This is a genomic window from Pseudomonas sp. JS3066 (assembly GCF_036328175.1).
Lineage (GTDB): Bacteria > Pseudomonadota > Gammaproteobacteria > Pseudomonadales > Pseudomonadaceae > Metapseudomonas.
The window spans coordinates 4,642,379-5,555,273 of the sequence record NZ_CP143312.1 but is presented as its reverse complement, the minus strand read 5'-3'; the positions used below and the strand labels follow the sequence as shown (position 1 = coordinate 5,555,273).

The 912,895-nt window shown below is 63.3% G+C and carries 808 protein-coding genes, 7 tRNA genes, 2 other RNA genes, 13 pseudogenes and 1 riboswitch (2 of these 831 cut by a window edge); of the genes and pseudogenes, 456 read left to right on the top strand and 374 right to left on the bottom strand.

All coding sequences use genetic code 11. The features are described from left to right. Together choX and SA496_RS26075 are read left to right on the top strand one after the other, a co-directional pair. Positions 1-319, top strand: the 3' end of a protein-coding gene (choX, locus tag SA496_RS26080; RefSeq protein WP_330114699.1) for a choline ABC transporter substrate-binding protein. Its footprint begins 608 nt before the window's first position; the window shows 319 of its 927 coding nt (coding positions 609-927); its start codon lies beyond the left edge, outside the window; the stop codon is at positions 317-319. Between the two features lie 141 nt (positions 320-460). Then, a complete protein-coding gene (locus SA496_RS26075) occupies positions 461-2,020 on the top strand; it encodes a SulP family inorganic anion transporter (protein WP_330114698.1) in 1,560 nt (519 codons plus the stop codon). 73 nt (positions 2,021-2,093) lie between these two features. Here SA496_RS26075 and aroE read toward each other — a convergent pair whose 3' ends face one another. Then, on the bottom strand, positions 2,094-2,921 hold the full coding sequence (aroE, locus tag SA496_RS26070) for a shikimate dehydrogenase (protein WP_330114697.1): 828 nt from the start codon (positions 2,919-2,921) through the stop codon (positions 2,094-2,096). Further along, positions 2,918-3,838, bottom strand: a complete 921-nt coding sequence (gene hemF / locus SA496_RS26065; RefSeq protein WP_120653810.1) for an oxygen-dependent coproporphyrinogen oxidase — start codon at positions 3,836-3,838, stop codon at positions 2,918-2,920. The genes aroE and hemF overlap by 4 nt, the downstream gene beginning before the upstream one ends. Before the next feature lie 135 nt (positions 3,839-3,973). On the opposite strand from hemF, the gene SA496_RS26060 reads away from it, so the two are divergent. Next, positions 3,974-4,951, top strand: a complete 978-nt coding sequence (locus tag SA496_RS26060) for an NADPH:quinone reductase (protein ID WP_153919326.1) — start codon at positions 3,974-3,976, stop codon at positions 4,949-4,951. Here the strand turns inward: SA496_RS26060 and SA496_RS26055 are convergent. From SA496_RS26055 to SA496_RS26045, 3 genes are all read right to left on the bottom strand, one after another. Then, positions 4,941-5,495, bottom strand: a complete 555-nt coding sequence (locus tag SA496_RS26055) for an L-threonylcarbamoyladenylate synthase (protein ID WP_120653812.1) — start codon at positions 5,493-5,495, stop codon at positions 4,941-4,943. The genes SA496_RS26060 and SA496_RS26055 overlap by 11 nt on opposite strands. A gap of 42 nt (positions 5,496-5,537) precedes the next feature. Beyond that, the gene (dprA, locus tag SA496_RS26050; protein WP_280359827.1) at positions 5,538-6,632 is read right to left on the bottom strand and encodes a DNA-processing protein DprA; all 1,095 of its coding nucleotides are present in this window, start codon (positions 6,630-6,632) and stop codon (positions 5,538-5,540) included. An 84-nt stretch (positions 6,633-6,716) separates the two neighbouring features. Beyond that, the gene (locus SA496_RS26045) at positions 6,717-7,742 is read right to left on the bottom strand and encodes a LysM peptidoglycan-binding domain-containing protein (RefSeq protein ID WP_330114696.1); all 1,026 of its coding nucleotides are present in this window, start codon (positions 7,740-7,742) and stop codon (positions 6,717-6,719) included. A gap of 141 nt (positions 7,743-7,883) precedes the next feature. Here SA496_RS26045 and def point away from each other — a divergent pair, with 141 nt between their 5' ends. From def to SA496_RS26015, 6 genes are all read left to right on the top strand, one after another. Further along, entirely contained in the window at positions 7,884-8,390 is a 507-nt protein-coding gene (gene def / locus SA496_RS26040; protein WP_120653814.1) for a peptide deformylase, read from the top strand. Positions 8,391-8,444: 54 nt separating this feature from the next. Further along, positions 8,445-9,392, top strand: coding sequence for a methionyl-tRNA formyltransferase (gene fmt / locus SA496_RS26035; protein WP_120653815.1), 948 nt, complete (start codon positions 8,445-8,447; stop codon positions 9,390-9,392). Beyond that, positions 9,389-10,699: a 16S rRNA (cytosine(967)-C(5))-methyltransferase RsmB gene (gene rsmB / locus SA496_RS26030; protein ID WP_120653816.1), complete on the top strand. Its 1,311-nt coding sequence runs from the start codon at positions 9,389-9,391 to the stop codon at positions 10,697-10,699. Before fmt ends, rsmB begins: the two co-directional genes overlap by 4 nt. Before the next feature lie 11 nt (positions 10,700-10,710). Beyond that, complete coding sequence (trkA, locus tag SA496_RS26025) at positions 10,711-12,084, top strand: Trk system potassium transporter TrkA (RefSeq protein WP_120653817.1); 1,374 nt, start codon at positions 10,711-10,713, stop codon at positions 12,082-12,084. Between the two features lie 155 nt (positions 12,085-12,239). Further along, positions 12,240-12,563, top strand: coding sequence for a tetratricopeptide repeat protein (locus SA496_RS26020; RefSeq protein WP_120653818.1), 324 nt, complete (start codon positions 12,240-12,242; stop codon positions 12,561-12,563). Between the two features lie 185 nt (positions 12,564-12,748). Further along, a complete protein-coding gene (locus tag SA496_RS26015; RefSeq protein WP_120653819.1) occupies positions 12,749-13,495 on the top strand; it encodes an SDR family NAD(P)-dependent oxidoreductase in 747 nt (248 codons plus the stop codon). 41 nt (positions 13,496-13,536) lie between these two features. Here SA496_RS26015 and SA496_RS26010 read toward each other — a convergent pair whose 3' ends face one another. Then, positions 13,537-14,256: a cysteine hydrolase gene (locus SA496_RS26010; protein WP_153919310.1), complete on the bottom strand. Its 720-nt coding sequence runs from the start codon at positions 14,254-14,256 to the stop codon at positions 13,537-13,539. Between the two features lie 149 nt (positions 14,257-14,405). Between SA496_RS26010 and SA496_RS26005 the strand changes: the two genes are divergently transcribed. Further along, positions 14,406-15,281, top strand: a complete 876-nt coding sequence (locus tag SA496_RS26005) for an AraC family transcriptional regulator (RefSeq protein ID WP_330114695.1) — start codon at positions 14,406-14,408, stop codon at positions 15,279-15,281. Here SA496_RS26005 and SA496_RS26000 read toward each other — a convergent pair whose 3' ends face one another. The 3 genes from SA496_RS26000 to SA496_RS25990 all read right to left on the bottom strand — a co-directional run bounded on the left by SA496_RS26000 (position 15,282) and on the right by SA496_RS25990 (position 17,156). Then, a complete protein-coding gene (locus SA496_RS26000) occupies positions 15,282-15,545 on the bottom strand; it encodes a PilZ domain-containing protein (RefSeq protein ID WP_120653822.1) in 264 nt (87 codons plus the stop codon). A 123-nt stretch (positions 15,546-15,668) separates the two neighbouring features. Then, positions 15,669-16,556 carry a lysophospholipid acyltransferase gene (locus tag SA496_RS25995; RefSeq protein WP_120653823.1) on the bottom strand — a complete coding sequence of 296 codons (888 nt, stop codon included), beginning with the start codon at positions 16,554-16,556 and terminating at the stop codon, positions 15,669-15,671. Between the two features lie 48 nt (positions 16,557-16,604). Continuing rightward, positions 16,605-17,156, bottom strand: a complete 552-nt coding sequence (locus SA496_RS25990; protein ID WP_330114694.1) for a DNA-3-methyladenine glycosylase I — start codon at positions 17,154-17,156, stop codon at positions 16,605-16,607. Positions 17,157-17,238: 82 nt separating this feature from the next. Between SA496_RS25990 and glyQ the strand changes: the two genes are divergently transcribed. The 4 genes from glyQ to SA496_RS25970 are packed head-to-tail and all read left to right on the top strand — an operon-like array spanning position 17,239 to position 21,595. Continuing rightward, on the top strand, positions 17,239-18,186 hold the full coding sequence (gene glyQ, locus SA496_RS25985) for a glycine--tRNA ligase subunit alpha (protein WP_120653825.1): 948 nt from the start codon (positions 17,239-17,241) through the stop codon (positions 18,184-18,186). Then, positions 18,183-20,228: a glycine--tRNA ligase subunit beta gene (glyS, locus tag SA496_RS25980; protein ID WP_120653826.1), complete on the top strand. Its 2,046-nt coding sequence runs from the start codon at positions 18,183-18,185 to the stop codon at positions 20,226-20,228. Before glyQ ends, glyS begins: the two co-directional genes overlap by 4 nt. 60 nt (positions 20,229-20,288) lie before the next feature. Next, positions 20,289-20,825, top strand: coding sequence for a D-glycero-beta-D-manno-heptose 1,7-bisphosphate 7-phosphatase (gmhB, locus tag SA496_RS25975; RefSeq protein ID WP_174235589.1), 537 nt, complete (start codon positions 20,289-20,291; stop codon positions 20,823-20,825). A 14-nt stretch (positions 20,826-20,839) separates the two neighbouring features. After that, the gene (locus SA496_RS25970; RefSeq protein ID WP_120653828.1) at positions 20,840-21,595 is read left to right on the top strand and encodes a lysophospholipid acyltransferase family protein; all 756 of its coding nucleotides are present in this window, start codon (positions 20,840-20,842) and stop codon (positions 21,593-21,595) included. A gap of 143 nt (positions 21,596-21,738) precedes the next feature. Here SA496_RS25970 and SA496_RS25965 read toward each other — a convergent pair whose 3' ends face one another. The 6 genes from SA496_RS25965 to dnaA form a co-directional block, all read right to left on the bottom strand. Next, positions 21,739-21,933, bottom strand: coding sequence for a hypothetical protein (locus tag SA496_RS25965; RefSeq protein ID WP_153919298.1), 195 nt, complete (start codon positions 21,931-21,933; stop codon positions 21,739-21,741). Between the two features lie 755 nt (positions 21,934-22,688). Then, the gene (locus SA496_RS25960; RefSeq protein ID WP_330114693.1) at positions 22,689-23,642 is read right to left on the bottom strand and encodes a hypothetical protein; all 954 of its coding nucleotides are present in this window, start codon (positions 23,640-23,642) and stop codon (positions 22,689-22,691) included. Between the two features lie 37 nt (positions 23,643-23,679). Next, positions 23,680-26,100, bottom strand: coding sequence for a DNA topoisomerase (ATP-hydrolyzing) subunit B (gene gyrB / locus SA496_RS25955; protein ID WP_120653830.1), 2,421 nt, complete (start codon positions 26,098-26,100; stop codon positions 23,680-23,682). Beyond that, complete coding sequence (gene recF / locus SA496_RS25950) at positions 26,097-27,203, bottom strand: DNA replication/repair protein RecF (protein WP_120653831.1); 1,107 nt, start codon at positions 27,201-27,203, stop codon at positions 26,097-26,099. The genes gyrB and recF overlap by 4 nt, the downstream gene beginning before the upstream one ends. Positions 27,204-27,210: 7 nt before the next feature. Beyond that, positions 27,211-28,314, bottom strand: coding sequence for a DNA polymerase III subunit beta (gene dnaN, locus SA496_RS25945; protein WP_330114692.1), 1,104 nt, complete (start codon positions 28,312-28,314; stop codon positions 27,211-27,213). 29 nt (positions 28,315-28,343) lie between these two features. Further along, the gene (gene dnaA / locus SA496_RS25940) at positions 28,344-29,807 is read right to left on the bottom strand and encodes a chromosomal replication initiator protein DnaA (RefSeq protein ID WP_330114691.1); all 1,464 of its coding nucleotides are present in this window, start codon (positions 29,805-29,807) and stop codon (positions 28,344-28,346) included. A 77-nt stretch (positions 29,808-29,884) separates the two neighbouring features. On the opposite strand from dnaA, the gene SA496_RS25935 reads away from it, so the two are divergent. From SA496_RS25935 to cfaB, 23 genes are all read left to right on the top strand, one after another. Further along, positions 29,885-30,196 (top strand): hypothetical protein, encoded by a 312-nt coding sequence (locus SA496_RS25935; RefSeq protein ID WP_330114690.1) that lies wholly within the window; start codon positions 29,885-29,887, stop codon positions 30,194-30,196. Between the two features lie 135 nt (positions 30,197-30,331). Continuing rightward, positions 30,332-30,466: a 50S ribosomal protein L34 gene (gene rpmH, locus SA496_RS25930; RefSeq protein ID WP_003290924.1), complete on the top strand. Its 135-nt coding sequence runs from the start codon at positions 30,332-30,334 to the stop codon at positions 30,464-30,466. Between the two features lie 13 nt (positions 30,467-30,479). Next, complete coding sequence (rnpA, locus tag SA496_RS25925; protein WP_120653834.1) at positions 30,480-30,884, top strand: ribonuclease P protein component; 405 nt, start codon at positions 30,480-30,482, stop codon at positions 30,882-30,884. After that, on the top strand, positions 30,877-31,122 hold the full coding sequence (yidD, locus tag SA496_RS25920) for a membrane protein insertion efficiency factor YidD (RefSeq protein WP_120653835.1): 246 nt from the start codon (positions 30,877-30,879) through the stop codon (positions 31,120-31,122). The genes rnpA and yidD overlap by 8 nt, the downstream gene beginning before the upstream one ends. Before the next feature lie 2 nt (positions 31,123-31,124). Continuing rightward, positions 31,125-32,804 (top strand): membrane protein insertase YidC, encoded by a 1,680-nt coding sequence (gene yidC / locus SA496_RS25915; protein ID WP_330114689.1) that lies wholly within the window; start codon positions 31,125-31,127, stop codon positions 32,802-32,804. Positions 32,805-32,888: 84 nt separating this feature from the next. Then, on the top strand, positions 32,889-34,256 hold the full coding sequence (mnmE, locus tag SA496_RS25910) for a tRNA uridine-5-carboxymethylaminomethyl(34) synthesis GTPase MnmE (protein WP_120653837.1): 1,368 nt from the start codon (positions 32,889-32,891) through the stop codon (positions 34,254-34,256). Positions 34,257-34,772: 516 nt separating this feature from the next. Next, entirely contained in the window at positions 34,773-36,665 is a 1,893-nt protein-coding gene (gene mnmG, locus SA496_RS25905; protein ID WP_280359830.1) for a tRNA uridine-5-carboxymethylaminomethyl(34) synthesis enzyme MnmG, read from the top strand. Beyond that, complete coding sequence (gene rsmG, locus SA496_RS25900; protein WP_120653839.1) at positions 36,665-37,312, top strand: 16S rRNA (guanine(527)-N(7))-methyltransferase RsmG; 648 nt, start codon at positions 36,665-36,667, stop codon at positions 37,310-37,312. The genes mnmG and rsmG overlap by 1 nt, the downstream gene beginning before the upstream one ends. A 14-nt stretch (positions 37,313-37,326) precedes the next feature. Continuing rightward, positions 37,327-38,115, top strand: a complete 789-nt coding sequence (locus SA496_RS25895) for a ParA family protein (protein WP_120653840.1) — start codon at positions 37,327-37,329, stop codon at positions 38,113-38,115. Positions 38,116-38,124: 9 nt separating this feature from the next. Then, positions 38,125-38,997, top strand: coding sequence for a ParB/RepB/Spo0J family partition protein (locus SA496_RS25890; RefSeq protein ID WP_120653841.1), 873 nt, complete (start codon positions 38,125-38,127; stop codon positions 38,995-38,997). Positions 38,998-39,144: 147 nt separating this feature from the next. Next, positions 39,145-39,552 carry a F0F1 ATP synthase subunit I gene (locus tag SA496_RS25885; protein ID WP_120653842.1) on the top strand — a complete coding sequence of 136 codons (408 nt, stop codon included), beginning with the start codon at positions 39,145-39,147 and terminating at the stop codon, positions 39,550-39,552. Between the two features lie 16 nt (positions 39,553-39,568). Further along, positions 39,569-40,438 carry a F0F1 ATP synthase subunit A gene (atpB, locus tag SA496_RS25880; RefSeq protein ID WP_120653843.1) on the top strand — a complete coding sequence of 290 codons (870 nt, stop codon included), beginning with the start codon at positions 39,569-39,571 and terminating at the stop codon, positions 40,436-40,438. Positions 40,439-40,629: 191 nt separating this feature from the next. Next, positions 40,630-40,887, top strand: coding sequence for a F0F1 ATP synthase subunit C (gene atpE, locus SA496_RS25875; RefSeq protein ID WP_003457994.1), 258 nt, complete (start codon positions 40,630-40,632; stop codon positions 40,885-40,887). A 49-nt stretch (positions 40,888-40,936) separates the two neighbouring features. Further along, positions 40,937-41,407: a F0F1 ATP synthase subunit B gene (locus tag SA496_RS25870; protein ID WP_077527493.1), complete on the top strand. Its 471-nt coding sequence runs from the start codon at positions 40,937-40,939 to the stop codon at positions 41,405-41,407. Between the two features lie 12 nt (positions 41,408-41,419). Beyond that, positions 41,420-41,956 carry a F0F1 ATP synthase subunit delta gene (locus SA496_RS25865; RefSeq protein WP_120653844.1) on the top strand — a complete coding sequence of 179 codons (537 nt, stop codon included), beginning with the start codon at positions 41,420-41,422 and terminating at the stop codon, positions 41,954-41,956. A 21-nt stretch (positions 41,957-41,977) separates the two neighbouring features. After that, a complete protein-coding gene (gene atpA, locus SA496_RS25860; protein ID WP_120653845.1) occupies positions 41,978-43,522 on the top strand; it encodes a F0F1 ATP synthase subunit alpha in 1,545 nt (514 codons plus the stop codon). Between the two features lie 52 nt (positions 43,523-43,574). Further along, positions 43,575-44,435, top strand: a complete 861-nt coding sequence (gene atpG / locus SA496_RS25855; RefSeq protein WP_120653846.1) for a F0F1 ATP synthase subunit gamma — start codon at positions 43,575-43,577, stop codon at positions 44,433-44,435. A 30-nt stretch (positions 44,436-44,465) separates the two neighbouring features. Then, positions 44,466-45,842, top strand: coding sequence for a F0F1 ATP synthase subunit beta (gene atpD, locus SA496_RS25850; RefSeq protein WP_028626997.1), 1,377 nt, complete (start codon positions 44,466-44,468; stop codon positions 45,840-45,842). Positions 45,843-45,885: 43 nt separating this feature from the next. Beyond that, positions 45,886-46,311, top strand: a complete 426-nt coding sequence (locus tag SA496_RS25845; protein WP_120653847.1) for a F0F1 ATP synthase subunit epsilon — start codon at positions 45,886-45,888, stop codon at positions 46,309-46,311. A gap of 105 nt (positions 46,312-46,416) precedes the next feature. After that, the gene (glmU, locus tag SA496_RS25840) at positions 46,417-47,781 is read left to right on the top strand and encodes a bifunctional UDP-N-acetylglucosamine diphosphorylase/glucosamine-1-phosphate N-acetyltransferase GlmU (protein ID WP_120653848.1); all 1,365 of its coding nucleotides are present in this window, start codon (positions 46,417-46,419) and stop codon (positions 47,779-47,781) included. 142 nt (positions 47,782-47,923) lie between these two features. Then, positions 47,924-48,691 (top strand): DeoR/GlpR family DNA-binding transcription regulator, encoded by a 768-nt coding sequence (locus SA496_RS25835; protein WP_330114688.1) that lies wholly within the window; start codon positions 47,924-47,926, stop codon positions 48,689-48,691. Between the two features lie 15 nt (positions 48,692-48,706). Beyond that, positions 48,707-50,542, top strand: a complete 1,836-nt coding sequence (gene glmS, locus SA496_RS25830; RefSeq protein ID WP_120653850.1) for a glutamine--fructose-6-phosphate transaminase (isomerizing) — start codon at positions 48,707-48,709, stop codon at positions 50,540-50,542. Between the two features lie 297 nt (positions 50,543-50,839). Continuing rightward, the gene (gene cfaB, locus SA496_RS25825) at positions 50,840-52,027 is read left to right on the top strand and encodes a C17 cyclopropane fatty acid synthase CfaB (protein WP_330114687.1); all 1,188 of its coding nucleotides are present in this window, start codon (positions 50,840-50,842) and stop codon (positions 52,025-52,027) included. Here the strand turns inward: cfaB and folE2 are convergent. After that, positions 52,015-52,905 carry a GTP cyclohydrolase FolE2 gene (gene folE2, locus SA496_RS25820; RefSeq protein WP_330114686.1) on the bottom strand — a complete coding sequence of 297 codons (891 nt, stop codon included), beginning with the start codon at positions 52,903-52,905 and terminating at the stop codon, positions 52,015-52,017. The two genes, cfaB and folE2, sit on opposite strands and share 13 nt — an antisense overlap. 123 nt (positions 52,906-53,028) lie before the next feature. Here folE2 and dksA point away from each other — a divergent pair, with 123 nt between their 5' ends. Genes dksA through SA496_RS25805 form a run of 3 tightly spaced genes read left to right on the top strand, consistent with a single transcriptional unit; the run spans position 53,029 to position 55,255 of the window. Continuing rightward, a complete protein-coding gene (dksA, locus tag SA496_RS25815) occupies positions 53,029-53,391 on the top strand; it encodes an RNA polymerase-binding protein DksA (protein WP_442965098.1) in 363 nt (120 codons plus the stop codon). 11 nt (positions 53,392-53,402) lie between these two features. Next, positions 53,403-54,611, top strand: a complete 1,209-nt coding sequence (zigA, locus tag SA496_RS25810; protein WP_330114685.1) for a zinc metallochaperone GTPase ZigA — start codon at positions 53,403-53,405, stop codon at positions 54,609-54,611. Beyond that, a complete protein-coding gene (locus SA496_RS25805) occupies positions 54,611-55,255 on the top strand; it encodes a DUF1826 domain-containing protein (RefSeq protein WP_330114684.1) in 645 nt (214 codons plus the stop codon). Before zigA ends, SA496_RS25805 begins: the two co-directional genes overlap by 1 nt. A gap of 10 nt (positions 55,256-55,265) precedes the next feature. On the opposite strand, the gene SA496_RS25800 is transcribed toward SA496_RS25805, so the two are convergent. Further along, positions 55,266-55,613, bottom strand: coding sequence for an NADH:ubiquinone oxidoreductase (locus SA496_RS25800; RefSeq protein WP_153919204.1), 348 nt, complete (start codon positions 55,611-55,613; stop codon positions 55,266-55,268). A gap of 79 nt (positions 55,614-55,692) precedes the next feature. Between SA496_RS25800 and SA496_RS25795 the strand changes: the two genes are divergently transcribed. Then, on the top strand, positions 55,693-56,658 hold the full coding sequence (locus SA496_RS25795) for a CobW family GTP-binding protein (protein ID WP_153919200.1): 966 nt from the start codon (positions 55,693-55,695) through the stop codon (positions 56,656-56,658). 277 nt (positions 56,659-56,935) lie between these two features. On the opposite strand, the gene SA496_RS25790 is transcribed toward SA496_RS25795, so the two are convergent. The 3 genes from SA496_RS25790 to SA496_RS25780 form a co-directional block, all read right to left on the bottom strand. Then, positions 56,936-58,237 carry an MFS transporter gene (locus tag SA496_RS25790; protein ID WP_120653857.1) on the bottom strand — a complete coding sequence of 434 codons (1,302 nt, stop codon included), beginning with the start codon at positions 58,235-58,237 and terminating at the stop codon, positions 56,936-56,938. Between the two features lie 310 nt (positions 58,238-58,547). After that, positions 58,548-59,888, bottom strand: coding sequence for a sigma-54-dependent transcriptional regulator (locus tag SA496_RS25785; RefSeq protein WP_330114683.1), 1,341 nt, complete (start codon positions 59,886-59,888; stop codon positions 58,548-58,550). Further along, positions 59,885-61,645 carry an ATP-binding protein gene (locus SA496_RS25780; RefSeq protein ID WP_330114682.1) on the bottom strand — a complete coding sequence of 587 codons (1,761 nt, stop codon included), beginning with the start codon at positions 61,643-61,645 and terminating at the stop codon, positions 59,885-59,887. The genes SA496_RS25785 and SA496_RS25780 overlap by 4 nt, the downstream gene beginning before the upstream one ends. 112 nt (positions 61,646-61,757) lie before the next feature. Between SA496_RS25780 and SA496_RS25775 the strand changes: the two genes are divergently transcribed. Next, positions 61,758-62,636: an alpha/beta fold hydrolase gene (locus SA496_RS25775; RefSeq protein WP_330114681.1), complete on the top strand. Its 879-nt coding sequence runs from the start codon at positions 61,758-61,760 to the stop codon at positions 62,634-62,636. Continuing rightward, positions 62,633-63,010 (top strand): DUF7079 family protein, encoded by a 378-nt coding sequence (locus SA496_RS25770; RefSeq protein ID WP_330114680.1) that lies wholly within the window; start codon positions 62,633-62,635, stop codon positions 63,008-63,010. Before SA496_RS25775 ends, SA496_RS25770 begins: the two co-directional genes overlap by 4 nt. 42 nt (positions 63,011-63,052) lie before the next feature. Here SA496_RS25770 and SA496_RS25765 read toward each other — a convergent pair whose 3' ends face one another. Then, entirely contained in the window at positions 63,053-63,463 is a 411-nt protein-coding gene (locus SA496_RS25765; protein WP_153919190.1) for a DUF3301 domain-containing protein, read from the bottom strand. Positions 63,464-63,720: 257 nt separating this feature from the next. Here SA496_RS25765 and SA496_RS25760 point away from each other — a divergent pair, with 257 nt between their 5' ends. The 4 genes from SA496_RS25760 to SA496_RS25745 all read left to right on the top strand — a co-directional run bounded on the left by SA496_RS25760 (position 63,721) and on the right by SA496_RS25745 (position 67,825). After that, positions 63,721-64,104 (top strand): DUF2946 domain-containing protein, encoded by a 384-nt coding sequence (locus SA496_RS25760; RefSeq protein ID WP_280359835.1) that lies wholly within the window; start codon positions 63,721-63,723, stop codon positions 64,102-64,104. A gap of 90 nt (positions 64,105-64,194) precedes the next feature. Continuing rightward, entirely contained in the window at positions 64,195-65,568 is a 1,374-nt protein-coding gene (locus tag SA496_RS25755; RefSeq protein WP_330114679.1) for a PepSY-associated TM helix domain-containing protein, read from the top strand. Between the two features lie 100 nt (positions 65,569-65,668). After that, positions 65,669-66,139: a copper chaperone PCu(A)C gene (locus SA496_RS25750; protein WP_120653863.1), complete on the top strand. Its 471-nt coding sequence runs from the start codon at positions 65,669-65,671 to the stop codon at positions 66,137-66,139. A gap of 285 nt (positions 66,140-66,424) precedes the next feature. Continuing rightward, positions 66,425-67,825 carry a mannan-binding lectin gene (locus SA496_RS25745; protein ID WP_218584164.1) on the top strand — a complete coding sequence of 467 codons (1,401 nt, stop codon included), beginning with the start codon at positions 66,425-66,427 and terminating at the stop codon, positions 67,823-67,825. 1,248 nt (positions 67,826-69,073) lie between these two features. Here SA496_RS25745 and SA496_RS25740 read toward each other — a convergent pair. From SA496_RS25740 to SA496_RS25725, 4 genes are all read right to left on the bottom strand, one after another. Next, positions 69,074-69,556: an acyl-CoA thioesterase gene (locus tag SA496_RS25740; protein ID WP_120653864.1), complete on the bottom strand. Its 483-nt coding sequence runs from the start codon at positions 69,554-69,556 to the stop codon at positions 69,074-69,076. 106 nt (positions 69,557-69,662) lie between these two features. Further along, complete coding sequence (locus SA496_RS25735; protein WP_120653865.1) at positions 69,663-70,457, bottom strand: substrate-binding periplasmic protein; 795 nt, start codon at positions 70,455-70,457, stop codon at positions 69,663-69,665. 104 nt (positions 70,458-70,561) lie between these two features. Then, positions 70,562-71,929 carry a glutamine synthetase family protein gene (locus SA496_RS25730; RefSeq protein ID WP_330114678.1) on the bottom strand — a complete coding sequence of 456 codons (1,368 nt, stop codon included), beginning with the start codon at positions 71,927-71,929 and terminating at the stop codon, positions 70,562-70,564. A gap of 75 nt (positions 71,930-72,004) precedes the next feature. Next, the gene (locus SA496_RS25725; protein ID WP_153919181.1) at positions 72,005-73,396 is read right to left on the bottom strand and encodes an aspartate aminotransferase family protein; all 1,392 of its coding nucleotides are present in this window, start codon (positions 73,394-73,396) and stop codon (positions 72,005-72,007) included. 273 nt (positions 73,397-73,669) lie between these two features. Here SA496_RS25725 and SA496_RS25720 point away from each other — a divergent pair, with 273 nt between their 5' ends. Both SA496_RS25720 and SA496_RS25715 read left to right on the top strand, forming a co-directional pair. Further along, positions 73,670-74,332, top strand: coding sequence for a GntR family transcriptional regulator (locus SA496_RS25720; RefSeq protein WP_120653868.1), 663 nt, complete (start codon positions 73,670-73,672; stop codon positions 74,330-74,332). A gap of 219 nt (positions 74,333-74,551) precedes the next feature. Next, positions 74,552-76,309 carry a cation:proton antiporter gene (locus SA496_RS25715; protein WP_153919179.1) on the top strand — a complete coding sequence of 586 codons (1,758 nt, stop codon included), beginning with the start codon at positions 74,552-74,554 and terminating at the stop codon, positions 76,307-76,309. 136 nt (positions 76,310-76,445) lie between these two features. Here SA496_RS25715 and SA496_RS25710 read toward each other — a convergent pair whose 3' ends face one another. Beyond that, a complete protein-coding gene (locus SA496_RS25710; protein ID WP_120653870.1) occupies positions 76,446-76,853 on the bottom strand; it encodes an SMI1/KNR4 family protein in 408 nt (135 codons plus the stop codon). A gap of 142 nt (positions 76,854-76,995) precedes the next feature. Between SA496_RS25710 and SA496_RS25705 the strand changes: the two genes are divergently transcribed. Both SA496_RS25705 and SA496_RS25700 read left to right on the top strand, forming a co-directional pair. Beyond that, positions 76,996-77,448 (top strand): GNAT family N-acetyltransferase, encoded by a 453-nt coding sequence (locus tag SA496_RS25705; RefSeq protein ID WP_120653871.1) that lies wholly within the window; start codon positions 76,996-76,998, stop codon positions 77,446-77,448. Positions 77,449-77,583: 135 nt separating this feature from the next. Then, on the top strand, positions 77,584-78,048 hold the full coding sequence (locus SA496_RS25700; RefSeq protein WP_120653872.1) for an aminoacyl-tRNA deacylase: 465 nt from the start codon (positions 77,584-77,586) through the stop codon (positions 78,046-78,048). Between the two features lie 175 nt (positions 78,049-78,223). Here SA496_RS25700 and SA496_RS25695 read toward each other — a convergent pair whose 3' ends face one another. The 3 genes from SA496_RS25695 to uvrD form a co-directional block, all read right to left on the bottom strand. Further along, entirely contained in the window at positions 78,224-79,084 is an 861-nt protein-coding gene (locus SA496_RS25695; RefSeq protein ID WP_120653873.1) for a Tim44 domain-containing protein, read from the bottom strand. 124 nt (positions 79,085-79,208) lie between these two features. Then, on the bottom strand, positions 79,209-79,784 hold the full coding sequence (locus SA496_RS25690; protein WP_120653874.1) for a TetR/AcrR family transcriptional regulator: 576 nt from the start codon (positions 79,782-79,784) through the stop codon (positions 79,209-79,211). A gap of 153 nt (positions 79,785-79,937) precedes the next feature. Next, the gene (gene uvrD / locus SA496_RS25685; protein ID WP_330114677.1) at positions 79,938-82,118 is read right to left on the bottom strand and encodes a DNA helicase II; all 2,181 of its coding nucleotides are present in this window, start codon (positions 82,116-82,118) and stop codon (positions 79,938-79,940) included. A 216-nt stretch (positions 82,119-82,334) separates the two neighbouring features. Here uvrD and SA496_RS25680 point away from each other — a divergent pair, with 216 nt between their 5' ends. After that, the gene (locus SA496_RS25680; RefSeq protein WP_120655321.1) at positions 82,335-85,205 is read left to right on the top strand and encodes a putative bifunctional diguanylate cyclase/phosphodiesterase; all 2,871 of its coding nucleotides are present in this window, start codon (positions 82,335-82,337) and stop codon (positions 85,203-85,205) included. Between the two features lie 40 nt (positions 85,206-85,245). Here SA496_RS25680 and trhP read toward each other — a convergent pair whose 3' ends face one another. Further along, positions 85,246-86,571, bottom strand: a complete 1,326-nt coding sequence (gene trhP, locus SA496_RS25675) for a prephenate-dependent tRNA uridine(34) hydroxylase TrhP (protein ID WP_153919172.1) — start codon at positions 86,569-86,571, stop codon at positions 85,246-85,248. Positions 86,572-86,774: 203 nt separating this feature from the next. Further along, positions 86,775-88,199 (bottom strand): glucose-6-phosphate dehydrogenase, encoded by a 1,425-nt coding sequence (gene zwf / locus SA496_RS25670; RefSeq protein WP_218569251.1) that lies wholly within the window; start codon positions 88,197-88,199, stop codon positions 86,775-86,777. Between the two features lie 196 nt (positions 88,200-88,395). Here zwf and hexR point away from each other — a divergent pair, with 196 nt between their 5' ends. Then, positions 88,396-89,262, top strand: coding sequence for a transcriptional regulator HexR (gene hexR / locus SA496_RS25665; RefSeq protein ID WP_120653878.1), 867 nt, complete (start codon positions 88,396-88,398; stop codon positions 89,260-89,262). A gap of 46 nt (positions 89,263-89,308) precedes the next feature. Here hexR and SA496_RS25660 read toward each other — a convergent pair whose 3' ends face one another. Next, positions 89,309-89,683 carry a thioredoxin family protein gene (locus SA496_RS25660; RefSeq protein WP_120653879.1) on the bottom strand — a complete coding sequence of 125 codons (375 nt, stop codon included), beginning with the start codon at positions 89,681-89,683 and terminating at the stop codon, positions 89,309-89,311. Between the two features lie 190 nt (positions 89,684-89,873). Here SA496_RS25660 and SA496_RS25655 point away from each other — a divergent pair, with 190 nt between their 5' ends. Continuing rightward, positions 89,874-90,095 carry a PA3496 family putative envelope integrity protein gene (locus SA496_RS25655; RefSeq protein WP_330114676.1) on the top strand — a complete coding sequence of 74 codons (222 nt, stop codon included), beginning with the start codon at positions 89,874-89,876 and terminating at the stop codon, positions 90,093-90,095. On the opposite strand, the gene SA496_RS25650 is transcribed toward SA496_RS25655, so the two are convergent. After that, positions 90,037-90,984, bottom strand: coding sequence for a LysR family transcriptional regulator (locus tag SA496_RS25650; protein ID WP_162945907.1), 948 nt, complete (start codon positions 90,982-90,984; stop codon positions 90,037-90,039). The genes SA496_RS25655 and SA496_RS25650 overlap by 59 nt on opposite strands. A gap of 201 nt (positions 90,985-91,185) precedes the next feature. On the opposite strand from SA496_RS25650, the gene SA496_RS25645 reads away from it, so the two are divergent. The 4 genes from SA496_RS25645 (at position 91,186) to SA496_RS25630 (ending at position 96,088) form a co-directional block, all read left to right on the top strand. Beyond that, entirely contained in the window at positions 91,186-92,601 is a 1,416-nt protein-coding gene (locus SA496_RS25645) for an acetyl-CoA carboxylase biotin carboxylase subunit (protein WP_120653882.1), read from the top strand. Positions 92,602-92,617: 16 nt separating this feature from the next. Then, on the top strand, positions 92,618-94,423 hold the full coding sequence (oadA, locus tag SA496_RS25640) for a sodium-extruding oxaloacetate decarboxylase subunit alpha (protein ID WP_120653883.1): 1,806 nt from the start codon (positions 92,618-92,620) through the stop codon (positions 94,421-94,423). Positions 94,424-94,708: 285 nt separating this feature from the next. Further along, the gene (locus tag SA496_RS25635; protein WP_120653884.1) at positions 94,709-95,149 is read left to right on the top strand and encodes a CBS domain-containing protein; all 441 of its coding nucleotides are present in this window, start codon (positions 94,709-94,711) and stop codon (positions 95,147-95,149) included. Between the two features lie 141 nt (positions 95,150-95,290). Beyond that, the gene (locus SA496_RS25630; RefSeq protein WP_120653885.1) at positions 95,291-96,088 is read left to right on the top strand and encodes an EAL domain-containing protein; all 798 of its coding nucleotides are present in this window, start codon (positions 95,291-95,293) and stop codon (positions 96,086-96,088) included. 217 nt (positions 96,089-96,305) lie between these two features. On the opposite strand, the gene SA496_RS25625 is transcribed toward SA496_RS25630, so the two are convergent. Together SA496_RS25625 and SA496_RS25620 are read right to left on the bottom strand one after the other, a co-directional pair. Next, positions 96,306-97,289: an asparaginase gene (locus SA496_RS25625; protein WP_330114675.1), complete on the bottom strand. Its 984-nt coding sequence runs from the start codon at positions 97,287-97,289 to the stop codon at positions 96,306-96,308. A gap of 96 nt (positions 97,290-97,385) precedes the next feature. Continuing rightward, positions 97,386-98,825, bottom strand: coding sequence for an alanine/glycine:cation symporter family protein (locus tag SA496_RS25620; RefSeq protein WP_120653887.1), 1,440 nt, complete (start codon positions 98,823-98,825; stop codon positions 97,386-97,388). Positions 98,826-99,010: 185 nt separating this feature from the next. Here SA496_RS25620 and SA496_RS25615 point away from each other — a divergent pair, with 185 nt between their 5' ends. Next, complete coding sequence (locus SA496_RS25615) at positions 99,011-99,829, top strand: helix-turn-helix domain-containing protein (protein WP_120653888.1); 819 nt, start codon at positions 99,011-99,013, stop codon at positions 99,827-99,829. Between the two features lie 130 nt (positions 99,830-99,959). On the opposite strand, the gene SA496_RS25610 is transcribed toward SA496_RS25615, so the two are convergent. From SA496_RS25610 to SA496_RS25600, 3 genes are read right to left on the bottom strand one after another with little or no spacing between them, the layout of a single operon-like run. Continuing rightward, a complete protein-coding gene (locus SA496_RS25610) occupies positions 99,960-100,634 on the bottom strand; it encodes a GNAT family N-acetyltransferase (protein ID WP_330114674.1) in 675 nt (224 codons plus the stop codon). 12 nt (positions 100,635-100,646) lie between these two features. Beyond that, positions 100,647-101,099 (bottom strand): GNAT family N-acetyltransferase, encoded by a 453-nt coding sequence (locus SA496_RS25605; RefSeq protein ID WP_330114673.1) that lies wholly within the window; start codon positions 101,097-101,099, stop codon positions 100,647-100,649. A gap of 19 nt (positions 101,100-101,118) precedes the next feature. Continuing rightward, positions 101,119-101,751, bottom strand: a complete 633-nt coding sequence (locus SA496_RS25600) for an FMN-binding negative transcriptional regulator (protein WP_120653891.1) — start codon at positions 101,749-101,751, stop codon at positions 101,119-101,121. 99 nt (positions 101,752-101,850) lie between these two features. Between SA496_RS25600 and pdxR the strand changes: the two genes are divergently transcribed. Beyond that, positions 101,851-103,317: a MocR-like pyridoxine biosynthesis transcription factor PdxR gene (gene pdxR / locus SA496_RS25595; protein ID WP_330114672.1), complete on the top strand. Its 1,467-nt coding sequence runs from the start codon at positions 101,851-101,853 to the stop codon at positions 103,315-103,317. 262 nt (positions 103,318-103,579) lie between these two features. Here pdxR and SA496_RS25590 read toward each other — a convergent pair whose 3' ends face one another. Next, the gene (locus SA496_RS25590; RefSeq protein ID WP_120653893.1) at positions 103,580-105,004 is read right to left on the bottom strand and encodes an aspartate ammonia-lyase; all 1,425 of its coding nucleotides are present in this window, start codon (positions 105,002-105,004) and stop codon (positions 103,580-103,582) included. Between the two features lie 179 nt (positions 105,005-105,183). Here SA496_RS25590 and SA496_RS25585 point away from each other — a divergent pair, with 179 nt between their 5' ends. After that, a complete protein-coding gene (locus tag SA496_RS25585; protein WP_120653894.1) occupies positions 105,184-106,092 on the top strand; it encodes a LysR substrate-binding domain-containing protein in 909 nt (302 codons plus the stop codon). A gap of 67 nt (positions 106,093-106,159) precedes the next feature. Here the strand turns inward: SA496_RS25585 and adhP are convergent, their stop codons facing one another. After that, positions 106,160-107,182, bottom strand: a complete 1,023-nt coding sequence (gene adhP, locus SA496_RS25580) for an alcohol dehydrogenase AdhP (protein ID WP_120653895.1) — start codon at positions 107,180-107,182, stop codon at positions 106,160-106,162. A 275-nt stretch (positions 107,183-107,457) separates the two neighbouring features. Here adhP and purE point away from each other — a divergent pair, with 275 nt between their 5' ends. From purE to SA496_RS25560, 4 genes are all read left to right on the top strand, one after another. Beyond that, on the top strand, positions 107,458-107,949 hold the full coding sequence (gene purE / locus SA496_RS25575) for a 5-(carboxyamino)imidazole ribonucleotide mutase (protein ID WP_077524410.1): 492 nt from the start codon (positions 107,458-107,460) through the stop codon (positions 107,947-107,949). Positions 107,950-107,952: 3 nt separating this feature from the next. Next, on the top strand, positions 107,953-109,038 hold the full coding sequence (locus SA496_RS25570) for a 5-(carboxyamino)imidazole ribonucleotide synthase (protein WP_120653896.1): 1,086 nt from the start codon (positions 107,953-107,955) through the stop codon (positions 109,036-109,038). A gap of 97 nt (positions 109,039-109,135) precedes the next feature. Next, on the top strand, positions 109,136-109,381 hold the full coding sequence (locus tag SA496_RS25565; protein ID WP_120653897.1) for a GlsB/YeaQ/YmgE family stress response membrane protein: 246 nt from the start codon (positions 109,136-109,138) through the stop codon (positions 109,379-109,381). A 90-nt stretch (positions 109,382-109,471) separates the two neighbouring features. After that, positions 109,472-110,008 (top strand): DUF3299 domain-containing protein, encoded by a 537-nt coding sequence (locus SA496_RS25560; RefSeq protein ID WP_120653898.1) that lies wholly within the window; start codon positions 109,472-109,474, stop codon positions 110,006-110,008. Positions 110,009-110,080: 72 nt separating this feature from the next. Here SA496_RS25560 and SA496_RS25555 read toward each other — a convergent pair whose 3' ends face one another. After that, positions 110,081-110,989: a D-hexose-6-phosphate mutarotase gene (locus tag SA496_RS25555; RefSeq protein WP_330114671.1), complete on the bottom strand. Its 909-nt coding sequence runs from the start codon at positions 110,987-110,989 to the stop codon at positions 110,081-110,083. Between the two features lie 361 nt (positions 110,990-111,350). On the opposite strand from SA496_RS25555, the gene SA496_RS25550 reads away from it, so the two are divergent. Genes SA496_RS25550 through SA496_RS25535 form a run of 4 tightly spaced genes read left to right on the top strand, consistent with a single transcriptional unit; the run spans position 111,351 to position 115,595 of the window. Further along, positions 111,351-112,505: an efflux RND transporter periplasmic adaptor subunit gene (locus tag SA496_RS25550; protein WP_153919137.1), complete on the top strand. Its 1,155-nt coding sequence runs from the start codon at positions 111,351-111,353 to the stop codon at positions 112,503-112,505. After that, positions 112,502-113,188: an ABC transporter ATP-binding protein gene (locus SA496_RS25545; protein ID WP_120653901.1), complete on the top strand. Its 687-nt coding sequence runs from the start codon at positions 112,502-112,504 to the stop codon at positions 113,186-113,188. Before SA496_RS25550 ends, SA496_RS25545 begins: the two co-directional genes overlap by 4 nt. Further along, positions 113,188-114,399 carry an ABC transporter permease gene (locus SA496_RS25540; RefSeq protein ID WP_120653902.1) on the top strand — a complete coding sequence of 404 codons (1,212 nt, stop codon included), beginning with the start codon at positions 113,188-113,190 and terminating at the stop codon, positions 114,397-114,399. The genes SA496_RS25545 and SA496_RS25540 overlap by 1 nt, the downstream gene beginning before the upstream one ends. Continuing rightward, positions 114,399-115,595, top strand: a complete 1,197-nt coding sequence (locus SA496_RS25535) for an ABC transporter permease (protein ID WP_120653903.1) — start codon at positions 114,399-114,401, stop codon at positions 115,593-115,595. The genes SA496_RS25540 and SA496_RS25535 overlap by 1 nt, the downstream gene beginning before the upstream one ends. A 182-nt stretch (positions 115,596-115,777) precedes the next feature. Here SA496_RS25535 and SA496_RS25530 read toward each other — a convergent pair whose 3' ends face one another. Beyond that, positions 115,778-116,185: an acyl-CoA thioesterase gene (locus SA496_RS25530; protein ID WP_120653904.1), complete on the bottom strand. Its 408-nt coding sequence runs from the start codon at positions 116,183-116,185 to the stop codon at positions 115,778-115,780. Positions 116,186-116,458: 273 nt separating this feature from the next. On the opposite strand from SA496_RS25530, the gene SA496_RS25525 reads away from it, so the two are divergent. Next, positions 116,459-117,748 carry an MFS transporter gene (locus SA496_RS25525; RefSeq protein ID WP_153919131.1) on the top strand — a complete coding sequence of 430 codons (1,290 nt, stop codon included), beginning with the start codon at positions 116,459-116,461 and terminating at the stop codon, positions 117,746-117,748. A gap of 210 nt (positions 117,749-117,958) precedes the next feature. Here SA496_RS25525 and SA496_RS25520 read toward each other — a convergent pair whose 3' ends face one another. Continuing rightward, on the bottom strand, positions 117,959-119,266 hold the full coding sequence (locus SA496_RS25520; protein ID WP_330114670.1) for a PQQ-dependent sugar dehydrogenase: 1,308 nt from the start codon (positions 119,264-119,266) through the stop codon (positions 117,959-117,961). A 158-nt stretch (positions 119,267-119,424) separates the two neighbouring features. On the opposite strand from SA496_RS25520, the gene SA496_RS25515 reads away from it, so the two are divergent. The 7 genes from SA496_RS25515 (at position 119,425) to SA496_RS25485 (ending at position 128,618) form a co-directional block, all read left to right on the top strand. Continuing rightward, positions 119,425-120,396 carry a phosphate ABC transporter substrate-binding protein PstS family protein gene (locus tag SA496_RS25515; RefSeq protein WP_120653907.1) on the top strand — a complete coding sequence of 324 codons (972 nt, stop codon included), beginning with the start codon at positions 119,425-119,427 and terminating at the stop codon, positions 120,394-120,396. Positions 120,397-120,913: 517 nt separating this feature from the next. Continuing rightward, positions 120,914-122,899, top strand: a complete 1,986-nt coding sequence (locus SA496_RS25510) for an ABC transporter permease subunit (protein ID WP_174235608.1) — start codon at positions 120,914-120,916, stop codon at positions 122,897-122,899. Positions 122,900-123,018: 119 nt separating this feature from the next. Then, the gene (pstA, locus tag SA496_RS25505; RefSeq protein ID WP_120653909.1) at positions 123,019-124,689 is read left to right on the top strand and encodes a phosphate ABC transporter permease PstA; all 1,671 of its coding nucleotides are present in this window, start codon (positions 123,019-123,021) and stop codon (positions 124,687-124,689) included. Between the two features lie 69 nt (positions 124,690-124,758). Beyond that, the gene (gene pstB, locus SA496_RS25500; protein ID WP_120653910.1) at positions 124,759-125,592 is read left to right on the top strand and encodes a phosphate ABC transporter ATP-binding protein PstB; all 834 of its coding nucleotides are present in this window, start codon (positions 124,759-124,761) and stop codon (positions 125,590-125,592) included. 131 nt (positions 125,593-125,723) lie between these two features. Continuing rightward, positions 125,724-126,476, top strand: coding sequence for a phosphate signaling complex protein PhoU (gene phoU / locus SA496_RS25495; RefSeq protein WP_120653911.1), 753 nt, complete (start codon positions 125,724-125,726; stop codon positions 126,474-126,476). 229 nt (positions 126,477-126,705) lie between these two features. Then, the gene (locus SA496_RS25490) at positions 126,706-127,617 is read left to right on the top strand and encodes a response regulator (RefSeq protein WP_120653912.1); all 912 of its coding nucleotides are present in this window, start codon (positions 126,706-126,708) and stop codon (positions 127,615-127,617) included. 104 nt (positions 127,618-127,721) lie between these two features. Next, positions 127,722-128,618: a peptidoglycan DD-metalloendopeptidase family protein gene (locus SA496_RS25485; RefSeq protein ID WP_330114669.1), complete on the top strand. Its 897-nt coding sequence runs from the start codon at positions 127,722-127,724 to the stop codon at positions 128,616-128,618. A gap of 125 nt (positions 128,619-128,743) precedes the next feature. On the opposite strand, the gene SA496_RS25480 is transcribed toward SA496_RS25485, so the two are convergent. The 3 genes from SA496_RS25480 to phoB all read right to left on the bottom strand — a co-directional run bounded on the left by SA496_RS25480 (position 128,744) and on the right by phoB (position 132,184). Further along, positions 128,744-130,084, bottom strand: a complete 1,341-nt coding sequence (locus tag SA496_RS25480; protein ID WP_153919127.1) for a hemolysin family protein — start codon at positions 130,082-130,084, stop codon at positions 128,744-128,746. Between the two features lie 77 nt (positions 130,085-130,161). After that, positions 130,162-131,466: a phosphate regulon sensor histidine kinase PhoR gene (gene phoR, locus SA496_RS25475; protein ID WP_120653915.1), complete on the bottom strand. Its 1,305-nt coding sequence runs from the start codon at positions 131,464-131,466 to the stop codon at positions 130,162-130,164. 28 nt (positions 131,467-131,494) lie between these two features. Continuing rightward, positions 131,495-132,184, bottom strand: coding sequence for a phosphate regulon transcriptional regulator PhoB (phoB, locus tag SA496_RS25470; RefSeq protein ID WP_120653916.1), 690 nt, complete (start codon positions 132,182-132,184; stop codon positions 131,495-131,497). Positions 132,185-132,511: 327 nt separating this feature from the next. Between phoB and SA496_RS25465 the strand changes: the two genes are divergently transcribed. After that, positions 132,512-132,898, top strand: coding sequence for a COG4315 family predicted lipoprotein (locus SA496_RS25465; protein ID WP_120653917.1), 387 nt, complete (start codon positions 132,512-132,514; stop codon positions 132,896-132,898). 122 nt (positions 132,899-133,020) lie between these two features. Here SA496_RS25465 and ubiA read toward each other — a convergent pair whose 3' ends face one another. Continuing rightward, the gene (gene ubiA, locus SA496_RS25460; RefSeq protein WP_330114668.1) at positions 133,021-133,911 is read right to left on the bottom strand and encodes a 4-hydroxybenzoate octaprenyltransferase; all 891 of its coding nucleotides are present in this window, start codon (positions 133,909-133,911) and stop codon (positions 133,021-133,023) included. A 26-nt stretch (positions 133,912-133,937) separates the two neighbouring features. Beyond that, a complete protein-coding gene (locus SA496_RS25455) occupies positions 133,938-134,492 on the bottom strand; it encodes a chorismate--pyruvate lyase family protein (protein WP_280359846.1) in 555 nt (184 codons plus the stop codon). Positions 134,493-134,658: 166 nt separating this feature from the next. Here SA496_RS25455 and SA496_RS25450 point away from each other — a divergent pair, with 166 nt between their 5' ends. From SA496_RS25450 to SA496_RS25430, 5 genes are all read left to right on the top strand, one after another. Beyond that, positions 134,659-134,826, top strand: a complete 168-nt coding sequence (locus SA496_RS25450; protein ID WP_077524852.1) for a rubredoxin — start codon at positions 134,659-134,661, stop codon at positions 134,824-134,826. A gap of 153 nt (positions 134,827-134,979) precedes the next feature. Further along, on the top strand, positions 134,980-135,147 hold the full coding sequence (locus SA496_RS25445) for a rubredoxin (RefSeq protein ID WP_077524853.1): 168 nt from the start codon (positions 134,980-134,982) through the stop codon (positions 135,145-135,147). Positions 135,148-135,221: 74 nt separating this feature from the next. After that, a complete protein-coding gene (locus SA496_RS25440) occupies positions 135,222-136,370 on the top strand; it encodes an NAD(P)/FAD-dependent oxidoreductase (protein WP_120653920.1) in 1,149 nt (382 codons plus the stop codon). A 188-nt stretch (positions 136,371-136,558) separates the two neighbouring features. Beyond that, positions 136,559-136,831, top strand: a complete 273-nt coding sequence (locus SA496_RS25435) for an HU family DNA-binding protein (protein ID WP_016495401.1) — start codon at positions 136,559-136,561, stop codon at positions 136,829-136,831. Positions 136,832-136,968: 137 nt separating this feature from the next. Beyond that, positions 136,969-137,361 (top strand): helicase, encoded by a 393-nt coding sequence (locus SA496_RS25430; RefSeq protein WP_120653921.1) that lies wholly within the window; start codon positions 136,969-136,971, stop codon positions 137,359-137,361. Between the two features lie 111 nt (positions 137,362-137,472). Here the strand turns inward: SA496_RS25430 and SA496_RS25425 are convergent, their stop codons facing one another. From SA496_RS25425 to exbB, 6 genes are all read right to left on the bottom strand, one after another. Beyond that, a complete protein-coding gene (locus SA496_RS25425; RefSeq protein ID WP_120653922.1) occupies positions 137,473-138,879 on the bottom strand; it encodes an HDOD domain-containing protein in 1,407 nt (468 codons plus the stop codon). 91 nt (positions 138,880-138,970) lie between these two features. Further along, the gene (gene recG / locus SA496_RS25420; RefSeq protein ID WP_153919119.1) at positions 138,971-141,046 is read right to left on the bottom strand and encodes an ATP-dependent DNA helicase RecG; all 2,076 of its coding nucleotides are present in this window, start codon (positions 141,044-141,046) and stop codon (positions 138,971-138,973) included. Further along, complete coding sequence (locus SA496_RS25415) at positions 141,043-141,981, bottom strand: hydrogen peroxide-inducible genes activator (protein ID WP_028626911.1); 939 nt, start codon at positions 141,979-141,981, stop codon at positions 141,043-141,045. Before SA496_RS25415 ends, recG begins: the two co-directional genes overlap by 4 nt. Before the next feature lie 86 nt (positions 141,982-142,067). Further along, positions 142,068-142,796 carry an energy transducer TonB gene (locus SA496_RS25410; RefSeq protein WP_153919113.1) on the bottom strand — a complete coding sequence of 243 codons (729 nt, stop codon included), beginning with the start codon at positions 142,794-142,796 and terminating at the stop codon, positions 142,068-142,070. Continuing rightward, positions 142,793-143,218 carry a TonB system transport protein ExbD gene (exbD, locus tag SA496_RS25405; RefSeq protein WP_330114667.1) on the bottom strand — a complete coding sequence of 142 codons (426 nt, stop codon included), beginning with the start codon at positions 143,216-143,218 and terminating at the stop codon, positions 142,793-142,795. Before exbD ends, SA496_RS25410 begins: the two co-directional genes overlap by 4 nt. A gap of 3 nt (positions 143,219-143,221) precedes the next feature. After that, positions 143,222-144,202: a tonB-system energizer ExbB gene (exbB, locus tag SA496_RS25400; RefSeq protein WP_153919110.1), complete on the bottom strand. Its 981-nt coding sequence runs from the start codon at positions 144,200-144,202 to the stop codon at positions 143,222-143,224. A gap of 213 nt (positions 144,203-144,415) precedes the next feature. Between exbB and SA496_RS25395 the strand changes: the two genes are divergently transcribed. The 3 genes from SA496_RS25395 (at position 144,416) to SA496_RS25385 (ending at position 146,925) form a co-directional block, all read left to right on the top strand. Then, on the top strand, positions 144,416-145,267 hold the full coding sequence (locus SA496_RS25395; protein ID WP_153919107.1) for an NAD-dependent epimerase/dehydratase family protein: 852 nt from the start codon (positions 144,416-144,418) through the stop codon (positions 145,265-145,267). A 2-nt stretch (positions 145,268-145,269) separates the two neighbouring features. After that, positions 145,270-146,070: a helix-turn-helix transcriptional regulator gene (locus tag SA496_RS25390; RefSeq protein WP_153919104.1), complete on the top strand. Its 801-nt coding sequence runs from the start codon at positions 145,270-145,272 to the stop codon at positions 146,068-146,070. A gap of 228 nt (positions 146,071-146,298) precedes the next feature. Then, positions 146,299-146,925 (top strand): LysE family translocator, encoded by a 627-nt coding sequence (locus tag SA496_RS25385; protein WP_330114666.1) that lies wholly within the window; start codon positions 146,299-146,301, stop codon positions 146,923-146,925. A 54-nt stretch (positions 146,926-146,979) separates the two neighbouring features. Here the strand turns inward: SA496_RS25385 and SA496_RS25380 are convergent, their stop codons facing one another. The 6 genes from SA496_RS25380 to SA496_RS25355 form a co-directional block, all read right to left on the bottom strand. Further along, positions 146,980-147,714 (bottom strand): hypothetical protein, encoded by a 735-nt coding sequence (locus SA496_RS25380; RefSeq protein WP_153919099.1) that lies wholly within the window; start codon positions 147,712-147,714, stop codon positions 146,980-146,982. Between the two features lie 55 nt (positions 147,715-147,769). Further along, positions 147,770-148,150: a RidA family protein gene (locus SA496_RS25375; RefSeq protein WP_077524919.1), complete on the bottom strand. Its 381-nt coding sequence runs from the start codon at positions 148,148-148,150 to the stop codon at positions 147,770-147,772. A 28-nt stretch (positions 148,151-148,178) separates the two neighbouring features. After that, positions 148,179-150,287, bottom strand: coding sequence for a bifunctional GTP diphosphokinase/guanosine-3',5'-bis pyrophosphate 3'-pyrophosphohydrolase (gene spoT / locus SA496_RS25370; RefSeq protein ID WP_120653930.1), 2,109 nt, complete (start codon positions 150,285-150,287; stop codon positions 148,179-148,181). A 60-nt stretch (positions 150,288-150,347) separates the two neighbouring features. Beyond that, positions 150,348-150,611 (bottom strand): DNA-directed RNA polymerase subunit omega, encoded by a 264-nt coding sequence (gene rpoZ / locus SA496_RS25365; RefSeq protein ID WP_120653931.1) that lies wholly within the window; start codon positions 150,609-150,611, stop codon positions 150,348-150,350. A 177-nt stretch (positions 150,612-150,788) separates the two neighbouring features. Beyond that, positions 150,789-151,409: a guanylate kinase gene (gene gmk / locus SA496_RS25360; RefSeq protein WP_120653932.1), complete on the bottom strand. Its 621-nt coding sequence runs from the start codon at positions 151,407-151,409 to the stop codon at positions 150,789-150,791. Positions 151,410-151,421: 12 nt separating this feature from the next. After that, positions 151,422-152,285 carry a YicC/YloC family endoribonuclease gene (locus SA496_RS25355; RefSeq protein WP_120653933.1) on the bottom strand — a complete coding sequence of 288 codons (864 nt, stop codon included), beginning with the start codon at positions 152,283-152,285 and terminating at the stop codon, positions 151,422-151,424. A gap of 137 nt (positions 152,286-152,422) precedes the next feature. Between SA496_RS25355 and rph the strand changes: the two genes are divergently transcribed. Beyond that, positions 152,423-153,142: a ribonuclease PH gene (gene rph / locus SA496_RS25350; RefSeq protein ID WP_120653934.1), complete on the top strand. Its 720-nt coding sequence runs from the start codon at positions 152,423-152,425 to the stop codon at positions 153,140-153,142. A 28-nt stretch (positions 153,143-153,170) separates the two neighbouring features. Next, a complete protein-coding gene (locus SA496_RS25345; RefSeq protein ID WP_028626898.1) occupies positions 153,171-153,536 on the top strand; it encodes a DUF4870 domain-containing protein in 366 nt (121 codons plus the stop codon). A gap of 55 nt (positions 153,537-153,591) precedes the next feature. Here SA496_RS25345 and SA496_RS25340 read toward each other — a convergent pair whose 3' ends face one another. Further along, positions 153,592-154,371 carry an exodeoxyribonuclease III gene (locus tag SA496_RS25340; protein ID WP_069086259.1) on the bottom strand — a complete coding sequence of 260 codons (780 nt, stop codon included), beginning with the start codon at positions 154,369-154,371 and terminating at the stop codon, positions 153,592-153,594. 80 nt (positions 154,372-154,451) lie between these two features. Here SA496_RS25340 and pyrE point away from each other — a divergent pair, with 80 nt between their 5' ends. Next, entirely contained in the window at positions 154,452-155,093 is a 642-nt protein-coding gene (gene pyrE / locus SA496_RS25335) for an orotate phosphoribosyltransferase (protein WP_120653935.1), read from the top strand. Between the two features lie 22 nt (positions 155,094-155,115). Beyond that, positions 155,116-155,709 carry a DUF4124 domain-containing protein gene (locus SA496_RS25330; RefSeq protein WP_120653936.1) on the top strand — a complete coding sequence of 198 codons (594 nt, stop codon included), beginning with the start codon at positions 155,116-155,118 and terminating at the stop codon, positions 155,707-155,709. 6 nt (positions 155,710-155,715) lie between these two features. On the opposite strand, the gene SA496_RS25325 is transcribed toward SA496_RS25330, so the two are convergent. The 5 genes from SA496_RS25325 to coaBC form a co-directional block, all read right to left on the bottom strand. Then, the gene (locus SA496_RS25325; RefSeq protein ID WP_120653937.1) at positions 155,716-156,159 is read right to left on the bottom strand and encodes an acyl-CoA thioesterase; all 444 of its coding nucleotides are present in this window, start codon (positions 156,157-156,159) and stop codon (positions 155,716-155,718) included. 59 nt (positions 156,160-156,218) lie between these two features. Next, complete coding sequence (gene argB, locus SA496_RS25320; protein WP_120653938.1) at positions 156,219-157,124, bottom strand: acetylglutamate kinase; 906 nt, start codon at positions 157,122-157,124, stop codon at positions 156,219-156,221. A 21-nt stretch (positions 157,125-157,145) separates the two neighbouring features. Then, positions 157,146-158,543, bottom strand: a complete 1,398-nt coding sequence (gene algC / locus SA496_RS25315) for a phosphomannomutase/phosphoglucomutase (protein ID WP_218569252.1) — start codon at positions 158,541-158,543, stop codon at positions 157,146-157,148. A gap of 1,235 nt (positions 158,544-159,778) precedes the next feature. Beyond that, positions 159,779-160,234, bottom strand: coding sequence for a dUTP diphosphatase (gene dut / locus SA496_RS25310; protein ID WP_120653940.1), 456 nt, complete (start codon positions 160,232-160,234; stop codon positions 159,779-159,781). Between the two features lie 6 nt (positions 160,235-160,240). After that, positions 160,241-161,449, bottom strand: coding sequence for a bifunctional phosphopantothenoylcysteine decarboxylase/phosphopantothenate--cysteine ligase CoaBC (gene coaBC / locus SA496_RS25305; protein ID WP_120653941.1), 1,209 nt, complete (start codon positions 161,447-161,449; stop codon positions 160,241-160,243). A 135-nt stretch (positions 161,450-161,584) separates the two neighbouring features. Here coaBC and radC point away from each other — a divergent pair, with 135 nt between their 5' ends. Next, complete coding sequence (radC, locus tag SA496_RS25300) at positions 161,585-162,259, top strand: RadC family protein (protein WP_330114665.1); 675 nt, start codon at positions 161,585-161,587, stop codon at positions 162,257-162,259. Here radC and SA496_RS25295 read toward each other — a convergent pair. Next, complete coding sequence (locus tag SA496_RS25295; protein WP_120653943.1) at positions 162,256-163,830, bottom strand: ABC transporter substrate-binding protein; 1,575 nt, start codon at positions 163,828-163,830, stop codon at positions 162,256-162,258. The two genes, radC and SA496_RS25295, sit on opposite strands and share 4 nt — an antisense overlap. 357 nt (positions 163,831-164,187) lie before the next feature. Here SA496_RS25295 and rpmB point away from each other — a divergent pair, with 357 nt between their 5' ends. Continuing rightward, positions 164,188-164,424 (top strand): 50S ribosomal protein L28, encoded by a 237-nt coding sequence (gene rpmB / locus SA496_RS25290; protein WP_077525540.1) that lies wholly within the window; start codon positions 164,188-164,190, stop codon positions 164,422-164,424. A 10-nt stretch (positions 164,425-164,434) separates the two neighbouring features. Continuing rightward, positions 164,435-164,590, top strand: a complete 156-nt coding sequence (rpmG, locus tag SA496_RS25285; protein WP_003464575.1) for a 50S ribosomal protein L33 — start codon at positions 164,435-164,437, stop codon at positions 164,588-164,590. A gap of 189 nt (positions 164,591-164,779) precedes the next feature. On the opposite strand, the gene SA496_RS25280 is transcribed toward rpmG, so the two are convergent. Continuing rightward, positions 164,780-165,145 (bottom strand): cupin domain-containing protein, encoded by a 366-nt coding sequence (locus SA496_RS25280; RefSeq protein ID WP_330114664.1) that lies wholly within the window; start codon positions 165,143-165,145, stop codon positions 164,780-164,782. Between the two features lie 14 nt (positions 165,146-165,159). Beyond that, positions 165,160-166,500: an aspartate aminotransferase family protein gene (locus SA496_RS25275; RefSeq protein WP_330114663.1), complete on the bottom strand. Its 1,341-nt coding sequence runs from the start codon at positions 166,498-166,500 to the stop codon at positions 165,160-165,162. 229 nt (positions 166,501-166,729) lie between these two features. Between SA496_RS25275 and SA496_RS25270 the strand changes: the two genes are divergently transcribed. Then, on the top strand, positions 166,730-168,223 hold the full coding sequence (locus SA496_RS25270) for an aldehyde dehydrogenase (RefSeq protein ID WP_120653946.1): 1,494 nt from the start codon (positions 166,730-166,732) through the stop codon (positions 168,221-168,223). 126 nt (positions 168,224-168,349) lie between these two features. Further along, the gene (locus SA496_RS25265; protein ID WP_120653947.1) at positions 168,350-169,501 is read left to right on the top strand and encodes an MFS transporter; all 1,152 of its coding nucleotides are present in this window, start codon (positions 168,350-168,352) and stop codon (positions 169,499-169,501) included. Between the two features lie 96 nt (positions 169,502-169,597). Here the strand turns inward: SA496_RS25265 and SA496_RS25260 are convergent, their stop codons facing one another. Together SA496_RS25260 and SA496_RS25255 are read right to left on the bottom strand one after the other, a co-directional pair. Next, a complete protein-coding gene (locus tag SA496_RS25260) occupies positions 169,598-170,920 on the bottom strand; it encodes an NAD(P)/FAD-dependent oxidoreductase (RefSeq protein WP_153919087.1) in 1,323 nt (440 codons plus the stop codon). Between the two features lie 99 nt (positions 170,921-171,019). Next, entirely contained in the window at positions 171,020-171,508 is a 489-nt protein-coding gene (locus SA496_RS25255) for an Lrp/AsnC ligand binding domain-containing protein (RefSeq protein WP_016495366.1), read from the bottom strand. A 158-nt stretch (positions 171,509-171,666) separates the two neighbouring features. On the opposite strand from SA496_RS25255, the gene dadA reads away from it, so the two are divergent. The 5 genes from dadA (at position 171,667) to SA496_RS25230 (ending at position 175,730) form a co-directional block, all read left to right on the top strand. Then, a complete protein-coding gene (gene dadA / locus SA496_RS25250; RefSeq protein ID WP_120653949.1) occupies positions 171,667-172,965 on the top strand; it encodes a D-amino acid dehydrogenase in 1,299 nt (432 codons plus the stop codon). After that, positions 172,940-173,293: a RidA family protein gene (locus SA496_RS25245; RefSeq protein ID WP_120653950.1), complete on the top strand. Its 354-nt coding sequence runs from the start codon at positions 172,940-172,942 to the stop codon at positions 173,291-173,293. Before dadA ends, SA496_RS25245 begins: the two co-directional genes overlap by 26 nt. Positions 173,294-173,360: 67 nt before the next feature. Beyond that, complete coding sequence (gene alr, locus SA496_RS25240) at positions 173,361-174,428, top strand: alanine racemase (protein WP_330114662.1); 1,068 nt, start codon at positions 173,361-173,363, stop codon at positions 174,426-174,428. A 198-nt stretch (positions 174,429-174,626) separates the two neighbouring features. Then, a complete protein-coding gene (locus tag SA496_RS25235) occupies positions 174,627-175,175 on the top strand; it encodes a cupin domain-containing protein (protein ID WP_120653952.1) in 549 nt (182 codons plus the stop codon). Positions 175,176-175,307: 132 nt separating this feature from the next. Next, positions 175,308-175,730, top strand: a complete 423-nt coding sequence (locus SA496_RS25230) for a c-type cytochrome (protein WP_069086241.1) — start codon at positions 175,308-175,310, stop codon at positions 175,728-175,730. Between the two features lie 232 nt (positions 175,731-175,962). Here the strand turns inward: SA496_RS25230 and SA496_RS25225 are convergent, their stop codons facing one another. Both SA496_RS25225 and rep read right to left on the bottom strand, forming a co-directional pair. Next, positions 175,963-176,535, bottom strand: a complete 573-nt coding sequence (locus SA496_RS25225) for a xanthine phosphoribosyltransferase (protein ID WP_120653953.1) — start codon at positions 176,533-176,535, stop codon at positions 175,963-175,965. Positions 176,536-176,578: 43 nt separating this feature from the next. Continuing rightward, positions 176,579-178,591, bottom strand: a complete 2,013-nt coding sequence (rep, locus tag SA496_RS25220; protein ID WP_330114661.1) for a DNA helicase Rep — start codon at positions 178,589-178,591, stop codon at positions 176,579-176,581. A gap of 256 nt (positions 178,592-178,847) precedes the next feature. Here rep and SA496_RS25215 point away from each other — a divergent pair, with 256 nt between their 5' ends. Further along, complete coding sequence (locus tag SA496_RS25215) at positions 178,848-180,521, top strand: putative bifunctional diguanylate cyclase/phosphodiesterase (protein ID WP_120653955.1); 1,674 nt, start codon at positions 178,848-178,850, stop codon at positions 180,519-180,521. A gap of 32 nt (positions 180,522-180,553) precedes the next feature. Here the strand turns inward: SA496_RS25215 and SA496_RS25210 are convergent, their stop codons facing one another. After that, positions 180,554-181,984, bottom strand: coding sequence for a NorM family multidrug efflux MATE transporter (locus SA496_RS25210; RefSeq protein ID WP_120653956.1), 1,431 nt, complete (start codon positions 181,982-181,984; stop codon positions 180,554-180,556). Between the two features lie 138 nt (positions 181,985-182,122). Here SA496_RS25210 and SA496_RS25205 point away from each other — a divergent pair, with 138 nt between their 5' ends. Continuing rightward, complete coding sequence (locus tag SA496_RS25205) at positions 182,123-183,040, top strand: LysR substrate-binding domain-containing protein (protein ID WP_120653957.1); 918 nt, start codon at positions 182,123-182,125, stop codon at positions 183,038-183,040. A 72-nt stretch (positions 183,041-183,112) separates the two neighbouring features. On the opposite strand, the gene SA496_RS25200 is transcribed toward SA496_RS25205, so the two are convergent. The 7 genes from SA496_RS25200 to SA496_RS25170 form a co-directional block, all read right to left on the bottom strand. After that, positions 183,113-184,096 carry a fimbrial protein gene (locus SA496_RS25200; RefSeq protein WP_162945860.1) on the bottom strand — a complete coding sequence of 328 codons (984 nt, stop codon included), beginning with the start codon at positions 184,094-184,096 and terminating at the stop codon, positions 183,113-183,115. Positions 184,097-184,151: 55 nt separating this feature from the next. Beyond that, positions 184,152-186,644, bottom strand: coding sequence for a fimbria/pilus outer membrane usher protein (locus SA496_RS25195; protein ID WP_330114660.1), 2,493 nt, complete (start codon positions 186,642-186,644; stop codon positions 184,152-184,154). Positions 186,645-186,738: 94 nt separating this feature from the next. Then, positions 186,739-187,449, bottom strand: coding sequence for a fimbrial biogenesis chaperone (locus tag SA496_RS25190; RefSeq protein ID WP_371924426.1), 711 nt, complete (start codon positions 187,447-187,449; stop codon positions 186,739-186,741). 67 nt (positions 187,450-187,516) lie between these two features. Further along, complete coding sequence (locus tag SA496_RS25185) at positions 187,517-188,113, bottom strand: fimbrial protein (RefSeq protein ID WP_120653961.1); 597 nt, start codon at positions 188,111-188,113, stop codon at positions 187,517-187,519. 519 nt (positions 188,114-188,632) lie between these two features. Further along, positions 188,633-190,609 carry a BCCT family transporter gene (locus SA496_RS25180; RefSeq protein ID WP_153919080.1) on the bottom strand — a complete coding sequence of 659 codons (1,977 nt, stop codon included), beginning with the start codon at positions 190,607-190,609 and terminating at the stop codon, positions 188,633-188,635. 112 nt (positions 190,610-190,721) lie between these two features. Then, entirely contained in the window at positions 190,722-192,218 is a 1,497-nt protein-coding gene (locus tag SA496_RS25175; protein WP_153919077.1) for a YifB family Mg chelatase-like AAA ATPase, read from the bottom strand. Between the two features lie 38 nt (positions 192,219-192,256). Continuing rightward, positions 192,257-192,520 carry an accessory factor UbiK family protein gene (locus tag SA496_RS25170; RefSeq protein WP_120653964.1) on the bottom strand — a complete coding sequence of 88 codons (264 nt, stop codon included), beginning with the start codon at positions 192,518-192,520 and terminating at the stop codon, positions 192,257-192,259. A gap of 414 nt (positions 192,521-192,934) precedes the next feature. Here SA496_RS25170 and glnK point away from each other — a divergent pair, with 414 nt between their 5' ends. From glnK to sutA, 4 genes are all read left to right on the top strand, one after another. After that, on the top strand, positions 192,935-193,273 hold the full coding sequence (gene glnK, locus SA496_RS25165; RefSeq protein WP_003457590.1) for a P-II family nitrogen regulator: 339 nt from the start codon (positions 192,935-192,937) through the stop codon (positions 193,271-193,273). Between the two features lie 34 nt (positions 193,274-193,307). Continuing rightward, the gene (locus SA496_RS25160) at positions 193,308-194,627 is read left to right on the top strand and encodes an ammonium transporter (protein ID WP_120653965.1); all 1,320 of its coding nucleotides are present in this window, start codon (positions 193,308-193,310) and stop codon (positions 194,625-194,627) included. A 138-nt stretch (positions 194,628-194,765) separates the two neighbouring features. Then, positions 194,766-195,191 carry a secondary thiamine-phosphate synthase enzyme YjbQ gene (locus tag SA496_RS25155; RefSeq protein ID WP_120653966.1) on the top strand — a complete coding sequence of 142 codons (426 nt, stop codon included), beginning with the start codon at positions 194,766-194,768 and terminating at the stop codon, positions 195,189-195,191. Positions 195,192-195,267: 76 nt separating this feature from the next. Beyond that, on the top strand, positions 195,268-195,582 hold the full coding sequence (gene sutA, locus SA496_RS25150) for a transcriptional regulator SutA (RefSeq protein ID WP_120653967.1): 315 nt from the start codon (positions 195,268-195,270) through the stop codon (positions 195,580-195,582). Positions 195,583-195,761: 179 nt separating this feature from the next. Here the strand turns inward: sutA and SA496_RS25145 are convergent, their stop codons facing one another. The 6 genes from SA496_RS25145 to lptM are packed head-to-tail and all read right to left on the bottom strand — an operon-like array spanning position 195,762 to position 200,330. Next, positions 195,762-196,466 carry an HAD family hydrolase gene (locus tag SA496_RS25145; protein WP_120653968.1) on the bottom strand — a complete coding sequence of 235 codons (705 nt, stop codon included), beginning with the start codon at positions 196,464-196,466 and terminating at the stop codon, positions 195,762-195,764. Further along, positions 196,463-197,359, bottom strand: a complete 897-nt coding sequence (gene xerC, locus SA496_RS25140; protein WP_330114659.1) for a tyrosine recombinase XerC — start codon at positions 197,357-197,359, stop codon at positions 196,463-196,465. Before xerC ends, SA496_RS25145 begins: the two co-directional genes overlap by 4 nt. A 29-nt stretch (positions 197,360-197,388) precedes the next feature. Further along, a complete protein-coding gene (locus tag SA496_RS25135) occupies positions 197,389-198,090 on the bottom strand; it encodes a DUF484 family protein (protein WP_120653970.1) in 702 nt (233 codons plus the stop codon). Beyond that, entirely contained in the window at positions 198,087-198,917 is an 831-nt protein-coding gene (gene dapF / locus SA496_RS25130) for a diaminopimelate epimerase (RefSeq protein ID WP_120655323.1), read from the bottom strand. The genes SA496_RS25135 and dapF overlap by 4 nt, the downstream gene beginning before the upstream one ends. Before the next feature lie 10 nt (positions 198,918-198,927). After that, on the bottom strand, positions 198,928-200,175 hold the full coding sequence (lysA, locus tag SA496_RS25125; RefSeq protein ID WP_330114658.1) for a diaminopimelate decarboxylase: 1,248 nt from the start codon (positions 200,173-200,175) through the stop codon (positions 198,928-198,930). A 14-nt stretch (positions 200,176-200,189) separates the two neighbouring features. Continuing rightward, positions 200,190-200,330 carry an LPS translocon maturation chaperone LptM gene (lptM, locus tag SA496_RS25120; protein WP_003457568.1) on the bottom strand — a complete coding sequence of 47 codons (141 nt, stop codon included), beginning with the start codon at positions 200,328-200,330 and terminating at the stop codon, positions 200,190-200,192. Between the two features lie 139 nt (positions 200,331-200,469). Here lptM and SA496_RS25115 point away from each other — a divergent pair, with 139 nt between their 5' ends. The 4 genes from SA496_RS25115 (at position 200,470) to rnk (ending at position 202,592) form a co-directional block, all read left to right on the top strand. Then, a complete protein-coding gene (locus SA496_RS25115) occupies positions 200,470-201,519 on the top strand; it encodes an AraC family transcriptional regulator (protein ID WP_330114657.1) in 1,050 nt (349 codons plus the stop codon). A gap of 6 nt (positions 201,520-201,525) precedes the next feature. Further along, positions 201,526-201,858, top strand: a complete 333-nt coding sequence (gene cyaY, locus SA496_RS25110; protein WP_077525568.1) for an iron donor protein CyaY — start codon at positions 201,526-201,528, stop codon at positions 201,856-201,858. Continuing rightward, a complete protein-coding gene (locus SA496_RS25105; protein ID WP_120653973.1) occupies positions 201,839-202,042 on the top strand; it encodes a DUF1289 domain-containing protein in 204 nt (67 codons plus the stop codon). Before cyaY ends, SA496_RS25105 begins: the two co-directional genes overlap by 20 nt. A gap of 142 nt (positions 202,043-202,184) precedes the next feature. Continuing rightward, positions 202,185-202,592 (top strand): nucleoside diphosphate kinase regulator, encoded by a 408-nt coding sequence (gene rnk / locus SA496_RS25100; RefSeq protein ID WP_120653974.1) that lies wholly within the window; start codon positions 202,185-202,187, stop codon positions 202,590-202,592. Positions 202,593-202,779: 187 nt separating this feature from the next. Here the strand turns inward: rnk and SA496_RS25095 are convergent, their stop codons facing one another. From SA496_RS25095 to argH, 4 genes are all read right to left on the bottom strand, one after another. Further along, positions 202,780-205,617 carry a class I adenylate cyclase gene (locus SA496_RS25095; RefSeq protein WP_330114656.1) on the bottom strand — a complete coding sequence of 946 codons (2,838 nt, stop codon included), beginning with the start codon at positions 205,615-205,617 and terminating at the stop codon, positions 202,780-202,782. A 105-nt stretch (positions 205,618-205,722) separates the two neighbouring features. Beyond that, complete coding sequence (locus tag SA496_RS25090; protein WP_120653976.1) at positions 205,723-205,965, bottom strand: TIGR02647 family protein; 243 nt, start codon at positions 205,963-205,965, stop codon at positions 205,723-205,725. A 79-nt stretch (positions 205,966-206,044) separates the two neighbouring features. Then, on the bottom strand, positions 206,045-206,323 hold the full coding sequence (locus tag SA496_RS25085) for a hypothetical protein (RefSeq protein ID WP_120653977.1): 279 nt from the start codon (positions 206,321-206,323) through the stop codon (positions 206,045-206,047). Positions 206,324-206,381: 58 nt separating this feature from the next. Further along, positions 206,382-207,776, bottom strand: a complete 1,395-nt coding sequence (argH, locus tag SA496_RS25080) for an argininosuccinate lyase (protein WP_120653978.1) — start codon at positions 207,774-207,776, stop codon at positions 206,382-206,384. 218 nt (positions 207,777-207,994) lie between these two features. On the opposite strand from argH, the gene SA496_RS25075 reads away from it, so the two are divergent. The 6 genes from SA496_RS25075 (at position 207,995) to SA496_RS25050 (ending at position 214,055) form a co-directional block, all read left to right on the top strand. Next, positions 207,995-209,077: a sensor histidine kinase gene (locus tag SA496_RS25075; protein ID WP_120653979.1), complete on the top strand. Its 1,083-nt coding sequence runs from the start codon at positions 207,995-207,997 to the stop codon at positions 209,075-209,077. Further along, positions 209,074-209,820, top strand: coding sequence for a LytR/AlgR family response regulator transcription factor (locus SA496_RS25070; protein ID WP_077525576.1), 747 nt, complete (start codon positions 209,074-209,076; stop codon positions 209,818-209,820). The genes SA496_RS25075 and SA496_RS25070 overlap by 4 nt, the downstream gene beginning before the upstream one ends. Positions 209,821-209,949: 129 nt before the next feature. Continuing rightward, a complete protein-coding gene (gene hemC, locus SA496_RS25065; protein ID WP_162945908.1) occupies positions 209,950-210,891 on the top strand; it encodes a hydroxymethylbilane synthase in 942 nt (313 codons plus the stop codon). Beyond that, complete coding sequence (locus SA496_RS25060; RefSeq protein WP_280359863.1) at positions 210,888-211,658, top strand: uroporphyrinogen-III synthase; 771 nt, start codon at positions 210,888-210,890, stop codon at positions 211,656-211,658. The genes hemC and SA496_RS25060 overlap by 4 nt, the downstream gene beginning before the upstream one ends. A gap of 16 nt (positions 211,659-211,674) precedes the next feature. Then, a complete protein-coding gene (locus SA496_RS25055) occupies positions 211,675-212,808 on the top strand; it encodes a uroporphyrinogen-III C-methyltransferase (RefSeq protein WP_256660895.1) in 1,134 nt (377 codons plus the stop codon). After that, entirely contained in the window at positions 212,805-214,055 is a 1,251-nt protein-coding gene (locus SA496_RS25050; RefSeq protein WP_330114655.1) for a heme biosynthesis HemY N-terminal domain-containing protein, read from the top strand. The genes SA496_RS25055 and SA496_RS25050 overlap by 4 nt, the downstream gene beginning before the upstream one ends. Positions 214,056-214,101: 46 nt before the next feature. Here SA496_RS25050 and SA496_RS25045 read toward each other — a convergent pair whose 3' ends face one another. Next, complete coding sequence (locus tag SA496_RS25045) at positions 214,102-215,181, bottom strand: PQQ-dependent sugar dehydrogenase (RefSeq protein WP_330114654.1); 1,080 nt, start codon at positions 215,179-215,181, stop codon at positions 214,102-214,104. A gap of 109 nt (positions 215,182-215,290) precedes the next feature. On the opposite strand from SA496_RS25045, the gene SA496_RS25040 reads away from it, so the two are divergent. The 3 genes from SA496_RS25040 (at position 215,291) to SA496_RS25030 (ending at position 217,985) form a co-directional block, all read left to right on the top strand. Then, the gene (locus SA496_RS25040) at positions 215,291-215,782 is read left to right on the top strand and encodes a disulfide bond formation protein B (RefSeq protein WP_120653985.1); all 492 of its coding nucleotides are present in this window, start codon (positions 215,291-215,293) and stop codon (positions 215,780-215,782) included. Between the two features lie 325 nt (positions 215,783-216,107). Continuing rightward, complete coding sequence (gene rsd / locus SA496_RS25035; RefSeq protein ID WP_120653986.1) at positions 216,108-216,578, top strand: sigma D regulator; 471 nt, start codon at positions 216,108-216,110, stop codon at positions 216,576-216,578. A gap of 255 nt (positions 216,579-216,833) precedes the next feature. Then, complete coding sequence (locus tag SA496_RS25030; protein ID WP_330114653.1) at positions 216,834-217,985, top strand: AlgP family protein; 1,152 nt, start codon at positions 216,834-216,836, stop codon at positions 217,983-217,985. On the opposite strand, the gene SA496_RS25025 is transcribed toward SA496_RS25030, so the two are convergent. Beyond that, positions 217,982-218,446, bottom strand: coding sequence for a TIGR02444 family protein (locus tag SA496_RS25025; RefSeq protein ID WP_330114652.1), 465 nt, complete (start codon positions 218,444-218,446; stop codon positions 217,982-217,984). The two genes, SA496_RS25030 and SA496_RS25025, sit on opposite strands and share 4 nt — an antisense overlap. Positions 218,447-218,496: 50 nt before the next feature. On the opposite strand from SA496_RS25025, the gene SA496_RS25020 reads away from it, so the two are divergent. From SA496_RS25020 to SA496_RS25000, 5 genes are all read left to right on the top strand, one after another. Continuing rightward, entirely contained in the window at positions 218,497-220,407 is a 1,911-nt protein-coding gene (locus SA496_RS25020) for an ATP-binding cassette domain-containing protein (protein WP_120653989.1), read from the top strand. Then, entirely contained in the window at positions 220,407-220,946 is a 540-nt protein-coding gene (locus tag SA496_RS25015) for a mechanosensitive ion channel family protein (protein WP_120653990.1), read from the top strand. The genes SA496_RS25020 and SA496_RS25015 overlap by 1 nt, the downstream gene beginning before the upstream one ends. Before the next feature lie 73 nt (positions 220,947-221,019). Further along, the gene (gene rhtB / locus SA496_RS25010; RefSeq protein ID WP_153919053.1) at positions 221,020-221,652 is read left to right on the top strand and encodes a homoserine/homoserine lactone efflux protein; all 633 of its coding nucleotides are present in this window, start codon (positions 221,020-221,022) and stop codon (positions 221,650-221,652) included. 226 nt (positions 221,653-221,878) lie between these two features. After that, positions 221,879-223,768 carry a cytochrome c/FTR1 family iron permease gene (locus SA496_RS25005; RefSeq protein WP_153919050.1) on the top strand — a complete coding sequence of 630 codons (1,890 nt, stop codon included), beginning with the start codon at positions 221,879-221,881 and terminating at the stop codon, positions 223,766-223,768. A gap of 56 nt (positions 223,769-223,824) precedes the next feature. Further along, the gene (locus SA496_RS25000; protein WP_153919047.1) at positions 223,825-224,277 is read left to right on the top strand and encodes a YaiI/YqxD family protein; all 453 of its coding nucleotides are present in this window, start codon (positions 223,825-223,827) and stop codon (positions 224,275-224,277) included. A 12-nt stretch (positions 224,278-224,289) separates the two neighbouring features. On the opposite strand, the gene SA496_RS24995 is transcribed toward SA496_RS25000, so the two are convergent. The 4 genes from SA496_RS24995 to SA496_RS24980 form a co-directional block, all read right to left on the bottom strand. After that, a complete protein-coding gene (locus SA496_RS24995; RefSeq protein ID WP_120653994.1) occupies positions 224,290-226,440 on the bottom strand; it encodes a putative bifunctional diguanylate cyclase/phosphodiesterase in 2,151 nt (716 codons plus the stop codon). 135 nt (positions 226,441-226,575) lie between these two features. Beyond that, on the bottom strand, positions 226,576-227,046 hold the full coding sequence (locus tag SA496_RS24990) for a thioesterase family protein (RefSeq protein WP_120653995.1): 471 nt from the start codon (positions 227,044-227,046) through the stop codon (positions 226,576-226,578). A gap of 134 nt (positions 227,047-227,180) precedes the next feature. Next, complete coding sequence (gene elbB, locus SA496_RS24985) at positions 227,181-227,837, bottom strand: isoprenoid biosynthesis glyoxalase ElbB (RefSeq protein ID WP_120653996.1); 657 nt, start codon at positions 227,835-227,837, stop codon at positions 227,181-227,183. Beyond that, complete coding sequence (locus SA496_RS24980; RefSeq protein WP_330114651.1) at positions 227,834-228,682, bottom strand: dienelactone hydrolase family protein; 849 nt, start codon at positions 228,680-228,682, stop codon at positions 227,834-227,836. Before SA496_RS24980 ends, elbB begins: the two co-directional genes overlap by 4 nt. A 223-nt stretch (positions 228,683-228,905) precedes the next feature. Between SA496_RS24980 and SA496_RS24975 the strand changes: the two genes are divergently transcribed. Beyond that, the gene (locus tag SA496_RS24975) at positions 228,906-230,141 is read left to right on the top strand and encodes a sterol desaturase family protein (RefSeq protein WP_330114650.1); all 1,236 of its coding nucleotides are present in this window, start codon (positions 228,906-228,908) and stop codon (positions 230,139-230,141) included. Here SA496_RS24975 and SA496_RS24970 read toward each other — a convergent pair whose 3' ends face one another. Then, positions 230,142-230,702 (bottom strand): DedA family protein, encoded by a 561-nt coding sequence (locus SA496_RS24970; protein ID WP_120653999.1) that lies wholly within the window; start codon positions 230,700-230,702, stop codon positions 230,142-230,144. A gap of 233 nt (positions 230,703-230,935) precedes the next feature. On the opposite strand from SA496_RS24970, the gene hemB reads away from it, so the two are divergent. Together hemB and ppk1 are read left to right on the top strand one after the other, a co-directional pair. After that, positions 230,936-231,949, top strand: a complete 1,014-nt coding sequence (gene hemB, locus SA496_RS24965) for a porphobilinogen synthase (protein ID WP_280359867.1) — start codon at positions 230,936-230,938, stop codon at positions 231,947-231,949. A gap of 20 nt (positions 231,950-231,969) precedes the next feature. Beyond that, positions 231,970-234,210, top strand: a complete 2,241-nt coding sequence (gene ppk1, locus SA496_RS24960; RefSeq protein WP_120654001.1) for a polyphosphate kinase 1 — start codon at positions 231,970-231,972, stop codon at positions 234,208-234,210. Between the two features lie 57 nt (positions 234,211-234,267). Here ppk1 and ppx read toward each other — a convergent pair whose 3' ends face one another. After that, a complete protein-coding gene (gene ppx, locus SA496_RS24955; protein ID WP_120654002.1) occupies positions 234,268-235,770 on the bottom strand; it encodes an exopolyphosphatase in 1,503 nt (500 codons plus the stop codon). 361 nt (positions 235,771-236,131) lie between these two features. Between ppx and trxA the strand changes: the two genes are divergently transcribed. The 4 genes from trxA (at position 236,132) to SA496_RS24935 (ending at position 240,545) form a co-directional block, all read left to right on the top strand. Next, positions 236,132-236,458, top strand: coding sequence for a thioredoxin TrxA (gene trxA, locus SA496_RS24950; RefSeq protein ID WP_003457525.1), 327 nt, complete (start codon positions 236,132-236,134; stop codon positions 236,456-236,458). 262 nt (positions 236,459-236,720) lie between these two features. Next, a complete protein-coding gene (gene rho / locus SA496_RS24945; protein ID WP_120654003.1) occupies positions 236,721-237,980 on the top strand; it encodes a transcription termination factor Rho in 1,260 nt (419 codons plus the stop codon). 130 nt (positions 237,981-238,110) lie between these two features. After that, a complete protein-coding gene (ubiD, locus tag SA496_RS24940; protein ID WP_153919034.1) occupies positions 238,111-239,577 on the top strand; it encodes a 4-hydroxy-3-polyprenylbenzoate decarboxylase in 1,467 nt (488 codons plus the stop codon). After that, complete coding sequence (locus SA496_RS24935) at positions 239,577-240,545, top strand: CDP-6-deoxy-delta-3,4-glucoseen reductase (RefSeq protein WP_120654005.1); 969 nt, start codon at positions 239,577-239,579, stop codon at positions 240,543-240,545. The genes ubiD and SA496_RS24935 overlap by 1 nt, the downstream gene beginning before the upstream one ends. A 61-nt stretch (positions 240,546-240,606) precedes the next feature. Here SA496_RS24935 and SA496_RS24930 read toward each other — a convergent pair whose 3' ends face one another. Further along, a complete protein-coding gene (locus tag SA496_RS24930) occupies positions 240,607-241,584 on the bottom strand; it encodes an NADPH:quinone oxidoreductase family protein (RefSeq protein WP_120654006.1) in 978 nt (325 codons plus the stop codon). Positions 241,585-241,759: 175 nt separating this feature from the next. Here SA496_RS24930 and SA496_RS24925 point away from each other — a divergent pair, with 175 nt between their 5' ends. Continuing rightward, complete coding sequence (locus tag SA496_RS24925) at positions 241,760-242,173, top strand: flagellar basal body-associated protein FliL (RefSeq protein WP_120655324.1); 414 nt, start codon at positions 241,760-241,762, stop codon at positions 242,171-242,173. Here the strand turns inward: SA496_RS24925 and SA496_RS24920 are convergent. Continuing rightward, entirely contained in the window at positions 242,164-244,008 is a 1,845-nt protein-coding gene (locus SA496_RS24920; protein WP_330114649.1) for a sensor domain-containing diguanylate cyclase, read from the bottom strand. The genes SA496_RS24925 and SA496_RS24920 overlap by 10 nt on opposite strands. 51 nt (positions 244,009-244,059) lie before the next feature. Continuing rightward, entirely contained in the window at positions 244,060-244,509 is a 450-nt protein-coding gene (locus SA496_RS24915) for an EVE domain-containing protein (RefSeq protein WP_120654008.1), read from the bottom strand. A gap of 204 nt (positions 244,510-244,713) precedes the next feature. Here SA496_RS24915 and SA496_RS24910 point away from each other — a divergent pair, with 204 nt between their 5' ends. Then, a complete protein-coding gene (locus tag SA496_RS24910) occupies positions 244,714-244,845 on the top strand; it encodes a hypothetical protein (protein ID WP_016495303.1) in 132 nt (43 codons plus the stop codon). 49 nt (positions 244,846-244,894) lie between these two features. Here the strand turns inward: SA496_RS24910 and SA496_RS24905 are convergent, their stop codons facing one another. From SA496_RS24905 to SA496_RS24890, 4 genes are all read right to left on the bottom strand, one after another. After that, positions 244,895-245,491, bottom strand: coding sequence for a 5-formyltetrahydrofolate cyclo-ligase (locus SA496_RS24905; RefSeq protein ID WP_120654009.1), 597 nt, complete (start codon positions 245,489-245,491; stop codon positions 244,895-244,897). 9 nt (positions 245,492-245,500) lie between these two features. Beyond that, a non-coding RNA gene (gene ssrS, locus SA496_RS24900) (6S RNA) lies at positions 245,501-245,680 on the bottom strand. Positions 245,681-245,783: 103 nt separating this feature from the next. Next, the gene (locus tag SA496_RS24895) at positions 245,784-246,098 is read right to left on the bottom strand and encodes a cell division protein ZapA (RefSeq protein ID WP_077525606.1); all 315 of its coding nucleotides are present in this window, start codon (positions 246,096-246,098) and stop codon (positions 245,784-245,786) included. Continuing rightward, the gene (locus SA496_RS24890) at positions 246,095-246,304 is read right to left on the bottom strand and encodes a TIGR02449 family protein (RefSeq protein WP_028626819.1); all 210 of its coding nucleotides are present in this window, start codon (positions 246,302-246,304) and stop codon (positions 246,095-246,097) included. The genes SA496_RS24895 and SA496_RS24890 overlap by 4 nt, the downstream gene beginning before the upstream one ends. Before the next feature lie 204 nt (positions 246,305-246,508). Between SA496_RS24890 and SA496_RS24885 the strand changes: the two genes are divergently transcribed. The 9 genes from SA496_RS24885 to gcvP all read left to right on the top strand — a co-directional run bounded on the left by SA496_RS24885 (position 246,509) and on the right by gcvP (position 258,426). After that, on the top strand, positions 246,509-247,063 hold the full coding sequence (locus SA496_RS24885) for a YecA/YgfB family protein (RefSeq protein ID WP_153919025.1): 555 nt from the start codon (positions 246,509-246,511) through the stop codon (positions 247,061-247,063). Positions 247,064-247,102: 39 nt separating this feature from the next. Beyond that, positions 247,103-248,437, top strand: coding sequence for a Xaa-Pro aminopeptidase (gene pepP, locus SA496_RS24880; RefSeq protein WP_330114648.1), 1,335 nt, complete (start codon positions 247,103-247,105; stop codon positions 248,435-248,437). Between the two features lies 1 nt (position 248,438). Further along, positions 248,439-249,623 carry a 2-octaprenyl-6-methoxyphenyl hydroxylase gene (gene ubiH / locus SA496_RS24875; RefSeq protein ID WP_330114647.1) on the top strand — a complete coding sequence of 395 codons (1,185 nt, stop codon included), beginning with the start codon at positions 248,439-248,441 and terminating at the stop codon, positions 249,621-249,623. 51 nt (positions 249,624-249,674) lie between these two features. Beyond that, complete coding sequence (locus SA496_RS24870; protein WP_162945909.1) at positions 249,675-250,889, top strand: 2-octaprenyl-3-methyl-6-methoxy-1,4-benzoquinol hydroxylase; 1,215 nt, start codon at positions 249,675-249,677, stop codon at positions 250,887-250,889. Between the two features lie 153 nt (positions 250,890-251,042). After that, positions 251,043-252,044, top strand: a complete 1,002-nt coding sequence (locus SA496_RS24865) for an extracellular solute-binding protein (protein ID WP_120654014.1) — start codon at positions 251,043-251,045, stop codon at positions 252,042-252,044. 73 nt (positions 252,045-252,117) lie between these two features. Further along, on the top strand, positions 252,118-253,737 hold the full coding sequence (locus tag SA496_RS24860) for an ABC transporter permease (protein WP_120654015.1): 1,620 nt from the start codon (positions 252,118-252,120) through the stop codon (positions 253,735-253,737). Positions 253,738-253,956: 219 nt separating this feature from the next. Continuing rightward, positions 253,957-255,039 (top strand): glycine cleavage system aminomethyltransferase GcvT, encoded by a 1,083-nt coding sequence (gene gcvT, locus SA496_RS24855; RefSeq protein WP_120654016.1) that lies wholly within the window; start codon positions 253,957-253,959, stop codon positions 255,037-255,039. Between the two features lie 43 nt (positions 255,040-255,082). Beyond that, entirely contained in the window at positions 255,083-255,472 is a 390-nt protein-coding gene (gene gcvH / locus SA496_RS24850; protein WP_120654017.1) for a glycine cleavage system protein GcvH, read from the top strand. A gap of 77 nt (positions 255,473-255,549) precedes the next feature. Continuing rightward, entirely contained in the window at positions 255,550-258,426 is a 2,877-nt protein-coding gene (gene gcvP, locus SA496_RS24845; protein WP_330114646.1) for an aminomethyl-transferring glycine dehydrogenase, read from the top strand. A 122-nt stretch (positions 258,427-258,548) separates the two neighbouring features. Here the strand turns inward: gcvP and SA496_RS24840 are convergent, their stop codons facing one another. The 7 genes from SA496_RS24840 to SA496_RS24810 all read right to left on the bottom strand — a co-directional run bounded on the left by SA496_RS24840 (position 258,549) and on the right by SA496_RS24810 (position 265,510). Then, positions 258,549-258,857: a DUF2388 domain-containing protein gene (locus tag SA496_RS24840; protein WP_120654019.1), complete on the bottom strand. Its 309-nt coding sequence runs from the start codon at positions 258,855-258,857 to the stop codon at positions 258,549-258,551. 103 nt (positions 258,858-258,960) lie between these two features. Then, entirely contained in the window at positions 258,961-261,270 is a 2,310-nt protein-coding gene (locus tag SA496_RS24835) for a tetratricopeptide repeat protein (protein WP_330114645.1), read from the bottom strand. Between the two features lie 94 nt (positions 261,271-261,364). Then, positions 261,365-261,766: a hypothetical protein gene (locus SA496_RS24830; protein WP_330114644.1), complete on the bottom strand. Its 402-nt coding sequence runs from the start codon at positions 261,764-261,766 to the stop codon at positions 261,365-261,367. A 77-nt stretch (positions 261,767-261,843) separates the two neighbouring features. Then, positions 261,844-262,290, bottom strand: a complete 447-nt coding sequence (locus tag SA496_RS24825; RefSeq protein WP_120654022.1) for an NfeD family protein — start codon at positions 262,288-262,290, stop codon at positions 261,844-261,846. Positions 262,291-262,294: 4 nt separating this feature from the next. Continuing rightward, on the bottom strand, positions 262,295-263,215 hold the full coding sequence (locus SA496_RS24820) for an SPFH domain-containing protein (protein WP_120654023.1): 921 nt from the start codon (positions 263,213-263,215) through the stop codon (positions 262,295-262,297). Between the two features lie 92 nt (positions 263,216-263,307). Beyond that, positions 263,308-265,092 (bottom strand): GspE/PulE family protein, encoded by a 1,785-nt coding sequence (locus SA496_RS24815; RefSeq protein ID WP_120654024.1) that lies wholly within the window; start codon positions 265,090-265,092, stop codon positions 263,308-263,310. Between the two features lie 103 nt (positions 265,093-265,195). Beyond that, entirely contained in the window at positions 265,196-265,510 is a 315-nt protein-coding gene (locus SA496_RS24810) for a hypothetical protein (protein ID WP_120654025.1), read from the bottom strand. Positions 265,511-265,636: 126 nt separating this feature from the next. On the opposite strand from SA496_RS24810, the gene SA496_RS24805 reads away from it, so the two are divergent. Further along, positions 265,637-266,110: an Lrp/AsnC family transcriptional regulator gene (locus tag SA496_RS24805; RefSeq protein ID WP_120654026.1), complete on the top strand. Its 474-nt coding sequence runs from the start codon at positions 265,637-265,639 to the stop codon at positions 266,108-266,110. 118 nt (positions 266,111-266,228) lie between these two features. Here the strand turns inward: SA496_RS24805 and SA496_RS24800 are convergent, their stop codons facing one another. Then, a complete protein-coding gene (locus tag SA496_RS24800) occupies positions 266,229-266,915 on the bottom strand; it encodes a DUF502 domain-containing protein (protein WP_120654027.1) in 687 nt (228 codons plus the stop codon). 20 nt (positions 266,916-266,935) lie between these two features. Further along, entirely contained in the window at positions 266,936-268,300 is a 1,365-nt protein-coding gene (locus tag SA496_RS24795) for a CYTH domain-containing protein (RefSeq protein ID WP_120654028.1), read from the bottom strand. Between the two features lie 137 nt (positions 268,301-268,437). On the opposite strand from SA496_RS24795, the gene argE reads away from it, so the two are divergent. Then, on the top strand, positions 268,438-269,595 hold the full coding sequence (argE, locus tag SA496_RS24790; RefSeq protein WP_330114643.1) for an acetylornithine deacetylase: 1,158 nt from the start codon (positions 268,438-268,440) through the stop codon (positions 269,593-269,595). A gap of 110 nt (positions 269,596-269,705) precedes the next feature. After that, positions 269,706-271,004, top strand: a complete 1,299-nt coding sequence (gene argA, locus SA496_RS24785; protein WP_330114642.1) for an amino-acid N-acetyltransferase — start codon at positions 269,706-269,708, stop codon at positions 271,002-271,004. A gap of 40 nt (positions 271,005-271,044) precedes the next feature. Here argA and SA496_RS24780 read toward each other — a convergent pair whose 3' ends face one another. Continuing rightward, positions 271,045-271,851 carry a cyclase family protein gene (locus SA496_RS24780; RefSeq protein WP_120654031.1) on the bottom strand — a complete coding sequence of 269 codons (807 nt, stop codon included), beginning with the start codon at positions 271,849-271,851 and terminating at the stop codon, positions 271,045-271,047. A gap of 82 nt (positions 271,852-271,933) precedes the next feature. Between SA496_RS24780 and SA496_RS24775 the strand changes: the two genes are divergently transcribed. After that, entirely contained in the window at positions 271,934-272,332 is a 399-nt protein-coding gene (locus SA496_RS24775) for a carboxymuconolactone decarboxylase family protein (RefSeq protein ID WP_280359868.1), read from the top strand. A 50-nt stretch (positions 272,333-272,382) separates the two neighbouring features. Here SA496_RS24775 and gshA read toward each other — a convergent pair whose 3' ends face one another. The 3 genes from gshA to SA496_RS24760 form a co-directional block, all read right to left on the bottom strand. Then, positions 272,383-273,969, bottom strand: coding sequence for a glutamate--cysteine ligase (gene gshA, locus SA496_RS24770; RefSeq protein ID WP_120654033.1), 1,587 nt, complete (start codon positions 273,967-273,969; stop codon positions 272,383-272,385). A 150-nt stretch (positions 273,970-274,119) separates the two neighbouring features. Further along, entirely contained in the window at positions 274,120-274,503 is a 384-nt protein-coding gene (locus tag SA496_RS24765; protein ID WP_120654034.1) for a PaaI family thioesterase, read from the bottom strand. Between the two features lie 2 nt (positions 274,504-274,505). After that, positions 274,506-276,821: a Tex family protein gene (locus SA496_RS24760; RefSeq protein WP_153919008.1), complete on the bottom strand. Its 2,316-nt coding sequence runs from the start codon at positions 276,819-276,821 to the stop codon at positions 274,506-274,508. A gap of 221 nt (positions 276,822-277,042) precedes the next feature. On the opposite strand from SA496_RS24760, the gene ompR reads away from it, so the two are divergent. From ompR to SA496_RS24745, 3 genes are all read left to right on the top strand, one after another. Further along, positions 277,043-277,774, top strand: coding sequence for an osmolarity response regulator transcription factor OmpR (gene ompR, locus SA496_RS24755; RefSeq protein WP_120654036.1), 732 nt, complete (start codon positions 277,043-277,045; stop codon positions 277,772-277,774). Between the two features lie 43 nt (positions 277,775-277,817). Next, a complete protein-coding gene (locus tag SA496_RS24750) occupies positions 277,818-279,131 on the top strand; it encodes an ATP-binding protein (protein ID WP_153919005.1) in 1,314 nt (437 codons plus the stop codon). Between the two features lie 294 nt (positions 279,132-279,425). Continuing rightward, positions 279,426-283,211, top strand: coding sequence for a bifunctional diguanylate cyclase/phosphodiesterase (locus SA496_RS24745; protein ID WP_120654038.1), 3,786 nt, complete (start codon positions 279,426-279,428; stop codon positions 283,209-283,211). 200 nt (positions 283,212-283,411) lie between these two features. Here SA496_RS24745 and rimK read toward each other — a convergent pair whose 3' ends face one another. Both rimK and rimB read right to left on the bottom strand, forming a co-directional pair. Continuing rightward, positions 283,412-284,317: a 30S ribosomal protein S6--L-glutamate ligase gene (gene rimK, locus SA496_RS24740; protein ID WP_120654039.1), complete on the bottom strand. Its 906-nt coding sequence runs from the start codon at positions 284,315-284,317 to the stop codon at positions 283,412-283,414. Further along, positions 284,314-284,778 (bottom strand): retropepsin-like aspartic endopeptidase RimB, encoded by a 465-nt coding sequence (rimB, locus tag SA496_RS24735; protein ID WP_028626791.1) that lies wholly within the window; start codon positions 284,776-284,778, stop codon positions 284,314-284,316. Before rimB ends, rimK begins: the two co-directional genes overlap by 4 nt. A gap of 120 nt (positions 284,779-284,898) precedes the next feature. Here rimB and SA496_RS24730 point away from each other — a divergent pair, with 120 nt between their 5' ends. The 5 genes from SA496_RS24730 (at position 284,899) to SA496_RS24710 (ending at position 290,905) form a co-directional block, all read left to right on the top strand. After that, complete coding sequence (locus SA496_RS24730; RefSeq protein WP_120654040.1) at positions 284,899-285,300, top strand: RNA-binding S4 domain-containing protein; 402 nt, start codon at positions 284,899-284,901, stop codon at positions 285,298-285,300. 164 nt (positions 285,301-285,464) lie between these two features. Continuing rightward, entirely contained in the window at positions 285,465-286,352 is an 888-nt protein-coding gene (hslO, locus tag SA496_RS24725) for an Hsp33 family molecular chaperone HslO (protein WP_120654041.1), read from the top strand. Positions 286,353-286,548: 196 nt separating this feature from the next. Further along, positions 286,549-288,093, top strand: coding sequence for a phosphoenolpyruvate carboxykinase (locus tag SA496_RS24720; protein WP_330114641.1), 1,545 nt, complete (start codon positions 286,549-286,551; stop codon positions 288,091-288,093). A 153-nt stretch (positions 288,094-288,246) separates the two neighbouring features. Next, a complete protein-coding gene (locus SA496_RS24715) occupies positions 288,247-290,184 on the top strand; it encodes a RecQ family ATP-dependent DNA helicase (RefSeq protein ID WP_330114640.1) in 1,938 nt (645 codons plus the stop codon). A gap of 118 nt (positions 290,185-290,302) precedes the next feature. Further along, positions 290,303-290,905: a nitroreductase family protein gene (locus tag SA496_RS24710; protein WP_120654044.1), complete on the top strand. Its 603-nt coding sequence runs from the start codon at positions 290,303-290,305 to the stop codon at positions 290,903-290,905. 174 nt (positions 290,906-291,079) lie between these two features. Here SA496_RS24710 and SA496_RS24705 read toward each other — a convergent pair whose 3' ends face one another. Then, the gene (locus SA496_RS24705) at positions 291,080-291,979 is read right to left on the bottom strand and encodes a LysR family transcriptional regulator (protein WP_120655325.1); all 900 of its coding nucleotides are present in this window, start codon (positions 291,977-291,979) and stop codon (positions 291,080-291,082) included. A 105-nt stretch (positions 291,980-292,084) separates the two neighbouring features. Here SA496_RS24705 and SA496_RS24700 point away from each other — a divergent pair, with 105 nt between their 5' ends. The 5 genes from SA496_RS24700 (at position 292,085) to sstT (ending at position 298,482) form a co-directional block, all read left to right on the top strand. Beyond that, positions 292,085-293,323 carry a 3-hydroxyacyl-CoA dehydrogenase gene (locus SA496_RS24700; protein ID WP_120654045.1) on the top strand — a complete coding sequence of 413 codons (1,239 nt, stop codon included), beginning with the start codon at positions 292,085-292,087 and terminating at the stop codon, positions 293,321-293,323. Positions 293,324-293,325: 2 nt separating this feature from the next. Then, entirely contained in the window at positions 293,326-295,116 is a 1,791-nt protein-coding gene (locus SA496_RS24695) for an acyl-CoA dehydrogenase C-terminal domain-containing protein (protein WP_120654046.1), read from the top strand. 51 nt (positions 295,117-295,167) lie between these two features. After that, positions 295,168-296,331 (top strand): iron-containing alcohol dehydrogenase, encoded by a 1,164-nt coding sequence (locus SA496_RS24690; protein WP_120654047.1) that lies wholly within the window; start codon positions 295,168-295,170, stop codon positions 296,329-296,331. 93 nt (positions 296,332-296,424) lie between these two features. Continuing rightward, positions 296,425-296,862: an acyl-CoA thioesterase gene (locus tag SA496_RS24685; RefSeq protein WP_153918990.1), complete on the top strand. Its 438-nt coding sequence runs from the start codon at positions 296,425-296,427 to the stop codon at positions 296,860-296,862. 375 nt (positions 296,863-297,237) lie between these two features. Then, complete coding sequence (sstT, locus tag SA496_RS24680) at positions 297,238-298,482, top strand: serine/threonine transporter SstT (protein ID WP_330114639.1); 1,245 nt, start codon at positions 297,238-297,240, stop codon at positions 298,480-298,482. Positions 298,483-298,539: 57 nt separating this feature from the next. Here sstT and SA496_RS24675 read toward each other — a convergent pair whose 3' ends face one another. From SA496_RS24675 to SA496_RS24655, 5 genes are all read right to left on the bottom strand, one after another. Continuing rightward, a complete protein-coding gene (locus SA496_RS24675) occupies positions 298,540-298,938 on the bottom strand; it encodes a glycine zipper domain-containing protein (protein ID WP_120654050.1) in 399 nt (132 codons plus the stop codon). 169 nt (positions 298,939-299,107) lie between these two features. Beyond that, entirely contained in the window at positions 299,108-299,599 is a 492-nt protein-coding gene (locus SA496_RS24670) for a hypothetical protein (protein ID WP_120654051.1), read from the bottom strand. A 403-nt stretch (positions 299,600-300,002) separates the two neighbouring features. After that, entirely contained in the window at positions 300,003-302,324 is a 2,322-nt protein-coding gene (locus tag SA496_RS24665; protein ID WP_330114638.1) for an FdhF/YdeP family oxidoreductase, read from the bottom strand. Beyond that, a complete protein-coding gene (fdhD, locus tag SA496_RS24660) occupies positions 302,321-303,166 on the bottom strand; it encodes a formate dehydrogenase accessory sulfurtransferase FdhD (RefSeq protein ID WP_120654053.1) in 846 nt (281 codons plus the stop codon). The genes SA496_RS24665 and fdhD overlap by 4 nt, the downstream gene beginning before the upstream one ends. Before the next feature lie 93 nt (positions 303,167-303,259). Beyond that, positions 303,260-304,159, bottom strand: coding sequence for a LysR family transcriptional regulator (locus tag SA496_RS24655; protein WP_330114637.1), 900 nt, complete (start codon positions 304,157-304,159; stop codon positions 303,260-303,262). Between the two features lie 127 nt (positions 304,160-304,286). On the opposite strand from SA496_RS24655, the gene lysM reads away from it, so the two are divergent. After that, the gene (gene lysM / locus SA496_RS24650; protein ID WP_120654055.1) at positions 304,287-304,727 is read left to right on the top strand and encodes a peptidoglycan-binding protein LysM; all 441 of its coding nucleotides are present in this window, start codon (positions 304,287-304,289) and stop codon (positions 304,725-304,727) included. A 132-nt stretch (positions 304,728-304,859) separates the two neighbouring features. Here the strand turns inward: lysM and yrfG are convergent, their stop codons facing one another. Next, the gene (yrfG, locus tag SA496_RS24645) at positions 304,860-305,522 is read right to left on the bottom strand and encodes a GMP/IMP nucleotidase (protein WP_120654056.1); all 663 of its coding nucleotides are present in this window, start codon (positions 305,520-305,522) and stop codon (positions 304,860-304,862) included. A gap of 127 nt (positions 305,523-305,649) precedes the next feature. Here yrfG and nudE point away from each other — a divergent pair, with 127 nt between their 5' ends. Together nudE and cysQ are read left to right on the top strand one after the other, a co-directional pair. Beyond that, positions 305,650-306,216, top strand: a complete 567-nt coding sequence (gene nudE / locus SA496_RS24640; protein ID WP_120654057.1) for an ADP compounds hydrolase NudE — start codon at positions 305,650-305,652, stop codon at positions 306,214-306,216. Then, entirely contained in the window at positions 306,213-307,034 is an 822-nt protein-coding gene (gene cysQ, locus SA496_RS24635) for a 3'(2'),5'-bisphosphate nucleotidase CysQ (protein WP_120654058.1), read from the top strand. Before nudE ends, cysQ begins: the two co-directional genes overlap by 4 nt. A gap of 259 nt (positions 307,035-307,293) precedes the next feature. Here cysQ and SA496_RS24630 read toward each other — a convergent pair whose 3' ends face one another. From SA496_RS24630 to arcD, 5 genes are all read right to left on the bottom strand, one after another. Continuing rightward, a complete protein-coding gene (locus SA496_RS24630; RefSeq protein WP_120654059.1) occupies positions 307,294-309,201 on the bottom strand; it encodes a beta-ketoacyl synthase in 1,908 nt (635 codons plus the stop codon). Positions 309,202-309,482: 281 nt separating this feature from the next. Beyond that, positions 309,483-310,415 (bottom strand): carbamate kinase, encoded by a 933-nt coding sequence (gene arcC / locus SA496_RS24625; protein ID WP_330114636.1) that lies wholly within the window; start codon positions 310,413-310,415, stop codon positions 309,483-309,485. A 71-nt stretch (positions 310,416-310,486) separates the two neighbouring features. Continuing rightward, on the bottom strand, positions 310,487-311,497 hold the full coding sequence (locus tag SA496_RS24620; protein WP_120654061.1) for an ornithine carbamoyltransferase: 1,011 nt from the start codon (positions 311,495-311,497) through the stop codon (positions 310,487-310,489). A 103-nt stretch (positions 311,498-311,600) separates the two neighbouring features. Continuing rightward, complete coding sequence (gene arcA, locus SA496_RS24615; RefSeq protein WP_120654062.1) at positions 311,601-312,851, bottom strand: arginine deiminase; 1,251 nt, start codon at positions 312,849-312,851, stop codon at positions 311,601-311,603. 18 nt (positions 312,852-312,869) lie between these two features. After that, the gene (gene arcD / locus SA496_RS24610; protein ID WP_120654063.1) at positions 312,870-314,297 is read right to left on the bottom strand and encodes an arginine-ornithine antiporter; all 1,428 of its coding nucleotides are present in this window, start codon (positions 314,295-314,297) and stop codon (positions 312,870-312,872) included. A gap of 341 nt (positions 314,298-314,638) precedes the next feature. Between arcD and SA496_RS24605 the strand changes: the two genes are divergently transcribed. Continuing rightward, positions 314,639-315,085, top strand: coding sequence for a DUF5064 family protein (locus SA496_RS24605; protein WP_120654064.1), 447 nt, complete (start codon positions 314,639-314,641; stop codon positions 315,083-315,085). Positions 315,086-315,312: 227 nt separating this feature from the next. Here SA496_RS24605 and SA496_RS24600 read toward each other — a convergent pair whose 3' ends face one another. The 39 genes and pseudogenes from SA496_RS24600 to SA496_RS24410 form a co-directional block, all read right to left on the bottom strand. Continuing rightward, on the bottom strand, positions 315,313-316,686 hold the full coding sequence (locus SA496_RS24600; protein ID WP_120654065.1) for a sigma-54-dependent transcriptional regulator: 1,374 nt from the start codon (positions 316,684-316,686) through the stop codon (positions 315,313-315,315). After that, positions 316,683-318,494 (bottom strand): sensor histidine kinase, encoded by a 1,812-nt coding sequence (locus tag SA496_RS24595; RefSeq protein WP_330114635.1) that lies wholly within the window; start codon positions 318,492-318,494, stop codon positions 316,683-316,685. The genes SA496_RS24600 and SA496_RS24595 overlap by 4 nt, the downstream gene beginning before the upstream one ends. A gap of 127 nt (positions 318,495-318,621) precedes the next feature. Beyond that, entirely contained in the window at positions 318,622-319,488 is an 867-nt protein-coding gene (gene rfbD, locus SA496_RS24590; RefSeq protein WP_330114634.1) for a dTDP-4-dehydrorhamnose reductase, read from the bottom strand. After that, positions 319,485-320,030, bottom strand: a complete 546-nt coding sequence (rfbC, locus tag SA496_RS24585) for a dTDP-4-dehydrorhamnose 3,5-epimerase (protein WP_330114633.1) — start codon at positions 320,028-320,030, stop codon at positions 319,485-319,487. The genes rfbD and rfbC overlap by 4 nt, the downstream gene beginning before the upstream one ends. Beyond that, positions 320,027-320,899, bottom strand: a complete 873-nt coding sequence (gene rfbA, locus SA496_RS24580; RefSeq protein ID WP_330114632.1) for a glucose-1-phosphate thymidylyltransferase RfbA — start codon at positions 320,897-320,899, stop codon at positions 320,027-320,029. Before rfbA ends, rfbC begins: the two co-directional genes overlap by 4 nt. Next, positions 320,896-321,960 carry a dTDP-glucose 4,6-dehydratase gene (rfbB, locus tag SA496_RS24575; protein ID WP_330114631.1) on the bottom strand — a complete coding sequence of 355 codons (1,065 nt, stop codon included), beginning with the start codon at positions 321,958-321,960 and terminating at the stop codon, positions 320,896-320,898. The genes rfbA and rfbB overlap by 4 nt, the downstream gene beginning before the upstream one ends. A 113-nt stretch (positions 321,961-322,073) precedes the next feature. Beyond that, a complete protein-coding gene (locus SA496_RS24570) occupies positions 322,074-323,189 on the bottom strand; it encodes a glycosyltransferase (RefSeq protein ID WP_330114630.1) in 1,116 nt (371 codons plus the stop codon). A gap of 104 nt (positions 323,190-323,293) precedes the next feature. Next, the gene (locus SA496_RS24565; protein WP_330114629.1) at positions 323,294-323,785 is read right to left on the bottom strand and encodes a hypothetical protein; all 492 of its coding nucleotides are present in this window, start codon (positions 323,783-323,785) and stop codon (positions 323,294-323,296) included. 25 nt (positions 323,786-323,810) lie between these two features. Then, entirely contained in the window at positions 323,811-324,974 is a 1,164-nt protein-coding gene (locus SA496_RS24560; RefSeq protein ID WP_330114628.1) for a glycosyltransferase family 4 protein, read from the bottom strand. Beyond that, entirely contained in the window at positions 324,971-325,927 is a 957-nt protein-coding gene (locus tag SA496_RS24555; RefSeq protein ID WP_330114627.1) for a GDP-mannose 4,6-dehydratase, read from the bottom strand. Before SA496_RS24555 ends, SA496_RS24560 begins: the two co-directional genes overlap by 4 nt. Before the next feature lie 122 nt (positions 325,928-326,049). Beyond that, positions 326,050-327,087 carry a GDP-mannose 4,6-dehydratase gene (gmd, locus tag SA496_RS24550; protein WP_330114626.1) on the bottom strand — a complete coding sequence of 346 codons (1,038 nt, stop codon included), beginning with the start codon at positions 327,085-327,087 and terminating at the stop codon, positions 326,050-326,052. A gap of 112 nt (positions 327,088-327,199) precedes the next feature. Continuing rightward, complete coding sequence (cysC, locus tag SA496_RS24545) at positions 327,200-327,799, bottom strand: adenylyl-sulfate kinase (RefSeq protein ID WP_330114625.1); 600 nt, start codon at positions 327,797-327,799, stop codon at positions 327,200-327,202. Between the two features lie 127 nt (positions 327,800-327,926). Continuing rightward, on the bottom strand, positions 327,927-329,063 hold the full coding sequence (gene rffA / locus SA496_RS24540) for a dTDP-4-amino-4,6-dideoxygalactose transaminase (protein ID WP_330115667.1): 1,137 nt from the start codon (positions 329,061-329,063) through the stop codon (positions 327,927-327,929). Then, complete coding sequence (locus SA496_RS24535; protein ID WP_330114624.1) at positions 329,050-329,598, bottom strand: acyltransferase; 549 nt, start codon at positions 329,596-329,598, stop codon at positions 329,050-329,052. Before SA496_RS24535 ends, rffA begins: the two co-directional genes overlap by 14 nt. Beyond that, complete coding sequence (locus SA496_RS24530) at positions 329,588-329,899, bottom strand: EamA family transporter (protein WP_330114623.1); 312 nt, start codon at positions 329,897-329,899, stop codon at positions 329,588-329,590. Before SA496_RS24530 ends, SA496_RS24535 begins: the two co-directional genes overlap by 11 nt. Then, positions 329,896-330,237, bottom strand: coding sequence for a hypothetical protein (locus tag SA496_RS24525; RefSeq protein WP_330114622.1), 342 nt, complete (start codon positions 330,235-330,237; stop codon positions 329,896-329,898). Before SA496_RS24525 ends, SA496_RS24530 begins: the two co-directional genes overlap by 4 nt. Then, on the bottom strand, positions 330,234-330,986 hold the full coding sequence (locus SA496_RS24520) for a sulfotransferase family protein (RefSeq protein ID WP_330114621.1): 753 nt from the start codon (positions 330,984-330,986) through the stop codon (positions 330,234-330,236). The genes SA496_RS24525 and SA496_RS24520 overlap by 4 nt, the downstream gene beginning before the upstream one ends. Further along, positions 330,970-331,899 (bottom strand): glycosyltransferase family 2 protein, encoded by a 930-nt coding sequence (locus SA496_RS24515; RefSeq protein ID WP_330114620.1) that lies wholly within the window; start codon positions 331,897-331,899, stop codon positions 330,970-330,972. Before SA496_RS24515 ends, SA496_RS24520 begins: the two co-directional genes overlap by 17 nt. A 37-nt stretch (positions 331,900-331,936) precedes the next feature. Beyond that, the gene (locus SA496_RS24510; RefSeq protein WP_330114619.1) at positions 331,937-334,111 is read right to left on the bottom strand and encodes a hypothetical protein; all 2,175 of its coding nucleotides are present in this window, start codon (positions 334,109-334,111) and stop codon (positions 331,937-331,939) included. Positions 334,112-334,175: 64 nt separating this feature from the next. Further along, a complete protein-coding gene (locus SA496_RS24505; RefSeq protein WP_330114618.1) occupies positions 334,176-337,271 on the bottom strand; it encodes a glycosyltransferase in 3,096 nt (1,031 codons plus the stop codon). Between the two features lie 1,388 nt (positions 337,272-338,659). Further along, positions 338,660-339,514: pseudogene (locus tag SA496_RS29385) on the bottom strand (class I SAM-dependent methyltransferase); the annotation flags it as partial. A gap of 16 nt (positions 339,515-339,530) precedes the next feature. Next, the gene (locus SA496_RS24495; protein WP_330114616.1) at positions 339,531-341,333 is read right to left on the bottom strand and encodes a methyltransferase domain-containing protein; all 1,803 of its coding nucleotides are present in this window, start codon (positions 341,331-341,333) and stop codon (positions 339,531-339,533) included. Beyond that, on the bottom strand, positions 341,330-342,565 hold the full coding sequence (locus SA496_RS24490) for an ABC transporter ATP-binding protein (RefSeq protein ID WP_330114615.1): 1,236 nt from the start codon (positions 342,563-342,565) through the stop codon (positions 341,330-341,332). The genes SA496_RS24495 and SA496_RS24490 overlap by 4 nt, the downstream gene beginning before the upstream one ends. After that, the gene (locus tag SA496_RS24485) at positions 342,562-343,359 is read right to left on the bottom strand and encodes an ABC transporter permease (protein ID WP_330114614.1); all 798 of its coding nucleotides are present in this window, start codon (positions 343,357-343,359) and stop codon (positions 342,562-342,564) included. The genes SA496_RS24490 and SA496_RS24485 overlap by 4 nt, the downstream gene beginning before the upstream one ends. A gap of 69 nt (positions 343,360-343,428) precedes the next feature. Continuing rightward, on the bottom strand, positions 343,429-344,871 hold the full coding sequence (locus tag SA496_RS24480) for a mannose-1-phosphate guanylyltransferase/mannose-6-phosphate isomerase (protein ID WP_330114613.1): 1,443 nt from the start codon (positions 344,869-344,871) through the stop codon (positions 343,429-343,431). Positions 344,872-345,496: 625 nt separating this feature from the next. After that, positions 345,497-346,710, bottom strand: a pseudogene (locus SA496_RS24475) (IS3 family transposase). A gap of 99 nt (positions 346,711-346,809) precedes the next feature. Further along, positions 346,810-346,885 (bottom strand) — tRNA-Thr (locus SA496_RS24470). A 295-nt stretch (positions 346,886-347,180) separates the two neighbouring features. Continuing rightward, positions 347,181-348,395 carry a methyltransferase gene (locus tag SA496_RS24465; protein WP_330115666.1) on the bottom strand — a complete coding sequence of 405 codons (1,215 nt, stop codon included), beginning with the start codon at positions 348,393-348,395 and terminating at the stop codon, positions 347,181-347,183. Between the two features lie 84 nt (positions 348,396-348,479). Further along, complete coding sequence (locus SA496_RS24460) at positions 348,480-349,169, bottom strand: ABC transporter permease (protein ID WP_120654081.1); 690 nt, start codon at positions 349,167-349,169, stop codon at positions 348,480-348,482. Then, entirely contained in the window at positions 349,166-349,861 is a 696-nt protein-coding gene (locus SA496_RS24455) for an ABC transporter permease (protein WP_120654082.1), read from the bottom strand. Before SA496_RS24455 ends, SA496_RS24460 begins: the two co-directional genes overlap by 4 nt. A 48-nt stretch (positions 349,862-349,909) precedes the next feature. Next, a complete protein-coding gene (locus SA496_RS24450; protein WP_120654083.1) occupies positions 349,910-350,662 on the bottom strand; it encodes an ABC transporter substrate-binding protein in 753 nt (250 codons plus the stop codon). 20 nt (positions 350,663-350,682) lie between these two features. Next, entirely contained in the window at positions 350,683-351,456 is a 774-nt protein-coding gene (locus SA496_RS24445) for an ABC transporter ATP-binding protein (RefSeq protein WP_120654084.1), read from the bottom strand. Between the two features lie 244 nt (positions 351,457-351,700). Further along, entirely contained in the window at positions 351,701-353,701 is a 2,001-nt protein-coding gene (locus tag SA496_RS24440) for a putative bifunctional diguanylate cyclase/phosphodiesterase (protein WP_330114612.1), read from the bottom strand. Positions 353,702-353,707: 6 nt separating this feature from the next. Continuing rightward, complete coding sequence (locus tag SA496_RS24435; RefSeq protein WP_120654086.1) at positions 353,708-354,259, bottom strand: heme NO-binding domain-containing protein; 552 nt, start codon at positions 354,257-354,259, stop codon at positions 353,708-353,710. A 161-nt stretch (positions 354,260-354,420) separates the two neighbouring features. After that, positions 354,421-354,496, bottom strand: a tRNA-Phe gene (locus tag SA496_RS24430). 76 nt (positions 354,497-354,572) lie between these two features. Continuing rightward, positions 354,573-354,845: an oxidative damage protection protein gene (locus SA496_RS24425; protein WP_077525683.1), complete on the bottom strand. Its 273-nt coding sequence runs from the start codon at positions 354,843-354,845 to the stop codon at positions 354,573-354,575. Beyond that, a complete protein-coding gene (gene mutY / locus SA496_RS24420) occupies positions 354,842-355,909 on the bottom strand; it encodes an A/G-specific adenine glycosylase (protein WP_330114611.1) in 1,068 nt (355 codons plus the stop codon). Before mutY ends, SA496_RS24425 begins: the two co-directional genes overlap by 4 nt. After that, on the bottom strand, positions 355,906-358,137 hold the full coding sequence (locus SA496_RS24415; RefSeq protein ID WP_330114610.1) for an AsmA family protein: 2,232 nt from the start codon (positions 358,135-358,137) through the stop codon (positions 355,906-355,908). Before SA496_RS24415 ends, mutY begins: the two co-directional genes overlap by 4 nt. 158 nt (positions 358,138-358,295) lie before the next feature. Then, complete coding sequence (locus tag SA496_RS24410; RefSeq protein ID WP_120654089.1) at positions 358,296-358,694, bottom strand: acetyl-CoA sensor PanZ family protein; 399 nt, start codon at positions 358,692-358,694, stop codon at positions 358,296-358,298. Positions 358,695-358,824: 130 nt separating this feature from the next. On the opposite strand from SA496_RS24410, the gene hisB reads away from it, so the two are divergent. The 7 genes from hisB to SA496_RS24375 all read left to right on the top strand — a co-directional run bounded on the left by hisB (position 358,825) and on the right by SA496_RS24375 (position 363,851). Next, positions 358,825-359,418 carry an imidazoleglycerol-phosphate dehydratase HisB gene (gene hisB, locus SA496_RS24405; protein ID WP_028629882.1) on the top strand — a complete coding sequence of 198 codons (594 nt, stop codon included), beginning with the start codon at positions 358,825-358,827 and terminating at the stop codon, positions 359,416-359,418. Continuing rightward, complete coding sequence (gene hisH / locus SA496_RS24400; protein WP_120654090.1) at positions 359,418-360,056, top strand: imidazole glycerol phosphate synthase subunit HisH; 639 nt, start codon at positions 359,418-359,420, stop codon at positions 360,054-360,056. Before hisB ends, hisH begins: the two co-directional genes overlap by 1 nt. Positions 360,057-360,058: 2 nt before the next feature. Then, entirely contained in the window at positions 360,059-360,316 is a 258-nt protein-coding gene (locus SA496_RS24395) for a DUF2164 domain-containing protein (RefSeq protein ID WP_120654091.1), read from the top strand. A gap of 40 nt (positions 360,317-360,356) precedes the next feature. Continuing rightward, the gene (hisA, locus tag SA496_RS24390; protein ID WP_016495212.1) at positions 360,357-361,094 is read left to right on the top strand and encodes a 1-(5-phosphoribosyl)-5-[(5-phosphoribosylamino)methylideneamino]imidazole-4-carboxamide isomerase; all 738 of its coding nucleotides are present in this window, start codon (positions 360,357-360,359) and stop codon (positions 361,092-361,094) included. A 180-nt stretch (positions 361,095-361,274) separates the two neighbouring features. Continuing rightward, positions 361,275-362,045, top strand: coding sequence for an imidazole glycerol phosphate synthase subunit HisF (gene hisF / locus SA496_RS24385; protein ID WP_077525689.1), 771 nt, complete (start codon positions 361,275-361,277; stop codon positions 362,043-362,045). Positions 362,046-362,179: 134 nt separating this feature from the next. Continuing rightward, positions 362,180-362,935 (top strand): substrate-binding periplasmic protein, encoded by a 756-nt coding sequence (locus SA496_RS24380; RefSeq protein ID WP_120654092.1) that lies wholly within the window; start codon positions 362,180-362,182, stop codon positions 362,933-362,935. A 160-nt stretch (positions 362,936-363,095) separates the two neighbouring features. Further along, the gene (locus SA496_RS24375; protein WP_120654093.1) at positions 363,096-363,851 is read left to right on the top strand and encodes a substrate-binding periplasmic protein; all 756 of its coding nucleotides are present in this window, start codon (positions 363,096-363,098) and stop codon (positions 363,849-363,851) included. A 139-nt stretch (positions 363,852-363,990) separates the two neighbouring features. On the opposite strand, the gene SA496_RS24370 is transcribed toward SA496_RS24375, so the two are convergent. The 4 genes from SA496_RS24370 to gpmI form a co-directional block, all read right to left on the bottom strand. Then, positions 363,991-364,755 (bottom strand): divergent polysaccharide deacetylase family protein, encoded by a 765-nt coding sequence (locus SA496_RS24370; RefSeq protein ID WP_330114609.1) that lies wholly within the window; start codon positions 364,753-364,755, stop codon positions 363,991-363,993. 1 nt (position 364,756) lies between these two features. Continuing rightward, the gene (locus tag SA496_RS24365; protein WP_330114608.1) at positions 364,757-366,070 is read right to left on the bottom strand and encodes a S41 family peptidase; all 1,314 of its coding nucleotides are present in this window, start codon (positions 366,068-366,070) and stop codon (positions 364,757-364,759) included. Between the two features lie 28 nt (positions 366,071-366,098). Continuing rightward, a complete protein-coding gene (locus SA496_RS24360) occupies positions 366,099-367,364 on the bottom strand; it encodes a murein hydrolase activator EnvC family protein (RefSeq protein ID WP_330114607.1) in 1,266 nt (421 codons plus the stop codon). Between the two features lie 150 nt (positions 367,365-367,514). Further along, positions 367,515-369,050 (bottom strand): 2,3-bisphosphoglycerate-independent phosphoglycerate mutase, encoded by a 1,536-nt coding sequence (gene gpmI, locus SA496_RS24355; protein WP_330114606.1) that lies wholly within the window; start codon positions 369,048-369,050, stop codon positions 367,515-367,517. A 167-nt stretch (positions 369,051-369,217) separates the two neighbouring features. Here gpmI and SA496_RS24350 point away from each other — a divergent pair, with 167 nt between their 5' ends. From SA496_RS24350 to secB, 3 genes are read left to right on the top strand one after another with little or no spacing between them, the layout of a single operon-like run. Next, positions 369,218-369,631 carry a rhodanese-like domain-containing protein gene (locus SA496_RS24350; RefSeq protein ID WP_120654098.1) on the top strand — a complete coding sequence of 138 codons (414 nt, stop codon included), beginning with the start codon at positions 369,218-369,220 and terminating at the stop codon, positions 369,629-369,631. Position 369,632: 1 nt separating this feature from the next. Continuing rightward, positions 369,633-369,908 (top strand): glutaredoxin 3, encoded by a 276-nt coding sequence (gene grxC / locus SA496_RS24345; RefSeq protein WP_120654099.1) that lies wholly within the window; start codon positions 369,633-369,635, stop codon positions 369,906-369,908. A 14-nt stretch (positions 369,909-369,922) separates the two neighbouring features. After that, positions 369,923-370,393 carry a protein-export chaperone SecB gene (gene secB / locus SA496_RS24340; RefSeq protein ID WP_120654100.1) on the top strand — a complete coding sequence of 157 codons (471 nt, stop codon included), beginning with the start codon at positions 369,923-369,925 and terminating at the stop codon, positions 370,391-370,393. Between the two features lie 96 nt (positions 370,394-370,489). Here secB and trmL read toward each other — a convergent pair whose 3' ends face one another. After that, on the bottom strand, positions 370,490-370,951 hold the full coding sequence (trmL, locus tag SA496_RS24335) for a tRNA (uridine(34)/cytosine(34)/5-carboxymethylaminomethyluridine(34)-2'-O)-methyltransferase TrmL (protein ID WP_120654101.1): 462 nt from the start codon (positions 370,949-370,951) through the stop codon (positions 370,490-370,492). A 76-nt stretch (positions 370,952-371,027) separates the two neighbouring features. On the opposite strand from trmL, the gene SA496_RS24330 reads away from it, so the two are divergent. Further along, the gene (locus tag SA496_RS24330; RefSeq protein WP_306109938.1) at positions 371,028-371,390 is read left to right on the top strand and encodes a hypothetical protein; all 363 of its coding nucleotides are present in this window, start codon (positions 371,028-371,030) and stop codon (positions 371,388-371,390) included. 701 nt (positions 371,391-372,091) lie between these two features. On the opposite strand, the gene SA496_RS24325 is transcribed toward SA496_RS24330, so the two are convergent. From SA496_RS24325 to SA496_RS24305, 5 genes are all read right to left on the bottom strand, one after another. After that, positions 372,092-372,343 carry a hypothetical protein gene (locus tag SA496_RS24325; protein WP_256660897.1) on the bottom strand — a complete coding sequence of 84 codons (252 nt, stop codon included), beginning with the start codon at positions 372,341-372,343 and terminating at the stop codon, positions 372,092-372,094. Between the two features lie 198 nt (positions 372,344-372,541). Then, the gene (gene ntrC / locus SA496_RS24320; protein WP_153918931.1) at positions 372,542-373,978 is read right to left on the bottom strand and encodes a nitrogen regulation protein NR(I); all 1,437 of its coding nucleotides are present in this window, start codon (positions 373,976-373,978) and stop codon (positions 372,542-372,544) included. Continuing rightward, on the bottom strand, positions 373,975-375,060 hold the full coding sequence (glnL, locus tag SA496_RS24315) for a nitrogen regulation protein NR(II) (RefSeq protein WP_120654105.1): 1,086 nt from the start codon (positions 375,058-375,060) through the stop codon (positions 373,975-373,977). Before glnL ends, ntrC begins: the two co-directional genes overlap by 4 nt. Before the next feature lie 234 nt (positions 375,061-375,294). Then, on the bottom strand, positions 375,295-375,921 hold the full coding sequence (locus tag SA496_RS24310; protein ID WP_120654106.1) for a DUF4124 domain-containing protein: 627 nt from the start codon (positions 375,919-375,921) through the stop codon (positions 375,295-375,297). Positions 375,922-375,924: 3 nt separating this feature from the next. Beyond that, positions 375,925-376,476 (bottom strand): DUF4124 domain-containing protein, encoded by a 552-nt coding sequence (locus SA496_RS24305; RefSeq protein WP_120654107.1) that lies wholly within the window; start codon positions 376,474-376,476, stop codon positions 375,925-375,927. Positions 376,477-376,754: 278 nt separating this feature from the next. Between SA496_RS24305 and SA496_RS24300 the strand changes: the two genes are divergently transcribed. Beyond that, positions 376,755-378,956, top strand: a complete 2,202-nt coding sequence (locus tag SA496_RS24300; RefSeq protein ID WP_442965067.1) for a mechanosensitive ion channel family protein — start codon at positions 376,755-376,757, stop codon at positions 378,954-378,956. Between the two features lie 251 nt (positions 378,957-379,207). Here SA496_RS24300 and glnA read toward each other — a convergent pair whose 3' ends face one another. Beyond that, positions 379,208-380,611: a glutamate--ammonia ligase gene (gene glnA / locus SA496_RS24295; RefSeq protein WP_120654108.1), complete on the bottom strand. Its 1,404-nt coding sequence runs from the start codon at positions 380,609-380,611 to the stop codon at positions 379,208-379,210. Positions 380,612-380,942: 331 nt separating this feature from the next. Between glnA and thiI the strand changes: the two genes are divergently transcribed. The 12 genes and pseudogenes from thiI (at position 380,943) to SA496_RS24240 (ending at position 404,495) form a co-directional block, all read left to right on the top strand. Beyond that, positions 380,943-382,397 carry a tRNA uracil 4-sulfurtransferase ThiI gene (thiI, locus tag SA496_RS24290; RefSeq protein WP_120654109.1) on the top strand — a complete coding sequence of 485 codons (1,455 nt, stop codon included), beginning with the start codon at positions 380,943-380,945 and terminating at the stop codon, positions 382,395-382,397. A gap of 126 nt (positions 382,398-382,523) precedes the next feature. Beyond that, a complete protein-coding gene (gene typA, locus SA496_RS24285) occupies positions 382,524-384,341 on the top strand; it encodes a translational GTPase TypA (RefSeq protein ID WP_120654110.1) in 1,818 nt (605 codons plus the stop codon). A 345-nt stretch (positions 384,342-384,686) separates the two neighbouring features. Beyond that, the gene (locus tag SA496_RS24280) at positions 384,687-386,342 is read left to right on the top strand and encodes a ShlB/FhaC/HecB family hemolysin secretion/activation protein (RefSeq protein ID WP_330115664.1); all 1,656 of its coding nucleotides are present in this window, start codon (positions 384,687-384,689) and stop codon (positions 386,340-386,342) included. Positions 386,343-386,457: 115 nt separating this feature from the next. Continuing rightward, complete coding sequence (locus tag SA496_RS24275) at positions 386,458-398,664, top strand: two-partner secretion domain-containing protein (protein ID WP_330114605.1); 12,207 nt, start codon at positions 386,458-386,460, stop codon at positions 398,662-398,664. A gap of 308 nt (positions 398,665-398,972) precedes the next feature. Continuing rightward, the gene (locus tag SA496_RS24270; protein ID WP_330114604.1) at positions 398,973-399,257 is read left to right on the top strand and encodes a hypothetical protein; all 285 of its coding nucleotides are present in this window, start codon (positions 398,973-398,975) and stop codon (positions 399,255-399,257) included. Next, complete coding sequence (locus tag SA496_RS24265; protein WP_330114603.1) at positions 399,254-399,544, top strand: hypothetical protein; 291 nt, start codon at positions 399,254-399,256, stop codon at positions 399,542-399,544. Before SA496_RS24270 ends, SA496_RS24265 begins: the two co-directional genes overlap by 4 nt. 305 nt (positions 399,545-399,849) lie before the next feature. Beyond that, positions 399,850-400,686: pseudogene (locus SA496_RS24260) on the top strand (hypothetical protein); the annotation flags it as partial. Positions 400,687-401,051: 365 nt separating this feature from the next. Beyond that, positions 401,052-401,288, top strand: a complete 237-nt coding sequence (locus SA496_RS24255; RefSeq protein WP_330114601.1) for a hypothetical protein — start codon at positions 401,052-401,054, stop codon at positions 401,286-401,288. Between the two features lie 221 nt (positions 401,289-401,509). Then, positions 401,510-402,214 (top strand): annotated as a pseudogene (locus SA496_RS24250) (hypothetical protein); the annotation flags it as partial. A 230-nt stretch (positions 402,215-402,444) separates the two neighbouring features. Then, positions 402,445-402,855 (top strand): annotated as a pseudogene (locus SA496_RS29380) (hypothetical protein); the annotation flags it as partial. Between the two features lie 366 nt (positions 402,856-403,221). Continuing rightward, positions 403,222-404,283 (top strand): hypothetical protein, encoded by a 1,062-nt coding sequence (locus SA496_RS24245; protein WP_330114599.1) that lies wholly within the window; start codon positions 403,222-403,224, stop codon positions 404,281-404,283. Beyond that, positions 404,280-404,495, top strand: a complete 216-nt coding sequence (locus tag SA496_RS24240) for a hypothetical protein (protein ID WP_330114598.1) — start codon at positions 404,280-404,282, stop codon at positions 404,493-404,495. The genes SA496_RS24245 and SA496_RS24240 overlap by 4 nt, the downstream gene beginning before the upstream one ends. A 25-nt stretch (positions 404,496-404,520) precedes the next feature. On the opposite strand, the gene SA496_RS29375 is transcribed toward SA496_RS24240, so the two are convergent. Next, complete coding sequence (locus SA496_RS29375) at positions 404,521-404,637, bottom strand: SymE family type I addiction module toxin (protein WP_442965097.1); 117 nt, start codon at positions 404,635-404,637, stop codon at positions 404,521-404,523. A gap of 105 nt (positions 404,638-404,742) precedes the next feature. On the opposite strand from SA496_RS29375, the gene SA496_RS29370 reads away from it, so the two are divergent. From SA496_RS29370 to SA496_RS24225, 5 genes are all read left to right on the top strand, one after another. Further along, on the top strand, positions 404,743-404,871 hold the full coding sequence (locus tag SA496_RS29370) for an Imm42 family immunity protein (RefSeq protein ID WP_442965066.1): 129 nt from the start codon (positions 404,743-404,745) through the stop codon (positions 404,869-404,871). Next, the gene (locus tag SA496_RS29365) at positions 404,817-405,206 is read left to right on the top strand and encodes an Imm42 family immunity protein (protein WP_442965065.1); all 390 of its coding nucleotides are present in this window, start codon (positions 404,817-404,819) and stop codon (positions 405,204-405,206) included. Before SA496_RS29370 ends, SA496_RS29365 begins: the two co-directional genes overlap by 55 nt. A 318-nt stretch (positions 405,207-405,524) precedes the next feature. Further along, positions 405,525-406,220 (top strand): CsgG/HfaB family protein, encoded by a 696-nt coding sequence (locus tag SA496_RS24235; RefSeq protein WP_330114597.1) that lies wholly within the window; start codon positions 405,525-405,527, stop codon positions 406,218-406,220. A 5-nt stretch (positions 406,221-406,225) separates the two neighbouring features. Further along, positions 406,226-406,585: a DUF4810 domain-containing protein gene (locus tag SA496_RS24230; RefSeq protein ID WP_330115663.1), complete on the top strand. Its 360-nt coding sequence runs from the start codon at positions 406,226-406,228 to the stop codon at positions 406,583-406,585. Beyond that, positions 406,582-407,241 (top strand): DUF799 domain-containing protein, encoded by a 660-nt coding sequence (locus SA496_RS24225; RefSeq protein WP_330114596.1) that lies wholly within the window; start codon positions 406,582-406,584, stop codon positions 407,239-407,241. The genes SA496_RS24230 and SA496_RS24225 overlap by 4 nt, the downstream gene beginning before the upstream one ends. Before the next feature lie 401 nt (positions 407,242-407,642). Here the strand turns inward: SA496_RS24225 and SA496_RS24220 are convergent, their stop codons facing one another. After that, entirely contained in the window at positions 407,643-409,400 is a 1,758-nt protein-coding gene (locus SA496_RS24220) for a carboxylesterase/lipase family protein (protein ID WP_330114595.1), read from the bottom strand. 327 nt (positions 409,401-409,727) lie between these two features. On the opposite strand from SA496_RS24220, the gene cptA reads away from it, so the two are divergent. From cptA to SA496_RS24205, 3 genes are all read left to right on the top strand, one after another. Continuing rightward, positions 409,728-411,500 (top strand): phosphoethanolamine transferase CptA, encoded by a 1,773-nt coding sequence (gene cptA / locus SA496_RS24215; RefSeq protein ID WP_372240433.1) that lies wholly within the window; start codon positions 409,728-409,730, stop codon positions 411,498-411,500. A 76-nt stretch (positions 411,501-411,576) separates the two neighbouring features. Beyond that, entirely contained in the window at positions 411,577-412,491 is a 915-nt protein-coding gene (locus SA496_RS24210) for a DUF808 domain-containing protein (RefSeq protein ID WP_120654114.1), read from the top strand. Between the two features lie 274 nt (positions 412,492-412,765). Next, entirely contained in the window at positions 412,766-413,695 is a 930-nt protein-coding gene (locus SA496_RS24205; protein ID WP_120654115.1) for a pentapeptide repeat-containing protein, read from the top strand. 42 nt (positions 413,696-413,737) lie between these two features. On the opposite strand, the gene SA496_RS24200 is transcribed toward SA496_RS24205, so the two are convergent. Beyond that, positions 413,738-414,133: a YkgJ family cysteine cluster protein gene (locus SA496_RS24200; RefSeq protein WP_077524693.1), complete on the bottom strand. Its 396-nt coding sequence runs from the start codon at positions 414,131-414,133 to the stop codon at positions 413,738-413,740. A 263-nt stretch (positions 414,134-414,396) separates the two neighbouring features. On the opposite strand from SA496_RS24200, the gene SA496_RS24195 reads away from it, so the two are divergent. The 7 genes from SA496_RS24195 to SA496_RS24165 all read left to right on the top strand — a co-directional run bounded on the left by SA496_RS24195 (position 414,397) and on the right by SA496_RS24165 (position 423,860). Further along, positions 414,397-417,999: a DUF2339 domain-containing protein gene (locus tag SA496_RS24195; RefSeq protein ID WP_330114594.1), complete on the top strand. Its 3,603-nt coding sequence runs from the start codon at positions 414,397-414,399 to the stop codon at positions 417,997-417,999. After that, complete coding sequence (locus SA496_RS24190; RefSeq protein WP_330114593.1) at positions 417,996-419,381, top strand: DUF3999 domain-containing protein; 1,386 nt, start codon at positions 417,996-417,998, stop codon at positions 419,379-419,381. The genes SA496_RS24195 and SA496_RS24190 overlap by 4 nt, the downstream gene beginning before the upstream one ends. A 172-nt stretch (positions 419,382-419,553) precedes the next feature. Next, positions 419,554-421,203 carry a histidine kinase N-terminal 7TM domain-containing diguanylate cyclase gene (locus SA496_RS24185; RefSeq protein ID WP_153918200.1) on the top strand — a complete coding sequence of 550 codons (1,650 nt, stop codon included), beginning with the start codon at positions 419,554-419,556 and terminating at the stop codon, positions 421,201-421,203. A gap of 154 nt (positions 421,204-421,357) precedes the next feature. Next, positions 421,358-422,368 carry a class 1 fructose-bisphosphatase gene (locus tag SA496_RS24180; protein ID WP_120654118.1) on the top strand — a complete coding sequence of 337 codons (1,011 nt, stop codon included), beginning with the start codon at positions 421,358-421,360 and terminating at the stop codon, positions 422,366-422,368. Positions 422,369-422,370: 2 nt separating this feature from the next. After that, a complete protein-coding gene (locus SA496_RS24175; RefSeq protein ID WP_330114592.1) occupies positions 422,371-422,970 on the top strand; it encodes a DUF924 family protein in 600 nt (199 codons plus the stop codon). A 69-nt stretch (positions 422,971-423,039) separates the two neighbouring features. Next, positions 423,040-423,294, top strand: coding sequence for an outer membrane protein assembly factor BamE domain-containing protein (bamE, locus tag SA496_RS24170; RefSeq protein WP_120654120.1), 255 nt, complete (start codon positions 423,040-423,042; stop codon positions 423,292-423,294). Continuing rightward, positions 423,291-423,860, top strand: coding sequence for a lipocalin family protein (locus tag SA496_RS24165; protein ID WP_330114591.1), 570 nt, complete (start codon positions 423,291-423,293; stop codon positions 423,858-423,860). Before bamE ends, SA496_RS24165 begins: the two co-directional genes overlap by 4 nt. 123 nt (positions 423,861-423,983) lie before the next feature. On the opposite strand, the gene SA496_RS24160 is transcribed toward SA496_RS24165, so the two are convergent. Further along, on the bottom strand, positions 423,984-425,348 hold the full coding sequence (locus SA496_RS24160; protein ID WP_120654122.1) for a formimidoylglutamate deiminase: 1,365 nt from the start codon (positions 425,346-425,348) through the stop codon (positions 423,984-423,986). A 179-nt stretch (positions 425,349-425,527) separates the two neighbouring features. On the opposite strand from SA496_RS24160, the gene hutC reads away from it, so the two are divergent. The 11 genes from hutC to hutG all read left to right on the top strand — a co-directional run bounded on the left by hutC (position 425,528) and on the right by hutG (position 437,929). Beyond that, positions 425,528-426,280 (top strand): histidine utilization repressor, encoded by a 753-nt coding sequence (gene hutC / locus SA496_RS24155; protein ID WP_120654123.1) that lies wholly within the window; start codon positions 425,528-425,530, stop codon positions 426,278-426,280. Continuing rightward, entirely contained in the window at positions 426,277-426,861 is a 585-nt protein-coding gene (locus SA496_RS24150; protein ID WP_120654124.1) for a HutD/Ves family protein, read from the top strand. The genes hutC and SA496_RS24150 overlap by 4 nt, the downstream gene beginning before the upstream one ends. 90 nt (positions 426,862-426,951) lie before the next feature. After that, entirely contained in the window at positions 426,952-427,959 is a 1,008-nt protein-coding gene (locus tag SA496_RS24145; RefSeq protein WP_153918196.1) for an ABC transporter substrate-binding protein, read from the top strand. 291 nt (positions 427,960-428,250) lie between these two features. Beyond that, positions 428,251-429,921: a urocanate hydratase gene (gene hutU / locus SA496_RS24140; RefSeq protein WP_120654126.1), complete on the top strand. Its 1,671-nt coding sequence runs from the start codon at positions 428,251-428,253 to the stop codon at positions 429,919-429,921. After that, positions 429,918-431,456 (top strand): histidine ammonia-lyase, encoded by a 1,539-nt coding sequence (gene hutH, locus SA496_RS24135; RefSeq protein WP_153918193.1) that lies wholly within the window; start codon positions 429,918-429,920, stop codon positions 431,454-431,456. The genes hutU and hutH overlap by 4 nt, the downstream gene beginning before the upstream one ends. 206 nt (positions 431,457-431,662) lie before the next feature. Beyond that, positions 431,663-432,631 carry an ABC transporter substrate-binding protein gene (locus SA496_RS24130; protein ID WP_120654128.1) on the top strand — a complete coding sequence of 323 codons (969 nt, stop codon included), beginning with the start codon at positions 431,663-431,665 and terminating at the stop codon, positions 432,629-432,631. 74 nt (positions 432,632-432,705) lie between these two features. Continuing rightward, positions 432,706-433,557, top strand: coding sequence for an ABC transporter permease (locus tag SA496_RS24125; RefSeq protein ID WP_028629837.1), 852 nt, complete (start codon positions 432,706-432,708; stop codon positions 433,555-433,557). Beyond that, entirely contained in the window at positions 433,554-434,384 is an 831-nt protein-coding gene (locus SA496_RS24120) for a quaternary amine ABC transporter ATP-binding protein (protein WP_153918190.1), read from the top strand. The genes SA496_RS24125 and SA496_RS24120 overlap by 4 nt, the downstream gene beginning before the upstream one ends. A gap of 11 nt (positions 434,385-434,395) precedes the next feature. Next, positions 434,396-435,928, top strand: coding sequence for an HAL/PAL/TAL family ammonia-lyase (locus SA496_RS24115; protein ID WP_120654130.1), 1,533 nt, complete (start codon positions 434,396-434,398; stop codon positions 435,926-435,928). Continuing rightward, positions 435,925-437,133: an imidazolonepropionase gene (hutI, locus tag SA496_RS24110; RefSeq protein WP_330114589.1), complete on the top strand. Its 1,209-nt coding sequence runs from the start codon at positions 435,925-435,927 to the stop codon at positions 437,131-437,133. Before SA496_RS24115 ends, hutI begins: the two co-directional genes overlap by 4 nt. Further along, on the top strand, positions 437,126-437,929 hold the full coding sequence (gene hutG, locus SA496_RS24105) for an N-formylglutamate deformylase (RefSeq protein WP_330114588.1): 804 nt from the start codon (positions 437,126-437,128) through the stop codon (positions 437,927-437,929). The genes hutI and hutG overlap by 8 nt, the downstream gene beginning before the upstream one ends. 30 nt (positions 437,930-437,959) lie before the next feature. Here the strand turns inward: hutG and SA496_RS24100 are convergent, their stop codons facing one another. From SA496_RS24100 to SA496_RS24085, 4 genes are all read right to left on the bottom strand, one after another. Then, positions 437,960-438,919 carry an alpha/beta fold hydrolase gene (locus SA496_RS24100; protein WP_153918188.1) on the bottom strand — a complete coding sequence of 320 codons (960 nt, stop codon included), beginning with the start codon at positions 438,917-438,919 and terminating at the stop codon, positions 437,960-437,962. Between the two features lie 15 nt (positions 438,920-438,934). Then, positions 438,935-440,347: an NAD(P)-binding protein gene (locus SA496_RS24095; protein ID WP_153918186.1), complete on the bottom strand. Its 1,413-nt coding sequence runs from the start codon at positions 440,345-440,347 to the stop codon at positions 438,935-438,937. Between the two features lie 147 nt (positions 440,348-440,494). Next, positions 440,495-440,968 carry an NUDIX domain-containing protein gene (locus SA496_RS24090; RefSeq protein ID WP_153918183.1) on the bottom strand — a complete coding sequence of 158 codons (474 nt, stop codon included), beginning with the start codon at positions 440,966-440,968 and terminating at the stop codon, positions 440,495-440,497. Next, on the bottom strand, positions 440,965-441,396 hold the full coding sequence (locus SA496_RS24085; RefSeq protein WP_120654136.1) for a hypothetical protein: 432 nt from the start codon (positions 441,394-441,396) through the stop codon (positions 440,965-440,967). The genes SA496_RS24090 and SA496_RS24085 overlap by 4 nt, the downstream gene beginning before the upstream one ends. Positions 441,397-441,489: 93 nt before the next feature. On the opposite strand from SA496_RS24085, the gene pip reads away from it, so the two are divergent. From pip to SA496_RS24060, 5 genes are all read left to right on the top strand, one after another. Next, positions 441,490-442,464, top strand: coding sequence for a prolyl aminopeptidase (gene pip, locus SA496_RS24080; RefSeq protein ID WP_120654137.1), 975 nt, complete (start codon positions 441,490-441,492; stop codon positions 442,462-442,464). Further along, complete coding sequence (gene dtd, locus SA496_RS24075; protein ID WP_120654138.1) at positions 442,464-442,901, top strand: D-aminoacyl-tRNA deacylase; 438 nt, start codon at positions 442,464-442,466, stop codon at positions 442,899-442,901. Before pip ends, dtd begins: the two co-directional genes overlap by 1 nt. A gap of 264 nt (positions 442,902-443,165) precedes the next feature. Then, a complete protein-coding gene (locus tag SA496_RS24070) occupies positions 443,166-443,957 on the top strand; it encodes a transporter substrate-binding domain-containing protein (protein WP_120654139.1) in 792 nt (263 codons plus the stop codon). Positions 443,958-444,049: 92 nt separating this feature from the next. Continuing rightward, complete coding sequence (locus SA496_RS24065) at positions 444,050-445,012, top strand: amino acid ABC transporter permease (protein ID WP_153918179.1); 963 nt, start codon at positions 444,050-444,052, stop codon at positions 445,010-445,012. After that, on the top strand, positions 445,005-445,739 hold the full coding sequence (locus tag SA496_RS24060) for an amino acid ABC transporter ATP-binding protein (protein ID WP_028629825.1): 735 nt from the start codon (positions 445,005-445,007) through the stop codon (positions 445,737-445,739). Before SA496_RS24065 ends, SA496_RS24060 begins: the two co-directional genes overlap by 8 nt. A 123-nt stretch (positions 445,740-445,862) precedes the next feature. Here SA496_RS24060 and SA496_RS24055 read toward each other — a convergent pair whose 3' ends face one another. The 10 genes from SA496_RS24055 to ubiE form a co-directional block, all read right to left on the bottom strand. Beyond that, entirely contained in the window at positions 445,863-446,285 is a 423-nt protein-coding gene (locus tag SA496_RS24055; protein WP_120654141.1) for a UPF0158 family protein, read from the bottom strand. A gap of 53 nt (positions 446,286-446,338) precedes the next feature. Then, the gene (locus SA496_RS24050) at positions 446,339-447,046 is read right to left on the bottom strand and encodes a 16S rRNA (uracil(1498)-N(3))-methyltransferase (protein WP_120654142.1); all 708 of its coding nucleotides are present in this window, start codon (positions 447,044-447,046) and stop codon (positions 446,339-446,341) included. Beyond that, complete coding sequence (gene tatC / locus SA496_RS24045; RefSeq protein WP_077524723.1) at positions 447,043-447,837, bottom strand: twin-arginine translocase subunit TatC; 795 nt, start codon at positions 447,835-447,837, stop codon at positions 447,043-447,045. Before tatC ends, SA496_RS24050 begins: the two co-directional genes overlap by 4 nt. Then, positions 447,834-448,337 (bottom strand): Sec-independent protein translocase protein TatB, encoded by a 504-nt coding sequence (tatB, locus tag SA496_RS24040; protein ID WP_120654143.1) that lies wholly within the window; start codon positions 448,335-448,337, stop codon positions 447,834-447,836. The genes tatC and tatB overlap by 4 nt, the downstream gene beginning before the upstream one ends. 6 nt (positions 448,338-448,343) lie before the next feature. After that, the gene (locus SA496_RS24035; RefSeq protein ID WP_120654144.1) at positions 448,344-448,604 is read right to left on the bottom strand and encodes a twin-arginine translocase TatA/TatE family subunit; all 261 of its coding nucleotides are present in this window, start codon (positions 448,602-448,604) and stop codon (positions 448,344-448,346) included. A 25-nt stretch (positions 448,605-448,629) separates the two neighbouring features. Then, positions 448,630-448,965: a phosphoribosyl-ATP diphosphatase gene (locus tag SA496_RS24030; RefSeq protein WP_120654145.1), complete on the bottom strand. Its 336-nt coding sequence runs from the start codon at positions 448,963-448,965 to the stop codon at positions 448,630-448,632. Next, complete coding sequence (gene hisI / locus SA496_RS24025; protein ID WP_120654146.1) at positions 448,958-449,359, bottom strand: phosphoribosyl-AMP cyclohydrolase; 402 nt, start codon at positions 449,357-449,359, stop codon at positions 448,958-448,960. Before hisI ends, SA496_RS24030 begins: the two co-directional genes overlap by 8 nt. 78 nt (positions 449,360-449,437) lie before the next feature. Continuing rightward, entirely contained in the window at positions 449,438-451,030 is a 1,593-nt protein-coding gene (gene ubiB, locus SA496_RS24020; protein WP_330114586.1) for a ubiquinone biosynthesis regulatory protein kinase UbiB, read from the bottom strand. Then, positions 451,027-451,644, bottom strand: coding sequence for a ubiquinone biosynthesis accessory factor UbiJ (locus SA496_RS24015; RefSeq protein ID WP_120654148.1), 618 nt, complete (start codon positions 451,642-451,644; stop codon positions 451,027-451,029). The genes ubiB and SA496_RS24015 overlap by 4 nt, the downstream gene beginning before the upstream one ends. Beyond that, positions 451,644-452,414, bottom strand: coding sequence for a bifunctional demethylmenaquinone methyltransferase/2-methoxy-6-polyprenyl-1,4-benzoquinol methylase UbiE (gene ubiE / locus SA496_RS24010; RefSeq protein WP_120654149.1), 771 nt, complete (start codon positions 452,412-452,414; stop codon positions 451,644-451,646). The genes SA496_RS24015 and ubiE overlap by 1 nt, the downstream gene beginning before the upstream one ends. 142 nt (positions 452,415-452,556) lie before the next feature. Here ubiE and SA496_RS24005 point away from each other — a divergent pair, with 142 nt between their 5' ends. The 3 genes from SA496_RS24005 (at position 452,557) to SA496_RS23995 (ending at position 454,379) form a co-directional block, all read left to right on the top strand. Then, the gene (locus SA496_RS24005; protein WP_120654150.1) at positions 452,557-452,832 is read left to right on the top strand and encodes a polyhydroxyalkanoic acid system family protein; all 276 of its coding nucleotides are present in this window, start codon (positions 452,557-452,559) and stop codon (positions 452,830-452,832) included. Between the two features lie 175 nt (positions 452,833-453,007). Next, complete coding sequence (locus SA496_RS24000; protein ID WP_120654151.1) at positions 453,008-453,439, top strand: phasin family protein; 432 nt, start codon at positions 453,008-453,010, stop codon at positions 453,437-453,439. A 10-nt stretch (positions 453,440-453,449) separates the two neighbouring features. Then, positions 453,450-454,379, top strand: coding sequence for a phasin family protein (locus tag SA496_RS23995; protein ID WP_330114585.1), 930 nt, complete (start codon positions 453,450-453,452; stop codon positions 454,377-454,379). A 48-nt stretch (positions 454,380-454,427) separates the two neighbouring features. Here the strand turns inward: SA496_RS23995 and SA496_RS23990 are convergent, their stop codons facing one another. The 10 genes from SA496_RS23990 to SA496_RS23945 all read right to left on the bottom strand — a co-directional run bounded on the left by SA496_RS23990 (position 454,428) and on the right by SA496_RS23945 (position 467,376). Then, positions 454,428-455,042, bottom strand: coding sequence for a TetR/AcrR family transcriptional regulator (locus tag SA496_RS23990; RefSeq protein ID WP_120654153.1), 615 nt, complete (start codon positions 455,040-455,042; stop codon positions 454,428-454,430). A gap of 75 nt (positions 455,043-455,117) precedes the next feature. Beyond that, on the bottom strand, positions 455,118-456,800 hold the full coding sequence (gene phaC / locus SA496_RS23985) for a class II poly(R)-hydroxyalkanoic acid synthase (RefSeq protein WP_120654154.1): 1,683 nt from the start codon (positions 456,798-456,800) through the stop codon (positions 455,118-455,120). Between the two features lie 171 nt (positions 456,801-456,971). Further along, complete coding sequence (gene phaZ, locus SA496_RS23980) at positions 456,972-457,829, bottom strand: poly(3-hydroxyalkanoate) depolymerase (protein ID WP_120654155.1); 858 nt, start codon at positions 457,827-457,829, stop codon at positions 456,972-456,974. 153 nt (positions 457,830-457,982) lie between these two features. Beyond that, entirely contained in the window at positions 457,983-459,662 is a 1,680-nt protein-coding gene (phaC, locus tag SA496_RS23975; protein WP_153918171.1) for a class II poly(R)-hydroxyalkanoic acid synthase, read from the bottom strand. Between the two features lie 276 nt (positions 459,663-459,938). Then, on the bottom strand, positions 459,939-460,313 hold the full coding sequence (locus SA496_RS23970; RefSeq protein WP_153918169.1) for a gamma-butyrobetaine hydroxylase-like domain-containing protein: 375 nt from the start codon (positions 460,311-460,313) through the stop codon (positions 459,939-459,941). Positions 460,314-460,371: 58 nt separating this feature from the next. Continuing rightward, entirely contained in the window at positions 460,372-461,709 is a 1,338-nt protein-coding gene (hslU, locus tag SA496_RS23965; RefSeq protein WP_153918167.1) for an HslU--HslV peptidase ATPase subunit, read from the bottom strand. Between the two features lie 29 nt (positions 461,710-461,738). Next, positions 461,739-462,269, bottom strand: coding sequence for an ATP-dependent protease subunit HslV (gene hslV, locus SA496_RS23960; RefSeq protein ID WP_069086003.1), 531 nt, complete (start codon positions 462,267-462,269; stop codon positions 461,739-461,741). 240 nt (positions 462,270-462,509) lie between these two features. After that, on the bottom strand, positions 462,510-463,235 hold the full coding sequence (locus SA496_RS23955; RefSeq protein WP_120654159.1) for an SPOR domain-containing protein: 726 nt from the start codon (positions 463,233-463,235) through the stop codon (positions 462,510-462,512). A 6-nt stretch (positions 463,236-463,241) separates the two neighbouring features. Beyond that, a complete protein-coding gene (gene argS, locus SA496_RS23950; protein WP_153918166.1) occupies positions 463,242-464,981 on the bottom strand; it encodes an arginine--tRNA ligase in 1,740 nt (579 codons plus the stop codon). Between the two features lie 136 nt (positions 464,982-465,117). Beyond that, positions 465,118-467,376, bottom strand: coding sequence for a primosomal protein N' (locus SA496_RS23945; RefSeq protein ID WP_330114583.1), 2,259 nt, complete (start codon positions 467,374-467,376; stop codon positions 465,118-465,120). Between the two features lie 130 nt (positions 467,377-467,506). On the opposite strand from SA496_RS23945, the gene rpmE reads away from it, so the two are divergent. From rpmE to SA496_RS23925, 4 genes are all read left to right on the top strand, one after another. After that, a complete protein-coding gene (gene rpmE / locus SA496_RS23940) occupies positions 467,507-467,719 on the top strand; it encodes a 50S ribosomal protein L31 (protein WP_028629801.1) in 213 nt (70 codons plus the stop codon). Positions 467,720-467,745: 26 nt separating this feature from the next. Next, positions 467,746-468,546 carry a thermonuclease family protein gene (locus tag SA496_RS23935; RefSeq protein WP_153918163.1) on the top strand — a complete coding sequence of 267 codons (801 nt, stop codon included), beginning with the start codon at positions 467,746-467,748 and terminating at the stop codon, positions 468,544-468,546. Continuing rightward, on the top strand, positions 468,543-469,997 hold the full coding sequence (locus SA496_RS23930; protein WP_330114582.1) for a M48 family metalloprotease: 1,455 nt from the start codon (positions 468,543-468,545) through the stop codon (positions 469,995-469,997). The genes SA496_RS23935 and SA496_RS23930 overlap by 4 nt, the downstream gene beginning before the upstream one ends. Positions 469,998-470,096: 99 nt before the next feature. Continuing rightward, entirely contained in the window at positions 470,097-471,365 is a 1,269-nt protein-coding gene (locus SA496_RS23925; protein WP_120654164.1) for a malic enzyme-like NAD(P)-binding protein, read from the top strand. A 56-nt stretch (positions 471,366-471,421) separates the two neighbouring features. On the opposite strand, the gene SA496_RS23920 is transcribed toward SA496_RS23925, so the two are convergent. Continuing rightward, on the bottom strand, positions 471,422-473,857 hold the full coding sequence (locus SA496_RS23920) for a penicillin-binding protein 1A (protein WP_162945865.1): 2,436 nt from the start codon (positions 473,855-473,857) through the stop codon (positions 471,422-471,424). A gap of 184 nt (positions 473,858-474,041) precedes the next feature. Here SA496_RS23920 and SA496_RS23915 point away from each other — a divergent pair, with 184 nt between their 5' ends. The 11 genes from SA496_RS23915 (at position 474,042) to hemE (ending at position 489,744) form a co-directional block, all read left to right on the top strand. Then, on the top strand, positions 474,042-475,106 hold the full coding sequence (locus SA496_RS23915) for a pilus assembly protein PilM (RefSeq protein WP_330114581.1): 1,065 nt from the start codon (positions 474,042-474,044) through the stop codon (positions 475,104-475,106). Next, the gene (gene pilN, locus SA496_RS23910) at positions 475,106-475,720 is read left to right on the top strand and encodes a type 4a pilus biogenesis protein PilN (protein ID WP_153918161.1); all 615 of its coding nucleotides are present in this window, start codon (positions 475,106-475,108) and stop codon (positions 475,718-475,720) included. Before SA496_RS23915 ends, pilN begins: the two co-directional genes overlap by 1 nt. Then, the gene (gene pilO / locus SA496_RS23905; protein ID WP_120654168.1) at positions 475,717-476,340 is read left to right on the top strand and encodes a type 4a pilus biogenesis protein PilO; all 624 of its coding nucleotides are present in this window, start codon (positions 475,717-475,719) and stop codon (positions 476,338-476,340) included. Before pilN ends, pilO begins: the two co-directional genes overlap by 4 nt. Continuing rightward, a complete protein-coding gene (gene pilP / locus SA496_RS23900) occupies positions 476,337-476,870 on the top strand; it encodes a type 4a pilus biogenesis lipoprotein PilP (RefSeq protein ID WP_120654169.1) in 534 nt (177 codons plus the stop codon). Before pilO ends, pilP begins: the two co-directional genes overlap by 4 nt. Before the next feature lie 57 nt (positions 476,871-476,927). After that, a complete protein-coding gene (pilQ, locus tag SA496_RS23895) occupies positions 476,928-479,030 on the top strand; it encodes a type IV pilus secretin PilQ (RefSeq protein ID WP_120654170.1) in 2,103 nt (700 codons plus the stop codon). Positions 479,031-479,035: 5 nt separating this feature from the next. Further along, positions 479,036-479,554, top strand: coding sequence for a shikimate kinase AroK (gene aroK, locus SA496_RS23890; protein ID WP_077524753.1), 519 nt, complete (start codon positions 479,036-479,038; stop codon positions 479,552-479,554). A gap of 51 nt (positions 479,555-479,605) precedes the next feature. Further along, positions 479,606-480,709, top strand: a complete 1,104-nt coding sequence (gene aroB, locus SA496_RS23885) for a 3-dehydroquinate synthase (protein ID WP_120654171.1) — start codon at positions 479,606-479,608, stop codon at positions 480,707-480,709. Positions 480,710-480,718: 9 nt separating this feature from the next. Further along, positions 480,719-482,389 (top strand): AAA family ATPase, encoded by a 1,671-nt coding sequence (locus tag SA496_RS23880; protein ID WP_330114578.1) that lies wholly within the window; start codon positions 480,719-480,721, stop codon positions 482,387-482,389. 253 nt (positions 482,390-482,642) lie between these two features. After that, a complete protein-coding gene (gene gltB / locus SA496_RS23875; RefSeq protein ID WP_120654173.1) occupies positions 482,643-487,088 on the top strand; it encodes a glutamate synthase large subunit in 4,446 nt (1,481 codons plus the stop codon). A 36-nt stretch (positions 487,089-487,124) separates the two neighbouring features. Further along, positions 487,125-488,543: an FAD-dependent oxidoreductase gene (locus tag SA496_RS23870; protein WP_120654174.1), complete on the top strand. Its 1,419-nt coding sequence runs from the start codon at positions 487,125-487,127 to the stop codon at positions 488,541-488,543. 133 nt (positions 488,544-488,676) lie between these two features. After that, positions 488,677-489,744 (top strand): uroporphyrinogen decarboxylase, encoded by a 1,068-nt coding sequence (hemE, locus tag SA496_RS23865; protein ID WP_330114575.1) that lies wholly within the window; start codon positions 488,677-488,679, stop codon positions 489,742-489,744. Here the strand turns inward: hemE and SA496_RS23860 are convergent. After that, on the bottom strand, positions 489,657-490,460 hold the full coding sequence (locus SA496_RS23860; protein ID WP_330114574.1) for a hypothetical protein: 804 nt from the start codon (positions 490,458-490,460) through the stop codon (positions 489,657-489,659). The two genes, hemE and SA496_RS23860, sit on opposite strands and share 88 nt — an antisense overlap. On the opposite strand from SA496_RS23860, the gene SA496_RS23855 reads away from it, so the two are divergent. Next, the gene (locus SA496_RS23855; RefSeq protein WP_120654175.1) at positions 490,441-491,205 is read left to right on the top strand and encodes a ParA family protein; all 765 of its coding nucleotides are present in this window, start codon (positions 490,441-490,443) and stop codon (positions 491,203-491,205) included. The two genes, SA496_RS23860 and SA496_RS23855, sit on opposite strands and share 20 nt — an antisense overlap. A 54-nt stretch (positions 491,206-491,259) precedes the next feature. On the opposite strand, the gene SA496_RS23850 is transcribed toward SA496_RS23855, so the two are convergent. From SA496_RS23850 to SA496_RS23830, 5 genes are all read right to left on the bottom strand, one after another. Beyond that, complete coding sequence (locus SA496_RS23850; protein WP_120654176.1) at positions 491,260-492,084, bottom strand: universal stress protein; 825 nt, start codon at positions 492,082-492,084, stop codon at positions 491,260-491,262. Between the two features lie 72 nt (positions 492,085-492,156). Beyond that, a complete protein-coding gene (locus SA496_RS23845) occupies positions 492,157-492,600 on the bottom strand; it encodes a PaaI family thioesterase (RefSeq protein ID WP_330114573.1) in 444 nt (147 codons plus the stop codon). 89 nt (positions 492,601-492,689) lie between these two features. Next, positions 492,690-493,124 (bottom strand): thioredoxin TrxC, encoded by a 435-nt coding sequence (gene trxC / locus SA496_RS23840; RefSeq protein ID WP_330114572.1) that lies wholly within the window; start codon positions 493,122-493,124, stop codon positions 492,690-492,692. Positions 493,125-493,191: 67 nt separating this feature from the next. Then, the gene (locus SA496_RS23835; RefSeq protein ID WP_120654179.1) at positions 493,192-494,469 is read right to left on the bottom strand and encodes a bifunctional O-acetylhomoserine aminocarboxypropyltransferase/cysteine synthase; all 1,278 of its coding nucleotides are present in this window, start codon (positions 494,467-494,469) and stop codon (positions 493,192-493,194) included. Between the two features lie 129 nt (positions 494,470-494,598). Beyond that, on the bottom strand, positions 494,599-495,573 hold the full coding sequence (locus SA496_RS23830; protein WP_120654180.1) for a sulfite exporter TauE/SafE family protein: 975 nt from the start codon (positions 495,571-495,573) through the stop codon (positions 494,599-494,601). A 250-nt stretch (positions 495,574-495,823) separates the two neighbouring features. On the opposite strand from SA496_RS23830, the gene SA496_RS23825 reads away from it, so the two are divergent. After that, entirely contained in the window at positions 495,824-496,525 is a 702-nt protein-coding gene (locus SA496_RS23825) for an aspartate/glutamate racemase family protein (RefSeq protein ID WP_162945866.1), read from the top strand. Between the two features lie 71 nt (positions 496,526-496,596). On the opposite strand, the gene selO is transcribed toward SA496_RS23825, so the two are convergent. The 4 genes from selO to SA496_RS23805 form a co-directional block, all read right to left on the bottom strand. After that, positions 496,597-498,057, bottom strand: a complete 1,461-nt coding sequence (gene selO, locus SA496_RS23820) for a protein adenylyltransferase SelO (protein ID WP_330114570.1) — start codon at positions 498,055-498,057, stop codon at positions 496,597-496,599. Positions 498,058-498,110: 53 nt separating this feature from the next. Next, positions 498,111-501,452: a mechanosensitive channel MscK gene (gene mscK / locus SA496_RS23815; RefSeq protein WP_120654182.1), complete on the bottom strand. Its 3,342-nt coding sequence runs from the start codon at positions 501,450-501,452 to the stop codon at positions 498,111-498,113. Positions 501,453-501,614: 162 nt separating this feature from the next. After that, complete coding sequence (locus tag SA496_RS23810; protein ID WP_218569227.1) at positions 501,615-503,357, bottom strand: potassium/proton antiporter; 1,743 nt, start codon at positions 503,355-503,357, stop codon at positions 501,615-501,617. A 308-nt stretch (positions 503,358-503,665) separates the two neighbouring features. Beyond that, positions 503,666-505,468 (bottom strand): acyl-CoA dehydrogenase, encoded by a 1,803-nt coding sequence (locus tag SA496_RS23805; RefSeq protein ID WP_120654184.1) that lies wholly within the window; start codon positions 505,466-505,468, stop codon positions 503,666-503,668. Between the two features lie 136 nt (positions 505,469-505,604). Here SA496_RS23805 and SA496_RS23800 point away from each other — a divergent pair, with 136 nt between their 5' ends. Next, positions 505,605-506,444, top strand: coding sequence for a 23S rRNA (adenine(2030)-N(6))-methyltransferase RlmJ (locus SA496_RS23800; RefSeq protein ID WP_120654185.1), 840 nt, complete (start codon positions 505,605-505,607; stop codon positions 506,442-506,444). A 20-nt stretch (positions 506,445-506,464) separates the two neighbouring features. Here SA496_RS23800 and SA496_RS23795 read toward each other — a convergent pair whose 3' ends face one another. The 5 genes from SA496_RS23795 to aceE all read right to left on the bottom strand — a co-directional run bounded on the left by SA496_RS23795 (position 506,465) and on the right by aceE (position 516,109). Continuing rightward, on the bottom strand, positions 506,465-507,745 hold the full coding sequence (locus SA496_RS23795) for an HD-GYP domain-containing protein (protein ID WP_256660899.1): 1,281 nt from the start codon (positions 507,743-507,745) through the stop codon (positions 506,465-506,467). A gap of 40 nt (positions 507,746-507,785) precedes the next feature. Then, positions 507,786-508,433, bottom strand: coding sequence for a peptide-methionine (S)-S-oxide reductase MsrA (gene msrA / locus SA496_RS23790; protein ID WP_120654186.1), 648 nt, complete (start codon positions 508,431-508,433; stop codon positions 507,786-507,788). 69 nt (positions 508,434-508,502) lie between these two features. Next, positions 508,503-511,199 (bottom strand): sensor domain-containing protein, encoded by a 2,697-nt coding sequence (locus SA496_RS23785; protein WP_330114568.1) that lies wholly within the window; start codon positions 511,197-511,199, stop codon positions 508,503-508,505. A 258-nt stretch (positions 511,200-511,457) separates the two neighbouring features. Further along, on the bottom strand, positions 511,458-513,452 hold the full coding sequence (gene aceF, locus SA496_RS23780) for a dihydrolipoyllysine-residue acetyltransferase (protein ID WP_330114567.1): 1,995 nt from the start codon (positions 513,450-513,452) through the stop codon (positions 511,458-511,460). Between the two features lie 11 nt (positions 513,453-513,463). Then, entirely contained in the window at positions 513,464-516,109 is a 2,646-nt protein-coding gene (aceE, locus tag SA496_RS23775) for a pyruvate dehydrogenase (acetyl-transferring), homodimeric type (RefSeq protein WP_120654189.1), read from the bottom strand. Positions 516,110-516,389: 280 nt separating this feature from the next. On the opposite strand from aceE, the gene glnE reads away from it, so the two are divergent. The 13 genes from glnE to SA496_RS23710 all read left to right on the top strand — a co-directional run bounded on the left by glnE (position 516,390) and on the right by SA496_RS23710 (position 532,031). After that, entirely contained in the window at positions 516,390-519,323 is a 2,934-nt protein-coding gene (gene glnE, locus SA496_RS23770) for a bifunctional [glutamate--ammonia ligase]-adenylyl-L-tyrosine phosphorylase/[glutamate--ammonia-ligase] adenylyltransferase (protein WP_120654190.1), read from the top strand. Positions 519,324-519,365: 42 nt separating this feature from the next. After that, the gene (locus tag SA496_RS23765) at positions 519,366-520,289 is read left to right on the top strand and encodes a branched-chain amino acid transaminase (protein ID WP_120654191.1); all 924 of its coding nucleotides are present in this window, start codon (positions 519,366-519,368) and stop codon (positions 520,287-520,289) included. Between the two features lie 93 nt (positions 520,290-520,382). After that, entirely contained in the window at positions 520,383-521,426 is a 1,044-nt protein-coding gene (waaF, locus tag SA496_RS23760; RefSeq protein ID WP_120654192.1) for a lipopolysaccharide heptosyltransferase II, read from the top strand. Next, positions 521,427-522,488, top strand: a complete 1,062-nt coding sequence (gene waaC, locus SA496_RS23755; protein WP_120654193.1) for a lipopolysaccharide heptosyltransferase I — start codon at positions 521,427-521,429, stop codon at positions 522,486-522,488. It abuts the gene before it with no gap. Continuing rightward, positions 522,488-523,609, top strand: coding sequence for a glycosyltransferase family 4 protein (locus SA496_RS23750; protein WP_153918140.1), 1,122 nt, complete (start codon positions 522,488-522,490; stop codon positions 523,607-523,609). The genes waaC and SA496_RS23750 overlap by 1 nt, the downstream gene beginning before the upstream one ends. After that, positions 523,606-524,421 carry a lipopolysaccharide core heptose(I) kinase RfaP gene (rfaP, locus tag SA496_RS23745; RefSeq protein ID WP_120654195.1) on the top strand — a complete coding sequence of 272 codons (816 nt, stop codon included), beginning with the start codon at positions 523,606-523,608 and terminating at the stop codon, positions 524,419-524,421. Before SA496_RS23750 ends, rfaP begins: the two co-directional genes overlap by 4 nt. Next, positions 524,418-525,155 carry a lipopolysaccharide kinase InaA family protein gene (locus tag SA496_RS23740; RefSeq protein WP_120654196.1) on the top strand — a complete coding sequence of 246 codons (738 nt, stop codon included), beginning with the start codon at positions 524,418-524,420 and terminating at the stop codon, positions 525,153-525,155. The genes rfaP and SA496_RS23740 overlap by 4 nt, the downstream gene beginning before the upstream one ends. Continuing rightward, positions 525,152-525,907 (top strand): lipopolysaccharide kinase InaA family protein, encoded by a 756-nt coding sequence (locus SA496_RS23735; protein WP_153918138.1) that lies wholly within the window; start codon positions 525,152-525,154, stop codon positions 525,905-525,907. The genes SA496_RS23740 and SA496_RS23735 overlap by 4 nt, the downstream gene beginning before the upstream one ends. After that, complete coding sequence (locus SA496_RS23730) at positions 525,904-527,361, top strand: lipopolysaccharide kinase InaA family protein (RefSeq protein WP_120654198.1); 1,458 nt, start codon at positions 525,904-525,906, stop codon at positions 527,359-527,361. Before SA496_RS23735 ends, SA496_RS23730 begins: the two co-directional genes overlap by 4 nt. Positions 527,362-527,365: 4 nt before the next feature. Further along, complete coding sequence (locus SA496_RS23725; RefSeq protein WP_120654199.1) at positions 527,366-529,123, top strand: carbamoyltransferase family protein; 1,758 nt, start codon at positions 527,366-527,368, stop codon at positions 529,121-529,123. After that, a complete protein-coding gene (locus tag SA496_RS23720; RefSeq protein WP_330114566.1) occupies positions 529,107-530,030 on the top strand; it encodes a glycosyltransferase family 2 protein in 924 nt (307 codons plus the stop codon). The genes SA496_RS23725 and SA496_RS23720 overlap by 17 nt, the downstream gene beginning before the upstream one ends. Further along, entirely contained in the window at positions 530,027-531,169 is a 1,143-nt protein-coding gene (locus SA496_RS23715; protein ID WP_120654201.1) for a glycosyltransferase, read from the top strand. Before SA496_RS23720 ends, SA496_RS23715 begins: the two co-directional genes overlap by 4 nt. Next, positions 531,162-532,031, top strand: a complete 870-nt coding sequence (locus SA496_RS23710; RefSeq protein ID WP_120654202.1) for a glycosyltransferase — start codon at positions 531,162-531,164, stop codon at positions 532,029-532,031. Before SA496_RS23715 ends, SA496_RS23710 begins: the two co-directional genes overlap by 8 nt. 7 nt (positions 532,032-532,038) lie before the next feature. Here the strand turns inward: SA496_RS23710 and SA496_RS23705 are convergent, their stop codons facing one another. Next, entirely contained in the window at positions 532,039-532,695 is a 657-nt protein-coding gene (locus tag SA496_RS23705) for a lipopolysaccharide kinase InaA family protein (protein ID WP_330114565.1), read from the bottom strand. Next, positions 532,692-533,993 carry an O-antigen ligase family protein gene (locus SA496_RS23700; RefSeq protein WP_330114564.1) on the bottom strand — a complete coding sequence of 434 codons (1,302 nt, stop codon included), beginning with the start codon at positions 533,991-533,993 and terminating at the stop codon, positions 532,692-532,694. Before SA496_RS23700 ends, SA496_RS23705 begins: the two co-directional genes overlap by 4 nt. Between SA496_RS23700 and msbA the strand changes: the two genes are divergently transcribed. The 4 genes from msbA to SA496_RS23680 all read left to right on the top strand — a co-directional run bounded on the left by msbA (position 533,992) and on the right by SA496_RS23680 (position 539,946). Further along, positions 533,992-535,800: a lipid A export permease/ATP-binding protein MsbA gene (gene msbA / locus SA496_RS23695; protein ID WP_330114563.1), complete on the top strand. Its 1,809-nt coding sequence runs from the start codon at positions 533,992-533,994 to the stop codon at positions 535,798-535,800. The two genes, SA496_RS23700 and msbA, sit on opposite strands and share 2 nt — an antisense overlap. Positions 535,801-535,922: 122 nt before the next feature. Beyond that, positions 535,923-537,344 (top strand): bifunctional D-glycero-beta-D-manno-heptose-7-phosphate kinase/D-glycero-beta-D-manno-heptose 1-phosphate adenylyltransferase HldE, encoded by a 1,422-nt coding sequence (hldE, locus tag SA496_RS23690; protein ID WP_153918132.1) that lies wholly within the window; start codon positions 535,923-535,925, stop codon positions 537,342-537,344. Positions 537,345-537,455: 111 nt separating this feature from the next. After that, a complete protein-coding gene (locus SA496_RS23685; RefSeq protein ID WP_153918130.1) occupies positions 537,456-538,730 on the top strand; it encodes an acyl-CoA dehydrogenase family protein in 1,275 nt (424 codons plus the stop codon). Between the two features lie 10 nt (positions 538,731-538,740). Continuing rightward, positions 538,741-539,946 carry an acyl-CoA dehydrogenase family protein gene (locus SA496_RS23680; protein WP_120654206.1) on the top strand — a complete coding sequence of 402 codons (1,206 nt, stop codon included), beginning with the start codon at positions 538,741-538,743 and terminating at the stop codon, positions 539,944-539,946. A 54-nt stretch (positions 539,947-540,000) separates the two neighbouring features. On the opposite strand, the gene SA496_RS23675 is transcribed toward SA496_RS23680, so the two are convergent. The 4 genes from SA496_RS23675 to SA496_RS23660 form a co-directional block, all read right to left on the bottom strand. Then, positions 540,001-540,906, bottom strand: coding sequence for a metal ABC transporter ATPase (locus SA496_RS23675; protein WP_120654207.1), 906 nt, complete (start codon positions 540,904-540,906; stop codon positions 540,001-540,003). 47 nt (positions 540,907-540,953) lie between these two features. Next, the gene (locus tag SA496_RS23670) at positions 540,954-541,766 is read right to left on the bottom strand and encodes an aldo/keto reductase (protein WP_330114562.1); all 813 of its coding nucleotides are present in this window, start codon (positions 541,764-541,766) and stop codon (positions 540,954-540,956) included. Continuing rightward, complete coding sequence (locus tag SA496_RS23665; protein WP_330114561.1) at positions 541,763-542,938, bottom strand: NAD(P)/FAD-dependent oxidoreductase; 1,176 nt, start codon at positions 542,936-542,938, stop codon at positions 541,763-541,765. The genes SA496_RS23670 and SA496_RS23665 overlap by 4 nt, the downstream gene beginning before the upstream one ends. A 74-nt stretch (positions 542,939-543,012) precedes the next feature. After that, complete coding sequence (locus SA496_RS23660) at positions 543,013-543,345, bottom strand: DMT family transporter (protein WP_120654210.1); 333 nt, start codon at positions 543,343-543,345, stop codon at positions 543,013-543,015. Between the two features lie 91 nt (positions 543,346-543,436). Between SA496_RS23660 and SA496_RS23655 the strand changes: the two genes are divergently transcribed. After that, positions 543,437-544,321 carry a LysR family transcriptional regulator gene (locus SA496_RS23655; RefSeq protein WP_120655334.1) on the top strand — a complete coding sequence of 295 codons (885 nt, stop codon included), beginning with the start codon at positions 543,437-543,439 and terminating at the stop codon, positions 544,319-544,321. A gap of 36 nt (positions 544,322-544,357) precedes the next feature. After that, entirely contained in the window at positions 544,358-545,623 is a 1,266-nt protein-coding gene (gene waaA, locus SA496_RS23650; protein WP_120654211.1) for a lipid IV(A) 3-deoxy-D-manno-octulosonic acid transferase, read from the top strand. Between the two features lie 86 nt (positions 545,624-545,709). Here waaA and SA496_RS23645 read toward each other — a convergent pair whose 3' ends face one another. Both SA496_RS23645 and SA496_RS23640 read right to left on the bottom strand, forming a co-directional pair. After that, positions 545,710-546,330, bottom strand: coding sequence for a cupin domain-containing protein (locus SA496_RS23645; protein WP_120655335.1), 621 nt, complete (start codon positions 546,328-546,330; stop codon positions 545,710-545,712). A 29-nt stretch (positions 546,331-546,359) separates the two neighbouring features. Next, complete coding sequence (locus tag SA496_RS23640; protein ID WP_330114560.1) at positions 546,360-548,315, bottom strand: oxidoreductase; 1,956 nt, start codon at positions 548,313-548,315, stop codon at positions 546,360-546,362. Positions 548,316-548,473: 158 nt separating this feature from the next. Here SA496_RS23640 and SA496_RS23635 point away from each other — a divergent pair, with 158 nt between their 5' ends. Beyond that, a complete protein-coding gene (locus SA496_RS23635) occupies positions 548,474-549,571 on the top strand; it encodes an ABC transporter substrate-binding protein (protein ID WP_330114559.1) in 1,098 nt (365 codons plus the stop codon). 138 nt (positions 549,572-549,709) lie between these two features. Here SA496_RS23635 and SA496_RS23630 read toward each other — a convergent pair whose 3' ends face one another. Beyond that, positions 549,710-551,149, bottom strand: coding sequence for a TolC family outer membrane protein (locus SA496_RS23630; RefSeq protein ID WP_120654213.1), 1,440 nt, complete (start codon positions 551,147-551,149; stop codon positions 549,710-549,712). A gap of 218 nt (positions 551,150-551,367) precedes the next feature. Then, positions 551,368-551,474: riboswitch (TPP riboswitch) on the top strand. Positions 551,475-551,561: 87 nt separating this feature from the next. Between SA496_RS23630 and thiC the strand changes: the two genes are divergently transcribed. Further along, a complete protein-coding gene (thiC, locus tag SA496_RS23625) occupies positions 551,562-553,445 on the top strand; it encodes a phosphomethylpyrimidine synthase ThiC (RefSeq protein ID WP_330114558.1) in 1,884 nt (627 codons plus the stop codon). Between the two features lie 124 nt (positions 553,446-553,569). After that, positions 553,570-554,871, top strand: a complete 1,302-nt coding sequence (gene cytX / locus SA496_RS23620) for a putative hydroxymethylpyrimidine transporter CytX (protein ID WP_330114557.1) — start codon at positions 553,570-553,572, stop codon at positions 554,869-554,871. Here cytX and SA496_RS23615 read toward each other — a convergent pair. Continuing rightward, on the bottom strand, positions 554,828-555,568 hold the full coding sequence (locus SA496_RS23615; protein WP_120655337.1) for a DUF3298 and DUF4163 domain-containing protein: 741 nt from the start codon (positions 555,566-555,568) through the stop codon (positions 554,828-554,830). The genes cytX and SA496_RS23615 overlap by 44 nt on opposite strands. A 195-nt stretch (positions 555,569-555,763) precedes the next feature. Here SA496_RS23615 and SA496_RS23610 point away from each other — a divergent pair, with 195 nt between their 5' ends. From SA496_RS23610 to SA496_RS23570, 9 genes are all read left to right on the top strand, one after another. After that, positions 555,764-556,381: an NUDIX domain-containing protein gene (locus tag SA496_RS23610; protein ID WP_120654216.1), complete on the top strand. Its 618-nt coding sequence runs from the start codon at positions 555,764-555,766 to the stop codon at positions 556,379-556,381. Then, positions 556,372-556,827 (top strand): DUF1249 domain-containing protein, encoded by a 456-nt coding sequence (locus SA496_RS23605; RefSeq protein WP_120654217.1) that lies wholly within the window; start codon positions 556,372-556,374, stop codon positions 556,825-556,827. The genes SA496_RS23610 and SA496_RS23605 overlap by 10 nt, the downstream gene beginning before the upstream one ends. Positions 556,828-557,012: 185 nt before the next feature. Further along, a complete protein-coding gene (gene cpdA / locus SA496_RS23600) occupies positions 557,013-557,828 on the top strand; it encodes a 3',5'-cyclic-AMP phosphodiesterase (RefSeq protein WP_153918124.1) in 816 nt (271 codons plus the stop codon). Positions 557,829-557,885: 57 nt separating this feature from the next. Then, entirely contained in the window at positions 557,886-558,503 is a 618-nt protein-coding gene (locus SA496_RS23595; RefSeq protein ID WP_120654219.1) for a YqiA/YcfP family alpha/beta fold hydrolase, read from the top strand. 14 nt (positions 558,504-558,517) lie between these two features. Continuing rightward, a complete protein-coding gene (gene parE / locus SA496_RS23590) occupies positions 558,518-560,407 on the top strand; it encodes a DNA topoisomerase IV subunit B (protein WP_120654220.1) in 1,890 nt (629 codons plus the stop codon). After that, entirely contained in the window at positions 560,404-561,387 is a 984-nt protein-coding gene (locus SA496_RS23585) for an esterase-like activity of phytase family protein (protein WP_280359652.1), read from the top strand. The genes parE and SA496_RS23585 overlap by 4 nt, the downstream gene beginning before the upstream one ends. Then, positions 561,384-561,908, top strand: a complete 525-nt coding sequence (locus tag SA496_RS23580; RefSeq protein ID WP_330114556.1) for a retropepsin-like aspartic protease family protein — start codon at positions 561,384-561,386, stop codon at positions 561,906-561,908. Before SA496_RS23585 ends, SA496_RS23580 begins: the two co-directional genes overlap by 4 nt. Before the next feature lie 7 nt (positions 561,909-561,915). Continuing rightward, positions 561,916-564,174: a DNA topoisomerase IV subunit A gene (gene parC / locus SA496_RS23575; protein ID WP_153918120.1), complete on the top strand. Its 2,259-nt coding sequence runs from the start codon at positions 561,916-561,918 to the stop codon at positions 564,172-564,174. 140 nt (positions 564,175-564,314) lie between these two features. Beyond that, positions 564,315-565,028 carry a PqiC family protein gene (locus SA496_RS23570; RefSeq protein WP_120655338.1) on the top strand — a complete coding sequence of 238 codons (714 nt, stop codon included), beginning with the start codon at positions 564,315-564,317 and terminating at the stop codon, positions 565,026-565,028. A 38-nt stretch (positions 565,029-565,066) separates the two neighbouring features. Here the strand turns inward: SA496_RS23570 and SA496_RS23565 are convergent, their stop codons facing one another. Together SA496_RS23565 and SA496_RS23560 are read right to left on the bottom strand one after the other, a co-directional pair. Next, on the bottom strand, positions 565,067-565,621 hold the full coding sequence (locus SA496_RS23565) for a metal-dependent hydrolase (protein ID WP_330114555.1): 555 nt from the start codon (positions 565,619-565,621) through the stop codon (positions 565,067-565,069). A 21-nt stretch (positions 565,622-565,642) separates the two neighbouring features. Beyond that, positions 565,643-567,163, bottom strand: a complete 1,521-nt coding sequence (locus SA496_RS23560; RefSeq protein ID WP_330114553.1) for an AhpA/YtjB family protein — start codon at positions 567,161-567,163, stop codon at positions 565,643-565,645. A 136-nt stretch (positions 567,164-567,299) separates the two neighbouring features. On the opposite strand from SA496_RS23560, the gene serB reads away from it, so the two are divergent. Then, on the top strand, positions 567,300-568,514 hold the full coding sequence (serB, locus tag SA496_RS23555) for a phosphoserine phosphatase SerB (protein ID WP_120654226.1): 1,215 nt from the start codon (positions 567,300-567,302) through the stop codon (positions 568,512-568,514). 55 nt (positions 568,515-568,569) lie between these two features. Here the strand turns inward: serB and SA496_RS23550 are convergent, their stop codons facing one another. The 5 genes from SA496_RS23550 to SA496_RS23530 form a co-directional block, all read right to left on the bottom strand. After that, positions 568,570-570,639 (bottom strand): EAL domain-containing response regulator, encoded by a 2,070-nt coding sequence (locus SA496_RS23550; protein WP_120654227.1) that lies wholly within the window; start codon positions 570,637-570,639, stop codon positions 568,570-568,572. Between the two features lie 59 nt (positions 570,640-570,698). Next, entirely contained in the window at positions 570,699-572,531 is a 1,833-nt protein-coding gene (locus SA496_RS23545) for a molecular chaperone (protein ID WP_330114552.1), read from the bottom strand. A gap of 189 nt (positions 572,532-572,720) precedes the next feature. Then, complete coding sequence (gene asd, locus SA496_RS23540; RefSeq protein WP_120654229.1) at positions 572,721-573,584, bottom strand: archaetidylserine decarboxylase; 864 nt, start codon at positions 573,582-573,584, stop codon at positions 572,721-572,723. A gap of 22 nt (positions 573,585-573,606) precedes the next feature. After that, positions 573,607-574,422 (bottom strand): thiosulfate sulfurtransferase, encoded by an 816-nt coding sequence (gene rhdA, locus SA496_RS23535; RefSeq protein ID WP_120654230.1) that lies wholly within the window; start codon positions 574,420-574,422, stop codon positions 573,607-573,609. 45 nt (positions 574,423-574,467) lie between these two features. Next, positions 574,468-575,991, bottom strand: a complete 1,524-nt coding sequence (locus tag SA496_RS23530; RefSeq protein WP_153918112.1) for an HDOD domain-containing protein — start codon at positions 575,989-575,991, stop codon at positions 574,468-574,470. A 117-nt stretch (positions 575,992-576,108) separates the two neighbouring features. Here SA496_RS23530 and motA point away from each other — a divergent pair, with 117 nt between their 5' ends. Together motA and motB are read left to right on the top strand one after the other, a co-directional pair. After that, complete coding sequence (motA, locus tag SA496_RS23525; protein ID WP_120654232.1) at positions 576,109-576,960, top strand: flagellar motor stator protein MotA; 852 nt, start codon at positions 576,109-576,111, stop codon at positions 576,958-576,960. Between the two features lie 10 nt (positions 576,961-576,970). Continuing rightward, on the top strand, positions 576,971-578,020 hold the full coding sequence (motB, locus tag SA496_RS23520) for a flagellar motor protein MotB (RefSeq protein ID WP_120654233.1): 1,050 nt from the start codon (positions 576,971-576,973) through the stop codon (positions 578,018-578,020). 64 nt (positions 578,021-578,084) lie between these two features. Here motB and rsgA read toward each other — a convergent pair whose 3' ends face one another. Beyond that, positions 578,085-579,116, bottom strand: coding sequence for a small ribosomal subunit biogenesis GTPase RsgA (gene rsgA, locus SA496_RS23515; protein ID WP_153918110.1), 1,032 nt, complete (start codon positions 579,114-579,116; stop codon positions 578,085-578,087). Between the two features lie 95 nt (positions 579,117-579,211). On the opposite strand from rsgA, the gene orn reads away from it, so the two are divergent. Further along, on the top strand, positions 579,212-579,754 hold the full coding sequence (gene orn, locus SA496_RS23510) for an oligoribonuclease (RefSeq protein WP_120654235.1): 543 nt from the start codon (positions 579,212-579,214) through the stop codon (positions 579,752-579,754). A gap of 1 nt (position 579,755) precedes the next feature. Here orn and queG read toward each other — a convergent pair whose 3' ends face one another. Further along, positions 579,756-580,826 carry a tRNA epoxyqueuosine(34) reductase QueG gene (gene queG / locus SA496_RS23505; RefSeq protein ID WP_330114551.1) on the bottom strand — a complete coding sequence of 357 codons (1,071 nt, stop codon included), beginning with the start codon at positions 580,824-580,826 and terminating at the stop codon, positions 579,756-579,758. 68 nt (positions 580,827-580,894) lie between these two features. On the opposite strand from queG, the gene SA496_RS23500 reads away from it, so the two are divergent. From SA496_RS23500 to SA496_RS23440, 13 genes are all read left to right on the top strand, one after another. Continuing rightward, a complete protein-coding gene (locus SA496_RS23500) occupies positions 580,895-582,394 on the top strand; it encodes an NAD(P)H-hydrate dehydratase (RefSeq protein WP_330114550.1) in 1,500 nt (499 codons plus the stop codon). After that, positions 582,382-582,849, top strand: coding sequence for a tRNA (adenosine(37)-N6)-threonylcarbamoyltransferase complex ATPase subunit type 1 TsaE (gene tsaE, locus SA496_RS23495; RefSeq protein ID WP_120654238.1), 468 nt, complete (start codon positions 582,382-582,384; stop codon positions 582,847-582,849). Before SA496_RS23500 ends, tsaE begins: the two co-directional genes overlap by 13 nt. 8 nt (positions 582,850-582,857) lie before the next feature. Next, a complete protein-coding gene (locus tag SA496_RS23490) occupies positions 582,858-584,294 on the top strand; it encodes an N-acetylmuramoyl-L-alanine amidase (RefSeq protein ID WP_153918230.1) in 1,437 nt (478 codons plus the stop codon). After that, positions 584,291-586,168: a DNA mismatch repair endonuclease MutL gene (gene mutL, locus SA496_RS23485; protein WP_330114549.1), complete on the top strand. Its 1,878-nt coding sequence runs from the start codon at positions 584,291-584,293 to the stop codon at positions 586,166-586,168. Before SA496_RS23490 ends, mutL begins: the two co-directional genes overlap by 4 nt. Before the next feature lie 2 nt (positions 586,169-586,170). Beyond that, on the top strand, positions 586,171-587,145 hold the full coding sequence (miaA, locus tag SA496_RS23480) for a tRNA (adenosine(37)-N6)-dimethylallyltransferase MiaA (RefSeq protein WP_120654241.1): 975 nt from the start codon (positions 586,171-586,173) through the stop codon (positions 587,143-587,145). A 99-nt stretch (positions 587,146-587,244) separates the two neighbouring features. Further along, a complete protein-coding gene (gene hfq, locus SA496_RS23475) occupies positions 587,245-587,499 on the top strand; it encodes an RNA chaperone Hfq (protein ID WP_003453015.1) in 255 nt (84 codons plus the stop codon). Positions 587,500-587,511: 12 nt separating this feature from the next. Beyond that, complete coding sequence (gene hflX, locus SA496_RS23470) at positions 587,512-588,813, top strand: ribosome rescue GTPase HflX (RefSeq protein ID WP_120654242.1); 1,302 nt, start codon at positions 587,512-587,514, stop codon at positions 588,811-588,813. 96 nt (positions 588,814-588,909) lie between these two features. After that, a complete protein-coding gene (gene hflK / locus SA496_RS23465; protein WP_120654243.1) occupies positions 588,910-590,079 on the top strand; it encodes an FtsH protease activity modulator HflK in 1,170 nt (389 codons plus the stop codon). Next, positions 590,079-590,948, top strand: coding sequence for a protease modulator HflC (gene hflC / locus SA496_RS23460; RefSeq protein WP_120654244.1), 870 nt, complete (start codon positions 590,079-590,081; stop codon positions 590,946-590,948). The genes hflK and hflC overlap by 1 nt, the downstream gene beginning before the upstream one ends. Before the next feature lie 107 nt (positions 590,949-591,055). Continuing rightward, positions 591,056-591,241, top strand: a complete 186-nt coding sequence (locus SA496_RS23455; RefSeq protein WP_077523748.1) for a DUF2065 domain-containing protein — start codon at positions 591,056-591,058, stop codon at positions 591,239-591,241. Between the two features lie 34 nt (positions 591,242-591,275). Next, positions 591,276-592,460 carry an ATP phosphoribosyltransferase regulatory subunit gene (locus tag SA496_RS23450; protein ID WP_120654245.1) on the top strand — a complete coding sequence of 395 codons (1,185 nt, stop codon included), beginning with the start codon at positions 591,276-591,278 and terminating at the stop codon, positions 592,458-592,460. A 103-nt stretch (positions 592,461-592,563) separates the two neighbouring features. Then, positions 592,564-593,859: an adenylosuccinate synthase gene (locus tag SA496_RS23445; RefSeq protein ID WP_120654246.1), complete on the top strand. Its 1,296-nt coding sequence runs from the start codon at positions 592,564-592,566 to the stop codon at positions 593,857-593,859. 155 nt (positions 593,860-594,014) lie between these two features. Beyond that, positions 594,015-595,949, top strand: a complete 1,935-nt coding sequence (locus SA496_RS23440; RefSeq protein ID WP_120654247.1) for a methyl-accepting chemotaxis protein — start codon at positions 594,015-594,017, stop codon at positions 595,947-595,949. 114 nt (positions 595,950-596,063) lie between these two features. Here SA496_RS23440 and SA496_RS23435 read toward each other — a convergent pair. Continuing rightward, a tRNA-Leu gene (locus SA496_RS23435) sits at positions 596,064-596,150 on the bottom strand. 108 nt (positions 596,151-596,258) lie between these two features. Continuing rightward, positions 596,259-596,345 (bottom strand) — tRNA-Leu (locus SA496_RS23430). A 208-nt stretch (positions 596,346-596,553) separates the two neighbouring features. Here SA496_RS23430 and rnr point away from each other — a divergent pair. The 8 genes from rnr to alr (SA496_RS23390) all read left to right on the top strand — a co-directional run bounded on the left by rnr (position 596,554) and on the right by alr (SA496_RS23390) (position 604,974). After that, positions 596,554-599,301, top strand: coding sequence for a ribonuclease R (rnr, locus tag SA496_RS23425; protein WP_330114548.1), 2,748 nt, complete (start codon positions 596,554-596,556; stop codon positions 599,299-599,301). Then, positions 599,298-600,044, top strand: coding sequence for a 23S rRNA (guanosine(2251)-2'-O)-methyltransferase RlmB (gene rlmB, locus SA496_RS23420; RefSeq protein WP_120654249.1), 747 nt, complete (start codon positions 599,298-599,300; stop codon positions 600,042-600,044). The genes rnr and rlmB overlap by 4 nt, the downstream gene beginning before the upstream one ends. A gap of 209 nt (positions 600,045-600,253) precedes the next feature. Further along, positions 600,254-600,661, top strand: a complete 408-nt coding sequence (rpsF, locus tag SA496_RS23415; protein ID WP_120654250.1) for a 30S ribosomal protein S6 — start codon at positions 600,254-600,256, stop codon at positions 600,659-600,661. A 28-nt stretch (positions 600,662-600,689) separates the two neighbouring features. After that, a complete protein-coding gene (gene rpsR, locus SA496_RS23410; RefSeq protein WP_016495030.1) occupies positions 600,690-600,920 on the top strand; it encodes a 30S ribosomal protein S18 in 231 nt (76 codons plus the stop codon). A 36-nt stretch (positions 600,921-600,956) separates the two neighbouring features. Beyond that, on the top strand, positions 600,957-601,850 hold the full coding sequence (locus SA496_RS23405) for a hypothetical protein (protein ID WP_120654251.1): 894 nt from the start codon (positions 600,957-600,959) through the stop codon (positions 601,848-601,850). A 21-nt stretch (positions 601,851-601,871) separates the two neighbouring features. Further along, on the top strand, positions 601,872-602,318 hold the full coding sequence (gene rplI / locus SA496_RS23400) for a 50S ribosomal protein L9 (protein ID WP_120654252.1): 447 nt from the start codon (positions 601,872-601,874) through the stop codon (positions 602,316-602,318). A 113-nt stretch (positions 602,319-602,431) separates the two neighbouring features. Further along, the gene (gene dnaB / locus SA496_RS23395; protein ID WP_120654253.1) at positions 602,432-603,826 is read left to right on the top strand and encodes a replicative DNA helicase; all 1,395 of its coding nucleotides are present in this window, start codon (positions 602,432-602,434) and stop codon (positions 603,824-603,826) included. 71 nt (positions 603,827-603,897) lie between these two features. After that, positions 603,898-604,974: an alanine racemase gene (alr, locus tag SA496_RS23390; RefSeq protein ID WP_330114547.1), complete on the top strand. Its 1,077-nt coding sequence runs from the start codon at positions 603,898-603,900 to the stop codon at positions 604,972-604,974. 93 nt (positions 604,975-605,067) lie between these two features. Here the strand turns inward: alr (SA496_RS23390) and SA496_RS23385 are convergent, their stop codons facing one another. Next, positions 605,068-606,975 (bottom strand): diguanylate cyclase domain-containing protein, encoded by a 1,908-nt coding sequence (locus tag SA496_RS23385; RefSeq protein ID WP_330114546.1) that lies wholly within the window; start codon positions 606,973-606,975, stop codon positions 605,068-605,070. Positions 606,976-607,186: 211 nt separating this feature from the next. Here SA496_RS23385 and SA496_RS23380 point away from each other — a divergent pair, with 211 nt between their 5' ends. From SA496_RS23380 to SA496_RS23350, 7 genes are all read left to right on the top strand, one after another. Then, a complete protein-coding gene (locus SA496_RS23380; protein ID WP_120654256.1) occupies positions 607,187-609,472 on the top strand; it encodes a YgiQ family radical SAM protein in 2,286 nt (761 codons plus the stop codon). A gap of 183 nt (positions 609,473-609,655) precedes the next feature. After that, positions 609,656-610,885 carry a parallel beta-helix domain-containing protein gene (locus SA496_RS23375; protein ID WP_330114545.1) on the top strand — a complete coding sequence of 410 codons (1,230 nt, stop codon included), beginning with the start codon at positions 609,656-609,658 and terminating at the stop codon, positions 610,883-610,885. Then, positions 610,882-611,991, top strand: a complete 1,110-nt coding sequence (locus SA496_RS23370) for an SO2930 family diheme c-type cytochrome (protein WP_120654258.1) — start codon at positions 610,882-610,884, stop codon at positions 611,989-611,991. The genes SA496_RS23375 and SA496_RS23370 overlap by 4 nt, the downstream gene beginning before the upstream one ends. 385 nt (positions 611,992-612,376) lie before the next feature. Beyond that, complete coding sequence (locus SA496_RS23365) at positions 612,377-615,664, top strand: transglutaminase family protein (protein WP_120654259.1); 3,288 nt, start codon at positions 612,377-612,379, stop codon at positions 615,662-615,664. A 98-nt stretch (positions 615,665-615,762) separates the two neighbouring features. Continuing rightward, positions 615,763-618,261 carry a circularly permuted type 2 ATP-grasp protein gene (locus SA496_RS23360; protein ID WP_120654260.1) on the top strand — a complete coding sequence of 833 codons (2,499 nt, stop codon included), beginning with the start codon at positions 615,763-615,765 and terminating at the stop codon, positions 618,259-618,261. Next, positions 618,261-619,196 (top strand): transglutaminase family protein, encoded by a 936-nt coding sequence (locus SA496_RS23355; protein WP_153918090.1) that lies wholly within the window; start codon positions 618,261-618,263, stop codon positions 619,194-619,196. The genes SA496_RS23360 and SA496_RS23355 overlap by 1 nt, the downstream gene beginning before the upstream one ends. Before the next feature lie 188 nt (positions 619,197-619,384). Then, positions 619,385-620,233: a mechanosensitive ion channel family protein gene (locus SA496_RS23350; RefSeq protein WP_120654262.1), complete on the top strand. Its 849-nt coding sequence runs from the start codon at positions 619,385-619,387 to the stop codon at positions 620,231-620,233. 65 nt (positions 620,234-620,298) lie between these two features. On the opposite strand, the gene SA496_RS23345 is transcribed toward SA496_RS23350, so the two are convergent. The 4 genes from SA496_RS23345 to SA496_RS23330 form a co-directional block, all read right to left on the bottom strand. Further along, the gene (locus SA496_RS23345) at positions 620,299-620,745 is read right to left on the bottom strand and encodes a GNAT family N-acetyltransferase (RefSeq protein ID WP_120654263.1); all 447 of its coding nucleotides are present in this window, start codon (positions 620,743-620,745) and stop codon (positions 620,299-620,301) included. Positions 620,746-620,750: 5 nt separating this feature from the next. Further along, the gene (locus tag SA496_RS23340; RefSeq protein WP_120654264.1) at positions 620,751-621,122 is read right to left on the bottom strand and encodes a thiol-disulfide oxidoreductase DCC family protein; all 372 of its coding nucleotides are present in this window, start codon (positions 621,120-621,122) and stop codon (positions 620,751-620,753) included. 58 nt (positions 621,123-621,180) lie between these two features. After that, positions 621,181-621,768: a TIGR00730 family Rossman fold protein gene (locus SA496_RS23335; RefSeq protein ID WP_120654265.1), complete on the bottom strand. Its 588-nt coding sequence runs from the start codon at positions 621,766-621,768 to the stop codon at positions 621,181-621,183. Between the two features lie 251 nt (positions 621,769-622,019). Beyond that, on the bottom strand, positions 622,020-622,643 hold the full coding sequence (locus SA496_RS23330; RefSeq protein WP_120654266.1) for a LysE family transporter: 624 nt from the start codon (positions 622,641-622,643) through the stop codon (positions 622,020-622,022). Between the two features lie 123 nt (positions 622,644-622,766). Here SA496_RS23330 and azu point away from each other — a divergent pair, with 123 nt between their 5' ends. Next, a complete protein-coding gene (gene azu, locus SA496_RS23325; RefSeq protein WP_330114544.1) occupies positions 622,767-623,216 on the top strand; it encodes an azurin in 450 nt (149 codons plus the stop codon). Positions 623,217-623,316: 100 nt separating this feature from the next. Here azu and SA496_RS23320 read toward each other — a convergent pair whose 3' ends face one another. Together SA496_RS23320 and SA496_RS23315 are read right to left on the bottom strand one after the other, a co-directional pair. Further along, the gene (locus tag SA496_RS23320; RefSeq protein ID WP_330114543.1) at positions 623,317-624,336 is read right to left on the bottom strand and encodes a DUF1338 domain-containing protein; all 1,020 of its coding nucleotides are present in this window, start codon (positions 624,334-624,336) and stop codon (positions 623,317-623,319) included. Positions 624,337-624,532: 196 nt separating this feature from the next. Then, a complete protein-coding gene (locus SA496_RS23315) occupies positions 624,533-625,426 on the bottom strand; it encodes a LysR family transcriptional regulator (RefSeq protein ID WP_120654269.1) in 894 nt (297 codons plus the stop codon). 207 nt (positions 625,427-625,633) lie between these two features. On the opposite strand from SA496_RS23315, the gene amaB reads away from it, so the two are divergent. The 8 genes from amaB (at position 625,634) to SA496_RS23275 (ending at position 635,111) form a co-directional block, all read left to right on the top strand. Beyond that, a complete protein-coding gene (gene amaB, locus SA496_RS23310) occupies positions 625,634-627,124 on the top strand; it encodes an L-piperidine-6-carboxylate dehydrogenase (RefSeq protein WP_330114542.1) in 1,491 nt (496 codons plus the stop codon). A 12-nt stretch (positions 627,125-627,136) separates the two neighbouring features. Further along, the gene (gene amaA / locus SA496_RS23305; RefSeq protein ID WP_120654271.1) at positions 627,137-628,420 is read left to right on the top strand and encodes an L-pipecolate oxidase; all 1,284 of its coding nucleotides are present in this window, start codon (positions 627,137-627,139) and stop codon (positions 628,418-628,420) included. A 518-nt stretch (positions 628,421-628,938) separates the two neighbouring features. Then, positions 628,939-630,060: a branched-chain amino acid ABC transporter substrate-binding protein gene (locus tag SA496_RS23300; RefSeq protein ID WP_120654272.1), complete on the top strand. Its 1,122-nt coding sequence runs from the start codon at positions 628,939-628,941 to the stop codon at positions 630,058-630,060. 226 nt (positions 630,061-630,286) lie between these two features. After that, positions 630,287-631,201: an ABC transporter permease subunit gene (locus tag SA496_RS23295; protein WP_120654273.1), complete on the top strand. Its 915-nt coding sequence runs from the start codon at positions 630,287-630,289 to the stop codon at positions 631,199-631,201. Positions 631,202-631,203: 2 nt separating this feature from the next. Then, positions 631,204-632,490 carry a high-affinity branched-chain amino acid ABC transporter permease LivM gene (gene livM, locus SA496_RS23290; RefSeq protein ID WP_120654274.1) on the top strand — a complete coding sequence of 429 codons (1,287 nt, stop codon included), beginning with the start codon at positions 631,204-631,206 and terminating at the stop codon, positions 632,488-632,490. Then, positions 632,487-633,362, top strand: coding sequence for an ABC transporter ATP-binding protein (locus tag SA496_RS23285; protein WP_120654275.1), 876 nt, complete (start codon positions 632,487-632,489; stop codon positions 633,360-633,362). Before livM ends, SA496_RS23285 begins: the two co-directional genes overlap by 4 nt. After that, positions 633,359-634,075, top strand: a complete 717-nt coding sequence (locus SA496_RS23280) for an ABC transporter ATP-binding protein (protein WP_120654276.1) — start codon at positions 633,359-633,361, stop codon at positions 634,073-634,075. Before SA496_RS23285 ends, SA496_RS23280 begins: the two co-directional genes overlap by 4 nt. 103 nt (positions 634,076-634,178) lie before the next feature. Further along, complete coding sequence (locus tag SA496_RS23275; RefSeq protein WP_330114540.1) at positions 634,179-635,111, top strand: ornithine cyclodeaminase family protein; 933 nt, start codon at positions 634,179-634,181, stop codon at positions 635,109-635,111. Between the two features lie 99 nt (positions 635,112-635,210). Here the strand turns inward: SA496_RS23275 and SA496_RS23270 are convergent, their stop codons facing one another. Then, positions 635,211-635,534, bottom strand: a complete 324-nt coding sequence (locus tag SA496_RS23270) for a putative quinol monooxygenase (protein ID WP_120654278.1) — start codon at positions 635,532-635,534, stop codon at positions 635,211-635,213. A 567-nt stretch (positions 635,535-636,101) separates the two neighbouring features. Between SA496_RS23270 and SA496_RS23265 the strand changes: the two genes are divergently transcribed. Then, positions 636,102-636,866: an SDR family oxidoreductase gene (locus SA496_RS23265; protein ID WP_120655339.1), complete on the top strand. Its 765-nt coding sequence runs from the start codon at positions 636,102-636,104 to the stop codon at positions 636,864-636,866. On the opposite strand, the gene SA496_RS23260 is transcribed toward SA496_RS23265, so the two are convergent. From SA496_RS23260 to SA496_RS23235, 6 genes are all read right to left on the bottom strand, one after another. Beyond that, positions 636,847-637,758, bottom strand: coding sequence for a glycerophosphodiester phosphodiesterase (locus SA496_RS23260; RefSeq protein WP_120654279.1), 912 nt, complete (start codon positions 637,756-637,758; stop codon positions 636,847-636,849). The two genes, SA496_RS23265 and SA496_RS23260, sit on opposite strands and share 20 nt — an antisense overlap. A gap of 216 nt (positions 637,759-637,974) precedes the next feature. Next, positions 637,975-638,547, bottom strand: a complete 573-nt coding sequence (locus SA496_RS23255; protein ID WP_120654280.1) for a HupE/UreJ family protein — start codon at positions 638,545-638,547, stop codon at positions 637,975-637,977. 27 nt (positions 638,548-638,574) lie between these two features. Then, complete coding sequence (gene ureG / locus SA496_RS23250; RefSeq protein ID WP_120654281.1) at positions 638,575-639,186, bottom strand: urease accessory protein UreG; 612 nt, start codon at positions 639,184-639,186, stop codon at positions 638,575-638,577. 14 nt (positions 639,187-639,200) lie between these two features. After that, positions 639,201-639,875, bottom strand: coding sequence for an urease accessory protein UreF (locus SA496_RS23245; RefSeq protein ID WP_120654282.1), 675 nt, complete (start codon positions 639,873-639,875; stop codon positions 639,201-639,203). Next, a complete protein-coding gene (ureE, locus tag SA496_RS23240) occupies positions 639,872-640,372 on the bottom strand; it encodes an urease accessory protein UreE (RefSeq protein WP_153918082.1) in 501 nt (166 codons plus the stop codon). Before ureE ends, SA496_RS23245 begins: the two co-directional genes overlap by 4 nt. 170 nt (positions 640,373-640,542) lie before the next feature. Beyond that, positions 640,543-641,178 (bottom strand): TetR family transcriptional regulator, encoded by a 636-nt coding sequence (locus tag SA496_RS23235; RefSeq protein WP_120654284.1) that lies wholly within the window; start codon positions 641,176-641,178, stop codon positions 640,543-640,545. A 140-nt stretch (positions 641,179-641,318) separates the two neighbouring features. On the opposite strand from SA496_RS23235, the gene SA496_RS23230 reads away from it, so the two are divergent. Both SA496_RS23230 and SA496_RS23225 read left to right on the top strand, forming a co-directional pair. Then, positions 641,319-642,422 (top strand): ferredoxin reductase, encoded by a 1,104-nt coding sequence (locus tag SA496_RS23230; protein WP_153918080.1) that lies wholly within the window; start codon positions 641,319-641,321, stop codon positions 642,420-642,422. Between the two features lie 8 nt (positions 642,423-642,430). Continuing rightward, positions 642,431-643,492 carry a fatty acid desaturase family protein gene (locus tag SA496_RS23225; RefSeq protein ID WP_153918078.1) on the top strand — a complete coding sequence of 354 codons (1,062 nt, stop codon included), beginning with the start codon at positions 642,431-642,433 and terminating at the stop codon, positions 643,490-643,492. 249 nt (positions 643,493-643,741) lie between these two features. Here SA496_RS23225 and SA496_RS23220 read toward each other — a convergent pair whose 3' ends face one another. Continuing rightward, positions 643,742-644,113 carry a phage infection protein gene (locus tag SA496_RS23220; protein ID WP_330114539.1) on the bottom strand — a complete coding sequence of 124 codons (372 nt, stop codon included), beginning with the start codon at positions 644,111-644,113 and terminating at the stop codon, positions 643,742-643,744. A gap of 284 nt (positions 644,114-644,397) precedes the next feature. On the opposite strand from SA496_RS23220, the gene SA496_RS23215 reads away from it, so the two are divergent. Then, positions 644,398-646,446 (top strand): AsmA family protein, encoded by a 2,049-nt coding sequence (locus SA496_RS23215; RefSeq protein WP_330114538.1) that lies wholly within the window; start codon positions 644,398-644,400, stop codon positions 646,444-646,446. Between the two features lie 46 nt (positions 646,447-646,492). Here SA496_RS23215 and osmE (SA496_RS23210) read toward each other — a convergent pair whose 3' ends face one another. From osmE (SA496_RS23210) to SA496_RS23200, 3 genes are all read right to left on the bottom strand, one after another. Continuing rightward, positions 646,493-646,831, bottom strand: a complete 339-nt coding sequence (gene osmE / locus SA496_RS23210) for an osmotically-inducible lipoprotein OsmE (protein ID WP_120654287.1) — start codon at positions 646,829-646,831, stop codon at positions 646,493-646,495. Between the two features lie 224 nt (positions 646,832-647,055). Then, complete coding sequence (gene osmE, locus SA496_RS23205) at positions 647,056-647,421, bottom strand: osmotically-inducible lipoprotein OsmE (RefSeq protein ID WP_120654288.1); 366 nt, start codon at positions 647,419-647,421, stop codon at positions 647,056-647,058. 112 nt (positions 647,422-647,533) lie between these two features. Continuing rightward, a complete protein-coding gene (locus SA496_RS23200) occupies positions 647,534-648,799 on the bottom strand; it encodes an Hsp70 family protein (RefSeq protein WP_120654289.1) in 1,266 nt (421 codons plus the stop codon). A gap of 118 nt (positions 648,800-648,917) precedes the next feature. Between SA496_RS23200 and SA496_RS23195 the strand changes: the two genes are divergently transcribed. Continuing rightward, positions 648,918-649,187, top strand: a complete 270-nt coding sequence (locus SA496_RS23195) for a PsiF family protein (RefSeq protein ID WP_120654290.1) — start codon at positions 648,918-648,920, stop codon at positions 649,185-649,187. Positions 649,188-649,224: 37 nt separating this feature from the next. Here the strand turns inward: SA496_RS23195 and SA496_RS23190 are convergent, their stop codons facing one another. From SA496_RS23190 to SA496_RS23180, 3 genes are all read right to left on the bottom strand, one after another. Then, entirely contained in the window at positions 649,225-649,707 is a 483-nt protein-coding gene (locus SA496_RS23190) for a hypothetical protein (protein ID WP_120654291.1), read from the bottom strand. Positions 649,708-649,714: 7 nt separating this feature from the next. After that, the gene (locus tag SA496_RS23185; RefSeq protein ID WP_120654292.1) at positions 649,715-650,068 is read right to left on the bottom strand and encodes a DUF6152 family protein; all 354 of its coding nucleotides are present in this window, start codon (positions 650,066-650,068) and stop codon (positions 649,715-649,717) included. A gap of 168 nt (positions 650,069-650,236) precedes the next feature. Next, positions 650,237-650,683 carry a YqaA family protein gene (locus SA496_RS23180; RefSeq protein WP_120654293.1) on the bottom strand — a complete coding sequence of 149 codons (447 nt, stop codon included), beginning with the start codon at positions 650,681-650,683 and terminating at the stop codon, positions 650,237-650,239. 192 nt (positions 650,684-650,875) lie between these two features. On the opposite strand from SA496_RS23180, the gene SA496_RS23175 reads away from it, so the two are divergent. Continuing rightward, positions 650,876-651,742, top strand: coding sequence for an isocitrate lyase/PEP mutase family protein (locus tag SA496_RS23175; protein ID WP_120654294.1), 867 nt, complete (start codon positions 650,876-650,878; stop codon positions 651,740-651,742). A gap of 97 nt (positions 651,743-651,839) precedes the next feature. Beyond that, on the top strand, positions 651,840-652,106 hold the full coding sequence (locus tag SA496_RS23170) for a DksA/TraR family C4-type zinc finger protein (RefSeq protein WP_120654295.1): 267 nt from the start codon (positions 651,840-651,842) through the stop codon (positions 652,104-652,106). Positions 652,107-652,114: 8 nt separating this feature from the next. Here SA496_RS23170 and SA496_RS23165 read toward each other — a convergent pair. The 15 genes and pseudogenes from SA496_RS23165 to SA496_RS23095 form a co-directional block, all read right to left on the bottom strand. Then, a pseudogene (locus SA496_RS23165) lies at positions 652,115-652,399 on the bottom strand (type II toxin-antitoxin system RelE family toxin). Next, positions 652,389-652,634 carry a type II toxin-antitoxin system Phd/YefM family antitoxin gene (locus SA496_RS23160; protein ID WP_120654296.1) on the bottom strand — a complete coding sequence of 82 codons (246 nt, stop codon included), beginning with the start codon at positions 652,632-652,634 and terminating at the stop codon, positions 652,389-652,391. The pseudogene SA496_RS23165 and the gene SA496_RS23160 overlap by 11 nt, the downstream one beginning before the upstream one ends. 94 nt (positions 652,635-652,728) lie before the next feature. Further along, positions 652,729-654,429: an urease subunit alpha gene (ureC, locus tag SA496_RS23155; protein WP_330114536.1), complete on the bottom strand. Its 1,701-nt coding sequence runs from the start codon at positions 654,427-654,429 to the stop codon at positions 652,729-652,731. A gap of 81 nt (positions 654,430-654,510) precedes the next feature. Further along, positions 654,511-654,816 carry an urease subunit beta gene (locus tag SA496_RS23150; RefSeq protein ID WP_021222397.1) on the bottom strand — a complete coding sequence of 102 codons (306 nt, stop codon included), beginning with the start codon at positions 654,814-654,816 and terminating at the stop codon, positions 654,511-654,513. Between the two features lie 4 nt (positions 654,817-654,820). Then, the gene (locus SA496_RS23145) at positions 654,821-655,321 is read right to left on the bottom strand and encodes a GNAT family N-acetyltransferase (protein WP_120655340.1); all 501 of its coding nucleotides are present in this window, start codon (positions 655,319-655,321) and stop codon (positions 654,821-654,823) included. Positions 655,322-655,329: 8 nt separating this feature from the next. Continuing rightward, complete coding sequence (ureA, locus tag SA496_RS23140) at positions 655,330-655,632, bottom strand: urease subunit gamma (RefSeq protein ID WP_120654298.1); 303 nt, start codon at positions 655,630-655,632, stop codon at positions 655,330-655,332. After that, positions 655,632-656,471, bottom strand: a complete 840-nt coding sequence (locus tag SA496_RS23135; protein ID WP_330114535.1) for an urease accessory protein UreD — start codon at positions 656,469-656,471, stop codon at positions 655,632-655,634. Before SA496_RS23135 ends, ureA begins: the two co-directional genes overlap by 1 nt. Positions 656,472-656,545: 74 nt before the next feature. After that, entirely contained in the window at positions 656,546-657,244 is a 699-nt protein-coding gene (urtE, locus tag SA496_RS23130) for an urea ABC transporter ATP-binding subunit UrtE (RefSeq protein ID WP_120654300.1), read from the bottom strand. Positions 657,245-657,346: 102 nt separating this feature from the next. Beyond that, positions 657,347-658,207, bottom strand: a complete 861-nt coding sequence (gene urtD / locus SA496_RS23125; RefSeq protein WP_153918068.1) for an urea ABC transporter ATP-binding protein UrtD — start codon at positions 658,205-658,207, stop codon at positions 657,347-657,349. After that, positions 658,208-659,296 (bottom strand): urea ABC transporter permease subunit UrtC, encoded by a 1,089-nt coding sequence (urtC, locus tag SA496_RS23120; protein ID WP_330114534.1) that lies wholly within the window; start codon positions 659,294-659,296, stop codon positions 658,208-658,210. Continuing rightward, positions 659,296-660,864, bottom strand: coding sequence for an urea ABC transporter permease subunit UrtB (gene urtB, locus SA496_RS23115; protein ID WP_120655341.1), 1,569 nt, complete (start codon positions 660,862-660,864; stop codon positions 659,296-659,298). Before urtB ends, urtC begins: the two co-directional genes overlap by 1 nt. Positions 660,865-661,072: 208 nt before the next feature. Continuing rightward, the gene (gene urtA, locus SA496_RS23110) at positions 661,073-662,338 is read right to left on the bottom strand and encodes an urea ABC transporter substrate-binding protein (RefSeq protein ID WP_120654303.1); all 1,266 of its coding nucleotides are present in this window, start codon (positions 662,336-662,338) and stop codon (positions 661,073-661,075) included. A gap of 86 nt (positions 662,339-662,424) precedes the next feature. Further along, positions 662,425-663,141, bottom strand: a complete 717-nt coding sequence (locus tag SA496_RS23105; protein WP_120654304.1) for a GntR family transcriptional regulator — start codon at positions 663,139-663,141, stop codon at positions 662,425-662,427. A gap of 2 nt (positions 663,142-663,143) precedes the next feature. Beyond that, on the bottom strand, positions 663,144-664,946 hold the full coding sequence (atzF, locus tag SA496_RS23100) for an allophanate hydrolase (RefSeq protein ID WP_330114533.1): 1,803 nt from the start codon (positions 664,944-664,946) through the stop codon (positions 663,144-663,146). Between the two features lie 216 nt (positions 664,947-665,162). Then, the gene (locus tag SA496_RS23095) at positions 665,163-665,759 is read right to left on the bottom strand and encodes a MarC family protein (RefSeq protein ID WP_120654306.1); all 597 of its coding nucleotides are present in this window, start codon (positions 665,757-665,759) and stop codon (positions 665,163-665,165) included. A gap of 139 nt (positions 665,760-665,898) precedes the next feature. On the opposite strand from SA496_RS23095, the gene SA496_RS23090 reads away from it, so the two are divergent. After that, complete coding sequence (locus tag SA496_RS23090) at positions 665,899-666,168, top strand: MoaD/ThiS family protein (protein ID WP_120654307.1); 270 nt, start codon at positions 665,899-665,901, stop codon at positions 666,166-666,168. 21 nt (positions 666,169-666,189) lie between these two features. After that, positions 666,190-667,269, top strand: a complete 1,080-nt coding sequence (locus SA496_RS23085) for a WD40/YVTN/BNR-like repeat-containing protein (RefSeq protein WP_120654308.1) — start codon at positions 666,190-666,192, stop codon at positions 667,267-667,269. Positions 667,270-667,393: 124 nt separating this feature from the next. Here the strand turns inward: SA496_RS23085 and SA496_RS23080 are convergent, their stop codons facing one another. The 13 genes from SA496_RS23080 to SA496_RS23020 form a co-directional block, all read right to left on the bottom strand. Next, positions 667,394-670,171, bottom strand: a complete 2,778-nt coding sequence (locus SA496_RS23080; RefSeq protein ID WP_120654309.1) for a hybrid sensor histidine kinase/response regulator — start codon at positions 670,169-670,171, stop codon at positions 667,394-667,396. A 111-nt stretch (positions 670,172-670,282) separates the two neighbouring features. Beyond that, positions 670,283-671,572: a phosphoribosylamine--glycine ligase gene (gene purD, locus SA496_RS23075; protein WP_120654310.1), complete on the bottom strand. Its 1,290-nt coding sequence runs from the start codon at positions 671,570-671,572 to the stop codon at positions 670,283-670,285. Between the two features lie 226 nt (positions 671,573-671,798). Further along, positions 671,799-673,406 (bottom strand): bifunctional phosphoribosylaminoimidazolecarboxamide formyltransferase/IMP cyclohydrolase, encoded by a 1,608-nt coding sequence (gene purH, locus SA496_RS23070; RefSeq protein WP_330114532.1) that lies wholly within the window; start codon positions 673,404-673,406, stop codon positions 671,799-671,801. A 115-nt stretch (positions 673,407-673,521) separates the two neighbouring features. Then, a complete protein-coding gene (gene fis, locus SA496_RS23065) occupies positions 673,522-673,842 on the bottom strand; it encodes a DNA-binding transcriptional regulator Fis (protein WP_120654312.1) in 321 nt (106 codons plus the stop codon). Next, positions 673,839-674,834 (bottom strand): tRNA dihydrouridine synthase DusB, encoded by a 996-nt coding sequence (gene dusB, locus SA496_RS23060; RefSeq protein WP_330114531.1) that lies wholly within the window; start codon positions 674,832-674,834, stop codon positions 673,839-673,841. Before dusB ends, fis begins: the two co-directional genes overlap by 4 nt. Before the next feature lie 178 nt (positions 674,835-675,012). After that, positions 675,013-676,380 carry a DUF3426 domain-containing protein gene (locus SA496_RS23055; protein WP_330114530.1) on the bottom strand — a complete coding sequence of 456 codons (1,368 nt, stop codon included), beginning with the start codon at positions 676,378-676,380 and terminating at the stop codon, positions 675,013-675,015. A gap of 49 nt (positions 676,381-676,429) precedes the next feature. Further along, complete coding sequence (prmA, locus tag SA496_RS23050) at positions 676,430-677,308, bottom strand: 50S ribosomal protein L11 methyltransferase (RefSeq protein ID WP_330114529.1); 879 nt, start codon at positions 677,306-677,308, stop codon at positions 676,430-676,432. A 125-nt stretch (positions 677,309-677,433) separates the two neighbouring features. Continuing rightward, positions 677,434-678,783 carry an acetyl-CoA carboxylase biotin carboxylase subunit gene (accC, locus tag SA496_RS23045; protein ID WP_120654316.1) on the bottom strand — a complete coding sequence of 450 codons (1,350 nt, stop codon included), beginning with the start codon at positions 678,781-678,783 and terminating at the stop codon, positions 677,434-677,436. Positions 678,784-678,800: 17 nt separating this feature from the next. Beyond that, positions 678,801-679,265 carry an acetyl-CoA carboxylase biotin carboxyl carrier protein gene (gene accB, locus SA496_RS23040; protein WP_120654317.1) on the bottom strand — a complete coding sequence of 155 codons (465 nt, stop codon included), beginning with the start codon at positions 679,263-679,265 and terminating at the stop codon, positions 678,801-678,803. Between the two features lie 26 nt (positions 679,266-679,291). Beyond that, positions 679,292-679,735 (bottom strand): type II 3-dehydroquinate dehydratase, encoded by a 444-nt coding sequence (gene aroQ / locus SA496_RS23035; protein ID WP_120654318.1) that lies wholly within the window; start codon positions 679,733-679,735, stop codon positions 679,292-679,294. 122 nt (positions 679,736-679,857) lie between these two features. After that, a complete protein-coding gene (locus SA496_RS23030) occupies positions 679,858-681,636 on the bottom strand; it encodes a protein-disulfide reductase DsbD (protein ID WP_120654319.1) in 1,779 nt (592 codons plus the stop codon). A 194-nt stretch (positions 681,637-681,830) separates the two neighbouring features. Continuing rightward, on the bottom strand, positions 681,831-682,874 hold the full coding sequence (locus SA496_RS29360; RefSeq protein ID WP_372240435.1) for a methyl-accepting chemotaxis protein: 1,044 nt from the start codon (positions 682,872-682,874) through the stop codon (positions 681,831-681,833). A gap of 995 nt (positions 682,875-683,869) precedes the next feature. Next, a complete protein-coding gene (locus tag SA496_RS23020; protein WP_120654321.1) occupies positions 683,870-685,486 on the bottom strand; it encodes a response regulator in 1,617 nt (538 codons plus the stop codon). Positions 685,487-685,768: 282 nt separating this feature from the next. Between SA496_RS23020 and SA496_RS23015 the strand changes: the two genes are divergently transcribed. The 5 genes from SA496_RS23015 to SA496_RS22995 all read left to right on the top strand — a co-directional run bounded on the left by SA496_RS23015 (position 685,769) and on the right by SA496_RS22995 (position 690,966). After that, complete coding sequence (locus tag SA496_RS23015; protein WP_120654322.1) at positions 685,769-686,839, top strand: DUF2333 family protein; 1,071 nt, start codon at positions 685,769-685,771, stop codon at positions 686,837-686,839. Further along, complete coding sequence (locus SA496_RS23010; RefSeq protein WP_120654323.1) at positions 686,839-687,366, top strand: NUDIX hydrolase; 528 nt, start codon at positions 686,839-686,841, stop codon at positions 687,364-687,366. The genes SA496_RS23015 and SA496_RS23010 overlap by 1 nt, the downstream gene beginning before the upstream one ends. A 340-nt stretch (positions 687,367-687,706) precedes the next feature. Beyond that, positions 687,707-688,078 carry a translation initiation factor Sui1 gene (locus SA496_RS23005; RefSeq protein ID WP_120654324.1) on the top strand — a complete coding sequence of 124 codons (372 nt, stop codon included), beginning with the start codon at positions 687,707-687,709 and terminating at the stop codon, positions 688,076-688,078. A 130-nt stretch (positions 688,079-688,208) separates the two neighbouring features. Continuing rightward, positions 688,209-690,122 carry an arginine decarboxylase gene (gene speA / locus SA496_RS23000; protein ID WP_120654325.1) on the top strand — a complete coding sequence of 638 codons (1,914 nt, stop codon included), beginning with the start codon at positions 688,209-688,211 and terminating at the stop codon, positions 690,120-690,122. Between the two features lie 220 nt (positions 690,123-690,342). Beyond that, positions 690,343-690,966, top strand: a complete 624-nt coding sequence (locus SA496_RS22995) for an FMN-dependent NADH-azoreductase (protein WP_153918062.1) — start codon at positions 690,343-690,345, stop codon at positions 690,964-690,966. 59 nt (positions 690,967-691,025) lie between these two features. Here SA496_RS22995 and SA496_RS22990 read toward each other — a convergent pair whose 3' ends face one another. The 3 genes from SA496_RS22990 to SA496_RS22980 are packed head-to-tail and all read right to left on the bottom strand — an operon-like array spanning position 691,026 to position 693,922. Continuing rightward, a complete protein-coding gene (locus SA496_RS22990; RefSeq protein WP_330114527.1) occupies positions 691,026-691,484 on the bottom strand; it encodes a DUF2214 family protein in 459 nt (152 codons plus the stop codon). 38 nt (positions 691,485-691,522) lie between these two features. Beyond that, positions 691,523-692,560, bottom strand: a complete 1,038-nt coding sequence (locus SA496_RS22985; RefSeq protein ID WP_120654328.1) for a GGDEF domain-containing protein — start codon at positions 692,558-692,560, stop codon at positions 691,523-691,525. 12 nt (positions 692,561-692,572) lie between these two features. Then, positions 692,573-693,922, bottom strand: a complete 1,350-nt coding sequence (locus SA496_RS22980; RefSeq protein ID WP_120654329.1) for an MATE family efflux transporter — start codon at positions 693,920-693,922, stop codon at positions 692,573-692,575. Between the two features lie 141 nt (positions 693,923-694,063). Between SA496_RS22980 and SA496_RS22975 the strand changes: the two genes are divergently transcribed. After that, entirely contained in the window at positions 694,064-698,968 is a 4,905-nt protein-coding gene (locus SA496_RS22975) for an alpha-2-macroglobulin family protein (protein ID WP_330114526.1), read from the top strand. A gap of 65 nt (positions 698,969-699,033) precedes the next feature. Here SA496_RS22975 and SA496_RS22970 read toward each other — a convergent pair whose 3' ends face one another. After that, positions 699,034-703,257, bottom strand: coding sequence for a cadherin-like domain-containing protein (locus tag SA496_RS22970; protein WP_330114525.1), 4,224 nt, complete (start codon positions 703,255-703,257; stop codon positions 699,034-699,036). 501 nt (positions 703,258-703,758) lie between these two features. Between SA496_RS22970 and pbpC the strand changes: the two genes are divergently transcribed. The 4 genes and pseudogenes from pbpC to SA496_RS22955 form a co-directional block, all read left to right on the top strand. After that, positions 703,759-706,101, top strand: a complete 2,343-nt coding sequence (pbpC, locus tag SA496_RS22965; protein ID WP_330114524.1) for a peptidoglycan glycosyltransferase PbpC — start codon at positions 703,759-703,761, stop codon at positions 706,099-706,101. A 130-nt stretch (positions 706,102-706,231) separates the two neighbouring features. Beyond that, a pseudogene (locus SA496_RS29355) lies at positions 706,232-707,299 on the top strand (HAMP domain-containing protein); the annotation flags it as partial. A 126-nt stretch (positions 707,300-707,425) separates the two neighbouring features. Further along, a complete protein-coding gene (locus tag SA496_RS29350; RefSeq protein ID WP_372240563.1) occupies positions 707,426-708,163 on the top strand; it encodes a methyl-accepting chemotaxis protein in 738 nt (245 codons plus the stop codon). Between the two features lie 241 nt (positions 708,164-708,404). Beyond that, positions 708,405-708,739 (top strand): annotated as a pseudogene (locus SA496_RS22955) (transposase); the annotation flags it as partial. Positions 708,740-709,156: 417 nt separating this feature from the next. Here SA496_RS22955 and grxC (SA496_RS22950) read toward each other — a convergent pair. Both grxC (SA496_RS22950) and SA496_RS22945 read right to left on the bottom strand, forming a co-directional pair. Further along, complete coding sequence (gene grxC / locus SA496_RS22950; RefSeq protein ID WP_330114523.1) at positions 709,157-709,411, bottom strand: glutaredoxin 3; 255 nt, start codon at positions 709,409-709,411, stop codon at positions 709,157-709,159. Between the two features lie 13 nt (positions 709,412-709,424). Continuing rightward, on the bottom strand, positions 709,425-709,943 hold the full coding sequence (locus SA496_RS22945; RefSeq protein WP_330114522.1) for a carboxymuconolactone decarboxylase family protein: 519 nt from the start codon (positions 709,941-709,943) through the stop codon (positions 709,425-709,427). Between the two features lie 128 nt (positions 709,944-710,071). Between SA496_RS22945 and SA496_RS22940 the strand changes: the two genes are divergently transcribed. Further along, positions 710,072-710,896, top strand: a complete 825-nt coding sequence (locus SA496_RS22940; protein ID WP_330114521.1) for an AraC family transcriptional regulator — start codon at positions 710,072-710,074, stop codon at positions 710,894-710,896. Positions 710,897-710,959: 63 nt separating this feature from the next. Here SA496_RS22940 and SA496_RS22935 read toward each other — a convergent pair whose 3' ends face one another. Beyond that, positions 710,960-711,838, bottom strand: a complete 879-nt coding sequence (locus SA496_RS22935) for a LysR family transcriptional regulator (protein WP_330115662.1) — start codon at positions 711,836-711,838, stop codon at positions 710,960-710,962. Between the two features lie 107 nt (positions 711,839-711,945). On the opposite strand from SA496_RS22935, the gene SA496_RS22930 reads away from it, so the two are divergent. Together SA496_RS22930 and SA496_RS22925 are read left to right on the top strand one after the other, a co-directional pair. After that, the gene (locus tag SA496_RS22930; RefSeq protein WP_330114520.1) at positions 711,946-712,947 is read left to right on the top strand and encodes a zinc-dependent alcohol dehydrogenase family protein; all 1,002 of its coding nucleotides are present in this window, start codon (positions 711,946-711,948) and stop codon (positions 712,945-712,947) included. A gap of 125 nt (positions 712,948-713,072) precedes the next feature. Further along, a pseudogene (locus SA496_RS22925) lies at positions 713,073-713,407 on the top strand (transposase); the annotation flags it as partial. A gap of 213 nt (positions 713,408-713,620) precedes the next feature. Here the strand turns inward: SA496_RS22925 and SA496_RS22920 are convergent. Beyond that, on the bottom strand, positions 713,621-714,751 hold the full coding sequence (locus SA496_RS22920) for a GGDEF domain-containing protein (RefSeq protein WP_120654334.1): 1,131 nt from the start codon (positions 714,749-714,751) through the stop codon (positions 713,621-713,623). A gap of 85 nt (positions 714,752-714,836) precedes the next feature. Beyond that, positions 714,837-715,283, bottom strand: a complete 447-nt coding sequence (locus SA496_RS22915) for a DMT family transporter (RefSeq protein WP_120654335.1) — start codon at positions 715,281-715,283, stop codon at positions 714,837-714,839. 247 nt (positions 715,284-715,530) lie between these two features. Here SA496_RS22915 and SA496_RS22910 point away from each other — a divergent pair, with 247 nt between their 5' ends. Together SA496_RS22910 and SA496_RS22905 are read left to right on the top strand one after the other, a co-directional pair. Continuing rightward, positions 715,531-717,567 (top strand): collagen-like triple helix repeat-containing protein, encoded by a 2,037-nt coding sequence (locus SA496_RS22910; protein WP_330114519.1) that lies wholly within the window; start codon positions 715,531-715,533, stop codon positions 717,565-717,567. Positions 717,568-717,642: 75 nt separating this feature from the next. Then, positions 717,643-719,313, top strand: a complete 1,671-nt coding sequence (locus SA496_RS22905; protein ID WP_120654337.1) for a ShlB/FhaC/HecB family hemolysin secretion/activation protein — start codon at positions 717,643-717,645, stop codon at positions 719,311-719,313. Between the two features lie 51 nt (positions 719,314-719,364). Here the strand turns inward: SA496_RS22905 and SA496_RS22900 are convergent, their stop codons facing one another. Continuing rightward, complete coding sequence (locus SA496_RS22900; RefSeq protein ID WP_120654338.1) at positions 719,365-719,778, bottom strand: response regulator; 414 nt, start codon at positions 719,776-719,778, stop codon at positions 719,365-719,367. A gap of 77 nt (positions 719,779-719,855) precedes the next feature. After that, on the bottom strand, positions 719,856-720,032 hold the full coding sequence (locus SA496_RS22895) for a Flp family type IVb pilin (RefSeq protein ID WP_120654339.1): 177 nt from the start codon (positions 720,030-720,032) through the stop codon (positions 719,856-719,858). Positions 720,033-720,424: 392 nt separating this feature from the next. Here SA496_RS22895 and cpaB point away from each other — a divergent pair, with 392 nt between their 5' ends. Genes cpaB through SA496_RS22850 form a run of 9 tightly spaced genes read left to right on the top strand, consistent with a single transcriptional unit; the run spans position 720,425 to position 729,557 of the window. Next, complete coding sequence (cpaB, locus tag SA496_RS22890) at positions 720,425-721,357, top strand: Flp pilus assembly protein CpaB (RefSeq protein WP_330114518.1); 933 nt, start codon at positions 720,425-720,427, stop codon at positions 721,355-721,357. After that, on the top strand, positions 721,354-722,601 hold the full coding sequence (locus SA496_RS22885) for a type II and III secretion system protein family protein (protein ID WP_442965096.1): 1,248 nt from the start codon (positions 721,354-721,356) through the stop codon (positions 722,599-722,601). Before cpaB ends, SA496_RS22885 begins: the two co-directional genes overlap by 4 nt. A 6-nt stretch (positions 722,602-722,607) precedes the next feature. Then, positions 722,608-723,777 carry a pilus assembly protein gene (locus SA496_RS22880; protein WP_330114516.1) on the top strand — a complete coding sequence of 390 codons (1,170 nt, stop codon included), beginning with the start codon at positions 722,608-722,610 and terminating at the stop codon, positions 723,775-723,777. Beyond that, a complete protein-coding gene (locus SA496_RS22875; RefSeq protein WP_330114515.1) occupies positions 723,774-725,045 on the top strand; it encodes a CpaF family protein in 1,272 nt (423 codons plus the stop codon). The genes SA496_RS22880 and SA496_RS22875 overlap by 4 nt, the downstream gene beginning before the upstream one ends. Beyond that, on the top strand, positions 725,042-725,926 hold the full coding sequence (locus SA496_RS22870) for a type II secretion system F family protein (RefSeq protein WP_330114514.1): 885 nt from the start codon (positions 725,042-725,044) through the stop codon (positions 725,924-725,926). The genes SA496_RS22875 and SA496_RS22870 overlap by 4 nt, the downstream gene beginning before the upstream one ends. 1 nt (position 725,927) lies before the next feature. Continuing rightward, positions 725,928-726,830 (top strand): type II secretion system F family protein, encoded by a 903-nt coding sequence (locus tag SA496_RS22865; protein ID WP_330114513.1) that lies wholly within the window; start codon positions 725,928-725,930, stop codon positions 726,828-726,830. Beyond that, a complete protein-coding gene (locus SA496_RS22860; RefSeq protein ID WP_256660909.1) occupies positions 726,827-727,576 on the top strand; it encodes a tetratricopeptide repeat protein in 750 nt (249 codons plus the stop codon). The genes SA496_RS22865 and SA496_RS22860 overlap by 4 nt, the downstream gene beginning before the upstream one ends. Further along, entirely contained in the window at positions 727,573-727,848 is a 276-nt protein-coding gene (locus tag SA496_RS22855) for a DUF3613 domain-containing protein (RefSeq protein ID WP_120654347.1), read from the top strand. Before SA496_RS22860 ends, SA496_RS22855 begins: the two co-directional genes overlap by 4 nt. An 8-nt stretch (positions 727,849-727,856) precedes the next feature. Further along, positions 727,857-729,557 (top strand): TadG family pilus assembly protein, encoded by a 1,701-nt coding sequence (locus SA496_RS22850; RefSeq protein ID WP_330114512.1) that lies wholly within the window; start codon positions 727,857-727,859, stop codon positions 729,555-729,557. A 213-nt stretch (positions 729,558-729,770) separates the two neighbouring features. Here the strand turns inward: SA496_RS22850 and SA496_RS22845 are convergent, their stop codons facing one another. Continuing rightward, entirely contained in the window at positions 729,771-730,523 is a 753-nt protein-coding gene (locus tag SA496_RS22845) for a response regulator transcription factor (protein ID WP_120654349.1), read from the bottom strand. A gap of 132 nt (positions 730,524-730,655) precedes the next feature. After that, positions 730,656-731,120, bottom strand: coding sequence for a prepilin peptidase (locus SA496_RS22840; protein ID WP_120654350.1), 465 nt, complete (start codon positions 731,118-731,120; stop codon positions 730,656-730,658). A gap of 113 nt (positions 731,121-731,233) precedes the next feature. Here SA496_RS22840 and SA496_RS22835 point away from each other — a divergent pair, with 113 nt between their 5' ends. The 11 genes from SA496_RS22835 to SA496_RS22785 all read left to right on the top strand — a co-directional run bounded on the left by SA496_RS22835 (position 731,234) and on the right by SA496_RS22785 (position 745,073). Beyond that, the gene (locus SA496_RS22835; RefSeq protein ID WP_120654351.1) at positions 731,234-731,689 is read left to right on the top strand and encodes a TadE/TadG family type IV pilus assembly protein; all 456 of its coding nucleotides are present in this window, start codon (positions 731,234-731,236) and stop codon (positions 731,687-731,689) included. An 8-nt stretch (positions 731,690-731,697) separates the two neighbouring features. After that, complete coding sequence (locus SA496_RS22830) at positions 731,698-734,469, top strand: ATP-binding protein (protein ID WP_330114511.1); 2,772 nt, start codon at positions 731,698-731,700, stop codon at positions 734,467-734,469. Positions 734,470-734,599: 130 nt separating this feature from the next. Then, the gene (gene fdnG / locus SA496_RS22825) at positions 734,600-737,674 is read left to right on the top strand and encodes a formate dehydrogenase-N subunit alpha (RefSeq protein WP_330114510.1); all 3,075 of its coding nucleotides are present in this window, start codon (positions 734,600-734,602) and stop codon (positions 737,672-737,674) included. Between the two features lie 11 nt (positions 737,675-737,685). Beyond that, positions 737,686-738,612, top strand: a complete 927-nt coding sequence (fdxH, locus tag SA496_RS22820) for a formate dehydrogenase subunit beta (protein WP_330114509.1) — start codon at positions 737,686-737,688, stop codon at positions 738,610-738,612. A gap of 85 nt (positions 738,613-738,697) precedes the next feature. Next, entirely contained in the window at positions 738,698-739,330 is a 633-nt protein-coding gene (locus SA496_RS22815) for a formate dehydrogenase subunit gamma (protein WP_120654355.1), read from the top strand. Between the two features lie 127 nt (positions 739,331-739,457). After that, positions 739,458-740,387, top strand: coding sequence for a formate dehydrogenase accessory protein FdhE (gene fdhE / locus SA496_RS22810; protein WP_330114508.1), 930 nt, complete (start codon positions 739,458-739,460; stop codon positions 740,385-740,387). A 48-nt stretch (positions 740,388-740,435) separates the two neighbouring features. Then, the gene (selA, locus tag SA496_RS22805) at positions 740,436-741,842 is read left to right on the top strand and encodes an L-seryl-tRNA(Sec) selenium transferase (RefSeq protein ID WP_330114507.1); all 1,407 of its coding nucleotides are present in this window, start codon (positions 740,436-740,438) and stop codon (positions 741,840-741,842) included. Next, positions 741,839-743,752, top strand: a complete 1,914-nt coding sequence (selB, locus tag SA496_RS22800) for a selenocysteine-specific translation elongation factor (RefSeq protein WP_330114506.1) — start codon at positions 741,839-741,841, stop codon at positions 743,750-743,752. Before selA ends, selB begins: the two co-directional genes overlap by 4 nt. Positions 743,753-743,763: 11 nt before the next feature. After that, positions 743,764-743,859: transfer RNA gene (locus SA496_RS22795), tRNA-Sec, on the top strand. A gap of 283 nt (positions 743,860-744,142) precedes the next feature. Beyond that, positions 744,143-744,424, top strand: a complete 282-nt coding sequence (locus SA496_RS22790) for a hypothetical protein (protein ID WP_120654374.1) — start codon at positions 744,143-744,145, stop codon at positions 744,422-744,424. Positions 744,425-744,620: 196 nt separating this feature from the next. Beyond that, positions 744,621-745,073, top strand: a complete 453-nt coding sequence (locus SA496_RS22785; protein ID WP_330114505.1) for a hypothetical protein — start codon at positions 744,621-744,623, stop codon at positions 745,071-745,073. A gap of 106 nt (positions 745,074-745,179) precedes the next feature. Here SA496_RS22785 and SA496_RS22780 read toward each other — a convergent pair whose 3' ends face one another. The 8 genes from SA496_RS22780 to SA496_RS22745 all read right to left on the bottom strand — a co-directional run bounded on the left by SA496_RS22780 (position 745,180) and on the right by SA496_RS22745 (position 750,283). After that, positions 745,180-745,647: an aminoacyl-tRNA deacylase gene (locus SA496_RS22780; RefSeq protein WP_120654376.1), complete on the bottom strand. Its 468-nt coding sequence runs from the start codon at positions 745,645-745,647 to the stop codon at positions 745,180-745,182. A gap of 163 nt (positions 745,648-745,810) precedes the next feature. Continuing rightward, positions 745,811-746,314: a GNAT family N-acetyltransferase gene (locus tag SA496_RS22775; RefSeq protein ID WP_120654377.1), complete on the bottom strand. Its 504-nt coding sequence runs from the start codon at positions 746,312-746,314 to the stop codon at positions 745,811-745,813. 5 nt (positions 746,315-746,319) lie between these two features. Continuing rightward, positions 746,320-746,817: a GNAT family N-acetyltransferase gene (locus SA496_RS22770; protein WP_330114504.1), complete on the bottom strand. Its 498-nt coding sequence runs from the start codon at positions 746,815-746,817 to the stop codon at positions 746,320-746,322. Between the two features lie 7 nt (positions 746,818-746,824). After that, entirely contained in the window at positions 746,825-747,385 is a 561-nt protein-coding gene (locus SA496_RS22765) for a DUF4136 domain-containing protein (RefSeq protein WP_120654379.1), read from the bottom strand. A 134-nt stretch (positions 747,386-747,519) separates the two neighbouring features. Continuing rightward, positions 747,520-748,119 (bottom strand): DUF4136 domain-containing protein, encoded by a 600-nt coding sequence (locus SA496_RS22760; protein ID WP_330114503.1) that lies wholly within the window; start codon positions 748,117-748,119, stop codon positions 747,520-747,522. A 207-nt stretch (positions 748,120-748,326) separates the two neighbouring features. Beyond that, entirely contained in the window at positions 748,327-749,076 is a 750-nt protein-coding gene (locus SA496_RS22755; protein WP_120654381.1) for a methyltransferase domain-containing protein, read from the bottom strand. Beyond that, positions 749,073-749,375 (bottom strand): MazG-like family protein, encoded by a 303-nt coding sequence (locus SA496_RS22750; protein ID WP_120654382.1) that lies wholly within the window; start codon positions 749,373-749,375, stop codon positions 749,073-749,075. The genes SA496_RS22755 and SA496_RS22750 overlap by 4 nt, the downstream gene beginning before the upstream one ends. A 53-nt stretch (positions 749,376-749,428) precedes the next feature. Continuing rightward, a complete protein-coding gene (locus SA496_RS22745) occupies positions 749,429-750,283 on the bottom strand; it encodes a MaoC family dehydratase (RefSeq protein WP_330114502.1) in 855 nt (284 codons plus the stop codon). Positions 750,284-750,452: 169 nt separating this feature from the next. Here SA496_RS22745 and SA496_RS22740 point away from each other — a divergent pair, with 169 nt between their 5' ends. Next, positions 750,453-751,451 (top strand): AraC family transcriptional regulator, encoded by a 999-nt coding sequence (locus tag SA496_RS22740; RefSeq protein ID WP_153920668.1) that lies wholly within the window; start codon positions 750,453-750,455, stop codon positions 751,449-751,451. Between the two features lie 247 nt (positions 751,452-751,698). Here the strand turns inward: SA496_RS22740 and SA496_RS22735 are convergent, their stop codons facing one another. Next, complete coding sequence (locus SA496_RS22735) at positions 751,699-753,054, bottom strand: 3-oxoacyl-ACP reductase (protein WP_330114501.1); 1,356 nt, start codon at positions 753,052-753,054, stop codon at positions 751,699-751,701. Between the two features lie 161 nt (positions 753,055-753,215). Between SA496_RS22735 and SA496_RS22730 the strand changes: the two genes are divergently transcribed. Beyond that, positions 753,216-754,493 (top strand): acetyl-CoA C-acetyltransferase, encoded by a 1,278-nt coding sequence (locus SA496_RS22730; protein ID WP_330114500.1) that lies wholly within the window; start codon positions 753,216-753,218, stop codon positions 754,491-754,493. Between the two features lie 115 nt (positions 754,494-754,608). On the opposite strand, the gene SA496_RS22725 is transcribed toward SA496_RS22730, so the two are convergent. From SA496_RS22725 to SA496_RS22715, 3 genes are all read right to left on the bottom strand, one after another. Further along, complete coding sequence (locus SA496_RS22725; protein ID WP_120654386.1) at positions 754,609-754,938, bottom strand: hypothetical protein; 330 nt, start codon at positions 754,936-754,938, stop codon at positions 754,609-754,611. Between the two features lie 294 nt (positions 754,939-755,232). Continuing rightward, on the bottom strand, positions 755,233-755,517 hold the full coding sequence (locus SA496_RS22720) for a DUF2218 domain-containing protein (RefSeq protein WP_120654387.1): 285 nt from the start codon (positions 755,515-755,517) through the stop codon (positions 755,233-755,235). Positions 755,518-755,528: 11 nt separating this feature from the next. Further along, entirely contained in the window at positions 755,529-756,170 is a 642-nt protein-coding gene (locus tag SA496_RS22715; RefSeq protein ID WP_120654388.1) for an NAD(P)-dependent oxidoreductase, read from the bottom strand. 101 nt (positions 756,171-756,271) lie between these two features. Between SA496_RS22715 and SA496_RS22710 the strand changes: the two genes are divergently transcribed. The 4 genes from SA496_RS22710 to SA496_RS22695 all read left to right on the top strand — a co-directional run bounded on the left by SA496_RS22710 (position 756,272) and on the right by SA496_RS22695 (position 760,022). Next, positions 756,272-757,165 (top strand): LysR family transcriptional regulator, encoded by an 894-nt coding sequence (locus tag SA496_RS22710; RefSeq protein WP_120654389.1) that lies wholly within the window; start codon positions 756,272-756,274, stop codon positions 757,163-757,165. Positions 757,166-757,237: 72 nt separating this feature from the next. Further along, positions 757,238-758,131 (top strand): PA4780 family RIO1-like protein kinase, encoded by an 894-nt coding sequence (locus tag SA496_RS22705; RefSeq protein WP_120654390.1) that lies wholly within the window; start codon positions 757,238-757,240, stop codon positions 758,129-758,131. 66 nt (positions 758,132-758,197) lie between these two features. After that, positions 758,198-758,662, top strand: coding sequence for a bacterioferritin (bfr, locus tag SA496_RS22700; RefSeq protein ID WP_120654391.1), 465 nt, complete (start codon positions 758,198-758,200; stop codon positions 758,660-758,662). A gap of 457 nt (positions 758,663-759,119) precedes the next feature. Beyond that, a complete protein-coding gene (locus tag SA496_RS22695) occupies positions 759,120-760,022 on the top strand; it encodes an EamA family transporter (protein ID WP_153920621.1) in 903 nt (300 codons plus the stop codon). Here the strand turns inward: SA496_RS22695 and cueR are convergent. From cueR to SA496_RS22680, 3 genes are all read right to left on the bottom strand, one after another. Further along, complete coding sequence (gene cueR, locus SA496_RS22690) at positions 759,988-760,389, bottom strand: Cu(I)-responsive transcriptional regulator (RefSeq protein ID WP_120654393.1); 402 nt, start codon at positions 760,387-760,389, stop codon at positions 759,988-759,990. The genes SA496_RS22695 and cueR overlap by 35 nt on opposite strands. Before the next feature lie 89 nt (positions 760,390-760,478). Further along, on the bottom strand, positions 760,479-762,863 hold the full coding sequence (locus tag SA496_RS22685) for a heavy metal translocating P-type ATPase (protein WP_153920619.1): 2,385 nt from the start codon (positions 762,861-762,863) through the stop codon (positions 760,479-760,481). Positions 762,864-762,924: 61 nt separating this feature from the next. Further along, positions 762,925-763,296 (bottom strand): hypothetical protein, encoded by a 372-nt coding sequence (locus SA496_RS22680; RefSeq protein ID WP_120654395.1) that lies wholly within the window; start codon positions 763,294-763,296, stop codon positions 762,925-762,927. A gap of 109 nt (positions 763,297-763,405) precedes the next feature. Here SA496_RS22680 and SA496_RS22675 point away from each other — a divergent pair, with 109 nt between their 5' ends. Beyond that, positions 763,406-763,603 (top strand): heavy-metal-associated domain-containing protein, encoded by a 198-nt coding sequence (locus SA496_RS22675; RefSeq protein WP_069085773.1) that lies wholly within the window; start codon positions 763,406-763,408, stop codon positions 763,601-763,603. Between the two features lie 64 nt (positions 763,604-763,667). On the opposite strand, the gene SA496_RS22670 is transcribed toward SA496_RS22675, so the two are convergent. Then, entirely contained in the window at positions 763,668-764,288 is a 621-nt protein-coding gene (locus SA496_RS22670; protein ID WP_120654396.1) for a TetR family transcriptional regulator, read from the bottom strand. 145 nt (positions 764,289-764,433) lie between these two features. On the opposite strand from SA496_RS22670, the gene SA496_RS22665 reads away from it, so the two are divergent. From SA496_RS22665 to SA496_RS22655, 3 genes are all read left to right on the top strand, one after another. After that, complete coding sequence (locus SA496_RS22665) at positions 764,434-765,609, top strand: efflux RND transporter periplasmic adaptor subunit (RefSeq protein ID WP_120654397.1); 1,176 nt, start codon at positions 764,434-764,436, stop codon at positions 765,607-765,609. Positions 765,610-765,622: 13 nt separating this feature from the next. Continuing rightward, a complete protein-coding gene (locus SA496_RS22660) occupies positions 765,623-768,763 on the top strand; it encodes an efflux RND transporter permease subunit (protein WP_120654398.1) in 3,141 nt (1,046 codons plus the stop codon). Positions 768,764-768,906: 143 nt separating this feature from the next. Further along, positions 768,907-770,097, top strand: a complete 1,191-nt coding sequence (locus SA496_RS22655; RefSeq protein ID WP_120654399.1) for a Bcr/CflA family multidrug efflux MFS transporter — start codon at positions 768,907-768,909, stop codon at positions 770,095-770,097. Here SA496_RS22655 and SA496_RS22650 read toward each other — a convergent pair. From SA496_RS22650 to SA496_RS22640, 3 genes are all read right to left on the bottom strand, one after another. Continuing rightward, positions 770,094-770,273, bottom strand: coding sequence for a hypothetical protein (locus SA496_RS22650; protein WP_120655344.1), 180 nt, complete (start codon positions 770,271-770,273; stop codon positions 770,094-770,096). The genes SA496_RS22655 and SA496_RS22650 overlap by 4 nt on opposite strands. Before the next feature lie 16 nt (positions 770,274-770,289). Beyond that, positions 770,290-770,688, bottom strand: a complete 399-nt coding sequence (locus SA496_RS22645) for a hypothetical protein (RefSeq protein WP_153920618.1) — start codon at positions 770,686-770,688, stop codon at positions 770,290-770,292. A 176-nt stretch (positions 770,689-770,864) separates the two neighbouring features. Next, positions 770,865-771,878 (bottom strand): zinc-binding alcohol dehydrogenase family protein, encoded by a 1,014-nt coding sequence (locus SA496_RS22640; RefSeq protein ID WP_153920616.1) that lies wholly within the window; start codon positions 771,876-771,878, stop codon positions 770,865-770,867. 100 nt (positions 771,879-771,978) lie between these two features. Between SA496_RS22640 and SA496_RS22635 the strand changes: the two genes are divergently transcribed. From SA496_RS22635 to SA496_RS22615, 5 genes are all read left to right on the top strand, one after another. Beyond that, complete coding sequence (locus SA496_RS22635; protein WP_330114499.1) at positions 771,979-772,893, top strand: LysR family transcriptional regulator; 915 nt, start codon at positions 771,979-771,981, stop codon at positions 772,891-772,893. 171 nt (positions 772,894-773,064) lie between these two features. Beyond that, the gene (locus tag SA496_RS22630; protein WP_153920612.1) at positions 773,065-775,605 is read left to right on the top strand and encodes a PAS domain S-box protein; all 2,541 of its coding nucleotides are present in this window, start codon (positions 773,065-773,067) and stop codon (positions 775,603-775,605) included. Between the two features lie 120 nt (positions 775,606-775,725). After that, the gene (locus SA496_RS22625; protein WP_153920610.1) at positions 775,726-775,992 is read left to right on the top strand and encodes a PepSY domain-containing protein; all 267 of its coding nucleotides are present in this window, start codon (positions 775,726-775,728) and stop codon (positions 775,990-775,992) included. 3 nt (positions 775,993-775,995) lie between these two features. After that, positions 775,996-776,529 (top strand): cytochrome b/b6 domain-containing protein, encoded by a 534-nt coding sequence (locus SA496_RS22620; protein ID WP_280358079.1) that lies wholly within the window; start codon positions 775,996-775,998, stop codon positions 776,527-776,529. A gap of 266 nt (positions 776,530-776,795) precedes the next feature. Then, positions 776,796-777,449 carry a 7-cyano-7-deazaguanine/7-aminomethyl-7-deazaguanine transporter gene (locus tag SA496_RS22615; RefSeq protein WP_153920608.1) on the top strand — a complete coding sequence of 218 codons (654 nt, stop codon included), beginning with the start codon at positions 776,796-776,798 and terminating at the stop codon, positions 777,447-777,449. Here the strand turns inward: SA496_RS22615 and SA496_RS22610 are convergent. The 5 genes and pseudogenes from SA496_RS22610 to SA496_RS22590 form a co-directional block, all read right to left on the bottom strand. After that, positions 777,386-777,784, bottom strand: a pseudogene (locus SA496_RS22610) (hypothetical protein); the annotation flags it as partial. The gene SA496_RS22615 and the pseudogene SA496_RS22610 overlap by 64 nt on opposite strands. Before the next feature lie 428 nt (positions 777,785-778,212). Next, positions 778,213-779,163, bottom strand: coding sequence for an adenosine deaminase (locus tag SA496_RS22605; RefSeq protein ID WP_120654408.1), 951 nt, complete (start codon positions 779,161-779,163; stop codon positions 778,213-778,215). Between the two features lie 543 nt (positions 779,164-779,706). Further along, on the bottom strand, positions 779,707-780,291 hold the full coding sequence (locus SA496_RS22600; protein WP_120654409.1) for an IMPACT family protein: 585 nt from the start codon (positions 780,289-780,291) through the stop codon (positions 779,707-779,709). Further along, positions 780,291-780,959 (bottom strand): TetR/AcrR family transcriptional regulator, encoded by a 669-nt coding sequence (locus tag SA496_RS22595; protein ID WP_120654410.1) that lies wholly within the window; start codon positions 780,957-780,959, stop codon positions 780,291-780,293. Before SA496_RS22595 ends, SA496_RS22600 begins: the two co-directional genes overlap by 1 nt. A 150-nt stretch (positions 780,960-781,109) precedes the next feature. Beyond that, positions 781,110-782,030 carry a LysR family transcriptional regulator gene (locus tag SA496_RS22590; protein ID WP_120654411.1) on the bottom strand — a complete coding sequence of 307 codons (921 nt, stop codon included), beginning with the start codon at positions 782,028-782,030 and terminating at the stop codon, positions 781,110-781,112. A gap of 120 nt (positions 782,031-782,150) precedes the next feature. Between SA496_RS22590 and SA496_RS22585 the strand changes: the two genes are divergently transcribed. From SA496_RS22585 to SA496_RS22575, 3 genes are all read left to right on the top strand, one after another. Beyond that, on the top strand, positions 782,151-783,497 hold the full coding sequence (locus SA496_RS22585) for an aspartate aminotransferase family protein (RefSeq protein ID WP_330114498.1): 1,347 nt from the start codon (positions 782,151-782,153) through the stop codon (positions 783,495-783,497). Further along, entirely contained in the window at positions 783,497-783,784 is a 288-nt protein-coding gene (locus SA496_RS22580) for a cupin domain-containing protein (RefSeq protein WP_120654413.1), read from the top strand. The genes SA496_RS22585 and SA496_RS22580 overlap by 1 nt, the downstream gene beginning before the upstream one ends. 101 nt (positions 783,785-783,885) lie before the next feature. Next, positions 783,886-785,382 (top strand): CoA-acylating methylmalonate-semialdehyde dehydrogenase, encoded by a 1,497-nt coding sequence (locus SA496_RS22575; RefSeq protein ID WP_280358076.1) that lies wholly within the window; start codon positions 783,886-783,888, stop codon positions 785,380-785,382. 72 nt (positions 785,383-785,454) lie between these two features. Here SA496_RS22575 and SA496_RS22570 read toward each other — a convergent pair whose 3' ends face one another. Further along, positions 785,455-786,267, bottom strand: coding sequence for an NYN domain-containing protein (locus SA496_RS22570; protein ID WP_153920604.1), 813 nt, complete (start codon positions 786,265-786,267; stop codon positions 785,455-785,457). Between the two features lie 299 nt (positions 786,268-786,566). Beyond that, positions 786,567-786,908, bottom strand: coding sequence for a zinc ribbon domain-containing protein YjdM (locus SA496_RS22565; protein WP_120654416.1), 342 nt, complete (start codon positions 786,906-786,908; stop codon positions 786,567-786,569). 198 nt (positions 786,909-787,106) lie between these two features. On the opposite strand from SA496_RS22565, the pseudogene SA496_RS22560 reads away from it, so the two are divergent. Beyond that, positions 787,107-787,552, top strand: a pseudogene (locus SA496_RS22560) (sulfotransferase family 2 domain-containing protein). Further along, positions 787,545-788,126, top strand: coding sequence for an adenylyl-sulfate kinase (cysC, locus tag SA496_RS22555; RefSeq protein ID WP_120654417.1), 582 nt, complete (start codon positions 787,545-787,547; stop codon positions 788,124-788,126). The pseudogene SA496_RS22560 and the gene cysC (SA496_RS22555) overlap by 8 nt, the downstream one beginning before the upstream one ends. A gap of 3 nt (positions 788,127-788,129) precedes the next feature. Here cysC (SA496_RS22555) and SA496_RS22550 read toward each other — a convergent pair whose 3' ends face one another. From SA496_RS22550 to SA496_RS22540, 3 genes are all read right to left on the bottom strand, one after another. Continuing rightward, the gene (locus SA496_RS22550; RefSeq protein WP_153920602.1) at positions 788,130-788,600 is read right to left on the bottom strand and encodes an LEA type 2 family protein; all 471 of its coding nucleotides are present in this window, start codon (positions 788,598-788,600) and stop codon (positions 788,130-788,132) included. A gap of 498 nt (positions 788,601-789,098) precedes the next feature. Then, the gene (locus SA496_RS22545; protein WP_153920600.1) at positions 789,099-789,848 is read right to left on the bottom strand and encodes a phytanoyl-CoA dioxygenase family protein; all 750 of its coding nucleotides are present in this window, start codon (positions 789,846-789,848) and stop codon (positions 789,099-789,101) included. A 77-nt stretch (positions 789,849-789,925) separates the two neighbouring features. Beyond that, positions 789,926-790,762, bottom strand: a complete 837-nt coding sequence (locus SA496_RS22540) for an arylamine N-acetyltransferase family protein (protein ID WP_153920598.1) — start codon at positions 790,760-790,762, stop codon at positions 789,926-789,928. A 385-nt stretch (positions 790,763-791,147) separates the two neighbouring features. On the opposite strand from SA496_RS22540, the gene SA496_RS22535 reads away from it, so the two are divergent. Next, complete coding sequence (locus SA496_RS22535; RefSeq protein WP_120654421.1) at positions 791,148-792,587, top strand: sodium:solute symporter family protein; 1,440 nt, start codon at positions 791,148-791,150, stop codon at positions 792,585-792,587. A 168-nt stretch (positions 792,588-792,755) separates the two neighbouring features. Here the strand turns inward: SA496_RS22535 and SA496_RS22530 are convergent, their stop codons facing one another. The 4 genes from SA496_RS22530 to SA496_RS22515 form a co-directional block, all read right to left on the bottom strand. Further along, positions 792,756-793,067 (bottom strand): hypothetical protein, encoded by a 312-nt coding sequence (locus tag SA496_RS22530; protein ID WP_120654422.1) that lies wholly within the window; start codon positions 793,065-793,067, stop codon positions 792,756-792,758. 108 nt (positions 793,068-793,175) lie between these two features. Beyond that, the gene (locus SA496_RS22525) at positions 793,176-793,994 is read right to left on the bottom strand and encodes an outer membrane protein OmpK (RefSeq protein ID WP_330114497.1); all 819 of its coding nucleotides are present in this window, start codon (positions 793,992-793,994) and stop codon (positions 793,176-793,178) included. A 459-nt stretch (positions 793,995-794,453) separates the two neighbouring features. Then, complete coding sequence (locus SA496_RS22520; protein WP_280358071.1) at positions 794,454-796,658, bottom strand: Ig-like domain-containing protein; 2,205 nt, start codon at positions 796,656-796,658, stop codon at positions 794,454-794,456. Positions 796,659-796,700: 42 nt separating this feature from the next. Then, on the bottom strand, positions 796,701-797,996 hold the full coding sequence (locus SA496_RS22515) for a hypothetical protein (protein WP_153920594.1): 1,296 nt from the start codon (positions 797,994-797,996) through the stop codon (positions 796,701-796,703). 387 nt (positions 797,997-798,383) lie between these two features. On the opposite strand from SA496_RS22515, the gene SA496_RS22510 reads away from it, so the two are divergent. The 3 genes from SA496_RS22510 (at position 798,384) to SA496_RS22500 (ending at position 801,952) form a co-directional block, all read left to right on the top strand. After that, positions 798,384-799,796 carry a sensor histidine kinase gene (locus SA496_RS22510; protein WP_120654426.1) on the top strand — a complete coding sequence of 471 codons (1,413 nt, stop codon included), beginning with the start codon at positions 798,384-798,386 and terminating at the stop codon, positions 799,794-799,796. Positions 799,797-799,801: 5 nt separating this feature from the next. Further along, a complete protein-coding gene (locus tag SA496_RS22505; RefSeq protein ID WP_120654427.1) occupies positions 799,802-801,232 on the top strand; it encodes a sigma-54-dependent transcriptional regulator in 1,431 nt (476 codons plus the stop codon). Positions 801,233-801,424: 192 nt separating this feature from the next. Beyond that, positions 801,425-801,952 (top strand): response regulator, encoded by a 528-nt coding sequence (locus SA496_RS22500; RefSeq protein WP_120654428.1) that lies wholly within the window; start codon positions 801,425-801,427, stop codon positions 801,950-801,952. Between the two features lie 240 nt (positions 801,953-802,192). Here the strand turns inward: SA496_RS22500 and SA496_RS22495 are convergent, their stop codons facing one another. Beyond that, positions 802,193-803,383 (bottom strand): type II secretion system F family protein, encoded by a 1,191-nt coding sequence (locus SA496_RS22495; RefSeq protein WP_120654429.1) that lies wholly within the window; start codon positions 803,381-803,383, stop codon positions 802,193-802,195. A 5-nt stretch (positions 803,384-803,388) separates the two neighbouring features. Continuing rightward, positions 803,389-803,811 (bottom strand): type II secretion system major pseudopilin GspG, encoded by a 423-nt coding sequence (gene gspG, locus SA496_RS22490; protein WP_120654430.1) that lies wholly within the window; start codon positions 803,809-803,811, stop codon positions 803,389-803,391. 162 nt (positions 803,812-803,973) lie between these two features. Here gspG and SA496_RS22485 point away from each other — a divergent pair, with 162 nt between their 5' ends. The 20 genes from SA496_RS22485 to SA496_RS22390 all read left to right on the top strand — a co-directional run bounded on the left by SA496_RS22485 (position 803,974) and on the right by SA496_RS22390 (position 826,555). Next, positions 803,974-804,597, top strand: a complete 624-nt coding sequence (locus SA496_RS22485) for a lytic transglycosylase domain-containing protein (protein ID WP_153920590.1) — start codon at positions 803,974-803,976, stop codon at positions 804,595-804,597. A 528-nt stretch (positions 804,598-805,125) separates the two neighbouring features. Beyond that, positions 805,126-810,933, top strand: a complete 5,808-nt coding sequence (mnxG, locus tag SA496_RS22480; protein ID WP_330114496.1) for a manganese-oxidizing multicopper oxidase MnxG — start codon at positions 805,126-805,128, stop codon at positions 810,931-810,933. 497 nt (positions 810,934-811,430) lie between these two features. Then, on the top strand, positions 811,431-813,341 hold the full coding sequence (locus tag SA496_RS22475) for a cytochrome D1 domain-containing protein (RefSeq protein ID WP_330114495.1): 1,911 nt from the start codon (positions 811,431-811,433) through the stop codon (positions 813,339-813,341). A gap of 10 nt (positions 813,342-813,351) precedes the next feature. Next, on the top strand, positions 813,352-814,044 hold the full coding sequence (locus tag SA496_RS22470; protein ID WP_330114494.1) for an SCO family protein: 693 nt from the start codon (positions 813,352-813,354) through the stop codon (positions 814,042-814,044). After that, a complete protein-coding gene (locus tag SA496_RS22465) occupies positions 814,041-814,673 on the top strand; it encodes an SCO family protein (protein ID WP_120654434.1) in 633 nt (210 codons plus the stop codon). The genes SA496_RS22470 and SA496_RS22465 overlap by 4 nt, the downstream gene beginning before the upstream one ends. 11 nt (positions 814,674-814,684) lie before the next feature. Continuing rightward, entirely contained in the window at positions 814,685-816,244 is a 1,560-nt protein-coding gene (locus SA496_RS22460; RefSeq protein ID WP_330114493.1) for a cytochrome c/ABC transporter substrate-binding protein, read from the top strand. Positions 816,245-816,268: 24 nt separating this feature from the next. Then, positions 816,269-816,904, top strand: a complete 636-nt coding sequence (locus SA496_RS22455) for a SurA N-terminal domain-containing protein (protein WP_330114492.1) — start codon at positions 816,269-816,271, stop codon at positions 816,902-816,904. Between the two features lie 416 nt (positions 816,905-817,320). Then, positions 817,321-819,009 (top strand): GspE/PulE family protein, encoded by a 1,689-nt coding sequence (locus SA496_RS22450; protein ID WP_330114491.1) that lies wholly within the window; start codon positions 817,321-817,323, stop codon positions 819,007-819,009. Next, positions 818,990-819,781, top strand: coding sequence for a hypothetical protein (locus tag SA496_RS22445; protein ID WP_330114490.1), 792 nt, complete (start codon positions 818,990-818,992; stop codon positions 819,779-819,781). The genes SA496_RS22450 and SA496_RS22445 overlap by 20 nt, the downstream gene beginning before the upstream one ends. A gap of 1 nt (position 819,782) precedes the next feature. Continuing rightward, a complete protein-coding gene (locus SA496_RS22440; RefSeq protein ID WP_120654439.1) occupies positions 819,783-820,328 on the top strand; it encodes a PilN domain-containing protein in 546 nt (181 codons plus the stop codon). Continuing rightward, positions 820,315-820,866, top strand: coding sequence for a GspMb/PilO family protein (locus SA496_RS22435; RefSeq protein WP_120654440.1), 552 nt, complete (start codon positions 820,315-820,317; stop codon positions 820,864-820,866). Before SA496_RS22440 ends, SA496_RS22435 begins: the two co-directional genes overlap by 14 nt. A gap of 2 nt (positions 820,867-820,868) precedes the next feature. Then, positions 820,869-821,366 (top strand): secretion system X translation initiation factor, encoded by a 498-nt coding sequence (locus SA496_RS22430; RefSeq protein ID WP_330114489.1) that lies wholly within the window; start codon positions 820,869-820,871, stop codon positions 821,364-821,366. Then, the gene (locus tag SA496_RS22425) at positions 821,363-823,183 is read left to right on the top strand and encodes a type II secretion system protein GspD (RefSeq protein ID WP_330114488.1); all 1,821 of its coding nucleotides are present in this window, start codon (positions 821,363-821,365) and stop codon (positions 823,181-823,183) included. The genes SA496_RS22430 and SA496_RS22425 overlap by 4 nt, the downstream gene beginning before the upstream one ends. A gap of 3 nt (positions 823,184-823,186) precedes the next feature. Then, a complete protein-coding gene (locus SA496_RS22420) occupies positions 823,187-823,657 on the top strand; it encodes a type II secretion system protein (RefSeq protein WP_330114487.1) in 471 nt (156 codons plus the stop codon). A gap of 2 nt (positions 823,658-823,659) precedes the next feature. Further along, a complete protein-coding gene (locus SA496_RS22415) occupies positions 823,660-824,034 on the top strand; it encodes a type II secretion system protein (protein WP_120654444.1) in 375 nt (124 codons plus the stop codon). Then, positions 824,021-824,509 carry a type II secretion system protein gene (locus SA496_RS22410; RefSeq protein WP_120654445.1) on the top strand — a complete coding sequence of 163 codons (489 nt, stop codon included), beginning with the start codon at positions 824,021-824,023 and terminating at the stop codon, positions 824,507-824,509. The genes SA496_RS22415 and SA496_RS22410 overlap by 14 nt, the downstream gene beginning before the upstream one ends. After that, positions 824,506-824,898 carry a curli production assembly/transport protein CsgE gene (gene csgE / locus SA496_RS22405; RefSeq protein ID WP_153920569.1) on the top strand — a complete coding sequence of 131 codons (393 nt, stop codon included), beginning with the start codon at positions 824,506-824,508 and terminating at the stop codon, positions 824,896-824,898. Before SA496_RS22410 ends, csgE begins: the two co-directional genes overlap by 4 nt. Continuing rightward, on the top strand, positions 824,895-825,296 hold the full coding sequence (locus SA496_RS22400) for a curli assembly protein CsgF (protein ID WP_120654447.1): 402 nt from the start codon (positions 824,895-824,897) through the stop codon (positions 825,294-825,296). The genes csgE and SA496_RS22400 overlap by 4 nt, the downstream gene beginning before the upstream one ends. A 27-nt stretch (positions 825,297-825,323) precedes the next feature. Then, positions 825,324-826,169 carry a CsgG/HfaB family protein gene (locus SA496_RS22395; RefSeq protein ID WP_120654448.1) on the top strand — a complete coding sequence of 282 codons (846 nt, stop codon included), beginning with the start codon at positions 825,324-825,326 and terminating at the stop codon, positions 826,167-826,169. A 77-nt stretch (positions 826,170-826,246) separates the two neighbouring features. Then, positions 826,247-826,555, top strand: coding sequence for a hypothetical protein (locus SA496_RS22390; RefSeq protein ID WP_120654449.1), 309 nt, complete (start codon positions 826,247-826,249; stop codon positions 826,553-826,555). 158 nt (positions 826,556-826,713) lie between these two features. Here the strand turns inward: SA496_RS22390 and SA496_RS22385 are convergent, their stop codons facing one another. The 5 genes from SA496_RS22385 to SA496_RS22365 are packed head-to-tail and all read right to left on the bottom strand — an operon-like array spanning position 826,714 to position 832,598. Next, the gene (locus SA496_RS22385) at positions 826,714-827,010 is read right to left on the bottom strand and encodes a hypothetical protein (RefSeq protein WP_153920568.1); all 297 of its coding nucleotides are present in this window, start codon (positions 827,008-827,010) and stop codon (positions 826,714-826,716) included. Positions 827,011-827,054: 44 nt separating this feature from the next. Next, complete coding sequence (locus SA496_RS22380; RefSeq protein ID WP_330114486.1) at positions 827,055-828,437, bottom strand: curlin; 1,383 nt, start codon at positions 828,435-828,437, stop codon at positions 827,055-827,057. A gap of 53 nt (positions 828,438-828,490) precedes the next feature. Continuing rightward, entirely contained in the window at positions 828,491-828,961 is a 471-nt protein-coding gene (locus SA496_RS22375) for a curlin (protein WP_120654452.1), read from the bottom strand. Positions 828,962-828,971: 10 nt separating this feature from the next. Beyond that, entirely contained in the window at positions 828,972-831,197 is a 2,226-nt protein-coding gene (locus tag SA496_RS22370; protein WP_330114485.1) for an Ig-like domain-containing protein, read from the bottom strand. 39 nt (positions 831,198-831,236) lie between these two features. Continuing rightward, positions 831,237-832,598, bottom strand: a complete 1,362-nt coding sequence (locus SA496_RS22365; protein WP_120654454.1) for a hypothetical protein — start codon at positions 832,596-832,598, stop codon at positions 831,237-831,239. Between the two features lie 385 nt (positions 832,599-832,983). On the opposite strand from SA496_RS22365, the gene SA496_RS22360 reads away from it, so the two are divergent. The 12 genes and pseudogenes from SA496_RS22360 (at position 832,984) to SA496_RS22310 (ending at position 844,952) form a co-directional block, all read left to right on the top strand. Next, positions 832,984-834,438, top strand: a complete 1,455-nt coding sequence (locus SA496_RS22360; RefSeq protein WP_153920560.1) for a sensor histidine kinase — start codon at positions 832,984-832,986, stop codon at positions 834,436-834,438. Further along, on the top strand, positions 834,438-835,835 hold the full coding sequence (locus SA496_RS22355; protein ID WP_330114484.1) for a sigma-54-dependent transcriptional regulator: 1,398 nt from the start codon (positions 834,438-834,440) through the stop codon (positions 835,833-835,835). The genes SA496_RS22360 and SA496_RS22355 overlap by 1 nt, the downstream gene beginning before the upstream one ends. Before the next feature lie 313 nt (positions 835,836-836,148). Next, positions 836,149-836,394: a DUF3203 family protein gene (locus SA496_RS22350; RefSeq protein ID WP_330114483.1), complete on the top strand. Its 246-nt coding sequence runs from the start codon at positions 836,149-836,151 to the stop codon at positions 836,392-836,394. Between the two features lie 81 nt (positions 836,395-836,475). Further along, positions 836,476-836,655, top strand: coding sequence for a hypothetical protein (locus tag SA496_RS22345; protein WP_120654458.1), 180 nt, complete (start codon positions 836,476-836,478; stop codon positions 836,653-836,655). 196 nt (positions 836,656-836,851) lie between these two features. Continuing rightward, positions 836,852-837,625, top strand: a pseudogene (locus SA496_RS29345) (PAS domain-containing protein); the annotation flags it as partial. 156 nt (positions 837,626-837,781) lie between these two features. Beyond that, positions 837,782-838,213 carry a methyl-accepting chemotaxis protein gene (locus tag SA496_RS29340; RefSeq protein ID WP_256673142.1) on the top strand — a complete coding sequence of 144 codons (432 nt, stop codon included), beginning with the start codon at positions 837,782-837,784 and terminating at the stop codon, positions 838,211-838,213. 575 nt (positions 838,214-838,788) lie between these two features. Next, complete coding sequence (locus tag SA496_RS22335; RefSeq protein WP_330114482.1) at positions 838,789-841,143, top strand: TonB-dependent receptor; 2,355 nt, start codon at positions 838,789-838,791, stop codon at positions 841,141-841,143. Between the two features lie 21 nt (positions 841,144-841,164). Further along, positions 841,165-842,049 carry a TauD/TfdA dioxygenase family protein gene (locus SA496_RS22330; RefSeq protein ID WP_120654461.1) on the top strand — a complete coding sequence of 295 codons (885 nt, stop codon included), beginning with the start codon at positions 841,165-841,167 and terminating at the stop codon, positions 842,047-842,049. Between the two features lie 13 nt (positions 842,050-842,062). Continuing rightward, positions 842,063-842,686, top strand: a complete 624-nt coding sequence (locus tag SA496_RS22325) for a glutathione S-transferase C-terminal domain-containing protein (RefSeq protein ID WP_330114481.1) — start codon at positions 842,063-842,065, stop codon at positions 842,684-842,686. Between the two features lie 150 nt (positions 842,687-842,836). Then, positions 842,837-843,547, top strand: coding sequence for a ferric reductase-like transmembrane domain-containing protein (locus tag SA496_RS22320; protein ID WP_330114480.1), 711 nt, complete (start codon positions 842,837-842,839; stop codon positions 843,545-843,547). Beyond that, positions 843,544-843,909, top strand: coding sequence for a cytochrome c3 family protein (locus SA496_RS22315; protein ID WP_120654464.1), 366 nt, complete (start codon positions 843,544-843,546; stop codon positions 843,907-843,909). The genes SA496_RS22320 and SA496_RS22315 overlap by 4 nt, the downstream gene beginning before the upstream one ends. A gap of 212 nt (positions 843,910-844,121) precedes the next feature. Beyond that, positions 844,122-844,952 carry an oxidoreductase gene (locus SA496_RS22310; protein ID WP_330114479.1) on the top strand — a complete coding sequence of 277 codons (831 nt, stop codon included), beginning with the start codon at positions 844,122-844,124 and terminating at the stop codon, positions 844,950-844,952. Positions 844,953-845,078: 126 nt separating this feature from the next. On the opposite strand, the gene SA496_RS22305 is transcribed toward SA496_RS22310, so the two are convergent. Beyond that, positions 845,079-845,552 (bottom strand): BRO-N domain-containing protein, encoded by a 474-nt coding sequence (locus SA496_RS22305; RefSeq protein ID WP_330114478.1) that lies wholly within the window; start codon positions 845,550-845,552, stop codon positions 845,079-845,081. A 479-nt stretch (positions 845,553-846,031) separates the two neighbouring features. On the opposite strand from SA496_RS22305, the gene SA496_RS22300 reads away from it, so the two are divergent. Then, positions 846,032-846,769, top strand: a complete 738-nt coding sequence (locus SA496_RS22300; protein WP_153920548.1) for a S1 family peptidase — start codon at positions 846,032-846,034, stop codon at positions 846,767-846,769. A 79-nt stretch (positions 846,770-846,848) separates the two neighbouring features. Here SA496_RS22300 and SA496_RS22295 read toward each other — a convergent pair whose 3' ends face one another. Next, entirely contained in the window at positions 846,849-847,058 is a 210-nt protein-coding gene (locus SA496_RS22295; RefSeq protein ID WP_153920546.1) for a hypothetical protein, read from the bottom strand. A 41-nt stretch (positions 847,059-847,099) separates the two neighbouring features. Beyond that, complete coding sequence (locus SA496_RS22290) at positions 847,100-847,342, bottom strand: hypothetical protein (RefSeq protein WP_153920545.1); 243 nt, start codon at positions 847,340-847,342, stop codon at positions 847,100-847,102. A 351-nt stretch (positions 847,343-847,693) separates the two neighbouring features. Here SA496_RS22290 and SA496_RS22285 point away from each other — a divergent pair, with 351 nt between their 5' ends. Further along, positions 847,694-848,299: a lecithin retinol acyltransferase family protein gene (locus tag SA496_RS22285; protein WP_330114477.1), complete on the top strand. Its 606-nt coding sequence runs from the start codon at positions 847,694-847,696 to the stop codon at positions 848,297-848,299. A gap of 109 nt (positions 848,300-848,408) precedes the next feature. On the opposite strand, the gene SA496_RS22280 is transcribed toward SA496_RS22285, so the two are convergent. Both SA496_RS22280 and SA496_RS22275 read right to left on the bottom strand, forming a co-directional pair. Beyond that, a complete protein-coding gene (locus SA496_RS22280; RefSeq protein ID WP_153920541.1) occupies positions 848,409-848,732 on the bottom strand; it encodes a DUF883 family protein in 324 nt (107 codons plus the stop codon). 125 nt (positions 848,733-848,857) lie between these two features. Beyond that, on the bottom strand, positions 848,858-849,541 hold the full coding sequence (locus SA496_RS22275) for a Crp/Fnr family transcriptional regulator (protein ID WP_280358051.1): 684 nt from the start codon (positions 849,539-849,541) through the stop codon (positions 848,858-848,860). A 289-nt stretch (positions 849,542-849,830) separates the two neighbouring features. Here SA496_RS22275 and SA496_RS22270 point away from each other — a divergent pair, with 289 nt between their 5' ends. Then, positions 849,831-849,977 carry a lmo0937 family membrane protein gene (locus SA496_RS22270; RefSeq protein WP_120655347.1) on the top strand — a complete coding sequence of 49 codons (147 nt, stop codon included), beginning with the start codon at positions 849,831-849,833 and terminating at the stop codon, positions 849,975-849,977. Between the two features lie 51 nt (positions 849,978-850,028). Here SA496_RS22270 and SA496_RS22265 read toward each other — a convergent pair whose 3' ends face one another. From SA496_RS22265 to SA496_RS22255, 3 genes are all read right to left on the bottom strand, one after another. Next, positions 850,029-850,442 carry a PRC-barrel domain-containing protein gene (locus SA496_RS22265; RefSeq protein WP_120654472.1) on the bottom strand — a complete coding sequence of 138 codons (414 nt, stop codon included), beginning with the start codon at positions 850,440-850,442 and terminating at the stop codon, positions 850,029-850,031. A 104-nt stretch (positions 850,443-850,546) separates the two neighbouring features. Further along, the gene (locus SA496_RS22260) at positions 850,547-850,720 is read right to left on the bottom strand and encodes a CsbD family protein (protein ID WP_120654473.1); all 174 of its coding nucleotides are present in this window, start codon (positions 850,718-850,720) and stop codon (positions 850,547-850,549) included. Between the two features lie 150 nt (positions 850,721-850,870). Beyond that, positions 850,871-851,080 (bottom strand): hypothetical protein, encoded by a 210-nt coding sequence (locus SA496_RS22255; RefSeq protein ID WP_120654474.1) that lies wholly within the window; start codon positions 851,078-851,080, stop codon positions 850,871-850,873. A gap of 186 nt (positions 851,081-851,266) precedes the next feature. Here SA496_RS22255 and SA496_RS22250 point away from each other — a divergent pair, with 186 nt between their 5' ends. The 7 genes from SA496_RS22250 to SA496_RS22220 all read left to right on the top strand — a co-directional run bounded on the left by SA496_RS22250 (position 851,267) and on the right by SA496_RS22220 (position 855,395). Then, positions 851,267-851,698, top strand: coding sequence for a hypothetical protein (locus SA496_RS22250; protein ID WP_330114476.1), 432 nt, complete (start codon positions 851,267-851,269; stop codon positions 851,696-851,698). A gap of 128 nt (positions 851,699-851,826) precedes the next feature. After that, entirely contained in the window at positions 851,827-851,985 is a 159-nt protein-coding gene (locus SA496_RS22245) for a DUF3309 family protein (protein ID WP_120654476.1), read from the top strand. A gap of 139 nt (positions 851,986-852,124) precedes the next feature. Further along, positions 852,125-852,460, top strand: coding sequence for a DUF3509 domain-containing protein (locus tag SA496_RS22240; RefSeq protein ID WP_120654477.1), 336 nt, complete (start codon positions 852,125-852,127; stop codon positions 852,458-852,460). Positions 852,461-852,707: 247 nt separating this feature from the next. Continuing rightward, on the top strand, positions 852,708-852,971 hold the full coding sequence (locus tag SA496_RS22235; protein ID WP_330114475.1) for a hypothetical protein: 264 nt from the start codon (positions 852,708-852,710) through the stop codon (positions 852,969-852,971). Between the two features lie 224 nt (positions 852,972-853,195). After that, the gene (locus SA496_RS22230; RefSeq protein WP_330114474.1) at positions 853,196-854,023 is read left to right on the top strand and encodes a BON domain-containing protein; all 828 of its coding nucleotides are present in this window, start codon (positions 853,196-853,198) and stop codon (positions 854,021-854,023) included. Between the two features lie 308 nt (positions 854,024-854,331). Further along, positions 854,332-855,069 carry a Crp/Fnr family transcriptional regulator gene (locus tag SA496_RS22225; protein ID WP_330115661.1) on the top strand — a complete coding sequence of 246 codons (738 nt, stop codon included), beginning with the start codon at positions 854,332-854,334 and terminating at the stop codon, positions 855,067-855,069. Positions 855,070-855,248: 179 nt separating this feature from the next. Then, complete coding sequence (locus SA496_RS22220) at positions 855,249-855,395, top strand: lmo0937 family membrane protein (RefSeq protein ID WP_120654479.1); 147 nt, start codon at positions 855,249-855,251, stop codon at positions 855,393-855,395. A gap of 156 nt (positions 855,396-855,551) precedes the next feature. Here the strand turns inward: SA496_RS22220 and SA496_RS22215 are convergent, their stop codons facing one another. The 5 genes from SA496_RS22215 to SA496_RS22195 form a co-directional block, all read right to left on the bottom strand. Beyond that, positions 855,552-864,263, bottom strand: coding sequence for a GH36-type glycosyl hydrolase domain-containing protein (locus SA496_RS22215; RefSeq protein ID WP_330114473.1), 8,712 nt, complete (start codon positions 864,261-864,263; stop codon positions 855,552-855,554). Positions 864,264-864,291: 28 nt separating this feature from the next. After that, on the bottom strand, positions 864,292-864,675 hold the full coding sequence (locus tag SA496_RS22210; RefSeq protein ID WP_330114472.1) for a hypothetical protein: 384 nt from the start codon (positions 864,673-864,675) through the stop codon (positions 864,292-864,294). A gap of 119 nt (positions 864,676-864,794) precedes the next feature. After that, positions 864,795-865,031 carry a hypothetical protein gene (locus SA496_RS22205; protein ID WP_330114471.1) on the bottom strand — a complete coding sequence of 79 codons (237 nt, stop codon included), beginning with the start codon at positions 865,029-865,031 and terminating at the stop codon, positions 864,795-864,797. Positions 865,032-865,073: 42 nt separating this feature from the next. Further along, positions 865,074-865,289: a CsbD family protein gene (locus tag SA496_RS22200; protein WP_120654483.1), complete on the bottom strand. Its 216-nt coding sequence runs from the start codon at positions 865,287-865,289 to the stop codon at positions 865,074-865,076. Between the two features lie 9 nt (positions 865,290-865,298). Further along, the gene (locus SA496_RS22195) at positions 865,299-865,610 is read right to left on the bottom strand and encodes a hypothetical protein (protein WP_153920533.1); all 312 of its coding nucleotides are present in this window, start codon (positions 865,608-865,610) and stop codon (positions 865,299-865,301) included. Between the two features lie 183 nt (positions 865,611-865,793). Between SA496_RS22195 and SA496_RS22190 the strand changes: the two genes are divergently transcribed. The 3 genes and pseudogenes from SA496_RS22190 (at position 865,794) to SA496_RS22180 (ending at position 867,026) form a co-directional block, all read left to right on the top strand. Then, positions 865,794-865,970 carry a hypothetical protein gene (locus SA496_RS22190; RefSeq protein ID WP_153920530.1) on the top strand — a complete coding sequence of 59 codons (177 nt, stop codon included), beginning with the start codon at positions 865,794-865,796 and terminating at the stop codon, positions 865,968-865,970. A 389-nt stretch (positions 865,971-866,359) separates the two neighbouring features. Beyond that, positions 866,360-866,598 (top strand): annotated as a pseudogene (locus tag SA496_RS22185) (tyrosine-type recombinase/integrase); the annotation flags it as partial. A gap of 56 nt (positions 866,599-866,654) precedes the next feature. After that, entirely contained in the window at positions 866,655-867,026 is a 372-nt protein-coding gene (locus SA496_RS22180) for a hypothetical protein (protein ID WP_120654485.1), read from the top strand. A 127-nt stretch (positions 867,027-867,153) separates the two neighbouring features. On the opposite strand, the gene ssrA is transcribed toward SA496_RS22180, so the two are convergent. Beyond that, positions 867,154-867,528, bottom strand: a transfer-messenger RNA (tmRNA) gene (ssrA, locus tag SA496_RS22175). Positions 867,529-867,669: 141 nt separating this feature from the next. On the opposite strand from ssrA, the gene SA496_RS22170 reads away from it, so the two are divergent. Continuing rightward, positions 867,670-870,588: a hybrid sensor histidine kinase/response regulator gene (locus tag SA496_RS22170; protein ID WP_120654486.1), complete on the top strand. Its 2,919-nt coding sequence runs from the start codon at positions 867,670-867,672 to the stop codon at positions 870,586-870,588. A gap of 39 nt (positions 870,589-870,627) precedes the next feature. Here SA496_RS22170 and SA496_RS22165 read toward each other — a convergent pair whose 3' ends face one another. The 5 genes from SA496_RS22165 to SA496_RS22145 form a co-directional block, all read right to left on the bottom strand. Continuing rightward, positions 870,628-870,873: a hypothetical protein gene (locus SA496_RS22165; RefSeq protein ID WP_120654487.1), complete on the bottom strand. Its 246-nt coding sequence runs from the start codon at positions 870,871-870,873 to the stop codon at positions 870,628-870,630. A 129-nt stretch (positions 870,874-871,002) separates the two neighbouring features. Next, entirely contained in the window at positions 871,003-871,281 is a 279-nt protein-coding gene (locus SA496_RS22160; protein WP_330114470.1) for a hypothetical protein, read from the bottom strand. Between the two features lie 211 nt (positions 871,282-871,492). Continuing rightward, positions 871,493-874,306 carry an FAD-binding and (Fe-S)-binding domain-containing protein gene (locus SA496_RS22155; RefSeq protein ID WP_330114469.1) on the bottom strand — a complete coding sequence of 938 codons (2,814 nt, stop codon included), beginning with the start codon at positions 874,304-874,306 and terminating at the stop codon, positions 871,493-871,495. A gap of 58 nt (positions 874,307-874,364) precedes the next feature. After that, on the bottom strand, positions 874,365-875,510 hold the full coding sequence (lldD, locus tag SA496_RS22150; protein WP_153920527.1) for an FMN-dependent L-lactate dehydrogenase LldD: 1,146 nt from the start codon (positions 875,508-875,510) through the stop codon (positions 874,365-874,367). 74 nt (positions 875,511-875,584) lie between these two features. Next, positions 875,585-877,270: a lactate permease LctP family transporter gene (locus SA496_RS22145; protein ID WP_120654491.1), complete on the bottom strand. Its 1,686-nt coding sequence runs from the start codon at positions 877,268-877,270 to the stop codon at positions 875,585-875,587. Positions 877,271-877,593: 323 nt separating this feature from the next. On the opposite strand from SA496_RS22145, the gene SA496_RS22140 reads away from it, so the two are divergent. Further along, positions 877,594-878,361, top strand: coding sequence for an FCD domain-containing protein (locus tag SA496_RS22140; RefSeq protein WP_120654492.1), 768 nt, complete (start codon positions 877,594-877,596; stop codon positions 878,359-878,361). 45 nt (positions 878,362-878,406) lie between these two features. Here the strand turns inward: SA496_RS22140 and smpB are convergent, their stop codons facing one another. Continuing rightward, positions 878,407-878,886 carry an SsrA-binding protein SmpB gene (gene smpB, locus SA496_RS22135; RefSeq protein ID WP_028629989.1) on the bottom strand — a complete coding sequence of 160 codons (480 nt, stop codon included), beginning with the start codon at positions 878,884-878,886 and terminating at the stop codon, positions 878,407-878,409. A gap of 153 nt (positions 878,887-879,039) precedes the next feature. On the opposite strand from smpB, the gene SA496_RS22130 reads away from it, so the two are divergent. Beyond that, complete coding sequence (locus tag SA496_RS22130) at positions 879,040-879,474, top strand: type II toxin-antitoxin system RatA family toxin (RefSeq protein ID WP_120654493.1); 435 nt, start codon at positions 879,040-879,042, stop codon at positions 879,472-879,474. Continuing rightward, positions 879,467-879,787, top strand: a complete 321-nt coding sequence (locus SA496_RS22125) for an RnfH family protein (RefSeq protein ID WP_153920525.1) — start codon at positions 879,467-879,469, stop codon at positions 879,785-879,787. Before SA496_RS22130 ends, SA496_RS22125 begins: the two co-directional genes overlap by 8 nt. Before the next feature lie 53 nt (positions 879,788-879,840). On the opposite strand, the gene SA496_RS22120 is transcribed toward SA496_RS22125, so the two are convergent. Then, a complete protein-coding gene (locus SA496_RS22120; protein ID WP_120654495.1) occupies positions 879,841-880,374 on the bottom strand; it encodes an outer membrane protein assembly factor BamE in 534 nt (177 codons plus the stop codon). A 99-nt stretch (positions 880,375-880,473) separates the two neighbouring features. On the opposite strand from SA496_RS22120, the gene fur reads away from it, so the two are divergent. After that, positions 880,474-880,878, top strand: a complete 405-nt coding sequence (gene fur, locus SA496_RS22115) for a ferric iron uptake transcriptional regulator (protein ID WP_120654496.1) — start codon at positions 880,474-880,476, stop codon at positions 880,876-880,878. 57 nt (positions 880,879-880,935) lie between these two features. Here fur and recN read toward each other — a convergent pair whose 3' ends face one another. Beyond that, the gene (gene recN, locus SA496_RS22110) at positions 880,936-882,609 is read right to left on the bottom strand and encodes a DNA repair protein RecN (RefSeq protein ID WP_120654497.1); all 1,674 of its coding nucleotides are present in this window, start codon (positions 882,607-882,609) and stop codon (positions 880,936-880,938) included. A 156-nt stretch (positions 882,610-882,765) separates the two neighbouring features. Here recN and grpE point away from each other — a divergent pair, with 156 nt between their 5' ends. The 9 genes from grpE (at position 882,766) to SA496_RS22065 (ending at position 893,614) form a co-directional block, all read left to right on the top strand. Continuing rightward, on the top strand, positions 882,766-883,335 hold the full coding sequence (gene grpE / locus SA496_RS22105) for a nucleotide exchange factor GrpE (protein WP_330114468.1): 570 nt from the start codon (positions 882,766-882,768) through the stop codon (positions 883,333-883,335). A 100-nt stretch (positions 883,336-883,435) separates the two neighbouring features. Further along, positions 883,436-885,349 carry a molecular chaperone DnaK gene (dnaK, locus tag SA496_RS22100; RefSeq protein ID WP_120654499.1) on the top strand — a complete coding sequence of 638 codons (1,914 nt, stop codon included), beginning with the start codon at positions 883,436-883,438 and terminating at the stop codon, positions 885,347-885,349. A 124-nt stretch (positions 885,350-885,473) separates the two neighbouring features. Continuing rightward, positions 885,474-886,601 (top strand): molecular chaperone DnaJ, encoded by a 1,128-nt coding sequence (gene dnaJ, locus SA496_RS22095; RefSeq protein ID WP_330114467.1) that lies wholly within the window; start codon positions 885,474-885,476, stop codon positions 886,599-886,601. An 81-nt stretch (positions 886,602-886,682) separates the two neighbouring features. Then, positions 886,683-887,486 carry a 4-hydroxy-tetrahydrodipicolinate reductase gene (dapB, locus tag SA496_RS22090; RefSeq protein ID WP_330114466.1) on the top strand — a complete coding sequence of 268 codons (804 nt, stop codon included), beginning with the start codon at positions 886,683-886,685 and terminating at the stop codon, positions 887,484-887,486. 183 nt (positions 887,487-887,669) lie between these two features. Continuing rightward, the gene (gene carA, locus SA496_RS22085) at positions 887,670-888,806 is read left to right on the top strand and encodes a glutamine-hydrolyzing carbamoyl-phosphate synthase small subunit (RefSeq protein ID WP_120654502.1); all 1,137 of its coding nucleotides are present in this window, start codon (positions 887,670-887,672) and stop codon (positions 888,804-888,806) included. Between the two features lie 25 nt (positions 888,807-888,831). After that, positions 888,832-889,482 (top strand): leucine efflux protein LeuE, encoded by a 651-nt coding sequence (gene leuE, locus SA496_RS22080; RefSeq protein ID WP_120655349.1) that lies wholly within the window; start codon positions 888,832-888,834, stop codon positions 889,480-889,482. A 19-nt stretch (positions 889,483-889,501) separates the two neighbouring features. Then, positions 889,502-892,723: a carbamoyl-phosphate synthase large subunit gene (gene carB, locus SA496_RS22075; RefSeq protein ID WP_330114465.1), complete on the top strand. Its 3,222-nt coding sequence runs from the start codon at positions 889,502-889,504 to the stop codon at positions 892,721-892,723. Further along, entirely contained in the window at positions 892,720-893,196 is a 477-nt protein-coding gene (greA, locus tag SA496_RS22070) for a transcription elongation factor GreA (RefSeq protein WP_016494781.1), read from the top strand. The genes carB and greA overlap by 4 nt, the downstream gene beginning before the upstream one ends. Next, positions 893,174-893,614, top strand: coding sequence for a DUF4149 domain-containing protein (locus tag SA496_RS22065; protein ID WP_120654504.1), 441 nt, complete (start codon positions 893,174-893,176; stop codon positions 893,612-893,614). The genes greA and SA496_RS22065 overlap by 23 nt, the downstream gene beginning before the upstream one ends. Before the next feature lie 22 nt (positions 893,615-893,636). Here SA496_RS22065 and SA496_RS22060 read toward each other — a convergent pair whose 3' ends face one another. After that, the gene (locus tag SA496_RS22060) at positions 893,637-893,951 is read right to left on the bottom strand and encodes a YhbY family RNA-binding protein (protein ID WP_120654505.1); all 315 of its coding nucleotides are present in this window, start codon (positions 893,949-893,951) and stop codon (positions 893,637-893,639) included. A 76-nt stretch (positions 893,952-894,027) separates the two neighbouring features. On the opposite strand from SA496_RS22060, the gene rlmE reads away from it, so the two are divergent. The 18 genes from rlmE to SA496_RS21970 all read left to right on the top strand — a co-directional run bounded on the left by rlmE (position 894,028) and on the right by SA496_RS21970 (position 911,530). After that, complete coding sequence (rlmE, locus tag SA496_RS22055; RefSeq protein WP_120654506.1) at positions 894,028-894,651, top strand: 23S rRNA (uridine(2552)-2'-O)-methyltransferase RlmE; 624 nt, start codon at positions 894,028-894,030, stop codon at positions 894,649-894,651. Between the two features lie 201 nt (positions 894,652-894,852). After that, complete coding sequence (ftsH, locus tag SA496_RS22050) at positions 894,853-896,766, top strand: ATP-dependent zinc metalloprotease FtsH (protein ID WP_120654507.1); 1,914 nt, start codon at positions 894,853-894,855, stop codon at positions 896,764-896,766. Between the two features lie 9 nt (positions 896,767-896,775). Further along, entirely contained in the window at positions 896,776-897,627 is an 852-nt protein-coding gene (gene folP / locus SA496_RS22045) for a dihydropteroate synthase (protein ID WP_120654508.1), read from the top strand. 18 nt (positions 897,628-897,645) lie between these two features. After that, complete coding sequence (glmM, locus tag SA496_RS22040) at positions 897,646-898,986, top strand: phosphoglucosamine mutase (RefSeq protein ID WP_120654509.1); 1,341 nt, start codon at positions 897,646-897,648, stop codon at positions 898,984-898,986. A 65-nt stretch (positions 898,987-899,051) separates the two neighbouring features. Continuing rightward, positions 899,052-899,807 (top strand): triose-phosphate isomerase, encoded by a 756-nt coding sequence (gene tpiA / locus SA496_RS22035; RefSeq protein ID WP_330114464.1) that lies wholly within the window; start codon positions 899,052-899,054, stop codon positions 899,805-899,807. Between the two features lie 4 nt (positions 899,808-899,811). Then, positions 899,812-900,195 carry a preprotein translocase subunit SecG gene (gene secG / locus SA496_RS22030; RefSeq protein WP_077522865.1) on the top strand — a complete coding sequence of 128 codons (384 nt, stop codon included), beginning with the start codon at positions 899,812-899,814 and terminating at the stop codon, positions 900,193-900,195. A gap of 10 nt (positions 900,196-900,205) precedes the next feature. Next, positions 900,206-900,291, top strand: a tRNA-Leu gene (locus SA496_RS22025). Positions 900,292-900,389: 98 nt separating this feature from the next. Then, positions 900,390-900,466, top strand: a tRNA-Met gene (locus SA496_RS22020). A gap of 130 nt (positions 900,467-900,596) precedes the next feature. Then, the gene (gene rimP, locus SA496_RS22015) at positions 900,597-901,055 is read left to right on the top strand and encodes a ribosome maturation factor RimP (RefSeq protein WP_120654511.1); all 459 of its coding nucleotides are present in this window, start codon (positions 900,597-900,599) and stop codon (positions 901,053-901,055) included. Positions 901,056-901,102: 47 nt separating this feature from the next. Next, positions 901,103-902,584: a transcription termination factor NusA gene (gene nusA, locus SA496_RS22010; protein ID WP_120654512.1), complete on the top strand. Its 1,482-nt coding sequence runs from the start codon at positions 901,103-901,105 to the stop codon at positions 902,582-902,584. A 26-nt stretch (positions 902,585-902,610) separates the two neighbouring features. Then, on the top strand, positions 902,611-905,172 hold the full coding sequence (infB, locus tag SA496_RS22005) for a translation initiation factor IF-2 (protein WP_120654513.1): 2,562 nt from the start codon (positions 902,611-902,613) through the stop codon (positions 905,170-905,172). A gap of 94 nt (positions 905,173-905,266) precedes the next feature. Then, positions 905,267-905,656, top strand: a complete 390-nt coding sequence (gene rbfA, locus SA496_RS22000; RefSeq protein WP_120654514.1) for a 30S ribosome-binding factor RbfA — start codon at positions 905,267-905,269, stop codon at positions 905,654-905,656. A 4-nt stretch (positions 905,657-905,660) separates the two neighbouring features. After that, the gene (truB, locus tag SA496_RS21995; RefSeq protein WP_120654515.1) at positions 905,661-906,578 is read left to right on the top strand and encodes a tRNA pseudouridine(55) synthase TruB; all 918 of its coding nucleotides are present in this window, start codon (positions 905,661-905,663) and stop codon (positions 906,576-906,578) included. A 94-nt stretch (positions 906,579-906,672) separates the two neighbouring features. After that, complete coding sequence (rpsO, locus tag SA496_RS21990) at positions 906,673-906,942, top strand: 30S ribosomal protein S15 (RefSeq protein WP_016494768.1); 270 nt, start codon at positions 906,673-906,675, stop codon at positions 906,940-906,942. Between the two features lie 152 nt (positions 906,943-907,094). Continuing rightward, positions 907,095-909,203, top strand: coding sequence for a polyribonucleotide nucleotidyltransferase (pnp, locus tag SA496_RS21985; RefSeq protein WP_120654516.1), 2,109 nt, complete (start codon positions 907,095-907,097; stop codon positions 909,201-909,203). Positions 909,204-909,292: 89 nt separating this feature from the next. After that, positions 909,293-910,711, top strand: coding sequence for a hypothetical protein (locus tag SA496_RS21980; protein WP_120654517.1), 1,419 nt, complete (start codon positions 909,293-909,295; stop codon positions 910,709-910,711). 206 nt (positions 910,712-910,917) lie between these two features. Then, entirely contained in the window at positions 910,918-911,277 is a 360-nt protein-coding gene (locus SA496_RS21975; protein ID WP_120654518.1) for a BON domain-containing protein, read from the top strand. Between the two features lie 55 nt (positions 911,278-911,332). Then, on the top strand, positions 911,333-911,530 hold the full coding sequence (locus SA496_RS21970; protein ID WP_120654519.1) for a CsbD family protein: 198 nt from the start codon (positions 911,333-911,335) through the stop codon (positions 911,528-911,530). Between the two features lie 45 nt (positions 911,531-911,575). Here SA496_RS21970 and SA496_RS21965 read toward each other — a convergent pair whose 3' ends face one another. Then, a protein-coding gene (locus SA496_RS21965) for a rhomboid family intramembrane serine protease (protein WP_120654520.1) crosses the window boundary here: on the bottom strand, positions 911,576-912,895 show its 3' portion. The gene runs 135 nt beyond the window's last position; 1,320 of the gene's 1,455 nt are visible here — the last part of the coding sequence; its start codon lies beyond the right edge, outside the window — the gene reads right to left on this strand; it ends in the stop codon at positions 911,576-911,578.

The following is a 912,895-nucleotide window of genomic DNA, read 5'->3' as shown; positions in this document are numbered from 1 at the left end:
CCCGATGAACGTGCAGTACGACATGGTCTATCTCAAGGGCGGCGAGAAGTACTTCGGCGAGAGTGGCAGCGTGAACACCCTGGCGCGCAAGGGCTACGCCGAGCAGTGCCCGAACGTGGGCAAGCTGCTGACCAACCTGCAGTTCACCCAGGAAATGGAGAACGCCATCATGGATCAGGTGCTCAACGGCAGCAGCAACAACGATGCGGCGATCAAGGCCTGGCTCAAGTCCAACCCGCAGGTGATCGATGGCTGGCTGCAGGGCGTGACCACCCGCGAAGGCGGCAATGGGCTGTCGGCGGTGAAGGCGAAGCTTTGACGGATCGCCCCACAGGGGCAACTGCCTCCCTGTAGGGGCGAATTCATTCGCCAAGGATCGCGAAGCGGTCCCTCGACATCCTCTGGCAGACCTCCGGTCTGCTTGGCGAATGAATTCGCCCCTACAAGAGCCTGGCCGGACGTGAAACTCACCCACCTCCTCCCCTTCCTCACCTGGCTGCCCGCAATCCGTCCACGCGGCCTGGGTCGCGATGCGCTGGTCGGCCTGACCGGCGCCATCCTCGCTCTGCCGCAGTCCATCGCCTACGCACTCATCGCCGGACTACCCGCGGAGTACGGACTTTATGCCGCGGTGGTCCCGGTAATCGTCGCCTGTCTCTGGGGTTCTTCCCGGCACCTGATCTGCGGACCGACGGCGGCGATCTCGGTGGTGCTCTTCGCCAGCGTCAGCCCGCTGGCCCTGCCGGGAAGCCAGCAATACATCAGCCTGGTCCTGCTGCTGACCTTTCTCGCCGGTGCGTTCCAGTGGCTGGTTGGGTTCCTGCGCTTCGGTTCCCTGGCCAACTTCGTCTCCCAGTCGGTGGTGCTCGGCTTCACCCTGGGCGCAGCTCTGGTGATCGCCCTTGGCCAGGTGCCCAACCTGCTCGGCCTGGCCAACCTGGAGGGGCGCGCCACCGCCTGGCAGAGCGCGCTGGACCTGGCCGGGCATGTACGCGAGGCGCACTGGCCATCGCTTTGGGTGGCCGTTTTTACCCTCGGGCTCTCGATCCTCGTGCGCAAGCTGTGGCCTCGCCTGCCGGCGCTGCTGATCGGCATCAGCGGCGGAAGTCTGCTGGTGCTGGCCATGCCGGTCACCTTCGCCAGCGTCGAGCTGGTGCATCCCTTCAGTGGCAGCCTGCCGCCGCTGGCCTCGATCCGCTTCGATGCCGAGGACGTGCTGCGCCTGCTGCCGTCTGCCGTGGCCTGCGGTCTGCTCGGCCTGGTCACCAGCCTGTCCATCTCCCGCGCACTGGCCAGCCAGTCGCGGCAAGTGCTGGATGCCAACCAGGAAACCCGCGGCCAAGGTCTGTCCAACCTGATCGGTGCCTGGTTTTCCGGCTATCTCTCGGCGGGCTCCTTCACACGCTCGGCGCTGAATCTCCAGGCCGGTGCACAGTCGCCGCTCGCCGGGGTGTTCTCCGCCCTCTGGGTGGCGCTGTTTGCATTGCTGGGTGCACGGCTGATCGCCCATATCCCGCTGCCCGCCATGGCGGCGAGCATCCTGCTGATCTGCTGGGGTCTGCTGGATGGGCGCGGTGTCCGCCAGCTGTGGCGCGTCAGCCGGGCGGAGTTCGCGGTGATGGCACTGACCTGCGCGGCCACGCTGCTGCTGGAACTGCAAACCGCCATCTACGCCGGTGTGCTGGCGTCACTCTTCTTCTACCTCAAGCGCACGTCGCAGCCACGGGTGCTGCAAGCGCAGGAGGGGGATGCTGAGATTTTGCGCATCGAGGGATCGATCTTCTTTGGCGCCTGCCCCTATCTGCAGAAGCTGATCCAGCGCAGCCGCGCCGGGCGTCTGGTGCTGGATGCGCACCATGTGAATTTCATCGACTTCGCCGGGGTGAGCATGCTTCACGACGAAGCACGGCGACTGGGCGGGGAAGGGCGAAGCCTGGTGTTGCGCCGTGCCCGGCCGCAAGTGGAACGGGAGCTACGCAAGCTGGAAGGCGAGGGCAGCGGCCTGCTGATCGAGGGGTAGCAGGGCCGCGGCTTTTACTGTGGGAGCGAATTCATTCGCGAAAAAATTCGCTCCCACAAAGGGAGGGAAAGGCTCAAGCCTGCGCCAGTTGGCGACGCAGTTCGGCGAGTACCGGAGTGCTGTCGGGCAGCACGCCACGCCACAGCAGGAAGGCTTCGGCAGCCTGTTCCACCAGCATGCCCAGGCCGTCGAGCGTACGCGCGGCGCCATGCTCGGCGGCCCAGCGGTTGAAGGCAGTCATTTCCTTCCCGTACATCATGTCGTAACAGACGGTGTGGCCAGGCTTGATCAGGCTCGGTGAAATTGGCGGCAGGTCGCCGGCGAGGCTGGCCGAGGTGCCGTTGATGATCAGGTCCACAGGCTCTTCCAGCCAGTCGAAGCCGCTGGCGGATACCGGCCCGAGCTCGGCGAACAGTTGAGCCAACGCCTCGGCCTTCTCCACGGTGCGGTTGGCAACTACCAAGGCAGCTGGTTTCTCGGCCAGCAACGGTTCGATCACGCCGCGCGCGGCGCCGCCAGCGCCAAGCAGGAGGATGCGCATACCGGCCAGATCGAGCCCGGCGTTGCGGGTGAGGTCGCGCACCAGGCCTGCGCCGTCGGTGTTGTCGCCGAGGAGGCTGCCGTCATCCAGCCGCTTCAGGGTGTTCACCGCGCCGGCGCGCTGGGCACGGGCGCTGAGGCTGCCGGCCAACTGGTAGGCCTGCTCCTTGAAGGGCACGGTGACGTTGCCGCCCTTGCCGGTTTCGAAGAACCGCCGTGCGCAACCGGTGAAGTCGTCCAGCGGCGCCAGCACGGCCTCGTAGGTGAGCGGCTGGCCGGTCTGCTCGGCGAACAGGCGGTGGATCAGCGGCGACTTGCTGTGGCCGATGGGGTTGCCAAAGACGCAGTAGCGATCAGTCACAGCCCTGCCTCCCCGAGCCAGTCGCGATCCTTGAGGAAATACTCGGTCAGGCGCGCTTCTTCAGTGCCCGGCTCCGGCTTCCAGTCGTAGCCCCAGCGCACATGCGGCGGCAGCGACATGAGGATGGACTCGGTACGACCGCCCGACTGCAGGCCAAACAGGGTGCCACGGTCGAACACCAGGTTGAACTCTACGTAGCGGCCACGACGGAAGGCCTGGAACTCACGCTGCTGTTCGGTGAAGGGGGTGTCCTTGCGCTTCTTCAGAATTGGCAGGTAGGCCTCCAGGTAGGCATCGCCGATGGCGCGCATGAAGGCGAAACTGGTATCGAAGTCCCACTGGTTCAGATCGTCGAAGAACAGACCACCGATACCGCGCGGCTCATTGCGATGCTTGAGGTGGAAGTAGCGATCGCACCATTCCTTGTAGCGCGGGTACACATCGGCACCGAAGGGCGCGCAGGCGTCGCGGGCAATCTGGTGCCAGAGCACGCAGTCTTCCTCGACGGCGTAGTAGGGGGTCAGGTCGAAGCCACCGCCAAACCACCATACCGGCTCTTCACCTTCCTTCTCGGCGCAGAAGAAGCGCACGTTGGCGTGGGAGGTGGGGATGTGGGGGTTTTCCGGGTGGATCACCAGGGACACGCCGAGGGCCTGGAAGCCACGGCCGGCCAGTTCCGGACGATGAGCACTGGCCGATGGCGGCAGGCTGGCTCCGAACACATGGGAGAAGTTCACACCGCCCTTTTCGATGAGTCCGCCGTTCTCGATTACCCGGGTACGGCCGCCGCCGCCAGCGGGACGGGTCCAGGCGTCCTCGATGAATTCAGCCTTGCCGTCCTCGGCCGCCAGCGCGGCGCAGATGCGGTCTTGCAAATCGAGCAGATAGGCCTTCACGGCCTCGATACGGTCAGTCACGTGGTCAACCCTGGCAGCGGTTAGGTGGCGGAAAAATGAGCAGGCAAGCATACCACCGCGCAAGGGCTGTCGTGGCTTGACGGGAATCAAGGCGAGGCGTTGGATGGGAGCTTTTCCGACCAGGAGGTTGCAAGCATGGCCAAACGCATCCAGTTCTCCGCCTACGGCGGCCCGGAGGTCCTCGAATACGCGGACTACCAGCCCGGGGAGCCGGGACCGCAAGAAGTGCGCGTGCGCAACCGCGCCATCGGTTTGAACTTTATCGACACCTACTATCGCAGCGGCCTCTACCCGGCGCCGAACTTTCCCACCAGCCTGGGCACCGAAGGCGCCGGCGAGGTAGACGCCGTGGGCAGTGCGGTCACCCAGTTCAAGGTGGGGGACCGGGTCGCCTACGCTACCGGCCCGCTGGGCGCCTACAGCGAGTTGCACGTACTGCCTGCAGACAAACTGGTACGCCTGCCCAATGGCATCAGCTTCGAGCAGGCGGCAGCGGTGATGCTCAAGGGGCTGACCGTGCAATACCTGCTGCGTCAGACCTACGAGCTGAAGGGTGGCGAGACTATCCTCTTCCACGCGGCAGCCGGCGGCGTCGGGCTGATCGCCTGCCAATGGGCCCGCGCTCTCGGCGTAAAGCTGATCGGCACGGTCAGTTCGGCCGAGAAAGCCGCACTGGCCAAGGCCAACGGAGCCTGGGCGACCATCGACTATAGCCACGAGAACGTGGTGCAAAAGGTGCTGGAACTCACGGACGGCGCCAAGTGCCCGGTGGTCTACGACTCGGTGGGCAAGGACACCTGGGAAATCTCGCTGGACTGCGTGGCACCGCGCGGCCTGATGGTGAGTTTCGGCAACGCCTCGGGACCGGTGACCGGGGTGAACCTGGGCATCCTGGCGCAGAAGGGGTCGCTCTACGTCACCCGGCCAACACTGTTCGGATACGCCAGCACACCTGAACGCCTGCAGGCCATGGCGGATGAGCTGTTCGCGCTGATCGCCGATGGCCGCATCAAGGTGGAGGTGAGCCAGCGTTTCGCCCTGGCTGACGCAGCCAAGGCGCACACCGCCCTGGCCAGCCGCCAGACTACCGGCTCGACCGTGCTTATCCCCTGAGCACGCGTCCGCTGGCCAGGTCGCGGATCACACTGGGGTTACGGCGTCCCCCGAGGGCGCCTCCCAGCACTGCGTCCAGGGTGTCGCCGAAGTACTGCTGGACCCGCAGACGCGAGTAGGCGGAAGGACGGCCGGTGGGATTGGCGGAAGTGGATACCAGCGGCCCGGTGAGGGCGCAAAGGTCACGCACCAGCGGATGGTCGCTGACACGCAGGGCTACGCTGTCGTGCTGCCCGGTGATCCACTCGGGGAGCAGGTTCTGGTGCGGCACCAGCCAGGTGTTAGGGCCTGGCCAGGTGCTGGCGAGCTTGTCGATCCAGGCGTCCGGCAGACCTTCGAGGAGGAAATCGAATTGGCGAATGTTGTCTGCCACCAGGATCAGCCCCTTTTCCACAGGACGTTCCTTGAGCGCCAGCAGGCGATAGACCGCATCCTCGTTCCAGGGATCGCAGCCCAGACCCCAGACCGCCTCGGTGGGATAGGCGATCACTCCACCTTCACGCACGACCCGCGCCACTTGCTGCACTCGCCAACTACTGACCATTCCCCGTACCCCACAAAACTGGATCGGCAAAGTGTACAGGGCTCAACCTTGGCGATGCACCCAGCAACCGGCCTCACGGGCTACGTGCCCCTGCAGCTCCAGGTCGGTGAGTTCGGCGAGCAGGCGAGGCAGCTCCCAGCCGCTGATCGCGGCAAGCCCTTCGCTGCTGTAAGGCGCTGCGCGCAGCAGGTCGAGCAATGGATGGGCCTCTGTCGCCAGGACTTCGGTCCCGGCAGCGGAAGCCACGGCCTGCCAGCCACGTAGCGCTTCGAGAATGTCTTCCACCTTCTCCACCAGTGCCGCGCCTTCGCGGATCAACTGGTGACAGCCGCGCGCGCCGGGGTGGTGGATGGAGCCGGGGATGGCGTAGACCTCGCGCCCCTGCTCGGCGGCCAGCCGCGCAGTGATCAGCGATCCACTGGAGGGGCTGGCTTCCACCACCAGGACACCAAGTGACAAGCCGCTGATGATGCGATTGCGCCGGGGAAAGTTGGATGGCTGGGGTGGGCAGTCCAGCGGCAGCTCGGATACCAGCGCGCCGCCTTCTTCGACGATGCGCGTTGCCAGGCCACGATGGCGATTGGGATAGATGCGCTCCAGCCCGGTGCCAAGCACCGCGACAGTCTTGCCGGCGACATCCAGCGCGCCCTGGTGGGCGGCGCCGTCGATGCCAAGGGCCAGCCCGCTGGTGATGACGAAGCCTCCTCCCGCCAGGCTGCGGGCGAATGCCCGGGCAGTATCCAGGCCCGCCGCAGAGGCACGACGACTGCCGACCATAGCCAGTTGCGGGCGCTCCAGAAGCGATGCGTCACCGGCGACATACAGCAGTGGTGGAGCGTTGCCGATTTCGGCGAGCAGAGCAGGGTAGCCAGGGTCGTCCCAACAAAGCAGTTGTCGGCCGGGGTGTTCCTGCCAGGCCAGGGCACGGGCCGCTGCATCACGGATTTCCGGACTGCGCCGACACTCCGCGCTAGCCTCCGGCAGGCGCAGGGATCGCCAGGCAGAGGCCGGGGCACTGAGTGCCGCCGAGGCGGAGCCGAAGGCTTCGAGCAGACGACGGAAACGGGAAGGGCCCAGTTCGGGAAGGTGGTGCAGGCGCAGGCGAGCTTCCAGCTCGGCGGGGGAGATTGATGACACGTCGATCGGTCCTTGATCGCGCCGCTGATGCGGCAGAACGGCCATCAATACAACAAGCCCCCGCAGGGCGGGGGCTTGGAGGTGTTACGGGTTGTGTACCTTGTCCAGCACCGCCAGCTGGCGGGTGGCGGCCAGTACCAGGCCGTAGCTGAGCTTGTCGTATGTGCGGAACACCATCAGCAGTCCTGCACGCTCGTCAGGGATCTTGATGAACTCGTCGGTGACGCGGTCGCGCACCGTCTCGCCGGTCTTGTAGACAGCCAGCACGTTGCCTTCCACCAGGCCGTCACGCTTGCCCTTGTTGATGGTCACCACATCGAACTGGCCGATCTGGGTCACGCCGCGCGGTACATCGAGGATCACGCCGCTGATGTCGCGCTCTGGTGCGCTGGGCATGAAAGTGGAGTTGATAGCGCGTTCCTCGGTGGGGAACAGACGATCGCCCAGACGGACTTCCTGGGTGGAGCGGGTCAGCTCCAGAGTGCCGATGTCGCCTTCGTCCGCCACCATCTCGCCGCCGCCGATGTCGTCGGCATTGATACCGAGGAACTCCTTGGTTTCCGGGTCCACATAGGTCTTGCCCTGGCGGAAGATGCCGTAGACCGGTTGCTCGTGGGAGAAGTTGCCACGGGCATAGACGCGGTCACCGGCGCCACTCACCACGCGCTCGGCATTGCCGGCGACGATGTAGGGTGCGGCCTGGAACTGCTCGGGATCGTCGACGATGCGGTTGGTCAGCAGGAAGGCGTTGATCGCTTCCAGCGGAATCGCCGGAATGGCTTCGGCCATCGGCGTGCTGCGCACCTGCGGCGACAGCTTGATGGTGCCGCGGGACGCGCCACGATTCAGCATGAGGCGCGGCTGACCATCGACGTAGACAAGGCTGAGCACGTCGCCGGGATAGATCAGGTGCGGATTCTCGATCTGCGGGTTGGCATGCCAGATCTCCGGCCACTTCCACGGCTGGCGCAGGAACTTGCCGGAGATATCCCAGAGCGTGTCGCCCTCGACGACGGTATAGCGCTCCGGATGCCCGTCCTTGAGTTCCACCGCAGCCTGGGTCAGGCCACTGGCGGCCAGGAGCAGCAGGGCGAGTAGTGATTTCCTCATGCGGTGAATCCCTTTATTATGTCCGTTCACATGAAACGCCCTGAGAGCCGCCCCAACCGGGCTCTTCAGCCGTTTTTCGATGCTGCTCACCATCTTAGCAGCGGATTTTCAACATATTCCACAAGTGCATCACAAACGCATATGGCGATTCTGAACATTCTCGAATTCCCCGATCCGCGGTTGCGCACCATCGCCAAACCGGTGGATGTGGTCGACGACTCCATCCGCCAGTTGATCGACAACATGTTCGAAACCATGTATGCCGCCCCCGGTATCGGCCTGGCCGCGACCCAGGTGAACGTCCACAAGCGCGTGGTGGTGATGGACCTGTCGGAAGACCAGTCCGAGCCTCGGGTCTTCATCAACCCCGAGTTCGAGTCCCTGACCGACCAGATGGACCAGTATCAGGAAGGCTGCCTCTCGGTGCCTGGCTTCTACGAGAACGTCGATCGCCCGCAGAAGGTCAAGATCAAGGCGCTGGACCGCGATGGCCAGCCTTATGAGCTGATCGCCGAAGGCCTGCTCGCCGTGTGCATCCAGCACGAATGCGACCACCTCAACGGCAAGCTCTTCGTCGACTATCTGTCGTCGCTCAAGCGTGATCGCATCAAGAAGAAGCTGGAAAAGCAACATCGCCAGCAGGCTTGATTCCCTCGATTCCAAAGGCTTGCTCCGGCAAGCCTTTTTCGTTAGCGAGTACCCATGACCGAGTCACTGCGCCTCGTCTTCGCCGGCACCCCCGAGTTCGCCGCCGAGCACCTCAAAGCCCTGCTGGGCTCCCGCCACCAGGTCATCGCCGTCTACACCCAACCGGACCGTCCGGCCGGACGCGGCCAGAAGCTGATGCCCAGTCCGGTCAAGCAACTGGCTGTCCAGCACGGCATCCCGGTGCTACAGCCGCCGACCCTGCGCGACCCCGCTGCCCAGGATGAACTCAAGGCCCTCGGCGCTGACCTGATGGTGGTGGTGGCCTACGGTCTGATCCTGCCGCAGGTGGTGCTCGATACGCCGCGACTGGGTTGTATCAATAGCCACGCCTCGCTGCTGCCGCGCTGGCGCGGCGCCGCGCCGATCCAGCGTGCGGTGCAGGCGGGTGACGCAGAAAGTGGCGTTACCGTGATGCAGATGGAAGCCGGCCTCGACACCGGCCCGATGCTGCTCAAGGTCACCACGCCGATCTCGGCCTCCGACACCGGCGGCAGCCTGCACGATCGCCTCGCTCAGCTCGGCCCGAACGCAGTCGTCGAAGCCATCGAAGGCCTGGCTGCCGGAACCCTGAAAGGTGAAGTCCAGGACGATGCGCTGGCCAATTACGCGCACAAACTGAACAAGGACGAGGCGCGCCTCGACTGGAGCCGCCCGGCTGTCGAACTGGAGCGTCTGGTGCGTGCCTTCAATCCCTGGCCCATCTGCCACACAACCCTCGATGGCGAACCGCTGAAGGTGCTGGCTGCCGAGCCGGGCGAAGGCAATAGCCAGCAGCCCGGGCAGATCCTCGCCGCCTCCAGGGACGGCCTCACCGTAGCCTGTGGCGACGGCGCCCTGCGCCTGACGCGTCTGCAACTACCTGGCGGCAAGCCGCTGAACTTCACCGACCTCTTCAATAGCCGCCGCGAGCAGTTCGCCGTGGGCAAGGTGCTCGGCGCATGAATCCGCGTCTCGCCGCCGCCCGCGCACTGGCCGCGGTACTTTCCGGCAAGGCTTCCCTGGGCGGCAGCCTGCCGCCGCAGCTGGACAAGGTCGACCCTCGCGATCGCGCCCTGGCCCAGGACCTGGCCTTCGGTGCTGCCCGCTGGCAACCGCGCCTCGCCGCCCTGGCCGAACGCCTGCTGCAGAAGCCTTTCAAGTCCGCCGACAAGGATGTGGAAGCCCTGCTTCTGGTCGGCCTCTACCAGCTCTTCTACACCCGCATCCCCGCCCATGCCGCCATCGGCGAAACCGTCGGCTGCTCGGACAAGCTGAAGAAGCCTTGGGCCAAGGGCCTGCTCAATGCCGTACTGCGTAACGCCCAACGCCAGGGCGAGACGATCCTCGCCGAACTGGAGCGCGACCCGGCGGCACGTACTGCCCACCCACGCTGGCTGCAGAAGGCGCTCAAGGCGGCTTGGCCGGAGCACTGGGAAGCCGTCTGCGCGGCGAACAATGCCCATCCGCCGTTGATCCTGCGGGTCAATCGCCGGCATGGCAGTCGCGACGACTATCTGACCGAGTTGCAGCAAGCCGGCATCGCCGCCGAGCCCTGCACCTTCAGCCGTGACGGCATCCGCCTTGTCGAAGCCTGCGACGTGAAGACCTTGCCGGGCTTCGTCGAAGGTCGCGTCAGCGTGCAGGACGAAGCCGCACAACTGGCCGCCGATCTGCTGGAACTGGCGCCCGGGCAGCGCGTGCTCGACGCCTGCTGCGCGCCCGGCGGCAAGACTTGCCACGTCCTCGAGGCCGAACCCGGCCTCTCCGAAGTGGTGGCAGTCGACCTGGAAGAGAGTCGCCTGGTGCGCGTGCGCGAGAACCTCGCACGACTCGGCCTGGCTGCCAGACTGATCGCCGCCGACGGCCGCAATACCGCCGACTGGTGGGACGGCAAGCCGTTCCAGCGCATCCTGCTGGATGCACCCTGCTCGGCTACCGGCGTGATCCGTCGTCACCCGGACATCAAGCTGACCCGCAAGGAAGAAGACATCGCGGCGCTGGCCCAGCTTCAAGGCGAGCTGCTGGACGCCCTCTGGCCGACCCTGGAAGTCGGCGGCGTGCTGCTGTATGCGACCTGCTCTACGCTCCCACGGGAAAACAGCGACAACATCGCCGCCTTCCTCGCCCGCACTCCTGGCGCCCGCGAGCTGGACATCCCCGGACCGTTCGGATTGAAACAACCCCATGGCCGCCAATTGCTGGCGCAGGAAGACGGCCACGACGGTTTCTACTATGCCAAGCTGATCAAAATCGCCGCTTCAGCGCGATAAGGGAACTAGCAGTGAAGATCATCATTCTCGGCGCGGGGCAGGTCGGTGGCACCTTGGCAGAACACTTGTCGGGCGAGGCCAATGACATCACGGTGGTGGACACCGACGGCGACCGCCTGCGCGACCTCGGCGACCGTCTCGACATCCGCACCGTCCAGGGCCGCGGCTCATTCCCAACCGTGCTCCGCCAGGCCGGCGCCGATGACGCCGACATGCTGGTAGCGGTGACCAACAGCGACGAAGTGAACATGGTCGCCTGCCAGGTCGCCTACACGCTGTTCCACACACCTACCAAGATCGCCCGGGTGCGCGAAGCGGCCTACCTCACTCGGGCTGGCCTGTTCGATAACGAAGCCATCCCGGTGGACGTTCTGATCAGCCCGGAACAGGTGGTGACCAACTACATCAAGCGACTGATCGAGTATCCCGGCGCGCTGCAGGTGATCGACTTCGCCGAGGGCAAGGCCCAGTTGGTAGGCGTCAAGGCCTACTACGGCGGCCCGCTGGTGGGCCAGGAGCTGCGCCAGATCCGCGAGCACATGCCCAACGTGGATACTCGCGTTGCCGCCATCTTCCGCCGCAACCGGCCGATCCTGCCCAAGGGCGATACCGTGATCGAGGCCGACGACGAAGTCTTCTTCATCGCCGCCAAGGCCCACATCCGCGCCGTGATGAGTGAGCTGCGCCGCCTTGAAGACAGCTACAAGCGCGTGGTCATCGCCGGCGGCGGCCACATCGGTGAACGCCTTGCCGAGGCCATCGAAAGCCGGTACCAGGTGAAAATCATCGAGATGAACCCGACGCGCTGCCGCCATCTGTCCGAGGTCCTCGACAGCACAATCGTGCTCCAGGGCAGTGCCTCCGACCGCGACCTGCTGGTAGAAGAAAACATCAACGACGCCGACATCTTCCTCGCCCTGACCAACGACGACGAGGCCAACATCATGTCCTCGCTGCTGGCCAAGCGCCTGGGTGCACGCAAGGTAATGACCATCATCAACAATCCGGCGTATGTGGACCTGGTGCAAGGCGGCGACATCGACATCGCCATCAGCCCGCAGCTGGCCACCATCGGTACGCTGCTGACCCACGTGCGCCGTGGCGACATCGTCAGCGTGCACTCCCTGCGCCGCGGCGCGGCGGAGGCCATCGAGGCCATCGCCCACGGCGACGCCAAGTCGAGCAAGGTGGTCGGCAAGATGATCGAGGACATCGCCCTGCCGCCCGGTACCACCATCGGCGCCATCATCCGTGACGAGGAAGTGCTGATCGCCCACGACGACACGATTATCGAGTCCGGCGACCATGTGATCCTGTTCCTCGTGGACAAGAAATACATCCGCGACGCCGAGCGTCTGTTCCAGGTGGGCCTGACCTTCTTCTAATAGCCCGTCTACGATCAGCTGCGCGTCGCGCCCTGCAGCATTGGAAGCAGGTTCGGATTGCTCAGTTACAGCCTCTAAACTCCGCGTCCTCGCCTGCTTCTGCCTTGCATGGCCCTAGCTCGCAGGATCGTAAACAGCCTCAAGGGGAACGCACCATGCTCGAAGGACTGGAAAAGATGCTGGCCAAGGGCGTGGACAACGCCCTGCTGCGCTTCGGCCTGGGCAAGGGTTACCTCGACCAGGGCGACGCGGCCAAGGCCGCCCTGCACCTGCGTCGGTGCGTGGAGCAGGACCCGAAGTACTCGGCTGCCTGGAAGCTGTTGGGCAAGGCGCTGGAGGCCCAGGGCGACTTCAGCGCCGCTCGCGAGGCCTGGACCCAGGGTCTTGAGGCCGCCAACGCCCATGGCGACAAACAGGCAGAGAAGGAAATGACCGTGTTCATCAAACGCCTGGACAAGCGCGGCGGCTCGCCAGCCTGATCGCTTGCACAGAGTCAAAATGACTCGAATGTATGTCAAAGTGACTCCAGCAGATGAAGTCATTATGACAACAAAACATCCTAAGCTATTGATTAATAAAGCCTGAATATCTGGCCCGCTTTTTGTTTTCCTGGCTTGCGTCGTGGCCCTGCCACGTCGACCTCTTACAGGAACAGGAACGAGCCATGTCACAACACGAATTCGAGAATCGCCTTGCCGTCGTCACCGGTGCCAGCTCCGGTATCGGCCTTGCCGTTGTAGAGCGCCTGCTGGAGCGAGACGCGCGGGTCCTGGCGATGAGCCGTCGGCCGGGTGAGCTCCAGGCGCTGCAAGCGCGCTTCGGCGAGCGGCTGTACTGGCAAGCCGGTGATGTTACCCAGGCCGGTGACCTGACCGCGCTGGCGCAGACGGCACGGGACCTGGGTCCCGTCCACTACCTGGTACCCAATGCCGGGATCGCCCGCCTCGCCGACGGCCTGGATGCCTCCGCATTCGACCAGCAATGGGCAATCAACGGCGCCGGCGCGATCGAAACTCTGGCAGCGCTGAACGATGAGTTAGCGACGCCTTCCTCGGTAGTATTCATCGGCACCTTTCTTTCGCGGGTGAGCTTTCCCGGCCTCGCTGCCTACATCGCCTCGAAAGCCGCACTGAAAGCACATGTGCGTACCCTTGCAGTGGAACTCGCACCCCGTGGCGTGCGCCTGAACATGGTTTCCCCCGGCCCGACCGCCACGCCCATCTGGTCCAGCCTGGGCCTGGGAAACGACGAGCTCGCGGCAGTGGCCGAAAGCGTCAGCCAACGCTTGCTCGGAGGTCGCTTCCTCGAACCGGGCACCGTGGCCGACACCATTCTCTTCCTCCTCTCGCAGGCCGCGCGCGGTCTTCATGGCCAGGACCTGGTAGTGGATAGCGGCTATACCTTGCGCTGAATGCAGATGGCCCCGTCCGCGGAGTCGACGGGGCCAACGATTCATTCCCCACGCAAGTAGTCCAGGGTCTGCTCGGTGCTCCACAGCGCATTGGCGATGTAGCGGTAATTGATCAGTGCGGCGAGGTAGCCATCGCCTTCCGGTGTCGTCGGGCCCGCGGTGGCATCTCGCACCACCGCCACCTCGAAGCCCAGCTCCAGCAACTCGCGCAAATGGGACTCAACACAGAGGTTGGCAGCCATGCCGGCGAGGATGATCTGCGACACGCCGTGCTTGCGCAGCTGCAAGGCCAGGTCATTGGTCTCCGGGCCGTAGACCTTGTGGGGCGAAGCAATGATGGTTTTGCCATCGAGGATGTAGGGCTTGTACTCGGGCAGGAAGTCCGCGCCCGAGTTCTCGAAGCCTTCCAGACTCAATGGCCCTTTGCGGTCGAACATGCCGATGCTGTGCATGACCTTCTCCAGCGGCCCACCGAAGTGCCAGTGGTGATCGCAGGGGTAGTAATAGTGCGGCGACACGGCAACGGTGATACCGGCCTCCTTGGCAGCGGCAAACAATTGACCGATATGCCTGACCGTATCGTGCTCGGTGATGCTCTTGCCGAATACGCTCCAGCTCACCCCCTCGGGGCTGAGGAAGTCGATCTGCGGGTCGATTACCACAAGCGCGGCGCGCGTCAGGTCCAGGCGCATACCGGGATCGGGCAGCGCCGGTTCAGCTGGATCGCGGTAGGTCGTGAGGCGGGATGGTTCATGGCTCATGTCGATGGACTCCTGCGAGACGGGATGAAATCACTGAATGCCGTGGCAGCCGCGCCCGGGGCTGTCTACCATCGGCGTGATTGCATCCTATGGCCGCGCCTTCCGCGGCTTTTGCCAGGCCGTACAGGATCTTTGCCAGGTTGTCCCCAATGGATGTCCTTTCAGAATTCTTCGAGCGCACCAGTCTCCAGGGGCGGCTGTTTTTCGCCGGTCGCGTGGACGGTGCGCTGGTCCTCGACAAGCCCCCGGGGATGGCATTCATCCACCTGGTGGAGCACGGCGGCATCGACATGGTTCAGCCGGGTCTGCCGAAGGTATCGATCCGCGAACCCAGCGTGCTGTTCTGTCCCAGCAGCTGCCGTTATCAGTTGCGCTCCAGCTCTATCGAGGGCGCAAAGCTGATCTGTGCATCCTTCCAGTTCAACCGTGGCCTGGCCCAGCCGTTTCCACTCGGATTGGACGAAACCCTGGTGTTTCCGCTGGATGCGCTCGGCCATGCATTGCCGGTGATCCACTCCCTGGTCGGCGAGTTTGAGGGCGAGGAACCCGGCAGGGCCAAGGCGCTCAACCTGCTGTTCGAGTACCTGTTCGTGCTGCTGGTACGTCGGGCGGTAGAGGACGGCCGGATTTCCGGTGGTCTGCTCTACGCACTGCAGGATGGTCGTCTTGGGACCGTACTCAGCCAGATCCACCGCGAACCGGAAACGGACTGGAGCGTGGAGCGCATGGCGAGCCTGGCGCTGATGTCCCGTTCGAAATTCTCCGCCTGCTTCAATCGGATCATGGGGACACCACCCATGGCCTATCTCACCGCCTGGCGCATGAAGACCGCACAGGACCTGCTTCGCGAAGGGGTTCAGATCAAGGTGGTGGCCGCCTCGGTGGGCTACAGCTCGCAGGCGTCGTTTTCGCGTACCTTTGCGAACCTGGTGGGCTGCCCTCCAGCGGAGTGGATCAGGAAGGCTGCGAGAGGCGAAGTGGAAGTGACCGCACTGGTCTGCCCTACCGCCCCGCCCGAATCCTGATCAAGACTCTACGAAACGCAGGCCGGCGCCTTCGGCGTCTATCCGCATCACTTCCATTTCCAGGATGGGCGCCTCGATCGGTAGATCCTGGACCTGGCCGCGGACGATGCTGCCGACCGGCAGGACTGCCAGATCGGGATGACGAACATAGACGCCGCCATCGGACAGGTCGCGGGTCTGGGCGATCAGGTCGCCGAAGCTGGGGTGACTGATCTTGATCCTGCACTTCATCGGAGTTCGGGGAAATTGCCGCTGGTTCGCCATGGGATCGCATCATCCTGAGCTATTTGCAGCGCTCGTTAATACGGCTTATCGCGACTCGATACAACCCTCTCGCCTCAGAGAAATACCTGCCCATGAAAAAGGCGCCTCTCGGCGCCTTTTTCGTCAGTACCACTTCTTCTCGCCCTCGGGGCGTTTCTTGAAGCGCTTCATGCTCCACATGTACTGGGTCGGGTAGGCCCGCACATACTTCTCGACCACCTGGCTCATGGCGGCAACGCCTTCTTCGACGTTCTCGCTGTACATGCCTTCGGGTGCGGCTTCGAGGATCACCTTGAAACCCGAACCATCCGGCAGGCGCAGGGCATGCAGGAACACGCCGCGTGCCTTGCCACCGGCCAGCATGCCGGGGACGAATTTGCTGGTCAGTGCCTGGGTGCCAAGGAAGGGCACGAAGACCCCGGCCGAGAGGCTCGGCTCCGGGTCGGCGGGAATGCCCACGGAGCCGCCCTTGCGCACCTCCTTGATGACGCTGAGGATGCCTTCCTTGGTGGAAGGCGCCACGCGGTTACCCAACTGCACACGCTGCTTCTGCAGCAGCTCGTCCACCGCTTTCAGCTTCGGCGGGCGGTAGAAGATGATCGGTTTGCACTGGGCGCAGTAGAAGTGGTTCAGCACTTCCCAATTGCCCAGGTGGCTGGTGATGCCTACCACGCCCTTGCCACTGGCCAGGGCCTCGTGCAGCACGTCCAGGCCTTCCACTTCGCGGATCAGTCCGATGGATTTCTCCGCCGGCCAGATCCAGGCGCAGGCGCTTTCGGTGAAAGTCCTGCCGATGTCCATCAGGCTCTGGCCAACGCGCTGATCCAGCTCCGTCGGCGACCACTCGGGGAAACACTTGGACAGGTTGATCCGCACCACGTCGCGGGAACGGTTCGGCAGCTTCCACATCAGCCAGCCAATGGTCGCGCCAACCGCTTGCACGGCGCGCCAGGGCAACATCGCAAAGAGGCGCAGGAAGCCGACAATCAGCGCACCTTTCAACTTATCCACAGGCAACTCCAGGACGTTCGAAAGCGCGCATTCTACCCTCGCACCGGATCACAGGGTCAGCTCGCGATAACGGTCGCAGTCGGTGGTGTGATCCATGACCATGCCGGCGGCCTGCATGAAGGCGTAGCAGATGGTCGGGCCAACGAAGGTGAAGCCGGCTTTCTTCAGTGCCTTGCTCATGGCCTCGGCCTCGGGGGTGACGGCTGGAACCTGGCCGCGTCCGCTGAAGTGGTTGACCTTCGGTTTGCCGGCGACGAACGACCAGAGCAGCTTCACCGGGTCTTCCTGGCGCAGCCAGGCCTGGGCGTTTTGCCGCGCGGCCTTGAGCTTTAGGAGGTTGCGGATGATGCCCGGGTCCTGCATCAGCTTCTCGATCTCCTCGTCACTCATCACCGCCAGGCGCTTGGGGTCGAAACCGAACAGGACCTCGCGATAGCGCTCGCGTTTCTTCAGCACGGTGATCCAGGACAGACCGGCCTGGAAGCCTTCCAGCAAGAGCAGTTCGAAGAGCGCCGCGGGGTCCTTGAGCGGAACGCCCCATTCGGTGTCGTGGTAGGCGATGTAGAGGGGGTCGTCATTGCACCAGAAGCAGCGTGGCATAAGGCTTTCCATGCGGTTGCGGCGGGGTCGGATCGGGTATACTCCGGCATTTTCCGTCGAAGACCCAGCACAGGTGAAATTCGTGAGCCAGACTACGCCCGCCGTGCGCACCTTCCAAGACCTGATCCTCGCCCTGCAGCAGTACTGGGCCGAGCAGGGCTGCGTGGTGCTCCAGCCCTACGACATGGAAGTGGGCGCCGGTACTTTCCACACCGCCACCTTCCTCCGCGCCATTGGTCCGGAGACCTGGAACGCCGCCTATGTGCAGCCGTCCCGCCGTCCGACCGACGGCCGCTACGGCGAGAACCCGAACCGCCTGCAGCACTACTACCAATTCCAGGTGGTCCTCAAGCCCAATCCTGAGAACTTCCAGGAGCTGTACCTCGGCTCGCTGAAGGCCATCGGCATCGACCCGCTCGTGCATGACATCCGCTTCGTCGAAGACAACTGGGAATCGCCGACGCTCGGCGCCTGGGGCCTGGGCTGGGAAATCTGGCTGAACGGCATGGAAGTCACCCAGTTCACTTACTTCCAGCAAGTCGGTGGCATCGAGTGCTACCCGGTCACCGGTGAGATCACCTACGGCCTGGAGCGCCTGGCGATGTACATCCAGGGCGTCGATTCGGTGTACGACCTGGTCTGGGCCGACGGCCCGTTCGGCAGGGTCACCTACGGCGATGTGTTCCACCAGAACGAGGTGGAGCAATCGACCTACAACTTCGAGCACGCCAACGTCGAGAAGCTGTTCGAACTCTTCGACTTCTATGAGAGCGAGGCCAACCGCCTGATCGAGCTGCAGCTGCCGCTGCCGACCTACGAGATGGTCCTCAAGGCTTCCCACACCTTCAACCTGCTGGACGCCCGCCGCGCCATCTCGGTGACCGAGCGCCAGCGCTACATTCTGCGCGTGCGCACCCTGGCCCGCGCCGTGGCGCAAAGCTACCTGCAAGCGCGCGCGCGTCTCGGCTTCCCCATGGCCACTCCCGAACTGCGTGACGAAGTACTGGCCAAGCTGGAGGCTCAAGAATGAGTGCACAAGATTTCCTGGTAGAACTGGGCACCGAAGAGCTGCCTCCCAAGGCCCTGAAATCCCTGGGTGACGCCTTCCTCGCCGGCATCGAGCAAGGCCTGAAGACCGCTGGCCTGGGCTATGCCAAGGCTCAGGTATTTGCAGCCCCGCGTCGCCTGGCCGTGCTGGTGGAACAACTGGCCACCCAGCAACCTGATCGCAGCGTCAATCTCGACGGCCCGCCGATCCAGGCTGCCTTCGACGCCGAAGGCAAACCGACCCAGGCCGCGCTGGGCTTTGCCCGCAAATGCGGTGTCGACCTGGAGCAGATCGACAAGAGCGGGCCGAAGCTGAAGTTCAGCCAATCCATTCCCGGTCAGCCTGCAGCGGGCTTGCTGCCCGGCATCGTCGAAACCTCCCTCGCCGCCCTGCCGATTCCGAAACGCATGCGCTGGGCCGCTCGCCGCGAAGAGTTCGTCCGCCCGACCCAGTGGCTGGTCATGCTGTTCGGCGAAGAAGTGGTGGACTGCGTGATCCTCACCCAGAAAGCCGGACGTGAGTCCCGCGGCCATCGTTTCCACAATCCGGACAACATCCGTATCAGCAAGCCTTCCACCTACCTGGAAGACCTGCGCAGTGCCCACGTGCTGGCCGACTTCGCCGAACGTCGTGAGATCATTGCCAGCCGCGTGGCCGAGCTGGCGGCCGAGCAGAAGGGCACTGCCGTGGTTCCCGCCGATCTGCTGGATGAAGTGACCGCGCTGGTCGAGTGGCCGGTGCCGCTGGTGTGTTCCTTCGAAGAACGCTTCCTCGCCGTGCCCCAAGAGGCCCTGATCTCCACCATGCAGGACAACCAGAAGTACTTCTGCCTGCTGGATTCCAACGGCAAGCTGCTGCCGCGCTTCATCACCGTGGCCAACGTAGTCAGCAAGGACCCGGCCCAGATCATCTCCGGTAACGAGAAGGTCGTTCGTCCGCGCCTCACCGACGCCGAGTTCTTCTTCAAGCAGGACAAGAAGCAGAAGCTGGAAGGCTTCAACGAGCGCCTGAAGAACGTGGTGTTCCAGGCCCAGCTCGGTACCGTATTCGAGAAGGCCGAGCGCGTATCCCGCCTGGCTGGTTTCGTGGCCGAGCAGATCGACGCCGATCCGATCCGCGCGGCGCGCGCCGGTATCCTCTCCAAGTGCGACCTTGCCACTGAAATGGTCGGTGAGTTCCCGGAAATGCAGGGTATCGCCGGCTACTACTACGCGATCAACGATGGTGAGCCGGAAGACGTTGCCCAGGCGCTGAACGAGCAGTACATGCCGCGTGGCGCTGGCGCCGAACTGCCGCAGACCCTCACCGGCGCGGCCGTGGCCGTGGCCGACAAGCTGGATACCCTTGTGGGCATCTTCGGCATCGGCATGCTCCCCACCGGCAGCAAGGATCCCTTCGCCCTGCGTCGTCAGGCCCTGGGGGTGCTGCGCATCCTGATCGAGAAGCAACTGAACCTCGATCTCGCTGCAGCCGTTGCCTTCGCCGTCGAGCTTTACGGCTCGAAGGTGAAGGCCGAAGGCCTTGCCGAGCAAGTGCTGGAGTTCATCTTCGACCGTCTGCGTGCCCGCTACGAGGACGAGGGTGTGGACGTCGCCGTCTACCTGTCGGTGCGCGCCCTGCAGCCGTCCTCGGCGCTGGACTTCGACCAGCGCGTGCAGGCCGTACAGGCCTTCCGCAAGCTGCCGGAAGCTGCTGCCCTTGCCGCTGCCAACAAACGCGTGTCCAACCTGCTGAGCAAGGCTGAAGGTAGCGTTCCGGGCAGCGTCGACAGCGCCCTGCTTCAGGAAGCTGCCGAGCAGGCCCTGGCCAAGGCCGTGGCCGACGCCGAACAGGCGCTGGCGAACGCCGGTAGCTATCGCGAGACCCTGGAGCGCCTGGCTAGCCTGCGCGAGCCGGTGGACAGCTTCTTCGAAGCGGTACTGGTCAACGCCGAAGACGCCGCCGTGCGCAGCAACCGCTACGCACTGCTGGCCAAGCTGCGCGGCCTGTTCCTGGGCGTGGCTGACATTTCGGTACTGGGCTAAGCGATAACGCGAGCCTGACCCGAAGCGGTGCGCTTCCCGTCAGGCTCAGCGTTTCAGGCGTTGTTCATGAAACTACTGATTCTCGACCGCGACGGAGTCATCAACCAAGACTCCGACGAGTACATCAAATCGCTCGAGGAATGGATCCCCATTCCAAGCGCGATAACCGCCATCGCTCGACTCAGCAAGGCCGGCTGGACGGTTGCCGTGGCCACCAACCAATCCGGCATCGCCCGGGGCTACTACGACCTCGCCACGCTGGACTCCATGCATGCCCGTCTGCGCGAGCTGGTAGCGGAGCAGGGCGGCGAGCTCGGTGTGATCCAGTATTGCCCGCACGGTCCTGACGAAGGCTGCAATTGCCGCAAACCGCAGCCCGGTATGCTCAAGCGCATCGCCGAGCACTATGGCGTGGACCTTGCTGGCACCTGGTTCGTCGGCGACAGCAGTGGTGACCTGGAAGCCGCGCTGGCCGTCGATTGTCAGCCCGTTCTGGTAAAGACCGGAAAAGGCGAACGGACCCTGGCCAAGCAACTGCCAGCGGGAACCCTGGTATTCGACGATCTGGCGGCAGTCGCCACACATCTACTTCAGTAAGGTCAACAGCTCCCATGACGACAGTGCAGGCCATCAGAACTTTCTTCTTCTACCTGCTGCTGTCGCTGAGCGCCTTCATCTGGGGCACGTTGAGCCTCTTTTTCGCGCCCTTCATGCCGTTTCGGGCACGCTACCGCTTCATTGTCTGGCGTTGGTGCCGATTCGCCGTCTGGCTGGCGAAGGTGATGGTAGGCATCCGCTATGAAGTGAAGGGCCAGGAAAACGTGCCGGCGCAGCCCTGCGTGATCCTCGCCAAGCACCAGAGCACCTGGGAGACCTTCTTCCTTTCTGGCGCTTTCGAGCCCCTCAGCCAGGTCGTCAAACGTGAGCTCCTGCGAGTGCCCTTCTTTGGCTGGGCCATGGCGCTGATGAAACCTATCGCCATCGACCGCAGCAACCCCAAGGCAGCGCTCAAGCAGCTCGCTGCGCAAGGCGACGAGCGTCTCAAGCAGGGTGCCTGGGTACTGATTTTCCCGGAGGGTACTCGCGTTCCGGTCGGGCAAATGGGCAAGTTTTCCCGAGGTGGTACGGCATTAGCGGTCAACGCCGGCCTGCCGGTTCTTCCTGTGGCGCACAACGCCGGGCACTACTGGCCTAAGGCAGGATGGGCCAAGCATCCGGGGACCATCCAGGTCGTCATGGGTCCGGTCATGTATGCAGAAGGTGAGGGACCCAGGGCCATCGCCGAACTGAACGAGCGAGCATTTGCCTGGGTGGAAGCTGCTCAGCGCGAGATCGAAGGTCCGCAGACTATAGCGACGGTCGAGTAATCGGCCTGATCTGTGGATAAGCTGTGAACAAAAATTTGGCGAATTCCCGATTTCATAGCGCAAGGCCCTGATTTACAAGGCCTTGCGTTTTACAATTAAGCTTAGCGAGAAAGTGCATAACGCTTTTTCGTTACTCTCCCACATCATCCCTTCAGGTACCGGGAATCCAGGGCATTGAAGCACTGGATGATCCGTTCGCGCGCAACACACGGGAAGTTCTTTTCGGTCAGGACCACCAGAACCCCTGGCTTCACCCTGCCTGAGCGCAGCTGTCGCATCATGTAGGCGCTGATCTCTTCATCGGTGATGCTCGGTGCTTCGCCTTTACCCTCATCCATCCTACCGCTCCTGTATGTGGCCTCCAGGGGCCTCTGCAAGCGCTTCCAGACTACGCCCTCCCTTCACATGTGCGAACACCTTCCTACAAGGGAGAACGAGCGAGAACGCTTGATACAGGCGGAGGACGAGCTACGGAGAGGAAGAGAAATTGCGGAAGCCGGAAAGCACTGAGGGGAGCCGAAGCTCCCCTCAAATGTTTATTTCATTATTGTTGTTGTTCTTATCAGATATTCGTTGTTGTTCTTCGCTCCTGGCTACTAACGCAGCCAGAAATGGCTGGTCCCAACATGGACCGAGGGCAAACGGATTTTTTTGGACGCTGATCATGTCATCGTCATTGCTGAACCAACCAGAGCGCCGCTACCTCAAGGTAGTTTTATTGTTCTTTTGCTCTAGTCACCGGGTATGGAACGACACACCCTGTCCAAAAAAATCGGTTTGCTTCTTCTCTGTGCTGTTGTTTTTGTTCTGTCAGAGTCGAAAACTTTCTTTTTGAAGCTTTTTATTGTTGTTGTCTCATATAGAAAGCATGCCTCGTGCCAACTTTTTAAAACACCATATAAATCAATGCTTTATAGAAAATAGTCATTGTTTATCAGCCATTCTTTGCGCAAAACTGTTCCCATACGACCCGTCCGGGTACTCGGTAGACGGGACATAGGTAACACTCCTGGCGCAAGTTCCAGCGCATAGTGTTACCCGCTGTTTCTGCACCGTAACCCATTGCTGGGAAAAGAAAAAAGCTCTGCGATGGTCAATGCGAAGCTGCCGCCAGCAAGGTACGGAGCCACTTCATCGGTGCCTCTTTATCCCTCACGTCGACTACAAATTCCTGGCCCCTGTACGCACTGCTTAGTCGGTAGATGTCGCCAGCACTTTCCCATCGATCCGGTCTCCGGTGATAACTGAGCCCAGGACTTTCCTCGCTCGGCGCGAAGAAAGCCGGCAGTTGCCATTGGGTCTGCATCCTCGAACCTGGAGCGGTCAGAACCAGGCGGTCATCCAGGACAGGAAATGTTCCTGCTCCCGAAACTGTCGCACCATCCAGACTAAGAAGATCGGCTGCCAGATAGAGCGTGTTTCCTGGGTCGCGCCCATAAGCAAAGTGCGGGTGATAACGTGCCCAGGGCAATGCTTCTCGCGGCAACTCATCGACCTTGAGGATCTCGCCGACCCGCAACCATCCCCAGATTATCTGGCGTGGTGTCTGACCAGGATCGAAGCGCCACACACCTTTCACCTTGTAGACGGCACGAAAGGAACCGAAGAAAAGGAAAAGGTCACCAGCTGCCACTCCTTCGTTTCGCAAATGCCCCTGTGCACTACCGCTTTGGCCCAGCATGGGCTTCCAGCCATCCACACGCGGCAAGGCGTCCAAGCGTAGGTCAGGATCGAGGTGGGCACCCTTGTGGTCCCAGGAATGCCCGACTCCCAGTTGGCCGATCAGGTCTCCGAGGTTGATACCTTCGTAAGCAATATCGCCATATCGAACAGGCGAAAGTTCATCCGGGATGGGAAGCGAACAGAGCCTCCCATCCGGCAGGATCGGGCTTGGAAAGCCGCCCGCGGAAGAGTCGAAGCCCTTTCGACTCAAGATGATGCGCATCGTCTCATTCCCCAAACGGGTGCCTGGAAGTATCGCGTGCAAATAGAGGATTTCAACGGCTGCGATGACCGGATCGAGGCTCCAAAACAAAAGCCCCGGCATCAGGCCGGGGCTTTTGAGGTGGGCTTCGTTCCGCTCGTCAGACGTCGAGGTTGGACACCGCCAGGGCGTTGCTCTCGATGAAGTCACGACGCGGTTCCACTGCATCGCCCATCAGGGTATTGAAGATCTGATCCGCGGCAATCGCGTCTTCGATGGTGACCTTGAGCATACGACGGACGTTCGGGTCCATAGTGGTTTCCCACAGTTGCTCCGGGTTCATCTCACCCAGTCCCTTATAGCGCTGGATGGTGTGACGCTTTGTGCTTTCGGTCATCAGCCAGGCAAGGGCGTCCTTGAAGGTAGAAACTGGTTTCTTGCGCTCGCCGCGCTGGACGAATGCACCTTCTTCCAGCAAGTTGTTGAGCTGGTTGCCCAGATCGGTCACCTGGCGATAGTCGTTGCTCGCAAAGAAATCACGGTTGAAGGTGATGTAGTGGGAGAGGCCATGGGCGGTCTGTTCCACTTCCGGCAGCCACAGATGACGTTCACGATCTTCGCGCAGGCTAGCGGTGTAGGTCAGACCGGACTTTTCAGCGACCTTCAGGCGCGCCTGGAATGCATCCAACCACGACTGCATCGCCGCTTGATCAGAGAGCTGCTCAACGCTGACGCGTGGCAGATAGATCATGTGCTCGGTCAGCTCCTGCGGGTACAGGCGCGACAGACGCTTCAGGGTGCGCATTATATTGCGGTACTCGTTCACCAGACGTTCGAGTGCTTCACCGGAAAGTCCCGGTGCATTCTCATTGACGTGCAGGCTGGCGTCTTCCAGGGCGGATTGGGTCATGTATTCGTCCATGGCCTCGTCGTCCTTGATGTACTGCTCCTGCTTGCCCTTCTTGACCTTGTAGAGCGGCGGCTGCGCAATGTAGATGTAGCCACGCTCGACCAGCTCCGGCATTTGCCGGAAGAAGAATGTCAGCAGCAGAGTACGGATGTGCGAACCGTCGACGTCGGCGTCGGTCATGATGATGATGTTGTGGTAGCGCAGCTTGTCGATGTTGTATTCCTCGCGGCCGATCCCGCACCCCAATGCGGTGATCAGGGTGCCGACTTCCTGCGAGGACAGCATCTTGTCGAAACGTGCCTTTTCCACGTTGAGGATCTTGCCCTTGAGCGGCAGGATCGCCTGGGTCTTGCGGTTACGGCCCTGCTTGGCCGAGCCACCCGCGGAGTCACCCTCCACGATGTAGAGTTCGGAAAGGGCAGGGTCCTTTTCCTGACAGTCGGCCAGTTTTCCTGGCAGACCCGCGATGTCCAGAGCACCTTTGCGGCGGGTCATCTCACGAGCCTTGCGTGCGGCTTCACGGGCACGCGCGGCGTCGATCATCTTTCCGACCACGGCCTTGGCTTCGTTCGGGTTCTCCAGCAGGAAGTCAGCAAAGTGCTTGCCCATTTCCTGTTCCACCGCAGTCTTCACCTCGGAGGAGACCAGTTTGTCCTTGGTCTGGGAGCTGAACTTGGGATCCGGCACTTTCACCGAGATGATGGCGGTCAGGCCCTCACGAGCGTCGTCGCCGGTGGTGGCGATCTTGAACTTCTTCGCCAGTCCTTCCTGCTCGATGTAGTTGTTCAGGTGACGGGTGAGGGCAGAGCGGAAGCCTGCCAGGTGAGTACCGCCGTCACGCTGGGGAATGTTGTTGGTGAAGCAGAGGATGTTCTCGTTGAAGCTGTCGTTCCACTGCAGGGCGACTTCGACGCCGACGCCGTCTTCCTCGCGCTGGATATTGAAGTGGAATACTTCATTGACAATGGTCTTGTTGGTGTTCAGGTACTCGACGAAGGCCTTCAGACCGCCTTCATATTTGAACATTTCTTCTTTGCCGCTGCGCTCGTCACGCAGCACGATGCCAACGCCGGAGTTCAGGAAGGACAGTTCGCGGATACGCTTGGCCAGGATGTCCCAGCTGAAGTGAATGTTGGTGAAAGTCTCGGCAGAGGCCTTGAAGTGCACCTCGGTACCCGTGCCCTCGGTTTCACCGACGGGGCGCAGCGGGAACTGCGGTACACCGTGATGGTAGATCTGTTCCCAAACCTGGCCAGCGCGGCGAATGGTCAAGCGCAGCTCTTCGGAGAGGGCGTTCACAACAGATACACCCACGCCGTGCAGACCGCCGGAAACCTTGTAGGTGTTGTCGTCGAACTTACCGCCGGCGTGCAGCACGGTCATGATGACCTCTGCAGCAGAAACCCCTTCTTCCTTATGGATATCCACAGGGATACCACGCCCGTTGTCGCGAACGGTAATGGACTCATCGGTGTGGATGGTAATGCTGATTTCCGAGCAGAAGCCGGCAAGGGCTTCATCGATCGAGTTGTCGACGACTTCGAACACCATGTGGTGCAGACCTGTCCCATCATCGGTGTCGCCGATGTACATACCGGGGCGTTTGCGTACGGCATCCAGCCCCTTCAGCACTTTGATGCTGGAAGAGTCGTACGTGTTGTTCTCGCTCATGCTTCACTCCCGATGATCGTAGGGCTGATACAGCCATGTTCCACGTGGAACATGGCGACCGGCGTATCCGTGCGCCAGCCGTCCCTCAGAAATTCATGGTCAACGCAGGTGATGAACACCTGGCAATCCAAATCTTCCAACAATCGGCAAAGTGATTGCCGATGCTGCTCGTCCAACTCTGACGGTAAGTCGTCAACTAGGTAGATGCACTGTCCGCGCTTTGCCTGATTGACCAGATGGCCCTGCGCTATTCGCAGTGCGCAAACAACCAGCTTCTGCTGACCGCGCGACAGAATGTCTGACGCGCTGTGTGCACCTGAACGCAATCGCAAGTCGGCGCGTTGCGGTCCTGCCTGGGTATGCCCCATCTGCTGATCGCGAAAGAGGGAAGTGCTCAGCACTTCGGACAGTTCCCGATCTTTGTCCCAGCCGCGGTAGTAACTGAGCGTCAGACTGTCGAGTTCCACAAGCTCAGCAAGAATCCGTTCAAAAACGGGCTTCAATGCCTGGATGTAGGCCCTTCGATACTGGTCGATTTCATCACTGGCCAGGCACAATTCACGGTCCCAAGCCGCTTGCGAAGCGGCGTCCAGTGTACCATGCCGGAGCCACGAGTTCCGCTGCCGCAGGGCCTTCTGAAGTCGTTGCCACGCAGACATGAATCGAGGTTCCACGTGGAACACTCCCCAGTCGAGGAACTGTCGACGGATCTTGGGAGCGCCCTCCAACAGCCGAAAACTATCTGGATTGATCAGCTGCAACGGTAGTGCTTCAGCAAGCTGGGCGGCGCTCCTGGCGTTCTGCCCATCGATACGAATCTGAAACTCACCCTGCCGATCACGCGAAATGCCAAGACTGGCCAGCCCACCCTCGCCAAGACTGACCTGACCGAACACGGTGCATGCTGGCTGCTCATACTGGATGACGGGCTGCAGCCGAGTACTACGAAACGAGCGCGCGAGCCCAAGGAGGTGGATGGCTTCCAGCAGACTGGTTTTTCCGCTGCCGTTGGCGCCGTAAAGAATATTGATGCGGGGGGAGGGGGAGAGGGTCACCGGGTGCAGATTACGCACACCGGTGACCGAGATACGGCTAAGGGACATTGAGTCGTTACAGACGCATCGGCATTACGACGTAGGAGGATTCATCGTTGTCGGCTTCCTGTACCAGGGCGCTACTATTGGCATCCGAGAGAATCAGGCGAACCTGCTCGGTAGACATGACACCCAGAACATCCAGGAGGTAACTGACGTTGAAACCAATTTCCAGATTGCTGCCGCCGTACTCCACGGCAACCTCTTCCTCGGCTTCTTCCTGCTCCGGGTTGTTGGCCTGAATCTTCAGCAGCCCAGCAGCCAGGGTCAGACGAATACCACGATACTTCTCGTTGGAAAGGATCGCAGTACGACTGAAGGCTTCGCGCAGCGCCTGGCGATCGCCAACGACCAGCTTGTCACCACCGCGCGGCAGTACGCGTTCGTAATCCGGGAACTTGCCGTCGACCAACTTGGAGGTGAAGGTGAACTCACCGGTAGTGGCGCGAATATGATGCTGACCAAGGACGATGCGAACCTCGCCATCCTGTTCGGTTAGCAGACGCGCCAGCTCCAGGATGCCCTTGCGCGGCACAATCACCTGATGGCGTTCGACACCCTCGATCCCCGCGTTCATCGCGCACATGGCCAGACGGTGACCGTCGGTAGCGACAGCACGCAGAACACCGGCATTCACTTCCAACAACATGCCGTTCAGGTAGTAGCGTACATCCTGCTGCGCCATGGCAAAGCTGGTGCGCTCGATCAGACGACGCAGCTTGCCCTGCACAAGGCTGAAGTTCAGCGAGCCAGGACCTTCTTCCACGGTAGGGAAATCGTTCGCCGGCAGTGTGGACAGCGTGAAGCGACTGCGACCCGCCTTGATCAACAGTTTCTGCTCATCGACGCGAATATCGATCAGCGCATCGCTCGGCAGGCTTTTGCAGATATCCATCAGCTTGCGTGCCGGTACGGTGATTTCACCTGGCTCAGCCGGTTCCTCCAGGGCAACGCGCCCAACCAGCTCGACCTCGAGGTCTGTGCCGGTCAACGACAGCTGCTGGCCTTCGACTACCAGCAGTACGTTGGAGAGGACCGGCAAGGTCTGGCGGCGCTCGACGACGCCGGCGACCAGTTGCAGGGGTTTCAACAGGGCTTCGCGTTGAATTGTGAAATGCATGGTCTAGTCCCTTGCCTCTTGGGCTGCGGTCAGGTGGTCAATGTACGCAGCAGATTCTTGTAATCCTCGCGGATATCCGCGTCGGATTCCCTTAATTGCGCAATCTTACGACAGGCATGAAGCACCGTGGTGTGGTCTCTTCCGCCGAATGCGTCGCCGATTTCCGGCAGGCTGTGATTAGTCAATTCCTTGGAGAGTGCCATGGCAACCTGACGCGGCCGAGCCACCGAGCGCGAACGGCGCTTGGAGAGCATGTCGGACATCTTGATCTTGTAGTACTCGACTACGGTGCGCTGGATGTTGTCGATGCTGACCAGCTTGTCCTGAAGGGCCAGCAGGTCCTTGAGCGACTCGCGGATCAGTTCGATGGTGATGTCACGTCCCATGAAGTGGGCATGCGCGATCACACGCTTCAACGCCCCCTCCAGCTCACGCACATTGGAACGGATGCGCTGCGCGATGAAGAATGCGGCGTCATGCGGCAGATCGACCTTGGCCTGCTCGGCCTTCTTCATCAGGATCGCCACCCGCGTTTCCAGCTCTGGCGGCTCGACGGCGACAGTCAATCCCCAACCAAAGCGCGACTTGAGACGCTCTTCCAGCCCCTCGATTTCCTTGGGATATCGATCGCTGGTGAGAATCACCTGTTGTCCGCCCTCCAGCAATGCGTTGAAGGTGTGGAAAAACTCCTCCTGCGAACGCTCTTTGCGGGCAAAGAACTGGATGTCGTCGATCAGTAGCGCGTCCACCGAACGGTAGAAGCGTTTGAATTCGTTGATCGCATTCAGCTGCAGCGCCTTCACCATATCCGCCACGAAGCGCTCGGAATGCAGGTAAACCACCTTGGCATTCGGATTCTTCTTCAGCAGGTGGTTACCCACAGCGTGCATCAAGTGCGTCTTACCGAGGCCGACACCGCCATAGAGGAACAGGGGGTTGTAGCCGTGCTTCGGGTTGTCCGCGACCTGCCAGGCAGCGGCACGAGCCAACTGGTTCGACTTACCCTCGACGAAGTTTTCGAAGGTGAAGGTACGGTTCAGGTAGCTGGTGTGCTTAAGCGCACCTTCAACCTGTACGGAACGTTCGGTGCGAATCGCTGGCGCGGGCACAACCGAAGCCAACGGATCGAAATTGTCGCGGGATTCTTCCACAGTCTCGATACGCATCTGCGGTGGCGCCACAGGAGCGGGGGGCGGCGGAGCCATGACCGGCGGCGGAGGCGGAGGGGCCTTCCGGGGAGCCGGGCTGCGTTTGCTGCCTATTAATAAGGAAAGGGCAGGCGCCAGACCGTTGCCTCGTTCGCCGAGCAACTCGAGAAGCCGGCCCATGTACTTTTCATTGACCCAATCGAGCACGAACCGGTTCGGCGCGTAGACGCGCAGTTCGTCTCCATCGGCTTCAACCTGTAACGGGCGGATCCAGGTGTTGAATTGCTGGGCAGGCAGCTCATCGCGCAGGAGTTCCACGCACTGCTGCCAAAGTTCCACTGACACGGATATCCCCCAAGTCGGAAAAGTGCCGGACGCAAAAAACAGCCGTCATTGTAGCGACCGCCCGAGGAGTTATCCACATGAAAGAGGGCGAATGGTTGAATAAAATCAAGATGTTATTCACCAGCCGAAATTGCCATCCGCTTGGCATGAATCTTGTGGATAACCATGGTTTAACCCGGCTTCTGAGTCTGGGGAAAACTCGTTGCACAACCACCCTGTGGGTAAAAGGTCATTCGATCCCCAGCTTCTACACGACAACCACACAGCCAGGACACGTCTTTTCGACAAGGTTGTTAGCCTGCTCATCAACAGGCAGAATGGGCCGTCCGCAAGGTTTTCCACAGGAAAGCCGCTCTACAGTTTCTAAAAACACAACCAAGCTTTCTTAATTCTTCCTTCCTTCTATATTCTTTTGCTCGACGGTACTGGTTGGAAATTGACCTGCACGCAGCGTTTCACTAGAATTGCCGGTCTCTTTAAACGGGGGCCACTTCCGGCCCGTAGTGACCACCAGGTAAAGCATCATGAAACGCACTTTCCAACCCAGCACCATCAAGCGCGCTCGCACCCACGGTTTCCGTGCCCGCATGGCCACCAAGAACGGCCGCCAAGTCCTGTCGCGTCGTCGCGCCAAGGGCCGCAAGCGCCTGACCGTCTGATTATCCGGAACGGGTGGTGAGTCAGGGCTTCGGTCGGGAAAAGCGTCTGCTGGTTCCCCGACAATTCAAGGCAGTCTTCGACTCACCCACCGGGAAGGTTCCCGGCAAGCACGTCCTGCTCCTCGCGCGTGATAACGGTCTTGATCATCCCCGTTTGGGTCTGGTGATCGGTAAGAAGAGCGTAAAGCTCTCCGTTGAGCGCAATCGCCTGAAACGCCAGATACGCGAATCCTTCCGTCACAACCTCGAGTTGTTGGTCGGCTGGGACATCGTGATCGTGGCGCGTAAAGGCATTGGCGAACTGGAGAATCCTGAGCTGAGACATCAGTTCGGCAAACTCTGGAAGCGCCTGGCGCGCAGCCGGACTCGCCCTGAACCATCGACCGGATCAGGGGTGTCCGACAGTCCCCATGCGTAAACTGGCCCTCGCTCCGATCCAGTTCTACCGCTACGCCATCAGCCCGCTGATGGCCAATCACTGTCGTTTCTATCCCAGTTGTTCCTGCTACGCGCAGGAGGCCATCGAACAGCATGGCGTCCTGCGTGGCGGCTGGCTGACCCTGCGTCGGCTGGGCCGCTGTCATCCGTGGAATCCGGGCGGCTATGACCCGGTGCCACCCGCCAACACATCCCAATCCTCTTCGATGGCCGAGTAATCATGGATATTCAACGCTCGATCCTGATCGTCGCCCTGGCAATCGTGTCCTACTTGATGGTTCTGCAGTGGAACCAGGACTACGGCCAAGCTGCCCTACCGACCACAGGCACCAGCGCGATCACCGCGCAAGCGACCCTCCCGGACGACACCGCAAGCGCCAAGACCAGCGACGATGTGCCGACCGCCACTACCGCGGAACGCAATGAGCCGGCAGTCGCCCAGGTTGCCCCCAGCAGCGACCTGATCCGCGTTGAAACCGATGTCCTCAACCTAGCCATCGATCCGAACGGCGGTGACATCGTCCAGCTGACCCTGCCTAAGTACCCACGCCGCCAGGATCGTCCGGACGTTCCCTTCCAGTTGTTCGACAACGGTGGCGAACGCCTGTACCAGGCACAGAGCGGCCTCGTCGGCGCCAACGGCCCGGACGCGCGTGCCAACGGTCGTCCGCTGTACAGCGCGACTCAACGCAGCTACACGCTGGCCGAAGGCCAGGAGCAACTGGTAGTCGACCTCACCTTCAGCGAAGCCGGCGTCAACTACACCAAGCGCTTCACCCTCACCCGCGGCAAGTACGAGCTACAGGTGTCGTACAAGATCGACAACCAGAGCGCCCAGCCCTGGACCGGCAGCATGTACGCCCAGCTGAAACGTGACGCCAGCGCTGATCCGTCGTCCACCACCGCAACCGGCGTGTCCACCTACCTGGGCGCCGCCGTCTGGACCCCGGACGAGCCGTACAAGAAGATCTCCATGAAGGACATGGACAAGCAGGCCTTCAAGGAAAGTGTCCAAGGTGGTTGGGTAGCCTGGCTGCAGCACTACTTCGTGACCGCCTGGGTCGCCGACAAGGACCAGAACAGCACCGTCCAGACCCGCAAGGATTCAAAGGGCAACTACATCGTTGGCTTCGTAGGCTCCGCGTTGAACGTGCCGGCCGGTGCTTCCGCCGAAACTTCCGCAACCCTGTACGCCGGTCCTAAGACCCAGAGCCACCTGAAACAACTTTCCCCGGGCCTGGAACTAACCGTCGACTACGGCTTCCTGTGGTTCATCGCCCAGCCGATCTTCTGGCTGCTGCAACATATCCACAGCCTGCTCGGCAACTGGGGCTGGTCGATCATCGTCCTGACCATCATGATCAAGGGCGCGTTCTTCCCGCTCTCGGCCGCGAGCTACAGATCCATGGCGCGTATGCGTGCTGTATCGCCGAAGCTGCAGGCACTGAAAGAGCAGCACGGTGACGATCGCCAGAAGATGTCCCAGGCGATGATGGAGCTGTACAAGAAGGAGAAGATCAACCCGCTGGGCGGCTGCCTGCCAATCCTGGTACAGATGCCGGTTTTCCTGGCCCTCTACTGGGTACTGCTGGAAAGCGTGGAAATGCGCCAAGCCCCGTGGATGTTCTGGATCACCGACCTGTCGATCAAGGACCCGTTCTTCATCCTGCCGATAATCATGGGCGCGACCATGTTCATCCAGCAGCAGCTGAACCCGACTCCGCCGGATCCCATGCAGGCCAAGGTACTGAAGCTGATGCCGATCATCTTCACCTTCTTCTTCCTGTGTTTCCCGGCAGGCCTGGTGGTTTACTGGGTGGTCAACAACATCCTGTCGATCGCACAGCAGTGGTACATTACCCGGCAGATCGAGGCGGCCAGCAAGAAGGCAGCAGCCTGACAGCGACGCCAGTCAGCTTGAACAAGACGCCCCCTCTGGGGGCGTCTTGCTATCCGCAATCCGCAGACCCTCGGGTATCCACAGATGAATCCTGTCCGTGACACCATTGCTGCCGTCGCAACCGCCCAGGGGCGGGGCGGCGTAGGTATCGTCCGCGTTTCCGGGCCACACGCCGCACGTATAGCCGAGGCTATCAGCGGCCGCGCACCCAAGCCCCGCTTCGCCCATTACGGCCCATTCCTCGACGCCTCTGGTCAAACACTCGACCAGGGAATTGCTCTCTACTTCCCGGGTCCCAACTCCTTTACCGGTGAAGACGTCTTCGAGCTGCAAGGCCACGGTGGTCCAGTTGTGATGGACCTGTTGCTGCGCCGCTGCATGGAGCTCGGTGCGCGTCAGGCTCGCCCTGGCGAGTTCAGCGAGCGCGCCTTCCTGAATGACAAGCTAGACCTGGCCCAGGCTGAAGCGATAGCTGATCTGATCGAAGCCAGTTCAGAACAAGCCGCGCGCAATGCGCTGCGCTCGCTGCAAGGCGAATTTTCCAGGCGCGTGCATACGCTCACCGAGAAACTGATCGAACTGCGTATCTACGTAGAGGCTGCGATCGACTTCCCCGAGGAAGAGATCGACTTCCTCGCCGATGGCCATGTGCTTGGGCTACTGGATGGCGTGCGGGATAACTTATCCACAGTCATTCGCGAAGCTGGACAGGGGGCGTTGCTGCGCGACGGCATGAACGTGGTGATCGCAGGGCGCCCCAACGCCGGAAAATCGAGCCTGCTGAATGCCCTCGCGGGACGTGAAGCGGCCATTGTCACTGACATCGCCGGTACTACTCGCGACGTGTTGCGCGAACATATCCACATCGATGGAATGCCGCTGCACGTGGTGGATACCGCCGGCCTGCGGGACACGGACGACCATGTGGAAAAGATCGGCGTAGAGCGCGCGCTCAAGGCCATTGGAGAAGCGGATCGCGTGCTATTGGTGGTCGACGCCACAGCCCCCGAGGCTGCTGATCCCTTTGCCCTGTGGCCTGAATTCCTGGATCAGAAGCCTGACCCGGCCAGGGTCACCTTGATTCGCAACAAGGCCGACATTAGCGGCGAATCCATCGGCCTGGAAATCAGCGAGGATCGTCATGTCACCATCAGCCTTTCCGCGCGATCCGGCGATGGCCTGGAACTACTGCGCGAACACCTGAAGGCCTGCATGGGTTATCAACAAACCGCAGAGAGCAGCTTCAGCGCGCGCCGTCGTCATCTGGAAGCCCTCCGCCTTGCAGGCTCCTTCCTAGAACACGGTCGCTCTCAGCTCACCCTGGCAGGCGCCGGGGAACTGCTGGCAGAAGACCTGCGCCAGGCTCAGCAAGCCCTGGGCGAAATCACTGGCGCCTTCAGCTCAGACGACCTCCTCGGCCGTATCTTCTCCAGCTTCTGCATCGGCAAGTAAGCCGAACACCTTCCTTTTTATCCACAGACGACGCGACTGCCCGCTTTTTGGGCGGTCCGTCGCTGCCTGTCTGCTGAAAAATAGCGGTCCTGAACCCTGTTGATAAGTTACCGATAACCCAGTCCATAACCCTGGTGAAAACCAGAGGGATAAATCCCCTGTGCATAACCATGCATTAGGTGCACAGCTTTCTGACGGCATACACAACGGCTACTGGCAGGAATGTAACAGGATTATCATTCCCTGGAATACCCGACCTTGATGGCCTAGAGATACTTATCCACAGAAATGTGCTTCCCTAAGGTATAAACATAAGAACAAGCTTTTTAAAAAATTCTCCTCTTTTGTTTTCTTTTACCCACAAGGACATTTCCACAGATGGATAACTTTCCTGAAAAAGCGTCACGAGGGCAGACTGGCTATTTTTTGGCCAGAAGGCTTCAAGCGAATGGGCAAATTCCCCTATACTGTGCGGCTTTCTCTATTTCCCAGCCTTGAACAGGCACGAGGTGCGCGGTGGATTTCCCTTCCCGTTTTGACGTGATCGTGATCGGTGGCGGCCATGCCGGCACTGAGGCCGCCCTGGCAGCCGCACGCATGGGCGTGAAGACCCTTCTGCTTACCCACAATGTCGAAACCCTCGGCCAGATGAGCTGCAACCCGGCCATCGGCGGTATCGGCAAGAGCCACCTGGTCAAGGAAATTGACGCCCTTGGCGGCGCCATGGCGACCGCCACCGATCTGGGCGGAATCCAGTTTCGAGTCCTGAACAGCCGCAAAGGGCCGGCCGTACGTGCTACCCGTGCCCAGGCAGACCGCGTGCTCTACAAGGCCGCCATTCGCGAGATACTCGAGAACCAGTCGAACCTGTGGATATTCCAGCAGGCTTGCGATGACCTGATCGTCGAGAACGACCAGGTGAAGGGCGTAGTGACGCAAATGGGGCTGCGCTTCCTGGCAGAGTCCGTCGTCCTGACCACCGGAACCTTCCTCGGCGGACTTATTCACATCGGCCTGCAAAACTATTCCGGTGGCCGTGCCGGCGATCCGCCGTCCATAGCGCTGGCGCAGCGCCTTCGTGAGCTGCCGCTGCGCGTCGGTCGTCTGAAGACCGGCACCCCGCCGCGGATCGACGGACGCTCTGTGGATTTCTCGGTAATGACCGAGCAGCCCGGCGATACGCCCATTCCTGTGATGTCTTTCGTTGGCTCGAAGGAACAGCATCCACGCCAGGTAAGTTGCTGGATCACCCACACCAACGCGCGTACCCACGAGATCATCGCCAACAACCTCGACCGCTCGCCGATGTACTCCGGCGTGATCGAAGGCATCGGTCCGCGCTACTGCCCGTCCATCGAAGACAAGATCCATCGCTTCGCCGACAAGGACAGCCACCAGGTATTCCTCGAGCCGGAAGGCCTGACGACCCATGAGCTGTATCCCAATGGCATATCCACTTCACTGCCGTTCGACGTGCAGCTGGAGATCGTGCGCTCCATCCGTGGCATGGAGAACGCCCACATCGTCCGTCCCGGCTATGCCATCGAGTACGACTACTTCGACCCGCGCGACCTGAAGTACAGCCTGGAAACCAAGGTCATCTCCGGCCTGTTCTTCGCGGGCCAGATCAACGGCACCACCGGCTACGAAGAAGCCGGCGCCCAGGGCTTGCTCGCTGGCGCCAACGCTGCCCTGCGCGCCCAGGGCAAAGAAGCCTGGTGCCCTCGTCGTGACGAGGCGTATATCGGCGTGCTTGTTGACGACCTGATTACCCTGGGCACCCAGGAGCCCTACCGCATGTTCACTTCGCGCGCCGAGTACCGGCTGATCCTGCGGGAAGACAACGCGGACCTGCGCCTGACTGAGAAAGGGCGGGAACTCGGATTGGTCGATGACAAGCGCTGGGCGGCCTTCGAAGCCAAGCGCGAGGGCATTGCCGTCGAGGAACAGCGCCTGAAGAGCACCTGGGTTCGCCCTGGAACGCCGGAAGGCGAAGCGATTTCCCAGCGCTTCGGCACGCCGCTGGCCCATGAGTACAACCTGCTCAACCTGCTGAGTCGCCCGGAAATCGATTACGCCGGCCTGGTGGAAGTCACAGGCGGTGGTGCCGAAGACCCGCAAGTCGCCGAGCAGGTCGAGATCAAGACCAAGTACGCCGGCTACATCGACCGCCAGCAGGATGAGATCGCCCGCTTGCGTGCAAGCGAAGACATTCGCCTGCCCGAGGACCTGGACTACGCGAGCATTTCTGGCCTGTCCAAGGAGATCCAGCACAAGCTTGGCAACTCCCGTCCGGAAACCCTGGGCCAGGCAGGCCGTATTCCCGGTGTCACCCCGGCGGCAATTTCCCTGTTGCTGATTCACTTGAAGAAACGCGGCGCTGGCCGTCAGCTGGAGCAGAGCGCCTGATGTCCCTGGTTACCCAACGCCATGCTGACGAGCTGTCCCATGGCGCAAAGCAGCTTGCTGTCGAGCTGTCCCCGGAGAAACAGAAAGGGCTCCTTGCCTATCTGGCCTTGCTGATCAAGTGGAACAAGGCCTACAACCTGACTGCCGTGCGTGATCCCGATGAAATGGTCTCGCGTCATCTGCTCGATAGCCTCAGCGTGGTGCCACATGTGGCAACGCTTGGGGATAACTGGCTGGATGTCGGTAGCGGCGGAGGCATGCCCGGCATCCCGCTGGCCATCCTGTTCCCTGAGCGGCAATTCACTCTGCTCGATTCCAACGGAAAGAAGACACGCTTCCTCACCCAGGTGAAGCTGGAGCTGAAACTCACCAATCTCGAAGTTGTCCACAGCCGGGTCGAGGCCTTCACACCGGAGCAGCCATTCGATGGGATCGTTTCGCGTGCATTCAGCTCGCTGGAGGATTTCAGCAACTGGACTCGGCATCTGGGCGACGGCGAAACACGCTGGCTGGCCATGAAGGGACTGCACCCGGATGACGAGCTCCAGGCACTGCCGTCCGACTTCCACGTCGAGACCGCGCATCAGCTGGACGTTCCCGGTTGCCAAGGTCAGCGCCATCTGCTGATACTGCGCCGCACGCTATGAGGGGGAAGGTGGCCATGGCCAAGGTATTCGCAATCGCCAATCAGAAAGGCGGGGTCGGCAAGACCACCACCTGTGTCAACCTCGCCGCCTCGCTGGTTGCCACGAAGCGGCGCGTGCTGCTGATCGACCTCGACCCCCAGGGTAATGCGACCATGGGCAGCGGCATCGACAAGCTCGCCCTGGAGCATTCCGTCTACGACGTGCTGACCGGGGAGTGCGACCTGGCTACCGCCATGCAGTACTCCGAGCACGGCGGCTATCAGCTGCTGCCGGCTAACCGCGACCTAACCGCGGCAGAAGTGGCCCTGCTGGACATGCCGAGCAAGGAGCATCGGCTGCGCGAAGCATTGGCTCCGATTCGCGAGAACTACGACTACATCCTCATCGACTGCCCGCCTTCGCTGTCGATGCTGACGATCAACGCTTTGGTTGCCTCCGACGGCGTGATCATTCCCATGCAGTGCGAGTACTACGCACTCGAAGGCTTGTCGGACCTGGTGAACAGCATCCAGCGCATCGCCCACTTGCTGAATCCGAATCTGAAGATCGAGGGTCTGTTGCGTACCATGTACGACCCGCGCATCAGCCTGACCAACGACGTATCGGCGCAACTCAAGGCGCATTTCGGCGACAAGCTCTACGATGCCGTCATCCCACGTAACGTCCGCCTGGCTGAGGCTCCCAGTTTCGGCATGCCGGCCTTGGTCTACGACAAGCAATCCCGTGGCGCCATCGCCTATCTCGCACTGGCTGGTGAACTGGTCCGCCGCCAGCGCGCCAATGCTAAAACCGCTACCGCATAAGGAATCCGCATGGCCGCGAAAAAACGAGGTCTGGGCCGTGGCTTGGACGCCCTGCTAGGCGGCAGTACCGTCACCAAACTCGAAGAAGAAGCTGTCCAGGTCGATACCCGCGAGCTGCAACACCTGCCTCTGGACCTGATCCAGCGCGGCAAGTACCAGCCCCGCCGCGACATGGACCCTACGGCCCTGGAAGAACTGGCCCAATCGATCAGGGCCCAGGGCGTCATGCAACCTATCGTGGTGCGCCCGATCGGTTCCGGTCGTTACGAGATCATCGCCGGCGAACGTCGCTGGCGCGCTAGCCAGCAGGCTGGTCTGGACAAGATTCCGGCCATGGTCCGCGAAGTTCCGGACGAAGCGGCCATCGCCATGGCACTGATCGAGAACATCCAGCGCGAGGACCTCAATCCCATCGAGGAAGCCATCGCCTTACAGCGCCTGCAGCAGGAGTTCCAGCTTACCCAGCAGCAGGTCGCTGAAGCCGTCGGCAAATCCCGCGTGACCATCACCAACCTGCTGCGCCTGATTGGCCTGCCGGAAGAGATCAAAACCCTGCTTTCCCATGGCGATCTGGAAATGGGGCATGCCCGTGCACTGCTCGGTCTTCCCCTGGAACGTCAGGTGGAAGGGGCGCGACATGTTGTCGCACGCGGGCTCACCGTGCGCCAAACCGAGGCACTGGTACGGCAGTGGATGAACAGCAAGGAAAAAGCTGTCGAAGTGGTCAAGGCCGACCCCGATATCAGCAGGCTCGAACAGCGCCTGGCTGAGCGGTTGGGCGCTCCGGTGCAGATCAAGCACGGTCAGAAAGGCAAAGGACAACTCGTCATTCGCTACAACTCCCTCGATGAACTACAGGGTGTTCTGGCCCACATCCGCTGAAACATTTGGCGCTGTAGCGGCGGTCGGATTTCACTACCCGCCAGTTGAACGGGGGGGGTTCCCCCCCTATACTCTGCGCGCAATTTTGTCGGCACAAAGTATGCCAAGTCGTTGATTCCAGCGGCCGACTCCAGAGGACCTGCTGCGATGGATATCCGCACGCCAAACCGCCTGCCTTTCCATCGTGTACCGGTCTTTCCGGTGCTGCTGGTGCAACTGGTCGTCCTGCTGCTCGCTGCTGTCGTTCTCTGGCAGTGGCGCGGCACGGTAGCTGGATACTCTGGCTTGTGCGGCGGCTTGGTCGCCTGGGTGCCGAACCTGTATTTCGCCCGCAAGGCGTTCCGTTACAGCGGAGCCCGTGCTGCCCAGGCGATAGTCCGCTCTTTCTATGCGGGCGAAATGGGCAAGCTGATTCTGACGGCAGTGCTGTTTGCACTGACGTTTGCAGGTGTGAAACCTCTGGATGCGCCGGCAGTTTTCGGCGTCTTCCTGCTGACCCAGTCGGTCAGCTGGTTCGCGCCCCTGCTGATGAGAACAAGACTTTCGAAACCTTAGGGCGTTTGAGGCAAACATGGCAGAGCAAACCGCTTCGGGCTATATCCAGCACCACCTGCAGAACCTGACCTTCGGTCGTCTGCCCAATGGCGATTGGGGCTTTGCCCACACCGCCGAGCAAGCCAAGGAAATGGGCTTCTGGGCTTTCCACGTGGACACCCTGGGCTGGTCCATCGGCCTCGGCCTGCTGTTCGTAATCCTCTTCCGCATGGCGGCTAAGAAAGCCACTTCCGGCATTCCCGGCGGCCTGCAGAACCTCGTCGAAGTGATGGTCGACTTCGTCGACACCAACGTCAAAGACACCTTCCACGGTCGCAACCCACTGATCGCCCCGCTGGCGCTGACCATCTTCGTCTGGATCTTCCTGATGAACGCCATCGACCTGATCCCGGTGGACTGGATCCCGATGCTGGCCGTACTCATCTCCGGTGATTCGCACATTCCGTTCCGTGCCGTTCCGACCACCGACCCGAATGCCACGCTGGGCATGGCCTTCTCGGTGTTCGGCTTGATCATCTTCTACAGCATCAAGGTTAAAGGCATCGGCGGCTTCCTCGGCGAACTGACCCTGCACCCCTTCAGCAGCAAGAACATCTTCGTTCAGATCCTGCTGATTCCGGTCAACTTCCTGCTCGAGTTCGTCACCCTGATCGCCAAGCCCATCTCTCTGGCTCTGCGTCTGTTCGGCAACATGTACGCCGGCGAGTTGGTGTTCATCCTTATTGCCGTGATGTTCGGCGCAGGCATCCTGCTGCTGAGCGGTCTGGGTGTCGCACTGCAGTGGGCGTGGGCTGTGTTCCACATCCTGATCATCACCCTGCAGGCCTTCATCTTCATGATGCTGACCATCGTCTATCTGTCGATGGCGCATGAGGACAACCATTAATAACGCGCAGCGCATCAACTGACCTTCTTCCGAAAAGGAAGAAGGTGCCCGAAAGGCGAGAGGATGCGCTGTTTGTTTGAGATGGTTCCGGCTTCGGGCCGGAAAGCCCGCAAGGGCAGTGGGAACAAAACGATTTCGCTTTACCGCTTCACTTAAACCTTAACCAACACGACATAAAGTCGGGAGGAAAAATGGAAACTGTAGTAGGTCTGACCGCGATCGCCGTAGCTCTGCTGATTGGTCTGGGTGCCCTGGGTACCGCCATTGGCTTCGGTCTGCTGGGTGGCAAGTTCCTGGAAGGCGCTGCTCGCCAGCCGGAAATGGTTCCGATGCTGCAAGTTAAGATGTTCATCGTGGCCGGTCTGCTCGACGCCGTAACCATGATCGGCGTTGGTATCGCCCTGTTCTTCACCTTCGCTAACCCGTTCATTGCTCAGGTAGCCCAGTAATCCTCGATTTTCGAGGATTCGACTGACAACGAACGAGCGAGGTGTTGGCGTGAACATTAATGCAACCCTGATCGGCCAGTCCGTTGCGTTCTTCATCTTCGTACTGTTCTGCATGAAGTTCGTGTGGCCCCCGGTCATCACTGCTCTGCGTGAACGTCAGAAGAAGATCGCTGATGGTCTGGACGCTGCCAACCGTGCGGCTCGTGACCTGGAGCTGGCCCATGAAAAAGTGGGTCAGCAACTGCGCGAAGCCAAGGCTCAGGCAGCTGAAATCATCGAGCAAGCCAAAAAGCGCGCTACCCAGATCGTCGACGAATCTCGCGATCAGGCACGTGCTGAAGGCGAGCGCCTGAAGGCGCAAGCTCAGGCTGAGATCGAACAGGAACTGAACAGCGTCAAAGACGCCCTGCGTGCCCAACTGGGCAGCCTGGCCGTCAATGGTGCCGAGAAGATCCTGGGTGCCACTATCGATCAAAACGCGCACGCGGAGCTGGTTAACAAACTAGCAGCCGAAATCTAAGCGAGGGCGATCATGGCAGAACTGACCACGCTGGCCCGACCTTACGCCAAGGCTGCTTTCGAGTACGCCCAGGCCCATCAGCAGCTGGCCGCCTGGTCGGCCATGCTAGGCCTGGCCGCTGCGGTGTCGCAGGACGACACCATGCAGCGCGTGCTCAAAGCCCCGCGTCTGACGAGCGCAGAGAAAGCCAATGCCTTCATTGAGGTAGTTGGCGACAAGTTCGATGCCCAGGCACAGAACTTCATCCATGTCGTTTCCGAGAATGGCCGCCTCGTGCTGCTGTCGGAAATCGCCGAACAGTTCGAGCTGTACAAGGCCGAGCAGGAAAAGTCGGTAGATGTGGAAGTAACCAGTGCCTTCGCATTGAGCGATGAACAGCAAGACAAACTCGCCAAGGTTCTCAGCGCACGGCTCAGCCGGGAAGTGCGTCTGCACGCCGTGGAAGACTCCAGCCTCATTGGTGGTGTAGTCATCCGCGCCGGCGACCTGGTTATCGATGGCTCGGTTCGCGGCAAAATCGCGAAACTGGCCGAAGCGTTGAAATCTTGAGTTTGAAGGGGCAGCAGAGCAATGCAGCAACTCAATCCTTCCGAAATTAGTGAAATCATCAAGGGACGTATCGAGAAACTCGACGTCTCTTCCCAAGCCCGCAACGAAGGCACCATCGTCTCCGTTTCCGACGGCATCGTGCGCATCTACGGCCTGGCCGATGTGATGTACGGTGAAATGATCGAGTTCCCGGGCGGCATCTACGGTATGGCGCTGAACCTGGAGCAAGACTCCGTTGGTGCCGTAATCCTGGGCAAATACCTCGGTCTGGCCGAAGGTATGAGCGCCAAGTGCACCGGCCGCATCCTGGAAGTCCCGGTTGGTCCGGAACTGCTGGGTCGCGTCGTTGACGCCCTGGGCAACCCGATCGACGGCAAAGGTCCGATCAACGCTGCTGCCACCGATGCGGTGGAAAAAGTAGCGCCGGGCGTGATCTGGCGTAAGTCGGTAGACCAGCCGGTACAGACCGGTTACAAGGCCGTTGACGCCATGATCCCGATCGGCCGTGGCCAGCGTGAGCTGATCATCGGTGACCGTCAGATTGGTAAGACTGCCCTGGCCGTCGACGCCATCATCAACCAGAAAGACAGCGGCATCCGCTGCGTCTACGTAGCTATCGGTCAGAAGCAATCGACCATCGCCAACGTAGTTCGCAAGCTGGAAGAAAACGGCGCCCTGGCCAACACCATCATCGTGGCCGCCAGTGCTTCCGAATCCCCTGCTCTGCAGTACATCGCTCCGTACTCCGGCTGCACCATGGGTGAGTACTTCCGCGACCGCGGCGAAGACGCACTGATCATCTATGATGACCTGTCCAAGCAAGCCGTAGCGTACCGCCAGATCTCCCTGCTGCTGCGCCGTCCGCCGGGCCGCGAAGCTTACCCGGGCGACGTGTTCTATCTCCACAGCCGTCTGCTGGAGCGTGCTTCCCGCGTTTCCGAAGAGTACGTCGAGAAGTTCACCAACGGCGCTGTGAAAGGCAAGACTGGTTCCCTGACCGCCCTGCCGATCATCGAAACCCAGGCTGGTGACGTTTCCGCGTTCGTTCCGACCAACGTGATCTCCATCACCGACGGTCAGATCTTCCTGGAATCCGCACTGTTCAACTCGGGTATCCGTCCGGCCGTCAACGCCGGTATCTCGGTATCCCGTGTTGGTGGCGCGGCCCAGACCAAGATCATCAAGAAGCTCTCCGGTGGTATCCGTACCGCCCTGGCCCAGTACCGTGAACTGGCTGCGTTCGCGCAGTTCGCTTCCGACCTGGACGAGGCTACCCGCAAGCAACTTGAGCACGGTCAGCGCGTTACCGAGCTGATGAAGCAGAAGCAGTACGCGCCCATGTCCATCGCCGACATGTCGCTGAGCCTGTACGCCGCCGAGCGTGGCTTCCTGCAGGACATCGAGCTCGCCAAGATCGGCGCCTTCGAACAAGCCTTGATCGCCTACTTCAACCGTGATCACGCCGCCCTGATGGCGAAGATCAACGAGAAGGGTGACTTCAACGACGAAATCGACGCCGGCATCAAGGCTGGTATCGAGAAGTTCAAGGCCACCCAAACCTGGTAAGCCGCAGCGGGGGGTCGAAAGGCCCCCCGCCTGCTAACCCGATAGGTGTTACATGGCAGGCGCAAAAGAGATTCGCAGCAAGATTGCGAGCATCAAAAGCACGCAGAAGATCACCAGCGCCATGGAAAAGGTGGCGGTCAGCAAGATGCGCAGGGCTCAACTGCGTATGGCTGCCAGCCGCCCCTACGCGGAGCGCATCCGCCAGGTGATCGGTCATTTGGCCAACGCGAACCCGGAATACCGTCATCCCTTCATGATCGAGCGTGAAGTCAAGCGCGTCGGTTATGTCGTGGTGAGCAGCGACCGTGGTCTGTGCGGCGGCTTGAACATCAACCTGTTCAAGACTCTGGTCAAAGACATGGCGGGTTACCGTCAGGACGGCGTGGAGATCGACCTCTGCGTGATTGGTGGCAAGGGTGCGGCCTTCTTCCGCAACTACGGCGGCAACGTCGTTGCAGCCATCAGCCACCTCGGCGAGGAACCCTCGATCAACGACCTGATCGGCAGCGTCAAGGTCATGCTCGATGCATACCTGGATGGCCGTATCGATCGCCTGTTCGTGGTCTCCAACAAGTTCGTCAACACCATGACGCAGAAGCCGACCGTGGACCAACTGGTTCCGCTGGTGGCCGACCCGGATCAAGAGTTGAAGCATCACTGGGACTACCTCTACGAACCCGATGCCAAGGAGATCCTCGAAGGTCTTCTGGTGCGCTACGTGGAATCCCAGGTGTATCAGGCCGTGGTAGAGAACAACGCCTGCGAGCAGGCGGCACGGATGATCGCGATGAAGAACGCCACCGACAACGCCGGTGACCTGATCAGCAACCTCCAGCTGATCTACAACAAGGCGCGTCAGGCAGCGATCACTCAAGAGATTTCGGAAATCGTCGGCGGCGCTGCCGCGGTTTAAGACCGGTTCATATATTTAGAGGAACCAGATATGAGTAGCGGACGTATCGTTCAAATCATCGGCGCCGTTATCGACGTGGAATTCCCGCGTGATCAGGTGCCGAACGTATACGACGCGCTGAAAGTCAGCGGCGTCGAAACCACCCTGGAAGTTCAGCAGCAGCTGGGCGACGGCGTGGTTCGTTCCATCGCAATGGGTTCGACCGAAGGCCTCAAGCGTGGCCTGGACGTTTCCAACACTGGCAAGGCCATCTCCGTCCCGGTTGGTAAAGCAACTCTGGGCCGCATCATGGACGTGCTGGGCAACCCCATCGACGAAGCCGGCCCCATCGGCGAAGAAGAGCGCTGGGTTATCCACCGCGACGCTCCGTCCTACGCTGAGCAGGCGGGTGGCAACGAGCTGCTGGAAACCGGCATCAAGGTAATCGACCTGGTCTGCCCCTTCGCCAAAGGCGGTAAGGTCGGCCTGTTCGGTGGCGCCGGTGTAGGCAAGACCGTAAACATGATGGAACTGATCCGTAACATCGCGATCGAGCACAGCGGTTATTCCGTGTTCGCTGGCGTGGGTGAGCGTACTCGTGAGGGTAACGACTTCTACCACGAGATGAAGGATTCCAACGTTCTGGACAAAGTGGCCCTGGTATACGGCCAGATGAACGAGCCGCCGGGCAACCGTCTGCGCGTTGCACTGACCGGTCTGACCATGGCCGAGAAGTTCCGTGACGAAGGTCGCGACGTTCTGCTGTTCGTCGACAACATCTACCGTTACACCCTGGCCGGTACCGAAGTATCCGCGCTGCTGGGTCGTATGCCGTCCGCTGTGGGTTACCAGCCGACCCTGGCCGAGGAAATGGGCGTTCTGCAAGAGCGCATCACCTCCACCAAGACCGGTTCGATCACCTCCATTCAGGCCGTATACGTTCCTGCGGACGACCTGACCGACCCGTCCCCGGCGACCACCTTCGCCCACCTGGACGCCACCGTCGTACTGTCCCGTGACATCGCCTCGCTGGGTATTTACCCGGCAGTTGATCCGCTGGACTCGACCTCCCGCCAGCTGGACCCGCTGGTGATCGGTCAGGACCACTACGAGACCGCTCGTGGCGTCCAGTACGTTCTGCAGCGTTACAAGGAACTGAAGGACATCATCGCGATCCTGGGTATGGACGAACTGTCCGAAGCGGACAAGCAGCTCGTTAACCGTGCTCGTAAGATCCAGCGCTTCCTGTCCCAGCCGTTCTTCGTTGCCGAAGTCTTCACCGGTTCCCCGGGTAAGTACGTGTCGCTGAAAGACACCATCGCTGGCTTCAAAGGCATCCTCAACGGTGACTACGACCACCTGCCCGAGCAGGCGTTCTACATGGTCGGCGGCATCGAAGAAGCCATCGAGAAAGCGAAGAAACTGTAACCCCCTGAGCGCCCGGCAACGGGCGCTTACGTGAGGCAAGCGTATGGCTATTACTGTCCATTGCGATATCGTCAGCGCCGAAGCGGAGATCTTCTCCGGTCTGGTGGAGATGGTGATTGCGCACGGCCACCTGGGCGATCTGGGTATCGCTCCGGGTCACGCCCCGCTGATCACCGACCTCAAGCCGGGTCCGATCCGCCTGGTCAAGCAGGGTGGTGAGGAGGAGGTGTACTACATCTCCGGTGGTTTCCTCGAGGTCCAGCCCAACATGGTGAAGGTCCTGGCCGACACCGTGCTACGCGCCGGCGACCTGGACGAAGCTGCTGCTCAGGAGTCCCTCAAGGCTGCTGAGAAGGCCCTCCACGAGAAGGGCGCGGAGTTCGATTACTCCGCCGCCTCCGCTCGTCTGGCCGAGGCCGCAGCGCAACTGCGTACCGTCCAGCAGATCCGCAAGAAGTTCGGCGGCTAAGGCCCAAGGCTTCATTGTGGATAAGTAAAAGGGTAGCCTTGGCTACCCTTTTTCTTTTCCGGTTTTCCGGTTTTCGCTTACCAGCCTGATTCGGTGATCCTCTCCATGTCCCTCGATATAGTCATCCTCGCCGCTGGCCAGGGCACGCGCATGCGTTCGACCCTGCCCAAGGTCCTGCATCCCGTGGCCGGCAAGGCCATGCTCGGTCACGTCATCGATACCGCGCGCGAGCTCGAGCCCAAGGGCGTCCATGTGGTGATTGGCCACGGTGCTGAAACGGTACGCGAGCGACTGGCCGCGGACGACCTGAATTTCGTCTTGCAGGCCGAACAACTGGGCACTGGCCATGCCGTCGCCCAGGCCCTGCCGGAGCTTTCTGCCGAGCGAGTGCTGATCCTTTACGGCGACGTACCGCTGATCGAGGTGGAGACGCTGCAGCGCCTGCTGGAGAAGGTGAAGGACGATCAGCTTGCCCTGCTCACAGTGGACCTGCTCGATCCCACCGGCTACGGCCGCATCGTCCGTGATGCTGCGGGCGTGGTGAAGGCCATCGTCGAGCACAAGGATGCAACCCCCGAGCAGCGCGCCATCTGCGAAGGCAACACAGGCATCCTCGCCGTGCCTGGCAAGCGCCTGGCCGATTGGCTTGGACGGCTCTCCAACAACAATGCCCAGGGCGAGTACTACCTCACTGACGTCATTGCAATGGCAGTGGCGGACGGCCTGGTAGTGGCCACGGAGCAGCCCCATGACGCAATGGAAGTGCAGGGCGCCAATGACCGCATCCAGCTGTCTGAACTCGAGCGCCATTTCCAGAAGCGCGCTGCCCGCCGCCTGATGGCGCAGGGCGTGACCCTACTGGACCCCGCCCGCTTCGACGTGCGTGGCGAAGTGAAAGTAGGCCGCGATGTGCTCATCGACGTGAACGTCATCCTCGAAGGCCGTGTGGTGATCGAAGACGGTGTGCAGATCGGCCCTAACTGCGTCATCAAGGACAGCACCCTGCGTCGTGGGGCAGTGGTCAAGGCCAACAGCCACCTGGAAGGCGCCGAACTGGGTGAGGGCGCCGATTGCGGTCCCTTCGCGCGTCTGCGTCCGGGGGCGGTGCTGGGCGCGAAGGCCCATGTGGGTAACTTCGTCGAGCTGAAAAACGCCGTGATGGGCGAGGGCGCCAAGGCCGGTCACCTGGCCTACCTGGGCGACGCCGAGATAGGCGCGCGCACCAACATCGGTGCCGGCACCATCACCTGTAACTACGACGGTGCCAACAAGTTCCGCACTGTCATGGGGGAGGATGTGTTCATCGGCTCCAACAGCTCGCTGGTTGCACCGGTCACTTTGGGCGATGGCGTCACCACCGGTGCAGGCTCTACCATCACTCAGGACGTACCGGCTAACACCCTGGCTGTAGGTCGCGCCAAACAGCGCAATATCGAAGGCTGGAAGCGTCCGGTGAAGATCAAGAAGTAGTCTGTGGAAAACCAGGGTTGTGGATAGCTCACGACCCGAACAAAAAGGCGGCCCAGGCCGCCTTTTGTCGTTTTCGGGGTTGACGCGAAAGCTTCGTTAGGTTCTGATTCGCGCCATTATCTTTCGAAACGAAACTTCTTAGATGACGAAACGCAACACGCCTCAGCGCCGCCACGCGATCCTTGCAATGCTCGACGAGCAGGGCGAGGTGAGTGTCGACGAGTTGGCCAAGGCTTTCGCCACTTCCGAAGTGACTATCCGCAAGGACCTCACCGCCCTCGAAAAGAACGGTTTGCTGCTGCGTCGCTATGGTGGTGCCGTGCCGATGCCGCAGGAACTGATCGGCGAAAACAACCAGCCGGTGTCGTCCTACAAGCTAGCCATCGCCCGAGCGGCCGTCGGCTGCATACGCGAGCACGCGCGCATCATCATCGACAGCGGCAGCACCACTGCCGCCATGATCCCGGAGCTTGGGCACAAGCCGGGTCTGGTCGTGATGACCAACTCGCTCAACGTCGCCAACGCCCTGCGCGAACTGGAGCATGAACCTGTGTTGCTGATGACGGGTGGCACGTGGGACCCGCATTCCGAATCGTTCCAGGGCCAGGTAGCCGAGCAGGTCTTGCGCTCCTACGATTTCGATCAGTTGTTCATTGGCGCCGACGGTATAGACCTGCAGCGCGGTACCTCCACCTTCAACGAACTGCTAGGCCTCTCGCGGGTCATGGCCGAGGTGGCGCGCGAGGTGATCGTCATGGCCGAGTCCGACAAGGTCGGCCGACGCATACCCAACCTGGAGCTGCCCTGGAGCAGCATTCATACCCTGATTACCGATGAGCGCCTTTCTACCGAAGCGCGCGAACAGATAGCCGCGCGTGGGGTCAAGCTGATCTGCGCGCGCTTAGATTGAGATAGGAGAACAGTCATGTGTGGCATCGTTGGCGCCATCGCCGAGCGTAATATCACCCCAATCCTGGTCGAGGGCCTGAAGCGCCTTGAGTACCGTGGCTATGACAGCGCCGGTGTCGCGGTCTACACCAACGACGGTGCGCTGGATCGCCGCCGCCGAGTAGGCAAGGTGTCTGAACTGGAGCAAGCCCTCGCTGAACAACCCCTGCTTGGCCGTCTGGGCATCGCCCACACCCGCTGGGCCACTCACGGTGCCCCCAGCGAGCGTAATGCTCACCCGCACTTCTCCGGCAACCAGCTGGCGGTTGTCCACAACGGCATCATCGAGAACTACGAAGCCTTGCGTGAGCAGCTCAAGGCGCTGGACTACGTGTTCACCTCGGATACCGACACCGAAGTCATCGTGCATCTGCTGAATCACAAGCTGAAAACCATCCCTGACCTCGCCGATGCGCTCAAGGCCGCCGTGCCGGAGCTGCATGGCGCCTATGGCCTGGCGGTTATCAGCGCCAGTCAGCCGGACCGCCTGCTCGCCGCCCGCAGCGGCAGCCCGTTGGTGATCGGCCTGGGTCTGGGCGAGAACTTTCTAGCTTCCGACCAATTGGCCCTGCGCCAGGTCACCGACCGTTTCATTTACCTGGAAGAGGGCGACATCGCCGAGATCCGCCGTGACAGCGTGCAGATCTGGGACGAGCAGGGTCGTGCCGTGCAGCGTGAGCAGGTGCAGTATCACGAAGGTGCCGAAGCTGCCGATAAGGGCGAGTACCGCCACTTCATGCTCAAGGAAATCCATGAGCAGCCCAAGGTCGTCCAGCGCACCATGGAAGGCCGTCTCGGCGCTGACCATGTGCTGGTGAACGCATTCGGGCCGCGTGCGGCTGAGCTCTTTGCCAAAGTGCGCAATGTGCAGATCGTCGCCTGCGGCACCAGCTACCACGCCGGCATGGTCGCGCGTTACTGGCTAGAAGACCTGGCCGGTATCCCCTGCCAGATCGAAGTGGCCAGCGAGTTCCGTTACCGCAAGGTAGTGGTCCAGCCGGACACCCTGTTCGTCACCATTTCCCAGTCCGGCGAAACCGCCGATACCTTGGCCGCCCTGCGCAATGCCAAGGAACTGGGTTACCTGACCAGCCTGGCCATCTGTAACGTTGGTACCAGTTCCCTGGTGCGCGAATCCGACCTGACCCTGCTGACCCAGGCAGGTCCGGAAATCGGTGTCGCTTCTACCAAGGCCTTCACTACCCAGCTGGTTGGCCTGTTGCTGCTGACGCTGTCGCTCGGCCAGGTGCGCGGTACCCTGGAAACTGGCGTCGAAGCCCATCTGGTGGACGAACTCCGTCGCCTGCCGACTCGCCTGGGCGAAGCCCTGGCAATGGACAAGACCATCGAGAAAGTGGCCGAACTGTTCGCCGAGAAGCACCACACGCTGTTCCTTGGCCGTGGCGCGCAGTATCCGGTGGCGATGGAGGGATCGCTGAAGCTCAAGGAAATCTCCTACATCCACGCTGAAGCCTATCCGGCCGGCGAGCTCAAGCATGGCCCGCTGGCGCTGGTGGACAGCGATATGCCGGTGGTCACCGTTGCCCCAAACAACGAGCTGGTGGAGAAACTCAAGTCCAACCTGCAGGAAGTTCGAGCCCGGGGCGGCCAGCTGATCGTCTTCGCCGACGGCGAAGCCGGCATCGACAATGGAGAGGGGACTCACGTGGTGGCCATGCCGCACATCGACGATGTACTGACGCCGATCCTCTATACCATCCCGCTGCAGCTGCTGTCCTACTATGTCGCCGTGCTCAAGGGCACCGACGTTGACCAGCCGCGCAACCTGGCGAAATCGGTAACCGTGGAGTAACGCGGTTTCTGGTTGAATGACGGCGCCCCTTGGGCGCCGTTTCTATTTTGGGCAATAGGTGAAGGATTCAGCCTCCCGCTTGGGGGTGGGAACATATGTCCAAGCGGTATCACGAATGCAATGCAAAGCCGCTTGAATCGTTGCCGTGTTCAGGAGGTCAAACCTGCTGAGCGGGCCGGAATGCCGGATTGAAGGTGCTTGCGGCCGGCGCTATCGAGAGAAACTATCAACTCGATAGCCTGACAACTTTATAGGTTGGTCTACCTTTCCAGTGTTCTTGGTGAAGGAGGAGTTCCTATGCTTGCGCAACTTCCGCCGGTCATCCGCGATCTGAAATTACCCCTGCGGGTGCTGCTCTGGGACGGCAAGGAGATCGAACTTGGCCCCAACCCCACCGTGACCATGAGGGTGAAGGATCCCAGCGTGGTCTCCTTGCTGGCGCGACCCAGCCTCGACACTCTGGGAGCCGCCTATGTGGAAGGACGTCTGGAGCTGGATGGGCCGATCCTGGAGGTGATTCGCGTCGGCGATGCACTGAGCGAGGCGATGATCGGCAAGGAGGATGAGTCGGTGCCGGCGCGCCAGTCCCACGACAAGGCCACCGATGCCGCTGCCATTTCCTACCACTACGACCTGTCCAACGATTTTTACGCTCTATGGCTCGATCGGGAGATGGTTTACTCCTGCGCCTATTTCCCCACCGGCACCGAGGACCTCGGGACTGCACAGCTGGCCAAGCTACACCACCTCTGCCGCAAGCTTCGCCTCAAGGCTGGCGAGTACCTGCTCGATGTCGGCTGTGGCTGGGGTGGGCTGGCGCGCTTCGCCGCACGCGAGTATGGCGTTCGTGTATTCGGCATCACGCTGAGCCGTGAACAGCTGGCCCTGGCGCGTGAGCGGGTGAAGGCCGAGGGGCTTGAGGGCCAGGTCGAGCTGGAACTGCTGGACTATCGCGACCTGCCGCAGGATGGCCGCTTCGACAAAGTGGTCAGCGTCGGTATGTTCGAGCACGTAGGTCATGCGAATCTGCCGGTGTACTGCCAGCGCCTGTTCGGCGCAGTACGCGACGGCGGGTTGGTGATGAACCATGGCATCACCGCCCGGCATCCCGACGGTCGCCCAGTCGGCCGCGGCGCCGGGGAATTCATCGACCGCTACGTATTCCCCCATGGTGAGCTGCCGCATCTGGCCACCATGGTGACCGAGCTGAGTCTGGCTGGAATGGAAGTGGTGGATGTGGAAAGCCTGCGGCTGCACTACGCGCGGACCCTCGAACTCTGGAGCGCCAATCTGGAAGCCAATCTTGCCAAGGCCTCCAGGCTGGTGCCCGAACAGGCGCTGCGTATCTGGCGGCTGTATCTGGCGGGTTGCTCCCATGCCTTCCAGAAAGGTTGGATCAATCTGCACCAGATCCTCGTGACCAAGCCCCATGCAAATGGCTCCCATGAGTTGCCCTGGAGCCGCGCCGACCTCTACCCCGGATAGCGCCAGGCATATTCGGCGACGGCGTCGTGCGCGTGGAGGCTCTCTGCGTGCACGACCCGTAGTCGGAACCCCTCCTGCCAATCCTGCTGTTGCAATGCGCTGCCCAGGCGCCTGGCGGCATCCTCGCAGAACATCAGATTTTGGCCGTTGGCCAGGGCGAAGGCCTGTTCGTCTGCGCGCCTGACTGCGGTCTGTACAGCTGTGCCGAGTGCGGCTTCCGCCAGGTCGGCCAGGCGCCGAAGCGGCATGGTTCCCTCAGCGCCCAGGCGCAGCCAGATCGTGGCATTGCTGCGCTGGCTATGGGGCGTTGCGACGATTCCTTCACTACTCCCCAGCCAGGCAAGAACCTGTTCCGGGTCCAGTTCGTGGCCGGAAAAATCTTCGGCGAAGCGCTGCTGGATCAATTGTCGGGCCAGGGCTGCTGAGCACGGGCAAGTGGAGGAATAGGCCAACTGCAATTGAAGTTCCACGTGAAACCCCCATGGATCCTGGCGTGCACAGACTTCGAAGGGATAGCTCTTCCAGCCAGCTAGTTGGCTCACCAGGGCCGGACGCTGCAACAGAACCTCCCCATGCAGCCGCAAGCTGGCACTGGAGGACAAGCCCCGGTGGCTGTCGAGGAAGCGATCCAGGACCCGGTGCAGCTGCTCAGCGGAGACCTCCTCCTGCTCCAGTTCCTCCAGTGCCAGATAGAGACGCGACATATGGATGCCACGGGCGCTGCCGTCATCCAGGCTGACCCCGGCATCGACGCGGGCGGTAATACGCTGCCCTTCCAGCAAAATTGGTTGGGCGATACCGCACATGCCGACCCAGTTCAGGGGGAGGGAGAGGGAGGCACTTTCGGAGGCTACATCCGGCAAGACGATGGCATTCATCGGGAGGCTCTTGAAAAGAATGAACAATGTTATGTTATAACAAATTAAGCATTGAAGATCGCCACCATGCCAGACATTTCCCTCAGCCGCGAAGAACTCCTGGCCCAGCCTGCCGAGGCCTATATGAACCGGGCACAGCGGACGTTCTTCCGCAACTTGCTGGAACGCCAGCGCGAAGAACTGCGTCAGCACATCGACAGTGAATTTGGCGCCCTGCGAGAAGTCGAGCCCGTCAGCGACGCCCTCGACCTCGCCAGCCGGGAGGAACAGCGCCTCTGGCAACTGCGGCTACTGGAGCGGGACAAGCGGCTGCTGGACAAGATCGACGACGCCCTGGAACGTCTGGCCAGGGGCGATTACGGCTGGTGCGAGGAGAGCGGCGAGCCCATCGGCTTGCGCCGGCTGCTGTTGAGGCCAACCGCAACCCTCTGCCTCGAAGCCAAACAACGCCAGGAACTCAAAGAACGCCACCAGCGCCCCGCCTGAAGGACACCACCATGGACACACGCCTCCCCGTCACCCTGCTTTCCGGCTTCCTCGGCGCCGGCAAGAGCACATTGCTCAACCACGTGCTGCGTAATCGAGAGCGATTGCGCGTGGCCGTGATCGTCAACGACATGAGCGAGATAAACATCGACGCCAGCGAGGTTCAGCGCGATGTCAGCCTGAACCGTGCGGAGGAGCGCCTGGTGGAGATGAGCAATGGCTGCATCTGCTGCACCCTGCGCGAAGACTTGCTGGAAGAAGTCAGCCGGCTGGCCCGCAAAGGTCGCTTCGATTACCTGCTGATCGAATCCACTGGCATCTCCGAACCGTTGCCCGTGGCTGAAACCTTCACCTTCCGCGACGAGCAGGGTCGCAGCCTCTCCGACCTGGCGCGCCTCGACACCTTGGTAACGGTCGTGGATGGGGTGAACTTCATGCGCGACTATCAGGCTGCTGAAGACATCGCCAGCCGTGGTGAATCTCTTGGGCCGGATGATGAACGAGCGATCAGCGACCTGCTGATCGAACAGGTGGAATTCGCTGACGTGCTGCTGATCAGCAAGGCCGACCTGATCTCCAGCGCCGAGCGTGACGAGCTGACCGCGATCCTGCGCCACCTCAACCCGGGTGCCGAAGTCTTGCCAATGGTGATGGGGCAGGTGGACCTCAGGCGCTTGATCGATACCGGCCGCTTCGACTTCGATCGCGCCGCCCAAGCGCCGGGCTGGCTGAAGGAGCTGCGAGGAGAGCACAAGCCTGAAACCGAGGAGTACGGCATCGCGTCCACGGCCTACCGCGCGCGACGCCCCTTCCATCCCCAGCGCTTCTTCCGCTTTCTCGACCGCCAGTGGAGCAATGGCCGTCTGCTGCGATCGAAGGGCTACTTCTGGCTGGCCAGCCGTTACCGCGAGGCGGGCAGCTGGTCCCAGGCAGGTGGATTGATGCGCTACGAGCTGGCGGGTTCCTGGTGGCGCTTCGTCCCCCGCGAACGCTGGCCCCAGGACCAGGAAGAACTGCACAGCGTCATGCAGCACTGGACTCCGGATGTGGGTGACTGTCGCCAGGAACTGGTATTCATCGGGCAGGGCATCGACTTCGAACGTATGCGCGCCGAGCTGGACGCCTGCTTGCTGGATGACGAGGAAATGGCGCAAGGACCGCAAGGCTGGTCGTTGTTGCCTGACCCTTTCGACCCCTGGCATGTCGGGGAGCTCGCCTGATGTTGGTGAACCTGTCGAGCTGCCCGCCCCGGCAGCTACAAGGCGACAGCCCGGATGTTCTGGCGGAGGTGCTGCGGGACGAGGTCAACCTCGCCATCTGGCAACGCCAGCTTCCACCGCATGTCCAGGGCTTCGCCAATAGCCTGCTGGGCTTGGGCGAACCGCTGGCCGAGTCCCTGTGCATTGAGCTGCAGGAGGGTTACGACAGCCCTGAACTCCCCACCCTGGCTGCCGGATTCGCCGATCTGGAGGGCTATCAGGGCTTCGTCGCCGACGTTGGCTGGCTGGTGCGGGCCTTCGCCTGCCTGGTGGACGCGCGACGCATTGGGCTGCGCCTGCGCCGCCTGGACAGGGCCATGTGCCCGCGCTTTCACGTCGATCATGTGCCGCTACGGTTGATTACCACCTACGTGGGGGCTGGTAGCCAATGGTTGCGGGACGGTGCAATGTCCCGTTCAGCTCTGAGCGATCCGTCCGCTGAACCGGCTGGGGATGTGGATAACCAGCAGTTGGCTGCGGGTCACGTGGCGCTGTTCAAGGGCGAGAAGTGGCTGGGCAATGAAGGCCGTGGAATTATCCACAGGTCGCCCCAGCTTACGCCCGGAGAAAGCCGCTTGCTGCTCACGCTGGATTGGCTGGGGTAGGTGCGAAGCCCTATTCCCACTTTCCCTGGCTCTGGGTTTCGCAGAAAGGCTTCAGGTAGCGCGCATCGCTGGCGACGCCGTAGTAGTGGATGTCCTGGCGGTACAGCTGGTTGCTGACCTTGGCATTGCGACAGACGCCAAAAGCGCCGCTGGGGCAGTTATCCACAAAGCTCACCTCCACTTTCTGCCCTTTCATTTCCGGCTTGCAGAAGCCGTCACGAAAGAGTTGCGGCGGGATGCTACGGTTCTCCTGACAGAGCTTCACGTCCAGTCCATCGCCCTGGCTGTGGACAACACAGGCTTCGGCATGGGCTTCGACTGAGAGCAACAGCAGCAAAGGCAGCAAACAGGCGCGCATCGGAGGTCTTCCAGAACATGAAGGCAGCGACTCTAGCACGGCGCTTTCTAAGCGGGTTGTGAGCAAGCACCATATCCCAATGCTTACTCACATCCCTACCCATCTCATCGCCGGGCCCTTGGGCGCCGGCAAGACCAGCCTGATCCGTCAGTTGCTGGCACAACGGCCTGTCCACGAACGCTGGGCGGTCTTGATCAACGAATTCGGCCAGATCGGCCTGGACGCGGCACTGCTGGCCAGCAGCGACGACGGCATCGCCATGGCCGAAGTAGCAGGCGGCTGTGTCTGCTGTGTCAACGGCGCGCCCTTCCAGGTTGGGCTGGGCCGGCTACTGCGCAAGGCGCGGCCGGACCGGCTGCTGATCGAACCCTCCGGACTCGGACACCCTGTCGAGCTACTGCGACAGCTACGCGAACCGCCGTGGGAGGGCGTTTTGGCGCTACAGCCGAGCGTCATGGTGCTGGACGCGGCGGCGCTGGCTACGGGCCAGCTACTGCCAGACAGCCAGCGGGAGGCGCTTCTGGATGCTGGCTTAGTGCTACTAAACAAGGCCGAAGACCTGGATTCGGCTATCTGTGAACAACTTGCCGCAACATTGCCAAGTGTTCCCCGGCTGTGGACGACGCACGGCATGCTAGATATCCAGAAGCTTCCAGGAATCCATGCACAATCTGGAAAAGCTGTTGGTATCAACGACTTACCAACAGGTGTGGATAAACAACCGATTCTGTGGAGAAATTCTGCCGAACCGGTCTGCCAGATACAGGCCGGTGATGACGGTTGGAGCATCGGTTGGCGTTGGCATCCGAGCCAGCGATTCGATCCGATCCGCCTGCAGACTTGGCTGGCCAGCCTGCCCTGGCGCCGCGCCAAGCTGGTGGTGCAGACCAGCGCTGGCTGGCTGTCCGGCAACGCCCTGGGAGGCGCACCGATCCATTGGCAGGCCAGCGAATGGCGCAAGGATTCGCGATTGGAACTGATATTCGCCGGTCCCCAGGACGAGGCGGCGTTGAAGGCTGGAATGGCGGCTTGCCGGTTGGGCTGAGAGATGGTCTGTGTATCGCCGGTGTCGATTCGCCTGCCCGGGCTCGCAGGATGAAACCGCTTGGGTAGGGTGCGCTGTGTGTTCAGCCGGGGGATATAGGTGACAGGTGCCGGTCCAGGCCAAACGAACTTAGCTGCCCCGTTCAAAGCAAAAGCGCGAACCTGCGGTTCCCTTGGCGATTGAAATCGCCCCTACAAGGAACGCACCCGGATGCATTCCCCCAGAAACGAAAACGGGCCCCGCAGGGCCCGTCTGATGCTGTCGATCCTTTCCGGGATCAGTCCATACGCGAGTGGGTGCGGGTGTCCTTCATGAAAACGTACACCAGCAGCGAGCAGGCGATGCAGGCGGTGACGTACCAGTAGAAGCCGCTCTCCATGCCGATGCTCTTGAACCACAGGGCGATGTACTCGGCGGTTCCGCCGAAGATGGACACGGTCAGCGCATACGGGAGTCCCACGCCCAAGGCGCGGATTTCGGTGGGGAAGAGCTCGGCCTTCACCACGGCGTTGATCGAGGTGTAGCCGCTTACGATGATCAGCGCCGCCATGATCAGGAAGAACGCGCCCCACCAGGTCTCGATGGTGTGCAGGGTGCTGAGGATCGGGTAGGTGAACAGGGTGCCCATCACGCCGAAGGCGATCAGGATCGGGCGACGGCCGATCTTGTCGGAAAGCCCGCCGACAATTGGCTGCAGCAGCATGAACAGGAACAGAGTGGCGGCCGAGATCATGGTCGAGTCGTCCTTGCTCATGCCCACGGTGTTCACCAGGTACTTCTGCATGTAGGTGGTGTAGGTGTAGAAGGCCAGGGTGCCGCCCATGGTCAGGCCCACCACGGTCAGCACTTCCTTCGGGTGGCGCAACAGGGTGCGCAGCAGGCTTTCCTTCGGCTTGTCCTTCTTCTTGGTGAAGGACTCGGTCTCTTCCATGCCGCGACGCAGGAACATGGCCACCACCGCGCACAGGGCGCCGATGAAGAAGGGTACGCGCCAGCCCCAGCTTTCCAGCTGTTCGGTGGTCAGGGTCTGCTGGAGGATGATCAGCACCGCCAGGGCGATGAGCTGGCCGGAAATCAGGGTCACGTACTGGAAGCTGGAGAAGAAGCCGCGTTGCTCCTTGGTTGCCATTTCCGACAGGTAGGTGGCCGAGGTGCCGTATTCACCGCCCACCGAGAGGCCCTGCAGCAGGCGCGCGACCACCAGCAGGATCGGGGCGGCGACGCCGATGGTTTCGTAGCTCGGGGTCAGGGCGATGATCAGCGAACCGAAACACATCAGCAGCACCGAAGCCAGCAGGGCAGCCTTGCGGCCCTTGCGGTCGGCGTAGATACCCATCAGCCAGCCCCCGATGGGGCGCATCAGGAAGCCCACGGCGAAGATCGCTGCGGTGTTGAGCAATTGGGCGGTCATGTCGCCCTGGGGGAAGAAGGCTTTGGCGAAGTACAGCGAGAACGCGGCGTACACGTACCAGTCGTACCACTCGACCAGGTTGCCGACCGAGCCACTGAAAATCGATTTGATGCGTTGCGATGTCGTGCGGGGTTCTGCAGAGGCAGCCAGGGTGCTGGAGTTATCCATCATCTTTCCTCGACGCGTAGTTGTTGTTGTGGAGGTGCTGCTCTGTGGCGGCGCGCTTGGGCACTGGGCACTTAGCAGGAGCTGTGCCAGGGGAGGAAATGCCCGGAATAGAGGGGTTTCAACGTGATACTGCGGCGCTCATGCGCGGAATCCTGCCGATGCCTGAATGGCGATGAGCAAGATTCCGCCTATCTCGAAGCTCAGGCAGGCCACTGTTTGTGGGGGCGATTTCAATCGCCAAGCGGGCCGCAGGTTCGCCCTTCGATCTGTCAGACGGCCGCGGTGCTGCCCTTGGCGAATGAGTGCGCCCCTACAGATCCTCACCGCGGAGGAATTCACTGCGCGCCAGGCCGTGGCGGGCCATCTTTTCGTTGAGGGTGCGGCGTGGCAGCTGCAGCAGGGTCATCACGGCCTTGATGTCACCCTGGCTACGCGCCAGGGCCTGGCGCAGGCATTGTGCTTCGTAGGCTTCCATCAGCTCGGCAAGGGAAGGCTCGCCGTCCTTGCGCTCAGCCTGCCCTGTGGATAACCCCAGGACATGGCGTTCGGCGGCGTTGGACAGCTCGCGTACGTTGCCCGGCCAGTCGTGGGCCAGCAGCTGCGCGAGCTCCGCCGGGGTCAGGATGGGTTGCGGCCGTCCCAGGCGCTCGCTGGCCTGACGGGCGAAATGTTCAAAGAGCAGGGGAATGTCCTCGCGCCGCTCGCGTAGGGCCGGCAGCTGCAACTCAGCCACGTTGAGGCGGTACAACAGGTCCTCGCGGAAACGCCCGGCGCGAACTTCATCGCGAAGGTCTGGCTTGGTGGCGGCAACCACGCGGATATCCACAGCGATGCTCTGGTTCGAACCCAGACGCTCCAGGCGTTGCTCCTGCAGCACCCGCAATAGTTTCACCTGCTGCGCCAGGGGCATGCTCTCGATCTCGTCGAGAAACAGGGTGCCGCCATGGGCGTGTTCGATCTTGCCGACGCGCTTGCCCTGGGCGCCGGTGAACGCGCCGCTCTCGTGGCCGAACAGCTCGCTCTCGAACAGGTTCTCCGGGATGGCAGCGCAGTTCAGCGCCACGAAAGGCTTCCCGGCGCGTGGGCCGAAGTCATGCAGGCAGCGTGCGACCATTTCCTTGCCGGCACCGGTATCGCCCCGCAGCAGGATATTCACCGGGGTTGAGGCCAGATCCAGCACCTGGCGGCGCAACTGCGCCATGGCGCGGGAGACGCCGAGCAGGCGCCCGTCGAGTTCGTCCTTGAGCTCCGCCTGGACCCGCAGGCGACGGTTCTCCTGCACCAGCCGGCGTTTTTCCAGGGCACGGCGCAGGCTGTCCAGCAGGCGCTCGGCGGTGAAGGGCTTCTCGATGAAGTCATAGGCACCCAGGCGCATTGCCTCCACGGCCTGCGGTACGTCGCCATGGCCGGTGACCATCAGGAAGGGCAACTCGCGGTCCAGCGCCTGCACGGCCTGGAGCAAGGCCATGCCATCCATGCCGGGCATGCGCAGGTCGCTGATGACCACGCCGGGGAAATCCCCGTCGAGGTGTTTGAGGCAGTCCTCGGCGCTGGACTCCACCTGCACTTCGAATCCGGAGAGCTCCAGCCACTCGCGCACGGCGTCACGGATGGCCGATTCGTCGTCGACGAAGATCACCTGGGCTGTCATGGCACTTCCTCTCTGGCTTTATCCACAGGCAGGCGCAGGCTGAATAGCGCGCCCTCGGCCTGGTTGGCGGCGGTCAGCGTGCCGCCCAGTTCGTGGACGATGGCGTAGGAAACCGCCAGTCCGATGCCCAATCCGGCACCGGCCGGCTTGGTGGTGAAGAAGGGGTCGAACACCCTTGGCAGGTCTTCCTCGCGAATACCTCCACCGTTGTCGGCCACTTCGAGCAGCCAGTGACCGTCGTCCCGCCGAAGGGTTATCCACAGTTTTGGCTCGGGCTTTCCGGCCACGGCGTCGAGGGCGTTGCGCAACAGGTTGACCAGCACCTGTTCGAGGCGGATGGCATCACCCGAAACCCAGGCCGGCACGTTCAGCTCCTGGCTGATCTGAACGCGGGCATCGCGCAGGTTGGGGGTCAGCAATTGCAGGGACTTATCCACAACGCTACCCAGCTCGAGGCATTCGCGCAGGCCTCCGGGCGTCTTGCGTGCATAGGTCTTGAGGTGCCCGGTCAGGGCGGCCATTCGCTGTAGCAGTTCGTCATGACGCCCCAAGGCCTTGCGCGCTTGCTCCAGTTGGCCGTTATCGAGCATGAGACGCAGGCTCGCCAGGTGCATTTGCAGGGCGGTGAGCGGCTGGTTGATCTCGTGGGCAAGGGCTGTGGACATCTGTCCCAGGGCGGCGAGCTTGGCCGCCTGGATCAGCCCGTCCTGGGCCGTGCGCAGGGCCGCGGTGCGTTGTTCCACCAACTGCTCCAGCTCCTCGCGGCTGCGCTGGCGGATACGAGCCAGGCGCCAGCGCTGGTGCAGGAACAGGGCCAGGAAGAATACCGCCAGCCAGGCTCCACCGGCAGCAAGGCTGGCGGCGCGCGCACTGCTGGCGGCTTCCTGCGGAATGCGCAGCAAATGCAGGGTCCAGCCTTCGCTGGCCAGCGGCAGGCTTTCCCAGAGGTAGTCAGCGGGGCCGTTAGGCCCCTCGACCCGGGCCAGCCGGCTACCTTCGCCGAAATCGACCCGAGTGTTGTGGATAAGTGGCGCAAGGGGCTGCTTGTCGTACTGGCGGGTGGCGGTCATTTCAGCGCGGCCCTCGGCGGAGATGGGCTGCAGCTCGCGGTAGCGCCATCCTGCCTGGTTGGCGATGAACACCACGCCACGGGCGTCGCTGACCAGGATGATGTCCGAGCGTTGGCCCCATTCCTGCTCCAGTTCGGGAAACTCCAGCTTCACCACGATGGCGCCGATGAAGGCCTCCTCGATACCGCGCACGGCGCTGGCCAGGAAGTAGCCGGGAATCCCGCTGGTCACCCCTACTGCGTAGAAGCGGCCGCTGCCAAGACGCCGGGCTTCGGCGAAGTAGGGGCGGAAGCCGTAGTTGTGGCCGACAAAGCTGGTGGGCAGACGCCAGTTGCTGGCGGCCACGGCCAGGCCGTTGCGATCCAGCAGTTCAAGGGTCGTGGAACCGGCGGCGCGGTTCATCTGTTCCAGCTTGAGGTTGAGGCTGTGCTGGGCATCTTTATCCACAGGTCCGGCCAGTGTCGCGCGTAGCTCCGGGTCCAGCGCCAGCACGGCAGGCAGGGCGCGGAAGCGGTCGATCAGCGTACGCAGGCTGCCGGCGTAGAGCGTCAACTGCTCGCGGGCCTGCTCGCCTTCATCGCGCAAGGCCTGGCGTTCGGCCTGGCGGCCGGCCAGATGCATCGCCAGGAACAGACCGGCGAGTAGCAGCAGGATCAGCAGGGCGATGCGCAGTTGGCGGGAGATCAAGGTGTGGTGTCCCCAGGGCAGAGGCGGCGACGATAGCACGGCAGGCCCTGACTACTGCTCCTGGCGGGAGTCTGCGGATACACTTCGCGCAGACAACTTCAAGGCACGTTCGATGCAATTGCTCCCCTGGTCCCACTCCACTTCCGCCGGATTCACCCTGCGCGGCTGGCACACTCCGGCTTCCGGCAAACCGCTCCTGCACTTCCTCCACGGCAACGGTTTCTGTGGCCGCACCTACACGCCCCTGCTGCAAGCGTTGGCGGAAGATTTCGACCTCTGGCTCTGTGATATCCAGGGTCACGGTGACAGCGACCATGGCGGCCGATTCGTGGGCTGGAACCGCAACGCCGAGCTGGCGGTGGAGGCTTTCGAGGCTGGACGCCGGGAGTACGGCGATGTGACGCGGGTGGCGGTCGGGCACAGCTTCGGCGGAGTGCTGAGCAGCCTGATCCTGGCTCGTCACCCGGAACTGTTCAGCCGCGCAGTCCTGCTCGATCCGGTGATCTTCACGCCGGCGATGATCGGGGTGATGGCGTTCTCCGAAGTGCTCGGCCTGCACCGCCGCACCACCATGGCCAGCCGTGCGCGGGCGCGGCGCAATCACTGGGCCGATCGCCAGGCCGCGTGGAACGGCCTGCATGGGCGGGGGATCTTCAAGGGCTGGACCGAAGAGGCACTGAACGGCTATGTGGATCACGCTATCAAGGTTGTGGATAACGGCGTCGAGTTGAAGTGCCGCCCGAGTCGCGAGGCGGAAATCTTCAGCTCCTTCCCCAAGCGCCTGTGGCCGTCGCTGGGACGTATCGTCACGCCGACCCTGATTCTCCACGGCCAGCACAGTTACCCCTTCGTGGCCAAGTCGGTGGCGCGCCTGACCGCCCTCAATGGCCACGTTAGTGCACAGGTGGTGGAGGGTGGCCACTGCTTCATGCAGGAATTTCCCCAGGCCAGCGCCGAGCGCACGGCCGAGTTTCTGTTTCGCATGTCATGAGTGACCCGCGCCGGGAAGCGGTGTGGCTGGCGCTCTCCGAGCTCTGGCGCGATATCGAACTGGACGCCGCCAGCCTCGAAAACCTGGCGCAGGTATTGCGCGGCAGCGGTTATCCACAGGACGAGCTGGAGGCCATCTACCGCCTGGAAGTGGCTCCTGTGGTCTGGCTGAATACCTGGACCACTGCGGGTGTCTGGGATGGCTTTGATCCCGCATGGCTGTTCGAAGGTTGTCGGCGCAACCAGAGATTGAGGACGTCGCGCCGACATCGGTGGCGCTGCCGCCTTCTGCGACGGCCCATGACGCACGCCTGCGAACACCACTGGCAGGAGCTTATCCACAGAATGCACCGTCTGATTTCGGGCCGCCCATGAAAAACGGGCCCGAGGGCCCGTTTTCAGATTAATCACTGGCGGTCAGTCCACCCGGCGTTTTTCATCCGGCTTGGGATGATTGCGTCGCCATTCGTTCATGTGGATAACCTTGTCGTCCCGCTCGATCTCGAGGTCTGAGCGGAAAGGATGGGCCTCGACATCGATACGGCCCAGGTGATTGCCGAACATCTGGATGCTGCCGGTCAGACGTTGTTCGCCGGTGACGGTGAATTCGAAGTCGTAGATGCGGGCCAGACGGCGGTTGCCCTTGCCATCGCGCACCATTGCCAGGCGGCGGAAGGCAACGTTGCCATCCAGCAGCTCCAGATCGAGGCGCGCGCAATGCTGCTTGGCGAGCGCCAGCGCACGTTCGCGCACACCATGACCGCGCCACAGCCAGGCCGCGCCGGCGGCGAACAACATCAGCAGGAATACGTCAGCCAGGCTCAGCATGTTGGCTCCAGAAACATAGACCCAAGCTTAAACCATCCTCGGTGGTTTCAGAGGGCCACCTCGATACGGATTCTTCCCTGTTGCTTGCCGCGGGAGAGCGTCGCATCGGTGCCGCCAGAGTCAGCTCTACTGCTGCCGAACGGTGTGAATTCCGGAACATCCGGCCTGCGGCCATCTGTCCCAGCGACTAGGCTTCATCCCGAGCAGGCGCTTGGCTAGCATATGCGCCCCCCGTTCGACCGGCATGGAACCTACCTGTGACCTACGGCAGAGCACGACATCGCGGCGCCTGGCTTGGCCTTCTGGCCATGCTGCTGGTGCTCGTCGGTCCGCTGGTGTCCCAGGCGCGGGACATGGGGCAGGGTGGGGTACCGGCGTGGATGGATGAGTTGGCTTGTGCCACCGACCACGGCGCTCCCGGTCATGAACCGTCCATGCCCAGCCACGAGATGTCCTGGGCCAAGTGCGGTTATTGCACCCTGCTGTTAAATTCTCCCGCCCTGACGCAGGCCGGCCTGCACGGCCTGGACCTTGCCGGGCTCGCCAACCCGCAGCCGGCGCTGGCCACCTTGAGCGGCCACGGCGGCAGGGCGATCTTCCCTGGCGCACTGACTCGCGCTCCCCCCGTCGCGCTTTCCTGACCCACGCAAACCTTACCTTCTGCAGTGCATGGCCCGGCCCATACCGGCACCTGTGCGCGCAGGCTACTGGTTCATCAGGGAAGCACGACAATGTCGAAAAACGCTGTCTCCTTTTACAACCTGGCGTGGCGCTGGCATTTCTATGCCGGGCTGTTCGTCATCCCCTTCATGATCATGCTGGCGGTCACCGGCAGCATCTACCTGTTCAAACCGCAGCTGGACAACCTGCTCTACAGCGACCTGATGCAGGTTCGTCCCGCCGGCCCGGCGTTGACCGCCGACCAGCAGCTGGACAAGGTGCGGCAGGCTTATCCACAAGCCGCCGTCAGCCAGTACCTGCCGCCGCTGGATGCCGAGCACAGTGCGCAGTTCGTGGTCAGCCTCGACGGGCGCAAGACCAACCTCTTCCTCGACCCCTACAGCGGCCAGGTGCTGGGCACCCAGGACGCGCAGAACAACCTCCAGGCCATTGCCCGCTCACTACACGGCACCCTGCTGGTCGGCACAGTCGGTGATCGGTTGATCGAGCTGGCCGCTGGATGGGCGATCGTACTGGTGGTTTCCGGCCTCTACCTCTGGTGGCCGCGAGGGCAAGGCATGCGCGGCGTGTTCTGGCCAAGGCTGGCCATTCGCGGGCGACTTTTCTGGCGTGACCTGCATGCGGTGACCGGTTTCTGGGGATCGCTGTTGCTGCTGTTCATGCTGCTCACCGGAATGACCTGGACGGGCTTCTGGGGTGAGAAGTTCGCCGACGTCTGGAACACCTTCCCGGCGGCCATGTGGAACGAGGTGCCCAAATCCGACCAGCAGGCTCGTAGCCTGAACACCGCCGAAGACCAGACCGTGGCCTGGGCGCTGGAGAACACGCCGCTGCCGGCCTCCGATCCGCACGCCGCGCACAAGGGGCATGACATGGCGGCGATGACCATTGGTGGCGGCCAGGTGAGCTTGCAGCAGGTGGTCGACACCGCTAGCGACCGTGGCGTGGTACCGGGCTACAGCATCACCCTGCCGGCTGACGCCACTGGCGTTTTCAGCATCGCCGTGTTCGCCGATGACCCGCGCAACGACGCCACCCTGCACCTGGATCAGTACAGCGGCAAGGTGCTCGCCGATATCCGCTGGCAGGACTACGGCGTTGTCGCCAAGAGTGTCGAGATGGGCGTGGTGCTGCATGAAGGCAAGTTCTTCGGTCTCGCCAACCAACTGCTGATGTTCGGCGTCTGCTTGTTGATCCTGCTGAGCGCCGTGAGTGGTCTGGTGATGTGGTGGAAGCGCCGCCCGCAAGGTTCGCTTGGCGTACCGCCGCTGCGCCATGACCTGCCATTGTGGAAAACCGCGGTGGTGATCATGATCGGCCTCGGCATCGCGTTCCCGCTTGTGGGCCTGTCCCTCCTGGCGATCTGGGGGCTGGACTGGCTGGTGCTGTCGCGCATCGGCGGCAGCAAGGTGGTGGCCGGTTAGTCCGGCCAGCAGGCGCGGTGTTGTTGCCGCGTCCGCAATGGAGAGCAATCGGCGCCCGCCGGAGGTGGGCGCCAGTCAATCGAATGAACGGAGTTTCAACATGCGCAAGACCTTGCTGGCCCTGGGGGCCCTGCTGAGTTTCTCTGGCTCCCTGGCCGCCCATGAGTACAACCTTGGCTCGCTGCATATCGAACATCCATGGGCTCTGGCCGTGCCCGCGGTATCACCCAATGGCGCCGCCTACCTGGTTATCCACAACAAGGGCTCGGAGGCCGACAAGCTGCTCGGCGCCGATACCGCCCGTGCCGGCAAGACAGAGATTCACGAGCACCTGCACAAGGACGGCCTGATGAAGATGCAGCAGGTGCCGGACGGTCTCGATATCCCTGGCGGTGGCGAAGCGCGTCTCGAACAGGGCGGCTACCACTTGATGATGTTTGGCCTGAAGCAACCGCTGAATGATGGCGACAAGTTCCCCATGACCCTGCACTTCCAGAAGGCGGGCGACCTGGAAGTGGAAATCCACGTACAGAAGGAAGCACCGGCCGGTAACGCCGAGCACCAGCACTGATGCCTGCCCGCGGGGCCGTTCGGCCCCGCAACCTTTCCTGCCGGGTTATCCACAGATGCCGTTCGGCACCGTGGTTTGCCGGGCTGCGGTCACTCTTCTAGCCTGATTCCATCGCAAGGAGCACCCGCCGGCAGGACGCCAGCCCCCGCGCAAAGCGCGGCCTCGCATCAATCATCTGCCCTCCGCTGTTTCTTGGCGATGCACTGCATCGGGCCTGAGGCGCCGCGCATTTCGCCGCGCCTGGCTGGCCCGTGCCCTGATGAGCTGAACAAAAGGAGATGGATGATGAACACAGCAAGGACATTCCGTGTTGCCTGGTTGCTTTCGCTGGCGTTGCTCTGCGCAGGCCCGTTGCTGGTCGCCGGTTCGGCGCAGGCGGCGAGTCCCGCCTGCAGCGCCAGCCAGGACTGGATCACCAACCCTGCCCCACCCAGCGAGATACCTGAAGGCAGCAACGCAGATTTCTGCGACTTCTATCAGTTCGCCTGGCAATGGTTCTTCCAACTGGTGAGCCCGTCACAGAGCGATCCGAGCCTGCGCAACTTCCAGATAAACGCCAATTACCCGATCCTCCAGGCGACCGGCACCAATTCCTGTGATCCGGCCAATCAGTCCGAAGTGATGTTCGTGCGCCGCGACAAGCCCATCGCTGCCGGCACACCCTTCCAGATTCCGGAGCGCACCGGCCAGGCGGGTGGCGGCGACACCATCTTCGACCAGAACGGCAATGTGGTCTTCTACGAGATCCGCTTCAGCCAGAGCCTCTGCAACGTGGCGCAGATTCAGAGCGCGCCGAACTACCCAGCCGGTACCACCGAGATGAAAAGTGCCTGGCGGATCATCACCGATGCCGACAAACCGAATTACTTCTGGATAGAGGCAAACGTGGATGGGGTGCCCGGCAACGAGTTGCTGGGGCTGGTGGGGTTCCACATGGCGATCGCCACCGCGCTGCACCCGGAATTCATCTGGGCCACTTTCGAGCACCGCAGCAACGTGCCCGAATGCAGCAATCCGGGGACCGCTCCAGCGGGAGGATGGTCTTTCACCAGCCCGACCTGCGCTGTGGATAACCCTCCGTCTACCTGCAACATGAACCTGGCCGCGCCCAGCACCAGCCTTACCGGGACGCCCTCGGAAATCTGCCGGGTCTACCATGACGGGACCAACACCGCCGACCATGAAGCAGACACCAACATCGCCGATATCGACAGCCTGAACACGCAGATCCAGGGCTTCCTCTCGGCATTGGGCAGCGACAATCCCATGAGCGTCTGGCAGAACTACATGAATGTTGGTGCCCTCTGGGAAAACGACGTTACCCAGCCATCCTCCACGTTCTCCAACCAGCGCGGGTCCATGCGCCTGGCCAATTCTGTGATGGAAACAACCTTCCAGAACGTCGACCCGACGCAGCCCTTCATTTCCAACTGCTTCGGTTGCCACAACTTCAATGGCAGCGGAAACAGCAACACCATTCCCTGGGCCAGCTTGAGCCACATTTTCGACGACGTGATGCAGGGCCAATGTGCCACCCCGCAGGACGTTCAAGCCGGGCCCATCTGGAACAACAGCCAGGCCGCACAGACTTGCCCCAAGGTGTGCAACAGCAAGGGTGGCTGGAACGGCAATTGGAAGACAACCGAACCCGGCAACATGTCGGTCTGCGGCTGCTGCGGGGGATAAGTCCGCACCGGGGCGCGTGATCATTTACTGATCAGTTTCGTGCGAACCGCGTCAATCGTGGGATACAGCGGTGCCCGCACAGCTTATCCACAGACGGCTGCACAGATATTGTGTGTAGTCGTCTGTGTAAGTTATTGAAATTGCGCGAAAAAAACTCAATCGACGGCAAGCCGCTCTGCGCCTGGGTTACGGCCATCCATGGACACCTTATGCACAGGACCATCCACGTGAATTGGGTACAAGCGTGGAAAACCTCTCACGGGGTTGTGGGTTACTTGGTGGCGCCATGGCGCTGTCCAGCATTGGCGCTGCCATGAAGGCACAGGTGGTCATGGAATGATCAGATGGCTGGAGCGCACACCACTACTGGCCTGCAGCGATGCCTGTACAGCTTATACACAGATGCCTGCACAGATATTGTGCGCAATGCCAAGCACAAGTAATTGAAATAGAACGAAAAATGTACAGAGATGGGAAAGCCGCGGTGCACCGGCTTCCTGGAAGTCGAACTACAGTTTATCCACAGATGAGTCCACGGGTTTTGGGTAAAAGCGCTGGCTCCCTGTGAACAGATCTCCGGCCCTCGCCACTTTCATGAAGGTTTGCCCGTCAGCCAAGGTCTCTTGGCGTGGTTTCGCGAATGAATTGGCTCCTGCAGGAGAGGTGATGCAATGCTTTATGCACAGAGGAGTCTTTCCGGCTGCAGGTTGAACATAAAGTGATCATGTTGATGGAGGCCGCGTTGGCCGTGCCCTGCAGCATTGTCCGCACAAGCTATCCACAGATGGTTACACAGATATTGTGCGCAATGGTCGAGTTATCCCTATGAATTTGCTCGAAAAATGCCCAGGAAGTGGGAAGCTGCGTCAGTCTTGGGCTTCGTGCATCCATTGACATCTTATCCACAGAAGCGTCCACCGGATTTGGGGGAAAAAGGCTCTGCAATGGGCATCTCCGCAAAAGGGAGAAGGCATACGCAGGGTGTTTTTCCGCGGGGCGCTGAACCTGGTCGGAAACTGATCAATCCCCGGAAGTGCCCGGTTGGCGTGGGGTAGCAAAGTGTCCGAACAGCTTATCCACAGTCTGTTGCACAGTATCTGTGTGCAATGCACAGAGCAAGCGATTGAAAATGCTCAGAAAATAGCCTGATCGCGGTGAGGCGCGCGTGGTGTGGGGCCTGGAGGTTGGTCTACACCTTATCCACAGGCCCTTCCACTGATTTTGGGGAACAGAAGGAAAGGCGCGGCTTCAGATGCCTTCGCGCATTTCCCGGTAGCGCGCTTCGAGTTCCTGGCGAATCTGGCGGCGCTGCCTGGCCTGGGCGAAGCGGCGCTTCTCATCGGTGGTTTCCGGTTGCAGGGGGGGTACCTGCGCGGGACGTCGTTCGTCGTCCAGGGCCACCATGGTGAAGAAGCAGCTGTTTGTGTGGCGTACCGAGCGCTCGCGGATGTTCTCGGTGACCACCTTGATGCCTACTTCCATCGAGGTGTTGCCGGTGAAGTTCACCGAGGCGAGGAACGTGACCAGTTCGCCCACGTGGATAGGTTCGCGGAAGATCACCTGGTCCACCGAGAGGGTCACCACGTAACGACCGGCATAACGGCTGGCGCAGGCGTAGGCGACTTCATCGAGGTACTTGAGCAGGGTGCCGCCGTGGACGTTACCGGAGAAGTTGGCCATATCCGGGGTCATGAGGACGGTCATCGACAGTTGTGCGGTTCCGGGTTCCATGCTGGCCTCGTCAGTTTGGGGGCTGTCAGGGATAGACGCGGGCTGGCGCCGGGGCGCCACAGTCGGCGTCACGCATTTCCATGGACGCTTGTGGATAACCCTCGACTCAGGGGGCTTCGCTCGTCTGATGGCAGGCTGGGCGTTCCTCCACCAGGTCGCTGGGGCCGCAGGCCAGGCCGTGCTGACGGCGTAGCTGCGCCAGTTCCTCGCTTTGCTCCATCAGGAACCGGTCGAAGGCTTCGAGGATCTCCGGGTGCTTCAGGCTGCTGGCGTGGAAGGCCGTCCGCTCCAGCGGCAACTGCGGGTCCAGCAGCAAACGGTCACTGCCAAGGTTGGTACTGGTTTCCAGGTAGTGGTGCAGCACTTCCGGATTGGCGTAGATGGCGTCGATGCGCAAGCGCAGCAGCATGCGCACAAGGCCGCCGATGTCGCCGGCCTCCACCAGTTGAACCTGACCATTGCCCAAGCGCTCCTGCCAGGCCTCTGGGGTAAAGCCGCGCACGGTGCCGAGACGGCGTACCGAATCGACGCCCCGCCCGAGGTGCTCGCGCAGCACCAGGGTGCCATCGATTATCCGAATCACCGGGCGGCTGTAGTGCAGGCGTGCATCGCCCTTGAGTTGGCGCGACCACTTGGGGTTGTCGGGGAACACCAGCATCAGCCGGTCTGTGGTCTGCAGGTTGCGGTGCAGGCGATTGATCGGCAGGGGTTCCAGTTCGAGGGCAAGGCCCTGGCTTATGGCGAAGCGTTGGAGAAGGGCGATGGCGTAGCCCTCGGCGGGCTGGCCTGGTATTGCACGGTAATAGGGAAGGTAGTCCTGGCTTTCCAGGCCGATGCGCAACGGCTCTGCCTGGCAGACGCCGATAGCCAGGAACAGCAGCGTGAGGATCGCAGCCTTCATCGAGCGGGCCAGAAAAGGTGGAGATGTTGTGAGCCTAGCAGCCGTACGGGGAGAACGTCAGCGCCCGGCGAGATTGCCGGGCGCTGCGCGCAGTCCGGTCACAATCAGGCGTGGGTCAGGTACCAGCGCCAGTCCTGTTCGCCGACTTCGCTGACGAACTGGCGGAACTCTTCCCACTTGATGGCGAGGAAGATCTTCAGGAAGTCCTCGCCCAGTGCGTCCTTGGCCCAGGCCGATTGTTCCAGGTTGCGCAGGGCGGTGAGCCAGTCCGTCGGCAGGGTTTCGCGTGCCTGCTCATAGCCGTTGCCAAGGATGGGCTCGCCCGGGTCGATCTGTTCGCGAATGCCCTTGTGGATGCCGGCGAGGATTGCCGCGGCCGCCAGGTACGGGTTGGAGTCGGCGCCACAGATGCGGTGCTCGACGTGACGGCTCTTGGCGGGGCCGCCAGGTACGCGGAAAGACACGGTACGGTTGTTCACGCCCCAGCTTTTCGCCAGAGGCGCGTAGCTGTTGGCCTGGAAGCGGCGGTACGAGTTGGCGTTGGGACAGAAGATCGCCAGCGCGTCGTTAAGCGTGGCCATCATCCCGCCGATGGCGTGGCGCAGCAGCGGCGTACCGTGCGGGTCCTCGCTGGCCATCAGGTTGTTGCCCTGCTCATCGGCGAGGCTCACGTGCATGTGCAGACCGCTACCGGCAAGGTCGCCGAACGGCTTGGCCATGAAGCAGGCGACCAGCCCGTGCTTGTTGGCCACGCCTTTTACCAGGCGCTTGTAGCGAACGCCTTCATCGACCGCGCGCAGGGCGTCGAAACGGTGCTCGAGGGTCAGCTCCAGTTGGCCAGGGGCGTACTCTGAGATGGCGGTGCGAACCGGCAGGCCCTGGGCCTCGCAGGCCGCGTAGAGGTCGTCGAGGAAAGGCTGCAGTTGTTCCAGCTCATAAACGCCGTAGACCTGCGGCGCCTGCGGGCGCACGCCGTTCCCCTGCAGGGCTGGCTGTGGACGACCGTTGGCATCGCGCTGCTTGTCCAGCAAGTAGAACTCCAGCTCGACTGCCATCACCGGGTGATAGCCGTCGGCCTTGAGGCGTTCGATGGTGCGTGCCAGCACATGGCGCGGGTCGCCGGGGCTGGCCGGCAGGCCCTGGGTCGGGTGCATGCTTACCTGCACCTGGGCAGTGGGTGTGGCGCGCCAGGGCTGCATTGCCAGCGAACCGGGTATCGGGTAGGTCCAGCAGTCGGCGTCGGCGACTTCCCAGACCAGGCCGCTGGCCTCGACATCCTCGCCCTGGATGGTCAGCGAGAGAATGGAGCTGGGCAACGGGCGGCCGTTCTCGAAGATCGCCAGCAGTTCTTCACGGTGCAGCAGCTTGCCGCGCGGGATGCCGTTGGCGTCGAACAGCATCAGTTCGATGCTGCGTACTTCCGGATGTTGTTCAAGGAAGTCGCGGGCTTCCTGGGGATCGGCGAATTTCATGATCGTTCTCTTGGGTAGGGTGCGCCGTGCGCACCTTTCATTCGGGTTATCGGTGCGCGGGGCGCACCCTGCGGATCATTCGCGGGCGCCGGGGATGGCCAGCAGTTCGCCTATGGCTTCGTCCAGGGTCGCGATGAGCTGGTCCACGTCGGCGGCGGTGGTGGACGGGCAGCACAGCGTCATGTTGTGGAAAGGCGTGATCAGGATGCCGCGGTTGATCAGGTAGAGGTGCAGCGCCATCTGCAGCTCATCGTGGAACGCGGCTTCGGCTTCGGCGCCGGTGCGCGGGGATACCGAGCAGAACTGGAACTCGCTGCGCGCGCCCAGCTCGGTCACCGACCACTTCAGCTCGTGCTTGGCGATCAGGCTGCGGAAGCCATCGGCCAGCCGCTTGGCCAGCGGCAACATGTGGTCATAGGCGGCCTGGGTCATTACCTGTTCGAGGTTGGCGCGCATGCAGTGCATGGCCAGGGCGTTGGCCGAGAGGGTAGTGCCCATGCCGCTATGGCCGTGGCCATGGCTGTCTTCCTGGGCTTTCTTGCGCGAGGCGAGCATCCGCTCTGCCATGTCCGCGCTGCAGCCGAAGATGCCGCAAGGCACACCGCCGGCGATCGGCTTGCCGACCACGAAGAAGTCCGGATCGAGGTTCCACAGCTGGGTGCAGCCGCCGATGTTGGTGGAGATGGTGTGGGTTTCGTCGATGATCAGCAGGCTGCCGTACTTGCGTGTCAGTTCCCGGCACTTCTGCATGAAGCCCGGGTCGGGCAGGACCATGCCGATGTTGGTCATGGCCGGCTCGCAGAGCAGGGCGCAAACGTCGCCCTTCGCCAGCGCGGCTTCCAGTGCCTCGACATCGTTGAAGGGAATGGAGCGGCTGTACTGGGTCAGGTCGTAGGCCTGGCCGACCAGGCCGGAGCGGGGCACGGTTTCGCCATCGCGGTAGCGCACCATCACATCATCCACGGTGCCGTGATAGCAGCCGTCGAACACCAGCAGGGTCTTGCGCTCGGTAATCGCCCGGGCCCAGCGCAGCACGTAGCGGTTGGAGTCGGTGGCGGTGGCGGTCACCTGCCAATAGGGCAGGCCAAAGCGCTGGGCCAGCAGTTCGCCGCAGACCACGGCGTCCTCGCCCGGCAGCATGGTGGTCAGTCCGTTGTTGGCCTGCTCGGCGATGGCCTTGGCGATCGGGTCCGGCGAGTGACCGAACATGGTGCCGGTGTCGCCCAGGCAGAAGTCGATGTATTCGTGGCCGTCGACGTCATAGAAGCGGGCGCCCTTCGCGCGTTCGACGAACAACGGGCAAGGCGTGGACCAGTCGGCCATCCAGTGCATCGGCACGCCGGCATACAGTGACTTGTGCGCGCGTTCGGCGAGGGCGACGGATTTCGGGTTGCGCTCGAGGAAACGGGCGCGCTCGCGGGCGGCGAAGGTTTCCACAGCGGCTTGGCTGATTCCACTAGCAGTCATGTTGAACACCTCGTTCGAATTTCTGCACATCGTGTTTTGTGATCACAATTCTGTCAAGACTTGCTATAAGAAGCCCTGAAATTTAACGTTCAACCATATTTGTGATCACAGGACCGAGCGAAAGACTAGATGGAAAGCGTCCACTGGTCTGGCGACGAACCTTGATCAGCCCCACCAATCCCTCCAAACAGAAGGCGACCAAAACGATGCGTAACTGCAGCCTGACCCTGAACCAACTGCCGGCGCCGCCGGCCATTGCGTGGTGACAAGCCCATGGCCGAGAACCTGCAGGAACTGCTTTACCAACGACTACGCGAGGGCCTGCTGGCAGGCCAGTTCAAACCCGGCGAGCGCCTGAAGATCCGCGATCTCGCCGCTGCCTGGGGCACCAGCCCGATGCCCGTACGCGCCGCCTTGCAGCGCCTGGTGGCTGAAGGCGCCCTCGAGGGCGAGCCACAGCGCTCGGTGCGCGTGCCGCCCATGACCCGGGAACGCTTCAAGCAGATCTTCCAGGTGCGTATGGCACTGGAAGGCATGGCCGTGGAAACGGCCGCCGCGCGATTGACCGCCGAGGAGCTGGAAATCCTGCGGGCCTGCATGGAGCGCATGGATATCGCCATCGAGCAGCGAGATGTGCAGGGCTACCTGACCGATAACAGCCAATTCCATCGGGTTCTTTACGGTGCCTGTGGCAATCCGGTCCTGCTACGTACCATCGAAACCCTCTGGCTGCAGGTCGGACCTTTCTTCAACCGACTGTTCACCGAGGCGGACCTGTCATTACGTCTGAACGACTTCCACGAGGACGCCTTCAAGGCGCTGCTGGAAGGCGACGGCAAGGCCGCGCGTTTTGCCATCGAGCAGGACCTTTCCTACTTCGGCCAATTCCTTCTTAACCTGCTGGAACTGGACTTCGCACAGGCCCGCAGCGGCTGATCCGGTGTTCTGCGGGAGCGGGTCAGCCCTGCTCCCGTAGGATGCTTCAGGCAAGTGTTACGGCATATTGCTCTGACCTGGCGAGACATGTCGCAGTGATAGTCTGCGTGCGTTCCTTGCATCAACTTCCCTAATTCCTACATGGCTCCGCTGGAGCCGAGCGAGTTGCCCGCGCGCGGGATCGCTGTGCCGCGCATTGCAGAAAAGGAGTCGGCCGCCATGCATGCCATTGCTTTCATCCAGGATCTTGCCGTGATCATGCTGGTCGCGGGCATGGTGACCATCCTTTTCCACCGCTTCAAACAGCCAGTGGTGCTGGGCTACATCGTCGCTGGCTTCATCATCGGGCCGCACACGCCGCCCTTCGAGCTGATCCATGACGAGGAAACCATCAAGACCCTCGCCGAGCTCGGGGTGATCTTCCTGATGTTCTGCCTGGGGCTCGAATTCAGCCTCGCCAAGTTGTTCAAGGTCGGTGCCACGGCCTTCATCGCCGCCTTCCTGGAAATCGTGCTGATGATCTGGATCGGCTACGAGATCGGCAGCTATTTCGGCTGGAGCACCATGGACTCGCTGTTCCTCGGCGCGATCCTGGCCATCTCGTCTACCACCATCATCGTCAAGGCGCTCAGCGACCTGAAGTTGAAGAACGAGCGCTTCGCCCAGCTCATCTTCGGGGTGCTGATCGTCGAAGACATCCTGGGTATCGGCATCATCGCGCTGCTTTCAGGTATCGCGGTGAGCGGCTCGGTGGAAACCGGCGACGTGTTCGCCACCGTCGGCAAGCTCAGCCTGTTCATGATCGTCGCGCTGGTCATCGGCATCCTGCTGGTGCCGCGTCTGCTCGCCTACGTGGCGAAGTTCGAGAGCAACGAGATGCTGCTGGTGACCGTGCTCGGCCTGTGCTTCGGCTTCTGCCTGCTGGTGGTGAAGCTCGAATACAGCATGGTGCTGGGCGCCTTCCTGATCGGCGCGATCATGGCCGAGTCGCGCCAGCTGGTGCAGATCGAGCGGCTGATCGAGCCGGTTCGCGACATGTTCAGCGCGATCTTCTTTGTCGCTATCGGCCTGCTGATCGATCCCAAGGTGCTGGTCGAGTACGCCTGGCCCATCGTCGTCATCACCCTGGCGGTGGTGCTGGGCAAGATGATCTCCTGCGGCCTCGGCGCTTTCATCGCCGGCAATGACGGCCGCACCTCGCTACGGGTCGGCATGGGCCTGTCGCAGATCGGTGAGTTCTCTTTCATCATCGCCGCGCTTGGCATCACCTTGCAGGTCACCAGCGACTTCCTCTATCCGGTAGCGGTGGCCGTGTCGGCCATCACCACCCTGCTGACGCCTTACCTCATCCGCGCCGCCGACCCGCTCTCGATCAAGCTGGCCAAGGTGATGCCGCAGCCCCTGGTGCGTGTCTTCGGCCTGTACGGCGAGTGGCTGCGCAGCATTCAGCCTCAAGGTCAGAGTGCGGTGCTGGCGGGGATGATCCGCAAGATCCTGCTGCAGGTAATGGTCAACCTGGCCCTGGTGGTGGCCATCTTCCTTGGCAGCGCCTACTTCGCCGGAGCGCTCGCCGAATACCTGAGCGACTGGGTGACCTCGCCCAATCAGCAGAAGGCGCTGATCTGGGGTGGCGCGCTGCTGCTCTCGCTGCCCTTCCTGATCGCCGCCTACCGCAAGCTCAAGGCGCTTTCCATGCTGCTGGCGGAAATGGGGGTGAGCCCGGACAAGGCCGGGCGCCACACCGAGCGGGTGCGCAAGGTTATCGCCGAAGTGATCCCGCTGCTCTCGCTGCTGGTCATCATGCTGCTGCTGATGGCGCTGTCGGCGAGCATTCTGCCGACGCTGGAGTTGCTGGTGCTTATCGGCCTGCTGGCGGCAGGTGTCAGCGCGCTGCTCTGGCGCTGGTTGATCCGTGTGCACTCACGGATGCAGATTGCCTTGATGGAGACGCTGGAACAGAACCAGAACCACCGCTGACGGGCGGCATCAGCCCGCGCATTCGACGCCGATCGTAGCGTGCGCTGCAGGCGCCGCGTGCGGAGTAGGTGGCTGGTGCGCATGGCGCACCCTACAGACTGAGCCCATCTTCAACGCCGCTGTTCCGACGCGGGAATCAGCTGGCCAGCCAGACGTCCCGTGCCCAGTGCCAGACGGAGTCCCAGCTCTCGTCGGTGAGTTCGCCCTCGTCGCCGTCCCACAGGACGACTTCGCCTTCGCCGTCGACCAGGTAGTAGTTGCGGCCATCCTGGCAGAGGGGCACCAGATCGCGCGGTACGCCCAGGTCCCAGGCGACGGCGGCGACTTCCGGCAGGTAGGTGTGGGATTGCGGGTCGGTGGCGGTCACCGGTTCCAGGCGGCCATAGACCACATCGCTGACCTTGAGCAGGAACTCGCGCAATTCGAAGGGCAGGTTGATCAGCAGCTGCTCCTCGATCTCCACCAGCAACTCCTCGTCAGGAAGCTCCAGGGGAACCGGCACCGGCTCGTTGAGTTCACGCAGCTGTTCGATGACTTCTTCCATGGCAAAAGGCCCTCATGCATTGGGATGCGCTTTATACAGTAGCCGGATGGACGGGAAAATCGCGGGTTCAATGGACGAAGGTTTTCACCAGACAGCACGGCCAGCCCACCTTATCCTCGAATTTTTTGCCAAGGAGCCTGTCATGGCGATCACCTGGACCTGCAAACATCACAGCGAGCTCGATTCCCACGAGGTCTACGCGTTCCTGGCGCTGCGCTGCCAGGTGTTCGTGGTGGAGCAGAAATGCCCCTACCTGGATGTCGATGGCCAGGACCTGGAAGCCGATACCTGCCATGTGATGGCCTGGGAAGACGACAAACTGCTGGCGTACCTGCGCCTGCTGGACCCATCGACCCAGGGCGGCGACGTGGTGATCGGACGCGTGGTGAGCGCCGCCGAAGCACGTGGTCGCGGCCTCGGGCACGGACTGATGGAGCGTGCCCTGATCGAGGCCGGCAAGCGCTGGCCGGGCATGCCGGTGTATCTCTCGGCCCAGGCGCACCTGCAGGGTTACTACGGCCGCTACGGTTTCTCTGCGGTGACCGAGGTTTACCTGGATGACGGCATTCCTCACGTTGGAATGCGCCGCGCATAGGCCCAACACTGCTTTGCAGGGCCGGGCTCAGCACCAACCGCTTTATCCCGGCCGGAATGTGCTGGCTAAACTTTGTGCACCATCCGGCTGCCCCGGGCAGCCGCCAACACCCTGGCTTTCCACAGGAGGTGCATCATGCGAATGGCCGCAACCCTGCAGCGCAGCCTGGAACGTACCCATACCCAGTTCGATCTGGTGCCGCACCCTCACTCGGCCACCAGCCTGGAGTCGGCGCGCGTCGCCAATATTCCCGCCGAGCGTCTGGCCAAGCCGGTGATCCTGGACGATCGCCAAGGCAATTTCCTCATGGCGGTCGTTCCCTCCAGCCGCCACCTGGACATGGGCAAGGTGCGCAAGGACTCGAGGATCTGGCAACTCACCCACGAAGCCGACCTGGCCCGCCTGTTCAAGGACTGCGAACTCGGTGCCGTGCCGGCACTCGGTGAACCCTATGGCATGAACATGCTGGTGGACCCGCAGTTGACGCGGCAGAAGGACATCTACCTGGAGGCCGGCGACCACGAAAACCTGGTGCATATGCGCATGGATGATTACCTGAAACTGGTGCCACATGCGGAAGTCTGCGAGCTCTGCCACTAGGGCCCGTGATTTGCTCGCGAAATCATGAAGAAGGTCCGGGGCGTCAGACCGCCCATTCCGCCGCCCTTCTGGTTCCGCCGCTCCCTCGCGCGGCGGCGTTGGCGCAGAGGTGGCGGTCGCCATCAGTGAAACGAAAAACCCGGGACAAGCCCGGGTTTTTTCATTGCAGAAGCAATCAGTTCTGACGGATGCCCGCCACCAACCAGGGCTGGTTTTCGCCATTTACGCGCTCCATGCGCCAGCTTTCGCTGAACACTTCGCCCTGGTCGAAACGCGAGGACTTGGAGACACCGTTGAAGGTCAGGGTGGCGACGGTCTTGTCGCTCAGCTCATCGATGCCGTCCAGTTGCACCTGGAGGTTGTCGATATAGGTGGACTGGTAGGCATCGCCCAGGCTGGCGCGCTCTTCCTTCAGGAAGCTCAGCATCTGCGGGGTGACGAACTCGGCGATCTTGTCCATCTCGGCCGCGTCCCAGTGCTGTTGCAGGGCCACGAAGTGCTCGCGGCCGGCTTCGATGAAGCGCTGCTCGTTGAACCAGCTCGGCGCGTTGAAGGCAGGCTGAGCCACCGGGGCGGAGCTGCCGAAGATCGACGGCTGCTGTTGCGGCATCTGCGGCATTTCACGCTGGAACGGCGCATGGCCGGCCATGGCGGGGCGGCCCTGCTGCTGGGCGCGCTTGCGGGCGGCCAGGAAGCGGAAGATCAGGAAGGCGATCAGGCCGATGATCAGGAAGTCGAAGATTTGCATGCCGTCGAAGCCGTCACCCATGAACATCGAGGCGAGCAGGCCACCGGCGGCGATGCCGGCCAGCGGGCCAAGCCAGCGGGATGCACCGCTCGCGGCTGCGGCGGGCTTGCCAGCTGCGGCAGGGGCGGTGGCGTTCGGGGCTTGCTGGGCGGGAGCCGCCTGGCGGGTCTGGTGGGTCGGCGCGGAGCCGAAGGACTTGCCGCCACCCATACGCTTGGCGGCGTTGACATCCAGGCTGAGCGTCAGGCCGACGCAAAGGGCCAGGGCAATACTGAGAAATCGGCGCATCAGAGGCTTCTCTTGGTTATGAATCTACGCGCGCCATGCTGCACAGTCAGTCGCGCGATAGCTAGGGGCAGAGTGTTTCGGGATTTTGTCGTACAGCTCTGTCGGCCTTTTCCGGGCATGCCGTTCATCTGCGCAGTAGGAACACCAGTGGGCCGCAGCGCAACTGACGGCGTAGCAGGGCGCGCAAATCTGCTTCGTCTTCCAGCGGATGGCGCAGCCAGTGGACGAAGGTGCGCAGGTAGGCTCCGGTGAGCAGGCTTTCCTCGGCGATGCGGCACAGGTGCAGGGTTTCCCGCTGCGCCGCCTCGCGCCACCACTGCACGGTACGGCTGACGCGTAACAGTCCCAGCACTTGCAGGTGGATATGCCCGGGCTCGAGCTTGTAGAGCAGCATCTGCGCGGTCACCGCGCGGTGCGGCGCCAGCGCGCCAAGCCAGGCCATCAGCAGTTCCTCCAGGCGCCTCTCCGCGCCCAGGGCCGCCAGGTCGCCGCCTTTGCTGCGCTCCAGCAGAGCCAGGTCGGCGCGGTCGAACCAGGCCTCTACCAGGTCATCCTTCTGTCGATAATGCTTGGCGATGGCGTCGAGGCTGACGCCGAGTTCATTGGCTACCTCGAACAGGTGCAACCGTTCCCAACCACTGGTATCGGCCAGGTTCAGGGCGCAATCGAGAATCTGCTGGGCGCTGGGTGAGCGGGGCATGGACGTTCCTCCGCCACTCAGTATGGCCAAGCGCGCGGCGGCGGCAGAGGCATCGGACGGGCGGAGAGTCCGTGGAGCTTCAAAACCGGTTGGAGCGAATTCATTCGCGAATGAATTCGCTCCAACAGAACAGGCGGCGGAAGAGCGTCCCGGTCAGAGCGGCTGCAGCTTGGCGTACGCCAGCATCAGCCACTTGCTGCCTTCGCTCTCGAACTTCACCTGCACCCGGGCCTGGGCGCCGGCGCCTTCGAAGTTGAGGATGGTGCCCTCGCCGAACAGCGCATGCTGCACTCGCTGGCCCAGGGAGAAGGGCGTTTCCGGCACGGCGGCACCGTCGAAGATGGAGCCGTGGCGGCTACCGCTCCCCATGGGACGGCTGATGCTGTTGTTCAGGCGCACTTCACGAATCAGCTGCGGCGGCACTTCGCGGACGAAGCGCGAGACCTTGTTGTAGGTCTCGCTGCCGTAGAGCCTGCGGGTTTCGGCGTAGGTCAGGACCAGGCGCTGCATGGCACGGGTGACGCCGACATAGGCCAGACGGCGCTCTTCTTCCAGGCGGGTCGGGTCTTCCATGCTCATCTTGTGCGGGAACAGGCCTTCTTCCATGCCCACCAGGAATACCAGGGGGAACTCCAGACCCTTGGCGCTGTGCAGGGTCATCAGCTGTACGCTGTCCTCGAAAGCGTCGGCCTGGGTTTCCCCGGCCTCCAGCGAGGCGTGGCTGAGGAAGGCCTGCAGCGGCGTGAGGTCGTCCTCGGGCTCTTCGTTCTCGAAGGCGCGGGCGGCGCTGACCAGCTCTTCCAGGTTTTCCACCCGGGCCTGGCCCTTCTCGCCCTTCTCGTCCTTGTGGTACGCCACCAGGCCACTCTGCTCGATGACCGTCTGGGTCATCAGGTGCAGGGGCATCTCCAGGCACTTCGCGGTCAGGTTCTCGATCAGCTCCATGAAGGCCGCCAGGGCGCTGGAGGCGCGACCGGCCAGGGCCTTGTTGGCGATCATCAGGCGCATCGCTTCCCACATCGAGACTTCGTTGACGCGGGAGAACTCGCGGATGCTCTCCACGGTTTTCTCACCGATACCGCGTGGCGGCACGTTGATTACCCGCTCCAGCGCCGCATCATTGCCACGACCGTCGAGCAGGCGCAGGTAAGCCATGGCGTTCTTGATCTCGGCGCGCTCGAAGAAGCGCTGGCCGCCATAGATGCGGTAGGGAATCTTCTCCCGCAGGAGGGCCTCTTCCAGCACCCGCGACTGGGCGTTGGAGCGATAGAGGATGGCGATTTCGCTGCGGGCCATGCCGTCTTTCAAGGCGCTCTCGATGCTCTCCACCACGTAGCGGGCTTCGTCGTGCTCGTTGAACGCGGCATACAGGCCAATGGGTTCGCCGTCTTCGCCCTCGGTCCAGAGCTCCTTGCCCAGGCGCCCTTGATTGTTGGCGATGAGGGCGTTGGCGGCCTTGAGGATGCCTGCGGTGGAGCGGTAATTCTGCTCCAGGCGAATCACCTCGGTATCCGGGAAGTCGCTGGAGAACTGCTGGATGTTCTCGATCCGCGCACCGCGCCAGCCATAGATCGACTGGTCGTCGTCGCCCACCACCATCAGGCTCTGGCCACCCTTGGCAAGCAGGCGAAGCCAGGCGTACTGCACGGCGTTGGTGTCCTGGAATTCGTCCACCAGCACATGGCGGAAGCGTCGCTGGTAGTGCTCCAGCAGGCTCGGACGGTCGCGCCAGAGGTCAAGGGCGCGCAGCAGTAGTTCGGAGAAGTCGATTACCCCGGTGCGCGCACAGGCGGCTTCGTAGGCTTCGTAGATCTTCAGCATGGTGCCGAGGAACAGGTCGCCGCCGGCCTGGATGTGCTGCGGACGGATGCCCTCGTCCTTCTGTCCGTTGATGAACCACTGTGCCTGACGTGCCGGCCAGCGCTGCTCGTCGAGGCCGAGGTCGCGAATCACCCGCTTGACCAACCGCTGCTGGTCGTCGCTATCGAGGATCTGGAAGTTCTCGGTCAGGCCCGCTTCCTGCCAGTGGGCGCGCAACAGGCGGTGCGCCAGACCGTGGAAGGTGCCGACCCACATGCCTGCCGGGTTGATCCCCAGCAGTTGCTCGATGCGCTGGCGCATTTCGGCCGCGGCCTTGTTGGTGAAGGTCACCGACAGGATCGAGTGCGGCGAGGCCTGCTCCACCTGGATCAGCCAGGCGATGCGGTGCACCAGCACGCGAGTCTTGCCGGAACCGGCGCCGGCAAGCACCAGTTGACGCCCCAGCGAGGCCGCTACGGCCTGGCGTTGAGCGTCGTTGAGGGAGTTCAGGAGGACGGAGAGATCATCATGCATCGCGGCATTCTATTGGCGCGGCTGGGGGAGGGCAAACCGATGACCGGATGGTCAGCCGGATGGTCGCCGATCCGTGCGGCCGAGACCCTCCGAAAGTTGGGGGACGCTCATCCGGAACCTCGCACATAAAGCTATTGCAGCGACTCACCGCTCGGGTAAGCTCCGGGCTCGCTTAGGCAGACCACTACAAAAAAAGCGCCTATGACCGCCAATTCAATGCCCGCCGACCAGGCGTCTTTCCTGGTCGACAGCCGTGAGATCCGCCAGCAGTTCGCGACCGACATTGCGGCCGAGCGAACGCGCCTCCTTTATCAGGGCTCACAGGTCCCGACCCTGTTCATGCTGCTCAACGGCCTCGCCTGCGCCTACCTGCTCTGGGGGACCGGCAACGGCCTGCTGCTTGGCGGCTGGCTGGTCTGGCTCGTCCTGCTGGCCGTCCTGCGCCTGACCCAGGTGGCCGCCTTCAACAAGACACTGCCGTCGAAACAGGCCTGCCCGCGCTGGCGCCACGCCTTTCTGCTGGGGGCCGGCGCTTCCGGGCTGACCCTGGCTTTCGCCGCCGTGGCGCTGGTGCCGCCGGATGCATTCCTGACCCAGGCGCTGGTCTACGGGCTGATCGCCGCCGCGATACTCTCCGCCAGCGTCGCCTATGCGGTGAGTCTCTCGGCTTTCCTTACCTTCGCCCTGCCTTGTCTGCTGCCTTCCATTGCCTGGCTGCTGCTGGGGGATACCCCCCTGCTGCGCGGCTGGGGCGTGCTGGGCGTGATACTTGCCGCGTCGCTCATGGTGGTGGCCTGGCAGATCAACCGGCTGGTGCAGCGCAGCCTCCTGCAGCGGTTCCAGAACCAGGCATTGATCTGCCATCTCGAAGAAGCCAAGGCCCGCGCCGAGGGCCTCAACGGCGAGTTGGCTCGTGAAGTGGAGCAGCGCCGCCGTGCCGAGCGCGAACTGCGCCGTGCCCACGGTGAGCTGGAGATGCGCGTGGCCCAGCGTACGCTGGAACTGGCCGATGCCAGCCATGCTCTGGTCAAGAGCGAGGCACGCCTGGCCCTGGCCCTGGAAGCCAGCGAACTCGGCCTGTGGGACTGGAACCTGGAGACCGACGAAGTTCATCACACGCAGCTAAAGGCCATCTTCGGCATCGACGCGGAGGACGTGACCCGCGTGCTGAGCGACCTGAAGCCGCGCCTGCACCCGGACGACCTGCCGCTGCTACGCCGGACCCTGGTGGAGCATATGAAGGGCCGAACGGATGGTTACGCCATCGACTACCGGGTGCGCCACAACGATGGCCACTGGGTCTGGGTGGAAGACCGCGGCCGCGTGGTGGAGCGCGATGGAACCGGCAAGGTGCTGCGCATGCTGGGCACCCGCCGCGACATCACCGCGCGCAAGCACCAGGACGAGGAACAGCGCCTGGCGGCCACGGTGTTCGAGGCTGCCAGCGAGGGCATCGTCATCCTTGATCCCGACTATCGGGTGATCCAGACCAATGAAGCTTTCAGCCAGGTCACCGGCTATCGCCAGGACGAAGTGATCGGGCGCAGCGTCGCAACCCTCATAGGCAACCGCGAAGCCCGCCGCCGCTACTACCTGATCCGCGAAGAGCTGGAGCAAAGCGGCAGCTGGCAGGGCGAGCTGATGGACACGCGCAAGAGCGGTGAACTCTATCCGCAATGGCTGCAGCTCAACGTGGTGCGCGACTCGCGGGGCAACGTCAGCCACATCGTCGGCTTCTTCGCCGATCTCACCTCCCGGCGGGAGGCCGAGGAGCGCCTGCGCTACCTGTCCAACTACGACGAACTCACCGGGTTGGCCAACCGCACCCTGTTCAAGGACCGCCTGCACGAGGCCAGCCAGCGCGCGCGGCAGAGTGGTCGCAGCCTGGCCTTGTTGCACATCGACCTGGATCGCTTCAAGGTGCTCAACGACAGCCTCGGCCATGAAGTGGCCGACCAGCTGCTGCGTCAGGTCAGCCGTCGGCTGACCCAGGCGGTGCCGGAAGCCGACACCATCGCGCGCCTGTCTGGTGACGAATTCGCGGTGATCCTCGACGCCTATGGCAGCCTTTCCAGCCTGGCGCGCCAGGCCAGTCGCCTACTCGGCAAGCTGCGCATGCCGATTACCGTGGGGGGCCACGAGCTGGTCATCAGCGGTTCGCTGGGCATCAGCCTGCTACCGGACAACGCCCGCGACATTTCCGCCCTGATCAGCCAGGCCAACATGGCCATGCAACATGCCAAACACCTGGGCGGCAACACCTTCCAGTTCTTCACCGACAACCTCCAGGCCTGCACCCTGGAGCGCCTGCAACTGGAGAACCAGCTGCGCAAGGCCATCGAGGAAGGCCAGCTGGAAGTCTTCTACCAGCCCAAGCTGGGCCTGGCCGACAACAGTCTGAATGCCGCCGAGGCGCTGGTGCGCTGGCGTCATCCGCAGCAGGGGCTGATCCCACCGGGGGACTTCATCGGCCTGGCCGAGGAGACCGGGCTGATCGCGCCCATCGGAGAGTTCGTATTGCGCCAGGCCTGCCAGCAGGCCCGTGAGTGGCAGCGACAGGGGCTGGCCGACATCCGCGTTTCGGTAAACCTGTCGATGCACCAGCTGCGCCAGGGCAACCTCGTCAGCCTGGTGCGCCAGGTGCTGGAGGAAACTGGCCTGCAGGCCCGCCTGCTGGAGTTGGAGCTGACCGAGAGCCACCTGCTGGAAAACGTCGAGAACGTCATCGCCACCTTCCACCAGCTACGGCAGCTCGGCGTAAAACTGGCCATCGACGATTTCGGCACCGGCTATTCATCCCTGAGTTATCTCAAGCGCTTCCCGGTGGACTACGTGAAGATCGACCAGACCTTCATTCGCGACCTCTCCGCCGGCAGCGAGGACGCGGCCATCACCCGCGCAATCATCGCCATGGCCCACAGCCTGGAGCTGAAGGTGGTGGCCGAGGGCGTGGAAACCCAGGAACAGCTGAACTTCCTGCGCAGCCAGCGTTGCGACGAGATCCAGGGCTACCTGATCAGCCCGCCGGTGGAAGTGCCTCAGTTCGTGCGGCTGCTCAGGGAGCAGGCAACGGCGCTCTGGCACTGACGCGGTCCGTAGCGGTGCGCGCGGCGTCCCCCATCCGGCCTCAGGCGCTTGCAGCGGTGCGGCTGTTGCCGGTGCTGAACCAGCGCATCAGCAGCGCATTTTCCAGTGGCAGGTCTTCCGGCAGCGGCAGGTAAAGGGTGTGGCCGTCGCCTGGGGCCACTGTCTTGCGCTCGCCGAAGCGGTTTTCCAGGGCTTCCAGCTTGAAATCCACATTGCCTCGCGGCGTCATGAGTTGCAGGCGGTCGCCTACTGCGAAATGGTTCTTCACGCGCACTTCCGCGAGCCCGTGACGCACCACCCCGGTCAGCTCCCCGACGAACTGCTGGCGCTCGGCAAGGGAGTAGCCGTGCTCATAGTTCTGGTACTCGTCATGCACGTGGCGGCGCAGGAAGCCTTCGGTGTAGCCGCGGTTGGCCAGTGATTCGAGGTCGTCCATCAGGGTGAGGTCGAAGGGGCGCCCGGCACAGGCGTCGTCGATGGCCTTGCGGTAGGCCTGGGCGGTGCGCGCCACATAGAAGTGCGATTTGGTGCGGCCCTCGATTTTCAGCGAATGCACGCCCAGCTGCAGCAACCGCTCCACGTGGTGCACGGCGCGCAGATCCTTGGAGTTCATGATGTAGGTGCCGTGCTCGTCTTCCCAGGCGGACATCAGCTCGCCTGGACGGTTGGCCTCTTCCAGCAGGACCAACTGCTCGCTCGGCGCGCCGCAACCAAGCGTTGGCACCAGTTGGCCCAGCTCATCCTCCTGCGCGGGCTTGGCGCCGTACTGCCATCGGCAGGCGTTAGTGCAGGTGCCCTGGTTGGGATCGCGGTGATTGAGGTAGCCCGACAGCAGGCAGCGGCCGGAATAAGCCATGCACAAGGCGCCGTGGACAAAGACTTCCAGCTCCATGCCTGGCACCTGCTGGCGGATTTCGCCGATTTCCTCCAGGGACAGCTCCCGCGACAGGATCACCCGGCTGAGCCCCTGCTGCTGCCAGAATTTCACACTGGCCCAGTTCACCGCGTTAGCCTGCACCGAGAGGTGGATGGGCATCTGCGGGAAGTGCTCGCGCACCAGCATGATCAGGCCGGGATCGGACATGATCAGCGCATCCGGCCCCATGGCGATGACCGGCTCCAGGTCCTTGAGGAAAGTGCGCAGCTTGGCGTTGTGCGGGGCGATGTTCACCACCACGTAGAAACGCTTGCCGGCGGCATGTGCTTCGGTGATGCCAAGAGCCAGGTTGGCGTGGTCGAACTCGTTGTTGCGTACCCGCAGGCTATAGCGCGGCTGGCCGGCGTAGACGGCGTCGGCGCCGTAGGCGAAGGCGAAGCGCATGGCCTTGAGGGTACCGGCGGGGGAAAGCAGTTCGGGACGGTGCATGGCGCGGCTCGCGGAGGAGGGCAAAAGACGCGCGATTCTAGGGATAGGGCGAGAGGGCTTTATTGCTCTGGAGCAATGGGTAACGCCAGGTGTCGCGCTTGCGAGGGCGGAGGTCGTTTTCGGTAGGGTGCGCTGTGCGCACCGGAGAGCTTGCACGGGAATCTCCGGTGCGCACAGCGCACGCACCTTATGGAAGGTCGCGTTCAGTCGTGCCAGGCGCGCTGGTGCAACTCCAGCAGGCTGTGGGCCTGTTCCGGTCCGGTGGAACCTGCAGGGTAGGGGCGCGGGCTCTGGTAGTACTCGTGCCAGCCTTCGAGGATCGGGTTGATCCAGCGCCAGGCGGCTTCGACTTCGTCGCGGCGCATGAACAGCGTCGAATCACCTTCGATCACGTCCAGCAGCAGGCGCTCGTAGGCGTCCCAGCGGCGCTGGTGGCTGAAGGCCTTGGCCAGGTTCAGGTCCAGCTCCACCGGTTCCAGGTTCATGCCTTTGCCCGGCGTCTTGGCCATCAGTTGCAGACTGATGCGTTCCTCCGGCTGCAGGCGGATCAGCAGGCGATTGGCCTCGCCATCGGCGAACAGGCGGTGAGGCACCGGCTTGAACTGGATGACGATTTCCGAGTATTTGCGCGCCAGGCGCTTGCCGGTGCGCAGGTAGAAGGGCACGCCGGCCCATCGCCAGTTGTCGATCTCCACCTGCACGGCGACGAAGGTCTCGGTGTCACTGTCGTTGTCGACGTTCTTCTCGAAGTAGTAGGCCGGCACTTCCTGGCCACCGATCTTCCCGGCGCTGTACTGGCCGCGCACGGTCTTGTCGCGTACGTCCTGCCCAGAGATGGGTTTCAGTGCTTCGAGGATTTTCACCTTCTCGTTGCGCACAGCCTCGGCGTCGAAGCGTACTGGAGCTTCCATGGCCACCAGGCAGAGCAGCTGCAGCAGGTGGTTCTGCACCATGTCGCGCATGGCCCCGGAGCGGTCGTAGTAGGCACCGCGGTTCTCCACGCCGAGCGTCTCGCAGACGCTGATCTGTACATGGTCGACGTGCCCGGCACGCCAGATCGGCTCGAACAGGCCGTTGGCGAAGCGCAGCGCCATGAGGTTCTGCACGGTTTCCTTGCCCAGGTAGTGGTCGATGCGGAACACCTGGGATTCATCGAACACCTTGCCGATGGCGGCATTGATCGCCTGGGCCGACTCCAGCGAATGGCCGATCGGCTTTTCCAGCACGATGCGTGACTTCGGGGTGGCCAGCCGGGCAATCGACAGGTGCGCGGCGATATCTTCGAACAGGTCGGGCGCGGTGGCCAGGTAGTAGACCCGCCCACAGCCGGGGTCGGGCCCGAGGTAGCGGGCCAGGCGACCGAAATCGGCGCTCTGGGAAACGTCCATGGCGAAGTAGTCCAAGCGCTCGGCAAAGCTGCTCCAGCCCTCGGCGGTAAAGTCCGCGCGAGCCACCTGGGCCCGGCAGCGGCGCTCGGCGAGGGCGCGGTAGCCGTCACGATCGAGGGTGTTGCGGGCCAGGGCGAGGATCCGCATCTGCGGATGCAGGCGCCCTTCGCGATGCAGGTGATAGAGGGCCGGAAGCAGCTTGTGTAGGGCGAGATCGCCGGTGCCGCCGAAGACGAGCATGTCGCAGGAGCTGGTCAAGGATGCGCTCTCCCTTCCTTGCACGCGGAGAAATAGTGGTTCAACTGGGCGGAAAAGCGGTTCATGTAGTATAACTACAAGGCCACTACAGCCTGATTCCGCCGATCATAACCGAGTCGCGCGTCGTTGCATGACTGAAGAAAGCGGCGAAACCCCCATTCCAGACAGAGCCTGCCCTGTGAACCTGCTGCAACATATCGCCCAGTCGCGTCATCTGCTACGCAAGTCGGAACTGAAAGTCGCCGACCACGTCCTGCTCGATCCCGCTGCGGTCATGCACAGCTCCATGGCCGACCTGGCCCAGGGCGTCGGGGTCAGTGAGCCAACCATCGTGCGCTTCTGCCGCGCCATCGGTTGCGGTGGCTTCCAGGACCTCAAGCTGAAACTGGCGCAGAGCCTGGCCGCCGGTGCCAGCTTCGGCCAGTTCGCGATCCACGAGGACGACTCGGTCGCGGACTTCAGCCTGAAGATCTTCGACACCACCCTGCACACCCTGATAGAAGTCCGTGAGAAGCTCGACCCGGAAGCGCTGCAGCGTGCCATTGGCGCCTGTGCCCAGGCCCAGCGCGTGGAGTTCTACGGTTTCGGCGCATCCGGCGCGGTGGCGGCCGACGCCCAACACAAGTTCTTCCGCCTGCTGCTGACCGCGGCGGCCTATTCCGACCCGCACATGCAGGCGATGTCGGCGGTCACCCTGAAGCCTTCGGATGTGGCCATCTGCATTTCCCAGTCGGGCCGTTCCAAGGACCTGCTGATCACCGCCAACCTGGTGCGTGAAGCCGGCGCCACCCTCATCACCCTGTGCCCGAGCCAGACCCCGCTGGCCGACCTGGCCACGGTAAACCTCGCCATCGACGTGCAGGAAGACACCGAGATCTACACCCCGCTGACCTCGCGCATCGCCCACCTGGTGGTGATCGACGTGTTGGCCATGGGCGTCGCCATGGCCCGTGGTCCGACCCTGGTCAACCACCTCAAGAGCGTGAAGCGCAGTCTGCGCAGCCTGCGCCTCTCACCCAAGTCGGTGAAGAGCGCCGAGGACTGAGTCGGCGCCTGATCGAGCGAGACGTCGGCTTCCGGCGCGCAGACGATCAGGCCAGCCCCTGCCTCACCAGCAACCGCTCTATCGCCTCGATGAATGGCCCACTGCCTGGCCAACTGGTAATCCGCCCCAACGGTCGACCGTGGTAGAGGGCTATGAACGTGGGCACCCCGTGCAACCCGAAGCGCAGTGCCAGCGCCGGGTCTTCGTCCACTTCGTCATGCAACCAGCGCACCTGGGGCCACTGGCAGCGCTCCTGGATGCGCAGCAAGTCGTGCTTGGCCACGTCGCAGAGAGGGCAGTCGTCCTGCCACAGGTAGAGCAGCACCAGTCGTTGGCGTTCGCTGGCCAGTACGTCATCGAGAATGCTGGCGCGCACCCGTTGGATCGGAAAGCGTTGGAAGAATTCGACGGCATTGCTCATGGCGTCCTCCAGCGGCGTCGCCCCGTAATTGCTGAGCAAAGTCGCGCGGTGACGGTCTGTCCAGCTATCGCGCCGATAGCCTGAAACCTTCGTTTCACCACAGATTCACCGAGCCTTCGTGAAAGCGTCACAGGCGCGGACGATCCTGCGCCTGTCAGCCTGCTTCCTAACCCACCCAGGGAGAGATGCCATGCAACGCTTTCACGATGATTCAGCCCATCTGGACAGCAAGACCCGGCGCAAACTGGAGGACCAGCGGCGTATGCAGTATCGCCGCGCGATTGAAGACCGCGCCGAACAGCGTCGCCTGCAGATGGAGTGTTCGGACTACCCCTACCCCGAACTGATCGCCGCTAATTACCTGTTGTCGTCAAAGGCAGTGCGCCGGAAAAGCGGTGCGAAAGTGCGCTGATCTGTGCGCGTTCTTCGCGGATAAAGGCCAGAAACGCCTGGGCGACCGGCGATAGCCGCTTGCCCTTGGCATGCACTGCGCACCAGCTGCGATACAGTGGCAGTTCCTCCACTGGCAGCTCCCGCAGCAACCCGGTCGCCAGCTCCAGGCTCACCGCATGGCGCGGGATCAGGGCGATGCCAAGATCGGCCACCACGCATTCCTTCTGCGCATCCAGCGAGGCCACTTCCATGGTCTGCGCGAAGTGCGCGCGCTTCTGCTGGAAGTACTCCTCGCAGGCCTTGCGGGTGCCCGAGCCGGCCTCGCGGACCAGCAGCGTGTAGGGCTCCAGGTCCTTCAGGGTCAGTTTCGCGACGTTGGACAGCGGGTGGCTGGGCGGCGCCACCGCGACTATCGGGTTGTTCAGGAAGGGGAGGAACTCCAGGGCCATGTCCTGGGGCACCAGGGACATGATCACCAGGTCGTCACGGTTGTCCGAGAGACGTTTGATCACCTGCGCGCGATTGGTCACCACCAGGTGCAGGCTGACGTCCGGATGCTGCTCGCGGAAGGCCGCGAACAGGTGCGGCGCGAAGTACTTGGCGCTCGATTCCACTGCCAGGTTGAGCTGGCCCTGCAGTGAGCCCTGCAGGTCCGACAGCTGCATGTCGAGACTGGCCAGGCGCTGGAAGATATCGCTGCTGGCGCGCATCAACGCCTCTGCAGCATCGGTCACGTAGAGCTTCTTGCCGACGTACTCGAACAGCGGCTGGCCCACCAACTCCTCGAGCTGGCGGATCTGCAGGCTGACGGCCGGCTGGGTCAGCGCCATCTCCTCGGCCGCCCGGCTGTAGGAGCGGCTTTCGAACACCGCACGGAATACCTGGAGCTGGCGCAGCGTCATACGCAGCAGGGTCTTGCGCATCGATTTTGGCCTCGAGGGGTGGGCAGGGTTGCTGACTATAAGCTCAACCTAATGGATACCCCAATAATTATTGATTGGGGTTATTCCCATCTGCGGCGTAGGGTAATGACGCGACCGCTACACGACCTGCGGTCATCCAACGACCGGCCCAGCCGTTCGCCTGTTCACTTGGTCGAGGGACAACTCGTGATCAAGAAAATCCTGATCGCCAACCGCGGTGAGATTGCCGTCCGCATCGTGCGCGCTTGCGCCGAGATGGGCATCCGCTCGGTGGCCATCTACTCTGATGCCGACCGGCACGCCCTGCACGTGAAGCGTGCCGACGAAGCCCACAGCATTGGTGACGACCCGCTGGCCGGGTACCTGAACCCGCGCAAACTGGTGAACCTGGCGGTCGAGACCGGCTGCGACGCCCTGCACCCGGGCTACGGTTTCCTCTCTGAAAACGCCGAGCTGGCGGACATCTGCGCCGAGCGCGGGATCAAGTTCATCGGCCCGAGCGCCGAAGTGATCCGTCGCATGGGTGACAAGACCGAAGCCCGCCGCAGCATGATCAAGGCTGGCGTGCCGGTCACCCCCGGCACCGAAGGCAACGTCGCCGACCTCGCCGAAGCGCTGCGTGAAGCCGAGCGCATTGGCTACCCGGTGATGCTGAAGGCCACCTCCGGTGGTGGCGGTCGCGGCATTCGTCGCTGCAACAGCCGCGAGGAACTGGAACAGGCCTACCCGCGGGTGATTTCCGAAGCCACCAAGGCCTTCGGTTCGGCGGAAGTCTTCCTCGAGAAGTGCATCGTCAATCCCAAGCACATCGAAGCGCAGATCCTCGCCGACTCCTTCGGCAACACCGTGCACCTGTTCGAGCGCGACTGCTCGATCCAGCGTCGCAACCAGAAGCTCATCGAAATCGCCCCGAGCCCGCAGCTCACTCCCGAGCAGCGTGCCTACATCGGCGACCTCGCAGTGCGTGCGGCCAAGGCCGTGGGCTACGAGAACGCCGGTACCGTGGAGTTCCTGCTCGCCGAGGGCGAGGTGTACTTCATGGAGATGAACACCCGCGTGCAGGTGGAACACACCATCACCGAGGAAATCACCGGTATCGACATCGTCCGCGAGCAGATCCGCGTCGCCTCCGGGCTGGAACTGTCGGTCAAGCAGGACGACATCATCCATCGTGGCTTCGCCCTGCAGTTCCGTATCAACGCCGAGGACCCGAAGAACAACTTCCTGCCGTCCTTCGGCAAGATCACCCGTTACTACGCTCCCGGCGGTCCCGGTGTGCGTACCGACACCGCGATCTACACCGGCTACACCATTCCGCCGTACTACGACTCCATGTGCCTGAAGCTGATCGTCTGGGCACTGACCTGGGAAGAAGCCCTGGACCGCGGCCTGCGCGCCCTCGATGACATGCGCGTGCAGGGTGTGCGGACCACCGCGCCGTACTACCAGGAAATCCTGCGCAATCCCGAGTTCCGCAGCGCCGAGTTCAACACCAGTTTCGTCGAGAGCCATCCGGAGCTGACCCAGTACTCGATCAAGCGCAACCCGTCGCACCTGGCCATCGCCATCGCCACCGCCATCGCCGCCCACGCCGGCCTGTAGGGGAAGGATTCAGAACATGAGCAAGAAGATTTCGATCACCGATACCATCCTGCGCGATGCGCACCAGTCCCTGCTGGCCACCCGCATGCGCACCGAAGACATGCTTCCGATCTGCGACAAGCTCGACAAGGTCGGCTACTGGTCGCTGGAAGTCTGGGGCGGCGCCACCTTCGACGCCTGCGTGCGCTTCCTCAAGGAAGACCCATGGGAGCGTCTGCGCAAGCTCAAGGCCGCCCTGCCCAACACCCGACTGCAAATGCTCCTGCGCGGCCAGAACCTGCTGGGCTACCGCCACTACAGCGACGACGTGGTACGCGCCTTCGTCGCCAAGGCCGCGGTCAATGGCATCGATGTGTTCCGCATCTTCGACGCGATGAACGATGTGCGTAACCTGCGCGTCTCCATCGAAGCCGTGAAGGCTGCCGGCAAGCACGCCCAGGGCACCATCGCCTACACCACCAGTCCGGTACACACCATCGACGCCTTCGTTGCCCAAGGCAAAGCCATGGCCGACATGGGCGTGGACTCCATCGCCATCAAGGACATGGCGGGCCTGCTGACCCCGTACGCCACCGGCGAGTTGGTGAAGGCGCTGAAAGAGGCGCTACCGCTGGATGTGGTCGTGCACTCCCACGACACCGCCGGCGTGGCCAGCATGTGCCAGCTCAAGGCCGTGGAAAACGGTGCTGACCGCATCGACACCGCGATCTCCAGCATGGCCTGGGGCACCAGCCACCCGGGTACCGAGTCGATGGTCGCCGCTCTGCGCGACACGCCTTTCGACACCGGCCTGGACCTGGAACTGATCCAGGAAATCGGCATGTACTTCCACGCCGTGCGCAAGAAGTACCACCAGTTCGAAAGCGAATTCACCGGCGTGGATACCCGCGTGCAGGTCAACCAGGTTCCGGGCGGCATGATCTCCAACCTGGCCAACCAGTTGAAGGAACAGGGCGCCCTGAACCGCATGCCGGAAGTGCTGGCGGAAATCCCGCGTGTTCGCGAAGACCTCGGCTTCCCGCCCCTGGTCACCCCGACCTCGCAGATCGTCGGTACCCAGGCGTTCTTCAACGTGCTGGCCGGTGAGCGCTACAAGACCATCACCAACGAGGTGAAGCTCTACCTGCAAGGCCGCTACGGCAAGGCGCCTGGCCAGATCAACGAGCAACTGCGTCGCCAGGCCATCGGCAACGAAGAAGTCATCGACGTGCGTCCGGCGGACCTGCTCAAGCCGGAGCTGAACAAGCTGCGCGAAGACATCGGCAGCCTCGCCAAGTGCGAAGAGGACGTGCTGACCTTCGCCATGTTCCCGGACATCGGCCGCAAGTTCCTCGAAGAGCGTGCCGCCGGCACCCTGAAGCCGGAAGAACTGCTGCCCATGCCCAACGGCAAGGGTGCGGCCCCGGTCGGCGGCGAAGGCACTCCGACCGAGTTCGTGGTGGACGTGCATGGCGAGAGCTACCGCATCGACATCACCGGTGTCGGCGTGAAGAGCGACGGCAAGCGCCACTTCTACCTGTCCATCGACGGCATGCCGGAAGAAGTGGTATTCGAGCCGCTCAACGAGTTCGTCGCAGGCTCCGGCAGCAAGCGCAAGAGCGCCAGCGCACCGGGCGATGTCAGCACCACCATGCCGGGCAACATCGTCGATGTGCTGGTGAAGGAAGGCGACCAGGTGAAAGCCGGTCAGGCCGTGCTGATCACCGAGGCCATGAAGATGGAAACCGAAGTCCAGTCGCCCATCGACGGTGCCGTCAAGGCAGTCCATGTGGCCAAGGGCGACCGCGTGAACCCGGGCGAAGTCCTGATCGAAATCGCCTGATTGCTCCGGCGATAGTCCCCGTAGGGAGCCGCAAGGCTCCCTTTTTTTGTGCCTGGGAAACGGGCAGACGATCGTTCCGTAGAGCGATTTCAATCTCCATGGCGCTCCGAGGGACTGCCTTGCTGAGCCTGCAGGGCGACTGAACTCGCTCCCATCGGCACCTGGCAACCCGCTTCTGCCCATCAATGAAATTTTCAATAGCTACCATGCAAATCTCTTCTTGGCGCCGCGGTCACGACCGCGCGCATTCTGGCCTTCCAGCCAACGCTACCGGAGGGAATACAGATGAAGACCGTCGCACAGATGCTCCGCGCCAAGCCGCGGCAGAACGTCCACACCATTGATGTCGCAGCGCCGATGCTCGAGGCGTTGCGAATGATGGCCGAACTGAACATCGGCGCTTTGCCGGTGACCGAGGGCGGACACCTGGTCGGTATCGTCAGCGAGCGCGACTACGCGCGCAAAGGCGTGCTGCAGGGGCGCTCGTCCGTGGCGACCGTGGTGCGTGAGTTCATGACCGAGCCGGTGCTGACGGTGACTTCGAAGCAGAGCATTCGTGAATGCATGTCGCTGATGACCGAGCAGCACATGCGCCACCTCCCGGTAGTGGAAGACGGTGAGTTGGTCGGCCTGCTGTCCATCGGCGACCTGGTGAAAGAAGCCATGGCCGAGCAGGACGACCTGATCCTGCATCTGGAGCAGTACATCCGCGGTGAAGTGGCCTGAGTCCGCAGGAAGCCCGGCCCCTCGGGGCCGGTAGCCCTTATCCGTCCAGGGCGCTGGCCCGAAATGAAGATTTCTGATTTCCATCAACGGGAACCGGGCGCCTAGCCTGCCGGCTCTTTTCGAGCTGCGGGTACCCGCCCCATGTCCCTTCCTTCCAATCGCCAGGGCGGCACCACGTTCCCCGCCCGACCCTTGACCGCAGCCCGCATGGGCGAAGTCAGGCTGCAACCGATCAAGGACCGACAAGACCGGGTCGTCGGTTTTGAAAGCCTCGCCCGTTTTGCCTTCGACTCCTTCATCAAAAGCACCGAAGATGCCATCGCCAGGCTGCCGCAGGACGACCTGCAGCGGCTCACGCGCGAGCTGCTCCAGGGGGTACGCATCCGCTGCATGCTCAATCGCAGCTATACCCGCTATCTGCACGACACCCAGGCCGGCAGCCTACCGGTTCGGCACTTCGTCAATGTCGAGAAGCGAAGTCTGGCGGAATCGGAACTGGTCGAAGATCTCATCGAAAGCGCTGCCGACTTGCGCTGCTCCGGTGCCCTGCTGGTGGTCGAAGTCACGGAGCGCCCAACGGTTTGCTTCGACAGCTTCAGGTCCTACATGAAGGGCCTGATGCGCCTGAAGGAGGAAGGCGTGCTGGTGGCGCTAGACGACTACGACCTCGGCCGCCCGGCCCACTGGGAACTCGACCTGGGCCTGTGCGATGTCGTGAAGCTCGACCTTGCGGAACTGGGTGTTCCGCAGCATGAGGATGGGGATTTTCTGTCCAGCCGCTACGCCGTGCTGGGCGAAAGGCTGTACGACTTCATTCATCGCTATCAGGTGGACCTGGTGGCGGAAAAGATCGAGACCGGCTGGCAGCACGAGGTCGCCAAGGGGCTCCCGTTCAAGCTGTTCCAGGGCTATCGCCTCGGCCATCCGGTGCGGATGTAAGCCGTCGCGGCAGCCCTCTCATGCATGCCCGATCCGGACCGGGTGGCCAGCGCGGTGCCGTTGCTTCGCTGCTGCTCGACATCGGCCTGATTGCGGCGCCACTGCGAGCGCCGGACAAGCGCCATCCACCCTTGTATCTCGACTGTCGTCCTGCCAAGGGGCGAATTCATTCGTCAAGGGCAGCTCCGCTGCCCCCAACGATGCTTATGGTGAGTGTTCAGTCCACCATTTCCCCACAGAGGTCCACCGCGAACCACTGCTCCACCTCGGCCTGGTGCAAGCCGGCACCGAGCAGGGCGAACAATTTGCCCAGGGCCGCCTCGCGGGTCATACCGCCTGCGGGTACCAGGCCGGTGGCCAGCAGTTGGCTGCCGGCAGCATATACACCCGCTTGCACGTGCCCAGCCGGGCACTGGCTGGAGGCGACGAGCACCACGCCGCGCTGGTGGGCGGCGTGCAACGTATCGAGCAGCGCCTTGTCGTCTGCCGGGCCGGTGCCACTGCCATAGCACTCCAGCACCAATCCCTGCACACCACTGGAAAGCAGCGCTTCCACGTGACTGGCCGCAAGACCGGGGAACAGCGGGAGTACCGCGAGGTTCACCGGCTGGCGCGAGACGCGGAAGTCGAGGCCGGCGGGAATGACGTCGGCACGTTCACCCATGCGGGTTCGCGGAAACACGGTGAACGCGTCGAAAGCTTCCGAGCGCAGCTTGCTGGCGCGGGCGCCATGCAGCAGCTCGCCATTGAAAAAGAGTTGCACACCAGGCGCGACTCCGGCCTGGAGTGCGTGGATGGCCCCCAGCAGGTTGGGCCAGGCATCGCTGCCCTCGCTGCCAGCCGGCAACATGGCGCCGGTCAGCACCACGGGGACGGGCAAGCCAAGAAGCAGGAAGCCGAGGGCCGCCGCGCTGTAGGCCAGGGTGTCGGTGCCGTGCAGAAGGAGCACGCCGTCGTGGCCGCGCTCCACCGCGTCGACGATGGCCTCACGCATGGCCAGCCAGTTGGCCTGGCGCATGTTGGCGCTGTCGATCAGCGGCAGCAGTTCCTGGAAGCTCCAGTCCAGTGCCAATCCCTGGCCGTCCAGCTGCTCGCGCATGCGTGCCTCGAATCCACTGGCCGGAGCGAGGCCTTCGGGAGTCTGCAGCATGCCGATGGTGCCGCCGGTGTAGAGCACGAAGAGGTTCTTCACAGCATTCATGGGTGTGGATAACTCGGAAAAGCAAAGGTGCAGATACGACAGTGCCGCTCCCCGCGTCAGCGGAGGAGCGGCACCAGGTCTTGCTGGTACAGCGAATCAGCGATGGCTCTGAGCCAGTTTGCCTGCCGCTTCGGCAATGGAGGTTTCCGCCTTTTTGTTCCAGGCGTCGTGGTCGATGTCCAGGTCGGTGAACTTGCTGGCGTCGAACACTGGCTCTTCCACGCCGGCCTTAATCTGGGCGTCGTAGTCGTGCATCAGGCGCATGCCGATCTTGAACAGAAGCGCGATGGCCACCAGGTTCACCAGGGCCAGCAGACCCATGGTCACGTCGGCGAAGCCGAACACGGTGGACAGGTCCTGCATGGAACCCCACAGCACCAGGGCCATAACCAGCACGCGGTAGGCCTGGAGCAGGATGCGCTTGGTGCTGAAGAAGCTCAGCGCGTTCTCACCCAGGTAGTAGTTGTACACCAGGGTGGTGAACACGAAGAGCAGCAGCGCCACGCTCACGAAGATGCGGCCCCATTCGCCGACTTCCGCCGCCAGGGCGGTCTGCGTCAGCACGACGCCAGCCATCTCGCTGCCCGGCTGGTACACGCCGGAGAGCAGGATGATCAGTGCGGTGCTGGTGCACACCAGCAGGGTGTCGATGAATACGCTGAGGGACTGCACGATGCCCTGGGCAGCCGGGTGTTTGACCTCGGCTACGGCGGCTACGTTGGGCGCGCTGCCCAGGCCCGCTTCGTTGGAGAACAGGCCGCGCTTCACACCCATCAGGATGGCTGCGCCCACGCCGCCGGCAAAGGCAGGCTCCAGGCCAAAGGCACTCTTGACGATCAGGGCCAGGGTCGCCGGCACTTCGGTGAAGTTCATGCCGATTACCACCAACGCCATCAGGATGTAGGTACCCGCCATGATCGGCACGAGGACGTCAGCCATCGCGGCGATGCGCTTGATGCCACCGAACACGATCAGGCCGATAACACCCACCAGGGCGACTCCGCTGATCCAGGTCGGCAGACCGAAGGTGTCATGCAGCGAGGTGGCCACGGTGAAGGATTGCACGGCGTTGAAACCGAAGCCGAAGGTCACCAGCAGCAGGATCGAGAAGATCACCGCCAGCCAGCGCTGGCCGAGGCCATGCAGGATGTAGAAGGCCGGGCCGCCACGGTAGGTGCCATCGGCTTCGCGACGCTTGTAGAGCTGGGCCAGGGAGCACTCGAAGTAGCTGGTCGCCATGCCGAGCAGCGCCACGACCCACATCCAGAACACCGCGCCTGGACCGCCGAGCATGATGGCGACCGCGACACCGGCGATGTTGCCTGCGCCCACGCGGCCTGCAACTGACAGCATCAGGGCCTGGAAGCCGCTCAGTTGGCCTTCCTTGCGCTGCAGCGCCTGGCCGAAGATGCGGAACATGTCGCTGAAGTAACGGAACTGGACAAAACGGGAGCTGATGGAGAAGAAAAGACCGAGTCCGACAAGGACTACGATCAGCAATTTGCTCCAGAGGAGGTCATTGAGGAAATCGAGCATGGCGATTCACCTGATCCAGTTGTTGTTGTTGGCAATCAGCGCAGCGGCCGGGACGGGAGAGCCGCTTTGCTGGGAGGGTTGCGCATGTTTGTGCAAGGAAAGGCACGGGGCAATTTCGCAGGTTGCACCTAATTGGCGCGAGTTGACGCTATAATCGCGCCACTCGCATCCACTCGGGCGGTAGCATGGCAGAGTATCTCGGCAACAATTTGAAACTTCTGTGCAGCCACTACCGCTCTATCGCGGAGGTTTGCCGCAAGCTGGGTATCAATCGCGCCCAGTTCAACAAGTACCTGAGTGGCCAGAGCCGGCCGACCGCCTACAACCTCAAGCGCATCTGCGATTTCTTCGGTGTCGAGGATTACGAACTAGGGCTGCCGCCGGAGCAGTTCTCCCGTTTGCTGGGTACTCGCCCGGTTGGCCAGGAGGGGGCAGGGCGCTCCGATCCGTTGATGGAACTGTTCGCCCCGTTACGCGAGCAGTCGGGCAACCTGTCGCGTTATTGCGGCTTCTACTTCGAGTACTCCAACTGCATGTCGGTGCCTGGCACTGTCCTGCTTTCTCTGGTGCGCCTGTGGGAAGACGACGGCAACTTCCTCTTCGAGCGCCAGGAACGCCAGGAGCGTTCCAGCAGCACCGAAGTCCAGGCGGAAGACTGGGTGCGATGCTGCTACCGGGGAGCGGCTTTCCAGTTGCAGGACCGGCTGTTCCTGATGGATTACGAGTCGCTCACCTTGAACGAGATGAGCCAGACCATCCTCATCCCCAGCTACAAGAGCCGAATCACTCGCCTCAACGGACTTAAAACCGGCGTCTCCAGCGGTGACCGGCGCAATCCCGCCTGCACCCGCGTGGTATGGGAATACCTGGGCCAGGAGATCAATCGCGTCGCCGCCTACCGCCAGGTGAAGCTCTACCGCCCCGACGACCCGCGCATCGACGACGACGTACGACAGCGCCTGGACGTGGCGCCGTTGAAGAACGGGTTATTCGAGATCGAGTGAGATAGAGGTAGGGTGCGCCCTGCACATTGGAGCCGCGTTTGTAGGGTGGACCCCGCTCCACCGGTCCACCAGCGGGGTTCGGCTGGACTGCGCGGGTAGATGGTAGAGCGCCATCCACCCTTGGAACGGTTCAACTCCTGAGCCCTTCCAGGGATTGGCGCTGCCGTCCCTCTCCGTCGAAGTTATCCACAGACAGCCAGCGCTCGAAGGCCTCGCGGCACGTCGGCCATTCGCCGTCGATGATGGAGAACCAGGCGGTGTCGCGGTTCTGGCCCTTGACGATCATGTGCTGACGGAACAGCCCTTCGTAGCTGAAGCCCAGGCGCTCTGCGGCACGCATGGAGCGGGCGTTGCTGGCGTTGCACTTCCATTCCAGGCGACGGTAGCCAAGGTCGTCGAAGGCATGCCGGGCCAGCAGCCAGACCGCTTCGGTGGAGCCCGGCGTGCGTTGCATGGCCTTGCCGAAGGCGATGTGGCCAATCTCGATGGCCCCGTCCTTCGGGGCGATGCGCAGGTAGCTGAAGATGCCGAGCGCGCGGCCGCTGGCGAGGTCTATCACCGTGTAGAAGAGCGGGTCGCGGCTCTCGGCATTGCCCGCCAGCCAGGCATCGAAGGGCTCGCGGCTGGCGAAGGGGCCGTAGGGCAGGTAATCCCAGAGCGCCGGATCGGGGCCTTGCAGGGCCTGCCAGAGATCATCGCCGTGGCGCGAGACGTCCAGCGCCTCCAGGCGGACGAAACGGCCGGGCAGCGGCGTTTGGGCGGGAACGGGACGGGGTTGCCAGTGGCTCAGGTCCTGGGTGCTCATGGTGCTCTCCGGTCAGAGGATCTTGCGGTACTGGACGAAGCCGGAACGGTCGGCGATGCGGTCGTAGAGCTGCATGGCGTCGGTGTTGGTCTCGTGGGTCAGCCAGTGCACTCGCGAAACGCCAGTGGTGCGTGCCTGTGCATAGACGTGTTCGATCAACTGGCGGCCGATGCCGCCGCCACGCAGGCCTTCGGCTACGTACAGGTCCTGCAGGTAGCAATAGTCACCGACGGTCCAGCAGCTGCGGTGGTAGATGAAATGCACCAGGCCCACGGCTTTGCCGTCCTGCCAGGCCAAGGCGGCGTGCATGGGTTCGGCCGGGTCGAGGAAGCGCTGCCAGGTGACGGCGGTGGTCTCGGCGGGGATTTCGGTCTTGTAGAAACGCTGGTAGCCCTGCCAGAGCGGCAGCCAGGCGGCATGGTCGGCGGCGCTGAGCGGACGGATATCAAGCGGTGCGGGGGACATTGGATTCCTTCCTGTGGGGTCAGTCGACAAGGGTCATGCGCGCTGCCAGTTCGTGGTCGCGCGGGTTGGACGAGACAGTCAGTCCCTCGCGAACACCGGCCTGGTCGGCGGTCGAGCGGTTCTGGCCGAGCTTCCATTTGCCTTCCAGGCGGCGGATTGGCAGAGCGAAGCCGACAATGGCGCGGAGCATGCTGTCGAGGTACTCGCGCGGTGCATCGTTCACCGCCCAGGGTTGCGGACGGCCGGATTCATGGCGGTCGCTGAGGCGGCTGACCAGTTGCAGCAGGCGCTCGGAGTCGTCGAAGACTTCCGCCTGGCCCCAGGCATGCACGGCGATGTAGTTCCAGGTGGGCACGACCTTGCCGTGCTCGGCCTTGGCCGGGTACCAGTTGGGGGTGACGTAGGCGTCCGGGCCGGAAAATACCACCAGTGTCTCGGCGCCTTCGGCGAGGTCGCGCCAGTGCGGGTTGGCGCGGGCGAAGTGGCCGTAGAGGGTGCCGAACTCGCCTTCATCCGGTTCCAATAGCAGCGGCAGGTGGCTGGCCATCAGGCCTTTGCTGCCCGAGCTGGTGAGCACGGCGAGGCCAGTGGCTTGCATCTGTGCGTGAAGCTGGGCGAGGTCATCCTGGCGAAAGGAAGAGGGGACGTACATGAAGGCTTCTCCTGGCGGAATGTCTTCATGCTAGGCAGGATATTGGTCTGTTGTAAGAGCCATTTACTGCCAGTTCGATAGAGCCAATCGAGGCCGGATATGCCTGCCACACCACCGTTGCCCGTCGACCTCTCCGGCATCCGCCTGGACCCGGCCCAGGGGTTGTCGCGCCAGCTCTACCAGGCCCTGCGCGAGCGGATTCTCGATGGCCGTCTGGGCAGCCGCACGCGTCTGCCGGCGACGCGCGATCTTGCCGCGCTGCTGGGCATTTCGCGTAACACCGTGACCCGTGCCTTCGACCAGCTCTACGCGGAGGGCTATGTGGAAGGGCGCGTGGGCGATGGAACCTACGTAGCGGACTTATCCACAGCGCGGCCGGAACTGCCGCCAGTTCCCAAGGGGCCGGCACCTGGTCCGGCTCTGGAGCTTCTGCACAACCACCATCTGCCGCCGCCGGTAACGGGTGCGCCCCGGGCCTTCCGCATCGGCGTGCCGGCCTTCGACCTGTTTCCCTTCGAGACCTGGGCGCGCTTGCAGGCGCGCTTCTGGCGCAAGCCTTCGCCGGCACGCCTGGGATACGGCGACCCGGCGGGAGACTGGAACCTGCGCGAGCTGATTGCCGCCTACCTGCGCAGCAGTCGCGGGCTGTCCTGCGACCCGGCGCAGGTGGTGATCACCTGTGGCGCCCAGCAGGCCATCAGCCTCTGCGCCCAGTTGCTGGTGCAGCCGGGTGATCGCGTGGCTATCGAGAACCCTGGCTATCGCGCCGCTGGCCATGCCTTCGCCGTGGCGGGCGCCGAGCTGTGCGGTGTGCCTGTGGATAAAGACGGTCTGGACAGTGCCGCACTGGCAGCGGTGGATAACTGCCGGCTGGTCTATGTCACGCCCTCGCACCAGTACCCCACGGGCGTGACGCTGTCGCTGGCGCGGCGCCTGGAACTGCTGGAATGGGCCGAACGCCGTGATGGCTGGATAGTCGAGGACGACTACGACGGCGAATACCGCTACAGCGGAACGCCACTGGCGCCCCTGGCAGCACTGGACCGGCAGGGGCGGGTGATCTACGTCGGTACCTTCTGCAAGATCACCTTCCCCGCGCTGCGCCTGGGATACCTGCTGTTACCGCCGGCCCTGGCCGAATCCTTCGCCCGGCGTCGCGCGCTGGACATGCGCCACTCGGAAATCGGCACCCAGGCGGTGATGGCGGAGTTCATCGCTGCGGGCCATTTCCAGCGCCATGTACGGCGCATGAGATTGGCCGCCCGTGCCCGTCGCGATGCCCTGTTGCGGGATTGGCCGGAAACCATTCCGGGGTGCTCGCCGATGCCGCCGGTGGATGCTGGCTTGCACCTGTGCGTGCGGGCGGACAGCCTGGCTCGGGAACGAGAGCTGGTGGACCGTGCCCGTGCCGCCGGTGTGGAGCTGAATGGGCTCAGCGAATACTGGCTGGAGAACAGTACCGAGCCTGTGGATAACCGCGCCGGGCTGGTGCTGGGCTTCGCCGCCGTGCCGGAGGCGCAGATCGCCGAAGCGATACGCATGCTGCGCAAGGCCTGGCGACTGTAGGAGCGAGCTTGCTCGCGAAGCGTTCCACCAGGCCCATTCGCGAGCAGAGCTCGCTCCTACGGTCTGTAGCCCGGATGCACGCCGGTTCACCATCGTGGCCCGACTCGACGCCGCTGGTGGACTTGAAAAGCGATATCCACCCTACAAGCTGGTTCGGGATAGGGGCGCGGCGGCACTTTTCCACAGGCAAAAAAAAGGATGGCTGGCGCCATCCTCGAAGGATGAAGGGGCAGGGCCCCTCCTGGTGAGTTCGTTTGCCTGATCAGGCCTTCAGCGGCACGAGGCGCGGGGCGATCATGTTTTCCGGGCGGAGGATGTCGGCCAGCATGGACTCGTCCAGCAGCTTCTCCTCACGCACCAGTTCCAGCACGCCGCGGCCACTTTCCAGGGCTTCCTTGGCGATGCGGGTGGCGTTCTCGTAACCGATGTACGGGTTCAGTGCGGTGATCAGGCCGATGGAGTTTTCCATCAGGCGGCGGCAGTGCTCGACGTTGGCGGTGATGCCGACGATGCAGTGCTCGCGCAGCATGTCCATGGCACGTTGCAGCAGGCGGATCGAGTCGAAGATCTTGTAGGCGATCAGCGGCTCCATGACGTTCAGCTGCAGCTGGCCGCCTTCGGCTGCCAGGGTCAGGGCCAGGTCGTTGCCGATGACTTCGAAGGCCACCTGGTTGACGGCTTCCGGGATAACCGGGTTGACCTTGCCCGGCATGATCGAGCTGCCCGGCTGGCGCGGCGGCAGGTTGATCTCGTTGATGCCGGTACGCGGGCCACTGGAGAGCAGGCGCAGGTCGTTGCAGATCTTCGACAGCTTGACCGCGGTGCGCTTGAGCATGCCGGAGAACAGCACGAAGGCGCCCATGTCGGAGGTCGCTTCGATCAGGTCGGCGGCCGGTTTCAGCGGCTGGCCGCTGATGGCGGCGAGGCGCTCAACGGCCAGGTGTTGGTAGCCGGGGTCAGCGTTGATGCCGGTGCCGATTGCAGTACCGCCCAGGTTCACTTCGGTCAGCAATTCCGGCGCCAGGCGGCGCAGGCGGTCGAGGTCTTCGCCCAGGGTGGTGGCGAAGGCCTTGAACTCTTGGCCGAGGGTCATGGGTACGGCGTCCTGCAGCTGGGTCCGGCCCATTTTCAGTACGTCGGCGAACTCCACGCCTTTGGCGGCGAATGCCTGGATCAGGCTGTCGAGGCTGGCCAGCAGGGCATCGTGGCCCAGCAGCAGGCCGAGACGGATGGCGGTCGGGTAGGCGTCGTTGGTCGACTGCGCCATGTTCACGTCGTTGTTCGGGTGCAGGTACTTGTACTCACCCTTCTGCTTGCCCATGGCCTCGAGGGCGATGTTGGCGATCACTTCGTTGGCGTTCATGTTGGTGGAGGTACCGGCGCCACCCTGGATCATGTCCACCACGAACTGGTCGTGGAAGTCACCGCGGATCAGGCGAGCGCAGGCTTCGCTGATCGCAGCGTGCTTGTCGGCGCTGAGGTGACCGAGCTGCTTGTTCGCATCGGCGGCGGCCTGCTTGACCATTGCCAGGGCTACGACCAGCTTCGGGTAGTGCGACAGCGGTACGCCGGACAGCCGGAAGTTGTGAACCGCGCGCAGGGTCTGGATGCCGTAATAGGCCTCGGAGGAAACTTCGAGGGTGCCGAGCAGGTCTTTTTCGATGCGGAAGGATGCAGCGGAGGACATGATGTCATTCATCTCTGGGGGAACACGGCTAGCGCCGCGATGCCCAATAATCTAGGCCTCTGGCCGTTTGTCGGCCAATGCTGTTATTCGCTGGGTCATGCACAATCGGCATAATGTACGAGTGACGCGGGTTCGGCCGCGAGCGTGTGCACCAAAATCGAGCATCTCGGAATCTGACGATGAACCTGGAAACCAAATGGCTGGAAGACTTCGTTGCCCTGGCCAACACCCGCAGCTTTTCCCAGGCCGCGGAGCGGCGTTTCGTCACCCAGCCGGCCTTCAGCCGACGCATCCGTAGCCTGGAGGCGGCGCTGGGGCTGACGCTGGTCAACCGCTCACGCACGCCCATCGAGCTGACCGAGTCGGGCCAGCTGTTCCTGGTCACCGCGCGCAGCATGGTGGAGCAGCTGGGTGACGTGGTCCGCCATCTGCACCACCTGGAAGGCCAGCAGGGCGAGGTGCTGCAGTTCGCCGCCGCGCACTCGCTGGCGCTGGGCTTCTTCCCGCAGTGGATCGCGCGGTTGCGGGCCGACGGACTGAACATCGCCAGCCGGCTGATCGCCACCAACGTCGGTGAAGCTGTGCATTCGCTGCGCGAGGGGGGCTGCGACTTGATCCTGGCTTTCTACGATCCGGATGCCGCCCTGCAGATGGACCCGGAAATCTTCCCGTCCATGAATCTGGGGCGTACCGAGATGCTCCCGGTGTGTGCGGCAGGGCCCGATGGCAAGCCGCTCTTCGAGCTGGACAGCGGCCAGAGTGTGCCGCTGCTGGCCTATAGCGCCGGCGCCTTCCTCGGACGCTCCGTGAACATTCTCCTGCGTCAACGCGCCTTGCGCGCGACCACGGTGTACGAAACGGCCATGGCCGACAGCTTGAAGAGCATGGCGCTACAGGGGTTGGGCGTGGCCTGGGTGCCTCGCTTCAGCGCCCAGGCCGAGCTGGCCCGTGGTGACCTGGTGATCTGTGGTGGCAGCCAGTGGCATGTGCCGCTGGAAATCCGCTTGTACCGCTGCGCCCTGGTGCGCAAGGCAGCGATCCGCTTGCTCTGGCGCAAGCTGGAAGGCGGCGTTGGGGGCGAGGGGTAGGAGCGAGCTTGCTCGCGAGCCCTGCCGGCGCATTCGCCAGCAAGCTGGCTCCTTCAGTCTCGATCGCCTAGACCTCGACGACGATCCGCCCTTCGATCTTGCCAGCGCGCATCTGCTCGAAGATGCCGTTGATGTTGTCCAGCTTGTCCTTGTGGATGGTGGCTTTGACCAGGCCTTCGCCAGCGAAGTCCAGGGCTTCCTGCAGGTCGGCGCGGGTGCCGACGATGGAGCCGGTGATGCTGATGGCCTTCAGCACTACATCGAAGATTGGAGTGGGGAAGTCACCCGGCGGCAGGCCCACCAGGGCCACGGTACCGTGGCGTCGCGCCATGCCGATGGCCTGGCCGAAGGCGCTATTGGAGACGGCGGTGACCAGAACGCCGTGGGCGCCACCAATATCCCGCTGGATCACCTCGGCAGGATTCTCGTCGCGTGCGTTGATGGTCAGGCTGGCGCCGAGCTTGCGCGCGAGTTCCAGCTTGGTGTCATCCACATCCACGGCGGCGACGTGCAGCCCCATGGCGCGGGCGTACTGCACGGCGACATGGCCAAGGCCGCCGATGCCGGAAATCGCTACCCACTGGCCGGGCCGCGCACCAGTCACCTTAAGCCCCTTGTAGACGGTGACGCCGGCGCAAAGAATCGGCGCTATCTCCGCGAATTCGACGTTTTTCGGCAGTATTCCGACGAAGTTTGGGTCAGCCAGCACATATTCGGCGTAGCCGCCATTTACCGAATAGCCGGTGTTCTGCTGGCTCTCGCAGAGGGTTTCCCAACCGGTCAGGCAGTGCTCGCAGCAGCCGCAGGCGGTATAGAGCCAGGGCACGCCAACGCGGTCACCTTCTTTGATGCGGGTGACTCCGGCCCCCACCGCCGCAACAAAACCGACGCCTTCGTGGCCAGGGATGAACGGCAGGCTGGGTTTCACGGGCCAGTCGCCCTCGGCGGCATGCAGGTCGGTGTGGCAGACGCCCGAGGCTTCGATCTTCACCAGAATCTGCCCGGGGCCGGGCAGGGGAACCTTTACTTGCTCGATCCGTAGCGGCTCGCCAAAGGCATGGACAACCGCAGCTTTCATGGTCTGGTTCATGGCATGCACCTCCTTGGAAAAGAGTTGCGATTCTGCGCCGCCATCTCTCGCGAGCATTGCGCTGGAGCAAGGTTTAGCTGCGCCCACGCCGCCTGGCGACGGCTCTGGACGAGCGGTAAGGGCAAGTGCACGCCAGGCGTGGCTTTGCGTTATACTGCGCGGCCTTCGGCCGGCAGCGCACCCCGCAGCACGGCCCACATTGCAGACAAGCCACGCCATTGCGTGGCTTGTTGTTTTTGGTCGCGCCAACCGGCGCACTTTGATGAGGCACGACGATGAGCGCACTGGTAGGCGTGATCATGGGCTCCAAGTCCGATTGGAGCACCCTCAGCCACACCACCGACATGCTGGAAAAGCTGGGCATTCCCTATGAGGTGAAGGTGGTGTCCGCCCACCGCACCCCGGACCTGCTGTTCCAGTACGCCGAGGAAGCCGAAGGCCGTGGCATCGAGGTGATCATCGCCGGTGCCGGCGGTGCTGCCCACCTGCCGGGCATGTGTGCCGCCAAGACCCACCTGCCGGTGCTGGGCGTACCGGTGCAGTCGTCCATGCTCTCGGGCGTCGATTCCCTGCTGTCCATCGTGCAGATGCCCGCCGGCATTCCGGTCGCCACCCTGGCCATCGGCAAGGCCGGTGCGATCAACGCGGCGCTGCTGGCAGCAAGCATCCTTGGCGGCAAGTATCCGAAGTACCACGTTGCGCTGAAGGACTTCCGCCGCGAGCAGACCGACATGGTCCTGGACAATCCAGACCCGCGCGAGGCCTGACCCATGAAGATCGGCGTAATCGGTGGCGGCCAGTTGGGTCGCATGATGGCCCTGGCGGGCACTCCGCTGGGCATGAACTTCGCCTTCCTCGACCCGGCCCCGGATGCCTGCGCCCAGGCGCTTGGCGAGCACATCCGCGCCGACTACGGCGACCAGGACCACCTGCGCCAACTGGCCGATGAAGTGGATCTGGTGACCTTCGAGTTCGAGAGCGTACCGGCCGAGACCGTGGCTTTCCTCTCGCAGTTCGTGCCGGTCTACCCAAGCGCGGATGCCCTGCGTATCGCCCGCGACCGCTGGTTCGAGAAGTCGATGTTCAAGGACCTCGGCATCCCCACCCCGGAATTCGCCGATATCCAGTCCCAGGCCGACCTCGACTCCGCAGCTGCCAGCATCGGCCTGCCGGCGGTGCTCAAGACCCGCACCCTGGGTTACGACGGCAAGGGCCAGAAGGTCCTGCGCAAGCCGGAAGACGTGGTTGGTGCGTTCGCTGAACTGGGTAGCGTGCCCTGCATCCTGGAAGGCTTCGTGCCCTTCACCGGCGAAGTGTCCCTGGTGGCAGTGCGTGCTCGCGATGGCGAAACCCGCTTCTACCCGCTGGTGCACAACACCCATGAGAACGGCATCCTGCGCCTCTCAATCGCCAGCACCGACCACCCGCTGCAAGCCCTGGCCGAGGATTATGTCGGCCGCGTGCTGACCAAGCTGGACTACGTCGGCGTGCTGGCCTTCGAGTTCTTCGAGGTGGATGGCGGCCTGAAGGCCAACGAGATCGCCCCGCGCGTTCACAACTCCGGCCACTGGACCATCGAAGGCGCCGAGTGCAGCCAGTTCGAGAACCACCTGCGTGCCGTCGCCGGCCTGCCGCTGGGTTCGACTGCCAAGCTGGGCGAGAGCGCAATGCTCAACTTCATCGGTGAAGTGCCGGCTGTGGATAAGGTGATTTCCATCGCTGACTGCCACCTGCACCACTACGGCAAGGCCTTCAAGGCTGGCCGCAAAGTGGGTCATGCCACCCTGCGCTGCGCTGATCGCGCCACGCTCGACCGCCAGATCGCGGCGGTCGAAGCGCTGATCGACCCGGCCTGATGCACCCACGGCCGCCCCGCAATGGGGCGGTCGATGGCGTGATAGCCGCCGCCCATCTAGGCTCAGGCATGCCTCAACTACCTTCGGAGGGCATGTTATGGGGATCATTGGCACCATCTTCATCGGGCTGATCGTTGGCCTGATCGCACGCTTCATCAAACCCGGCGACGACAGCATGGGCTGGATCATGACGATCCTGATCGGTGTTGGCGGTTCGCTGCTCGCCACCTATGGCGGTCAGGCCGCGGGCATTTACCAGGCCGGACAGGTCGCGGGCTTCATCGGCGCGGTGGTTGGCGCTGTGGTGCTGCTGGTGATCTATGGCCTGGTGCGAAAGAGCTAGTGCTGCATTCGGTGGGGCTGGGAACCGCCTTCCCGCGCAGTTAGTCTTAGCGCCTGATTGTTCCCGCCCCATGCGTTAAAGAGTCCTCTCATGCGCCGTCTTGCCTGCCTCCTGCTGCTGTTCTGCTGCACCTTTGCCCGTGCCGAGCTTCCCGAAACCGACTGGCTGGAACTGATGCCGCCGGAGGACCGCAAGGCACTGGAGGAAATGCCTGACATCAGCCACGACAGCCCCGAGGCCGATGGGACTTTTGGGCAGAGGGGCGGCCTCAAGCAGCAGGACAAGAACCTGCCAGCGGTGATGTATTCCGCCAAGACGGTTGCCGCGCTGAATGGCAAGACAATCCATATCGGCGGTTATCCGGTGCCCCTGGAAAGCGATGCCAAGGGCCGCAGCACCCTATTCTTCCTGGTGCCTTACCCCGGCGCCTGTATTCATGTCCCGCCGCCACCGCCGAACCAGATCGTGCTGGTGCGTTACCCCAAGGGCATCCAGCTGGACGACATCTACGCGCCCATCTGGGTCGACGGCACGTTGAAGGTCGAGAACGTCAGCAATGACCTGGCCGATGCCGCCTATGCCTTGGACGCCGGGCAGGTGCGATTGGTGGAAGAGGGGGACTTGTAGTTCGGCGAGGGTATGTTCGCAGGATGGGTTTCGCGGGCTCCACCCATCCTGCAAATTCGCCAAGGTGGCGGATCAGAGCGGCTTGCTGCTGACGTTGAGCACCATCTGGTGTGTTTCGCCGGGCCTGATGACCAGTAGATCATCCATCACCCGCGCGGTCTCGATGCAGAGCATTCCTTGCCAGGCGTCTTCGGCGAACTGCGACAGGCGCTTGGACTTGTCGATCCATGGGTTCCACACCACTGCCGAGGTGGAGCCTTCCACGTCGAGCTGGATACGACGATTCCAGGCACGGTCGATGATGCTCATGCTACTGGGCGTATCCAGGTAGATGCGGTCGGTTTCGCCGGAGAAGGCGATATTTCCCTGCTGCTTGCGGCGCTGCCATTCTTCCAGGGTCTCGATGTAGGGGCAGCGATCCAGGCCTTCCACTTGCACCTCGCGGATGTCGCTGACGGCAAAGTAGCTGTGCAGCGCCTGGCTGATGGCCAGTGGGGTGTCGCCGCTGTTACGGGTGGAGAGCGTCATCTGCAGGCCTTGGTCCAGCAGGATCGACAGCTTCAACTCGGCGGGGTGGGGCCAACTGGGCAGGGGTTCGCCAGCGGTATCCACGGTGAATTCCAGGCGCACTGCCGGGCCTTCGCTGTCGATGCCGAGCAACGTCCAGTCGCGCTCGCGCACCAGGCCGTGGGCCGGGCTGATGGGGCCACCCTCGTGCATGCGCTGGATGTCGGCCGGGTTGCGTCGCAGGTCGCCGAACCAGGGCCAGCACACCGGTACGCCGCCGCGCACCGCCTTGCCCTTCTGATAGCCCGCCTGGCCGCTCAGCCAGATCACCGGTTCCTCGCCATGTGGCTGGTAGCTGAGGATCTGTGCGCCTTGCTGGGTCATAAGCATTTCCGCGTGACGGGTATGTACTCGCCAGCAGACCAGTTCATCCACCTCCAGCTGTTCCACGGTGGGCAGGGTTTCGTCGTACATCGCAATCTCCACTTGCTGTGCTGTCGGGCCGCCGAGGCGCCATTTGCTATTTCCAATCAGCTTGGCAGAGGCGGCAAGGGCTTTCTCGGGATTCGACCAGAAGCAGCGCGTCCAGGTTGAGAATGACCTTATTTTGACGCGTTCTCATTCTCTATCTGCAAGTGTCTATCCATTTGTCGGCATTTTGACATTGATGGTCAGAGGCCCCGGACTGCAAGGGCTTGGGCATTCTGCTGCTAAGGCCTTCATTTATGAGCGGTCCTGTCCCCAGGGCCGGGGAATGTCGGCACGCTGGTGCTGAAAAGGGCTGTCGGCGGCGCACCTAGACTCTGCTTACCCGCTCGCAAGTGGAGCCGATACCATGCGCAAGCTACTGATAATTATTCCCATTTTTGCCTCTCTGGCGATGCTGCTGGGGTTTTGGGCGCGGCCCGAACCTGTGCCGGTGCAGCTGGTGGAGGTGGCCAAGGGAGACGTGGAAACCCTGGTGGCCAATACCCGGGCGGGGACAGTGAAGGCGTGTCGGCGTGCGCACCTGTCATTCAAGACCGGCGGCCAGGTCAGCGAATTGCTGATCCACGCCGGGCAACGTGTGCAGGCCGGCGATGTGCTGATGCGGCTGCGCCAGGATGACCTTTTGGCAAGGGTGGAAGAGGCCCGTGCGCGGCTCGATGCCCAGCGCAACCTGCGCGAGCAGAGCTGCCGACAGGCCAGCCAGGACCAGCGCGACCAGAACCGGCTCGAACGTCTGGCCGAGCGCAAGCTGGCCTCTGAAGACCTGCTGGACCAGAGCGTCACCCGCGCCCGGCTGTCCCAGCTCCTGTGCAGTGGTGGCGAGGCGAAAATCCGCGAAGCCGCCGCCAGCCTCGACCTGCAAATGGCGCAGCTCGACCAGGCCACCCTGCGCGCGCCCTTCTCCGGCATCGTGGCGGAGATCAACGGCGAACTGGGTGAGGTGGTGACGCCCTCGCCGCCGGGTATCCCGACACCGCCGGCGGTTGACCTGATAGATGACCAGTGCCTTTACGTCGAAGCGCCCATAGACGAAGTGGACGCAGCGCTGGTGCGCCCAGGCATGCCAGTGCGCATCACCCTCGATGCCTTCCGCGGGCAGAGCTTCGAAGGACGTGTGAGCCGAATCGCGCCCTTCGTTCGTGAGCTGGAAAAGCAGGCGCGAACGGTGGATGTGGAAGTCACATTCGAGCGAGTGCCGGCAGACCTGCTTCTGCTCAGCGGCTACAGCGCCGATGTGGAAATCCTCCTGGCACAGCGCGAGCAAACCCTGCGAGTGCCAACGGAAAGCCTGCTGGAGGGCGGCAAGGTGCTGCGTTACGACCCGAACAATGGGCACCTGCGCGAGCAGAAGGTGGAAATTGGCCTGGCCAACTGGCGCTGGAGCGAAGTGAAGGGCGGCCTGGCTCCGGGTGACCGCATCCTGCCCAGCCTGCAGCAGGAGGGTCTTGCCGACGGTAGCGTGGTCAGCCCAAGCGGCGAAGTCGGGGGGGCGGCGCGATGATCCTCATGCACCAGGTCAGTCGCTGCTTCCAGCTCGGCGAGCAGCGCGTACGCGGCCTTGATCAACTGAGCCTGGAAGTGGCCGACGGCGAGTACCTGGCGATCACCGGTGCCTCCGGCTCGGGCAAATCGACCCTGTTGAATATCCTCGGCTTGCTGGATGCCCCCGACAGCGGTGAGTTCTGGCTGGATGAAGAGGCCACCGCCTGCCTGCGTGAGGATCGCCGCGCGGCGTTGCGCAGCCGGCTGATTGGCTTCGTCTTCCAGTCTTTCCACCTCATCCCGCGCCTGACCGCGCTGGAGAACATCGAGTTGCCCATGCTGCTGGCCGGTATCGAGCCTTGCGAGCGTCGTCGCCGCAGCCTGCAATTGGCCGAGCGTCTGGGGCTCGCCGAACGCTTGCGCCATCATCCCGCCGAATTGTCCGGCGGCCAGCGCCAGCGGGTGGCCATCGCTCGCGCCATGGTGATGCGGCCGCGCCTGTTGTTGGCGGACGAACCCACCGGGAATCTCGACAGCCAATCCGGCGCCGAGGTGGTGGCCCTGCTTGAAGAGCTGAATGCCGACGGCCTGACGCTGATCCTGGTGACCCACGACGCGCAGCACGCTGCACGCGCCCATCGCCAGATCCAGATGCGTGACGGCTGCATCCTCAGTGACCGGCACCAGGGAGCGTTTGCCTGATGGAGCCGCTGGACGCCTGCCGATTCTGGCTGGGCGCCATGCGCGGGCACGGCTCGCGCAGTGTCATGTTGCTGCTGGCGATGGCCGTGGGCGTTTTCTTCGTGACCCTGCTGGGTGGGTTGGGGGAGGGCGCGCGGACCTACGTGCTGGGTGAATTCTCGCTGCTCGGGCGGGACATCCTCATCGTTCTTCCGGGGCGCAATGAAACCACGGGCGGCATGCCGCCCATCACCGGCATGGCACCTCGGCCGCTGACCCAGGCGGACGCGGTTTCCCTCCAGCGGCTTCCGTCGGTGCGCCAGGTGGCGCCGCTGCATGCCGGGCAAGTGGAAGTCAGCCGCGACAACCGCAATCGCGAGGCGCTCACCCTTGGAACTACCCGCGCATTCTTCGCCATTCGCCAATTGCGCCTTGCCCAGGGCGTGGCACTGCCGGACCTGGAGCCGGGGCAGGCTGATGAAGTCTGTGTGATTGGCAGTCGCCTGCGCACCGAGCTGTTCGGCACTGCCCCGGCACTGGGGCAGTGGCTGCGGGCGGGCGACCGGCGTTTCCGGGTGATCGGCGTGCTGGACGAGCGCGGCGAATCCCTTGGGATGGACTTTTCCGAAGCGCTGATCGTGCCTGTGACCAGCGCAGAGGCGCTGTTCGACCGTGAAGGGTTGTTCCGTGTCTTCGTCGAGGCTCGTGGCCCCAGCTACCTCGACAGCGCCAGGCGCCAGGTGCTGGCGACCCTGAAGGAACGTCACCAGGGTGAGGAAGACGTCACCCTGCTCAGCCAGGACTCCATGCTTGCCGCCTTCGATAGCATCCTCGGCGGCCTGACATTGGCGCTGGCCGGCATCGCCGCCATCAGCTTGCTCGTCGCCGGCATCCTGATCATGAACGTCACCTGGATCGCCGTCCTGCAACGAACCGCCGAGATTGGCCTGCTCAAGGCTGTGGGCGCCAGCTCCGATCAGGTGCGTCTGTTGTTCCTCGGCGAAGCTGCCCTGCTGGCGCTGCTGGGCGCCACGATGGGTCTGGCACTTGGCGAGCTATTGCTCTGGATCGGACGCCTGGCTAGTGGCTTGCCACTGTATGCGCCCTGGTGGGCGCGGCTGGGCGCGCCGTCGCTGGCGCTGGCGGCTGCCGTGCTGTTCGCCTGGCTGCCGGCCAGCCACGCCGCTGCGCAGGTGCCGGTGCAGGCCTTGCGCCCGCAAGGCAGCCACTGATGCGCTGGCGCGACAGCCTCGACCTGTGCAGCTCGTCCCTGTTCAGCCAACCGCTGCGCAGCCTGCTGACCCTGCTCGGCGTGGCCATCGGCATCGCCGCCGTGGCGCTGCTCACGGCCATGGGAGAGGGTTTGCGCAATCGCGTGCTGGACAGTTTCGCGCAGTTCGGCACGCGGGTTGTCACGGTCCGCCCCGGCACATTGCCCACTGGCGGTATCGGCGGGATTCTCGCCAGCGCCCGTCCCCTGACCATCGCCGATGCGGATGCCCTGGGACGGCTGCCCCATGCCGAAGCCGTGGTGCCGATCATCCAGGGTAACGGCGACATCCAGGCGGGCGGCCGGCAGCGACGTGTGGATATCCTCGGTACGGGTTCGCAGTTGGCGGACGCCTGGCGGGTACAGATGGCCGCAGGGAGTTTCCTGCCACCCTCGCGGGATGGCCGTACGCCGCCGTATCTCGTGCTGGGGGCGAAGTTGTCGACGGAGTTGTTCGGGAGCGCCAGCCCGGTGGGCCAGCGGGTGCGGGTGGGCGGTATGAGTTTCCGGGTCATCGGTGTCATGGCGAGCAAGGGCAACCTGCTGGGCTTCGATCTCGATGACATCGCCTACATCCCGGTGGACTGGGCGGAGTTCCTGTTCAATCGCGAGGGGCTGGTGAAGGTTCACGTGTTGTTCGAGGACAGCGCTCCCGCTGAAGCCTTTGCCGAGGATGTGCGCCGATTGCTGGTGGAGCGACACGGCCGCGAGGATTTCCGCATGACTTCACAGGGCGATCTGCTGGGTAGCCTGAATCGCATCCTCGCCACCCTGACCCTGGGCATCGCGGCCCTTGGCGGCGTATCCCTTCTGGTGGGTGCGGTGGGCATCCTCACCATCATGACCACCACGGTCGAGGAACGAACGGCTGAAATCGGCCTGCTGCGGGCCATTGGCGCGGCGCCGCGCCAGGTGCTGGCGCTGTTCCTCACCGAGGCGACGCTGCTTTCGCTGCTGGGTGGACTGTTGGGGCTGGTGATGGTCTTCCTGCTGGTGGGCATGCTGCACTGGACGGTGCCGGGTCTGCCGCTGAGTCTGGACCTGTCGCTGGTGCTGCTGGCGCTGTTGTTGTCGGCGCTCGTCGGCATTGGTGCTGGAATCGCGCCGGCCCGACGCGCGGCGCGGCTGCATCCGGTGGATGCCTTGCGGCTGGAATGAAGGCTGGTTTGCAGGGTGGGCCACGCATCATCGGTCCACCATTGGTGTCGGGTCGACTCCGCTGGCTTGCTTTGGGGGCGATTTCAATCGCGAATGAATTCGCTCCCACAGGGTCGTCATGAGCAAACCATGGGGCCGCCCATGAAAAAGGGCCGCTGTTGCGGCCCTTCCTGTGTTTGCAGTCAGCCCCGGCGCGGCGGGACTGGACGGGTGCGGCCGCTACCATCGATGGCGACGAAGACGAACACCGCTTCGGTGACCTTGCGCCATTCGCTGGAAAGCGGGTCGTCGCTCCAGACTTCCACCAGCATCTGGATCGAGCTGCGGCCGATCTCCAGCGTCTGGGTATAGAAGGAGAGCTGGGCGCCCACGGCTACCGGGACCAGGAAGGCCATGCGGTCGATGGCCACGGTGGCCACGCGGCCTGCGGCCACCTTGCTGGCCATGGCAGTACCCGCCAGGTCCATCTGGGAAACCAGCCAGCCGCCGTAGATGTCGCCGAAACCGTTGGTTTCACGCGGGAGCGCGGTGATCTGCAGGGCGAGGTCGCCTTGCGGGGTAAGGTTCTCTTCTTCTTCGATATCGATCATGCCGGAATAGCCTGTTTCGTGTGTGTGGCGCCAATGCCTGGAAGGGACGTTACCCCCTACCTTCCCTGTGCGCCGCCGACCCACTGCATGCCGACCTGCGCTGAACTGCGCGCAGTATATAGCCACGGAATGGCGCCAGACGACCGCTGTCGCGGGTTAGAGGCGGTTTTGTGGCTGAGACTGTGTACATTTGACGCTTTTTGATATGTTGCCAGGCGATTTTCCGCCCAAGTAGCGGAGAGCGCCCGCACCCCCAGACGAGAATTCCACCCCATGTCTTCCGTGCTTGCCCCCGAGGCGCCCGCCTCGCGCCCGCTGACCCGCAGCGATTACAAGACCCTGTCGCTCTCCGCCCTCGGCGGCGCCCTCGAGTTCTACGATTTCATCATTTTCGTGTTCTTCGCTGCGGTGGTGGGCAAGCTGTTCTTCCCCGCTGAAATGCCGGAATGGCTGCGCCAGATGCAGACTTTCGGCATTTTCGCCGCCGGCTACCTGGCGCGCCCACTGGGCGGCATCGTCATGGCGCACTTCGGCGACCTTCTGGGCCGCAAGCGCATGTTCACCCTGAGCATCTTCCTGATGGCGATCCCGACCCTGGTGATGGGTCTGTTGCCCACCTATGAGCAGATCGGCATCTGGGCGCCCCTGGCGCTGCTGCTGATGCGCGTGGTGCAGGGGGCGGCCATCGGTGGCGAGGTGCCGGGCGCCTGGGTGTTCGTCGCTGAGCACGTGCCCGTGCGCCATGTGGGTTACGCCTGCGGCACCCTGACTTCGGGCCTAACCGCTGGCATCCTGCTGGGTTCGCTGATGGCTACCCTGATCAACAGCATCTACACCCCGGCCGAGGTACTGGACTGGGCGTGGCGCCTGCCTTTCCTGGTGGGTGGGGTATTCGGCCTGTTCGCCATGTACCTGCGCCGCTGGCTGCATGAAACCCCGGTCTTCGCAGAGATGCAGCAACGCAAGGCGCTGGCGGCGGAAGTACCGCTGAAGACCGTGCTGCGCGAGCACCGTGGGGCCGTGGTGCTGTCCATGCTGCTGACCTGGGTGCTGTCCGCTGCCATCGTGGTCGTGATCCTGATGACTCCGACCCTGCTGCAGACCGTTTACGGCTTCGAGGCAGCCACTGCGTTGAAGGCCAACAGCCTGGCCATCGTGTTGCTGTCCATCGGCTGTGTGCTGTCGGGTGCGATCGCCGACCGCATCGGCGCCGGGCGTACTTTCCTGGTGGGTGGCCTGATGCTGGCCATCAGCTCCTGGACCTTCTACACCAGCCTCACGGCTCATCCGGACTGGCTGTTCCCGCTCTACGCCATTACCGGGCTGTTCGTAGGCACCATCGGCGTCGTGCCCTACGTAATGGTCAAGGCTTTCCCGGCGGTGGTGCGCTTCTCCGGGCTGTCGTTCTCCTACAACCTGGCCTACGCCATCTTTGGCGGCCTGACGCCCATGGTGGTGTCGCTGCTGCTGAAGTGGGACAAGCTCGGCCCGGCCTATTACGTGGGAGCCCTGTGTGGCGTGGCGATGCTGATCGGGGTGTTCCTGATCGCGAAGAAGCGCTGAGAGCCTGTTCACGATTAGCGGCGCGTCGGTCCTGTTGCGTTAAAAGCAGGCTCGGACTGCTCATTTACAGCTGTAAACTGCGCGTCCTTGACTGCTTTTGCCTTGCATGGCGCTAGCTCGCAAGCTCGTGAAAAGGCTCTGAGTGCCAGATCAGCTCCATGGAGTGGGTAGAGCCCGCGAACCCCATCGAAATACAATGCCGGGAGTGGCTCATTTCTTCTTCGTCGCACTCACCCGCCAGACCTTGTTGCCCACGTCGTCTGTCACCAGCAGGGCGCCCTTGCTGTCGAGCTTGACGTCCACCGGGCGACCCTGGGCATTGCCTTTGTCGTCGAGGAAGCCGGTCAGTACGTCCACTGGCAGGCCATTGGGCTTGCCACCCTTGAACGGCACGAAGATCACCTTGTAGCCACTGTGGGGCTTGCGGTTCCAGGAGCCGTGCTGGCCGACGAACAGGCCGTTCTGGAAGCCCGGCAGCTTGCTGCCCTTGGCGAAGGTGATGCCGAGTGAGGCGGTGTGCGGGCCCAGGGCGTAGTCGGGAACCAGGGCCTTGGCCACCAGATCCGGGCGTTGCGGCTGGATGCGCTCGTCCACATGCTGGCCATAGTAGCTGTAGGGCCAGCCGTAGAAGCCGCCGTCCTTGACCGAGGTGATGTAGTCCGGCACCAGGTCGCTGCCCAGCTCATCGCGCTCGTTCACGGCCGTCCACAACTTGCCGGTTTGTGGTTCCCAGGCCATGCCGTTGGGGTTGCGCAGGCCAGTGGCGAAGAGGCGTTTGTTGCCGCTGGCACGGTCCAGTTCCCAGATGGCGGCGCGGCCTTCTTCGGCCTCCATGCCGTTCTCGCCAACGTTGCTGTTGGAGCCCACCGTTATGTAGAGCTTGCGGCCGTCACGGCTGGCGATGACGTTCTTGGTCCAGTGGTGGTTCAGGCCGGCGGGAAGGTCAGTGACCTTGGTACCCGTCTCGCTGATCTCGGTGGCGCCCTTTTCATAGGGGAAGCGCATCAGGGAATCGGCGTTGGCGACATAGAGGTCCTTGCCCACCAGCACCATGCCGAAGGGCGAGTTGAGGCCGCTGAGGAAGGTGCTGCGCAGGTCGGCCACACCGTCGCCGTTGATGTCGCGCAGCAGGGATATGCGGTTGGCGCTGGGTACCTGGGAGCCCGCTTTCTTCATGAACCAGCTTGCTGCCCGGCTCTTGAGGCTTGGCGCCTTGTCCGTGCCGGGTGCCGCGCTCTCGGCCACCAGTACGTCACCATTGGGCAATACGTAGAGCCAGCGCGGATGCTGCAAGCCTTCAGCGAAGGCATTGACCTGGGTGCCCTTGGTGGCCACGGGCAGGGTCCCGGCGGGCCAGCCCACGGCGGTCGCAACATTGACGGTGGGGATGAACGTCCTGTTCGGCGCAGGCAGCTGCGGGTTGGGACCGGTGCCGTCCTCGACCGTCAATGCGGCCATTTCACTGCAGGCGGTGCAGAGGGCCAGAACGGCGATAGGCAGCAGGGGATGGGGCTTCATGTGGGGGTCTCCGGACGATTCACGGGGCGTGATTTTCCGTTGGACAGCGGATGGTGGCCTTTCATCCAATTGTCACAATCAATTCATAGAGTGGTCATACGGCCTCTCGATACTGGCCCCCGTTGCATTCACCCCCTCGTCCTGCTTAGGAGCAAGGCATGAAACTGAAGCGTTTGATGGCGGCCCTGACCTTCGTCGCCGCCGGCGTCGCTACCGCCAGCGCGGTCGCCGCTGTCGATCCGGCTATCCCGGCCTACCAGAAAACCACTGGTGTCTCCGGCAACCTCTCCAGCGTTGGTTCCGACACCCTGGCCAACCTGATGACCCTGTGGGCCGAGGCGTACAAGCGCGAGTACCCGAACGTGAACATCCAGATCCAGGCCGCCGGTTCCTCCACCGCGCCGCCGGCTCTGACCGAAGGCACCGCCAACCTGGGCCCGATGAGCCGCAAGATGAAAGACGTCGAGCTGCAGGCTTTCGAGCAGAAGTACGGCTACAAGCCGACGGCTGTTCCGGTTGCCGTCGACGCCCTGGCGATCTTCGTGCACAAGGACAACCCGATCAAAGGCCTGACCATGCAGCAGGTCGATGCGATCTTCTCCGCCAACCGCCTGTGCGGTGGCACCACCAACATCAAGACCTGGGGTGACCTGGGCGTGACCGGCGACCTGGCTTCCAAGCCGATCCAGCTGTTCGGCCGTAACTCGGTATCCGGCACCTACGGCTACTTCAAGGAAGAAGCCCTGTGCAAAGGCGACTTCAAACCGAACGTGAACGAACAACCGGGTTCCGCTTCGGTGGTTCAGTCCATCAGCCAATCCGTCAACGGCATCGGTTACTCGGGTATCGGCTACAAGACTTCCAGCGTGAAGACTGTTGCCCTGGCCAAGAAAGAAGGTGGCGAGTTCGTTGAAGACAACGAGCAGAACGCCCTGAACGGCAGCTACCCGCTGTCCCGCTTCCTGTACGTCTACGTGAACAAGGCGCCGAACAAGCCGCTGGCTCCGCTGGAAGCCGAGTTCGTGAAGATGGTTCTGTCCAAGCAAGGTCAGGAAGTCGTGGTCAAGGACGGTTACATCCCTGTCCCGGCCAAGGTTGCCGAGAAAGCACTGAAAGATCTGGGTCTGTAATCCAGACCGGATAAGGGAGCGGCCGCCTCATGCGTGCCGCTCCGCAAGGACGCAAGGGCGACGGGAGACCCCCGTCGCAGAAGCCCGCCCGAGGATTCCTCCGGGTGGGCTTCGCCACGTCAACTCGCTGTAATCTTTCTGTCACACGAAGCCCGTAGTCTGTGCCCCCATCGTAAAAGCCTGCGCGCGCTGACTGTGGCAAGAGCCCGAATCCATGACTGACCTGGCCAACTCCCTGAATACTCCGAAGAACCCGCCCGCCCGCATCGACTTCAATACGCCTGCGCTGGTGCGCAAGCGCAAGATGCGTGCGCTGAAGGATCGCCTGACCCACTGGTACGTGCTGGTCGGTGGCCTTGCCGTACTGGGCGCCATTACCCTGATCTTCTTCTACCTGGCCTATGTGGTGCTGCCGCTGTTCAAGGGCGCGGAACTGACCGCGCGCAAGGAACAGAGCCCCGCCTGGTTGCAGCAGGATGCTGGCAAGCCCCTGTTGCTGGCCCTGGAAGAGCAGAACATGGTCGGCATGCGCGTTGCCGACAAGGGCGAGGTGCAGTTCTTCTCGGTCAAGGACGGCAGCGCGCTCAAGCGCCAGCAATTGCCGCTGCCGACGGGAGCCAGCGTGGTATCCATCGGCCAGGACCAGCCCGGTAGCCCGCTGGTGGTGCTGGGCCTGTCCAACGGCCAGGCGCTGATCTTCAAGCACAGCTACAAGATCACCTACCCGGACAACCAGAAGACCATCGAGCCCCTTGTCAGCTTCCCCTACGGCGAAGCACCCATGGTGCTGGATGCCCAGGGCCGCGCGATCGAACACGTCGCCCTCAGCATCAATGACGAGACGCTGATCCTGGCCGGCTCCACCGGCAACCAGTTGCACGTGCAGCAGGTAGTCAGCGAAGAGAACATGCTGACCGGTGAGACCACCCAGGAGCAGAGCAGTGTCGAGCTGCCGCAGATGGTCGAACCGATCAAGGCGATCTACATCGATCCGCGCCACCAGTGGCTCTATGTGCTCAACGGGCGTGCCCAGGCCGACGTCTTCAGCCTGCGCGAGCATGCCCTGAACGGCCGCTACAAGCTGCTGGAAGACGGCGAGCGCGAGGTCACCGCCAGCAACATGCTGTTGGGCGGCATCTCTTTGATGGTGGGTGATTCCAAGGGCGGCATCGCCCAGTGGTTCATGGCCCGCGATCCGGACGGTTCCTCGCGCCTGAAGCACATCCGTGACTTCCAGCTGGGGACCAGCCCGGTGGTGCAGATCACCGCTGAAGAGCGCCGCAAGGGCTTCGTCGCGCTGGATGCCACCGGCCACCTCGGTGTGTTCCACAGCACCGCCCACCGCACCCTGCTGGTGGAACCGGTTGCCGATAGCACCGGCATGCTGGCCCTGTCGCCACGCGCCAACCGCATCGTGGTTGAAGAAGGTGGCAAGCTGCTGCCGTTCCGCCTCAGCAACCCGCACCCGGAAGTCTCCTGGAGCGCGCTGTGGGGCAAGGTCTGGTACGAGAGCTATGACGAGCCGAAGTACGTCTGGCAGTCGACCGCGGCCAACACCGATTTCGAACCCAAGCTGAGCCTCGCACCGCTGACCTGGGGCACCCTCAAGGCGGCCTTCTACGCCATGCTGCTGGCCGCTCCGCTGGCCATCGCCGCTGCGATCTACACCGCCTACTTCATGGCCCCGGCAATGCGCCGCAAGGTCAAGCCGGTGATCGAGCTGATGGAAGCGCTGCCCACCGTGATCCTGGGCTTCTTCGCCGGCCTGTTCCTGGCACCCTACGTGGAAGGCCACCTGCCCGGCATCTTCAGCCTGCTGCTGCTGACACCCTTTGGCATCCTGCTGGCCGGCTTCATCTGGAGCCGCCTGCCGGAGTCCATCCGCCTGCGAGTGCCGGACGGCTGGGAAGCGGCCATCCTGATCCCGGTGGTCGGCCTCACCGCCTGGTTTGCCCTGGGCATGAGCCCGCTGCTGGAAAACTGGTTCTTCGGTGGCGACATGCGCCTGTGGATCAGCAATGACCTGGGCATTACCTACGACCAGCGCAACGCCCTGATCGTCGGCCTGGCCATGGGCTTCGCGGTGATCCCGAACATCTTCTCCATCGCCGAAGACGCCGTGTTCAGCGTACCCAGGAGCCTGACCTACGGCTCCCTGGCCCTGGGCGCTACGCCGTGGCAGACCATGACCCGCGTTGTACTGCTGACCGCCAGCCCCGGCATCTTCTCCGCCCTGATGATCGGCCTCGGCCGCGCCGTGGGCGAGACCATGATCGTGCTGATGGCCACCGGTAATACCCCGGTAATGGAAGTGAACATCTTCGAAGGCATGCGCACCCTGGCCGCCAACGTGGCTGTGGAAATGCCGGAGTCGGAAGTGGGCGGCAGCCACTACCGGGTGCTGTTCCTCTCGGCGCTGGTGCTGCTGACGTTCACCTTCGTCATGAACACCCTGGCTGAGCTGATCCGCCAGCGACTGCGCAAGAAGTACGCGTCTCTTTAAAAGCGCGCCTCGTAGAGGCGCATCTGCTGACCCTCTCCCTTCAGGGAGAGGGGGTAAATGACACGAAGCCTCCGGCCCCTGGCGGGAGGAACTGAAAGACTCACGCGGTGGAGAAATCCGTGAAAAAGGTTTCCCTGAAAGACTGGTTCAAAAGTGGCGCACCGGGCGTCTGGATAAGTGGTGGCGCGGTTTCCATCGCGGTCATCATGACCATCGGCCTGCTTTCGGTGATCGCCGTGCGTGGCCTCGCCCACTTCTGGCCGGCCGATCTGGTGGAGGCGCAGTACTCCGTGCCCGGCCAGGCAGCCAAGCCGGTGATCGGCGAAGCGGTACAGATCGAGGAAGTATCCCGTGTGCGCCTGCAAGGCGCCGGCCTGCCCGTGCCGGAAACCGGCCCGGAGTTCATGACCCGCGAGCTGCTCAAGGTGGGCAACCGTGACGTCTATGGCAGCGACTTCACCTGGGTCGTAGGTGACTGGCTGCTGGACCAGAAGTATCCGGCCGAGCTGGTGGCGCTGGAGCGCCGCGAGTGGGGCAATTTCTACGGCCGCCTCGTATCGGTGAAGGAAAACGGCCAGGTAGTGGCCGAAGGCGAGGCCGCCATGGCCGAGCTGTTGAAGCGCCTGGAGCGCGTGAATGCCCTCTACGACAAGCTCTACCAGCTGGAGAAGAAGGACATCGGCGCCATCAACCATGGCCTGGAGCGCCTGCGCCTGCAGACCCGCAAGCTGGAACTGAATGACGCCCTGACCCCTGAGGCCCAGGCCGACATCGCCAGCGAGCGCGCCGAGCTGGAGACGCGTTACAAGGGCCTGGAAGAGCAGCTGATGGGCCTGCACCAGGAATTCAACCGCGACAGCGTCGTGGTCCGTGAGTCCGGCGGCCAGGAACAGGAAATCAGCCTCGGCAAGGTGGTTCACGCCTACCAGCCCAACGCCATGGGCGTGGGTGCCAAGCTCGGCTTCTACTTCGCCAAGCTGTGGGAATTCCTTGCCGACGACCCGCGTGAAGCCAACACCGAAGGCGGTATCTTCCCGGCCATCTTCGGCACCGTGATGATGACCCTGATCATGGCCGTGATCGTTACGCCCTTTGGTGTGATCGCCGCCATCTACCTGCGCGAGTACGCCAAGCAGGGCCCGCTGACCCGCGTGATCCGCATTGCGGTGAACAACCTGGCGGGCGTTCCGGCCATCGTCTACGGCGTGTTCGGCCTGGGCTTCTTCGTCTATGTGCTGGGTGGCTCCCTCGACCGCCTGTTCTTCCCTGAATCCGCTCCGGCGCCGACCTTCGGTACGCCGGGGCTGCTCTGGGCGTCCCTGACGCTGGCGATCCTTGCCGTGCCGGTGGTGATCGTCGCCACCGAAGAAGGCCTGGCGCGTATCCCGCGTGCCGTGCGTGAGGGGTCCCTGGCCCTTGGAGCGACCAAGGCCGAAACCCTGTGGAAGGTGGTCCTGCCCATGGCCAGCCCGGCCATGATGACCGGCCTGATCCTCGCCGTGGCCCGTGCCGCGGGTGAAGTGGCGCCGCTGATGCTGGTGGGCGTGGTGAAACTGGCGCCCAGCCTGCCGGTGGACGGTAACTACCCGTACCTGCACCTGGACCAGAAGATCATGCACCTGGGCTTCCACATCTATGACGTCGGCTTCCAGAGCCCGAACGTCGAGGCCGCGCGGCCGCTGGTGTATGCCACCGCGCTGCTGCTGGTGCTGGTGATCGCCCTGCTGAACTTCTCGGCCGTCGCCATCCGTAACCACCTGCGCGAGAAATACAAGGCGCTGGACAGCTGATCGTCCGCCGCGAACCGCATTGCCTGAGGCTTACAGCTTGTAGCTCGAAGCTACGAACGGAGTGAACACATGCAACACGAAACCCACAGCCACGGCGTCAACATTTCCGCCCTTGGCCGCGACAAGCAGAACCTGCGCCTGGACAAGGAAACCGTTGCCCTCGAAGTGCCCGGCCTCTCCCTGTTCTATGGCGAGAAGCAGGCGCTGCACGACGTCAGCATGAATATCCCGAAACAGCGCGTGACCGCCTTCATCGGACCAAGCGGCTGCGGCAAGTCGACCCTGCTGCGTTGCTTCAACCGCATGAACGACCTGGTGGATGGCTGCCGCGTCGAGGGTGAGATCCGTCTCGACGGCACCAACATCTACCGCAAGGGCGAGGATGTTGCCGAACTGCGCCGCCGCGTGGGCATGGTGTTCCAGAAGCCGAACCCCTTCCCCAAGAGCATCTACGAGAACGTGGTTTACGGCCTGCGCATCCAGGGCATCAACAAGAAGCGCGTGCTGGACGAAGCCGTGGAGTGGGCGCTGAAGGGCGCGGCCCTGTGGGACGAGGTGAAGGACCGCCTGCACGAATCCGCGCTCGGTCTGTCCGGTGGCCAGCAGCAGCGTCTGGTGATCGCCCGCACCATCGCCGTGGAGCCCGAGGTACTGTTGCTCGACGAACCCTGCTCGGCGCTGGACCCGATCTCCACCCTGAAGGTGGAAGAGCTGATCTACGAGCTCAAGAACAAGTACACCATTGTCATCGTGACCCACAACATGCAGCAGGCGGCGCGGGTTTCCGACTACACCGCGTTCATGTACATGGGCAAGCTGATCGAGTTCGGCGATACCGACACCCTGTTCACCAACCCGGACAAGAAGCAGACCGAAGACTACATCACCGGCCGTTACGGTTAACCCCGGATCGTCCCCTCTCCCGCTGGGAGAGGGTTAGGGTGAGGGCGGCCTCGAGCCATGTCGGACTTCCCTCACCCCCGGCCCCTCTCCCAGGGGAGAGGGGGGACAGACGCCTTCCCTAGGACATCAAAATGATCGACAAAGACAGCCTTACCCATCACATCTCCCAGCAGTTCAACGCCGAACTGGAGGAAGTGCGCAGCCACCTCCTGGCGATGGGCGGCCTGGTCGAGAAGCAAGTCAACGACGCGGTTACCGCACTGATCGACGCCGATTCCGGCCTTGCCCAGCAAGTCCGCGAGATCGATGACCAGATCAACCAGATGGAACGCAACATCGACGAAGAGTGCGTGCGCATCCTCGCCCGTCGCCAGCCGGCGGCCTCCGACCTGCGCCTGATCATCAGCATCTCCAAGTCGGTGATCGACCTCGAGCGTATCGGCGACGAAGCCTCGAAGATCGCCCGTCGCGCTATTCAGCTCTGTGAAGAAGGTGTGGCTCCGCGCGGTTACGTCGAGGTGCGCCACATCGGCGACCAGGTGCGCAAGATGGTCCAGGAAGCCCTGGACGCCTTTGCTCGCTTCGACGCCGACCTGGCCCTGTCGGTGGCCCAGTACGACAAGAACATCGACCGCGAATACAAGACCGCCCTGCGTGAGCTGGTCACCTACATGATGGAAGACCCGCGCGCCATCAGCCGCGTGCTCAACGTCATCTGGGTCCTGCGTTCCCTGGAGCGTATCGGCGACCACGCACGCAACATTTCCGAATTGGTGATCTACCTGGTGCGCGGCACCGACGTTCGTCACCTGGGCCTGGCGCGCATGGCCGAGGAAGTGAAGGGCAATGGCGCTGGTGTTGGCGAGGGTTCTCCCAAGAGCTGATCCTGCCGCCTGTACCAGGAACGCCCGGCTTCGTGCCGGGCGTTCTGCTTCTGGGGTGTAGGGTGCGCTGTGCGCACCAAAGTTTCCGCTGCGCATAGCGCACCCTACTCAGAGCCGCGGCCCGCCCGCACCAGGGTGGATGTGACCAGTTGGTCGTGCTGCAAAAACAGGCTTGGCAATTGGCTATCAGCCAAGGCTATTCTTAGCTCCGTTTTCCAAGGAGTAGTCGATGGGCAAGGTCAATGTGCTGGTGGTGGACGATGCTTCCTTTATTCGCGATCTGGTGAAGAAGGGACTGCGCGACAACTTTCCTGGCATCCAGATCGAGGAAGCGATCAATGGGCGCAAGGCCCAGCAGATGCTCGCCCGCACCACGATCGACCTGATCCTCTGCGACTGGGAAATGCCCGAGATGTCGGGCCTTGAGTTGCTTACCTGGTGCCGTGAGCAGGACCATATGAAGACCACGCCCTTCATCATGGTTACCAGCCGTGGCGACAAGGAAAACGTCATCCAGGCCATCCAGGCCGGCGTTACCGATTACATCGGCAAACCTTTCTCCAACGATCAGTTGGTCACCAAGGTGAAGAAGGCCCTGAGCCGCAGCGGCAAGCTCGAGGCGCTGATGTCCAGCGCGCCGGTCAAGCTGCCCAATGCAGGTGGATTCGCCAACGACTCCCTGGCCGCCCTCACCGGTGGCAAGGCCGAGGTGGTCCGCCCGGCTGCTGCGCCGACAGCGGCAGCACCCGTGGCCAAGCCTGCCGCACCGGCTCCATCGGCCAAGACCGCGGCCCAGGCGCCTGGCGGACGCGGACAGGCCCAGCTGCGCCTGCCAGGTGGCATGCAGGCATGTGTGATCAAGGCCTTGAGCCTGAAGGACGCGCAGCTCGTCGTTCGTGCCGGCGACCCGCTGCCGCAGGTGCTGGAGAGCGCTGTGCTCGACCTGGAGCAGGGTGAAGGTGGCGAAGTGGCGCGGCTCAACGGCTACCTGCATTCGGTCGCGGCGCTGGAACCCAAGCCCGACAGCGAATGGCTGCTGCTGACCTTCCGCTTCGTCGATCGTGATCCGCAGAAGCTCGATTACCTGTCCCGACTGATCGCTCGCGGCACTGCCCAGAAGCATTTCGTCCCCGGCGCCTGACCGTCCAGCCAACCCCGTCACAGCCCGACGGGCAACGTCTCGCCCGGCGAGATTCGCGCTGCTAGTCTTCGGCAACACGGAGCACAGAAGAACAACGGGCCGACATGCTGGGGCGATTCCTATCTCTAGTGCTGCTGCTTGGCGCGAGCCTGCCGGCGGCGGCAGTGACCATATACAAGTACACCGACGCCAACGGTGTGGTGACCTACACCGACAAGGCCGTGTCCGGTGCCCAGGTGTTCGTCTTCCGCGACCGCATGGTGGAGCGCCTGGACCTGTCGGTGAAGCTGGAAACCAAGAAGCACGACGCAGGCGAAACCCTGGTGCTGCGCAACGAGCTGTTCGCACCGGTGGAAGTGGAGCTGCGCATCGACCAGGCGCACAACGTCTCCGGTGCCCCGGACCAGCCGATCCGCTGGGTGCTGGCGCCGCGCAGCAGCATGCCCATGGCCACCCTGGCCCCGGCCGACCCGAGCCGGCCCATGCGCTACAAACCCAAGCTGCGCTACGCCATGGGCGACCCGCGCCTGCAGCCGGTGGTGTATCGCTATCCGCTGCCCTGGCAGGGCGGCCCCTTCCGCTTGACCCAAGGCGCCAACGGCCGCTACAGCCACTTCACGCCCAAGGGGCGCTATGCCCTGGATATCGCCATGCCCGAAGGCACGCCCATCGTCGCGGCGCGGCCGGGTGTGGTGGTAAAGATCGAGAACGACCAGAGCGGTCGGGGCAACAACCCGTCCGGCAACTTCGTGCGCATCCTGCATGACGACGGCACCATGGGCGTCTACCTGCACCTGATGCGTGGCTCGGTGCAGGTGCGCGAGGGCCAGCAGGTGTCCATCGGCGAGCGCATTGCCCGCTCCGGCAACACCGGCAACAGCACCGGTCCGCACCTGCACTTCGTCATCCAGCGCAACCTGGGCCTGGCGCTGGAATCCATTCCGTTCGATTTCGCCCAGCCGGTGGATACGCTGCCGAACTTCGCGGTGGGCGGGGAGTAGCGTCTTTACTCCCCTCTCCCTCCGGGAGAGGGTGTAGGAGCAAGCTTGCTCGCGAACAGCCCGGGCGGGATCTTTTCGCGAGCAAGCTCGCGCCTACCGCTCTGCCCAACCTACGCATGCGGTGCTCAGTCGAGCTTGAGCACCTTGGCGAGGACGATCTTCGGGCCCTTCATCTTCTTCACGATGATGCGCAGGCCGTCCGTTTCCAGCACTTCTTCCTCTTCCGGCACGCGGTTCAGGCTCTCGTAGATCAGGCCGGCCAGGGTGTCGGCTTCCACGTGGTCGAGGTCAATGCCGAGCAGTCGTTCCACCTTGAACAGCGGGGTGTCACCGCGCACCAGCAGCTTGCCCGGCTGGTAGGCCAGCACGCCGCGTTCGGTCTTGCGGTGTTCGTCCTGGATATCGCCCACCAGCACTTCCAGCACGTCTTCCATGGTCAGGAAGCCCACCACCTTGCCGTCGGCCTCCTCGACCAGGGCGAAGTGCGCACCGCCCTGGCGGAACTGTTCCAGCAGGCGCGACAGCGGCATGTGCTTGGTGACGCGCTCCAGCGGGTGGGTGAGTTCGGCGAGGTCGAAGCTTTCCGGCAGGCTGTCCAGCGCGGACAGCGCCAGCAGCAGGTCCTTGATGTGCAGGACGCCGACGAACTCGCCTTTCTGATCGTCGTGCACCGGATAGCGGCTGTACTTGTGGCGGCGGATCACGCTGAGAATGTCCGCCAGGGGAGCGTCGTGCTCCAGGAAAATCAGGTCTTCGCGGGAGTTCGCCCAATCCACCACTTCCAGTTCACCCAGCTCCACGGCTGATGCCAGCACGCGCATGTCCTGGTCGCTGGGGTCGCGGGCGCGACTGGAGTGAAGGATCAGTTTCAGTTCGTCGCGGCTGTAGTGGTGTTCGTGGTGCGGGCCGGGCTCGCCCTGGCCGGCGATGCGCAGGATGGCGTTGGCGCTGGCATTGAGCAGCCAGATGGCCGGGTACATCAGCCAGTAGAAGACGTACAGCGGAACGGCGGTCCACAGCGACAGCAGCTCCGGCTTGCGGATGGCCCAGGACTTGGGCGCGAGCTCGCCGACTACGATGTGCAGGTAGGAAATGATGAAGAAGGCGGTGAAGAAGGCGATGCCATGGATCAGTTTCGGCGAATCGATGCCGACGTACTCCAGCACCGGTTGCAGCAGGTGGGCGAAGGCCGGCTCACCGACCCAGCCAAGGCCCAGCGAGGCCAGGGTGATGCCCAGCTGGCAGGCCGACAGGTAGGCGTCCAACTGGTTGTGTACGGTGCGCAGGATGCGGCCACGCCAGCCGTGCTTGTCGGCGATGGCTTCGACGCGGGTGGAGCGCAGCTTGACCATGGCGAACTCGGCGGCAACGAAGAAGCCGTTGAGCAGCACGAGGAAGAGGGCGAAGAGAATCAGGCCGAAATCGGCGAAATAACTGAGAAAGCTGGTACTAGGGGAAGGGTCCATGGAGGGCTTTTGCTGACGAATGACCGGCTAAGGGTGAATGCTGGACCCCGAGTTTGCAAGTCGGGGAGCCGGGGCATTCAGTTCCGCCGGACCACCTGGGCGCTGGGGAAATGGCAGGTGAAGGTACTGCCGTGATTGAGTACCGAACTGATGTCGAGGCGACCACGATGGCGAATCAGCACGTGCTTGACGATGGCCAGCCCCAGGCCGGTGCCCCCGGTGCTGCTGTTGCGGCTGGAGTCGACGCGGTAGAAACGCTCGGTCAGGCGTGGCAGGTGCTTGGTTTCGATGCCGATGCCGCTGTCCTGCACGGAAAGGTGCGCACCGGATTCGTCGCCCCACCAGCGGACACGGATCTCGCCTTCGTCAGGTGTGTACTTCACCGCGTTGAACACCAGGTTGGAGAAGGCGCTGCGCAGTTCCGCCTCGCTGCCGCGGAGCTTGTAGTTGTGGTCGGCTTCCAGGCTGATGCGGTGGTGGCGGTTGCCGGACAGGGCGACGGCGTCGGCCTTGATCTGCAGCAGCATCAGGTCCACCGCCACCGGCTGGTTGTCCGATGGGTAGTCGGTGGCTTCCAGCTTGGCCAGCAGCAGCAGGTCGTTGAGCAGGTTCTGCATGCGTTGGCCCTGCTGGCTCATCTGCTGCAGCGCGCGGGTCCAGCGTGGATTCACGTCTTCGACGTTGTCCAGCAGGGTTTCCAGGTAGCCGGCGATCACCGTCAGCGGTGTGCGCAGCTCGTGGGAGACGTTGGCAACGAAGTCCTTGCGCATCTGTTCGAGCTGGTAGAGGCGGGTGACGTCGCGCACCAGCATCAGGTGCTCGCTGTTGCCGTACTTGGTGATGTGGAATTGCAGGCGCAGACGGTCGTTGACCGGCGAGGGCAGGTCCAGGGGTTCGTTGTACTTGCCCTGTTCGAAGTATTCCTTGAAGCGCGGGTGGCGGATCAGGTTGGTCGCCGGCTGGCCGCTGTCCTGGGGCGTCTTCAGGCCCAGCAGGGTCTCCGCGGCGCGGTTCCACCAGTCGAGGTTGCCATCGCTGTCGAGCATCACCACCGCGTCTTTCAGTGCGGCGGTGGACTCCTGCACGCGGTCGATCACCGCTTGCAGCCGACCCCGGACGCGCTGGTCGCGGCGCTGGAGGTGGTAGATGCTGTCGAACACCTCGCCCCAGAGACCGTAGCCGTCCGGCGGCGGCTCATCGGGCCGATGCTCCTTGAGCCACTTGTACAGGCGCAGGAGTTGCGCCAGGGTCCAGCCGAGGTAGGCGCCGAGGCCAACCACCAGTGCCCAGGCATAGTGGCCGGTGACCAGGCCCACCAGCAGGCAGGCACCGATCAGCAGGAGCAGGCGGCGGATGACTACGCCGCGCCAGTCTTGATTCACCTATCGCGTCCTTGTGGAGGGGGCGGGGTCAGCTTTTCGTGGAGAAACGATAGCCGGTGCCGCGAACGGTCTGAACCAGATTTTCGTATACCTCGCCGAGGGCCTTGCGCAGGCGCCGGATGTGCACGTCGACAGTGCGCTCCTCGACGTAGACGTTACCGCCCCATACCTGATCCAGCAGCTGGCCACGAGTGTAGGCGCGCTCCTGGTGGGTCATGAAGAACTGCAGCAGTCGGTATTCGGTGGGGCCCATCTCGGCAGGCTTGCCGTCGATGGTCACACGGTGGCTGATCGGGTCCAGCAGAAGGCCGCCGATGGCGATCGGTGCCTCGCTGTCGCTGGGGCCTGCGCGGCGCAGCACGGCCTTGAGGCGCGCCACCAGCTCACGCGGGGAGAAGGGCTTGGTGATGTAGTCGTCAGCGCCTACTTCCAGACCCTGGATCTTGTTGTCCTCTTCACCCTTGGCCGTGAGCATGATGATCGGGATGTCGCAGGTGAGGTCATCGCGCTTCAGGCGGCGGGCCAGCTCGATGCCGGAAGTGCCGGGAAGCATCCAGTCGAGGAGGATCAGATCGGGTTTGCGGTCGACGATGACGGCGTGCGCCTGCTGGGTGTTTTCGGCTTCCAGGCAGTCGTAGCCGGCCATCTCCAGGGCGACGGCGATCATCTCGCGGATCGGCGCTTCGTCGTCGACTATCAGGATGTTCTTGCCAACCATGTTCAAGCCTCAAGAAAGGTCGCGTGTTTGACTGATTGCGCCGCATTAGATAACGGAATTATTGCAGGGATGTGACACGTGAATGTTAGGTCCTTGAACGAGTGGCGCGAACCCGGCAGCTCCTCCATTTGACATGGAACTCGGCCGAACGGGCCTCGTCTATTCTCAATGAGGCCGCCGCGAACCTGGGGCGGCCTGGAGCCTGGCACAGGACCCCATCGCCCTGATGGGGGTTCGTGGCTCCTTCTGTCCTGTGCTGCTGTGACCTCAAGCCGTGATCCAGCTGCCGCCAGGCTGTCGCTGTTCATTCCGAGGAGAGGCTAGAAAATGAGAAGAATTTCCCCCCGATTCGTCCCGCTGTTTGCCGGCGTATTGCTGAGCTGGCCCTTGTTGGGCCTGGCGGCCGAGCCGGCGATGGAGAAGGACGGCATGCTGGTGGATGCCAAGGGTATGACGCTTTACACCTACGACAAGGACTCCGACGGCAAGTCCGCCTGCAACGGTCAATGCGCGCAGAACTGGCCGCCACTGATGGCCGATGCCAGCGCCAAGGCAGAGGGTGAGTGGAGCGTCGTCAAGCGCGACGATGGCTCCATGCAGTGGGCGTATGACGGAAAGCCGTTGTACACCTTCGTCATGGACAAGAAGGCCGGTGATGTCACAGGCGACGGCAAGATGGGGGTTTGGCACGTCGCCAAGCCCGAAGCCTACTAGCCGGCTGGAAAGCTACCTGCGCTGTCGATACTGCGTAGAAAAAGGCCGAGGATCGCGTCCTCGGCCTTTTTGTGTTTGGGCTGCCTCGCCCGCACTTGTCGTCTGGCTCGCGCGATGACGCCTCAGCGCAGCGCGTAGTCGGCGACGATGCCGGCAAAGATGGCCAGGCCTGCCCAGTGGTTGTGCAGGAAGGCCTTGAAGCAGGCCTGCGGGTCCTTGGTGCGGGTGCTGTAGAACTCCCAGGCGAAGCACGCGGCCGCAGCCGCCAGGCCCAGGTAGAAGCAAACCCCCAGCTCGAAGCGATTCCCCGCCAGCACCAGGCAGAACAACGCCAGGCCCTGCAGTGTGGCGATGATCAGGCGATCGGCGTCGCCGAAGAGGATCGCGGTGGATTTGACCCCGATTTTCAGGTCGTCCTCGCGGTCGGTCATCGCGTAGTAGGTGTCGTAGGCCACGGTCCACAGCAGGTTGGCGATGTACAGCAGCCAGGCCGCCGCCGGCAGCTCACCGGTTTCTGCCGTGAACGCCATGGGCATGCCCCAGGAGAAGGCCGCGCCCAGCACTACCTGCGGGTAGTAGGTGTAGCGCTTCATGAAGGGGTAGCAGGCGGCCAATGCAAGGCCGCCAAAGGACAGCCAGATGGTGGCGGCGTTGGTGAACAGCACCAGTACGAAGCTGATGGCCACCAGGATAAAGAAGAACACCAGCGCCTCGCGCGGGCTGACCCGGCCACTGGCCAGGGGGCGCGCCCGGGTGCGGGTGACGTGACCGTCGAAATTGCGGTCGGCGTAGTCGTTGATCACGCAGCCAGCGGCGCGCATCAGGTTCACGCCGAGGACGAAGATCAGCAGATTGGCCAGGCTGGGGCTGCCTTCACCTGCAATCCACAGGGCCCAGAGGGTGGGCCAGAGCAGCAGGTAAATGCCAATGGGCTTGTCCAGCCGGGTCAGCTGGATGAAATCTATGGCGCGCGGGTGCAGGCGGTTCAGCGATTGCAGCAGGGTCAGGTACATCAGCGCTCTCCCTTCGAAGCGCCGGATTATACGGCCTCGATGTCAGCCTGGCGCCACAGTGCGGGGAGGAAGATCTCCGCTACCAGTACCCCCAACTCACCCCGCGAGAAACACGAGCGACGGCCCCACAGGCGTTCGGCGCGCACGTCAGTCGGCAGCAGGGCGGCCGGATAGCGGGTGACTTCAATGGCGCCCCGGTCAAAGGCGCGGTCGCTGAACAACAGCTCGCCAAGGGAGCGGCTGCCGAGCTGGTGCAGATCCAGCCCGGAACCTTCCAGGGCGGCGCGGGCGGCGACGCTGCGGGCGAACACCCAGATCTCGCCGTGACCGCGCAGGTACACCTCGCGTACCCAGCCCTGGCTGCCGGCGGGAATTCCAAGGGCCGCGCACTCGTCGACCCGCAGGGTCTGCCAGCCTTCTTCCAGCGGTGTGACGCTGAAGGCGTTATCCGAAAGGACGGTCAGCCGCCGGGTCAGCGAGCCCTGGTCGAACAGCCAGTCACGGACGCCGGCTGCCGGAGCGGGATGGAGCTGGGTGGCGGTGAGCCAGCGAGGCGGATGGACGAGGGCTGCGTGGGGCACGGGCGGGGCTTGGGCGATGGAAGACGGCGCAGATTAGCACGGCCAGTGCCCGTCGGCTGCCTCTTGCCCGAGGGTGGGATAAACCAGTAAAAAGCGCCCCTGACGTGACCGGAAACGCCCGCCAGAGGCTACGGTTCGAGAACGCATGATTGTGGAGAGCAAAGTGATGAAGAAGTGGCAATGCGTGGTGTGTGGCCTGGTCTACGACGAGTCCCAGGGCTGGCCGGATGACGGCATCGCCGCTGGCACCCGTTGGGAAGATGTGCCGCAAGACTGGATCTGCCCCGATTGCGGCGTGGGCAAGCTGGATTTCGAGATGATCGAAATCAACTGATCCCGTTCCCGCCTCGACCAAGCCGGCCCATGCCGGCTTTTTCGTGTCCACAGGATCAGCCTATCCTCTGTCTGGACTGGTCCGGTGGCGCTTGGCGGTCGCCGGTCGATTGGAGTAGGTTCAGTAAGGCTTTCCGCGCCGGCGGAGGTGGTCATGCGCAAGTGGCAATGCGTTGTCTGCGGTTTCATTTACGACGAAGCCGAGGGGCTGCCCGAAGAAGGCATCGCACCCGGCACGCGCTGGGAAGATATTCCGCCGGACTGGGTCTGCCCCGATTGCGGCGTCGGCAAGATCGATTTCGAGATGATCGAAATCGCCTGATCCGTCCGCCATCCAACCCCCATTCAAGCGACGGCCCGTGGGCCGTCGTGTCGTTTCGCGAGCAGGAGTGAGCAATGAGTGCACCCGTGGTGATAGTCGGCACCGGCCTGGCCGGTTACAACCTGGCCAAGGAGTTTCGCAAGCTGGACAGCGAAACCCCGTTGCTCCTGATCAGCGCTGACGATGGCCGCTCCTATTCCAAGCCCATGCTTTCCACCGGCTTCGGCAAGAACAAGGATGCCGATGGCCTGGCCATGGCCGAGGCCGGCGCCATGGCTGAGCAGCTCAAGGCGGAAATTCGCACGCACACACGTATCACCGGAATCGACCCTGGTCACCAGCGCCTGTGGATAGGCGAGGAAGCGGTGCCCTATCGCGACCTCGTGCTCGCTTGGGGCGCGGACACTATCCGCGTGCCGGTGGAAGGCGATGCCCAGGATGCGATCTTCCCGATCAACGACCTGGAAGATTACGCGCGCTTCCGCACCGCTGCGGCTGGCAAGCGCCGGGTGCTGATCCTCGGTGCCGGCCTGATCGGTTGTGAGTTCGCCAACGATCTCAGCCTGGGTGGCCTGGAAGTCGCGCTGGTCGCGCCTTGTGAACAGGTGATGCCGGGCCTTCTGCATCCGGCCGCCGCGGCTGCGGTCCAGGCCGGGCTGGAAGGTCTCGGGGCGCGTTTCCACCTGGGCCCGGTGCTGGCTCGCCTGGACCGTGGCGAGAACGGCCTGGATGCCTTGCTCTCCGATGGCACCCGCATTGCCTGTGACCTGGTGGTATCTGCCGTAGGCTTGCGTCCGCGCACCGAGTTGGCCGCGGCAGCTGGTCTTGCGGTGAACCGCGGTGTCGCGGTTGATCGTCAGTTGCGTACGTCCCACGCGAATATCTACGCCTTGGGTGATTGCGCCGAAGTCGATGGCCTCAACCTGCTCTATGTGATGCCGCTGATGGCCTGTGCCCGTGCGCTGGCGCAGACCCTGGCGGGCAATGCCACCGCGGTTGCGTACGGCGCAATGCCGGTGACGGTGAAGACCCCGGTGTGCCCGCTGGTGGTGTCGCCGCCGCCCCGTGGCACGGATGGCAGCTGGACGGTCGAAGGCTCCGGGGCGGACATCAAGGCGCTTTGCCGTGATGCTGCTGGTAGCCTGCTCGGATATGCCCTCACGGGGGCTGCGGTGCAGGAGAAACTGGCCCTGAACCGGGAGCTGCCGCCGCTTCTGGCATAAATGTCAGCCCTTCTGTCGGATTAATCGTTCTGTTCTTTCGGAATTCCCGCGGAGGACACTGGCGGAGTGCCAATCGGCGTGCCATCCTCCCCGTGGTCTGCCGCAGCGCAGAGCCGTTGCGGCGCCTTGGGCGCTGTTCTGGACGAACAGCACGGACACAAAAACAACAAACCGTCAATGAGGCATCTATGCGTAAACCGGAACTCGCCGCCGCCATCGCCGAAAAGGCCGATCTCACCAAGGATCAGGCCAATCGCGTACTCAATGCGGTGCTCGAAGAAATCACCAACGCGCTGAACCGCAAGGACAGCGTAACGCTGGTGGGCTTCGGCACCTTCCTGCAACGTCATCGTGGTGCCCGCACCGGCAAGAACCCGCAGACGGGTCAGCCGGTCAAGATCAAGGCCAGCAATACTGTCGCCTTCAAACCGGGCAAATCGCTGAAAGAAGCGGTGAACTAAGCTTCTTCTGCCCGGAACCGGGGAGGTTCCGGGCAGTTCACTCAAGCCCCTCGCAATACCCTCCTTTGGCTGGCTGTAGTCCTGCCGGCAAACCGCTACAATGCGCCGCTTTCTCAATCCTTCGAGGCCGTGCGCGCATGAAATTCCGCTTTCTTCTCTGGATGCTGGGCCGTTTGATGGCCAAGGCCAGCCGTGATAACGCCGAGTTCCAGCAGCAGCTGGCGGGCAAGGACCTGGTGTTCCAACTGCATACTCTGGACGGCAAGATCGCCCGTCATTTCATCGTTCGCGAGCAGCGCGTAATCAGCAAGCGCGGCGTCGCCAGCGCACCCGCGTTCGCCATTGGCTTCAAGGACGGTGCCTACGGCTTTGCCACGATGAGTGCGAAGAACAAGCAGTTGGCTTTCATGCAGGGCATCCAGAACAAGGACATCCAGATCCAGGGCAATCCAGCATTGGTGATCTGGTTCCAGGGGTTGACCAAGCACCTGGTGCCGAAGAAGAAGGCCGTCGAGAAAAAAGCCGCCTGACATTGTTTTCCCTGTAGCGAATTCATTCGCGATTGAAATCACTCCCACAGCGTGCGGAAAGGACATGAAAAAAGGGGCGCCATTGGCGCCCCTTTTTTCATGTCCGCAGGATCAGTGCGGCGCGTTGAACTGGGAAGCCAGTTCGCGTAGAGCGGCTTCCGCCTGCAGCACCTTGTTGACTGCGTCATCCGCCTTCTCGCGGGTGATACCCAGCGCTTCGAACAGGTCGTTCGGGATCTCTACTTCCGGGCCGGAGCCGATGCCGCGGTTGCGCAGCAGGCTGACCGCCAGGCACACCAGGTTGGGGTAGGCGGCATTGTCGTTCTGATAGTCAGGGTCGTGCTGGAAGCGCAGGGCGGTGTAGAGCTCTTCCGGCATGTCCCAGAAACGCATCAGCCAGCTGCCGATCTGCTCGCGGGTGATACCCAGCAGGTGCTGCTCGATGTAGCTGTGGGAGAGGTGCGGGTTGACTTCAAGGTGACGGCAGATCAGCGAGAAGTGCGGCGGGAAGACGTGGGCCAGTACCAGGTAGCCGAAGTTGTGCAGCAGCCCGGCAAGGTAGGTCAGGCCGGTCTCGGGGCGCTGCGCGCGAGGCATGGCGCGGGTCAGGCCCTCGATCACCGCGGCGGTATAGATCGCCTGTTGCCAGTACGGGGTCGCGTGCTGCGGCTGGTCCTTGGGCAGGCTCAGGGACTTGCCGAGGGCGAGGCCGAGGGCCAGGTTGATCACCAGGTCGAAGCCCAGCACGCGCACGATGGCGTCTTCCACCGAGCGGATCTTGCCAGGGGCAGCGTAGTAGGGCGAGGCGGCCCAGCTCACCACCTGCGCGGCCAGGGCCGGGTCGGTTTCCACCACGCCGGTGATGTCTTCCACCGTGGCATTGGGATCGACTCGCAGCTTGATGATCTTCTGCGCGGATTCCGCCAGCGGCGGGATCTCGATGGTTTCTTCCAGGCGCTGCTGGATACGGCGTGCAGTGAAGGCCTGCACGGCCTGGGTGATCTCGGCGCGGTCGTCGGCCGGACGATCAAGGTTCGGGCGGATGCTCGCCAGGGGCTCGCCGAAGCGCGCGGCGCTGGCTTTGCTCAGCAGGCCACGATAGTCCTCGCTGGCCAGCTCAAGCAGTACCCCGGGCTGCCCGGATTCCACCAGCAGGCGCGGTTCCTGCAACAGGCGCTCGTCGTACAGGCAGGGCGAGCTGGTCAGTGGCGGCAGCCCGGGCAGTGCGCCCAACTGGTGCTTGCCGAGCATGCGCTCGAGGCGCTCGGGCTTGACTGCCACCAGCTTGCGGCCGGTGAGTTCGGCGAGACGATTGAGGTCGAGCAGCTGGCTGCGCGGGAACAGCACCAGGAGAGCGCCTACGGCGTCTTCCAGCAACACCGACTGGACCCGCTGCGCAGCGGGCAGACCCGGATGCTCCAGTCGAACCTGGAACGCAAGCCCGAGTTTCTCGAGCAGCTGCACTATCACTTCGGGCGGTTGTGGCGAGGAATCCGGGGCGAGGGCGACTTCAGTCATGGCAGCATCCAGCTTTGATTTTTCTGCCCCGGAGTATAACGAGCAGGTTAGAAGAGGTCGGGGCGAGGCGACGATTGAGCTGTGAACTGCATCACACTTGGCCGTACTGTTGGCCGTGACGCAACCAGCGCTCCAATAGTGGACTGACATGCTGAGGCCAATGGGCCAGCAGGGCCTGGGCCGCGTCGCGTACGGCGGGCAACAGATCGGCATCACGCATGAGGTCGGCCACCTTGAACTGCAGCAGGCCGGTCTGGCGGGTGCCGAGCATTTCGCCGGGGCCGCGCAACTCCAGGTCCTTCTCTGCAATGACGAAGCCGTCGCAGGTCTCACGCATGATCGCCAGGCGTTCACGGCCGAGCTGTGACAGTGGCGCGTGATAGAGCAGCACGCAGTGGCTGGCGGCACTGCCCCGACCAACGCGGCCGCGCAGCTGGTGCAATTGGGCAAGGCCAAGCCGCTCGGGGTTCTCGATGATCATCAGGCTGGCGTTGGGCACATCCACGCCCACCTCGATCACGGTGGTGGCCACCAGCAGTTGCAGGGCGCCGGCCTTGAATTCGGCCATCACCGCGGCCTTCTCAGCGGGCTTCATGCGTCCGTGGATCAGGCCTACGCGAAGTTCGCCAAGGGCCGAGGAAAGCTCTTCGAAAGTCGTCTCCGCTGCCTGGCAGGTCAGCTCTTCGGATTCTTCGATCAGGGTGCAGACCCAATAGGCCTGGCGCCCTTCGTGGCACGCCGCACGGACCCGCTCGATCACTTCGATACGGCGACTATCGGCCACCAGCACGGTGTTCACCGGGGTACGGCCGGGAGGCAGTTCGTCGAGGATGGAGGTGTCCAGGTCGGCGTAGGCGCTCATCGCCAGCGTTCGCGGGATCGGCGTGGCGGTCATGATCAGCTGGTGCGGGCAGAGGCGCCCGTCCACGCCTTTCTGGCGCAGGGCCAGGCGCTGCTGGACGCCGAAGCGGTGCTGCTCGTCGATGATCACCAGGGCCAGGCGCTTGAACTTCACCTCATCCTGGAACAGTGCGTGGGTGCCGACCACCATCGGTGTACCGCCAGCGATTTGCTCGAGCGCGGCGGCGCGGGCCTTGCCCTTGAGCTTGCCGGCCAGCCAGGCGACTTCGATGCCGAGCGGTTGCAGCCACTTGGTGAAGTTGACGTAGTGCTGTTCGGCGAGGATTTCCGTGGGCGCCATCAGTGCCACCTGATAGCCGGCCTCCAGGGCCTGCAATGCGGCCAGGGCGGCGACCACCGTCTTGCCGGCGCCGACGTCGCCCTGCACGAGGCGCAGCATGGGTTCTTGCTGGGCCAGGTCGTAGGCGATCTCGGCGCCAACGCGCTGCTGGGCGCCGGTGGGCTGGAAGCCGAGGTTGGAAAGGTATTGCGCGGGCAGTTTGCGCGCCGGCGGCAATGGCGGCGCGTGCTGGGCACGCAGGCTCTCGCGAAGGCGTTGCAGGGACAGCTGATGGGTCAGCAGTTCCTCGAAGGCCAGGCGTTGCTGCGCCCAGTGCTGGCCCTCGGCGAGTTCTTCCAGGTCGGCGTCCGGCGGCGGGCGGTGCAGGTAACGGATGGCCTCGTCCAGCGAGCCCAGGTGGTAATCGCGCGCCAGTTCCTTGGGCAGCCAGTCCGGCAGGCTGTGTGGGCCGAGGCGGGCCAGGGCGAGCTGGCTGAGGCTGCGCAGGCGCTGTTGGGTCAGGCCTTCGGTAGTCGGGTAGATCGGAGTCAGGGTCTGCTCCACCGGCGGCGCCTCGTCGCCGCTAAGGGCGCGGTACTCCGGGTGGTAGATCTCCAGTCCTGTGGCGCCGGGGCGGACTTCGCCATAGCAGCGCAACTGGGTGCCGCGCTTGAGACCTTCCTTCTGCGCCTGGCTGAAGTGGAAGAAGCGCAAGGAGAGGGTGCCGCTGCCATCTTGCAGGCGTACCAGCAGGCTGCGGCGGCGGCCCATGACGACGTCCGCACCGCCGACAATGCCTTCCACTACCGCATCCTGGCCCGGGCGCAGCTCGCCAATCGGGGTGATGCGGGTTCGGTCCTGGTAGCGGGTGGGCAGGTGGAAAAGGATGTCCTGCAGGTTTTCCAGGCCGACCTTGGCGAGTTTTTCCGCCAGGGCGGCACCTACGCCCTTGAGCGCGGTGACCGGGACTTGCGCCAGCTCGGTCATGCCGGCTGCGGTTCGCCCTGGGTTTTCGGGTGAGCCACGGAGCAAAGGCGGATCGAGTCCGCCAGCACTTCGATGGCGCGCGGGCGCGGGAAGCTGGCACGCCAGGCGATGGCCACCGTGCGGAAGGGCACGGGCGGTGTCAGCGGGCGGATCTCGATGACGCCGGGGGCATAGTGATGGCTGTCCACCGCCGAGAACGGCAGGATCGATACGCCGAGGCCGGAAGCAACCATGTGACGGATGGTCTCCAGGGAGCTGGATTCCACCGTGGTGTGCTTGGCGCTGTCTTCACCACCCTTGCGCAGGCTCGGGCAGGCTTCCAGCACCTGGTCGCGGAAGCAATGGCCTTCGCCCAGCAGCAACAGGCTCTTGTCGTTGAGCATCTCGCTGTCGATGGATTCGCGCTCGGTCCAGGGGTGCCCGAACGGCAGTAGCACGTAGAAGGGTTCATCGTAGAGCGGCTTGGTCAGCACATCGGCTTCGGCGAACGGCAGGGCGATGATGATCGCGTCGAGCTCACCAGTGCGCAGCTTGTCACGCAGGATGTGGGTGAAGTTCTCTTCGATGTACAGCGGCATCTGCGGGGCGACCCGGTGCAGCTGCGGAATCAGATGCGGAAAGAGGTAGGGGCCAACGGTGTAGATGGCGCCAACCTTGAGCGGCGCGGCGAGCTGGTTCTTGCCGGCCTGGGCCATCTCGCGGATGCCCTGCGCCTGCTCCAGCACCTTCTGTGCCTGGGTAACGATGCCCTCGCCGACCGGGGTCAGGCGCACTGCGCTCTTGCTGCGCTCGAAGATGAGCACGCCGAGCTCGTCCTCCAGTTTCTTCACCCCGACCGACAGGGTCGGCTGGCTCACATGGCAGCGCTCGGCGGCACGGCCGAAGTGCTGTTCCTGGGCGAGGGTGACGATGTAGCGCAGTTCGGTGAGGGTCATAGCATTTATCCATTGAGGTCCGGCAAGCATAGCGGCTGGAGTCAATGGAACCAAGCGCCTGCGCGAGGTGCGCAGGCGCTTGGGAGTCAGCGGCGGTCCAGCGAGTAGACGAAGGGCGCGACCACTTCGAGGGAGCCGTTGTTGAGCAGCTCCGGCGGGGGCGGGGGCAGCGGCTGGGCGCGACGGATCATCTCCAGGGTGGCACGGTCCAGCGAAGCGCTACCGGACTTGCCGACCAGGGTGTAGGAGGTCACTTTGCCTTCACTATCGACCACGAAGCGCAGGCGGTTGACCCCTTCGAAGCCGCGGCGGCGGGCATCGTCCGGGTAACGCTTATAGCGAGCCAGGTGCGCCAGCAGCTTGCTTTGCCAGGTCGGCTTGGCGTCCGAAGGTGCGCTGGAAGCGGCCTGCTGCTGTGCAGCGGGCTTGGTGTCGCTCGGGGTCGTGGTCGGCGCGGCGACGCTTTCCTTCACGCTCTCGGTTTCCTGCGGCTTCTCAGGCTTGGGCTCCGGCGGTTTCGGCCTCGGCGGCTTGGGCTTGGGTTTCGGCTTGGGCGCGATGGCGATCTTCGGCTTAGGCACTTCCACCAGTTTGGGCAGCGGTTCGGGTTCGGGCTCGACCTGGGGCGGTGGCGCCGGCAACGGAGCTGGAGCCGGCAGCGGCTCCAGCTCCACCATCATGGCCGCCGGCGGCAGCTCGATCGGCTCGGCGTGAGGGCGCCAGTAGAGCGCCCAGAGGCCGAGGCCGATGTGCAGGCCGAGCACGACGACCAGGCTGACGCCCCATTGCGACAGCTTGCGTTTGCCTTGGCTCATTTAGTCCCGACCGTCTCGAGTCCGACCAGGCCGATCTTCAGGTAGCCGGCGTTGCGCAGGGCATCCATGACTTCCATCAGGCGACCGTATTCGACGACCTTGTCGCCGCGCACGAAGATGGTCTTCTCCTTGTCAGCCTTGGTCAGCTTGTCCAGCACGCTGGCCAGTTGCTCTTCGGTGACCTGCTCGTTGTCCAGGTATAGGCTCTTGTCTTCCTTGATGCTGAGGTAGATCGGCTTGTCCGGCCTGGGCGCGGGCTTGGCGGTGGAGGCGGGCAGGTCGACCTTGATGTCGACCGTCGCCAGGGGGGCCGCCACCATGAAGATGATGAGCAGCACCAGCATTACGTCGATGAAGGGGGTGACGTTGATCTCGCGGGTTTCCTGGAGATCATCGCCCCCATCGTTCAGATGGATTCCCATGACTCAGCCTACTTTCACCATTTGCGGAGACTGGCCACGCTCGGCCGTGTGATGGTCGAGGTCGCGGCTGACCAGCAGCAGGACCTGGGCCGACGCGTCGGACACCTGCGCCTTGTAACCGGCGATGGAGCGAGCGAAGACGTTGTAGATGACTACCGCCGGGATCGCCGCGACGAGACCAAGGGCCGTGGCCAACAGCGCTTCGGCGATACCGGGGGCGACCACGGCGAGGTTGGTGGTCTGGGATTTGGCGATGCCGATGAAGCTGTTCATGATGCCCCAGACGGTGCCGAACAGGCCGACGAAGGGTGCGGTGGAGCCGATGGTAGCGAGCACGCCGGTACCCTGGCTCATCTGACGACCGCTGGCGGCGACCAGGCGCTCGAGGCGGAAGCTGACGCGTTCCTTGATGCCTTCTTTCTCGCGGGTGTTGCTGGAGAGCTTCACCTCTTCCTGGGCGTCCTGCACCAGCTGGTGGGAGATGCAGGTGCCGTTGCTGACCTTCTGTCCGGCTTCGTTCAGGGTGCGGGCGGATTTCAGGGTGCCCAGTTCACGGCGCAGGCGGCGCTTGGCGGCGAGCAGCTCGAAGCCCTTGGCGATCCACACGGTCCAGGTCAGGACGGAGGCCAGAGCCAGTCCAATCATCACGGCCTTCACCACGATATCGGCGTTCTGGTACATGCCCCAGGGGGACAGGTCGTGGGCTAGCGTCAGCTCGCCTTCCGCCCCGGCTGCCAGCGGGTCGGTCGGAATGGCGTTCGGGTCCAGGGCGGCAGCGTCGGCCTGCACTGCGGTGCCGCCGGCGGCCGGGGTGGCGGCGGTGTTGGTAGCATTGGCCTGGGCAGCGGCGGGCTGGCTCGCGGCGGCCGGCTCCTCGGCAAAGGAGGCGCTGGGTACCAGCATCATGCTGATCAGCAGGGCTGCCAGCAGGCGAGGTGGGCGGGAGGCAATGTTGGGCTGTACGTTGCGAGCGTTGGATTTCATGCTGGCCGGACCTGAAGGAAAGGAAGCGATTTCGTCCAACGGCATTGAGGTAGCAGCCTGGACCGAAGGGTTCGCATTATTGCAAGTAATTCTTGTTTGTAGAAGTGACTATTTATCGATCACATTGCCGTTTGGCGATTCGAAGGCGTGCCGTGAGTGATTGGCGATTGCCTGCCATGGCCCTATCCTGAGGACTTTTTCGGAGTTTTCCCGATGTCCGCTTCCCTCCTGATCGCCGGCTGCGGCGATATTGGCAGCCGCCTGGCTACCGAGATGTTGCAGGCCGGCTGGACTATCCATGGCCTTCGCCGCCAGGTTTCGGCGTTGCCAGCGGGTGTGTTGCCGGTAGCTGGCGACCTCGAGCGGGCCGACTGTCCGACGGGCTGGCCCCAGGGGACCCTGGACTATCTGGTCTACAGCGCGGCGGCCAACCAGCACGATGAGGCCGGCTACCGCTTGGCCTACGTCGAAGGCCTTCGCCACGTGCTCGCGTGGTTGGCTCAGCACGGCCAGGTGCCGCGGCGCGTTCTGTTTGTCTCCAGCAGCGGGGTTTATGGTCAGCGAGACGGCGAGTGGATCGACGAGACTTCCCCGGCCGAGGCCGAGGGTTATTCCGGCCAGGTCATGCTGGAGGCCGAGCGCCTCGTCCTGGGCAGCGGCATTCCCGCTACCTGTGTGCGCCTGACGGGTATCTACGGTCCTGGACGCGAGTGGCTGCTCAAGCAAGTGCGCATGGGCTATCGCGTGGTCAGCGAGCCGCCGCTCTATGCAAACCGTATCCACGCTGACGATTGCGCCGGCTTGCTGGCTCATCTGCTCAAGGCTGATGCCGACGGTGTGGCGCTGGACGATTTTTATATCGGTGTCGACGATACGCCGGCTCCGTTGCACGAGGTTGTGGGTTGGTTGCGCGAGCGGATGGGCGTGACGGAGTGGGCCGACGAGTCGACAGTACGCCGCTCCGGCAGCAAGCGCTGCAGCAACGCCCGCGCCCGAGCCCTGGGCTGGACGCCGCGTTACCCGAGCTACCGCGAAGGCTACGGGGCGATCCTCAGCGGAGCCTGAACATGGATGCCAACCGCATGCTGGCTCGCCCCTGGTTACCGGGGGTGGAGTTGTTTCATGCGGATTTCTCCGGGCAGCCCTTTGGCCGTCACAGCCACGACGCCTTCGCCATTGGCGCCATCCTGCATGGCGTAGGCGGCTATCAGTGCCGGGGTGAACGCCATGCGCTGCCGGCGGGCACTCTGTCGCTGATGAACCCCGAAGAGCCCCACACCGGGCATGCAGAATCCGAGCGGCTGATCTATCGCATGCTCTACGTCGAAGAGTCGCGCCTGCCGACCCTGCTCGGGCGCAAGCGCTTGCCCGATGGGTTTCGCGAGTTGAATCCGGCCGATGACGGGCAGGTGGCGGCCGGACTGGCGCGCTTGGCGGCGGAGTTCGAGCGTGGCGATGCGCTGGCGCTGGAGAGCGAATTGCTGGATGTGCTTGAACTGGTGTTCGTCCGCCACGGCGGCCTGCGTGCGGCGGCACCCGCATCCCGGGATGGCGGTGTGACGAATTTCCTGCGCGACTACCTGGAGGCTCACTACGCTGAGGCCGTGAGCCTCGAGCAACTGGCCGGGCTGGTGCAGCGACATCCGCGTCATCTGATCGACGCATTTCGTCGTGCCTACGGTGTACCGCCGCACACCTACCTGCTGCAACGCCGGGTGCGCGAGGCCAAGCGCCTGCTTTTGAGCAATCAGCCGCCACTGGAGGTGGCGCTGTCCCTGGGTTTTTACGATCAGGCCCACTTCTCCGGTACCTTCAAGCGCTTCACCGGCGTGACGCCGGGGCAGTTCCGCCGAGCCGCGCGTACCTGAGAGCCTGTTCACGATCTGCTGCGCGTCGACCATGCCGCGTTAAAAGCAGGCCCGGAGTGTTCATTTACAACTCGTAAACTAGCGTGCGAGCCCGGCCCGCTTCCTCGCCTGCTTTCGCCTTGCATGGCTCTAGCTCGCGAAACCGTGATCAGACTCTGAGTTTTCTCCAAGACCGCTTGAGCCACGGACTTCGACACTGTCCGCCGCACTTCACGGAGGCTCGAAGCCATGCTCGCGTTGTTCCTGCTGGTCGCCAGTACCCACTTCGCTGCACTGCTGTCGCCAGGGCCCGATTTCTTCCTGTTGCTGCGGGCCGGACTGGTCAATGGCCTGCGCCACGCGGATGGTGCTGCGGCGGGCATCGCGCTGGCCAATTTGCTGAGCATGCTGCTGGTCTTGCTGGCCCTCAGCCTGTTGCCCGCTTCGAACGGGACGTTCTGGCAGGTGCTGCAACTGGTTGGCGGTGGCTATTTCATCTGGATCGGCACCCAGGCGCTGCTGGCGACCCGTGAGCTGGAACTGCCGCAGGCCAAGGCGGGTGGGCATGGATCGTGGCTGCTCGGATTTTTCGAGGGGCTGCTGGCCAGCAGTCTCAATCCCAAGCTGCCGCTCTTCTATGCCGGACTGTTCGGTGTGCTGCGCAATGCGGCTATGCCCGGCTGGGGGCTGGTCATGAGCATGGGCTGGATGACAGTGGTGGTGCTGTTCTGGGATATGGCGCTGGTGCGATTGCTGGACCACCCGCGCTGGCGCAGTTGGCTGCAACTCCGGGTCCGGGCGCTGGATAGGTTTTGCGGCGCGTTGTTGCTGGCGCTGGGGGGATGGCTGGCGATCGGGGTGATGGGTGGCGTATAGGTTGGCGCTAAGTGGAGCGAAGCCCAATATGTGTTCGTTGGGCTTCGCTACGGTTCAGTCGCGCTCCAGCAGCCAGGCACGCTTGCCGGGGGCGTACTCTGGCATCTCGTCGATATGCGCACGGTTACGCGCTTCGAGGATTTCCAGCTCATCACCATCGTGGACGAAGATCCAGGCCGCACCCTGTTTGCCGTTCTGTAGCCAGATGCTGTCGTTCTCGCCGCTCATCGCGGCGCAGTCGCCAGCGAGGCAGAGGGCATAGCGATCAGCGCCCGGGAGGCCTTCCAGGCTGCCATCAGGATTGAACTTGACCAGGCCGCCCTGGCCTTGCCCTTCGACGATTTTCCAGGTTCCGCCGAGATAGGCGGAGTAGAGCGCGTGCTCGAATGCGCTGCCAAGCGGTGCCCCTTCGGCAGGATTCTGGTCCGGATGGACGAAGCGTTGTTCGGGGAGGTTATCGCTGGCTTTCTGCACCAGTTCCTTGCCGTCCACTTCAAGTTCTTCGTGGTAGTCGCCGTAGAAGTCCACTCGCCAGCCGTCATCTTCCTGGGCCGCGAGGCGCCCTTCACCCAGTTCGAAGCCATTGCTGTAGTGGGCCTCGCCGGATTTCTGGTCGATCTGCCACTCCAGGTTCGGGCCATAGGCGAGCAGGGACTCGCGTAACTTGCCCTCTTTGGCTGCGGCATTGATGGCCGCCTGGTTGATCCAGATGCCGCTCGGGTCTGATGACGTGCTGGAGCAGCCGCCAAGAATGGCCGCACAGAGCAGCAGGGGGAGGGTGTGACGCATGACGGATTCCTTCCGGAACGATGCCACGGACCGAGCGGCCCGTGGCAGAGGTAACTTATTCGAGGACCAGGATGGCGTCCATTTCCACCTGGGAGCCGCGCGGCAGCGCAGCTACGCCAATGGCGGCGCGAGCCGGGTAGGGCTGCTCGAAGTAACGACCCATGACTTCATTGACCTTGGCGAAGTGGGACAGGTCGGTCAGGAAGATGTTCAGTTTGACGATGTCCTTGAAGGAACCGCCCGCGGCTTCGGCCACGGCTTTCAGGTTCTCGAAGACCTGCACGGTCTGGGCTTCGAAGCCTTCGACCAGCTCCATGGTTTTCGGGTCCAGCGGGATCTGGCCGGACATGTAGACGGTGTTGCCGGCCTTGATGGCCTGAGAGTAAGTGCCGATGGCGGCAGGGGCCTTGTCGCTGCTGATGACGGTCTTGCTCATGAGAACTCCTTTGGGCTCTTGGGATCAGCTACGCCCGCACGCGGGTGATGCGGATCACCCCCTTGAGCGCGCGCAGCTTCTTGATCACTCGGGCCAGGTGCACGCGGTCGTGCACGCTGACCACCAGCTGGACCACGCTGATGCGGCCATCGCGCTCGTCCATGCTGATCTTCTCGATATTGCCGTCGGCGGCATTGACACTGCTGGCCAGCAGGGCGATCAGGCCGCGCTGGTGCTCCAGCTCGACGCGCAGCTCGACGTTGAATTCGCCGGCAACGTCCTTGGCCCACGACAGCTGGATGCATTTCTCCGGGTTGTGTCGGATTTCGCTGATGTTCTTGCAGTTCTCAAGGTGCACCACCATGCCCTTGCCGGCGGAAAGGTGGCCGACGATGGGGTCGCCCGGAATCGGCGTGCAGCACTTGGCATAGCTCAGCACCAGGCCCTCGGTGCCGCGGATTGCCAGCGGCCCCTCGGGGTTCGGCAGCTGTTCGCCGTCGCTGGCCAGCAGGCGGCGGGCGACTACGTAGGCCATGCGGTTGCCGAGGCCGACGTCTTCCAGCAGGTCTTCGATCACGTCCAGGCGGTACTCGCCGAGGACAGCCTGGACGCGTTCGGGGCTGATCTTGTCCAGATGGCTCTCGAAACCGGCCAGAGCCTTGTTCAACAGGCGTTCGCCGAGGCTGATGGATTCGGAGCGACGCTGCTGCTTGAGGGCGTGGCGGATGTGGGTGCGTGCCTTGCCGGTCACGACGAAGTTGAGCCAGGCCGGATTCGGTCGCGCGCCGGGCGCCGTGACGATTTCCACCGTCTCGCCGCTCTGCAGCGGCTCAGACAGCGGCGCCAGGCGGCGGTTGATGCGACAGGCGATGCAGGTGTTGCCGACGTCGGTATGCACCGCGTAGGCGAAGTCGACCGCGGTGGAGCCTTTCGGCAACTCCATGATGCGGCCCTTGGGCGTGAACACGTAGACCTCGTCGGGGAAGAGGTCGATCTTCACGCTCTCGATGAATTCGAGCGAGTTACCGGCGCGTTGCTGCAGTTCCAGGATGCCCTTGACCCACTGGCGTGCCCTGGCATGCGTGCCCTTGGGCTGGTCGTCCTCGGTGGACTTGTACAGCCAGTGGGCGGCGATGCCGTTGTTGGCCATCTCTTCCATTTCACGGGTGCGGATCTGGATTTCGATGGGCACGCCGTGCATGCCGAACAGGGTGGTATGCAGCGACTGGTAGCCGTTGGCCTTGGGAATCGCAATGTAGTCCTTGAAGCGCCCCGGCAGCGGCTTGTACAGGTTGTGCACGGCGCCGAGCACGCGATAGCAGGTGTCGACCTTGTCGACGATGATGCGGAAGGCGTAGACGTCCATGATCTCGTTGAACGCCCGGCGCTTGCCGCGCATCTTCTTGTAGATGCTGTAGAGATGTTTCTCGCGGCCGATGACCTCGCCTTCCATGCCTTCGCGGCGCAGGCAGTTGGTCAGCGACTCCTCGATCTTGTTGACGATTTCCTTGCGGTTGCCGCGGGCGCGCCGCACCGCCGCGCGAATGCGCTCCGAGCGCATCGGGTGCATGGCCTTGAAACCGAGGTCCTCGAACTCCACGCGCATGCTGTGCATACCCAGCCGGTTGGCGATGGGGGCGTAGATTTCCAGGGTTTCCTTGGCAATGCGCCGGCGCTTCTCGCCGGATAGCACTTCCAGCGTGCGCATGTTGTGCAGGCGGTCGGCCAGCTTGACCAGGATCACGCGGATATCGCGCGCCATGGCCATGGCCATCTTCTGGAAGTTTTCGGCCTGGGCTTCGGCCTTGGACTCGAAATTCATCTGGGTCAGCTTGCTGACCCCATCCACCAGCTCGGCGACGGTCTCGCCGAATTGCGCGCAAAGGGCTTCCTTGGCGATGCCGGTGTCCTCGATCACGTCATGCAGCATCGCGGCCATCAGGCTTTGATGATCCATGTGCATGTCGGCGAGGATGCTTGCTACGGCAAGCGGATGAGTGACGTAGGCTTCACCGCTGCGGCGGCGCTGGCCGTCGTGGGCTTGCTCTGCGTAAAAGTAGGCTCGGCGCACCAGGTTGACCTGGTCGGCGCCGAGATAGGTCGAAAGTCGATCGGCGAGGGCGTCTATGCTCGGCAAGATGTCTCTCCTTGCCGACCTTCATGACCCTGCGCCGTGCGACGTCGACCAGGCATGGATTCAGAGGGCCTCGTTGGCCTCGTCCTCGAATGCGGCGAACAGCGGCTCTTCTTCAACGATGTCTTCCTGGGCGACGACTTCATAGTCGACCAGGCCGGCAGCGATTTCGCGCAGGGCGACTACGGTCGGCTTGTCATTTTCCCAGGCTACCTTCGGCTCTTTGCCGCCGGTGGCCAGCTGACGGGAACGCTTGGTAGCGAGCATGACCAGCTCGAAGCGGTTGTCGACATTGTCCAGGCAATCTTCAACGGTAACGCGGGCCATGGTGTTCCTCGTAGCACGAAATGAATGGCTGATGCTGTGCCCAATTGGGCGAGCGGACTGAATAGTCTAAAAAATCGCCAGCAATTAGGGAAGCGCCGATTTTCGGCGCTTTGCGGGTGGAGTGTGGCTCAGGACCGACGCGGGGGCTAGCTATGAAAGCGATAGAGAGTCGTGCAGCTAGTCGAGCAGGCGGGCCAGCAGGGCGCCGTGGCGGACTTGTTGCGAGTCGTGGCGCAGCTGGTTCGCACGGAAGATGGCCTTGAGGTCTTCCAGGGCTATGGCGAAATCGTCGTTGATCACCAGGTAGTCGTACTCGACGTAGTGGCTCATCTCGCTGACGGCCTCGCGCATGCGGCGCTCGATGATCTCTTCGCTGTCCTGGCCGCGGTTGTCGAGGCGCTGGCGCAGGGCTTCCTGGCTTGGCGGCAGGATGAATATGGACTTGGCCAGGGGCATCAGGCGACGGACCTGCTGGGCGCCTTGCCAGTCGATCTCGAGAATCAGGTCATGGCCTTCGGCCAGGGTCTGCTGGACCCAGCGCTGGGAGGTACCGTAGAGATTGCCGAAGACTTCAGCGTGTTCCAGGAAGTCGCCGTGCTCGAGCATCTGCACGAACTCTTCGCGGCTCACGAAGTTGTAGTTGACGCTGTCCACCTCGCCCGGGCGCATGCCGCGGGTGGTGTGGGAAACCGAAACGCGGATATTGGGTTCGGCGTCGATCAACGCCTTGACCAGGCTGGTCTTGCCGGCGCCGGAGGGGGCGGAAACGATGTACAGGGTGCCGGGAGTGGCAGTCATGGGGGCGGTCTCTTACTCGATATTCTGGACTTGTTCGCGCATCTGCTCGATCAACACCTTGAGGTTGACCGCAGCCTGAGTACTGCGCGGGTCGAAGGCCTTGGAGCCCAGGGTATTGGCTTCACGGTTGAGTTCCTGCATCAGGAAGTCCAGGCGGCGGCCGGCGGCGCCGCCAGCCTTGAGCACGCGGCGGACTTCGCTGATGTGGGTGCCGAGGCGGTCCAGTTCTTCGGCGACGTCACTCTTCTGCGCCAGTAGGACCATCTCCTGCTCCAATCGTTGCGGATCGAGCTCTGCCTTCATTTCGGAGAAGCGATCGAGGATCTTCTGTCTCTGTGCTGCGAGCATCTGCGGGACCAGGGCGCGTAGGGCTGTGACGTCTTCCTGCATGGCATCCAGGCGGTCATTGAGCAGGCGAGCCAACTCGGCACCTTCGCGGGCACGGCCTTTCTTCAGCTCGTCGAGCGCCTGGGAGAAGGCTTCCATGGCGGCTGCATTGAGCGCCTGCGGGTCCTCAGCATCGGCCACCAGTACGCCCGGCCAGGCGAGGACTTCCAGGGGGTTGAGCGGTGCGGGTTGCTGGATCAGCGCGGCAACGCTTTCGGCGGCCTTGATCAGCTGGCCGGCGCGCTCGCGATCCACCTGCAGCGGCTTGCCAGTGCTTTCTTCTGCCAGGCGCAGAGTGCATTCAACCTTGCCGCGCGATAGGCCCTGGCGCAGGGCGTCGCGCACGGGGCCTTCGAGGTCACGGAAGGATTCCGGCAGACGCAGGTGGGGTTCGAGATAACGGTGGTTGACCGAGCGCAGTTCCCAGCTCAGGGTGCCGTGGGAGCCGGCCCGTTCAACGCGTGCGAAGGCGGTCATGCTGTGCACCATGGGGTTTCCTCTCGGTTTCGACGATCAAAGGAGGCGATTGTAGCCCAGGCGGCTTGCGCCTCCCAACGTGGCGATGTCCCCCATGCCCCGGGGCCTCTATAATGGCGGGCAGATTTCTCCCGAACAGGTAAGCCCGAATGAAACGTCCCAGTGGCCGCGCGGCCGAACAGCTGCGTCCGATCCGCATCACCCGCAACTACACCAAGCACGCCGAAGGCTCTGTACTGGTGGAGTTCGGGGATACCAAGGTGATCTGCACGGCCAGCGTCGAGTCCGGCGTGCCGCGCTTCCTCAAGGGGCAGGGTCAGGGCTGGCTGACTGCCGAATACGGCATGTTGCCGCGCGCCACTGGCGAGCGTAACCAGCGCGAGGCCAGTCGTGGCAAGCAGGGTGGCCGTACCCTGGAGATCCAACGGCTCATCGGCCGCTCGCTGCGCGCGGCGCTGGACATGACCAAGCTGGGCGAGAACACCATCTACCTGGATTGCGATGTGATTCAGGCCGACGGTGGCACCCGCACCGCTTCCATCACCGGTGCCATGGTGGCCCTGGTTGATGCGCTGAAGGTGCTGAAGAAGCGTGGCGCCCTGAAAGGCGAGCCGCTGAAGCAGATGGTTGCCGCCGTTTCCGTGGGCATCTACCAAGGTGAGCCGGTTCTGGACCTGGACTACCTGGAAGACGCAGCTGCCGAAACTGACCTGAACGTAGTCATGACCGATGCCGGTGGCTTCATCGAAGTCCAGGGCACCGCCGAAGGTGCGCCCTTCCAGCCGGAAGAGCTGACGGCCATGCTCGACCTGGCGCGCCAGGGTCTGAACGAGCTGTTCGAGCTGCAGCGCGCCGCGCTGGCCGACTGACGGCACATCCGCACGAGGAGACGTGGGAATGGACGAACCTACTCAATATCAGGAGCCGAACAGGGAAGTGCGGCAATGGGCGATGTTCTGCCATTTCTCCGCATTCCTCGGCCTGGTGTTTCCCTTTGGCAATCTGCTGGGGCCACTGATCGTCTGGCAGATCAAGAAGGACCTCGATCCCTTCGTCGACGCCCAGGGCAAGGAAGCGCTGAATTTCCAGATCACCGTGGCGCTGGCTGTCGTACTGTGTTTCCTGCTGATGCTGGTGGTGATCGGCTTCCCGCTGCTCGGGCTGGTGAGTATCGGTGCGCTGGTGCTCACGATCATCGCCGGGATCAAGGCCAACGAAGGTCAGGCATACCGCTACCCCTTCTGCTGGCGACTGGTGAAATAGGCCGAATTGCGGACAAGAAAAAGCCGGCTCGAAAGCCGGCTTTTTTCTGCCTGGATCACACGCTCAGCAACCAGTCGTAGTCGACAATCAGCGGCGCGTGCTGCGAGAAGCGCGGTTGGCGCGGCAGCTTGGCGCTGCGCACAAAGCGGCGCAGACCGGGGGTCAGCACCTGATAGTCGAATCGCCAGCCGAGGTTGAGCATCTCGGCCTGCTCGCTGTCCGGCCACCAACTGAACTGGTCACCTTCGCGGCTGACTTCGCGCAGGGCATCGACATAACCCATGTTGCCGAACACTTCGTCCATCCATGCGCGCTCAGGCGCAAGGAAGCCGGGAATCTGCTGGCAATCTCGCCAGTTCTTCACGTCCAGCTTCTGGTGGGCTACGTACAGCGAGCCGCAGTAGATGTACTCGCGGCGCTTGCGGCGCTGCTTGTTCAGGTAATGGGTGAGGTCGTCCATGAACTTGAACTTGTGGTTCAGGTTCTCGTCCCCGCCTTGCCCGGATGGCAGCAACAGGGTGGCGATGCTCACTTTGTCGAAATCAGCCTGCAGATAGCGTCCGTACCGATCGCAGGACTCGAAGCCGAGTCCCCAGATAACCGCCTTGGGTTGCAACCGCGAATAGAGCGCCACGCCACCTTGGGCAGGCACTTCGGCATCGCCGGCATAGAGGAAATAACCATCCAGTTGGAAGGCAGGGTCGTCCAGGTCGAAGGCGGAGGCACGTGTGTCTTGCAGGCAGATCACGTCGGCATTCTGAGCTTGCAGCCAGCTGAGGAGACCTCGCTCGGCTGCCGCTTGAATACCATTCACGTTCACACTGATGATCCGCATAAATGGCCCCCAAAAACACGTGCGTGTATGATACCCGAGCTCTTTCTTTTTAGCTAAATCCGTGCCGTCCGAGGCTTTTCATGCAGGCGTATCAGCGCGATTTCATTCGCTTTGCCATCGAGCGCGGAGTTCTGCGTTTCGGTGAGTTCACTCTCAAGTCTGGTCGTACCAGTCCCTACTTCTTCAATGCTGGTCTGTTCAACAGCGGCCTGGCCCTCGCCCAGCTCGGTCGATTCTATGCGGCTGCGGTGGTCGACAGCGGCATTCCTTTCGATGTGCTGTTCGGCCCGGCCTACAAGGGCATTCCGTTGGCAGCTGCCACTGCGGTGGCGCTGGCTGAACATCACCAGATCGACATCCCGTGGTGCTTCAATCGCAAGGAAGCCAAGGATCATGGCGAAGGCGGCAGCCTGGTCGGTGCACAGCTTGCCGGTCGCGTGCTGATCATCGATGACGTGATCACCGCCGGCACTGCGATCCGTGAAGTGATGCAGATCATCCAGGCCCAGGGCGCCCAGGCAGCCGGTGTGTTGATCGCATTGAATCGCCAGGAGCGCGGTCAGGGCGAACTCTCGGCTATACAGGAAGTAGAGCGCGACTTCGGCATGCCGGTTGTCAGCATCGTGTCCCTGGAGCAGGTACTGGAGTACCTGACTGGTGACGCGGAACTGAAGAAGCACCTGCCAGCCGTGGAAACCTATCGCGCCAACTTCGGAATCTGACCATTCGGGGCTGGGAGTCCTCATGCTGACGTCGCCTGCATTCCGCTACAGCGTGGTGCTGTTTCTGCTGCTGCCGGCTCTGGCCGGCGCGGCGGAGCTGTATCGCTATGTCGACGACAAGGGCGTGACCGTTCTTGATCGCCAGGGCGTACCACCGGAATACATCGGCAAGGGTTACGAGGTGCTCAACGAGCAGGGCAGGGTCATTCGCGTGATTCCGCCTGCGCCCAGCCGTGAGGAAATGCAGCGTCAGCTGGACGCCAAGGCCCGGGCCAGCTCCGATGCCCAGTTGCTGCGTCTGTATACCAGCGTTGAGGATGTTGACCGCGCTCTGGTTCGCAAGTTGGCTGAGCTGGACGGGCTGATCGGCGTCGCCCGAGGCAACCAGCAGTCGTTGCGCACCCAGCAGGCCAACCTTCAGAGCCAGGCGGCGGAAAGCGAGCGGGCTGGACGTGAAGTGCCGGCGCACCTCGTGGAGCAGATCAACAACCTGCGCGACCAGCAGAAAGGGCTAGACAAGGATATCGCTCGATACGAGAAAAGCCGCGAAGCCGCCAAGGCTGCTTTCGCAGCTGATCGTGCGCGCCTGGCCGAGCTACTCGGCGGAGTTCGCTGACCTGCCTCAATCGGTCGGTGCGATCCGCTCGAAACCCCGCACCCGTTCCCTCAGCCAGTCCGGCAGCCGCAGACTTCTGCGATTGTCGGCGTCGGCATGCACGTAGACCACCTCGCCCGAGGTGAGTTGATCGTTTCCACGCCAGATGCCCAGCTCGAAGGCCATGCTCGCGCCGCCCAGACGACTAACCCGCACACCGATATCCAGCAGGTCGTCGAAGCGCGCTGGCGCCAGGTACTCGAGCAATGTCTTCACTGCGAAGAAGTCGCCGCCGTCCTTCAGCAGGTCGGCTGGGTAGGCCACTTCCAAGCTTCGGAAATACTCGGTGATGGCGACATCGGCGTAGGTCAGGTAGTTGCCATTGAAGACGATGCCTTGCGGGTCGACTTCGGCCCAGCGCACGCGCAAGGCGTGGAAGTAGCTGAAGTCGTCGCGGGACAGTCTGGCCATTTCCGGCTCCTTGAATAAAACAGGCCGGATCACTCCGGCCTGCCTGGGTTTCGCTCCGCTCAGTGACGCTTGCGGTTGGTGATCAGGGTGCCGACGCCGCTGTCGGTGAAGATCTCCAGCAGCACCGCGTGGGGCACACGACCGTCGATGATGTGCGCGGCATTCACGCCGCCCTGCACCGCGTCCAGGGCGCAGCGGATCTTCGGCAGCATGCCGCCGTAGATGGTGCCATCGGCGATCAGGTCGTTGACCTGCTCGGTGGAAAGGCCAGTGAGCACCTGGCCCTGCTTGTCCATCAGGCCGGCGATGTTGGTCAGAAGCATCAGCTTCTCGGCCTTCAGCGCCTCGGCCACCTTGCCGGCTACCAGGTCGGCGTTGATGTTGTACGACTCGCCGTTGGCGCCGACACCGATCGGTGCGATCACCGGGATGAAGTCACCTTGTACCAGCATGTTCAGCAGGTCGGTATTGACGCTGGCAACCTCACCCACGTGGCCGATGTCGATGATCTCTGGCTGGGTCATCTCCGGGGTCTGGCGGGTGACGGTGAGCTTCTTCGCGCGGATCAGCTCGGCGTCCTTGCCGGTCAGGCCGATGGCACTGCCGCCGTGGCGGTTGATCAGGTTGACGATGTCCTTGTTCACCTGGCCGCCGAGAACCATCTCCACTACATCCATGGTCTGGGCGTCGGTCACGCGCATGCCGTCGACGAAGTGGCTTTCGATGGACAGGCGCTTGAGCAGGTCACCGATCTGCGGGCCACCGCCGTGCACTACCACGGGGTTGATGCCGACAGCCTTCATCAGCACCACGTCGCGGGCGAAGCTGGCCTTCAGCTCGTCGCTCTCCATGGCGTTGCCGCCGTACTTGACCACCAGGGTCTTGCCGACGAAGCGGCGGATATAAGGCAGCGCTTCGGACAGGACCTGGGCGACGTGGGAAGCAGCGTCAAGGCTGAGGGTCATGCTGGGCTCCAGTGAAACAGATCAGAACGGCAGGTTGAGTTCAGGGGCGATGAGGGTGAGCTGGCTGCGGAACACCTGCTTGATGCGTTCCAGCTCTTCCTCGGTGTCGGCCTCGAAGCGCAGCACCAGCACGGGAGTCGTGTTGGAGGCGCGGCACAGGCCCCAGCCCTTCGGATAATCGACACGCACGCCATCGAGGGTGGTGAGGTTGGCTTCGCCCCAATTGGCCTCGCGTTGCAGGCGCTCGATCAGGAGGAACTTGGTCTCATCGGTGACGGTGATGTTGATTTCCGGAGTGGAGACGTCTTTCGGGAAGGCCGAGAACACATGTTCCGCATCACGCTTGTCCTGACTGAGGATTTCCAGCAGACGGGCGGCGCTGTAGATGCCGTCGTCGAAGCCGTACCAGCGCTCCTTGAAGAAGATGTGGCCGCTCATTTCGCCGGCCAGCAGGGCGCCGGTTTCCTTCATCTTCTTCTTGATCAGCGAGTGGCCGGTTTTCCACATCACCGGACGGCCGCCATAACCGCTGATGAGAGAGGTCAGGCGGCGGGTGCACTTGACGTCGAAAATGATGTCGGCGCCCGGATTGCGCGATACCACGTCCTTGGCGAACAGCATCAGCAGGCGGTCCGGGTAGATGATGGTGCCTTCGTTTGTCACCACGCCAACGCGGTCGCCGTCGCCGTCGAAGGCCAGGCCCAGGTCGGCTTTCTCTTCCTTCACCTTGGCGATCAGGTCTTCCAGGTTCTCGGGCTTGCCCGGGTCCGGGTGGTGGTTCGGGAAGGTGCCGTCGACGTCGCAGAACAGCGGGATCACGGTGCAGCCCAGGGCCTCGATCAGTTGCGGGGCGATCACGCCGGCTACGCCGTTGCCGCAGTCGACGACGACGCGCATGGGCTTGGCCAGGGCGATGTCGTCACGGATTTCACGGAAGTAACGGTCCAGCACGTCGATCGCTTCAATGCTGCCGACGCCACTGGCCAGATCGTTGTTCTGGATGCGGGTATGCAGGGCGGTGATCTGCTCGTTGGCCAGGGTTTCGCCGGCCACCATGATCTTGAAGCCGTTGTAGTCCGGCGGGTTGTGGCTGCCGGTGAGCATCACGCCGGATTTGCCGGCCAGTACGTTGGCGGCATAGTAGAGCGCCGGAGTCGGCACCATGCCGACGTCGGTGACCTGGCAGCCGCAGTCCATCAGGCCCTGGATCAGCGCCTGGACCAGTTCGGGGCCGGACAGGCGACCGTCGCGGCCTACGGAAACGTTGGGTTCGCCACGGGCCAGGCTCTCGGACCCGATGGCGCGACCTACCCAGTAGGCGGTCTCTGTGGTGAGGGTGTCGCCGACCACGCCGCGGATGTCATAGGCGCGGAAAATGCTGGCGGGCAGAGGGGGAGCGATCTGTTCGATGCTGGTCATGGCGGGGGCTTGCTCCAATCCCAGGAGGTCCTGGTCTTCGTCGAGGATGTCGATATCGAGAATGTCGGTATCTTGGAAACGTGGGTCGGCCGATTCGGCCGGCCGGGCGGATGCCGTCGCAACGTGGTCGCCGGCGGGCGCCTGGACCAGGCCATTCTCCGGCGCCGGCTCGGGTTTGCGCCTGGGTTGGCGCGCGAGCGCCTGGGCCAGGCTGTCCAGCGCTGGCAGGCGCAGACTTAAGGGTTTGACGCTCTTGCCGTTCGAGAGTTCTTGCAGCAGCTGATTGAGCTGCTCGGCGTCGTCGCGCAGCTTGCGTTGCAGGGCGCCCTGGCTGAGCTTCAGTCCGAGGACTGCACCGCCGAGGGCGAGCAGGGCGGCCAGCGCCAGTAGCAAGGGAGAAAGGTTGGTCTGAGTCAGGGCCTGTCCAGGTGTGAAACTGAGCTTCCAGTTAGGGTTGCCGCTGTCCAGGGCGATGGGAGTGGCACCGTCGGCCTGGCCGCGCTGTGCGAGGACCTGGGCCGGAGCGTTGCTGAACTGCTGGATCAGTTGCAGCTGACCGATATCCGACGATATCGACGGCAGGCTGCGCAGCAGTCGGTCCAGGTCGAACACCAGCAGCAGTGTGCCCTGGGACACGCTCTGTTCATTCAGGCGCAGCGGTGCGGCGCTGTAGACGAGCCAGCGATCACCCACCTTGTAGGCTTCCGGGCTGGGTTGCTGGCCGCTTTCCAGGCGCCGCAGCATGTCGAGTGCGGCAAAGTTCATTGGCGCGGCACGTTGACTGTTCTGTTGGGCCTGCCCGGGCAGGTTGAGGTGGGCATCGATCACCCCGTCGCGATAACCCAGCCTGCGTTCGGCAGCGAGCCACTGTCCGGCGTCGCCACTGTTGAGGGCGTCGATCAGGCCGGGGTCTTGGGCGGCGGCATTAGTATCCGCCTGCAACTGGACGATCGCCTGGCGCAGGGTGGCTGCCTGGCTGCTGCCCCAGGCCTGGCCGAGCTGGTCGACTCGGCTCTGCTCGGCAGGACCGAGGACTCCGAGCCAGAGCAGGGCGCCAGCGGCGGCGACGCCTGTCAGTGCGGCGAGCGCGCCGGGGAGCAGGTTGCCAGAGCCTTTGCGGGGGTGCCTGGAGTCGGTCGGCCGGCTGGCCACTCCGTGAGTGGTGGCGTCCTTGCTACTGCGCTTGAAGAGTTTCACTGAACGTCTCCTGGGCGGTTCGTCCTGGTGTGGTTCTATCAGTGGCTGCCGGTGTGACCGAAGCCGCCGGCGCCACGTTCGCTTTCGTGGAACTCGTCGACAAGTTCGAAGTGCGCCTGGACCACGGGCACCAGTACCAGCTGGGCGATGCGTTCACCAATGGCGATGTGGAAGGCAGTCTGGCCGCGGTTCCAGCAGGACACCATCAGCTCGCCCTGGTAGTCGGAGTCGATCAGGCCTACCAGGTTCCCGAGGACCACGCCATGCTTGTGGCCAAGGCCGGAGCGCGGCAGGACCAGCGCGGCCAGGCCTGGGTCGGCGATGTGAATCGACAGGCCGGTGGGAATGAGGATTGTCTGGCCCGGCTCTAGGATCACTTCTTCCTTGAGCATGGCGCGCAGGTCGAGGCCGGCGGAGCCTGGGGTGGCATATTGCGGCAGCGGGAATTCGCTGCCGAGACGGGAATCGAGGATCTTGGCTTGCAGTGAGTGCATGGAGTCTCAGGCCTGGTTGAGGCGGTCGGCGATGAAGGCGATCAGCTGGCGGGCGATCTTGCCCTTGCTGGTCTGGGCGAAGCTGGATTGGGCCAGGTCGCGGTCGATGACCGTGATGGCGTTTTCCTCACTGTTGAAGCCAATGCTTGGGTTGGCCACGTCATTGGCGACGATCAGGTCGAGGTTCTTGTCCTTGAGTTTTCGCGAAGCGTACTCGAGCAGGTTCTCGGTCTCGGCGGCGAAGCCCACGCTGAATGGGCGGTCGGTGCGGCCGGCGAGCGTCGCGAGGATATCGGGGTTGCGCACCAGCTGCAGCAGCAGGCCTTCGCCACTGGTCGGGTCTTTTTTCATTTTGTGCTGTGCAACCACTTCCGGGCGGTAATCAGCCACGGCGGCGGCGGCGATCAGCAGGTCGCAGGGCATGGCCGCTTCGCAGGCAGCGAGCATGTCGCGGGCGCTGACGACGTCGATGCGGTTGACCCGGTCCGGCGTGGGCAGGTGCACCGGACCTGTGATCAGGGTCACCTTGGCGCCGGCTTCCACAGCGGCCTCGGCGAGGGCGAAGCCCATCTTGCCGGAGCTGTGGTTGGTGATATAGCGCACCGGGTCGATGTTCTCCTGGGTCGGACCGGCTGTAATCAGCACATGGCGCCCGGTAAGTGCCCGATGTTCGAAGCAATCGGCGGCGCGCTGGGCCAGTTCCTCGGCTTCGAGCATGCGGCCCAGGCCAATATCGCCACAGGCCTGGCTGCCGGCAGCAGGGCCGAACAGTCGTAGCCCGCGCTTGGCGAGGAGTTCCAGATTGGCTTGGGTGGCCGGGTCGCGCCACATGGCCTGGTTCATCGCGGGAGCCAGGGCAACGGGCGCATCGGTGGCGAGCACCAGGGTGGTCAACAGGTCGTCCGCGACACCCTGTGCCAGGCGTGCCATCAGATCGGCAGTGGCCGGTGCGATCAGCACCAGGTCGGCCCAGCGAGCGAGCTCGATGTGCCCCATGGCCGCTTCGGCAGCGGAGTCGAGCAGCTCGAGGTGGACGGGATGCCCGGAGAGGGCCTGGAGGGTCAGCGGGGTGATGAACTCGCGGCCGCCCTGGGTCATTACCACGCGGACCTCGGCGCCCTGGTCGCGCAGTCGGCGAACCAGTTCAGCGCTCTTGTAGGCGGCAATACCGCCGCCCACGCCCAGAAGGATGCGTTTCCGATAGAGCCGCTGCATAGGCCTGCCTTTATGAGGTTGAAGATGTGCAGCGGCGAAGGCGCCTCCCCAGGCCGATCGCCGCGCAAAAAAGGTGGGTTAAGATAGCACAGCGACCGCACTGGAACAGCGGCGCGGCTCAACCATGGAGGTGTCATGAGCATCCGCAATTGGCCCGCGGCGGAACGTCCGCGGGAGAAACTTCTTGAACTGGGCGCGGCGGCCCTGAGCGACGCCGAGCTCCTTGCCATTTTCCTGCGTACCGGGGTGGCTGGCCGCAGTGCCGTCGACCTGGCGCGCCATCTGTTGAACGACTTTGGCAGCCTGCGCGCGTTACTGGAGTCCGAGCTGCAGGAGTTCAGTCAGCACCTTGGTCTGGGGCCGGCCAAGTTCGCCCAGTTGCAGGCCGTCCTGGAAATGGCCCGCCGCCACTTGGCCGAGGGGCTGCGCCGCGACTCTGTATTGGAAAGTCCCCAGGCGGTGCGCGATTTCCTCAAGGCGCAGCTGCGCCATTCGCATCACGAGCAGTTCGCGTGCCTGTTCCTCGATGCCAGGCACCGGGTGCTGGCTTTCGAAGTGTTGTTCCACGGCACCATCGATGGCGCCAGTGTCTACCCCCGCCAGGTGGTCAAGCGGGCCCTGGCGCACAACGCGGCGGCCTTGATCCTCAGCCACAACCATCCTTCAGGTGTCGCCGAGCCCAGCGAAGCGGATCGTCAACTGACTCGGCGCCTCAAGGAAGCGCTGGCGCTGATCGATGTGCGAGTGCTCGACCACTTCATCGTTGGCGATGGCGAGCCACTGTCGATGGCGGAGTGGGGCTGGATCTAGTCCAGCTTCACCTTTGAGAAGTCCTGTCGGCCAAAGGGACTGACCTGATAGCCATCGACGTTTGCGCGGGTCAGGGCGAAGGCCGTGGGGTGGGCGAGGGGCAGCCAGAGTGCCTGCTCGCGGATGATCTGCTGTGCCTTTGTATAGAGGCTGGTGCGCTCAGTCAGGTCGGTATGGCTCTTGCCGTCGGCGATCAGCTTGTCGAGCTCGGCATTGCAGTAACGCGCGAAGTTGAGCCCGGATTGAACCGAGGCGCAGGAAAACTGTGGGGTGAGGAAATTGTCCGGGTCACCGTTGTCGCCAGCCCAGCCCATGAACAGCAGATCGTGTTCGCCCGCCTTGGCGCGGCGGATCAACTCGCCCCATTCGATCACGCGGATCTCGGCCTGAATGCCCACCTTGGCCAGGTCGGCCTGCAGGAGTTGGGCGCCCAGGCTGGGGTTTGGGTTGAGCAGGCTGCCGGAGGGACGGGTCCAGATGGTGGTCTTGAATCCATCCTTCAGACCCGCCTCGGCAAGCAGCGCCTTCGCTTTCTGCAGGTCGTTAGGGTAGGCCGGCAGGTCCTTGGCGTAGCTCCAGGTGTTCGGCGGGTACGGACCATCGGCTGCGGTGGCGCTGCCTTCGAATACGGCCTTGATATAGCTCGGCTTGTCGAAGGCGAGGTTGATCGCCTGGCGGACTTCGGCCTTGTCCAGCGGCGGATGCTGGCTGTTGATGCCGACGAAGGCGGTCATGAATGCGGGGGTCTGGATCACCTTGATGTTCTTGTCGCTGGCTGCTGAATTCACATCCAGGGGCTTGGGTGAAAGGGCGACCTGACATTCGCCGCGACGCAGCTTCTGCAGGCGTACGTTGGCGTCCGGGGTGATGGCGAAGACCAGTCCGTCGATACCCGGCTTGCCACCGAAGTAATCAGGGTTGGCTGCGTAGCGCACGGCGGCGTCCTTCTGGAACCGGCGGAAGACGAACGGGCCGGTGCCAATAGGTTGGGCGTTGAGCTTCTCGGGCGTCCCCGCGTTCATCAACTGGTCGGCATACTCGGCCGAATAGATGGAGGCGAAGCCCATGCTCAGGGTGGCCAGGAAGGTGGCGTCCGGCTTGTTGAGGGTGAATCGGACCTGCTGGTCGCCCAGCTTGTCGATGCTCTTGATCAGGCCAGGCAGCTGCATGGACTGGGCATGGGGGAAGCCGCTCTGGGCGACCTTGTGCCAGGGATTGCTCGGGTCGAGCATGCGCTGGAAGCTGAACACCACGTCATCGGCTGCCAGCGGGCGGCTCGGCTTGAAGTAGTCGGTCGAGTGGAAGGCCACGTTCCTGCGTAGCTGGAAGGTGTAAGTCAATCCGTCGGCGGAGACGTCCCAGCGTTCGGCCAGGCCTGGCACCAGCTTGCTGTCCTGCGCGTCGAACTCCACCAGGCGGTTCATCAGCACGTCGGCCGACGCGTTGGTGGTGGTCAGGGAGTTGTACTGCACCACGTCGAACCCCTCGGGACTGGCCTCGGTGCAGACGCTCAACGTGGCGGCCTGGGCGAACAGCGGGACGAAAAGCAGCGGGAGGGCGGCGAAACGCATGGCAAGCTCCTTTGCATGGGCGGGTGGGCCCGCGAAGGGCCAAAGGCCTTACCCTAGACCAAGCCAGGTCAGCTAACAATTGGTGGTGGCGACGAGCGGTCGCCTCGTCGGAGCCCCCTTGGTGCGGCGGCACGGGTATGATTGCGGCATTCCCGAGCCTGTGGGTAAATCGCTACGTCCCTTGCTGCACTAGGGTCTTTCTGATATAAAGCAGCGCTCTTTTCTGGGGGCCCGGTCTTTCGCAGTCAATATGCGGCCGGTAAGACCCCGACGAGACGGGCGTTCAAGCGCCCAAAATGTGAGAGTTCAAGCGGCCAACCCATGCCGGGTTGGGCATGTGGTTTAGAGGGCTGAGTCATGTCGAGAGTCTGTCAAGTAACCGGTAAGGGTCCGGCTACTGGGAACAACATTTCCCACGCAAACAACAAAACCCGTCGTCGTTTCCTGCCGAACCTGCAGCACCATCGCTTCTGGGTCGAGTCCGAGAAGCGCTTTGTACGTCTGCGCGTTTCCGCCAAGGGCATGCGTGTAATCGACAAGCGCGGCATCGACGTAGTTCTGTCTGAACTGCGCGCCCGCGGCGAAAAGGTTTAAGGAGCTAATCATGCGTGAACTGATCCGTTTGGTGTCCAGCGCCGGTACCGGCCACTTCTACACCACCGACAAGAACAAGCGCACTACTCCCGACAAGATCGAAATCAAGAAATTCGATCCGGTCGTGCGTAAGCATGTGATGTACAAGGAAGCCAAGATCAAGTAATTGATCCGGCCCTTGTCGAGAAAGCCCGCCTTGTGCGGGCTTTTTCATGCCCGGAATTTAGCTGCCAGGCAAGAACCACAGGACGGGCCCGGTGGCGCTCCACTCAAGCCGCCCAGCGGGGAGCTTCTACCGCGGCCATAAAAAAGCCCGCACTAGGCGGGCTGAAGGGTGACATCGGATAAGGCAGGTTTAGCGGGCGGCCTGCTCGAAGATCACGTAGACCTTGCGGCAGGGCTCAAGGACTTCCCAGGTACCGGAAAAGCCGGCCGGGATGACGAAGCGGTCGCCAGCCCGAACGGTCTTGGCGTTGCCGTCCGCATCGCGGATCACCGACACGCCCTGGAGAATCTCGCAGTATTCGTGCTCGCTGTAGCTCACCGTCCAGTGACCCGCGGCGCCTTCCCAGATCCCCACGTTGAACTGGCCGCATGGGCTGCCGTAGTGGTTGCGCACGCTCTGCTCCGGGTCTCCCTTGAGGATCTTCTCGGGGGCCGGGCGGTAATGCTCCGGTGCGGTGGTGGCCTGGGCGAAGTCGACAATCTGCTGGATGTTCATTTTGCGGTCCTTGTTCAGACGGCCTTGCGGATGGAGTCGGCGAGCTTGCCGACGAGAATGTCGATCTGTTCCTTCTCCACGATCAGCGGCGGCGACATGGCGATGGTGTCGCCAGTGACGCGCACCATCAGGTCATCGTGGAAGCACTGTTCGAATACCTGGAAGCCTCGCTTGCCGACGCCTTCGGCGCCTGGAGCGAGCTGTACGCTTCCGACCAGGCCGACGGCTCGGATGTCGATTACGTTTGGCAGGTCTCGCAGGCTGAGCAGTGCATCCTGCCAGTAGCCTTCCAGCGCGACAGCGCGCTCGAACAGGCCCTCGCCCTGGTAGATATCCAGGGTTGCCAGGGCGGCGGCGCAGGCCACCGGATGGCCGGAATAGGTATAGCCGTGGAAGAACTCGATGGCACTTTCCGGACCTTGCATGAAGGCTTGGTAAATAGTCTCGGCGACGAACACCGCGCCCATGGGAATGGCGCCATTGGTCAGGCCCTTGGCGCAGGTGATGATGTCCGGGGTAACGCCCCAGCGCTGGGCGGCGAAGGCTTGCCCGACACGACCGAAGCCTGTGATGACTTCGTCGAAGATCAGCAGGATGCCGTGCTTACGAGTGATCTCGCGCAGGCGTTGCAGGTAGCCCACCGGCGGCAGGATCACGCCGGCCGAACCGGACATGGGTTCGACGATCACCGCGGCGATGTTCTCGGCGCCATGCAGGGTCACCAGGCGCTCCAGTTCGTCGGCCTTCTCGATACCGAATTCCGGCAGGCCCCGGCTGAAGGCATTGCGCTGGATGTCCAGGGTGTGCGGCAGGTGATCGACGTTCGGCAGCAGGGCAGGGAAGGCCTTGCGGTTGTTGACCATGCCACCGACAGAAATGCCGCCGAATCCGACGCCGTGGTAGCCCAGCTCGCGGCCGATCAAGCGGGTGCGGGTACCCTGGCCGATGGCGCGCTGGTAGGCCAGGGCGATCTTCAGTGCGGTATCCGCCGACTCCGAGCCGGAGTTGGTGAAGAACACCTTGTTGAGACCTTTGGGGGCGATATCGGCCAGGCGTTCAGCCAGTTCGAAGGGCAGGGGGTGTCCCATCTGGAAAGTCGGTGCGAAATCCAGCTTGGCAATCTGTTTGCTCACCGCCTCGGTGATTTCGCGGCGTCCGTGGCCGGCGTTGCAACACCAGAGCCCGGCAGTACCGTCGAGGACCTGGCGGCCATTGGTGCTGGTGAAGTACATCCCTTCGGCGCTTTCCAGCAGGCGCGGCTTGGCCTTGAACTGACGGTTGGCGGTGAAGGGCATCCAGAAATCATCAAGACTGTTGGATATTCTGTCCGGTTGAGGCGCGTAGGCGTTTGTCATTGTGACCACCAGAGAAGGCAAGGTGTGGTGTTGTAGTGATTTTGCCGGAGTCTATGTTTAATATAACGAACATGACAAGGCTGTTTGGCCGGCAACTGTAAAATATATTGAAAAGGCTGGGCTCTCTGGTTTAGGGTTGCGAAGATGGCCAGATATAGGTCGGCCTTGCAGAATTTTTGACAGTGCATGCCTGAGCTGGCGGCACTCTTCTAATAAGAGGAAAGCTCCGATGACCACCCTGACCCGTGCAGACTGGGAACAACGCGCCAAGTCCGTGCAGATCGAGACCCGCGCCTTCATCCATGGCGAATACACCACCGCCGTTTCCGGCGAGACCTTCGATTGCATCAGCCCGGTCGATGGTCGTCTGTTGGGCAAAGTAGCCAGCTGTGATCTGGCTGATGCCGAGCTGGCCGTGAAAGATGCCCGCGCCGTGTTCGAGTCCGGTGTGTGGTCGCGTCTGGCGCCGGTCAAGCGCAAGGAAGTGATGATTCGCTTCGCCGACCTGATCGATGCCCACGCCGAAGAGCTGGCCCTGCTGGAAACCCTGGACATGGGTAAGCCGATCAGCGACTCCCTGAGCGTTGACGTCCCGTCCGCATCCCGCGCCATCCGCTGGAGCGGTGAGGCCATCGACAAGATCTACGACGAAGTCGCTGCCACCCCGCACAACGAGCTGGGTCTGGTAACCCGCGAGCCGGTGGGCGTGGTCGCTGCGATCGTGCCGTGGAACTTCCCCCTGCTGATGACCTGCTGGAAGCTCGGCCCGGCCCTGTCCACCGGCAACTCGCTGGTGCTCAAGCCGTCTGAAAAGTCGCCGTTGACCGCCATTCGCCTGGCCCAGCTGGCCATCGAGGCCGGTATCCCGGCTGGCGTGCTGAACGTGCTGCCGGGCTTCGGCCACACCGTGGGCAAGGCCTTGGCCCTGCACATGGATGTCGACACCCTGGTGTTCACTGGCTCCACCAAGATCGCCAAGCAACTGATGATCTACGCTGGCGAATCCAACATGAAACGCGTCTGGCTGGAAGCCGGCGGCAAGAGCCCGAACATCGTCTTCGCCGACGCCCCTGACCTGCAGGCCGCCGCCGAAGCCGCTGCCGGCGCCATCGCCTTTAACCAGGGCGAAGTCTGCACCGCGGGTTCGCGCCTGCTGGTAGAGCGCTCCATCAAGGACAAGTTCGTGCCGATGGTGGTCGAGGCGATCAAGGCCTGGAAGCCAGGCAACCCGCTGGACCCGGCGACCAACGTCGGCGCCCTGGTGGACACCACCCAGATGAACAACGTCTTGTCCTACATTCAGGCTGGCCATGATGACGGCGCCAAGCTGGTTGCTGGCGGCAAGCGTGTGCTGGAAGAAACCGGCGGCACCTACGTCGAGCCGACCATCTTCGACGGCGTGGACAACGCTATGCGCATCGCCAAGGAAGAAATCTTTGGCCCGGTGCTCTCGGTCATCGCCTTCGACAGCGAAGAAGAAGCGGTCGCCATCGCCAACGACACCATCTACGGCCTGGCCGCGGCGGTGTGGACCAACAACCTGTCCCGCGCCCACCTTGTCGGCAAGGCCCTGCGCGCCGGCAGCGTCTGGATCAACCAGTACGACGGCGGCGACATGACCGCGCCCTTCGGCGGCTTCAAGCAGTCCGGCAACGGTCGCGACAAGTCGCTACACGCCTTCGACAAGTACACCGAGCTGAAATCCACCTGGATCAAGCTCTAAGTTCCAACTGAGGTCCGCCCCCATCATTCGGGGGCCGGCTCTTCGAGCCACGCCTGCGGCCGGGTTTCCAGCGATGGAACCCGGCCGTTTTTGCTTTGCCCCACACGGAAAGGGAGGACATTGGCAATGCGTTGGGGAACCTATTTCGCCGTTTGCGGTGCGGTCATCAGCATCGGCCTCGCCTTGGGTGTGACCATGCCGCTTGTCTCTTTGCGGCTGGAGAGCTGGGGCTACGGCAGCTTTGCCATTGGTGTCATGGCGGCGACCCCGGCGGTAGGTGTTCTACTTGGAGCGGTGATCGCTGGACGCTTGGCCGCCCGCTTCGGCACTACGACCCTGATGCAGCTCTGCCTGCTGGTGGGCGCATTGTCCGTGGGCTTACTGGCGCTGGTTCAGGTTTATCCGGTCTGGCTGTTGCTACGGTTGTTGATCGGTGTTGCCCTGACCGTGGTGTTCATCCTCGGTGAAAGCTGGATCAACCAACTGGCAGTGGAAGAGTGGCGCGGCCGCCTGGTTGCCCTTTATGGCACCGGCTACGCCCTGAGCCAATTGTCTGGCCCGCTGCTGCTCACGGCACTCGGTACTGGCAATGACCTCGGCTTCTGGACCGGCACCGGTCTGCTGGTCGGTGGTTCCCTGCTGCTGCTCGGCCGTACTGGCGCGCCCAGTGTCGACGCCCATAGCGCTTCGGGGCGCGGTCTCTGGTCCTTCTGTGCACGCTTGCCGACCATCGCCTGGGCGGTCGTGCTGTTCGCCGCCTTCGAAGCGATGATGCTGACCTTGTTGCCGATCTATGGCCTGCGCCAGGGGTTCACCCAGGAAGTGGCCTTGTTGATGGCCAGTGTGGTGGTCGTGGGTGATGCCGCCCTGCAGCTCCCCATCGGCTGGCTGGCAGACCGCATGTCCCGCCTCAGTCTGTTTCGTGCCTGCGGCGTCACGCTGCTGGCGAGCAGCCTGGCCATTCCGATTCTGCTGCATACGCCGCTGATCTGGCCGATCTGGGTGCTGTTCGGGGCCAGCGCGGGTGGGCTCTTTACCCTGGCGCTGATCCTGATCGGCGAACGCTATCGGGATGACGAGCTGGTGCGAGCCAACGCCCATATCGCGCAGCTCTGGGGGATCGGCTGCCTGATCGGGCCACTGGTAACCGGTGCGGCAAGCCAGTGGATAAGTGGCCACGCACTGCCGCTGATGATGGCCTTGGGCGCAGCGGGTTTCGTCTGGTTGGCCTGGACCCGCGAATTGTTCGAGGACGGCGCCGAGGCTGTTCCCGACTGAAATCCGGATGAGGCAGAGCAAAGCGAAACCCATCGCGGCGGAACGGCCAATTGATGGGGTTCGCAGTTCGGGCCAAGCCTGATTGATGCAGTGGGATCAGGCGATCCCCACGGCTTCCTTCATCCGGTACCAGAGCATGCCGAGGGCCAGCAGCGGTGAACGCAGATGGCGACCACCCGGGAAAGTGATGTGCGGCACTCTGGAGAAGATGTCGAAACCGTTGCTCTGTTCGCCGCAGATGGCCTCTGCCAGCAACTGTCCGGCCAGGTGAGTGGCGTTCACGCCGTGACCGGAATAGGCCTGGGCGAAGTAGACATTGGGCTGGTCGGGCAGCTTGCCGATCTGCGGTAGACGGTTGGCGCCGATGCCGATCATGCCGCCCCAGTGGTAGTCGATACGCAGGTTCTCCAGTTGCGGGAATACCTTGAGCATCTTCGGTCGCATGTAAGCGGCGATGTCCGCCGGGTCGCGCCCCGAATAGTGGCAAGCACCGCCGAACAGCAGGCGGTTGTCAGCGGAAAGGCGGTAGTAATCCAGTGCCACGCGTTGGTCGCAGACCGCCATGTTCTGCGGCAACAGTTGATGGGCAAGATCGGCGGACAGCGGCTCGGTGGCGATCACGTAGCTGCCGGCGGGGAGCACCTTGCCACCGAGGGTGGAGTTGAGGTCATTCATGTACGCGTTGCAGCCCAGTACCAGGGTCTTGGCGCGGACGTGTCCCCGGGCGGTATGCACCTTCACCTCGGGGCCGTAGTCGATCCGGGTGACGGCGGAATGCTCAAACAGGCGCACGCCAAGGGAATGTGCGGCAGCGGCCTCGCCCAGGGCGAGGTTCAGCGGATGCAGGTGGCCGGAACCCATGTCGACAAGGCCGCCAACGTAGCGGTCCGAGCCGACCACGCTGCGCATCTCATGGGCTTGCAGCAGGCGCATTTCGTGGCGATAGCCGAGGCCTTTCAGCTCTTCCATGTCTTCGGCGAAACCCGCGAGGTCGCGTGGCTTGTTGGCCAGATCGCAGTAACCCCAGGTCAGGTCGCAATCGATGGAGAACTCCGCGACACGGCGGCGAACGATCTCCACCGCTTCCAGGCCCATCAGCTTGAGCGAACGCACGCCCTCGGCGCCGATCACCGACTCGAACTGCTCGACACCATGGCCAACGCCGCGGATCAATTGCCCGCCATTGCGTCCGCTGGCGCCCCAGCCGATCTGCCTGGCTTCCAGCAGCACCACGGAACGACCGCGCTTGGCCAGTTCGATCGCCGTGTTCAGCCCGGAGAAACCGCCACCGACAATGCACACATCGGCCACCTCCTCTCCCACCAGGGGCGGGTGCTCGATGCGCCGGTTGGCGGTCGCTGCGTAATAGGAAGGGGCGTGCTGTTCGGTGTGCACCGGGATGCGAACGCGGGCGTTCATGTGCGAAATCCTGATTTTATTGTTTGGAAAATTTGACGCCCGGGCAGGATAAGGCGAACCCCCGAGCTATGCCAAGGGGTTCGGAACGCTCGTAACAAATCAGTCGGGAATCGGCAGGTTCAGTGACTCTTTCACTTCTTCCATGACGATGTAGGACTTGGATTCGCGCACGTGGGGCAGTTTCAGCAGGATGTCTCCGAGCAGCTTGCGGTAGGAGGCCATCTCGTTGATCCGCGCTTTCACCAGATAGTCGAAGTCACCCGAGACCAGGTGGCATTCCAGCACATGGGGAAGCTTGAGGACGGCGCGGCGAAAGTCTTCGAAGGTGTCGCCGGACTTGTAGTCCAGGCTGATCTCGACGAATACCAACAGGCTTGCCTTGAGGTGCTGCGGGTTCAGGCGGGCGTTGTAGCCGAGGATGATGCCCTCGCGCTCCAGGCGGCGCACACGCTCGGTGCAGGGCGTAGTAGACAGCCCCACGCGCTCGCCCAGCTCGGTGAAGGAGATCCGGCCGTCTTCCTGCAGGATTCGTAAAATATTCCGGTCTATCTTGTCCAGTTCACGACGGGATTGGTGCTGGGTGCGCATGGTGGATGCCCCTCTGTTGAAGCGTATTCTGCCGAGAATTATCGCCAAATATCCCTATCTATATAGTGAATATCACTGGGTTTGTCTCCATATACTTCGCGCCAACGACGCTCAAAATAACAAACGCAGCGGAATCCCCGTTGCGAATGGAGACAGACATGCGAGTAATGGTCCTTGGCAGTGGCGTGATCGGTACGACAAGCGCCTATTACCTGGCCCAAGCAGGGTTCGAGGTGGTCGTGGTCGACCGCCAGAACGCCGTGGCCATGGAAACCAGCTTCGCCAACGCTGGCCAGGTTTCCCCCGGTTATGCATCGCCTTGGGCGGCGCCCGGCGTGCCGCTGAAGGCCGTCAAATGGATGCTGCAGCAGCACGCGCCGCTGGCCATCCGTACCACCAGCGACATCGATCAGTACCTGTGGATGACGCAGATGCTGCGCAACTGCACCGCCGCCCGCTATGCGGTGAACAAGGAGCGCATGGTGCGTCTGTCCGAGTACAGCCGCGATTGCCTCGACGAACTCCGCGCTGAAACCGGCATCAGCTATGAAGGCCGTGCGCTCGGTACCACCCAACTGTTCCGCACCCAGGCTCAGGTCGATGCTGCCGCCAAGGACATCGCCGTACTCGAAGCGTCCGGTGTGCCCTACGAACTGTTGGATCGTGATGCCATCGCCCGCGTCGAACCGGCCCTGGCCAACGTCAAGCACAAGCTGGCCGGCGCCCTGCGCCTGCCCAACGACCAGACCGGCGACTGCCAGATGTTCACCACCCGCCTCGCCGAGATGGCGGAGAAGCTGGGCGTGGAATTCCGCTTCGGTCAGAACATCGAGCGCCTGGACTTCGCTGGTGACCGCATCAACGGCGTGTGGATCGATGGCAAGCTGGAAACCGCAGACCGCTACGTGTTGGCGCTGGGCAGCTATACCCCGCAAATGCTCAAGCCGCTGGGCATCAAGGCGCCGGTCTATCCGCTCAAGGGGTATTCGCTGACCGTGCCGATCACCAATCCGGCCATGGCTCCGACCTCGACGATTCTCGACGAGACCTACAAGGTCGCCATCACTCGCTTCGACAACCGCATCCGCGTGGGCGGCATGGCCGAGATCACCGGCTTCAACCTGGACCTGAATCCGGCTCGCCGCGACACCCTGGAGATGATTACTGCCGACCTCTACCCGGAAGGCGGCGATCTGTCCCAGGCAGTTTTCTGGACCGGCCTGCGCCCGGCGACCCCGGACGGCACGCCGATCGTGGGTGCCACTCCGTTCCGCAACCTGTTCCTCAACACCGGGCACGGCACCCTGGGTTGGACCATGGCCTGCGGTTCCGGCCGCCTGCTGGCTGACCTGATGGCGCGCAAGCGTCCGGAGATCAGCGCAGAAGGCCTGGATATCTTCCGCTACGGCAATTCCAAAGAGACCCCGAGCAATGCCAATCCAGCGCCTGCGCACTGAAACCCGTTACAGCGAAATCGTCATCCACAACGGCACGGTCTACCTGGCTGGCCAATTGGATGAGAAGCACAGCGCGGGCGTCGGCCAGCAGACTCGCGAAACCCTGGCCGCGATCGACGCGATGCTGGACGAAGCCGGTACCGACAAGAGCCGCATCCTGTCGGTGACCATCTACCTGAGGGACATGGCGGCGGACTATGCCGCGATGAACGCGGTGTGGGATGCGTGGGTGCCTAAAGGCGCCGCTCCGGCCCGTGCCTGCGTCGAGGCGAAGATGTACTCGCCCGATGTACTGGTAGAAATGACAGTCGTCGCCGCTCTTCCTTAAGTTTCTTGCTCAGCCCGGCGTTCGCGCCGGGTTTTTTCCACCCGATCAAATAGAAGAAGCCCTCGCCATGCGTCCCGCCCGTGCCCTGATCGATCTTGAAGCCCTGCGTCATAACTACCGCCTGGCCCGCGAAGTCAGCGGCGCCAAGGCGCTCGCCGTGGTCAAGGCTGATGCTTATGGTCATGGCGCGGTGCGCTGCGCCCAGGCGCTGGAATCCGAGGCCAACGGTTTCGCGGTGGCCTGTATCGAGGAGGCGCTGCAACTGCGCGCGGCCGGCATCCGCAAGCCGATCCTGCTGCTGGAAGGTTTCTTCGAAGCTGATGAACTGGAGCTGATCCAGGAGCACGACTTCTGGACCGTGGTGCACTCCAGCTGGCAGTTGGAGGCGATCGAACGCACCAACCTGCACAAGTCGCTGACCGTTTGGCTCAAGCTGGATTCGGGCATGCACCGCGTTGGCCTGCACCCGGCCGAGTACCGTGATGCCTGGCAGCGCCTGCAGGCGAGTGGGAAGGTCGAGAAGATCGTATTGATGAGTCACTTCGCCCGCGCCGATGAACTGGATTGCACCAGCAGCGTTAAGCAGGTGGCCGTTTTCGAGCAGGCCCGCGCCGGGCTCGAGGCCGAAGTCAGCCTCCGAAACTCCCCGGCTGTGCTGGGCTGGCCGCAAGTCCCAAGTGATTGGGTGCGACCTGGGATCATGCTCTACGGTGCGACGCCCTTTGAGCAGCCCAATTCACTGGCGGAGCGCCTGAAGCCGGTGATGACCCTTGAGTCGAAGATCATCAGTGTGCGCGAGCTGCCTGCGGGCCAGCCGGTTGGCTACGGCGCCAAGTTCGTCACCGAGCGCCCGACTCGTGTCGGTGTGGTCGCTATGGGATACGCCGATGGCTATCCGCGCCATGCGCCCACCGGCACCCCGGTGAGCATCGATGGACGGCCGAGCCGTCTGATTGGCCGGGTCTCTATGGACATGCTCACGGTTGACCTCACCGATCTGCCCGATGCAGGCCTGGGCAGCCGCGTCGAACTCTGGGGCAATGAGGTTCTGGCCAGTGAAGTGGCCGCGCACGCCGGCACCATTCCCTACCAGATATTCTGCAACCTGCGCCGGGTGCCGCTCGTCTACAGCTGATTTCAATTTCACGGCGAACTGATCGGTATATTGATCATTTCGCCGACATTACCTGTTATTTTCCCGACGTTCTCCAGTGCTCACCTGGGGAGGGTAAAGTTCGTCCCGGATCAACAGCCGAAGTGTTGTAAATACTGAACGCTGTTGCCATGATACGGCGACCGTGACTACCCCTGATCCCCAAGGAGGATCCCGCCATTGGACGTCGGCGTTCGACTGCAAGCCATCCGTAAGCTGAAAGGCCTGTCCCAGCGTGAGCTCGCCAAGCGCGCGGGTGTCACCAACAGCACGATTTCCATGATCGAGAAGAACAGTGTCAGCCCTTCCATCAGTTCGCTGAAGAAGGTGCTGGGGGGTATTCCCATGTCGCTGGTGGAGTTCTTCTCCCTCGATCTTGAGCAGGAAAACCAGGTCCAGGTGGTTTATCGGGCATCCGAACTCACCGATATCTGCAGCGGTGCCATCACCATGAAGCTGGTGGGCAAGGCCCACCCAAGCCGCGCCCTGGCGTTCCTCGACGAGACCTATCCGCCAGGTTCCGACACGGGCGATGAGATGTACGCCCATGAAGGAGAAGAGGCCGGCATGCTCGTGGAAGGCCGCTTGGAACTGACCATCGGCAGTGAGGTGTACGTTCTCGAGCCTGGCGACAGCTATTACTTCGAAAGCAGCAAACCGCACCGCTTCCGCAACCCGTTCGATGCCCCGGCACGCCTGATCAGCGCGACCACCCCGGCGAACTTCTGAATTCGATTACCGCCACGCACATTTCCCTGCGACAAGTTGGGTTGTTTCAGCGCGGCGGACTAACCGTATATACTTCCGCCCGCTCGCGAAACCGTGGCCGCGGGCGATACTAGCCACGATGAGGGTGTAAGGGTGAACCTAATCAAGAAGATGCTGGCGGCCCATGCTGCCGTATTGGCCCTGTGGGCTGTTAGCGCCCAGGCCGCGACCGACGACGCCATTGCCGAGCGAATCAAGCCGGTAGGCGAGGTCTGCGTACAGGGTCAGGAATGCAAGGGCGTTGGCGCCGTAGCAGCCGCTGCTGGCGGCGGTGCGCGTACGCCGGACGACATCATTGCCAAGCACTGTGGCGCTTGCCACACCGCTGGCGTGCTAGGCGCACCGAAGATCGGTGATACCGCTGCCTGGAAAGAGCGTGCTGACCACCAGGGCGGTCTCGACGGCATCCTGGCCAAGGCCATCACCGGCATCAACAGCATGCCGCCGAAAGGCACCTGCGCTGACTGCACCGATGATGAGCTGAAAGGCGCCATCAAGAAGATGTCCGGCCTGTAACAGCGCCGACATCAATGAAAAAGCCGCCCAAGGGCGGCTTTTTCATGTCTGCTCGCTGCGACCTGTTGTCGCAGCTACTGGTCTTCCCGCTGTGGGTGGCGGATTCATTCCGCGGGGCCGGCCGAACTCAGTCCCGTCGGTTGGGTAGAGCAAGGCGGAACCCAGCCTTCGGCAGCACGTAGTCCTGCTTGGCGAATGAATTCGCCCCACAACATGGCGAGCCGATCGCGGGTCAGTCGAGGAAGGCGACCTGGCCGTCGGCAAGCGATGCGACGCGTGCGAGGGACTCGATCCGATAGCCTTCGCTTTCCAGCAGTGCGCGGCCTTCCTGGAAGGACTTCTCGATCACGATGCCGAGCCCGGCGACGTTGGCGCCGGCCTGCTGGATCAGGTCGATCAGAGCCTTGGCGGCGTGGCCGTTGGCGAGGAAGTCGTCGATCACCAGCACGTTGTCTGCGGAGGTCAGGTGCTTGGCCGAGATGGCGATGGTGCTCTCGGTCTGCTTGGTGAAAGAGAACACCTTGGAGATCAGCAGATCGTTCTTCAGGGTCAGCGACTGGAACTTGCGGGCAAAGATCACCGGCACGCCCAGTTCCAGGCCAGCCATCACCGCTGGCGCGATGCCGGAGGCCTCGATGGTGACGATCTTGGTGACGCCCTGGCCGCGGAACCGCTCGGCGAACTCATGGCCGACCTGCTGCATCAGGCGCGGATCAATCTGGTGGTTGAGGAAGGCGTCGACCTTCAGTACCTGGTCGGACAGGACAATGCCTTCTTCACGAATCTTCTGTTTCAGCGCTTCCACGCCAGTACCCTCATGTATGGCCCGGTCTGCGCCGGGATATTGATTACGACTTCTTCAGCATGGCACGGATGTCGGACAGGGCTGTGTTGCCGCGCGCGGCCTTCACCTCCACTGGTGCGTCGTCCATGCCTTCCCATTCCAGGTCTTCCTGGGGCAGTTCTTCCAGGAAGCGGCTGGGGGAGCAATCGATGATCTCGCCGTACTGCTTGCGCTTGGCGGCGAAGGTCATGGCCAGGTTCTGCCGCGCGCGGGTGATGCCCACGTAGGCCAGGCGGCGTTCTTCTTCGATGGTGTCCGCTTCGATGCTGGAGCGGTGGGGGAGGATGTCCTCTTCCACGCCCATGATGAAAACGTAGGGGAACTCCAGGCCCTTGGAGGCATGCAGGGTCATCATCTGCACACCGTCGGCACCTTCTTCTTCCTCCTGCTGACGCTCGAGCATGTCGCGCAGCACCAGTTTGGCGATGGCTTCCTCGATGGTCATGCCGCCTTCTTCATCGCGCTCCAGAGTGTTCTTCAGGGCATCGACGAGGAACCAGACGTTGCCCATGCGGAAGTCGGCGATCTTGTCGCTGGAGGCGTTCTGGCGGATCCAGTTTTCGTAGTCGATGTCCATCACCATGCTGCGCAAGGCGGCGATGGGATCGTTCTGCGCGCATTGCTGGCGCACGCCGTCGATGAAACGCTTGAAGCGCTGCAGGCGCTCGGTGAAGCGGCTGTCGAGGTGCTCGGACAGGCCCATCTCGTCGCACGCGGCGAACATCGACACGCCGCGCTCGGTGGCGTAGTTGCCGAGCTTCTCCAGGGTCGTGGAGCCAATTTCCCGGCGCGGTACGTTGATCACCCGGAGGAAGGCGTTGTCGTCGTCCGGGTTCACCAACAGGCGGAAGTAGGACATCAGATCCTTCACTTCCTGGCGACCGAAGAAGCTGGTGCCACCGGACAGCCGGTAGGGAATCTGGTGGTGCTGGAGCTTGAGCTCCATCAGCTTGGCCTGGTGGTTGCCCCGGTAGAGGATGGCGAACTCGCTGTAGGGCCGCTGGGTGCGCAGGTGCAGGGTGAGGATTTCCATGGCGATGCGCTCGGCCTCGGCATCCTCGTTGCGGCAGCGGATCACCCGGATCGGATCGCCCACGCCCATTTCGCTCCACAGCTGCTTCTCGAACACGTGGGGGTTGTTGGCGATGAGGATGTTCGCGCATTTGAGGATGCGGCTGGTGGAGCGATAGTTCTGCTCCAGCATCACCACCTTCAGCGACGGGAAGTCTTCCTTCAGCTGCATCAGGTTTTCCGGCCGCGCACCACGCCAGGCGTAGATCGACTGGTCATCGTCGCCGACCACGGTGAACTGGGCGCGATGCTGCACCAGCAGTTTCACCAGCAGGTACTGGCTGGCGTTGGTGTCCTGGTACTCGTCCACCAGCATGTAGCGCACACGGTTCTGCCACTTTTCCAGGATGTCGGGATTGTCCTGGAACAGCTTCACCGGCATCAGGATCAGGTCGTCGAAGTCCACCGCGTTGTACGCCTTGAGCGTGCGCTGGTAGTGCAGGTAGACGACGGCAGCGGTCTGCTCCTTCGGGTTGCGCGCCTTGGCCAGCGCCTCCTCCGGCAGGATCAGGTCGTTCTTCCAGTTGCCGATGTAGCCCTTGATCTCGTCGACGCCATCATCCCCGGCATATTCCTTCTGCATGATGTCAGTCAGCAGCGCCTTGATGTCCGACTCGTCGAAGATCGAGAACCCGGGCTTGAAGCCCAGGCGCGCGTGCTCCTTGCGGATGATGTTCAGGCCGAGGTTGTGGAAGGTGGAGACCGTCAGGCCCTTGCCTTCGCCGCCGCGCAGTAGTGTGCTGACGCGCTCTTTCATTTCGCGCGCCGCCTTGTTGGTGAAGGTCACCGCGACGATGTATTGCGCGCGGATTCCGCACTGCTGCACCAGGTAGGCGATCTTGCGGGTGATCACGCTGGTCTTGCCGGAGCCGGCGCCGGCGAGCACCAAAAGCGGACCACCGACGTAGTTCACGGCTTCCTGTTGCCGAGGGTTGAGTCGGGACATGCTGGGGCTGGATCAAGGCGAATGGCCGCGCATTCTATCAGGCCGGCCGGGTTGTACCGAAGTACCTCTGGGCAACTGTGATGCAACCTCGATTGCTGGTGAGTTGCCCTTGGAAATTTCCACGCAGCCAGTACGATGTTGCTGTCTTCATCGGCGAATTGGTGAAGTCCGCGCAGGGATGCGTGGTAAGAGCGACGCCGAAATGGCGCAGCCTGGCGCGAAAGCGCCGAAGAATCTGTGACCCCGGGGAGGTCATTTGTCCGCGCTCGTCGAGCCCCTGCGCATGCTCCTGCTGGCGGAATCGCCGGCCTGGGCTGAATTGCTTCGCGAACTCATGGCCGCGATGGGCAGCGCATCCTCCCTGATCACCGCCACCTCCTGGGACGTGGCAAGCAGCCTGGCCGACGAACTCGATTGCGCCCTGGTGCTCTGTACCCCGCGCCTGCTGCCTTCGGCCGGGCGCTGCTCACTGCCGATCATCCTGCTGCTGGAAGAAGAGCCCGCCGAAGCCCCCCAGGGAGTCAGCGACTGGCTGGTTCGCGAGCACCTGGGCCCAGACACGTTGCGCCGCACGCTGCGGCACATCCGTGAGCGGCGGAACCTGCAGCACGCCCTGGAACGTCTGGCCGAGCAGGACCCGCTCACCGGAATCGCCAACCGCCAGGGCTTCCAGACCCTACTGGCCGCGCGCCTGGTGGAATACGAAGGGCGTGGCCTGGCCCTCGGCCACCTGGACCTGGACAACTTCCGCCATGCCAACGACGCCCTCGGCTACCAGGCCGGTGATCGCCTGATCCTCCAGGTGGTGGCGCGGCTCAGGGCGCAATTGCGCGCCGGTGACCAGCTGGCGCGCCTGGGCAGTGACGAGTTCGGTCTGCTGCTGGATACCCGACGCGATCCAGCGCGTGCGGTGCGGGTCGCTGAACGTATCGCCGAGGCTCTGGCCGAGCCCTACCAAGTAGACGGCGAGAGCCTGCTGCTGGGCTGCAGCCTGGGGCTGGCCTACGCCAGTACCAGCGAGGGTGCCGATCCGTTGATGTGGCATGCCCACATCGCCATGCAACAGGCCAAGGCCAGCCAGGGTTGCACCTTCCATGTCTTCGATGAGCGCATCAATCGCAGTGCCCGCAGTCGCGCCGATCTGGAGAGCGAACTGCGCCGTGCGTTACGCCGGGACGAACTGGAACTGCACTACCAGCCGCGACTGTGCCTGGAGACCGGCAACATCCTTGGGCTGGAGGCTCTCGTGCGCTGGCGCCACAACGAGCGCGGCCTGCTTACGCCCAACGAATTCGTACCGTTGGCTGAGGAAAGTGGCCTGATCGTGCCATTGGGCTACTGGGTGATCTCCCGCGCCCTGCGCGACATGCAGTGGCTGCGGGGGCGAGGGCTGCCGCCGTTGCACATGGCGGTGAACCTGTCGTTCCGCCAGTTCCAGGACAGCCAATTGCTATCCACGCTAAGCCGGCTGATCCGCGAACGCGGGGTCGATGCGCGCTGGCTGGAGTTCGAACTGACCGAAACGGCGGTGATGCGCCGCAGCGAGCAGGTGCGTCAGACCATGGATGCATTGGGGCATCTGGGTGTGCGTTTCTCCCTCGACGACTTCGGTACCGGCTTCTCGTCCTTCGTTCACCTCAATAGCCTGCCCATTGCGCTGCTGAAGATCGACAAAAGCTTCGTTGGCGGCATGCATGACCGCCCCGAGAACCGCCAATTGGTGAAAGCCATGATCAACCTGGCGCAGAACCTCAAGTTGGAAGTGGTGGCCGAGGGTGTGGAAAACGCCGAGCAGCTATCGCTGTTGCGCCAGTTCGGCTGCAATCAGGTCCAGGGCTACTGGATCAGTCGACCACTGCCACTGGCCGAGCTGGCGCGATTCCTGGTGTTCGGCGCGCGCCAGGCGCTGATTGCCCGCCAGGAACCCTGAGCCAGCTGCGCGCCGACCTTGCAGGGGCGATATCAATCGCCAAGCGGGTCGCAGGTTTGCACGAGGGCAGCTTCGCCGCCCCTGGCGAATGAATTCGCCCCCACAGGCTCTGGCTGCAACAGCCGCGCAGTTTTCCATTCGAAACCCAGCGTCAGCCCCAGCGCTGCGCACGCCAGCCCCAGCGCGAGACCCCACCAGACTCCGGTCGCGCCCCAGCCCAGGGGGAAGGCCAGCAGCCAGGCTGTCGGAGCGCCCACCAGCCAGTAGCAGCCAAGGCCGACCAGGAAAGTGGTCTTGGCGTCCTTGAGGCCACGAATGGCGCCCATGGCGATGGTCTGGATGCCGTCGAACAGCTCGAACCAGGCCGCCACCGCCAGCAGGCTCACCGCCAGTTGCACGATGCCGTGGAACTCCGGGGCATGGCGGTCGAGGAACAGGCCCACTACCAGCTCCGGCGCGACCCAGAACAGCACCGCGAAGGCGAGCATGCAGCCGGCGCCGAAACCGATACCCAGGCGCCCGGCGCGGCGCGCTTCCTCAAGCCGACCAGCACCAAAATGCTGGCCGATGCGGAAGGTCACCGCGTAGGAAATCCCCACCGGAACCATGAAGGCCACGTACACCGACTGGATGGCGATTTGGTGCGCCGCCAACTGAGTGCTGCCCAGGGCGCCCATGCACAGGGCGGCGAAGGCGAACAGGCCGGACTCCACCGCATAGGTGCCGCCGATGGGCAGGCCCAGGCGCACCAGTTCGGCCAGCGCCTCGCGGGATGGCCGTTGCAGACCCTTGAGCAGCGGATAGGCCGAATAGGCCGGGTTGCGCACGATATGCCAGGCGAGCAACAACGCCATCGCATTCATCACCACGGCAGTCACCAGGCCAATGCCCGCGAGGCCCATTTGCGGCAGGCCGAACATACCGTGGATCAGCGCGTAGTTGAGGAGGAAGTTGGTCAGCGCCCCACCAATGCTGATGGCCATGACCGGTCCGGGTCGGCCGATGGCGCTGGTGAAACCGCGCAGGGCCATGAAGCCGAGATAGCCGGGCAGGGCGAAGACCAGCGTGGAAAGGAACTGCATGGCGCCTTCCACGCTTTCTGGCGCCTGGCCGAAGGCGAGCAGGATAGGCTTGAGATTCCACAGCAGCAGGCCCGCGCCCAGGGCCATGGCGAAGGCCAGCCAGAGGCCGCTCTGGGTCAAGCGGGTAGCGCCGACTTTGTCGTCGGCGCCGTGGCGGATGGCGACCAGATTACCCACGGCGGCAATCACGCCGACACAAAAAATCGACACGAAGGAGTAGCTGGCAGCACCCAGGCCACCACCGGCCAGGGCTTCGGGGCCGATCAGGCCCATCATCACGGTGTCGGTGAACACCATCACCACATGGGCCAGTTGGGCCGCGATCAGCGGTCCGGCCAGGCGCAGTATGGCGACCAGTTCATTGCGTATGCTCTGCGGCATGAGTAAGGCTCACTGTCTCGGAGGGCCGGCCAATTCCCTTGGCCAGCTTTGGATTCAGCAATTCTCCGAGCCTTGAACCTGCAGCACAAAAGGAAAAAAATGATGCCATCCATGACTTTGACTCATAGGTAAAGGCATATGTCGCGCCGCCTGCCCCCGCTCTACGCCCTGCGCGCCTTCGAGGCTGCCGCCCGTCACGCTTCCTTTACCCGCGCTGCCGAGGAGCTGGCCATCACCCAGAGCGCGGTCAGCCGGCACATCCGCACGCTGGAAGATCACTTCGCCTGCCGATTGTTCGAGCGCCAGGGGCGCAATCTGCAGCTCACCGAGCCGGCGCGCATGCTGCTGCCCGGCCTGCGGGATGGTTTCGATGCCCTGGAGCGCGCCTGCATCACGCTGCGGATCGACGACGCCACCCTGCGCCTGAAGGCGCCTTCGACGCTCACCATGCGCTGGTTGCTGTCGCGCATCAGCCGCTTCCGGCACCTCAATGACGACATCGAGGTGCAACTGACCAGTGCCTGGATGGATGTGGACAAGGTGGATTTTCAACATGAGCCGTTCGATTGCGCGGTGCTGCTCAGCGACGGTCACTTCAGCCAGGACTGGGAAGTGACCCTGCTCTTCAGCGAATGGCTGATACCAGTGTGCGAGCCATCGCTGGTCGCTGAACCCTGGGACCTGGCGCGGCTGAAAGGAACCGAACTACTGCACCCGACGCCGGACCGCCGCGACTGGCGTCGTTGGTTGCAGCGCATGGGGCTGGGGGAGGAGGTCTCCCTCAAGGGAGGGCAGGTGTTCGACACACTGGAGCTGGGCATCGTCGCCGCCGCGCGCGGCTATGGCGTATCCATCGGTGACCTGGTGATGGTGGCGGAAGACGTTGCCGGGGGGCGCATCGGCCTGCCCTGGCCCACGGCGGTGGCCAGTGGCGATAGCTACTACCTGGTCTGGCCCCGCGCCCGCAGCGGCCAGGACCGCCTGCGGCGCTTGCGTGATTTTCTGCAGGCGGAGGTGGCGGCTATGCAGCTTCCGAAGGTGGAGCTGCTGGGCTAGCTGGCTGTTGAAAAGCGACCTTTGTTGCCGAGGCCGAAACCAACTGCCGGGGGCGCGCCGACTTCATCAAGCTCACCGATAACTCAGGGTGAACGTCGCGTGGCCGTTGGCAAATCCCGGCACGATGGTGGGTTGCGTCTGGATGAAGCGTGCGGAGAGGGGAATGGTGAGTCTCTGATTGCCGATCCCCTGGCCATTGGGGACCGGCCACTGGTTCTCGTTGCCCGATTCGCTCGAGTCCGGGCCGTACCTGACCGGCTGGGTGCCGTTGAGCACTTGGATGGCGACGCCAGAAGCGGTGGAGCTGGGGGCAAGGCTCAACTGGTCCGTTCGATTGGCGGGGGCGGTCTGGTCGGTCATCGTCATGTACAGGTTGGTTGTCACGCCTTCCACACCACCGGAGCATTCCAGCGTGATGGCAAACGTTTTTTCGGGCGATGTTGAACCGACTCCTGTGAAGATTGAGGTGCTGACCTTCTCAAGTGGGACGTCGAGCGTCTTTTGCGTGGCGTTGCAGGTGGGTGTCGTGGGCTTGATTTCAAGGCTGTTGCCCGACCATGAGTAAATCACCTCGTCCTCATAATCAGTGAACCGACGGGCAAACTCCCCGGAGAGTTTTCCGCCACCGGTAATCGGGCCTGTTTTGACCAGTTCGAGTGTGATTGGATGAGGGTATACGCTCTCGCTCCAGATCTGTGATTTGCACTGCCCCGGCCAATAGCCGGTATAGCAAACAAATGGGGACTTCAAGCGGAAGCTGATACCTGGGATGCCGGAAGCGTAGAGCTGATGACCTGTCGATGGGGTCGTGCCCTCCATATAGATGCTAGTGATGGCGACAAAGCATTTTTGGGGCTCTACGCGTTGCGGAGAAACATCGCCGGTCCAGAAAGTAGTGTTGTTGGGGACGCTCGGGTCGACAGTGATTTCCGGCGGTCCTGCCATGTAGAACCTGTAGGGGCCATCGGGACATCTAGCTGCCATGGCCGTCGAGGGTAGGGTGCCCAGGGACAAGGCGATGCTGGCCCAGAACAGCGTGTCAGTACATCTACTCATCATTGACTCCGGATAGCTGAGTGGGGGCGCATATGGCGCTTGCCGTGCGGGGGGCTCAACGGCTCTGGCACAGCGTGGCGAAGCGTTCGTAGGTGAGTGCCTTGTTCACGGGGGGCAGATCGTAGTTGACCGAACAGCTATTGCCTTCCCAGCGCACGTCCAGCCGCCCCTTGTCCTGGCTGCCGAACACCAGCAGGCGCGAGCGGTGGTCGACGATGCCCAGACTCTTGCCTTCTTCGTCAAAAGCCTGGGCGCCGAAGGGCACCTTCTTGCCGGTGTCCAGGCTCAGCTCGAACTGCAGGCGGCGGCCGGTTACCGCGGCAAAGCGGCCTTTGACCACGGCGCCACGGGTGGGCACGACCCTCTGGGCGTTTTCGGTGATATCGGTGCTGGTATCCAGGGTGGTGGTGTCCAGGTTCAGCCAGTTGTAGCGGTAGGGTTGGACATAGGGCACCACGGCGTAGCCCCGGCTGTCGGTGCGGATGGCGCCATGGCTGTCGAGGCCGATGCCGCTGGTGTCTGGTACCTCCACCAGGGCGAAGGTTTCGCCTACCGACTGGCCGAAGGTGACGCCGCCGCTGTGCAGCACTACCGAGCCGCTTGCGCCCAGGTCCGTGTGCTTGCTGTCCCGCGTGAGGCTGTAGTTGGCGCTGAGCGAGGCCCTGGCCGTGTCCCAGCCCAGGCCGAAGCTGCCTGAACCTTTATTGTCCTTGCTGTAGCCGGCCTGGGCGGAATAGTTGACCGTGTTCTTGTCGTCCAGGAAGCCGGATACGCCGCTCTGCAGGCTGGAGTCGCCATGGCGCGAAGAGACGGCGTTGCTAGAGGCACGATGCGAGTTACCCTGGCCCAGGGGGAAGCTCACGGATGCGGTGAACTGGGTATCGGACTGCCCCATGGAGCCTGCCTCCTGGGTGCGCGAGACGGCCAGGCTGTAGCTGGCGGTGCGGACGCTGTCGCTGTAGCCGAGCTGCCAGCGGCGGGTATTGCCTTGGCGGTTCCAATAGTTGGTTTCGCCCGCGCTGACGAATAGCGAGCCGCGCGCCTGGAGCGACTGGTTGATGGTCAGGTCGAAGCGGCTCTTCTGCCGGCCGACGCGCTCGCCGCTGACGTAGTCCATGTCCTCCACGTGCTGGCTGAGGGTGCGGTAGCCATCGGTGGAGTAGCGGTAGCCGACCATGGTGAAGGTGGTGTCGGTGGCGCTGACTGTCTTCGAATAGAGGAAACGCGCGCTCTGACCCTGTTTTCGCCCGCCGCGCTGGGGTTTCGACTGGCTGTTGGTGACGTCGAATGACAGCCCGCCGTAGCCCGAGTTGATGCCTATGCCCAGGTTCACCGCGTTGTACTTCTGCGTCGCGAGCAGGCCGCCGTAACCGGTGAGGTTATCGGTGGCGCCATAGACCGCCGTGCCCTGGGTGAAGCTGGGTGAGGACTGCCCTTCGGTATGGTACTCACCCGCCGCCACGCTGTAGCGCAGGCTGCCCTTGCGGGTCATCACCGGCAGGTAGGAGTAGGACTGGCTATAGGTTCTTTCCCGCCCGTCGGCCTCGATGATCTTGATCTGGAGATCGCCGTTGGAGCCGTTGGGGTAGATGTCGGTGATCTCGAAGGCGCCCGGCGAAACGCTGGTGGAGTACACCACATAGCCGTTCTGGCTCACTTCGACCGTGGCATTGGTCTCGGCGATGCCATGCACCACCGGCGCGTAGCCGATCTCGTTGTCGGGCAGCATGCCGATGTCGGATTTGAGCTGGATGCCGCGCATGCGCACGCTGTCGAAGATGTCGCCATGGGTGTACAGCTCGCCGAGCGACAGGGTGCCTTTCAACTGGCGGATATCGCGTTCGAGGAAGTTGCGGTCGCTCCTGAGCTTGTTGCGCATGCCGGTGCCGCCGCGCAGGGACGCCTCGTTGCGCAAGCGCCAGCCGAGCAGGTTCAGACCGTTGCGCAGGCCGACGTAGCGGTAGTCGCTGGTCTGGCCCGGGTTGCTGTTGCGGCTGAAGTTGGCCTGGTAGTTGGTGAAGAGCGCGGTGATGCCGTCGTCCCAGAGGGACGGATCGACATAACCCCGCGAATGCCGCTGTACGTAGGCGTGCGGCATGCTAATCAGCAGGGCCAGTTCGTTGACCTCGAACTCCACCGATGCGCCCGGAACGAGCGCTGCGATATCCAGTGGCGTGCTGTCGTCTGTATCGGCCGGAATTAGGTTCTCCCGCATCAGCCGTGCCACGTCCACGCCCAACTCTTTGAGCAGGCCGGCCCGAATCACCGGGCGAACGTCGGCGTTCCCGGGGTTGGCGCTGAAGTTGATGCTCTGACGGCGGAATATCGACTGATTCAGGTAGACGTCGACGTCGTACGAGCCCGGGCGTACCGTGCTGCCCTGTTCGAAGTACTTGAGTTCGACAGGGGCGTCACGGCCCTGGAGAAAGTCGGGGTTGAATTCTACCGCCGGGGAAGTGCTGGGCAGCGCCAAGCTCAGGGCCATGAAACAGGGCGCCCCGGAATAAGGTGAAATCTTCAAGTTGGGCCTTTTCCGGGAAATGGACACGAGTTTGTTCCTCTGGATAACTTCCATGCGTCGACTGGAGATAAGCTTTCAGTGTTTTAGGCGAGGCTGATTGATCTCGATTCAGGGGGGGCGATCAATTGCTCATGGCGCTGGAGTATTTATCGAGGCCGCCGAAGTCGTTCACGATCTGGAATTCTATGTTCATGTCGTTGATTGAAGTGACTCCGGTCAATTCCTTGATATCGAACTGGCTACTCGATCTTGGTCTGACCATGTCCACTGATATGTCATAGGACTTGCTGCCGTTCTTTAACTTCGCATCAGCGAGGGATACATGGAATGCCGAGTTATTGATCACTTCCATCCTGGGTTTTCCGCCTTGCTGGATAAGGCGCCATTTCAGCTCCATAGGGGCATCCGCGGCGGCTCCCGGCAGGCCGGCCGGCCGGTAGAAAACCTTGATGCGCTGGCGCAGGGCAATTTGCAGGGTGTTGTCGTTCGCCGATTTCTGCGGGATTTCCTGGACGCTTAGTCGGAACACAGACTCTCGGTCCGTTGGCAGGCCCTGACCCTGGAAAAGGATGCGCAAGCTCTGTTGCCTGTTGGCACCCAGTCGGCTGAGGTTGGGTGTAATGGCGAACGGCAAGTCCTGGGAGTCATCGGGGCCTTCAATTTCCATCCAGGACTGGATCATGACGTCTTCCGGTGCCTGGTTTCTCACCAGTATCGAAGTCTCCTTTGCGGGCGCCTGCAGCACGACCCGGGTGCCGCTCAATGTGATGCCTGCGTTGGCCAGGCCGGAAGACAGCAACAGCAGGCCGGCCCAGAGGGTTCTGGAAGTCAGTCGTTTCACGTTGATCTCGCATCTGGAAGCGAGGGGTGTGGAAGCACCCCACCGCTTATGGCTGGACTTACTTGTAAGTCAGGGTGAACGGCAGGGTGCCGTTGGCGCTACCGGGTGTGGGTGCGGCGGCGCTGGATTTCACGTAGGCCGCGCGCATGGACAGTGAGGCTTTGTACTTGACCGGAGCGCTGCCGCTCGCGACCAGGGGGGCATCGATGGTGTCGTTGGCGGAAAGGTTCAGCAGTTTGCCGTCGTCGTTATAGAGACCGATGCCGACGCCAGTGGCGCTACCGGTGGTTTTCAGCAGGTTGAGATTCTTGGCGTCGATGCCAGAGCCGGATTTCGCGTCGAGACGCAGCATGACGGTGGTCAGGCCGCTGCCGGTGCTGCCGCAATCCAGCTCCAGGTTGATATCGGTACCGGCAGTGACGCCGCCGCCGGCACTGCCGCCCAGGGAATCGATAGGCACCTTGCCGAGGTCGACGTTGACGAGCTGGTTACCCTTGCCGCCACCGCCGACGCTGGTGCCGGGGCCGCCGGTGATAGCGCAGGAAGCGGAGGTGAGTTGGCCGGTGAAGTTGATGGTTCCGTCCGCAGCGACTGCGGAGTTGAGCAGGAGGCCGGTTACGGCCGTGGCAAGCATGCCTTTAATTGGAATAGACAAAATAGCGCTTCCTTAATTCTGGTTGAGGCGACTCGTGATCGTGCTCTTTAAGAGCCTCGCAAAGTTTAAGGAAGTAAAAAGATGCATCAATAAGCTCAATTCCGGCCGTCTTGGCGAATTGACCTTTTGTACTTGTAGGTTTTTTCTTGAAGGGGTCTCAGGGAGCTTGTGTATTGGTTGATTGCTATTGGTGTTCAGTGGAAGGGGTTAATTACTAATGCTTGTATGTGGATTCTGACAGTTTTTTCTGATTAATGTTAATAAGTGTTTCGGGTTGTTTGTTTCAATAGAGGTGGCCAGTCGCACAAGTGGTATTTCATCTGGACTTGGGAAGCCACGTCATTAGTCGGCCATCTCTAGTGCGGGCCACGCCGGTGAGAGCGAAGCCAAACCCAGATGCTTGGCCAGGCTGGCTCCCCGGCAGCCCTTCTCCTGATGGGAGAGGGGGCCAAGGTCCACCAACGGCGGGGCCCGCTTCCCCTCCCGCTGGCAGAGGAAGCGGCATGAGCCGAGCACCCCTCAGCGCACGACGTGCAGGAAGTGCAGGTGCTTCTCGTACTGGTCGAGCAAGTCGCCGATCACTTCCTCTCGGCTCCAGCCCATTACGTCGTAGTCCTGCCCGCCCTCACGCAGGTACACCTCGGCGCGGAAGTACTTGCGTGCGTCAGTGCCTTCGTCGTTGCCATCACGGCCCGCGAAGCGCGGTAGCGGCAGGGCGCGAGGGCGGACCTCGTAGCTGAAATCGACTTCGCTGCCGTGACCGACATTCAACTTGCAGCGCCCGTCATGACCGTTCTGTATGTCCACGTCGTAGCCCTGCTTGCGCAGCTCCTCGGACACATCCTGGCAGGCGGGTCGTACGACTTCCTCGATGAAGCGGGTGACATGGGTGCGGCGCGGGAACATCAGGATGTTGCGCAGGCGCCGTTGCCAGCCGCCTTGTTGGCGATGGGGTGGGCGCGAGAGGTTGAGGGCCTGGTAGCGAATGCCACGCTTGGTGGCATCCAGGCGCAGCGCCTTGAGCAGGCCCCAGGTCGCCGCCAGCAGCACCACGGCGAAGGGCAGGGCGCTGGCGATGGTCGCGGTCTGCAGGGCCTTCAGGCCATCGGCAACCAGCAATGCCATGGCCACGACACCCATCAGGATCGACCAGAACAGGCGCTGCCAGAGCGGCGTTACCTCCCGGCCGCCCGAAGCCAGCATGTCGACCACCAGGGCGCCAGAGTCGGCGGAGGTGACGAAGAACACCACCACCATCAACACCGCCACCACGGAGAGCAGGCTGGAGAACGGGAACTGCTGGAGGAAGGCGAAGAGCGCCAGCGAACTGTCCTGGGCCACGGTGTCCGCGAGGCTGCCAACACCCTCGTGCAGCACCATGTGGATTGCCGAGTCGCCGAACACGGTCATCCATAGCAGGGTGAAGCCGGCCGGCACGAACAATACGCCGCAGACGAACTGGCGGATGGTGCGCCCGCGGGAAATGCGGGCAATGAACAGGCCGACGAAGGGCGACCAGGACAGCCACCAGCCCCAGTAGAGCAGGGTCCAGCCGCCGATCCAGTCGCTGGATTCATAGGCGTAGAGATTGAAGGTCTTGCTGACGATCTCGGACAGGTAGCCGCCGGTGTTCTGGATGAACGTCTTGAACAGGAACACGGTGGGGCCCAGCAACAGCACCACGACCAGCAGGATGACCGCGAGTACCAGGTTGAGCTCGGAGAGGATCTTGATGCCTCTGTTCAGGCCGCTGGCCACTGACAGCGTCGCCAGGGCACAGGTGCCGGCGATCAGCCCCAACTGCACTGGCACGCTCACGGGCAGGCCGAACAGCTGGTTCAGGCCGCTGTTGATCTGCAGCACGCCATAGCCGAGCGACGTGGCCACGCCGAATACGGTGCCGATGATGGCGAAGATATCCACAGCGTGGCCGATAGGCCCGTAGATGCGCTCGCCAATCAGCGGGTAGAGCGCCGAGCGCAGCGTCAGGGGCAGGTCATGGCGGAAGCAGAAGAACGCCAGGATCAGCGCGACGATCGCGTAGATCGCCCAGGCATGCAGGCCCCAGTGGAAGAAGGTCAGCTTCATGGCCTCCCTGGCGGCGGCCACGGTGTTGGGGTCGCCTACCGGCGGGTTGGCGTAGTGCATCAGCGGTTCGGCGACGCCGAAGAACATCAGGCCGATGCCCATGCCGGCGGAGAACAGCATGGCGAACCAGGTGCCGTTGCGGTATTCGGGCTGGCTATGGTCGGGCCCGAGCTTGATGTCCCCCAAGCGGCTGACGGCCAGGAAGACGACGGTAATGAGGATCAGGGCGACCGTCAGGACATAGAACCAGCTGGCGTTGACGATGATCCAGTCCTGGATGTGGATGAACAGCGCTTGCGCCTGATCGCGGGCGAGGGTGCTGTATAGCACCAGGGCGATGATGAGGATGGCCGAACCGAAAAAGACCGGCGGATTGAGGGTGGATTGCGAAGACGAACGTGCCTCCATTGAGCTAGCTCTCCTTTTAATCGGATGGCCGCCAAGGGCGGAAGGCGCGCAATTCTAGCAATTTCGATAGAAAAAGTCTTTCGCTGGCTAAGTTGCAATAGTTTCTATTGCTTCATGTCATGGTTTCCGGGCGGTACTGCAGGGCTTCGCCGAGGTGATGGCGGGCTATGGTTTCGGCCTGCTCCAGATCGGCTAGGGTGCGAGCCACCTTGAGGATGCGATGGGCTGCACGCAGGGAGAGATTGAGGCGTTCGCAGGCTGCTTCCAGCCAGGCGCGGTCTTCGCTTTCCAGGGCGCAATGCTGGCGCAGGCCCTTGAGGTCGAGGAAGGCGTTGGCGCACCCCTGGCGTCGGAGTTGCACGCGGCGTGATTGCGCCACCGTCGCGGCAACTTCCGCGCTGCCGGGCCCCGTGCTTGTCGGTGGCTCCAGGGCGGTTGCTTCGCGGGCAACTGTCAGGTGCAGGTCGATCCGGTCAAGTAGCGGGCCGGACAACTTGGCGCGGTAGCGCTGGATCTGCTCCGGGGTACAGCGGCATCGCCCGGCCGGGTCGCCGAGATATCCACAGGGGCAGGGGTTCATTGCCGCGACCAGTTGGAAGCGCGCTGGAAAACGCAGCTTGTCATGGGCGCGGGCGATGACGATCTCACCGCTTTCCATGGGCTCTCGCAGGACCTCCAGCACCTTGCGCTCGAACTCCGGCAGTTCATCGAGGAACAGCACGCCCTGATGCGCCAGGGTGATTTCGCCCGGCTTCGGCCGACTACCACCACCTACCAGCGCGGCACCGGAGGCGCTGTGATGGGGCTGGCGGAAGGGGCGTTGCGGCCAGCTCGTCAGCGGTGCATGGCTGGCAACCGAGTGGATGGCCGCCACTTCCAGGGCCTCATGCTCTTCCAGCGGTGGCAGCAGACCAGGCAGGCGACTGGCCAGCAAGGTCTTGCCGGTGCCGGGCGGCCCGCAAAGCAACAGGTTGTGCGACCCAGCCGCAGCGACCAGGAGGGCGCGCTTTGCTGCGACCTGGCCCTGGACTTCGGCGAGGTCGGGGTAGGGCGGGCGCTCGTCCATCAGGCCCTGGGCCTGGTAGAAGGGCAGTGGGGTATGGCCGGCAAAGTGCGCGGTCAGCTCCAGCAAGTGCGAGGCGGCCAGCACCTTGAGACCGCCGGCCAGGCTGGCTTCTTCGGCATTATCCCGTGGCACCACCAGGGTCCGCCCGGCGGCGCGAGCGGCGAGCGCGGCGGGGAGTACACCCTGCACAGATCGCAGCGAGCCGGAAAGCGCCAGTTCACCCAGGCATTCCACCTCATCCAGGGCACCGGCCGGCAATTGGCCGCTGGCCGCGAGCACGCCAAGGGCAATGGCGAGGTCGAAGCGGCCGCCATCTTTCGGCAGATCTGCCGGAGCGAGGTTGAGGGTGATGCGTCGGGGAGGGAAATCGAACCCGCTGTTCTGGATCGCGCTGCGGACGCGGTCCTTGCTTTCCTTCACGGCGGTTTCCGGAAGGCCAACCAGGGCCAGGGACGGCAGGCCGTTGGCGAGGTGCGCTTCGACGGTCACGGCAGGGGCTTCGACGCCAACCTGCGCGCGACTGTGGACGATGGCCAGGGACATTGATCACTCCTTGATCGGTCCGCCGGGCCGGAGTGGGATCACTCCGCCGACGGCGGGTTCAGCTTGGCATCCAGTTCCGCGACCTTGGCTTCCAGGGCCTCCAGGCGCGCGCGGGTGCGGGCGAGTACCACCATCTGGCTGTCGAATTCGTCGCGGGTGACCAGGTCGAGTTTGCCGAAGGCGCTCTGGAGCAGGACCTTGAACTGGGCCTCGATTTCGGCACGGGGCAACGGGCTGTCGCTGCTGAACAGGCGCGAGGCAGTGGCGGCGAGGGTATCGAGCAGGGCTTTGGGCGGCAGCATGGCGGTATCCGTAAGTGAATGAGCGGGAGTCTATCACGGTGCTCTCTGGGGCCGTGCCGGCAGTGCCCGGTGCCCAATTATTGAGCAATGGGCTGGAGCGCTGCGCACTGCTTTGGTGCGATGCGCGCACGATCGGGCCTTCTGAAATGCGGCATCCGGCCAGTATCTGATTGAAAACAGGCACTTTGTCTGGAGCTGGCAAGAATTCTGCTTGGAGCTGAACGACGCATGCACCGATGCAGTTCCGGTGCACCGGGCGAGGCGGGGGAGTGTTTCGCCAGAAGCGGTTGGTTTGTGTCGGAGTGCCGAGCCAGGGCGGGCCGACGCGTTACAAAAGCCAGACACTGCGCTTAGACTTGAGCCGGGTTCGCGTTTTTCCTGGGGCAAGTCAACCAAAACACGGGAGAGAGTTTCATGAAGCTAGTCACCGCCATCATCAAGCCTTTCAAGCTCGACGACGTGCGTGAGTCGTTGTCCGAGATCGGCGTGCAGGGCATCACTGTCACCGAGGTCAAGGGCTTCGGGCGGCAAAAGGGCCACACCGAGCTTTATCGTGGCGCCGAGTACGTTGTCGATTTCCTGCCGAAGGTGAAGATCGATGTGGCCATCGCCGACGATCAGCTCGATCGTGTGATCGAGGCCATTACCAAGGCAGCCAACACCGGCAAGATCGGTGACGGCAAGATCTTCGTCGTCAATCTGGAACAGGCCATCCGTATCCGTACCGGCGAAACCGGCACAGACGCGATCTAAGCCGCCGAACCCCAACGCCCCAGGAGAAAACAACATGACTCTGCGTAAAGCCGCAGGGCTAGGAGCCCTTTTGTCCCTCGTTACCCCCGGCCTGGCCATGGCCGCCGACGAGGTCGTGCTGAACAGTGGTGACACGGCGTGGATGATCGTCGCAACTGCGCTGGTGCTTTTCATGACCATCCCCGGCCTGGCGCTGTTCTATGGCGGCATGGTTCGCTCCAAGAACGTTCTGTCGGTGATGATGCAGTGCTTCGCCATCACCGGCCTGATCAGCATCCTTTGGGTGGTCTACGGCTACAGCCTGGCCTTCGACACTACCGGCATGGAACAGGGGGTGATCAACTTCAACTCCTTCGTGGGCGGCCTGTCCAAGGCGTTCCTCAGCGGCCTGAACACCAGCAGCCTGGTGTACGCGATTCCTGAGAGCGTGTTCATCACCTTCCAGATGACCTTTGCCATCATCACCCCGGCCCTGATCGTGGGTGCCTTTGCCGAGCGCATGAAGTTCTCCGCCATGCTGATCTTCATGGCTGTCTGGTTCACCCTGGTCTATGCCCCGATCGCCCACATGGTGTGGAGCGGCAACGGCGGCCTGATGTGGGACTGGGGCGTGCTGGACTTCGCCGGTGGCACCGTGGTGCACATCAACGCCGGTGTCGCAGGTCTTGTAGCCTGCCTGGTACTGGGCAAGCGCAAAGGCTACCCGACTACTCCGATGGCTCCGCACAACCTGGGCTATACCCTGCTCGGCGCCGCCATGCTCTGGGTGGGCTGGTTCGGTTTCAACGCTGGTTCCGCGGTTGCGGCCAATGGCACGGCTGGCATGGCCATGCTGGTTACCCAGATCGCCACTGCCGCCGCCGCCCTGGGCTGGATGTTCGCCGAGTGGCTGACCCACGGTAAGCCGAGCGCACTGGGTATCGCTTCCGGTGTGGTCGCCGGTCTGGTTGCCATTACTCCGGCCGCTGGCACCGTCGGCCCAATGGGCGCCTTGATCATCGGTCTGGTTGCCGGCGTGGTCTGCTACTTCTGCGCTACCAGCCTGAAGCGCAAGCTGGGCTACGACGACTCCCTGGACGCTTTCGGTGTGCACGGCATCGGCGGTATCGTTGGCGCACTGCTGACTGGCGTGTTCGCGGCACCGGCCCTGGGTGGTTTCGGCACCGTGGAAAACATCGGCGCCCAGCTGCTCATCCAGTTCGAGGGTGTGGCCTTCACCGTCGTCTACACCGGTATCGTGACCTTCGTGATCCTGAAAGTGCTGGACGTGGTCATGGGCCTGCGTGTCAACGAAGAGGAAGAGACCGTCGGCCTCGACCTGGCTCAGCACAACGAGCGCGGCTACAACCTCTGATCCGATCGATTTCCCCGTTCGGCGGTTGCCGGCGGGGTCGTCGACAGGAAAGCCAAAAAGGGCGCCGCAAGGCGCCCTTTGTTTTTTTTTCGGCCGCGCTAGAATGCCCGCCGTACGAGCCGCAACAGGTATTTGCGCATGTGGCAGCAGACCCTGATCACCTTGCATCCGAGGCCGCGTGGTTTCCATCTGATTACCGAGGAAATCCTGGCGGCGTTGCCGGAACTGAGGCGCTACCGATTGGGTCTGTTGCACCTCTGGCTGCAACATACTTCGGCTTCCCTGACGGTGAACGAGAATGCCGACCCCGCGGTAAGGCGGGATTTCGAGCGATTCTTCAATCGCCTGGTGCCGCAGGGCGAAAGCGGCTATGAACATGACTATGAAGGGCCGGACGACTTGCCCGCGCATTTCAAGGGCAGTCTCCTCGGTTGTCAGCTGAGTTTGCCGGTCCGAGACGGGCAACTGGCGATGGGCACCTGGCAAGGTGTCTACCTGGGTGAGCACCGCGACCAGGGCGGCGTGCGCCGGGTGTTGGCGACCTTGCATGGCGAGGCGTCCTGAATTTTTTCCGGCAGCGTTAGAAAGCTGGCGCAGCTGGGCTATAACTAACCTGCTTTGGCAAGGCATGAGGTAGAACATGAGCGACGAAGAACTGGAACAAGACGAGCTGGAAGCGGCCGACGAGGACGACGGCGAAGAGCTGGCTGCAGCCGATGATGGTGAAAGCGACGACGATGGCGAGGCCCCTGCCCCCTCCGGGAAGAAGGCGAAGGCTGCGGTCGAAGTCGAAGAGTTGCCCAGCATCGAAGCCAAGCAGAAAGAGCGCGATGCCCTGGCCAGGGCTATGGAAGAATTCCTGGCCCGTGGTGGCAAGGTGCAGGAGGTCGAACCCAATGTGGTTGCCGACCCGCCGAAGAAGCCGGACAGCAAGTACGGCAGCCGCCCCATTTGAGGCTGGCACCCGTCGAAAGAGCCCGCTATTGGCGGGCTTTTTCATGGAGGCGGGAAAGTCTGTGCGAACTCAGGCTCTGCCCATCGTTCGGGGCTGCCGATGCCGTAGGTTGGTATAGAGCGGAGCGAAGCCCAACGATTCCGGGTCGGGCTGCGCGCATGGCGCACCCTATGAGTCGCTTAGTGCCACTTCGCCCAGCGCGCCAGCACGCCAGGCAATTCTCCCAGGCTGGAAATCTCGGCATCCGGCAGCCTTTCGCCCGTCCAGTCCTTGCCCTGCGGGTTGAACCAGATGGCACGCAGGCCGGCGCGGCGGGCGCCTTCGATATCGTCGGCCGGATGGTCGCCGATGTGCACGGCTTCCCCAGCGCTGACACCGCCGCGCTTGAGCGCTTCGAGGAAGGGCATCGGGTCGGGTTTGCCGATGCCCAGCTCTTCGGCGCAAAGGGCGAACTTGAAATAGTCGGCCAGACCCAGGCGGCGGACGTCGGCATTGCCGTTGGTGATGACGCCCAGGCTGTAGCGAATGGCCAGGCGTTCCAAGGTGGGCACGGTGTCCGGGAAGAAGGTGATGCGGTGACGGGCGTGGAGCATGGCCTGGAAAGCGCCTTCGGCCAGGTCGACGGCATCGTCGGCGGAATAACCGACACCTTCCAGTGCGCGGCGCAGGGTACGGCGGCGCAATTCGCTAAGGCGGTACTTCAGACTGGGCTCTGCGGCCAGGACCTCGCCACGAATGGCCCACAGGTGTTCTACCGGCAGGGTGCCCAGGGCCGGGGTGTGTTCCATCAACCAGTCGCGCATGGCGGTCTCGGCGCCCTCGATCACCGGGCGGTTATCCCAGAGGGTGTCGTCCAGGTCGAAGGTGATCAACTGGATACTCATTCGTCGGCTCCCCGTCGCTTCGCCCTCGGATGGGCCTGGTCGTAGACCGAGGCCAGGTGCTGGAAGTCCAGGTGGGTATAGATCTGGGTGGTGGAGATGTCGGCGTGGCCGAGCAACTCCTGTACTGCCCGCAAGTCTTGGGATGACTCCAGCATATGGCTGGCGAAGGAATGGCGCAGCATGTGCGGATGCAAATGCTGGCCCAGTTCACGAACCCCTGCCTGGCGCACCCTCAGCTGGATGGCGCGCGGTGTCAGGCGCCGCCCCTGTTGGCTGATGAACACTGCGCCGTCACCGGGATTGGCCGCAGCGCGCAGGGGTAGCCATTCCTCCAGCGCCTCTCGCGCCTTGCTACCCACGGGCAGTTCACGGGTCTTGTTGCCCTTGCCGCGTACCCGAACGAGGCCCGCAGAGAGATCGAGCCCTTCGAGGTCAAGGCCTACCAGTTCGGACAGGCGCAAGCCCGAGGAGTAGAAGAGCTCCAGCATGGCCTGGTCGCGGCGGGCGATGAAATCGTCTTCCGCGCCGCCGTCCAGCAGCTGCTGGGCACGGTCGGCGTCCAGTGCGCGGGGAAGACGACGAGCGCCCTTGGGCGCGGCGAGGCCGTTGGCCGGATCGTGACGGCAGCGGCCTTCGCGGATCAGGTACTGATAGAGGCCACGCACGGCCGAGAGCAGGCGCGCCAGGCTACGGCTGGACAGTCCATCCTGATGCAGTCGGGCGACGAAGCTGCGCAGGCTGCGGACATCCAGGTCATTCCAGTTGGCAATGCCGTACTTTTCGCAGAGCGCACGGACCTTGAGCAGGTCGCGGTGGTAGCCGTCCAGTGTGTGGGCCGACACCTGACGCTCGCTGCGCAGGTGGTTCAGGTAGGCGTCCAGGTCGGCATTCATGGGGCTTCCTTGGGATGCGCGGCGGTGGTCTATCTCACCGAGCGCAGGGGGGATGCGAAGCGCGGTAGTACCCGGGCCAGCACTTCGGCGACATAACCGAGAAACAGGGTGCCGAGGGAGCTCTTGTAGTGCTGCGGATCGGGACTGCCGATGGCAAGCACGCCGTGCAGGCCCTGGTGGGTCAGGCTGACCACGGCGGCGGAGCCCACCTGGTCACGTTCTTCGGTGCCGAACAGGAACTCCAGTTCATGGCTGCGCAGCACGCCGCAGATGGTCTTGCCGCCGGCCAGCAGGCCGCCGATGCTCTGGTGGGCTTCGGCAGTGGTGACACTGCGGCCCACCGGCAAGGTGATCTCGCTGAACAGGATGAGGCTGACGAAGGGCACCTGGAACTCGTGGCGCAAGCTGTCTTCCACAGCGCCGACCACTTCCTCGAGGCTGGAGGCGTCGAGCAGGTCGAGCACCAGTCGACGGGTCTTGTCGAACAGGCGGTCGTTCTCCCGGGCCACATCCATCAGCTGCGACAGGCGATGGCGCATCTCGATGTTGCGCTCACGCAGCAGTTTCACCTGGCGCTCCACCAGGGATACGGCGTCGCCTGGCTGGTGGGGGATGCGCATCTCGGGAATCAGTTCCTCGTGCTGGACGAAGAACTCCGGATGGAGGCGCAGGTAAGCTGCCACCGTTTCGGAATCGAGGTGCTGCGGCTGGTCCTGGTGCTGGTCGGTCATAGGCGAACCTGTCCTTCGAATACTCGGACGGCGGGTCCGGTCATCATAACGGGGTGCCCCGGACCGGCCCACTCGATCAAGAGCCTGCCCCCCGGCAATTCGAGTTGTACCGGGGAGTCCATCCAGCCCTGACGGATCGCGGCCACTGCGGCGGCGCAGGCGCCGGTGCCACAGGCCTGGGTTTCCCCGGCACCGCGCTCCCAGACGCGCAGCTTCGCCTGCTTGCGGTCGACGATCTGCAGGAAGCCTACATTCACCCGCTGCGGGAAGCGTGGATGGTGCTCCAGCTTCGGCCCGAGGCTGTGCACCGGGGCAGTGGCGACGTCGTCGACGCGCAGCACTGCATGGGGGTTGCCCATGGAGATGGCTGCCAGCTCGACGGTCTGGCCGTCCACGTCAACCGGGTAGGTCAGCGCTTCGCTATCGGCGACGAAAGGAATCTGCTGCGGGACCAGGCGCGGCGGCCCCATGTCCACGGTGACCTGGCCGTCTGGACGTACATCGAGCTCGATGATGCCGCCCTTGGTTTCCACGCGAATGCGCTTCTTGACTGTCAGGCGCTTGTCGATGACGAAGCGGGCAAAGCAGCGCGCACCGTTACCGCACTGTTCCACCTCCGATCCGTCGGAGTTGAAGATGCGGTAGCGGAAATCGACGTCCGGATTGGTCGGAGCCTCGACGATCAGCAGTTGGTCGAAACCGACTCCAGTGTTGCGGTCGCCCCACTGCTTGGCGTGCTTGGGCTGGATGTGGGCGTGCTGGCTGACCAGGTCGAGGACCATGAAGTCGTTGCCGAGGCCGTGCATCTTGGTGAAGCGCAATAACATGGATGCGCCCTCACTGCGGCAGCAGGCTTTCGCCGGCATAAAGGTCTTCAATAGTCTCGCGGCGACGCACCTCGAAGGCTTGCTCGCCATCCACCAACACCTCGGCGGCGCGGCCGCGGGTGTTGTAGTTGGAGCTCATCACGAAACCGTAGGCGCCAGCGGAGCGAATCGCCAGCAGGTCACCTTCGGCCAGCACCAGGCTGCGCTCGCGGGCGAGGAAATCGCCGGTTTCGCAGATCGGGCCGACCAGGTCGTATGTGCGCTCGGTACCGGCATGGGGTTGCACCGGCACCACATCCATCCAGGCCTCGTAGAGGGCCGGGCGGATCAGGTCGTTCATGGCCGCGTCGATCACCGCGAAATCCTTGTGTTCTGTGAGCTTGAGGTATTCCACCTGGGTCAGCAGCACGCCTGCATTGGCGACAATGGAGCGTCCGGGCTCGAACAGCAGCTCCAGGTTGCGCCCCTTGAGGCGCTGGCGCACGGCCTGAATGTATTCGCCGGGCAGCGGTGGCTGCTCATCGCGGTAGCGCACGCCGAGGCCGCCACCGAGGTCCAGGTGGCGAATGGCGATGCCGCGTTCGTTCAGACGGTCGATCAGGTCCAGGAGGCGGTCGAGGGCGTCGAGGAAGGGTTCCAGGCTGGTGAGCTGGGAACCGATATGGCAGTCGACGCCGATCACAGCGATGTTGGAGAGGCTGGCGGCCTGTACATAGACAGCCTCGGCTTCATCTATGGAGATGCCGAACTTGTTTTCCTTCAGGCCCGTGGCGATGTACGGGTGAGTACCCGCATCCACATCGGGATTGACCCGCAGCGATACCGGCGCCTTCATTTCCATGGCTGCGGCCACGTGCTGCAGGCGTTCCAGTTCGTTGCGCGATTCGACGTTGAAACAGTGCACGCCCACTTCCAGGGCGCGGCGCATGTCGTCGCGGCTCTTGCCGACGCCGGAAAAGACGATGCGCTCGGGAGCGCCGCCGGCAGCCAGCACGCGCTCCAGTTCACCGCTGGAAACGATGTCGAAGCCCGCGCCGAGACGCGCCAGCAGGTTCAGTACACCGAGATTGGAGTTGGCCTTGACCGCGTAGCAGACCATGCCGGACGAGCCGGACAGGGCGTCGGCATAAGCCTTGTAGCCGGCCTCGATCGCAGCGCGGGAATAGACATAGGTGGGCGTGCCGAAGCGAGCGGCGATATCGGACAGCGCTACGCCTTCCGCGAACAGCTCCCCGTCGCGGTACGTGAAAGCGTCCATGACAGCTCCCCCGATCAGCGGATGTACACGTCTTTCTGGTGTTCCTTCGCTGCTTTCTCGTCGTCAGGCATGTAAAGCGGGCCTTTCTGGCCACAGCCGGCCAGCAGACAGGCAACGGCGAGCAGGGCGACGAAGGGGGCGTGGAGTCGCTTCATGACGGAGTCCTTGCAGAAAACGTGAATTGTTCCGGAGTATACCGACCCCCCGCCGCCTTGCCTATTCGGTGAAATTCCCGTCTGGCGTGGCCTGCGGGCCTATGCGGCGTTAGCATTGGCGACTGAAAAAGGAGCTCTCATGGACAACGCCGCATCCCTGGCCGGCTCGGTCTCGGTCGCCTATCTGCAGGGACTGGTGGAGCGTATCGAACAGTTCGGCGTGACCCCTGCCGAGTTGCTTGGCCACGTCCAACTGACACCCGCGATACTTTCCCAGCGTGATCAGCGCATCGCGGCCAGCGCCTACCTGGAGTTGCTCGGGCATGCGGCGCGACTTTCCGGCGACCCGCACCTTGGCTTGCACCTGGGCGAGGCTGTTCGCCCTGGCCACTACGGCGTGCTCGGCTTTTTGCTGATGAGCTGCGCCACCCTGGCCGATGCCCTGCATCGCCAGGCGCGTTACGCCGCTCTGGTGGGCAACCTGGGCCGCGTCGAGCTGGCCGACGAGCCGCCTCGTGAGGGGCTGGAGCCCCTGGTGGCGCATAGCTGGGAGTCCATCCTGCCGCAGCAGCGCGCGCTGCTGGCTGAAGAAACCCTGTCCGGTTGGGTGACCTTCGGTCGCTGGATAACCGGACTGGACATTCCACCAACCGAGGTGCGCTTCCAGCACCCTGCGCCAGCGGAAACCACCGAGCACCAAAGGATCTTTCGCTGTCCGGTACTGTTCGGCCAGGCAGACAATGCCTTGATCTTCCCCAAGCGACTGTTGGCTACACCACTTGGCCAGGCCGATGCCGAGGTGCGCCGGCTGTTCGACGGTTACGCCGAACGCCTGCTGAATGAACTGCGCCAGGGCCACAGCGTTCTGGACCGGGCTCGTGAGCTGCTGGCCGCGCAGTTGTCTGCCGAAGGGCCGGACCTGGAGCGCCTGGCCGACGAGCTGGCATTGAGTCCCCGCACGCTGCAGCGCCGACTGCGTGAGGCCGGGTTATCCTTCAGTCAGTTGGTGGATGAGACACGCCAGCAACTGGTGCTGCACTACCTGCGTGATCCGACCCTGGAGCTGGCCGATATCGCCTTCCTGGTCGGCTTCAGTGAACCCGGCTCCCTCGGCCGCGCCTTCCGACGCTGGACCGGACAGAGCCTTGGCGAGTACCGTCGCCCCCCATCCCCCAATGCCCTGAGGTAAACCCTGATGAGTTTGAGCGAAGCCCGATTCCACGACCTGGTCGATGAAGCCCAGGAGCGCGTGGAAGACGTGTTCGATGACAGCGACCTGGACCTGGATCTGGAAAACAGCGCCGGTGTGCTCACCGTGCGTTTCGAGAATGGCAGCCAGGTGATCCTCAGCCGCCAGGAGCCGCTGCGTCAGCTCTGGGTGGCGGCGCGTTCGGGGGGCTTCCACTTCGACTATGACCAGGCCAGCGGACGCTGGATCTGCGATAGCAGCGACGAGCCGCTGGGCGAGCTGCTCAACCGTGTGACCCGCGAGCAGGCGGGCGAAGACCTTGAGTTCGACGAACTCTGACAGCGCGCCCCCGGCACGCTACCCGTCGCCCTGCATCCGGCATTGCTGCCTGGACGATGCTGACGTGTGCGTAGGCTGTGGCCGAACCCTGGCGGAAATCTGCGAGTGGGGCGCGGCGAATGATCAGCGCCGGCGCGAAATCTGCAGCGCCGCCCAGCAGCGAAAGCGGCCGCTGCCCGGGTGACCGGGTGGTCTTGCCAATCGCAGGTGCGCTGACGTACTGTCGGGCTTCGGGCAATTTTGTCCGGGAAGACAGAATCTGAAACCCCGCCTTCGGGCGGGGTTTCGCTTTTCTTGCACACTGAATAAGGAGTCGCGCGTTCGCCATGAACACCCACCCGCCCATCACCATTACCCGTCTCGACCTGCAACGCCTGGAGCGCCTGCTCGACAGCCTGGAGGAATTCGGCCCCGCCGCCGAGGCGCTGGAGAGCGAGCTGGCTCGCGCCCAGGTGGTTGGCCATGAGGAAGTTCCGCCGGGCGTCGTCACCATGAACTCACGCGTGCATTGCCGCGAAGAAAGCAGTGGCAAGGACTACCACCTGACCCTGGTTTACCCGGAAGACGCGGGTGGCGAAGGCAAGGTATCCATCCTCGCTCCGGTGGGCAGCGCGCTGCTCGGCCTGTCGGTTGGCCAACACATCGATTGGCCGGTGCCCGGCGGCAAGACCCTCAAGCTGACTCTGCTGGACGTCGAGTACCAGCCGGAAGCAGCGGGCGAATACGCTCGCTGATTCATTCTTCGCAGTCCTGTCGGATTGAGTAGCTGTAGGGGCGAATGAATTCGCCCCTACAAGACCAGTCTCCAGCTGGGTCTGCGCGTTGGGCTTCGTGGCCTCAGCCACAACCTACGGCAGGACTTCGTCCCGCATCGCGAAAGAACTCGCTTCTACAGGGCGATGGGCCGGCCGGCGTGCCGGCTCAACCGTCCCGCAGCGCCCGGTTCAGCCTTTCTTCCAGCTCCACCTTGTAACGCAGGTAGTGCACCGTTTGCGCCTGGCCCTTGCCGGGGATGCGCGACAGGTCAAGGTCGGTGATGTAACAGGGATAGCGCTCAGGCTCGCGGCGCTGGGCGAGGATGTGCCGGGCCACGGCTGCGAACAGGCCTGAGCCGTACTCCAGCTCGGAGAATTCGCGGTGGTTGCAATAGAGCGTCACGTGCACCAGGCCCTGCTCGGCCGGTTCAACGATCGCTTGCACGTCATAGAAGGGGTGGCTGACCGCGGCTGAAGGCGCGGCGCGGCGCTCCAGGTGCCGGCCCTGGCGCACCACTTCGTAATAGAATATTTCCGGCGCCAGTGTTGGCACCGGGCTATCCAGCGGCAGCAGGGCATTGCGCCGGTAGAGCAGCGATTGCAGGAAACGATGCAGCGGTGTCAGCAGGCTCTGCTCGTCGCGGAACGGCAGACGCTGACGCCAGAGCGCGTTGTGTTCATCCAGCAGGCTGATCTCGGCACTGTCGCCATCCTGGCGATAGAACACCTGAATGCAGTTCGGCCTGCCCAGGGGCAGGATGACGGCCAGGTCCTGTTCCTCCAGGGCATGGCGGTCGAGTTGTAGCGGGCTGTATTGCGGCAGGTCCCGGCCCAGGTGATCGATCAGGGCTGGCAGATCGGCCAGGCTGGCGTGGCTGACTTGTCCCGGCTCCAGTTGCAATACGTGGTAGCGCTGCTGAACCTGCAGCAGGAATCGGGGCACGCCGGCTGTTCCGAGCAGTTCCTGAGCGTCGTCGAACAGTTCCTGTACTCGTTGGCTGATGGCCTGGGCGCGATTGCGGCAGAAGCTGCGTACCTTCAGACCTGGGCGGGTTCCACTGGCCGGCAGGCTGTTGAGGAAATCGCGCAAACAGGCGAGCAGGGCGTCGGGGCCCTCGTAGCGGCTGACCAGCATCTCGTTCCAACTGTTCAGGGTCACTTGGTCGATGGTTACCACCAGGTTCTCGCGCACGCCTGAATAGCCCAGGGCGTCGGTGCGCTCGGTGGTCATGTGGAGGTTCTTCTGGCTGTGCTGTTTCAGCGGATCGAGCCCAACGTTCACCAGCAGCATCACCTCGGCGGGAACACCAGCGCGCAGCAATGCACTTTCGTCCACCTGTCCCTGAGGCTGGGGGAACGTCTGCTGCAAGCTGGTCAGCAGATTCGACAGTTCGTGCTCGGTCAGGTCGCTACTGCCCGGGTGCAGGGACAGGCGCGTGCCGGAGTCGATCACACCGTTACGATGGCACCAGGCAAGCAGGGGCATCAGCTCGCGGCTGCGTTTCAGTGGGGCAAAATCCTGCCACTCAAGGGCGTTCAGGCTGCCGGAGTAGAGCGCCCACTGGGTTTCACCCTCGGCTTCCGGGCTGGGCACCTGGACCAGGGTCAGGGTGTCTTCGGCGATGTCCGGGGCGATCCCAGGGTTGATGAATTCGATCTTGCCGGCCTTGCGCTCGAAGGCGGCATACAGACGCCGGCCGAGTACGCCCAGGTCGCGGCTGCTGAGGGTGCCGATGGCCTGTTCACTACGGGCGAACTGGGACAGGAAGCGGTAGCTGTAGGTCAGTTCGTTGACCAGTGCGCGGCGCTCGGCCAGCACCTGGCGGACCTTCCATTGGCTGCGGCTGTCCAGCATCGCCAATTGCCGATGCTGCCAGTGCCATTCGGCGGTCAGGCGTTCCAGCAGCATGCGTTGCCAGCTTTTGCTCCGGTTGCGTGGCGGCCGACTGAGCTTCTTGTTCACCTTCAGGTAGAGGCAGCGGCGAATCAGCTCCAGGCGTTCGGTTTCGTTGCGCCCACGCAGGTATTCCTCGAGCCGGCGATAAACCACCATGTAGGGGTCGAGTTCGTCCAGGTCCAGCCGGTTGGTATAGACCGCCTCCTTGAATCGCAGGGACAGGCAGGCCACCTGCGGATGTTCGCTGGCGTAGACCTCGGTGAGCAGCAGTTTGAGTACCGATTTGTAGGGTGATTCGATGCCCTTGAACAGTTGCCACATGCTGGCGCCGATGAATTCGCCCGGCGGGATGTGCGCCAGATGGCCGAGATCGAGTACTTCCTCTGCACGGATGAAGCGTTTGGACAGCAGGGTGCGGGTGTACTCGGCGTATCGCGCCTCCTCATAGACCGGTACCAGCCACCAGAGCGGGGTGCGCCCGGCGAGCCAGATGGCGGTACGGTAGAACTCGTCCAGCAGCAGGTAGTGCTGGGTGGTGCCACAGTCGTCGGAGGTCAACCGGGCTTCGCGATCGCCCTGGGTGAAGCGTGCCGGGTCGATCAGGAAGAAGTGCGCTTCGGCGCCCTGGCTGGCCGCCCACTCTTCCAGCGCGCTGCACTTGCGTTGCAGTTCCGCGATGGCGCCGGCGTCAAGCTCCGGTGTGTGGCAGACCCAGATGTCCATGTCGCTTTGCTCGGCCTGGGCGATGGTGCCCAGGCTGCCCATCAGGAACAGGCCGTGGATGGGCGTGGGTTGCGGCCCTCGGCGCGCCTTGTAGGCGAAGGAGCGCGTCAGCCGCTGGGCTTCGGCCAGCAGGTCGTCATCGGGCTCATAGGCGGCGACGCCCGCCGGTGCGGTGCCGGACACGTAGCCGGGGAGAAGCGGGTGGTTCACGTGGAACAGCAGCGGCAAGAGCTTCAAGACCAGCTGCTGGCGTGTGGACAACGCCTGCATGGCTCGAGCAAGGCGGCCGTCGTTGACCTTGAGGAAGCGGGCGCGCAGTTGCGCGAGGACCTTGCGGTCGATGCCGTCGTCGATGTCCGGGCGGATTTCCTGGGTACGCGTCATGCTCTGCTCATGTCCCGATGCTGGCGGCCTGGCCGGCAACCTTCGCTGCCGGCAGGCGTCCGCATTGTATCGCCCGCAATGTTGCCGACTTGAGCGGCAACGACGTCAGGCGTGCTGAGGCAGGAGAATGGTGCGCAGTGCCTGGACGTGTTCAGCGGCATCCAGGCCGAGGCTGGTCAGATAGCCGCCGTCGGGCTGGGTGATCAGGCCTTTCTCGTGAAGTCGCATGACTGCGGCCTGAGCTTTGGGGTTGGCGTTGTTGTGGACTTTCAGTCCTTCCTGGGTGTTGTCCAGGTTGAACAGGGCCAGCAGTTCGAATTCCGCGATGAGCTCGGGGGTGAAGACCATGGTCGCTCCTTGTTCTTGTTGTACCGCAAAGGCCGGCGATGTCCGGCCGGAATCTGGAGTCTGTGGAGTGTAGGTGAGGTCAGGCCTGATCTTCGGGCAGGTCTGGCAGTGCCCGCAAGGCCCTTTCGTACCAATCGGTGTCGAAAGGACGGTCGGCCGCGAGCATGGCGTCGATCTCGTAGGCCAGGACCAGGGCCATCAGCTGGAGGATTTCCTCGCGCTCGTAACCCACCAAGGTCAGCTTGTTGAGGGTGGCGCGGGCGGCGGGCGGTTCGCCGGCCTCGATCTGGTTCTCGATGGCCTGGATCAGGGTGGCCTCGGCGAAGGCCTCTTCACCGTCATCAATGTCGTCGGTCATGGCGATGTCCTGTCAGCGACAGCCGGGCGGAACGGGAAGTGCCGCCCGGCAGAGTGGGTCAGCGGCTGGCCAGCAGATCCTTGCCGCGCTGCACGGCGGCACGCACCTGGTTCGGCGCGGTGCCACCGATGTGGTCACGGGCGTTGACCGAGCCTTCCAGGGTCAGCACGGCGAAGACATCGTCGCCGATCTGGTCGCTGAACTTGCGCAGTTCGTCGAGGCTCATCTCGGCCAGGTCCTTGCCGCTGTCCACGCCGTACTTCACGGCGTGACCGACGATCTCGTGGCAGTCACGGAATGGCAGCCCCTTGCGTACCAGGTAGTCGGCGAGGTCGGTGGCGGTGGAGAAGCCGCGGCGGGCTGCTTCGCGCATGATCTCGCGCTTGGGCTTGATGGCCGGGACCATGTCGGCGAAGGCACGCAGGCTGTCGCGCAGGGTGTCGGCGGCGTCGAACAGCGGCTCCTTGTCTTCCTGGTTGTCCTTGTTGTAGGCCAGCGGTTGGCCTTTCATCAGGGTCAGCAGGCCGGTGAGGGCGCCGAACACTCGACCGGACTTGCCGCGTACAAGCTCGGGCACGTCGGGGTTCTTCTTTTGCGGCATGATCGAGGAGCCGGTGCAGAAGCGGTCGGGCAGGTCGATGAACTGGAACTGGGCGCTGGTCCAGAGCACCAGTTCTTCGGAAAAGCGCGACAGGTGCATCATCGCCAGGGAGGCCGCGGCGCAGAATTCGATGGCGAAGTCACGGTCGGACACGCCGTCCAGGGAGTTGCCGCCAACGGCATCGAAGCCGAGCAGCTGGCAGGTGATCTCGCGCTGGATCGGGTAGGTGGTGCCGGCCAGGGCGGCCGAGCCCAGCGGCATGCGGTTGACCCGCTTGCGGCAGTCCACCAGGCGCTCGTAGTCGCGGCTGAGCATTTCGAACCAGGCCAGCAGATGGTGGCCGAATGTCACGGGCTGGGCGGTTTGCAGGTGGGTGAAGCCGGGCATGATGGTGCCGGCTTCGGCTTCGGCCAGACCGAGCAGGCCCTGCTGCAGGCGGGTGACTTCGCCTAGGATGGTGTCGATCTCGTCGCGTAGCCACAGGCGGATGTCGGTGGCGACCTGGTCGTTGCGACTGCGGCCGGTGTGCAGTTTCTTGCCGGTGACACCGATGCGATCGGTCAGGCGCGCTTCGATGTTCATGTGCACGTCTTCCAGGTCCACGCGCCAGTCGAAACTGCCGGCTTCGATTTCGCCCTGGATCTGCTTCAGGCCGTCGATGATGGCATCGCGTTCCGCCTCGCTCAGCACGCCGACCTGTGCCAGCATCGTGGCATGGGCGATCGAGCCCATGATGTCGTGGCGATACAGGCGCTTGTCGAAGTCTACGGATGCGGTGAATCGGGCGACGAAGGCGTCTACGGGCTCGCTGAAGCGGCCACCCCAGGACTGGTTGGTCTTGTCGGTGCTCATGGGTTCACTCGGTGAGGAAGGTGAAAGAAAGCCGATGGGCCGGAAAATACCGTCGATAATAACAGTGTTGCCGGAAAAACCGGCGCGGCCTGTCCGGTCGGGGGCTGGGCAGTTTGCTGTGGTCTTCACGGACGTGCCGTGGGTTTGATGGTTCAGTACAGGCTTTTGCCCGGCGACTCAGCCCCGTCGCCTGCCGGGCTATTGGGGATATGTCCGGGATGCCGAAGCGCCTGAAAAAGAAAGCGCGTTCCAAAACTGCCAACGACGACTTTTTCCTGCCGGAGCTCTGCCTGCCCGAGGCTTTACTCGGCCTGGTGCTGCTGGCCGAACTGCTGGTGCTGGTGTTGGTGCTGGCCGAGCCCATGCTGCCCAGCTTCAACTGGGTGCGCCTCGCCCTGACGTCCCTCTTCGTGCAATGGATCGTCCTGCTTTCCGCGGCCCTGCTGTGTCAGTTGCGGCCTCTGCTCGCGCGTCTGCGGGCGGCGCTGGCCGGCGGCATATGCTGCGCCCTGGTGGTAGGGCTGACGCTCGCCGGGACGACGGTGGCTGACTACTTCGACCTCGGTGGGCCGCTGCCTCGCAGTGGTGAGGTCAATCTTTACCTGCGCCATGGGCTGATCAGCCTGATCATGTCGGCGCTGTTGCTGCGCTATTTCTACCTGCAGAGCCAGTGGCGCAAGCAGCAGCAGGCCGAGCTCAAGGCACGCATCGAGTCCCTGCAGGCACGCATCCGCCCGCACTTTCTGTTCAACAGCCTGAACAGCATCGCCAGCCTCGTGGTGATCGATCCGGACAAGGCCGAGCAGGCTGTGCTCGACCTTTCCGACTTGTTTCGTGCCAGCCTGGCCAAGCCTGGGACCCTGGTCGACTGGGGCGAGGAATTGGAGCTTGCGAAACGATATCTATCGATCGAGCAATATCGTCTCGGAGAACGACTACAGTTGGATTGGCAGGTGGATGAAGTACCGGACGATCTGCCCATCCCCCAGTTGACGCTGCAGCCTTTGCTGGAGAACGCCCTGATCCATGGCATCCAGCCGCGCATCGAAGGGGGAGTGGTACGAATCGAAGCGGATTATCGCGACGGCATGTTCCGCCTCTGCGTGAGCAACCCTTACGAAGAGGTACAGGGGCAGTCGCCATCACGTGGCACCCAGCAGGCTCTACGCAATATCGACGCGCGCCTGACGGCACTTTTCGGGCCGCGGGCAAGTCTCAGCGTGGAGCGCCGTGACGGCCGCCACTTCACCTGTCTACGCTATCCTTGTGCGAGACTCACGCAGGAAGCCCGTGCGATATGAATGTCCTGATCGTCGACGATGAACCCCTTGCCCGCGAGCGCCTCAGCCGCCTGGTAGGCGACCTCGAGGGATACCGTGTCCTAGAGCCTGCCGCCAGCAATGGCGAGGAGGCGCTCACGCTGATCGACAGCCTCAAGCCGGATGTCGTTCTGCTCGACATTCGCATGCCTGGCCTGGATGGGCTGCAAGTGGCCGCCAAGCTCTGCGAGCGCGAGGCGCCACCGGCGGTGATCTTCTGCACGGCCCACGACGAATTCGCCCTCGAGGCCTTCCAGGTCAGTGCCGTTGGCTACCTGGTCAAGCCCGTGCGCTCGGAGTCGCTGGCCGAGGCGCTGAAGAAGGCTGAACGGCCGAACCGTGTACAACTCGCTGCGCTGACCCGTCCTGCCGCGGTCAGCGGGAGCGGTCCCCGAAGTCACATCAGCGCGCGAACCAGGAAAGGAATCGAGCTGATCCCCCTGGACCAGGTGATCTTCTTCATCGCCGACCACAAGTACGTGACGCTGCGCCACGAGCACGGCGAAGTGCTGCTGGACGAGCCGTTGAAGGCACTGGAAGACGAGTTCGGTGATCGTTTCGTGCGTATCCACCGCAATGCCCTGGTGGCGCGCGAACGGATCGAGCGATTGCAACGCACGCCGCTGGGGCACTTCCAGCTCTACCTCAAAGGCATGAACGGGGAGGCCCTGACGGTCAGCCGTCGCCACGTCGCGGGCGTGCGCAAGCTGATGAACAATCTTTAACGGCCGGTCGTCCCGCGAGCGCTCGTTCGCTACGTTTGTTCGACAGTCCGTGTCGTTCCGCGACAACCGCCCGCGCCCTCGCCGCACGCGGGCCTGTTATGATTCCGGGCATTACCGTTTCCGGAAATGATCATGTCCCGCGAGATCCGTATTGCCACCCGCAAGAGTGCCCTGGCCCTGTGGCAGGCCGAGTTCGTCAAAGCCCGTCTCGAAGAGGCCCACCCTGGCCTCAAGGTCAGCCTGGTGCCGATGGTCAGCAAGGGTGACAAGCTGCTCGACGCACCATTGGCGAAGATCGGTGGCAAGGGCCTGTTCGTGAAGGAGCTGGAAACGGCCATGCTGGAGAACGAGGCCGACATCGCCGTGCACTCCATGAAGGACGTGCCGATGGACTTCCCAGAAGGCCTGGGCCTGTATTGCATCTGCGAGCGCGAGGACCCGCGCGATGCCTTCGTCTCCAATCGTTTCGACAGCCTCGATGCCTTGCCTGCCGGCAGCGTGGTCGGTACCTCCAGCCTGCGCCGCCAGGCCCAGCTGCTGGCACGGCGGCCGGACCTGAAGATCCAATTCCTGCGCGGCAACGTGAACACCCGCCTGGCCAAGCTCGATGCCGGCGAGTACGACGCCATCATCCTCGCGGCCGCCGGCCTGATCCGTCTTGGCTTCGAGGATCGCATCCGCTCTTCCATCAGCGTCGAAGACAGCTTGCCTGCCGGTGGCCAGGGCGCCGTGGGCATCGAATGTCGCACGGCCGACAGCGAAATCCACGCCTTGCTGGCTCCCCTGCACCATCAGGACACGGCGCTGCGCGTGACCGCTGAGCGCGCCCTGAACAAGCACCTGAACGGCGGTTGCCAGGTGCCCATTGCCTGTTATGCGGTGCTTGAAGGCGACCAGCTTTGGCTCCGCGGACTAGTCGGTCAGCCCGATGGCGGGCAACTGCTTCGTGCCGAAGGCCGCGCCGCGTTCGCCGATGCCGAAGCCCTGGGCGTCAAGGTCGCCGAGGAACTGCTGGAGCTGGGCGCCGGGGACATCCTCAAGGCTGTATACGGCGAGGCCGGCCACCCGTGAAGGGCTGGCGGTTGCTGCTGACGCGCCCCGTCGAGGAGTGCGAAGCACTGGCTGCGACCTTGGCCGAGCACCAGGTCTTCAGCAGCAGCTTGCCGCTGTTGGCCATTGAACCCCTTGAGGAATCGCCCGAGCAGCGTGGCCTCATCCTCGAGCTCGACCGTTATTGCGCCGTGGTGGTGGTCAGTAAACCTGCAGCCCGGCTTGGCCTCGATCTGATCGACCGTTACTGGCCGCACCTCCCCGCCGACCAGCATTGGTTCAGCGTGGGCGCGGCCACCGGTGCCTTGCTCGAAGACCGTGGCTTACCGGCGAGCTGGCCTGCGGTAGGTGACGACAGCGAGGCGCTGCTGGAACTGCCGCAACTGGTTGATGCTCTTTCAGTGCGCGATCCCAGGGTGCTGATCATGCGTGGGGAGGGTGGCCGAGAATTCCTGGCCGACCGCTTGCGCGGCCAAGGCGTCGCGGTCGACTATCTGGAACTCTATCGGCGCTGCCTGCCGGTCTATCCGGTGGGCACCCTGGCGCACCGCGTCGAGTCGGAACGCCTGAACGGCCTGGTGGTCAGCAGTGGTCAGGGGCTGGAAAACCTTCAGCACCTGGCTGGTGCCGCCTGGCCCGAACTGTCACGCCTTACCCTGTTCGTACCCAGCCCTCGAGTGGCCGGGCAGGCAGTCGAGGCGGGCGCGAAGAATGTTGTGGATTGCCGTGGTGCCAGTGCCGCGGCCTTGTTGGCGGCGCTCAGGCAGCATCCGGCGCCCGCCCACTGAAGCGAAGGATGGATACGTGAGCGAAGCAGAAGCCCCGAAACAAGAGCAGCACACTACAGCCGCCGACCCCGTCACTCCCGCCAGCGCCGCGCCTGCCTCTCGGGGCAATGGTCTGGCCCTGTTCGCCCTGTTGCTGGGCGCCGCCGGCATCGCCGTGGGCGCCTGGGGCCTCTGGCAGGTACGCGGCCTGGAAACCCGCGACCAGCAGCAACTCAGCATGGTCGAGGATGCACGTGGCCAGACCCGCGCCTTGGCCCAGCGCGATCAGCAACTGACCCAGCGCCTGGAAGAACTGCCTAGCGCCGCTGAACTTGACGAGCGCCGTCGTCTGCTGGTGGACCTGCAAGGTGACCAGCAGCAGCTACGCCAGCGCCTGGAAACAATCCTCGGCGCCAGCCGCAAGGACTGGCGCCTGGCCGAGGCCGAGCATCTGTTGCGCCTTGCCAGCCTGCGTCTCTCGGCATTGCAGGATATCCACAGCGCTACCGCACTGGTTCAGGCCGCCGACGACATTCTCCGTGAGCAGGACGATCCCGGCGCCTACGCCGCTCGCGAAGAGCTGGCGAAGAGCCTGGTCGCTCTGCGCAGCACCGAGCAGCCTGACCGCACCGGCCTGTTCCTGCAGCTGGGCGCCCTGCGTGAGCAGGCCGTCCAGCTCAACCCACTGGTGCCGGCCTTCGAAGACAAGGGCGGCGTACTCCTGGATATCGCCGCCGAAGGCGATGGTGGCAGCGCCTGGGCCGAGTGGCTGGAGAAACTCTCGCACTACTTCCGAATCCAGCTGGATGCGAGCCAGGACATCAAACCGTTGCTCGCCGGACAGAACCTGTCGCAGGTCCGTCTTGCCCTTTCGCTCGCCCTCGAGCAGGCGCAATGGGGCGCGCTGCATGGTCAGACTCAGGTCTACCAGCAGTCGCTGGGCCAGGCGCGTGAAGTGCTTCGCGGTCACTTCAATGAAGAGAACCCGGACAGCCGCGCCCTGCTGGCGCGCCTCGATGAACTCTCCGGCCAGCCGGTGGAAGTCAAGGCGCCTGATCTCGCCCCTGCGCTGGGCGCCCTTCAGGCCTACCTGCAACGCACTCCGGGCGCGGCCGCTGGCGAATCCGAGAAGCCGGCTGCTGCCGAACCGGCCAAGGAGGCCGGCCAATGAAGCGTCTGCTCAAGGTCCTGCTGATCCTCGCAGTGATCGGCGCGGCCGCCACCCTCATCGGCATGGCCGTGGCCCAACACAAGGGCTATGTGCTGGTGGCCTACAAGGGCTTCCGCTACGAGTCCACCCTCTGGGCCACCCTGGCGTTGCTGGCGGTGCTGTGGTTGTTGTTCGCCGGACTGCGCTACCTGCTGCGACTGGTGGTGATGTCCGGAGGTGTGGTCAATCCCTGGTCGCGGCGCAATGCCCGGCGCCGCGCGCGACTGGCGTCCGAACAAGGCCTGCTGGACCTTGCCGAAGGTCGTTGGGCGCGCGCGCTGCGCCATCTCAAGCGTGCCGCTGAAGGCGATCCGCAGCCGTTGATCTACTACTTGGGTGCCGCCCGCGCAGCACAGAAGATCGGCCAGACCGAGGAAGCCGAGAAACTGCTGGAGCGGGCCCTGGAGCGTCAGCCCCAGGCCGAGCTGGCAATTGCCCTTGCCCATGCCGAGCTGCAACTGGATCGTGGCGACTCCGCAGCGGCGCTGGAAACCCTGAAGGCCGTGCAAGAGCGCCATCCGCGCCATCACCAGGTATTGCGCCAGCTACTGCATCTGCACGAAGTGCGTGGGGACTGGGCCGCCCTGGTCGGCCTGCTGCCTACGCTGCGCAAAGAGAAGGCATTGCCGGAAAGCCAGCTGGCCGAGCTCGAATTGCGTGTGTGGAGCGCCCGCCTGCACCAGGCCGGAGAAGAGGGGCTGAACGAGGGCGAAACCGCTCTCCAACCGCTGACCCGAGCCTGGCAGCAGCTGTCCTCCGCCCAGCGCAACGAGCCACGTCTGGTACTGGCCTTTGCCGAACAGCTGCGCCGTCTGGGGGCCGAGGAAGAAGCCGAGGAAGCGGTGCGGGGCGCCATCAAGCGCGGCTACGACGACAACCTGGTGCGCCTCTATGGTCTGTTGCGCGGCAGTGATCCGGCCCGTCAGTTGCAGGCTGCCGAGGGTTGGCTGAAAGAGCATCCCAGTGACGGCACCTTGCTGCTCACCTTGGGGCGCCTGTCCCTGCGCAATCGTCTCTGGGGCAAGGCTCGGGAGTATTTCGAGAGCAGCCTGACCTTCCGCCGTGATCCCGAAACCTGTGCCGAGCTGGCTCGCCTGCTCGCCCAGTTGGGTGAAGTGGAGCGCAGCAACCAGCTGTTCCAGGAGGGTCTCGGCCTGCTCGATCAGCGTCTGCCGGCCTTGCCCTTGCCAACGGAAAGGATCGCCTGATAGCGAAAAGGCCCGGGACATCCCGGGCCTTTTTCACTGCGGCGCTTCATTGCCCAACGTATTCGATGCGATAGATGGCGCCCGCGTGATCGTCGCTTACCAGCAGGGCGCCATCCTGCGTTACCAGCACGTCTGCCGGCCTACCCCAGACATCACCATCCTCCAGCCAGCCATCGGCGAACACGCTTTGGCGCTTCAGACTGCCATCGGGGTGGAGTTCGACGCGTTTGATCCGATAGCCGATTTTTTCACTGCGGTTCCACGAACCGTGCTCGGCTATGAATAGGTTGTTGCGGTATTCCGCGGGGAATTGCTTGCCGGTGTAGAAACGCAGGCCAAGAGGCGCAACATGCGGCCCCAGCCTGGCGACAGGGGCGACGAATTCGCTGCAAGGGCGTTGGGAGAACTTCGGGTCAGTCACGTTGCCTGCGTGGCAATAAGGAAAACCGAAATGCTGGCCGGGTTTTTCCAGCCGATTCAGCTCGCAATCAGGCACGTCGTCGCCCATCAGGTCGCGACCGTTGTCGCTGAACCAGAGCTCGCCGGTCTGCGGATGCCAGTCGAAGCCCACCGTGTTGCGCACACCTTGCGCCACCAGTTCCATGTCGCTGCCATCGGCGTTCATGCGGTGAATGGCGGCATAGGTATCGGGGTCGTCATCGCACACGTTGCACGGTGCGCCCACCGGCACATACAACTTGCCGTCAGGGCCAAAGGCGATGAACTTCCAGCCGTGGTGGGTTTCCCGGGGCAGGTCCGAATTAACCACCTCGGCGTCGGGTGGCGAATCGAGGCGCGACTCTATGTCGCGCAGGCGCAGGATTCGGCTGACTGCCGAGACGTATAGGTCGCCTCCCTTGTAGGCCACCCCAACGGGTAGCTGTAGGCCGCTGGCGATGATGCGGACCTTTCCGCTGGCAGGTTCCAGTGCATAGACCTTCCCGGCCGCATTGCTACCGACGAACAGGGTGCCGCGCTCACCCCAGGTCATCTCCCGGGCGTTGGGCACCTGGTCGCTCACCAGCGTGATGCGAAAGCCCTCGGGCAGGCGAATGCGCTCCAGCGGCAGTGCGGCATTGGCGAACCCGGGCAACAGCAGCAGGAATGGCAGGAGCAGCCGACACATGGCGGTTTTCTCCGGATAGGCAACCTCATCCAGCCTAGTCGGTCGCCTTGAAAGGCCAAGGTGCTTTCCACTACCGTAACGCCCTTTCCGATAACCCAACGGAGCCGCCATGACCCTGGCAAGCCCGCGTTCGCTTTTCCTGCTCGCCTTCCTCGGTTGCGTCGCTGTAATGGGGGGAGCGCTATATCTTGAGCACGCCCTCGGCCTCGAACCATGCCCGCTGTGCATCGTCCAGCGTGTCTTCATCATCGCCTTCGGTATCGTCTGCCTGATTGCCGCGCTGCATGGCCCAGAGCGTACCGGGCGGCGTATCTACGCCGTGCTGGCTCTGCTGTTCTCGGCTGGTGGCGCGGCTTTCGCCGGTCGCCAGATCTGGTTGCAAAGCGTGCCTGCAGACCAACTGCCCGCATGCCTGCCGAGCTTCGACTACATGATGGAAGCCTGGCCGTTCCTGCAGATCATCAAGACCATGCTCCATGGTACGGCGGATTGTGCTGCGGTGACCTGGACCCTGTTCGGCATGAGCATTCCCGAATGGAGCCTGCTGGCCTTCGTCGGCTGCATCCTGTTCTCGCTTTACCAACTGCTGCGTCGCGCGTGATCGCTCTAGGCGCATGGCTTTGCCATGCGCCTTCCAGGCGTGCTTTTCCGTCCCTTTCCGCACTAATTCGCGCTGCGCCAATCCGCCGCGCCAGCCCCAGAGCTCCGGCCAGACAGGCCGCGGCCTGTCGATTAAACGCTCGTATGAATTTTTTCCCGCGCGCGCCTTGATGGCACTGCCCGGCGGGCATACTCTGGCCCGCACGCGCCGCCGGAATATTGCCGTTTTAGCGGCGTCTTCCCAGAATCTTGCACCGGTCGACAAAAAACCGTCTCGGAGCGGACGTATAACGGCATTACCGAATTAGGGAAGTGAGGTCGTCACCATGCTCGAAAGTTGCCAGAACGCTCAGGAACGTTGGGGTGGCGTGCACCAGCTGATCGACCGCTGGTTGCAGGAGCGCCATGAGCTAGTCCGTGTCTATAGCTCGCTGAGCGAAAAACCCCAGGCTCCCAGCGCCAATGCAGAAGCACTGCAAAGGTTTTGTGAGGTCCTGCTGGACTACGTGTCGGCAGGGCACTTCGAGGTCTACGAGCAATTGCTCAATGAGGCGAAAGCGTTTGGTGACCAACGCGGCCTCGACCTCGCCAAGCAAATCTATCCCCGTATCGAAGCCATCACCGAAGTTGCACTGGCCTTCAACGACCGCTGCGACAACGGTGACTGCCGTGACATCTGCCTGACTTCCGAACTGAAGAATCTCGGGCAACTGCTTCACGAACGCTTCGAGTTGGAAGACTGCCTGATCGAAGTGCTGCACAACGCCCATCAGGGTGAGGCCTCGCAACCGGCCTAATCGCTGTCCTGCCGGCACTGGAATCGGGGTGGCGGATTTTCGCTGAATGCCCCATTCCAGAGCCTTCCTGGCGTTGGTTAGCTGTTGCTGTTGGCAGGGGTCGCCGGCCTCGTGGTTCCAGGTCCGGACCGTACTTGCGAAACCCTGCACCGGCAATCCGTCGCAAGGCCCAGGCGGGCGATATGGCGCGGCCTCTGGCGACTCGCGAAACAGGCGACTAGTATGGGCCAAATAACGCCCGCCAGGAGGCATACCATGTCGGCCAAGAAGAAGCCTGTAAGCACCCCGCTGCACTTGCTGCACCAACTGTCCTTCAGTCTGCTCGAACACCTTGAGAAAGCCTGCGCCCAAGCTTCGGTCGATGCTGAGAAGCTCCTGACCAAATTGGAGAAACAACGCGGCAAGGCTCAAGAGAAACTGCACACCGCGCGCACCAAGCTGCAGGATGCTGCCAAAGCTGGCAAAGCCAAGGCTCAAGCCAAGGCCAAAGCCAATATCGGCGAACTCGAAGCTCTCCTGGACACGCTGAAGAATCGCCAGGCCGAAACCCGCACCTACATCGCCCAGCTCAAGCGTGACTCTCAGGAAAGCCTGAAGCTCGCGCAGGGCGTCGGCAAGGTCCGCGAGGCTGCAGGCAAGGCCTTGGCTACTCGCGAAGCCAAGCCCGCAGCTGTCAAGGCAGCAGCCAAGCCTGTCGCCAAACCGGCTGCCAAGCCCGCAGCAGCCAAGCCCGCCGCGAAGCCGGCCGCCAAGGCTGCCGCTGCTAAGCCCGCCGCCAAACCGGCTGCCAAGCCCGCAGCATCCAAGCCCGCCGCGAAGCCGGCCGCCAAGGTTGCCGCTGCTAAACCCGCTGCCAAACCGGCTGCCAAGTCCGCAGCAGCCAAGCCTGCCGCGAAGCCGGCCGCCAAGGTTGCCGCTGCTAAACCGGCTGCCAAGCCTGCTGCCAAACCGGCCGCGAAGCCGGCAGTGAAGGCCGCCGCTAAACCGGCAGCCAAGCCCGCAGCCAAGCCTGCAGCGAAAGCCGCCGCAGCCAAGCCCGCCGCCAAGCCGGTCGCTAAAGTCGCTGCTGCGAAACCTGCCGCCAAGCCGACTGCTAAACCCGCTGCCAAACCAGCTGCCAAGCCCGCTGCAGCCAAGTCCGCAGCGAAACCCGCCGCGACCGCTGCCAAGCCTGCTGCCGCTGCGAAGCCAGCTGCGAAACCCGCTGCCAAGCCTGCCGTGAAGAAAGTCGCTCCGGCCAAGCCAGCGGCAGCCAAGCCAGCTGCGAAACCCGCCGCTCCGGCCGCAGCCAAACCTGCAGCTGCTCCGGCCGCCCCGACCGCTCCGGCGGTGCCGGCCGCCGCGCCGGTTGCCAGCGTGGCGCCGACCAGCAGCAACGGCGCCGCTCCGACTTCGCCGTCGAACTAAAGCGCCAGGACCGCGACGCGCAGCTGTTCCAGTGCGTCGCGGTCCGCTCCCTTCCGCTTCGGGCAACAGCCCGAGAGCCAGTTTTCAATCTGTTCCATCTCCCCGGCTGCCCAACCAGCGGTGGCGCTTTCCAGGCGCGCCAGTAGCTCGCGTTCGGCTTCCAGTTCCAGCGACTTGATCTGCTCGCGCAACCCGGTCAGCGCCTGATCGTTCTGTGCCTGTGCACGCCAGTTCTGGCGTAGCGAACGCAGGGGCTTGATCACCTGTTCCTGCCAGGGATCGCAAACCTCGCACAGGGCATCCAGGCGAGTGGTGTCGAAGGTGGTACCGCGTTGTCCCAGCCAGCAGGCCGTGAGCAGCAGGCAGACATCCACACCGTCTTCCTGAAGACGCAAGCAGGCTTGCTCGACACCGGGTTCGGTGTAGAGGCGCAGGGCGAAAGTCCACAGGTCTGAACGCATAGAGCTCCTCGGGCGGCACGGCGGCGAAGCTGATAAACTCCGCCGCCATCATGATCCGACTGCAAAATCTCACTCTACAGCGTGGTCCTCAGCGCCTGCTAGAAGGCGCCGAACTGACCCTGCACGCCGGCCAGAAGGTCGGCCTCATCGGCGCCAACGGTGCCGGCAAATCCAGCTTGTTCGCCCTGCTGCGTGGCGAGCTGGGGCCGGATGCGGGCGATTGCCTGCTGCCCGCCGATTGGCGCATCGCCCATATGCGCCAGGAAGTGGACAACCTCGAGCGCCTGGCCGTGGACTACGTCCTCGATGGCGACCAGCACCTGCGCCGGGTTCAGCGTGAACTCGCGGCCGCTGAGGCTGGCCATGACGGCACCGCCATCGCTCGCCTGCACATCGAGCTGGACAGCGCCGATGGTTATACGGCCGACGCCCGAGCACGCAAGCTGCTGGCCGGACTCGGCTTCACCGCGGAGCAGATGGACCGTCGCGTCGGCGACTTTTCCGGCGGCTGGCGGATGCGCCTGAACCTCGCTCAGGCGCTAATGTGCCCCTCCGAATTGCTGCTGCTCGACGAACCCACCAACCACCTCGACCTCGATGCCATCCTCTGGCTCGAAGAGTGGCTCAAGGGCTATCCGGGCACGCTGCTGCTGATTTCCCACGACCGCGATTTCCTCGATGCGGTCGTGGACAACGTTGCGCACCTCGAGCAGCAAAAGCTGACCCTCTATCGTGGTGGTTACTCCGCCTTCGAGCGCACCCGTGCCGAGCGCCTGGCGCAGCAGCAGCAGGCGTACGAGAAGCAGCAGGCCCAGCGTGCGCACATGGAGAAGTACATCGCCCGCTTCAAGGCGCAGGCGACCAAGGCCCGCCAGGCCCAGAGCCGGATCAAGGCCCTGGAGCGCCTGGAGGAACTGGCGCCGGCCCACGTGGATTCGCCGTTCGACTTCAGCTTCCGCGAGGCTGACAAGATTTCCAGCCCGCTGCTGGACCTTTCCGAAGGTCGTCTCGGCTACGGCGAGAAGGCCGTACTGCAGCAGGTGAAGTTGCAGTTGGCACCGGGCGCACGAATCGGCTTGCTGGGCCCCAACGGCGCCGGCAAGTCGACCCTGATCAAGACTCTTTCCGGCGACATCGAGCCGCTTGGTGGCCGCCTCGCCCGGGGTGAAAACCTCGCGATTGGCTATTTCGCCCAGCATCAACTCGATGCACTCGACCCCAAGGCCAGTCCGCTCCTGCATCTGCAGCGCCTTGCCCCGAGCGAACGCGAGCAAACCCTGCGCGACTTCCTCGGTGGTTTCGACTTCCGTGGAGATCGTTGCGACGAGGCGGTGACCAACTTCTCCGGTGGCGAAAAGGCGCGCTTGGCTCTGGCGCTGATCGCTTGGCAGAAGCCCAACCTGTTGCTTCTGGACGAACCGACCAACCACCTCGACCTGGAAATGCGCCTGGCACTGACAATGGCCCTGCAGGATTTCGCTGGCGCCGTGCTGGTGGTGTCCCACGACCGTCACCTGCTCAAGAGCACCACCGACGAGTTTCTGCTGGTGGCTGATGGTCGTGTGCAGAGCTTCGATGGCGACCTCGACGACTACGCTCGTTGGCTGGTGGATTTCCGCGCGCGCCAGGCTCCCGCCACCAGCGCGCCGGTGAACCCGGACAAGACTGACAAGCGCGCCCAGCGCCAGGCCGCCGCCGCCTTGCGCCAGCAATTGGCTCCGCACAAGAAGGAAGCCGACAAGCTCGAGAAGGACCTGGGCAAGGTGCACGAGCAATTGGCCCGCGTCGAAGAGCGTCTTGGCGATTCCGCCCTCTACGAAGCGGCGCGAAAGGATGAACTACGCGACCTGCTGGCCGAGCAGGCGCGTCTGAAGGGCCGTGAGGCTGAACTTGAAGAGGCTTGGCTTCTGGCTCTGGAAACCCTGGAGGAGCTGCAGCGGCAACTGGAGGCAGCGGATTGATGGATGACCTGCAACTCCTGACGGCTTGGAGCGAGCCACTGATCCGCGCTGCTCAGGTATTGCTGATCGTACTGCTGGCCTGGCTGGTGCAACGCATCGTCACCCGCGGCATCACCCGTCTCGGACAACGTTATCCACAGCTACCTTCGGAGCTGATGCTGCCCCTGCGCGGGCTATTGCGCTGGATGATCCTCGGCAGCGCCTTCATGTTGGTGCTCGAGCGCTTCGGCGTCTCGGCCGAGGTGCTGTGGACTGCCCTGACCGGTTTTGCCGCTGTAGCTGCGGTCGCGTTCTTCGCGATCTGGAGCGTGCTCTCCAACATGTTCTGCGCGGTGTTGATCTTCTCCCTCGGGCCGTTCCGCATGGGCGACAAGGTCGAGGTGGTGGAAAGCGCGGACAAGCCCGGCGTGAAGGGTAGGGTGATCGCTATCAACCTCTTCTACACCACCCTCGAAGACCTCAGCGAAGAAAACCACGGCGCCCTGGTACAAGTGCCCAACAGCCTATTCTTCCAAAAGGCAGTACGCCGCTGGCGCTGACGGCACTGGGCAGCGGTGGGATGAAGGGGTAGGCTCTGCGGCCTGCCCCTTTTTCGTTTCCGAGGTATCTGCCATGGCGCTCCAGACCTGGCTCGCTTTCCTGGTTGCCTGCTGGGTGATCAGCCTCTCACCGGGTGCCGGTGCCATCGCTTCCATGTCCTCCGGGCTGCAATACGGTTTCCTCCGGGGCTACTGGAACGCGCTTGGCCTGCAGATCGGCCTGGCGCTGCAGATCGCCATCGTTGCTGCCGGCGTCGGCGCGATCCTTGCCACTTCCGCCTTGGCCTTCAGCCTGATCAAGTGGTTCGGTGTGGTTTACCTGGTCTATCTCGCGGTCAAGCAGTGGCGGGCCCTGCCCAGCGACATGTCCAACGATTCCGCGGAACGCCCCATCGGCCGTCCGCTCACCCTGGTGCTGCGTGGCTTCCTGGTGAACTTCAGCAATCCCAAGGCGATCGTCTTCATGCTCGCGGTATTGCCGCAGTTCATCGATCCGCATGCGCCGCTTGTGGAGCAGTACTTGGTGATGGGCGTGACCATGATCACCGTCGACCTGATCGTCATGGCCGGCTATACGGGGCTTGCCGCCCGCGTCCTCCGGCTGCTGCGCTCGCCGCGCCAGCAGCGCTTGATGAATCGCAGCTTCGCCGCCCTGTTCGTCGGCGCGGCAGCGTTGCTGGCGACCGTGCGCCGCGCGCCGGTCTGAAGGTTGCGAACTCCGGCGAGCGGGTGCTTGTCGGAATTCTTCCCGTCGGAATCCTTCCTTTCATCGAACTGCCCCGAGCAATTCCAATTGCATTGCAGGCCAGGAATGACGGGGCCTTCAGCAAATTTTCGCAATCTCTGAACGTGATCGGATGAGCGATTTGGGCTTGAGATCAATTGTTAGGAAGGTAACAATTCGTTTCCCCATTCTCATTTGAGATTGACTCATGTTCCCCATTCCGAGATTGCTCAGGTGGCTTCTCGTGCCGCTGATGGCACTCTGCAGTTTCAGCCTGATGGCCGACCAGGCCGACGGCGCCGCGCAGGCCTTGCACCTGCTCAGTTACATCGGGGCCGACTACCCCGCTACCGTAGTCGACGGCAAAGTCATCGACGCCGGCGAATACCGCGAACAGATTGAATTCCTCGGCGCACTGCAGGGCCTGATCGTTGCCCTGCCAGCCCGTGATGGCCAGAAGGAACTGGAGCAGGGCGTTGCCAATCTGTACCAGGCCGTACAGGACAGGCAGAGCGGTGCCGCGGTTGCCCGCCAGGCGCGCCAGTTGGCCACGCGGCTGGCGGCGACTTATGAGGTCAGCCAGGCCCCGCTCATCACACCTGACCCCGCCCGTGGTGCGCCGCTCTACGCGCAGCACTGCAGCGTCTGCCACGGCGATACCGGTGCCGGCGATGGCCCGGCCGGCATGGGCCTGGAGCCGCCGCCGGCCAACCTGCGCGATCAGGCGCGGATGGACCGGTTGAGTCTCTATGACCTCTTCAACACGCTCGGTCTGGGGGTTGAAGGTACCGACATGCCGGCTTTCGCTGACCAGCTGGACGACCGTCAGCGTTGGGATCTGGCGAGCTACATCGCCAGCTTCAGCGCCGACCCGTCGGTGAAGGGCGAGGCCATCTCCCTTGGCGAGCTGGCCGGCCGCACGCCGGAAGAAGTCGGCGCCAGTCAGGGTGCTGCCATCCAGGCGCTGTTCCGAGCCCAGCGCGCCCAGCCGCCGGTGCAACAGCGCGGGCCAAAGGAGCTGATCGGTCATACCCGTTCCACTCTGGAGCAGAGCCTCAAGGCTTACCGTGATGGTGATGCGGATCAGGCCTACGACCTCTCGGTAGCCGCCTACCTTGAAGGCTTCGAACTGGTGGAAAGCTCCCTCGACAACCTCGACACCGTTCAGCGCAAGACCACCGAACGCGCGCTGATGGCTTACCGCCAGGCGCTGCAGGACCGCCAGTCCATTGGGCAGGCCGCGCAACTGCTGGAAAAGGCCACGGCCGAACTGGACAAGTCCGCCGACCTCCTGGGCAGCGATGGCCTGAGCGGTTCGCTGAGTTTCATTTCCAGCTTGCTGATCCTGCTGCGCGAAGGCCTCGAGGCGATCCTGGTGCTGGCGGCGATCCTCGCGTTCCTGCGCAAGACCGACCAGGAGCATGCGATTCGCAGCGTTCATGTGGGCTGGGGCCTGGCCATCGTCGCCGGCTTCGCCACCTGGGCAGTAGCGGCTTTCCTGATCGATGTCGGCGGCGCCCAGCGCGAATTGATGGAAGGTTTCACGGCGCTGTTCGCCTGCGTGATGGTGCTCTGGCTCGGCGTGTGGATGCATGACCGCCGCCACGCCGCTGCGTGGCAGAGTTACATCAAGGAACACCTGTTGAGCAGCAGCGGCCGCTTCGGTTTTGCGACCCTGGCGTTCTTCTCGGTGTACCGCGAGCTGTTCGAAGTGATCCTCTTCTACGAAACCCTCTGGCTGCAGGCGGGACCTGCCGGCCATGGCATGGTCATCGCGGGTGCGGCGACTGCCCTGGTACTGCTGGTGGGTCTGGCCTGGGTCATCCTGCGCGGCTCGGCGAAGCTGCCGCTGGGGACCTTCTTCATGGCCAACGCCATCCTGCTCTGCGCCCTATCGGTGGTGTTCGCCGGTCATGGCGTGGCCGCCCTGCAGGAAGCCGGAGTCCTGGGTACGCGTCCGGTGCCCTTCTTCGAATTCGACTGGCTGGGCATTCATCCTGATGCCTACACGCTGTCGGCCCAAGGGCTGGCATTGCTGGCCATCGCGGCGCTTTACGGCCGCAGCTGGCTGCGCGAGCGCAGCGCGGCGCAGGCCTGACTGGAGGGCGGGGGGTGTAAACTTCTCGCCCTTTTCTTATCTGCGGAATTTTTCCCATGCGCGTCTGGATCGATGCCGATGCCTGCCCCAAGGCAGCCAAGGACCAGGTAATCAAGTTCGCCCTGAAGCGCAAGTTCGAGGTGGTGCTGGTGGCCGGGCAGAGCCAGGTGAAACCAGCCTTCGCCTGCGTGCGACTGGTGGTGGTCCCCAGCGGCCCGGATGCAGCTGACGACTACCTGGTTGACAACGCCTCCCCCGGTGAACTGGTGATCTGCAGCGACGTGCCACTGGCCGATCGCCTGGTGAAGAAGGGCGTTGCGGCGTTGGACCCGCGCGGTCGCGAGTTCGACGAACGCAACATGGGCGAGCGCCTCGCGGTGCGCAACCTGTTCACCGATCTGCGTGACCAGGGCCAGATGGGCGGGGGCCAGGCAGCCTACGGTGAGAAGGAGCGACAGGCCTTCGCCAATTCCCTGGACCGGCTGCTGACCCGCCTCAGCCGGGGCTGAAGCGAGTCGGACTCAATTCACTGCTTGAGGTTGGGTAGCCATCGCCAGGTTCCTGGGATTGGCCAGCCACAGCTTCAGGTTGTCCAGCGACAGCGGGCGGCTGAACAGGTAGCCCTGGATCAGGTCGCAATGGTTCTCGCGCAGAAAACCCAGTTGTTGGGCGGTTTCCACACCTTCGGCGACCACCTTGAGTTGCAGCTTGTGGGCCATGGCGATGATCGCGGCGGTGATCGCCATGTCGTTCTCCTCGGCGGGTATGTCGCGCACGAAGGCGCGATCCACCTTGAGGGTGTCCACCGGTAGGCGGCGCAAGTAGGCCAGCGATGAGTAACCGCTGCCGAAGTCATCGATGGAGATGCTCACGCCCAGCGCGCGAATGGCTTCCAGGATTTCTACCGCGGAGTTGAGATTGCCCATCAGCGCATTCTCCGTGACCTCAAGAGCCAGCGCTCGCGGGTTCAGCCCTGAGCGTTGCAGCTCGATGCCGAGCACCAGCGGCAGGTTGAGGTTGGTGAGGTTAAGCGCTGAGCAATTCACCGCAACGCGCAAGTCCCTATGCCCGGCGTCGTGCAATTCCTTGAGATCGCGGCAGGCGCGGCGGGTCACCCAGGTATCCAGTTCGGCGATGAAACCGTGCTGCTCGGCGATGGTTACGAAGCGCTCAGGGCTGATCATGCCGTGCAGCGGATGGCGCCAGCGCGCCACGGCTTCCAGGCTGACCACGCGGCTGGCATCGCAGGCGACGATGGGCTGGTAGTGAACCTCCAGGGCGTCCTCGTTGAGGGCACGGCGCAAGTCCTGCTCCAGGGTCAGGTTCTCGTGGGCACGCAGTTCGAGGTCAGCACTGAAGCGCTGCCAGCGATTGCGGCCATTCTCCTTGCAGTGACCCAGGGCGAGGCCGGCGTTGCGCAGCAGCTCTTCGTGGTTTTCACCGTCCTGTGGATACAGGCTGATACCCAGGCTGGCGGTAACGCGCAGCTGGCCGCTGGGCAGGCTGATGGGTGCACGTATATGGCCCAGCAGGCGGTCGGCCAGCTCACCTGCGCGAGCGCCATCCTGCAGGGGGCTGAGAATGCAGAACTCGTCGCCGGAGTAGCGTGCCAGCAGATCCTGGTCGTGCAAGGCCGTGCGCAGGCGTTGGGCGACCTGTTGCAGCACCTGGTCCCCGGCGCCGTGACCCAGGCTGTCATTGATACGCTTGAAACTATCCAGGCCAATGAACAGGACGGCGAGCGTGCCCTGGCCTGCGTGCTCCGCCAGCAAGCTGCTGGTCATCCGGGTGAAGGCGCGGCCGTTGAACAGGTTGGTTAGTGGGTCGTGGTGGGTGGCGGTATTGAGCTGATCGGCGGCCATGCGCAAACGGCGTCGTTGCTCCCGAAGGCGCTGCTCGGCCCAGACGGCGCCCAGGCCGGCGACTATCACCAGCAGCGCGATGACGCCAATGGCGATGCCGAGCAGGGTCTGGTTGGTATGGCCAGCGGAGTCCAGGGTCAGTTGGATATCGCGCGGGACTGTCAGGGTCAGCGCCGCCATGCCGGTGAAGTGCATGGAGACGATGGCGGCCCCCATCATCGCGCTCGCAGCCAGGCGCAGGCGCCCAAGGCCTTTGTCGTTTCGTTCGCGGAAGTAGAAGGCAAGCAGCAGAGCGGCCAGCGCCGCACCAATGGCTATGGCTAGCGACAGGGAGAAGAGCAACGGGTCGTAGTAGAGCGATGCCGCGGAGCGGATCGCCGCCATGCCGCTGTAGTGCATGGTGGCAATGCCGATGCCTGCTGTGATCGCTGCCAGCAGGTACTGCCAGGGTCTCAGGCGCTCGCGTCCGATCACTCGCATCACCACATAGGACACCGCGATTGCGATCAGCAGCGAAAGCAGCGTGACACCCGGCGCATAGGAGATGACGAGGGGCGCGCGGAAGGCAAGCATGGCAATGAAGTGCATCGACCATATGCCGCCGCCCAGGGAGAGGGCGCCCACCCAGCGCCAGAGCTCGCGTCCAAACAGGGCACTGCTGTGGCTGACTCGGCGCGCCATGGCCAGGGCGGTGAACGCGGCGGCGCAAGCCACCAGATAGGAGAGCAGTACCAGTGGTGTGGAGTGGCTGCAGTCCAGCAGGGCGATCTGGTCTTCAGGGATGGCGCGGGCGTGGGTCAGGAAGAGCATCGGCGGCGGGGTCCTTTGGGTGCGGACCCGCCATGGGGTGGCACACTGGCATTTTGCCCGCAGTCTAGGCAGTTCCGGCAGCCAAGGCCATGGGCGATGCAGCCGGCCGTCGGACCTGGAGCGATGGTCGAGGGCTCAGCCGCAGAGGTAGGTGCCAGTGCCAACCGCAACCAAAGTGCCGTCGTCGGCGTGCAGTTCCGAACGCACCACGGCAACCTTGTTTCCCGAGCGGAGTAGCACGGCGGTGGCGGTGAAGTGCTGGCCACGACCAGGTCGCAGGTAATCGATGCGCAGGTCGATGGTGCCGAGCTTGGATAGCCGCCCCATGCGCTCCGCTGTGGATAAGTGCTGGTGCCGTTCGAAGGCACCGATCAGCGCCATGGCTCCGCCGACTACATCGAGCAGGCTGGAAATCACTCCACCGTGCAGGATGCCGTGGACGAAATTGCCGATCAGCTCGTCCTTCATCGGAAGGTGCATCACCACCTTCTCGGTGCTCATCTCTCCTAGCTGAATGCCGAGCACGCGGTTGAATGGAATGCGTTCGAAGAAGCCGGCGACGGCTTGCTGGAGTTCGGGGGTGAGGATGAAATCGGTCTGGCTCATGACGCCTCCTGGGAACATCGATTGGCTCGACGCTGCCTCAGGAGTGGTCGGGGTGCCAAGGGGGGCGGCGGGAGTGGCAGGTGGATTGGCCGGATCGACACGGAGCGGGTAGCCGAAGCCACCCGCCCGAGGTATCAGTGGGCCAGTTCCAGTACGCGGTCCACCAGCTTGTAGATACCGCCGGCGGCTTCGCTGATGGATTGGGCGAGCATGTAGGCTGGGGTGGTCACCAGCTTGCGTTTCTGGTCTTCGACGATTTCACCAACCACGCATTCCACATGCTGCGCGCCCATCTCGGCCAGGGCTGCCGCGGTGCCAGCGTCATTGCCGATGGTGCAGCTCACGCCTTCGCCGTAGATCTTCGCCGCCAGGGCTGGGGCGATGCAGATCAGGCCAACTGGCTTGCCGGCTTCGGCGAAACCGCGGGCGGCGGCCAGTACGTCGGGCTGCACGGTGCAGTTGGCGCCGCTGATGGCGAAGTCGGAGAGGTTCTTCGCCGCGCCGAAGCCGCCGGGAATGATCAGGGCGTCGAAGTCGTCGGCTTTCAGTTCGCGCACGTCGCTGATCTCGCCGCGGGCGATACGCGCCGATTCCACCAGCACGTTACGGCTTTCCGGCATCTCTTCGCCGGTGGTGTGGTTGATCACGTGGTGCTGGGCGATGTTCGGCGCGAAGCACTGGACCTTGGCACCGCGCTGGTCCAGGCGCAGCAGGGTGATCACACTCTCGTGGATCTCCGCACCATCGTAAACGCCACAGCCGGACAGGATCACGGCAACTTTCTTGGTCATGGACATCTCCAGGTCATTGGGGGGGGTCCCAGGTTCTCGCGCAGGAACGCCAGTGCGCGTCGCTGGGCATCCTGGGCCAGGCCGGGTTGGTAGGTATTCAGGTCGCTGCGCTGATCGAATACATGGTCGGCGTTGTCGTACTGCACCAGTTCCAGGCGCTCGCCATCGAGGCTATCGAGGGCCGAAAGGCATTGCTGGTGGTCGGTGATGTGGTCCTTCGCGCCGAGGAACATCAGCACAGGGGCGCTATGTCCGAGACCGTCGCGCAGGTGGGCGGGGAATCCGCAGTAGGGGTAGTAGGCGATCACGCCGCGCACACCGGCCAGTGCACCTCTGCCGGTGGCGGGGAAACCGTGGCCGGCGCTGCCGTCGTAGGAGAGCGCATCGAGGATGGTCCAGCCTCCGTGTGAGTATCCGAGCAGGGCCAGCTTGCTGCTGTCGATCGCCGGGTTCTGCCGCGCCAACGCCAGCGCAGCGTAGACATCGACGGCGCGTTCGTTGCCCCACAGACGCTTGCCGTCGCAGACCGGGCGCCAGTCCTTGATGCCGCGGGCAGCATGGCTGTCGACGAACATCACGGCGTAGCCGGCGGGGAGCAGCCAGGCTTTCACGTTGCGCATGAACAGCGGGCTCTGGCCGCTGCAGCCGTGAAACACCATTACGGTGGGGAAAGGGCCGTTGCCTTGCGGAGTGAACAGGCTGAGGTGCGGTGCCAGGCGCTGTTCCGCCGCCGACAGGTCGGCGGTCTGCGGCAGCAGGGCATCACGATAGGGATAGAGTCCGAGCAGGGCGGCGCAGGCCAGGAGAAGCAGGGCGATCAGGGCGGGTTTCAGAAGTTTTCGCATGCTGTCGTCATATGCCGCTTGGGTTGGCACGCCATGCCGGGAAGCCGGACGGGCTGTGGGAGTAGCATCCCGGGTACTGGATGAATGTCGTCATTTCGTGGCGGCATTTCGTACAGGCCCTGACGAGCAATCCTAGCAGGCTGGGGAATCGGGCCGCGAGCGCCGCGCCGCCCGCTTCACCGTCTGTGGGTCACCGGACAAGAACTACGATAAGGGTTGTCCCATGAATTACGTGCTTTATGCCGTGCCTTTCTTCTTCCTGCTGATCGGCATCGAACTGATGGTCGACCGTTGGCGTGGGATGCGCACTTACCGTACCGCCGATGCCCTGAACAGCCTGAGCGCTGGCGTGCTGTCCACCACCAGCGGCCTGCTGACCAAGGTGGTGGGGCTGCTGACCTACACCTTCGCCTGGCAACACATGGCCCTGTTCGAGCTGTCGGCGTCGAGCCTCTGGGTGTGGCTGCTGGCCTTCGTTTTCTATGATTTCTGTTACTACTGGAACCACCGACTGGGCCATGAGCGCAACGTCCTCTGGGCCGCCCACTCGGTGCACCACCAGAGTGAGGAGTACAACCTCTCCACCGCCCTGCGGCAGACCAGCACGGGCTTTCTTTTCGGTTGGATTTTCTACCTGCCGATGGCCGCTGCCGGTGTACCTCCGCTGGTGTTCCTCAGCGTCGGTGCGCTGAACCTGCTCTACCAGTTCTGGGTGCACACCCGGCATGTGCCCAAGCTGGGCTGGTTCGAATGGTTCTTCATCACACCGTCCAACCATCGGGTCCACCACGCGCAGAACCCGGTGTACATGGATCGCAATTACGGCGGCGTGTTCATCCTCTGGGATCGCCTGTTCGGTACCTTCCAGGAAGAGCTGGAAGAGGAGCCGGTAATCTTCGGCGTGACCACGCCGCTGGCCAGCTGGAACCCGCTCTGGGCCAACCTGCAGTTCTATGTGCAGCTCTGGCGAGATGCCGCGCGTGCTGAGTCCCGGTGGGACAAGCTGCGTATCTGGTTCATGCGTACCGGCTGGCGCCCGGCGGATGTCGCCGCGCGTTATCCACAGGCCAAGCCGGACCTGTCGCTCTTCGTCAAATTCGAGGTGCCGCTGGGGCTGCCTCAGAAGTGGTACGCCGGCCTTCAGTTCGCACTCTACGTAGTGGCCGGGACCTGGCTGCTGGGGACCGGCAGCGAGGTTTCAGTGGCCGGGCTGCTGCTGGCCTGGGCCTGGATGGCCTTCGGTCTCTACGTCATCGGTAGCTGGCTGGAGAACCGCCCGTGGGCGCGTTGGCTGGAAGTGACGCGATTGGCAGTGAACTGGCCGGTGTTCTCGGCCTGTACGGTGCTGGGATTGCTGCCGATGGGAGCGGCGGGGTGGGGCCTGCTCGCGCTCTACAGCCTGGTCAGTCTGGCCGCGCTGTTCGGCCTGCAGCGCCGCGCGGCGGCACTGGCGGTCTGATCAGCTGTTCTTGCCGTTGTTACGCAGGCGACGCCTCAGCCAGAGGAGGCCGCCGATGGCCACCAGAGCGCCGAGTACCATCAGCTCGTAGCGCTTGAGGTTGCCGAGCATTCCTTCCAGCACGGCGCCGAAGTGGAACGCGGCGAATCCCAGGGCCAGGGCCCAGATCAAGGCGCCGATGCCGTTCAGGATCAGGTAACGCAGTGGCGGATAGCCGGACAGGCCGATGGCCACCGGCATCACGGTGCGCAACCCGTAGACGAAGCGGAAGCTCAGGACCCAGATATCCGGGTGACGGCGGATGTGCGCCAGAGCGCGGTCGCCCATGGCTTGCCAACGCGGCTTGCGGGCAAGGATCTGACGACCCTTGTGGCGGCCCAGGTAGTACCAGAGCTGGTCGCCGGCATAGCTGCCGAAGAACGCCGTGGCAACCACGGCGTTGATGTCCATGTAGCCCCGGAAGGCGAGGAAGCCGGCCAGGACCAGGATCGTCTCACCCTCGAAGAACGTGCCGAGGAAGAGGGCGAAATAACCGAAATCCTGGAGAAATTGTTGCAGCATGGTTGGGTTGCGCAGCGAAATGAACGCGCAGCCTAACCGGGATGACGCCCTGGGAAAAGCTCCGACCTCCGGTGAATGCCATCAGATTGACCACGGACAATCCCCGAATGCCGCCACAAGGCCCGTACGCCGGTCGACGTGACCACGGGTCACTGTGCCGCATTGTTACCATTCGGTCATAATCGGCCCTTATATTTGTCACACTGCGTCCGTTCCGGGCCCTGGAGTCTGCTGTGAGCTTTACCCCCGCCAACCGCCTGTTTCCCGCAACCCGCCTGCGCCGCAACCGTCGTGATGATTTTTCCCGCCGCCTGGTGCGCGAGAACGTCCTGACTATCGACGACCTGATCCTGCCGGTATTCGTGCTGGACGGTGAGAACCGCCGCGAAGCCGTGCCGTCGATGCCCGGCGTCGAGCGCCTGTCCATCGACCTGTTGCTCAAGGAAGCCGAGGCCTGGGTCGAGTTGGGGATTCCGGCGCTGGCGCTCTTCCCGGTGACTCCTCTGGAGAAGAAATCCCTCGATGGCGCCGAAGCGTGGAACCCGGGCGGCATTGCCCAGCGCGCCATCCGCGCCCTGCGTGACCGCTTCCCGGAATTGGGCGTGATCAGCGACGTCGCCCTGGACCCCTTCACCACCCACGGCCAGGACGGCATCCTCGACGAGAATGGCTATGTGCAGAACGACATCACTGTCGACGCACTGGTCAAGCAGGCGCTGTCCCACGCCGAGGCCGGCGCCCAGGTGGTGGCACCCTCGGACATGATGGATGGCCGTATCCAGGCAATTCGCGAAGCCCTGGAACTGGCTGATTTCCCCAACGTGCGCATCATGGCCTACTCGGCCAAGTACGCCAGCGCCTACTACGGTCCCTTCCGTGATGCGGTCGGCTCTGCAGCCAACCTTGGCAAGGGCAACAAGGCCAGCTACCAGATGGACCCGGCCAACACCGACGAGGCCCTGCATGAAGTGGCCGCGGACCTGGCCGAAGGCGCCGACATGGTGATGGTCAAGCCGGGCATGCCTTACCTCGACATCGTTCGTCGGGTGAAGGATGAATTCCGCGTGCCGACTTTTGTCTACCAGGTCAGCGGCGAGTACGCCATGCACATGGCAGCCATCCAGAACGGCTGGCTGAGCGAGGCGGTGATCCTCGAATCCCTGGTCGCCTTCAAACGCGCCGGCGCGGATGGCATCCTCACCTATTTCGCCGTACGCGCCGCAGAAATGCTCAAGACGGGAGCCTGATCTCCCCCCAGGAACTGCAGATGAACACCGAAGGACTCAACCCCAGCGCATTGCTCGAACCCCTGAAGGAAGCCACCGAAGTTCCGGTGGTCCCTCCGGCTCCCGAGGCCCCCGCCCCCGCCCCCGCGCCAGTCGCAGAAGCGGTGCCTGCCCCGGCCCCCGCGCCGGCGCCATTGGTGGTGCCGAGCCTGGATGACAGCAGCCTGTACATCCACCGTGAGCTGTCCCAGTTGCAGTTCAACATCCGCGTGCTGGAACAGGCGCTGGATGAGTCCTATCCGTTGCTCGAACGTCTGAAGTTCCTGCTGATTTTTTCCAGCAACCTCGATGAGTTCTTCGAGATTCGCGTCGCCGGCCTGAAGAAGCAGATCACCTTCGCCCGCGAGCAGGCTGGCGCCGACGGACTGCTGCCGCATCAGGCCATGGCGCGTATCAGCGAGCTGGTGCACGAACAGGTGACCCGCCAGTACAGCATCCTCAACGACATCTTGTTGCCGGAGCTGGCCAAGCACCAGGTCAACTTCATCCGTCGCCGTTACTGGACCGCCAAGTTGAAGGCCTGGGTGCGTCGCTACTTCCGTGACGAGATCGCGCCGATCATCACCCCCATCGGCCTGGACCCGACGCACCCCTTCCCGTTGCTGGTTAACAAGAGCCTGAACTTTATCGTCGAGCTGGAGGGGGTGGATGCCTTCGGCCGCGACTCAGGCCTGGCCATTATCCCTGCTCCGCGCTTGCTGCCGCGGGTCATCCGGGTGCCGGAAGACATCGGTGGGCCGGGGGACAACTTCGTATTCCTGTCTTCGATGATCCACGCCCATGCCGATGACCTTTTCCCCGGCATGAAGGTGAAAGGCTGCTACCAGTTCCGGCTGACCCGTAACGCCGACCTCTCGGTGGACACCGAGGACGTCGACGACCTGGCCCGCGCGCTGCGTGGCGAGCTCTTCTCGCGCCGCTACGGTGACGCGGTGCGCCTGGAAGTGGCGGACACCTGCCCGAAAAACCTCTCGGACTACCTGCTCAAGCAGTTCAACCTGGGCGAGAGCGAGCTGTACCAGGTCAATGGCCCGGTGAACCTGACCCGCCTGTTCAGCATCACCGGTCTGGAAAGCCACCCGGAGCTGCAGCACCCGACCTTCACGCCGGTCATCCCCAAGCTGCTGCAGAAGGCCGAGAACCTGTTCAGCGTGGTGGGTAAACAGGACATCCTGCTGTTGCACCCCTTCGAGTCCTTCACCCCGGTGGTGGACTTCCTGCGCCAGGCCGCCAAGGATCCCAACGTCCTGGCGATCAAGCAGACCCTGTACCGCGCCGGTGCCAACTCCGAGATCGTCGACTCCCTGGTGGAGGCGGCGCGCAACGGCAAGGAGGTCACTGTGGTGATCGAACTGCGGGCGCGTTTCGATGAGGAGTCCAACCTGCAACTGGCCAGCCGACTGCAGCAGGCCGGTGCCGTGGTGATCTACGGCGTGGTGGGTTTCAAGACTCACGCCAAGATGATGCTGATCCTGCGGCGCGAGAACGGCGAGCTGCGCCGCTACGCGCACCTAGGTACCGGTAACTACCACGCCGGCAACGCGCGCCTGTACACCGACTACAGCATGCTGACGGCCGATGACGCGCTCTGCGAGGACCTGCACAAGCTGTTCAACCAATTGATCGGCATGGGCAAGACGCTGCGCATGAAGAAGCTGCTGCACGCGCCCTTCACCTTGAAGAAGACCTTGCTCGACATGATCGCCCGCGAGGCGCTGCACGCCAGCGAGGGCAAGCCGGCGCACATCATGGTCAAGGTCAACGCGCTGACCGATCCCAAGGTCATTCGTGCGCTGTACAAGGCCAGCCAGAGCGGTGTGCGAATCGACCTCGTCGTTCGCGGCATGTGCTGCCTGCGCCCGGGAATCCCAGGTGTGTCGCACAACATCCAGGTTCGTTCGATCATCGGTCGCTTCCTTGAGCACAGCCGGATCTACTACTTCCTCAACGGTGGCGACGAGAAGATGTACCTCTCCAGCGCCGACTGGATGGAGCGCAACCTCGACATGCGCGTCGAGACCTGCTTCCCCGTGGAAGGCAAGAAGCTGCTCACCCGCGTGAAGAAAGAGCTCGAGGCCTACATCAGCGACAACACCCAGAGCTGGGTGCTGCAGCCGGATGGCCGCTACCTGCGCAACAGCCCGAGTGGCAACCAGAACTCGCGCAACGCCCAGGCCACCCTGCTGGACAAGCTGACCAACCCGCCAATCAGCGCACGCTGATCGCGCAAATGAAAACGGGGCCCGCGGGCCCCGTTCTCGTTTCTGCGATTCTCGGCTTCAGCTCACCTTGAGCACGAAGTCGATGCGTTTCAGCCACTCGGCTTCCTGCTCGAAGTCCGCCTGGGTCAATGGATTGGCCTCTAGCCAGTCCTTCGGGAACTGCACTTCGAAGTTGTTGCCGGAGGCCCGGAGCTGGACTCTGGGCATGGCCGAGGTGCCACGAATGTGGTGGAAGAGAATGGCAAAGCGCAGCAGCACGCAAAGGCGCAGCAGCTTCACACCTTCCTCGCCGAATTCGGCGAACCTGTCCTTCGGGATATTGCGGCGGTGGCCGCGCACCAGCAGGGCGAGCATCAACTGGTCCTGACGGGAAAAGCCGGGCAGGTCCGAGTGCTCGATCAGATAGGCGCCGTGCTTGTGGTACTGGTAGTGGGCGATGTCCATGCCTATTTCATGAACGCGCGCGCCCCACAGCAGCAAGTCACGATGCCAGTCATCGTCAAGGCCCCAGCTGTCGGCGACCTGCTCCAGGGATGCAAGGGCCTTGGCTTCGACCCGAGCGGCCTGCTCGAGGTCCACATGGCAGCGCTCCATCAGCGCGCTCAAGGTGCGCTCGCGCACGTCCTCGTGGTGGTGGCGGCCCAGCAGGTCGTAGAGCACGCCTTCGCGCAGTGCCCCTTCGGAGTGGTTCATGTGCTTGAGTTCGAGCGCCTCGAAGATGGCCTCGGTGATCGCCAGGCCGGCAGGGAAGATCGGTCTGCGGTCCGGCTTGATGCCGTCGATGTCGAGCTTCTCCACGTCGCCCAGCTTGAACAGCTTGCGCTTGAGCCAGGCCAACCCTTCCGGGTTGATCTCGCCATTACCGAGCCCAGCGGCCTGGATCGCCAGGCCTACTGCGCGGATGGTGCCGGAGGCGCCCACGGCTTCCTGCCAGCCGAGGCGGCGCAGACTGTACTCGATGCCCATCAACTCGAGGCGAGCGGCGGTGTAGGCCTGGGCATAGCGGGCCGGAGTGATCTTGCCGTCGCGGAAATAGCGCTGGGTGTAGCTCACGCAACCCATCTGAAGGCTTTCCCGCAGTTGCGATTCGAAGCGCTGGCCGATGATGAACTCGGTGCTGCCGCCGCCGATGTCAGCCACCAGTCGACGACCGGGGGTGTCCGGCAGGGTGTGGGAGACGCCCAGGTAGATGAGGCGCGCTTCCTCGCGGCCAGAGATGACTTCCACCGGGTGTCCGAGGACTTCTTCGGCGCGGCGGATGAACTCGGCACGGTTGTGCGCTTCGCGTAGGGCGTTGGTGCCGACGATGCGAACCGCGCCTTCCGGCAGCCCGGCGATCATCTGGGCGAAGCGGCGCAGGCAGTCGATGCCGCGCTGCATGGACTCTTCATTTAGGTTGCGGTCTTCGTCCAGGCCTGCCGCCAACTGCACCTTGTCGCCGAGCCGTTCCAGGATTCGGATCTCGCCATGGTCGACCTTCGCCACCACCATGTGGAAGCTGTTCGAGCCGAGGTCGATGGCGGCGATCAGGGACGGGATTTCGGCGGGCTTCTGCGGCATGGTTTCGGGTCTCGAGGCTGAACCGCGCAATCCTGCCACGGTTGTCCGGTCGCGCCAATGCGAATAGCGGTACGTTCGTGCCAGTATTACGCGGACCGCGAACAGTGGTTGGGATGCGGCTTTCTCTGGCGAATAGCTGGCTGTGCACACTATAGGTGGGATATGACAGTCGCGCGTCACCGCGGCCGACGGTCCGCCCGAGCGGCGCGTGGGTCGGATGCCGAATTGACGTTGGCGCCCCCATCCATCAGTTTTGCCCAGCATCGCCATAGCAAAGCTCAATCGCCCTTGGCTTTCGGTCCTGGGAAAGCCGGGATATGATGGCTCCACTTTTTTGCTTCCGAACCACGGAGATCATTCCATGAGCGAATTCATCACCAACGTCACCGATGCCAGCTTCGAGCAGGACGTGCTCAAAGCCGACGGCGCGGTGCTGGTCGACTACTGGGCCGAGTGGTGCGGTCCGTGCAAAATGATTGCTCCGGTCCTCGACGAAATCGCCAAGGACTACCAGGGCAAACTGAAAGTCTGCAAGCTGAACATCGACGAGAACCAGGACACTCCGCCGAAGTACGGCGTGCGTGGCATCCCGACCCTGATGCTGTTCAAGAACGGCAACGTCGAAGCGACCAAGGTTGGCGCCCTGTCCAAGTCCCAACTGGCTGCCTTCCTCGACGCCAACATCTGATGTTGCGCGGCCTTCAGCGCCGCCGGAACAGCTTCAGAAGCGTCCCGAAGAAGCCCCGCGAAATGCGGGGCTTTTTCATTGGAGTGCACTAGACTCCCCGTTGCGCCGGTGTTACATTCGGACCGCTGCTTTTTCTTGCAGCCCTCCACGCCGTCGCCGACGCACTCCTATTCGAATAAGCACAGCGATCCTGTCGCCTTCTCTGCGGCGCGGCCTAAAAAGCTCAAAGCTTTCCCTTCTCCATTCTATCTACGTCATTCCTATGAATCTGACCGAACTCAAGCAAAAGCCGATTGGCGAACTTCTGGAAATGTCCGACGCAATGGGCCTGGAGAACATGGCCCGTTCGCGCAAGCAGGACATCATCTTCGCCCTGCTGAAAAAGCACGCGAAGAGCGGCGAGGAGATCTCCGGTGATGGCGTGCTGGAGATTCTCCAGGACGGCTTCGGCTTCCTGCGCTCCGCCGACTCTTCCTACCTGGCCGGCCCTGACGATATCTACGTCTCGCCCAGCCAGATCCGTCGCTTCAACCTGCGCACGGGCGACACTATCGTCGGCAAGATTCGTCCGCCCAAGGAAGGCGAGCGTTACTTCGCGTTGCTCAAGGTCGACTCCATCAACTACGACCGCCCCGAGAACGCCAAGAACAAGATCCTGTTCGAGAACCTCACGCCCCTGTTCCCCAATGAGCGCCTGAAGATGGAGGCCGGCAACGGCTCCACCGAAGACCTCACCGGCCGTGTGATCGATCTCTGCGCACCGATCGGCAAGGGCCAGCGCGGCCTGATCGTGGCACCGCCGAAAGCGGGCAAGACGATCATGCTGCAGAACATCGCGGCCAACATCACCCGCAACAACCCCGAGTGCCACCTGATCGTCCTACTGATCGACGAGCGCCCGGAAGAAGTGACCGAGATGCAGCGCACCGTGCGCGGTGAAGTGGTCGCCTCCACCTTCGACGAGCCGCCGACCCGCCACGTGCAGGTTGCCGAGATGGTGATCGAGAAGGCCAAGCGCCTGGTCGAGCACAAGAAGGACGTGGTCATCCTGCTGGACTCCATTACCCGTCTGGCGCGTGCCTACAACACCGTGATCCCGAGCTCCGGCAAGGTGCTCACCGGTGGTGTCGACGCCCACGCCCTGGAGAAGCCCAAGCGCTTCTTCGGTGCCGCGCGCAACATCGAGGAAGGCGGCTCGCTGACCATCCTCGCCACCGCGCTGGTAGAAACCGGTTCGAAGATGGATGAAGTCATCTACGAAGAGTTCAAGGGCACCGGCAACATGGAACTGCCGCTGGACCGTCGCATTGCCGAGAAGCGCGTGTTCCCGGCCATCAACATCAACAAGTCCGGTACCCGCCGCGAAGAGCTGCTGACTGCCGAAGACGAGCTGCAGCGCATGTGGATCCTGCGCAAGCTGCTGCACCCGATGGATGAGATCGCCGCCATCGAGTTCCTGCTCGACAAGCTGAAAGACACCAAGACCAACGACGAATTCTTCCTCTCGATGAAGCGCAAGTAAGTCTTGGATGTGCCGCAAAAGCCGGGGAAACCCGGCTTTTGCATTTCTGCACTGGCCCTTTGTTCTTCTGAATAACCCAGTTCGGCGCTAAACTTTGCGCCCCGACCTGCACGCCCCAAGAGGCTCAAGCATGCAGTATCGCGATCTGCGCGACTTTATCAGCGGCCTGGAGCAGCGCGGCGAGCTCAAGCGCATCGCCACTCCAGTGTCACCGGTGCTGGAAATGACCGAAATCTGCGACCGCACCCTGCGCAAGCAGGGCCCGGCGCTGTTGTTCGAAAAGCCCACCGGCTTCGACATTCCGGTGCTCGGCAACCTCTTTGGCACTCCCGGCCGAGTGGCCTTGGGGATGGGCGCCGAGGACGTCGGCGAGCTGCGCGAGATCGGCAAGCTGCTGGCCTTCCTCAAGGAGCCCGAGCCGCCCAAGGGTCTCAAGGACGCCTGGTCCAAGCTGCCGATCTTCAAGAAGGTCATCGCCATGGCGCCCAAGGTGCTGAAGGATGGCCCATGCCAGGAAGTGGTGGAGGAGGGCGACGATGTCGACCTCACCAGGCTGCCGGTGCAAACCTGCTGGCCGGGCGACGTCGCCCCGCTGATTACCTGGGGCCTGACCGTCACCCGCGGCCCGAACAAGGAGCGCCAGAACCTCGGCATCTATCGCCAGCAGGTGATCGGCCGCAACAAGGTCATCATGCGCTGGCTAAGCCACCGCGGCGGCGCGCTGGATTATCGCGAGTGGTGCGCCAAACACCCTGGCCAGCCGTTCCCTGTCGCGGTAGCCCTCGGCGCGGATCCGGCGACCATCCTCGGCGCCGTGACGCCCGTGCCGGACTCCCTTTCCGAATATGCCTTCGCCGGCCTGCTGCGGGACAACCGTACCGAACTGGTGAAATGCCTTGGCAGTGACCTGCAGGTGCCGGCCAGCGCGGAGATTGTTCTTGAGGGGGTGATCCACCCTGGAGAGATGGCTGACGAAGGTCCCTATGGTGACCACACCGGCTACTACAACGAAGTGGATCGCTTCCCGGTGTTCACCGTGGAACGCATCACTCGCCGGCAGAAACCTATCTACCACAGCACCTACACCGGCCGGCCGCCGGATGAGCCGGCCATCCTCGGCGTGGCGCTGAACGAAGTCTTCGTGCCGATCCTGCAGAAGCAGTTCCCCGAGATCGTCGATTTCTACCTGCCGCCGGAAGGTTGCTCCTACCGCATGGCGGTGGTGACCATGAAGAAGCAGTATCCCGGCCACGCCAAGCGCGTAATGCTGGGTGTCTGGTCGTTCCTGCGACAGTTCATGTACACCAAGTTCGTCATAGTCACCGATGACGACGTCAATGCGCGGGACTGGAACGACGTGATCTGGGCCATCACCACGCGCATGGACCCCAAGCGCGACACGGTGATGATCGACAACACGCCGATCGACTACCTGGACTTCGCCTCGCCCATCTCAGGCCTCGGCTCGAAGATGGGCCTGGACGCCACTCACAAGTGGCCGGGCGAGACCAACCGCGAATGGGGTCGGGTAATCGTCCAGGACGAAGCGGTCAAGCGCCGCGTCGACGAGCTGTGGTCCTCTCTGGGAATCGACTGATGCGTGTCACTCTGCAACCCTCCGGCGCAATCATCCAGACGGCTCCCAGCGAGCGCATCCTGGATGCGGCGCGTCGGCTCGGCTACGAGTGCCCGCAAAGCTGCCGCAACGGGAACTGTCATGTTTGCGCGGCCCTGCTGGTGGAAGGACGAGTACTCCAGAACGGCGCAGAACTGACGCAGGGCGAGCTGTTCACCTGCCTGGCCGAGCCCCTTGAAGACTGCGTCCTGCACTGGGATGGTGTGCTGGCGCCGGGTGAATTACCGGTGCGAAGCCTGAGTTGCCAGCTCACCGAGTGTTCGTCCGTGGGGGGCGATGTCTGGCGTGTGCGCCTGCGTGCCCCGGCAGGCAAGCCGCCGCGCTATCACGCTGGCCAGTACCTGTTGATCGAACGGGACGACGGCGAGTCCTCAGCCTTTTCCATGGCTTCGGCGCCCAGCGCCGGGCGGGATATCGAACTGCACATTCTCGGTCGTGAGAACAGCGCCAAGGCGCTGCTCGCGCAACTGCAGCGCACTCGTATGGCCAAGGTCCGCATGCCCTTCGGCGATACCCACCTGGCGGAGTTGCCGGAAGGTCCGCTGGTGCTGATTGCCGCAGGCACGGGGATGGGGCAGATACACAGTCTGATCGAACACTGCCGGGCCACCGGTTTCAAGCACCCGGTGCACCTCTACTGGGGCGTGCGCCAGCCGGAGGACTTCTACGAGTTGGTCCATTGGAGCGACTGGCAGGGTCTGGAAAACTTGATCCTGCACAAGGTGGTCAGCGACCCCTGTGATTGGCAGGGACGTCGCGGTCTGCTGCACGAAGTCGTGTGCGAGGACTTCCCTGACCTCAAGCAACTGCACGTCTACGCGAGCGGTTCCCCAGCGATGGTCTACGCCACCTTGGACGCCCTGGTTGCCGCAGGGATGGATGCCCATCAGATGCGCGCGGACGTGTTCGCCTACGCCCCGCGTTCCTGATTCCCGGACATCAAAAAAGACCGCCCTCGGGCGGTCTTTTTCATTCTTGTAGGGTGAAGTGTCAGCGTACCTCGACCACCACCTTGCCCACTGCCTGGCGCGTGGCCAGGGCATTGATGGCGTCGCTAGCGCGCTCCAGCGGGAACGTCTGGGACACCAGCGGCTTGAGTTTGCCTTCGGCATACCAGGCGAACAACTGCTGGAAGTTGGCCAGGTTGTCCTGGGGCTGACGCTGGGCGAACGAGCCCCAGAACACGCCAACCACCGAGGCGCCCTTGAGCAGGGCCAGGTTCACTGGAAGCTCGGGGATGCGGCCGCTGGCAAAACCCACCACCAGCAGGCGACCGTTCCAGTTGATCGAGCGCACGGCAGCATCGAACAGGTCGCCGCCGACCGGATCGTAGATCACGTCGGCGCCCTGGCCGCCTGTCAGCTCCTTGACGCGATCCTTGAGACTTTCTTCGCTGTAGTTGATCAGCGCATCGGCCCCGGCGGCCTTGGCCACTGCCAGTTTTTCCGCACTGCTGGCCGCAGCGATCACTCGTGCTCCCATCGCCTTGCCGATCTCCACCGCCGCCAGGCCTACACCGCCGGAGGCACCCAGCACCAGCAGGGTCTCGCCGGGTTGCAGGTTAGCGCGCTGCTTGAGCGCGTGCATCGACGTGCCGTAGGTCATGCCAAAAGCCGCGGCGGAATTGAAGTCGATACCCTTCGGAATCGGCATTACGTTGTAGGACGGCACGGCCACTTGCTCGGCGAAGCTACCCCAGCCGGTCAGCGCCATCACGCGATCACCAGGCTTGAGGTGGCTGACCTTCTCACCCACCGCCGCGACCACGCCTGCCGCTTCACCACCCGGAGAGAACGGGAAGGGCGGCTTGAACTGGTACTTGCCTTCGATGATCAGCGTGTCGGGGAAGTTGACCGCCGCCGCATGGACGTCGATCAGGATCTCGTTCTTTTTGGGCTCGGGGCTGGCGACTTCCTCCAGCACCAGAGTATCGGCGGGACCGAAGGCTTTGCACAGGACGGCTTTCATCGCGGAGCTCCTTGGCTTGGGGCTCTGGCCCCGGGCATGTGGCCTTGCAGTGTAGGTTGGGGGGCAGGGCGGTCAATCAGCATGGCCGCGCCTGATAGGCCTGCATAAACGGAGGTCTTGGGGCTTGCCGCCGCTGTGGCTATGCTAGGCGGCATTCGTGCTGAGGATGACCCTGGTGAAAAGACTGACTGCATTGCTGCTGGCACTGACCCTTCCCCTGCTGGCAGTGGCCAATGAGAAAGAAGAGCCCAAGGAAGGTGAGGCACCCAAGGTCGCCTATATCGATCTGGTGCCTTCCCTGGTCGGCAACTATGGCCCCGGCCCTCGCCTGAAGTACTACAAGGCCGATGTTTCCCTGCGCGTCTCCGGCCCCGAGGCGCAGGACAAGGTGACTCGTCATGAGCCGCTGATCCGCAATCAGTTGGTGATGCTGTTCTCCCAGCAGACCGACGAGAGCCTGGCCTCCTCCGACTCGAAGGAAAAGCTTCGCCAGGAAGCCCTCAAGCAAGTGCAGCAGGTATTGCACAGCGAAGAAGGCGAGCCACTGGTGGACGACCTGCTGTTCAACAATCTGATCATTCAACCCTGACCTTTCTCCCACAGGCAGGTGCGATTGCGCCCTTCGTGCTTGGCCCGGTAGAGCGCGGCGTCGCTGCGTGATACCAGGCTGTCGGGCTGCTCTTCGCGGGCCGGGTCAGAGACGGCGATGCCGATGCTCAACGTCAGCAGCCCCTCGGGACTGCCGGGGTGCTCGATCTGCAGTTCCGCCACGTGCGCCATTACCCGTTCGGCAACATGTCGTGCGCCGTCTTCGGCGGTGTTGGCGAGGATGATGGCGAACTCCTCCCCGCCGTAACGGCAGGCCACGTCACCTTCACGTTGCAGGCTCTGCTGGAGCGCCTGGGCGACCTGGCGCAGCGCATCATCGCCCGCCTGGTGACCAAGTTGGTCGTTGAACGCCTTGAAGTGATCCACATCCAGCATCAGCAATGCCAGCGGCGCACCGAGGCGGCGCAGGCGGCGCCACTCACCGTTCAACTGTCGGTCGAAATAGCGCCGGTTGTATAGCCCGGTCAGGCCATCCAGCTGAGAAAGTCGCTGCAGGCGCGCCTCCAGTTCCAGTCGCTCGCGATTGTCGCGAGAGACGCCGATCAGGTAGTCGCGACCATTCTGACTCACCAGTTGCGCACTGATTTCCGCTGCCTGGAGGCTGTCATCGGCGCGGCGCATCTCGCGCTGGAAAATACCCGAGTTGCCATCCCGGCGAGCCTGGCGCACCAGCTCCAGCCAGGTGTGGAAGCCGGGCATGAGTTGCTCAGGATCTTCCTTGAGTAGCCGGCGAAAGGTTTCGGCGCTGTAGCCGAGGCTTGCGTAGGTGGCGGGGTTCATGTGCAGGATCTCGCGATTGGCGAGATCGAAGATGAACAGGCCGTCATGGCTGGAATCGGTCAGGTCGAGTACCAGTTGCAGGCGTTCGCGGCTGTCACGCAGATCCTGCTCGGCGTGTTCGCGCTGGCTGACTTCTTCGTTCAGGCGCCGATAGCCGATCTGTAGCGCGCTGGCGCGACGGGCATTCTCCAGCGCCAGGGCGAGGGCGGCGACCAGTAACAGGCTGGTGAGCAGGCCGGCGCCGAGGACGACTTGGGGCAGCGGCGAGCTGAGCTGTTCCACCAGTTTGGCGGTCGGGGAGAGCTGCAGGGCGAAGTTGCTGTTGTTGAGCAGGTGCAGCGGAACGCGCTGGCTGAGGCTGTTCAGGGTTTCCGGTCGCTGCTGGAGGTAGATGGCTTGACCGGACTCCAGCAACTGGACGCTGAAGTCGCGATTGTCGAGGCTGCCGAGCAGCGCATCCATCAGCGATTCGACGCGGAATACGCCCTGGAGGAAGCCATCGAAGGTGCGGCTGCCCTGCTCGTTGCTGATAAACAGCGGGGTGTAGAGGATGACGCCACGTCCGCCCTGAACCAGGGCAAAGCTGTTGGACATCTGCGGTTCACCGCTGGCCTTGGCCTGCATGGCGAGATTGAAGTTGGGATGAATGCGCGTCAGGCGGAAACCAATAGCCGCCTCGTTGCCTTTTTCCGGCATGACCCAGCGCATGCGTAGGTCTTCTCCCATCCACTGGATCGACTGGTAGCCAGGAAAGTGCTCCAGGGCAAAACGGACTTCCAACTCCCATTCGTCTCGCGGAAGCCGGCCCTGGTGGTTCCATAGGATGGCAATGCGCCGCAGACCCTCGACCTCGTCAATCAGGTTGTTTTCCAGTTCGGCGGCCAGGGCGCGCGCCTGATAACCGACGCGCTCACGAATGCGCTCCTGATGGGCATCTTCCAGCTGCTTCCAGAGCAGCAGGCTGGTACCGCACAGCGCCAGGAAGAGCAGGGCGAGTGTCGTTCGGACCAGCCAGGCGGGATGAGAATGCGGCATGGGGGTGCCCCAGTGGATTCCTCTCCGTCATAGCACAGGGCCATGCCCGACTCAACGAAGGGCGAGTACTCCAGCCCATTCTTCTTCTGTCACTGGCATCACCGACAGGCGACTGCCCTTCTGTACCAGGGCCATGCCGGACAGCACCGCCTGCTCGCGCAACAGGCCGAGGGGGATGACTCGAGTGAAGGCCTCGACGAACTCCACGTCCAGGGCGCTCCAAGGATTCTTCTCGGCGTTCGCTTTGGGGTCGTGGTAATGGCTTTGTGGGTCCAGGGCGGTGGGGTCCGGGTAGGTCTCCCCGGCGATTCGCGCGATGCCGGCGACGCCCGGTTCGGGGCAGCTGGAGTGATAGAAGAAGAACAGTTCGCCCGGACGCATCGCGCGCATGAAGTTGCGCGCCTGGTAGTTGCGCACGCCATCCCAGCGCGCCTTGCCCAGGCGCTGCAGGTCATGGATGGAAAGTTCGTCCGGTTCGGATTTCATCAGCCAGAAAGGCATGAACTTTGCTCCTGTACGTTCGTCCTTAATTGGGGCATCCAAGCTTGAAGACCGGCCGACGGCCGGTTGGCGTCATAAATTGCGTGTTCGCTCACGTTGCCGGAGAATGCCGCGCTTTAAGCTGCTGCTACCGTTCGGTCCAATCAAAACAACAACTCGCCATCGGTCATCGCGCGAAGTTTGCCTGCAAGGGGGAGGCAATCGATGAAACGCAAGCCAGACATCCTCTGGGTATTGGTCATTATTTTTGGTCTGGGTGTCGTTACCACTGGTTACACGCAAAGCCTGTGGGAACGTCAGAGCAACGCGCCCGTCAACCTGACCCAACAGCCCTGATTCTACTCGGCCGGCATCGCAAGGATCGCGATGCCGCTGCCAGTGCTCTTCAGTACCAGCCCTTGTCCGTTACGGTCGCCTGCAGGACGACGTCCCAGCTGGCGAGTTCCAGCCTGTCCACCTTCTGGCATTCGTGCGCCAGGCCCAGCAGGGTCGGTTTGCGCCATTGGTGACGGCGCGTCAGATAGGCCAGGCTACGGTCGTAGAAGCCGCCGCCCATCCCCAGGCGTCCACCTGATTCATCGAAGCCCACCAGCGGCATCAGGACCAGATCCAGTGCCCAGACCTTGCGCTGCTGCGCCGGATTGGCGCGAGGTTCGAGGATGCGGAAGCGGTTCTTCTTCAGGCGTTCCCCCGGCAGCAGACGCTGGAAAACCATTTTCTCCCTGGGCCAGGCATTGAGTACCGGCAGGTAGGCTTGCTTGCCCCGGCGCTGTACTTCGCGCAGTAGCGGACGCGGATCGATCTCGCCATTGGTTGGCAGATAGAGGGCAATGTGCCGGGCGCGCCGGAACAGGGGGGCCTGTGCGAGTTGTCGGTACAGGGCCTTGGCGGCGTGCTTCTGCTGGAGGGGGGTAAGTGCGCGGCGGGCCTGGCGGAGCAGGCGGCGCAAGCTCTGGCGGGAATGGGAACCGGCGCAGATCATGAAGAAAATAGACTCCCCGGTCGTGCCGCTGTCGGGTTAGCCCTTGAACCCGAAAGTTCAAGGTGGAGGCTGCAGGAGGCGTTAAGGCTTTCCGTCAGGCGGACATGCACACCGGCCTCAACTTGCAACCCCCGTGGTTGCATTTATCGGCTCAGGGACATCACCGACTGGCCAACACACCAGGGAGCTGGCGGCGAGTATACCCCAAGAACCGTTCAGGAAACTGCTATGCGTCGGTCCGACAGCGTCAAAAAACGCCAGAAAGCGTCAGTTTGTCGCGGCCGGACGATGCTCAGGCCTGCTGCGCGTCGGGGTCGGCGGCCAGGGCGTGGTCAACGCGCTCAAGCAGGTCGCGGACCCGCTCACGAGTGGACGTGGCCTCCTGGTCCAGACGCTGCTGCTTGTGCAGCAGATCATGGGTGATGTTCAGCGCGGCCATTACGGCGATGCGGTCGGCACCGATGACTTTCCCGCTTGAACGTATCTCGCGCATCTTGCCGTCGAGATAGCGGGCAGCGCTTTCAAGGTTGGCGCGCTCGTCCGCAGGGCAAGCGATGCAGTATTCCTTATCGAGGATTTGGACGGTGACGGTGTTGGACTGGGTCATGAATCCTGCTCCAGGGCTTTCAGGCGCGAAATCATCGCTTCGACCTTGAGCCGGGCCATTTCGTTCTTTTCGATCAGATGAGCGCGTTCTTCGCGCCAGGCCTTCTCGCTGGCAAGCAGGAGCCGGTTCTGGGCCTTGAGCTGCTCTACACGCTGGATCAGCAGTTCCAGCTTGGCTGTCAGTGCATGCAGTTCGGCGTCTTCCATGGGCGTCTACTTGGTGAGGAGTGACCGGGACTATATAGGACTGACACGGGAAAGGGTCAAACCCGCAGGCGACGGTGCAAATTGTCGCATGCCCGTAGATAGGGCCCGGTGGACGGGCGGCCAATGCTGCCTTCGCCGCGCCAGGCTGCTAGGATACGAGGCCGTCATTCTAGTGATTGCGCCCTCTGGCGCCTAGCCACCCTTATGTCCAGTTCGAATTCTCCCTACAACGCTTTCGCCGCGCTCCTCGCCTCCGCTGGCCAGCCGGTTTCCCCCGCCGAATTGCACGGCATGCTCTTGGGGCGCAGTTGCGCCGGTGCCGGTTTCGAGCCGGAACCCTGGCTGGAGGATGCCGCCGAATTACTCGGTAGCGCCCCACAGGATAATCTGCGCCAGGCCCTGATCGGCCTGCAGGAAATGGTCAAGAGCGAACTGACCGGCACGGAGATGGCCGTGGTCCTGCTGCTGCCCAGCGACGATGCGCCGCTGGCCGAGCGGGCCGCTGCCCTCGGCCAGTGGTGCCAGGGCTTCCTGGGTGGGTTCGGCCTCACCGCCCGTGAAGGCGCACTGTCCGGCGAGGCCGTCGAAGTGCTTCAGGACCTCGCCTCGATCGCTCAGGTGCAGAGCGCCCTGGAAGAATCCGACGACGGCGAAAGCGACTATATGGAGGTGATGGAGTACCTGCGCGTCGCGCCCCTGCTGCTCTTCGCCGAATGCGCCAGGCCCGCTGCGCCGGCTGCCAAACCCTCGTTGCATTGACCCGAGTGGCGGGCATTCGCCCGCCCTGAAGGAGCGCGCATGACCCGTATCCCCAAGGCCGAATACGCCCGCCGCCGCAAGGCGCTGATGGCGCAGATGGAAGCCAACAGCATCGCCATCCTGCCCGCCGCGCCCGTGCATATCCGCAACCGCGACGTCGAGCACGTCTATCGCCAGGACAGCGACTTCCAGTACCTCAGCGGTTTTCCCGAGCCGGAAGCGGTGCTGGTGTTGATCCCTGGTCGCGAGCACGGCGAGTACGTGCTGTTCTGCCGCGAGCGCGATCCGGAGCGTGAACTCTGGGACGGCCTGCGTGCCGGTCAGGACGGTGCCACCCGGGATTTCGGCGCCGACGACGCGTTCCCCATCGGCGACATCGACGACATCCTTCCCGGTCTGATTGAAGGGCGCAGTCGCGTCTACTACTCCATCGGCACCAACACCGAGTTCGACCAGCACCTGATGGAGTGGGTCAACACCATCCGCTCCAAGGCCCGTCAGGGCGCTCAGCCGCCGAAGGAATTCGTCGCGCTGGATCATCTGCTGCACGACATGCGCCTGTACAAGTCGGCCTCTGAAGTGAAGGTCATGCGCGAGGCCGCCGAGGTTTCCGCCCGCGCCCACGTGCGCGCCATGCAGGCCTCCCGCGCCGGCCTGTACGAATACCACCTGGAAGCCGAGCTGGAATATGAATTCCGCAGGGGCGGCGCGAAGATGCCGGCCTACGGCTCCATCGTCGCCGCCGGCAAGAACGCCTGCATCCTGCACTACCGGGAGAACGACGCCCTGCTGAAGGACGGCGACCTGGTGCTGATCGACGCCGCCTGCGAGCTCGATTGCTATGCCAGCGACATCACCCGCACCTTCCCCGTCAGTGGCCGCTTCAGCCCTGAGCAGAAGGCCATCTACGAGCTGGTGCTGAAATCCCAGGAAGCCGCCTTCCTCGAAATCGCCCCCGGCAAGCATTGGAACGAAGCCCATGAAGCCACCGTACAGGTCATAACCTCCGGTCTGGTGGAGCTGGGCCTGCTCAAGGGCGACGTCGACGAGCTCATCGCCTCCGAAGCCTACAAGGCCTTTTACATGCACCGTGCCGGTCACTGGCTGGGCATGGACGTGCACGACGTCGGCGAATACAAGGTCGGTGGTGAGTGGCGCGTGCTGGAGCCCGGCATGGCGATGACTGTCGAGCCCGGCATCTACATCGGCGCCGACAACCAGGACGTACCGAAGAAGTGGCGCGGCATCGGCGTGCGCATCGAGGACGACGTCGTGGTGACGAAGACCGGCTGCGAGATTCTCACCGGCGGCGTACCCAAGACCGTGGACGAAATCGAGGCGCTGATGGCCGCTGCACGCAGCCAGGCCGCCTGACATGCATCACTGCCAAGTTGCGATCATTGGCGGCGGCCTGGTCGGCGCGAGCCTCGCCCTGGCGCTGCAGGATGGTGCTCGGGCGCGGGGTTGGAAGATCCTCCTGATCGAACCCTTCGCCCCTGGCAACAGCTTCCAGCCCAGCTACGACGCCCGTTCCTCTGCGCTGTCCTTCGGCAGCCGGCAGATCTACGAGCGCCTCGGACTCTGGCAGGCCATTGCGCAGCGCGCCGAGCCCATCCTGCAGATCCACGTTTCCGATCGCGGACGTTTTGGTGCCGCGCGCCTGGCTGCCCTTGAAGAAGGCGTACCGGCCCTGGGTTACGTCGTGGAGAACGCTTGGCTGGGCCAATGCCTCTGGCAGGCGCTGGACGAGGATGTGGTGACCTGGCATTGCCCGGCTGAAGTGGCCGGCATGAAGGCGCTGGAAGGTGGATACCGCCTGACCCTGAATGACGAAACCCAGATCGATTGCGACCTCGCGGTACTGGCCGATGGCGGTCGCTCCGGGCTGCGTGAGCAACTGGGCATCGGCGTGCGTCGCACTCCCTATCGACAGACTGCTCTGATTGCCAACGTCAGCCCGCTGGAAGCCCATCGTGGCCAGGCGTTCGAGCGTTTCACCGACGAGGGCCCCATGGCCCTGCTGCCGCTACCGGAAAATCGCTGCGCGCTGATCTGGAGCCGCCCGGGCGATGACGCCGAGCGCCTCGCCAGGCTGGATGAGCGGCGCTTCCTCGACGAATTGCAGGACGCCTTCGGCTACCGCCTGGGGGCCTTCCAGCAAGTCGGCGCGCGTCACCTCTATCCGCTGGAACTGATCGAAGCCGAGGAGCAGGTGCGCTCCAGCCTGGTGGTGCTGGGCAACGCTGCCCACAGCCTCCACCCCATCGCCGGCCAGGGTTACAACTTGTCCCTGCGAGACGCCCAGGCATTGGCCGAGGCATTGCTGGCCAGCGGCAAGCCCCTTGGCGATCTGGTCACTCTGCAGAACTACCTGCAGCGCCAGCGCCTGGATCAGAACCTCACGGTGGGTTTCTCCGACCAGGTGACCCGTCTCTTCTCCAACGCCGAACCGCTGCTGACTGCCGGACGCAACCTGGGCCTGCTCGGCCTCGACCTGCTGCCGCCGGCCAAACGCTGGTTTGCCCGCCAGGCCATGGGCCTGGGCACTCGCCCGGACTGACCGGGTGTGCCTTACTCGGATACACAGGGAGCCTCAAGGCCTGATATGGAATTGCGCGCGGATCTGATCATCGTGGGTGCCGGCATGGTCGGCAGTGCCCTGGCCCTGGCGCTGAAGGACAGCGGCCTGGACATCCTGCTGATCGATGGCAGCCCACTCAGCGTCAAACCCTTCGACCCGGCTGCCGCCTTCGAACCGCGCGTCAGCGCCCTGTCCGCCGCCAGCCAGCGCATCCTCCTGCGCCTGGGTGCCTGGCCCGGCGTCCTCTCGCGGCGCAGCAGCCCCTATTCCGAGATGCATGTCTGGGATGGTTCCGGTACCGGGCAGGTCCACTTCTCCGCCTCTAGCGTGCATGCCGAGGTGCTGGGCCACATCGTCGAGAACCGTGTGATTCAGGACGCCCTGATGGAGCCCCTGCACGACAGTGGCATTGGCCTGATGCCCGGCGCGCGCCTGGAACGCCTGCGCCGTTCCGGCGACGACTGGTTGCTGACGCTGGTGGATGGCCGCGAACTGCGCACTCCTCTGGTGGTGGCTGCGGATGGTGCCAATTCCGCAGTGCGCCGTCTCGCTGGCTGCGCGACCCGTGAATGGGATTACCTGCACCATGCGATCGTCACCAGCGTGCGCTGCGCCGAACCGCACCAGCGCACTGCCTGGCAGCGATTCACCGACGACGGCCCGCTGGCCTTCCTTCCCCTCGAGCGTGACGGCGAGCACTGGTGCTCCATCGTCTGGTCGGCGACCCCGGCCGAGGCCGAGCGCTTGATGGCTCTGGACGAGGCCGGCTTCTGCAGTGAACTTGGCCGGGCATTCGAATGGCGTCTGGGCGAGGTACTGGGTGCCGATCCGCGTCTTTGCATCCCGCTGCGCCAGCGCCACGCCAAGCGCTATGTGGAGGAAGGTCTGGCCCTGATCGGCGACGCCGCTCACACCATCCACCCGCTGGCGGGGCAGGGGGTCAATCTCGGCTTCCTCGACGCGGCAGTGCTGGCCGAAGTCCTTCAGCATGCTGCCGGCCGGGGCGAGCGCCTGGCCGACGAGCGCGTGCTGGGTCGTTTCGAGCGTCGGCGCATGCCCCACAACCTGGCCATGATGGCGGCGATGGAGGGCTTCGAGCGCCTATTCCAGGCCGATCCGTTGCCCCTGCGCTGGTTACGCAACAGCGGCCTGAAATGGGTGGATGGCATGCCCGAGGCCAAGGCGCTCTTCGTACGTCAGGCCCTTGGCCTGTCCGGTGACCTGCCTGACCTGGCGCGCGCCTGAAACCTGTTCTTTTCCAGCTCGCAGAGTCGAGCAGGTTCTGGGGCTTCGTCTTTCGGAGCGCATGAATACATACGCCGACATATAAACCCTTAGAGTTCACAACTGAGGTTGACTATCATTCAGCCTTTGTCGTCATCACAAGAGGCTCCTGCAATGCGGGTAAGTAAGTCCCTTCTCGCGCTTCTCGCGCTGTTCGCCGCCGCTGCTTCGGCCCAGGCCGCCGATGAAGTGGTGGTCTATTCCTCGCGAATCGACGAGCTGATCAAGCCGGTGTTCGATGCCTACACCGCCAAGACCGGTGTGCAGATCAAGTTCATCACCGACAAGGAAGCTCCGCTGATGCAGCGGATCAAGGCCGAGGGTGACAACGGCGTAGCCGACCTGCTGCTCACCGTGGACGCCGGCAACCTCTGGCAGGCCGAGCAGATGGGCATCCTCCAGCCATTCACCTCGCCAACCATAGATGCCAACATTCCGCCCCAGTACCGATCCGGCAGCCATGCCTGGACCGGCCTGTCTCTGCGCGCGCGGACCATCGTCTACTCCACCGAGCGGGTGAAGCCGGAAGAACTATCCACCTACGAGGCGCTGGCCGACAAGAACTGGGAAGGCCGCCTCTGCCTGCGTACCGCGAAGAAGGTCTACAACCAGTCGCTGACCGCCACCCTGATCGAGACCCATGGCGCGGCCAAGACCGAGGAAATCCTCAAGGGTTGGGTGAACAACCTGGCCACCGACGTCTTCGCCGACGATAACGCCGTGATTCAGGCCGTGGATGCCGGCCAGTGCGACGTCGGCATCGTCAACACCTACTACTACGGCCGCCTGCACAAGGCCAACCCGGAACTGCGCGTGAAAATTTTCTGGCCGAACCAGGCTGACCGTGGCGTCCACGTCAACCTTTCCGGCGTCGGCGTGACCAGGCATGCGCCGCATCCGGAGGCCGCCAAGGCCCTGGTGGAATGGATGACCACCGATGAGGCACAAGCCTTGTTCGCCGGCATCAATCAGGAGTTCCCGGCCAATCCGAAGGTCAAACCGTCCGAGGAAGTCGCCGCCTGGGGCAGCTTCAAGGCTGACACCATCCCGGTGGAAGTCGCCGGCAAGCGGCAGGCCGAGGCCATCAAGATGATGGACCGGGTCGGCTGGAACTGATCCACCGCTCTACCGCTATACTCGACGCCCCGGCCCGCCCGGGGCGTCCTGTTTCGATCCCCGAGAGGTTTGCGTGGCCCATCCCGCCCAGCGTCGCTGGTATCCCATCAGCTTTGCCGTCGCCGTCCTGGTTCTATTGCCCCTGAGCGTCCTGCTGCTGTCCTGGGGAGAGGTGGATGGGGAAATCTGGTCCCACCTGTGGGAAACCCAGATGCCACGTCTGCTGGGTAATACCTTGGTGCTGGTCACCGGCGTGTCGGTGGGCGTGACCGTGATCGGCGTCAGCCTGGCCTGGCTCACCAGCCTTTGCGAATTCCCGGGCCGGCGCTGGCTGGACTGGGCGCTGATGCTGCCCTTCGCCGTTCCGGCCTACGTGCTGGCCTTCGTCTTTATCGGCCTGTTCGACTTCTCCGGCCCGGTACAGACCCTGCTCCGCGAGTGGTTCGGCACTGGCCTGCGGCTACCCCGGGTGCGCTCCACCGGCGGTGTGATCCTGGTACTGGTGCTGGTCTTCTATCCGTACGTCTACCTGCTGGCCCGCGCCGCTTTCCTGGCCCAGGGCAAGGGTTTGATGGAAGCCGCCCGGGTTCTCGGGCAATCACCCTGGCAGGCCTTCTGGCGCGTCGCACTGCCCATGGCGCGACCGGCCATCGGTGCCGGCCTGGCCCTTGCCATCATGGAGACCCTGGCGGACTTCGGCGCCGTGGCCGTCTTCAATTTCGATACTTTCACCACCGCTATCTACAAGACCTGGTACGGCTTCTTCAGCCTTTCCAGTGCCGCCCAGTTGGCCAGCCTGCTGCTACTCGGGGTCTGCCTGGTGCTCTACGGCGAGCGCCGTGCCCGTGGCGCCAGCCGCCCGGCCAGCGAGCGACCGCGAGGCAAGGCGCTGTATCACCTGCACGGGGTAAAGGCCCTGGCGGCGACCTTCTGGTGCTCGCTGGTGTTCGCCTGCGCCTTCGTCATTCCCATGCTGCAGCTCCTGGTGTGGTTCTGGCAGCGTGGCCGCTTCGATCTCGACGAGCGTTATGCCGGGCTGATCCTGCACACCCTCTATCTCGGTGGCATGGCGGCCTTGCTGACCGTGTGCGTGGCGCTGTTGCTGGCTTTTGCCCGACGCCTGGCCCCGACGCGTCCGGTGCGCGCCGCGGTGGGCCTGGCCAACCTCGGCTACGCGCTGCCGGGCTCGGTGCTGGCGGTGTCCATCATGCTGGCCTTCAGTTACCTCGACAGCCACCTGGTGATTCCCCTCTCCGGCTGGCTTGGCGGTGCCGGCAAGCCGTTGCTGATGGGCAGCCTCGGCGCCTTGTTGCTGGCCTACCTGGTGCGCTTCATGGCGGTGGCCTATGGACCGCTGGAAAACGGCCTGGCGCGCATCCGTCCGTCGCTTCCGGAAGCCTCGCGCAGCCTCGGCGTTGGCGGTCCGGCCCTGTTCTTCCGGGTCTATCTGCCGTTGTTACTGCCCGGCACCCTGAGCGCCGCACTGCTGGTGTTCGTCGACGTGCTCAAGGAAATGCCCGCTACCCTGCTGATGCGCCCCTTCGGCTGGGACACCCTGGCCGTGCGCATTTTCGAAATGACCAGCGAAGGCGAATGGTCCCGCGCCGCGCTGCCGGCCTTGACCCTGGTGCTGGTCGGCCTGATGCCGGTGATCGGCCTGATACGCCGTTCGGCACGACGCTTCGGCCACTGACGCCGGATTCGAAGGCGCGCCGAGGCCCGGGCGAGACAGCTCGCGATGCCAATTGGCCTGCTCGCGGGGCCGGTATCTGCTGACGGGCGGCTGGAGTGTCCACTGCCCCACCTTGCGGCTACAATGCGCGCCATTCGTTGCGGCCCACCCCCGCCGCGGCAGCGGATGAACCCGCTCCCAAGGCCGCCGCATCCTCGCCAAGCCCGGAAGGAGAAACCCATGGGACAGCGCACTCCATTGCACGACCAGCACGTCGCGCTGGGAGCCAAGATGGTCGATTTCGGTGGCTGGGACATGCCACTGCACTACGGCTCCCAGGTCGAGGAGCACCATCAGGTGCGCCGCGATTGCGGCGTATTCGACGTCTCCCACATGACGGTGGTGGATGTCGCCGGCAGCCAGTCCAAGGTCTGGCTCCAGTACCTGCTGGCCAACGATGTGGAGCGCCTGCAAGCCCACGGCAAGGCACTTTACAGCGCCATGCTCGACGAGCAGGGCGGGGTGATCGACGACCTGATCGTCTACGTAACCGACTTCGGCTACCGCCTGGTGGTCAATGCCGCTACCCGTGACAAGGACCTGGCCTGGATGCAGGCCCGCAGCCAGGGCTTCGACATCAACCTGACCGAGCGCGCCGACCTGGCCGTGCTCGCCATCCAGGGCCCCAGTGCTCGTGCCAAGGTGGCAGAGCTGCTGAGCACCGAACGCGCTGCGCTGATCCACGAACTCAAACCTTTCCAGGGCCTGCCCGATGGCGACTGGTTCATCGCCCGTACCGGTTACACCGGCGAAGACGGCCTGGAAATCCTCCTGCCCGCCGACCAGGCCGCTGGCTTCTTCAATGAACTGGTGGGTGCCGGCATCGCCCCCATTGGTCTCGGTGCCCGTGACACCCTGCGTTTGGAGGCTGGCATGAACCTTTATGGCCAGGACATGACCGAGGAGACCTCCCCGCTGGTTTCCAATATGGCCTGGACCATCGCCTGGGAACCCGAGTCCCGCAACTTCATCGGCCGTCAGGCCCTGGAGGCCGAACGCGCCGCCGGCGTGGCGAGCAAGCTGGTCGGACTGGTGCTGGAAGAGCGCGGCGTGCTGCGCGCCCATCAAGTGGTGCGTGTGGAAGGTGTCGGCGAGGGTGAAATCACCAGCGGCAGCTTCTCTCCGACCCTGAACAAGTCCATCGCCATGGCGCGCGTGCCGATGGCCACCGGCGACCGCGCCGAGGTGGAAATCCGCGGCAAGTGGTTCCCTGTTCGCGTCGTTCGACCGAACTTCGTGCGCAATGGCAAAGCCTTGATCTAAATTTTCAGGCGGGCCATCCGCCACAGACTCTGAGGAATTCGATATGAGCAACATCCCCGCTGAACTGCGTTACGCCCCCAGCCACGAGTGGGCCCGTCTGGAAGCCGATGGCACCGTTACCGTGGGCATCAGCGACCATGCCCAGGAAGCCCTGGGTGACGTGGTCTTCGTCGAACTGCCGGAAGTCGGCAAGACCCTGGCCGCTGGTCAGGAAGCGGGCGTGGTGGAGTCGGTGAAGGCCGCTTCCGATATCTACGCGCCGATCAGCGGCGAAGTGATCGCCGTGAACGAAGCCGTGAGCGACGCCCCCGAGAGCGTCAACAGCGATCCGTATGGTTCCTGGTTCTTCAAGCTCAAGCCCAACGACGCGGCCGATCTGGACAAGCTGCTCGACGCAGCCGCCTACAAGGCAGCTGCCGACGCCGATAGCTGATTCACCCGCTATCCTTCAAAAAGCCTCGCTAGTCGAGGCTTTTTGTTTTTTCGATGAGGCCAAACGAGGTTCTGCCCATGTCCCAGATGCCCTCGCTGTCGCAGCTCCAACAGCCCGATGCTTTTCTTCGCCGCCACCTGGGGCCGGACGATGCGGAGCAGCAGGCGATGCTGGAGGCCCTCGGCCTCACCAGCCGCGATGAGCTGATTGTGCAGACGGTGCCGCCGGCGATCCGCCTCAATCGGCCCCTGGAGCTGCCGCCGGCGCTGGACGAACAGCAGGCACTGGCCAGGTTGCGCGGCTATGCCGAGCAGAACCAGCTGTGGACCAACCTCATCGGCATGGGCTACTACGGCACTGTCACCCCCACGGTGATCCTGCGCAATGTGCTGGAAAGCCCCGGCTGGTACACGGCCTACACCCCTTATCAGCCGGAAATAGCCCAGGGCCGGCTGGAAGCGTTGCTGAACTTCCAGCAATTGACGATCGACCTCACCGGGCTCGATCTCGCCAGCGCTTCCCTGCTGGACGAGGCCACTGCCGCCGCCGAAGCCATGGCCCTGGCCAAGCGGGTGGCGAAGTCGAAGAGCAACCTGTTCTTCGTCGACGAAGACAGCCATCCGCAAACCATCTCCGTGGTGCAGACCCGCGCCGATGCCTTCGGCTTCGAGGTGGTGGTGGACCATGTGGATAACCTGGCTCGGCACCAGGTATTTGGCGCGCTGCTGCAATACCCGGACACCCATGGCGAAATCCGTGATCTGCGCCCGCTCATCGAGCACTTGCATGGCCAGCAGGCGCTGGCCTGCGTCGGTACCGACCTGCTCAGCCTGCTGCTGCTCACGCCACCCGGTGAACTGGGCGCCGACGTGGTGTTCGGTTCGGCCCAGCGTTTCGGCGTGCCCATGGGGTACGGCGGGCCGCATGCCGCGTTCTTCGCTACCCGCGACGACTTCAAGCGCGCTATGCCGGGCCGGATCATCGGCGTCTCCAAGGATGCGCGGGGCAACGTCGCCCTGCGCATGGCCCTGCAGACCCGCGAACAGCACATCCGCCGCGAGAAGGCCAATTCCAATATCTGCACGGCCCAGGTGCTGCTGGCCAACATCGCCAGCTGCTACGCCGTCTACCACGGTCCGGAAGGGCTGAAACGCATCGCCCAGCGTGTCCACCGGCTCACCGCGATCCTCGCCGAAGGCCTGGCGCGTCGGGGTATCAAACGTGACAACCAGTACTACTTCGACACCCTTACCCTGGATGTCGGCGGCAGCCAGACCGCCGTCATCGAATCCGCCAAGGCGGCGCGCATCAACCTGCGCATCCTCGGCCGCGGCAAGCTGGGGGTCAGCCTCGATGAAACCTGCACGGCGGAAACCGTGGAGCAGCTGTTCTGCATCTTCCTCGGGGCCGACCACGGCCTGTCCGTCGCCGAGCTGGACGAAGCTGTGCTGGTCCCTGGAATCCCGGCGGAGCTGTCCCGCAGCAGCGACTACCTCGCCCACCCGGTGTTCAACGCACATCACAGCGAAACCGAGATGCTGCGTTACCTGAAGCAGCTGGAGAACAAGGACCTGGCCCTGAACCAGGCGATGATCCCGCTGGGCTCCTGCACCATGAAGCTCAACGCCACCAGCGAGATGATCCCCATCACCTGGCCGGAATTCGCCAACCTGCACCCCTTCGCACCCCGCGAGCAGGCGCTTGGCTACAAGCTGATGATCGACGAGCTGGAGGCCTGGCTCTGCGCCATTACCGGTTTCGATGCCATCTGCATGCAGCCCAACTCGGGCGCCCAGGGCGAGTACGCCGGGCTGCTCGCGATTCGCCGTTACCACGAGAGCCGTGGCGAGGGGCATCGCAACATCTGCCTGATCCCGGCATCCGCCCACGGCACCAACCCCGCGTCGGCGCAGATGGCGAGCATGCGGGTGGTGATCGTCGAGTGCGATCCGGAGGGCAACGTCGATCTGGAAGACCTCAAGCGCAAAGCTGGCGAGGCTGGTGGTCAACTGTCCTGCCTGATGGCCACCTATCCCTCGACTCACGGTGTGTACGAGGAGGGCATTCGCGAGATCTGCGAGGTTATCCACAGCCACGGTGGTCAGGTCTACATGGACGGCGCCAACCTCAACGCCCAGGTCGGTCTGGCACGGCCGGCGGACATCGGTGCCGACGTGTCGCACATGAATCTGCACAAGACTTTCTGCATTCCCCACGGCGGCGGTGGACCGGGCATGGGGCCGATCGGCGTCCGCGCACACCTGGCGCCCTTCGTCGCCAACCACCCGGTGATCGAGCTGAAAGGACCGAATCCCGAGAATGGTGCGGTCAGCGCGGCGCCCTGGGGCAGCGCGAGCATCCTGCCGATCAGCTGGATGTACATCGCCATGATGGGCCCGGAGCTGGCCGATGCCACCGAAGTGGCCATTCTCAGTGCCAACTACCTGGCGCGCCAGCTCGGCGATGCCTATCCGGTGCTCTACAGCGGCCGAAATGGCCGGGTGGCCCACGAGTGCATTCTCGACCTGCGTCCGATCAAGGCGGAAACCGGCATCACCGAAGAAGACGTGGCCAAGCGCCTGATGGACTACGGCTTCCACGCACCGACCATGAGCTTCCCGGTGCCCGGCACCCTGATGGTTGAACCCACCGAGAGCGAGAACAAGCACGAACTGGATCGTTTCATCGAGGCGATGCTGAGCATTCGTGCCGAGATCGCCAAGGTGCAGGCGGGAGACTGGCCGGCCGAGGACAATCCGCTCAAGCGCGCGCCGCACACCCTCGCCGACGTGACTGGCCACTGGGAGCGGCCCTACAGCATCGAAGAGGCCGTCACGCCAACCGCTCACACGCGGGCCCACAAGTACTGGCCAACGGTGAACCGGGTGGACAACGTCTTTGGCGACCGCAATCTGTTCTGCGCTTGCGTGCCGGTCGGGGATTATCGGGAGTAGCGGGGAATCGAGTTTTTTAGGAGCGAGCTCTGCTCGCCAAAGGCTTGGTGCAAGCTTCAGATCGCGAATGAATTCGCTCCCACAGGACTGAACCTTGTGGGAGCGAATTCATTCGCGAAACATTACTCCTCGGTAGCGAGGATCGCGTTGGCCAGTTCGCTGTCGCTGGCCTTGATATCCGGGTGTTCGCTGCGGATGCGCTGCAGCGCAGCTTCAAGGTACGGGCCGCGGATTTCGCCGCCACTGGCGACGAAGCTGCTGGCATCGTCGCGTGCTGCGACTATCAGCTTGTCGTCCTTGAAGGTCAGGTAAGTGGAAGCGGTGGTAGCTCCGGACGAGATGACATCGCGCCAGAAGTCACCGTCGGCCATGGCCGAACCAACTGGTAGGGCGACCAGGGCGAAGGCGGCTGCATACAGACGAGTGCGCATGGCGTGTTACTCCGTTCTGGGGTGGACCTGAAGATTCAGATTCGGCCGTCCACCCCGGAGTTCAAACTGTTCGCCAGTCGGTCATGGCTCCTTGCTAGCCTCGTCACTCCCGCCGCAACGCGGGGTCGTCAGGGTTCTGCTGCTCCAGCTCCGCCAGCAACGCCTGGACCTTCTGGATTTGCCCGGCTTCGCGCCAGTAGTTGATCAGCGCCAGACGCGCTTCGCGGTTGGCCGGGTCGCGCTCCAGCAGTTCCTCCAGGCGATGACACGCCACTTCGAGCTGGCCGCTGTCGTGCAGTGCGACGGCGTACACGTAGTCGTACTGGCTGTTCTTCGGCTCCAGCCGGACCGCTTCGGCAAAGGCCTTCAGGGCCGCCTGAAGATCGCCCTTGCGCACCAGCATCAGGCCATTGGCATAGTGCAGCAGCGCCGACTCGGGGTGTTCCTTCAGGCCTTGTTCGAGCAGGGCGCGACCTTCCTCCCAGCGGAAATTGCCATCCAGCCACTGCACCAGGGCGACCAACGCCGGCAGGAAGCTCGGGTCGCGCTGCAGCGCGGTGCGCAGATGCGGCTCCACGGCGCCGGAGCGGCCATTGGCCTGGTACAGCATGGCCAGATTGAGATTCGCCTCGGCGCGTTCCTGCAGGCGCAGCTGCACGGCTTCGTACTCTTCAATGGCCTTGCTCCAGCTCGACTCGTAGTTGCCCAGCCCCGTGCTGTGCATGCCCAGCAGGGCGTAGGCGGCGGCGATGCGCACGGCGCGCACCGGGTCGCTCAGCAGCGGCGCCAGCACATTGCGGCGCTGCTCCGGCGGAACAAGGGCCGCCACGGCCTTGATTGCTGCCTCACGCACCTGCGGTGCGGGGTGGGTCAGGTCACGGGCTGCGGCCTTGAGGGCGCGCTCGCCGGGATAGGTGGGCAATTCGGCCAGCAGGGTGGCGCGGCGAATGGCCGGTAACCCCTGTGTTTCCAACTGCTGAAACAGCGCTCGCGAAGCCCCTGGCCTACCGTTGCGGATCAGCCACAGGCTCTCGTCGTAGCGCGGCGCGACGACCTTGCTCTCGCCATACCAGAGGCGGAACTGCTCGGCGACCTGGTCGCCCGGTTGCTCGCGGTGGCAGCCCAGGCAGGCATCCGTGGTGCCCAGGCGCAGGGCGCGGGCGGGGTTGGGCAGGGTGAAGCCGTGGTCATGACGATAGTCGTTGACCATGAAGAACTTGCCCGGCATGTGGCAATCCACGCACTGGGAGCCCGTCTGGCCGGGGTTGTGATGGTGGTGTTCGGGAGACTCGTAGTTCTTCGCCTTCAGGCCCTGGCCGTCGATGCCCTCGATGCCGGCCTTGCCGGAGGGGTTGTGGCACTGCAGGCAGACGCCATTGCCCGAGGCCTTGAGCGAGGTGCTGTGGGGGTTGTGGCAATTGCTGCAGCGCACACCCTTGGCGAACATCTTGCTCTGGGTGAAAGCACCGTACTCGAAAACCTCCTCCTTGATCTTGCCGTCGATCTCGTAGAGCTCGCGGGTCAGTGCGCTGGGCAGGTAGTCGTCCATCAGCCTGCGTTCGCTGTGGTAACCATCGTCCAGCGGCGCGCGGCGGGCATGGCAGCGGGCGCAGGTCTCCACTTCCCTGATCTTGTCGCTCGTGGCGAGGTCGTAGGCGAAGCCGGCATTGGCGGCACGGTTCTTCTTAGCGACCCACTCCATGTGCTTCGAAGCAGGGCCATGGCAGGCCTGGCAGCCCACTCCGAGGCTGTTCCAGTGGCTGGTGAAGCGATCCGCGGCGGGGTCGAATGCGCGCTTGAAACCGGTGGTGTGGCACTCCACGCACATGAAGTTGGCGTTCTGCTGGGGATTGCTCCAGTGCAGCGGGTCCTTGAAGTCCACGCCCTGGCCCGGGTAGAGGTGGAACCAGGCGCGTTTTTCCACATCCCAGGCCACGCCCAGGGCCTGGAGGCGGCCACCAGGAACCTCGATCAGGTACTGCTGTAGCGGCGCGACGCCGAAGGCATAGGCGACGCGGAAATCGGCTGGCTTGCCATCGGCTCCGGGAACGTTGATCCAGAAGCCGCCGTCCTTGCGGAAGAAGCGGGTGGTTTCCTTTTCGTCCTTGAAGCTGGCGTCGTTGAAATCGCCAAGCACGCTGCTGTCGGTGGCGGCCTGCATCGCCAGTTGGTGATGGCTGCCTTGCCAGTCTCTGGCCTGCTGGGTGTGGCAGCCGGCACACTGGCCCTCGTCCACCAGGCTGGCGGGCTGGGTGCTGGCTGTGGGAGGCGGTTTCATGCCCGGCAGCCCGCCAGCGCCGCCCGCGATGTACAGCCAGGCTCCCAGGCTGATCAATAGCAGCAGACCCGCCAGGACGGGATAGACAGGGCGCCGTACCGGTTTGGGCGGCGCCTTCTTTTGGTGCTTCGTCATGCAGACATCCGCTGTGCTGGCGAGCGTGTTTCACGGTGGCGTGCAGGTTCCGTGAATGTCCCGGAGCCCGTCAAGGCTACATGTCGTTCCCGGCTCAGCGATAGCGAATGACAATGCCCTTCAGCTTGCGACCCTGGATGGTCTCCACATCCCGCGCCCAGAGCGGTCCGCTGACATAGGCCGCCACCGGCTGGATGCGGTCATAGACCACCACCACGGCCTCGCCGCCTATCTCCGCGGCCTCTTCGCGTAGTTTCTGTTCGATCTCCGTGACCGGGGGCGGCGGCTCGGTGCTGGCGTCGACCACGACTTCGCCGAGGCGGTCATGGGGGCGGGCAGGTTCACGGCGCAGTACTTCCACACCGGCTGGGTCGGTAGGTGCGGCATGGGGCGTGCCGACGTATTCGGTGGTCTGCGCACCGATGTTGGCGCAGGCGGCAAGCAACAGCAGGAAGCCCGCGGCGAGCAGCGGGCGCAGGTGCTGGGTAGATGACATGATGGAACTTCCTTCGCGATCGCCAGGAAGCCTAGCTGGTGATAGGCGGCCTGCCCGCACTGGGCAGGCCGGGAGCATCAGACCGGCTCCACCTTCAGCAGCACGCCGTCCTGGCCGACGACGCGGACCTGGCTGCCGGCGGGCAGGTCGGGGCCGGACACCAGCCAGACGGAATCGCCGGCGCGAATCTTGCCGCGACCGCCGCTGATGGCTTCATGCAAGGCAAATTCGCGGCCCACGAACTCGTAGCCGCGACGGTTCAGACCTGGCTGGTCTGAGACCTTGGCGGCGCTGCGCTGACGACGCCACCAGAACACCGCAGTGAGGATGGAGAGGACGCCGAACAGCAGGAACTGGATGGCCCAGTGCAGTTCCGGGGCGATGAAGGTGATCACTCCGACGCAGGCTGCGGCCACGCCTATCCACAGCAAGTAGCCGCCGGCGCCGAAGACTTCGAGTATCAGCAGCAGGGTGCCGAGGGCCAGCCAGTCCCAGTAGGTCAGGTGCTGGAGGTAATTCCACATCGGTTCAGCCCTTCTTGCCGTCGAAGGTGGCGCGGACGATTTCGCCGATGCCGCCCACGGCGCCGATCACCTGGCTAGCTTCCAGGGGCATCAGTACCACCTTGCTGTTGTTGGCGCTGGCCAGTTTGCCCAGTGCCTCGACGTATTTCTGCGCGACGAAGTAGTTCACCGCCTGCACGTTGCCGTGGGCGATTGCGTCCGATACCACGCGGGTCGCCTCCGCTTCGGCCTGGGCGGCGCGCTCGCGCGCCTCGGCTTCAAGGAAGGCGGCCGTACGCTCACCTTCAGCCTTGAGGATCTGGGCTTGCTTCTCGCCCTCGGCCGTGAGGATTTCCGCCTGGCGCCGGCCTTCGGCTTCCAGCACCTGCGCGCGTTTCAGGCGCTCGGCCTTCATCTGGCTGGCCATGGCTTCCACCAGATCGGCCGGCGGGCTGATGTCCTTGATCTCGATACGGGTGACCTTGATGCCCCAGGGCGCCGTGGCCTCATCGACCGTGCGCAGCAGGCGCTCGTTGATCGCGTCACGCTGGCTGAGCATGGCGTCAAGTTCCATGGAACCGAGCACGGTGCGGATGTTGGTCATCACCAGGTTGCGTATGGCGTGTTCCAGGTCGTTGACCTCGTAGGCCGCCTGGGCGGTGTTGATCACCTGGAAGAAGCACACGGCGTCGATGGTGACGATGGCGTTGTCGGCGCTGATGGCTTCTTGTGGGGGAATGTCCAGCACGCTTTCCATGACGTTGATCTTGCGACCGATGCGGTCCATCACCGGCACGATGATGTTCAGGCCGGGTTTGAGCGTGTTGGTGTAGCGGCCGAAGCGCTCCACGGTCCACTCGAAGCCTTGTGGTACGACCTTGAAGCCCATGAACACGATTGCGATCGCAAGGGCAACGAAGAGGATGACGACACTGCCGATTTCCATGGGAATTGCTCCGTTTGCTGGCTATATGTCCTGGCGGCTGAGGCCCCGCTAGCGCGATTGCGCCGGAGGGATTTCAGCAGCCGGATAGCATTTCATTTCTGCTCGCTTTGTGGCGTGACCCGCAGCACTTCTTCGATGGTCGTCAGGCCCGAGGCGACTTTCTGCGCCCCGGACAGGCGCAGGCTGCGCATGCCTTCCTTGAAAGCGGCTCGACGTAGGGCGATCAAGTCGGTGTCGGCGGTGATCAACGGTTTGACCGCATCGGACAGCAGCATGATCTCGTAGACCCCGGCCCGACCGCGGTAGCCGGTGTCGCGGCATTCCAGGCAACCGACGGCACGGTGCGCTCCCGTGGGCAACGGCGCGCTCCAGGGTTTGGTCAGGCTGCTCCAGTCTTCTTCGCGAAGCTCCATCGGTGCCTTGCAGTGCGGACAGAGGGTCCGTACCAGACGTTGGGCCATGACCCCGAGCAGGGTGGCACGCAGCAGGTAGTAGGGCACGCCCAGTTCCAGCAGGCGGGTAATGGCGCTGGGGGCGTCGTTGGTGTGCAGGGTGGAGAGCACGAGGTGACCGGTCAATGCGGCCTGGATGGCCATTTCGGCGGTCTCCAGATCGCGGATCTCGCCGACCATGATGATGTCGGGGTCCTGCCGCATCAGCGCGCGCACGCCACTGGCGAAGGTCAGGTCGATGTTGTGCTGCACCTGCATCTGGTTGAAGGCGCCCTCGATCATCTCGATGGGGTCTTCGATGGTGCAGACGTTCACCTCGCTGGTGGCCAGCTGCTTGAGGGTGGTGTAGAGCGTGGTGGTCTTGCCCGAACCGGTGGGGCCGGTGACCAGGATGATGCCGTTGGGCTGGTTGGTCATGCTCTGCCAGCGGCGCAGGTCGTCCTGGGAGAAGCCGAGTTGGTCGAAGCTCTTCAGCAGCACCTCGGGGTCGAAGATCCGCATCACCATCTTCTCGCCGAAGGCCGTTGGCAGCGTGGAGAGGCGCAGCTCCACTTCGCCACCATCCGGGGTCTTGGTCTTGACCCTGCCGTCCTGGGGCTTGCGCTTTTCCGCCACGTTCATGCGTCCGAGGCTCTTGAGGCGGCTGACCACCGCCATGGTGACCTGGGGCGGGAACTGGTAGACGGTGTGCAGCACGCCGTCGATGCGGAAGCGCACACTGCCCTGTTCGCGTCGTGGCTCGATGTGGATATCGCTGGCGCGTTGCTGATAGGCGTACTGGAACAGCCAGTCGACGATGTTGACGATGTGTGCATCGTTGGCGTCCGGCTCCTGCTCGCTGGAGCCGAGCTTGAGCAACTGCTCGAAGTTGCCGACACCGCTGATCTTCTGGTCCAGCGCGCTGGCGCCGCTGACCGACTTGGCCAGGCGATAAAACTCCAGGGTGAACTTCTGGATGTCGATCGGGTTGGCCACGACCCGTTTGATCGGGCGCTTGAGCACGTGGGTCAGGTTGCTTTCCCAGCTCTGTACGAAGGGCTGGGCGCTGGCGATTGTCACCGCTTCGCTGTCGGCGGCCACGGCGAGAATCTTGTGGCGCTGGGCGAAGGCGTAGGACATCAACGGGGTGATGGCGGCGACATCGATCTTCAGCGGGTCGATACGCAGGTAGGGCTGGCCGGCATGCTCGGCCAGCCAGTGGCTGAGGGTTTCCAGGTCGAGTTTCTTGCCTGGGCGCTTGAGGTCATCCACCTGCTGGCTGGCCAGGAACTCCAGCGGATGCTGCTGGTTGTTCACCGCGCTTCGGCGAATGGCCAGGCAATGCTCTGCCTGGTCCTGGCTCAGGCGGCCCTGGGATACCAGTTCGCGCATCAGGTCGTTGAGATCCAGCCAACGGTCCTGGGCGGGTGAGGCAAAGGCGGACATGCAAGCTCCTCGGTCACGCTGCTCAGTCTGGAAGAGTAGTCAAACGCTCTTCACGCGGGACGGCAAGCATGCCCGAATTGCCATCATTCGGCTAAGAGCCGCATCAAGTAATGGCGAACGGTTCCAACTCCACCGAGAAGACACTGACCAGCGAGCGCATTTTCTGCGCGATGACCTCGGCCCGGTGCGGGGTCAGTCCGGGCTGGCGCAGCTGGACCAGCAGGTTATCGCCGAGTCGGTTGACCTCCAGCCAGTGCGGTACCAGTTGCAGCTGGGCGAAGAAGGCAAGCAGCCGGCCGAGGATGTCCGCTTCCGCCTCGGCGAGGATGGCGAATTGCATTTCGCGGGCCTGGAGCTGGGCGGTGTGCGGGTGCCAGTGGTCTTCACGGGCGACGGGGGCGGACTGGAGGCTGAGCATGCTGGATTCCTCGGTGGGGACGCCGATAGTTTTCCAGCCTGAAGTGGGTTTTTTCTGCCTGAATCGTGCGGGCGGGCGTCATCTTTGGATAAACTTTCCGGGTAATCAGTTTAATCTGGAAATTTTATGTCCATCACCCTGGATGCCTACGACAAACGCATTCTCGACCTGCTGCAGGAAGATGCGAGCCTGTCCACCGCGGAGATTGCCGAACGGGTTGGGCTGTCCCAATCACCTTGCTGGAGACGCATCCAGCGCCTGAAGGATGAAGGCGTGATTCGCCGCCAGGTCACCCTGCTGGATCGGCGCAAGATCGGTCTCAACGCGCAGATCTTCGCCCAGGTGAAACTCAACGCCCACGGTCGCTCCAACCTCACCGAGTTCGCCGAGGCCATGCGTCAGTTTCCCGAGGTGCTGGAATGCCATGTGCTGATGGGCGCAGTGGACTTCATGCTGCGCATCGTCACCCGCGACATCGAGGCCTACGAGCGCTTCTTCTTCGAGAAGCTATCGCTGGTGCCGGGAATACAGGAGGTGAACTCGATCGTCGCGTTGTCGGAGATCAAATCCACCACCAGCTTGCCGGTGGGGCAGGGGTAAGAAAGCCTGTGGGGGCGATTTCAATCGTCAGGGGCAGCGCAGTCGGCCTATCAGGCTCACGACAATTGGCAGACCTTCGGCCCGCTTGGCGAATGAATTCGCCCCTACAAGGGCATTTTCAGGAGGCCTTGTCGCCGTCCGTAGGCACCGCCTGCTCCTTCGCCAGCTTCCCGGCTTGGTGCGGTGGGGTGAGTCCCATGGACAGATAGATGCTGGTCAGGCCTTCCACGCCCATTTCCGCAGGGCGGAGCCATTCCACCGGGACGTAGATCAGCCCGCCACCCACGGGAATGGGCGCGGTCGGGACCAGAATGGCGCAGTAGGAACGGCCATCCAGTTCGAAGGTTTCCGGGTTGGGGCAAAGGGCCAGGACGGCCGCGCCTTCACCGCCGAAGATGCACCAGACCGGACTCATGGCGGCGATGTCGGCGTTCTTGCTGCGATCGAGCAGGCCGACGAAGCGGTCCGCCAGGCCGTACAGGCTTCCGATCAGCGGTGCGCGGCGCAGCGTCATGTCCAGCAGCCAGGCTAGCGGGCGGCGCAGGCCGAGCTGCACCGCCAGGCCCAGCGGATAGAGACTGCCCAGTAGCACCAGTGTGCCCACCAAGTACGCCAGCACCGGGTTGCTGGCGAACGGTTGGCCAAGGGCGCCGAGGAGCTGGCCGATCACAGTGGATGGCCCAACCAGTCGATTCAGCAGGCTGAACAGCCAGGCCAGCAACGCCAGGGTCAGCACCAGCGGCAACAGGGCCAGCAGGCCGGTGAGCCAGGTGGTGACCACGGAGCGGAAGCTTTGCTTGAGCATGGCGGGTTCCCGGGCTCGCCTTACCTGGTCAGCGCTTTCCAGCCGCGCAGGCTGATCAGTGTCTGTGCCTGCTCGCTACGGGCGGCCAATACCTCGCCGTCCAGGGGCAGGGCGGCCAGTTCGGCGAACTTGGACAGTTCACCGTAGGCGCGGTCGGCTTCCGGCACTTCCAACACCTGGCGTGCCAGGCGCAGCCAGACCAGCAGGCGCTCGATGCGCGGCAGCTGCTCGGACAGGTCCTCGGGCTGGCGCTTGTAACGCTCCAGCTTGAGGGCTTCGGCTTCTTCGGCGAGCAGGCGCGGCAGCCAGTTGCCCAGCGACGCCTTGCCCTGGCGGTTGCCGCGCTCGTTGCGCTCGACGGTCCAGGCGCGAGCCAGCAGCCAGCGCGATGCGTTGAGGGAGAACAGGCCCCAGCGGGTGCCGGCGAGTTCTTCGGCGAACTGCTGCGGCGCAGCGTGACGTACGGCTTCATCCAGCTCACCGGCCTGGACGCGCGGGCGCCAGTCCTTGAGCAGGGCGTCCAGGGCTTCGCGCAGGTCGTGGCTGCTGGCGCGTGGGGCGGCCTGGCCGAGGCTGCCGATCAGGGCGCGCAGGTCGACCAGTTGCTGCAACCAGTCCACCAGCAGCTTCCAGTGGCCATTGAAACGGTACTGCTCGGCCAGACGCTGGCTGCTACCCAGCAGGTGCCAGGCCAGCGCGGCAAAGGCGTCGTCCAGCGACAGTTCGGCGCTAAGTTCCGGAATCGGCAGGCTGAGGTGGTAGCTGTTGGCATCGTGCAGACGGTAGCCGCGCTCGGCCTTGCTGATATCGCAGGGCATCAGTGGCAGGTCGGCGGCCAGTTCGGCGGCCAGTTCCAGCAGCGCCTCGGGCTCGCCTTGGCGCAACTCCAGTTCCAGCTCGCAGATTTCTTCTTCCTGCTTGCCGGCGATGACCTTGCCCAGGTCCAGGGCAGCTTCGATCACCACCTTGGCCTTGCCGCGACCCCAGGCAATTTCGGCCCGGTCGCGATTGAAGTCGGTGGTGAAGATCGGCTTGAGCTGCTTTTTGTCCAGTTCGGCCAGGCTGGCGGGCCAGCACTCGTCGGTGAGTTTCTTCGGGTCCAGCTTGGCCTTGTCCAGGTACCAGTCCCACTCGTTGCGCTCGGACAGCCCGGCCACGCTCTGGCCGCGGGTCTTGAGGGTCTGGATGAACTGTTCGCCGTCACGGCGCAGGCGCAGGGCCACGCGGGCCTGGGCCAGGTCCCGTTCCGGGGTGTCGAAGTACTGGTTGAAAAGCTCGCGGCGTTCCCAGCCGGACTTGTTGCGCTTCTTCAGCAGCGGGTGGTCGCGCAGGGCTTCCAGGGTCTCGCGGCTGGCGCGAAGCTTGATTTCGGTCTCTTTGTTCATCGCCGGGGTCTTTCAGACGCAGCCAGGGGGTGGCTACCAAGGCGGTGAAGTTTACAGGACAGGTCAGCACCTTGCCGCAGCGGTTTCACCGCGCGCGGGCTGGGCCTATGATGATCCCTCGTCCGAGGAGGTCCCCGATGTCCGTTCCAGACCTGAAATCGCAGTTCGCTGCGCTGATCGCCACACCTTCGGTGAGCTGCACCCAGCCCAGTTGGGACCAGTCGAACCAGGCGGTGATCGACTTGCTTGCGAGCTGGCTCGGTGACCTTGGCTTCCGCTGCGAGATCCAGCAGGTGGCGCCGGGCAAGGCCAACTTGCTCGCGACCTACGGAACGGGTCCCGGCGGTCTGGTGCTGGCTGGCCATAGCGACACCGTGCCGTTCGATTCCGCCCTGTGGAAAACCGACCCGCTGAAGCTTAGTGAGGTCAACAATCGCTGGTACGGGCTGGGCAGCTGTGACATGAAGGGCTTCTTCCCCTTGGCCATCGAAGCCGTTCGTGGCCTGCTCGACCAGCACTTCCGCCAACCGCTGATCATCCTCGCGACCTGCGACGAGGAGAGCTCCATGGCCGGTGCCCGTGCGCTGGCGCAGGCCGGGCAACCGCTGGGCCGCGCGGCGGTGATCGGCGAGCCGACAGGCCTCAAGCCGATCCGCCTGCACAAGGGGGTAATGATGGAGCGCATCGATATCCTCGGGCAGAGTGGCCATTCCTCTGACCCCAGCCTCGGTCACAGCGCCCTGGAAGCCATGCATGCGGTGATGAGCGACCTGATCGAGCTGCGTGGCGAATGGCAGCAGGAGTTCCGCAATCCGCAATTCACCGTGCCCCAGCCGACCCTCAACCTCGGCTGCATCCATGGTGGCGACAACCCCAACCGCATCTGCGGCCAGTGCAGCCTGGAGTTCGACCTACGGCCGCTTCCGGGAATGAACCCGGAAACCCTGCGCGCGGTCATCCGCCAGCGCCTGCGCCCGGTGGCGGAGCATTACCAGGTGAAGATCGACTTCAAGCCGCTGTTCCCGGCGGTACCGCCGTTCGAACAGTCTCCGGAAAGTGATCTGGTGCGCCTGGCCGAACGTCTTACCGGCCATACGGCGCAAGCGGTGGCCTTCGGCACCGAAGCGCCGTATCTTCAGCAGCTCGGTTGCGAGACCCTGGTGCTCGGCCCTGGCGACATCGCCTGTGCCCACCAGCCGGACGAGCACCTCGAACTGTCACGGATCGAGCCTACCGTTGCGCTATTGCGCCAGCTCATCCAGCATTACTGCCTTCAATCCGCCACCACATCCTGACCGGGAGGGTTTCCGTTGATGCTCATGCGACGACGATAACGCGCCGACTCACTGCTCGCCGGCCGAGCACCGCCTTCGTCTATTCGCCACCTGTTCAGGCTCACGGAACCATGCCCGATTACGTCAACTGGCTGCGCCACGCTACTCCCTACATCAACGCCCACCGGGACTGCACCTTCGTGGTGATGCTGCCCGGCGAGGGTGTCGCCCACCCGAATTTCGGCAATATCGTCCATGACCTGGTGCTGCTGCACAGCATGGGCGTGCGTCTGGTGCTGGTACACGGTTCACGGCCGCAGATCGAAGCGCGCCTGGCCACTCGTGGCCTGACCCCGCACTTCCACCGCGACCTGCGGATTACGGACGGCCCGACGCTGGAGTGCGTAATCGACGCCGTGGGCCAGTTGCGCATCGCCATCGAGGCGCGCCTGTCCATGGATATTGCCGCCTCGCCCATGCAGGGCTCGCGGTTGCGGGTGAGCACCGGCAACTTCGTCACCGCGCGCCCCATCGGCGTCGTCGACGGCATCGACTATCACCACACCGGTGAAGTGCGCCGGATCGACCGCAAGGGCATCGGCCGCCTGCTGGACGAGCGCACGATCGTGCTGCTGTCGCCGCTTGGCTATTCGCCTACCGGGGAAATCTTCAATCTCGCCTGCGAGGACGTGGCCACCCGCGTGGCGATCGACCTGGGTGCGGACAAGCTGATCCTGTTCGGCGCCGAGCGCGGCCTGATCGACGAGTCCGGAAAGCTGGTGCGCGAATTGCGCCCGCAACAGGTACCGCCGCACCTGACCCGTCTGGGCAACAACTACCAGGCCGAGCTACTGGACGCCGCCGCCCAGGCCTGCCGTGCCGGGGTCAAGCGGAGCCACATGGTCAGCTATGCCGAGGACGGCTCGCTACTGACCGAGCTGTTCACCCGTGACGGCGGCGGCACCCTGGTGGACCAGGAGCAGTTCGAGTCCCTCCGTGAAGCCACCATCGACGATGTCGGCGGCCTGATCGACCTGATCACCCCGTTGGAGGATCAGGGCATCCTGGTGCGCCGTTCGCGCGAGGTGCTGGAGCGGGAGATCGAGCAGTTCACCATCGTCGAGCGCGATGGCCTGATCATCGCCTGCGCGGCGCTCTACCCCATCGCCGATTCCGATACCGGCGAGCTGGCTTGCCTGGCGGTGAATCCGGAGTACCGCCATGGCGGCCGTGGTGACGAGTTGTTGGAACGCATCGAGGAACGGGCTCGCGCCCTCGGCCTGAAGACCCTCTTCGTCCTCACCACACGCACCGCCCATTGGTTCCGCGAGCGTGGCTTCCAGCCCAGTGGCGTGGAACATCTGCCGGCGGCGCGTGCCTCGCTGTACAACTACCAGCGCAATTCCCAGATATTCGAGAAGACGCTCTGACCCGAGCCCCGGCGATTGTGCCGGGGCGCGGCAAGCCGACTCAGGGCAGGATGGCGAATACCCGTGCCGGGAATCCGCTGCCGCGGGCAATCTTAGGGAAGCTGACCACGACCAGGGCGCCTGCCTCAGGTACCTGGTCGAGGTTGGCCAGCAGCTCGATCTGGTAGTGATCCCTTCCTAGGATGTAGGACTCCAGTGAATAGTCGTCCTTGCTGGTCGCCAGGCCCGGATCGGTGTCGGTGGTTTCATGGCCGGACGCTGTGATCTTGCGGGTTTCGTACAGGTAGACCAGCGCCTCCTTGCTCCATCCCGGATAGTGGGCCACGCCTTGGGCATCGGCGTTCTGGATCTTCTCCTGGCTCGGCCAGCGCCTGGACCAGTCGGTGCGCATGGCCACGAACGATCCTTCCGGTACCGCGCCATGCCTGGCTTCCCAGTCCTTCACATCGGCCAGCGTGAGCACGTAGTCGGGATTCTTCGCCACCTTCTCGTGGACATCCAGAACGACCAGGGGCAGCAGTTGCTCTTTCACATCGATCTGGTCGACGCTGCGCAAGCCCTTGTGGAAATGCACCGGTGGGTCGACGTGGGTACCCCACTGGCCGACATGCGTGTAGAGGTCCACCTGGAAACCGTCCTTGTCGACCGTATAGAGCGTCTTGCGCTGGGCATTCTCGAAGCCCTTCCAATGCGGCACCTGCTCGTCGTAAGCGTGGGTCAGGTCGACCCAGGTCCTGGATTTGAGCGTGGCGTAGGTATCCCAGAGGCCCGGCTGTGCAGCCTGGGCAAGCAGCGGCAGCAACACTGGTAGGGCGAGGGCCAGGCGGCCCGGAAAGCGCTTCGACATTTGACCTTCTCCTTGGTGGCGGCGAGCCGGTATGGGTGGCTGCCTATACTGGTCTGGCCCATAACGTGAGGGGAGTCCAGCGGTGTCGTCCAAGCACTTGATCGAATATGAAAATGCCGGTCCGGAAGTCCGCGCCGTGTTCGAGGACATCATGGCCACCCGCAAGGTGGACCAGGTGAACAACTTCTGGAAGGCATTGGCGCGGCACCCGGAAACCCTGCGCCGCACCTGGGAGAGTCTGAAGGAGGTGATGGCACCCGACGGTGCCCTCGATCCCCTGACCAAGGAGCTGATCTATATCGCCGTGAGCGTGACCAACAATTGCGGCTACTGCATAGGCTCGCACACGGCAGCGGCGCGCAAGGCCGGGATGACAGAGGCGATGCTGGGCGAGCTGATGGCGGTAATCGGCATGGCCAATGAGACCAACCGGCTGGCAGTGGGCTACCGGGTGCCGCTGGACGCTGCGTTCGAGGAGTGAGGCGGAACGCTCCGGCATGGAACCGCGAAGGTCCATGCCGGAGACGCTGATCAGTTGCTGATCAAGCCCAGGATGCTCGCCTGGTAGGCGGCGACGAAGGTGTCGAAGTCCACTTCCGGTTCGGCTTCCAGGCGTGCCTGTTCATCCAGCGATTCACGGGCCAGGGCCTCGAATCGGGCCTGGTCCTCGGCGCTCAGAGGCTGGCTGCGGAAGTAGTCGGCGTGCTGGCGGCTATGACGCAGGGCGAACTGGCTGAAGCTTTCGCCGTTGCTGCGAAGTTCCGCCAGTACCCGGGCCGAAGGGGTGAGTTCGGGATCGGCGACCTTGGCGCGCTGGGTGGCCAGGGCTGTGGAGTGATCCTCGGTGTCCAGCGCGCGGTCCAACAGTTCAGCGGTATGAGCGATGCGGTCGAGCAGATCCCCGGCCCACTCCGTGAGACCGACGGCATGGCCGTGGCGTTGCAGCGTCAGACCCGGACGGCGCCCTTCCTTGACCACTCGCTGGAAGTTGTCGGTGGCGCTGCGGCATTCCTCTCCGGCCATCGGCGGGCTGTCCTGCAGGGCGCAGAACAGCAGGAAGGCGTCGAGGAAACGGGCTTCGGTGAGGTCGATGCCCAGCGGCAGGAACGGGTTGATGTCGAGGCAACGCACTTCCACGTATTGCACACCACGGGCCATCAGCGCCTGGATCGGGCGCTCGCCGGTGTAGGTGACGCGCTTGGGGCGGATCGACGAGTAGTACTCGTTCTCGATCTGGATCACGTTGGTATTCAGCTGTACCCATTCGCCATCCTGCTTGGTGCCGATTTCGGCATAGGGCGGGTAGGGCGTGGAGACTGCCTGGCGCAGGCTCGACAGGTAGCTGTCGAGGCTGTTGTAGCAAGGCGTGAGGCCGGCCTGGGCATTGTTCTGGTAGCCCAGGTCGCTCATACGCAGGCTGGTGGCGTACGGCAGGAAGAGCGTATCCGCGTCGAGGCTGTCGAGATCGTGCGGGCGGCCGCGCAGGAAGCTTTTGTCCAGGGCCGGCGCGGCGCCGAACAGATACATCAGCAGCCAGCTGTAGCGGCGGAAGTTTCGGATCATCGCGATGTAGCGCGCCGACTGGTAGTCGCGGTCGCTTTGCGGATCACCTTCGGCCTGCTTGAGCAGCGGCCAGAGCGCCTCGGGCAGTGAGTAGTTGTAGTGGATGCCGGCAATGCACTGCATCGTCTTGCCATAACGCACGGCCAGACCTTTGCGGTAGACGTACTTCAGGCGGCCGATGGGCGAGGTGCCGTAGCGGGCGATCGGAATATCTTCTTCCGACGGCAGCCGGCAAGGCATGGACGGGCTCCAGAGCAGTTCATCGCCGAGCTTGCCGGCGGTGAATCGATGGACCTTCTCCAGGTCAGCCAGGGTCTGCGCCGGATCGGCCTCGGCCGGAGTGATGAACTCCAGCAGGGATTCGGAATAGTCCGTGGTGATCTGCGCATGGGTCAGGGCCGAGCCCAGCGCGGGGGAGTGCGGCGTCAGCGCCAGTTGGCCATTGCCATCGACCCGCAGACACTCGCGCTCGATGCCATGCAGGCAGCGGGTGAGCAGGGGCAGGTTGGCGCGCTCGCCGAGCAAGGCCAGGCGGCGGGAAAGAAGATCGCTCAATTTGGAATCCTTCACGCGTCGGTCGCCCCAATATGGGGGTGGACCAAGCTGTCTACAAGAGTCGGACTTCGCCGCCGGCCGAAATACTTTTCCAGCCGGCGGATCGCGTTGTCGCTTCGTCCAGAATAGAGCTTTGCCACTGCCCCGCTGTTACAGCTGAGCGAAGGTGCCTTGTCCCTTGGCGACCAGCTTGTCGCCCTGCATCACATCGGCCTCCACCACCAGGGTGCGCTTGCCAGCGTGCAGTACCCGTGCCTTGCAAATCACCTCACCCTCCGCCACCGGGCGCAGGTAGTTGATCTTGCATTCGAGCGTGGCGCTGCGCCGGTCGAAGCCGTGGGTGCTGGTGCAGGCCAGCCCCATGGTGATGTCCAGCAGGGAGAAAATCGCCCCGCCGTGCATCACTTGCCCGCGATTTCGCAGGTGCTCGTCCATGGGCAGGCGCGCCTCGGCGACACCATCGCCGAGGCTCAGCGGCTCGATGCCCAGCAACTTGCTGTAGGCGCTGGTGGTTTGCTGGTCGGTGAAGTCCATCGTCACTTCTTCTTGATCTGCTTGGCGTTGGCGAACAGCGAGGCCATGGCGCCGCTAGCCGGCGGAGCGCTGTTACGCGGCGCGCTCTGCTGCTGGCGCGGCTGGCCGCCTTGGCGCCCGCCACCGCGCGGACCTTCGACTTTCTCGCCAGGGGTGTCGCCCATGCGCATGGACAGGCCCACGCGGTTACGCGGGATGTCCACTTCCATGACCTTCACACGGACGATGTCACCGGCCTTGACCACCTCGTACGGGTCTTTGACGAACTTCTCCGACAGGGCGGAAATGTGTACCAGGCCGTCCTGGTGGACACCGATGTCGACGAAGGCGCCGAAGTTGGTGACGTTGGTCACCACGCCCTCCAGCATCATGCCGGGCTTGAGGTCCTTGAGGCTTTCCACGCCTTCCTGGAACTCGGCGGTCTTGAACTCGGGACGCGGGTCGCGACCGGGCTTGTCCAGTTCCTTGATGATGTCGGTGACGGTGGGCAGGCCGAAGGTCTCGTCGGTGAACTTCGCCGGGTCCAGGCGCTTGAGGAAGCCGGAGTCGCCGAGCAGCGAGCGGATGTCACGGCCGGTGCCTTCCGCGATGCGTTGCACCAGCGGGTAGGTTTCCGGGTGCACGGCGGAAGCGTCCAGCGGGTTGTCGCCATTCATCACGCGGAGGAAGCCGGCGGCCTGCTCGAAGGTCTTCTCGCCAAGACGGCTGACCTTCTTCAGTTCGTCGCGGGTCTTGAACGCGCCGTTGGCGTCACGGTAGCTGACGATGTTCTGCGCCAGGGTGGCGTTGAGGCCGGAGATGCGCGCCAGCAGGGCAGCGGAGGCGGTATTCACATCCACGCCCACGGCGTTCACGCAGTCTTCCACCACGGCGTCCAGGCTGCGCGCCAGCTGCAGCTGGGACACGTCGTGCTGGTACTGGCCGACGCCGATGGATTTCGGGTCGATCTTCACCAGTTCGGCCAGCGGGTCCTGCAGGCGGCGGGCAATGGACACGGCGCCGCGCAGGGAGACGTCCAGGTCGGGGAATTCCTTCGCCGCCAGCTCGGACGCGGAGTACACCGAAGCACCGGCCTCGCTGACCATGATCTTGGTCATCTTCAGGGCCGGGTACTTCTTGATCAGCTCGATGGCCAGCTTGTCGGTTTCGCGGCTGGCGGTGCCGTTGCCGATGGCGATCAGGTCGACGCTGTGCTTGGCGCAGAGCTTGCCGAGGACGGCCAGGGTTTCGTCCCACTTGTTGTGCGGCACGTGCGGATAGACGGTGGCGGTATCCAGCAGTTTGCCGGTGGCGTCGACCACCGCCACTTTGCAACCGGTGCGCAGGCCCGGGTCGAGACCCAGGGTGGCGCGCGGGCCGGCCGGAGCGGCCAGCAGCAGGTCGTGCAGGTTGCGGGCGAAGACGTTGATGGCTTCGCTTTCGGCGGCTTCACGCAGCTCGCCCAGCAGGTCGGTTTCCAGGTGGGTGTAGAGCTTGACCTTCCAGGTCCAGCGCACCACTTCGGACAGCCATTTGTCAGCGGCGCGGCCCTGGTTGGCGATGCCGAAGCGCTCGCCGATCATCACCTCGCAAGGGTGCATGGTGCCGGGCAGTTCTTCGCCGACCTTCAGGGCGATGCTCAGCACTCCCTCGTTGCGGCCACGGAAGATCGCCAGGGCGCGGTGCGAGGGAACGCCCTTGAGGTTCTCGTCATGCTCGAAGTAGTCGCTGAACTTGGCGCCTTCCTGTTCCTTGCCGGCGACAAGGCGGGCGCTGAGGGTGGCGCCGTCCTTCAGGAAGCCGCGCAGGTTGGCCAGCAGCGTGGCGTCTTCGGCGAAGCGCTCCATGAGGATGTACTTGGCGCCCTCGAGCACGGCCTTGATATCGGCGAAGCCCTTCTCCGCGTCGATGAAGCGTTCGGCTTCGACTTCCGGGGCCAGGGTCGGGTCGTTGAACAGCGCATCGGCCAGATCGCCTAGGCCGGCTTCCAGGGCGATCTGGCCCTTGGTGCGGCGTTTCTGCTTATACGGAAGGTACAGGTCTTCCAGGCGGGTCTTGGTGTCTGCGAGCTTGATCTCGCGTTCCAGCTCGGGGGTCAGCTTGCCCTGTTCGGTGATGCTGGCGAGGATCGCGGTGCGGCGGTCTTCCATTTCGCGCAGGTAGCGCAGGCGTTCTTCCAGGTTACGCAACTGGGTGTCGTCGAGGCTGCCGGTGACTTCTTTCCGGTAACGAGCGATGAAAGGCACGGTCGAGCCTTCGTCCAGCAGTTCCACTGCGGCGGCGACCTGTTGCGGGCGCACGCCCAGTTCTTCGGCGATGCGGTTGTTGATGCTGTCCATTGAAAACACCTGCATGGGCGGCAGCCCGGGCCGGGCCACGGAGGCTGCCGCAGAATGACAGACCGGCGAACCAGGGGCTCGCCGGTGATGAAAGGCGCCGCATTATAAACACCGAGTTTCAAAGGGTAGGAAACCGTTCGGGGAAAAATCTGCTAACAATGGGCAAGCCGCCGCGAGCCGCTGGCAAGCGATAATGTGCGGCTTGCCGAACAGGAGAAAACATGAGCAGCAACCCGACCGCTGAAGGCGAAAAGATCCTTATTGTCGATGACGACGCCCGTCTGCGGCGCCTTCTCGAGCGTTTCCTCGACGAGCAGGGCTTTCGCGTGCGCGCCGTGGAGAACGTCGAGCAGATGGATCGCCTGCTGGCTCGCGAACTCTTCAATCTGGTGGTGCTCGACCTGATGCTGCCCGGCGAGGATGGCCTGTCGGCCTGCCGCCGGCTGCGCGCATCGAACAATCAGGTGCCGATCATCATGCTCACCGCCAAGGGCGACGAGACCAGCCGTATCCAGGGCCTGGAACTGGGCGCCGACGACTATCTGGCCAAGCCGTTCAACCCCCGCGAGTTGCTGGCGCGGATCAAGGCCGTGCTGCGTCGCCAGGCACCGCAGGTGCCGGGTGCCCCGGCCAGCGAGGACGAAAGCGTCAGCTTCGGCGAGTACGAGCTGTCCCTGGCTACCCGCGAGTTGAAGAAGGGCGACGACGTGCAGATGCTCACCACCGGTGAGTTCGCCGTACTCAAGGCGCTGGTCCAGCATGCCCGCGAGCCACTGACCCGCGACAAGCTGATGAATCTGGCCCGTGGTCGCGAGTGGGACGCCCTGGAGCGCTCCATCGACGTGCAGATTTCCCGCCTGCGCCGGCTGATCGAGCCAGACCCTTCCAAGCCGCGCTATATCCAGACCGTCTGGGGCGTCGGCTACGTGTTCGTGCCCGATGGCAACAAGTGAACGCGCGGCGGGGGTTCCCGCCGCCGGGCAACCCAGGGGGGTGATGCGCACCCCCTATTGGTTCCCGCAGAGCTTCTTCTCACGCACCCTCTGGCTGGTGCTCATCGTCGTCCTGTTCTCCAAGGCGCTGACCCTGGTTTACCTGATGATGAACGAGGACGTGCTGGTGGATCGTCAGTACAGCCACGGTGCGGCGCTGACCCTGCGCGCCTACTGGGCGGCGAGTGAAGAAGAGCGTCACGACCTGGCCAAGGCAGCTGGCCTCAAGCGGGTCACCCGCGACGCCGTGCCGGCCAGCGAGCAGCACTGGCCCTACAGCGAAATCTTCCAGCGCCAGATGCAGTCCGAGCTCGGTCCGGGTACCGAAGTGCGCCTGCGTGCGCAAAGCCCGCCAGCGCTCTGGGTCCACGCGCCGGAGCTGGGGCCGGACTGGGTGCGCATCCCGCTTTATCCACACCCCCTGCGTGGCCAGCGTATCTGGAGTGTGCTCGGCTGGTTCCTCGGCATCGGCCTGCTGTCCACCGCTGCCGCGTGGATTTTCGTGCGCCAGCTCAACGCGCCGCTAAAGCGCCTCGTCTTCGCCGCCCGCCAGGTTGGCCAGGGTCGCAGTGTGCGCCTGCCGGTAAGCGACACGCCGAGCGAAATGGCCGAGGTGTATCGCGCCTTCAACCAGATGGCTGAAGACGTCGAGCGCGGTGCCCGCGAGCGCGAGCTGATGCTCGCCGGCGTCTCCCACGACCTGCGCACGCCGCTCACGCGCCTGCGCCTGTCGCTGGAGCTGATGAGCAACGACTCCGAGCTGACCGACGACATGGTCCGCGACATCGAGGACATGGACGCCATCCTCGACCAGTTCCTCGCCTTTATCCGCGACGGCCGTGATGAGCGCGTGGAAGAGCTGGACCTTGGCGAGCTGGTGAGTGAGGTGGTGGCGCCCTACAACCAGCAGGAGGAGCAGGTACGCCTGTGCCTGGAACCACTGCCGCCGTTCCCGTTGCGGCGGGTTTCGATCAAGCGGCTGTTGGTGAATCTGATCGAGAATGCGCTGCGATACGGCGGTAACGGTGTCGAAGTTGCAGCTTTTGTGGCGGGTGACAATGCCGCGCCCTACGTCGTGCTGAGTGTGCTGGATCGCGGTCAGGGCATCGATCCCGCTGAGCTGCAGGACATCTTCAACCCCTTCATCCGGGGTGACCGAGCCCGTGGCGGCAAGGGCACCGGCCTGGGCCTGGCCATCGTCAAGCGCATCGCCGCGCAGCACGGCGGCAGCGTCGAACTGCGCAACCGCTCTGGTGGTGGCCTGGAAGCACGCGTCTGCCTGCCCCTGGGACTAATGCTCCCCCGCGACGCTGTCTAGGTTCTTACGAAAACGGCCTGCGCTTCGGTCATGCGTTGTCAGGAATCGATGAGAAATGCTCATTGGCAGGCACCAACTGCGCTTTCTCATCGATTCCTTCCTAGTCTGACCGTCGCTCGGCTCCTTTTCGTACGGAGCGACGTTCCGCTGCGTTCCGCGCCCACTATCTCGCTGAAATCCCTTCGGCCCCGGATTCCTGCCTGCCATCGGCGGTGATGCCACGCGGCCATGTTTTAGGCGTACGCTTGCCCGGCGCTGGGCTATCTTCAGCTTGCGCACCGACATGAGGTCAGTATGCAAGCTGCTCCGTTCCGACTTCCCCAATGGACCTGGTGGTTGCCGCTGCCGCTGCTGCATCTGGCTACCTGGGTGTCCCTGCTGACTCAAGCGTCCAGCGGTCTCGCCGTGTGGTATCTGCCCTTCGCGCTTGGCCTGGTGTTCTGCCTCTGGTGGGGCGCGCGGGTGCTGCCCGCCATTTACCTCAACGCACTGCTCAGCGTGCCGTTGTGGGACCTGAACTTCTACTGGGCACCGCTGTACGCCTTGCCGGAAACCCTCAGCGTGGCCGCCGGCTGGTGGGCGCTCAGGCGCTCGGGATGCCACGCGGACCTGCGCGACTTCCCTGAACTGCTGCGCTTCATGCTCTACGGCGTGCTCCTGCCGGTCAGCCTGCTGGTCTACGGCGAGCAACTGGCCCTGATACTGAGCGGCAACCTTGCCCGCGACAGCTGGGGCAACGCCACGCTGTTGGTCTGGCCTGGCGCCTGCCTGACGACCCTGGCCGTGAGCCTGCCGCTGCTGACTTACCTGACGCCGCTGTTCAGCCGCCGCGGCTGGGTGCCCGAGCCGGTGGAAGCACTGCCCGAAACCCTGCACCATCTGCCGCCATGGCCGCTGTTGTTGGCGTTGGCGTTGCTCATCCCGTGGCTGATTACGGTGGTGCCGCTGATCCTCACCTTGCCGCCCATCGGCATGATGATGCTCGGCCTGGCGCTGGTCTGGGGGTTTCCCGGTGCTCTCTGCGGAGCGGGACTCACCGCCCTGACTGTGCTTGCCCTGCCGGCGCTGCGGAAGCTGGATGGCGGGACAGGCCTGGCCGATCCGCAGTGGGGCGTCGAGCTGTACTTCAGCGTGCTGCTGCTGATGATGTCGGCACTGCTGGTGGGACGCAGCCTCAGCGACCTGCGCCTGGCCCTCGGCCGGCGCGATGCGATGCAGAAGGAGCTGGCCCTGACCAACCTGGCGCTTCAGGCCAGTCCCCTGGGAGTGACCATCGTCGACGCGCGCCAGCCTGACCAGCCGTTGATCTACTGCAACCCCGCCTTCGAACAGATGAGTGGCTATTCGCGGGAAGAGGCGCTGGGAAACCATTGGCGTTTCCTGCTCCACCATGACCGCAACCAGTCCGAGCTGCCACGTCTCCAGGACGCGCTGCAACGTGGCGAGCAGTGCCATCTGGTGCTGCGCAACTACCGCAAGGACGGCAGCCTGTTCTGGAACGAGATCACCGTCGCGCCCATGCGGGATGACCTGGGCATCAGTCATTTCGTCGCCCTGCAGCACGACGTCAGCAGTCGCGAGATGATTTCCGAAGAGCTCGATACCCGCCGCGACGAACTGCTGCGCCAGACCCACCTGCTGAACCAGACCGAAGCCATCGCCGACATCGGCAGCTGGGTGCTGGAAATCGCCACCCTGAAAATGGCGTGGAGCGAGGGCAGTTTCCGGATCTACGAACTGGACCCTGCTGCAGGCGCTCCCAGCCTCGGTCAGATGCTCAGCTTCTTCGACCCGGCCAGCCGGGCGCTGTTGGAAGACACCCTGGAACAGTGCCTGCGCAGTGCCGAACCCTTCGACGTCGAGTTGCGCATCCAGGGCGCCCGTGGCACACCGCGCTGGCTGCGGATCAAGGGACTGGCCGAACACGATGGCGACCAGGTGATCCGCATCTACGGAGCCATGCTCGACCTGACCACCCAGAAACGCTCGGAGCGCCTGCAACATGAGCGCGACAAGCACCTGCACCTGTTCTTCGAAGCGCCGCTGATCGGCATGGCACTGTGTACCCCGGACCAGCGCTGGGAAGAAGTCAACTACAAACTCTGCAGCATTCTCGGCCGCTCCCGTGAGCAATTGCGGGGTGTCGACTGGATGAGTATGACGGTGGCCGAGGATCGGGCCGCCGAAGAGGCACTGCTGGAAGACGTGCGCAAAGGTGAGCGCGACGGCTACGAGTTGGACAAGCGCTTCATGAGAGGCTCCGGCGGTACCGTGCACACGCGGGTCAATGTGCGTGGGGTGCGCGATCTCGACGGCCAGCTCTATGCCCTGCTGGCGCTGGTGGAAGACATCAGTGCCCGCCACGAGGCCGAGGCGCGCTACCGGACCTTGGTGGAACACGCGCCGGAAGCCATCCTGGTGTTCGATCCACAGCTGGGCATCGTTGAAGCCAACGAGAACGCAGCGCGCCTGTTCGGCCTGTCCCGCGAGCAGTTGAACGGCCAGATGCCCACCAGTTTCAGTCCGCAGTTGCAGGCCGATGGACGCTCGTCGCGGGAACTGGGCAATGCGTACACCCGTGCCGCGCTCAAGGGTGACACACCGACCTTTGACTGGCTGATGCGCGATGTGAACGGTCGCGTGCGTCCCTGCGAGGTCCGCCTGGTGCGTCTGCCCGGCGAAGGCCGGCCGCTGATTCGCCTGAGCATCACCGATATCTCCGAACGCCAGCGCTATCAACGCGAGATCGAGCGCCTGGCCTACAGCGACGAACTCACCGGTCTGCCCAACCGGCGGCTGCTGCTTGATCGCCTGCAGCACGCCATGGCCCGCGAGCAGCGCGAGGGCCGCTACGGCGCGCTGTTGTTCATCGACCTGGACCACTTCAAGACGGTCAACGACAGCCTCGGCCACCCCGTGGGCGACGCCCTGCTGAGGGAAGTCACTTCACGCCTTGCGGGTTGCCTGCGCAATGAAGACACCCTGGCGCGCCTAGGCGGTGACGAGTTCGTGGTGCTGCTGGAAGCCTTGGCCGACAGCCCGGAGCAGGCCGGCAAGCTGGCCGCCGAAGTGGGCGACAAGCTGCTGCAAAGCCTGCACGGCAGCTACATGATCGGTGAGCACGAACTGGTGGTCAGCGCCAGTATTGGTATCGCCCTGCACCCCTTCCTTGAACAGATCGCCGCAGACGTCCTCAAGCAGGCGGATACCGCCATGTACCGGGCCAAACAGTCCGGGCGCAACGCGCTGCACTTCTTCGCCCCCGAAATGCAGGCCGCCATCGACCAGCGCCTGCAACTGCAAAGCGAGCTGCGCCAGGCCATCGACCGGGGCCAGCTGAGCCTGGAGTTCCAGCCGCAACTGGCGCTCTCCGATGGCCGGGTGCTGGGCGCCGAAGCCTTGATGCGCTGGCACCATCCCACGCGTGGCGAGGTGCCACCGGCGCAGTTCATCCCGCTGGCGGAAGAGACCGGCCTGATCATCGAATTGTCGGACTGGATGCTCGAACGAGCCTGTTCATGCCTGGCCAACTGGCAGGCAGAGATGCCGTGGCTGGTGCTGGCCATCAACGTCAGTCCCCGCGAGTTGCGCAAACCGGGCTTCGTCGAGCGCATCAATAGCGCGCTCAAGCGCCATGGTGTGTCCGGCACTCGGCTGGAGCTGGAAATCACCGAAGGCAGCCTGCTGGAAGAAGTGGAGCAGTGCATTTCCGCCATGCAGGCACTCAAGGTCCTTGGCGTGCGCTTCGCCATCGACGATTTCGGTACGGGCTATTCATCCCTGGCCTACCTCAAGCGTCTGCCCCTCGACCGGCTGAAGATCGACCGCAGCTTTGTCGATGGACTGGCCAATGACGCGAGCGACCTGGCCCTGGTGGAAACCATCCTGGCCATTGGCCGCAACCTCGGGCTGGAATGCATCGCCGAAGGCATCGAAGGGGAAGAGCAGTTGTCCATGCTGCGCCAGCGTGGCTGCGAGCTCGGCCAGGGCTATCACTTCAGCCGGCCGCTGGACGAGGAAGGTTTCCGCAGCTGGATGCGTGATCGGGAAGGGCAACAGCTGATGGAAAGCAGCTTGTAAGGAGTCGCGGATTCTCTGTGGGGGCGATTTCAATCGCGAATGAATTCGCGCTCACCCTGACAGGACAGATACTCCGGCGTGGCAAGGTTCGATCTAGTAGCAGGCATCCCTGTCGCAACTCCGCTGCCCACGGTCAACCCCGGCCCGGCCATCCGTGGCCGGTCGTTCGCCGGGGCAACGCATGCGTTGCTTTATCCGGCTTACCCCTTGCCTTTTGTTCTCGTCGAGTTGGGGCAGGCGTTCTTCTCGAGGTACTGAATGATGATGCCGGCCACGTCCTGTTCGGTGGTGGTCTCGATTCCTTCCAGCCCGGGCGAGGAATTCACCTCCATCACCAGTGGTCCGTGATTGGAACGCAGGATATCCACCCCCGCCACCGATAGTCCCATGACCTTGGCGGCCCTGATCGCGGTCATGCGCTCTTCCGGGGTGATCTTGATCAGGCTGGCGCTGCCCCCGCGATGCAGGTTGGAGCGGAACTCGCCGGGTTTGGCCTGGCGCTTCATCGAAGCGATCACCTTGTCGCCCACCACGAAGCAGCGGATGTCTGCGCCACCGGCTTCGCGGATGTACTCCTGCACCATGATGTTCTGCTTCAGGCCCATGAACGCCTCGATCACCGATTCGGCGGCCTTCTCCGTTTCGCACAGGACGACGCCTATGCCCTGGGTGCCTTCCAGTACCTTGATCACCAGCGGAGCGCCGTTGACCATGCGGATCAGGTCGGGGATGTCGTCGGGGGAATGGGCAAAGCCGGTCACCGGCAAGCCGATACCCTTGCGTGACAGCAGTTGCAGCGAACGCAGCTTGTCCCGCGAGCGGGTAATGGCGACCGATTCATTGAGGGGGAATACCCCCATCATTTCGAACTGGCGCAATACGGCGCAGCCATAGAAGGTGACCGAGGCGCCGATACGCGGGATCACCGCGTCGAATCCTTCCAGCGGCTGGCCGCGATAGTGGATCTGCGGCTTGTGGCTGGCGATGTTCATATAGGCGCGCAGGGTGTCTATCACCACCATTTCATGGCCGCGCTGCTGGCCGGCCTCAACAAGGCGGCGAGTCGAATACAGGCGCGGATTGCGCGATAACACGGCGATTTTCATTGGGCACCCGGAAGGGAAAGAGTCGGTTTTTCCTGTACGTAGGTGAGCGCCGGATTGACCACCAATTGCGCCTGCACCAAGGCCTTGGAGCCCAGCAGTACGCGATAACGCATGGTCTTGCGGCAGGCCAGGGTGAACTCGATGGGCCAGACCCGGTCACCCAGGGCGAGCAGGGTGCGGATGACGTAGCGGGTCTGTGCCTGGCCGTTGGAGCTTTTTATGGTCTTTACCGTGACGACCTGCGCCTCGCAGCGGTGACGCCGTTGCACCAGGGTGCCGAGGTGCGCGGTGAACCTGACCCAGCGCTCGCCGCTCTTCTCGAAGGGGACGATGTCGCTGGCATGCAGCGTGGAGGTGCTGGCCCCGGTATCGATCTTCGCGCGAAGGCCAACCATGCCGAGTTCTGGCAGGGCGATCCATTCGCGGAGTCCGATTACGGAGAGATGGTCGAAAGTCTTCAATGCAGGCTTTCCGGTAAAGTTGGCGCATTCTAGTGGGCCGATGTGACAACTGCATCTGGCCCTGGCTGAGCTTAGACCGGACTGACGAATGGGTCAGCCCGGGCAGGATGGAATCGAGTCATGCGTGAAAAAGACGACAAAGACGACAAGGTGCGCCTCGACAAATGGCTCTGGGCCGCGCGTTTCTTCAAGACCCGCGCCCTGGCCAAGGAAGCTATCGAGGGTGGCAAGGTCCACCATCATGGCGATCGCTGCAAGCCGTCCAAGGAACCCCGCATCGGTGACGAATATGTGATCCGCGCCGGCTTCGATGAGCGCACAGTCGTTGTCCGCGCACTATCCGCGGTGCGTCGTGGCGCCCCAGAGGCCCAGGCCCTTTACGAGGAAACTGCCGAGAGCCTGGCCAAGCGGGAAGAGGCCGCCGCCATGCGCAAGGCGGGTGCCCTTGGCATCCAGACCGATGGCCGGCCGACCAAGAAACAGCGTAGGCAAATCCACTTCCTGCGTGGCGGCAGCGAATAGGGGCGGTGAAAATCGACCTGGCCGCCGGGCTCCCGAGCGGCCGCTGATCATCGATAGAAAACACCCGCGCGGGCGATAGACAACCGGCCCTTGGTCCGCCGACGGATTTGCGCATAAAATCGCCAGCCTTTCGGCCAAATTGGCCCAAATGCAGCGAGTCCGGCATGTCCGATTTCACCCAACGTTTTCTGTTCGACGACACCGATGTGCGCGGCGAACTGGTTTCCCTCGGCGAGAGCTACGCCCACGTCCTGGCCAAGCATCCCTACCCGGAGCCGGTTGCCCAACTGCTCGGTGAAATGCTCGCCGCCGCTTCCCTACTGGTCGGCACCCTCAAGTTCGATGGTCTGCTGGTGCTGCAGGCGCGTTCCTCCGGCGCGGTTCCGCTGCTGATGGTCGAATGCTCCAGCGACCGGGAAGTGCGTGGCATTGCCCGTTATCACGCCAGCCAGGTAAACCCGGCCGCCAGCCTGTCAGACCTGATGCCCGAAGGTTCGTTGACCCTGACCGTCGACCCGAAGCAGGGCCAGCGCTACCAGGGCATCGTCGCCCTCGAAGGCGCCAGCCTGGCCGAATGTCTTTCCAGCTATTTCGACAATTCGCAGCAGTTGCCTACCCGGTTCTGGCTCTACGCCGACGGCCGCAATGCCCGGGGCATGCTGCTCCAGGCTCTGCCGGCCGATCGCCTGAAGGATCCCGAGGCTCGTGAGGCCAACTGGCAGCACCTGACCACCCTGGCCGACACGCTGACCGCCGAGGAACTGCTCGGTCTGGACAACGAAACCGTGCTGCATCGGCTCTATCATGAAGAAGCGGTGCGCTTGTTCGATCCCCAGGCCATTCACTTCCGCTGCAGCTGTTCGCGCCAGCGTTCGGCCAATGCACTGGTGAGCCTGGGCAAGGACGACGCCGAAGCCCTGCTGCAGGAAAGCGGTGGCACCGTGGTGATCGACTGCCAGTTCTGCAATCAGCGCTACAGCTTCGACGCGGCGGATATCGCCCAGCTGTTTGCCGGTGGCGGCAGCGCCGCGCCGTCGGAAACGCGCCACTGAAAAGATGTAGCGTGCCCGCAAGGTCGCTGCGTGACCGGGGTGCGATTATCGGTCATGAATATGCCCGTCTGACAGGAGGTTTCTACCCAAAGCGGGCTTTTCTGGCATAATCGCGCGCACTTTTTTCGCTGTAGGGGGTCGCATTACCCACTACAAAACGTTTGGAGGACTCGGCTTTTCGCCGACGGGGAACCACATGACGCAAGCCAATAACGCCGTGTACACCGATATCAGCGCCGCGCAACTGGTCGAAGAGGCCATTCGCCGTGGTGAGGGTGAACTGGCCGCCAACGGTTCGTTGGTAGTGAAAACCGGTCACCGCACCGGTCGTTCTCCGGCAGATCGTTTCATCGTTCAAGAGCCGAGCACCGACGCCAAAATCGCCTGGGGCAACATTAACCGTCCCTTCCCGGCGGACAAATTCGATGCGCTGTGGAGCCGTGTTGAAGCTTATGTGACCGAAGGTGAGCGTTTCGTCTCCCACGTGCACGTCGGGGCCGATCCTGAGCACTACCTGGCCGTCAAGATGACCACCGAGACCGCCTGGCACAACCTGTTCGGCCGTTGCCTGTTCATCAACCCGGAACAGTACAACCCGCAGTCCCGCCAGGAGTGGCAGATCCTCAACGCGCCGAACTTCGTTTGCGAGCCTGAGCGTGATGGCACCAACTCCGATGGTTGCGTGATCCTCAACTTCGCCGCCAAGAAAGTGCTGATCGCCGGCATGCGCTACGCCGGTGAAATGAAGAAGGCCATGTTCTCCGTGCAGAACTTCCTGCTGCCGGAAAAAGACGTGCTGCCGATGCACTGCGCCGCCAACGTTGGCGAAGAAGGCGACACCACCCTGTTCTTCGGTCTGTCCGGCACCGGCAAGACCACCCTGTCCGCCGACGAAAGCCGTTACCTGATCGGTGACGACGAGCACGGTTGGGGCGTGGGCACTGTGTTCAACATCGAAGGCGGCTGCTACGCCAAGTGCATCGACCTTTCCGAGAAGAACGAGCCGGTAATCTGGAAAGCCATCCAGTTCGGTGCGGTGCTGGAAAACGTGGTTCTGAACCCGGAAACCCGCCTGCCCGACTACAGCGATGACAGCCTGACCCAGAACACCCGCGCAGCCTACCCGCTGCACCTGGTCGAGAAGCGCGTCGAGGCCAATCGTGCCGGCGAGCCGAACGCAGTGATCTTCCTGACCTGCGACCTGACCGGCGTGCTGCCGCCCGTTTCGATCCTGAACAACGAGCAGGCTGCCTACCACTTCCTGTCCGGCTACACCGCGCTGGTCGGTTCCACCGAAATGGGTTCCGGCGGTGGCATCAAGTCCACCTTCTCCACCTGCTTCGGCGCGCCTTTCTTCCCGCGTCCGGCTGGCGAGTACGCTGAGCTGCTGATCAAGCGCATCCAGGGCTTCGGCTCCAAGGTGTATCTGGTCAACACCGGCTGGACCGGTGGTGGCTACGGCGTTGGCAAGCGCTTCAACATCCCGACCACCCGTGGCGTGATCGCAGCCATCCAGAGCGGCGCTCTGATCGGTGCCGAGACCGAACACCTGGACACCATCAACCTGGACGTGCCGAAGGCCGTTCCGGGCGTCGAGACCAACCTGCTCAACCCGCGCAACACCTGGGCTGACAAGGCTGCCTATGACGAAGCTGCCAAGGCCCTGGCCAAGCAGTTCGTCGAGAACTTCAAGAAGTTCGACGTCTCCGACGCCATCAAGAACGCCGGCCCGCAGCTCTAAGCTGCACCGCGTCCTTGTCGAAGAAGCCGCCTCCGGGCGGCTTTTTCATTTGTGGCCTTGTGCCGCCCCGTAGGATGGGTTGAGCGGAACGCCGCCCGACCCAGCCTGCAAAGTCCCGGGGGCCACCAGGCTTCCACTTCAAGGAGTGATGCCATGCCCGCCGCGACCCTTGCCCGTGTCTTTGGCTACGATCATTTCCGCCCTGGCCAGGAATCCGCTATCTCTGCCGTGCTGGCGGGGCGATCGGCCGCTGCCATCTTCCCCACCGGTTCCGGCAAGTCGCTGTGCTACCAGTTGCCGGCGTTGCATCTACCGCACCTGACCCTTGTGGTATCGCCATTGCTGGCGCTGATGCAGGATCAACTGGCGTTCCTCGCCCGCCACGGTATCGCCGCTGCCAGCATCGACTCGGCACAGAGCCGTGAGGAGGCTGCCGAGGTCATGGCGCGGGCCCGTTCCGGTGAGCTGAAAATCCTGATGATTTCCGTGGAGCGACTGAAGAACGAGCGCTTCCGTGGCTTCATTCAGCAGGTACCGATTTCCCTGCTGGTGGTGGACGAGGCCCACTGCATTTCCGAGTGGGGCCACAACTTCCGCCCCGACTACCTCAAGCTGCCCGAGTACCAGCGCCAGTTCGGCATCCCCCAGGTGCTACTGCTCACCGCCACGGCGACGCCGACGGTGATCGCCGATATGCAGCGCAAGTTCGCCATCGCCGATGCCGATGTCATCACCACCGGCTTTTACCGCCCCAACCTGAACCTGCTGGTCGAGCCGGTGGCTCGCGAGCGCAAGCTGGAGCGGCTGGTGGAGTGGCTGGGAGAACGCATAGGGCAGGCGGCGATCGTCTACGTGACCTTGCAGAAGACCGCCGAAGAGGTCGCCGCGCGCCTGAGCGAACGTGACGTCGCCGCCAGCGCCTATCACGCGGGCATGCCCCATGAGGAGCGCGAGGCGCTGCAGCGCCGGTTCATGGCCGGGCAGGTCAATGTGATGGTGGCCACCATCGCGTTCGGCATGGGCATCGACAAGAGCGACATCCGCCAGGTGGTGCACTACGACCTGCCCAAGTCGGTGGAAAACTACAGCCAGGAGATTGGCCGCGCCGGGCGCGACGGCGAGCCATCGGACTGCCTGGTGTTGGCCAACCGCGACAGCCTCAACGTGCTGGAGAACTTCGTCTATGGCGACACGCCGGAGCTTTCCGGCATCCGCCAGGTACTGGCTGAGCTCAAGGCGGCTGGGCAGGGTGGCGATCGCTGGGAGCTGATGCTGGGTGCGCTCTCCGACCAGAGCAACATTCGCCAGTTGCCGCTCAAGACCTTGCTGGTGCAATTGGAGCTGCGCGGCATCATCGCGCCGCTCTACGCCTACTTCGCCGAGTACCGTTTCAAGCACCTTCTGGAACCCGAGGCCCTGCTGGCGCAATTCGAGGGCGAGCGCCGCCAGTTCGTCGACGCCTTGCTGCGCACCTCTACTCGCGCGCGTACCTGGTGCACCGTGGACTTCGATCGCCTCTACCGCGAACACAGTGCTGAACGGAGCCGCGTGGTGAAGGCCCTGGACTACTTCCAGGAGCGCGGCTGGATCGAGCTGGAAAGCAAGCAGATGACCGAGGTCTACGCACTGAGCACACCCGACTTCGAGCCTGAGGCGTTGGCCGTGGAGCTGCACGATTACTTCCACCAGCAGGAACGCAGCGAGATAACCCGCATCCAGTCGATGCTGGCGCTGTTCGCCAGCGAGACCTGCCTCAGTGCGCGGCTGGCCAACTATTTCGGTGACCATGACGTCCCGGAGCGCTGCGGCCACTGCTCGGTCTGCCAGGGACGCGTGGCATACCTCCCGGCACCGCCAGCACTGTCGCCACTGGCGGAGCGCAACTTCAGCGCCCTGTGTGGCGGCTTCATCCAGCGCTTCGAAGAGCTGAAGGGGGAGCGGCCGGGTGTCGAGTGCCTCACGCGCATGCTTTGTGGTATCACCGCGCCGCTATTCACCCGCCTCAAGGCTCGCAACCTGCCAGGCTTTGCCGCGTTGGAAGCCTACCCCTACGCCGAAGTGCGCGATTGGGTGGGCCGGCACGCGGGGTGAGATCTGGCAAGCATTCGGATTATTCGATCGATAGCTTCGTTAATCAGTGTTGGAAGCGGGTGAGGCGGCTGCTTAGGATAGCGCCACTTTCTAATCAGCCCACTCCCTGGAGTACACCATGCATATCGATGAGGCCATCCGCAGCCGCCGCGCCATCAAGGCCTACGACACAGACCACAGCATCAGCCGCGAAGACAAGGACGAGTTGCTGCAACTGGCCCTGCTCGCACCCACCGCCTTCAACCTGCAGCACGTGCGGCTGGTGGAAGTCAGTGACCCAGCCCTGCGCCAGCGCATTCGCGATGTGGCCTGGGATCAGTCCCAGGTCACCGAAGCCTCGATGCTGGTGATCGTCTGCGCCCGCCTCGATGCCTGGGAGAAGGACGCCGCCCGCGTCTGGGCAGAAGCGCCGCAGCCGGTGCAGGAGTTCATGGCCGGCGCCATCGACAACTACTACCGTGACAAGCCCCGGGTGCAACGCGATGAAGTGATGCGCAGCTGCGGCCTGGTTGCCCAGACCCTGATGCTCGCTGCCCGCGGCAAGGGCCTGGATACCTGCCCCATGGACGGCTTCGACTTCGACGCCGTGGCCGATCTGATTCGCCTGCCGGAGAACCATGCCATTGGCCTGATGGTCGCCGTCGGCAAGCAGGCGGTCGCCGCCAGGCCGCGCATCGGCAAACTGGCCTTCGACGAAGCGGTGATCCGCAACCAGTTCTGACTTGCTTTGGAGCGTTGGGCTTCGCTTCGCTCTGCACCAACCTACGAAACGCCGCCTCTGCCTTTGCAGTGGCGGCGTTTTCATTTCCTCGAGATCAATGCGTAGGGTGCGTTGTGCGCACTGCGGTTCCCGAGCCGGTCTTTCGGTGCGCGCAACGCACCCTGCTCAAGCCCCTCATATTCTGCCGATGCTCATCAAACGCTCGATCAGCCATTGCAGGGCCTCATCCTCCTCGCGCTGGGCCACGCTCAACAGGTCGAGGTGGAAAGGGCCAAGGGCGAAGGGCAGGGGATGTACCTGCAGCGGGAGCAGACTGGCGAAGTGCTGGGCCAAGCGCGCTGGCAACACTACGGTGAGATCGGTACTGGCGACGATATGCGCCGCCTGCAGGTAGTTGGGTGTCGTGTAGACGATGTCCCGTGCCAGCCCTTGCTCCCCCAGCCATTGATCGACCATGCCTTTGGTCTGGCCACCGTGTACCCAGAGGTGGCGTAGCCTGAGAAAGCCGGATAGGTCGGGCGCTTCCTGCATTTGCGGATGGTCGCGGCGGGCCACCAGACGCAGGGATTCGCTCATCCATCGGCGGCTGGCGAAACGCGAGGGAATGCTTTCGAAGCGGCCCAGTACCAGGTCCAGTTCGCCCTGGTCCAACGCGGCGGCGGGCAGGCTCGGCGAGAGATGGCGAATGGCGATCTTCACTCCCGGTGCTTCTTCCGCCAGTTGCTGCAGCAGGCGCGGCATGCAGATCAGCTCCACGTAGTCCGTCACTGCGATGGTGAAGCGCTGGCGGCTACGCGCCGGGTCGAAACCTTCGCCGATGACCAGGCTTTGTTCGATCTGCTTGAGCGCGGCACGAATCGGGGATTCCAGGGCCAATGCTCGTGGCGTCGGCTGCATCGCCCGGCCCACGCGCACGAGCAAAGGGTCGCCGAGCAGCTCGCGCAGCCGATTGAGCGCATTGCTCACCGCCGGCTGGCTGAGGGAGAGGCGTTCCGCTGCGCGCGAGACGTTGCGTTCGCGCAGCAGGGCGTCCAGTACCCGTAGTAGGTTGAGGTCGAAGTTCGAAATATTCACCAGGGAAATGCCATCTATCACAAGACTAAATTTCAAAAATAGTACCGTCTTCCTTAAGGTGATTGGCGAATTCGTCTCCCCATCAGAACAACAAGAGGGCCAGCGATGACCCAGAACGCATTCAACATCCAGCGGGCCGCCGTGATCGGTGCCGGCACCATGGGCCGAGGTATCGTCATGAGCCTGGCCAGCGCCGGCCTCGAAGTCCTGTGGCTGGACAACAATCCGCAGATGCTGGAGCAGGCTCTTGGCGTGGTGGCGGACACTTACGCCCACAACGTGCGCCAGGGCCGCATCAGTGAGGCCCAGGCCACCGAGCGCATTGCGCACATTCGGGCGGTGGGCAGCTATGACGATCTCGCCGAGGTCGATCTGGTGATCGAAGCGGTATATGAGAACCTCGAACTCAAGCAAACCATCTTCCGCGAGCTGGACGCCCGTCTGAAGCCGGCGGCGATCCTGGCCAGCAACACCTCGGCCCTGGATATCGATGCCATCGCCGCCGTTACCGGGCGCCCGGAGCAGGTCTTGGGTCTGCACTTCTTCAGCCCGGCGCACATCATGAAGTTGCTGGAAATCGTCCGTGGCGCCCGCACCGCGCCCGCTGTACTGGACGCTGCACTAGCGTTGGGCCAACGCATGGGTAAGGTCAGCGTGGTGGCAGGCAACTGCAAGGGCTTCATTGGTAACCGCATGCTCCATACCTATGTGCGCGAGGCGCGGATGATGCTGCTGGAAGGCGCCTATCCGCATCAGGTGGACAGTGCGCTACAGGGTTTCGGCTTCGCCATGGGACCGTTCCGCATGTACGACGTGGTGGGCATCGACCTGGAATGGCGCGCCCGCGAGTTGTCCGGAAAGGGTAATGACGACCCCGCGGTACAGGTGGATAACCGCCTCTGCGCGATGGGCCGTTTCGGCCAGAAGGCGCGCATGGGCTACTACCGCTACGCCGAAGGTAGCCGCCAGGCCGAACCCGACCCGGAAGTGGACGCACTGGTGCTGCAAGTATCCGAGCAGCTTGGCTTCGACCGTCGGGAGATCGGCCCCGAGGAAATCCTCGAGCGCAGCCTGCTGGCCCTGGTCAACGAAGGGGCGAAGATCCTCGAAGAAGGTATCGCTAACTCCAGCGCCGATATCGACACCGTTTATCTCAATGGCTACGGCTTCCCGGTGGACAAGGGCGGGCCAATGGCCTGGGCCGACAGCCAGGGCCTGCCGGCCATCCGCAAGCGCCTGCAGGCACTGGCCGAACGCTTTGGCCCCCATTGGCAGCCGACCACGCTGATCCGTCGCCTGGCCGCATCTGACCGTCACTTCGCCGACTACCAACAGGAGGCCTGACCATGGCTTACAAGGCACCCCTGCGCGACATGCGCTTTGTGCTCCACGAACTTTTCGACGTCGCCGGCCACTGCGAGCTGCTGGCCAACGGGTTGGACCGTGAACTGATCGACGGTGTACTGGAGGAAGGTGCGCGTTACGCGAGCGAAGTGGTTTCGCCACTGAACCGCAACAGCGACGAAGAAGGCGTGATCCTGGAACAGGGCGCGGTGACTACGCCCAAGGGCTTCCGCGAGGCCTATCGGCAGTACTGCGACAATGGCTGGGCCAGCATGACCGGTCCGCAGGAGTTCGGCGGCCAGGGTTTCCCGCAGATGGTCGCCTGCAGTTTCCACGAAATGCTGATGGGCGCCAGCCTGTCGTTCCGCGTGTACTCCGGACTCACCGAAGGTGCCGTGCTGGCGCTGTACAAGCACGGCAGCGACACGCTCAAGCAGGCTTACCTGGAAAAGCTGGTGAGCGGTCAATGGGCCGGCACCATGTGCCTCACCGAACCCCAGGCCGGCACCGATCTGGCTCTGCTGCGCACCCGCGCCGAGCCCCAGGCCGATGGCAGCTACAAGGTCAGTGGCAGCAAGATCTTCATCAGCGGTGGCGAGCAGGATCTCTCCGAGAACATCGTCCACCTGGTGCTGGCGCGCCTGCCGGATGCCCCGGTTGGAGTGAAGGGCATCAGCCTGCTGCTGGTTCCCAAGTTCATCGCCAATCCGGATGGTACGCCGGGGGCGAAGAATGCCCTGGGCTGCGGCGCCATCGAACACAAGATGGGCATCAAGGGCGCTGCCACCTGCGTCATGAACTTCGACGGCGCCACTGGCTGGCTGATCGGCGAAGCCAACCAGGGCCTGGCCTGCATGTTCACCATGATGAACGACGCGCGCTTTCAGGTCGGCCTGCAAGGGCTCGGCATCGGTGAGCAGGCCTTCCAGGGTGCCCTTGCCTATGCCCGCGAGCGGCTGCAGTCGCGCGCCTTGAGCGGGCCGGCGGCGCCGGACAAACCGGCGGACCCGATCATCCACCACCCCGATGTCCGGCGCATGCTGCTGACCCAGAAGACCCTGGTGGAAGGTAGTCGCATGCTGGCTGTCTACTGCGCTCGCCAGCTGGACCTGGAGCACGGCCACCCGGATGCCACCCAGCGCAAGGCCGCCGGTCGGCGTGCGGCGCTGCTGATTCCCATCGTCAAGGCCTTCTTCACCGACATGGGCCAGGAAGTGGCCAGCCTCGGGGTACAGGTCTACGGTGGCCACGGCTTCATCCGCGAGTGGGGCATGGAACAGCTGATGCGCGACAGCCGCATCACGCAACTTTACGAAGGCACCAACGGCATCCAGGCGCTCGACCTGATCCGTCGCAAGCTGATGGGTGATGGCGGGGCCGAGCTGGCCGCCTTGCAGGACGAAATCGCCGCGCTGGCCGATGCCCAGTTGCAGCGTGCCGAGTTGGCCGAACTGGCTGGCGCCGTGCTGGCGCGTCTGCAGGAGTGGCGCGGGCTGAGCGCGACCCTGCTGGATCGGGTGCGGGAGAACCCTGAAGAAATTGGAGCCGCCTCAGTGGACTTCCTGCAGTACTCGGCCTATGTGCTATTGGCGGGCTTCTGGTTGCAGGCCGCAGCGCGGGCCCAGGACATCCTGGATTCCGGCACGTCGGAGGCGGATTTCTACCAGGCCAAGTTGCACAGCGCGCGTTTCTATCTGCGTCGCGTGCTGCCGCGCGCCAGCAGTCATCGTGAAGCCCTGTTGGGCGGAGCAGACTGCCTGATGGCATTGCCCGAGGCTCATTTCGCGTTTTGACGGCGTTTACCGTCGCGGTACGCCTGGACAACAACAAGGGAGGACGCCCGGATGCAGCCCTTCAGCTTTGCCACCACCGCGCAGATTCTTTGCGAATCCGGCTCGGCCGCACGCCTGGCCGAACTCTGCCGCGAGCGCGGTGCCCAGCGCGTTGTGCTGGTGACCGATCCCGGCATCACCCGGCTCGGCCTGCTGGACGATATCCTCCTCGGATTCGCTCTCGAGGGCCTCAGCGTTGCGGTCTACGACCAGGTCCAGGCTGATCCGCCCGAGGCAGTGGTGCTGGAGGCCGTGGAACTGGCGAAGGTCCTTGGCGCCGAGCTGGTGGTGGGCTTTGGCGGTGGTAGCTCGATGGACGTGGCCAAGCTGGTGGCGTTGCTGGCCCACCCTGACTGCCGCCAGGACCTGGCGGACATCTATGGAGTGGGCAACGCGCGCGGTCGGCGCCTGCCGCTGCTGCAGGTACCAACTACCGCTGGCACCGGCTCCGAGGTGACGCCGATCGCCATCGTCACTACTGGCGAGACCACCAAGATGGGTGTTGTCTCACCGCTGCTGCTGCCGGACCTCGCGTTGCTGGATGCAGACCTGACCCTCGGCCTGCCGCCAGCGGTCACCGCGGCAACCGGGATCGACGCCATGGTTCACGCCATCGAGTCTTACACCAGCAAGCTGAAGAAGAACCCGCTGTCCGACCTGCTGGGCCGCGAAGCGTTACGCCTCCTGGCCGGCAACCTCGACGCGGTAGTCCAGGACGGCCGCAACCGCGAAGCACGGCAGGCCATGTTGCTGGGTGCGTGCCTCGCCGGCCAGGCATTCGCCAATGCGCCGGTGGCAGCTGTGCATGCACTGGCCTACCCGCTGGGTGGGCACTTCCATATTCCCCATGGTCTCTCCAACGCCCTGGTGCTGCCCCACGTGCTGAGTTTCAACGCCTCGGCAGCTGCCCCGCTCTACGCAGAGCTGGCGCCGCTGGTGCTTGGCAGCAATCTCAGGCCGGGCAGCGAGGCGCAGCTCACCGAGCAGTTGATCCGCGAACTCGCCGCCTTCAGTGAACGCAGCGGGTTGCCCACGCGCTTGCGTGATGCCGGAGTACCCGAGGCGATGCTGCCGCGCCTGGCGAGCGATGCCATGTTGCAACAACGGCTGTTGGTGAATAATCCGCGCGAGGTCAGCGAAGAGCAGGCCCTGGCTATCTACCAGTCGGCCTTCTGACCCTCCTGTAGGAGCCAGCTTGATGGCGAATGCAGCTGTTCGCGAGCAAGCTCGCTCCTGCATGAGTCGATCCAACCGAACCCAGGGAACCCCATGAGCCAACCCCAACACATGCGCGTTGACTACCGCCACTTCCAGCCCATCACCACGCGCTGGCATGACAACGATATCTACGGCCATGTGAACAACGTGGTCTATTACGGATTCTTCGACAGTGCCGTGAACACCTACCTGATCGAGCAAGGCGGGCTGGATATCCACGAAGGTAACGTGGTGGGTTTCGTGGTGAGCTCCTCCTGCGACTACTTCGCCTCCATCGCTTTCCCCGACCGCATCGAGGTCGGACTGCGGGTGGGCAAGCTGGGCAACAGCTCGGTGCAGTACGAGCTGGCGATCTTCAAGCAGGGCGAGATCGACGCCTGCGCGGCCGGACGTTTCGTCCATGTCTTTGTCGATCGTGAGAACAACCGGCCGGTGCCGATTCCCGAGACGCTGCGTGCAGCGTTGGCGGAGTTGGTGGTGGAGGGCTGACGCATTTCTTTCGTAGGGGCGAATTCATTCGCGAAGGGCAGCGTAGCTGTCCCCTTGATAGCGTCAGGGGCAGACCGGCGGTCTGCATGGCAAATGAATTCGCCCCTACAGACAACTTTCACCCAGTCGACCCGAAACGGCTGAAATAGCGACATCTGTCAGCCCGACCGTCCATCCGCTCTACCCATCGTTTGCGTGAATCCGCACAATGCGCGCCAAACCCGAATCGTCCTGACCGGCTGCGAGGTGAAACACCACGCGGCAGGGTTCTTTCTTTTCGCTTGATCTGCAGCATGGAGGGCGGGACGCGATCGGGGTCCAATCTCCATTCCGGGGCCGGCTCGTAGTGCGGCCCGATGTTCAGCGGTACCTGCCATGACTCATGCAAACGGCTCCATCCTGCAACGCTTGAAACGCACCAGCCTGGTGACTCGGATCATCGTCGGCCTGATCGCCGGCATCGCCCTCGCCCTGATCACTCCCCAGTACGCCAGCGCCGTCGGCCTGCTCGGCAACCTCTTCGTCATGGCGCTGAAGGCCGTGGCACCCGTGCTGGTGTTCGTCCTGGTGATCGCTGCCATCGCCAATCACAAGCCGGGCGAGCGTACGCATATCCGCCCGATTCTCGTGCTCTACCTGATCGGTACCTTCTCCGCCGCCGTGGTGGCGGTGATGGCTTCCAGTCTCTTTCCCTCGACCCTCACCCTGGCCACTGGCGCTGCCGACCTGGCGCCGCCCAGCAACATCTCCGAGGTGTTGCTGAGCCTGCTGGGCAGTGCCGTGGCCAACCCGGTGACTGCCCTGACGGAGGCCAACTTCATCGGCATCCTGGTCTGGGCCGTGGGCCTGGGTATTGCCATTCGCCAGGGCAGCGAAACCACCCGCAACGTGTTCAGTGACCTGTCCCATGGTGTGTCGCTGATCGTACGCGTGGTGATCAGCTTCGCCCCGCTGGGCATCTTCGGCCTGGTTGCCTCGACCCTCGCCGAGAACGGCATTGGCGTGCTGGCCGACTACGCCCACCTGCTGGCGGTGCTGCTGGGCTGCATGTTGTTCGTGGCCTTCGTCGTGAACCCGCTGATCGTATTCTCGAAGATTCGCCGCAACCCCTATCCGCTGGTGCTGACCTGCCTGCGTGAAAGCGGCATCACCGCGTTCTTCACCCGCAGTTCGGCAGCCAACATTCCGGTCAACCTGCAGCTGGCGGAGAAGCTTGGCCTGCATGAGGACACCTACTCGGTCTCCATTCCGCTGGGCGCCACCATCAACATGGCCGGCGCAGCCATCACCATCACCGTGCTGACCCTGGCGGCAGTGAAGACGCTGGGGATCGTCGTCGACATTCCCACCGCGATCCTGCTCAGCGTCGTAGCCTCGATCTGCGCCTGTGGCGCTTCCGGTGTGGCGGGGGGCTCGCTGCTGCTGATCCCGCTGGCCTGCAGCCTGTTTGGCATCCCCAGTGAAGTGGCGATGCAAGTCGTGGCCGTTGGCTTCATCATCGGCATCCTCCAGGATGCCGCCGAGACCGCGCTGAACTCCTCCACCGACGTGCTCTTCACCGCAGCTGCCTGCATGGCCAGCGGCGATGTGGACGAAGTGCGTGCCGAGCAGCTCGGCTGATTTCGGCCTGAAATGAAAAAGCCCGGCATAGGCCGGGCTTTTTCATGGGGGCAGCAATCAGTGGCGATGCTTGCGGTGCTTGTGATGGCCGTCGTGATCGTCCTTGGTCAGCTCGGTGGCGATTGCGCCGCCCGCTGCACCGCCCAGGCCTGCGCCGATGGCAGAACCGGTGGAGCCGCCCAGTGCGCGGCCGGCTACCGAGCCACCCGCAGCGCCCAGACCGCCGCCGATTGCGGCTTCGGTCTTCTTGCCGCTCCTGGCGGTCATTGCGCCACCCGCAGCGCCACCCAGACCGGCGCCGATGGCAGCGCCAGTGCTGCCGCCCACGGCATTGCCGACGACGTTACCCAGGACGCCGCCGAGGCCGCCACCGATGGCGTTGTTGGTGGTTTCGCCGGCCACGACGGCTTGGGTTGCCAGCAGGCTGAGGGCGAGGGCGGTTACTGCTTTACGCATGTTGCAGAGTCTCCATTTCAAAAAGAGGGTCCATGGCTCCGCGGGCCTGCCGCAGTGCCCATGACACAAGTCAGATTATGAATTCGGGAGGGGGGCGGCTGTCTCTCGACCAGGCCGCAGGTCTAGAAAAAGCCCGCTTCAAGCGGGCTTTTTCGGTTAGCGGGGTTGATCAATCATCCCAGTCGCCGTGGTGACGGTGCTTGTGCTTGCGATGACCCCAGGCGTGGCCTCTGCCAGGGTGATCGCGGTAGGCGCGACGATAGTGGCGATGGTCATCATCGTAGTCGTCATCGTCGTAGCGGTTCCGGTCACCGAACTCGTTGCCGAGGGCGCCGCCGGCGCCACCGCCGAGCGCTGCACCGATCAGGCCGCCAGTGGTGCCGCCCATTTGCCGGCCGACAACCTGACCACCCGCTGCGCCCAAGCCGCCGCCGATGGCAGCTTCGGTACGGTTACGTTTCGGGGCTGCTACTGCACCGCCCGCGGCACCACCTACGCCGGCGCCAATGGCTGCGCCAGTGCTGCCGCCAACAGCGTTGCCGACAACGGACCCCAGGACCCCGCCCAGCGCACCGCCAATACCGGCATCGGTATTACCGCCTGCGAAGACGCTGCCGCTGGCGAGGCCAAGAGACAGAAGAAGGATCGAGGTGTACTTCATGGTGAGGATCGCCTCAGTGGTTTTGGTGAGGCGATATTTACTGTGGGAAATTACTTACGCAAGTGCCAGACGACGAAAAGTATCAACTTTTCATATTTTTTTAATTGTCTGATTTTGCAGCAGAACTTTTTCTGATTCTGGCTGTCTGAGACCTATTCCCGCCCGCATTTTTCGCGTCTTTCAGGTCTTTTCAGATGCTGGCGAAGTGCCCATGAACTTAAAGTTCCGTCGAGCCTTTATATAGGCATTGATTCCGTATTTCAAATTGTTTCTTGAAAGTTAAGTTAGAGAAACAAACTTCCCCTACTTAAGTTTCAAATTGGTATTCGCCGCAGTCCGGCATTCGGACTGCGGCGAATTCGTATGCGCGCAGGGGCGCTATTCGGTAGGCGAAGCCGCATCCCTAGAGGATGCGGTTGTTGTCGCGGGAGGCTTCGAGGCGGATAGCCACGAACTTGGAGGTGGGGGTGTAGCTGCCGTCGCCGTAGCTTTCCAACGGTACCAGCGGGTTGGTTTCCGGGTAATAGGCGGCGGCCTGGCCGGCGGGAATGTCGAATGCCAGCAGGCTGAAACCGGAAACGCGACGTTCCACGCCGTCATCCCACAGCGTCACCATGTCGACTTTCTGGCCGGGCTCGAAGCCTAGGCGGCGGATGTCCGCCTCGTTGGCGAAGACCACCTCGCGCTGGCCGCGTACGCCGCGATAGCGGTCGTCCAGGCCGTAGATGGTGGTGTTGTACTGGTCGTGGGAGCGCAGGGTCTGGAGGATCAGATGCGGCGTCTCGCCCGTGCTGCGGACTTTCTCGTGGAGCAGGTCGGCCGGTAGTGGGTCCGACTTGAAGTTGGCGCGGCCGCTGGCAGTGCTCCACTGCCGGTCGTTTGCGGTATTGCCCAGGTAGAACCCGCCCGGGTGCTGCACGCGTTGGTTGAAGTCCTTGAAGCCGGGAATGGTATCGGCGATGAGATCACGTATGCGGTCGTAGTTGGCGAGCAGGGCGTCCCAGTCCACCGGATGGTTGCCCAGGGTGGCCTTGGCGATGCCGGCGATGATGGCCGGCTCCGATCGCATCTCGCGGGACGACGGCTCCAATTGGCCGTAGGACGCGTGAATCATGCTGAAGGAGTCTTCCACCGTCACGGCTTGCGGGCCTTCCAGTTGGCGGTCGATATCGGTACGGCCGAGGCAGGGCAGGATCAGTGCTTCCTGGCCGACGGTCAGGTGGCTGCGGTTGAGCTTGGTGCTGATCTGTACCGTCAGATCGCAGCGCTGCAAGGCGGCATGGGTGCGTTGGCTGTCCGGCGTGGCCTGGGCGAAGTTGCCGCCCAGGCCGATGAAGACCCTGGCGTCGCCATCGAGCATCGCGTTGATCGCTTCCACGGTGTTGTGGCCGCTCTCCCGAGGAACCTTAAAGCCGAAGCGCGTTTCCAGGGCATCGAGCAGCGCCACCGGTGGCCGATCATTGATGCCCATGGTGCGGTCGCCCTGCACGTTGCTGTGGCCACGAACCGGGCAAAGGCCGGCGCCGGGGCGGCCGACGTTGCCGCGCAATAGCTGCAGGTTGACGATTTCATGGATGGTCGGCACCGAATGGCGGTGCTGGGTGATGCCCATTGCCCAGCAGACAATCACGTTGCGGGCATTACGATAGATGCGCGCGGATATCTCGATTTCTTCCAGCGTCAGGCCCGATTGCGCCTCGATGTGCGCCCAGGGCGTGGCATCCACCTCGGCCAGGTAGGCGTCAACGCCGAGGGTGTGCTCCGCGATGAAGGCATGGTCGAACACCGGTGTCTCGCCCTTTGCCTGGGCTTCCCGTTCCCATTGCAGCAGGAACTTTGCGATGCCGCGAATGGCGGCCATGTCGCCGCCCAGCGCCGGGCGGAAGAATGCGGTGTTCAGCGGCCGGGACCCGTTACTGAGCATTTCCAGTGCATGTTGCGGATGCTGGAAGCGCTCAAGGCCGCGTTCCTTGAGCGGATTGAAGCAGACCACCTGGGCGCCCCTTTGCACGGCTTCGCGTAGCGGCTCGAGCATGCGCGGGTGATTGGTGCCGGGGTTCTGGCCGAACACGAAGATGGCGTCGGCGTGTTCGAAGTCGTGGAAGGTCACGCTGCCCTTGCCGACCCCGATGCTCTGGCTCAGCGCGACACCGCTGGCTTCGTGGCACATGTTCGAGCAATCGGGGAAGTTGTTGGTGCCGAAGGCGCGGACGAACAACTGATACAGGTAGGCCGCCTCGTTGCTGGCGCGGCCGGAGGTGTAGAACTCCGCCTGGTTGGGGCTTTCCAGGTTGCGCAGGTGGCGTGCCACCTGGGCGAAGGCGTGTTCCCAGCTGACCGGTACGTAGTGGTCGGTCTGCCTGTCGTAGCGCATGGGCTGGGTCAGGCGGCCCTGGTACTCGAGCCAGTAATCGCTCTGTTCGCGCAACTGGCTGACGCTATAGCGGGCGAAGAAGGCGGCATCGACCCGACGCTTGGTGGCTTCCCAGTTGACCGCCTTGGCGCCGTTCTCGCAGAACTTGATGCGGCCGTCTTCGGGGGAGTCTCCCCAGGCGCAGCCGGGACAATCGAAGCCGCCGTTCTGGTTGGTCTTGAGCAGTGCGCGAAGGTTCTTGAACGGCTGTTTGCTGTCCAGCCAGAAGCGAGTGACGCTTTTCAGCGCACCCCAGCCAGCCGCGGCGCCTTTGTAGGGTTTGTAGCGAGGTTGTACGGGTTGGAGGCTCATTCTTTCGGGGCTTTCGCGTCTGGCGCCGGGCTGTAGACCCGTGGTGCGCTGTGATGGGGCAGATGGATGAGGTTGAGGTGATGCCGACGTGCCCATTCCACTGTCAGGGTTGTGGGGGCGGAGAGGCTGACCAGCGTGGACAGGCCCGCGCGCACCGCCTTGTGGATAAGTTCCAGGCTGCAGCGGCTGGTGACCACGGCGAAACCGCTGCGAGGGTCGAGCCCCTGGCGCAACAGGGCGCCGATCAGTTTGTCGAGGGCGTTGTGGCGGCCAATGTCTTCGCGGCACAGGCGCAATTGGCCATCGGCATCGACGAATAGCGCAGCGTGCAGTGCACCACTGCGTCGGGCCAGTTCCTGGGCGTCGTTGATGCGTTGACGAAGGTCGACGAAGTGTTCCGCCGGCGGCAATGGGGCCGGCGTCAGGGAGCGGAGCTCCGGCAGAGCCTGTTCCAGCGCTTCCACACCACAGAGTCCGCAGCCGGTCGTGCCGGCCAGGTTGCGGCGCTGTTCCTTGAGCGACCAGAAGGCGCGATTGCCAATATCCACCTCGGCGTGCAAGGCAATGCCTTCGCCCTCGAGCTGGATGTCATAGATATCGTCGATTGACTGCACCACCGCGCTGCTCAGGCTGAAACCGGCGACGAAGTCTTCCAGGGCACTGGGGGAAACCATCATGACGGCATAGCTGATGCCGTTATACGAAATCGCCAGGGCGCACTCTTCGGCCAGGGCGGCATCTTCCACGCGCGCATCACCGTCCAGTTCGGCATATTGGTAGCCGGCTGGTTCGGGCGGGTTTTCCACAGCAGTGAGATGGCGCTTGGCGTCTGGGTCTGGCATGGAAATGCCCCCTGCGACGGATTGACTCAGCCATCCTAGGCCCGTCTGGCACGAGCGTCTAATCGCTATTCCCGATTCATTGATCGAGCGCGTCTATCGGCCGGTTGAATCCAGCGCCAATAGGGCCTTGGCTTCGGAGAAACAGGCGTCAGCCAGCGCCGAGCGCGGGGCGCCACGCCGCAGGATGAGGCCCAGCGACGCCAGGGTGCGGGCATCCTCAATGGGGGTCAGCGTCAGGTGCTCGGTGAAGTCGTCGAGGCCGCTATCGAGCGGCATGATCGCGCAGCACAGGCCGGCGCTGACGGCCTGTAGGAGCTGATGCACGGCGTCTGTTTCCAGTCTCGGCTGGGGCGACAGGCCTCGACTGCGGAAGCCATGGTCAATGGACTGGCGAAAGTGCATACCACCTGATAGCAATCCCAGTGGCAGGTCCACCAGGCTCTCCCAAGGCAGAGCCGGCGTGTCGAAGCTGAAGTGGCGACGGTCATGCAAAAGGCCCATGCGGGCCTGCGCAAGCTCCAGGCTTTCGAAGTGCTCGCGGTCCAGGCGGTCGAGGTAGGACAGACCGAGGTCCAGCTGGTTGCGCGCCAGGCCTTCGAGAATCTGCTCGGAGCTCATGGAGAACAGCTGGAAGCGCAGGCTCGGGTGCGGCACGGAGAAGGCTTCTACCAGACGCATGGGGTCGAAGCCGGCCAGCGGCACTACACCGAGACGCAAGGTGCCGACGAGCTGGCCGCGACAGGCCGCCGCTTCGGCGTAGAGACCGTCATGGGCCGCGAGCAGGGTGCGCGCCCAGGCCAGTACGCGCAGGCCCGCGTCGGTGAACCCTTCGAAGCGCTGGCCCCGGACCACCAGCTCCAGGCCGAGCTCTTCTTCCAGGCTGCGCAGGCGCATGGACAGCGTCGGCTGGGTGACATGGCAGCGCGCGGCGGCCTGGCCGAAGTGACGGGTTTCCTCCAGCGCGATGAGGAACTTCAGTTGCTTGATGTCCATGCCGGCTCCTTGGGGTGTCTGGCGATTCTAGCCTGTCGTCGCCGCACGGCGGTGTTGCTGGGACGGGCGTCTAGACTTCCACTTCCCAGGCGCCGGGCGCCTTCTTAGCGGAACGAGAGGATCTGTCATGGGCATCTTCGACTTTGTCAAAGAAGCGGGTGTGAAGCTGTGGGAAACCCTGGTGGGCCAGGAGGCCCAGGCTGCCGAGTCGCTGAAGGAGCATGTGGCCAAGGTGGGCTTGGGCAATCCCGCCATCGAGCTGACGGTAGAAGGTGACAAGGTCATTGCCCGTGGTGAAGTGGCGACCCAGGAAGAGAAGGAGAAAATCCTCCTGGCCCTGGGCAATGTCGAGGGCGTAGCCCAGGTCGAGGACCAGATCAGCGTCACTGCACCTCCTGTGGCACCGGCACGTTTCGTCACCGTGAAGAAGGGCGACACCCTCAGCGCCATTGCCAAGGCCGAGTACGGCAACGCCAATGCCTACGTGAAGATCTTCGAGGCTAACAAGCCGATGCTCTCGCACCCGGACAAAATCTATCCGGGGCAGGTGCTGCGCATTCCCGAATGACGATCTGCTGCGCGTCGGAATAACTGTGTTGAGAATGGCTTCGGGCTGCTCATTTACAACTTGTAGACTCCGCTCCCTCAGCCATTCCCGCCTTGTTCTTCGCTAGCTCACAAGAACTTGAATAGACGATGGTCAGAGACCTTCCACGAGTGTCCGATAGCTCTCCACCGCAGCGAATTCCTCGGTGTCTTTCGGACCCTTGCGACTGTCCGGAGCGCGCACTGCCAGCAGTTGGGCGATGCCGTACTGACGTGCGCTACGCAGGATCGGCAGGCTGTCGTCGATGAAAAGGCTGCGCGTTGCATCGAAGCCGAAGTCGTGCTGCAGGGCGTGCCAGAACTGCTGGTCTTCCTTGGGGTAGCCGTAATCATGGGAGCTGATCAGGCGATCGAACCAGGGCGCCAGCTCCACTCGCTCCAGCTTCAGCGACAGCGAATCGCGGTGGGCGTTGGTGATCAACGCTACGCGCTTGCCGGCGCGGCGCAGTGCGGCGAGGAAGAGGTCGGCGTCCGGGCGCAGGGCGATCAAGTGTGCGACTTCTCGTTTGAGGTCGCGGATCGACAGACGCAGCTCGCGACTCCAGAAGTCCGTGCAATACCAATTCAGCTGTCCGGCGTTGTCGCGGAACAGTGGCAGCAACTCGGCGTCGGCCAGCTCACGGCTGATGCCGTGGTGCTCGGCATAGCGCTGCGGCAGGTATTCCATCCAGAAGTGGTTGTCGAAGTGCAGGTCGAGCAGGGTGCCGTCCATGTCGAGCAGGACGGTGTCGATCGCATTCCAGGGCAATTGCGGCATGGGCGGTATCGGTCGTTGGATGTCTGTGGCCCGTGCATCACTGGCCGTCGCGGGCACGCAATCTCCGGCGGGGACAATCGGCAAAGGCGGAGTATGATAACCCGCCGGTCATGCCAAGGAGTCCGTTATGCGTCAGAAGCCCACGGTGCTCGCTCGCGAGATTGTCGCCAGCAGCCGCCTATTCCGTGTCGAGGAGCTGCAGTTGCGCTTCGCCAATGGCGTCGAGCGCACCTACGAACGCCTGGTGGGCAAGGGCTCCGGTTATGGCGCCGTGATGGTGGTGGCCATGGCTGATGCCGAGCACGTGCTGCTGGTGGAGGAATACTGCGCCGGCACCGACGACTATCAGTTGTCCCTGCCCAAAGGATTGATCGAACCGGGCGAGGAGGTACTCGCCGCGGCCAACCGTGAACTCAAGGAAGAAGCCGGGTTCGGCGCGCGCAAGCTGGAACACCTTACCGAGTTGTCCCTGTCACCCGGCTACATGAGCCAGAAGATCCAGGTAGTCCTGGCCCGCGACCTCTATGAGGAAAGCCTGCCCGGCGACGAGCCGGAACCGCTGCGGGTCGATCGCATCAGCCTGCGCGAGCTTTCCAGCCTCGCCCAGCACCAGCAATTCAGCGAGGGTCGCGCCCTGGCTGCGCTCTACCTGACCCGAGACATCCTGACCCAACGTGGGGAGTACCAACCTTGAGCCATCCTTTGCTTCCCGCCGTGATCGAACTGGTACGCCAGGCTGGCGACGCCATCCTGCCGTTCTGGCGCGGCGAACTGGCCGTTACCGAGAAGGACGACGCTTCTCCCGTTACCGCCGCCGATCTTGCCGCTCACAAAGTACTGGATGCCGGTCTCGCGGCACTGGATGCGAGTATTCCGGTGCTCTCGGAAGAGGCGGCGAACATCCCTCTGGCCGAGCGCGCCAGCTGGAAGCGCTGGTGGCTGGTGGACCCGCTGGATGGCACCAAGGAGTTCATCGCCGGCAGCGAAGAGTTCACCGTCAACGTGGCGCTGATTGAAGGCGGCCGGGTGGTATTCGGTGTGGTCGGCATGCCGGTCACCGGACGCTGCTATTACGGTGGTGCCGGCCTCGGTGCCTGGAGCCAGGATGAGGAGTTCGAAGCCGACGAAATCGCTGTACGCATCGCACCGGACGAAGCCTTCACTGTAGTCGCCAGCAAGCGTCATTCGAGCCCGGCGCAGGAGCGTCTGCTGGCTTGGCTGTGCGAGCGCTTCGGTGATTTGCAATTGGCCAGTATCGGCAGTTCGCTGAAGTTCTGCCTGCTGGCCGAAGGGTCGGCGGACTGCTATCCGCGTCTGGCGCCCACTTCCCAGTGGGACACTGCAGCCGCGCAGGGTGTGCTCGAAGGCGCGGGCGGTGAGGTGCTGGATCTCGCTGGCGAGCCTCTTACCTATGAGGCTCGCGAGGGTTTCCTCAATCCATCCTTCCTGGCGCTGCCGGTTGCCGCCGAATGGCGGGCGGAGCTGATTCAACTGGCGCGCGCGCTGGACTGAAAACGCCGAGAACGACAAAGGGCCCCGAGGGGCCCTTTTTCATGCTCGGCTTTTTTGGGGGGACCGCTGCGCGGTTATGTCTGCATGACGCGTTGCAAGCACCTGCATCGCCCGTAGGAGCTGGCTTGTCAGCGAATGGCCCCGTTTCGCTGGCAAGCCAGCTCCTACAAGGCTCTTGGCCCGATGGTCAATCTCTAGCAACAGCTAACGCAGACATAGCGAATGAACTCGCCAAGCAGGCCGGAGCCCTGCCTTTGGATCAGTCGAGCATATCGGCGAAGCGCTCGTCCTTCTTGTAGCGCAGGGCCTGGGCGAAGCCGGGCACCTGAATGCCTTCGGGGCTCAGTTCGATCTGCTGTTCGTCGATCAGGTCGTTGCCGAAGTTGTAGATGATGTCGAGCTCGCCCAGGCGTGCGCGGCGATCGTATTCCTCAGCGTTGGCGCGGGTCTGCTCGCGCTTGGCGCTGTAGGCGGAGAAGGCGGCTTCGCCGTGGCGCTTCTTCAGCATCTTCTCGGCCAGACGCGGCGAGATGATCACGCCGGTGGCGTTGTTGCCGCCAAAGCCCTTGGAGTTGATGAAGCAGACGTCCAGCTGGCGATCGCCCAGGACCCGATCGCGGGTCTCGATGGACAGGTGTTGGCGGTGCACGTCGTCGGCCACGCGGTCGATGGTCTTGATGCCCGGCAGGATGCCGTACTTGAAGGTGCCCAGGGCGGCGATCACCTGGTCGCCGCTGGCGGTGGCCAGGGAGTGACCGACGTAGGCCTTCACCGCGGCGACCGGCCATTGCTCGATGCCGAAGGCACCGGCGACGCGGTCCAGCAATTCAGACTCAGTCACGCGGTTGGCCGGGGTGCTGGAACCGTGGGCATGGACGAAGCTGCGCTCGCGCACGCCGTCCGGGCCGATCAGCTGGGTAGCGGCGGCAACGGCCTTGGCCAGGGTCAGGTAGTTGCCCGGGCCGGGGGCAGAAATGGATTTCTTGAAGCCATCGGCGTTGATGAACACATCGGTCACCGCGCCATGGATATCGGCACCCAGCTCCAGGGCCAATTCGTCGTCCATCAGCACCACGTACTGGCTGGATTCGGCCAGGGTGAAGCCGCAGTTCTCGCCGAACGGGCGGCTGGCACGGCGGAAATCCACGTCCTCGCGGCCGCCGACCTGGCGCAGGCCCTCTTCGGTCGCCAGGGCACCCATGGCGCCGTAGCCGTCGATGCATTCCTGGTTGATCGGGGCCTCGGCGTTGCCTACCAGCGCCACACGGGCACGACCGCTGGTGATGAGCTCGATGCCCTTCTGCAGGTTGTAGAGGAACGTGGCGCAGGCACCGGTGACGCTGCCGGTGGTGCCGACGCTGCCCAGTACATAGGCGTTGATGAAGTCGGCGGGCATGGTGTTCAGGCCCAGCGGCAGTTGCTTGGCACTGACGCGGCTGCCCTTGAGGCGAGACTGCATCAGGCCGCCGAAGCCGTTCTCGTCCAGCTGGCTCATGATGCTGCCGGAGAACACCGCGATTTCGTCGGGTTGCACGCGGTCGACGATGCTCTTCCACGGAAGGCCGATGGAGCGGATGGCATCGGTCGCGGCGACCACGGACATCTGCAGGCCGCGCGGATGGAAGCGGGAGTTGTACAGCTCACCTGGTTCGAAACCAGTGGGCAGTTGGCCAGCGGACTTCACCGGCAGCTCACGGTAGCTGTCCACCTTGAAGTCGCAGGTGCCCTGGAGGGTCACGCGGACTTCACCGCCATCCAGGGTTTCCACTTCCCAGTTGGCCGGCAACGGCTCGGGCAGCTGCTTGCGCGAGGTGATGAAGCTGATCGCCTGGCCATCGCAGGCCGACGCGGTGAGGTTCTTCTGCCAATGGGCGGCGTCCACGTCCAGATGCTGCTTGCCAATGCGGCGCACCAGGGTGGCATCGAGAATTTCGGCGGAGTAACGGCTCTCGATTTCGGCCAGGGTCAGGACCTTGCCGTCGGCATCGTGATACTGGCCATCGGTCACCGCTACCAGCTTCATCATCACGGCAAGGCCGGCCAGGGTTTCCTGGCGGGCCTTGGCCTCCAGGGTTTCGATCACGATGCGGCGGAAACCGTGGTGGAACGAGCTTCGCCCAGCTGCGTTGTAGCCGCCAAAACCCACAATCACTGGAAGTCGGGACATCTCTCGGAAACTCCTCAAAAAGACCATCTCATGCCGGCGGGCGGGCTTGGCCGCGGGGCGCCGCGCGTCGTGGCGGCAATTTGCGGGGTCAAGCGTCACGGGCCAGGTGGCATGAGCCAGGTGGCAGCTCGAATGAACGGGATGTCTACCTGACGCGGGGTGTGACTATCAAGTCACTCCTTTGGTCATTCGGCGGGAGATTCGGAGTGGCGGACGAAAGGGCGGAGATCGATTGCGGGAGCGAATTCATTCGCGAATGAATTCGCTCCCGCCCTTGCGGATCAGCGGTACTCGATGCCGGGCTTGCTGGTGCTGACACGGGTACCGGACTTGCCCTCGGTGATCGCGACAATGTTTTCCAGGGAGCCGATCACCGCGTCCTTGCCGGTGTTGCGGGCGAACTCCATGGCGGCCTGGACCTTCGGACCCATGGACCCGGCGGCGAAGCCGAGGCGTTCCAGTTCATCCGGGTGGGCCTGGGCGATGGCCTTCTGGGTGGGTTTGCCCCAGTCGATGTAGGCCGCGTCCACGTCCGTGGCGATGATCAGGACGTCGGCACTCAATTCCTGGGCCAGCAGTGCGGAGCAGAGGTCCTTGTCGATCACCGCCTCGACGCCGGAGAGCTTCTTGCCCGACTCGTCGTACATGGTCGGAATGCCGCCACCACCTGCGCAGATGACGATGGTGCCTTTCTCCAGCAGCCATTTGACCGGACGAATCTCGAAGATGCGCTTCGGACGCGGGCTGGCGACTACGCGGCGGAACTTGTCACCGTCGGGCGCGATGCTCCAGCCTTTCTCCTTGGCCAGGGCTTCCGCCTCTTCCTTGGAGTAGACCGGGCCGATCGGCTTGGTCGGGTTCTGGAAAGCCGGGTCTTTGGCGTCGACTTCGACCTGGGTGAGGATGGTGGCGAACGGCACTTCGAACGGCAGCAGGTTGCCCATTTCCTGTTCGATCATGTAGCCGATCATGCCCTCGGTCTCTGCGCCGAGAACATCCAGCGGGTAGGGCGCGACCTTGTCGTAAGAAGCGCCCTGCAGTGCCAGCAGGCCTACCTGCGGGCCGTTGCCGTGGGCGATCACCAGTTCATTGCCTGGCGCGACCTTGGCGATCTGCTCGGCGGCGATATTCACGTTGGCGCGCTGGTTGTCGGCAGTCATGGGCTCGCCACGACGCAGCAGGGCGTTACCGCCCAATGCGACGACGATACGCATATTGATTTCCTCCTGGGGATGGAATGCGTCCCGGACCGGCGAACGCGTCGCGGTCCGGGGCGTATCGGGACTTACATGTCGGCGAGGGTCGAAACGAGGATCGCCTTGATGGTGTGCATGCGGTTTTCCGCTTGCTCGAAGGCGATGTTGTACGGCGACTCGAAGACGTCTTCGGTGACTTCAATGCCGTTCTTCAGGTTCGGGTACTTCGCAGCGATTTCCTTGCCGACCTTGGTTTCGCTGTTGTGGAACGCCGGCAGACAGTGCATGAACTTCACGCGCGGATTACCGGCCGCTTTCATCATGTCCATGTTGACCTGGTAGGGCAGCAGTTCCTGGATGCGTTCACCCCAGGCTTCCACCGGCTCGCCCATGGAAACCCACACGTCGGTGTGGATGAAGTCCACGCCCTTGACCGCTGCTTTCGGGTCTTCGGTAATGGTGAGGCGGGCGCCGCTTTCTTCCGCGAATTTCTTGCAGGCGGCGACGTGCTCGTCGGTCGGCCACAGTTCCTTCGGCGCGGCGATGCGCACATCCATGCCGAGCTTGGCGCCGATCAGCAACAGGGAGTTGCCCATGTTGTTTCGGGCGTCGCCCAGGTAGGCGTAGCTGATTTCGTGCAGGGGCTTGTCGCTGTGCTCACGCATGGTCAGTACGTCGGCGAGCATCTGGGTCGGGTGGTATTCGTCCGTCAGGCCGTTGAACACCGGCACGCCGGCGTACTTGGCGAGTTCTTCGACGATTTCCTGCTTGAAGCCCCGGTACTCGATGGCGTCGTACATGCGGCCAAGCACGCGGGCGGTGTCCTTCATGCTTTCCTTGTGGCCGATCTGCGAGGAATTCGGGTCGATGTAGGTGACATTGGCACCCTGGTCATAGGCGGCAACTTCGAAGGCGCAACGGGTGCGGGTCGAGGTCTTCTCGAAGATCAGCGCGATGTTGTTGCCCTTGAGGTGCTGTTGCTCGGTACCGGTGTACTTGGCGCGTTTCAGGTCGCGGGACAGATCAAGCAGGTAACGCAGCTCGCGGGTGCTGTGGTGCATGAGGCTGAGCAGGTTACGGTTGTGCATGTTGAAAGCCATGATTCTTTCTCCTTGTGGGTAACTTGAAACCAGGCTCCGTCAGAACAGCTTTTGGCTGGCGGGGCGGGCGGCTCCGGATTGGGAGCCGCCGGGGGGCGGGAACTCAGTAGTCGATCGGGTCGCGCAGGATCGGGCAGGTCATGCAGTGGCCGCCGCCACGGCCACGGCCCAGTTCACTGGCACTGATGGTGACCACTTCGACACCGGCCTTGCGCAGCAGGGTGTTGGTGTAGGTGTTGCGGTCGTAGCCGACCACCACGCCGGGCTCCAGACAGACAACGTTGTTGCCGTCGTCCCACTGCTCGCGCTCGGCTTCGAAGGCGTCGCCGCCGGTTTGCACCACACGCAGTTTCTTCAGGTTGAGGGACTCGGCCACCACGGAGATGAAGTCTTTGTCTTCGCGTCGGATGTCGATGCCGTACGGACGGCTTTCATCCGGACGCAGGACGAAGGGCACGATTTCCTTGACCACTTCGGGGAAGACGGTGACCAGGTCGCGGTCGCAGAAGGTGAACACGGTGTCCAGGTGCATGGCGGCGCGGGATTTGGGCAGGCCGGCAACGACGACTTTCTGCGCCGCGCCCTTGCTGAACAGCGATTGGGCCAGTTGGCCGATGGCTTGGCGGGAAGTGCGCTCGCCCATGCCGATCAGTACAACGCCGTTACCGATGGGCATCACGTCACCGCCCTCGAGGGTGGACATCCCGTGGTCCTTGTCGGGGTCGCCGTACCAGACCTCGAACTCGGCCTCGGTGAAGGTCGGGTGGAACTTGTAGATGGCGGTGGTCAGCAGGGTTTCCTGGCGACGGGCCGGCCAGTACATCGGGTTGAGCGTCACACCGCCGTAGATCCAGCAGGTGGTGTCACGGGTGAACTGGGTGTTGGGTAGCGGTGGCAGGATGAAGCTCGAGTGGCCCAGGTAGTCGCGATACATCTTGATGGCGCTGACGCCTTCGCTTTCCGGCAGGTCAGAGCCGGCGACGCCGCCGATGAGGAATTCGGCGATCTTGCGCGGCTCCAGGCCTTCGATCCAGGAGCGCACTTCATTGACCAGGCCGACGCCGACCTGATCGTTGGTGAGCTTGCGATCGAGAATCCACTTCAGGGCTTCCTTGTTCTGCACGATGTCGGTGAGCAGGTTGTGCATTTCCAGTACATCGATGCCGCGCTCACGCATCTTGGTGACGAAGTCGAAGTGGTCGCGCTTGGCCTGGTTTACCCAGATCACGTCATCGAACAGCAGCTCGTCGCAGTTGTTGGGGGTCAGACGCATGTGCGCGAGCCCCGGCGAGCAGACCATTACCTTATGCAATTTGCCGGCTTCCGAATGAACGCCGAGTTTGACTTTGGACATGGCAGGTCTCCTTACGAGTTACAGGGTCAGGAAGCCGTCGTAGAGCCCGTAGGCCGCTACGAGCGCGCCGATTACCACGGCGGCGAAGATCAGCTTCTCGACATTGGTGAATACCGGTTGGCCAACTTCCCGTTTGGCCTTGGCAAAGAGGATCACGCCCGGTGCATAGAGCAGGGCGGAGAGCAGCAGGTACTTCACGCCACCGGCATACAGCAACCAGACGGCGTAGACCAGGGCGATGGCGCCGATGATCAGGTCCTTGCTCCGGTCCTTGGCATCCTGCTCGTAGGTTTCGCCGCGCAGGGGCAACAGCACCGCATAGGCAGCGGACCAGAGGTAGGGCACCAGGATCATGGAAGTCGCCAGGTAGATCAGCGACAGGTAGGTGCTGGCGCTGAACAGCGTGATGATCAGGAACAGCTGCACCATGGCGTTGGTCAGCCACAGCGCGTTGGCCGGCACCTGGTTGGCGTTCTCCTTGCGGATGAAGGCCGGCATGGTGTGGTCCTTGGCCGCGGCGAAAAGGATCTCGGCGCAGAGCAGCACCCAGGAAAGCAGGGCACCGACCAGGGAGATGACGAGGCCGACGCTGATCAGCACAGCGCCCCAGTGGCCGACCACGTGCTCGAGCACCGCCGCCATGGACGGGTTCTGTAGCTTGGCCAGTTCCGGCTGAGTCATGATGCCGAGCGACAGTACGTTCACCAGTACCAGGAGCAGCAGCACGATGATGAAGCCCAGCACGGTGGCCTTGCCCACGTCGCTGCGCTTCTCGGCGCGTGCGGAGAAAATGCTCGCGCCTTCAATGCCGATGAACACCCAGACGGTGACCAGCATCATGTTGCGAACCTGATTCATCACGCTGCCCAGCTCGATGTTCTTCGAGCCCCAGATGTCAGCGGTGAAAATGTCCAGCTTGAAGGCGAACAGGCAGATGAGGATGAACAGGAACAGCGGCACCACTTTGGCGACGGTAGTCACCATGTTGATGAAGGCTGCTTCCTTGATCCCGCGGAGTACCAGGAAGTGCACGGCCCAAAGGACGATGGAGGCACCGATGATGGCCGCGAGCGTGTTGCCTTCCCCGAAGATCGGGAAGAAGTAGCCCAGGGTGCTGAACAGCAGCACGAAGTAGCCGACGTTGCCCAGCCAGGCGCTGATCCAGTAACCCCAGGCCGAAGAAAAGCCCATGTAGTCGCCGAAGCCCGCCTTGGCGTAGGCATAAACCCCGCCGTCGAGGTTCGGCTTGCGATTGGCCAGGGTCTGGAAGACGAATGCCAGGGTGAGCATGCCCACCGCGGTGATGCCCCAGCCGATGAGAATGGCGCCGACGTCGGCACTGGCTGCCATGTTCTGCGGTAACGAGAAAATACCCCCGCCCACCATTGAACCGACAACCAGGGCCACTAAGGCACCTAGTTTAAGTTTGTCGGACGATTCTGACATTTTGCACCTCCATCCGGAGTAGGAACTGTGCCTATTGAGCGCGTGGTCTGTTGACTGCGTTCTGATCCAGATCAATAGCTAGCTAATGAGTCATGCGGACAATTTCCTTACTGTCGTAGATGGGAGGGAGGTACTGCGAATCGCTGCCCAGAAACGAGCAATCTAGAGGGTTTGGCATGCCATCCTGAGCGATGCCTAATACAAACTAGCCGGTTTTGCCGGGCCTTCAAGTTGCAACTTGCACGAAGTGGATTCCTACAGCTAACCACCATATTTCATGTAGGAAATTACATATTTGTGCATGGTTATTTCGCTATAAGGGGCGATTTTTTAATTAGGAAGTGGTTGAAATTTCGACAGGAGGGAGCACGTTCAAAGTAGGGCCTATTGCCATTAGGCAAGACTCTGTTGGACGAATCCCGGCCTATGAACTAGCGCTGGATTATCAACTCGAAAAACGTGAAAAAGGCCAGTTCGTGAGCTTCGAACTGCATGGGCAAATCGCCGGAAAGCCGGTGCGGGAGCACTTTTCCTTACACGGCGATGTCGCCTACAACTTTCTTCACAGTGCTGGACTGCGCCTGCGCAAATACGGCCTCCGGCCAGGGCTTGCCGCGATGCCCGAACTGCGTGCCGACTTCGAAAAGGCCTATGCCGACCTGCGCGAGCGGCTGGGCGTTGTGCCCGGCCAGTCGGTGGACCTGGAGCGCGTCATGCTCGAGCGCCCATGGGCACCCGGAAATGAAGAAGCCCGGCACATGGCCGGGCTTCGATCACCCTGCGGGTAGCTGGGTGGTGCCCTTGGGCTTGGCCCGTGGGCGTCGAGAGGAGAACCCCTTGGCTGGCTTGTGGCCGGCTTGGGGAGAGGCCAGACCCTGGCGGGCCCATCCTCCTGACCCTGCGCAACGCAGGGATTGCCATTCTTGCGGCAAGCCTTGTGCCACTGTGTGGCGGCCGCTCTATTCCGGGTTCCTTCGTGGCTAAGGCGAGCGATTTGTGAGCGGAATCTTGCCGATCAATCCTGCTCCTCTGCGGGATTCCCGCCACTGAAGCTGAGGCTGTGCTTGCGCAGTTTGTCCGAGAGCGTCTTGCGTGGCAGGCCGAGTGCTTCGGCCACGCTGCGCAGCGAGCCATGGGGGCGGGTCAGTTCCGCAGCGATCAAGGCGCGCTCGAAGGCCTCGACCTGTTCACTGAGGCCACCTTCCACTTTCGGCAGGTCGGCGGGCGTGTTGTCCAGATTCAGGTCCAGACCCAGTGCGAAGCGCTCCGCGGCGTTCTGCAGCTCACGCACGTTGCCCGGCCAGCCGTGGGTCAGCAGCAGGGCGCGCTGGCTGCTGTCGAGGCTGCGCTGGGCCATGCCGTGGCGGTTGCGGGCAGCGTCGGCGAAATGCTGGAACAGTGTCAGGGCGTCCTCACCGCGCTCGCGCAGGGGCGGAATACGCAAGCTGGCAACGTTGAGGCGGTAGTAGAGGTCTGCGCGGAAGCGACCCTGGTCGGCGGCGTGGCGCAGGTCTTCCTTGGTGGCAGCGATCACGCGGATATCCAGAGGGATCAACTGGTTGGCGCCAAGGCGCTCCACCACGCGCTCCTGCAGCAGGCGCAGAAGCTTGACCTGGACGTCCAGGCTCATGCTTTCGATCTCATCGAGGAACACCGTGCCGCCGTTGGCGAATTCGAACTTGCCGATGCGGCGCTTTTGCGCACCGGTGAATGCGCCTTGCTCGTGGCCGAACAGCTCGCTCTCCACCACCGATTCGGCCAAGGCTCCGGCATTGATGGCGACGAAGGGGCCGTCGCGGCGCGCCGACAAATCGTGCAGGGCACGCGCCACCACTTCCTTGCCGGCTCCGGTCTCACCCAGGATGAGCACGTCGGCATTGGTGGCGGCGAGGGCGCCGATCTGCTCGCGCAAACGCTGCATGGCGGGTGATTGCCCCACCAGTCGGCCGCTCAGTTGCTGGCGATCGGACAGGGCCATGCGCAGGCTGCGGTTTTCCAGCACCAGGCGGCGCAGGTCCAGGGCGCGGTGCACGCTGTCCAGCAACTGGTCGCTGGGGAAAGGCTTTTCCAGGAAGTCATAGGCACCTGCTCGCATGGCCTGGACGGCGAGCGGAACATCGCCATGGCCAGTGATCAGCAGTACCGGCAGGTCAGGATCTCGCTCACGCAGTTGCTTCAGCAGCTCGAGGCCGTCGATGCCGGGCATGCGGATATCGGTGACCACCACGCCCGGCCAATCCTTGTCGATCTTCTCTGCCACGCCCTGGGCGTCGCCGAGGGTTTGCACCTTGAGACCGGCCAGGTCGAGGGTCTGGCTGAGGGCCTGGCGCAGGTGCGGGTCGTCGTCGATCAGCAGCACCTGGGTTCGGGCATCAAGGGCGGTGGTCATGCAGAGAGGTCCTCAGGAGGCTGTGGGATGACGCCGGGGGCGGCGTTGCGCATGCGCAGTGTGAGCAGGGCGCCACCGTCCGGGTGGTTGGCGAACAGCAACTCGCCACCGAGGGCGCGCATCAGGCTATCGCAGATGGCCAGCCCCAGGCCAAGGCCCTGAGCGCTGGTCTTGGTGGTGAAGAAGGGCTCGCGGGCATGGCGCAGGGCCTCTTCGGAAAAGCCGGGGCCGTTGTCGCGCAGGTGCAGCTCCACGCCGTCGGCGGTGGTTTCGGCGCTCAGCCAGATGCGGCGAGGCTGGGGCTTTTCCTTGAGCGCATCGAGGGCATTGGCGAGCAAATTGCCGAGCACCTGGCGCAGACGGGTTTCACCGGCCTGGACCCACAGCGGTGCGTCTGGCAGATCGCGGATCAATTCCACATCCATGGCTCGGCGGCGCTGAGCGACTAGGGCCAGGGCATCGTCCAGGGCGGGCTGCAGAGCGACGCTTTCCGGGGCGTGGCGATCGCGGCGGGCGAAGGCGCGCAGGTGCGCGATAATCGAGGCCATGCGGCCGGTCAGCTCGCTGATCTGGCGCAGGTTGCCGCGAGCATCATCGATGCGTTGGTGGTCCAGTAGCACCCCAGCGTTGTCGGCGTAGCTACGGATCGCCGCCAGGGGCTGGTTCAGCTCGTGACTGATGCTCGCCGACATGGTGCCCAGGGCGGACAGCTTGCTCGCCTGCACCAGCTCGTCCTGGGCGCTGACCAGCTCCTGCTGGGCCTGCTCGCGCTCCAGTACCTCGTCCTTCAGGCGGCTGTTCAGCGCCTCGAGGTCCTGGGTGCGTTCCAGCACGCGCATTTCCAGCTCGCGGCGGGCACTGGCGTCGAGGGCTATTCGATCGAGGTAGTGGCGGCGGCGTTGCATCATCAGGCCGAGCAGCAGCAGCAGGGTCAGCAGGGAGGCGCCACCGATGGCGACCGTGGTGGTCACCTGGCGGTCGACGAGCTGGCGTGGGGCCAGGATGCTGGCGGTCAGCCCGGTTTCGCGGAGCTCGCGGCTCTGGGTGAGCCAGGCGTTGTCGTCCAGCTTCAGTGGTGGCGGCGCCTGGGTCGGGTAGGGCTGGTTGGCGACTATGGCTGCACGTTCGGCGTTATCCAGCGGGCGGGTGGCATGGAAGCGCCAGTCGCTGCGCGAGGAGATGATCACCACGCCGTTGGCATCAGTCACCATGAGCTGCTCCGGGGTCTTGCCCCAGAGGGTTTCGGCGTCGTCCAGATCCACCTTCACCACGAGAATGCCGATGATCCGCGAGCCATTGCGCACCGGGCTGGCGAAGAAGTAACCGCGCTTACGCGAGGTGGTACCGAGGCCGAAGAAGCGCCCCTGCTTGCCTGCGAGTGCTTCGCGGAAATAGGGGCGGAAGGTGAAGCTGCGGCCGACGAAACTGTCTGACTGATCCCAGTTTGAGGAGCTCAGTGTGAGGCCGGCGGGGCTCATCAGGTAGATCACATCGGCCCCTGTGTCCTTACGGACCTCCGCCAGCACTCGGTTGGCTTCGGCCTGCAGGGTTGCGCTGTCCGGAGCGGCCAGAAGGTCACGCAGCGGCGGCAGGTCGGCCAGGATGGGCGGCAGCACCTCGTATCGGTGCAGGGTGCCCAACAGGTTGGCGACGTACAAATCGAGGGTCTGGCGATTCTGCTCAGCCAGAGAATCACTGTAGTAGCGCTCGCTGAAATGCTGCAGCGGCCAGAACAGTGGCGTCAGCAGCAGCGCCAACAGCACCAGGCTGCGCCAGCGTGGGCGGTGGGGGATTGGGGTGGCAGTCATGCGGTCACTGTGCGCCGGTCGATGAGGCGCATTATGGCATCGACGCCCGGTGCCGGTGATGTGGCAGATACGAGAGGTGGTAAAGCGAGGGGAGGAGCGAACTCCAGGCTCAGTCCTCCCCAAGGAGTCAGCGTGGCTGGCGCAGGCACTCTGCCAAGGCAGTGCGCCAGTCCGGCAGGCTGACCTGCCAGTCCTGCGCCAGCTTGCGGCCGTCCAGACGCGAGTTCAGGGGGCGCTTGGCGGGCGTCGGGTACTCGCTGGAAGGAATGGGCACCAGGCGCGCGCAGGGTTTGCCGGCAGCTTTCAACTGGTCAGCAATCGCGCTGGCGAAGCCGAACCAGGATGTCTCGCCCTGATTGGTCAGGTGGTAGATGCCCCAATTGCGGTTGCCCGCCTGCCACTTGTCAATCAACTGGCTAGTGGCTTGCGCAATGCTGCCAGCCCAGGTCGGCGCCCCCACCTGATCATCCACGACTCGCAGCTCTTCGCGCTCCTGCAGCAGGCGCTGCATGGTGAGCAGGAAGTTGCGCCCATGCAGTGAATACACCCAGCTGGTACGGAGGATCAGGTATTGCCCGCCGACAGCCTGGATCGCCTGCTCGCCGGCCAGTTTGCTGTTGCCGTAAGCGCCCAGTGGATTGGTCGGATCCTCCTCGACGTACAGACCGCTCTTGTCACCGTCGTATACGTAGTCGGTGGAATAGTGAATCAGCGGAATGCCTAAAGCGGCTGCCTCTTCAGCAAGCACGCCGGGTGCCGTGGCGTTGATGGCAAAGGCCGCCTCCGAATCGTTCTCGGCCTGGTCGACCGCGGTATAGGCCGCAGCATTGATCAGCAGGTCGGGAGTCTGGGCACGCACGTGCTGGCGAATTCGTTCGGGATTGGCCAGGTCGAGCCGGTCACGCCCCAGGGAGACGATCTCTGCCTTGCCGGCAAGGGCGAGCTGTAATTCCCTTGCCACCTGACCACTATTGCCGGTTACAAGAATCTTCATTCGAACAGGTCCGCGTCCTTGAAGTTGACACCGGCCTTGTCCTTGGCGGACAGCTGCGGTGCTTCAGCAAGCGGCCAATCGATGGCGAGATCAGGATCGTCCCAGCGAATGCAGCGCTCATGCTCGGGGGCGTAGTAGTCGGTAGTCTTGTAGAGGAATTCGGCGTATTCGCTAAGGACCACGAAACCGTGGGCGAAGCCTTCCGGAACCCAGAGTTGGCGCTTGTTTTCGGCGGAAAGCATGATGCCGGCCCATTTGCCGAAGCTCGGTGAGCTGCGGCGCAGATCTACCACTACATCGAAGACTTCACCCTGGGTTACCCGCACCAGTTTTCCCTGGGGCTGTTGCAACTGATAATGGAGCCCGCGCAGGACACCGCGCTGGGAGCGCGAATGGTTGTCCTGCACGAAGTCGCGCTTGATCCCGCTCACGTCGGCAAAGGTGCGCGCGTTAAAGCTTTCATAGAAAAAACCGCGCTCGTCGCCGAAGACTTTGGGCTCCAGCATCAGAACGTCGGTCAGTTGAGTTTTCGCGACTTTCACTCATGCTCCCCGGCTAGTTTGTGTAAGTACTGACCATAGCCAGTCTTGCCGAATGCCTTGGCTTGCTCAAGAAGCTTGTCCTTGGTAATCCAGCCGTTCTGGAAGGCGATTTCCTCCAGGCAGGCTACTTTCAGGCCCTGGCGATGCTCGATGGTCTGAACATATTGCGACGCCTCGAGCAGGCTGTCGTGTGTACCAGTATCCAGCCAGGCGAATCCACGGCCGAAACGTTCAACGCGAAGATCTCCCCGCTGGAGATAGGCGTTGTTGATATCGGTGATCTCTAACTCGCCACGCGCGGAAGGCTTCACCGCTTTGGCTAGCCTGATCACGTCATTGTCGTAGAAGTAGAGGCCTGTGACCGCGTAGCTCGACTTAGGCTGCTTGGGCTTTTCTTCAATGGAAGTCGCCTTGCCCTCACCATCGAACTCAACGACACCGAAGCGCTCCGGATCCTTCACCCAGTAGCCAAATACAGTCGCGCCGCTCTGGTGGCTGGCGGCGCGCTTTAGCATGTCCCTGAAGTAGGTGCCGTGGAAGATGTTATCGCCAAGGATCAGGCATACGGAGTCGTTTCCTACAAAGTCCTCGCCAATTAGGAATGCCTGGGCGAGCCCGTCGGGCGAGGGTTGGATGGCGTAAGAGAAAGTTACCCCGAAGGCGCTGCCATCCCCCAGCAGATTGCGATACTGCGGAAGGTCCTGGGGGGTGGAGATCACCAGAATTTCGCGGATACCGGCAAGCATGAGGACCGAGATCGGGTAATAGATCATCGGCTTGTCGTAGATCGGCAGGAGCTGCTTGGACACACCCAGGGTAATAGGGTGCAGTCGAGTGCCGGAGCCGCCGGCGAGGATTATCCCTTTCATTCTGTTGCTCCCAGTCTTTCTCGTTGATAGCTGCCGTCTTGCACGCGACGGCACCACTCCAGGTTGTTCAGGTACCACTCCACGGTCTTGCGCAAGCCCGTCTCGAAGGTTTCCCGAGGCGTCCAGCCGAGCTCACGCTCGATCTTGCCGGCATCGATGGCATAACGCAGGTCGTGGCCTGGACGATCCTTGACGAAGGTGATCAGTTCGTCGAAGCGAGCGACCCCAGCCGGCTTTTGCGGTGCCAGCTCTTCCAGCAGGGCGCAGATAGAGCGGACCACATCGAGGTTCTTCTGCTCGTTGTGCCCACCGATGTTGTAGGTCTCGCCCACTTCGCCGCGAGTAACCACTTCGACCAGGGCGCGTGCATGGTCCTCGACGAACAGCCAGTCGCGGATCTGCTGACCATTGCCATAGACCGGCAGCGGCTTGCCTTCCAGCGCATTGAGGATCATCAGCGGAATCAGCTTCTCGGGGAAGTGATAGGGACCGTAGTTGTTCGAGCAGTTGGTCAGCAGCACCGGCAGGCCGTAGGTGCGTTGCCAGGCTCGCACCAGATGGTCCGATGCCGCCTTGCTGGCCGAATAGGGCGAGCTCGGCGCATAGGGCGTCGTTTCGGTAAAGAGGTCATCGACGCCATGCAGGTCGCCATACACCTCGTCGGTGGAAATGTGATGGAAGCGGAAAGCAGCCTTGCGCTCCGAATCCAGGCCAAGCCAATAGGCCCGGATACTTTCCAGCAGACTATAGGTGCCGACGATGTTGGTCTGGATGAATGCAGCCGGACCGTCGATGGATCGATCGACATGGGATTCGGCGGCCAAGTGCATCACCGCTTCAGGCTGAAAACGGGCCAATGCAGCGCTGACAGCCTGGCTGTCGGCAATGTCGGCCTGGACGAACTCGTAGCGAGGGCAATCCGAGACCGAAGCCAGCGACTCGAGGTTGCCGGCATAGGTCAGCTTGTCGAGGTTGAGCACCTCATGCTGGGTGTCGGTCAGCAAGTGGCGAATGAGAGCTGAGCCAATGAAACCGGCTCCGCCGGTGACCAGGATTCGCATCGTTTCTAAGTCCTGACAATAAATAGGTTAACCCGGGAAGTCTGGCGACGGAGTCTGCCGCGATCAAGCCCTAGTGCGGTCCCGGGATAAAAGGATTCTGCTTGGCGTCCCCGTCAGGACGTTTTGACTATCACGTCGGTGTAGAAACGTTTGTAAGCCTGCGCCATAAGGTCGCTGGTGAATACTGACTCAAACCGTGACCGGGCGGCGATTCCGAAGGCCTGGCACAGCGCGTCATCATCCCAGAGTGTGATTAGTGCTCCCTTCAGCGCATCCGGGTTGCCGGGCTGCACTACTAAACCAGTACTCCCAGACTTATTTACAAAACTGGTCCCAGTTCCGATTTCCGTGCAGATCATCGGTTTGCCCATCATGGCGGCTTCCAGAAGGCTGATACCGAAGGCCTCGGAGCGAAGATGCGACGGGAATACGACGGCGGTGGAGGCCTCGATGAGGTCGATCTTCTGCTGTTCGGCAACCGGACCGAGGAAATGAACGTTGTTCAATCCCCGACGGGCCGCATGCACTCTCAAGCTCTGCTCGATGGGGCCGGCACCCACGATCACCATTGGGATATCAGTACCGCGAAGGGCTTCGAGCAGGATGTGCAGGCCCTTGTAGTAGCGAAGCACGCCCACGAAGAGGAAGAAGCGAGGGCCGAAGCGGAGCTTTAGATTTGCTACCGCGACGGGATCAGGCTTGGGATACAGGCTCTCGTCGAGGCCGATCGGGATGGCGCAGGATTTCTTGGCGAAGCGCAATAGAGTCGGTGAGCTCTCCAGATAGTTGGGGCTCGTGGCGGCAATAGCGTCCACGCTACCAAGGAACGCATTCATCAGCGGTCTGTAGAACTGAAGAAGCACCTGCTGTCGAACGATGTCCGAGTGGTAGGTGACTACGCTGGGCTTTCCAGTCCTGGCCAGGAAGTGCACGACATCCATGAAAGGCCAAGGGAAATGGTAATGCACAATGTCGGCCTGCTTCGCCAGATGGGAAAAGGTCGAGATCGCTTTCAGGGAGAAACTTGTGGAGGCTAGATTGAAGTCTTCCTTTACCTGCACAAGTCGATAGCTACTGGTCTGCAGCTCCGCTATGGGATGCCTGGACAGCGAGAGGACGGTGTTCTCGCAGCCTTGCTTGGCAGTGCCGTGGCAAAGGTGGCGTATGAAGTTCTCCACTCCGCCGTGCTGGTCGGGAGCAAAGGTTTTGAAGAAGTGAAGTACTTTCAAGATAGGTCCCAATACTCCTGGAAGACCTGAACGTGCTGCGTAGAATGTCTCGCATGCAGTATGGGCCATGGCCGGACTCTAGACGTCCGGCCATGGCGAACAATTTACTCAACCTGAATATTCAGCTCCAGCGGCTTGACCTTCTTGCTTTCGAACCAGACAACACCTTCGTGGACGAGACTGACTTGCAAGATGTAGGAACCTGCTTCCTTCGGCGCTTGCGCAGTCAATTGCACTGCAACTTCTTCCCCCGGAGATACTGGTTTACCAAAGCGAGTACGAAGACCGTCGTTGACAAGCACTTTCTTGGATTTGGCATCCAGCCAGTGATAGGACAGGAAAACGGGTTTCGCTGCAGCAGAATCCCAAGGCGCCTGGCTGGTGTTCTTGAGGGAGACCGGGATCGTGAACTTGGAGTTTGCATCAATCTTCCAGGCCAGACTGTCCGCCTTGTACTCAGCCGCATAGATATCGGCTTGCTGAGAAGCTGCTGCGCCCGTCTGGGGGCTTTGGGGAGACGGCGAGGTAGAGCTATTGTCGCAGCCCGCAACGGCAGCCAGCAGTCCTATGGCCAGGGCCAGTTGTTTCTTGTCCATCAAAGACTCCATTGAATTATTGGAACTACGCAATCATTGCGTACGCGTTGAGAGTTTCCGTGGCGCAGCGTTCCCAAGAAAAGTTCCTGGCGTGCTCAAGACCACGGATTATCGTGTCTAGCCTCACACTTTCGTCTTCGAGCAAATGCTGCAATTGCCCTGCCAGGCCCTCTTTGTCTCCGGCGTCGAATAGCAGGCAGTTACCTGCCGAGAATTCGGCCATTGCGGTGGCGCGCGTGCAAACCACTGGAACCCCGCTTTTCATAGCCTCCAGTACCGGCAAGCCGAAGCCTTCATAGACCGAGGGATAAACAAAGGCAATAGCCCCTGCGTAGAGAAGCGGTAGATCTTTGGCAGGCACGTAGCGGAGATACTTGAGGTTTCCGGAGGTTTCCAGGCGCATTATGCGGTCAAGAATCTCCTGATTCTTCCAGCCCGGCGCTCCGGCTATCACCAGCGGGTAGCGTGAGCGCAACGACTGTGGCAATCGTTCCCAGGCGTCCAGCAACAATCCGATGCCCTTGCGAGGTTCCAGTGTCGCCACAAAGGCGACATATTGCCCATGACGCAGGCCGTGGCGCTCCAGCCAGGAGCCGGTTGCGTGCTCACTTCGAGGATGGAAGTCCTCGCTCGCACCGAGGTAGATCGCGCGGACGCGCTCCGGGGCAATGGGGAAGCCGGACAGCAATTCCTCGCGAACGACTTCGGAGTCGGTAATAACCAGATCCGCACGTTGCAATGTGCGAGGCAGCTCCCTCGACAACCACTCCACGCGTTCCCTGGGGTGGAACTCGGGATGCCGCAGGAATGAAAGATCGTGGATGGTCGCCACGGACGGGCCGGAATGCGGCTTCAGGATGAAGTTGGGCTCATGGTAAATGAAGTCCTTCCGCGTCTTGGCGCCCTTCCCGAACCTGGCGTTCACCAGTACCGAACGAGCCTTGTACGCAAGGGGGAGGCTGCGCAGGGTAGTGCGTATTCTGCTGGCAGCCTGTGGGGCGGCAGAACTTGGCGGTAGTTGCTCAAAGTCATGGAGCATTTCAGTGGCTTTGCGGAAAGCTCGGCCATCGAAGCAGTCGAATTTTTCGATCCGCTCCGAGCGATTGAATGCGCGGAGCAGGTTCAACGTGTAGTTGCCGATACCCGTCAGCGGAGGTTTCAGCGACTCGGCGTTGAGCAGGATGTTCATGCCTCGGCTGCGACCTGCTTGCGCCAGTAATTCAGCAGGTCTCCCAAGGTCTCGCTGATCGAGTGCGATGGCGTCCAGCCAGTGGTCGCGTGGAGCCGACCGATGCTGCCGACTGCGAACGGAATATCCGATGGGCGCAGGCGATCGGGATCCTGTTCGACGCTGATGATGGTCTGGCTCTGGGCCAGCAGTACATCGAGAATTTCCTGAATTTTTCGAGCTTGCCCGGACGCAATATTGAATAGTCGAGGATGATTCGTCCCAGGCTGGAGCTCCAGCAACCGCAGATAGGCGCTGCAAACGTCCCTAACGTCGAGGAAATCCCGGTAGGCCTCCAAATTACCTACTTGCAGTACCGGGGCCTGCTTGCCCAACTCAATCTGGGCGATCTGCCTGGCGAACGAAGCTGTGACGAAATCCGGCGATTGTCCCGGACCGATGTGGTTGAAGGGCCGCGCGATTACACCCCGGACGCCTTGGCGGAAATACTCGTTGAAGGCCGTTTCTGCTGCGACCTTGCTCGCCGCGTAGGGGTTCAGAGGGCTGCAGGGTGCACCTTCATCTAGAGGAGTGCCTGCCTTGAAGCTTTCGCCGTAGACCTCTGATGAGCTGGCGAAGAGGACGAAGGCTTCTGGGCAGTGCTGCTTGATCGCATCCAGAAGGTTCAGGCTACCCATGACATTGGTCTGCCAGGTCAGCAGTGGATCACGAAAACTAGTGGGGACATGGGAAACGGCCGCAAGGTGAACGACATGAGTCGGGCGGCTGATCTGCAGTGCATTAGCGATGGATTCAGGATCGCGCACGTCCAGGCGAACAGTCCTGTCGGTGGTTCCGGCGCCAACTGGCGCTGATGTGCATGCCGCAATCACCTCTTGGCCATCTGCTTCGAGCTGAGCCCGCAGCACCTTGCCCACGAACCCGTTTGCGCCGGTCAGTAGTATGCGTTTCATCTATCCCGTTCCTGAGGTGTTCCGCTGATTCGATAGTGTCCGGTCGGCGCGACCTCCCTCGAGCCCATGGAGGCTCGAGGGGCCAGGGGTATGGGTACCCCGGCACGACGGATCAGGTTCCCTTAGAAGGAGAATCCTTGCTCGTTACGGCGAAGGTCGGCTTCGACCATCATCCGACAGAGGTCTTCCAGGGAAGTTTTGGGTTCCCAGCCCAGTTCCGCTTTCGCCTTGGCCGGGTTGCCGATAAGCAGGTCGACTTCTGCCGGGCGGTAGAACTTCGGATTGACCGCAACGATCACCTTGCCAGTCGCAGTGTCGATGCCCTGTTCGGCTTCAGCTTCGCCGCGCCATTCCAGCTGGATGTCTGCGGCCTTGCAGGCCAAGGTGACGAAGTCGCGAACGGTTTCGGTACGGTTGGTCGCCAGAACATAGGTATCAGGCGTGTCGACCTGCAGCATGCGCCACATGCCTTCCACGTACTCTTTGGCGAAGCCCCAGTCACGCTTAGCATCCATGTTGCCAAGCTCCAGGGTGTCCAGCTTGCCAAGTCTGATCTTGGCAACGCTGTCGGTGATCTTGCGGGTAACGAACTCGCGACCACGCAGCGGCGATTCATGGTTGAACAGAATGCCACTGGTACCGAAGATCCCGTAGGACTCGCGGTAGTTGATGGTCATCCAGTGGGCATACAGCTTAGCCACGCCATAGGGACTACGCGGATAGAAAGGAGTGCTTTCGATTTGCGGAATGGCCTGGACTTTGCCAAACATTTCGGAGGTGGATGCCTGGTAGAAGCGGACCTTCGGATTGACGATACGAATGGCTTCCAGCAGGTTCACGGTACCCAGACCGGTGATTTCTGCGGTGGTGATGGGCTGCTCGAAAGAAACACCCACGAAGCTCTGCGCAGCGAGGTTGTAGACCTCGGTGGCTTCGGTCTGCTGCAGTAGGCGAATGCTGGCGGAAAGGTCGGTCAGGTCGTACTCGACCAGATGCAGGTTCGGGTGCTTGTCGATTCCGAGCTCTTCGATACGCCAGAAGTTGACCGAGCTGGTACGGCGGTAGGTGCCAAAGACGGTGTAACCCTTTTCAAGCAGCAGTTGCGCAAGGTAGGCGCCATCTTGACCGGTAATCCCTGTAATGATCGCTTTGTTAGACATGATTTGGGTGATCTCCTTTGTTCTTCCGGTCAGTTCCAACATGTCAAGCAAGCTGTGAGCATTGACCGAGTGGCTCATGAATAAGTGTTAGGGTTGGTCTTCTACTATTGGCTCATGGAAGAGTGAGTTGACGCTCTTCCAGGTATTTTATGATCAGGCCTATTGAGGTAGGAAGGTCATCCTTCAAGGTGTTTATCCTGATCTGCGGACTTACTGGTGGTTCGTAAGTGGAGTCGATGCCAGTGAAGTTCTTGATCAGGCCCGCTCGCGCCTTGCCATACAAACCTTTTGGGTCTCGGCGTTCGCACTCATCAAAGGGGGTGTCGATGAATACTTCGATAAAAGCATCTTCTCCAATGACAGATTTCGCCATTTCGCGATCACGCTGAAAGGGAGAGATAAATGCAGTGACCACTAATAGTCCTGCGTCGACGAAGAGGCGAGAAACTTCTGCGACCCGTCGTATATTTTCCTCACGAGCAGAGTCGTCGAAGCCTAGGTCTCGGCAAAGTCCCATTCTGACATTGTCGCCGTCGAGCAGGTAGGTGTGGTGACCCATTTCGACCAAGGCAGCCTCTAGGGCATTCGCGATGGTTGACTTTCCTGCTCCGCTATATCCGGTGAACCAGAGTACTGCGGGCTTCTGATTCTTTATCTTGGCACGAGACTTCGCAGTTACAGTTGTCTGGTTGAATACGAGATTCTCTGACATGCCTGGTGTCCCCTGGCAATAGTGTTACTTGTTCAGGTGGCTCTCTCATGGAATGAGGAGCTCCAGCGAGCTACGGCGGAGTCAAGCATTTTTGCTCAAGTGTTGCTGTTGTTTTTCGATAACCATTTCAGGTGTTTGCGTAGAAGTCTCTGACACTGGTTATTACTCGGCTGATATCATCATCGGTCATGTTGTAGTAGACCGGTAACCGCAAGAGCTTATCACTCTCGCGGGTCGTGAAGTTGTCTTCGCCATGGAATCTCGAGTGGAAAACTCCTGCTGTTGACGTGTGCAGCGGAATATAGTGGAACGGTGCGATGATCTCTCTGGATTTGAGGTGGTCGATAAGTGCTGTACGACACGCAAGATCGCGTGTCTTCAGGTAGAACATATGCGCATTGTGCTGGCAGCTTTCTGGAATACTGGGAAGCTTAAGCTCTCCGGTCTGTTGCAACTGGAGCAGGGCGTCCTGATAGCGGTGCCAAATATCCAGTCGGTTCTGGTTGATTTGTTCCACCTGTTCCAGTTGAGCTAGCAGGTAGGCCGCCTGGAGTTCGCAGGGCAGGTAGCTGCTGCCAATGTCAACCCAAGAGTACTTGTCCACCATGCCTCGGAAGAAAAGGCTGCGGTTGGTGCCTTTCTCACGAATGATCTCCGCGCGTTCCACGAAGCGCTCGTCGTTGATGATGAGCAGTCCACCTTCTCCACCACTGGTGTAATTCTTGGTTTCATGGAAGCTGAACGCGCCAATGTGACCGACGGTGCCCAGATGGCGCCCTTTGTATCGGCTCATCATGGCTTGCGCGGCATCTTCGACGACCACCAGACCGTGGCGATTCGCGATCTCCAGGATGGTGTCCATTTCGCAAGCGACACCAGCGTAGTGGACGGGAACGATCGCCTTGGTCTTTTCGGTGATAGCCGCTTCGATAAGCGTCTCGTCAATGTTCATCGTATCCGGCCGGATATCGACAAATACGATCTTCGCACCTCGCATGACGAAGGCATTCGCTGTGCTTACAAAGGTATAACTGGGCATTATCACTTCGTCGCCCGGCTGGATATCGATCAGGATCGCAGCCATCTCCAGCGCGTGAGTGCAGGAGGGAGTCAGCAGTGTCTTCTTGCACTCGAGTTGTTGCATGAACCAGTCATGGCAGCGCTTGGTGAATGTGTTGTCACCAGAGAGCTTTCCGCTTTTTATAGCTTCGGCGATGTACTCCATTTCGCGGCCGACGACCGGCGGCAAATTAAATCGAATCAGATTCATGCAGAACTCGCTCCTTAATATGCTTGGCGGGGGTTCCTGCAACTATGGTGTAAGCCGGAACGGATTTCGTTACTACGCTACCGGCGGCCACAACTACGCCGTCACCGATAGTGACCCCCTGCATTATTAGGCATTTGGCGCCGAGCCAGACGTTGTTGCCAATGGTAATACTCGCCCCATTATCAGGAAGGTCGATATAGGTATGGTCGTGACCTGCCCCGAGCATCGTCACTCCCGGCCCCATTCTCACATTGTTGCCAATGGAAATCGTCGCGGTCTTCTCGTGAAACGACGGATAGATGGCTACACCTCGACCAACGGTCACATCGCTGCCGATCGACACCTTACGCGGAAAGCGGATGTAGACGCCGTAATCGATCACGACGCGGCGACCTAGCTTCTTGAGCATCAATCTGAACAATGGCGTGCGCAGGAACGGCGGGAGCAAATCCGCCAGCTTGAATCCGAGGTTTGAGACATAGGAGTAGTTGAGGTAAAGAAACCTCATGAAATCCTTGCTAAAACGCATAGATAACGACTCCGGCGACGATAATAGCTATTGCAGCCCAGGTGCGGGTAGGAATGATCTCGCCGAGGAAAATGCGAGACAGTACGGCCACAGTCAAAATGGTGAGCGACGTCGAGACGTAGACGATATCGACGGAAATGTTCTTCAAGGCCAGGAAACTGAATACTGGGTTAATGAGGAAGAATCCCAGCGTCAAGGCCAGGTATGCCTGTCGTTTGTCGAGCGAGTACTTCTTGTAGAACACCTGGCCAAATGCGGTGGACATGATTGCCATGAAGAGGCATGCGCCGGACAGTATCATTCCGTGGCCCTCTTCGCGCGACCCAACAGCAGCACACCGAAGATTATCAATACGATGGCGAAGAGTTTCTGCATTTCGAGCTCCGCCTCGCCATTGAGCAAGGCCAGCAAGTAGATCGCGGGGAAGAAAACGGCGACGATCGGGTAGCTCTCGCTGATTTCGTAGCGGCGGTAGATCAACCCCCAGATGTAGAACTTGGAGAAGTTCACTGCGATAACGCACAACACCACCAGCGCGCTGGCCAGCCCGAGGCTTGCAGAGCTCTTTGCCCCGAGGTTGAGCAGGTAGGCGGAGAACAGCGTGCAGGCGACCGTCAGCGACACCAGGAAGTACTTCATTTCACCCACGCACTCAGATCGAGGCCCGTAAGCTCGGCCAGCTTCTCATTGTGGTCGCGGTAGTAGCCTGTCAGCTTCTCAATGACCTGCGCAGGCACCGGTGCAATCTTCTTGGAGTCGTTGACTACCTTCTGTCGGTTCTCCGGGCGGAAAGTGGTATCAATCCCAAGGAATCCGTACAGGCGGGTCAACTCTGCGTCATCGACGCGCAATTGTTCCAAGGTACAGATGAATATCTGATCGGCGGGGAAGCGATCCTGGTAAATGGTGACAAATCTGTGGTATTCGCCCCGGCCGAGGTAGTCGAAGGGGTTCACTGACAGCGTGCGCCCTTCTAGCGATGGTGCGGGAGCATCGTCGATGAACACTTCCTCCAGCGTGCGGGTTTCCAGGCCGTGGTTCAGGCTGAAGTAATAGTTCGAGATCGCTCGATGGACCGGGTCGCGGAGAATAAAAATGATCTTCGTGCCTGGCAGCGCGGCACGAATGCAATCTGCAGCTGCCGGAACCTCGTAGTAGCTGGTGCTCTTTTCCCCCAGGACATGCTGGCTTTCGTTTGCAGCGGAAAAGTAAGTTCCGAAGTAGCCGTCCAGATCAACCTCATTGACAGCCCGGTTCAGGAAGTACTTGGGTTCGGGGCGCACCGGCTGGGCCATGGCGATTTCCGGGTGCTGGGCCAGCAAGTTATAGAGATAGGTCGATCCACTGCGTTGCGCACCGACGACGATGAAGTTACTCACGCTTTTCATGGATTTCCTTGATGAAATAGCTCTGAGGAGTGGAAAGCTGGTCAAGGATCCTGGATAGGTACTCCCCAACCAACCCCAGCAGCGCAATGATAAATCCGCCCAGGAATGAAACCAGGACTACCAAGGTCGTCCACCCGGGGACCGAAACGCCCAGGAAAAGGCCGTGCGCCAGATAGAAGAGCCCTACTACGAAGCTGACCAGGGAAACGAACAGTCCTATGGTGCTGAGTAGGCGCAGCGGATAGGACGAGTAATTGATGAGCAGGCGGCTCATCAACGAGATGATTTTCTTCAGTGTGTAGTTCGACACCCCGTCCGCGCGCTCCTGGTGATCTACAAGCACGTTGGCCATGCGGGTTGAGTACATCAGCAACAGTCCCGGTACATAGGGGTAAGGTGTCTTGTGCGAGAGCACCCGCTCAATGAGGTCGCGCCGAATGATTCGGAAATTGGTCAGTACGATATCAGAGGGCTTGTTGAAGACTTTCTGATTGAGAAAACCGATGAGCTTGCTACCGAACCTTCTGAACAGCGAATGCTTCTTCTCGCGAAAGCGGCCGAACACCAGGTCGAAATCGCCACTGTTAGCCTTCTCGATCAAGTGACCGATTTCCATGGGCGGATTCTGCAGGTCGTCATCCAGCGTGATGACGTAATCCCCGGTGGAGTGCGCGAAACCGCAGAGCACGGCGTTGTGTTGCCCATAGTTCTTCACGAAATTGATGGACTTGATATTCCGGTTTTCGGCCGCGAGACGCTTGATGACCCCCCAGCTGTTGTCCGGACTGCCATCGTTCACAAGAATGATCTCAGCATCAATACGGAAGTGTGCGATTGCGCGCATTATTTCCGCCACGGTCTTCTCTACGAAACTCTCGCTTCTGTAGACGGGGACAACAATTGAGTACTTCACCTAAGCTCCTGTCTCGAGGCTTTTTTGGCGTTTTCCGTTAGTTTTCTTCGAAAAACTTGTTTTGTTTATCAATCAAATTCTCTGACGAGCCCTCTTCGGAAATCCTTAAGTCACGAATGCCGAAGGCTAGAAACCTCTTGTCGTCGACCCCAGGTTGCGTTGGTGGCTCATCGGTTTTGAAGTTTATTTCTATTTTTCCCTGCTCAGTCTCTATTTGTAGTTCTACTGTGGTTGGCGAGCCTGGTCGGATATTAAGTATTCGCTCTTGATTATCAAAAAGAATCGTGACGCTGCGGGGGGTTAAGGTGTTTAGCTTGAACTCAACTTTATACTTAGTTGGGCGCTTTTCTTCACCTTGGAAGGAGAGTCTTGAAGTGCCTTTTGACCATGCAAAGCTGCCAGGATTTCCTTCCCAATTGTAAAATCCAGTATCTAGAACTTCTTTGTATTGTTCAGGGTTGTTCGACACAGGCGATAGTTTATAAAAAATCTTGGTTCCATCGGGGCTTTCGATTGGGGGTTGGTTAAGTTGTGTCGATATTGCCGCCTGTAAGGAAATCGCTCGGTCTTCGTAGCCTCTTCTATCTATGTAGATTCCGCTGAATCCTGAGTTTTCTAAGGCGATCAGCAAGTTGCGGGCGGGAAGGCTGGAAACCCGCTTGTACCAAGCGTCGCCCTCGCGGCCCCGGACTGCCCCATATGACCAAGAAATACGTTCGCTGTGTAGGTAGCCCGTTAGGTGCATGTAGTCAGGCATGTTTACTACCGTTTGGCTTTCTGGGTAGTGCATGTATGGGAGTTGGAAGATTTGTGCGTTACTGTTTTTGTTGAGTGCTTTGGATATGGAGCTAAAAAAGATGACGTCCGAGTCAAATCGTGCCTTGTCGTCGGTGTTTGGTGTTAGTGCGTAGTGGGCGGGGATCTGGTCAAAAAGGCCAACAAACAGTATTGTGGCGGCAATGCAGTGCACTGCGTAACGATGTAGGTTGAAGTGTCTCGCAGCATGAGATAGGGCTATCGCAATTGCCATGAGGGATACTGTTGCTATGAAGATGCTGATTCGATTATAGCCGCGGAGCTGGGTTGAGAAGACGTACGCTAGAATTGAGCCGGCTCCTCCAATAGTGGCAAGTAGGATGCAAGTGATGTTGAGTACGGACAGTCTTTTGAGGTTTCCGGAGAAATCTTTTGAAGTTGCAAGTAGGAGGATAAGCAGTAAGAATCCTGCTGTTCCTACTATGCCAATCGACGCAGTGACTCCCTCGTTCGAAAGGGGGGAAGTACTGTCATAGCTATTTCTCAATTTCGATAGTGATTCGATTCTGTGGCCGGGTACAGGAAGGACCATTTCTGCAATTTTTAGTCCGTATATTTCAGATTCCTGTGGGGCCCTGTTGGCAACAACATTGTTCTGTCCGAAGTCGTGTTTGTATTTAATATACGGAACTAGTCCTACTGCGGTCGGAAGTATGGAGGCCAGAAGCAAGATGCTTCCTGAGATTATGTGGAATTTATTTTTTGAGTTCCACCAGGCCGATAGTGTTGCGGCAATAATCAGGGCTGCAATAAAGAATGAATAGTAGAAATTCCATGAAGAAAACACTAGGACAAAGAAAAGCATGAGCATGCTTTTTGAGCTTAAGTCCAAGGTAAGGGAATTGCCTCTTTTCTTTATAAATGGCGGTGCTTCATCCCAGATTCTTGTTATTATGTAGATTACTATTGGCAGGTAAAAGTATTGGATGTAGTTGGTATGGCTAATGCGTAAATAATGAAATGGTATGAAAGTGTAGAGGACTGAAATTGCCAGGCATACAGAAGGTATAACTCCTAGTTTTCTGAGCGCAAAACACATTCCGCATGCTGACAAAAAGAAAGAAATGGTGACATACAGGTTGAAGCCAAGAAAAATGTCGCCAGAGATGGTGGTAATTATTTTTTGAAGAAGAAGTTGTGCTGCGATTGGTTGCGGAAAGTCTCCACCATTGAAGCCAAAAGGTGCTCCAAGGTCCTTGGATACAGGGACGGAAAGAGCTGACCACTCACCCGTTAGGAGCATCTTGAACCTACGCAACATGTCCAGTGAGTCACCGTGATACTCAAACGGTGCCCCTAATAGGCTAGGCAGATTAAACTTGAAGAAGTACAGCAGTACTCCCAATACGGCAACATTAATGGCTGTATATAGGTAGGTGCTTTTTCTTCTGTTCATTTTTGCTCTTATCTGTTCTATCATTTGTAGGTAGGCTTTGGATTCAGTCCTTGGTTCATTAATTTCAATGGATGCTGAAATGCTCTGTAGAGTTTGTCCTGCTGGAAAGTAAGGAGCTTTTTATTTGCTCCGTGCTTTCCTTCCACGTCATCCACGGTATCTGATCGGAAGTCGGTTGCTTGTCGTTCTGATACAACTTCACCCACTCCTTGATCGGAGTCGCCAGGCTATCTGCAGTCGTGCCACTGAAATAGAACGCATGCTCTCCCGCCACTTCACGGAATACCGGTAGATCGCGCGCCAGGATCGGAAGCCTGTGCTGCGCCGCCTCGATCAGTGGAAGGCCGAACCCTTCGCCCAGGGACGGAGCCAGCAGGCAGGACGTGTTGGCGTAGACCTTCAGCAGGTACTCATCGCTGATCCCTTCCAGCCAGTGCAAGCGCTTGCCCAGTTCGGGGTGATTGCGGAAACGGGCTGCCAGGGCATCGACCATCCAACCTTCCTTGCCGACCACCACCAGATTGAAGTTGCAACCTTCGGACCAGAGCTTGTCGAAGGCGTCCAGCGCCTGGCTGTGGCCCTTGCGCGGCTCGACAGTTCCCACCATGAGGAAGCTAGGCGTGCTGGAGAGCCTTGCCAACAAATCGGTGGCGTTCTCGGGCATGCCGGTAGAGGGGGACGTGGTATCCAGGTCAGCCCCCAGGTGGAACCAGCGGATATCCAGTTCGGATGTGCGTTCGGGTACGTTCTCGGCCACCCACTCGGCAAGATCGTTCGCCACTGATTGGGAGATGCAGATGGCTGAATCGGCCTTGGCGACGACTTTCAGCCAGTCGGCATGCCCCTCCTTGAAGCCCGGCGGGTAGATGTTGTCGAACTGCACGGGAATCAGGTCGTAGACCACGAACGACACCTGCACCCCTCGATTCTGTAGGTCGCGATAGACACCCTCTCGATCCGCCTGGATCACGTATCCGCCGGCGAGATCGAGGCCAAGCAGGATATCGCCCGGCTGTGCTTCGATTCGATCACTGCCGATCCAGCCCCGCGCTGAGTTGAGCAACCCAAGCGTGTAGTCACGGGCATAACGGTAATGCCAGGCGCCGTGGTCCTCGCTCAGGTAAACCGGCTCGATGCGGAAACCCTCCGGCGGTGCCTCGATCAACGCCAGGGTCAGCGCGCGGACAACACGTTGGATGCCGGTCTTGAAATCGTCGCGGGCAACCACGGACACGTCGACGAAGAGGGTGTGGGAAGGGCGTCGGCGGGGGAAATCCAGCGCCAGAATCTGGCTGAGCTCCTTCAGTTGTTCTTCACTCGGGCTGGAGGGCAGCAGTCTGGCCAGTGAGGTCACCAGATTTCTGGGGCCGAAGGCGTTCTTTCGGTAGAACGCCTCGATGCTCTGCGCATATTCCTCGGCGCAATGATCAGGTGCGTGCTCGGTGTGGAGGAATTCCTGGGCGCGGCGGGCGAGTGCCTGGCGCTCTTTGGGCTTGGTTCGCAGGAACTCCAGTTCAGCCGTCAGTTCGGAGTCGAAGAATTCATCCGGGATCTTACGGACGACTTCGTTCGGAATGTCAGCCATGGAACCATTGGCGTTGATCACCGTGGCGATCGCATAGTTCATGCAGTCGAGAACCGCTGCGGATGTTTCTCCGCGCGAGAGGGTTCGCAACTGGACCGCAGCATCCGCGGCGGCCAGATAGAGGCGGTAGGTATGCGCGTCGGTCCAGCCGCTGATGCGGACCGTTCCGGACTTGCCGTGCTTGCGCACGCGTTCGGCCAGTTCGCGCGCATAGGGGGAGTCGTCCATGTCGCCGACGTACACCAGTTTGCAGCGTTTGTCGCCGCTGAGCACCGATGAAGCTTCCCAGGCATCGAGTAGCCTGTGGTTCTGCTTGGTCTTGCCGACAAAGCCGAAACTGCAAACGAGGAAATCGTCTTCTGAGATACCCAGCTCCTTGCGTGCCTGCTGGCGGTCGATTTGCTCGGCCGGGTGTCGCAGCAGCGGAATGACGCTCAGGCCGCTTTCCAGCCCATACCACTGCTTGGCGAGGCGTAGCGAGTTTTCCGAGTGAACGATGACGCCGAGTGCTTTCTGCAAGACGCTGAAGTTGCAGGGGTAGCGGAATACGACGGGCTCGTCGTGTTCGTGAGAGCGCTCCTGGACCGCTTTGTAGCCATGGGCCAGGTAGAGTTCGTTCCACAGCGAGTTCCTGACGAAACCATGCGCTTCCCGGTACCACTGCACGCCGCTGAGAAAGAAGTCGTGCAGAACCACGATGCCTGGGAAGCGCTCGAGCAGCTCGAACATCTTCACGTGCATCGGGTTGTTGCCGAAGTGATACAGAATCCTCTGGTACTGCTGTCCGGATCTTTCGAAGTCGGCCATCGACAGGACATGGCAATGCGCACGGATCCACTCATCCGCGATTTCAGCCTGGTCCACGACGACGTCTATGTCGTAGTAGCGAGCCAGGAACGGGATGAGTTCCGCGCTGTAGTCAGCGATCCCCGAGCGTTCAGGGGGCAGGGGGGAGACATAGGCCAGCCTCGGTTTGCGCGCGCTTAGAAGACTCAGGTCGGCGGGAGCCTGTGGTTGACTCCCCATGGCCGCGATCAGACGATCGAGTAGGTCCTGCATCGGCTCGAGGCGGACAAGGCGGTTTCCAGGCTTGGCGTCGTCCCGTGTGTGCCTCACCTTCCTGTCATCAGAAGCCAGGATCATGTCGAACTGCTCGGCGGCCTTGCCAGGCAACTGAGATTTGGCGCCTTGGGCAAGGATCAGTCCGAGTTTGAATGCCCTGGGGTTGTCCGCAAGCATGCCAAACGTTTTTACATCGATAGACAGGTCGCTCAGCAGCAGGAGGTCCGGCTGCAGATTGGTCAGGAACGCCTGATGGATGAGTTCGCTGAATGGCCCATTCGCAGCCTGGCTCCGTGGCGCGAACCAAACGCGGATGTCCTCCGGGCGCAGGTCATCTGCAAGGGAGCGCCTGATGGGAAGGATGCTTTCTTCGTACTGGCCGTTTAGGACAATCAGCAGCTCATGTGCACTGGCGCAAGCGTGACGCGCGAGTGATTTTACGAGGGTGAGCAGTTCGTTCTGGGCAGCCGGGAACTCGGCCTGGAGGCCTTGCAGGTCAATCACAATTCGCATTACAGGCTTCCTGGTCTTTGCTGCTCGATCGCGTTGTTGAGTTCATGGAAATAGCGCCGAGCCTCTGCGGAAAGGGCCGACAGGTCGGGGCCCCCTGGAGCTTCGCCTGACTGGTCGAGACCTCCCTGTTGCGGGGTAGAAAAACCTTCGTGGACGGTCAGGGTGGTATCCACCGGCGGGAAATCGCTTATCAGGTTGCGGCGCTTTGCGAAGAGGCGCAGATGCTGATGCAGTTTGGGGTGGCGTTGGATCATGCGTGCCAGGCGGGCTCGAAGGGTGGGACGGCCCAAGACCGTGCGCATTGCCATATGCAGGAGTGGACGCGCTATTGCCTTGACCAGCCTGATCGGAAGGCTGGCGATCCAACTGACCGTGCGAGAGAGCGCTCGCAGCGGCCAGGTTATGCGCCATGACGTACTGCTGAGCAGTGACTTGACCCGCTGCTCCTGCGCCACGGCCTGTTGCCACCAGTGATGGGCATTGCCCAGCGATTCGTTCAACTGGTGTTGGATGGTGTGCATCCGATCTTCCAGGCCTACCAGCGAGGCATGCAGGCTGTGCTTGTAGGCTTCGGTGCTGAGCAGGTCCGAGTGGATCTGGTGTTTATGGTCGTTTACTGCCGAGAGTTCGGCGGTCAGCTTGTTGAGCTGGAGGTTCAGCGCATTTAGTTGTGTCTCGAGGTGATCGACCTGTTCGCTGGCCCCTGCATACTCGCGCTTGGCCTCTTCGCACTCGCCTTCCAGCATTTCGGTGTGGCGCTTCAGCTCTCCGAGTTCCAGTTCGAGCAGCGTTTTCTGTTCGTCTGCTTGCACAAAGGCCTGTTCAAGCAACTGACGGGCATGCATGTCCTCGGCGGAAACCTGTTCTGCCAGATTCCGAGCCTGTACGCTCAACAACTCATAGTGGTACTCGAGTTGGCGGATCTGCTCTTTGCCACGAGCTGCTTCCGTGGCCGCCGCGTCACGCTCCTGGCGAAGGCTGTCCGCTTGACTGCGGATTGTTGCCAGCTCCTGCTGGGTATGTTCCAGAATGAGCTCAAGCTTCTGCTGGGACTTGAAGGCTGCCAGAAGCTCGGATGTGGCACTGTTCACTTGCTGCCGAAGCGACTCATTGATCGCTTCGGATGCAGCTTGCCGAGCCTCGGCCTGCGAGGCTCGGGACAGCCATTCACGCAAGGCGAGTTCTGCTTGCTGGCTCCGCGTCTCCGCCTGCTGATGGCGCAACCCAGCTTCCTGTAGCTGAAGGCGAAGCTGATCGACAACGGCTTCCAGTTGCACGGCTCGCAGCTCGAGGCTGGCCGCACCTGCCTGTGCTCGCGCCGCTAGTTCAGCGGCATGCTGGGCCTGGTTACGTACCAAGTCGATGCTTGCGTCGGAGTTCTGGGCTTTCTGTTCAAGCAGTTCTGCCCGACTCTGGAGCTGGTCCAGTTGGCCGCTGAGAGCCACTTCCTTTTGAGTGTTGCTGTCCACTTTCTCGGCAATTTCCCTGATGCTTGATTTCAGCCCGCTATCATAGCGCCATGCCAGCATATCCAGTGCCAGCCCGTACTCTTTGGTGAACATCTCATCGAACAGCGCCAGTTGTTCATTGTCCGCAGTCTTCTGGGCAATGATCGCGTAATCGGGGCTCGATCCGCCCAGCACGTGCATCAACTCCAGGTTGGTTTCAGTGGCCAGCTGCGGTGCTTCCTGGAGACGGAGGGTCTTGGTGCGCTGGAACCCCGAGTATTCCGCGAGGAAGTTGAGCGCCAGGTGCGGAATGGGTCGCTCATGGGTGGGGTCAAGGTAGAAGTTGTTGGTACCGACTACCAGGTTCTCCGGATTCGGGGTTTCCAGGATCAACAGACCGGCCGGTTTCAGTACACGGAGTGCCTGGGCCACCAACTGCTGAAGGCTGGAGAAGGGTATGTGTTCAGCGATGTGGAATCCTGAAACGACGGACAGACTTGCATCCGGCGTGCGCTCCAACACTGCGATAGCATCCGCCTGCTCGGCCGGAAGGTTCCGTACCTGGCAGGCTTCCAGCATTCCCTCGTCCAAGTCCACGCCATGGGGCTGGAAGCCCTCTTCCTGGAGCACTTCCAGCCATTCGCCACGGCCACAACCCAGGTCGAGGGCCTGGTTCTCAGAGTAGATTTGTTTCAAGGGCTCAAGAAAAGGCAGATAGACCTTTTGCCGTTCCTTGATCAGTTCCCGGGAGCCCCGCAGGCGCTCTTCAAATGCCCTATAGAATGTGGTTGGCAAGCCTCAGACTCCACAACTAGCTGTGAGTGGGGATGACATTAATTCGTTGCGACAGTCCCTCCCCGTCGCTCTCGTGCCAGCGCACCTGTTCCTGGACGGTAGTGATTTGCAACACGTACTTCCCCGGTGCCGATGGGGCCCTGACGCTGAGCTGATAGTTTCCGGAGGAGCCCGCATCCAGATGCTGATCGAGGGGGGTGCGCAAGCCCTCGAAATGCTCAACATTGCCAAGCTCGTCCAGCCAGTGATAGCTCAGATTCAGCGGGCAGGGAGGCAAGCTGGCGAGTCTGGCCCCTGTGTTGTTGGTGATCGTGACGTTGATGGAGAACAGTTGGCCTGAAGTGACCAGTGGTGGGGCGTCGGCTGCTTCAAGGGTGATATTGCGCGCGTCGGGTTCGGGGAGCGCCAGCATCCGGAAGGCATCCGCGACCGCTTCCTTGTCAATGGGTTGGTGTGACGCAATTGCAAAAATGCTGGATGCGGTACGCAGGTCGCGAATTCCGAATCGCCGTATGAGGCTCCCACCCATGGTGTGGTCGGTGAACCAGAGCAGTACGTGAGGAAAGTGCCTCTGGAGTTGCTCCTTAAGCACCCGCGGGTTCTGCTCGTTGATATGCATCAGCCGTTCATACCAGGTGCGGCGAGTGCGTGGCAGCCAGAAACCGGCCGCTATCGCATGTCGCTGCTGGCGTGGGTGCTCATACTGGTAGCACCAGAGGTTTGGCGCCGTATGGATGACCAACGCGCCGCGAGTCTGCTTCAGTTTTTGGCTGACAAGCCCATAAAGCTGATCGTTCTCCTCGGGGCTCAGGTGTTCGATGATGTCCGAGGCCACGGCAAGATCGTAGCTTTCAGCGTAGGCGGACTCGTTGAGCACACTGTCGCAGATGACTTCGACCCGGTTGGCGATACCCTCTTCGTCGGCAAGAGTACGCCGGGTCAGTTCGCAGGCATCTTTCGAGTAATCGATCGAGGTGACGGTCGCCCCCTTGAGTGCGAAGAGGCGAGTCAACTCGCCGCGGCCAGCGCCCAGGTCGACTACCGAGGTCGGATTGGTGACGGCGTAGGCGGCGTCCGCGACCGCCTGCAGGCGCGGGTCTACCTCGCGCCCCTGGCTGCGTTTCCACTCGCTGAAGCCACCGCAGTCGTTCAGGTAGTAGTCCTTGGTGTACGTGTCGGCCAGCGGTCCGCTACTCCCGCTATTCATGCGGGAGCCGATGCTGCTATCGAGACGGGTGCGAATCAGCATTTCCCCGGCATAGCCAGGGATCATGCACGCCGAGTGGATGGCGGCTTTGTTCAGCCAGATCCACTCGTTGACTGCAAGGAAATTGGAGCGGGTCCAGTGGTAACCGTCCACGAGAATAAAGCGGCTTTGCGGTAGTGCCAGATCCAGGTCATGGAAGGTGCCATCACCGTCCTGTTGCCCGTCGACATGGATCAGATCGTAGGTCTCGCCAGGAAGGCGCGTGAGCTTGGCGGTGTCTGTCTTGAGAACACTGAAGTCGAAGCCATCCTTGCGGATCGACTCCTGTGCCCAGTCCACGGCCCCCGGCTGGCCCCCAAAGTCCGCGCTATCGATGTCGATCCCCAGAAGGGCCGCCTTGGGGCTGGCGGCCAGGAAGGCGCGTGCCGAGTACCCGAACCGCACGCCGACTTCCAGGATGCGCCTGGGCTGTATGACCTTGGCGATCGACCACTTCATCCGGTAGTAGTCGACCCATTCGTCGAACAGATGAGCCAGTGGGTCGTTCGGGTTGGCATGCTCCCGGAAGTCGTAGCTACTGGAATTGAAGTTGTCGATAATCTCGTCGATCATGCCGGGTACTTCACTTCAGGTTGGATGTTGTACAGGCCGGCCCAGCCCGTATGTGCGCCCAGAGCCACCTCGAAGATGACGAAGGACTGGTCGAAGAAGATCGACTCCTGGAACGATCCTTTGTCGTACCCTCCCGCAGCCACGCCAATCATCAGTTCGTAAGTTCCTGGGGCCAGGTCGCACTTCATGTTGAAACTGGCGGTCACAGCGCCGCCGGCTTGCACCGGCTCGGACCTGTAGCCAAGGGTGTACGTGTTGGCTTCGTAGATCACGATGCCAAGCTTGTTCCGGATGCCGAAGCCAATGTGTGGGTCCGACTTTCCTTCGTTGAAATTGGCGCTGATATTCAGGGTCACGTCATCGCCACTGTGAATCGCGTTCTTGTCGCTGACAATGCTGACTTGCACAGGCCCAGCGGTACGGTTCGCGAGCACGAATTTGGTGTCACGCTCCTCGTGAAGGGCAGAGGCATGAGTGATTTGGCTTTCGTCCTTGTCACCGCATGTGCTCCAGACCTGGTCGGCTCGATAGAAATCCATGACGCTCGCGGCATCGCCTTCCATTACAAGATGGCCATTCTTGAGAAGAATCGCCTTCTGGCAGAACTGGCGCACGGTGTCCGGTGCGTGGGACACGAGAAGCAGGGAGGTGCCCTGCTCCTGGAAGCTGCGGATTCGCTCCATGCATTTGTGCTGGAAGTACGCGTCGCCGACCGAGAGGGCCTCGTCGACGATCAGCAGATCAGGCCGGAAAGCCGTGGCAACGGCGAAAGCCACTCTCATCTGCATGCCACTGGAGTAAGCTCGCACCGGCTCATCGAAGTACTCGCCGATCTCCGCAAATGCCTCTATGTCCGGCATCGCTCGTTCGATCTGTTCCGTCGGATACCCCATCAGGCCTGCTGCATGGAAGGCGTTCTGGCGGCCAGTCAGCTCCGGGTTGAAGCCCATTCCCAGCTCTAGAATCGCGGCGATCCTGCCATGCGCCTGGACTTGTCCTTCGGTGGCCTGCAGGGTTCCCGTAATCAGCTTGAGCAGAGTGCTCTTGCCTGCTCCGTTCTGCCCCACAATGCCAAGTGCCTCGCCCCGGCCAATGTCGAAACTGATGCCCTTCAGCGTCCAGTGCTCCGTCTTGGGGCGAATCGGAATACCAAGCCAGCGGGCTACTCGGTGCCACTCTGAGCCATACGAGCGATAGGCCTTGCCCAGGTTGCGAACGCTGAGCAGGCTCATAGATTGTCCACCATCTCGGGGCTGGCTCTGCGGAACACGATCAGGCTGAGCAGGAGCAGGCCGGCGGAGCTTGCCAGGATGATCGCCAGGTCATGAACGTTGGGCTGGCGGTCATAGACCAGCACATCGTGGTAGGCGGTAACGATGGTGAAGAGAGGATTGAGTGTCAGGCTGTCCTTGATCCAGTCCGGGACGATACTCATTGGGTAGACGATAGGAGTCAGCCAGAACAGGAGCTGAAGGGCGATTGGCACTACTTGGCCAACGTCACGGATGAATACATTCAGCACGCCAAGGAACAATCCTGCTCCTAGCGCGAACATCACCACCAGGCCAGTCAGTGGCAGCAGCCAGAGTGCGCTTTGACCGGGGAGCGGAGTGCCCAGCAGGAGGAATACGCCGAGGACCGCCAGCAGCAGGAGTGCATTGTTTATCAGGCTGGTTCCCACCACGATCGCGGGCAACGTGATGCGCGGGAACACCATCTTCTTCATGAGGTTGCCATTGTCGATGAACAGGCTCAGGCAGCGGCTGAGAATTTCATGGAAGAGATTCCAGGCCAAGAACCCAGCCATCAGGTAGATGGCGTATGCATAGGTGTGCTCGATGCCGGGCAGCTTGGCTGCCAGGACGTTTGACAGGATGAGCGCGTAGATCGCGACCTGGGTAAGCGGATGGATAATCATCCAGAGCCCGCCCGCCTTGCTGCGTGCAAAGCGGGTCATATACTCATTGCGAATGGACGACGCGACAAATCCCCGGTAACGCCAAAGGCTGGAAAGCAAGCCAAACATTCAGACTCCAGTATTTCCTGAGGGGTCAGGAAAGGCTCTTGGTTATGGCGGACGAGAAGGCTGGCCGGATTATTGTCCCGCTCGGCCGTAGATGTCCTGGAATCTGACAATGTCGTCTTCACCCAGGTAGTCGCCGCACTGGACTTCGATAATCACCAGATCAATGACGCCGGGATTCTCCAGGCGGTGCTTGTTACCTGCTGGAATGAACGTCGACTCGTTGTTGTTCAGCATCAATTCCTGGTCGCCGTTGATGACCTTGGCCATGCCTGTGACGATTACCCAGTGTTCGCTGCGGTGGTGGTGCATCTGTAGTGACAGGGATGCGCCAGGCTTGACCACGATGCGTTTGATCTTGAACCGATGCCCCTCTTCCAAAGTTGTATACGTGCCCCAGGGTCTGGAGACGGTGCGATGGGTCGCATGCGCATCGTGGTTCAGGCTCTTGAGTTGGCCAACGATATGTTTTACGTCCTGGGCATTGTCCTTGTGGGCAACAAGTAACGCGTCAGGGGTGTTGACGACGATCAGGTCTTCGACGCCGACTAGGGCAGTGAGGCGATCCTGGCTATGGATGAAGTTATTCTTCGAACCATGGTGAAGTACTTCGCCGTTGCAGCGGTTGCCGCTTTCATCCGCCTTGGTAAGTTCGCTGAATGCGTTCCAGGAACCGATGTCGCTCCAGCCGATGTCGCAGGGAACCGTGGCAACCTTGTTGGAGCGCTCCATCAACGCGTAGTCGATGGAGATATCGGGCACCAGATTGAATCGGTCTGGGTCGATATTGGTGCAGTGTTGGCCCTTCTCATCGGACATGACCTTGCCGGTCAGACTGGCCGATACGCTCTGCAGTACATCAGGAGCGTGCTGCTGCAACTCATCGAGCAAGGTGCCCAATCGGAAGCAGAACATGCCGGAGTTCCAGAGGTAATTGCCTGATTCCAGGTAATCCTGCGCGGTTGGAAGGTCGGGCTTCTCCACAAAACGGTTGACCTTGAACCCGGAGGCAAGCTTCGCAGACGGATCGAGTTCGATATAGCCGAATCCGGTTTCGGGATACTCCGGCTTGATGCCGAAGGTCACCAGCCAGCCGTGTGCGGCCAGTTTGACAGCGTTTGCCACGGCTGCCGCGAACTGTTCTTCCTGGCGGATGAGATGGTCCGCAGGCAGGACGAGAAGAATGGTATCGGGTTCTTCCCGGCTGGCCAGGTCGAGCGCTGCAGCGGCGATGGCGGCTGCCGTGTTGCGACCAAAAGGTTCCAGAACGAAATTGGAACGGCATTGCGGAAATCCGGCCTGCCGGTACTCGTCGTCGGTCTTGAAGAACAGCTCACGGTTGGTAACCGTCAGGATTTCGCCAACGCCCTCCAGCTTGGCGGCGCGCTGAAAAGTTTTCTGAATCAGATTCCCGCCCTCGGGCAAAGGCATGAAGGGCTTCGGATGGCAAGTGCGTGATATGGGCCACAGACGACTGCCTGCGCCGCCACAGATGATTACGGGAATGAGCTTCATGGGTAGTCCGTTACTAGCAGCGGTGAGACAAGGAGAGGCGTTGCTTTGCCGGCAGCATGAAGCATGCCGTTTCGACGAGATGGGGGGGGATTCTGGACAAGGCAACGATCTCCTGAGCTTGAGATTCTTAGAGTCATTGAAGACCTTGAGTTTCCGGTGCAGGGTCGCCCCGAGCCTCGAAGTGCTTTTCTGTGAGCAATGTCACGAAGCGTAGGATAGGGTAAGCGACCAATTGGTCACACACCACGCGTCGGTAAACGCGCCCCATAGTGGTGCTGTTGTGCGGCACGGTGCGTTTTTGATGGGAGCGCGCACTGTCTAGGCATTGCCAGAATGCCTCTAGCGTCGTTGATTGGACGTGCGCGATTCGTGCGGAGGTAAAGCAAGCTGTCACGGAGCATTCCTTTGCTACGTCGTTTCCTCTGAGGGCAAATGGTCGCGAGGTTGCGCCGTCTTTGAACAGGGAAAAGCCTGATCTAGAGCCTTCTCATGGATGTCTAATACCAACAGGGGGATGGATCTTACATACGATTGTGCAGGTTTATCCAGTGGAAACGCGAATTGGTCCGTTCTATCCTGTCCAGTCCTGAAATAGGTTTGCACCTCTCAGGGCAATTTCCTGACCTCAGAGCGCCCGATGCACCGCATCGGGCGTTTTGTATTGCAGCGCTTGCGGTTATAGATATCCGCCGCCTCACGCACCATCTGGCGCGCCTGCAGTAGGTTCTGCGGGCATTGGGTCAGCAGTTCGTTCTTCAGGATGCCGTTGACCCGCTCGGCCAGCGCGTTCTGGTAGCAGTCGTAGCCGTCGGTCATCGACCAGGTCACGCCGTACTGCGTATGCAGGCGCTGACAGTGTGCAAAGCAGTACTGGATGCCGCTATCCGAGTGATGGATCAGCGCATGGCGCATCCGGCGTTGCCTTAACGCCTGGCTGAAGGCCTGGGCGACCGACTTGGCCTGCAGTCCCTCATGGACGAGGTGGCCCACAATCTTGCGCGAATAGGCATCGCTAACCAGGCTCAGGTACAAGGGGCCGCTCTGGGCCGGCAGGTAGGTGATATCGGCGACCCACACTCGCTCTGGCGCGCTGGGCAGTACCTGCTGTGGACCGGGTTTGAGCAGAGGTTGGGGGGGGCGATAGAAACGGTGAAAGCTGTGGGTCGTCTTGTGATAAGCCCGCTTGGGCATGACCAGCAGGCGATGCTCGGCCAGGACCTGGAACAGGCGATCCCGCCCGACCCGCAACCCGGTCTCCGCCTGGTTCTGCAACAGGAAATGCAGCTTTCGCGCATCCAGGCGCGGCTGACGCATCCGCACCCGCCGCACGAACTGGGCTACCTGCCAATCCTGCTGGTTACGGCGATCCGCTGCCCGATTGCGCTGGTAGTACGCCTGACGACTCAGCCCCATGAACTGGCAAGCCCTGCTAACGCTCAGTCCTTGGACTTGCTTGTGCGTGAGGACTCGCCGGGACGCTTTTTTTACGATGGAGACGCCGTAGTCATTCTGCAGCACCTCCACCACGGCCTCAAAGAACTGCGCCTTCTGGTTGGTCAGTTCCAGTTGCTGCTCCAACTCCTTGATGCGCTGCTCGGGGGGCAGTGGAAGATCTGGCTCAGACACGGCGAGGCTCCTTGGCGTGCGAATGGATGCTCCTTGGCGCCAATCCTGCCGACCGTGTTTGCGTAACCACACCAACACCGTCGACCGTCCCTGGATGCCATAGCGGGCCTGAGCTTCCTGGTAACTTATTTCGCCTTTTTCGACTTGGTCGACCACCGCCAGTTTAAAAGCCAGCGTGTAATCACGTTGGCTACGTCGCACACCTTCCACCACGGGGCTCTCCTGAAAATAAGGGCAAAGGTGTAAACCTTATTCAGGACGGGACATGAGAACGAAAAAGGCCTCGCATCGCTGCGAGGCCTTTTTCGGAATTGGTGCCGGCACCAGGAATCGAACCCGGGACCTACTGATTACAAGTCAGTTGCTCTACCAGCTGAGCTATACCGGCCAGAAGGGGCCGCCATTATAGCGATTGGGCGGGGCGAGTAAACCTCTGCGAAGCAGGTTGGAGAGGTTTTGTGCATCAGCGGCGATCGGCTTATGCACAATGGTGATGCTTTTGGGTACGGTGGTTCTGGAAATTTGTGCGCTGTGTCTCGGAATTCGGCAGGTTGTTGTTTCTATTCGACTTTTGGTTTGCGATTAAAAAGTGATCAGTCCGCGTCGTTCGCGTAGACGGAGGCGTTTCGGCGGGTTGCCCAGATTTCATCAACAAAGTTATCCACAGGTTCTGTGGGTAAGGCTCAGCGTTCGGCCAGAATCAGGATGTTCCGTGGGGTGAGCTGAGTAGGGCAGAAGCTGCCGAGCCTCACCTGGTAGCCCTGCTCCTCGAGATACAAGGCTCGGTCCAGTAGCAGCCAGAGTTCCAGGGGCCGACGGAACAGGCTGCGGGGGAGTTCCAGGTTGCGCACCACGGCTAATCGTTGCCAGCCGGCGATTTCCAGTGCCTTCCAGTCGCATTCTGCTGGCTGAGGGAGTGCCTTTAGCTCGCAGAGGTCCACGCAGTACGCGGAGAATGGCTTGTCCAGCCAGTTGGTGGCGAGAGAGGGAACGGTTAGGTAGCTGTCTTCGCCAGTCAATTTCCGTTGCAGCAGGTCGAACGCCAGCCTTCGTGCCATGGAGTTGTCGCGCTGGCGGCGGTCGCGAGCGCCGGCGGTGACGGTTTCGCTCATCGGCAGGCGCAGGTCGGCTCGGCTGAGATGCAGTGTGGACGCCTTGGCTGCTGCGGAAAGCGGCTCATAGCTCGGCGTCCGGATGCGGTTGTAGCAGCAGGGGGCGACGGCCAGTTGGCGGCAACCGGCCTCGCTGGCCAGTTGCAGCAGGCGCACATGCAGATCGCCACAGGCGTGCAGCGCAACCGCGGTGTGCTCGGCCGCAACGTGGCGTATGGCGTTGTCGGCCAGGGCATCTTGCTCGCGGTGCTGGGCGGCGAGACCAAGACGCTGGCTGATTTGCTGGCCACCAGCTACCAGCCGCGGGTCGAGTTCGATGCAGGTCAGTGGTGTGCCGTCATGGGCCAGGCGCCGCCCCAGGTGCCCCTTGCCGGCGCACCAGTCCAGCCAATGCTCTGAGGACTGGCGAAAACCCAGTCGGCTGGCGAAGGCATTGATCTGCTGCCATTTGCGTCCGGGCACGTCCACCGTGAAGGCATTGGGTAGCGTTTCTGTCCATACCGCGGGCAGTTCGCCAATGCGGCAAAGTTCGGCGGAGCGAGCTGCAAGCTGTGGATAAGGGGCCGGCGCCTGCAATTCTTCAGGGCGATTGTGGATGGCGTCGGCATCGGCCAGGGAGCGTTCGCGGAGCCATTCGGCCAGCTCAGGATGCTCGCTCTCCCAAGGCAGCGTCAGTTCGGTGAAGGGGGCCGGTCGCCAGATCGACTGATGCGCGCAGAGGAATTCATCGAGGGCGGTGAAGCGTTCCCGCAGGTGCGGGCCTTGGAGGGGCGCGGGGCTGGTCATGCTGGCGAAGCGATTGGCGTCAGGGGCGGCGATTATAGCGCCGCCAAGGCCGCTCCTCATCCGGGGACGAGGAGCGGTCGAGGCTCAGCGGCCCTGGAGGGCATCCACCCGCAGTTTGTGCTCGAGCAGGCGGAAGGCCCGAACCAACACGTAGGCGATCAGCAGGTAGAAGAGGCCGGCGGCAAAGAATATCTCCACCGGCAGGTAGGTGCGGGCGATGATCGTCCGCGCCATGCCGGTGAGTTCCAGCAAGGTGACGGTACTGGCCAGGGCGCTGGCCTTGATCATCAGGATCACTTCGTTGCTGTAGGCGGGCAGGCCGATGCGCGCGGCGCGCGGCAGGATGATGTAGACCAGTGCCTGGAAGCGTGACATGCCGAGCGCCCGTGCTGCCTCGATCTCGCCTGGCGGAACGGCCTGGATGGCACCACGCAGGATTTCGGCGATGTAGGCCGCCGTGTGCATGGTCATGGTGATCACGGCGCACCAGAACGGGTCGCGCAGGTAGGGCCAGAGCGGGCCTTTGCGCACCGATTCAAACTGCGCCAGGCCGTAGTAGACCAGGAAGAGTTGCACCAGCAGCGGCGTGCCACGGAAGAAGAAAATGTAGCCGTAGGGCAGGGCGCGAACGTACCAGTGGCGCGATGCGCGGGCGATGCCCATTGGCAGCGCGAGGATCAGGCCGGCGACCACCGCAATGGTCACCAGCTCCAGGGTCAGGACTGCGCCTTGGGCCAGTTGCGGCAGGTATTTGAGGATGACTTCCCAGTTCATGCTGCGCTCCGCTTGAAGCCACGGCCTGCGCGCTTCTCAAGCCAATGCATGCCGATCATCGCAAGGATGGTCAGGCCCAGGTAGATGAAGGCGGCCACCATGTAGAAGGTGAACGGCTGCTTGCTGGCGGTCACGGCGATCTGCGAACGACGCATGATTTCCTCGAGGCCGATCACGGAGACCAGTGCGGTGTCTTTCATCAGGATCATGAACAGGTTGCCCAGACCCGGCAGAGCGATGCGCCACATCTGCGGCAGGATGACCCGCCAGAGGATGCGCGCCTTGGACAGTCCGAGGGCCATGCCGGCTTCTCTGTGTCCTTTCGGTATGGCCAGGATGGCGCCGCGGAAGACTTCGGTGGCGTAGGAGCCGAAGCACAGGCCCAGGGCAATGGTGCCGGCGGCGAAGGCGTTGAGTTCCAGTTCTGGAAGGCCCAGCCATTCGCCAAGGGTGCGCATCAGGTTGACCGTGCCGAAGTAGATCAGCAGCACCCAGAGCAGCTCGGGGACCCCGCGCACGATGGTGGAATAGGTGCCACCCAGCCACTGCAGTGGCTTGATGGAGGAAGTCCTGGCCAATGCACCGAGCAGGCCGAGCACCAGTCCCACCGCCAGCGCGGAAAGCGCCAACTTGATGGTCATGAGGGTGCCCGCGGCCAGGGCTGGGCCGAATCCGTAAAGGTCGAGGGTCATGAGAGCTCAAGCGCCGGTGCCGCGCGAGGGCGGCACCGGACGGGCAGGTCAGTAGATGCTGAAGGGGAAGTACTTGTCGTTGATCTTCTTGTAGGTGCCGTCGGCAACGATTTCCTTCAGCGCGGCGTTCAGCTTCTCGCGCAGCGGGTCACCCTTGCGCACGGCAATGGCGATCTTGTCGTTGTCGAATACCGGGTCGCCCTTGAACTCGAAGTCCTTGCCCGCGTCGCTCTTGAGCCATTCCCAGTTCACGAACTTGTCGGCCAACACGCCGTCGACGCGACCGGAGGACAGGTCGAGGTAGGCGTTTTCCTGGGTGTCGTACAGCTTGATGTCGACAACGTCCTTCATGTTGTCTTCCAGCCAGGTGCCGGCGATGGTCGCGCGCTGGGCGCCGATCACCTTGCCTTTCAGGCTTGCCTTGTCAGTCTTGAAGTCAGTGCCTTTCGGGGCAATGAACTGCAGCTTGTTGGTGTAATAGGGGTCGGTGAAGTCGACGGCCTGCTTGCGCTCTTCGGTGATGGACATGGAGGCGGCGAGGAAGTCGAATTTCTTGGCGTTCAGGGCGGGGATGATGCCGTCCCAGTCGGAGGTGACCACTTCGCACTCGGCCTTCATCTTGGCGCAGAGAGCCTGGGCGATCTCGACGTCGAAGCCGCCGGCCTGGCCGCTGGCATCGATCAGGTTGAAGGGAGGATAGGCGCCTTCGGTGCCGATCTTGAGCTTGTCGGCGGCGACGGCGCTGGTGCCGAAGGCGAGGGTAGCGGCCGCGGCCAGCAGAATCTTCTTGTAGTTCTTCATTACGCTCTTTGCTCCGTGTTTTAGCGATTGCTGGACATGAATTGTTTACAGCGCGCCGATTGCGGGTTGTCAAATACCTTCTCTGGCGGACCCTGCTCTTCTACCAGTCCCTGGTGAAGAAAAACCACTTCGCTGGAGACGTTCCGGGCGAAGTTCATTTCATGGGTGACCAGCAGCATGGTCCGGCCTTCCTCGGCCAGCGCGCGGATCACGTTAAGCACTTCTTGTACCATTTCCGGGTCCAGCGCCGAGGTGGGTTCATCGAACAGGATGACCTTCGGTTGCATGGCCAGGGTGCGGGCGATGGCCGCACGCTGCTGCTGGCCGCCGGAAAGCTGGGTCGGATAGACATGGCGCTTGTCGGCGATACCGACCTTGGCCAGCAGGGCTTCGGCGATTTCGGTGGCCTCGGCCTTGCTCTGGCCAAGCACGCGGCGTGGCGCTTCGATGATGTTGTCGAGCACCGTCATGTGCGGCCAGAGGTTGAAATTCTGGAAGACGAAGCCGATCTCGCTGCGCATGCGATTGATCTGCTTGTTGTCGGCGGCGACCAATTCGCCTGTGCGGCTCTGCTTGAGCTTGAGCTCTTCGCCAGCTACGAGGATCTGGCCCTGGTGAGGGTTTTCCAGGAGGTTGATGCAGCGCAGGAAGGTGGACTTGCCGGAGCCGGAGGAGCCGAGGATGGAGATCACATCACCGTCATTGGCGGTGAGGGATATGCCCTTGAGCACTTCGAGATCGCCGTAGCGTTTGTGCAGGTTGCGGATTTCAAGCGCTGGCGTGGCTTGGGCCATGGGGGGTCCTCTTGTTTTTCGTGGGCACTCTGGCGGTGGGGCGGCCTTCCTGGCGAGGGCAAGCTAGCATAGCGCTTTGCCACGCGAAAGCCGACGAAGGCCCCTTGGATGGCTCTATGGGCGTGTTTGTCGCATCGCTGCAGTTGCTTGTCGCGGTAGCAAAAAAGCCTCGGCTGCAGGCTGAAGTGCCCGGAAATTGCACCTTGGTGCAAGCTTTCTGCCTTTTTCCTTTTGGATCAATCAGTTATTGGATTGGCGTGACGAAAGCGCCGGGATCGGTCCCTGTTTGCCCAAGGGGCTGCGGTCTGTCCTGAAGCAGCGCGATGAGGGCGGGCTCGGGTAGGGGCTTGGCGAAGTAGTAGCCCTGGCCGAAATCACAGCCCAGGGATTTGAGAATCGTCAGGTGCCGTTGGGTCTCGACTCCTTCTGCAACGACTTCCAGTCCCAGGTTGCGGGCCAGGCTGAGGATGGTTTGCACGATTTGCAGGCCTTCCGGGCACTGGTCTAGCTGGATCATGAACGAGCGGTCGATCTTCAGGACGTCCAGCCGGAAGCGATGCAGGTAGCTCAGGGAGGAGTAGCCCGTGCCGAAGTCGTCGATGCTGATGCGTACGCCGAGGTCGTGTAGTTGCTGGAGCACGATGATGGTCCGCTCGGAGTCGGCCATGGATACGCTCTCGGTGATTTCCAAATGCACGCAATCTGGAAGGATGCCGGCTTCATTGATGATGGCGCGCACTTGCAGTACCAGGTCGTGTTGCGCGAACTGCCGGGCGGAGAGGTTGATGCTGACTGTCAGTGGCGGCTGAGTTGGCAGCTCGCGTTGCCAGCGAGCCACACTGCGGCAGGCTTCGCGCAGCACCCACAATCCGAGGGGCAGAATCAGTCCAGTATCTTCGGCAACCTGGATGAATTCGCCTGGGTAGACCAGGTCTCCTTCTGGAACCTGCCAGCGCACCAGTGCTTCGACACCGACCAGTTCCCCGCTGGCCAGGCAGACGATGGGCTGGTAATGGAGCACGAACTCGCCATTTTGCAGGGCGTTGCGCAGGCGTGTTTCCAGGGTCAGCCGGCCCACCGCCAGCTCGTGCAGGCTGTGGTCGAACATCTCGAAGCGGTGCTTGCCCAGCGTCTTGGCGCGATACATGGCGAGGTCCGCGTGGCGCAGGATTTCCTCGGCCGATTCGTAACCCAGGTCGCTTGGCGCGATACCGATGCTGGCGCTGATATAGAGCTGCTCGCCATTGATCAGGAAAGGTGGCTCCAGGGCGTCGAGAAGGCGCTCGGCGACTCGTACCGGGGCGTCGGGATTGCCGATGCAGTCCAGCAGGATGGTGAATTCATCGCCGCCCATGCGTGCCAGGGTGTCGGTCTGTCGCAGGCAGCCACCCAGGCGCGTGGCGACCTGGATGATCAACAAGTCGCCGGCGAGGTGTCCGAGGCTGTCGTTGACCAATTTGAAGCGGTCGAGGTCGATGAACAGGACGGCGAAGGCTGCTTCCCGGTGCCGGTTGCAGCGAGCTACCGCGCGGGATAGCCGATCAGAGAAGAGCGCGCGGTTGGGCAGGCCGGTCAGCGGATCATGGAAGGCGTCGACCAGTTGCTCTTCGGCGCGTTTGCGTTCGACCACTCGCCCCATCTGGACGCCGATCTGTGCCATCAGGTGCAGCAGCTTCTCATCGGGCTCCAGCACGCAGTTGGCGAAGAACTCCAGTACGCCGACGACCTCGCTGCCCGCCAACACAGGGAAGGCCGCCGCGGCCCGGAGGCCGGCTTGGCCCGCGGCATCCACGCGGCAAAATTCGGGGGTCTGACTGATATCGGCGATCCACGCCGGGGTGCCGCTGCAGAGCACGCGGCCAGGTAGGCCGAAGCCCGGAGGAAACTCCATGGTTTCGGTTACCTGGCGGAATTCGTGGAAGCGCTGCTCATCGGCGTAGTGCCAGATTGCAGCCGAGCGCAGCCGCGCTTCGCCTTCGACTTGGTCGGTCAGGTAGGCGTGGCCGATCTGCCAGCCGGTGTACTGGCAGACGCTGGCTACAGTGAAACTCAGTCCGTCGGCTACGGTCGCGGCACCGTTGGCGGCATCGGCGATGGATTCGAGCAATTGCAGCTGCAGTTGTTTTTCGTAGAGTTCGCGCAGGCCGTGCTCGGCTATCTGCTCCGCTTCCAGGCGCGCCTGGTGTTCGCGTTGCAGGCGCCGGCGAAGTTTGTCGGCTTCCGGATCGCGCGATGCACCGTCCATGCTCGATCAGCCCTGGCAATTGCCGTAGAAGGTGATTCGGCAGCGGCATTCATTGTCGCCGCGGTGCATGCAGGCAAGGTGGTCGATGCCCAGGGACTCTCCAAAATGCATCGCCGCACCCTCGATGAAGCCGTGGGCCAGAGCACATAGGCGGCGTGGCGAGCGGTAGGTCATCATCAGTGTGCCGTCGGGGTCGTCGCGGAACCCGAAAGTGGGAACGTCCGCGCCGGGATAGATCATGCGAACTTCGGGATGAATGATCTGATTGACGCTGAGGATGAAGGAGTGCGTCGAGTCGTGGGCATCGAAATAGGCCGGGTAGCGTTTGGCTAATAACGGCATGGCCTCGCGGCCGAACCAGCGCAGCACTTCGAAGGAGGGCATGTCGAGGGCCTCGGCGGCGGCGGCCACCAGGCGGTAGATGTGTTCGTCGGGGTAGCTGCCGAGGGCCGTGTATACACCGTCCAGGCCGCTGCCATCCAAAAGGGCGTCCCAGGCATCTTCGCCCTGGTGCCGGGTGACCACTTCTTCGAGCAGGTTGAAGACGATTCCCTTCATGCAGCCCCCCCAGGTGCCCTCGGGTCGAGTCCCGTTGGGGGCTGCTTCGAGGCGCTTCGCAGTGAGGTTAGCAGCGCCGTTCATATCGTGCCCGGCGGCTTTGAGGGGTGCTGAAAACAAAAAGCCCCAGCACATGGCCGGGGCTCTTTGGATGGTATTAGTGGTGCCCAGGGACGGAATCGAACCGCCGACACGGGGATTTTCAATCCCCTGCTCTACCAACTGAGCTACCTGGGCAACGGGGCGCTATTAAACGGATTTGCCGGCCCCTCGTCAACACCCTTTTGAAAATTTTTTTAGTTATTACGGGCGCTTACGCGCTTGGGGGGACGTAACCCTCTGCCTGGGCGTAGTCCTCGCCGGAAAGGAACTTGTCCATTTCAGCCTGTAGGAACTTGCGGTCCTCGGCGTTCATCATGTTCAGGCGGCGCTCGTTGATCAGCATGGTCTGGTGGGCCTGCCACTCATCCCAGGCCTTCTTCGAGACGTTGTTGAAGATGTCCTCGCCCTTGGCGCCCGGATACGGCGGACGCTCGAGGCCCGGCAGTTCCTCTTTGTATTTGCGGCACATGATGGTGCGGGTCATCGCGGTTCTCCTGCATTCAATACGTCGGCCGCGCGCTTGAGCAGCTTCTTCACCGGGGCTGCTAGCCCCAGGCGCGGCGGGGTGGCGAGGTTATACCAGAGCCAGTCGCCCTCGGCCACGGCGGGGGCGCTGCCTTCCACGGCCACCAGCCAGGGCTCGATGGCTAACTGGAAGTGACTGAACGTATGCGTCAGGCCGGGCAGTTCGCGGCGCTCGCCAAGGCGCAAGGCATGCTGGCTCGCCAGCGGGGCGAGCGCGTCGAGATCGTCCATTTCCGGCAGGCTCCAGAGCCCGCCCCAAAGTCCGCTCGATGGCCGGCGGTAAAGCAGGATGGAGCCATCTCGGCTGGCCAGCAGGGGCATCAGCGTGCGCTTCTGCGGCAGGGACTTGCGCGGCTTCGGGACGGGGTAGTGGGTCTCCCGGCCAAGCTGGTGCGCGCGGCAGTCTTTCTGTAGCGGGCACAGCAGGCAGCTGGGCTTGCTGCGGGTACAAAGGGTGGCGCCCAGGTCCATCATCGCCTGGGTGTAGTTGTTGACCCGCGCGTGAGGGGTGAAGCGCTCGGCTACTTCCCAGAGCTGCTTTGCCACTTTCGGCTCGCCCGGGTAACCGTCCTGCGCGACGTAGCGGGCCAGTACGCGCTTGACGTTGCCGTCGAGAATCGGTGCGCGCAATCCCATGGACAGGCTGGCGATGGCGCCGGCGGTGGAGCGGCCAATACCCGGCAGCTCCGCGAGTTGGTCTACATCGCGCGGGAATTCGCCGCCGTACTCGGCCACGACCTGCTTCGCGGTCTTCTGCAGGTTGCGGGCGCGAGTGTAGTAGCCAAGGCCGGTCCAGAGGTGCAGCACTTCGTCTTCCGGCGCTGCGGCCAGGTCCTGCACGCTGGGCAGGGCTTCCATGAACCGGTCGAAGTAACCCAGGACCGTGCTGACCTGGGTCTGCTGCAGCATGATTTCGGATACCCAGACGCGATAGGGAGTAATGCCCTGCTGCCAGGGCAGATCCTTGCGGCCGTGGCCGTCGTACCAGTCGAGTACGGCGCCGGAGAACTGCTCGGGGGTCATCGTTTGAACAGCCCCTTGAGCGCGTCCTTGAGTTCCGGGCTGACCTTGTCGCCGAGCTTTTCTTCGAGTTTTTCGTTGAGCTTGTCTCCGGCCAGCTTGGCGGCGACCTTGCCCATGCCGTCCTTGTCCAGACGACAGGCCTTGGCGCCCAGTTCCAGCGGGCCGCGGCAGCGCAGTGGCCACTCGATGCCGACATAGCGCTCGTTGACCTGGCAGGCCGGGTCCGGCATTGCGCTCTTGTCACCTTCGATGATCACGCCGACGCGGTAGTCCAGGCCAAGCACGCGCAGGTCCACGGCTCCGTCGCCCTTGACGCTCAGGCCGGGAATGCTGGCGAGCAGGTCGGGGTTGGTGGCTACGCCGTTGTTGAAGGCGAGGGAGCCCTTGAGTTCGCGGAAGGGGGTCTCGCTGCCACCGCGGGTTTCACTCAGGCTCTTGCGATTAAGGGTGGCGATGCCCTGGCAAAGCTGCTGTTCGAGGTTGGCGTCGAGCAATGCCCCGTCGTTCAAGGCAAAGCTGGCCGTGCCGTTAAGGCCATCGATCCACGCCTTCTGGCTATTGCCGCTGCTGGTGATGTTGGTGTTGAGGTCGAGCAGGCCGCGCACCGGGGGTTTCTGGTCCTGGGCCTGGAGGAGTTTCTCCACCGGCACGTTGTTGATGCGTTTCTGCGCCTTGAGCAGCGGCACGGCCGGACGCGCGTCGATCTGCGCGTTGGCCACGAAGCTGCCGCCGAACAGGCCACCGCGCAGGTCTTCCAGTGTCAGCAGGCCGCCTTTGCCGTTGGCCTTGAGGCTGACGTCATCCATGGGCAGCTTGTCGACGGTGAGCTGGCCGAAGTTAAGGGTGGCCTCAAGGTCGACCTTGCGCAGCTGATCCACAGGCAGTACCGGGTTTTCGCTCCAGGCAGCCTGGGTAGGCGCATTGGGCAGAGGCGTGTTGCCCTGGCTGGCTGCGGCCACGGCGGGCTTCACCTCGGCCTGGCGGGCGGTCTGGGCTTCCTGTTTGGCCTTGGACTTGGGCGGCAGGTAGCGATCGAGGTCCAGCTTGTCGCCCTTGAGCTGAATGCGTACGGCTTTCCTGGCGAAGTCAGCCACGGCCAGGCGGCCACTGAGGGTACTGTCGTCGAGCTTCAGGTTCAGGCCTTCAAGAGCGAGGCTGTTGGCGCTGCCGTTGAGCTTGGCGACCAGCTCGAGTTTCTGCAGGGTCGTGGCGTCGCTCATCGGCGGCAACTCCACGCCGATGCCGGTGAGGAATTCGCGCAGATTGAGTGGGGCGATGGACAGGCCGCCTTCCAGCCGCGCGTCCTTGTCCAGGTCATGCACTTTCAGTTCGCCGAGGGCGCGCAGCTGGTTGCCTGACAGCTTGAGTCCGTTCCACTCGGCGACGTTCGCTGCCAGGTCGGCCAGCAGTTGGCCCTGGGCATTGAAGGTAAGGGTCTTGCCCTTGAACGGTTCGCCCGAGGCTTCGCCGTTCAGCTTCAGGTCTTCCAGCTGGTAGCGCTTGAGTGCGCGTTCGAAGCGCAGGTTGGCAACGAGTTCGGTCTTGGCGCGCAGTACCGGTTGGTTGGTGCCAAAGAAGGCGCTGAGCTTGAGTGGAATACTGGCGCCTTCGCGGATGGCGCCTGTGGTCAGCTCGATGCCTTCAGCGCTGAATTGCTTGCCGCTCTTGGCATCGGTGTAGTCGATGCGGGCGTTGTGCACGGTGAGGCTGTCGATATCCAGTTTGATCGGGCGTGCGGGCTCTTCGTCACTGGGTGCCGGTTTGGTCTCTTCCGCAGGGGCGCTGGGCGTTGGGGTGCCTGTCTGGGCGGTTTCCGGCGCCTTGGCCGGGCGGCCGATATCTTCCCAATTACCGCGGCCTTTTTCGTCGCGCTGCAGGTCAAGGTTGAGACCTTCTACACGGATGTCGCTCATCTGCACTTCACGGCGCAGCAGTGGCAGTACGCGCACCGACAGGCCAATCATGTCGAGATTGGCGAAAGGTTTTTCCGGGGTGACGGCGCTGGCCAGGGTCGCCTGGTGCAGTTCGAGGCCAAGCCAGGGGAACAGGCTCCAGCCGATATCGCCGTTCAGGGTAAGTTCCAGGTTGGCCTTGTCCCGGGCCAGTTGCTGGATTTCATCCTTGTAGTCGTTCGGGTCGAACAGGTGGGTCAGGGCGAAGCCCAGGGCCACTATGATCAGCAACAGCCCGACGAAGATAAGGCCCAGAATTTTGCCGAAGGCTTTCATTGGCCAGTCCTTGTGGTGGATCGTGTGTGAATTGAAGGTGCCGAGTATAGCGCCGGGCCATTAGCGATGGCGCGTGGCGGCACGAGGCTCGGTACCCTGGTCAGGGACTTTGGATGGTGATTTTCGCCGTCGGTTCAGCGCAGCGGCCGGGCGTTGGCTTAGAGGCTTTCCAGCGGCAGGTGCAGATGCGCGGCCAGTGCCTGGCATTCCAGGTGGTCCAGTGGAGCGGCCAGGTGCAGAGATTTGCCTGATTCCCGTGCCAGGCGTACGGCTTCTTCCACAATTCGACGGCCGACGCCGCGATGGCGGGTTACTTTGCGCACGCACAGATGGGACAGTCGCCAATGAGTTTCGCCGCGCTCCAGAAGGGCTGCGCCCAGCAGGCGGTCGTTGAAACGCCCCGTAAAAAGCAGGCCATCGGCCTCGCCGCATGTCACCAGTTCCGCCGCGCTGGCGTAGGGCGCAAGCAACCAGTCAGGGGCGTCGGCGTAGATTTTCGCCAGGTCGCCACGGTCCTGTTCGGAGGGGCTGTTCGGGGTCTCGACGATCACGGGCATGGTGGCTCCTGGAGGGCATTGCGGGCGCGGCCCGGCAGTGTAAACGCCGCCGACCGTCGTCGGTAGCGGCGCCAATGGCCTGCGGCCTATAATGGCGCTCTTTTTCGTGAGCCTTTTTGTGGAGCTGGTGATGGCCGAACGCACGGCGTCCGTCGAACGCAATACCCTGGAAACCCAGATCAAGGTTTCGATCAACCTGGATGGCACCGGCAAGGCACGCTTCGATATCGGCGTACCTTTCCTCGAGCACATGCTCGACCAGATCGCCCGTCATGGCCTGATCGACCTGGATATCGAGTGCAAGGGCGATCTGCATATCGACGACCACCATACCGTGGAAGACGTCGGTATCACCCTTGGCCAGGCCTTCACCCAGGCGATCGGCGACAAGAAGGGCATCGTCCGCTATGGCCATTCCTATGTGCCCCTGGATGAAGCCCTGTCTCGCGTGGTCATCGACTTCTCCGGCCGTCCCGGCCTGCAGATGCACGTGCCCTTCACCCGTGCCGTGGTTGGTGGCTTCGACGTCGACCTGTTCCAGGAATTCTTCCAGGGCTTCGTCAACCACGCTCTGGTGAGCCTGCACATCGACAACCTGCGTGGCCATAACACCCACCACCAGATCGAGACCGTGTTCAAGGCATTCGGTCGTGCCCTGCGCATGGCCGTCGAGCGTGATCCGCGCATGGCTGGCCAGATGCCCTCCACCAAGGGCGTGCTCTGATGCAGACGGTTGCAGTCATCGACTACGGCATGGGCAACCTGCACTCGGTCGCAAAGGCTCTGGAACACGTCGGTGCAGGCCGCGTCCTGGTCAGCAGTGACGCCAACGTGATCCGCGAAGCCGACCGGGTGGTTTTCCCCGGTGTTGGCGCCATCCGCGATTGCATGGCCGAGATCCGTCGCCTGGGCTTCGACGAGCTGGTACGCGAAGTCAGCAAGGATCGCCCGTTCCTCGGCATCTGCGTCGGCATGCAGGCGCTGCTGGAGCGCAGCGAAGAGAACGACGGCGTCGATTGCATCGGCCTGTTCCCTGGCCAGGTACGCTTCTTCGGCAAGGGCCTGGTGGAAGATGGCGAGCACCTGAAGGTGCCGCACATGGGCTGGAACGAGGTGGAGCAGAGCGTCGCCCACCCGCTCTGGCACAACATTCCCGACCGCGCGCGTTTCTACTTCGTGCACAGTTATTACATCGAGGCGGGCAATCCCAAGCAGGTGGCCGGTCGCGGCCATTACGGCAAGGACTTCGCCGCGGCGCTGGCCGAGGGTTCGCGCTTCGCCGTGCAGTTCCACCCGGAAAAGAGCCACACCCACGGCCTGCAGTTGTTGCAGAACTTCGCCGCCTGGGACGGCCGCTGGTAAGCATGAGCCGCGCGAAGAAGGCCCCGGGCCTGCAACTCGACGCCGCCCAGACCGACACTGCGGTGCTGGCGATCAAGCGTTTCATGGCTGATCGCTTCGAGCTGGAGCTGGGGTCCTTCGAGGCTGAGGAAGTGCTCGACTTCTTCGCTCGGGAATTCGCGCCGCATTTCTACAACAAGGCGATCTTCGATGTGCAGGCGCACCTGAAAGACAGGTTCGAGAGCATCGAAAGCGACTTGTGGGCGCTCGAGAAAGACTGAGCGTCAAGCCGATACCACTGACTTCGAACAGGTTGAACCGATGCTGATTATCCCCGCTATCGATCTGAAGGACGGCGCCTGCGTGCGTTTGCGCCAGGGCCGCATGGAAGACTCCACCGTATTCTCCGACGACCCGGTGAGCATGGCTGCCAAATGGGTGGAAGGTGGCTGCCGTCGCCTGCACCTGGTGGACCTCAACGGTGCCTTCGAGGGCAAGCCGGTGAACGGTGAGGTGGTCACTGCAATCGCCAAGCGCTATCCGAACCTGCCGATCCAGATTGGCGGCGGTATCCGCTCCCTGGAAACCATCGAGCACTACGTCAAGGCCGGTGTCAGCTACGTGATCATCGGCACCAAGGCGGTGAAAGAGCCTGAGTTCGTCACCGAGGCCTGCAAGGCTTTCCCGGGCAAGGTCATCGTCGGCCTGGATGCCAAGGATGGATTCGTCGCCACTGACGGCTGGGCTGAAGTCAGCAGCGTGCAGGCCGTCGACCTGGCCAGGCGTTTCGAGGCTGATGGCGTCTCCGCCATCGTCTACACCGACATCGCCAAGGACGGGATGATGCAGGGGTGCAACGTCGAGGCTACTGCAGCCCTGGCCGCTGCCAGCCGCATCCCGGTGATCGCTTCCGGTGGTATCCACAACCTCGGTGACATCGAGAAGCTGCTCGCCGCCAAGGCCCCCGGCATCATCGGTGCCATTACCGGCCGCGCCATCTACGAAGGCACCCTGGACGTCGCCGAGGCCCAGGCCTTCTGCGACAGCTACAAGGGTTAATCGACGGCTAACGGTGCGCGCGGCGCACCCTGCGATAGCTGAAGCCCTCTCTGGCCGAGCGAGCCGCTCAGCCACCAGGCGCCTGGCGCGCAGCGACGAGACAGTACTTCAGGACGGCGAGGAGCGAGCACCACGCAACGACGTGGATGTGCGGCGCAGCCGGTAACAGAGGGTTTCAGTATGGCTTTGGCAAAACGCATCATCCCCTGCCTCGACGTGGACAACGGCCGCGTGGTCAAGGGCGTCAAGTTCGAGAACATCCGCGACGCCGGTGACCCGGTGGAAATCGCCCGCCGCTACGACGAGCAGGGCGCCGACGAGATCACCTTCCTCGACATCACTGCCAGCGTCGACGGTCGTGATACCACCCTGCACACCGTCGAACGCATGGCCAGCCAGGTGTTCATCCCGCTGACCGTTGGCGGTGGCGTGCGCACCGTGCAGGACATCCGCAATCTGCTCAATGCCGGCGCCGACAAGGTATCGATCAACACGGCCGCGGTCTTCACGCCCGAGTTCGTTGGCGAGGCCGCCGCGCGTTTCGGCTCGCAGTGCATCGTGGTCGCGATCGACGCCAAGAAGGTTTCCGCACCTGGGGAAACACCGCGCTGGGAAATTTTCACCCATGGCGGGCGCAAACCCACTGGCCTCGACGCCGTGGCCTGGGCGAAGAAGATGGAAGACCTGGGGGCCGGCGAGATTCTTCTCACCAGCATGGACCAGGACGGCGTGAAGAGCGGCTATGACCTTGGCGTGACCCGTGCCATCAGCGAAACCGTCGGGATTCCGGTGATCGCCTCCGGCGGCGTCGGCAATCTTGAGCACTTGGCGGCCGGTATTCTCGAAGGCAAGGCTGACGCCGTGTTGGCAGCCAGTATCTTCCACTTCGGTGAGTACACCGTGCCCGAGGCCAAGGCGTATCTCGCCAGCCGTGGAATCCTCGTGCGCTGAGCACGATTCTTGCCTAGCATTCGCCCAGGCTGTCTGCGTGACGGACTTCGCAGCCTGGGTTGCTGATGCCCGAGCCTTGCTCCCGCAAGGTTAAGCTCAGCGCATTTCCCATCTCTCCTGGAAGGTAGTCGCATATGTCGAAACGCCTGCTGCTGGCGCTGGCTGGCACCCTGATGGTGTTTGTCGGCGCCGCCCGCGCCGAAGTGGATGAGAACTACAGCGTCGTTCTCCTGACCGAAAACTTCCCGCCCTACAACATGTCGATCAACGGGAAGAACTTCGCCCAGGAAGACAACATCGACGGTATCGCCGTCGACATCGTGCGTGAGATGTTCAAGCGCGCCGGGGTCAAGTACAGCCTGACCCTGCGCTTCCCCTGGGATCGTATCTACAAGCTGGCGCTGGAGAAGCCGGACTACGGCGTCTTCGTGACTGCTCGACTGCCTGAGCGTGAGCAGTCCTTCAAGTGGGTCGGCCCGATCGGTCCGGATGACTGGATCATGCTGGCCCGTGCCGACAGCCAGATCGCACTCGGCAGCCTGGAAGATGCGCGCAAGTACAAGGTGGGTGCCTACAAGGGCGACGCTATCGCCGAATACCTGGGCCAGCAGAAGCTCGAGCCCATCACCGCCCTGCGCGACCAGGAAAACGCGAAGAAACTGGAGAAGGGGCAGATCGATCTCTGGGCAACCGGCGATCCGGCTGGCCGTTACCTGGCCAAGCAGGAAGGCGTGGGCGGCCTGAAGACCGTGCTGCGTTTCAACCAGGCCGAGCTGTTCCTGGCGCTGAACAAGGAGGTCCCCGACGAAGTGGTGAAGAAGCTGCAGGGCGCGCTGGACCAGATGCGCGCCGAAGGTTTCGTCGACGAGATTCTCAACAGCTACCTGTAACGGGTAGCGCTTCGAAAGTAGTTACAAGACCTCAGCGACCGGCCAAAAGCCGGTCGCTTGCCATGGAAGGCAGGACGGGTCGAGCCGTACGTCCGTGGGTGGGGAGCCCACGCAAGGAAGCCGCTTAGCCACAACCACAAATCAAGCGAGCGGTATGACAATGCAGAAGTTGATCCAACGTGCCCTGACCCTGGGCCTGATGTTCCTCGCCTTCACAGCGCGCGCCGAAGTGCCGGCGGATTACAAGGTGGTGTTGCTCACCGAGAACTTCCCGCCGTTCAACATGGCGGTGGATGACAAGAACTTTGCCCGTGACGACGGAATCGACGGTATCAGCACCGATATCGTGCGCGAGATGTTCAAGCGCGCCGGCATCAACTACAGCCTGACCCTGCGCTTCCCCTGGGACCGCCTCTATCGCCTGACCCTGGACAAGCCCAGCTACGGCCTGTTCTCCACCACCTTCACCCCTGAGCGCCAGCCACTGTTCAAGTGGGTCGGCCCCATTGCCAAGACCGAGTGGGTGCTGCTTGCCGCACCGGGCAACAACCTCAGCGTCAAGGACCTGAAAAGCGCCTCCCAGTATCGAATCGGCGCCTACAAGAACGATGCGGTCAGCCAGCACCTGGAGAGCCAGGGCATGGCACCGCAGAACGCCCTGCGCGACCAGGAAAACGTGAAGAAGCTGCTCAAGGGCCAGATCGACCTCTGGGCCACCACCGATCCGGTGGGCCGTTACCTGGCCAAGCAGGAAGGCGTCACCGGTCTGCAGACCGTGCTGCGCTTCAACAGCGCCGAGCTCTATCTGGCCTTCAACAAGGACACGCCGGACGAGGTCATCGAGCGCCTGCAGAAGGCTCTCGACCAGATGCGCAGCGACGGTTACGTCGACGAGATCACCCAGAACTATCTGTAATCGCCGGTTTATTCGCGATGCTTTTCTGTAGGGGCGATTTCAATCGCCAAGGGCGGCGAAGCCGCCCCGTGAGGGCTTGCAGGGCAGACCTGCGGCCTGCTTGGCGAATGAATTCGCCCCTACAAGGTGTCCCGACCGCCTACCGGTAAACCCCCGCCTTGCCATGGGCCGCCATGGCTCGATTGCCGCGCAGGGCGATCAGCATTTCCACATCGATCAGTTCGAAGCCCCTTTCCTTCAGGCGCGGCAACTCGCGCTCGAGCAGCTCCAGGGTCGCCGGATGCGGATGGCCGATCATCAGTGCCGAGCCTTGCTTTCGCGCGAGCTTGAGGGCGGCATCGAACTGCGCGGCTATGGCGGCCGGGCTCTGGTCGTCATCGAGGAAAATGTCCCGCGAGAGGCTGGGCAGCCCGACTTTCTGGGCTTCGGCGGCGGCCACCGTGGCGGCGCTGGTGCGGCTGTCGATGAAGAAGCGGTGCTCCTGCTGCAGGCGATGCATCAGCCAGGACATGGCTGGGCGCTGGGCGGTCATGCGGCTGCCCATGTGGTTGTTCAGGCCGCGTGCGTAAGGCACCTGGCGCAGTGCGGAGTCGAGGCGCTTCTCAAGCTCGGCTGTGGATAACTCAGGGCGCCAGGCGTAAGGACCGGTGGCCGGGTCCATGGGTAGGTGCAGCATCACGGTCTTGCCTGCTGCGTGAGCGGCCTCGGCCAGTTCGCGGGAGTGGCGGGCATCCGGCAGGATGGAAAGCGCCACCGGGCCGGGTAGGGCAAGGACGCGACGGTCTCGGACGGGGGTCTGGCCCAGGTCATCGATCACCAGGGCCAGCCGCGCGACAGGGGCGGCCCAGGCACCAGCTGCCGTCGCGCTCAACCACAGCGCCAGCAGCCAGATGCCCCATTTCATGTCAGTTCTTGCGAGTGACGTTCAGGCCTTTCAACAGGTTGAGGGCCTGACTGAGTTGGAAGTCGTCGTCCTGCGGGCGTGGTTCCGCGGATTTCTTGCTCGAACTCGGGCGGTCTGCGCCGCCATTGCCATTGCCGAGGTGGCCTGCGAGGTCGGCTTCCTTGAAGGTTTCGCCGTCCTGCTCGCGGGTTACCTTGGCACGTGCTACCTCGATATCCGGGACGATGCCCTGGGCCTGGATCGAGCGGCCGTTCGGGGTGTAGTAGAGCGCAGTGGTCAGCTTCAGGGCGCGGTCGTTGTTCAGCGGCAGAACGGTCTGCACCGAACCCTTGCCGAAACTGTCGGTGCCCATCAGAACACCACGCTTGTGGTCCTGCAGCGCGCCGGCAACGATCTCGGCTGCCGAGGCACTGCCGCCATTGATCAGCACCACCAGTGGTACGCCTTCACTGGCGTCGGCTGGGTCGGCGGAGAAGCGAAGCTCGGAGTTGGCGATGCGGCCCTTGGTGTAAACGATCAGACCCTTACGCAGGAAGTGGTCGGAGACTTCCACTGCTGACTGCAACACGCCGCCTGGGTTGTTGCGCAGGTCCAGGACCAGGCCGGAAAGCCGGCTGCCGTTGTCCTTGCGCAGCTTGGCCAGGGCCTTGCCGACTTCTTCGCCGGTGTTGACCTGGAACTGGGTGATGCGCAAGTAGCCATAGCCTTTCTCGAGCAGCTGGCTCTTCACGCTCTTGACCTTGATCGCGGCGCGCACAAGTTCAACGTCGAAGGGCTGCCCGCCATCGCGCACCAGGGTCAGGGTGATCTTGCTGCCGGCCTTGCCGCGCATCTTGTCGACCGCCTCCATCAGCGAGATGCCCTTGGTCGGCTGGCCGTCGATCTTCACGATCAGGTCGCCAGGCTGGATGCCGGCCTTGGATGCCGGCGTGTCATCGATGGGGGAAACCACCTTGACGAAGCCGTCCTCGGTGCCGACCTCGATGCCGAGGCCGCCGAATTCACCACTGGTGCTTTCCTGCAGCTCCTGGAAGTCTTCTGGCTCCAGGTAGGCGGAATGCGGGTCGAGGTTGCTGAGCATGCCCTTGATGGCGTTTTCCAGCAGGGTCTTGTCGTCAACTGGCTCGACGTATGCGGATTTGATGCGGTCCAGCACCTCGGCGAAGGTTCGCAGCTCGTCCAGTGGCAGCGGCGCCTTGCCGTTCACCGCGGTGGCAGGGAGGGTTGCCGGCTCCTCGGCGGCCAGCAGCTGCGGGGCGCCACCGAGCAGCGCCAGTGCCATGGCCAGGGAAGTGAGGCGGGACAAATGCGGCATGCGAAACTCCTGCTAGATGGGATGGCGCCTATCCTTGCGCGCGGCACCACTGTGCCGGGTCGGTGGGTCGGCCCTGCTGGCGAATGGCGAAGTACAGCGCGGGCGTGTCCTGCCCGCCGCTGTTGCCGACGGTGGCGATGGACTCGCCCGCCTTCACGATATCGCCGGCACTTTTCAATAGACGCTGATTGTGTCCGTAGAGACTCAGATAGCCATTGCCATGATCGAGAATGACCAGAAGCCCGGCGCCGCGCAACCAGTCAGCGAAAACCACGCGACCGCCGTGTACAGCGCGGACAGAACTGCCTTCGCTGGCGCCGATCAGCACGCCATCCCATTTTGCGCGGGAGTCGCCGCCACGGGCCGAGCCGAAACGCGCCACCAGTCGGCCATCCACCGGCCAGGGTAACTTGCCGCGCGCCTGGGCGAAGGGGCCACCGAAGTTGCCACCGGTGCTGGATACCATCGGTCCGCTAGTGGGCCTGGCTGGGCTGCCGGCTGGATGCTCGCGGAGCTGGCGCTGCTGTTCCGCGAGGGCACGCTTGCGGGCTTCCTCAGCCTCGCGGGCCTCACGCTCCTGGCGAGCCAGCGTCTCTTCGATGGTCTTGAGTACCTTGCCGAGCTGCTCCTGGTCCTGCTGGCGGGACTTGAGCTTCTTGTCGCGGTCGCTGACGTCCTGGTTGAGCTTGGCCAGGGCCTGCTGACGCTCCTTGCGCGCCGCCGCCAGTTGCTCGCGACGGCCATCGAGCGCTGCCTTCTGCTCGTTGAGCTGGTTCTGCTGGGCGGTAATTTCCTGCTCGACGTTGTTCAGCTGGCGAAGGGTTTCGTTGAATGCGGCCAACTGCTCCAGGCGCGCCTTGCTCAGGTAGTCGTAGTAAGTAAGGGTGCGGGCGAACTTCTCGGGGTGCTGCTGGTTGAGCAGCAGCTTGACATATTCCTGCTGGCCGCTCTGGTAGGCGGCGCGGGCCTGGATACCGATCAGGCGCTGTTGTTCAGCGCGCGCTTCCTGGAGTTTTTTTTTCTCCTCGCCCAGGCGCTGGACTTCGCCTTCGCTGTCCTTGAGCTCCTGCTGCAGGTCTTTGACCTGCTGCTCCAGGTTGCCCATTTCTGTTTCGGTCTTCTTCAGGTCGGCCTGGACGTCGGACTTTTCGTCCTGCAACTGCTTCAGCAGTTTCTTCAGTTCGGCGACATCCTTGCCGGCCTGGTCCAGCTGCTGCTGGGTTTCGGCGCGTTGGTCGGCCATGACCGGGGTGGTCAGGCTGGCGAAGATAACGAGGGCGAGGGCGCGAAGCATGGGGGGTGGGGTACCAGGGGGGAGGACCGGCCTAGTATGCCCGTGGCGCGGGGCAAAAAAAACGCCCGGAACCAGAGGTTCGGGGCGTTTCCTGACAAGGCGCGCAGATTTGCTGCGCCTGGGCCGCGCCGTGGCGTCGGCCCGGGTCGATCATTGCAGTTCGACGATGGTCTTGCCGGACATCTCGGCCGGTACCGGCAGGCCCATCAGGGTCAGCAGGGTCGGGGCCACGTCGGCCAGCACGCCGCCTTCGCGGATCTTCGCCGGGCGCTTGCCAACATAGATGAAGGGCACCGGCTCGCAGGTGTGCGCTGTATGGGCCTGACCGGTCATTTCGTCTTCCATCTGCTCGACGTTGCCGTGGTCGGCAGTGATCAGCGCTTCGCCGCCGACCTTGTCCAATGCTTCGACGATGCGGCCGACGCAGTTGTCCAGGCACTCCACGGCCTTGACCGCAGCTTCGAACACGCCGGTGTGGCCGACCATGTCGCCGTTGGCGTAGTTCACCACGATCACGTCGTAGCGCTGGTTCTCGATGGCATCGACGATCTTGTCGGTGACTTCGGGGGCGCTCATTTCCGGCTGCAGGTCATAGGTGGCGACCTTGGGCGACGGGATCAGAATGCGCTCTTCGCCTTCGAAAGGCTCTTCACGGCCACCGGAGAAGAAGAAGGTCACGTGAGCGTACTTCTCGGTCTCGGCGATGCGCAGCTGGGTCTTGCCGTTCTTCGCCAGGTATTCGCCCAGCACGTTTTCCAGGGATTCCGGCTTGAAGGCGCTGGGAGCGGGGATGCTCGCCGCGTACTGGGTCAGCATCACGTAGCCGGCCAGTTTTAGCTCGCGCTGGCGGGCGAACTCCTTGAAACCGGGCTCGACGAAGGCGCGGGACAGCTCACGGGCGCGATCGGCGCGGAAGTTCATGAAGATCACCGCGTCGCCATCTTCCACTTTCACCTGATCGCCAATGCGGGTGGCTTTCACGAACTCATCGCTCTCGCCGCGCTCATAGGCCGCGGCGAGGCCTTCAACCGCGCTGGCAGCGGTGAATTCGGCCTGGCCTTCGGTAATCAGGTTGTAGGCGGCTTCCACGCGGTCCCAGCGATTGTCGCGGTCCATGGCGAAGTAGCGGCCGATGAGGCTGGCGACGCGACCCTTGCCGAGGCGGGCGAAGGTTTCGTCCATCAGCTTGATGGAGGGCTCGGCGCTCTTGGGCGGCGTATCACGGCCGTCGAGGAAGGCGTGCAGGTAGATCTTCTCGGCGCCGCGTTGGGCAGCCAGTTCGGCCATGGCAACCAGGTGGTCCTGATGGCTGTGCACGCCGCCATCGGAAAGCAGGCCCATGAAATGCACGGCCCTGCCGGCAGTCACGGCCTTGTCCACTGCGGTGGTGATTTCCGCGTTGGTGAAGAAGTCACCGTCGCGGATCGACTTGGTCACGCGGGTGAAGTCCTGGTAAACCACGCGGCCTGCACCCAGGTTCATGTGGCCGACTTCGGAGTTGCCCATCTGTCCGTCAGGCAGGCCGACGTCCATGCCGCTACCTGAAATCAGGCCATGGGGCTGGGTGGCGCGCAGGCGATCGTAGACTGGGGTGCTGGCGGCGTAGATGGCGTTGTATTCGGGGCTGTCACTGTGACCGAAACCGTCCAGGATGATCAGGACCAGGGGTTTGGGCGTGGCTGTCATAGTGTCCGACTCGTCTGCGGCATTAGAAGGAAAGTTGCGGGCAAGGCCCCGGAAAAAGGACGCGGCATTCTACGTTCTGGTTCCATCGGCGTCACCGCCGGACGGGGTTTGGCCGACCTGTGGGGCTGTGTATACTGGCCGGCATTTTACCGTCCCGGAAGCCGACGATGCTCGCTAAGCTGATTGAATTTGCCACTAACCACTATGTACTGAGTGGATCGTTCGTGCTGCTGCTGGCCCTGCTGCTGGCCCACGAACTGCGCCGCAGTGGCCGCGCCATCTCCACCCGCGAGCTGACCTCGCTGGTCAACGGCGGTCAGGCCGTAGTGCTGGACGTGCGCGGCACCAAGGATTTCTCCGGCGGCCATATCGTCGACGCCCTGAACATCCCCTACGAAAAGCTCGCCAGCCGCCTCGCCGAACTGGAGAAGCACAAGGACAAGGCCATCATCGTGGTCGACTCCATGGGTCAGCACGCCGGCACTGTCTGCCGCGACCTGAAAAAGGCCGGCTTCAATGCCATCAAGCTGTCCGGCGGTATCGGCACCTGGCGTGGCGACAACCTGCCGCTGGTGAAGTGAGATGGCCGGGACAGTCATCTATTCGAGCGCCTGGTGCCCTTTCTGCATCCGTGCCAAGCAGCTGCTGGACAGCAAGGGCGTGCGCTATGAAGAGATCAGCGTCGACGGCAACCCCGCAATTCGTGCCGAGATGACCCGCAAGGCCGGGCGCACCTCGGTGCCGCAGATCTGGATCGGCCAGACCCACGTGGGCGGCTGTGACGATCTGTACGCCCTGGAACGTGCCGGCAAGCTCGACGCGTTGCTCCAGGCCAGCCCGCAAACGGAAACGCACTAGAACAAGGCAGAACCATGACCGAACAAGCAAGCAACGGCGCCAACCAGAACCCTCAGTTCTCCCTGCAGCGCATCTACGTGCGCGACCTGTCCTTCGAAGCGCCGAAGAGCCCGGAAATCTTCCGCCAGGAGTGGGCGCCGAACGTTGCCCTGGACCTGAACACCCGTCAGAAGCAACTGGACGGCGACTTCCACGAAGTCGTGCTGACCCTGTCCGTGACCGTGAAGAACGGCGAAGAAACCGCCTTTATCGCTGAAGTGCAGCAGGCCGGCATCTTCCTGATCAAGGGCCTGGATGCGGCTTCCATGAGCCACACCCTGGGTGCCTTCTGCCCGAACATCCTGTTCCCCTACGCCCGTGAAACCCTGGATAGCCTGGTTATCCGTGGCTCCTTCCCGGCGCTGATGCTCTCCCCGGTGAACTTCGACGCCCTGTACGCCCAGGAACTGGCGCGTCTGCAGGCTGCTGGCGAAGCCCAGGCCTGATTATCAGGCTCCATGAAAAAGCGCCCTTCGGGGCGCTTTTTCATTGGGGTGAGGAAACCTTGTAGAGAAAGTGCGTCCGGAAACGCTCTGCGCCATTCAATCCAGGCTGAAATCATGCTGCCGCCACGCCTCGTAAACCGCCACGGCAACGGTATTGGACAGGTTCAGGCTGCGGCAGTTGGGGCGCATCGGCAGGCGCAGGCGTTGTTCCGGGGGCAGGCTTTCACGGACTTCCTGGGGCAGGCCACGGCTTTCCGGACCGAAGAGGAAGGCGTCGCCCTTCTCGAAGGCCACTTCATGGAACAGTTTGGTGCCCTTGGTGGTGAAGGCGAATACCCGAGGTTGGCCCAGGGCCGCCAGGCAGCTTTCCAGGTCGCTGTAGCGCTTGAGCGTGGCGTACTCGTGGTAGTCCAGCCCGGCACGGCGCAGACGCTTGTCGTCCAACTCGAAACCGAGGGGTTCGATCAGGTGAAGGTGGCAGCCAGAATTGGCGCACAGCCTGATAATGTTGCCGGTGTTCGGCGGAATTTCCGGTTGAAACAGGATGACGTGAAACATGGGTAGCCCCGGGCCCGAAGACGGGCGGCATTCTACTCCCGATGATGATCCGCGACCGAGCCTATGGCCGCGCTTTTTGTTCTCCCTTGCCCTGCTGGGGCTGCTGGTTGGAATGATGCTCGGCCGCCTGACAGCGCCGGAGCCCGTGCACCTGGAGCGGATCGAAGTGCGCCAGGGTGGCCTGGCTCTCTGGTTCGACCACGAACCCGAAGTGCGCGTGGAAGCGTTGGAAGGCGCCTACGCACTGGTGCTGGGTGCGGATGGGCAGTCTGCCAAGGGCCAATTGACCCTGGGCGATGCGCCGGTGAGCTGGAAAGTGTTGCGCTCGACCCACGGGGTGATGGTGCGCTTCGTTGCGGCGCGGCCACTGCACGGTGAGTGGCGCGGTGCCGCGGAGAATGGACGCTGGCGGCTGGAGGTCAGCCTGCGCGCCGAATAAGAAAGGGGATTCCCCGGCCTGCCTGTACCAAGGCCCCCTGAAGGGTGGTCACCCGCCGTGACGAATGACGCGGTCCTGCATCGGGCCTTGGCGTGGCCCGAGGCGACTGGATTCCAGTGCGCCTGTGGATAAAAGAGGGGATTCCCCGGCCTGCCTGTACCAAGGCCCCCTGAAGGGTGGTCGCCCGCCATGGCGAGTGACGCGGTCCTGCATCGGGCCTTGGCGTGGCCCGAGGCGACTGGATTCCAGTGCGCCTGTGGATAAAAGAGGGGATCCCCGGCCTGCCTGTACCAAGGCCCCCTGAAACCTGGTCGCCCCAGGGCGACGCTGTCTTGCTTAGCCCCTTCTGGGGTCGTGGCGGCTAGAGGTCAGCCTGCCTGTCATAAGAGTGGGGATTCCCTGGCCTGCCTGAACCAGGGGCCCCAAAACCGCTGTTGCCTGGACTATTGCAGGGGGCGTGCCAGTTTTCCGGAGAGTCGTCCGATGAGCCTTATGATCCAGCGGTAAGCCGCGCCATTGCTGACGTTGACGGTGGTGTGCGGGCTTTTGGATAGGTGCTTTGGGGTGGGTTTCATACCAGCCGTGAAGCACTTTTTTGAGGCGGGAAGGTGAATCTGGCACCAGGGATGATCCTTTTTCCTGGTCCGAACCGGCTGGGAACGATTGAAAAGGACCCCGTCGAGGCGGGGCCCATTTCGGCATCAGTGCTTGGGGGAGGCGAGGTAGTCTTCGGTGGATTGGCACTTGCGCAGCCGCTCCACCTTCAACGAGAAACCCTTCGGCGCGCGAATGCCGATACGTGAACGGCCGCCTTCCATTGGGCCTACCACGATCTCGATGCCTGTCGTTCGAAGCATCTGCGCCAGTTCGGCGTCGCTACAGCCGTCCAGCGCCTTGAGTCTCAGAACGTCTCCTTCCTTTCGAATACCCATATGTAACTGCATGGTTTTCATCCTGTCTCTGGTTCAGGTCCGGGCAGCATCACGCCCTGATTCGCCGGGGTCCACGACCTCAGGGAAAACCAGATTTTTCATACGGGGGAGTTGGAGAAGGAGCGCAGCTGTGATGGCGCAGGTGGCCGGTGTGATAGGCGGAAAGTGCAGCGGATGTCGGAAGGGGAGTGACGGGGCGCATGGCCCCGCCAGGGCGGATCAGGCGTCGTCGCCGTCGTCGTCGTCGCCGCCGTCCACCTTCATGCCCAGTTCCTTGATCTTCCGCGTCAGGGTGTTGCGGCCCCAGCCCAGTAGTACGGCAGCGTCTCGGCGACGTCCTGCGGTGTGCTTGAGGGCGGTCTCGATCATGATTCGCTCGAAGGCCGGCACGGCGGAGTCGAGCAGGCTGGACTGGCCACGGGCCAGGGACTGATCGGCCCATTGGCGCAAGGCCTGCTCCCAGTTGGTCACCGGGGCGGCGTCCTGGGGCTGGGTGAGCAGTTCCGGAGGCAGGTCGTCGACGTGCACCTCTCGACCCGAAGCCATCACGGTGATCCAGCGGCAGGTGTTCTCCAACTGACGCACGTTACCCGGCCAGGGCAGGTGCTTGAGGTAGTCCTCGGTCTCGGCCTTCAGCAGCTTGGGCTCCACCGCCAGTTCCTGGGCGGCGCGGGCGAGGAAGTGCCGCGCCAGTGCCGGGATATCTTCGCGGCGGTCGGACAGGCGCGGAATATGAATGCGGATGACGTTGAGGCGATGGAACAGGTCTTCGCGGAACTTGCCGGCCTGCACCAGGTTTTCCAGGTTCTGGTGAGTGGCGGCGATGATACGCACATCCACTTTCACCGGGGTGTGGCCGCCGACCCGATAGAACTCGCCATCGGCCAGCACTCGCAGCAGGCGGGTCTGGGTATCCGCCGGCATGTCGCCTATCTCGTCGAGGAACAGCGTGCCGCCGTCGGCCTGCTCGAAGCGGCCGCGCCGCTGGTTGGCCGCGCCGGTGAAGGCGCCCTTTTCATGACCGAACAACTCGGACTCCATCAGATCCTTCGGGATTGCCGCCATGTTCAGGGCGATGAAGGGTGATGCGGCGCGCGGGCTATGGCGGTGCAGGGCGTGGGCCACCAATTCCTTGCCGGTACCGGATTCGCCGTTGATCAGTACGGTGATGTTGGAGTGGCTGAGACGGCCAATGGCGCGGAAGACCTCCTGCATGGCCGGGGCTTCGCCGATGATTTCCGGAGTGCGCGCCTGGCTTGCCGGTGCCTCCAGGCCTTGCTGCTCCTGGGCGTGCTGGAAGGCGCGCTTGACCAGGGACACCGCTTCGTCCACGTCGAATGGCTTGGGCAGGTACTCGAAGGCACCGCCCTGATAGGAGGCGACCGCGCTGTCCAGGTCGGAATGAGCGGTCATGATGATCACCGGCAGACGCGGATGCGCCTCGCGGATCTGGGCCAGCAGATCGAGGCCGCTGGCGCCGGGCATGCGGATGTCCGAGATGATCACGTCCGGCTGTTGCCTGGAGAGGCGTCCGAGCAGGCTGTCGGCACTCTCGAAACTCTGGGTGGTCATGCCTTCCTGCTGCAGGGCCTTCTCCAGGACCCAGCGGATGGAACGGTCGTCGTCGACGATCCAGACGGTTTCACTACGGCTCATGACGAGGAAGCTCCTTGTTCCAGCGGCAGGAAGATCGAGAAGACGGTATGGCCGGGATGGCTTTCACACTCGATCAGGCCCTGGTGCTGACTGATGATGTTCTGGGCGATGGCCAGGCCCAGCCCGGTACCGTCCGGACGACCGCTGACCATGGGATAGAAGATGGTTTCCTGGAGCTCGGCCGGGATGCCCGGGCCGTTGTCGATGATTTCCACCTTGGTTACCAGCCGATGGCGCGTATGGCCGATGGTGAACTGGCGCAGGGTGCGGGTGCGCAGGGTAATGCGGCCGAGGCGCAGATCGCTCTGGGCGGAGAGGGCCTGCATGGCGTTGCGCACGATATTGAGCACGGCCTGGATCATCTGCTCCTTGTCGATGAACACGTCAGGAATGCTCGGGTCGTAGTCGCGCACCAGATTGATGCCGCCCTGGCTTTCCGCTTCCACCAGGCTGAAGACCCGCTCCAGCACTTCGTGGACGTTGGTCATGGCCAGCGACGGCAGCTTGTTCGAACCGAGCATGCGGTCCACAAGGTTCCGCAGGCGATCGGCCTCTTCGATGATGACGTTGGTGTAGTCCTTCAAGTGCTCTTCCGGCAGTTCGCGGGAGAGCAGCTGCGCGGCACCACGGATACCGCCGAGGGGGTTCTTGATTTCGTGGGCGAGCCCGCGTACCAGCAGCTTGGTGGTTTCCTGTTTGGACAGCTGCGCCTCTTCCTTGGTTATCCGCAATAGGCGGTCACGCGGATGGACTTCCAACAGCAACAGGGTTTCGCCGCGATTGAGGATAGGCGTCACCGCATAGTCCACGGTCAGGGTCTGGCCCGAAAGCGAAGTCAGCATCGCCTCGCGCTTGGTGAAGGGGTGCGCCTGTTCAACCGCCTGGCGTAGCGAGGTGAGGGCTTCGGGAGATTCGGTGAAGAGTTCGCTGATGAACTGGCCATGGCTGCGCTGGCCGCTGACGGCCAGGAGCATTTCCGCCGCCGGGTTCATGTACTCAAGGCGCAGGTCGGCGTTGAGCAGGATCACCGCGGTGGTCAGGTTGTCGAGCAACAGTCGGTGCAGGGCGTCGTTGATGGTCATGGCTTCGGCGCTCGTGGCGATGACAGGAAAATGCAAGAAGCAAACCAAAGCCCTGAAAAGTCGCGTTGATACAGGATTTATGCCGGTGGCGGCCGCTTTTCAGAGCAGATCGTCCGGTTCGAGGTGAACCAAAATGGGGAGAGTATAGAAAGCGGTGCAGTGCGTTGCACCGCAATGGTGCGCATTGGTCGGGTGGGCCAGGGCGAACCTCAGCCCACCGCTGGGAGGGTGGGATCAGATGAACGGCAGGATGGCGATGTCGTCATCCTCTTCCTCGGGCTTGTCCTTGAGTGGGCATTCGGGGCGTACGCCGTAGTCGTCTTTCTCGCAGGGGCGGGCCAGACGCTTCTGCGATAGCGATATACGCACGATATGCACTGGCTGACCGGGGGTGCGCTCAACCATTCGGCCCTGAGCGTCGATGATCTCAACTGCCAGTTGATGGGTGCCGCGGTCCAGGTTCTTCAGCGGGAACACCGGGCTGCGGCCCGGTTCGCCCACAGGTTTGCCGTCCAGCAGCAGGCGATAGCTGTGATTGGCGCGCAGGCCGGGTTCGCTCACCGCACTGACGATCAGGTTGCCTTCGCCATCGCGAATAGTGGCGTCGGGCTCGGGTACCAGGATACGCAGGACCTGATAGCCCTGCTCGCGGGGAATGGGCTTGGGGTAGAGAGGCGGCGGCTGGATATCCCTGGGTGCGTTCATTTCGTTGGGAGCGGGGGCGATTTCCAGGCGCTTGGCGTTGCCCGGCTTGGGCTGGTCGGTGAAGACGCGGTTACCTTCATCGTCGATGTAGGTGTAGACCTCGGCCAGCGCGGGCTGGCCGAGGAGCAGCAGGGCGAGGAGCAGGAATCGGGTCATCAGTCAGTTACTGGGCCGTGGAGTGGGAGCTGGCGGCGGGCGCAGCGCTGGGCTGCTGGTGTTGACCCGCTGGACGGTGAAGGAGACGGGGGCGCTGCTCTGCACCACAGTGGTGCCGGAGAGAACATCCACCGCCACGCTGTGTTCGCCGCGGTCGACGTTCGTCAGTTGCAGGCGCGGCACGTTGGTTGGCGGCCCATAGGGCTCGCCGTCCAGGCGCAGGCGCAGGCTGTGGCCGGGTTGCAGGCGCGGTTCCAGGCGCACGCCGACGCTGAAGGTGCCGTTGTTGGCGCGTAGGGCCTCTTCATCCGGAATGTCGGTCAGTTCTAATACGCGGTAGGCCGCCTGCTGCTCCGCACTGGCGTCGTTGATCGGTTGGCTCGGCGGCTGGATCTGGACGGCGTTGGTTGGTGGCAGCTCTACCTTCTCGGTGGCGGTGCCATCCGGAGGCTGGTTGGTGAATACCGTGTTGCCGTTGGCGTCCGTGTACTTGTAGATCTGTGCGGCGGCTGGCAGCGCGACGGCAAGCAGCAGGCAACTGATGATGAGGCGCATGGTGGCGGTCTCCGGAAGGTCATGCCAAGCCTTGCACCCGGATGGCGGGCTGGCAAGTCGGGCATTGTGCGACAGCGTCGGGGCCGCCGGTGTGCGCTGTAACACGTTGGGACATTTCTGGAATTCCCGTGCTACTCCCGGCCCGAGCGAACTGTGGGCGACCGCCGCTGTCAGTCTTGCCTTCGTGGCCTGCTCCGCCGCCCGCTGCTTGCGGATGGTCCGGGAGCCGGCTTTTGTATGATGCGGATCGCTTTCATCGTTTGTTGGATGACTCTCTCGTGCCGATACCATCCTTTTTCGCCCCCCGTTTCCTGTATCCGTTGCTCCTCTGCCTGCTCGTCGGACTGCTCTGTCCGGCGCAGGGGCAGGCGGCGCTGCCCAATCCGCTGGCGGGGAGTACCTCGGGCGGCGAGCAGGTCAGCAATGCCCAGCTCGAACAGTCGCTCAACCAGGTGATCAAGACCCTGGAGAACGATCAGCAGCGCACCGACTTGCTGAAGAAACTGAAGCAATTGCGTGACGTTACCGGCAAGGAGAAGGAGAGCGAGAGCGGGGTGCTCGGCTTGATCGGCGATACTCTGGGCAGCCTGGAGAAGCAGTTCCAGGGCGACAACAGTCCGTTGGTGATCTGGAGTAACCAATTCCAACTGGCGCGCGCGGAGGTGGAGGAGCGCCTGCCCGGATGGCGCGACTGGCCGGGCATCGTGTTCAACTTCGCCGTGGTCATCCTGCTCTGGGCCTGCCTGGCCAGCGCCCTGCTCTGGCTGGGGCGGCGCATGCGCGAGCGTTTCGGACTGTCGGCTGAGCTGCCGCAGCATCCGAAGACTCGCGACCTCGTGCTGTTCGCACTGCGCAAGCTGGGCCCGTGGCTGATCGCCTTTTTCATAACCCTGTACCTGTCGTTCGTGTTGCCAAGTTCACTGAGCAAGATGCTGGCGATGCTGATGGCCTACGTGCTGGTTTGCGGCACCTTGTTCTCCGCGCTCTGCGTGATCTGCCTGTCACTGCTCAGCGGTCCGCACCGTATTCGGGCATTGGACATCCTGCGTCGCAAGGCTTTCCGACCGCTATGGTTGATTGGCAGCCTGGCCGCGCTCGGTGAGGCGGCCCATGACCCAAGGCTGATCGCCGGCCTTGGTGAGCACACGGCGATTTGTCTTAGCACCCTGGCCAACGCCACTGCCGCCGTGCTCACTGCGCTGTTCGTGCTGCGTTTCCGTCGTCCCATCGCCCACCTGATCCGCAATCAGCCGCTGGAGCGCCGCCTCAAGCGCCGGGGCCTGCACGAGCTGGTGGAACTGGTCGGTTCTCTGTGGTTCGTGCCGGTGCTGCTGCTGGTAGGGACCTCGCTGTTCGCCACTTTCGTGTCCGCGGCCGATAGCAGTGTCGCCTTGCGCCGCGCCCTGGTCTGCGCCGTGCTGGCAGTGGTGGCCATGACGGTGATCGGCTTGCTCAGTCGCCGCTCCGGTCGCAGTGGCGATGGGGGCCGGCGCAGTGCTCCTTACATCGAGCAATTGCAGAAGTTCGGTCTCACCCTGGTGCACCTATTCGTGGTGCTGGCCTTCATCGAGGTGGGGCTGAGGGTCTGGGGCATGTCGCTGATTCGCTACGCCGAAGGCGAGGGTTCGGAAATCAGCATGAAGATGGCCAGCTTCGGCACCACCTTGCTGGTGGCCTGGCTGATCTGGATCCTCACCGACACGGCCGTACAGCACAGCCTCGGCGTTGGTGGCCGGAGCCGGCCGAATACCCGCGCCCTGACCATGCTGCCGCTGATTCGCAATGTGCTGTTCGTTACTATCGCGATGATCGCCCTTATCGTTGCCCTGGCCAACATGGGCATGAATGTCACGCCGCTGCTGGCCGGCGCCGGCGTAATCGGCCTGGCGATCGGTTTTGGTGCGCAGTCTCTGGTGGCGGACCTGATCACCGGCCTGTTCATCATCATCGAGGACTCGTTGTCCATCGACGACTACGTCGACGTCGGCGGCCACCTTGGCACGGTGGAGGGGCTGACTATCCGCACCGTCCGTCTGCGCGACCTGGATGGTGTGGTGCACACCATCCCGTTCAGTGAGATCAAGAGCATCAAGAACTACTCTCGGCAGTTCGGCTACGCCATGTTCCGCTGGCCAGTGCCGTCGAGCATGCCGATCGACGATGCCGTTTCGCTGGTGCAGGAGGTGGCGAAAGAGCTACGCGGCGATCCGTCGGTCTACCGGAGCCTGTGGTCACCCCTGGAGTTGCAGGGCGTGGAAAGCTTCGACAATGGCCAGGCAATCCTGCGCTTCCGCTTCAAGACCGCTCCGATCAAGCAATGGGAAGTGCAGCGGGCGTTCAACCTGCGCCTGCGCAGGCGTCTCGACCAGAGTGGCCTGGAGTTGGCGATGCCGCGCCTGAACGTGCAGCTCAGCCGGATGCGCCAGCCAAGGGCTGAACCGTCGGAAGGGCAGGGCGTGCCGGCGGATGGCGGGATCTGAGGGGAGGGATCGGCTCCCACGGTACAGGGTGTCCGGGCAATAAAATGGCTTCCCGGACGTAGGTTGGGTAGAGGAGCGAAACCCAACAATAGGGGCATCCAGGCCCGGCGTATGTCGAACCGCACCGCTAATCGTTGGGTTTCGCTGGGCTCTACGCCAACCTACCTTGCGGTCACGCTCCGCGTTTCCTCAATAAAAAAGGCCTCCCGAGGGAGGCCTTAATGTTGACGCTATTTATAGGTATTCGTGGATCAGACGCTGTAGTACAGGTCGTATTCCAGCGGGTGCACGAAGGTGCGCACCTTGATTTCTTCTTCGCTCTTCAGCTCGATGTAGGCATCGATGAAGTCGTCGCTGAACACGCCGCCCTTGGTCAGGAACGCGCGGCCCTTGTCCAGCTCTTCCAGGGCTTCTTTCAGGCTGCCGCAAACCTGCGGGATTTCCTTGGCCTCTTCCGGCGGCAGGTCATACAGGTTCTTGTCAGCGGCATCGCCGGGGTGAATCTTGTTCTGGATACCGTCCAGACCGGCCATCAGCAGAGCTGCGAAGCACAGGTAGGGGTTGGCAGCCGGGTCCGGGAAGCGCGCTTCGATACGGCGGGCTTTCGGGCTGTTCACGTACGGGATACGGATCGAGGCGGAGCGGTTGCGGGCGGAGTAGGCCAGCATTACCGGGGCTTCGAAGCCCGGGACCAGACGCTTGTAGGAGTTGGTCGACGGGTTGGTGAAGCCGTTCAGGGCCTTGCCGTGCTTGATGATGCCGCCGATGAAGTACAGGGCGGTGTCGGACAGGCCGGCATAGCCTTCGCCAGCGAAGGTGTTCTTGCCATCTTTGGAGATGGACATGTGAACGTGCATGCCCGAACCGTTGTCGCCGTACAGCGGCTTCGGCATGAAGGTCACGGTCTTGCCGTAAGCGTCAGCCACGTTGTGCACGCAGTATTTCAGGGTCTGAACTTCGTCAGCCTTGGCAACCAGGGTGTTGAACTTCACGCCGATTTCGTTCTGGCCGGCAGTCGCCACTTCGTGGTGGTGAACTTCCACGACCAGGCCCATTTCTTCCAGTGCGTTGCACATGGCGGTGCGGATTTCGTGGTCGTGGTCGACCGGCGGTACCGGGAAGTAGCCGCCTTTGACGCCCGGACGGTGGCCTTTGTTGCCGCCTTCGATGTCAGCGTCGGTGTTCCAGGAAGCCTGCTCGGAGAAGATCTTGAACATGGAACCGGAAATGTCGGACTTGAACTTCACTTCGTCGAAGATGAAGAACTCCGGCTCCGGGCCTACGAATACGGTGTCACCGATGCCGGTGGTCTTGAGGAACTCCTCGGCGCGGCGGGCAATGGCGCGCGGGTCGCGATCGTAGCCTTGCATGGTGCTCGGCTCGATGATGTCGCAGACCAGGATCACGGTCGGCTCTTCGGTGAACGGGTCCAGAACGGCGGTGCTGTCGTCCGGGAGCAGGATCATGTCGGAGGCTTCGATGCCTTTCCAACCTTCGATGGAGGAGCCGTCGAACATCTTGCCGTGTTCGAAGAAATCGTCATCGGCGTCACGGGCCGGCATGGTCACGTGCTGCTGCTTGCCTTTGGTATCGGTGAAGCGCAGATCAATCCACTTCACGTCGTGTTCTTTAATCAGTTGAAGCGACTTCGACATGTTGTCCTCCAGGTGGTTGGGGGCAGGGACCTTGCCTCCCAAAAAATCGGGGTGAAGCCGGAGCGGGATAGTCCGCCAGGGCGACCTGCCTCACAAGGGAGCAAATTGCGTGCCAGTGCCCCGGAATGGGCAGATGGCCCTAAACTCGCGGCTGGCGGGGGCTTCGCTCCGTTTGTGCACAGTTTTGCGCACCGTTTTCGTGCCATGCGTGGTGCGCGTGATCCAATTTGGTGCAGAGAAAGCTTTGCTGAATGATTTTGGTCAAACCTTGAACAATTTCCGCTATAATCCGCGCCCCTCTTTTTCGGCCGCCGTCGCAAGCGCTGTTTTCATGAAACTCATCGTCAAAGTCTTCCCGGAAATCACCATCAAGAGCCGGCCGGTGCGCAAGCATTTCATCCGCCAGCTCTCGAAGAACATCCGCGCGGTCCTTAAAGACCTGGACCCGGAGCTTGAGGTGACCGGCGTTTGGGACAACCTTGAAGTGCAGACGCGGCAGACCGAGCCGAAGCTGCTGCGCGAGATGATCGAGCGGCTCACTTGCACCCCGGGCATCACGCACTTCCTGGAAGTGCACGAGTACCCGCTGGGCGACTTCGACGACGTACTGGAAAAGTGCAAGCTGCACTACGCCGACCAGATCCCCGGCAAGATTTTCGCCGTGCGCTGCAAGCGCGCCGGCAAGCACGAATTCACCTCCATGGAGCTGGAGCGCCATGTCGGCAGCCGCCTGCGCCAGGAGTGCAACGCAGCCGGCATCTCGCTGAAGAACCCGGAAGTGGAAGTGCGGATGGAAGTGCGCGACCAGCGCCTGTTCGTCATCCACCACCAGCACAACGGCATGGGCGGCTATCCGCTTGGTTCCCTGGAACAGACCCTCGTACTGATGTCCGGCGGCTTCGACTCCACCGTCGCCGCCTATCAGATGATGCGTCGCGGCCTGATGACCCACTTCTGCTTCTTCAATCTGGGCGGGCGTGCCCACGAACTGGGCGTGATGGAAGTGGCCCACTACCTGTGGGAGAAATTCGGCCGTTCCCAGCGCGTGCTATTCATCAGCGTGCCCTTCGAGGAAGTGGTCGGCGAAATCCTCAGCAAGGTCGACAACAGCCAGATGGGCGTGGTGCTCAAACGGATGATGCTGCGCGCCTCGACTCACATGGCGCGCAAGCTGACCCTGGATGCACTGGTGACCGGCGAAGCCATTTCCCAGGTATCCAGCCAGACCCTGCCCAACCTCTCGGTGATCGATTCGGCCACTGACATGCTGGTGCTGCGTCCGCTGATCGCCAGCCATAAGCAGGACATCATCGACACTGCCACTCGCATTGGCACTGCCGAGTTCGCCAAGCACATGCCCGAATACTGCGGCGTGATCTCGGTGAACCCGACCACCAAGGCCAAGCCCGGTCGCATCGAGCACGAGGAAGAACAGTTCGACATGGCCATCCTCGAGCGCGCCCTGGAGCGTGCTCGGCTGGTGCCCATCGATCGCGTGATCGATGAACTGGGCCAGGATGTAGCCGTGGAAGAAGTGTGCGAAGCCCTGCCGGGACAGATCGTCATCGACATCCGTCACCCCGATGCTCAGGAAGACGACCCTTTGGAGTTGCCTGGCATCGAAGTGCAGGCGCTGCCGTTCTATGCGGTCAACAACCGATTCAAGGAACTGGACGCCAATCGCCAGTACCTCCTGTATTGCGACAAGGGCGTAATGAGCCGCCTGCATGCTCACCACTTGCTCAGCGAGGGGCACGCCAATGTGCGCGTTTATCGCCCGGCCTAAGCAACCCGGGCTGTTCGGCGGCAGCATCCGCCACCGCCCTCCCGATTGCCGGCCCTGAGTCGCAGTTCATTCATCTGCGCCGCATAGACTTCGCGGCAAACCGAATCCTCTGATCGAGATACAAACGTGATCGAAAAACTCCGCAATATCGCCATCATCGCCCACGTCGACCATGGCAAGACCACCCTGGTGGACAAGCTCCTGAAGCTGTCCGGCACCCTCGACCGCAAAGAAGCGGAAAGCGAGCGCGTGATGGACTCCAACGACCAGGAAAAAGAGCGCGGCATCACCATCCTGGCGAAGAACACCGCCATCAAATGGAACGGCTACAACATCAACATCGTGGACACCCCCGGCCACGCCGACTTCGGCGGTGAGGTTGAGCGCGTGATGTCCATGGTGGACTCCGTACTGCTGGTGGTCGACGCCCAGGACGGCCCCATGCCGCAGACCCGCTTCGTGACCCAGAAGGCCTTCAAGGCCGGCCTGCGTCCGATCGTGGTGGTGAACAAGATCGACCGTCCGGGCGCGCGTCCTGACTGGGTCATCGACCAGATCTTCGACCTGTTCGACAACCTCGGCGCCACCGACGAGCAGCTGGACTTCCCGATCGTCTATGCCAGCGCCCTGAACGGCATCGCCGGTCTGGACCACGAGAAGATGGACGACAACATGGACGCCCTGTTCCAGGCCATCATCGACCACGTGCCGGTACCGGACGTAGACGTCGACGGTCCGTTCCAGATGCAGATTTCCCAGCTGGACTACAACAGCTTCCTCGGTGTGATCGGCATCGGCCGTATCGCCCGTGGCCGCGTCAAGGCCAACACCCAGGTCGTCGCCGTGAGCGACGACGGCACCAAGCGCAACGGCCGTATCCTGAAAATCATGGGCCACTCCGGCCTGCAGCGCGTGGAAGTGGCTGAAGCCGAAGCCGGCGACATCGTCTGCGTCAGCGGCATGGAAGAACTGTTCATCTCTGACACCCTGTGCGACCCGCAGAACGTCGAAGCGCGTCCGCCGCTGACCGTTGACCAGCCGACCGTGAGCATGACCTTCCAGGTCAACGACTCGCCGTTCGCCGGCAAGGAAGGCAAGTTCGTCACCAGCCGCAACATCAAGGACCGACTGGACAAGGAACTGCTGCACAACGTCGCCCTGCGCGTTGAAGCCGGCGAATCCGCCGAGAAGTTCAAAGTCTCCGGTCGTGGCGAGCTGCACCTCTCCGTACTGATCGAAACCATGCGCCGCGAAGGCTTCGAGATGGCCGTTGGCCGTCCGGAAGTGGTGATCATCGAGAAGGACGGCGAGAAGCAGGAGCCTTACGAGAACGTCACCATCGACATCGAAGAGCAGCACCAGGGCTCCGTGATGGAGCAGATGGGCCTGCGCAAGGGCGATCTCACCAACATGATCCCCGACGGCAAGGGCCGCGTTCGCCTGGAATACACCATCCCGGCGCGTGGCCTGATCGGCTTCCGTAACAACTTCCTGACCCTGACCTCGGGTACCGGCATCCTGACCTCGACCTTCAGCCACTACGGCCCGATCAAGGCTGGCGAAGTCAGCAACCGTCAGAACGGCGTACTGGTCTCCATGGCCACTGGCACCGCACTGACCTACTCGCTGGAAACCCTGCAGAGCCGCGGCAAGCTGTTCCTCGCCCCGGGCGACGAGATCTACGAAGGCCAGCTGTGCGGTATCAACAGCCGTGACAACGACCTGGTGATCAACCCCACCAAGGGCAAGAAGCTCGACAACATGCGCGCTTCCGGCAAGGACGAAGTCATCGCCCTGGTTCCGCCGATCAAGTTCACCCTGGAACAGGCGCTGGAATTCATCGCCGACGACGAGCTGGTGGAAGTGACTCCGAAGTCCATCCGCCTGCGCAAGAAAATGCTGAACGAGAACGACCGCAAGCGCTACGAGCGCACCAAGGTCTAACTCGACCCGCTGCTGAAATCGCCCCCGCCGGCCCTGCCTGCGGGGGCGTTTTCGTTTTGGGCAAGGTCGGCCCGGAAGGCTCAGCTTTCAGTCTTCGTGCGCTCGCTTCGTGCCGCAGCGCTCGTCGTGCGCACCTGTCAGGGGTGCTGGTGCGACATGCCGAGGCCCCGGGTCAGGGCTTCATACAATCAATCAGGAAATTTCCAGCCACCTAATCAGGGTTCGCCGGCATACCGCACCGGCTCAGTTGTTTTCAATGGCGCCCTTTTCCATTCCCGGTCCATTGCCAAGGAACTGCCCAGCGTGCGTCCCCTGAAATTGGGTGTCGTAGTACTCAACCTGTTCATGGTCGGCGCCCACGGTCTGGCCAGCGCCGATGTGTCACCCGGCGATCGCGACCTGATCCGCGACCGCCAGGAGCGCCTGCTGCAGGAGCAGCAGAAGCGGCTGGAAGAACTGCAACAGCTTCCAGGCAAAGGTGTGGAAGCCGCCGCGCCGGCTCCCGTCGAAGAGGGCCGCTGCTTCGAAATACGCCGCATCGACCTGAAAGGCGCTGAACGCCTCAACGCCGAGGATCGGCAGCAACTGCTGGAGCCCTACGCGGGCCGTTGCCTCGGCGCCGCGCAGCTCAATGAATTGCTGAAAGTCATCACTGACTACTACCTGGATCGCGGGTTCGTTACCTCCCGCGCCTACCTGCCGCAGCAGGATCTGTCCGATGGTCAGCTCGACGTCATCGTGGTGGAGGGCAAGCTGGAGGGACTTGATAGCTCCAGCATCGCCAGCGACCGCGAACTGGCCATGGCCTTCCCCGGCCAAAACGGCCAACTCCTCAACCTGCGCGAACTGGAGCAACTGGTGGATCAGTTGAACCGCCTGCCCTCACGTCCGGCGCAGCTGGAACTGCTGCCCGGCGAGCAGGTGGGCGGTAGCCGGGTAGCCCTCAAGGGTGAGCGCAGTAAGCCCTGGCGGGTCTCTGCCACTCGCAGTAATGACGGCGACCGCAGCACCGGCGAGCAACAGCTGGGTCTCGGTCTGGACTGGGATAGTCCGCTTGGCCTGGCTGACCAACTCAGCCTGCGTGCCAACAACGATGCCGTCACTGACCAATGGCGCCACTCTGATAACCAAAGCGTGTTCTACAGCCTGCCCTATGGTTGGTGGACCTTCAGTTACAGCTACAGCCAGAGGTACTACCGCACCCGTAGCGAAGGCACTGGCTTCGCCTTCACCCTGGACGGCGACAGCAAGACCTACCAATTGCGCGCCGAGCGCGTGCTGCACCGCGACGCGCAGAGCAAGACAGCTTTCAATTTCGGCCTCAGCCACGTGCGCACCCGCAACTACATCGACAACGCCCTGGTAGACGTGTCCAGCACCCGCCTCTCAGAGGGTCAGCTCGGCTTTAACCATGGCCGCCGCATCGGCAACGCCTTCGTCAACCTCGATGCGGGCTGGCAGCACGGCAACGGTAGCCTCGACGCCCAGGGCGATGGCAACCCGCATGGCAGCGAGCCAGTGGCCCGTTACAACAAGTACAGCCTCACCCTCAGCTACCTGCAGCCGTTCCAGCTGTGGGGCGAAAGCTTCAGCTTCGACAGCCTCGCCACCGGACAGCGGAGCGAGGACGTGCTGTTCAGTCCACAGCGCATCAGCTTGGGCGGCCTGAGCTCGGTGCGTGGCTTCAAGGACCAGACCTTGTCCGGCGACACCGGCGGCTACTGGCGTAACCAGCTGCGCTGGCGCCGGGCGATCACCTGGCCACCGCTGCAGCCCTTGTTTCAGGAATACGGTGCCGCACTGGCCTACGACCTCGGCGTGATCCATGGCGATTCGCACAACCCCAAGGCACGAGGTCGCATGAGCGGCAACGCCCTGGAGCTGAACCTGCGCGGGCAATACGTCGCCGCCTCCGTGACCTTGGCCCGCTCTCTGGAGCGGCCGGACACCACCGAGCGCCGCGAGCATCCGACGTACTTCCGGATCGATGCCTTCTTCTAGGGGCCTCGGCAACAGTCATCGAGCATCCGCGGCCTGGAGCCGTCAGGCCCTTGCGGATCACACCACCGAATCAGCGTTACGCGACCCGAGCAAGGCCGCCTAAAGAGGACACCACATGGACGTTCGCAGCCCCCTCAACCAATGCATCGCCCTGACCCTGGCCGGCATCCTCTTCCTCAACCCGATCGTCACCGTGGCGGCCGAATTGGCCATCGACCAGGCCGCCGGGGGCAATACCCAACTGGGCCAGGCCGGCAACGGTGTACCGGTGGTCAACATCGCCACACCAAACGGCAGTGGGCTGTCACACAACAAATTCAGCGAGTACAACGTCGGCCAGCAGGGCCTGATCCTCAACAACGCCACGAACAAGACCCAGTCCACCCAGCTGGGCGGGATCATCATCGGCAACCTCAACCTCAAGGGGCAGGCCGCCAGCACCATCCTCAACGAAGTCACCGGCGGCAATCGCAGTCACCTGGGCGGCTATACCGAAGTGGCGGGGCAATCGGCGCGGGTCATCGTCGCCAATCCGCACGGCGTCACCTGCAACGGCTGTGGCTTCATCAACACGCCACGCGCCACGCTGACCACCGGCAAGCCGATTCTGGAGGGCGGAAGACTGGATCGCTTCCAGGTGGATGGCGGCGATATCGCCATCGAGGGCGCGGGCCTCAATGCCGGCAACGTCGACCAGTTCGACCTGATCACCCGAAGCGCCAAGCTCAACGCCGAAATCCATGCACAGGGACTGAACATCGTCGCCGGGCGCAACGACGTGCAGGCCGACAGCCTCGCCGCCACTCCACGCGCGGGGAGCGACGCCGACAGGCCCCAGCTGGCCATCGACAGCTCTGCCTTGGGCGGCATGTACGCAGGCGCTATTCGTCTGGTCGGCACCGAGGCCGGCGTCGGCGTGAAGCTGGCCGGCAATATGGCTGCCAGCGGAGGCGACATCCAGATCGACGCCAACGGCAAGTTGAGCCTGGCGCAAACAGCGGCCGCCGGGGGCTTGCGGATCAATGCGCAAAGCGCCGAACTCACTGGCAAGACCTACGTCGGTGGCAGTGCCTCGCTCGCCACCCAGGGCGACCTCGATAACCGCCAGAGCCTCGCCGCTCGCGATGCCATCCGCCTCTCCAGCGGCGGCCGGTTGAACAACCTGGGGGTGATCGAGGCCGGGGTCAATCCGGACAATAGCCGCAACGCCAGCGGCGACCTCCAGGCTCAGGCGCGGGATGTGCGCAACAACGGCAGCCTGGTGGCCAGCCGCGCCCTTGAGGTCAACGCGAGCCAGGGCCTGGACAACCAGGGCGGCACCCTCAGCGCCCAGGGCAAGGCCAAGGTCGCCGCCACGCAACTCGACAACCGGTCTGGTCGGGTCTTGGCCAAGGGCGATCTGGCGCTCGATGCCGGTGAGCTGAACAACGCTCAGGCTGGTCTGGTGACCAGCGCCGGCACGTTGAACGCTACGCTCGGTCACCTGGATAACCGTGGTGGTGAAATGTCCAGCCAGTCCACGACAAGGCTACAGGCCGGCAGCGTAGATAACCGTGGCGGCAAAGTTACCGGCGAACAGCAACTGCAGTTGGACACCAGCGGCGCGCTGAACAACCAGGGTGGCACGCTCGGGGCCAGCAGCCAGTTGCAAGTAACGGTCGGGTCCCTCGACAACAGCCAGAAGGGCAAACTCAGCAGTCAGGGCAGCCTCGATGTGCAAGTGGCGGGCAAGCTGGACAACCAGCGCGGGGGCCATATCGGCGCCAACGGTTCCACCAACGTTCGGGCCGGCGCCCTGGACAACCGCGCCGGCCAACTTACCAGCGGCGCGACCCTCGACCTGCAAGCAGGGCTTGTGGATAACCGCGATGCCGGCCGTATCGCCAGCAATGGCACGCTGACTGCCAGCGTTACCGGACTGGACCAGCGCGATGGCGGCCAGCTGTACAGCAATACCGACCTCCGCCTTGACCTCAACGGCGGCCACCTGAACAACAGCGGCGGCCTGCTCAATGCGCCCGGCCAGTTGCTGCTGAAGAACCTCGGGGATGTCAGCAACCAGGGCGGTGAAATCTCCAGCCGTGAGGCCTTCACCCTGGCCGCTCGCAACCTCGACAACAGCAGCGGCAAGCTGCTCAGCGACCAGACACTGACCCTGCGCCTCGACCGGCTCCTTAACAACCTCAAGGGGCAGATTTCCGCAGCGTCCCTCGATGCCCACAGTGCCTCCCTGGATAACCACCAGGGGTTAATGAGCAGCACAGGTAGCCTGCTGCTCAAAGTCGACGGCCAGGCGAGCAACCGTGCCGGGGAAATCTCCAGCGGCCATCTCACCCGCCTCGAAGCGGGCAGCCTGGACAACCAGGATGGCGTGCTGCTGGGCGACAACGGCCTGGATGTTTCGCTCAAGGGTGCCTTGAACAACCAGGGCGGCACCTTGGGCTCCGGCAAGAACCTCAATCTGCAAGCCGCCAGCCTGAACAACCAGCGGGGCACGCTGGTCGCAGACGGTAGGCTGACCGCTGACATCCGCGGCCGGCTCGACAACCAGGACAAGGGCAGCCTGCTCGCCAAGGGCGGCATGGAGCTGAAGGCCAGTACGCTGGACAACCGGGGCGGCGAGGTCAGCAGCCAGGGCCGGTTCGCCCTCACCGGCAACCAGTTGGACAATCGCGGTGGCCTTCTCGCCGCAGGCGGCCCGCTGGTACTTGGTATCGACCAACTGGATAACCGCCAACAGGGCCAGATCACCAGCAAGAAGGGCCTGGACTACCAGGGCCAGCGGCTGGACAACCAGGGCGGCCGCATCACGGCGGTCGGTCCCCTATCGCTCAAGGCCGATGAGGTCCAGAACGCTCGAGGCCGCATCGCCAGTCAAGGCGATGTGAGTGCCACTCTGGGCATCCTTGCGCAGCAGGGCGGCGAGCTGGTTGCCCAAGGCAACCTCACCCTCGATGCCACCACTCTGGACAACCGCCAGGGCGGCCTGGTGGGCAGCACAAAAGCGCTGAAACTTGGCGTCGGGCATGTCGACAACCGCGGCGGTGAACTGTCCAGCCAGGCGCGCGTCAGCATCAAAGGCCAGCAACTGGACAACAGCGGCGGCAAGCTCCTGTCCGGCGGCAGCCTGGCGCTGGCCGTGGACCGGCTGATCAACCAGGCCAAGGGGCTGGTCTTTGGGCAGCAGGCGACCACCGTCAACGCCAACAGCCTGGACAACACCGGCGGCACTCTGGCCAGTGCCAAGGCTCTGGTCGTTGCGCTCACCCCCAAGGTGGGCGGGTTTGCGGGCGAACTGGTCAATCGCCAGGGCCTGATCAGCAGCGACGGCGTCCTGGAGCTCAGCGCCAGCCGCATCGACAACCAGGGCGGGGCCCTTTCCAGCGCCAGGGATTTCACCCTGACCAGCGGCGGCCAGCTCGATAACCAGGGCGGCTCCATCGTCAGCGATGGCGCGCTGAAACTGACCAGCGCCGGCCTGGACAATAGCCAGGCGGGAGCGCTCAGCGCCAAGGGCGACGTACGGATCGACACGGGGGGCCTGAACAACAGCCAGGACGGCAAGCTGACCGCCGCCGGCACCCTGAAACTGACCGCCGGCCAGGTGGATAACAGCGGCCAGGGCCGCATCGCCAGCGGCAAGACCCTGACCGCCCGGGTCACCGGGCTGGACCAGCACGATGGCGGCGAACTCTTCAGCAAGGCCGACCTCGACCTCGACCTGCAACAGGGTCTGCTGAACAACGACAACGGTGGTCTGATCAACAGCCCAGGCCAGCTCCTGCTGCGCAACCTGGAGCAGGTCAGCAACCGGGGCGGTGAAATTTCCAGTCAGCAGGGTTTTACCCTGGCGGCCCAACAACTCGACAGCAGCGGCGGCAAGCTGCTCAGCAATCAGGCGCTGGTGCTGCGCATCGGCCAGGCCCTGGACAATGCCAAGGGCGTCATCTCCGCGAAGGGGCTAGACGTTCGCGCAGCCAGCCTGGACAACACCGGGGGCCTGATCGACAGCCGCGACCCACTCAGACTGGTAGTGACCGGTCATTTCGCCAACCAGGGCGGCATCGTTTCGGCTAGCGACAAGCTCGACCTGGAGGTGGCCAGCCTGGACAACCGCGCCGGCGAGATCGCCAGCAAGGGCGACGTCGTCGCCAACATCGGCAGCCTCGACCAGCGTGGCGGCTTGCTGATCGCCCAGGGCGGCATGCGCCTCGAAGGCCAGCACCTCGACAACAGCGCCAATGGCCTGGTCAGCGCCGCCAAGGGACTGACCCTCGACATCGACGACATCGACAACCGCGCCGGCGAAATCTCCAGTCAGGAGACGGTCCAGATCAGCGGCCGGCAGCTCGACAATAGCGACGAAGGCCGCCTGTTGGCCGGCACTCGCCTGGGCCTTGCCGTCGATCGCGTTATCAACCGCAGCAAGGGGCTGATCTCCGGCAAGAGCGGCTTCGAACTCGACGGCCTGAGCCTGGACAACAGCGGCGGCCGCCTGATCAGCCTGCAAACCGTGGATATCGCGCTGCACGGCGTACTGAGCAATGGCCAGGGCCTGATCAGTAGCGAAGGTCGCCTCCAGCTCAGTGTTGGCAGTCTCGACAACAACGCTGGCAGCTTGTCCAGTGCAGGCGCCATGGCGATCACCAGCCGTGGCGCGCTGGGCAATGACAGCGGTCAACTGGTGACCGATGGCACCCTGATGCTGTCCAGCGCCAGCCTGAGCAACCGCCAGGGCGTGTTGTCCGCCAAGGGCCAGACTCAGCTCACCACTGGCGACCTCGATAACAGTCAGGGGCAACTGATCAGTGCCGACGCGCTGACCCTGACCAGCGGGGAGCTCATCAGCAACGGCGGTCGCATCGGCAGCGACAAGGCGCTCAGCGCCAGCGTCTCCCGCCTGGAGCAGCAGGGGGGCCAGCTCTTCAGCAATGCCAGCCTCAGCCTCGACCTCCAGGGTGGCGACCTCGACAACCGCCAGGGGCTGATCAACGCCCCCGGCCAGTTGCTGCTGAAGAACCTGGGCAATGTGAACAACCAGGCCGGCGAAGTCTCCAGCCAGCAGGCCTTCACCCTGGCCGCGCGCAGCCTGGGCAACAGCAGCGGCAAACTGCTCAGCGCCCAGGCCCTGACTCTGCGCATTGACCAGGTACTGGCCAACCTCAAGGGCCTGATCGCCGGTTCGCAACTCGACATTCGCGCCGCCAGCCTGAGCAACAGCGGCGGTACCCTGACCAGCCGTAGCGATACTCGGATCGACGCCAGCGGCACCCTCGTCAACGACGACAAGGGCCTGATCAATGCGACTCAGCAGCTCAGGCTGAATGCCGGCACCCTCGACAACCGTGGTGGATACTTGCTGGCCGGTAGCGCCCTCGACTTGCGCGCCCAAGGCCTCGACAACCGCAACGGCGGCCTGATCAACAGCCAGGGCGGGCTCGACCTACAGGCGGGCAGTCTGGATTCCAGCAGCGGTGGCGAAGTCTCCGCCGAGGGTGCGCTGAACCTCGTTATTGACCAGCTCATCCAGCGCCAGGGCCGGTTGATCGGCGCATCCGGACTCAGCCTAGACCTGAAGGGCGGTGACCTCGACAACCAGGGCGGCCTGATCCTCGCCCAAGGGCCGCTCAGCCTCTCGCGCCTGCGTGACCTGGCCAACCAGAATGGCGAGATCAGCAGCAGCCAGGGCTTTACGCTTGCCCTGCGCAATCTCGACAACCGCGGCGGCAAGCTGATCAGCAGCGGGCAGCTCGGTCTGGCTGGTGCGGCTCTGAACAACCAGGGTGGTTTGCTCTCTGGATGGCAGGGCCTCAGCGTCAGTGGCCAAAGCCTCGACAACCGCAACCTCGGCACCCTCTCCAGCCGCAGCGGCAATTTGACGGTCGACCTCAGTGGCGCCCTGCAGAACAGCGGCGAAGGCGCCCTGGCCAGCCAGGGCCGACTGAACGTCAAGGCGGCCAGCCTGGACAACAGCGGCAAAGGCATTCTCTCCAGCGGGGGCGACCAGCAACTGGACGTTGCCGCGAGTCTGAACAACAGCGCGGGCGGTCAGATCGACAGCGGCGCCAAGCTGACCCTGAAGGCCACCACACTCAACAACACCGCCGGCAGCCTCCAGGCGCAACAGGCGCTGGACCTGGGGGCAACCGACCTCGACAACAGCGGCGGCACACTGGTCGGCAATGGCGCTGTCACCCTGGACCTGCTCGGCACCCTCGGCAACGCCAACGGCCAGCTGGCCAGTGTGGGGCCGCTGCTGATGCAGCGCGCGACCCGGGTCGACAACCAGGGCGGCCAGATCGTCAGCCAGGGTGCGCTCTCCCTCAACAGCGGCGACCTGGACAACCGCAATCGCGGCACCCTTGCGGCCAATGGCGCCCTGCTGCTGCGCACGACCGGCGCAGTGCAGAACGACAATGACGGCCTCGTCTACAGCCGCGATGCTGGCGTGCATATTGAGTCCGCCAGCCTGGGTAACAGCCAGGGTGCCATCCAGGCCCAGGGCGACCTTGCCATCATCACCGGAGACTTCTCCAACCTGGGCGGGCAAGCCCTCAGCCAGACGGGCAACCTGGATATCGCCGCCGGCAACCTGGACAACCGGGACGGAACCCTGGCCAGTCTGCAAGGCTGGATCAAGGCCCGCCTCGGCGGCTGGCTGAACAACGGCAGCTACGGTGGCAAGGGCGGTACGGTCCAGGGCCAATCCCTGGACCTGGCGGCCAGCGCCGTGGTCAACCAGGGCGGGCATCTGTCGGCAGTGGCGGGCAATGCGCTGCTGGCCACCGCCAGCCTGGATAACAGCCAAGGCGGCCTCTATGCCAAGCAACTGCTCAAGGTCACCGGCAACAGTCTTATCAACGCCGGGCAGATCGCCGGCCAAAGCATCGATTTCAGCCTGGCCGGTGCCCTGAACAACCAGCAGGGCATCATCGAGAGTGACACCAGCCTGACCCTGGCTGCTGCGTCGCTGGACAACCACGGCGGGCAGCTGCGCGCCCTGGGCGCCAGCGGTCGCACCCAGCTGAACGTACAGGGTTCGCTGGATAACCGCAGCGGCATCCTGGAAGCCGCCAACACCGACTTCGGCCTGGCTGCGGGGAGCTTCCAGAATGCGGGTGGCAAGCTGCTCCACGTTGGCAGCGGCGCCTTCGACATCTCCCTGCCCAACGTGGTCAACGCCGGCGGCAGCATCGTCACGCAAGGCGGCCTGACCCTCAACGCCGACAGCTGGACCAACAGCACCACCATCCAGGCCGGGCGCCTGACGGTGAACGTCGGTCAGTTCCACCAGGACGCCAGCGGTCAATTGCTGGCTGGCAACGCCTTCACCGGCAGCGGCGACAACTGGACCAACGATGGCCTGATCGCCAGCGACGGCACGCTCAGCCTCAACCTCAGCGGCATCTACGGCGGCAGCGGGCGTGTGACCAGCGTGGGCGACCTCGACCTGAGCGCCACCCAACTGACCCTGCCCACGCCCGGTCGCATCACTGGCGGAGGCAACACCAGCATTGCCGTGGCCAGTCAGCTCGACAACAGCGGCGTCATCACCTCCGCCAGCGGGCTCACCGTCAGCGCAGGAGCACTGAACAACTACGGGACGCTGGGTAGCGCGCAGCAACTGCGCTTGGTAACGCCGAACCTGCTCAACCAGAACGGCCTGATCTTCAGTGGCGAGGACATGACGCTGCGGGTGGGCAAATTCACCAACCGCTACGCGGATGTGCACAGCCTCGGTGCGCTGGATTTCGCTGCCAACGATGCGGGCGGGTACAGCACCCTGCTGGAGAACATTTCCGCGACAATCGAGAGCGTCGGCGACATGAGTCTGGCAGCCGCCAGCATCATCAATCGCAAGGACTTCTTCTCTGTATCCGAGCGACTGGTTGCAGGCTCCATCACTTTCCACTGCTACAACTGCAAGGGGCGGCATTACGACCTCGATTACTTCGTCAACGAAGAAATCGAGCGGACCGTGACTGCCGACTCCGCAGCCTCGACCATTGCGGCAGGCAACAACCTCAACGTCTCTTCCAGCCGCTTCGACAACCAACACAGCCTGGTTTCGGCCGCCGGCAACATCACGATCAACACCGGGATTTTCAACAACGAAGGCGCCGCAACGGAGAGCATCGTCCGCTCCCGCACATTCCGTAAAACCGACGATACCGAGCCTTCATCGGTGTTCTACGCACTCATCAACGGGCAATTGGCGGAGTACAACCAGTACAACTCGAGGTACGTGCATCAATACACGAAGAAGATTGGAGGCCGGGATCCAGTCGAGATCATCCTCCGTAGCGATCAGCAGGTAACCAGTACTCCCAATCCGAACTTCAATCCGAGCTTCGAGCACGGCATACCGGATCGCTTTTACAGCTACATCCTGGCCAGTTCTTCCGAGACCACCATCAACAGCGGTGTTGCGGCGAACGCCATCGTCCAGGCCGGCGGCAACGTTTCCATCAATGCGTCCAGCAGCCTGGGTAATGGCGTCAGCCGTAGCAACGTCACCCATGCGGGCGGTAGCAACAAGGTCTCCGACACCTCGGTCGGGTCTGGCACGGGCAGCACAGTCGTTCAGATCAAGGCCCAGTTGCCACCGGATCTGGCCCAGCAGCAGGTCAACCCCCTGACCCTCCCTGGTTTCAGCATCCCCAGTGAACAGAATGGCCTTTTCCGCCTGAGCAGCACCGCCGCCAGTGATGCCGACGCGACCCAGGCCGACCAGGGGCCGCAGAGCTGGAACATGGCCGGTGGCAGCATCGGTCTCGCCCAGCGTGAACGCGACCTGACCGACACCCAGGCGCGCCAGGCCCAGATCGACGAGCGAGGACCGGTACGCATCGGTACCGGCCAGATGGAGTTGGGTAACCGCCCGCTCATCGACGGTGTCAACGTAGGAACTATTCGCGTGGAGACGGGGAGCGCGTCCACCGGTGTCGTAGTACCCGAGCGGACTGATGTGGCCGGCACTCCCTCCCAGGGTGGTGCCATCACCGGTGTGCCGGGCGGCACCAGCAATCCGCCCACCCAGACGGTGGATCGCGTCCAGGGGCTTCCTGCCTCCAGTGGTCAACCTAAACCTCATAAGTACCTGGTCGAAACCAACCCGGAGCTCACTAACCTCAAGCAATTCCTCAGCTCCGACTACCTGCTCGGCAACCTCGGCTACGACCCGGACCAGGCACAGAAACGCCTGGGCGATGGCCTCTACGAACAGCGCCTGGTGCGCGAGGCCATCGCCGCCCGCACCGGCCAGCGCTTCCTCGATGGACTCAGCAGCGACGAAGCGATGTTCCGCTACCTGATGGACAACGCCATTGCCAGCAAGCTGCAGCTCAACCTCAGCGTCGGCGTGGGCCTCTCCGCCGCCCAGGTGGCGGCCCTGACCCACGACATCGTCTGGCTCGAAGAACACGAGGTAAATGGCGAGAAGGTGCTGGTCCCTGTGCTCTACCTGGCCCAGGCCAACAACCGCCTCGCCCCGAACGGCGCGCTCATCCAGGGCAAGGACGTGGCGCTGATCTCCGGTGGTGAACTGAGCAACCAAGGCACCCTGCGGGCCAGCAACAACCTCAGCGCCTCCGCCGGCAACATCATCAACGGTGGCCTGATCGAAGCGGGAAACCGCCTCGACTTGCTGGCTACTGACAGCATCCGCAACGCCCAGGGCGGGATCATTGCCGGCCGCGATGTCAGTGCCATCGCCCTCACCGGAGACGTCGTCAATGAGCGTAGCCAGGGCTCCCTGCTGCATGTCGGGCCCAGTACGCGTCAAGACAGCGTCATGGACAACGCTGCCCGAATCGAGGCGGGCAACAATCTCAGCCTCTCGGCCGGACGCGACCTCGCCAACATTGGCAGCGTGCTGAGTGCCGGCGGTAATGCCAGCCTGAGTGCGGGGCGCGATCTGCTCATCGCCTCCGCCACCGAGGTGGATACCGCCGAAGGCCATGCCAAGAAGTCGCGCTGGACTGAAACCGACATCACCCAGCATCGCAGCGAGGTGCAGATTGGTGGCGACCTCAAGATCGAAGCCGGCCGCGATCTGGCGGTCATTGCCAGTCGTGTCGGCGTCGGTGGCGATGTCGACCTGGCCGCCGGGCGTGATCTCGATATCGCCTCAGCCGCTAACGAAAGCCACTACGAGTACCACTACAAGGAGGGTGGCAAGAAGCTCGATATCCAGAACGACCAGGTCCGCCAACAGGGCAGTGAAATCACCGCCGGTGGCGGCCTGAGCCTGGTCAGCGGCAACGACCTGAGCATTACCGCCAGCCGCGTAGAGGCAGGCGATGAAGCCTACCTCTACGCGGGCAACGACCTCAGCTTGCTGGCGGCCGAAGACAGCGACTACTCGCTGTACGACAAGAAGAAAAAGGGCAGCTTCGGCAGCAAGAAAACCCAGCTCGACGAAGTCACCGACGTACGTAACGCCGGCAGCGAAATCATCAGCAGCGGTGACCTCACCCTGGTCAGCGAAGGTGACCAGCGCTACCAGAAGGCCAAGCTGGAATCCGGCGCCGACCTCACCCTGGACAGCGGCGGCGCGATTGCCTTCGAAGCAGTGAAGGACCTGCACCAGGAAAGCCACGAGAAGAGCAAGAGCGACCTCGCCTGGACTTCCATGAAGGGCAAGGGCACCACCGACGAGACGGTGAGGCAGAGCGAACTCGTCGCCCAGGGCAACATCGCCATCAAAGCGGTGGATGGCCTGAATATCGACCTCAAGCACATCGACCGGCAGACCGTCAGCCAGACCATCGACGCCATGGTCGAAGCCGATCCGAACCTGGCCTGGATCAAGGAGCTGGAACAGCGCGGTGACGTCGACTGGCAGCGGGTTAAGGAAATCCACGACAGCTTCAAGTACAGCCATTCGGGATTGGGGGCGGGGGCGCAGTTGGCGATTGCGATTGCCATGGCGGCGACCGTGGGGCCGGCGGCTGGCGCGGCTATAGGGGGAGGCACGGGCAGTGCGATAGTCGGAGCGGTCGCGACCACGGCCGCGACCAAAGGCAGCGTCAGCGTCATCAACAATCAGGGCGATCTGGGCGCCGCGTTCAAGGACGCTACCTCCAAAGAGAGCCTGAAGGATTACGTCGTGGCCGGCGCCACGGCGGGGCTGACCTCAAGCCTCTTCGACAAGTTGTTCGGGACCCAGACCAACACCTTCACGGACAAGGTCAATAACGTCGATCTGGGGACGCTGGAAGGCGTCGGCAACTTCGCCGGCAACCAACTGGCCCAGAGCGGCACAGCGGCGGCGCTGAACAAGCTGATGGGGCGTGATGCTTCGTTCAGGGATGCCTTGCAGGGCGCGCTTTACAACACCCTGGCCGCAGCCGCCTTCAACGCCGTGGGCGACTTCACCGAAGACAAGTGGGTCGATGGTTCCCCGCAAAAGGTGGCTATCCACGCCATCGTCGGCGGCCTGCTCAGCGAAGCCACTGGGGGCGATTTCAAGACCGGCGCCATTGCAGCAGGTGCCAACGAAGCGTTGGTCGTGCAGCTCGATGCACTGGTGAAGGGTGATCCGAACCTGCTGACCATGTCCTCGCAACTGGTTGGCCTTGTCGCGGCAGCGGCGGTGGATGGGGACATCGAGAAGGGCGCGTGGGTCGCGCAGAACGCGACGCAGTACAACTACCTCGGTCACCAGGAACTCGATGACCTAGAGAAAGAAAGTCGCGAGTGCTCGGCGCGGGGCAACTGTGAGCTGGTGAAACAGAGGTTCCGCGAGCTTAGCGTTGCCAATGATGACGCGATGAGTTCCATGTGCAGCAGCAATCCGGCCCTCTGTACTCAGTACTACGGCGATTTGCTTCATGAACGGAACAGCTTGCAAGAGAGGCTGGCCGGGATGTACTTCGATGACAGCATCCCTTCGTTGTTCAAGGATGATCTGCACCGCTATCAAATGCAGAATTCCAGTGCGATCGGAGTCCTGACCCAAGCGGGTTCGCGGCTTGAGCTGGAAAGCAAGGGGGTTTCGCCCGAGAAGGCCGGTTGGGGAGCGGATCTCCTGGCGGCAATGGGTGGGTTTCTCGGAAACAAGGGAGGCGTTTCACGAACTCCAGTATTTACAACAAACAAAGAGGCGCGGGTTGCAGCTGAGGGTCTAGGGTTTAAAAGAGTGGCAGAGACAGTTCATGGCGGTCAGTTGGTTTACAAGAAGGGGAATTTATATATAACAAGGGACTTGGATGGACATAACGGCGGGGCATGGAAAATGGCTACTTCCATAAAGGATCTTTCGAGCAAGGGTACGCGTATGGGGACATATGATAAAAATCTTAATCGCATAGGTGACTAGATTGTGGATAAGTTATTGGAGAGTAATGGTTGGCGATCTGTCGGGAAGACAATCAGGCAGTTGATTGTTGAGTTGGAGACTTTTGATGATAAAGATCTCGTGGTGGAGATCTCAATCGATGGAGGGGAGAGTGGAAAGGCAATAAGTCTGGTGGGGAAAAAAGACGGAAAGTGCATGTTGATTCATGTTGAGTGAACTGCAAAAAGGAATTCCTATTTCTACACTGACGAGAGGCGAGTTAATTTCTGGTTTGCCTGCGGGTACCAAGATCACCCCTGAAAGCGTTGTCGATATTCGGAAGTTTCCAGATGGTACGAACCGTATGGCTTGAAACTGGCAGTGATGCTGCCGGGCTGCGGCATATCTACAAGCGACATGAAGTCAATTTCGTTAACAAAGGAATCTTGCGTGACGAGATTCCAATAGTTGTAATGAATGCTCTTGAGCATGGAAAAATTGTTGGAACCAATGATTCGACCAATGTTTATCGCATCACGCACAATGGCGTTGAGCAAAATATCGCAATTGGGGTTGGCTCGAACGGTTTTGTGGTTCGAGCGAATCCGGTCAGCTCTTGGAAACCATTGCCATGATTAAGTTTAGAATGGCGAGAGAATATTTGGCTGGACCGATATTCTGCCCGGAACCGGATTGCATGGGACCCATTGATGTTGACGACTTACCGCTTTCTCTAGAGTTAAAGGCCGAAATCACTACATGGGACAGTGATTATCAGGCGACGTTCAACAGCGACTATCCGCCTGATTCTGGGTTTGGTGCGCCTGAGATGGAGCTTCGACATATAGCTGAGGGGCAAAAATTGGCCAAAGAAATACAGAAAGAATTAGGGGCTGACTATGCAGTCGAGTACTACCCATAACAGGGGGAAAGGATTCTCAGATTTATTTTCCCTACTCTAATTTCTCCAGACTATCACTCCACGTCGGCTTCGGACGCTGGTTGCGGACATTTCCTCAGGCCCAATCATCCTAGCTCTTGCATACAGATAGTTCGGGGTTTGGCTTCATTCTGGGTTGCTTCCGTTCATTAACAAACCAATCGATTTGACCGTCAAAGGCGCCCAGGCTGGTGCGCCTTTGAGTCGCCGGGCGCGATATCAGAGCCATCGCCCTCACCCGCGACATCGTCAATGAGCTGGACGGCTTCACCGAAGACAAGTGGGTCGATGGCTCCCCGCAAAAGGTGGCTATCCACGCCATCGTCGGCGGCCTGCTCAGCGAAGCCACTGGAGGTGATTTCAAGACCGGCGCCATTGCAGCTGGTGCCAACGAAGCGTTGGTCGTGCAGCTCGATGCACTGGTGAAGGGTGATCCGAACCTGCTGACCATGTCCTCGCAACTGGTTGGCCTTGTCGCGGCATCGGCGGTGGATGGGGACATCGAGAAGGGCGCGTGGGTCGCGCAGAACGCTACGCAGTACAACTACCTCACCCATGCGCAGGAAGCTGAAAAAGACCGCGAGATGGAGGGCTGTAAGGAAGACAAACTCTGTCGAGTGGAGAAAGCAACTAAGTGGGCACTGATAGATGCTCAGCAAGACCTTGGCATCGTTGTTGGCGTTGGAGGTGGAATCGGGCTTTCGGCTGCAGAAACAGTCGAGGGTGTTCTCGAACTGGTGCAACATCTGCCGGAAACAGTCAAGGCGCTGAAACAGCTGGCAAGCTCGCCCGAATTCCGCCAGCAATTCACCGATAGCTACGTCAGCGATCTGGAGCAGAGAGCTGCAAGGCTGACCCAGGCCTACAACGATGCGGGGTGGCAGGGATCAGTCACCGCTGGCGTTGAAGGTGCGCGCTTCGCGGTTGAGCTGGTTGGCGTCTTGACCGCAGTTCGTGGCACTGCGCAAGTTGCGGCTAAGCTACCCGATGCTGCCAAGCAGGTTGTCAATGTCATTGCTGAAGCTCCCGCATCCGGAGGTTGGAAAGCACAGGTCGGAGCTGTTGGTGATCTGGGTAAGCTTGAGGTTCCGGGTGGTGCAAAGGCAACAAGCAAGGTAATTGCTCAGTATGGGCCTATGAATCAAGGTCCACTACCCAAGGGAATCGCAGACACATTCCGTAGTGGAACTTATCATGAGGTTGTAACGACGGAGCCAACTAAGCTCTACCGAGTAATTAGTGATAATGGTAATCCGACAGGAGGGTACTGGACACGAACTAAACCGGAAGGTCCAGTTCAGTCAATTATTGACAGTGCGCTTGATCAAAAATGGGGAAATACAGCGACTAAAATTGTTGAAATGCAAGTGCCTATTGGTTCGCGGTTATTTGAAGGAGTCGCTGCTCCTCAGCGTGGTTTGGTTGGTGGTGGTAACCAGATTTACTTTGATAAGACTCTTAATCCACTAAAGTCGGACTGGATAAGGTAATGAGTGATTGTTATTGGGAAGAAATTCATGAGTTTAATTCATTGAATGAGTATCGTCGTTTTGTTCAATGGATTGAGAGTCAAGTGGAGCAGGGTATTTCTGAGGAGGTTATTGAGCTGGGGAAGCACTCTGGCGAATGGGATGACCGTTGGTTTAAGTGCAAGCTTTCAGGTAAAGTTTGGAAGTTATCCTGTCCTGATCCTGGATATTTTTCGGGGTCTTGGTTACCTGTTTGAGTTGTAGGAGTTCAGACTTAATCTGACATCGAGGAAAAGGGGATAGATTTATTTTTCCTACTTTAATTTTTTGCAGACTAACACTCCACGTCGACTTCGGGCGCTGATTGCGGACATTTCTTCAGGCCCAACCATCCAGTCTCTTGCATACAGGTAGTTCGGGGTCTGGCTTCATGCTGGGCTGCTTCCGTTCATTAGGGATGGTCTGAAATAGCCTACCGGAAACAGTCAAGGCGCTGAAACAGCTGGCAAGCTCGCCCGAATTCCGCCAGCAATTCACCGATAGCTACTTCAGCGATCTGCAGCAGAGAGCTGCAAGGTTGACCCAGGCCTACAACGATGCGGGGTGGCAGGGATCAGTCACCGCTGGCGTTGAAGGTGCGCGCTTCGCGGTTGAGCTGGTTGGCGTCTTGACCGCAGTTCGTGGCACTGCGCAAGTTGCGGCTAAGCTACCCGATGCTGCCAAGCAGGTTGTCAATGCCATTGCTGAAGCTCCCGCATCCGGAGGTTGGAAAGCACAGGTCGGAGCTGTTGGTGATCTGGGTAAGCTTGAGGTTCCGGGTGTTCCAAAAGCAACAAGTGGCCCAGTAGAGCTTAAGTTCGACAAAACTACTCGCAGTTGGACAACTCCCGCAGGGCTTGATTACGGGCAGGGTTCTATTCACGGAAATCGAGTGAAGCACGTTTTGGATCACGCAGCGCCGAATCCAAACAAAACAACACACAGTGTGTTTAATGTGGATCGGAAAGAAGTTTTAGGTCTGATCGATCAGGCGTGGCTTAAGAAAGGGGGCTCGGTGTCTGGAGATCCAGGTGCTTATATTGTTCCAATGGGGCGTGCTATCGGAACAGCTGGTGAAACCAGCATAAAAATAATCCTTCGACCAGGCACGAATAAGATAATTACTGCCTACCCTGTCAAGTAGAGGTTTAAAATGCTTTGTCCAAGATGTGAGCAGGGTGATATTTGCAGGGCTCAGATCAAGTCAAGTGGAAAGCTTGTGTATGTCTGTCAAGAATGTGAGGCGACATGGTTCTCGGCTGAGGCCATTGGAGTTGATGCTTTTGTAGACTTTGGGTCTTACATGGAGGAACTTGGCCTCCCGCCATTGTGGAGCTCTTTAGTTTTGCTGCCTGATTAGTTGGTTCAAAAGGAACTGCGTCAGCAGGGAAAATAAAGATTGAGCCCGGTGCAATACCTGATTCAAACGAAATTCGTGCAGGGCAAGGATTATCCGGCCTCGGTTGCGACGTTACTCACCAGACCACAGCGTCAGCCAAAGGTGTTCAAGGGCAGCGCACTGCGGATTTACATGTTGATGGGCTTGGTTCTATTGATGTGTATATGCCGCAGGATCTTGATCCGACCAAGATTGTTCGAGCGATAGAGAAGAAGTCAAACCAGGCCGGTGGAGTTCTTGTGCAGGCGGATTTGCCAAGTACTGATATGTCTTCTATTGCCTCCCGTATTTGGGGGAAAAATAATGCACAGAGGATAAAGATTATCTTTTTCCAGAAGCCTGACGGATCATTGGTTAGATTTGATCGACCGGTTGGAGGAGGTTAGTTATGCCTAAGTACTCATGCGTCTGTGGCTACGTTATGAACCTCTCTCAAGGGTGGTCTGACTACGAGTTGACTCTTATTCCTGAGTCAACAATAGAGGCGCTGGGGGATAGTCTGGACAGTGAGGATAAGCTTTCTTCTGATCAGCTATATCAAGCTCTCGATGAAGAAGCTATTACAGTTTATAGGTGTCCAAAGTGTAGAAGGCTGCACTTGGAAGAGGGGCCGAATAAATTCACTACTTATGTGGTTGAATAAATTTACCAAGCGAAAAGCCTCAGCCAAAGGGAAAGGACGAGAAAAGGGGGTGGATTTATTTTCTCCACTCTAACTTCAGCTATCGCGGAGTCGAAACGTGTAGGGGGGTATGCCAACCTCCCGAATCATCAGTCTGCCAGATGATTCAAGGAAGGGTGATCCGAACCTGCTGACCATGTCCTCGCAACTCGTTGGCCTTGTCGCGGCAGCGGCGGTGGATGGGGACATCGAGAAGGGCGCATGGATCGCGCAGAACGCGACGCAGTACAACTACCTCACCCATGCGCAGGAAGCTGAAAAAGACCGCGAGATGGAGGGCTGTAAGGAAGACAAACTCTGTCGAGTGGAGAAAGCAACGAAGTGGGCACTAATAGATGCCCAGCAAGACCTTGGCATCGTTGTTGGCGTTGGAGGTGGAATCGGGCTTTCGGCTGCAGAAACAGTCGAGGGTGTTCTCGAGCTGGTGCAACATCTGCCGGAAACAGTCAAGGCGCTGAAACAGCTGGCAAGCTCGCCCGAATTCCGCCAGCAATTCACCGATAGCTACGTCAGCGATCTGGAGCAGAGAGCTGCAAGGCTGACCCAGGCCTACAACGATGCGGGGTGGCAGGGATCAGTCACCGCTGGCGTTGAAGGTGCGCGCTTCGCGGTTGAGCTGGTTGGCGTCTTGACCGCAGTTCGTGGCACTGCGCAAGTTGCGGCTAAGCTACCCGATGCTGCCAAGCAGGTTGTCAATGCCATTGCTGAAGCTCCCGCATCCGGAGGTTGGAAAGCACAGGTTGGAGCTGTTGGTGATCTGGGTAAGCTTGAGGTTCCGGGTGGTGCAAAAGGGGGAACACTACCTAAAAAGACTATCGAAGAATTCTCTAGTGCAGGGAAGGTTCTTGATTCTGCTGACAAGTCTGGACAGCTAACAGTCGCAGGTAGAGCACTTCAAAAGCATGGAGGTCGTGAGGGTAGTTCATTCCCTGGGGCTAAAGGAAAACCGTCGGACATAAATACTCAGGGTCAAAAAATAGTAGATGAAATATTGAATAATCCTGCTAAAACCGTAACTCATAAGGAAACAGGACGATTTGGAAAAGTTATAGATATAACTGCTCCGGATGGCAGAGGGCTTCGTTATGACTCAGCCGGGAAATTAATCGGTTTCTTGGAACCCCCAAAATGAAAAAGCTGTCGGCCGTAATATCTAGCCCGTTAGATCGAGAAAATATTGTTTTTGAAATATGGTTTGAAGCAAGGCAAGTTGCCGAAGTCTCTCATGAGCCCGGCTGCCCGATAGAAATAGAAATTTATCCAGCTCCAGAAGGTGAAGCCTGGAAATTTGATCTAGATGAATTTAAGGCTATTTTGGAAAAGGCAATTATTAATTTGAAGTAAATATACCCAAGCCGGGGATATTTTCTTACTCCGCCGTAATCACCAAACACCCCTTCATCACTCGAACTTTAACGTTCTCGTTCACCTCAAACCCTGCTTGCTGTAGCCACAGCCACAGCCACAGCATCCTGATCCAGGGCACGGGCCGGGAGGTGGATTGGAACGGGAGCACCGGAGACGTTAAAAATCCACTGACGAGTACTCAAGTGCCAAATGACGTTCAAAAACAGCTCGGGGTGAGGCTTAGATGATATACGGGAATCCATTCTATTTTGCTCTTCAGTTTGATGTTGTTGAGTCTTGGAATGCGCAAGGTAACGAGTGGGGAATGGTGTATTCGCAGTCTATGTTGACGGCGCCAGGATCTTTTCGTTAGTTGATTCTGTCGAGTTGCGCACAGCATTTGAATTCTTCAAGAAGATGCCAATTGACGGAGTAGGGTTCGGACGTTCTGATGTTGCCGCGATCAAAGTATTCGAGAATGCGTATAAGTATTTTGTGGGCGATGGTGAGGCGCTAATAGAGGGGGTTCTTAGTTTAACTTGTACGGCGATGGGTGACAGCGGTCTCAATGTCTACCTGATGAGGTCACCTTCTGGAGATCGCGTCATATGGTCCTTAGACTGCGGTGTGATGGTCTCGGAATGCGTACTGGATACAGGGGCTTTTTCCGGTGTTGTTGGTGATATTCCACTAATATTCATGGGGTAAGTTCACAAAAATAGGGGGTGGACTGGAAAAGGGGGAATATTAATTTTCCCTGCTCTAATTTTGGGGGGAGAGCAGGCTTTATTTATCCATTGATTTTTTGGTCTTGTCAGATTAATTCAAATGGCGCTTTAGTCCTACGCCGGTTTGGGACTTATCCTAGCGGACTTATAGGCATCAACATTGTTTCCCTCGTGCACAATTCGCCGACTTCCCTGGCTTGTCGAGTTATCTTCAGTATCTGCTCTGGATATTGAGGATATGTTGTCTTTTCAAGTTCATGGGGTCGGAAGGAAATACAAGAACGAGAGGATTGTGCGGATGCACACGAAAGTAGTGTCACTCATGGCCAGTTCGGCCGTTTTTTTCATCCTGGCGGGATGCGCCTCCGAAACGTCGAGATCACTGCCGATCAAGCAGGTCGAGAGTGCCACTCGGCCTTACTCCGGAGTGCGTACGCCTATTTCTGTAGGCAAGTTCGACAATCGTTCGAGCTATATGCGCGGGATATTCTCCGACGGTGTGGATCGCTTGGGCGGGCAGGCGAAGACCATCCTGATCACGCATCTGCAGCAATCCAGCCGATTCAATGTCCTGGACCGGGACAACCTCGCGGAAAGCCGGCTCGAAGCTTCGATCACGGGCGAGGCCCAGCGTTTGAAGGGCGCTCGTTTTGTGGCGACTGGCGATGTGACCGAGTTCGGCCGAAAGGAAGTCGGCGACCGCCAGCTGTTCGGCATTCTCGGGCGCGGCAAGTCCCAGGTGGCGTATGCCAAGGTCGACCTGAATATCGTCGATGTGTCCACGTCGGAAGTCGTCTATTCCACGCAGGGCGCCGGCGAGTACTCGTTGTCGAACCGCGAGATCATCGGGTTCGGCGGCACGGCCAGTTACGACTCCACCTTGAACGGGAAGGTGCTGGATCTGGCCATCCGCGAAGCCGTCGAGGCGTTGGCGAAGGCGTTGGACAGTGGCAGCTGGGCAACGGTGGCTCGCCAGACAGAGGAGCTCCTGTGATGCGTATGGAATCAAGGGCGGCGCTGTTTACGCTGCTGCTGGCGGTCTGTGCGGGCCTCGCCGGCTGCGCCGGACCGCAGCCGCTGTACCAGTGGGAGGGCTACCAGACCCAGGTTCGCGAGTACTTCAAGGGAGAGCCTCGGGAGGCCCAGGTCGAGGCGCTTGAGCAGGGGCTGCAGAAGATCAGGGCCAAGGGCGGCGCTGTGCCGCCGGGCTACCACGCCCAGTTGGGCTTGCTCTATAGCAGCATGGGTCGCGATGACCAGATGGTGCAGCAGTTCGAGACGGAAAAGGCGCTCTTCCCCGAGTCCACCGCCTATATGGACTTCCTGCTGGACAACGCCGGGCAAGGAGGCAAGCCATGACGTTCCGTCTACTGAAAGGCGTGGCCTGCGTGACCCTCGCCATGGTGTTCGCCGGCTGTGCCGAGGTCAGGACCATCGACTACTCGGCCTTCAAGGAAAGCCGGCCGCGCTCGGTGGTGGTATTGCCACCGCTGAACGAGTCGCCGGATGTACAGGCAACGTACGGGCTGCTTTCCCAGGTCACGGTGCCGCTGGCGGAGGCGGGCTACTACGTGCTACCGGTGACGCTGGTGGATGAGACCTTCCGGCAGAACGGCCTGACGACGCCTGGGGATATCCATCAGGTGGAGCCTGCGAAGCTGAGGGAAATATTCGGGGCGGACGCCGCCCTGTATCTCTCGGTCAAGGAGTACGGCACCAGTTACAAGCTGATCGCCAGCGAGACGGTGGTAACCGTCAGCGCCAAGTTGGTCGACACCAGGACCGGAGTCGCGCTCTGGACGGGCAGCGCACGGGCTTCCAGCGAAGAGAACAACCAGAACAGCGGTGGTCTGGTGGGCATGCTGGTGGCCGCTGCGGTCAAGCAGATCATCAACAGCGTCCAGGAGGATGCGGCATACCCGATCGCCGGCCTGGCGGCCGGGCGTTTGCTGCTTCCCCGGCAACCCGCTGGCATCCTGCATGGGCCTCGCTCACCCCACTACATGACCGACTAGGGCATCGTGGCTCTATGAAGCAAGCCCCCGCCGAATCACCTCGGCGGGGGCCTCTTTATGGGGGCAGTTCTTTAGTTCGCTGCATCCAGCAACCGCAGCACCGCCTTCTCCCCGCTGTCCAGCGCGCTTTCCACCAGCGCGGGTAGCTGCCGTCGTCGGACGGAAATGGGGACAGATTTATTCTCCCTACTCCAATTTGGGGGGAAGAGCAGGCTTTATCTATCCATGGAGAGAGAATCTAGTCCCCTCTCTCGCAGACACGAAACCCACCAACTCGTCCGTCAAACGTTGGGCTTCGCTGCGCTCTGCACCAACCTGAAAAGACCGGTACGCACAGGTGCTGTGTTCGTCCCCTTCCCGAACGCGCGACACTTTGACAAGCGCTGCGTGGTCAATTCCGGTCATTCGTAAGACACGTCTGCATCCTCCAACTGAACCTGCTGCCCCGCCATCACATCCAGCACCCTCTGCCGGTCATCGGTGCCGAGCTGGTTCAGTGCGTTGTTCACGTCCGATAGCCAGACGTCGTGTGAGCTGGTCTTCACCGTGTTATCCAGGATCAGGCGTTTCTGGAAGATCCAGAAGTTCGACCAGTCGTACCAGTCGGGCAGGGCATCGAAGGCCTTGTTGGGGTTGCCGGTGCGCATGAATTGGGACGTGTACTGGGTGAACTTGGCGGATAGCGCGGTGCGCTGGCCTTGGTTGGCGGTGGTGCTGATGAAGCGCAGCAGGTCCTGCTGCGGTGCCACGGGGAAGTTACCGAAGAGGAAGGGCAGGTCCATGCCGTGCACTGCGCCGAAGGCTTCCTGCCAGGGGGCTGGCGAGTCGTCCCAGTCGAAGTTGTAGCGGTAGATGCTGCCTTGCAGCAGGCGCAGGTAGCGGCAGATGTTGTCCACCGTCAGGTCCACGCCCAGGCTCAGGGCGCGGTGCACCGGGCGGTAGGTGGGGTAGAGCTCCGGTTTGACGATGTCGGTGATGGCGAGGCTGGCAGGGTTCTGGTTGTTGACCATGTCCCACATCTGCGCGTGGCTGGGTTTGTAGTAGCGGAGCAGTTCGCCGGCGAAGTAGGTGCCTTCGTCCTTGGTGGTGCCGAGGATCATCGGCACCTTGTGGTAGCCGCCGGCGATGAGGTCGACGTAGCCGGCCCAGGGAATCACGTGGCCGTCGGTGAAGTGGCCCATGACAACGGGCGTCGGCGTATGGCGCACGATGTCGGCCGCCGGCAGCCCCCTCAGGAAGCTGCGAACCCAGGTCGGGCCCTGGCTTGCGCGATAGGCCGCCGCCTGCAGCTTGTCGCTGGCATAGCCCTTCTCCACTAGCAGGCCGTCGATCATGTCGTTGGATTGCCGCTCGCCCAGGGCCTTGGGGTAGGCGTTGGGCAGGCCGGACATGCAGATCATTCGGTCCACCAGCGAATCGGCCAGGGGGGATTGCAACAGGCCCCAGGCATTGATGCAGCCGGCGGATTGCCCGGCGATGGTGACGCTGTTCGGATTGCCGCCGAACTGGGCGATGTTGTCGCGCACCCATTCCAGGCCCTTGATCAGGTCCAGGGTTACGTAGTTACCAGAGTCGTCTTTGGCGTTGCCTTCTTGCAGGGCGGAGTTGTACAGCCAGCCCAGGCTGCCGAGGCGGTAGTTCACCGTCACCACCACCGCGTTGGCGTTGCGGGCGAAGTTGGCGCCGTTGTAGAGCAGTTCCGAGCCAGCACCCTTGAGGTTCGAGCCGCCGTGTATCCAGAACAGCACGGGCAGGTTGCTTTCAGTGCTCTTTGGTCGCCAGACGTTGAGGTAGAGGCAATCTTCCGAGCCAATGGGTTGGCCGAAGGTGGTCGGGTTGGGTGCTCCAAAGAAGCTGCCCAGTTGCGAACAGATGTTGGCGAACTGGCTTGCAGGACGCACGCCGGTCCAGGTCGCGGGGTCGCGAGGCGCCTTCCAGCGCAGCTCCCCAACGGGCGGCGCCGCATAGGGAATGGCGCGCCAGGACTGGGTGTTGTTGGCATCAGTCACGCCCTGCACTTGAGCGCCGCCCAGGGAAGTGATCGAGCGTGTGAGGGACTGGTTGTCGGCGCCTTGACTCAGCTGGGAGAGGGCGGAAAGCACCAGTATCGAGCTGCCGAACAGGCAGCCACGGAAACGCAGCTTTGCAATCGAATTCATTGTTGTTATCTCGATTCGAGCCACTGGATTGGCGGAGCGCTGACTGTTCTAGCCCCGCCGTCGGGTCCATGTGAGTCCAACTGCGAATCCCGAATACGGATATGGCACTCGGGTGCCAGTACTAGTCAGGCTGTGCCCTTCGGTCAAACGCTGGAGCCCCCCGAACCGCTGACCGGTTGGTCACATGTCGTGTCGGAGGAATGAACCGAAGCTGGCGAATTTCTGACCAAAACCGCCGGCCTTTGACGAACTTTTCACACATTCACAGTCATATTCCCTGCTTTTCGATCAGATGGACTGGTCAAGGCTCGACTAGGGCGGATGTCTATGAAGTTCGATCTAAACAACACTGGCGAGCGTCGGTTCGACTGGGCCGGGCTCGGCTGGCTCTTTCTCTTCTTCTGGTATTTCTCGGGTGTCACGCAGCTCCTGATTCAGGTCACCGGTACCAGCGGCTTCACCGGCTTTCGCCAGGCGTTCCTGCTGAGCGGACTGTGGCTGATCCCGGTGCTGTTGTTCCCGGGGCGCACGCGGACCGTCGCGGCGGTCATCGGCGGGCTACTCTGGCTGGCCTCTCTGCCGGCCTTCGGTTACTTCCTGGTATACGGCCAGGAGTTCTCCCAGAGCGTCATCTTCATCATGTTCGAATCGAACGTGGCCGAAGGCTCGGAATACCTGGCCCAGTACTTCGCCTGGTGGATGGTGCCGGCGTTTCTTGGCTATGCACTGGGCGGTGTATTGCTGTGGACGCGGCTGCGTCCGGTCTATCTGCCACGAAACAAGGCGATGGTTGCGAGCCTGGCACTGCTGGCGGCGCTGGTGGGCTATCCGGCGGTCAAGCAGGGACTTGGCAACGATACCTTCGCGGCGGCGCGCGACAGTTTCGAGAAGCGCATGGAGCCGGCAGTGCCCTGGCAGTTGCTGGTCGGCTATCGCCAGTACCGCCAACAACTGGCGGACATGCATGACTTGCTGGAGAACAGCGCCAATATCGCTCCCCTGGCCAACCTGCAGGACGCCAATGCCGGGCTGCCGGCGACCCTGGTGCTGGTGATCGGCGAATCCACCAATCGTCAGCGGATGAGCCTCTATGGCTATCCGCGTGCGACCACGCCGAAGCTCGACCGCATCCGTGACCAGCTGGACGTCTTCGACAACGTCATCACACCGCGCCCCTACACCATCGAAGCCCTGCAGCAGGTTCTGACCTTCGCCGACGAGCGCAATCCAGACCTCTATCTGACCAAGCCTTCGCTGCTGAACATGATGAAGCAGGCCGGGTACAAGACCTACTGGATCACCAACCAGCAGACCCTGACCAAGCGCAACACCATGCTCACCACCTTCTCCAAGCAGGCGGACGAGCAGTTCTACCTGAACAACAACCGCAACCAGAACGCGCGCCAGTACGACGACGACGTGCTCCCGCCGTTCGAGAAGGTGCTGGCCGACCCTGCGCCGCGCAAATTCATCGTGGTGCACCTGCTGGGCACCCACATGAGCTACCAGTACCGCTATCCGCCGGAGTACGACCGCTTTACCGATCGCCAGGGCGTTCCGGACTCGGTCACCGACGATCAGCTGCCCACCTACAACAGTTACGACAATGCCGTGCTCTTCAACGACCACGTGGTTTCCAGCCTGATCGAGCGCTTCTCCGGCAGTAACTCCAACGGCTTCCTGCTCTACCTCTCCGACCACGGTGAGGCGGTGTTCGACCCTGAGCAGCCGGACGTCCTGGGGCGCAATGAGGCGGCGCCTACCGCGCCCATGTACACCATCCCCTTCATGCTTTGGCGCTCCCCGCAATGGCGAGCCGCCCATCCACGGGAGCTGTCCTCCAGCCTGCAGCGGCCCTACAGCAGCTCCAGCTTCATCCATACCTGGGCGGATCTGGCCGGTATCGGCTTCGATGACTTCGACCCCAGTCGCAGTGTGGTCAATGCCCGCTTCCAGCCGCGCCCGTTGCTGATCGGCGACCCCTATCAGCCGAAGACGCTGATCGACTTCAGCCTGATCAAGCCCAAAACCAAGGCGCCCGATATGGAAGTGGTCAGCGGGGAGCGTGAACCGACTGGCAGAAAGGCTCCGCCGGGTTGACCGCCGGGGCGTTTTTGTCTGTAGTTCGCCTTCGCCGGACTACGGCGCCCCGTCACTCCCTCTGCAAGGACATCCCATGGCCGGAGCCAGCCTGCTGACCCTGATCGACGACATCGCGACCCTGCTCGATGACGTCTCGGTAATGACCAAAGTCGCCGCGAAGAAAACCGCGGGTGTCCTGGGCGATGACCTGGCGCTGAACGCCCAGCAGGTCAGCGGCGTGCGGGCCGAGCGCGAGTTGCCGGTGGTCTGGGCGGTGGCCAAGGGTTCCCTGGTGAACAAGGCCATCCTGGTGCCCGCAGCCCTGCTGATCAGCGCCTTCATTCCCTGGGCGGTGATCCCGCTGTTGATGCTGGGCGGCGCTTTCCTCTGCTTCGAAGGCTTCGAGAAGCTGGCGCACAAGTGGCTGCACAGCGACGAGGAAGACGCGCAGCACCATGCGGAGCTGGCCGAGGCCGTGGCCAACCCGGAAGTGGATCTGGTGGCCATGGAGAAGGAAAAGATCAAGGGCGCCATCCGCACCGATTTCATCCTTTCCGCCGAAATCATTGTCATCACCCTGGGGACGGTGGCCGATGCCGCCTTCGGCAGGCAGGTGGCGGTTCTCGTGGGCATCGCGCTGATCATGACGGTGGGCGTGTATGGCCTGGTGGCCGGCATCGTCAAGCTGGATGACCTCGGTTTCTACCTGGTGCGCCAGGCCAGCTCGACGGCACAGGCCATCGGCCGCGCCATCCTTGCCGCCGCACCCTGGATGATGAAGGGGCTGTCGGTACTGGGAACCGCTGCAATGTTCCTTGTGGGGGGCAGCATCATCCTCCACGGCATCCCTGCGGCCCATCATCTGCTGGAGCCGGTGCTGGCCGCGGTTGGCGGCTTTGCCTGGCTGGTACAGATTCTGGTGGATGGCCTGGCAGGTATCGCTGCCGGTGCGCTGGTTCTGGCCGGGGTGAGCCTGGTGAAGAAGGTGCTGTCGGCCGTGAAGGGCTGAACTATTGGCTGTACGGGGGGCCAAGGGCAGATGCGCCGCCTTTGGCGATTGAATTGGCTCTGTCTGCGTTAGCTGTTGCGAGAAATTGACCATCGGGCCAAGAGCCTTGTAGGAGCTGGCTTGCCAGCGAAACGCGGCCATTCGCTGGCAAGCCAGCTCCTACGGGCAATGCAGACATAGCCATTGAAATCCCGCCACAGTGTTTCGACGCTGATGCGGCGCGATTCCTGGGGCTTTGGGCTAGGCTGAAAATCCGTACCCCGGGTTTGCCAACATGCTCGACATCCCACCTGAGGACGACTTCTGGCGGGATGCCAAACAGGACAAGTCGCAAGCGCCCGAACTCGGCTCGGCCTTGGAGGCGCGGGCCCGCAGCGGTATGCCGATGCGCGGTTTCTGCCTGAAGAAATGCCAGTTGGCGGGCCTCGATCTGGTGCACCGTGGCAGCCACACCGGGTACGACCTTTCCGGAAGCGATTTCTACCGCGCCAATTTGCGCGGTGCCCATCTGTTCGCCATAAACCTGCGCGGCGCCTCGCTGATGAAGGCCGATCTACGTGATGCCAACCTGCACTGCGCCGACCTGCGTGACGCCAATCTGCTCGGGGTGAAGCTCGACGGTGCCCGTCTGGATAACGTGGTCTGGGACGAGCGGGTGCTACAGGAACGCGAGGCCCGTGACGCCTGCAAGAACAGGCAGCCGGCGTTGATGCTGGACTTCCTGCAACAGGCCGAGGAGGTCTATCGCAACCTGCGCATTCATCTGGAGAAGGCCGGGTTGTTCGAGGAAGCGGGGCGCTTTTTCTATCGCGAAATGGTCATGCGCCGCCTGCAAATGCCGCGTTGGTCAGCCCAGCGGCTGTTTTCCTGGCTGGTGGACCTGTTCTGCGGCTACGGCGAGCAGCCCCTGCGCGTGGTGCTGTTTTCCCTGGGCTTCGTGCTGTTCTGCGCGCTGCTTTATTTCCTGACGGGGATTCACCACGGCGATGTGCGGCTGGCCTTTTCCCTGGAGCAGGACCTGTTGACCAACCTCGAGGAGCTGGGCGCCTGCATGTACTTCAGCGTGGTGACCTTCACCACGCTCGGCTACGGCGACATCGCGCCGCTTGGCTTGTCGCGACCGCTGGCTGCCTTCGAGGCCTTCGTCGGCAGCTTCACCATGGCGCTGTTCGTGGTGGTGTTCGTGAAGAAGATGACGCGCTGAGGCTTTGTCCGAAAGACGGCTTATTGCTGAAAAACCTGGAAATCAGTCCTTCGGCTTGAACGCGCAGTAGCCGGGGCGCGGGCCGATTCTCGGGTGGTTTCGGCAGGTATCCGGGCGCTTGTCGTACACGGTGCACAGGCGACTCTTGCGGTCGAGGAAGTAGCAATCGTTGTTGCCCATGCGGGTGAGCGTGAAAATGCCGGACTTCTGGTTGAAGCGCTCCACCACGCCGTCCTTCATCAGCCTTTTCGCGATGTTCTTCGGCGGTTCGCCACGCTCGAACTCGGCCACCAGTTCCAGGCGGATCAAGTCGTTCAGGCGCGCTTCGACCGGCATGGTGCAGCAGCTGGAAACGCATGCGTGGCACATGGTCTTTTCGTATTTGATCCAGGTGTCCGTCCGGTCGAGGTCGGCACCGACGATCATCATGGTCTTCATGGTCGGCGAGCAGGCTAGGTTAGAAGGGCGGGCATCATAGCGATGTCGGTGAAAAAGTGAACAGTTTCCCGTCGGGGAACGCGAAATTTCCCTTTGTCTCAGCGGATTTGTGTCTATACGACACCGGGTTGTAGGAATCTTCTGTGTCTGTGAGCCAGGACTCAGGCGTCTCTATTGGGACGATGCCGGTTTCCTGTAGCTTCCGGCCGTTCGTGGCTGCGATGGATGCGGCCCCAGTGCTCAATCATCCGGGTAATCGCTGCATGCAATGGATCTTCATGCTGGTTGGCCTGGCCTTCGGGGCCGGGATTGATGAAAGCGTCACCGGAGCCCTGCTCGGCGGCCTGATGGGGCTGGGGCTGGGGCAGGCTATCCGCCTCCAGTGGCTGACGCGGGAAAATGCCGAGCTGCGCAAGTCGCTCGCCAGTTTTGCCGCACGGTTCGACAAGGGCACCCAGGCCATCCATGAGCGCCTGCTCAAGGTGGAGCAGGGAAGGGCGCAGTCGGCCGAGACAGCACCGCCTCAGGCTGTCGAACCCGCCGTGCCGGTTGCCAAAGCCGCGCCCGAGACCGTGGTCGAAGACGATGCCGACCTCGTCTGGGAACTGCCGGCGGATGTGCTGGCCGAGCCTGCGGCTGCCGCATCGCCAGCGCCCACACCTGCACCAGCGGCTGCGGCGCCCGCTGACGCCTGGGGCCGGGAAGCCCGCCCCGCTGTTCCTCCCAAGGCGCCGCCGCGTCCGCCGAAACCCCGCGAACCTTCTCTGCTCGAACGGGGCTTCGCCGCTGCCCGTAACTGGCTGTTCGGCGGCAACACCGTGCTGCGCATCGGCGTCGTGCTGCTGTTCCTCGGCCTGGCCTTCCTGCTGCGCTACGCCACCGAAGGCATGGTGGTGCCCGTGGAGCTCCGCTACGCCGGCGTGGCCCTGGCCGCCATCGCGCTGCTAGGCCTTGGCTGGTGGCTGCGCAGACGCAATCCCAGTTATGGCTTGATGCTTCAGGGCGCCGGCATTGCCGTGCTCTACCTGACGGTGTTCGCTGCCATGCGCCTGCATCCGTTACTGGACCCGAAGATGGCCTTCGGGCTGCTGGTCGCGGTAACCCTGTTTTCCGCCATCCTCGCCGTGGCCCAGGACGCCCTGGGCCTGGCCGCTGCCGCCGCGCTTGGCGGATTCGCCGCGCCCATCCTCACCTCCAGTGGCAGTGGCAACCATGTGGCGCTGTTCAGCTATTTCGCGCTGCTCAACGCCGGCATCTTCGCCATTGCCTGGTTCAAGGCCTGGCGTCTGCTCAACCTGATCGGCTTCGTCGGCACCTTCGGTATTGGATTTGCCTGGGGCCTGCGTTCCTACCAGCCGGAGCTTTTCGCCAGCACCGAACCTTTCCTGGTGTTGTTCTTCCTGATGTATGTCGGCATCGGTCTGCTGTTCGCCCGGCGCAAGCTGGCAGAGGCGATGGACGCGCCGGCGGAGCGGGACGAGCTGTTGCGCTGGTCGGCGCGCCAGGGCGACACGGTGGACGGCACGGTGCTGTTCGGTCCGCCGATCATCGGCTTCGGCCTGCAGGTGGCACTGATCCGCCATATCGAGTTCGGCGCGGCCTTCAGCGCGCTGGCCCTGGGGCTGTTCTACATCGTTCTGGCACGGGTCCTGGCCGGCCGTACCGCCGGGCGCGCCTTGCTGCTGGTGGAAACCTGTCTGGCCCTCGGTGTGGTGTTCGGCAGCCTGGCCATCCCGCTGGGGCTGGATGCGCGCTGGACTTCCGCTGCCTGGGCGGTGGAAGGCGCTGGCATCTACTGGCTTGGTCTGCGCCAGGGTCGGCCGCTGGCGCGGGCCTTCGCGCTGTTGCTGCAGTTCGGCGCCGCGATTGCTTTCCTCGGCGGGCTGCGCACCGGCGCCTATACATTGCTCGACGGTTCGCCCCTGGGCGCCCTGATGCTGGGCGCGGCACTGCTGTTCGTGTTCTGGCAACTGCGCCAGGCGCCAGATGACGCTGCCACCGACCTGGAGCAACGCCTCTCGCCGGCTCTCGCTTGTGCCGGGCTGGCGTTCCTTTATCTGATGGCGCCGCTCGCCTTCGCGGCGGAAGGCACCGCCATTGCCTGGGCACTGGCCGGGCTGGCGACGCTTTTCGTCGGGTTGCGACTGAACTCGCGCACCTTCCTCTTCAGCGCGTTCGCCGTGCAGTTGCTCGGCGGCGCGATCTTCTTGCTCGACCTGGACGGCTCGGGCCTGGGCAGCGGCTCCATGCCGGGCTGGCGTGGGCTGATGGTGGCGTCGCTGATCGGTCTGGCGCTGATCGCCGGGATGATCCTGGCTGCTCGCCACCCGCTGGCACGCAGCGATGCGCGATTGTTGCGTGGTCTGTCGCTGGTGCTGCTGGCGGGGCTGGTTTTCGTCAACCTGGCGGTGCTCTTCGTGTTGCCTTGGCGCACCGCCGCTGGGGTCTGGGCCGGCAGCGGTCTGCTGATCCTCTGGCTCAGCTTGCATCTGCAACAGCGCGCCGGGTTCTGGTTCGGTCTGTTCCTGCAATTGTTGGCTGGCATGAGTTTCCTCGCGGTAAGTCCGCTTCTACTGGGCGAGCTGAGTAGCGAAGGCCTGCGACCGCTGGCCCACGCCGGTTTCTGGACGCCGACCGTGCTCGCTCTGGCAGCCTTCGTCGGTGCCTGGCGCTTACAGCGTGCCGCCCGTGCGGAAGCGGCATTGGGCGGGCTGAGCCTCGCACATCTGGCCCAATTGCTGCTGGCCTGGAGTGCCGGCTGGTGGGCGCTGGCCTGGCTGGCGGAGATCGCGCGCTTTGCCAAGCCTGAACTGCAAGTGCCCCTGGCCCTGTTGCTGGCGGCGGCCAGCGTCGCCTTCACCACCTGGCTCGCGGGGCGCGAGCAGTGGCGTGCACTGGCCTTGCTCTGCCTGGTGCTGGCGCCTGCCGGCGTTGTGGCGCTGGCGGTTGCCTGGGAGCCGCAGTATCACCCGGCAGCCAGCTTCGGCTGGGCCGGTTGGGGTGCCCTGTTCGTCGTGCACGTGCTGGCCCTGCGCAGGTTGGATGACATCTTGCCCGCGGGGGCACGTAGTGCCGCCCATGTGCTGGGCTGCTGGTTGCTGCTCAGCGTGCTGGCGCTGGAGTTGCGCTACCTGTTGATGCTGCTCTCCGAGCAATACAACGCCTGGCGCTGGCTGGGTTGGGCCCTGCTGCCGAGCGCCTGGCTGTTGCTTGTGGCTCTGCGTCCGCGCCTGCCTTGGCCGGTGGCGGCTTATCCGCGTGAATACCGTTTGTGGGCGTCGTTGCCGCTGGCGCTGCTGATGCTCGCCTGGTTCTGGATCGCCAACGCCTGGAGCGATGGAGCAGCCGAACCGCTGCCGTACCTGCCGCTGCTCAACCCGCTGGAGCTGGGCCTGCTGTTCGCGCTGCTGGGTATCTGCCTCTGGCTGCGTGACTGCCTGCCGCAGTTCGGTGTGCGCGCACTGCCGGCATGGCTGCCCCAGGGCGTGGCCGGTGTATCGCTGTTCGCCCTGGCGACCGCGGCGGTGTTCCGCTGCGCGCACCATTGGGGTGGCGTGCCCTATCAACTGGAAGCACAACTGGATTCCATGCTGGTGCAGGCTGGCCTGTCCATCGTCTGGACCAGCATCGCCCTGGGCCTGATGGTTGGCGGTCACCTGCGGGCGCGGCGCGAACTCTGGCTGGTGGGCGCGGCGTTGATCGCGTTGGTGGTGGCCAAGTTGTTCTTCGTCGAACTGGGCAATCGCGGTGGCCTGGAACGCATCGTGTCTTTCATTGGCGTCGGCGTCCTGCTGCTGGTCGTCGGCTACTTCGCGCCGCTGCCGCCAAAGCGCGCGGAATCTCAACAGGAACAGGTCAACGCATGATCGGATTGTCTTGTCTGCGCCGCCCCGGCCTGGCCTTGCTGGCCAGCCTGGGATTGCTCTGCCAGCCGCTGCTCGCCGCTGAACAGCCAGACGACTTCACTACGCGCGTCGAGCTGCGGCTGGACGGGCAGGGCCCCTGGTATCGCATGGACCTACCCATGGCCCTGCACTTCGCCGCGCAGCATGCCGACCTGCGCGACCTACGCGTGTTCAACGCCGAGGGCGAGTCCCTGGCCTATGCCCTGACTCGCAGCAGCGCAAGCGAACGCCGTGCCCGTCACGAACAGACCGTACGCTGGTTCCCCTTGCGTGGTCCGGCGGACGGGAGTGGTGCCTTGCCCAGCGTAAGGATCGAGCGCAGTACTACCGGAACGGTCGTGCAGGTGGTGCCGGAGAATCCCGTGGCCGAAGGTGAGCAATTGCGTGGCTGGTTGCTGGACGTCAGCGGTGTGGGAGCTCCGCTGGAGAAGCTCAGTCTGGAGTGGAACAGCGCAGCTGACGGCTTCCAGCACTTCAGCATCGAGGCCAGCGATGACCTGCAACATTGGGAGTCATGGGGTGATGGACAGGTGGCGCGCCTGTCGTTCGCCGATCAACGCATCGACCAGCGCGAAGTGGCCCTTCCCGGGCGTTCCGCGCGGTACCTCAGGCTTCTCTGGCAGAGCCCTCGGCACGCGGCGGAACTGACTGCGGTGAAGGTATCGAGCGCCAGCCGCGAAAGCCTGCCGGCGGCCATGGCCTGGTCCGCGCCGCTGGACCCGGTCAGCAGCAAGGCCGGCCAGTACATCTGGGACCTGCCGCTGGGGTTGCCCATCGAGCGCCTGCGCGTTGCCGTGGAGCGGCCCGGCAGCCTGCTGCCGGTGCAGGTGGAGGCTCGCCGCGATGGCGCTCCGCAATGGCAGCCGGTAATGTCCGGCCTGCTTTACCGGTTACCGCAGGACGGAAAGGAGGTCGCCCAGGAGGAGCTGGACCTGCCGGGATGGATGGCGATCAAGCAGCTGCGCCTGACGGTTGATCAGCGTGCCGGCGGCTTCGGCCAGCAGGTACCCCGTCTGGAAGTGGGCATGCATGCCACCCAGGTGGTATTCCTCGCTCGTGGCAATCCGCCGTTCACGCTCGCCCTGGGCAATCTTGAGGCCAGCCGCGCGGAACTGCCCCTGTCCACGCTGGTGCCGGGTTTCGACAGCGCCAGTCTGGAGAAGATGGGGCGCGCCGAAGCAGTGGCGATTCCTGCGCAGACTGGCGTCCATCCGGCAGAGCGGCAGGCGGCCGGTCAGATCGTCTGGAAACGTGTCGGCCTCTGGGCCGTCCTGCTGCTGGGTGTCGGTCTATTAGGGGGCATGGCGTTCAGCTTGCTGCGTCGCCCGGCGGCGCGGTCTTGATGAATTGCGAATGACCATACGGTGATAGTGGCTTTTTGATGTATCTTTGTTCGGTCATTCCAAAGGCCGCAGCAGGCGGCTCCACGTCAGGTCAGGACGATCAGGTGCCCAGCCTTCAGCCGCTCCATCCGGAACCCTTGCCCCCAATTGCCGTGCCCTCCGGGGAGCTGCGTTGAACACCTGCCTGGCCAGTGGATGGAGCTTCAGCGGGCCGGTGGCGCTGACCATTGCCGTCGGTATCGGCGTGGTGTTCATAGCGCTCTGGGTCCGCCGCCAGCCTCATTTTCCTGGTCGCGAAAGCTTTCTCGTCCTGCATGCCGGCATCTGTTGGTGGCTTGCGGCCGCCTGCCTGGAGCTGGCAGCGCAGGGTCCGCAGTGCAAGGTCTTCTGGGCCAGCATGGCCTGGCCGGGCATTATCGGCGTACCGACCTTCTGGGCCGTGTTTCTCTGGCAGTACGTCAACAGCATCCGTGAACCCCTGAGCCCGCGAGCCTTCCTGCTCCTGGGTATTGGTCCGCTGGTCGCCTCCGCCATGGCCCTTAGCAACCCCTGGCACCAACTGTTCTACGGCCCCGGCACCCTGCCGGCGGACGATACGCTGGGGGCGGCGATCCGCTACGACCATGGGCCGCTCTTCGATGCCGTGGCCGTCTACGTCTACGTGTTCATGGTTTTCTGCCTGGCCGTGGTGACCCGCGCCGCCCTGGCCAGCCATGGCCTGCACCGCCGTCACTATCTGGCATTCGTGCTGGTCACCTGCGTGCCCTGGGGCGTCAACCTGAGCTACGTCGTTTACGGCTGGACCTTGTTCGGCTTCGACCCAACGCCTTTCAGCTTCGCCTTCACCCTGGTGGCCTTCACCTTCCTGATTCTCGGCGTTCGTCTTTTCGACCTGGTGCCGGTGGCGCGCCATCTGCTGCTGGAGGAGCTGCCCGACCCGGTGCTGGTGGTTGACCCCAAACGCCGGGTGATCGATGCCAACCCCGCCGCACTGACACTGGCCGGGCAACCCGTGGGCTGGCAGGGCATGGCGCTCTCCAGGTGGCCGGTGTATGGCCTGGAGCTGGAAGCGATGCTGGTGGCGGGGGAGAAGGAGATGCTGCTGGTCCCGGCCAGTTCTTCGCGCTACTTCGAGGTCCGCTCCCGCGATATCGAGCGGGTGACCCGCAGCGGCACATCGATTCTCGGACAGATGCTCTACCTGCGTGACATCACCGAGCGCCACTGCAGTGAACTCAAGCTGGCTGAGGCCCTCGCGACCAGCGAAGAACGCCTGCGTACCATCACTCGTCTGCATGAACAGTTGCAGGAGCAGGCGCTGCGGGACCCGCTGACCGGTCTCTACAACCGCCGACATCTCGGCGAACTGTTCGCTCGCGAGCAGGCTCGCAGCCAGCGTGAGCGCACGCCCATCGCCCTGGCATTGATCGACCTCGACCACTTCAAGCAACTCAACGACCGTCACGGTCACCTGGTCGGCGACGATGTGTTGCGCGCGGTGGCCATCCATCTCACCGGCAACCTGCGCGGCAGCGACGCGGTATTCCGCATTGGCGGTGAGGAGTTCCTCCTGCTGCTGCCCGGCGCCAGCGGCGATGAGGCGTACGCGCGGTTGCAGGCGCTCTGCCAGGCACTTGCCGGCCTACCGCTGCCGACCCGGGAAGGGCCAGTGTCGGTGACCCTGTCCGCCGGCCTGGCGGTCTGGCCGATGCAGGGCCAGACCCTGGAAGAGCTGATGCAGGTGGCCGATGCCGCGCTCTACGAGGCCAAACGCAACGGCCGTAACCAGGTGCGGAGACTCGCCGCGAACGATGTCGGCTGACCGCTGAACCAGTGGCTGACACCGGCGTCAGATATTTTCGTGGCCTGTGTGGCCCGCATTCACTGCCGATTCAGCACCTTCCATCCCGCTGAGAGGCAATGCCATTCGACTCGCGCTAAACTGCGCGCATTTTTCCACCCTCCGGAGCCATTCCATGTCCCGCGTTACCCTGAGTCGCTACCTGATCGAGCAGACCAGAAGCCACAACACCCCTGCCGATCTGCGCTTCCTCATCGAGGTTGTCGCGCGCGCCTGTAAGGAAATCAGCCATGCGGTGTCCAAGGGCGCGCTGGGCGGCGTGCTCGGCAGCATGGGCACCGAGAACGTGCAGGGCGAAGTGCAGAAGAAGCTGGACGTAATGTCCAACGAAATCCTGCTCGAAGCCAACGAGTGGGGCGGTCACCTGGCCGGCATGGCCTCCGAGGAAATGGACAACGCCTACCAGATCCCCGGCAAGTACCCCAAGGGTGCCTACCTGCTGGTATTCGACCCGCTGGACGGCTCCTCCAACATCGACGTCAACGTGTCGGTAGGCACCATCTTCTCCGTGCTGCGCTGCCCTGAGCAGTACCTGTCGCAGAACGACAGCCTGGACGAAAAGGCTTTCCTTCAGCCGGGTGTTCAGCAGGTTGCCGCCGGTTACGCCATCTACGGTCCGCAGACCATGCTGCTGCTGACCCTGGGCGACGGCGTGAAGGGCTTCACCCTGGATCGCGAGCTGGGCTCCTTCGTGCTCACCCACGACAACATCCGCGTGCCGGAAACCACCGCCGAATTCGCCATCAACATGTCCAACCAGCGCCACTGGGAAGCCCCGGTAAAGCGTTACGTCAGCGAGATGCTGGCCGGTAAGGAAGGCAACCTGGGCAAGAACTACAACATGCGCTGGATCGCCTCCATGGTGGCCGACGTGCATCGTATCCTCACCCGCGGTGGCATCTTCATGTACCCCTGGGATGCCCGTGAGCCGGAGAAACCCGGCAAGCTGCGCCTGATGTACGAGGCCAACCCGATGTCCTTCATCATCGAGCAGGCCGGCGGCGCTTCCACCGATGGTCGCCAGCGCATCCTCGACATCCAGCCGACCTCCCTGCACCAGCGCGTGCCCGTCTTCCTCGGTTCCAAGGAAGAAGTCGCCCGCGTCACCGGTTACCACCAGGAGTAACCGTGCAGCCCTGGCAGCCGTTGCTGGACTGGTGGTTTGGCCCCGAGGCCTCCGCCAGCCAGACCGCCGCAGCGCGCCAGGGGCTGTGGTTCGGCAAGAAGGACCATCAGGACGCCGAAGCCCGCGAGCGCTTCGGTGGCCTGGTTGAACAGGCACTCGATGGCGGTCTCGCCAACTGGGCCGAACGGCCGGACGGCTGGCTGGCGCTGGTGCTGCTGCTGGACCAGCTGCCACGCATGATCTACCGCAACGACCCACGCGCCTTCGCCGGCGACGCCCGCGCGCAGGCGCTGGTGGCCGACGGGCTTGTCCGTGGCCAGGAACGGGGCCTGGCGCCGATCCGCCAGATCTTCATCTATCTGGTGCTGGAGCACGCCGAAGACCTCGCCAGCCAGGAGCGTGCCCTGTATCGCTATCGGCTGCTGCTGGACGCTGCGGACGCCGCCGAGCGCAAGCTGTTCGAGGGCTTCCTCGATTTCTCCGAGCGCCATCGGGTGGTCATTGCCCGATTCGGCCGCTTCCCTCATCGCAATTCCGTGCTCGGACGCGCGTCGAGCGACGAAGAATCCGTTTTCCTGCGGGAACCCGGTTCGCGCTTCTAGAATCGAATGGAACAATCTCGTGACCCGCCGTGTCCGGTCGGTCGCTTTCCATCCGCCAAGGAGTGCTTCATGTCATTGCGTACCCTCGCCCTCTTGTCCTGCTGCCTGGTGCTGGCCGCCTGCAACAAGCTCAACCAGGAGAACTATTCCAAGCTCAAGTCCGGCATGACCAAGGCCGAAGTGGAGCAACTGCTCGGCAGCCCGACCGAGTGCTCCGGCGCCGTGGGATTCACCAGCTGCACCTGGGGTGACGAGAAGGCCTTCGTCAGCGTGCAGTACGCCGGGGAGAAGGTGCTGATGTTCTCCGGCAAGGGGCTCAAGTGAAGCGCGCAGCTGCGCTGCTGGCGGCCCTGTTGCTGGCCGGCTGCGCCAGCCATGGCGGGGCGCCTGTACCGCCGCGTACCGTGTCGGCGGTGGACCTCGGGCGTTACCAGGGCACCTGGTATGAGTTGGCGCGATTGCCGATGTTTTTCCAGCGCGGTTGCGCCCAGTCCGAAGCCCACTACAGCCTGCAAGACGACGGAAGCCTGGGTGTGCTGAACCGCTGCCGTACCCTCGATGGCGACTGGAAAGAGGCACGCGGCAATGCCGTGCCCCAGGTGGAGGGGCGCACCGACAAGCTCTGGGTGCGTTTCGACAACTGGTTCTCCCGGCTACTGCCAGGCATCGCCAAGGGCGATTACTGGGTGCTCTACCTGGACGACGACTACCGCAACGCCTTGGTGGGCAATCCGGATCGCAAGTACCTCTGGCTGCTGTCGCGCACGCCAGTGGTCTCGGAGAAGACTCGCGAGCAATTGCTCGAAGTGGCGGAGGAGCAGGGCTACGACACGGACCTGCTGATCTGGCGTGTGTCGGATGCTGCCCTCTCCTCCCACCCCTCTCCCTGAAGGGCGAGGGGTGCTTGTCCGTGCGATGGCAGGTTCAAAGCCTGGATAGACTCGGAGTAGCCTGTGAGCTTCGTGGTCTCAGGCGCGGGTCACCCCTCTCCTCTTAAGGGGGAGGGTAACGGGTCAGCGCAAGACTTCCCGCAGAACCCCTGCAAAGGCCTGCGCAGTTTCCGCTTCGGCCGCATGCCGGCCATCCCTTACCACCCAGTTCCCGCCCACCATCACATCGCGCACCTGACGATCGCCGCCGGCAAACAGCCAGCGGTTGAGCAGGGCATCGCCTTCGGCGGTGGCCAGGTAGGGATCGTTGCCATCGAGCACCAGCCAGTCGGCGCGCTTGCCGACTTCCAGGGCGCCCACCGGCTGTCCGAGGGCTTGGGCGCCACCGGCCAGGGCAGCGTCGAACAGGGTGCGGCCAACCTGGGGCTGATCGGCGCGATAGAGACGGTTACGACGCTGGTCGCGCAGGCGCTGGCCGTACTCCAGCCAGCGTAGTTCCTCCACCACGCTGACCGACACATGGCTGTCGGAGCCGATGCCGAGGCGACCGCCCCGGGCGAGGAAGTCCACTGCCGGGAAGATGCCGTCACCCAGGTTGGCCTCGGTGGTCAGGCAGAGCCCGGCCACCGCGCCGCTGGATGCCATGGATGTCACTTCTCCCGGCTCCGCATGAGTGGCATGGACCAGGCACCAGCGCTCATCCACCGGGGCATTCTCGTACAACCACTGCAGTGGCCGGCGACCGCTCCAGGCCAGGCAGTCGTCCACTTCCTTCTGCTGTTCGGCGATATGGATGTGGATGGGGCGCTTGCCCAGTTCTGCTGCCAGCACGGCCTTGATCTGTTCAGGCGTCACCGCGCGCAGCGAGTGGAAGCACAGACCCAGGCGCTGGTTGGGCTGGCGAGCGATTTCTGCGCGCAGGCGTTCCTGCAGGGCCAGGTAGCTGTCGGTGCTGTTGATGAAGCGGCGCTGTCCCTCGTTGGGCGACTGGCCGCCAAAACCGGCGTGGCTGTACAGCACCGGCAGCAGGGTGAGGCCGATGCCGGCATCGCGGGCGGCCTGGCTGACCTGCAGGGACAGCTCGGCGGGGTCGGCATAGCGGCGGCCGTCGACATCGTGGTGCACGTAGTGGAACTCGGCGACGCTGGTGTAGCCGGCCTTGAGCATTTCGATATAGAGCTGACGGGCGATGATCCCGACTTGCTCCGGCGACAATCGCCCTACTAGTCGGTACATCAGGTCGCGCCAAGTCCAGAAGCTGTCATTAGGGTTGCCCGCCACCTCTGCAAGGCCAGCCATGGCGCGCTGGAAGGCATGCGAGTGCAGGTTCGGCATGCCCGCCAGCACCGGGCCTTGCAGGCGTTCGGCGCCTTCTGCGTCGGCATCGGCGAGGACCTGTTGGAGCAGGCCGTCGGAGGAAACTTCGAAGCGGACGTTGCGCGCCCAGCCCTGCGGCAGCAGGGCGCGTTCGGCGAAGAATGCGGACATGGTGAGGGCCCCTGGATGGGTGGTTTTATTTGTATATACATATACAGACGTTTGAGGGTAACGTAAACTCACCGTCAGTCGCACACTTGTCTGGAGTTGTCGAATCCGGTACATGCCGGAGACGGGCGCCACGTTCCGGGCACCGCCAGTTCTGCCTCTTCGCCGACAAGGAGAATCTCGTGTCCAGTTCGCCCTCAGCGCCTTCGTCGCTGGCCGCCCAGATGGGGGGCACCCCCGCGCCGCTCTATGCCCGCGTCAAGCAGATGATCAGCCAGCAGATCCAGAGCGGCGCATGGCCGCCGCATTATCGAGTGCCCTCGGAGAGCGAGTTGGTCAACGAGCTGGGTTTCAGCCGCATGACCATCAACCGTGCCCTGCGCGAGCTGACTGCCGAAGGGCTGCTGGTGCGCATGCAGGGCGTCGGAACCTTCGTCGCCGAGCCCAAGGGCCAGTCGGCGTTGTTCGAAGTGCACAACATCGCCGAAGAGATCGCCGCTCGTGGCCATCGCCATCATTGCGTAGTGGTCAGCCTGGTGGACGAAGTGGCCGGTCCCGAGCGGGCACTGGCGCTTGACCTGCGTGAGGGCCAGCGCGTGTTCCACTCGCGCATCGTGCATTTCGAAAACGATGTGCCGGTGCAGATCGAAGACCGCTTCGTGAACCCGGCCGTCGCCCCCGATTACCTGAAGCAGGACTTCACTCGGCAGACGCCCTACGCCTACCTGTCCCAGGTGGCGCCTCTCACTGAAGGCGAGCATGTGGTGGAGGCCATCCTGGCCGACGCCGATGAGTGCAAGCTGCTGCTGATCGAGCGCGGCGAGCCCTGCCTCCTGATTCGCCGGCGTACCTGGTCCGGACGCAATACCGTGACCAGCGCGCGCCTTCTCTATCCCGGTTCCCGCTACCGCCTCGAAGGACGTTTCGGTTCATGACCCAATCCCGCTTGCTGCGTGCCGCCGATTACCCCCGCATGCCGTGGAAAAACGGTGCCGGTTCCACTCTGGAAATCGCCCGCGATGCAGGCGACGGTCTCGACGGCTTCGGCTGGCGGTTGTCCATCGCCGATGTCGGCGAGTCGGGCGGCTTCTCCGCCTTCACCGGCTATCAGCGGGTAATCACCGTGCTGGAAGGCGCTGGGATGCGCCTTGCGGTAGACGGGCAGCAATCCCGCGACCTGACCGCTCTCGACGCGTTTGCCTTCAATGGTGGCAGTGCGGTGAACTGCGAGCTGATCGACGGCCCCATCCGCGACTTCAACCTCATCTATTCGCCGAAGCGCTATGCCGCTCGCCTGCAATGGCTGCAAGTCGAAGGCGAACTCAAGCTGTTCAGTGCCGCCAGCACCATGCTGTTGTTCGCCGCTGAAGGCGGGGTGAGCCTCACGCTGGATGGCCAGGCATTCGAATTACTCGGCCGACATGATTGCCTGCACATCGAAACCACCAGCGCCCTGGCCGAGGCGAAGCTGGACGGCAAGGGTGCCTGCTGCCTGATCGAGCTGACACCACGCTAAGGCGCACGGCCGATTCTTTTGTAGGGGCACATTGGCGCTACAGGGTCTAAACCTAATCCTGTCGCCCGCCACGCCTATCGGAGCTGCACCATGCCACGCCACAGCGTCCTCGCTGCCGTCGTCCTGTCGCTGGCGCTGTCCGCCTCGCTGGAAGCCGGAGCCGCCGAATGCCCCTATCCCAAGCCCGTGGTGCTGGCCGGGCTGAATTGGGAAAGCGGCATGTTCACCACCGAAGTGCTGCGCTACCTGCTGGAAAAGGGCTACGGCTGCAAGACCGATGTGCTGCCGGGTAACACCCTGACCATGGAAAACGCCTTGCGGCAGAACGACATTCAGGTGATTGCCGAGCAGTGGGCTGGCCGCAGCGAGTTGTGGCGCAAGGCCGAAGCGGCCGGTGAAGTCTTTGCCGTCGGCGAGCCAGTGAAGGGTGCCACCGAGGGCTGGTGGGTGCCGGATTACCTGGTGAAGGGGGAGGGCGCGCCCGCCGCGGACCTGCGTTCGGTGAGCGACCTGCCGCGCTTCAAGGCGCTGTTCAAGGACCCGGAAGATCGCAGCAAGGGGCGCTTCTACAACTGCCCCACCGGCTGGACCTGCGAAGGGGTCAATAGTCAGAAGCTCAAGGCGTACGGCCTGGAAGACAGCTATGTGAACTTCCGCACGGGCACCGGCCCGGCGCTGGACGCGGCCATTACCTCGGCGATCCGACAGCGCCAACCCATCCTCTTCTACTACTGGTCGCCCACACCGCTGATGGGTCGCTATCAGCTGGTGCAACTGGAAGAGCCGCCCTTCGACCAGAAGGCCTGGGAAACCCTGATCGACCCGAAGAATCCCAAACCGATCGGCACGCGCTCGCTGCCGGCGAAAATCTCCATCGGCGTGTCCCGCGAGCTGCATGAAAAGGCACAGCCCCTCGTGGACGCCTTCGCCCGGTTGGAAATACCCCTGCCACTGTTCAACGGCATCCTTGCGCGCATGGCCGAGCAGCACGCCGACGCCGCTCCCATGGCCATCGACTTCTACCGCCAGCATCGGGATGTCTGGTCGAACTGGGTGCCGAAAGACGTCGCACAGCGCATCGACGACTCCCTGAAGTAACTGTTACCTAATGCCCCAGGTTGGGGAGCGCATGCTTCTAAATCGGGCATTCCCCCTGTGTGGTAACAGTTTTTTCACCGTCCGCCTCTCTGCTTGTCTATACATTCTGGCGCTTTGCGACCCTTGTGGCGCAAGGCTTCGAGCGGACTTTTCCGATTGCCTGAGAGAGTTTGGCCTCTCGCTTGCATATGCTTGTATGTACAAGTTTATATGTGTGCAGATGTCCACTGCTTTTCCCGCGCAGTCAGGCAGTAACATTGCTCACCGCTACCACCCTACGAGGAGCCAGGCATGACCAAATTCCGTGACACCGAAATCCGCGCCCCGCGTGGCAACAAGCTGAACGCCAAGAGCTGGCTGACCGAAGCGCCGCTGCGCATGCTGATGAATAACCTCGACCCCGAGGTGGCGGAGAACCCAAAGGAACTGGTGGTGTATGGCGGCATCGGCCGTGCCGCGCGCAACTGGGAGTGCTACGACAAGATCGTCGAGACCCTTAAAGAGCTGAATGAAGACGAGACTCTGCTGGTGCAGTCCGGCAAGCCGGTCGGCGTCTTCAAGACCCACGCCAACGCCCCGCGCGTGCTGATCGCCAACTCCAACCTGGTGCCCCACTGGGCCACCTGGGAACACTTCAACGAACTGGATGCCAAGGGCCTGGCCATGTACGGCCAGATGACCGCCGGCAGCTGGATCTACATCGGCAGCCAGGGCATCGTCCAGGGCACCTATGAAACCTTCGTCGAGGCGGGCCGTCAGCACTACAACGGCAACCTTGCCGGTCGCTGGGTACTCACCGCCGGCCTCGGCGGCATGGGCGGCGCCCAGCCGCTGGCCGCGACACTGGCCGGCGCCTGCTCGCTGAACATCGAATGCCAGCAGACCAGCATCGATTTCCGCCTGCGCAGCCGTTACGTCGATGAGCAGGCCACCGACCTGGACGACGCCCTGGCGCGCATCGCCAAGTACACCGCCGAAGGCAAGGCGATCTCCATCGCCCTGCTGGGCAACGCCGCCGAGATCCTGCCGGAACTGGTACGTCGGGGCGTACGTCCGGACATGGTCACCGACCAGACCAGCGCCCACGACCCGCTCAATGGTTACCTGCCGATCGGCTGGAGCTGGGAGCAGTACCGCGACCGCGCGAAGAGCGACCCGGCTGCGGTGGTCAAGGCTGCCAAGCAGTCCATGGCCGTCCACGTACAAGCCATGCTGGACTTCCAGAAAATGGGCGTGCCCACCTTCGACTACGGCAACAACATCCGCCAGATGGCCAAGGAAGAGGGCGTGGCCAATGCCTTCGACTTCCCCGGCTTCGTCCCGGCCTACATCCGCCCGCTGTTCTGTCGTGGTATCGGTCCGTTCCGCTGGGCCGCGCTGTCCGGTGATCCGCAGGACATCTACAAGACCGACGCCAAGGTCAAGGAGCTGATTCCGGACGACGCCCACCTGCACCGCTGGCTGGACATGGCCCGCGAGCGCATCAGCTTCCAGGGCCTGCCGGCACGTATCTGCTGGGTTGGCCTGGGCCTGCGTGCCAAGCTCGGCCTGGCCTTCAACGAAATGGTGCGTAGCGGCGAGCTGTCGGCGCCCATCGTCATCGGTCGCGACCACCTGGACTCCGGCTCGGTCTCCAGCCCGAACCGCGAAACCGAAGCCATGCAGGACGGTTCCGACGCCGTTTCCGACTGGCCGCTGCTCAATGCCCTGCTGAACACCGCCAGCGGCGCCACCTGGGTGTCACTGCACCACGGCGGCGGCGTGGGCATGGGCTTCTCCCAGCACTCGGGCATGGTCATTGTCTGCGACGGTACCGACGAAGCCGCTGCTCGCATCGCTCGCGTACTGACCAACGACCCGGGCACCGGCGTGATGCGCCATGCCGATGCGGGCTACCAGATCGCCATTGATTGCGCACGTGAGCAGGGCCTGAACCTGCCCATGATCGGCAAAGGAGACTGAGCGTGAACGCGCTGAACCTGAAACCCGGAAGCCTGACCCTGGCGCAGCTGCGCCAGGTCTTCCACGCGCCCGTGCATGTGACCCTGGATGCCAGTGCCGGCAAGGCCATCGACGCCAGTGTTGCCTGCGTCGAGAGCATCGTCGCTGAAGGCCGCACCGCCTACGGCATCAACACCGGCTTCGGCCTGTTGGCTTCGACCCGCATCGCCCCGGCCGACCTGGAGAAGCTGCAGCGCTCGCTGGTGCTGTCCCACGCCGCAGGTGTTGGCGAAGCCTTGGACGACGCCATGGTGCGCCTGATCATGCTGCTCAAGGTGAACAGCCTGGCGCGCGGTTTTTCCGGCATCCGTCGCAAGGTAATCGACGCTCTGATCGCCCTGATCAACGCCGAGGTCTATCCGCACATTCCTCTGAAGGGTTCGGTAGGCGCTTCCGGCGACCTGGCACCCCTGGCGCACATGTCGCTGCTGCTGCTCGGCGAGAGCAAGGCGCGCCACAAGGGCCAGTGGCTGCCGGCCACCGAAGCACTGGCTGTTGCCGGACTCGAGCCGCTGACCCTGGCTGCCAAGGAGGGCCTGGCCCTGCTCAACGGCACCCAGGTCTCCACCGCCTATGCCCTGCGCGGCCTGTTCGAGGCCGAGGACCTGTTCGCCGGTGCCACCGTCTGCGGCGGTCTCAGCGTCGAGGCCATGCTTGGTTCCCGCGCGCCGTTCGATGCGCGCATCCACGCCGCCCGTGGCCAGCGCGGCCAGATCGACGTGGCTGCTGCCTACCGTGAGCTACTTACTGCCAGCAGCGAGATCGCCCGCTCCCACGAGAAGTGCGACAAGGTGCAGGATCCGTACTCCCTGCGCTGCCAGCCGCAAGTCATGGGCGCCTGCCTGACCCAGCTGCGCCAGGCCGCCGAAGTGCTGGAGATTGAATCCAACGCGGTTTCCGACAACCCGCTGGTATTCGCCGAATCGGGTGATGTGATCTCCGGTGGCAACTTCCACGCCGAGCCGGTGGCCATGGCCGCTGACAACCTGGCGCTTGCCATCGCGGAAATTGGCTCGCTGTCCGAGCGTCGTATCTCGCTGATGATGGACATGCACATGTCCCAGCTGCCGCCCTTCCTGGTGGAGAACGGCGGGGTCAACTCCGGCTTCATGATCGCCCAGGTCACGGCCGCCGCCCTGGCCAGCGACAACAAGGCCCTGGCCCACCCGGCCAGCGTCGATAGCCTGCCCACCTCGGCCAACCAGGAAGACCACGTGTCCATGGCGCCGAACGCCGGCAAGCGTCTCTGGGCCATGGCCGAAAACGTGCGCGGCATCCTCGCCATCGAATGGCTGGGCGCCTGCCAGGGGCTGGACTTCCGCACCGGCCTGAAGAGTTCGCCGAAGCTGGAAGAAGCCCGCGGCCTGCTGCGCGCGAAGGTCTCCTACTACCAGGAAGACCGCTTCTTCGCCCCGGATATCGAAACCGCAAGTGATCTGCTGGCCAGTGGCTGCCTGAATGCACTGGTTCCGGCAAGGCTGCTGCCGAGCCTGTGAACCTGAGGTAGGGAGCGGGAGGGTGGGGCGAGCGTCCCGCCCAGGTCGGGAAGACCGCAACTGCTTGAGGTACCCGGGGCGATCACGAGTCGTGACCGGTCGTCAAAACAACAATTGCCAGTCACTGGCACCGGGAGCCGGCACAACCGGCTTCTGTCGATGAACGAACTGCCTTAACCCTTACCAAGTTTCAGGAGCGTCGGAACATGCAATTCAAGAAGCGAGTGTTGGGCCTGATGTGTGCAGCGGGTCTGCTGGCCGGGACGGCTTCCGCCCAGGCGGCGGGCTGGTGTGAATCCGGCAAACCGGTGAAGTTCGCCGGGCTCAACTGGGAAAGCGGCATGTTGCTCACCGACGTGCTGCAACTGGTGCTGAAGAACGGGTATGGCTGCGAGACCGACAGCCTGCCGGGCAACTCCATCACCATGGAGCAGGCCCTGGGCAACAACGACATCCAGATCTTCGCCGAGGAGTGGATCGGCCGGAGCGACGCCTGGAACAAGGCCGCCTCCGCCGGCAAGGTGGTGGGCGTGGGCGCACCGATCGTCGGCGCCACCGAGGGCTGGTACGTGCCGCGCTACGTGATCGAGGGCGATGCCAAGCGGGGCATCGAGGCCAAGGCGCCGAAGCTCAAGGCCATCGCCGACCTGGGCCAGTACGCCGAACTCTTCCGCGACCCGGAAGAACCGGGCAAGGGCCGTTTCTACAACTGCCCGGCTGGCTGGACCTGCGAGCTGGACAACAGCGAAATGCTGAAGAGCTATGGCCTGGAAGAGAAGTTCACCAACTTCCGCCCCGGCACCGGCCCGGCCCTGGATGCGGCCGTGTTGTCGAGCTATCGCCGTGGCGAGCCTATCCTTTTCTATTACTGGTCGCCGACGCCGCTGATGGGCCAGGCGGACCTGGTCAAGCTGGAGGAGAAGCCCGGCGTGGACAAGAGCGTGACCATCCAGGTCGGCCTGTCCAAGACCTTCCATGACGAGGCTCCGGAACTGGTGGCCGTCCTGGAGAAGGTCAATCTGCCGATCGACCTGCTGAACCAGAACCTGGCGAAGATGGCCAAGGAAAAGATGGATTCCGCCGACCTGGCCAAGGTCTTCCTCAAGGAGCACCCGGAGGTGTGGCACGCCTGGGTGAGCGAGGATGCGGCGAAGAAAATCGAAGCCGCTCTCTGAGGCTGGGGCAGTCCCTAAATCACGGCCCGCTCCTTGGACGGAGGAGCGGGTTCACCACCTGACCGGAGCGAGCTATGTTCCCCGAACGCTTCACCTTTTCCATCGCTGACTGGGTCAATGGCTGGGTAGACAGCCTGGTGACCAACTACGGCGATGTCTTCCGCCACATCTCCGACACCCTGCTCTGGGCCATCGTCTATCTGGAAGGCACTCTGCGCGCCACGCCCTGGTGGCTGGTATTGGCGATAGTCGCCGGCATCACCTGGCATGCCACCCGACGCATCCTGCCGACGGTGGTGATCACCGGCCTGCTGTTCCTCGTTGGTGCGGTGGGGCTCTGGGACAAGCTGATGCAGACCGTGGCGCTGATGCTGGTGGCCACCTTCATCTCGGTGTTGATCGGCATCCCCCTGGGCATCCTTGCGGCCCGCAGCGACCGCCTGCGCGCCGTGCTGATGCCGCTGCTGGACATCATGCAGACCATGCCCAGCTTCGTGTACCTGATCCCGGTGCTGATGCTCTTCGGCCTGGGCAAGGTGCCAGCCATTTTCGCCACCGTTATCTACGCCGCGCCGCCGCTGATCCGCCTGACCGACCTCGGCATCCGCCAGGTTGACGGAGAAGTGATGGAAGCCATCAACGCCTTTGGCGCCAACCGCTGGCAGCAACTGTTCGGCGTGCAGCTGCCGCTGGCCATGCCGAGCATCATGGCCGGTATCAACCAGACCACCATGATGGCCCTGTCGATGGTGGTGATCGCCTCGATGATCGGCGCCCGTGGCCTCGGTGAAGACGTCCTGGTGGGCATCCAGACCCTCAACGTCGGCAAGGGCCTAGAGGCCGGCCTGGCCATCGTCATCCTGGCTGTGGTCTTCGACCGCATCACCCAGGCTTACGGCCGTTCGCGGCACGCAGTCAGCAAATGAGTGGCGAGAACATGAGCAAGATTGTCGTCAAGAACGTATTCAAGATCTTCGGCCAGCGCGCCGAGGAGGCCCTGGCACTGATCCAGCAAGGCAAGAGCAAAGCCGATGTGCTGCAAAACACGGGTTGCGTGGTCGGGGTAAACGACTTGTCGCTGTCCATCGGCGCGGGCGAGATCTTCGTGATCATGGGCCTGTCCGGTTCCGGCAAGTCCACCCTGGTGCGCCACTTCAACCGCCTGATCGACCCCACCAGCGGGCAGATCCTGGTCGATGGCGAGGACATCCTGCGCTACGACATGGAGCAGTTGCGCGAATTCCGCCGCAAGAAGATCAGCATGGTGTTCCAGAGCTTCGGTCTGCTGCCGCACAAGTCGGTGATCGATAACGTGGCCTACGGTCTCAAAGTCCGTGGCGAGACCAAGGAATACTGCCTGGAGCGCGCCCAGCACTGGATCACCACGGTGGGCCTGAAGGGCTACGAGAAGTCCTACCCGCACCAACTTTCCGGTGGCATGCGCCAACGCGTCGGCCTGGCCCGCGCATTGGCCTCGGACACCGACATCATCCTCATGGACGAAGCCTTCAGCGCGCTCGACCCGCTGATCCGCGCCGACATGCAGGAACAACTGCTGGAACTGCAGAAGACCCTGCAGAAGACCATCGTCTTCATCACCCATGACCTGGACGAAGCCGTGCGCATCGGCAATCGCATCGCCATCCTCAAGGACGGCCAACTGATCCAGGTCGGTACGCCGCGTGAAATCCTCCATCAGCCCGCGGACGATTACGTCGATCGCTTCGTCCAGCGCCGCGTGGCCAATTTGTAAGGAACATCCGAATGTCGTTACCCGAGAAAGTCCTGCTGGGCGATTCACCGCTGAACTGGCGCCAGGTGGTGGCCGTGGCCCGTCACGGCGCCCGCCTGGAGCTGACCCCGGCAGCCTGGGCGCGCATCGAGAATGCCCGTGGCATCGTCGAACGTATCGTCGAACGGGGCGAACGCGCCTACGGGATCAGTACCGGCCTCGGCGCCCTGAGCGACATTGTGCTGAACGCCGAACAATTCGCCGCGCTGTCGCGAAACACGCTGCTCAGCCACGCCTGCGGCGTTGGTCCCGTACTGGCCGATGAGCAGACTCGCGCCATCATCTGCTGCGCCATCGCCAACTACAGCCACGGCCGTTCGGGCCTGCAAAGGGCTGTGGTGGAAGCGCTACTGGCGCTGCTGGAGCGCGGCATTACCCCACGGGTGCCGTCCCAGGGCTCGGTGGGTTACCTGACCCACATGGCCCATGTCGGCATCGCCTTGCTCGGCGTTGGCGAGGTGAGCTATCGCGGCCAGGTGGTGCCTGCCGTCGAGGCTCTGGCCGCCGAAGGGCTGGAGCCCGTGCGCCTGGGCGCCAAGGACGGCCTGTGCCTGGTCAATGGTTTGCCCTGCATGACCGGCCTGACCTGCCTCGCCCTGGACGACGCCGAACGCCTGATGCGCTGGGCTGATGTGATTGGTGCCATGAGTTTCGAAGCCCTGCGCGGGCAGATCGCCGCCTTCGACCCGGACATCATCGCCCTCAAGCCGCACCCGGGCATGCAGACGGTAGGCGCCAACCTGCTGGCCCTGCTCGCTGGCAGCGAGGTGGTTGCCGCCAGCCGCGGCATTCGCACCCAGGATGCCCTGAGCATTCGCTCTATCCCGCAGGTCCACGGCGCCTGCCGCGACCAGTTCGCTCATGCTGCCCGCCAGGTGGATACCGAACTGGCCGCCGCCAATGACAACCCGCTGCTGCTGGGGACGCCGGATGCCTACAAGATCGTCTCCCAGGCCAACCCCCATGGCGAGTCGGTGGCCATGGCGGCCGACCTTCTGGCCATTGCCGTGGCTGAACTGGGTGGCATTGCCGAGCGCCGCCTGGATCGCCTGGTCAATCCGCTGGTCAGCGGACTGCCGGCGTTCCTGGTGAGCCAGCCCGGGGTCAACTCGGGAATGATGATCGCCCAGTACGTCGCTGCCGCCCTGGTCGGTGAGAACCGTCAGCTGGCGCAGCCGGCGGTTGTGGACAACTTCGTCACCTCCGGTCTGCAGGAAGACCACCTCAGCCTCGGTACCAGCGCCGCGCTCAAACTGGGCAAGGCACTGGAGAACTGCGGCCGCATCCTTGCCATCGAGTACCTGTTTGCCGCCCAGGCTTTCGAGTTCCACAAGCCCAGGGGCTTCGGTGCCGGCACAACCGCCGCGTGGGAAACCCTGCGCGAACGGGTGCCGGCTTATGACCAGGACCGTTGGCTGGCACCGGACATCGCCCGTGCCGCCGACCTGTTGCGCGACGGTGCCGCGCTGGAAGGGATAGCCGCTCGCACCGGAGGACTGCAATGAAACACCTCTGGGATAACTGCCACGTCGCCACGATGCGAGGCGGCAAGTACTCGATCATCGAAGACGCTGTACTGGTGACCTATGCCGGGCGCATCGAGTGGATCGGCCCGCGCGAGGCACTGCCGGCGATTCCCTATGACGTGGAAGTCGACCTTAACGGCGCTTGGGTCACCCCGGGGCTGATCGACTGCCACACCCATCTGGTATTCGGCGGCGATCGCAGCCGCGAGTTCGAGCAGCGTCTGGAAGGCGTCAGCTACGCCGAGATTGCCGCCCAGGGCGGCGGCATCGCCAGCACCGTGCGCGCCACCCGCGAGGCCAGTGAGGAGGAGTTGCTGGAAAGCGCTACCCGTCGCGCCCGAAAGCTGCTGCGCGACGGCGTCACCACCCTGGAAGTGAAGTCCGGCTACGGCCTGGACCTGGCCAGCGAGCGCAAGATGCTGCGGGTCGCCAGGCGCCTGGGCGAATCCCTGCCGATCACCGTGCGTGCCACTTGCCTGGCCGCCCACGCCCTGCCACCGGAATATGCGGGGCGTGCCGACGACTACATCGCGCACATCTGCAACGAGATGATGCCGGCGCTGGCCGATGAAGGGCTAGTGGATGCAGTGGACGCTTTCTGCGAGCACCTGGCGTTCTCCCCGGCCCAGGTGGAGCGCGTCTTCAAGGTGGCGCAGAAACTTGGCCTGCCGGTGAAACTGCATGCCGAGCAACTGTCCTCCCTCCACGGGTCCGCCCTCGCGGCGCGCTACCAGGCGCTGTCGGCGGATCACCTGGAATACATGACCGAGGATGACGCCATCGCCATGGCCAAGTCCGGCACCGTTGCCGTGCTGCTGCCGGGTGCCTTCTACCTGCTGCGGGAAACCCAGCTGCCGCCCATCGAGGCACTGCGTAAGCACGGTGTCGCCATGGCGGTGTCCACTGACCTCAACCCCGGCACGTCCCCGGCGCTGTCGCTGCGGATGATGCTGAACATGGCCTGCACTTCCTTCCGCCTGACCCCGGAGGAAGCGCTGGCCGGCGCCACGTTGCACGCCGCGAAGGCCCTGGGCCTGGCCGATAGCCATGGCAGCCTGGAAAGCGGCAAGGTGGCCGACTTCATCGCCTGGGATATCCAGCGCCCGGCGGAGCTCGCCTATTGGCTGGGCGGCGACCTGCCCAAGCGGGTGATTCGACACGGACAGGAGATCGACTGTGGATAACGTACTGAGCTTCAGCCGCGGCAACGCACCGCTGCTGATCAGCATGCCGCACCCCGGCACCCTTCTGACCCCGGCAGTGGAAGCCGGCATGGTGGAAGCTGGCTGGGACCTCACCGACACCGACTGGCATATCCCGCGCCTCTACGACTTCGCCACCGAACTGGGGGTGAGCACGCTTGCCGCGCAGTACTCGCGCTACGTCATCGACCTGAATCGCCCGGCCGACGACAAGCCGCTCTACGCCACCGCCACCACCGGTCTCTATCCGGCGACGCTGTTCGATGGCGAGCCCCTGTACCACGAGGGCGAAGAACCCACTGCGGCGGAGCGGGCGCGTTACCTGGCGGACATCTGGACCCCGTATCACCAGACCATCAACGAAGAACTGGCGCGGATGAAGGCGGAGTTCGGTTACGCGATGCTGTTCGACGCGCACTCCATCCGTTCCTTCGTGCCGCGACTGTTCGATGGCCGGCTGCCGGACTTCAATCTCGGCACCAACGCCGGGGCCAGTTGCGATCCGGGCCTGGCCGACTCGCTCGTCAGGGTATGCGCCGATGCCCAGGACTATAGCCACGTGCTGAATGGGCGTTTCAAGGGCGGCCACATCACCCGTCACTATGGCCAGCCGGACCAGCACATCCATGCTGTCCAACTGGAGCTCGCGCAGTGCACCTACATGGATGAGCAGGTGCCTTTCGACTACCGCGAGGACCTGGCCGTGCCGACCCAGGTGGTGTTGAAGCAATTGCTGGAGGCGATGTTGGCATGGGGACGCCAGCGTTACGGAGTCTGATCGTCGCTTGATAAGGCAAGCAGCCGGCGATCAGAGCCCGCGCAAGAAGTCCAACAGAAGCTCATTCACGTCCGCAGGGCGTTCCTGCTGCACCCAGTGCCCGGCGCCTTGCAGCAGGTGGCAGCCCCGCAACTCCGGTGCCGTGCGCGGGAGGGCCTCGATCAACTGGGGAATGCCCGGGAAATCCAGAACCGAGTCCCGAGCGCCTGCCATGAACAGGGCCGGCTGCCGGACACGGCAACCACGCCATGGCGACATGAGTTCGCAGGACGTCTTCAGGGTGCGGTACCAGTTCAGCCCACCGCGAAAGCCCGTGCGGGTGAACTCACTGGCGTAATAGGTTATGTCCTCTTCCGTGAGCCAGGGCGACAGCGTCGCCGGCTCCCGCATGTTGCCCAGGAAACCCCTCTCCAGTGCGATGCGACCGAACGCCGGTTCGCCCTGCCAATCGCCGGAGCCACAGTGCAGGATCTTGCGCATGGACGATTCGACGTCCCGCTCCAGCTCTGCCTCCGCCACGCCCGGCGCCTGGAAGTACTGGATGTAGAAGTCGTGGATTCCCCAGGTTTCCAGCGTGCTCAGGACGTCTGTCGGGTCGGGCGGCGAGTAGGGGACGCTTATCCCAACGACGGCCCGGAACAGGTCGGGCCGCAGTAGGGCGGCGGTCCAGGCCACGACGGCCCCCCAGTCGTGGCCGACGATGACTGCCTGCCGTTCCCCCAGGGCGCGGACCAGGCCGACCATGTCGCCTACCAGGTGCAAGCGGGTATAGGCCTCCACTGATGGCGGTGCGCTCGTGCCGCCGTATCCACGCATGTCCGGGGCCGCAACCCGGAATCCGGCGCCGGCCAGCGCCTGGAGCTGGTGTCGCCACGAGTACCAAAGCTCGGGGAAACCGTGGCAAAGGATTACCAGTGGTCCCTTCCCCTGCACCGCCACCCGCATTTGCAACCCGTCCATGACCAGGGTGTTCAGTTGCAGGTCGCTCATGTCCGTCTCCCTCTGTCAGTTCAGCGTGGCCATGAGCGTCGGCAGGTTCGCCGCTGCCTGCTGCCGCGCCACGGACAGTTCCTTGAGCAGCGCATGGCGCTCCGTGTCCTCCGGCTGCACGTCGCGTATCACGGTCGTCATCAGGAACAGGCGGGAACTGAACAGCCACCGGAACAAGGCCTCGTTCTCGCGCCATTTCAGGAAGTTGCCCAGGTAGCTGTCCCAGATCCTGACCCAGTCCTCCGGGGTGTGTGGAGCCGGAACCGGCCGGCAGTTCGCATTCTTCTCGGCGTTGTCCGCGACGTGGCACTCGACGTAGGCGATCAGGGCCGCGGAAAACACTGGCTGGTTGTTGCTCACAAGGGTGAGGTTGATGCGCTCATCTTCGAACACCTGCGGCACCCGCCAGCCGGCCAGGCCACGGGCGCTGCAGTCGACGATCAGCGCCCCGGCAGGAATCTCGACGCGCCCTCGTTCGAGCTGGATATTCCTTGGCTCGACCGCCAGCACATGGCCCAGCCGGACCTTGTTGTCGATGCTGCGCAGGGCACGGAGTTCGGCCTGGGTGACGGTGGCGCCGCGATAGGCTGTCGGCGTGATGGCGGGATCGATGCGCAGCAGCTGGCCTGATCGTTCGAGGCGCTCGAACAGGTCGGCCAGCGAGCCGGCTGTGGCGATGGCCGAGTACTGTGCAGTGACGCCACGGACGCACTGCTCGAAAAACTCGAGGCCGGGTTGCAGGGTGGCGCGGTCTACCAGCCACGGATCGTTAGGCATGACCCAGTGGATCGACGTTGATGGCACGCCGTTCTTCAGTAGCCACAGGCAGGTGTCGATGCCGGTCTTGCCGCAACCGACCACTACATAGGCCCGCCATGGCTGGCTGATTGACGGCAGCGAATTGGGCGCCAGGCAGGTGACCCCCTGGCCGACCCGGTACCTGGGAGGGTGGGTGGAGGGAACCTCGGTCTGGGCGTGGGTACCGTCCACCAGCTTTCGGCCTACCTGCACGCGCAGTTCCTGGCCACTGAGCCGGGACCGGCAACGATGGTCGGAACCACGGTCGCCGATGTAGTCGTGCATGGGGAGGTAGCGTACCCGTCCCGACGGGAGGAATCGCTGGTTCATGACCTGGTCGTAATAACTGAGGATCTCTGCGGCGGAGGCCAGTTCGTACAGGCCTTCACCCAGCGCGGACAGATCTTTCTTGCCACTGCCAAGCTCTCGTGAGTTGACGCCATAGCAGGCTGAAGGCTGGTGCAGCCGTACAAAGGGGTAAGCATCGTTCCAGTGGCCGCCGGGATGGCCGTGCTGGTCGACCATCAGCACGGTAGCATTCGACTCGCTGAGCAGGGTGTCGACGAAGGCCATTGCCGAAGCCCCCGCGCCGATGACCAGATAATCGGTGTCCAGAAGCTCGGCACTCATGGCGACTGTCTCCGCGCAGCAGGTATACCCAACTGTTCAAGGCTAGCCCCACGGGGCTGGGGCTCCAGAACAAGAGCTGATTGCCGAGATAGCCAAGGACTCTATGACCGGTTGGCGGACGCTCCCGCACAGGGCTGTCGCACGGTTTCAGCGTTGCAGGCCAAGATGGCGGATCACCACGTCCTCGTTCGCCACCCGCTCCCAGACATCGTCCAGTAACTCCGCCGGATAGAAGGGCAGGGTGGTCAGCTCTTCGCGACTGATCCAGCCCACTTCGCGAATCTCGAACTCGTCGCCACCCAGGCCATTCAGGTTGGCCAGGCTGAGTTCGCCGCGCCAGGCATCGATCCGGTAGAACAGTTCCATGTGGAAACGCCCCATGGCCGGCTCGGCGAACTCGCGGACGTAGACCAGTGGGCCGACGTTCACGTCTAGACCGGTTTCTTCCCTGAACTCACGGCGCACCGTGTCGCGGGTGGATTCGTCGCTGACCGATTCGAAGCCGCCGCCAGGTGGAATCCAGTAGGTATCGTCCCCCACCACGTGCTTGACCAGCAGGATGCGGCCCTCGTGCACCAGCAGGCCGGCAGCGCGTATGCGATGGGTGAGCGGCTTGCTCATTGCCAGTCCAGCCGGGCGAGCTTCCATTCACCGTCGTCCAGCCACCATTCCAGCTTCACCGCGTAATGGCGTGCGCTGTCGGGGATAAGCCCCTCAGCGCCGGTGAGGGCCACCTGGGCGTCCGTATAGCCTTTCTCGCGGTAGGTCGGGTCAAGGCTGTTCGCCTTGCTGAGGGCGAGAACGCTGACGTTCTTGTGGCGCATGAAAAGCAGGGTCATGGTGCGCCTGGCCCAGTCCCGGTCGTTCTGTTGCTGGGCAATGAACTGCGGGTGCAACTGCTCCAGCACCGCGGTGGTTTTTTTCGCTTCGAGGTTCTCCTGCAGCCGTTGCACTGCCGCATCCAGCTCCGCTGCCGGGTCGTTCCGGCCACAACCGGCTAGGATTGCCAGAACGTATAGCATCGGCAGAGCGAACTTCCTGAGTAACATGCTGAACTCCTTTTTCCTCGTTATGATGCCCGGCAGATTAGAAGGCCGGACTCGCCCAGGAGTCGACCTTTCGCACAGATTCGGGAGCCCAGAATGCAGACTTTGTATCCGGAGATAAAACCCTACGCCCGGCATGAGCTGGCGGTGGATGCACCGCACGTACTCTACGTGGACGAGAGTGGCACGCCGGAAGGCCTGCCGGTGGTGTTCATCCACGGTGGCCCGGGAGCCGGCTGCGATGCCTTGAGCAGACGCTTCTTCGACCCGAACCTGTACCGCATCGTCACCTTCGACCAGCGCGGTTGTGGCCGTTCGACGCCGCACGCGACCCTGGAATCGAACACCACCTGGGACCTGGTCGCGGACCTCGAGCGCATTCGCCAGCACCTCGGGATCGACAAGTGGGTACTGTTCGGCGGCTCCTGGGGTTCCACCCTGTCCCTGGCGTACGCCCAGGCGCATCCGGAGCGCGTGCTCGGGCTGATCCTGCGCGGCATCTTCCTGTGCCGTCCGCAGGACTTCCACTGGTTCTACCAGGAAGGCTGCAGCCGGATGTTCCCGGACTACTGGGAGGATTACCTGGCGCCGATTCCGGCCGAGGAACACGGTGACCTGATGCAGGCGTTCTACAAGCGCCTGACCGGTCCCGACCAGATCGCCCAGATGCACGCCGCCAAGGCCTGGTCCACCTGGGAGGGCCGCACCGCGACCCTGCGCCCCAGCGCGCCGGTGGTGGAGCGCTTCAGCGAGCCGATGCGTGCCCTGTCCATCGCCCGCATCGAATGCCACTACTTCGTCAACAACGCCTTCCTCGAACCCAACCAGCTGCTTCGCGACATGCCGCGTATCGCGCATTTGCCGGGCGTGATCGTGCACGGCCGCTATGACGTCATCTGCCCCCTGGACAACGCCTGGGCGCTGCACAAAGCCTGGCCCAACAGTGAGTTGCAGATCGTCCGCGACGCCGGCCACGCCGCGTCCGAGGCTGGCATCACCGATGCCCTGGTGCGCGCTGCCAACCAGATGGCGCGCCGCCTGCTGGAACTGCCGCCCGAGGAAGACGCCTGATGAAGGCACTGCTGCAACGGGTCAGTGCCGCCCGCGTCGAAGTTGAAGGGGAGGTAGTCGGGGCCATCGACCAGGGCCTGCTGGTGCTGGTCGGCGTTGAGCCGCAGGACACCGAGACCAGCGCCGACAAACTACTGCACAAGCTGGTCAACTACCGCGTATTCGCCGATGCCGAGGGCAAGATGAACCTGTCCCTCGGGGCGGTCGGCGGCGGCCTGCTACTGGTTTCCCAGTTCACCCTGGCTGCCGATACGAAGAGCGGCCTGCGTCCCAGCTTTTCCACCGCCGCGTCGCCAGCGCGCGGCGAAGAGCTGTTCGACTACCTGGTGCACCAGGCTCGCCTCAAGCATCCACAGGTCGCCACTGGCCGCTTCGGCGCCAACATGCAGGTGCATCTGGTCAACGACGGGCCGGTCACTTTCCTGCTCGAAAGCTGAGCTGGCCCGATATCTGCTTCCTGCGACTCGCCATCCACGAAGATGCGGTTTAGCATGCGCGCCATGCCCCGTCGTTCGCGGGCTGGACAACAACAACGAGCTGCCCCATTAGCAGGCTGCTGAAAAACTACCTGCGTTGCCGATGCGTCGTTAAAGACAAACTCAAAATGCTCATTTACAGCACGTAAATTCCGCTTTTTCGTCTGTTTTTGCCTAGCCTCGACTGCCTCGTTAACGTTTTTCAACAAGCCGTTAGGAGAAAGAATGAAAAAGTTTCTCGCGTCACTGCTGTTCGCCGCCAGCGCGCTGACTGGCCTGGCCCACGCTGGCATGGTCGATGATGCAGTCAAGCGCGGCACCCTGCGTGTCGGCATGGACCCGACCTACATGCCCTTCGAAATGACCAACAAGCGCGGTGAAATCATCGGCTTCGAAGTCGACCTGCTCAAAGCCATGTCCAAGGCCATGGGCGTGAAGCTGGAACTGGTGTCCACCAGCTACGACGGCATCATCCCGGCCCTGCTGACCGACAAGTTCGACATGATCGGTTCCGGCATGACCCTGACCCAGGAGCGCAACCTGCGCATCAACTTCTCCGAGCCCTTCATCGTGGTTGGCCAGACCCTGCTGATCCGCAAGGAACTGCAAGGTGACATCAAGTCCTACAAGGACCTGAACGATGCCAAGTACCGCATCACCTCCAAGATCGGCACCACCGGCGAGATGGTCGCCAAGAAGCTGATCTCCAAGGCCCAGTACCACGGCTTCGACAACGAGCAGGAAGCGGTGATGGACGTGGTCAACGGCAAGGCCGACGCCTTCATCTACGACGCCCCGTACAACGTCGTTGCGGTGAACAAGGCCGGCGCCGGCAAGCTGGTGTTCCTGGAAGAGCCCTTCACCTTCGAACCCCTGGCCTTCGGCCTGAAGAAGGGCGACTACGACAGCCTGAACTGGATCAATAACTGGATGCACCAGATCCGCAACGACGGTACCTACGAGCGCATCCATGCCAAGTGGTTCAAGAAGACCGATTGGCTGAAAGAGATGGAATAAGCCCTGCGACGGCACTGCCCGCGCTGGCTCGACAGGCCCGGCCCACAAGGCCGGGCCTGCCTTTTGTTCCCCCGCCATGAGCGAGATTACCCTTGACTAGAAAACATCGCCGCAACTGGCCTTGGCACATCCTGACCGGACTGATCCTGGTCGTGATCGGATGGGGCCTCTGGTACTCCACTTCCCTGATTTCCTACGAATGGCGCTGGAATCGTGTGCCCCAGTACTTCGCCTACCAGGCGGAGGAAAGCCATCGCGCTGCCGATTACAGCACCGTCAGTGCCATTGCCGACGCCGGCGACAACGCCCGCGTGACCCTGACCGCCGAGGGCGGCGAGGAGCAGGTGCTGGAAGTGGCTCGCGACAGTCTGCAGGTGAGCCAGGGCGACGATGTTTCCGAGGGCGACCAGATTGGTGTTACCCGCCACTGGGCTGCTGGCCCACTGCTCTGGGGCCTCTGGACCACCCTGTGGATATCTGTCGTGTCCGGCGCCTTCGGCCTGGTGCTCGGCCTGTTCACCGGCCTTTGCCGCCTGTCCAGCAATCCCACTCTGCGCGACCTTTCAACCGTGTACGTCGAACTGGTACGTGGTACGCCGCTGCTGGTGCAGATATTCATCTTCTACTTCTTCATCGGCACCGTGCTGAACCTCTCCCGCGAATTCGCCGGAGTGGCGGCGCTAGCCCTGTTCACCGGTGCCTACGTGGGCGAGATCGTCCGCGCTGGCGTGCAGTCCATCGCCCGTGGCCAGAACGAGGCAGCGCGCTCCCTGGGCCTGACCGCCGGCCAGTCGATGCGTCACGTGATCCTGCCGCAAGCGTTCAAGCGCGTGCTGCCGCCCCTGGCTGGCCAGTTCATCAGCCTGGTCAAGGACACCTCGCTGGTGTCGGTAATCGCCATCACTGAACTGACCAAGAGCGGCCGCGAGGCGATCACGACCTCCTTCTCAACTTTCGAGATCTGGTTCTGCGTTGCCGCGCTCTACCTCGTCATCAACCTGCCGCTGTCGCAAATCGCCAGCCGTCTGGAGCGGAGGCTCGGGAAAAGTGATTGAAGTCAGAAATTTGGTGAAAGTCTTCGATGCCCGTGGCCATGAAGTGCGGGCTGTGGATAACGTCACCACGCAGGTGAAGCGTGGCGAAGTGGTGGTTGTGATCGGTCCCTCGGGCTCCGGCAAGTCCACCTTCCTGCGCTGCCTGAACGGTTTGGAAGAGCTGGATTCCGGTTCGGTGAGCATCGACGGTGTCGATCTCGCCAACCCGAAAACCGACGTGAACGCCTACCGCCGCGAAGTGGGCATGGTGTTCCAGCACTTCAACCTGTTCCCGCACATGACCGTACTGGAGAACCTCTGCCTGGCCCAGAAGGTCGTGCGCAAGCGCGGCAAGGCTGAGCGCGAGGCCAAGGCCCAAGCGCTGCTGGCCAAGGTCGGCATTGGGCAGAAGGCCAACGAGTACCCCTCGCGCCTGTCCGGTGGTCAGCAGCAGCGTGTCGCCATTGCCCGCGCCCTGTGCATGGAGCCCAAGGTGATGCTGTTCGACGAGCCCACCTCGGCGCTCGATCCGGAAATGGTCGGCGAAGTGCTGGACGTGATGAAGCAGCTCGCCCAGGAAGGCATGACCATGGTCTGCGTGACCCACGAGATGGGTTTTGCCCGCGAAGTGGCAGACCGGGTGCTGTTCTTCGACCACGGCAAGCTGCTGGAAGACGCGCCCCCCGCGCAATTCTTCGAGAAGCCGCAGGACCCGCGCGCGCAGAGCTTCCTGCGCCAGGTGCTCTGATCGATCCCAGTGGTGTCGGCTTTTTGTGGGGGCGAATTCATTCGCCAAGGGCAGCAACGCTGCCCCCTCCAACCTGCCAAGCGATTGAAATCGCCCCCCAGAAGGGCGTTGATACCGGGTATCTCAGTGCAGCGGCGTTGCCGGTTGCAGCTCATTCTCCGCCAGCCAGTCCTGGGCCAGCTCGCGTAGCCGCGCGGCCTCGAACTGGTGCCAGGCCTCCAGCAGCACTGGGTATTCCATCAGCACGTGGCGAAACGTGCGCGCCGGCTTGCGGCTCGCCAGGGCCTGTTCCAGGGCGGAATAGGCATGGGGATGGACCACTTCGTGGAGAAATTCCTGCATCAGCCGTAGCTCGTCGGCTTGGCCAAGGGGTTCCACCAGCAGAAAACGCTCGGGCTCCTCGCGCAGCAGGGCTTCCAGTTCGGGATCGGCGTCTTCTTCAGGGATCAGCAGCACCTTGCCGCTGAGAAGGTCGAGGTAGTGGTCGAGCCCCATGGTGTTGAGGGCGAAGGCAAGTTGGTCGAGGTCGATGGTCAGCGGGCGCATGGCTCAATCTCGATAGCGGAAAGGATGTTGTCAGCCTACGCCAGCGTCGCTTATCAGAACAGCCGCGCGAGCAGGGCGGTTACCGCTGTCTCCACACGCAGGATGCGTTCTCCGAGCTGCACCGGCTGTAGGCCGGCCTCGTGCAGTTTCTCGACCTCGTAAGGAATCCAGCCACCCTCGGGGCCAATGGCAAGGGTGATGGGTTCCTCTACCGCGCGGGGGCAGGGCGGGTGGTCGCCGGGGTGGCCCACCAGTCCCAGGGTGCCTGCGGCGAGTTGCGGCAGGCGGTCTTCGACGAAGGGCTTGAAGCGCTTCTCGATGATCACCTCGGGCAGCACGGTGTCCCTCGCTTGTTCAAGGCCCAGGATCAGCTGCTCACGGATGGCTGCAGGTTCCAGGAAGGGCGTTTGCCAGAAGCTTTTTTCCACGCGGTAGCTGTTCAGCAGGACCAGGCGCGGAACGCCCATGGCTGCGACGGTCTGGAGTACACGGCGGAGCATCTTCGGCCGGGGGAGGGCCAGCAGCAGGGTGATGGGGAGCTTGGCTGGCGGCGGCTGGTCGAAACTGACTTCCAGCTCCGCGTAGCTGGCTTCGAGGCTCAGCAGGCGGCCCTGGCCCATCTGGCCGCCGAGGCGGCCCACCCGCAGGCTGTCGCCTGCCTCAGCACGGTGGACCTCATGCAGGTGCTTGAGGCGACGGCCTTCCAGCCGTGCCCGGTCCGCCGCGATGAAGTCGGCGTCTTCGAGAAGAAGCAGGTTCACGGGCGAGTGGCGGGCGGCTGGTCGCCAGGTTCTTCCGCGTCGTCTTCCGGATGATCGCCACGTTTGCGGATCAGGCCACCGAAGAACACGCCGACCTCGAACAGCAGCCACATGGGCACGGCCAGCAAGGTCTGGGAGAAGATGTCCGGCGGGGTCAGGACCATGCCCACCACGAAGCAACCGATGATCACGTAGGGGCGGATGCGCTTGAGGTAGCTCACATCCACCACACCGATCCAGATCAGCAGGATGACGGCCACGGGAATCTCGAAGGCCACGCCGAAGGCGAAGAACAGCGTCATCACGAAGTCGAGATAGCTGCTGATGTCGGTCATCATTGACACGCCTTCGGGCGTCACGCTGGCGAAGAAGTGGAAGATCAGCGGGAACACCAGGAAGTAGGCGAAGGCCATGCCGCCGTAGAACAGCACGATGCTCGAGACCAGCAGGGGCAGGGCGACGCGCTTCTCGTGCTTGTACAGGCCGGGCGCGATGAAGCCCCAGACCTGGTGCAGGATTACCGGCATGGCGAGGAACAGCGCCACCACCATGGTCAGCTTGAAGGGCGTGAGGAAGGGCGATGCCACGTCGGTGGCGATCATGGTTGCGCCTTCCGGCAGGTACTGGCGCAGCGGCGCCGATACCAGGGTGTAGATCTTCTGGGCGAAGTAGAACAGGCCGGCGAAGATCAGGAAGATCGCCGCCACGCAGCGCAGGAGGCGCGTACGCAGTTCAGTGAGGTGCGAGACCAGGGGCATTTCCTGGTCTTGTTCCGGCTTCTGGTCGCTCATGGGATGCGGGACGGCTGCTGCGGTTCAATGGGTGCCTGGGGCGATGGCTGAGACGGCGACGCGGCGTTGGAGGCCTGGACGGGCGCTGCCGGGTCGGTCTGGCTGGGGGCTGCCGTGCCTGGAGTTGCCGGGGCCTTGGCGGTTGCCGGTGCCGGCGCTGCCTGCACGGTTTGCGCAGCCGGGGCGCCGGGCGCCGGACTTGCCGGTGCGGAGTCGCCTTCAGGCTCTGCCTCGGAAAGCAGGGATTCGACCGTGGGAGGCACGATGCTTTCCTTGATCTGCTTTTCGAGCGCCATGATGTGTTCGTTATGCAGCTGGCGGCGGATCTCGTCGGCGCCGATTTCGCGCTCGACCTCGGTCTTGATCGCGTTGAAGCTGCGCTTGAGGCGCCCGATCCAGAGACCGGCCGTGCGCGCCGCGCCGGGCAGCCGTTCGGGCCCGAGCACCAGGAGTGCGATCAGGCCGATCAGCAGCAGTTCACCGAAGCTGATACCGAACATGGGTCATCAGTCCTTGCGGGTCACCGGGTCCTGCACCTGCTGAGCCTGGCCGTCGATGGTATGCGGCTGGTTCAGCGTGGCACCGGGTTGCTGCGCGGCAGTGGTCTGCTCGGGGGCCTTGTCGCCTTCCTCGGTGTTCATCGCCTTGCGGAAGCCCTTGATGGCTTCGCCGACGTCGGAACCGAGGTTTTTCAGGCGCTTGGTGCCGAAGACCAGCACGACGACGATGAGAATGACCAGCCAGTGTTTCCAGTCGAAGATACCCATGGTGTGTTCCTCTTGATTGTCTTTGTCAGGCGGAGGGCTGGCGGGCGGCCTTTTCGGCGTGCCCGGACAGGCCAAAGCGACGGTCCAGTTCATCCAGTACGGCTTGGGGGTGCTGGCCGAGGGCGGCGAGCATGACCAGGCTATGGAACCAGAGGTCGGCGGTTTCGTAGATCAGGTCGCTGGCGTCGCCACTGACGGCGGCATCCTTGGCGGCGAGTATGGTTTCCACCGCTTCTTCACCGACCTTTTCCAAGATCTTGTTCAGGCCCTTGTGGTACAGGCTGGCGACGTAGGAGCTGTCGGCAGCGGCGTTCTTGCGCTCCTCCAGCACCTCGGCCAGGCGGGCGAGGGTATCACTCATGGCTGTTTCCTGCGGCATAGATGGCATGCGGATCCTTGAGTACGGGGTCAACGGTCTTCCAGCCACCATCCTCGAAGACACGGTAGAAGCAGCTTTCGCGACCAGTATGGCAGGCGATCCCGCCCAGCTGTTCGACCATCAGGATGACGACGTCGGCGTCGCAATCCAGGCGCAATTCGTGGAGACGCTGCACATGACCGGATTCCTCGCCCTTGCGCCACAACTTGCCACGGGAGCGTGACCAGTAGATGGCGCGGTTTTCGGCGGCGGTGAGGGTAAGGGCTTCGCGGTTCATCCAGGCCATCATCAGCACGCGGCCCGTCTTGTAGTCCTGGGCGATCGCCGGGACCAGGCCATCGGCGTTCCAGTGAATCTCTTCCAGCCAGTCTTTCATCGCGTCTTCCACAACTGGGCCGGCCTCAAGGGCCGGCGCTCGGATTCGAAATAGTGTGCCAGTGCCGTTCGGGGCTGGCTATCGGCGCAGCACCAGATATAGACCGCCGGCCAGCATAAGCCAGCTCGGCCAGGTGTCGGCAGTGGGGGCCAGGCCCTGTGTGGCTGCGCCGGCGATCAGCAGGGCGCCCAGCAGGCGCGCTGGCCATTGGTCGCTGGCTGGCTTCTCGGCCTTCTGCGGTGCGCTGGCGGGCAGCGCCAGGCGCTCCAGGGTGTCGCGGGCGATCTGCGACAGGTGCGGTACCTGCTCGGCCTGCTGCTGCAGGTTGCGCAGCAGTTGCAGCGGGCTGATGCGTTCGCGCATCCAGCGTTCGAGGAAGGGCTGGGCGGTGTTCCAAAGGTCCAGGTCCGGGTAGAGCTGGCGGCCCAGTCCTTCGATGTTCAACAGGGTCTTCTGCAGCAGCACGAGTTGCGGCTGGACTTCCATGTTGAAGCGGCGGGCGGTCTGGAACAGGCGCAGCAGCAGCTGGCCGAAGGAGATGTCTTTCAGCGGCTTCTCGAAGATGGGTTCGCAGACGGTGCGGATAGCCGCTTCGAAATCGTTGACCTTGGTTTCCGGCGGCACCCAGCCCGAGTCGATGTGGAGCTGGGCTACGCGGCGGTAGTCGCGCTTGAAGAAGGCGATCAGGTTGCGTGCGAGGTAGTCCTGGTCTTCTGGGGTGAGGCTGCCGATGATGCCGCAGTCGATGGCTATGTACTGCGGGTTCCAGGGTTGGCGGGTGGCGACGAAAATGTTGCCGGGGTGCATATCAGCGTGGAAGAAACTGTCGCGGAATACCTGGGTGAAGAAGATTTCCACGCCGCGTTCGGCCAGCAATTTCATATCGGTGCGTTGGTCGGCGAGGGTAGCGAGGTCCGTTACCGGAATGCCGTAGATGCGCTCCATCACCAGCACCTTGGGGCGGCACCAGTCCCAGTAGACCTGGGGCACGTAGAGCAGCGGCGAGCCATCGAAGTTGCGTCGCAGCTGGCTGGCGTTGGCTGCCTCTCGGAGCAGATCGAGCTCGTCGTAAATGGTCTTCTCGTAGTCGTCCACCACCTCCACCGGGCGCAGACGGCGGGCATCGGCGGATACGCGCTCGGCGAGCCGGGCGAGGATGAACAGCCAGGCGAGGTCCTGGCGAATGATCGGCCGCAGGTTGGGGCGGATCACCTTCACCACCACTTCTTCGCCGCTTTTCAGTTGCGCAGCATGGACCTGGGCCACCGACGCCGAGGCCAGTGGCTCGACGTCGAACCGGGCGAACACTTCGCTGACCTTGGCGCCCAATTGCTCTTCGATGCGCGCGACGGCTTTCGCCGGGGCGAATGGCGGTACCTGGTCCTGCAAGCGTGCCAACTCGTCGGCGATATCCGGTGGCATCAGGTCGCGGCGAGTCGAGAGCAACTGGCCGAACTTGATGAAGATCGGGCCGAGGTCTTCCAGGGCCAGGCGCAGGCGCTCACCGCGGGACAGGCTGAGTTCCTTGCGCGGAAACCAGCGCCAGGGCAGGACGTGGCTCAGCGTGCGCAGCCACCAGGGCAGCGGCAGTTCGAGCAGCAGGTCATCGAGGCGGTAGCGGATGACGACCTGCTGGATGCGCAACAGGCGGCGGGCGGCGAGCAGCTTCATGCGTTGGGTTTGATTCTCTGGTTCAGACGCTCGACGCGAGCGTCGAGGCGATCGAGGGCGAGCTTGAGGCGGTCCAGTTCAGCGAAGCGTGCGTCGGCTTCGCGGCGGCCCACCAGGGTGCGCGACTCTTCGGCTAGGTAGTCGGCGAGATTCTGGCGCAGGCTTTCCAGGCCCTGTCCCGCCCAATTGGCGCGGAGCTTCAGATGGCCTGCGAGCAACTGGGTGCCGACTGGCCCGAGCCAGCGCGACAGCTCGTATTCCCAATCCAGTTCGAGGTCCTGGAGAATGGCGGCCAGCTCCAGCAACACGGCGCTGTCGCCTTCAAGGGTGACTTCCGGGCTGTGCAGGACGGCGGTCTTTTCCCGCGCTGTGGCCAGCTTCAGGAGGCTGCTGGCCGGAGCACGCAGACGGCAATCGGCGGGAGCGGACCAGTGGGCGGAAAGCTTCAGGCCGTCGCCACCAGGGAGCAGGAAAAGCGTCAGTGCCGGACTCTGGCAGTCGACTTCGATGACACTGCCCTCAAGGGCTGTCATGCGCGGCAGCGCCGTGCTGTCCAGCGTCAGCACCCGGTTCAGGCCGAGCTCGATACCGGCCAGCAGCGCCTGGGTCAGCATCAGGGCTTGATGCCGCGGTGCAGGGCGACGATGCCGCCGGTCATGTTGTGGTAGGTGACGCGTTCGAAGCCCGCCTCGACCATCATCGCCTTCAACGTTTCCTGGTCCGGGTGCATGCGGATCGACTCGGCCAGATAACGGTAGCTTTCAGCGTCATTGGTAATCAGCTTGCCCATCAGCGGCAGCAGGCTGAAGGAGTAGGCGTCGTAGGCCTTGGACAGCAGGCCGCTGGTGGGCTTGGAGAATTCCAGCACCAGAAGGCGGCCACCCGGCTTCAGCACGCGCAGCATCGAACGAATGGCTTCGTCCTTGTGAGTGACGTTGCGCAGGCCGAAGGCGATGGTGACCACGTCGAAGTGGTTATCGGGGAAAGGCAGCTTCTCGGCGTCGGCCTGGACGAAGCTGACGTTGCCGGCCACGCCGCTGTCCAGCAGCTTGTCGCGGCCTACCTTGAGCATGGAGGCGTTGATGTCGGCCAGCACCACTTCGCCGGTCATGCCGACCAGGCGGGAGAACTGGCGGGTGAGGTCGCCGGTACCACCGGCAATGTCCAGCACGCGGTTGCCCGGGCGTACGCCGGAAAGCTCGATGGTGAAGCGCTTCCACAGGCGGTGGACGCCCCCGGACATCAGGTCGTTCATCAGGTCGTACTTGGCCGCTACCGAGTGGAATACCTCGGCGACCTTGTCGGCCTTCTGGCTTTCGGGAACCTGCTGATAACCGAAGTGGGTCGTGGGTTCGGCGTCGTTGCCTTTGCGCTGATCGTTCATGTCGCTGCCACCGGAATTGAATGGCGGCCATTCTAATGCCCGCGTCCGGCTTTGTCTTGACGCCCGACGGCGGGGGACGCGGTCAGGGACCGTGGGCGCTGGTATATTCACGCGACCAAAGGTCGCAGTTCAGGAACCCCACATGTCCCGCATCCAAGTCGAACGTTCCCATGCCCTCGGTCGCGAGGCCGTCCGTGATAAAGCCGAGAAGCTGGCCGAGCGCCTGGCGCGCGAGTACGACGTGCGCTACCAATGGCGCGGAGACACCCTGGAATTCAAGCGCAGCGGCGCCGATGGGCAAATCGAAGTGAGCGCTTCGAAGGTGCGCGTGGAGGTCAAGCTGGGCCTGCTGCTGTCGGCCATGAGCGGCAGTATCAAGCGCGAGATCGAAAAAGCGCTGGACGAATACCTGGCCTGAATCAGAACCTCTCCGGGGCCGCCTTGCGGCCCTTCGCGAATGCAATCGCTTCCACTGGCAACTCACCTGAAGCAGCCAATCTCGCGGCTAGTATGCGGTTTCTAATTTTCCTCGCTACCTTGCGCTCAAGTCCTGAAAAAGGACGAGTCATCTACCATTCCGCGTGAGGTGCACCATGGCCAAAGTAGCCGTCAAGAAGAAACTCGAGAAAGCCGAAAGCAAGTCCACCGTCATTGGCGACGTGAAGCTCTACGCCCGCAAGATCTGGCTGGCTGGCCTGGGTGCCTATGCCAAGGCCGGCGCCGAAGGCGTCGATTACTTCAAGGAGCTGGTCAAGGCCGGCGAAGGCGTCGAGAAGCAGGGCAAGAAGCTCGTCGACGAGCAGGTCGAGGCGGCCAACAGCCAGTTCGACAGCGTGAAGAGCAGTGTCACCGGCGTGAAGGAAAAGGTCGAAGTTCAACTCGACAAGATCGAGAAGGCGTTCGACAACCGTGTGGCCAGTGCTCTCAATCGCATTGGTATTCCCTCCCGGCAGGACGTTGAGGCACTCTCTGCTAAGCTTGATGAGCTGAGCGCGTTGCTCGAGCACGTCGCGCGAACCAAATAAGGAGAGCAGGATGGCTGGCAAGAAGAAAACCGATAAAGACACCAACTCCTGGATCGGCGAGATCGAGAAATACTCGCGCCAGATCTGGCTGGCTGGCTTGGGGGCCTACTCGAAGGTCAGTAACGACGGCTCCAAGCTGTTCGATACGCTGGTCAAGGATGGTGAGAAGGCTGAAAAGCAGGCCAAGACCGAAGTGGACAAGCAGGTAGACGCGGTCAAGTCGAAGGTCGGCGCCCGCGTGGGCACGGCCAAGTCCAAGGTTGAAGAGGTCAAGGGCAAGGCGATCGGCAAATGGGGTGAGCTGGAGGAGGCTTTCGACAAGCGTCTGAATAGCGCCATTTCCCGTCTCGGCGTGCCCAGCCGCAGTGAAGTCAAGGACCTGCAAGGCAAGGTGGATTCCCTGACCAAGCAGCTCGAGAAGCTCACCGGCGTGTCGGCGAAATCGGTCAAGCCCGCTGCTGCAAAGACTGCCGCCAAACCGGCTGCCAAAGCTGCTGCGAAACCCGCCGCCAAGCCTGCTGCGAAACCTGCTGCGAAACCTGCTGCCAAGGTTGCCGCTGCCAAGCCGGCACCCAAGGCTGCGGCTGCCAAACCTGCTGCTGCAAAACCGGCCGCCAAGCCAGCTGCAAAGGCTGCTGCGAAGCCGGCGGCTGCGGCCAAGCCCGCTGCCAAACCAGCGGCGAAGCCTGCTGCCTCGAAGCCCGCCGCAGCGAAACCTGCTGCCAAGCCGGCAGCTGCAAAACCGGCAGTGGCCAAACCCGCCGCCGCGAAAAAACCGGCAGTGAAGAAGCCCGCTGCGCCCAAGGCGGCCGCCAAGCCTGCCGCTCCGGCAGCTGCTCCCGCGGCACCGGTTGCAGCCGCTACCCCGGCGCCCAGCGCGGCACCGGCAGCAGCACCGGCTCCGGCAGCACCGGCAACTCCGCCGGCCAGCCAGTCCTGAGCTTTATCGGTATGACGAAAACGCCCGGCTTTGCCGGGCGTTTTCGTTTCAGGTTTCCCGGTAGCGCCGGGCGAGGTTTTCGGCAGCGTGCCGGGAGCCTGGGCGCAAATGCGGGGCGACCAGCATCATCACCTGATAGACCACCAGACGTATCTCGCCGCCGCTGCCCAGCACGCGCTGGTAGTCGAGGGAGAACAACAGGGTCAGGGTGATCTGCTCCACCAGTTGGCCAAGGGCCTCGGTATCGCTCACCAACTGGTCCTCGGACTTCAAACGTGCCAGCAGGGCAGCCAGGGTACGCTTGAGGTGGTTCAGCCAGTTGCGCATGCCGCGGGCCAGCTTGGGAAGGCGGCCGGCCAGGTTGGACAAGTCCTGGAACAGGAAACGGTACTGGGACAGGCGCTCCACGATCAGATGCAGGAACAGCCAGTAATCCTCGGCGTCGAGTTGCGCGTCGGCTGGCGGGTCAAGCAGCGGTGCCAGCTCTTCCTGGAAGCGCTCGAACAGCGCCATCACCAGCGGTTCCTTACCATGGAAGTGGTAGTAGAGATTGCCGGGGCTGATGCCCAGTTCGGTGGCTATTTCCAGGGTGGTGACGTTGGGTTCGCCGTTGAGGTTGAACAGCTCGAGGGCGCATTCGAGGATGCGGTCGCGGGTCTTCATCCAGGTTTCTTGCCAGGCACTCAAAGAAGAATTGAAGGGCCGGCCGGCTACTTGGCCGGCCGGCCCGCATAGGTATCAGCGCACGTGAACGTAAGTGCCGGGGGCGGCCTCCATCGGCGGATAGTCCTGATTGCCCAGCGCCATGATGGTTTCCCGTTGCTCGCCGGAGCGCTCCTGGATCCAGCCCAACCACTTGCCCCACCAGCTACCTTGCACATGCTTGGCATCGTAGTACCAGGCGCGGGGATCGGAGCTGAGTTTGCCGTTCTCGTAGTAGTTCGCCTTGGGGTTGCCCGGCGGATTGAGGATGCTCTGGATGTGGCCGCTGTTGGACAGTACGAAATGACTGTCTCCACCCAGCAGCAGCGCGGATCGGTAGACCGCGTCCCAGGGGGTGATGTGGTCGTTGATGCCGGCCACGCTGAAGCTGTCCACCGTGACCTTCTGCAGGTCGATGGAGGTGCCGCAGATCTCCAGCCCACCGCTGCGGGCCAGCGGGTTGTGCTTGAAGAAGTCCAGCATGTCGCCGTGCAGCGCGGCGGGCAGGCGGGTGTTGTCGTTGTTCCAGTAGAGGATGTCGAACGCCGGTGGTTCGCGGCCCAGCAGGTAGTTGTTGACGAAGTAGTTCCACACCAGGTCGTTGGGACGCATCCAGGCGAAGATCTTGGCCATGTCCTTGCCGTCCAGGACGCCAGCCTGGTACGACCGACGCTTGGCAGCTTCCAGGGTCTGCTCATCGGCGAAAAGCGCGGCGGGACTGTCCACCTGGCTGTCCAGCAGGCTGACCAGGTAAGTGGCACTGGTGACCTTGCGCAATTGACGACGCGCTTGCAGGTGGCCCTGCAGTGCGGCAATGGTGAGGCCCCCTGCGCAAGCGCCCGCCAGGTTGACTTCCTTGCTGCCAGTGATGGCGCGGCAGGCTTCGAAGGCCTCTTCGAGGGCCTGCACATAGGTCGACAAGCCCCATTCGCGGTGTCGCGCATCAGGGTTGCGCCAGCTCACCATGAACACCTGCAGGCCATTCTTAAGGGCGTACTGGACGAAGCTCTTATCCGGGGCGAGGTCGAAGATGTAGTACTTGTTGATCTGCGGTGGCACCACCAGCAGTGGGCGCAGGTACTGCTTCTCGCTCATCGGCTTGTACTGGATCAGCTCCAGCAGCTCGTTGCGGTAGACCACTGCACCCGGCGTGTTGGCGAGGTTGCGGCCGATCTCGAAGGCATGTTTGCTGACCTGACTGGGCATGCCGTCGTTGTGCAGCAGGTCGTCCACCAGATGGCCGATACCCTTGATCAGGCTGAGGCCGCCGGTGTTGAACAGCTCCTTCACTGCTAGCGGGTTGAGCAGGCTGTTGGTAGGCGACAGGGCATCGCTGAGCTGGGCCATCACGAAGCGAGCCCGGGCGCGGTCGTCGTCGCTGAGGTCGCTCTCGTCGATCCAGGTGCTGAGTTGCTTCTGCCAGGCGAGGTAAACCTGCAGGCCTCGGCGGTAAAAGGGGTTGTGCTGCCAGGACGGGTCGGCGAAGCGGCTGTCCTGCGGATTGGGCTGGTGCAGGGTATCGCCGAGCAGTACGCGACCGACCTGGCCACCGAAGGCGAGCATGTGTCGTGCGCTGTGCACCGGATGCCGCAGTCCTTGCAGCGCCAGGTTGCGTACGGTGGAAAACAGATCCTTGCCGCGCAGGCCGACAATGGCGTTCTGTGCGTTCATGAATGCGGCTGGTGCCGGCAAGGTGCCCGGGACTTGTTTTTCTCGCATGGGGCAGCGCTCCGTATTCGGTCCGTGGTTCAGGAGGTCTACAGCAAGGGTTGTACCATCACGAGCCCGAAGTGCATTCCAGACTATCGCGGGCAGAATTCAAGTTGATGACAGCGCGCACCGCTCTGGTTCGGGCGCCTGGCTGCCGCCCCACAAGGGAGCGGTAGCGTTTCAGCCACTACGTAGCGGCTGTGCTTGTGGGTGGATCACCGCGCGGTGACGCTCCTCGGCAAGGAACTTCATGATGATCGGAGCCACCGTTTCGGCACGCGTCACGAGGAACAGGTGACCGTCGTCGATGACGTGAAGTTCCGCATTGGGAATTCGCCAGGCCAGCAGGCGCATGTTCACCAGGGGAATGATCGGATCGTCGTCGCCTGCCAGGACCAGGGTGGGTTGGCGGATGCGGTGCAGCCAGTGAATGCTGGTCCAGCCGAGGCCTGCGAACAGCTGCCAGTAGTAGCCCATCTTACCGGACGAGCGCACCTTGCTGGCGTGGGCCATGGCCAGACCAGGGTCGCGGCGGAACGCGCCGCCATAGATGTCCGGCGCGATGTGTACGCCGTAAGAAGGCTGTATGTAGCGTCGCGGGCTCGCCATGCGCCAGAGCACCTTGGGCTTGCCGGGCACCATCACGGCGCCGGCCGAGGTGGCGGCGAGAATCAGTTTCTTGCAGCGCTCCGGGTAGTCGTAGGCGAACTGCTGTGCCAGTGCGCCGCCCCAGGACACACCGATGGCGCTGACCTGGCCGTAATCCAGATAGTCCAGCATGCGCGCGGCGAGCTTTGCCAGGCCGGAGAAACGGTAGGGCGTGCGCGGGGTGGATGAACCGCCGACACCGGGTACGTCGAAGGCGATTACTTCCAGGTCCGGGTCCAGGGCCTGGACGAAGGGGAACACCAACTCGAGGTTGGCGCCGATGCCATTGAAGATCAGCAGCGGCGTCATGTGCGACTGCCCGGGGCGTACGGCGGTGCGGATGGTCTGGCCATCCAGTTCGATGGTGCGAAATACGAAAGGTAGCGGCATGCGCAAAGCCCTATTGATTAGAAAACCGAGGGAAGCCTTCGCAGGCTCCCCCCGAATCCGCCAGGCTGTGCCTGACCTGCGCCACTGGCGGATGCCAGCAGCGCGTAGGGCACTTCCCGGTGCCATGGGCAGTAGTGCGCAGGGCGCAGTCTGTCATCGCTCGTGCACATAGGTACCGGGCGAAGCTTCACCGGCCGGGAAGGCCTTGTTGCCCAGGGTGAAGTTGGCTTTCTTGGTTTTGCCGGAGCGCTCGCCGATCCATTGCTGCCAGTGCAGCCACCAGGAGTCGGCGTGCTTGGTGGCATTCTCCAGCCAGAGTTTGGGATCGGCCGGCATTTCGCTGCTGGTGGAGAAGCGTGCCTTGGGATTGCCCGGTGGGTTCAGGATGCTCTGGATGTGGCCGCTGTTGGACAGCACGAACTCGCACTTGCCGCCGAGCAGTCGCGCCGAGCGATAGCAGGCTTCCCAGGGCGTGATGTGGTCCGAGGTGCCGGCCAGGCAGTAGAAGTCGCAGGTGACCTGCTTGAGATCGATGGGTGTGCCGCAGACTTCCAGGGCGTTGGGGCGGGTCAACGGGTTGGTCTTGAACATCTCCACCAGCTCGCCGTGGAAGGCGGCGGGCAGGCGCGTGGTGTCGTTGTTCCAGTAGAGGATGTCGAATGCCGGCGGCTCGTTGCCGAGCAAGTAGTTGTTGACCCAGTAGTTCCAGATCAGGTCGTTGGGGCGCATCCAGGCGAAGACCTTGGCCATATCCTTGCCTTCCAGCACACCGGCCTGGTACGAGCGGCGCTTGGCGGCTTCCAGGGTTTGTTCATCGGCGAACAGGGCGACCTGGGTGTCGAGGTTGAAGTCGAGCACGCTGACCATCTGGGTAAAGGCGTTGACCTTGTTCTCGCCAATGGCCTGGTAGTGGCCGAGCAGGGCGACGGTGGTGATGCCGCCGGAGCAGGCCCCAAGCATGTTGAGGTCCTTGCTGCCAGTGATCTTCAAGACTACGTCGATCGTGTCCTTGAGGGCCTGGATGTAGGTGGACAGACCCCATTCGCGCTGTGCCTTGGTCGGGTTGCGCCAGCTGATGATGAAAGTCTGCAGGCCGTTGCGCAGGCAGAAGCGCGCCAGGCTTTTTTCCGGTGATAGGTCGAAGACGTAGAACTTGTTGATCTGCGGCGGTACTACCAGCAACGGGCGTTCATGCACGCTTTCGGTGATGGGTTTGTACTGGATCAGTTCGAGGACATCGTTGCGATAGACCACGGCACCTTCGGTGGTGGCGACGTTCTGGCCGACCTCGAAGGCATCCATGTTCACCTGGCTGGGCATGCCGCCGTTGTTCACCAGGTCCTTGGCCAGATGGGAGAGGCCATCGAGCAGGCTCTTGCCGCCCGTCTCGAAGAAGCGCTTGACCGCGGCCGGGTTGGCCATGCTGTTGGTGGGCGCCATGGCTTCGGTCATCAGATTGATGACGAAGTGTCCGCGGCTGGTGTCCTGGCTCGACAGGTTGCTTTCCTCGATCCAGCTATGCAGCTCCTTGCGCCAGGCCAGGTAAGTCTGCAGGTAGCGCCTGTAGAGCGGGTTCTGGCTCCAGGCCGGGTCATTGAAACGGCGGTCATCGGCTTCTGGTTGCAGCCCGGATTGGCCGAGCAGCACGTTCTTCAGTTCCAGGCCGAAATGGGCGACGTGTCTTGCACTGTGGAAAGGCTGCTTGATGGCCTGCAACAGCACCATCCGCGCTGAAGACAGCAAGTCCTTGCCGCGGATCCCTATAACCGGATTGAGGTTCAGGGTGTTATCCGAGGCCTGGCGCTGCAAATCTTCATTGTTCTTGTTGCTCATCTACGACGCTCCATTGTCCTGAGTCGAACAGCGCCCTGGCGGAACAGCGCGCTGACACGCTCGGGTTACCGGGAAGGCGAAGCGAACTTCGCGAATTTCTCTGTATCTGGCGATGCCAAATGCATGGAACTTGCCAGAACTTGGTTACCCGAGTTTGTCAGTTTGCGCAAGCAGACCGCAGAGAGTTCGCTGCAGCGGGAGTATGTCGCGAGCGTTTAGAAAAAGCGCCCTAACCTTGGGCGGTCAGGGCTGGATTGGGGCGCGGCCTGCACCGCTTCAGAGCATGAGCTTGACGACGGACTCATCCGGGTCGCGGGAGCGGCCGGCAGCTGCAAGCTCCTGCAGATAATCGCTCCACAGTTCTTGCTGGCGGGTGGCGAGTTCGTAGAGGTAGTCCCAGGTGAAGAGACCGCTGTCGTGACCGTCGTCGAAGGTCAATTTCAGGGCATAGTTGCCAGCCGGCTCAAGCTTGGTCAGGCCGACGTTCAGCTTGCCGTACTGGAGGATGGGCTTGCCGTGGCCCTGTACTTCCGCTGAGGGGGAATGCACGCGCAGGAACTCTGCGCTCAGCGTGTAGCTTTCATCCGGCCCGTACTTCAGCGTCAAGGTCCTGGAGGCCTTGTGCAGTTCGATACCGCTGGGGATGCGCATGTCGGGGTCTCCAAACGAAGATAGCCGGCGCGTGCCGGCTATCTTCAGTGTGCACCTGTCAGAGAATGTAGCGCGACAGGTCTTCGTCCTGGGCAAGCTCGCCGAGATGGCCGTTCACGTAGGCAGCATCAATGTGGATCGGCGTCTCGTCGTGTTGCGCGGCGAGGTCGCCGGCGCTGAAGGAAACCTCTTCCAGCAGGCGCTCGAGCAGGGTGTGCAGGCGACGGGCGCCGATGTTCTCGGTCTTCTCGTTGACCTGCCAGGCAATCTCGGCAAGACGTTTGATGCCGTCCGGGGCGAACTCGATGTTCAGGCCTTCGGTCTTCAGCAGCGCGCTGTACTGTTCGGTCAGCGATGCATGGGGCTCGGTGAGGATGCGTTCGAAGTCTTCCGGCGACAGTGCCTTGAGCTCGACGCGGATCGGCAGGCGGCCCTGCAGTTCCGGCACCAGGTCGCTGGGCTTGGACAGGTGGAACGCGCCGGAGGCGATGAACAGGATGTGGTCGGTCTTCACCATGCCCAGCTTGGTGTTCACGGTGCAGCCTTCGATCAACGGCAGCAGATCGCGCTGCACGCCCTCGCGGGAGACATCGGCGCCGCCGACATTGCCGCGCTTGGCCACCTTGTCGATCTCATCGATGAAGACGATGCCGTTCTGTTCCACGGCTTCCAGCGCGGCGGCTTTCAGCTCGTCCTCGTTGACCAGGCGCGCTGCTTCTTCGTCGCGCACCAGCTTCATGGCTTCCTTGACCTTCAGCTTGCGGGCCTTGCGCTTGCCCTTGCCGAGGTTGGAGAAGAGGCTCTGCAGCTGGTTGGTCATTTCCTCCATGCCGGGCGGGGCCATGATTTCGACGCCGGCCGGGGACTCGGCAACTTCGATGTCGATTTCCTTGTCATCGAGTTGGCCTTCGCGCAGGCGCTTGCGGAACAGCTGGCGGGTGTTGGAATCCTCACGGGGCTGCTCGTCGCCGAAACCGGTGCGTGCCGGGGGCAGCAGGGCGTCGAGGATGCGATCTTCGGCGGCGTCTTCGGCGCGATAGCGCACGCGATGCATTTCCTGCTCGCGCATCATCTTCACGGCGGCGTCGGCCAGGTCGCGAATGATCGACTCGACGTCGCGGCCAACGTAGCCCACCTCGGTGAACTTGGTCGCTTCGACCTTGATGAAGGGCGCGTTGGCGAGCTTCGCCAGGCGGCGAGCGATCTCGGTCTTGCCGACGCCGGTCGGGCCGATCATCAGGATGTTCTTCGGCGTTACTTCGGCGCGCAGCTCGGCCGGCAGCTGCATGCGGCGCCAGCGGTTGCGCAAGGCGATGGCGACTGCGCGCTTGGCGTCGTCCTGGCCCACGATGTGGCGGTTGAGTTCGTGGACGATTTCGCGGGGCGTCATGGACATGAAAGTGGCTCCATTGCGGGACGGCGGCCTTACTCGGCGCTGTCCAGCTCCTCGATGGTCAGGTTCTGGTTGGTGAACACGCAAATGGAGCCGGCGATGTTCAGGGCGGTCTCGGTCACTTCGCGGGCGGACAGTTCGGTGTGTTGCAGCAGCGCCAGGGCAGCGGCCTGGGCGAATCCGCCGCCGGAGCCCATGGCGATCAGGCCCTGTTCGGGTTCGACCACGTCACCGTTGCCGGTGATGATCAGCGAGGCATCCTTGTTGGCCACGGCGAGCATGGCTTCCAGGCGACTCAGGGAGCGATCGGTGCGCCAGTCCTTGGCCAGCTCGACGGCGGCCCGGACGAGGTGGCCCTGATGTTTTTCCAGCTGGCCTTCGAAGCGCTCGAACAGGGTGAAGGCGTCAGCGGTGGCACCGGCGAAGCCGGCCAGGACCTGGCCGTGGTAAAGACGGCGGACCTTGCGGGCATTGCTTTTCATGACGGTGTTGCCGAGGGAAACCTGGCCGTCGCCGCCCATGACGACTTTGCCGTTGCGGCGGACTGAAACGATGGTGGTCAAGGGGAGAGTCTCCACGCAGCGGGGCGAAATGCCCGAATGGAAACTCAGATGGGGGGCCGTGCCCGGGTTTTCAACCGGGCACGGACGATTGGCAGACTGTTGAAGAACTACCTGCGTTGCCTGTGCTCGCTTTGAAACAGGCTGAAAATGCTCATTTACAACGCGTAAACTCCGCTTTCTCGCCTGTTTCTGCCTCGCATCGACTGCATCGCCGACGTTTTTCAACGAGCCGTCGGCAGCTCAACGGCTTTGGCGCTGCTGTAACAGCAAATTGCTGAATCCGCTGCCGGCCAGTTGCTTCTGCGCCGAGGCGAGTTGTTCGCGATTGGCGTAGGGCCCGACGAGGACGCGGTACCAGGTTTCCTCGCGAACGGTGCCGGATTCCACCTGGACATTCTGTCCGAGAAGGATGATCTGCGCTCGCACCCGGTCGGCGTCGTCGCGCTTGCGGAACGAGCCGGCCTGGAGGAAGAACTGATTGGTGACCGGCGCCTTGGCTACCACCGGCGGCGCGGGTGGCGGGGTCTCGCCGTTGAGAGCGGCCTGGGCACGCGCAGCGTCGATCTTCGCGGCTTCTTCCGGGGTAACCGGCTTCTGCTCCGGCGGCGTGGCTGGTGTCTCCTTGGGCACAGCTTCCGGCGGCACTATCACTTCTGATTCCGGCAACAGCGTGTAGAAGTCGTACTTTGGCTTCGCCGGCTCCTGGGGGGGCGGCGTTGTCGGCTTGCCCTGGACCTGGGCCTTGCCGACATCGCTGGCGGTCTTGCCGCTGGCGGCACCGGTCGCGGCCTGTTCGGGCTTGGTCCGGCGCACTTCGTCGCGGCCCGGCTCGAGCTGGTTCAGGAATACCACGAAACCACCGATGACCAGGCCGATGGCCAGCCAGACCCAGCCGGGCACCGGCTTCTTGGCCGGCGCCTGGTAGCGGCTGGCCCCGCGCTTGGGTGCAGCTTTTTTCTTCGCCATAGTCCGTTACATGCGTTCCAGGGTTTGCAGGCCGAGCAGCTCCAGGCCTTGCTTGAGGGTACGACCGGTCAGCGCAGCAAGGCGCAGGCGGCTCTGTTGGGTGGCCTGCTCTTCGGCACTGAGGATCGGGCAGTTCTCGTAGAAGCTGGAGAACAGGCCGGCCAGGTCGTAGAGGTAGGCGCAGAGGATGTGCGGTACGCCTTTCTCGGCAACGTTGCCCAGGGTGTCGGCGAACTGCGCCAGCTTGGCGGCCAGGGCCTGCTCCTGCTCGGCGGCGAGGATGATCTGGCCGTCGATCTCGGAGAAGTCCTTGCCCAGCTTGCGGAACACGCTGGCGACACGGGTGTATGCGTAGAGCAGGTAGGGAGCGGTGTTGCCCTCGAAGCTCAGCATCAGCTCGAAGTTGAAGCTGTAGTCGCTGGTGCGGTGCTTGGACAGATCCGCGTACTTCACAGCACCGATACCCACTGCCCGGGCGATCTGGCGCAGTTCGGCTTCTTCCAGGTCAGGGTTCTTGCCCTTCACCAGTTCATAGGCGCGCTGCTCGGCTTCGTCCAGCAGGTCGATGAGCTTGACGGTACCGCCGTCGCGAGTCTTGAACGGACGGCCGTCAGCACCGTTCATGGTGCCGAACCCCATGTGCTCCATCTCGAAGCTGGCGGGCACGAAACCGGCCAGGCGGGCGCAGGCGAAGACCATCTGGAAGTGCAGGGCCTGGCGCTGGTCAACGAAGTAGAGCGCGCGGTCGGCCTTGAGCACACCGCTGCGGTAGCGGGTCGCTGCCAGGTCGGTGGTGGCGTAGAGGTAACCACCGCCGGCCTTCTGCACGATCAGCGGCAGCGGGTTGCCTTCGGCATTCTTGAATTCGTCCATGAACACGCACAGCGCGCCGTCGCTCTCGGTGAGCAGGCCCTTGGCGCGCAGGTCGGCGACCACGTTGGCCAGATCGTCGTTGTAGGCGCTTTCGCCCTTCACGTCGGCCATGGTGAGTTTCACGCCCAGGCGGTCGTAGACGGCCTGGCAGTGGCTCAGGGAAATATCGTTGAAGCGGGTCCAGAGCTTCAGGCATTCGGGATCGCCGGCCTGGAGCTTGACCACCAGTTCGCGGGCACGGTCGGCGAACTCGGCGGACTCGTCGAAGCGCTTCTTGGCCGCGCGGTAGAACGACTCCAGATCGGACAGTTCGGCGTCGCTGCCGACCGGCTGTTCCTGCATGTAGGCCAGCAACATGCCGAACTGGGTGCCCCAGTCGCCCACGTGGTTCTGGCGGATCACGGTATCGCCGAGGAACTCCAGGACGCGTGCGACGCCGTCACCGATGATGGTGGAACGCAGGTGGCCGACGTGCATTTCCTTGGCGAGGTTCGGCGCAGACAGGTCGATGACTACGCGCTGTTGCGGACCATTCTTGCGCACGCCGAGACGGTCGTCGGCCAGTGCGGCCTCCAGGCGCTGGGCCAGCGCCTGGGTGTTCTGGAAGAAGTTGAGGAAGCCGGGGCCGGCGATCTCGACCTTGGCCACCTGATCGTCCTGGGGAAGGGCGTTGATCAGTTTTTCTGCCAGGTCGCGCGGCTTCATGCCGGCGGGTTTGGCCAGCATCATGGCGATGTTGCTGGCGAAGTCGCCGTGGCTCTTGTCCTTGGTGTTCTCCACCTGGATAGCCGGGCTGAGGCCTTCGGGCAGCACGCCCTCGCTGGCGAGACGGGTCAGGGCTTGCTGGATCAGCTGGCGAATGGTGTCTTTCATCTTCTGCTCTTCCGGCCGCCCATGGAGGGCTGGCGCTGGTTGAAAACTGTGCATTATCGGCGGGCTGCGGCCGCAGCTTCAAGTTTTAAGCTGCGGGCTGCAAGGACCAGTCGGCAATATCGGCTGGGTGGTCGTTCTAGAAGAGATCGATGGGGTCCACATCCAGCGACCAACGCACTGCACGGCCGCCGGGTAACTGCTCCAAGGCATGGCTCCACGGAGTTAGCAGCCGGTGCAGGGGTGCCCGGGCGTTGGCCTGCAGCAGCAATTGCGCCCGATAGCGCCCGGCACGTCGTTCCATGGGGGCGGGAACAGGGCCGAGAAGCTCGACGCCATTGAGGCCCATCTCGGCAAGCTGCTGCTCAGCTTCCACGCAGGCGCTGTCGAGGAATTCTTCCGCCTGGCCCGGCTTGTGCGCCTCAGCGCGCAGCAGGGCGAGGTGCGCGAAGGGCGGCAGGCCAGCGGCGCGGCGTTCGGAAAGGGCCTGGTCGGCAAAGGCGAAATAACCTTGCTCGGTAAGCTGCACCAGTAGCGGGTGCTCGGCCAAGTGGGTCTGGATGATCACTTTGCCCGGCTCCTCGGCGCGTCCAGCACGTCCGGCGACTTGGACGATGAGCTGGGCCATGCGCTCGCTGGCGCGGAAGTCCGCGGAGAACAGGCCGCCGTCGGCATCGAGGATTGCCACCAGCGTCACGCGCGGGAAGTGGTGTCCCTTGGCGAGCATCTGGGTGCCGACGAGGATGCAGGGTTCGCCGCGCTGGATGGTGGTGAACAGCTTGTCCATGGCGTCCTTGCGCGACGTGCTGTCGCGGTCGATACGCAATACCTGCGTCTTCGGGAAGAGGATCGCCAGGCGTTCTTCGGCGCGCTCGGTGCCAGCGCCAACCGGGCGCAGGTCGACCCGGCCACAATCGGGGCAGCAGGCTGGCTGGCGCTGAGTGTGGCCGCAATGATGACAGCGCAGTTCGTTGAACCTCTGGTGCAGGGTCATGCGCGCGTCGCAGCGCGGGCACTGGCTGATCCAGCCACAGTCATGGCACAGCAGGGTGGGCGCGAATCCGCGACGGTTGAGGAATACCAGCACCTGCTGGCCTGCCGCCAGGGTCTGGGCGATTGCCTGTTGCAGGGGCATGGAGATGCCGGAGTCCAGCGGCAGGCTCTTCACGTCCAGGCGAAGGAAACGTGGCTGCTTGGCACCGCCGGCACGCTGGGTCAGGCGCAGCAGGCCGTAGCGGCCGGCGTGGGCGTTCTGCAGGCTTTCCAGCGAGGGCGTGGCCGAGCCCAGCAGGATCGGGATGTTCTCCTGGCGGGCGCGCACAAGTGCCAGGTCACGAGCGTGATAGCGCAGTCCCTCCTGCTGTTTATAGGAAGCGTCGTGTTCCTCGTCGATGATGATCAGTCCCGGATTCTTCATTGGCGTGAACAGCGCCGAGCGCGTACCGATGATGATATCGGCCTCTCCATCACGGGCGGCCAGCCAGGCGTCCAGGCGTTCGCGGTCGTTCACTGCCGAGTGCAGCAGGGCGATTCGTGCATTGAAGCGGCGAGAAAAACGTTCGAGAGTCTGCGGACCGAGGTTGATTTCTGGAATCAGCACCAGAGCCTGTTTGCCGGCCTCAAGGGTCTGGCGGATCAGTTGCAGGTAGACCTCGGTCTTGCCGCTACCAGTGACGCCGGCCAGAAGCAGGGCGTTGAAGCTGCCGAACGATGCATGCACTGCGTCGAAGGCGGCGCGTTGCTCTGGGTTGAGGGGCAGCTCCGGTTGTGCCAGTAACGGCCCGTGGCGTTCGCAGGGGGCATGGCGGCGCACTTCCACCCGGGCGAGGCCCTTCTCAAGCAGGATTTCCAGGCTGTCCTTGTTCAACTGCAGTTGCCCGAGCAGTTGGTGGGCAACGCCGTGGGGATGCTGGGCGAGGGTGGCGAGGGCCTGGCGCTGGCGTGGCGCGCGGGCCAGGCGTGGATCTTCGAGGCTGGCGCCGGGCGTCGCGTGCCAGAAACGCTCCTGACGGGCCTCTGCCGGCTCGCCCTGGCGCAGCAGAACCGGAAGTGCCCAACTGAGGGTGTCGCCAAGGCTGTGCTGGTAGTACTGGGCGGTCCATAGGCACAACTTGAACAACGCCGGCGGCAGCGGCGGGCGATTGTCGAGTAGCTCCAATGCAGGCTTGAGCTTATCGGCAGGAACCTCGCTCTTGTCGGCCAGCTCCACCAGGACGCCGATTATCTCGCGGCGGCCGAAGGGTACCCGCAAGCGCAGGCCCGGTTGCAAGGCAGCGCGGGGTACGCCGGCGGGTGCCCGATAGTCGAACAGGCGGCGCAGCGGGGAGGGCAGCGCGAGGCGCAAGATGGGAGCGTCAGGCAAGCGGGGATCCTGTCGGAAAAGGCGCGATCTTAGCATGGTGCCGCACGACAGCCGGCGCGGCAGGCAGGTTGCAACGCACACCCACTCTGGTATCATCCGCCGCCTGTTTCCGTGCGGTACTCGACATAGGGTCGGGTGGCGGCACGCCAGACCTGAGGATCAAGCAATGAAACCGGAAATCCATCCCGAGTACGTAGCGATCGAAGCTACTTGCAGCTGCGGCAACGTCATCAAGACCCGCTCCACCCTCGGTAAGAACATCAGCCTCGACGTATGCTCCGAGTGCCACCCGTTCTACACCGGCAAGCAGAAGGTCCTGGACACCGGCGGCCGTATCGATCGCTTCAAGCAGCGTTTCGGCGTGTTCGGCACCAAGTAAGTGCCGAAATAGCCCGGGAAGGCCCGATGGCCATGTCCCCGCTGACGAAAAAGGCGCCTCTGACAGGCGCCTTTTTCTTTTTTCTGATCCTGAGTTTCTCCCTTCACGCCGCCTGCCCGGTTCCTAGGAACCTTCCTACCTACCAGGTCCGGAAAGTCGTCGATGGAGACACCCTGCGCCTGGTCGACGGACGAAGTGTTCGTCTGATCGGTCTGAATGCGCCAGAGTTGGCTCGCAAGGGACGGTCGGCTGAGCCTTACGCCACAACGGCACGCCAGCGACTCGCAGGTTTGGTGCAAGCCAGTGGCGGACGAGTAGCGCTTCGGTTGGGGCGCGAGTCGAAGGACCGTTACGGCCGCACTCTGGCGCATCTCTATGACAATCGCGGGCGCAATCTCGAAGAGCTCCTGCTCGCTGACGGGTTGGCGTTTCGTATCGCCATTGCCCCCAATGCAGCCCTGAATAATTGTCATGCGGCAGCTGAGCGATCGGCTCGTCGGGCTGGTCGTGGGCTTTGGCGTCACGCGCCTCAGCAAACACCCTGGCAGCTGAGGCGCGGCGGATTTGCGCTGGTGCAAGGACGAGTCGCCAGGGTTGAGCGCAACCGGGGCGGAATCTGGCTGGAGCTGGAAGGGCCGCTGGTGCTGCGGGTCGATCTCAAGCATCTGCGCCAGTTCGACGCCGCCGCGCTGCAACAGCTGGTGGGGCGGCGCGTAGAGGCACGGGGCTGGGTCATTGACCGTGCGCGCAACGGCGGCGTAAATACGAAGGTTTCCCGCTGGATGCTCCCCCTTACCCACAATGGAATGCTTGAGGTGATTCGATGAGATCCCCTGCGCTCGCCATGGCGCTGCTTCTCGCTTTTTCCCTGCTTGCTGGCTGTGCAGTCAACCCTGCCACCGGCAAGACCAATTTCGTGATGATGAGCGAACAGCAGGAGCTGGATCTCGGTCGTCGTTACAACCAGGAAATCGTCAAGCAGAACCCGCCCTATGCCGATGCAAAGCTGCAGGCCTATGTGCAGGAAGTAGGACGGCGCGTCGCCAGTCACAGCCATCGCAGCAGCATCCCCTACCACTTCACCCTGGTCGATTCGCCGGATATCAACGCTTTCGCCCTTCCGGGCGGCTACATCTATATCAATCGTGGCCTGCTTGCTTACCTGAACTCGGAAGCGGAACTCGCCGCGGTACTCGGGCATGAGGTGGGGCACGTCACGGCGCGGCACAGCGTGCAGCAGCAGAGTCAGTCCACCGCTTGGAACATCCTCGGGCAGGCGGTTGCAATCGGCACTGGCGTCGGTGCGGCCGGCGATCTGACCAATGTACTGGGGACTGCCTTCGTACGCGGATATGGTCGTGACATGGAGCTGGAGGCTGACGGCCTCGGCGCCCAGTATCTGGCACGCAGCGGATACGACCCTCAAGCCATGATCGAAGTGGTGAAAGTGCTGAAGAACCAGGAGGAATTTGCTCGTGACCAGGCCCGACGCAAGGGCCAGGAGGCGCCTCCGTCGGGTTATCACGGCTTGTTCGATACCCATCCGGACAATGACACCCGGTTGCAGCAGGTGGTGGGGCCGGCCAGGTCACTGGCTGGCGGTAACCAGGTGGTGAACCGGGAGGTCTTTCTCAAGCACCTGGAGGGGCTGCCTTTCGGTGATTCGGCTGAAACCGGCGTACGTCGCGGGCAGGATTTCTATCACGCAGAGCTGGGCTTCACCTTCCATTTCCCCGATGGCTGGGGGCTGGTCAATCGTCCGGATGCGGTGATCAGTCATAGCGCCGACCAGCAGGCCTTCATCGCCATGACCCTTGACGCTAGCAAGCCCAGTTTGCCCCCCGCGGACTACCTCCGGCAGAAGGCCGGCAGTCAGCGTCTGTCCATGGAAGAGTCGCTGCAGCAGGACGGTCTCCAGGGCGCCACGGCAGTGCTGCCGGGCAATCCCGCGCGACGCGTGGCGGTGATCTACAAGGACGACAAGGCCTATCTTTTCGTTGGGGCGATCCGCAACAAGGCGTCCCTGGAAAGTGAGGATGACAAGTTCCTCTCGGTGATCCATAGCTTCCGTCCGATGAAGAAGGAAGAATTGGCTCTGGCCCAGCCGTTGCGCCTTCATCTGATCCAGGTGAAGTCCGGCCAGACCGTCGCCAGCCTGGCTCGGGAAAGCAAATTGCCGGGACCTCAAGCGGATCTGGAAAATCGTATCCGATTGCTTAATAATTTGTATCCAATTGGCGAGCCAAAGCCCGGAGACTGGCTAAAAGTCGTACGTTAGAGGGGTTGACGTGGAGTGACTGAACGGTCTTGTTAGCCCCCAGCATCTTGCGTATGCTCGCCCGTCACGTCTGTCACAAGCAAAAGCGGAAATGCCAAAATGTCTGATCTGAAAACGGCCGCTCTCGAATACCATGCCCAACCCCGCCCCGGGAAACTCAGCGTCGAGCTGACCAAGCCGACCGCCACCGCCCGCGACCTTTCGCTGGCCTACAGCCCGGGCGTCGCCGAGCCGGTACGCGAGATCGCGCGTGATCCCGAACTGGCCTACAAGTACACCGGCAAGGGTAACCTGGTAGCGGTCATTTCCGATGGCACTGCAATTCTCGGCCTGGGTAACCTCGGTCCGCTGGCTTCCAAGCCGGTAATGGAAGGCAAGGGCGTCCTGTTCAAGCGCTTCGCTGGCATCGACGTATTCGACATCGAAGTGGACGCTGAAAGCCCTCAAGCCTTCATCGACACCGTCAAGCGCATTTCCATCACCTTCGGTGGCATCAACCTCGAAGACATCAAGGCACCCGAGTGCTTCGAGATCGAACGCACACTGATCGAGCAGTGCGACATCCCGGTCTTCCACGACGACCAGCATGGCACCGCCATCGTGACTGCTGCCGGCATGCTCAACGCCCTGGAAATTGCTGGCAAGAACCTGGCTGAAGCCAAGATCGTCTGCCTCGGTGCCGGTGCGGCCGCCATCTCCTGCATGAAACTGCTGGTGAGCATGGGCGCCAAGGTCGAGAACATCTTCATGATCGACCGCAAGGGCGTGGTTCACGCCGGTCGCGACGATCTGAACCAGTACAAGGCCGTCTTCGCCCACGAAACCGACAAGCGCACCCTGTCCGAAGCTCTGGATGGTGCTGACGTGTTCGTTGGCCTTTCTGGCGCCAACCTGCTGAGCCCGGAAGACCTGAAGCGCATGGCGGCCAACCCGATCGTCTTCGCCTGCTCCAACCCGGACCCGGAAATCAAGCCGGAACTGGCTCACGAGACCCGCAACGACGTGATCATGGCCACCGGTCGTTCCGACTACCCCAACCAGGTCAACAACGTTCTGGGCTTCCCCTTCATCTTCCGCGGTGCCCTGGACGTGCGCGCCACTCGCATCAACGAAGAGATGAAGATCGCCGCTGCCCTGGCCCTGCGCGATCTGGCCAAACTGCCGGTGCCCAAGGACGTCTGCGACGCCTACAACGTGAGCTCTCTGGAGTTCGGTCGCGAGTACATCATTCCGAAACCCATGGACAAGCGTCTGATCACCGTCGTTTCCGACGCTGTGGCCAAGGCTGCCATCGAGTCCGGTGTGGCGACCCTGCCTTATCCGAAACACTATCCGCTGAAGTCGGTGGATGAAGTGTTCAACGGCTAAGCCGAGACGCAAAAAAAGCCCCGCCAATGCGGGGCTTTTTTATGCGTGCCTGTTTCTCAGAACAGGTCGATAGGCGCGGCTTCGTCGGCCGGCAGCGGGCTGCCGGGAATGGCCAGACCGGGCTCGAGTTCGCTCATAGGCGGTGGGGTGTCCTCGCTCTTGAACAGCTCGAAGAAGGCATCCGGCGTTCCGGGGCTGGCTGCGCGGCCGCTGAGTGGGTCGATGCGCAGCGTCAGCAGGCCGGCGGGCTCAGGCTGGACATGGGCTGGCTTGTCTTTCAGTGCGGCGCTCATGTAGTCCATCCAGATCGGAAGTGCGACGGTGCCGCCGTACTCATGTCGACCCAGGCTTTCCGGCTGGTCGAAGCCGACCCAGACGGTGGTCACGTAATCGGCGTTGTAGCCGGAGAACCAGCTGTCCTTCGATTCGTTGGTGGTCCCGGTCTTGCCGGCGATATCGCTACGCCCCATGGACAGGGCTCGGCGACCGGTGCCGCGCTTGATCACATCCTGCAGCATGCTGTTGAGGATGAATGTGGTGCGGGGGTCGATGATGCGCTCGGCCAAGGCCGGAGCCGGGCTCTGAGGTGCGGCCGCATCGGCGGAAGCGAGCAGGGTGTCTGGCGCTGCGGTGGATTGTGCGACCTCGCTAGCTTGCACTTCCCCCTCCGGAACCCGTGGCGGGTTGGCGACGAACAGGGTCTTGCCATCCCGACTCTCGATGCGCTCGATCAGATAGGGCTGAACCTTGTAACCGCCGTTGGCGAAAGTGCTCCAGCCGCCGGCGATTTCCAGCGGCGTGAGGTTGGCGGTGCCCAGGGCAAGGGACAGGTTGCGCGGCAGGTCATCCTTGTTGAAGCCGAAACGGCTGACATAGTTCAGTGCGTAGTCGATCCCGACTGCCTGCAGAACACGGATTGAAACCAGGTTGCGCGACTTGTACAGCGCTTCGCGCAGACGGATCGGGCCGAGGAAGGTGTTGTTGTCGTTCTTCGGACGCCAGGCTTCTTCCATGCCCGCCTCCTGGAAGACGATCGGGGCGTCGTTCACCAGGCTCGCGGCAGTGAAGCCGTTGTCGAGGGCAGCGGCATAAAGGAAGGGCTTGAAGCTGGAGCCCGGTTGGCGCTTGGCCTGGGCGGCGCGGTTGTAGTTGCTCTGTTCGAACGAGAAACCGCCGACCAGCGAACGAATGGCGCCGTCGTTCGGGTCCAGGGAAACCAGTGCGCTTTGCGCCGCGGGCAACTGGACGAAACGCAGACTGCCATCGGTCTGGCGCTGAACGCGGACCAGATCGCCAACTTGGGTTACGTCCGCGGGCTGCTGAGGGCGAGGGCCGAGGCTGTTGGTGTTGAGGAAGGGGCGGGCCCATTTCATGCTGTCCCAGCCCACTGCTTCTTCCTGGCCGCTGCGAGTCAGGACCAGGATGCCGCTCTTCTCTACCTGGGTAACGATGGCCGGTTCCAGGCCGCCCAGGGATTTCTGCTTGGCCAGTTCCTGCAGCCAGGTCTCCTTGGTCATGCCTGGCAGGCGGGTTTCGGGGCCGCGATAGCCGTGGCGCTGGTCATAGTCGATCAGGCCCTCGCGCAGGGCGGAGTTGGCGGCCTGCTGAAGGTCGCTGGGAACCGTGGTGGTGACCCGGAAACCTTCGGTATAGGCGTCGCTGCCATAGCGACCTACCATTTCGGCTCGGGCCATCTCTGCGATATAGGGAGCAGCGAGCTCCGGGGTCGGAACATGGTAGCTGGCGTCGATCGGCTCGTTGAGGGCCTGCTGGTAGCGGGCCTCGTCGATTCGTCCGAGCTTGTACATGCGGCCAAGAATCCAGTCGCGACGCTCTTTGCTGCGGGTCGGATTGACCAGCGGGTTGAAGCGGGAGGGTGCCTTGGGTAAGCCGGCGATCATGGCCATCTGCGCCAGGCTGATTTCGCGAATGGACTTGCCGTAATAGACCTGTGCGGCGGCCTCGATACCGTATGCACGGTTACCGAGGTAGATCTTGTTCACATAAAGTTCAAGAATTTCGTCTTTGCTGAGTTCCCGTTCAATTTGAAGGGCCAGCAATATTTCATTGATCTTGCGGGAGAAACTTCTTTCGCTGGTTAGGAAGTAGTTCTTCGCTACCTGCATGGTGATGGTGCTGCCGCCCGTCTGGATGTGGCCGGTCTTCAATAATTGCGTGGCAGCGCGCATCAGGCTGGTGAGGTCGACGCCATAATGGTTCGCGAAATTGTCGTCTTCGGCGGCTAGCAGCGCCTGGATGAAATCAGGCGGAATGTCGGCGAAACGCACCGGAGAACGGCGCATCTCGCCGAATTCGGCGATCAGCTTGCCGTCGCTGCTATATACGCGCAGCGGGATCTGGAGCTGAATTCGGCGCAGCGAGTCGACGGACGGAAGGCTGGGGCTAAGATAGAGGTAGGCGCCGCTGAAACTGAGCAATAGGCCACAGAAAACGGCAACGAAAGACCACCAGAAAAACTTCAGCAGGCGCATCAAGGCTTGTGGATTTCCAGACAAAAGAATGAGTTAAGCGAAAGGCGATGATAAAAGGCAAAAGCCGATCACATTATAAGCGTTTTTTTTCCGGGGGAGCCATTTGCGCTTCTGTCAAGACTGCTATTTAATGTGGAAAAACATAAATCGTCCGTAAGTCTCGGACGCTGATAGGAAATCGGTCGTGCTAGGGCTCTTCAATAAGAAAGCGAATTCGCTGTTGGGGATCGACATCAGCTCGACCTCAGTCAAGCTCCTTGAATTGAGTCGCTCGGGAAGCCGCTTCAAAGTGGAGTCCTATGCCGTCGAGCCACTCCCTCCAAATGCGGTTGTCGAAAAGAACATCGCGGAACTGGAGGGCGTTGGGCAGGCGCTTTCCCGCGTTGTCACCAAGGCGCGAACCGGGGTCAAGGTCGCTGCGGTCGCCGTGGCAGGCTCGGCCGTGATTACCAAGACCATCGAGATGGAAGCCGGTCTCTCCGATGATGATCTGGAGAATCAGCTGAAAATCGAGGCCGACCAATACATTCCCTATCCGTTGGAAGAAGTCGCCATCGACTTCGAGGTGCAAGGCGCCTCGGCTCGCAATCCGGAGCGGGTCGACGTACTTCTGGCTGCTTGCCGGAAGGAAAACGTCGAAGTACGTGAGGCAGCGCTTGCCCTGGCAGGACTTACGGCCAAGGTCGTCGATGTCGAGGCTTACGCGTTGGAACGCGCCTATTCACTGCTTTCGGCCCAGCTCGGTGATTCCCACGACGAACTTACCGTGGCGGTTGTTGACATCGGCGCCACCATGACGACCCTCAGTGTGCTGCACAACGGTCGTACCATTTATACGCGGGAGCAGCTTTTCGGTGGTCGCCAGTTGACCGAGGAGATTCAGCGTCGCTATGGGCTTTCGGTCGAGGAAGCTGGTCTTGCCAAGAAGCAAGGCGGTCTTCCGGATGACTACGACAGCGAGGTCCTTCAACCGTTCAAGGATGCCGTCGTCCAGCAGGTATCCCGATCGCTGCAGTTCTTCTTTGCCGCGGGCCAGTACAACGACGTGGACTACATCCTCCTGGCCGGCGGTACGGCCTCGATTCCTGATCTGGATCGCCTGATCCAGCAGAAGATCGGTACGCCGACCCTGGTTGCCAACCCCTTCGCCGACATGGCGCTGAGTAGCAAGGTCAATGCGGGTGCCCTGGCCAGCGATGCGCCTGCGCTGATGATTGCTTGCGGCTTGGCGATGAGGAGTTTCGACTGATGGCGCGCATCAACCTACTCCCTTGGCGTGAGCAGCTACGCGAGGAACGCAAACAGCGATTCCTGGTCGCGCTCGGGGCCATTCTGGCCCTGGGCGCTGGCGCAGTGTTCCTCGGCGACCAATACCTGAACAGCGCAATCGAGAACCAGCAGGCGCGCAACGACTTCGTGCGCAAGGAAATCGCTGTCCTGGACGCCAGGATCAAGGAAATCAGTGAGCTGAAGACTCGTCGTCAGCAGCTTCTCGAGCGGATGAAGATCATCCAGGACCTTCAGGGCAACCGGCCGATCATCGGTCGCGTATTCGATCAGTTGGTTCGGACGCTGCCTGATGGCGTCTTCTTCACGGGCGTGAAGATGACAGGCAAGAGCATCGCCATCGTTGGTGCGGCTGAGTCGAACAATCGGGTTTCCAACCTGATGCGCAACCTGGATGCCTCCGAGTGGCTGACCGCACCCAACCTCACCGGCGTCAAGGCGGTTACCGCTGGTGCGGTGGATCAGGCCAACGTATTCCAGTTGACTGTGCAGCAGACCCAGCCGGGCGCAGAGGAAGAAAACGGCAAGCCTGGTGCTGCGAACGCGAACACCGCCAATAAAGGAGCCGCGAAATGAGTTTCTCCGACTCCCTGGAAAGTCTGCGCAAGATCGATCTCGCCGATCTCGACGTCAACAACCTCGGCTCCTGGCCCATCGCGGTCAAGGTCATTGCCTGCATCTTGCTGCTGATTCTCGTGCTCGTGCTGGGTTACAACTTCCACCTCAAGGACCTCGAGCTCCAGTGGGACTCGAAGCGCGCCGAAGAAGCAACCTTGAAGGAACAGTTCGCTACCAAGGCGTTCCAGGCTGCCAACCTGGAAGCCTACAAGGAGCAGATGAAGGAGATGGAAACCTCCTTCGGTGCCTTGCTGCGCCAGCTGCCGAGCGACACCGAGGTGCCGGGTTTGCTGGAAGACATTACCCGTACCGGCCTGGGCAGTGGTCTCGAGTTCGAGGAAATCAAGCTGCTTCCGGAAGCGGCCCAGCAGTTTTATATCGAGCTGCCGATTCAGATTTCCGTAGTAGGCGGCTATCACGACCTGGCTACCTTCGTCAGTGGCGTGGCCAGCCTGCCGCGAATCGTGACTTTGCATGATTTTGAGATCAAGCCGGTTTCCGACGACAGCGGTTCCAAGCTGCGCATGTCGATCCTGGCCAAGACCTACCGTTACAACGACAAGGGGCTGCAGAAATGAGTAGTCCTCGCGCCCGACTGGTGCTCTGTGCCCTGATGCTGGCCGGCCTTTCCGGCTGTGGCGTCGGCAACGACTTTGGCGATCTACAGGCCTACATGGATGAAGTGCGCGCCCGACCCAAGGGCTCCATAGAACCCTTGCCGAAGTTCCAGCCTTACGAGGCGTTTACCTATAGCGCTGCCGCCTTGCGCAGCCCCTTCCAGCCGCCGATCAAGATCGACCTGGCAAAGCAGCAGAAGGGTTCGAAGGACATTCACCCGGATGAAACTCGGGTCAAGCAGTTCCTCGAAGGCTTCAATATCGAATCCTTCGAGATGGTGGGCACGTTGTCCAACGGCTCGGGGACCTTTGCCTTGGTCAGTGGCGCTGGAGGGGTGCACCGGGTCAAGGTTGGGGATTATCTGGGGCGCAACCATGGCCGTGTCGTCGATATCGACGAAGCCAAGGTCGACGTGATCGAGATCGTCCCGGACGGGGAAGGCGGATGGCTGGAGCGTCCACGTAGTCTCGCGCTCAGGGAGCGCTCTTGAGGGCGAGGTGAATCACCGATGAAGAATAACTACCGGTCTGCACAACGGAACCAGATGATGAAAAGCTCGCTATCGCGCCTTGGTATCACGCTATTGGCCGCCCTGCTGTCGCCAGCGCTATTGGCTGCGAACCTGCAGGCATTGGATGTCGCGGCTCTCCCAGGCGACAGGGTTGAACTCAAACTGGCATTCGACGAGCCCGTGACGGCTCCGCGTGGCTATACCATCGAGCAGCCTGCGCGTATCGCCCTGGATTTGCCAGGTGTGTCCAACAAGCTGGGTTCCAAGAACCGCGAATTGGGTGTAGGGAACGCTCGTAGCGTGACCGTGGTGGAAGCCAAGGATCGCACTCGCCTGATCATCAACCTGTCGACCCTGGTGCCCTACAGCACCCGTGTTGATGGCCGCAATCTCTATGTGCTGGTGGGCGATTCCGCGACTTCGTCTACAGCGCCTCGCCCCGTGGCATCCGCCCCGGCTCCCGTGGCCGCGCCCCTGACTGCTTCCCAGTCGGCCAAGAGCTACGCCAGTACTGGGCGTGCCATCGAGAATATCGACTTCCAGCGCGGCGAGCAGGGTGAGGGTAATGTGGTCATCACCCTGTCAGACCCCAGTGTCAGCCCGGATATCCAGGAACAGGGCGGAAAGATTCGCCTGGACTTCTCCAAGACTCAGATCCCTGAGCCGCTGCGCGTCCGTCTCGACGTGAAGGATTTTGCCACTCCAGTGCAGTTCGTCAGCGCTTCCGGCTCCGGCAGTAACGCCAGTATCAGTATCGAACCCACCGGGTACTACGACTACCTCGCCTACCAGACCGACAACAAACTGACCGTCAGTATCAAGCCGCTGACTCAGGATGACGTGGAAAAACGCAAGACTGAGCGTTTCGCCTACTCCGGCGAGAAGCTGTCTCTGAATTTCCAGGACATCGACGTTCGTTCCGTACTCCAACTGATCGCCGACTTCACCGACCTCAACCTGGTGGCGTCGGATACCGTTCAGGGGAACATCACCCTGCGGCTGCAGAACGTGCCTTGGGATCAGGCGCTGGATCTGGTCCTGAAGACCAAGGGCCTGGACAAGCGCAAAGTGGGTAACGTGTTGCTGGTCGCGCCTGCAGACGAGATCGCTGCCCGCGAACGCCAGGAACTGGAATCGCAGAAACAGATCGCTGAACTGGCTCCACTGCGTCGTGAGCTGATCCAGGTGAACTACGCCAAGGCCGCGGACATTGCCAAGCTGTTCCAGTCCGTCACCAGCGGTGACCCGAGTGCTGCCGGCGCTGATGAGCGCGGCTCCATTACTGTGGATGACCGCACCAACAGCATCATCGCCTATCAGACCCAGGACAAACTGGAAGAGCTGCGTCGTATCGTGACCCAGCTGGATATCCCGGTTCGCCAGGTAATGATCGAAGCGCGCATCGTCGAAGCCAACGTCGACTACGACAAGGCGCTTGGCGTCAACTGGCGTGGTGCGAGCATTGGCGACAACAACTTTGTCATCGGTGGCGGTGGTGCCGGCCGTCCGGCTGCCAATCAGGCTGGCAACGTGAACCTGGCCAACGCGCCCTTCGTCGATCTGGGCGCCACTGGCGCAACCTCGAGCATCGGCATCGGCTTCATTACCGACAACACCATCCTCGACCTTGAGCTGTCGGCGATGGAAAAGACCGGTAACGGCGAAATCGTATCGCAGCCCAAGGTGGTCACCTCCGACAAGGAAACCGCGAAGATCCTCAAGGGCCAGGAAGTGCCTTATCAGGAAGCCAGCTCCAGCGGCGCCACCAGCACCTCCTTCAAGGAAGCGGCCCTTTCCCTTGAAGTGACTCCGCAGATCACTCCGGACAACCGCATCATCATGGAGGTCAAGGTCACCAAGGACGCTCCGGACTTCGGCAACGCCCTGAACGGTGTGCCGCCGATCAACAAGAACGAGGTAAACGCCAAGGTACTGGTCAATGATGGTGAAACCATCGTGATAGGTGGGGTATTCTCCAACACCCAAACCAAGGCGGTGGACAAGGTGCCCTTCCTCGGCGACCTGCCCTTCCTCGGCCGCATGTTCCGTCGCGACGTGGTTCAGGACAAGAAATCCGAGCTCCTGGTATTCCTCACTCCCCGCATTATGAATAACCAGGCCATTGCGGTGAGTCGCTGATATCGGTGCGAAATTTGATTCTGATTGGCCCGATGGGAGCAGGAAAAAGCACCATCGGGCGTTTGCTTGCTAAAGAACTGCGACTTCCCTTCAAGGACTCCGATAAGGAAATCGAACAGCGCACTGGAGCGGATATCCCATGGATATTCGACGTCGAAGGCGAGCAGGGTTTTCGCGATCGCGAACAGTCGATGATCGAGGAACTCTGCGGTCATGACGGCGTCGTTTTGGCGACTGGCGGTGGCGCGGTTCTGCGTCCGGCCAATCGCCAGGCTCTGCGTGGCGGTGGTCGGGTCGTCTATCTGCACACCTCGGTGGAGCAGCAGATCGAGCGCACCTCGCGTGATCGTAATCGACCGTTGTTGCGGTCAGCCGATCCGGGCAAGGTGCTGCGCGACCTGATGGCCATTCGCGATCCGCTCTACCGGGAGATCGCTGACATCATCATCGAAACCGATGAGCGGCCGCCGCGCATGGTGGTTCAAGAAATACTGGCGCGCCTACAGGCACTCCCGCCCCGTTAAAGCGCGGGCGGAACTGCGCTATCCTTTAGCCCTTTTTATATCGGGGGCCCCATGCGGACACTTCAGGTCGATCTTGGCGAGCGTAGCTATCCCATCCATATTGGTTCCGGGCTGCTATCGCGTCCGGAACTTTTCACGCCGCACATCGCCGGTCGCAAGGTGGCCATCGTCACCAACGAGACCGTGGCGCCCCTCTATCTTGAAAAGCTGACCCAGACCTTGCAGGGCTACTCGGTCCTGCCGGTGGTATTGCCCGACGGCGAGGCGCACAAGAACTGGGAAACCTTGCAGCTGATCTTCGACGCTCTGCTGGGTGATCGCCATGATCGCCGCACTACTGTGATCGCCCTGGGGGGCGGGGTTATTGGCGACATGGCCGGCTTTGCCGCCGCGTGCTACCAGCGTGGCGTGGACTTCATCCAGGTGCCTACGACGCTGCTGTCTCAGGTGGACTCCTCGGTTGGCGGCAAGACCGGGATCAACCATCCGCTGGGCAAGAACATGGTGGGTGCGTTCTACCAGCCCAAGGCGGTGATCATCGATACGGACAGCCTGCGCACGCTGCCGGAGCGCGAGTTGTCTGCCGGACTGGCCGAAGTGATCAAGTACGGCCTGATCTGCGACGAACCTTTCCTGCCGTGGCTGGAAGGGAAGATGACTGCCCTGCGCGGTCTCGACGCCGGCAGTTTGACCGAGGCCATCGAGCGCTCCTGTGCCGCCAAAGCGCGGGTGGTGGGCGTGGATGAGCGTGAGTCCGGGCTGCGCGCCATCCTCAACCTGGGCCACACCTTTGGTCACGCCATCGAGACCCATATGGGTTATGGTGCCTGGCTGCATGGCGAGGCGGTATCCGCGGGTACCGTCATGGCCCTGGAGATGTCCAGCCGTCTGGGCTGGATTTCCACCGACGAGCGCGACGCGGCGATTCGCTTGCTGCGCAGTGCCGGCTTGCCGGTCGTACCGCCAATGGACATGACGCCGGAACATTTCCTCCAGCACATGGCCGTAGACAAGAAGGTACTCGATGGCCAATTGCGCCTGGTGCTGTTGCGCCGGATTGGTGATGCCGTCGTGACTGCCGATTATTCGCGTGACGTGCTCGAGGCCACCCTGGCCGCCGACTATCGCGCCCTGGCCGACAAGCTTGGAGAGTAAAGGATTCCCATGAGCAGCCTGCACGCCGACGAGGCCTACCTAGGTCACTACCAGTTCACCCATGACCCGTTCGCGGCGCGGGTGCCTGGCTTCAAGTTCTTTCCGGCCCAGCGCAAGCCGGTGCTGGGTCAACTGCACCACCTGGCGCGCTACAGCCAGTTGATGCTGGTGGTGAGCGGCCCCCATGGCAGTGGCAAGACTCTGCTGCGTCAGGCCCTCGTGGCGAGCACCAATAAGCAAGCGGTTCAGAGTCTGGTGGTTTCGGCGCGTAATTCGGTCGAGGCTGGCGGAATGCTGCGCCAGATCGCTCAGGGACTGAGCGTTGCGCAGGCTGATGTACGCTCCATTCTTGCCCAGGTCGGCCAGCTTGCCCTGACCGGTCAGGAGGTCTACCTCCTCGTGGACGACGCGGAGGAACTGGACGACGCCTCCCTGGAAAACCTGCTGTCCCTTGCCGAGGGCAATGTCGAAGCGCGCACTCACGTTTTCCTGTTCGGCGAGGACTCCCTGCTTGCGCGCCTGGATGCGCTGGTTGAGGGCGAGGAGCGATTCCATGTAATCGAGCTGCAGCCCTATGGCCCGGAAGAAACTCGCGAGTACCTCGCCCAGCGCCTGGAAGGTGCGGGACGCGGGATCGAGTTGCTCAGCGATGAGCAGGTGGAAGAAATTCATCTGCAGTCCGGCGGCTGGCCGGGTTCGATCAACCAGGTTGCGCGCGATCTCATGATCGAAACCATGCTCGCAGAGCGCGGAGCTTCGCGGAAATCCACTGGTGGCTTCAGTCTGCCGAAGAAGCACCTGCTCGCCCTGGCCGTGGTCGGGGTCGGTGTGATTGCTGCCTGGATGATGCAGGGTCGCAACGAAAGTACCGCTGAGACTGCATCCGCCACTGCCCAATTGCCCTTGGGGCAGGCGCCTGCCGGTCAGGCGGCCAGTGGTGGGGATGCCGGCTCGCCAGCCGTGGAGTTCGCGGGTTCCTCGCAGCCGCTGCCGTTGCCGTTGGTGGGCGAGGCCCAGCCGGTGATTCGTGAGCCGTTGGCCCAGGCTGCTGGTCAGGGTGAGCCGGAAGACAGCCCGGCGCCTGAAGGGGGTGCCAGCCTACCGCCTACGGTCACCACCACTGCGCCGCCGCAGGGCGCGACCGCTGGCCCGGCACCGACTGCGCCTGTGGAGCCCATCGCGTCGGCGCAGCCATTGCCCACGCCGGCCCAGCCCATTGCTGCGGTCCCTGCCGCTCCGGTAGCTGCGCCCAGACCGGCTGCCCCTGCATCGGCATCGGCTACCGCGCCGGCCGCCGCAACTAAGCCTGCCGCTGCTGCCAAACCAGCTGTTGTTCCTGCTCAGGCTGCTGCCAAGCCGGCTGAGAATCCTGCGCCTGCATCGACCGGCGGTGCTGCGGGCAATGGCTGGTACAGTGGCCAGACGGGCAGCCATTTCGCTCTGCAGGTGCTCGGTACCAGTTCGGAAAATAGCGCCAAGGCCTTCGTTCAGCAGAATGGGGGGCAGTACCGCTATTTCAAGAAGCAACACCAGGGCAAGACGCTTTACGTCGTAACCTACGGCAGCTTCCCAAGCCGAACCGCAGCACAGGCTGCGATCAAATCTTTGCCGGCCAAGGTTCAGGCTGGTAAACCCTGGCCGAAGACTTTCGCCAGCATCAAGCAGGAAATGGCTCGCTAGTATTCTGCGAGCCTGATCCCCCGCCTTTTGACTGGGCGGTCGCTAGCACGACCTCCCGGTTCATTCATTCATTTTTGCGACATTGGCTTTCATTGATTGGTCGCGAAGATTTGTGATCGACCAATGGGCTATGTACAATGACCTCCCTTTGCCCTACGCAAAAGCTGGCGTCAAGTCCTGCGCGTATGGTAAGGAGTTGAATTACAAAGCAATTCTGCCTTTTTCTGAAGGCAACCCTGGTGAGAGTTCCCCTATGAAAGCAGGTCTGTACCATCCTGATGAATTCAAGGATAACTGCGGTTTCGGCTTGATCGCCCATATGCAGGGCGAGGCGAGCCACCATCTTCTTAAAACCGCCATTGAAGCCCTGACCTGCATGACCCACCGCGGCGGCATCAATGCCGACGGCAAGACCGGCGACGGTTGTGGTCTGTTGATCCAGAAGCCCGACCTTTTCCTGCGCGCGATTGCCAAGGAAACTTTCTCGGTCGAGCTGCCTGCCCAGTACGCGGTCGGCATGGTCTTCTTCAACCAGGACCCGGCTCGCGCCGAAGCGGCTCGCGAAAACATGAATCGCGAAATCCTTGCTGCCGGCCTGCAACTGATTGGCTGGCGCAAGGTGCCAGTGGACACTAGCGTCCTCGGCCGCCTGGCCCTGGAGCGCCTGCCGCAGATCGAGCAGGTGTTCATCGGTGGTGAAGGCCTGGGCGACCAGGAAATGGCAGTCAAGCTGTTCAGCGCCCGTCGTCGCTCCTCCGTGGCCAATGCCGCGGACGCCGACCACTACATCTGCAGCTTCTCCCACAAGACCATCATCTACAAAGGCCTGATGATGCCGGCCGACCTGCAGCAGTTCTACCCGGACCTGGGTGACGAACGCCTGCAGACCGCTATCTGCGTCTTCCATCAGCGCTTCTCCACCAACACTCTGCCGAAGTGGCCGCTGGCGCAGCCCTTCCGCTTCCTCGCCCACAACGGCGAAATCAACACCATCACCGGTAACCGCAACTGGGCGGTTGCCCGTCGCACCAAGTTCGCCAACGAGCAGCTACCCGACATCGACGAGCTGGGCCCGCTGGTCAACCGCGTGGGCTCCGACTCCTCCAGCATGGACAACATGCTCGAGCTGATGGTCACCGGCGGCATCGACCTGTTCCGTGGCGTGCGCATGATCATCCCGCCGGCCTGGCAGAACATGGAAACCATGGATGCCGACCTGCGCGCCTTCTATGAATACAACTCCATGCACATGGAGCCCTGGGACGGCCCCGCCGGTGTCGTGCTCACCGATGGCCGTTATGCCGTCTGCTTGCTGGACCGCAACGGCCTGCGTCCGGCCCGTTGGGTGACCACCAAGAACGGCTATATCACCCTCGCCTCGGAAATCGGCGTGTGGGACTACAAGCCGGAAGATGTGCTCGCCAAGGGGCGTGTCGGCCCGGGCCAGATTCTTGCGGTGGACACCGAGACCGGTCAGATCCTCAACACCGAAGACATCGACAGCCGCCTGAAGTCGCGTCACCCGTACAAGCAGTGGCTTCGCCAGAGCGCTGTGCGCATCCAGGCCAAGCTGGATGACGACCACGGTGTGGCCAGCTACGACAGCGACCAGCTCAAGCAGTACATGAAGATGTTCCAGGTCACCTTCGAAGAACGTGATCAGGTACTGCGCCCGCTGGCCGAGCAAGGGCAGGAAGCGGTCGGATCCATGGGCGACGATACGCCCATGGCCGTGCTGTCCCAGCGCGTGCGTTCGCCGTTCGACTACTTCCGCCAGCAGTTCGCTCAGGTCACCAACCCCCCGATCGACCCGTTGCGCGAAGCCATCGTGATGTCCCTGGAGATCTGCCTCGGCGCCGAGCGCAACATCTTCAGCGAGTCGCCTGACCATGCCACCCGCGTGATCCTCAGCAGCCCGGTGATCTCCCCGGCCAAGTGGAGCGCGCTGATGAGCCTGGACCGTCCGGGCTTCGAGCGGCAGATCATCGACCTGAACTACGAAGAGAGTCTCGGCCTCGAAGCCGCCGTACGCAACTTCGCCGACCAGGCCGAAGAGGCTGTGCGTTCCGGCAAGTCCCTGCTGGTGTTGACCGACCGCCACATCGCCCCTGGCAAGCTGCCGGCTCACGCCTCCCTGGCTGTTGGCGCCGTGCATCATCGCCTGGTGGAGAAAGGCCTGCGGTGCGACTGCAACATCCTGGTCGAGACCGCCACTGCCCGGGACCCGCACCATTTCGCAGTGCTGGTTGGCTTCGGTGCGTCCGCGGTCTATCCGTTCCTCGCCTATGAAGTGCTGGCTGACCTGATCCGCACCGGTGAAGTGCTGGGCGATCTGTACGAGGTCTTCAAGCACTACCGCAAAGGCATCTCCAAGGGCTTGCTGAAGATCCTGTCGAAGATGGGCATCTCCACCATCGCTTCCTACCGTGGCGCACAGCTGTTCGAAGCTGTGGGTCTCTCGGAAGAAGTGGTGGACCTCAGCTTCCGTGGCGTTGCCAGCCGCATCAAAGGTGCGCGCTTCGTCGACATCGAGTCCGAGCAGAAGCTGCTGGCCTTCGAAGCCTGGAACAACCGCAAGGCCATCCAGCAAGGCGGCCTGCTGAAGTTCGTCTACGGCGGTGAGTACCACGCGTACAACCCGGACGTGGTGAACACCCTGCAAGCAGCCGTGCAGCAGGGCAACTACGAGAAGTTCAAGGAATACACCGCACTGGTGGACAGCCGTCCGGTATCGATGCTGCGCGACCTGCTCAAGGTCAAGACCATCGACCAGCCGCTGTCGTTGGACGAAATCGAGCCGCTGGAGTCCATCTTCAAGCGCTTCGATGCGGCGGGCATTTCCCTGGGCGCACTTTCCCCCGAGGCCCACGAGGCCCTGGCCGAAGCCATGAACCGCCTGGGCGGCCGCTCCAACTCCGGTGAGGGTGGTGAAGACCCGGCGCGCTACGGCACGGTGAAGAGCTCCAAGATCAAGCAGGTGGCGACCGGCCGCTTCGGCGTCACCCCGGAATACCTGGTCAACGCCGAAGTGCTGCAGATCAAGGTTGCCCAAGGCGCCAAGCCCGGTGAGGGCGGCCAGCTGCCCGGTGGCAAGGTCAACGGTCTGATTGCCCGTCTGCGCTATGCAGTGCCTGGCGTCACCCTGATCTCGCCGCCGCCGCACCACGACATCTACTCCATCGAAGACCTGGCCCAGCTGATCTATGACCTCAAGCAGGTCAACCCGCAGGCGCTGGTCTCGGTGAAGCTCGTGGCTGAAGCTGGCGTCGGCACCATCGCCGCTGGCGTGGCCAAGGCCTATGCCGACCTGATCACTATCTCCGGTTACGACGGCGGCACCGGCGCATCCCCGCTGACCTCGATCAAGTACGCCGGCAGCCCGTGGGAACTGGGTCTGGCGGAAACCCACCAGACCCTGCGCGGCAACGACCTGCGTGGCAAGGTACGTGTACAGACCGACGGCGGCCTGAAAACCGGCCTCGACGTGATCAAGGCCGCCATCCTCGGCGCCGAAAGCTTCGGCTTCGGTACCGCCCCGATGATTGCCCTGGGTTGCAAGTACCTGCGTATCTGCCACCTGAACAACTGCGCCACTGGCGTCGCCACCCAGAACGACAAGCTGCGCAAGGACCACTTCATCGGCACCGTCGAAATGGTGATGAACTTCTTCACCTACATTGCCGAAGAAACCCGTGAATGGCTGGCCAAGCTGGGCGTGCGCAGCTTGAGCGAACTGATCGGTCGTACCGACCTGCTGGAATTGCTGCCGGGTGATACCGAGAAGCAGGGCCACCTGGATCTCAGCCCGCTGCTGGGCAGCGACCATGTGCCGGCCGACAAGCCACAGTTCTGCGAAGTGGAGAAGAACCCGCCCTTCGACCCGGGCCTGTTGGCCGAGAAGATGTGGGACATTTCCAAAGCGGCCGTCGAAGGCAAGACTGGCGGCGTCTACGATCTGGACATCTGCAACTGCGACCGCTCCATTGGCGCGCGGATTTCCGGCGAGATCGCCCGTCGTCACGGCAACCAGGGCATGAAAGACGCCCCGGTGACCTTCCGCTTCCGTGGTACCGCAGGCCAGAGCTTCGGCGTTTGGAACGCCGGCGGTCTGAACCTCTACCTCGAAGGTGATGCCAACGACTATGTGGGCAAGGGCATGACCGGCGGCAAGGTCGTGATCACTCCGCCCAAAGGTAGCCCGTTCAAGAGCCAGGATTCGGCTATCGTCGGCAACACCTGCCTCTACGGCGCCACCGGCGGCAAACTATTCGCTGCGGGTACCGCAGGCGAGCGTTTCGCAGTGCGTAACTCCGGTGCCCACACGGTGGTGGAAGGCACTGGCGACCACTGCTGCGAGTACATGACCGGCGGCTTCGTCTGCGTCCTCGGCAAGACCGGCTACAACTTCGGCTCCGGTATGACCGGCGGCTTTGCCTATGTGCTCGACCAGGACAACAGCTTCGTCGACCGCGTCAACCACGAACTGGTGGAGATCCAGCGTATCAGCAACGAGTCCATGGAGGCCTACCGTAGCCACCTGCACGGCGTGCTGGTCGAGTACGTGAAGGAAACTTCCAGCGATTGGGGTGCCCATCTGCTGGAAAACCTGGACGATTACCTGCGCAAGTTCTGGCTGGTCAAGCCGAAAGCCGCGAGCCTCGCTTCGCTGCTCTCCAGCACCCGTGCCAACCCGCAATAACAACAGCGCCTGAAGTGGTTTGATGAGGTTTTTTTAATGACTGAACGTCTGAACAACGACTTCCAGTTCATCGAGGTCGGGCGCAAGGATCCGAAGAAGAAGCTTCTGCGCCAGCGCAAGAAGGAATTCGTCGAGATCTATGATCTGTTCAAGCCGCAGCAAGCGGCTGACCAGGCTCATCGCTGCCTCGGCTGCGGCAACCCGTATTGCGAGTGGAAGTGCCCGGTGCACAACTTCATTCCGAACTGGCTGAAGCTGGTATCGGAAGGCAACATCCTGGCCGCCGCCGAGCTGTCGCACCAGACCAACACCCTGCCGGAAGTCTGTGGCCGGGTGTGCCCGCAGGACCGCCTCTGTGAAGGCGCCTGCACCCTGAACGACGGCTTCGGTGCGGTGACCATCGGCTCGGTGGAGAAGTACATCACCGACACCGCCTTCGCCATGGGCTGGCGTCCGGACATGTCCAAGGTCAAGCCCACCGGCAAGCGCGTTGCCGTCATCGGTGCGGGCCCGGCTGGCCTGGGCTGCGCCGATGTCCTGGTGCGCAACGGCGTGACCCCGGTGGTCTTCGACAAGAACCCGGAGATCGGTGGTCTGCTGACCTTCGGTATCCCCGAGTTCAAGCTCGAGAAGCAGGTACTGAGCCGTCGCCGCGAAGTCTTCACCGGCATGGGAATCGAGTTCCGCCTGAACACTGAAGTGGGCAAGGACGTGACCATGGACCAGCTGCTCGAAGAGTTCGATGCAGTGTTCATGGGCATGGGCACATACACCTACATGAAGGGCGGCTTCCCGGGCGAGGACCTGCCGGGTGTGCACGACGCGCTGGACTTCCTGATCGCCAACGTCAACCGCAACCTCGGCTTCGAGAAGTCCCCCGCGGACTTCGTCGACATGAAGGGCAAGCGCGTGGTGGTCCTGGGTGGTGGCGACACCGCGATGGACTGCAACCGCACTTCCATTCGCCAGGGCGCCAAGGCCGTTACTTGTGCCTACCGCCGTGACGAAGAGAACATGCCGGGTTCGCGCAAAGAGGTGAAGAACGCCAAGGAAGAGGGCGTGAAGTTCCTCTTCAACCGCCAGCCCATCGCGATTGTCGGTGAAGACAAGGTGGAAGGCGTGAAGGTGGTCGAGACCCGTCTTGGCGAGCCGGACGCCCGTGGCCGTCGCAGCCCCGAGCCGATCCCGGGCTCCGAGGAGATCATCCCGGCCGAAGCCGTGCTGATCGCTTTTGGTTTCCGTCCGAGCCCGGCTCCCTGGTTCGAGCAGTTCGACATCAGCCTGGACAGCCAAGGTCGCGTGGTAGCCCCTGCGCAGTCGCAATTCAAGCACCAGACCAGCAACCCGAAGATCTTCGCCGGTGGCGACATGGTCCGTGGTTCCGACCTGGTGGTGACGGCGATCTTCGAAGGACGTACCGCCGCCGAGGGCATCCTCGACTACCTCGGCGTCTAAGCCGCGCGCTCGCGACGCTTGGAAATACCGGATGGCGCGTCAATTCGTCGCGATGGACAAAAGGCACGGCACCCGCCGTGCCTTTTGCATTGGGCTCTGCGAAAATGCCCGCACTTTTTCGTTGGACACTGCCATGACCGTCTTGAAGAACGACCGTTTCCTTCGCGCCCTGCTCAAGCAGCCCGTTGATGTCACTCCCGTCTGGATGATGCGCCAGGCCGGTCGTTACCTGCCGGAATACCGTGCCACCCGCGCCAAGGCCGGTGACTTCGTCAGCCTGATGAAGAACCCCGAGCTGGCGTGCGAAGTCACCGTTCAGCCGCTGGATCGTTATCCCCAGCTGGACGCGGCGATCCTCTTCTCCGACATCCTCACCATCCCCGACGCCATGGGCCAGGGGTTGTTCTTCGAGACCGGCGAAGGTCCGCGCTTCAAGAAAGTCGTGAGCAGCCTGGCCGACATCGAAGCCCTGCCGATCCCGGACCCGGAGCAGGACCTGGGCTACGTGATGGATGCCGTCCGCAACATCCGCCGAGAACTGAACGGCCGCGTGCCGCTGATCGGCTTCTCCGGCAGCCCCTGGACACTTGCCACCTACATGGTCGAAGGCGGCTCCAGCCGTGACTTCCGCAAGTCCAAGGCGATGCTCTACGACAATCCCCAAGCCATGCACGCCCTGCTGGACAAGCTGGCCCAATCGGTGACCGTCTACCTGAACGGCCAGATCAAGGCCGGTGCCCAGGCAGTGCAGATCTTCGACTCCTGGGGTGGCAGCCTCTCGGCGGCGGCCTACCAGGAATTCTCCCTGGCCTACATGAAGAAGATCGTCGACGGGTTGATCCGCGAACACGATGGCCGTCGTGTACCGGTAATCCTCTTCACCAAGGGCGGCGGGCTCTGGCTGGAATCCATGGCCAACAGCGGAGCCGAAGTCCTGGGCCTGGACTGGACCTGCGACATCGGCAGCGCCCGCGCCCGTGTCGGCGACAAGGTCGCCCTTCAGGGCAACATGGACCCGTCCGTGCTCTACGCCAACCCGGCTGCCATCCGCGCCGAGGTGGGCCGCATCCTCGTAGCCTATGGCAAGGGCTCTGGCCACGTATTCAACCTCGGTCACGGCATCACTCCGGAAGTCGACCCGGCCCACGCCGGCGCCTTCTTCGAGGCGGTGCACGAGCTTTCGGCGCAGTACCACGCCTGACCCCGAGGCAAAAAGAAAAGGCCGCTTTCGCGGCCTTTTCTTTTCAGTTGATCCTGATCAGTTCGTCCCGCTGGGCCTCGGGCACTTGATAGATGGTCAGCAGCGTGAGGCCGCTTACCAGCGGCTTGTCCCACAACGTTATCACCCACGTTCAACGTGGTTTCTTCGGGAAGCTTGTACATCGCACCGGTCAACGGATCGACAATCAGCAGGCCGATCACGCCACCAAACAGGATGTTTTCCCAGTGCCAGCCGCTCAGGGACGAGTACAGCCTAATCTGCCGGGTTTCGTAGCCGTCCTTCTTGAAGGCGATGGTGTATTCGGCGCCATCGATATAGCCGGCGCCCGATTTCAGGGTCACGGTGGCGGGCGTCGTGCCGGAATGCACCACCTTGCCCGTGCTGTCCTTGACCTCGAAGCTAGCACCACCTGGGGTGCTGGAAACGGCGACGGGGTAACGGCTGTCACCGACGATGCTGGCGCAGCCGGAGAGTAGGGTGGCGGAAGGTACTGCTGCGGGGCACAGATTATTTTTAGAGATACGCGAGATCAGCTCCTTGTAGTTTTGGCGTGCGCTTTCCGCCGTTGCCGGACGCGGAGTTGCCGCGTGGATTTGGTGCTTTTCGCGCCGGCCCTCGCCCTTGTCATGGGCATTGCATAGAATCCGGTACTTATCTGGTTCCGGGAGGTGTGCAATGCGGCGCGTGGTTTTCAATCAGAAGGGCGGAGTGGGTAAGTCCAGCATTGCTTGCAACCTGGCAGCGGTGAGCGCTTCACAGGGGTATCGCACCCTGCTGATCGACCTGGATGCCCAGGCCAACTCCACGCACTACCTGACCGGCCTGACCGGCGACGACATCCCCATGGGTATTGCCGACTTCTTCAAGCAGACGCTGTCGGCTACTGCCTTTCGCAAGGGCAAGGTGGATATCTACGAGACGCCCTACGACAACCTCCATGTGATCACCGCCACGGCGGAACTGGCCGACCTGCAGCCCAAGCTGGAGGCCAAGCACAAGATCAATAAGCTGCGGAAGTTGCTGGAGGACCTGGATGGGGAGTACGACCGGATCTATCTGGATACCCCGCCAGCCTTGAATTTCTATACGGTTTCCGCCTTGATCGCCGCTGATCGTTGCCTGATTCCCTTTGATTGCGACAGTTTCTCCCGTAACGCGCTCTACGGGCTGCTAGCAGAAATCGAAGAGCTCAGAGACGACCACAACGAGGGGCTGGAGGTGGAAGGCATCGTGGTCAACCAGTTCCAGCCGCGTGCGTCGCTGCCCCAACAACTGCTGGATGAGCTGCTGGAGGAAGGGCTGCCGGTACTTCCGGTGAACCTGATGATGTCGGTGAAAATGCGCGAATCGCATCAGGCGTGCAAACCACTGATCTTCCTCGAACCACGGCACAAGCTGACCCAGCAGTTCGTCGAACTGCACGATCTGCTGGAAAGTTGAAGCAGGTGGAAGCGCAGGTCATCTCATTCGCCCCGGCTTGCCGGGGCGAATGTGTTATTTGACCAGCAACAGGTCGCAAGGCGGGTTTTGCAGGTAGCGCAGGGCAAGGCTGCCCAGAAGCGCCTGCGATATGAGGCTGCGCCCATGGCTGCCGAGAGCCAGCAATTGCGGGGAATGCGCTGAAATAGCTTCGTCAAGCGCTCGGGGCAGGGCTCCGCTCACTACTTCAATCGCCACGGCTGGCACCTCGTCCGAGAGTCCGGAGAGCTCGTCTTCCAGAACATTCTCCAGCAGTTCTCGCTGGGTGGCGAGGAAGTCGGCTGAACTGTTGCTTTTCGACAGAAGACGGTTGCCCAGTTCCATCACGTTGATCGCGACGAGCTGGGCGTCGCGAGGTACCAGGGTGCACCCCATACGCAGGGCGTCGCAGGCGCACAGGGAAAAATCCAGGGCCACTGCGGCGTTCTGATAGGGCCGCTCCGGTCGTTCTCCCACTACCAGCAGCAAAGGCGCGGCCAGATGACGGGCGACGCGCTCCAGCGTTGTGCCGATGAACAGTTCCGGTGCGTTGTGATGGTGCCGGCCGATCACCAGCAGGTCGGCGCCGATGTCGCCCATTTCCTCGAGGATCTGCTGGGCTGGGCGGCCCTTGCGCAGAAGCAATTGGCAGTCTTCGGCTCCAAGTCGCGCCAGATGCTCGTTGAAGTAGTGCTGGGCGGCGTCGCGCAGGTTGCTCTGCACCGCGTTGGGCAGATGGTCCTCGAGCACATGCAGCAAGGTGAGGCGTGCACCGTGTTGGCGGGCGAGCTGGATGGCGCGGTGCAGGGCGATGTCAGCTTCGTGGCTGAGGTCGTGGGCGACCAGGATGTGCTGGAACATGGTGTGGGCCTCCTGTGAAGCCCACACTCTGCGGTCTTTCGCCGTGACAGCATTTGATCCAGCGCAAGGCTGTCAATAGGCCCGCATCTGGTAGAGCCCGCGGCTCTCGGCGACGACTTCACCACCGGCGTCCAGCAATTGCAGCTCCAGCCAGTACTCCGCCTTGCCGTTTGCCTCGGCATCCCGCTGGACACGTTCGATTTCCGCTTGGTCGATTCGGGCGTCCACCGTGATGTCCCCCTTGGCCGGGCGGCGGAAGCGCAGGTTCATTTCTTTCACGATGGGGTAGAAGCGACGACTGTCGAAACTGGTGAGAAACAGGGTTCCACCGGGCACTTCGGCCAGTGTGAAAAGCGCACCTGCGTAGAGGGTGCCGATGTGGTTCTGATTGCCCTTGAATGGCATGCGCAAGCGCACGTGGCCGGGCTCCAGGAGCTCGGCTTTGAGGCCACTGCGTTTGACGAAAGCGATCTGTTCCTCGGTCAACTGGCGAACCAGTTCGATGGGCATGGACATGGCGGGCTCCGACGTGGGGACTCACAGAGCCTAGCGACCTTGACCGTCCCGGCAATGACCGGGACGGCCAGACGCATTGACCGGAGTGATCAGACGCCTTGTGCGCTGAGCCAGCCGAGCAGCTGTGCCAGAGGTAAAGCGCCGCTCTGCCGGGCGACTTCCTTGCCGTCCTTGAACAGGATCAGTGTCGGGATGGAGCGGATGTTCAATTGGCCGGCCAGATTGCGATTGGCTTCGCTGTCCAGCTTGCCCAGGCGGCAGCGGCCCTGGAGCTGGCTGGCGGCCTGCTGGTAGATGGGGGCGAAGGACTTGCAGGGGCCGCACCAGTCGGCCCAGACATCCACCAGCAGGGGCAGGTCGCCACGCAGCTGTTTGGCAAAGTCGGCTTCGTTCAGGTCGAAGGGGGTGGCGGGAAGTACGGCACTCTTGCAGTGCCCGCAGCGTGGGGAATCGCCCAGGCGGGCGGTGGGGATGCGGTTCAGCCCGGCGCATTGGGCGCAGGGAATGAGCAGGGGATCGGTCATGGTCGACTCCAGATCGGGATTGCCCCTGATCTGGAGCCGGGACCGGCAGAAATCAAGTCCTGGGCGGTTAGCTGCGGGAGGCGTCCAGGGCCTGAGTCAGGTCGGCGAGGATGTCGTCGATATGTTCGATACCGATGGACAGGCGCACCATGTCACGGCTCACTCCCGCCCGCGCCAGTTCTTCTTCGTTGAGCTGGCGGTGAGTAGTGGAGGCCGGGTGGCAGGCCAGGGACTTGGCGTCGCCGATGTTCACCAGGCGCACCACCAGGTTCAGGGCATCGATGAAGCGTGTACCGGCCTCAATGCCGCCGAGGATGCCAAAACTGAGGATGGAGGCCGGTTTGCCGCCGGTATATCGCTGCGCCAGGGCGTGTTCAGGGTGATCCGGCAGACCGGCGTACTTCACCCAGGCCACCTGCGGGTGCGCTTGCAGGAACTTGGCGACTTCGAGCGCGTTGCTGGTGTGACGCTCCATGCGCAGGGCCAGAGTCTCCAGGCCCTGGAGGATCAGGAAAGCGTTGAACGGCGACAAGGCCGCGCCCATGTTGCGCAGCGGCACAACGCGGCAGCGGCCGATGAAGGCAGCGGGACCGAAGGCTTCTGTGTAGGTGACTCCGTGGTAGGACGGGTCTGGCGTGTTGAGGAGCGGAAAACGCTCCTTGTGCCGGGCCCAGGGGAACTGTCCAGAGTCGACGACGATGCCGCCAATGCTGGTGCCATGGCCACCGATGTACTTGGTTAGCGAGTGCACCACGATGTCCGCACCATGCTCGAAGGGGCGGCAGAGGATTGGCGTGGCTACGGTGTTGTCGACGATCAGCGGCACGCCGTGGCGATGGGCCGCCTCGGCCAGGGCTGCAAGGTCGACGATGTTGCCCGCCGGGTTGCCGATGGATTCGCAGAACACCGCCTTGGTACGCTCATCGATAAGCGCCTCCAGGGCAGCAATGTCGTCATGGGCGGCGAAGCGCACCTGGATGCCTGAGCGTGGCAGGGTGTGCGCGAAGAGGTTGTAGGTGCCGCCGTAGAGCTTGGCCACCGAGACGACATTGTCGCCGGCCTCGGCCAGGGTCTGGATGGCATAGGTGATGGCGGCCATGCCCGAGGCGACTGCCAGGGCGCCAACGCCGCCCTCCAGCGCCGCCACACGCTTTTCCAGCACGTCGTTTGTGGGATTCATGATCCGGCTGTAGATGTTGCCGGCCACCTTGAGGTCGAACAGATCTGCCCCGTGCTGGGTGTCATCGAAAGCGTAGGAGGTGGTCTGGTAGATCGGTACTGCCACGGCCTTGGTGGTCGGGTCGGGGCTGTAGCCGGCGTGGACGGCGAGGGTTTCCGGTTTCATGCAGTGCGTTCCTTCGGCAGTTAGAGGCACGCAGCATGTGAAAACACGCCGGCCCCGGTCAATCCGTCGAAAGGACTGACAGGGGCCGGAGCTAGAACATTTGCTTCTGTACTTGGATCGTTGTCGCGATCAGGACAGCGATTTGTAGATATTGAAGGCGCTGATCAGGGTGATCAGGCAGCCGACGATGATCAGTAGGGTGCGCGGCGACAGTTTCTTGCACAGCAGGGCGGCGAGGGGGGCTGCGAAGAGACCGCCGAAGACCAGGCCGGCGACCATCTTCCAGGTATCCGGTTCGCCGGCCAGGAGGATGAAGGAAGTCGCGCTGGAGATGGTCAGGAAGAACTCCGCGAAGTTCACCGAACCGATCGTGGTGCGCGGGTCGGTGCCCGAGCCGATCAGGCTGCTGGTGACCACCGGGCCCCAGCCACCACCACCAGCGGCATCGACGAAGCCACCGAACAGGGCAAGCTTGGCCACGTGCTTGGGCGCTTTGCGCTTGGCTACATGGCGGTAGGCCTTGCTCAGGATGTACAGGCCCATCAGCAGCAGATAGGCGGAGATGAAGGGTTTGAGTGCAGCGCCATCGAACTGGGTGATCAGCACTGCGCCAAGTACGGCGCCGATGATGCCTGGCAGCAGCAGGCGTAGGAACAGGGATTTGTTGACGTTGCCCAGCTTCACATGGGAAATGCCGGACAGGCCGGTGGTGAAGACTTCGGCGATGTGCACGCTGGCGCTGGCCGCGGCGGGAGAGACGCCAGTGCTGAGCAGGAAGGTGGTGGCGGTGATGCCGTAGGCCATACCCAGGGCACCATCGATGACCTGGGCGAAGAAGCCTACGGCCACCGCGCTCCAGAAGCCCCTGCTGGTCAGGGCGTTCTCGATGATTTCGAAGCCGCTATTGCCGCCATTGTCGAAGAACAGACGCCAGGCGAGGAAACCGAGCAGGCCCGCCAGGATGAGGATCGCCGCCCACATTGCAGCCCGCAGGACCGGGTGGTCGTCGGGGTGGGAAACGAAATCTTCGACTGGCGGGATTCCCAGCGCTTCGTGTTCGGTGTTGATCGAACTCTGGCTGAGATCGAGGTCGCGAATCTTCATGCGGGCACAGCGCCTGACAGTGGGTGGTAGAACAGGCTGGAATAAGCAGGGGGCTGAAGATAATTGGCTTTGCTTAGAGAGTCTAAGAAGATTTGTGCAGGTTTATATTCCATTTTGTAAGAAGCAGGCGCTGCGATCATGCCGCGTCGGAATTGCCCGGTCTGTATCTCCCCGTTTCCTGGCAACTGTATTCCCGACTTGCGACGAGCCTGGACTAGTCTGGAGCTTTCTTGTCAGGGGAGTGGGTTTCATGCGCATGCTGGGTGTGCTGGGCGGAATGAGCTGGGAGTCCACGGTGACCTACTACCAACTGCTCAATCGCGGTGTTCGTGATCGCTTGGGCGGACTGCATTCTGCGCCGTTGCTGCTGCATTCGGTGGATTTCGCGCAGATCGCCGCGCAGCAGAAGGCGGGAGAGTGGGATGCCGCTGGCGAGGTGCTGGCGCAAGCCGCAAGGGGGCTGGAAGGGGCCGGTGCGACGGCCCTGCTGCTGGCCACCAACACCATGCACAAGGTCGCTGCGGCCGTCGAGCAGGCTGTGGATATCCCGCTGCTGCACATTGGCGATGCCGTTGGCGGGGCGCTGCGTGAGGGGGGCGTCGAGCGCGCGGCCCTGCTGGGCACCCGCTTCACCATGCAGGAAGATTTCTATCGCGAGCGCCTGGATCGTAACTTCGGCATCCAGGTGTTGGTGCCCGACGCTGAGGCGATGGTGGAAATCGACCGGGTGATCTTCCAGGAGCTCTGCGTGGGTCAGTTCCTGCCTGTTGCCCGAAGCTTCTACCTCGACCAATTGGCCCAGTTGAAGGCGCGGGGCGCGCAGGCCGCCATCCTCGGTTGTACCGAAATCGGTCTGTTGCTGGACGGCTGCGCCTCGCCACTGCCGCTGGTGGACAGCGCCGAGCGACATGTGGCGATGGGCCTGGAGTGGATGTTGGGTCGCCAGCCATGATTTGTAGGAGCCAGCTTGCTGGCGAAAAAACCGCCGTTCGCTATCAAGCTAGCTCCTACAGGGATCGCGGCTCAGGACGAACAGCTGATCTCCAGGTGCTTGCCCCATTCCGGCGGGCGCTCAGCAAAGCGTTCCATGCCTGGTTGTTCGTCGAAGGGGCGCGAAAGCACGGCATGCAGTTGGCGCACTTCGGCGTAATCGCCCTGCTGGGCGGCCTCGATGGCACGTTGGGCCAGGTAGTTGCGTAGCACGTACTTGGGGTTCACTGCATGCATTCGTGTACGGCGCGCTTGCTGGTCGTCACCATCCTGCGCCGAGCGAGCCTGGTACTCGGCGGCCCAGGCATCGAAGCCGGCGAGGTCGACGAAGTCTTCCCGCAACCTTTTCAGCGCCTGTTCGGGCGCCTCATCTCCCAGGCGGCGGAAGAACTGGCTGTAGTCCACCGCGCTGCCCTGCATCAGTTGCAGCAGACGCTGCACCAGTGCGTCGTCCGTTTCGGCGGCGGAGGTGAAGCCCAGGCGGCGGTGCATCAGGTCCTGGTAGTGCGCCTGGTAGAGCGGCAGGAACAGGTTGAGGGTTTCCCGCAGCTGTTCAACTTCGATGTAGGGCGTCAGCGCCTGGGCCAGTGCGGCCAGGTTCCAGTGGGCGATGGGCACCTGGTTGCTGAAGCTGTAGCGACCACCGTCGTCGGAGTGGTTACAGATATGGTTGGCGTCGAAGTCGTCGAGGAAGGCGTAGGGGCCGTAGTCGAAGGTGATGCCCAGGATCGACATGTTGTCGGTGTTCATCACGCCGTGGCAGAAGCCATAGGCCTGCCAGAGGGCGATCATCTCGGCATTGCGCTCCAGCACTTCGCGGAAGAAGGCGGCCCAGGGCTGCTCCTGTTCCAGGCAGTGGGGGAAGTGGCATTCGAGGACGTGCCGGCCCAAGGCTTCAAGCTGCTCGTGTTGCCGCGTGTAGTAGAAGTACTCGAAGTGGCCGAAGCGCACATGGCTGGGCGACAGGCGCAGCAGCATTGCGCCGCTTTCGCGGGTCTCCCGGTATACAGGCGTTGAGGAACCGGTCACGCACAGCGCGCGGGTGGTGGGAATGCCCAGGGCATTGAGGTACTCACTAGCGAGAAATTCACGTATGGAGCTGCGCAGCACTGCGCGACCGTCGCCCATGCGCGAATAGGGCGTCTGCCCGGCGCCTTTGAGGTGCAGGTCCCAGTGTTCGCCCGCCTCGTTCAGGACCTCGCCCAGCAGCAGGCCGCGACCGTCGCCAAGGCGCGGGTTGTAGACGCCGAACTGATGGCCGGAATAGACCATCGCCCGTGGCTCGGCATCCGCCCAGACCTTATGCCCGGTAAAGACTTCGGCGAACACCGGATCTTCGGCTACGGTCGGGTCCAGGTCGAGCAAGGCCATTGCCGCCGGGCTGGCAACCACCAGGCGCGGCTCGGCGAGGGGTTCAGGCAGCACCTCTGTGGAGAAGGCGTCACCCAAGCGGGCGAAGCGGTTGTCGAAGTTCAGCTCGTCGAGTTTTTTCATGGGTTCAGCTTGTCATGCCGCAGTGCAGGCTGGAAGTACGCAGGCAAAGCGGATCACCTGGCCTCCGGAACCGGGGTCTTGCCCTTGATCGTCACCTCGTCGACTGCTTCCTCTGCCTCCTCGACCTGCTTCTTGCTCCGGCGAGAGAGGGTGATGTCCATCTTCGGCGTACTGGACGTGTTGATGTCATGTTCCTTGAACAGCTCGTCGATGCGTCGGTTCAGTTCATCGGTGGCCAGGCCACGGTCGCTGAGTTCACGAACGTAGATCTTCAGCTCGTGGTCCAGGGTGGACGTGCCGTAGGTCTTCAGCTGCACAGTGGGCGCCGGGTCGCGCAGCACCCGCGTGTTCTCCTGGGTGGCTTGCAGCAGCAGTTTGCGCACGAGCTCAAGGTCGAGGTCGCTACTGCGGTTGACGCTGTACTCGAGCACGATCCGGGTGACGGTGTCGGTGAGGGTCCAGTTGATCAACTGGCTGGTGAGGAAGATCTGGTTAGGCACTATCACTTCCTTGCGGTCGCTGTCGGTGATGTGCGTGGCGCGAATGCGGATTCGGTTCACCGTGCCGGTGACGGTGCCGATAGTCACCAGGTCGCCGATTCGCACCGGGCGCTCGAACAGCAGGATCAGGCCGGAAATGAAGTTGGCGAAGATTGCCTGCATGCCGAAGCCGATACCGACGGAAAGCGCGGCCACCAGCCACTGCAGCTTGTCCCAGCTGACCCCGAGGGTGGACAGCGCACTGACGAAGCCGATGCCGGCGATGGCGTAGGACAGCAGCGTAGTGGTGGCGTAGGCGCTGCCCTGGGCCAGCTTGAGTCGCGACAGCACCAGCACTTCCAGCAGGCCCGGCAGGTTTCGCGCGAGCGCCGTGGTGATGCCGGCGATGATCAGCGCGCCCAGAACGTCGAGCAGGCTGATCGGTACCAGGGTGGCGGCGTCGCCGGTACCGCTGGAGTACTGGTATAGGGTGACCTGATCAAGGTAGGCGAACACACTGATGAGGTCGGCCCAGACCAGGTACAGGCCGGTAATGAACACGCCCAGCAGTGCCAGGCGGATCAGGCGCAGCGATTGCTGGTTGACCTTCTCGATGTCGAGGGCCGGCTCTTCCACCACCACTTCCTCGCCCTCGGCGTTTTCCTTGGTTTGCGCCTGGCGCTTGGCGAGCACGCGCTGGTAAGCCAGGCGCCGCGCCGCCACGGCGAGGCCGCGAACGAAGGTGGCCTCGACCAGCAGCAGGAGGATCAGCAGGTAAAGGGTGGTGATCAGGCGGTCGGTGAGCTTGAGCGAGGTGTAGTAGTAGCCGAAGCCCACCGCGACGATGAGCGCCAGCGGCAGCAGGGTGAAGGCGACGCCGATCAGCAGGCGGAAGGGCGAGGTCTGCTCGCGCATCGGTTCGGCGAGCAGCAGGTTGCTCAGTACCAGGGTCATCAGGGCATAGCAGCTGAGGACCACGAGTACGCCGATGATGTCGTCGGCGAGGGCGGCCGGCTGGTGTTCGGCCACCGTGACTATGGCTACCAGCGCCATGACCACGCCGCCGAGGCGACGGATCTGGCTGCGCAGGAACGCGACCTGCGGGCGGTCCCAGTGGAAGTGCAACTCGGCGACTCCGCCCGGGGCGAGGATGCGGTAGAGGGTGTAGAACACCATCCAGGCCTGACCCATCTCCATCAGGGCCGCCCCCAGGGTGGCGTTCTGGCCGCGGGCGTCGATCTGCAGGGCGAAGCCACAAAGGACGAAGAACAGGCTGACCGGCAGGGCCAACAGCACCGTGAGAAGCAGTGCCATGGGCGTGTGCAGCTGGCTGTCACGCTTGAAGTGGCCGACGTCCTGGTTGATTTCGTTGAGCTTGGCGTAGAGGTAGCGGCGCTTCCACAGCAGGCCGCCGATTACCAGCAACAGGGGCAAGAACAGCCAGGGGCGGTCCACCAGGCCTTCGCCCAGTTCGCGCACGCCCGCGCCCCAGGGCATATCGACCAGCTGGCGCTCCAGCAGGTGGGGGGCGGACTTGAGCCAGTTGAGGTCCAGCGGCTTGTTGCTGGGAATCCAGAACATCTGCTCGTCGAGGGTGTTGCGCAGGGCCTGGGACGTTTCCTGCAACTGCTTCTGGTTGAGCTGCAGGGTGATGGATTCGTTCAGCAGGTTGTTCAGCTCGCGGCTCAGACGATCGAGCAGCTCACTGCGGGTGGAAACCAGGTCGGTCAGGGTGGTGCGCAATTCCGGCGTGACCTGCTCCGGCGGCTGATCGGCGAGCAGGCTGTCGACGTAGGCCTGGGGATTGCCCAGCTTGTCGCGCTGCTGATTCAGCTCGAACTGGTAGAGGCGGATGTCGGCGATCTCATCGGCCAGGTTGGTGTCCAGGTGCAGATGGGGCAGGGCCTGCTTCTGCTGGTAGAGAATCTTGGCCAGCAGCAGGCTGCCCTTGAGCACGCTGATCTGCTCCTCCAGGGCCTGATCGGCCTGGCTGAGGTTGTCCAGTTGCTGGCGGGTCTGCAGGTTCTGCTGGGTCAGTTCATTCAGGCGGTCGGTGGAGCGCAGCAGGTAGTCGGACATCTTCAGGTTGATGGCGCTTTCCTTCGCCACCACGCTGTCCGGCGTGGCCTTGTCGGCGTCGCGGGCGAGTTCCGCCACCGTCTGCTCCGAGCTTTCCCGGCGCATCTCGTTGATCACCGACTGCAGATCCTGGGTTTCCTGTTCCAGTCGGCGGATACGCTCCATGAGCAGGTCGCGGCGGCTGTTGCCGAGATCCTGCAGCAGGCTGTTACCGGCGAGCTCCTCGCGGCGCAGTTCGGTCTGAGCGGCCAGGGCGGCAAGCTCGGCATTGAGCAGGCTGCGCTGTTCTTCGCTGATGGTCTTGCCCGCCTCCTTGCCGGACTTGAGCGTGGCGTTGATCTGCTGGGTGCGCGACTGGTTGCTGCTGATCTCGGCCTGGGCCCGCTCCGGGCGGGTTTGGGAGGTGATGATCAGGCTGTTGGCTTCGGTCAGCGATTTCTGCAGCTCGGCGAGCTCGCTGCTGCGACTGTCCAGCAGCTTTTCCAGCTGCCCGAGTTCGGACTTGCCGTAGCGCTCCTTCACCGGTACCGGCGGACTGGTCTTCAGGCGTGCGAGTTCACGTTGGGATTCGCCGACAAGACGGGGAGCGCTCTCCAGTTGGCGCTTGAGGGCAGCGAGGGCCTGCTCGCTCTCCTGCTTGCTGGAGATGAAGGACTGGGTCTGCTCCTCGATCGAGGGCTTGGCCACGGTTTCGGCGCCAGCGGTCTTGCTCTCGGCAGGCGCGGCGGCCGGCTTGGGCAAGCCGGGGGTGGCAGGGGTGGCGGCTTGCAGGTAGGCCGGCGTCAGGCAGACGCCCAGCAGGGCGGCAGCGAAAAAGGTGCGCAAGGAAGCAATCATCGCGATCGGGCAGCTCGGGTTCGAATGCGGCTAATGATATGCCACGACGGCCTTTGCGGGGCTGCCGGGCACGAGCGGTTGTGATCCGGGGCGCGTATTGGCGAACCCCATGGTTTCCATGGCGGGGGCCTAGACCTGAAAGTGCCGTCCTTGAGGGTTTCCCTAGAGGAATAGCCCCGGTCGGCTCTGACCTTCGGGGAATTTGACGCCTACTTTGCGCACCTTGTTCCCTTCCATCAGAGCAACGGTCCAGGTCAGGCCGTTCCACTCCACCTGGTCGCCAACCACCGGCTCGCCGCCGATTTCATGGGCGATGAAACGACCAAGAGGCTGCTGGCCGTCCTGTTCGCCGAGCTTGAGGCCGTAGAGCGAAGCCACTGCGGATAGCTGTGCGTCGCCTTCCAGGACGAAGTCGCCGAAGAAACGCAGGTCCAGACCCCGCTGTGGTGCCTGGCTGAACAGCTTGCCCAGCGCTGAAAGGTCATGCTCATGGCCGACTACGCAGAGGATGTCGCCGGCTTCCAGGGTGGTACTGCCCGAGGGGTGCAGCAGTTCCTTGCCGCGGAAGAGTGCAGCGATGCGTGTGCCTTCAGGCATCTTCAGTTCGCGCAGGGCGGCGCCAATGCACCACTTCTCGGCTCCCAGACGGTAGACGAACAGCTCCCACTCACTGGTGGGGTGTACTTCCAGGCCGGCCCGGGAAATGGGCGCAGGCTCAGGCGGCACGGTCACGCGCAGGAGTTTGGCCGCCCAGGGCAGGCTGGTGCCTTGCAGCACCAGCGAGACCAGCACGATGAAGAAGGCAACGTTGAAGAAGAGCTGGGCATTGGGAAGCCCGGCCATCAGCGGGAATACCGCCAGAATGATGGGCACCGCGCCACGCAGACCGACCCAGGCGATGAAGGCCTTCTCGCGGTCATGGAAGGCGCGGAACGGCGCCAGACCAAGGAAGATCGACAGCGGCCGGGCGATCACGATCATCCACAGGGCCAGGCCCAGGGCCGGCAGGATGATCGGGAAGAGTTCGTGGGGTGTCACCAGCAGGCCCAGCACAAGGAACATGCCGATTTGTGCCAGCCAGGTCAGGCCATCGAGAATATGCAGGATGCCGTGGCGCGAACGGATGGGCCGGTTGCCGAGGAACAGGCCGAACAGGTACACCGCGAGGATGCCGCTGCCATGCACGGCGTTGGTCAGGGCGAACACCAGCAGGCCGCCCGCAACCACCAGCAGGGGGTAGAGGCCGTTGGCCAGGGTCAGGCGGTTGATCATTTGCAGCATCAACCAGCCGCCGGCGAAGCCCATCACGGTGCCGACACCGAACTGCTGGATGATGTGAACGACGAAGGTCCAGCTGAAGCCACTCTGGCCGGTTGCGAGCATCTCGATCATGGTTACCGTGAGGAACACGGCCATGGGGTCGTTGCTGCCGGACTCGATTTCCAGGGTGGCACTGACGCGCTCGTTGAGGCCGCGCCCACCGAGCAGGCTGAAGACCGCCGCGGCGTCAGTAGAGCCGACGATGGCGCCGATCAGCAGACCTTCCAGGGTACTCAGGTTGAACAGCCAGGCGGCCGCGACGCCGGTCAGCCCGGCGGTTACCAGCACACCGACCGTGGCCAGGGACAGCGAGGGCCAGAGTGCCACCCGGAAGGTGGCCGCGCGGGTCCGCATGCCGCCGTCGAGCAGGATGATCGCCAACGCCAGGTTGCCGACCAGATAGGCCTGGGAATAGTTGTTGAAGACGATACCGCCGGGGCCGTCGCTGCCGGCGAGCATGCCAACCACGAGGAACACCACCAGGATGGGGACGCCGAAGCGAGATCCGAAGGCGCTGACCAGAATGCTCATGCCTACCAGCACCGCGCCGATCAGGAACAGGCTATTGACGGTGGTGGCATCCACTGGCGGCTCCTTGCAAATGGGGGGATGGAAAAACGGCATGCAGGGGCGCATGCCGAGGAATTCTAACCTGCCGGTGGCAAGGCCCTGCAAGATTTCATGCAGGGTTCTTGCCAGCGTCGGGAAGCCCTTGGGCAGGAGAAGTGGGTCGAGGTTCCCCGGAAGCGAGGCAAGCGTCCGAGAAGAGTGCGTTAGCGGAGTTGCGACGGCAGGAATTCCGATCCGTCTTGCACGGCCGTTTGCGATGTTTTGCTACGCGCAATAAAAAAGCCCCGCATGTGCGCGGGGCATGAAGAACCCTGGAAAAAGGGCTAGAACCAGTTGTCCTGCATCGCCAGGCAAGTGTCGTCGCGGGCTTCCAGCAGGGCCAGTTCATGATGGCAGCTGGGTACTTCCCAAGTGAGGAAGTAGCGCGCGGCTTGCAGCTTGCCCTGGTAGAAGTCGATGTCTGCCGCGTTGCCTCGGGCCAGGCCCTGTTCGGCGCGGATCGCCTGTTCGAGCCAGCGCCAGCCAATCACGGTGTGACCGAAGACCTTCAGGTACAGCGCCGAGTTGGCCAGCGCCTGGTTGACCTTGCCCTGCATCAGGTCGCCAAGCAGCGCCAGGGTGACGTTGGACAGGCGCGCCAGCAGGTGTTCCAGCGGCTGGCGCAGGGCGTTCAACGACTCGTATTCGGCGGCACGTTCGCAGCAGCCCTGGATCATTCGGGTCAGTTGCTTGAGGCCGGCGCCTTTGTTCTGTGCCAGTTTGCGGCCCAGCAGGTCGAGGGACTGGATGCCGTGGGTGCCTTCGTGGATCGGGTTCAGGCGGTTGTCGCGGTAGTACTGCTCAACGGGATACTCGCGGGTGTAGCCGTGGCCGCCGAGGATCTGGATAGCCAGTTCGTTGGCCTTGAGGCAGAACTCCGAAGGCCAGGACTTGACGATCGGAGTGAGCAGGTCGAGCAGCTCGTGAGCCTGCTGGCGTTCCTCTTCGGTGGCCAGGGTCTGGGTGTCGTCGAACAGGCGCGCGGAGTACAGGCCGAGATCGAAGGCGCCTTCCACGTAGGCCTTCTGGGTCAGCAGCATGCGGCGCACATCGGCGTGCTGGATGATCGACACCTGGGGCGAGGTCGGGTCCTTGCCGTCCGGCAGGCGACCCTGGGGACGTTCGCGGGCGTACTCCAGGGAGTAGAGGTAGCCGGCGTAGCCGAGCATCACCGCGCCCATGCCGACGCCAATGCGTGCTTCGTTCATCATCTGGAACATGTAGGACAGGCCGGCGTGGGGTTTGCCTACCAGGTAGCCGACACAATCGCCGTTATCGCCGAAGTTCAATGCAGTTGATGTGGTGCCACGATAGCCCATCTTGTGGAACAGGCCGGCCAGGATCACATCGTTGCGCTTGCCAAGGGAGCCATCATCGTTGACCAGGAACTTGGGCACGATGAACAGCGAGATGCCCTTCACGCCGGGCGGTGCGTCCGGCAGCTTGGCCAGCACCATGTGGACGATGTTTTCCGACAGCGGGTGGTCGCCGCCCGAGATGAATATCTTGTTGCCCTTGATGCGGTAGGTGCCATCTGCGGCAGGCTCCGCGCGAGTGCGGATATCCGACAGCGACGAGCCGGCGTGCGGTTCGGTCAGGGCCATGGTGCCGAAGAAGCGGCCGTCGATCATTGGCTGCAGGAAGCGCTGCTTCTGCTCATCGCTGCCGAAGCTTTCGATCAGATTGGCCGCCCCCATCGTCAGGAAGGGGTAGGCCGAGCTGCCGACGTTGGCCGCCTGGAAATGGGCGAAGCAGGCCTGGGACAGCAGTGTGGGCAGCTGCATGCCGCCCTGTTCGAAGCTACGCGTGGCGTTGAGGAAGCCGGCCTCGAGGAAGGCGTCTACCGCAGGTTTTACTTCCGGGATGAGAGTGGCGGCGCCGTCGACGTACTCCGGCTCCTGTTCGTCGCCCTTGCGGTTGTGCGGGGCGAAGAATTTCTCGGCGATGCTGCGGGCGGTGCCCAGGGCGGCGTCGAAGGTTTCGCGATTGTGATCGGCGAACCGCTCGCGCTGGGTCAGGGCTTCGGCGTCCAGGACTTCGTAGAGTTCGAAGGCCAGGTTGCGGGAACTGAGCAGGGTCTCGGACATGGTGGCTCTCCGGTGGAATCAGCCGAGTCTAGGTCGGTGAATGAAAGGCGCCTAGCAACATCCATGAGCGTGATAAAGGGGGTGAAGCCGTGATTGGGCGCTGGCTGGTAGAATGCGCGCCTTGCGAGGATTCCCCATGAACTACCGTCATGCCTTTCACGCCGGCAACCATGCCGACGTGCTCAAACACTTCACCCTGGCCCGTCTGATCGCGCTGCTGTCGCGCAAGGAGGCTCCCTTCGCCGTCCTCGATAGCCACGCCGGCGTTGGTCTCTATGACCTCCTGGGCGACCAGGCCAGTCGCACCGATGAATGGCGCGAAGGCATCGGTCGTATCTGGGATTTGCCCGACCTGCCCGCGCCCATGGCTGATTACCTGCGGGTGATCCATGAGCTGAACCCGGACGGTAGTCTGCGCTACTACCCGGGCTCTCCGGAGCTGGCGCGGCGCCTGACCCGACCCCAGGACCGCCTGCAACTGAACGAGAAACATCCGGTAGACGGCCAGCTGCTGAAGGACAACATGGCAGGCGACCGTCGGGTCGCCGTGCACCTGGGCGAGGGCTGGCACCTGGCGCGGGCACTGCTGCCGGTGCCGGAAAAGCGCGCGCTGATGCTGATCGATCCGCCGTTCGAACAGGCGGATGAGCTGGAACGCTGCGTCACGGCGCTCAAGGAAGCCATTGGCCGCATGCGTCAGACCGTGGTTGCCATCTGGTATCCGATCAAGGACCAGCGCCAGCTCCGGCGCTTCTATCAGGGGCTGCAGGCCAGCGGCGCGCCCAAGCTGCTGCGCGTGGAGCTGCGGGTGCACGCGACCGACACTGCAGACTCCGGATTGAATGGTTCCGGGCTGGCCATCGCCAACCCGCCGTGGGGCATCGAGGACGAGCTGCGCCAGACCCTGCCGTGGCTCGCGGAACACCTGGCGCAGAGCAAGGGCGGCTGGCAGCTGGATTGGTTGATCGAAGAGTGAATGTGTCGGGCCGCCGCTGATCAGCCGCGGCCTGGTTGAGGTTCGATGTAGTAGGTCAGCTGCCGGCGTGGGCTGAGGTACTCCAGCACATCCAGCGGTAGTTGTGACGGGCGCAGGCTGCGGGCGATGGCCAGGCGAGGTTCCTGCTCCAGGTCCAGGATCAGCGCCTCCTGCTTCGGGATATCCGGATCGTGGACGACCAGCGTCGGTTTCAGCGGCTGAGACGGATTCACGCCCAATACCAATGCCAGGCGGTCGTCATCCAATTGCACCAGGCTGCCAGGTGGATAGACGCCCATGGCGCGAATGAAAGCCTTCAGCGCTACTTCGTCGAAATGCGCACGCTGCTGCTTGAACATCAGCGCCAAGGCCTCATGGGGGCTCAGGGCGCTGCGCGGGTCGAGCGGGTTGCACAGGTTGTCGAACTGGTTGGCGATGGCCACCAGCTTGCTCAGCCGGCCAATGCCCGCTTCCTTCAGGCCGCGTGGATAGCCGCTGCCGTCGCAACGCTCATGGTGCTCGTGGATGATGCGCAGTACCTCGTCGTCCAGCATCAGCCGTTGCCCCATGCGCAGGCCGAAGTCGGTGTGCAGTTGCAGGAACTGTTGCTCTGCCTTGGTCAAAGGCTCGCTTTTCAGCAGTACCTTGCTCGGAACCTCCATCTTGCCAATGTCATGCAGAAGCCCGCCGAGGCCCAGGCTGTGGCAGGCCTCGGCATCCAGGCCGAGCTGACGGCCCAGCAACAGGGCAAGTACCGTGACGTTGAGCGCGTGGAAGTAGCTGTCTTCGGCAGCTTTGCCGGTGATGCTGTGGAGCACCGCGCCGGGGCCGCCGAGCAGGGTGTCGACCAGGTCGACGACGATTGCCCCGGCCTGCTTCACGGCCTCTTCCGGCCGGCTGCGCAACGTCTGGTTGAGCGTCTTGACCTGCTGGCTGGCCTGGATGAATCGACGGTCCACCTCGGCCACCCGCTGGCGTAACTGGCGGAGCTTTTCACTGCGAACCTGACGCGCCTGGGCTTCCGGGTCGTCAGCGACTGTCGCCGGGGGCGGTGATTCCTGCTCGGCGTGTGGCGGCAAGGGCTCGCAGTCGCTACGCGTCGGGTCGTAGCGCAGCCGGTTCAGGCCGAGGGCCTGCAGGGCCCGAACCTGTGCGTCGTCCTTGATCTTGAAGTTGCTGAACGCGAAGTCGTGCTCCCACCAGCCCAGCTCCAACTGGATGTACAGGCCGATGCAGAGTTGTTCGGGTTGGATGTAGTGATGTCGGGACGGCATACCGAGTAACTGGTGGCGACTGGCCACTCGAGTCTAATCCTTCGGTAACCGCCCCGTCTGCCCTTCTTCAGGCTGGCATGCACACGCCGGTGCCACCCAGGCCGCAATAGCCGCCGGGATTCTTCGCCAGGTATTGCTGGTGATAGGCCTCGGCGTAATAGAAGGTGGGCGCCTCGCGGACTTCGGTAGTGATGGTGCCAAATCCGGAATGCTCCAGTTCCGCCTGGAAGCGCTCCTGGCTCGCACTGGCAGCGGTCAGTTGGTCTTCGTCATAGCAAAAGATGGCGGAGCGGTACTGGGTGCCGACGTCGTTGCCCTGGCGCATGCCCTGGGTCGGGTTGTGCGATTCCCAGAAGACTTTCAGCAGTTCGTCGAAACTGGTTTTTTGCGGATCGAACACCACCAGTACCACTTCCGTGTGCCCGGTCAGGCCGGAACAGACTTCGTCGTAGGTGGGGTTCGGGGTGAGGCCGCCTGCATACCCAACGGCCGTCGTCCAGACCCCCGGCTGTTGCCAGAAGCGCCTTTCAGCGCCCCAGAAGCAACCCAGGGCGAACTGCACCATTTGCAAGCCGGCGGGGAAGGGGCCTTGCAGCGGGCGGCCATTGACGTAGTGACTGTCGGGCACCGGCATTGGCGTCTCGCGGCCTGGCAGGGCCTGAGCGGCGCTGGGCAGCTCGAGTTTGTGGGCGAGTATTTGCGAACGCAGGACCATCAGCCGTCTCCTCGGGATTCAATGAATCCCGATGTTACCCCGATTGCACAGTCGTTTTTCAACGGCTGTTCAAGTGCCCTTGCGGCAGGGGTAACGACCGAGGTTTTCGAACAGGTGCTTGCCGGAAATCGGCTTGTCGAACAGATAACCCTGACCCACATCGCAATGCTGGCGGCGGAGGAAACCCAGCTGGGCGGCGGTCTCGATGCCTTCGGCGACCACTTTGAGCTTGAGCTTGTGGGCCATGGCGATGACGGCGGAGGTGATCTCCTTGTCGTCCTGGTTCTCAGGGATGTCCTTGATGAAGCTGCGATCGATCTTGATCACGTCGATGGGGAATTTCTTCAGGTAGCTCAGTGAGGAGTAGCCGGTACCGAAGTCATCCATGGCCAGGGTCAGGCCCAGGCTCTTCAGGTCATTGAGTTGATGCCGGGTATCGTCGGTGGCTTCCAGCAGTAGGCCTTCGGTGAGTTCCAGCTCCAGGTGCTTCGGCGGCAACTGTTCTTCGTGGAGGATGGCGGCGATGGAGCCTACCAGGTCGGGGTCGCTGAATTGCTTGGGCGACAGGTTGATCGCCACCTGCAGATCGCCCAGTCCTGCGGCGGCGAGGCGCTTGCTCATGCGGCAGGCTTCGCGGATCACCCATTTGCCGATGGGGATGATCATGCCGGTTTCTTCCGCCACGCCGATGAACTGATCCGGGCTGATCATGCCCTTCTCCGGGTGATGCCAGCGCAGCAATGCCTCCATGCCTAGCAGCTGACCGCTTTTGAGGCATAGCTTGGGTTGGTAGAAGACTTCCAGCTCGTTCTGTGCCAGGGCGCGGCGCAGGTTGTTCTCGACGAACAGCTTGTAACTGGCTTCTGCATTCAGCGCTTCGGTGAACAGCTGCAGTTGGTGCTTGCCGTTGGCCTTGGCCTTGTGCAGGGCGAGGCCTGCGTGCTTCATCAGAGTCTGCGGGTCGCGCCCGTGAAGTGGTGCGCAGGCAAGGCCAAGGGATCCGGTGACGCTGATCAGCTGGTTGTCGACGAACAGTGGTTTGTCGAGGGTCTGCAACACCTGGGCGGCAATCTTCTGGCCGTTTTCCAGGTCGGCCCCGTCGAGCAGCACGGCGAACTCGTTACTGGCGAAACGCGCGAGGATGCCACTCGGGCTCAGGCTGTTGCGCAGGCGCCGCGCCAGGCTCACCAGTAGCTTGTCACCGGTCTGGTGGCCGAGGCTGTCGTTGATCCGCTTGAAGTTGTCGATATCCACCAGGAGCAGGCAGAGGGGCGTATCGCGGTCACTGTTGAAGCGCTCTTCGACGGTACGGATGAAATAGGGGCGGTTGCCGAGGCCGGTGAGGTTGTCCGTGTAGGCCAGCTTTTCGATGCGCTGCTGGGCTAGCTTGCTCTGGGTGACGTCCTCGTAGATCCCGATGTAGTGAGTGAGCTCACCGTCTTCACCGAACACCTTGGAAATGGACAGCTGGCCCCAGTAAGGCTCGAGGTTCTTGCGCCGGCTGCGGAACTCGCCCTGCCAGCTGTTGCAGGCGGCCAGGCCCGAACTGGTGTCGAACAGCAGCTCGCTGAGGTTTTCCAGGGCTGGCAGGTCCGAAAGGCGACGGCCGTGTACTTCATCGGCGCTGTACTGGGTGATGGCGGTGAAGCTCGGGTTGACGTACTCCACCAGGCCGTCGCGATCCACCAGCAGGAAGGCGCTGGCGCTCTGTTCCACGGCGCGTTGGAAGAGGTGCAGGGCGCTGGTGGCGTGGCGTCGCTGCTGGTTCACGAGCACTTGCGCGAATTGGTCGGCCAGCTCACCGGCGAAGGCAATCTCATCGGTCTGCCAGACCCTTGGAGCACCGATGTGTTCCAGGCAGAGCACGCCGACAACCTCGCCCCCGATACGGATGCTGGCGTCAAGCATTGCGGTAATGCCCTGCGGCTTGAGGTAGCTCCTGGCCAGCTCGCTGGTGCGCGGGTCGCTCTGGGCATTGTGGGCATCGATGGCACGGCCACTGTGCAGCGCTTCGAGGTAGCGCGGGAATTGGCTCATTTCCATCGCGCTCGGGTGCTCGTGGTGATCCTGGTCGCGACGGAACAGGCTGACCGCGCTCAATTGGATGCCGTCGAACAGCCAGATGCCGACACGGGCCACATCGTAGGCCTCGCAGGCAGCCTGGGTAATCAGCTGTGCAGCTTCCTGAGCCGGGTTGCTGGAACTGTAGCGATGGCGCGCCAGGCGTACGATCAGGCTCTGCTGGGCGCGGGATCGGATCAGGTGTTGCAGGTGGTCGTCCTGGGAACGCTGATAGAGCTCCAGAGAAGCGCGTAGTCGGCTGTTCTGGGCTTCCAGATCAAGGTTCTTCAGCCGCTCTTTTTGTTCGGGTGCTTCGCCTGCCACCAGCAGGTAGCCACGCAGCAGTTGACGTCCGTGCTGCTGGAACGACTCGCCAACTTCCTGCAGGCGCAAGGGGCCGTTGGGCGAATGCAGGGTGTACTGGATGGAGTAATGGGGGTGCTCGGCCAGTTGCAGTTGCACCTCGTCATGCAGCCGATAGCGACTTTCCGGCTCCATCAGGCTGGCATAGGGTGCGTCGATTAGGGCACAGAGTTCGCTGGCCGGAAGGCCGAAGGCGCGCTCGCAAGTCGGGTCGAGGAAAAGCATCGCCCAGCTGGCCTCGTTGAGCCGCTCGAAACGCATCAGGCCCAGTCGCGAGGGGACGGGCAACTGCGTCACTATCTCGGCCACCGTACGGCTGGCGGCATCGGGATGGCTCTTCATCGGGCGCTGGGCTTCCACTTCTCTGACCGGTAGAGGGGCCGGCCTACTTCTTCAAAGCATCGGGCAAGGGTGCATCATGATGATGGCACTGGCAAGCATGCCGCACGGTGCAGTTCGCGAGTGGAAAACGGCGGATGGAAATTGTGCGCGGTCGCACAGTCGGCTTGCGCACAGGGGGCTTCGAGTGGTCAAAAAAAACCCCGCCTCAGGGGGGCGGGGTTGAGGTACGAGCGTGGCGTGCTCGCGAATTACAACGAGTTACAGCAGCATGGTGCGAATATCTCCCAGCACGTCACCGAGACGCTTGGTAAAGCGCGCGGCGGCGGCACCGTTGATCACGCGGTGATCGTAGGAAAGCGACAGCGGCAGCATCAGGCGCGGCTGGAAGGCCTTGCCATCCCAGACCGGCTGCATCGCGGCCTTGGACACACCGAGGATCGCCACCTCCGGCGCGTTGACGATCGGCGTGAAGCCGGTGCCGCCAATGTGGCCGAGGCTGGAGATGGTGAAGCAGGCACCCTGCATGGCATCGGCGGACAGCTTCTTGGTGCGGGCTTTCTCCGCCAGTTCGGCGGCCTCGGCGGCCAGTTGCAGCAGGCTCTTCTGGTCGACGTCGCGGATCACCGGTACCAGCAGGCCGTCCGGGGTGTCCACGGCAAAGCCGATGTGCACGTACTTCTTGCGGATCAGCGCCTTGCCACTGGGAGCCAGGGAGCTGTTGAAGTCCGGCAGTTCCTTGAGCAGGTAGGCGCAGGCCTTGAGCAGCAGCGGCAGGACGGTCAGCTTGACGCCGGCCTTCTCTGCTACTGCTTTCTGGGCCACGCGGAAGGCTTCCAGCTCGGTGATGTCGGCCGAGTCGAACTGCGTCACGTGCGGCACGTTGAGCCAGCTGCGATGCAGGTTAGCGGCACCGACCTGCATCAGGCGAGTCATGGCCACTTCTTCGATTTCGCCGAACTTGCTGAAGTCCACCGCCGGGATCGGCGGGATGCCAGCGCCACCGGCTGCACCGGCGGAGGCCGCGGCCGGAGCTTCCTTGGCCTTCTGCATCATGGCTTTGACGTACGCCTGTACGTCTTCCTTGAGCACGCGGCCATGGGGGCCGGTGGCCGGTACTGCATTCAGTTCGACGCCGAACTCGCGGGCGAGCTGGCGAACCGCCGGACCTGCGTGGACCTTGGCACCGCTGGAGCGCGCCGGTACGCCGGTGGTGTTCGCCGCGGCGGCAGCCAGGGCCGCGATGGCAGCGACTTCGGCGGCAGCCACCGGGTGGGCACCCTCAGGTACGCGGTGCGCAGGTTGTTGGGCAGCAGGTGCGGCGGCCGGAGCCGGAGCAGCAGCGCCCGCAACCTTGAGCTTGAGAATCAGGTCGCCGGTGCCGACTTCAGCGTCCAGCTGGACCTCGACGCTCTCCACCACGCCTGCGGCGGGAGAGGGGATCTCCATGCTGGCCTTGTCGGATTCCAGGGTGATCAGCGACTGCTCGGCTTCGATGGTGTCGCCGGCCTTCACCAGAACTTCGATGACCTTGGCCTTGCCGGCCGAGCCGATATCCGGAACCTTGACGTCCTGCACTGAGGCGGTGGCTGCCGGCGCAGGGGCTGCGGCCGGAGCGGCGGCAGGTGCCGGTGCGGCAGCGGGTGCAGCAGCCTGGGCAGGCGCCGCAGCAGCCGGAGCTGCACCTGCAACGCGCAGTTTGAGGATCAGGTCGCCGGTGCCGACGTCGGCATCCAACTTGACTTCGACACTCTCCACTACACCGGCTACAGGAGAGGGAATCTCCATGCTGGCCTTGTCGGATTCCAGGGTGATCAGCGACTGCTCGGCTTCGACGGTGTCGCCGGCCTTCACCAGAACTTCAATGACCTTGGCGGTACCGCCCGAGCCGATGTCTGGAACCTTGATGTCCTGCACGCTGGAGCTGGCTGCCGCAGGTGCGGCAGCCGGGGCAGGGGCGGCGGCTTTCGCTTCGGCAGCGGGTGCAGTAGTCGCAGCCGGTGCGGGCGCCGCAGCAGCGGCACCCTCGACTTCCAGCTCCAGAAGCTCATCGCCTTCTTTCAGGCGATCGCCCAGCTTGACCTTCAGGCTCTTGATCACGCCGGCCTTGGGGGCCGGGATTTCCATGCTGGCCTTGTCGGACTCCAGAGTCAGCAGGCTCTGATCGGCTTCGATGCGGTCGCCAACCTTGACGAACAGCTCGATCACTTCACCTTCGCCGCTGCCGATGTCGGGTACGCGAATCAATTCACTCACAATGCGTCTCCTCAGCAGTCCAGCGGGTTACGTTTTTCAGGATCGATGCCGAACTTGGCGATGGCCTCGGCCACAACCTTGGGTTCGATCTCGCCGCGGTCTGCCAGGGCCTCCAGGGCTGCCAGGACCACCCAGTAACGGTCCACTTCGAAGAAGTGGCGCAGTTTCTTGCGGGTGTCGCTGCGGCCGAAACCGTCGGTGCCGAGTACCTTGTACTCCTTGCTCGGGACCCACTGGCGGATCTGGTCGGCAAACAGCTTCATGTAGTCGGTAGAGGCCACGACTGGGCCTTTGCGGCCGCTCAGGCACTGCTCGACATAGGTCTGCTTCGGCTTCTGTTCCGGGTGCAGGCGGTTCTGGCGCTCGACTGCCAGGCCATCGCGGCGCAGCTCGTTGAAGCTGGTGACGCTCCAGACATCGGCGCCGACGTTGAACTGCTCGCGGAGGATCTTCGCCGCCTCCTGGACTTCGCGCAGGATGGTGCCCGAACCCAGCAGTTGCACGTGATGCGCGGCTTCCTTCTTGTCCTCTTCGAGGAGGTACATGCCCTTGATGATGCCTTCCTCGGCACCTGCCGGCAGCGCCGGCTGGGTGTAGGCCTCGTTCATCACGGTGATGTAGTAGAAGATGTTCTGCTGTTCTTCGGCCATCTGGCGGATGCCCTCACGCACGATCACCGCCAGCTCGTAGCCGAAGGTGGGGTCGTATGTGCGGCAGTTCGGGATGGTGGCCGCCATGAGGTGGCTGTGGCCGTCCTCGTGCTGCAGGCCTTCACCGTTCAGGGTGGTACGGCCGGCGGTGCCGCCGATCAGGAAACCACGGGCGCGGCTGTCGCCGGCTGCCCAGGCCAGGTCACCGATACGCTGGAAGCCGAACATCGAATAGAAGATGTAGAACGGCAGCATCGGCTGGTTGTGGTTGCTGTAGGAGGTACCGGCGGCAATGAAGGAGGACATGGCGCCTGCTTCGTTGATGCCTTCCTCGAGGATCTGGCCCTTCTTGTCCTCGCGGTAGAACATCACCTGGTCCTTGTCGACGGGCTCGTAGAGCTGGCCGACCGAGGAGTAGATACCCAGCTGGCGGAACATGCCTTCCATGCCGAAGGTACGGGCTTCGTCCGGGATGATCGGGACGATGCGCTGGCCCAGTTCCTTGTCCTTGACCAGCTGCGCCAGGATGCGCACGAAGGCCATGGTGGTGGAGATTTCACGATCACCCGAGCCGTCGAGGATGGCCTTGAGGGTTTCCAGTGGCGGAGTCGGGATGCTGAAGCTGTTGACACGACGCTGCGGCACATAGCCACCCAGGGCGGCGCGGCGCTCATGCAGGTACTTGTATTCTGCACTGCCTTCCTGCGGACGGAAGAAGGGTAGCTTTTCCAGGTCGGCGTCGTTGACCGGAATGTCGAAGCGGTCGCGGAACTGCTTCAGGCTCTCGACATCGACCTTCTTGGTGTTGTGAGCGGTGTTCTTCGCTTCGCCCGCACCGGTGCCGTAACCCTTGATGGTCTTGGCCAGGATGACAGTGGGCTGGCCCTTGTGGTTGACCGCCTGGTGGTAGGCCGCATAGACCTTGTAGGGGTCGTGGCCGCCACGGTTGAGCTTCCAGATCTCGTCATCGGAAAGGTCCTGCACCATTTCCTTGAGTTCCGGGGTGTTGAAGAAGTTTTCGCGGACGTAAGCACCGTCCTTGGCCTTGTAGTTCTGGTATTCGCCGTCGACCACTTCGTCCATGCGACGTTGCAGGGTGCCGTTGGTGTCCTTGGCGAACAGCGGGTCCCAGAAGCGACCCCAGACCACCTTGTTGACGTTCCACTGGGCTCCGCGGAAGACGCCTTCCAGTTCCTGGATGATCTTGCCGTTGCCGCGAACCGGGCCGTCGAGGCGCTGCAGGTTGCAGTTGATGACGAAGATCAGGTTGTCCAGCTTCTCGCGGCCGGCCATGGAGATGGCGCCGAGGGATTCCGGCTCGTCGCACTCGCCGTCGCCCATGAAGCACCAGACTTTCTGCTTGCCGGCGGGGATGAAGCCGCGGCTTTCCAGGTACTTCATGAAGCGTGCCTGGTAGATCGCCTGGATCGGACCGAGGCCCATGGATACGGTGGGGAATTGCCAGAAGTCCGGCATCAGCCAGGGGTGCGGATAGGAGGACAGGCCCTTGCCGTCCACTTCCTGACGGAAGTTGACCATCTGGTCTTCGCTGATACGCCCTTCCATGAAGGCGCGGGCATAGATGCCGGGGGAGGCGTGGCCCTGATAGAAGATCAGGTCGCCGCCATGCTCTTCGGTGGGAGCCTGGAAGAAGTAGTTGAAGCCGATGTCGTAGAGAGTTGCCGAGGAAGCGAAGCTGGAAATGTGACCGCCCAGGTCCGGGTCGTTCAGGTTGGTGCGCATCACCATTGCCAGGGCATTCCAGCGCACCATGGAGCGAATGCGGCGTTCCATGAACAGGTCGCCGGGCATGCGTGCTTCGTGGGTTACCGGGATGCTGTTGCGGTACGGCGTAGTGATGGCGTAGGGCAGTTGGGTGCCGCTGCGGGTCGCCAGCTCACCCATGCGGGTCAGCAGGTAGTGCGCGCGGTCTTCGCCTTCTTTGTCGAGTACGGACTCCAGGGAATCCAGCCATTCCTGGGTTTCGACGGGATCGAGGTCTTGCATGGCTTGCTCCAGGGCGGAAAGGCTTCCAGAATCGGATGCCAGTGGTCACGGCCGGCCTTGTGGGGCGGTCGCGGCGAAATTCTTGTTACCGGGGGTAGAACCGGGCTCGTGTAGTTTTACTACAAATCGACGAAGGTTTCAGCCCTCTGGATACAATCTTTCGTAGTAAAACTACAGACTGCGAGGCGCAGTCGGCTGAAGGCCCCGAGTTAGAGCTGTTCCGCCACCGCTGCGCCAGCCACGGGTCCAGCCTCGGCCCGCAGCCCAGAAAGGATAGACCATGAGCCTGCCGCCGCTGGCCGACCTGTCGGCCAACCTCCAGCCCAGCGCCGATCGGGCGTTGTCTGCCGTCCGTGTTGCCCTCGCCGAGCGAACGCCGGACTTCGATAGTTGGCCCGACGAGCGGCAGCAGGCATTCGCCCGCGTCGCTGCGGCCAGTGACTTCGTCTCCGATCAGGCACAGCGTGATCCGGCAATGCTGCTGGCTCTGGCGGCTACCGGTGAGCTGGAACGGCCGCTGGCACCTGGCGAGCTGCGCGACCAGGTCGCGGAGCTGCTGGAGGACTGCACGGAAGAGGATGATCTCGGCCGACGCCTGCGCCGCTATCGCAATCGCCAGCAACTGCGCATTATCTGGCGCGATCTGACCCGGCAGGCCGATCTGGCGGAAACCTGCCGTGACCTCTCCGACCTCGCTGACGCGTGCATCGATCTGGCCTACCACTGGCTCTACAGCCGACATTGCGCTCAGTTCGGAACGCCGATCGGCCGGCGCTCTGGCCAGCCGCAGCATCTTGTAGTGCTGGGTATGGGCAAGTTGGGTGCCTTCGAGCTGAACCTGTCTTCCGATATCGACCTGATCTTCGGCTACCCGGAAGGTGGCGAGACTGAGGGTGCCAAGCGCGCCCTGGATAATCAGGAGTTCTTCACCCGCCTCGGCCAGCGACTGATCAAGGCGCTGGATGCGATAACCGTGGACGGTTTCGTTTTCCGTGTGGACATGCGTCTGCGTCCTTATGGTTCCTCCGGTCCGCTGGTGTTCAGCTTCAATGCGCTCGAGCAGTACTACCAGGACCAGGGGCGTGACTGGGAGCGCTACGCCATGATCAAGGCGCGGACCGTGGGCGGTGACCAGGCTGCTGGTGCCCAACTCCTGCAAATGCTGCGCCCCTTCGTCTATCGCCGTTACCTGGACTTTTCCGCCATCGAGGCGCTGCGCTCGATGAAGCAACTCATCCAGCAGGAAGTGCGCCGCAAGGGCATGACCGAGAACGTCAAGCTAGGCTCCGGCGGCATTCGCGAGGTGGAGTTCATCGCCCAGGCGTTTCAGCTTATCCACGGTGGTCGCGACCTCAGCCTGCAACAGCGGCCGCTGTTGACGGTCCTGAATACGCTGGAAGGCCAGGGTTATCTTCCGTCGCCAGTGGTGGCGGAGCTGAAGGAGGGCTACGAATTCCTCCGTTATACCGAGCATGCCCTGCAGGCTATTGCCGACCGCCAGACCCAGATGCTGCCGGACAACGACCTCGATCGCGCGCGCGTGGCCTTCATCATGGGATTCGATGGTTGGGCAGCCTTTCACGAGCGCCTGATGCACTGGCGCGGGCGTGTCGAATGGCACTTCCAGCAGGTGATCGCCGACCCGGATGAAGAAGAGGGCGGCGACGGCGAAAGCTGCATCGGTGGGGAATGGCTGCCGCTCTGGGAAGAGGCGCTGGATGAAGAGAGCGCTTGCCGACAGTTGGGTGAGGCTGGCTTTGCCGAGCCTGGCGCCGCCTGGCGTCGACTCACGGACCTGCGCAACGGCCCTCAGGTGCGAGCGATGCAGCGTCTTGGTCGTGAGCGGCTGGATGCCTTCATTCCGCGCCTGCTGAACCTGACCGTTGAGCATGAAAAGCCCGACCTGGTGCTGGAGCGGGTACTGCCCCTGGTGGAGAAGGTGGCAAGGCGTTCCGCCTATCTGGTTCTACTGACCGAGAACCCAGGTGCACTTCAGAGGCTGATCGAGCTCTGCGCTGCCAGCCCCTGGATCGCCGAGCAGATCACTCGCTTCCCGTTACTGCTGGATGAGCTGCTCAATGAAGGGCGTCTCTATCGTCCGCCGCTGGCTCCCGAGCTGGCTGCCGAGCTGCGCGAGCGCCTGACGCGCATTCCCGAAGACGACCTGGAACAGCAGATGGAAGCCTTGCGGCATTTCAAGCTGGCCCACAGCCTTCGCGTGGCCGCTTCGGAAATCGCCGGCACGCTGCCGCTCATGAAGGTCAGCGATTACCTGACCTGGCTTGCCGAGGCCATCCTTGACCAGGTTCTGGCGCTGTCGTGGCGCCATACCGTAGCCAAGCACGGTACGCCCAAGCGCGCTGATGGCAGCCTCTGCGACCCGGATTTCATCATCGTCGGTTACGGCAAGGTGGGTGGCCTGGAGTTCGGCCACGGCTCGGACCTGGACCTGGTATTCATCCATGACGGCGACCCGCAGGCCGAAACCGATGGCGCCAAGCCCATCGACGGGGCGCAGTTCTTTACCCGCCTGGGCCAGCGAATCATTCACTTGCTGACGACCCAGACCACTTCCGGCGCCCTGTATGAGGTGGACATGCGCCTGCGCCCGTCGGGTGCGGCGGGCCTGCTTGTCAGTTCCCTCGGTGCGTTCCAGCGCTACCAGGAGAATGAGGCCTGGACCTGGGAACACCAGGCGCTGGTGCGCGCGCGGGTGCTTGTGGGCTCCCCGCGCGTCGCCACTGCGTTCGAACAGGTTCGCCTGGCGGTGCTCGGTCGTGAGCGCGACCTGGCCACGCTGCGTGTCGAGGTCAGCGAGATGCGGACCAAGATGCGTGACAACCTCGGTACTCGCGAAACCGGCGCCGGCACGGGGCAGAATGCCTTCGAGGCCGCGGCGGCCTTCGATCTGAAGCAGGATGCCGGCGGTATCGTCGATATCGAATTTATGGTGCAATATGCGGCCCTGGCCTGGTCACGACAGCATCCCGAGCTGGTTCGTTACACCGATAACATCCGCATCCTGGATGGCCTGGAACAGGCAAAACTGCTGGCAGGCGACGAGGTTCGTCTCCTGCAGGAGGCCTACAAAGCCTACCGTTCAGCGGCTCACCGCCAGGCCCTGCAAAAGCAGCCGGGGGTGGTGCGCGGGGACCAGTTCCACGCGGAGCGCCAAGGCGTGACGCGGATCTGGCGCGAGTTGGGGTTGAACTGACTCGAATGGCTGAACCAATCGAATTCTTGAGGAGCTGGCAATATGTCGATGGCCGATCGTGATGGCGTGATCTGGTATGACGGCGAACTGGTGCCGTGGCGCGAAGCAACCACTCACGTCCTGACCCACACCCTGCATTACGGCATGGGCGTGTTCGAAGGCGTGCGCGCCTACAACACCCCGGACGGCACCGCCATTTTCCGCCTGCAGGCGCACACCGACCGTCTGTTCGACTCCGCCCACATCTTCAACATGGAGATTCCATTCTCCAAGGAAGAAATCAACGAAGCGCAGCGCGCCGCCGTTCGTGAAAACGGCCTGGAAAGTGCCTACCTGCGCCCAATGGTGTTCTTCGGCAGCGAAGGCATGGGGCTGCGCGCTACCGGCCTGAAGGTCCATGTAATCGTCGCCGCCTGGCATTGGGGCGCCTACATGGGCGAAGAAGCGCTGGTCAACGGCATCAAGGTGCGCACCAGCTCCTACACTCGCCACCACGTCAACATCTCGATGACGCGCGCCAAGGCCAACGGCAACTACATCAACTCGATGCTGGCCCTGCAGGAAGCCATCTCCGGCGGCGCCGACGAGGCCATGCTGCTGGACCCGGAAGGCTACGTGGCAGAGGGTTCGGGCGAGAACATCTTCCTGGTCAAGGATGGTGTGGTGTACACCCCGGAAGTGACTTCCTGCCTCAATGGCATCACCCGTGGAACCATCCTGACCCTGGCCGGCGAGCTGGGCATCAAGGTGGTCGAGAAGCGCATCACCCGTGACGAGGTGTACATCGCCGATGAGGCCTTCTTCACCGGTACCGCCGCTGAAGTCACCCCGATCCGCGAAGTGGACGGTCGCAAGATTGGCATCGGCCGTCGCGGTCCGGTGACCGAGAAGCTGCAGAAAGCCTACTTCGACCTGGTGACCGGCAAGACCTCCGCCCACGGCGAGTGGCGCACCCTAGTCAAGTAATCCGACTAAGCTGCACGCGGCAAGCCGCAAGCTGCAAGTGGTGACCGCCGCTTGGAGCTTGCGGCTTGTCGCTTGAGGCTTGAAGCTGCCTTTATGAAGATTCTCATCGTAGGACCCTCCTGGGTCGGCGACATGGTGATGGCGCAGACACTCTTCCAGTGCCTGAAAGCCCGCCATCCCGACTGTCAGATCGACGTGTTGGCCCCTGAGTGGAGCCGGCCCATCCTCGAGCGCATGCCTGAAGTGCGCCAGGCCCTGAGCTTCCCGATTGGCCACGGTGTGCTGGATATCGCCAGCCGGCGCAAGATCGGCAAATCCCTGGTGGGGCAGTATGACCAGGCGATCCTCCTGCCGAACTCGCTGAAGTCGGCCCTGGTGCCCTGGTTCGCCGACATTCCCAAGCGCACTGGCTGGAAGGGCGAGATGCGCTACGGCCTGCTGAACGACATTCGTACGCTCGACAAGTCTCGCTACCCGCTGATGATCGAGCGTTTCATGGCCCTGGCCTTCGAGCCCGACGTCGAGCTGCCCAAGCCCTATCCGCGCCCTTCGCTGCGGATCGATCCGGTCAGCCGCGACGCGGCACTGGCCAAGTTCGGCCTTGGCCTGGATCGCCCGGTGCTGGCGCTCTGCCCGGGGGCGGAGTTCGGCGAAGCGAAGCGCTGGCCCGCCGAGCACTACGCCAAGGTGGCTGAGCTGAAGATCCGCGCCGGATGGCAAGTCTGGCTGTTCGGCTCGAAGAACGACCACCCGGGCGGCGAAGACATCCGCATGCGCCTGATCCCAGGTCTGCGTGAGGAGGCGGTGAATCTCTCTGGTGAAACCAGTCTGGCGGAAGCCATCGACCTGCTCTCCTGCGCCAGCGCCGTGGTGTCCAATGACTCCGGGCTGATGCACGTGGCTGCTGCACTCGCGCGTCCGTTGGTGGCGGTTTACGGCTCGACCTCGCCGCAGTTCACACCGCCTCTGGCCGAGCAGGTGGAGATCGTCCGACTTGGTCTGGAATGCAGTCCCTGCTTCGAACGAACCTGCCGCTTCGGCCACTACAACTGCCTGCGCGAGCTCAAGCCGCGTCCGGTGATCGAAGCCCTGGACCGCCTGGTGCCGGACCCGCTCGAACTGGTGGAGAGTCGCTGAGTGCGGGTACTACTGATCAAGACTTCTTCACTGGGCGATGTCATCCACACCCTGCCGGCACTGACCGATGCTGCTCGTGCTATTCCCGGCATCCAGTTCGATTGGGTTGTCGAGGAAGGTTTTGCCGAGATCCCGGCCTGGCACCCGGCCGTGGCCCACGTCATCCCGGTGGCCGTTCGGCGCTGGCGAAAGAACATCTGGCAGACGCTCAGGAGCGGCGAGTGGCGTCGCTTCAAGCGCCGCCTGCGGGAAACCCGCTACGACCTGGTGATCGATGCTCAGGGCCTGCTGAAAAGTGCCTTGCTGACGCGCTATACCAAAGCCCCTGTGGTTGGCTTGGATCGCGATTCTGCCCGTGAGCCGCTGGCCAGCCACTTCTATGACCGTCGCTATCCTGTGGCCTGGGGGCAGCACGCCGTCGAGCGCGTGCGCCAGCTGTTCGCGCAGGCCCTGGACTACCGCGTACCGGAAGGTGTGGGCAATTACGGCTTGAACCGTTCGCAGCTCGCTGATGCTCCAGATGGTTCGCCCTATCTGCTGTTCCTCCATGGCACCACCTGGGAAACCAAGCACTGGCCAGAGAAGTACTGGCGCGAGCTCGCCGAGCGCACCTGCGATCATGGCTGGCATGTGCGCCTTCCGTGGGGTAACCAGGCGGAAAAGGCCCGCGCCGAACGCATCGCCGAAGGCTTGGAAAAGGCCGCAGTGCTCCCCAGATTATCCCTGGCGGGAATGGCCAAGGTGGTAGCCGGGGCCCGCGCATGTGTGGCGGTGGACACTGGCCTCGGGCACCTTGCCGCTGCGCTGGATGTGCCGACCCTGTCGCTCTACGGTCCGACCAATCCCGGCTTCACCGGCGCCTATGGACGGTCGCAGATCCACTTGGGCAGCGACTTCCCTTGTGCGCCCTGCCTGAAGAAGACCTGTGTCTACAAGCCGACGGCGGAGGATATTCGCCTGTTCGACCTGAAGCGCGAACAGCCGCTATGTTTTACCCGGCTGAATCCGCAGCGTGTGGCGACCCAGCTGGAAGCCCTGCTGCTGACCGAGGATATCCACTGATGCAATTGGCATTCGTGCTCTACAAGTACTTCCCCTTCGGTGGCCTGCAGCGCGACTTCATGCGCATCGCCCTGGAGTGCCAGCGCCGTGGGCATGCCGTTCGCGTCTATACGATGATCTGGGAAGGCGATATCCCGGAAGGTTTCGAGGTTCTGATCGCGCCGGTCAAGGCGTTGTTCAACCACAAGCGCAATGAGAAATTCACCGCCTGGGTCGAGGCTGATCTGGCTCGGCGTCCGGTGGACCGGGTGATCGGTTTCAACAAGATGCCTGGGCTGGACGTCTACTATGCCGCCGACCCCTGTTTCGAGGACAAGGCGCAGAACCTGCGCAATGGCCTCTACCGCCGCTGGGGCCGCTACAAGCATTTCTCCGACTACGAGCGCGCGGTGTTCGCCCCCGAATCGAAGACTGAAGTGCTGATGATCTCCGAGGTACAGCAACCGCTGTTCGTCAAGCATTACGCCACTCCGGCCGGGCGTTTCCATCTGCTCCCGCCGGGCATCGCCGCTGACCGCCGTGCTCCGGCCAACGCCGCGGAAATCCGCGCCGAGTTCCGTCGTGAGTTCAAACTGGGCGACAACGACCTGCTACTGGTGCAGATCGGTTCGGGCTTCAAGACCAAGGGCCTGGATCGCAGTCTCAAGGCCGTAGCCGCGCTGCCACGCGAGCTGAAGAAGCGTACTCGCCTGATCGTCATCGGCCAGGATGATCCCAAGCCCTTCCTGCTGCAGATGAAGACCCTGGGAATTTCCGACCAGGTGGACATCCTCAAGGGGCGCAGCGATATCCCGCGTTTCCTGCTGGGCGCCGACCTGCTGATCCATCCGGCCTACAACGAGAACACCGGCACCGTGCTGCTGGAAGCCCTGGTCGCCGGTCTGCCGGTGCTGGTTACCGACGTCTGCGGCTACGCCCACTACATTGCCGAGGCCGACAGCGGCCGCGTGCTGCCCGGCCCCTTCGATCAGGAGGCGCTCAACCAGTTGCTCGCCGATATGCTCGCCGACCAGGCCGCCCGTGCGCACTGGAGCGCCAGCGGCCTGGCCTTCGCCGACAGCGCCGACCTCTACAGCATGCCGCAGCGCGCAGCGGACGTTATCCTCGCGGAGCGCCCATGAAGCTTGTCCTCAAACCTCCCTTCGAGCGCCTCTGGGCCGGGCGTGATGCCTTTGACGAGGTTGAAGCGCTCAAGGGCGAGGTCTATCGCGAGCTGGAAGGCCGCCGCACGCTGCGCACCGAGGTGAATGGCGAGGGCTTCTTCGTCAAGATTCACCGTGGCATCGGCTGGGGCGAAATTATCAAGAACCTGGTCACAGCGAAGGCCCCGGTACTCGGCGCCGGCCAGGAGTGGGCGGCCATCCAGCGGCTGCATGAGGCCGGCGTACCGACCATGACCGCCGTGGCGTTCGGCGAGCGTGGTGGCAACCCGGCGCGCCAGCACTCGTTCATCGTCACCGAAGAGCTGGCGCCCACCATCAGCCTTGAAGACTACTGTGTCGACTGGCCGCGAAATCCGCCGCCCGTGCGACTGAAGTGGGCGCTCATCGACGAGGTGGCGCGCATGACCGGGACCATGCACCGTGCCGGGGTCAATCACCGCGACTGCTATATCTGCCACTTCCTGCTGCACACCGCCCGTCCGGTCACGGCCGACGAATTCAAGCTGTCGCTGATCGACCTGCATCGCGCACAGACCCGTGTGGCAACGCCCCGGCGCTGGCGTAACAAGGACCTGGCCGGGTTGTATTTCTCGGCGCTGAACATCGGCCTGACCCGACGCGACAAGCTGCGTTTCCTCAAGACCTATTTTCGCCAGCCATTGCGCCAGGTGCTGAAGGATGAAGCCGTCCTGCTGTCCTGGCTCGAGCAGAAGGCCGCGCGCCTGCTCTCGCGCTATGAACGAAAGTACGCCGAGGGAGGACAGGCGTGAGCCAATGGAAACTGGCTGAGGGGCTGGATGCCGACGTCGCCGAGCTGTTCGCTGACCTCGACAAGGTGTTCGCTCTGGAAGGCGACTGGATCACGGGCGACCCGTTATCCGAAGTGCTGCGGGTGGAACACCGTGGAGTGCGCTACTACGTCAAACGCTACTGGGCCGCGGGCAAGGGGCTGCGTCGCTGGCTGGGCCGGCCGCGGGTCAAGGCCGAGTGGCAGAACCTCAAGTACTTCGCCAAGTGGGGTATTCCGACCGCTCCCGTCGTGGGCTGGGGACAGGAGCGCCGCGCTGGTGCTTTCCACCGTGGTGCGCTGATCACCCAGGAGCTCAAGGGTACGGTCGACATGGCGGAGCTGGCCAAGCAGGGCGATCCGCGCCTGGCCGATCCGCGCTGGGTTGACCGTGTCAGCCGGCAACTGGCCAAGGCTACTCGCTGCCTGCATGACCACGGCTTCGCCCACAACGACCTGAAGTGGCGCAACCTGTTGGTCGATGAAACAGGCGAACTTTTCCTGATCGACTGCCCGACTGGCACCTTCTGGTGGGGGCCTTTCCTGCACTACCGGGTCATCAAGGACCTCGCTTGTCTGGACAAGGTTGCCAAGTACCACCTGAGCCGCAGCCAGCGCCTGCGTTTCTACCTGCAGTACCAGGATCGACCGGGCCTGGAACGCAACGACAAGCGCCGGATACGGCAGATTCTCAAGTTCTTCGAGGGACGCGAATGAGCGACTTCATCGCAGCGGCCGATCGCGAGATCCTCGCCCGCCATGGCCTGGACAGCTTCGACTCGCTCTGGGCGCTGCGCCTGGAGGCGGTGGATGCGCCCAACACCGGCCGCGGAGGTTGGAGCAGCGTGTTCCGCCTGGATCTCGGCGATGCCGCCTACTATCTGAAGCGGCAGAGCAACTTTCTCAGCCGAAGCGTGCTGCGACCTTTTGGCGAACCCACCTTCGCCCGCGAATTCCGCAATATCCGCCGTTACCAGGACCTGGGCGTTCCGGCTCTGCAGGCGGCCTTTTTCGGTACCCGCCAGATCGATGGCGAGCGCCGCGCGATCCTGGTGTCCCGCGCTCTGGACGGCTGGCGTGAGCTTGCCAGTTACCTCGAGCTGTGGGGCGGGATGGCCGCCGTTCAGCGTGCGACCCTCCTCGCCGCCGTAGCCATTCTGGCGCGGCGTCTACACAGCGCCGGCCAGGTGCATGGCTGCTTCTATCCCAAGCATGTCTTCCTGCGGGAAACCCAGGACGGGTTCGAGGCCTGCCTGATCGACCTGGAAAAGACCCGTCCGCTATTGCTGGGTCGTCGGGATCGCGTCAAGGACCTGGAAGCCCTGGTTCGCCGGGCTGACGCCTGGGGGGAGGCCGAGGTGCGCGAGCTGCTGGCGGGCTATCTGGAACGTCCGCGGGATTCGGCCGAGGTCAGCGATTGGTTGGCTCGTCTCGCCAGACGCCGTCGCAATAAGGAACGCGAGCAATGACTCTTGCGGAACTGGCCCGGGCAGGACGCAGCCCGAAACTTCCCATTCGCCTCGACGTAGCTGGCGGCCTGGAGCTGCAGAGCCTGCTGCGGGTGCTGCCCGGGCAGCGCTATGTGGGCGTGGCGGTGTGGCAAGGACGCAGGGTGCTGGCCAAGCTGCTGGTCGGCGGCAAGGCCGAGCGGCACTTCCATCGTGAGCTCTCAGGTGCCCGCGCGCTGCATGAGCACGGCATCGATACCCCGGAGCTTCTGAGCGAGGGGCATCAAGCGGGGCAGGGCGGCTGGCTGCTGTTCGAGTACCTGGAGTCGGCGGAGAGCCTTTGGGATGCCTGGCGCGAGGTCGAGCGTGACGCGCCGCTGTCCGACGGTCAGCAGGCCGTGCTGGGCGAGGCACTTGGCGCCATCGCCCGGTTGCATCTGGCCGGGCTCGCCCAGGAAGACCTGCACCTCGACAATCTGTTGCGCCATGGTGGAAAGCTGCAGGTGATCGATGGTGGCGGCATCCGCGCCGAAACACCCGGCAGTCCGCTTCCACGGGATAAGGTCATGGCCAACCTGGGTGTGTTCTTCGCCCAGCTGCCGGCGGAGCTGGACCCGTTCCTGGAGGAGTTGCTGGTGCAGTACCTGCTGGTCAATGGCGAACATGCCTTGCCGCTGGAGGCGCTGGAAAAGGAAATTGCCCGGATGCGGCAATGGCGTCTTGGCGACTATATGAAGAAGATCGCTCGCGATTGCAGCCTGTTCAGTGTCGTTCGCGGTGCATTCGGCCTGCGCGCGGTTCGTCGGGAGACAGAAGCAGGGCTCGAAAGGCTGCTGCAGGCGCCGGACGCCGCGCTTGAGCAAGGGCGCTCGCTGAAGCAAGGGGCTACTGCCACGGTGGCGGAAGTCCAGATCGACGGACGCAAACTGCTGGTCAAGCGTTACAACATCAAGGGCCTGCTGCACTGGTTGACGCGCTTCTGGCGCCCGAGTCGCGCCTGGCACAGCTGGCGCGAGGGTAACCGTCTGGAGTTCCTTGGCATCGCCACGCCACGTCCGCTGGCTGTGCTCGAGCGGCGTTTTCTCTGGCTGCGCGGCCGGGCCTACCTGATTACCGAATATCTCTCCGGGCAAGATATAATCGCCCGTTTTCGACCCTATCTGGACAATCCTGATGGGGCTGGTGCTCCACCGGAAGCCGAGCTGCAAGCTCTCGACCGACTGTTCGCTACGCTTATCCGCGAGCGCATCAGTCACGGCGACTTCAAGGGCTACAACCTGTTCTGGCAGGACGGCCGCTGGACCCTGATCGATCTCGATGCCGTGTACCAGCATCGTAGCGAGCGCAGCTTCGCCAGGGCCTATGCTCGCGACCGCGCGCGCTTCCTGCGGAACTGGCCGGCCGAGTCGGCACTGCACCAGCTACTGGATCAACGTTTACCGCAGGTGCCGGGCACCTGCCCTGAAAGAGGCTAACCCCGTGGCATTGACGATTCTCGGCCTTTCCGGCGCTCTCAGCCATGATCCATCCGCCGCGCTCTACATCGACGGCAAACTGATCGCGGCCGCCGAAGAAGAGCGCTTCGTGCGCGACAAGCACGCGAAGAATCGCATGCCCTACGAGTCGGCCAAGTTCTGCCTGGAGCAGGCCGGTATCAAGCCCTCCGACGTCGACGTCGTGGCCATTCCCTTCGCGCCCATCAGTCTTTTCGGCAAGGCCCGCTGGCACTACGCCAAGCGTTACTGGTACGCCCCGGATCGTGCGCTGGACGCCATCCTCATGGGCAACCGCCGCTACAAGCGCTACCGCAAGAAGATCGTCTGGTGCCTGGAGCAACTGGGCTTCGATGCGAAGAAGGTGAAAATCGAGCCGGTGGAGCATCACCTGGCCCACGCCTCAAGCGCCTACCACTGCTCGGGATTCAAGGAAAAGACCGCAATCCTCGGCATCGATGGCAAGGGTGAGTACGCCACCACCTTCTTCGGCTGGGGTGAGAACGGCAAGATCCACAAGATCAAGGAATTCTTCGATCCGGATTCCCTGGGCGGCCTGTATGGCGCAATCACCGAGTATCTCGGCTTCGAGATGCTCGATGGCGAATTCAAGGTCATGGGCATGGCGCCCTACGGCGACGCCGCCAAGTACGACTTCTCGCGTCTGGCCAAGTTCGAGAATGGCGAGCTGATCATCAACACCGACTACGCCAACGTCATCGGTTTCCGCCGCTACAAGGAAAACGGCAAGGGCTATTACTTCTCGCCCAAGCTGATCGAGTGGCTGGGTCCGAAGCGCCAGGGCGACATCGCCGATGACCCCTACATCCACTACGCCGCCAGCATGCAGGCACTGTTCGAGAAGCTGGCGCTGGAGATGATGGATTACTACCTAGGCGACATCATCCGCCAGACCGGCAAGATCGCCTTCGCCGGTGGTTGCGCGCTGAACGTCAAGCTGAACCAGAAGATCATCGCCCGTCCGGAGGTGAAGGAGCTGTTCGTCCAGCCCGCGTCCGGCGATGCCGGTACCTCGGTGGGCGCCGCTGCCTACGTCTCGGTCAAGCGCGGCGTGCCGGTCGAGAAGATGGAACACGTCTACCTCGGCCCATCCTTCAGCAACGAAGACGTCATCGCCGCCTGCGCAAAGCATCCGCAGAAACCAGTGTTCAAGCGCATCGAGAACACGCCGCAGCGCATCGCGAAGATCATGGTCGACGGCAACCCTGTCGCCTGGTTCCAGGGCCGCATGGAGTTCGGCCCGCGCGCCCTCGGCGGCCGTTCCATCATCGGTTGCCCGAGTGCGGTCGGCGTGGCCGACCGCATCAACGAGCAGATCAAGTTCCGTGAGCGCTGGCGCCCCTTCTGCCCGTCGATGCTGGACACCGTTGCGCCGCAGATGCTCAAGGTCGATCACCCGTCGCCCTTCATGACCTTCACCTTCGAAGTCAACGAAGAGTGGAAGACCCGCGTGGCCGAAGTGGTGCATGAGGATGGCACGTCCCGTGCCCAGGTCCTGGAACGTCGCCACAATCCCCGCTGGTATGACCTGATGAAGGAACTGGAAGTCCTTACCGGAAACGGCGTGTCCCTGAACACTTCGCTCAACCGTCGCGGCGAGCCGATGATCTGCTCGCCCACCGATGCGCTGAACATGTTCTACGGTTCGGACCTGCAGTACCTGATCATGGAAGACATCCTCGTCGTCAAGGAAGGCAAGGACTGGTATGACAATGTCGGCTAAGCCGCTGCTTAGCGTTGTCATCCCTACCTACAACTACGCGGGCGTGCTTCCGCGTGCCGTGGAGTCGGTGCTGGCCCAGGCCACCCCGGAGGTCGAACTCTGGGTCGTGGACGATGGCTCCACCGACGACACCCCGGCAGTCTTCACCGCCCTGAGCCTGCGCTACGGCGCCGCCTTCCAGGGCGTGCGCCAGGCCAACGCGGGGCCTTCCACAGCCCGCAACAACGGCGTGCAACTGGCCCAGGGACGCTACGTCCTGCTCCTCGACGCCGATGATGAATTGGCCCCCGGTGTCCTTCCGGGGCTTTGCGAGCGTCTGCGCCGCGAACCCGACGTCGGCCTCTGGCTGGCCGGCCATGTTGCCGTCCAGCCCGATGGTCGCGAGCGGGAGCACCCTGCCGACACCGTTCCCGGTGAGCCCGCGCAGCGACTCAAGGACTACCTGCTGGATAAGAAGATCGCCCTCGGCCACGGCTCCTGCGTGTTCCTCCGCGAGCTGCTACTGGAACGGCCCTATCCCGAACACTTGCGCCACAGCGAGGACATTCCGGTCTTTGCCTATTGCCTGACGCAACGGCAAGTGGTGGTCCTCGACCTGATGCTGGCTCGCATCCACAAGCATCCCGGCAGCCTGCGCCACAACGCCGAAGCCGCTCGGAAGGTCGGCCTGGCTCTGGTGGACGAAGTCTTCCGCAAGCTCCCGCCCGGTCTGCAGTCGATCAAGCCCGCTTATCGCGCCCAGCGCTGCCTGTCGCTGTTCCGGACCTGCCTGCTGGCCGGCGACCAGAACGGTGCGCGCGAGTACTACCGCGAAGCGCTGCGCACGGATTGGCGTGTGCTGTTCAAACTGTCGTACAGCCGCAAGGCCCTGCGCCTCTGGCTGAAATCCAAGAAGAACCCGGTATGAGCCAGCGCCGTATCAAGGTTCTGCAACTGCAGAACTACTACAACGTCAATGCCTCCGATCTGGCCGAGCAGATCATCCAGGCCCTGCCGAGCGACCGCTACGAGGTCACTACCGCTTTCTTGCGAGGCCGTCCCGGTCCGGGCGAGCCGGTGAGCAAGGCTGAGCGCTCGATCTACTTCGGCTACAGCAAGTCAGCTGTCAGCGGCCTGCGCCTGCGTGCCCTCTGGGCCCTCTACCGGCATTGCCGATCCGAAGGTTATGACGCGGTGATCACTCATCGCTTCAAGCCGGTGAACATGCTGATGTTGCTCAATCGCTGGCTGGGCATTCGTGCGTGCGTCGGCGTTGCCCATGGTTTCGGTGAGTACGACCGTTCCTTCCGCTGCTGGGTGGCCCGCCAACTGATGACGCCAGCCTGGCGGCTCGTTGGGGTTTCTCGTGCGGTGCGCGATTACCTGATTAATGCTGGCGCGGGATTCACACCTGCCAATACCCGGCAGATCAATAATGCCATCGACATTTCCCGAGCCGAGAGCCTGCAACATCCGCGCGAAATGGCGCGCGAAATGCTTGGGCTGCCGGCAGATGCCTTCGTGTTCGGTGCAATTGGCCGCCTGGTGCCCGTGAAGGGACACATCCACCTGCTACGAGCGTTCGCCGAGATCAAGGCTGAATATCCCAATGCTCTGCTTGCGATCATCGGCGAGGGACGTGCGCGACCTGAGCTGGAGGCCGCAGTTGCCGAACTCGGCCTGCAAGACCGGGCACTGCTGCTGGGAGCCAAGGACGACGCGCTGCAATACGTGCGAGCCTTCGATGCTTTCGTCATGCCCTCCCTGAGCGAGGGATTGCCGCTGGCCCTGCTGGAGGGCATGAGCGGCCACTTGCCCGTTATCGGCTCGGACATTCCCAGTCTCAAGCCGATCCTGGAAGACTGTGGCGGTCGTATCGCTCCCGCCGGGCAGCACGTCGAACTTGCCGGGCATTTGCGCGACGTGCTGGCGTTGTCCGCGCAAGAGCGCGCCGCTGAAGGCGAACGCGCTTACCGGTATCTGTGCCGAGCCCATTCAATCGAAGATTTCCGCCGCCAGTACCGTGATCTACTGGTGGAGTTACTGGAAGGTAAGCGCAATGAGTGAATCGAAGGATCTGCCGCTGGTCAGCGTGATCATTTCCTCTTACAACCATGCCGACTACATCGTGGCCGCCATCGAAAGCGTCCTTGCCCAGACCTACCCAAATGTAGAGCTGCTGGTGGTGGACGACGGTTCCCGTGATGGCAGCGTCGAGCGCATTCGCCGGTTGCAGGAGGTTCACGGTTTCGATTTCGTGGCGCAGGCGAATCAGGGGCTTGCCCGCACTCTGAACGAGACCATCGCGCGCTCGAAGGGAAGCTTGATCGCACCTTTCGGGTCCGATGACATCATGCTGCCGGAGCGTTTGGCGATCCAGGTCGCTTACATGGAGGGTAAGCCGGAAGTAGGCATCTGCGCCGGCAACATCCAGCAAATCGATGCTGAAGGAAATCCCTTGTCCAAGCGGGACCGGGAGCGGCCGTTCCGCCGCCTCGACTTCGATGATGTCTTCACGTCCGCGAAGGATGGTGCCCCCGCCCCCACATTGTTGTTCAGGCGTGAAGCGCTGGAGGCGGTAGGTGGTTTCGACACCAGTATTCGCCTGGAAGATTTGCTGGTGGCGCTGAACATAACCCACGCGGGCTATTTCATCGATGTGCTTCCGGACGTACTGGCCAAGTACCGCGTACATGGCGCCAACACGTACAAGAACCGGAGCTTCATGATCGAGACGGTCATGCAGACCTACGCGCGATTCGCCGACCATCCTGCCTACCCGGAGGTCTGTGCGAACTTCATCAATTCGATGCTGCTCAAGTGCGCGCGCGACGACAAGCCGCTTGCGCGCGAATTGCTGCGCCAGCTTCCGCTGCGTCGCTGGAACGCCAAGACACTGCGAGCCTTGGGGCGATTGCTGCTCGGTTAGGGCAGGTTCAGGGTTGGATGCGGGAAAGGTCGCGGTCGAAGCGGGCCGCAGCGCTTTTTCCGCAGGTGGTGGAGTAGCCCCTTATCCACGCCGCACGATGCAGTTGCAGCAGCCAGTTGCTGTCTTCCTTGTAGCGCAGAATGTGCTGCAGGTTGCGTCGCCGCTTCCAGGGGGCAAGTGGGCGGTTCTCGATCTTCATATCCGAGAGATCGATCAGACCGAGTTCACCTTCCGGCAGCTTCAGCACATTGCCCAGATGCAGTGACCGGAAGTAGACACCCAGCTGGTGGAGCTGGCCGAGAAAGGCGCCGAATTGCTCCACATCCTTTTCCCGCGCTGAATCGTCGAGCGTGCGCCAGCGGTTGCGCAGCGTGTCTCCCGGTAGTGGTCGGTACTGGACGGCATTGAGCTTGCGGCCAGGAATCAGCATCAGCTCCTCGATCATCGGTGCGGCGATGCCGAGCTCTCGCAGTCGCTCCGCATTGCGGGCGAAGCGTCGGGCGGGTGGCGACCAGAGGGCAGAAGAGAGCAAGCGCTTGCGCCGGTAGAGCTTGAGGAAATCGCCATTCGAGAGGCGTGCCACCTTCAGGCCAAGACCATCTTCTTCAATGGTATGGGCGCCGAGCAGCAGGGAGTCGAGCTGTGCTTCGCTCAGGATCTTCATTGCTTTTCCAGGGCTCGTTGGCTGATGGACAGGGCGGCGACCAGCGAGAGCGGAATCCAGATCAGGAACCAGCTCTCGTTGGGACGCGAGAGGAAGCTGCTGCCCTCGGTAAGGCCGGCGGCGAGTCCATAGATGAGCATGGCCGAGGCGATCTTGAAGCCACTGTGTTGGCGTTGGCTGAAGCATCGCCAGAGGCCGCAGCCATACATCACGAGCCAGAACAGCAGTCCGACGAGACCCAGCTCCAGCAATACGGCGAGCTCGACATTGTGCGGATCGCTCATGCTCAGGTTGAGACCTTCGGCATGGAAGGTGAAGCGACTGTCATATCCGTAGCCGAACCACAGTTGCTGTGCTGCCTGGCCTAGCGCATCACCCCAGAGCTGTGGACGGAAGGATACGCCGCGTTGCAGCAGCAGATCCGGAAGCGCCAGGAAGCTCGCTATGGCAAGGACGCTCCCTGCGGCCATGAGATACGCGGCGCGGCGTGGCGCCATGATCAGCATCCAGACACTCATTACTGCAAGTGCCATCAGTGGTGTGCGGGAGCCCGTCGCCATGAGGGCCGCCAGAAGCGGTAGGCTGAGAAGAATCGGAATCCAGTCGCGACGGACGTCCCTGGTCAGCCATACGGCGACCCAGTAAGCGCAGAACATGCCGAATACGTGAGAGGTCAGCAGCGGGTTGCGGAGCGCGCCAGCTCCGATGAGACGCCAGTCCGGTGGCGGACCCATGAGATAGATGATCAGGTTGACGAGCGCGGCCAGCGACGCGAGCGCGGCGCCGACTCTCAGGGTTTTGAGAAGCAGCTCGATATCCGACAGGGCAATCAGCGTGCAGCCGGCAAAAAGCATGAACACATACAGTGGCCGTTTGCCCAGTCCACTGCGATCAACGTCCGTCCCCGACCAGCTCAGGCTGAGCAGGAGCCACGCGGCGAAGAGCAGGAAGGCGATCAGCATCGGCTCACGCACCAGGGCGGCGAGCTTGCGCGGCTGGTACACCAGGGCCAGCAGGGCAGGGAAAGCCATCGTGCCGTAGAAGACCTTGGTGTAGAGGCTGCCATTGGGGAGCCAGAACAGCCCGGTGAGCAGTGCCAGGTATCCCAGCACGAGCCAGCGATTGATGATGAAGTGAGAGATCGAAGGCGCTGAAAGCCTGGGGAACATAGGAATGGACTGCACTGTGTGAACCGATGCTTCACGGCAAAAGGCCGGCATTTTAGCATCCGCGAATAGGGGTGGGTTCCTCTGTGATAAGCTTTGCAACCTTTCGACAAAGTCGACGCGTGAGCGCATGTCCGATCAGCACCCTGAAGCCTCCCGGCCCTCCAGCCTCAAGATTTACCTCCGTTTGCTGGGCTATGTTCGTCCTTACACCGGGATGTTCCTGGTCAGCATCATCGGCTACATCATCTTCGCTTCGACCCAGCCGATGCTGGCGGGCATCCTCAAGTATTTCGTGGATGGCCTGAGCAATCCGGATGCCGTCCTGTTCCCTGACGTTGCCTACCTCCGCGACCTGAAACTGCTGCAGGCGGTGCCGCTGCTGATCATCCTCATCGCCGCCTGGCAGGGGCTCGGTTCGTACCTGGGCAACTACTTCCTTGCCAGAGTTTCTCTCGGCCTGGTGCATGACCTGCGTCTTGCCCTGTTCAATAGCCTGCTGGCCTTGCCGAACCGCTATTTCGACAGCCACAACTCCGGGCACCTGATCTCGCGCATCACTTTCAACGTGACCATGGTCACCGGCGCGGCCACCGATGCGATCAAGGTGGTTATCCGCGAAGGCCTGACCGTGGTCTTCCTGTTCGGTTACCTGCTGTGGATGAACTGGAAGCTGACGCTTGTGATGGTTGCCATCCTGCCGCTTATCGCCCTGATGGTGAGCAGCGCCAGCAAGAAATTCCGCAAGCAGAGCAAGAAGATCCAAGTGGCCATGGGGGATGTCACCCATGTGGCTTCCGAAACCATCCAGGGCTACCGGGTGGTGCGCAGTTTCGGTGGCGAGGCTTACGAGTCCGGCCGGTTCAGGACCGCCAGCGAGGACAATACCCGCAAGCAGCTCAGAATGACCAAGACCTCGGCTGTCTATACCCCGATGCTGCAGCTGGTGATCTACACCGCGATGGCTGCGCTCATGTTCCTCGTGCTCTTCCTGCGCGGTGATGCCAGCGCTGGTGACCTGGTGGCTTACATCACTGCTGCCGGCCTGTTGCCGAAACCGATCCGCCAGCTTTCCGAGGTCAGCTCCACTGTGCAGCGCGGCGTCGCCGGTGCGGAAAGCATCTTCGAGCAACTGGATGAAGAGACTGAGGTGGACCGCGGCTCCGTCGAACGGGAGCGCGTCAGCGGCCGTCTGGAAGTACGCAATCTCAGCTTCCAGTACCCCGGCACCGACAAACCGGTGCTGCAGGACATCAGCTTCGAGGCCGAGCCTGGCCAGATGGTTGCTCTTGTGGGGCGCTCCGGCAGCGGGAAGTCCACGCTGGCCAACCTGATTCCACGCTTCTACCACCACGAGCAGGGGCAGATCCTGTTGGATGGCGTGGACATCGAGGAATATCGCCTTCGCAATCTGCGTCGACATATCGCCCTGGTGACACAGCAGGTAACGCTGTTCAACGACTCGGTGGCCAACAACATCGCCTATGGCGATCTTGCCGGCGCGCCGCGCGAGGACGTCGAGCGGGCCGCTGAGGCCGCCTACGCTAAGGAGTTCGTCGACAAGCTTCCCCAGGGCTTCGACACAGAAGTCGGGGAAAACGGTGTGCTGTTGTCCGGTGGCCAGCGCCAGCGTCTGGCGATTGCACGGGCTCTGCTGAAGAACGCTCCAGTGCTGGTGCTGGATGAAGCCACCTCGGCCCTCGACACCGAGTCCGAGCGGCACATCCAGGCCGCCCTGGACCGCGTGATGGACGGCCGCACTACGCTGGTCATCGCCCACCGGTTGTCCACCATCGAAAAGGCGGACCTGATCCTGGTCATGGATCAGGGACGCATCGTCGAGCGTGGCAACCACGCGGAACTGCTGGCGATGAACGGCTACTATGCCCGGCTCCATGCCAATCAGTTCGCCGAAGAGGCTCAGCCGGAAGCGAGCTGAGCCGCGAGCGGGGGATAGCCATCACCCCCGCGCCCCTCAAGCGGTTCCGATGCTCCCGGGTAGGTCAGGCCAACTGACCTGCTATGGTATGATCCGCGCCGATTTTGACGTCCGGAGACTCCATGAAACTGTCCATGCCCCGATTCGATCAGGCCCCCGTTCTGGTGGTGGGCGACGTCATGCTTGACCGGTACTGGCATGGCGGCACCTCGCGCATCTCCCCCGAGGCCCCGGTTCCCGTGGTCAAGGTAGAGCAGATCGAGGATCGTCCCGGCGGCGCCGCGAACGTTGCGCTGAACATCGCGGCACTTGGCGCCCCTGCCATGCTGGTGGGTATCACCGGCGCCGACGAAGCGGCAGACAGCCTGAGCGACAGCCTCAACGCTGCAGGCGTGGACGTGCATTTCCAGCGCCTTGCCGAGCAGCCGACCATCGTCAAACTGCGCGTCATGAGCCGTCACCAGCAACTGCTGCGCATGGACTTCGAAGAAGCCTTCGGTACCGACACCGAGGCGCTGGCGGCACAAGTCGAGCGCTTGCTGCCCCAGGCCAGGGTCCTGGTGCTGTCCGACTATGGAAAGGGCGCACTGAAGAACCACCAGGTGCTGATCCAGGCCGCACGCCAACGCGGCGTGCCGGTACTGGCGGACCCGAAGGGAAAGGACTTCAGCATTTACCGTGGTGCGAGCCTGATCACCCCGAATCTCAATGAGTTCGAAGCCATCGTCGGCGGCTGTGCCGATGAGGCGGAGCTGGTCGCCAAGGGCGCGGCGCTGATGCAGGAACTGGAGCTGGGAGCCTTGCTGGTCACACGTGGCGAGCATGGCATGACCCTGCTGCGTCCTGGTCATTCCGCGTTGCACCTGCCGGCCCGCGCCCGCGAAGTGTTCGATGTCACCGGCGCTGGCGACACCGTGATATCCACCCTGGCCGCCGCCCTGGCCGCGGGCGAAGAACTGCCGCAGGCCGTGGCGCTCGCCAACCTCGCCGCAGGCATCGTTGTCGGCAAACTGGGCACCGCCGCCATCAGTGCTCCGGAATTGCGCCGTGCTGTGCAGCGCGAGCAGGGTTCCGAACGTGGTGTGCTGAGCCTGGACCAGTTGCTGCTGGCCATCGAGGATGCCCGCGCCCACGGCGAGAAGATCGTCTTCACCAACGGCTGCTTCGACATCCTCCATGCCGGCCACGTGACCTACCTGGAACAGGCCCGCGCGCAAGGCGATCGCCTGGTGCTGGCGGTCAATGACGATGCGTCGGTCAGCCGCCTCAAGGGGCCGGGCCGTCCGATCAACAGTGTCGAGCGCCGCATGGCTGTGCTGGCTGGCCTGGGCGCGGTGGATTGGGTCGTCAGCTTCCCCGAGGACACCCCGGAGCGCCTGCTCGGCCAGGTCAAGCCAGATGTCCTGGTGAAGGGTGGCGACTACGGCATCGACCAGGTGGTAGGTGCCGATATCGTGCGCGCCTACGGTGGAGAGGTGAGGGTGCTCGGTTTGGTGGAAAACAGCTCCACCACAGCGATCGTCGAGAAAATCCGTAGCAAGTGATCCCGTCCGACTGGCAACTCTGCCAGTCACAGATGTCGGCCCGGTCATAGGCGTCCGGGTCGATGCCGAACATCATCCCGGCATCCTCATCCTGCATGGAGTGCGATGCCGATGTTCCCCAACGCACAGGGCCGCGCGCTGGCTTTGCTCAATCGCGTAGCCCAGTCCCATTGGCCTGACCGCCTCAAGCTGCGCAAGACCCTGGAGAAGCTCCTCTACGGTGGTGCCCGTGCCGGCTTCAATCTCGCTGCCCGGCGATCCCGCCAGCAGTCGCACTCGGTCCGCGCGGGTGAGCTGTTCGATCTCTCCCTCTCCGACGAACAGCGGATGCTGGTGGAGATGCTGGAGGCCTTTGCCCAGGAAACCCTGCGTCCGGCGGCCCACGAAGCGGACGCCCGGGGTGCGGTGCCGGCCGGACTACTCAATCAGGCCCATGCGCTCGGGTTGGTGCATTACGGTGTCGGTGAGGAGCTGGGCGGTATGGCAGGCGAGGGCGCCATCCTTACCAATGCATTGATGGCTGAGGCGCTGTCCAAGGGCGACTTGAGCCTGGCGGCCGCTCTGCTGGTACCGCTGTCAGCCGCCAATTGCATCCGTCGCTGGGCTTCACCTGAGCAGCAGGCGGCCTGGTTACCCGCTTTCCTCGATGGGCGGTCTGTGCCGCGCATGGCCATCGCCGTAAACGAACCGACGGTCCTGTTCGACCCCCACAAGCTGTCCACCCGCGCCCAGCGCAAGAGAGATCATTACCTGCTGAACGGTGAGAAATGCCTGGTGCTCGACGGGCTGGACGCCAGTCGCATCATCGTCGCCGCCAACACCGACAACGGGACCGCGCTGTTCCTAATTGATGCCGGCAGCAAGGGGCTGGAGTTGCGGCCGGAACCTGCAATGGGTCTGAGGAGCTGCGGCACTGCCCGCGTTCGCTTGAAGGGCGTGCAAGTCCCGCTTGAGCGTCGTCTGGCTGCCGTCGACTTCGACTACCAGGCGTTTCTCGACCTTGGCCACTTGGCCTGGTGTGCCCTTGCCCTGGGAACTGCCCAGGCTGCGCTGGACTACGTGATCGGCTATTGCAACGAACGGATGGCCTTCGGTGAACCCATTAGCCATCGCCAGGGCGTGGCGTTCATGGTCGCGGACATTGCCGTCGAACTGGACGCCATGCGCCTGATGGTCTGGCGCGCTTGCGCCCGTGCCGATCGGGTAGAAGCATTCCAGCGCGAATCCTACCTGGCGCGCCTGCTATGCGCCGAAAAGGCCATGAAGATCGGCACCGATGCCGTGCAATTGCTCGGTGGCCATGGTTTCACCCAGGAACACCCGGCCGAGCGCTGGTACCGCGACCTGCGCGCCATCGCCGTGATGAGCGGCGGCCTGCATTTGTGAGGAAGGCAGCATGAACCTGGAAATCCCGAAGAAATTCCGTGGCCTGAGCCTTCAGGCCCATCAGGTAGCGGCACAGTACTTTCGCCCGTTGTCACGCAAGTACGACAAGGCTGAGCATGCCTATCCTCGCGAGCTGGATCTGCTGGCGGCAATGCTCGATGGCATGAACGCCGGTTCGCCGGAAGCCATCGGGGCAGGCTCTGCCAGCAAACGTGGCGCAGGAACGCAGGAGGGGGTGCGCAATAGTGGCAACTTCTCCGCGCTTCTGGGGGTGATGGAGCTGTGCTGGGGCGATGTCGGCCTGCTTCTGGCCATGCCGCGCCAAGGGCTGGGAAACGCCGCCATCGCTGCGGTCGCCAATGAGGAACAGCTTAAGCGCTTCCGGGGAGCCTGGGCGGCCATGGCCATTACCGAGCCTGGTTGCGGCTCGGACTCGGCCGCCATTCGCACCACCGCGGTAAAGGACGGCGACCACTACGTGCTGAACGGCGAGAAAATCTTCGTCACCTCCGGCGGGCGCGCCGATGCGGTGGTGGTATGGGCCACGCTGGACCGCAACCTGGGACGTGCGGCGATCAAGTCCTTCGTGGTGGAGAAGGGCACGCCCGGTATGAAGGTGACGCGCCTGGAGAAAAAGCTCGGCATCAAGGCTTCCGACACTGCCTCCATCAGCTTCGACGACTGCCGTGTTCCCGCGGCCAATCTCCTCGGCAATGCCGAGATTGATGTCCAGAAAGGCTTCGCTGGGGTGATGGCGACCTTCGATAACACACGTCCGCTGGTGGCTGGAATGGCAGTGGGCGTTGCCAAGGCCGCGCTCGATCGAACCCGTGAGTTGCTGGCCAAGGCCGGTTGCCGGTTCGACTATACAAAACCGCTACTCGCCGCCAGCCATGCAGAAGCCACGCTCTATCGCCTGGAGGCCGAGTGGGAGGCGGCGCGGTTGCTGGCCCTGAAAGCTGCCTGGATGGCGGACAACCGGCTGCCGAACTCCAAGGAGGCCTCCATCGCCAAGGCCAAGGCCGGGCGAGTGGCCAATGAGGTCACGCTCAAGTGCGTGGAGCTGGTCGGAGCCCTGGGGTATGGCGAGGACGAGTTGCTGGAGAAATGGGCGAGGGATTCGAAGATCCTCGATATCTTCGAAGGCACCCAGCAGATCCAGTTGCTGATCGTCGCCCGACGGCTATTGGGCAAAACCTCCAGCGAACTGAAGTGATGGCGCGAAGCGGGCGAGCCTAGTGTGGACGGGGTGCCTTGAGCGCCCCGGTGGTCAGCAGGCGATCTTCTTTCCCAGCGGTCGGGCCGTCCCGACCCGCGCCAGCCAGTCGCGCCAGCGCACGCGCTCCTCGTGCACCAGCCAGCCATCCTGTTCGGCAAAGCTCTCCGACAACCAGATGCCACGGGTACTGGCGGCTTTGAACTCACCGTTGCGCAGAGTCAGCAAGTCACCGGTCGGCAGACCCTGGTGCAGCGGTAGCAAGTAGATGTCGGGCCGGCGCCGCTCGAGGCTCGCCACCAGTTGACTACCTTGCAGCACTTCGTCCACATGGAAGAGGCTGATCTGGTGGCTGTCCCGTGGCAGGTCCAGGCGCAGGTCGTAGACCAGCTGCAGCGAGGCCGTTGGCAGGTGCACGTAGGCTTCGGGCCGCTCCAGCAGGATCAGCTTGCCGTTGCGTACCGGACGGGCGGCGCCGGAAAGTGGGCTGAGGCGGAAGTGATTGGCATCGCGGTAGCGCAGTTCACGCTGGTAGGGCGTTGGCAGCCAGGTATCGGCGAAACGTCCCCCCAGCCATCCCTCCGGGGTTTCGATCAGGCATTCCTCGGCCACTTCCTGGATGGCGGTGAGGAGCGGCAGGTTCAGCTCATGGGCCGGTACATACCCGGAAATCAGCTTCAGCACGGTGTCGCCGCGATCCTGCCGGCGCTGACGCACCAGCAGCCAGTAATCGCGGCCCTGCAGGTTCAGGGTGAGCCGCACCGAAACGCCAAGGTTCGCCAGCTCCACCGCGAAGCGCTGGTTGTCATTCACCTTCACCGGACGACGACGCTCGAGCATCTGGGTGAAGTTCAATGGCCGGCCAAGACTCTGATAGCTGAGGGCATCAGCGCTGGCTTCGACATGCAGCGGTAGGGTCTTGAACGCGCTGGGGTCCTTGCGTGCGAGGATTCGCGGCATGTCGGCTCCTTCTGGCAGGGGTCGGCTAGTGGCTTGGCAGGGCTCGATTAGTGGCGATGGGCTCCGATAACGGCAGCGGCCGTCGCGACATTATGGGACAGATGCAGCGGATTGATGGTCCCGATTATCGCGCCGGTCACCCCGGAATGACCGAAGATCAGTTCGAAGCTGGCACGTACTGGGTCCACCCCGGCGTCGAGGCAGGCATGGCCGCTGGCGAGGCCCTTCTTGATCAGGATGCCCTTGTTCTGTTGCAGGGCGAAGTCCAGTACCGGCTTCTCGCCCTGCTCGTTCAGGTTGTAGGTGACCATGGCGCAATCGCCTCGCTCCAGGGCGAGGAGCCCGCCGTCCACAGTCTTGCCGGACAGGCCGAAGGCGCGGATCTTGCCGGCCTGCTTGAGCTCGGCGAGGGTTTCGTACACACCGCTGTCGCGCAGGATGGCCACGTCATTGCCGTCCGAGTGCACCAGCACCAGATCGATGTAGTCGGTTTCCAGGCGCTTCAGGCTGCGCTCGACGGAAAAACGTGTGTGTTCGGGGCTGAAGTCGAAACGGGAAACGCCAGCCTCGAACTCTTCACCTACCTTGCTGACGATCACCCAATCCTGACGCTGCCCGCGCAGCAGTGGGCCGAGGCGTTCCTCGCTGCGGCCGTAGGCCGGGGCAGTGTCGATCAGGTTGATGCCCAGGTCGCGGGCCAGCGCCAGAAGCTGGCGAGCTTCGGCATCGTCGGGGATGGTGAAGCCGTTGGGGTACTTCACGCCCTGGTCGCGGCCCAGCTTCACGGTGCCCAGCCCCAGGGGGGAAACCATCAGGCCGGTGCTGCCCAGGGGACGATGGAGGTTGTGCAGGCTGCTCATCCCAGCAAATCCTCCCAAGCGGGTTGCGCCACAGGTGGGCGGGGCAGGGCCGGCAGCGCTGGATTGGCGGCCGGGCGCAGGCCGTCGCGCTCGAAGGCGGCCAGTACGCGGTCGGCGAAGTCGGGCGCCAGGGCCAGTTTGGTCGGCCAGCCCACCAGCAGGTGGCCCTGTTCGCTGAGGAACGCGTTGTCCGGACGTACCAGGCCGCTCTGGGCCGGCTCGGCGCGATCCACCCGCAGAGTTGCCCACTGGGCGGCGGACAGGTCGATCCAGGGCAGCAGCTGGCGCAGTTCCTGTTCGGCGGCGGCAATCTGTTCGGCTTCGTTGCGGGCAACACCTTCGGCCTCGGCGAGGTCGCCGCCGAGGTACCAGACCCATTGGCCGTCGGCGGCCGGGTGGCTGGTGACGGTGATGCGCGGCTTCGGTCCGCCACCCAGGCAATGGGCATAGAGCGGCTTCAGGCTGGGGGCCTTGACCATCACCATGTGCAGCGGTCGGCGCTGCATGGCCGGCTGGCTCTGGCCCAGGGTTTCGAGCAGCGCCTGATTGCCGGCGCCGGCGCTGAGCACGATGCGTTGCGCGCGGACTTCACGGCCATCGAGGCGCAGGCCGGTGAGTTGGCCGTCTTCGAGCAGGGGCTCGACCTCACGGGCGGCCAGGAGGCCATCGCCGGCCAGTTCCGCGAGGCGATTGATCAGGCTCGGCACGTCCAGCACCAGTTCGGCCAGGCGATAGACTTTGCCCTTGAATTTGGGGTGCTGCAACGCAGGAGGGAGTTCGCTGCCCTTCACCTGATCGACCCGGCCGCGTACCGCCTTGCTGGCGAAGAAGCTGGTCAGGTTGCCTGCCAGGGTGCCGGGGGACCAGAGGTAGTGGGCATCGGAGAGCAGACGCACGCTGCGCAGATCCAGTTCGCCGTTACCGGCCAGGGCCTCGCGCCAGCGGCGGGGCATGTCGGCGATGGCTTCGGAGGCACCGGTCAGAGCACCGTGCAGGGCGTACTTGGCGCCACCGTGGATGATTCCCTGGGACTTGACGCTCTGTTCGCCGCCAAGGCTGGCCTTTTCTACCAGAAGCGTGGCGAAGCCCTGCTGGCGCAGACGGGCGTTGAGCCAGAGGCCGGCGATGCCGCCGCCGAGGATGAGCACATCAGTGGAAAGGGATTCGGCCATGGGTCGCAGGCGCCTCGAAAAAAACAGGGGCGCAGTATAGCGCCCCTGTTCGTGAAGCTGCGGGAAGAGGCGATTCAGTGCCCCGTGCTGTTGGAGAACAGCTGGATCACCACCACGCCGGATACGATCAGGCCCATGCCCAGCACGGCTGGGGTGTCCAGTTTCTGCTGATAGAGCACCAGCGCGGCGACGCTCACCAGCACGATGCCGAGACCGGCCCAGATGGCGTAGGCGATGCCCACGGGAATACTGCGCACCACCAGGGTCAGCATCCAGAAGGCGATGGCATAGCCGCCGATCACCAGGATCAGGGGCAGTGGTTTGTTGAAGCCATCGATGGCCTTCATAGAGGTAGTGGCGATCACTTCGGCGGCAATGGCGATAGCGAGATAGATGTAGCCGGTCATGGTCGGACCTCCTGTGCGATGGGCGGATTCTAGACTTCCGGATGATGGGATAAAGTCATTACCTATCTGGTTGGAAGATAGGTTGATGGTCATGCAATGGAATCTTGAGCAGATCCGCCTGTTCGTCGGGGTTGCCGAAGGCCAGTCCTTTTCTGCCGTAGCGCGAAAGCTGCGGCGCGCCCAGTCTGCCGTCAGTAGCGGTATCGCCGCGCTGGAGGATGATCTTGGTGTGCAGCTATTCGAACGCAGCAGCGGCCGCCAGCCACGTTTGACGGCGGCGGGCGTTGCCTTGCTGGAGGAGGCACGCGAAGTGCTGCGCCAATGCCAGCGACTGGAAGGCAAGGCGCAGGGGTTGGCCAAGGGTGAGGAAGCCCGCCTGCGATTGGCCCAGGACGAGGCGATGCCCTATCAACCTGTCCTGGCCAGCCTGGAGGCGCTGGGCACGGCGTTCCCTCTGCTGGAGGTGCAGCTGGCTGCCAGTGCGCAAGGCGAAGTGGCGCGAAAGCTGCTGGAGCGACGTGCCGACCTCGGCCTGCTGTTCCACCACGAGCAAATGCCCGATGCGCTGGAGCGCCAGCGGCTCGGCACCATCGAGATGGTCACGGTCTGCGGCGCCGGCCACCCCCTGGCCAACAGGAATTATGCCGAGCGCAGCGAACTGGCGCGGCACCGACAGATCCTCATGTCGCCGCAGGACAGCCACTATCCTGGCGGCGAGCAGATTGGCCCGCAGGTCTGGCGTGCTGACAGCTTCTACGTGATGGCTGAACTGTTGATGCGTGGGCTGGGCTGGGCCTGGTTGCCGCGCCATGTGGCCCAGTATCCGGCCTACCAGGGACAACTGGTGGAGCTGCGCAGTGACTGGACGCCGCCATCGTTGGTGGTGGAGCTGGTTTGCCGTCGCGACGAGGCACTGGGGCCGGCGGCGCTCTGGCTGGCCGATAGCCTGGCGGAACACCTGCAAGCCATGGGTTAGTGCGATCGTCGGCGAGTCACGCTAAGCTCCGCGCCCATGAATCGCACCCTCTATACCCTGCTGTTCCATCTCGGTCTGCCTCTGGTAGCCGTGCGCCTGGCCTGGCGCGCCTGGCGTGCGCCGGCTTATGCGCGGCGCATCGGCGAACGCTTCGCTTTCGGTCTGCCTGTGGTCAAGCCAGGCGGCATCTGGGTCCATGCCGTGTCGGTGGGCGAGAGCATTGCCGCCGCCCCCATGGTCCGCGCCCTGCTGGAGCGCCACCCGGACCTGCCCGTCACTATCACCTGCATGACGCCCACCGGCTCCGAGCGCATTCGCGCGCTGTTCGGCGACAAAGTGCAGCATTGTTACCTGCCTTATGACTTGCCCTGGGCGGCTGCCCGTTTCCTTGACAAGGTGCGGCCGAAGCTGGCGGTGATCATGGAGACCGAACTCTGGCCGAACCATATTCACCAGTGCGCCCGTCGCGGCATCCCGGTGGTGCTGGCCAATGCGCGGCTGTCTGAGCGTTCGGCTCGTGGCTATGCGCGATTCGCCAAACTGACAGCGCCCATGTTGGCCGAGCTGAGCTGGATTGCCGTGCAGACCGAGGCTGAAGCCGAGCGCTTCCGCACTCTGGGTGCGCGCCCCGACTGTGTGGGCGTGACCGGCTCGATCAAGTTCGACCTTCGCATCGACCCGGCGCTGCTCCAGCGCGCCGCGGAACTGCGCCGCCAGTGGGGCGCCGAGTCGCGGCCAGTCTGGATTGCCGCGAGCACCCATGCCGGGGAAGACGAAATCGTCCTGGCCGCTCACAAGGCCCTCTTGAAGCAACGGCCAGACGCGCTGCTGATCCTGGTACCGCGCCATCCGGAGCGCTTCGGTTCGGTGTTCGAGCTGAGTCGTCGCGAAGGGCTGGCAAGCGTGCGCAGATCCACCGGCGCACCCGTTGCCGCAACAGACGCCGTGCTGGTCGGCGACACCATGGGCGAGTTGCTGTTCCTTTATGCGTTGGCCGATATCGCCTTCGTTGGTGGCAGCCTCGTGCCCAATGGCGGTCACAACCTGCTGGAGCCGGCAGCCTTGGGCAAGCCGGTGCTCAGCGGCCCGCATCTGTTCAACTTCCTCGAAATCGCCGCGCAGTTGCGTGATGCCGGGGCACTGGCCGAAGTGGCTGACGCCGAACAGTTGGCGGCGCAGGTGGAGGGGCTCTGGGCCGATTCCAGTCGTGCCGGGGCCATGCGCGAAGCGGGACTGGGTGTGCTCAAGGCCAACCAGGGCGCGCTGGAGCGGCTGTTGGGTGGGATTGCGCGGCTGCTGTGATCCCGTAGGGCTTGAAGGGCAGACCTTCGGCCTGCTTGGCGAATGAATTCGCCCCTACAGGAAAAGCCCCTGACTGGCGGTGCTATTCAGAATGTCGGCGGGGTGATGACCCAAAGGATCAGCGCATCCTTCTCGCCGGGATTGCCATAGCGGTGCGGTTCCTGGCTGGAGAAGCTGAAGCTGTCGCCTTCCTGCAGACGGAAGTGCCGCTCGCCGACCCAAAGCTCGAATTCGCCGCTGAGCACATAGCCGGCTTCTTCACCCTCGTGGCTGTAACTCTCTTCGCTGTAGGAGCCGGGCGGGAAGCGCGAATGGAGCATTTCCAATTGGCGCAGGGGCTGCGGGCTGAGCAGCTCGTCGGTGATGCCGTCTTCGTAGTGAAGGCTGGTTCGGGCGTTGCGCCGCACGACGTACCCGCGATCGGCTTCTGAGGTGGGCGCTTCGCTGGCGAAGAACCATTGGATCGTGACGCCCAGGCTGCGAGCGATATTGAACAGCGCTGGAATCGAGGGATAGGCCAGGTTGCGTTCCAACTGGCTGATGTAGCCGGCCGTGAGCTTGCTCTGTTCGGCCAGCTCACTGAGGGTCAGGCCCCGACGTTTGCGCAGCGCGCGGATGCGCGTGCCGAGGAACTGGCTCTCTGCGTTGGCGTTCGGCGATGGCAGGCTGGGGCTCATGGTTCCCTCCATGGGACAGAATCGCGGCATTGTATTGCAGCCGCGATCACCGGCGACACTCAGATGCTCCAAGCCAACTTCAGCCCCTCGTAAATAGCCTCTTCCGCCGTGCGTGGCGCCAGGCAGTCGCCGATTCGGTGAAACTCCACCAGTCCTTCCAGCTCACTGCCCAGGTCGTCCACCGGCTGGTGGCCCTGGCAGAGCACGAGGGTGTCGACATCCTCGAACAGCATTGGCTCGCCACAGGCGGAATGCGTCATGTACACGGTGTTGTCGTCGCAGCCGTAGAGGCGCGCATAGGGGGTGATTGGAATGCCCATCTTGTGAAGCTCTCCGGCCATCTGATCGCGCACGTAAAGGGGCAGACTCTCGCCGCAGTGGGTGCCGCTCACCGCCAGGCGCACCTGATGGCCATTGCGTGCCAGGCGTTCGGCGATGCCGGGTGCGACCCAGTCGCCGCGCCAATCGGTGACCAGCACTGAACGGCCAAGTTGTACCTCTTCGCGCAGCACCTGCCAGGCATCTACCACCTGCAACTCGCCGCCTCGCTCGAAGGGAGGCCAGTAGGGCTTTGCCCCGGTGGCGAGCACCACCAGGTCAGGACGCTCGCGTTCCACCAGGGCACGGTCGACGCGGACGTTGCGTTGCACCTGCACGCCGGCCAGTTCCATCTCCCGTTGCAGGTTGGTGGCCGCACCACCGAATTCCGCGCGTCGAGGCAGCAACTGAGCCAGCAGCACCTGTCCGCCGAGTTGGTTGCCAGCCTCGAAGAGGGCCACCTCATGGCCACGCTGGGCAGCCACGGCGGCGGCCTTCATGCCTGCCGGCCCACCGCCCACGACCATCACGCGCTTGCGCACAGTGGCAGGGCTCGGTGTTCCGTAGGTCAGTTCACGACCGGTTTCCGGGTGCTGGATGCAGGAGATGGGATAGCCACGGTGGAAGTGGCCGATGCAGGCCTGGTTGCAGGCAATGCAGGCACGCACATCGTCACTGCGGCCGTTGGCCGCCTTGTTCGGCATCTGCGGATCGCAGATCAGTGCGCGGGTCATGCCACAGACATCGGCCTGGCCGCGGGCGAGGATGGTTTCGGCTTCCTGGGGCTGGTTGATCCGCCCGGTGACGAAGAGCGGGATGTCCAGGCGTGTCTTGAAGGTCCAGGCGGTGGAGGCCAGGTACGCAGCTTCGATGGCCATGGGTGGCACGATATGGATGGCGCCGCCGATGGAGGCGGACGTGCCCGCCACCAGGTGCAGGTAGTCGAGTTGTCCTTGCAGGGCGAGCGCGGCGGAAAGAGATTCGTCTTCGGTCAGGCCTTCCGGGTCGCGTTCGTCGGCGGAGATGCGCATCCCGACGATGAAGTCGTCCGGGCAGTTGGCGCGCACGGCTTGTATCACTTCGCGGACGAAGCGCAGGCGGGCGTCCAGATCGCCGTTGTAACCGTCCTCCCTGCGGTTCACTCGTGGATTGAGAAACTGTGCGGGCAGGTAGCCGTGACTGGCGACAATCTCTACGCCGTCCAGGCCGGCTGCACACAGTCGACGGGCGGCGGCGCCGTAGCCGGCGACTATTTCATCGATCATCGACTGGCCCAGGGCTCGTGGCATCACTCGGAAACGCTCGTTGGGCGAGGCCGAGGCGGACCAAGCCACTGTCAGCAGGCCATCGCTGGACTCCATGATTTCCCGGCCCGGATGGAAGATTTGGGAGAGCACCACCGTGCCTTCCGCATGGCAGGCGTCGGCCAGGCGCCGATAGCCTGCGATGCAGGCGTCGTCGGTGGCCATAAGCACATGGGAGGTGTAGCGCGCGCTGTCATGTACTCCGGCCACCTGCAGGACGATCAGACCGACCCCGCCCTTGGCGCGAGCGCGGTGGTAGGCGAAAAGCTGGTCGTTGACCAGGTTGTCGGCGGGCATCGAGGTGTCGTGCCCACTGGACATGATCCGGTTCTTCAGGCGTTTGCCGCGGATTTCCAGGGGCTCGAACAGGTGCGGGAAGGTGGCGCTGGACATGGAGGCTCCTGAGGCCTGGCGGCCCTGCTTGTTCTTGTGGAGTCATGAAAATTTACCTTAAGTAAAAAATCAACTTGTTTTTTTTACTTTGCTCTGACTTAGCTTCGAATCGGCCCGAGCCGGGCAGGCTTCACGACAACAACAAGAGGAGAAGCACCATGTGGCAGTCTTTCGTCCCTCACCTGGGCAACGAATCGCACCCCTGTTCCGTTCCTGGTTCCAGTCATGCGGCCCGCCTGCTGGCCGGATTGGCGCTCGCTTGCAGCCTGGGGAACGCCCAGGCGGATGACAGCATGGTGGTGGTGGGCTACGGCGGAGCAGGGCAGAAGGCCCTGAGCGACGCTTTCTTCAAACCGTTCGCCAAGGCCAGCGGAGCGCCGCTGACGGAGAGCGAGTACAACGGCGAGATGGCCCGCATCAAGGTCATGGCCGATACCGGCAGTGCCGATTGGGACCTGGTGGAGATCGAGGCGCCTGATCTGGTGCGTGGATGCGAGGAAGGCATGTTCGAGCGCCTGGACTGGCAGCGCATAGGTGGCGCCGACCAGTTGATCGCCGATGCGGCCCAGGAATGCGGTTCGGCCACTATGGTCTGGAGCGTGGCGCTCGCCTATGACGCCGGCAAACTGGCCGAAGCGCCGAAGTCCTGGGCGGATTTCTGGGATGTGCAACGCTTCCCGGGCAAGCGCGGGCTGCGCAAGCGTGCCGTGTACAACCTGGAGTTCGCGCTGCTGGCCGATGGCGTCAAGCGCGAGGATGTCTACAAGGTGCTGGGAACACCGGCAGGCGTGGAAAGGGCATTTGCCAAGCTGGACCAGCTCAAACCTTACATCCAGTGGTGGGAAGCGGGCGCGCAGCCCGTGCAATGGCTGGCTGCCGGCGGCGTGACCATGACCTCGGTCTACAGCGGGCGTATCGCCGCGGCACACCAGGACGGCAACAATTTCGCGGTGGTGTGGCCGGATAGCCTCTATGGAATGGATTACTGGGCGATCATCAAGGGCTCGAAACACGTCGAGCGCGCCCACCAGCTGATCGCCTTCATCAACAAGGCTGACAACCAGGCCGACTATGTCAAACGGATTCCCTACGGCCCGGTCAACCAGCAGACCTTCGATCGCCTGGATCCGGCACTGACCGGCTGGCTACCCAGTGCGCCACAGAACATGGCGCAGGCCCTGCCCATGAATGTGGAGTTCTGGACTGACCACGGCGAGGATCTTGAGCAGCGCTTCAATGCTTGGGCGGCAAAGTAGGAGCGAGTTCATTCGCCAAGCAGGCCGACGGCCTGTTTGGATCAGGGCATCGCGAATTGAATCGCTCTCACAAACCTTTTCACAAACCAACGAAAAAGCCCGGCATGAATGCCGGGCTTTTTGCGTCTGCAGCGGAACTCAGTATTCCGGGTCGCCTTTCAGGCTGGCTTCTGCTGCCTTGGCCAGATCCGGCGGGAGGAAGTCCTTGTCCGGATCGTAGTCGGGCTTGAGGAATGCGGCCAGGGCTTCCAGGTCGCCCGGGCTCAGGGTGCCGGCGGCTTGTTTCAGGCGGAGGTTGTCGAGGATGTAGTCATAGCGCGCGTTGTTGTAGTCGCGCACCGAGCTGTACAGCTGGCGCTGGGCGTCGAGCACGTCGACGATGTTGCGAGTACCCACCTGGTAGCCGATCTCGGTGGCTTCCAGGGCGCTCTGGTTGGAGATGATCGACTGCTTGCGTGCCTTCACCTGCTCCACGTCGGTGTTCACCGCGCGGTGGAAGTTGCGGGTGTTCTGCACCACGTTACGGCGCAGACTTTCACGCTGCTGCTCGGTCTGGTTCAGACGCTGGTAGGACTCGCGTACTTGCGAGCTGGTCAGGCCACCGCTGTAGATCGGGATGTTCAGCTGCAGGCCAATGCTGCGTTGCTCCACATCGCTGCCGAAGGTCTGGGTGTTGCCGGTGGTGTTGCTGAAACCGAGGCTGTCGTTGTCGCCCTTCTGGTAGCTGGCTACAGCGTCCAGGGTCGGTGCGTGGCCGGCCTTGCGCTGGCGCAGGGTTTCTTCAGCAGCGTCGACGGCGTAGTTGGCGGCCTGCAGGTTGAGGTTCTGCTGCGCGGCGGTGTCGACCCACGCCTTTGCGTCGTTGGGTGCGGGCACCACGACCGGAAGGGTATGACGAATGCCCTCGATGGAGGGGTACTCGCGGTTGGTCAGGGTCACCAGGGCCTGGAAAGCGTCGTCGACGTTTCGCTCGGCGATGAGCCGGTTGGCGCGGGAGGTGTCATAACCGGCCTGGGCTTCCAGCACATCGGTCTTGTCCGACAGACCCACATCGAAGCGCTCGTTGGCCTGGTCGAGCTGGCGCTTGAACGCCGCTTCCTCGGCCTTGGTCGAAGCCAGGTTGTCCTGGGCACGCAGTACGGCGAAGTAGGTTTCCGCAGTCTGCAGGATCAGGTTCTGCTGGGTCGCGGAGAAGTCCAGGGCGGCCTGCTCGGTGGTGGACTCCGCTGCCTTCAGCTGGAACCAGCGGTCGGCACGGAAAATCGGTTGGCTCAAGGTCGCCTGGTAGGCGATGCCGCTGCGCGAAAAGGTGCTGGATGGTTCGTCCAGTTTGGTCCGGGTGTCGTTGGCCGTGGCGCCGCCGTTAATCTGCGGCAGCAGGCCGGAGCGAGCCTGGGGTACGGCCTCGCGCTGCGCCTCGTAGTTGGCGCGGGAGGCGGCGAGATCGGCGTTGTTGTCGACGGCGTCCTTGTAGACGGTCACGAGGTCCGTCTTGGCTGACAGGGGGGCATCTACGGCCCAGGCAGTTCCGGCAAAGGCGGAAGCCACGGCGATGGCCAGCGAGAGTCTGCGCAGCATGATCAATCCTGGATTCTGAGGTGTCGGGCAAGGCTACGGGGCCGCTGGGAGCGGGTCAAGACGCCCCAGCGGCGGCCTCAGTGTAGTTTGCGACAAGCTATGTTGCCTGCCTGCAACAATCCCTTTCTGTTGAGTTACTTGCGTCATTTCTCGACGCGCTGGTCACGTTATTCTGACCACTGGGTTGGTTTTCTTGGGGAAGCTTGTTTAGACTGCGCGGGTTCTTGTCGGGGTGCCTCGAATCGGAGGCTGAGATCGGAGAGTTCCGGATCCCGTTGAACCTGATCAGGTTAAAGCCTGCGTAGGGAACAAGATGTGCCTTCCCAGTCCGAACTCCGGAAGGCCCCTCTCGGCACCAGTCCCGGTGCACTCTCTTTCAGGTTCGCTCCGACATCACCCCAGGAGCCAGCCGATGACCGCAAAACAACAAAAGAACCTGAGCGAGAGCGCCCAGGTCGACCAGCAATCCGTCCAGCCTTTCCCCCGTTCGCAGAAAGTCTATGTGCAGGGCTCCCGCCCGGACATCCGCGTGCCCATGCGCGAAATCAGCCTGGATGTGACTCCCACCGCTTTCGGTGGCGAGATCAATGCCCCGGTCACTGTCTATGACACGTCTGGCCCCTACACCGACCCAAGCGTCAGCATCGATGTGCGCAAGGGGCTGGCCGACGTGCGTTCCCCCTGGATCGAAGACCGCAACGACACCGAGCGCCTGCCGGGCCTGACTTCCGAGTTCGGCCAGCGTCGCCTGGCCGATGCCGAACTGTCGGCCATGCGCTTTGCCCATGTGCGCAACCCGCGCCGTGCCAAGGCTGGTCGCAACGTCACGCAGATGCACTACGCGAAGCAGGGCATCATCACGCCTGAGATGGAATACGTCGCCATCCGCGAGAACATGAAACTGGCCGAGGCGCGCGCCGCCGGTCTGCTGAAGGAGCAGCATCCGGGCCAGAGCTTCGGTGCCAGCATTCCGAAGGAAATCACCCCGGAGTTCGTCCGCGAGGAAATCGCCCGCGGCCGCGCCATCATCCCGGCCAACATCAACCATGTGGAGCTGGAGCCGATGATCATCGGCCGCAACTTCCTGGTGAAGATCAACGGCAATATCGGCAACTCGGCCCTGGGTTCCTCCATCGAGGAAGAAGTGGCCAAGCTGACCTGGGGTATCCGCTGGGGTTCGGACACCGTGATGGACCTGTCCACCGGCAAGCACATTCATGAAACCCGCGAGTGGATCATCCGCAACTCGCCGGTACCCATCGGCACCGTACCGGTCTACCAGGCCCTGGAGAAGGTCGGTGGCATCGCCGAAGACCTGAACTGGGAGCTGTTCCGCGACACCCTGATCGAGCAGGCCGAACAGGGCGTGGACTATTTCACCATCCATGCCGGCGTACTCCTGCGCTACGTGCCGCTGACCGCCAAGCGCGTGACCGGCATTGTCTCGCGCGGCGGTTCGATCATGGCCAAGTGGTGCCTGGCTCACCACAAGGAGAATTTCCTCTACACCCACTTCGAGGAAATCTGCGAAATCATGAAGGCCTACGACGTCAGCTTCTCGCTGGGCGACGGCCTGCGTCCGGGCTCCATCGCCGATGCCAACGACGCCGCGCAGTTCGGTGAGCTGGAAACCCTCGGCGAGCTGACCAAGATCGCCTGGAAGCACGATGTGCAGACCATGATCGAGGGCCCTGGCCACGTGCCGATGCACCTGATCAAGGAGAACATGGACAAGCAGCTGGAATGCTGCGACGAGGCCCCGTTCTACACCCTCGGCCCGCTGACCACCGACATCGCCCCTGGCTACGACCACATCACCTCCGGCATCGGCGCCGCGATGATCGGCTGGTTCGGCTGCGCCATGCTCTGCTACGTGACTCCGAAGGAGCACCTGGGCCTGCCGAACAAGGATGACGTGAAGACCGGCATCATCACCTACAAGATCGCGGCCCATGCGGCCGACCTTGCCAAGGGCCACCCCGGCGCGCAGATCCGCGACAACGCCCTCTCCAAGGCGCGCTTCGAGTTCCGCTGGGAGGACCAGTTCAACCTCGGCCTGGACCCGGACACCGCGCGTGCCTTCCACGACGAGACCCTGCCGAAGGATTCGGCCAAGGTTGCGCACTTCTGCTCCATGTGCGGGCCGAAGTTCTGCTCGATGAAGATCACCCAGGAAGTGCGCGACTACGCCAAGGAAAACGGCCTGACCGACGAACAGAAGGCCATCGAGGCCGGCTTCGCCGAGCAGTCCGGGCGTTTCAAGGACGAAGGCTCGGTGATCTACAAGCAAGTGTGAGCGTCAGCTCCGGAACGATGAACAGGTATTGATCTGTCATCCCCACGGCGAAAGCCGGGCTTCGGGCCCGGCTTTCCGGTTTGTGGCCAATTCATAACTACAGTCCATCAGGGCAACTGCCAACGTGAACACCCCGACCAGCTACTCGCCGTCCATCCCGGTCGCCTTCGACCAGCGCGTTCTCGGCACGCGCGACCTGTTTTCCCTCTGGTTCTCCCTCGGCCTCGGCCTGATGGTGCTGCAGACCGGCGCCCTGCTGGCGCCCGGCCTCGGTACCAGCGACGCGTTGCTAGCCATTTTCCTCGGCACTGGAGTCGGCGTACTGCTGCTCGGGGCGGCAGCGATGATTGGCAGCGACACCGGCCTTGCCTCCATGGCGTCGATGAAGCTCAGCCTCGGCTCGGCTGGCGCGACCTTGCCGGCCTTCCTCAACCTGCTGCAACTCGTGGGCTGGGGTGCCTTCGAGATCATCGTGATGCGCGATGCGGCCAGTCTGCTGATCATGCGGGGCCTGGGCGAGGACAGCCTGTGGGCTTCACCGACCCTCTGGACCCTGGTGTTCGGCGCCTTGGTCACTCTGCTCGCGGTAGCCGGTCCGCTCGCCTTCGTACGTCGCATCCTGCGCCGTTGGGGCATCTGGCTGCTGCTGGGAGCCTGCATCTGGCTGACCTGGGACCTTATCAAACGTGCTGATTTCGCGGCCCTGATGGCGCGGGCCGGCGATGGCTCCATGTCTTTCGCACTGGGCTTCGATATCGCCATCGCCATGCCGCTGTCCTGGTTGCCACTGATTGCCGACTACTCGCGCTTCGGCCGTCGTGGTGGCGGTGTATTCGTCGGTTCGGCACTGGGCTTCTTCATCGGTTGCCTGTGGCTGATGGGGCTGGGGGTGGCCTACACCCTGGCGTTCGCCGAGGGTGGCGATGCCAATGCACTGCTGCTGGCCCTGGCCGGCGCGGGCATGGGAATCCCGCTGTTGCTGATTCTGCTGGATGAGTCGGAAAAGGCCTTTGCCGATATCCACTCGGCGGCGGTGTCCAGCGGCATCCTGCTGCCGCTTAAGGTAGAGCAGCTGGCGCTTGCCATCGGCTTGCTCTGCACGCTGATCGCCTGGTTCGCGCCGCTGGCCGAGTATCAGAACTTCCTGCTGCTGATCGGCTCGGTGTTTGCGCCGCTGTTCGGTGTGGTGCTGGTTGATCACTTCATTCTGCGCCGCCGCCGCGCCGAGCTGGCGCGGCGCGTTGCATTGCGCTGGGACACGCTGCTGGCCTGGGGTTGCGGCGTAGTGATCTATCACCTGTTGGCCAATCGTTGGCCGGAGCTGGGTGCAACCCTGCCGGCGCTGTTGGCCGCTGGCGGGTTGCAAATGCTGCTGGGACGCTTCAGCCGCGTCCGGGGAAATACTGGGGCTTCAGTATTCCGTTGAGCTGCGGGTAGGGGATGCGAATCTCCGGGTGCCCGCTGGAGTAAGGCGCGATGCTGTACACGTCGTACTTGAGCAGCATGGCGCCGTAGCCGAGGCCGACGTTGGCGGTGCGCTCGAACGGCCAGGTCTTGATGAAGTCTGGATCCTGGTCGAACTTGTTGGCCGCCAACCAGCGGAGGTGGGCCTCTTCGGCGACCTTCCAAAAGGCGTCTTCCTGGCCTGGAAGCAGCATGTCGCCGAGGCTCAGCGGCTTCTCCAGTTTGCGGTCGTAGTTGATGAAACCGCGGCCAGGCATGCCATGGGCGCCGCCGGTGAACAGGTAGCTGGACAGTTCCACCAACACGAGTTTGTCGTGCTGTTCCAGTACCTTGGCTTGCAGGTAGCTGCTCCAGCCCGGTTCGGCGCTGGCGAGGAAGTCCTTCTCGTAGGATTCGAGCGAAGCCGGAAGCGGCTCGCCGGGGCTGTTCTGGGTCATCTGCAGCAGGCGCTGGTTGATCAGCGAATTGAGCTGCGGCTCATCGGCGAAACTGATGGTGTCGATGTTCACCAGCGGGCAGGTCTCGCCCTGGCAGCCGGGTTTCAGGTGTTCCCAGGCGTGGCGCTGCGGTTCCAGTTTGTCGCTGCCACCGGGTAGCATCTGGCAGGCACTGAGGAGGGCGCCGAGGCTGGCGGCGGCGAGGAGTCTGGCGAGGGGCATCGGCTTCATCTTCAGGGGCAATTCCGGAAAAGTGCAGGCTTCGACTGCCGCTGGGGCCATGAGTTCGCGTATCCCCGGGCAGCCTTTCGCCGCGCATCTTCCCAGTCTGTGCCTCGTCTGCAAAGAGGCTGCAGCCTGTACGACCAAGGCGTAGGATGCGCGAATCAAAGCCTTCCGAAGCAGTGAGACCGTCCCATGACCGAAACCTTCAAACCGGGCCCCGACGCTGTCGAGATGGTCGAACGAGAAACCTGTTTCCAGGGTTTCTACCGCCTGGACCGCCTGAGTCTGCGCCACCGACTGTTCTCCGGCGACATGGGGCCGGTCATCCATCGGGAACTCTTCGTCCGTCATGATGCTGTCTGTGTACTGCCCTATGATCCGCAACGGGATGCCGTGGTGCTGATCGAGCAATTCCGCGTCGGCGCCTTCGGCAAGAGCGAAAGCCCCTGGCTGCTGGAATTGGTGGCGGGGCTGATCGACAAGGACGAGGAGCCGGAAGAGGTCGCCCGTCGGGAAGCCGTCGAAGAAGCCGATCTGCAGTTGACTTCGTTGTGGCCGATCACCACCTACTATCCTTCACCAGGGGGCTCCAACGAGCGCGTGCATCTGTACCTCGGACGTTGCGACAGCAGCGGCGCGGGAGGCGTACACGGGCTGGCGGAGGAGGGCGAAGATATCCGCGTGCATGTACTGTCGCTGGAAGACGCCCTGGCCCTGATGCGTGAAGGGCGGCTGGACAATGCCGCAAGTATGCTGGCCCTGCAGTGGCTGGCGCTGAACCGTACCGAAGTCAGGGGGTTGTGGACGTGAATCTGTTGCGCGATCGCTACCGGGTCGACCTCGTTGGGCTGCAAGCAGCCTGCGAGGCGAACTACGCGCGCCTGATGCGTCTGCTCCCGCAGATGCGCGAGGTTCGTGGTTCCCGACGCGTCGCGCTGAGCCAGGGCGAGCGCCTGCTTGGTGTATTGGCTCTGGAAGTGGTCGAAGCCTGTCCCTATACCACCACGCTGCAGGTGCGCCAGGAGCACAGCCTACCCTGGCTGCCGTCGCCGCAACTGGAAGTGCGCGTCTACCATGACGCGCGCATGGCGGAAGTGGTCGGTGCCGAGAATGCACGGCGATTCCGCAGCGTGTATTCCTATCCAAACGCTGACATGCACCAGCCCGACGAGAAGAGCCAGCTCAATCTCTTCCTCGGCGAGTGGTTGAGCCATTGCCTGGCCTGTGGTCACGAACTGGAACCGGTCGTCCTCTAGTCTCTGGACGAGACTCACCTGTGATCGACAGTCTTTCCTGCAAGGTCCCGCTTTTGTCCGGAAGGCTTGCGACTGGTCGGCCAGGTTGATCCGCAGCCGCTAACTGTGAACCATTCCCGCTTCGCGGGTTTACCCATTGCGCGCGCAACAACCATAATCGGAACACCTTGCCCGAGGAGAAGGCCTTGCCCAATCCATTCCCCCCTGCCGCTGACGAGTCGGTGCTGCTGGTGCAGCTCTCCGACAGCCACCTGTTCGCCGAGGCGGACGGCAAGCTGCTGGGCATGGAGACCCGTGACAGCTTGCGGCGGGTGATCGACCAGGTACTGCAGGAGCAGCCACGCATCGACCTGGTACTGGCCACGGGCGACCTCTCCCAGGACGGCTCGGTCGAGTCCTACGAGGCATTTCGGGATCTGACTGCAAGTATTCCCGCGGCTGCCCGCTGGTTCCCCGGCAACCACGATGAAGTCCCGGTTATGCGCGATGTGTGCGCCGGTACTGCCGAGCTGGAACCCATCGTCGACTTCCCCCACTGGCGCCTGGTATTGCTGGACTCCACCATCGCCGGTGCCGTCCCCGGACATTTCCCCGACGAGCAACTGGCGTTCCTGGAAAGCGCCCTGGAAGGTGCCGGCGAGCGCCATGTCCTGGTCAGCTTCCATCATCATCCGGTACCCATCGGTTGCACCTGGATGGACCCGATCGGTGTGCGCAACGCCGACAGCCTGTTCGCCGTCCTGGATCGTTATCCACAGGTGCGGGCGCTGCTCTGGGGCCATGTCCACCAGGAGTTCGACCAGATCCGCAATGGAGTGCGCTTGCTGGCGTCGCCATCCACTTGTGTGCAGTTCGCGCCAGGCAGCGAGGACTTCTGCGTGGGCAGCGAGGCGCCGGGATACCGCTGGTTGCGCCTGATCCGTGATGGCAGCATCGAAACCGGCGTTTCGCGGGTCATCGGGATCACGTTCGAAGTGGATTACAGCATCAAGGGTTATTGACCTTCGCGCCGTGGCACGGCAAGAAGTACAACTTTCCCTAGATCGCCAGGAAACCGTGTGGCCAGTTCGCAACCCAGCCTTCTCTATATCCACGGCTTCAACAGCTCGCCGTCGTCACTCAAGGCGCGCCAGCTCAGCTCGCTCATGCAGGGCCTCGGCCTGATCGAGCGTCTGCGGGTTCCGGCCCTGCATCATCATCCCCGACTGGCCCTCGGCCAGCTTGAGGCCGCTATCGCCGAACTGGGGCGCCCGGTGCTGGTCGGCAGCTCACTGGGCGGCTACTATGCGACCCACTTGGCCGAGCGCCACGGCCTGAAGGCCGTGCTGATCAACCCCGCGGTCGCCCCGCACCGGTTGTTCGACGGCCAGCTTGGCCCACAGAAGAACTACTACAGCGACGAAACCTGGGAGCTGACGCTGGAGCATGTGATGGCGCTGGCCGAACTGGAAGTGCCACCACCACAGGACCCGGTTCGTTACCAGGTGTGGTTGCAGACGGCCGACGAAACCCTCGACTACCGTCAGGCGGAGCGCTACTACCGCGCCTGTGCCTTGCGTATCGAAGCGGGCGGCGACCACGGTTTCCAGAACTTCCCTGCCCATCTGCCCGCCTTGCTGGCTTTTGCCGGCTTTCCCGCGCAGCTGTGGCGTGACATCGACTTTTCCGACCTCTGACTGAAAGGGAATCCATGGCTACTTACAACGCGGATGCCATCGAAGTCCTCTCCGGCCTCGATCCGGTGCGCAAGCGTCCAGGGATGTACACCGACACCTCCCGACCCAATCACCTGGCCCAGGAAGTCATCGACAACAGCGTGGACGAGGCCCTGGCAGGCCACGCCCGTAGCGTGCAGGTGATCCTCCATGAGGACAACTCGCTGCAGGTCATCGACGACGGCCGCGGCATGCCGGTGGACATCCACCCCGAAGAAGGGGTGCCCGGTGTCGAACTGATCCTCACCAAGCTGCACGCCGGCGGCAAGTTCTCGAACAAGAACTACCAGTTCTCCGGTGGCCTCCATGGCGTGGGCATCTCGGTGGTGAACGCCCTGTCCACGCGCGTCGAAGTGCGCGTCAAGCGCGAGGGCAGCGAATACATGATGACCTTCGCCGATGGCTTCAAGGCCAGCGAGTTGGAAGTCATCGGCAGCGTCGGCAAGCGCAATACTGGCACCAGCGTCCATTTCTGGCCGGATGCCAAGTATTTCGACTCCCACAAGTTCTCCGTCAGCCGCCTCAAGCATGTGCTCAAGGCCAAGGCCGTGCTTTGCCCGGGGCTGTCTGTCACCTTCGAGGACAAGGCCAGCGGCGAGCGCGTGGAATGGCATTTCGAAGATGGCCTGCGTTCTTACCTGGTGGATGCCGTCAGCGAATTCGAGCGACTGCCGAACGAACCTTTCTGCGGCAGCCTGGCCGGTAACAAGGAAGCCGTGGATTGGGCGCTGCTCTGGCTGCCCGAGGGTGGCGACAGCGTTCAGGAAAGCTACGTCAACCTGATCCCGACCGCCCAGGGCGGTACCCATGTCAACGGCCTGCGCCAGGGCCTGCTGGACGCCATGCGCGAGTTCTGCGAGTTCCGCAACCTGCTGCCGCGCGGGGTCAAGCTGGCACCCGAGGACGTCTGGGAGCGCATCGCTTTCGTCCTCTCGATGAAAATGCAGGAGCCGCAGTTCTCCGGCCAGACCAAGGAGCGCCTGTCCTCCCGCGAGGCGGCAGCCTTCGTCTCGGGCGTGGTCAAGGATGCCTTCAGCCTGTGGCTCAACGAGCACCCGGATCTGGGTATGCAGCTGGCGGAACTGGCGATCAGCAATGCCGGCCGCCGACTCAAGGCGGGCAAGAAAGTCGAGCGCAAGAAGATCACCCAGGGGCCGGCGCTACCCGGCAAGCTGGCGGATTGTGCTGGCCAGGACCCGATGCGATCCGAGCTCTTCCTGGTGGAAGGTGACTCAGCCGGCGGTTCGGCGAAGCAGGCACGGGACAAGGAATTCCAGGCGATCATGCCGTTGCGCGGGAAGATCCTGAATACCTGGGAAGTGGACGGCGGCGAAGTGCTGGCCTCCCAGGAAGTGCATGACATCGCAGTCGCCATTGGCGTCGATCCTGGCGCGTCCGACCTCAGCCAGCTGCGCTATGGCAAGGTCTGCATCCTTGCCGACGCCGACTCCGACGGCCTCCACATCGCCACGCTGCTGTGCGCGCTGTTCGTGCGCCACTTCCGCCAGTTGGTAGAAGCCGGACACGTCTATGTGGCGATGCCGCCGCTGTTCCGTATCGACCTGGGCAAGGAAATCTATTACGCCCTGGACGAGGCCGAGCGCGACGGCATTCTCGATCGCCTGGTGGCCGAAAAGAAACGTGGCAAGCCGCAGGTCACCCGATTCAAGGGCCTGGGCGAGATGAACCCGCCGCAGCTGCGCGAAACCACCATGGACCCGAACACTCGTCGCCTCGTCCAGCTGACCCTCGAAGACGCGGAAGGCACGGTGGAGGTCATGGACATGCTGCTTGCGAAGAAACGCGCTGGTGATCGCAAGTCCTGGCTCGAGTCCAAGGGCAACCTGGCCGAGGTCATGGTGTGAGGGGAGTCCTTTTCCTCCTCGGTCTGTTGTCCTGTGCACCGCTCTGGGCCGCCGGCGATCCGGAACAACTGAGGCTGGCCTTCGAGTACCCGGTGGAAGGCATGCCCCAGGGCAACCTCTCCGGGCTGGCCCGCTGCGGTGACGACCTGGTGGCGGTTTCCGACCGGGTAGATAGCCAGCTGTACCGGCTCAAACCCATAGGTGGCGTACTCCAGGCCGAGGCCGAGACCTTCCATGCGCCGCCGCCACCGCCGAGCAGCCTGCCCTGGGGCGTGCGTGCGCGTTCCTGGGCCATCAGCATGCTGCGGGGCAACGATCTGGATTTTGAAGGCATCAGCTGCGATGCCGTCGGCAATCGCTACCTGGTGAGCGAGGCCAATGCGGCGGTGCTGCAGCTGCCGGTGGCTGGTGAGCCCAATTGGTTGCTGTTGCCGGACAACCTGGTCCGCCAGGCCCGCGCCAGTGGCATGCTGCTGCACTTCAATGCCCTGCTTGAAGGCATTGCCGTCGATCCCAAGGGCGAGCGCCTCTGGCTTGCCGCCGAGCGCGAGCGGCGGGGGCTGATGGTGGTTCACAAGCAGCAGTCCACCTGGCGTTGCACCGGCGGTTGCGTGATCTTCAGCGAGGCGGGTACTGAGCGTCCGCCGGCGCCCATCGGCAGCGAGCAGCAGATGCCACGGGATTTCTCCGACGTTGCCTTCCATGAAGAGAAACTCTTCACCCTGGAGCGCCTGGCGCATCAGATCTGCCGGCGCAAGCCGAACAATGGCGAAGTCGAGCGTTGCTGGTCCTTTGCCGAGGAAGCACTGGCCGATACCCGTCGATACGGTGTGCCTTTCGGAGTGGCCGAGGGCCTGTGGATAGATGCCGAAGGAGCCTGGGTCGGCCTCGACAACGGCGGCAAGGCCCGCGCCGACGGCGAGCGTCGCCCCATTGTCTGGCGCTTCACCGCGCCCAAGGGCGGCTGGAGCGCGAAATGACCACACAGACGCCGGGCAAACGAGCAGGAAGGGTAATGCTGGTGCTCGCCTGGGGCATCGGCCTGATCCTGGCTACGCGTTATTTCGGTGTCTGGGAGGACCGCCAGCACAATCCCAATCGCGCGCCCGAATCGGTGCATGGCGACGGCGACGTGGAAGTGCGCCTGGCCAGCAGCCGCCAGGGGCACTATCTGCTCGACGGCCGTATCGACGGCCAGGGCGTGACCTTCCTGCTCGATACTGGCGCCACCCAGGTGGCAATACCCGCCCGGCTGGCCGAGCGCCTTGGCCTGAAGCCTGGCGCGGCGGTCACCCTGAGCACCGCCAACGGCCGAGTCACCGGCCACCGCACCCAGCTGCAGGACCTGCGCCTGGGTGACATCCGCCTGACCCAGGTGCCCGCGATCATAGTTCCGGGCATGGACGGCGAAGAGGTGCTGCTTGGTATGAGCGCCCTCAAACAACTCGAATTCACCCAGCGCGACGGCACCCTGGTGCTGCGCCAAGTCACTTCTCCGTGAGGCACGCATGAGCGAATCCCTCGATCTGAGCCTGGAAGGCGTTGAGCGCCGCTCCTTGGCCGACTTCACCGAACAGGCCTACCTCAACTACTCCATGTACGTGATCATGGACCGCGCCCTGCCGCATATTGGCGACGGTCTGAAGCCCGTACAGCGTCGCATCATCTACGCCATGAGCGAGTTGGGCCTGGACGCCGACTCCAAGCACAAGAAGTCGGCGCGTACCGTCGGCGACGTGCTCGGCAAGTTCCACCCCCATGGCGACTCCGCCTGCTACGAGGCCATGGTGCTGATGGCCCAGCCTTTCAGCTACCGCTACACCCTGGTCGACGGCCAGGGCAACTGGGGTGCGCCGGACGATCCCAAGTCATTCGCTGCCATGCGTTACACCGAGGCGCGCCTGTCGCGCTACTCGGAAGTGTTGTTGACCGAGCTGGGCCAGGGCACTGTGGACTGGGTACCGAACTTCGACGGTACCCTGAACGAGCCGGCGACCCTGCCGGCGCGCCTGCCCAACTTGCTGCTCAACGGCACCACCGGCATCGCCGTGGGCATGGCTACCGACGTACCGCCGCACAACCTGCGGGAAGTGGCCGCTGCCTGCGTGCGCCTGCTGGATGAGCCGAACGCCACCGTGGAGCAGCTCTGCGAACACATCCTCGGTCCGGACTTCCCCACCGAAGCCGAAGTCATCACCCCGCGCGCCGAACTGCTGAAGATCTACGAGTCAGGTCGCGGCTCGGTGCGCATGCGTGCCGTATACCGTGTTGAGGACGGCGACATCGTCGTCACCGCTCTGCCGCACCAGGTCTCCGGTTCCAAGGTGCTGGAGCAGATCGCCGGCCAGATGCAGGCCAAGAAGCTGCCGATGGTGGCCGACCTGCGTGACGAATCGGATCACGAGAACCCCACCCGCATCGTCATCATCCCGCGATCCAATCGCGTGGATGCCGACGAGCTGATGCAGCATCTGTTTGCCACCACCGACCTGGAGTCCAGCTACCGGGTCAACACCAACGTCATCGGTCTGGACGGCAAGCCCCAGGTCAAGGACCTGCGCACCCTGCTCAGCGAATGGCTGACTTACCGAATCGGTACCGTTCGTCGCCGCCTGCAGTTCCGCCTGGACAAGGTAGAGAAGCGCCTGCACCTGTTGGACGGCTTGCTGGTCGCTTTCCTCAACCTGGACGAAGTGATTCACATCATCCGTACCGAGGACCAGCCCAAGCCGGTCCTGATGGCGCGTTTCGAACTCAGCGAAATCCAGGCGGACTACATCCTCGACACTCGTCTGCGTCAGCTGGCGCGCCTCGAGGAGATGAAGATCCGTGGCGAGCAGGACGAGCTGCTTAAGGAACAGAAGAAGCTGCTGGCACTGCTGGGCAGTGATACCAAGCTGAAGAAACTGGTGCGTGACGAGCTGATCAAGGATGCCGAAACCTATGGCGACGACCGTCGTTCGCCGATAGTCGCCCGTGCCGAAGCCCGTGCTTTGTCTGAAACCGAGCTGATGCCCACCGAGCCGGTGACCGTCGTGTTGTCCGAAAAGGGCTGGGTGCGCTGCGCCAAAGGCCACGATATCGATGCAACTGGCCTGTCCTACAAGGCGGGTGATGGCTTCAAGGCGGCAGCGCCCGGTCGCTCGAACCAGTACGCGGTGTTTATCGACTCCACCGGGCGCAGCTACTCGCTGGCGGCCCATTCACTGCCTTCGGCGCGAGGTCAGGGCGAGCCGCTCACCGGTCGTCTGACGCCGCCTCCGGGCGCCAGCTTCGACTGCGTGTTGCTCCCAGAGGACGACGCCACCTATGTCATCGCCTCGGATGCCGGCTACGGATTCGTGGTCAAAGGGGCGGACCTGCAGGCCAAGAACAAGGCCGGCAAGGCCCTTCTGAGTCTGCCCAATGGCGCCAAGGTGGTGGCTCCGCGGCCAGTACAGAGTGTCGAGGATGACTGGCTGGCAGCGGTGACTACCGAAGGTCGGCTGCTGCTGTTCAAGGTGGCCGACCTGCCGCAACTGGCCAAGGGTAAAGGCAACAAGATCATTGGTATCCCGGGAGATCGTGTCGCCAGCCGCGAGGAGTACCTGACCGACCTGGCAGTCCTGCCGTCTGGTGCGACCCTGGTCCTGCAGGCCGGCAAACGCACCCTTTCGCTCAAAGCTGACGACCTTGAGCACTACAAGGGTGAGCGCGGACGTCGTGGCAACAAGCTGCCGCGTGGTTTCCAGCGAGTCGATGCGCTGCAGGTGGAACCGCTGGCCTGACGCTGACGGCGGCGAATTGACGTGTTGCTATGGAGTCCTGCGTCACATTGACGGATGATATGTCCCCTCGCCATTCAGTGGTGGTGGCGAGGACGAATGAATTCGACTGCAGGCTGCCCACAAGGCGGCCGTGGGTGAGATTGATGACCGTGCGTTTTCCCCTGGCTTTGATGCTGGTGAGCCTCCTTGGCCTTGCTGGTTGTGTGCATAGCCCCTCCATTCCGATGTTTCAGCTGGACGCGGGCACCCCGGAGGTGCCCTCAAAGAAGGCTGGGATGCAAGTACTGCTCGGCCCGGTAACCGTGGCCGATTACCTTCAGCGCGAAACGCTTCTGCAGCGCCAGCCCGATGGCAGCCTGACCGCGGCGCCGGATGGCCGCTGGGCCGGCAGCCTGGCAGCGGATATCGATCAGGTGCTGCTACGTCAGCTGTCCTGGCGTCTGGATAGCCAGCGCCTGGTGCTGGCGCCCGGCAATCCTGGCTTTACGCCTGAAGTGCAGGTTCTGCTGACCATCAGCCGCCTGGACTCGGGCCCGCAACGCCCGGCTGTGCTGGAGGCCCAATGGCGCCTGCTGGATCGTGCAGGTCAACTGCGTGATAGCCGCCTGGTGCGCCTCGAAGAGGCCCATGCCGGTACCGCTGCCGATCAGGTGCGCGCGCAGAGCAAGTTGCTGCAGCAACTTGCAGAGCAGCTTGCTGCCGCGGTGAAACCCCTTGAAGGCCAGCCGGTTGTCGTCGAGGCGCCGCGCAAGCCCGCAGCCCCAGCGGCCCCGGCCAAGGCCAAGGAACCGCAGCCGCCGAAGATTCCCATGGCGGCGCCAGTGCGCACGGACGTGGAAGTCTTCCGCTTCTGATTTCAGGATCATGAAAAAGCCCGCTGATGCGGGCTTTTTCATGGGCGTTCGCCAGCTTTTTTGCCGTATTTCGTGACCAGACCGCGCACCGCTAAACCACTGATAGCCAGAGCGCCGCAGGGTAACCACACCCAAAGAGCCTCGGATTGCAGTACATCGAGCCCTCGCCGGGAAACGAAGCCAGCGATAAAGGGAGAAACCTCGATGGGGCGCCACGGCAGGAAGTAACGCTCCAGGTCCCACGGCCAGAGCCAGGCGACGCCCAGCCCGCCATCGGTCAATGCATCCAGCAGGCTGTGGCTGAAGGTGGCGAAGAAGATGAACAGTGCTGCCTTGGCTGGCCCGCATTGCAGTCCACGGAAAATGACTGCGGCGAATAGCCCGCAAAGAGAAGCGAACAGCAAGGAATGACTGAAACCGCGATGCCCGAAGGCGCCTGCGTAGGCGATGCCCAACTTGAAGGCCAGCACGTCAGCATCCGGGACGCAGGCGAAGATCAGCCCGGCTATCAGTAGCCGGGGCGGAATGATCCGTCTGCCCAAGGCAAGGCCAACGGCCAGCACGGGCAGGGGATGAGTAATCAGCGTGGTCATGGCCTGTCCTTGGCCGGATCGTCAGTGCCGTGCTGTTTCGTGCATGCGCGCCAACTGGCGCTCCAGCAGCGACGGATAGGGTTCCAGCAGGCGTTCGACGCAGCAGGCGCCTTCCGGGCTGGTGATGGAGCGGATGCGCGCACGCTGACGGACCAGTTCGTCGTCGGCGATGGCGCGCTCCACCAGCAGCAGGTTGCGGCTGTGCTGGCTCAGCGCCAGGGCGTTTTGGGTAGTGTCGTTGAGCAGAAGGTCGCCTTGGCCGAGGCTGGAAAGGTCATCACCCAGGGTTAGACCGAGTTGCAGTTGCAGGGTGATGCCGCTGTCGGCGACTTCGATTTGCAGGGCGTGACCCAGGGCACGCATGAGCTCGCCGCAGCAGAGGGCATGGGTTAGGTAATCCTCGCCGCCGTCCTGGCTGTGGAAAAGCATCAGGCTGCTGCCATCGTTCAGGGTCAGCAACTGACCGTGATAAAGGCGGGCCGCATGGTCGAGGCAGTCACGATAGCGCTGTAGCAGGTCCATCAATCGCGAGCGCGGCAGGCGGCGCAGTTGGTCCTGGGCACCCAGCTGGATGGCCAGGACTGCACTGTGCTGAGGCTCCTGCTGGATGACCGGGGCGGGAGTCGGGGCCGGTTCGGCCAACTCCTCACGCAGGTCGGCGAAGGGATCCTCGTCGTCCGGGGTGAACAGCTTGCTCGGCGTTTCGTCCTCGCCATCGAAGCTGTCATCACGTAGGTCGCGGACCTCGAACTGATCCTCGTCGTTCTGTTCTTCGTCCGGATAGTCTTCGTCTGCTTCGGCGAAGTCCTCTTCAGGGATTGGATCCAGCTCCGGCTCGGGCTCCGGTTTCTCCGGTACTAGGCGGGCTTGCAACTGGCGGGCGAGATCACCGATCTCGTCCTGGCGACCGGCACCTGGGGCAGGGTCGTCGGGGTCGCGCAGCCACACGCGCAGTTGCAGCAGCGGCGTGGAGATATGGCGGCCGAGGCGCAGGCTCAGGGACAGGGTCAACGCCAGCAGGATCAGGCTGAGCAGGCCCATGCTCTGCAGGCTGATGGTCATGGGCTGCTGGAACTGCTCCATGTCCAGGCTCAGGCGCAGGTGGCCGGCGATCACTTCCTGGAAGGTGATGGGCGTGGAGTACAGGCCCTCGGTTTCTCCCAGCAGGCCCTGTTTGGGGCGCGAGCCGGCCTCGGCGAGGATGCGGTTATCCACACTGTAGATGGCCGCGTGGGCAACCAGTGGATTCTTCACCAGGTTACTGAGCAGCACGTTGAGGCTGAGGATGTCGTTGGACACCAACAGCTCTGTGGCAGATGCGGCGGTTTGCGCCGTCAGGCTCTGGCCCAGTGCGTCGGCCTGCTGCTGCATGGCCTGCTTGAACTGCATGCCCATGACCCAGGCGTAGATCACCAGCGCCAGCGCTACCAGGAGCAGGCTATGGCTGGCGATGCGCAAGGCGATCGGCACGCGGCGCTGGCGCAGGGCGTGGAAGATCAGCAGGAAGAAGTTGTCGGGTTTGACAGGCGTGGGCCGGTTCACAGAGCGCGGCTCTTCTCGGACGAAATTGTGGCGCAGTATAGCGAGCGACCCTTGCAGGGCAAAGCGCCGGGCATGCTGCGAGTGCTGCGAAAGTGGGTAGAATGTGCGCCTTTTCATGCGCTGAGTGAGGTGCGCCTTGCGCGAAATAGTCCTGATCAACATCACTGGCGAGGACCGCCCCGGCCTGACCGCGGCCATTACCGGTGCTCTGGCCCAGGGCGGCGTGAATATCCTGGATATCGGCCAGGCGGTGATCCACGACACCCTGTCGTTCGGAATCCTGGTGGAGATTCCGGACAATGCCGGAGCCTCCGCCGTGCTCAAGGATGTACTGTTCACCGCCTACAAGCTGGACCAGCAGGTGCGTTTCACTCCGGTGCCCGAGGCGGATTACCAGCAGTGGGTCGATGGCCAGGGCAAGAGCCGATACATCGTCACCTTGCTGACCCGCAAGGTAACCGCCGAGCAGCTGCAGCGGGTGAGCTCGATAACCGCCAAGTACGGGCTCAACATCGATCATATCGACCGTCTGTCGGGTCGTATGCCGCTGGATACACCGGCCGATAAGGGCAAGGGCTGCATCGAGTTCTCCGTACGCGGTGAACCGGCGGACCCGGTGGCCCTGCGCGCCGAGTTCCTCAGCGTGGCCCAGGAGCTGAATGTCGACATCGCTTTCCAGCGCGATTCGTTGTTCCGTCGCAACCGCCGCCTGGCAGTGTTCGACATGGATTCGACCCTGATCGAAGCCGAGGTGATCGACGAACTGGCCAAGGCTGCCGGTGTGGGTGATCAAGTGGCCGAGATCACCGAGCGTGCGATGCGTGGCGAACTGGACTTCCGCGCCAGCTTCAAGGAGCGCCTGGGGCTGCTCAAGGGGCTGTCCGAGGATGTACTGGAAGAAATCGGCGCTTCCCTGCGGTTGACCGAAGGGGCGGAAACCCTCTTCGCCGAGCTCAAGCGCCTGGGCTACAAGACTGCGATCCTCTCCGGCGGCTTCAGCTACTTCGCCAAGCAATTGCAAGCAAAACTGGGCATCGACTACGTGTTCGCCAACGAACTGCAGATCGTCGATGGCAAGCTGACCGGCGTGGCCATCGAGCCAATCGTCGACGCGCAGCGCAAGGCCGACCTGCTGCGTGAGCTGGCGCAGAAAGAGGGCCTGCGGCTGGAACAGACCATTGCCGTCGGCGATGGTGCCAACGACCTGCCGATGCTGGGGCTGGCGGGGCTGGGCGTGGCCTTCCGTGCCAAACCACTGGTCAAGCAGTCGGCCAAGCAGGCCATCTCCACCCTTGGCCTCGATGGCATCCTTTATCTGCTCGGCTTCCGCGACCGCGACGGCAAGGACTGACAGTCGAGCTGGAAATGAAAAAGCCGCCTTCGGGCGGCTTCTTCGTGACTGGCGCTCACTCGTCGCCGGATGAGAAGTCGTAGTCCATCGCCTGGCTGGGGCCCTGCAAGTAATAGCCCTGGATGTAGTTGACGCCGGCCTGCCAGAGGGTCGCCAGCACACTGGCGGTTTCGACGAAGGGCACGATGGTCAGCTTGGCCTGGGCGTGCAGGCTGGCCAGCAGGGTCTTGAGGACTTCCTGGTTCTCCGCGCGGCTGAGGTCCTGGGTAAAGGAACCGTCCACCTTCACGAAGTCGATGGCGAGGTGCTTGAGAGTATTGAACGGGTTGAGGGCGCAGCCGAACTGACTGAGTGCTACCTGGCAGTGCAGTTCGGCGAGTCCCTGCGTCAGCGCCTTGGCTTGTTTGAGGTAGGCAATGGCGTCCGGTTCGCTGAACTGGAAAATCAGGGCGTCGGACGGCAGCCGCGCGGCCTTCAGCGCCACGCTGAGCCACGGCAGAAGGGTCTGGTCCTGCAGGCTGGCGCCTGACAGGTGGACGAAGAGCCGAGTGTTGTGGCCCTTGGTGCGGTGTTCGGCAAGCAGCTTGATGGAGTTGAGGATCACCCAGCGGTCGATCTTCTCGGCGAGACCAGCGTCCTTGGCAGCGTCGAGGAAGTCGGCCGGCGGTACTTCCTCACCTTGCGGGCTGAGCAGGCGCAGCAGCACTTCGTAGTGTTCGAAGCTGTCGCCGCGCAGGCTGATGATCGGCTGGAACAGTAGACGGAAGCTGTTGTTCTCCAGAGCCTGCTGGACCATTGCCACCAGGCTGCCCCGGTTGGCCGCCGCAGCGAGTTCATCGGCCGGGTTGTAGAGCTTGAGGCCGTTCTCGTCGCCCATCTCGTCGGCGCAGCGATGGGCGCGATCCACCACGTCCTGGGCTCTGGGCGTGGTTTCGCTTAGACCGGCAACGCCAATGCACAGGCTGAGCTGCACGGTTCGGCTGCTGACGTCGAACAGGTGGATGTCGATCTTCTTCAGCAAGCCCTGCAGCCCTTCGACGGCCTGTTCGGGCGTGATCCCGTGTTGCAGGACACTGAAAACGTCGTCGCCGTAGCGGGCGAGCTGTGCATCGCCGGCGAAGTGGGCACGTAGCAGGTTGGCGAGGTCAGTGAGCAGCAGGTCGACTCCGGCGATGCCGATTTCAGCCAGCAGGCTGGAATAACGAGCAACTCGGATGTACGCGAGACTCGATGGCTGACTGGTCTTGACGGCCCGCTCGGCGGCGATATCGAGCATCTCATTGAAGTGCGAGCGGTTGAACAGACCGGTGACCAGGTCCTGGCTACTGATCTCACGAAGCTTCTCTTCCAGTTCGCTGCTGTCGGTTTCAGCGCGGATCACCACCTGGATACAGGGCTCGCCATCGTAGGTGGCGGGAGAGAAGTTCATGCGTGCCTGGAAGCTCTGCCCATCGACCTTGCAGCCGTTGCAGGTGAGCTCTCCGCTGCCTTCGCCTTCGCGGTAGTTCTTCAGGAAGTCCTTGAATCCTGCCTGGTCAGCGCCGGCGATCAGATCGATCATCGGCATGCCTTCGAGTTCGTCACCGTCGTCGTAGCCGAACATCTCCACGTAGGCGCGGTTGGCATAGATGTGCATGCCGTCGTGCACGTAGGCAATGGCGTCGACCGAACTGTCCAGCAGCAACTGGCAGCGTTTCTCCGCTTCGCGCAGGCTGACTTCGGCGGCTCGACGAGCGCGGCGTTGTTCGAGGTTAGCCAGCTCGCGGTTGGCCACCAGCACCAGCCGCTCATCCTCGCCCTGGGGCAGGGCATCCTGGGCGCCCAGGGCCAGTGCTTCGGTTATGAGGTCGGAGTCGTTGTCCTGCACCAGCTGGATGAAGGGGATGTCCTTGGACTGGCGTCGAATGCTGCCGAGGGCTTCGCCGGGGCTCAGGTGTTCGCTACTTGGCGCGGCTATCAGGAGGTCCCAACTCTGCTGCAGGACCTCATTGAGATCGTCGGCGGAAAGGATGCGATGGACGCGAGTCGCGCGACCGGAGTTGCGGAACAGGCTGACCAGGCGCTCGGCTTCGTTCTGCGAGTCTTCCAGGATCAGCAGACGGATCGTTTTCTTTTCGATGGCCATGGCCTGTGCTTAGCGCCGAACGAGCGCGAATAGGCGACGAATGGTGGTGAGCCGGGAATCTACAGTGACTTCCATAGTGAGTCAAAATCTTCCTCGCCACCCTGTGGCTGGCTTCCCGAACCTGCGGCCGGTTTCCCTTGTGGAGGTGTTGGCTGCTCGAAAGTCCGGTACTCGAATTGGTTGAAACTGCCCGTGCTGGTGAGGCGCCGAGTCAGGATGGCACGGTGCTCATTGCCATGCAGATTGATTTGCACCTTGTTGCCTTCCTGGAAGGGTAGCCGCGGGGTGATCAGTGTGGCGGGACGGGAAATGGCACCGATGGCTGGGAGCAGCAAGGCTCGCAGGTAGTGGCTGTTCTGCTCGCCCTTACGCAGCAGCAGTACGCCACAGGATTGCGCCTGAGGTGCCGCCAGTTCGATGCCCATCTGCGTACCGCCACCGCGTACCTGGCGAATCCAGCGCACGACGGCAATGCTCCAGCCCTGGCCAGGCGCGTCCTGAACGCCAAGCAGCTCGCCGGCCTGCAGCTGGCTGGGTACTTCCTTTGGCCAGCTCAGGCAGTAGCCGCCCGGGCTGTGGTTGACCACGGCGACATTGAATGTTGGATAGCTTTCCGGCGCGGCACTGGCCTGGGGCGCTGGGGCGCCGCTCTCGGTAGCAGGCTTGGTGTACTCGATTTCTTCCAGTGACATGCCCGGCTGCCAGCCCTGGGTAGGCTGCGCATCGAAGGCGTTGGCCCAGACATCTTTCGCGATGGCGTTGCCGGCATCGCCGAACACCGGTTGGCTGATTTCCTGGGTGAGCTTGAGCACTTCGTTGAAGGGGCGGCTACCCGCGAGGAAGAAGTGCAGGGCGCTCATGCCGATGCACAGGGTCAGGCTGCCCTGGCCGGGATTGCGCTGGAAGGTTCTTTCGGAAATGTCGCCCCAGGCCGAACTCACATGCTGCAGGAGGTCGAGGGTCAAGCCTTCGGCCATCGGCAGGCGCGACTGGCCGCGCTGCTCGATCGGCAACTGCAGGTATTCCTTGATGGCGTCCACCAGCGGCAGTGGGTCGAGGCCCAGCAGGATACGCGGCTCGACTTCCTGGAAAAGCGACTTGTAACGAGGTGGGCCGTCGAGCTGTGGCGCCACGGCGAAGAGGCTGGAGGGCAGTTCTGCCGACTGCAGTCGTACCAGGGAACTCCAGGGTTCGAGGATTTCCGCCAAGCGTGCAATACCGTTCTGGCGCATCTGGTTACAGCGGGCGCAGCCCAGAAGCAGCGCCACCAGGTAGGTCTGCTCGACGCTCAGGCCCTCAGTGTGGCGGGCGAGCGGGTCGCGCACGGTCACGCGATGGAGCTGACGGCTTTGAGCCAGCTGGTAGAGCTGGTGCAGTTCCAGCCAGAGGCCTTCGGGGACCGGGCAATAGAGTTGGCTGGAGCGGATCAGGGGCCCGTTGAGGCTGTGCGCTGCGCGTTGCAGGGCGATGGCAAGGAGCTGGGCGCGGTCGCGGTCGCGGTCGCGGGTCGGGCGTGGCGACTCCTGCACGATGATCAGTTTGTAACCGATCGCCAAATGGTTCTGCAGGGCCTGGCAGAGGTTGGCAACCTTGCGCGGACGTTCATCCAGAACGATGGATTGGCCAAGGAAGTGCCGTTCCAGGTGCTGGCAGACGAAATGCACCTCAGGGCGCATCAGTTCCAGCAGTTGCAGGCGGTTCTCAGTCGGAGTGACCAGTTGGTTGAGTTCCACCAGGGCCTGGTAAAGCTGGCGAGCGGTTTCGCCGAGGTTGGCCTTGGGTAGGTGGGAGATCCAGCGTTTCAGCTCACGAGGGGTGGCATCGCAGAAGGACAGGCTCTGTTTGCTAGGCGCTGGTACGCGCAACAGCAGGTGAGGGCTCTGGTGCTCCATCCGGATCGGTTTCTCCGAATTCTCGTACTGGGGATGAGGTTGAATCTCAGCACTCTATCAGCATCTTTACCCGGTCGCAGCCTATCTATGGCAGGGGTGTAGAGGCGTTGGCAGATTCCTGCGGAAGTGTGCCGCTTTCTTGATCCGACCCCGACCGAACACAGCGGTTCGGCCGGGATGAGTACCAGGTCAGGCGCTCTTCGGCGTTGCCAGCAACTGACCCATGCGTACCTGGCTGCCGGGCCAGGCGCTCTCGGCCCAGCGCACCTGGTCCGGACCGAACAGGACGATGGCGGTGGAGCCCAGCTTGAAGCGACCGACTTCGTCACCCTTCTCCAGCGTGATGGGTGCGCGTGTGGCTTCGTCGTAGCTGAAAGTTTTCAGTTCGCGCTTGGGCGGCGTGACCAGACCGGCCCAGGTGGTCTCGATCGAGGCGACGATCATCGCTCCTACCAGCACCACGGCCATGGGGCCGCGCTCAGTGTCGAAGATGCACACGACACGCTCGTTGCGGGCGAACAGTTCGGGCACGTTTTCGGCGGTGCTCTGGTTCACCGAGAACAGGCGGCCAGGCACATAGACCATTTCTCGCAGGGTTCCGCCCAGCGGCGCATGCACACGGTGGTAGTCCTTGGGCGACAGGTACACGGTGGCGAATTCGCCTCCCATGAAGGGTGCTGCGCGATCAGCGTCGCCGCCCAGCAGTTCGAGCACGCTGAAACTGTGGCCTTTTGCCTGGAAGCAGCGGCCGTGCTCGATCGGGCCGATCTGGCTGATGGCGCCGTCGGCCGGGCAGAGGATGGCGCCGGGGCTCTCGTCCAGCGGCCGGGCGCCAGGCTTCAGCGCGCGGGTAAAGAAGTCGTTGAAGTGCTGGTAGGCGGTGAGGTCCTCGACCAGCGCTTCGCCCATGTTCACCTGGTAGCGCTTGGCGAACCAGGCAGTGAAGGCGTTCTTGAACCAGGGCGCGCGGCACTCGGCGATGCAGCCTGCCAGGCGCGAAATCAGGTGATGCGGCAGCAGGTACTGACTGATGATGAAGAGGCGTTCTTTCATTGGTTTTCCTTGATGGGGAGCTTTAGAGCTCGACCGGGGTGTCCGGATGGTTGCCCCATTCGGACCACGAGCCGGCATAGCCTTTCACGCGCGGGTAGCCCAGGGCCTTTGCGACCAGATAGGTGAAGCCCGAGCGGTGGTGCGTCTGGCAGTGAGTGATGATTTCCTTGTCCGGGGTGATGCCCAGGGACTGGAGGATCTCGGCCATGTCGGTGCGAATGCGCATGGCGCGAGCAGGGTCCATGCCGGCGGTCCACTCGAAGTTGACCGCGCCGGGGATATGCCCGCCCTTGGCGGCGAGCACCTTGGTGCCGTTGTACTCGCTAGGACCACGAGCGTCCCAGATTGCCAGGTCGGCGGCGCCAAGTCGGCCTTGCAGGTATTCCCGGGTGGCGGTGGGCGCGTCATGCAGGGTCAGGGCGATCGGGCCGCCAGCTGCTGCAGGAACGGTGTCCGATGTTTCACGGCTCTCGGCCAGCCAGGCATGCAGGCCGCCATCCAGGTAGTGGTAGCGGTGGTGGCCGATGACATCCAGCAGCCAGATGAAGCGGCCGGCCCAGCCGCCGCCCTCGTCGTCGTAGACCACGTAGGTGGCATCGGCGCGGTGGCCCAGTTCGCCGAACAGTGCTTCGAGGTCAGCCTTGGCCGGCAGCAGGCCAGGCGCGGGTGGTTGGCCCAGCTGGGTGCGTTTCGGGTCAACGAAACGGGCGCCCGGGATATGGCCTGCGGCATAACGGGCTGCGCTGGTGAGGTCGACCAGGATCAACTCGCCAGCATTCAGCAGGGGAGCCAGTTCGGCGGGCTCGATCACCAGCGGCAGGTTGGAGAAGGCGGACATGTAAGCCTCCATGAATGGACAAAGTGGCAGATTGTATAGGAAAGCCTAGCGGCCGCGGCTGGCGAAGCTGGCGAGGGCGCGCTCGATGCACTGGGCGGTCTTGGCGAAGGCGCGCAGGCTGAGCTCGGCGAAGGGGGCTCCGTTCTGGTCAGCCACCACCAGCATGGCCACCCGGCCGTTCACCGCGATGGAGCGCAACAGCAGATGGTGCCCCGGAAACAGGCTTTTCAGCTGGCCGGGCAGAAGTGCGGAGAATTGCGCCATGTTGTCAGGCCCCAGGCGCAGCTGACCGGGTTGCGCGAGCAAGCGCCGCAGCAACTGGCTCTGGCCGGGGTCCAGCTGTAAGCCGTTGGCCTCTTTTGGCAGTCCCGCTTGCTGCTGGGCAAGTAGACGGCTGTGGTTACGGTCAGCCAACAGCAGCAAGACACGGCGCATGCCGCTGCTTTCCAAGGCGTCCCGGGCGCATGCGGAGAGTTGCACGACATTGGTGAAGGGGCTGGGCTCGCGAAGCAGTTCACCGCAGTACCGGCGCCAGTCTTTCAGGGCCGCGCTGGTGGGGGTTGGTACGGCGGCGGGTTCGCGTCTCAGTCGATGCTCGTTCCAGGGCCAGAGCAGCGCTTCGGCGGGGTGCCAGAGATCGGTGCGTGCATGCAGGCGTCCGCTCTGCGCTGCGTGTTGGTGGACCTGCTGTTGCAGTTCGTCGAGGGGCATCTTCATGAATAGGCCGGTGAGACGCTGCCAGCGCAGGCTGTGCCCGTCGCCCCAGCCAGCATGGGCGGAAATCGCCAGGCCGTTGGCCAGCAGCACGGAGTTGCCCGGCTGGGTCAGCCAACGAGCCAGGGCGGGATTGCTGTCCAGCTGTTGCTGCTGGTGCAGTGGGTGCTCGTTGTCGCGGGCGATGTGCAAGGCCTGAACCAGCAAGCGGCGATCGTCGCTCAGCAGGCGATAGCCCTGGACGATCCAGTCGGGCAGTCTCCAGTGCGTGGCCAGGCCATGGCAGAGGCGGAGCAGTGGCACGCCGAGCAGTTCGCGCTCGACTTTGATGGCCGGCTCGCCTTCGCCCAGCACGCGTCTTTCCCAGATGTCGAAGAGCTCAGGGTGGCTGGCCAGCAACGGCCACAGGGGAGAAAGGAACAGCAGGCTGCACCAGTGGATTTCCTGCCAGAGACGGGCCAGGCGGGCGGCGAACAGGCCGTTCGCCTGCTGGGCGGCATGCTGGCTGATCAGTTGCAGCTGACGCAGACCGTGGGGAATTTCATCCTCAGGTACAGCTGGCAAGCGATTGAGCAGCACTTCCGCACGCTTCAGGCCGAGGCGGCTCAGGGCCACTTCCAGGCTTTCCGCAGGGCTGCTCAGCATACTGCCGCTGGCGTTGGCCTCGCGCAGCAGGCTGAGGGCCAGGGCGGGGCTGTCCTGGGTGAGGTCGGAGATGTCGCGCAGGGAGCGGCGGTTGTCCCCCAGGGCCCGGCGAACTTTCTCATGGGCGGCAGCGGGAACGGGCAGGCGCACCCCGTCGAGGTGCTTGATCCAGCCTTCGAGGCTGCGTGGCATGGGCTTTGCGGTTGACATAGGGGGCCGCCAATCTGGCTTTTCGCCTGAACAGGCTATAGTCTGGCGCATATTTTCCGATAATTAGAAGGGTCTCTTTTCATAACCCTTTCTACTGACTCTTCAAGCTTCCTTCCTATGGCAAAAATCATCGGCATCATCGTCGTATTCGCCAGTGTGCTCGGTGGATACCTCCTGTCACACGGCAAACTCGCCGCACTGATCCAGCCTTTCGAGGTAATGATCATCGGCGGTGCTGCGTTGGGCGCCTTCCTGCAGGCCAACCCTGGCAGCACGACAATGATCGTGTTCAAGAAGTCGCTGAAGATGTTCGGCACGCGCTTCACTCACGGTTTCTACCTCGAGGTGCTGCGCCTGCTCTACGAAATCCTCAACAAGAGCCGTCGCGAGGGGATGATGGCCATCGAGGCCGATATCGAAGACGCGGCCGCCAGTCCGATCTTCAGCAAGTATCCCGGTATCCTCAAGGATGAGCGGATGACTGCCTACATCTGCGACTACCTGCGCATCATGTCCTCCGGCAACATGGCGCCTCATGAGCTGGAAGGCCTGTTCGACATGGAGCTGGCCAGTTTGAAGGAAGAGCTGGAACACCCGGCCCACGCGGTCAACCGCATTGCCGATGGCCTGCCGGGCTTCGGTATCGTAGCGGCGGTACTCGGCATCGTGGTGACCATGGCCATGCTGGGCGAGGCCGAGCAGGCAGCCCTTGGCCAGCACGTGGGCGCGGCGCTGGTAGGTACCTTCCTTGGTATTCTCGCGGCTTACGGCTTCTTCGGACCGCTGGCGGTGTCCCTGGAGCATGACGCTCGCGAGGAATTGAACGTGTTCGAGTCCATCAAGGCCTGCCTGGTCGCCTCGGCCTCCGGCATGCCGCCGTCCCTGGCGGTGGAATTCGGCCGCAAGACCTTGTTCCCGGCTCACCGCCCGAGCTTCAGCGAGCTGGAGCAGGCCGTACGTGGCAGCTGAAGGCTGAGTCATGGAGAACAATCAGCCGATCATCGTCAAGCGCGTCAAGCGCTACGCTGCCGGGCACCACGGCGGCGCATGGAAGATCGCCTTCGCCGACTTCGCCACCGCGATGATGGCCTTCTTCCTGGTGCTATGGCTGATGTCTTCGGCGACTCCGGAACAGAAGAAAGCCATTTCCGGCTACTTCAAGGACCCTATCGGCTTCTCAGAGAGCGCCAGCCCCTATGTCATCGACCTGGGCGGGACGCCGACGCCTGCACCTGATCGCACGCTCAATCCTGAACTGAAGGACGCTCCGGACTCTCAGGAGTCGGCGGTCGACTCCTCCGACAAGGCGCCCGTGGATGCCAGCAAAGTGGAGACCCTTGCCGATCAGATCGAGCGGGAGCGCCTGGAGTTGCTGCTGCAGGAGCTGCAGAACAAGGTCGAAGAGAACCCCGAGCTACGCAAGTTCAAGGACCAGATCCTCTTCGAGATCACCCAGGATGGTCTGCGTATCCAGATCATGGACGCCGCCAACCGGCCCATGTTCGACCTCGGCAGCGCGCGCCTGCAGCCTTATTTCGAAGACATCCTGCTGATCCTCGCCGAGACCATCAAGGCTGTACCGAACAAGATCAGCATCAGCGGCCATACCGACGCCAAGCCCTATGCGGGGGATGGCGAGTTCGGCAACTGGGAGCTTTCCGCCGGTCGCGCCAACGCCGCGCGACGGACCCTGATCGCTGGCGGCTATCCGGAAGAGCAGGTTGCGCGGGTGGTGGGCTATGCCTCGTCGGCGCTGTTCGACCGCAAGGACCCGTTCAACCCGGTCAACCGCCGCATCGACATCATCGTCCTGACCAAGAAGGCCCAGCGCGCCATCGAGGGTGAGCAGGGTGATGCTGCCAAGCCTGAAGAACCGCAGTCGCAGCCCCAGCCGCCAGCCAGCGGAAGCGTCGCGCCGGAGGCACCGGTGAATGATCCGGCAGTGCCCGCCCAACCGCGTGAGCTACGGGAAAAGCTGAACATCTTCGAAAATGGCGTGTTGAAGATGGACGAGCCCAAGGGGCAGTGACCCATCCATGAAGTAAAAAGGCCACGCAATGCGTGGCCTTTTTTGGGGGCGGATGTCTGCCGACTCAGTACTCGTCCCTGGGCAGGCCGGAGAGGATGTGCCGGTAACTGGCCATTCGCTGCGGATGCACGCGGCCATCTTCCAGGGCCTTCAGCAAGGCACAGCCGGGTTCCCGGTCGTGCTTGCAGTCGCGGAAGCGGCAGGTACCAAGCAGCTCGTTGAACTCGATGAAACCAGCCTCGACGTCGCCACGGCTGACATGTCCCAGGCCAAACTCGCGGATGCCGGGGGAGTCGATCAGCTCGCCTCCGCCCGGGAAGTGGAACAGGCGCGCGGTGGTGGTGGTGTGAGTACCCTTGCCTGTGAGTTCGGAGAGCGCGCCGACGCGGGTATCCACGCCCGGCAGCAGGCTGTTGACCAGTGACGACTTGCCTACGCCGGACTGGCCGACGAACACGCTGATGTGCCCATCGAGGCGGGTCATCAAGTCTTCCATGCCGCCGCCTTCGCGAGCCGACACCTCCAGTAGCGGGTAACCCAGTTGGCGATAGACCCCGAGCAGGTCGTCCAGCATGGCGCTGTTTTCATCGTCCACCAGGTCGGCCTTGTTCAGCAGCAGCAGTGGATGGATGCCCGCGTGCTCGGCGGCGATCAGGTAGCGGTCGATCAGGTTGGCGTGCGGATGCGGGAGCGGGGCGAAGACGATGACGATCTGGTCGACGTTGGCCGCCACCGGCTTCAGTACACCACGCATGTCCGGCCGGCAAAGTTCCGAGCGGCGCGGCAGCTGGGCGACGATCACGCCGCTGCCCTGGTTGCCGTGGCGCCAGACGACTCGGTCGCCGGTGACCAGCGTCGGCAGGTTGGCGCGTAGGTGGCAGCGCACCACTTCGCCGGCCTGCTCGCCTTCCAGTGCTTCGACCTCCACCTGGACGCCGAAGTGGGCGATCACCAGGCCTGTCTGCTCGGGGCCAAGGTCGCCACCCTCGAGTTCTTCGAGCGCGCGCGTCTCCCGCTTGGCTGCGCGAGCAGCGCGTTCCTCTTGAACTTTCTCGATGCGCCAGCTCTGCCGGCGGGTAAGTTGGCGTTTGGCCATGGTGGTTCCGCTTGGAAAAAACCGCGCGAGTTTAGCACGCGGCCCGTATCCGCAGGCTCTAAGCTAGAATGCGCGCTTCGCCTTGGAGACCGAATATGCAGAATGCCCTGAACCTGATCTGGATCGATCTGGAAATGACCGGCCTGAACCCTGATACGGACGTCATTATCGAGATGGCCACCATCGTGACTGATAGCGAGCTGAACGTGCTGGCCGAGGGCCCGACCATCGCGATCCATCAGAGCGATGAGATCCTTGCCGGCATGGATGAGTGGAATACCCGCCAGCATGGCCAGAGCGGCCTGACCCAGCGCGTGCGCGAGAGCCGTATCAGCATGGCGGAAGCCGAGGCGCAGACCCTGGCCTTCCTCGATCAGTGGGTGCCCAAGGGTAAATCGCCGATCTGCGGCAACAGCATCTGCCAGGATCGCCGCTTCCTCTATCGTCACATGCCGCAGCTGGAAGCCTACTTCCACTACCGCAACCTGGATGTTTCCACCGTCAAGGAACTGGCCGCGCGCTGGTCGCCAAAGGTGCGTGACGGGGTGAAGAAGAGCAGCAGTCACCTGGCGCTGGATGATATCCGCGACTCGATCGCGGAGCTTCAGCACTACCGCGAGCATTTCTTCAAGATCTGATTCAGGCCGCGCTTGCCTTATGTCGGGCAAGCGCCCACTCCACATGCTCTCGAACCAGTGCCGACGGATACTCGCGGCGCAGGTTCAGCGCCTCCAGCACCGGAATGCTCGAAGGGGCATTGCCCAATCCCACCGCCAGGTTGCGTAGCCAGCGCTCATAGCCGGCGCGGCGCAGTGGCGAACCTTCGGTGCGACTCAGGAATTCTTCCTCGCTCCAGCGGAACAGCTCTGCCAGTTCGGCGTTGTCCAGGCCATGGCGCGGTTGGAAATCGCCTTCGTCGGACGGGCGGGCGAAGCGGTTCCAGGGGCAGACCATCTGGCAATCGTCGCAGCCGAACACCCGATTGCCGATCAGCGGACGCAAGTCTTCAGGAATGCTGCCTTTGTATTCGATGGTCAGGTAAGAGATGCAGCGCCGCGCATCCAGCTGGTATGGGCCTGCGAACGCGGCGGTAGGGCAGATATCCAGGCAGGCTGAACAGCGGCCGCAATGCTCGCTGCCGTGCGGTTCGTCCACCGGAAGGGGCGCGTCGATGAACAGTTCGCCGAGGAAGAAATAGCTGCCGGCCTTGCGGTTGAGCACCAAGGTGTTCTTACCGATCCAGCCCAGGCCGGCCTGCTCGGCAATGGCCTTTTCAAGCACCGGTGCGCTATCGACGAAGGCGCGGTAACTGAACGGGCCTATGGTCGTCTCGATGCGCTCGGCCAAGTGCTGAAGGCGCTTGCGGATCAGTTTGTGGTAATCACGCCCCAGGGCATAGCGCGACACATAAGCCTTTTCCGGCTGACCCAGCACCTTGGCCATGCGCGTGTCGCCGGGCAGGTAATCCATGCGCAGGGAAATCACGCGCAAGGTACCTGGCACCAGTTCGTCAGGATGCGAACGCTTACTGCCGTGGGCGGCCATATAGTCCATCTCGCCGTGGTAGCCAGCGTCCAGCCACCGTCGCAGATGGTTTTCATGTTCGCCGAGTTCCACGCCAGTGATGCCCACCTGCTGGAAGCCCAGTTCTCGGCCCCATTCCTTGATGGATTGAGCGAGAGAGGCGAGATCTTGCGTGGAAAGGGTCATGCTGGGGCGGGAAACCGGTGTAGAGGTGGATATAATTCTGCCAGACCTCGCAGCCGTAACCGAATCCGATGCTCTCTTCTCGCGACGACCTGCCACTTTCACTCCATTGCGCCGCCCAGGTGCGCGATCTCGACGCTCGCCTGATCGAGGCTGGCACCCCGGGTTTCGAGCTGATGCAGCGTGCCGCCCATGCAACTTGGCGCGCCCTGCGCCGGCGCTGGCCGGGGGCGGGCGGCCTCAGCGTGCTGGCCGGGCGCGGCAATAACGCTGGCGATGGATACCTGGTAGCTGCCTTGGCTCTGCGCGCCGGCTGGCGGGTGAAGGTGCTGGCTGTAGGTGCTGCCGATGCGTTGGCTGGTGATGCCGCATTGGCGCGGGATGAAGCCATTGCCGCCGGTGTAGTCGTCCAGCCTTGGAGCGAATGCGCAGCGCTTGAAGGCGTCGTAGTCGACGCACTATTGGGTACTGGCCTTGCCGGCACTGTGCGCGAGCCCTACGCGCAGGCCATCCGCCTGCTCAACGCCAGTGGCCTCCCGGTGCTGGCTGTGGATATTCCATCCGGCCTCTGTGCTGATACTGGTCGTGTGCTGGGCGTCGCGGTACGCGCAGACCTGACCGTGACCTTTATCGGGCTCAAGCTCGGCCTTTTCACCGCCGATGCGCCGAATCAAGTGGGGGAGTTGGTGTTCGATGACTTGCAGGCCGAACCTGCTCTGGTCGCTGCAACACCTCGAGTCGCCGAGCGCATGGCGGCAGGCAGTCTCCAGCGCCTGGCTCCAAGGTCGCGCACTGCACACAAGGGGCAGCTTGGACATTTGTTGGTGGTGGGGGGGGATCGCGGCCTCGGTGGCGCAGCATTGCTCTCGGCGGAGAGTGCGCTGCGCAGTGGGGCCGGGCTGGTGTCGCTGGCAACCCGTCCTGAGCATGTTGCCGCGGCGTTGGCGCGGCGTCCGGAAGTGATGTGTGCCGGGGTTAGCTCGGCCAATCAGTTGCTGGCCCTGGCAGAAAAGGCCGATGTACTGGTAGTGGGGCCCGGGCTGGGGCAGGGCGCCTGGGGGCGCAGCCTGATCAGCGCCGTGGCTGGTCTGAATGTTCCTCAGGTCTGGGACGCCGATGCGCTCAACCTGCTAGCCAGTAATCAAACGCAATTGCCTGCAGATGGGGTGATCACGCCGCATCCGGGCGAGGCCGCACGCCTGCTGGGTATTACGACCGGCGAGGTGCAGGCTGATCGACCGCGCGCGGCCCTGGCACTGGCGCAAAAGTACAAGGCCGTCGTCCTGCTCAAGGGCGCTGGCAGTCTTGTGGCGACCCCTGATGGTCGCCTCGCACTCTGTGACCGCGGCCATCCGGTGATGGCTGGGGCTGGGCTTGGCGATGTGCTCGCCGGGCTGATCGGCGCCCTGTTGGCCCAAGGTATGGACGGCTATGCCGCCACTTGTCTTGCTGTCTGGCTGCATGCCAATGCGGGCGAGAATCTGGCCCGGGCAGGCCGGGGGCTCGCTGCTAGTGATCTGATTCCAACCATTCGTCAGTTGCTCGAGGAGTTTGCACCGTGCCTGAAGTGATCCTTTATGCCGAGGGCGAGGAAGCCATGCTGGCCCTCGGTGCCCGTCTGGCGAACCTGACCGAAGGGCACGGCATTCTTTACCTGCATGGGGATCTGGGAGCGGGCAAGACCACGCTATCTCGCGGGCTCCTGCGGGGGTTGGGCCATGCCGGTGCGGTGAAAAGTCCCACTTTCACCCTGGTCGAACCATATGAAATAGGCGAAAAGCGGGCCTTCCATTTCGATCTATATCGCCTGGCGGACCCTGAAGAACTGGAGTTTCTGGGTATCCGCGACTACTTCGAAGGCGACGCCTTGTGCCTGATCGAGTGGCCCCAGCGGGGCGCCGGCATTTTGCCAAAGGCCGACCTGGACATTAACATTACGCCGCAAGCGGGCGGCCGTTCGCTGCGTTTTTCGCCACATACCGAGCGTGGCGAAGCATGGTGTGCCGCCCTGGCCTTGGGAGCATGAAAACAAAGATGGGGTGGGGTATGCGCTCGCGCGCACTGTTTGCCGGGATTGGGGTTCTGCTTGCGGCGTTCGCCGCTGATGTCCTGGCTGCCGCGGAGGTCCGCGGGGTGCGGCTTTGGCGCGCGCCTGACAATACCCGCCTGGTCTTCGATCTGTCCGGACCGGTGCAGCATTCCGTATTCACCCTGACGGCCCCCAACCGCATCGTCATTGATATCAATGGGGCTCAGCTGGCTACCAAACTGGAGCAGTTGTCCCTTAGCAATACGCCGATTACCAGCGTTCGCTCTGCCCAGCGCACCCCGACCGATCTGCGGGTGGTGATCGACGTATCGGCCGCTGTTACGCCGAAAAGCTTCTCCCTGGCACCCAACCAGCAGTACGGCAACCGCCTGGTGGTGGACCTGTTCGATCCGGAAGCCGCCGCCAACGAGGCCGTTTCACCTGAAGTGGCCACCGCGCCGAGCACGCCGCAACCGCCAGTGACGCCTACCCAGCCGGCACCCAGCAAATTGCCGCCGGTGCCCGGTGGCAAGCGCGACATCGTGGTCGCGATCGACGCCGGCCACGGCGGGGAAGACCCGGGTGCCCTCGGACCCAAGGGCCAGCACGAGAAGAACGTGACTCTGGCGATCGCCAAGGAGCTGCAGCGCCAGATCAGCCAGGAGAAAGGCTTCCGTGCCGAACTGGTGCGCACCGGCGACTACTTCATCCCGCTGCGTAAACGTACGGAGATCGCCCGCAAGAAAGGCGCTGACCTGTTCGTCTCCATCCATGCCGACGCCGCCCCCAGTCGCAGTGCCTTTGGCGCCTCGGTATTTGCCCTGTCGGACCGTGGCGCCACCTCGGAAACCGCGCGCTGGCTGGCCGATAACGAAAACCGCTCCGACCTGATCGGAGGCGTGGGCAGTGTCAGCCTCGACGACAAGGACCGCATGCTTGCCGGCGTTCTGCTGGACCTGTCGATGACGGCAACCATGTCTTCCAGCCTCAATGTCGGGCAGAAGGTGCTGTCCAACGTCGGCCAGGTCACTTCGCTGCACAAGCGTCGGGTGGAACAGGCGGGGTTCATGGTGCTGAAATCGCCAGACATTCCATCGATCCTCGTGGAAACTGGTTTCATCTCCAATCACAACGAATCCCAGAAGCTGGCATCGCCGAGCCACCAGCAGGCGCTTGCTCGCTCGATAAAGACCGGCGTGAAGCAGTTCTTCCAGCAGAATCCGCCGCCCGGTACCTACATCGCCTGGCTGCGTGATCAGGGCAAGATCGCCATCGGCCCGCGCGAGCATGTCGTCACCTCCGGCGAGAGCCTGGCGCTGATTGCGCAACGTTACGAGGTGAGCATGGCCGCCCTGCGCAAGGCCAACTCGCTGTCCAGCGACAACATCAAGGTCGGTCAGACCCTGAACATCCCTGCCGCGACTCTGGCGGCACAGCCATGAGTGATCTGCCGCGCATCCAGCTGCTGAGCCCGCGGCTGGCGAACCAGATCGCCGCCGGCGAGGTAGTCGAGCGTCCCGCTTCCGTCATCAAGGAACTTCTGGAGAACAGTCTGGATGCTGGCGCCCGGCGTATCGATGTCGAGGTGGAACAGGGCGGGATCAAGCTGCTGCGGGTGCGTGATGATGGTGGTGGCATTCCAGCGGACGACCTGCCCCTGGCGTTGGCGCGCCACGCCACCAGCAAGATTCGCGACCTGGAGGACCTGGAGCGGGTGATGAGCCTGGGGTTCCGTGGCGAAGCACTGGCTTCGATCAGTTCCGTTGCACGGCTGACCATGACATCGCGTACCGCCGATGCCGACCAGGCCTGGCAGGTAGAAACCGAGGGGCGCGACATGGAGGCCCGGGTCCAGCCTGCTGCGCATCCGGTGGGTACCTCGGTGGAAGTTCGCGACCTGTTCTTCAATACCCCGGCGCGGCGCAAGTTCCTGCGTGCCGAGAAAACAGAGTTCGACCACCTGCAGGAAGTCATCAAGCGCCTGGCTCTGGCTCGCTTCGATGTGGCTTTCCATTTGCGGCACAACGGCAAGACCATCTTCGCTCTCCACGAGGCGCGCGACGCCGTCGCTCGCGCCCGCCGGGTCGCAACGGTCTGCGGTCCTGCCTTTCTGGAGCAGGCGCTGCCCATCGAGATCGAGCGCAACGGCCTGCATCTCTGGGGTTGGGTAGGCCTGCCCACCTTCTCCCGCAGTCAGGCCGATCTGCAGTACTTCTATGTGAATGGCCGTATGGTGCGCGACAAGCTGGTGGCCCACGCGGTACGCCAGGCGTACCGGGACGTCCTCTACAACGGCCGGCATCCGACCTTCGTGCTGTTCTTCGAAGTCGATCCGGCCGTGGTCGATGTCAATGTGCACCCGACCAAGCACGAAGTGCGCTTCCGTGACGGCCGAATGGTCCATGACTTCCTCTACGGCACCTTGCACCGTGCTCTGGGCGAAGTGCGTCCGGAAGACCAGCTTGCGGCACCGGCCGCCACCGACGCAGTAGTGCGTCCGAGTGGTCTTGCAGCGGGCGAGTTCGGTCCGCAGGGCGAGATGAGCCTGGCGGCCAACGTGCTGGAGCGGCCGTCAGCCGAACCGGTCTGGAGCCCGCCCTCCGGTGGCTACCAGGCACCGCGTCCTCAGCCATCCATGCCGATTGCAGAGGCCCAGGGTGCCTACCGTGAGTTCTTCGCACCTCTGTCGACGGTTTCCACACCAGCTGCGCTGCCCGAAACCCAAGGTGATGTTCCGCCTCTGGGCTATGCCCTGGCGCAGCTCAAGGGCATATACATCCTTGCGGAGAACGCCCAGGGGTTGGTCCTGGTGGATATGCATGCGGCCCATGAGCGCATTACCTATGAGCGCCTGAAGGTGGCCATGGCCAGTGAAGGGCTCAAGGGGCAGCCGCTATTGGTGCCGGAATCCATTGCGGTCAGCCAACGTGAGGCGGACTGCGCCGAAGAGCATGGCGAGTGGTTCCGTCGTCTTGGCTTCGAGCTGCAGCGTCTTGGTCCGGAAACCTTGGCCATCCGCCAAATACCGGCCCTGCTGAAGCAGGCAGAAGCCTCCCAACTGGTGCGAGATGTGCTCTCCGATCTGCTCGAGTACGGTACGAGCGACCGCATTCAGGCGCACCTTAACGAGCTGCTGGGCACCATGGCGTGCCACGGAGCTGTACGCGCGAATCGTCGCCTGACTCAGCCGGAAATGAATGCCTTGCTGCGCGATATGGAGCACACGGAGCGCAGCGGCCAGTGCAACCATGGGCGTCCGACCTGGACGCAATTGGGTATGGATGATCTGGACAAGCTGTTCCTTCGTGGTCGTTGAGCATGGCTGAAAGACTGCCGCCGGCAATTTTCCTCATGGGCCCCACGGCCGCTGGCAAGACCGACCTCGCCCTTGAGCTGGCGCGAACCCTGCCTTGCGAGCTGATCAGCGTCGATTCGGCATTGATCTATCGCGGCATGGATATCGGTACCGCCAAGCCGGACAAGGCGACCCTGGCCGAGTTTCCCCATCGCCTCATCGATATCCGCGACCCAGTCGAGAGTTACTCGGCTGCGGAGTTCCGCAGCGATGCCCTCTCTGCAATGGCAGAAATTACGGCCAGGGGACGGATTCCACTGCTGGTGGGTGGGACCATGCTGTATTACAAGGCGTTGCTGGAGGGTTTGGCGGACATGCCCAGCGCCGATCCAGATGTGCGCGCCGAGCTGGAGGCTCGTGCCGCCCGCGATGGTTGGGATGCGCTGCATCGGGAACTGGCGGAGGTCGACCCGGAGTCCGCAGCTCGTATCCATCCCAACGATCCCCAGCGATTGACCAGGGCGCTTGAAGTCTACAAGGTCAGCGGGCTCACCATGACCGCCCACCGACAGCAGCAGGCTGCGCAAAATACGGCCGGGAACGCGCCAGGAACGGCACATTTGCCGTATACTGTCGCGCACTTGGCTATTGCGCCGGCACAGCGTCAGGTGTTGCACGAAAGAATTGCGCAACGATTTCGCCTGATGCTGGAACAGGGGTTCATCGAAGAGGTCGAAGCGCTGCGCTGCAGAAGTGACTTGCATGCAGGGCTACCGTCTATAAGAGCGGTTGGTTATCGCCAGGCCTGGGATTATCTGGATGGCGCGCTGACCTGGAGCGAGATGGAAGAGCGCGGCATCATTGCTACCCGCCAACTCGCCAAACGACAGTTCACCTGGTTGCGTAGTTGGTCCGATCTGTTCTGGTTGGACAGTCTGGCTTGCGACAATCTGCCGCGCACCTTGAAATACCTGAAGTCGGTCTCCATATTGAACTGAGACCTCGCCGGTTACCGTCTATCCTTGGGGGTAGGGCGGGACCAGTCATTTTTCTTGTCATTTGAAAACTAAAAATTTTTCCCTAAAGGAGTGCGGCACATGTCAAAAGGGCATTCGCTACAAGACCCTTACCTCAATACCCTGCGTAAGGAGCGCGTACCGGTTTCCATCTATCTGGTGAACGGCATCAAGCTGCAGGGCCAGATCGAATCCTTCGACCAGTTCGTGATTCTGCTGAAGAACACTGTCAGCCAAATGGTCTACAAGCACGCCATTTCCACTGTGGTACCGAGCCGCCCAGTACGTCTGCCCAGCGCTTCCGAGCAAGAGCAGCCTGAGCCGGGTAACGCCTGATAGGAGACTGCTTTGTTTTTCGAACGCCCTGGTGGTGGTGAGCGAGCCATCCTAGTTCATCTGGAAGGCCAAGATCCCGAGGCGCGCGAAGACCCGCAGGAATTCCTGGAACTTGCTCGTTCGGCCGGTGCGGATACAGTGGCTTTCGTCTCTGTTTCCCGTCACCAGCCAACGGCCAAGTATCTGATCGGCAGCGGCAAGGTCGATGAGTTGCATGACCTAGTCAAGGCCGAGAAAGCTGAACTGGTCATTTTTAATCACACCCTTACGCCCAGTCAGGAGCGCAATCTTGAGCGCGCTTTTGAATGTCGGGTCCTCGACCGTACCGGTCTGATTCTCGATATCTTCGCCCAACGTGCCCGTACCCATGAAGGCAAGCTGCAAGTCGAACTGGCCCAGCTTGAGCACATGAGTACCCGCCTGGTGCGCGGCTGGACTCACCTTGAACGCCAGAAAGGCGGTATCGGTCTGCGTGGTCCGGGTGAAACCCAGCTGGAAACCGACCGTCGTCTGCTGCGTGTGCGCATTCGCCAGATCAAGCAGCGCCTTGAAAAGGTACGCAGCCAGCGCGAACAGGCCCGGCGGGGGCGCAGGCGCGCGGATATTCCATCGGTGTCCCTGGTTGGCTACACGAACGCCGGCAAGTCCACGTTATTCAATTCGCTGACCGCTTCCGAGGTCTACGCGGCCGACCAGTTGTTCGCGACCCTCGACCCGACCCTGCGTCGGCTTGAGCTGGATGACCTAGGGCCGATCGTTCTGGCCGACACGGTCGGATTCATCCGTCACCTGCCGCACAAGCTGGTGGAAGCCTTCCGGGCTACCCTAGAAGAATCGTCCAACTCCGATCTCCTGCTGCATGTTATCGATGCTCACGAGCCGGAGCGCATGTCGCAGATCGAGCAGGTGCTGGCAGTGCTGGGTGAAATCGGTGCCGAAGGCCTGCCTATGTTGGAGGTCTACAACAAGGTCGACCTGCTGGTGAACGTCGAGCCGCATATCCAGCGCGACGAGGACGGCAAGCCCGAGCGGGTTTGGCTGTCGGCGCGCGATGGTAGTGGCCTCGAGTTGCTGGAACAGGCGGTGGCAGAGTTGCTGGGCGACGACCTCTTCGTCGGTACCCTACGTCTGCCACAGCGTTTTGGTCGGTTGCGGGCGCAGTTCTTCGCCTTGGGTGCGGTGCAGACCGAGGAGCACAATGAGGCTGGGGACGCTCTTCTCGCAGTGCGTCTTCCGCGCGTTGAACTGAATCGACTGGTCAGTCGGGAAGGCTGGCAGCCGAGCGAGTTTCTTGAGCAACACACTTTGCAATAAAGCCCGCTGAGGTGGTTTTGCGGCGGGCCTCGGGCTTGGGTAGCATGGGCGGGCGCGCCGTGGGCGCGTCTTTGCTTTATCAGTATGGAGAGCGCTATGGCTTGGAATGAGCCGGGTGGCAACTCGAATAACCAGGATCCCTGGGGTGGGCGCCGCGGTGGCGACCGCAAAGGGCCACCGGATCTGGACGAGGCCTTCCGCAAGCTGCAAGACAGCCTGAACGGATTGTTTGGCAGCGGCAAGAAACGTGGCGGCGGCGACGAAGGTGGCGGCAGGTCGGGCGGTTTCGGTCTGCTCGGCATCGGCCTGGCCTTGCTTGCCGTGGTCTGGCTGTACAGCGCAGTTTATGTGGTAGACGAGCAGGAGCAGGCCGTGGTGCTGCGCTTCGGCAAGTATTACGAGACTGTTGGTCCTGGCCTGAACATCTATTTCCCGCCGTTCGACCGCAAGTTCCAGGAGAATGTCACCCGCGAGCGTGCTTACAGCAAGCAGGGGCAGATGCTCACCGAGGACGAGAACATCGTCGAAGTACCGCTCACCGTCCAGTACAAGATCAGCAACCTCCAGGACTTCGTGCTGAACGTAGATCAGCCTGAAGTCAGTCTGCAGCACGCCACCGAAAGCGCCCTGCGCCACGTAGTGGGTTCCACCGAGATGGACCAGGTGCTGACTGAGGGTCGTGAGCTGATGGCCAGCGAGATCAAGGAGCGCCTGCAGCGTTTCCTCGACACTTATCGCACCGGTATCACCGTCACCCAGGTCAACGTACAGAGCGCGGCTGCCCCTCGTGAAGTTCAGGAAGCCTTCGATGACGTGATCCGTGCTCGTGAGGATGAACAGCGTGCCAAGAACCAGGCAGAGGCCTATGCCAATGCAGTGGTCCCCGAGGCTCGTGGCCAGGCTCAGCGTATCATCGAGGATGCCAACGGCTACCGCGATGAAGTTGTTGCCCGCGCCGAAGGTGAGGCTGACCGCTTCACCAAGCTGCTAACCGAGTACCACAAAGCGCCGGAAGTCACGCGCCAGCGTCTGTACCTCGAAACCATGCAGGACGTGTTGGCCAATACCAGCAAAGTGCTGGTTTCCGGTAAGGACGGGCAGAGCAACTTGCTCTACCTGCCGCTAGATAAAATGATCGACAGCCGCGGCGCCGGTCAGGCTCCGGTTGCTCCGGCAGCCTCGGCCGCTGGTAGCGGCGGCGATCTCGGTTCGCGTGTCGCCACTGACTTACAGCAGCGCAATTCGCGTTCCAGGGAGAGTCGCTGATGAGCAATAAATCGCTGTTTGCCCTGATCGGCGGCGTGGTTGTGGCTCTGCTTCTGTGGAGCAGCCTGTACATCGTGTCGCAGACCGAAAAGGCCGTGCTCCTGCAGTTCGGCCGCATCGTCGAGGCTGATGTTCAGCCCGGCCTTCACTTAAAGATTCCGTACGTCAACCAGGTGCGCAAGTTCGATGCCCGTCTGCTGACCCTGGACTCGCCGACACAGCGCTTCCTCACGCTCGAGAAGAAGGCGGTGATGGTGGATGCCTACGCCAAATGGCGAGTGGCTGATGCCGAGCGTTTCTACACTGCAACTTCCGGCATGAAGCAGATTGCCGACGAGCGTTTGTCTCGCCGTCTGGAAGCAGGTCTGCGCGACCAGTTCGGTAAGCGTACCCTGCATGAAGTGGTGTCCGGTGAGCGTGATGCGCTGATGGCAGATATCACGTCCGCCCTCAATCGCATGGCCAACAAGGAGTTGGGCATCGAGGTCGTGGACGTGCGGGTGAAGGCCATCGACCTGCCCAAGGAAGTCAACCGCAGCGTATTCGAGCGAATGAGTACCGAGCGGGAGCGTGAGGCTCGTGAGCATCGCGCCAAGGGCTCCGAGTTGGCGGAGGGTATTCGTGCAGACGCCGACCGTCAGCGCCGTGTCCTGCTGGCCGAGGCCTATCGTGAGGCAGAGGAAACTCGTGGTGATGGCGATGCCAAGGCGGCTGCCATCTATGCCAAGGCATATGGGCAGGACCAGGAGTTCTACGCTTTCCACCGCAGCCTCCAGGCTTACCGTGAAAGCTTTGCTAACAAGACCGACGTGATGGTGCTCGATCCCAATAGCGATTTCTTCCGCTATCTGGACAAGGCCACGCGCTGACACAAGTCTCCCGGCGGACGCTCATCGTCCGCCGGGGTGACCGCCAGGGAAAACGTGTTATCATGGGTCAGCCGGGAAATCCCGGCTTTTTTGCGTCCGCGGGAATCATGTGGCAGGAACTCGGCATTGCGTTTTGTCTGATGCTGGTGCTGGAAGGCATCCTGCCCTTCCTCTATCCGCGCCGTTGGCGCGCCGCGGTACTTGGGGTGGCAGAGTTCAAGGACCGCCATCTCCGCCTGATGGGCCTGTCCAGCATGTTGCTGGGGACTGGCCTCCTTTATCTGCTTCACTGATGGCTTGCCGCCCGGCTGAGAGGGGATTGGCGAAATGGCAACGGTAGATCGCTGGCTGCTGCCAGACGGTATCGAAGAAGTACTGCCGCCCGAGGCGGCACGCATCGAGGCAGCCCGCCGCCAGGTGCTGGACCTGTTCCAGCGTTGGGGCTACGACTTCGTGGTCACTCCGCACATCGAATATCTCGAGTCCCTGCTGACCGGTGCCGGCCAGGATCTCGACCTGCGCACATTCAAAGTGACCGATCCGCAGTCGGGTCACTTGATGGGATTTCGTGCAGACATCACGCCGCAGGTTGCGCGCATCGATGCTCATACCCTGCGTCGCGAAGGTCCGAACCGCCTGTGCTATGCCGGCAGCGTGCTGCACGCCAAGCCGCGGGCACTATCCACTTCGCGCAGTCCGATACAGCTGGGCGCTGAACTTTACGGCGACGCCAGCCCGGCGAGCGACGTGGAAGTCATCAGCCTGATGCTGGAGATGCTCGAGCTGGCCGCCGTGCCGGACGTGCATATGGATCTCGGCCATGTCGGCATCTATCGCGGGCTGGCCAAGGCCGCGGGCCTGTCTGGTGAAGTCGAGCGCAGCCTGTTCGACGCCCTACAGCGCAAGGCAGTGGACGAGGTGGCCGAGCTCACCGAAGACCTGCCCCGCGAACTGGCCTCCATGCTCCGCTCGCTGGCCGAACTCTGCGGTGGTCGTGAGGTTCTGGACTTGGCTCAGGGGGTGCTGATGGATGCCCCGGAAGACGTCCACCGCGCGCTGGATGAGCTGATTGCCATCGCTGACGCGCTGGAACTGCGTTATCCGGAGTTGCCGCTGTACTTCGACCTGGGTGAGCTACGCGGTTACCACTATCACACCGGGGTGGTCTTCGCCGCCTTCGTGCCGGGCGTTGGGCAGTCCATTGCTCAAGGCGGGCGCTATGACGACATCGGCGCCGACTTCGGTCGTGCCCGTCCCGCCACCGGTTTCTCCACCGACCTGAAGACCCTTGTGACCTTGGGCAGCATGTCGTTGGAGCAAGAAATTTCCGGTATCTGGGCGCCAGACAGCCATGACCCGTACCTGTGGTACGAGGTCAAGCGCCTCCGCGCTGATGGTCAGCGTGTGGTGCAGGCGTTGCCGGGCCAGGAAGCGGCGAGCGCGCAGGAAGCCGGCTGCGACCGCCAGCTCGTTTTGAGTGCTGGGCGCTGGCAGGTGGAGTCGCTTTCCTAGGAAGTGGTTTCAGGGTCGGTGCAGAACTGCCGGCCATTAACGAGTTTCCGTGTTTTCCGCCGGCAGCTGCCGGCATCGAGCTTCTGCGAAGAGGACAAGTGTTATGGGTAAGAATGTCGTAGTCCTGGGCACCCAGTGGGGTGATGAGGGTAAGGGCAAGATCGTCGATCTGCTGACCGACCAGGCTGCCGCCGTAGTGCGTTACCAGGGCGGCCACAACGCTGGCCACACCTTGGTGATCGACGGCGAGAAGACCGTGCTGCACCTGATCCCGTCCGGCATCCTGCGCGAGAATGTCGAGTGCCTGATCGGCAACGGCGTAGTCGTTGCGCCCGATGCTTTGATGCGTGAAATCACCAAGCTGGAAGAGAAAGGTGTGCCGGTGCGTGAGCGCCTGCGCATCAGTCCGGCTTGCACCCTGATCCTGCCGTACCACGTGGCCTTGGACCAGGCTCGCGAGAAGGCTCGCGGCGACGCCAAGATCGGCACCACCGGTCGCGGTATCGGCCCGGCGTACGAAGACAAGGTCGCTCGTCGCGGCCTGCGCATTGGCGACCTGTTCCACCGTGAGCGCTTTGCGGCCAAGCTGGGCGAGCTGCTGGACTACCACAACTTCGTCCTGCAGCACTATTACAAGGAGCCGGCGGTCGACTTCCAGAAGACCCTGGACGAGGCCCTGGCCTACGCTGAGCTGCTCAAGCCGATGATGATCGACGTCGCTGCACGCCTGCACCAGCTGCGCAAGCAAGGCGCCTACATCATGTTCGAAGGCGCTCAGGGCTCGCTGCTGGACATCGACCACGGCACCTATCCGTACGTCACCAGCTCCAACACCACTGCTGGCGGCACCGCCACCGGTTCCGGCTTTGGTCCGCTGTACCTCGACTACATCCTCGGTATCACCAAGGCCTACACCACTCGTGTGGGTTCTGGCCCGTTCCCGACCGAGCTGTTCGACGAGACCGGCGCATTCCTGGCCAAGCGTGGTCACGAGTTCGGCTCCACTACTGGTCGTGCCCGCCGCTGCGGCTGGTTCGATGCAGTGATCCTGCGTCGCGCTATCGAAATCAACAGCATCTCGGGTCTGTGCCTGACCAAGCTGGACGTGCTGGACGGCCTGGAAACCATCCGTATCTGCACGGGCTACAAGGACCTGAACGGTGAGGTTCTGGTGGACGCGCCGACCGATGCCGACAGCTACATCGGCCTGCAGCCGGTCTACGAAGAGCTGCCGGGTTGGAGCGAATCCACCGTCGGCGCCAAGAGCCTGGAAGAACTGCCAGCCAATGCCCGCGCCTACATCAAGCGTGTGGAAGAGCTGGTGGGGGCGCCCATCGACATCATCTCCACCGGTCCCGACCGTAACGAGACTATTGTCCTGCGCCACCCCTACGCCTGAGTCTCCTGACTCCCCCGAAGGGCCGCCATGTGCGGCCCTTCGTCGTTTCGGTGACCGCGAATGTCGCGCTACCGGTCGGCACGTACCTTGCTGGCACTTTATAAATCCAGGTTGTCGCCGTTATAGCGGTAACGGTCGTAAAGGAGTCACAAGTCGTGTCAGCCATCCTGTCGTTGTTGCAAAGCCGATTGCTTCGTCCGGTCTTCATTGCTCTGGGCATTGCCCTGCTGGTGCAGGTGCTGGTGGCCGTTGCCCTTACGCGGGGCACCGTGAACTCTCTGGTGGATGAACTGGGCGCGCGCCTGGGTGGGGACACCCAGCGCCTGACGGGGGATCTCGAACAGGCCGGACAAGAAGTTTCCGGTAGCCTGAGCGCTCTCTCCGCCAAGACCCGTGAGCGCCTGGGGGCTGCCTTGAGTGGGCGACTCCAGCAGGAGCAGGGGCAGTTGCGCCAGACTCTGGAGCAGAGCCTTAAGGAGTCGGCCAACGACCTCGCCCAATTGCTTGCGGCTGTGGCTCCTCGGGCCATGTGGGACAACGATGTGCCCACCCTCTCCGAGTTCGCCCGTAGAGCTCAGCGCAATCCCAATGTGCTCTTCGTTGTCTACGATGATGCCAATGGTCAGCACCTGACGCGTTACCTCAATCGCGAGAACCCGCAGATCAAGGCGCTGCTGGCCAAGGGGCAGGGCGATCGTGCGTTGGACAAGGTGTTGAGTGCGGCGGCGAGCGATTCTTCCGTCTACCTGGTGGAGGCGCCCATCAGTCCCAATGGTGTCGAGATCGGCAAAGTCCGCATGGGCGTCTCGACCGCGGCGGTGGAAGAGCAGTTGAAGGCGCTGGACCAGCGATTCGCCGCTCTGATCGCAAGCGGCGGTGAACTGGTGAGTGAGAGTCTCTCTGGTGCTGCCAGCGAGAGCAGTGCGGTCCTGACTGCTCGCCTGCAGTCGGCTCGCGAAGCTGCCGGCAGCATGAGTGTGGGCACACGCCAGGCGGTGGAGTCAGCGGCGGCTGAGTTGCGTTGGCGTATCGGCCTGGGCCTGGCGTTGGTCGGCCTCGGCGTCCTGCTGGTGCTGGCCGTGGTGCTGGGGCGCCGTGTGGTAGTGCGACTTCGTTTGCTGATCAATGCCTTGAACGATCTGGCTGCGGGCGAGGGCGACCTGACGCGTCGCGTCAAGCTCGACAGTCGCGATGAGGTTGGTGAGATGGCCACTGCGGTAAACCGTTTTGTCGACAAGTTGCAGCCCATAGTTCGTGAGGCGGGTGATGTGGCGCAGCGCACTGGGGTGGAGATCCGGGCGCTGTCCGAGCGCAGCCAGTCGGCCGAGGCCGCTGCACACCGTCAGCGCAGCGAGGTGGAGGGCAGCCTGAGTGCGCTGGCCGGGATGGCGGCGGAAGCCCAGGCCGAGAGCCAGGCGATGCAGGATGCCTTGCGCCAGGTGGGCGAGATCCGTCAGGCGGCCCAGGACAACGCAGCCATCGCGCGCAAGGTTGGAGGCTTGATCGAGAACCTGGAGGCGCGCGTGCAGAACGGTTCCGAAGTAATCGAGCGACTGGCGCGGCAGAGTCAGCAGATAGAAATGGTGCTGTCGGTGATTCATGGCATTGCCGAACAGACCAACCTGCTAGCGCTGAACGCGGCGATCGAGGCGGCGAGGGCGGGAGAAAGTGGGCGTGGTTTTGCCGTCGTCGCCGATGAGGTGAGGGCGCTGGCCAGCAAAACTCAGCAGTCCACGGGCGATATCCAGGAGCACATCGTGGCTCTGCAGACGGGGGCGCGTGAGGCGGTGTCGGCGATTTCCCAGGCGCGTGAGCGTGCGGTAGAGGGGTTGGAGGCGTTACGTGACAGCGAGCGCCTGCAGCAGAGCGTGCAGCAGGCCGTGGAGCAGGTGCATGGTGCAGTGCAGGCGGCTGCTCGTGCGGCGGAGCACCAAGCGACGGGGGCCGATGGCGTGCGTGGGCGGGTCGATGTCATCCATATCGAGGCGAGCCGGGCCGCCGAAGCGGTGGCGGCGACTGCCAGCAGCGGGCGTGTGCTCGCTGGTTTGGCTGATCAGCTGAAGGCCAGCCTGGGTCAGTTCAAGGCGTAATAGGGGTGGTCGGAGGGGGCGAGGCGCAGGCTTGGCCCCGAATCTGGCGGTAGTTGCGGAATTCCTGGAAGCCAGAAAGCACAAAGCCGAGCATAGCTCGGCTTTGTTGAAGAGTGGTGCCCAGGAGAAGACTCGAACTTCCACGGTGTTGCCACCGCTAGGACCTGAACCTAGTGCGTCTACCAATTCCGCCACCTGGGCACATTGCGATGATTGCTCATCGACTTATACGGTGTTCATCGTTGAACGACACGGAACCGTACAGTCCGTTAAATGCGAAACCGAGCATTGCGGCTCGGTTTTTGAAAATGGTGCCCAGGAGAAGACTCGAACTTCCACGGTGTTGCCACCGCTAGGACCTGAACCTAGTGCGTCTACCAATTCCGCCACCTGGGCACTTCAGGATGCGATGATCGCTCATCTGCTTCCTTCACAACGTCTCAGCGACGCTGTGGGCGCGAACTATACGAGCCGACTTTTGTGTTGTAAACCCCTGAGCGCGAAAAAAATTATTCTTCGGACTAAGCTGACCGACAATCGGAATTCGCGCTTCAATAAGACACATGGCAAATACATCTATGGATAAAAAGGTGATCACCCCCTGATGGCCGATTGGCAGAACCTCGACCCCGAGGCCGCTCGTGAGGCGGAAAAATACGAGAATCCCATCCCCAGCCGCGAATTGATCCTGCAGCGCCTCGACGATCGCGGCGCCCCGGCCAGTCGGGAGCAACTGGTGGAGGAGTTCGGCCTGACCACCGATGAGCAGCTCGAAGCGCTGCGTCGTCGACTTCGCGCCATGGAGCGCGATGGACAGCTTATCTATACCCGCCGCGGGACCTATGCACCGGTGGACAAGCTCGACCTGATCTGTGGTCGCATCAGTGGTCACCGCGATGGTTTTGGCTTCCTCATTCCTGACGACGCTTCCGAAGACCTCTTCCTCAGCCCCGCGCAGATGCGCCTGGTGTTCGATGGCGACCGTGCCCTGGCGCGGGTTTCCGGTGTTGACCGCCGTGGTCGCCGCGAAGGTGCCCTGGTGGAAGTGATCGCGCGCGCTCACGAAACCCTGGTCGGCCGCTTCTATGAAGAAAGTGGCATTGCCCGGGTGGTGGCCGACAATCCGAAGATCCAGCAGGAAGTCCTGGTGCCCCAAGGCAAGCAGGGCGCGGCCAAGCACGGCCAGTTCGTCCAGGTGAAGATCGATCAGTGGCCGAGCAGCTTCCGCCTGGCCCAGGGCGAAGTGGTCGAGGTGCTGGGCGAATATATGGCGCCGGGCATGGAGATCGAAGTCGCCCTGCGCAGCTATGACATCCCGCACGAATGGCCGGCCGCCGTGGTCAAGGAAGCGGCCAAGCTAAAGCCCGAAGTGGCCGAGAAGGATAAGGAAAAGCGTATCGATCTGCGCGACCTGCCTCTCGTCACCATCGACGGCGAAGACGCCCGTGACTTCGATGATGCCGTTTATGCCGAGACCCGCAAGGGCGGCGGCTGGCGCCTGGTTGTCGCCATTGCCGACGTTTCTCACTATGTAAAGGTGGGCTCGGCGCTGGATGAAGAAGCGACCAATCGTGGCAACTCGGTGTACTTCCCGGAGAAGGTCATCCCAATGTTGCCCGAGGTGCTTTCCAATGGCCTCTGCTCCCTGAATCCGCTGGTGGATCGCCTGGCGATGGTCTGCGACATGACCATTTCCCGCGCTGGCAAGCTGACCGGGTACGAGTTCTACGAGGCGGTCATCCACTCCCATGCACGGCTCACCTATACGAAGGTCAGCCAGTTCCTGGAGACCCCGGAATCCGCCGAGGCTGAGCAGTTCGCCGAGCAGTTGCCGCATCTCGTCAAGCCGCTTCAGCAGCTCTACAAGCTCTACAAGGTACTGTTGGCGCAACGTCAGGTGCGTGGGGCCATCGACTTCGAAACCCAGGAAACCCGCATTGTCTTCAGCGCCGACCGCAAGATCTCCGAGATCCTGCCGACCCAGCGCAATGACGCGCACAAGCTGATCGAGGAGTGCATGTTGTGCGCCAACGTGGCCACGGCGCGCTTTCTCATGCAGCACGAGATTCCGGCGCTCTATCGCGTCCATGACGGTCCGCCGAGCGAGCGCCTGGACAAGTTGCGGCAATTCCTCGCCGAACTGGGGCTGTCCCTCAACCGCGGCAAGGACGAGCCGACGCCGAGCGACTACCAGGCGCTGCTCGAGAAGATTCGCGAGCGTCCCGACTATCACCTGATCCAGACGGTGATGTTGCGCTCACTCAGTCAGGCCGTGTATAGCCCGGACAACGAGGGGCACTTCGGCCTCAACTACGACGCCTACACCCACTTCACGTCGCCCATCCGGCGCTACCCGGACCTGCTGGTGCATCGCGCCATTCGCAGCCTGATCCGCTCCAAGCGCGAGAGCGTGCATGTGCAGCGGGCCGGTGCGCCGAGCATGCCCAAGGCGCGTATCTACCCCTACGACGAAGTGCGCCTGGTCCAGCTCGGCGAGCAATGCTCGATGACCGAGCGGCGTGCCGACGAGGCGACGCGCGATGTCACCAACTGGCTCAAGTGCGAGTACATGCGTGATCGCGTGGGCGAGACGTTCCCCGGCGTGATATCGGCGGTGACTGGCTTCGGCATCTTCGTCGAGCTGATCGACATCTATGTCGAGGGCCTGGTGCACGTGACCGCCCTGCCGGGGGACTACTACCACTTCGATCCCATCCATCATCGCCTGTCCGGCGAGCGTTCTGGCCGCAGCTTCCGTCTGGGTGACGAGGTGGAAGTGGTGGTCGCGCGGGTCGACCTGGATGAGCGCAAGATCGATTTCGAACTCTCCGACAACGTCCTCACCGTACCGGTCGGCCGCAAGAATCGTGGCACCGACAAATCCGCCCCGGTCAAAGGCAAGGCCAAGGCTGCAGAGCCCAAGGTCGGCAAGGGTCGCAGTCGAGGTGCTAAGGGTGCTGCTCGCCACGCCCAGCGGGACACTCCCCAGCAGGAACCGAGGGCGGCCGTGGCGTCGCGTCGCCAGCGAACCGGCAAGGTGCAGGCGCTGCCGGCGGTTCCGCCGGAAATGCTCGCCCAGGCTGAGGAAATGCTTGGCAATACCGATGTGGACAAGAGCAGGGCCATGAAACAGGCGCTGCTCAGCGAGGCCCGTCAGGGTGCCAAGGCCAGTAAAGGTACGCGCCCCGCGCAGAAGGCCTTGGAAAAACCAGGCAATGGCGCAGCCAAGGCTGAACCCAGGCCGCCGAAGAAGAAAGCCAAGGCGGCGAAGGCCAAGGCCGCCAGCAAACCCACGAAACACCGCAAAGGTCCGCCAAAACCCAAGGCGCCTGGTAGCAAGGTCAAGAAATGAGTCAGTTGGAAAAGGTCTACGGAGTACACGCCGTGGAGGCGCTGCTGCGCCATCACCCCAAACGCGTCAAGCAGCTTTGGCTCGCGGAAAGCCGGCATGATCCGCGGGTCCAGGTTCTTCTCGACCTGGCAGGGCAGCATCGCATCGCGGTTGGCCACAAGGATCGGCACGAACTGGACGAGTGGGCCGAAGGCGTCCATCAGGGCGTGGTGGCCGAAGTCAGCCCCAGCCAGGTCTGGGGCGAGAACATGCTCGACGAACTGCTTGAGCGCACCCCGGGCGCGCCCTTGCTGCTGGCCCTGGATGGTGTCACCGATCCGCACAACCTCGGTGCCTGTCTGCGCACCGCCGATGCAGCCGGCGTGCTGGCGGTGATCGTGCCGAAAGACAAGTCCGCCACCCTCAACGCTACGGTGCGCAAGGTCGCCTGCGGCGCGGCGGAAGTCATGCCGCTGGTGGCGGTGACCAACCTGTCACGTACCCTCGAGAAGCTGCAGAAGAAGGGGTTGTGGGTGGTTGGCACTGCCGGTGAAGCGGAGCAGGAAGTCTATGAGCAGGACATGACCGGGCCGACGGTGCTGGTCATGGGCGCGGAAGGCAAGGGCATGCGCCGCCTGACCCGCGAGCATTGCGATTACCTGGTCAAGCTGCCCATGGCCGGCAGCGTGAGCAGCCTCAACGTCTCTGTCGCCACCGGCGTCTGCCTGTTCGAGGCAGTACGTCAGCGCCGCACCCGCGCCTGATGCAGGCTTGCCCCGGGCAGCGTCGCCGCTGTCCGGGGCTGTTCAAAGTTTCGCCAATTTACCTTGCGCGGCATTCAGCCCTTCTCTAGAATGTCGCCCCTTGCCGTGGGGGCAGGCTTGCGCACGTCCCCGGCCCGGCAAGCCCAAACGAGATATTCACTCCTTGCCTGACCACGATGTTGGCAGGCTACAACCCGTAAGGAGCATTTATGCGTCATTACGAAATCATCTTCCTGGTTCACCCGGACCAGAGCGAGCAGGTTGGCGGCATGGTTGAGCGCTACACCAAGCTCATCGAAGAAGACGGTGGCAAGGTTCACCGCCTGGAAGACTGGGGCCGTCGTCAGCTGGCCTACGCCATCAACAACGTTCACAAGGCTCACTACGTGATGCTGAACGTTGAGTGCAGCGGCAAAGCCCTCGCCGAGCTGGAAGACAACTTCCGCTACAACGACGCCGTCATCCGTAACCTGGTCATCCGTCGCGACGAAGCCATCACTGGCCAGTCCGAGATGCTCAAGGCCGAGGAAAACCGCAACGAGCGCCGTGAGCGCCGTGAGCGCGTTGAGACTGACGCTGTCGCCGAAGGCGAAGACAGCGACAACGCTGACGAGTAATCCACGGATCTATTGAGGAGCCAAGTTCATGGCACGTTTCTTCCGTCGTCGTAAGTTCTGCCGTTTCACCGCTGAAGGCGTGAAAGAGATCGACTTCAAGGATCTCAACACCCTGAAGGCATACGTCTCCGAAACCGGCAAGATCGTTCCGAGCCGTATCACCGGCACCAAAGCCAAGTATCAGCGTCAGCTGGCTACCGCTATCAAGCGCGCCCGCTACCTGGCCCTGCTGCCCTACACCGACAGCCACGGCCGTTGATCTCGGTCGGTCGACCTAGGTAAGGGATAGATCGCAATGCGCGCTCTGGCGGAATTCATCATGCGCGGCCGTGTGCAGGCCACCCTCGTGGTGGCGGGTGCAGCGGCACTGCCCCTGATGTTCTGGCTGAGCGCAGCCGCAGGTTGCCTGGTGCTGCTGCGGCGTGGTGTGAACGATGCTCTCGGCATCATTGCCTGGGCCTTGCTGCCAGCTCTTGGCTGGTGGTACTTCGGCGAACCGCGCACCTTGATGGTGCTGGTCGGTGCGTTGGGGTTGGCCTTGGTACTGCGTTCCAGCGTGTCCTGGACGCGGGTGCTGATGATCAGCGTGGCGCTTGGTCTGTTGTACGGCCTGGTGCTGGGCGCGGTGTTCCGCGAACCCATTGCCGCCATGGCGGGTGAGCTGCAGAAGCTCATGCCGCAGGTGATGGGTGGCGTCTATTCGCAATTGGCGGATGACGAGCGAGCGCGTCTCGGAGCCATGGTCGCGCCGGTCCTGACCGGCCTGATCGCTGCGCTGCTGCAGCTGGTCAGCGTGCTGAGCCTGACGCTCGGCCGCTACTGGCAGGCAGCCTTGTACAACCCCGGTGGTTTCGGCAGCGAGTTTCGCGCACTGAAACTGCCGCCGGCACTGGCATTCGGCCTGCTGGCCGCCATGCTGCTGGGTCCGAACCTGGGCCTGGAGCTGGCGATGCTGACACCGATCTGCAGCGTGCCGCTGGCTTTTGCCGGCCTTGCCCTGGTGCATGGTCTGGCGAAGCAGGGTGGGCTGGCCGGTTTCTGGCTGGTAGGTCTGTACGTGTCGCTGTTGCTGTTCATGCAGTTGGTCTATCCGTTGCTGGTGGTTTTGGCCATCGTCGACAGTCTGATTGATTTTCGCGGTCGCAAGGCGCGCAAGAATGGTGCCGGTCCCGCGAACGGTGAAGGTTAAAAGTTAAGAGGTAAGACCCAAATGGAAGTCATCCTGCTGGAAAAAATCGCCAACCTGGGCAACCTGGGCGACAAGGTGAACGTAAAGGCCGGTTACGGCCGTAACTTCCTGCTGCCGAAAGGCAAGGCCACCGCTGCTACCGCTGCGAACGTTGCGGCGTTCGAAGCTCGCCGCGCTGAGCTGGAAAAGCAGGCTGCCGACAAGAAGGCTGCTGCCGAAGCCCGCGCTGCCCAGCTGTCCGAACTGGAAGTGACCATCACTGCCAGCGCCGGCGACGAAGGCAAGCTGTTCGGTTCCATCGGCACCCACGACATCGCTGACGCCCTGACCGCCGCTGGCGTTCCGGTTGCCAAGGCCGAAGTCCGCCTGCCGAACGGCACCATTCGCCAAGTTGGCGAGTACGACGTTGCTCTGCACCTGCACACCGACGTTGAAGCTGCGGTCAAGCTGATCGTGGTTGCCGGCTAAGCAAGCCGTCGAAGTGAGCTTGCACTCAGGTGCGAGCTCGCTAACATCGGGCACGTCATTGCGAAAGCGGTGACGTGCCCGATGTCTTTCCAGCCCGAGAATTTTCCGAGCCCATGAACGAAATCACTGTCCCGGAACAGTTCGACCTGCAAACCGCTGCTCTCAAGGTGCCGCCGCACTCCATCGAGGCCGAGCAGGCCGTCCTCGGGGGCCTGATGCTGGACAACAATGCCTGGGAGCGTGTGCTCGACCAGGTGTCCGACGGCGACTTCTATCGCCATGATCATCGGCTGATCTTCCGCGCCATCTTCAAGCTGGCCGAACGCAACATGCCGTTCGACGTGGTCACCCTGTCCGAACAGCTGGACAAGGAAGGCCAACTGTCACAGGTCGGCGGCCTGGCCTACCTCGGCGAACTGGCGAAGAACACCCCGTCCGTGGCCAACATCAAGGCCTATGCCCAGATCATTCGCGAGCGCGCCACCCTGCGCCAGCTGATCGGCATCAGCACGGACATCGCCGATAGCGCCTATTCGCCTCAGGGGCGGACCGGCGAAGAGATCCTCGACGAAGCCGAGCGGCTGATCTTCCAGATCGCCGAAGCGCGGCCCAAGACCGGCGGCCCGGTGGGCATCAATGACATCCTGGTCAAGGCCATCGACCGCATCGACGAGCTGTTCAACAACGGCGATGCCATCACCGGCCTGTCCACCGGTTTCAATGACCTGGACAATCTGACCAGCGGCCTGCAACCGGCCGACATGATCATCGTCGCCGGCCGTCCATCCATGGGTAAGACGACCTTCGCGATGAACCTGGTGGAAAACGCCCTGATGCGCAGTGACAAGGCGATCCTGGTGTATTCGCTGGAGATGCCCTCCGAATCCATCGTGATTCGTATGCTCGCGTCGCTCGGGCGCATCGACCAGACCAAAGTCCGTGCCGGCCGCCTGGACGATGACGATTGGCCGCGCCTGACTTCCGCAGTCAACCTGCTCAATGATCGCAAGCTGTTCATTGATGACACCGCCGGCATCTCGCCCTCCGAGATGCGCGCCCGTACCCGCCGTCTGGCACGCGAGCACGGCGAGATTGGCCTGATCATGGTCGACTACTTGCAGCTGATGCAGATTCCCGGTTCCAGTGGCGACAGCCGGGTGAACGAGATCTCCGAGATATCGCGCTCGCTCAAGGCTCTGGCCAAGGAGTTCAACTGTCCGGTGATCGCCTTGTCCCAGCTGAACCGGGGTCTTGAACAGCGTCCGAACAAACGCCCGATCAACTCCGACCTTCGCGAATCCGGTGCGATCGAGCAGGACGCCGACATCATCCTGTTCGTGTACCGGGATGAGGTGTACCACCCCGAGACCGAGTTCAAGGGGGTGGCCGAAATCATCATCGGCAAACAGCGTAACGGCCCGCTGGGTACCGCGCGACTGGCTTTCCTCGGCAAGTATTCTCGCTTCGAGAACCTCGCGCCGGGGGCCTATCAGTTCGAAGACGAATAAGCTGCAGGTCAATGAATGCGGGCGCCCAGGCGGTATGATGGGCGCCCGTTTTCGTTCATGAGCCCGTCTCAATGCGCCCGCTGATCGCTGCCATCGACCTTTCCGCCATTCGCCACAACTACTCCATTGCCAAGCGCTGTGCCCCAGGGCGGCAGGCCTTTGCGGTGGTCAAGGCGAATGCCTACGGCCATGGCGTGCGTGAAGTGGTCGCGAGCCTGCGCGGTGAAGCCGATGGCTTTGCTGTTGCCTGCCTGGAAGAAGCCGCCGAAGTGCGCGCCCTCGACGACGAAGCGCGGGTGCTGTTGCTGGAGGGCTGCTTCGAGCCGGCCGAGTATCACCTCGCCGCCCAGCTCGGGCTGGACATAGTTGTGCAAGGTCCCGAGCAGGCCGAGGCATTGCTCGCCGCCGCAATCGGGCGGCCGCTGAATGTCTGGCTGAAGCTGGACTCCGGCATGCACCGCCTGGGGTTCACCCCGGACGCGCTGCGTCACTGGCACGCTCGCCTGCGTGCTGCCGCCCAAGTGGCGGAGCTCAACCTGATCAGCCATTTCGCCTGCGCCGACCTGCGTGGCCATTCGCTCAACGAGGTTCAGCTGGAAGCCTTCCACGACCTGTTGGAGCTCGACTTCGACCAGCGCAGCCTGGCCAACTCTGCTGCGATTCTGACCATGCCCGCCTCCCATATGGACTGGCTGCGTCCCGGCATCATGCTCTACGGCGCCACGCCGCTGTCGGACCTCAGCGCCACCGAACTGGGCTTGAAACCTGCCATGAGCCTTAGCGCCCAGCTGATTGCCGTCCGTGAGATAGCTGTCGGGGAAACCGTGGGCTATGGCGCGACCTGGGAAGCTACCCGACCGTCGCGCATTGGCACCGTCAGCTGCGGCTATGCCGACGGTTATCCGCGTCACGCGCCTAGCGGCACGCCGGTGGTGGTCAATGGCCGTCGCGTGCCTCTGGTAGGGCGGGTGTCCATGGACATGCTGGCGGTGGATCTCAGCGAGTTGCCGGATGCACGTGTCGGTGACTCGGTGGAACTCTGGGGCGCGCAACTCTCGGTGGATGAGCTAGCCCAGGCCTGCGGCACCATCGGTTACGAGCTGCTGACCAAGGTCACCGCGCGCGTGCCGCGTCGTTACCTGGCCTGATCCCGCAATTTTGCAGGAGCGAATCCATTCGTGAAGGGCGGCGTGCCGCCCTGGTTGGTGCCTTGCTCGCGAAGCAGCCGCGAGGCGGTTCCGCTACAGCAATCCGCTGGGCGTCTTCAGTACATCCAGTTGCAGGCTCGTCTCACGGGACAACTCGCCATCTTCGCCGAACAGCACCATGCCTGAGCGGCCACGTGCCTTGACCTTGTACAGCGCCTGGTCAGCCGTCTGGTAGAGCCCAGCGAAATTCCTCGCATGCTGCGGGTAGAGCGCGATGCCGATACTGATGCTCACCGAAAGCTTTTCGGCGCCGTAGCACATCGGCGCTGCGAGCTCCTCCAGCAGGCGCTGGGCCAGTTTGCAGGCCTCGGCCTCGGCATCCGGCCCGCCGATCAGCACGGCGAACTCGTCACCGCCCAGGCGCGCTACCGCATCTCCGCCGCGGACGTGCTCGCGCAGGCGCCGACCGATGGTGCGTAGCATCTCGTCGCCGGCGTCATGACCGAATCGGTCATTGATGGGTTTGAAGTGGTCCAGGTCGATCAGCATCAGAGCGAGTTGCTCATCATGGCGCTTGGCGTTGGCCAGCGCCGACTCGGTGCGCTCGATCAGGTATCGGCGGTTTGGCAGGTCGGTCAGGGCATCGTGGAAGGCGGCATGTTCAAGGGCGCGTTCACGCTCGCTGAGGCGCTGGTTGGCGGCCGCCAGCTCTGCGGTGCGCGTAGTGACCGCTGCCTGCAGTTCATCGGCGCTGGCCTGCATTTGCGCGAGGCGTGCGGCTTTCTCGCGATCGGCCTGTTCGAGGGCTGCGGCGCGCTCTTGCTTGAGCATCTGGATGCGGTAGGCCAGGGCGAAGGAGAACAGGATCGACTCGGCCGCAACGGCAACCGGGAACATGTAGGCGGTGAAGTTGATCGGCTGGATCAGGCCGGCGGCGCGCATGACGAGCACGGCGGTGCTGATCAGCACGGTGCCATAGCCGACCAGGTAGAAGCGCGCTGGAATGAAGCCCTGGCGCCAGCGGACCACTGCGCTGATCAGCGCAGTGGGCACGGTCACGATGGGCGTGATGGCGATCAGCAGGGCGCCCTCGGCGCGGTAGCCGAAGACATTGATCAGGATGGCGAGCGCGTAGAGCACGCAGGCCACGTTGAACAGGCGATCGGCCCACCGCAGGCCGCGGCGGGTATAGAGCAGCTCCTGGGTGAACCGCATCACGAAGATGCCCCAGAGCGAGGGCAGGGTAATGCGGTCCAGCCAGATCGGCACCGGGTGGTCCGGCCAGAAGTATTGGAAACCGTGGCCGGTCATGCTGAGGATGAACACCAACGCCGAGGCGGTGGCCAGCACGTACCAGAGATAGGCCTTGTCGCGCAGTGCCGCGAGGATGAACAGGTTGTAGAGGAAAAGCGCCAGGATGACCCCGTAGACCAGTCCGAAACCGAGGTTTTCGGTGGACTTCAGCTCTTTCAGGTCATCCGCCTGCCAGATCTTGAGGGGAAAGGAGTTGCCGGCCGGATCGTAGCTGCGGAAGTACAGGGTCAGGGGCTGGGCACCAATTTCCGGCAGCTTGAACAGCATGCGGCGGTAGGAATAGTCGCGGGTCTCGGCGAATGGCAGGACCTCGCTGCTCTCCCGTTTGCTCCAGCCACCGTTGCCGTCCGGCAGGAACAGGCTGACCCGATAGACCGTGATGCCGGCGTTCTCCAGCCACCATTGCGCAGGGGCATCGCCGCTGCGGCTGAGTTGCACCCGCACCCACCACGTGCTGCGGCTCTGGCCTACGGTGGCGCGGCCATCGGCCGGAACGAAGCGCTGCTGCACCTCCGGCTTGGCCATATCCCGGATATCCAGCGTGCCGTCGGGGTCTTCCAGCAGGTCGATGGCCTCATTGAGCGTCGCGCCGCTGCTTTGGGGTGTCAGTTCAAAAGCTGCCTGGGCTGGCAAGCCAAGGCCCAGCCAACAAAGGAGCAGGAAGAGGGACAGGATCGGACGTCGCACCGCACACGCTCCTTGTAAGTTATTTACTACTGCGGCCTGGCGGTTTGTAGGTCGGCCGAAGTATAGCGACCCGGAGAATCTGTGATCACTTTGTACGCGATTTCCTACAGCCTTGCATTCAGGCTTTGAGGAAACCTAGCGTCAGCGTCGGATTTGCTCAAAATTTGTGCTATATTCCGCGCCCCGTAAAAAAGCCCGCTGGTCAAAAAATATGCAAGCTGCGAAGCCGCTGTTCGACTATCCGAAGTACTGGGCCGAGTGTTTCGGTCCTGCACCCTTCCTGCCTATGAGCCGGGAAGAGATGGATCAGCTCGGCTGGGACTCCTGCGACATCATCATCGTGACCGGCGACGCCTACGTCGACCACCCGTCCTTCGGCATGGCCATCATCGGCCGCCTGCTGGAGGCCCAGGGCTTCCGCGTGGGCATTATTGCCCAGCCGGACTGGCGCTCGAAGGACGACTTCATGAAGCTCGGTGAGCCGAACCTGTTCTTCGGCGTGGCGGCGGGCAACATGGACTCCATGATCAACCGCTACACCGCGGACCGGAAGATCCGCTCCGACGATGCCTATACCCCCGGTGGCGTTGCCGGTAAGCGCCCGGACCGTGCAAGCCTGGTGTACAGCCAGCGTTGCAAGGAAGCCTATACCCACGTGCCGGTTGTGCTGGGCGGCATCGAGGCGTCCCTGCGCCGCATCGCCCACTACGACTACTGGCAAGACAAGGTGCGCCGCTCCATCCTCATGGATGCCACCGCCGATATCCTGCTCTACGGCAACGCCGAACGGGCCGTGGTGGAAATCGCCCAGCGCCTGTCCTGGGGTGAAAGCATCGACAGCATCACCGATGTGCGCGGCACCGCCTTCATCCGCCGTGACACGCCGACGGACTGGTTCGAGATCGACTCCACTCGCATCGACCGCCCGGGCCAGATCGACAAGATCATCAACCCCTACGTCAACACTCAGGATCTGCAGGCCTGCGCGATTGAGCAGGAGAAGGGCCCGGTCGAGGACCCCAATGAGGCCAAGGTGGTGCAGTTGCTGCCCAACCCGCGCCTGACCCGCGACAAGACTGTGATCCGCCTGCCGTCCTTCGAGAAGGTACGCAACGACCCGGTGCTTTATGCCCACGCCAACCGCGTGCTGCACCTGGAGACCAACCCCGGCAACGCCCGCGCGCTGGTTCAGCGCCATGGCGACGTGGATGTGTGGTTCAACGCGCCGCCCATCCCGATGACGACCGAGGAAATGGACTACGTCTTCGGCATGCCCTACGCCCGCGTTCCGCACCCCGCATACGGCAAGGAGAAGATCCCGGCCTATGACATGATCCGCTTCTCGGTGAACATCATGCGCGGCTGCTTCGGTGGCTGTACGTTCTGCTCCATAACCGAGCACGAAGGCCGCATCATCCAGAACCGCTCGGAAGAGTCGATCATTCGCGAGATCGAGGAAATCCGTGACAAGGTGCCCGGCTTCACCGGCGTCATCTCCGACCTGGGTGGCCCGACCGCCAACATGTACCGGATTGCCTGCAAGAGCCCGGAGATCGAAAAGCACTGCCGCAAACCTTCGTGCGTGTGGCCGGGCATCTGCGAAAACCTCAATACCGACCACTCGGCGCTGATCCAGCTTTATCGATCCGCGCGTGCGCTGCCTGGCGTGAAGAAGATCCTCATCGCTTCCGGCCTGCGCTACGACCTGGCCGTGGAGTCGCCCGAGTACGTCAAGGAACTGGTGACCCACCACGTTGGCGGCTACCTGAAGATCGCCCCGGAACACACCGAGGAAGGGCCGCTGGGCAAGATGATGAAGCCCGGCATCGGTTCCTATGACCGCTTCAAGCAGATGTTCGAGAAGTACTCGAAGGAAGCGGGCAAGGAGCAGTACCTCATCCCGTACTTCATCGCCGCCCACCCCGGCACCACGGACGAGGACATGATGAACCTCGCCCTCTGGCTCAAGCGCAACGGCTTCCGCGCCGACCAGGTGCAGGCCTTCTACCCGTCGCCCATGGCCAGTGCTACCGCCATGTACCACTCGGGCAAAAACCCACTGCGCAAGGTCACGTACAAGAGCGAAGGCGTGAAAATCGTCAAGAGCGAGGAACAGCGCCGTTTGCACAAGGCCTTCCTGCGCTACCACGATCCGAAGAACTGGCCGATGCTGCGCGAGGCACTGGAGCGCATGGGCCGTGGCGACCTGATAGGCAATGGCAAGCACCAACTGATCCCGACCTACCAGCCGGCCACGGACGAGTACCACAGCGCCCGCCGCAAGAACTCCACGCCGGCCGGCAGCAACAAGGTCGGCAAGGTGCTCACCCAGCACACCGGCCTGCCGCCCCGCGCCAGCGATGGCAGCAAGCCCTGGGACAAACGCGAACAGGCCAAGGCAGCCGCTTTCGCTCGCAAGCAGGCCGAGAACAAGGCCGCGGCGTCCGAAAAGGGTGGCAAGAAGAAGCCCGCCAAGCGGCCAGTCGCGCCGCGCTGATGAAAACGCCAGCCTTCGCGCTGGCGTTTTCGTCTCTGCGCTCCTTGTAGGAGCGAGCTCTGCTCGCGAGGACCCTTACCGCGAAGTTCGCGAGCTTGCTCCTACGTCGTCTGTCGGGTTCTTCCTACAAGATATTGTTTGGCACTATAGTGCCAAAATCATAAGAAGAACCCGGTACTGCCCATGCGCCCATTCTCCCTCCTGGCCCTTGCCATCCTGCTCGCCGGCTGTGGCGACCAGGCCGACTCCCCCGTTACTCACGCTGACTTCCAGAGGGACCTGCAGGCCCGCCTGATCAAGGCCAAACCCGGCTCCGTCATCGAAATTCCCGCCGGCAAATGGCAACTGGATCGTGGCCTGAGCCTCAAGGTCAGTGGCGTGACGCTCAAGGGGGCCGGAATGGACAAGACCATTCTCAGCTTCAAGGGCCAGAAGGCTGGTGCCGAAGGGCTGCTGGTGGACGCCTCGGACTTCACCATCGAAGACCTCGCACTGGAGGACAGCAAGGGTGACGCCCTCAAGGTGGTCGGTGGCAGGAACATCGTCATTCGCAATGTTCGCACCGAGTGGACCAACGGCCCGGCCACCGAGAATGGCGCCTACGGCATCTACCCGGTGCAGACCGAAAACACCCTGATCGAAGGCGTGGTTGCCATCGGCGCATCGGATGCCGGCATCTACGTCGGTCAATCGCGCAACGTGGTGGTACGCAATAGCCGCGCCGAACGTAATGTCGCCGGCATCGAGATCGAGAACACCATTGGTGCCGACGTCTATGACAACGTCGCCACGGGCAATACCGGCGGCATCCTGGTGTTCAACATGCCCAACCTTCAGCAGCCTGGGCATGGCACGCGCATCTATCGCAACCAGGTCGAGGGCAACAACCACGACAACTTCGGCCACAAGGGCACACCGGTGGCCAGCGTGCCCGCTGGCTCCGGCGTGGTAATCAACTCCAACGACGATGTGGAAATCTTCGACAACGACATCGGCAACCATCGCACCGCCAACGTCATCGTCAGCAGCTACTTCAGCACCGGCTACAGCGACCTCTCTACCACCAGCGACTTCGACCCCTACCCGGAGCGCATCGCTATCCACGGCAATCGCTTCGGGCCCGGCGGCGACAGCCCCGACCACCTCGAACTGAAAGCCCTCAAGGTCGCCAAGTTCGGTCTCAATGGCCGCCTGCCAGACATCCTCTGGGACGGTTACGTGAACCCGGCGCGGCTGGTGGATGGCAAGTTGCCGGTGGAGTTGGGCATCTGCGTCGACAACGGCGCAGCAACCCTGGTCAACGTCGACGGGCCCAACAACTTCAAAAACATCAGCACCGACATGGCCAACCACCGCTGCACGCTGCCACCGCTGCCGGAAGTGATCCTCGCCGCGGCGGGGCAGGGGGCATGAGGGCAGCGCTGTGTCTGGCGTTCCTGCTGCTGTCCGGCTGTGGCCAGCAGCAGGAGCCGCTTTACCTGCCCGACGGCGAGAGCTACCCGGAAAAGCTCAGTGGCTGGGGCATGCTGCAACGCGCCGATGGCCAGCTGCAGCCCGCAGCAGAGGCGCTGGCCTACGACCTGAATACGCCGCTGTTCAGCGACTACGCCCACAAGTTGCGCACCTTATGGCTGCCGCCGGGCCAGGCCGCCCGCTATGGCGAGCAGCATCTCGAATTCCCCGTCGGCACGGTGCTGACCAAGACGTTCTACTACCCGAAGGATGAGCAGGGCCGCCTGCTGAAGAACACCCGCGATGATCGCGATCCGGTCAAGGGGCTGGACCTGGCCACGGTGTGGCTGGTGGAAACCCGTGTTTTGCTGCGCCAGCAGCAGGGTTGGGTAGCGCTCCCCTATGTCTGGGATGAGGCGCAGAGGGAGGCGAACCTGGAGTGGGCCGGTGCCAGCACTGCGCTTGAACTGCGCGATGAGCAGGGCGGTTCACTGCAGGTGGACTACCAGGTTCCCGACGCCAACCAGTGCGCCGGCTGTCATGAGGAAAACCACGGTGAAGGCCTGCGGCCCCTGGGACCGAAAGCGCGCCATCTGAATCGCGACCTGGCCTATCCGGAGGCTGTGGAAAACCAGCTGCAACACTGGCAGCGCAAGGGCTTGCTCCAGGGACTGCCAGCGTCGGAGAGCATTCCGCGCAATGCCCTGGCCAGCGCTCCCCGTGAAGGGGAGGACCTGGAGAGGCAGGCGCGCAGCTACCTCGATATCAATTGCGCCCACTGCCATAACCCCAAGGGGCCGGCGCGCACTTCTGGCCTCTACCTCGATCCCGCCACACCGCTCGGCATTCCCTATGGGCTCTGCAAGCAGCCTGTCGCGGCCGGCAAAGGCTCTGGCGACCGACTGGTGGATATCCACCCTGGCCAGCCGGACGCCTCGGTGCTGATCTACCGTGTCGAGAGCACCGACCCCAGCGTGATGATGCCGGAGCTGGGACGTTCCACTGCCCATGGGGAAGGGGTGGAGCTGCTGAGGCGCTGGATAGCCGGTTTACCGGGAGGGTGCTGAGCGGGGGCGTTTTCCCCTGTAGGGGGGAGCTCATTCGCCAAGCAGTCCGAAGGGCTGCCCGTGGGTGCCGATTGGAGGCAGCTGCGCCGCCCTTGGCGAATGAATTCGCCCCTACAAAGAGCATGTAGCCGCGTTCACCTGGATGTAGTCGCTTATACCCAATCGGCCTAAGCAGTCTGATGCGAATTCCCTTCTCCTTCATCTTCGGCCGCTAGGCTTGAATCTCACCTGTTGGCCCGCCGCGAACCATTTTTGTGCGGCCGGGTCATCCAGGTGCGAAGGTGGCCCTTTTCCGGTGCTCGGAAGGGCCGAAAACCGTTGGTTCGGGGGCTGGCACAAGTCTTGCGCGACTCCCGCTATCGCCCAGGCTCGCAGGAGGCACGCCGTGTCGATTCATGTCGCACTGCATCACGTCACCCACTATCGCTACGATCGTGCGGTCAATCTCGGCCCGCAGATCATCCGCTTGCGGCCGGCGCCCCACAGCCGCTCGCGCATCCTCGGCTATTCGTTGAAAGTGGCGCCGGGCAAGCATTTCATCAACTGGCAGCAAGACCCCCAGGGCAACTACCTGGCGCGCCTGGTGTTCCCGGAAAAGACCCGCGAACTGAAAGTGGAAGTGGACCTGGTCGCCGAAATGGCGGTGTTCAATCCCTTCGACTTCTTCCTTGAGCCCTACGCCGAGCAGATTCCCTTCAGCTACACGGCCGATGACCGGCGTGAGCTGGCGCCCTACCTCAGTTGCCTGCCCGCCACCCCGCTATTCGCTGACTACCTGGCACGCATCGATCTCACCCCGAAGGGCAGTGTCGACTTCCTGGTGGCGATCAACCAGCAGCTTTCCAGGGACATCCGCTACCTGATCCGCATGGAGCCGGGGGTGCAGGCGCCGGAGGAAAGCCTGGCGAAGGCTTCCGGCTCCTGTCGCGATTCCGCCTGGCTGCTGGTGCAGCTGCTGCGCCACCTGGGCCTGGCCGCACGCTTCGTCTCCGGCTACCTGATCCAGCTCACCGCCGACCAGAAGTCCCTCGACGGCCCAAGCGGTACGGAGGTCGACTTCACCGACCTGCACGCCTGGTGCGAGGTTTACCTACCGGGTGCCGGCTGGGTCGGCCTGGACCCCACCTCTGGCTTGTTCGCTGGTGAAGGCCATATACCGCTGGCCTGCAGCCCGGAGCCGACCTCCGCAGCGCCAATCAGCGGTGGCGTGGATGAGTGCGAGTGCGAGTTTTCCCACGACATGCGCATCGAACGGGTCTGGGAAGCGCCTCGGGTGACCAAGCCCTACAGCGATGAACAGTGGCAGTCCATCCGTGAGCTTGGCGCGCGCATCGACGCCGACCTCGCCGCGGGCGACGTGCGCCTGACCATGGGCGGCGAGCCCACCTTCATCGCCATCGACTACCCCGACGATCCGGAGTGGAACACGGCTGCACTGGGGACCAACAAGCGCCGCCTGGCCGCCGAACTGTTCCACCGCCTGCGCAGGCACTATGCGCCGAGCGGCCTGGTGCACTTCGGCCAGGGGAAGTGGTACCCCGGCGAGCAACTACCGCGCTGGTCGCTGAACTGCTTCTGGCGCAAGGACGGCGAGCCCATCTGGCAGAACCCGACGCTCTACGCCGATGAAAGCCGCGACTATGGCGCAGATGCCCATATCGCGGCTCGATTCCTCCGTCGGGTAGCCAATCGGTTGGGCGTGTCGGGAGACAACCAGTTCCCGGCCTTCGAGGACTGGTTCTACTACCTCTGGCGCGAGCGTAAGCTGCCCGGCAACGTCACCCCGGAAGATTCCCGCTTGGCCGACCCGCTGGAGCGCGAGCGTCTGCGCCGGGTGTTCGAACGCGGCCTGGGTGAAGTCGTCGGGCAAGTGCTGCCGCTGGCGCGGAGCGCCGCCGGAGATGCCTGGGAAAGTGGCCGCTGGTTCCTGCGCGACGAGCACTGCCGCCTGATTCCCGGCGATTCCGCCATGGGCTATCGCCTGCCGCTGGATTCCCAGCCCTGGGTCAGCGAGGCGGACTATCCCTACGTGAATCCGGCCGATCCCGGCCAGCAGTTCCCGCCGCTGCGCCGCGCCGCGCTGATCCGCCAGCAATTGCGTGACGACGTGTCGGCTGCCCATGGCGACGCTCGCGAACCGCACCTGCATCAGTCCGCCGCTGGCATCACTCGCACCGCCCTTTGCGCCGAACCCCGCGAAGGTCGTCTCTACCTGTTCATGCCACCGCTTTCCGAGCTGGAGTCCTACCTGGAGCTGGTGGCCGCCATCGAAGCCACGGCCGGTGAGCTGAATTGCCCGGTGCTGCTGGAAGGCTACGAGCCACCCGGCGACCCACGCCTGACCAACTTCCGCGTCACCCCCGATCCGGGCGTGATCGAAGTGAATATCCACCCCTCGGCCAACTGGGACGAGCTGGTGGAACGCACCGAATTCCTCTACGAGGCGGCCCGCCAGAGCCGGTTGTCCAGTGAGAAGTTCATGGTCGATGGACGCCACGTCGGCACCGGCGGTGGCAACCACTTCGTCCTCGGTGGCGCCACGCCAGCGGATTCTCCCTTCCTGCGCCGTCCGGACCTGCTGCGCAGCCTGATCAGCTACTGGCACAACCACCCTTCGCTGTCCTACCTGTTCTCCGGCCTGTTCATCGGCCCGACCTCGCAGGCGCCGCGAGTGGACGAGGCACGCAACGACGCCCTCTACGAACTGGAAATCGCCTTCGCCCAGATGCCCCAGCCCGGAACCGACTGCCCGCCCTGGCTGGTGGACCGGCTGCTGCGCAATCTGTTGGTGGATGTCTCCGGCAATACACACCGCGCGGAATTCTGCATCGACAAGCTCTATTCGCCGGACAGCAGCAGCGGACGCTTGGGCCTGCTGGAGCTGCGTGCCTTCGAAATGCCGCCCCATGCGCGTATGAGCCTGGCTCAGCAGCTGCTGTTGCGCGGGATGGTGGCGCGTTTCTGGAACGATCCTTATCAGCCACCGAAGCTGGTGCGCTGGGGCACTGAGCTGCATGACCGCTTCCTGCTGCCGCACTTTGTCCAGCAGGATTTCGAGGACGTGGTCCACGAGTTCAACGCCGCCGGCTATCCACTGCGCAGCGAATGGTTCGCCCCGCACTTCGAGTTCCGCTTCCCCAAGTACGGCGACTACCAGGTCAAGGGGATCGACCTCGAGCTGCGCCAGGCGCTGGAGCCCTGGCACGTACTGGGCGAGGAGGGCTCCGCCGGCAGCACCGTGCGCTATGTGGATTCGTCACTGGAGCGGGTGCAGGTCAAGGTCAGCGGCATGGCGCCGGATCGCTACGTGCTGACCTGCAATGGTGAGCCGGTACCGCTGCGGCCCACCGGGCGGGGCGGTGAGTTCGTCGCCGGCGTGCGCTACCGCGCGTGGCAGCCTGCCGCCTGCCTGCAACCGACCATCGGTGTGCAGGTGCCCCTGGTGTTCGATCTGGTGGATACCTGGATGCAGCGCTCCCTGGGCGGCTGCCAGTACCATGTTGCCCATCCGGGTGGGCGCAGCTACGACAGCTTCCCGGTGAACGCCTACGAGGCCGAAAGCCGGCGCCTTGTGCGCTTCTTCCGTCACGGACATACACCAGGCAAGCTGCAGGTCGGCCAACCTGTGCTCGATGACGAACTGCCGATGACCCTGGATTTGCGCCGCCCTTAGTTTCAGGCGGTATGTGCGTCGCCCCGGCCGACGGTACAGCGGCCGGGCGTCGCGCTGTCCGCTAAAGTTTCACTGCCGCCCATCTGCCGAGTCCCTTGATGTCCGAGCTGCTAGCCAACTATCCCCTGACCGCCACGGCCTACCACGAACTGCTGGATGCCGAGGGCCAGGTGCGTCCCCATTGGCAACGCCTTTTCCAGCAGATCGAGCGCAGCAGTCCGGCGCAGATGCAGCAGCGCCAGGAACTGCTGGCGCGGCAGATCCAGGAGAACGGCGTCACCTACAACGTGTACGCCGATCCCAAGGGCACCGACCGCCCATGGGAGCTGGACCTGTTGCCCAACCTGCTCTCGGCCGAGGAATGGCAGCCCATCGCCGCAGGCGTGGCCCAGCGTGCGCGCTTGCTCAATGCCGTGCTCGCTGACCTCTACGGCGGGCAGCACCTGCTGGCCGAAGGGCTGTTGCCCAGCGAGCTGGTCTATGGCCATCCCAACTTCCTCTGGCCCTGTCAGGGTGTGCAGCCGCCTGGCGGCATATTCCTGCACAGCTATGCGGTGGACCTCGCCCGGGATGCCGATGGCCGCTGGCATGTGCTGGCCGATCGCACCCAGGCGCCGTCCGGTGCCGGCTACGCGCTGGAAAACCGGCAAATCGTGTCCCGTGCACTGCCGGAGCTTTATCGCGACCTGCGCGTGCAATACCTCGCCGGCTACTTCCGCACCCTGCAAGAAACCTTGATCCGCCAGGCGCCCAGCGATGGGGAGACGCCGCTCGTGGTACTGCTCACCCCGGGGCGCTTCAATGAGACCTATTTCGAACACCTCTACCTGGCCCGCCAGCTTGGTTTCCCGTTGGTGGAGGGTCACGACCTGACGGTGCGCGACGCCACCCTCTACCTCAAGACGCTCGGCGGCCTGAAGCGCGTTCACGCCGTGTTGCGCCGCCTCGACGACGACTACTGCGATCCGCTGGAACTGCGCACTGATTCGGCCCTTGGGGTGCCGGGCCTGCTGGATGCGGTTCGCCAGGGGCGGGTGCTGGTGGCCAATGCCCTGGGCAGTGGCGTGCTGGAGTCTCCGGGTTTGCTGGGCTTCCTCCCGAAAGTCAGCCAGCGCCTGCTCGGCGAGGAGCTGCTGCTGCCAACCGTCGGCACCTGGTGGTGCGGCCAGGGGCAGGTGCTGAGCAAGTCCCCGGACGGCCTGGCTGGATTGGTGATCAAGCCGGCCTTTCCCAGCCAGAGCTTCGAACCGCTGTTCGGCCACGCGCTAGAAGACGGTGCGCTACTGGCGTTGCGCAAGCGCCTGCAGGCCCATCCCCACGCCTATGTCGCCCAGCGCATGGCGCAGCTTTCCCAGGCTCCGGTCTGGCAGGGCGATGAAGAAGGTGGCGAGCTGCACTCGCGGGCCATCGGTATGCGCGTGTTCGCCGTGGCAGGCGCAGACGGTAGCTACTGGGTGATGCCTGGAGGGTTGACGCGGGTGGCCTCGGAGGCCGATGCCGAAGTGGTATCCATGCAGCGCGGCGGTGCCAGCAAGGACACCTGGGTGCTGGCCGACCTGCCAGTGGTGGGCGAGCCGTTGCGGCCACGCACCATCGGCGCGCGCGACCTGATCCGTCAGGACCCCTATCTGCCGTCGCGGGTGGTGGAGAACCTCTACTGGTTCGGCCGCTACGGCGAGCGCTGCGACGATGGCGCGCGGCTGTTGCGGGTGGTGCTGTCGCGCTATGTGGACGCCGACGGCGACGAGCAGGCATTGCGCTCGGCACTACAACTGGCCGGCGCCATCGGCCTCGTGCCTGTCGGCAAGGAGCCCCTGGAGCAGCGCCTGCTGGCGGCTCTGCTGGACGACGAATGGCCGAGCAGCGTCAGTGCGAACCTGCGCCGCCTGCACTGGGCCGCGGCTCAGGTGCGTGGCCGGTTGTCGCGGGAGAACTGGCACGCGGTGCTGGAGCTGCACCGCGAGGCACAGGCCCTGGACCCGAAACGTACCGATCTCGGCGAGGCAATGGAGTTCCTCAATCGCCTGCTGATGTCCCTGGCGGCGCTGTCCGGCTTCGCCCTGGACGACATGACCCGTGACGATGGCTGGCGCTTCCTGATGATCGGCAGGCGTATCGAGCGGGTGCAGTTCTACGCCGACGCCATTGCCGGCTTCCTCGAAGGAGGCGCTTCCTGGGACCAGGGCGCCCTGGAGTGGTTGCTGGAGCTGGGCAACAGCACCATCACCTACCGTTCGCGCTACCTGGCATCGCCGCAGTTGATCCCGGTGCTCGACCTGCTCCTGCTGCATGACCAGAATCCCCATGCCCTGCGCTTCCAGCTGCAGGCGCTGGAACGTTCCCTCGGGCGCTTGCACCAGGAGTTCGGTGCGCCACAGGAACTGGTGCTGAGCGGGTTGATCGGGCGCCTGTTGGCTTTCGACCTGGCCACCCTCGAAGACCCTCTGTTCGGCAGCGAAAGCCTGGCCGAGGTGCTGGCCGGCCTGGCGGGACTGCTGCGGGACATCGCACAGAACGTCGGACAGGTCTCCGATCGTCTCGGATTGCGCTATTTTGCCCACGTCGACGACGTCAGCCAGCAAACGGTATCCACCTGATGCGCGCACAAGCCCAATCCATCGCCCCCGTGCAGAGCGCCCGCTACCAGGTGTTCCACGACACCCACTACCGCTATTCGGCGCCGGTGTCGCTGTCCCAGCAGCTGCTGCATCTCTGGCCGCGAGATTGCGCCTGGCAGCTGTGCGGCGGGCAGCAGCTGCTGATCGCCCCCGAGCCCACACTGCGCCAAGACCTCACTGACGTTTTCGGCAACCCGCTGACGCGCCTGGCCTTCGAGCGGCCCCATGACGAACTGCAGGTCAATGCCCGCCTGCAGATCGAAGTCCTGCCCCACGCGCCGCTGGACCTTGCCGCCTCGCCGGCCTGGGAGCATGTGCCGGCCGCTCTAAGCTTCACCGGCCGCGCCCTGTCGCCCATCGAGCTGGATGCCTGCCGCTATCGCGTCGAGTCGCCCTATGTGCGCATCAAGCGTCAATTCGCCGAGTTCGCTGCGGGCTGTTTTCCGGCTGGGCGACCCTTGCTGCAGGGCACGGCGGCGCTGATGGAGAAGATCTTCAGCGAATTCGCCTTCGATGCCGAAGCGACCCAGGTGGCGACGCCGCTGACCGAGGTGCTGGAGCGCCGTCGCGGGGTTTGCCAGGACTTCGCGCACCTGATGCTGGCCTGCCTGCGCTCCCGTGGGCTGGCGGCGCGCTACGTCAGTGGCTACCTGCTAACCCAGCCGCCGCCCGGCCAGCCCCGCCTGATCGGCGCAGACGCCTCGCACGCCTGGGTATCGGTCTACTGCCCGCGCAATGGCTGGGTGGACTTCGACCCCACCAACAACATCCTGCCCAACCTGGAGCACATCACCCTGGCATGGGGCCGCGACTTCTCCGATGTCTCGCCCTTGCGCGGTGTCATCCTCGGCGGTGGCAGCCACGACCCCGAAGTACGGGTCACCGTCATGCCCCTTTGGGAAATGGCCGTCTGAAACCCGCCTAGGTTGGTCCGAGCCCCGCGAGGCCCAACGTAGTGCTCCATCTCAGGCAGCGCATTGTTGGGTTTCCTACCTCTGCGGAACGCCGCCCGACCCAACCTGCGGGACTGTGCCGGGCGAGCACTTTGCCGGCGCCGTGCTAGCTTTTTCGGAGCCACTTCTCTCCTGCAAGGTGCTTTGCCATGGATGAAACAACCATCGTCAATGTGGGGACCGAGAAGGTCAGCGCGTTTATGACCACGGTCATGCAGTACGCCACTACCTTCGGCGTCAAGATTCTCGCGGCCATCGCCTTCTGGGTGGTCGGTCGCTGGCTCATCGGTTTTGCGGTTGGCCTGGTCCAGCGCTCCCTGGAACGACAGAAAGTGGACCCGACGGTGCTGCGCTATGTCGGCTCGTTCATCACCGTCACCCTGAACGTCCTCCTGGTGGTGGGCATCCTCGGCTTCTTCGGCATACAGACCACCAGCCTCGCGGCATTGATTGCGGCGGTCGGCCTGGCCATCGGCATGGCCTGGTCGGGGCTGCTGGCCAATCTGGCAGCAGGCGGTTTCATCATCGTCCTGCGGCCGTTCAAGGTGGGCGACATGATCAGCGCAGGCGGTGTGACCGGCACGGTGAAGGAGATCGGTCTGTTCGCAACCGCGATCAACACCCCGGACAACGTGATGACCCTGGTGGGCAACAACAAGATCTTCAGCGACAACATCCAGAACTTCAGCCACAACGAGTTCCGCCGGGTGGAGCTGAAAGCCCAGCTCTCCGGTGCTGCCGATTGGCAAGCTGCCGCAGCCGTTCTCAAGGCGCGCATCGCTGCCATCCCCAATGTGCTCACCGAGCCTCCGGTGGATGTGGAAATCCTCGAGTTCAACCTGGTGGGGCCGGTACTGGCGGTGCGGCCTTATTGCCACAACGACAACTACTGGCAGGTGTATTTCGATACCAACCGCACCATCAAGGAGGCCCTGGGCACGGACTTCCCTGCACCAATGCCGGCGCAGACCATCATCGTCCAGCAGCCGCAGGGATAACCACTTACTGCCCCCCCTCTCCCTTTGGGAGAGGGTTGGGGTGAGGCTAGTCAGATGGGCCGGAATCAGTCCTTGCGCAGGTGCAGGATCGGGAACGGCTTACCCGAACCATCCACTTCCGAGCGGTCGTACTGCACGAAACCCAGGCGCAGATAGAAACCCACGGCCTGCGGGTTCTGTTCGTTCACGTCGACGCTGCGTGCGCCCAGCGCCATCGCGCGCTCCATCAGTGCGCGGCCAATGCCCCGGCCATGCCGGGCTGGATCGACGAAGAGCATTTCCACCCTGTCCCCGACGCTGCCAATGAAGCCGGCGATCTGTCCGTCGGCACTGCGCAGACAGGCCAGCTGTACCGAGTCCAGGTAGGCGTCGCGCACCAGTGGCTTGAAGAACTGGATGTCGTCCTCGGTGAGAAAGTCATGGGTGGCGCGCACAGCGTCTTCCCAGATTTCGACCAGTCGCTGGCGGTCGGCCGGGGAAAGGGTGTTCAGGGTTTCGACTGCGATAACCATCCATGTCACCAGTGATGTTTGGCCCGGTTCCATCTGTAGAGCAGGCGGGCGAATATCTTGTAGGCGAGCTGTGCAAGGCCGTGGATCAACGGCAGGGAGAACAGTCGGGCTTTCCAGCGTTCCCCTGGCGAGTGGCGCCAGAGCACGATGAAGGCATCCACGCCCATGCGCTTGATGCCCTGCTCGTCCACAAGGTGCAGGCGCTCGCGGACGTATTCGAGGTTTTCGCCGATTTCGTCCACTGAACTGTTGTCCTGATGGACATCGGCCCATTCCACCTGGCAGGCGGTGGTCTTGCCTTTCTGGCCTTCGATTCCGGCCTTGCACACCGGGCACGCGCTGTTGAAGTAGACCTTGATCCGCTCTTCGCCTTCCATGGGCCGCTCCTGGCCGTGGGTTCGTCCCGGACAGTGTAAGGCCAGGACGGGCGCGGGGTCAGTGGTGCTTGCGGTCGACCCACTTGGGCGCGCTGCTTGGGCGCCAGGCTTCCAGGCGGTCCAGCAGGGTCTCCGGGTGGCCGCCGACCTGCAGCATGCCGCGGTGCTGATCGCGGACGAAGCGCTCTTCCACCAGGTGGTCGAGGAAGTCGGTGAGCTTGTCGTAGAAGCTGTTCACTTCCAGCAGGCCCAATGGCTTGCTGTGGTAGCCCAGCTGGCCCCAGGTCCAGATCTCGAACAGCTCTTCCAGGGTGCCCAGACCGCCGGGCAGGGCGATGAATGCGTCGGACAGCTCGGCCATGCGTGCCTTGCGTGCGTGCATGCCGTCCACCACTTCCAGGCGGGTCAGGCCCTTGTGGCCGATCTCCGCGTCCATCAGGCTCTGCGGAATCACCCCGATGACTTCCCCACCGGCAGCCAGGGCAGCATCGGCCACTGTGCCCATCAGGCCGACAGCGCCGCCGCCGTAGACCAGCGTGATGCCCCGCTCGGCCAGGGTGTGACCCAGGAGGGCGGCTGTTTCACGGTAGATAGGCTTGGCGCCGGGGCTGGCACCGCAGAACACGCAGATGGAACGCAAGGACATGGGGGACTCCTCGTGCGAAAAAAGCGCGCAAGAGTACCGATTTAGTCCTTGGGCTCCAAGCTGTACGAGTGGTCAACTTCCGAACGGTAGGCGCCGGAATCAGTCGGCGCAGCCGCCGCATACCCCGGCGACACAAGCGGCGAGCAGGCTTGGCGGGACGTTCGTGGCGCATCTCCTTCTGGACGAGTGGCGCCATGCCAGGGCGGCACCGGGTCGGGCCACCCTGTGATTGCATCGATCAATCCGGTAGATCAGGCCAGCTTCAGCAGCTCCGCCGCCGTCATCCCCGACAGGCCCAGCAGGCAAAGGCCACAGGCGAGATAGGTGAGGCGGTGCCAGAGGGTGGAAGCGGCACGGCGGAACCAGTCCACCAGGCCGGCGCAGATAAAGCACCAGAGCAGCGAAGACAGCATGAAACCGCCGAAGAACACTGCAAGGTGGGTCGGTGTCGGTTCGGCCACGCCCACTGCCGCCATGGCACCGCCCATGGCGGCCCAGTAGACGATGTTCTGCGGGTTGGTCAGCGACAGGGCGGCGCCAGAGGCGAAAGCACCGCCGCTGGCACCTTGCTCTTCGGTCGAGGGCTGCGGCGGGCGATGGGCGTCACGCAGCGACTGCAAGCCGAGCCAACCCAGATACAGGGCACTGGCGATGGTCAGGGGGTAGCGCACGGTGGCGCTGTCCAGCAACAGGGCGAGGCCGGTAAGGCCCAGCGCGGCCCAGGTGGCATCGCCCACCAGCGAGCCGATCTGCACCATCAGCGCGGGCTTGTAACCGTCGCGCAGGCCGCGGCGCAGGGTTTCGCTGAACACCGCGCCGGGTGCTGCGTTGAAGACGAATCCGAGAAGCATCGCAGCGATGAAGAAGGACAACATGAGTCTTGAAATTCCTTGTTTCAGACGGGTTGCGGCCTGTTGCCGCACGATATGGGAACTCGTGGATAAATGGTGCAGTCTCCCTTCTTGGGCATTTCTGCCCTTTCTGCCAAGGAGACTCCCATGATTCGCAAGCTCGTCGTTGCATCCGTGCTGGCCCTGGCCAGTGCACCTCTGCTGGCTGCTGAATGTACCGTGGATGTGCAAGGCACTGACCAGATGACTTTCGATACCAAAGAGATCAAGGTCAGCAAAAGTTGCAAAACCTTCACCGTGAACCTGAAGCACTCGGGCAAGCTGGCCAAGAACGTAATGGGCCACAACTGGGTGCTGAGCAAGACCACCGATGCCCAGGCCATTGCCACCGAAGGCATGACCGCCGGCCTCGACAAGGACTACATCAAGGCCGACGACCCCCGCATCATCGCCCACACCAAGATGATCGGCGGTGGCGAGAGCGCCAGTGTGACCTTCGACGTGTCCAAGCTGGCTGCCGGTGAGGGCTACGAGTTCTTCTGCTCGTTCCCGGGGCACGTGTCGATGATGAAGGGTACCCTGGCCCTGGTCGACTGACCTCAGGTGAACGCAAAAAAGGCCGCTCCGTGTAGCGGCCTTTTTTTGTTTCTGGAGCGAGCGCGGGCGTACATCTCTGTAGGGGCGAATGAATTCGCCCCTACTGGCCTGCGGTCATCTTGAAGATGCCCTGGGCATTGCCGCTGTCGAAGTTAAGGTCCAGTCGGGCCTCTTCCGGATCGAGCTCGCGCTGGATGAATTCCACGAATGAACCCGGCACCTCCCGCTGCACGGTCCGGCCGTTGGCGTCGATGAAGTCGCGCTGCACCTGCACGGCGCGGTAGGCGGTTTGCATCACCCGGCCGGACGCCGAGACTTCGATACTGGCCTTCATCGGCCGGCCCTTGGCATTTTGCTCATCGACCACCGACTGCAGGTTGGCGACCCGGTCGGTGAGGTGATTGAACATGTTGCCCTCAGTGGCGATCCAGGCCATTTCCACGCTTTCGTCGCGCAGCAACTGGTAGTCGCTTTCTTGCACCACACCGTGCTGACGGTTAAAGGCGCGATAGAGCGCGGGTAGCAGGTGCCGAGCCTCGGCCTCGCTGCATTGGCGCTGGCGCCAGAGGGTGTCGAGGATGGCCTTGTGGCTGGCGTCCAGCGGGTCGCGGCTGTCGCCCACCACGCGGCTCACCGCCAGCTGGAAGCTCTCGCCGAAGCGGCCCGGATGGAGTTCTGAGACGAAGAACTGGGCGATGTCCTCGGGAAGGTCCATCTGCCGGTAGGCATAACCGGTCATCTTCAGTCGGGTCAGCGGATAGGTGCGCACATCGGCGAACCCCAGGGGCTCCAGCAACCGGGCGAAGGCCAGGCGGCCACGGGGCAGGGCGCCGTTATCCGGCCAGTCGACGGTGCGGATGGCACCGTGATCGAACACCACCTGGCGGCCTTTGGCTTTTTGCTCTTCCACATAAGTACGACCAATGGGCACCGCCTCCACCAGCTTGTGGAACAGGCAGAGATTCAGTGCCTCGGCCAGCCAGGCGCGGTGCACGGCGGCGTTACTGAATGGAAAGGCAGACAGGCTCGTGGGGATTTCCACATGGGCTTCGACCCAGCGGGCGGCGGGCTCGCCGATCACGCTGGCGACCAGGGCAAAAAGGCGTTGGTTGGTGGACATGGAACGATTCCGGGATGGAGAAAAGGTGAGCCTATCCAAGCAGCCCGGCGGCGGTGGGGCAAACGAAAAAATCCGGCGGGTTCATTCCGTTTTTTCCTGAATGCGTCGCGCTGTGGTACGTGCATTCAATGTAGGGGCGAATGAATTCGCCCCTACGGAAGAGAAGTTCGCAAATTTCCTGACAAGCCAGCGCTCGTTACTCCTGATCCATCTGCTCCAGCATCCAGCGCACGAAACCCTTTACCTTCGGCACTTCCGCTGCGTGCTCGGCGTAAGCCAGGTAGTAGGCATTGCGGCTGGGCATGGGGTGATTCCAGGGGATCACCAGCTTGCCTTCCTGCAACTCTTCCTCCACCAGGAATCGCGGCAGCAGGGCTACGCCGCAGCCGGCCTGGGCGGCGCGGATGCACATATAGGACGTGTCGAAGCGTGGCCCGTGGTAGCTGTGTTCGGTGTGCCGGTCCTGGCTCTGGAACCATTCATGCCAGGCTTCCGGGCGGGTCGCGTTCTGCAGCAGCACCAGTTCGGTGAGCTGAGTCGGCTCGGTGAAAGGCTGCTTCGGCATCGCGCCGGGGGCGCAGACCGGTACCACTTCCTCGCTGAACAGGCGGATGCACTCGGCGCCAGGCAGCGCGCCATGGCCGAAGTAGAAGGCCACGTCGCAACGCCCCTGGACCAGGGCATTGGGTTCCAGTTCATTGCGCAGGTCCAGGTGCACATTCGGGTGTCGCAGCCGCCAGCCCTTGAGTCGCGGAATCAGCCAGCGCGCACCGAAGGTGGGCGGGGTGGCGACCCGCAGCACTTCGGTATCGCCGCCGTAGGACAGCATGTAGTGGGTGGACATCTCCACCTGGGCGAGAATCTTGCGCACTTCGGTCAGGTACAGCGAGCCCGCCGGGGTCAGCTGCAGGCGCCGGCGTACGCGGCGGAACAGGAGGTGCTGGAGCAGTTCTTCCAGCTGCGCCACCTGCTTGCTCACCGCACTCTGGGTCAGGTTCAGCTCCTCTGAGGCGCGGGTGAAACTGAGGTGACGGGCCACCGCTTCGAAGCATTGCAGGGCGGTGATCGAGGGCATGTGGCGTTTGAGCATCGGGTTTTCTCGGGGCGGGCCGGTACATGAGTAAACGGAATGATATGTGTCGGAAAGGTCGTTTGTTGGCAAGCCCTTTTCGCGGCTATTACTGGTGCCATTCCGATTCAGCGCTGAACCGGTAGGAGCGAGCTCGCTCGCGAAGCCTTCGCCAGCACGCTGGCTCCTACAGCGATCGCGCCATTACTTGCCGAAACAGGAGTTCCCATGGTTGCCGCACTGCTTGACCGCCTCGGTGTCGATTCATCCCTCTACCAACAAGGCGATCACGCCGTTCATTCGCCCATCGACGGTAGCCGCATCGGTACCGTGCGCCTTGAAAGCCGCGCGGAAGTCGAAGCGAAGATCGCTCGTGCAGCCGAAGCCTTCCACGCCTGGCGCAAGGTGCCGGCGCCGCGTCGCGGCGAGCTGATCCGCCAGTACGGTGAAGTGCTGCGCCAGTACAAGGCCGAGCTGGGGGAACTGGTTTCCTGGGAAGCCGGCAAGATCACCCAGGAAGGTCTGGGCGAGGTGCAGGAAATGATCGACATCTGCGACTTCGCCGTCGGCCTGTCGCGCCAGCTATACGGGCTGACCATCGCCTCCGAGCGCCCCGGCCACCACATGCGTGAAACCTGGCATCCGCTGGGTGTGGTCGGTGTCATCAGCGCGTTCAACTTCCCGGTTGCCGTCTGGTCGTGGAACACCGCGCTGGCGCTGGTATGCGGCAACCCGGTGGTGTGGAAACCTTCGGAGAAGACTCCGCTCACCGCGCTGGCCTGCCAGGCGCTGTTCGAGCGCGTGGCGAAGAATTTCAGTGACGCTCCGGCCAACCTCAGTCAGGTGGTGATCGGCGCTCGCGAAGCCGGCGAAGCCCTGGTGGATGACCCGCGCGTGGCGCTGGTCAGCGCCACCGGCAGCACCCGCATGGGCCGAGAAGTCGCTCCTCGAGTTGCGGCGCGCTTCGCCCGCAGCGTGCTGGAGCTGGGCGGTAATAACGCCATGATCCTTGCCCCTAGCGCCGATCTCGACCTGGCGGTACGCGCCATTCTCTTCAGCGCCGTTGGCACTGCCGGCCAGCGCTGCACCACCCTGCGCCGCCTGATCGCCCATGAATCAGTGAAGGCCGAGATCGTCGAGCGCCTGAAGGCTGCCTATTCCAAGGTGCGCATCGGCCATCCGCTGGAGGGCAACCTGGTCGGTCCGCTGATCGACAAGCAGAGCTTCGAGGGCATGCAGCGTGCGCTGGAGCTGGCTCGCGCCGAAGGCGGCACGGTGTTCGGTGGCGAGCGCCAGCTGGCCGATCGTTACCCCAACGCCTATTACGTATCACCGGCCATCGTTGAAATGCCCGGCCAGAGTGCCGTGGTCTGCCACGAGACATTCGCCCCGATTCTCTACGTGGTCGGCTACAGCGATTTCGAAGACGCCATCGCCCTCAACAACGCCGTGCCCCAGGGCCTGTCGTCCTGTGCGTTCACCACCGATGTGCGTGAAGCCGAGCTGTTCCAGTCGGCGGTGGGCAGCGACTGTGGCATCGCCAACGTCAACATCGGCCCGAGTGGCGCGGAGATCGGCGGTGCCTTTGGTGGCGAGAAGGAAACCGGAGGTGGCCGCGAGTCCGGCTCGGACGCCTGGAAGGCCTACATGCGCCGCCAGACCAACACCGTGAACTACTCTCACGAGCTGCCGCTGGCCCAGGGCATCACCTTCGACTAAGGATTGCACTCCATGACCCTGCGCCAGGAATGCCTCTGGGAATATCTGACGCCACAACTGCCGGAAAGCCCGGTCTTGCACGGCGAGGTCAAGGTCGATGTCTGTGTGATAGGGGCCGGCTTCACCGGCCTCTCCGCAGCCTTGCACCTGCTGGAAGCGGGTAAGCGTGTCTGCCTGCTGGAAGCCCATACCGCTGGCCACGGCGGCTCCGGGCGCAACGTCGGGCTGGTCAACGCCGGCATGTGGATTCCGCCGGATGAGATCGAGGCCGGCCTCGGTCGCACGGTTGGCGAGCGCCTCAATCGCACCCTGGGCGCCGCACCGTCACTGGTTTTCTCCCTGGTGGACCGCTATGGCATCGACTGCCAGTTGCGCCGCGAGGGCACTCTGCATATGGCCCACAACGCTCGTGGCCAGGCCGATCTCGCCAGCCGTTGCGAGCAATGGCAGCGCCGTGGCGCGCCGGTTGAACTGCTGACCGGCAACGCCTGCCGCGACGCCACCGGCACAGACAGGATTGCCGCCGCGCTGCTCGATCGCCGCGCCGGGACCCTCAATCCGATGGGGTACACCCGTGGCCTGGCCCGTGCGGTGAAATACCTCGGCGGCCAGCTCTTCGAGCATTCGAAGGTTTTGCGCCTGGAGCGCCAGGGCGCCGACTGGTGTGTGATCAGCGAGCACGGCGTGGCCATCGCCCCGCAGGTTGTGATCGCTTCCAATGCCTACACCGAAGGCGAGTGGACCGAACTGCGCCGCCACTTCTTCCCCGGTTATTACTACCAGGTGGCTTCCACGCCGCTCTCGGGTGAGGCCGCCGCGCGCATCCTGCCGGGCGGCCAGGGTTCGTGGGATACCCGGCAGGTGCTCAGCAGCATCCGCCGCGATGCCGCCGGACGCCTGCTGCTCGGCAGCCTGGGTAATGGCTCGCGCAAGCCGGACTGGTTCCTGCGCGCCTGGGCCGATCGCATCCAGCGCCACTACTTCCCGTATCTGGGCAAGGTGGACTGGGAGTTCACCTGGACCGGTTGTATCGACTTCACTCCCGACCATCTCATGCGCCTCTACGAGCCGGCGCCGGGACTGCTGGCCTTCACCGGCTACAACGGTCGTGGAGTGACCACCGGCAGCGTGGTAGGCAAGGCGTTCGCCGACTATCTGCTCAGTGGTGACGAAACGGTCCTGCCGATGCCCTTCCAGCCCATGCGGGCGGTAGCGGCGGTAGGGTTGCGCAGTTCGCTCTACGAAGCAGGTTTTTCGCTCTACCACGCGGGGCAGTGCCTGCGTGTGGTGATCTGATAGGAAGGGCGGGATGGAGTAGGGTGGACCGCGCTTCACCGGTCCACCATGGTGCGTCAGGGCTGGCATCGGATGGTGGCAATGAAGAAGCGATATCCACCCTGCGAAAAGCCGTCATTCAGCGCTTCGTCGAAGTGAGCGATGTGCATTGGGTTCGCTGGGCTCGTGATGCAGATCGCAAAAAAAATGCCTGCACTGCTTTCGGGCGATGGGAATTTTCTTGCAGGATTGGGGGAACGGTAACAGTGCGGAGTGGGAAAATTCGCGCACCAGTGATGTGCAAATAAGTACCGCGAGTCTATTGTTAGCGAATCTGCTGGCACACTGATGCCGTGCAGCTTCCAGACACGTCCGGAAATTAATCGGTTAGATTTGGAAGTCATTGATTTAAAAGAATAAAAATAATAAATCGAGGAGGTGGGAACAGCCTTTCAGGGCGCGGAGCAACTACAAGAATTAATGGCACGCCACTTGCTGAACACGAGCGCTAACCCTAAAAACCTCAGGAGCAAAACTCCATGTCGCAGAAGATTTTCAGAAAAGGCTTTCTGGCTCTGGCGGTTACCACCGCGCTGGGCATTTCTTCCGTTGTACAGGCTGATGTAGTCATTGGCGTAGCCGGGCCGCACACCGGCGCGAACGCCTCGTTTGGGGAACAATACTGGCGCGGTGCTTCCCAGGCCGCCGAAGATCTCAACGCCGCCGGTGGTATCAACGGCGAGAAGATCAAACTGGTGAAAGCCGACGACGCCTGCGAGCCGAAACAGGCCGTGGCCGTTGCCAACCGTCTCGTCGACCAGGACAAGGCCATCGCCGTTGTCGGTCACTTCTGCTCCTCCTCCACCATTCCTGCTTCCGAGGTCTACGACGAAGCCGGCATCCTCGCCATGACACCGGGCTCCACCAACCCGGCAGTGACCGAGCGCGGCCTGTCCGGCATGTTCCGCATGTGCGGTCGTGACGATCAGCAAGGCATCGTGGCCGGCGACTACATCGTCGACGTGCTGAAGGCCACCAAGGTCGCGATCATCCACGACAAGGACACCTACGGTCAGGGCCTGGCCGACGCCACCAAGGCACAGCTGGCCAAGCGCGGCGTGAAGGAAGTCCTGTACGAAGGCCTGACCCGCGGTGAGAAAGACTTCAACGCCCTGGTCACCAAGATTCGCGCCTCCGGCGCCGAGGTCGTCTACTTCGGCGGTCTGCACCCGGAAGCCGGCCCGCTGGTTCGCCAGATGCGTGAGCAGGGCCTGACCGCCAAGTTCCTCTCCGGCGACGGCATCGTGACCGACGAACTGGTCACCACCGCCGGCGGCCCGCAATACACCAAGGGTGTGCTGATGACCTTCGGCGCCGACCCCCGCAAGATCGCGGACGGCAAGGCGGTGATCGAGAAGTTCCGCGCCGGCGGCTTCGAGCCGGAAGGCTACACCCTGTATGCCTATGCGACCCTGCAAGCCCTGGCTGCCGGCTTCAATGGCGCCGGTTCCAACGACCCGGCCAAGGCTTCCGAATGGCTGAAGGGCCATCCGGTGCAGACGGTGATGGGCAAGAAGGAGTGGGACTCCAAGGGCGACCTGAAAGTCTCCGACTACGTGATCTACGAGTGGGATGACAAAGGGAAGTACTCCCAGCAGTGATAGGCGGCTCGCACTCCGCAAGGAGCGCGAACCGTTAGCTCGGCTGACCGGCCAGGCGCTACCCGCGCCTGGCCGGTCGGTGCATTCCGGGAAACTGCTGAAGTCCTATTCTGCTCGAGCCGGGAGTCCCGAACTCCCGATCCGGTAATTCAGTGGTGCCCGTCTGATTCCACTCGCGGGAGCTGGCCGAACCCAAGGCCGGACCCCCAAAAGACGAGACAGAGTGATGGACGGTATTATCCTGCAACAGCTGATCAACGGGCTGACCCTCGGGTCGGTCTACGGTCTGATCGCCATCGGTTACACCATGGTTTACGGCATCATCGGCATGATCAACTTCGCCCACGGCGAGGTTTACATGATCTCCGCCTACATCGCCGCGATCACCCTGGCCATCCTGGCCTTCTTCGGACTCGAATCCTTCCCGCTGCTGATCCTTGGCACCTTGCTGTTCACCATTGCGGTGACCGGCGTGTACGGTTTCGTGATCGAACGCATCGCCTACAAGCCGCTGCGCAACTCTACCCGCCTGGCGCCCCTGATCTCCGCCATCGGCATGTCGCTGATCCTGCAGAACTACGTGCAGCTCAGCCAGGGCGCCCGCCAGCAAGGCGTGCCCACCCTGCTCGACGGCGCGCTGAAGTTCCATATCGGTGATGGCTTCGTGCAGCTCACCTACACCAAGGTGTTCATCCTGGTGGCGGCCTTCCTCGGCATGGCGGTGCTGACCTACATCATCCAGCGCACCAAGCTCGGCCGCATGTGCCGCGCCACCCAGCAGGACCGCAAGATGGCGTCGATCCTCGGTATCAATACCGACCGGGTGATCTCCTACGTGTTCGTCATCGGTGCTGCCATGGCGGCCCTGGCCGGCGTGCTGATCACCATGAACTACGGCACCTTCGACTTCTATGCCGGCTTCATCATCGGCATCAAGGCGTTCACCGCCGCGGTGCTCGGCGGCATCGGCTCGCTGCCCGGCGCCATGCTTGGCGGGATCATCCTGGGCATCGCCGAGGCGCAGTTCTCCGGCATGGTCAACACCGACTACAAGGACGTGTTCAGCTTCTCCCTGCTGGTACTGATCCTGATCTTCCGTCCCCAGGGCCTGCTGGGCCGCCCGCACGTCGCCAAGGTGTAATCATGACTTCTGCCATTGCCAGGAAACCCCTGGATTTCAAGAAGAGCCTGATCGACGCCGTTATCGCCGGTCTGCTCGCCCTTATCGTCTTCGGCCCCATCATGGGTGTGGTACTCGACGGCTACAGCTTCAACCTGGAGTTCAATCGGGTTGGCGTGATGATGGCCGTGGTGATGCTCGGTCGTTTCTTCCTCAGCCTCTACCTGCAGACCCCGCGCGGCGAAGTGCTGATGCAGCGCTTCGAGACCACCGGCTCCGGCGTGCACGTGCGTGAGCCCGACTACAAGAGCCGGTTGCGCTGGATCATCCCGTTGCTGATCGTCGCCGCGGTGATCTTCCCGTTCTTCGCCAGCAAGTACCTGCTCACCGTGGTGATCCTCGGCCTGATCTACGTGTTGCTGGGCCTGGGCCTGAACATCGTGGTCGGCCTCGCCGGCCTGCTCGACCTCGGCTACGTGGCCTTCTACGCCATCGGTGCCTATGGCCTGGCGCTGGGCTACGAGCACCTGGGGCTGGGCTTCTGGTCCGCCTTGCCATTGTCCGCCGTTGCCGCAGCGCTGGCCGGCGCGTTGCTGGGCTTCCCGGTGTTGCGCATGCACGGTGACTACCTGGCCATCGTGACCCTGGGCTTCGGTGAGATCATCCGCCTGATCCTCAACAACTGGCTGAGCTTCACCGGTGGCCCGAACGGCATGTCGGTCCCGTCGCCGACCCTCTTCGGCCTGGAATTCGGCCGCCGGGCGAAGGATGGCGGGGTGCCGATCCACGAGTTCTTCGGTTTCACCTACAACCCCAACCTGAAGTTCCTGTTCATCTACGTGGTGCTCTTCCTGGTGGTGATGCTGGTGCTCTATATCAAGCACCGGCTGACCCGCATGCCGGTCGGTCGTGCCTGGGAGGCGCTGCGCGAAGATGAAATCGCCTGCCGCGCCATGGGCCTGAACCACGTGCTGGTGAAGCTCTCGGCCTTCATGCTGGGCGCCTCCACTGCAGGCCTGGCCGGCGTGTTCTTCGCCAGCTACCAGGGCTTCGTGAACCCGTCGTCCTTCACCTTCTTCGAGTCGGCGCTGATTCTTGCCATCGTCGTGCTTGGGGGCATGGGCTCCACCGTTGGCGTGGTAATCGCTGCGTTCGTCCTCACTGTCGCGCCGGAGCTGCTACGTAGTTTCGCCGACTACCGTGTGCTGCTCTTCGGCGTGCTCATGGTGGTGATGATGATCTGGCGGCCGCGCGGGCTGATCCGTATCAGCCGTGCCGGTTTCACCCCGCGTAAAGGAGTAGCCCCATGAGCGACGAAAACATCCTCAGCGTCGAGCACCTGATGATGCACTTCGGCGGCATCAAGGCGCTCAATGATGTCAGCCTGAAGATCAAGCGCGGCTCGATCTCCGCGCTGATCGGCCCCAACGGCGCCGGCAAGACCACCGTATTCAACTGCCTGACCGGTTTCTACAAGGCCACCGGCGGACGCATCCAGCTCAACACCCGGAGCGCCAGCACCGACGTGATCAAGGTACTGGGCGAACCCTTCCAGCCCACCGATTTCGTCAATCCGGCGCAGTTCGCCAGCCGCCTGCACTACAAGATGTTCGGCGGTACCCATCTGGTGAACCGCGCAGGGCTTGCGCGCACCTTCCAGAACATCCGTCTGTTCCGTGAAATGTCGGTGGTGGAGAACCTTCTGGTGGCCCAGCACATGTGGGTGAACCGCAGCCTGCTGGCGGGCGTGTTCAATACACCGGGCTTCCGTAAGTCCGAAGAGAACGCCCTTGACCATGCATTCTACTGGCTGGAAGTGGTGGACCTGGTGGACTGCGCCAACCGCCTGGCCGGCGAGCTTTCCTACGGCCAGCAGCGCCGCCTGGAAATCGCCCGCGCCATGTGCACCCGACCGCAACTGATCTGCCTCGACGAGCCCGCCGCCGGGCTCAATCCGGCCGAGACCGAAGCGCTCAGCCGGATCATCCGCAAGCTGCGCGACGAGCACGACCAGACCGTTCTGCTGATCGAACACGACATGGGCATGGTGATGAGCATTTCCGACCACATCGTGGTGCTGGACCACGGCGAAGTGATTGCCGAAGGCAACCCCCACGACATCCGCCACGATCCCAAGGTGATCGCCGCGTACCTTGGCGCCGAAGAGGAGGAAGTGGCATGAGTGCACCCCTCCTGGAATTCAAGGATGTCGATGTGTTCTACGGGCCCATCCAGGCCCTGAGAAAGGTCAGCCTGCACATCAATGAAGGTGAGACGGTGAGCCTGATCGGCGCCAACGGCGCGGGAAAATCCACGTTGCTGATGTCGATCTTCGGCCAGCCGCGCGCAGCCAATGGCGCCATCGTCTACCGGGGCACGGACATCACCCACAGGTCGGCGCACTTCGTTGCCTCCAACGGCGTCGCTCAGTCGCCGGAAGGGCGCCGGGTGTTTCCCGACATGAGCGTGGAAGAGAACCTGCTGATGGGCACCATTCCCGTCGGCACGGACCATGCGGACGAAGACATGCAACGCATGTTCGACCTCTTCCCGCGTCTCAAGGAGCGGCGCAACCAGCGCGCCATGACCATGTCCGGCGGCGAACAGCAGATGCTCGCCATCGCCCGTGCGCTGATGAGCCGGCCCAAGCTGCTGTTGCTCGACGAACCGTCCCTGGGCCTTGCGCCCATCGTGGTCAAGCAGATCTTCCAGACCCTGCGGGAGCTGGCTCAGACCGGCATGACCATCTTCCTCGTCGAGCAGAACGCCAACCATGCGCTCAAGCTTTCCGACCGCGCCTATGTGATGGTCACCGGGGAAATCCGCATGAGCGGCACGGGCGAGGAGCTACTGGGCAACCAGGACGTCCGCAACGCCTATCTCGGCGGGCATTGACACACCGTCTACACCTTTCTCCGAGCGTCTCCCCTCTCCCTTCAGGGAGAGGGGTCGGGGGAGAGGGATGTCTGTTCACCCCCGCTCTACCAGGGAGTCCAAGATGCAAACCCTGCGCTTCTTCACCAACGCCGATGTCGCTGCGGCGCTGGATTACCCACAACTGATCGAAGCCTTGCGCCATGGCTTGGCCAACCCGGCCGAAGCCCCGGTGCGCGCCTGCCACGCGCTGCCACAAGACGCAACGTTGCTTTGCATGCCGGTCTGGCAGAAAGGGCACGGCGTCGGCGTGAAGCTGGTGACCGTGTATCCCCACAACGGCGAAAAGGGGCTGCCCTCGGTCGCCGCACTCTTCACGCTGTTCGACGACACCACAGGGCGGCCGCTGGCGGTGCTGGAAGCCTCCGAACTGACCGCCCGACGCACCGCCTGTACCTCGGCGCTGGCCGCCAGCGCGCTGGTCCGACATGACGCCAGCCGACTGCTGGTGGTGGGCACCGGCACCCTGGCCGCGCACATGGTGCGGGCCCACTGCGTGGTGCGACAGTACGAGCGTGTGGATATTTGGGGCCGCCATCCGGACAAGGCTGCCGAACTGGTACGTACCCTCGCCGACGAAGGTTATCCGGTGCATGTCGCGCCCGACCTGCAGACCTGCGCCCAGCAGGCTGACTGCATCAGTTGCGTCACCACTTCCACTTCTCCGCTGATCCTCGGGGACTGGCTGCGGCCAGGCACCCATCTGGACCTTGTGGGCGCCTTCCTGCCGACCATGCGGGAAACCGACAGTGCCGCCGTGGCCCGCTCGCGTATCGTCGTCGACACCCGTGCCGGAGCCCTGGAAGAAGCCGGCGACCTGCTGTTCGCCATCGCTGACGGTGCCATCACGGAGCAGGCCATCCACTTCGAACTCGCCGACCTGCTGCATGGCCGTGGCCATCGCCAGACCAACAGCGAAATCACCCTGTTCAAGTCCGTGGGCTACGCCCTGGAAGACTTGATTGCGGCGCAGGTGTTGTTGCAGGCGGTGCAATAAGCCGTTGTAGGAGCGAATTCATTCGCGACGGGGCGTGCAGTGGTCTTTCTCGGCAGCCCTGCGGCCTGCTTTCGCGAATGAACTCGCTCCCACGGCTGTTCAGAGTTCATCCCCTTCCACGACAGCGGGCAGCTTCGCCGCCAGCACTTCCACTCGTTCGATCGTCGGCGGCTCGCTGAACAGTTCGTCGGCTCGACTCATCAGGGCTTCCGCGACTTTTCCGGTGATGTGGGCCTGCAGCCCCAGATCGTTGGTGAAGGCATCGAAGATGCCGAAGGTCGTCGACCCCATGCGCAGGGCGAACCAGGCCGTGGTATCGGGCTCTTCCTGCACCAGTCGCAGGCCGCCACGGAGGAAGTCCTCCACTTCGGCGACTTTGCCCGGTTTGGCTTCCAGGCGTACCAGTAAGGCGACTTTGACCATGTCTCGACTCCTCTGTGGGTGAGGCAGGCAAGTCTAGGCCGATGGAAGAGAGAGCCAGACCCGCTTGTCCGAAGTGGAGATATCCACAACCAATGGGAAGCGCGGCGAGTTTTCCTGTAGGGGACGAATTCATTCGCCAAGGGCGGCGCAGCTGTCCCCATTGACCTTCAAGGGCAGCCTCTTGGCCTGCTTGGCGTATGGAATCGCCCTCACGACGGAGTTGATCACAATCTCTGTGCAGCGTTCTGTGGATAACTTGGGAGCAATTGCTTCCACGCCCCACAGTCCGCAGCCCCAAAAGCGCTGCTCATAAACTGATCAGTTTGGCTAAGTGCCGGGTAAACAGTGGCTTACGCACTTCCTTCGCTACAGCACCCCCGACCATCGAGTTGTCCCCGGCAGCTGTGTGGAAAGCTGTGGATAAGCTTGGGAGTAAAGGCTGCGGCCCAGTGCTGGCGAGGGTTGCATGGAGGTGCTGGTTTTTTCGCCATCAGCTCGTCCCTGTGGATGTCGTAACCTATGCCGGTCTATCGCAACGGGCCCGTGCCCCAGAGCAAGGAGAACAGCATGACTTCCACCCTTTTCATCACCGGCGCCACCTCGGGATTTGGCGAAGCCTGCGCCCGGCGATTCGCCCAGGCCGGCTGGTCGCTGGTGCTGACCGGCCGCCGCGCCGCACGCCTGCAGGCGCTCAAGGATGAGCTTTCGGCCCTGACCGATGTGCACACGCTGGAGCTGGATGTGCGCGATCGCAAGGCCATGGAAGCGGCCATTGCAGGCCTGCCGGCGAAGTACGAAAAGATCCGTGGCCTGATCAACAACGCCGGCCTGGCCCTGGGCGCCGACCCCGCGCCCAAATGCGACCTGGATGACTGGGACGTCATGGTCGATACCAACATCAAGGGCCTGATGTACAGCACCCGTCTGCTGCTGCCGCACCTGATCGCCCATGGCCGTGGTGCGAGCATCGTCAACCTGGGTTCGGTGGCCGGCAACTGGCCCTATCCTGGCAGCCACGTGTACGGAGCCACCAAGGCGTTCGTCGGCCAGTTCTCGTTGAACCTGCGCAACGACCTCGTGGGCACCGGCGTGCGTGTCACCAACATCGAGCCGGGCCTGTGCGAGAGCGAGTTTTCCCTGGTGCGCTTCGGCGGAGACCAGGCCAAGTACGACGCCACATACGCCGGCGCCGAAGCCATCCAGCCGGAAGACATCGCCGAAACCATTTTCTGGATCATGAACCAGCCGGCCCACGTGAACATCAACAGCCTGGAGCTCATGCCAGTGAGCCAGACCTGGGCGGGCTTCGCGGTCAATCGTTCAGCGAAGTGATACGTGTCGAGCGCCCCAGCAGCTGCAGGGCGCGATCCGGGTAGTCGGTGATCAGGCCATTCGCTCCCATGTCCAGCAGGTGGCGCATGGCCGGTTGCTCGTTGATGGTCCACATCTGGACTGCCAGGCCGCGCTGCAGGGCGGTCCGCATGAGGCTGTCGCTGGCCACTTGCAGGCCGCCGCTGCGCTCGGGGATCTGCAAGGCCTGGTAGGAGGGGCTGACCAGGCTGCCCAGGCCGATCCAGTTCAATGCCACCAACAGGCGCACGGAAGTGGGGCCGGCCGACGTGGCGACGCCGGGACAGACTTCGCGGAAGCGCTTGAGGCTGCGTTCGTAGAAACTCCCCACCAGCACTCGCTGGCGCTGCTGGTGCTTGTCCAGCAACGCGCACAACTGCTCCTCCATGCCCACATCCGGCACCTTGATCTCAACGACCTTGGGTTGCTCCGGAAAACGCTCCAGCACCTCGGCGAAGGTGGGGATGCGAATGCCCTGGCCACGGTACGGGTAGCTCTCGCCACCGTCGGCACTCCAGCGGTAGCCGGCGTCCAGGGCCTGCACGTCCGTCAGGGCGAGGTCGGCCACCTGGCCGTCGCCGTTGGTGGTGCGGTCCACCCGCGGGTCATGCAGTACCACCAGCTCGCCGTCGCGGGTGCGACGGACATCCATTTCGAGCATGTCCACCTTGAGGGCGGCGGCCCGCTCGAAGGCGAACAGGGTGTTCTCCGGCCAGAGGCCGCGACCGCCGCGATGGGCAATAACCAGCGGGTGGTCGCCCAGACCTGCGAGCACGGCAGGGCGTTCCGCCGGGCGGCTGGTCAGGGCCAGCGCCAGCAAGGCGACAACGACAAGGAACAGGGGGGCGAGAAAGAATCGGGCGAAGCGCTTCATGTTGTTCTTATCCGTAAGACGTGGACGGGCGTGCCGAATCAAACGCGGGGACTATGACAAAGACGTGACGGTGAGGCGAGGGGGAGGTGTGCGGGTTGGGACAAGGAACTCGTTGCAATATCTATCGCGAATGAATTCGCTCCCACAGAAGAAGCCGCACACGCCCTTGTGGGAGCGAATTCATTCGCGAAAACCCCGGATGGGGTGTCCTTGGACTCAGCTCGCCAGCAACCACACGCCGGCACTGGCCGAAACACCACCTGCGATGCGCACCAGTGGTGCGGCGGTACGCGGCAAAGCGCGAACCAGGCCGTAGCCGGCGGCATGCAGGGCGGCAGTGGCGGCGACGAAACCGGCGGCGTAGCCCCATGGGCTGGACAGGTCCGGCAGTTCGAGGCCGTGGGCGACACCGTGGGCCAGGGCGAACGCCACAGTCAGACCCACGGCCAGCCACAGCGGCGGGCGCACCGCCAAGGCGACCAAAAGGCCGAGGGCGAGCACCGAGCCGGCGATACCGGTTTCCATCAGCGGCATTTCCACACCGGCGAAGCCCAGCAGGCCCCCCAGCAGCATGGTGCCGACGAAAGTGAGCGGCAGTGCCCAACGAGCGGGGCCCTGTTGCTGTGCGGCCCAGAGACCGACGGCGAGCATGGCCAGCAGGTGATCGAGGCCGGAAATCGGGTGGGCGATGCCCGACATCATGCCGGCGTGGTCATGGCCAGCATGGGCGAAGGCCATGGCCGGTGTGAGAAACAGGGCGATGGCGAAGAGCGTCTTGCGCAGGTTCATGGTGAGGCTCCTTTCTCATGTTTAGGTTCAGGCGGCCAGCAGGCCCTGCTTCTCGATGAAGGCGATGATCTCGTCGAGACCCTGGCCGACCTTCTGATTGCTGAACACGAATGGCCGCTCGCCGCGCATCTTGCGGGCGTCGCGGTCCATCACTTCCAGGGACGCGCCGACCATGGGCGCCAGATCCACCTTGTTGATCACCAGCAGGTCGGACTTGCAGATACCGGGGCCGCCCTTGCGTGGCAGCTTGTCGCCGGCGGAAACGTCGATCACGTAGATGGTCAGGTCGGAGAGTTCCGGGCTGAAGGTGGCGGAAAGGTTGTCGCCGCCGGACTCCACCAGGATCAGGTCCAGACCGGGGAAGCGGCGATTGAGCTGCTCCACGGCTTCGAGGTTGATCGAGGCGTCTTCGCGGATCGCGGTGTGCGGGCAGCCTCCGGTCTCGACGCCAATGATGCGCTCCGGCGCCAGGGCCTCGTTGCGCACCAGGAACTGGGCGTCTTCCTGGGTGTAGATGTCGTTGGTCACCACCGCGAGGTTGTAGCGCTCGCGCAGCGCACGGCAGAGGGCCAGGGTCAGGGCGGTCTTGCCGGAACCTACCGGGCCGCCGATACCGACGCGCAAGGGTTGGCTGTTCATATGCTGTGCATCTCCTAGGAACGGAACAGACGGCTGTATTGACGCTCATGCGCCATGCTCGCCAAGGACAGGCCGAAGGCGGCGCTGCCCCAGCGGGTCGGGGGGATTTCACTGGCTTCGCGCTGCGCCTGCTCCAGGCAGGGCAGCAGGGCGGAGGTCAGGCGCTGGGCGGCCTGCTGGCCCAGCGGCAGGGTCTTCATCAGCACCGCCAGCTGGTTTTCCAGCCAGCCCCAGAGCCAGGCGGCCAGGGCGTCCGGCGGCGCGATGGACCAGGCGCGGGCGGCCAGGGCCCAGGCCACGGCCAGGCCGGGTTCTTCCAGCTCGCCGAGCAGATGGCGCGCGGCGTCGTCCTGCTCGGGGAGGTCATGCAGGAGTTGCTGCAGGGAATAACCCATTTGCCGGCTTTCCAACTGCAGTTCGCGGGTTTCGCGGCTGGCGCGATGACGCTCGGCGAGGCGCTTCAGCTCGATCCAGTCTTCGCGTGCTGCTGCATCGCAGTGGGCCAGCAACAAGGGCGCCTCGAAGCGCGCAAGGTTGAGTAGCAGCTGATCCCTGATCCAGCGCGCGGCGCTATCCGGGTCATGCACCTGGCCCGAGTCCACGGCCAGCTCTAGCCCCTGGGAATAGCTGTAGCCGCCAATGGGCAGCTGCGGACTGGCGAGGCGGAGCAATTGCCAGGCGTTGTTCACTTGCGCACACCGAACTGATGCAGGCGTGGTGCGTAGCTGAAATCGGCTTCGAGCTGATGAGAATGGTGATGGCCACCGCCATAGGCGCCGTGCTCGGGCTGGAAGCCCGCTTCGATGTTTTCCACCGTGGCGCCCAGTTGTTCGAGCATCGCCTTCAGCACGTAATCGTCCAGCAGGCGCAGCCAGCCATCGCCGATCTGCAGGGCGACGTGGCGGTTGCCAAGGTGGTAGGCAGCGCGGGTCAATTCGAAGGCGCTGACGCAGGTGACATGGAGCAGGGCTTCGGGGCGGGCGCTGATGCGCACCACTCGGCCGTCCTGGCTGCGCAGGCAATCGCCGTCGCGCAGGGGCGGCTGGCCGCGTTCGAGGAACAGGCCGACGTCTTCGCCCTTCACCGTGAAGCAGCGCAGACGGCTCTTGCTGCGCCCTTCATAGGTCAGCAACAGCTCTTCGTCCCAGCTCGATTGGGCTTCTATTCGTTCGTGGATGACCAGCATCGGGTGAATCCGGCAGTGTGCAATGCCGGGTGCAGAGCAAGGCCCTTGCCAAGATGGCCGGGCGCCCGCTCACAGGGGCTTTGGCGAAGCCGTGCCTGCCTGTGGGGCGTGATGATGGTCCGTGATGGTGCGAGCTGCACCCAGGTGGTGCGGCGGTATTGGCGGAACGGTCAGCTTTTTGGCTTGCCGGGGCCGAGCCAGTGTTTGCCACCGATCATGATGAAGCGCAGCTGCTGGGTGATCTTGGCGGCAGGCAGGAGGTGCGGCGGCAGATTGTCCGCCGGCGGGTCGATCAGTTCCGGAAGGGTGGCGAATACCGTTTTCACCACCAGGTCGGCTACCAGGTCCAGGCAGTCGTCATCCAGGTGCGGCATGCGGTTAATCAACTTGAGGTCCGCAGCCAGATCATCGGTGATGCGTTGGCGCAGTGCGCCGATGGCCTGGCGTACGGCATGCGAGCCGCCGTATTGCTCGCGGGCGAGGAAGAGAAACTGGCCGCGATTGGCGGCAACTGCATCCAGGAAGATGCGCACCGAGGCTTCGATGATGCCGCCCAGCTCGAACTCGTTCTGGCGCACCATGCGGATCGTTGCGCGAAAGGTCTCGCCGACTTCCTCGACCAGGGCCAGGCCGAGTTCGTCCATATCGTTGAAATGGCGATAGAAGCCGGTGGGCACGATGCCGGCGTTGCGCGCCACTTCCCGCAGGCTCAGGCCGCCGAAGCCGCGTCCGCTGTCCATCAGGAGGCGCGCGGCGTCCATCAGGGCGTGGCGGGTCTGCTGCTTCTGTTCCGAGCGTTGAGTCATGGGGCGCGGCCGTTGGCGAATGTGCGGCGCACTCTAGCAAAAGCGCTTTGGGGGCGTCGAACCCGCTTCAGTGAACACGTGTTGACTGTAATTCGTCTCTTCATGCAGCCTAGTGCACAACTGTTCACTAGAGTCTGTCCATGCCCCTTTTGTCCCTATCCCTGGCGCGCCGTTTCGGCCCTGCGCTCTGGCCTCTGCGTGCGCTGGTCGCCGGAGGGTGGTTGCAGGAGTCCGAACTGGATTGCCTGCTGCGCCGCGCTCATCCGGTCCTGCGACTGAACCGGGTGTTCGCCCGCGTCGAGTCCCGTCGCTGGGTGGCCGACGACATGCTCGCTCTCGGCCTGCGCACCAATGGCAATGCGCACGGCTGGCGACCCGGCCAGCATGTGCGGCTTTACCAGGAGCTGGATGGCGTCCGTCATGGACGCAGCTATAGCCTGCTGGCGGCGGAGGTGGACGGACGCATCGAACTGGCGGTGAAACGCCAACCGGGTGGACGCCTTTCCAACGGGTTGCTGGATCGGCTGGAGGTGGGCCACGTGCTGGAGCTGGAACCGGCCCAGGGTGAACTGGCTTGGCCGAGCGACGCGGCTTCCGTATTGCTACTGGCCGCCGGCTCGGGCATCACCCCCTTGCTCGGCCTGCTGCGCCAGGCGCTGGCCCGTGGCTTCAGTGCGCCGGTGACACTGTTGCACTACGTGCGTCGGCGCAGTCAGCGCGCCTTCAGCGAAGAACTGCAGGCACTGATGCGGCGCCATCCCAACCTTCAGGTGCGCTGGGCTATCAGCGGCGAGGCACCCTTGGCCGATGAGCTGATGGGGCGCTTCCGGGCGGATCATCTGGCCGGGTGGCCGGCCCACAGCCTGCTGGCTTGCGGGCCGCATGGTTTCGTGGCGGGCGTTCGTGACTGGTGGCAGGCATTGCCCCGCGACGGCAGCCTGCAACTGGAGGCCTTCACGCCTCCGGCGCCCGCGGTCGGGATTGGCACAGCAGTGCGCCTGCGTTTTGCCCGGTCGCATCGGGAGTTGCCCGGCAGCAGCGCCGTCAATCTGCTGGAACAGGCCGAATCCCACGGTTTGCGCCCGCCCCATGGCTGCCGCCAGGGCATCTGCGCGGGATGCACCTGCCAGCTGCTGGCCGGCAGCGTGCGAGACCTGCGCACCGGCGCTGTGACAGCCGGGCCGGGTCTGCCGATCCGCCTCTGCGTCAGCGCGCCGGTGGGCGATGTGGAATTGGAACTCTAGGACTTGTGATGCGAAGCGACCGCGAACTTACCCCTGCCGAGCTGGATGCCTTCGGCGTTGAGCTGGACGACTTGCGCCAGCGCACCCTGGACGACCTGGGCGAAGCCGATGCCCGCTACATTCGCCGCATCCGTGCGGCTGTGCGTTTCTGCTGCTGGAGCGGGCGCGTCTTGCTGCTGCTCGGTTGGTTCCCACCCAGCTGGCTGCTGGGCGTGGCCCTGCTCGGGCTGGGCAAGATCCTCGAAAACATGGAGCTGGGTCATAACGTCATGCATGGCCAGTACGACTGGATGAACGACCCGGAGCTGCGCGGCACCCGCTATGAATGGGATATCGCCGGGCCTTCCGACTTCTGGCGACATACCCATAATCACATCCACCACAGCTACACCAACGTGCTCGGCATGGATGATGACGTGGGCTATGGCGTGGTGCGGCTGTTTCCCGAGCAGCGCTGGAAGCCCTTCTACCGCTGGCAACCATTGTGGGTGGCGTTGCAGGCTGTGCTGTTCCAGTACTCGGTAGCCGTGCAGCACCTGCGCCTGGATCAGTACGTCAAGGGCCGTATGAGCGCCGATGAATTGCGCCCGCTACTGCGTCAGTTCAATGCCAAGGTACTGCGCCAATCGGTGAAGGATTACCTGGCTTTTCCGCTCCTGGCGTTGCTGGTGGGAGGGAGCGTGACGGCGGTGCTCGTGGGGAGTCTACTGGCCAACCTGATCCGCAACCTGTGGACTTTTACCGTGATCTTCTGCGGCCACTTCACTGAGCGCGCGGCGGTCTTCCCCGCCGACGTGCTGGAAGGGGAAAGTCGTGGTCACTGGTACCTGCGCCAACTGCGCGGCTCCAGCAATCTGGAAGGTGGCCCGTTGTTCCATATCCTCACCGGCAACCTCAGTCACCAGATCGAACACCATCTGTTCCCCGACCTGCCGGCGCGGCGTTATTCCGAGATGGCCAAGCAGGTGCGGGAGATCGCCCGGCGATATGGGCAGGATTACAACAGCGGTCGTTTGTCGGTGCAGTTCGGCAGCGTGATGAAGCGCATCTGGAAGTACCGGTTGGCCTGAGTTCGCAAGTGAACACGTGCTTGTGGGTTGGGTCGGGCGGCGCTCCGCCGAGGAACGAAGCCAAACGGCAGGCGCTTCCCTCTCCCTCTGGGAGAGGGGTTGGGAGTGAGGGACGGTTGTGGCCGCTCTGGCGCCCAAGGGCGAACCTGCGGTCCGCTTGGCGAATGAACTCGCCCGTACAGATTGCGGATATCCACAAACAACAAGCCCGGCATCCGCCGGGCTTTGAGGGTTTGCCGCGTACTGCGATCAACTGATGCGCTGGGCTTGTGGCAGGCGATCGGCGCCACCTTCGGCAACGCGCAGGGCATTCGTGCGATCGGCGCCACCTTCGGCGACGCGCAGGGCGTTGGTGCGATCGGCGCCACCTTCGGCGACGCGCAGGGCGTTGGTGCGATCGGCGCCACCTTCGGCGACGCGCAGGGCATTGGTGCGATCAGAACCACCCTCAGCCACGCGGTCCAGGACCATGAAGCCGCCTTCCACTGCAACCGGCTCGATGACCTGGATGCTGGTACCTTCCTTCGATTCACCCAGTACTGGCTGGAAAGCGGCCGGCAGGGCGAAAGCGCTGGTGCTCAGGGCGGCGATGAACAGGGCGGCGAAGGCTTGGGTTTTCATGATCGTGGGCTCCTCGAAGGGGGCTGGAAGCGGGGTACGGAGCCAATTCTACGGACGGGGATTCGATTAAAAAGTGATCACTCTAGATAGGGAACATCAACGCCGTTAATGTTCTGTGGAGCCTTTTATAATCAATGCCTTGCGCCAACTTGCAGGCATGTGGGCGGAATAGGCGGCAATGGAAGCGATGCGTTCGATGGAGCATCTCGGCACATTCGCAGGTCGATAAGGCATGGAGATCACGTGGCCCGCGAGCGGCTGCCGTGAGCAACGGGGAGAAGTGCATGACGCGAGGTCTTCGCATCCTGGCCAGGACGGTCCTGGCATTGGCGCTGCTGCTGGCGGCCTTGCTGGTGCTGGTTGCCACCTTCGACTGGAACCGCATCAAACCGGCACTCAACCAGCGTGTATCCGCCGAGCTGGGGCGGGAGTTCGCCATCGAAGGCGATCTCAGCGTCATCTGGCAGCGCGAGGAAGGTGAGGGGGGCTGGCGTGCCCTGTTGCCCTGGCCGCATTTCGTGGCCGAGAAGCTGCACCTGGGGAATCCCGAATGGGCCAAGGGGGGCGACTTCGTCACGCTGGAACGGGTGGAGTTCCGTGTCGCGCCGCTGCCGCTGCTCTGGCAGCAGCTGAGCATCCCGCGCATCGATCTGGGTAGCCCCAAGGCCAACGTCCGGCGCCTGTCGGATGGCCGTAATAACTGGACCTTCGAGCTGCCGGAAAAGCCGCAGGACGGACAGCAGCAGGGCTCCAGCTGGAGCCTGGATATCGGCACCATTGGCTTCGACAAGGGCCAGGTCAAGGTGGATGACGCCCAGACCGGCACCCGGCTCGACATTCTCATCGATCCACTGGGCAAGCCCATTCCGTTCAGTGAGCTGCTGCCGGCCAAGGGAGCCCGGCCGGCGGCGACCACCGCTCAGGACTACGCCTTCGGCTGGCAGGCGAAGGGCAGTTACAAGAGCCAGCCGCTGGATGGCAAGGGCAAGGCGGGTGGCTTGCTGGCGTTGCAGAATGCCGACCTGCCATTCCCGCTGCAGGCTGAAATCAGGGCCGGCGACACTCGCATCGCCTTGCTGGGAACCTTGACTGACCCGCGCGAGCTCGGCGCCCTCGACCTGCGTCTGCAGCTTTCTGGCAAGAGCCTCGCCCAGCTCTATCCGCTGACGGGCGTCACGCTGCCGGAAACTCCGGCTTACTCCACCGACGGCCGGCTGGTGGCCCAACTGCAAGAACCCGGTGGGGCGAAGTTCCACTACCAGGGGTTCAACGGTCGCATTGGCGGTAGCGATATCCATGGCGATCTCACGTATGTCGCCAGCCAGCCCCGGCCCAAGCTCTCCGGCACCCTGACTTCGGAACAGCTACGCTTCGCCGATCTCGGCCCACTGATCGGCGCTGATTCACGGGCGGGTCAGCAGGCGCGTGGCGTCACTACGCGGCAGCCGACGGACAAGGTGCTGCCGGTGGAGGAATTCCGCACCGAACGCTGGCGGGCAATGGATGCCGATGTGAATTTCACCGGCAAGCGCATCCAGCACAGCGAGAAGCTGCCCTTCACCGACCTCTCCACCCATGTGCTGCTCGATGACGGCCTGCTCAGCCTTGCACCTCTGCGCTTTGGCGTAGCTGGTGGCGACCTGGATTCCACGATCCGTCTCGACGGGCGACGCATGCCACTGACTGGCAGGGCGCAGATCAAGGCGCGGCACTTCAAGCTCAAGGCGCTGTTCCCAAATGTCCAGGCTATGCGCAACAGCCTGGGCGAACTGAACGGCACGGCGGACCTTTCCGGCACCGGAAACTCGGTGGCAGCGCTGCTGGGCACGGCCAATGGCGATGTGCAGATGCTGGTCAACGACGGCACCATCAGCCGCAACCTGATGGAGATCGCCGGGCTCAATATGGGCAATTACCTGGTGGGGCGGCTGTTCGGCGACGAGGAAGTGAAGATCAATTGCGCGGCGGCAGACCTGGGCCTGAAGGACGGCCTGATGACCCCGCGCCTGTTCGTCTTCGACACCGAGAATGCACTGGTGCGGATCGACGGCAATGCCAACTTCCGCAACGAGCGCCTGGATCTCAGCGTCAATCCGGATTCCAAGGGCGTGCGGGTGTTCTCGCTGCGTTCGCCACTCTACGTGCGCGGCACCTTCAAGAATCCCCAGGCCGGGGTGCAGACAGTGCCGTTGGTGGTGCGCGGGGCTGGCATGCTGGCGTTGGGTGTGGCGGTAGCGCCGGCAGCTGCCTTGCTGGCGCTGGTGGCGCCGGCGGCCGGAGGCGGCGAGGGTAATGCGTGCCAGCCCCTGTTGCAGCAGATGCACAAGCGTTAGGCGGACGCTTTACCGAGGACTCGCTGATGCGTTTGCCGGGCCGGCCTCAAAGCTGATCGCGCTCCGCCTGCTCACGCTGGCCGCAGGTCATGAAGCCCTTGTGACGTACGCGGCCTGTGCTGTCGAAGCTGATGTGATAGGGCTGTTGGTGCCCTTCTTCATTGAGGATGTAGTTGTTGCAGGAACCCGGGTGCACGCTGCGCTGGACGACTGAAGAGGGACGCCCACCGATGATCAGCACCTGCTGCCGGCTCATTCCGGGTTCGACTTCCTCCACCAGAGGCTGGTTGCGGAAGGTGAGATAGTCGGTGGGGTTTTCGATCTTGCTGGCGCAGCCCGCCATCGATGCCAGGGCACAAGCCATGACAAGCGCTTGCTTGTACATCATGGGTCCTCATGGGTTAACGCTGTTGAAACACAGCGCTTGGATCATCGGAAACTGGGGAGAGTTCGCCCGAGTTCGCCGGTAGGCGAAGCAGGCGATGGACGGCATTGCGCCAGCAGCTGGCGAAATGCCTGGAGGAGGGACTGAAAGCCCCGGCGGGCGAGGCTTTCAGGAGATCTGATGGCGAATTGCCCGATGCCACCGTTCGGTAGCGATAAGGCCGATCAATAACCGTCGTGTTCCGCCTGCTTCTGGGCCTTCTCGCGCTCGGCCTGCTCGCGTTGCTGGCAGGTCATGAAGCCCTTTTCCTCGACCCGGCCGCTGCCGTCGAAGCTGACGTGGTACGCCTGCTGGTGGCCGTCCTGGTTGAGGATGTAATCGTTGCAGATACCGGCATTGACCTTGCGACGGGCAGACGACGATGGCGGGCCGCCGATGTTGCGCACCTGCGATTCGGTCATGCCTTCTTCGACCTGCTTGACCAGCGGCTGGTCGCGGTAGGTGTAGTAGTCGGTGGGGTTTTCCAACTTGCTGGCGCAGCCGGCCATCGAGGCCAGGGCGCAGGCCAGCAGCAACGCTTGCTTGCTCATGGCAGAACTTCCCTATCTGGCGCGGGCTCGCCCCGCGATGGGGTTGAGCCTAGCAGGCAGTTGAAAAACTACCTGCGCTGTCGATGGGGTGTCCCGGTTCGCCGTTGAATGCTCAGCCGTAGCGTTTCTTCGCTTCGATGGCCAGGCCGCTGCCGATGCTGCCGAACAGGTTGCCTTCCACCTGGCGGGCATTGGGCAGCATCGCCGCCACGCTCTGGCGCAGCGCCGGAATGCCGCTGGAGCCACCGGTGAAGAACAGGGTGTCGACCTGGTCGGCTCGCACGCCGGCCTGGTTCAGCAGGGCATCGACACTGGCGCGGATACGCACCAGGAGGTCGTCGATGGCGCTCTCGAACAGCGCGCGGGTCAGCATCACGTCCAGGCCGGGTTCGATACGTGTCAGGTCGATGCGGCGGTTCTCGCCCTCGGTCAGCTCGATCTTGCTGTCTTCCACCTGCATCGCCAGCCAGTGGCCGGCGCGCTGCTCGATCAGGCTGAAGAGGCGGTCGATGCCGGTCGCGTCGACGATGTCGTAGCGCATGTTCTTCAGCGCCAGTTGCGCCTTCTGGGCGTACACGGCGTTGATGGTGTGCCAGGTAGCCAGGTTAAGGTGGTAGCTGGTGGGCATCAGCGCATCGCTCTTCATGCGGCTGCCATAGCCGAACAGCGGCATCACGCCTTGCAGGCTGAGTTGCTTGTCGAAGTCGGTGCCGCCGATGTGCACGCCGCCGGTGGCGAGAATGTCGTCCTGGCGATCGGCCACTTCGCGGCGCTCGGGCGAGAGGCGTACCAGGGAGAAGTCCGAGGTACCGCCGCCGATGTCGACGATCAGCACCAGTTCCTCACGCTCGATTTCGCGCTCGTAGTCGAACGCAGCAGCGATGGGTTCGAACTGGAAGGACACATCCTTGAAGCCGAGCTTCTGCGCCACGGCCACCAAGGTGTTCTGGGCTTCCTGATCGGCTTCCGGATCGTCATCCACGAAGAACACCGGGCGACCCAGTACCACCTGCTCGAACTCGTGGCCGGCAGCTGTTTCGGCGCGCTGCTTGAGCTGGCCGATGAACAGGCCAAGGAGGTCCTTGAAGGGCAGGGCGCTGCCCAGCACCGTGGTTTCGCTCTTGAGCAGCGGCGAGCCCAGCAGGCTCTTCAGCGAGCGCATCAGGCGGCCTTCATAGCCTTCCAGGTATTCGTGCAGGGCCTGGCGGCCATAGGCCGGGCGGCGTTCCTCGGTGTTGAAGAAAACCACCGAAGGCAGGGTGAACTTGTCGTCCTCCAGGGCGATCAGCGGCTCCACATCCGGGCGCCACCATCCGACGGTGGAGTTGGAGGTTCCGAAGTCGATGCCCAGGGCCTGGGCGGAGAGGACGTTGCTCATGTCGCGGGTGTTCCGAAAAAAACGGCCGAGCAGTTTACGCGAGCGGAATCAGGTTGTCCGGCACAGTTCGTCGCGCTGGCTAGACTTCCCTCCTGTGGATAAACAGGGAGACCCTTCCATGAAGAAACTATGCCTGCCCGTGATGTTCATCGCCCTGCTGGCCGCCGGCCAGGGCTTCGCCGCTACCCAGCAGGAAAAGATGAAAACCTGCAACGCCGACGCCTCGGCCAAGTCCCTCAAGGGCGACGAGCGCAAGGCCTTCATGAGCAAGTGCCTGAAGATGACCCAGCAGGAGCGCATGACGGCCTGCAACAAGGACGCTTCGGAAAAGACCCTGAAAGGTGACGAGCGCAAGGCTTTCATGAGCCAGTGCCTGAAGAAGGACTAGCGCAAGCCTCGACGCCAGCTTCCCGACATTGAACTGGCTAGATGTACGCCAGTAACCGGCCTGCCGACATTACCCCGCACCAGATCAGTATCGACAGCGCCACCTGCAGCCGCCCGCCAGCGGGTGGCTGCTGGTCCCAGTCCACCAGCCGTGCGCTCCACAGAGCGCGGAACAGCAAGGCGTTGACGACTCCCACGGCGACCAGCAGCAGCTTGAGTTGCAGCAGCCAGTTCCCCAACAGTGGCCCCGCGTCGGCGGCGAACAGGCAGAAACCGGTAAACAGCAGGAGCAGCAACCCGGCAATTCCGATCGGTGTCAGGCGGCGCGACGTCTCCTGCAGCGGCACTTCGCGGGCAAGTCCGAGCAGGCGCAGATCGAGCAGCAGCATCGAGCCGAGCAACATCACCAGCCCGAGCAGGTGCAGCAGGTTGGCCGCCGGGTAGAACAGCGTGGACTCGCGCATCAGCGTGCCAAAGGGCGAGGCCTCCAGCTGTTCCGCCCAGGGCAGGACGAACTCCATCACCGCCTCAGCGCAGCTCCACCGTGCGTCCGTCGACGATCACTCGCTCCGCGCGGATCTCCGCCGTGCCGTCCTTGCGTGGGTACCCGATAATGCTCACCCGCTTGCCGGGGAGCAGGTCCGCTTCCGGTAATCCTCGCGCCGCCATGCGGCTGATGGGCGCCAGCACCACGTGCCATTCACGGCCTTCGTAGTCGATGGTGATATGCGCATGGGGATTGCGGTAGGAGAGTTCCTTGACCGGCGCCTCGATGGTCAGCGTCTTGCCGGCGTCATAGGAGCTCCAGCCGTGATGGGCTAAGGCAGCGGTGGCGCCGAGTACCAGGGCGAAGAAGGCGATCAGCAGGGTGAGCTTTCTCATTGGGTGGCCTCCAGGCAGCGACCCGGAAAGCGTAGGCGCTCTATGGATTAATCGCCGCCGGGGCAGTTTCCCGAAACACAATGGTCGCTGAGCAACTGCGGGAGCGAATTCCTTCGCGATTGAAATCGCTCCCACAGCGGATTGCCGGATCGGTGAAGCGTGATCCCCCTACGGCATCCCCATCCAGCCCAGAGTCAGCGACGTCAGCACCAGGTAACGCCCCGCTTTGGCCAGCGTCACCAGCGCCAGGAACACCCAGAAGGATTCCCGCATCACCCCGGCCACAAGGGTCAGTGGATCGCCGATCACCGGTACCCAGGCCAGCAGCAGCGACCAGCGCCCGTAGCGGTGGTAGAAGGCCTGAGCCCGTTCCATCTGCGCCGGCTTTACCGGGAACCAGCGGCGTTCGCGGAAGTGCTCCAGGTAGCGTCCCAGCCACCAGTTCACCAGCGAGCCCAATACATTGCCGAAGGTTGCTACCGCCACCAGCGCCCAGGCCGGATGGGCCTTGCCCAGCAGAAGTCCGACCAGCACGGCTTCTGATTGCAGGGGGAGCAGGGTGGCGGCGCCGAAGGCGGACAGGAACAGGCCCAGGTAGGCGGTGAGTGCCAGCACGGCAGCGTCTCGAAAAAGGGGGCGTCAGTGTGGCGGCCGACGAAGTGCCGGACAAGTCGGGTGGCGCTTAAGCGAATTGAAAGACTGATCCGTTAGAATGGGCGCAGTCTGACAATGGAAAAACGGGGGCGTCGACTCCAGAGTTACGGAGCCGGCTTCATTCTGACCCCCTTCTGATCTTTGGTGCCCTTTATGCGTAGAGCTTCTCATCACGAGTTGCGCACGGCCTTTCGTGCGCTGCTGGACTCGGATTCCTGTTATCACACCGCTTCGGTGTTCGACCCCATGTCCGCCCGCATCGCTGCTGACCTCGGTTTCGAAGTCGGCATTCTCGGTGGCTCGGTTGCGTCCCTGCAGGTGCTCGCCGCGCCTGACTTCGCCCTGATCACGCTCAGCGAGTTCGTCGAACAGGCCACCCGCATCGGCCGCGTTTCGCGCCTGCCGGTCATCGCCGACGCCGACCACGGCTACGGCAACGCCCTCAACGTGATGCGTACCGTGGTCGAACTGGAGCGTGCCGGCATCGCCGCACTGACCATCGAAGACACCCTGCTGCCGGCCCAGTTCGGCCGCAAGTCCACCGACCTGATCCCGGTGGAAGAGGGCGTCGGCAAGATCCGCGCTGCCCTGGAGGCGCGCGTCGATCCGGACCTGGCGATCATCGCCCGCACCCATGCCGGTGTGCTCAGTACCGACGAAGTGATCAAGCGCACCAAGGCCTATGAGGCTGCCGGCGCAGATGGCATCTGCATGGTCGGCGTGGCTGACTTCGAGCATCTGGAAAAGATCGCCGAGCACTTGAGCATTCCGCTGATGCTGGTCACGTACGGCAACCCCAAACTGCGTGACAACGAGCGCCTCGCCCGCCTTGGCGTGCGCATCGTGGTCAATGGACACGCTGCCTACTTCGCCGCCATCAAGGCGACCTACGACTGCCTGCGCGAGCAGCGCCAGGTAGCCACCGGCACCGAACTTACCGCCACCGAACTCACCCACAAGTACACCTTGCCCGAGGACTACATCATCTGGGCCGAGGAGTTCATGGACGTGAAGGAGTAGCGCGACCTCCACTTGTCGCCTGACGACCGCCCCCCTTGCAAAAGGCCGGAAGAAAGCCCAAATCTTCCACAGAGCCTTGAGCAAGCGGGAGGTCAGCATGGCCAGCGGTTGGGCCGGCGATGGCGCCGTCCAGGAACAGATCGACAGCACTATCGAAGATGCCATCCAGCGCGCGCGCAGCCAGTTGCCGAAGGGCGAAAGCCTGACGCACTGCGAGGAGTGCGACGCCCCTATCCCCGAAGCCCGCCGCAAGGCGATCCCCGGCGTGCACCTGTGCGTCGCCTGCCAGACCGAACACGACAAGGAAAATGCGGCCTTTACCGGGTACAACCGGCGGGGGAGCAAGGACAGTCAGTTGCGGTAGGGCGATATCTAGAGTCGATCCTGCGCTTTGCTGTAGACCAGCCCGCGCTCACGCTTGCCGACGCTGATCACGACCACTGTGATTCGCTGATCTTCGACCCGGTACACCAACCGATACCCGGCAGTGCGGAGCTTGATCTTGAAGCAGTCAGGCATGCCGTGAAGGGCATCGCCCGGTACTCGCGGTCGTTGCAACCGCTGTTTCAGCTTCTACTTGAATTGCTCCCGGACGGTATCGCCGAGCTTGCGCCATTTCTTCAGCGCCGAAGGCAGGAACTCCAGTTCATAGATCATCGAGGCTGACTTTAACTCCCTTCTCGTGGGCACGGCTGCGGACTATCTCGGCAAGATCCTGATCGTCCAGATAGTCCATCAGCGCTTCGAAGGTTTCAGCCGGAACCATGTAGGCCATGACCTTGTTGTGATTGAGAACAGCCACCGGGGCACCTTTCGCACCGGACACTACGGCTGAAGGGTTTTTCTTCAGCTCGGATACGCTGACGGCAACATTGGCAAGAACGCTCTGCATGAATTTGGCTCCTATATAGGGAGCCAAATCCTGGTCTTTTTATGGCGCTTACTCAAGCCACAGGTTGGTCTGGGAGTTGCGTTGACTTCGTGGGTCAGAACAGGAAGTACCGCTGCGCCATCGGCAGCACGTCCGCCGGTTCGCACCAGAGGAGTTGGCCGTCTGCTTTCACCTGGTAGTTCTGCGGGTCGACTTCGATGGTCGGCGCATAGCCGTTGTGGATCAGGTCCTTTTTTTGCACGTCGCGGCAGCCCTTCACCACGCCGATCTGCTTCTTCAATCCCAATTGTTCGGGGATGCCCGCTTCGAATGCCGCCTGGCTGATGAAGGTGATGCTGGTGGCGTGACGGCTGCCGGCGTAGCTGGCGAACATCGGGCGGTAGTGCACGGGTTGCGGCGTGGGGATCGAGGCGTTGGCGTCGCCCATCAGGCTCGCGGCGATGGCGCCGCCCTTGAGGATCAGCGTCGGTTTCACGCCGAAGAAGGCCGGGCGCCAGAGCACCAGGTCCGCCCACTTGCCTACTTCGATCGAGCCCACTTCATGGCTGATGCCGTGGGTGATGGCCGGGTTGATGGTGTACTTGGCGATGTAGCGTTTGGCGCGGAAGTTGTCGTTGCCGGGCGCGTCTTCGGGCAGGGCGCCGCGCTGTTTCTTCATCTTGTCGGCGGACTGCCAGGTGCGGGTGATGACTTCGCCTACGCGCCCCATCGCCTGGCTGTCGGAGCTGATCATGCTGAAGGCGCCAAGGTCGTGGAGGATATCTTCGGCGGCGATGGTCTCGCGGCGGATGCGGCTTTCGGCGAAGGCCACGTCCTCGGCGATGCTCGGGTCCAGGTGATGGCAGACCATGAGCATGTCCAGGTGCTCGTCGATGGTGTTGCGGGTGAAGGGCCGGGTCGGGTTGGTCGAACTGGGCAGCACGTTGGAGTAACCGCAGGCCTTGATGATGTCCGGCGCGTGGCCACCGCCGGCGCCTTCGGTGTGATAGGTGTGGATGGTGCGGCCCTTGAACGCGCCAAGGGTAGTTTCGACGAAGCCGGACTCGTTCAGGGTGTCGGTATGGATGGCCACCTGTACGTCGTACTGGTCGGCGACCGACAGGCAGTTGTCGATGGCTGCCGGCGTGGTGCCCCAGTCTTCATGGAGCTTGAGGCCGATGGCGCCGGCCTTCACCTGCTCGATGAGCGGCTCCGGCAGGCTGGCGTTGCCCTTGCCGGTGAAGCCGATGTTCATCGGGAAGGCGTCGGCGGCCTGGAGCATGCGCGCCATGTGCCACGGCCCCGAGGTGCAGGTGGTGGCGTTGGTGCCGGTGGCCGGGCCCGTACCGCCGCCGATCATGGTGGTGACGCCGCTCATGAGCGCCTCTTCGATCTGCTGCGGGCAGATGAAGTGGATGTGGGTGTCGATGCCGCCGGCGGTGAGGATCATGCCCTCGCCAGCGATCACCTCGGTGCTGGCGCCAACGGCGATGGTGACGTCGGGCTGGATGTCCGGGTTGCCGGCTTTGCCGATGGCGGCGATGCGGCCGTCCTTGAGGCCGACGTCGGCCTTGACGATGCCCCAGTGGTCGATGATCAGCGCGTTGGTGATCAGGGTGTCGACCACATCGGCGGCCAGCAACTGGCCCTGGCCCATACCGTCGCGGATCACCTTGCCGCCGCCGAACTTCACTTCTTCGCCGTAGGTGGTGAAGTCCTTCTCGACTTCGATCCACAGGTCGGTATCGGCCAGGCGCACCTTGTCGCCGACGGTGGGGCCGAACATGTCGGCATAGGCTTGTCTGCTGATTTTCATCGTCAGTGCTTCCGTTGATTCCATGCGGGGCGGGTCTACCCTCACCCCCAGCCCCTCTCCCGGAGGGAGAGGAGGGTTGTGTTAGAGGTCGCCCATCACCCGGCCGGCGAAGCCGAACACGCGGCGTAAACCGGCCAGGTCGACCAGTTCCACCTCGCGGCTCTGGCCGGGCTCGAAGCGCACGGCGGTGCCGGCCGGGATGTTCAGGCGCATGCCGCGTGCGGCCGCACGGTCGAAGGCGAGCGCATCGTTGGTTTCGAAGAAGTGGTAGTGGGAGCCGACCTGGATCGGCCGGTCACCGGTATTGGCCACGGAGAGGGTCAGGGTGCGGCGGCCGGCGTTGAGTTCGATCTCGCCGTCCTGGATCTGGTATTCGCCGGGGATCATCAGGTCACTCCAGAATGAGTTGCATGAAGGTGAGGTCGAGCCAGCGCTCGAACTTGCGGCCCACCTGGGGCATCTGCCCGGTGGTGACGAAGCCGAGGCGTTCGTGCAGGCGGATGGAGGCGGCGTTCTCGCTCTCGATGGCGGCGACCATCACGTGCAGGCCAGCCTTGCGGGCGCGTTCGATCAGCGCCTGCATCAGCGCTGGCCCGAGGCCCTGGCCGCGCTGGTCACCGTGCACGTAGACCGAGTGCTCCACGGTGTGGCGGAAGCCCTCGATGGTGCGCCAGGTGCCGTAGCTGGCGTAGCCGAGTACATCGCCCGCCGCGTTCACTGCCACCAGCACCGGGAAGCCTGCCGCCGCTCGGTCGGCCAGCCAGGCGCAGCGGTTGGCCAGATCGACCAGGGTTTCGTTCCAGATCGCCGTGGTGTTCTCCACGGCGTCGTTGTAGATGGCGAGGATGCCGGGGAGGTCAGCCTCGATGGCATCGCGAATGTCGTAAGTCATGGCAGTGGTCACGCAATTGGCTGGTGCACGGTCACCAGCTTGGTGCCGTCGGGGAAGGTGGCCTCGATCTGGATCTCCGGGATCATCTCCGGCACGCCTTCCATCACCTGGTCACGGGCGAGCAGGGTGGTGCCGAAGTGCATCAGCTCGGCCACGGTCTGGCCGTCGCGGGCACCTTCCAGCAGGGCGGCGGAGATGAACGCCATGGCTTCCGGGTAGTTGAGCTTCAGGCCACGGGCCAGGCGTCGTTCGGCCACCAGGCCAGCGGTGAAGATCAGCAACTTGTCTTTCTCTCTTGGGGTGAGGTCCATCAGGTACTCCAGATGCGAGGAGGCGCGGCCTCGCGGCCGAGCAAGGCAGGGCGCAACAGGCGCCAGAGGTCGATCAGCCAGGCGCGGGCGTGCAGTGCCTCGGAGGCGAGGCAGCGGGCCACCAGCAGGCCGGGCAATTGGGTCAGGTCGCCGCGCCCTGCACAGGGGAGTTCGCGGCAACGTTCGAGCAGGTTGGAGTCGATCTCGCCGGTAACGATCAGGGTGGCAAACACCGGATGGCTGGCAAGGCCGATGGGGGAGTCGAGCAGGCCGTCGGCACCTTCGACGCGCTGGCGTTCGTGCCAGATCAGCGTGCCATTGCGGCGGATATCCAGATGCGCCTGGAAGTGGCCTTCGACGAAGCGTTCGCGGGCAGCGGGGCGGCCGAGGGCGACCATGTCCCAATAGAACAGGCGGGCGTCGTCGGCCAGTTCGATGCGGGTGGAAAGCTCGGCCTTGGCACCCGAGAAGACGATGGTTTCCTGGGGCAGCCATTCCAGCGTGGCGCCGGACTCGACGTTGAGTTCGACTTGCTGGAAGGCCGGACTGGCGGCGCGATACCACTTGGCCGCGCCGGGGCTGGTGAGCTGCGCCCAGGCGCCTTTGCCAGCGCGTGCAGAGATGTCCAGGCGGTCGCCGCCGGCAATGCCGCCGGGTGGGTGGACGATGATGTGCTGGCACACTTGCGGGCCTTCGGCATGCAGGTGCTTCTGTACCCGCAGAGGGCCCTTGTGACGGCGCTGCACTGGGCGCGTGGTAGCTCCATCGAGCGCATAGGCCAGCTCCAGTTCGGCGTGCCAACTGGGGGTGAAGAGGGCTGTGTCGGCAGGTGCGTTCATAAGTCGTTCTTGTAGGGTGGGTTAGTCGCGAAGCGACGTAACCCACGCGGTGCGAAGTTGTTGGCAGGGGCACATCATATGGTCACCAGGCCCCGCACGCCCTCGGCTTCCATGTTTTCTCCACGCCCCTGCTGGACGATTTCGCCCCGGCTCATCACCAGGTACTGATCGGCCAGTTCGGCGGCGAAGTCGTAGAACTGCTCCACCAGCAGGATGGCCATGTCGCCGCGCTCGGCGAGCTTCCTGATCACCGCGCCGATCTCCTTGATCACCGAGGGCTGGATGCCTTCGGTGGGCTCGTCGAGTATCAACAGGCGCGGCTGGCTGGCCAGGGCGCGGCCGATGGCGAGTTGCTGCTGTTGGCCGCCGGAGAGGTCGCCGCCGCGGCGGTGCTTCATCTCCCGCAGCACGGGAAAGAGCTCGTAGATGGATTCCGGCACCGCCTTGGCCTGGCCGGCGGGAAAGCGGGAAAGGCCCATCAGCAGGTTCTCTTCCACCGTCAGGCGCGGGAAGATTTCGCGGCCCTGGGGCACGTAGGCGATGCCCGCATGTACCCGTTGGTGCGGCTTGAAACCGGTGATGGCGCGGCCTTCCCAGTTCACCGCACCTTCCTTGGCCGGAATCAGGCCCATCAGGCATTTCAGCAGGGTGGTCTTGCCCACCCCGTTGCGCCCGAGCAGGCAGGTGACTTCACCGATCTTCACGTCGAACGACAGGCCGCGAAGGATGTGGCTGCCGCCGTAGTACTGGTGGAGCTTGTCGACTGTCAGCATGTCGATGTCCTTGTCTTTGCGTAGGGTGGATCGCGCTTCATCGATCCACCCTGCAAGGCGGTGGATGAGAAAAGCGTCATCCACCCTACGAGTGTTGTTTCTTCAGCGACCGAGGTAGACCTCGATCACCTGTTCGTTGGCTTGCACGTCGGCCAGCGAGCCTTCGGCCAGGACGTGGCCCTGGTGCAGCACGGTGACGTGGTCAGCGATTGAGCCGACGAAGCCCATGTCATGCTCCACCACCATCAGCGAATGCTGGCCGGCGAGGCTCTTGAACAGCTCGGCGGTGAACTCGGTTTCGGCATCGGTCATGCCTGCCACCGGCTCGTCGAGCAGTAGCAGTTGCGGGTCCTGCATCAGCAGCATGCCGATCTCGAGGAACTGCTTCTGGCCGTGGGAGAGCAGGCCGGCCGGGCGATTGCGCGAGGCTTCCAGGCGGATCACCGCGAGCACTTCGTCGATGCGGTCCTTCTGCTCGCCGGTGAGCTTCGCCCGCAGGCTGGCCCAGACGGATTTGTCGGTCTTCTGCGCCAGCTCCAGGTTCTCGAACACCGAGAGCGCCTCGAACACGGTGGGCTTCTGGAACTTGCGGCCGATGCCGGCCTGGGCGATTTCAACTTCGCTCATGCGGGTGAGGTCGAGTGTTTCGCCGAACCAGGCCTTGCCGGTGTCGGGTCGTGTCTTGCCGGTGATCACGTCCATCAGCGTGGTTTTGCCCGCGCCGTTGGGGCCGATGATGCAGCGCAGCTCACCGACCCCGATGTAGAGGTTGAGATCGCGCAGCGCCTTGAAGCCATCGAAGCTGACGCTGATGTCTTCCAGGGTGAGGATGGTGCCGTGGCGCACGTCCAGGCCCTGGCCAGCGGTGCGGCCGAGGCCCAGCGAGTCACGGCCGCTGCCGGCGTCGCGGTTGGGGTCGAAGGCGGGTTCGAGCATGAGTTCGGGTACCGGAGCTGCACGCATTTACTTTTCTCCCCGTTTGACCAGGCCAATCACGCCCTTGGGCAGATAGAGGGTGACCAGGATGAACAGGGCGCCGAGGAAGAACAGCCAGTACTCGGGGAAGGCTACGGTGAACCAGCTCTTCATGCCGTTGACCAGGCCGGCGCCGAGCAGTGGACCGATCAGCGAGCCGCGACCGCCGAGGGCGACCCACACGGCCGCTTCGATAGAGTTGGTGGGCGACATCTCGCTGGGATTGATGATGCCCACCTGGGGTACATAAAGCGCACCGGCCAGCCCGCAGAGCACAGCGGACAGCACCCAGATGAACAGCTTGTAACCACGCGGGTCGTAGCCGCAGAACATCAGGCGGTTCTCGGCGTCGCGCAACGCCGTGAGCACGCGGCCGAACTTGCTCCGGGCCAGACGCCAGCCGAGCAGCAGGCTGCTCACCAGTAGCGCCACCGTCGCCAGGAACAACACCGCGCGGGTGCCCGGCGCGGTAACGTCGAAGCCGAGGATGCGCTTGAAGTCGGTGAAGCCGTTGTTGCCGCCGAAGCCGGTTTCGTTACGGAAAAACAGCAGCATGCCGGCGAAGGTCAGCGCCTGGGTCATGATCGAGAAGTACACGCCCTTGATCCGCGAACGGAAGGCGAAGAAGCCGAACACCAGCGCCAGCAAGCCTGGCGCCAACACCACCAGGCACATGGCCCAGAGGAAGTGCTGGGTGCCGGCCCAGTACCAGGGCAGCTCGGTCCAGGCGAGGAAGCTCATGAAGGCCGGTAGGCCGTCGCCGGCGGCTTCGCGCATCAGGTACATGCCCATGGCATAGCCGCCCAGGGCGAAGAACAGCCCGTGGCCGAGGGACAGGAGCCCCGCGTAGCCCCAGACCAGGTCCAGGGCGAGGGCGACTATGGCGTAGCAGAGGATCTTGCCCACCAGGGTCAGGGTGTAGGCCGAGACTTGCAGCGGGTTGTCCGCCGGCAGCAGGTGCAGCAATGGCATGGCCAGCAGTAGGGCAAGCACCACCGCGCCGATGGCCAGCGAGGTGCGTGGGCCGAGGGTGGCCGTGGCGCGGGCAAGCAGGGTCTGGTTGAGTGGTTGAGTCATCAGTCGATCACCCTGCCTTTCAGTGCGAAGAGGCCCTGCGGGCGCTTCTGTATGAAGAGAATGATCAGCGCCAGGATGAGTATCTTGCCCAGCACGGCACCGATCTGCGGTTCGAGGATCTTGTTCGCCACGCCGAGACCGAAGGCAGCCAGGACGCTGCCAGCAAGCTGGCCGACGCCACCCAGCACCACTACCAGGAACGAGTCGATGATGTAGCCCTGGCCAAGGTCAGGGCCGACGTTGCCGATCTGCGACAGGGCGACGCCGCCAAGGCCGGCGATACCGGAGCCGAGGCCGAAGGCGAGCATGTCCACGCGGCCAGTGGGCACGCCGCAGCAGGCGGCCATGTTGCGGTTCTGGGTGACGGCACGCACGTTGAGGCCCAGGCGGGTCTTGTTCAGCAGCAGCCAGGTCAGGACCACCACGAACAGGGCGAAGCCGATGATCACGATGCGGTTGTACGGCAGCACGAGGTTGGGCAGCACCTGCATCCCCCCGGACAGCCAGGTGGGGTTGGCCACTTCGACGTTCTGCGCACCGAAGATCACGCGAACCAGCTGGATCAGGATGAGGCTGATGCCCCAGGTCGCCAGCAGGGTTTCCAGAGGACGGCCATAGAGGTGGCGGATCACCGTGCGCTCCAGCGCCATGCCCACCAGGGCGGTGACGAAGAAGGCCACCGGCAGCGCCACCAGCGGATAGAGCGCGAGCATTTCCGGCGCCAGGTGCTGGAAGCCCAGTTGCACCATGTAGGTGGTGTAGGCACCGAGCATCAGCATTTCGCCGTGGGCCATGTTGATCACCCCGAGCAGACCGAAGGTGATGGCCAGGCCGAGGGCCGCGAGCAGCAGGATGGAACCCAGCGACAGGCCGCTGAAGGCCTGGCCGAGTAGCTCGCCCACCAGCAGCCGGCGCTTGACCTGGGCCAGGCTGGTTTCGGCGGCGGTGCGTACGCCAGCATCGGTTTCCACGCTCGGGTCGAGCAGGGTTTCGAGACGGGTGCGGGCCAGCGGGTCGCCGGTTTCGCCGAGCAGGCGCACGGCGTTGAGGCGGATGGCAGGATCGGGGTCGACCAGCTGCAGGTTGGCCAGGGCGAGGCTGATGGCGTCGCGTACGCCGGTATCTTCTTCGGCCACCATGCGCTGGTTGAGCAATGGCAGTTGCGCGGGCTTGGCGCTCTTCTGCAATTGACGAGCGGCTTCCAGGCGCGCGGCGGGTTCGGCGGCGAGCAACTGGTGGCTGGCTTGGGCGGTGATCAGCAGGCCGCGTAGGCGGTTGTTCAGACGCAGCTTCTTCGGCGTTCCGACGGCAGCAGCATCACCTTCGGCGGCGATGAAGGCACCGTCCTGTTCGAGGAAGGCCTGTTTGGCGTCGATGGCGAAGCGGCCCTGCTGCAGGGCATCCAGTAGCGGCTGGCGCGCGGCGTCGGGCTCGGCGGCCCAGCGCTCCAGCAGTTTCGCCTGCTGCGCCGGATTGGCCGCGGCGAAGTCGTTGGCGTCGCCAGCCAGTGCTTCGAGGGGAAGCAGCAGGGCCAGGGCGAGGAGGATTCGGTAGAAGGCGGAGGGCATGGGATGGTCCTGGTTCATTGCGCGAGTAGAGGGCTGTGCCGACTGACACTTCCCTCACCCCCGGCCCCTCTCCCAGGGGGAGAGGGGTGACGTGGTGCCGGGCGCCGTGTTTCCCCGAGGCTCCGAACGATTCCCCTCTCCCTCCGGGAGAGGGGCTAGGGGGGAGGGAACCTGGTTCGGCACGGTGTCCCGGACAACCTCATTCAGCTCAGTTGCTCTTCACCGCATAGTCCGGCTTCTTGTCGTTGCCGGGGATGAAGGGACTCCAGGGCTCAGCGCGCAGCGGGCCTTCGGTCTGCCAGACCACCGAGAACTGACCGTCTTCCTGGATCTCGCCGATCATCACCGGCTTGTGCAGGTGGTGGTTGGTCTTGTCCATGGTCAGGGTGTAGCCGGACGGCGCGGCGAAGGACTGGCCGGCCAGGGCTTCGCGGACCTTGTCCACATCGGTGGTGCCGGCTTTCTCCACGGCCTGCGCCCACATATGGATGCCTACGTAGGTGGCCTCCATCGGGTCGTTGGTCACCGCAGTCTGGTAGTTGGGCAGGTTCTTGGCTTTCGCATAGGCCTTCCACTGCTCGACGAACTTGCCGTTGACCGGGTTATCCACGGACTCGAAGTAGTTCCAGGCGGCCAGGTGGCCCACCAGCGGTTTGGTGTCGATGCCGCGCAGTTCTTCCTCGCCCACCGAGAAGGCCACCACCGGTACGTCGGTGGCTTCCAGGCCCTGGTTGGCCAGTTCCTTGTAGAAGGGCACGTTGGAGTCGCCGTTGACGGTGGAGATCACTGCGGTTTTGCCGCCAGCGGAGAACTTCTTGATGTTGGCGACGATGGTTTGATAGTCGCTGTGGCCGAAGGGGGTGTAGACCTCTTCGATGTCCTTGTCGGCGATACCCTTGCTGTGCAGGAAGCTGCGCAGGATCTTGTTGGTGGTGCGCGGGTAGACGTAGTCGGTGCCCAGCAGGAAGAAGCGCTTGGCACTGCCGCCGTCTTCGCTCATCAGGTACTCGACGGCCGGAATGGCTTGCTGGTTTGGCGCGGCGCCGGTGTAGAAGACGTTGGGGGAGAGTTCTTCACCCTCGTACTGCACCGGGTAGAAGAGCAGCCCGTTGAGCTCCTCGAAGACTGGCAGCACGGACTTGCGCGATACCGAGGTCCAGCAACCGAAGACCACATCCACCTTATCCTTGGTCAGCAGCTGGCGGGCCTTCTCGGCGAACAGCGGCCAGTTGGACGCAGGGTCCACCACCACCGGCTCGAGTTGCTTGCCGTTGACGCCGCCCTTGGCGTTGATCTCGTCGATGGTCATCAGCGCCATGTCTTTGAGCGAGGTCTCGGAAATCGCCATGGTGCCGGAGAGGGAGTGCAGGATGCCGACCTTGATGGTCTCGGCCGCCTGAATAGTCCAGGACATGCCCATGGCGGCGATGGATGCGGAAAGGGTGAACGCCTTGATCAGGCTGCGACGTTGCATGGGTCGATCTCCGTTCTTATCCAAGTTTTTGAAATAACTGCGTTTATTGGTTTGGTGTCCGGGCAGTATTCAAAGGGGCTTCCTCGTCACCCTTGGGCGGGCTGCGGTCTCTGCCGAGCGCTGTGCAACATGTGCAGGGTGATCTTGCGTACTTCGGCCTTGCTGGTTTCGATATGGGTCCTCAGCAATTGCTGTGCCTCTTCGCAGCGGCGGTGCGTGATGGCCTGGAGAATTGCGGCGTGTTCGACGTAGGTGGCGTCGACACGAGGTGTCTGGGTGAAGTCCAGGCGCCGGATGATGCGGATCTTTTCGCTGACTTCACGGTGGATACGGGCCATCTCGCGATTGCCTGCGGCTTCCACCAACTGGCAATGAAAATCCTCGTCCAGGCGCGACACTTCGAAGCCGTCGTCCGGTCGCGGTTGCACCATCCAGGTGCGACTGAGCCGTTGCAGTGCCTCGGGTTGCTCGCCAGTGGGGCGGCAGCAGTGGCGACGTACGGCCTCCAGTTCCAGGACGATGCGTAGTTCGTACAGCTCTTCGAAGTGATCGAAGTCGAACGCCTTCACCTGCCAGCCGCTGCGAAAGCGCACTTCCAGGTAGCCCTCGCGCTCCAGACGATGCAGGGCCTGGCGCACCGGCGTACGACTGGCGGCCATGCGCTCGGCTATATCGCCTTCGCTGAAGCGGTCGCCGGGCAGCAGGCGGAACTCGCTGATGTCCTCCTTGAGTCGGGCGTAGATGCGTCCGGCCAGGCTGTCGGGGCGCTCCTGGCGCCCGTTGCTGGTGCTGGCGAGTTGCATGGTCAGCGCTGCTGACTGGCGATAAAGGCGCGCCAGCCACCGAAGCCGGTGATGTCGCGGGCGCCTTCCAGTGCGTAGGGCTCGCAGATGAAGCCCTTCACCCAGCGACCGTCTTCCAGCTGCAGGTTGCCGATGCCCAGCGGCGGCGGGATTTCGGCGACGAACTCGCCGAAGCGCGCCAGCGGGATGTCCCAGAGCTCGACGATCAGCGCGGCGCCATCCGGTCTGCGCGCCAGACCTGGTTTGGGCGGCACGGTGCCGGGCAGGGCGAACAGGCGGTAGTCGGTAGCGGTGCGGGTTTCTTCCACCAGCACGGCGTTTCGGGCGGTGAGCTGGAAGTTCAGCGGCATGCCTGTGAGGTGGGCGCCGACCACCGCAACGCGGACACATCCTGGCGCCTGGCTCGCGGGCGCCAGGGGCGGCAGCACGCGTCCAGTGGCGCCCAGTGGCAGGCCGAGGCTGGCTTGCCAGCGTTTGCCGAAGTCGGCTAGCGCGGCGTCGTGCCAGGCTGGGGCGAGCAGGGTGATGCCGGCCGGCAGGCCATCGGCCCGGAACCCGGCGGGCAGGGCCAGGGCGGCGAGGTCGGAGAAATTGGTGAAGTTGGTGTAGGTGCCGAACTGGGCGTTGAACAGTACCGGCTCTTCGGCCATCTCGGCGATGCGGCGGATGGTCGGCGAGGTGGGCACCACCAGGGCGTCGAAGGGTTCGAGGGCCAGGTTGATCTGGCGCGCCAGTTCGGCACGCAGGTATTCGGCGCGGTAGGCGTCGCAGACGCTGTAGTTCAGGCCGTTGGCGAGAATGCCGTGCACCACCGGATCCATGGCATCGGGCTGATCGCTGAAGATGGCGCCGGCCGCCACGGTGCGTTCGGCCACCCAGGGACCCTGGTAGAGCTGCGCGGCCAACTGGCGGAAGGGGCTGAAGTCGATTGGGGTGATCTCGGCGCCGAGGGTACGAAGTTTGTCCAGCGCGGCCTCGAAGACGGCACGGGTCTGCTCGTCACCGAAGAATTCCAGGGTGTCCGGCACTGCCAGCTTTGGCCTCGCGGACACGCCGACCGGATTGCTGTTGGGGTTTTGCCGGGAGTACGGGTCGCGGGCGTCGTAACCGCCACCAATGCGCGCGACGGTTTCCGCGTCGGCCACCGTCAAGGCGAACACCGAGATGCAGTCGATGGTGCGGCAGGCCGGCACCAGACCGGCGTTGGACAGCCAGCCCTTGGTGGGTTTCAGCCCGACGATGTTGTTGAAACCCGCTGGCACGCGGCCGGAGCCGGCGGTATCGGTGCCGAGGGAAAAGGGCACCAGGCCGCGCGCCACGACCGAGGCGGAGCCTGAACTGGAGCCGCCGCTGACGTAGTCCGGATCGAAGGTGTTGGCGACGGCCCCATAGGGCGAGCGGGTTCCCACCAGCCCAGTGGCGAACTGGTCGAGGTTGGTCTTGCCAATGACGATCGCGCCGGCTGCGCGCAGGCGGGCAACCACGTGGGCGTCGTCGATGGCTTCATACGCGAAGGCCGGGCAGGCGGCGGTGGTGGTCCAGCCCGCGGCGTCGATGTTGTCCTTGATGGCGAAGGGGACACCGTAGAGGGGCAGGCGCTCACGCCGGCCTTCGGCAGCGGTCAGCAGGTCAGCGAGTTCGATGAGCTGGGCATCGAGCTGCTCGGCGCTGGCCAGGCTGATCCAGGCGTTGTCTTCTGCATCGAGGCGCTGGAGCAGGGCGTGCAGCAAATCGGCGGGTTGCAGTTGGTCGCGGTAGGCCTGTTGCCAGTCTGAAAGGGTGAAGGCGAGAGGGGCTTCGGACATGCTCTGGAGTTCCATCTTGTATCCAAGTTGGAATTCCCTTGAGCAAGGCTGGTGCCAGAGTCTGGAAAGCCGCGCCATTGCTGGGGTCAGGGCTTATTCGCGATGTTCGCGGTGCGCCTCGATGCGCACCGCGCCAGGGCATGGGCGGCGAATCAGGACGTAGGTTGGTGCAAAGCGAAGCGAAGCCCAACGCCGAGTTGGGCATTGCGCACGAAGCTACAGCACCAGGTAATTCTTCACCCCGGTGAAGATGATCTGCGCGGCCAGGGCGCAGACGAACAGGCCCATCAGGCGACTGACGATCTGCAGGCCCTGGTCGCCGAGGATGCGTTCGATGTGGTCGGAAAGGTAGAGGATGGCTCCGACCGTGGCCGAAGCGATGGCGATGGCGAAAAGAGCCGTGAACTTGTCATTCCAGTGCACATGGCCGGCACCCATCACCAGCATGGCGCCGATGGTGCCGGGGCCGACGGTCAGCGGAATGGTCAGCGGGACGATGGTGACGTCCTGTTGCACGTTGTCCGCCTGTACTGCCGGCTTGCCCTGGGCCATGCCAAGGGCAGAGATGAACAGCACGGTGCCGGCGCCGATACGGAAGGCGTCGATGGTGATGCCGAAGACATTGAAGATGGCCTGGCCGAACAGGTAAAGCAGGGCGCTCGCCACCAGCGTACCGAGGGCGACTTTCCATGCGAGCTTCTTGCGCTCCTTCACCGTGTATCCGCGGGTCAGGCTGATGAAGCAGGAGAGCACGAAGAAGGGGCTGTAGAGCACCAGCATCTTCAGGTACAGGCTGGAAAGGCTTTCGAGCATGGGGGCATCCATTCTTGACTGCGAGGGCCGCTCATCAGTGTAGAGGCTGCCCTGCCATTGGGCGCACAACTATAACCGCGTCACCGGGGTCGGCTATACCTTCCCCCACTGGGTCGTTTCGTCGCGCAGGGAGCCGTTGATGGCGCGCATGAGCTTTACCCCCAACCTCCAGCGTCACCTCGATGTCCCCGAACTGGACGTCGCGGCTTCCTCCGTGGCCGAGGCGCTGGAAGCCGCTTTCGTCGCCAATCCACGCCTGCGCAGCTACCTGCTGGATGATCAGGGTCGCCTGCGCCGGCATGTGGCGATCTTCGTCGATGCCCAGCAGGTCAGTGACCGCCGACGCCTCAGCGATCCCGTGGGACCATCCAGTGACATCTTCGTTGTCCAGGCGCTGTCCGGCGGCTGAGCCGGCGCAAGGAGAAGGAGCATGAGCCGATGCATCCACGTGGCGACCCGCAAGGGTCTGCTGCGATTCGAGCCGAAGGGTGATGGCTGGCGACTGGCTCGCCAGGATTTCCTTGGCGAGCCGGTGAGCATGTTGCTGGCCGACCCGCGCGATGACCACCTCTATGCAGCCCTGCACCTTGGGCACTTCGGCCCCAAGTTGTGGCGCTCGGCTGATGACGGGCAGAACTGGGAGGAGATCGCCGCCCCGGCCTTCGCCCAGGTAGACGGGGGCGAGGATGGCCCCTCGGTCGAGATGATCTGGTGCCTTGAGCCGGGAGGGGCGGACCAGCCCGGAACCCTCTGGGCCGGAACCATTCCCGGGGGACTGTTCAGGTCGCGTGACCATGGTGCGTCCTGGAGCCTGGTGGACAGCCTCTGGGAACGCCCGGAGCGGGCCAACTGGTTCGGCGGAGGCTATGACCAGCCGGGCATCCACTCCATTTGCGTCGACCCGCGCAACAGTCGGCACCTGACCCTGGCAGTGTCTTGTGGCGGCGTCTGGCACAGCGAGGACGAAGGCGTCAGCTGGAGCTATCGCACCCGAGGCATGCGCGCCGCCTACATGCCGCCGGAGCGTGCCGAGGAGCCTGACATCCAGGACCCACACCGCATGGTGGCCTGCCCTGCGGACCCGGAGCGGCTCTGGGTGCAGCACCACAACGGTATCTTCGTCAGCGCCGATCGCGGATTGAACTGGCGGGAAGTGCAGCAAGCCGGGCCATCCACCTTCGGTTTCGCCGTGGCGGTGCATCCGTCCGATCCGGATTGCGCCTGGTTCGTGCCGGCGGTGAAGGACGAATGCCGCGTTCCCGCCGACCAACGCCTGCGGGTTACCCGTACGCGCGATGGCGGCAAGCGTTTCGATGTGCTCGAGCGGGGCCTGCCACAACAGCTCTGTTACGACCTGGTGTACCGGCACGGGCTGGATGTGGATGGCAGCGGGCAGCGCCTGGTGATGGGCTCCACCACCGGGCATCTGTGGGTATCCGAGGACCAGGGAGACAGCTGGAACCTTGTGGCGGGGCACCTTCCGCCGATCTTTGCGGTGAGGTTTGGGTAGGGCCTGCGGGCAGCCAGAAAACAGTCAGCAATGGCGCTGAAAACCCCCTCTCCCTCTGGGAGAGGGTTGGGGCCGCTGCGCGGCCCTTGGCGAATGAGTTCGCCCCCATAGGTCGTTCGCCCGATCAGCTATGCATCGCATGCCGTTCGCGCAGTTCCTTCTCGGCTACCCAGTATTCGATCAGCTCGCGCAGTTGCGACAGTTCAACCGGCTTGGCCATGTGGCCGTCCATGCCGGAGAGGCGGGCGCGTTCCTTGTGTTCGCTGAGGATATGGGCGGTCAGTGCGACCACCGGCGTGCGCGGGCGCTGCTCCAGGTTTTCCCAGTTGCGCAGCATCTCGGTGGCGGTAAAGCCATCGAGCACCGGCATCTCGCAATCCATCAGTACCAGGTCGTAGTGCTGGTTCTTCATTGCGCTCAGGGCTTCCTCGCCGTTGCTGGCCGTGTCCGGTTCGAGGTTCAGCTTGCTCAGCATGCCGCGAATGACCTTCGTGGAAATGCTGTTGTCTTCTGCCACCAGGATGCGGAAGTCGGTGGGCACATGCAGTGGTTCGCTGACCTGGGAGCCCGGCAGGGAGATCGAGCCGCCGTTCTTGCGCTGGTTGAGTTCGTCGGCCAGCGTGGTCTTCAGGGTGTACCCCGCCACTGGCTTGGCGAGGATGCGCTTGATGCCGGCGTTGCGCGCGATGATCTTGCTCGGTGCGTTGCTGATGCCGGTAAGCATGATGATCAGAATGTCGTGGTTGAGGCTGGGGTCTTCCTTGATCTTGGCGGCCAACTGCATGCCGGTCATGCCGGGCATGTCCTGGTCCAGCAGGACCACGTCGAAATACTCGCGCAAGTGCGCCTTGGTTCGCAGCAGGGCCAGGGCTTCCTTCCCGGACGGCACGGCGCTGACCTGCAAGCCCCAGGCGCCGCATTGCTGGACCAGTACCTTGCGGCAGGTGTCGTTGTCGTCCACCACGAGCAGGCGCGCGCCTTCCAGCGGGCTGTCGAGGTCGGCGGCCGGGCGCTCGAGGTGCTGGGCGTCGAGCGGCAGCGTCAACCACAGCGTGCTGCCTTGCCCTGCGCCACTCTGGATGCCGAACTCGCCCTCCATCAGGCGTACCAACTGGCGGGCGATGACCAGGCCCAGGCGGCCGCCGAGTTTGGAGGAGGCGAGGAAGTCGCTGCTCTGTACTTCGGCGTTGAGCAGGGCGGAGCGCTCGCCGGCTTCCAGGGGGCGACCGCTGTCCTGCACGGCGATGCGCAGGCGGGGCTGGGTGCTGCTGTTGTCCAGGGCCACCACCAGCAGGATTTCGCCTTCGTCGGTCTGCTTGAAGGCGTTGTCGAGCAGGCTCAGGAGAATCTGACGCAGCCGCGTGGGGTCGCCGCTGACCACGCGGGGTACCTGGGGTTGCATGAAGCTGATGAGTTCGACCCGCTGCTGCTCGGCCTTGGCGCGGAAGATGTCGAGACAGTCGTCGATCAGGGCGTTGAGATCGAACTGCACGTCGTCCAGTTCGATCTGCCCGGATTCCAGCTTGGAGATGTCGAGGATTTCGTTGATCAGGGTGAGCAGTTCGTTACCCGAGCTGTGGATGGTTTGCACGTAGTCGCGCTGCTTGGCCGACAGCGGTGTGCCGAGGAGCAGCTCGGTCATGCCCAGTACGCCGTTCATCGGCGTGCGAATTTCGTGGCTGATCTTGGCGAGGAACTCGCCCTTGGCCTTGAGCTCGGCGGAGCTGGCGGCCAGGGCACGGCTGGCGCTGAAGACCTCGTTCTGGATGCGTCGCTGGCGTTCACTCAGGGCCATGCTGAGGAATACGCCGCTGATCGTGGAGATTGCCAGCAGGGTGTAGGCCAGCCAGTCGGACTGCAGCTGCCAGTAGCCGAACAGGGCGGGCAGGGCGCCGAGAATGGCAATGCAGAACACACCCAGGGCCAGACTGAACAGCCGTGCCGGGCGGTAGCCTTGGCGCCAGTGGAGGATGGCGAACACGAACATGCTCAGGCTGGCGATGGCGGCCATCACATAGACCAGTTGGTTGAATTGCAACTCGGTGACGATCAGCAACAGGGCGGCGGTGAGGCTGATCAGCACGATCTCGCCCAGAAGCAGGCCGGTCAGCGGCGTGCTCGGGCAGACCTTGTGGAAGAAGCTGACGGTGAAGGCCAGGGCACAGACCATGGCCATCAGCATGGAGAGATTGGCGATCTGTGGTTGCGCGCTCTGCCAGTCACCCAGCCAGGGCGAACTGATGCCCAGCAGGCTGACGCCGGTGACCATCAGGCAACCCTGCGCGGCGGCGAGCCAGAGGCTGACAGCTGCGCGGGAATACGCGTAGCGCACCAGGTTGTAGTACACCAGCATGCCCAGGCCGCCGAGCATCAGGCCAAAAAGCAGCGGGCGGGTGTCGTCCGCTGCCATCAGCGCCGAGGAACGCAGTTCCACGGTCGGACGCAGGGCATGTTCCGAGGCCATGCGCAGGTAGATGTCCAGCGGTTCCTGCTGTACCGGAAGCGGCAGGAGGAAGTCGCGGCTGGGCAATGGGCGCTCGCTGAAGGGCAGGCGGCTGCCGGTGCGGGTGTGGGCGACCAGTTCATCGCCCCTGAGGACGTAGAGGTCGAGATAGGCCAGGTAGGGGGCGAAGACCCGCAGCAGCTGTTCCTGCTGGCTGGGGGGGAGGCGGTAATGCAGCCAGAGCGCGCTGCTGCCGCCGGGAGTGTAAAGCTGGTCGAGGTCGACCGGGGTGAACTGGGAAAGGGCCTGCTGGGTGCGGATTTCCTGCAGCTGCAGGTTGGCGCTCGGATCGAGCAGCATGCTCCACTGCCGCTCCCCGGCCGCCTGGGCGGGCAGCAGATAAAACAGGGCCAGAAGCAGGCTGGCGATCAATGCTGTGGCAATCCTGAGCCGGGGCACGTTCGAGGTCCCTTCGTGGGTGAGTGGCCGGATTATAGTCAAGGCCATCTCGTGCGGAATATGACCAAGGCGGCCATCGGGCCGCCTTGGTGAGCACTATCTATTGACTTCTTACCCTTCGCCGCGTTCCCGGGCAATGGCCCTGTAGCCGATATCCTTGCGATAGAAGCAGCCGTTCCAACGGATCTTCTCCGCCAGACGATAGGCCTGCTGCTGGGCGTCGGAGACGCTGGCGCCGATGGCGGTGGCGCAAAGCACGCGACCGCCGGCGGTGACGATGTTGCCGTCCTTCAGCGCGGTGCCGGCATGGAACACCTTGCCGTCCAGGGCTGCGGCATCGGCCAGGCCTTCGATGACGTCACCCTTGGCATAGTCGCCCGGGTAGCCGCCTGCGGCCAGTACCACGCCAACGGTGGGGCGCGGGTCCCAGGTGGCTTCGACCTTGTCCAGGGCCTTGGCCAGGGCGGCCTCCACCAGCAGGACCAGGGACGATTCCAGGCGCACCATAATGGGCTGGGTTTCCGGATCACCGAAGCGGCAGTTGAATTCGATGACCTTGGGCGCGCCGCTCTTGTCGATCATCAGACCGGCATAGAGGAAGCCGGTGTAGACGTTGCCCTCCTCGGCCATGCCGCGCACGGTCGGGTAGATGACTTCGTCCATCACGCGCTGGTGCACTTGGGCAGTGACCACCGGAGCGGGGGAATAGGCGCCCATGCCGCCGGTGTTCGGGCCGCTGTCGCCGTCGCCCACGCGCTTGTGGTCCTGGCTGGTGGCCATGGGCAGCACATTCTGGCCGTCGACCATGACGATGAAGCTGGCTTCTTCGCCATCGAGGAACTCCTCGATCACCACGCGCGAGCCGGCGTCACCGAAGGCATTGCCGGCGAGCATGTCGCGTACGGCGGCTTCGGCCTCTTCCAGGGTCATCGCGACGATCACGCCCTTGCCAGCGGCCAGGCCGTCGGCCTTGATGACGATGGGGGCGCCTTTCTCACGCAGGTAGGCCAGGGCCGGTTCTACCTCGGTGAAGTTCTGGTAGTCGGCGGTGGGGATCTTGTGGCGGGCCAGGAAGTCCTTGGTGAAGGCCTTGGAGCCTTCCAGCTGGGCAGCACCGGCGGTGGGGCCGAAGATGTCCAGGCCGCGCGAGCGGAACAGGTCGACCACGCCTTTCACCAGCGGCGCTTCCGGGCCGACGATGGTCAACTGGACGTTCTGGGCCGCGAAATCGGCCAGTTGTTCCAGGGCCAGCACGTCGATAGCGACGTTTTCGCACTTGGCTTCGGTCGCGGTGCCGGCGTTGCCCGGGGCGACGAAGACCTTCTCGACGCGCGGGTCCTGGGCCACTTTCCAGGCCAGGGCGTGTTCACGACCGCCGCTGCCGATAATGAGTACGTTCATTGAATTCTCCTTCAGGAGGCGGGCCTGGGGCCCCAACGGTGGATGAGAAGAGCGTCATCCACCCTACAAAAGCTACGAATCTTCTACGACGGACTGTAGGGCGCGCGATGGAGCGGGTAGATGCAAGGCGTCCGGTCCTTCACCACGCGGAGTTGCCTTCTGGCAATGAGCATTGGGGAAGGGCCGGACAACGCAGCAGATGCCCGCTTCAGTGCGTCCCTGTCACTCAGTGGCGGAAGTGGCGCATGCCGGTGAACACCATCGCGATGCCGGCTTCGTCGGCGGCGGCGATGACTTCGTTGTCACGCATGGAGCCGCCCGGCTGGATCACGGCGGTGATGCCGGCCTTGGCCGCATTGTCGATGCCGTCGCGGAACGGGAAGAAAGCGTCGGAAGCCATGACCGCACCCTTCACCTCAAGACCGGCATGCTCGGCCTTGATGGCGGCGATGCGGGCGGAGTTGACGCGGCTCATCTGGCCGGCGCCGACGCCGACGGTCTGACGGTTCTTGGCGTAGACGATGGCGTTGGACTTGACGAACTTGGCCACTTTCCAGGCGAAGATCAGGTCGTGGATTTCCTGCTCGCTCGGGGCGCGCTGGGTGACGATCTTCAGGTCTTCTGCCTTGATCATGCCGATGTCGCGGCTCTGTACCAGCAGGCCGCCGTTGACGCGCTTGAAGTCCCAGCCTGCGGCACGCTCAGCCGGCCATTCACCGCATTCCAGCAGGCGCACGTTGGCCTTGGCAGCGACCACTTCACGAGCGGCGGCGGAGATTTTCGGCGCGATGATGACTTCGACGAACTGGCGCTCGACGATGGCCTTGGCGGTATCAAAGTCCAGTTCGCGGTTGAAGGCGATGATGCCGCCGAAAGCGGATTCGGTGTCGGTGGCGTAGGCCAGGTCGTAGGCCTTGCGAATGCCGCCTTCGTTTTCCGGTACCACGGCCACGCCGCACGGGTTGGCGTGCTTGACGATGACGCAGGCCGGCTTGACGAAGCTCTTCACGCACTCCAGCGCGGCGTCGGTATCAGCCACGTTGTTGAAGGAGAGTTCCTTGCCCTGCAGCTGCACGGCGGTGGAGACGCTGGCCTCGCCCTTTTTCGCTTCTACATAGAACGCCGCGCTCTGGTGCGGGTTCTCGCCGTAGCGCATTTCCTGGGCCTTGACGAACTGGCTGTTGAAGGTGCGCGGGAAGGCGCCACGACCTTCGGTGGAGAGGGTGTCGCGGGCCTGGTCGATGGTGCCCAGGTAGTTGGCGATCATGCCGTCGTAGGCGGAGGTGTGCTCGAACGCCTTGAGGGCCAGGTCGAAACGCTGCGCGTAGGTCAGGCCACCAGCCTTCAGGCCTTCGAGGACGCTGGCATAGTCGCTGGCGTTGACCACGATGGCGACGTCCTTGTGGTTCTTCGCGGCGCTGCGGACCATGGTCGGACCGCCGATGTCGATGTTCTCGATGGCTGTCGGCAGGTCGCAGTCAGGCTTGGCGACAGTGGCTTCGAAGGGGTACAGGTTGACCGCGACCAGGTCGATCGGCTTGATGCCGTGCTGTTCCATCACCGCGCCATCGAGGTCGCGACGGCCAAGGATGCCGCCGTGGATCTTCGGGTGCAGGGTCTTCACGCGGCCGTCCATCATTTCCGGGAAACCGGTGTAGTCGGCGACTTCCACGGCGGCGATGCCGTTGTCCTTGAGCAGCTTGTAGGTACCGCCGGTGGAGAGGATCTCTACGCCGAGGGCAGCCAGTTCACGGGCGAACTCGACGATGCCGGTCTTGTCGGAAACGCTGATCAGGGCGCGGCGAACGGGAAGGCGGGTGGTCTGGTCGGTCATTTCGGAACCATTCGAGTGGGAGAAGATTTAGCGGTTGGGCCTGAAACCGGAAGCCGGAAGGCTGAGCGTCGGGTCTGGTTCCCGCTTCAGGCTTCCGGCTTCAGGTTCCCGCCTTTCAGAGCAGGTCGTATTGCTTGAGCTTCTTTCGCAGCGTGCCCCGGTTGAGGCCGAGCATTTCGGAAGCCTTGGTCTGGTTACCCTTGACGTAATTCATCACGGATTCCAGCAGCGGCGCCTCCACTTCGGAAAGCACCAGGTTGTACACGTCCGTGACGGCGGCGCCCTCAAGATGGGCGAAATAATTGTGCAGCGCCTTTTCGACGCTGCCGCGCAGGGTCTGGCCCTCAGCGGTAGGTGCCGTCAGGTGCTGTTTAAGGTTGGCGGTGTCGCTCACGGGTGTTGCCCCATCAAAAAAATTCTCGGTCATCGTCGTCATGCGGCCTTTTCCCCTTCGTTGTGACGCTCGGCGAAGAACTCCCGAACGTTGGCGCACTGCGCGTCCGTGGACTCCAAACGATTGAACTTGGCGCGAAACTCCCTGGCGCCCGGCAGGGTTGCCAGATACCAGCCGACATGCTTGCGGGCGATGCGAACGCCCATCTCGTCGCCGTAGAAGGCGTGCAGTGCGGCCAGGTGCTCCAGCAGTATCTGTTCCACTTCGATCAAGCCCGGCGCCGGCAGAAGTTCACCGGTCGTCAGGTAATGCGCGATCTCGCGGAATATCCAGGGTCGCCCCTGGGCCGCTCGACCGATCAGCAGGGCATCGGCACCGGTGGCGTCGAGGACCTGCCTGGCTTTCTGTGGCGAATCGATATCGCCGTTGGCAAAGACCGGAATGGACACCGCCTGCTTGATCGCAGCGATGGTGTCGTACTCGGCTTCGCCCGTGTACAGGTCTGCGCGGGTCCGGCCGTGGACGGCCAGGGCCCGGATGCCAGCCTGTTCGGCGATTTTCGCCACGTTGATGCCGTTCCTGTTCGATCGGTCCCAACCGGTGCGGATCTTCAGGGTGACGGGCACATCGACGGCCTTGACCACGGCGTTGAGGATATCGGCCACCAGGGCTTCGTCCTTCATCAGCGCCGAGCCGGCGGCCTTGTTGCAGACCTTCTTCGCCGGGCAGCCCATGTTGATATCGATGATCTGGGCACCGAGATCAACATTAGCCCTGGCCGCTTCGGCCAGCATCTCCGGATCACCGCCGGCTATCTGGACGGAACGGGGCTCCGGGTCGCCCTCGTGGAGCAGGCGCAGCCGCGACTTGCGGCTGTTCCACAGGCGCACGTCGCTGGTGACCATTTCCGATACCACCATGCCGGCGCCAAGACGGCGGCACAGCAGACGGAACGGCCGGTCGGTCACACCCGCCATGGGGGCGAGAATCACTGGATTGGGCAAGGCATAAGGGCCAATGCTAACCGCCGACATAGGTCTTCCCTGTTTGGGGCCTGCTCAGTTGAGTGCTGGGGGAGTTCGAAAAAGGGTGGGCATGATACCCGCTCTCGGTGACTGGATAAAGGCTGTTTTGAACAAATTCTGAACAGCCCTGTGCTTATCGCCGGGAGTTAGAAAACGCCTGGAGACTCCGGAATCCGGCGTCTCCAGCTTATTCGGGGGAGTGGAAGCTGAGGCTGTAGTTCACAGCCTTGGTGCCTGGGTCGAGGATGTCCAGGCTGATGTGGATAGGGGTTTGCGGAGGCATTTCCGCCTGTCCGGCCAGTTCGCCGGAAAGGTATTCGCCTGGCTTGAAGCGACGGCTGGCCAGTAATTGGCCATTGATGTCGGCAAAGCGCAGCTCCAGCAGTGGGAACGGCTGGGCGAAGGCGGCGCGGTTGTAGAGGATGGCGTCGACCACGAGGGCGCCGGAGAACTCGGGGTGGCTGCGCACCACGAGGTTGCTGCTCTTGATCAGGTCGATATCCACCTTGGAGGGCAGCTGGCAGCCGATTTCCGGGCAGATTTGCTGGAACCAGGGGCGGTACTGGTCCTGCCGGGCCAGTTCATCGAAGTGGTACCAGATGTACTGGGTGGACAGTGCGCCGATTGCGATCAGGTTCAGCAGGAACCAGCCGATCCAGCGGCCCCAGGGGCGTCTGCTTTCCTGCCAGTCCAGCTGCAGCGGCTCGTCATTCAGGTCGAGGAGGCCGTCGTCGCGGAGGGCAGGTTCGTTGCGCGAGTGTTGCTGGCGCACGGGCTCGGTAGCAGGCGGCTCGTCCAGCTCGTCGTCATCGTCACGCAGGTCTTCGGGTTCGTCGTCGCGGGCTGAACCCAGGCTGAAGTCCGGGCCGGGCTCGTCCTCTACCAGGTCCATGGACAGGCTGGGTTCGGTGCGCTCTGCCGGAGCAGGCTTGGGCGGCTCCACTGGCGTGCGACTCACCGGCTCGGCAACTGGCTCGGCGCGCAGTTCGAAGTCAGGCCCAGCTTCGGGTTCGTGCTCGTCGTCCCGCTCGGCGGCCAGTTCCGCAGAGGGCTCCTCGGCCTCCAGCAGAGCTTCGGCCCAACCTTCATCGTGACGCGGCGTCGGTTGCTTTTCGGTCCGCACGGGTGCGGCGGGGCCCAGCAGGTCACGGGACAGGCGCTGCTCTTCCTGCTCCAGCTTGGCCAGTTCTTCGTCCAGGTCGAGGCTGTCGAGGTCCAGGTCGTCGTGAATCCACAGGGTGTCGCTACTGGCTGGCTTGACCGGCGTCGTCTGCGGTGCAACCGGCGGCTTGAGCACGGTGGCGACGCTGGGCACTGGCGCGGCCGGTGCCTGGGGTGTTGCCGGCCTGGGTGGCGCTGTCGGTGCCGCGGGCTTGGGCTTCGGGGTCGCCGGCGCTATCGCCTGGCCCTTGGCCGCCAACAGCTGCTGAGCCGCATTGAACACATGCAGACAGGCGCCACAGCGCACGGCGCCATGGGCTACGGCGAGCTGTGCGCGGCTGACGCGGAAACTGGTCTGGCAATGCGGGCACTGGGTGACGAAGCTGTCGGTCATGCGGCGATCCGGTCGAAACGAAAGGCTATTTTACTCGATCTGCTGGCTTTCAGCGGCGCACGCCACTGATGCGTACCCAGCCGTCCTTCTCTGCAGTAGGGTCGAGGTCGAAGGCGCCGGCATAGGCCGTGCGCACTTCCTCGGCCTGCTCGGCGAGGATGCCGGACAGCGCCAGGCGTCCGCCGGCTGCCACGAGGCTGGTGAGCTGTGGCGCCAGCGAGACCAGCGGGCCGGCAAGGATATTCGCCACTACCACTTCGGCGGGTTTGGCTGGAAGGTCGGCCGGCAGGTAGACCGGGAAGCGCGCCGGGTCGATGCCGTTGCGCGAGGCATTGTCGCGGGAGGCTTCCAGGGCTTGCGGGTCGATGTCGGTGCCGACTGCCTGGCGCGCACCCAGGAGCAGCGCGGCGATGGCGAGGATGCCCGAGCCGCAGCCGAAATCCAGTACTTCGCAGCCGTCGAGGTCCTGGCCATCGAGCCATTCCAGGCAGAGGGCGGTGGTTGGATGCGTGCCAGTGCCGAACGCCAGGCCCGGGTCCAGCAGGAGGTTCACCGCGCCCGGCTCGGGGGCGTCGTGCCAGCTCGGTACGATCCACAGGCGGCGGCCGAAGCGCATGGGCTGGAAGTTGTCCATCCAGCTGCGTTCCCAGTCCTGGTCTTCGATGCGCTCGATCTGGTGCTCCGGTAGCGCGCCGCCGGTCAGCAGTTCCAGGTGCGCCACCAGGTTGGCTTCGTCGGTATCGGCCTCGAACAGGGCGAGCAGATGGGTATTGGACCAGAGTGGGGTGGTCCCCAGGTCCGGTTCGAAGATCGGTTGATCTTCGGCGTCCATGAAGGTTACCGAGACAGCGCCCACTTCCAGCAGGGCGTCCTCGTAGGTTTCCGCCTGTTCCGGGGTGATGGCGAGTCGAACTTGTAACCAGGGCATGACGGGACCTCTTGAAAATTCAGCGTGCACATGCGGCAGGCGCGCAAGCTTACTTGAGCACAGGCCGGAAAAACACAAGGGCCGCCATATGGCAGCCCCTGTGATCGTGGATCAGGCACCCTGAATCAGTGCTTGTCCATGCCGAGTTTCTTTTCCAGGTAGTGGATGTTGATGCCACCCTTGCAGAAACCCTTGTCGCGAGTGAGGTTGCGGTGCAGCGGGATGTTGGTCTTGATGCCGTCAACGACAATCTCGTCCAGCGCATTGCGCATGCGCGCCATGGCTTCGTCGCGGTCCTTGCCGTAGGTAATCAGCTTGCCGATCAGCGAGTCGTAGTTCGGCGGAACCGCGTAGCCGCTGTACAGGTGCGAATCGACGCGAACGCCGTTGCCGCCTGGGGCGTGGAAGTAGGTCACCTTGCCAGGGCTCGGCATGAAGTTGTCCGGGTCTTCGGCGTTGATCCGGCATTCCAGCGCATGGCCACGGATGACGACGTCGTCCTGCTTGATCGACAGCTTGTTGCCAGCGGCGATGCTGAGCATTTCCTTGACGATGTCGATGCCGGTGACCATTTCGGTGACCGGGTGCTCCACCTGCACGCGAGTGTTCATCTCGATGAAGTAGAAGCGACCGTTCTCGTAGAGGAACTCAAAGGTGCCAGCGCCGCGGTAGCCGATTTCGATGCAGGCCTGGACGCAGCGGTCCAGTACTTCGGCGCGGGCCTTCTCGTCGATACCCGGGGCTGGGGCTTCTTCCAGCACCTTCTGGTGGCGGCGCTGCAGGGAGCAGTCGCGGTCACCCAGGTGGATGGCATTGCCCTGGCCGTCGGACAGGACCTGGACTTCGACGTGGCGCGGGTTGGTGAGGAACTTCTCCAGGTAGACCATGGAGTTGCCGAACGCGGCACCGGCTTCGGTGCGGGTCAGCTTGGCCGACTTGATCAGTTCTTCTTCCTCGTACACCACGCGCATGCCGCGACCACCACCGCCACCGGCGGCCTTGATGATCACCGGGTAGCCCACTTCACGGGCGATGGCCAGCGCGGTTTCCTCGTCTTCCGGCAGCGGGCCGTCGGAGCCCGGCACGGTCGGTACGCCGGCGCGCTTCATGGCGTCCTTGGCCGATACCTTGTCGCCCATCAGGCGAATGGTGTCGGCTTTCGGGCCGATGAAGGCGAAACCGGAGTTCTCCACCTGCTCGGCGAAGTCGGCGTTCTCGGCCAGGAAGCCGTAACCCGGGTGGATAGCAGTGGCGCCGGTTACTTCGGCGGCGCTGATGATCGCCGGGATGTTCAGGTAGGACTGGGCTGCCGAAGCCGGGCCGATGCAAACGGTCTCGTCGGCCAGGGACAGGTGCATCAGCTCACGGTCGGCCGTGGAATGCACCGCCACCGTCTTGATGCCCAGTTCCTTGCAGGCGCGCAGGATGCGCAGGGCGATCTCGCCACGGTTGGCGATCAGGACTTTTTCCAACATCGCAGGCTCTCCGCGGTTCAGACGATGGTGAACAGCGGCTGGTCGTACTCAACCGGCTGACCGTTTTCCACGAGGATGGACTCGATCACGCCACTGGCTTCGGCTTCGATGTGGTTCATCATCTTCATGGCTTCGACGATGCAGAGGATGTCGCCTTTCTTCACGCTCTGGCCGACTTCGACGAAGTTGCCCGAGGTCGGGGAGGCGGCACGGTAGAAAGTGCCGACCATCGGAGAGCGCACGACGTTGCCGTTCAGCTTCGGTGCTGCCGGTGCAGCGGCTTCAGCTGCGGCGACCGGAGCGGCAGCGGCAACAGGTGCTGCTACCGGTGCCGGGGCGGCGGCGTAAACCGGCTGGGCCGCGAAGGCCTTGTTGCTGTGACGGCTGATGCGCACGGACTCTTCGCCCTCGCGGATCTCCAGTTCGTCGATACCGGACTCTTCCAGCAGTTCGATCAGTTTCTTGACTTTACGGATATCCATTAATCATCAACTCCCAAGGGGTGAGGTCAGGGGCGTTCAAGGTGTTCTAGCGCCGCGTCCAGGGCCAGGCGGTAGCCGGTGGCACCCAGACCGCAGATCACTCCTACTGCAACGTCGGAGAAGTAGGAGTGGTGGCGGAAAGGTTCCCGTTTGTGCACGTTGGACAGGTGCACTTCGATGAATGGGATGCTCACTGCGAGCAATGCGTCACGTAGGGCGACACTTGTATGCGTGAAAGCAGCAGGATTGATGATGATGAAGTCCACTCCTTCACCGCGGGCCGCATGAATCCGGTCGATGAGTTCGTACTCGGCATTGCTCTGCAGGTACATCAGGTGATGGCCGGCCTCGCGAGCGCGGCGCTCCAGGCCCTGGTTGATCTCGGCCAGGGTCGTGGCCCCGTACTTATCGGGTTCGCGGGTGCCCAGCAGGTTGAGGTTGGGGCCGTGCAGGACGAGCAGGGTGGCCATGCTGTTTGTTCCTTATTGGAGGCCAGGCGGCACTATGCCGGACAGCGGAAAAGGCTGTCCAGTTGCCGACAGTAATCGACAAGATGCCCGGTGTTTGCGGCAAATATATGACGTTGCATGCGTCAGCGCGACGCATTCGCCTGTTGCAGACGGGCGGCGAAGGCCTTGGCATCGACTTCACCTACGACACGCAGATCGGCCAATTCGTCACCCTTGCCGTTGAAGAACAGGATGGCCGGCGGCCCGAACAGCTTGTAGCGATCGAGCAGGGCGCGTTGTTCCGGATTGCTCTCGGTCATGTCGAAGCGGATAAGGCGGTAGCCGCCCAGCTGCGAGGTAACCTCCATGGCGGTAAGGACTTCACGCTCGATCACCTTGCAACTAATGCACCAGTCGGCATACCAGTCCAGCAGCAGCGGCTGGCCAGAGCCTTTGGCCTCTGCGAGGACCCCGGTGAGTTCCACCGGAGTCTTGATCGTTTGCCATGCTCCGCTGGCCGGGGCGACGGACGGCGCACCAACCAGGTGCGCACGGCCGAGCGGACGCAACGGATCGGATTCTCCCTTGAGGGCGCCCGACCAGGCAGCCACTGCGTAGACCAGCAGGACCAGTCCTGCCAGTTGACCCAGGCGCTCGCGCGGAGCCTTGGGGGTGAATTCCAGGGCGCCGAGGAACAGCGCAACGCCGCCGGCAAGCAGGCCCCAGAGGCCCAATGCCAGGGGGCCGGGCAGGACGCGTTCGAGCATCCATACCGCTACCGCCAGCAGCAGCACGCCGAAGGCATTGCGTACGCTGACCATCCACTGGCCTGCCTTGGGCAGCAGGGCACCGCCGCCGGTGGCGAACAATACCAGCGGGGCGCCCATGCCCAGGCCGAGGGCGAAGAGCTTGAGGCCGCCTCCCAGGGCGTCGCCGCTTGCACTGATATAGAGCAGGGCTCCGGCCAGCGGCGCAGAGACGCAGGGCGAGACCAGCAGGCTGGAGACCACGCCGAGCAGCGCGGCGCTCCAGATCGAGCCACCCTTGGTGCTGCCCGCCAGCGAATCCAGCGGGCCGCTGATGAAGCGCGGCAGGCGTAGTTCATAAAGGCCGAACATGGCCAACGCGAAGAGGGTGAAGAAGCCGGCGAAGGGCACCAGTACCCAGGGCGACTGCAAGCGTGCCTGAAGGTTGAGTTCGGCGCCGAACAACCCCATCAGCGCACCCAGCAGGGCAAAGCAGGCGGCCATCGGTAGGATGTAGGCCAACGAAAGCGTCAGGCCGCGTCCGCCGCCTGCCTTTCCGCGCAGTACCACGCCGGAAAGAATCGGCAGCATTGGCAGCACGCAGGGCGTGAAGGTCAGACCGAGGCCCGCGAGGAAGAACAGGGCCAGTTCGTGCCAGCCCCAGCCCGTGCCGGCGGTGCTGCTGCCCAAGGAGTCAATGCCGCTGCTGGCGCCACCCTCAGCCAGTTTGATGACCTCGGTCTCTGGCGGATAGCACAGGCCCTTGTCGGCGCACCCCTGGTAAGTCACTCGCAACTCGGTGGGGGCCTTGCGTGACGGGTCCACCGGCAGGTTGACGTCGGTGACGCCGTAGTACACCTCGACGTCGCCGAAGTACTCGTCGGTCTTGTGCTTGCCGGCCGGCAGCACGGGCTGGCCCAGGCCGCTGTCGGCGGGCTCTGCGCGGAACTGGAAGCGGTGACGATAAAGGTAATAACCCTCGGCATTGGTGAAGCGCAGCTTCACCGAGGTGGGGCTGCTTTCCACGAGGCTGAGGCGGAAGGCCTCGCGAACCGGCAGGAAGTCTCCGCTGTTATTGAGGGAGGCACCCAGGGTCGGGCTCGGGCGGTTGTCCAGCAACCCTGCGGCGGCGGGCAGGGCCACCAGCAGAAAGATCAGGCTCAGCAGACGGCGCATGGAGGTCTCTTGGGGCGGAAAACGCTCGCATCATAACGGACCTCGACGGCTTCCTGCAGGCTCCGGGCTGTAAGCGGTTTTGTCCTCAGAGCGAAAGGTCGTGCGGACGGTGCCTATAGGCATGATGGACTTCTGTGCGCCACGCGGAATCGTCGGGCGATTGAATGGGCGCGACAATAGGTCGCGCCGTTTCGTCAGACGCGGAAGGCCTGCACGGCCGTGTGCAATTCACCCCCCAGGCGCAGCAGGCGTTCGCCTTGGCTGCGGCTTTCGTCAATGCGCGCGAGGTTGCTGCCGCCGAGCTGGTGGATCTGTTCGCTGTGGTCGCGGATTTCGCTGACTGCGCCGCTCTGCTGGGCAGTGGCGTCGGCAATCCGTTCGGCCATGCTGGCGATCGTGCGAATCGCACTGACCACTTCCACCAGTGCGCCGTCGGCGGCGGCGGCCTGTTCGGCGCTGGCTTCGGCATGTTCGACCTGGATACGCATGGCGTCGACCGATTGCCGTGCAGCCTGCTGGAGGCGAGCGATCAGCTGCTGGATTTCAGCCGTGGCCCCCGCAGTGCGCTGGGAAAGGGAGCGCACTTCCTCGGCGACCACTGCGAAGCCGCGGCCCATTTCACCCGCCCGAGCGGCCTCGATGGCGGCGTTGAGCGCCAGCAGGTTGGTCTGCTCGGCGATGCCACGGATCACCGTCAGCACCTTGTCGATGGTTTCGGTCTCTTCCGCCAGGCGCTCCACGGCCTGGGCGTTGTTCTGCACTTCGCCCACCAGTTGGTGAAGTCCGGCCAGGCTCTGGTCGATCACGCTCTGGCCCTGTTCCACGGCCAGACCGGCATCGCGGCTGGCATCGGCGGCCAGGCTGGCATCGCCGGCCACCTGTTGGATGGTGTTTTCCAGTTCGCCCAGGGCATCGCGGATCTGTGCGGTGCCGCCTGCCTGGTCCTCGGCGCCGGCGTGGAGTCCGTTGTTCAGCTCGGCCAGGGTGCTGCTGCTGCCGGCGACTTTCTCGGCGTGCTGGCGAATGGTGCCCACCAGTTCGCCGAGATAGTCGCGCAGGCGATTGAGCGAGTCTTCGATGCGACGCAGGTCGAGCGTGCGGGAGCCCAGGGCTATGGGGCGGCTGAAATCGCCGGCGGCCCAGGCTCCCAGGGCGCTGACCAGACGCCCGAGCACCTGGGTCAGGCGGCGCTGGATGCGGTCGATGCACAGGGCGATGAGCAGAATCAGGCCGATCATCAGGCCTTGCATGACCCGCACTTCAGCCTGGATGCGACCGTGTTCGGCACGCACTTCGGGCTCCAGGGCGGCCAGTGCGGTTTGCAGGGCATCCACGCGCTGGGTGGTGGCAGAGGCGAGTTCGCTGCGCCGCTGGATCAGGTCGCGGGTGCGCGCCAGTTCGCCCGGATAACGCTTGAGCAGACCGGCCAGTTCACGCTTGAGGGCGATGCCGCGATCTTCGGTCTGGCTGGTTTCATTGCTGCTTTCCAGGCCCATCATCGCGGCGAAGTCATCGGCGGCCGAATTGCTGCTGTCGGCCACGCCGAGCAGGGGCAGTTGGTCCAGCCGGGCGCTGTCACGACCGAGTGCCTCCAGTTCGCGCTCGACGTCGGCGGCCAGTTCGTCGCGCCCGCTGGCCACCAGCTTCGCGCGGGCCTGGCTGAGGCGGTTGAGGTGCTGGGCGGCGGCGAACAAGGGGGCTCGATAATCGCTGGCAGGCGGCGAGCTGGCGGAGTCGGCGTACTGGGCGAGCTGGTCGAGGGAGCCGGCGATTTCCCGCTCGGCCTGGATCAGCAGGCCCTGGGGATCACCTGCCAGCTTGCCGGCTGCGAGCAGTTCGTCGCGCGTGAATTCGCGCAACTCAACAAAGCTGGGGAGCAGGTCCTGGGTCAGTTCGCTCGGGAGCTGGGCGAGGCGTTGCTCCAGGCTGTCGATGCCCTGGGCGGCGGCACTGTGACGCAACGCATCGCCGCTGTTGAGGTAGGCCTGAACGTTGTCCACCACCTCACCCTGGAAACGCTGGGCCAGGTCCAGGTACTGCTCCATGAGTTGATAGGGGCGTTCAAGTGCCCGCTGCGACCACCAGAGCGTGGCTCCCAATGCCAGGCACACGGTGACCAGCAGCAAGGTAATGAGGTTGGTGAGCAGTTTCAGGCGCATCGCGTCCTCGACAGACAGCTGAGGGGATGGCCAGATGATATTGCTGTTTGGTGACAGTCCCGTGACGACGGTTCTCAGTCGCGGTGCAGCTCAACCCGATTACGACCGCCGTGCTTGGCGCAATAGAGCGCTTCGTCCGCCTGCTTGGACAGCTGGTTGATATCGAGGTCGTCATGCAGTTGGGCAATACCGCAGCTGAAAGTGCAGGACAGGTCGTGGGGCTGGGCCGGGTAGCGGATCTCCGCGAAGCGCCGGCGGATTTCCTCCAGCACGCGATGGGCCGCGTCGAGATCGGTATCCGGCAGGACCACCGCGAATTCCTCGCCACCGTAGCGGCCGATATGGTCGGTCTTGCGCAGGCGCTGCTTGAGGAACAGCGCAAGGCTCTTGATCACCCGGTCGCCCATGGGATGGCCATAGGTGTCGTTGACCTTCTTGAAGTGATCGATATCGAGCATGGCGAAGCACAGCGGCTTGCCTTCCCGGCGGGCGCGGGAGCAGGCGTCCTCCAGCAGTTGCAGCGTATGGGTGTGATTGAACAGCCCGGTGAGGCTGTCGCGCACCATGCGTGCCTTCAGGCTGCGAGCCCGCTTGGCGCGAGTACGGACCGTCGCGATCAGGTGGCGCGGCTTGATCGGCTTGGTCAGAAAGTCGTCGCCGCCTTCGCTCATCGCATCCAGCTGTTTGTTGAGGTCATCCTCCGCCGACAGGTAGATGATCGGCACGCTTACATAGCGCTCGTGCTGGCGAATCACCTTGGCCAGCTCGGTACCCAGGCATTCGGGCATGTACATGTCGAGGATGATCAGGTCCGGCTGGAATTCGGCCAGGGCCAGCAGGGTCTTCACCGGCTCGGTGATGACGCGGGTGACGATGCCGGCGGAGTTGAGGATCAGCTCGGTGTGGGTGGCCTGGGCGCGGGAGTCGTCCACCACCAGCACCTTGAAGGGATCGTAGTGGGCGGTGCGGGTCAGGGTTTCCAGTTTTTCCAGCAGGCTGGAGGCATCCAGGGCGCCGGTGAAAAATTCCTGGCCGCCGGCACGCACTGCTGCCAGGCGCGTTGGTGCATCCGCTTCTTCATGGCTGAAGAAAATGATCGGCAGCTTCTGCTCCAGCCCTTGCTGGGCTTCGCGTGCCAGATCCAGGCCCTTGCCGGGGCCGGAAAAGTCTACTTCCAGCACGATCGCAGCCGGATGCCGTTCGGCCATGGCCGAGCGGAAGGCGTTGGCGCTCTCGCAGAGCTGGGCGTTGAGGCCGAAGAACTCCAGTTGCTGGGTCAGGCGTTCGGCACGGTCCTCGCTTTGCAGAGCCAGGTACACCGGCTTGCGCAAGGGCGGAAGGAAGGTCTGCTCGAACTGGTCGCCATGCCGCAACCCGGTGCGCGACAGGCGCTGCATCAACAGGCTGAGTTCGGTGATCAGGTCGCTGGACAGCCGGCCGCGATTCTCTTCCACGCCACGCAAGCATCTGCCAATGGCCACGGCCAGGCGCGTGTGCTCCGGCTGTTCGAAGCGTTCGGCGTAGCGCTGCAGGTTGAGGCTGGCCTCGGCCAGCTCGGTCATGCAGGCCGTGCTCCACTCGCTGCGTTGCAGGCGCTGCCAGATCTCCAGAACATGCCGCGCCTGGTTGATTACTCGCTGGGCGAAGTGGTTCTTGAGTCGGTCGCGGCTGGGATCTTCGTGCTCGGTCATGGCCGGGGATGTCGCCTGGAGACGATCTAGATGATGGCGCCATGCTATCACCTTGTAGGCGGTACGCCAGTGCCATCTGTCCCGATTTTGCGGGCTACGTCAGGTAAATACTGTCAGCAAGTCGCCAAGGCCCCGGAAACACCGCGCGCACCGGCGGTTGGTTTGGTTCGCGGGCACTGCGCCGCGCCTGCGCATCACTTATAGTGCAGGACTTGGCCGCAACGCTCCGGGCGTAACGCGGTCGAACCTATCCGTGCTGATCGAAATTCGAAGGACACTGCCATGCTGGACTGGAAGAAGCGTATGGGCGATGCGCGTGAGCGCGTCGATGATTCGGTTGACGATGTACGCAGCTACCTCGGTGGCATCTGGCTGAGTCGTGCCCTTGGCAGCCTGCTGGCGATCTACCTGCTCGCCTGTGTCGTGGTGGGTTGGTACTGGAGCAGCGAGCCCGATCTCTTCCCAGTGCAGCAGAACGCCCAGGCAGCCGCCGAGCGTGCCGGCCGGCAGATGGTCAGTGGCTACACCACCGTGGAAACCCTGAAGACCGTGGGGCAGACCCTGCTCGACAAGAGCGGCGGTTACCTCTCCAACGACCTCGCCCCACCCGGCCTCTGGCTGGACAATATGCCCAGCTGGGAATACGGCGTACTGGTGCAGGTGCGCGACCTGTCCCGCGCCCTGCGTAAGGACTTCGCCCGCTCCCAGTCGCAGTCCACCGAGGATCCGGACCTGGCCAAGGCCGAGCCGCGCTTCAACTTCGACAACAAGAGCTGGGCGCTGCCCGCGTCCGAGTCCGAGTACAAGGAAGGCATCCGTTCGCTGGACCGCTACCTGGCGCGCCTGTCCGATCCCAAGCAACCCAGCGCACAGTTCTATACCCGTGCCGACAACCTGAACAACTGGTTGGGCGACGTCGCCACTCGCCTCGGTTCGCTGTCCCAGCGCCTGTCCGCCAGCGTTGGCCGGGTGCGCTTGAACACCGACATCAGCCCGGAAGCCGCCGCCGCCACCGGCAAGGTGCCGGAGGTGAGCGAGGAGATCGTCGAGACGCCCTGGCTGCAGATCGACAACGTCTTCTATGAAGCCCGCGGCCAGGCCTGGGCGCTGTCCCACATCCTGCGCGCCATCGAAGTCGACTTCGCCGACGTGCTGGCGAAGAAGAACGCCACCATCAGCGTGCGCCAGATCATCCGTGAACTGGAGGCCGCCCAGGAGCCCCTGTGGAGCCCGATGGTGCTCAACGGCAGCGGCTATGGCGTGCTGGCCAACCACTCGCTGGTGATGGCCAACTACATCTCCCGTGCCAACGCCGCTGTAATCGACCTCCGTCAGTTGCTGGAGCAGGGCTGATGGCCATGGACGATCGCGAGGCGGCCCATCGCGCCGCCTCCGACGCCGAGCAAGTGGCCTGGGTCGATGAGCAGGATCGCCCCCTCGGCGGCCTGCCCCGCGCCCAGCTGAGAGAGCGCGGATTGATTTCCCGAGGCACGTTCATTCTCCTGTTCAACTCCGCCGGCCAGCTCTGCGTGCATCGCCGCACGCTGAGCAAGGCGCTTTATCCGGGCTACTGGGATGTGGCTGCCGGCGGCATGGTGCAGGAAGGTGAGGGCTACGCCGAATCGGCGGCCCGTGAGCTGGAAGAAGAGCTCGGCGTTGGCGGGGTTTCGCTGCGCGAGCATGGCCGCTTCTATTTCGACGAGCCGGGCAATCGTCTCTGGGGCGCGGTGTTCTCCGTCGTCTCCGATGCACCGCTGAAGTTGCAGCCGGAAGAGGTGATGGAGGCACGCTTCATGTCGGTGGATGAGGCGCTTTCCCTGACTCCTTGCTGCCCGGACTCCCTCAAGGCGTTACAGCTTTACCTGGCATCACATACGTGAATGCTCCGGTAGGAGCCCGCTTGCTGGCGAACCCTTCGCGAGCAAGCTCGCTCCTACCAGGGGGGGTAGTCGTTCCCGCTTGGCCAAAGGCCCGCCCCAAACCCGCGTCAGGCGTGGGTTTGTGCAGAATCTCGGACCCTTTCGTGCGGGATGCTGCACGAGGTCGCCAATCTGTCGATCAATGGCGCATTTTCGTACTTAGCATTCGCTGCGAATGCTGATAAATTTCGCCGCCTTTCAAGCCCGGCCACATACCGGGTGCGCTGCCCCTGCCAGAGTGGGGCTTCGCGGTCGGCTCCCCGCCGACCAGTCGCTATCCTGACCCCTACGAGGAAAGCCGGTGGTCAAGAAAGCTTCGTCCTTTGCCGCCCTGGGCGGCCTGGTGTACTCCACCGACAGCGGCCGGCATTGCCCGGATTGCCGCCAACCCATCGATGCGTGCATCTGCAAGCAAGCCGTCGTGCCTGCTGGCGATGGCATTGCCCGCGTGCGCCGTGAAACCAAGGGTCGTGGCGGCAAGACCGTCACCTCCGTCAGCGGCGTGCCGCTGGCCGAGGACGCCCTGAAGGAGTTGGCTACCGCGCTCAAGCGTCGCTGCGGGACGGGTGGAGCCTTGAAGGACGGCGTGATCGAGATCCAGGGCGACCACGTGGACCTGTTGCTTGAAGAACTCGCCAAGCGCGGCTTCAAGGCCAAGAAATCCGGCGGCTGAGCCACGGCTTTCTAAACTGACCGTCAGAGCAGCGGTCAACACTCCAACGTCACACGACCGAATTAACCTGTCCAAGCCCCCGGCATGATCCGGCGGGCATGGCGCTTTTCTATCCCATAGGGGGAAACCGATGTCTGCACGACGCACGCGCAAGGACGATGGCACCAGCTGGACCGTGGCCGACAGCCGCAGTGTCTATGGTATTCGCCATTGGGGGGCCGGCTATTTCGCAATCAACGAAGCGGGCCGCGTCGAAGTGCGCCCGCGTGGAGCCGGCAGTGAGCCGGTGGACTTCTACGACATCGTCGGCGACCTGCGCGAAGCGGGCCTGTCCCTGCCGCTGCTGGTGCGTTTCCCGGATATCCTGCAGGACCGCGTGCGCCAACTGACCGGAGCGTTCGATGCCAACATCGAGCGCCTGGAATATCAGAGCCGCTACACCGCCCTGTACCCGATCAAGGTCAACCAGCAGGAAGCGGTGGTGGAAAACATCATCGCTACCCAGAACGTTTCCATCGGCCTTGAGGCAGGCTCCAAGCCCGAGCTGCTGGCCGTACTGGCACTGGCGCCCAAGGGCGGCACCATCGTCTGCAACGGCTACAAGGACCGAGAGTTCATTCGTCTCGCGTTGATGGGCCAGAAGCTCGGCCACAACGTCTTCATCGTCATCGAGAAGGAAGCCGAGGTGGAGTACGTCATCGACGTCGCCGCCGAGCTCAAGGTCGCGCCTCAGGTGGGCCTGCGCGTGCGGCTGTCGTCCCTGGCCTCGTCCAAGTGGGCCGACACCGGTGGCGAGAAATCCAAGTTCGGTCTTTCCGCCGCGCAGATCCTTTCGGTGGTGGAACGCTTCCGCAAGGCCGGCCTGGACCAGGGCGTGCGCCTGCTGCACTTCCACATGGGCTCGCAGATCGCCAACCTCGCCGACTACCAGCACGGTTTCAAGGAAGCCATCCGTTACTACGCGGAGCTGCGCAACCTCGGCCTGCCGGTCGACCACATCGACGTCGGCGGTGGCCTCGGCGTGGACTACGACGGCACCCACTCGCGCAACGCCAGCTCCATCAACTACGACATGGACGATTACGCCGGCGTGGTGGTGGGCATGCTCAAGGAGTTCTGCGACGCCCAGGGCCTGCCGCACCCGCATATCTTCTCCGAGAGCGGCCGCGCCATGACTGCGCACCACGCCGTGCTGGTGATGCAGGTGACCGATGTCGAGCGCCACAATGACGCCGTGCCGCAAATCGACAACGCTGCCGAACAGCCGGAGATCGTGCGCTGGCTGATGGACATGCTCGGCCCAACCGATGCCGAGATGGTCACCGAGACCTACTGGCGTGCCACTCACTACATGGGGGATGCTGCTACTCAGTACGCCGAGGGCAAACTGACCCTCGCCGAGAAGGCCCTCGCCGAGCAGACCTACTTCGCCATCTGCCGTCGCCTGCACAATCAGCTCAAGGCGCGCCAGCGTTCCCATCGCCAGGTGCTCGACGAGCTGAACGACAAGCTCGCGGAGAAGTACATCTGCAACTTCTCGGTGTTCCAGAGCCTGCCGGACACCTGGGCTATCGGCCAGGTACTGCCGATCATCCCGCTGCATCGCCTTGACGAGGAACCGCTGCGCCGCGCTGTGCTGCAGGACCTGACCTGCGACTCCGACGGCAAGATCAACCAGTACGTCGACGAGCAGAGCATCGAGACCAGCATGCCGGTGCATGACGTGCGCGAAGGCGAGGACTACCTGCTGGGCGTATTCCTGGTGGGCGCCTACCAGGAAATCCTCGGCGACATGCACAACCTGTTCGGCGACACCGACTCGGTGAACGTCTACCAGCACGACGACGGCAGCGTTTACCACGCCGGTATCGAAACCCATGACACCATCGAAGACATGTTGCGCTACGTGCACCTGTCGCCCGAGGAGTTGATGGCCCTGTATCGCGACAAGGTATCCAGCGCCAAGCTGAGCCCACGCGAGCGTACCCAGTACGTTGACGCCCTGCGTCTGGGGCTGACCCGCTCCTCCTATCTGTCTTCCTGATAGGTGTGAAGCGACCCGTAGGTTGGTGCAGGGCGAAGCGAAGCCCAACATCTCCGCTGCGCGTCGTGAACAGGCTCACTGATGAATGAAAAAGCCCGGCTATGTGCCGGGCTTTTTCATGGACGCCAATCTGCGCACACCCGACAAAACCCCTGGCAAAATTCCCGATCCGGCGCTTTCATCCTTGCGAGCATTTCTCAACTTGTCGGGAGCTTTGCCAATGCCACGCGTCCTTCTGCTCGAATGCAGCCCCAATGACCAGGCCTCGCCCGGCGGCCAACTGGCCCGGGAAATGGCCCGGCGCATCCATCCAAAGGCCGAGGTGATCGTCCGTAACCTGGTGCGTGAACCGCTGCCGCCCCTTTGTGCGGGTTACGCCGAAGCGGTGGTGGGCAAGTCGGATTGCGCGGACGAGCACTTCGCCATTTCCGAGCAGTTGATCGGCGAGCTGGAGCGCAGCCATTACCTGCTGATCTCCACACCGATGCACAACTACATGGTGCCGGCGGCGCTGAAACTCTGGCTGGATTACGTCGTGCGCATCCGTCGCACCTTCGAGATCCACAACGGCCAGCGCGAGGGTTTGCTGGAGGACCGGCCAACTTTCGTGGTGTTGAGTTCCGGCGGGCACTACCTGGGCGCCAAGGCCAAGCAGATGGATTTCCTCTCGCCCTACCTGCGCCATGTGCTGGGCATCATCGGCCTGCACCATGTGGAGTACATCCACCTGCAGGGCCTGGCCGACGGCGACGAAGCGGTGGCCGCTGCCCTGCAGCAAGCGCGGGAGCGCCTTTCGTTCAATCCGGTCTTCGCCCCCGAACCCTTCCCGGATGTGGTGCTGTAGGGGCGGAGACGCCACTCACCTCCAGCGCACCCTGCGGGGAGCCAGGCGCCGCATCAGCCTCAGTTGCCGATCACGCCATAGCCGCGCGCCATCAGCACTGCGAACAGCGGCATCAGCAGCGCCAGCAACAGCTCCAGGCGGATAACCATGATCACCGCCTTGGCCTTGCCGGGGCTGACCTCAGGTACCTGGCCGGCTTTCAGTGCATTGCGCCAGTTGAGGAAAACGAAAGTGGGGAAGCCTGAAAGCAGGGCGATCAGTGCGAACAGGCCCATCTTCGCGTGAAACATCGAGTTGTTCAGGTAGTAGTCCACGCCCTTGTCGTACCAGAAAACCCGCGCCAGGCCGGTGAACAGCACTGCGCCGGCGGCCACGCCATAGGTCATGTCGACGCGCACCAGGCTGCGGGCGCGCTCCAGGTCGAGCGGCAACTTGAACAGACGGTGCTCCAGGGTGAGCAGGGCGAACAGCACGAAAATCGACAGGAGATGCAGGTAAGCGGCGACAGCTTGTCCCATGGTTACTCCTCAGGTCATCAGGTCAGTTGTGGTTATGGTCATCCTTGCCGGGCGAGGTACTCCACCCGGTTGCGGCCATTCTGCTTGGCCAGGTACAGCCCGCGGTCGGCCCGATCCAGCACGTTGGCCTGGGTGTCACCGGCCTGCACCAGGGTTGCGCCGAAGCTGGCGGTCTGCGCCAGGGCTAATCCTTCCAGGGCGATGGGGTCCTGCTCGATGGCGCGGCGGAGGCGCTCGGCCACCTGCATCAGTTCCGCCTCTTCGTGCACGGCCACCAGGGCGACGAACTCTTCGCCTCCCAGGCGTGCCAGTAGGTCCTGGGGTCGCAGCGCCGCGCTCATGCGTCGGGCGCTTTCCCATAGCACCTGGTCGCCAGCGGCGTGGCCATGCTGGTCATTTACCTTCTTGAAGTGGTCCAGGTCGCAGTAGATCACGCCCAGACGCAGATCGCTGCCCAGCAGTTTGGCCTGTTCCAGCGGGAAGAGCTGATTGAAGCCGCTGCGGTTCCACAGCTGGGTCAGCGGGTCCACCTGGGCCTTGCGCTGCTCACGGTTCACCGCTTCGCGCAGGTGAAGGGTCTGCTGGCTGAGCATGCGCATTTGCAGATAGCCCTGGGCGAGGGTGGCCAGGTCGTGCAGGCGGGTACGGTCGAAACGGCTGAACGGGCGGGGCGTCGGGTCCAGCAGGCAAAGCGTGCCGATGGGCTGGCCGTCGCTGGAGTAAATCGGCTGTCCGGCATAGAAGCGCAGGTAAGGCGGGCCAAGCACCAGCGGATTGTCCGCAAAGCGGGGGTCGCGCCGGGCATCTTCCACCAGTAGCAGGTCGTCCTGGAGAATCGCGTGGCCGCAGAAGGAAATGTTCCGCGGCGTTTCGCTTGCGTCCAGACCAATGCGGGCCTTGAACCACTGGCGGTCGCGGTCGATCAGGCTGATCAGCACAGTGGCCACGTTGAACAGGTCGCGGGTCAGGCGTACCAAGGTGTCCAGGTAGTGTTCGGCGGGCGTGTCGAGTACTTCCAGGTTCTGCAGGGCCAGCAAACGGCGTTTTTCGTCGGGGTGGCATGGGGCGGCCAGCATGTCTTCTTCTCCTTATCCATGAGGGCGGGCGAACCAAGCGTCGTGCTTCTGCAGACGCCAGGCAGCGGCGCCGAGGCTGACCCCGCGTAACGCCATGAAGGCGAGGAAGGCCAGCCAGAGTCCGTGGTTGCCGAGAAACTGTAGCCCCCAACCCAACGGCAGGCTAAGGGTGACTGCCAGCAGCATGGCGTCGCGCATTTCGCGAGCTCGCGTGGCACCGATGAAAAGACCGTCCAGCAGGTAGCTCCAGACCGCGATCAGCGGCAACAGCGCCAGGTAGGGCAGGTAGGTGTGCGCGACTTCCCGTACTGCCGCGATATCGCTTTGCATGTCGATGAACAACCCGCCAGCGACGGCGAAGAACAGCACGAAGGCCAGGCTTGCCAGCAGCGACCAGCCGCCGGCCACCAGCAACGAACGGCGCAATGCCGGGCGATCACCGGCGCCGATGGCGTGGCCGCACAGGGCCTCGACCGCGTGAGCCAGGCCATCCAGGGCGTAAGCGGTGACCAGCAGGCCGTTGAGCAGCAGGGCGTTTGCCGCCACCGTGGCATCGCCCATCCGCGTGCCCTGCACGGTCAGCAGGAAGAACACCAGCTGCAGCGCCAGGGAGCGGATGAAAATGTCGCGGTTCACCGCCAGCAGTGGCCGCCAGTTGCGCCACAGCTTCAGCGCAGGCCAGCCGATGCGTCCGGGATAACGCAGCAGGGCGCCGCGAGTAAGCGCAAGCCCGATCAGCGCGCCGCTCCATTCGGCGATCACTGCCGCCCGTGCCGCGCCGGCTACACCCCAGTCCAGACCGAGGACGAACCACAGCGCCAGGGCGATGTTGGCGAGGTTGGTTCCCAGCAGGATGGCCAGCGGCGCGCGGGCGTTCTGGGTGCCGAGGAACCAGCCGACCAGGGCATAGTTGGCCAGCGCCGCCGGAAGACCGAGCAGGCGCAGGTGGAAGAACTCGCGGGTCAGCGTGTCCAGCTCGGTGGATGGGTTCATCAACTTCAGGGCCAGGTCGCTGAAGGGCACCGCCAGCAGGCCCAGCAGCAGCGCCAGCCCTAGCGCCAGGCCCAGCCCCTGCAGCAACACCTGGCGCAAGGTGCCACCGTCCGCACGGCCGGCGGCCTGGGCGGCGAACCCGGTGGTGCCCATGCGCAGGAAGCCCAGCACGCCGAGCAGCAGCATGTACAACGTGCTGCCCACTGCCACTGCGGCCAACTGGTGGGCGTGGGGCAGGTGGCCAACCACTGTGCTGTCCACCAGGGCGACCAGGGGCACGGAAATGTTCGAGAGGATCATCGGGGCAGCCAGTGCCCAGACTTTTCGATGGGTCGGGGTGTGCCGCCAGGCGTCGAGGAACAGGCTCATGCAGGGCTCCAGTCAGGCCGCGCAGTATAGCGGCGCGACGTTTCGTGAGGCGCATCGCTCCTGCCGTCATCCGGATGCCACCGGAGCGCCGGGCTGGTCTATAGTTCGCCGCCTATACGCACTCCCCATCGAGAGCCTGCCATGCCGAAGAAAGGACTACTTCTGGCCGTGGTGCTGAGCCTGCTCAGCGCCTGCGATTCCTCCACCCCCGAGCAAGCGGCGAGCAAGTCGCCACCTGCCGAAATCGAGCAGGCAGCGCGCCCGGCCGTCGACACCGCGGCCCTGGCCAAGCGCTACGCCGGCCGTGAGCTGAAGGTGATCGATGTGTCCGAAGTGCAGCTCGACGGCGCCAGTGCGCTGTCGGTGACCTTCTCTGTGCCGCTGGACTCGGAGCAGACGTTCGCCGAGCGCCTGCACCTGGTGGACAGCAAGGACGGCAAGGTGGACGGCGCCTGGGAGCTCTCCGACAACCTGATGGAGCTGCGCCTGCGTCACCTGGAGCCCAAGCGCAAGCTGGTGCTGACCATCGACCCCGGCCTGCGTGCGGTGAACGACGCGCGTCTCGCCGACGAACACATCAGCCGCCTGGAAACCCGCGACCTGCAAGCGACCGTCGGCTTCGCCAGCCGTGGTTCGCTGCTGCCCACGCGCCTCGCCGAAGGCCTGCCGGTGATCGCGCTGAACGTCGACAAGGTGGATGTGGACTTCTTCCGCGTGAAGTCCGAATCCCTGCCGGGCTTCCTCGCCCGCTGGGGCAAGCGCGGCGGCCTGGACGTGTGGGAGGCTCGCGAGCTGCTGAAGATGGCCGACCTGGTCTACACCGGTCGCTTCGATCTCAAGCCCGCGCGCAATACACGCGAGACCCTGCTGCTACCCATCGCCAACCTCGAGCCGATGAAGCAACCGGGTGTCTACCTGGCGGTGATGAAAGAGTCAGGCAGCTACGCCTATTCCAACCCGGCGACGCTTTTCACCCTGAGTGACATCGGCCTTTCCGCCCACCGCTACAGCGACCGCCTGGATGTTTTCACCCAGGCCCTGGAAGGTGGCGCCGCGCAAGCCGATATCGCCCTGGAGCTGCTGGACGGCGAGGGGCGCGTGCTGGCCGAAGGCAAGACCGACGGCAAGGGTCACGCCGAAATCCCCCTGGCGCCCAAGGCCGAGGTACTGATCGCCCGCAAGGACGAGCAGACCAGCTTGTTGCGCCTGTCCGCACCCGCGCTGGATCTGGCCGAGTTCGACATCGCCGGTCCGGCCAGCCACGCCCTGCAGTTCTTCGTCTTCGGCCCGCGCGACCTCTATCGTCCGGGTGAGACCGTGCTGCTCAATGCGCTGCTGCGCGATGCCGATGGCCGGGCGGTGAAGGACCAGCCCGTCACCGTCGAAGTACGCCGCCCCGATGAACAGGTCAGCCGCCGCTTCGTCTGGGAAGCCGGAGAGGGCGGTTTCTACCAGTACCAGTTGCCGCTCGCCGCCGAGGCGCCTACCGGTCGCTGGCAACTGTTGTTCGACCTGGGCGATGGCAAGCCGCAGCTCTACGAATTCCTCGTGGAAGACTTCCTGCCTGAGCGCATGGCGCTGGAACTCAAGGGCAGCGACCAGCCCTTCGCGCCCACTGATAATGCCCGCTTCCAGGTCAGTGGCCGCTACCTCTATGGCGCGCCGGCCTCGGGCAACCGCCTGACTGGCCAGCTCTATGTGCGACCGCTGCGCGAAGCGGTGAAGGCGCTGCCCGGCTACCAGTTCGGATCGGTGACCGAGGGCGAACTGGCGCAGGACATCGAGGTGGACGAAACCCAGCTCGATGCCGACGGCAAGACCGAACTGAGCATCGACACCCGCTGGGCCGAGGCCAAATCGCCCTTGCAACTGATCCTCCAGGCCAGCCTGCAGGAATCCGGCGGCCGCCCGATCACCCGTCGCCTGGTGCAGCCTGTGTGGCCGGCCGATCGCCTGCCGGGCGTGCGTGCATTGTTCGATGGTGAGGAGACCGATGCCGACAGCGTGGCCGAGTTCGAGCTGCTGGTCGCCGACCCCGAAGGCAACAAACTGGCCGCCGACAACGTCAAGGTGCGCCTGGTGCGCGAGCGTCGCGACTACTACTGGAACTACTCCGAGAGCGACGGCTGGACCTACCACTACAACGAGAAGTACCTGAACCTCTCCGAAGAGCAGGTGCAGGTAGCGGCCGGCGGTACTGCGAAGGTCAGCTTCCCGGTGGAGTGGGGCCCCTATCGCGTGGAGGTGGAAGACCCGGCCACCGGTATCACCAGCAGCCTGCGCTTCTGGGCCGGCTACCGCTGGCAGGACAACGCCGAAGGCGGCGCGGTACGGCCCGACCAGGTGAAACTGGCGCTGGACAAGCCGGGCTATGCCGCTGGAGACACCGCCAAGGTCACTGTTACGCCGCCCAGCGCGGGTAGCGGTTACCTGTTGGTGGAATCCGCCGAGGGCCCGCTGTGGTGGCAACCCATCGACGTGCCCGCCGAAGGCAAGAGCTTCGACATTCCGGTCGCCAAGGAGTGGGCGCGCCACGACCTCTATGTCAGCGCCCTGGTGATCCGCCCCGGCGAGCGCAAGGCCAGTGTCACGCCCAAGCGCGCCGTGGGCCTGCTGCACCTGCCGCTGGAACGGGCACCGCGCAAGCTGGCGCTGACGCTCAGCGCGCCGGAGAAGATGCGGCCCAAGCAGCCACTGAAGATCCAGGTGCAGGCGAAGAACGCCGATGGCAGCGTGCCGAAGTCGGTGAACGTTCTGGTGGCCGCGGTGGACGTGGGCATCCTCAATATCACCAGCTATGCCACGCCCGATCCCTTCGCCAGCCTGTTCGGCCGCAAGGCCTACGGCGCCGACCAGCTCGACGTCTACGGCCAACTGATCGAAGCCGGACAGGGCCGCCTGGCGAGCATGGCCTTCGGTGGCGACGCGGCGCTGGCCGGTGGCGGTAAGCGCCCGCAGACCAGCGTCACCATAGTCGCCCTGCAGAGTGCGCCGGTCACCCTGGATGATCAGGGGCAGGGCGAAATCAGCGTCGACATTCCCGACTTCAATGGTGAGCTGCGCCTGATGGCCCAGGCCTGGACCGACGAGCGCTACGGCATGGCCGAGGCGAAGACGGTGGTGGCTGCGCCGCTGGTGGCGGAACTCGCTGCGCCGCGTTTCCTCGCCGGTGGCGACCAGACCACCCTGGCGCTGGACCTCACCAACCTCTCCGGCAAACCCCAGCGGCTGGACATCGAGCTGGAAAGTGCCGGCCAACTGGACCTCACCCAGAGCGGCGGTACCCAGGCCGTGCCGGTGCAGCTCGCCGACGGCCAGCGCACCACCCTGCGTATCCCCGTGCGTGCCGTAGGTGGCTATGGCCAGGGTCAGTTCAAGGTGACAGTGAATGGCCTGGAGCTTCCTGGCGAGAACCTGCCGCCGTTCAGCCGTGAATGGACGCTCGGCGTGCGACCGGCCTATCCGGCCCAGCTCAAGCAGTTCCGTGCGGTGCTCAAGGGCGATAGCTGGAGCCTGCCGGCTGGAACCCTGGATGCCTACGAGCCCGATGGCCGCGAGGCCCTGCTGCAGCTTTCCAGTCGCCCGCCGCTGAACCTCGGTGAACAGGTCCGCGCGCTCAAGGCCTATCCCTACGGTTGTGCCGAACAGACCACCAGCGGACTGTACCCGTCGCTGTACGCCGACGCCGCGTCCCTCAAGCGGCTCGGCCTGGAGGGCGAGCCGGACGACGCGCGCCGAAAATCCATCGACTTGGGAATCGAGCGCCTGCTGGGCATGCAGCGCTATAACGGCAGCTTCGGCCTGTGGAGCGCCGACAGCGAAGAGGAATACTGGCTGACCGCTTACGTCACGGACTTCCTCCTGCGCGCCCGCGACCAGGGCTTCGCCGTGCCACCGGAAGCCCTGAAAAAAGCCAGCGAACGCCTGCTGCGGTACCTGCAGGAGCGCAGCCTGATCGAGGTCAGCTACAGCCAGAATGCCGACCACACCCGGTTCGCCGTACAGGCTTATGCCGGCTATGTCCTGGCGCGCAGCCAGCAGGCGCCGCTGGGCGCACTGCGCAGCCTCTGGGAACGCCGTGCCGACGCCCGCTCCGGTCTGCCGCTGGTGCAACTGGCGGTAGCCTTCCAGCTGATGGGCGACGCACCACGCGCCGATCAGGCCCTTGAACTGGGACTGCGGATTCAGCGTGACAGCCACGACTGGCTGGCCGACTACGGCAGCCCTCTGCGCGACCAGGCGCTGATCCTGGCCCTGCTGGAAGAGCACGACCTCGCTGCAGGCGTACGCGAGCAGCGCCTGTTCGACCTGGCAGACCTGGTAGCCGGCGAGCGCTGGCTGTCCACCCAGGAGCGCAACGCACTCTATCTGGCGGGACGTGGCCTGCTGGGCAAACCCGAACCGAACTGGAGCGCACAGCTCAGCGCGGGCGGTCAGCAGCGCGAGCTGAGCAACCAGATGCCGGGACTCAAGCTGGATGGCGCCCTGCTGGTCGAGCCGCTGAACATCGCTTCCACCGGTACCGAACCGCTGTACCAGCAACTCACCCTCTCCGGGTATCCGCTGGCCGCTCCGGCCGCAGGCGGCGAAAACCTGTCGATCCGCCGTGAGTTCCTCGGCGCGAATGGCGAGCGCCTCGACCTCAACGCCCTGGACAGCGGTGAACTGGTGCTGGTGCACCTGACCATCGAAGCGAAAGAACGGGTGCCTGATGCCCTGGTAGTGGACCTGCTGCCCGCCGGCCTGGAGCTGGAAAACCAGAACCTCGCCCAGAGCGCCGCCAGCCTCGATGACGCCAGCGGTGCGGTGAAGGAGTGGCAGAAGTCCATGCAGAACGCCACCATCAAGCACCAGGAGTTCCGTGACGACCGCTATGTAGCGGCCCTGGATGTCGGCGAGTACGGCACCACCCACCTGCTGTACCTGGCCCGCGCGGTCACCCCGGGCAAGTACCGCGTTCCGCCGCCCACGGTGGAATCCATGTACCGCCCGAACTGGCAGGCCCTCGGGGATGCGCCGGAGCAACTGGTGGTAAGAGGCAAGTAAGGGCAGAGGGATACCCTGCCCAGACGTGATTCCCCCTTTCCCAGTCGGGGAGAGGGGGAAGACCCTCAGCTCGGAATGATGTGGTCGCCGCCCCCGAAGGTCGCCGTTACCTGTTGGACCCCGGTAATGGTGACCACCTCAACGAACGTCGCCCCTGCGCCATTGCCGTCGACATCCACCTGCACGGAGATGTCGCTGCCTACCTGCACCGCCTTGACGTAATTGGCGATCGCTTGCGGCAGCAAGCTGGTGCCGAGCAGTCCCGAGAAATCGAGCTTGTCTCCCTGGGCCGCGCTGTAGTCGGAGATGCGGTCCTCAGCCTCGCTGAGGCTATTGAACCTGAACAGGTCAGTACCGCCGCCGCCAATCAGCACGTCCGCGCCCAGGCCACCGTACAGCACATCATTGCCAGTTCCGCCATCGAGCGTGTCGTTGCCGGCACCGCCACGCAGTTCGTCGGCGCCGCCACTGCCGGTCAGGCTGTCATTGAATGCCGAACCGATCAGGCCTTCCATGTTCTTGTAGGTGTCGGACCCCAGGCCAACAGCGGACAAATCGACGACGGTGTTGCTGTTGCTCTGCACCAGCGTGAAGTTGAGGGCTGCGGTGGCGTCCGACAGATCGAGCAGGTCGCTGCCGGCACCGCCATCCAGGGCATCGTTTCCGCTGCCGCCCCTGAGAATGTCGTTGCCGCTGCTGCCGGTCAGGTTGTCGTTGTTGCGCGAACCGATCACGCCTTCCATGTTCTTGTAGGTGTCTGTGCCGATTCCGGCCAGGGCTCCCGTGTTCCAGAAACCGTTGGTGCCAGCAGCCGGATTGCTGCCCTGATTCAGGGTGAAGGTGACTGAGCCGGTGGCATCGGAGAAATCGAGCATATCGATGCCGTCACCGCCATCCAGCGTGTCGTTGTCTTCACCCCCGCGCAGGCGATCTTCGCCACTACCGCCGATGAGCGTGTCCGCACCATTCCCGCCGACGAACAGATCACTCGCGGCCGCTCCGGTCAGGGCGTCCACGTTGCTGCCGCCGTCGAGAAACGCTGCCTGGTAACTGTTGCCGGAAAGGTTGACGCTCGAGCCGCCGTTGGTGGAGACGAGATTTACCGTTACCGATCCGGTGGCCGTTCCGCCGGCATTGTCCGAAAGGGTGTAGGTGAACGTACCAAAGGGGGCGGCCGGGTTATTGCCGCTGGCGAAGGTAATCAGGCTGTTGTTCGAGCCTTCGATGAACTTCACATCGGAAATCGCGCCTGTTCCCTGACCAAGACCGATGAGGGACAGGAACGACCCGTCGACATCAACGTCGTTGCCCAGCAAGGCGGCGACCGAGAAGACGATGCCAGTGCCATTGGCCGGATTGAAGGCAGCGGTGTTGTTGGATACGTAGAGCACATCGTTGGTCGCAACCGGCGCGGCGTTCACCTGCGTAGCTGTGACCGTGATCCCCAGGTTGTCGACGTCGCTGGCAGCGCCATCGCTGGTGGTCATGGTCAGCGTGTCTTCGCCGCTGAAGTTGGCAGCGGAGAGGTAGCTGATGTTCGCGGCCAGTGTCGCGTTGATCTGGGTGAGCGTTCCGTTGAGGGTAAGTGTCGAGGTATTGAGGCCGGTAATCGATGCGCCGCCCAAGAAGGACTGGGCGGACAGGCTGCCGTGGGCGACCTGGAAGGTCACAGTCAGGTTGCTTGAGGCGGCGTCCACATCAGCAATGCTCAGGCCGCTGATGCTCTTCGGAGTTCCTGCCGGGGTGGTCTGGGCACCGGGCAGGGTATTGACCGGGGCGTCGTTGACGGGGGTGATATCCAGCGTGGCGCTACCTGCGGTACTGAGTAGGCCGTCGGTCGCCGAGTAGCTGAAGCTCACGGCAGTGTCGTCGTTCAGTGCTGGCGTATAGCTCCAGGTACCGTCGCCGTTATCAACCAGGCTGCCGCTCCCGGCGCTGATTTGCAGATTGGTGGCGGTCAGGGCAGGGCCGTCGACGTCCGCTGCGTTGAGCAGCAACTGGGCCTGGGTGATCAGGCGCGAACCACTGTCTTCGGCGATGGCTTCCAGGGTCACTTCGCTGGTGGTGGGCGCATCGTTGACGGGGGTGATATCCAGCGTGGCGCTGCCGGCGGTACTGAGTAGGCCGTCGGTCACCGAGTAGCTGAAGCTCACGGCAGTGTCGTCGTTCAGTGCTGGCGTATAGCTCCAGGTACCGTCGTCGTTATCGACCAGGCTGCCGCTCCCGGCGCTGATTTGCAGATTGGTGGCGGTCAGGGCAGGGCCGTCGACGTCCGCTGCGTTGAGCAGCAATTGGGCCTGGGTGATCAGGCGCGAACCACTGTCTTCGGCGATGGCTTCCAGGGTCACTTCGCTGGTGGTGGGCGCATCGTTGACCGGGGTGATGTCCAGCGTGGCGCTGCCGGCGGTGCTGAGTAGGCCGTCCGTCACCGAGTAGCTGAAGCTCACGTCGGTGTCGTCGTTCAGTGCTGGCGTATAGCTCCAGGTACCGTCGCCGTTATCGACGAGGCTGCCGCTACCGGAGCTGATTTGCAGATTGGTGGCGGTCAGGGCAGGGCCGTCGACGTCCGCTGCGTTGAGCAGCAATTGGGCCTGGGTGATCAGGCGCGAACCACTGTCTTCGGCGATGGCTTCCAGGGTCACTTCGCTGGTGGTGGGCGCATCGTTGACCGGGGTGATATCCAGCGTGGCGCTGCCGGCGGTGCTGAGTAGGCCGTCCGTCACCGAGTAGCTGAAGCTCACGTCGGTGTCGTCGTTCAGTGCTGGCGTATAGCTCCAGGTACCGTCGCCGTTATCGACCAGGCTGCCGCTCCCGGAGCTGATTTGCAGATTGGTGGCGGTCAGGGCAGGGCCGTCGACGTCCGCTGCGTTGAGCAGCAATTGGGCCTGGGTGATCAGGCGCGAACCACTGTCTTCGGCGATGGCTTCCAGGGTCACTTCGCTGGTGGTGGGCGCATCGTTGACCGGGGTGATGTCGAGGCTGGCGCTGCCGGCGGCGGTGAGGTCGCCGTCGCTGATCGTGTAGCTGAAGCTCACCTCGGTATCGTCGTTTTCATCCGGGGTGTAGCTCCAGGTGCCATCGCCATTGTTGGCAAGGGTGCCACCGCCGCTGCTGATCGTCAGGTCGCTGACGGTGAGTTCGTCGCCCTCGATGTCGGTGGCATTGGCGAGTAGTTCGGCCTGAGTGATGGTGCGCGCGCCACTGTCTTCGGCGATGGCCGTCAGGATCACCGGGGTGGTGGTGGGCGCGTCGTTGACCGGGGTGATATCCAGGCTGGCGCTGCCAGCGGCGGTAAGCGAACCGTCGCTGACGGTATAGGTGAAGGAAACCTGAGTGTCGTCGTTCAGCGCCGGGGTGTAAGTCCAGGTGCCGTTGTCGTTGTTGACCAAGGAGCCGCTGCCTGAACTGATCTGAAGGTTGCTGGCCGTCAGGGCGGGTCCATCGACGTCCGCTGCATTGGCCAGCAACTGGGCCTGAGTGATCAGGCGCGCGCCACTGTCTTCGGCGATGGCCGTCAGGATCACCGGGGTAGTGGTGGGGGCGTCATTGACCGGGGTGATGTCGAGGCTGGCGCTGCCGGAAACACTGAGCGAACCGTCGCTGACGGTGTAGGTGAAAGACACTTGAGTGTCGTCGTTCAGCGCCGGGGTGTAAGTCCAGGTGCCGTCGCCATTGCTGACCAGGCTGCCATTGCCTGAACTGATCTGCAGGTTGCTGGCGGTGAGCCCATCACCGTCGATATCGGAGGCATTAGCCAGCAGTTCGGCCTGAGTGATGAGGCGTGCATCACTGTCCTCGGTGATGGCCGCAAGGGTTACCGGGCCGCTGACCGCCGGGGCGTCGTTGACGCCGGCGATTCGCACCGATGCTGTGGCCCAACTGAGGGTGCCGTTCCCCAGGCGGATGGCGTAGGTGAAGCTGTCGGTCAGGTACTCGCCGGCCGAAAGGCTCCGGTATTCCTCGCTCTGGAGGAGCGCGCTGGCGTCGTAGAGAACCTTGACCCTCCCATCCAGCGGGTCCTGGCCGATCCAGATGTGGGCGCCATAGGCGCTGAGGCAATCCTGGTCATGGGCCAGCAGGTCCGCTTGTATCTGCGTCCGGGTCTCCGTGCTGCCATCTGCCGTAACCCCATCGTCCAGGGAGTAGAGCGTCTTGGCCTTGCCGCCCAGGTCGTTCGCCATGACATCCAGACAGATGTAGTCGAGGCCGTCCCGCACCAGATTCTCGTAGAGGAAGCTGTCGCCGCTCGCTTGGGGGGTATTACTGAATGAGACGGTGGAGATGGCCATGCTGAATTCCTTGCGTTGAATTTATTGGTCTTGTGGGCTCTACCAGGGTGAGTCAGTGGTACCAGGCGGGGCCTGGGCCGCCTGCTCAACGGGCTCCAACCGCGGTGTCCGGGACGCGCGAAGCCCGAAGGCGGCGCGCAGGAATCTGCGAGCACCCATGTAATGGACTCCTGAAGTGAGCAAGGGACCGTGGGGATGAGAGGCACCGACTACAGCGACGGCCAAAGCACTGTAATGTCAGTTTGATATTCGTTTAGGAGGAGCCCGAGCCGCTGTAAAGGTGCGCCTTGGGGTGAAGAGTACTGGCGGTCAAAATCACGACGAACGGCAAGATAGAGTCGGAAATTTGACTGGCGATGTGATGACACTCAGCTCGCGGAACGGGGTGGCTTGTGGTGAAGGCCGGATGGGACGACCATCTGCTCCCTGCTGCGGACTTGCCCTGGAGACGACATGGCCCGGTACCTTCAGGTTGACCCGGAATCCGCCAGGATGGCGTGGATGAGGTCAGGCCGACTCCGGCAACTCTTGCGCCGGCCCTTGTTACTGATAGCGCTGCTGATGTTGGCGTTGCTCTGGTCCGCCGACCGCCTGTTCCCGTTGCCCCTGCCCGGGGACGACCTGGCGCGTGTGGTGCTGGCTGAGGACGGCACGCCGCTATGGCGCTTCGCCGATGCAGACGGTGTGTGGCGCTACCCGGTGGGCCAGGGGGAAGTTTCGCCCTACTATCTGGAGGCCCTGCTCACCTACGAGGACCGCTGGTTCTACCAGCACCCTGGGGTGAACCCGCTGGCCCTGGTCCGTGCCGCCTGGCTCAACCTCACCGGCGGGCGCGTGCTGTCGGGTGGCAGCACCCTGTCGATGCAGGTGGCGCGGCTGCTCGATCCGCACTCCCGGACCTTCGCCGGCAAACTGCGTCAGCTCTGGCGCACTGCGCAGCTGGAGTGGCATCTGTCCAAGGACGAAATCCTCGCGCTCTACCTCAACCGCGCCCCCTTCGGCGGAACCTTGCAAGGTGTGGCGGCGGCCAGTTGGGCCTACCTCGGCAAACCTCCGTCGCAGCTGACGCGGGCCGAGGCGGCGCTATTGGCTGTGCTGCCCCAGGCACCGAGCCGGCTGCGGCCCGACCGCCATCCCGAGCGCGCCCAGGTCGCGCGTGACAAGGTGCTGCGGCGCCTCGCGCTGTTCCAGGTGTGGCCGGAAGGTGCGGTGCAGGAAGCCATGGAAGAACCGGTGCTGCTGGCGCCACGGCAGGAGCCCAGTCTGGCGCCGTTGCTGGCAAGAAGGCTGAACACGGCCGGTAGTCCGCCCCTGATCCGCACCACGCTCGATGCCGCCCTGCAGCGACGGCTGGAAGACCTGTTGCTGGGTTGGCGAGCGCGACTTCCAGAGCGCACCTCGGCGGCCATCCTGGTGGTGGAGCACCAGAGCATGGCTGTGCGGGCCTACCTGGGCTCGGTCGATATCGCCGACGAGCGCCGCTACGGCCATGTGGACATGGTTCAGTCGGTGCGCTCCCCCGGATCCACCCTCAAACCGTTCCTCTATGGCATGGCCCTGGACGCCGGGCTGATTCATTCCGAATCCCTGCTGCAGGATGTGCCCCGACGCTACGGCGACTACCGCCCCGGCAATTTCGCTGCAGGCTTCATCGGCCCGGTGTCCGCCAGCGAAGCACTGGGCATGTCGCTCAATCTGCCTGCGGTGCAGTTGCTGGAAGCATTTGGCCCGAAGCGTTTTGCCGGTGAGTTGCGCAATGTCGGCGTGCCTCTGGCGCTACCGGCAGCCAGCGAGCCCAACCTCGCAATGATCCTCGGTGGTGCTGGCAGCAAGCTGGAGGAATTGGTCAGCGGTTACAGCGCCTTCGCCCGACAGGGCCGCGTCGCCCCCCTGCGGTTGCAACCCCAGGATGCGCTGCAGGAGCGGCGCCTGCTGTCTCCCGGTGCCGCCTGGATAATCCGCCGTATCCTGGCTGGCCAGGCGCGGCCGGACCGTGACCCACGTGCGCGGCTGACCCAGCGGCCGGTGCTGGCCTGGAAGACCGGCACCAGCTACGGCTTTCGAGATGCCTGGGCGATTGGCGTCGGCCCGCGCTACCTGATCGGCATCTGGATCGGCCGCCCCGACGGCACACCGGTTCCCGGCCAGTTCGGCCTGGCGTCAGCCGCACCGCTGCTATTGCAGGTGCACGACCTGCTGGTGAATCGCGACACCCAGCGCGGCATTGCCCAACCGGAGGACCCGCAGCCGTCTGAAGTCGGCGTGGCCGCCATTTGCTGGCCCCTGGGGCAGCCCATGGCCAAGGGGGATCTGAACTGCCGTCGCCAGCGCTTTGCCTGGACCCTGGAAGGTACCACCCCTCCAACGCTGCTGGCGGCCGATCAGCCGCTCGGCCTGGGGCTGCGCCAGCCCCTCTGGGTGGACGCCGCGGGTCGCCAGGTAGCCGCCGGTTGCAGCGGCGCCAAGGCCCGCGAGCTCGTGCTCTGGCCGGCGCCCCTGGAACCCTGGCTGCCGCGCCGTGAACGTCGGGCAGCGCGCCTGCCGATCATGGACCCGGCCTGCCCGCCAGAATTGCCGCCACCTGCCGCCCCGTTGTCCATCGTCGGGGTGCGTGATGGTGACCAGCTGCGCCGTCCATCGGGCAGTGCCGGACCCTTGCGCCTCACGCTCTCTACCCTCGGTGGCAGTGGCAGACGCTGGTGGTTCCTCGACGGCGCGCCGCTCACCGCCACGGCGGCGGAGGAGGGTTTCAACCAGGAGTTCCAGCGCAGCGGCCGGCACCAGCTGAGCGTGCTGGATGAAGCTGGACAAACCGCTCGTCTGGAGTTCGCCGTCACGGACTGACCAGTCGTTCAAGTTTTCGCTGGCGCGCCGATAAGTCTTGTTGGCAAAGAACGGGATTATTGTCGAACAATTTGTATACAATCTCCCGCCCTCGTCTCGCCCCAAACAAGACCTCCAAGGAGACAACTCCATGCGCCTCTGGCAACGCAGTATTCAGTGGCAGCTGATATTCAGCATGGGCGCGGCCCTGCTCGCCGGCATCCTCATCGTCATTGGCATCTATTCGGTGCTGATGAACCGCCTGACCGAACGTTACCTGCTGGATGAAGCCTTGCCCGCCCGCGTCCAGGCGATCGGCAACTCCCTGGAGCGCACCCTTGCGGCCCCGATTACCGCCAACGCCGGCATCGCGGAGAACGCGCTGGTGCAGGACTGGCTGGCCGAAGGCGAAGAGGCGGCCCGCGCCGAAGCATTCACCCGCTACCTGGAAGGTGTGCGCGCCCAACAGAACGCCACTACCACCTCCATCGCCGTGCTGGAAAGCGGCCACTACTACACGGGGCAGGGGCTGGCACGCACCATCGACCGCAGCCAGCCGGAGAACCAGTGGTTCTACAAGCTGGTGGACAGCGACCGGAACCGGGTGCTGGAAATCGACATCGACAAGGGCACCCGCCTGCCGACCCTGTTCATCAACCAGCGCATCAGCCGCAACGGCAAGACGCTCGGTGTTTCCGGCCTGGGCTACAGCCTGCAGTCCATGTCCGAGATGATCCGCGACTTCCGCTTCGGCGAGCGAGGGCGTGTCTTCCTGATGGACAGCGAAGGCAACATCAAGGTGCATCCTGACGCCGCCCTGAACGGCAGTGCCCGCCTGGCCGACGTCTTCGGTGCCGATTCGGCTGCCCAGCTGTTGGCCGCCGGGGGCAGGGCAATTCACTTCACCCGCGATGGCGAGGATTACCTGGCACTGGCCCGCCCCTTGGAAAGCCTTGGCTGGCAGTTGGTGAGCGAAGTGCCCGAAGCGGAAATCTACGCCGAGGCGCGCAAGGCCATGTGGACCAGCAGCTTCGCCGGCTTCGGTGTGCTTGCCCTCTGCCTGTTGCTGGTAGTGGTGCTGGCGCGCGGGTTGGTGCGACCTATTCGCCAGGTCACTGCGGCACTGGTTGAGATCGGCGGTGGCGGTGGCGATCTCACCCGTCGCCTGGACGAGTCCCGTGCCGATGAGCTGGGCGATCTCGCCCGTGGCTTCAACCGCTTCCTGGAAAGCCAGCGCAGCCTGATCGGCGAAGTGCTGGATACCAGCCAGCGCCTGCACAAGGTGGTCGGCCAGGTGGCGCAAGTGGTGGACAACACGGCCAGCCGCTCCAGCCAGCAACAGGAAATGACCGACATGGTGGCCACCGCGGTGCACGAGATGGGGCTCACCGTGCAGGAGATCGCCCGCAATGCCGGCACTGCCGCGCAAGCTTCGCAGCAGGCTCGCGACGAGTCGTTGCAGGCGCGCCAGGTGGTCGGCGAGTCGGTCGGGCATATCGAGAAGATGTCCAACGAGATCGGCGTCGCCGCTTCTGCGGTGAGCGAGCTCGCCAGCCAGGTCGCTTCCATCGACCAGGTGCTGGCAGTGATCCGTGGCATTTCCGAACAGACCAACCTGCTGGCGTTGAACGCCGCCATCGAGGCTGCGCGCGCCGGCGAGATGGGGCGAGGCTTCGCCGTGGTGGCGGATGAGGTGCGGACCCTGGCCAGCCGCACCCAGGCTTCCACCGATGAAATCCAGCAGATGATCCAGCGCCTCAAGCACGGCGCCGAAACCGCGGTGCACTCCATGCACGCCGGCCAGGCTGCCACCGGCACCGGTGTCGAAGCCAGCCAGCGCACCGGCACCTCCCTGGGCGCCATTACCGATCAGGTGGAACGCATCAGTGACATGAACCACCAGGTGGCGGCGGCGACTGAAGAGCAGTCGTCGGTGACCGAGGAGATCAACCGTAACGTGCAGGGCATCGCCGACCTGGCCCACGCTACGGCCAGCGAAGTGCGCGGTTGCCGGGAGGAATGCCAGACCCTCAGTCGCCTGGCTGGCGACCTGGCGCAACAGGTGGGCAAGTTCAGGTTGTGATGACGAGGCAGGACTGCGTCCTGCCCGGCGATTGAAATCGCCCTCACAAGGTGCCTCTGCTTAACGTGCAGGGTGCGCCATGCGCACCGAGTCCGAGCTCATCCTCGGTAATCAATCGGTGCGCACGGCGCACCCTACAGGGAATAACGCTCCCACAAGGTCAACTTTCGGCCCAGACCGTGTAAAAACGTGGCTCGTGCCCTTGCTATGCTGCCGGCGGGTTTCGTAGCGGGGGCAGTCCATGAAGCGTTTCATCCCCGGCGAGTGTCGAGGCCAAAGCACGCTGTTGCCCGAGAGCCTGAATGATTACGTGGCGTACACCAACCCGGTGCGGGTCGGCGATGTGTTCGACGATGAACTCGACCTTGGCCGACTGGGTTTCGAAGGTATCGTCCCCGCGGAAACCGGTCGGCCTGCTTACCATCCTGCTGTTCTGTTGAAGATCTACATCTCGGCTACCTTAATCGCATCCAGTCCAGTCGCCGCCCCGAACGCGAGGCACAGCGCAACGTTGAGCTGATGTGGCTGACCGGACGCCTGATGCCGGACTTCAAGACTATCGCCAACTTCCGAAAGGCCAAGACCTCGGCCGCGGCCGCAGCGGGTCGCTTTGGCAGCGGTGAAGGCCTGAAACCCCATTGGCGGCCAGCTGAACGCGTCGCACAGCATCGCGGAAGCCGCACGTGCCCGAATCAGTGAATGACCCGGATCGACACGCCAGGCGCCCAAAGGGCCTCTGGGCGCTGCTAAAACCATCCAGCATCCAGCTATCCATCACCCGCTGCGTTTTTACACGGCCTGGGCCAAAAGTGGACACCGGGGAGGATATCTCTCTTAGCGCGATAGTCGTCAGACGGGGCAGGGTCACTCGTGGTCAAACACGGCGCTTCGCGCATTTGAATTCAGGGTTGGTCATGCACTGCAGCCAACATGGGCATTGAGTGGAAACAATTGGTGCTCCGGATGGATCTCGTTCCGGAGCACTCTTGTACATCAGGCGTGAAGCAGTGCATCAAGCCCGCCCTTGTGATCGAGGCTTGCCAGGTCATCGAAACCGCCGACATGCACCTCACCCACGAAGATCTGCGGGACGGTTCTACGCTGGGATCGCTGCAGCATTTCTGCTAGATACTGCGGCGACTCCTCAATATTAATCTCGAGGGGAGTGACCCCCTTGCTCGATAGCAGTCGCTTGGCACTCACGCAGTAAGGGCAATGCTGGGTGGTGTAGATAGTCACTTGGCTCATGGCAGTTACCCTCCTAGCTTGCCGACGGCGGGAAGTCGATTTCGGTAGTTGCGACGTTGTTCAGGTAGTTGGTCAGGGTTAACAGCGTGACCTGCGCCACCACCTCGACGATCTTGCTATCGGTAAGACCGGCCTCGCGCGCTGCAGCGATCTGGTCGTCACCCAATTGGCCGCGGCTTGCGGTGATCTGTTGCGCCAGCGTTGCGATCGCGCTGAGGGTGCCGCTACGGGCTTGGCTAATGGCTTCATCGCTCAAGCCCGCCTTGGCGCCAAAGAAGGAGTGTGCGGCCAGGCAGTAGTCGCAACCGTTGATTTCCGAGGTGGCCAGGGCAACAACTTCACGCTCGGCGGCGCTCAGCGAACTTTTACCCAGGGCCTGGGCGAGGCCCAGGTAACCATTGAGTGCGGCCGGGGAGTGAGCCAGGGTCTTGAACGCGTTGGGAATGAAGCCGAGACCTTTTTGAATGCCTTCGAGGGCAGCGCGCGAGGCAGCAGGGGCTTGGTCCAGCGAGAGAGCGGCGATTCGGGTCATGGTAGTTCTCCAGTAGGCTGATTAACCGGCTTGTCGATCAAGCTTGGAGCCGATACTAGGGAGGCGGACTTTCCTTTCGGATTCAGATTGTCGAACTTATGCAACAGATCGTCTAAATCTGGTGCGCAATGGACCGACTATCGACACTGCTCAAACACTTCAACCTGCATGCGTCCACGTTCCACCAGGGTGGCTTCTGCGGCGCCACCCGTCTGTATGGACAGCACAGCGTCGGTCACGCCCATCTGCTGCGTTCGGGACGCCTGGCCTTCAGGGACACGCGCGGCCAGCTCACCGAACTGACGGAGCCCAGCCTGATCCTGGCGGTACGCCCGAAGGAGCATCAGCTGCTGGCGAGCGAAGCCGATGAAGCGGAGTTGGTGTGCGCCACCCTGCAGTTCGATGGCGGAGCCAATAATCCGCTGACGCTGGCGTTGCCGGACTTCATCGTCAAGCCGCTGCGCGAACTGCAGGGCCTCGATGGCACCCTCGACTGGTTGTTCGAAGAAGCCTTCGGCGACGAGTGTGGACGGGATGTCATCCTCAATCGCCTGTTCGAGCTGATGGTGATCCAGCTGCTTCGCCACCTCCTCGCCAGCCGCAGCATTGCCTCGAGGATGATGGCCGGGTTGGCCAACACCCAACTCTCCCGCGCGCTGGTGGGCATCCACAACGAGCCACAGCACAACTGGTCCGTGGCGGAGTTGGCGGATCGTGCGGGCATGTCGCGCGCGAGCTTTGCTGCGCACTTTCGCGAGACCGTCGGTGCCACCCCTGCGGATTACCTGGCGAACTGGCGAATCAGTCTGACGCAGAAGCGCCTGCGCGAGGGCCGCCCCGTTGCCCTAATCGCCGATGAGGTCGGCTACGAGAGTCCGTCTGCACTGGCCCGCACCTTTCGCCGCAAGGTGGGCGTAAGCCCCAGGGAATGGCTGCAGCAGAATTGGGCATGACGTCTGGACGACTGCTCTGCCCGTTACGGCAATGAGCGCGGGGCCATGCTCCATCGGGGTGGCTTACAACTGCTCCCGGAGAAAATCGATGAACGCCATCGTCCGTGCCGAGCGTCGTCGCTCGCGACTGAACACAGCGCTGACCGGCAGCGCGGTGGTCTGGTAATCGTCGAGCACGCTGCGCACGCGGCCCTGTTCGACGTCCGCGGCGAACAGCCATTGTGGAGAGAGGGAAATGCCCAGGCCGCCGAGGACCATTTCGCGGATGGCCTCGCTGCTGTTGCTGGTGACATTGCCCTTGATAGCGACATCAAGCGCTCGTGCACCGCAAGTGAAGTGCCAGCGGTCGTAATGCTCCAGCAAGGTGAAAGCGATGCAGTTGTGGTCTGCCAGTTCTGCGGGCTCGCGTGGCAGGCCGCTGCGGTCCAGATAGGCCGTCGCGGCATAGACCCGCCGGGTGCTGGTGCCGAGGGACACGGCCACCAGACCCTCGTTCTTCACCACGCCGATGCGGATGGCCAGGTCGATGTTTTCCTTGAGCAGGTCTTCGTTGTGATCGCTCAAGCGCAGGTCGATTCGCACCTCGGGATGGCGCTGCAGAAAACTCGCGATTAGCGGGGCTATGCATAGCCTCCCGTAGCTGACCGGTGCGGCGATGCGCAGGGGGCCGGCGATCTGCTCCTGGCCGCTGGCGAAGCTGCGGGTGGCGGTGTCGAGCTGGCCGAGGATGTCCTGGCAGTGCCTGTAGAAACCCTGCCCTTGGTCGGTCAGGGCCAGGTGCCGGGTACTGCGGGCGAATACCGGGCCGCCCAGGTATTGCTCCAGGGCGCGGATCTGCTTGCTCACCGCGGGTTGTCCCATGTTCAGTTCGCGCGCGACCGCCGAGAACGAACCACGCTCCACGACGCGTACGAAGATGCGCATGCTGTCGAACAGATCCATCGCCATTAGGTCTCTTTGGGGAATAAGTAATATGCAAATTTAGTTTCTTATCGGAATGGTGAAGGTGGAGCAACCTGTAAGCGTCCACTCAATCAGAGGTTCCCGTCATGAATCAGACCATGCTTGCCGCTATCGCCGAGTCCGCCCAGGCCCCACTGACCGTGCGTCACATCGCTCGCCCCGCTCCCGCCAAGGGGCAGGTGCTGGTCAGGGTTCACGCCGCGGGGGTCAACCCCCTCGATACCAAGATCGCCACCGGCGCAGGAGCGCACGCCCGCCAGGCGCTGCCGGCGGTGCTCGGTCTGGATCTCGCCGGCACGGTCGTCGAGCTGGGCGAGGCGGTCGAGGGCTTCACGCCTGGCCAGGAAGTTTTCGGCATGGCCGGTGGTATTGGCGGCGCCCAGGGCACCATGGCCGAGTACATCGCCGTGGATGCCCGGCTGATCGCGGCGAAGCCGCACGCACTTGGCATGCGTGAGGCGGCCGCCCTGCCGCTGGTATTCATCACCGCCTGGGAAGGCTTGGTGGATCGCGCCAACGTCCGTGCCGGCCAGCGTGTGCTGATTCATGGCGGCGCAGGTGGGGTCGGCCAAGTCGCGGTGCAACTGGCCAAGGCGCGCGGTGCCGAAGTCTACGCCACCGGTTCGGCGGCGAGTCTCGACTTCATTCGCTCGCTGGGGGCCACGGCCATCGACTACCAGGCGGAGAGCGTGGAGGCCTACGTTGAGCAATACACGGCGGGGGAAGGTTTCGACATCGTCTATGACACCGTAGGCGGCAGCACGCTGGATGCGTCATTCAAGGCTGTGAAGCCTTATACCGGACACGTATTGAGTTGCCTCGGCTGGGGCCAGCACAGCCTTGCGCCGCTATCGTTTAAAAGTGCCACCTACTCGGGCGTGTTCACCCTGACGCCGTTGCTCACCGGCAAGGGGCGCGAACACCACGGGACCATCCTGCGCGAGGCTGCTTTGCTGGCCAATGCTGAGCAGTTGTCCATTCGAGTAGATCAGCAGCACTTTGCACTGGCAGAGGTCAACGAAGCGTTTCGCCAGGTCGCTGAAGGTCGCGGCAAGGGCAAGACGGTAATCCAGTTGGTGAGTGAATAGTCCTTGGTGTTCTAAGGCTCAATCCGTACAAAAGGCTAGAAGGGTCAACTTTCGGCCCAGGCCGTGTAAAAACATGGCTCGCGCCCTTGCTATGCTGCCGGCGGGTTTCGTAGCGGGGGCAGTCCATGAAGCGTTTCATCCCGGGCGAGTGTCGAGGCCAAAGCACGCTGTTGCCCGAGAGCCTGGATGATTACGTGGCGTACACCAACCCGGTGCGGGTCGGCGATGTGTTCGACGATGAACTCGACCTTGGCCGACTGGGTTTCGAAGGTATCGTCCCCGCGGAAACCGGTCGGCCTGCTTACCATCCTGCTGTTCTGTTGAAGATCTACATCTCGGCTACCTTAATCGCATCCAGTCCAGTCGCCGCCTCGAACGCGAGGCACAGCGCAACGTTGAGCTGATGTGGCTGACCGGACGCCTGATGCCGGACTTCAAGACTATCGCCAACTTCCGCAAGGCCAAGACCTCGGCCGCGGCCGCAGCGGGTCGCTTTGGCAGCGGTGAAGGCCTGAAACCCCATTGGCGGCCAGCTGAACGCGTCGCACAGCATCGCGGAAGCCGCACGTGCCCGAATCAGTGAATGACCCGGATCGACACGCCAGGCGCCCAAAGGGCCTCTGGGCGCTGCTAAAACCATCCAGCATCCAGCTATCCATCACCCGCTGTGTTTTTACACGGCCTGGGCCATCTCCAACCTGTCCCGCCCCAGCGCCTTCGCGCGGTAAAGCGCATCGTCCACGCGCTTGAAGAAGGCTTCGGCGCTGCCAGCGTCGCGCTCGTCGAGGCAACCGAGACCCAGACTCGTGGTTACCGGCAAATGCTGGTCGCCAAGCTGGAAGCCCCGATTGGCCAGGTCCTCGCGGAACTGTTCGGCCAGGTGGCGGGCCTGTTCCATGCTGGTATCGGGCATCAATACGCCGAACTCCTCGCCCCCCAGGCGCAGCAGTGCGTCGCTGTCGCGGCGGAAGAATTCGCGCATGCGCTCGCCGAACGCCTGCAGACAGGCATCGCCCATGCTATGGCCGTGCTCGTCGTTGATCCGCTTGAAGAAGTCGATGTCCATCAGCAGCAACGACAGCTCGCTCCCGTGGCGCTGGGCGGCGGCACACATGGCCGGGAACAGGTTGTTGAACTGGTAGCGGTTGCCCAGTTGGGTCAGGCCATCGGTGCGGCTCAAGGTGTCCAGGCGCTGGCGCTGCTCCAGCAACTGCAGCTCCAGGGCGAGCATGGTGCCGTACTCGCGGTGGCTGCGATTCAGCGCCAGCAGCAGGTAGCTGAGGTAGAAGGTGAGGGTGACCAGCTCGGCACGCGAACCGTCCGCGGAAACACCCAGAACGACCAGGCCCGGCAGGTACAACAGCAGGATGGCGATGATTGCGCGACTTCGGCGCATGGCGAAGTTGAAGGCCATCGCGGTACTGAAGGCGATGGTCGCCAGGGTGCCGATAAGGCTGGAAGAGTGGAAGTCGGGCGCCAGCAGTACCCAGGCGTGGGCCAGGCCCCAGCCGATGGACGACACCAGGATCACGCCCCAATGCCGGTCCAGCCAGTGCTGCAGTTCGGCTTCGCTTCCTTCTGCCGGTGGATGGTGCAGCAGGCGCGCTGCCAGCATCAGGGCGAAGAATCCGCTACCGAGCAGCCCCACGGCCAGGTGTCCCATGGGGGCTGCGCTGAACAGCCAGCAGAGCAGCCAGGCCAGGAGGTAATAGACGCCGCCGAGTCTTGTGCGTGTGCGGGTGTCCTGCACTTCGCGCCAGAGGCTGAACCGCTCTGGGGAATGGGGTAGATCGGCATCGGTCATCTTTTTGTGATCACAGATACAGCAGAGGTCGGCTGAGCTTAGCCGTTCTCTCTCAGCATTGACATCAGATTGATATCGCTGCCGTTTATCCCCGACGAATGAGCCAGACGCCTCCGACGATCAGCGCCAGGCCGGCCAGTTTGCCGATGCTGATGGGGGCCTCGCGGAAGCCGGCCCAGCCGAAGTGATCCAGCGTCAGCGCCATGCTCAGTTGGCCAGCCAGCACCAGCGTCATGAACAGCAGCGCGCCAATTCGCGGACCTGCGAATGCAGCGGTGGCGATGAATACGGCGCCCAGCAGGCCACCGCTCCACTGCCACCAGCTCACCCCCTTGAGCGCATCGAGGGTCGGCAGCTCGCGCTGTATCAGCACCACGGTGAGCAAGGCCAGGGTGCCGACCACGAAGGACACCAGGGCAGCGCTCATGACGCTGGAAATCTGCTTGGCCAGTTGGCCATTGATGCCGGCCTGCAGGGGCAGGAAGGCACCGGCGACGAAGGGCAGGGCGAGTAGCCACCAGGCCTTGGGCATGGCGATCTCCGGGGGAATTCGAGGGGGGCATAGTATGCCCGACGTCGTTCACGGATAGCGCTTTGATCGCCGGACGAGGGGCTGTCTTTTCGCTGCAGCCCACGCCGCTCGTGGGTTGCAGGGCGCCTTATACAAACTGTTAATACCAAGTCGAAGATTGTCGATGGCTGCTTCGTGAACTGTCATGGCTCCAGGAGTACGGGGCTGAGGGGCCCCTGCGAATAGGCATGACGAGGTAGGGAAGCAAATGGACAACAAGACGAGTTGGATCAATCTGGGCACTGCCCTGACCCTGGCAATGGTGTTTTCCCTTACCGGGTGCAGCAGCGGCGGCGGTGGCTCGAAGAGCTTCGTGGACAGCGCGAGCAGCGATACGCCAGCGGATGCTTCGACTGGCACTGATAGCGGAACGGGTGTCGATGGCGGCGCTGGCGGTGGAGTGGTGGATGGTGGCGTCGGAGGAGGGAGTGGCGGCGGCGTGGTGGGTGGCGGAACCGGTGGCGGTACGGGCGGTGGCGTGGTGGATGGCGGCACAGGCGGCGGCACCGGTGGTGGTACTGGAGGCGGTACCGGTGGCGGCACGGGCGGTGGCGTGGTGGATGGCGGTACAGGCGGCGGCACCGGTGGTGGTACTGGAGGCGGTACCGGTGGCGGCACGGGCGGTGGCGTGGTGGATGGCGGCACAGGCGGCGGTACCGGTGGTGGAACTGGAGGCGGAACCGGTGGCGGTACGGGCGGTGGCGTGGTGGATGGCGGCACAGGCGGCGGCACCGGTGGTGGTACTGGAGGCGGTACCGGTGGCGGCACGGGCGGTGGCGTGGTGGATGGCGGTACCGGCGGAGGCTCAGGTGGCGGAACTGGAGGCGGCTCGGGTGGCGGTAGTGGCGGCGGAACCACTGTTCCCAGCCTGGTGACTGCCGAAGTGCTGCAGGACGCCGGGGGCATCGTCTCGGGTGCTGGCAACGCGGCCGAGCAACTGGGCCAGGTAGTCGGCAACATCCCGCTCGCCGGTAACGAGGACCTCACGGGGGGCGCGGGTGATCTGTTGTCTTCCGTTGGCCAGGCCACTGATAGCCTGGGCGATGGCATCAAGAATGGCGTTGGTCAGTTGGGTTCTGACGGCAATGCGCTGGGCACCACCGTTGCTTCGGTGGGTGAAGCGGTGAACGATCTGGGCGAAGGCGTTTCGGCTCTGGGCGATGGTGTGAAGGCCTTCTCCGACTCATCCGCCGTGCAGCATCTGCCGGTACTAGGCGACGCCGTCGGTGGCGTGACCGACAAGGTGGGCACGTTGGTGGATGGCGTTGGCGAAAAGGTCTCCATGCTCGGCAACACACTGGACACCGCCGCGACTTCCGGCCCGCTGGGTGAGGTCACCGGTGCCGTCGGCGACAAGCTGGTGCCCGTGGTCAGCCTGGCGGAAGGCGTCACCGGCAAACTCGGTACCGCGACCGGGCTTAACGAGCCGGTGGGCGGCCTGCTGGACAAGGTCGGGGACACCCTCGGCACGGTAGGTGACACAGTTGCCGATGGCGTCGATAACCCCGTGGGGCAAGCTGTCGGCGACACCCTGGGTAAGACCGGCGATGCCCTGTCCACCAGTGGCGGCTTGCTCGACCAGCAGGAAGGCAGCAACACGCCGCAGGCGAGCCTGGATGCCGTGGTCAGTAATGTGACTGATGCCACCAGCCAGCTCGGCCAGCAGACCGGCATCGCCACCCCCGTGGACAACCTGCTGGAAACCGCTGGTGGCGTGATAGCCGGGGCTGGCGGCGGCCTGGACGCCGGCAGCAACAACGGCCTGGTCAGCGCAGCGGGCGGCGCCGTGTTGGAAACCGGGCAGACGGTGGCATCCCTCGGCACCCTCGTGGGCGGTGACGGCATCACCAATAGCCCTGTCGGCGTACCGGTGGCTGCGGTCACCAGCAATGTCGGCGCCGCACTGACGCCAGTGGTTCAGGGCGTTGATGGCACTACGCAGCAACTGGGTGCGAGCACCGGACTGGGCGACCCTGCCGGCAATCTGGTGCAGCAGGTAGGGGGCGCCGTAGCCGGCCTTGGCCAGCAAGTCGACACCTCCAGCAGCAACCCGGTAGTCGGTCAGGTTGGGCAAACGGTCGATGGTGCCGGCCAGGTCGTCGAACAGGTCGGTGACCTGCTCCAGGGTGGTAGCAGCGCGCCGGGCGGCGCACTCGGCGGCCTTGGCGCCACGCTGCAAGGCAGCGTCACCGGTAGCGTGAGCGGCAGTCTCGGCACCGGCCTGCTGGGTGGCCAGCGGAACTGACCCGCCTCCGCCGGGCTCCCGAGCGGAGCCCGGCGCTCTCCTGCCCTATCCGGCGACGCGCTCAGGGAGTGACCCATGCGTGCTTCAGCAGTACTGCTCGCACTTGGCTGCGTGGTGCTCAACCATGCCCAGGCACAACAGAGTCCGGTCTATCTCAACAGCAACGAAATCGAACGTCAGCTACCCGCCCCCAACCTGCCGACCGATGCCTATCGGCCCAAGGCGCCTTCGCTCAAATTGCCGGAGGCGACTAAACCGCAGCCGCTGATGATGAGTACCCGCGTGAGGGTTCGTGAGGTGAGGATCGAGGGCGGCAGTATCTACCCCTCGGCCCAGTTGAATGCGATCTACCAGCCCTTTGTGGGTCGCGAGGTGAGCCTGGGCGAACTGATCGAAGCCACCCGTGGACTGACCCGGCGCTACCAGGGCGATGGCTACCTGTTGTCCTACGCGTTCCTCCCGGTGCAAGGCTTCGAGCAGGGGAGGGTGCGGGTGGTATTGGTGGAGGGGTATGTAAAGGACTACCAGGTCGAGGGCGACATCGGCGCCGTGCGCGCCCATGTCGACAAACTCGTCGCGAGGTTGCAGGCCGAGCGACCGCTGACCCGCAAGACCTTCGAGCGTTACACCAGCCTGATGGCGCGCGTTCCCGGCGTCACCCTGATCGCACGGGTGCCGCCGCCGGCCACTACCGATGGCGCCAGCCGCCTGCAGATACAGGCATCGCGCAAACCCTGGACCAGCAGCCTCAATTTCAGCGAAGACAATCGTGGTAGTGCGCAGGCGGTGCTGGGGCTCTCCAGCAACGCCCAGACCGCCATGGCCGAGCAGGTCAGCTTCAGCGTGCTGGCACCGCCCGGTAAAGACGACGAGCGCTACTACCGGCTCGACTACAGCCAGTACCTGGGTAGCGATGGCACGCGCCTGAACCTCTATGGCTCGCATTACCGCAGCCAGCCCGAAGACAACCTGCGCCTGGCCAACGGTCTGGAGCTGGAGCGTCACCTGAACAACGACCGTCTCTCGATTGGCGTAAGCCATCCGGTCATCGCCGCACAGAAGGAATGGCTGAGCCTCGGCGCGCGCCTCTATGGCGTGAACGACCGGGTACGCTACGAGGTGGTCGGCTTCCCCCTCGGCATCGATGCTGATACCGACCTGCGCGCCATCGCGTTCGAGGGCGACTGGAGCCGCTCCGATGATCGCCGTCTGCGCATTCTCAGCGCCGGTCTCTATCGAGGAATGGATGCTTTGGGCGCACGCACCGACAGTGACCTGTTCGATCTGGAGTTCACCCGCTTGCGCCTGTCCGGTGTGCAGAGCGAACGTTTCGGCAAGAACTGGCAAGGCGTGCTGTCCGCCGCGCTGTACTGGAGCGAAGACAGCCTGCCGGATGCGGAGCAGGCGGTGTTCGGTGGCCAGAACTTCGGTCGTGGCTACCCGAGCGACCAGGCATCCGGCGACAAGGGGTGGGGTGCGGCCGTTGAGCTGAACTACAGCCATCGACGCGAGGGCCGCTGGGTTCGCCTGCTTCAGCCCTACGTGGTGGTCGATACCGCGCAGGCCTGGTTCAACGAGCAGCCTCTGCCCCGCTCGCATCTCTCGTCCCTGGCAACGGGTGTGAGGATGGGGGACGCGCACTACTACAACGTCGCGTTGGAGGTAGCCAGGCCGATGTCGGACGAAGCCCTCGACAGCCGCAACCGCAGCCCGCGTGTGACCCTGAGTTTCAGCTACCAGTTGTAGCAACAAAAAGGCCGCCATCCCGGGCGGCCTTTTTCTTTCGATTCGCTTGTATCAGTTGCTGACCAGTTTCAACTGGGGCTGAGGGAACTGGTCCTTGATGACTTCCACCAGACGTTCCAGGTAGATGGGCTTGCGGAAGAAGTCGATGACATGCAGGCGCAGCACATCGATCACGTCGTCCATGTCGGCATGGCCTGAGGTCACGATCACTGGCAGGTGTTGCTTGTTGGTATGGGCACGTAGTCGCTGGATCAGTCGCATACCACTTTCCTCGGGCATGCGCAGATCGGTGACGACCAGGGAAATGTTGGGGTGGAGCAGCAAAAGGTCTATCGCGCTCCTGACCGAAGTGGCGGTGTGGCAGTAGAAGCCTTCGCCTTCGAGCATCTCTGCCAGTTCCTGCAGGATGTCTTCTTCGTCGTCGACCAGGAGCAACTGCTGTCGCAGCATTGGGGACTGGCTCATGGGAGGGCCTCCTGCCTGCGTTTATTCCTTGATGGTTCTGAAGTTTTTTTGAGTTATTTGTTTTTTTGACTAAACGATCAGAGATTTGTGGTGATGGTTGTGAAAGTAGTATTGACCCAGGTCGATATGGTGTCGCTGAAAGTCACGATTACCGCGGCGACCATGGCGGCGACAATTGCATATTCAAGTCCGGATGCACCCTCTTCTTCCTTTGAGAACTTCACCAACTTCTTGAGCAGAGACTTCAGGGACATGGTTGTAAGCTCCTTGCCAGGTGGTTTGTTGCCTGAGGCAAGCTGAGCGTTGTCGACAGTTTTCGGTGATGCAACTGTAAGAAAGCATTAATACCAAAGGTATAGGTTTCGACGACTGTGGCTGTTCACCCGGAAGTGGGTGAAATATCCCCCGGAATTGGGGGGTGAGTCATCTGTAGAGACGAAGTTTGTATATATGCATGCGCAATTTTAGTGCGCCTGAAAATGACTATCAGGAGCCCGAAATAATTTTCCTTGCGTCGTGAAAACTTCTGCTAAACAGAGTTTCAGGGCAATAGACGAAGAGTGGATTGGCGGTTGCTGGCAGACCGCCTGGTGAAGATGCCCCCATACGCAGGGGCCTGTAGTTCTCACGGCAGAGGGAGTGCCAGATGAATAGCCGGATGACCATGGCTTTGGCCGCGGTGCTGTTGCTGGGCGCCTTGCTGGCCGGATATTGGGGGATAGTGCTCAGCCGCGCGCCGCAGGCAGCTCAAATGGCTTCGCCGACCGCTCCTGGCGAATCTTCCAACCAGACCAACGACCCCGCCGACAAGCTGCGTACACCTGTCGTGGTCGCCGCCCGCCTTCTTGATCCGTTTACGGCTGTCACGGCCGAAGACCTGCGCGTCGAACAACTGCGCATCGCCCCGCCGGGTAGCTTCAGCAAGGTCGAAGACGTGATCGGTCGCCGGCCCTGGACACCTGTTCCGGCCGGCAGTTGGCTCAGCCCGGCGAGTTTCGAGGCCGGTGGGCCGCTGGCCCGCATGATCCGCGCGGACGAGCGCGCCGTGGCGGTGCCTGTGGATGAAGTCGTGGGCGGCGGTGGCCACCTGCGCCCGGGGGACTATGTCGACGTGCTGCTGTTCCTGCGCGGCGAAGGCGGCAGTGGTCAGCAAAGCGCCCAGGTGGCGGTGCCAGCCTTGCGCCTGCTGAGCTTCGGCGAGGACCTGGGGCCGGATTCCGAAGGGCGCGCCAGCCAACCTGCGAAAGACGAAGAGAAAGCCCAGCGCCGGTCCCCCGCGACTGCTGTGCTGGCGGTCCCGGAGCAACAGGTGACACGGCTGATGTTGGCCAGCCAGGCCGGCTCCCTGCGCCTGGCGGTACGCAGCGCCGACGAACGCCTGCTGGAGCGCTACCAGGCTGGTGAACCTGGCGCCGCCCCCCTAGACGGTGCCAGCCGCCACCTCATTCCCCTCGAACAACTGGCCGCCTCGCCGGCGCCCCGCCGCGCCCCAACGCCCGCGCCGAAAGTCGTCTCCGTCGGCAAAGGACCGGGAGTCGCCATTTACCGCGGTGCTGATCTGACACGCCAGATCCCCTGACCCTGCAAGGAACGCCTGAAATGAAGCGTTGGATCGTATCCATGATCTTTCCCCTGCTTGGCTGTGCGCCCTTGGGCGTGTGGGCTGCGCCGGGTTGCGACGCGCTGGGCCAGGCCCCCGGCGTGGTGGAAGTGGGGCAGGGTCGCCAGGAGCTCATGAGCTACCCGCTGGCCATTACCCGCATTGCGGTGGGTGACCCCGCTGTGGCGGATGTCCAACTCGCCGACAAGCAATCCTTTCTGATCACGGGCAAGAAAGGCGGCGCCACCAGCCTGATGGTCTGGACCGGCTGCAGCCGTGAGCCGCGCCGCAGCCTGCTCTATGTTGGCGGCGCGGCCAGCAAGGCATTGGAGGCATCCTTGGCCGAGCCCATGGCGGAGGACGCCGTGCCGAGCCAGGTGCAGACCGATATCCGCTTCGTCGAGGTCAGCCGGGGCAAGCTCAAACAGGCCAGTACCTCGCTGGTGCGCCAGGGCTCCAACCTCTTCGTGCTGGGTGCGCCGGGCAGTCTCAACAACATCACCGTCACGCCGGGCGGCGTTCTCGACGGCACTTTCGGTAGCCCCACTGGTGGCTTCGACATCATCTGGGGGGGCGGCAGCAGCAAGGTGCTGGGTTTCATCAATGCCCTGGAGAACAGCGGCTTCGCCTACACGCTGGCCAAACCGAGTCTCGTGGCGTTGAGCGGGCAGAGTGCGAGCTTCCTGGCCGGTGGAGAGTTTCCCGTTCCCGTGCCTAACGGCGATGGTGACGACATCACCATCGAGTACAAAGAGTTCGGCGTGCGGCTAACCCTCACCCCTACCGTGGTCGGGCGCCAGCGGATTTCCCTGAAGGTGGCGCCGGAGGTCAGTGAGCTGGACTTCAGTTCCGGTATCAGCATTGCCGGTACCCAGGTGCCGGCACTCAAGGTGCGGCGCACCGACACCAGCATTTCCCTGGCCGACGGTGAGAGCTTCGTCATCAGCGGCCTGATCAGCAGCCAGAACGTTGCCAACATCGACAAGTTTCCCGGCCTCGGCGACCTGCCAGTGATCGGCGCATTGTTCCGCTCTTCGCGGATCGACCGTGAGGATCGCGAATTGCTGATGATCGTCACCCCGCGCCTGGTGAAACCGCTGGCGGTGGACGCACAGCTGCCTGAGCTGCCGGGCGAGCGCTTGCGTCGCTACGACCCGGGTTTCTTCGACTTCTACCTCAACGAGCGTGGCGATTTCGACCGCCGTGCCGGGTTGTCGGAGTAAGGCACCATGAGCCAGACCTTCCTCGCGTTCACCCGCAACAGTGCCGACCTGGAATGGTTACAGGGTGCCCTGATGCCGCTAGGCCAGGTACTCAGCGCCGGCCGTGGTGCCCTTGACGAATTGCTCGGGCTGATCGAGGTCACTGGCGCCAGCCTGCTGTTCATCGGCCTGGACCGTGACAACCTGGTTGCCCAGACCTCCCTGATCGAAGGCGCCCTGAGCGCACGGCCGATGCTGGCGGTGGTGGCCATGGGCGATGGCCTGGACAACCAGTTGGTGCTCAACGCCATGCGAGCGGGCGCTCGCGACTTCGTGGCCTACGGGGCGCGTACCAGTGAAGTCGCCGGATTGGTGCGGCGCCTGGTGCAGCGGCTGCCGAGCGTCATGCCGACCCACAACGCCGGGCGCCTCACCGCCCTGTTCAGCCGCCAGCAGGATGCCGACGCGGCACTGCTTTCGGCGCATCTGGCGTTGGCCATCAATCAATGTGGCCAGCGCACCCTGTTGCTTGACCTTGGCCAACCCCAGGGCGACAGCCTGACTCTGCTGGGGCTGGAGGCGTCCTTCCACTTTGCCGATGCGCTGCGCAACTTGCGTCGCCTGGACACCGCGCTCATCGACAGCGCCTTCGGCAGCCACCCCGATGGTCTGCGGCTGCTGGTGCAGGAGGCGGGTGGCGAGACACTGGAGCGGATCAACGCCGCTGAGCTCTACCTGCTGCTCGGAACCTTGCGCCAGCACTTCCAGCACATCGTGGTGAACCTGGTCGGGCAACCTGACAGCGAGGCCCTGCGCATTCTCGTCGGAAACGCTGACCGGTTGCTCTGGTGCACCGACCAGAGCGTGCCGGATTGCCGCCGCAACATTGAATTGCTTGGCCGCTGGCGCGACGCCGGAGTGAAGTTGGAGCATGCGCAATTACTGGTAGACCGCCACCTGCGTGGCGTGGCGCCTGAATCCGAAGTGCTGGCCCGCTCCTTCAACCTACCGGTGGCGGAGGTCCTGCCCAACAGCCCCGAATTGCGAATGAACGCCAAGAACCAGGGACGCAGCCTGTTCGAACTGGCGCCCCGCGAGCGCCTCAGCCAACGCCTGCGCGAGCTGGGCGAGCGGCTGGCCTGCATCGAGCAACCCAGGACTCGGTCCTGGCAACGGCTGTGGAGCGTCCGGACATGAGCGGCGAAAGTGTCTTCGGCGGCGCTGTCCGCTATACCCAGCTAGGCCATAACGACCCGCAGGGCCTGAAGCTGGTGCTGCACCGCTACATCATCGACGCCATTGACGACGATGGCGTGAACGTCCTGGAAGGGGCACGCGGAGCCGTGTCCCAGTACGTCATCGACAAGGTGGTGGAGTTTGTCGGCCGCCATCACCTGGCAGTGTCGCGCTACGAAATGGAGCGCCTGGCCGAAGAGTTGGTGGATGAACTGACCGGCTTCGGACCGCTGGAGGTGCTGCTACGCGACCCCGGCGTCACCGAGATTCTGGTCAACGGCCCGTGCCGCATCTTCATCGAGCGTGAGGGCGTGCTGCACCAGAGCGATCTGCGCTTCATCGACGACCAGCACGTGCTGCGGGTGATCCAGCGCATCCTCGCGCCGCTCGGCCGGCGCCTCGACGAATCCAGCCCGATGGTCGACGCACGTCTGCCGGATGGCAGCCGGGTCAACGCCATCATCCCGCCCATCGCCTTGGACGGCCCCTGCATCTCGGTGCGCAAATTCCGCAAGGACCTGCTGCAAAGCTCCGACCTGCTGGCCTACCAGTCCCTGGATGAAGCCATGCTGCAATTCATCCGTCGCGCCGTGGGCGAGCGCTGCAACATCCTGGTCAGCGGCGGCACCGGAACCGGCAAGACCACGTTGCTCAATGTCATGAGCCTGTTGATCGACAGTCACGAGCGTCTGGTCACCATCGAAGACACTGCCGAACTACAACTCAACCACCCCCACGTGGTCCGCCTGGAAACCCGCCCGCCGAATGCCGAGGGGCGTGGCGAGGTGGGGGCCAGCGACCTGATTCGCAACGCCCTGCGCATGCGCCCGGACCGCATCATCCTCGGCGAAATCCGGGGTGTCGAAGTGCTCGACGTGCTGCAGGCGATGAACACCGGCCACGACGGCTCCATGAGTACTGTGCACGCCAACTCTGCGCTGGATTCGCTGCTGCGCCTGGAAACCCTGGTGGGACTCACAGGTCGCCAGGTGGCCGAGCGCACCTTGCGGCAGATGATCTGCGCTGCCCTCGACCTGGTGATCCAGCTTACCCGCCTGCCCAATGGCCGCCGCTGCGTCAGCGAAGTGGTAGAGGTGGTGGGCGTGCGTGACGACGTCTACGTGACCAACTGCCTGTTCCGTCTTGACCGCTCCAGTGGCCGCTTCATCAGCGAGGCGGTCAATCCTGCCGGGGAGAAGCTGCGCCAGGCCGTGGGAGGTGGACGATGAGCGGGCCGCTGTTGCTAGGGCTGCTCGGCGGCCTGCTGCTGGTCCTCGGGTTGGCGCTGGCGCGTCGGGGCTGGCGACAGTCCGGCGAAGAGCGCGTGTTGCAACGCCTGGGGCAGGACCTGGCAATGCCGGCCCCGGCCGTTGCGCGACCGGGCTGGCTGGAGCGTGCCTTCCTGCGCGCGGGCCTTGGCCTGCCGCGTGAACGCATCGGCCTGTTGCTTTCAACCTGGCTGGCGGCCCAGATGCTGGCGGCTCTGCTTGCAGGCTGGGTTGCCGCTCTCGCAGTGGCGCTGCTGCTGCCGCTCGGTTTGCGCGGCTGGCTGAGCTGGCGCTATGGGCGGCGAGTGCGGCGCATGGTGGAGCAGTTGCCGCAGATGCTCGACCAGGTGGTACGTAGCCTGCACGCGGGGCGCACGCTGGGTGATGCCGTGGTACGGGCCATCGATGCCTCTCCCGAGCCGCTGCACGGTGCGCTGTCACGGGTCTCAAGGGATGTGAAGCTGGGTGTCAGCCTGCCCGACGCCCTGAAGGATGCGGGCGACCTGTTCGAACAGGAGGAACTGCGTATCCTCGCCCTCGGCGTACGGGTGAATCACCGCTACGGCGGTAGCTCCAGTGAACTGCTGGGCAACCTGATCAAGGTCATCCACGAGCGGGAGCAGATCGCCCGGCAACTTCATGCCATGACTGGCGAAACCCGCTTCACCGCCCTGGTGCTGGCGCTGCTGCCGGTGTCCGTGGCCGGCTACATCCTCTCGGCCAATCCAGGCTACCTGATGGGACTCTGGCAGGACGCCAGTGGCCAGCGCATGTTGCTGGCGGCCTTCGGCATGCAGGTCCTGGGGTGTTTCATCCTCTGGCGCATGTTGAGGAGCGTGTGACATGGCGCTTTTGTTGTTCGCCCTCCTGACGGGCCTGGCCGCAGTCACCCTGGCACTGGGCCTTGTAGGTGAACGGCAACGCAAGCAGCGGGTTTACCAGCGGCTGCTGGGCAGCGAGGCTGCCGGACAACTGCCCGACAAACGCTGGCAACGCATGCTCCGGGCCGTGGGGGGCAGCCGCCTGGCACGTCGTTACCTCAGCCTGGACAGCGAGACTCAGGTGCTGCTCAACCGTGTTGGCTGGCGCCGCGCCAGCCGACGCACCCTGTTCCTCGCGTGCCAGTTACTTGCACCGCTGCTGCTGCTGGGCCTCGCGCTGATGTGGCAGTCGCTGCTGGCCAAGCCGCCTGCGCATCCTTGGCTCGTACCTTTCATTGCCGCCGGCTGCGGCGTGCTGCTACCCAAGCGCGTGTTGGCGATGGTCGCGCTGCGCCGCCAGAGCGCCCTGCAACAGGAACTGTCGGTATTCATCCCCATGGTCCGCATTCTCTTCGAGGCAGGTCTCACAGTGGAGCAGGCGCTACGGGTGCTGAGCCAGGACGGTCGCGACCTGATGCCCCTGCTGACCGCCGAGCTGCGCGGCGTGCTTCAGCATGTGGACTCTGGACTGGAACTGGGCGAGGAACTCGACAAGCTGGCGCGCCTGCTGGAAGTGGACGAGCTGACTGACAGCTTCACCATCCTCGAACAACTGGTGCGCCAGGGCGGGGGCGCGATGGCGTCGCTGCTGGCACTGAAAAGACTCTTGGACGACCGTCGCCTCACGCGGATGCAGGAGTACATCTCCAAGCTCTCCGGGAAGATGACGGTCGTGATGATGACGCTGCTGTTTCCGGCCTTGCTGCTCGTGCTGGGCGGCCCGGGAATGATGGCGATCAGCCGCGCAATGGGGGGAGCCGGATGAACAGGATGCTTGTGCTGTGCGCGCTTGGGCTGCTGGGTGGCTGCGCCCATTCGCCCGTCCAGGTCGATTGGTTGGCGCAGGGCGGTTGTGGCAAGCCGACCCAGGACCAGGAGCTGGCGTTGAACCTGGCCAAGGACATGGCCGCCGAGGGTCGCGCCCATGCCGCCCTGGCGCACCTCCAGGCCTTGCCGTCCAGCCTGGCGGAGGTGCGTCTGCGCCAGGCCCGTATCTACCGCAGCCTGCGGCGCAGCGAAGCGGAGCCGCTCTATCGCAGTCTGTTGGACACCTGTCTGGAGGCCGAGGGACACCATGGCCTGGGTCAGTTGGCGGCGGCCGGCGGCAACCAGCGCGAAGCCCTGGACCAGTTGCGCGAAGCCCTGCGTCTGTCGCCCACCGATCCCCGGGTCCGCAACGACCTGGGGCTGGTGCTGCTGCGGGACGGGCGGGTGGAGGATGCCCGATTCGAGTTCCTGACCGCCCTGGAACTGAGCCAGGACGACCCACTGCCCGCGCAGAACCTGCTGTCACTGTTCTTCTATCAGGAGGAGTACCAGCAGGCGGCGGAACTGGTATCGCGCTTGCACTTGCCGGCCGATCTGGTGCGCCAGGCCGAAGAGCGTGCGCGGCAGATGAAGCAGCAGGGGCTGTCGGCTCCGCTGGCGACGCGACCAGCAGCGGCTGACGCACCGCTGCTGGCCGAGGCAGACAAGTCCGGGCCTATTGCGGGCGAGGAGGTGGGGCAATGAAAGTCTGGATCGCAATCCTGCTCATGGGGGCCGGCGCTGGCTTGCAGGCGGCGGAAGATGCCCGCCACGCGCGGCATGAACGCCAGCGGCTCAGCGATCAGTGGCTGAGTATCCAGCGTGAAGGTAGCCAGGCCTCGCGCCATGCGCAGGCGGCCAGCGCCACGGAGCGTGAACTGGCCAACCAGCGCTGGCTGGACAGCTTCAAATACGCCATTCCCGAGCGCTACTACGGCAGCGGCATGACCGTGGAGAGCGGCTCGTCGAACCAGTGAGGCCAGGCATGCGCAGCCTTCATCGACAGCGCGGCGCCATTGGCCTGATGGCGACTGCGACCTTGCTGATGGCAATGATGCTGCTGGCTCTCACCGTCGATGCCGGGCGGTTGTACTTCGAGACGCGCAAACTGCAGCGGGTGGCGGATATGGCCGCCATGGAGAGCGCCTCACGGTCCGGACTCTGCGGCACTACCGCGGCCTCCGACGTGCTGGCCCTGGCCAACACCGCTGCGGCGCGGCATGGCTACGCCGGCAATCTGGGGGCAGGTCAGAACAGCGTTGGCCTCGGCTACGTCACCCTCAATGGCACAGAGGAGCGCAGGGTGTTCACGGCGTCGGCATCCCGTGCCGAAGCCGTGCGTGTGCTCGCAACTGAAGATGTGCCGGCCAGCCTGGTGCTGGGTGGGCTCTGGGGGGAGCGCCTGATACTCCAGGCCGAGGCTGTCGCGCAGCGTCCGGCCCTGGCCGCCTTTTCGCTGGGCAGTGGTCTGGCTTCCCTCGACAGCCAGCAGTCATCGGTACTCAACTCGCTGCTGGGCGGAATGCTCGGCACTACCCTGAGCCTCGATGCCGTCGCCTATCAGGGCCTGGCCAATGCTCGCCTGAATCTGCTGGAACTCAACCGCAATCTGCCGTCGGCCGCGCAGGTGGACCTTTCCGCTGGCGATGTGGAGCAACTTCTGGACAGCCGTATGACCCTCGACCAGGTGCTGGACGCCACGGTCGCTGCCGCCAATGCCCGCGAAACCCTGGCGGTGGACGTGCGCAACGGCCTGAACAGCCTGACGAATGTGACCCTCGGCGCCACCGAGGTGAAGCTGGCGGACATCCTCGATGTGGTGACACCCGTCAACGGTGGCCAGCAGGCGCTGCGTACCGATCTCAGCGTCCTCGATCTCGTCACGGCCCTGGCGTTTCTGGCCAACAAGGCGCATGCGGTGGATGTGGCGTTGGGGGTGAACCTGGGATTGGCCAATCTCGGCTTGAAGCTTTATGTCATTGAACCGCCAAAGCTGGCTGTGGGGCTGCCCGGCACCGACGCAAACGGGAACTGGCGCACGCAAGCGAAAACGGCACAGATAAGGTTGGAAGTGGGCGGGAAGGTGAATGTCGTGGCGGCAGAGGTGGACCTCGCCCTGAGCCTGACTGTGGCCCAGGGCTGGGCTGCGCTTCAGTCCATCGACTGCGGAAGCATCCTGCCCGGTAGCCGCCAGGTTTCCATCCTGGCGAAGCCGGGAGTCGCCGACTTGAGGCTCGGGCGCTACAGCCAGATCAGCGGCGCGAATCCGACTGTGAATCCCGTGGGGGTGAATCTCAATATTCCACTTTTGCCCAGCACCCTGCTGTCCATCTCTGGAGCCGCCAACATAGCCCCCGGACAACAGACGCCCGTGGACTTCTCGGTGACGCCCAGCCAGCCGCTGCCTCAACTGCAGCGAGTAGCCTCACCGGCTGCAGGATCACTCTCCCAAGGCGTTTCGCAGCTGAGCAGCAGCATGGATGTCGAACTGCTCAATGGATGTGGACTGCTTTGCTACCTGCTCACCCCGACGCTGAATGCCTTGATTCCGACGCTGACGCCGCTGATCGCTTCTCTCGGCCAGGTCGTACTGGAACCTGTCCTGAAGCTGCTCGGCATTGAGCTTGGCTATGTCGACGTGCGTCTGCTCGACCTGGATACCCCGGCGCCGCAGTTGATGCTCTGAGTCGAGATGGGGGCAGGTCGCGGTCTACCACCGTCGGCCCCCTCTCTCTGCGAGAGGGTTGGGTTGAGGGCGCGGGGCGATGCCGGGGCGCGGGGGGAGACCTTCGGCTTCCTTGGCGAATGAATTCGCCCCTACAGGATCAGTGCCCGATTGGGATGGCCAGCCAACAGCCCTACCTTCCCGGGAGCTGACACGAAGTCTCCTCGCAAGCTCTCAATGCGCCATCTGCGGCCGCCGCGCTGGCGGCGCCATGGCCAGGGCGAGCTGGGTGCGGTTGTGCATATGGGTCAGCCGCAGGATCTGCGACACATAGAGTTTCACGGTGTTTTCCGTCAGCCCCAGTTCGCAGGCTGTCTGGTAGTTGGTCATGCCCTTGCCCACGAGCTTGGCCACTTCGAGCTGGCGCGGCGAGAGTTTGTCGAACGGAGGTTGTACGCCCTGGAACTCCAAGGGCTGCGGGCTGTGATCGACGGGGCCGCGGCGGCGTTTGTTGATGTCGTGGTACAGCTCGTCGATGGATTCTGCGAGGGTGCGCAGCTTGCTGTTCAGCAGGGCGAGTTCCATGTTGTCGTGGCGACGCTGTTGCAGGCGTTCTTCCAGACGGCGTACGGCGCGCAGTACGTGCTCCGGATCGATGGGCTTCTGGTAGTAGTCGGCGACGCCGGCGCGCATCGCCTCTATCACATCTCGAGGCTCGGCCTGGCCGGTGAATATGATGGCTTCGAAGGCGCGGCTGGCGCTCTGACGCTCTATTTCCTGGACCAGGGCGATGCCATCCAGCTCCGGCATGTGCAGGTCGCAGAGCAGGATGCCGATGTCTAGATCTTCATGAAATCGCCGGAGGGCGTCGAGGCTGGAAGTGCAGCCGACACAGCGGTAACCGCAACTTTCGAGGAATTCCTGGAGTTCGACGACTATGGCTTCATCGTCGTCCACGACGAGCAGGGTGCAAGGTTGAGAATCCATGTTCAGCCTTCCAATGCGAGCGATACGGGCCATTGATGCCTGCGCTCCCCCAACCCGGCACGCGGGATTTGGAACGGTGGTGCAGCACTTTACGAAAGATATAGCACTTTCATATCACCGCTGTGCTGTTTGTCAGACAAAAAATGCCATCAGGCTGCCGGCAAACAGGAAAGGGCCATACGGGTAGCGGTGGACGCGCTCCGGAGCGATCTGGGCGAGTGTCTGGCGAAAGCTCGTGGGCAGCGCTGGCCAGAGCGGGCGCGAGAGGGTGGCCCAGGATAGATAGGCAAGGCCGGCACCGACCAGGCAATACAGGGTGAACAGGCTGTTGCTGCACAATGCGATGCCCACCAGCAGTTTCACGTCGGCGGCCCCCAGCTTGCCAAGCCACCAGCCGGGCAGGGTCAGTAGCAGGGCAAGGCCGGCAGCAGCGAGGGCCTGGCTCGGTGTCGCGCCCAGCAGGGTCTCTCCGCGCAGCAGCAGGTAGAGCAGGGCGACAGCGCTGCCGCCGAAGGTGAGCCAGTTGGAAATGCGCCGCTGTCGGATGTCCTGCAAGGCGCAAAGGGCGATCCAGAAAAGCACGGGGAGGGCCGACATGAAATTTCCGTTGCGTCCGAAAAGTCCTTCTATGCTGCTCACTGTGTAGCCGATTCTTTGGAAGGCAGCTGAGTATTTCTGCCGCAGTGCGGCCGCCAGTCAGGAAGGTTTCAATGAGAAAAGGGGTTGCGCCGCGCTTCGCCAGGCAGCAGAAGGGTGCTGCCGCGATCGAGTTTTCCCTGGTTTTCGTCATCTTCTTCGCAATCTTCTACGGCGTGGTCAGCTATTGCCTGCCGCTGTTGATGCTGCAGTCCTTCAATGAAGCCTCGGCCGATGCCGTGCGCCGTGCTGTTTCGATCAACCCCGAGTCCACTAACTTCCTCACGCTGGCCACCGCCGAGGCCAATACCGCGGTCTCCCAGAAGCTCGCCTGGTTGCCGGCCAGCGTACGCGGCAACCTGCCAGCGCCGGCGGTCACCCTCAGCGGCGGTGTGCTTACCGTGCGCATTGCCTATCCCTATGAGACCCGGCCGGTCGTGCCTTTCCTGGTGCTGCCGGGGATCGGGCGGGTGCCGCGCCTGCCGGCCGAGCTGGCGGCACAGTCCAGCCTTCGGGTACAGAATCCGTGAGGCTGGGCATGGATACCGTGGCAGAACAGTTGGGCTCATCGAGTCAGGCCTTGATCCAGGCGGCCCGCAGCACCCCATCCAGCCTGCTGCTGGCGCTGGACGCCCAGGGCCGAGTAATGGGCATAGCCGGGGCCCTGGGATTGCGTCTCGGCCGTTCGGCCAGCGGCCAGAGCCTACCGCTTTCGAGCTTCGTCAGTGGCCACTGCGCAGCGCTGTTGCAGGGGGCGCCGGACCAATGGGGCAGCGATTGCCTCGACCTGGATTTCATCTGCACTGACGGCCATTTGCTGCACGCTCGCGGCTGGCTTACCGCCACCCGTGACGGCTGGCTGCTGCAGGCCCTGGATATCAGCGACCTGATTCGGCACCAGCAATCGGGTGATCTGCGCCGACAGGCGCTGCTCCATGCCGGGCAAGCAGCGGAGCACCTGCGCCTGGCCAGCCCGGCCATGCTGCCGCAGGTTGCCAACGAGCTGCTGGAAGCGATCGCCTTGCGCTGGCGGGTACCCTGCATGGCACTGGCGTTGTACCTGCCGGGCGGGCAAGGCTGGCAGGTTTACGCCCAATACCGCAGCCACGGGGCGCCCGGCCTCTGGCAGGAAGGGCAGCGTTTGGGGCAGGAACTTGCCGATCTGCATGGTCGTGCCCCGCAACGCTGGAACTGGTCCCAGCTGTCGCAGCATCCGCGGCTATTCGCGTTGCTGGGCGATGGTCCGGCCTATCTGGTGCCCTATGTGGAACTCACCGGTGTCAGCGCCTGGTTATTCTGTGCACCGTTCGAACCCGATCCCCATGCTGCCTTGGGCGACGCCGAATGGCAGCAGATCTGTGCGCAGCTCGCCGGCTCCCTGCTGACGCGGCTGCGGGAGCAGAGCCAGCGTCACGAGGGGGGGCGTCTGGATGCATTGCAAGGGCTGCTGGGCGCGGGCTGGTGGGAGTACTTGCCCGCCTCCAGGGAGGTATTGCTGGCACCCGCGCTGGCGCGGGCCTGGCAGGCAGACGACCAGGACCGGCTGCCACTGGAAAACTGGTTGCAGCGGGTCCACCCGGCCGACCGCGACGAGTTCCGCGCTCGGCTGCGCGCCAGCGAGCTGAATGGCCAGGGATTCACCCAATGCGTGCGCCTGTACATGCCGGGCGCGCAGGAGGGCGCGATCTGGCATCGGCTCCAGGCCCGGGTACAAGGTCCGGCGTCCCAGCCACGGGTGTTCGGATTCTTGCTCGACATCAGTGACATCAAGGCACAGGAAGCCAGCGCGGCGGCCGCCCATGCACGCCTGCGCAACCTGATCGCCAGTGCCCCAGCGGTTACCTACGTGCTGCGTTACGACGACGGTGCACTGTTGCCGGAGTTCTGCAGCGACAGCCTGGGCCCAATGCTCGGCTGGTCCCTGGCGGAGCTGCAGCAGGGAGGGCTGGCCGAACGTGTCCACCCGGAAGATCACGAGATTTTCTTTACCCGCACCCGCAACCTGCTGCGCGAGGGTCAGGTCAGCTGCCGCTACCGCCTGCGTGACCGCCAGGGCAACTACCACTGGCTGCTGGACGAAGCCCGCCTGCTGCGCAACGAACTGGGCCAGCCCCTGGAGGCGGTAGGCATCTGGCTGGACGTGACGGAAGCCACCCTGGCCGCCGAGCGAGTGCGCGAGAGCGAGGAGCGCTATCGCATCCTGGTGGAGGATTCGCCAGCGATGATCTGTCGCTACACCCCCGACCTGGTGCTGCGCTTCGCCAACCGGCCGCTGGCGGACTACCTGGAATGTCGACCGGAGGATGTGGCTGGCACCAACCTCGGCGCCTGGCTCTCCGACGAGCAGCGCCAGACCTTCCAGGAGCGGCTGATCGGCCTCACGCCGGAGCAGCCGGTGAGCACCGCCGAAATCTGCCTGCAGTTGCCCGGCCGCGAGCACGCCTGGTGGATCTGGGCAGACCGTGGCGTATTCGACGAGCATGGCCGCCTTCTGGAAGTTCAGGCGGTTGGGCGCGACAACACCGAGGTGCGCAAGGCCCAGCAGCAGCTCTACCAGGGCGCCAAGATGGCCACTCTGGGCGAGATGGCTACCGGCCTTGCCCATGAGATGAACCAGCCCCTGAACGTGATGCGCATGGCGGTGGCCAATGTGCTCAAGCGTCTGGCCAGCGACGAGGTGCAGGTGGATTACCTGCGCGACAAGTTGCTGCGCATCGAGGCCCAGGTGCAGCGCGCGGCGCGCATCGTCGACCACATGCGCGTCTTCGGCCGACGCTCGGACGTGGAGCAGCAGCTGTTCGATCCACGCCAGGCGGTCGAGGGAGCCTTGTCGCTGCTCTCCGACGGGCTACGTGGCAAGGGCGTGGACGTGCGTCTCGTCCTGGGCGAACAAAGCTTCGCCGTGCGCGGATTTGCCGACCAGCTTGAACAGGTCCTGATCAACCTCATGGTCAATGCCCGCGACGCGATGCTGAGCAAGAAGGAAAAGGAGCCGGACTTCACTCCGGCCATCATCGTCGGGCTGGAGCCTCGCGGTGCCTGGGTGGAACTGCGCGTGGAGGACAATGGCGGGGGAATCGACCCGCGCTTGCTGGAGAAGATCTTCGAACCCTTCTTCACCACCAAGCCGGTGGGCAAGGGCACTGGCCTTGGGTTGTCGGTGAGCTACGGCATCGTCCAGCAGATGGGCGGACGCCTCAGCGTCGAGAATGCTGCCGAGGGGGCCTGTTTCCGTATCGCACTGCCGTTGCTCGAGGCATCAGCGGGGGATGCCCGCCTGGTCGAAGGCGGCACAGTGGTCGCCGGTTAGCAACTGGCCTGGCCCGATGCGACATCCCGACCTGGTCGCCCCTGTGGCATTACCTCCGAACCTGACTACCCTTTCATTGGATATGCCTGGCGATTTAGCAGGCACCGTCTGCCTGATGAGGGAGAACACGATGGACATGAATCGTCGTCAGTTCTTCAAGGTCTGTGCCGTGGGCCTTGGAGGATCGAGCCTGGCGGCTCTGGGGGTAGCGCCCCCGGAAGCTTTCGCCGACCAGGTGCGCCATTTCAAACTGGCGCGCACTGTCGAGACGCGCAACACCTGCCCATACTGCTCGGTCGGCTGCGGCCTGATCATGTACAGCCAGGGCGACGCGGCGAAAAACGTCGCGCAGAACATCATCCATATCGAAGGCGATGCGGATCACCCGGTGAACCGTGGAACCCTCTGCCCGAAGGGCGCCGGTCTGCTGGACTTCGTCCACAGCCCCAACCGACTCAAGTACCCGGAGATTCGCGAGCCCGGCTCCAGCGAGTGGAAGCGCATCGAGTGGGATGACGCCCTCGATCGCATCGCCAAGCTGATGAAGGCCGACCGCGACGCCAACTTCGTCGAGAAGAACGACCAGGGCCAGACGGTGAACCGCTGGCTGACCACGGGCTTCCTCGCGGCGTCGGCGTCCTCCAACGAGGCCGGTTACATCACCCACAAGGTGGTGCGTTCCCTTGGCATGCTGGGGTTCGATAACCAAGCGCGTGTCTGACATGGCCCGACGGTGGCAGGTCTTGCCCCGACGTTTGGCCGTGGAGCCATGACGAACCACTGGACCGACATCAAGAATGCCGATCTGGTGCTGATCATGGGTGGCAACGCCGCCGAAGCCCACCCTTGTGGATTCAAGTGGGTCACCGAAGCCAAGGCGCACAACAACGCCCGGTTGATTGTGGTCGATCCGCGCTTCACCCGTTCGGCCTCCGTTGCCGACTACTACGCGCCGATCCGCACTGGCACCGATATCGCCTTCCTCGGTGGACTGATCAACTACCTGATCAGCCAGGACAAGATCCAGCACGAGTACGTGCGCAACTACACCGACGCGCCCTTCATCGTGAACGACGGCTTCACCTTCCAGGACGGCCTGTTCAGCGGCTACGACGAAGCCAAGCGCGCCTACCCCGACAAGTCCACCTGGAGCTACGCCAAGGGTGAGGACGGCTACGTCCGCGCCGACATGACCCTGCAGGACCCGCGCTGCGTGTTCCAGTTGATGAAGCAGCACTACAGCCGCTACACGCCGGACCTTGTCAGCAGCATCTGCGGCACGCCGAAGGAACAACTGGAAAAGGTCTGGAGCCAGGTTGCGGAGACCTCCAACCCGCGCAAGACCATGACCATCATGTATGCCCTGGGCTGGACCCAGCACTCGGTGGGCTCGCAGATGATCCGCACTGGCGCCATGGTGCAGCTCCTGCTGGGCAATATCGGCATGCCCGGCGGCGGCATGAACGCCCTGCGTGGCCACTCCAACATCCAGGGGCTGACCGACCTTGGCCTGCTCTCCAACTCCCTGCCGGGCTACCTGACCCTGCCGGCTGATGCCGAGCAGGACTACGCCGCGTACATCGACAAACGCGCGGCCAAGCCGGTGCGACCGGGGCAGATGTCCTACTGGCAGAACTACGGCAAGTTCCACGTCAGCCTTATGAAGTCCTGGTTCGGCAAGTCGGCCACTGCCGAGAACAACTGGTGCTACGACTGGTTGCCCAAGCTCGATGTACCGGCCTATGACGTGTTGCGTTACTTCGACCTGATGCACCAGGGCAAGGTGAACGGCTACTTCTGCCAGGGCTTCAACCCGATTGGCTCCTTCCCCAACAAGGCCAAGGTCACTGAAAGCCTCAGCAAGCTGAAGTACCTGGTGGTCATGGACCCGCTGGCCACCGAGACCTCCGAATTCTGGCGCAATGCCGGCGAGTTCAACGATGTCGACTCCGCCAGCATCCAGACCACGGTATTCCGCTTGCCCACCACCTGCTTTGCGGAGGAAGACGGCTCCCTGGTCAACAGCGGGCGCTGGCTGCAGTGGCACTGGAAGGGCGCCGAACCACCGGGGCAGGCACGTACCGACATCGCCATCATGGGCGGCCTGTTGCATCGACTGCGCTCGGCCTACACGAAAGACGGCGGCGCCTTCCCTGACCCGATCCTGGGGCTGGACTGGAACTACCTGCGGCCGGATGAACCAGGGCCGGATGAGATTGCTCGCGAGTTCAACGGCAAGGCCCTGGCCGACCTCACCGACCCGGCCACCGGAGCGGTGCTGCTCAAGGCCGGCGAACAAGTGCCGGGCTTTGCCGTACTGCGCGACGACGGCAGTACCGCCAGTGGCTGCTGGATCTTCGCTGGCTGCTGGACCGCTGCCGGTAACCAGATGGCTCGCCGCGACAATGCCGATCCCTACGCCATGGGGCAGACCCTCGGCTGGGCCTGGGCCTGGCCGGCGAACCGGCGCATCCTCTACAACCGTGCCTCGGCCGACCCCTCCGGCAAGCCGTGGAACCCGGAGAAGAAACGCCTGGTGTGGTGGAACGGCAAGGTCTGGACCGGCACCGATGTGCCGGACTACAAGGCTGACGTCGCGCCCGAAGCGGGCATGAGCCCGTTCATCATGAACCCCGAAGGCGTGGCGCGTTTCTTCGCCCTCGACAAGATGAACGAAGGCCCGTTCCCCGAGCACTACGAACCCTTCGAGACCCCCATCGGGCGCAACCCCTTGCACCCGGAACACGCCAAGGTCACCAGCAACCCGGCAGCCAGGGTGTTCAAGGGTGACTGGGAAGCGTTCGGCAAGGCGGCTGACTTCCCCATCGCCGCCACCACCTACCGCCTCACCGAGCACTTCCACTTCTGGACCAAGCACTGCCGGCTGAACGCTATTACCCAGCCCGAGCAGTTCGTCGAGATCAGCGAAGTGCTGGCCAAGGAACTGGGCATCGCGGCGGGTGATCGGGTCAAGGTCTCCTCCAACCGCGGCTTCATCAAGGCCGTGGCCGTGGTGACCAAGCGCCTGAAACCGCTGACCGTGGACGGCAAGACCGTGCACCAGGTCGGCATTCCGCTGCATTGGGGCTTCTCCGGTGTGGCGCGCCCCGGCTACATCACCAATACGCTTACTCCCTTCGTCGGCGACGGCAATACGCAGACACCGGAGTTCAAGTCGTTCCTGGTGAAAGTGGAAAAGGCATGAGGAGCTGAGCCATGGCATCACAAGACATCATCGCCCGCTCCGCCACCACCACGCCCATGCCATCCGTGCGCCAGATGGACGAGGTGGCCAAGCTCATCGACGTCTCCAAGTGCATCGGCTGCAAGGCCTGCCAGGTGGCGTGCTCGGAATGGAACGATCTGCGTGACGAGGTCGGCCAGAACCACGGCACCTACGACAACCCGGCAGACCTCACGGCCAACACCTGGACCCTGATGCGCTTCACCGAGCATGAGACCGAGGCCGGCAACCTGGAGTGGCTGATCCGCAAGGACGGCTGCATGCACTGCGACGAACCGGGCTGCCTGGCGGCCTGCCCGAGCCCGGGCGCCATTGTGAAGTACGCCAACGGCATCGTCGACTTCAACCAGGACAAGTGCATCGGCTGCGGTTACTGCATCACCGGTTGCCCGTTCAACATTCCTCGCATCTCGCAGAAGGACCACAAGGCCTACAAATGCACCCTGTGTTCCGACCGTGTATCCGTGGGCCTGGAGCCGGCCTGCGTGAAAACCTGCCCGACCGGCGCCATCGTCTTCGGCAGCAAGGAAGACATGAAGGAGCACGCCGCCGAGCGCATTGTCGACCTCAAGTCCCGCGGTTTCGAGAACGCCGGGCTGTATGACCCGCAGGGCGTCGGCGGCACCCACGTCATGTACGTGCTGCACCACGCCGACCAGCCGTCGCTCTACGCCGGCCTGCCGAACGACCCGGCCATCAGCCCGATGGTCAGCCTGTGGAAAGGCGTGACCAAACCCCTTGGTTTGTTGGCAATGGGCGTAGTGGCGTTGTTCGGCTTCTTCCACTACGTGCGGGTCGGCCCGAACAAGGTCGAGGAAGACGATGCCCCTCGGGGTGATTCGGCAGTCCACAAGGTCGACCCTTCGGTGCACAGCTTCGATCCCAAGGCACCGAAATGAACGCGGCACAGGACAACCCCCTCTCCCTTCAGGGAGAGGGCTGGGGAGAGGGTGGCAGGACTCGATCCCAGTTACGGAGCCCGATATGAACAAAGACATCGAACGCTACACCCCCTCCGAGCGCAGCAATCACTGGGCGGTGGCCATCCTGTTCTTCCTCGCCGGATTGTCCGGCCTGGCGCTGTTCCATCCAGCCCTCTTCTGGCTGACCAGCTTCTTTGGCGGCGGCCCCTGGACGCGCATCCTGCACCCGTTCCTCGGTGTTGCCATGTTCCTCTTCTTCATCTGGCTGGCCATGCGCTTCGCCCACCACAACCGTTGGGCGAAATCCGATAGCCAATGGCTGAAGCAATGGAAGGACGTGGTGAACAACCGCGAAGACAAGCTGCCTGAAGTCGGCCGCTACAACGCCGGTCAGAAGTTGCTGTTCTGGGTGCTGCTGCTCAGCATGCTGGTGCTGCTGGCCACGGGCGTGGTGATCTGGCGGCAGTACTTCAGCCATCTGTTCGGCATCGACCTCATCCGTCTCGCCGCACTGCTGCACGCCTTTGCCGCCTGGGTGCTGATTCTCAGCATCATCGTGCACATCTATGCAGGTATCTGGATCAAGGGTTCCATCAGCGCCATGCTCCACGGTTGGGTCAGCAAGGGCTGGGCCCGCAAGCACCATGGCGCCTGGTACAAGGAAGTGACCAAGGGTGAGGGCGGCAAGCACTGACCGATCCAGACCAGGTTCGTAGGATGGGTGGAGCGCAGCGATGTCCATCAATTAGGCGCAAATGGTGGGTATCGCGTTGCTCCACCCACCCTACACAAGCCCCAAGCAGTCACTGAAGGAGTCCTGCGTGTCAGGCCAGATACTCGAGCCCGGCCAGATCGAGGCCGCCGCCAACATCCCACCCTTTCTCCACCTGCCCGGACGCGACCTGTTCCACGTACGCGCGGCACGCCTGCGTCAGCTCGCCGAAGGCCATCCACTTGCCGGCTACCTGCTGCTGGTGGCTGCACTCTGCGATGCCCAGCAAAGGGTGCTGGACAACCCGCCGCCACTGCCCGGCCCGGCTCCCGAAGCCCTGGCCCGCAGTCTTGAACACGGCATGCCGCCCATCGCCTTCGAGGCGCTGGTGCGTGCCGATGGCTGGCTTTCCGTGCTCGATGCCTTGCTGGAGCGCTTCCCGGCACCGGCCAACGCGGCCGTCGCCGATGCCTTGCGACAGTTGCGCGAAGCTGATGCTGCCCAACGCAAAACCTGGGGAGTGGGCCTGCTCAGCGGACAGTTCGACTTGCTGCCGCCTGCCATCGCCCCCTTTGTCGGTGCTGCCCTGCAAGTCGCCTTCAGTCACTGGCTGCTGGCCCTGCCCGACGGTTCCATTGTCGAGAACGACGCCAAGGTCCTGTGCCCGGCCTGCGGTTCGCCCCCGGTCAGCGGCATGATCCGTCATCGCGGCAAGCACAACGGCCTGCGCTACCTGGCCTGTTCGCTGTGCTCCTGCGAATGGCACTACGTGCGCCTGAAGTGCAGCCATTGCCAGGAGAGCAAGCACCTCGCCCAGCTCTCCCTCGAACGCGACGATGTGAAGGGCGAACAGGCGCCCATCCGTGCCGAGGCTTGCCCCAGCTGCCAGGGTTACCTCAAACAGTGCTACCTGGAGTTCGACGCTGAGGCCGAGGCGCAGGCCGACGACCTGGCGAGTCTCGACCTCGATGTGCGCCTGAGCGAAGAAGGCTATCTGCGCCGCGCGCCCAACCTCCTGCTGGCCCCTGGATCGGAATAAGCACCTAGACTCAAGCACGGACCCAATGCCCCGCGCTAAGGAATGCCCATGTCGGCCGCTCGCTTGCCTTCTGTCGACCGCCTGCTGCGCAGCCCGGCCTGCGCCCCTCTGCAACGCCGTTACGGCCGTGAGGCCCTGCTCAAGACCCTGCGTAACCTGCTCGACGAATTGCGCGAGCCGGCGCGTCATGGCCAGCTCGCCGCCATCGAACTGACCGATGCCGTACTCGCCGGTCGTGCTGGCGAGCGCCTTGCCGCCGCCCACTCCAGCCGGGTGCGGCGAGTGTTCAACCTCACCGGTACCGTGCTGCACACCAACCTCGGCCGCGCCCTGCTGCCGGATGAAGCCATCGAAGCCATCACCTTGGCGGCACGCTACCCGCTCAACCTGGAGTTCGATCTCGCCAGTGGTAAACGCGGCGACCGCGACGACCTCATCACCGGCCTGGTCCGCGAGCTCACGGGTGCTGAGGCAGTCACCGTGGTCAACAACAACGCCGCGGCGGTGCTACTGGCGCTGAATAGCCTGGGCGCACGCAAGGAAGGGGTGATTTCCCGAGGCGAACTGATCGAGATCGGTGGCGCATTCCGCATTCCTGACATCATGGCCCGCGCCGGTGTGAAACTCGTCGAAGTGGGCACCACCAACCGCACCCACGCCAAGGACTACCAGGCCGTCATCAGCCCGCGCACCGGCCTGCTCATGCGCGTGCACACCAGCAACTACAGCGTGCAAGGCTTCACCGCCAGCGTACCCACGGCAGAGCTGGCGACCATCGCCCACGCCCATGGCCTGCCCCTGCTAGAAGACCTCGGGAGCGGTACGCTGGTGGACCTCACCCGCTGGGGCCTGCCCAAGGAACCCACTGTGCAAGAGGCCCTGCGAGACGGCGCTGACATCGTCACCTTCAGTGGCGACAAACTGCTCGGCGGCCCTCAGGCAGGACTGATCCTCGGCAGCAAGGAGCTGATCGGGCGAATCAAGAAGAATCCTCTCAAGCGCGCCCTGCGCGTGGACAAGCTGACCCTCGCTGCCCTCGAGGCCGTGCTTGGCCTGTATCGCGATCCGGAACGCCTGGCCGAGCGCCTCACCACCCTGCGCCTGCTAAGCCGCTCGCAACAGGACATCCAGATTCAGGCCGAGCGCCTTGCGCCACAGGTGGCTGCGCAACTTGGGGCTGGCTGGCTGGTAAGCGCGGTGTCGGCACTCGGGATGATCGGTAGCGGTGCGCAGCCGGTAGCACGCTTGCCCAGCGCAGCCCTCTGCCTGCGCCCACAACAACCCAAGCGCCTGCGCGGCCGAGCGCTGCGCTTGCTGGAAGAAAACCTGCGCACCTTGCCCATCCCGGTGATCGGTCGCCTCGACGACGATGCCCTCTGGCTCGACCTGCGCCAGCTCGACGATGAACCCGCCTTCCTCGCTCAACTGCCGCAACTGCAGGGGGCCGTTGAGTGATAGTCGGCACCGCAGGCCATATCGATCACGGCAAGACAGCACTCCTCAAGGCCCTAACCGGCCTGGAAGGTGACCGCCGTCCGGCCGAGCGCGAGCGCGGCATCACCATTGACCTTGGCTACCTGCATGCGGACCTCGGTGACGGCCAACCTACTGCCTTCATCGACGTGCCTGGCCACGAACGTTTCATCCACAACATGCTGGCCGGCGCCTGTGGCATCGACCTGTTGCTGCTGGTCGTGGCCGCCGACGACGGAGTGATGCCGCAGACCCGTGAACACCTTGCCATTGCCGAACTGCTGGGTGTCCGTAGGGCCGTTGTGGCGCTGACCAAGCTCGACCGTGTCGATGCCAAACGTGTGGGCCAGGTACGAGCCGAGGTCACGGAGCTGCTGGCGCCGGGGCCATTGGCAGGTGCTGAAATCTTTCCGGTGGACAGCCTTGGCGGACAGGGGATCGACACGCTGCGCCAGGCGCTGTTGGCGGAAGCGGCGCGCAGCACCGGGGGCGACACTGACGGATATTTCCGCCTGCCAATCGACCGCGCCTTCAGCGTCTCCGGTGCGGGTGTGGTGGCCACCGGTACAGCCTTTGCCGGGCGAGTGAAGGTAGGGGATGAGCTGGTCCTCAGCCCTTCTGGCCGAACGTTGCGCGTACGCGGCCTGCACGCACGCAACCAGCAAGTACAAGAGGTCCAGGCGGGGCAGCGCGTGGCCCTCAACATCACGGGCGACCGCCTGAACCTGGAACAGATTCATCGCGGCGACTGGCTACTGGCCCCGGCCCTGCTGGCGCCCACCACGCGTGTGGATATCGACCTGCGCCTGCTGCCCAGTGAGCCCCACGACCTCGCCCACTGGACGCCGGTGCACATTCACCTGGGCGCTCAGGACGTCACCGGTCGCGTGGCGTTGTTGGAGGGCACCAGCCTTGCCCCCGGCCGCAGCAGTTTCGCCCAACTGCTGCTGAATGCGCCGGCCCATGCGGTACACGGCGACCGTCTGGTGCTGCGTGACCAGTCCGCCCAGCGCACCCTCGGCGGCGGCCGTGTGCTCGACCCCTTCGCACCTGCGCGCAATCGGCGCACGCCCGAGCGACTGGCCCAACTGCAAGCGCTGCGCGGAGACGGCCTGGAAGCCGCCTTGCCGGCCTTGCTCAGCACGGCCAGCAATGGCCTCGACCCGCAGTTGCTGGAGCGGCAGTTCAACCACCCCCGCGTCGGCTGGGCGCTGCCCGCCGACGCGGTAGAAATCCCCACCCGCATCGGCCTGCGACTGTTCGCCAAACAACGTTGGCAAGCGCTGGAACAGCAACTGCTCGACGGCCTGGCCCGCTTCCACGCCGAACTCCCCGATGAGCTCGGCCCCGACCGCGACCGTTTGCGCCGCTACGCCCTGCCTGAACTGGAACGACCCGTCTTCATCGCCCTGCTCGAGCAGTACCTCGCCAGCGGCGCCGTGCAAGCCAGCGGCGCCTGGCTGCACCTGCCGGACCACCGCGTGCAGTTGAACGAAGCCGACGAGGCCTTGCGCCTGCGCATCTGGCCGCTGCTGGAGGCCGGTCGATACGACCCGCCCTGGGTTCGCGACCTGGCCAAGGAGCTGGCGGTTGAGGAGGGCGCCATGCGCCTGTTGGAACGCAAACTCGCCCGCCTCGGCCTGCTGCATCAGGTGGTGAAAGACCTGTTCTACCCGGACACGACTATCCGCCAACTGGCTACACTGGCCCGGCAACTACAGGATGAAAGCGGCAGCATCAAAGCCGCTGTCTGGCGCGACCATCTCGCCATCGGCCGCAAGCGCAGCATCCAGTTACTGGAATACTTCGACCGCATCGGCTTCACCCGCCGCATCGGCGACCAACGCAAGATCAGGGAAGACTCTGCGCTAGCCCAAGCGTCCGGCCCCTGAACACGAGTCATGGAAGGCAAGCACGCCCGGTGGCGTGGCCGGGCTTCAAACCCGGTGGGGGACGGCAGCCGTTCCTGGGTGGGTTCGACTCCCACTGCCTTCCGCCAATTCAAAGCGCAATGCAGTGTTCAACGTCTGTGTTTTCCCATTATTTCCGTGACTTGCGCCAGTTTCTTAGTGTCGTGCCTGACATTTAGACAGACGGTCATTCCGTTGGGAGCTATGGCTCTTGCGGCAATAACGGGCGCTGAGCACTATTTAAGCAGTTATCCCTGCAGTTCTTGAGTCGGGAGAGGGTGGTCATGGGTTGGCTGCTCGAACTCGAACCTGCCACAACAGCTAGCGCCTCTAAGAGGGCGTTCTGAAACACAGCGACCATCAGGAGTTGACATGACTATCCGATTCGCACTGGGCAGCGCGCTGGTCCTCATGGCGAGCGTGGCTTTTGCCGCAGCTCCGGCAGCCAAGAAGGACAGTGACAATTACTACCTGAACTGGCAGGAGCGTAACGGCGCGATCGCTCTGGACACGGTGTGCAGCAAGAACGAGAAGGGCTCCAAGCAGTTCCGCAACTGCCAGCAGCATGCGCAGGTGATTTTCCGCAACTCCTGCACCAAGGCGAAGGACCCGGCCAGCAAGTGGTGCGTTGCGCAAGCCCAGTACAAGCCCTGAGTTCGTTTCGGTCGCGGAGGAAGGAACGAACTTCCTCCCGTCGCCCACTCCTCTAAAGCCACCATTCATGGAGGCTTTCTGCTCTTTGTTCTCGCGCTCTCGACCGTTGGGTAGGGAGGCACGGCTGCCGCCAGTCCCGCGCATATAGTGGATAGATGACCATTGCAACGGCGCTTCTCCCCGTAGGAGGCGTGCGATGAATGCAGCAAGGTTTCTGGCACTGATCCTGGTCGTTTTCGGACTTTGCGCATGCGCGGGCCCAGCAGGCGAGGGCAAGAAAGAGTTGCTCGAAGTCAGATTGAACGCCACGCCGAAGAACGCCGGGCGTATCGCGCAGGCGACGCTGGTGCCACGGGGCGAGGAGACGAGCATTTCGTTTGTGATCAGCGGTGTACCGTCTTTCACCACCAGGCCCGTTCGCCTTTACACCTTCATTTACCCGGGAAGTTGCGCGCATCCAGGGGCCTCGCCAGCCTATGAGCTGAACAATACGGTCACCACGGAGCGCCATTTCCGGGGGGACGTCTGGCGGATGTCGAAGTCCGCGCCCGTTCCGTTCTCGGCATTACGCGCAGGCGATTACTCGCTTGTACTGCGGACGGCGCCCGCAGATGGCAACTACGACATTTTCTGTGGGGATATCCACTGAAGGATCGCCTTGCTGCTTGAGAGCGCCGGACATTCCTTAGGAGCGAGCTTGCTCGCGAATGAGCGTGTTCAGGCTGTTCGCGAGCAAGCTCGCTCCTACTTTCCGGTTATTCGCAGAGTTTCCCGCTCTTGGCTTCCGGCATCAGCGCCATGTATTGCTTGCCGCTCATGTGCACCAGTTCGTCATGGCGACCGGACTCGAAGTAGATGTCCGGCTGTTCCGCCAGGGACTGGTCGATCAGGGTGTCGAGGCCGAACAGGTTGCCCACGGCGGGGATTGCGCCGGTTTCGCAGTTGGCGAAGCGCTTGCCGAAGTCCCGTTCGCGCACCAGGCGCCAGTGGCGATGGGTGAGTTTGTGGATCTTTTCCAGGTCAACGTGGCGAGAAGCGGGCACCACGGCCATCATCCAGTGGCCCTGGAAGTCGTCGAGGATTACCGGTTTGGCCATTTGCTGCGGCGGTATGCCGGCGCGGCGAGCCGCTTCGCGGGTGGTCATGGATGCGGTGTGGTTGAGCACGTCGAAGCGTGTCTTGTGCTGCATAAGGCTGCTTTGCAGCTGGGTGATCATGGTCATGGGACACCTCCTGCCAGGCGGCAGCTCGTCGCTCCCGGTAAGCCTGCGTCGCCGGCACGCAAGGAGGAGCCTCCCGCTCCCCACCCGGCATCGGCTCTGGCCGCTGCCTTGTGGATAAGTTTAGTGAGGGAGCGGCTTAACGGGCCGGAAAGCGCTGACCGGTTCAGGGCAGGTCGAGGAGCATGGCCAGGCGGTTACGCAAGCCTGAGTGGCGTTCGGTATCCAGTAATTGCCGCAGGCGTTGGTCGCACTCCTGGGGCGCGAGGGCACGGAAGCCGGCGCGCTCGTAGAAGGGGCGGTTCCAGGGGATGTGGGCAAAGGTGGTGAGGGTCAGGGCCGCGTATCCACCATCGCGCCCGCGCTCGATTGCTGCAGCCAGCAGCGCGCGCCCCAACCCCTTGCCACCCTGTTCGGGCAGGACGCTTATTTCGCTGATGTGCAGCACGTTCCCGACGGCTTGGGCGGCGAGAAAGCCCGCCACGTTGTACGTGGGTGCCAGCGCGACCCAGAGCAGGTCGCTGGCCAGGGCAAGGTTCAGGCATTCCAGGGGTAGGGTGCTGCCGCGGAGATGGGGTGGCAGGTCGTCAGGGCCGAAGAGCTCGGCCGCGCGAAGCTCGATGCCAGCCAGCCGAGGAATATCGGCCGGTGTGGCGAGGCGAATGGTCATCGGGCTCAGTCCGGGAGGGTTTTGTCCAGTTGGACCAGGGCGATGCGCCGGCCGTCCGGGGCCAGGCGTTCGACGATGGCGCGTGGCTGGTAGCCGAGCCGGGTATAGAGCAGCAGTCCGCCGGCATTGGCGTTGAAGCAGGAGACTTTCATCAGCCTGGCCTTGTACTGCTCGCGAGCCTGGCGCTCCATGGTGCTGATCAGGTACTGGGCCACGCCATGTCCGCGTGCCCAGAGCGCCACCATCATGTTGCCGAGGGCGCAGAACTCGCCGTGCTGCCATTGGTAGAAGTTGGCGAAGCCGGCGACCTTGCCATCCAGCAGGGCAACGGTGCTGCCGCGGCGCTCGGCCATGGCGGCAGCGAGCTGACCTACGGTGAGAGGCCAACTGGCCTTGGGGTAGGCGAAGAACAGTTCGTCCGCATCCTGGGGGAAGCGGACGATCTCGTGGAGGTCTTCGGCGCTGGCGGGGCGGTGTTGCAGTTGGGGATTAGCGGCGGGCATGAGGTCCTCAGTGCGGTGGGTATTGGGCGATCACCTTGGCGACCGTTTCGCGGATGGCGGCTTCACGTTCGGCGGGGGTCGGTGGGGAGCTCTTCATGATCTGCTCGGCACTTCCGCGCCAGACCAGCTTGCCATCCTTGCCGTCGTAGAGGTCCACCTGGATGGTGGCCACCTTGTAGTTGTAAGTGCGGGTCTCGGTATAAGCCGGGCCGCCCATGTAGCCACCTCCCCAATAGCCGCCCCAGTAGCCGCCGTAGTTGTAGCTGGTCTGTTGCTGGCGTTCATCGACTATGAGCCAGGACTGGACGTTGAGGTCGGCCTTGCCGCTGGAGGCCGGGCGCAGACCTCGCTGGTCGAGTTGCTGGCCGACGGCGTCGCGGATGCGTTGTTCGGTGAGGTCGCTCTTGATGCGTGGGTCGTCGGGGCGGTACTGCAGGGCAGGTTCCTTCCAGCTCCAGCTGCGATAGGCGCCGAAGTCGCGGGTGCGGTCGTAATCGCGATTCACGTCGTAGCTCTGACAGGCCGCCACGAGCAGGACGGTGGACAGGAGTAGCGTGCGGCGGATCATGGTTGGATCTCCTCTGCCGGAATCATTATCGAAACGCAAGGCAGAGCAGTCGGCAAGGGGAATTTGCGGGCCTTCAGGTCATCAGGTGCCTCACTCCCAGCCCCTCCAAAAGGGAGAGGGGAGCTACTTCGCCCTCAATTCGGTGGATAGTCGTCCAGGGCTTCCTTCACCGCTTCGCGCAGTGCGGCCACGCCATCGGAGCGATTGCCGTTGGCATAGGTTTCGCCGCTGCCGCTCCAGATCGGCTGGTTGTCACGGGCGTCGTAGAACTCCAGGTAGACCACCGCAACCTGTTCCTCGTAGGTGCGCACGACGGGCACGGTGGCCCAGGCACCGTACTGGTCGCGCCACGGGCCGCTGCCGTAATAGGCACCGCCATAGTCGTCGTACTGCCGCAGGCGTCGCTCGTAGCGCAGGCTGGCGCTGACTTTGAGATCGGCCTGGCCTGGAGTGCGTGCCTGGCGCAGGCCGTGCTGGTCGAGGCCGGAGTTGACCATCTCCGCCATTTGCTCGGGCGTCGCCCAGTTGTTGCCGGCGGGAAGTTGGCCGTCGAGCCAGGTCCAGCTGCGATACCGACCGAAGTCGCGGGGGGCGGCGGGGTAAGCGCTGCTGTCGAAGGTGGTCGCCGCGCCCGGCGGGGCGGGCGGCAGCGGGCGGGACTCGGCCTTGTACGGGTTGGGGCTCTGGCAGGCGGACAACAGCAGGGCAAGGGCGAGTAGCGCGGGCAGTTTCATGGGGCCTCCGTTCAAACCTGCTCACGATTTTGTGAGCTAGCGAAGAGCAAGGCGCAACGACCAACGGGAGTAACAGCCGCAGGCTGGCCCGAAGGGAGAGCGCCAGCGAATCAGATGGCTCAGGAAGCAGAGTCTACGGATGTAAATGAGCATTCCGAAGCCATTTCAACGCAGCTATTCCGACGCGCAGTTAATCGTGAGCGGGTTTCACAGAGGGCGGCAAATCCAGTGCAGATAGCGGCCAAGTCCCTGATAGCTGGGGTGGCGGCGATAGGCGAGCTCCATTTCCAGCAAGTCCACCAGTTCGGCCTTGGCCTGGAATTCCTGGGGCATGTAGTCGTGGAACACGCGTACCCCGCTCTGGCTTTCGACTTGCCAGTGGCCTTCGAGTTGCGTGGCCAGGTCACGCGGGGCCAGCGGCTGCTGTGGGGTCAGACTTTGCCCTTCACCGGCGAATTTATGTTTGCGCAGCTTGCGGAAATGCCCCTTCAACAGATTGCGATAGATCAGCGCGTCCTTGTTGTAGAAGGCCAGCGAGAGCATCCCGTCTTTGGCCGTCAGCTGGTGCAGCACAGGCAGGATGGCGTGCGGGTCGGCCAGCCATTCCAGTACGGCGTGGCAGAGCACCAGATCATAGGGTTCGGTGAGCTGACCGAGCAGCTCCTGCCAGGGCGACTGGATGAAGCTGGCCGCCTGCCCGGCTTCGGCAAAGCGCTGGCGAGCGCCTTCGAGCATGGGTTCGGCGGGTTCGGCGAGGGTGACCTGGTGGCCGCGCTCGGCCAGCCAGAGGGCCATGTGGCCAAGGCCGGCGCCCACATCGAGCACGCGCAACGGGCGCTCGGGCAGGACTTCGGCCAGGTCGGCCTGGAGCACGGCCAGGCGGATGGCGCCCTTGGCACCACCGTAGATCTTTTCGGCGAAACGCGTCGCCAGTTCATCGAAGTGACGGTCGCTCATGCGAAGCGCCTTTCGCTGTCGGCCAGCTTGGCGCGGACCACGGCGTCCATGTCCAGGCCGAGTTCGGCGCAGAGCAGGAGGAGGTAGAGGACAATGTCGCCTACTTCCTGGCCGGCGTGGGCGAGTTTTTCGGGGGGCAACTGGTGCGACTGTTCTTCGGTCAGCCACTGGAAGATTTCCACCAGCTCGGCCATTTCCACGCTGGCGGCCATGGCCAGGTTCTTCGGGCTATGGAACTGCCGCCAGTCGTTGTGATCGCGGATGGCGTGCAGGCGGGCGGTGATTTCGTCGAGGTTCATGGGGCTCTCCTTGAGCCGCCTATGGTCCCGCCGCTTTCATGTCCACGCAAGGGTCAACCGAGTGGTCGCCAGCTCCCGGCCATGTGTGGTGTGTCGCCCCTGCCGCGAAGCGCGAGCTGGCCTTCCGGCTCTGGCGTGCTGGCCAGCAGGGTGACCTCGCCAGGCAGGAACACGGGTTTCTGGAAGCGCACTTCCAGCTCGTAACCGGCATTCGGCAGGTGGATTTCCAGGGCCGCCAGGCAGCGCGCCTTGTTCCACAGGCCGTGGGCAATGGCGCGGGGGAATCCGAACAGCTTGGCGGTGGTAGCCGAAAGGTGGATGGGGTTGTAGTCGCCGGCCACGCGGGCGTAGCGCCGGCCGATGTCGGCGGCGGCGTACCACTGGTCCAGGTGCACCAGCGGCAGGCTTTCCTGGGGGGCGCGCGGTTCGGGCTGGCCGGGCAGGCGAAGGCCGCGGAAGAGGATGCGGCTGTCGCCTTCCCACACGAGGCCGAGCTGGTCTTCCAGGCGGGTGATCAGGCTGAAGGTGGCGCCTTTCTCGTGGGGCTGGAGATCGCTCACCTGCACGCTGGCGGTGAAGGGGCCCAGGCCGCCCAGGGCGCGCAAGACGCGGATACGGTTTTCCAGGTGCACCAGGCCCAGCAGCGGGAAGGGGAAGCGCGGGTCGGTGAGCAGTCGCATCTGCAGGGGGAAGGCGAGTATGTGCGGGTAGGTTGCCGGCAGCAGTCCCTTGTCGCTGAAGCCGCAGACGGCGCGATAGCGCGCCAGATGACCGGAGTCGACGCTCACCTGGCAGCGCACGCCCAACTCGGGCAGGGCCTTGCCGCGCATGCCACGGTGCACGGCGGCGCGGGCGAACAGGCCGGGGAGGGCGGGAGGTGCGGAAAGGTCGAGCCAGTCGGTGGCCATGCGTGATCTCCTTGGGGCGAATGGGGCTCAGCATAGCCAGCGGTTCGCCCCGCACATTGGCCGACCGTCCCGGGACTGCGGCAGGGCAGTCAATCACGGCCTTGAGCGGGGAGGAAAAAGCCGAATAAGATGGCCGCGCCTCGCAGACAATAAGAATTCTCCGAAAATGATGCGTGATCTGACCGACGATGTGGCGCTGATGCGCCCGGTGATCGACGCCCTGCGTGCCAGCGGCACCGACCCGGACAAGGTTCTGGTGCGTGTCGGCCTGCCGCCAGGCGGACTACCCCCGGGTCGCTTTCCCCATGCTGCGCAAACCCAGTTCTGGAAGGCCGCGGCCGCCGAGTGCGGTGAGGAGCATGTCGGCCTCTACCTGGCGGGCCACCTACCGGCCTTTCACGGACTGCTGCTGGAGTACCTGTTCCTCTCCAGTGGCACCTTTGGCGAGGGGCTGCGACATGCCCTGCGCTACGTGCGCTTGCTCTCCGACACCCTGAGTGCCCATCTGGAAGTTGAAGATGATCGCGCTGTCCTCTCCCTTGGCCGGCATGCGGGCAGCAATCGGCACTTCCCGGAGATGCTCGCCGGTGCGGTGATCCGCCTCTTCCATGCCCTGACCGATGGGCAGTTCAAGCCCCACGAAGTGCAACTGATGCACGCCGAAGGAGCCCCCGCGGAGCGTTACCACTTGGTCTATGGCTGCCCGGCGAAGCTGGGGGCCGATCGCTACGCACTGATCTTCGACGCCGAGGTGCTGGATAAACCCTCGCGCCACGCCGCGCCGGACTTGCTGCGCATGCACGAGTCACTGGCGCGCCGCCAGCTAGCGGAGGTGGAGCGCCTGGACCTGGTGCGCCAGGTGCGAGAGTTGATCGGCGAACTGCTGGTGGATGGCGGAGCCACCCTGGAGCAGGTCGCCGCACGCCTGAACATGCCGGCCCGCCGCCTGCGCGAACGACTGGCCACGGCCGGCGTGCGTTTCAACGACCTGGTTACCGACTACCGCTGCCGGCTGGCCAAGGAACTGCTGCTGAAGACCGACGAGCGCATCGAGGTCATCGTCGAACGCACCGGGTTCTCCGAACCCAGCACCTTCTACCGGGCATTCAAGCGCTGGGTGGGGGAGACGCCGGTGGAGTTTCGGCGGAAGGGGAAGGGCGAGGGCTGAGGCTCGCGTGTATCTGGCCGGTGCGAATGCTCTTGTGGGGGCGAATTCATCGGCTAAGTCTGCGTTAGCTGTTGCGAGAGATTTGCCCGCGGGCCAATAGCCTTGTAGGAGCTGGCTTGCCAGCGAAACGGGGCCATTCGCTGGCAAGCCAGCTCCTACGGGCAATGCAGCTGCTTGCAACACGTAACGTTGACAGAGCCAATTCATTCGCCCCTACAAGGGTTTGATTCACATTGGGTGCTGGTACTCAGGCCCCCAGCAGGCTCTGCCCGCATACCCGCATCACCTGTCCGGTCAGGGCGCCTGAGCCCGGCTGGGCGAACCAGGCGACGGCTTCGGCCACGTCCTGGGGCAGGCCGCCCTGGCTCATGGAGTTCATGCGCCGGCCCGCTTCGCGGATGGTCAGGGGAATGGCGGCAGTCATCTGGGTTTCGATGAAACCCGGCGCTACGGCATTGATGCTGATGCCGCGCTTGCCCAGCATTGGCGCCCAATTCTGCGCCAGCCCGATCACCCCGGCCTTGCTCGTCGCGTAGTTGGTCTGGCCCATGTTGCCGGCGATGCCGCTGATGGAGGCGATCAGCACCACGCGGCCGTTGTCGTGCAGCTTGCCGGCGTCCAGCAGGGCCTGAGTGAGCACCTGCGGGGCGCGCAGGTTGACGTTGAGCACCGAATTCCAGAAGTCGTCGCTCATTTTCGCGAGGGTCTTGTCGCGGGTGATACCGGCGTTGTGCACCAGGATGTCCACACCTTCCGGCAGGGCTTCGACCAGTTGGCTGGCGGCATCCTCGGTAGTGATATCCATGGCGATGCTGTAGCCGCCCAGGCGCGCGGCCAGGCCGTCGAGGGCGTCCTTCGCCGGGGGGACGTCCAGCAGCACCACCTCGGCGCCGTCGCGGGCCAGGGTTTCGGCGATGGCGGCGCCGATCCCGCGGGAGGCTCCGGTCACCAGCGCCCGCTTGCCGGCCAGTGGGCGGGTCCAGTCCTGGACCCTCTCCGGGCAGGCGGTCAAGCGCAGCACCTGGCCAGAAACGTAGGCACTCTTGGGGGACAGGAAAAAGCGCAGCGCACCTTCGAGCTGGTCTTCCGCGCCCTTGCCCACGTAGATCAGCTGGACGTTGCCGCCCCGACGGACCTCCTTGCCGAGGGAGCGGGTGAAACCCTCCAGGGAGCGCTGCACGCTGGCGGCGACCAGGTCCTTGGTCGCTTCGGGGGCGCGGGCCAGGACCACCACTTTCGGGCACTTGCCCAGGCCTTTCATGGCTGGCTGGAAGAAGTTGCGCAGTTCGATCAGTTGCTCGAAGCGGGTCAGCCCGCTGGCATCGTAGATCAGCGCCTTGAGTTTCGGACCGTGTTCGGCGGTCCAGCGCGACAGGCCGAAACGGCCGTCCTCATCGGCGAAATTCTGGTCGGTGAGCTTGTTCAGCACACCGCTGGCCGCTTCGGCGAGTGCACCTTGGCCACCGATCAGCAGGGCTCCGTCAACCGGCCGTGCGCGGCCTGCCATCCAGCGCTCCAGGCGCACCGGCGCCGGCAAGCCCAGGGCGCCCACCAGGCGCCGGCCGGCGTTGGAGTTGGCAAAGGCGAGGTAACGGTCGTTCATGGGTAGCTCCTGCTGGTCAATCGAAAGTGGCCTCACTCTACGCAGACACGCGTTGAGCGCAATTGACCGCGCTGACCTGCCAAGCGGCGAGGCGGCCAATCCAGCCGTCTAGTCTTGTATCCGACACTGCAACCCGCAAACCCTCATCGCAAGGAGTCACCATGGCCCAGCTTCGCCGGGTCGCCATCGTCGGCGGCAACCGCATCCCCTTCGCCCGCTCCAACACCGTCTACGCCACGGCGAGCAACCAGGACATGCTGACCAGCGCCCTGGAGGGCCTGGTGGAACGCTTCAACCTGCATGGCGTGCGCGTAGGCGAGTTCGCCGCTGGCGCAGTACTCAAGCACTCCCGCGATTTCAACCTGGCCCGTGAATGCGTGCTGGGCTCGCGATTGGCACCGGAAACCCCGGCCTACGACATCCAGCAGGCCTGTGGCACGGGCCTCGAGGCCGCCATCCTGGTGGCCAACAAGATCGCCCTCGGCCAGATCGAATGCGGTATCGCCGGCGGCGTGGACACTACTTCCGACGCGCCCATCGGTGTGCATGAGGAGCTGCGCAAGATCCTGCTGGAAGCCAACCGTGGCAAGACCACCAGCGACAAGATCAAGACCCTTCTGAAGGTTCGCCCGCGTCACCTGGCGCCGAACATTCCGCGCAACGGCGAACCGCGTACCGGGCTGTCCATGGGTGAACACTGCGAGCTGATGGCGCAGACCTGGGCCATCCCGCGCGATGAGCAGGACCAACTGGCCATCGCCAGTCACCAGAAGCTCGCGGCAGCTTATGCCGAGGGCTGGCAGAACGACCTGATGAGCCCCTTCCGTGGCCTGAACCGCGACCAGAACCTGCGCCCGGACATCAATGCCGAGAAGTTGGCCGGCCTGAAACCGGTGTTCGAGCGCGGCCCGCGCGGCACCCTGACGGCGGCGAACTCGACGCCTCTGACCGACGGCGCCTCGGTGGTGCTGCTGGCCAGCGAGGAGTGGGCGAAGGCGCGCGGCCTGCCGGTCCTCGCTTACTTCCGGGACGGCGAAGCGGCGGCGGTGGATTTCGTCAGCGGCGAGGAAGGCCTGTTGATGGCGCCGGTCTACGCGGTTCCGCGTCTGCTCGCGCGCAACAACCTGTGCCTGCAGGACTTCGATTACTACGAGATCCACGAAGCCTTCGCCGCCCAGGTGCTCTGCACCCTCAAGGCCTGGGAGGACGCCGACTACTGCAAGAGCCGTCTCGATCTGGACAAACCGCTGGGCTCCATCGACCGCAGCAAGATGAACGTCAAGGGCAGCTCGCTCGCGGCTGGCCACCCGTTCGCCGCCACCGGCGGGAGAATTGTCGCCAACCTGGCCAAGCTGCTTTCGGTGGCGGGTGAGGGGCGCGGACTCATCTCGATTTGCGCTGCGGGTGGCCAGGGTGTGACCGCGATCCTGGAAAAGTAATCCAATACCCGTGGCGGCAAGTCATCGCTGCCACGCGATGTAAGCAACTCCGTGATTTAGGGCGGCCCGCAATGTCGGGGCCGCCCTTTTTTTCGTCCGGATGGCAGGGCGGTTTTCAGCCATCGATCAGCACGCCGCCTTTGACGATCTTTACCTGATGATGGCGTTCAAGGCGCACCGGATCGCGACCGGTAATGCTCCAGCCCTGGTCGATCAGCTTGTCGATGTGCTTGCGCATGGCGTGGAAGCCGCGCCTTTCCTGCGGCACGTCGCGGCGTCGCCTGAGCACCACCCATTGGCCAGCGACGTACTCGATCCAGGGAGTCTGGGGTATCTCTTTGCGGTCGGCCGTGGTCGGCAGGCCGTTCTTGAAGATGGCCTCCTCGGGGAACAGCAATTCGGTAACGCTAGGTTCGTGTTCGCACAGCAGCCTGGGGTCAGTCATTTTGAAACAACCTCCCTATCGCACGATTGCGTTCGGACGCATGCTGCCGTCCGGGTCTGCACCTGGGTGTATCACCGTTGCAACAGGTACAGAGCAAGGGCTGTGCCACAAGCGTTGCACTGCTCTGGATGGGGGCTTGCGGGGGAGGTGAGGCGCGTTGCGGCGTCGGGACTGGGGATTGGGACACAGGAGTGGGGGCATCCCTCACCCCCACCGGAAAGGCCTGTCCGCGACAGCGATACCAGGTCTTGCGGACAGCCCCCTCTCCCTTCAGGGAGAGGGCCGTACGGTGGCTCAGGCACTCCACTCCAGCTGCAGCTCTTCCTGCCAGGCCACGCGCACGAAGTGACTGCCGACGATGTCCTTCAGTCGCTCCAGGCCTTCGGTCGATTGACTTTCCACGGACAAGGTCAGGCCATCGTCCTCCGCGCGCAGGAGGCCGAGGCCCAGGTCGAACTCGATGCGGCCCTGCTGATTGTCGTGGCTCACAGGCACGCGATGGGCGAAGTGCTTGCACAGGCGGGTGATGTAGCGCGCCGGGGTGGCGGTGGCGACATGGGCGGATGCGGTCAGGGTCATGGGTATGTTCCTCAGTAGCCGACGGTGAAACGTTGGCGGATGTGTTGGGGTTGTTCCAGTTCGTCGACGATGGCCACGGCGAGGTCCGCCACCGAGATACGTGCCGGATGGTCGCCGCTCATCAGCAGCTGGTCGCCGCCGACGCGGAAGCGGCCGGTGCGCTCGCCCGGTTCCAGCAGGGCGGGCGGGGAAATGAAGGTCCAGTCCAGGTCCTGTTCTTCGCGGATCAGGCGGAGTGCCTGGCGTGCGCCTTCCGCGCCTTCCTTGTACTCGGCAGGGAAATCCGGGGTATCGATCAGCTGCAGGTTTGGCGCGACATAGAGGCTGCCGGCCCCGCCGACCACCAGCAGGCGCTTGAGGCCGGCCTGCCGGATTCCGGCGAAGATGGCCTGGGTACCCTGGATGAACAGCTCGCGAATCTTCACTTCGCCCCAGCCGGGGTTGAAGGCGTGGATCACTGCGTCGTGGCCGGCTACTGCCCCGGCGATGTTTGCGGCGTCATAGGCGTCGCCTTTCACGGCGTCGAGCTGAGCGTGCTGCGAGAGTTTTTCCGGATGGCGGACGATGGCGGTCACCTGGTGGCCGCGTTGCAGGGCTTCGCTGAGGACGGCGGAGCCGACGAAACCGGTGGCGCCGATCAGGGCGATTTTCATGTGCATCTCCATGCTGGGTTGCGAGGTGACGCATAATCGCTGCTGGATAATCGGCGGAAAAAGTGCCGAAAGGTGCTTTCACAATTAAGCGGAGCTTACGAATGGAGCAGCTAAAGCGCATGGCGGTGTTCGCCACCGTGGTCGAGCGCGGCAGCATGGTGGCAGCCGCCGAAGTGCTGGGCATGACGGCCTCGGCAGTGAGCCAGCAAATTCGCAAGCTGGAAGAGGAAACCCAGGTCAGCCTGCTGCATCGCACCACGCGCAAGCTGACCCTGACTGAGGCTGGCGCGGTGTTCTACAAGAGCTGCGCCCAGGTGCTGGAGCTGGCGCAGCAGGCCGAGCAGCGCCTGGCGGAACTGCGCGATGCCCCGGTGGGCGAGCTGCGCATCGCGGCGCCCGTGGGCTTCTCTACCGGCATGCTGACCGAGGCTCTGGCGCCACTGCTGGAAGCCCATCCTGGCCTCAGCCTGCAACTGTTCTTTCATGACGAGCAGATCGACCTGGTGGAGCAGCGCATCGACCTGGCCATCCGCGTGGGCTCTCAGGAAGATTCCAGCCTGGTGGCCCGGCATCTTGCTGACTGGCCGGCGGTGCTCTGCTGCGCGCCGGCCTATCTGGCCCGCAGCGGTCCGATCCAGCGGCCCGAGCGGCTGCTGGAGCTGGACTGGATCAGCCTCAATGGCGAACGCCAGCAGCACCAGGTGACTTTCACCAGCCCCGGCGGGGAACAACAACGGCTGCGCCTGGAGCCGCGCGTGGCGTGCAACAATATCCTCGCGGTGCGCAGCTTCACCCTGGCTGGCCTCGGTATTTCGTTGCAGCCGGAACCGGAAGTGCGCGAGGAATTGGCCAGCGGCCGGCTGTTGGCATTGCTTCCCGAGTGGCAGCCGAGGCCGGTGGGGCTCTACATTGTCACCCCGCGCCGCGATGCATTGCCGGCCAAGGTGCGCTATGCCATCGAAGCCCTTCGTCGCGGTCTTTTGCGTCGTGGATAGCCGCCGCTGCCCGCATGCCGTATAACGTCGGCCCATCCTCTCCGTCCCCTTGAAGGCACTCGCAGCACCTGCATGAAGACCCCGAAACGCCTTGAGCCATTGCTGGAAGATGGCCTGATCGATGAAGTCCTGCGCCCGCTGATGAGCGGCAAGGAAGCCTCCGTGTACGTGGTGCGCTGCGGCAGTGAGCTGCGTTGCGCCAAGGTCTACAAGGAGGCCAACAAGCGTGGTTTCCGCCAGGCCGCCGAATACCAGGAAGGCCGCAAGGTGCGTAACAGCCGCGATGCCCGGGCCATGGCCAAGGGCTCGAAGTACGGCCGCCGCGAGCGCGAGGAAACCTGGCAGAACGCCGAGGTGGCGGCGCTGTTCAGACTCGCCAACGCCGGAGTACGGGTACCCAAGCCCTACGACTTCCTCGATGGCGTACTGCTCATGGAGCTGGTCAGCGACGGTGAAGGCGATGCCGCGCCACGCCTTAACGATGTCGACTTGACGCCGGAGGATGCGCGCGAGTTCCACGGTTTCATGATCGGCGAGATCGTCAAGATGCTCTGCGCCGGGCTGGTCCATGGCGACCTGTCAGAGTTCAACGTGCTACTCGACCCCTACGGCCCGGTCATCATCGACCTGCCCCAGGCCGTGGATGCGGCAGGCAACAACCACGCCTTCCGCATGCTGGAGCGAGATGTTGGCAATATGGCCGAGTATTTCGGCCAGTTCGCCCCCGAATTGAAGTTCACCCGCTACGCCAAGGAAATGTGGGCGCTCTTCGAGGAAGGCAAGCTGACCCCGGAAAGTCCGCTTACCGGCCACTTCGACGAGCCCGAGGACTCTGCCGACCTGGACGCGGTGATGCGCGAAATCAAGGCGGCCCTGGCTGACGAGGCCCGACGCCAGGCGGCGCTGGCCGAGCAGGACGCGCCGCAAGGGCTTGAAGAGCCAACGCCACCCTGGATGCGCGGCTGACCGTCACTTGACCTGGCAGGGTCGGCGCACGATCCTTGCTCATTGGTTTTATCAGGAGATGTGCAGATGCAAGGCCAAGCCGAAGTGGTTGATTACCTCAAGGACTTGTTGCGCGGTGAACTGGCCGCCCGTGACCAGTACTTCCTGCATTCGCGGATGTACCAGGACTGGGGCTTCAACAAGCTCTTCGAACGCATCAACCACGAGATGGAAGAAGAGACCCAGCACGCCGATGCCCTGCTGCAGCGCATCCTCTTCCTCGAAGCCACTCCGGACATGCGCCCGCGCACCATTCATCCCGGCCACACCGTGCCGGACATGCTGCGTGCCGACCTCAAGCTGGAATATGAAGTTCGTGCCGCGCTGAGCAAGGGCATTGCCCTGTGCGAGAAGCACAAGGACTACATGAGCCGCGACATCCTCGCCGCCCAGCTCAAGGACACCGAGGAAGATCACGCCTACTGGCTGGAACAGCAGCTCGGCATGATCGACCGCATCGGCCTGCAGAACTACCTGCAGTCGCAGGCTTGAGCTGATCGAGCTGAACCGGAAGGGCCGCCAATGCGGCCTTTTTGTTGGGCGAGTTCCGTCGCCTTTCGCGAATGAATTCGCTCCCACGGCACTCCGCGTGAATCGACCTCGGCACAGACAGCCCCTTCTCCCTCTGGGGTGAAGAAGCCCGCTTTCCGAAGCACCGCTGCCGGGGCCGATGAACGCCTGAGCGCGAAGCGATCGGACAGGGGCGCAGGGCGGGGGAGGGCAGGCAGGTACGGCGCAGCAGTGAAGGGCAGTCCTTCGCCTGCCTGGCGAATGAATTCGCCCCTACAGGAGGCACATTCCAACTCCCTGGCACGAGCTGCCCCCTCTCCCGCGTGCGGGATAGGGGGGAGGGCAGCCATACAGCCCCTGCTGATTTTTCCAGCGTTCTGTGTCCTTACATCCGACCGCCAGGCTGCTAGCGTGTGCCTGAACTTCCGGAGTCCTCGCCATGCCTCTTCCACACATTCTCCTGGCCCTGCTGGTCACCCTGATCTGGGGCGTCAATTTCGTGGTGATCAAGGTCGGTCTGGAAGATTTCCCTCCGCTGCTGTTCTGCGCGCTGCGCTTCGCCCTCGCGGCGCTGCCGCTGCTGTTCCTGCGCGGACCGATGCCGGCGCCGTTCTGGCGCATCGTGCAGATCGGCCTGCTACTGGGCGTGATCAAGTTCGGCCTGTTGTTCGTCGGCATGCACCTGGGAATGCCGGCTGGGCTGTCGTCGCTGGTGCTGCAGAGCCAGGTGTTCTTCACCATCCTGATCGCGGCGCTATTTCTCGGCGAGCGGCCCAGCCGTAGAGGCCTGCTGGGGCTCCTGCTGGCAGCATCCGGGCTGGTGCTGATCGGCCTGGGCCGGCCATTGGGGGACAGCCTGCTGGCGTTCATGCTGGTGATTGCCGCGGCGCTGGCCTGGGCCTTCGCCAATATCGCCACCAAACGCAGCGGCGCGAAGGACATGCTGCGGTTGATCTGCTGGGTCAGCCTGATCCCGCCGCTGCCCTTGCTGCTGCTCTCCTATGTCTTCGAAGGCCCCGAAGCCATTGCCAGCGCGTTGAGCCACCCGAGCTGGGGCGGCATCGGCGCGCTGGTCTACATCGCCTTCCTCGCCACCACCGTGGGCTTTGGCCTCTGGAGCTTCCTGCTGCAGCGCTATCCGGCCAGCCTGGTGACACCCTTCGCCCTGGCGGTGCCGGTGTCGGGGCTGCTGTCCGGCTGGTTGCTTTTGGGCGAGGAACTCAGTGCCACCGGCTGGCTGGCATGCGTGCTGGTGTTCGTAGGGCTGGCAATCACCGTACTGCCCAAGGGCTTGTTGGGGCGCACCTTCAGTGGCAGCAGCCGCCTGACTCCAGGTCCTTGAGGATCGGGCAATCCGGGCGATGGTCGCCCTGGCAGTGATCCACCAGCTCCTGAAGCGTGTCGCGCAGACCCGCGAGCTCGGAGATCTTGCGGTTCAGCGCTTCGATATGGTCGCGGGCCAGCTCCTTCACATCGGCGCTGGCGCGCTGGCGGTCTTGCCAGAGCTCCAGCAGCCGGCCCACTTCCTCCAGTGAAAATCCGAGGTCCCGCGAGCGTTTTATGAACGCCAGGGTGTGCAGGTCCTGGCTGTTGTACTGGCGGTAGCCGCTGTCGGTGCGTCCGGCTTCCGGCAGCAGGCCGATGCCTTCGTAGTAGCGAATCATCTTCGCGGTCAGCCCGCTTTTCTTCGCCGCTTGGCCGATGTTCATTGGCGTTTCCTCTCTTGCGGGGCCGCGACCGTAGGAGCGAGCTTGCTCGCGAACCCTCGCAAGCAAGCTGGTTCCTGCGGAAATGGGTGTCAATCGTCCGGCTTCCAAGTCTTCAGCAGCAGTGCATTGCTCACCACGCTGACACTGGACAGCGCCATGGCCGCACCCGCCACTACGGGGCTGAGCAGGCCGGCGGCGGCCAGGGGGATGCCGATCAGGTTGTAGATGAAGGCCCAGAACAGGTTCTGGCGAATCTTCGCATAGGTCCGGCGGGAGATATCCAGGGCCGCTGGAACAAGGCGCGGGTCGCCGCGCATCAGGGTGATACCGGCGGCGTGCATGGCCACGTCCGTACCGCCGCCCATGGCGATGCCGACGTCGGCGGCGGCCAGGGCCGGGGCGTCGTTGATGCCGTCGCCAACCATTGCTACTACTGCCCCCCGGGCTTTGAGCGCTGCCACTGTGGCGGCCTTGTCCGCCGGCAGCACCTCGGCGTGTACCGAGTCGATGCCCAGGGCCTCGGCCACCACCCGCGCACTGCCGCGGTTATCGCCGGTGATCAGGTGACTGTGGATATCCCGCTCGCGCAGGGTCGTGACAGCCTGTGCAGCGCCATCCTTGAGGGTGTCACCGAAGGCGAAGAGGCCGAGCACACGCGGCTCCGGTTGCAGCTCCAGCAACCACGACAGAGTGCGTCCCTCGGTCTCCCATTCTTTGGCCTGGCTGGCCAGGTCGCCTGCCGCAAGCTGCTGTTCATCCAGCAAACGACGGTTTCCCAGGGCCAGCAGGCGGCCGTTCACCCTGCCTTGGATCCCGCGGCCGGCCAAGGCACGACTGTCGTCCACGTTGGGAGCGTCCAGGCCGCGATCGACGCAGGTATCCAGCACCGCTTTGGCGAGCGGGTGTTCACTGCCGCGTTGCAGCGCTCCGGCCAGTTGCAGCAGCTCGTTCTCGTCGCCATGCGCCGCAACAAGGTGAGCGATGCGCGGGGTGCCGGAGGTGAGAGTGCCGGTCTTGTCGAAGGCCACGGCCGTCACGGCGTGAGCAACTTCCAGGGCTTCGGCGTCCTTGATCAGGATTCCGTGGCGTGCCGCCACGCCGGTTCCGGCCATGATCGCGGTGGGAGTGGCGAGGCCAAGTGCACAGGGGCAGGCGATGACCAGCACCGCAACGGCATTGATCAGCGCGGTCTCGATGCCGGCACCGGCCAACAACCAGCCGGCAAGAGTGGCCAGGGCAGTCAGCATTACCGCCGGGACGAACACCTGGCTGACGCGGTCCACCAGCTTCTGGATGGGCGCCTTGGCCGCCTGTGCGTCTTCGACCAGGCGGATGATTCGCGCCAGCACGGTCTCACCACCAAGTGCCGTGGTACGCACCAGCAGACGCCCTTCGCCGTTGATGGCTCCTGCCGTGACGCGGTCGCCGGGCTGCTTGGGCACCGGCAGGCTCTCGCCGCTGATCAGCGCTTCGTCGGCGTGGCTTTGCCCTTCGCTGACCTCGCCGTCGGCGGGGAAGCGCTCGCCGGGCTTCACCACCAGCAGGTCACCAAGTTGCAAAGCGGCGATGGCGACGTCCTCCTCGCGGCCATCCCTAAGGCGAGTGGCGCGTTCCGGGCGCAGGGCTTCCAGGGCGCGGATGGCGGCGCTGGTCTGACGTTTGGCCCGGCTTTCCAGATATTTGCCCAGCAGAACCAGGGCAATCACCACGGCTGAGGCTTCGAAGTAGAGATGCGGTGTGTGGCCGGGATGCGCGGTCCACCATTGATAGAGGCTGAGGCCATAGCCGGCGCTGGTGCCAATGGCCACCAGCAAGTCCATGTTGCCGGCGCCTGCTTTCACCGCTTTCCAGGCTGCGCGGTAGAAGCGTGCGCCAAGGATGAACTGCACGGGCGTGGCCAGGGCGAACTGTGCCCAGGCCGGCAGCATCCAGTGCAGGCCGAACCATTCCAGCAGCATGGGGACCACCAGTGGCAGCGCCAGGGCGAGGGCAAGCAGGACGGCCCAGCGTTCACGGCTTAGGCGAGCTTCGGTGTCATCCACTGGTGGCTGATCTTCATCCACAAGGCTGGCGGTATAGCCGGCGGCTTCCACCGCCTGGACCAGGCGGGTGCCGTCGGGGGGGCCGAAGATTTGCAGGTGGGCGCGTTCGCTGGCCAGGTTCACGGTCACGTCGGCCACGCCCGGCACCTTGCGCAGGGCCCGCTCCACGCGACCGACGCAGCTGGCGCAGGTCATGCCGCCGATGGCCAGTTCCAGCCGCTGGGCGGGCACCTGGTAGCCCGCGGCTTCCACGGCCGCTACCAGGGCCGGCAGGCTGTCGCCCGAGGCTTTAACACGAGCCTGTTCGGTAGCCAGGTTGACGCTTGCGGCCTGCACGCCGGGCACTTTGGCCAGGGCGCGCTCCACTCGTCCGGCGCAGCTGGCGCAAGTCATCCCGGAGATGGGCAGGTCGAATGCGGTTGGGTTGGTCATGGGTCGATCCTCCTTGGCATGAACCTAGGATCAACCTTGACACGAGGGAAAGGTCAAGTGGTCATTGCACGGCGGCGGTCGGTACCAGATAGAGGCCTTCGGTGCTCTGCGCGAGGCGGTATTTGCGTACCTCGCCGGCCATCAGCGTGATGGTCTGCTGGCGCAACTGTTCGACCCCCGGCTTGCAGCGCCCGGGGCCGAGCAGGCTCAGTCGGATCGACAAGGGTCCCGGCGGCAGGTTGAAGGAAACGATCTGACCCTGCACCAGCCGCGCGGCCAACTGGTCTTCCAGATAGAGGCCGACGTCGCAGGCGGTGGCGAGTTCCAGGCGCTCCCGGGAGACGATCAGCACGCCATAGTCGACCGGAGGCTGGGCCTGGGCCAGCAGCGGTGCCGCCAGAAAAGCGAGCAGGGCAGGTCGGAAGCCGTACATGGCGAAAGTCTCCTGCAAGATGTTCAACCCAGTGTAGGACCAGCCCTTGACCTTGCCACGGTGGAAAGGATGAGACTGGCGTCAGGTTCCACTCACGAGGAGAACGACCATGCAGGTATTCAAGGTTCAAGGCATGTCTTGCGGGCACTGCGTCCGCGCCATCACCCAGGCTGTGCAGGCCCGCGACCAGGCGGCTGAAGTACAGGTGGACCTGGCGGCCGGCGAAGTGCGGGTCGCCAGCCGGCTTGCCGAAGAGCAGGTTCTGGAAGCGATCCGCGAAGAGGGTTATCAGGCCGAGGCGGCCTGAGGCCGGCCCCTGGATTTGGGAGCGATTTCAATCGCGAATGCATTCGCTCCCAACACCTTGGTTCTCAGTCCCAATCCTTCACCAGCCCCCGGAACAAGGCGTCCACCATGGGTTCGGCATCGGTCAGCGGGTCGAACAGCGCGGGGTCGCGGGTCCAGTCGCTGAACAGGCCGATCACCAAGCCATGCACCGCCCGGGACGCCACTAACGGCGTAATGCCCGGGCGCAGGCGCTCGTGGCAGGCGGGGCGGGCGAACAGCGCTTCGCTGAGCTGGATGAACTGATTGACGAAGGCGTAGTGACGCTCTTCGGCCTCGCGCAGCTCTTCGGTGAATTCGCAGCGGTGCAGCAGGATGTTGAAGATGCGTTTGCGCTGCTCGTCCCTTGCCAGGTTGACGATGGCTTCCAGGCACAGGTCGCGTAGCGACAGCATCGGGTCCTGGCCATTGCACCCGCAAAGCCGTTCGGTCATCTGCTCCTGGGGTAGGCGCACCTGGGAGAGCATCTCGTGGAACAGGTGGGCCTTGTTCTGGAAGTGCCAGTAGACCGCGCCACGGGTCACCCCGGCGGCGCGGGCAATCTGTTCCAGCGATGTATGTGCCACGCCGTTTTCCAGGAAAAGGTGTTCGGCGGCGTCGAGGATCGCCCCCCGGGTCTTCTCTGCTTCTTCTTTCGTTCTGCGCATAGCAGTTGGGCCAATAGTGACTAGGCTTCTTGTTTGGGGAGCGGAGTGTACCGATTTTGCTGGTACATGACCGTTACAGACACAAATGAATGTATAGCTCAGCGCCTGCTTCATTTGCCGATTCGGCACCGTATGGAGACACCTTATGCCGTTAACCCGCAGCCTTCCCTTCAGCCTTGCACTTCTCGCCGCAAGCGCCAGTTTTACCGGCCTTGCCGGTGCCGCTGATGCTCCGGGTGGCGCACCACCGGCCCCCGAAGTGGTGGTGGAGACCGCCAAGGCCGCGCCGCTCCCGCTTGTCCTCGAGTATGCCGGGCGTACAGCGGGATTCCGTGAAGTGGAGGTCCGGGCGCAAGTCAGCGGCATCCTCCAGCAACGCACCTACACCGAAGGCAGCCGGGTGAAGCAGGGCCAGATTCTGTTCCGTATCGACCCACGTACCTACGAAGCCGCCCTGGCTCGGGCCAAGGGCGCGCTGGCCCAGGAACAGGCGCGCTACCGGCAGACCGAGCGCGACCTCAAGCGAACCCGCGAGTTGCAGAAGAAGGGGTTCGCCAGCGAAAGCGAACTGGATAACGCGATTTCCAACTTCGAGCAGAGCAAGGCCAACGTCGAGGCCGCCCAGGCTGAGGTGAAGGCCCGTCAGATCGACCTCGACTACACCACGGTGGAAGCGCCCATTTCCGGCATGACCAGCAAGGAAACCCGATCCGAGGGCAGCCTCATCGTGGCAGGCGATCCGAATGGCAGCCTGCTGACCCAACTCACCCAGCTCGATCCCATCTACGTCAACTTCGCCTATCCCGATACCGAGGCCGAGCGCCTGCGCGAAGGTGTGAAGAACGGCAAGGTCGAGTTGCCGCCGGACGGATTGCTCAGTGCTGATCTGAGGTTTGGCGACGGTTCCACCTACCCGCTCTCCGGCCGGGTCGACTTCACCGACAGTTTCGTCAACACCGGCACCGGTACCGTCAGTGCGCGCGCCGTGGTACCCAATCCGGAGCAGAAGCTGTTGCCCGGTATGTTCGTGCGCGTGCTGGTGAAGGGCTTCACGCGGCCTCAGGCCATCACTCTCCCCGAACGTGCCCTTGCACAGGGGCCGCGCGGCACCTTCGTCTACGTGGTGGACAAGGACGGCATGGCGCGGGTGCGCCAGGTCAAGACCGGTGATACCCGCGACGGTCGCTGGGTGATCGAGTCCGGCGTCTCGACTGGCGACCGGGTGATAGTCGAAGGTCTGCCCAAGGTCCGCCCCGACTCGCCGGTAAAGGCCGTGGAGGCCAGCCAGGCCCCGGCCGAACAATCCGCCAAGCAATCCTGAAGGAGCGCCTAACGTGATCTCGCGCTTCTTTATCGACCGCCCGGTCTTCGCTGCGGTCATCTCCATCGTGATCGTGCTCGCCGGCCTTGCCGCCATGCGCGCGCTGCCGATCGCCCAGTACCCCGAAATCCTCCCGCCGCAAGTGTCGGTCTCTGCGGTCTATCCCGGTGCCAGTTCCCAGGTGATCGCAGAAACGGTTGCCGCCCCTCTCGAGCAGGAAATCAACGGCGTCGAGGGCATGATCTACCAGCTGTCCAACTCCGACAGCAGTGGTGCCATGAGCCTGACCGTGTATTTCGAAGTGGGCCGCGACCCCGACCAGGCCACCATCGACGTCAACAACAAGGTCCAGGCCGCGCTCGCCAAGTTGCCCGAAGAGGTGCGCCGGCAGGGCGTGAAGGTGGAGAAGAAATCCTCCGACATCCTCCAGGTGGTCACCCTCTTTTCGCCGGACAACTCCCGTGACCCGATCTTTATCAGCAACTACGCGCTGATCAACGTGATCGACGAGTTGAAGCGGATTCCCGGCGTGGGCGATGCCAGCCAGTTCGGCTCCAAGGACTATTCCATGCGTATCTGGCTGCGGCCGGACAAGCTGGCGCAGTACGACCTCACACCCAGCGACGTGGTCAGCGCCATCCGCGAGCAGAACTCCCAGTTCGCCGCCGGCAGCTTTGGCCAGCAACCGCTCAACCAGCCCCAGGACTTCACCTACACGGTGACCACCCAGGGTCGCTTCACCGATCCCAAGGAGTTCGAGGGCGTCATCCTGCGTTCCGACGCCACCGGCGCCAGCCTGTTGCTCAAAGATGTGGCGCGCGTGGAGCTGGGGGCCCAGGACTACTCCCTCATGACCTCCCTGAACGGCCAGCAGAACGCCGCCTTCGGTATCTACCTGCAACCGGGTGCCAACGCCCTGGATACCGCCGAAGCGGTCAACAACACGATGGAACGCCTGGCCAAGCGCTTCCCCGAGGGCATCGCCTACAAGATCCCCTATGACACGACCAAGTTCGTCGAGGTGTCGATCGAAGAGGTGATCCACACCTTCTTCGAAGCCTTGATTCTGGTGGTGCTGGTGGTCTTCATCTTCCTGCAGAACTGGCGGGCGACGCTGATCCCGGTGCTGGCGATCCCGGTGTCGTTGGTCGGTACCTTCGCCGGCATGTACGTGCTCGGTTTCTCCATCAACCTGCTGACGCTGTTCGGCATGGTGCTGGCCATCGGCATCGTGGTAGACGACGCCATCGTGGTGATCGAGAACGTCGAGCGGGTGATGGCGACGAAGAAGATCGGCCCGCGCGAAGCGGCGATCGAAGCCATGGAGGAGGTGACCGGGCCGATCATCGCCATCGTGCTGGTGCTCTGTGCGGTGTTCATCCCGGTAGGCTTCCTCGGCGGTCTGGCAGGACAGATGTACCAGCAGTTCGCGATCACCATTGCGGTATCCGTGGTGATTTCCGGCATCGTGGCGCTGACGCTTTCGCCAGCTCTCTGTGCCCTGATGCTCAAGCCTGGCCATGGCGAGCCGGCCGCGCCGTTCCGCTGGTTCAACCGCTTCTTCGAGCGCATGACCTCGGGCTATGGCGCTGGCGTGCAGTTCTTCCTCAAACGGTCGCTGATCGGCCTGTTGCTGTTTGGCGGCATGCTCGCCCTGCTGGTCATCCTCTTCGGCCGGGTGCCTGGCGCCCTGGTGCCGGATGAAGACCAGGGCTACGTGCTCAATGCCTACTTCCTGCCGCCGGCAGCCTCCCTGACCCGGACCGAGGAGCTCACCAGCGCCGTCGGAGAGCAGCTGATGAAACATCCGGCCGTGCAGGACGTGGTTACCTTCGCCGGCTTCGACATCCTCACCTTCGGCACGCGCAGCAACGCCGGGGTGTCCTTCGTGCCGCTGAAGGACTGGAGCGAGCGCACCACGCCCGAACTGGATGCGCGCAACCTCACGCACACTTTCATGGGCATGGGCGCCGGGCAGAAGGACGGCATTGTGCTGTCGTTCAACCCGCCTCCCATCACCGGCATGAGTACCACCGGCGGTTTCGAGTCCTATATCCAGGACCGTAGCGGCGGCACCGTGCAGCAACTGGAAGCGGTCGTGCAGAAGTTCGTTGCCGCGGCGTCGAAGCGGCCCGAGTTGGCCGGGGTGAACACCACCTTCAACGCCAACGTGCCGCAGTACTACATCGACCTGGACCGCACCAAGGCACGGGCCCTAGGCGTGGCGATCAACGACGTGTTCACCGCCATGCAGGCCACCTTCGGCAGCTACTACGTCAACGACTTCACGCTCTACGGCCGTACCTGGCAGGTGAGCCTGCAGTCGGAGCCGGAGTTCCGTCGCAAGCCGGATGACCTCAGCCAGGTCTATGTGCGTTCCACCACTGATGACCTGGTACCGCTGTCGTCACTGGTGCGCGTTGAGCGCATTCTGGGGCCGGACTCCTACGCCCGTTTCAACGTCTACCCGGCGGCCAAGGTGCTCGGCGGTCCGGCGCCTGGCTACAGCTCCGGCCAGGCGCTGGAGGCGATGCAGGAAGTGGCGAACGAGGTGCTGGGTGAGGACTACAGCCTTGGCTGGATCGGCTCGGCGTATCAGGAGCTGGCTACTCACGGTTCCGGTAGCACGGCGTTCATCTTCGGCCTGATCATGGTGTTCCTCATCCTTGCCGCCCAGTACGAGCGCTGGACCCTGCCGCTGGCGGTGGTCACCGCGGTGCCCTTCGCAGTGTTCGGCGCGATCCTCGCCGTGTGGTTGCGGGGTATCCAGAACGACGTGTACTTCCAGGTCGGCCTGGTGACCCTGATCGGCCTGGGGGCGAAGAACGCGATCCTCATCGTCGAATTCGCCGTGCTTTGCCGGGAACAGGGCATGGGGCCGGTGGAGGCCGCGCTTGAGGCTGCGAAGCTGCGCTTCCGCCCGATCGTGATGACCTCGCTGGCCTTCATCCTCGGTTGCGTGCCGCTGGCCATCAGCTCGGGTGCCGGCTCGGCAAGTCGTCATTCCATCGGCACCGGGGTGATCGGCGGCATGCTCGCCGCCACCGTGCTGGCGACCTTCCTGATCCCCATGTTCTTCATGCTGGTGGAGAAGGCCTCGGACTGGCTGGATCGCAAAAAGTCGTCCAAGGTCGAGCACGCGCATGAGGGTTAGGGGGGCCGTGGAGAGTCATTGTGGGAGCGAATTCATTCGCGAATGAATTCGCTCCCACGGACCAGCAGCCAAAGCCGCTTTTGCGCGAAATCCCCTGTTACTATCTGGCGCCTTAACCGCAAGGGATGGCGCCAGCCTCGACCATGACTTTCCGCATCCTCCTCCTGCTCGGGGCCCTCAGCGCCTTCGGGCCGATGGCCATCGATTTCTACCTGCCCAGCTTCCCGGCCATGGCCAAGGCCTTCGCCACCGATGTGGAGCATGTGCAGCTCACCCTGGCGTCCTACTTCATTGGCCTCGCACTCGGTCAACTGATCTATGGTCCGCTGGCGGATCGTTTCGGTCGGCGTCCGCCGCTGCTGGTGGGCGTGACCATTTTCACCCTGGCTTCGGTCGCCTGCTCCCTGGCACCCAGCCTGGAGTGGCTGGTCGGCGCACGCTTCGTCCAGGCCCTGGGCGGCTGTGCGGGGATGGTGGTGTCGCGGGCTGTGGTGCGTGACCTGTGCGATCCCATCGCCTCGGCCAAGGCCTTCTCGCAGTTGATGCTGGTGATGGGCCTGGCGCCGATCCTGGCGCCGCTGGGCGGAGGGCTGCTCCTTGAGCTTTTCGGCTGGCAGTCGATCTTCTGGGCGCTGACCCTGTTCAGCGCGCTGGTGCTGCTGGGAATCGCCTTCTGGCTGCCGGAGACGCTCTCCAACATCACTCCGCGTGCGCCATTGAGTGGCGCCCTCGGGCAGTACCGTCGGTTGCTCGGCGACTGGCAATTTCTCGCCTACGGCATGAGCGGTGGTTTCGCCATCGCCGGCATGTTCGCCTACATCGCCGGCTCCCCCTTCGTATTCATCCAGCTTTATGGCGTGCCGCCGGAGCACTATGGCTGGCTGTTCGGCTCCAACGCCGCGGGCTTCATCCTGGTCGCCCAGATCAATGCCGTGTTGCTGCGCCGTCGCGGGCCGGCCTTCTGGATGCGACGGGTGATCTGGGTCTATCTGGTGTGCGCGTTGGCGCTGCTGGGGGTTTCCAGCTTGCAGACACAATCGCTGTGGCCGCTTCTGCTACCGCTGTTCGGCTGCATCGCCAGCCTGGGGTGCATCCTGCCCAACGCCTCGGCATGCGCAATGGCCGGCCAGGGCCAGAACGCGGGTAGCGCCTCGGCGCTGATGGGCAGTCTGCAGTTTGGAGTGGCGGCAGGAGCTGCCGCCCTTGTGGGCTGGTTGCACGATGGCAGTGCCATGCCCCTGGCCCTGGTCATCAGCCTGTGCGGCTGCGCGGCAGTCGCCTGTGCGCTGCTGACTTGGCGCCTCGACCGCAACGGCCAGGCGCCCCTGGGTTAACTCGCGATCCGTCTTGACCAGTCCGGTAGCACGTGGGGCGCCTTCAGGCGCTCCTCGAGGACGCTGACGAATCGGCGCGCTTCGGCCTCGCTACGAAAGCTCACCGCATGCTGGTCAAGGCAGACTTGCCAGCCAGAACCCTGAGGGGTGGCGGTCGGACGGACAAGAATTTTCACCTCGGTCATCTCCCAATCAAGTGGCGGGGAAGCTGAGTGTAGACCCGCCCAGATGACAGAAAATGACCAGCATCAAGCAGCCGACTGGTGGTCGATACCGTTCGTCCTGGCCCTGTTCGCCGCTGCTCGATTGCCGCTCCGGGGCGAGTTGGCCAAGGCTCTGCAGCAATTCCTGATAACGATTCTCGCTCTGCCGGAGAGCGTCCCTCGCTGACTTCAGGGCACTGAAATCGATGTCGACGCAGTAGAGCTCCAACTGGTTGTGCAAGTTGCGCAGCACCAGGTGGCTGGAGAACACCGTCACCGGGTTGCCATCGCTGCGTTGCAGGGGCAATTCGCTGGCGCGGTTCCAGTGGATCACCCGACGCTGGCGATCGTAGCCCTGCACTGCGCTGCGGGGCGTCTGCTCGAACAACTGGCGGAAGCGCCGCTGGCGAGACCAGGAAAAATAAAAGTCTCTTACCCTCGCGTACCGGACCCTTCGCCAGCCCAACTGCTCGCCGGTCAGTGTCCAACTTGTAGGAGCGAGCTTGCTCGCGAACAGCCCGAGCGGAATCTTTCGCGAGCCGGCTCTCTTCTACAGAAATCGCCTCAGAAACCTTCCAGCACGATCTTGCCCTTAGCCTTGCCGCTTTCCAGCAGCGCATGGGCGCGGCGCAGGTTGGCGGCATTGATGGTGCCAAAGTGTTCGCCCACGGTGGTCTTCAGCACGCCGGCGTCGATCAGTTGGCTGACGCGCTCCAGCAGGCGGTGCTGCTCGAGGATGTCCGGGGTCTGGAACATCGAGCGTGTGTACATGAACTCCCAGTGCAGGGAGAGGCTCTTGCGCTTGAGCTTGGCCACATCCAGCGATGCCGGGTCGTCGATCAGGCCGAGGCGGCCCTGGGGCGCCAGGGCCTCTACCAACTGATCCAGGTGCTGGTCGGTCTGGGTCAGGCTGGCCACATGAGTAACCTGGGCGAGACCAGCGCGGCGCAGTTCATCGGCCAGGGGCTTACTGTGATCCAGCACATGCTGGGCCCCCAGTTCGCGGACCCAGGCCTGGGTTTCCGGACGCGAGGCAGTGCCAATCACGGTCAGGCCGGTGAGCTGTTGGGCCAGTTGTACGAGGATCGAACCCACGCCACCCGCGGCGCCCACCACCAGCAGGCTCTGGCCCAGGTCGGCCTTGCCTTCGGGGATCTGCAGACGGTCGAACAGCAGCTCCCAGGCGGTGATGGAGGTCAGTGGCAAAGCGGCGGCCTGGGCGAAGTCCAGGCTTTCGGGCATGTGGCCGACGATGCGTTCATCCACCCGATGGAACTCCGCGTTGCCGCCCGGACGGGTCAGGTCACCGGCGTAGAAAACACGGTCGCCCGGCTGGAACAGGGTGACGTCGCTGCCCACCGACTTGACCACGCCAGCAACGTCCCAGCCCAGCACCTTGGGTTGCCCAGCCTCGGGAGGCGCGTTGCGGCGGACCTTGGTGTCCACCGGATTGACCGAGATGGCGCGTACCTCCACCAGCAAGTCGCGCGGTCCCGGTTGCGGCTCCGGCAGCAGGATGTCCTGCAGGGATTCGGGGTTGTCGATGGGCAGGTTCTGGAAGTAGGCGACGGCTTTCATCGGGATTCTCCGCGTGGGGCTTGATGGGCCGCATGGTCGGTTATTTCGCAGGAGAGAAAAATCGGCTAGAAAGCGACAGTCTTTCAATAGGAATTTGAAAATGCTGCGCCTCGACGACCTCGCTCTGTTCGTCAGTACCGCTGACCACGGTAGCCTCTCGGCCGCCGCCCGCAAGCTGGATGTCTCGCCCGCCGTGGCCAGTGCTGCGCTCAAGCGTCTCGAACAACAGCTCGAGGTCCGCCTGTTCGCTCGCTCTACCCGCAGCCTGCGCCTGACACCCGAGGGCGAGCAGTTCCTCGTCCATGCGCGCACTGCGCTGGCCAGTCTCGAGGAGGGGCAACGGCAACTGGCCGGCGGTCGCGAAGACATCGCAGGTGTGCTGCAGCTGTCCGCGCCCTCGGACTTCGGCCGCAATGTGCTGGTGCCCTGGCTCGATGACTTCCAGCGCGAGCATCCGCGCCTGGGCATTCGCCTGCACCTCAGCGACCGGGTGGCCGATCTGTTTCGCCAGTCGGTGGACATCGCCATCCGCTACGGCGAGCCGGAAGATTCCAGCCTGGTGGCGCTGCCATTGGCGGCCAGCAACCGCCGGGTGCTTTGCGCGTCCCCCGGCTATTTCGCCCGCCACGGCCGCCCCCAGCAGCCTGCGGAGCTGGAAGGGCACAACTGCCTGCTCTACCAGTTGGACGGGCGTGTCCACGATCGCTGGAGCTTCAGCGAGGGCCGGCGCGAGCAAGTGGTGGCGGTAAGCGGCAACCGTGTCTGCGACGATGCCGATGTAGTGCGGCGCTGGGCCCTGGCTGGGCAGGGGCTCACCTACAAGTCCTGGCTGGATGTAGCCGGTGATATCCAGGCCGGGCGCCTGGAACTGGCCCTGCCGCAATACCGTGGCCAGGCCACGCCGCTGAACCTGATCTGCGCCCACCGCGCCCAGCTCAGCAAGCCGGTGCGGCTGCTCCGCGAGTTCGTCCAGGCACGTTGCGCCACGCTACTCGTCGGCGCGCCCTGGAGTTGAGTGTCGGTCTCGGCAATGCCGGCGTCTGATCGTCGAATTGCTCGGGCCCGAGGTTCCGCTATCGTCTGGATAAGCCGTGGCCTGCGTGGAGATTCCCGTGGCTGACTTGTGTCCGACCTGCTTGAATCCTGCCGGGCCCTCGCCCGGCGCCTGCCGTGGGGGTACCGGCTGATGCTGCGTAACCGCGAGCCTGGTGCTTTCCTGCCGACCGTGCTGCTGGCTTTCGCCGGCTACCTGCTGCTGGCCCTGGGGGCTGTCTGGCTGTCGCGCCAGCCCGGCAGCATTGCCACGCTCTGGTACGCCAACGCTTTCACCGTGGCGCTGCTCTGGGACCAGCCGTTGCGGCGCTGGGCGCCCCTGCTGACGGTGGCGATGCTGGCGGACCTGCTGGCGAACATAACGTTCGGCGATAGCCTCTTGCGGGCGGCGAGCTTCATCCCACCCAACCTGCTCGAAGTAGTACTGGCCGCGTCTCTTTTGCGGGTCAGCGGCGCCGCGTTGCGGATGAACGAAAGCCCCGGGGCCTTCCTGCAGTTCATGTTCTTCGGCGCCCTGTTACCGCCGCTGGTGGGTGCCAGCCTGGGGGCGAGTATCCTCGCCTGGCAGGGGCTGGATTCCTTCGAGCGTGGCTGGATGTATTGGGTCGAGGGCGCCATGCTCGGCGCCGTCTCGGTGCTACCCCTGGCGGTCTGGCTGCGCCAGAACAGCGGGTGGGAGCTGATTGGCGAGCGCCGTCGCCACGAGTTGCTGCTCTACATCGGGCTGGTGTTGCTGGGCACGCCCTTCGCCCTGTTGCTGTTGCCATTCCCCTTCGTCTACCTGGCCCTGCCGCTGATCATCGCCGCGGTGCGTCTGACCTTCGCCAGCACTGCACTGCTGGTTGCGATGGCTTCGGTGAGCGGTGGCGCGATCATCGCCTTGGGCCTGCTTGAAGTACCAGTTCTGCAGAAGGGCTGGCGCGACCTGCTGATCTACCTGCCGTTGCTGCTGGCTCTGTTGCCGGCATTGCTGCTGGCTTCGGCGGTGGAGCAATTGCGTAGACGCCGGCGCGAACTGGCAGCCAGCGAATCGCGCTTTCGCGACGCCATGGACCACTCCGCCATCGGCATGGCGCTGGTGGGGCTGGATGGCCGCTGGCAGCGAGTCAACCGGGCGCTTTGCGACATGCTTGGCTATGCGGAGGAGGAACTCTCCAGCCTGAACTTCCAGGACGTCACCCACCCCGACGACCTGGCAGACGATCTCGAACTGGTGCGGGAAATCCTCGCCGGGCGGCGCCACAGCTACCGCCTGGAGAAGCGCTACCTGCACAAGAGTGGGCGGGAAATCTGGGGACTGCTGGCGGTATCCCTGGTGCGCGACCACGAGGGCGAGCCGCTGTACTTCATTTCGCAGATCGAGGACATCGACCGGCGCAAGCGTGCCGAGGAACGCGAGGCGGAACTGGCCCGTCGCTACTCGGTGGCGACCGAGGCCAGTGGCGTTGGCGTCTGGGAGTGGGATCTGGTCAACGATCGCCTGCTCTGGGACGAGGGTATGTATCGCCTCTATGGCCGCCGCCTGGGCGACGAGTTGTCCTTCGCCGACTGGCTGGCCCACCTGCATCCGGATGACGCGGCCCGTGCCGAACGTGAGGTGCTGGCTGCGCGAGAAGGTAGCCGGCGGCTGGACATCGAGTTCCGCATTCGTCGTGGCGATGGTGAACATCGGGTGCTCAAGGGGCACGCGCGTCTGGTCTGCGACGCCGGTGGCCAGCCGCTGCGCATGGTCGGCACCAACTGGGACGTCAGCGAGCTGCACCAGCTTGCCGAGCGCCTGCGAGATGAGCGCGAGCGCCTGCAGGTGACCCTCGATGCCATTGGCGACGGCGTCATCACCTCCGACCTGGAAGGCCGGGTCAGTTTCCTTAACCCGGTGGCCGAGCGCCTCAGTGGCTGGAGCAGCGACGAGGCCCGGGGTCTGCCCATCGAGCAGGTGCTGCTGCTGGAAGGAGAAGATGGGCGCCTGGTGCCCAACCCGGTGCGTGACTGCCTGGAGCGCGGCAGCGCTGCCAGCCTCCAGGGCCTGGCCTCGCTGCGTCACCCGGCAGGCGGCACCATCGCCCTGCGCGGCCAGGCGGCCCCCATGCGCGCAGGCGACGGCACCATGCTGGGGAGCGTGCTGGTGCTGACTGATGTCAGCGAAGCCCGGGCCATGCAAAAGCACCTGCGTTACGCCGCGACCCACGACGCGCTGACCGGCCTGCTCAATCGCCCTGCCTTCGAGGATGCCCTTGCCGAAAGCTGTCGCGAGGTGGTGCAGAACGACGGCAACAGCGTGCTCTGCTTCATCGACCTGGACCGCTTCAAGCAGGTAAACGACAACGCGGGCCACGCCGCCGGGGATGAATTGCTGCGCCAGCTCGCCAGGCTGATGCAGGCCCAGGTTCGCGCGGGTGACCAACTGGCGCGCCTGGGTGGCGACGAGTTCGCGCTGATCCTGCGCAGTTGCCCGTTGCCCCAGGCGGAACTGCTGGCGGCTCGGCTGATCGCCCAGGTCCAGGGCGTCGTGCTGGAGTGGGAAGGCCAGGAATATCGCGTGGGAGCCAGCGTTGGCATCGCCTGCATCCACGGCGCCAACGCGCAACCGGCGGAACTTCTGAAACAGGCTGATACAGCTTGCTACCGGGCCAAGCATGCAGGAAGGGGTCAATTCGCGGTCGAACGTCGCTGAGATCGGCAGGCCGGCATATGACAGCCCTCAGGGCCTGACCTACTCTCCATTGTCATGGCGGCAAATGAGAACGCCTTGCAATGTCTTCCGCATTACAACGTACGAATCGAGGTCGATACCATGCGTAAACTGCTGCTTCTTTCCCTGGCCCTCGTCAGCCCCCTGACCTTCGCCAAGACCGAGTGCACCACAGCCGACAAGGCTACCTGGCAAGACCAGACCAAGTTCCAGGAAGACCTCAAGACCCAGGGGTACGACATCAAGAAGTTCAAGGTGACCGATGGCAACTGCTATGAGATCTACGGCTGGGACAAGGACAAGCGCAAAGTCGAGATCTACTTCAACCCGGTCGACGGCAAGGTGGTCAAGCAGGAGATCGAGGACTGACCCGTGAGCACCGATACCGTTCGCCTCTGGGACCCGGTGGTGCGGATCGGCCACTGGTCCCTGGTGGCTGCCTTCATTGGTGACTACTTCCTCAATGAGGCAGGTGACGGCTGGCACCGCTGGCTCGGCTACTACGCCGTGGTGGTGGTGCTGGTGCGGCTGGCCTGGGGCTTCGTCGGCCCCCGGCCGGCGCGTTGGGCAGATTTCTGGCCGCGGCCGGCGCGCCTGGTGGCCCACGCCAGGGCACTGCTCACCGGCGGTCACATGCACCGCATGGGCCATTCACCCCTGGGCGGGCTGGTGATGATCCTCATGTTGCTGCTGATGTTCGGCCTGGGCGTCACCGGCTTCCTGATGGAAGAAGTCGACTACTTCTGGGGCGAGGACCTGCCCCGGGACATCCATGTCTTCATGGCCGACAGCCTGTTCTGGCTGGCCTGCCTGCACGTCGGCGCCGCGCTGGTGGAGAGTGTGCGCACGCGCGAGAACCTGCCCTGGTCCATGGTGACGGGGCGACGCAAGACGCTTCAAGACTAAGGGCCGCATCGCGGCCCATTCCTTTTGCAGGGTCGAACTTGTTCGCCAAGGACAGCGAAGCTGACCCATGTGGGCAACACCAGGGCAGCCTTTCGGCCTGCTTGGCGAATGAATTCGCCCCTACTGCGTTATCGCCGTTGGATGCACGCGCCCGGACAAAGCGTCTTTTCCTGACGCGCGGGTCAAGTTAGAATGCGCGCCGTCGTTGGCCATGGGGCCGCGACATGGGTTCCCTCACCCCATCGGCAAAAAGGATGCGAACCAACATGCCCGCTACAACGCCTTCGATCTGGCGTCCGGCACTGACCGGCCTGATCGCTTTCCACATCTTCATCATCATCGCCAGCAACTACCTGGTGCAGTTGCCGATTACTCTGTTCGGCTGGCACACCACTTGGGGCGCATTCAGCTTTCCGTTCATCTTCCTGGCCACTGACCTCACCGTACGCCTGATGGGCAAGGTCGCGGCACGCCGGGTCATCGCCCAGGTCATGGTGCCGGCGCTTCTGGCGTCCTATGTGGTGTCCGTGCTGTTCCAGGAAGCGAGCTTCCAGGGCTTCGCCGCACTCGGCGAGTTCAACCTGTTCGTCGCGCGGATTTCCCTGGCCAGCTTCCTCGCCTATGTATTGGGTCAGGTGCTGGATATCCAGGTCTTCGACCGCCTGCGCAAGATGCGCCAGTGGTGGGTAGCCCCGGTGGCCTCGACCATTGCCGGTAACCTGCTGGATACCTTCGCGTTCTTCTCCGTGGCCTTCTGGCGCAGCGACAACCCCTTCATGGCGGCGAACTGGGTAGAGATCGCCACCGTCGACTACGGCGTCAAACTGGCCATCAGCCTGGTGCTCTTCGTGCCGCTCTATGGTGTGTTGCTGGGCGGTCTTCTGCGCTTGCTGACGCCGAGTCCGGCGCGGGCTTCCTGAGGCGTCGCCACCACCATCCGCGCCTTTACGTCGGCTTCGCGGTCGACGTCCATTCCCAGCGATACCACCTCTACGCCGCTTTCCTCCAACCGCTCCATCCAGGCGAGCACACTGCTCAGCGTGCCCGCCAGGTTCAGGCTCATGCGGCCAGCGCCATCGCCATCCATGCGCTCAAGGGTGATTTCGGCATTGGCACTGGTCCTGGCAAGGAATCCGGGCAGTGCCGCGTTCGTAACGCGTTCGCCCGACGGGACGGAATTGGCTGGCAGGTTGGCCAGGTCGATCTGCAATTGAAGTTCCTCCTGATAATGACGTTCGGCGTGTTGCAAGGCTTGCTGCTGGGGCTGTCAGACCAGTTGCCAGGCCGAGGTGAGGCTGACCGACCTGCTGCATGCGCGCACGTACCTGGCGGCCAAGGTCGACGATGCGGCCCTCATCGATAATGACGATTCTGGTCTGCATGAAGAGGGAGCCTCGGTATCCATCGGGTTTTGGTCTTGTGGCGAAGACAGCGCGGGCGGTCTCGCAAGGCGATGGGAGGCATCTTAAGGGGCGCCGGAAGCGGGTCTGGTAGGGCGTCCATCCCGGACTACTTGGCTCTGGGAAATTTCCTACAAGCTACGGGCGAAGTCAGTGACCACTGGGCAATTTGAGGTTGGGGCAGGTGGCGATCCGCGAGCGCAGCGAAGCCCAACGATCCAGTGCCCAGAACCGGGCTCTGGCGTCGGGCCGTGCTGCGCCTGGCGCCGACCTGCGGTGACGATTACTTCACCAGGCGTGCGTCCAGGCTGTTCTGCGCCAGGCGCTTCGCCTGGTCCTCGGTCATGCCCAGGTGCTCGTGCAGGGCGGCGAAGTTCTCGGTGACGTAGCCGCCGAAATAGGCCGGGTCATCGGAGTTCACCGTTACCTTTACGCCGCGCTCCAGCATGTCGAGGATGTTGTGCTGGCGCATGTGGTCGAACACGCAGAGCTTGATGTTCGACAGCGGGCACACGGTGAGCGGGATCTGCTCGTCGATGATGCGCTGCATCAGCCGCTCATCCTCGATGGCGCGTACGCCGTGATCGATGCGTTCGATCTTGAGCAGGTCCAGGGCTTCCCAGATGTACTCCGGCGGACCTTCTTCGCCTGCGTGGGCGACAGTGAGGAAGCCTTCGGCGCGGGCACGATCGAACACGCGTTGGAACTTGCTAGGCGGGTGGCCCTTTTCCGAGCTGTCCAGGCCGACGGCGATGAAGGCGTCACGGAAGGGCAGGGCCTGGTCGAGGGTTTTCTGCGCTTCGTCTTCGGAGAGGTGGCGCAGGAAGCTGAGGATCAGCCCGGAGCTGATGCCCAGTTGCTCGCGACCGTCTTCCAGGGCCTGGCGAATGCCGGACAGCACCACCTCGAAGGGGATGCCCCGGTCGGTGTGGGTCTGCGGGTCGAAGAAGGGTTCAGTGTGGATAACGTTCTGCGCCTTGCAGCGCTCGAGGTAGGCCCAGGTCAGGTCGTAGAAGTCCTGCTCGGTGCGCAGCACGTCGGCGCCGGAGTAATAGAGGTCGAGGAACTCCTGCAGGTTGTTGAAGGCGTAGGCCTTGCGCAGGGTTTCCACATCGGCCCAGGGCAGCGCGACCCTGTTGCGTTCGGCCAGGGCGAACAGCAGTTCGGGCTCCAGCGAACCCTCCAGGTGCAGATGCAATTCAGCCTTGGGTAGGGCATTGAGCCAGTCGTACATGGTGGTTTCTCGTTTTCAGGCCAGATCGCCGGAAAGTTTAACTGGCTGGATGGGAATGTGCTGAGAGGGTGTCGGCCCGCCCGGGTTCACCAGGGAAGCTTTTTGGCTGTTTATTGATCATCCGCCTGCAAGTGCCGTGGCTCATGGGCTGCGGCGGATACTCCCAAGCTTATCCACAGTCTTTTCCCCGCTGGAGGTGGACAAGCGCGGCCACGAGGGTAGCCAGATGCGCAGCCTTGGTGCGCGTTGGAAAGTACCGAAAATCAGTTGCTTATCTTTGGTGCAAGAGAAAAGAGAGGGGGCTGGGCAAAAAGCGAACAACTCTCGCTAATCCGCACCACAGCGGCGTTACAGCGAGAAGTCCACGAGTTATCCACAGCCGGCTCCACAGAAATTGTGGGTGGGATTCGGAGCGGGTTCATTCTGTAGGGTGCGCTGCGCACACCAGGGATTCGGGGCCTGGGCTTGGTGCGCATGGCGCACCCTACGGCTGTGGATGGCTGATCGCCGAACCTTCGCTCCGGTTGGCGAATGAATTCATCCCTAGAGTCGTTTCACTTCCAGGCGTCCCCGACTGATGTCCCGCAGAACCTGTTCCAGCCCGGCGATGCGGCCATCGGGCAGGGCCAGGACCAGCTCGGCGCCTTCGGCATCGAAGCTTTCACTTTCCACCAGGGCTTCGAACTCGGCGAGGCGAGCCTTGAGTAGCGGTAGTTCGGCAAAACCGGGGTGGCAGCTGATGCGACTGCGCGCCACCAGCTCCACGCGTTGGCCGCCCTGCAGGCATTTGGCGGCGCTGCCGCCGTAGGCGCGTGCCAGACCGCCGGTGCCGAGTTGGATGCCACCGTAATAACGGATTACCAGCACTGCCACCTGGTCGCAATCCTGGCCTTCGATGGCGGCGAGGATGGGGCGTCCGGCGGTGCCTCCGGGTTCGCCGTCGTCGCTGAAACGATATTGGTTGCCCAGTTTCCAGGCCCAGCAGTTATGGGAAGCGCCGGGCTCGGACAGCCGTGCAATGAAGGCCTGGGCCTCCTCGACGCTGGCCACTTGTGCGGCGTGGGCGATGAAGCGGCTCTTCTTGATTTCCTCGCGGTATTCGGCGGGAGAGGACAGCGTGTATGGCATCAGGCGGTCGCGGGCGGCGTCAGGCCGCAGCCCTTGAGGATGATCTGAATGAGGTTCTGCGTGGCCGCTTCGAAATCGTCCTTGGTCAGGCGCTTGCGGCCGGTGACACGGCAGATCTGAGTGTTGAAGTCGGCGTAGTGCTGGGTGCTGCCCCAGAGCAGGAATATAAGGTTGACCGGGTCCACCGGATCCATCTTGCCAGCGGCGATCCAGGCTTCGAACACGCCTGCGCGTCCTTTGAACCACGTGCGGTAGTCCTGATCGAAGTGCTCTGCCAGGCAGCCGCCGCCGCTGATGATCTCCATGGCGAATATCTTCGACGCGAGCGGGTTGCGCCGGGAGAACTCCATCTTGGCGCGGATGTAGCGGGCCAGGGCCTCGGCTGGGTCGTCCTCGGCGGTCAGGGTATTGAAGGTGCTGTCCCAGAGTTCCAGTTGATTGCTCAACACCGCGACGTACAGACCCAGCTTGTTGGTGAAGTAGTAGTGCAGGTTGGCCTTCGGCAGCCCTGCGCGGACGGCGATGGTGTTCATGCTGGTGCCCTTGAATCCGTGGCGGGCGAACTCTTCTTCGGCGGCGGCAAGTATCAGTTCTTCGTTCTTCTGACGGATGCGTCCGGCGGGCTTCGCGGAAGGATTCGGGCTGTGGGCGGGCACCAGTGAGGTCATAGGCTTCCAGATTCTGAGATGGGGTGGCGACAGCACTGATAACTCAGGTTGGCGTGTCCGACAAGCCAAAACTGTAGCCGTGGTCAGGTTATTCGCGGGATTTGTCACGGCTGCACCCAAATGGGGCTGGGAAGCAGCCGTTTCGCACCGTCAGGTCGTCGCCGCCAGTGCTTCCAGGAAGCTCTCCAGCACCAGGTGCGGTCGGCGCCCCTTGCGGGTGACCGAGGCCAGCGACAGGTCGTAGAACCGGTTCGTCGGCTTCAGTGCCCGCAACCGCCCCTGTTGCACCCAGAAGGTGGCGTAATGGTCCGGCAGGTAGCCGATGTAGCGCCCGGTGAGGATCAGGAAGGCCATGCCTTCGCGGTCCGAGGCGCTGGCCGTGCTGTTGAGCACCTGATAATGGGACTGGATGTCCGCCGGTAGACGGAAGGTGGGGGCAATGGCGTCCTGCTGATTCAGGCGCTCGTCGCTCAGTTGCGCATCGTCGGCGTAGAACAGCGGGTGACCGACGGCGCAGTAGAGCAGCGAACGTTCGCTGTACAGCGGTTGGTATTCCAGGCCGGAGAGGGCCGCGGTCTGGGGTACCACGCCGACATGCAGACGACCGTCGAGCACACCTTGCTCCACCTCGCTGGGTGGCGTCATGCGGATATTGATCTGCACATCCGGCCCGAGGGTCTTCAGACGGGCGAGCGCGTTGGTGATGCGCATGTGCGGCAGCGTCACCAGGTTGTCGGTGAGGCCGATGTTCAGCTCTCCGCGCAAATGCTGGTGCAGACCATTGACCTCGGTGCGGAAGGTTTCCAGTGCCGCCAGCAACTGCATGGATGACTGGAATACCTCGCGGCCTTCCTCGGTCAGCGCGAAGCCGGCGCGGCCGCGTTGGCACAGGCGCAGGCCGAGGCGTTGCTCGAGGTCGCTCATTTGCTGGCTGATGGCCGAGCGACCGATGCCCAGCACGCTCTCGGCGGCGGAGAAACCGCCGCATTCCACCACGCTGCGGAAGATGCGCAGCAGGCGGATATCGAAATCGCTGACCTGCGCCAGCGGCTCGGGGCGGCGGCTGCTCATGGTTTAGTAACCTCTGATCTAAAGATAAGTAAAGTTGGATTTTCGTGACTTTATGCCCGTGGCAATGTCGGCAGCAAGTAGCTCGTCGTTCCTCAGAACAAGACCCATTCGAGGCCACACATGAACATGCCGCAGACCGCCCAGCTTCCTCTCGCCAGCCAGCTCAAGCTGGACGCTCACTGGATGCCGTTTTCAGCCAACCGCAACTTCCAGCGCGACCCGCGCCTGATCGTCGCCGCTGAAGACAGCTGGCTGATCGATGACCAGGGCCGTCGCATCTACGACAGCCTCTCCGGCCTGTGGACCTGTGGCGCCGGTCACTCGCGCAAGGAAATCCAGGAAGCCGTGGCCAAGCAGCTCGGCACCCTCGACTATTCGCCAGGCTTCCAGTACGGCCACCCGCTGTCCTTCCAGCTGGCCGAGAAGATTGCCAACCTCACTCCGGGCGAGCTGAACCACGTGTTCTTCACCGGTTCCGGTTCCGAGTGCGCCGACACCTCCATCAAGATGGCCCGCGCCTACTGGCGCCTCAAAGGCCAGCCGCAGAAGACCAAGCTGATCGGCCGCGCCCGTGGCTACCACGGCGTGAACGTCGCCGGCACCGCCCTGGGCGGCATTGGTGGCAACCGCAAGATGTTCGGCCAGTTGATGGACGTCGACCACCTGCCGCATACGCTGCAGCCGGGCATGGCCTTCACCAAGGGCGCAGCCGAAACCGGCGGCGTGGAGCTGGCCAACGAACTACTGAAACTGATCGAACTGCATGACGCGTCCAACATCGCCGCCGTGATCGTCGAGCCGATGTCCGGCTCCGCTGGCGTGATCGTGCCGCCGGCCGGCTACCTGCAACGCCTGCGCGAAATCTGCGACCAGAACAACATCCTGCTGATCTTCGACGAAGTGATCACCGCCTTCGGCCGCATGGGCAAGATGACCGGTGCCGAATACTTCGGCGTGACCCCGGACCTGATGAACGTGGCCAAGCAGATCACCAACGGCGCCATCCCCATGGGCGCGGTGATCGCCAGCCGCGAGATCTACCAGACCTTCATGAACCAGGCGACGCCCGAGTACGCCGTCGAGTTCACCCACGGCTACACCTACTCCGCGCATCCGGTTGCCTGCGCCGCCGGCCTGGCCGCCCTGGACCTGCTGGAGAAGGAAAACCTGGTGCAGCAATCGGCCGAACTGGCTCCGCACTTCGAGAAGGCCATCCACGGTCTGAAGGGCGCCAAGCACGTCGTCGACATCCGCAACTGCGGCCTGGCCGGTGCCCTGCAGATCGCCCCGCGTGACGGCGACGCCATCGTGCGTCCGTTCGAGGCCGGCATGGCCCTGTGGAAGGCCGGCTTCTACGTGCGCTTCGGCGGCGACACCCTGCAGTTCGGCCCAACCTTCAACGCCAAGCCGGAAGAGCTGGATCGCCTGTTCGACGCCGTCGGCCAGGCCCTGCAGGGCGTCAACTGATGAGCCAACGCCCGCAGGCCGTGCCCACCGTGCAGGTGGATAACGACGAGGTGATCGTCACCGAGTGGCGCTTCGCCCCCGGTGCCGAAACCGGTCGCCACCGCCATGGTTACGACTATGTCGTGGTGCCGATGACCAACGGCACCCTGCTGCTGGAAACCCCGGAGGGCGACAAGCACGCCCCCCTGGTGGCCGGCCAGAGTTACTTCCGCAAGGCAGGCGTCGAACACAACGTGATCAACGCCAGCGACCACGAAGTGGTCTTCGTGGAAACAGAAATCAAGTAATGCACGGTCTGCCCCCTCTCCCTCCAGGAGAGGGCTGGGGTGAGGGAAACCACCTCCCCTGCGGACCTACCGGACAAAATGCCCTACAAGAGACCCCACCCATGAGCCTCATTCCGCACCTGATCAACGGCGAACGTATCGACGACCAAGGCCGCACCGCGGACGTGTTCAACCCGTCCACCGGCGAAGCCCACCGCAAGGTCGGCCTGGCCAGCCGCGCCACTATCCAGCAGGCCATCGACGCCGCCAAGGCCGCCTTCCCGGCATGGCGCAACACCCCGCCGGCCAAGCGCGCCCAGGTGCTGTTCCGCTTCAAGCAACTGCTGGAGCAGAACGAAGCAGTCATCGCCAAGCTGATCGCCGAAGAACACGGCAAGACCCTGGAAGACGCCGCCGGTGAGCTCAAGCGTGGTATCGAGAACGTCGAGTACGCCTGCGCCGCCCCGGAAATCCTCAAGGGCGAATACACCCGCAATGTCGGCCCGAACATCGACGCCTGGAGCGACTTCCAGCCGCTGGGCGTGGTCGCCGGCATCACCCCGTTCAACTTCCCGGCCATGGTGCCGCTGTGGATGTACCCGCTGGCCATCGCCTGCGGCAACACCTTCATCCTCAAGCCCTCCGAGCGTGACCCGAGCTCCACCCTGCTGATCGCCGAGCTCTTCCATCAGGCCGGCCTGCCCAAGGGCGTGCTGAACGTGGTCAACGGCGACAAGGAAGCCGTGGATGCGCTGATCGAAGCGCCCGAAGTGAAGGCCCTGAGCTTCGTTGGCTCGACCCCGATCGCCGAGTACATCTATGCCGAAGGCACCAAGCGCGGCAAGCGCGTGCAGGCCCTCGGCGGCGCCAAGAACCACGCCGTGCTGATGCCCGACGCCGACCTGGACAACGCCGTCAGCGCACTGATGGGGGCCGCCTACGGTTCCTGCGGCGAGCGCTGCATGGCCATTTCCGTGGCCGTGTGCGTGGGCGACCAGATCGCCGATGCCCTGGTGGACAAGATCGTTCCGCAGATCAAGGGCCTGAAGATCGGCGCCGGCACCCAATGCGGCCTGGACATGGGCCCGCTGGTCACCGCCGCCGCCCGCGACAAGGTGGTCGGCTACATCGACGACGGCGTCGCTGCTGGCGCCAAGCTGGTGGTGGACGGCCGTGGCTACCGCGTGGCCGGCCATGAAGACGGCTACTTCGTCGGCGGCACCCTGTTCGACCACGTCAAGGCCGACATGCGCATCTACCAGGAAGAAATCTTCGGCCCGGTGCTGTGCATCGTCCGCGTCGGCAGCCTGGAAGACGCCATGCAGCTGATCAACGACCACGAATACGGCAACGGCACCTGCATCTTCACCCGTGACGGCGAAGCCGCCCGTCTGTTCTGCGACGAAATCGAAGTGGGCATGGTCGGCGTCAACGTGCCGCTGCCGGTACCGGTGGCCTACCACAGCTTTGGCGGCTGGAAACGCTCCCTGTTCGGCGACCTGCACGCCTACGGCCCGGACGGCGTTCGCTTCTACACCCGTCGCAAGGCCATCACGCAGCGCTGGCCGCAGCGCGCCAGCCACGAGGCTGCGCAATTCGCCTTCCCCAGCAACGGTTGATTGACCCGTTGAACGAAAAGGCCCGGCATATTTGCCGGGCCTTTTTGTTTTGATGGGTAACTGAGCGGACAGTTACTTTCCGATCTTGCGGTTGCGCACGAACAGCACCTTTCCCCCAGTCGTGGTGGTTCCACGTTCCTCGAGCTCGAAGTGTTTCGGGTTCCCCTTGATCAGGTCGCTCAACTTCTTGAACCCGTACAGGCGCGGATCGAAGTCGGTGCGGATCTTGGTGATGTTGGAACCCACAGCTGCGAGGGGAGCCCAGCCGTCTTCTTCGTCTAGCCCGTCGATGACTGTTGCAATTGCGTTCACCGGAACTTTCTGCGGCTTCACCGGGGAGGGCTTATCAGTCGATTTGGGCGCCTCGGCCGGTTGCGGCGCTGCAACGGACGGCTTGTCACCGCTGGGGGTTGGCTCAGGCAGAAGCTCGGCGCGAAGTATCTCGGTGTAGATGAACTTGTCGCAGGCCGAGACAAAGGGCTTGGGTGTCTTCTCCTCACCGAATCCGTACACGGTCAGGCCTTCTTCCCGCAAGCGCGCGGCCAGGCGGGTGAAATCACTATCGCTGGAAACCAGGCAGAAACCGTCGAAGCGCCGGGTATAGAGCAGGTCCATGGCGTCGATGATCAGCGCACTGTCGGTGGCGTTCTTGCCCTTGGTGTAGGCGAACTGCTGGATGGGCTGGATGGAGTGGTCGAGCAACACTTTCTTCCAGCTGCCCAGTTGCGGGCCGGTCCAGTCGCCGTAAATGCGTTTCACGCTGGCCACGCCGTACTTGGCGATTTCTTCGAACAGGCCCTCGATGATAGCGGCCGGCGCGTTGTCGGCGTCGATCAGAACGGCCAGGTGCTTCTGCTGGCGAGTGGCTTGCTGCTTGATGGCCATGGTTCATCCTTGGGGTAGTGAATGCCTGACCATACTGCGGACCGGTGACTGGTGCCATGGCCAGCGATGGGTCGTTTTCGTAGGGTGGCGCAAGCTTCACCGGCTCACCGACGGAGGCTGGATGCGCATGTAAAGCGATGTCCCCCTGCAAGGCTGGCAGCGGTGCTGCGGGGATTGCAGGAGTTATGTCTGGTCACCTTGTTGGGCTTAGTTTCGCTCAGCGCCAACCTATGGAGCTTGCATCTATGACCCAACAAAAAGCCCGACAGATGCCGGGCTTTTTGTCGGGGGGTAGAGACTTACACCTTGCGCACGAATTCCGATTTCAGCTTCATCGCGCCAATACCATCGATCTTGCAGTCGATGTCGTGGTCGCCGTCGACCAGGCGGATGTTCTTCACCTTGGTACCGACCTTCACTACCAGGGACGAGCCCTTGACCTTGAGGTCCTTGATCACGGTGATGGTGTCGCCGTCCTGCAGGACGTTGCCGACGGAGTCCTTGATCACCTTGTCGTCGCTGACTGCCTCAGCGCCGGTGTCGGCGGACCACTCGTGGGCGCACTCCGGGCAGATCAGCATTGCGCCATCTTCGTAGGTGTATTCGGAGTTGCATTTGGGGCAGGGCGGCAGGGTGCTCACGGTTTACCTCGACGTCGGTGTCACGAAAAACCATGGATTGTATAGGGTTTTGCCATCGCCTTGCCCATTTCTGCGCGTTCGTAATGCGTTTGTATCCGCCGCTTTACCGACTTGACCATGTCAAAATCTTCTCGGGAAAAGCGGCTGCTAGTCTGGCTCCATTGATAGTGCGCGGGCCTATCCCGCATCGAGGGTGCCATGCTGCAACCTGTGTTCTGGAAGCTGATCCCCAGGGAGCAGCGCAGTTTCCTGCGTAGCCGCCTGAGCGCGGTGGATCGTCAGGTAGTGAACCGGTCGATGTCCGCCAGGCTCGGGTTGCCGCCGCAGTTCAGCCTCAATGGTTGTCTCTTCATCCACGTCCCCAAGTTCGCCGGCAACAGTGTCAGCTCGGCGCTGTTCGGCAACTGGCGGCCGGGGCATGTGCCGCTGTACTGGTACGAGCAGCAGTTCCCCGAGCACTACGCGAGGGCGTTCAAGTTCACCTTCGTGCGCGACCCGCTGGAGCGCGCCTGTTCCGCCTACAGCACATGAACCACACTTTGCAGCGGCAGTCGGTCCCGGTGCGGGAATTCTGTTCGGCGCGCACTCGGCGCATAGTGCGCCGGGTCTATGCGCGAGATTACGAGTGGTTGGGCTATGAGTGAGGCAGTCACCTGCACGTTGGCCGTGCCTGCACGGGCCAGAGCTTCGATCAAGCATCAGCGTCCACGCTGCATCTGGCTGACCGGCCTGTCCGGCTCCGGCAAGTCCACCCTGGCCAATGCCCTGGAGCTTGAGCTCAACGCCCGTGGCCTGCACACCTATGTGCTGGATGGCGACAATCTGCGCGGTGGTCTCTGTCGCGGCCTGGGCATGAGTGCCGAGGATCGTCGCGAAAATGTCCGGCGCATCGCCGAAGTGGCACGGCTGATGGTGGATGCGGGGTTGATCGTGATCGTCGCGGCGATCTCGCCTTTTCGCGCTGATCGTGAAATGGCGCGGCAGTTGTTCAATCCGGGTGAATTCTTCTCTGTGTACGTCAGCACATCGTTCGATGTTTGTGCGCAGCGCGATCCGAAAGGCCTGTACCAGGCGGCGCTGGAAGGACGTATCCGTGACTTCACTGGCCTGGACAGTCCCTACGAGCCGCCGCTGGATGCGGACTGGGAAATTGATACCGGAGCTATTTCGCTGACGTCGGCGACTCACGAGCTGCTGGGATTCGTGCTGAGCACTTGAGGCTCAGGGCGTGTCGATGGGTTCGGGAATACTCAGAACGCCGGCGTCGGTGAAGCGCCGGGTTCCCCAGAAGCCGCCGCCCAGTTTGCCGCGCAGGGCGTAGGGCACGTTCTGGAACGGATGGGTGCCGCTGAGCGTCCAGGCCTGCCGCAGGACCGAAAAGGCCGAGATGGTCACCGGAACTTCGATCAGCGTCTCGCCAAATCCCGCCACCGTCCCGCCCTTGCTGCTGACCCCGCTGGCCATGGGCAGGTCGTTCAAGTCCAGTTCCAGGGCCACGCCGTTGTAATGGATGGCGCCCTCGTTGGGGTTCTGCACGCGGAGCTTGAGGTTGAAGCGCACTTCCAACCCCTCGCCGGGAATGGGCTCCATACCTGCCAGGTCGACCTGCAACGGGTCGCGTGTACCGAAGTCGGCACAGCCCGTCAGGAGCAGCAGGGGAATCAACAGGGCGGCAAGGCCGGTGGTGCGCATGGCGTGCTTCCTGCGTGAGGTCTTGCGTTGAAGTAAAGATCAGGCCCGTGCGGGCGTGCCCACATTTTCTGTGGAGCGAGCTGTGGATATCTTCTGGATGGATTGCCGCAAGGCCCGTGCCTGGAGGGTTGGCACTGGTTGCTCGTTTCATGTGCATGCGGGGTGCAACCCTATCCGCCTGAAGGCCTGCCGCAGATACTCACGGAATCTGTGGGGTAAGCTGTGGATAGCTTTGGGGTGGATGGCTACAGGCATTGAAGTGCGCGGCTTTCAGCGTGGTGGTTGGATTTTGCTCAGGTGTCTTGAGCTGCCTGGGCTGCGGGTTGCGATGGCTCTGAAACTCGCGAGTGAACTAGCTCCCATAACGCTAGGCATGCCCCCTGCTGCAGGTCAGGTAATGCGCACAAAAACTGTGGGTCGCTCTGTGGATATCTTTGGGATAAATGCCGCTGTGGCCCGCGGGAGATGGGCTGGAAGCGCTTGCTCGGTTTTTCGGCGTCAGTCGTATTCAGCGGCTTCGTGATCGCCCATCAGGCGGCGCTGACGCGGAGAGCAGGCGGCCAGCACGTCCGGGTTGAAGCGGAAGGCGAGGTAGGGCGAGAACTTCTGCGCCACCATGCGTCGTCCGTAATGCACCTGCAGCAGGTAGCGAGTGCGGTCGGCTGTGCGATTGCGACTGCCGGCGTGCCAGAGCTCGCTGCGAAACACCAGCACATCGCCGGCCCTGCACAGCACGGCTTCGGCCGATTTGCCGCGCCAGCTGGTTTCTCCTGTGCAGGGCTTGCGTCCGGCGCGATGGCTGCCAGGAATCACCAGAGTGGGGCAGAGGTCGGCGTCGATATCGTCGAGGTAGAGGTGCGCTGTGCATATCTGCACCGGCAGCGAGAAGGCCGGGTCAGCCAGCAGGCTTTCCGGCAGTTCCATGGCCAGATGGTCCACGTGCAGTTCGCCGCCGATAAAGCCGGGGTGGCTTCGCCAGGCGGTCATGCCGACCAGGTGGCAGTCTCCGCCGAGTGCCGCTTCGGCCAATTCGATCACTCCGGGCAGGTCGAGATATGGCAGCCACTCCGGGCCCCGGTTGAACACGCATTTGAAGTGGTCATCCACCAGGCCGATGTAGTCCCAGTGGATGGGCTGGAGTCGGTCCATCAGTGCGCGCAGGGTGGCGATGGCGGGGCCATCGAGTATGCCAGGAAGGAGGGTGAAACCCTGGTCGTGCAACGCCCGAAGGTGGTCGGTGGTGGACATGGGGATGTCCTCTTTCGCCGGTGGGGCTACCTGTAGGGTGGACCACGCGTCACCGGTCCACCATTCGAGCCCAGGCGTCAGCCCTTGAGCAGGCCGGCAAGGCGCTGGTGTAACGGCTCGATCTCGTCTTCCGTCAGGCTCAGCAGAAAGTCGTTTCTCAGCACTTCAACCAGTTCCGCTGCGTCTTCGATCTTACGGCTTTCCACCCGGCCATCGCGATGGCGCTTGTTGAAGGTGCCGTTGGCCAGGGTCAGGCGCCACTCGCCTTCGCTGCGGGCGGTCATCAGCATCTGCCGGAACACGCTATTGGGGTGGGTGGAGGTGTACCAGTTGCGCGGGATGCAATCGACCCAGGCGTTTACCTCCGCGCCGAAGCGATAGCAGGCCGCCCAGCCGGTTTCCGCGCGGAAGTTTTCCAGCTGCACTTCGCCGGTTCCGTCGTTCTGGGGGCGCAGGCGATAGGGGAGGTCGCCAGGCATTTCACCTGCCAGGGGCACGGCGCGCCAGGGGGTGGCGGAGCCGAAGCCGACATCCGCCAGGTAGGGGCCTTCCGGAAGCAGGACGCGCAGCATCAGGTGGGAAAGCATGGTCTGCGGTGCGTCCAGCGGCAGGCCCCAGCGCACCCGGCCGCCCAGCAGTTCGATCTGGTAGCCGAGGGCGAGCAGCAGGCGCGCGAAGAGATTGTTCAGCTCGTAGCAGTAGCCACCGCGTTGGCGCTCCACCACCTTGGCGAACACCGCGTCGGCGTCGATACGGATGGGGCGGTCGAGCAGTACGTCGACGTTCTCGAAGGCCACCCGGCGCTGATGAGCAGCGATGAGCCGGTCGAGGCTGGCAAGGTCGGGCTGCTTCGCAGCGGGGATGTCCAGATGGCGCAGGTAAGACTCGGTCTGTTGCGGGTTCAGCGCGTACATGCACGAAGGCTCCATGACGATGACGCCTGGATGCTAGCAGATGCCTTCCCACTGGCGATGAACGGTAGTTTGGTGTCGTTCTTAATCAACAGGCCCTGTAAAAAATAAGAAACTAACAGGTCACGAGATGACGCGGAAAATAGCGCTAAATCATGCGCTTGAGGTGATCTCTGTATTTTTGGTCAGAGGCGTTCTGTCGATTTTTTTGCTCATTGCTGCTGTATTTGTTTGACATATTTTACGTCTTTGGCAGACTTCGCTTCCGTGGTATCCGCCCGGTTCACTCCGTGCCGGGCTTCGCCGTCAATAACAAAAACTCCGTCAGTCGAGACTCCTGTCTCCCAGGTTTCCGGCCCCGACGGGCGTGCCTCTGGAACAAGAACAAATGCTTATCTGGTTTGTTGCGGTATACCTGCTGGTCACCGTCGGTGTCGGTTTCTACGCCGCCACCCGCGTCAAAAACTCCAAGGACTTCGCGGCCGGCGGCCGGAGCATGTCCTTCCCCCTGGTTGCGGCGATGGTGTTCGCCACCTGGTTCGGCTCGGAAGCCGTGCTGGGCATTCCCGCAAGCTTCATCGAGGAAGGATTCGCCGGGATCATCGAAGACCCCTTCGGCTCTTTCGGTTGCCTGATGCTGGTAGGCCTGGTGTTCGCCCGTCCCCTCTACCGCATGAACCTGCTGACCATCGGTGACTTCTTCAGGAAGCGCTTCGGTCCGAACGTCGAGCTGATCACCAGCCTGGTAATCATCGGTTCCTACCTGGGCTGGGTGGCTGCACAGCTCACCGCACTGGGCCTGGTGTTCAACGTGCTGTCCGACGGCTCCATTACCACTACCCAGGGCATGCTGATCGGCACCGGTATCGTGCTGCTCTACACCCTGTTCGGCGGTATGTGGTCCGTTGCCCTGACCGACTTCATGCAGATGATCATCATCGTCGTCGGCCTGGTGTACCTGACCTGGCTGATCGGTGACATGGCCGGTGGCGCCGACGTGGTGATCAGCCATGCCGCCAGCGAAGGCAAGTTCACCTTCATGCACGGCTTCGAGCCACGGGACATCGTCGCCTTCATCGGCGCGGCGGTGACCATGATGTTCGGCTCCATCCCGCAGCAGGACGTGTACGCCCGCGTAATGTCGGCCAAGACTGAGAACATCGCCGCCCGTGCCTCCATGACCGGCGCCGTGTTCTACCTCTCCTTCTGCATGCTGCCGATCTTCCTGACCTACGCTGCATCGCTGATCGACCCGGCCATGGTGCAGAAGTGGCTGGCCGAAGACTCGCAGATGATCCTGCCGCACCTGATCATGGAGCGCACTCCGCTGTTCGCCCAGATCATGTTCTTCGGCGCGTTGCTCTCGGCCATCATGTCCACTGCCTCCGGCACCCTGCTGGCACCGTCGGTGACCTTCACCGAGAACGTGCTCAAGCGCTTCATTCCGGACATGAACGACCGTCAGTTCCTGCTGGCCATGCGTCTGAGCGTGATCGCAATGACCATTGCGACCTCGCTGTTCGCCCTGTACTCGGATGCGAGCATCTACGAGATGGTGGGCAACGCCTACAAGGTGACCCTGGTCGCCGCCGTGGTGCCGCTGTTCGCAGGTCTTTTCTGGAAACGCGCCACCACCCAGGGCGCCCTGCTGGCAATCGCCGCGGGCCTGATCTCCTGGATCTTCCTGGAAGCCACCTACGCCGAAACCGACTTCTGGCCGCCGCAACTGGCTGGCCTGCTGTTCAGTGCCCTTGGCATGTTCGTGGGCTCGATGCTGCCGCAGTTCGTGCGCAGCCGTCGCGAGTCCCTGGAGCCTGTCGCGGCCTGATAGGTCGAGAAATGAAAAAGCCCCGCCAAGTGCGGGGCTTTTTCATTGGCGGCGAATGGCTTGTAGGGGCGAACTCATTCGCCAGGCAGGCCGAAGGTCTGCCCTACGAGGCTGAATGGGGTAGCTACGCCACCCTTGGCGAATGAATTCGCCCCCACAAATCAGGCTTCAGGCCACCAGTTCGACGAAGCCGCGCAGCACCGTGAGGCCGACGAATACGGCCATGGCAATCGAGCTGTTGCGGGGCACTTCGTCGCAGAGATTGCGGTAGTTGATGGGGGCGAAGAAAAGCTTCGGCCAGCAGGCGAAGATGGCGCAGAGGGCTATCAGGGAGAGTGCGGCGAGGCCGGAGGAGAAGTCGAAGGGCTCGCTGGCGAGGATGCAGCCGATGGGGGCGGCAATCGCGATGGCGATCCAGGCGCTGGAAACCAGTTTCTCACCCCGGGTGTGCGAAGTGGCTTGGGCGCTGTCGCTGGCCATCGGAAGGTTCCTTTTCTGACTGCAGGCTGAGACTGTCGCGCATTCTCTACCCGCCTTTTCCATGGTGCAAGACAGAGGGGCCCGACATTGTGCCGGGCCCCACAGGCATCAGAAATGCACCTTGGCCAGCAGGCTGAAGGTGTTCTGGTCGGTGCCGCCGAGGATCTCGTCGCCGAGGAAGCTGTTGTCGTCGATGGCGTACTTGTTCTTCCAGTAGTCGTACTCGATGCCGACGTAGAAGTGCTTCACCGCGCTCCAGCCCATGGCCTTGCCCAGGTCGTACTTGATCTGCGGGTTGAAGTGCAGGTTGGCGTGCAGGTCATTCGGACGGTCGGAAGTGGCGTCCTTGTTGTTCCATACCCAATCCATGAACCCGTCGATCAGGATGTCCGAATTGCCCACCGGAATGGTGTAGGACCACACCGGGGTGACCTGCCACTGGCCGGACGGGCTGTTGGTGATGCCGTCGGGCTTGCGGTAGTAGAAGTTCAGCTGGAAGTAGTCGAAGCCGGGGACCTTGAGGTCGAAGCCCGGGCCGAGCAGGTAGTTCTGGTTGCGGTTCTCGCCACGCTCGTAGGTCGCGGCCAGCAGCACGCCGCTGATGGGGCCCAATTCCAGCTTCTGGTCGAAGATCTTGCCGAAGGACAGGCGCGGGGAAATTTCGCCATAGTAGGTGTTCTTGCCGGCGTTGGCGTCTTCCTCACCGTTGTAGTTGATCTGGTCGACGAAGATGAACAGGTCACCGAAGGTCCAGCCGCTGGCGTGCTCGAAGGTGAAGGTCTGCTGGATTTCAGGGTTGATCTCGAAATCCTTGCCGTAGAGGTAGGTCAGGCTGTTGTCCTGCCACAGCAGGGGGCCGTCGGCCAGGGCGTTGCCGGCCGCCAGCAGGCCACCAGCGAGCATCAGGGAGGAAAAGACGCGGTTCATCGGGTATTGGCTCCAGTGGTTTTAAGCTGTGTCTATCTGCGTAGAACTTGTCTGATTGGTCAGGTCTGCCGGGCAGCAAAAAGAGCGCCAGGATGCTCTGGGCAAACGACCGGGCGCGCGATTATCGGGTGAAGGCGAGGTTTTTCAAGCGGTTGTACGAGGTTCGCGGTGATTTCCCGACTGCTGGAAGCTGACCAGGTGCACAACTCTGGGGATGAATCTGACCGTGTGGGCGGTTTTGCCTTGAATTGGGGCGGCAGGGGGGCCATGTCTTAGGGGGGCCACGTTTCACCGGTCCACCATTCGGGGCGGGCATGGCGCCGCTGGTGGATGGAGAAGCGCTATCCACCCTAATGGGCTTGTGAGATTGAACGTCGGCTTGCTGAGCGTTGGGCCAATGCCAAACAAAAAAATCCCCCCAGCCGCCCGACGCGACTGGGGGGAACTGGCGCTGAGCGATCAGCGTACGGTGATGTTGCCGGTGCGCACGCCTCCGAAGGTGGAGCGCACGGTGACCCCGGGGCTGGCGCTGGGGACGATAGCGGAGGAGTTATTCACCGACAGCTTCCAGCGGCCGTTCGCCGCCGGCGTGGCGGTGCCCAGCAGAGCGGTGCCTTGGGTACTGGTGACCTCGATGCGGATCTGGTTGTTCTGCGGCCGCGAGGTGGTGCCCTGGATATCCCAGGAGTAGCGGTTGTTGGAGCCCGCCTTCACTTGCGCCTGAGTGATCGCCAGGCTGTCGGCCGCCACGGCCGGGTTCACCGTCACGGTTACCGTTGCTGCCGACGAGGTGGCGCCGATCGAGTCCCGCGCCTGGTAATTGAAAGTGGTGGTAAAGGCGGTGGTCACGCTAGCCGGCGGGGCATAGGTCACCGTGGTGCCGTTGGTGTTGGTCGTACCGAGTCCTGTCGGCGGCTGGGTGAGGTTCACCACCGTCATCGGGTTGGCTTCCGGGTCTGCGTCATTGGCCAGCACATTGATCGTCACCGGTGCGCCGGCGCTGGTGGTCGCAGTGTCGTTGGCGACCACCGGCGGCAGGTTCGGTCGGACGGTGATGGTCACCAGGGCGGGGGCGGACAGGGCGCCCAGGTTGTCACGGACCTGATAGGTGAAAGTCTCTGTCTGGGTGTTCGCGACCTGGGGCGGCGGGGTGTAGATCACCGCACCGGTGCCGCTCTGTACCAGGGTGCCGAAGGTGACGCTGCCAAGGCTGGCGATGGACAGCGGCAGATTGCCGTCCGGGTCGCTGTCGTTGGCGGTCAGGGCCAGGGTCACCGTCACGTCGGCGGTCGTGCTGCCGCTGTCCGGGTAGGCCACGGGTGGCTGATTGGCCGGTTGGGTAACGGGGCTGCCTTCGATGACCACGAACTCCGTGTCGCTGCCGCCAGCGGCCGATTTCACCGTGACCTTCGCCGGGGGCTGCTCAATGCCGACGGCTACCAGGCGCTGGATCACACCGCTGACCGGCAGCAGGCGGCCGAAGCCTTCAGCGGCCATGGACGGAATTTCCACTTCGTCACTGGAGCGCGCCTCTACCGTCAGCGTCTTGTTCGGCCAGGAATAGCGCGCCTGGCTGATCTTGACGATATCGGTCAGTGGCTGGGTCAGGGTGGTGGCCGAGGCGTTGGTGTCTGTTGCGGTGATCAGCACGAAGGGCGGCAGGTTGGCCGGGGCCAGGTCCTGGCCGAAGAACAGCCCGCTGCCATCGCCGGTCATCTCGAACTGGCAAGGCGACGGTGGGTCACCCACCAGGTCGACGCTTTCGCGGAAGCACAGCGTTGCGCTGGCGCTGGAGTTGGCGAACACCGATATCCAGGTGCGCTGGGCGTCGCGGCTGTACGTGGCGCGGTCGACGCCGACCTCGCTTGCGACGCCACCGGTGAAGAGCTTGCCGGACAGATTGAACAGGTCGGTCTGGATGGAAAGGCCATTGGGGCCGTCGATGCGCACGAAGTTGGTTCCGAAGGGACTGCCGGTTACCGCTTCGGTCAGGTTGGGGTCGCCGATGAAGGTTTCCAGTTCACCGGACTCCGGGTTGGTTTCCTGGATGGGGCCTCCGGCTCGTGTCAGGAAAGGGCCGATGTTCCCTGCCAGGGCACCGCTGAAGTTGCCGGGGGCGCCGATGCCAATGTCGCGGGTCATGTTGATGGCGCGACGCCCGGGCGCGGTAACGTTGAAGGTGTCCACGCCATAGGGATGGGTGACGGTATAAGTGCCGGCCACCGGCACCGTGGCGCGAATGCGGATGCGCGCGAAGCTCTGCTGGTCGCCCTGCCGCGGCACGCCGCCGGCGAAGGCCGCCTCGATGCCGGCCACATAGACATCCAGCTGCAGTCCGTTGCCGGGATCGTCGATGCTGGTTTCGGCGAGCATCCAGAAGCTTTCATCCGGGAAGTTGCCGGGGAAGGCCACGGGTTTGGTCTCGTCGAAGATGCCTGGGTTCGGCAGCAGGGTGCACATGAAATTACCCGGAGCCCGCGTGCTGAGGGTCTTGGACAGGCAAAGCTCCAGCGGCGTGCCCTGGGTGTCCTGATACCAGCGTGGGAAGTAGCCGCTGGCAGCGGTGTACGGACCGGGGTCCACCGCAGCCAGTTGCGCCTCGGCAACCGGGGCGCCGATAAGCACACCCAGCAACAGGGTGAGTATTCCTGGCCATTTGAACATGACTGCCTCCGTTCACTCGCCTGGGGCGGGTGAGTGTTGTTCTCAGGGGAGAATCAGGACTTCTTCGGTATCGGAACCGCCATTGGCCGAGCTCACATGGACGCTCGCCGGTGGAATGACGCCGGCCGGGAGATCCAGGTGTCCGGCTACCAGCGGGCCAAGTCCCTCCACTGTGAGCACCGGCTGGTCGGCCTGGTCGCTGGAGCTGGCGTCCACCGTCAGGCGGCCGGTGCCCAGGCTGTACTCAGCGCGGCTGATGGTTACCAGGTCCACCAGCGGCGCGGTCTTGGTAGCGGCCGTGCTGCCGGGGATGGCCACGCTGTTGTCGGCGATGAACGACACGCTTCCATTGGCCGTCGGGGTCGCTGCGGACTGGCCGTACCAGGCACCGGTGGCGCTGCCCAGCATGGCGCCGCTGGCACCGGCGGTATCGGTGTAGCGCACGGTGGCCGGGGCGGGTGGGGCCAGGGTGAAGAAGTCCTGCTGGGCGGTGCCGTCGGTACCGCCAGTGGAATAGGTCGCGCGTTCGACGATCAGGGGCGTCGGCAACGGCACCTGGGACAACTTGCCGGAAATGGCGAACTGCCGCGTTTCCGCGCGCAAGCCGTTGGGGCCTTCTATACGCACGAAATTGGTCCCGAAGGGGCTGCCAGTGACTTCTTCCAGCACGTTCGGGTCGCCGATGAAGGACTCGGGCAGGCTGGTGACCGGGTTGACCTCCACATAGGGTCCGTTCACCGAGCGCAGGAAGGGCCCGACGTCACCTTTCAAGGCCCCGCTGAAGTCGCCGGGCGTGCTGATGCCGATGTCGCGGGTCAGGTTGATGGCGCGCGTCCCGGGGGCATCCACATCGAACACTTCCACGCCGTAGGGGTGAGTGACGGTGTAGGTGCCAGCCACCGGTACGGTCACCCGGATACGGATTCGCGCGAAGCTGATCTGGTCGCCCGCTGCAGGCAGACCACCCCCGAAAGCCGCTTCCAGTGCGGAGACATAGATCAGGTCGATGCCGGTGGCCGCATCGGTGATGACGGCATCGCCGGTGAACCAGAACGCCTCGTCCGGGAAGTTGTCGGGAAAGGCGACCGGCTGGGTTTCGTCGAATACACCCGGGTTGGGCAGCAGGTTGCACATGAAGGAGCCGGGGACGCGGGTGCTCTGTGCCTTGGATAGACAGAGATCGAGGGCGCGGCCATGGGTGTCCTGATACCAGGCCGCGAAGAACCCGTTGGCCTCGGTAGTGGCTGTCTGGTCGACCGCATAGAGACCGGCCTTGGTCGGGACGACCGTGAGTCCGAGCAATAGTGGGAGCGCGAGTTTCGGCAGTGCGTTGTGCATGGTGTTGCCCTTCCAGTCGATGAACTTCGCCGTTTGTCAGGCTCCGATAGGCCGGGGGCCCGTCGTTGACCAGGAAAGGGCGCAAACCCCATGCCAGAGCGGTTCGGCCGCTCTGGCATGGGGGCGACGTCTGAAACATCTTGAAAAGAGTCGTCGGGAGCTTTCGCCGGAGCTGGGGATTGGCACCCCAGAAGTGGGGGAAAAGTGGGTGGCGAAATGGGGAATTTCCGGCCGTACCGTTCGGCGACCGCTGAACGGTACGGCCGCGAATCATGGGGCCTGCGCTATAACTACCCGCAGTCGGCGCAGGAGTTGCCGGCCCGGCCGGAGGCACCTTTTCACGCCCGCCTTGCGAGCGATCCGACGGTCACACTAGGGGAGGTTTCGATGAAGATGGCGCTGGTGACCAAGCCCTTCAATCTGTTCCGCTGGTTCTCCCTGGTGAGCCTGGTGATCATCCTCGCGGTGGCCATCCTGCTCGGCTCGGCGGCGACCCGCTTCCTCATGCGCGAGAGCATCGACCGCGATGCCATGCTCAGTGCCCAGTTCATCAAGTCCATCGCCGATGTCGAAGTCATCCACGGCAACTTCTCCCCCGGCCTGACCCTGGGCGAGTTCCTCGACAAGCGCGTCGATGGCGCGCGCCTTGGCGTCTCCCACGAACAACTGATCAAGTCCCACGAAGAGTTCTTCGACCACATCGTGCGCCTGCCCGATGTGCTGCTGGCCAACGTCTATGCGCCCGACGGCGTGGTGATCTGGTCGACCAATCCGAAGCTGGTGGGTGGGCATTCTCTGGAGCGCGCCAAGCTCAGTGAGGCGGTCAGCAGCGGCAACACAGTGACCACCGAGCATCACGGCCCCGATGCCTGCCCGGCGGAAGACTATTTCATGCGTGTGCCGCACAGCCTCTACCTGGAAAGCTTCATCCCGCTGCTGGACAGCCGGGGCGAGGTGCTCTCGATCATTGAGATCTACAAGGAACCGGTGGATCTGATCGCCCGCATGAACCGCGGGCTTGTGCTGCTGTGGATCGCCACGGCAGTGGGCGGAGCGGTGATCTACCTCAGCCTGTTCTGGTTCGTGCGCCACGCCTCGCGCCTGGTGGACGACCAGCAGCGGCAACTGGTGGAGAACGAAACACTGGCCCTGCTCGGCGAGATGTCCACAGCGGTTGCCCACAGCCTGCGCAATCCGCTGGCATCCATCCGCTCCAGCGCCGAGCTGGCGCTGGAGGTGGATCCGGGGCCGCTGCACAAGAACCTGGGCGACATCATTACCCAGGTGGATCGCATGTCGAAGTGGGTGCGCGAGCTGCTGCTGTCAGCCCGCCCGCTGGCCGGCGACCAGGAGCCGGTGGACCTCACCAACGCCCTGGAGGAAACCCTCGCCGCCTACGAGCCACAGATTCGCCACGCCGGCATCGAGGTCGACTGGCAAACCCGGCAGGCCCCCAAGGTGGTCAGCCATCCGGTACTCCTGCAACAACTGCTCGGCAGTGTCCTTTCCAATGCCATCGAGGCCATGCCGCGCGGCGGTCGCCTGGCCATCTGCCTGGAACCCGATGCGCGTCGCCATCTGCTGACCCTGACCGTCAGCGATACCGGCAGCGGCATGTCGCCGGCCATGCTGGAGATGGCCTTCAAACCTTTCCACACCACCAAGCGTGGCGGTCTGGGCGTCGGCCTGGTGCTGGTGCGCAAGATCGTCGAGCGCTTTGGTGGAGCAGTCAGCATCGATAGCCGGGAGAACGCCGGCACCAACGTGCACCTGACCTTCAGGGCCACGGCAGGGGGATAACAAAAATGGGCAACAGCATTCTGATTGTCGAAGACGACGAAATCCTGGCCGACAACTTCTGCACCTACCTGCAACGGCGTCAGTTCGACGTCATGGTCTGCAGCTCGGCCGAAGAAGCGCTGCCGATCATCGAGGCGCAGCATCCGGACCTGGTCCTCACCGACTACTGCCTGCCCGGCATGAGCGGTTGCGACCTGATCAGCCGTGCCCGCGCGATGGACGAACAGCTCAAGGTCATCATGATCACCGGCCACGGCAATGTGCAGGGCGCGGTAGAGGCCATGAAGGCTGGCGCCAGCGACTACCTGACCAAGCCGGTGGCGCTCGCCGAGCTCAAGCTGGTGGTGGACAAGGTGCTGGAAGCGCGGCGACAGGAACAGCGATTGTCCTTTTACCAGCAACGTGAAGCCCAGGACTCCGGGCTCACCGGACTGATTGGCGATTCCGAACCCATGCGCACCATGAAGGACATGGTGCGCCAGGTGCTCGGTGCCGAAGAGCGCATGGCCGGGGAAGACCTGCCAGTGGTACTGGTCGAGGGTGAGACGGGTACCGGCAAGGAGCTGGTGGCTCGCGCGCTGCACTTCGACGGCGCGCGCAGCAAGGGCCCTTTCGTCGAGTTCAACTGCGCCTCGATTCCCTCTCACCTGCTGGAAGCCGAACTCTTCGGCCACGAGAAGGGCGCCTTCACCGACGCCAAGGACCGTCGCGTGGGCCTGGTTGAAGCTGCTGACGGCGGCACCCTGTTCCTTGATGAGGTGGGCGAGATCGACCTGCTGCTCCAGGCCAAGCTGCTCAAGTTGCTGGAGGACCGCACCATTCGTCGCCTGGGTTCGGTGCGCGAGCGCAAGGTCAACCTGCGCATCATCAGCGCCACCAACTGCAACCTCGAACAGATGGTCCAGGAGGGCAAGTTCCGCCGCGACCTGTTCTTCCGCCTGCGCATCATCACCATCAAGGTGCCGCCACTGCGCGCCCGTGGCGACGACGTCCTGACCTTGGCCGAACATTTCGTCGCCCAGCATGGCAAACGCTATGGCAAGCCGGGGCTGCGTTTCAGCGCAGAAGCCAAGTCCGTGCTCAAGGGCTACAGCTGGCCGGGAAACGTGCGCGAACTGCGCAACATGCTGGAGCAGACCGTGCTGCTGGCGCCGGGCAACCTCATTGGCCCGGACCAGCTCACCATCTGCCGTGGCCTGCTGGCGGGCGCCGGCGTCACCGAAGCGGCGATGCCGCAGATGGCCAGCAGTCCGCTGGGGCTGGAAGACGAGAACATGAGCCTGTCCGACGCCGAGCGTGACCTGGTGGTGAAGGTGCTGGGCAAGACCGACTGGAACATCTCCAAGTCCGCCCGCATGCTCGGCCTGACCCGCGACATGCTGCGTTACCGTATCGACAAGCTGGGCCTGGAACGGCCCGACCGGCAGCAACATTGAAATCCTCCCCGATTCAGGGGTTTCCCCCGACCAAGGTCGGGGGATCAATGTCTGGTGAAACTTCCGCGCCGATCTAGACTCTAGAAATCATCGACCCAGTCGGGTCGATGCAGCCTTGGCTCGGAACGTGCAAGGATGCAAGTAGCGGTCAGCCTGGCCGCCGTCCGATCTCCTGACAGGGGAGCAGCCGCAGTGTCGAAGAAAGTATTGATAGTCGACGATGAAGAAATCCTCGCCGGGAACTTCCAGACCTACCTGGAAATGCTCGGTTGCGAAGTGCGCACCGCCGCCAACGGTGCCATCGCTCTGGAAGTCGTGGTGAACTTCAAGCCCGACTTGCTGGTGCTCGATTATCGCTTGCCGGACATGACCGGTTTCGATGTCTTCGATGCCATCCGCACCCTGCACAGCTGCGAAGCGGTGCTGATGACCGCACATCCCAGCATCGAAGTGTGCAACCGCGCCATCGAGCGCAAGATCGACATCATCCTGCTCAAGCCTTTCCCCCTGCATGAGTTGGGCAACGTGGTGCTGCATGGCCTGCCTACCGGCGCCCTGCGCGAGTCCCCGAGCGAACCGTCGTCCCAGATGGAACGTCGTCGTGGCGGCGAAGTGAATTTCCCGCTGAAGCTGTATGACGGCGCCTGGGTACTTTCCGATCGCCGCCGTCCCGCGGCAGGCTCCGAAGAACCCGTGAAGCAGGTCAAGAAAGGCACCTGACGTCGCCGGTTCAAGAAGAAGCGCAGGCTTGGTCCTGCGCTTTGTTTTTTCTGGCTGGACTCCGCTTGGTGGACGAGGTGCGTGCCGGTTGCGGACGAGCCAACCGCAGGGAACGTGCGGAGGAAAACGCCCTTTTATCCACCATCGGTGCTGGACCGAAGCCTGCCTGGTCGAACGGACCGCGACGGGGTCGCTGCGCGGCCTTTGGTGAATGAATTCGCCCCTACCAGCACGCGCGGATCACTGGATGCTGGATGCCAGCTCGAAGATCGGGATGTACATCAGGATCACGATCACCCCGATGATCAGCCCGATGAAGGTCATCAACAGCGGTTCGAACAGACGCACGAACCATTCGATCCAGCGGCCGGTTTCCTCGTCATGGAAATCGGCCGTGCGCTCCATCATCTCCCCGAGGTTGCCGGACTGTTCACCGGCCCTGAGCATGCGCAGCGATACCGGCGTCGACAGCCCATGCTCTTCCAGCGCGCGTGACAACGACTGCCCTTCGCGAATGCGCGCGGCGGCCTGGTCCAGCCTCGGGCGCGAGGCGGCGCCGAGCAAGCCGCGCACCATCTCGATGGCGGTGAGGATGGGGATCCCGCCCTGCAGCAGGATGCCCAGGGAGCGATAGAAACGCGCCAACTCATAGACCTGGATGCGCTCTCGGATCGCCGGTAGTCGCTCTATCTGCCGGCCAAGGGCGCGGCGCACGCTCTCCTGGCGCAACAACAGCACAAGGGCCACCAGGACCAGCGCGGCGCCGCCGAACACCTCCGCCTGATGCGAGTGCAGGAACAGGCCGCTGTGCAGCAGGACCCGGGACAGCCAGGGCAGGTTCGAGCCCAGACCTTCGAACACCAGGCTGAAGCGCGGCACCACATAGCCCACCAGGAACAGCAACACACCGCAGCCGACCATGAACAACAGCACCGGGTAGACCGAGGCACTGATGATCTTCTGGCGCACCTCATCCATCCGCGTGCGATAGGCCACGTAGCGGCCGAGGGCGTCACCGACCGCGCCGGTCTTCTCGCTGGACTGCACCAGCGCGACGTAGAGCGCAGGAAATACCGAGGGGAACTGCGCCAGGGCCTGGGACAGCGACTTGCCCTCATAGAGCAGCCGCACCAGGGCCCCCAGCACCTTGCGCGCCTGCAGGTCGGCTTCCTTCTCCGCCAGGCTCTCCAGCGCATCGATCAGCGACAGGCCGGCGTTCAACAACGTGGTCAGTTCCTGGCTGAACAGCAGCAGCGGAAACGCCTCACGGCGCCGCCAGTTCTGCAGCGACCAGCCGCGTTCGGCCTGCAGGGCCAGCACCCGCAATCCCTGGGCTTCGGCCTGGCGACGGGCGTCGTCCTGGCTTGCCGCCTCCACCACCAGGGCGACTACCCCGGCCTGGGCGCGTACCGCCTTCACCTGGAAGCGCATGGCGGTCACTGCCAGCTGGTGACTTCGGCGTTCTCGCCGTCGCCGCCAGGCTGGCCGTCCTTGCCCAGGGTGAGCAGGTCGAAATCGCCGTTCTCACCGGGAGCGCGATAGACATAGGCGCGGCCCCAGGGGTCCTGCGGCACTTCCTTCTGCAGGTAGGGACCGCCCCAGCGCGGCTCGTCGGACGGGGCGCTCACCAGTGCCGTCAGGCCCTGCTCGGTGCTGGGGTAGCGGCCCACCTCCAGGCGGTAGATATCCAGGGCCTTCACCAGCCCCTCGATCTGCGCCCGGGCCACCTTGGTTTCCGACTTGCCCAGCTGGTTGAAATACTTCGGTGCCACAATGCCGGCCAACAAGCCAAGCACCACCAGCACCACCAGGAGTTCGAGAAGGGTGAAGCCCTGTTCGGGTCGACGAAGCATCTTCATGGGAGCCTCCGCTGCGGGTCACTGCGTATGGCTATGCAAGAGCTATGCACGACAGACGGGCGAGGGGGGCGACACATCGCCGGACCGACCTTCCGGCACGTGCTTTGCTGACGGAACAGCACCGAGCAACCCCAAGGGCTCCGGCCCCGCAGGGAGAGAACAATGATCAGAGTGCCCGTCCTGGTGCTGTCCAGCATCCTTGCAAGCAGCGCGTTCTGCGCCCATGCCGACATCTTCCGGGTTGTCTCGGCGGACGGCAGCATCACCCTCACCAACATCCAGCGCAGTGATCGCAAACTGGTTCGCGTGGCCCGTGAGAAACCCTTGCTGGCCAAGGCCCCAAGCCTGGTCCAGCCGATCCGCAAAGGTAGGACCAAGGCCCCGCGCTACGCGCTGATCGTCGCCCAGGCGGCCTTCGACTACGAACTGCCGGCGGAGCTGTTGCACGCTGTGATTCAGACCGAATCCAACTACGATCCTTCCGCCCTCTCGCCCAAGGGCGCTGCCGGCCTGATGCAGTTGATGCCCGACACCGCGAAGGACCTGGGCGTGCAGGACGTGTTCGACCCGGCCGCCAACGTGCGTGGCGGCGCGCGCTACCTGAAGCGCCTGATGACGATGTTCGACAATGACCTCTCCCTTGCCCTGGCCGCCTACAACGCGGGTCCCGGGACCGTGCTCGCCTATGGCAGTGCCATTCCTCCCTACCCGGAAACCCAGCGCTACGTGCCCAGTGTCCTGGGTCACTACCAGCGCCTCCAGGCCGACGCAAAACGACCCCGCTAGTGGGGAAATTCCCCAGATGCGGGGGCGTTTTCCTGCGAATCCTTCACCGCCATCACCCCGATTCCATAGTCCTGTGGGAGCGAATTTATTCGCGAATGAGTTCGCTCCCACAGGAATTGCATTCGGGCCATGGATTCTTCTGTGGGGGCGACTTCAGTCGCTGAACAGGCCGGCGCTGAATCGAACTCCACCTGGTGGACGGAAAAGCGTCGTCCACCCTACGAGGTGCTGGCCGATTGCGAACGAGTTCGCCGCAGGGTGCGTAGGGGGGATAACGCTCTTTTTATCCTGCCCCCACGCACTCCATCACGATTGAAATCACCCTTCACGAATCACTCCACGCCCCATCGCCCCCACCCCGTAGAAACCGGGGAATTGGGTGGGAATCGGGTGGGGGAAATACTGGCAATTCCCCCATTGGCGATTACAACTATCTGATTTTAAAGGCCTTGCTCTGATGGCACAGGCATTGCTCGATCAGTCCTGCCCTCTCTTGGCATCCGTGCACCTGATACCGAGGTCAGCCAAATGAAACGGACTAACCCTTCGCGCAGTGCAAACCCCATTTCCGATGGTGCCCCGAGGGCATCTCTTTATCTGGGCGGCGTCTTCCTGTTGCTGGGCGCGCTCTTCTCCACCGAGGAGGCACGGGCGGCCGTGCAGTGCCAGCGAAACCTCGTGGCCAATGTCGTGGCGCTGGATCAGCCATTGATGTTCAACCGCCTCGGTGCCCAGAACATCAACGGCATGATGTTCGCCCTGCGTCGTGACGTGGTGGACCGGAACGAAGTGCCGCTCACCCAGGGCGGCGCGGCAGTGCCCGGCGAGGTGGCGCTGCGTCCGGACAAGCGTCCTCGCCCGCTGGTGCTACGGGTGGCCGCAGGCGACTGCCTGACCATCAACCTGCAGAACCTGCTGGCCTACCAGGCCAACCCCAACAATCCCGAAGACCCGCTGTTCAAGAAAGACGAGCAGGTCGCCGACCGTCATGTCGGTTTCCAGGTCAACGGCATGCAGGCGGTCAACGACATTGGCGACATCGCCACCAACGCTGGCCGCAACCAGAACAACCTGGCCCCGCCGGGTGGCAGCCGCACCTACACCCTGTATGCCGAGCGCGAGGGCGCTTTTGCCGCCACCAGCTACGGCGCCACCTTTGGTGGTGAAGGCACCGGCGGCAACACCGCCAACGGCCTGTTCGCCCAGGTGGTGGTGCTGCCCAAGGGCGCCCGCACCTACCGTAACGTGATCACCGAAGAAGAAATGCGCCTGGCCACCACCGGACGCACCCCGGCCGGCCAGCCGATCATCGACTACGAAAAACGCTATCCACAGGCTGCGCCCTGGAACGAGGAAGGCAAGGCCGGGCTGCCGGTGATCGCCATGATGGACAACGGCGAGATCATCTCCAGCGACACCGATGCCGTGGTCATGGGCCCCAACCCCGATGGCACCTTCCCGCAGAACACCTACCCGCTGGAAAGCTACGGCAAGCGCAACCCGGCGCTGCCCAATCGCCTGGAACCCTTCCGCGATTTCTCGTCCGTGTTCCATGACGAAAACGCCGTGGCCCAGGCCTTTCCCGGCTACTGGAATGACCCGGTGTTCGGCCATGTGCTGGAACCGACCCGCGACTCCTTCATGATCAACTACGGCGCTGGCGGTATCGGTGCCGAGGTGGTGGCCAACCGTCTCGGTGTCGGTCCGATGCATGACTGCCTGTCCTGCGCCTACGAAGAGTTCTTCCTCAGCGCTCACGCCGTCGGCGATATCGCCATGCAGGTGGACGTACCGGCCAACGTCGGCCTGGAAGCCATCCTGCCTGGCCAGGTACCGCCGGAGGGCACCACCGGGGTGAAGGCCACCATGGCACTGTTCCCGGCCGAGCCGTCCAACGTCGCCCACAGCTACATCGGCGATGCCGTGCGCTTCCGCAACACCCATAACGGCTACGAGCAGCATGTATTCCATCTGCACGGCCACCAGTGGCTGTTCAACCCCAATGACGACAACTCCGACTACATCGATGCCCAGGGCATCGGGCCGGGCTCGGGCTACACCTACGAAATCGCCAACGGTGGCTCCGGCAACCGCAACCGCACCTCGGGCGATGCCATCTACCACTGCCACTTCTACCCGCACTTCGCCCAGGGCATGTGGGCCATGTGGCGCATCCACGATGTATTCGAGGAAGGCACCCGCCTGGCGGTATCCGAGGAAGGCGACGACGGTTATCACAAGAAGGCCTTCGAACTGCGCAGCGGCCTGCCTGCACAGGGCGCCCGCGCCCTGCCGGATGGCGAAATCGTCGCCGGTACACCGATTCCCGCTATCGTCCCGCTGCCGGGCAAGGCCATGCCGCCCATGCCGGGCAAGGTCACGGTGGTCGCCAAGTACGGCGAAGAACTGGTGGCTGCGAACGACGATGACGACGAGCACGAAGAGGGCGATGACGATTCGAACCACGAACCTGAACGCAAGGCCGTGGGCTCGGTGGCCCTGGTGGACCGCAGCGAGGCCAACCGCAACGCCGACGGCACCCTGAAAAACCCGGGCTTCCCGTTCTGGATCGGTGGTATCGAAAGCACCGTTGGCCAACGCCCCAGCACTCCGCCACTGGACATGCTCGACACCGCCAGGGCCCAGAGCCTGCGTGATTCGGGCAATGCCCTGTGGGCAAACATCGACCCGGCCCAGGCCGGTGGCTGGGACGGCGGCCTGCCGCGCCACACCCTCGACGGTGTGTCCGCTGGCGGTGAGGCCGAAGTGGTCACCAGCGCCCTGGACTTCTCCAAGGTGGTCCACCGCGCCAAGGCCGTGTTCATCCCGGAAGAGGGGACCGACGTCGAACAGTCGGTCATGGCCTTCCACGCCAAGGCCAGCCACCCTAGCTTCGCCGTGTCGCCCAGCGGCGCCGTGCAGGCGAAGAACTTCCGCACCAACGGCAGCCTGCCGGTGGGCGGTGCGCCGTACTACGAGCCGTGCATGGACGACACCGGCAAGCGCCTGATCCAGGCCTCCGCAGTCGGTCGCTACAACAGCGGCGACACCATCAACGGCCAGTCCTTCACCGGCAGCTCGGCCTACACCGCCGACCGCCCGCGCGTCTACAAGGGCGCCAACATCCAGTTCGACGCCGTGTTCAACAAGGTTGGCTATCACTTCCCGCAGACGCGCATCCTCGCGCTCTGGGAAGACGCCTGGCCGGTGATCAACAAGCAGCAGCCGCCGGAACCGCTGGTGATGCGGATGAACACCTTCGACTGCACCATGTACCAGCACACCAACCTGATCCCGGCGGTGTACGAGCTGGACGACTACCAGGTGCGCACCCCCACCGACATCATCGGCCAACACATCCACCTGCCGAAGTGGGACCTGACCGCGGCCGACGGCTCGGCCAATGGCTGGAACTACGAGGACGGCACCCTCTCGCCGGCCAGCGTGGTGGAACGCATCCACGCCATCCGCGAGTACAACCACTGCGTCGACGCCGACCCGCGCGACGGTTCCCAGGAGTGCCCGGTGGCCAGGCAGCACCCGTATTTCGGCCAGTTCGGCCGCGCTGACTGGCTGGGTGCGCGCACCACCCTGCAGCGCTGGTTCGCCGACCCGCTGATCAATACCTACAACGTCGACCGCGGTCTGGGGAACATCTTCACCCACGACCACTTCGGCCCGTCCACCCACCAGCAGCTCGGCCTCTACGCCACCGTGCTCACCGAGCCGGCCGGCTCCAGCTGGTACCACGGCGAAACCGGGCAGCCGCTCTACAGTGGACGCCAGGACGGCGGCCCGACCTCCTGGCAGGCGGTGATCGCCACCGGCGACCTGGATGGCGACGGCAAGAACGACAGCTTCCGCGAGTTCTTCATGGAGTACAGCGACTTCCAGCATGCCTACGAGGCGGGCGTCTACGTCGGCGCCGGTCCTGACGGCATCCCGGATGCCGGCGCCTATCCGACCTCAATGGACAGCTTCCGCTACGCCATCAACCCTCCCGTGCGCCAGTCCGGTTCGAACCTCTTCGAGTCGGTGCGTGAGGCTGCTGGCGGCCAGGTCCTGGGCTGCCCGAGCCGTCCTTGCCCGCAGGCGATCTCGGTGGATGACCCCGGCATGTTCGTCGTGAACTACCGCAACGAGCCTGTGGGCCTGCGCATCTTCGACCCCAACAAGGTGGCCCCGGACGGCAAGCCCGGCATGCAGGCCGACGGCCTGGCGGGCGATCTCGCCTATGCCCTGCAGACCCGTACCGATCGCGCCATTCCCGCGCTGAACCTGGCGCCCAGCGCCATCAGCTCGGCCACCGGCCCCACCGGTGCCAGCACCGCGTTCCCGCCCCACATCAACTTCGGCGGCGATCTGCCGGGCGACCCGTTCACTCCGTTGCTGCGGGCATACTCCGGCGACAACGTGCGCCTGCGCATGCACGCCGGTGGCCATGAGGAGGAGCACAACGTCACCCTGCACGGCGTGAAGTGGCTGCACTCGGGCACCGGTTTCGGCAACAGCGGCAACTCGGGATGGAAGGCTTCGCAGATGGTTGGCATCTCCGAGCAGTTCGGCTTCGTCGCCCCGGTGACCATGATGTCCGGCAACACCACCTATGAGGCTGCCGACTACCTCTACAACATGGATGCCTCCATCGAGGGCTACTGGAACGGCATCTGGGGCGTGATGCGCAACTACACCCAGCCGCGCACCGACCTGTTCGCCCTGCCGAACAACCCGCGCCCGGTCTCGTCGCGCAACACCACCCAGTTCGATGGTGTGTGCCCACGTACCAGCCCCAACCCCAATGGCATTGGTACCCGCACCACGGTGCAGCGCAATTACGAGATCGTCGCGGCGCTCGCCAACGACATTCTCGGCAATCCGCTGGGCCTGACCATCGGCGATCCGGCCGGGGCGGGCATGCATGCCGGCGGGCCGCTCAACCCGCAGGGTGGCACCCTGGTGTTCAACGCGCGGCCGGTGACCATTGCGCAGGCAACGGTGATCGACGAGGAAGACGGCGAGGTGTTCACCATCGGCGGCCAGTCCGGCCCGCTGCATGACCCGACCGCCATCCTCTATGTGCGCAAGGCCGACCTGGACCCGCTCACCGGCAAGCTGAAGCCCGGCGTGCCCGTCGAGCCGCTGGTGCTGCGCGCTGCCGCTGGCGACTGCGTGAACATCACCCTGGAAAACCGCCTGCCGCAGACGATGCCTGACCTGCCGACCTACGCGGTGATGCAGGGCCTGGTCAAGCGCGACCGCAACAGCGCGCAGGGTCCAACCACCTTCAACAACAACATGATGCGGCCCTCCAGCCATGTCGGCCTGCACACCCAGTTGTTGGCGTACGACATCACCAAGTCGGACGGTTTCAACGTCGGCATCAACCCGGTGCAGACGGTCGAGCCGCGCGGCGCGGCGGGCGGCGCCTGGCCGTCGAAGAGCTACAAGTTCTACGTCGGCCACCTGGAACGCGAGGGCAAACCGGTGACCCAGCTCGGCCGCAGCGTCGACAACATCACCGCGACCCCGGTCGAGTTCGGTGGCTTCAACCTGCTGCCGGCCGACCCGGTCAAGCAGGGCCAGAAAGGCCTCGCCGGCGCCATGAGCATCGCCCCGCAAGGCGCCACCTGGGTCGAGGACGCCGGCATGCGTGCTGCCGCCACCGTGACCCCGCTGTCCGGCACGCCGTACCGCGACTTCTCGCTGGTGCTGCACAAGTCGCTGAACATGCGTTGGGCCAATGGCCGGCCGGTGGAAAACATGGCCTCCGAAGGCTTCGGCATCCCGGCCGATCCCAAGGACAACTCCGGCATGGCGGTGAACTACAAGAGCGAGCCGCTGTGGTACCGCTTCGGCAAGGCGCCGGACGCGCCCTTCGGCCATGCCCAGGGCCACGGCTGGGGCGACGTACCCAACGCGCACATGGCGTACAACAACGAGCTGGTGGGTGGCGACCCGTTGACCCCGATCATGAAGGTCAAGCCCGGCCAGCCGTTCCGTACCCACGTGACCATGCCCTCGGGCGGTAGCCGTGGCATGACCTTCCAGCTCGATGGCCATGTCTGGGCGTTCAACCCCTTCCTGTCCGAGAAGCTGGACGTCTGGGGGTACCCGCAGAAGAACGCTGGCATCGGCTCGCTGCGCTTCGGCATCAACCCGGCGGCGCTCTACATCGGTGCCCAGGAAAGCGTGCTGCCGGCGGCGCACTACAGCCTGTCGATCCCCAGTGCTGGTGGCGCCAACGCGGTGCCGGGGGATTACCTGTACCGGGACTACGCTGCCTTCGGCAACGTCGGCGGGGTCTGGGGTCTGTTGCGGGTGACCAATGAGCAGTAGGGCCTGATGAACGACTGTGGGAGCGAATTCATTCGCGAATGAATTCGCTCCCGAAGGTCCACTCTGCCGATGGGTTTCGTGCCTCTACCCACTCTGCGGTGGGCCCATCGAGCTCGGCCAGCCATGACACTGAAATCACAGGCCAGGCATGGCCTGCGATTGTCTTTTCCGGGCATCCGCGGATCGTTCACCAGAGAGAACTGCGTCCTGCTTGGCGAATGAATTCGCCCCCACAAGGTTGGCTTCCCGGGGCAGGGTGCTGCCGGCGCGAGTCACCCCTCTCCACTTCAGGGAGAGGGGACGGGGGAGAGGGTGGCTTCAGGCGGGCTCGAACCTGCCGGGCAGCGTTCCCCCAAAAGAGGGGATATGGGTGGGGAATAATCCGGGCTCTGCCCGTCCACGACTTCACAAGTCGTTGAATCTGTTGACCTTTAACGGCTGGCACAGGCATTGCTCCTGCATCAGCACGAGGTCCAGACCAAGGGGAAGGACGCCAGATGAAAGCCCTGCACAAAGCTTCCAGCCTGCTGCTGTTCACCGGCCTGCTGGCCGTCCAGGTCCCTGCGGCCGAAGCGCCGGCTGGCGTTTCCCAGCGTCTGGTGCGCGATGGCGTCGCCATCGAGTTCGAGGCCCGGCCGCTGGGCAGCGATGGCGTGCTCACCGAAGGGATGTTTGCCGATGTCCGCTTGCGCATCTCTGATGCCACCACTGGCCAGCCGCTGGCCGGGCAGGTACCGGGGGCCTGGCTCGACCAGGCGCTGCCGGAAGGCCAGGCCGACCAGTGCAAGGTACGCATCGGCACCTACCTCAAGGGCGTGCTCAGCGCACGCCCGCTGGTGGACCTGAACAGCTACTACCTGGTGGTGATGAACAAGGATTCCGCCCTTACCGTGATCGATCCGGTGACCTCGGTGGGCGGCATCACCAGCACCCTGACTCGCGTCGCTCTCAAGCGCCCACCGATGGACTGGGCTGCCAGCGCCGACGACCGCCTGCTCTACGTTTCCATGCCCAGTGCGGGGGAAGTGGCGGTGGTGGATACCACCGAATTCAAGGTGCTGGGCAACCTGCCGGCCGGGCCCGAGCCGGTGCGCGTGGCGCTGCAGCCGGATGGCCGCTACCTCTGGGTTGGCAACAATGCCCAGCGCGGGGAGGAGGGCGGCGTGACCGTGATCGACACCCAGGCACGCAAGACCGTGGCGACCCTGGCCACCGGTGGCGGCCATCACGAAATCGCCTTCAGCGCCGACTCGCGTTTTGCCTTCGTCAGCAGTCGCGATGCCGGCCGGGTGACGGTCGTGGATGTCGCCAGCCTGAAGAAGGTGCAGGACATCGAGACCGGGCCGAGCCCGCTGTCCCTGGCCCTGTCGAACCTTTCCGGTGCGCTCTACGTGAGCGACGGCAAGGCGGGCACCGTCACCGTCATCGACGCCCGCAGCCTCAAGGTGCGCAAGGTGATCGATGCCGGCCACGGCCTGGGGCCGCTGCGCTTCACGCCGGACGGTCGCTTCGGCCTGGCGCTGAACAGCCTGAACGACCAGGTGCTGGTGCTGGATGCCGGCAGTGACGAGATCGTCCAGCGCGCCGAGATCACCGCCGAGCCCTATCAGCTGGTGTTCACCCGCAACTACGCCTATGTGCGCGGCCTGGCGTCGCCGAAGGTGAGCATGATCAACCTGGAGTCACTGGGCAAAGACAAGCAGATCATCGTCCAGGCCTTCGAGGCAGGTCCCGCTGCCCCCAAGCTGGCCGGCGAGCTGCCACTGGCCGATGGCCTCAGCCAGGCTCGCGATGAAGGCGCCGTGTTCGTGGTCAACCCGGTGGACAACACCACCTACTTCTACATGGAAGGCATGAACGCCCCCATGACCGGCTACCTCAATCGGGGCCACACCTCCCGCGCCGCGCGGGTCATTGACCGCAGCATGCGCGAAGTCGAGCCGGGCCTGTTCAGCAGCCGGATCAAGTTGCCGGCACCGGGCAAGTTCGACCTGGCGGTGATGCTCAACCAGCCGAAGATCGCCCACTGCTTCAGCGCCGATGTGCAGCCCAACAAGGCCATGGCCGCCCAGCGCAACAAGCCGCGTGTGGAGTTCCTCATCGACCAGCCGCTGGTGACTGCGGGCGCCACCACCAAGGCGCGCTTCCGCATTCTCCAGGGCGGCGCCGACCAGCCGAAGACCGGCATTGCCGACCTGCGCGTGCGCTACTTCCAGGCGCCGGCCTCACGCCCCTACGAGGTGGCTGCAGTGGAAGTGGGCGAGGGTGTCTATGAGGCGCCGATCGAGCTGAAACAGGTCGGTGCGTATTACCTGCACGTGGGCTCGTCCTCCCTGGGCATGCCCTTCGGCTCGCAACCCTATGCCAGCCTGCGTGCCGTCCAGGGCCAGGCACGGACCAACCCGTAAGGAGCACACCATGGAACCGTTGAAAACTGGCATCGCTGCCGCGCTGGTCACCCTGGGTCTCGTTGCCGGCCCTGTTCTGGCGGACCACCGTCAGGAAGAACATGCCGCTCATATGGCCCAGATGGTCGCCGACCCGCATGCGCAGCACCAGGGGCACGCCAGTTCGCAGGCGGGCGCCCAGGTGGTCTTCGCCGATGTGCCGCTGCTGGACCAGGATGGCCGCGAGTTGCGCCTGAAGGACGACCTGGTCGGCGACCGCATCGTCGTCATGGGCTTCGTGTACACCAGCTGTACCACGGTCTGCCCGGTGATCTCGGCGATCATGCAGAAGCTGCAGAAACAACTGGGCGAGCGCGCCGGTCGCGACGTTCAGCTGATTTCCCTCAGCATCGACCCGCTGCGCGACACCCCTGAACGTCTCTACGAATATGCCGGCCGCTTCGACGCGGGTGGGGGCTGGCGCTGGGTCACCGGCACCAGCGAGGCCGTGACCGACACCCTCAAGGGCCTCGGCACCTGGACCGCGAACTACCAGGACCACCCGCCGCTGATCATGGTGGGCGATGGCCGCACCCAGCAGTGGACCCGCTTCTACGGCTTCACCGATCCCGCCGTGCTGATGGCGCGGGTCGACGAGCTCAGCGCCGCCCGCGAACACGGCGGCCGCAGCCATGACGCCCTTGCCCAGGAGACCCACCCATGAAGCGCCTGCTCCCGCTCGTCCTGGCCATGGCCCTGGCCAACGTCGCCAACGCCCACGAAGGCCACGAGAACCATGAAGCCGCCCCGGCCTCCAATGCCCCCGCTGCCCAGCCCCTGAAGGCCGGTGGCACGACGGACGCCCAGACCTATTTCACCGATACGCTCTTGCGCGACCAGAACGGCCAGGAAGTGCGCTTCTACAGCGACGTACTGAAGGGCAGGCTGGTGATGCTCAACGTGATCTTCACCCACTGCAATGACGCCTGCCCGTTGATCACCCGCAAGCTCAAGGAAGTGCGCGAAGCCATGGGCGAAGACCTGTCGAAGCAGGTGTATTTCATCTCCCTTTCCAGCGATGCCGAGAACGACACCCCGGAAGTGCTCAAGGCCTTCGCCGCCAAGCACGGCGTGGATTCGCCCAACTGGATCTTCCTGACCGGCGACAAGGCCAACATGGACCTGGTGCTGGCACGCCTGGGGCAACTGGGTGAAAGCCCGGAGGCCCATTCGACCCTGCTGATCGCCGGCGATGTGCCGAACAAGCGCTGGAGCAAGATCCGCCCCGACGCGCCGGTGAATGCCATCGCCCAGCGCCTGCAACTGATGACCATGCCCGTGGCCGGGCGTTGAGGGCCGCAGCCATGTGGCGCGCCCTGCTGCTGGTCATGCTGATCGCCCAGGCGGGCCTGGCCGTTGCGCTGGAACTCAGCCCTGAGGAAGCGGCGGGTCGGCGCATCTACCTGGAGGGCATGGGCTCGGCCAATGGCGAGATCAGCGCGCGGGTCGGTGCCGGCGATACCCTGGTGCCGGCGGCGGTGATGCGCTGTGCCAACTGTCACGGCGCCGATGGCCGCGGGCGCCCGGAAGGCGGTGTGCGCCCACCGGATATCACCTGGCGGCGCCTTTCCCTGCCTTATGGCCAGCGGCAATCCAACGGCCGCAACCATGGGGCCTACGACGAGGGCGCATTGGCCCGCGCGGTGGGCGAGGGCCGCGACCCCGCCGGCAACCGCCTCGACCCGGCCATGCCGCGCTTCGTCATGTCCCTGCGTGACATGGCCAATCTCACCGCCTATCTCAAGCGGTTGGAAGATGACCACGATCCCGGTGTGCAGGAGGCCGAGCTGCGCCTGGGGACACTGCTGCCAACGCAGGGGCCCCTGGCCGAGCTGGGGCGCACGGTGGAGGCGGTGTTGCGCGGTGCCCTGGCGCAGGTCAACGAGGCGGGCGGCATCCATGGCCGGCGGTTGTCGCTGGTGGTGCGTGACCCCGGCATGGACCGGCAAAGCACACAAAGGGCGCTGGAGAAGTTGCTCGCCGAGGATCAGGTCTTCGCTTTGCTGGCACCCCTGGTGCCGGCGCTGGATGGCGACCTTTCCGAGTCGATCGGTAAGGCTGGCGTACCGCTGGTGGGGCCACTGGCCCTGTTCGATGAAGCTGGAAGCAATCCGCTGGTTTTCAATGCCCTGCCGGGCCTGCGCGAGCAGCTTTTCGCCCTGGCGGGTTACGCCAGCAGCGACCTCGGCCTGGAGCAGTCGGAAGCCCTGGTGGTCTACCCCGGGGAGGCCCGGCAGCAGGGCTTGGCAGAATCCCTGGCCCTGCGCCTGATGGACCAGGGGTGGTCGCGGGTACGCCTGCTGGGCTACGACGCCGAAAACGGCAGTAGTGCCCTCAGCTCCGCAGCCAGGGGGGCGCAGGGTGTGTTCTTCCTCGGCCAGTCGGAGGACTTCGCCCGGCTCGCCGACCGGCTCCAGGCAGACGACCTTTCGCCCTACCTGTTCGCCGCCTCGGCGCAGGTTGCCAGCAGCGCCCTGCGCATTCCGCCGCGTTTCTCCGAACGGGTGTTCCTCGCCTATCCATTCATGCCCGCCGACTGGACCCCGGAAGGCGAGGCAGCGCTGCTGGCGATTCGTCGCAGCCAGGGATTGGGCGGTCAGCACGCGGCATTGCAGGTGGGCGCCTACTGCGCCGCCATGCTGGTCAGCGAGGGGTTGAAGCGCGCGGGTCGGGACGCCAGCCGGAAGAAGCTGGTCAGCGCCCTGGAAGGCCTGCGTGGTTTCCGCACCGGCCTGACCCCGGCGCTGGATTTCGGGCCAGGGCAGCGGGTGGGCCTGGCCGGCGCGCATATCGTCACCGTCGATCTGCACGGCCAGAGCTTCCGGCCACTGGGCAAGTTCATCAAGGTGGACACGCGACTCTAAGCGTCACGAAGGGGAGGACAGGACATGCAAGGCAATCCATGGTTCGGGCTGGTCATAGGCCTGCTCACGCCCCTGGTACTGGCCGGGGAAACCGGCATTGCCGCGCGGGTCAACGGCACCGACATCAGCAACTTCCGGCTGGAGCGGCATTTTGCCGACTACCTGAAGATCCAGGGCCGCCAGGTTGGCGCCATCCGCAGCCCGGTGGCCTACAAGCGCCTGAAGCGTGAGGCGCTGCAGCAACTGATCGACAAGGAACTGCTCTGGCAGGAGGCGAGCCGACTGGGCATCAGCGTGTCGGATGAGGAAATCAGCGGCAGCCTGGCCGAAATGAAGGCCGCCTTCCCTGACACCCAGGGTTTTGCCCGCGCGTTGGACGAGGCCGGTTTCGACGAGGCCTCGTATCGCGATTACCTGCGCCACGAGCTGGTCGCCAGCCGCGTCCTCGACGAAATCGCCCATGTGGACCCGCCCAGTGACGCCGATGTGCGCGTCGCCTTCGAGAGCCTGAAACCGCAGATCGACCCGGGCATGGAAGAAGCGCGCGCCCTGGCTTTGGTGCGCCAATACATCATTGGCCAACGCGTAGCCCAGGGCCGCGAGCTGGCGCTGGAGAAATTGCGCGAGAAGGGCAGGGTGGAAGTGCTGGTGGTGTTGTAGGTCGGCGATCCGCAGGGCCTGCTTTTCTGTGGGGGCGAATTCATTCGCGGCGGAAGCCGCAGGGCTCCTCAATGATGTGCCGCACGGAGGAGCCACTCTCACCCTCTCCCGGAGGGAGAGGGGGCTATCCGTGCAGCTCGCAGTCCCGCTTTTCTGTGGGAGCGAATTCATTCGCGAAGGAGCCGGCAGGGATCCCGCGAAAGGCCATCCCCCACTTCTGGGGATAGCCACTGGCCAACATCGGCCATTCCCCCGGTTTTGGGGGAACCCCCGATGGCGGGTAAACCACCCCCATTGCAAATCAGCGACTTAGAAGCCTCTCCAGCGAGCAAATCGGCTGGCACGATGCGTGCGTATGTCCAGGCAAAGGCGGATTCCGGCAAGACCGGACCGCCATGGCCCCTGGAGGTACAACCATGGACAGCCAGCTCCTGACGCAGCCTGTACCGGAGCGTTTCGATACCGAACTGATGCGCGCCGCGCGCAAACGTTCGGACGAGCTGGGGCATCGTCTGGTGGATGCCCTGGACGAGCTGGCCAACCTGGCGCCGGATGCCTTCGCCCGGCACCTGGGCAGCACCCTGCATTACCCGGTGCTGGCCTTCGAGGCCCTCAGCCGCGGCATACCTTGTTTCGAACGGATTCCCCTGGCACTGGCCCTGAAGCGCGAGTTCGTGCTGCTGGAGCTGGACGGCGAAACCCTTGGCGTGTTCGCCGACCCCTTCGACGAGTCGCGGCTGGCCTGGATCGAGGAGCAACGCCAGGACGCGCAGCTGCACCTGGTGCATCCCCGCGAGCTGGCCGCCTTCCTCGAACGCCACGAGGAAAGCTTCCACGCCGTCGACTCCCTGCAGGCCGGTGCCGGCACCGTGCAGGAAAGCGAGTCTTTTGAAACCCTCTCCCTGGCCCGCATCAGCGAAGACGCCAGCGTGGTGGTGAAGCTGGTCAACTCCACTCTCTATGACGCGCTCAAGCTGCACGCCAGCGATATCCACCTGGGCATGACCGGCAACGGCCTGTCCATCAAGTACCGCATCGACGGCGTGCTGGGTGGCGGCAGCCGCGTGCCCGGCATGGAGCTGGCAGAGCAGGTCATCTCGCGGGTGAAGGTGATGGCCGAGCTGGACATCGGCGAGAAGCGCGTGCCCCAGGACGGGCGCTTCAAGATCGGCATCAATGGCCGGCAGATCGACTTCCGCGTCTCCATCATGCCGAGCATCTTCGGCGAGGATGCGGTGTTGCGGGTACTCGACAAGCAGGACCTGGCCGACCAGGTCAACGGCGTGCGCCTGGAGGCCCTGGGCTTCGAGGACGGCACCCTGCGCAGTCTGCGCCGGCTGGCCTCCGAGCCCTACGGCATGGTGCTGGTCACCGGCCCCACCGGCAGCGGCAAGACCACCACGCTGTACGCGATGATCACCGAGATCAACCACGGCGTGGACAAGATCATCACCATCGAAGACCCGGTGGAGTACCAGCTTCCCGGCGTGCTGCAGATCCCGGTGAACGAGAAGAAGGGCCTCACCTTCGCCCGTGGCCTGCGCTCCATCCTGCGCCACGACCCGGACAAGATCATGGTCGGCGAGATCCGCGACCCCGACACCGCACAGATCGCCGTGCAGTCGGCGCTGACCGGTCACCTGGTGTTCACCACCATCCACGCCAATAACGTGTTCGACGTGATCGGCCGCTTCAGTCAGATGGAAGTGGACCCCTACAGCTTCGTCTCCGCCCTTAACGCGGTGCTGGCCCAGCGCCTGATCCGCCTGGCCTGCCCGAGCTGCGCCGAGGTCGTGCAGCCGGGCGAGGAAGAGCTGCTGGCCTCGGGCATCGACCCCGCCAGTGCGCACCAGTACCGCTTCATCACCTGCCCGGGCTGCGGGCGATGCCGGGGCACCGGTTATCGCGGACGGACCGCCATCGCCGAACTGCTGCGCCTGGACGATGACCTGCGCCAGCTGATCATCGAGCGCCAGCCCATCAGCCGCATCAAGGAACTGGCCGTCAAACGCGGCCTGCGCCTGCTGCGTACCTCGGCCCTGGACCTGGTCCGTGAAGGCCGCACCACGCTGGAGGAGATCAACCGTGTCACCTTTGTGGCCTGAGACCTACATCGCCGTGCTCGGGCCCCGCAGCGTGGGCCTGTTCCGGTGCCGTGACCGCCAGTGGCTCGGCAGCACCGCCTTCGACACCGTCGGCGGCCTGTCCTGGCCCTCCGCCGTGGCGGCACTGGAAACCCTGCTGGCCGGGCGCAAGCCGGAGCGGGCAATGCTCAAGGTGCTGCTGGCCAGCCACTACACGCGCTTCTGCCTGGTGCCCTGGAGCGAAGCCATCAACACCCCCGAGGAGCTGGCCGGTTACGCGCGCCTCTGCTTCGAAGACATCTACGGCACCCTGGGCGAAGGCTGGAACCTGAGTCTGGCGCCAGAAGCCGCCGGCCAGCCGCGCCTGGCCGCCGCCATGCCGGAGGAGCTGCTGACCCAGCTGCGCAGCCTGGCCAAGGCCAGTGGCCTGCGACTCGCGTCGGTGCAGCCCTATCTGGTCGCCGCCTTCAACCGCTACCGCGCCGCGCTGTCGATGGACGACTTTCTCTTCCTGGTGGCCGAACCCGGTCGCGGCAGCCTGCTGCTGGCGCGCGACGGTCGCTGGGCCACCGTGCGTTCGGTGACGCTGGACGAAAGCGACGTGGCGCTGAATGACCTGATCGCCCGCGAAGGCGAACTCCGTGGCCTGGAGCAGGGCGCTCCGGCTGCCTTCTTCCTGCATGCACCAGGACGCACCGGCCAGTTCGCCACTGACGTCGCCCGTCTGGATGCCGTGCTGCCAGACGGGCAGTACCAGGACCCCTTGCACGCCATGGCGATGACGGTGAGCTGAAATGCGCCAGATCGATCTCGACTTCCAGCACAAACCTGTTTCCAGCGTCCCCGGCTGGCTGCTGCTCGGCGGCGGGATGCTGATGTCAGTGCTGATGCTCGCTGCGCACCAGGACATTGGCGCCGAGACCGATGCACGCACTGCCGAATTGCAACGCGTCGATCAGCAATTGCAGAAACGCGGCCTGCGCCAAGCACCGCTTTCGGCCGGAGAAGAGAAGGCCCGCGCCGCCAGCGTGGCGGAGCTGCGGCGCATCACTGCACAGATGAACCTGCCGTGGGATGGCCTGTTCGCCATGCTCGAAGGGCAGTCGCGCAAGGACATCGCTTTGCTGTCCCTGACTCCCGATGCCCGCAAGGGCCAGCTGCGCATCTCCGCCGAGGCGCGCGACCTGCCGGCCATGCTGGCCTTCCACCGGGAACTGGAAGCCAGCGACGCGCTGAGCGATGTCTCGCTGCTCAACCACGAAATGGTCACCGAGCAGGCCGAGCGGCCCATTCGCTTCAACTTGCTGGCGAACTGGGGGGTGAAGGATGCGCGTCCCTAGGCTGATCCTCATCGAACAGACCCGGCGCCTCGGTTGGCCGGGTCTGGCCGGCGGCACACTGCTGGCCCTGGCCCTGGGCTATGCCCTGCTGGGGCTGCTGCCAGCGCGCCAGGCGTTGGCCAACCTGGATCTCCAACTGGCTGCGGATCGCGCGCAACTGTCGGCTGCCGCCAGCGTCGTTTCCAGCAAGCCGACCAGTGACGCGTCGTCGGCCCAGTTGGAAGACTTCCGCCGCAACCTGCCGGCGCAACTGGACGCCACCGGCGCCATCGACCGCATCTACGCCCTGGCCAGGGAAGAGGGCATCTCACTGGCCCGTGGCGAATACGCCCTCGGACTCGATCCCAAGACCCGCCTGGCGCGCTACCAGGTACTGCTGCCAGTGCGCGGCAGCTACCCGCAACTGCGCCGTTTCCTCCATGGCCTGCAGGCACAACTGCCGGCCCTGGCCCTGGAAGAGGTGGACCTGCAACGCAAGCAGATTGCCGACTCGGAACTCGAGGGGCGTATCCGCATGACCCTGTATCTGGCGAGGTGACCATGGCACGCCGTCTGTTCTGGTTGGCATTCCTCGGCTCGGCCGCCGTTCTGGCGGTGGTCCCTGAGTTCTTCAGCGAGCAGGCCGAACCCATGGCCATGCCGCGCCCACCACGCCTGGCGGCAACGCCCGAGACCGCCGCGCAGGTACCTGCGCCAGTGGCGTCGGCGCTGTCCGAGGTCGCGGTACCGGCGGCCGACCTGTTCGCTGTGCAGAGCTGGTATGTGGCACCACCGCCGCCTCCGGCGATGGCCTCCGTGGCGTCACCCCCGCCACCGAAGCCAACCGCGCCGCCATTGCCGTTCAAGTTCATCGGCAAGATGGATGACCGCCAGCAAATGCAGGTTTTCCTGATGCGCGGCGAGCAAGTGCTGGTGGTGCGTGAAGGCGACCTGATCGACAAGACCTACAAGGTCCAGCGCATCGATCCCGAGCGCATGACGCTGGTCTACCTGCCCCTGGACATCGCCCAGACCCTGGTCGTGGGGAGTTCGCTATGAGCCGCCTGACCTGCTGCCTGGCACTGGTGCTACTCGCCGGTTGCGCCACCAATCTGGCCCAACGTGAAGGGCTGGATCTGATCGATGCCGGCCAGTTCGAGGAAGGCCTGGCCAAGCTGGAGCAGACGGCGCGCGAGTCGCCCCGCGATGTCGGCGCGCAGATGGCCCTGACCACCCAGCGCGAGCGCGCAGTGAAGGCGTTGCTCAGCAACGGTGACCTCGCACGCAGCCAGCGTGACTTCGCCACCGCACGCCTGAACTACGAGCGCGTACTGCGCATCGAGAGCCACAACCAGCGGGCGCTGGACGGCCTGCACATGATCGAGCAACAGCGCAACATCCAGGACATGCTGCGCCAGGGCCAGACCGACCTGCGCCGGGGTGATGTGGTCGGCGCCTCGCGCCAGGTGCGCGGCATTTTCGCCCTGGACCCCGAGCATGAAGGCGCCCGCGAATTGAAACGCAGCATCGAAGTGGTCCAGGCGCGCTCCGCCGTGCCCTATCCGCAGCTGCGTTCGCGACTGGACCGGCCAGTGACCCTGGAGTTTCGCGACGCCAACCTCAAGGTGATCTTCGAAGTGCTGGCGCAGACCTCGGGACTGAACTTCATCTTCGACAAGGATGTGCGCCCGGACCTCAAGGCCACCATCTTCGTCCGCGAGGTGCCGATCGAGGATGCGGTGGATCTGCTGCTGCAACAGAACCAGCTGCACCAGCGCGTGGTGAACGACAACACCATCGTCGTCTACCCCGACTCGCCGCAGAAGCTGAAGGATTACCAGGACCTGGTGATGCGCACCTTCTACCTGACCAATACCGACGCGGCGACGGCGATGAACCTGGTCAAGACGCTGTTGAAAACCCGCGACGTGTTCATCGACGAGCGCCTCAACACCCTGACCATGCGCGATACGCCAGACGCCGTGCGCATGGCGGAAAAACTCTTCCAGGCCCAGGACCAGTCCAACCCCGAGGTGGTGCTGGAAGTGGAAGTGATGGAGGTATCGCGCAAGCGCATCCTCGACCTCGGCCTGCAATGGCCCAACACCTTCGGTGTGATCAACGACGACGGCTCGCCCGTGACCATTCTCGACCAGCTCAAGGGCATCGATTCCGGTCGCATCAGCATCTCGCCGTCGCCGCAGCTGAAGATCAACGCCCAGGACAACGACGTGAACACCCTGGCCAGCCCGGTGATCCGCGTCAGCAACCGCGAGCAGGCCCGTGTCCATATCGGTCAGCGGGTACCCATCGTCAGCGCCACGTCGGTGCCTTCCACCCAGGGCCCGGTAATCACCGAGAGCATCACCTACCTGGACGTCGGCCTGAAGCTGGAGGTACAGCCCACGGTGCACCTGAACAACGAGGTGGCCATCAAGATCGCCCTGGAGGTAAGCAACGCCACTCCTCTGACCCCGACCCAGGCGGGCACCATCCCGGTCCAGGTGGACACTCGCAACGCCCAGACCACTCTGCGCCTGCGTGACGGCGAAACTCAGGTCCTGGCGGGCCTGGTGCGCAACGACCAGTCCAACAGCGGCAACAAGATTCCGGGCCTCGGCGACATTCCCGGCATCGGCCGGCTGTTCGGCAGCAACAACGACCAGCTCGCCAAGTCCGAGCTGGTGCTCTCCATCACCCCGCGCATCGTGCGCAACCTGCCGTACCAGAGCCCCTACGACATGGAGTTCCCCTCGGGCACCGAGAGCAGCATGCGCGTGCCGACGGTGCGCGGCCCGGTGGAAGCCCTTGGCGTCGATTTGCCCGATGCACCGGCGGTGGTGGTCAGCCCCGCTCCCATCAGTGGGAGGCCCTGAACCATGCAACGCCAGGCTGCCTTCTCGCTGATCGAACTGGTGATCGCCATGGCCATTCTCGGCCTGCTTGCCGGCATGGCCGCGCCGCTGGCCGAAACCGTGATCCAGCGTGGCAAGGAACAGGCACTTAAGGCCGCCCTCTACGAGATCCGCGACGCCATCGATGCCTACAAGCTGGCCGCGGACGCCGGGCATATCGAGAAATCCGCCGCCAGCTCCGGTTACCCGGCGTCGCTTTCGGTACTGGTGGAAGGGGTGCGTGACCTGCGCAGCATCAAGGGCGAGCGCATCTACTTCCTGCGCCGCATTCCACGCGATCCTTTCGCCGACACCCGCCTGGAGCCCGAGGAAAACTGGGGCCTGCGCGCCTATACCCGCCCGGCGAACGACCCGCGGCCCGGCGTGGACGTGTTCGACGTCTATTCCTTGTCCTCCGGCCGTGGACTCAATGGCACGCTTTACCGGGAGTGGTGACGATGACTCGGCAGAAGGGCTTCACCCTCATCGAACTGCTGGTGGTCATGGCCATCATCGCCACGCTGATGACCATTGCCGTGCCGCGCTATTTCTCCAGCCTGGAGAACTCCAAGGAGACCACCCTGCGCCAGAGCCTCTCGGTCATGCGCGAGGCCCTGGACCAGTTCTACGGCGATACCGGGCGCTATCCTGATTCGATAGAGGAACTCGTTGCCCAGCGCTACCTGCGCGCCCTGCCACAGGACCCGATGACCGAGCGCAGCGACCTGTGGGTGGTACTGCCTCCCCCGGAAGGCGCGCCGGGCAGCGTCTACGACGTCAAGAGCGGCGCCCCGGGCCGGGCGCGTGACGGGAGCCTCTATGCGGACTGGTGAGCAGGGTTTCACCTACCTCGGCGTGCTCTTCCTCGTGATGCTGATGGGGATGGCACTGGCCGGCGCGGGACAGCTCTGGTCCACCAGCAGCCAGCGCGCCCGCGAGCGCGACCTGCTCTGGGTCGGCAGCCAGTACGCCCAGGCCCTGCGCAGTTACTACCGCTCCTCGCCGGGGGTGGCGCAGTACCCGGCGACCCTGGAAGAGCTGCTGGAAGACAACCGTTTCCCGCAGGCCGTCAGGCACTTGAGGCAGCTCTATCCCGACCCCATCACCGGCAGCACGGACTGGGGCCTGATCCGCTCCTTCGACGGACGCATCGCCGGCATCTACAGTCAGGCCCGCCAGCGCCCGATGAAACAGGCGCACTTCCCCGCGCAATGGGTGGAGTTCGAAGGCACGGGCAGCTATGCCGACTGGCGCTTCGTCGCCGAGAAAGCCTTCATGGAGAACACGCCGGCGAGGGCCTTGCCATGAGCCGCGCACCGCTGCTGGCCGTCCTCGCTCTGTGCTGCGCCCTGGGCGCGGCGCGTGCTGATGAAGACGAGATCATGGGCTTCATCGTCGACTACACCATTTCCCACATCGGCCACGACTTCTATCGCTCCTTCAGTGAGCGCCTGCGCGACACCAGCAAGCTGGATTTCAACCTGGTGGTGCGCGAACGCCCCGATGCCCGCTGGGGCAGCCTGATCTGGGTGGAGTACGAGCAACGCGTGCTCTACCGCCAGTTTCTTCCGCCCAACACCGCAGAACTGCAACCCACTGCCTATGCAGCGGCGGACCTGGTGCTGGAGGCCATCGCCCAAACGAAGCTGCAACGCCTCCTGCAAGACACACACGACATGGAGAGGGACGAACTATGAACAAGAACAGACTTGCCCTGTGGTTGCTCGGGTTCGGCCTGGTCGGATCGGTCCAGGCTACCGAGCTGGTGTACACCCCGGTCAACCCCGCGTTCGGCGGCAACCCGCTCAATGGCACCTGGCTGTTGAACAACGCCCAGGCGCAGAACGATCACGATGACCCGGACTCCCGCTCCACGGCGACCCGGCAGAGTGCCCTGGAACGGTTCACCAGCACCCTGGAATCGCGCCTGCTGTCGCAGTTGCTGACCAATATCGAGGAGGGCAATACCGGCAGCCTCACCACCGAGTCCTTCATCATCAACATGATCGACGATGGTGGTCAGCTGACCATCGAAATCACCGATCGCGCCACCGGCGAAGTTTCGGAAGTCGTCGTCAACGGCCTGCTCCCCTAATCCAGGCATCGACAGGAAGCCACGACCATGAACAGAGTGCTGATGCTGGTCCTGCTGCTCGCCACCCTGCAAGGCTGCGGCCTGCGCCAGCCGATGTCGGCCGATACCGAAGGCCAGACGCCAACGCTGACCCCGCGCGCCTCGACCTATTACGACCTGCTGAACCTGCCACGACCCAAGGGCCGGCTGGTGGCGGCCGTGTACGGCTTCCGCGACCAGACCGGACAGTACAAGCCGACCCCGGCCAGTTCCTTCTCCACCAGCGTCACCCAGGGCGCCGCCAGCATGCTGGTTGATGCGCTGCAGGCCAGCGGCTGGTTCATGGTGCTGGAACGCGAGGGGCTGCAGAACGTGCTGACCGAACGCAAGATCATCCGTGCCTCGCAGAACAAACCCAATACGCCGGCGAACATCCAGACCCAGCTGCCGCCGTTGCAGGCCGCCAATCTGTTGCTGGAGGGCGGCATCATCGCCTACGACACCAACGTGCGCAGCGGCGGCGAAGGCGCCCGTTACCTTGGCATCGGCGCTTCCCACGAGTACCGGGTCGACCAGGTCTCGGTGAATCTGCGCGCGGTGGACGTGCGCAGCGGCACGGTTCTGGCCAACGTGATGACCACCAAGACCATCTACTCGGTGGGTCAGAGCGCCAGCGTGTTCAAGTTCATCGAGTTCAAGGAACTGCTGGAGGCCGAGGCCGGTTACACCACCAACGAACCGGCACAGCTGTGCGTGCTGTCAGCTATCGAATCCGCCGTGGCCCACCTCATTGCCCAGGGCGTGGAACGCCGGCTGTGGTCGGCGGCCGGGGACCAGCCGGTGGAACAGACCTCGCTGAAAAAGTACATGGGGGCGCAGGTCTCCATCCACTGACCCTCCGTCGCCATGGCGGAACCCGCTCCCGCGTTCGGGTGGTCAACCTTGTGTGACTACCCAGCGGGGAGCCCGCCATGACCACGCCGATTACCCGTAACACCGCCATGCGCCTGGCCAGCGAAGCCTTCGTACCCTACGGCTGCAAGGTAAGAAGCCACGAAGCGGACGACAGCTTCAGCCTCACCGTCCACGACCTGCAGGGCCAGGTAGTACTGTCCATCGAGAACATCCAGAGCACGCAGTACGCCAACCCGTTGCGGCTGGCCGGGGTGATCGGGCAGGCCCGCGCCGACCTGCAGCGCCAGGGGCGCAACCTGGACCCTTGGGCCATGCCCTTCATTCCTGATCCGGAAGTATTGCCCGAAGCACCGCCGGTCTATTGATGCCAGTGGATCTGGTGCGAGGGGCGGCTGCGCAGCCCTTCGCGAATGAATTCGCTCCCACTAGATGACCGGTGGGGCTCGATGGGCAGGTCTGTGTCCTGCTTGGCGAATGAATTCGCCCCCACAGGTAAAGCCATAGTCCCGGTTGGCGGGCCGCCCTAAAGCACGGCCCACTCCGCCTGAGCTTCCTGCTCCACGCCTTCTACCCACCATCTGAGCTGCGCTTCGACTTGCGTTCCCGGCGCAAGCTGGAGGGTGTTGGTTACCGGGCAGGTTCGGTCGGCCACACCGCTCTGGCGCGACCGGCTGCGGCCGGCGGGGCCTTGGGCGGTGACCTGGAGTTCGTAGCGGATGGCGGGCGTGGGGTTGGCGAAGCACAGGCGCACTTCGGCCTGGCCGGGGGCCAGAGGGTGCAACTGGAGGCTGGCGCTGGCCAGCAGGGCGGCGAGGAGCATGGGGAAAAGACCGCCGCCCACGAAGGGGCGGCGGCATCGGGGGACTACTGCTGGACGACGATGGCGCTGTTGCCGGTGCCGTTCTGGTCGATAACGGAGTTCTGGTTGAAGTTGCTCTGGGTGACCAGGGCCTGGTTGTCCCAGCCCACCTGGGTGACGACGGATACGTTGTTCATGTCGGCCTGGGTGATGATGGCGCTGTTGCCGCCACCGGCGCTTTGGAAGATCTGGCTCAGGTTGTCGCTGCCGGACTGGTCGACTTCGACACTGTTGCCGATACCTTCGCTGGAGCCTTCTGCCAGGTTGCCGCCTTCACGCTGGGCGACCACCAGGGTGTTGTCGTCGCCAGTCTGGTCGAAGTACAGCTCGTTGAAGTTGCCTTCCTGGGTGAAGTTGGCGGTGTTGCCGTTGCCGTTCTGGCTCAGCTCCACGGTCTGGTCGCTGCCGAACTGGCCGCCCTCCTGGGCGCCTTGCCAGTTACTGGCGTAGACATTGTTGTCGATGCCATTCTGGTCGACCGTCAGGTTGAGATTCGTGCCTTCCTGGTAGGTCAGGCTGAGGTTGCTGTTGCCGGTCTGGGTGACGGTGCTGGTGGAGTCGGTGGATTCGTACTGGTCGGCCCAGGCAGCGTTGGCGTCGCCGGTCTGGGTCATTGTGGCCACGTTGCCCGAGCCGAAGCTCTGGTCCACGACCACTTCATTGAGGGCGCCGCCGCCCTGGTCGATGGTGGCCACGCTGTTGTCCTGTTCGGTCTGCCAGATTTCGGCGTAGCCGGTCTCGCCGCTCTGGAATATCACCGCCTGGTTATCGTTGCTGGGACCGGTCTGATCTACGTAGCCCTCGTTGTCGCTGCCCGATTGCTGGATCTCGATACGGCTGCCGGTCTGGTCCACTTGCCAGGTGCCTGCCTGGTTGTGGGTGCCGCTCTGGTTGATGGTGGTCGTATTGTTCGTGCCGAATGTCTGCTCGGCATCGGCGATGTTTCGCTGGTCGACCTGGGTAATGTTGACCGTGCTGGCTATCTGGCTGTCCTGGAAGCTGAACGCGTCGTTCTCGCTGCCATTCTGAGTCACGTTGGCCTGGCTGTTCTCGTTGAACCATTGCTCGCTGTGGGCGAGGTTCCATTCACCGCTCTGGGTGTGGGTGACCTGGCTTTCGGTTTCCGTGTTCTGCACCGCGGTGGAGGCGTTGTACTCGCCGTCCTGGGTCTGGGAGACGGTACCGGTTCCGTCTGCCTGGTTGGCGTAGGCATTGTTGCCATCGCCGGTCTGGAGCTGGGTAGCGGTGCTGGAGGGCGCGGCGGCCTGCTGCACTTCGGCGATGTTCTCCAGGCCACTCTGGGTCTGGGTCGATTGGCTGTCGTCGGCGAAGGCCTGGATGCTGACTAGGGCCAGGATAGCTGCGGCGAGCGGTTTGTACTGGAACATGGTGTTGCCTCCTGGGGACGGTCCCCGCGAGTCGTTGGATCGTGAGTGCGCCTTCAGTGCTGGATCACCTGCACGCTGAGGCCGTTTCCGTACTGGGTAACGCTGCTGTTCAGTCCGTCCCCGGACTGCACGATGGATGCGCTGTTGTCGGCACCGACCTGGCCGATCTCGGCCCGGTTGTTGGTGCCACTCTGGGAGATGTAGGCCTGGTTGCCCGTGCCCTGCTGGGAGATGGACGCCAGGTTCTGCACACCTTCCTGGAGGATGTAGGCCTCCTGGTCGCTGCCGTTCTGGATGATCTGTCCCAGCAACGAATGCCCGTCCTGCGTCAGCAACGCGACATTCGCGTCGCCCAGCTGGCGCACCAGGGCCTGTTGGTCCAGCGGGGCGCCTTGCGGGCTTGCGAGGTCGGTGTTGCCGCCGGCCAGGTCGAAGTTGTCCATCAGGTCCGCCGCCTGCGGCACGCCACTTCCGAGCCCGAGGACCAGGAGGAGGACGGTGCGCGACAGGACGGCGGCGTTCATGGCCAGCCTCCTAGCGGGGAACCAGGGTTACGGTGCGAACCGTGCCCTGAGAGGTGGTGATGGTGGCCGTCGGGCTCGCGGTGGGAACCGCGCCGGTGGTGGTCACCGACATCCGCCAGCGTCCGCTTGCCGGCACCACGACCGAGCCCAGGTCCAGCAGGCCGGTGGTGGTGGTCACCTGGACCCGCACACTGTTGCCGACGGTGACCGAGCTGGTGCCGTCCAGGGCCCAGGTCACCCGGTTGTTGGAGCGCAGGGTGAACTCGTTGGTGGCGACGGTGAAGTTCTCCGCAGCGGCCGGTGGCGGCGATACCTGCACGGTCACGTTCACCTGGGTGGAGAGGGCGCCGAAGGCGTCCCGGGCCTGGTAGGTGAAGGTGGCGGCGAAGGCAGCGGTGACATTGGCCGGCGGGGTGTAGGTGATGCTGGTGCCGTTGGTGCTCACCGTGCCCTGGCCGGCTGCCGGCTGGGTGAGGTTGACCACGGTCAGCGGCACGTTGCCTTCCGGATCGCTGTCGTTGGTCAGCACGTTCAGGGTCAGCGGTACGCCGAGTGTCGCGCCGGTATCGGCGGTGGCCACAGGCGGCTGGTTGGGGCTGACACTGACCGTGACGGTCGCCGGAGCCGACGCCGCGCCGCGTATGTCTTGGGCGCGGTAGGTGAAGGTCGCGGTGAGCGGGCTGTTGACCACCGGCGGCGGCGTGTAGATCACGCTGGTGCTGCCGTTCAGGGCCACGGTGCCGAGGCCGGGGGCGGGCTGGTTCAGATCGGTGATGCTGAGCGGGACGTCGCCGTCGGCATCACTGTCGTTGGCCAGCACGGCGATGGTCACCGGTACGCCGAAGCTGGTGCTGGCACCGTCGCTGAGCGCCACCGGCGGCTGGTTGGGCACTTCTTCCGGTGCGCTGCCGACCACCACCACAGGCTCGGTATCGGCACCGCCAGCGGCGGACTTGACCGTAACCACAGCTGGCGGCTGAGCCAGATCAGTGACCCGCAGGGACTGCAGGACGCCGGCCTTGGTCAGACGGCCGAAGCCCTGGGCGGCGAGGTCGGGAATCTGCACCTCATCGCTGGAGCTGGCTTCGATGGTCAGCGAATGGTCGGCCCAGTTGTAGCGAGCGGTGCTGACTTTCACCACGTCCGTGACTTCCTTGGAAAGCGAAGTCGGTTTGGTGGCGCCCGACGGGTCGGTAGCGGTCACCACGACGAAGGGCGGCAGCACGCCCGGTGCCGGGTTGTGGGCGAAGAAGAAGCCGGCGCCGTCGTTGACCATGTCCGCCAGGCAGGCCGGGTTGGTACCGTCCTGGACCAGCTCCAGGGTTTCCCGGTAGCAGAAGTCGGCATCTTCCGGACCATTGGCGAACACTTCCAGGCGCGTGCCCTGGTTGGTGCGCCGGTAGCTGGCCCGTTCGATTTCCACCGGGGTGGCGGCGCGGGAGTCGAACACCTTGCCGGAGACCGAGAACAGGTCGGTACGGATGGTCCCCGCCGGCCCGCTGATCTCGACGTAGTTGGTGTCGAAGGGGCTGCCCGTCACGGCCGAGGGGACGTTGGGGTCGCCGATGAACTGCTCTGCTTCGCCGGTTTCCGGATTGGTGCCCGGATAGGGGTAGCCAGGGCCTTTCAGGAAGGGGCCGACGTCGCCGGTGAGGGCACCACTGAACACGCCTGGCGCGCCGATACCGATATCGCGGGTCATGTTGATGGCGCGACGGCCACTTCGTTCTGCGATATCAGCCGCGGTCACGTCGAAGACATCCACGCCGTAGGGGTGGGTGACCGTGTATCTGCCCGGCGTGGGGATGGTGGCGCGGATGCGGATGCGCGCGAAGCTCTGCTGGTCGCCGACGCGCGGCACTTCCAGGGCAAAGGCGGCTTCGACGGCAGCGGTGTAGACCTCGAGGCCGTAATTGCCCGCGTCCGGGATGCTGGCCTCGGCCATGAACCAGAACAGCTCGCTGGGCCAGTTGTTGGGGAAGACCATCGGCTGCAGGTCATCGAACTGGCCCGGTTCCGGCAGCAGGGTGCACATGTAGCCGCCGGTGGGGCTGAGGGCCTTGGATTGGCAGAGCTCCAGGCTCTGGCCGTCGCTGTCCTGGTACCACTGCGGGAAATAGCCGGTGGATGCGGTGTATGGGCCTGGGTGGACCGCCTCGAGGGCGGCCTCGGCCGTGTCGATGCCTTCGACAGCGAGACCCAGGGTTGTGAGAAGCAGGCAGGGCCACTTGTTCATGTTGCCTCCTGGCGCTTGAGCGCTCGGCTCTGGGTTCGCTTAGGGAAGAATGACCACTTCTTCGGTATCACTGCCGCCGCTGAGCGAGGTGACGGTCACCTTCGCGGGAGGTGTGGGGGTGATGCCGGTGGTAAGCGACTTGGTGGCGCCGTCCCCGCTGAGCGTCCCGATGGCGGCGCCGCTACTGGTGGTGGCGGTGAGTTCCGGGGGCGAGGTTTCGTCGCTGCTGCTGGCTACCACTGTCAGTTCGCCGGAGTTCAGGTTGTATTCGGCGCGCTCGATCCGAACGAGATCGACCAGTGGGGCGCTCAGGGTGGTGGGCGTGCTCTCCGGAATGGCCACGCTGTTGTCGGCGTTGATCGTGACGCTGGCCGGCAGGGTCGGATTGCCGGTGGACTGGCCGTACCAGTTGCCGGTGGCGTTGGCTTCGGTCATGGCCACTGCGTCGCCGGCGCTGTCCTCGTAGTCGGCGGTGCCGGGGGGCGGCGGCGCCATCACGAAGACGTCCTGCTGGGCGCTGGCCCCGGCTTCACCTGCACTGCGCGAGTAGGTGGAGCGCTGGACGATCACCGGAGTCGGCCGGACCACCTCGGAGAGCTTTCCGGAGACGGCGAACAGGTTGGTGCGCAGGTCAATGCCGCCAGGGCCCTGGATGCGCACGTAGTTGGTGTTGAAAGGACTGCCGGTGACCGGCTCGTTCAGATTGGGGTCGCCGATGAAACGCTCGGAAAGGGTGGTTTCCGGGTTCACCTCGGTATAGGGGCCGTTGACGCTGCGCAGGAACGGACCGATGTCGCCGCCCAGGGCGCCGTTGTAGGTCTTGGGTGCACCGATGCCGATGTCGCGGGTCATGTTGATGGCGCGGCCACCGTCGGCTCCGAACTCGGCCGCGGTGACTTCGAAGACCTCCACGCCATAGGGGTGGGTGATGGTGTAGGTACCGATGGTTGGGACATCCACCCGGATGCGGATGCGGGCGAAGCTGATCTGGTCGCCCTCGGCCGGAGTTTCCACCGCGAAGGCGGCCTCGATCGCCGAGCCCCAATCGAGGTTGATACCGCTGGCTGCGTCGGCGATGGCTGCGTCGGCGGTGAACCAGAAGGCTTCCGGCGGGAAGTTGGTGGGGAAGACCAGCGGCTGGGCATCGTCGTACACGCCAGGCTCTGGCAGCAGCGAGCACATGTAGCCGGGTGCTCCAGGTGCACCGGGAGCCCGCGAGCTCACTGCCTTGGACAGGCAGAGGTCGAGCGTACGGCCGTGGGTGTCCTGGTACCAGGCAGCGAAGGAACCGATATCGGGGTTGTATGGGCCGGGGTCCACGTCGAACAGGGCGGCGGGAACCTGGTCTGCCGCGACGATCAGGAGGAACGAAGTGGTGGCCTTGGAGAGTGTGCGTTGCATGAGCGTTTCCTCTTGCAATGTGGGCGCCTCCCTGCGGAATCGCGTCGTCACAGGCTGGCTGACCGGCCCTCCGCAACGACCGTGCCAGTGTTTCGAGATCGCCTCGCAAAGCCGCGCCGTACAGGGCTCACGGCCGTCGCCGAAATAAACGCCGAGCAGGCCGCCGAGGTGGGGGAGGCCCCCCACAACTGGGTGAATTTGGGGGTGGTGGGGGAGTGGGGAAAAGCCGGGGAATGGCTGGGTTAATTCTGGGGAAACCGCATGGGGCGCGGCTTTCAGGCGCTATGGGGGAAACCGGCCTGGTTTATGCACCGGTACAAGTGTCCAAGGCCGCCCGGTTGGCACGACGGGCCGAACCCATCACGCAACGCATAGGAAGGCTTCCATGAGCGCTCTGTCGGTGATCTGGGATAGGTATGCGATCGGCAAGACCGGCGATTCGCCACCGCAATTCAACCTGCTGCGCTGGTTCTCGCTGGTCAGCCTGGTGGTGATCGCCAGCGTGGCCATTGGCCTGGGCATCATCTCCACGCGCTTCGTGGTGACCGAGAGCATCGAGCGCGACGCGATGCTCAGCTCGCAGTTCATCCAGTCCATCGCCTCGGCCGAAATCCGTCATGTGGCGCTGCCGGCGAGCATGACCATGGGCGAATTGCTGGACGCCCGCCAGGACGGGCACCATCCGCAGCACATGCTGGAAGCCCGGCAGCGGGCCCGCAACGAATTCCTCGACCACCTCTCCATGCTGCCCGATGCCCTGCTGGCCAACATCTATGGCGCCGACCGGGTGATCGTCTGGTCCACCAACCCGGCGCTGGTGGGCAAGGACATGAGTGGCAACGACGATCTGGAACAGGCTTTTTCTTCACCGATGCAAGTCGCCTCCAGCTATGACGAGGTCACCGGAGGGCGTGCCGAGCAGAAGTTCCTGCGGGCACCTCGCACCCTGTTCATCGAGAACTACATCCCGTTGCTGGACGACCAGGGCAACGTGGCCTCGGTAGTGGAAATCTACAAGGAGCCCCGTGACCTGGTGCAGCGCATCCAGCGTGGCTTCGTGCTGATCTGGATGGCCACTGCCATCGGCGGCGGGCTGATCTATTTAGGCCTGTTCTGGATCGTGCGCCGGGCCTCGGGCCTGCTGGCCCGGCAGCAGAGCCTGCTGATCGCCAACGAAACTTTCGTCGCCCTGGGTGAGATGTCTTCCGCGGTGGCCCACAGCCTGCGCAATCCGCTGGCGGCGATACGCTCCAGTGCCGAACTCGCCCAGGAACTCGTGGACCCGCCGGTACGCAAGAACGTCGCGGACATCATCAGCCAGGTGGACCGTATGTCGAAGTGGGTACGCGAACTGCTGATTTCGGCGCGGCCGCTGTCCGGTGACTCCGAGGCAGTGGAACCGGTGGCAGTGATCAGCGAGGCGCTGCACGGCTTCGACCAGCAGATTCGCCATTCCGGTGTGCGGGTGGAGTTCCATGCCGAGGCGGCGCCGGCGGTGGTCAGCCACAAGGTGCTGCTGGCGCAGGTGCTCAACAGCCTGTTCGCCAACGCCATCGAAGCCATGCCCAATGGCGGCCTGCTACGCATCGAGGTCAAGCCCGACAGCACCGGCAAGCGCCTGCTGCTGGCCATCACCGATACCGGTCAGGGCATGACGCGCAAGCAGGAAACCATGGCCTTCAAGCCCTACTACACCACCAAGCAGGGTGGCCTCGGCGTGGGCCTGGTGATGGTCAAGCGGATCATGGAACGCTTCGGCGGCAAGGTCAGCCTGACCAGCCGCGAGCGTGAAGGCACCCGCATCTGCCTGAACTTCAAGGTTGCTGGAGGACGGGTGTGATGGAACACAGCGTATTGATAGTCGAAGACGACGAGCTGCTGGCCGGCAATATCCAGACTTACCTGGAGCGCAAGAACTTCGAGGCCCTGGTATGCCATTCGGCTGAAGAGGCACTGGAACTGTTGCGGGACCAGGTGCCCGATGTGCTGCTCACCGACAACTCGCTGCCGGGTATGAGCGGTCATGAGCTGATCCGCGAGGTGAGCAACCGTGCTCCGCAGATCAAACCGATCATGATGACCGGCTACGGCAACATCGAGGACGCGGTGCAGGCGATGAAGGCCGGCGCCTTCCACTACCTGACCAAGCCGGTGGCGCTGGCCGAGCTCAAGTTGCTGCTGGACAAGGCCCTGGACGCCCAGCGCCTGGAGCACAAGCTGGACTTCTACCAAAGCCGTGCAGCGCAGAATGCCGGGCTGGCCGCGCTGATCGGCGAGTCGCCGGCGATGATGGAAGTCAAATCCATGGTGCGCCAGTTGCTGGATGCCGAAAGCCGCATGGCCGACGCCGAACTGCCTGCGGTGCTGATCGAAGGCGAGACCGGGACCGGCAAGGAGCTGATCGCCCGCGCTCTGCACTTCGACGGCGCGCGCAGCAATGGCCCCTTCGTCGAGTTCAACTGCGCCTCGATCCCCGCGCACCTGCTGGAGGCCGAGTTGTTTGGCCATGAGAAGGGCGCTTTCACCGATGCCAAGGATCGGCGCCTGGGCCTGGTGGAAGCGGCCGATGGCGGCACCCTGTTCCTCGACGAAGTCGGCGAGATGGACCTGGTGCTCCAGGCCAAGCTGCTCAAGCTGCTGGAAGACCGCACCATCCGCCGCATCGGTTCGGTGAAGGAGCGCAAGGTCAACCTGCGCATCATCAGCGCGACCAACTGCAACCTCGAACAGATGGTTCAGCAGGGCAAGTTCCGCCGCGATCTGTTCTTCCGCCTGCGTATCATCTCTGTCCGTGTGCCTCGGCTTTATGCCCGCGGCGACGACATCCTGCTGCTGGCTCGGCATTTCCTCAAACAGCACGGCAAGCGCTATGGCAAGTCGGGGCTGCATTTCTCCGCCGAGGCCGAGCACCTGCTGCAGAGCTACAGCTGGCCGGGGAACGTGCGCGAGCTGCGCAACATGCTGGAGCAGACCGTGCTGCTGTCGCAGGGGCAACTGATCAGCGCCGCGCAATTGCACATCTGCCCGAGCCTGGTGGAGGACTCCACTGCCCACTACCGCACCGATGGCAATGGTCATGGCGCCGAGCCCGAGGCCGAGCGGGAAATGGTCATTCGCATGCTCGACAAGACCGACTGGAACGTCACCAAGTCCGCCCGCCTCCTGGGCCTGACGCGGGACATGCTGCGCTACCGAATCGAAAAACTGGGCCTGATCCGGCCGGATCGCCGTCACTGATCCGCCACCAGGCCCCGACGTCCACGGGCGTCACAGTTCCCTAGCACTCCCTCTCGCCAATACGGGAGGAGGAGATCCTTGTGGCCGGGCTGCGATCCTGCTCGCATCGCCGCATCGTCCACCGGGGTTCGGTGCCCTCACACCGGCCCCGCTTTCTTATTCCATAGCGCCAGCCCTGCAAGGGGCTGGCGTCTTCGCATCCGGGAACGATTCACGTCTGCCAGGACGAGGAATCCATCGATCAGATTCCCTGAACTTCACTGTCACTTCGCGCTTCTACCGGCATATTCACCTGTCATCCGAGGTGACCGTCATGACCGTCAGCATTGATCTGGATCGCGACCTCTGCAGCCTGGAACTCAACGGCAAGCTGATCGAACTGCCGATCAACCAGATCGTGGTCAGAACCGATGAAGTGATGCGCGCTTCGGTGATCCGGTGCGTGGAGGGCAATGCGGTGATCAGCGAGGACCAGGCGCAGATGCTGATCGGCGCCGGGGCCAAGGATGACCGCAAGCACCTGTTCGTCGACGGAGGAAACGGACCGGGCGAGCACTGATCGATCCTGACGACTGGCAGAACGAAGCGACGCGCACGACGCTCAAATAAAAGTGATCCATCGTTTCTCAAGAGGTCCAGCATGAGCAGCGAACGTAGTAGCGACACGCGCAGACGTGAAAGCAAAACCCTGGCGGACTTTCCGCGCTGGCTGGTCGACCCGGATTACGTCGACCTGGTCCTGGAGCGCGACCCGGATGATCCGCTATTCGACCCCACCCTCGACGACGCGGAAACCTTCCGTCATTCCCATCACGGATAACGAGAATTGCTTTAGCTGTAGCGTCGCCTGACTGGCTGGTGGCAGAATGCGATCAGACACGGATGTCACCCATCTTCATCGCGCAAGCGACCCCTGCAGGCCAGCCAGGCCACCTTCTTCCAGACTCATTTCGCAGTGATTCCCCCGGCCGTCGCCAGGGGTTGTCCACGGTCTCAAGAAGCCGGCAGCGCTGCCGATGCAGGACGTACTTCCCTGCGTTATCACCTCCCCGAGCCCCGACATGTTCAACTCCCGTTTGAAACAGGAACTGCTCAGCCTGCGCGAAGAGCTGTCTTCCATCCAGCAGGTCCGCGACAGCCTCGATGAAGAAATGCTTGCGCTCTACCTCGACGCGCGCGGCCGCATCGAGTCGGTCAACGCCAACTTCGAGCAGGAGATGCTTTACCGCGCCGACCAATTGCTCGGCAAGAGCTTGCTGGAGCTGATCCCTGAACATGTGCGCGGCCTGGACTTTCACCTGAAGGTGAAGACCGCGCTGGACCGTGGCGAGCACCTGGCAGGGGTGGTGCGCCTGCTGCGTGGCGACGGCGAAGAGGCTTGGCTGCGCTGCATCCTGCAGCCGCTGCGCGACAGTACCGGGAAGCTGCAGCGTTTTTCCCTTTACGCCAGCAACCTGACCCGCACTATCGAGACGTCCCGCGAGCATGAGAACCTGATCAACGCCCTGCAGCGTTCGACTGCGGTGATCGAGTTCAACCTACAAGGCGAAGTGCTGACCGCCAATGACCGCTTCCTCGACGGCATGGGCTACAACCTGGAGCAGATTCGCGGCAAGCATCACCGCATGTTTTGCGAGCCGGCGGAATACAACTCCCCGCAGTACCACGCCTTCTGGGACAAGTTGCGTCGTGGCGAATTCGTTGCCGACCGCTTCAAACGCATCGACAAGCATGGCCGCACCGTCTGGCTGGAGGCTTCCTACAACCCGATCATCGATGCCCACGACCGCCTCTACAAAGTGGTCAAGTTCGCCACCGTGATCACCGACCAGGTGAACCGCGAGGCCGCAGTGGCCGAGGCTGCCAGCATCGCCTTCGAAACCTCCAAGGGCACCGACGACAGCGCCCAGCGAGGCGCTGCCGTGGTGCAGCAGACGGTGGAGGTGATGCGCGAGCTGGCTACCCGCATGCAGGAAGCCGTACAGGGCATCGAGGCGCTGGACCAGCAGTCGCAGGTCATCGGCGCCATCGTCAAGAGCATCAGCGGGATCGCCGACCAGACCAACCTGCTGGCCCTCAACGCGGCGATCGAAGCGGCCCGTGCGGGTGAACAGGGGCGCGGTTTCGCGGTGGTTGCCGACGAGGTCCGCCAACTGGCCTCGCGTACCAGTTCGGCAACGGTGGAAATTTCCAAGGTGGTGGAACAGAACCAGCAACTGGCCGAGCGCGCCGTCGCCATGATCGACCGTGGGCGCGAGCAGGCCGAACTTGGCCTGCAACTGTCCGGACAGGCCGGCAACGCCATCGTTGAAATCCAGGACGGCGCGCAACGCGTCGTCAGCGCCATCGGGCAGTTCTCCAGCCACCTCTCGCGCTGATCCCTTGGCCCCGTAGGGTGGAAATCGCTTTTCATTTTCACCTTTGGCGTCCGGCCCGCAGCGTGGTGGTGGAGGGAAAAGCGCCATCCACCCTTTTACGCACTCGGATTGCCAGGATGAAATCGGACTTTCTGCAGGAGCGAAGGGGACGCCGAGTTCTTGCTTGCGAATGATTGTGCTCGGGCTGTTCGCGAGCAAGCTCGCTCCTACCAACCGGTGCCGCTTCCCAGCAGCCTCCGTCCAGCCCATGCACTCCCGGCATCGAAAATATAGGAACAAGGCATTTGTTCCCGCCCTGAGGGCTGGTTTTAAATGCAGGCTCTTATTCCTAGAAGTCCTTTTAAATTAATTAAATATATTTAATGGGAATAAGAATATGACCTTGCAGCCTCCGGGGGAGCCTATGAACAGAGCCGCCGCACCACCTGTCCCGCGCATGATCGGGCGCCGCTGTCGCTGACCGCTTGCCGCGTCATCAGCGCGGGTATCCCGAAATCACTCGATTCATCTCAACGTCGCGCCGACTGCGCGATGCGGCCCCGTTCTGCCCGGGCCTTGGTACAGGAAGCACGCACATGCCATACCGCTCTCTCTCTCGCATTGCCAGGCCATTGGCCCTGCACCGCCTGACGACTCCCGAATACGCCCTGACCCTGTTGCTCGCCCTCGGCGGCCTGGTTACGCCCGCCCATGCCGAAGATTCCGCCGCCAAGCCCGGCGCCAAGGAAGATACGGCGCTGGAGAAAGTCACGGTCACCGCTCGCCGTCGCGAGGAGGACGTGCAAGAGGTGCCGACGCCCATCACGACCCTCAGCGGCGACAATCTCGAGGCGCAGAAGGTCTACAAGGTTCAGGACCTGCAGCAGGTACTGCCCAGCGTCAACGTCGCCTACATCCATGCGCGCCAGTCCAGCGTGGCGGTGCGCGGCATCGGCAATAACCCCGCGAGCGATGGCCTGGAGGGTAGCGCCGGCATCTACCTGGACAACATCTACCTGGGGCGGCCGGGCATGGCCGTGTTCGACCTGCTCGACGTGGAGCAGCTGGAACTGTTGCGGGGACCGCAGGGCACCCTGTTCGGCAAGAACACCACGGCGGGCGTGATCAACATCAGCACCCGCAAGCCCACCTTTACCCCCGAGCGCAGCCTGCAGCTGTCCGGCGGCGAGCGCGGCTACTTCCAGGGCAGGGGCTCGGTATCCGGCGCGCTGACCGAGTCAGTCGCTGGGCGTCTGTCGTTCTATCGCACTCGTGAGGACGGCTATATCGACAACCAGCATGACGGCCGCACCTTCGTAGGCGGCGAGCGGGAAGGCGCACGCGGGCAGTTGCTGTTCGAACCGAACGAAGACTTCAGCCTGCGCTGGATCACCGATTACAACCAGGAGGATTCCACCAACGGTGTCTGGGCGCTGTATGGCGTGTCGGACCGCTTCCGCCAGCGTGCCGCGCTGATCGGCGCCAACCCGCAGCTCGATGTGAAGAAGCGCGAGGTGAACATCGACTCGGTGCAGTCAGTGAATGTCTGGCAGGGAGGATCGTCGCTCGAGGCCAACTGGAACCTGGACAGCGGCTACACCTTCACCTCCATCAGCGGTTACCGCTACTGGCACTTCGTCCCGCACAACGATGCCGACCTCACCGATGTCTCGGCGATCGTCGACAGCGGGGTCGAAGTCCACGACCGGCAGTTCTCCCAGGAATTCCGACTGGCCTCGCCCACCGGTGGTGCCTTCGACTATGTGGTGGGTGCCTACCTGTTCAACCAGAACCTCGGCAACAACACGCGCACCCAGTACGGTCCCTTCGCCGATCTTTACCTCACCGGGGCAAACCGCAACCTCTTCAACAACGTATCCACCCAAACCAACGGCAAGATAGAAACCGACAGCTTCGCGCTGTTCGGCCAGGGTAACTGGCATATCACCGACCGCCTGGACTTCACCTTCGGCCTGCGTGGCACCTACGAGGAGAAGCAGGCGCGGCTGCACCGCTTCGCCCCGGTGGGCGGCGCCAATCTGACCGGGCCGCTGGCGGCTGCACGGCAAGCGCAATTGGGCGCACTGGATACCGGCGACTTCGGCCTGCACAACGCCGCACCGTCCGGGCTGCTCAGCCTCAGCTACAAGGTCAGCGACGGACTGCTCGGCTACGCCAGTCTGGCCCACGGCGAGAAGTCCGGTGGGGTCAACCTGGTGGCGCCTGTGGCGGGGCTGGGAAGCGATTCGCTGATCGTCGGCCCCGAGCGTGCCAACGACGCCGAGCTGGGATTCAAGAGCACCCTCGACGACGGCCGCCTGCTGTTCAACGCGAACATCTTCTGGACCGGTATCCACGGCTACCAGGCCACCACCCTGACCACCACCGCGGCCTCGCTGACGCCCGTATCGGTGCTGGCCAACGCCGGTAGCGTGCGTTCCCGTGGCGTGGAGTTCGAATCCAGTTGGCGCCCGCTGCGCGGGCTGACCCTGAACGCCAACGGCTCGTTCAACGACGTCACCTACCTGAGCTTCAAGGACGCGCCGTGCCCGGGCGAGATCAACACCGTGACCCCCACTGCCAAATGCGACCTCACCGGCGAGCGGGTGGTGGGCGCTTCGCGCTGGATCGGCAACGTCAACGGTGAGTACACCTGGCAGACCGGCAATGGCCTGCGCCCCTACGTCAATGCCAGCTACTCCTACCGTTCCGAAGCCGAAGGCACCCTGGACAACTCCGAGCTTTCCAAGATCGACGGCTACGGCCTGGCCAACTTCGCCGCCGGCATCCGCGCCGATCTCGGTGACGGCCTGCTGGACACCTCGCTCTGGGTGCGCAACGCCTTCGACAAGGACTACTACCTGACCGCCTTCGCCTTCAGCAACGGCGCCTACACCGCTTCCGTGGGCCAGCCGCGCACTGCCGGCGTGTCCCTGCGTTACGACTTCTGACCCGCGACCAAGGAGAACCCCATGAGCACTGTCGTCACCGCCTTGCGCCAGCCCCTCGACGGGCTGCGCATCGAACCCCTCGCCGCACCCCTGGGCGCCGAGGTTCGTGGCCTGGATGGCCGCCGCGACCTGACCTCGGCACAGATCCTCGCCCTCAAGCAGGCCCTGCGCGACCATCACATCCTGATCTTCAAGGGCCAGGAACTGGACGATGCGCAGTACCTGCGTTTCACCTCCTGGTTCGGCTCGGTGTTCCAGCCCCATCCGGATTACCTGGTGCTGTCTTCGGGCACCGACGGCAAGGCGCCGGACATCGTCAAAGTGGCCAACACCGAAGATGGCGAACTGAGCAACATCGCTCTGCCGGCCCACAGCGATCACCACTGGACGCCGACCCCCTCGGCCGGCTCCCTGCTCTACGCGCTGGAGGTCCCGGAGGAGGGCGGCGAAACCACCTGGACCAACCTGGCCCTGGCCTACAGCGCGCTGGACGAAGACACCCGCCGCGAGATCGATGGCCTCAAACTGATCAACTACAACCCCTTCGTGCGCCTGCGTGACGGTTACAACGTCGGCATCACCTACCGCACGCCGGACATCGAACCCATCCAGGGCACCGAGCACCCGCTGGTACGTACCCATCCGGAGAGCGGCAAGCGCCTGCTCTACCTCGGCGTGCACACAGAAGTGGAAATCCCCGGCTACGCCGCGGACAAAGGCGTCGAACTCATCGGCCGCCTGCGCGAGCACCTCAAGGACCCGCGCTTCTCCTACACCCACCGCTGGGAAGTGGGCGACATCGTGTACTGGGACAATCAGGCTACGCTGCACGCCCGCAACGGCTTCCCGGCAACCCAGCGGCGCCGCCTGAAACGCATCAGCCTGGCCGGCAGCCGGCCCTTCTGAGGATAAAACGACCATGACCACATTGTTCATCGCCCCCGGTGCCTGCTCGCTGGCCTCCCACATCGCCGTGCACGAACTGGGGTTGCCTATCCAGATCGAAAAGGTCGCCTTGCGCGCACCGGATTCGCCCATCCACGCCATCAACCCACTGGGCCGCGTGCCCGCCCTGCAACTGGACGACGGCACGGTGCTGACCGAGAACAGCGCCATCCTGCCTTTCCTTGCCGACCAGGTTCCCGGTACTCCGCTGTTCGCTCCGGCCGGCAGCGCCGAGCGCGGGCAGATCCAGGGCTGGCTCGGCTACCTTGCCGCGGAGGTTCACACTGCCTCATTCCGCCCGCTGAACCGCCCGGAGCGTTACTCCGCCGACGAATCCGCGCATACCGGTATCCGTGAACAGGCGCGTATTCAGTTGTTCAAGGCGTTCGAGCACATCGAGCGGCACCTGGAGGGGCGCCAGTGGCTGGTGGGTGAGCGCTTCACCCTGGCGGACATTTATCTCGGCGTCTTCGCCACCTGGTTGACCCGCCTGGGTGCGCCGTTCGATGGCCTGGACAACGTCACCCGTCTGCGCCAGAAGTGGCTCGAACGTCCGGCAGTGCAAGAGGCGCTGCGTGACGAGGGACTGCTCAAGTAACCTGACCGGCCCGGCGCGCGAGCCGGGCACCTTGGCATCCACAGCAACGGGACTGGCAGGCAAGGCGATCGCCACACCTGCCAGAGGCTGAGAGAATCCTCCGGGTCGAATTCAGCGTCTTGTGCCGGGTGGATGCCCAAGGAGGAGTGCATGGTCGCGCTGACATTGCGCCTGGCCATCCTCAGTGCGCTGCCCTACGTGCTGGTGTTCCTGGTCGACGCCATGCCTGGTCTCGCGCCCGCCTGGGACTTTGCCAACGCTGCAGGCCTGTTCGGTGGCGTGATCCTCCTCCTCTTGTTCGTCTACTGCGGCCGGCCGATGTCGCGGCCGTACTTCGACGGGAAGTTCTTCATGGTCCTGCATCGTGACCTGGGCTACGCGGTGCTGATCCTGTTGGCGCTGCACGTTGGCCTGCTGCTAGTGGACGAGCCGCTGGTGGTGGATTATCTGCTGCCTTCGGCTTCCCTGCCCATGCTGGCCGGCACGCTCGCTGCCTTGCTGCTGCTGATTCTCGTGCCCATCAGTCTCCCCGCCGTGCGCCAGCGCCTGTGGCGTCATCACCTGCGTTTTCGCCGTTGGCACTACTGGATCAGTTCCGTGCTGCTGGTGCTACTGGCGGTGCACGTGATCGGGACCGGGTTCTACACCGGTGCGTGCTGGAAGGCCGTGCTCTGGGGCGTCATCACCAGCTGCGCACTGATCTGGCCCCTGCTGCCGCGTAGCCCCCTGGCGCCAGCCGAGGGGCACAGGCGTCGTAACACGGGGGGACTCGCCAGCCGGCTCTGCGCGGGCCTGTTGGTGTTCGTCCTGTGCCTGGCCGGGGGCTACGCCCTGCTGACCAACAGCGATCTGCCGCTATGAAGTGGCTCTACCTGTTGGTCTGCCTCGGACTGCTGGCGCTGCTGGGCTACGGCCTTGCGCAGGGGCACGCCGAGTTGGTGCGACAGCGTCCTTTGCTGCCGCTGAACTTCGATCACGGCGTACATGGCCAGGTGAATTGCCTGAACTGCCATCACGACTACGCTGACCGCTCCCCGGCCCCGCCTTCCGGTGACCGCACTTGCCTGTTCTGCCACAAGAGGTCTCAGGAGCTGGCCGTGCGCATTGAGCAGGACTTCCACCAACTCTGCCGGGGCTGCCACCTGGAACGGGTGCAGGCCATCGAGGCCGCCGGCCCGGTGCGGGCCTGTCAGCAATGCCATGCGCCCGCGATTCTTCCGTAGGAGCGAGCTTGCTCGCGAACTATCGTGCTCGGAGTTCTCGCGAGCAAGAACTCGGCGTCTTCCTCGCTTCTACACGTTTCTTAAAATTAATGAAATTTGCTCACAAGCACATGCAATTTTCTTGGGATTATCACAGCAGTCAGCCAGCCCTACAGTGAACGCAACTCAAACAGAAAGCCCGCGCGGTGCGGGTTCCACACAGGAGAGTTGCTATGCGTACCTGGTTCATTACTGGAGCTTCCCGTGGTCTTGGCGCCCTCATCGCTGCAAAAGCGCTGGAGGTAGGCGATGCGGTGATCGCCACCGCCCGTAAACCCGAAGACGTGATTGCCCGCCTGGGCGAACATCCCAACCTGCTGGCCGTGCGCCTCGATGTAACCCGCGAAAGCGAGGCCCATGAGGCGGTCGCCGAAGGTATCAAGCGCTTCGGCCGCATCGACATCCTGCTGAACAACGCCGGCTACGGCATTCTCGGTGCGGTAGAGGAAACCAGTGCCGCCGAAGTCGAGCGCATCTACGCCACCAACGTGTTCGGCCTGCTCAAGGTCACCCGTGCCGTGTTGCCGCACATGCGCCGCCAGCGTTCCGGCCACGTCGTCAACATCTCCTCGCTGGGCGGCTACCAGGCTTACTACGGCTGGGGTGTCTATGGCTCCACCAAGTTCGCCGTGGAAGGCCTCAGCGAAGCGCTGCACCAGGAGCTGGCGCCGCTGGGCGTGAACGTCACGGTGGTCGAGCCGGGCTTCTTCCGCACCGACTTCCTCGATGACCAGTCACTGGTGAAGACTGCCCTGGAACTGCCGGACTACGACGAAACCGTGGGCGCCATGCGCCGTTTCGCCGAGGGCGCCAACCACGCCCAACCGGGTGACCCGAGCAAGTTCGCCGGCGCCATGCTGGAGCTGGTGAACGCCGCCAACCCGCCGCAGCGCCTCGCCCTGGGCAGCGACGCCGTCGCTCGCATCGCCGCCAAGCACAGCCTGGTGGATGGCGAAGTGGCTGAATGGAAGGCGCTGTCGATGTCCACCGACTTCGTGGATTGACCGGCTTTCGCCGGCTGGGTAGAGAAACGAAACCCATGCGGGCCGTGGTCGATGGGTTTCGCAAGCTCTACTCCGCAGAACCGATTGCAACGAAAAAGCCCGGCGTCCTGCCGGGCTTTGTCTGCTTCAGAGCAGTGCCTTTCGCTCTGGCACCTGCCCCTGGAAGCGTGGCATGTCCTCGTAACGAATCCACAGCGTGCCTTGCCACTCGATCAGGTTTAGCGGCTGGCCCTGCCAACTCATCAACCGGCGACGCGGTTGCTGGCCCACGCCAGCCTCGCGTCCCAGTGCGGGGACCACTTCGTTGCTGATCCAGCGACGCAGCCCGCGATGCTCCGGGTGGTAGTAATGCACCAGCAGCAACTGGTGCAGACCACTTTCATTCACCAGCCGCTCCAGGCAGAAACTGCCGTCTTCCAGACGCAGCAGCTCATCGCGCAACTGGTCCTCATCAAGCTTGCGGGTGAAGTCGGTATCGGTGCGAATGCAGGCCAGCTTCGCCAGGTCTCGGCTGACGAACCAGGCTCGGTCGTCGATCAGGAGCGCGCGTAACGAAAGACGAAAACGAGGGAAAACGGTGGGGATTCGGTAATCAGTCATGACGCACCTCCGGGCAGTGGCGGAGGGCAGGGGGTACGAGCGAGGGAGTGGACGTGGCTCTCATGTTCAAACTCCATGTTCGGAACTGAGTAGCCGCCACCAAGGGGAGGGTGGCGGACCGTGCAGGGCTAGAACCCCGGTTGAGAAGCCACAAACCGGATGGGCCAGGCCCACCCTGCACGGTCCGCCATAGACTGCCAGGTAGCAGCGAGCCGAAGACGTCGCTGATCCTGCTTATGGCGTGTTGGCATTCTCGACAGTTTCACGGGGGTTCTAATCCCGGTTGCAGCCAAAGCCACAACGGGGCGAGACGCTATAGATCGTCCTTGTAGGACCGCAAGGCAGTTGCTGGGTAGGCCTTTTCTGGCCCGGTGGCGCGTTATTCGTAGTCAAACGGCCCGACTAGGCGGATGCTCGTGGCATGCACTTTTTTCCAACGACGCGCGGTCCCAGCGACGCGAGCTCAAGGACCTTACGCCATGTCGGTAATCGAACCCCTGCTGCTGAGCACCGTGCGCATTTGCACCCTGGCCGGTACGCGCGTGCTGACCAATGCCAGCGGATTCTTCTTTGCGCGTGACGAGCGCCTGTTCCTGGTCACCAGTCGGCACGTGGTGCTGGATGCTCCGAGCCGGCATTTCCCCGATCGACTCGAAATCGAACTGCACACGGATCTTCACAACATGGCGCAATCCTGCGGCTTCTCCGTGCCCTTGTATCGCGACCGTGAAAGCCTGTGGCGACAGGGGCGGGATACGGCAGGCGGCGTCGATGTGGCGTTGATCGAGATCGAGCGCTCGGCTTTGCCGGCTGCCACGGTCTACCACGCATTCACGCCGAGGCACCTGCAACTGCCCGGCGAGCCCATCGAAGTCGGCACCGCGCTGTTGGTGGTGGGTTTTCCCCTGGGCTTCCACGACAGCCTTCATCACATGCCGGTGGTACGGCATGCCATTGTCGCGTCGTCGTTCGGCCTGCGTTTCCAGGGACAGGGCTATTTCCTCACCGATGCACGCACCCATCGTGGCACCAGTGGCGCGCCGGTAGTGATGCGCGCGCCGGAAGAGTGCCAGGATCTGGGGGGACTGCCCTGGATGTTGCTCGGCGTCCACTCGGCACGCCTGGACCTTGGCAGCCGCGACCTCGTGCAGGACGAAGCGCTTGGGCTCAATTGCACCTGGTATGCCGACATCCTCATGACCCTGAGCGAGACCTGAGGAAAACGATGCCAGGTGTCCATGCGGCTGGCCAAAAAAAGCCCGCACGGGGCGGGCTGTGGCAACGTGGCCTCGGCAGCTATGAGTCAGCCATGAGGTCCACAATGGTTTCGCTGATGAAATCGGCGTTGGCCTCCAGGGTCGCCAGGCGATGGCAGAGCTGCTCAGAGGCGTCCGGTGAGCCGCATTGGTCGATCCAGATCGCCAGTTCGACAAGGGCGGCACCCAGCATGATCTGATTCATGTGGATGCGATGGAGCACGAGCGGTAGCGCATCACGCTTGGCCATGGAAACCTCGGGGTGAGACTCATCGTGGACGCTGTCGCAGGTCAGCACTCGCGCGAACTGAACACCGGCGCGCCGTGAGCATCGAATCCCAGCACCTTGCCCAGCGCACGTTCAGCCGCGCTGATCGCCTCTGACAGGCGAGTAAAGCTGGTGCCGTCATAGACCTGGTGAAAGCGCATTTCCGTGCCGCTGTTGCGCGTTTTGAATGCGACGAATGCCAGCGCGTGGTCGCCATTCATCTGGGCCTGACTCCATGCAACGTGCTCGGGGAAGTCTCGTTTCATGGTGGCCTCTGCCGGAGTTGTGAGAGTGCTTGGAATTCCACTATCTACCCCCTGGCCGGCAATTGCTTGGCTTTATTGGTAAACCGGACCAAGGGTCCTGAACGGCCAGCTGGCATGCCCTCTCGCCAGGACGACGGCCAGATATCTGGGGGGGCAGGTCCGTAATAAAAAATCGAAGAGTTTTGATTAAAAGCTATGGCTGTCGATGGGGGACTTGTACTTGCGTATTGGATTTAATACTTGTGTATAGGTGGAGCATATTTATTGGTTAATGGATTTAATCCTCCGCACAAATGAATCTCTGCGGCCCTGGCGATATATTCAGCATCAAGGCTTTCGGAGGGTTTCATCATGAGGCACTTCACAGATGAATTAGCGGACAGTTTTAATGCGCTTCGCTCAGCACTGTTTGTCTGCTTGACCCTGCTAACTACCCGCATCACCCGTCAGCTGAATGCTCTGATGCCTGAGCGGAAGCCTTTCGCCAAATCGCGCGGAAGGGGGCAGTTGGCAAACTCTGCAGCGAGTTCGTTGTTCAGGCTGGAAGATATCAAGCAAGGCGCAAGCAGCTTGCCTGTCGGTTCGCATTTGATTAGCCCGCGCACGCTTTATGCGCATCACGGAATTTATCTTGGTGGCGGTAATGTCGTTCACTACTCCGGATTCGCTAGTTCGATAAAACCCGGCCCCGTTGAAGTGACCGATCTTGAGTGCTTCGCCAATGGACATGATGTCTGGATAGTTCAAGAGCAATGCCGATATTCCAGCGATGAAATCGCAAGTCGGGCGCGCTCAAGAGTGGGTGAGAGTCAGTACAGGTTGCTTTCGAATAACTGCGAGCATTTTTGCAACTGGTGCATTAGCGGAGAAAGCTACAGCTCTCAAATTAATGCCTGTCTCCATTTCCCGCGCCACGTTTTCTCTTTGATCTCGGAGTCTCAAACTTCCTTCATTTGAACCTGGGTAATGGTTTGTGCGGTAGAAAGCACTTGTGGTCTGGAGGAAGGGCGCGGCGCGAGCGACGCGCCTCCATATTCCTCAGTGCATTTGCAGATCGAGGCGTGTGTCAGCTACGACGGGCCAGCACGAACCCGAACAGGAAGGCTGCGGCGGCGCTGGCGCCTATCACTTTCCAGGGTTGCTCGTGGACATAGTCATTGGTGGCGGCAGCGCTCTTGCGGCTTTGCTGAGCGAGCTTGTCACCCAGTTGCTCCATCGACGCCCTCGCCGCTGATATCCGTTCGCTGAGCATGGCCTGGGCTTGTGTCAGCTCCTCCGCGCTAAGCGAGGTAGTGTCCTTCATCAGGTCTTCGACATCTGCCAGAAAGCTGTGAAACTCCTGGCTGGGGCTGTTGCTGTTCGATCTGAGACCGTTCGATTTGGTAGGCATGAGGTGACTCCATTGATGGGGTGATGAGGTGCTGGCGGGCCTCGAGTCTTTCGCTCGAAGGCGTCCGAAGTAGTTGACTGTTCACATTGACCCCATCTTCTCGGCCCGTCGGTTCGCTGTGCCGCTTAGCCGAGCAGCTTGCTGTAGGAGTCTGTCACTGCGCAGTAACATTCGCAGGCCGCTGCTTCGAGCCCTGCGCGATCGAGAATGGTGATTTCGCCGCGGGTATAGCGGATGAGGTGTTGTTCCTGCAGCGCCCCTGCGGCCACCGTGATGCCACTCCGACGCACGCCGAGCATGTCAGCGAGAAACTCATGGGTGAGGTGGAAATGGTCGGCCTGCGCCCGGTCGTGGGTCATCAGCAGCCAGCGCGCCAGCCGTGGCTGGATCTCATGGAAATGGATGCAGGCGGCCGATTGCGACAGTTGCGCCATCGATATGTAGAGGTAGCGATTCAAGCTGCGTTGCAGGTCGGGGCATTCGTGCAACTCGTGCAGAAGGTGGGCGGAGGAAATGCGCAGGGCGTTTCCGGCGCCTTGCACAACTGCGCGGATTGGCGCCTTGCGTACCCCCAGTACCAAGGTGACACCCAGCATGCCTTCGCTGCCGATCAGGCCCATTTCCAGCGGCCGATGGGAATCCAGATGGGTCACCAGCGAAATGAAGCCGGTAATCGGGAAGTAGGCATGCCTGTATATCCGACCTGTTTCGCAAAGAAGGCTGCCAAAGACCAACTCTACCGATTCGCAGTGATTGAGAATCCTGTTGCGCTCTTTGCTCGGGATGCCATTGAGAAGTTGGTTGGTCACTATGGTCGCCTCCCTTTGCCCTGTCGCACGCGCCGGTCCTTGGCGGTGCGATAGGGCAGCTAGGTCATGCTGCACTCTTGCGCCCAGTGGTCGCGGCGGTCTGTTCGTTAGGACACGCAAGCGGGATGGATTGCGGTCGAGGGCGCGAGGGCCATGGGGGAAGTGTTGCGCCCGGCTTGTTTGCGGTGAAGCTGCTGGCCTTGAGTGCGATACCGTACAGACCGTCCTTCCGGCGTGGATGCAACCTGCAACAAGGCAGGTATTTGCCATGACGCAGCGGAGAATGGACATGTTCGAATTCGTCGTAATCGGATTGTTGGCCCTGTGGGCGTTGGGACTGCTTACGTCCTTCTACATGGGGGGACTCATCCACATCCTGCTGTTTCTGTCGATCGCGCTGGTCATGTTCCGGTCCAGGCTGGGACGGCGAGAGTGAGCCCAAGACGTCCTGGCAATCACAGAACCCCCGCCGCGAGGGGCATACCGTTCACTCCCATCCCGTCCTTCCGTAGAAGCGGCTGATCTGCATTTGCCAGCGCTGGTCAGCCATGTCAGGCCAATGGCTCTTGTCGAATCCGGGGGCACCTTTCAACTGGTGCCGATCAACATCGAGCATGAAGCGCTTGTGCTCGGTATCCCGGGTCAACGCTCTCCAGGGCACCGCGAAGAGTTTTTCTCCCAGGCCGAGGAACGACTTGAAGGACAGCACCGCATAGATGATGCGGCCGCTGCGCATATCCAGCATGAGTTCCTTGATTACTCCGAGGTCATCTCCCGCGAGGTTGTAGACATCGTTACCGATGAGCGTGTCTGCGCCCATCAGGTTAGGTCCAGGCCCGGTTCGAGAGGCGTGGCCGGCTTCGTTGTCTTCGTTGCCGGCGTTCTTTCCCTGATGGTTCATGAGTACCTCCAATTGCAGAAAGTTTGGCTGGCCCTTTCCCTGTAGAGCCTGCGTACGGGGAACGAAGGCAGCGCCAGGGAAGGGGAGCCAATCATGAAACCGAGTCAAGGCCTCTTGATGTCCTCCTTGATGTCGCCGACCGTCTCCTGGATATCACCGGTGGCATTTTGTGCCTTGCCTTCGTTTTCGAGCCGTTGGTTGCCGATAAGCCTGCCTGTGGTTTCCTTGATCAGGCCCTTCAACTGATCGACCTTTCCTTTGAATTGATCTTTGTTCATGAGCTTGCTCCATGAGCAGCGAGAGCGGTGATGCCTTGTGCCCAGCCCGCGCACGATTGCGATGAGCCGAGTCATGACCTTGTCGGCAAGCCGGTGGGGTGTCTGTGCGTTAGCGCACCCATGCCGTTCAGTCAGTCGGATGGCTGTTGCTCAAACCAGCTTTTGCCAAACCTCAGCGTTGGCCAGCTGATCCTGGCTGGCATGCTTGTGCTCGCCATGTATCGGGCTGAGTTCATAGATTCCGTCCGCTTCGGAGGTTGCCGCATAGCGGACACCTGTGAGCTTGTGCAGGTAGCGCAGCAGCGGCTGGCACTGCGCATCCAAACGCTGAAACAAGGTCGAGTCGTACATTCCATTCATGGCCAGTGCCTGCTGCAGCCGGTGCTGCTCTGCCTTTGTTTCATTCTGTGCTGTCTGCACACACCGGTATGTACGCCATCGCACCAGGGCGAAACTTGCAGGGTTATGAGCGCTAGCGCACCGACGCAGGCACGGCCATTGACCATTTTCTCATCCGATATCTCGCCGCATAGCGTGGAGGTTGTGATGAGTTCGTCGATCAATCCAAAGCGCGTTGAGAGCCCTATCGGCCTGAGACGCGAGTCAGCCTGCTCCGGAAGGGTCGCTCTTTCCCTAAGGGTGGAGCCTGCCAAGCAGGTACCGCTGCATGTCGCCAGGGAGCGCGTCGCGCCGCTGCGCCGGAAGTCGCCTCTACTGCTGCTTGTTTCGATGGTTGTCCTGCCATTGGTCGTGAGCGGCGATGTCCTTGCGATGGACGACTCTTCGCCGGGCCTGACCGGGAAGGTACGTACCGAAACGACACTGATGCAGAGCGCCTATGTGCAGTTCGATGAGCGCGAAGCCGAGGGCGGCATCAGTGAATCGGGCGCGGGAGGGCCAGGGAACAATCAGGCCCGCGAGCCGACGCGAAGTAATGGGGAGTATCAGGTGATCAGCATCCCGCGTATCTCGTTCTGAGTCAGTTCTGTTCGATGCCGTACAGATGTGGCCGATGGATGGGATCAATCTGGTTCTCGGCAGATTGCTGCTCGCATATCGAGCGCCGGCGAGCAGTCTTCTGATTGTTCGCATCCGAGGATATAGCCATGAGTCTGGGTACCATTCTTTTAATCGTTCTCATCCTGCTGCTGATCGGGGCCTTGCCGAACTGGCCGCACAGCAGAAGCTGGGGATATGGGCCAACCGGTGGGTTGGGCATCGTCTTGATCATCGTCATTGTGCTGCTGCTCACCGGGCGGCTTTGAGTGGCCTGCCGTCGGTTCGGATCAGAGCGAGACTCACCGGGCAAATGGGGCATCAACCCATAAGAGAAGTGCAAGCGCGGGGACTGGATTTTCGGCGATCTCACCTAATTGCTGCCTTGGTTTGGCAGGGGAGAAGCACATGCAACTCACATCGCATCTTTTATCGAACGCCTTTCCTGGTTATGAGGTGTCGCTGGCATCGCGGCCGGATGGCCGGGTACTGATGGTCCTCGCGCGGCCAGGGCAGCAGAGCTCAAGCAAGGTCATCGATGCGGGGGCTCTGTCCATCCGCGCGAAAGCGGCCAAGTTGATCAGGCAGGTCGAACGCGAGCTGAAACTGGAGGAGGGCGCTTTGAGATGGCACTCGCCAGACGATTACTGGATAAGCCTCGAACTTCCCACCTATCACGACCAGCCCTTGCGGAAACTATCCGTCTGGAGCTGGGCGGAACGGCGTAATAGAAAGCACTTCTAGGCTCTGTAGGAAAAGTTCTCGACGACTTTGCGTACGGGCCCTAATGGCCGAACTGCTTTCTTCGGCCAGGCCAGCGCAGTTTCCTGACGATTGAAATTGCCGCTCGCGGCTTGTGCCTTGGGGCTGAGCCCGCCTCGCACGCGGCGCGTGACACAGCGTTTCCAGGGGGATAAGCGCGGTGGCGCACCGACGGGAGCACTGCCCCACTGCCAGAGTACAGGCCCCACTACCGACCTCAGAGGTCAACATGAGCAAGCACAGCAAATCTATCCCGAACAGTGGCGCGGCACCGGCCAGCAAGGCGGCCAGGAAGCCTGGCCCGACCATCGGCTCACCCACTTCCATCAAGCCTGAACGCATGTCTGATCCCAAGACTGTGCCTCGCGAAGAGACCAGAAGGACCAAGCCCCAGGATGCAGACAAGGCAACTGCCAAGGCCTCCGCGAAAGAACCACCACGCGCAGCCAAGGGAGATGACGACCTCATGAGCGAGGAGCCCAGAAACTCATGAGCCTATCTGGCACGGTTGGCCTGCCGGGTGTAGGACGGACGCTACGCCATCAGCCGCCGAAAGGCGGAAAAGCAGGTAAAGCACTTCCTTGAGAAATGCAGGCACTGAGCCACACAAGATCCCCTGATGCACCGCCTCGCGGCTCATCAGGCGGCCCAAACCAGCGGCCCAGTCGTGCACGGGTTCCGGTTCGGATCTCTCTCCTTCCCGAATGGTGAAACCAGATGCACACACAATCCCGAAAGCAACTCCTTGCCGCCTGCATCGCGCTGGCGCTGGGGACGACGGGCGGCATGGCCGCCGCAGAATCACAGACCTTTACCGATAACCGCCAGGAAACCCAGATTTGGACGACCTATGCGTTGAACCCCCATCTGCGGGCCAATGATCTGAAAGTGTCGGTCCTGAATGGAAAAGCCACACTCACCGGAAACGTCGCGGAAGAGGTCAATAAGGATCTTGCCAAGGAGATCGCACTGGGCGTCAGCGGAATCGACTCGGTGGATAACCAGATCGTGGTCAAGCCGGACTACGTTCCGCCGAAGGCGGGCAAGGATCGGAGCTATGGGGTCATGGTCGATGACGCCACGATTACCGCTTCGGTCAAGTCGAAGCTGCTCTGGAGCAAACAGGCTGATGGCATGACGACTCAGGTCAAAACCCAGTCAGGCAAGGTAACGCTGACTGGCAACGCCGATAGCCAGGCAGACAAGGATCTTGCCGGCCGCCTCGCCATGAACACCGATGGCGTGATGCTGGTGGACAACCAGCTTGTGGTCGACGCCTCGAAGCCAGCGCCGGTCGACAGTGCCAAGAGCACTGCGAAGGAAACAGGTGGGGATATTGCCGATAGCTGGATCACGACCAAGGTGAAGTCCACCTTGATGTATTCCAGCAACGTCAAAGGTTCCGAGATCTCCGTGAGCACGAACAGCGGCATCGTTACGCTGAGTGGTCTCGTCGACAACGATGCCGAGCGTGACCGGGCGATCGAACTGGCGCAGAACGTCCGAGGCGTGAAGAGCGTTCGTTCAACGGAACTTCGCTACTGACGTCGGGGACTCAGCCCTCTGAGTCGCCATGCTCGAACAGTCACGCGCCGTGATCAGTAAGCCTCGACTCGTGATGGGGTTGGGTGAGGTGAGTAGAACCCCCACTATTCACCTCCGGCCAGCCAATACTTGCCCAGGGGCTGCCGCCAGCCGTTTTCACCCTGGCAACAGCTGCCGGCGGCGTGCTCACAAGAAGAAAGTCGTGCATCGAAAGCCCTATGTCCGATAGCACACACAGCGGCTGTCCCGTTGACCTATCGTTACAGGATCAAGGCCTTTTTCAGGTGCTTGGCTCGATGGTGGCGCACATGTCGGATACACCTTCACCTTTGCAGAACCACTTGCTCGCGACCTTGCCGGTGGAGGTTCGGCAGCGCTTGATCCCACAGATGCAACTGGTATCGCTGCCACTTGGCAAAGTGCTGTATGAGTCGGGGGATACGTTGCGTCATGTCTTTTTCCCCACCGACTCGATCGTGTCCCTGCTCTATGTGATGGAGAACGGCTCCTCGGCGGAAATCTCGGTCGTCGGCAACGAGGGGATGATAGGCCTGGCGGTGTTCATGGGTGGGGAAAGCACCCCGAGCCGGGCCATCGTGCAGAGCGCCGGTCACGCTTATCGGTTGCGGGGGAATGAGTTGAAAACCGAGGTCAATCGGCATGGTGAGTTGCTGCTTCTGATGCTGCGCTATACCCAGGCCCTGATCACCCAAATGGCACAGACCGCAGTCTGCAATCGCCACCATTCAATCGACCAGCAACTGTGTCGATGGTTGCTGCTGTCGTTGGATCGCCTGCCGAGTAACCATCTGACGATGACCCAGGAACTCATCGCCAACATGCTCGGTGTGCGTCGCGAAGGGGTGACGGACGCTGCCGGCAAACTGCAGAAGCTTGGCGTGATCGAGTACAGCCGCGGGCACATCACGGTGCTTGACCGGGCCAAGCTCGAGGAGCTGAGCTGCGAGTGCTATGCCGTGGTCAAGAAAGAGACCGACCGACTGCTGCCCTGGAAAATACCCACCCGGCACGACACTTCCCTTTGACGGACTCAAGTCATGCACTGCGCATTGCGCGATGTATTGCGCAGGGGCGTGTTCGGGCTGCGGACAGTTCATGGACCACAAGTATTTTTCCTTTGGTGCGTTGCCATACAGACGAGCCTTTCGCTCCGGATGCAACCTGTGAGCAGGCAGTTGCTTCGCGCTGCAAAAGGAGAACAGAAATGCTCCAGACACTTGTGGTCGTGTTGCTGGTCTTGTGGGTGTTGGGACTGATCACGTCCTACTCCATGGGCGGGTTTATCCATATTCTCCTGGTAGCGGCGATTGTGCTGTTCCTGCTCCAGTTCATTCAGGGACGTCGTTCGTAAGCGTGGAGTAGGAGGCCCGGCAAACCTCATGCCACTCAGCGTATGCAGTTCGGCTGCCAGGGCCTCTTTCGGGGCTACCCCTCCTGGCAGCCCGGACTTCACCGGTGTCGCGTTACTCCTCTCTTTTCCCTGCTTTCCATGACCCAGCCGTAGGCATCAGGGGATGCCATCCTCGCGCCCCGGCAGCTTCGCCATCGTCTCTTCGCGCCCGCTTCGCGGCTGCGCGGGTCCGCAGGGTTGGCAGTGGATTTCTACCTGGTGTGTCCGGCCATCGTCCAGCAGCGGGACACGGCAATCCTGGAGCCATTCACCATCGAGGCTGACCTGCTGGCCGTCCGGCACGCCTTCGGTCTGAACCAGGTTGATGTGGTACAGCGCGGAACCGAAGCGGTAGCGCAATGTGTAGCCGCGCCAATCGGCCGGCAGCACGGGTTCGAAGCGCAGGCTTGCGCCCTCGCGTCGCAGGCCTAACAACGACTCGAGGATGAGGCGGTACATCCAGCCGGCCGCACCGGTGTACCAGCTCCACCCGCCACGCCCCAGGTGTGGGGTGCTGGCGTAGACATCGGCGGCCAGCACATAGGGTTCGATCTTGTATGTCTCGATATGGCTTGCGATGCCATGGCCGACCGGGTTGATCATCTCCAGCAGTTCCCAGGCGCGCGCGCTGTCGCCCATCTCGGCGAAGGCCATGCACGCCCACACCGCGGCATGGGTGTACTGGCCACCGTTCTCGCGCACGCCGGGGACGTAGCCCTTGATGTATCCAGGGTCGGGCAGAGAGTGGTCAAAGGGTGGTGCAAGCAGCAGGACCAGGCGGGAGTCACGTCGTACCAGATGTTCGAGGAGCGACTCCATCGCCCGGTGCCGTCGCCCGGGAGGTGCCACGCCGGAAAGCACCGACCAACTCTGGGCAATGGCATCGATGCGGCATTCGTCATTGCTGGCCGAACCGAGCGACGAGCCGTCGTCGAAGTAGGCCCTTCGATACCAGGCCCCATCCCATCCGTGTTGCTCCAGGCTTGCATGCAGCTGCGCGGCCTGTTCGTGGCAACGTTGGGCGAAGTCGGTATCGCTGCGCTCCTGCGCGATGTTCGCGAACCGCTCAAGTACCAGGTGCTGGAAGAATCCTAGCCAGACGCTTTCGCCCCGCCCCAGTTCACCGACACGGTTCATGCCATCGTTCCAGTCGCCGTCACCCATCAACGGCAGGCCATGGGCGCCTCGCGGCATTCCGCGCTCCAGCGCTCGCACGCAATGCTGGTAGAGGCTTTCCTGTAGCGTCGAATGTTCCGGCAGGTCGTAGTAGGACGCCTCGCCAGCATTCAGTTCGCGACCCTGGAGATAACCCACCTGTTCATCGAGCACAGTCTGGTCGCCGGTCAGCTCTACATAGCGGCTTACGGCCAGGGGTAGCCACAGGTAGTCGTCCGAGCAGCGCGTTCTGACGCCGCGTCCCATCGGTGGGTGCCACCAGTGCTGGACATCGCCCTCCTCGAACTGACGGGCTGCGCAGAGCAGCAGGTGCTGGCGGCCACTGGCCGGGGCGGTATGCAGCATGGCCATGCTGTCCTGCAACTGGTCTCGGAAGCCATAGGCACCGCCGGACTGGTAATAGCCGCTGCGGGCGAGGAAGCGAGAGGCGATGGCCTGGTACAGCAGCCAGCCATTGAGCATCAGGTCTACGGCAGGCTCGGCAGTTTCAACCTGTACTTGCCCCAGGGTTACGCGCCAGTGCTCGCGCACTTGCTGCAAGGCCACATGGGCCGCTCCCGAACTGAGGGCTCTGCGCAGCAGGGCGGTAGCGGTCTCGATGTCCTGCTCGGCGCCCAGGCAGAACACCAGCTCGTATGAGTCTCCGGGGGCCAGTTCGATGCCCGCCTGGAGGGCTGCGCAGGGGTCGAGGCCGCCACCAAAGTGCCCGAGGAGTTGCCCTTGCGCCATCGCCGCGGGTGCCTGGAGGTTGCCGTTGCGGCCGATGAACTCGCTGCGGTCGGCGGTACGGCTCCGGCTCGGCGGGTCCATCGCGAAGAAGGCCACCCGTCCCGGGAACTCCATCGAATAGGGATTGCGCGCGATCAGCGCGCCGGTGCTGCTGTCGACTTCGGTGACCAGGTGCATGGCGGTCTTGTCCCGCAGATCCCCGAGTACCCATTCGACATAACCGGTGACGGAGAGTTTGCGTGGCTGACCGGACAGGTTGCGGAGTTTCAGCAGGGAGTACTTGACCGGCGCGTCGAGCGCCACGTAGACCCAGAGTTCGCTCTCAATGCCTTTTTCACGGTGCTCGAAGCAGCTGTAGCCAAACCCGTGGCGTATTGCGTAGGTGCCGCTGCCGCGCCTGGGCAGGGGCGTGGGTGACCAGTAGTGCCCGGTCTCATCGTCCCGCAGGTACAGGGCCTCGCCGCTGAGGTCACGCACGGCATCGTTATGCCAGGGTGTCAGGCGGAATTCGTGGGCGTTCAGGTGCCAGGTATAGGCACTGCCACTCTCCGAGATGACGGTACCGAACGTGGCGTTCGCCAGCACGTTGACCCAGGGGGCCGGGGTGGCGACACCGGGTTCCAGCTTCAGCATGTACTCGTTGCCGTCGCGACTGAAACCGCCATAGGCGTTAGCCATGCACAACGCCGGGTCGGCTGCGCTGCTCATCGATTCCTGGGGCTGCACGGGCGGCAGGATGAGGTCCGGCTCGAAGCGTGGCCAGTAGGTCCTGGGCTGTCGACGCACGACCTGGTCCTGCAGAGTGCCGGCGGTGTCGCTGAGAATGACGCGCGCGACGGCCTTGATCAGGGTGCGATCTTCCTGCGAGAGCTGGTGTGCCGGACGCACGAAGATTCCGCCCGGACGGTCGATCAGGTTGGCTTCGGCGCCGGAGGTGATCAGCCCAATGATCTGGTCCTGGAGTTGCTGCCGGTAACCGGCACTGTCTTCGTTCCAGATCACCAGGTCGACGGCAAGGCCCTTCAGCCGCCAATACGCATGGGCCTGGACCAGCTGGCGCACCATCTCGATGTTGGCCGCATCGGTGATCTGTACCAGTACGATTGGCAGGTCGCCCGAAATCGCCTGGCCCCAGAGGCCGGACTGGTTGCGCTGATTTCCCGTCAGGGCGCCATTCTTCGGCCTCAGCGCGCTATTGGCGTAAAGGATGGAGGCCGCCATCTGCTCGTACAGCCAGGCGTCGGCATGGGAGGCATTGAGCTGGCGCAGCAGCACCTGGCAGTGGGTCCAGGCGAGGTCGAACACGCGGTCGGCGAGGTGGCGGTCGCGGTATTTGTCGATCAGTTGCAGGCATCCGTCGCGGCTGTCGCTGACGCCGCTGACCAGGTCGATGGTGGCGGCCTGGCCAGCGTCGAGGGTGATGCTGCAGCGGATCGCGACGATGGGGTCGAGGACGGAACCGGAGGTGTTGCCGAGGGTCTCCCGGCCGGCGTCCATGGCGGCTGGATTGACCAGATCGCGACCACGACCGATGAAGCGGGCGCGGTCGGTCTCGTAGGAAATAGCGTCTATGTCCGCACCGTGGACCGCCAGCAGGTGGCAGAACCAGGGCACCTGCTCCTTGTCCGATCGTGGCCGGCGTGTGCAGAGGATCGCCTGCAAGGGCGTGCACAGCTCGGTCTGGACGAACAGGTTGCTGAATGCGCGGTGCAGCGCATCGCTCATGGGGGGCGCGAGCACCACTTCGGCGTAGCTGGTGAGCTCGATGCTGCGCCGGGTTCGGGCGCGGTTGGTCAAGGTGATCCTGCGCAACTCGATGTCATCTTCCGGCGAGACGACGATCTCGCTGTGGGCGTCGAAGTCACGGTGGCGAACCCGGAACTCCGCGCGGGCATCGGAGAAGATCGCTTCGTGCTGGTCCGGCTTCTTCAGCGTTGGCTGGTGTGTACTGGACCAGAAGTCGCCGCTGGCTACGTCGCGCAGGTAGCAGAACATGCCCCAGTCGTCGCAGGTGGCATCTTCGTGCCAGCGCGTCACTGCCAATTCGCGGCAGCGGCTGTAACCGCCGCCGGCGCTGCTGATCATCACGTGGTAGCGGCCGTTGGAAAGCAATTGCACGGCCGGGTGGCGGCGTCCCGGATCGGCATAGATTCGCAGCCTGTTCTCGACCGGCCGGGTGGCGGTGCTGCTGGTTTGGAAATCGGCGGTGTACAGGAATTCCTGTGCGCTCCTGGGGACACGCTCTTGCAGTAACAGTGCGCTGGCCTGGAACTGCGGGTTGGACTCGAAGCGCTTCTGCATGGGGCGATCCCGTAGCAGGCTGACCAGCGCCAGCAGGCTCATGCCCTGATGGTGGGCCATGTACGAACGCACGACTGCGGAGTTTTGTCCGCGTGGCAGGCGCGCCGGGGTGAAGTCAATGGCTTCGTACAGGCCGTAGCGGCCCGCCAGACCCTGTGCTGCCAGAGCCTGCAGGTTGCGGCAGGCCAGTTCGGGGGCGACCAGCAGGGCGAGCGTCGTGGCGTAGGGCGCCACTACCCGGTCGTCACCGAGGCCACGCTTCAGCCCCAAGCCTGGTACGCCGAAAGCCCGGTACTGGTAATTGAAGTGTGCATCCAGCGTGTTGTAGCCCGATTCCGATACGCCCCAGGGGATTCCCAGTTGCTGGCCATACTCGACCTGCCTGGCGACGGCGGCGCAGCACGTCTGGTCGAGCAGGGTGCCTTCGTATCTCGGCATCACCAGCAACGGCATCAGGTATTCGAACATCGAGCCCGACCAGGACAGCAGCACCGGTACGCCTCGGGTGCTGGTGAGCAGGCGGCCGAGGCTGAACCAACTGGCCTGGGGCAACTGGCCGTGGGCAATCGCCACGAAGGTGCTCAGCCGCGCTTCAGACGCAAGCAGGTCGTAGTAGCTGGAGTCGAGACGGCGTTCGTCGACGTTGTAGCCAATGCAGAACAGGTTGCGCTGGATGTCATAGAGGAACCCGAAATCCATCATGGCCAGGTTTGCCGCTGCTTCGGCCAGGCGCTCGGCATTTTCGATCCGTGCGGCGGCGTGTCGACGCACCGCCAGGATGGGCTCGCGCATCGCTTCCGGCCATTGCCCGGCATCGAGCAGGGCGAGCTGGCGCCAAGAAGGCATGGGTGGGAAATCCACCGAAGCGGCTGAGTCGTCGACGTTCGGCAACAGGCACAGGCGCAGCTGGTCGTGCTGGTCCACGCATTGCGCATGCAGGGCTGCTACCCAGAACGCGGTATCGCTGTCAGGGGCGGCATCGCTGGCTGTTGCCAACTCATCCGCGCGGTCGCGCAGGACCTGCAGGAACTCGAATGCGGCCGCCAGCGATTCCGGTGGCTCGTCCAGCATGGCCTCCAGCGTGCCGCGAAACCTGCGCAAGGAGGCCCTGGTGTTACGGTCGTCGGTGCAGGCGGTCTCCAGTACATCGAGGGTGTCTTCCAGGCCACGCAGCTGTTCAGTGCGAAACGGGCTGTCGTCGGCCAGCGCCAGAAGTCCGGGGGCCAGGGTCAGCAACATGCCCGCCAGGTTGCCGCTGTCCACGGTCGACACATATTGCGGTGCCAGGGGCTGGAGGGTCTGGGTGTCATACCAGTTGTAGAAGTGCCGGCGATGGCGCTCGAGTTTCGCCATGCTGGCCAGTGTCAGCTCGCAGCGCTGCAGCAGGCGCTCGGCACTCAGGTAACCGAAGTCATAGGCGGCGAGGTTCGCCAGGATGGCCACGCCAATGTTGGTTGGCGATGTGCGATGGGCGATGGTAGTGGAGGGGTGTTCCTGGAGGTTGTCGGGTGGAAGCCAGTTGTCCGCAGGGCCGACAAGCTGGTCGAAGAAGGCCCAGGTCTGGCGTGCGAGGTTGCGCAGGAAGCGCAGTTCGCCTGGTGCCGGTACAAAGCGCCTGGGGAGCGCAGGCCTGCTCAGCCACCAGGCGATAGCCGGGCTCGCCAGCCAGAGCAGGAGCAGCGGCGCGGCGGCCGCCAAGGCCAAAGGCGTCATCGCCAGAAGCACTGCAAGCAGCAGGGTCAGTGCGGGGCCGGTCCACATCATCCGGTACAGGCCGCCCAGTTGATTGGTACTGGTTCTCTCCACTTCCCGTGAGGGGCTCCACTGCAACAGCTGCGTCTTGCTGAAGTACATGCGCCACAGCGTGCGGAGGATGGCGTCGAGGCTGTAGTGCGCCTCATGGGGCAAGCAGGCGAGGGTCAGCAGGGCCCGGGCAAAGTGCTGGGAAGCGCCGCGCAGCGTGGCGGAAAGATGCTGCCTCAGCGACATGTCGTGGGGCTTTCTCAGGAGATCGAGCAGCGAGGCGAGCAGCGGCGTGAGCATGCTGACGGCCAGTACTGCCAGGGTCCAGGCAACGGGCTGGGCCATCAGCAGCCAGCCCGCCAGGAACATGCAGAGAAATGCAGCGGGTTCCAGGCTACGGCGCATATTGTCGGCAATTTTCCAGCGCGCCAGGGCGCTCAGTCGGTTGCGCTCGTAGCCTCCCCGTGCGTCCGGCGACCATGGCAGGGTCCAGGGCAGGAGTTGCCAGTCGCCGCGAATCCAGCGGTGGTGGCGCTTCACATCGCTGCTGTAGCGAGAAGGGAATTCTTCGTAGAGCTGTACGTCACTGAGCAAGCCGGAGCGGGCGAAGCAGCCCTCGATCAGGTCATGACTGAGGATGCGGTTATCTGGAAAGTGGCCGCAAAGCGCGTGCTCGAAGGCATCCACGGCATAGATGCCCTTGCCGATGAACGAGCCCTGCTGGAACAGGTCCTGGTAGACGTCCGACACGGCACGGGTATACGGATCTACCCCGGCATCGCTGCCGAGCAGCCGGGCATAGGCGGAGCGGGCGGTGCTCGGCAGGCTGATGCCTACCCGTGGTTGCAGGATGGCGTAGCCACCGGTGATGCATTTTCCCTCTGTATCGAAGCGCGCCCGGTTGAGCGGGTGAGCCAGGGTGCCGATGAACTGCCGTGCCGCATCGCGTGGTAGCTGGGTATCGGTATCGAGGGTGATGACGTAGTTGACCTGCTGCAGGATGTCGATCCCGCCGACGATCAAGGCGAAGCGCTCCAGGCCGTTGCCGCGCAGTACGGCGTTGAGCTCGGAAATCTTGCCACGCTTGCGCTCGAAGCCCATCCAGCTCGCCTCGGCGGGGTTCCAGCGACGCGCCCGATGGAAGAGGAAGAAGCGGTCCTCGGCTGCATCGGGGTACTTGCGGTTCAGTGCTTCGATGCGCTCCTGCGCCAGGGCCTGAAGCTCGGCGTCCTGTTCGCGGACCTCGGTGCTGGCGTCCAGGAAGTCGCTCAACAGGCCGAAATGCAGATGGGGGTCGCGGTTGGCGAGGAACCGTACCTCGAGGCCTTCGCAGAGTTCGTCGATGTCCGCAGCGCAGCCGATCAGGGTCGGCACCACCACCAGGGTTCGCGCCTCGGCAGGGATGCCCTTGCGATAGTCCAGGCGCGGCAGTTGGTGCGGAGCCACGGTGAGGGTGACCAGCCAGTTCACCAGGCTGATCGCCAGTCGGCTCGCCATCAGGGCAGCTGCCAGTGCCAGCAGGGTAATGGCGAAGGTGGGCAGCCCGCTGGCTTGCGCCCAGAGTATGAAGGGCCAGGTCAGGCCCAGTGACAGCAGCGTCACCGGAGCCAGATAGAAGAGCAGCGGTGCGCTTTGTAGCAGGCGCTCCCAGCGTTCCCGCAGTGTCGGCTTCACGGACAGGCGTCGCTCGAGTTCAATCCGCCCCTTGTCGATCAGGTAATAGCCGACGTGGCCAGTGATCCCTCCGGGTGCTGCACCACCGGCCAGCTCGAGGGCCCGGCGAGCCACTGTCGTCTCCGGGCTCGCGCAGTGTTTCGCCAGGTGCTCCACTGCATGTCGATAGAGGTCCCGGGTGGCGAATTCCATGGTTTCGTATATGCCGGCTGGGTCCTGTCGCAGGGCCTGTTCGACGTGGCTCATGTCTTCGACGAAGTCGCGCCAGTCGGTTGCCGACAACAGACGCAGGCTGGCGATGCTGTTGCTGATGGCCACCTGGTCGGCGGCCTGCTGCTGGGCATCGGATGACACGAGGCGCTCGATGCTCAGTCCGGTTTCGGCCAGGTGCTGTTCGATCCAGCTCAAGGGCAAGGCCAGTGCTGCGCTCTGGCCCTGCAGGCGTCGGGCGAGTTCTGCGACGAAGGAGCTGGTCATCGGTGGGTCGGTGCGCGCCATGTCAGCCACCGTCAGCACGACGCTTTTCGGGTCCTGCTCGGCAATCTCGGCCAGCCGGTCAGCCCAGTCATCGGCCAGGTTGCGGTCCCCCCAGTTGGCCATGACGCGCGCGGCCACACGGCGCAGGTTTTCGATCAGTGCCAGGCGCAGCATGATGGGAATGGCCCAGAGTTCGCCAAGTTTGAGCGGCGTCACGTTCTGGTAGGCATTGACGAAGTGACCAAGGCTGCCACAGTCCACCCTGCCATCTCCGTGGGAAATGGTTTGCAGGGCGATGTCATAGACCCTCGGCAAGCCCTTGGAATCGCCGGAGGCTAGGTGAGGAAGCTCGTGGCAGTAGCCCTTGGGCAAGTGCTTGCGGGCGGTGCGGATCTGCTCTTCGATCAGGTAATGATTGTCCAGCAGCCATTCGCCGGCGGGGGTGATACGCCGGCTGGACAGTGAGGCCGCGGTGAGGATCCGACAGCTGCTGGCCAGGGTTACTTCGTTATCGGCAAGTCGCTGCAACAACCCATCCGGGGTCCGATTCGGGCTCAGTCGGTGCATCCCGGCCAGGGCCGGGCCGTGCTGCTCCATCTGCTCGGCGCTGAACAGGTCCGAGCGCAGGTCGGGTTCGTACTCGAAGTTTCGAAACGCCGTTCGCCAGCGCAGGAGCCTCGTGTTGAAACGTGGGATTCGGAGCGATGCCAGGGTACGAAAGATGTCCATCCCGGGGCCTGAGGTAATGGTTGCCGCTTCAGGGATCAACCCGCTGGATATCGGCACGATCCAGCAGGAAGCCGCACAGGAGGCCAATGCCAAAGGCAGTTGCGTGCCAGGGGCCAGCCACCAGTGCCAGGGGCATCAGCAGAAGCACACCGAGCAGGACGAAAATCACCAGCAGCGGCGGAATGGTCGAGCGCACATGCGCCGGTCGCGGCCAGGTTGCGTAATGCCGCAGCAATGCAACGACGGGGCGCGTCGCTGCCAGGCCGATCATGGCCAGGGCCGTAGCTTCCTGCCATGCCTCCAGTGGCCCAGCGAGCAGCAGAAAGATCACCAGTACGAGTGCCGCGCTGCTGTTCATCAGCAGGTCCAGCCGATTCGCCATGGAGTTGCGTTTGAGTTGGAACAGATTCATCAGGCGTTTCCCCGCCATGAGGGGCTGTGCAGCGTTGTCTAGTCGAGTCTCTAGGCGTCGGCAGTGGGCGTCTGTCTGCTACCGCACATAGGCGGGACAGGGGAGAGGGGGCTTGCGAGTCAGTCGATCCGGCACGAATTCTGGGGTTTCGCAGTGTCGGCCTTGGCCGGCCGGGTGACGCTTTGCAGGCTGATCAGGTCCGCGCCATCGGCATACAGGCTGTCGTAGCGCATCTGGTTGGAGGTCGAGATGGGGACGTTGAAAACAGTGGGCGTATCATCTGGCGGGCTCTCTCGCCGAGTGATCCGGATGATGTTGCCGGAGCTTCTTGCAACGACGAAGTATGCAGTGATCATGGGCTGTTCCCTTGTTGGCGCAGGCCCCTGCTGCACGCGCAGCTACAGGGTGCGGCTTCTCTCGAAGAAGCTGAGCACTTGTTTTTCAGCCTCTTCATGGGTCATCTCGTAGCGTTCCTCGATCAGGTTCGCCAGCTTTTGTGCATCCCCTTCGGAGTTGATCAGCTCGGCCACGGTCAGCTCGTCCCAGAGGATCCTGGCGGTACCCACCAGCTCTCGCCATTTGCTCTTGATGATGTCTGCAAGGAGCCTGCTCATGGTCTGTCCTCAGTCTGCGGATGGTGTTAAGCGTTTCGGAGCCTCGTCAGGGCCCGGATTGGTAAGTTCGTCATCGCCGCGCGGGGTGATGGAATGATGGAAGGCCGGCGGCATTTGCTCCTCTTGTCGCTGAGGCTTGTTACCCGAGGCCGCCTCCCTGGTTTGACGCGCCAGTAACAACGCGCAGCGTTTCTTGATGATGGCGTCGACCCTTTCCAGGAAGTGATGGAGGGCGTGTGCTCGCTGCAAGTGCGGCGGGATGTCCGGCTTCTGTGCAGGGGCGACGGTGTCGGCGTCGTGGCTGTCGGCTTTATCTGTCATGTCTGTTCCTTGAAGGGCATGCGAAATGCTGTGCTTCAAGCAGCGTGGCAGTACCGTCGCGCGCAGTCGGTGCGTTGGAGCACTTAGCCGTCTGTGGGATGACGCACCGAGACGCCCGGTCCGAACTGCAATGCTCGATGGGCAAGGCACTGCCCACCGCAGCGCCAGCACCCCGAGGTCGCCATGCATACCCACATCGATCCCAATCCGCCGCGCAAACCTCGCAAGCCGAACTCGAAGCACTCACCGCGGATCAAGACCCCCGGTGAGCTGCTGCACAAACGTGCCGAGGAGGCGAATGAAGCGGCACGCGTACCGCAGGATGACGAATTGGCTCCGCACCAGGGGCCGACGCCTTGAGGTGGCTTTGCTGCAAAGCATCAGTGCTATAACGCACCGACAGCTCTCAAACGACCTGACACGCTGACAGCACCAGCCCAAAGCGTATTGGGCGTTATCGAGAGCACCATGAACATCCAAAGCTGTTGCGACAAACCCGTCCTCCCGCCGGTCATCCGCAAGCCCCACGACCCGCGCGAGCCCAGCGAGAAATCGCGACACTTGCCGTTGTTTTCCCGCTCGGAGCTCTACTCGTTCCCCGACCCGGAGGAAGACGCCGAGGCAGTCCCGGACAGCGAGCCCGCAGGTCCCGGGACATCCCGGCCAAAGGGGCACTGCGAATAACGATTACGCCGGAATCCGGCAGCACATCAATACACCGCTGTCGCGGTTTCGGTGCGGGGGCAACGATTCAGCTACCCAAAGGCCAAGCGGCCCACGCATTGCGGCATACCTTTGCAAGCCACTTTGTCCAGAATGGCGGCAACATCGTGACCCTCCAGGAGTCCTGGGGCACTCCACGCTGGTGATGACCCTGCGTTATGCCCACCTTTCGCCGGATCATCTTCAGGACGCGATCCGTTTGGGCCGCTCGGTACTCCTTCTATTCAGCTCCTCGATGTCGTGTGGCCTTTCGGAGCTGCACTGATAGTCTTGTGCCATCATTCAAGGGCTTGTTCGTTGATAGCAAGGAAGGAGTGGGGCATGACAGCTTATAAGCCGGAGAAGGTCAGCGATGAAGTTGTTAAGGAGGCCCTAGAGGGGATCTCAAAGGCATCGGAGAGCGCTGCAAAGGTTGATGCGGAAGAATTGAAGGCAAGTGCCGCCACCTCAGAAGCACTGATGGAAGCTTTGAAGGAGGCAATCAAGAATGCTGATTCCCCTGAGGAGCGGATGCGGTACGCGAAGATGGCGGAAAATGGGGACAAGCGGCAGAAGAAGGAAGCCCGTGATTGTGGGGAGCGCTCCACAACTACTCAGCGAGGGAATATGAGAATCGGTGCGATGATCGCGACAGGCCTTGGTGCCGCTGCGCTAACGGCAGGCGCGGTTTTTTTGCACGGGAAACTGAAGTAGGGAGCTTTGCAAACCCTTGCTTCGACCCGAAGGGTCATCGATGTTCGACACTTCTTCGAGACATCCAGGCAGAAACGAAAAAGCCCCTGAAATTCGCTAGGAAAATCAGGGGCTTAGTCGTTGTTTTTGGTGGAGCCGGGGGGATTTGAACCCCCGTCCGCCAGCTCTCCGCTTTCGGGACTACATGCTTAGCCAAGTCTACTGAGTTAGCTCTTTGCGGCCCGACTGGCAGGGTGCTCAGAGCGAGCTGTATGAGTTTTAGCCGTTACGTCTACAGCGAACTTGGCGGCGATCCTGTTCTATCTGACAGTCATTTCGGGTTTACAGGCATCCCCTCATGACTGCTGGCAGCCGAAGCCGCCAGAAGGGTTAGGCCGCGAGGGCCGCCCCGTAGTTGTCGTCGTTGGCAACTAATAGTTTGCAGCAGCTAATTTACGAGGTCTGCTACCAGCTCGGCATGCCCCTAGAGTTTTGTTACCGGCGTCGAATCCTAATCGGCCCCAAGAACTGCAGGGTGTACAACAGTGCGGATTCTACGGCAAAAAGGGGGGCAGCGTCGACCGCGCTTTTAACCTAATGTCATGGGTGCTTGCGATATGATTGCAGGCTATTGTCAGGAAGACCTTTGAGCCGAGACGTCGCCATGCCGCGTTCTGCCCGAACTCCCCTCCGCCAGTGGATCTGGCGTGCCTTCGTACAGAGTGCCCTGATCCCGCTGATTCTGGTCGAATCGGTGTTGATCACGGCTTATCTGTTGACCAACAGTGCGATTCGCGATGCCCAGGTGGACTACCTGCAGCAGAGCGCGCTGGAGGACTTGAGTGGCGCGGTGCTGCGCGAGGGAAAAGTGATCGATATGCGACTGCAGGGCATCGAGGTGCCCACGCGCCTGTTCCGTGATGCGGTTGGCCGGGCGATTCAGGATCGCAGCTTCAGGCCGGATGACCTGGAGCGCCAGCGGCATGTGCTGAGTTCGGATGGCGTCTATTACACCCGCACCGACGATGGCCGCGCCGCGTCCTTCTATGCCAGCAGCACGCCGGTGGAGAAGCAGGATCACGACAAGGCCCTGCGCCTGTCCCAAGTCGACCCGCTCATGCGTTCCATCCGCGAGTCCAACCCGCTGGTGGCAGCGGTCTACTTCAACAGCTGGGACAGCTACAACCGCATCTTTCCGTTCTTCATGACGCCCGAGCAGTATCCCCATGACATGGTGATACCCAACTACAACTTCTATTACCTCGCCGACGCCAAGCACAATCCGCAGCGCAAGACGGTCTGGACGGACGTTTACCTCGACCCGGCCGGACTTGGCTGGATGATGTCGGCGATCACCCCGGTCTACCGTGGCGATTTCCTTGAAGGGGTGGTGGGACTGGATATCACCGTCGGGCAGATGCTTGGCGAGATAGGTAGCTTGAAGGTGCCGTGGCAGGGCTACGCAATGCTGGTGAGCCGCGACCACAGCATCATGGCGCTGCCGGAGGCGGGCGAGCGTGATTTTGGCCTGCGCGAACTGACCCGCTTCTCCTACGACGAGGCCGTGCGCCGCGAAGTGCTCAAGCCCGAGGACTTCAACCTGGCTCGCCACCGCGAGATGCAGCCGCTGCTGGAGGCCATGGCCGCCGGCAAGGGCAATGTCCAGGAAGTCGAGTTGGGTGGGCGCAAGCAACTGGTGGCCTGGGCCGAGATTCCGCAAACCGGCTGGCGGCTGATGATGGTGGTGGACGAGGCCAACATCTTCAAGGAAACCAACCGGCTCGCTGAGCGTTACCAGCAGATCGGTTACCTGCTGATCGCCGGACTCGGTTTCTTCTACGCGCTGTTCTTCGCCTGGATGTGGTCGCGGTCACGGCGGCTCAGCGGTGAGCTGGCCACGCCCATGGCCGGAATCATGGGCATGATGAAACGCATCGGCCAGGGCGACTTCCGCCCACCTGCACCCAGTAGCCGCATTGCCGAACTGCAGGCGTTGGCGGAGGCGGTGCAGCTTAGCGGCGCGCAATTGCAGGCGAGCGAGGAGGAGCGCCTGGAAGCCCGGCGCAACCTCGATCTGGTGCTGGAGAGCACCACTGAAAGCCTCTGGGAAGTGGATGCCATCACCCTGTCGATCAAGATGAGTGGGCGATTCGTCAAACGCTTTGGCCTTCGCAGCGACAACATCACGTTCGCCGAATTCAACGAGCGTGTGCACCCGGACGATGTGGAGCGGGTGCGTCGCCTACGGATGCTGTTCTCGGTCAGCGACCAGGACAACTTCGACGCCGAGTACCGCTTTGCCGATGTGGAGGGGCGCTATTCCTGGTTGCTCAGCCGCGGCAAGGTGCTTGAGCGCGACTCCGACGGCCGAGCCCTGCGAGTCGCTGGTACACACGTGGATATCACCCGGCTCAAACAGGTGGAAGAAGAGTTGCGTGTCGCCAGTCGCGAGGCCCAGGCCGCGAGTCAGGCCAAGAGCCGCTTCCTGTCCAGCATGAGCCACGAACTGCGTACGCCGCTCAATGCCATAAACGGCTTCGCCCAGCTCATCGCGCTGGAGGCGGAAGGGCAGGAAGATCGCAAGGTGGAAGGGGATTACGCGCAGGAGATCGTCAACGCCAGCCGTCACCTCACGTCACTGGTGGACGACATTCTCGACCTGTCGAGCATCGAGAACAGGCGCCAGAAGCTGCAGCTCAAGCCGGTAGAGATCGGCCCGTTGCTGGCCAGCTGCTCCGAACTGATCCAGCCCGAGCTGCAGGCGCGCAACCTGCAGTTGCAGCTGATGCCGCCGCCTGCACCGCCGTTGCACGTGATGGCGGATGCCCGGCGCCTGCGCCAGGTGATGCTGAACCTGCTGTCCAACGCGGTGAAGTACAACAGCCCACAAGGGATGGTGAGCATGGGCTACGAGATACGCCCGGCCGCGGTGCGTCTCTGGGTGGCTGACAGTGGCCCGGGCCTGAGCCAGGAGCAGCAGACGATGCTGTTCCAGCCTTTCCAGCGGCTGGGCCGGGAAAACTCGACCATTCCGGGAACCGGTATCGGTCTGGTGCTGTGCCGCGAACTGGCGGAGCTGATGGGTGGCGAAATGGGCTTCAGCAGCGCGCCGGATATCGGTAGCCGTTTCTGGATCGACCTGCCCAGTGTTGCGGCATCGGACGACTTCGAGCCGCCAGCGCCGGTCAAGCCTGACTTGGAGGAGCCGCAGGTACTGCCGAAGGTGCTCTGTGTGGAAGACCATCCGGCCTGCCTCAAGGTGTTGCAGGAAGGCCTGCGCGACATGGCTGAGGTGCGCGGCGCCGGCTCGGTGGGCAAGGCGCTGGGACTGTTGGCGGATATCACGCCGTCGCTGTTGTTGCTCGACCTGGACTTGCCGGACGGTGATGGCCTCGATGTGCTCGACTTCGTGCGGTCGAGCCCGCGTTTGGCAATGACGCCAGTGCTGGTGGTGAGTGCGGCTGTGGATGAAAAGCTACTGGCCGAAGCGCGCCGTCGCGGTGCCGACGCCTGCCTGAGCAAACCTGTGGACTTGAAGCAGGTGCGCCGCATGGCGCTTTCGCTGCTGGGCCAGGAGGCCTGAAGCCCAGGATCCAGCTCGCGCTGGATCCTGGGCGATTTCCTATTCGCTGGACTGCAGCAGGTTCAGCGCTTCAGCCAGCACTTTCTCAGACTCGGCATGATCGCCGGAGTTATGCAGCTCTTCGCCCTCGGCGCGGAGCTTTTTCACTTGATCGAGTACGGCGGGGTCAGCGGGTGGATCGGTCTTCAGGATTGCATCGATCTTTGCCATATCTGCTGGGCAGTGTGAGGCAAGAACTGGAGCACTGAGCAGTACGGCGGCAAGGAAAACGGCAAGACGGCGCATGTCGAACCTCCTTTTCGGGTTAACCGCTGAGCAGTATAGGTAAGCCCCTGACTTGTGCCGCATGGTTGGGATAACGGCGAGCAGGGCCGCGCGCAGCCCCACTCAAGTCACGGAAGGGTTAACCCGGTATCAGCTGGATCCACCCGAGCCGCCATCCGTAGCCGGTTGCTGGAGACGTTGCAGGGCCATGCTGCTGTGGTTGATACAGGCCTTGGTGTCACCACTCTGTTGGGCCTGTTCGGCCTTCATGCGCAGGTCCTCGACCTCCTGGCGCAGTGGGTCGCCGAGGTTGGTGTTGGTAGCCATGGCATCGTTGAGTTTCTGCAGGTTGACTGCGCACAGATCGTCGGCGGCGAATATGGGCGAAGCAAGCAGGGCGGCGGTGATGAAGAGGGCGGTGCGTTTCATGGGGAGTCACCTCTCGATTTTTCGGCACTCGGGGCCTTCGTGTCCGAGACGGATAAGCCCGTGGCCATTTGCAGGGCTCATGGGGGTGGACTGCCCTGTTTGCGAGGGGGTTCAGGTTTTTTGCCCAAGTGGCAAGACGTGGAATGTTTCGCTGTGGGGCGAATTCATTCGCGAATGAATTCGCCCCCACGCAGCGAGGCGCTGCCCTGACTCACGCCACTACACGGGGACGGGTAACGCGGTCCACCAGGTAGACCAGCCCGTGATAGTCGATGCCGCCATGCTGGGATAGGCCGATCTCGCAGGTACGACTGGTGGAGATGCCTTCGTCGCAGATCTGCACGGCGTCTTTCAGGGAGCGCAGGGAATGGGCATTCAGTTCCGGGGTGGTGAATCCCTTGTCACCGGCGAAGCCGCAGCAATGGATACCTTCCGGTATCACGACTTCCCGCGTGCAGCGTTTGACGATATCGATCAGACCCTGTGCCTCGCCCAGGTGCTGGGTGCTGCAGGTGACATGGATGGCCACTGGTTTGTCCTGGGGGGTGAAGTCCAGCCGTTCCAGCAGATAGTTGCGGATGAAGCGCACTGGGTCGAACAGCTGCAGGCGTGAATCCAGTCCGTCCTGCACCAGGCGCAAGGTGCAGGGGCTGGTGTCGCAGTAGATCGGGTCCAGGCCGCCGCGGCTGGCGCTGAGTAGGGCATCCACCAGTTCGCGGCGCTTGTTTTCGGCCTGATCGGCGTAACCCTTGGAAGCAAACGGCTGGCCGCAGCAGAGGCTGTCGAGGTTCTCCGGGAACACCACTTGGTAGCCGGCCTTCTCCAGCAGCATTCGAGTCTTGTCGATCAAGGGCACCTGCTCGCGGTCGCCTGCCGATGGGCCCATGGCGCGGGAGACGCATGCTGCGAGGTAAACCACCCTTGGCCGATTGCCGGTGGTGGGCGGGGTAATGTGGATGGGGGCTACGGCCTGGGGCAGGGCGGGTGTCCATTGTGGCAGGCGGTTGCCGGAAAGCTGGCGCAGGGCACCGGAAGCTTTCTCCAGCAAGGGCGCGCCGAGCACGCGGCGGGCGCCGTTGGCGACACGCAGGGTCAGGCGCGCGCCGCTGAGGGCGGTAGCGAAGTGGCCGGCCAGCCAGTTGGCGCTGCCAGCATGGAGGGCGCTCTTCGCACGTAGCTTGCTCACCAGATCACCGGTATTGATGCCCACCGGGCAGCGCTGGGCGCAGAGGCCGGTGGCGGCGCAAGTGTCGATGCCCTGGTATTGGTAGGCCTGTTCAAGTTCGATGGTGTCGATGCCCGCGCGCTGTTTGGCCTGAATGTCACGCCAGATCACGATGCGTTGGCGCGGACTCAGGGTCAGTCCCTTGGATGGGCATACCGGTTCGCAGAAACCGCATTCAATGCACTTGTCGACGATTTCGTCGGCGGCCGGAAGCGGCTTGAGGTTCTTCAGGTGAATGTCGTTGTCTTCACTGAGTATCACGTCAGGGTTGAGCACGCCGCGTGGGTCCAGCAGGCGCTTGATCTTCCACATGAGCTGATACGCATCGCTGCCCCATTCCAGTTCGACGAAGGGCGCCATATTGCGTCCGGTACCGTGTTCGGCCTTGAGAGAGCCTCCGAACTCCACTGCCACCAGTTGCGCCACGTCCTGCATGAAGGCTTCGTAGCGGGCCACCTGTTCGGGGCTGTCGAAACCCTGGGTGAAGACGAAGTGCAGGTTGCCCTCGAGGGCGTGGCCGAAAATGATCGCTTCGTCGTAGCCGTGCTTGTCGAACAACGCCAGCAGGCGATTGACGCCTTCGGCCAGTTGCTCGATGGGGAAGGTGACGTCTTCGATGATCACTGTGGTGCCGGTCTGGCGTACAGCTCCGACGGCGGGGAAGGTGTCCTTGCGGATTTTCCACAGCAGGTTGTAGACGGTTGGGTCTTCGCTGAAGTCGACCTTCTGTTCCAGCGGGAAATGAGCAATGGACGCCATGATCTGCGCCAATTGCTCGTGCAGCAGGCTCTGGCTGGCCGCGCGGGATTCGATCAGCAGGGCGCAGGCGTTGGCCGACAGTCCTTTCACCCAGTCGGGCATGCCGGGCTTGCTCTGGACCGAGCGCAGGCTGCGCCGGTCCAGCAGTTCCACTGCCGAAACCGGCTGGCTTTTCAGCAGGGTCACCGCCTTGCAGCAGCTTTCCACGTCGGGGAAGACGATCAGCGCGCTGGCCTTATGCGGGTGGTCGGGCACGGTGTCGTAGGTAACTGCACTGATGAAGCCGAGGGTACCTTCGGAGCCGACCAGCAGGTGGCTGAGGATATCCAGGGGCTGGTCGAAGTCCACCAGGGCGTTGAGCGACAGGCCGGTGGTGTTCTTCAGGCGGTACTTGTGGCGAATCTTCGCAGCCAGTTCGGTGTTGGCGCGGGTCTGTCGGCCCAGCTCGGCCAGCTCGGCCAGCAGTGGGCCATGGCTGTGGCGGAAGGCAGCGATGCTGGCAGGGTCTTCGGTATCCAGCAGGGTACCGTCGGCCAGCACCAGGCGCAGTCCGGCGAGGGTGTGGTAGCTGTTCTGCGCGGTGCCGCAGCACATGCCGCTGGCATTGTTGGCGACGATGCCGCCGATCTTGCAGGCGTTGATGGAGGCTGGGTCCGGGCCGATCTTGCGGCCGAAGGGGGCCAGCCAGGCGTTGGCCTGGGCGCCGATGACGCCGGGTTGCAGGCGAATCTGTGCGCCGCCTTGGCGAATGTCGCGGCCGTTCCAGTTGTCACCCAGGACCAGCAATACCGAATCGGTGATGGCCTGGCCGGAAAGGCTGGTGCCGGCCGCGCGGAAGGTCACCGGGACCAGTTCGGCGTGGGCGGCTTTCAGCAGGGCAATGATTTCGGCTTCACTCTCCACGCGGATCACCAGCTTGGGAATCAGCCGGTAGAAGCTCGCGTCGGTGCCGAAGGCCAGGGTGGACAGCGGATCGTCGAAACGACGCTCGCGGGGGATCAGGTGTTCAACGGTGTTGAGGAAAGGAATCGGCAGGCTCATGCGGTGTCCCGTCTATTTGTCGCGGGCCGCGGGCGGCCCGCCGGAGTTGGGTGGCCGGTCAGCGACCGAGTTCGCGTACCAGCGAGTCGGCGCTGATTTCGCCGATGGATTTGGCGCCGGTAAGCACCATGGCCACACGCATTTCCTTTTCAATCAGGTCCAGCAGGTTGCTTACGCCTGCTCCGCCTGCTGCGGCCAGAGCGTAGACGAAGGCGCGGCCGAGCATCACGGTGTCGGCGCCGAGGGCCAGCATGCGCACCACGTCGAGGCCAGTGCGGATGCCGGAGTCAGCGAGAATCTTCAGTTCGCCCTTCACTGCATCGGCGATGGCCGGCAGGGCGCGGGCGCTGGAAAGCACGCCATCGAGTTGGCGGCCACCGTGGTTGGAGACAACGATGCCGTCAGCACCGAATTTCACCGCGTCTTTTGCGTCCTCGGGGTCGAGGATGCCCTTGATCACCATCGGGCCTTTCCAGAAATCGCGGATCCACTCCAGGTCCTTCCAGGAAATCGATGGATCGAAGTTGGCGCCGAGCCAGCCGATGTAGTCGGCCAGGCCCGTGGGGTTGCCCCGGTAGGTGGAGATGTTGCCCAGGTCATGGGGCTTGCCCAGCAAGCCCACATCCCAGGCCCAGGTCGGGTGGGTCATGGCCTGGAGGACACGGCGCATGGCTGCGTTCGGGCCGCTCATGCCGGAATGGGCATCACGGTAGCGCGCGCCCGGTACCGGCATGTCGACGGTGAATACCAAAGTCGTCACGCCGGCGGCCTTGGCGCGCTCCAGGGCGTTTTTCATGAAGCCGCGGTCTTTCAGTACGTAAAGCTGGAACCACATGGGCCGGTTGATGGCCGGCGCGACTTCCTCGATCGGGCAGACAGAAACGGTGGAAAGGGTGAAGGGAATGCCTTTGTTCGCCGCCGCTTTGGCCGCCTGTACCTCGCCGCGACGCGCATACATGCCGGTCAGGCCAACAGGGGCCAGCGCCACCGGCATGGATAGGGTCTCGCCGAACAGCTTGGTCTCCAGGCTCAGCTCGGACATGTTCCGCAGCACGCGCTGGCGCAGGGCGATGCTGGCCAGGTCTTCGACGTTGCGGCGCAGGGTGTACTCGGCATAGGCGCCGCCGTCGATGTAGTGGAACAGGAAGGGCGGGAGCCTGCGCTGAGCGGCGGCACGGTAGTCGGTAGAGGCGGAGATGATCATGTAGTCGGTCCGGGGCGGGCTTCAGGGCAGTATGGGAGAACCGGGCTGCCGCGCGGGGCAGCCCGGGCGCTCGATCAATGTACGAGCATGCCGGTGAACACGTAGGCCTGAGCCAGCGTGATCAGGCCGACCATGGCGGCGAACATCAGGCTGTGCTTCAGGGTGAAGCGGAACAGGTCGGATTCCTTGCCGACCATGCCTGTGGCTGCGCAGGCAACGGCGATGGACTGCGGCGAAATCATCTTGCCGGTCACGCCGCCGCTGGTGTTGGCCGCTACCAGCAGGGTGTCGTTCACGCCGATCTGGTGCGCAGTGGTGGCCTGCAGGGAACCGAACAGGGCGTTGGACGAGGTATCCGAACCGGTGAGGAACACGCCCAACCAGCCGAGGAACGGCGAGAAGAACGGGAAGGCCGCGCCGGTACCGGCCAGGACAAGCGCCAGGGTGGTGGACATGCCGGAGAAGTTGGTGACGAAGGCGAAGGCCAGCACCATGCCGATAGAGAGGATCGGCCACTTCAGCTCGACGAAAGTTTCCTTGAGAGTGGTCATACCATTTTTGATATGAATCCCGAGGATGGCCATGGAGATCAAGGCCGAGAAGAAGATCGCGGTGCCGGTGGCGGATACTGGGTCGAACTTGTAGACGGCCGGAATGGCGGTGGCGGTGGCCACGATGGGTGCGCCTTTCATCACCAGTTGGTCGAGGTGCGGGATGGCGATCAGGAAGACGAACTGCTCCAGTGCGCCTCCCGGGGCGAACATGGCCTTGAAGGGCTTCAGGGTCCAGATGGTCACCAGTACGGTCAGCACCAGGAAGGGCGACCAGGCCTTGAGGATCTCTCCGAAGCTGTAGGGTGAAGGTGTGGTATTGCGCGGCCCGCCGAAGCCACCCATCACCGCTGTGCCGCCAGAGATGCCGACCACTTCGCGGTCTTCAGCGCGTTTGGGCTGCCACACCTTCAGGAACAGGGTCAGGGACACCAGGCTCACCAGCGCGGAGGTAATGTCGGGCAGTTCCGGGCCGATGAAGTTGGAGGTGAAGTACTGGGTGACAGCGAAGCTGGCACCAGCCACCAGGGCTGCCGGCCAGGTTTCCTTGATGCCGCGCCAGCCGTCCATCATGGCTACCAGCCAGAAGGGCACGATGATCGACAGCAGCGGCAGTTGGCGGCCTGTCATGGCGCCGATCTTGAAGGCGTCGATGCCGGTGACCTGGCCTGCGACGATGATCGGGATGCCCAGGGCGCCGAAGGCCACCGGTGCGGTGTTGGCGATCAGGCACAGGCCCGCTGCGTAGAGCGGGTTGAAGCCCAGGCCGACCAGCAGGGCGGCGGTAATGGCCACCGGTGCGCCGAATCCAGCTGCACCCTCGAGGAAGGCACCGAAGGAGAAACCGATCAGCAGGACCTGCAGGCGCTGGTCATCGGTGATGGACAGCACGGAGCTGCGGATCACTTCGAACTGGCCGCTCTTGACCGTGAGTTTGTAGAGGAACACCGCCGCGACGATGATCCAGGCGATGGGCCAGAGCCCGTAGGCGAAGCCGTAGCCGGCTGCAGCGAACGCCATGTCCACTGGCATCTGGAAGGCGAAGATCGCCACTGCCAGAGACAGCGCCAGGGTGATGGTGCCGGCGATGTAGCCCTTCATGCGGAACACCGCCAGGGCCAGGAAGAAGAAGATGATCGGAATCAGTGCGACGAGCGCCGACAGCCCGAGGCTGCCGAGAGGGGTATAGATCTGCTGCCAGGTTTGCATCGTGGGGTGGCTCCCTAATTGTTTTTGGAGTGCCTGTTTGCCGGATCGGGCGAAGACCGTTGCGCTTGTGGCGCGGCGGCAGGCGAAGACCGAGTCGGCGCTGCGTGTCGGAATAATTGGTAATACCAATTTACAAAAGCGACGGCTCAGAGTAAAAGCCTGAATATCGTTGTGTCAATTTGCCGCTTTGCGACTTTGGTCGAGCGGCCGATGGAAGGTGTGCTTCTTGTGCGTGACTGGTGGGCTGGTTAGGCTGCCGCGTCGCGCCCCGTAGGCGCTGTGTTTTAAGGCCGCCCGAGGCGGCGTGAAGGGTTGGTAGAGCAATGGGATTCGGTCAGGTACGTCAGCGCCGCTTGTCGGACGATATCGTCAGTCAGCTTGAGGCGATGATCCTCGAGGGCACCTTGAAGGCCGGTGAACGGCTACCTGCCGAGCGTGCGCTGGCCGAGCAGTTCGGTGTGTCACGCCCCTCGCTACGTGAGGCGATCCAGAAGCTGGTGGCGCGAGGGCTGCTGGTCAGCCGGCAGGGCGGGGGCAACTATGTCGCTGCCGAGCTGGGGGCGACGTTCAGCGATCCCTTGTTGCAATTGTTGGAGAGCAATCCCGAGGCCCAGCGCGATCTCCTGGAGTTTCGCCATACCCTGGAAGGCTCATGCGCGTACTACGCGGCGCAGCGGGCGACGGAGGTGGATCACGAGCGCCTGACAGAGGCCTACGAGAGTCTTCAGGCCTGCTATGCGCCGGACAGCAAGGCAAGTCGGGCGGAGGAGGGGGCGGCGGACGCGCGCTTCCATCTGGCAATTGCCGAGGCCAGCCACAATGCGGTGCTGCTGCACACCATTCGGGGACTCTTCGATCTGCTGAAGCACAATGTGGTAACCAACATCGGTGGGATGTACCTGCAGCGTGGTGAGACCCGCGACATGCTGACGAAGCAACACCGGGCCCTCTATGAAGCGATCATCGAGCGGCGTGCAGTCGATGCGCGGGAGATTTCCCATCAGCACATCCAGTACGTTCAAGAGGTGCTGGAGGAAGGTCAGCTAGAAGCGCAGCGGCTGGCGAGATCTCAGCGGCGTCAGGGTATCTGAGGCAAAAAAACGCCGGGCAGTGCCCGGCGTTGTTTTGTGTTGGGCTTATTCCTTGCCCTTGGTACGCATGGCCCGCGCGATCTCACGGTCGGAGTCGCGCTCCTTCTCCGTGGCGCGCTTGTCGAATTCCTTCTTGCCCTTGGCCAGGGCGATCTCGCACTTGATCAGGTGCTTCTTCCAGTAGATCGACAGCGCCACGCAGGCGTAGCCCTTCTGCTGAACCGCGCCGAAAAGCTTGCCCAGCTCGCGCTTGTGCAGCAGCAGCTTGCGGGTGCGCACCGGGTCGGCAATCACGTGAGTGCTCGCCGTCTTCAGTGGGGTGATGTGGCTGCCGAGCAGCCAGGCTTCGCCGTCTTTCAGCAGCACATAGCTGTCCACCAGCTGTGCCTTTCCGGCGCGCAGACTCTTCACTTCCCAGCCGGCGAGAGCCAGCCCGGCTTCGAATTTCTGTTCGATGGAATAGTCGTGCAGCGCCTTCTTGTTGAGGGCGATGGTGCCTTCCGGATGTTTCTTTTGCTTAGCCATAGGCGGCGCATTATAGGGAGTCGCAGACGGCGCGGCTACGGCGGCGTAGGCTTGAGCGATGCTGGTGAATCTCCGACAATGCGGCACTTTTTTGATCAGTCCGGCCCTGTGCATCCCTGCGCGAAGCGGTCTGGAACCCTGTTTGAGGCCAAGATGACCACCCATATCCAGCGCTCCGCCCTGTTGCCATTCCCTGCGCAGGCGCTCTACGACCTGGTCAACGATGTGGCGCGCTACCCGGAATTCCTGCCGTGGTGTTCGGCTGCCACCGTCATGGAGGAGAGCGAGAGTCATATGCTCGCCAGGCTCGAAGTGGCCAAGGGCAGCCTCAGCCAGCGCTTCGTCACCCGCAACAAGCTGGACGGGGGCAGCATGATCGAAATGAATCTGGAAGAAGGCCCCTTCAGTCAGTTGCACGGCGTTTGGCATTTCAAGTCGTTGGGAGACAAGGCCTGCAAGATCAGTCTGGATCTGCGGTTCGATTACGCCGGCCCGATCATCAAGGCTACCCTGGGGCCTTTGTTCACCCAGGCTGCCAATACCATGGTGGACGCGTTCTGCCAGCGTGCGAAGCAGCTCTATGGCTAATGCTGTGATCCACATCGAGGTGGTCTACGCCCTGGCCGGCCACCAGCAGTTACTCCGCCTTGATGTCCCTGTGGGCATCAGCGCCCGGGAGGCGGTGCTGCGTTCGGGCATGGCGGAGCACTTCCCCGACCTGGATCTTGCCAGCTGCCCGCTTGGCATCTTCGGCAAGGCGCTGCCGAACCCGGAAGATCGATTGTTGGAGGAGGGGGATCGAGTGGAGATATATCGGCCGCTGATCGCTGATCCGAAGGAAGTGCGCAAGCAGCGAGCAGCAAAGGCTGCCCAAGTGCGTGAGGGTGAGCGGGGCGCCTGAATCCCGTCCATGAAAAAGCCCGGGACCAGCCCGGGCTTTTTTGTTGCCGCGTGTTATTGCGGCGAGGTTTCCAGCGGCTCCGGAATCGGCACCGGTACCGGCTCTGCGCTGTCCACTTCTTTCTGGATTTTCTCCAGCAGGGAACCCGGCGCTGCCGGTTCTTCGGCCTTTTGTTGCTCTTTCGGCTGTTCCGGTTTGGCTTCGGTAGTCGTGGTGGTGCTTTCGCCGCCGAGGATCGCTTCGTCACGGCTCACGCCGGGCATGAAGTCGCCAGCCAGTCCGATCAGTTGGTCGTTGCCGTCGAACATCAGGCTGACGCGCTCCTGTAGGCGTTGACCGCCGCCTGGCTGGATGCTGTAGAGGTAGTCCCAGCGCTTGGCGTGGAAGGTGTCGGTGATCAGCGGGTTGCCCATGATAAACCGCACTTGACGCCGGGTCATTCCGGGCTTCAACTGGTCTATCATGTCTTGCGTTACGACGTTGCCCTGCTGGATGTCGATCTTGTAGACCCCGGGAAACGAGCAACCGGCGAGTGCGAGCAAGCCTGCGAAGGAAAGGCTGGTCAGCAGGAGCTTGGTGTTTTGCATCGGTGGGAGACTTCCACTATCTTGGCTGGGCACGAAAAGTCCCGATCATACCTGCATTAAGGGAAGCTGCGAAAGCCGCATTCCTCGAGAAAACCGACCATGGTTGAAAACAACGAACTGCGTAAAGCCGGCCTGAAGGTGACCTTGCCTCGGGTCAAGATCCTCCAGATGCTCGACTCCACCGAGCAACGCCACATGAGCGCGGAGGACGTTTACAAGGCCCTGATGGAAGCTGGTGAAGATGTCGGTCTGGCCACTGTCTATCGAGTTCTGACCCAGTTCGAAGCGGCGGGCCTGGTGGTTCGTCACAACTTCGACGGCGGTCATGCAGTGTTCGAGCTGGCCGATAGCGGCCATCACGACCACATGGTGTGCGTCGATTCCGGTGAAGTGATCGAGTTCTTCGATCCGGAAATCGAGAAGCGCCAGAAGGAAATCGTCAAGGAGCGTGGTTACGAGCTTGTTGACCACAATCTGGTGCTGTACATCCGCAAGAAAAAGTGAGCGCTTCGCGCAAAGGAAAAGGCGACCACAAGGTCGCCTTTTTCGTTTGGGTTGAAATCAGCGCTGGGCGCTGACCACCATCTTCCGGGCGTGGGCCAGGGATTCCTCGGTGAGGTCCAGGCCGCCCAGCATGCGGGCGATCTCTTCGATGCGCGGTGCTTCCTGCAGCTTGGTCACTGCAGTGCGCGTTTCCTGGGTGCCACGCACCTTGTGCACGAAGAGGTGGTGGTGGCCCTGCGCGGCTACTTGCGGAAGGTGGGTGACGGTAAGGACCTGGCCACGCTCGCCGAGGCGACGCAGCAGTTGGCCAACCACTTCGGCGGTGGGGCCGCCGATACCAACGTCCACCTCGTCGAAGACCAGGGTGGGCACGCGTGATGTCTGCGCGGTGATCACCTGGATCGCCAGGCTGATACGGGACAGTTCGCCGCCCGAGGCGACCTTTGCCAATGCCTTCAGCGGTTGGCCAGGGTTGGCGCTCACCAGAAACTCCACTTGTTCCAGTCCGTAGTGTTGTGGCTCATCCAGCTGGCTCGCATATAGCCTGATATTGAAGCGCCCGCCGGGCATGCCCAGGCGCTGCATCTCGATTTCCACGGCGCCGGCCAGCTGTTCCGCCGCTTCGCCACGCAGCCGGCTCAGTTCAGTGGCTTTCTCCTGATAGTGACGCTCATACGCAGTCAGTTCCTCGGCGAGTCGCTCGGCTGCTTCGTCATCGGCGTTGAGGGCTTCCAGTTCGTCCAGCAGGCGTTGCTGAAGCTCGGCGAGGTCGTTCGGTTGGACGCGGTGTTTTCGAGCCAGGGTGTAGATGGCGTCGAGACGTTCCTCCAGAGCTTGCTGGCGTTCAGGGTCGGCGTCGAAATGATCGAGGAAGCGGTTCAGCTCGCCCATGGCCTCCTCGACCTGGATCTGTGCGCTGGACAGCAGGTTGACCGCTTCGGTCAGGGCGCCTGGCTGGGAATGAAAGGCGGTGAGGCGGTTGAGACTGGCGGTCAGCGCGCTGAGTACGTTGCCGGCATCGCTGTCGCTGCACATTTCGATGACCTGGCGGCATGCGGCCAGCAGGCTTTCGGCATTGGCGAGGTTCTTGTGTTCCTGCTCCAGCCGTTCCAGTTCGTTCTCGCCGAGGGCCAGGTTTTCCAACTCGTCCAACTGGTAGGTGAGCAGCTGGTGGCGTGCCCGCTGTTCGTCGCCTGCTCGGGACAGGTGCTCCAGCTCCTGGCGGGTCTGTCGCCAGCGTTGGGCTGCCAGTTGCACCTGGCGGGCGAGGTCGCTGGCGCCTGCGAACTCATCCAGCAGGCGCCGATGGGTGTCGGTCTTGAGCAGGGACTGGTGTTCGTGTTGGCTGTGGATGTCGATCAGCAGTTCGCCCAGGGTCTTTAGGTCGCCTTGGGGGCAGGGGCTGCCATTGATGTAGGCACGGGAACGACCTTCGGCGGTGATGACGCGTCGCAGTATGCATGGGCCGTCGTTGTCCAGGTCGCGCTCGGCCAGCCAGGTGCGGGCTTCGGGGATGCGGCTGAGGTCGAAGCTGGCGAGGATGTCGGCTTTGTCGGCGCCGGGGCGCACCACGCCGCTGTCGGCGCGATCACCCAGGGTCAGGCCGAGGGCGTCGAGCATTATCGACTTGCCGGCGCCGGTTTCCCCGGTGATCACGGACATTCCACCCTCAAGCTCCAGATCCAGGTGCTCGACGATGGCGTAATTGTGGATTGACAGGTGTACCAGCATGGTGCGACTCCCGCGCTGAGTTGGCTGTGTATTTATACAGTGTTTGTTTTCTGCCTGACAATCGCTCCTCCCCCTTGAAGCGACAAATTGCGACCCCATATAGGCGGACATATCAGCGGGTCTTTACCCGCAGCTGTCTTTTATGAGGAGGAAGGCATGGCCGACGAACAGACCCTGGATAACCAGACCCCCGAAGCGAATCCTGCTGCCGACGCCGCATCCGGCGAAGACCTCGCCACCCGCGTACAGGTGCTGGAAGAGCAGCTCGCTGCGGCCCAGGATCAGTCGCTGCGTGTTGCCGCCGAACTGCAAAACATCCGTCGCCGTGCCGAACAGGATGTGGAGAAGGCGCACAAGTTCGCCCTGGAAAAATTCGCCAACGACCTGCTGCCGGTTGTCGACAGTCTGGAGCGCGGTCTCGAACTGTCCAGCGCCACTGACGAGACGATCAAGCCGGTGCGCGAAGGGATGGAGCTGACGCTTAAGCTGTTCCACGACACGCTCAAGCGTCACCAGTTGGAGGCGGTCGACCCGCATGGCGCGCCCTTCAATCCTGAGCATCACCAAGCCATGGCAATGGAAGAGAGCACCCGTGTCGAGCCGGGCAGCGTGCTCAAGGTGTTCCAGAAGGGTTACCTGCTCAACGGCCGCCTGTTGCGCCCCGCCATGGTGGTGGTCAGCAAGGCTCCGAGCGCGACGCCGCCGTCGATCGACGAGCAGGCTTGAAATCCGGGCTTGGGCCCCCATCTGTTAGATCAAGCGTTTATGTGCTGCCGCGGTCCGTGAAGTGAGGCCGCGGAGAATCCAAAGTTTCGGGAGAGAGAATATGGGCAAAATCATTGGTATCGACCTGGGGACCACCAACTCTTGCGTGGCCATCCTGGAAAACGGCAACGTCAAGGTGATCGAGAACGCCGAAGGCGCTCGCACCACGCCGTCCATCATCGCCTACACCAACGACGGTGAGACCCTGGTCGGGCAGTCCGCCAAGCGCCAGGCGGTCACCAACCCGCAGAACACCCTGTACGCCGTGAAGCGTCTGATCGGTCGCCGCTTCGAAGAAGACGTCGTGCAGAAAGACATCAAGATGGTTCCCTACAAGATCGCCAAGGCCGACAACGGTGACGCCTGGGTGGAAGTGAAGGGCCAGAAGATGGCGCCGCCGCAAATCTCTGCGGAAGTGCTGAAGAAGATGAAGAAGACCGCCGAAGACTACCTCGGCGAGCCGGTCACCGAAGCGGTGATCACCGTTCCGGCCTACTTCAACGACAGCCAGCGCCAGGCTACCAAGGACGCCGGCCGCATCGCCGGTCTGGACGTCAAGCGCATCATCAACGAGCCGACCGCGGCTGCACTGGCCTACGGCATGGACAAGGCTAAGGGCGATCACACCGTTATCGTCTATGACCTGGGCGGCGGTACCTTCGACGTGTCGGTGATCGAGATCGCTGAGGTCGACGGCGAGCACCAGTTCGAAGTGCTGGCCACCAACGGCGACACCTTCCTTGGTGGTGAAGACTTCGACCTGCGCCTGATTGATTACCTCGTCGACGAGTTCAAGAAAGAGTCCGGCATGGACCTGAAGGGTGATCCCCTGGCCATGCAGCGTCTGAAAGAAGCTGCCGAAAAGGCCAAGATCGAGCTGTCTTCCGCTCAGCAGACTGACGTCAACCTGCCCTACATCACTGCAGATCAGACCGGTCCGAAGCACCTGAATGTGAAGATTTCCCGCGCCAAGCTGGAAGCCCTGGTCGAAGATCTGGTCGCGCGTACCATCGAGCCCTGCCGCATCGCCCTGAAGGACGCAGGCCTGGACGTATCCGATATCCAGGAAGTGATCCTGGTTGGTGGCCAGACCCGTATGCCGCTGGTGCAGAAGCAGGTTGCCGACTTCTTCGGCAAAGAGCCGCGCAAGGACGTGAACCCCGACGAGGCCGTCGCCATTGGTGCCGCCATCCAGGGTGCCGTGCTGGCCGGTGATGTGAAAGACGTGCTGCTGCTCGACGTATCCCCGCTGACCCTGGGTATCGAAACCCTGGGTGGCGTGATGACCGCGCTGATCGAGAAGAACACCACCATCCCGACCAAGAAGTCGCAGGTGTTCTCCACCGCCGACGACAACCAGTCTGCAGTGACCATTCACGTGCTGCAGGGTGAGCGCAAGCAGGCCGCCCAGAACAAGTCCCTGGGCAAGTTCGATCTGGCCGAGATTCCGCCGGCTCCGCGTGGCGTACCGCAGATCGAAGTGACCTTCGACATCGATGCCAACGGCATCCTGCACGTCGGCGCGAAGGACAAGGCCACCGGCAAGCAGCAATCCATCGTGATCAAGGCCAACTCCGGTCTGTCCGAGGAAGAAATCCAGCAGATGGTGCGTGATGCCGAGGCCAACGCCGAGGAAGACCGCAAGTTCGAAGAGCTGGCCGCTGCCCGCAACCAGGGCGACGCGCTGGTTCACGCCACTCGCAAGATGATCACCGAGGCCGGCGACAAGGCCACTGCTGAGGAGAAGGTTGCGATCGAGAAGGCGCTGGGTGAGTTGGAAGTGGCCGTGAAGGGCGACGACAAGGCCGACATCGAAGCCAAGATGAATGCCCTGTCCCAGGCGTCCACTCCGCTGGCCCAGAAGATGTACGCCGACCAGGCTCAGGCTGGCGAACAGCCGCAAGCTTCCGCTGCGGACAAGGCTGGCGACGATGCCGTCGACGCCGAGTTCGAAGAGGTCAAGGAAAACAAGTAAGTGTCACGCTTGCTTTCGCCCCGGCGTACGGTGCCAGACGGCCCGTACGCCTGATCTGCCGCGCGGGAGCTTGCTCCCGCGTTGGTGTGTCTGGGGCTGGTGAATTCGAGAGTGCAGGAAACCTATGGCTAAACGTGACTTTTACGAGATCCTTGGTGTCGAGCGTGGCGCCAGCGAGGCGGAGCTGAAGAAGGCTTATCGCCGTCTCGCCATGAAGTTCCACCCGGACCGCAATCCGGGCGACAAGGCTGCGGAGGAGCAGTTCAAGGAGGCCAACGAGGCCTACGAAGTTCTCTCCGATGCCAGCAAGCGCGCAGCGTATGACCAGTACGGCCACGCCGGTGTCGATCCGCAGATGGGCGCAGGCGCCGGTGCCGGTTTTGGTGGGGCCAGCTTCTCCGACATCTTCGGCGATGTGTTCAGTGACTTCTTCGGTGGTCAGCGTGGTGGCCAGCGTGGCGGTCCACAGCGTGGCAGCGACCTGCGCTACACCCTGGAACTGGATCTGGAAGAAGCAGTGCGTGGTACTACCGTGACCATCCGCGTGCCGACGCTGGTCAATTGCAAGACCTGCGAAGGCTCTGGTGCCAAGAAGGGCACCAGTCCGGTCACCTGTACCACCTGCGGTGGTATCGGCCAGGTGCGCATGCAGCAGGGCTTCTTCTCGGTGCAGCAGACCTGCCCGCGCTGCCATGGCAGCGGCAAGATGATCAGCGACCCGTGTGGCAGTTGCCACGGCCAGGGGCGCGTGGAAGAACACAAGACCCTGTCGGTGAAAGTGCCTGCTGGCGTCGACACCGGTGACCGTATTCGTCTTTCCGGCGAAGGCGAGGCTGGTGCGCTTGGTGGGCCTTCCGGCGACCTCTACGTGGTGGTCAACGTGCGCGAGCACCCGATCTTCCAGCGTGATGGCAAGCACCTCTACTGCGAGGTGCCGATCAGCTTCGCAGACGCAGCCTTGGGGGGCGAGCTCGAGGTGCCGACCCTGGATGGCCGGGTCAAACTGAAGATTCCGGAAGCGACCCAGACCGGCAAGCTGTTCCGTCTGCGCGGCAAGGGCGTAGCGCCGGTGCGTGGTGGAGGTGCTGGCGACCTGATGTGCCGGGTTGTGGTGGAAACGCCGGTCAACCTGGACAAGCGCCAGCGCGAGCTGCTCGATGAGTTCCGCAAGACGCTGCAGAGCGATGGCTCCCATTCGCCCAAGGCCAGTAGCTGGTTCGAGGGTATGAAGCGCTTCTTCGGCGATCTCTAACGACGAGCTGGAAGTCGGCGCTTGGAGTTGAACTGCTCCTGTCCCGATTTCCAGCTCCAGGCTTCCAGCTTGGAGCTTTTTATGCGACGTATTGCAGTGATGGGCGCCGCTGGGCGCATGGGCAAGAATTTGATCGAAGCGGTGCAGCAGGCGCAGGGCGCTGGCCTGACGGCTGCCATCGATCGTCCGGACAGCAGCCTGGTCGGCGCTGACGCTGGCGAGCTGGCGGCGCTGGGCCGCATCGGCGTGCCGCTGTCGGGTGATCTGGCCAAGGTAGTCGACGAATTCGACGTGCTGATCGACTTCACCCACCCATCGGTGACTTTGAAGAATCTGGAAGTCTGCCGTCAGGCGGGCAAGGCCATGGTGATCGGCACGACGGGATTCTCCTCTGACGAGAAAGCCCTGCTGGCGGTTGCCGCCACGGAGATTCCGATCGTCTTCGCTGCCAACTTCAGTGTCGGTGTGAACCTCTGCCTCAAGCTGCTCGATACCGCCGCCCGCGTCCTGGGGGACGAGGTCGACATCGAGATCATCGAGGCCCACCACCGTCACAAGGTGGATGCGCCATCCGGTACCGCACTTCGCATGGGTGAAGTGGTTGCCGATGCGCTCGGTCGCGATCTGTCCAAGGTCGCTGTCTACGGTCGTGAAGGTCAGACTGGCGCCCGCGCTCGCGAGACCATCGGATTCGCCACCGTGCGCGCTGGTGATGTCGTAGGTGATCACACTGTGCTGTTCGCGGCCGAAGGTGAGCGGGTGGAGATCACCCACAAGGCTTCCAGTCGCATGACCTTTGCCCGCGGTGCAGTGCGTGCCGCACTCTGGCTGGAAGGCCAGGAAGCGGGTCTGTATGACATGCAGGATGTGCTCGGTCTCCGCTGAGTCGCTAATCGGGATGTCTTTCGGGTGGACCGAAATGACGCATTCCTATAAACTGCAGCTTTAGTGTGTCCACTAAAAGTTACGCAGAAATGGCTCAGATAAAAAAGCGGGGTGACGGTAACAACGTCATCCCGCTTTTTTACAACCTGCGTTTGCTTCAGCCTTGATCTACGGGAGGTCTTCTTGATTAAGCCAGCCATACTCGCGCTTGCCGACGGCAGCATTTTTCGCGGCGAAGCCATTGGGGCCGATGGCCATACCATCGGCGAGGTAGTGTTCAACACTGCCATGACCGGCTATCAGGAAATCCTTACCGATCCTTCCTATGCCCAGCAAATCGTTACCCTGACCTATCCGCACATCGGCAACACCGGCACCACGCCGGAAGACGCCGAGGCTGACCGTGTATGGGCCGCCGGCCTCATCATCCGCGACCTGCCGCTGCTGGCCAGCAACTGGCGTAACAAGCAGTCGCTGCCGGATTACCTGAAAGAGAACGGTACCGTCGCCATTGCCGGCATCGATACCCGCCGCCTGACCCGCATCCTGCGTGAAAAGGGCTCGCAGAACGGCTGCATCCTCGCTGGCGCCGACGCCACCGAAGAGAAAGCGCTGGAGCTGGCTCGCAGTTTCCCGGGCCTGAAAGGCATGGACTTGGCCAAGGTGGTGTCCTGCGAGGAACGCTATGAGTGGCGCTCCAGCGTGTGGAACCTGGAAACCGACAGCCATCCGGAAATCGCTGCCAGCGAGCTGCCTTACCACGTGGTGGCCTACGATTTCGGCGTCAAGCTGAACATCCTGCGAATGCTGGTAGCCCGTGGCTGCCGCCTGACCGTGGTGCCCGCGCAGACTCCGGCCAGCGAAGTTCTGGCGTTGAATCCGGACGGCATCTTCCTCTCCAACGGACCTGGCGACCCCGAGCCGTGCGATTACGCCATCCAGGCAATTCGCGAGTTCCTCGATACCGAGATTCCGGTGTTCGGCATCTGCCTCGGCCACCAATTGCTGGCGCTGGCCTCCGGCGCCAAAACCGTGAAGATGGGCCATGGCCACCATGGCGCCAACCACCCGGTACAGGACCTGGACTCCAGCGTGGTGATGATCACCAGTCAGAACCATGGTTTCGCTGTAGACGAGTCGACCCTGCCGGCCAACCTGCGCGCAACCCACAAGTCGCTGTTCGACGGCACCCTGCAGGGCATCGAGCGCACCGACAAGGTCGCCTTCAGCTTCCAGGGTCACCCGGAAGCCAGCCCTGGTCCGCACGACGTGGCTCCGCTGTTCGACCGCTTCATCGCGGCGATGGCCGAGCGTCGCTGAGACCGTTGAGGGGCTTGCGAAGATGATGCCGACCCTGGGGATCACCGACCTCTGGACCTACGTCCTGGGGACGCTGTTCATCGTCCTGCTGCCTGGGCCGAACTCGCTGTTCGTGCTCGCCACTGCCGCCCAGCGCGGCGTGGCCGCCGGCTACCGGGCGGCCAGTGCGGTGTTCCTCGGCGATGCGATCCTCATGCTGCTGTCGGCACTGGGAATCGCCTCGCTGCTCAAGGCCGAACCGATGCTATTCCTCGGCCTGAAGTACGTCGGCGCCGCCTACCTGTTCTATCTGGGCGTCGGCATGCTCCGGGGTGGCTGGCAGAAGTTGCGCCAGCCGATCGAGCAAGCCGCTCCGGCGAAGGACATGGACGTCAACCAGCCGTTCCGCAAGGCGCTGCTGCTGAGCTTGTCCAACCCCAAGGCGATCCTCTTCTTTGTGTCCTTCTTCATCCAGTTCGTCGATCCGGGATACGCCTACCCCGGAGTGTCGTTCCTAGTGCTGGGCGCAATCCTCGAAGTCATCAGCGCCCTGTACTTGAGTTTCCTGATTTTCTCCGGTGTACGCCTGGCGGCCTGGTTCCGCCGGCGGCAACGGCTGGCTGCCGGCGCCTCGAGCGGCGTCGGCGCCCTGTTCGTCGGCTTTGGCGTGAAGCTGGCGACCGCAACCCTGTCCTGATTATTGCAACGAGAGTCCCATGCCCAAGCGTACAGACATCAAGAGCATCCTGATCCTCGGTGCCGGCCCCATCGTGATCGGCCAGGCCTGCGAGTTCGACTATTCCGGCGCTCAGGCCTGCAAGGCCCTGAAGGAAGAAGGCTTCCGCGTCATCCTGGTGAACTCCAACCCGGCCACCATCATGACCGACCCGGCCATGGCCGACGCCACCTACATCGAGCCGATCAAGTGGGCGACCGTCGCCAAGATCATCGAGAAGGAGCGTCCTGACGCGCTGCTGCCCACCATGGGCGGCCAGACCGCGCTGAACTGCGCCCTCGACCTGGAACGCCATGGCGTGCTCGAAAAGTTCGGCGTGGAAATGATCGGTGCCAACGCCGATACCATCGACAAGGCCGAGGATCGTTCGCGCTTCGACAGGGCCATGAAGGACATCGGCCTGGCCTGCCCGCGCTCGGGTATCGCCCACAGCATGGAAGAAGCCTACGGCGTGCTGGAGCAAGTCGGATTCCCCTGCATCATCCGTCCGTCCTTCACCATGGGCGGCACCGGTGGCGGCATCGCCTATAACCGCGAGGAGTTCGAGGAGATCTGCGCCCGTGGCCTGGACCTGTCGCCTACCAACGAGCTGCTGATCGACGAATCCCTGATCGGCTGGAAGGAATACGAGATGGAGGTTGTCCGCGACAAGAAGGACAACTGCATCATCGTCTGCTCCATCGAGAACTTCGACCCGATGGGCGTGCACACCGGTGACTCCATCACCGTAGCCCCGGCCCAGACCCTGACCGACAAGGAATACCAGATCATGCGCAACGCCTCCCTGGCGGTGCTGCGTGAGATCGGCGTCGAGACCGGCGGTTCCAACGTGCAGTTCGGCATCTGCCCGGACACCGGCCGTATGGTCGTGATCGAGATGAACCCGCGCGTATCGCGCTCCTCGGCCCTGGCTTCGAAGGCCACTGGCTTCCCGATCGCCAAGATCGCCGCCAAGCTGGCTGTCGGTTACACCCTCGACGAGCTGCAGAACGACATCACCGGCGGTCGTACCCCGGCGTCCTTCGAGCCGGCAATCGACTATGTCGTGACCAAGGTTCCGCGCTTCGCCTTCGAGAAATTCCCGAAAGCGGACGCCCGCCTCACCACCCAGATGAAATCCGTGGGCGAAGTCATGGCCATCGGTCGTACTTTCCAGGAGTCCGTGCAGAAAGCCCTGCGCGGCCTGGAAGTGGGCGTTGCCGGCTTCGATCCCAAGCTGGACCTGAACGACCCGGAAGCCGAAGGCATCCTGAAGCGTGAGCTGACCGTGCCGGGCGCCGAGCGTATCTGGTACGTGGCTGACGCCTTCCGTGCCGGCAAGACCATCGAAGAAGTCTTCGACCTTACCCGTATCGACGAGTGGTTCCTGGTACAGATCGAGGACCTCGTGAAGGACGAAGAGAAGGTCAAGACCCTCGGTCTGTCCGGCATCGATGCCGACCTGATGCGCAAGCTCAAGCGCAAAGGCTTCTCCGACTCTCGCCTGGCCAAGCTGCTCGGCGTCACCGAGAAGAATCTGCGCAGCCATCGTCACAAGCTGAAGGTGCTGCCGGTATTCAAGCGCGTGGATACCTGCGCCGCTGAATTCGCCACCGACACTGCCTACATGTACTCGACCTACGAGGAAGAGTGCGAGGCCAATCCGTCTACCCGCGACAAGATCATGATCCTCGGTGGCGGCCCCAACCGTATTGGCCAGGGCATCGAGTTCGACTACTGCTGCGTGCACGCGGCGCTGGCGATGCGCGAAGACGGCTACGAGACCATCATGGTCAACTGCAACCCGGAAACCGTTTCCACCGACTACGACACTTCCGACCGCCTGTACTTCGAGCCGGTCACCCTGGAAGACGTGCTGGAAATCGTCCGCGTCGAGCAGCCGAAAGGTGTGATCGTCCAGTACGGCGGCCAGACTCCGCTGAAACTCTGCCGTGCGCTGGAAGAGGCCGGTGTGCCGATCATCGGTACCAGCCCCGACGCGATCGACCGCGCCGAAGACCGCGAGCGCTTCCAGCAGATGGTGCAGCGCCTGAACCTGCGCCAGCCGGCCAACGCCACCGCCCGCAGCGAAGACGAAGCCCTGGCCCTTTCGAAGGGCATCGGCTACCCGATGGTGGTGCGTCCGTCCTACGTACTGGGCGGTCGCGCGATGGAAATCGTCTACCAGGAAGAAGAGCTCAAGCGCTACATGCGCGAAGCGGTGAAGGTGTCCAACGACAGCCCGGTGCTGCTCGATCGCTTCCTCAACTGCGCCATCGAAGTTGACATCGATGCAGTCTGCGACGGCGAAACCGTCGTAATTGGCGCGATCATGCAGCACATCGAACAGGCTGGCGTGCACTCCGGTGACTCCGCCTGCTCGTTGCCGCCGTATTCGTTGCCGCAGCACATCCAGGACGAGATCCGTGACCAGGTCAAGAAAATGGCCCTGGAACTCGGCGTGGTCGGCCTGATGAACGTGCAGATGGCCGTGCAGGGCGAAGACATCTACGTCATCGAGGTCAACCCGCGCGCGTCCCGTACCGTGCCGTTCGTCTCCAAATGCATCGGCGAATCGCTGGCCAAGGTCGCTGCCCGCGTAATGGCTGGCAAGAGCCTCAAGGAAATCGGTTTCACCAAGGAAATCATCCCGCCGTTCTTCAGCGTCAAGGAAGCGGTGTTCCCGTTCGCCAAGTTCCCGGGCGTCGACCCGATCCTCGGCCCGGAAATGAAGTCCACCGGTGAAGTGATGGGTGTCGGTGACACCTTCGGCGAGGCCTTCTCCAAGGCCCAGCTGGGTGCCAGCGAGATCCTGCCGAACTCCGGCACCGTGTTCATCAGCGTGCGCGAAGACGACAAGCCGATGGTCACCCAGGTCGCGCGCGATCTGATCGATCTGGGCTTCGAGGTGGTCGCCACCTCCGGTACCGCCAAGGTGATCGAGGCGGCTGGTCTGCCGGTCCGTCGCGTGAACAAGGTGACGGAAGGCCGTCCTCATGTCGTTGACATGATCAAGAACGATGAGGTTACCCTCATCATCAACACCACTGAGGGGCGTCAGTCCATTGCTGACTCCTACTCGATCCGTCGTAACGCCCTGCAGCACAAGATCTACTGCACCACCACCATCGCGGCTGGTCAGGCGATCTGTGAGGCGCTCAAATTCGGTCCCGAGAAGACCGTGCGTCGCTTGCAGGATCTCCATGCAGGAATCAAGGCATGAATAAGTACCCCATGACTGTCCAGGGCGCTCGCGCCCTGGAAGAGGAGCTGGCTCATCTGACCAAAGTAATGCGCCCGCAACTGAGTCAAGCCATCGGCGAAGCGCGTGAACTGGGTGATCTCAAGGAAAACGCTGAATATCATGCGGCGCGCGAGCAGCAGGGCATGGTCGAGGCGCGTATCCGTGATATCGAAGGCCGTCTGCAGAATTCGGTGGTTATCGATGTCACCAGCATCGCCCATACCGGCAAGGTGATTTTCGGCACCACGGTGGATATTGCCAACGTCGAAACCGACGAAGCCGTTACCTACCAGATCGTTGGTGACGACGAAGCCGACATTAAGAAAGGCAAACTGTCGGTGAGCTCTCCCATCGCTCGCGCCCTGGTGGGTAAGGAAGAAGGGGACGTGGTGACCGTCAAGACTCCGAGCGGTATCGTCGAGTACGAGATTGTCGAAGTCCGTCACGTCTAAGCGTTTCCGGGCCGGCGCCATTGCCTGGCAGTTGGCCCAGACTTTCTGGGTTGGTGGCCTCTGGCTGCTGCACTTCGTCATGCTTCCGGCGCTCGGCCAGATTGGTCTTGCGCCAATGCTGGTCGATGAAGTGGCGGCTGGTCTGCGCCCCCTGCTTGTAGCCTTTGCCGGATTTTGCGCGTTGCTCCAGGCCCTGCTGCTGATTCAGCATGCGGGGCTTGCGCGTCTCTGGCGTGATGCCCGCGCGCAATTGCTCGCAGCTGTACTGGCTCTGGTAGCGGTGTTTCTGCTCGTGCGCTTCTGGAGGCCGGAGGCGGCTTACTGGCTGAACTTCAGCTATTTGTCGCTGGCCTTCTGCGGCCTGCTGCTGGTAATCCAGCCTTTGCCAGTGAAGATGGCGGAGGACCGGGCGCGCTGAGCGCGCGCCCTTGGTGAGGGAATCAGAGCCCGCTGAAGCGGCTGATGTTGGAGAGGTTGCGGTTCGGCTTGGGGTTGCGGCGATAGACCAACGCCATCTTGCCGATGACCTGGACCAGTTCGCAGTTACCGGCGGCGCAGAGCTCGTCGATCAGGGCACGGCGGTCATCACGCTCAGTGATGCGGAACTGAACCTTGATCAACTCATGATCGTTCAGTGCGCGCTCCAGTTCGGCCAGCACACCTTCGGTCAGACCGTTCTCGGCCACCGTCAATACCGGTTTCAGGTGATGACCGATAGATTTGTATTGCTTCTTGTGCTCCTGTGAGAGCGCCATAATCAAACCCCTGCGAAAAAAGGCTGCTAGTTTACCCGAGTGATTCCGGGGCGCACAGCCGAACACGAGGTATCCCGTGGCCCGTTCCAAGAGTAGCCAGCGATGGCTGCAAAGACATATCGACGACCCGTACGTCAAAATGGCTCAGAAGGACGGTTATCGTTCCCGTGCCAGCTACAAATTGCTCGAAATCCAGGAAAAGGACCGCATCCTGCGGCCTGGCATGACAGTCGTTGACCTCGGTGCTGCGCCGGGCGGCTGGTCCCAGGTGACTAGCCGTGTGATAGGTGATCGCGGTCGATTGATCGCCTCCGACATCCTGGAGATGGATAGCATTCCTGATGTGACGTTTATTCAGGGCGACTTCACTGATGATGAAGTCTTCGCACGCATCCTCGAGGCGATCGGTGAAAACCCGGTAGACCTTGTGATTTCCGATATGGCCCCCAATATGAGTGGGGTAAGGGCTAGTGATCAGCCGCGTGCAATGCACCTCTGTGAGTTGGCGCTGGATCTGGCCGGCCGTGCTTTGCGCCCGGGTGGCGATTTTTTGATCAAGATCTTCCAGGGCGAAGGTTTCGACGTCTACCACAAGCAGGTGCGCGAGATGTTCGACAAGGTGCAGATGCGCAAGCCGCTTTCGTCGCGTGACCGCTCCCGGGAGCAATACCTGCTCGCGCGTGGCTTCCGTGGGGAATAGACTGCAACGGGAACCTGACCAATCGGTTCCCCTCTGCAGGAGCTGGATATAGCAGGGAGGCCGCGAGGTCTCATAAAGGGTTACAGACGGCGCCTGCCAGGGGTAGGGGTTGTGTAGTAAGTTAGGCCGATTAATCACCAGCCGTCATGCGGGCTGCGCTCCAGGAAGGAGCCCGTTCCAGAGGGTAGCTAATTGAACGATATGGCAAAAAATCTGATCCTGTGGCTAATCATCGCCGCCGTGCTAGTCACGGTGATGAACAATTTCTCCAGCCCGAGCGAACCGCAGACGCTTAACTACTCGGAATTCATCGAGCAGGTTAAGGAAGGCAAGGTCGAGCGAGTAACCGTCGATGGCTTCGTCATCACCGGCAAGCGCAATGATGGCGAGCCCTTCAAGACCATTCGTCCGGCGATTCAGGACGGTGGCCTGATCGGCGACCTGATCGACAACAACGTGATCATCGAAGGCAAGCAGCCTGAGCAGCAGAGCATCTGGACTCAACTGCTGGTAGCCAGTTTCCCGATTCTGGTGATCATTGCGGTCTTCATGTTCTTCATGCGCCAGATGCAGGGCGGCGGCGGTGGTCGCGGCGGCCCGATGAGCTTTGGCAAGAGCAAGGCGCGCCTGCTCTCGGAAGATCAGGTCAAGACCACCTTCGCCGACGTCGCCGGTTGCGATGAAGCGAAGGAGGAAGTCAGCGAGCTGGTTGAGTTCCTGCGTGATCCTGGCAAGTTCCAGCGCCTGGGTGGCCGCATCCCGCGCGGCGTGCTGATGGTCGGCCCGCCCGGTACCGGCAAGACCCTGCTGGCCAAGGCCATCGCGGGTGAAGCAAAGGTTCCGTTCTTCACCATTTCCGGTTCCGACTTCGTCGAGATGTTCGTCGGTGTGGGTGCGTCTCGCGTCCGCGACATGTTCGATCAAGCCAAGAAACACGCCCCGTGCATTATCTTCATCGACGAGATCGACGCTGTTGGTCGCCATCGTGGTGCCGGACTGGGTGGTGGTCACGACGAGCGTGAGCAGACTCTCAACCAGTTGCTGGTGGAGATGGATGGCTTCGAGATGAATGACGGCATCATCGTGATCGCCGCCACTAACCGTCCTGATGTGCTGGACCCGGCTCTGCTGCGTCCTGGCCGCTTCGACCGTCAGGTGGTCGTGGGCCTGCCGGATATCCGTGGGCGCGAGCAGATCCTCAAGGTGCATATGCGCAAGGTGCCCATGGGCGACGACGTAGATGCTGGCGTCATCGCGCGTGGTACCCCAGGTTTCTCCGGTGCGGACCTGGCCAACCTGGTCAACGAAGCCTCTCTGTTCGCCGCTCGCGTCAATAAGCGCCTCGTCGAAATGAAAGAGTTCGAATTGGCCAAGGACAAGATCATGATGGGCGCTGAGCGCAAGTCCATGGTGATGTCCGAGAAGGAAAAACTGAATACCGCGTTCCACGAGGCGGGCCACGCCATCGTTGGGCGCCTGGTACCGGAGCATGATCCTGTCTACAAAGTGTCGATCATTCCGCGTGGGCGCGCTCTGGGCGTGACGATGTTCCTCCCCGAGGAAGATCGTTACAGCCTCTCCAAGCGCGCGCTGACCAGTCAGATTTGCTCACTGTTCGGCGGCCGGATCGCCGAAGAAATGACCCTCGGATTTGATGGTGTCACTACGGGGGCCTCTAACGACATCATGCGTGCCACTCAGATCGCTCGGAACATGGTCACCAAGTGGGGGCTGTCCGAAAAGCTAGGTCCGCTGATGTACGCAGAGGAAGAGGGCGAGGTGTTCCTTGGTCGCAGCGCGGGTGCACAGCACGCGAATGTATCGGGTGAAACCGCCAAGCTGATCGACCAGGAAGTCCGTCGGATTATCGACGAGAGCTATACCACCGCGAAGAACCTTCTGACGGAGAATCGTGACAAGCTCGATGCCATGGCCGAAGCCTTGATGAAGTACGAAACCATCGATTCCGAGCAGATCGACGACATCATGGCCGGTCGCACTGTGCGTGAACCCAAGGATTGGCAGGGTGGTTCCGGTACTTCTGGTACTCCCGCTCCCCGTGAGGAGACCAAGCGCCCTGAAACCCCCATCGGCGGGCCGGCTGGCGAACACTAAGGCCTGTAGATGAAGTCAGTGCAGTGCCCGACCCGGTTGCCTTGCGGCAGCCGGGTTCTTGATTTGGCCCAGCCGCATGTCATGGGCATCCTAAATGTCACTCCAGATTCCTTCTCCGATGGCGGTCGTTTCAATGCGCGTGATGCGGCGTTGCGCCATGCCGAGGAAATGGTCGCTGCCGGCGCGACCCTGATCGATGTCGGCGGCGAGTCGACTCGCCCCGGGGCACGACCTGTGTCCCCAACCGAGGAGCTTGAGCGCGTAGCCCCCGTGGTCGAGGTCATCGCCCGCGAACTGGATGTGGTCATCTCTCTGGATACGTCCACTCCCGCGGTGATCCGTGAAGGTGCTCGCCTCGGCGCCGGCATGATCAATGATGTGCGCTCCTTGCGCCGTGACGGCGCGCTGGACGCCGCCGCAGACACCGGTCTGGCGGTCTGTCTGATGCACATGCTCGGCGAGCCGGGCACCATGCAGCAGGATCCGCATTATGGCGATGTTGTTCGCGAAGTCGGCGAGTTCCTTTCCGAGCGCGTACGGGCATGCGTGGTTGCGGGCATCTCGGAGGATCGGATAGTCCTGGATCCAGGCTTCGGCTTCGCCAAGACGTTGGCGCACAACCTCAGTCTGTTCAAGCATCTGGAGGTCCTGCATGAGCTCGGGCGCCCGTTGCTGGTTGGCGTTTCGCGCAAAAGCATGATTGGTCAGACGCTGGGGCGAGAAGTTCAGCAACGTCTCCCGGGCAGCCTCGCCTTGGCCGCCCTCGCCGTGGCCAAGGGTGCGCGCATCGTGCGCGTACACGATGTCGCGGAGACCGTTGACGCAGTACGCATGATAGCCGCGGTACAAGCGGCGGAATAAGACAATACGGAGCACCTAATGAGCAGAAAGTATTTTGGCACCGACGGTATTCGTGGCCACGTCGGGCAGTTCCCGATTACTCCGGAATTCATGCTCAAGCTTGGCTGGGCCGCCGGTATGGCGTTCCGCAAGCAGGGTAAGTGCCGCATCCTGATCGGCAAGGACACTCGGATTTCCGGCTACATGTTCGAGTCCGCTCTCGAGGCCGGCCTGCTGGCTGCCGGCGCGGATGTGATGCTCCTCGGTCCCATGCCGACTCCAGCTATCGCCTACCTGACCCGCACCTTCCTGGCGGATGCGGGCATTGTCATCAGTGCCTCGCACAACCCGCATCACGACAATGGCATCAAGTTCTTCTCGGGCAAGGGGACCAAGCTCTCGGATGAAGTTGAGTTGATGATCGAGGAGTTGCTTGACCAGCCGATGACCGTGGTGGACTCGGCTCAATTGGGCAAGGTATCCCGCATCAACGACGCCGCCGGCCGCTACATCGAATTCTGCAAGAGCACTACCCCGATCAGTACCGATTTTGCTGGCCTAAAGATGGTGGTGGATTGCGCTCATGGTGCTACGTATAAGGTCGCACCCAACGTGTTTCGCGAACTGGGAGCACAAGTCAGCGTGCTGGCCGCGCAGCCCAACGGTCTCAATATCAATGACGATTGCGGTTCCACTCATATGGCCAGCCTGCAGGCGGCGGTCGTCGAGCAGAATGCGGACATCGGTATTGCCTTCGATGGAGATGGCGACCGCGTCCTGATGGTCGATCACACTGGTGCGGTAGTCGATGGCGACGAACTGATCTATCTGATCGCCCGTGACCTGCATGCCCGAGACAGGCTGAACGGGGGGGTTGTCGGTACCCTGATGAGCAACCTGGGCCTTGAACTGGCCTTCAAGGAGCTCGAGATTCCATTCGTACGTGCCAAAGTCGGCGATCGCTACGTGATGAGTGAACTGCAGGCCAATGGCTGGACGCTGGGTGGCGAGAATTCCGGCCATATCGTCTGTAGCCATTTCACTACCACGGGTGACGCCATCGTTTCCGCCCTCCAGGTCCTGCTGGCTTTGCAGCGCAGCGGTCAATCTCTCGCCGAAGCTCGCCAGGGCATGCGCAAGTGCCCGCAGGTGCTGATCAACGTTCGCTACGCAGGCGGCGACGTGGATCCGGTCAATCATCCGGCCGTGAAGGATGCGTCTGCCCGCGTTACTACCCAGATGGCAGGGCGGGGGCGTGTGCTTCTGCGCAAGTCCGGTACCGAGCCGCTCGTGCGCGTGATGGTCGAGGGCGACGACGAAAAGCTGGTGCGCGGCTACGCCGAGGAACTGGCAAAAGTCGTGACAGAGGTATGTGCTTGATTTCGCTTGCTTGTTGAAAATCTCTTGGGTAACATCTGCGCCCACTTTGATCGACGAGATAAAGCATGCGCCGACCTCTGGTAGCCGGTAACTGGAAAATGCACGGTACCCGCGCCAGCGTCGCAGAGCTGATCAAAGGCTTGCGCCAATTGGCCTTGCCTACTGGAGTCGAAGTCGCGGTAATGCCGCCCTGTCTGTACATCAATCAGGTCATTCAAGGCCTGGACGGCAAGTCGATTGTCGTAGGTGCCCAGAATTGTGCGGTGGAGCCGGTGCAGGGAGCCCTCACCGGAGAGATCGCGGCAAGCCAGTTGGCGGACGTGGGTTGCAGTCTGGTTCTGGTCGGTCATTCGGAGCGTCGCCTGATTTTGGGCGAAAGCGACGAAGTCGTGAGTCGCAAGTTCGCTGCTGCTCAATCCTGTGGTCTGATCCCGGTGCTGTGCGTCGGTGAAACTCGGGAGCAGCGCGAAGCCGGCAAGACGCTCGATGTTGTCGGGCGTCAGTTGGGTAGCGTGATCGAAGAGCTTGGTGTGGGCGCATTTGCGCAAGCGGTAATTGCCTATGAGCCGGTTTGGGCCATTGGTACGGGGCTGACAGCTTCGCCGCAGCAAGCGCAAGAGGTTCATGCGGCGATTCGCTCGCAACTGTCGGCGGAGAATGCTGAGGTTGCTCGCGGCGTACGAATTCTGTACGGCGGCAGTGTGAAGGCGGCCAGTGCGGCCGACTTGTTCGGCATGCCGGATATCGATGGGGGGCTGGTTGGTGGAGCCTCCCTGAATGCGGATGAGTTCGGTGCGATCTGTCGCGCCGCAGGAAGCTGACGAGATGCTGGAAACTGTCGTAATTGTGGTGCACTTGCTGGTCGCGCTGGGCGTTGTTGGTCTGGTGCTGGTTCAGCAGGGCAAGGGCGCGGATGCTGGTGCCTCTTTTGGCTCCGGTGCTTCGGCAACCGTATTCGGAAGCCAAGGTTCCGCTACCTTTTTGAGTCGAGTTACTGCTATACTCGCCGCGGTTTTTTTCATTACCAGCCTGGGTTTAGCGTTCTTCGCTAAGGAAAAGGCTGAGGCGCTGAGCAATGTAGGTCTGCCAGATCCGGCGGCCCTCGAAGTTCAGCCCGCTAAGCCGGCAGCTGATGATGTGCCGGTGCTCGAAGAGCAGAAGCCAGCTACCCAATCGGGTGATGTGCCGCAGGCTCCGGAGCAGAAGTAAGGCAAGTTTTGCCGAGGTGGTGGAATTGGTAGACACGCTACCTTGAGGTGGTAGTGGCCATAGGCTGTAGGGGTTCGAGTCCCCTCCTCGGTACCATACAAAGAGAAGGCCCGCAGTGATGCGGGCCTTCTTCTTCGCGGGATGTTCGGTTGACCACGCAAGGTGCTGGCCGTATACTCTCGCACCAGCTTTGACGCGGGGTGGAGCAGTCTGGTAGCTCGTCGGGCTCATAACCCGAAGGTCGTTGGTTCAAATCCAGCCCCCGCAACCAGTAGTCGCGAAGCCCCTTTTTAGGGGCTTTTTGCTAGCTGGACAGTTGGCCTCCGATCACAGATCAGGCGGTTTGAAGGGATGGGCGTTTCGCCCATTTTTTATTTGCACAGCATGCGAGAGGCGATCAGGTGTCGAGCAAGCTAGAACAGTTGCAGGCCTTGTTGGCCCCGGTAGTCGAAGCGCTCGGTTATCAGTGCTGGGGCATCGAGTTCCTGTCTCAAGGGCGGCATTCCCTGCTGCGTATCTATATCGATCACGAGAACGGCATCCTAGTCGAGGATTGCGAGAAGGTCAGTCGGCAGATCAGTGGTGTACTCGATGTCGAGGACCCGATCAGCAACGAATACACCCTCGAAGTTTCTTCGCCGGGCATGGATCGTCCGCTGTTCACCCTTGAGCAGTTTGCGGCCCACGCCGGTGAGCTGGTCAAGATCAAGCTGCGTTCGCCCTTCGAAGGGCGGCGCAATTTTCAGGGGCTCCTCCGCGGGGTGGAGGAGCAGGACGTGGTGGTTCTCATAGAAGACCGCGAGTTCCTCCTGCCGATCGAGTTGATCGACAAGGCCAACATCATTCCCCGTTTTGACTGAGACGCGGATCCCGCGGATCCAATGGATTGCGAAAGGCGAGGCGTACGATGAGCAAAGAAGTACTGCTGGTTGTTGAGTCGGTATCCAACGAAAAGGGTGTACCGGCTGGCGTTATTTTCGAGGCGCTGGAGCTGGCCCTGGCCACCGCTACCAAGAAGCGTTTTGAGGACGAGGTCGACCTGCGAGTGTCGATCAATCGTCAGAGCGGTAACTACGACACTTTCCGTAGCTGGACTGTGGTCGAGGAAGAAGATTTCGAGGATCCGGCGATCCAGCTGACCCTCGACCAGGCTCAGGCTCGCGATGAGAATGCCAAGATCGGCGACATCATCGAAGAGAAGATCGAGTCCATCGAGTTCGGTCGCATCGCTGCCCAGACCGCCAAGCAGGTCATCGTGCAGAAGGTACGTGAGGCCGAGCGTGCGCAGGTGGTTGAAGCCTACCGCGAGAAGCTGGGCGACATCATTTTCGGCACTGTGAAGAAAGTCACTCGCGACAACGTGATCGTTGACCTGGGCAACAACGCCGAAGCGCTCCTGGCTCGCGAGGACATCATCGCCCGCGAAACCTTCCGGGTTGGTGCTCGTGTGCGTGCCCTGCTGAAAGAAATCCGCACCGAAAATCGCGGTCCGCAACTGATCCTGTCGCGCACTGCGCCGCAGATGCTGATCGAGTTGTTCCGCATCGAAGTGCCGGAAATCGCCGAAGAGCTGATCGAAGTGATGGCCGCCTCCCGTGACCCGGGTTCGCGCGCCAAGATCGCCGTACGCTCCAAGGACAAACGTATCGACCCGCAGGGTGCCTGCATCGGTATGCGTGGCTCCCGCGTCCAGGCCGTATCCGGCGAGTTGGGCGGTGAGCGTGTCGATATCGTCCTCTGGGACGACAACCCGGCACAGTTCGTGATCAATGCCATGGCCCCGGCCGAAGTGGTTGCGATCATCGTCGACGAAGATGCCCACGCAATGGACATCGCCGTTGCCGAAGACAACCTGGCCCAGGCCATTGGTCGTGGCGGCCAGAACGTGCGCCTGGCCAGCCAGCTGACCGGCTGGACCCTCAACGTGATGACCGAAGCGGACATCCAGGCCAAGCAGCAAGCCGAAACCGGCGACATCCTGCGTGCATTCGTTGAAGAGCTGGAAGTGGACGAAGAGCTGGCCCAGGTACTGGTTGAAGAAGGTTTCACCAGCCTGGAAGAAATCGCCTACGTGCCCATGGAAGAAATGCTCAGCATCGACGGCTTCGATGAGGACATCGTCAACGAGCTGCGTGCGCGCGCGAAGGACCGCCTGCTGACCAAGGCTATCGCAACCGAAGAAAAGCTGGCGGATGCCCAGCCTGCCGAAGACCTGCTTTCCCTGGAAGGCATGGACAAGGACCTGGCTGTTGAACTCGCCGTACGTGGCGTTATTAACCGCGAAGATCTGGCCGAGCAGTCGATCGACGACCTGCTCGACATCGACGGCATGGACGAAGAGCGTGCCGGCAAGCTGATCATGGCCGCCCGAGCCCACTGGTTCGAGTAAGTATCGCGGCCTGAGGAGAGAAGTGCATGACGCAAGTCACGGTGAAAGAACTGGCCCAAGTGGTCGATACACCGGTGGAGCGCCTGCTGCTGCAGATGCGCGAGGCGGGATTGCCGCACACCAGCGCCGAACAAGTTGTAACCGACAATGAGAAGCAGGCCCTGCTGGCCCATCTCAAGAGCAGCCACGGTGAGCGCCTGGAAGAGCCGCGCAAGATTACCCTGCAGCGCAAGACCACTACTACGCTGAGGGTCGCCGGTAGCAAGACCATCAACGTCGAAGTACGCAAGAAGAAGACCTACGTCAAGCGCAGCCCCGACGAGATCGAGGCTGAGCGTCAGCGCGAACTCGAAGAGCAGCGCGTAGCGGAAGAAGCCGCTCGACTGAAGGCTGAAGATGAGGCTCGTCAGCGTGCCGAAGAGGCTGCCCGCCGCGAAGCGGAATCTCGTGCCAAGGTAGCTACCGAATCCGCTCCGGCGGAAGTTGTTGCTGCTGCCGGCGAGCCGGCCGCTGTCGCAGCCGCGCCTGTCGCTGCTGCCTCTGCGGCAGCAGTTGCTCCTGCAGCGGCCGGCGCAGCTGCGGTTAACGGCGAGCGCAAGAAGGAAGAGGTTCGTCGTCCCGAGCGTGCTCGTGATGAAGACGATCGCCGCGACCGCAAGCATGCGCAGCACCGTCCTTCGCTCAAAGAGAAAGAAAAGGCTCCGGCTCCCCGCGTGGCACCGCGCAGTACCGACGAAGAAAGCGATGCTTTCGGTCGTCGTGGCGGTGGCCGTGGTGGCAAGTCCAAGCTGAAGAAGCGTAACCAGCACGGGTTCCAGAGCCCGACAGGACCTATCGTGCGTGAAGTCAGCATTGGCGAGACCATCACCGTGGCCGAACTGGCCGCCCAGATGGCTGTCAAGGGTGCAGAAGTCGTCAAGTTCATGTTCAAGATGGGCACTCCGGTGACCATCAACCAGGTGCTCGACCGTGAGACCGCTCAGTTGATCGCCGAAGAATTCGGCCACAAGGTCAAACTGGTAAACGAGAACGCCCTGGAAGACCAACTGGCCGAGTCCCTGAAGTTTGAAGGCGAAGCCCTGACCCGTGCGCCGGTAGTGACCGTGATGGGCCACGTCGACCACGGCAAGACCTCCCTGCTCGACTACATTCGTCGTACCAAGGTAGCCAGCGGTGAAGCGGGTGGTATCACCCAGCACATCGGCGCCTACCACGTCGAAACCGATCGCGGCATGGTGACCTTCCTCGACACCCCTGGCCACGCAGCGTTCACCGCGATGCGTGCCCGTGGTGCCAAGGCTACCGACATCGTCATCCTGGTGGTGGCGGCCGACGACGGGGTGATGCCGCAGACCGTTGAAGCGGTACAGCACGCAAAAGCGGCTGGCGTGCCGATCGTGGTTGCGGTCAACAAGATGGACAAGCCGGAAGCCAACCCGGACAACATCAAGAACGGCCTTGCCGCGCTGGATGTGATTCCGGAGGAGTGGGGCGGCGACACCCAGTTCGTGCCTGTTTCGGCCAAGGCCGGTACCGGCGTCGACGAACTGCTCGAAGCCGTGCTGCTGCAGGCAGAGGTTCTGGAGCTCACTGCCACTCCGTCGGCCCCTGGTCGTGGTGTCGTGGTCGAGTCCCGCCTGGACAAGGGCCGTGGCCCGGTCGCTACCGTGCTGGTACAGGACGGTACCCTGCGCCAGGGCGACATGGTTCTCTGCGGCGTCAACTATGGCCGCGTTCGCGCCATGCTCGACGAGAACGGCAAGCCGGTGAAAGAAGCCGGTCCGTCCATCCCGGTCGAGATTCTTGGCCTGGATGGCACTCCGGACGCCGGTGACGACCTGACTGTGGTCGCCGACGAGAAGAAAGCGCGCGAAGTTGCCCTGTTCCGTCAAGGCAAGTTCCGCGAGGTCAAGCTGGCTCGCCAGCAGTCCTCCAAGCTGGAAAACATCTTCGAAAGCATGGGGCAGGACGAGAAAAAGACCCTCAACATCGTGCTCAAGTCCGATGTGCGTGGTTCTCTCGAGGCCCTGCAGGGCGCCCTGGCCGATATCGGCAACGAGGAAGTCCAGGTACGTGTTGTGGGTGGCGGTGTAGGTGGTATCACCGAGAGCGACGCCAACCTGGCGCTGGCGTCCAACGCCGTGCTGTTCGGCTTCAACGTGCGTGCCGATGCCGGTGCGCGCAAGATCGTCGAGCAGGAAGGTCTGGACCTGCGCTACTACAACATCATCTACGACATCATCGAAGACGTTAAGAAAGCACTGTCCGGCATGCTGGGCAGCGAAGTCCGGGAGAACATCCTGGGTATCGCCGAGGTGCGCGACGTGTTCCGCTCGCCGAAGTTCGGCGCGGTCGCCGGCTGCATGGTTACCGAAGGTCTGGTACACCGCAACCGCCCGATCCGCGTACTGCGCGACGATGTGGTGATCTTCGAAGGCGAACTGGAATCCCTGCGCCGCTTCAAGGACGACGTGTCCGAGGTGCGTGCCGGCATGGAGTGCGGTATCGGCGTGAAGAGCTACAACGACGTCAAAGTCGGTGACAAGATCGAAGTCTTCGAGAAGGTCCAGGTGGCGCGCACGCTGTAAGTGTCGCGCTTGCCACAAGCCGGGAGCCAGGAGCTGGAAGCCATCGCCTTCCACTCCTGGCTTTCGGCTTTTAAGCGTTCAAGAGTGAAACGAAATGGCTAAAGACTACAGCCGTACCCAACGCATCGGCGACCAGATGCAGCGCGAAATGGCGCTGCTGATCCAGCGTGAGATCAAAGACCCGCGCCTGGGTCTTGTGACCATCACTGCTGTCGACGTGAGCCGTGACCTCTCCCATGCCAAGGTGTTCATCACCGTGATGGGCCAGGATGACAACGCCGAGAAGGTCAAGCTCAACCTCGACATTCTGCAGGACGCCGCGGGCTTCCTGCGTATGCAGCTCGGCAAGGCCATGAAACTGCGCAGCGTGCCGCAATTGCACTTCCACTACGACGCCAGCATCCGGCGTGGCGCCGAACTGTCGGCGCTGATCGAGCGTGCCGTCGCGGAAGACCGCAAGCACCAGGGCAGCGACGAGGAGTGATGGCGTGGCCCAGGTAAAACGTATTCGCCGTAATGTCAGCGGTGTGCTGATACTCGACAAGCCGCGCGGCATGAGTTCCAACGCTGCGCTGCAGAAGGTGCGTTGGCTGCTCAATGCCGAGAAAGCCGGCCATACCGGCAGCCTCGACCCGTTGGCTACCGGTGTGTTGCCGCTGTGCTTCGGCGAGGCGACCAAGTTCTCCCAGTACCTCCTGGATGCCGACAAGGGTTACGAAACCCTGGCCCAGCTCGGCATTACCACCTCCACCGGCGATGCCGAAGGTGAAGTGACCGAGCGTCGCGAAGTGACCGTTGGTCGCGAGGACATAGAAGCTCTGCTGCCGCGTTTTCGTGGCGAAATCAAGCAGATACCACCGATGTACTCCGCTCTCAAGAAGGACGGCCAGCCCCTCTACAAGCTGGCGCGTGCTGGCGAAGTAGTGGAGCGCGAGGCGCGTTCTGTTACTATTGCGCGCCTGGATTTACTGGCCTGTGAAAACAGTCAGGCAAGAATGGCGGTAGCCTGCAGCAAGGGCACCTATATCCGTACCCTGGTCGAGGATCTTGGCCAGGCCCTGGGATGTGGAGCCCATGTGGCGGAGCTGCGCCGGACCCAGGCGGGCCCCTTCGTGCTGGCCCAGGCAATCAGCCTGGAGACCCTGGAGAAGGTCCACGCCGAAGGCGGTAGCGAGGCACTCGATCAGTTCCTCCTGCCGGTCGACAGCGGACTGGAACACTGGCCGCTGATCCAGCTTACCGAGCACAGCGCGTACTACTGGCTACACGGCCAACCGGTACGAGCCCCGGAAGCGCCGAAGTTCGGCATGATGCGAGTTCAGGATCATACCGGTCGCTTCATCGGTATCGGTGAAGTGAGCGATGACGGGCGCGTTGCGCCGCGTCGACTGATTCGGTCGGAATGACCGATCCGAGGATGGCTGTTAATAGGCACGGTCAATCCTCTTTTTAGAACACGGGGCGAAGGTCCCGGCCTATTACTCTCAGAGGAAGCCCATCATGGCACTGAGCGTTACTGAAAAAGCCCAGATCGTTAACGAGTACAAGCAAGCTGAAGGCGATACCGGTTCTCCGGAAGTGCAGGTTGCCCTGCTGACCGCCAACATCAACAAGCTGCAGGATCACTTCAAGGCCAACGGCAAAGACCACCACTCCCGTCGTGGTCTGATCCGCATGGTTAACCAGCGCCGCAAGCTGCTGGACTACCTGAAGGGTAAGGACACCTCTCGTTACAGCGCCCTGATCGGTCGTCTGGGTCTGCGTCGCTAAGCGACACAGACGAGCTGGAAGCTGGAAACCGGAAGCTGGACATCGTTCCAGCTTTCGGCTTTCCAGCTTCTGGTTTTTTAAGGGATTGAAACGGGTCCGACTCCCGCCACTCCCCCGATTTCCCCCAAGGCAACACAGAGAAGGAAAACACCGTGAACCCGGTAATCAAGAAGTTCCAGTTCGGTCAATCGACCGTAACCCTCGAGACTGGCCGTATCGCCCGTCAAGCCTCCGGTGCCGTACTGGTCACCATGGACGACGACGTCACCGTGCTGGTGACCGTGGTCGGCGCCAAGCAAGCTGATCCGGGCAAGGGTTTCTTCCCGCTGTCCGTGCACTACCAGGAAAAAACCTACGCTGCCGGCCGTATCCCCGGTGGTTTCTTCAAGCGTGAAGGTCGTCCGTCCGAGAAAGAAACCCTGACCTCGCGTCTGATCGACCGTCCGATCCGTCCGCTCTTCCCGGAAGGTTTCCTGAACGAAGTGCAGGTCATCTGCACCGTGGTCTCCACCAACAAGAAGACCGATCCGGACATCGCTTCCATGATCGGTACTTCCGCAGCCCTGGCCATCTCCGGCATTCCGTTCGCCGGCCCGATCGGCGCCGCTCGCGTGGCTTACCACGAAGAGACTGGCTACCTGCTGAACCCCAACTACGAACAGCTCAAGGCTTCCAGCCTGGACATGGTGGTTGCCGGTACTCAAGACGCCGTACTGATGGTTGAGTCGGAAGCCCAAGAGCTGACCGAAGACCAGATGCTGGGCGCCGTACTCTTTGCCCACCAGGAATTCCAGGCCGTGATCCAGGCCGTCAAGGAGTTCGCTGCCGAAGCTGGCAAGCCGACCTGGAACTGGACTGCCCCGGCCGAAAACACCGCCCTGCTCAGCGCCATCAAGGCCGAGTTCGGCGAGGCCATTTCCCAGGCCTACACCATCACCATCAAGCAGGACCGCTACAACCGCCTGGACGAGCTGCGTGACCAGGTCGTCGCCCGCTTCGTTGGCGAAGAAGAAGGTCAGTTCCCGGCTGGTGAAGTGAAAGACGCCTTCGGCCTGCTGGAATACCGCACCGTTCGCGAGAACATCGTCAACGGCAAGCCGCGTATCGACGGCCGCGACACCCGCACCGTACGTCCGCTGAAGATCGAAGTCGGCGTGCTGGGCAAGACCCACGGTTCCGCCCTGTTCACCCGTGGTGAAACCCAGGCCCTGGTCGTTGCCACCCTCGGTACCGCCCGTGACGCCCAACTGCTGGACACCCTGGAAGGCGAGCGCAAGGACGCCTTCATGCTGCACTACAACTTCCCGCCCTTCTCGGTAGGTGAGTGTGGTCGTATGGGCAGTGCTGGTCGCCGCGAAATCGGTCACGGCCGTCTGGCCCGTCGTGGCGTTTCCGCCATGCTGCCGAAGGGCGACGAGTTCCCCTACACCATTCGTGTGGTTTCCGAGATCACCGAATCCAACGGTTCCAGCTCCATGGCTTCCGTTTGCGGCGCGTCCCTCGCGCTGATGGATGCCGGCGTGCCGATGAAGGCGCCGGTTGCCGGTATCGCCATGGGCCTGGTGAAGGAAGGCGACAAGTTCGCCGTCCTGACCGACATCCTGGGTGACGAAGACCACTTGGGCGACATGGACTTCAAGGTAGCCGGTACCGCCAAGGGCGTAACCGCGCTGCAGATGGACATCAAGATCAACGGCATCACCGAAGAAATCATGGAGATCGCTCTGGAGCAGGCTCTGGAAGCGCGCCTGAACATCCTCGGCCAGATGAACCAGGTGATCGCCGAGTCCCGCAGCGAGCTGTCCTCCAACGCCCCGACCATGATTGCCATGAAGATCGAGCCGGACAAGATCCGCGACGTCATCGGCAAGGGCGGCGCCACCATCCGTGGTATCTGCGAAGAGACCAAGGCTTCCATCGACATTGAAGACGATGGCAGCGTGAAGATCTTCGGCGAGACCAAGGAAGCGGCCGAGGCTGCGCGCCAGCGCGTTCTGGGCATCACTGCTGAAGCCGAGATCGGCAAGGTGTACGTGGGCAAGGTCGAGCGCATCGTCGACTTCGGCGCCTTCGTCAACATCCTGCCGGGCAAGGACGGTCTGGTGCACATCTCGCAGATCAGCGACAAGCGCATCGACAAGGTCACCGACGTTCTGCAGGAAGGTCAGGAAGTCAAAGTCCTGGTCCTTGATGTCGACAACCGTGGTCGCATCAAGCTGTCGATGAAGGATGTAGAAGCCGCCGAGGCTTCGGGCGTCTGATAATCGCCGCACGATGAAAGAGAGGGCCCCTTGCGGGCCCTCTTTTTTTGCCCGGACAATGGCGAACCGCCATCGTGCCTGGAACAGTCATGGACAAGACGCTCTGCCAGTACCATCCCGCCCAACCCGCAACCTGGCACTGTGTGCCATGTCAGCGCCATTTCGGTGATTGCTGCATTCCCCTGAATGCTGACGTTCCCGACGACAGCCCGGCCTGTCCGTTATGCCGCAGCCAGCTGACCTTCCTCGGTGCGGCCAACACCGCCCAACCCTTCTGGGAACGTCTGCCTCAATTCTTCGCTTACGGCCTGCAGACCGGGCCACTCGCTTTCAGCGCCCTGTTGGCCCTGGCAGGCCTGTTCATGCCGCGCTCGCTGATCCTCTGGATCATCTTGCTGAGCATCGCCACCAAGTACTTCCACAGCGTGATCGAGGCCAGCAGTGAGGGCGTGCGAGAGTCGCCGTCACTGGTCAGTGCCTTCGCTGGCGAAGGCTTTTCATTGTTCTTCAAGCAGATGGCGGTCTTTGCCATCGCGCTTGGGGCACTCTGGCTGGCAGCCGATTTCAACAGCGAGACGATCTTCTGGGTGGTGAACATCGCCATTGTGCTCCTGCTGCCGGCAAGCATTATCCGTCTGGCGCTGAGCAAAGAACTCGGTGCTGCGTTGAGCCCCGACCAGGTGGGTGAAGTGATCAAGGCGATGGGCTGGCGTTACCTGATCCTATGCGCTTTTCTCTTCATCCTCTGGCAATCCCCCAGCTACGTGGCCTGGATGCTTTCCGGTGGTTTGCCCAAGGTGGTGCTGATGCCAATCGCCACTTTCCTGTTCGGGTACTTCGGCGTGGTGATGTGCAGCATGATGGGCTATGCCGTGTTCCAGTATCAGGGGGCATTGGGCTTTGCGATTGCCGAGGAAGGCACCCAGCAGGGGTTGCCGGAAAACGAATGGCGCCGACGCAAGGCTCTCGCCGAAGCAGAGATTCGTCTCAAGGAAGGCCAAAGCGATGGTGCCCTGGAGATTCTCTCCAACGCTCTGCAGCGCGACCCCGAGGACTTGCGCCTCAACGAACGTTTCCACCAGTTGCTGTTCGGGTTGGGCGCGCGGGAGCGCTGCCTTCGCCACCTGGATCATTACCTGCCCCTGGTCGCCCGCCAGAACCCTGCGCAGGCCGCGACTGCGCTGCTGAATGCCCGCCAGTTCCAGGCTGACTTCCTGCCCGGCGATGCGCTGGTGTGCGAGCAGGTCGCGGGTGCCCTGCTCGATCGCCACAAGGTGCGCGAAGCGTTGAGTCTGCTACGCAACCTGCACCAACGCTTCCCCGACTATCCACATATTCCGCGTGCCTACCTGCTGGCGGCTCGTGGTTTCGCCGAAGGCCTCGGTCAGGTGGAGCCGGCGCAGAAGCTGCTGGCATACATCCGCGCACGCTATCCGGCTTCGCCTCTGTTGGACCAGGTCACTGCCCTGGAAGGCACCATCGCCAGGTTGGGTAACGCTGGACGCTGAGACGGGTTTGATCGTGCAGTCTGCAAGGCCTCCTAGGGGAGAACTTGCAGACTGCATGTGGCAGGTTCTTCGGTGATGTATTTATCTGATTGATTTTGTTGGTTTTTATCTTCATTCGGAAGCTGGCACAGGCCTTGCGACATTTCTCGTGACCCTGCAGCCGGGAACTTGCTGCAGATGTTCCGAAGTAAAGAGGAGAACCCCTCATGAAACAGTCTTTCACCAAGTGGACCTTTGCCGCTGTTACTGCTGCCGCCATCAGCCTGCCGTTCGCTACCGGCGCTTACGCAGAAACCAGCGGACAAACCATGCTGGCAGCCAGCGACACCGTTCAGAAGGCCGAAGAGGCTGTCTCGGACACCTGGATCACCAGCAAGGTCAAATCGACATTCCTGGCTGACAAAAACCTCAGCGGCATGGACATCAAGGTCGAAACCAACAAGGGCGTGGTTGCACTGTCCGGCATGGTGAAAACCGATGCCGAACGTGACCTGGCCATCGAAACCGCCAAGAACATCAAGGGTGTCACTGCGGTTTCTGCCGACGGCCTGAAGTCCGCCGATTGACCCTCGGCTGGTTCCGCCCTTTCCGGGCGGCCCAGCTAAAGTAAAGGAGCGTCCTATGAACGCTGACATCATCAAAGGCAAATGGAAGCAGCTAAGCGGCCGAATCAAGGAGAAGTGGGGCCACCTGACCGATGACGATCTCGACGTGGCCGAAGGTCATAGTGAGTATCTGGTCGGCAAGCTGCAGGAGCGCTACGGCTGGAGCAAGGATCGGGCGGAGCAGGAAGTCCGCGATTTCAGCAGTCGGCTCTGATGCCTGCCGGAGAGGAAAAGCCCCGCAATTGCGGGGCTTTTTCTGTCAGCGCGCCAGGTGCTGCTGATACAGCGCCAGTTGGCGGGTCTGTTCCGCCTCGGGGAAGGCGCGGCGCAGGTACTGTCCCAGCTCACCAACTCCGCGTAGATCCTGGCGCTGGCCCAGTTGCTTGGCCAGTTGCAGTGTCAGGCCGGGAAGCTGCGGCGGCACTGGGCTCGCCTCGCACAGTCGACGCCACGGCGCCAGGGCGCGGGTGCAGTCCCCGGCCTTGATCAGGCGCTGCAGCAGGTGCAGCAAGACAGCGGGGTGCTGCAGCATGCGTTGCTGCGGGTCGGCGACGTCATCGGCCAGCTTCTGCAGCAGTGGCAGGGCAGCCGTCTGTTCGGGCAGGCTGAAAAGCTGCTTCAGCACAGCGGTCAGTAACGGCTTGTCCTGACGCCCCTTGGCCACGGGGTAGAGGCGCTCCAGGAGCGCCAGTCGGCCGGGGTAGCGCTGCAGCAGCTCGAGGCCGCGCGGCGCTGCCTGGTCAAGGGCGAAACGACCGATCAACTGGTCAAGGGCAGTCAGTTCTCGCTTGAAGGGTGCGTCCGGGTCTTCCTTGTTCAGGTAGGCCTCATCAACCTTGAGGAAGCCCACCTTGTGCAACAGCCAGGTCGAGAGGAAGCCGAAGGCCAGCCCGCCGAGGTGCGCGTAGTAATTGACGTGGTCATCGGCCAACAGCACGCCGTACAGCTCTTTGCCGAGCCATGCGGGAAATATCCACAGGGCTGGCGCCTTGAAGTAGCCGATGAGGGGACCCAGCCAGTAGAAGAAACGGATCTTGCGCAGGCCGTAGACACCAATGGTCATGCCCATCAACCCCGAGACCGCCCCCGAGGCACCGATACCCGCTACCCAGACCGGGTCCATGGCCCACCAGAGCAGATGCGACGCGAGGCCGCTCGCCAGGTAGAGGCCAAGGTAGACCCAGCGCCCCAGCGCCGCTTCCAGGGCGAATCCGCAGATGAAGAGGAAGATCATGTTGCCCAGCAGGTGATCGAAGCTGCCATGCAGGAACATGGCGCCGAACAGCCCCTGGACACTGAACTTGTTGGGGATGAAGCCGAATCGCTGTGCGCTGATGCGGTCCCGTGCCGCTTCGGCTTTCTGTCGTAACTGCTGCCAGGCGGGATCGGCCTGGTAGGCAGGGAGTCGGTGCAGCCAGTCCTCGAACTCCAGATCGCGGAGGATGATTGTCGCCAGGTCCTGCCGACGCATGGCATCGATGCCACGGCGCTGGTCAGCGTCGAACTTCTCGCGCTCCACCAGATGGTCGATGAACAGGGCGCGCTCGCGGTTGAGCAGGCCACCGTCCAGGTAGAGCTG

What these genes read in the sequence shown, in the direction of transcription:
- uvrD (WP_330114677.1), bottom strand. Translation starts at nt 82,118, where the DNA reads ATGCATGATGATCTCTCCGTCCTCCTGAACTCCCTCAACGACGCTCAA.
- trxA (WP_003457525.1), top strand. Translation starts at nt 236,132, where the DNA reads ATGAGCGAATTCATCACCAACGTCACCGATGCCAGCTTCGAGCAGGAC.
- SA496_RS24180 (WP_120654118.1), top strand. Translation starts at nt 421,358, where the DNA reads ATGTCCCGCGTTACCCTGAGTCGCTACCTGATCGAGCAGACCAGAAGC.
- SA496_RS21975 (WP_120654518.1), top strand. Translation starts at nt 910,918, where the DNA reads ATGAAACAGTCTTTCACCAAGTGGACCTTTGCCGCTGTTACTGCTGCC.
- mnmE (WP_120653837.1), top strand. Translation starts at nt 32,889, where the DNA reads ATGAATCCTGTCCGTGACACCATTGCTGCCGTCGCAACCGCCCAGGGG.
- SA496_RS24935 (WP_120654005.1), top strand. Translation starts at nt 239,577, where the DNA reads ATGCGTGTCACTCTGCAACCCTCCGGCGCAATCATCCAGACGGCTCCC.
- hisI (WP_120654146.1), bottom strand. Translation starts at nt 449,359, where the DNA reads ATGAAAGACTGGCTGGAAGAGATTCACTGGAACGCCGATGGCCTGGTC.
- SA496_RS22440 (WP_120654439.1), top strand. Translation starts at nt 819,783, where the DNA reads ATGCGCCAGATCGATCTCGACTTCCAGCACAAACCTGTTTCCAGCGTC.
- ureC (WP_330114536.1), bottom strand. Translation starts at nt 654,429, where the DNA reads ATGAAAATCAGCAGACAAGCCTATGCCGACATGTTCGGCCCCACCGTC.
- pilO (WP_120654168.1), top strand. Translation starts at nt 475,717, where the DNA reads ATGAGTTTCTCCGACTCCCTGGAAAGTCTGCGCAAGATCGATCTCGCC.
- rimK (WP_120654039.1), bottom strand. Translation starts at nt 284,317, where the DNA reads ATGAAAATCGCCGTGTTATCGCGCAATCCGCGCCTGTATTCGACTCGC.
- SA496_RS22155 (WP_330114469.1), bottom strand. Translation starts at nt 874,306, where the DNA reads ATGAGCCTGCCGATTCCTTTCCTCAACACCGTTGAACACCTGATCCCC.
- phaZ (WP_120654155.1), bottom strand. Translation starts at nt 457,829, where the DNA reads ATGCCGCTACCTTTCGTATTTCGCACCATCGAACTGGATGGCCAGACC.
- SA496_RS24360 (WP_330114607.1), bottom strand. Translation starts at nt 367,364, where the DNA reads ATGCTTCGCGCCCTCGCCCTCGTTATCTTCGCCAGCCTGACCACCCCG.
- SA496_RS22750 (WP_120654382.1), bottom strand. Translation starts at nt 749,375, where the DNA reads ATGAACCTCGACGAAATCACCGCCCGCCTGCACGCCATCCGCGATCAC.
- SA496_RS24275 (WP_330114605.1), top strand. Translation starts at nt 386,458, where the DNA reads ATGGACGTTCGCAGCCCCCTCAACCAATGCATCGCCCTGACCCTGGCC.
- SA496_RS22200 (WP_120654483.1), bottom strand. Translation starts at nt 865,289, where the DNA reads ATGAGCAGGCTCCTTGCAGACATCATCAAGAGCAAATGGCGAGAGCTG.
- pyrE (WP_120653935.1), top strand. Translation starts at nt 154,452, where the DNA reads ATGCAGGCGTATCAGCGCGATTTCATTCGCTTTGCCATCGAGCGCGGA.
- SA496_RS23945 (WP_330114583.1), bottom strand. Translation starts at nt 467,376, where the DNA reads ATGCTAAGATCGCGCCTTTTCCGACAGGATCCCCGCTTGCCTGACGCT.
- urtB (WP_120655341.1), bottom strand. Translation starts at nt 660,864, where the DNA reads ATGCCCTCCGCCTTCTACCGAATCCTCCTCGCCCTGGCCCTGCTGCTT.
- SA496_RS25560 (WP_120653898.1), top strand. Translation starts at nt 109,472, where the DNA reads ATGCGCCGTCTTGCCTGCCTCCTGCTGCTGTTCTGCTGCACCTTTGCC.
- rpsO (WP_016494768.1), top strand. Translation starts at nt 906,673, where the DNA reads ATGGCACTGAGCGTTACTGAAAAAGCCCAGATCGTTAACGAGTACAAG.
- SA496_RS26000 (WP_120653822.1), bottom strand. Translation starts at nt 15,545, where the DNA reads ATGGCGAACCAGCGGCAATTTCCCCGAACTCCGATGAAGTGCAGGATC.
- SA496_RS22195 (WP_153920533.1), bottom strand. Translation starts at nt 865,610, where the DNA reads ATGACAGATAAAGCCGACAGCCACGACGCCGACACCGTCGCCCCTGCA.
- SA496_RS24560 (WP_330114628.1), bottom strand. Translation starts at nt 324,974, where the DNA reads ATGAACATCCTGCTCAACGCCGAGTCGCTGAAACCTCCGCTGACGGGT.
- SA496_RS24370 (WP_330114609.1), bottom strand. Translation starts at nt 364,755, where the DNA reads ATGAAATGGGGCATCTGGCTGCTGGCGCTGTGGTTGAGCGCGACGGCA.
- rfbD (WP_330114634.1), bottom strand. Translation starts at nt 319,488, where the DNA reads ATGAAGATTCTTGTAACCGGCAATAGTGGTCAGGTGGCAAGGGAATTA.
- rfaP (WP_120654195.1), top strand. Translation starts at nt 523,606, where the DNA reads ATGAAGCTTGTCCTCAAACCTCCCTTCGAGCGCCTCTGGGCCGGGCGT.
- SA496_RS24730 (WP_120654040.1), top strand. Translation starts at nt 284,899, where the DNA reads ATGCGTGAAAAAGACGACAAAGACGACAAGGTGCGCCTCGACAAATGG.
- SA496_RS25025 (WP_330114652.1), bottom strand. Translation starts at nt 218,446, where the DNA reads ATGCGTTCAGACCTGTGGACTTTCGCCCTGCGCCTCTACACCGAACCC.
- alr (WP_330114547.1), top strand. Translation starts at nt 603,898, where the DNA reads ATGCGCCCGCTGATCGCTGCCATCGACCTTTCCGCCATTCGCCACAAC.
- pbpC (WP_330114524.1), top strand. Translation starts at nt 703,759, where the DNA reads ATGAGGTCAGGCCGACTCCGGCAACTCTTGCGCCGGCCCTTGTTACTG.
- SA496_RS22595 (WP_120654410.1), bottom strand. Translation starts at nt 780,959, where the DNA reads ATGACCTCACTGGTGCCCGCCCACAGCCCGAATCCTTCCGCGAAGCCC.
- SA496_RS22240 (WP_120654477.1), top strand. Translation starts at nt 852,125, where the DNA reads ATGCAACTCACATCGCATCTTTTATCGAACGCCTTTCCTGGTTATGAG.
- SA496_RS23995 (WP_330114585.1), top strand. Translation starts at nt 453,450, where the DNA reads ATGGCTGGCAAGAAGAAAACCGATAAAGACACCAACTCCTGGATCGGC.
- SA496_RS25070 (WP_077525576.1), top strand. Translation starts at nt 209,074, where the DNA reads ATGAATGTCCTGATCGTCGACGATGAACCCCTTGCCCGCGAGCGCCTC.
- SA496_RS24780 (WP_120654031.1), bottom strand. Translation starts at nt 271,851, where the DNA reads ATGTCGAAGCGCTTTCCGGGCCGCCTGGCCCTCGCCCTACCAGTGTTG.
- cueR (WP_120654393.1), bottom strand. Translation starts at nt 760,389, where the DNA reads ATGAACATCGGCCAAGCGGCGAAGAAAAGCGGGCTGACCGCGAAGATG.
- SA496_RS22140 (WP_120654492.1), top strand. Translation starts at nt 877,594, where the DNA reads ATGGGATTCGGTCAGGTACGTCAGCGCCGCTTGTCGGACGATATCGTC.
- SA496_RS25155 (WP_120653966.1), top strand. Translation starts at nt 194,766, where the DNA reads ATGTGGCAGCAGACCCTGATCACCTTGCATCCGAGGCCGCGTGGTTTC.
- SA496_RS25805 (WP_330114684.1), top strand. Translation starts at nt 54,611, where the DNA reads ATGTTGGTGAACCTGTCGAGCTGCCCGCCCCGGCAGCTACAAGGCGAC.
- SA496_RS25740 (WP_120653864.1), bottom strand. Translation starts at nt 69,556, where the DNA reads ATGGAACCCGGAACCGCACAACTGTCGATGACCGTCCTCATGACCCCG.
- SA496_RS24750 (WP_153919005.1), top strand. Translation starts at nt 277,818, where the DNA reads ATGCGCACCCCCTATTGGTTCCCGCAGAGCTTCTTCTCACGCACCCTC.
- SA496_RS25450 (WP_077524852.1), top strand. Translation starts at nt 134,659, where the DNA reads ATGAAGAAGTGGCAATGCGTGGTGTGTGGCCTGGTCTACGACGAGTCC.
- gmk (WP_120653932.1), bottom strand. Translation starts at nt 151,409, where the DNA reads ATGACTGCCACTCCCGGCACCCTGTACATCGTTTCCGCCCCCTCCGGC.
- SA496_RS25275 (WP_330114663.1), bottom strand. Translation starts at nt 166,500, where the DNA reads ATGACAAACGCCTACGCGCCTCAACCGGACAGAATATCCAACAGTCTT.
- SA496_RS23655 (WP_120655334.1), top strand. Translation starts at nt 543,437, where the DNA reads ATGCAATGGAATCTTGAGCAGATCCGCCTGTTCGTCGGGGTTGCCGAA.
- SA496_RS22945 (WP_330114522.1), bottom strand. Translation starts at nt 709,943, where the DNA reads ATGACCCGAATCGCCGCTCTCTCGCTGGACCAAGCCCCTGCTGCCTCG.
- argB (WP_120653938.1), bottom strand. Translation starts at nt 157,124, where the DNA reads ATGACCCTCAGCCTTGACGCTGCTTCCCACGTCGCCCAGGTCCTGTCC.
- SA496_RS24975 (WP_330114650.1), top strand. Translation starts at nt 228,906, where the DNA reads ATGAATTACGTGCTTTATGCCGTGCCTTTCTTCTTCCTGCTGATCGGC.
- SA496_RS22465 (WP_120654434.1), top strand. Translation starts at nt 814,041, where the DNA reads ATGAAGCGCCTGCTCCCGCTCGTCCTGGCCATGGCCCTGGCCAACGTC.
- SA496_RS22600 (WP_120654409.1), bottom strand. Translation starts at nt 780,291, where the DNA reads ATGCCATACACGCTGTCCTCTCCCGCCGAATACCGCGAGGAAATCAAG.
- SA496_RS24970 (WP_120653999.1), bottom strand. Translation starts at nt 230,702, where the DNA reads ATGCTGCAACAATTTCTCCAGGATTTCGGTTATTTCGCCCTCTTCCTC.
- SA496_RS25990 (WP_330114694.1), bottom strand. Translation starts at nt 17,156, where the DNA reads ATGCCACGCTGCTTCTGGTGCAATGACGACCCCCTCTACATCGCCTAC.
- SA496_RS23105 (WP_120654304.1), bottom strand. Translation starts at nt 663,141, where the DNA reads ATGCAACTCGCCAGCACCAGCAACGGGCGCCAGGAGCGCCCCGACAGC.
- SA496_RS23330 (WP_120654266.1), bottom strand. Translation starts at nt 622,643, where the DNA reads ATGTTGTCCTTCTTCATCGCTGCGATGCTTCTCGGATTCGTCTTCAAC.
- SA496_RS23545 (WP_330114552.1), bottom strand. Translation starts at nt 572,531, where the DNA reads ATGGAGCACCAGAGCCCTCACCTGCTGTTGCGCGTACCAGCGCCTAGC.
- SA496_RS22705 (WP_120654390.1), top strand. Translation starts at nt 757,238, where the DNA reads ATGAAGACCCCGAAACGCCTTGAGCCATTGCTGGAAGATGGCCTGATC.
- SA496_RS25735 (WP_120653865.1), bottom strand. Translation starts at nt 70,457, where the DNA reads ATGAAGGCTGCGATCCTCACGCTGCTGTTCCTGGCTATCGGCGTCTGC.
- SA496_RS22510 (WP_120654426.1), top strand. Translation starts at nt 798,384, where the DNA reads ATGAAGATGGCGCTGGTGACCAAGCCCTTCAATCTGTTCCGCTGGTTC.
- SA496_RS25695 (WP_120653873.1), bottom strand. Translation starts at nt 79,084, where the DNA reads ATGCGCCGATTTCTCAGTATTGCCCTGGCCCTTTGCGTCGGCCTGACG.
- SA496_RS22695 (WP_153920621.1), top strand. Translation starts at nt 759,120, where the DNA reads ATGCCTCTTCCACACATTCTCCTGGCCCTGCTGGTCACCCTGATCTGG.
- SA496_RS26020 (WP_120653818.1), top strand. Translation starts at nt 12,240, where the DNA reads ATGCTCGAAGGACTGGAAAAGATGCTGGCCAAGGGCGTGGACAACGCC.
- SA496_RS23850 (WP_120654176.1), bottom strand. Translation starts at nt 492,084, where the DNA reads ATGTTCCAGCACATCCTGGTCGCCCACGACCTCAGCCACGAAGCTGAC.
- cptA (WP_372240433.1), top strand. Translation starts at nt 409,728, where the DNA reads ATGAAGTTCGATCTAAACAACACTGGCGAGCGTCGGTTCGACTGGGCC.
- SA496_RS23380 (WP_120654256.1), top strand. Translation starts at nt 607,187, where the DNA reads ATGCAAGCTGCGAAGCCGCTGTTCGACTATCCGAAGTACTGGGCCGAG.
- rpoZ (WP_120653931.1), bottom strand. Translation starts at nt 150,611, where the DNA reads ATGGCCCGCGTTACCGTTGAAGATTGCCTGGACAATGTCGACAACCGC.
- SA496_RS24995 (WP_120653994.1), bottom strand. Translation starts at nt 226,440, where the DNA reads ATGCTCTTCCTGACCCACGCCCGCGCCATCCCTGAAGACCAGATCGCC.
- SA496_RS22225 (WP_330115661.1), top strand. Translation starts at nt 854,332, where the DNA reads ATGTCGGATACACCTTCACCTTTGCAGAACCACTTGCTCGCGACCTTG.
- SA496_RS25050 (WP_330114655.1), top strand. Translation starts at nt 212,805, where the DNA reads ATGAAGCGTCTGCTCAAGGTCCTGCTGATCCTCGCAGTGATCGGCGCG.
- SA496_RS25135 (WP_120653970.1), bottom strand. Translation starts at nt 198,090, where the DNA reads ATGACCGACCAGCACCAGGACCAGCCGCAGCACCTCGATTCCGAAACG.
- dnaB (WP_120654253.1), top strand. Translation starts at nt 602,432, where the DNA reads ATGAACGAAATCACTGTCCCGGAACAGTTCGACCTGCAAACCGCTGCT.
- def (WP_120653814.1), top strand. Translation starts at nt 7,884, where the DNA reads ATGGCGATTCTGAACATTCTCGAATTCCCCGATCCGCGGTTGCGCACC.
- exbD (WP_330114667.1), bottom strand. Translation starts at nt 143,218, where the DNA reads ATGGGAATCCATCTGAACGATGGGGGCGATGATCTCCAGGAAACCCGC.
- SA496_RS22230 (WP_330114474.1), top strand. Translation starts at nt 853,196, where the DNA reads ATGCACACACAATCCCGAAAGCAACTCCTTGCCGCCTGCATCGCGCTG.
- SA496_RS25095 (WP_330114656.1), bottom strand. Translation starts at nt 205,617, where the DNA reads ATGACGCGTACCCAGGAAATCCGCCCGGACATCGACGACGGCATCGAC.
- SA496_RS25615 (WP_120653888.1), top strand. Translation starts at nt 99,011, where the DNA reads ATGGCAGAGTATCTCGGCAACAATTTGAAACTTCTGTGCAGCCACTAC.
- SA496_RS23805 (WP_120654184.1), bottom strand. Translation starts at nt 505,468, where the DNA reads ATGTCCGAGACCCTGCTCAGTTCCCGCAACCTGGCCTTCGAACTCTAC.
- SA496_RS25960 (WP_330114693.1), bottom strand. Translation starts at nt 23,642, where the DNA reads ATGCCGGGGCTTTTGTTTTGGAGCCTCGATCCGGTCATCGCAGCCGTT.
- SA496_RS23550 (WP_120654227.1), bottom strand. Translation starts at nt 570,639, where the DNA reads ATGGCCATCGAAAAGAAAACGATCCGTCTGCTGATCCTGGAAGACTCG.
- SA496_RS25390 (WP_153919104.1), top strand. Translation starts at nt 145,270, where the DNA reads ATGGATGCCAACCGCATGCTGGCTCGCCCCTGGTTACCGGGGGTGGAG.
- SA496_RS22550 (WP_153920602.1), bottom strand. Translation starts at nt 788,600, where the DNA reads ATGCGCACCACCGGCCTTGCCGCCCTGTTGATTCCCCTGCTGCTCCTG.
- urtC (WP_330114534.1), bottom strand. Translation starts at nt 659,296, where the DNA reads ATGACTCAACCACTCAACCAGACCCTGCTTGCCCGCGCCACGGCCACC.
- SA496_RS23645 (WP_120655335.1), bottom strand. Translation starts at nt 546,330, where the DNA reads ATGCCGCGATTCTGTCCCATGGAGGGAACCATGAGCCCCAGCCTGCCA.
- SA496_RS29360 (WP_372240435.1), bottom strand. Translation starts at nt 682,874, where the DNA reads ATGATCGGCCTGATTCTGCTCATCGCCCTGTGCATCGACCGCATCCAG.
- SA496_RS23825 (WP_162945866.1), top strand. Translation starts at nt 495,824, where the DNA reads ATGCGCATGCTGGGTGTGCTGGGCGGAATGAGCTGGGAGTCCACGGTG.
- SA496_RS23090 (WP_120654307.1), top strand. Translation starts at nt 665,899, where the DNA reads ATGGCGCGCATGAGCTTTACCCCCAACCTCCAGCGTCACCTCGATGTC.
- SA496_RS24210 (WP_120654114.1), top strand. Translation starts at nt 411,577, where the DNA reads ATGGCCGGAGCCAGCCTGCTGACCCTGATCGACGACATCGCGACCCTG.
- rplI (WP_120654252.1), top strand. Translation starts at nt 601,872, where the DNA reads ATGGAAGTCATCCTGCTGGAAAAAATCGCCAACCTGGGCAACCTGGGC.
- SA496_RS24715 (WP_330114640.1), top strand. Translation starts at nt 288,247, where the DNA reads ATGCCCGCCGCGACCCTTGCCCGTGTCTTTGGCTACGATCATTTCCGC.
- SA496_RS25210 (WP_120653956.1), bottom strand. Translation starts at nt 181,984, where the DNA reads ATGCCGCAGAGCATACGCAATGAACTGGTCGCCATACTGCGCCTGGCC.
- SA496_RS22455 (WP_330114492.1), top strand. Translation starts at nt 816,269, where the DNA reads ATGCAAGGCAATCCATGGTTCGGGCTGGTCATAGGCCTGCTCACGCCC.
- SA496_RS25395 (WP_153919107.1), top strand. Translation starts at nt 144,416, where the DNA reads ATGTCCGCTTCCCTCCTGATCGCCGGCTGCGGCGATATTGGCAGCCGC.
- ftsH (WP_120654507.1), top strand. Translation starts at nt 894,853, where the DNA reads ATGGCAAAAAATCTGATCCTGTGGCTAATCATCGCCGCCGTGCTAGTC.
- SA496_RS23665 (WP_330114561.1), bottom strand. Translation starts at nt 542,938, where the DNA reads ATGGCCGAATCCCTTTCCACTGATGTGCTCATCCTCGGCGGCGGCATC.
- SA496_RS22930 (WP_330114520.1), top strand. Translation starts at nt 711,946, where the DNA reads ATGAATCAGACCATGCTTGCCGCTATCGCCGAGTCCGCCCAGGCCCCA.
- pilN (WP_153918161.1), top strand. Translation starts at nt 475,106, where the DNA reads ATGGCGCGCATCAACCTACTCCCTTGGCGTGAGCAGCTACGCGAGGAA.
- rhtB (WP_153919053.1), top strand. Translation starts at nt 221,020, where the DNA reads ATGGCGCTCCAGACCTGGCTCGCTTTCCTGGTTGCCTGCTGGGTGATC.
- SA496_RS24665 (WP_330114638.1), bottom strand. Translation starts at nt 302,324, where the DNA reads ATGAGCCTCCAACCCGTACAACCTCGCTACAAACCCTACAAAGGCGCC.
- SA496_RS22530 (WP_120654422.1), bottom strand. Translation starts at nt 793,067, where the DNA reads ATGGCCAGCGACAGCGCCCAAGCCACTTCGCACACCCGGGGTGAGAAA.
- SA496_RS22755 (WP_120654381.1), bottom strand. Translation starts at nt 749,076, where the DNA reads ATGAGCGACCGTCACTTCGATGAACTGGCGACGCGTTTCGCCGAAAAG.
- smpB (WP_028629989.1), bottom strand. Translation starts at nt 878,886, where the DNA reads ATGGCTAAGCAAAAGAAACATCCGGAAGGCACCATCGCCCTCAACAAG.
- SA496_RS25965 (WP_153919298.1), bottom strand. Translation starts at nt 21,933, where the DNA reads ATGGATGAGGGTAAAGGCGAAGCACCGAGCATCACCGATGAAGAGATC.
- SA496_RS22300 (WP_153920548.1), top strand. Translation starts at nt 846,032, where the DNA reads ATGTCGGTAATCGAACCCCTGCTGCTGAGCACCGTGCGCATTTGCACC.
- hflK (WP_120654243.1), top strand. Translation starts at nt 588,910, where the DNA reads ATGGCTTGGAATGAGCCGGGTGGCAACTCGAATAACCAGGATCCCTGG.
- SA496_RS22290 (WP_153920545.1), bottom strand. Translation starts at nt 847,342, where the DNA reads ATGAAACGAGACTTCCCCGAGCACGTTGCATGGAGTCAGGCCCAGATG.
- SA496_RS23195 (WP_120654290.1), top strand. Translation starts at nt 648,918, where the DNA reads ATGAAGAAACTATGCCTGCCCGTGATGTTCATCGCCCTGCTGGCCGCC.
- SA496_RS23710 (WP_120654202.1), top strand. Translation starts at nt 531,162, where the DNA reads ATGAGTGAATCGAAGGATCTGCCGCTGGTCAGCGTGATCATTTCCTCT.
- hemE (WP_330114575.1), top strand. Translation starts at nt 488,677, where the DNA reads ATGACCGTCTTGAAGAACGACCGTTTCCTTCGCGCCCTGCTCAAGCAG.
- SA496_RS22485 (WP_153920590.1), top strand. Translation starts at nt 803,974, where the DNA reads ATGATCAGAGTGCCCGTCCTGGTGCTGTCCAGCATCCTTGCAAGCAGC.
- SA496_RS22855 (WP_120654347.1), top strand. Translation starts at nt 727,573, where the DNA reads ATGAAAGTCTGGATCGCAATCCTGCTCATGGGGGCCGGCGCTGGCTTG.
- SA496_RS23020 (WP_120654321.1), bottom strand. Translation starts at nt 685,486, where the DNA reads ATGACCGAGCACGAAGATCCCAGCCGCGACCGACTCAAGAACCACTTC.
- SA496_RS22840 (WP_120654350.1), bottom strand. Translation starts at nt 731,120, where the DNA reads ATGTCGGCCCTCCCCGTGCTTTTCTGGATCGCCCTTTGCGCCTTGCAG.
- rhdA (WP_120654230.1), bottom strand. Translation starts at nt 574,422, where the DNA reads ATGTCCGCCTTCTCCAACCTGCCGCTGGTGATCGAGCCCGCCGAACTG.
- atzF (WP_330114533.1), bottom strand. Translation starts at nt 664,946, where the DNA reads ATGTCCGAAGCCCCTCTCGCCTTCACCCTTTCAGACTGGCAACAGGCC.
- SA496_RS23355 (WP_153918090.1), top strand. Translation starts at nt 618,261, where the DNA reads ATGCGCGCACAAGCCCAATCCATCGCCCCCGTGCAGAGCGCCCGCTAC.
- SA496_RS23935 (WP_153918163.1), top strand. Translation starts at nt 467,746, where the DNA reads ATGGCCATGTCCCCGCTGACGAAAAAGGCGCCTCTGACAGGCGCCTTT.
- dnaJ (WP_330114467.1), top strand. Translation starts at nt 885,474, where the DNA reads ATGGCTAAACGTGACTTTTACGAGATCCTTGGTGTCGAGCGTGGCGCC.
- atpD (WP_028626997.1), top strand. Translation starts at nt 44,466, where the DNA reads ATGAGTAGCGGACGTATCGTTCAAATCATCGGCGCCGTTATCGACGTG.
- SA496_RS22330 (WP_120654461.1), top strand. Translation starts at nt 841,165, where the DNA reads ATGAGCACTGTCGTCACCGCCTTGCGCCAGCCCCTCGACGGGCTGCGC.
- SA496_RS22205 (WP_330114471.1), bottom strand. Translation starts at nt 865,031, where the DNA reads ATGATCACTGCATACTTCGTCGTTGCAAGAAGCTCCGGCAACATCATC.
- SA496_RS22670 (WP_120654396.1), bottom strand. Translation starts at nt 764,288, where the DNA reads ATGCGCAGAACGAAAGAAGAAGCAGAGAAGACCCGGGGGGCGATCCTC.
- SA496_RS23345 (WP_120654263.1), bottom strand. Translation starts at nt 620,745, where the DNA reads ATGGTTATCGCAGTCGAAACCCTGAACACCCTTTCCCCGGCCGACCGC.
- SA496_RS25030 (WP_330114653.1), top strand. Translation starts at nt 216,834, where the DNA reads ATGTCGGCCAAGAAGAAGCCTGTAAGCACCCCGCTGCACTTGCTGCAC.
- nudE (WP_120654057.1), top strand. Translation starts at nt 305,650, where the DNA reads ATGCGTCAGAAGCCCACGGTGCTCGCTCGCGAGATTGTCGCCAGCAGC.
- purE (WP_077524410.1), top strand. Translation starts at nt 107,458, where the DNA reads ATGAGCGCACTGGTAGGCGTGATCATGGGCTCCAAGTCCGATTGGAGC.
- accB (WP_120654317.1), bottom strand. Translation starts at nt 679,265, where the DNA reads ATGGATATCCGTAAAGTCAAGAAACTGATCGAACTGCTGGAAGAGTCC.
- SA496_RS22770 (WP_330114504.1), bottom strand. Translation starts at nt 746,817, where the DNA reads ATGCCCGCCGCTAATCCCCAACTGCAACACCGCCCCGCCAGCGCCGAA.
- SA496_RS23450 (WP_120654245.1), top strand. Translation starts at nt 591,276, where the DNA reads ATGGCAACGGTAGATCGCTGGCTGCTGCCAGACGGTATCGAAGAAGTA.
- SA496_RS22475 (WP_330114495.1), top strand. Translation starts at nt 811,431, where the DNA reads ATGAAAGCCCTGCACAAAGCTTCCAGCCTGCTGCTGTTCACCGGCCTG.
- SA496_RS24655 (WP_330114637.1), bottom strand. Translation starts at nt 304,159, where the DNA reads ATGGACATCAAGCAACTGAAGTTCCTCATCGCGCTGGAGGAAACCCGT.
- hisA (WP_016495212.1), top strand. Translation starts at nt 360,357, where the DNA reads ATGCTGATTATCCCCGCTATCGATCTGAAGGACGGCGCCTGCGTGCGT.
- motA (WP_120654232.1), top strand. Translation starts at nt 576,109, where the DNA reads ATGGCAAAAATCATCGGCATCATCGTCGTATTCGCCAGTGTGCTCGGT.
- SA496_RS24910 (WP_016495303.1), top strand. Translation starts at nt 244,714, where the DNA reads ATGAAACGCAAGCCAGACATCCTCTGGGTATTGGTCATTATTTTTGGT.
- SA496_RS23300 (WP_120654272.1), top strand. Translation starts at nt 628,939, where the DNA reads ATGTCGCAGAAGATTTTCAGAAAAGGCTTTCTGGCTCTGGCGGTTACC.
- SA496_RS25535 (WP_120653903.1), top strand. Translation starts at nt 114,399, where the DNA reads ATGCGCTGGCGCGACAGCCTCGACCTGTGCAGCTCGTCCCTGTTCAGC.
- glnL (WP_120654105.1), bottom strand. Translation starts at nt 375,060, where the DNA reads ATGACCATCAACGACGCCCTGCACCGACTGTTGCTCGACAACCTGACC.
- SA496_RS24710 (WP_120654044.1), top strand. Translation starts at nt 290,303, where the DNA reads ATGCATATCGATGAGGCCATCCGCAGCCGCCGCGCCATCAAGGCCTAC.
- SA496_RS22245 (WP_120654476.1), top strand. Translation starts at nt 851,827, where the DNA reads ATGAGTCTGGGTACCATTCTTTTAATCGTTCTCATCCTGCTGCTGATC.
- hslO (WP_120654041.1), top strand. Translation starts at nt 285,465, where the DNA reads ATGTCCGATTTCACCCAACGTTTTCTGTTCGACGACACCGATGTGCGC.
- SA496_RS24230 (WP_330115663.1), top strand. Translation starts at nt 406,226, where the DNA reads ATGGAATCAAGGGCGGCGCTGTTTACGCTGCTGCTGGCGGTCTGTGCG.
- folE2 (WP_330114686.1), bottom strand. Translation starts at nt 52,905, where the DNA reads ATGAATGCCATCGTCTTGCCGGATGTAGCCTCCGAAAGTGCCTCCCTC.
- SA496_RS25355 (WP_120653933.1), bottom strand. Translation starts at nt 152,285, where the DNA reads ATGGTGCACAGCATGACCGCCTTCGCACGCGTTGAACGGGCCGGCTCC.
- SA496_RS24225 (WP_330114596.1), top strand. Translation starts at nt 406,582, where the DNA reads ATGACGTTCCGTCTACTGAAAGGCGTGGCCTGCGTGACCCTCGCCATG.
- SA496_RS25075 (WP_120653979.1), top strand. Translation starts at nt 207,995, where the DNA reads ATGCCGAAGCGCCTGAAAAAGAAAGCGCGTTCCAAAACTGCCAACGAC.
- SA496_RS25265 (WP_120653947.1), top strand. Translation starts at nt 168,350, where the DNA reads ATGCGTTGGGGAACCTATTTCGCCGTTTGCGGTGCGGTCATCAGCATC.
- SA496_RS22785 (WP_330114505.1), top strand. Translation starts at nt 744,621, where the DNA reads ATGAATGCAGCAAGGTTTCTGGCACTGATCCTGGTCGTTTTCGGACTT.
- dapF (WP_120655323.1), bottom strand. Translation starts at nt 198,917, where the DNA reads ATGTTATTGCGCTTCACCAAGATGCACGGCCTCGGCAACGACTTCATG.
- SA496_RS25485 (WP_330114669.1), top strand. Translation starts at nt 127,722, where the DNA reads ATGCTGGGGCGATTCCTATCTCTAGTGCTGCTGCTTGGCGCGAGCCTG.
- SA496_RS24825 (WP_120654022.1), bottom strand. Translation starts at nt 262,290, where the DNA reads ATGTGGAATTACCTCCAGCACCTGACCTACTGGGACTGGCTGGCCCTC.
- SA496_RS25085 (WP_120653977.1), bottom strand. Translation starts at nt 206,323, where the DNA reads ATGACCGACGACATTGATGACGGTGAAGAGGCCTTCGCCGAGGCCACC.
- SA496_RS22990 (WP_330114527.1), bottom strand. Translation starts at nt 691,484, where the DNA reads ATGGGACAAGCTGTCGCCGCTTACCTGCATCTCCTGTCGATTTTCGTG.
- SA496_RS25465 (WP_120653917.1), top strand. Translation starts at nt 132,512, where the DNA reads ATGAGAAGAATTTCCCCCCGATTCGTCCCGCTGTTTGCCGGCGTATTG.
- SA496_RS24130 (WP_120654128.1), top strand. Translation starts at nt 431,663, where the DNA reads ATGCAATTCAAGAAGCGAGTGTTGGGCCTGATGTGTGCAGCGGGTCTG.
- glyS (WP_120653826.1), top strand. Translation starts at nt 18,183, where the DNA reads ATGAGTGCACAAGATTTCCTGGTAGAACTGGGCACCGAAGAGCTGCCT.
- SA496_RS24895 (WP_077525606.1), bottom strand. Translation starts at nt 246,098, where the DNA reads ATGACCCAGTCCAACACCGTCACCGTCCAAATCCTCGATAAGGAATAC.
- ntrC (WP_153918931.1), bottom strand. Translation starts at nt 373,978, where the DNA reads ATGAGCCGTAGTGAAACCGTCTGGATCGTCGACGACGACCGTTCCATC.
- SA496_RS24815 (WP_120654024.1), bottom strand. Translation starts at nt 265,092, where the DNA reads ATGTCCGCCTTTGCCTCACCCGCCCAGGACCGTTGGCTGGATCTCAAC.
- SA496_RS26005 (WP_330114695.1), top strand. Translation starts at nt 14,406, where the DNA reads ATGGATGTCCTTTCAGAATTCTTCGAGCGCACCAGTCTCCAGGGGCGG.
- SA496_RS24395 (WP_120654091.1), top strand. Translation starts at nt 360,059, where the DNA reads ATGAGCCGCGCGAAGAAGGCCCCGGGCCTGCAACTCGACGCCGCCCAG.
- SA496_RS25550 (WP_153919137.1), top strand. Translation starts at nt 111,351, where the DNA reads ATGCGCAAGCTACTGATAATTATTCCCATTTTTGCCTCTCTGGCGATG.
- orn (WP_120654235.1), top strand. Translation starts at nt 579,212, where the DNA reads ATGCAGAATGCCCTGAACCTGATCTGGATCGATCTGGAAATGACCGGC.
- SA496_RS24800 (WP_120654027.1), bottom strand. Translation starts at nt 266,915, where the DNA reads ATGCTCAAGCAAAGCTTCCGCTCCGTGGTCACCACCTGGCTCACCGGC.
- SA496_RS25775 (WP_330114681.1), top strand. Translation starts at nt 61,758, where the DNA reads ATGCAATTGCTCCCCTGGTCCCACTCCACTTCCGCCGGATTCACCCTG.
- SA496_RS24675 (WP_120654050.1), bottom strand. Translation starts at nt 298,938, where the DNA reads ATGCGTAAAGCAGTAACCGCCCTCGCCCTCAGCCTGCTGGCAACCCAA.
- SA496_RS23835 (WP_120654179.1), bottom strand. Translation starts at nt 494,469, where the DNA reads ATGAAACCGGAAACCCTCGCCGTCCACGCCGGCTACAGCCCCGACCCG.
- SA496_RS24720 (WP_330114641.1), top strand. Translation starts at nt 286,549, where the DNA reads ATGACGCAAGCCAATAACGCCGTGTACACCGATATCAGCGCCGCGCAA.
- SA496_RS23765 (WP_120654191.1), top strand. Translation starts at nt 519,366, where the DNA reads ATGTCGATGGCCGATCGTGATGGCGTGATCTGGTATGACGGCGAACTG.
- argA (WP_330114642.1), top strand. Translation starts at nt 269,706, where the DNA reads ATGCCCGATTACGTCAACTGGCTGCGCCACGCTACTCCCTACATCAAC.
- SA496_RS22130 (WP_120654493.1), top strand. Translation starts at nt 879,040, where the DNA reads ATGACCACCCATATCCAGCGCTCCGCCCTGTTGCCATTCCCTGCGCAG.
- pilQ (WP_120654170.1), top strand. Translation starts at nt 476,928, where the DNA reads ATGAAAAGCTCGCTATCGCGCCTTGGTATCACGCTATTGGCCGCCCTG.
- SA496_RS22390 (WP_120654449.1), top strand. Translation starts at nt 826,247, where the DNA reads ATGACCACGCCGATTACCCGTAACACCGCCATGCGCCTGGCCAGCGAA.
- csgE (WP_153920569.1), top strand. Translation starts at nt 824,506, where the DNA reads ATGAGCCGCGCACCGCTGCTGGCCGTCCTCGCTCTGTGCTGCGCCCTG.
- SA496_RS24325 (WP_256660897.1), bottom strand. Translation starts at nt 372,343, where the DNA reads ATGAAAACCATGCAGTTACATATGGGTATTCGAAAGGAAGGAGACGTT.
- SA496_RS24685 (WP_153918990.1), top strand. Translation starts at nt 296,425, where the DNA reads ATGAGCCAACCCCAACACATGCGCGTTGACTACCGCCACTTCCAGCCC.
- msbA (WP_330114563.1), top strand. Translation starts at nt 533,992, where the DNA reads ATGTCCGATCAGCACCCTGAAGCCTCCCGGCCCTCCAGCCTCAAGATT.
- SA496_RS22060 (WP_120654505.1), bottom strand. Translation starts at nt 893,951, where the DNA reads ATGGCGCTCTCACAGGAGCACAAGAAGCAATACAAATCTATCGGTCAT.
- SA496_RS22910 (WP_330114519.1), top strand. Translation starts at nt 715,531, where the DNA reads ATGGACAACAAGACGAGTTGGATCAATCTGGGCACTGCCCTGACCCTG.
- SA496_RS25200 (WP_162945860.1), bottom strand. Translation starts at nt 184,096, where the DNA reads ATGAGTAGATGTACTGACACGCTGTTCTGGGCCAGCATCGCCTTGTCC.
- SA496_RS22720 (WP_120654387.1), bottom strand. Translation starts at nt 755,517, where the DNA reads ATGACCCTGACCGCATCCGCCCATGTCGCCACCGCCACCCCGGCGCGC.
- SA496_RS23800 (WP_120654185.1), top strand. Translation starts at nt 505,605, where the DNA reads ATGAACTACCGTCATGCCTTTCACGCCGGCAACCATGCCGACGTGCTC.
- SA496_RS25890 (WP_120653841.1), top strand. Translation starts at nt 38,125, where the DNA reads ATGGCCGCGAAAAAACGAGGTCTGGGCCGTGGCTTGGACGCCCTGCTA.
- SA496_RS23230 (WP_153918080.1), top strand. Translation starts at nt 641,319, where the DNA reads ATGCCCCTTTTGTCCCTATCCCTGGCGCGCCGTTTCGGCCCTGCGCTC.
- SA496_RS24690 (WP_120654047.1), top strand. Translation starts at nt 295,168, where the DNA reads ATGCAGCCCTTCAGCTTTGCCACCACCGCGCAGATTCTTTGCGAATCC.
- SA496_RS23235 (WP_120654284.1), bottom strand. Translation starts at nt 641,178, where the DNA reads ATGACTCAACGCTCGGAACAGAAGCAGCAGACCCGCCACGCCCTGATG.
- SA496_RS25430 (WP_120653921.1), top strand. Translation starts at nt 136,969, where the DNA reads ATGAAATTCCGCTTTCTTCTCTGGATGCTGGGCCGTTTGATGGCCAAG.
- SA496_RS22165 (WP_120654487.1), bottom strand. Translation starts at nt 870,873, where the DNA reads ATGCGCCGTCTTGCCGTTTTCCTTGCCGCCGTACTGCTCAGTGCTCCA.
- leuE (WP_120655349.1), top strand. Translation starts at nt 888,832, where the DNA reads ATGCCGACCCTGGGGATCACCGACCTCTGGACCTACGTCCTGGGGACG.
- waaF (WP_120654192.1), top strand. Translation starts at nt 520,383, where the DNA reads ATGAAGATTCTCATCGTAGGACCCTCCTGGGTCGGCGACATGGTGATG.
- arcD (WP_120654063.1), bottom strand. Translation starts at nt 314,297, where the DNA reads ATGTCAGAATCGTCCGACAAACTTAAACTAGGTGCCTTAGTGGCCCTG.
- SA496_RS23855 (WP_120654175.1), top strand. Translation starts at nt 490,441, where the DNA reads ATGCGGCGCGTGGTTTTCAATCAGAAGGGCGGAGTGGGTAAGTCCAGC.
- SA496_RS23360 (WP_120654260.1), top strand. Translation starts at nt 615,763, where the DNA reads ATGTCCGAGCTGCTAGCCAACTATCCCCTGACCGCCACGGCCTACCAC.
- greA (WP_016494781.1), top strand. Translation starts at nt 892,720, where the DNA reads ATGAATAAGTACCCCATGACTGTCCAGGGCGCTCGCGCCCTGGAAGAG.
- gcvH (WP_120654017.1), top strand. Translation starts at nt 255,083, where the DNA reads ATGAGCAACATCCCCGCTGAACTGCGTTACGCCCCCAGCCACGAGTGG.
- grxC (WP_330114523.1), bottom strand. Translation starts at nt 709,411, where the DNA reads ATGAGCCAAGTGACTATCTACACCACCCAGCATTGCCCTTACTGCGTG.
- SA496_RS22365 (WP_120654454.1), bottom strand. Translation starts at nt 832,598, where the DNA reads ATGCAACGCACACTCTCCAAGGCCACCACTTCGTTCCTCCTGATCGTC.
- SA496_RS25835 (WP_330114688.1), top strand. Translation starts at nt 47,924, where the DNA reads ATGACGAAACGCAACACGCCTCAGCGCCGCCACGCGATCCTTGCAATG.
- urtE (WP_120654300.1), bottom strand. Translation starts at nt 657,244, where the DNA reads ATGCTGACAGTCGACAAGCTCCACCAGTACTACGGCGGCAGCCACATC.
- SA496_RS25845 (WP_120653847.1), top strand. Translation starts at nt 45,886, where the DNA reads ATGGCTATTACTGTCCATTGCGATATCGTCAGCGCCGAAGCGGAGATC.
- SA496_RS25090 (WP_120653976.1), bottom strand. Translation starts at nt 205,965, where the DNA reads ATGGTCTTCACCCCCGAGCTCATCGCGGAATTCGAACTGCTGGCCCTG.
- SA496_RS22535 (WP_120654421.1), top strand. Translation starts at nt 791,148, where the DNA reads ATGCTTATCTGGTTTGTTGCGGTATACCTGCTGGTCACCGTCGGTGTC.
- SA496_RS24510 (WP_330114619.1), bottom strand. Translation starts at nt 334,111, where the DNA reads ATGAACAGAAGAAAAAGCACCTACCTATATACAGCCATTAATGTTGCC.
- SA496_RS22255 (WP_120654474.1), bottom strand. Translation starts at nt 851,080, where the DNA reads ATGAATGGAATGTACGACTCGACCTTGTTTCAGCGTTTGGATGCGCAG.
- coaBC (WP_120653941.1), bottom strand. Translation starts at nt 161,449, where the DNA reads ATGCAGCGGCTCTATCGGAAACGCATCCTTCTGGGCGTGGGCGGCGGT.
- SA496_RS22715 (WP_120654388.1), bottom strand. Translation starts at nt 756,170, where the DNA reads ATGAAAATCGCCCTGATCGGCGCCACCGGTTTCGTCGGCTCCGCCGTC.
- SA496_RS24990 (WP_120653995.1), bottom strand. Translation starts at nt 227,046, where the DNA reads ATGAGCCAGACCGATTTCATCCTCACCCCCGAACTCCAGCAAGCCGTC.
- SA496_RS24125 (WP_028629837.1), top strand. Translation starts at nt 432,706, where the DNA reads ATGTTCCCCGAACGCTTCACCTTTTCCATCGCTGACTGGGTCAATGGC.
- SA496_RS23610 (WP_120654216.1), top strand. Translation starts at nt 555,764, where the DNA reads ATGACCGAAACCTTCAAACCGGGCCCCGACGCTGTCGAGATGGTCGAA.
- SA496_RS22265 (WP_120654472.1), bottom strand. Translation starts at nt 850,442, where the DNA reads ATGAACCATCAGGGAAAGAACGCCGGCAACGAAGACAACGAAGCCGGC.
- SA496_RS23185 (WP_120654292.1), bottom strand. Translation starts at nt 650,068, where the DNA reads ATGAGAAAGCTCACCCTGCTGATCGCCTTCTTCGCCCTGGTACTCGGC.
- SA496_RS24920 (WP_330114649.1), bottom strand. Translation starts at nt 244,008, where the DNA reads ATGCCGCATTCTCATCCCGCCTGGCTGGTCCGAACGACACTCGCCCTG.
- pip (WP_120654137.1), top strand. Translation starts at nt 441,490, where the DNA reads ATGCAGACTTTGTATCCGGAGATAAAACCCTACGCCCGGCATGAGCTG.
- SA496_RS22370 (WP_330114485.1), bottom strand. Translation starts at nt 831,197, where the DNA reads ATGAACAAGTGGCCCTGCCTGCTTCTCACAACCCTGGGTCTCGCTGTC.
- SA496_RS25295 (WP_120653943.1), bottom strand. Translation starts at nt 163,830, where the DNA reads ATGCGTTTCGCCGCCCTCCCGCTGCTTTTCGTCCCGCTGTTCGCCCAG.
- queG (WP_330114551.1), bottom strand. Translation starts at nt 580,826, where the DNA reads ATGACCCTTTCCACGCAAGATCTCGCCTCTCTCGCTCAATCCATCAAG.
- SA496_RS22735 (WP_330114501.1), bottom strand. Translation starts at nt 753,054, where the DNA reads ATGAACGACCGTTACCTCGCCTTTGCCAACTCCAACGCCGGCCGGCGC.
- SA496_RS23870 (WP_120654174.1), top strand. Translation starts at nt 487,125, where the DNA reads ATGACTGAACGTCTGAACAACGACTTCCAGTTCATCGAGGTCGGGCGC.
- SA496_RS25795 (WP_153919200.1), top strand. Translation starts at nt 55,693, where the DNA reads ATGCTTACTCACATCCCTACCCATCTCATCGCCGGGCCCTTGGGCGCC.
- SA496_RS23685 (WP_153918130.1), top strand. Translation starts at nt 537,456, where the DNA reads ATGTTCCCCAACGCACAGGGCCGCGCGCTGGCTTTGCTCAATCGCGTA.
- tpiA (WP_330114464.1), top strand. Translation starts at nt 899,052, where the DNA reads ATGCGCCGACCTCTGGTAGCCGGTAACTGGAAAATGCACGGTACCCGC.
- SA496_RS22270 (WP_120655347.1), top strand. Translation starts at nt 849,831, where the DNA reads ATGTTCGAATTCGTCGTAATCGGATTGTTGGCCCTGTGGGCGTTGGGA.
- SA496_RS25415 (WP_028626911.1), bottom strand. Translation starts at nt 141,981, where the DNA reads ATGACCCTCACCGAACTGCGCTACATCGTCACCCTCGCCCAGGAACAG.
- SA496_RS25255 (WP_016495366.1), bottom strand. Translation starts at nt 171,508, where the DNA reads ATGCGCACCCAGCACCAATCCCGTCGTGAACTGGACAAGATAGACCGG.
- SA496_RS23700 (WP_330114564.1), bottom strand. Translation starts at nt 533,993, where the DNA reads ATGCGCTCACGCGTCGACTTTGTCGAAAGGTTGCAAAGCTTATCACAG.
- SA496_RS24905 (WP_120654009.1), bottom strand. Translation starts at nt 245,491, where the DNA reads ATGATCTGCGCCGGTTCCCATTCCCGCCAGAGCTTGCGCCGCCTGCTC.
- rsd (WP_120653986.1), top strand. Translation starts at nt 216,108, where the DNA reads ATGCTCGAAAGTTGCCAGAACGCTCAGGAACGTTGGGGTGGCGTGCAC.
- speA (WP_120654325.1), top strand. Translation starts at nt 688,209, where the DNA reads ATGTCTGCACGACGCACGCGCAAGGACGATGGCACCAGCTGGACCGTG.
- SA496_RS22835 (WP_120654351.1), top strand. Translation starts at nt 731,234, where the DNA reads ATGAGAAAAGGGGTTGCGCCGCGCTTCGCCAGGCAGCAGAAGGGTGCT.
- SA496_RS24805 (WP_120654026.1), top strand. Translation starts at nt 265,637, where the DNA reads ATGTCCATCACCCTGGATGCCTACGACAAACGCATTCTCGACCTGCTG.
- SA496_RS25160 (WP_120653965.1), top strand. Translation starts at nt 193,308, where the DNA reads ATGACTCTGCGTAAAGCCGCAGGGCTAGGAGCCCTTTTGTCCCTCGTT.
- aroQ (WP_120654318.1), bottom strand. Translation starts at nt 679,735, where the DNA reads ATGGCCACCCTGCTCGTCCTGCACGGCCCCAACCTCAACCTGCTGGGC.
- SA496_RS24055 (WP_120654141.1), bottom strand. Translation starts at nt 446,285, where the DNA reads ATGCGCCCGCTGACCATCGACCTCGACCAACTTGCCTTCGCCCTCAAC.
- SA496_RS25020 (WP_120653989.1), top strand. Translation starts at nt 218,497, where the DNA reads ATGATCCGACTGCAAAATCTCACTCTACAGCGTGGTCCTCAGCGCCTG.
- motB (WP_120654233.1), top strand. Translation starts at nt 576,971, where the DNA reads ATGGAGAACAATCAGCCGATCATCGTCAAGCGCGTCAAGCGCTACGCT.
- SA496_RS25710 (WP_120653870.1), bottom strand. Translation starts at nt 76,853, where the DNA reads ATGGAAGAAGTCATCGAACAGCTGCGTGAACTCAACGAGCCGGTGCCG.
- SA496_RS24150 (WP_120654124.1), top strand. Translation starts at nt 426,277, where the DNA reads ATGACCCAATCCCGCTTGCTGCGTGCCGCCGATTACCCCCGCATGCCG.
- cfaB (WP_330114687.1), top strand. Translation starts at nt 50,840, where the DNA reads ATGCTTGCGCAACTTCCGCCGGTCATCCGCGATCTGAAATTACCCCTG.
- dapB (WP_330114466.1), top strand. Translation starts at nt 886,683, where the DNA reads ATGCGACGTATTGCAGTGATGGGCGCCGCTGGGCGCATGGGCAAGAAT.
- algC (WP_218569252.1), bottom strand. Translation starts at nt 158,543, where the DNA reads ATGACCAGCATCGAACAGATCGCTCCCCCTCTGCCCGCCAGCATTTTC.
- trxC (WP_330114572.1), bottom strand. Translation starts at nt 493,124, where the DNA reads ATGACCGATCCCCTGCTCATTCCCTGCGCCCAATGCGCCGGGCTGAAC.
- ubiH (WP_330114647.1), top strand. Translation starts at nt 248,439, where the DNA reads ATGCATCACTGCCAAGTTGCGATCATTGGCGGCGGCCTGGTCGGCGCG.
- SA496_RS24600 (WP_120654065.1), bottom strand. Translation starts at nt 316,686, where the DNA reads ATGACCACCGCCCTTGATGCCCGAACCCAGGTGCTGCTGATCGACGAC.
- SA496_RS24890 (WP_028626819.1), bottom strand. Translation starts at nt 246,304, where the DNA reads ATGGAAGACGCCGAACTGCATGCACTGACAGCCAAGCTGGAACTGCTG.
- parE (WP_120654220.1), top strand. Translation starts at nt 558,518, where the DNA reads ATGGCTACTTACAACGCGGATGCCATCGAAGTCCTCTCCGGCCTCGAT.
- SA496_RS24280 (WP_330115664.1), top strand. Translation starts at nt 384,687, where the DNA reads ATGGTCGGCGCCCACGGTCTGGCCAGCGCCGATGTGTCACCCGGCGAT.
- fdxH (WP_330114509.1), top strand. Translation starts at nt 737,686, where the DNA reads ATGGCATCACAAGACATCATCGCCCGCTCCGCCACCACCACGCCCATG.
- SA496_RS22605 (WP_120654408.1), bottom strand. Translation starts at nt 779,163, where the DNA reads ATGTACGACTGGCTCAATGCCCTACCCAAGGCTGAATTGCATCTGCAC.
- SA496_RS25745 (WP_218584164.1), top strand. Translation starts at nt 66,425, where the DNA reads ATGAACACAGCAAGGACATTCCGTGTTGCCTGGTTGCTTTCGCTGGCG.
- SA496_RS24160 (WP_120654122.1), bottom strand. Translation starts at nt 425,348, where the DNA reads ATGTCCGCATTCTTCGCCGAACGCGCCCTGCTGCCGCAGGGCTGGGCG.
- SA496_RS24190 (WP_330114593.1), top strand. Translation starts at nt 417,996, where the DNA reads ATGATCGGATTGTCTTGTCTGCGCCGCCCCGGCCTGGCCTTGCTGGCC.
- SA496_RS23255 (WP_120654280.1), bottom strand. Translation starts at nt 638,547, where the DNA reads ATGAACCTGCGCAAGACGCTCTTCGCCATCGCCCTGTTTCTCACACCG.
- SA496_RS25490 (WP_120653912.1), top strand. Translation starts at nt 126,706, where the DNA reads ATGGGCAAGGTCAATGTGCTGGTGGTGGACGATGCTTCCTTTATTCGC.
- SA496_RS24455 (WP_120654082.1), bottom strand. Translation starts at nt 349,861, where the DNA reads ATGACCCTCGACCTTTACGGATTCGGCCCAGCCCTGGCCGCGGGCACC.
- SA496_RS23150 (WP_021222397.1), bottom strand. Translation starts at nt 654,816, where the DNA reads ATGATCCCCGGCGAATACCAGATCCAGGACGGCGAGATCGAACTCAAC.
- ppk1 (WP_120654001.1), top strand. Translation starts at nt 231,970, where the DNA reads ATGAACACCGAAGGACTCAACCCCAGCGCATTGCTCGAACCCCTGAAG.
- SA496_RS23680 (WP_120654206.1), top strand. Translation starts at nt 538,741, where the DNA reads ATGAACCTGGAAATCCCGAAGAAATTCCGTGGCCTGAGCCTTCAGGCC.
- secB (WP_120654100.1), top strand. Translation starts at nt 369,923, where the DNA reads ATGACCGAACAAGCAAGCAACGGCGCCAACCAGAACCCTCAGTTCTCC.
- SA496_RS25325 (WP_120653937.1), bottom strand. Translation starts at nt 156,159, where the DNA reads ATGGCCAGACTGTCCCGCGACGACTTCAGCTACTTCCACGCCTTGCGC.
- SA496_RS22235 (WP_330114475.1), top strand. Translation starts at nt 852,708, where the DNA reads ATGAGCAAGCACAGCAAATCTATCCCGAACAGTGGCGCGGCACCGGCC.
- ppx (WP_120654002.1), bottom strand. Translation starts at nt 235,770, where the DNA reads ATGCCGCAGAAGCCCGCCGAAATCCCGTCCCTGATCGCCGCCATCGAC.
- SA496_RS25435 (WP_016495401.1), top strand. Translation starts at nt 136,559, where the DNA reads ATGCGTAAACCGGAACTCGCCGCCGCCATCGCCGAAAAGGCCGATCTC.
- SA496_RS25045 (WP_330114654.1), bottom strand. Translation starts at nt 215,181, where the DNA reads ATGTGTCGGCTGCTCCTGCCATTCCTGCTGCTGTTGCCCGGGTTCGCC.
- SA496_RS22360 (WP_153920560.1), top strand. Translation starts at nt 832,984, where the DNA reads ATGAGCGCTCTGTCGGTGATCTGGGATAGGTATGCGATCGGCAAGACC.
- SA496_RS24380 (WP_120654092.1), top strand. Translation starts at nt 362,180, where the DNA reads ATGTCGAAACGCCTGCTGCTGGCGCTGGCTGGCACCCTGATGGTGTTT.
- SA496_RS22505 (WP_120654427.1), top strand. Translation starts at nt 799,802, where the DNA reads ATGGGCAACAGCATTCTGATTGTCGAAGACGACGAAATCCTGGCCGAC.
- thiC (WP_330114558.1), top strand. Translation starts at nt 551,562, where the DNA reads ATGACCGCAAAACAACAAAAGAACCTGAGCGAGAGCGCCCAGGTCGAC.
- bamE (WP_120654120.1), top strand. Translation starts at nt 423,040, where the DNA reads ATGTCATTGCGTACCCTCGCCCTCTTGTCCTGCTGCCTGGTGCTGGCC.
- livM (WP_120654274.1), top strand. Translation starts at nt 631,204, where the DNA reads ATGACTTCTGCCATTGCCAGGAAACCCCTGGATTTCAAGAAGAGCCTG.
- parC (WP_153918120.1), top strand. Translation starts at nt 561,916, where the DNA reads ATGAGCGAATCCCTCGATCTGAGCCTGGAAGGCGTTGAGCGCCGCTCC.
- tatB (WP_120654143.1), bottom strand. Translation starts at nt 448,337, where the DNA reads ATGTTCGGTATCAGCTTCGGTGAACTGCTGCTGATCGGCCTGATCGCA.
- SA496_RS22355 (WP_330114484.1), top strand. Translation starts at nt 834,438, where the DNA reads ATGGAACACAGCGTATTGATAGTCGAAGACGACGAGCTGCTGGCCGGC.
- hisB (WP_028629882.1), top strand. Translation starts at nt 358,825, where the DNA reads ATGGCCGAACGCACGGCGTCCGTCGAACGCAATACCCTGGAAACCCAG.
- ureA (WP_120654298.1), bottom strand. Translation starts at nt 655,632, where the DNA reads ATGGACCTCACCCCAAGAGAGAAAGACAAGTTGCTGATCTTCACCGCT.
- SA496_RS24375 (WP_120654093.1), top strand. Translation starts at nt 363,096, where the DNA reads ATGCAGAAGTTGATCCAACGTGCCCTGACCCTGGGCCTGATGTTCCTC.
- rpsR (WP_016495030.1), top strand. Translation starts at nt 600,690, where the DNA reads ATGGCACGTTTCTTCCGTCGTCGTAAGTTCTGCCGTTTCACCGCTGAA.
- SA496_RS23615 (WP_120655337.1), bottom strand. Translation starts at nt 555,568, where the DNA reads ATGCCCCTCGCCAGACTCCTCGCCGCCGCCAGCCTCGGCGCCCTCCTC.
- SA496_RS23455 (WP_077523748.1), top strand. Translation starts at nt 591,056, where the DNA reads ATGTGGCAGGAACTCGGCATTGCGTTTTGTCTGATGCTGGTGCTGGAA.
- SA496_RS24220 (WP_330114595.1), bottom strand. Translation starts at nt 409,400, where the DNA reads ATGAATTCGATTGCAAAGCTGCGTTTCCGTGGCTGCCTGTTCGGCAGC.
- SA496_RS23530 (WP_153918112.1), bottom strand. Translation starts at nt 575,991, where the DNA reads ATGTCAACCGCAAAGCCCATGCCACGCAGCCTCGAAGGCTGGATCAAG.
- grxC (WP_120654099.1), top strand. Translation starts at nt 369,633, where the DNA reads ATGGCCGGGACAGTCATCTATTCGAGCGCCTGGTGCCCTTTCTGCATC.
- SA496_RS22775 (WP_120654377.1), bottom strand. Translation starts at nt 746,314, where the DNA reads ATGACCATTCGCCTCGCCACACCGGCCGATATTCCTCGGCTGGCTGGC.
- SA496_RS22895 (WP_120654339.1), bottom strand. Translation starts at nt 720,032, where the DNA reads ATGTCCCTGAAGTCTCTGCTCAAGAAGTTGGTGAAGTTCTCAAAGGAA.
- SA496_RS24240 (WP_330114598.1), top strand. Translation starts at nt 404,280, where the DNA reads ATGAAAAAGCTGTCGGCCGTAATATCTAGCCCGTTAGATCGAGAAAAT.
- SA496_RS25570 (WP_120653896.1), top strand. Translation starts at nt 107,953, where the DNA reads ATGAAGATCGGCGTAATCGGTGGCGGCCAGTTGGGTCGCATGATGGCC.
- atpA (WP_120653845.1), top strand. Translation starts at nt 41,978, where the DNA reads ATGCAGCAACTCAATCCTTCCGAAATTAGTGAAATCATCAAGGGACGT.
- SA496_RS25605 (WP_330114673.1), bottom strand. Translation starts at nt 101,099, where the DNA reads ATGTCCCCCGCACCGCTTGATATCCGTCCGCTCAGCGCCGCCGACCAT.
- msrA (WP_120654186.1), bottom strand. Translation starts at nt 508,433, where the DNA reads ATGGTCCTGCGTTCGCAAATACTCGCCCACAAACTCGAGCTGCCCAGC.
- SA496_RS23830 (WP_120654180.1), bottom strand. Translation starts at nt 495,573, where the DNA reads ATGAAGATTCGCGACCTCGATCTCAGCCAGAGTTCGATCAACACCGAA.
- SA496_RS24505 (WP_330114618.1), bottom strand. Translation starts at nt 337,271, where the DNA reads ATGCGAATTGTGATTGACCTGCAAGGCCTCCAGGCCGAGTTCCCGGCT.
- SA496_RS24015 (WP_120654148.1), bottom strand. Translation starts at nt 451,644, where the DNA reads ATGCTGACCCAGGCGCTGCTGGCCGGTATCGAGCTCGGCCTGAACCGG.
- SA496_RS25440 (WP_120653920.1), top strand. Translation starts at nt 135,222, where the DNA reads ATGAGTGCACCCGTGGTGATAGTCGGCACCGGCCTGGCCGGTTACAAC.
- SA496_RS24235 (WP_330114597.1), top strand. Translation starts at nt 405,525, where the DNA reads ATGCACACGAAAGTAGTGTCACTCATGGCCAGTTCGGCCGTTTTTTTC.
- SA496_RS25755 (WP_330114679.1), top strand. Translation starts at nt 64,195, where the DNA reads ATGTCGAAAAACGCTGTCTCCTTTTACAACCTGGCGTGGCGCTGGCAT.
- SA496_RS25895 (WP_120653840.1), top strand. Translation starts at nt 37,327, where the DNA reads ATGGCCAAGGTATTCGCAATCGCCAATCAGAAAGGCGGGGTCGGCAAG.
- SA496_RS21970 (WP_120654519.1), top strand. Translation starts at nt 911,333, where the DNA reads ATGAACGCTGACATCATCAAAGGCAAATGGAAGCAGCTAAGCGGCCGA.
- urtA (WP_120654303.1), bottom strand. Translation starts at nt 662,338, where the DNA reads ATGCAACGTCGCAGCCTGATCAAGGCGTTCACCCTTTCCGCATCCATC.
- recG (WP_153919119.1), bottom strand. Translation starts at nt 141,046, where the DNA reads ATGACCGAGCTGGCGCAAGTCCCGGTCACCGCGCTCAAGGGCGTAGGT.
- SA496_RS24830 (WP_330114644.1), bottom strand. Translation starts at nt 261,766, where the DNA reads ATGTCATCTACCCAGCACCTGCGCCCGCTGCTCGCCGCGGGCTTCCTG.
- pepP (WP_330114648.1), top strand. Translation starts at nt 247,103, where the DNA reads ATGACCCGTATCCCCAAGGCCGAATACGCCCGCCGCCGCAAGGCGCTG.
- SA496_RS25015 (WP_120653990.1), top strand. Translation starts at nt 220,407, where the DNA reads ATGGATGACCTGCAACTCCTGACGGCTTGGAGCGAGCCACTGATCCGC.
- SA496_RS25380 (WP_153919099.1), bottom strand. Translation starts at nt 147,714, where the DNA reads ATGCGTCACACCCTCCCCCTGCTGCTCTGTGCGGCCATTCTTGGCGGC.
- SA496_RS22520 (WP_280358071.1), bottom strand. Translation starts at nt 796,658, where the DNA reads ATGTTCAAATGGCCAGGAATACTCACCCTGTTGCTGGGTGTGCTTATC.
- SA496_RS24760 (WP_153919008.1), bottom strand. Translation starts at nt 276,821, where the DNA reads ATGGACAGCATCAACAACCGCATCGCCGAAGAACTGGGCGTGCGCCCG.
- SA496_RS22420 (WP_330114487.1), top strand. Translation starts at nt 823,187, where the DNA reads ATGCAACGCCAGGCTGCCTTCTCGCTGATCGAACTGGTGATCGCCATG.
- SA496_RS25445 (WP_077524853.1), top strand. Translation starts at nt 134,980, where the DNA reads ATGCGCAAGTGGCAATGCGTTGTCTGCGGTTTCATTTACGACGAAGCC.
- SA496_RS22870 (WP_330114514.1), top strand. Translation starts at nt 725,042, where the DNA reads ATGAGCGGGCCGCTGTTGCTAGGGCTGCTCGGCGGCCTGCTGCTGGTC.
- SA496_RS24460 (WP_120654081.1), bottom strand. Translation starts at nt 349,169, where the DNA reads ATGAACTGGGAAGTCATCCTCAAATACCTGCCGCAACTGGCCCAAGGC.
- SA496_RS29370 (WP_442965066.1), top strand. Translation starts at nt 404,743, where the DNA reads ATGATATACGGGAATCCATTCTATTTTGCTCTTCAGTTTGATGTTGTT.
- SA496_RS23670 (WP_330114562.1), bottom strand. Translation starts at nt 541,766, where the DNA reads ATGAGCAGCCTGCACAACCTCCATCGTCCCCTGGGCAGCACCGGCCTG.
- SA496_RS24435 (WP_120654086.1), bottom strand. Translation starts at nt 354,259, where the DNA reads ATGAAGGGAATCGTCTTCAACCTGCTCGAAGAAGTGGTCACCCGGCAC.
- SA496_RS25555 (WP_330114671.1), bottom strand. Translation starts at nt 110,989, where the DNA reads ATGTACGACGAAACCCTGCCCACCGTGGAACAGCTGGAGGTGGATGAA.
- SA496_RS25540 (WP_120653902.1), top strand. Translation starts at nt 113,188, where the DNA reads ATGGAGCCGCTGGACGCCTGCCGATTCTGGCTGGGCGCCATGCGCGGG.
- SA496_RS24695 (WP_120654046.1), top strand. Translation starts at nt 293,326, where the DNA reads ATGGCTTACAAGGCACCCCTGCGCGACATGCGCTTTGTGCTCCACGAA.
- SA496_RS22745 (WP_330114502.1), bottom strand. Translation starts at nt 750,283, where the DNA reads ATGGCCACCGACTGGCTCGACCTTTCCGCACCTCCCGCCCTCCCCGGC.
- zigA (WP_330114685.1), top strand. Translation starts at nt 53,403, where the DNA reads ATGGACACACGCCTCCCCGTCACCCTGCTTTCCGGCTTCCTCGGCGCC.
- SA496_RS22310 (WP_330114479.1), top strand. Translation starts at nt 844,122, where the DNA reads ATGCGTACCTGGTTCATTACTGGAGCTTCCCGTGGTCTTGGCGCCCTC.
- SA496_RS22630 (WP_153920612.1), top strand. Translation starts at nt 773,065, where the DNA reads ATGCTGCGTAACCGCGAGCCTGGTGCTTTCCTGCCGACCGTGCTGCTG.
- SA496_RS25245 (WP_120653950.1), top strand. Translation starts at nt 172,940, where the DNA reads ATGCCAATCCAGCGCCTGCGCACTGAAACCCGTTACAGCGAAATCGTC.
- SA496_RS25720 (WP_120653868.1), top strand. Translation starts at nt 73,670, where the DNA reads ATGGCCGAGAACCTGCAGGAACTGCTTTACCAACGACTACGCGAGGGC.
- SA496_RS22215 (WP_330114473.1), bottom strand. Translation starts at nt 864,263, where the DNA reads ATGGACATCTTTCGTACCCTGGCATCGCTCCGAATCCCACGTTTCAAC.
- SA496_RS22525 (WP_330114497.1), bottom strand. Translation starts at nt 793,994, where the DNA reads ATGAACCGCGTCTTTTCCTCCCTGATGCTCGCTGGTGGCCTGCTGGCG.
- rfbA (WP_330114632.1), bottom strand. Translation starts at nt 320,899, where the DNA reads ATGAAAGGGATAATCCTCGCCGGCGGCTCCGGCACTCGACTGCACCCT.
- SA496_RS25515 (WP_120653907.1), top strand. Translation starts at nt 119,425, where the DNA reads ATGAAACTGAAGCGTTTGATGGCGGCCCTGACCTTCGTCGCCGCCGGC.
- SA496_RS22495 (WP_120654429.1), bottom strand. Translation starts at nt 803,383, where the DNA reads ATGCGCTTCCAGGTGAAGGCGGTACGCGCCCAGGCCGGGGTAGTCGCC.
- SA496_RS23280 (WP_120654276.1), top strand. Translation starts at nt 633,359, where the DNA reads ATGAGTGCACCCCTCCTGGAATTCAAGGATGTCGATGTGTTCTACGGG.
- SA496_RS23175 (WP_120654294.1), top strand. Translation starts at nt 650,876, where the DNA reads ATGCGTAGAGCTTCTCATCACGAGTTGCGCACGGCCTTTCGTGCGCTG.
- SA496_RS24265 (WP_330114603.1), top strand. Translation starts at nt 399,254, where the DNA reads ATGATTAAGTTTAGAATGGCGAGAGAATATTTGGCTGGACCGATATTC.
- SA496_RS24795 (WP_120654028.1), bottom strand. Translation starts at nt 268,300, where the DNA reads ATGAACAAAGAGACCGAAATCAAGCTTCGCGCCAGCCGCGAGACCCTG.
- gspG (WP_120654430.1), bottom strand. Translation starts at nt 803,811, where the DNA reads ATGAAGATGCTTCGTCGACCCGAACAGGGCTTCACCCTTCTCGAACTC.
- grpE (WP_330114468.1), top strand. Translation starts at nt 882,766, where the DNA reads ATGGCCGACGAACAGACCCTGGATAACCAGACCCCCGAAGCGAATCCT.
- SA496_RS25600 (WP_120653891.1), bottom strand. Translation starts at nt 101,751, where the DNA reads ATGTACGTCCCCTCTTCCTTTCGCCAGGATGACCTCGCCCAGCTTCAC.
- dadA (WP_120653949.1), top strand. Translation starts at nt 171,667, where the DNA reads ATGCGAGTAATGGTCCTTGGCAGTGGCGTGATCGGTACGACAAGCGCC.
- SA496_RS25000 (WP_153919047.1), top strand. Translation starts at nt 223,825, where the DNA reads ATGCGCGTCTGGATCGATGCCGATGCCTGCCCCAAGGCAGCCAAGGAC.
- SA496_RS25345 (WP_028626898.1), top strand. Translation starts at nt 153,171, where the DNA reads ATGGACGAACCTACTCAATATCAGGAGCCGAACAGGGAAGTGCGGCAA.
- SA496_RS25330 (WP_120653936.1), top strand. Translation starts at nt 155,116, where the DNA reads ATGCTGACGTCGCCTGCATTCCGCTACAGCGTGGTGCTGTTTCTGCTG.
- SA496_RS25700 (WP_120653872.1), top strand. Translation starts at nt 77,584, where the DNA reads ATGCGAATGGCCGCAACCCTGCAGCGCAGCCTGGAACGTACCCATACC.
- SA496_RS22375 (WP_120654452.1), bottom strand. Translation starts at nt 828,961, where the DNA reads ATGAACGCCGCCGTCCTGTCGCGCACCGTCCTCCTCCTGGTCCTCGGG.
- SA496_RS25630 (WP_120653885.1), top strand. Translation starts at nt 95,291, where the DNA reads ATGTCCCTTCCTTCCAATCGCCAGGGCGGCACCACGTTCCCCGCCCGA.
- SA496_RS22260 (WP_120654473.1), bottom strand. Translation starts at nt 850,720, where the DNA reads ATGAACAAAGATCAATTCAAAGGAAAGGTCGATCAGTTGAAGGGCCTG.
- SA496_RS25970 (WP_120653828.1), top strand. Translation starts at nt 20,840, where the DNA reads ATGACGACAGTGCAGGCCATCAGAACTTTCTTCTTCTACCTGCTGCTG.
- dusB (WP_330114531.1), bottom strand. Translation starts at nt 674,834, where the DNA reads ATGTCGGCGGTTAGCATTGGCCCTTATGCCTTGCCCAATCCAGTGATT.
- SA496_RS23375 (WP_330114545.1), top strand. Translation starts at nt 609,656, where the DNA reads ATGCGCCCATTCTCCCTCCTGGCCCTTGCCATCCTGCTCGCCGGCTGT.
- SA496_RS24095 (WP_153918186.1), bottom strand. Translation starts at nt 440,347, where the DNA reads ATGAGTGCCGAGCTTCTGGACACCGATTATCTGGTCATCGGCGCGGGG.
- SA496_RS25750 (WP_120653863.1), top strand. Translation starts at nt 65,669, where the DNA reads ATGCGCAAGACCTTGCTGGCCCTGGGGGCCCTGCTGAGTTTCTCTGGC.
- SA496_RS25530 (WP_120653904.1), bottom strand. Translation starts at nt 116,185, where the DNA reads ATGATCGATATCGAAGAAGAAGAGAACCTTACCCCGCAAGGCGACCTC.
- SA496_RS24555 (WP_330114627.1), bottom strand. Translation starts at nt 325,927, where the DNA reads ATGAAACGCATACTACTGACCGGCGCAAACGGGTTCGTGGGCAAGGTG.
- SA496_RS22625 (WP_153920610.1), top strand. Translation starts at nt 775,726, where the DNA reads ATGCGTAAACTGCTGCTTCTTTCCCTGGCCCTCGTCAGCCCCCTGACC.
- SA496_RS22655 (WP_120654399.1), top strand. Translation starts at nt 768,907, where the DNA reads ATGACTTTCCGCATCCTCCTCCTGCTCGGGGCCCTCAGCGCCTTCGGG.
- argH (WP_120653978.1), bottom strand. Translation starts at nt 207,776, where the DNA reads ATGAGCACCGACAAGACCAACCAGTCCTGGGGTGGCCGCTTCAGCGAG.
- SA496_RS22320 (WP_330114480.1), top strand. Translation starts at nt 842,837, where the DNA reads ATGGTCGCGCTGACATTGCGCCTGGCCATCCTCAGTGCGCTGCCCTAC.
- SA496_RS22470 (WP_330114494.1), top strand. Translation starts at nt 813,352, where the DNA reads ATGGAACCGTTGAAAACTGGCATCGCTGCCGCGCTGGTCACCCTGGGT.
- SA496_RS22765 (WP_120654379.1), bottom strand. Translation starts at nt 747,385, where the DNA reads ATGATCCGCCGCACGCTACTCCTGTCCACCGTCCTGCTCGTGGCGGCC.
- SA496_RS23640 (WP_330114560.1), bottom strand. Translation starts at nt 548,315, where the DNA reads ATGTCCAGCGCCACCTTCCCGCACCTGTTCGAGCCCCTGGAAATCCGC.
- dnaN (WP_330114692.1), bottom strand. Translation starts at nt 28,314, where the DNA reads ATGCATTTCACAATTCAACGCGAAGCCCTGTTGAAACCCCTGCAACTG.
- SA496_RS22860 (WP_256660909.1), top strand. Translation starts at nt 726,827, where the DNA reads ATGAACAGGATGCTTGTGCTGTGCGCGCTTGGGCTGCTGGGTGGCTGC.
- SA496_RS22315 (WP_120654464.1), top strand. Translation starts at nt 843,544, where the DNA reads ATGAAGTGGCTCTACCTGTTGGTCTGCCTCGGACTGCTGGCGCTGCTG.
- SA496_RS22685 (WP_153920619.1), bottom strand. Translation starts at nt 762,863, where the DNA reads ATGACCAACCCAACCGCATTCGACCTGCCCATCTCCGGGATGACTTGC.
- SA496_RS24000 (WP_120654151.1), top strand. Translation starts at nt 453,008, where the DNA reads ATGGCCAAAGTAGCCGTCAAGAAGAAACTCGAGAAAGCCGAAAGCAAG.
- SA496_RS22145 (WP_120654491.1), bottom strand. Translation starts at nt 877,270, where the DNA reads ATGCAAACCTGGCAGCAGATCTATACCCCTCTCGGCAGCCTCGGGCTG.
- SA496_RS25525 (WP_153919131.1), top strand. Translation starts at nt 116,459, where the DNA reads ATGTCTTCCGTGCTTGCCCCCGAGGCGCCCGCCTCGCGCCCGCTGACC.
- SA496_RS25425 (WP_120653922.1), bottom strand. Translation starts at nt 138,879, where the DNA reads ATGACTGAAGTCGCCCTCGCCCCGGATTCCTCGCCACAACCGCCCGAA.
- SA496_RS25885 (WP_120653842.1), top strand. Translation starts at nt 39,145, where the DNA reads ATGGATATCCGCACGCCAAACCGCCTGCCTTTCCATCGTGTACCGGTC.
- SA496_RS22590 (WP_120654411.1), bottom strand. Translation starts at nt 782,030, where the DNA reads ATGAGCAGCCGCCGCCCCGAGCCGCTGGCGCAGGTCAGCGATTTCGAT.
- SA496_RS22210 (WP_330114472.1), bottom strand. Translation starts at nt 864,675, where the DNA reads ATGAATCTGTTCCAACTCAAACGCAACTCCATGGCGAATCGGCTGGAC.
- SA496_RS24480 (WP_330114613.1), bottom strand. Translation starts at nt 344,871, where the DNA reads ATGAAGCTCATTCCCGTAATCATCTGTGGCGGCGCAGGCAGTCGTCTG.
- azu (WP_330114544.1), top strand. Translation starts at nt 622,767, where the DNA reads ATGATTCGCAAGCTCGTCGTTGCATCCGTGCTGGCCCTGGCCAGTGCA.
- SA496_RS22615 (WP_153920608.1), top strand. Translation starts at nt 776,796, where the DNA reads ATGCCCGCTACAACGCCTTCGATCTGGCGTCCGGCACTGACCGGCCTG.
- accC (WP_120654316.1), bottom strand. Translation starts at nt 678,783, where the DNA reads ATGTTGGAAAAAGTCCTGATCGCCAACCGTGGCGAGATCGCCCTGCGC.
- SA496_RS22780 (WP_120654376.1), bottom strand. Translation starts at nt 745,647, where the DNA reads ATGACCATGATCACCCAGCTGCAAAGCAGCCTTATGCAGCACAAGACA.
- amaA (WP_120654271.1), top strand. Translation starts at nt 627,137, where the DNA reads ATGACCCTGCGCCAGGAATGCCTCTGGGAATATCTGACGCCACAACTG.
- folP (WP_120654508.1), top strand. Translation starts at nt 896,776, where the DNA reads ATGAAGTCAGTGCAGTGCCCGACCCGGTTGCCTTGCGGCAGCCGGGTT.
- dksA (WP_442965098.1), top strand. Translation starts at nt 53,029, where the DNA reads ATGAACCGGGCACAGCGGACGTTCTTCCGCAACTTGCTGGAACGCCAG.
- SA496_RS24525 (WP_330114622.1), bottom strand. Translation starts at nt 330,237, where the DNA reads ATGAAGTACTTCCTGGTGTCGCTGACGGTCGCCTGCACGCTGTTCTCC.
- SA496_RS22580 (WP_120654413.1), top strand. Translation starts at nt 783,497, where the DNA reads ATGAGCCAACGCCCGCAGGCCGTGCCCACCGTGCAGGTGGATAACGAC.
- trmL (WP_120654101.1), bottom strand. Translation starts at nt 370,951, where the DNA reads ATGTTTCACGTCATCCTGTTTCAACCGGAAATTCCGCCGAACACCGGC.
- SA496_RS24145 (WP_153918196.1), top strand. Translation starts at nt 426,952, where the DNA reads ATGCCACGCCACAGCGTCCTCGCTGCCGTCGTCCTGTCGCTGGCGCTG.
- SA496_RS22970 (WP_330114525.1), bottom strand. Translation starts at nt 703,257, where the DNA reads ATGGCCATCTCCACCGTCTCATTCAGTAATACCCCCCAAGCGAGCGGC.
- gcvP (WP_330114646.1), top strand. Translation starts at nt 255,550, where the DNA reads ATGTCCCAGATGCCCTCGCTGTCGCAGCTCCAACAGCCCGATGCTTTT.
- dtd (WP_120654138.1), top strand. Translation starts at nt 442,464, where the DNA reads ATGAAGGCACTGCTGCAACGGGTCAGTGCCGCCCGCGTCGAAGTTGAA.
- SA496_RS22220 (WP_120654479.1), top strand. Translation starts at nt 855,249, where the DNA reads ATGCTCCAGACACTTGTGGTCGTGTTGCTGGTCTTGTGGGTGTTGGGA.
- SA496_RS26055 (WP_120653812.1), bottom strand. Translation starts at nt 5,495, where the DNA reads ATGGTCAGTAGTTGGCGAGTGCAGCAAGTGGCGCGGGTCGTGCGTGAA.
- SA496_RS23220 (WP_330114539.1), bottom strand. Translation starts at nt 644,113, where the DNA reads ATGAAAACCCAAGCCTTCGCCGCCCTGTTCATCGCCGCCCTGAGCACC.
- SA496_RS22325 (WP_330114481.1), top strand. Translation starts at nt 842,063, where the DNA reads ATGACCACATTGTTCATCGCCCCCGGTGCCTGCTCGCTGGCCTCCCAC.
- SA496_RS24255 (WP_330114601.1), top strand. Translation starts at nt 401,052, where the DNA reads ATGAGTGATTGTTATTGGGAAGAAATTCATGAGTTTAATTCATTGAAT.
- SA496_RS24365 (WP_330114608.1), bottom strand. Translation starts at nt 366,070, where the DNA reads ATGCCGCATTTGTCCCGCCTCACTTCCCTGGCCATGGCACTGGCGCTG.
- SA496_RS22460 (WP_330114493.1), top strand. Translation starts at nt 814,685, where the DNA reads ATGTGGCGCGCCCTGCTGCTGGTCATGCTGATCGCCCAGGCGGGCCTG.
- SA496_RS23880 (WP_330114578.1), top strand. Translation starts at nt 480,719, where the DNA reads ATGAGCAGCCTGCACGCCGACGAGGCCTACCTAGGTCACTACCAGTTC.
- SA496_RS23730 (WP_120654198.1), top strand. Translation starts at nt 525,904, where the DNA reads ATGACTCTTGCGGAACTGGCCCGGGCAGGACGCAGCCCGAAACTTCCC.
- SA496_RS23445 (WP_120654246.1), top strand. Translation starts at nt 592,564, where the DNA reads ATGGGTAAGAATGTCGTAGTCCTGGGCACCCAGTGGGGTGATGAGGGT.
- SA496_RS25205 (WP_120653957.1), top strand. Translation starts at nt 182,123, where the DNA reads ATGTCGCGCCGCCTGCCCCCGCTCTACGCCCTGCGCGCCTTCGAGGCT.
- ubiB (WP_330114586.1), bottom strand. Translation starts at nt 451,030, where the DNA reads ATGAAGCTGCTCGCCGCCCGCCGCCTGTTGCGCATCCAGCAGGTCGTC.
- SA496_RS23845 (WP_330114573.1), bottom strand. Translation starts at nt 492,600, where the DNA reads ATGTCCATGCCCATCGAACTGGTTCGCCAGTTGACCGAGGAACAGATC.
- SA496_RS22845 (WP_120654349.1), bottom strand. Translation starts at nt 730,523, where the DNA reads ATGGATTCTCAACCTTGCACCCTGCTCGTCGTGGACGACGATGAAGCC.
- rho (WP_120654003.1), top strand. Translation starts at nt 236,721, where the DNA reads ATGAATCTGACCGAACTCAAGCAAAAGCCGATTGGCGAACTTCTGGAA.
- SA496_RS25660 (WP_120653879.1), bottom strand. Translation starts at nt 89,683, where the DNA reads ATGAGCAATGCCGTCGAATTCTTCCAACGCTTTCCGATCCAACGGGTG.
- atpG (WP_120653846.1), top strand. Translation starts at nt 43,575, where the DNA reads ATGGCAGGCGCAAAAGAGATTCGCAGCAAGATTGCGAGCATCAAAAGC.
- oadA (WP_120653883.1), top strand. Translation starts at nt 92,618, where the DNA reads ATGAGCAAGAAGATTTCGATCACCGATACCATCCTGCGCGATGCGCAC.
- lptM (WP_003457568.1), bottom strand. Translation starts at nt 200,330, where the DNA reads ATGAAGCGACTCCACGCCCCCTTCGTCGCCCTGCTCGCCGTTGCCTGT.
- SA496_RS23135 (WP_330114535.1), bottom strand. Translation starts at nt 656,471, where the DNA reads ATGAACGCACCTGCCGACACAGCCCTCTTCACCCCCAGTTGGCACGCC.
- phoU (WP_120653911.1), top strand. Translation starts at nt 125,724, where the DNA reads ATGATCGACAAAGACAGCCTTACCCATCACATCTCCCAGCAGTTCAAC.
- hutI (WP_330114589.1), top strand. Translation starts at nt 435,925, where the DNA reads ATGAAACACCTCTGGGATAACTGCCACGTCGCCACGATGCGAGGCGGC.
- SA496_RS23095 (WP_120654306.1), bottom strand. Translation starts at nt 665,759, where the DNA reads ATGCTCGAAAGCCTTTCCAGCCTGTACCTGAAGATGCTGGTGCTCTAC.
- SA496_RS25005 (WP_153919050.1), top strand. Translation starts at nt 221,879, where the DNA reads ATGTTCCCCATTCCGAGATTGCTCAGGTGGCTTCTCGTGCCGCTGATG.
- SA496_RS24465 (WP_330115666.1), bottom strand. Translation starts at nt 348,395, where the DNA reads ATGACCAGCCCCGCGCCCCTCCAAGGCCCGCACCTGCGGGAACGCTTC.
- yrfG (WP_120654056.1), bottom strand. Translation starts at nt 305,522, where the DNA reads ATGCCGCAATTGCCCTGGAATGCGATCGACACCGTCCTGCTCGACATG.
- SA496_RS23660 (WP_120654210.1), bottom strand. Translation starts at nt 543,345, where the DNA reads ATGACCGGCTACATCTATCTCGCTATCGCCATTGCCGCCGAAGTGATC.
- tatC (WP_077524723.1), bottom strand. Translation starts at nt 447,837, where the DNA reads ATGAGCGACCAGAAGCCGGAACAAGACCAGGAAATGCCCCTGGTCTCG.
- SA496_RS22515 (WP_153920594.1), bottom strand. Translation starts at nt 797,996, where the DNA reads ATGCACAACGCACTGCCGAAACTCGCGCTCCCACTATTGCTCGGACTC.
- ubiE (WP_120654149.1), bottom strand. Translation starts at nt 452,414, where the DNA reads ATGAACGATCAGCGCAAAGGCAACGACGCCGAACCCACGACCCACTTC.
- SA496_RS25115 (WP_330114657.1), top strand. Translation starts at nt 200,470, where the DNA reads ATGGACAACGCCGCATCCCTGGCCGGCTCGGTCTCGGTCGCCTATCTG.
- SA496_RS25610 (WP_330114674.1), bottom strand. Translation starts at nt 100,634, where the DNA reads ATGAGCACCCAGGACCTGAGCCACTGGCAACCCCGTCCCGTTCCCGCC.
- SA496_RS24520 (WP_330114621.1), bottom strand. Translation starts at nt 330,986, where the DNA reads ATGAAAAGCGTGAGTAACTTCATCGTCGTCGGTGCGCAACGCAGTGGA.
- SA496_RS22280 (WP_153920541.1), bottom strand. Translation starts at nt 848,732, where the DNA reads ATGCCTACCAAATCGAACGGTCTCAGATCGAACAGCAACAGCCCCAGC.
- SA496_RS23160 (WP_120654296.1), bottom strand. Translation starts at nt 652,634, where the DNA reads ATGCAGAGCGTTCTTGCCAATGTTGCCGTCAGCGTATCCGAGCTGAAG.
- glmM (WP_120654509.1), top strand. Translation starts at nt 897,646, where the DNA reads ATGAGCAGAAAGTATTTTGGCACCGACGGTATTCGTGGCCACGTCGGG.
- SA496_RS22410 (WP_120654445.1), top strand. Translation starts at nt 824,021, where the DNA reads ATGCGGACTGGTGAGCAGGGTTTCACCTACCTCGGCGTGCTCTTCCTC.
- xerC (WP_330114659.1), bottom strand. Translation starts at nt 197,359, where the DNA reads ATGAATGCCGACCTGGACGCCTACCTGAACCACCTGCGCAGCGAGCGT.
- miaA (WP_120654241.1), top strand. Translation starts at nt 586,171, where the DNA reads ATGGCTGAAAGACTGCCGCCGGCAATTTTCCTCATGGGCCCCACGGCC.
- SA496_RS24115 (WP_120654130.1), top strand. Translation starts at nt 434,396, where the DNA reads ATGTCGTTACCCGAGAAAGTCCTGCTGGGCGATTCACCGCTGAACTGG.
- SA496_RS25585 (WP_120653894.1), top strand. Translation starts at nt 105,184, where the DNA reads ATGAACCTGGAAACCAAATGGCTGGAAGACTTCGTTGCCCTGGCCAAC.
- SA496_RS22400 (WP_120654447.1), top strand. Translation starts at nt 824,895, where the DNA reads ATGAACAAGAACAGACTTGCCCTGTGGTTGCTCGGGTTCGGCCTGGTC.
- SA496_RS22915 (WP_120654335.1), bottom strand. Translation starts at nt 715,283, where the DNA reads ATGCCCAAGGCCTGGTGGCTACTCGCCCTGCCCTTCGTCGCCGGTGCC.
- glmS (WP_120653850.1), top strand. Translation starts at nt 48,707, where the DNA reads ATGTGTGGCATCGTTGGCGCCATCGCCGAGCGTAATATCACCCCAATC.
- rsmB (WP_120653816.1), top strand. Translation starts at nt 9,389, where the DNA reads ATGAATCCGCGTCTCGCCGCCGCCCGCGCACTGGCCGCGGTACTTTCC.
- SA496_RS25270 (WP_120653946.1), top strand. Translation starts at nt 166,730, where the DNA reads ATGACCACCCTGACCCGTGCAGACTGGGAACAACGCGCCAAGTCCGTG.
- SA496_RS25480 (WP_153919127.1), bottom strand. Translation starts at nt 130,084, where the DNA reads ATGGACCCTTCCCCTAGTACCAGCTTTCTCAGTTATTTCGCCGATTTC.
- SA496_RS22875 (WP_330114515.1), top strand. Translation starts at nt 723,774, where the DNA reads ATGAGCGGCGAAAGTGTCTTCGGCGGCGCTGTCCGCTATACCCAGCTA.
- SA496_RS22920 (WP_120654334.1), bottom strand. Translation starts at nt 714,751, where the DNA reads ATGACCGATGCCGATCTACCCCATTCCCCAGAGCGGTTCAGCCTCTGG.
- SA496_RS22740 (WP_153920668.1), top strand. Translation starts at nt 750,453, where the DNA reads ATGCGTGATCTGACCGACGATGTGGCGCTGATGCGCCCGGTGATCGAC.
- hflC (WP_120654244.1), top strand. Translation starts at nt 590,079, where the DNA reads ATGAGCAATAAATCGCTGTTTGCCCTGATCGGCGGCGTGGTTGTGGCT.
- yidC (WP_330114689.1), top strand. Translation starts at nt 31,125, where the DNA reads ATGGATATTCAACGCTCGATCCTGATCGTCGCCCTGGCAATCGTGTCC.
- SA496_RS23955 (WP_120654159.1), bottom strand. Translation starts at nt 463,235, where the DNA reads ATGGCGAAGAAAAAAGCTGCACCCAAGCGCGGGGCCAGCCGCTACCAG.
- SA496_RS25705 (WP_120653871.1), top strand. Translation starts at nt 76,996, where the DNA reads ATGGCGATCACCTGGACCTGCAAACATCACAGCGAGCTCGATTCCCAC.
- recF (WP_120653831.1), bottom strand. Translation starts at nt 27,203, where the DNA reads ATGTCCCTTAGCCGTATCTCGGTCACCGGTGTGCGTAATCTGCACCCG.
- selA (WP_330114507.1), top strand. Translation starts at nt 740,436, where the DNA reads ATGTCGGCCGCTCGCTTGCCTTCTGTCGACCGCCTGCTGCGCAGCCCG.
- sstT (WP_330114639.1), top strand. Translation starts at nt 297,238, where the DNA reads ATGACTCATGCAAACGGCTCCATCCTGCAACGCTTGAAACGCACCAGC.
- SA496_RS25260 (WP_153919087.1), bottom strand. Translation starts at nt 170,920, where the DNA reads ATGAACGCCCGCGTTCGCATCCCGGTGCACACCGAACAGCACGCCCCT.
- rpmE (WP_028629801.1), top strand. Translation starts at nt 467,507, where the DNA reads ATGAAACCGGAAATCCATCCCGAGTACGTAGCGATCGAAGCTACTTGC.
- fis (WP_120654312.1), bottom strand. Translation starts at nt 673,842, where the DNA reads ATGACGACGATGACCGAGAATTTTTTTGATGGGGCAACACCCGTGAGC.
- SA496_RS25510 (WP_174235608.1), top strand. Translation starts at nt 120,914, where the DNA reads ATGGTCGGCATGCGCGTTGCCGACAAGGGCGAGGTGCAGTTCTTCTCG.
- SA496_RS24090 (WP_153918183.1), bottom strand. Translation starts at nt 440,968, where the DNA reads ATGAGCAAGCCGCTCACCCATCGCATACGCGCTGCCGGCCTGCTGGTG.
- SA496_RS24205 (WP_120654115.1), top strand. Translation starts at nt 412,766, where the DNA reads ATGCTCGACATCCCACCTGAGGACGACTTCTGGCGGGATGCCAAACAG.
- SA496_RS25180 (WP_153919080.1), bottom strand. Translation starts at nt 190,609, where the DNA reads ATGGAGGCACGTTCGTCTTCGCAATCCACCCTCAATCCGCCGGTCTTT.
- SA496_RS24530 (WP_330114623.1), bottom strand. Translation starts at nt 329,899, where the DNA reads ATGATACTGTCCGGCGCATGCCTCTTCATGGCAATCATGTCCACCGCA.
- SA496_RS23490 (WP_153918230.1), top strand. Translation starts at nt 582,858, where the DNA reads ATGGGGTGGGGTATGCGCTCGCGCGCACTGTTTGCCGGGATTGGGGTT.
- SA496_RS23565 (WP_330114555.1), bottom strand. Translation starts at nt 565,621, where the DNA reads ATGACCACGCTGATTACTCATCCCCTGCCCGTGCTGGCCGTTGGCCTT.
- SA496_RS24450 (WP_120654083.1), bottom strand. Translation starts at nt 350,662, where the DNA reads ATGAAGAACTACAAGAAGATTCTGCTGGCCGCGGCCGCTACCCTCGCC.
- infB (WP_120654513.1), top strand. Translation starts at nt 902,611, where the DNA reads ATGACGCAAGTCACGGTGAAAGAACTGGCCCAAGTGGTCGATACACCG.
- SA496_RS24085 (WP_120654136.1), bottom strand. Translation starts at nt 441,396, where the DNA reads ATGTTACTCAGGAAGTTCGCTCTGCCGATGCTATACGTTCTGGCAATC.
- SA496_RS23630 (WP_120654213.1), bottom strand. Translation starts at nt 551,149, where the DNA reads ATGCTGCGCAGACTCTCGCTGGCCATCGCCGTGGCTTCCGCCTTTGCC.
- SA496_RS22940 (WP_330114521.1), top strand. Translation starts at nt 710,072, where the DNA reads ATGGACCGACTATCGACACTGCTCAAACACTTCAACCTGCATGCGTCC.
- hldE (WP_153918132.1), top strand. Translation starts at nt 535,923, where the DNA reads ATGAAACTGTCCATGCCCCGATTCGATCAGGCCCCCGTTCTGGTGGTG.
- SA496_RS22985 (WP_120654328.1), bottom strand. Translation starts at nt 692,560, where the DNA reads ATGCTGGCCGCCCCATGCCACCCCGACGAAAAACGCCGTTTGCTGGCC.
- SA496_RS25280 (WP_330114664.1), bottom strand. Translation starts at nt 165,145, where the DNA reads ATGAACATCCAGCAGATTGTCGACTTCGCCCAGGCCACCACCGCACCG.
- SA496_RS22585 (WP_330114498.1), top strand. Translation starts at nt 782,151, where the DNA reads ATGAACATGCCGCAGACCGCCCAGCTTCCTCTCGCCAGCCAGCTCAAG.
- SA496_RS25620 (WP_120653887.1), bottom strand. Translation starts at nt 98,825, where the DNA reads ATGCTCGATTTCCTCAATGACCTCCTCTGGAGCAAATTGCTGATCGTA.
- glnE (WP_120654190.1), top strand. Translation starts at nt 516,390, where the DNA reads ATGAGCCTGCCGCCGCTGGCCGACCTGTCGGCCAACCTCCAGCCCAGC.
- SA496_RS25865 (WP_120653844.1), top strand. Translation starts at nt 41,420, where the DNA reads ATGGCAGAACTGACCACGCTGGCCCGACCTTACGCCAAGGCTGCTTTC.
- nusA (WP_120654512.1), top strand. Translation starts at nt 901,103, where the DNA reads ATGAGCAAAGAAGTACTGCTGGTTGTTGAGTCGGTATCCAACGAAAAG.
- SA496_RS22430 (WP_330114489.1), top strand. Translation starts at nt 820,869, where the DNA reads ATGGCACGCCGTCTGTTCTGGTTGGCATTCCTCGGCTCGGCCGCCGTT.
- SA496_RS22415 (WP_120654444.1), top strand. Translation starts at nt 823,660, where the DNA reads ATGACTCGGCAGAAGGGCTTCACCCTCATCGAACTGCTGGTGGTCATG.
- SA496_RS24820 (WP_120654023.1), bottom strand. Translation starts at nt 263,215, where the DNA reads ATGGAAATCGGCAGTGTCGTCATCCTCTTCGTTGCCCTTGCGATCGCA.
- SA496_RS24200 (WP_077524693.1), bottom strand. Translation starts at nt 414,133, where the DNA reads ATGAAGACCATGATGATCGTCGGTGCCGACCTCGACCGGACGGACACC.
- lysM (WP_120654055.1), top strand. Translation starts at nt 304,287, where the DNA reads ATGGGCATCTTCGACTTTGTCAAAGAAGCGGGTGTGAAGCTGTGGGAA.
- SA496_RS22350 (WP_330114483.1), top strand. Translation starts at nt 836,149, where the DNA reads ATGACCGTCAGCATTGATCTGGATCGCGACCTCTGCAGCCTGGAACTC.
- SA496_RS22285 (WP_330114477.1), top strand. Translation starts at nt 847,694, where the DNA reads ATGAGGCACTTCACAGATGAATTAGCGGACAGTTTTAATGCGCTTCGC.
- rlmB (WP_120654249.1), top strand. Translation starts at nt 599,298, where the DNA reads ATGAGTCAGTTGGAAAAGGTCTACGGAGTACACGCCGTGGAGGCGCTG.
- lldD (WP_153920527.1), bottom strand. Translation starts at nt 875,510, where the DNA reads ATGATCATCTCCGCCTCTACCGACTACCGTGCCGCCGCTCAGCGCAGG.
- SA496_RS24765 (WP_120654034.1), bottom strand. Translation starts at nt 274,503, where the DNA reads ATGGACTTCACCGACCAGCAAACCACCAGCGCCTACAGCAAGTTGCTG.
- SA496_RS23030 (WP_120654319.1), bottom strand. Translation starts at nt 681,636, where the DNA reads ATGCGCCGTCTGCTGAGCCTGATCTTTCTGCTGGTGGCCCTGCCCGCC.
- SA496_RS25790 (WP_120653857.1), bottom strand. Translation starts at nt 58,237, where the DNA reads ATGGATAACTCCAGCACCCTGGCTGCCTCTGCAGAACCCCGCACGACA.
- SA496_RS23270 (WP_120654278.1), bottom strand. Translation starts at nt 635,534, where the DNA reads ATGGTCAAAGTCGCCTTACTGGTACGCCTGGAAGCCAAACCGGGCAAA.
- glnK (WP_003457590.1), top strand. Translation starts at nt 192,935, where the DNA reads ATGAAGCTAGTCACCGCCATCATCAAGCCTTTCAAGCTCGACGACGTG.
- mnxG (WP_330114496.1), top strand. Translation starts at nt 805,126, where the DNA reads ATGAAACGGACTAACCCTTCGCGCAGTGCAAACCCCATTTCCGATGGT.
- gltB (WP_120654173.1), top strand. Translation starts at nt 482,643, where the DNA reads ATGAAAGCAGGTCTGTACCATCCTGATGAATTCAAGGATAACTGCGGT.
- SA496_RS25770 (WP_330114680.1), top strand. Translation starts at nt 62,633, where the DNA reads ATGAGTGACCCGCGCCGGGAAGCGGTGTGGCTGGCGCTCTCCGAGCTC.
- SA496_RS23260 (WP_120654279.1), bottom strand. Translation starts at nt 637,758, where the DNA reads ATGAAGCGCTTCGCCCGATTCTTTCTCGCCCCCCTGTTCCTTGTCGTT.
- SA496_RS22450 (WP_330114491.1), top strand. Translation starts at nt 817,321, where the DNA reads ATGGACAGCCAGCTCCTGACGCAGCCTGTACCGGAGCGTTTCGATACC.
- mscK (WP_120654182.1), bottom strand. Translation starts at nt 501,452, where the DNA reads ATGATTGCTTCCTTGCGCACCTTTTTCGCTGCCGCCCTGCTGGGCGTC.
- SA496_RS23055 (WP_330114530.1), bottom strand. Translation starts at nt 676,380, where the DNA reads ATGACCGACAGCTTCGTCACCCAGTGCCCGCATTGCCAGACCAGTTTC.
- SA496_RS23295 (WP_120654273.1), top strand. Translation starts at nt 630,287, where the DNA reads ATGGACGGTATTATCCTGCAACAGCTGATCAACGGGCTGACCCTCGGG.
- waaA (WP_120654211.1), top strand. Translation starts at nt 544,358, where the DNA reads ATGAATCGCACCCTCTATACCCTGCTGTTCCATCTCGGTCTGCCTCTG.
- SA496_RS23925 (WP_120654164.1), top strand. Translation starts at nt 470,097, where the DNA reads ATGTCTGATCTGAAAACGGCCGCTCTCGAATACCATGCCCAACCCCGC.
- SA496_RS24840 (WP_120654019.1), bottom strand. Translation starts at nt 258,857, where the DNA reads ATGCGCACTCGTCTGTATGCAGCCGCCTTCGCCCTGGTCGCCCTACCA.
- gpmI (WP_330114606.1), bottom strand. Translation starts at nt 369,050, where the DNA reads ATGACAGCCACGCCCAAACCCCTGGTCCTGATCATCCTGGACGGTTTC.
- SA496_RS22675 (WP_069085773.1), top strand. Translation starts at nt 763,406, where the DNA reads ATGCAGGTATTCAAGGTTCAAGGCATGTCTTGCGGGCACTGCGTCCGC.
- SA496_RS23320 (WP_330114543.1), bottom strand. Translation starts at nt 624,336, where the DNA reads ATGTCCACCAACCAACGCCTTTTTGCCCTGGTCGCCAGCGTGATCGGC.
- SA496_RS23335 (WP_120654265.1), bottom strand. Translation starts at nt 621,768, where the DNA reads ATGTCCTTGCGTTCCATCTGCGTGTTCTGCGGTGCCAGCCCCGGCGCC.
- SA496_RS24415 (WP_330114610.1), bottom strand. Translation starts at nt 358,137, where the DNA reads ATGAAAGCCTTCGGCAAAATTCTGGGCCTTATCTTCGTCGGGCTGTTG.
- SA496_RS24070 (WP_120654139.1), top strand. Translation starts at nt 443,166, where the DNA reads ATGAAAAAGTTTCTCGCGTCACTGCTGTTCGCCGCCAGCGCGCTGACT.
- SA496_RS23500 (WP_330114550.1), top strand. Translation starts at nt 580,895, where the DNA reads ATGCTCTCTTCTCGCGACGACCTGCCACTTTCACTCCATTGCGCCGCC.
- atpB (WP_120653843.1), top strand. Translation starts at nt 39,569, where the DNA reads ATGGCAGAGCAAACCGCTTCGGGCTATATCCAGCACCACCTGCAGAAC.
- mutY (WP_330114611.1), bottom strand. Translation starts at nt 355,909, where the DNA reads ATGACCCCCGAGCAGTTCTCCGGCGCCGTACTCGACTGGTACGACGGC.
- SA496_RS21980 (WP_120654517.1), top strand. Translation starts at nt 909,293, where the DNA reads ATGGACAAGACGCTCTGCCAGTACCATCCCGCCCAACCCGCAACCTGG.
- SA496_RS23675 (WP_120654207.1), bottom strand. Translation starts at nt 540,906, where the DNA reads ATGCCGCGAATCCTCGCACGCAAGGACCCCAGCGCGTTCAAGACCCTA.
- SA496_RS24670 (WP_120654051.1), bottom strand. Translation starts at nt 299,599, where the DNA reads ATGAAGTACACCTCGATCCTTCTTCTGTCTCTTGGCCTCGCCAGCGGC.
- SA496_RS23715 (WP_120654201.1), top strand. Translation starts at nt 530,027, where the DNA reads ATGAGCCAGCGCCGTATCAAGGTTCTGCAACTGCAGAACTACTACAAC.
- fdhD (WP_120654053.1), bottom strand. Translation starts at nt 303,166, where the DNA reads ATGCCAGACCCAGACGCCAAGCGCCATCTCACTGCTGTGGAAAACCCG.
- SA496_RS25340 (WP_069086259.1), bottom strand. Translation starts at nt 154,371, where the DNA reads ATGCGGATCATCAGTGTGAACGTGAATGGTATTCAAGCGGCAGCCGAG.
- sutA (WP_120653967.1), top strand. Translation starts at nt 195,268, where the DNA reads ATGAGCGACGAAGAACTGGAACAAGACGAGCTGGAAGCGGCCGACGAG.
- SA496_RS22640 (WP_153920616.1), bottom strand. Translation starts at nt 771,878, where the DNA reads ATGAAAGCCGTCGCCTACTTCCAGAACCTGCCCATCGACAACCCCGAA.
- SA496_RS24005 (WP_120654150.1), top strand. Translation starts at nt 452,557, where the DNA reads ATGTCCCGCATCCAAGTCGAACGTTCCCATGCCCTCGGTCGCGAGGCC.
- SA496_RS25730 (WP_330114678.1), bottom strand. Translation starts at nt 71,929, where the DNA reads ATGAAATTCGCCGATCCCCAGGAAGCCCGCGACTTCCTTGAACAACAT.
- rbfA (WP_120654514.1), top strand. Translation starts at nt 905,267, where the DNA reads ATGGCTAAAGACTACAGCCGTACCCAACGCATCGGCGACCAGATGCAG.
- SA496_RS23370 (WP_120654258.1), top strand. Translation starts at nt 610,882, where the DNA reads ATGAGGGCAGCGCTGTGTCTGGCGTTCCTGCTGCTGTCCGGCTGTGGC.
- fur (WP_120654496.1), top strand. Translation starts at nt 880,474, where the DNA reads ATGGTTGAAAACAACGAACTGCGTAAAGCCGGCCTGAAGGTGACCTTG.
- lysA (WP_330114658.1), bottom strand. Translation starts at nt 200,175, where the DNA reads ATGGACGCTTTCACGTACCGCGACGGGGAGCTGTTCGCGGAAGGCGTA.
- adhP (WP_120653895.1), bottom strand. Translation starts at nt 107,182, where the DNA reads ATGAACCAGACCATGAAAGCTGCGGTTGTCCATGCCTTTGGCGAGCCG.
- SA496_RS23275 (WP_330114540.1), top strand. Translation starts at nt 634,179, where the DNA reads ATGCAAACCCTGCGCTTCTTCACCAACGCCGATGTCGCTGCGGCGCTG.
- SA496_RS23990 (WP_120654153.1), bottom strand. Translation starts at nt 455,042, where the DNA reads ATGAAGACCCGCGACCGCATCCTCGAATGCGCCCTCGAGCTGTTCAAC.
- cyaY (WP_077525568.1), top strand. Translation starts at nt 201,526, where the DNA reads ATGAGTTTGAGCGAAGCCCGATTCCACGACCTGGTCGATGAAGCCCAG.
- rnk (WP_120653974.1), top strand. Translation starts at nt 202,185, where the DNA reads ATGAACACCCACCCGCCCATCACCATTACCCGTCTCGACCTGCAACGC.
- SA496_RS23705 (WP_330114565.1), bottom strand. Translation starts at nt 532,695, where the DNA reads ATGAAGATCCTGAGCGAAGCACAGCTCGACTCCCTGCTGCTCGGCGCC.
- SA496_RS25625 (WP_330114675.1), bottom strand. Translation starts at nt 97,289, where the DNA reads ATGAATGCTGTGAAGAACCTCTTCGTGCTCTACACCGGCGGCACCATC.
- SA496_RS23785 (WP_330114568.1), bottom strand. Translation starts at nt 511,199, where the DNA reads ATGAAGAGCCATCCCGATGCCGCCAGCCGTACGGTGGCCGAGATAGTG.
- SA496_RS22395 (WP_120654448.1), top strand. Translation starts at nt 825,324, where the DNA reads ATGAACAGAGTGCTGATGCTGGTCCTGCTGCTCGCCACCCTGCAAGGC.
- recN (WP_120654497.1), bottom strand. Translation starts at nt 882,609, where the DNA reads ATGCTGGTACACCTGTCAATCCACAATTACGCCATCGTCGAGCACCTG.
- SA496_RS23720 (WP_330114566.1), top strand. Translation starts at nt 529,107, where the DNA reads ATGACAATGTCGGCTAAGCCGCTGCTTAGCGTTGTCATCCCTACCTAC.
- rpmG (WP_003464575.1), top strand. Translation starts at nt 164,435, where the DNA reads ATGCGTGAACTGATCCGTTTGGTGTCCAGCGCCGGTACCGGCCACTTC.
- SA496_RS23015 (WP_120654322.1), top strand. Translation starts at nt 685,769, where the DNA reads ATGCTGGACTGGAAGAAGCGTATGGGCGATGCGCGTGAGCGCGTCGAT.
- SA496_RS26015 (WP_120653819.1), top strand. Translation starts at nt 12,749, where the DNA reads ATGTCACAACACGAATTCGAGAATCGCCTTGCCGTCGTCACCGGTGCC.
- SA496_RS22995 (WP_153918062.1), top strand. Translation starts at nt 690,343, where the DNA reads ATGCCACGCGTCCTTCTGCTCGAATGCAGCCCCAATGACCAGGCCTCG.
- phaC (WP_120654154.1), bottom strand. Translation starts at nt 456,800, where the DNA reads ATGCGAGAAAAACAAGTCCCGGGCACCTTGCCGGCACCAGCCGCATTC.
- SA496_RS24035 (WP_120654144.1), bottom strand. Translation starts at nt 448,604, where the DNA reads ATGGGTATCTTCGACTGGAAACACTGGCTGGTCATTCTCATCGTCGTC.
- SA496_RS25410 (WP_153919113.1), bottom strand. Translation starts at nt 142,796, where the DNA reads ATGAGCCAAGGCAAACGCAAGCTGTCGCAATGGGGCGTCAGCCTGGTC.
- SA496_RS25725 (WP_153919181.1), bottom strand. Translation starts at nt 73,396, where the DNA reads ATGACTGCTAGTGGAATCAGCCAAGCCGCTGTGGAAACCTTCGCCGCC.
- SA496_RS22425 (WP_330114488.1), top strand. Translation starts at nt 821,363, where the DNA reads ATGAGCCGCCTGACCTGCTGCCTGGCACTGGTGCTACTCGCCGGTTGC.
- SA496_RS24310 (WP_120654106.1), bottom strand. Translation starts at nt 375,921, where the DNA reads ATGACCCGATTCCTGCTCCTCGCCCTGCTGCTCCTCGGCCAGCCCGCG.
- rpmH (WP_003290924.1), top strand. Translation starts at nt 30,332, where the DNA reads ATGAAACGCACTTTCCAACCCAGCACCATCAAGCGCGCTCGCACCCAC.
- SA496_RS25765 (WP_153919190.1), bottom strand. Translation starts at nt 63,463, where the DNA reads ATGCTGAGCCTGGCTGACGTATTCCTGCTGATGTTGTTCGCCGCCGGC.
- SA496_RS22815 (WP_120654355.1), top strand. Translation starts at nt 738,698, where the DNA reads ATGAACAAAGACATCGAACGCTACACCCCCTCCGAGCGCAGCAATCAC.
- SA496_RS24270 (WP_330114604.1), top strand. Translation starts at nt 398,973, where the DNA reads ATGGTACGAACCGTATGGCTTGAAACTGGCAGTGATGCTGCCGGGCTG.
- SA496_RS22830 (WP_330114511.1), top strand. Translation starts at nt 731,698, where the DNA reads ATGGATACCGTGGCAGAACAGTTGGGCTCATCGAGTCAGGCCTTGATC.
- SA496_RS24445 (WP_120654084.1), bottom strand. Translation starts at nt 351,456, where the DNA reads ATGGCCCAAGCCACGCCAGCGCTTGAAATCCGCAACCTGCACAAACGC.
- SA496_RS23580 (WP_330114556.1), top strand. Translation starts at nt 561,384, where the DNA reads ATGACCACACAGACGCCGGGCAAACGAGCAGGAAGGGTAATGCTGGTG.
- SA496_RS22935 (WP_330115662.1), bottom strand. Translation starts at nt 711,838, where the DNA reads ATGGATCTGTTCGACAGCATGCGCATCTTCGTACGCGTCGTGGAGCGT.
- SA496_RS23350 (WP_120654262.1), top strand. Translation starts at nt 619,385, where the DNA reads ATGGATGAAACAACCATCGTCAATGTGGGGACCGAGAAGGTCAGCGCG.
- SA496_RS22170 (WP_120654486.1), top strand. Translation starts at nt 867,670, where the DNA reads ATGCCGCGTTCTGCCCGAACTCCCCTCCGCCAGTGGATCTGGCGTGCC.
- secG (WP_077522865.1), top strand. Translation starts at nt 899,812, where the DNA reads ATGCTGGAAACTGTCGTAATTGTGGTGCACTTGCTGGTCGCGCTGGGC.
- SA496_RS23265 (WP_120655339.1), top strand. Translation starts at nt 636,102, where the DNA reads ATGACTTCCACCCTTTTCATCACCGGCGCCACCTCGGGATTTGGCGAA.
- SA496_RS22790 (WP_120654374.1), top strand. Translation starts at nt 744,143, where the DNA reads ATGACTATCCGATTCGCACTGGGCAGCGCGCTGGTCCTCATGGCGAGC.
- SA496_RS22180 (WP_120654485.1), top strand. Translation starts at nt 866,655, where the DNA reads ATGACAGCTTATAAGCCGGAGAAGGTCAGCGATGAAGTTGTTAAGGAG.
- ubiA (WP_330114668.1), bottom strand. Translation starts at nt 133,911, where the DNA reads ATGTACCTGACCCTGCTGCAATCGCTGAACCGCCTGCACCCGCGCGCC.
- SA496_RS22570 (WP_153920604.1), bottom strand. Translation starts at nt 786,267, where the DNA reads ATGGCCATCAAGCAGCAAGCCACTCGCCAGCAGAAGCACCTGGCCGTT.
- SA496_RS22880 (WP_330114516.1), top strand. Translation starts at nt 722,608, where the DNA reads ATGAGCCAGACCTTCCTCGCGTTCACCCGCAACAGTGCCGACCTGGAA.
- cysC (WP_330114625.1), bottom strand. Translation starts at nt 327,799, where the DNA reads ATGTCAGAGAATCTCGTATTCAACCAGACAACTGTAACTGCGAAGTCT.
- SA496_RS24535 (WP_330114624.1), bottom strand. Translation starts at nt 329,598, where the DNA reads ATGCGTTTTAGCAAGGATTTCATGAGGTTTCTTTACCTCAACTACTCC.
- SA496_RS22160 (WP_330114470.1), bottom strand. Translation starts at nt 871,281, where the DNA reads ATGAAACGCACCGCCCTCTTCATCACCGCCGCCCTGCTTGCTTCGCCC.
- SA496_RS24595 (WP_330114635.1), bottom strand. Translation starts at nt 318,494, where the DNA reads ATGACTGCCACCCCAATCCCCCACCGCCCACGCTGGCGCAGCCTGGTG.
- dut (WP_120653940.1), bottom strand. Translation starts at nt 160,234, where the DNA reads ATGCACTCACTGCAAGCCAAGATCCTCGATTCCCGTCTCGGCAGCGAA.
- SA496_RS22540 (WP_153920598.1), bottom strand. Translation starts at nt 790,762, where the DNA reads ATGTACGCGCTGAACCCGCAACAGACCGAGTCTTACCTGCGCCATCTG.
- SA496_RS24425 (WP_077525683.1), bottom strand. Translation starts at nt 354,845, where the DNA reads ATGACCCGCACCATCATGTGCCGCAAATACAAAGAGGAACTGCCGGGC.
- SA496_RS22865 (WP_330114513.1), top strand. Translation starts at nt 725,928, where the DNA reads ATGGCGCTTTTGTTGTTCGCCCTCCTGACGGGCCTGGCCGCAGTCACC.
- SA496_RS22900 (WP_120654338.1), bottom strand. Translation starts at nt 719,778, where the DNA reads ATGAGCCAGTCCCCAATGCTGCGACAGCAGTTGCTCCTGGTCGACGAC.
- SA496_RS29350 (WP_372240563.1), top strand. Translation starts at nt 707,426, where the DNA reads ATGACCGACATGGTGGCCACCGCGGTGCACGAGATGGGGCTCACCGTG.
- SA496_RS22335 (WP_330114482.1), top strand. Translation starts at nt 838,789, where the DNA reads ATGCCATACCGCTCTCTCTCTCGCATTGCCAGGCCATTGGCCCTGCAC.
- SA496_RS24495 (WP_330114616.1), bottom strand. Translation starts at nt 341,333, where the DNA reads ATGATCGACGAGATTATCGACAACTTCAATTCCAGTAGCTACGACTTC.
- SA496_RS22975 (WP_330114526.1), top strand. Translation starts at nt 694,064, where the DNA reads ATGCCGAAGAAAGGACTACTTCTGGCCGTGGTGCTGAGCCTGCTCAGC.
- argS (WP_153918166.1), bottom strand. Translation starts at nt 464,981, where the DNA reads ATGAAAGACACCATTCGCCAGCTGATCCAGCAAGCCCTGACCCGTCTC.
- SA496_RS23170 (WP_120654295.1), top strand. Translation starts at nt 651,840, where the DNA reads ATGGCCAGCGGTTGGGCCGGCGATGGCGCCGTCCAGGAACAGATCGAC.
- SA496_RS25590 (WP_120653893.1), bottom strand. Translation starts at nt 105,004, where the DNA reads ATGTCCTCCGCTGCATCCTTCCGCATCGAAAAAGACCTGCTCGGCACC.
- hslU (WP_153918167.1), bottom strand. Translation starts at nt 461,709, where the DNA reads ATGTCCATGACGCCCCGCGAAATCGTCCACGAACTCAACCGCCACATC.
- SA496_RS23285 (WP_120654275.1), top strand. Translation starts at nt 632,487, where the DNA reads ATGAGCGACGAAAACATCCTCAGCGTCGAGCACCTGATGATGCACTTC.
- SA496_RS23215 (WP_330114538.1), top strand. Translation starts at nt 644,398, where the DNA reads ATGACGCGAGGTCTTCGCATCCTGGCCAGGACGGTCCTGGCATTGGCG.
- SA496_RS25385 (WP_330114666.1), top strand. Translation starts at nt 146,299, where the DNA reads ATGCTCGCGTTGTTCCTGCTGGTCGCCAGTACCCACTTCGCTGCACTG.
- SA496_RS22980 (WP_120654329.1), bottom strand. Translation starts at nt 693,922, where the DNA reads ATGAGCCTGTTCCTCGACGCCTGGCGGCACACCCCGACCCATCGAAAA.
- thiI (WP_120654109.1), top strand. Translation starts at nt 380,943, where the DNA reads ATGAAACTCATCGTCAAAGTCTTCCCGGAAATCACCATCAAGAGCCGG.
- SA496_RS24745 (WP_120654038.1), top strand. Translation starts at nt 279,426, where the DNA reads ATGCAAGCTGCTCCGTTCCGACTTCCCCAATGGACCTGGTGGTTGCCG.
- ubiD (WP_153919034.1), top strand. Translation starts at nt 238,111, where the DNA reads ATGCAGTATCGCGATCTGCGCGACTTTATCAGCGGCCTGGAGCAGCGC.
- SA496_RS23315 (WP_120654269.1), bottom strand. Translation starts at nt 625,426, where the DNA reads ATGCTCAAACGCCACATGCCCTCGATCACCGCCCTGCAATGCTTCGAA.
- amaB (WP_330114542.1), top strand. Translation starts at nt 625,634, where the DNA reads ATGGTTGCCGCACTGCTTGACCGCCTCGGTGTCGATTCATCCCTCTAC.
- SA496_RS22250 (WP_330114476.1), top strand. Translation starts at nt 851,267, where the DNA reads ATGAGTTCGTCGATCAATCCAAAGCGCGTTGAGAGCCCTATCGGCCTG.
- phaC (WP_153918171.1), bottom strand. Translation starts at nt 459,662, where the DNA reads ATGAGCAACAAGAACAATGAAGATTTGCAGCGCCAGGCCTCGGATAAC.
- yidD (WP_120653835.1), top strand. Translation starts at nt 30,877, where the DNA reads ATGCGTAAACTGGCCCTCGCTCCGATCCAGTTCTACCGCTACGCCATC.
- SA496_RS24120 (WP_153918190.1), top strand. Translation starts at nt 433,554, where the DNA reads ATGAGTGGCGAGAACATGAGCAAGATTGTCGTCAAGAACGTATTCAAG.
- SA496_RS24810 (WP_120654025.1), bottom strand. Translation starts at nt 265,510, where the DNA reads ATGCTCAGCCTCCAGTCCGCCCCCGTCGCCCGTGAAGACCACTGGCAC.
- SA496_RS22905 (WP_120654337.1), top strand. Translation starts at nt 717,643, where the DNA reads ATGCGTGCTTCAGCAGTACTGCTCGCACTTGGCTGCGTGGTGCTCAAC.
- SA496_RS26060 (WP_153919326.1), top strand. Translation starts at nt 3,974, where the DNA reads ATGGCCAAACGCATCCAGTTCTCCGCCTACGGCGGCCCGGAGGTCCTC.
- glmU (WP_120653848.1), top strand. Translation starts at nt 46,417, where the DNA reads ATGTCCCTCGATATAGTCATCCTCGCCGCTGGCCAGGGCACGCGCATG.
- SA496_RS25375 (WP_077524919.1), bottom strand. Translation starts at nt 148,150, where the DNA reads ATGAGCAAGACCGTCATCAGCAGCGACAAGGCCCCTGCCGCCATCGGC.
- SA496_RS22385 (WP_153920568.1), bottom strand. Translation starts at nt 827,010, where the DNA reads ATGCTCCTCGCCGCCCTGCTGGCCAGCGCCAGCCTCCAGTTGCACCCT.
- SA496_RS22380 (WP_330114486.1), bottom strand. Translation starts at nt 828,437, where the DNA reads ATGTTCCAGTACAAACCGCTCGCCGCAGCTATCCTGGCCCTAGTCAGC.
- SA496_RS25935 (WP_330114690.1), top strand. Translation starts at nt 29,885, where the DNA reads ATGAAAGAGGGCGAATGGTTGAATAAAATCAAGATGTTATTCACCAGC.
- SA496_RS23010 (WP_120654323.1), top strand. Translation starts at nt 686,839, where the DNA reads ATGGCCATGGACGATCGCGAGGCGGCCCATCGCGCCGCCTCCGACGCC.
- SA496_RS22575 (WP_280358076.1), top strand. Translation starts at nt 783,886, where the DNA reads ATGAGCCTCATTCCGCACCTGATCAACGGCGAACGTATCGACGACCAA.
- phoB (WP_120653916.1), bottom strand. Translation starts at nt 132,184, where the DNA reads ATGGTTGGCAAGAACATCCTGATAGTCGACGACGAAGCGCCGATCCGC.
- mutL (WP_330114549.1), top strand. Translation starts at nt 584,291, where the DNA reads ATGAGTGATCTGCCGCGCATCCAGCTGCTGAGCCCGCGGCTGGCGAAC.
- gmd (WP_330114626.1), bottom strand. Translation starts at nt 327,087, where the DNA reads ATGTCTAACAAAGCGATCATTACAGGGATTACCGGTCAAGATGGCGCC.
- SA496_RS25145 (WP_120653968.1), bottom strand. Translation starts at nt 196,466, where the DNA reads ATGAGTATCCAGTTGATCACCTTCGACCTGGACGACACCCTCTGGGAT.
- prmA (WP_330114529.1), bottom strand. Translation starts at nt 677,308, where the DNA reads ATGCCCTGGTTACAAGTTCGACTCGCCATCACCCCGGAACAGGCGGAA.
- rsmG (WP_120653839.1), top strand. Translation starts at nt 36,665, where the DNA reads ATGTCCCTGGTTACCCAACGCCATGCTGACGAGCTGTCCCATGGCGCA.
- SA496_RS24930 (WP_120654006.1), bottom strand. Translation starts at nt 241,584, where the DNA reads ATGAAAGCCGTCCTGTGCAAAGCCTTCGGTCCCGCCGATACTCTGGTG.
- SA496_RS23405 (WP_120654251.1), top strand. Translation starts at nt 600,957, where the DNA reads ATGCGCGCTCTGGCGGAATTCATCATGCGCGGCCGTGTGCAGGCCACC.
- SA496_RS23970 (WP_153918169.1), bottom strand. Translation starts at nt 460,313, where the DNA reads ATGCGCATCCCCAGCGGTATCGAACTGCACAAGGCCTCCAGGACCTTG.
- arcA (WP_120654062.1), bottom strand. Translation starts at nt 312,851, where the DNA reads ATGTCCAAAGTCAAACTCGGCGTTCATTCGGAAGCCGGCAAATTGCAT.
- SA496_RS25715 (WP_153919179.1), top strand. Translation starts at nt 74,552, where the DNA reads ATGCATGCCATTGCTTTCATCCAGGATCTTGCCGTGATCATGCTGGTC.
- SA496_RS22545 (WP_153920600.1), bottom strand. Translation starts at nt 789,848, where the DNA reads ATGTCCACCACCGACCACCTTCGGGCGTTGCACGACCAGGGTTTCACC.
- osmE (WP_120654287.1), bottom strand. Translation starts at nt 646,831, where the DNA reads ATGTACAAGCAAGCGCTTGTCATGGCTTGTGCCCTGGCATCGATGGCG.
- SA496_RS22665 (WP_120654397.1), top strand. Translation starts at nt 764,434, where the DNA reads ATGCCGTTAACCCGCAGCCTTCCCTTCAGCCTTGCACTTCTCGCCGCA.
- SA496_RS23200 (WP_120654289.1), bottom strand. Translation starts at nt 648,799, where the DNA reads ATGAGCAACGTCCTCTCCGCCCAGGCCCTGGGCATCGACTTCGGAACC.
- purH (WP_330114532.1), bottom strand. Translation starts at nt 673,406, where the DNA reads ATGACCGACCAGACCACCCGCCTTCCCGTTCGCCGCGCCCTGATCAGC.
- SA496_RS25655 (WP_330114676.1), top strand. Translation starts at nt 89,874, where the DNA reads ATGCAACGCTTTCACGATGATTCAGCCCATCTGGACAGCAAGACCCGG.
- gyrB (WP_120653830.1), bottom strand. Translation starts at nt 26,100, where the DNA reads ATGAGCGAGAACAACACGTACGACTCTTCCAGCATCAAAGTGCTGAAG.
- rpsF (WP_120654250.1), top strand. Translation starts at nt 600,254, where the DNA reads ATGCGTCATTACGAAATCATCTTCCTGGTTCACCCGGACCAGAGCGAG.
- SA496_RS24350 (WP_120654098.1), top strand. Translation starts at nt 369,218, where the DNA reads ATGCTCGCTAAGCTGATTGAATTTGCCACTAACCACTATGTACTGAGT.
- SA496_RS22725 (WP_120654386.1), bottom strand. Translation starts at nt 754,938, where the DNA reads ATGACTGACCCCAGGCTGCTGTGCGAACACGAACCTAGCGTTACCGAA.
- SA496_RS29340 (WP_256673142.1), top strand. Translation starts at nt 837,782, where the DNA reads ATGCGCGAGCTGGCTACCCGCATGCAGGAAGCCGTACAGGGCATCGAG.
- SA496_RS23750 (WP_153918140.1), top strand. Translation starts at nt 522,488, where the DNA reads ATGCAATTGGCATTCGTGCTCTACAAGTACTTCCCCTTCGGTGGCCTG.
- pdxR (WP_330114672.1), top strand. Translation starts at nt 101,851, where the DNA reads ATGCCTGCCACACCACCGTTGCCCGTCGACCTCTCCGGCATCCGCCTG.
- SA496_RS24485 (WP_330114614.1), bottom strand. Translation starts at nt 343,359, where the DNA reads ATGTTTGGCTTGCTTTCCAGCCTTTGGCGTTACCGGGGATTTGTCGCG.
- SA496_RS23920 (WP_162945865.1), bottom strand. Translation starts at nt 473,857, where the DNA reads ATGCGCCTGCTGAAGTTTTTCTGGTGGTCTTTCGTTGCCGTTTTCTGT.
- urtD (WP_153918068.1), bottom strand. Translation starts at nt 658,207, where the DNA reads ATGCGTGCAGCTCCGGTACCCGAACTCATGCTCGAACCCGCCTTCGAC.
- dnaK (WP_120654499.1), top strand. Translation starts at nt 883,436, where the DNA reads ATGGGCAAAATCATTGGTATCGACCTGGGGACCACCAACTCTTGCGTG.
- SA496_RS22120 (WP_120654495.1), bottom strand. Translation starts at nt 880,374, where the DNA reads ATGCAAAACACCAAGCTCCTGCTGACCAGCCTTTCCTTCGCAGGCTTG.
- cysC (WP_120654417.1), top strand. Translation starts at nt 787,545, where the DNA reads ATGAGTGAGGCAGTCACCTGCACGTTGGCCGTGCCTGCACGGGCCAGA.
- selO (WP_330114570.1), bottom strand. Translation starts at nt 498,057, where the DNA reads ATGAAAAAACTCGACGAGCTGAACTTCGACAACCGCTTCGCCCGCTTG.
- SA496_RS23735 (WP_153918138.1), top strand. Translation starts at nt 525,152, where the DNA reads ATGAGCGACTTCATCGCAGCGGCCGATCGCGAGATCCTCGCCCGCCAT.
- rnr (WP_330114548.1), top strand. Translation starts at nt 596,554, where the DNA reads ATGGCCGATTGGCAGAACCTCGACCCCGAGGCCGCTCGTGAGGCGGAA.
- cpaB (WP_330114518.1), top strand. Translation starts at nt 720,425, where the DNA reads ATGAATAGCCGGATGACCATGGCTTTGGCCGCGGTGCTGTTGCTGGGC.
- SA496_RS25800 (WP_153919204.1), bottom strand. Translation starts at nt 55,613, where the DNA reads ATGCGCGCCTGTTTGCTGCCTTTGCTGCTGTTGCTCTCAGTCGAAGCC.
- osmE (WP_120654288.1), bottom strand. Translation starts at nt 647,421, where the DNA reads ATGAGCAAGCAAGCGTTGCTGCTGGCCTGCGCCCTGGCCTCGATGGCC.
- argE (WP_330114643.1), top strand. Translation starts at nt 268,438, where the DNA reads ATGTCCGTTCCAGACCTGAAATCGCAGTTCGCTGCGCTGATCGCCACA.
- rsgA (WP_153918110.1), bottom strand. Translation starts at nt 579,116, where the DNA reads ATGGCCAAACGCCAACTTACCCGCCGGCAGAGCTGGCGCATCGAGAAA.
- ompR (WP_120654036.1), top strand. Translation starts at nt 277,043, where the DNA reads ATGAGCAGCAACCCGACCGCTGAAGGCGAAAAGATCCTTATTGTCGAT.
- SA496_RS24885 (WP_153919025.1), top strand. Translation starts at nt 246,509, where the DNA reads ATGTCCAGTTCGAATTCTCCCTACAACGCTTTCGCCGCGCTCCTCGCC.
- glnA (WP_120654108.1), bottom strand. Translation starts at nt 380,611, where the DNA reads ATGTCGAAGTCGCTTCAACTGATTAAAGAACACGACGTGAAGTGGATT.
- SA496_RS22730 (WP_330114500.1), top strand. Translation starts at nt 753,216, where the DNA reads ATGGCCCAGCTTCGCCGGGTCGCCATCGTCGGCGGCAACCGCATCCCC.
- SA496_RS22345 (WP_120654458.1), top strand. Translation starts at nt 836,476, where the DNA reads ATGAGCAGCGAACGTAGTAGCGACACGCGCAGACGTGAAAGCAAAACC.
- SA496_RS23225 (WP_153918078.1), top strand. Translation starts at nt 642,431, where the DNA reads ATGCGAAGCGACCGCGAACTTACCCCTGCCGAGCTGGATGCCTTCGGC.
- hutU (WP_120654126.1), top strand. Translation starts at nt 428,251, where the DNA reads ATGACCAAATTCCGTGACACCGAAATCCGCGCCCCGCGTGGCAACAAG.
- SA496_RS24440 (WP_330114612.1), bottom strand. Translation starts at nt 353,701, where the DNA reads ATGGACGGTGCATCGCGCGATCCGGAAGCCGACAAACTTCGCCGGCGC.
- rep (WP_330114661.1), bottom strand. Translation starts at nt 178,591, where the DNA reads ATGTCCCGACTCAACCCTCGGCAACAGGAAGCCGTGAACTACGTCGGT.
- SA496_RS23085 (WP_120654308.1), top strand. Translation starts at nt 666,190, where the DNA reads ATGAGCCGATGCATCCACGTGGCGACCCGCAAGGGTCTGCTGCGATTC.
- SA496_RS25680 (WP_120655321.1), top strand. Translation starts at nt 82,335, where the DNA reads ATGCCCGCCGACCAGGCGTCTTTCCTGGTCGACAGCCGTGAGATCCGC.
- SA496_RS24835 (WP_330114645.1), bottom strand. Translation starts at nt 261,270, where the DNA reads ATGACGAAGCACCAAAAGAAGGCGCCGCCCAAACCGGTACGGCGCCCT.
- aceE (WP_120654189.1), bottom strand. Translation starts at nt 516,109, where the DNA reads ATGCAAGACCTCGATCCCGTCGAAACCCAGGAATGGCTGGATTCCCTG.
- hisF (WP_077525689.1), top strand. Translation starts at nt 361,275, where the DNA reads ATGGCTTTGGCAAAACGCATCATCCCCTGCCTCGACGTGGACAACGGC.
- SA496_RS23145 (WP_120655340.1), bottom strand. Translation starts at nt 655,321, where the DNA reads ATGACTTACGACATTCGCGATGCCATCGAGGCTGACCTCCCCGGCATC.
- SA496_RS22305 (WP_330114478.1), bottom strand. Translation starts at nt 845,552, where the DNA reads ATGACTGATTACCGAATCCCCACCGTTTTCCCTCGTTTTCGTCTTTCG.
- alr (WP_330114662.1), top strand. Translation starts at nt 173,361, where the DNA reads ATGCGTCCCGCCCGTGCCCTGATCGATCTTGAAGCCCTGCGTCATAAC.
- SA496_RS25175 (WP_153919077.1), bottom strand. Translation starts at nt 192,218, where the DNA reads ATGTCCCTGGCCATCGTCCACAGTCGCGCGCAGGTTGGCGTCGAAGCC.
- SA496_RS24980 (WP_330114651.1), bottom strand. Translation starts at nt 228,682, where the DNA reads ATGCGAAAACTTCTGAAACCCGCCCTGATCGCCCTGCTTCTCCTGGCC.
- fmt (WP_120653815.1), top strand. Translation starts at nt 8,445, where the DNA reads ATGACCGAGTCACTGCGCCTCGTCTTCGCCGGCACCCCCGAGTTCGCC.
- rph (WP_120653934.1), top strand. Translation starts at nt 152,423, where the DNA reads ATGAAACGTCCCAGTGGCCGCGCGGCCGAACAGCTGCGTCCGATCCGC.
- trhP (WP_153919172.1), bottom strand. Translation starts at nt 86,571, where the DNA reads ATGCACCGTCCCGAACTGCTTTCCCCCGCCGGTACCCTCAAGGCCATG.
- SA496_RS25545 (WP_120653901.1), top strand. Translation starts at nt 112,502, where the DNA reads ATGATCCTCATGCACCAGGTCAGTCGCTGCTTCCAGCTCGGCGAGCAG.
- asd (WP_120654229.1), bottom strand. Translation starts at nt 573,584, where the DNA reads ATGAAAGAACGCCTCTTCATCATCAGTCAGTACCTGCTGCCGCATCAC.
- zwf (WP_218569251.1), bottom strand. Translation starts at nt 88,199, where the DNA reads ATGCTCGTCTTCGGCGGCACCGGCGATCTCGCCCTACACAAGCTGCTT.
- ureE (WP_153918082.1), bottom strand. Translation starts at nt 640,372, where the DNA reads ATGCTGGTCATCCACGAACGAATAGAAGCCCAATCGAGCTGGGACGAA.
- SA496_RS24865 (WP_120654014.1), top strand. Translation starts at nt 251,043, where the DNA reads ATGCGGGTAAGTAAGTCCCTTCTCGCGCTTCTCGCGCTGTTCGCCGCC.
- SA496_RS26045 (WP_330114696.1), bottom strand. Translation starts at nt 7,742, where the DNA reads ATGAGGAAATCACTACTCGCCCTGCTGCTCCTGGCCGCCAGTGGCCTG.
- gcvT (WP_120654016.1), top strand. Translation starts at nt 253,957, where the DNA reads ATGGGACAGCGCACTCCATTGCACGACCAGCACGTCGCGCTGGGAGCC.
- atpE (WP_003457994.1), top strand. Translation starts at nt 40,630, where the DNA reads ATGGAAACTGTAGTAGGTCTGACCGCGATCGCCGTAGCTCTGCTGATT.
- SA496_RS22680 (WP_120654395.1), bottom strand. Translation starts at nt 763,296, where the DNA reads ATGTACGGCTTCCGACCTGCCCTGCTCGCTTTTCTGGCGGCACCGCTG.
- SA496_RS25785 (WP_330114683.1), bottom strand. Translation starts at nt 59,888, where the DNA reads ATGACAGCCCAGGTGATCTTCGTCGACGACGAATCGGCCATCCGTGAC.
- rfbB (WP_330114631.1), bottom strand. Translation starts at nt 321,960, where the DNA reads ATGCGAATCCTGGTCACCGGCGGAGCCGGTTTCATTGGCTCAGCTCTC.
- SA496_RS25520 (WP_330114670.1), bottom strand. Translation starts at nt 119,266, where the DNA reads ATGAAGCCCCATCCCCTGCTGCCTATCGCCGTTCTGGCCCTCTGCACC.
- SA496_RS22850 (WP_330114512.1), top strand. Translation starts at nt 727,857, where the DNA reads ATGCGCAGCCTTCATCGACAGCGCGGCGCCATTGGCCTGATGGCGACT.
- SA496_RS24915 (WP_120654008.1), bottom strand. Translation starts at nt 244,509, where the DNA reads ATGCCTTTCTGGCTGATGAAATCCGAACCGGACGAACTTTCCATCCAT.
- SA496_RS22435 (WP_120654440.1), top strand. Translation starts at nt 820,315, where the DNA reads ATGCGCGTCCCTAGGCTGATCCTCATCGAACAGACCCGGCGCCTCGGT.
- carB (WP_330114465.1), top strand. Translation starts at nt 889,502, where the DNA reads ATGCCCAAGCGTACAGACATCAAGAGCATCCTGATCCTCGGTGCCGGC.
- SA496_RS25040 (WP_120653985.1), top strand. Translation starts at nt 215,291, where the DNA reads ATGACCCTGGCAAGCCCGCGTTCGCTTTTCCTGCTCGCCTTCCTCGGT.
- SA496_RS24565 (WP_330114629.1), bottom strand. Translation starts at nt 323,785, where the DNA reads ATGGACAAGAAACAACTGGCCCTGGCCATAGGACTGCTGGCTGCCGTT.
- bfr (WP_120654391.1), top strand. Translation starts at nt 758,198, where the DNA reads ATGCAAGGCCAAGCCGAAGTGGTTGATTACCTCAAGGACTTGTTGCGC.
- arcC (WP_330114636.1), bottom strand. Translation starts at nt 310,415, where the DNA reads ATGCGTATCGTCGTCGCATTGGGCGGTAACGCCCTGCTGCGTCGTGGC.
- hfq (WP_003453015.1), top strand. Translation starts at nt 587,245, where the DNA reads ATGTCAAAAGGGCATTCGCTACAAGACCCTTACCTCAATACCCTGCGT.
- SA496_RS25635 (WP_120653884.1), top strand. Translation starts at nt 94,709, where the DNA reads ATGAAGACCGTCGCACAGATGCTCCGCGCCAAGCCGCGGCAGAACGTC.
- SA496_RS24030 (WP_120654145.1), bottom strand. Translation starts at nt 448,965, where the DNA reads ATGAGTGATACCCTCGCCCGCCTGGCCGAGGTGCTGGAGGAGCGCAAG.
- SA496_RS24305 (WP_120654107.1), bottom strand. Translation starts at nt 376,476, where the DNA reads ATGCGCCTCATCATCAGTTGCCTGCTGCTTGCCGTCGCGCTGCCAGCC.
- aroB (WP_120654171.1), top strand. Translation starts at nt 479,606, where the DNA reads ATGCGGACACTTCAGGTCGATCTTGGCGAGCGTAGCTATCCCATCCAT.
- SA496_RS22760 (WP_330114503.1), bottom strand. Translation starts at nt 748,119, where the DNA reads ATGAAACTGCCCGCGCTACTCGCCCTTGCCCTGCTGTTGTCCGCCTGC.
- SA496_RS25565 (WP_120653897.1), top strand. Translation starts at nt 109,136, where the DNA reads ATGGGGATCATTGGCACCATCTTCATCGGGCTGATCGTTGGCCTGATC.
- SA496_RS25690 (WP_120653874.1), bottom strand. Translation starts at nt 79,784, where the DNA reads ATGCCCCGCTCACCCAGCGCCCAGCAGATTCTCGATTGCGCCCTGAAC.
- SA496_RS23340 (WP_120654264.1), bottom strand. Translation starts at nt 621,122, where the DNA reads ATGGAAGGCGAAGAGCGGATCAAGGTCTACTTCAACAGCGCGTGCCCG.
- SA496_RS23930 (WP_330114582.1), top strand. Translation starts at nt 468,543, where the DNA reads ATGAGATCCCCTGCGCTCGCCATGGCGCTGCTTCTCGCTTTTTCCCTG.
- SA496_RS24100 (WP_153918188.1), bottom strand. Translation starts at nt 438,919, where the DNA reads ATGAGCGACCTGCAACTGAACACCCTGGTCATGGACGGGTTGCAAATG.
- SA496_RS24700 (WP_120654045.1), top strand. Translation starts at nt 292,085, where the DNA reads ATGACCCAGAACGCATTCAACATCCAGCGGGCCGCCGTGATCGGTGCC.
- SA496_RS24195 (WP_330114594.1), top strand. Translation starts at nt 414,397, where the DNA reads ATGCAATGGATCTTCATGCTGGTTGGCCTGGCCTTCGGGGCCGGGATT.
- SA496_RS25170 (WP_120653964.1), bottom strand. Translation starts at nt 192,520, where the DNA reads ATGCTGCCGCCCAAAGCCCTGCTCGATACCCTCGCCGCCACTGCCTCG.
- hisH (WP_120654090.1), top strand. Translation starts at nt 359,418, where the DNA reads ATGCAGACGGTTGCAGTCATCGACTACGGCATGGGCAACCTGCACTCG.
- SA496_RS24620 (WP_120654061.1), bottom strand. Translation starts at nt 311,497, where the DNA reads ATGGCTTTCAACATGCACAACCGTAACCTGCTCAGCCTCATGCACCAC.
- exbB (WP_153919110.1), bottom strand. Translation starts at nt 144,202, where the DNA reads ATGAAATCCAACGCTCGCAACGTACAGCCCAACATTGCCTCCCGCCCA.
- SA496_RS23190 (WP_120654291.1), bottom strand. Translation starts at nt 649,707, where the DNA reads ATGGAGTTCGTCCTGCCCTGGGCGGAACAGCTGGAGGCCTCGCCCTTT.
- purD (WP_120654310.1), bottom strand. Translation starts at nt 671,572, where the DNA reads ATGAACGTACTCATTATCGGCAGCGGCGGTCGTGAACACGCCCTGGCC.
- SA496_RS26010 (WP_153919310.1), bottom strand. Translation starts at nt 14,256, where the DNA reads ATGAGCCATGAACCATCCCGCCTCACGACCTACCGCGATCCAGCTGAA.
- pstB (WP_120653910.1), top strand. Translation starts at nt 124,759, where the DNA reads ATGCAACACGAAACCCACAGCCACGGCGTCAACATTTCCGCCCTTGGC.
- SA496_RS24410 (WP_120654089.1), bottom strand. Translation starts at nt 358,694, where the DNA reads ATGCCCGTGATCGTCGAGACCCCGAACAGCCCCTCCGAACAGGACCGT.
- SA496_RS23635 (WP_330114559.1), top strand. Translation starts at nt 548,474, where the DNA reads ATGTGGCAGTCTTTCGTCCCTCACCTGGGCAACGAATCGCACCCCTGT.
- radC (WP_330114665.1), top strand. Translation starts at nt 161,585, where the DNA reads ATGAGCATCCGCAATTGGCCCGCGGCGGAACGTCCGCGGGAGAAACTT.
- SA496_RS22635 (WP_330114499.1), top strand. Translation starts at nt 771,979, where the DNA reads ATGCTGCGCCTCGACGACCTCGCTCTGTTCGTCAGTACCGCTGACCAC.
- SA496_RS24490 (WP_330114615.1), bottom strand. Translation starts at nt 342,565, where the DNA reads ATGAGCCTGCTCAGCGTTCGCAACCTGGGCAAGGCCTATCGCTCGTAT.
- SA496_RS22190 (WP_153920530.1), top strand. Translation starts at nt 865,794, where the DNA reads ATGCATACCCACATCGATCCCAATCCGCCGCGCAAACCTCGCAAGCCG.
- SA496_RS22125 (WP_153920525.1), top strand. Translation starts at nt 879,467, where the DNA reads ATGGCTAATGCTGTGATCCACATCGAGGTGGTCTACGCCCTGGCCGGC.
- pilP (WP_120654169.1), top strand. Translation starts at nt 476,337, where the DNA reads ATGAGTAGTCCTCGCGCCCGACTGGTGCTCTGTGCCCTGATGCTGGCC.
- SA496_RS24245 (WP_330114599.1), top strand. Translation starts at nt 403,222, where the DNA reads ATGCCAACCTCCCGAATCATCAGTCTGCCAGATGATTCAAGGAAGGGT.
- rpmB (WP_077525540.1), top strand. Translation starts at nt 164,188, where the DNA reads ATGTCGAGAGTCTGTCAAGTAACCGGTAAGGGTCCGGCTACTGGGAAC.
- SA496_RS24630 (WP_120654059.1), bottom strand. Translation starts at nt 309,201, where the DNA reads ATGTCCCGACTTCCAGTGATTGTGGGTTTTGGCGGCTACAACGCAGCT.
- SA496_RS22295 (WP_153920546.1), bottom strand. Translation starts at nt 847,058, where the DNA reads ATGGCCAAGCGTGATGCGCTACCGCTCGTGCTCCATCGCATCCACATG.
- elbB (WP_120653996.1), bottom strand. Translation starts at nt 227,837, where the DNA reads ATGACCAAGAAAGTTGCCGTGATCCTGTCCGGCTGTGGCGTTTACGAT.
- SA496_RS22710 (WP_120654389.1), top strand. Translation starts at nt 756,272, where the DNA reads ATGGAGCAGCTAAAGCGCATGGCGGTGTTCGCCACCGTGGTCGAGCGC.
- ureG (WP_120654281.1), bottom strand. Translation starts at nt 639,186, where the DNA reads ATGAACAGCCAACCCTTGCGCGTCGGTATCGGCGGCCCGGTAGGTTCC.